The 922,746-nt window shown below is 51.2% G+C and carries 906 protein-coding genes, 8 tRNA genes, 3 other RNA genes, 20 pseudogenes, 3 riboswitches and 2 other annotated features (2 of these 942 cut by a window edge); of the genes and pseudogenes, 381 read left to right on the top strand and 556 right to left on the bottom strand.

Annotation, left to right across the window (positions count from 1 at the left end; all coding sequences use genetic code 11):
- The 4 genes from ICA20_RS12990 to ICA20_RS12975 form a co-directional block, all read left to right on the top strand.
- Positions 1-128, top strand: partial view of a GNAT family N-acetyltransferase gene (locus tag ICA20_RS12990; protein ID WP_038640574.1) — the end only. Its footprint begins 397 nt before the window's first position; only the last 128 of its 525 coding nucleotides appear in the window; its start codon lies off the left edge, out of view; the stop codon is at positions 126-128.
- A gap of 186 nt (positions 129-314) precedes the next feature.
- Positions 315-1,475 carry an IS30-like element ISCfr4 family transposase gene (locus tag ICA20_RS12985; protein WP_038640576.1) on the top strand — a complete coding sequence of 387 codons (1,161 nt, stop codon included), beginning with the start codon at positions 315-317 and terminating at the stop codon, positions 1,473-1,475.
- A 97-nt stretch (positions 1,476-1,572) separates the two neighbouring features.
- A complete protein-coding gene (locus ICA20_RS12980; RefSeq protein WP_038640578.1) occupies positions 1,573-1,755 on the top strand; it encodes a hypothetical protein in 183 nt (60 codons plus the stop codon).
- Between the two features lie 205 nt (positions 1,756-1,960).
- Positions 1,961-4,270 (top strand): N-acetylmuramidase family protein, encoded by a 2,310-nt coding sequence (locus ICA20_RS12975; RefSeq protein WP_038640580.1) that lies wholly within the window; start codon positions 1,961-1,963, stop codon positions 4,268-4,270.
- Positions 4,271-4,715: 445 nt separating this feature from the next.
- Here ICA20_RS12975 and ICA20_RS12970 read toward each other — a convergent pair.
- Positions 4,716-5,312 (bottom strand): annotated as a pseudogene (locus tag ICA20_RS12970) (ISNCY family transposase); the annotation flags it as partial.
- Positions 5,313-5,540: 228 nt separating this feature from the next.
- Here ICA20_RS12970 and ICA20_RS12965 point away from each other — a divergent pair.
- Positions 5,541-5,636, top strand: a pseudogene (locus tag ICA20_RS12965) (AraC family transcriptional regulator); the annotation flags it as partial.
- On the opposite strand, the gene ICA20_RS12960 reads toward ICA20_RS12965, so the two are convergent.
- Together ICA20_RS12960 and ICA20_RS12955 are read right to left on the bottom strand one after the other, a co-directional pair.
- Positions 5,637-6,119, bottom strand: coding sequence for a GNAT family N-acetyltransferase (locus ICA20_RS12960; protein ID WP_080700407.1), 483 nt, complete (start codon positions 6,117-6,119; stop codon positions 5,637-5,639). It lies immediately after the preceding pseudogene.
- Positions 6,110-6,394, bottom strand: coding sequence for a DUF1778 domain-containing protein (locus ICA20_RS12955; protein WP_038640582.1), 285 nt, complete (start codon positions 6,392-6,394; stop codon positions 6,110-6,112). The genes ICA20_RS12960 and ICA20_RS12955 overlap by 10 nt, the downstream gene beginning before the upstream one ends.
- Positions 6,395-6,648: 254 nt before the next feature.
- Here ICA20_RS12955 and ICA20_RS12950 point away from each other — a divergent pair, with 254 nt between their 5' ends.
- Together ICA20_RS12950 and ICA20_RS12945 are read left to right on the top strand one after the other, a co-directional pair.
- A complete protein-coding gene (locus ICA20_RS12950) occupies positions 6,649-6,936 on the top strand; it encodes a VF530 family protein (protein ID WP_038640585.1) in 288 nt (95 codons plus the stop codon).
- A gap of 12 nt (positions 6,937-6,948) precedes the next feature.
- Positions 6,949-8,316: a glycoside hydrolase family 10 protein gene (locus ICA20_RS12945; RefSeq protein ID WP_038640587.1), complete on the top strand. Its 1,368-nt coding sequence runs from the start codon at positions 6,949-6,951 to the stop codon at positions 8,314-8,316.
- 37 nt (positions 8,317-8,353) lie between these two features.
- Here the strand turns inward: ICA20_RS12945 and ICA20_RS12940 are convergent, their stop codons facing one another.
- From ICA20_RS12940 to ICA20_RS12930, 3 genes are all read right to left on the bottom strand, one after another.
- Complete coding sequence (locus tag ICA20_RS12940; RefSeq protein WP_038640589.1) at positions 8,354-9,625, bottom strand: type II toxin-antitoxin system HipA family toxin; 1,272 nt, start codon at positions 9,623-9,625, stop codon at positions 8,354-8,356.
- Entirely contained in the window at positions 9,618-9,932 is a 315-nt protein-coding gene (locus ICA20_RS12935) for a helix-turn-helix transcriptional regulator (RefSeq protein ID WP_038640591.1), read from the bottom strand. Before ICA20_RS12935 ends, ICA20_RS12940 begins: the two co-directional genes overlap by 8 nt.
- Positions 9,933-10,093: 161 nt before the next feature.
- On the bottom strand, positions 10,094-10,606 hold the full coding sequence (locus ICA20_RS12930) for a helix-turn-helix domain-containing protein (RefSeq protein WP_051594517.1): 513 nt from the start codon (positions 10,604-10,606) through the stop codon (positions 10,094-10,096).
- Positions 10,607-10,696: 90 nt separating this feature from the next.
- On the opposite strand from ICA20_RS12930, the pseudogene ICA20_RS12925 reads away from it, so the two are divergent.
- Positions 10,697-10,822: pseudogene (locus tag ICA20_RS12925) on the top strand (hypothetical protein); the annotation flags it as partial.
- A gap of 45 nt (positions 10,823-10,867) precedes the next feature.
- Here ICA20_RS12925 and ICA20_RS12920 read toward each other — a convergent pair.
- Entirely contained in the window at positions 10,868-12,811 is a 1,944-nt protein-coding gene (locus ICA20_RS12920; protein ID WP_038640594.1) for a methyl-accepting chemotaxis protein, read from the bottom strand.
- 155 nt (positions 12,812-12,966) lie between these two features.
- Positions 12,967-13,296: an acid-activated periplasmic chaperone HdeB gene (hdeB, locus tag ICA20_RS12915; RefSeq protein WP_038640596.1), complete on the bottom strand. Its 330-nt coding sequence runs from the start codon at positions 13,294-13,296 to the stop codon at positions 12,967-12,969.
- A 399-nt stretch (positions 13,297-13,695) separates the two neighbouring features.
- Between hdeB and ICA20_RS12910 the strand changes: the two genes are divergently transcribed.
- The 7 genes from ICA20_RS12910 to ICA20_RS12880 are packed head-to-tail and all read left to right on the top strand — an operon-like array spanning position 13,696 to position 20,619.
- Positions 13,696-14,562, top strand: coding sequence for a MurR/RpiR family transcriptional regulator (locus ICA20_RS12910; RefSeq protein ID WP_038640598.1), 867 nt, complete (start codon positions 13,696-13,698; stop codon positions 14,560-14,562).
- Positions 14,563-14,576: 14 nt separating this feature from the next.
- On the top strand, positions 14,577-15,164 hold the full coding sequence (gene ddpX / locus ICA20_RS12905; RefSeq protein ID WP_038640600.1) for a D-alanyl-D-alanine dipeptidase: 588 nt from the start codon (positions 14,577-14,579) through the stop codon (positions 15,162-15,164).
- Positions 15,165-15,179: 15 nt separating this feature from the next.
- Positions 15,180-16,742: an ABC transporter substrate-binding protein gene (locus tag ICA20_RS12900; RefSeq protein ID WP_038640602.1), complete on the top strand. Its 1,563-nt coding sequence runs from the start codon at positions 15,180-15,182 to the stop codon at positions 16,740-16,742.
- A gap of 44 nt (positions 16,743-16,786) precedes the next feature.
- Positions 16,787-17,809, top strand: a complete 1,023-nt coding sequence (locus ICA20_RS12895; protein WP_038640603.1) for an ABC transporter permease — start codon at positions 16,787-16,789, stop codon at positions 17,807-17,809.
- Positions 17,806-18,702 carry a D,D-dipeptide ABC transporter permease gene (gene ddpC, locus ICA20_RS12890; protein WP_038640605.1) on the top strand — a complete coding sequence of 299 codons (897 nt, stop codon included), beginning with the start codon at positions 17,806-17,808 and terminating at the stop codon, positions 18,700-18,702. The genes ICA20_RS12895 and ddpC overlap by 4 nt, the downstream gene beginning before the upstream one ends.
- Positions 18,699-19,685 carry an ABC transporter ATP-binding protein gene (locus tag ICA20_RS12885; RefSeq protein WP_038640607.1) on the top strand — a complete coding sequence of 329 codons (987 nt, stop codon included), beginning with the start codon at positions 18,699-18,701 and terminating at the stop codon, positions 19,683-19,685. The genes ddpC and ICA20_RS12885 overlap by 4 nt, the downstream gene beginning before the upstream one ends.
- A complete protein-coding gene (locus ICA20_RS12880) occupies positions 19,678-20,619 on the top strand; it encodes an ABC transporter ATP-binding protein (RefSeq protein ID WP_038640609.1) in 942 nt (313 codons plus the stop codon). The genes ICA20_RS12885 and ICA20_RS12880 overlap by 8 nt, the downstream gene beginning before the upstream one ends.
- A 13-nt stretch (positions 20,620-20,632) precedes the next feature.
- Here the strand turns inward: ICA20_RS12880 and ICA20_RS12875 are convergent, their stop codons facing one another.
- Positions 20,633-21,523 (bottom strand): LysR family transcriptional regulator, encoded by an 891-nt coding sequence (locus tag ICA20_RS12875; protein ID WP_038640611.1) that lies wholly within the window; start codon positions 21,521-21,523, stop codon positions 20,633-20,635.
- A gap of 142 nt (positions 21,524-21,665) precedes the next feature.
- Between ICA20_RS12875 and ICA20_RS12870 the strand changes: the two genes are divergently transcribed.
- Genes ICA20_RS12870 through ICA20_RS12845 form a run of 6 tightly spaced genes read left to right on the top strand, consistent with a single transcriptional unit; the run spans position 21,666 to position 27,378 of the window.
- The gene (locus ICA20_RS12870) at positions 21,666-22,373 is read left to right on the top strand and encodes a CoA transferase subunit A (RefSeq protein ID WP_038640613.1); all 708 of its coding nucleotides are present in this window, start codon (positions 21,666-21,668) and stop codon (positions 22,371-22,373) included.
- A gap of 2 nt (positions 22,374-22,375) precedes the next feature.
- Positions 22,376-23,032 (top strand): CoA transferase subunit B, encoded by a 657-nt coding sequence (locus ICA20_RS12865; protein ID WP_038640615.1) that lies wholly within the window; start codon positions 22,376-22,378, stop codon positions 23,030-23,032.
- Between the two features lie 10 nt (positions 23,033-23,042).
- The gene (locus tag ICA20_RS12860; protein WP_038640618.1) at positions 23,043-24,245 is read left to right on the top strand and encodes an acetyl-CoA C-acetyltransferase; all 1,203 of its coding nucleotides are present in this window, start codon (positions 23,043-23,045) and stop codon (positions 24,243-24,245) included.
- Positions 24,235-25,158 (top strand): 3-hydroxyacyl-CoA dehydrogenase family protein, encoded by a 924-nt coding sequence (locus tag ICA20_RS12855; protein ID WP_038640620.1) that lies wholly within the window; start codon positions 24,235-24,237, stop codon positions 25,156-25,158. Before ICA20_RS12860 ends, ICA20_RS12855 begins: the two co-directional genes overlap by 11 nt.
- A gap of 43 nt (positions 25,159-25,201) precedes the next feature.
- A complete protein-coding gene (locus ICA20_RS12850) occupies positions 25,202-26,596 on the top strand; it encodes a GntP family permease (RefSeq protein ID WP_199951110.1) in 1,395 nt (464 codons plus the stop codon).
- An 11-nt stretch (positions 26,597-26,607) separates the two neighbouring features.
- A complete protein-coding gene (locus tag ICA20_RS12845) occupies positions 26,608-27,378 on the top strand; it encodes a 3-hydroxybutyrate dehydrogenase (RefSeq protein ID WP_038640624.1) in 771 nt (256 codons plus the stop codon).
- A 47-nt stretch (positions 27,379-27,425) separates the two neighbouring features.
- On the opposite strand, the gene ICA20_RS12840 is transcribed toward ICA20_RS12845, so the two are convergent.
- Entirely contained in the window at positions 27,426-27,857 is a 432-nt protein-coding gene (locus tag ICA20_RS12840; RefSeq protein ID WP_038640626.1) for an OsmC family protein, read from the bottom strand.
- Between the two features lie 228 nt (positions 27,858-28,085).
- On the opposite strand from ICA20_RS12840, the gene sra reads away from it, so the two are divergent.
- Entirely contained in the window at positions 28,086-28,226 is a 141-nt protein-coding gene (gene sra, locus ICA20_RS12835; RefSeq protein ID WP_038640628.1) for a stationary-phase-induced ribosome-associated protein, read from the top strand.
- Positions 28,227-28,405: 179 nt separating this feature from the next.
- On the top strand, positions 28,406-30,103 hold the full coding sequence (maeA, locus tag ICA20_RS12830; RefSeq protein ID WP_038640630.1) for a malate dehydrogenase: 1,698 nt from the start codon (positions 28,406-28,408) through the stop codon (positions 30,101-30,103).
- A gap of 68 nt (positions 30,104-30,171) precedes the next feature.
- Here the strand turns inward: maeA and ICA20_RS12825 are convergent, their stop codons facing one another.
- Complete coding sequence (locus ICA20_RS12825; RefSeq protein ID WP_038640632.1) at positions 30,172-31,074, bottom strand: endonuclease/exonuclease/phosphatase family protein; 903 nt, start codon at positions 31,072-31,074, stop codon at positions 30,172-30,174.
- Between the two features lie 418 nt (positions 31,075-31,492).
- On the opposite strand from ICA20_RS12825, the gene ICA20_RS12820 reads away from it, so the two are divergent.
- Entirely contained in the window at positions 31,493-33,208 is a 1,716-nt protein-coding gene (locus tag ICA20_RS12820) for an ABC-F family ATP-binding cassette domain-containing protein (protein ID WP_038640634.1), read from the top strand.
- A 70-nt stretch (positions 33,209-33,278) separates the two neighbouring features.
- Here ICA20_RS12820 and ICA20_RS12815 read toward each other — a convergent pair.
- From ICA20_RS12815 to fdnG, 4 genes and pseudogenes are all read right to left on the bottom strand, one after another.
- A pseudogene (locus ICA20_RS12815) lies at positions 33,279-33,879 on the bottom strand (inorganic diphosphatase); the annotation flags it as partial.
- A gap of 127 nt (positions 33,880-34,006) precedes the next feature.
- A complete protein-coding gene (gene fdnI, locus ICA20_RS12810) occupies positions 34,007-34,663 on the bottom strand; it encodes a formate dehydrogenase-N subunit gamma (protein WP_038640638.1) in 657 nt (218 codons plus the stop codon).
- Positions 34,656-35,540, bottom strand: a complete 885-nt coding sequence (fdnH, locus tag ICA20_RS12805) for a formate dehydrogenase N subunit beta (protein ID WP_038640640.1) — start codon at positions 35,538-35,540, stop codon at positions 34,656-34,658. Before fdnH ends, fdnI begins: the two co-directional genes overlap by 8 nt.
- Positions 35,541-35,552: 12 nt before the next feature.
- Complete coding sequence (fdnG, locus tag ICA20_RS12800) at positions 35,553-38,600, bottom strand: formate dehydrogenase-N subunit alpha (protein ID WP_149282259.1); 3,048 nt, start codon at positions 38,598-38,600, stop codon at positions 35,553-35,555.
- 286 nt (positions 38,601-38,886) lie between these two features.
- On the opposite strand from fdnG, the gene yddG reads away from it, so the two are divergent.
- The 3 genes from yddG to ICA20_RS12785 all read left to right on the top strand — a co-directional run bounded on the left by yddG (position 38,887) and on the right by ICA20_RS12785 (position 41,832).
- Positions 38,887-39,768, top strand: a complete 882-nt coding sequence (gene yddG, locus ICA20_RS12795) for an aromatic amino acid efflux DMT transporter YddG (RefSeq protein ID WP_038640646.1) — start codon at positions 38,887-38,889, stop codon at positions 39,766-39,768.
- 460 nt (positions 39,769-40,228) lie between these two features.
- A complete protein-coding gene (ompD, locus tag ICA20_RS12790; protein ID WP_038640648.1) occupies positions 40,229-41,308 on the top strand; it encodes a porin OmpD in 1,080 nt (359 codons plus the stop codon).
- 143 nt (positions 41,309-41,451) lie between these two features.
- Positions 41,452-41,832, top strand: coding sequence for a GFA family protein (locus ICA20_RS12785; RefSeq protein WP_087856632.1), 381 nt, complete (start codon positions 41,452-41,454; stop codon positions 41,830-41,832).
- On the opposite strand, the gene ICA20_RS12780 is transcribed toward ICA20_RS12785, so the two are convergent.
- A complete protein-coding gene (locus ICA20_RS12780) occupies positions 41,833-43,320 on the bottom strand; it encodes an MFS transporter (protein WP_038640652.1) in 1,488 nt (495 codons plus the stop codon). It lies immediately after the preceding gene.
- 117 nt (positions 43,321-43,437) lie between these two features.
- Between ICA20_RS12780 and ICA20_RS12775 the strand changes: the two genes are divergently transcribed.
- From ICA20_RS12775 to ICA20_RS12745, 7 genes and pseudogenes are all read left to right on the top strand, one after another.
- Entirely contained in the window at positions 43,438-44,016 is a 579-nt protein-coding gene (locus ICA20_RS12775; protein WP_038640653.1) for a TetR family transcriptional regulator, read from the top strand.
- A 211-nt stretch (positions 44,017-44,227) separates the two neighbouring features.
- Entirely contained in the window at positions 44,228-45,613 is a 1,386-nt protein-coding gene (locus ICA20_RS12770) for a NarK family nitrate/nitrite MFS transporter (protein ID WP_038640655.1), read from the top strand.
- Positions 45,614-45,699: 86 nt separating this feature from the next.
- A complete protein-coding gene (locus ICA20_RS12765) occupies positions 45,700-49,440 on the top strand; it encodes a nitrate reductase subunit alpha (protein WP_038640657.1) in 3,741 nt (1,246 codons plus the stop codon).
- Positions 49,437-50,981, top strand: coding sequence for a nitrate reductase subunit beta (gene narH / locus ICA20_RS12760; RefSeq protein ID WP_038640659.1), 1,545 nt, complete (start codon positions 49,437-49,439; stop codon positions 50,979-50,981). The genes ICA20_RS12765 and narH (ICA20_RS12760) overlap by 4 nt, the downstream gene beginning before the upstream one ends.
- Positions 50,981-51,676, top strand: a complete 696-nt coding sequence (gene narW, locus ICA20_RS12755) for a nitrate reductase molybdenum cofactor assembly chaperone (protein ID WP_038640661.1) — start codon at positions 50,981-50,983, stop codon at positions 51,674-51,676. The genes narH (ICA20_RS12760) and narW overlap by 1 nt, the downstream gene beginning before the upstream one ends.
- Positions 51,673-52,353 carry a respiratory nitrate reductase subunit gamma gene (narI, locus tag ICA20_RS12750; RefSeq protein ID WP_038640663.1) on the top strand — a complete coding sequence of 227 codons (681 nt, stop codon included), beginning with the start codon at positions 51,673-51,675 and terminating at the stop codon, positions 52,351-52,353. The genes narW and narI (ICA20_RS12750) overlap by 4 nt, the downstream gene beginning before the upstream one ends.
- 30 nt (positions 52,354-52,383) lie before the next feature.
- Positions 52,384-52,656, top strand: a pseudogene (locus ICA20_RS12745) (PhzF family phenazine biosynthesis isomerase); the annotation flags it as partial.
- Positions 52,657-52,715: 59 nt separating this feature from the next.
- Here the strand turns inward: ICA20_RS12745 and nhoA are convergent.
- Positions 52,716-53,561, bottom strand: coding sequence for an N-hydroxyarylamine O-acetyltransferase (nhoA, locus tag ICA20_RS12740; RefSeq protein WP_038640665.1), 846 nt, complete (start codon positions 53,559-53,561; stop codon positions 52,716-52,718).
- Between the two features lie 157 nt (positions 53,562-53,718).
- On the opposite strand from nhoA, the gene ICA20_RS12735 reads away from it, so the two are divergent.
- Together ICA20_RS12735 and ICA20_RS12730 are read left to right on the top strand one after the other, a co-directional pair.
- Complete coding sequence (locus tag ICA20_RS12735; protein ID WP_038640667.1) at positions 53,719-54,291, top strand: flavin reductase family protein; 573 nt, start codon at positions 53,719-53,721, stop codon at positions 54,289-54,291.
- Positions 54,292-54,504: 213 nt separating this feature from the next.
- The gene (locus ICA20_RS12730; protein ID WP_038640669.1) at positions 54,505-56,481 is read left to right on the top strand and encodes an alkyl sulfatase dimerization domain-containing protein; all 1,977 of its coding nucleotides are present in this window, start codon (positions 54,505-54,507) and stop codon (positions 56,479-56,481) included.
- Between the two features lie 38 nt (positions 56,482-56,519).
- Here the strand turns inward: ICA20_RS12730 and pptA are convergent, their stop codons facing one another.
- The gene (pptA, locus tag ICA20_RS12725; protein ID WP_038640671.1) at positions 56,520-56,747 is read right to left on the bottom strand and encodes a tautomerase PptA; all 228 of its coding nucleotides are present in this window, start codon (positions 56,745-56,747) and stop codon (positions 56,520-56,522) included.
- 39 nt (positions 56,748-56,786) lie between these two features.
- Entirely contained in the window at positions 56,787-57,404 is a 618-nt protein-coding gene (locus ICA20_RS12720; RefSeq protein ID WP_038640673.1) for a glutathione S-transferase family protein, read from the bottom strand.
- A 111-nt stretch (positions 57,405-57,515) separates the two neighbouring features.
- Here ICA20_RS12720 and ICA20_RS12715 point away from each other — a divergent pair, with 111 nt between their 5' ends.
- Together ICA20_RS12715 and ICA20_RS12710 are read left to right on the top strand one after the other, a co-directional pair.
- A complete protein-coding gene (locus ICA20_RS12715) occupies positions 57,516-58,445 on the top strand; it encodes a LysR family transcriptional regulator (RefSeq protein WP_038640675.1) in 930 nt (309 codons plus the stop codon).
- An 89-nt stretch (positions 58,446-58,534) separates the two neighbouring features.
- Entirely contained in the window at positions 58,535-59,524 is a 990-nt protein-coding gene (locus ICA20_RS12710; protein WP_038640677.1) for a zinc-dependent alcohol dehydrogenase family protein, read from the top strand.
- Positions 59,525-59,559: 35 nt separating this feature from the next.
- Here ICA20_RS12710 and ICA20_RS12705 read toward each other — a convergent pair whose 3' ends face one another.
- The 6 genes and pseudogenes from ICA20_RS12705 to ICA20_RS12680 form a co-directional block, all read right to left on the bottom strand.
- Positions 59,560-60,333: an amino acid ABC transporter ATP-binding protein gene (locus ICA20_RS12705; protein WP_038640679.1), complete on the bottom strand. Its 774-nt coding sequence runs from the start codon at positions 60,331-60,333 to the stop codon at positions 59,560-59,562.
- Positions 60,317-61,243 (bottom strand): amino acid ABC transporter permease, encoded by a 927-nt coding sequence (locus tag ICA20_RS12700; RefSeq protein WP_038640681.1) that lies wholly within the window; start codon positions 61,241-61,243, stop codon positions 60,317-60,319. The genes ICA20_RS12705 and ICA20_RS12700 overlap by 17 nt, the downstream gene beginning before the upstream one ends.
- A gap of 9 nt (positions 61,244-61,252) precedes the next feature.
- Positions 61,253-61,762 carry a GNAT family N-acetyltransferase gene (locus tag ICA20_RS12695; RefSeq protein WP_006684497.1) on the bottom strand — a complete coding sequence of 170 codons (510 nt, stop codon included), beginning with the start codon at positions 61,760-61,762 and terminating at the stop codon, positions 61,253-61,255.
- A 10-nt stretch (positions 61,763-61,772) separates the two neighbouring features.
- A pseudogene (locus ICA20_RS12690) lies at positions 61,773-64,031 on the bottom strand (NtaA/DmoA family FMN-dependent monooxygenase).
- 25 nt (positions 64,032-64,056) lie between these two features.
- Positions 64,057-65,178 carry an amidohydrolase gene (locus tag ICA20_RS12685; RefSeq protein WP_038640686.1) on the bottom strand — a complete coding sequence of 374 codons (1,122 nt, stop codon included), beginning with the start codon at positions 65,176-65,178 and terminating at the stop codon, positions 64,057-64,059.
- On the bottom strand, positions 65,178-66,176 hold the full coding sequence (locus ICA20_RS12680; RefSeq protein WP_038640689.1) for an MsnO8 family LLM class oxidoreductase: 999 nt from the start codon (positions 66,174-66,176) through the stop codon (positions 65,178-65,180). The genes ICA20_RS12685 and ICA20_RS12680 overlap by 1 nt, the downstream gene beginning before the upstream one ends.
- A 508-nt stretch (positions 66,177-66,684) precedes the next feature.
- On the opposite strand from ICA20_RS12680, the gene ICA20_RS12675 reads away from it, so the two are divergent.
- Together ICA20_RS12675 and ansP are read left to right on the top strand one after the other, a co-directional pair.
- A complete protein-coding gene (locus ICA20_RS12675; RefSeq protein ID WP_038640691.1) occupies positions 66,685-68,226 on the top strand; it encodes a PAS domain-containing methyl-accepting chemotaxis protein in 1,542 nt (513 codons plus the stop codon).
- Positions 68,227-68,507: 281 nt separating this feature from the next.
- On the top strand, positions 68,508-69,950 hold the full coding sequence (gene ansP / locus ICA20_RS12670; RefSeq protein ID WP_038640693.1) for an L-asparagine permease: 1,443 nt from the start codon (positions 68,508-68,510) through the stop codon (positions 69,948-69,950).
- Positions 69,951-69,991: 41 nt separating this feature from the next.
- On the opposite strand, the gene ICA20_RS12665 is transcribed toward ansP, so the two are convergent.
- On the bottom strand, positions 69,992-70,213 hold the full coding sequence (locus ICA20_RS12665; RefSeq protein ID WP_038640695.1) for a YgdI/YgdR family lipoprotein: 222 nt from the start codon (positions 70,211-70,213) through the stop codon (positions 69,992-69,994).
- A gap of 136 nt (positions 70,214-70,349) precedes the next feature.
- A complete protein-coding gene (locus ICA20_RS12660) occupies positions 70,350-71,411 on the bottom strand; it encodes a YncE family protein (protein WP_038640696.1) in 1,062 nt (353 codons plus the stop codon).
- Positions 71,412-71,672: 261 nt separating this feature from the next.
- On the opposite strand from ICA20_RS12660, the gene pqqU reads away from it, so the two are divergent.
- A complete protein-coding gene (pqqU, locus tag ICA20_RS12655; protein ID WP_038640698.1) occupies positions 71,673-73,793 on the top strand; it encodes a TonB-dependent receptor PqqU in 2,121 nt (706 codons plus the stop codon).
- Positions 73,794-73,824: 31 nt separating this feature from the next.
- Here pqqU and ICA20_RS12650 read toward each other — a convergent pair whose 3' ends face one another.
- Both ICA20_RS12650 and ICA20_RS12645 read right to left on the bottom strand, forming a co-directional pair.
- Complete coding sequence (locus tag ICA20_RS12650) at positions 73,825-74,862, bottom strand: NADP-dependent oxidoreductase (protein ID WP_038643175.1); 1,038 nt, start codon at positions 74,860-74,862, stop codon at positions 73,825-73,827.
- A gap of 57 nt (positions 74,863-74,919) precedes the next feature.
- Positions 74,920-75,495, bottom strand: a complete 576-nt coding sequence (locus tag ICA20_RS12645) for an XRE family transcriptional regulator (protein WP_038640700.1) — start codon at positions 75,493-75,495, stop codon at positions 74,920-74,922.
- Between the two features lie 37 nt (positions 75,496-75,532).
- Here ICA20_RS12645 and mddA point away from each other — a divergent pair, with 37 nt between their 5' ends.
- Positions 75,533-76,051, top strand: a complete 519-nt coding sequence (gene mddA, locus ICA20_RS12640; RefSeq protein ID WP_038640702.1) for an L-methionine sulfoximine/L-methionine sulfone acetyltransferase — start codon at positions 75,533-75,535, stop codon at positions 76,049-76,051.
- Positions 76,048-76,497, top strand: a complete 450-nt coding sequence (locus ICA20_RS12635) for a DMT family transporter (RefSeq protein ID WP_038640705.1) — start codon at positions 76,048-76,050, stop codon at positions 76,495-76,497. Before mddA ends, ICA20_RS12635 begins: the two co-directional genes overlap by 4 nt.
- Positions 76,498-76,577: 80 nt before the next feature.
- Here the strand turns inward: ICA20_RS12635 and ICA20_RS12630 are convergent, their stop codons facing one another.
- Both ICA20_RS12630 and ICA20_RS12625 read right to left on the bottom strand, forming a co-directional pair.
- Positions 76,578-76,811 carry a YdcY family protein gene (locus ICA20_RS12630; RefSeq protein ID WP_038640708.1) on the bottom strand — a complete coding sequence of 78 codons (234 nt, stop codon included), beginning with the start codon at positions 76,809-76,811 and terminating at the stop codon, positions 76,578-76,580.
- A 17-nt stretch (positions 76,812-76,828) separates the two neighbouring features.
- Positions 76,829-78,427, bottom strand: a complete 1,599-nt coding sequence (locus ICA20_RS12625) for an ABC transporter substrate-binding protein (protein WP_038640710.1) — start codon at positions 78,425-78,427, stop codon at positions 76,829-76,831.
- 282 nt (positions 78,428-78,709) lie between these two features.
- Here ICA20_RS12625 and ICA20_RS12620 point away from each other — a divergent pair, with 282 nt between their 5' ends.
- Genes ICA20_RS12620 through ICA20_RS12610 form a run of 3 tightly spaced genes read left to right on the top strand, consistent with a single transcriptional unit; the run spans position 78,710 to position 85,159 of the window.
- Positions 78,710-80,017, top strand: a complete 1,308-nt coding sequence (locus ICA20_RS12620; protein ID WP_038640713.1) for an SrfA family protein — start codon at positions 78,710-78,712, stop codon at positions 80,015-80,017.
- Positions 80,018-80,021: 4 nt separating this feature from the next.
- Complete coding sequence (locus ICA20_RS12615) at positions 80,022-83,003, top strand: virulence factor SrfB (protein WP_038643177.1); 2,982 nt, start codon at positions 80,022-80,024, stop codon at positions 83,001-83,003.
- Complete coding sequence (locus ICA20_RS12610) at positions 83,000-85,159, top strand: virulence factor SrfC family protein (RefSeq protein ID WP_038640715.1); 2,160 nt, start codon at positions 83,000-83,002, stop codon at positions 85,157-85,159. Before ICA20_RS12615 ends, ICA20_RS12610 begins: the two co-directional genes overlap by 4 nt.
- A gap of 10 nt (positions 85,160-85,169) precedes the next feature.
- Here ICA20_RS12610 and ICA20_RS12605 read toward each other — a convergent pair whose 3' ends face one another.
- Positions 85,170-85,343: a GhoT/OrtT family toxin gene (locus ICA20_RS12605; protein ID WP_069324931.1), complete on the bottom strand. Its 174-nt coding sequence runs from the start codon at positions 85,341-85,343 to the stop codon at positions 85,170-85,172.
- A 192-nt stretch (positions 85,344-85,535) separates the two neighbouring features.
- Here ICA20_RS12605 and yncL point away from each other — a divergent pair, with 192 nt between their 5' ends.
- Entirely contained in the window at positions 85,536-85,631 is a 96-nt protein-coding gene (gene yncL / locus ICA20_RS12600) for a stress response membrane protein YncL (protein ID WP_071524268.1), read from the top strand.
- 119 nt (positions 85,632-85,750) lie between these two features.
- Here yncL and ICA20_RS12595 read toward each other — a convergent pair.
- Positions 85,751-86,529, bottom strand: a pseudogene (locus ICA20_RS12595) (helix-turn-helix transcriptional regulator).
- Between the two features lie 101 nt (positions 86,530-86,630).
- Here ICA20_RS12595 and ICA20_RS12590 point away from each other — a divergent pair.
- Complete coding sequence (locus tag ICA20_RS12590; RefSeq protein ID WP_038640722.1) at positions 86,631-87,758, top strand: multidrug effflux MFS transporter; 1,128 nt, start codon at positions 86,631-86,633, stop codon at positions 87,756-87,758.
- Positions 87,759-87,950: 192 nt separating this feature from the next.
- Here the strand turns inward: ICA20_RS12590 and patD are convergent, their stop codons facing one another.
- The 8 genes from patD to ICA20_RS12550 form a co-directional block, all read right to left on the bottom strand.
- Positions 87,951-89,378, bottom strand: coding sequence for an aminobutyraldehyde dehydrogenase (patD, locus tag ICA20_RS12585; protein WP_038640724.1), 1,428 nt, complete (start codon positions 89,376-89,378; stop codon positions 87,951-87,953).
- Between the two features lie 21 nt (positions 89,379-89,399).
- Complete coding sequence (locus ICA20_RS12580; protein WP_003020204.1) at positions 89,400-90,206, bottom strand: ABC transporter permease; 807 nt, start codon at positions 90,204-90,206, stop codon at positions 89,400-89,402.
- Positions 90,196-91,140, bottom strand: coding sequence for an ABC transporter permease (locus ICA20_RS12575; protein WP_038640728.1), 945 nt, complete (start codon positions 91,138-91,140; stop codon positions 90,196-90,198). The genes ICA20_RS12580 and ICA20_RS12575 overlap by 11 nt, the downstream gene beginning before the upstream one ends.
- Positions 91,141-92,157, bottom strand: a complete 1,017-nt coding sequence (locus tag ICA20_RS12570; RefSeq protein WP_038640730.1) for an ABC transporter ATP-binding protein — start codon at positions 92,155-92,157, stop codon at positions 91,141-91,143.
- A 16-nt stretch (positions 92,158-92,173) separates the two neighbouring features.
- Positions 92,174-93,319 (bottom strand): putative ABC transporter substrate-binding protein YdcS, encoded by a 1,146-nt coding sequence (ydcS, locus tag ICA20_RS12565; protein WP_038640732.1) that lies wholly within the window; start codon positions 93,317-93,319, stop codon positions 92,174-92,176.
- A gap of 329 nt (positions 93,320-93,648) precedes the next feature.
- Positions 93,649-95,058 (bottom strand): PLP-dependent aminotransferase family protein, encoded by a 1,410-nt coding sequence (locus ICA20_RS12560; protein ID WP_038640734.1) that lies wholly within the window; start codon positions 95,056-95,058, stop codon positions 93,649-93,651.
- A gap of 92 nt (positions 95,059-95,150) precedes the next feature.
- On the bottom strand, positions 95,151-95,567 hold the full coding sequence (locus tag ICA20_RS12555) for a type II toxin-antitoxin system HicB family antitoxin (RefSeq protein WP_087856629.1): 417 nt from the start codon (positions 95,565-95,567) through the stop codon (positions 95,151-95,153).
- Between the two features lie 46 nt (positions 95,568-95,613).
- Positions 95,614-95,790 (bottom strand): type II toxin-antitoxin system HicA family toxin, encoded by a 177-nt coding sequence (locus ICA20_RS12550; protein ID WP_038640738.1) that lies wholly within the window; start codon positions 95,788-95,790, stop codon positions 95,614-95,616.
- Positions 95,791-96,054: 264 nt separating this feature from the next.
- Between ICA20_RS12550 and ICA20_RS12545 the strand changes: the two genes are divergently transcribed.
- The 4 genes from ICA20_RS12545 (at position 96,055) to ICA20_RS12530 (ending at position 99,013) form a co-directional block, all read left to right on the top strand.
- The gene (locus tag ICA20_RS12545) at positions 96,055-97,458 is read left to right on the top strand and encodes a cytochrome ubiquinol oxidase subunit I (protein ID WP_038640740.1); all 1,404 of its coding nucleotides are present in this window, start codon (positions 96,055-96,057) and stop codon (positions 97,456-97,458) included.
- Positions 97,458-98,468, top strand: a complete 1,011-nt coding sequence (cydB, locus tag ICA20_RS12540) for a cytochrome d ubiquinol oxidase subunit II (protein ID WP_038640742.1) — start codon at positions 97,458-97,460, stop codon at positions 98,466-98,468. Before ICA20_RS12545 ends, cydB begins: the two co-directional genes overlap by 1 nt.
- Positions 98,468-98,593 carry a DUF2474 domain-containing protein gene (locus ICA20_RS12535; protein WP_064507023.1) on the top strand — a complete coding sequence of 42 codons (126 nt, stop codon included), beginning with the start codon at positions 98,468-98,470 and terminating at the stop codon, positions 98,591-98,593. Before cydB ends, ICA20_RS12535 begins: the two co-directional genes overlap by 1 nt.
- 189 nt (positions 98,594-98,782) lie before the next feature.
- Positions 98,783-99,013, top strand: a complete 231-nt coding sequence (locus ICA20_RS12530) for a DUF2554 family protein (protein ID WP_038640744.1) — start codon at positions 98,783-98,785, stop codon at positions 99,011-99,013.
- Here the strand turns inward: ICA20_RS12530 and ICA20_RS12525 are convergent.
- The gene (locus ICA20_RS12525; protein ID WP_038640746.1) at positions 99,010-100,971 is read right to left on the bottom strand and encodes a U32 family peptidase; all 1,962 of its coding nucleotides are present in this window, start codon (positions 100,969-100,971) and stop codon (positions 99,010-99,012) included. The genes ICA20_RS12530 and ICA20_RS12525 overlap by 4 nt on opposite strands.
- A 79-nt stretch (positions 100,972-101,050) precedes the next feature.
- The gene (locus ICA20_RS12520; RefSeq protein WP_038640748.1) at positions 101,051-101,587 is read right to left on the bottom strand and encodes an XRE family transcriptional regulator; all 537 of its coding nucleotides are present in this window, start codon (positions 101,585-101,587) and stop codon (positions 101,051-101,053) included.
- A gap of 105 nt (positions 101,588-101,692) precedes the next feature.
- On the opposite strand from ICA20_RS12520, the gene ICA20_RS12515 reads away from it, so the two are divergent.
- A complete protein-coding gene (locus tag ICA20_RS12515; RefSeq protein ID WP_038640751.1) occupies positions 101,693-102,859 on the top strand; it encodes a benzoate/H(+) symporter BenE family transporter in 1,167 nt (388 codons plus the stop codon).
- Here ICA20_RS12515 and ICA20_RS12510 read toward each other — a convergent pair.
- A complete protein-coding gene (locus ICA20_RS12510) occupies positions 102,842-103,711 on the bottom strand; it encodes a helix-turn-helix domain-containing protein (RefSeq protein WP_038640753.1) in 870 nt (289 codons plus the stop codon). The genes ICA20_RS12515 and ICA20_RS12510 overlap by 18 nt on opposite strands.
- Before the next feature lie 183 nt (positions 103,712-103,894).
- On the opposite strand from ICA20_RS12510, the gene ICA20_RS12505 reads away from it, so the two are divergent.
- Positions 103,895-104,803: a DMT family transporter gene (locus ICA20_RS12505; protein WP_038640755.1), complete on the top strand. Its 909-nt coding sequence runs from the start codon at positions 103,895-103,897 to the stop codon at positions 104,801-104,803.
- 37 nt (positions 104,804-104,840) lie between these two features.
- On the opposite strand, the gene ICA20_RS12500 is transcribed toward ICA20_RS12505, so the two are convergent.
- From ICA20_RS12500 to tehA, 3 genes are all read right to left on the bottom strand, one after another.
- On the bottom strand, positions 104,841-105,515 hold the full coding sequence (locus ICA20_RS12500; protein ID WP_038640757.1) for a DUF3313 domain-containing protein: 675 nt from the start codon (positions 105,513-105,515) through the stop codon (positions 104,841-104,843).
- Between the two features lie 155 nt (positions 105,516-105,670).
- On the bottom strand, positions 105,671-106,267 hold the full coding sequence (tehB, locus tag ICA20_RS12495; protein ID WP_038640759.1) for a tellurite resistance methyltransferase TehB: 597 nt from the start codon (positions 106,265-106,267) through the stop codon (positions 105,671-105,673).
- Positions 106,267-107,268, bottom strand: coding sequence for a dicarboxylate transporter/tellurite-resistance protein TehA (gene tehA / locus ICA20_RS12490; protein WP_038640761.1), 1,002 nt, complete (start codon positions 107,266-107,268; stop codon positions 106,267-106,269). Before tehA ends, tehB begins: the two co-directional genes overlap by 1 nt.
- 113 nt (positions 107,269-107,381) lie before the next feature.
- Here tehA and ydcK point away from each other — a divergent pair, with 113 nt between their 5' ends.
- The gene (gene ydcK, locus ICA20_RS12485) at positions 107,382-108,362 is read left to right on the top strand and encodes a YdcK family protein (protein ID WP_038640762.1); all 981 of its coding nucleotides are present in this window, start codon (positions 107,382-107,384) and stop codon (positions 108,360-108,362) included.
- Here ydcK and rimL read toward each other — a convergent pair.
- The 5 genes from rimL to ICA20_RS12460 all read right to left on the bottom strand — a co-directional run bounded on the left by rimL (position 108,354) and on the right by ICA20_RS12460 (position 113,607).
- Positions 108,354-108,899: a 50S ribosomal protein L7/L12-serine acetyltransferase gene (gene rimL, locus ICA20_RS12480; RefSeq protein WP_038640764.1), complete on the bottom strand. Its 546-nt coding sequence runs from the start codon at positions 108,897-108,899 to the stop codon at positions 108,354-108,356. The genes ydcK and rimL overlap by 9 nt on opposite strands.
- 100 nt (positions 108,900-108,999) lie before the next feature.
- Positions 109,000-109,224 (bottom strand): YdcH family protein, encoded by a 225-nt coding sequence (locus tag ICA20_RS12475; protein ID WP_038640766.1) that lies wholly within the window; start codon positions 109,222-109,224, stop codon positions 109,000-109,002.
- 166 nt (positions 109,225-109,390) lie between these two features.
- Positions 109,391-111,046: a glucan biosynthesis protein gene (locus ICA20_RS12470; protein ID WP_038640767.1), complete on the bottom strand. Its 1,656-nt coding sequence runs from the start codon at positions 111,044-111,046 to the stop codon at positions 109,391-109,393.
- 193 nt (positions 111,047-111,239) lie between these two features.
- Complete coding sequence (locus ICA20_RS12465) at positions 111,240-112,583, bottom strand: VOC family protein (RefSeq protein ID WP_038640769.1); 1,344 nt, start codon at positions 112,581-112,583, stop codon at positions 111,240-111,242.
- A 121-nt stretch (positions 112,584-112,704) separates the two neighbouring features.
- Positions 112,705-113,607 (bottom strand): manganese-dependent inorganic pyrophosphatase, encoded by a 903-nt coding sequence (locus ICA20_RS12460; protein ID WP_038640771.1) that lies wholly within the window; start codon positions 113,605-113,607, stop codon positions 112,705-112,707.
- Positions 113,608-113,837: 230 nt separating this feature from the next.
- Here ICA20_RS12460 and ICA20_RS12455 point away from each other — a divergent pair, with 230 nt between their 5' ends.
- Positions 113,838-114,761, top strand: coding sequence for a LysR substrate-binding domain-containing protein (locus tag ICA20_RS12455; RefSeq protein WP_038640774.1), 924 nt, complete (start codon positions 113,838-113,840; stop codon positions 114,759-114,761).
- A gap of 39 nt (positions 114,762-114,800) precedes the next feature.
- On the opposite strand, the gene ICA20_RS12450 is transcribed toward ICA20_RS12455, so the two are convergent.
- From ICA20_RS12450 to ICA20_RS12435, 4 genes are all read right to left on the bottom strand, one after another.
- Entirely contained in the window at positions 114,801-116,489 is a 1,689-nt protein-coding gene (locus ICA20_RS12450) for a methyl-accepting chemotaxis protein (protein ID WP_038640777.1), read from the bottom strand.
- A gap of 169 nt (positions 116,490-116,658) precedes the next feature.
- A complete protein-coding gene (locus ICA20_RS12445) occupies positions 116,659-117,777 on the bottom strand; it encodes an S-(hydroxymethyl)glutathione dehydrogenase/class III alcohol dehydrogenase (RefSeq protein ID WP_038640779.1) in 1,119 nt (372 codons plus the stop codon).
- 32 nt (positions 117,778-117,809) lie between these two features.
- On the bottom strand, positions 117,810-118,085 hold the full coding sequence (locus ICA20_RS12440; RefSeq protein WP_003833178.1) for a metal/formaldehyde-sensitive transcriptional repressor: 276 nt from the start codon (positions 118,083-118,085) through the stop codon (positions 117,810-117,812).
- Between the two features lie 341 nt (positions 118,086-118,426).
- Complete coding sequence (locus ICA20_RS12435; protein WP_051594518.1) at positions 118,427-118,621, bottom strand: hypothetical protein; 195 nt, start codon at positions 118,619-118,621, stop codon at positions 118,427-118,429.
- Positions 118,622-118,947: 326 nt separating this feature from the next.
- Here ICA20_RS12435 and ICA20_RS12430 point away from each other — a divergent pair, with 326 nt between their 5' ends.
- Entirely contained in the window at positions 118,948-119,163 is a 216-nt protein-coding gene (locus ICA20_RS12430; RefSeq protein ID WP_038640782.1) for a hypothetical protein, read from the top strand.
- Positions 119,164-119,167: 4 nt separating this feature from the next.
- Here ICA20_RS12430 and ICA20_RS12425 read toward each other — a convergent pair whose 3' ends face one another.
- The 3 genes from ICA20_RS12425 to ICA20_RS12415 all read right to left on the bottom strand — a co-directional run bounded on the left by ICA20_RS12425 (position 119,168) and on the right by ICA20_RS12415 (position 122,894).
- Positions 119,168-119,818 (bottom strand): hypothetical protein, encoded by a 651-nt coding sequence (locus tag ICA20_RS12425; protein WP_038640785.1) that lies wholly within the window; start codon positions 119,816-119,818, stop codon positions 119,168-119,170.
- 657 nt (positions 119,819-120,475) lie between these two features.
- Positions 120,476-121,669: an MFS transporter gene (locus ICA20_RS12420; protein ID WP_038640787.1), complete on the bottom strand. Its 1,194-nt coding sequence runs from the start codon at positions 121,667-121,669 to the stop codon at positions 120,476-120,478.
- An 88-nt stretch (positions 121,670-121,757) separates the two neighbouring features.
- Positions 121,758-122,894, bottom strand: a complete 1,137-nt coding sequence (locus tag ICA20_RS12415) for an alpha/beta hydrolase (protein ID WP_071888134.1) — start codon at positions 122,892-122,894, stop codon at positions 121,758-121,760.
- A gap of 175 nt (positions 122,895-123,069) precedes the next feature.
- Between ICA20_RS12415 and ICA20_RS12410 the strand changes: the two genes are divergently transcribed.
- Positions 123,070-123,954: a LysR family transcriptional regulator gene (locus ICA20_RS12410; RefSeq protein WP_038640791.1), complete on the top strand. Its 885-nt coding sequence runs from the start codon at positions 123,070-123,072 to the stop codon at positions 123,952-123,954.
- An 18-nt stretch (positions 123,955-123,972) separates the two neighbouring features.
- Here ICA20_RS12410 and ICA20_RS12405 read toward each other — a convergent pair whose 3' ends face one another.
- The 3 genes from ICA20_RS12405 to cybB all read right to left on the bottom strand — a co-directional run bounded on the left by ICA20_RS12405 (position 123,973) and on the right by cybB (position 126,422).
- Positions 123,973-125,238 (bottom strand): Y-family DNA polymerase, encoded by a 1,266-nt coding sequence (locus ICA20_RS12405; RefSeq protein WP_038640793.1) that lies wholly within the window; start codon positions 125,236-125,238, stop codon positions 123,973-123,975.
- Positions 125,239-125,240: 2 nt separating this feature from the next.
- Complete coding sequence (locus ICA20_RS12400) at positions 125,241-125,660, bottom strand: translesion error-prone DNA polymerase V autoproteolytic subunit (protein ID WP_038640795.1); 420 nt, start codon at positions 125,658-125,660, stop codon at positions 125,241-125,243.
- Positions 125,661-125,891: 231 nt separating this feature from the next.
- Positions 125,892-126,422 carry a cytochrome b561 gene (gene cybB, locus ICA20_RS12395; RefSeq protein WP_038640797.1) on the bottom strand — a complete coding sequence of 177 codons (531 nt, stop codon included), beginning with the start codon at positions 126,420-126,422 and terminating at the stop codon, positions 125,892-125,894.
- A gap of 189 nt (positions 126,423-126,611) precedes the next feature.
- On the opposite strand from cybB, the gene gap reads away from it, so the two are divergent.
- Positions 126,612-127,613: a type I glyceraldehyde-3-phosphate dehydrogenase gene (gap, locus tag ICA20_RS12390; protein ID WP_038640799.1), complete on the top strand. Its 1,002-nt coding sequence runs from the start codon at positions 126,612-126,614 to the stop codon at positions 127,611-127,613.
- 86 nt (positions 127,614-127,699) lie between these two features.
- Here gap and aldA read toward each other — a convergent pair whose 3' ends face one another.
- The 3 genes from aldA to hrpA form a co-directional block, all read right to left on the bottom strand.
- Positions 127,700-129,139, bottom strand: coding sequence for an aldehyde dehydrogenase (gene aldA / locus ICA20_RS12385; protein ID WP_038640802.1), 1,440 nt, complete (start codon positions 129,137-129,139; stop codon positions 127,700-127,702).
- A gap of 199 nt (positions 129,140-129,338) precedes the next feature.
- Positions 129,339-130,136 (bottom strand): YdcF family protein, encoded by a 798-nt coding sequence (locus ICA20_RS12380; RefSeq protein WP_173781989.1) that lies wholly within the window; start codon positions 130,134-130,136, stop codon positions 129,339-129,341.
- 80 nt (positions 130,137-130,216) lie between these two features.
- On the bottom strand, positions 130,217-134,119 hold the full coding sequence (gene hrpA / locus ICA20_RS12375; RefSeq protein WP_038640805.1) for an ATP-dependent RNA helicase HrpA: 3,903 nt from the start codon (positions 134,117-134,119) through the stop codon (positions 130,217-130,219).
- Between the two features lie 201 nt (positions 134,120-134,320).
- On the opposite strand from hrpA, the gene azoR reads away from it, so the two are divergent.
- The gene (gene azoR / locus ICA20_RS12370; RefSeq protein ID WP_006684422.1) at positions 134,321-134,926 is read left to right on the top strand and encodes an FMN-dependent NADH-azoreductase; all 606 of its coding nucleotides are present in this window, start codon (positions 134,321-134,323) and stop codon (positions 134,924-134,926) included.
- Between the two features lie 42 nt (positions 134,927-134,968).
- Here azoR and ICA20_RS12365 read toward each other — a convergent pair whose 3' ends face one another.
- The 5 genes from ICA20_RS12365 to ICA20_RS12345 all read right to left on the bottom strand — a co-directional run bounded on the left by ICA20_RS12365 (position 134,969) and on the right by ICA20_RS12345 (position 138,840).
- Positions 134,969-135,160 carry a hypothetical protein gene (locus ICA20_RS12365; RefSeq protein ID WP_038640807.1) on the bottom strand — a complete coding sequence of 64 codons (192 nt, stop codon included), beginning with the start codon at positions 135,158-135,160 and terminating at the stop codon, positions 134,969-134,971.
- A 140-nt stretch (positions 135,161-135,300) separates the two neighbouring features.
- Positions 135,301-135,627, bottom strand: coding sequence for a YdbL family protein (locus ICA20_RS12360; RefSeq protein ID WP_038640808.1), 327 nt, complete (start codon positions 135,625-135,627; stop codon positions 135,301-135,303).
- A 7-nt stretch (positions 135,628-135,634) separates the two neighbouring features.
- Complete coding sequence (locus tag ICA20_RS12355) at positions 135,635-135,826, bottom strand: YnbE family lipoprotein (protein ID WP_038640810.1); 192 nt, start codon at positions 135,824-135,826, stop codon at positions 135,635-135,637.
- Positions 135,823-138,462 (bottom strand): YdbH family protein, encoded by a 2,640-nt coding sequence (locus tag ICA20_RS12350; protein ID WP_038640812.1) that lies wholly within the window; start codon positions 138,460-138,462, stop codon positions 135,823-135,825. Before ICA20_RS12350 ends, ICA20_RS12355 begins: the two co-directional genes overlap by 4 nt.
- 165 nt (positions 138,463-138,627) lie before the next feature.
- Positions 138,628-138,840, bottom strand: coding sequence for a hypothetical protein (locus tag ICA20_RS12345; protein ID WP_071888135.1), 213 nt, complete (start codon positions 138,838-138,840; stop codon positions 138,628-138,630).
- A 246-nt stretch (positions 138,841-139,086) separates the two neighbouring features.
- On the opposite strand from ICA20_RS12345, the gene ICA20_RS12340 reads away from it, so the two are divergent.
- Positions 139,087-140,076 (top strand): 2-hydroxyacid dehydrogenase, encoded by a 990-nt coding sequence (locus ICA20_RS12340; protein ID WP_038640813.1) that lies wholly within the window; start codon positions 139,087-139,089, stop codon positions 140,074-140,076.
- 112 nt (positions 140,077-140,188) lie between these two features.
- Positions 140,189-140,608 (top strand): heat shock protein HslJ, encoded by a 420-nt coding sequence (hslJ, locus tag ICA20_RS12335; RefSeq protein WP_038643179.1) that lies wholly within the window; start codon positions 140,189-140,191, stop codon positions 140,606-140,608.
- Positions 140,609-140,621: 13 nt separating this feature from the next.
- Here the strand turns inward: hslJ and ICA20_RS12330 are convergent, their stop codons facing one another.
- Positions 140,622-140,888, bottom strand: a complete 267-nt coding sequence (locus ICA20_RS12330; RefSeq protein WP_003833199.1) for a DUF333 domain-containing protein — start codon at positions 140,886-140,888, stop codon at positions 140,622-140,624.
- Positions 140,889-141,162: 274 nt separating this feature from the next.
- Here ICA20_RS12330 and nifJ point away from each other — a divergent pair, with 274 nt between their 5' ends.
- From nifJ to ttcA, 5 genes are all read left to right on the top strand, one after another.
- Positions 141,163-144,687 carry a pyruvate:ferredoxin (flavodoxin) oxidoreductase gene (gene nifJ / locus ICA20_RS12325; protein WP_038640816.1) on the top strand — a complete coding sequence of 1,175 codons (3,525 nt, stop codon included), beginning with the start codon at positions 141,163-141,165 and terminating at the stop codon, positions 144,685-144,687.
- Positions 144,688-145,053: 366 nt separating this feature from the next.
- A complete protein-coding gene (gene ompC, locus ICA20_RS12320) occupies positions 145,054-146,184 on the top strand; it encodes a porin OmpC (protein WP_038640818.1) in 1,131 nt (376 codons plus the stop codon).
- 146 nt (positions 146,185-146,330) lie between these two features.
- Complete coding sequence (locus ICA20_RS12315) at positions 146,331-146,543, top strand: KTSC domain-containing protein (RefSeq protein ID WP_069324961.1); 213 nt, start codon at positions 146,331-146,333, stop codon at positions 146,541-146,543.
- 81 nt (positions 146,544-146,624) lie between these two features.
- Positions 146,625-147,059, top strand: a complete 435-nt coding sequence (gene uspF, locus ICA20_RS12310) for a universal stress protein UspF (RefSeq protein ID WP_006684401.1) — start codon at positions 146,625-146,627, stop codon at positions 147,057-147,059.
- Between the two features lie 197 nt (positions 147,060-147,256).
- On the top strand, positions 147,257-148,192 hold the full coding sequence (gene ttcA / locus ICA20_RS12305; RefSeq protein WP_038640822.1) for a tRNA 2-thiocytidine(32) synthetase TtcA: 936 nt from the start codon (positions 147,257-147,259) through the stop codon (positions 148,190-148,192).
- A gap of 48 nt (positions 148,193-148,240) precedes the next feature.
- Here the strand turns inward: ttcA and dbpA are convergent, their stop codons facing one another.
- The 4 genes from dbpA to ICA20_RS12285 form a co-directional block, all read right to left on the bottom strand.
- Complete coding sequence (dbpA, locus tag ICA20_RS12300; protein ID WP_038640824.1) at positions 148,241-149,614, bottom strand: ATP-dependent RNA helicase DbpA; 1,374 nt, start codon at positions 149,612-149,614, stop codon at positions 148,241-148,243.
- 28 nt (positions 149,615-149,642) lie between these two features.
- A complete protein-coding gene (locus tag ICA20_RS12295) occupies positions 149,643-149,825 on the bottom strand; it encodes a hypothetical protein (RefSeq protein WP_071888136.1) in 183 nt (60 codons plus the stop codon).
- Positions 149,826-150,099: 274 nt separating this feature from the next.
- On the bottom strand, positions 150,100-151,083 hold the full coding sequence (gene zntB, locus ICA20_RS12290; protein ID WP_038640826.1) for a zinc transporter ZntB: 984 nt from the start codon (positions 151,081-151,083) through the stop codon (positions 150,100-150,102).
- A gap of 154 nt (positions 151,084-151,237) precedes the next feature.
- The gene (locus ICA20_RS12285) at positions 151,238-152,347 is read right to left on the bottom strand and encodes a methyl-accepting chemotaxis protein (RefSeq protein WP_038643181.1); all 1,110 of its coding nucleotides are present in this window, start codon (positions 152,345-152,347) and stop codon (positions 151,238-151,240) included.
- 713 nt (positions 152,348-153,060) lie between these two features.
- On the opposite strand from ICA20_RS12285, the gene ICA20_RS12280 reads away from it, so the two are divergent.
- Positions 153,061-154,293 (top strand): sensor domain-containing diguanylate cyclase, encoded by a 1,233-nt coding sequence (locus ICA20_RS12280; RefSeq protein WP_038640831.1) that lies wholly within the window; start codon positions 153,061-153,063, stop codon positions 154,291-154,293.
- 12 nt (positions 154,294-154,305) lie between these two features.
- Here the strand turns inward: ICA20_RS12280 and smrA are convergent, their stop codons facing one another.
- Positions 154,306-154,869: a DNA endonuclease SmrA gene (gene smrA, locus ICA20_RS12275; protein ID WP_038640833.1), complete on the bottom strand. Its 564-nt coding sequence runs from the start codon at positions 154,867-154,869 to the stop codon at positions 154,306-154,308.
- A gap of 213 nt (positions 154,870-155,082) precedes the next feature.
- Here smrA and ogt point away from each other — a divergent pair, with 213 nt between their 5' ends.
- From ogt to uspE, 3 genes are all read left to right on the top strand, one after another.
- On the top strand, positions 155,083-155,598 hold the full coding sequence (gene ogt, locus ICA20_RS12270) for a methylated-DNA--[protein]-cysteine S-methyltransferase (protein WP_038640835.1): 516 nt from the start codon (positions 155,083-155,085) through the stop codon (positions 155,596-155,598).
- 194 nt (positions 155,599-155,792) lie between these two features.
- Positions 155,793-156,545, top strand: coding sequence for a fumarate/nitrate reduction transcriptional regulator Fnr (gene fnr / locus ICA20_RS12265; RefSeq protein ID WP_003020397.1), 753 nt, complete (start codon positions 155,793-155,795; stop codon positions 156,543-156,545).
- A 151-nt stretch (positions 156,546-156,696) separates the two neighbouring features.
- Positions 156,697-157,647 (top strand): universal stress protein UspE, encoded by a 951-nt coding sequence (uspE, locus tag ICA20_RS12260; RefSeq protein WP_038640838.1) that lies wholly within the window; start codon positions 156,697-156,699, stop codon positions 157,645-157,647.
- Between the two features lie 47 nt (positions 157,648-157,694).
- Here uspE and ICA20_RS12255 read toward each other — a convergent pair whose 3' ends face one another.
- The gene (locus ICA20_RS12255) at positions 157,695-157,955 is read right to left on the bottom strand and encodes a DUF2534 family protein (protein ID WP_038640840.1); all 261 of its coding nucleotides are present in this window, start codon (positions 157,953-157,955) and stop codon (positions 157,695-157,697) included.
- A 244-nt stretch (positions 157,956-158,199) separates the two neighbouring features.
- Here ICA20_RS12255 and ICA20_RS12250 point away from each other — a divergent pair, with 244 nt between their 5' ends.
- Positions 158,200-159,231 (top strand): mechanosensitive ion channel family protein, encoded by a 1,032-nt coding sequence (locus ICA20_RS12250; RefSeq protein WP_038640842.1) that lies wholly within the window; start codon positions 158,200-158,202, stop codon positions 159,229-159,231.
- 38 nt (positions 159,232-159,269) lie between these two features.
- On the opposite strand, the gene ICA20_RS12245 is transcribed toward ICA20_RS12250, so the two are convergent.
- From ICA20_RS12245 to ICA20_RS12235, 3 genes are all read right to left on the bottom strand, one after another.
- On the bottom strand, positions 159,270-160,322 hold the full coding sequence (locus ICA20_RS12245; protein ID WP_038640844.1) for an NAD(P)-dependent alcohol dehydrogenase: 1,053 nt from the start codon (positions 160,320-160,322) through the stop codon (positions 159,270-159,272).
- A 29-nt stretch (positions 160,323-160,351) separates the two neighbouring features.
- On the bottom strand, positions 160,352-160,981 hold the full coding sequence (locus ICA20_RS12240; RefSeq protein ID WP_038640846.1) for a carboxymuconolactone decarboxylase family protein: 630 nt from the start codon (positions 160,979-160,981) through the stop codon (positions 160,352-160,354).
- Positions 160,982-161,152: 171 nt separating this feature from the next.
- Positions 161,153-161,536, bottom strand: a complete 384-nt coding sequence (locus tag ICA20_RS12235) for a VOC family protein (RefSeq protein WP_038640848.1) — start codon at positions 161,534-161,536, stop codon at positions 161,153-161,155.
- A gap of 117 nt (positions 161,537-161,653) precedes the next feature.
- On the opposite strand from ICA20_RS12235, the gene ICA20_RS12230 reads away from it, so the two are divergent.
- The gene (locus ICA20_RS12230) at positions 161,654-162,424 is read left to right on the top strand and encodes a DeoR/GlpR family DNA-binding transcription regulator (RefSeq protein WP_038640850.1); all 771 of its coding nucleotides are present in this window, start codon (positions 161,654-161,656) and stop codon (positions 162,422-162,424) included.
- Positions 162,425-162,450: 26 nt separating this feature from the next.
- Here the strand turns inward: ICA20_RS12230 and ICA20_RS12225 are convergent, their stop codons facing one another.
- Together ICA20_RS12225 and ICA20_RS12220 are read right to left on the bottom strand one after the other, a co-directional pair.
- Positions 162,451-162,720, bottom strand: coding sequence for a Rho-binding antiterminator (locus tag ICA20_RS12225; protein WP_038640852.1), 270 nt, complete (start codon positions 162,718-162,720; stop codon positions 162,451-162,453).
- Between the two features lie 66 nt (positions 162,721-162,786).
- On the bottom strand, positions 162,787-163,017 hold the full coding sequence (locus tag ICA20_RS12220) for a glutaredoxin domain-containing protein (RefSeq protein ID WP_038640854.1): 231 nt from the start codon (positions 163,015-163,017) through the stop codon (positions 162,787-162,789).
- A 116-nt stretch (positions 163,018-163,133) separates the two neighbouring features.
- On the opposite strand from ICA20_RS12220, the gene ICA20_RS12215 reads away from it, so the two are divergent.
- Positions 163,134-163,697 carry a MarR family transcriptional regulator gene (locus tag ICA20_RS12215; RefSeq protein WP_038640857.1) on the top strand — a complete coding sequence of 188 codons (564 nt, stop codon included), beginning with the start codon at positions 163,134-163,136 and terminating at the stop codon, positions 163,695-163,697.
- A gap of 85 nt (positions 163,698-163,782) precedes the next feature.
- Here the strand turns inward: ICA20_RS12215 and ICA20_RS12210 are convergent, their stop codons facing one another.
- The 3 genes from ICA20_RS12210 to ICA20_RS12200 form a co-directional block, all read right to left on the bottom strand.
- Positions 163,783-164,652 (bottom strand): aldo/keto reductase, encoded by an 870-nt coding sequence (locus tag ICA20_RS12210; RefSeq protein WP_038640858.1) that lies wholly within the window; start codon positions 164,650-164,652, stop codon positions 163,783-163,785.
- A 405-nt stretch (positions 164,653-165,057) separates the two neighbouring features.
- Positions 165,058-166,467, bottom strand: coding sequence for a hypothetical protein (locus tag ICA20_RS12205; protein WP_038640860.1), 1,410 nt, complete (start codon positions 166,465-166,467; stop codon positions 165,058-165,060).
- A 615-nt stretch (positions 166,468-167,082) separates the two neighbouring features.
- Complete coding sequence (locus ICA20_RS12200; protein ID WP_038640863.1) at positions 167,083-167,685, bottom strand: helix-turn-helix transcriptional regulator; 603 nt, start codon at positions 167,683-167,685, stop codon at positions 167,083-167,085.
- Positions 167,686-167,728: 43 nt separating this feature from the next.
- On the opposite strand from ICA20_RS12200, the gene ICA20_RS12195 reads away from it, so the two are divergent.
- Both ICA20_RS12195 and ICA20_RS12190 read left to right on the top strand, forming a co-directional pair.
- The gene (locus ICA20_RS12195; RefSeq protein ID WP_038640864.1) at positions 167,729-168,424 is read left to right on the top strand and encodes a B3/4 domain-containing protein; all 696 of its coding nucleotides are present in this window, start codon (positions 167,729-167,731) and stop codon (positions 168,422-168,424) included.
- A 21-nt stretch (positions 168,425-168,445) separates the two neighbouring features.
- Complete coding sequence (locus ICA20_RS12190) at positions 168,446-169,339, top strand: dihydrodipicolinate synthase family protein (RefSeq protein WP_038640865.1); 894 nt, start codon at positions 168,446-168,448, stop codon at positions 169,337-169,339.
- A 51-nt stretch (positions 169,340-169,390) separates the two neighbouring features.
- Here the strand turns inward: ICA20_RS12190 and ICA20_RS12185 are convergent, their stop codons facing one another.
- The 4 genes from ICA20_RS12185 to dpaL all read right to left on the bottom strand — a co-directional run bounded on the left by ICA20_RS12185 (position 169,391) and on the right by dpaL (position 174,452).
- The gene (locus ICA20_RS12185) at positions 169,391-170,554 is read right to left on the bottom strand and encodes a M20 aminoacylase family protein (protein WP_038640867.1); all 1,164 of its coding nucleotides are present in this window, start codon (positions 170,552-170,554) and stop codon (positions 169,391-169,393) included.
- A gap of 19 nt (positions 170,555-170,573) precedes the next feature.
- The gene (locus ICA20_RS12180) at positions 170,574-171,812 is read right to left on the bottom strand and encodes a Zn-dependent hydrolase (protein WP_038640868.1); all 1,239 of its coding nucleotides are present in this window, start codon (positions 171,810-171,812) and stop codon (positions 170,574-170,576) included.
- Between the two features lie 25 nt (positions 171,813-171,837).
- Positions 171,838-173,130, bottom strand: coding sequence for an aromatic amino acid transport family protein (locus ICA20_RS12175; protein ID WP_038640870.1), 1,293 nt, complete (start codon positions 173,128-173,130; stop codon positions 171,838-171,840).
- 119 nt (positions 173,131-173,249) lie between these two features.
- On the bottom strand, positions 173,250-174,452 hold the full coding sequence (gene dpaL, locus ICA20_RS12170) for a diaminopropionate ammonia-lyase (RefSeq protein ID WP_051594545.1): 1,203 nt from the start codon (positions 174,450-174,452) through the stop codon (positions 173,250-173,252).
- A 333-nt stretch (positions 174,453-174,785) separates the two neighbouring features.
- Between dpaL and ICA20_RS12165 the strand changes: the two genes are divergently transcribed.
- Positions 174,786-175,247, top strand: a complete 462-nt coding sequence (locus ICA20_RS12165) for an Lrp/AsnC family transcriptional regulator (RefSeq protein ID WP_038640872.1) — start codon at positions 174,786-174,788, stop codon at positions 175,245-175,247.
- A gap of 346 nt (positions 175,248-175,593) precedes the next feature.
- Here ICA20_RS12165 and mppA read toward each other — a convergent pair whose 3' ends face one another.
- On the bottom strand, positions 175,594-177,207 hold the full coding sequence (gene mppA, locus ICA20_RS12160; protein ID WP_038640874.1) for a murein tripeptide ABC transporter substrate-binding protein MppA: 1,614 nt from the start codon (positions 177,205-177,207) through the stop codon (positions 175,594-175,596).
- A 184-nt stretch (positions 177,208-177,391) separates the two neighbouring features.
- Between mppA and mpaA the strand changes: the two genes are divergently transcribed.
- The gene (gene mpaA, locus ICA20_RS12155; protein ID WP_038640876.1) at positions 177,392-178,120 is read left to right on the top strand and encodes a murein tripeptide amidase MpaA; all 729 of its coding nucleotides are present in this window, start codon (positions 177,392-177,394) and stop codon (positions 178,118-178,120) included.
- On the opposite strand, the gene ycjG is transcribed toward mpaA, so the two are convergent.
- Positions 178,095-179,060, bottom strand: a complete 966-nt coding sequence (gene ycjG, locus ICA20_RS12150) for an L-Ala-D/L-Glu epimerase (protein ID WP_038640881.1) — start codon at positions 179,058-179,060, stop codon at positions 178,095-178,097. The genes mpaA and ycjG overlap by 26 nt on opposite strands.
- Positions 179,061-179,175: 115 nt before the next feature.
- On the opposite strand from ycjG, the gene tpx reads away from it, so the two are divergent.
- Positions 179,176-179,682, top strand: a complete 507-nt coding sequence (gene tpx, locus ICA20_RS12145; protein ID WP_038640885.1) for a thiol peroxidase — start codon at positions 179,176-179,178, stop codon at positions 179,680-179,682.
- Between the two features lie 155 nt (positions 179,683-179,837).
- Here tpx and ICA20_RS12140 read toward each other — a convergent pair whose 3' ends face one another.
- The 5 genes from ICA20_RS12140 to pspE form a co-directional block, all read right to left on the bottom strand.
- Positions 179,838-182,330 (bottom strand): lysozyme, encoded by a 2,493-nt coding sequence (locus ICA20_RS12140; RefSeq protein ID WP_080700409.1) that lies wholly within the window; start codon positions 182,328-182,330, stop codon positions 179,838-179,840.
- Positions 182,331-182,547: 217 nt separating this feature from the next.
- Positions 182,548-184,089, bottom strand: a complete 1,542-nt coding sequence (gene tyrR / locus ICA20_RS12135; protein WP_038640886.1) for a transcriptional regulator TyrR — start codon at positions 184,087-184,089, stop codon at positions 182,548-182,550.
- Positions 184,090-184,235: 146 nt separating this feature from the next.
- Positions 184,236-185,297, bottom strand: coding sequence for a YcjF family protein (locus ICA20_RS12130; protein ID WP_038640890.1), 1,062 nt, complete (start codon positions 185,295-185,297; stop codon positions 184,236-184,238).
- Complete coding sequence (locus ICA20_RS12125; protein WP_038643189.1) at positions 185,294-186,691, bottom strand: YcjX family protein; 1,398 nt, start codon at positions 186,689-186,691, stop codon at positions 185,294-185,296. Before ICA20_RS12125 ends, ICA20_RS12130 begins: the two co-directional genes overlap by 4 nt.
- 142 nt (positions 186,692-186,833) lie before the next feature.
- A complete protein-coding gene (pspE, locus tag ICA20_RS12120) occupies positions 186,834-187,151 on the bottom strand; it encodes a thiosulfate sulfurtransferase PspE (protein ID WP_038640891.1) in 318 nt (105 codons plus the stop codon).
- A 230-nt stretch (positions 187,152-187,381) separates the two neighbouring features.
- On the opposite strand from pspE, the gene ICA20_RS12115 reads away from it, so the two are divergent.
- Positions 187,382-188,392, top strand: coding sequence for a LacI family DNA-binding transcriptional regulator (locus tag ICA20_RS12115; RefSeq protein WP_038640893.1), 1,011 nt, complete (start codon positions 187,382-187,384; stop codon positions 188,390-188,392).
- A gap of 31 nt (positions 188,393-188,423) precedes the next feature.
- On the opposite strand, the gene ICA20_RS12110 is transcribed toward ICA20_RS12115, so the two are convergent.
- The 15 genes from ICA20_RS12110 to pspA form a co-directional block, all read right to left on the bottom strand.
- Positions 188,424-189,329, bottom strand: a complete 906-nt coding sequence (locus tag ICA20_RS12110; protein ID WP_038640896.1) for an OmpG family monomeric porin — start codon at positions 189,327-189,329, stop codon at positions 188,424-188,426.
- A gap of 65 nt (positions 189,330-189,394) precedes the next feature.
- A complete protein-coding gene (locus ICA20_RS12105; RefSeq protein WP_038640897.1) occupies positions 189,395-190,477 on the bottom strand; it encodes an ABC transporter ATP-binding protein in 1,083 nt (360 codons plus the stop codon).
- Between the two features lie 10 nt (positions 190,478-190,487).
- Positions 190,488-191,156: a beta-phosphoglucomutase gene (pgmB, locus tag ICA20_RS12100; RefSeq protein ID WP_038640899.1), complete on the bottom strand. Its 669-nt coding sequence runs from the start codon at positions 191,154-191,156 to the stop codon at positions 190,488-190,490.
- A complete protein-coding gene (locus tag ICA20_RS12095; protein WP_129694997.1) occupies positions 191,153-193,429 on the bottom strand; it encodes a glycoside hydrolase family 65 protein in 2,277 nt (758 codons plus the stop codon). The genes pgmB and ICA20_RS12095 overlap by 4 nt, the downstream gene beginning before the upstream one ends.
- A complete protein-coding gene (locus tag ICA20_RS12090) occupies positions 193,426-194,481 on the bottom strand; it encodes a Gfo/Idh/MocA family oxidoreductase (protein ID WP_038640903.1) in 1,056 nt (351 codons plus the stop codon). The genes ICA20_RS12095 and ICA20_RS12090 overlap by 4 nt, the downstream gene beginning before the upstream one ends.
- Positions 194,482-194,491: 10 nt before the next feature.
- Positions 194,492-195,280 carry a sugar phosphate isomerase/epimerase gene (locus ICA20_RS12085; protein WP_038640905.1) on the bottom strand — a complete coding sequence of 263 codons (789 nt, stop codon included), beginning with the start codon at positions 195,278-195,280 and terminating at the stop codon, positions 194,492-194,494.
- Positions 195,281-195,296: 16 nt separating this feature from the next.
- Complete coding sequence (locus tag ICA20_RS12080) at positions 195,297-196,349, bottom strand: zinc-binding alcohol dehydrogenase (protein WP_038640907.1); 1,053 nt, start codon at positions 196,347-196,349, stop codon at positions 195,297-195,299.
- 27 nt (positions 196,350-196,376) lie between these two features.
- Positions 196,377-197,219 carry a carbohydrate ABC transporter permease gene (locus ICA20_RS12075; protein WP_038640909.1) on the bottom strand — a complete coding sequence of 281 codons (843 nt, stop codon included), beginning with the start codon at positions 197,217-197,219 and terminating at the stop codon, positions 196,377-196,379.
- The gene (locus tag ICA20_RS12070; protein WP_038643191.1) at positions 197,206-198,087 is read right to left on the bottom strand and encodes a sugar ABC transporter permease; all 882 of its coding nucleotides are present in this window, start codon (positions 198,085-198,087) and stop codon (positions 197,206-197,208) included. The genes ICA20_RS12075 and ICA20_RS12070 overlap by 14 nt, the downstream gene beginning before the upstream one ends.
- A 20-nt stretch (positions 198,088-198,107) precedes the next feature.
- Positions 198,108-199,400 (bottom strand): ABC transporter substrate-binding protein, encoded by a 1,293-nt coding sequence (locus tag ICA20_RS12065; protein WP_038640911.1) that lies wholly within the window; start codon positions 199,398-199,400, stop codon positions 198,108-198,110.
- 13 nt (positions 199,401-199,413) lie between these two features.
- Entirely contained in the window at positions 199,414-201,096 is a 1,683-nt protein-coding gene (locus ICA20_RS12060; protein WP_173782016.1) for a sugar phosphorylase, read from the bottom strand.
- A gap of 191 nt (positions 201,097-201,287) precedes the next feature.
- Positions 201,288-201,518, bottom strand: coding sequence for a phage shock protein PspD (gene pspD, locus ICA20_RS12055; RefSeq protein WP_038640914.1), 231 nt, complete (start codon positions 201,516-201,518; stop codon positions 201,288-201,290).
- Between the two features lie 8 nt (positions 201,519-201,526).
- Positions 201,527-201,886, bottom strand: a complete 360-nt coding sequence (gene pspC, locus ICA20_RS12050) for an envelope stress response membrane protein PspC (RefSeq protein WP_004193243.1) — start codon at positions 201,884-201,886, stop codon at positions 201,527-201,529.
- Positions 201,886-202,110 carry an envelope stress response membrane protein PspB gene (pspB, locus tag ICA20_RS12045; protein ID WP_038640917.1) on the bottom strand — a complete coding sequence of 75 codons (225 nt, stop codon included), beginning with the start codon at positions 202,108-202,110 and terminating at the stop codon, positions 201,886-201,888. Before pspB ends, pspC begins: the two co-directional genes overlap by 1 nt.
- A 54-nt stretch (positions 202,111-202,164) precedes the next feature.
- On the bottom strand, positions 202,165-202,833 hold the full coding sequence (gene pspA / locus ICA20_RS12040; RefSeq protein WP_003020532.1) for a phage shock protein PspA: 669 nt from the start codon (positions 202,831-202,833) through the stop codon (positions 202,165-202,167).
- A gap of 155 nt (positions 202,834-202,988) precedes the next feature.
- On the opposite strand from pspA, the gene pspF reads away from it, so the two are divergent.
- Both pspF and ICA20_RS12030 read left to right on the top strand, forming a co-directional pair.
- A complete protein-coding gene (gene pspF / locus ICA20_RS12035) occupies positions 202,989-203,978 on the top strand; it encodes a phage shock protein operon transcriptional activator (RefSeq protein WP_165353568.1) in 990 nt (329 codons plus the stop codon).
- A gap of 82 nt (positions 203,979-204,060) precedes the next feature.
- The gene (locus tag ICA20_RS12030) at positions 204,061-204,705 is read left to right on the top strand and encodes a quinolone resistance pentapeptide repeat protein QnrB12 (protein ID WP_038640920.1); all 645 of its coding nucleotides are present in this window, start codon (positions 204,061-204,063) and stop codon (positions 204,703-204,705) included.
- Between the two features lie 95 nt (positions 204,706-204,800).
- On the opposite strand, the gene ICA20_RS12025 is transcribed toward ICA20_RS12030, so the two are convergent.
- The 4 genes from ICA20_RS12025 to ICA20_RS12010 all read right to left on the bottom strand — a co-directional run bounded on the left by ICA20_RS12025 (position 204,801) and on the right by ICA20_RS12010 (position 207,371).
- Positions 204,801-205,709 carry an SDR family oxidoreductase gene (locus ICA20_RS12025; RefSeq protein ID WP_038640922.1) on the bottom strand — a complete coding sequence of 303 codons (909 nt, stop codon included), beginning with the start codon at positions 205,707-205,709 and terminating at the stop codon, positions 204,801-204,803.
- A 176-nt stretch (positions 205,710-205,885) separates the two neighbouring features.
- Positions 205,886-206,401 (bottom strand): 2-oxo-tetronate isomerase, encoded by a 516-nt coding sequence (locus ICA20_RS12020; RefSeq protein WP_038640923.1) that lies wholly within the window; start codon positions 206,399-206,401, stop codon positions 205,886-205,888.
- 10 nt (positions 206,402-206,411) lie between these two features.
- Positions 206,412-206,858 carry a YetF domain-containing protein gene (locus ICA20_RS12015; RefSeq protein WP_038640925.1) on the bottom strand — a complete coding sequence of 149 codons (447 nt, stop codon included), beginning with the start codon at positions 206,856-206,858 and terminating at the stop codon, positions 206,412-206,414.
- A gap of 9 nt (positions 206,859-206,867) precedes the next feature.
- Positions 206,868-207,371 (bottom strand): hypothetical protein, encoded by a 504-nt coding sequence (locus ICA20_RS12010; protein ID WP_038640927.1) that lies wholly within the window; start codon positions 207,369-207,371, stop codon positions 206,868-206,870.
- 131 nt (positions 207,372-207,502) lie between these two features.
- Between ICA20_RS12010 and ICA20_RS12005 the strand changes: the two genes are divergently transcribed.
- The 6 genes from ICA20_RS12005 to sapF all read left to right on the top strand — a co-directional run bounded on the left by ICA20_RS12005 (position 207,503) and on the right by sapF (position 213,507).
- Positions 207,503-207,895, top strand: a complete 393-nt coding sequence (locus tag ICA20_RS12005) for a YdeI family stress tolerance OB fold protein (protein ID WP_038640929.1) — start codon at positions 207,503-207,505, stop codon at positions 207,893-207,895.
- 329 nt (positions 207,896-208,224) lie between these two features.
- The gene (gene sapA / locus ICA20_RS12000) at positions 208,225-209,868 is read left to right on the top strand and encodes an ABC transporter substrate-binding protein SapA (RefSeq protein ID WP_038640931.1); all 1,644 of its coding nucleotides are present in this window, start codon (positions 208,225-208,227) and stop codon (positions 209,866-209,868) included.
- Positions 209,865-210,830 (top strand): peptide ABC transporter permease SapB, encoded by a 966-nt coding sequence (gene sapB / locus ICA20_RS11995; protein WP_038640933.1) that lies wholly within the window; start codon positions 209,865-209,867, stop codon positions 210,828-210,830. The genes sapA and sapB overlap by 4 nt, the downstream gene beginning before the upstream one ends.
- On the top strand, positions 210,817-211,707 hold the full coding sequence (sapC, locus tag ICA20_RS11990; protein WP_016156640.1) for a peptide ABC transporter permease SapC: 891 nt from the start codon (positions 210,817-210,819) through the stop codon (positions 211,705-211,707). The genes sapB and sapC overlap by 14 nt, the downstream gene beginning before the upstream one ends.
- Positions 211,707-212,699: a peptide ABC transporter ATP-binding protein SapD gene (gene sapD / locus ICA20_RS11985; RefSeq protein ID WP_003020556.1), complete on the top strand. Its 993-nt coding sequence runs from the start codon at positions 211,707-211,709 to the stop codon at positions 212,697-212,699. The genes sapC and sapD overlap by 1 nt, the downstream gene beginning before the upstream one ends.
- A gap of 1 nt (position 212,700) precedes the next feature.
- The gene (gene sapF / locus ICA20_RS11980; protein ID WP_038640937.1) at positions 212,701-213,507 is read left to right on the top strand and encodes a peptide ABC transporter ATP-binding protein SapF; all 807 of its coding nucleotides are present in this window, start codon (positions 212,701-212,703) and stop codon (positions 213,505-213,507) included.
- Positions 213,508-213,547: 40 nt separating this feature from the next.
- Here the strand turns inward: sapF and ICA20_RS11975 are convergent, their stop codons facing one another.
- Complete coding sequence (locus ICA20_RS11975; protein WP_038640940.1) at positions 213,548-214,237, bottom strand: EAL domain-containing protein; 690 nt, start codon at positions 214,235-214,237, stop codon at positions 213,548-213,550.
- A 443-nt stretch (positions 214,238-214,680) separates the two neighbouring features.
- Between ICA20_RS11975 and fabI the strand changes: the two genes are divergently transcribed.
- From fabI to osmB, 7 genes are all read left to right on the top strand, one after another.
- Positions 214,681-215,469: an enoyl-ACP reductase FabI gene (gene fabI, locus ICA20_RS11970; protein WP_038640941.1), complete on the top strand. Its 789-nt coding sequence runs from the start codon at positions 214,681-214,683 to the stop codon at positions 215,467-215,469.
- Between the two features lie 211 nt (positions 215,470-215,680).
- Positions 215,681-216,823, top strand: a complete 1,143-nt coding sequence (locus ICA20_RS11965) for a carboxymuconolactone decarboxylase family protein (protein WP_038640942.1) — start codon at positions 215,681-215,683, stop codon at positions 216,821-216,823.
- Positions 216,824-216,912: 89 nt separating this feature from the next.
- Positions 216,913-218,847 (top strand): exoribonuclease II, encoded by a 1,935-nt coding sequence (locus ICA20_RS11960; RefSeq protein ID WP_038640943.1) that lies wholly within the window; start codon positions 216,913-216,915, stop codon positions 218,845-218,847.
- A gap of 263 nt (positions 218,848-219,110) precedes the next feature.
- Entirely contained in the window at positions 219,111-221,102 is a 1,992-nt protein-coding gene (gene pdeR / locus ICA20_RS11955) for a cyclic di-GMP phosphodiesterase (RefSeq protein ID WP_038640944.1), read from the top strand.
- A gap of 182 nt (positions 221,103-221,284) precedes the next feature.
- Positions 221,285-221,467, top strand: coding sequence for a hypothetical protein (locus tag ICA20_RS11950; RefSeq protein ID WP_038643197.1), 183 nt, complete (start codon positions 221,285-221,287; stop codon positions 221,465-221,467).
- An 81-nt stretch (positions 221,468-221,548) separates the two neighbouring features.
- Positions 221,549-222,301, top strand: coding sequence for a DNA-binding transcriptional regulator YciT (locus ICA20_RS11945; protein ID WP_038640945.1), 753 nt, complete (start codon positions 221,549-221,551; stop codon positions 222,299-222,301).
- A gap of 268 nt (positions 222,302-222,569) precedes the next feature.
- On the top strand, positions 222,570-222,788 hold the full coding sequence (gene osmB / locus ICA20_RS11940; protein WP_038640946.1) for an osmotically-inducible lipoprotein OsmB: 219 nt from the start codon (positions 222,570-222,572) through the stop codon (positions 222,786-222,788).
- Between the two features lie 88 nt (positions 222,789-222,876).
- Here the strand turns inward: osmB and yciH are convergent, their stop codons facing one another.
- From yciH to pgpB, 5 genes are all read right to left on the bottom strand, one after another.
- The gene (gene yciH / locus ICA20_RS11935; protein ID WP_038640947.1) at positions 222,877-223,203 is read right to left on the bottom strand and encodes a stress response translation initiation inhibitor YciH; all 327 of its coding nucleotides are present in this window, start codon (positions 223,201-223,203) and stop codon (positions 222,877-222,879) included.
- A complete protein-coding gene (pyrF, locus tag ICA20_RS11930; protein WP_129694999.1) occupies positions 223,204-223,941 on the bottom strand; it encodes an orotidine-5'-phosphate decarboxylase in 738 nt (245 codons plus the stop codon).
- Positions 223,942-224,131: 190 nt separating this feature from the next.
- Positions 224,132-225,301, bottom strand: coding sequence for a lipopolysaccharide assembly protein LapB (lapB, locus tag ICA20_RS11925; RefSeq protein ID WP_038640951.1), 1,170 nt, complete (start codon positions 225,299-225,301; stop codon positions 224,132-224,134).
- A gap of 6 nt (positions 225,302-225,307) precedes the next feature.
- Positions 225,308-225,616, bottom strand: a complete 309-nt coding sequence (locus ICA20_RS11920) for a LapA family protein (RefSeq protein WP_038640953.1) — start codon at positions 225,614-225,616, stop codon at positions 225,308-225,310.
- Positions 225,617-225,765: 149 nt separating this feature from the next.
- On the bottom strand, positions 225,766-226,530 hold the full coding sequence (gene pgpB, locus ICA20_RS11915; protein WP_038640956.1) for a phosphatidylglycerophosphatase B: 765 nt from the start codon (positions 226,528-226,530) through the stop codon (positions 225,766-225,768).
- A 201-nt stretch (positions 226,531-226,731) separates the two neighbouring features.
- Here pgpB and ribA point away from each other — a divergent pair, with 201 nt between their 5' ends.
- Entirely contained in the window at positions 226,732-227,322 is a 591-nt protein-coding gene (ribA, locus tag ICA20_RS11910) for a GTP cyclohydrolase II (RefSeq protein WP_038640958.1), read from the top strand.
- A gap of 52 nt (positions 227,323-227,374) precedes the next feature.
- Here ribA and acnA read toward each other — a convergent pair whose 3' ends face one another.
- From acnA to topA, 5 genes are all read right to left on the bottom strand, one after another.
- Positions 227,375-230,050, bottom strand: coding sequence for an aconitate hydratase AcnA (gene acnA, locus ICA20_RS11905; RefSeq protein WP_038640960.1), 2,676 nt, complete (start codon positions 230,048-230,050; stop codon positions 227,375-227,377).
- Between the two features lie 307 nt (positions 230,051-230,357).
- Positions 230,358-230,525: a hypothetical protein gene (locus tag ICA20_RS11900; protein ID WP_165353570.1), complete on the bottom strand. Its 168-nt coding sequence runs from the start codon at positions 230,523-230,525 to the stop codon at positions 230,358-230,360.
- A 3-nt stretch (positions 230,526-230,528) separates the two neighbouring features.
- Positions 230,529-230,669 carry a YmiA family putative membrane protein gene (locus tag ICA20_RS11895; RefSeq protein WP_216422382.1) on the bottom strand — a complete coding sequence of 47 codons (141 nt, stop codon included), beginning with the start codon at positions 230,667-230,669 and terminating at the stop codon, positions 230,529-230,531.
- Between the two features lie 314 nt (positions 230,670-230,983).
- Entirely contained in the window at positions 230,984-231,958 is a 975-nt protein-coding gene (gene cysB / locus ICA20_RS11890; RefSeq protein ID WP_038640962.1) for an HTH-type transcriptional regulator CysB, read from the bottom strand.
- A 208-nt stretch (positions 231,959-232,166) separates the two neighbouring features.
- The gene (gene topA, locus ICA20_RS11885) at positions 232,167-234,764 is read right to left on the bottom strand and encodes a type I DNA topoisomerase (RefSeq protein WP_038640964.1); all 2,598 of its coding nucleotides are present in this window, start codon (positions 234,762-234,764) and stop codon (positions 232,167-232,169) included.
- A gap of 398 nt (positions 234,765-235,162) precedes the next feature.
- Here topA and ICA20_RS11880 point away from each other — a divergent pair, with 398 nt between their 5' ends.
- Positions 235,163-235,414, top strand: a complete 252-nt coding sequence (locus ICA20_RS11880) for a YciN family protein (RefSeq protein ID WP_003020616.1) — start codon at positions 235,163-235,165, stop codon at positions 235,412-235,414.
- 108 nt (positions 235,415-235,522) lie between these two features.
- Here the strand turns inward: ICA20_RS11880 and sohB are convergent, their stop codons facing one another.
- Complete coding sequence (sohB, locus tag ICA20_RS11875; protein WP_038640966.1) at positions 235,523-236,569, bottom strand: protease SohB; 1,047 nt, start codon at positions 236,567-236,569, stop codon at positions 235,523-235,525.
- A gap of 222 nt (positions 236,570-236,791) precedes the next feature.
- On the opposite strand from sohB, the gene ICA20_RS11870 reads away from it, so the two are divergent.
- Entirely contained in the window at positions 236,792-237,553 is a 762-nt protein-coding gene (locus ICA20_RS11870; protein ID WP_038640968.1) for a YciK family oxidoreductase, read from the top strand.
- Positions 237,550-238,140, top strand: a complete 591-nt coding sequence (gene cobO, locus ICA20_RS11865) for a cob(I)yrinic acid a,c-diamide adenosyltransferase (protein ID WP_038640970.1) — start codon at positions 237,550-237,552, stop codon at positions 238,138-238,140. The genes ICA20_RS11870 and cobO overlap by 4 nt, the downstream gene beginning before the upstream one ends.
- A gap of 83 nt (positions 238,141-238,223) precedes the next feature.
- Here cobO and rluB read toward each other — a convergent pair whose 3' ends face one another.
- The 3 genes from rluB to rnm form a co-directional block, all read right to left on the bottom strand.
- Positions 238,224-239,099 carry a 23S rRNA pseudouridine(2605) synthase RluB gene (gene rluB / locus ICA20_RS11860; RefSeq protein ID WP_038640972.1) on the bottom strand — a complete coding sequence of 292 codons (876 nt, stop codon included), beginning with the start codon at positions 239,097-239,099 and terminating at the stop codon, positions 238,224-238,226.
- A 100-nt stretch (positions 239,100-239,199) separates the two neighbouring features.
- On the bottom strand, positions 239,200-239,820 hold the full coding sequence (locus tag ICA20_RS11855; protein WP_038640974.1) for an L-threonylcarbamoyladenylate synthase: 621 nt from the start codon (positions 239,818-239,820) through the stop codon (positions 239,200-239,202).
- Positions 239,817-240,707, bottom strand: a complete 891-nt coding sequence (rnm, locus tag ICA20_RS11850; RefSeq protein ID WP_129694998.1) for an RNase AM — start codon at positions 240,705-240,707, stop codon at positions 239,817-239,819. Before rnm ends, ICA20_RS11855 begins: the two co-directional genes overlap by 4 nt.
- A 123-nt stretch (positions 240,708-240,830) precedes the next feature.
- On the opposite strand from rnm, the gene trpL reads away from it, so the two are divergent.
- The 6 genes from trpL to trpA all read left to right on the top strand — a co-directional run bounded on the left by trpL (position 240,831) and on the right by trpA (position 247,499).
- A complete protein-coding gene (gene trpL / locus ICA20_RS11845) occupies positions 240,831-240,875 on the top strand; it encodes a trp operon leader peptide (RefSeq protein ID WP_012905981.1) in 45 nt (14 codons plus the stop codon).
- Positions 240,852-240,946: a sequence feature (Trp leader region), on the top strand. (Overlaps the previous gene by 24 nt.)
- A gap of 23 nt (positions 240,947-240,969) precedes the next feature.
- A complete protein-coding gene (locus tag ICA20_RS11840; RefSeq protein ID WP_038640978.1) occupies positions 240,970-242,532 on the top strand; it encodes an anthranilate synthase component 1 in 1,563 nt (520 codons plus the stop codon).
- A complete protein-coding gene (trpD, locus tag ICA20_RS11835) occupies positions 242,532-244,127 on the top strand; it encodes a bifunctional anthranilate synthase glutamate amidotransferase component TrpG/anthranilate phosphoribosyltransferase TrpD (RefSeq protein ID WP_038640980.1) in 1,596 nt (531 codons plus the stop codon). The genes ICA20_RS11840 and trpD overlap by 1 nt, the downstream gene beginning before the upstream one ends.
- 3 nt (positions 244,128-244,130) lie before the next feature.
- Complete coding sequence (gene trpCF / locus ICA20_RS11830) at positions 244,131-245,489, top strand: bifunctional indole-3-glycerol-phosphate synthase TrpC/phosphoribosylanthranilate isomerase TrpF (RefSeq protein ID WP_038643199.1); 1,359 nt, start codon at positions 244,131-244,133, stop codon at positions 245,487-245,489.
- 10 nt (positions 245,490-245,499) lie between these two features.
- Positions 245,500-246,693 (top strand): tryptophan synthase subunit beta, encoded by a 1,194-nt coding sequence (gene trpB, locus ICA20_RS11825; protein ID WP_038640982.1) that lies wholly within the window; start codon positions 245,500-245,502, stop codon positions 246,691-246,693.
- Positions 246,693-247,499 carry a tryptophan synthase subunit alpha gene (trpA, locus tag ICA20_RS11820; protein ID WP_038640984.1) on the top strand — a complete coding sequence of 269 codons (807 nt, stop codon included), beginning with the start codon at positions 246,693-246,695 and terminating at the stop codon, positions 247,497-247,499. Before trpB ends, trpA begins: the two co-directional genes overlap by 1 nt.
- 32 nt (positions 247,500-247,531) lie before the next feature.
- On the opposite strand, the gene ICA20_RS11815 is transcribed toward trpA, so the two are convergent.
- Positions 247,532-249,004 carry a GGDEF domain-containing protein gene (locus ICA20_RS11815; RefSeq protein ID WP_038640986.1) on the bottom strand — a complete coding sequence of 491 codons (1,473 nt, stop codon included), beginning with the start codon at positions 249,002-249,004 and terminating at the stop codon, positions 247,532-247,534.
- A 184-nt stretch (positions 249,005-249,188) separates the two neighbouring features.
- Positions 249,189-249,461, bottom strand: a complete 273-nt coding sequence (locus ICA20_RS11810; protein WP_038640988.1) for a hypothetical protein — start codon at positions 249,459-249,461, stop codon at positions 249,189-249,191.
- A gap of 649 nt (positions 249,462-250,110) precedes the next feature.
- On the opposite strand from ICA20_RS11810, the gene ICA20_RS11805 reads away from it, so the two are divergent.
- Entirely contained in the window at positions 250,111-251,745 is a 1,635-nt protein-coding gene (locus tag ICA20_RS11805) for a phosphoethanolamine transferase (protein ID WP_306669595.1), read from the top strand.
- Positions 251,746-251,810: 65 nt separating this feature from the next.
- Here ICA20_RS11805 and ompW read toward each other — a convergent pair whose 3' ends face one another.
- The gene (ompW, locus tag ICA20_RS11800; protein ID WP_038640990.1) at positions 251,811-252,449 is read right to left on the bottom strand and encodes an outer membrane protein OmpW; all 639 of its coding nucleotides are present in this window, start codon (positions 252,447-252,449) and stop codon (positions 251,811-251,813) included.
- Between the two features lie 283 nt (positions 252,450-252,732).
- On the opposite strand from ompW, the pseudogene ICA20_RS11795 reads away from it, so the two are divergent.
- The 4 genes and pseudogenes from ICA20_RS11795 to yciA form a co-directional block, all read left to right on the top strand.
- Positions 252,733-252,819: pseudogene (locus tag ICA20_RS11795) on the top strand (YkgJ family cysteine cluster protein); the annotation flags it as partial.
- 28 nt (positions 252,820-252,847) lie between these two features.
- Complete coding sequence (locus ICA20_RS11790) at positions 252,848-253,591, top strand: YciC family protein (protein WP_038640992.1); 744 nt, start codon at positions 252,848-252,850, stop codon at positions 253,589-253,591.
- Between the two features lie 53 nt (positions 253,592-253,644).
- On the top strand, positions 253,645-254,184 hold the full coding sequence (locus tag ICA20_RS11785) for a septation protein A (RefSeq protein ID WP_038640994.1): 540 nt from the start codon (positions 253,645-253,647) through the stop codon (positions 254,182-254,184).
- Positions 254,185-254,348: 164 nt separating this feature from the next.
- Entirely contained in the window at positions 254,349-254,750 is a 402-nt protein-coding gene (gene yciA / locus ICA20_RS11780) for an acyl-CoA thioester hydrolase YciA (protein WP_038640996.1), read from the top strand.
- Positions 254,751-254,837: 87 nt separating this feature from the next.
- Here yciA and tonB read toward each other — a convergent pair whose 3' ends face one another.
- The gene (gene tonB / locus ICA20_RS11775; RefSeq protein WP_038643203.1) at positions 254,838-255,554 is read right to left on the bottom strand and encodes a TonB system transport protein TonB; all 717 of its coding nucleotides are present in this window, start codon (positions 255,552-255,554) and stop codon (positions 254,838-254,840) included.
- Positions 255,555-255,778: 224 nt separating this feature from the next.
- On the opposite strand from tonB, the gene ICA20_RS11770 reads away from it, so the two are divergent.
- A complete protein-coding gene (locus ICA20_RS11770) occupies positions 255,779-256,075 on the top strand; it encodes a YciI family protein (protein WP_006684292.1) in 297 nt (98 codons plus the stop codon).
- 151 nt (positions 256,076-256,226) lie between these two features.
- Entirely contained in the window at positions 256,227-256,880 is a 654-nt protein-coding gene (locus ICA20_RS11765) for an SOS response-associated peptidase (protein ID WP_149282258.1), read from the top strand.
- A gap of 14 nt (positions 256,881-256,894) precedes the next feature.
- Here ICA20_RS11765 and ICA20_RS11760 read toward each other — a convergent pair whose 3' ends face one another.
- A complete protein-coding gene (locus ICA20_RS11760; protein WP_232067035.1) occupies positions 256,895-257,341 on the bottom strand; it encodes a S24 family peptidase in 447 nt (148 codons plus the stop codon).
- Between the two features lie 21 nt (positions 257,342-257,362).
- On the opposite strand from ICA20_RS11760, the gene ICA20_RS11755 reads away from it, so the two are divergent.
- Positions 257,363-257,605, top strand: coding sequence for a DinI family protein (locus ICA20_RS11755; protein ID WP_086539176.1), 243 nt, complete (start codon positions 257,363-257,365; stop codon positions 257,603-257,605).
- A gap of 138 nt (positions 257,606-257,743) precedes the next feature.
- Here ICA20_RS11755 and ICA20_RS11750 read toward each other — a convergent pair whose 3' ends face one another.
- From ICA20_RS11750 to ICA20_RS11720, 7 genes are read right to left on the bottom strand one after another with little or no spacing between them, the layout of a single operon-like run.
- Positions 257,744-259,186, bottom strand: coding sequence for a phage tail protein (locus ICA20_RS11750; RefSeq protein WP_348957249.1), 1,443 nt, complete (start codon positions 259,184-259,186; stop codon positions 257,744-257,746).
- A gap of 9 nt (positions 259,187-259,195) precedes the next feature.
- Positions 259,196-260,140, bottom strand: coding sequence for a DUF6453 family protein (locus ICA20_RS11745; protein ID WP_149282306.1), 945 nt, complete (start codon positions 260,138-260,140; stop codon positions 259,196-259,198).
- A gap of 2 nt (positions 260,141-260,142) precedes the next feature.
- A complete protein-coding gene (locus ICA20_RS11740; RefSeq protein ID WP_149282307.1) occupies positions 260,143-263,376 on the bottom strand; it encodes a DUF1983 domain-containing protein in 3,234 nt (1,077 codons plus the stop codon).
- 55 nt (positions 263,377-263,431) lie between these two features.
- On the bottom strand, positions 263,432-264,031 hold the full coding sequence (locus ICA20_RS11735; RefSeq protein WP_038641010.1) for a tail assembly protein: 600 nt from the start codon (positions 264,029-264,031) through the stop codon (positions 263,432-263,434).
- Positions 264,019-264,750, bottom strand: a complete 732-nt coding sequence (locus ICA20_RS11730; RefSeq protein ID WP_149282308.1) for a C40 family peptidase — start codon at positions 264,748-264,750, stop codon at positions 264,019-264,021. The genes ICA20_RS11735 and ICA20_RS11730 overlap by 13 nt, the downstream gene beginning before the upstream one ends.
- A 12-nt stretch (positions 264,751-264,762) precedes the next feature.
- On the bottom strand, positions 264,763-265,536 hold the full coding sequence (locus ICA20_RS11725; RefSeq protein WP_038641014.1) for a phage minor tail protein L: 774 nt from the start codon (positions 265,534-265,536) through the stop codon (positions 264,763-264,765).
- Positions 265,537-265,544: 8 nt separating this feature from the next.
- Complete coding sequence (locus ICA20_RS11720) at positions 265,545-265,895, bottom strand: phage tail protein (protein WP_149282309.1); 351 nt, start codon at positions 265,893-265,895, stop codon at positions 265,545-265,547.
- Positions 265,896-266,087: 192 nt separating this feature from the next.
- Here ICA20_RS11720 and ICA20_RS11715 point away from each other — a divergent pair, with 192 nt between their 5' ends.
- Complete coding sequence (locus ICA20_RS11715; RefSeq protein WP_149282310.1) at positions 266,088-267,701, top strand: DUF4041 domain-containing protein; 1,614 nt, start codon at positions 266,088-266,090, stop codon at positions 267,699-267,701.
- A 60-nt stretch (positions 267,702-267,761) separates the two neighbouring features.
- Here the strand turns inward: ICA20_RS11715 and ICA20_RS11710 are convergent, their stop codons facing one another.
- The 18 genes from ICA20_RS11710 to ICA20_RS11625 form a co-directional block, all read right to left on the bottom strand.
- A complete protein-coding gene (locus ICA20_RS11710) occupies positions 267,762-268,244 on the bottom strand; it encodes a hypothetical protein (RefSeq protein WP_047416540.1) in 483 nt (160 codons plus the stop codon).
- Positions 268,245-268,344: 100 nt separating this feature from the next.
- Positions 268,345-271,392, bottom strand: a complete 3,048-nt coding sequence (locus ICA20_RS11705; RefSeq protein ID WP_149282311.1) for a phage tail tape measure protein — start codon at positions 271,390-271,392, stop codon at positions 268,345-268,347.
- Positions 271,392-271,589, bottom strand: coding sequence for a DUF1799 domain-containing protein (locus tag ICA20_RS11700; RefSeq protein WP_023622567.1), 198 nt, complete (start codon positions 271,587-271,589; stop codon positions 271,392-271,394). The genes ICA20_RS11705 and ICA20_RS11700 overlap by 1 nt, the downstream gene beginning before the upstream one ends.
- Before the next feature lie 107 nt (positions 271,590-271,696).
- On the bottom strand, positions 271,697-272,035 hold the full coding sequence (locus ICA20_RS11695; RefSeq protein WP_127674238.1) for a phage tail assembly chaperone: 339 nt from the start codon (positions 272,033-272,035) through the stop codon (positions 271,697-271,699).
- A gap of 41 nt (positions 272,036-272,076) precedes the next feature.
- The gene (locus ICA20_RS11690; protein WP_065944824.1) at positions 272,077-273,009 is read right to left on the bottom strand and encodes a phage tail tube protein; all 933 of its coding nucleotides are present in this window, start codon (positions 273,007-273,009) and stop codon (positions 272,077-272,079) included.
- Positions 273,010-273,055: 46 nt separating this feature from the next.
- The gene (locus ICA20_RS11685; RefSeq protein WP_149282312.1) at positions 273,056-273,505 is read right to left on the bottom strand and encodes a phage tail terminator-like protein; all 450 of its coding nucleotides are present in this window, start codon (positions 273,503-273,505) and stop codon (positions 273,056-273,058) included.
- Positions 273,495-274,094 (bottom strand): hypothetical protein, encoded by a 600-nt coding sequence (locus ICA20_RS11680; RefSeq protein WP_063616270.1) that lies wholly within the window; start codon positions 274,092-274,094, stop codon positions 273,495-273,497. Before ICA20_RS11680 ends, ICA20_RS11685 begins: the two co-directional genes overlap by 11 nt.
- Position 274,095: 1 nt before the next feature.
- Positions 274,096-274,449, bottom strand: a complete 354-nt coding sequence (locus tag ICA20_RS11675; protein WP_149282313.1) for a hypothetical protein — start codon at positions 274,447-274,449, stop codon at positions 274,096-274,098.
- Position 274,450: 1 nt separating this feature from the next.
- Entirely contained in the window at positions 274,451-274,885 is a 435-nt protein-coding gene (locus tag ICA20_RS11670; protein ID WP_225710505.1) for a DnaT-like ssDNA-binding protein, read from the bottom strand.
- 50 nt (positions 274,886-274,935) lie between these two features.
- Positions 274,936-275,397: a hypothetical protein gene (locus ICA20_RS11665; protein ID WP_348957248.1), complete on the bottom strand. Its 462-nt coding sequence runs from the start codon at positions 275,395-275,397 to the stop codon at positions 274,936-274,938.
- 39 nt (positions 275,398-275,436) lie between these two features.
- The gene (locus tag ICA20_RS11660) at positions 275,437-276,576 is read right to left on the bottom strand and encodes a P22 phage major capsid protein family protein (RefSeq protein ID WP_149282282.1); all 1,140 of its coding nucleotides are present in this window, start codon (positions 276,574-276,576) and stop codon (positions 275,437-275,439) included.
- A gap of 17 nt (positions 276,577-276,593) precedes the next feature.
- A complete protein-coding gene (locus tag ICA20_RS11655; protein WP_149282283.1) occupies positions 276,594-277,346 on the bottom strand; it encodes a DUF6651 domain-containing protein in 753 nt (250 codons plus the stop codon).
- A gap of 321 nt (positions 277,347-277,667) precedes the next feature.
- A complete protein-coding gene (locus ICA20_RS11650; protein ID WP_149282284.1) occupies positions 277,668-278,774 on the bottom strand; it encodes a phage minor head protein in 1,107 nt (368 codons plus the stop codon).
- A gap of 1 nt (position 278,775) precedes the next feature.
- The gene (locus ICA20_RS11645) at positions 278,776-280,179 is read right to left on the bottom strand and encodes a DUF4055 domain-containing protein (protein WP_054528472.1); all 1,404 of its coding nucleotides are present in this window, start codon (positions 280,177-280,179) and stop codon (positions 278,776-278,778) included.
- Between the two features lie 4 nt (positions 280,180-280,183).
- Complete coding sequence (locus ICA20_RS11640) at positions 280,184-281,488, bottom strand: terminase family protein (RefSeq protein ID WP_054528473.1); 1,305 nt, start codon at positions 281,486-281,488, stop codon at positions 280,184-280,186.
- Positions 281,466-282,464, bottom strand: a complete 999-nt coding sequence (locus ICA20_RS11635; RefSeq protein ID WP_149282285.1) for a terminase small subunit — start codon at positions 282,462-282,464, stop codon at positions 281,466-281,468. The genes ICA20_RS11640 and ICA20_RS11635 overlap by 23 nt, the downstream gene beginning before the upstream one ends.
- Before the next feature lie 91 nt (positions 282,465-282,555).
- Positions 282,556-282,780 (bottom strand): hypothetical protein, encoded by a 225-nt coding sequence (locus ICA20_RS11630; protein ID WP_054528475.1) that lies wholly within the window; start codon positions 282,778-282,780, stop codon positions 282,556-282,558.
- 118 nt (positions 282,781-282,898) lie between these two features.
- Positions 282,899-283,069: a hypothetical protein gene (locus ICA20_RS11625; RefSeq protein ID WP_168927631.1), complete on the bottom strand. Its 171-nt coding sequence runs from the start codon at positions 283,067-283,069 to the stop codon at positions 282,899-282,901.
- Between ICA20_RS11625 and ICA20_RS11620 the strand changes: the two genes are divergently transcribed.
- Positions 283,048-283,263 carry a KTSC domain-containing protein gene (locus tag ICA20_RS11620; RefSeq protein WP_071891841.1) on the top strand — a complete coding sequence of 72 codons (216 nt, stop codon included), beginning with the start codon at positions 283,048-283,050 and terminating at the stop codon, positions 283,261-283,263. The two genes, ICA20_RS11625 and ICA20_RS11620, sit on opposite strands and share 22 nt — an antisense overlap.
- Before the next feature lie 3 nt (positions 283,264-283,266).
- On the opposite strand, the gene ICA20_RS11615 is transcribed toward ICA20_RS11620, so the two are convergent.
- The 21 genes from ICA20_RS11615 to ICA20_RS11515 form a co-directional block, all read right to left on the bottom strand.
- Positions 283,267-283,800, bottom strand: a complete 534-nt coding sequence (locus ICA20_RS11615; protein ID WP_149282286.1) for a DUF2514 domain-containing protein — start codon at positions 283,798-283,800, stop codon at positions 283,267-283,269.
- Positions 283,797-284,345, bottom strand: a complete 549-nt coding sequence (locus tag ICA20_RS11610) for a lysozyme (RefSeq protein ID WP_054528478.1) — start codon at positions 284,343-284,345, stop codon at positions 283,797-283,799. The genes ICA20_RS11615 and ICA20_RS11610 overlap by 4 nt, the downstream gene beginning before the upstream one ends.
- Positions 284,317-284,595 (bottom strand): phage holin, encoded by a 279-nt coding sequence (locus ICA20_RS11605; protein ID WP_016150496.1) that lies wholly within the window; start codon positions 284,593-284,595, stop codon positions 284,317-284,319. The genes ICA20_RS11610 and ICA20_RS11605 overlap by 29 nt, the downstream gene beginning before the upstream one ends.
- A gap of 402 nt (positions 284,596-284,997) precedes the next feature.
- Complete coding sequence (locus ICA20_RS11600) at positions 284,998-285,687, bottom strand: bacteriophage antitermination protein Q (protein WP_038641055.1); 690 nt, start codon at positions 285,685-285,687, stop codon at positions 284,998-285,000.
- Complete coding sequence (locus ICA20_RS11595; RefSeq protein ID WP_016156248.1) at positions 285,684-285,821, bottom strand: YlcG family protein; 138 nt, start codon at positions 285,819-285,821, stop codon at positions 285,684-285,686. The genes ICA20_RS11600 and ICA20_RS11595 overlap by 4 nt, the downstream gene beginning before the upstream one ends.
- The gene (locus ICA20_RS11590; protein ID WP_054528691.1) at positions 285,818-286,426 is read right to left on the bottom strand and encodes a recombination protein NinG; all 609 of its coding nucleotides are present in this window, start codon (positions 286,424-286,426) and stop codon (positions 285,818-285,820) included. Before ICA20_RS11590 ends, ICA20_RS11595 begins: the two co-directional genes overlap by 4 nt.
- Positions 286,423-286,842: a hypothetical protein gene (locus ICA20_RS11585; protein ID WP_149282287.1), complete on the bottom strand. Its 420-nt coding sequence runs from the start codon at positions 286,840-286,842 to the stop codon at positions 286,423-286,425. The genes ICA20_RS11590 and ICA20_RS11585 overlap by 4 nt, the downstream gene beginning before the upstream one ends.
- A 2-nt stretch (positions 286,843-286,844) precedes the next feature.
- Positions 286,845-287,051, bottom strand: a complete 207-nt coding sequence (locus tag ICA20_RS11580; RefSeq protein WP_054528480.1) for a hypothetical protein — start codon at positions 287,049-287,051, stop codon at positions 286,845-286,847.
- A complete protein-coding gene (locus tag ICA20_RS11575; protein ID WP_054528481.1) occupies positions 287,051-287,650 on the bottom strand; it encodes a DUF1367 family protein in 600 nt (199 codons plus the stop codon). Before ICA20_RS11575 ends, ICA20_RS11580 begins: the two co-directional genes overlap by 1 nt.
- 76 nt (positions 287,651-287,726) lie before the next feature.
- Complete coding sequence (locus ICA20_RS11570; RefSeq protein ID WP_103798103.1) at positions 287,727-287,966, bottom strand: hypothetical protein; 240 nt, start codon at positions 287,964-287,966, stop codon at positions 287,727-287,729.
- 6 nt (positions 287,967-287,972) lie between these two features.
- Complete coding sequence (locus tag ICA20_RS11565; protein WP_054528483.1) at positions 287,973-288,230, bottom strand: DNA polymerase III subunit theta; 258 nt, start codon at positions 288,228-288,230, stop codon at positions 287,973-287,975.
- A complete protein-coding gene (locus ICA20_RS11560; RefSeq protein WP_054528484.1) occupies positions 288,230-288,412 on the bottom strand; it encodes a hypothetical protein in 183 nt (60 codons plus the stop codon). Before ICA20_RS11560 ends, ICA20_RS11565 begins: the two co-directional genes overlap by 1 nt.
- Before the next feature lie 34 nt (positions 288,413-288,446).
- Positions 288,447-290,489, bottom strand: a complete 2,043-nt coding sequence (locus ICA20_RS11555) for a DNA cytosine methyltransferase (RefSeq protein ID WP_149282288.1) — start codon at positions 290,487-290,489, stop codon at positions 288,447-288,449.
- Positions 290,486-290,743, bottom strand: coding sequence for a hypothetical protein (locus tag ICA20_RS11550; protein ID WP_016156704.1), 258 nt, complete (start codon positions 290,741-290,743; stop codon positions 290,486-290,488). Before ICA20_RS11550 ends, ICA20_RS11555 begins: the two co-directional genes overlap by 4 nt.
- Before the next feature lie 228 nt (positions 290,744-290,971).
- Entirely contained in the window at positions 290,972-291,820 is an 849-nt protein-coding gene (locus ICA20_RS11545; protein WP_232067078.1) for a DUF551 domain-containing protein, read from the bottom strand.
- Positions 291,817-292,128, bottom strand: a complete 312-nt coding sequence (locus ICA20_RS11540; RefSeq protein ID WP_123924744.1) for a hypothetical protein — start codon at positions 292,126-292,128, stop codon at positions 291,817-291,819. The genes ICA20_RS11545 and ICA20_RS11540 overlap by 4 nt, the downstream gene beginning before the upstream one ends.
- Before the next feature lie 18 nt (positions 292,129-292,146).
- Positions 292,147-292,896: an ATP-binding protein gene (locus ICA20_RS11535; RefSeq protein WP_123924745.1), complete on the bottom strand. Its 750-nt coding sequence runs from the start codon at positions 292,894-292,896 to the stop codon at positions 292,147-292,149.
- Between the two features lie 2 nt (positions 292,897-292,898).
- Positions 292,899-293,786, bottom strand: coding sequence for a hypothetical protein (locus ICA20_RS11530; protein WP_172960227.1), 888 nt, complete (start codon positions 293,784-293,786; stop codon positions 292,899-292,901).
- Between the two features lie 16 nt (positions 293,787-293,802).
- Positions 293,803-293,994 carry a ClpX C4-type zinc finger protein gene (locus tag ICA20_RS11525; protein WP_123924902.1) on the bottom strand — a complete coding sequence of 64 codons (192 nt, stop codon included), beginning with the start codon at positions 293,992-293,994 and terminating at the stop codon, positions 293,803-293,805.
- Between the two features lie 83 nt (positions 293,995-294,077).
- Positions 294,078-294,617 (bottom strand): toxin YdaT domain-containing protein, encoded by a 540-nt coding sequence (locus ICA20_RS11520; RefSeq protein ID WP_149282289.1) that lies wholly within the window; start codon positions 294,615-294,617, stop codon positions 294,078-294,080.
- Positions 294,618-294,642: 25 nt separating this feature from the next.
- Entirely contained in the window at positions 294,643-294,864 is a 222-nt protein-coding gene (locus tag ICA20_RS11515; protein WP_008322487.1) for a helix-turn-helix domain-containing protein, read from the bottom strand.
- A 110-nt stretch (positions 294,865-294,974) separates the two neighbouring features.
- Between ICA20_RS11515 and ICA20_RS11510 the strand changes: the two genes are divergently transcribed.
- The 3 genes from ICA20_RS11510 to ICA20_RS11500 all read left to right on the top strand — a co-directional run bounded on the left by ICA20_RS11510 (position 294,975) and on the right by ICA20_RS11500 (position 296,797).
- Entirely contained in the window at positions 294,975-295,673 is a 699-nt protein-coding gene (locus ICA20_RS11510) for a helix-turn-helix transcriptional regulator (protein WP_054528492.1), read from the top strand.
- A gap of 12 nt (positions 295,674-295,685) precedes the next feature.
- Complete coding sequence (locus tag ICA20_RS11505; RefSeq protein ID WP_143194474.1) at positions 295,686-295,784, top strand: YoaK family small membrane protein; 99 nt, start codon at positions 295,686-295,688, stop codon at positions 295,782-295,784.
- Positions 295,785-296,329: 545 nt separating this feature from the next.
- Positions 296,330-296,797, top strand: coding sequence for a hypothetical protein (locus ICA20_RS11500; protein ID WP_054528493.1), 468 nt, complete (start codon positions 296,330-296,332; stop codon positions 296,795-296,797).
- Between the two features lie 21 nt (positions 296,798-296,818).
- On the opposite strand, the gene ICA20_RS11495 is transcribed toward ICA20_RS11500, so the two are convergent.
- Positions 296,819-297,025, bottom strand: a complete 207-nt coding sequence (locus ICA20_RS11495; protein ID WP_177247970.1) for a hypothetical protein — start codon at positions 297,023-297,025, stop codon at positions 296,819-296,821.
- A gap of 336 nt (positions 297,026-297,361) precedes the next feature.
- Here ICA20_RS11495 and ICA20_RS11490 point away from each other — a divergent pair, with 336 nt between their 5' ends.
- The 6 genes from ICA20_RS11490 (at position 297,362) to ICA20_RS11465 (ending at position 302,275) form a co-directional block, all read left to right on the top strand.
- Entirely contained in the window at positions 297,362-297,568 is a 207-nt protein-coding gene (locus ICA20_RS11490; protein WP_001568763.1) for a hypothetical protein, read from the top strand.
- A gap of 11 nt (positions 297,569-297,579) precedes the next feature.
- Positions 297,580-297,741, top strand: a complete 162-nt coding sequence (locus tag ICA20_RS11485; protein ID WP_049259698.1) for a YdaE family protein — start codon at positions 297,580-297,582, stop codon at positions 297,739-297,741.
- A 139-nt stretch (positions 297,742-297,880) separates the two neighbouring features.
- On the top strand, positions 297,881-300,694 hold the full coding sequence (locus ICA20_RS11480; RefSeq protein WP_149282290.1) for a RecE family exodeoxyribonuclease: 2,814 nt from the start codon (positions 297,881-297,883) through the stop codon (positions 300,692-300,694).
- A 14-nt stretch (positions 300,695-300,708) separates the two neighbouring features.
- The gene (locus ICA20_RS11475) at positions 300,709-301,749 is read left to right on the top strand and encodes a RecT family recombinase (protein ID WP_149282291.1); all 1,041 of its coding nucleotides are present in this window, start codon (positions 300,709-300,711) and stop codon (positions 301,747-301,749) included.
- A gap of 37 nt (positions 301,750-301,786) precedes the next feature.
- Entirely contained in the window at positions 301,787-302,029 is a 243-nt protein-coding gene (locus tag ICA20_RS11470; protein WP_005121071.1) for a DUF4060 family protein, read from the top strand.
- 45 nt (positions 302,030-302,074) lie between these two features.
- Positions 302,075-302,275: a hypothetical protein gene (locus ICA20_RS11465; RefSeq protein ID WP_008322518.1), complete on the top strand. Its 201-nt coding sequence runs from the start codon at positions 302,075-302,077 to the stop codon at positions 302,273-302,275.
- On the opposite strand, the gene ICA20_RS11460 is transcribed toward ICA20_RS11465, so the two are convergent.
- Positions 302,268-303,461, bottom strand: a complete 1,194-nt coding sequence (locus ICA20_RS11460; RefSeq protein WP_149282292.1) for a site-specific integrase — start codon at positions 303,459-303,461, stop codon at positions 302,268-302,270. The two genes, ICA20_RS11465 and ICA20_RS11460, sit on opposite strands and share 8 nt — an antisense overlap.
- Before the next feature lie 254 nt (positions 303,462-303,715).
- Positions 303,716-303,889, bottom strand: coding sequence for a YciY family protein (locus ICA20_RS11455; protein WP_087856120.1), 174 nt, complete (start codon positions 303,887-303,889; stop codon positions 303,716-303,718).
- Positions 303,890-304,031: 142 nt separating this feature from the next.
- On the opposite strand from ICA20_RS11455, the gene cls reads away from it, so the two are divergent.
- Positions 304,032-305,492 (top strand): cardiolipin synthase, encoded by a 1,461-nt coding sequence (cls, locus tag ICA20_RS11450; RefSeq protein WP_038641094.1) that lies wholly within the window; start codon positions 304,032-304,034, stop codon positions 305,490-305,492.
- A gap of 34 nt (positions 305,493-305,526) precedes the next feature.
- Entirely contained in the window at positions 305,527-305,856 is a 330-nt protein-coding gene (locus ICA20_RS11445; RefSeq protein ID WP_003020691.1) for an HI1450 family dsDNA-mimic protein, read from the top strand.
- A 33-nt stretch (positions 305,857-305,889) separates the two neighbouring features.
- Here the strand turns inward: ICA20_RS11445 and ICA20_RS11440 are convergent, their stop codons facing one another.
- The 7 genes from ICA20_RS11440 to ychE form a co-directional block, all read right to left on the bottom strand.
- Complete coding sequence (locus ICA20_RS11440) at positions 305,890-306,726, bottom strand: ion transporter (protein WP_038641095.1); 837 nt, start codon at positions 306,724-306,726, stop codon at positions 305,890-305,892.
- A gap of 46 nt (positions 306,727-306,772) precedes the next feature.
- Positions 306,773-307,777: a murein tripeptide/oligopeptide ABC transporter ATP-binding protein OppF gene (gene oppF / locus ICA20_RS11435; protein ID WP_006684288.1), complete on the bottom strand. Its 1,005-nt coding sequence runs from the start codon at positions 307,775-307,777 to the stop codon at positions 306,773-306,775.
- Positions 307,774-308,787 (bottom strand): murein tripeptide/oligopeptide ABC transporter ATP-binding protein OppD, encoded by a 1,014-nt coding sequence (oppD, locus tag ICA20_RS11430; protein ID WP_038641097.1) that lies wholly within the window; start codon positions 308,785-308,787, stop codon positions 307,774-307,776. The genes oppF and oppD overlap by 4 nt, the downstream gene beginning before the upstream one ends.
- Before the next feature lie 11 nt (positions 308,788-308,798).
- On the bottom strand, positions 308,799-309,707 hold the full coding sequence (gene oppC / locus ICA20_RS11425) for an oligopeptide ABC transporter permease OppC (protein ID WP_008784950.1): 909 nt from the start codon (positions 309,705-309,707) through the stop codon (positions 308,799-308,801).
- Positions 309,708-309,721: 14 nt separating this feature from the next.
- On the bottom strand, positions 309,722-310,642 hold the full coding sequence (gene oppB / locus ICA20_RS11420; protein ID WP_003020708.1) for an oligopeptide ABC transporter permease OppB: 921 nt from the start codon (positions 310,640-310,642) through the stop codon (positions 309,722-309,724).
- Positions 310,643-310,876: 234 nt separating this feature from the next.
- Positions 310,877-312,508: an oligopeptide ABC transporter substrate-binding protein OppA gene (oppA, locus tag ICA20_RS11415; protein ID WP_038641102.1), complete on the bottom strand. Its 1,632-nt coding sequence runs from the start codon at positions 312,506-312,508 to the stop codon at positions 310,877-310,879.
- 773 nt (positions 312,509-313,281) lie between these two features.
- Positions 313,282-313,929 carry an NAAT family transporter YchE gene (gene ychE, locus ICA20_RS11410; RefSeq protein WP_038643209.1) on the bottom strand — a complete coding sequence of 216 codons (648 nt, stop codon included), beginning with the start codon at positions 313,927-313,929 and terminating at the stop codon, positions 313,282-313,284.
- A 487-nt stretch (positions 313,930-314,416) separates the two neighbouring features.
- Between ychE and adhE the strand changes: the two genes are divergently transcribed.
- The gene (gene adhE / locus ICA20_RS11405; RefSeq protein ID WP_038641104.1) at positions 314,417-317,095 is read left to right on the top strand and encodes a bifunctional acetaldehyde-CoA/alcohol dehydrogenase; all 2,679 of its coding nucleotides are present in this window, start codon (positions 314,417-314,419) and stop codon (positions 317,093-317,095) included.
- 239 nt (positions 317,096-317,334) lie between these two features.
- Here adhE and tdk read toward each other — a convergent pair whose 3' ends face one another.
- Positions 317,335-317,952 carry a thymidine kinase gene (tdk, locus tag ICA20_RS11400; protein ID WP_038641106.1) on the bottom strand — a complete coding sequence of 206 codons (618 nt, stop codon included), beginning with the start codon at positions 317,950-317,952 and terminating at the stop codon, positions 317,335-317,337.
- Between the two features lie 630 nt (positions 317,953-318,582).
- On the opposite strand from tdk, the gene hns reads away from it, so the two are divergent.
- On the top strand, positions 318,583-318,996 hold the full coding sequence (gene hns, locus ICA20_RS11395) for a histone-like nucleoid-structuring protein H-NS (RefSeq protein WP_003020723.1): 414 nt from the start codon (positions 318,583-318,585) through the stop codon (positions 318,994-318,996).
- 138 nt (positions 318,997-319,134) lie between these two features.
- On the opposite strand, the gene galU is transcribed toward hns, so the two are convergent.
- From galU to rssA, 3 genes are all read right to left on the bottom strand, one after another.
- Positions 319,135-320,043, bottom strand: a complete 909-nt coding sequence (gene galU, locus ICA20_RS11390; protein WP_038641107.1) for a UTP--glucose-1-phosphate uridylyltransferase GalU — start codon at positions 320,041-320,043, stop codon at positions 319,135-319,137.
- A gap of 204 nt (positions 320,044-320,247) precedes the next feature.
- A complete protein-coding gene (gene rssB, locus ICA20_RS11385) occupies positions 320,248-321,261 on the bottom strand; it encodes a two-component system response regulator RssB (protein WP_038641109.1) in 1,014 nt (337 codons plus the stop codon).
- 89 nt (positions 321,262-321,350) lie between these two features.
- The gene (gene rssA / locus ICA20_RS11380) at positions 321,351-322,262 is read right to left on the bottom strand and encodes a patatin-like phospholipase RssA (protein ID WP_038641111.1); all 912 of its coding nucleotides are present in this window, start codon (positions 322,260-322,262) and stop codon (positions 321,351-321,353) included.
- 111 nt (positions 322,263-322,373) lie between these two features.
- On the opposite strand from rssA, the gene ICA20_RS11375 reads away from it, so the two are divergent.
- From ICA20_RS11375 to ICA20_RS11345, 7 genes are all read left to right on the top strand, one after another.
- Positions 322,374-322,829 carry a YchJ family protein gene (locus tag ICA20_RS11375; protein ID WP_038641113.1) on the top strand — a complete coding sequence of 152 codons (456 nt, stop codon included), beginning with the start codon at positions 322,374-322,376 and terminating at the stop codon, positions 322,827-322,829.
- 55 nt (positions 322,830-322,884) lie between these two features.
- Positions 322,885-323,727 carry a formyltetrahydrofolate deformylase gene (gene purU / locus ICA20_RS11370; protein WP_006684274.1) on the top strand — a complete coding sequence of 281 codons (843 nt, stop codon included), beginning with the start codon at positions 322,885-322,887 and terminating at the stop codon, positions 323,725-323,727.
- Between the two features lie 168 nt (positions 323,728-323,895).
- A non-coding RNA gene (locus tag ICA20_RS11365) (RtT sRNA) lies at positions 323,896-324,037 on the top strand.
- Positions 324,038-324,065: 28 nt separating this feature from the next.
- A tRNA-Tyr gene (locus ICA20_RS11360) sits at positions 324,066-324,150 on the top strand.
- Positions 324,151-324,187: 37 nt separating this feature from the next.
- A tRNA-Tyr gene (locus ICA20_RS11355) sits at positions 324,188-324,272 on the top strand.
- A 45-nt stretch (positions 324,273-324,317) separates the two neighbouring features.
- Positions 324,318-324,449, top strand: a non-coding RNA gene (locus ICA20_RS11350) — RtT sRNA.
- Between the two features lie 44 nt (positions 324,450-324,493).
- Positions 324,494-324,625, top strand: a non-coding RNA gene (locus ICA20_RS11345) — RtT sRNA.
- A 196-nt stretch (positions 324,626-324,821) separates the two neighbouring features.
- Here the strand turns inward: ICA20_RS11345 and narI (ICA20_RS11340) are convergent.
- The 5 genes from narI (ICA20_RS11340) to ICA20_RS11320 form a co-directional block, all read right to left on the bottom strand.
- Positions 324,822-325,499, bottom strand: a complete 678-nt coding sequence (narI, locus tag ICA20_RS11340; protein ID WP_038641116.1) for a respiratory nitrate reductase subunit gamma — start codon at positions 325,497-325,499, stop codon at positions 324,822-324,824.
- Positions 325,499-326,209 carry a nitrate reductase molybdenum cofactor assembly chaperone gene (narJ, locus tag ICA20_RS11335; RefSeq protein WP_008784959.1) on the bottom strand — a complete coding sequence of 237 codons (711 nt, stop codon included), beginning with the start codon at positions 326,207-326,209 and terminating at the stop codon, positions 325,499-325,501. The genes narI (ICA20_RS11340) and narJ overlap by 1 nt, the downstream gene beginning before the upstream one ends.
- The gene (gene narH, locus ICA20_RS11330; RefSeq protein ID WP_038641118.1) at positions 326,206-327,744 is read right to left on the bottom strand and encodes a nitrate reductase subunit beta; all 1,539 of its coding nucleotides are present in this window, start codon (positions 327,742-327,744) and stop codon (positions 326,206-326,208) included. Before narH (ICA20_RS11330) ends, narJ begins: the two co-directional genes overlap by 4 nt.
- Positions 327,741-331,484, bottom strand: a complete 3,744-nt coding sequence (locus tag ICA20_RS11325; protein WP_038641120.1) for a nitrate reductase subunit alpha — start codon at positions 331,482-331,484, stop codon at positions 327,741-327,743. The genes narH (ICA20_RS11330) and ICA20_RS11325 overlap by 4 nt, the downstream gene beginning before the upstream one ends.
- Positions 331,485-331,998: 514 nt before the next feature.
- Positions 331,999-333,390 (bottom strand): NarK family nitrate/nitrite MFS transporter, encoded by a 1,392-nt coding sequence (locus ICA20_RS11320; RefSeq protein WP_038641122.1) that lies wholly within the window; start codon positions 333,388-333,390, stop codon positions 331,999-332,001.
- A gap of 339 nt (positions 333,391-333,729) precedes the next feature.
- Between ICA20_RS11320 and narX the strand changes: the two genes are divergently transcribed.
- Both narX and narL read left to right on the top strand, forming a co-directional pair.
- Positions 333,730-335,526 carry a nitrate/nitrite two-component system sensor histidine kinase NarX gene (gene narX / locus ICA20_RS11315; RefSeq protein ID WP_038641123.1) on the top strand — a complete coding sequence of 599 codons (1,797 nt, stop codon included), beginning with the start codon at positions 333,730-333,732 and terminating at the stop codon, positions 335,524-335,526.
- Positions 335,519-336,169, top strand: a complete 651-nt coding sequence (gene narL / locus ICA20_RS11310; protein ID WP_038641125.1) for a two-component system response regulator NarL — start codon at positions 335,519-335,521, stop codon at positions 336,167-336,169. Before narX ends, narL begins: the two co-directional genes overlap by 8 nt.
- 21 nt (positions 336,170-336,190) lie before the next feature.
- On the opposite strand, the gene ICA20_RS11305 is transcribed toward narL, so the two are convergent.
- Positions 336,191-337,534, bottom strand: coding sequence for a YchO/YchP family invasin (locus ICA20_RS11305; RefSeq protein ID WP_230592304.1), 1,344 nt, complete (start codon positions 337,532-337,534; stop codon positions 336,191-336,193).
- Positions 337,535-337,784: 250 nt separating this feature from the next.
- Here ICA20_RS11305 and ICA20_RS11300 point away from each other — a divergent pair, with 250 nt between their 5' ends.
- Together ICA20_RS11300 and ICA20_RS11295 are read left to right on the top strand one after the other, a co-directional pair.
- Complete coding sequence (locus tag ICA20_RS11300; RefSeq protein WP_038641128.1) at positions 337,785-338,138, top strand: DsrE/DsrF/TusD sulfur relay family protein; 354 nt, start codon at positions 337,785-337,787, stop codon at positions 338,136-338,138.
- Between the two features lie 261 nt (positions 338,139-338,399).
- Positions 338,400-338,645, top strand: coding sequence for a DUF1883 domain-containing protein (locus ICA20_RS11295; RefSeq protein ID WP_038641131.1), 246 nt, complete (start codon positions 338,400-338,402; stop codon positions 338,643-338,645).
- A gap of 53 nt (positions 338,646-338,698) precedes the next feature.
- Here ICA20_RS11295 and ICA20_RS11290 read toward each other — a convergent pair whose 3' ends face one another.
- The gene (locus ICA20_RS11290; RefSeq protein ID WP_038641133.1) at positions 338,699-339,394 is read right to left on the bottom strand and encodes a gamma-glutamylcyclotransferase; all 696 of its coding nucleotides are present in this window, start codon (positions 339,392-339,394) and stop codon (positions 338,699-338,701) included.
- 196 nt (positions 339,395-339,590) lie between these two features.
- Positions 339,591-339,821 (bottom strand): putative cation transport regulator ChaB, encoded by a 231-nt coding sequence (gene chaB / locus ICA20_RS11285; RefSeq protein ID WP_038641135.1) that lies wholly within the window; start codon positions 339,819-339,821, stop codon positions 339,591-339,593.
- Positions 339,822-340,095: 274 nt separating this feature from the next.
- Between chaB and chaA the strand changes: the two genes are divergently transcribed.
- Entirely contained in the window at positions 340,096-341,196 is a 1,101-nt protein-coding gene (gene chaA, locus ICA20_RS11280; RefSeq protein WP_038641137.1) for a sodium-potassium/proton antiporter ChaA, read from the top strand.
- A 55-nt stretch (positions 341,197-341,251) separates the two neighbouring features.
- Here the strand turns inward: chaA and ICA20_RS11275 are convergent, their stop codons facing one another.
- Both ICA20_RS11275 and ICA20_RS11270 read right to left on the bottom strand, forming a co-directional pair.
- A complete protein-coding gene (locus tag ICA20_RS11275; protein ID WP_038641139.1) occupies positions 341,252-342,943 on the bottom strand; it encodes an amidohydrolase in 1,692 nt (563 codons plus the stop codon).
- A gap of 28 nt (positions 342,944-342,971) precedes the next feature.
- The gene (locus ICA20_RS11270; protein WP_038641141.1) at positions 342,972-343,562 is read right to left on the bottom strand and encodes a TetR/AcrR family transcriptional regulator; all 591 of its coding nucleotides are present in this window, start codon (positions 343,560-343,562) and stop codon (positions 342,972-342,974) included.
- 72 nt (positions 343,563-343,634) lie between these two features.
- Between ICA20_RS11270 and bdcA the strand changes: the two genes are divergently transcribed.
- The gene (gene bdcA, locus ICA20_RS11265) at positions 343,635-344,348 is read left to right on the top strand and encodes an SDR family oxidoreductase (protein ID WP_038641144.1); all 714 of its coding nucleotides are present in this window, start codon (positions 343,635-343,637) and stop codon (positions 344,346-344,348) included.
- Positions 344,349-344,394: 46 nt separating this feature from the next.
- Here the strand turns inward: bdcA and kdsA are convergent, their stop codons facing one another.
- The 6 genes from kdsA to hemA are packed head-to-tail and all read right to left on the bottom strand — an operon-like array spanning position 344,395 to position 349,699.
- The gene (kdsA, locus tag ICA20_RS11260; protein WP_038641145.1) at positions 344,395-345,249 is read right to left on the bottom strand and encodes a 3-deoxy-8-phosphooctulonate synthase; all 855 of its coding nucleotides are present in this window, start codon (positions 345,247-345,249) and stop codon (positions 344,395-344,397) included.
- 35 nt (positions 345,250-345,284) lie between these two features.
- Positions 345,285-346,094, bottom strand: coding sequence for an invasion regulator SirB1 (gene sirB1, locus ICA20_RS11255; RefSeq protein ID WP_006684256.1), 810 nt, complete (start codon positions 346,092-346,094; stop codon positions 345,285-345,287).
- 3 nt (positions 346,095-346,097) lie between these two features.
- A complete protein-coding gene (sirB2, locus tag ICA20_RS11250) occupies positions 346,098-346,490 on the bottom strand; it encodes an invasion regulator SirB2 (protein WP_038641147.1) in 393 nt (130 codons plus the stop codon).
- On the bottom strand, positions 346,487-347,320 hold the full coding sequence (gene prmC / locus ICA20_RS11245) for a peptide chain release factor N(5)-glutamine methyltransferase (protein ID WP_038641149.1): 834 nt from the start codon (positions 347,318-347,320) through the stop codon (positions 346,487-346,489). The genes sirB2 and prmC overlap by 4 nt, the downstream gene beginning before the upstream one ends.
- A complete protein-coding gene (prfA, locus tag ICA20_RS11240) occupies positions 347,320-348,402 on the bottom strand; it encodes a peptide chain release factor 1 (RefSeq protein WP_038641152.1) in 1,083 nt (360 codons plus the stop codon). The genes prmC and prfA overlap by 1 nt, the downstream gene beginning before the upstream one ends.
- Positions 348,403-348,442: 40 nt before the next feature.
- Positions 348,443-349,699 carry a glutamyl-tRNA reductase gene (gene hemA, locus ICA20_RS11235; protein WP_038641154.1) on the bottom strand — a complete coding sequence of 419 codons (1,257 nt, stop codon included), beginning with the start codon at positions 349,697-349,699 and terminating at the stop codon, positions 348,443-348,445.
- A gap of 211 nt (positions 349,700-349,910) precedes the next feature.
- On the opposite strand from hemA, the gene lolB reads away from it, so the two are divergent.
- From lolB to dauA, 4 genes are all read left to right on the top strand, one after another.
- The gene (gene lolB, locus ICA20_RS11230; RefSeq protein ID WP_003020792.1) at positions 349,911-350,534 is read left to right on the top strand and encodes a lipoprotein insertase outer membrane protein LolB; all 624 of its coding nucleotides are present in this window, start codon (positions 349,911-349,913) and stop codon (positions 350,532-350,534) included.
- Positions 350,531-351,382, top strand: coding sequence for a 4-(cytidine 5'-diphospho)-2-C-methyl-D-erythritol kinase (ispE, locus tag ICA20_RS11225; protein WP_038641157.1), 852 nt, complete (start codon positions 350,531-350,533; stop codon positions 351,380-351,382). The genes lolB and ispE overlap by 4 nt, the downstream gene beginning before the upstream one ends.
- Before the next feature lie 265 nt (positions 351,383-351,647).
- The gene (gene prs / locus ICA20_RS11220; protein ID WP_001518537.1) at positions 351,648-352,595 is read left to right on the top strand and encodes a ribose-phosphate diphosphokinase; all 948 of its coding nucleotides are present in this window, start codon (positions 351,648-351,650) and stop codon (positions 352,593-352,595) included.
- A gap of 151 nt (positions 352,596-352,746) precedes the next feature.
- Positions 352,747-354,402 carry a C4-dicarboxylic acid transporter DauA gene (dauA, locus tag ICA20_RS11215; protein WP_038641159.1) on the top strand — a complete coding sequence of 552 codons (1,656 nt, stop codon included), beginning with the start codon at positions 352,747-352,749 and terminating at the stop codon, positions 354,400-354,402.
- 77 nt (positions 354,403-354,479) lie between these two features.
- Here dauA and ICA20_RS11210 read toward each other — a convergent pair whose 3' ends face one another.
- Positions 354,480-355,952 (bottom strand): aspartate aminotransferase family protein, encoded by a 1,473-nt coding sequence (locus ICA20_RS11210; protein ID WP_165353573.1) that lies wholly within the window; start codon positions 355,950-355,952, stop codon positions 354,480-354,482.
- 6 nt (positions 355,953-355,958) lie between these two features.
- A complete protein-coding gene (locus ICA20_RS11205) occupies positions 355,959-357,344 on the bottom strand; it encodes a diaminobutyrate--2-oxoglutarate transaminase (protein WP_038641163.1) in 1,386 nt (461 codons plus the stop codon).
- Positions 357,345-357,955: 611 nt separating this feature from the next.
- On the opposite strand from ICA20_RS11205, the gene lysC reads away from it, so the two are divergent.
- Positions 357,956-359,317, top strand: coding sequence for a lysine-sensitive aspartokinase 3 (gene lysC / locus ICA20_RS11200; protein ID WP_038641166.1), 1,362 nt, complete (start codon positions 357,956-357,958; stop codon positions 359,315-359,317).
- Positions 359,318-359,438: 121 nt separating this feature from the next.
- Here the strand turns inward: lysC and ychH are convergent, their stop codons facing one another.
- Positions 359,439-359,720 (bottom strand): stress-induced protein YchH, encoded by a 282-nt coding sequence (ychH, locus tag ICA20_RS11195; RefSeq protein ID WP_003833480.1) that lies wholly within the window; start codon positions 359,718-359,720, stop codon positions 359,439-359,441.
- 274 nt (positions 359,721-359,994) lie between these two features.
- Here ychH and pth point away from each other — a divergent pair, with 274 nt between their 5' ends.
- Positions 359,995-360,579, top strand: a complete 585-nt coding sequence (pth, locus tag ICA20_RS11190; RefSeq protein ID WP_038641167.1) for an aminoacyl-tRNA hydrolase — start codon at positions 359,995-359,997, stop codon at positions 360,577-360,579.
- A gap of 115 nt (positions 360,580-360,694) precedes the next feature.
- Positions 360,695-361,789: a redox-regulated ATPase YchF gene (gene ychF, locus ICA20_RS11185; RefSeq protein ID WP_038641169.1), complete on the top strand. Its 1,095-nt coding sequence runs from the start codon at positions 360,695-360,697 to the stop codon at positions 361,787-361,789.
- Positions 361,790-361,875: 86 nt separating this feature from the next.
- Here ychF and ICA20_RS11180 read toward each other — a convergent pair whose 3' ends face one another.
- The 5 genes from ICA20_RS11180 to ycgZ all read right to left on the bottom strand — a co-directional run bounded on the left by ICA20_RS11180 (position 361,876) and on the right by ycgZ (position 363,649).
- The gene (locus ICA20_RS11180) at positions 361,876-362,427 is read right to left on the bottom strand and encodes a LuxR C-terminal-related transcriptional regulator (protein ID WP_038641172.1); all 552 of its coding nucleotides are present in this window, start codon (positions 362,425-362,427) and stop codon (positions 361,876-361,878) included.
- The gene (locus tag ICA20_RS11175) at positions 362,378-362,671 is read right to left on the bottom strand and encodes a hypothetical protein (protein ID WP_038641174.1); all 294 of its coding nucleotides are present in this window, start codon (positions 362,669-362,671) and stop codon (positions 362,378-362,380) included. Before ICA20_RS11175 ends, ICA20_RS11180 begins: the two co-directional genes overlap by 50 nt.
- Before the next feature lie 122 nt (positions 362,672-362,793).
- Entirely contained in the window at positions 362,794-363,060 is a 267-nt protein-coding gene (locus ICA20_RS11170; protein ID WP_038641176.1) for a biofilm/acid-resistance regulator YmgB/AriR, read from the bottom strand.
- Between the two features lie 34 nt (positions 363,061-363,094).
- On the bottom strand, positions 363,095-363,367 hold the full coding sequence (locus tag ICA20_RS11165) for a hypothetical protein (protein ID WP_038641178.1): 273 nt from the start codon (positions 363,365-363,367) through the stop codon (positions 363,095-363,097).
- A 45-nt stretch (positions 363,368-363,412) separates the two neighbouring features.
- Positions 363,413-363,649 carry a regulatory protein YcgZ gene (ycgZ, locus tag ICA20_RS11160; RefSeq protein ID WP_038641180.1) on the bottom strand — a complete coding sequence of 79 codons (237 nt, stop codon included), beginning with the start codon at positions 363,647-363,649 and terminating at the stop codon, positions 363,413-363,415.
- Between the two features lie 318 nt (positions 363,650-363,967).
- On the opposite strand from ycgZ, the gene ICA20_RS11155 reads away from it, so the two are divergent.
- The 7 genes from ICA20_RS11155 (at position 363,968) to ICA20_RS11125 (ending at position 372,630) form a co-directional block, all read left to right on the top strand.
- On the top strand, positions 363,968-365,179 hold the full coding sequence (locus ICA20_RS11155; protein ID WP_038641182.1) for a diguanylate phosphodiesterase: 1,212 nt from the start codon (positions 363,968-363,970) through the stop codon (positions 365,177-365,179).
- Positions 365,180-365,401: 222 nt separating this feature from the next.
- Positions 365,402-366,133 carry a MerR family transcriptional regulator gene (locus tag ICA20_RS11150; protein ID WP_038641185.1) on the top strand — a complete coding sequence of 244 codons (732 nt, stop codon included), beginning with the start codon at positions 365,402-365,404 and terminating at the stop codon, positions 366,131-366,133.
- 309 nt (positions 366,134-366,442) lie between these two features.
- A complete protein-coding gene (locus tag ICA20_RS11145) occupies positions 366,443-366,973 on the top strand; it encodes a spore coat protein U domain-containing protein (protein WP_038641187.1) in 531 nt (176 codons plus the stop codon).
- A 14-nt stretch (positions 366,974-366,987) separates the two neighbouring features.
- Complete coding sequence (locus tag ICA20_RS11140; protein ID WP_038641190.1) at positions 366,988-367,710, top strand: molecular chaperone; 723 nt, start codon at positions 366,988-366,990, stop codon at positions 367,708-367,710.
- A gap of 55 nt (positions 367,711-367,765) precedes the next feature.
- Positions 367,766-370,051, top strand: a complete 2,286-nt coding sequence (locus ICA20_RS11135) for a fimbria/pilus outer membrane usher protein (protein WP_038641192.1) — start codon at positions 367,766-367,768, stop codon at positions 370,049-370,051.
- Positions 370,052-370,064: 13 nt separating this feature from the next.
- On the top strand, positions 370,065-371,033 hold the full coding sequence (locus ICA20_RS11130; RefSeq protein WP_038641194.1) for a spore coat protein U domain-containing protein: 969 nt from the start codon (positions 370,065-370,067) through the stop codon (positions 371,031-371,033).
- A 322-nt stretch (positions 371,034-371,355) separates the two neighbouring features.
- Positions 371,356-372,630 carry a Glu/Leu/Phe/Val dehydrogenase gene (locus ICA20_RS11125; RefSeq protein ID WP_038641196.1) on the top strand — a complete coding sequence of 425 codons (1,275 nt, stop codon included), beginning with the start codon at positions 371,356-371,358 and terminating at the stop codon, positions 372,628-372,630.
- Between the two features lie 49 nt (positions 372,631-372,679).
- Here the strand turns inward: ICA20_RS11125 and ICA20_RS11120 are convergent, their stop codons facing one another.
- The 6 genes from ICA20_RS11120 to ICA20_RS11095 are packed head-to-tail and all read right to left on the bottom strand — an operon-like array spanning position 372,680 to position 378,679.
- Entirely contained in the window at positions 372,680-373,375 is a 696-nt protein-coding gene (locus ICA20_RS11120; RefSeq protein ID WP_051594521.1) for a helix-turn-helix transcriptional regulator, read from the bottom strand.
- Between the two features lie 18 nt (positions 373,376-373,393).
- A complete protein-coding gene (locus ICA20_RS11115; RefSeq protein ID WP_038641199.1) occupies positions 373,394-373,909 on the bottom strand; it encodes a fimbrial protein in 516 nt (171 codons plus the stop codon).
- A 13-nt stretch (positions 373,910-373,922) separates the two neighbouring features.
- Entirely contained in the window at positions 373,923-374,852 is a 930-nt protein-coding gene (locus ICA20_RS11110; RefSeq protein ID WP_129694977.1) for a fimbrial protein, read from the bottom strand.
- Positions 374,853-374,879: 27 nt separating this feature from the next.
- A complete protein-coding gene (locus tag ICA20_RS11105; RefSeq protein ID WP_051594547.1) occupies positions 374,880-377,390 on the bottom strand; it encodes a fimbria/pilus outer membrane usher protein in 2,511 nt (836 codons plus the stop codon).
- A gap of 29 nt (positions 377,391-377,419) precedes the next feature.
- Positions 377,420-378,097, bottom strand: coding sequence for a fimbria/pilus periplasmic chaperone (locus ICA20_RS11100; protein ID WP_038641203.1), 678 nt, complete (start codon positions 378,095-378,097; stop codon positions 377,420-377,422).
- Positions 378,098-378,148: 51 nt separating this feature from the next.
- Positions 378,149-378,679, bottom strand: a complete 531-nt coding sequence (locus tag ICA20_RS11095) for a fimbrial protein (protein ID WP_038641205.1) — start codon at positions 378,677-378,679, stop codon at positions 378,149-378,151.
- A 357-nt stretch (positions 378,680-379,036) separates the two neighbouring features.
- Between ICA20_RS11095 and ICA20_RS11090 the strand changes: the two genes are divergently transcribed.
- The 6 genes from ICA20_RS11090 to ICA20_RS11065 all read left to right on the top strand — a co-directional run bounded on the left by ICA20_RS11090 (position 379,037) and on the right by ICA20_RS11065 (position 385,745).
- The gene (locus ICA20_RS11090; RefSeq protein WP_038641207.1) at positions 379,037-379,699 is read left to right on the top strand and encodes a winged helix-turn-helix transcriptional regulator; all 663 of its coding nucleotides are present in this window, start codon (positions 379,037-379,039) and stop codon (positions 379,697-379,699) included.
- 39 nt (positions 379,700-379,738) lie between these two features.
- Positions 379,739-380,389, top strand: coding sequence for a winged helix-turn-helix transcriptional regulator (locus tag ICA20_RS11085; protein WP_230592237.1), 651 nt, complete (start codon positions 379,739-379,741; stop codon positions 380,387-380,389).
- A 319-nt stretch (positions 380,390-380,708) separates the two neighbouring features.
- Complete coding sequence (dhaK, locus tag ICA20_RS11080; RefSeq protein ID WP_038641209.1) at positions 380,709-381,779, top strand: dihydroxyacetone kinase subunit DhaK; 1,071 nt, start codon at positions 380,709-380,711, stop codon at positions 381,777-381,779.
- 11 nt (positions 381,780-381,790) lie between these two features.
- On the top strand, positions 381,791-382,423 hold the full coding sequence (gene dhaL, locus ICA20_RS11075) for a dihydroxyacetone kinase subunit DhaL (protein ID WP_038641211.1): 633 nt from the start codon (positions 381,791-381,793) through the stop codon (positions 382,421-382,423).
- A gap of 10 nt (positions 382,424-382,433) precedes the next feature.
- Positions 382,434-383,864: a dihydroxyacetone kinase phosphoryl donor subunit DhaM gene (gene dhaM, locus ICA20_RS11070; RefSeq protein ID WP_038641213.1), complete on the top strand. Its 1,431-nt coding sequence runs from the start codon at positions 382,434-382,436 to the stop codon at positions 383,862-383,864.
- Positions 383,865-384,032: 168 nt separating this feature from the next.
- Positions 384,033-385,745 carry an alpha,alpha-trehalase gene (locus tag ICA20_RS11065; protein ID WP_038641215.1) on the top strand — a complete coding sequence of 571 codons (1,713 nt, stop codon included), beginning with the start codon at positions 384,033-384,035 and terminating at the stop codon, positions 385,743-385,745.
- Between the two features lie 46 nt (positions 385,746-385,791).
- On the opposite strand, the gene ICA20_RS11060 is transcribed toward ICA20_RS11065, so the two are convergent.
- Positions 385,792-386,046 (bottom strand): GlsB/YeaQ/YmgE family stress response membrane protein, encoded by a 255-nt coding sequence (locus tag ICA20_RS11060; RefSeq protein WP_006684222.1) that lies wholly within the window; start codon positions 386,044-386,046, stop codon positions 385,792-385,794.
- Positions 386,047-386,244: 198 nt separating this feature from the next.
- Here ICA20_RS11060 and ycgR point away from each other — a divergent pair, with 198 nt between their 5' ends.
- Entirely contained in the window at positions 386,245-386,979 is a 735-nt protein-coding gene (gene ycgR / locus ICA20_RS11055; RefSeq protein ID WP_038641216.1) for a flagellar brake protein YcgR, read from the top strand.
- 11 nt (positions 386,980-386,990) lie between these two features.
- On the opposite strand, the gene emtA is transcribed toward ycgR, so the two are convergent.
- Positions 386,991-387,602, bottom strand: coding sequence for a membrane-bound lytic murein transglycosylase EmtA (emtA, locus tag ICA20_RS11050; protein WP_016153365.1), 612 nt, complete (start codon positions 387,600-387,602; stop codon positions 386,991-386,993).
- A 98-nt stretch (positions 387,603-387,700) separates the two neighbouring features.
- Here emtA and ldcA point away from each other — a divergent pair, with 98 nt between their 5' ends.
- A complete protein-coding gene (gene ldcA, locus ICA20_RS11045) occupies positions 387,701-388,615 on the top strand; it encodes a muramoyltetrapeptide carboxypeptidase (RefSeq protein WP_038641219.1) in 915 nt (304 codons plus the stop codon).
- Positions 388,616-388,712: 97 nt separating this feature from the next.
- Positions 388,713-390,446: a potassium/proton antiporter gene (locus ICA20_RS11040; protein WP_038641221.1), complete on the top strand. Its 1,734-nt coding sequence runs from the start codon at positions 388,713-388,715 to the stop codon at positions 390,444-390,446.
- 47 nt (positions 390,447-390,493) lie between these two features.
- On the opposite strand, the gene dadX is transcribed toward ICA20_RS11040, so the two are convergent.
- Both dadX and ICA20_RS11030 read right to left on the bottom strand, forming a co-directional pair.
- A complete protein-coding gene (dadX, locus tag ICA20_RS11035) occupies positions 390,494-391,564 on the bottom strand; it encodes a catabolic alanine racemase DadX (RefSeq protein ID WP_038641223.1) in 1,071 nt (356 codons plus the stop codon).
- Between the two features lie 12 nt (positions 391,565-391,576).
- Complete coding sequence (locus ICA20_RS11030) at positions 391,577-392,875, bottom strand: D-amino acid dehydrogenase (protein WP_038641225.1); 1,299 nt, start codon at positions 392,873-392,875, stop codon at positions 391,577-391,579.
- A gap of 322 nt (positions 392,876-393,197) precedes the next feature.
- On the opposite strand from ICA20_RS11030, the gene ICA20_RS11025 reads away from it, so the two are divergent.
- A complete protein-coding gene (locus tag ICA20_RS11025) occupies positions 393,198-394,730 on the top strand; it encodes a SpoVR family protein (protein WP_038641227.1) in 1,533 nt (510 codons plus the stop codon).
- 93 nt (positions 394,731-394,823) lie between these two features.
- On the opposite strand, the gene fadR is transcribed toward ICA20_RS11025, so the two are convergent.
- Positions 394,824-395,543: a fatty acid metabolism transcriptional regulator FadR gene (gene fadR, locus ICA20_RS11020; RefSeq protein ID WP_038641229.1), complete on the bottom strand. Its 720-nt coding sequence runs from the start codon at positions 395,541-395,543 to the stop codon at positions 394,824-394,826.
- A gap of 237 nt (positions 395,544-395,780) precedes the next feature.
- On the opposite strand from fadR, the gene nhaB reads away from it, so the two are divergent.
- The 7 genes and pseudogenes from nhaB to ICA20_RS10985 all read left to right on the top strand — a co-directional run.
- Positions 395,781-397,325, top strand: a complete 1,545-nt coding sequence (gene nhaB, locus ICA20_RS11015; RefSeq protein WP_038641231.1) for a Na(+)/H(+) antiporter NhaB — start codon at positions 395,781-395,783, stop codon at positions 397,323-397,325.
- A gap of 141 nt (positions 397,326-397,466) precedes the next feature.
- A complete protein-coding gene (gene dsbB / locus ICA20_RS11010) occupies positions 397,467-397,997 on the top strand; it encodes a disulfide bond formation protein DsbB (protein WP_038641233.1) in 531 nt (176 codons plus the stop codon).
- Between the two features lie 110 nt (positions 397,998-398,107).
- A complete protein-coding gene (locus tag ICA20_RS11005) occupies positions 398,108-398,449 on the top strand; it encodes a DUF1971 domain-containing protein (RefSeq protein ID WP_003020940.1) in 342 nt (113 codons plus the stop codon).
- A gap of 348 nt (positions 398,450-398,797) precedes the next feature.
- A complete protein-coding gene (locus tag ICA20_RS11000) occupies positions 398,798-399,160 on the top strand; it encodes a GtrA family protein (RefSeq protein ID WP_038641234.1) in 363 nt (120 codons plus the stop codon).
- Entirely contained in the window at positions 399,157-400,083 is a 927-nt protein-coding gene (locus ICA20_RS10995; protein WP_038641236.1) for a glycosyltransferase family 2 protein, read from the top strand. Before ICA20_RS11000 ends, ICA20_RS10995 begins: the two co-directional genes overlap by 4 nt.
- On the top strand, positions 400,080-401,513 hold the full coding sequence (locus ICA20_RS10990; protein WP_038641238.1) for a glucosyltransferase domain-containing protein: 1,434 nt from the start codon (positions 400,080-400,082) through the stop codon (positions 401,511-401,513). Before ICA20_RS10995 ends, ICA20_RS10990 begins: the two co-directional genes overlap by 4 nt.
- 367 nt (positions 401,514-401,880) lie before the next feature.
- Positions 401,881-402,925 (top strand): annotated as a pseudogene (locus ICA20_RS10985) (site-specific integrase); the annotation flags it as partial.
- A gap of 26 nt (positions 402,926-402,951) precedes the next feature.
- Here the strand turns inward: ICA20_RS10985 and ICA20_RS10980 are convergent.
- From ICA20_RS10980 to ICA20_RS10970, 3 genes are all read right to left on the bottom strand, one after another.
- The gene (locus tag ICA20_RS10980; protein WP_003020944.1) at positions 402,952-403,398 is read right to left on the bottom strand and encodes a YcgN family cysteine cluster protein; all 447 of its coding nucleotides are present in this window, start codon (positions 403,396-403,398) and stop codon (positions 402,952-402,954) included.
- Between the two features lie 92 nt (positions 403,399-403,490).
- A complete protein-coding gene (locus ICA20_RS10975; protein WP_038641240.1) occupies positions 403,491-404,150 on the bottom strand; it encodes a fumarylacetoacetate hydrolase family protein in 660 nt (219 codons plus the stop codon).
- Between the two features lie 69 nt (positions 404,151-404,219).
- Entirely contained in the window at positions 404,220-404,513 is a 294-nt protein-coding gene (locus ICA20_RS10970) for a YcgL domain-containing protein (protein WP_038641242.1), read from the bottom strand.
- 126 nt (positions 404,514-404,639) lie between these two features.
- Between ICA20_RS10970 and minC the strand changes: the two genes are divergently transcribed.
- The 3 genes from minC to minE are packed head-to-tail and all read left to right on the top strand — an operon-like array spanning position 404,640 to position 406,453.
- Complete coding sequence (gene minC / locus ICA20_RS10965) at positions 404,640-405,347, top strand: septum site-determining protein MinC (RefSeq protein WP_038641244.1); 708 nt, start codon at positions 404,640-404,642, stop codon at positions 405,345-405,347.
- Between the two features lie 23 nt (positions 405,348-405,370).
- Positions 405,371-406,183, top strand: coding sequence for a septum site-determining protein MinD (minD, locus tag ICA20_RS10960; protein ID WP_038641246.1), 813 nt, complete (start codon positions 405,371-405,373; stop codon positions 406,181-406,183).
- A 3-nt stretch (positions 406,184-406,186) separates the two neighbouring features.
- On the top strand, positions 406,187-406,453 hold the full coding sequence (minE, locus tag ICA20_RS10955; RefSeq protein ID WP_003833739.1) for a cell division topological specificity factor MinE: 267 nt from the start codon (positions 406,187-406,189) through the stop codon (positions 406,451-406,453).
- Between the two features lie 86 nt (positions 406,454-406,539).
- Here the strand turns inward: minE and ICA20_RS10950 are convergent, their stop codons facing one another.
- Positions 406,540-407,457, bottom strand: coding sequence for a LysR family transcriptional regulator (locus ICA20_RS10950; RefSeq protein ID WP_038641248.1), 918 nt, complete (start codon positions 407,455-407,457; stop codon positions 406,540-406,542).
- A gap of 103 nt (positions 407,458-407,560) precedes the next feature.
- On the opposite strand from ICA20_RS10950, the gene ICA20_RS10945 reads away from it, so the two are divergent.
- Positions 407,561-408,646, top strand: a complete 1,086-nt coding sequence (locus tag ICA20_RS10945; RefSeq protein WP_038641251.1) for a tartrate dehydrogenase — start codon at positions 407,561-407,563, stop codon at positions 408,644-408,646.
- An 864-nt stretch (positions 408,647-409,510) separates the two neighbouring features.
- Here ICA20_RS10945 and rnd read toward each other — a convergent pair.
- From rnd to ICA20_RS10920, 5 genes are all read right to left on the bottom strand, one after another.
- Positions 409,511-410,626: a ribonuclease D gene (gene rnd, locus ICA20_RS10940; RefSeq protein WP_038641255.1), complete on the bottom strand. Its 1,116-nt coding sequence runs from the start codon at positions 410,624-410,626 to the stop codon at positions 409,511-409,513.
- An 84-nt stretch (positions 410,627-410,710) separates the two neighbouring features.
- Positions 410,711-412,396 (bottom strand): long-chain-fatty-acid--CoA ligase FadD, encoded by a 1,686-nt coding sequence (fadD, locus tag ICA20_RS10935; protein WP_123261005.1) that lies wholly within the window; start codon positions 412,394-412,396, stop codon positions 410,711-410,713.
- A gap of 204 nt (positions 412,397-412,600) precedes the next feature.
- A complete protein-coding gene (locus ICA20_RS10930; RefSeq protein ID WP_038641259.1) occupies positions 412,601-413,185 on the bottom strand; it encodes a Slp family lipoprotein in 585 nt (194 codons plus the stop codon).
- A 95-nt stretch (positions 413,186-413,280) separates the two neighbouring features.
- Positions 413,281-413,976, bottom strand: a complete 696-nt coding sequence (gene tsaB / locus ICA20_RS10925; RefSeq protein ID WP_038641261.1) for a tRNA (adenosine(37)-N6)-threonylcarbamoyltransferase complex dimerization subunit type 1 TsaB — start codon at positions 413,974-413,976, stop codon at positions 413,281-413,283.
- A 58-nt stretch (positions 413,977-414,034) separates the two neighbouring features.
- Positions 414,035-415,945 carry an ATP-dependent DNA helicase gene (locus ICA20_RS10920; RefSeq protein WP_038641263.1) on the bottom strand — a complete coding sequence of 637 codons (1,911 nt, stop codon included), beginning with the start codon at positions 415,943-415,945 and terminating at the stop codon, positions 414,035-414,037.
- A gap of 140 nt (positions 415,946-416,085) precedes the next feature.
- Between ICA20_RS10920 and ICA20_RS10915 the strand changes: the two genes are divergently transcribed.
- Positions 416,086-416,430 carry a RidA family protein gene (locus ICA20_RS10915; protein ID WP_038641265.1) on the top strand — a complete coding sequence of 115 codons (345 nt, stop codon included), beginning with the start codon at positions 416,086-416,088 and terminating at the stop codon, positions 416,428-416,430.
- A 6-nt stretch (positions 416,431-416,436) separates the two neighbouring features.
- Here the strand turns inward: ICA20_RS10915 and ICA20_RS10910 are convergent, their stop codons facing one another.
- Positions 416,437-416,616: a YoaH family protein gene (locus ICA20_RS10910; RefSeq protein ID WP_003020986.1), complete on the bottom strand. Its 180-nt coding sequence runs from the start codon at positions 416,614-416,616 to the stop codon at positions 416,437-416,439.
- Between the two features lie 83 nt (positions 416,617-416,699).
- On the opposite strand from ICA20_RS10910, the gene pabB reads away from it, so the two are divergent.
- The 4 genes from pabB (at position 416,700) to ICA20_RS10890 (ending at position 421,923) form a co-directional block, all read left to right on the top strand.
- Positions 416,700-418,061 (top strand): aminodeoxychorismate synthase component 1, encoded by a 1,362-nt coding sequence (gene pabB / locus ICA20_RS10905; RefSeq protein ID WP_038641267.1) that lies wholly within the window; start codon positions 416,700-416,702, stop codon positions 418,059-418,061.
- A gap of 3 nt (positions 418,062-418,064) precedes the next feature.
- Entirely contained in the window at positions 418,065-418,643 is a 579-nt protein-coding gene (locus ICA20_RS10900; protein ID WP_038641269.1) for a CoA pyrophosphatase, read from the top strand.
- A gap of 183 nt (positions 418,644-418,826) precedes the next feature.
- A complete protein-coding gene (gene sdaA, locus ICA20_RS10895) occupies positions 418,827-420,191 on the top strand; it encodes an L-serine ammonia-lyase (RefSeq protein ID WP_038641271.1) in 1,365 nt (454 codons plus the stop codon).
- Positions 420,192-420,321: 130 nt separating this feature from the next.
- Positions 420,322-421,923, top strand: a complete 1,602-nt coding sequence (locus ICA20_RS10890; protein ID WP_038641273.1) for an EAL domain-containing protein — start codon at positions 420,322-420,324, stop codon at positions 421,921-421,923.
- Between the two features lie 6 nt (positions 421,924-421,929).
- On the opposite strand, the gene yoaE is transcribed toward ICA20_RS10890, so the two are convergent.
- Positions 421,930-423,489 (bottom strand): CNNM family cation transport protein YoaE, encoded by a 1,560-nt coding sequence (yoaE, locus tag ICA20_RS10885; protein ID WP_038641275.1) that lies wholly within the window; start codon positions 423,487-423,489, stop codon positions 421,930-421,932.
- A 459-nt stretch (positions 423,490-423,948) separates the two neighbouring features.
- Between yoaE and manX the strand changes: the two genes are divergently transcribed.
- The 5 genes from manX to mntP all read left to right on the top strand — a co-directional run bounded on the left by manX (position 423,949) and on the right by mntP (position 428,152).
- Positions 423,949-424,911 (top strand): PTS mannose transporter subunit IIAB, encoded by a 963-nt coding sequence (manX, locus tag ICA20_RS10880; protein WP_005122176.1) that lies wholly within the window; start codon positions 423,949-423,951, stop codon positions 424,909-424,911.
- Positions 424,912-424,969: 58 nt separating this feature from the next.
- The gene (locus ICA20_RS10875; RefSeq protein WP_005122174.1) at positions 424,970-425,770 is read left to right on the top strand and encodes a PTS mannose/fructose/sorbose transporter subunit IIC; all 801 of its coding nucleotides are present in this window, start codon (positions 424,970-424,972) and stop codon (positions 425,768-425,770) included.
- 12 nt (positions 425,771-425,782) lie between these two features.
- Complete coding sequence (locus tag ICA20_RS10870; RefSeq protein WP_006684184.1) at positions 425,783-426,634, top strand: PTS mannose transporter subunit IID; 852 nt, start codon at positions 425,783-425,785, stop codon at positions 426,632-426,634.
- 60 nt (positions 426,635-426,694) lie between these two features.
- Positions 426,695-427,153 (top strand): DUF986 family protein, encoded by a 459-nt coding sequence (locus ICA20_RS10865; protein WP_038641277.1) that lies wholly within the window; start codon positions 426,695-426,697, stop codon positions 427,151-427,153.
- A 197-nt stretch (positions 427,154-427,350) separates the two neighbouring features.
- A riboswitch (yybP-ykoY riboswitch) is annotated at positions 427,351-427,455 on the top strand.
- 130 nt (positions 427,456-427,585) lie between these two features.
- Positions 427,586-428,152, top strand: a complete 567-nt coding sequence (gene mntP / locus ICA20_RS10860) for a manganese efflux pump MntP (RefSeq protein WP_038641279.1) — start codon at positions 427,586-427,588, stop codon at positions 428,150-428,152.
- Here the strand turns inward: mntP and rlmA are convergent.
- The 6 genes from rlmA to mgrB all read right to left on the bottom strand — a co-directional run bounded on the left by rlmA (position 428,149) and on the right by mgrB (position 432,490).
- On the bottom strand, positions 428,149-428,958 hold the full coding sequence (gene rlmA, locus ICA20_RS10855) for a 23S rRNA (guanine(745)-N(1))-methyltransferase (RefSeq protein WP_038641281.1): 810 nt from the start codon (positions 428,956-428,958) through the stop codon (positions 428,149-428,151). The two genes, mntP and rlmA, sit on opposite strands and share 4 nt — an antisense overlap.
- Before the next feature lie 63 nt (positions 428,959-429,021).
- Complete coding sequence (gene ftsI, locus ICA20_RS10850; protein WP_038641283.1) at positions 429,022-430,767, bottom strand: peptidoglycan glycosyltransferase FtsI; 1,746 nt, start codon at positions 430,765-430,767, stop codon at positions 429,022-429,024.
- Positions 430,768-430,986: 219 nt separating this feature from the next.
- Positions 430,987-431,196 carry a transcription antiterminator/RNA stability regulator CspE gene (gene cspE, locus ICA20_RS10845; RefSeq protein WP_001062678.1) on the bottom strand — a complete coding sequence of 70 codons (210 nt, stop codon included), beginning with the start codon at positions 431,194-431,196 and terminating at the stop codon, positions 430,987-430,989.
- A 12-nt stretch (positions 431,197-431,208) separates the two neighbouring features.
- Positions 431,209-431,352, bottom strand: a complete 144-nt coding sequence (locus ICA20_RS10840) for a DUF2627 domain-containing protein (RefSeq protein WP_006684179.1) — start codon at positions 431,350-431,352, stop codon at positions 431,209-431,211.
- A 635-nt stretch (positions 431,353-431,987) separates the two neighbouring features.
- Complete coding sequence (locus ICA20_RS10835) at positions 431,988-432,272, bottom strand: YebO family protein (RefSeq protein ID WP_038641288.1); 285 nt, start codon at positions 432,270-432,272, stop codon at positions 431,988-431,990.
- Between the two features lie 74 nt (positions 432,273-432,346).
- Positions 432,347-432,490: a PhoP/PhoQ regulator MgrB gene (gene mgrB, locus ICA20_RS10830; protein ID WP_038641290.1), complete on the bottom strand. Its 144-nt coding sequence runs from the start codon at positions 432,488-432,490 to the stop codon at positions 432,347-432,349.
- A 164-nt stretch (positions 432,491-432,654) separates the two neighbouring features.
- Between mgrB and ICA20_RS10825 the strand changes: the two genes are divergently transcribed.
- Positions 432,655-432,894 carry a YobH family protein gene (locus ICA20_RS10825; RefSeq protein WP_038641292.1) on the top strand — a complete coding sequence of 80 codons (240 nt, stop codon included), beginning with the start codon at positions 432,655-432,657 and terminating at the stop codon, positions 432,892-432,894.
- A gap of 114 nt (positions 432,895-433,008) precedes the next feature.
- On the opposite strand, the gene kdgR is transcribed toward ICA20_RS10825, so the two are convergent.
- Positions 433,009-433,800: a DNA-binding transcriptional regulator KdgR gene (kdgR, locus tag ICA20_RS10820; protein ID WP_038641294.1), complete on the bottom strand. Its 792-nt coding sequence runs from the start codon at positions 433,798-433,800 to the stop codon at positions 433,009-433,011.
- 174 nt (positions 433,801-433,974) lie between these two features.
- On the opposite strand from kdgR, the gene ICA20_RS10815 reads away from it, so the two are divergent.
- Entirely contained in the window at positions 433,975-435,348 is a 1,374-nt protein-coding gene (locus ICA20_RS10815; protein WP_038641296.1) for an MFS transporter, read from the top strand.
- A gap of 46 nt (positions 435,349-435,394) precedes the next feature.
- Here the strand turns inward: ICA20_RS10815 and htpX are convergent, their stop codons facing one another.
- The 4 genes from htpX to ICA20_RS10795 form a co-directional block, all read right to left on the bottom strand.
- Positions 435,395-436,276: a protease HtpX gene (gene htpX / locus ICA20_RS10810; protein ID WP_003034964.1), complete on the bottom strand. Its 882-nt coding sequence runs from the start codon at positions 436,274-436,276 to the stop codon at positions 435,395-435,397.
- Positions 436,277-436,468: 192 nt separating this feature from the next.
- Positions 436,469-438,517, bottom strand: coding sequence for a carboxy terminal-processing peptidase (prc, locus tag ICA20_RS10805; RefSeq protein ID WP_038641299.1), 2,049 nt, complete (start codon positions 438,515-438,517; stop codon positions 436,469-436,471).
- 19 nt (positions 438,518-438,536) lie between these two features.
- Positions 438,537-439,223, bottom strand: coding sequence for an RNA chaperone ProQ (gene proQ, locus ICA20_RS10800; RefSeq protein ID WP_003833781.1), 687 nt, complete (start codon positions 439,221-439,223; stop codon positions 438,537-438,539).
- Positions 439,224-439,319: 96 nt separating this feature from the next.
- Complete coding sequence (locus tag ICA20_RS10795; RefSeq protein ID WP_038641301.1) at positions 439,320-439,817, bottom strand: GAF domain-containing protein; 498 nt, start codon at positions 439,815-439,817, stop codon at positions 439,320-439,322.
- A gap of 128 nt (positions 439,818-439,945) precedes the next feature.
- Between ICA20_RS10795 and yebS the strand changes: the two genes are divergently transcribed.
- The 5 genes from yebS to ICA20_RS10770 all read left to right on the top strand — a co-directional run bounded on the left by yebS (position 439,946) and on the right by ICA20_RS10770 (position 445,963).
- Positions 439,946-441,229, top strand: coding sequence for a membrane integrity lipid transport subunit YebS (yebS, locus tag ICA20_RS10790; RefSeq protein ID WP_038641303.1), 1,284 nt, complete (start codon positions 439,946-439,948; stop codon positions 441,227-441,229).
- The gene (locus tag ICA20_RS10785; protein ID WP_038641305.1) at positions 441,198-443,831 is read left to right on the top strand and encodes a PqiB family protein; all 2,634 of its coding nucleotides are present in this window, start codon (positions 441,198-441,200) and stop codon (positions 443,829-443,831) included. The genes yebS and ICA20_RS10785 overlap by 32 nt, the downstream gene beginning before the upstream one ends.
- Before the next feature lie 112 nt (positions 443,832-443,943).
- Positions 443,944-445,332 (top strand): 16S rRNA (cytosine(1407)-C(5))-methyltransferase RsmF, encoded by a 1,389-nt coding sequence (gene rsmF / locus ICA20_RS10780; protein ID WP_038643223.1) that lies wholly within the window; start codon positions 443,944-443,946, stop codon positions 445,330-445,332.
- Between the two features lie 100 nt (positions 445,333-445,432).
- A complete protein-coding gene (locus tag ICA20_RS10775; protein ID WP_029139506.1) occupies positions 445,433-445,669 on the top strand; it encodes a YebV family protein in 237 nt (78 codons plus the stop codon).
- 102 nt (positions 445,670-445,771) lie between these two features.
- Entirely contained in the window at positions 445,772-445,963 is a 192-nt protein-coding gene (locus ICA20_RS10770) for a YebW family protein (protein ID WP_032939629.1), read from the top strand.
- Here ICA20_RS10770 and pphA read toward each other — a convergent pair whose 3' ends face one another.
- Together pphA and ICA20_RS10760 are read right to left on the bottom strand one after the other, a co-directional pair.
- Entirely contained in the window at positions 445,964-446,605 is a 642-nt protein-coding gene (gene pphA, locus ICA20_RS10765) for a protein-serine/threonine phosphatase (RefSeq protein WP_038641307.1), read from the bottom strand. It abuts the gene before it with no gap.
- A gap of 73 nt (positions 446,606-446,678) precedes the next feature.
- Positions 446,679-447,959 (bottom strand): hypothetical protein, encoded by a 1,281-nt coding sequence (locus ICA20_RS10760; RefSeq protein ID WP_038641309.1) that lies wholly within the window; start codon positions 447,957-447,959, stop codon positions 446,679-446,681.
- Positions 447,960-448,612: 653 nt separating this feature from the next.
- Here ICA20_RS10760 and ICA20_RS10755 point away from each other — a divergent pair.
- A pseudogene (locus tag ICA20_RS10755) lies at positions 448,613-448,708 on the top strand (SOS response-associated peptidase); the annotation flags it as partial.
- A gap of 112 nt (positions 448,709-448,820) precedes the next feature.
- On the opposite strand, the gene ICA20_RS10750 reads toward ICA20_RS10755, so the two are convergent.
- Positions 448,821-450,380, bottom strand: coding sequence for an EAL domain-containing protein (locus tag ICA20_RS10750; protein ID WP_149282293.1), 1,560 nt, complete (start codon positions 450,378-450,380; stop codon positions 448,821-448,823).
- Positions 450,381-450,670: 290 nt separating this feature from the next.
- On the opposite strand from ICA20_RS10750, the pseudogene ICA20_RS10745 reads away from it, so the two are divergent.
- Both ICA20_RS10745 and ICA20_RS10740 read left to right on the top strand, forming a co-directional pair.
- Positions 450,671-450,793, top strand: a pseudogene (locus ICA20_RS10745) (DinI-like family protein); the annotation flags it as partial.
- A 280-nt stretch (positions 450,794-451,073) separates the two neighbouring features.
- Positions 451,074-451,373, top strand: coding sequence for a putative quinol monooxygenase (locus ICA20_RS10740; protein ID WP_038641313.1), 300 nt, complete (start codon positions 451,074-451,076; stop codon positions 451,371-451,373).
- 52 nt (positions 451,374-451,425) lie between these two features.
- On the opposite strand, the pseudogene ICA20_RS10735 reads toward ICA20_RS10740, so the two are convergent.
- Positions 451,426-451,740 (bottom strand): annotated as a pseudogene (locus ICA20_RS10735) (recombinase family protein); the annotation flags it as partial.
- Between the two features lie 323 nt (positions 451,741-452,063).
- On the opposite strand from ICA20_RS10735, the gene ICA20_RS10730 reads away from it, so the two are divergent.
- The 3 genes from ICA20_RS10730 to ICA20_RS10720 all read left to right on the top strand — a co-directional run bounded on the left by ICA20_RS10730 (position 452,064) and on the right by ICA20_RS10720 (position 454,035).
- Positions 452,064-452,675, top strand: a complete 612-nt coding sequence (locus tag ICA20_RS10730; protein ID WP_038641316.1) for a hypothetical protein — start codon at positions 452,064-452,066, stop codon at positions 452,673-452,675.
- A gap of 53 nt (positions 452,676-452,728) precedes the next feature.
- Positions 452,729-453,016 (top strand): hypothetical protein, encoded by a 288-nt coding sequence (locus tag ICA20_RS10725; RefSeq protein WP_038641317.1) that lies wholly within the window; start codon positions 452,729-452,731, stop codon positions 453,014-453,016.
- 287 nt (positions 453,017-453,303) lie between these two features.
- On the top strand, positions 453,304-454,035 hold the full coding sequence (locus ICA20_RS10720) for an HNH endonuclease signature motif containing protein (RefSeq protein ID WP_038641319.1): 732 nt from the start codon (positions 453,304-453,306) through the stop codon (positions 454,033-454,035).
- Positions 454,036-454,948: 913 nt separating this feature from the next.
- On the opposite strand, the gene ICA20_RS10715 is transcribed toward ICA20_RS10720, so the two are convergent.
- The 22 genes and pseudogenes from ICA20_RS10715 to ICA20_RS10610 form a co-directional block, all read right to left on the bottom strand.
- Complete coding sequence (locus ICA20_RS10715; protein WP_038641321.1) at positions 454,949-455,533, bottom strand: DUF4376 domain-containing protein; 585 nt, start codon at positions 455,531-455,533, stop codon at positions 454,949-454,951.
- A gap of 11 nt (positions 455,534-455,544) precedes the next feature.
- Complete coding sequence (locus ICA20_RS10710; protein ID WP_071888147.1) at positions 455,545-457,512, bottom strand: prophage tail fiber N-terminal domain-containing protein; 1,968 nt, start codon at positions 457,510-457,512, stop codon at positions 455,545-455,547.
- Between the two features lie 41 nt (positions 457,513-457,553).
- Positions 457,554-460,955 (bottom strand): host specificity protein J, encoded by a 3,402-nt coding sequence (locus ICA20_RS10705; RefSeq protein ID WP_149282294.1) that lies wholly within the window; start codon positions 460,953-460,955, stop codon positions 457,554-457,556.
- Between the two features lie 128 nt (positions 460,956-461,083).
- Complete coding sequence (locus ICA20_RS10700; RefSeq protein WP_071888148.1) at positions 461,084-461,704, bottom strand: tail assembly protein; 621 nt, start codon at positions 461,702-461,704, stop codon at positions 461,084-461,086.
- A complete protein-coding gene (locus tag ICA20_RS10695; RefSeq protein WP_038641323.1) occupies positions 461,602-462,336 on the bottom strand; it encodes a C40 family peptidase in 735 nt (244 codons plus the stop codon). The genes ICA20_RS10700 and ICA20_RS10695 overlap by 103 nt, the downstream gene beginning before the upstream one ends.
- Before the next feature lie 11 nt (positions 462,337-462,347).
- Positions 462,348-463,043: a phage minor tail protein L gene (locus ICA20_RS10690; RefSeq protein ID WP_038641325.1), complete on the bottom strand. Its 696-nt coding sequence runs from the start codon at positions 463,041-463,043 to the stop codon at positions 462,348-462,350.
- An 8-nt stretch (positions 463,044-463,051) separates the two neighbouring features.
- Positions 463,052-463,351 (bottom strand): phage tail protein, encoded by a 300-nt coding sequence (locus ICA20_RS10685; RefSeq protein ID WP_051594523.1) that lies wholly within the window; start codon positions 463,349-463,351, stop codon positions 463,052-463,054.
- Positions 463,352-463,384: 33 nt separating this feature from the next.
- Positions 463,385-466,687 (bottom strand): annotated as a pseudogene (locus ICA20_RS10680) (phage tail tape measure protein).
- Positions 466,687-466,923 (bottom strand): hypothetical protein, encoded by a 237-nt coding sequence (locus ICA20_RS10675; RefSeq protein WP_230592241.1) that lies wholly within the window; start codon positions 466,921-466,923, stop codon positions 466,687-466,689. Before ICA20_RS10675 ends, ICA20_RS10680 begins: the two are co-directional and overlap by 1 nt.
- Before the next feature lie 14 nt (positions 466,924-466,937).
- Complete coding sequence (locus tag ICA20_RS10670; protein ID WP_038641329.1) at positions 466,938-467,300, bottom strand: phage tail protein; 363 nt, start codon at positions 467,298-467,300, stop codon at positions 466,938-466,940.
- Positions 467,301-467,361: 61 nt separating this feature from the next.
- On the bottom strand, positions 467,362-467,844 hold the full coding sequence (locus ICA20_RS10665; protein WP_038641331.1) for a major tail shaft subunit: 483 nt from the start codon (positions 467,842-467,844) through the stop codon (positions 467,362-467,364).
- Positions 467,845-467,877: 33 nt separating this feature from the next.
- Positions 467,878-468,279: an HK97-gp10 family putative phage morphogenesis protein gene (locus ICA20_RS10660; protein WP_038641333.1), complete on the bottom strand. Its 402-nt coding sequence runs from the start codon at positions 468,277-468,279 to the stop codon at positions 467,878-467,880.
- The gene (locus ICA20_RS10655; protein WP_038641335.1) at positions 468,276-468,665 is read right to left on the bottom strand and encodes a hypothetical protein; all 390 of its coding nucleotides are present in this window, start codon (positions 468,663-468,665) and stop codon (positions 468,276-468,278) included. The genes ICA20_RS10660 and ICA20_RS10655 overlap by 4 nt, the downstream gene beginning before the upstream one ends.
- The gene (locus ICA20_RS10650; RefSeq protein WP_003832373.1) at positions 468,634-468,984 is read right to left on the bottom strand and encodes a phage head closure protein; all 351 of its coding nucleotides are present in this window, start codon (positions 468,982-468,984) and stop codon (positions 468,634-468,636) included. Before ICA20_RS10650 ends, ICA20_RS10655 begins: the two co-directional genes overlap by 32 nt.
- Positions 468,981-469,298: a head-tail connector protein gene (locus tag ICA20_RS10645; RefSeq protein WP_003832371.1), complete on the bottom strand. Its 318-nt coding sequence runs from the start codon at positions 469,296-469,298 to the stop codon at positions 468,981-468,983. Before ICA20_RS10645 ends, ICA20_RS10650 begins: the two co-directional genes overlap by 4 nt.
- Positions 469,279-469,656: a hypothetical protein gene (locus tag ICA20_RS10640; protein ID WP_038641337.1), complete on the bottom strand. Its 378-nt coding sequence runs from the start codon at positions 469,654-469,656 to the stop codon at positions 469,279-469,281. Before ICA20_RS10640 ends, ICA20_RS10645 begins: the two co-directional genes overlap by 20 nt.
- 57 nt (positions 469,657-469,713) lie before the next feature.
- Complete coding sequence (locus tag ICA20_RS10635) at positions 469,714-471,030, bottom strand: phage major capsid protein (RefSeq protein ID WP_051594524.1); 1,317 nt, start codon at positions 471,028-471,030, stop codon at positions 469,714-469,716.
- A gap of 73 nt (positions 471,031-471,103) precedes the next feature.
- Positions 471,104-472,024, bottom strand: coding sequence for a S49 family peptidase (locus tag ICA20_RS10630; protein WP_038641339.1), 921 nt, complete (start codon positions 472,022-472,024; stop codon positions 471,104-471,106).
- Between the two features lie 37 nt (positions 472,025-472,061).
- Positions 472,062-473,321 (bottom strand): phage portal protein, encoded by a 1,260-nt coding sequence (locus ICA20_RS10625; RefSeq protein ID WP_038641341.1) that lies wholly within the window; start codon positions 473,319-473,321, stop codon positions 472,062-472,064.
- Positions 473,321-473,500, bottom strand: coding sequence for a hypothetical protein (locus ICA20_RS10620; RefSeq protein WP_038641343.1), 180 nt, complete (start codon positions 473,498-473,500; stop codon positions 473,321-473,323). Before ICA20_RS10620 ends, ICA20_RS10625 begins: the two co-directional genes overlap by 1 nt.
- A complete protein-coding gene (locus tag ICA20_RS10615; RefSeq protein ID WP_038641344.1) occupies positions 473,494-475,215 on the bottom strand; it encodes a terminase TerL endonuclease subunit in 1,722 nt (573 codons plus the stop codon). The genes ICA20_RS10620 and ICA20_RS10615 overlap by 7 nt, the downstream gene beginning before the upstream one ends.
- Positions 475,215-475,649, bottom strand: a complete 435-nt coding sequence (locus tag ICA20_RS10610; protein WP_038641346.1) for a phage terminase small subunit P27 family — start codon at positions 475,647-475,649, stop codon at positions 475,215-475,217. The genes ICA20_RS10615 and ICA20_RS10610 overlap by 1 nt, the downstream gene beginning before the upstream one ends.
- Positions 475,650-475,881: 232 nt before the next feature.
- Here ICA20_RS10610 and ICA20_RS10605 point away from each other — a divergent pair, with 232 nt between their 5' ends.
- On the top strand, positions 475,882-476,397 hold the full coding sequence (locus ICA20_RS10605; RefSeq protein ID WP_003841965.1) for a hypothetical protein: 516 nt from the start codon (positions 475,882-475,884) through the stop codon (positions 476,395-476,397).
- 135 nt (positions 476,398-476,532) lie between these two features.
- Here ICA20_RS10605 and ICA20_RS10600 read toward each other — a convergent pair whose 3' ends face one another.
- The 9 genes from ICA20_RS10600 to ICA20_RS10560 form a co-directional block, all read right to left on the bottom strand.
- A complete protein-coding gene (locus ICA20_RS10600; protein ID WP_003841963.1) occupies positions 476,533-476,895 on the bottom strand; it encodes an HNH endonuclease signature motif containing protein in 363 nt (120 codons plus the stop codon).
- A 269-nt stretch (positions 476,896-477,164) separates the two neighbouring features.
- Entirely contained in the window at positions 477,165-477,338 is a 174-nt protein-coding gene (locus tag ICA20_RS10595) for an addiction module toxin, GnsA/GnsB family (protein WP_003841960.1), read from the bottom strand.
- Between the two features lie 206 nt (positions 477,339-477,544).
- Entirely contained in the window at positions 477,545-477,775 is a 231-nt protein-coding gene (locus ICA20_RS10590) for a hypothetical protein (RefSeq protein WP_032941334.1), read from the bottom strand.
- A gap of 73 nt (positions 477,776-477,848) precedes the next feature.
- Complete coding sequence (locus tag ICA20_RS10585) at positions 477,849-478,037, bottom strand: cold-shock protein (RefSeq protein WP_072144007.1); 189 nt, start codon at positions 478,035-478,037, stop codon at positions 477,849-477,851.
- Between the two features lie 10 nt (positions 478,038-478,047).
- On the bottom strand, positions 478,048-478,260 hold the full coding sequence (gene cspG, locus ICA20_RS10580; RefSeq protein ID WP_003841958.1) for a cold shock protein CspG: 213 nt from the start codon (positions 478,258-478,260) through the stop codon (positions 478,048-478,050).
- A 375-nt stretch (positions 478,261-478,635) separates the two neighbouring features.
- A complete protein-coding gene (locus tag ICA20_RS10575; RefSeq protein WP_003841956.1) occupies positions 478,636-479,163 on the bottom strand; it encodes a DUF2514 domain-containing protein in 528 nt (175 codons plus the stop codon).
- Entirely contained in the window at positions 479,160-479,708 is a 549-nt protein-coding gene (locus ICA20_RS10570) for a lysozyme (RefSeq protein ID WP_038641350.1), read from the bottom strand. The genes ICA20_RS10575 and ICA20_RS10570 overlap by 4 nt, the downstream gene beginning before the upstream one ends.
- Complete coding sequence (locus ICA20_RS10565; protein WP_003832349.1) at positions 479,680-479,958, bottom strand: phage holin; 279 nt, start codon at positions 479,956-479,958, stop codon at positions 479,680-479,682. The genes ICA20_RS10570 and ICA20_RS10565 overlap by 29 nt, the downstream gene beginning before the upstream one ends.
- A gap of 153 nt (positions 479,959-480,111) precedes the next feature.
- Positions 480,112-480,300 carry a hypothetical protein gene (locus tag ICA20_RS10560; protein WP_038641352.1) on the bottom strand — a complete coding sequence of 63 codons (189 nt, stop codon included), beginning with the start codon at positions 480,298-480,300 and terminating at the stop codon, positions 480,112-480,114.
- A 144-nt stretch (positions 480,301-480,444) separates the two neighbouring features.
- Between ICA20_RS10560 and ICA20_RS10555 the strand changes: the two genes are divergently transcribed.
- Positions 480,445-480,819, top strand: coding sequence for a FlxA-like family protein (locus ICA20_RS10555; RefSeq protein WP_050592505.1), 375 nt, complete (start codon positions 480,445-480,447; stop codon positions 480,817-480,819).
- A 754-nt stretch (positions 480,820-481,573) separates the two neighbouring features.
- Here ICA20_RS10555 and ICA20_RS10550 read toward each other — a convergent pair.
- The 7 genes from ICA20_RS10550 to ICA20_RS10520 all read right to left on the bottom strand — a co-directional run bounded on the left by ICA20_RS10550 (position 481,574) and on the right by ICA20_RS10520 (position 485,833).
- Positions 481,574-482,188: a hypothetical protein gene (locus ICA20_RS10550; protein WP_038641354.1), complete on the bottom strand. Its 615-nt coding sequence runs from the start codon at positions 482,186-482,188 to the stop codon at positions 481,574-481,576.
- A gap of 13 nt (positions 482,189-482,201) precedes the next feature.
- The gene (locus ICA20_RS10545) at positions 482,202-483,242 is read right to left on the bottom strand and encodes a DUF968 domain-containing protein (protein WP_038641355.1); all 1,041 of its coding nucleotides are present in this window, start codon (positions 483,240-483,242) and stop codon (positions 482,202-482,204) included.
- Positions 483,239-483,598, bottom strand: coding sequence for a RusA family crossover junction endodeoxyribonuclease (locus tag ICA20_RS10540; RefSeq protein WP_038641357.1), 360 nt, complete (start codon positions 483,596-483,598; stop codon positions 483,239-483,241). Before ICA20_RS10540 ends, ICA20_RS10545 begins: the two co-directional genes overlap by 4 nt.
- Positions 483,599-483,600: 2 nt before the next feature.
- Positions 483,601-483,801, bottom strand: coding sequence for a hypothetical protein (locus ICA20_RS10535; RefSeq protein WP_038641358.1), 201 nt, complete (start codon positions 483,799-483,801; stop codon positions 483,601-483,603).
- Between the two features lie 129 nt (positions 483,802-483,930).
- On the bottom strand, positions 483,931-484,176 hold the full coding sequence (locus tag ICA20_RS10530) for a hypothetical protein (protein ID WP_071681812.1): 246 nt from the start codon (positions 484,174-484,176) through the stop codon (positions 483,931-483,933).
- Positions 484,177-484,221: 45 nt separating this feature from the next.
- A complete protein-coding gene (locus tag ICA20_RS10525; protein ID WP_038641360.1) occupies positions 484,222-484,455 on the bottom strand; it encodes a DinI family protein in 234 nt (77 codons plus the stop codon).
- A 286-nt stretch (positions 484,456-484,741) separates the two neighbouring features.
- Entirely contained in the window at positions 484,742-485,833 is a 1,092-nt protein-coding gene (locus tag ICA20_RS10520; RefSeq protein ID WP_038641362.1) for a permease, read from the bottom strand.
- A gap of 100 nt (positions 485,834-485,933) precedes the next feature.
- On the opposite strand from ICA20_RS10520, the gene ICA20_RS10515 reads away from it, so the two are divergent.
- Entirely contained in the window at positions 485,934-486,230 is a 297-nt protein-coding gene (locus ICA20_RS10515) for a metalloregulator ArsR/SmtB family transcription factor (protein WP_038641364.1), read from the top strand.
- A 67-nt stretch (positions 486,231-486,297) separates the two neighbouring features.
- On the opposite strand, the gene arsC is transcribed toward ICA20_RS10515, so the two are convergent.
- The 9 genes from arsC to ICA20_RS10470 all read right to left on the bottom strand — a co-directional run bounded on the left by arsC (position 486,298) and on the right by ICA20_RS10470 (position 493,119).
- Positions 486,298-486,723: a glutaredoxin-dependent arsenate reductase gene (gene arsC, locus ICA20_RS10510; RefSeq protein WP_038641366.1), complete on the bottom strand. Its 426-nt coding sequence runs from the start codon at positions 486,721-486,723 to the stop codon at positions 486,298-486,300.
- A gap of 12 nt (positions 486,724-486,735) precedes the next feature.
- On the bottom strand, positions 486,736-488,025 hold the full coding sequence (gene arsB / locus ICA20_RS10505) for an arsenite efflux transporter membrane subunit ArsB (protein WP_038641369.1): 1,290 nt from the start codon (positions 488,023-488,025) through the stop codon (positions 486,736-486,738).
- Between the two features lie 46 nt (positions 488,026-488,071).
- Positions 488,072-489,823 (bottom strand): arsenite efflux transporter ATPase subunit ArsA, encoded by a 1,752-nt coding sequence (arsA, locus tag ICA20_RS10500; protein WP_038641371.1) that lies wholly within the window; start codon positions 489,821-489,823, stop codon positions 488,072-488,074.
- Between the two features lie 17 nt (positions 489,824-489,840).
- Complete coding sequence (arsD, locus tag ICA20_RS10495) at positions 489,841-490,203, bottom strand: arsenite efflux transporter metallochaperone ArsD (protein WP_038641374.1); 363 nt, start codon at positions 490,201-490,203, stop codon at positions 489,841-489,843.
- A 47-nt stretch (positions 490,204-490,250) separates the two neighbouring features.
- Positions 490,251-490,604, bottom strand: a complete 354-nt coding sequence (arsR, locus tag ICA20_RS10490; RefSeq protein WP_038641375.1) for an As(III)-sensing metalloregulatory transcriptional repressor ArsR — start codon at positions 490,602-490,604, stop codon at positions 490,251-490,253.
- Between the two features lie 123 nt (positions 490,605-490,727).
- Positions 490,728-491,273 (bottom strand): replication protein P, encoded by a 546-nt coding sequence (locus tag ICA20_RS10485; RefSeq protein ID WP_127785720.1) that lies wholly within the window; start codon positions 491,271-491,273, stop codon positions 490,728-490,730.
- The gene (locus ICA20_RS10480; protein ID WP_038643236.1) at positions 491,185-492,096 is read right to left on the bottom strand and encodes a DnaT-like ssDNA-binding domain-containing protein; all 912 of its coding nucleotides are present in this window, start codon (positions 492,094-492,096) and stop codon (positions 491,185-491,187) included. Before ICA20_RS10480 ends, ICA20_RS10485 begins: the two co-directional genes overlap by 89 nt.
- Positions 492,097-492,348: 252 nt before the next feature.
- Positions 492,349-492,903 carry a toxin YdaT family protein gene (locus tag ICA20_RS10475; RefSeq protein WP_038643237.1) on the bottom strand — a complete coding sequence of 185 codons (555 nt, stop codon included), beginning with the start codon at positions 492,901-492,903 and terminating at the stop codon, positions 492,349-492,351.
- A 3-nt stretch (positions 492,904-492,906) separates the two neighbouring features.
- On the bottom strand, positions 492,907-493,119 hold the full coding sequence (locus tag ICA20_RS10470) for a helix-turn-helix transcriptional regulator (protein ID WP_003832309.1): 213 nt from the start codon (positions 493,117-493,119) through the stop codon (positions 492,907-492,909).
- A 105-nt stretch (positions 493,120-493,224) separates the two neighbouring features.
- On the opposite strand from ICA20_RS10470, the gene ICA20_RS10465 reads away from it, so the two are divergent.
- Complete coding sequence (locus tag ICA20_RS10465; protein WP_003832307.1) at positions 493,225-493,605, top strand: helix-turn-helix domain-containing protein; 381 nt, start codon at positions 493,225-493,227, stop codon at positions 493,603-493,605.
- A gap of 375 nt (positions 493,606-493,980) precedes the next feature.
- Here the strand turns inward: ICA20_RS10465 and ICA20_RS10460 are convergent, their stop codons facing one another.
- Together ICA20_RS10460 and ICA20_RS10455 are read right to left on the bottom strand one after the other, a co-directional pair.
- The gene (locus ICA20_RS10460; RefSeq protein ID WP_071681809.1) at positions 493,981-494,295 is read right to left on the bottom strand and encodes a hypothetical protein; all 315 of its coding nucleotides are present in this window, start codon (positions 494,293-494,295) and stop codon (positions 493,981-493,983) included.
- A 139-nt stretch (positions 494,296-494,434) separates the two neighbouring features.
- A protein-coding gene (locus ICA20_RS10455) for an IS3 family transposase (protein WP_155268630.1) occupies positions 494,435-495,582 on the bottom strand; the annotation gives its coding sequence in 2 pieces (ribosomal slippage) (positions 494,435-495,345 and positions 495,345-495,582; 1,149 coding nt in all).
- Positions 495,583-495,647: 65 nt separating this feature from the next.
- Between ICA20_RS10455 and ICA20_RS10450 the strand changes: the two are divergent.
- The 7 genes and pseudogenes from ICA20_RS10450 to ICA20_RS10420 all read left to right on the top strand — a co-directional run.
- A pseudogene (locus ICA20_RS10450) lies at positions 495,648-495,755 on the top strand (hypothetical protein); the annotation flags it as partial.
- Between the two features lie 45 nt (positions 495,756-495,800).
- Positions 495,801-496,139: an Rrf2 family transcriptional regulator gene (locus tag ICA20_RS10445; protein WP_225624057.1), complete on the top strand. Its 339-nt coding sequence runs from the start codon at positions 495,801-495,803 to the stop codon at positions 496,137-496,139.
- 141 nt (positions 496,140-496,280) lie between these two features.
- A complete protein-coding gene (locus tag ICA20_RS10440; RefSeq protein ID WP_038641383.1) occupies positions 496,281-499,538 on the top strand; it encodes a RecE family exodeoxyribonuclease in 3,258 nt (1,085 codons plus the stop codon).
- A gap of 11 nt (positions 499,539-499,549) precedes the next feature.
- On the top strand, positions 499,550-500,635 hold the full coding sequence (locus ICA20_RS10435; protein ID WP_038641385.1) for a RecT family recombinase: 1,086 nt from the start codon (positions 499,550-499,552) through the stop codon (positions 500,633-500,635).
- Between the two features lie 39 nt (positions 500,636-500,674).
- Entirely contained in the window at positions 500,675-500,917 is a 243-nt protein-coding gene (locus ICA20_RS10430) for a DUF4060 family protein (RefSeq protein WP_038641387.1), read from the top strand.
- A gap of 64 nt (positions 500,918-500,981) precedes the next feature.
- Positions 500,982-501,254 carry an excisionase gene (locus ICA20_RS10425; protein ID WP_071888150.1) on the top strand — a complete coding sequence of 91 codons (273 nt, stop codon included), beginning with the start codon at positions 500,982-500,984 and terminating at the stop codon, positions 501,252-501,254.
- The gene (locus ICA20_RS10420) at positions 501,223-502,308 is read left to right on the top strand and encodes a tyrosine-type recombinase/integrase (RefSeq protein WP_038641389.1); all 1,086 of its coding nucleotides are present in this window, start codon (positions 501,223-501,225) and stop codon (positions 502,306-502,308) included. Before ICA20_RS10425 ends, ICA20_RS10420 begins: the two co-directional genes overlap by 32 nt.
- A 336-nt stretch (positions 502,309-502,644) precedes the next feature.
- Here ICA20_RS10420 and ICA20_RS10415 read toward each other — a convergent pair whose 3' ends face one another.
- Genes ICA20_RS10415 through yobA form a run of 3 tightly spaced genes read right to left on the bottom strand, consistent with a single transcriptional unit; the run spans position 502,645 to position 504,254 of the window.
- Positions 502,645-502,983, bottom strand: a complete 339-nt coding sequence (locus tag ICA20_RS10415) for a YebY family protein (protein WP_038641391.1) — start codon at positions 502,981-502,983, stop codon at positions 502,645-502,647.
- Between the two features lie 20 nt (positions 502,984-503,003).
- On the bottom strand, positions 503,004-503,876 hold the full coding sequence (gene copD / locus ICA20_RS10410; protein ID WP_038641393.1) for a copper homeostasis membrane protein CopD: 873 nt from the start codon (positions 503,874-503,876) through the stop codon (positions 503,004-503,006).
- 3 nt (positions 503,877-503,879) lie between these two features.
- Positions 503,880-504,254 (bottom strand): CopC domain-containing protein YobA, encoded by a 375-nt coding sequence (yobA, locus tag ICA20_RS10405; protein ID WP_038641395.1) that lies wholly within the window; start codon positions 504,252-504,254, stop codon positions 503,880-503,882.
- Positions 504,255-504,397: 143 nt separating this feature from the next.
- Between yobA and ICA20_RS10400 the strand changes: the two genes are divergently transcribed.
- From ICA20_RS10400 to exoX, 3 genes are all read left to right on the top strand, one after another.
- Positions 504,398-504,628, top strand: a complete 231-nt coding sequence (locus ICA20_RS10400) for a DNA polymerase III subunit theta (RefSeq protein ID WP_038641397.1) — start codon at positions 504,398-504,400, stop codon at positions 504,626-504,628.
- 106 nt (positions 504,629-504,734) lie between these two features.
- Complete coding sequence (locus ICA20_RS10395) at positions 504,735-505,391, top strand: carbon-nitrogen hydrolase family protein (protein ID WP_038641399.1); 657 nt, start codon at positions 504,735-504,737, stop codon at positions 505,389-505,391.
- A gap of 22 nt (positions 505,392-505,413) precedes the next feature.
- Entirely contained in the window at positions 505,414-506,076 is a 663-nt protein-coding gene (exoX, locus tag ICA20_RS10390; RefSeq protein WP_038641401.1) for an exodeoxyribonuclease X, read from the top strand.
- On the opposite strand, the gene ptrB is transcribed toward exoX, so the two are convergent.
- The 4 genes from ptrB to yebG form a co-directional block, all read right to left on the bottom strand.
- The gene (ptrB, locus tag ICA20_RS10385; RefSeq protein WP_129694994.1) at positions 506,058-508,133 is read right to left on the bottom strand and encodes an oligopeptidase B; all 2,076 of its coding nucleotides are present in this window, start codon (positions 508,131-508,133) and stop codon (positions 506,058-506,060) included. The two genes, exoX and ptrB, sit on opposite strands and share 19 nt — an antisense overlap.
- 86 nt (positions 508,134-508,219) lie before the next feature.
- A complete protein-coding gene (locus ICA20_RS10380; protein WP_038641405.1) occupies positions 508,220-508,879 on the bottom strand; it encodes a tellurite resistance TerB family protein in 660 nt (219 codons plus the stop codon).
- Positions 508,880-508,973: 94 nt separating this feature from the next.
- Positions 508,974-509,327, bottom strand: coding sequence for a protein YebF (gene yebF, locus ICA20_RS10375; protein WP_038641408.1), 354 nt, complete (start codon positions 509,325-509,327; stop codon positions 508,974-508,976).
- Between the two features lie 121 nt (positions 509,328-509,448).
- The gene (gene yebG, locus ICA20_RS10370) at positions 509,449-509,739 is read right to left on the bottom strand and encodes a DNA damage-inducible protein YebG (RefSeq protein WP_038641410.1); all 291 of its coding nucleotides are present in this window, start codon (positions 509,737-509,739) and stop codon (positions 509,449-509,451) included.
- Positions 509,740-509,871: 132 nt separating this feature from the next.
- Between yebG and purT the strand changes: the two genes are divergently transcribed.
- Positions 509,872-511,050, top strand: a complete 1,179-nt coding sequence (purT, locus tag ICA20_RS10365; RefSeq protein WP_038641413.1) for a formate-dependent phosphoribosylglycinamide formyltransferase — start codon at positions 509,872-509,874, stop codon at positions 511,048-511,050.
- 68 nt (positions 511,051-511,118) lie between these two features.
- On the opposite strand, the gene kdgA is transcribed toward purT, so the two are convergent.
- The 3 genes from kdgA to zwf all read right to left on the bottom strand — a co-directional run bounded on the left by kdgA (position 511,119) and on the right by zwf (position 515,316).
- Positions 511,119-511,760 (bottom strand): bifunctional 4-hydroxy-2-oxoglutarate aldolase/2-dehydro-3-deoxy-phosphogluconate aldolase, encoded by a 642-nt coding sequence (gene kdgA / locus ICA20_RS10360; RefSeq protein ID WP_038641415.1) that lies wholly within the window; start codon positions 511,758-511,760, stop codon positions 511,119-511,121.
- A 34-nt stretch (positions 511,761-511,794) separates the two neighbouring features.
- Positions 511,795-513,606, bottom strand: coding sequence for a phosphogluconate dehydratase (edd, locus tag ICA20_RS10355; RefSeq protein WP_038641417.1), 1,812 nt, complete (start codon positions 513,604-513,606; stop codon positions 511,795-511,797).
- A 234-nt stretch (positions 513,607-513,840) separates the two neighbouring features.
- Entirely contained in the window at positions 513,841-515,316 is a 1,476-nt protein-coding gene (gene zwf / locus ICA20_RS10350) for a glucose-6-phosphate dehydrogenase (protein WP_003034896.1), read from the bottom strand.
- A gap of 365 nt (positions 515,317-515,681) precedes the next feature.
- Here zwf and ICA20_RS10345 point away from each other — a divergent pair, with 365 nt between their 5' ends.
- Both ICA20_RS10345 and pyk read left to right on the top strand, forming a co-directional pair.
- On the top strand, positions 515,682-516,551 hold the full coding sequence (locus tag ICA20_RS10345) for a MurR/RpiR family transcriptional regulator (protein WP_038643240.1): 870 nt from the start codon (positions 515,682-515,684) through the stop codon (positions 516,549-516,551).
- 118 nt (positions 516,552-516,669) lie between these two features.
- On the top strand, positions 516,670-518,112 hold the full coding sequence (pyk, locus tag ICA20_RS10340) for a pyruvate kinase (RefSeq protein WP_038641420.1): 1,443 nt from the start codon (positions 516,670-516,672) through the stop codon (positions 518,110-518,112).
- Between the two features lie 44 nt (positions 518,113-518,156).
- Here pyk and lpxM read toward each other — a convergent pair whose 3' ends face one another.
- The 3 genes from lpxM to znuA all read right to left on the bottom strand — a co-directional run bounded on the left by lpxM (position 518,157) and on the right by znuA (position 521,527).
- Positions 518,157-519,128: a lauroyl-Kdo(2)-lipid IV(A) myristoyltransferase gene (gene lpxM, locus ICA20_RS10335; RefSeq protein WP_038641423.1), complete on the bottom strand. Its 972-nt coding sequence runs from the start codon at positions 519,126-519,128 to the stop codon at positions 518,157-518,159.
- Between the two features lie 119 nt (positions 519,129-519,247).
- Complete coding sequence (mepM, locus tag ICA20_RS10330) at positions 519,248-520,567, bottom strand: murein DD-endopeptidase MepM (RefSeq protein WP_050764953.1); 1,320 nt, start codon at positions 520,565-520,567, stop codon at positions 519,248-519,250.
- Positions 520,568-520,582: 15 nt separating this feature from the next.
- Positions 520,583-521,527, bottom strand: coding sequence for a zinc ABC transporter substrate-binding protein ZnuA (gene znuA / locus ICA20_RS10325; RefSeq protein ID WP_038643243.1), 945 nt, complete (start codon positions 521,525-521,527; stop codon positions 520,583-520,585).
- Positions 521,528-521,605: 78 nt separating this feature from the next.
- On the opposite strand from znuA, the gene znuC reads away from it, so the two are divergent.
- Positions 521,606-522,361 carry a zinc ABC transporter ATP-binding protein ZnuC gene (gene znuC, locus ICA20_RS10320; protein ID WP_038641425.1) on the top strand — a complete coding sequence of 252 codons (756 nt, stop codon included), beginning with the start codon at positions 521,606-521,608 and terminating at the stop codon, positions 522,359-522,361.
- Positions 522,358-523,143 carry a zinc ABC transporter permease subunit ZnuB gene (gene znuB, locus ICA20_RS10315; RefSeq protein WP_038641426.1) on the top strand — a complete coding sequence of 262 codons (786 nt, stop codon included), beginning with the start codon at positions 522,358-522,360 and terminating at the stop codon, positions 523,141-523,143. The genes znuC and znuB overlap by 4 nt, the downstream gene beginning before the upstream one ends.
- A gap of 78 nt (positions 523,144-523,221) precedes the next feature.
- On the opposite strand, the gene ruvB is transcribed toward znuB, so the two are convergent.
- From ruvB to aspS, 6 genes are all read right to left on the bottom strand, one after another.
- On the bottom strand, positions 523,222-524,232 hold the full coding sequence (gene ruvB, locus ICA20_RS10310; RefSeq protein ID WP_005120696.1) for a Holliday junction branch migration DNA helicase RuvB: 1,011 nt from the start codon (positions 524,230-524,232) through the stop codon (positions 523,222-523,224).
- Between the two features lie 8 nt (positions 524,233-524,240).
- Positions 524,241-524,852 carry a Holliday junction branch migration protein RuvA gene (gene ruvA / locus ICA20_RS10305; protein ID WP_038641428.1) on the bottom strand — a complete coding sequence of 204 codons (612 nt, stop codon included), beginning with the start codon at positions 524,850-524,852 and terminating at the stop codon, positions 524,241-524,243.
- A gap of 80 nt (positions 524,853-524,932) precedes the next feature.
- The gene (gene ruvC, locus ICA20_RS10300) at positions 524,933-525,454 is read right to left on the bottom strand and encodes a crossover junction endodeoxyribonuclease RuvC (protein ID WP_003034867.1); all 522 of its coding nucleotides are present in this window, start codon (positions 525,452-525,454) and stop codon (positions 524,933-524,935) included.
- A gap of 34 nt (positions 525,455-525,488) precedes the next feature.
- Positions 525,489-526,232 (bottom strand): YebC/PmpR family DNA-binding transcriptional regulator, encoded by a 744-nt coding sequence (locus tag ICA20_RS10295; RefSeq protein WP_006684137.1) that lies wholly within the window; start codon positions 526,230-526,232, stop codon positions 525,489-525,491.
- 28 nt (positions 526,233-526,260) lie between these two features.
- Complete coding sequence (nudB, locus tag ICA20_RS10290) at positions 526,261-526,704, bottom strand: dihydroneopterin triphosphate diphosphatase (protein ID WP_038641430.1); 444 nt, start codon at positions 526,702-526,704, stop codon at positions 526,261-526,263.
- A 1-nt stretch (position 526,705) separates the two neighbouring features.
- On the bottom strand, positions 526,706-528,478 hold the full coding sequence (gene aspS, locus ICA20_RS10285; RefSeq protein WP_038641432.1) for an aspartate--tRNA ligase: 1,773 nt from the start codon (positions 528,476-528,478) through the stop codon (positions 526,706-526,708).
- Between the two features lie 266 nt (positions 528,479-528,744).
- Here aspS and ICA20_RS10280 point away from each other — a divergent pair, with 266 nt between their 5' ends.
- From ICA20_RS10280 to cmoB, 5 genes are read left to right on the top strand one after another with little or no spacing between them, the layout of a single operon-like run.
- Positions 528,745-529,311 carry a hydrolase gene (locus ICA20_RS10280; protein WP_038641434.1) on the top strand — a complete coding sequence of 189 codons (567 nt, stop codon included), beginning with the start codon at positions 528,745-528,747 and terminating at the stop codon, positions 529,309-529,311.
- Positions 529,308-530,126: a DUF72 domain-containing protein gene (locus tag ICA20_RS10275; protein ID WP_038641436.1), complete on the top strand. Its 819-nt coding sequence runs from the start codon at positions 529,308-529,310 to the stop codon at positions 530,124-530,126. The genes ICA20_RS10280 and ICA20_RS10275 overlap by 4 nt, the downstream gene beginning before the upstream one ends.
- A 51-nt stretch (positions 530,127-530,177) precedes the next feature.
- A complete protein-coding gene (locus tag ICA20_RS10270) occupies positions 530,178-530,573 on the top strand; it encodes an MAPEG family protein (protein WP_038641437.1) in 396 nt (131 codons plus the stop codon).
- A 40-nt stretch (positions 530,574-530,613) separates the two neighbouring features.
- Positions 530,614-531,357 carry a carboxy-S-adenosyl-L-methionine synthase CmoA gene (cmoA, locus tag ICA20_RS10265; RefSeq protein WP_038641439.1) on the top strand — a complete coding sequence of 248 codons (744 nt, stop codon included), beginning with the start codon at positions 530,614-530,616 and terminating at the stop codon, positions 531,355-531,357.
- Positions 531,354-532,322, top strand: coding sequence for a tRNA 5-methoxyuridine(34)/uridine 5-oxyacetic acid(34) synthase CmoB (cmoB, locus tag ICA20_RS10260; RefSeq protein ID WP_038641441.1), 969 nt, complete (start codon positions 531,354-531,356; stop codon positions 532,320-532,322). The genes cmoA and cmoB overlap by 4 nt, the downstream gene beginning before the upstream one ends.
- 235 nt (positions 532,323-532,557) lie before the next feature.
- Here cmoB and cutC read toward each other — a convergent pair whose 3' ends face one another.
- A complete protein-coding gene (gene cutC, locus ICA20_RS10255) occupies positions 532,558-533,304 on the bottom strand; it encodes a copper homeostasis protein CutC (RefSeq protein ID WP_038641443.1) in 747 nt (248 codons plus the stop codon).
- A 2-nt stretch (positions 533,305-533,306) separates the two neighbouring features.
- On the bottom strand, positions 533,307-533,873 hold the full coding sequence (locus ICA20_RS10250; RefSeq protein WP_038641445.1) for a VOC family protein: 567 nt from the start codon (positions 533,871-533,873) through the stop codon (positions 533,307-533,309).
- 238 nt (positions 533,874-534,111) lie between these two features.
- Between ICA20_RS10250 and argS the strand changes: the two genes are divergently transcribed.
- Together argS and mrdA are read left to right on the top strand one after the other, a co-directional pair.
- Complete coding sequence (gene argS, locus ICA20_RS10245; RefSeq protein ID WP_038641447.1) at positions 534,112-535,845, top strand: arginine--tRNA ligase; 1,734 nt, start codon at positions 534,112-534,114, stop codon at positions 535,843-535,845.
- 182 nt (positions 535,846-536,027) lie between these two features.
- Positions 536,028-537,965: a penicillin-binding protein 2 gene (mrdA, locus tag ICA20_RS10240; protein ID WP_038641449.1), complete on the top strand. Its 1,938-nt coding sequence runs from the start codon at positions 536,028-536,030 to the stop codon at positions 537,963-537,965.
- Here mrdA and ICA20_RS10235 read toward each other — a convergent pair.
- The 5 genes from ICA20_RS10235 to flhB form a co-directional block, all read right to left on the bottom strand.
- The gene (locus ICA20_RS10235; RefSeq protein WP_038641451.1) at positions 537,937-539,076 is read right to left on the bottom strand and encodes a glycoside hydrolase family 105 protein; all 1,140 of its coding nucleotides are present in this window, start codon (positions 539,074-539,076) and stop codon (positions 537,937-537,939) included. The genes mrdA and ICA20_RS10235 overlap by 29 nt on opposite strands.
- The gene (locus tag ICA20_RS10230; protein ID WP_038641453.1) at positions 539,077-540,663 is read right to left on the bottom strand and encodes an MFS transporter; all 1,587 of its coding nucleotides are present in this window, start codon (positions 540,661-540,663) and stop codon (positions 539,077-539,079) included. It lies immediately after the preceding gene.
- A 261-nt stretch (positions 540,664-540,924) separates the two neighbouring features.
- On the bottom strand, positions 540,925-541,317 hold the full coding sequence (gene flhe / locus ICA20_RS10225; RefSeq protein WP_038641455.1) for a flagellar protein FlhE: 393 nt from the start codon (positions 541,315-541,317) through the stop codon (positions 540,925-540,927).
- On the bottom strand, positions 541,317-543,395 hold the full coding sequence (gene flhA, locus ICA20_RS10220) for a flagellar biosynthesis protein FlhA (protein ID WP_006684120.1): 2,079 nt from the start codon (positions 543,393-543,395) through the stop codon (positions 541,317-541,319). Before flhA ends, flhe begins: the two co-directional genes overlap by 1 nt.
- Positions 543,388-544,539, bottom strand: coding sequence for a flagellar biosynthesis protein FlhB (flhB, locus tag ICA20_RS10215; RefSeq protein WP_038641457.1), 1,152 nt, complete (start codon positions 544,537-544,539; stop codon positions 543,388-543,390). The genes flhA and flhB overlap by 8 nt, the downstream gene beginning before the upstream one ends.
- 490 nt (positions 544,540-545,029) lie before the next feature.
- Here flhB and ICA20_RS10210 point away from each other — a divergent pair, with 490 nt between their 5' ends.
- The 4 genes from ICA20_RS10210 (at position 545,030) to ICA20_RS10195 (ending at position 550,054) form a co-directional block, all read left to right on the top strand.
- The gene (locus ICA20_RS10210; RefSeq protein WP_038641461.1) at positions 545,030-545,605 is read left to right on the top strand and encodes a fimbrial protein; all 576 of its coding nucleotides are present in this window, start codon (positions 545,030-545,032) and stop codon (positions 545,603-545,605) included.
- Between the two features lie 79 nt (positions 545,606-545,684).
- Positions 545,685-546,380: a molecular chaperone gene (locus ICA20_RS10205; RefSeq protein ID WP_038641463.1), complete on the top strand. Its 696-nt coding sequence runs from the start codon at positions 545,685-545,687 to the stop codon at positions 546,378-546,380.
- Positions 546,380-548,908, top strand: coding sequence for a fimbria/pilus outer membrane usher protein (locus ICA20_RS10200; protein ID WP_038641465.1), 2,529 nt, complete (start codon positions 546,380-546,382; stop codon positions 548,906-548,908). The genes ICA20_RS10205 and ICA20_RS10200 overlap by 1 nt, the downstream gene beginning before the upstream one ends.
- Positions 548,909-549,094: 186 nt before the next feature.
- Positions 549,095-550,054 carry a fimbrial protein gene (locus tag ICA20_RS10195; protein WP_230592245.1) on the top strand — a complete coding sequence of 320 codons (960 nt, stop codon included), beginning with the start codon at positions 549,095-549,097 and terminating at the stop codon, positions 550,052-550,054.
- Between the two features lie 50 nt (positions 550,055-550,104).
- Here the strand turns inward: ICA20_RS10195 and cheZ are convergent, their stop codons facing one another.
- Genes cheZ through tar form a run of 6 tightly spaced genes read right to left on the bottom strand, consistent with a single transcriptional unit; the run spans position 550,105 to position 556,415 of the window.
- On the bottom strand, positions 550,105-550,749 hold the full coding sequence (gene cheZ, locus ICA20_RS10190) for a protein phosphatase CheZ (protein WP_038643245.1): 645 nt from the start codon (positions 550,747-550,749) through the stop codon (positions 550,105-550,107).
- Between the two features lie 13 nt (positions 550,750-550,762).
- Complete coding sequence (gene cheY, locus ICA20_RS10185) at positions 550,763-551,152, bottom strand: chemotaxis response regulator CheY (RefSeq protein WP_038641468.1); 390 nt, start codon at positions 551,150-551,152, stop codon at positions 550,763-550,765.
- Between the two features lie 18 nt (positions 551,153-551,170).
- A complete protein-coding gene (locus tag ICA20_RS10180) occupies positions 551,171-552,220 on the bottom strand; it encodes a chemotaxis response regulator protein-glutamate methylesterase (protein ID WP_038641470.1) in 1,050 nt (349 codons plus the stop codon).
- The gene (gene cheR / locus ICA20_RS10175) at positions 552,217-553,089 is read right to left on the bottom strand and encodes a protein-glutamate O-methyltransferase CheR (protein ID WP_038641472.1); all 873 of its coding nucleotides are present in this window, start codon (positions 553,087-553,089) and stop codon (positions 552,217-552,219) included. The genes ICA20_RS10180 and cheR overlap by 4 nt, the downstream gene beginning before the upstream one ends.
- A gap of 19 nt (positions 553,090-553,108) precedes the next feature.
- A complete protein-coding gene (gene tap / locus ICA20_RS10170) occupies positions 553,109-554,710 on the bottom strand; it encodes a methyl-accepting chemotaxis protein IV (RefSeq protein WP_038641474.1) in 1,602 nt (533 codons plus the stop codon).
- 43 nt (positions 554,711-554,753) lie between these two features.
- A complete protein-coding gene (gene tar, locus ICA20_RS10165) occupies positions 554,754-556,415 on the bottom strand; it encodes a methyl-accepting chemotaxis protein II (protein WP_038641476.1) in 1,662 nt (553 codons plus the stop codon).
- A gap of 406 nt (positions 556,416-556,821) precedes the next feature.
- Between tar and ICA20_RS10160 the strand changes: the two genes are divergently transcribed.
- A complete protein-coding gene (locus tag ICA20_RS10160; RefSeq protein WP_038641479.1) occupies positions 556,822-558,081 on the top strand; it encodes a dicarboxylate/amino acid:cation symporter in 1,260 nt (419 codons plus the stop codon).
- Between the two features lie 79 nt (positions 558,082-558,160).
- Here ICA20_RS10160 and cheW read toward each other — a convergent pair whose 3' ends face one another.
- From cheW to flhD, 6 genes are all read right to left on the bottom strand, one after another.
- Positions 558,161-558,664, bottom strand: coding sequence for a chemotaxis protein CheW (cheW, locus tag ICA20_RS10155; protein WP_038641481.1), 504 nt, complete (start codon positions 558,662-558,664; stop codon positions 558,161-558,163).
- A gap of 21 nt (positions 558,665-558,685) precedes the next feature.
- Positions 558,686-560,734 carry a chemotaxis protein CheA gene (gene cheA / locus ICA20_RS10150; RefSeq protein WP_038641483.1) on the bottom strand — a complete coding sequence of 683 codons (2,049 nt, stop codon included), beginning with the start codon at positions 560,732-560,734 and terminating at the stop codon, positions 558,686-558,688.
- A 4-nt stretch (positions 560,735-560,738) separates the two neighbouring features.
- The gene (gene motB, locus ICA20_RS10145; protein WP_038641486.1) at positions 560,739-561,668 is read right to left on the bottom strand and encodes a flagellar motor protein MotB; all 930 of its coding nucleotides are present in this window, start codon (positions 561,666-561,668) and stop codon (positions 560,739-560,741) included.
- Positions 561,665-562,552 (bottom strand): flagellar motor stator protein MotA, encoded by an 888-nt coding sequence (motA, locus tag ICA20_RS10140; RefSeq protein ID WP_032939611.1) that lies wholly within the window; start codon positions 562,550-562,552, stop codon positions 561,665-561,667. The genes motB and motA overlap by 4 nt, the downstream gene beginning before the upstream one ends.
- 124 nt (positions 562,553-562,676) lie before the next feature.
- Positions 562,677-563,261: a flagellar transcriptional regulator FlhC gene (gene flhC, locus ICA20_RS10135; RefSeq protein WP_170973258.1), complete on the bottom strand. Its 585-nt coding sequence runs from the start codon at positions 563,259-563,261 to the stop codon at positions 562,677-562,679.
- Positions 563,258-563,599: a flagellar transcriptional regulator FlhD gene (flhD, locus tag ICA20_RS10130; protein ID WP_003034622.1), complete on the bottom strand. Its 342-nt coding sequence runs from the start codon at positions 563,597-563,599 to the stop codon at positions 563,258-563,260. The genes flhC and flhD overlap by 4 nt, the downstream gene beginning before the upstream one ends.
- A gap of 792 nt (positions 563,600-564,391) precedes the next feature.
- Here flhD and uspC point away from each other — a divergent pair.
- On the top strand, positions 564,392-564,820 hold the full coding sequence (uspC, locus tag ICA20_RS10125; protein ID WP_038641488.1) for a universal stress protein UspC: 429 nt from the start codon (positions 564,392-564,394) through the stop codon (positions 564,818-564,820).
- Positions 564,821-564,836: 16 nt separating this feature from the next.
- On the opposite strand, the gene otsA is transcribed toward uspC, so the two are convergent.
- The 6 genes from otsA to ICA20_RS10095 form a co-directional block, all read right to left on the bottom strand.
- Positions 564,837-566,258 carry an alpha,alpha-trehalose-phosphate synthase gene (otsA, locus tag ICA20_RS10120; protein WP_038641490.1) on the bottom strand — a complete coding sequence of 474 codons (1,422 nt, stop codon included), beginning with the start codon at positions 566,256-566,258 and terminating at the stop codon, positions 564,837-564,839.
- Positions 566,233-567,036: a trehalose-phosphatase gene (otsB, locus tag ICA20_RS10115; protein ID WP_038641492.1), complete on the bottom strand. Its 804-nt coding sequence runs from the start codon at positions 567,034-567,036 to the stop codon at positions 566,233-566,235. The genes otsA and otsB overlap by 26 nt, the downstream gene beginning before the upstream one ends.
- Before the next feature lie 175 nt (positions 567,037-567,211).
- A complete protein-coding gene (araH, locus tag ICA20_RS10110) occupies positions 567,212-568,198 on the bottom strand; it encodes an L-arabinose ABC transporter permease AraH (protein WP_038641493.1) in 987 nt (328 codons plus the stop codon).
- Between the two features lie 14 nt (positions 568,199-568,212).
- Positions 568,213-569,727, bottom strand: coding sequence for an arabinose ABC transporter ATP-binding protein AraG (gene araG / locus ICA20_RS10105; RefSeq protein WP_038641495.1), 1,515 nt, complete (start codon positions 569,725-569,727; stop codon positions 568,213-568,215).
- Between the two features lie 115 nt (positions 569,728-569,842).
- Positions 569,843-570,832, bottom strand: coding sequence for an arabinose ABC transporter substrate-binding protein (locus ICA20_RS10100; protein WP_038641497.1), 990 nt, complete (start codon positions 570,830-570,832; stop codon positions 569,843-569,845).
- 318 nt (positions 570,833-571,150) lie between these two features.
- A complete protein-coding gene (locus ICA20_RS10095; protein ID WP_038641499.1) occupies positions 571,151-571,708 on the bottom strand; it encodes a DJ-1/PfpI family protein in 558 nt (185 codons plus the stop codon).
- Positions 571,709-572,262: 554 nt separating this feature from the next.
- On the opposite strand from ICA20_RS10095, the gene ICA20_RS10090 reads away from it, so the two are divergent.
- Positions 572,263-572,766 carry a non-heme ferritin-like protein gene (locus ICA20_RS10090; protein WP_038641501.1) on the top strand — a complete coding sequence of 168 codons (504 nt, stop codon included), beginning with the start codon at positions 572,263-572,265 and terminating at the stop codon, positions 572,764-572,766.
- 136 nt (positions 572,767-572,902) lie between these two features.
- Here ICA20_RS10090 and ICA20_RS10085 read toward each other — a convergent pair whose 3' ends face one another.
- Complete coding sequence (locus ICA20_RS10085) at positions 572,903-573,154, bottom strand: DUF2766 family protein (RefSeq protein WP_005127709.1); 252 nt, start codon at positions 573,152-573,154, stop codon at positions 572,903-572,905.
- Between the two features lie 130 nt (positions 573,155-573,284).
- Between ICA20_RS10085 and ICA20_RS10080 the strand changes: the two genes are divergently transcribed.
- Positions 573,285-574,706, top strand: a complete 1,422-nt coding sequence (locus ICA20_RS10080; protein WP_038641504.1) for an MFS transporter — start codon at positions 573,285-573,287, stop codon at positions 574,704-574,706.
- Positions 574,707-574,739: 33 nt separating this feature from the next.
- Here ICA20_RS10080 and ICA20_RS10075 read toward each other — a convergent pair whose 3' ends face one another.
- A complete protein-coding gene (locus ICA20_RS10075; protein WP_038641506.1) occupies positions 574,740-575,378 on the bottom strand; it encodes an RpiB/LacA/LacB family sugar-phosphate isomerase in 639 nt (212 codons plus the stop codon).
- Between the two features lie 267 nt (positions 575,379-575,645).
- On the opposite strand from ICA20_RS10075, the gene ICA20_RS10070 reads away from it, so the two are divergent.
- Positions 575,646-575,981, top strand: a complete 336-nt coding sequence (locus tag ICA20_RS10070; RefSeq protein ID WP_038641508.1) for a YecR-like lipofamily protein — start codon at positions 575,646-575,648, stop codon at positions 575,979-575,981.
- Positions 575,982-576,174: 193 nt separating this feature from the next.
- Positions 576,175-576,672: a non-heme ferritin gene (gene ftnA / locus ICA20_RS10065; protein ID WP_038641510.1), complete on the top strand. Its 498-nt coding sequence runs from the start codon at positions 576,175-576,177 to the stop codon at positions 576,670-576,672.
- Between the two features lie 45 nt (positions 576,673-576,717).
- On the opposite strand, the gene ICA20_RS10060 is transcribed toward ftnA, so the two are convergent.
- Complete coding sequence (locus ICA20_RS10060; protein ID WP_038641513.1) at positions 576,718-576,957, bottom strand: YecH family metal-binding protein; 240 nt, start codon at positions 576,955-576,957, stop codon at positions 576,718-576,720.
- Positions 576,958-577,184: 227 nt separating this feature from the next.
- On the opposite strand from ICA20_RS10060, the gene tyrP reads away from it, so the two are divergent.
- The gene (tyrP, locus tag ICA20_RS10055; RefSeq protein WP_038641514.1) at positions 577,185-578,396 is read left to right on the top strand and encodes a tyrosine transporter TyrP; all 1,212 of its coding nucleotides are present in this window, start codon (positions 577,185-577,187) and stop codon (positions 578,394-578,396) included.
- A gap of 27 nt (positions 578,397-578,423) precedes the next feature.
- Here the strand turns inward: tyrP and ICA20_RS10050 are convergent, their stop codons facing one another.
- The 4 genes from ICA20_RS10050 to ICA20_RS10035 form a co-directional block, all read right to left on the bottom strand.
- Positions 578,424-579,089 (bottom strand): YecA family protein, encoded by a 666-nt coding sequence (locus ICA20_RS10050; RefSeq protein ID WP_038641516.1) that lies wholly within the window; start codon positions 579,087-579,089, stop codon positions 578,424-578,426.
- Between the two features lie 208 nt (positions 579,090-579,297).
- Positions 579,298-579,579: a heavy metal-associated domain-containing protein gene (locus ICA20_RS10045; protein WP_038641518.1), complete on the bottom strand. Its 282-nt coding sequence runs from the start codon at positions 579,577-579,579 to the stop codon at positions 579,298-579,300.
- Entirely contained in the window at positions 579,576-579,932 is a 357-nt protein-coding gene (locus tag ICA20_RS10040) for a mercuric transporter MerT family protein (protein ID WP_038641520.1), read from the bottom strand. Before ICA20_RS10040 ends, ICA20_RS10045 begins: the two co-directional genes overlap by 4 nt.
- The gene (locus ICA20_RS10035; RefSeq protein WP_038641522.1) at positions 579,910-581,052 is read right to left on the bottom strand and encodes a transglutaminase domain-containing protein; all 1,143 of its coding nucleotides are present in this window, start codon (positions 581,050-581,052) and stop codon (positions 579,910-579,912) included. Before ICA20_RS10035 ends, ICA20_RS10040 begins: the two co-directional genes overlap by 23 nt.
- A 328-nt stretch (positions 581,053-581,380) precedes the next feature.
- On the opposite strand from ICA20_RS10035, the gene ICA20_RS10030 reads away from it, so the two are divergent.
- A complete protein-coding gene (locus tag ICA20_RS10030; RefSeq protein ID WP_038641524.1) occupies positions 581,381-582,406 on the top strand; it encodes a patatin-like phospholipase family protein in 1,026 nt (341 codons plus the stop codon).
- Between the two features lie 19 nt (positions 582,407-582,425).
- Here ICA20_RS10030 and ICA20_RS10025 read toward each other — a convergent pair.
- Together ICA20_RS10025 and ICA20_RS10020 are read right to left on the bottom strand one after the other, a co-directional pair.
- Positions 582,426-582,896, bottom strand: a pseudogene (locus ICA20_RS10025) (SRPBCC family protein).
- 13 nt (positions 582,897-582,909) lie between these two features.
- A complete protein-coding gene (locus tag ICA20_RS10020; RefSeq protein WP_038641527.1) occupies positions 582,910-583,599 on the bottom strand; it encodes a hypothetical protein in 690 nt (229 codons plus the stop codon).
- Positions 583,600-583,799: 200 nt separating this feature from the next.
- Between ICA20_RS10020 and ICA20_RS10015 the strand changes: the two genes are divergently transcribed.
- Positions 583,800-584,144 (top strand): hypothetical protein, encoded by a 345-nt coding sequence (locus tag ICA20_RS10015; protein WP_038641529.1) that lies wholly within the window; start codon positions 583,800-583,802, stop codon positions 584,142-584,144.
- A 138-nt stretch (positions 584,145-584,282) separates the two neighbouring features.
- Here the strand turns inward: ICA20_RS10015 and ICA20_RS10010 are convergent.
- From ICA20_RS10010 to uvrY, 6 genes are all read right to left on the bottom strand, one after another.
- Positions 584,283-584,369, bottom strand: a tRNA-Leu gene (locus ICA20_RS10010).
- Between the two features lie 12 nt (positions 584,370-584,381).
- Positions 584,382-584,455: transfer RNA gene (locus ICA20_RS10005), tRNA-Cys, on the bottom strand.
- A gap of 51 nt (positions 584,456-584,506) precedes the next feature.
- Positions 584,507-584,582, bottom strand: a tRNA-Gly gene (locus ICA20_RS10000).
- A gap of 151 nt (positions 584,583-584,733) precedes the next feature.
- A complete protein-coding gene (gene pgsA, locus ICA20_RS09995) occupies positions 584,734-585,282 on the bottom strand; it encodes a CDP-diacylglycerol--glycerol-3-phosphate 3-phosphatidyltransferase (protein ID WP_038641531.1) in 549 nt (182 codons plus the stop codon).
- 55 nt (positions 585,283-585,337) lie between these two features.
- Positions 585,338-587,170: an excinuclease ABC subunit UvrC gene (uvrC, locus tag ICA20_RS09990; protein WP_038641533.1), complete on the bottom strand. Its 1,833-nt coding sequence runs from the start codon at positions 587,168-587,170 to the stop codon at positions 585,338-585,340.
- A complete protein-coding gene (gene uvrY, locus ICA20_RS09985; RefSeq protein WP_038641535.1) occupies positions 587,167-587,823 on the bottom strand; it encodes a UvrY/SirA/GacA family response regulator transcription factor in 657 nt (218 codons plus the stop codon). Before uvrY ends, uvrC begins: the two co-directional genes overlap by 4 nt.
- Before the next feature lie 459 nt (positions 587,824-588,282).
- Here uvrY and ICA20_RS09980 point away from each other — a divergent pair, with 459 nt between their 5' ends.
- Positions 588,283-588,507: a DUF2594 family protein gene (locus ICA20_RS09980; RefSeq protein ID WP_006684077.1), complete on the top strand. Its 225-nt coding sequence runs from the start codon at positions 588,283-588,285 to the stop codon at positions 588,505-588,507.
- 66 nt (positions 588,508-588,573) lie between these two features.
- Here the strand turns inward: ICA20_RS09980 and sdiA are convergent, their stop codons facing one another.
- The 8 genes from sdiA to ICA20_RS09940 all read right to left on the bottom strand — a co-directional run bounded on the left by sdiA (position 588,574) and on the right by ICA20_RS09940 (position 596,084).
- Positions 588,574-589,296, bottom strand: coding sequence for a transcriptional regulator SdiA (sdiA, locus tag ICA20_RS09975; RefSeq protein WP_038641538.1), 723 nt, complete (start codon positions 589,294-589,296; stop codon positions 588,574-588,576).
- A 231-nt stretch (positions 589,297-589,527) separates the two neighbouring features.
- Positions 589,528-590,280: an L-cystine ABC transporter ATP-binding protein TcyN gene (gene tcyN, locus ICA20_RS09970; protein WP_003030477.1), complete on the bottom strand. Its 753-nt coding sequence runs from the start codon at positions 590,278-590,280 to the stop codon at positions 589,528-589,530.
- Positions 590,277-590,945, bottom strand: coding sequence for a cystine ABC transporter permease (tcyL, locus tag ICA20_RS09965; protein ID WP_006684074.1), 669 nt, complete (start codon positions 590,943-590,945; stop codon positions 590,277-590,279). Before tcyL ends, tcyN begins: the two co-directional genes overlap by 4 nt.
- Positions 590,946-590,965: 20 nt before the next feature.
- Complete coding sequence (dcyD, locus tag ICA20_RS09960) at positions 590,966-591,952, bottom strand: D-cysteine desulfhydrase (RefSeq protein ID WP_038641541.1); 987 nt, start codon at positions 591,950-591,952, stop codon at positions 590,966-590,968.
- Between the two features lie 107 nt (positions 591,953-592,059).
- Entirely contained in the window at positions 592,060-592,860 is an 801-nt protein-coding gene (gene tcyJ, locus ICA20_RS09955) for a cystine ABC transporter substrate-binding protein (RefSeq protein WP_032939603.1), read from the bottom strand.
- A gap of 249 nt (positions 592,861-593,109) precedes the next feature.
- Complete coding sequence (fliZ, locus tag ICA20_RS09950; protein WP_038641543.1) at positions 593,110-593,637, bottom strand: flagella biosynthesis regulatory protein FliZ; 528 nt, start codon at positions 593,635-593,637, stop codon at positions 593,110-593,112.
- 56 nt (positions 593,638-593,693) lie between these two features.
- On the bottom strand, positions 593,694-594,413 hold the full coding sequence (gene fliA, locus ICA20_RS09945; RefSeq protein WP_038641545.1) for an RNA polymerase sigma factor FliA: 720 nt from the start codon (positions 594,411-594,413) through the stop codon (positions 593,694-593,696).
- Between the two features lie 162 nt (positions 594,414-594,575).
- Positions 594,576-596,084, bottom strand: coding sequence for a FliC/FljB family flagellin (locus ICA20_RS09940; protein WP_038641547.1), 1,509 nt, complete (start codon positions 596,082-596,084; stop codon positions 594,576-594,578).
- A gap of 255 nt (positions 596,085-596,339) precedes the next feature.
- Between ICA20_RS09940 and fliD the strand changes: the two genes are divergently transcribed.
- The 4 genes from fliD (at position 596,340) to amyA (ending at position 600,093) form a co-directional block, all read left to right on the top strand.
- The gene (gene fliD, locus ICA20_RS09935) at positions 596,340-597,743 is read left to right on the top strand and encodes a flagellar filament capping protein FliD (RefSeq protein WP_038641549.1); all 1,404 of its coding nucleotides are present in this window, start codon (positions 596,340-596,342) and stop codon (positions 597,741-597,743) included.
- A gap of 15 nt (positions 597,744-597,758) precedes the next feature.
- Positions 597,759-598,166 carry a flagellar export chaperone FliS gene (fliS, locus tag ICA20_RS09930; protein WP_038641551.1) on the top strand — a complete coding sequence of 136 codons (408 nt, stop codon included), beginning with the start codon at positions 597,759-597,761 and terminating at the stop codon, positions 598,164-598,166.
- The gene (gene fliT, locus ICA20_RS09925) at positions 598,166-598,537 is read left to right on the top strand and encodes a flagella biosynthesis regulatory protein FliT (protein ID WP_003030458.1); all 372 of its coding nucleotides are present in this window, start codon (positions 598,166-598,168) and stop codon (positions 598,535-598,537) included. Before fliS ends, fliT begins: the two co-directional genes overlap by 1 nt.
- Before the next feature lie 68 nt (positions 598,538-598,605).
- Positions 598,606-600,093, top strand: coding sequence for an alpha-amylase (gene amyA, locus ICA20_RS09920; protein WP_038641554.1), 1,488 nt, complete (start codon positions 598,606-598,608; stop codon positions 600,091-600,093).
- Positions 600,094-600,133: 40 nt separating this feature from the next.
- Here the strand turns inward: amyA and yedD are convergent, their stop codons facing one another.
- Positions 600,134-600,547: a lipoprotein YedD gene (gene yedD / locus ICA20_RS09915; protein ID WP_038641556.1), complete on the bottom strand. Its 414-nt coding sequence runs from the start codon at positions 600,545-600,547 to the stop codon at positions 600,134-600,136.
- 185 nt (positions 600,548-600,732) lie between these two features.
- Between yedD and yedE the strand changes: the two genes are divergently transcribed.
- The 5 genes and pseudogenes from yedE to ICA20_RS09890 all read left to right on the top strand — a co-directional run.
- Complete coding sequence (gene yedE / locus ICA20_RS09910) at positions 600,733-601,938, top strand: selenium metabolism membrane protein YedE/FdhT (RefSeq protein WP_038641559.1); 1,206 nt, start codon at positions 600,733-600,735, stop codon at positions 601,936-601,938.
- Positions 601,935-602,168, top strand: coding sequence for a sulfurtransferase-like selenium metabolism protein YedF (gene yedF / locus ICA20_RS09905; protein WP_000790504.1), 234 nt, complete (start codon positions 601,935-601,937; stop codon positions 602,166-602,168). The genes yedE and yedF overlap by 4 nt, the downstream gene beginning before the upstream one ends.
- A gap of 327 nt (positions 602,169-602,495) precedes the next feature.
- Positions 602,496-602,579, top strand: a pseudogene (locus ICA20_RS09900) (hypothetical protein); the annotation flags it as partial.
- A 109-nt stretch (positions 602,580-602,688) separates the two neighbouring features.
- Positions 602,689-603,786 carry an acyltransferase gene (locus ICA20_RS09895; RefSeq protein ID WP_051594525.1) on the top strand — a complete coding sequence of 366 codons (1,098 nt, stop codon included), beginning with the start codon at positions 602,689-602,691 and terminating at the stop codon, positions 603,784-603,786.
- Between the two features lie 130 nt (positions 603,787-603,916).
- A pseudogene (locus ICA20_RS09890) lies at positions 603,917-604,775 on the top strand (tyrosine-type recombinase/integrase); the annotation flags it as partial.
- Between the two features lie 26 nt (positions 604,776-604,801).
- Here ICA20_RS09890 and fliE read toward each other — a convergent pair.
- The gene (fliE, locus tag ICA20_RS09885) at positions 604,802-605,116 is read right to left on the bottom strand and encodes a flagellar hook-basal body complex protein FliE (protein ID WP_016153486.1); all 315 of its coding nucleotides are present in this window, start codon (positions 605,114-605,116) and stop codon (positions 604,802-604,804) included.
- Between the two features lie 216 nt (positions 605,117-605,332).
- On the opposite strand from fliE, the gene fliF reads away from it, so the two are divergent.
- The 14 genes from fliF (at position 605,333) to rcsA (ending at position 616,832) form a co-directional block, all read left to right on the top strand.
- Positions 605,333-607,006 carry a flagellar basal-body MS-ring/collar protein FliF gene (gene fliF, locus ICA20_RS09880; RefSeq protein WP_038641569.1) on the top strand — a complete coding sequence of 558 codons (1,674 nt, stop codon included), beginning with the start codon at positions 605,333-605,335 and terminating at the stop codon, positions 607,004-607,006.
- On the top strand, positions 606,999-607,997 hold the full coding sequence (gene fliG / locus ICA20_RS09875) for a flagellar motor switch protein FliG (RefSeq protein WP_003030443.1): 999 nt from the start codon (positions 606,999-607,001) through the stop codon (positions 607,995-607,997). Before fliF ends, fliG begins: the two co-directional genes overlap by 8 nt.
- A complete protein-coding gene (gene fliH, locus ICA20_RS09870; protein WP_038641570.1) occupies positions 607,990-608,697 on the top strand; it encodes a flagellar assembly protein FliH in 708 nt (235 codons plus the stop codon). Before fliG ends, fliH begins: the two co-directional genes overlap by 8 nt.
- Complete coding sequence (gene fliI / locus ICA20_RS09865; protein WP_038641572.1) at positions 608,697-610,067, top strand: flagellar protein export ATPase FliI; 1,371 nt, start codon at positions 608,697-608,699, stop codon at positions 610,065-610,067. The genes fliH and fliI overlap by 1 nt, the downstream gene beginning before the upstream one ends.
- Positions 610,068-610,088: 21 nt before the next feature.
- Positions 610,089-610,532, top strand: coding sequence for a flagellar export protein FliJ (gene fliJ / locus ICA20_RS09860; RefSeq protein ID WP_038641574.1), 444 nt, complete (start codon positions 610,089-610,091; stop codon positions 610,530-610,532).
- Positions 610,529-611,743: a flagellar hook length control protein FliK gene (fliK, locus tag ICA20_RS09855; protein WP_149282262.1), complete on the top strand. Its 1,215-nt coding sequence runs from the start codon at positions 610,529-610,531 to the stop codon at positions 611,741-611,743. Before fliJ ends, fliK begins: the two co-directional genes overlap by 4 nt.
- A gap of 104 nt (positions 611,744-611,847) precedes the next feature.
- A complete protein-coding gene (fliL, locus tag ICA20_RS09850) occupies positions 611,848-612,315 on the top strand; it encodes a flagellar basal body-associated protein FliL (RefSeq protein WP_038641578.1) in 468 nt (155 codons plus the stop codon).
- Between the two features lie 4 nt (positions 612,316-612,319).
- Positions 612,320-613,324 carry a flagellar motor switch protein FliM gene (gene fliM, locus ICA20_RS09845; RefSeq protein ID WP_038641580.1) on the top strand — a complete coding sequence of 335 codons (1,005 nt, stop codon included), beginning with the start codon at positions 612,320-612,322 and terminating at the stop codon, positions 613,322-613,324.
- Positions 613,321-613,734 carry a flagellar motor switch protein FliN gene (fliN, locus tag ICA20_RS09840; protein WP_005127761.1) on the top strand — a complete coding sequence of 138 codons (414 nt, stop codon included), beginning with the start codon at positions 613,321-613,323 and terminating at the stop codon, positions 613,732-613,734. Before fliM ends, fliN begins: the two co-directional genes overlap by 4 nt.
- Positions 613,734-614,111: a flagellar biosynthetic protein FliO gene (fliO, locus tag ICA20_RS09835; RefSeq protein ID WP_129694898.1), complete on the top strand. Its 378-nt coding sequence runs from the start codon at positions 613,734-613,736 to the stop codon at positions 614,109-614,111. The genes fliN and fliO overlap by 1 nt, the downstream gene beginning before the upstream one ends.
- Positions 614,111-614,848: a flagellar type III secretion system pore protein FliP gene (fliP, locus tag ICA20_RS09830; RefSeq protein WP_038641584.1), complete on the top strand. Its 738-nt coding sequence runs from the start codon at positions 614,111-614,113 to the stop codon at positions 614,846-614,848. Before fliO ends, fliP begins: the two co-directional genes overlap by 1 nt.
- Positions 614,849-614,857: 9 nt before the next feature.
- The gene (gene fliQ / locus ICA20_RS09825; protein WP_032939600.1) at positions 614,858-615,127 is read left to right on the top strand and encodes a flagellar biosynthesis protein FliQ; all 270 of its coding nucleotides are present in this window, start codon (positions 614,858-614,860) and stop codon (positions 615,125-615,127) included.
- Between the two features lie 8 nt (positions 615,128-615,135).
- Positions 615,136-615,921: a flagellar biosynthetic protein FliR gene (fliR, locus tag ICA20_RS09820; RefSeq protein ID WP_038641586.1), complete on the top strand. Its 786-nt coding sequence runs from the start codon at positions 615,136-615,138 to the stop codon at positions 615,919-615,921.
- Positions 615,922-616,208: 287 nt separating this feature from the next.
- On the top strand, positions 616,209-616,832 hold the full coding sequence (rcsA, locus tag ICA20_RS09815) for a transcriptional regulator RcsA (RefSeq protein ID WP_038641587.1): 624 nt from the start codon (positions 616,209-616,211) through the stop codon (positions 616,830-616,832).
- 54 nt (positions 616,833-616,886) lie between these two features.
- Here the strand turns inward: rcsA and dsrB are convergent, their stop codons facing one another.
- On the bottom strand, positions 616,887-617,075 hold the full coding sequence (gene dsrB, locus ICA20_RS09810; protein WP_038641589.1) for a protein DsrB: 189 nt from the start codon (positions 617,073-617,075) through the stop codon (positions 616,887-616,889).
- Between the two features lie 163 nt (positions 617,076-617,238).
- Here dsrB and yodD point away from each other — a divergent pair, with 163 nt between their 5' ends.
- The gene (gene yodD, locus ICA20_RS09805; protein WP_032939599.1) at positions 617,239-617,466 is read left to right on the top strand and encodes a YodD family peroxide/acid resistance protein; all 228 of its coding nucleotides are present in this window, start codon (positions 617,239-617,241) and stop codon (positions 617,464-617,466) included.
- A 205-nt stretch (positions 617,467-617,671) separates the two neighbouring features.
- Here yodD and ICA20_RS09800 read toward each other — a convergent pair whose 3' ends face one another.
- Both ICA20_RS09800 and ICA20_RS09795 read right to left on the bottom strand, forming a co-directional pair.
- Positions 617,672-617,854, bottom strand: coding sequence for a DUF2158 domain-containing protein (locus ICA20_RS09800; protein ID WP_038641592.1), 183 nt, complete (start codon positions 617,852-617,854; stop codon positions 617,672-617,674).
- A gap of 77 nt (positions 617,855-617,931) precedes the next feature.
- On the bottom strand, positions 617,932-618,843 hold the full coding sequence (locus ICA20_RS09795; RefSeq protein ID WP_038641594.1) for a DUF808 domain-containing protein: 912 nt from the start codon (positions 618,841-618,843) through the stop codon (positions 617,932-617,934).
- 178 nt (positions 618,844-619,021) lie between these two features.
- Between ICA20_RS09795 and yedA the strand changes: the two genes are divergently transcribed.
- Entirely contained in the window at positions 619,022-619,942 is a 921-nt protein-coding gene (gene yedA, locus ICA20_RS09790; RefSeq protein WP_038641596.1) for a drug/metabolite exporter YedA, read from the top strand.
- On the opposite strand, the gene ICA20_RS09785 is transcribed toward yedA, so the two are convergent.
- The 3 genes from ICA20_RS09785 to ICA20_RS09775 form a co-directional block, all read right to left on the bottom strand.
- Positions 619,934-620,401 carry a very short patch repair endonuclease gene (locus ICA20_RS09785; RefSeq protein ID WP_038641598.1) on the bottom strand — a complete coding sequence of 156 codons (468 nt, stop codon included), beginning with the start codon at positions 620,399-620,401 and terminating at the stop codon, positions 619,934-619,936. The genes yedA and ICA20_RS09785 overlap by 9 nt on opposite strands.
- A complete protein-coding gene (locus ICA20_RS09780; RefSeq protein WP_038641600.1) occupies positions 620,382-621,812 on the bottom strand; it encodes a DNA cytosine methyltransferase in 1,431 nt (476 codons plus the stop codon). The genes ICA20_RS09785 and ICA20_RS09780 overlap by 20 nt, the downstream gene beginning before the upstream one ends.
- 76 nt (positions 621,813-621,888) lie before the next feature.
- Positions 621,889-622,581, bottom strand: coding sequence for a phosphohydrolase (locus ICA20_RS09775; protein WP_038641602.1), 693 nt, complete (start codon positions 622,579-622,581; stop codon positions 621,889-621,891).
- Positions 622,582-623,020: 439 nt separating this feature from the next.
- Here ICA20_RS09775 and ompC (ICA20_RS09770) point away from each other — a divergent pair, with 439 nt between their 5' ends.
- A complete protein-coding gene (gene ompC / locus ICA20_RS09770) occupies positions 623,021-624,196 on the top strand; it encodes a porin OmpC (protein ID WP_038641605.1) in 1,176 nt (391 codons plus the stop codon).
- A 105-nt stretch (positions 624,197-624,301) separates the two neighbouring features.
- Here ompC (ICA20_RS09770) and ICA20_RS09765 read toward each other — a convergent pair whose 3' ends face one another.
- Positions 624,302-624,634, bottom strand: a complete 333-nt coding sequence (locus ICA20_RS09765; protein WP_003839058.1) for an EmrE family multidrug efflux SMR transporter — start codon at positions 624,632-624,634, stop codon at positions 624,302-624,304.
- A gap of 79 nt (positions 624,635-624,713) precedes the next feature.
- Positions 624,714-625,073, bottom strand: a complete 360-nt coding sequence (locus tag ICA20_RS09760; RefSeq protein ID WP_038641608.1) for a hypothetical protein — start codon at positions 625,071-625,073, stop codon at positions 624,714-624,716.
- 282 nt (positions 625,074-625,355) lie between these two features.
- Here ICA20_RS09760 and ICA20_RS09755 point away from each other — a divergent pair, with 282 nt between their 5' ends.
- Positions 625,356-625,742 carry a VOC family protein gene (locus tag ICA20_RS09755; RefSeq protein ID WP_038641610.1) on the top strand — a complete coding sequence of 129 codons (387 nt, stop codon included), beginning with the start codon at positions 625,356-625,358 and terminating at the stop codon, positions 625,740-625,742.
- A gap of 18 nt (positions 625,743-625,760) precedes the next feature.
- Positions 625,761-625,931 (top strand): annotated as a pseudogene (locus ICA20_RS09750) (integrase); the annotation flags it as partial.
- Between the two features lie 7 nt (positions 625,932-625,938).
- Here ICA20_RS09750 and ICA20_RS09745 read toward each other — a convergent pair.
- The 3 genes from ICA20_RS09745 to ICA20_RS09735 form a co-directional block, all read right to left on the bottom strand.
- Complete coding sequence (locus ICA20_RS09745) at positions 625,939-626,472, bottom strand: hypothetical protein (protein WP_038641613.1); 534 nt, start codon at positions 626,470-626,472, stop codon at positions 625,939-625,941.
- On the bottom strand, positions 626,469-627,743 hold the full coding sequence (locus ICA20_RS09740) for an ATP-binding protein (RefSeq protein ID WP_038641615.1): 1,275 nt from the start codon (positions 627,741-627,743) through the stop codon (positions 626,469-626,471). The genes ICA20_RS09745 and ICA20_RS09740 overlap by 4 nt, the downstream gene beginning before the upstream one ends.
- Before the next feature lie 230 nt (positions 627,744-627,973).
- Positions 627,974-628,063 (bottom strand) — tRNA-Ser (locus tag ICA20_RS09735).
- 93 nt (positions 628,064-628,156) lie between these two features.
- On the opposite strand from ICA20_RS09735, the gene mtfA reads away from it, so the two are divergent.
- From mtfA to ICA20_RS09710, 5 genes are all read left to right on the top strand, one after another.
- Complete coding sequence (gene mtfA / locus ICA20_RS09730; RefSeq protein WP_038641617.1) at positions 628,157-628,954, top strand: DgsA anti-repressor MtfA; 798 nt, start codon at positions 628,157-628,159, stop codon at positions 628,952-628,954.
- Positions 628,955-629,053: 99 nt separating this feature from the next.
- Positions 629,054-629,129, top strand: a tRNA-Asn gene (locus tag ICA20_RS09725).
- Between the two features lie 262 nt (positions 629,130-629,391).
- Complete coding sequence (locus tag ICA20_RS09720) at positions 629,392-630,429, top strand: extracellular solute-binding protein (protein WP_038641620.1); 1,038 nt, start codon at positions 629,392-629,394, stop codon at positions 630,427-630,429.
- Positions 630,413-632,101: an iron ABC transporter permease gene (locus ICA20_RS09715; RefSeq protein ID WP_038641621.1), complete on the top strand. Its 1,689-nt coding sequence runs from the start codon at positions 630,413-630,415 to the stop codon at positions 632,099-632,101. The genes ICA20_RS09720 and ICA20_RS09715 overlap by 17 nt, the downstream gene beginning before the upstream one ends.
- A gap of 10 nt (positions 632,102-632,111) precedes the next feature.
- Positions 632,112-632,795, top strand: coding sequence for an ABC transporter ATP-binding protein (locus ICA20_RS09710; protein ID WP_038641624.1), 684 nt, complete (start codon positions 632,112-632,114; stop codon positions 632,793-632,795).
- Positions 632,796-632,819: 24 nt separating this feature from the next.
- Here the strand turns inward: ICA20_RS09710 and ldtA are convergent, their stop codons facing one another.
- From ldtA to pduF, 23 genes are all read right to left on the bottom strand, one after another.
- The gene (gene ldtA, locus ICA20_RS09705) at positions 632,820-633,749 is read right to left on the bottom strand and encodes a L,D-transpeptidase (protein ID WP_038641626.1); all 930 of its coding nucleotides are present in this window, start codon (positions 633,747-633,749) and stop codon (positions 632,820-632,822) included.
- A gap of 126 nt (positions 633,750-633,875) precedes the next feature.
- Positions 633,876-634,940 carry a nicotinate-nucleotide--dimethylbenzimidazole phosphoribosyltransferase gene (gene cobT, locus ICA20_RS09700; RefSeq protein WP_038641629.1) on the bottom strand — a complete coding sequence of 355 codons (1,065 nt, stop codon included), beginning with the start codon at positions 634,938-634,940 and terminating at the stop codon, positions 633,876-633,878.
- Between the two features lie 24 nt (positions 634,941-634,964).
- Positions 634,965-635,708, bottom strand: coding sequence for an adenosylcobinamide-GDP ribazoletransferase (gene cobS, locus ICA20_RS09695; RefSeq protein ID WP_038641631.1), 744 nt, complete (start codon positions 635,706-635,708; stop codon positions 634,965-634,967).
- Entirely contained in the window at positions 635,705-636,250 is a 546-nt protein-coding gene (gene cobU, locus ICA20_RS09690; RefSeq protein WP_038641634.1) for a bifunctional adenosylcobinamide kinase/adenosylcobinamide-phosphate guanylyltransferase, read from the bottom strand. Before cobU ends, cobS begins: the two co-directional genes overlap by 4 nt.
- Positions 636,247-637,767 (bottom strand): cobyric acid synthase, encoded by a 1,521-nt coding sequence (locus ICA20_RS09685; RefSeq protein ID WP_038641636.1) that lies wholly within the window; start codon positions 637,765-637,767, stop codon positions 636,247-636,249. The genes cobU and ICA20_RS09685 overlap by 4 nt, the downstream gene beginning before the upstream one ends.
- Positions 637,764-638,579, bottom strand: a complete 816-nt coding sequence (locus ICA20_RS09680) for an energy-coupling factor ABC transporter ATP-binding protein (protein ID WP_038641638.1) — start codon at positions 638,577-638,579, stop codon at positions 637,764-637,766. Before ICA20_RS09680 ends, ICA20_RS09685 begins: the two co-directional genes overlap by 4 nt.
- A gap of 8 nt (positions 638,580-638,587) precedes the next feature.
- Positions 638,588-639,265, bottom strand: coding sequence for an energy-coupling factor ABC transporter transmembrane protein (locus tag ICA20_RS09675; RefSeq protein ID WP_016156861.1), 678 nt, complete (start codon positions 639,263-639,265; stop codon positions 638,588-638,590).
- A complete protein-coding gene (locus ICA20_RS09670; RefSeq protein WP_038641640.1) occupies positions 639,252-639,533 on the bottom strand; it encodes an energy-coupling factor ABC transporter substrate-binding protein in 282 nt (93 codons plus the stop codon). Before ICA20_RS09670 ends, ICA20_RS09675 begins: the two co-directional genes overlap by 14 nt.
- 2 nt (positions 639,534-639,535) lie before the next feature.
- Positions 639,536-640,273, bottom strand: a complete 738-nt coding sequence (gene cbiM / locus ICA20_RS09665) for a cobalt ECF transporter S component CbiM (RefSeq protein WP_038641642.1) — start codon at positions 640,271-640,273, stop codon at positions 639,536-639,538.
- The gene (locus ICA20_RS09660) at positions 640,270-640,983 is read right to left on the bottom strand and encodes a cobalt-factor II C(20)-methyltransferase (RefSeq protein ID WP_038641643.1); all 714 of its coding nucleotides are present in this window, start codon (positions 640,981-640,983) and stop codon (positions 640,270-640,272) included. The genes cbiM and ICA20_RS09660 overlap by 4 nt, the downstream gene beginning before the upstream one ends.
- A complete protein-coding gene (locus ICA20_RS09655; RefSeq protein WP_038641645.1) occupies positions 640,980-641,774 on the bottom strand; it encodes a sirohydrochlorin cobaltochelatase in 795 nt (264 codons plus the stop codon). The genes ICA20_RS09660 and ICA20_RS09655 overlap by 4 nt, the downstream gene beginning before the upstream one ends.
- A gap of 10 nt (positions 641,775-641,784) precedes the next feature.
- Positions 641,785-642,570 carry a cobalt-precorrin-6A reductase gene (locus tag ICA20_RS09650; RefSeq protein ID WP_038641647.1) on the bottom strand — a complete coding sequence of 262 codons (786 nt, stop codon included), beginning with the start codon at positions 642,568-642,570 and terminating at the stop codon, positions 641,785-641,787.
- Positions 642,567-643,292: a precorrin-3B C(17)-methyltransferase gene (locus tag ICA20_RS09645; protein ID WP_003030278.1), complete on the bottom strand. Its 726-nt coding sequence runs from the start codon at positions 643,290-643,292 to the stop codon at positions 642,567-642,569. The genes ICA20_RS09650 and ICA20_RS09645 overlap by 4 nt, the downstream gene beginning before the upstream one ends.
- Positions 643,292-644,347 (bottom strand): cobalt-precorrin 5A hydrolase, encoded by a 1,056-nt coding sequence (cbiG, locus tag ICA20_RS09640; RefSeq protein WP_038641649.1) that lies wholly within the window; start codon positions 644,345-644,347, stop codon positions 643,292-643,294. Before cbiG ends, ICA20_RS09645 begins: the two co-directional genes overlap by 1 nt.
- Positions 644,328-645,101, bottom strand: a complete 774-nt coding sequence (locus tag ICA20_RS09635) for a cobalt-precorrin-4 methyltransferase (RefSeq protein WP_038641651.1) — start codon at positions 645,099-645,101, stop codon at positions 644,328-644,330. The genes cbiG and ICA20_RS09635 overlap by 20 nt, the downstream gene beginning before the upstream one ends.
- Positions 645,094-645,663: a decarboxylating cobalt-precorrin-6B (C(15))-methyltransferase gene (locus ICA20_RS09630; protein ID WP_038641653.1), complete on the bottom strand. Its 570-nt coding sequence runs from the start codon at positions 645,661-645,663 to the stop codon at positions 645,094-645,096. Before ICA20_RS09630 ends, ICA20_RS09635 begins: the two co-directional genes overlap by 8 nt.
- The gene (locus ICA20_RS09625; RefSeq protein WP_038641655.1) at positions 645,653-646,258 is read right to left on the bottom strand and encodes a cobalt-precorrin-7 (C(5))-methyltransferase; all 606 of its coding nucleotides are present in this window, start codon (positions 646,256-646,258) and stop codon (positions 645,653-645,655) included. Before ICA20_RS09625 ends, ICA20_RS09630 begins: the two co-directional genes overlap by 11 nt.
- The gene (gene cbiD, locus ICA20_RS09620) at positions 646,252-647,388 is read right to left on the bottom strand and encodes a cobalt-precorrin-5B (C(1))-methyltransferase CbiD (RefSeq protein ID WP_038641657.1); all 1,137 of its coding nucleotides are present in this window, start codon (positions 647,386-647,388) and stop codon (positions 646,252-646,254) included. The genes ICA20_RS09625 and cbiD overlap by 7 nt, the downstream gene beginning before the upstream one ends.
- Complete coding sequence (locus tag ICA20_RS09615) at positions 647,385-648,017, bottom strand: cobalt-precorrin-8 methylmutase (RefSeq protein WP_038641659.1); 633 nt, start codon at positions 648,015-648,017, stop codon at positions 647,385-647,387. The genes cbiD and ICA20_RS09615 overlap by 4 nt, the downstream gene beginning before the upstream one ends.
- A 10-nt stretch (positions 648,018-648,027) precedes the next feature.
- Complete coding sequence (gene cbiB / locus ICA20_RS09610) at positions 648,028-648,987, bottom strand: adenosylcobinamide-phosphate synthase CbiB (RefSeq protein ID WP_038641661.1); 960 nt, start codon at positions 648,985-648,987, stop codon at positions 648,028-648,030.
- Complete coding sequence (locus ICA20_RS09605) at positions 648,984-650,363, bottom strand: cobyrinate a,c-diamide synthase (protein WP_038641663.1); 1,380 nt, start codon at positions 650,361-650,363, stop codon at positions 648,984-648,986. The genes cbiB and ICA20_RS09605 overlap by 4 nt, the downstream gene beginning before the upstream one ends.
- An 87-nt stretch (positions 650,364-650,450) precedes the next feature.
- Positions 650,451-650,626: riboswitch (cobalamin riboswitch) on the bottom strand.
- 329 nt (positions 650,627-650,955) lie between these two features.
- The gene (gene pocR, locus ICA20_RS09600) at positions 650,956-651,867 is read right to left on the bottom strand and encodes a regulatory protein PocR (protein ID WP_006683984.1); all 912 of its coding nucleotides are present in this window, start codon (positions 651,865-651,867) and stop codon (positions 650,956-650,958) included.
- Between the two features lie 203 nt (positions 651,868-652,070).
- On the bottom strand, positions 652,071-652,880 hold the full coding sequence (pduF, locus tag ICA20_RS09595; RefSeq protein ID WP_038641665.1) for a propanediol diffusion facilitator PduF: 810 nt from the start codon (positions 652,878-652,880) through the stop codon (positions 652,071-652,073).
- Positions 652,881-653,404: 524 nt separating this feature from the next.
- Here pduF and pduA point away from each other — a divergent pair.
- The 21 genes from pduA to ICA20_RS09490 all read left to right on the top strand — a co-directional run bounded on the left by pduA (position 653,405) and on the right by ICA20_RS09490 (position 670,165).
- Entirely contained in the window at positions 653,405-653,686 is a 282-nt protein-coding gene (gene pduA, locus ICA20_RS09590; protein WP_003030255.1) for a propanediol utilization microcompartment protein PduA, read from the top strand.
- Positions 653,686-654,498, top strand: coding sequence for a propanediol utilization microcompartment protein PduB (pduB, locus tag ICA20_RS09585; protein WP_003030252.1), 813 nt, complete (start codon positions 653,686-653,688; stop codon positions 654,496-654,498). Before pduA ends, pduB begins: the two co-directional genes overlap by 1 nt.
- A gap of 18 nt (positions 654,499-654,516) precedes the next feature.
- The gene (gene pduC, locus ICA20_RS09580; protein WP_038641668.1) at positions 654,517-656,181 is read left to right on the top strand and encodes a propanediol dehydratase large subunit PduC; all 1,665 of its coding nucleotides are present in this window, start codon (positions 654,517-654,519) and stop codon (positions 656,179-656,181) included.
- Between the two features lie 10 nt (positions 656,182-656,191).
- Positions 656,192-656,866 carry a propanediol dehydratase medium subunit PduD gene (gene pduD, locus ICA20_RS09575; protein ID WP_038641670.1) on the top strand — a complete coding sequence of 225 codons (675 nt, stop codon included), beginning with the start codon at positions 656,192-656,194 and terminating at the stop codon, positions 656,864-656,866.
- A gap of 14 nt (positions 656,867-656,880) precedes the next feature.
- Positions 656,881-657,399: a propanediol dehydratase small subunit PduE gene (gene pduE / locus ICA20_RS09570; RefSeq protein WP_016153529.1), complete on the top strand. Its 519-nt coding sequence runs from the start codon at positions 656,881-656,883 to the stop codon at positions 657,397-657,399.
- A gap of 15 nt (positions 657,400-657,414) precedes the next feature.
- Positions 657,415-659,247 carry a diol dehydratase reactivase subunit alpha gene (locus tag ICA20_RS09565; protein WP_038641673.1) on the top strand — a complete coding sequence of 611 codons (1,833 nt, stop codon included), beginning with the start codon at positions 657,415-657,417 and terminating at the stop codon, positions 659,245-659,247.
- Entirely contained in the window at positions 659,237-659,587 is a 351-nt protein-coding gene (locus tag ICA20_RS09560; protein ID WP_038641675.1) for a glycerol dehydratase reactivase beta/small subunit family protein, read from the top strand. The genes ICA20_RS09565 and ICA20_RS09560 overlap by 11 nt, the downstream gene beginning before the upstream one ends.
- A gap of 19 nt (positions 659,588-659,606) precedes the next feature.
- Positions 659,607-659,882: a propanediol utilization microcompartment protein PduJ gene (pduJ, locus tag ICA20_RS09555; RefSeq protein ID WP_001057752.1), complete on the top strand. Its 276-nt coding sequence runs from the start codon at positions 659,607-659,609 to the stop codon at positions 659,880-659,882.
- Between the two features lie 24 nt (positions 659,883-659,906).
- The gene (locus ICA20_RS09550; protein WP_038641678.1) at positions 659,907-660,371 is read left to right on the top strand and encodes a BMC domain-containing protein; all 465 of its coding nucleotides are present in this window, start codon (positions 659,907-659,909) and stop codon (positions 660,369-660,371) included.
- Positions 660,371-661,003: a phosphate propanoyltransferase gene (locus ICA20_RS09545; protein WP_038641680.1), complete on the top strand. Its 633-nt coding sequence runs from the start codon at positions 660,371-660,373 to the stop codon at positions 661,001-661,003. Before ICA20_RS09550 ends, ICA20_RS09545 begins: the two co-directional genes overlap by 1 nt.
- Positions 661,000-661,491, top strand: coding sequence for a microcompartment protein PduM (pduM, locus tag ICA20_RS09540; RefSeq protein ID WP_038641683.1), 492 nt, complete (start codon positions 661,000-661,002; stop codon positions 661,489-661,491). The genes ICA20_RS09545 and pduM overlap by 4 nt, the downstream gene beginning before the upstream one ends.
- A 3-nt stretch (positions 661,492-661,494) precedes the next feature.
- On the top strand, positions 661,495-661,770 hold the full coding sequence (locus tag ICA20_RS09535; protein ID WP_038641685.1) for a EutN/CcmL family microcompartment protein: 276 nt from the start codon (positions 661,495-661,497) through the stop codon (positions 661,768-661,770).
- An 8-nt stretch (positions 661,771-661,778) separates the two neighbouring features.
- Entirely contained in the window at positions 661,779-662,786 is a 1,008-nt protein-coding gene (gene pduO, locus ICA20_RS09530; RefSeq protein ID WP_038641687.1) for a two-domain cob(I)yrinic acid a,c-diamide adenosyltransferase PduO, read from the top strand.
- Positions 662,783-664,168, top strand: a complete 1,386-nt coding sequence (gene pduP, locus ICA20_RS09525) for a CoA-acylating propionaldehyde dehydrogenase PduP (RefSeq protein ID WP_038641689.1) — start codon at positions 662,783-662,785, stop codon at positions 664,166-664,168. The genes pduO and pduP overlap by 4 nt, the downstream gene beginning before the upstream one ends.
- Positions 664,169-664,178: 10 nt before the next feature.
- The gene (locus ICA20_RS09520) at positions 664,179-665,291 is read left to right on the top strand and encodes a 1-propanol dehydrogenase PduQ (RefSeq protein ID WP_038641691.1); all 1,113 of its coding nucleotides are present in this window, start codon (positions 664,179-664,181) and stop codon (positions 665,289-665,291) included.
- Positions 665,288-666,643, top strand: a complete 1,356-nt coding sequence (pduS, locus tag ICA20_RS09515) for a cobalamin reductase PduS (RefSeq protein ID WP_038641693.1) — start codon at positions 665,288-665,290, stop codon at positions 666,641-666,643. Before ICA20_RS09520 ends, pduS begins: the two co-directional genes overlap by 4 nt.
- A gap of 2 nt (positions 666,644-666,645) precedes the next feature.
- The gene (gene pduT / locus ICA20_RS09510) at positions 666,646-667,200 is read left to right on the top strand and encodes a propanediol utilization microcompartment protein PduT (protein WP_003030201.1); all 555 of its coding nucleotides are present in this window, start codon (positions 666,646-666,648) and stop codon (positions 667,198-667,200) included.
- The gene (pduU, locus tag ICA20_RS09505; protein WP_032939586.1) at positions 667,200-667,550 is read left to right on the top strand and encodes a propanediol utilization microcompartment protein PduU; all 351 of its coding nucleotides are present in this window, start codon (positions 667,200-667,202) and stop codon (positions 667,548-667,550) included. Before pduT ends, pduU begins: the two co-directional genes overlap by 1 nt.
- A 4-nt stretch (positions 667,551-667,554) precedes the next feature.
- Complete coding sequence (gene pduV / locus ICA20_RS09500; protein WP_038641695.1) at positions 667,555-668,007, top strand: propanediol utilization protein PduV; 453 nt, start codon at positions 667,555-667,557, stop codon at positions 668,005-668,007.
- Positions 667,992-669,206: an acetate/propionate family kinase gene (locus ICA20_RS09495; RefSeq protein ID WP_038641698.1), complete on the top strand. Its 1,215-nt coding sequence runs from the start codon at positions 667,992-667,994 to the stop codon at positions 669,204-669,206. Before pduV ends, ICA20_RS09495 begins: the two co-directional genes overlap by 16 nt.
- Positions 669,207-669,298: 92 nt before the next feature.
- Positions 669,299-670,165, top strand: coding sequence for an L-threonine kinase (locus ICA20_RS09490; protein WP_038641699.1), 867 nt, complete (start codon positions 669,299-669,301; stop codon positions 670,163-670,165).
- A 39-nt stretch (positions 670,166-670,204) separates the two neighbouring features.
- Here the strand turns inward: ICA20_RS09490 and ICA20_RS09485 are convergent, their stop codons facing one another.
- The 7 genes from ICA20_RS09485 to phsA form a co-directional block, all read right to left on the bottom strand.
- Positions 670,205-670,540, bottom strand: coding sequence for a DUF496 family protein (locus ICA20_RS09485; protein WP_032939582.1), 336 nt, complete (start codon positions 670,538-670,540; stop codon positions 670,205-670,207).
- A gap of 238 nt (positions 670,541-670,778) precedes the next feature.
- Positions 670,779-671,837 carry an FUSC family protein gene (locus ICA20_RS09480; RefSeq protein WP_038641701.1) on the bottom strand — a complete coding sequence of 353 codons (1,059 nt, stop codon included), beginning with the start codon at positions 671,835-671,837 and terminating at the stop codon, positions 670,779-670,781.
- 86 nt (positions 671,838-671,923) lie between these two features.
- Positions 671,924-672,391, bottom strand: coding sequence for a DNA gyrase inhibitor SbmC (gene sbmC / locus ICA20_RS09475; protein WP_038641703.1), 468 nt, complete (start codon positions 672,389-672,391; stop codon positions 671,924-671,926).
- Between the two features lie 124 nt (positions 672,392-672,515).
- Entirely contained in the window at positions 672,516-673,688 is a 1,173-nt protein-coding gene (gene dacD / locus ICA20_RS09470) for a serine-type D-Ala-D-Ala carboxypeptidase DacD (RefSeq protein ID WP_038641705.1), read from the bottom strand.
- Between the two features lie 139 nt (positions 673,689-673,827).
- A complete protein-coding gene (gene phsC, locus ICA20_RS09465) occupies positions 673,828-674,595 on the bottom strand; it encodes a thiosulfate reductase cytochrome B subunit (RefSeq protein ID WP_038641707.1) in 768 nt (255 codons plus the stop codon).
- Positions 674,592-675,170: a thiosulfate reductase electron transport protein PhsB gene (gene phsB / locus ICA20_RS09460; protein ID WP_149282263.1), complete on the bottom strand. Its 579-nt coding sequence runs from the start codon at positions 675,168-675,170 to the stop codon at positions 674,592-674,594. Before phsB ends, phsC begins: the two co-directional genes overlap by 4 nt.
- Positions 675,171-675,184: 14 nt before the next feature.
- On the bottom strand, positions 675,185-677,458 hold the full coding sequence (gene phsA / locus ICA20_RS09455) for a thiosulfate reductase PhsA (protein ID WP_038641711.1): 2,274 nt from the start codon (positions 677,456-677,458) through the stop codon (positions 675,185-675,187).
- A 392-nt stretch (positions 677,459-677,850) separates the two neighbouring features.
- Between phsA and sbcB the strand changes: the two genes are divergently transcribed.
- Positions 677,851-679,275, top strand: coding sequence for an exodeoxyribonuclease I (gene sbcB, locus ICA20_RS09450; protein ID WP_038641712.1), 1,425 nt, complete (start codon positions 677,851-677,853; stop codon positions 679,273-679,275).
- A gap of 60 nt (positions 679,276-679,335) precedes the next feature.
- Here sbcB and plaP read toward each other — a convergent pair whose 3' ends face one another.
- From plaP to ICA20_RS09435, 3 genes and pseudogenes are all read right to left on the bottom strand, one after another.
- Positions 679,336-680,697 (bottom strand): putrescine/proton symporter PlaP, encoded by a 1,362-nt coding sequence (plaP, locus tag ICA20_RS09445; protein ID WP_003030167.1) that lies wholly within the window; start codon positions 680,695-680,697, stop codon positions 679,336-679,338.
- Positions 680,698-680,911: 214 nt separating this feature from the next.
- Positions 680,912-681,896, bottom strand: a pseudogene (locus ICA20_RS09440) (LysR substrate-binding domain-containing protein).
- A gap of 41 nt (positions 681,897-681,937) precedes the next feature.
- Entirely contained in the window at positions 681,938-682,762 is an 825-nt protein-coding gene (locus ICA20_RS09435) for an SDR family oxidoreductase (protein WP_038641716.1), read from the bottom strand.
- A 174-nt stretch (positions 682,763-682,936) separates the two neighbouring features.
- Between ICA20_RS09435 and hisL the strand changes: the two genes are divergently transcribed.
- The 9 genes from hisL (at position 682,937) to hisIE (ending at position 690,166) form a co-directional block, all read left to right on the top strand.
- Positions 682,937-682,984: a his operon leader peptide gene (gene hisL, locus ICA20_RS09430; protein WP_100250077.1), complete on the top strand. Its 48-nt coding sequence runs from the start codon at positions 682,937-682,939 to the stop codon at positions 682,982-682,984.
- Positions 682,960-683,082: a sequence feature (His leader region), on the top strand. (Overlaps the previous gene by 25 nt.)
- Before the next feature lie 44 nt (positions 683,083-683,126).
- Positions 683,127-684,026 carry an ATP phosphoribosyltransferase gene (gene hisG / locus ICA20_RS09425; protein ID WP_038641718.1) on the top strand — a complete coding sequence of 300 codons (900 nt, stop codon included), beginning with the start codon at positions 683,127-683,129 and terminating at the stop codon, positions 684,024-684,026.
- Between the two features lie 5 nt (positions 684,027-684,031).
- Positions 684,032-685,336: a histidinol dehydrogenase gene (gene hisD / locus ICA20_RS09420; protein ID WP_038641720.1), complete on the top strand. Its 1,305-nt coding sequence runs from the start codon at positions 684,032-684,034 to the stop codon at positions 685,334-685,336.
- Positions 685,333-686,412 (top strand): histidinol-phosphate transaminase, encoded by a 1,080-nt coding sequence (gene hisC, locus ICA20_RS09415; protein WP_038641723.1) that lies wholly within the window; start codon positions 685,333-685,335, stop codon positions 686,410-686,412. The genes hisD and hisC overlap by 4 nt, the downstream gene beginning before the upstream one ends.
- Positions 686,409-687,476: a bifunctional histidinol-phosphatase/imidazoleglycerol-phosphate dehydratase HisB gene (hisB, locus tag ICA20_RS09410; RefSeq protein WP_038641725.1), complete on the top strand. Its 1,068-nt coding sequence runs from the start codon at positions 686,409-686,411 to the stop codon at positions 687,474-687,476. The genes hisC and hisB overlap by 4 nt, the downstream gene beginning before the upstream one ends.
- Positions 687,476-688,066 (top strand): imidazole glycerol phosphate synthase subunit HisH, encoded by a 591-nt coding sequence (gene hisH, locus ICA20_RS09405; RefSeq protein ID WP_038641727.1) that lies wholly within the window; start codon positions 687,476-687,478, stop codon positions 688,064-688,066. Before hisB ends, hisH begins: the two co-directional genes overlap by 1 nt.
- The gene (gene hisA / locus ICA20_RS09400; RefSeq protein ID WP_038641729.1) at positions 688,066-688,803 is read left to right on the top strand and encodes a 1-(5-phosphoribosyl)-5-[(5-phosphoribosylamino)methylideneamino]imidazole-4-carboxamide isomerase; all 738 of its coding nucleotides are present in this window, start codon (positions 688,066-688,068) and stop codon (positions 688,801-688,803) included. The genes hisH and hisA overlap by 1 nt, the downstream gene beginning before the upstream one ends.
- Complete coding sequence (gene hisF, locus ICA20_RS09395; protein WP_038641731.1) at positions 688,785-689,561, top strand: imidazole glycerol phosphate synthase subunit HisF; 777 nt, start codon at positions 688,785-688,787, stop codon at positions 689,559-689,561. The genes hisA and hisF overlap by 19 nt, the downstream gene beginning before the upstream one ends.
- Complete coding sequence (gene hisIE / locus ICA20_RS09390; protein WP_038641733.1) at positions 689,555-690,166, top strand: bifunctional phosphoribosyl-AMP cyclohydrolase/phosphoribosyl-ATP diphosphatase HisIE; 612 nt, start codon at positions 689,555-689,557, stop codon at positions 690,164-690,166. Before hisF ends, hisIE begins: the two co-directional genes overlap by 7 nt.
- Positions 690,167-690,243: 77 nt before the next feature.
- On the opposite strand, the gene wzzB is transcribed toward hisIE, so the two are convergent.
- A complete protein-coding gene (gene wzzB / locus ICA20_RS09385) occupies positions 690,244-691,224 on the bottom strand; it encodes an LPS O-antigen chain length determinant protein WzzB (RefSeq protein ID WP_038641735.1) in 981 nt (326 codons plus the stop codon).
- Between the two features lie 399 nt (positions 691,225-691,623).
- Between wzzB and ICA20_RS09380 the strand changes: the two genes are divergently transcribed.
- Positions 691,624-692,628 carry an NAD-dependent epimerase gene (locus ICA20_RS09380; RefSeq protein ID WP_038641739.1) on the top strand — a complete coding sequence of 335 codons (1,005 nt, stop codon included), beginning with the start codon at positions 691,624-691,626 and terminating at the stop codon, positions 692,626-692,628.
- A gap of 59 nt (positions 692,629-692,687) precedes the next feature.
- On the opposite strand, the gene ugd is transcribed toward ICA20_RS09380, so the two are convergent.
- The 31 genes from ugd to ICA20_RS09225 form a co-directional block, all read right to left on the bottom strand.
- Positions 692,688-693,854, bottom strand: coding sequence for a UDP-glucose 6-dehydrogenase (gene ugd, locus ICA20_RS09375; RefSeq protein WP_038641741.1), 1,167 nt, complete (start codon positions 693,852-693,854; stop codon positions 692,688-692,690).
- Between the two features lie 197 nt (positions 693,855-694,051).
- Entirely contained in the window at positions 694,052-695,458 is a 1,407-nt protein-coding gene (gndA, locus tag ICA20_RS09370) for an NADP-dependent phosphogluconate dehydrogenase (RefSeq protein WP_038641743.1), read from the bottom strand.
- Between the two features lie 173 nt (positions 695,459-695,631).
- The gene (locus ICA20_RS09365; protein ID WP_051594526.1) at positions 695,632-696,537 is read right to left on the bottom strand and encodes a hypothetical protein; all 906 of its coding nucleotides are present in this window, start codon (positions 696,535-696,537) and stop codon (positions 695,632-695,634) included.
- Between the two features lie 2 nt (positions 696,538-696,539).
- Positions 696,540-697,439, bottom strand: a complete 900-nt coding sequence (locus ICA20_RS09360) for a GNAT family N-acetyltransferase (protein ID WP_038641745.1) — start codon at positions 697,437-697,439, stop codon at positions 696,540-696,542.
- 96 nt (positions 697,440-697,535) lie between these two features.
- A complete protein-coding gene (locus tag ICA20_RS09355) occupies positions 697,536-698,633 on the bottom strand; it encodes a glycosyltransferase (protein WP_038641747.1) in 1,098 nt (365 codons plus the stop codon).
- A complete protein-coding gene (locus ICA20_RS09350) occupies positions 698,630-699,421 on the bottom strand; it encodes a glycosyltransferase family 2 protein (protein ID WP_038641749.1) in 792 nt (263 codons plus the stop codon). Before ICA20_RS09350 ends, ICA20_RS09355 begins: the two co-directional genes overlap by 4 nt.
- Before the next feature lie 36 nt (positions 699,422-699,457).
- Positions 699,458-700,483 (bottom strand): EpsG family protein, encoded by a 1,026-nt coding sequence (locus tag ICA20_RS09345; RefSeq protein WP_179957928.1) that lies wholly within the window; start codon positions 700,481-700,483, stop codon positions 699,458-699,460.
- Between the two features lie 36 nt (positions 700,484-700,519).
- Positions 700,520-701,761: an oligosaccharide flippase family protein gene (locus ICA20_RS09340; RefSeq protein ID WP_038641753.1), complete on the bottom strand. Its 1,242-nt coding sequence runs from the start codon at positions 701,759-701,761 to the stop codon at positions 700,520-700,522.
- Between the two features lie 240 nt (positions 701,762-702,001).
- Entirely contained in the window at positions 702,002-703,018 is a 1,017-nt protein-coding gene (locus tag ICA20_RS09335) for a glycosyltransferase (protein WP_038641755.1), read from the bottom strand.
- 370 nt (positions 703,019-703,388) lie between these two features.
- Positions 703,389-704,282, bottom strand: a complete 894-nt coding sequence (galF, locus tag ICA20_RS09330; protein ID WP_038641757.1) for a GalU regulator GalF — start codon at positions 704,280-704,282, stop codon at positions 703,389-703,391.
- 239 nt (positions 704,283-704,521) lie between these two features.
- Complete coding sequence (locus tag ICA20_RS09325; RefSeq protein WP_038641758.1) at positions 704,522-705,517, bottom strand: SDR family oxidoreductase; 996 nt, start codon at positions 705,515-705,517, stop codon at positions 704,522-704,524.
- Between the two features lie 148 nt (positions 705,518-705,665).
- Complete coding sequence (wcaM, locus tag ICA20_RS09320) at positions 705,666-707,060, bottom strand: colanic acid biosynthesis protein WcaM (protein ID WP_038641760.1); 1,395 nt, start codon at positions 707,058-707,060, stop codon at positions 705,666-705,668.
- Between the two features lie 11 nt (positions 707,061-707,071).
- Positions 707,072-708,292: a colanic acid biosynthesis glycosyltransferase WcaL gene (wcaL, locus tag ICA20_RS09315; protein WP_038641762.1), complete on the bottom strand. Its 1,221-nt coding sequence runs from the start codon at positions 708,290-708,292 to the stop codon at positions 707,072-707,074.
- Positions 708,289-709,569: a colanic acid biosynthesis pyruvyl transferase WcaK gene (wcaK, locus tag ICA20_RS09310; protein WP_038641764.1), complete on the bottom strand. Its 1,281-nt coding sequence runs from the start codon at positions 709,567-709,569 to the stop codon at positions 708,289-708,291. Before wcaK ends, wcaL begins: the two co-directional genes overlap by 4 nt.
- A 23-nt stretch (positions 709,570-709,592) precedes the next feature.
- Positions 709,593-711,071 carry a colanic acid undecaprenyl disphosphate flippase WzxC gene (gene wzxC, locus ICA20_RS09305; protein ID WP_038641766.1) on the bottom strand — a complete coding sequence of 493 codons (1,479 nt, stop codon included), beginning with the start codon at positions 711,069-711,071 and terminating at the stop codon, positions 709,593-709,595.
- Position 711,072: 1 nt separating this feature from the next.
- On the bottom strand, positions 711,073-712,467 hold the full coding sequence (gene wcaJ / locus ICA20_RS09300) for an undecaprenyl-phosphate glucose phosphotransferase (RefSeq protein ID WP_038641768.1): 1,395 nt from the start codon (positions 712,465-712,467) through the stop codon (positions 711,073-711,075).
- Between the two features lie 54 nt (positions 712,468-712,521).
- Complete coding sequence (gene cpsG / locus ICA20_RS09295) at positions 712,522-713,892, bottom strand: colanic acid biosynthesis phosphomannomutase CpsG (protein ID WP_038641770.1); 1,371 nt, start codon at positions 713,890-713,892, stop codon at positions 712,522-712,524.
- Between the two features lie 130 nt (positions 713,893-714,022).
- Positions 714,023-715,459 carry a mannose-1-phosphate guanyltransferase gene (gene cpsB, locus ICA20_RS09290; RefSeq protein WP_038641772.1) on the bottom strand — a complete coding sequence of 479 codons (1,437 nt, stop codon included), beginning with the start codon at positions 715,457-715,459 and terminating at the stop codon, positions 714,023-714,025.
- Entirely contained in the window at positions 715,459-716,685 is a 1,227-nt protein-coding gene (gene wcaI / locus ICA20_RS09285) for a colanic acid biosynthesis fucosyltransferase WcaI (RefSeq protein ID WP_038641774.1), read from the bottom strand. Before wcaI ends, cpsB begins: the two co-directional genes overlap by 1 nt.
- Positions 716,682-717,161, bottom strand: a complete 480-nt coding sequence (locus tag ICA20_RS09280; protein WP_038641775.1) for a GDP-mannose mannosyl hydrolase — start codon at positions 717,159-717,161, stop codon at positions 716,682-716,684. Before ICA20_RS09280 ends, wcaI begins: the two co-directional genes overlap by 4 nt.
- Before the next feature lie 2 nt (positions 717,162-717,163).
- Positions 717,164-718,129, bottom strand: coding sequence for a GDP-L-fucose synthase (locus ICA20_RS09275; protein WP_038641777.1), 966 nt, complete (start codon positions 718,127-718,129; stop codon positions 717,164-717,166).
- A 2-nt stretch (positions 718,130-718,131) separates the two neighbouring features.
- Positions 718,132-719,253 (bottom strand): GDP-mannose 4,6-dehydratase, encoded by a 1,122-nt coding sequence (gene gmd / locus ICA20_RS09270; protein ID WP_038641779.1) that lies wholly within the window; start codon positions 719,251-719,253, stop codon positions 718,132-718,134.
- Between the two features lie 24 nt (positions 719,254-719,277).
- Positions 719,278-719,832: a colanic acid biosynthesis acetyltransferase WcaF gene (gene wcaF / locus ICA20_RS09265; protein ID WP_038641781.1), complete on the bottom strand. Its 555-nt coding sequence runs from the start codon at positions 719,830-719,832 to the stop codon at positions 719,278-719,280.
- A gap of 9 nt (positions 719,833-719,841) precedes the next feature.
- On the bottom strand, positions 719,842-720,588 hold the full coding sequence (wcaE, locus tag ICA20_RS09260) for a colanic acid biosynthesis glycosyltransferase WcaE (RefSeq protein ID WP_038641783.1): 747 nt from the start codon (positions 720,586-720,588) through the stop codon (positions 719,842-719,844).
- Positions 720,589-720,593: 5 nt separating this feature from the next.
- Positions 720,594-721,811, bottom strand: a complete 1,218-nt coding sequence (gene wcaD / locus ICA20_RS09255) for a colanic acid polymerase WcaD (RefSeq protein ID WP_038641784.1) — start codon at positions 721,809-721,811, stop codon at positions 720,594-720,596.
- Positions 721,786-723,003 (bottom strand): colanic acid biosynthesis glycosyltransferase WcaC, encoded by a 1,218-nt coding sequence (wcaC, locus tag ICA20_RS09250; RefSeq protein WP_038641788.1) that lies wholly within the window; start codon positions 723,001-723,003, stop codon positions 721,786-721,788. The genes wcaD and wcaC overlap by 26 nt, the downstream gene beginning before the upstream one ends.
- Positions 723,000-723,488, bottom strand: coding sequence for a colanic acid biosynthesis acetyltransferase WcaB (gene wcaB / locus ICA20_RS09245; protein ID WP_038641791.1), 489 nt, complete (start codon positions 723,486-723,488; stop codon positions 723,000-723,002). Before wcaB ends, wcaC begins: the two co-directional genes overlap by 4 nt.
- A 2-nt stretch (positions 723,489-723,490) precedes the next feature.
- A complete protein-coding gene (gene wcaA, locus ICA20_RS09240; protein ID WP_038641793.1) occupies positions 723,491-724,333 on the bottom strand; it encodes a colanic acid biosynthesis glycosyltransferase WcaA in 843 nt (280 codons plus the stop codon).
- A gap of 77 nt (positions 724,334-724,410) precedes the next feature.
- Positions 724,411-726,573 carry a tyrosine-protein kinase Wzc gene (wzc, locus tag ICA20_RS09235; protein ID WP_038641796.1) on the bottom strand — a complete coding sequence of 721 codons (2,163 nt, stop codon included), beginning with the start codon at positions 726,571-726,573 and terminating at the stop codon, positions 724,411-724,413.
- Positions 726,570-727,019: a low molecular weight protein-tyrosine-phosphatase Wzb gene (wzb, locus tag ICA20_RS09230; RefSeq protein WP_038641798.1), complete on the bottom strand. Its 450-nt coding sequence runs from the start codon at positions 727,017-727,019 to the stop codon at positions 726,570-726,572. The genes wzc and wzb overlap by 4 nt, the downstream gene beginning before the upstream one ends.
- Positions 727,020-727,024: 5 nt before the next feature.
- Entirely contained in the window at positions 727,025-728,164 is a 1,140-nt protein-coding gene (locus ICA20_RS09225; protein ID WP_038641800.1) for a polysaccharide export protein, read from the bottom strand.
- Positions 728,165-728,819: 655 nt separating this feature from the next.
- Between ICA20_RS09225 and ICA20_RS09220 the strand changes: the two genes are divergently transcribed.
- Positions 728,820-730,403, top strand: a complete 1,584-nt coding sequence (locus tag ICA20_RS09220) for a TerC family protein (RefSeq protein WP_038641804.1) — start codon at positions 728,820-728,822, stop codon at positions 730,401-730,403.
- A 44-nt stretch (positions 730,404-730,447) separates the two neighbouring features.
- Here ICA20_RS09220 and asmA read toward each other — a convergent pair whose 3' ends face one another.
- The 3 genes from asmA to udk form a co-directional block, all read right to left on the bottom strand.
- Positions 730,448-732,301 carry an outer membrane assembly protein AsmA gene (gene asmA, locus ICA20_RS09215; RefSeq protein ID WP_038641805.1) on the bottom strand — a complete coding sequence of 618 codons (1,854 nt, stop codon included), beginning with the start codon at positions 732,299-732,301 and terminating at the stop codon, positions 730,448-730,450.
- Positions 732,302-732,326: 25 nt separating this feature from the next.
- Entirely contained in the window at positions 732,327-732,908 is a 582-nt protein-coding gene (gene dcd / locus ICA20_RS09210; protein ID WP_003834269.1) for a dCTP deaminase, read from the bottom strand.
- A gap of 91 nt (positions 732,909-732,999) precedes the next feature.
- The gene (gene udk, locus ICA20_RS09205; protein ID WP_003036776.1) at positions 733,000-733,641 is read right to left on the bottom strand and encodes a uridine kinase; all 642 of its coding nucleotides are present in this window, start codon (positions 733,639-733,641) and stop codon (positions 733,000-733,002) included.
- A gap of 316 nt (positions 733,642-733,957) precedes the next feature.
- On the opposite strand from udk, the gene ICA20_RS09200 reads away from it, so the two are divergent.
- Positions 733,958-737,287, top strand: coding sequence for a diguanylate cyclase (locus ICA20_RS09200; protein WP_038641812.1), 3,330 nt, complete (start codon positions 733,958-733,960; stop codon positions 737,285-737,287).
- Here the strand turns inward: ICA20_RS09200 and alkA are convergent.
- On the bottom strand, positions 737,255-738,124 hold the full coding sequence (alkA, locus tag ICA20_RS09195; RefSeq protein WP_038643249.1) for a DNA-3-methyladenine glycosylase 2: 870 nt from the start codon (positions 738,122-738,124) through the stop codon (positions 737,255-737,257). The two genes, ICA20_RS09200 and alkA, sit on opposite strands and share 33 nt — an antisense overlap.
- Positions 738,125-738,260: 136 nt before the next feature.
- Here alkA and yegD point away from each other — a divergent pair, with 136 nt between their 5' ends.
- Positions 738,261-739,613, top strand: coding sequence for a molecular chaperone (yegD, locus tag ICA20_RS09190; RefSeq protein WP_038641815.1), 1,353 nt, complete (start codon positions 738,261-738,263; stop codon positions 739,611-739,613).
- A 99-nt stretch (positions 739,614-739,712) separates the two neighbouring features.
- On the opposite strand, the gene ICA20_RS09185 is transcribed toward yegD, so the two are convergent.
- Positions 739,713-739,772, bottom strand: a complete 60-nt coding sequence (locus tag ICA20_RS09185) for a type I toxin-antitoxin system Ibs family toxin (protein WP_106672390.1) — start codon at positions 739,770-739,772, stop codon at positions 739,713-739,715.
- A gap of 279 nt (positions 739,773-740,051) precedes the next feature.
- Between ICA20_RS09185 and ICA20_RS09180 the strand changes: the two genes are divergently transcribed.
- From ICA20_RS09180 to ICA20_RS09140, 9 genes are all read left to right on the top strand, one after another.
- Positions 740,052-741,299 (top strand): MdtA/MuxA family multidrug efflux RND transporter periplasmic adaptor subunit, encoded by a 1,248-nt coding sequence (locus ICA20_RS09180; protein WP_038641818.1) that lies wholly within the window; start codon positions 740,052-740,054, stop codon positions 741,297-741,299.
- Entirely contained in the window at positions 741,299-744,421 is a 3,123-nt protein-coding gene (locus tag ICA20_RS09175; protein WP_038641821.1) for an MdtB/MuxB family multidrug efflux RND transporter permease subunit, read from the top strand. Before ICA20_RS09180 ends, ICA20_RS09175 begins: the two co-directional genes overlap by 1 nt.
- A complete protein-coding gene (mdtC, locus tag ICA20_RS09170) occupies positions 744,422-747,502 on the top strand; it encodes a multidrug efflux RND transporter permease subunit MdtC (protein ID WP_038641823.1) in 3,081 nt (1,026 codons plus the stop codon).
- Entirely contained in the window at positions 747,499-748,905 is a 1,407-nt protein-coding gene (locus ICA20_RS09165) for an MFS transporter (RefSeq protein ID WP_038641826.1), read from the top strand. Before mdtC ends, ICA20_RS09165 begins: the two co-directional genes overlap by 4 nt.
- Complete coding sequence (gene baeS, locus ICA20_RS09160; protein ID WP_038641829.1) at positions 748,905-750,308, top strand: two-component system sensor histidine kinase BaeS; 1,404 nt, start codon at positions 748,905-748,907, stop codon at positions 750,306-750,308. Before ICA20_RS09165 ends, baeS begins: the two co-directional genes overlap by 1 nt.
- Positions 750,305-751,027: a two-component system response regulator BaeR gene (gene baeR, locus ICA20_RS09155; RefSeq protein ID WP_038641831.1), complete on the top strand. Its 723-nt coding sequence runs from the start codon at positions 750,305-750,307 to the stop codon at positions 751,025-751,027. Before baeS ends, baeR begins: the two co-directional genes overlap by 4 nt.
- Before the next feature lie 165 nt (positions 751,028-751,192).
- Positions 751,193-752,554, top strand: coding sequence for a tRNA 5-hydroxyuridine modification protein YegQ (yegQ, locus tag ICA20_RS09150; protein ID WP_006683890.1), 1,362 nt, complete (start codon positions 751,193-751,195; stop codon positions 752,552-752,554).
- Between the two features lie 605 nt (positions 752,555-753,159).
- On the top strand, positions 753,160-753,336 hold the full coding sequence (locus tag ICA20_RS09145; RefSeq protein WP_306669594.1) for a zinc ribbon domain-containing protein: 177 nt from the start codon (positions 753,160-753,162) through the stop codon (positions 753,334-753,336).
- A complete protein-coding gene (locus tag ICA20_RS09140) occupies positions 753,329-753,664 on the top strand; it encodes a hypothetical protein (RefSeq protein WP_038641833.1) in 336 nt (111 codons plus the stop codon). The genes ICA20_RS09145 and ICA20_RS09140 overlap by 8 nt, the downstream gene beginning before the upstream one ends.
- 67 nt (positions 753,665-753,731) lie before the next feature.
- On the opposite strand, the gene ICA20_RS09135 is transcribed toward ICA20_RS09140, so the two are convergent.
- Together ICA20_RS09135 and ICA20_RS09130 are read right to left on the bottom strand one after the other, a co-directional pair.
- On the bottom strand, positions 753,732-754,610 hold the full coding sequence (locus tag ICA20_RS09135; protein ID WP_038641836.1) for a hypothetical protein: 879 nt from the start codon (positions 754,608-754,610) through the stop codon (positions 753,732-753,734).
- Positions 754,611-754,624: 14 nt separating this feature from the next.
- Positions 754,625-755,056: a hypothetical protein gene (locus ICA20_RS09130; protein WP_038641838.1), complete on the bottom strand. Its 432-nt coding sequence runs from the start codon at positions 755,054-755,056 to the stop codon at positions 754,625-754,627.
- A 592-nt stretch (positions 755,057-755,648) separates the two neighbouring features.
- On the opposite strand from ICA20_RS09130, the pseudogene ICA20_RS09125 reads away from it, so the two are divergent.
- Positions 755,649-755,916 (top strand): annotated as a pseudogene (locus ICA20_RS09125) (tyrosine-type recombinase/integrase); the annotation flags it as partial.
- A gap of 128 nt (positions 755,917-756,044) precedes the next feature.
- On the opposite strand, the gene ICA20_RS09120 reads toward ICA20_RS09125, so the two are convergent.
- The 3 genes from ICA20_RS09120 to clpS form a co-directional block, all read right to left on the bottom strand.
- Complete coding sequence (locus tag ICA20_RS09120; RefSeq protein ID WP_032939562.1) at positions 756,045-756,374, bottom strand: DHCW motif cupin fold protein; 330 nt, start codon at positions 756,372-756,374, stop codon at positions 756,045-756,047.
- A 75-nt stretch (positions 756,375-756,449) separates the two neighbouring features.
- On the bottom strand, positions 756,450-758,726 hold the full coding sequence (gene clpA / locus ICA20_RS09115) for an ATP-dependent Clp protease ATP-binding subunit ClpA (protein ID WP_038641840.1): 2,277 nt from the start codon (positions 758,724-758,726) through the stop codon (positions 756,450-756,452).
- Positions 758,727-758,756: 30 nt separating this feature from the next.
- Positions 758,757-759,077 carry an ATP-dependent Clp protease adapter ClpS gene (gene clpS / locus ICA20_RS09110; protein WP_006683877.1) on the bottom strand — a complete coding sequence of 107 codons (321 nt, stop codon included), beginning with the start codon at positions 759,075-759,077 and terminating at the stop codon, positions 758,757-758,759.
- Between the two features lie 323 nt (positions 759,078-759,400).
- On the opposite strand from clpS, the gene cspD reads away from it, so the two are divergent.
- Entirely contained in the window at positions 759,401-759,625 is a 225-nt protein-coding gene (cspD, locus tag ICA20_RS09105; RefSeq protein WP_003036813.1) for a cold shock-like protein CspD, read from the top strand.
- 74 nt (positions 759,626-759,699) lie between these two features.
- Here the strand turns inward: cspD and macB are convergent, their stop codons facing one another.
- Positions 759,700-761,646, bottom strand: a complete 1,947-nt coding sequence (gene macB, locus ICA20_RS09100; RefSeq protein WP_038641842.1) for a macrolide ABC transporter ATP-binding protein/permease MacB — start codon at positions 761,644-761,646, stop codon at positions 759,700-759,702.
- Complete coding sequence (gene macA, locus ICA20_RS09095) at positions 761,643-762,758, bottom strand: macrolide transporter subunit MacA (protein WP_038641845.1); 1,116 nt, start codon at positions 762,756-762,758, stop codon at positions 761,643-761,645. The genes macB and macA overlap by 4 nt, the downstream gene beginning before the upstream one ends.
- Before the next feature lie 160 nt (positions 762,759-762,918).
- Between macA and ICA20_RS09090 the strand changes: the two genes are divergently transcribed.
- A complete protein-coding gene (locus tag ICA20_RS09090) occupies positions 762,919-763,866 on the top strand; it encodes a VirK/YbjX family protein (RefSeq protein WP_038641846.1) in 948 nt (315 codons plus the stop codon).
- Here ICA20_RS09090 and ICA20_RS09085 read toward each other — a convergent pair.
- Positions 763,863-765,521, bottom strand: coding sequence for an ATP-dependent endonuclease (locus tag ICA20_RS09085; RefSeq protein ID WP_038641848.1), 1,659 nt, complete (start codon positions 765,519-765,521; stop codon positions 763,863-763,865). The genes ICA20_RS09090 and ICA20_RS09085 overlap by 4 nt on opposite strands.
- Before the next feature lie 371 nt (positions 765,522-765,892).
- On the opposite strand from ICA20_RS09085, the gene aqpZ reads away from it, so the two are divergent.
- The 4 genes from aqpZ to hcr all read left to right on the top strand — a co-directional run bounded on the left by aqpZ (position 765,893) and on the right by hcr (position 770,417).
- Entirely contained in the window at positions 765,893-766,588 is a 696-nt protein-coding gene (gene aqpZ, locus ICA20_RS09080) for an aquaporin Z (RefSeq protein WP_038641851.1), read from the top strand.
- A 142-nt stretch (positions 766,589-766,730) separates the two neighbouring features.
- Positions 766,731-767,630: a lysine exporter LysO family protein gene (locus ICA20_RS09075; RefSeq protein ID WP_038641854.1), complete on the top strand. Its 900-nt coding sequence runs from the start codon at positions 766,731-766,733 to the stop codon at positions 767,628-767,630.
- A gap of 155 nt (positions 767,631-767,785) precedes the next feature.
- The gene (gene hcp, locus ICA20_RS09070) at positions 767,786-769,438 is read left to right on the top strand and encodes a hydroxylamine reductase (RefSeq protein WP_038641856.1); all 1,653 of its coding nucleotides are present in this window, start codon (positions 767,786-767,788) and stop codon (positions 769,436-769,438) included.
- 10 nt (positions 769,439-769,448) lie between these two features.
- Entirely contained in the window at positions 769,449-770,417 is a 969-nt protein-coding gene (gene hcr, locus ICA20_RS09065) for an NADH oxidoreductase (protein WP_038641860.1), read from the top strand.
- Between the two features lie 66 nt (positions 770,418-770,483).
- Here the strand turns inward: hcr and ICA20_RS09060 are convergent, their stop codons facing one another.
- On the bottom strand, positions 770,484-770,918 hold the full coding sequence (locus ICA20_RS09060) for a DoxX family protein (RefSeq protein ID WP_038641863.1): 435 nt from the start codon (positions 770,916-770,918) through the stop codon (positions 770,484-770,486).
- A 153-nt stretch (positions 770,919-771,071) separates the two neighbouring features.
- Here ICA20_RS09060 and poxB point away from each other — a divergent pair, with 153 nt between their 5' ends.
- From poxB to ICA20_RS09040, 4 genes are all read left to right on the top strand, one after another.
- On the top strand, positions 771,072-772,790 hold the full coding sequence (poxB, locus tag ICA20_RS09055) for a ubiquinone-dependent pyruvate dehydrogenase (RefSeq protein ID WP_038641866.1): 1,719 nt from the start codon (positions 771,072-771,074) through the stop codon (positions 772,788-772,790).
- A gap of 36 nt (positions 772,791-772,826) precedes the next feature.
- Complete coding sequence (gene ltaE / locus ICA20_RS09050; RefSeq protein WP_038641868.1) at positions 772,827-773,828, top strand: low-specificity L-threonine aldolase; 1,002 nt, start codon at positions 772,827-772,829, stop codon at positions 773,826-773,828.
- A gap of 10 nt (positions 773,829-773,838) precedes the next feature.
- A complete protein-coding gene (locus ICA20_RS09045; protein WP_038641871.1) occupies positions 773,839-775,269 on the top strand; it encodes an SDR family oxidoreductase in 1,431 nt (476 codons plus the stop codon).
- 97 nt (positions 775,270-775,366) lie between these two features.
- Positions 775,367-776,380 carry an NAD(P)-dependent oxidoreductase gene (locus tag ICA20_RS09040; protein WP_038641874.1) on the top strand — a complete coding sequence of 338 codons (1,014 nt, stop codon included), beginning with the start codon at positions 775,367-775,369 and terminating at the stop codon, positions 776,378-776,380.
- On the opposite strand, the gene ICA20_RS09035 is transcribed toward ICA20_RS09040, so the two are convergent.
- From ICA20_RS09035 to ICA20_RS09020, 4 genes are all read right to left on the bottom strand, one after another.
- Positions 776,377-777,207, bottom strand: a complete 831-nt coding sequence (locus ICA20_RS09035) for an N-acetylmuramoyl-L-alanine amidase (RefSeq protein ID WP_038641877.1) — start codon at positions 777,205-777,207, stop codon at positions 776,377-776,379. The two genes, ICA20_RS09040 and ICA20_RS09035, sit on opposite strands and share 4 nt — an antisense overlap.
- On the bottom strand, positions 777,204-777,527 hold the full coding sequence (locus ICA20_RS09030) for a heavy metal-binding domain-containing protein (RefSeq protein ID WP_001160725.1): 324 nt from the start codon (positions 777,525-777,527) through the stop codon (positions 777,204-777,206). Before ICA20_RS09030 ends, ICA20_RS09035 begins: the two co-directional genes overlap by 4 nt.
- 205 nt (positions 777,528-777,732) lie before the next feature.
- Positions 777,733-777,921, bottom strand: coding sequence for a cold-shock protein (locus ICA20_RS09025; RefSeq protein WP_071888153.1), 189 nt, complete (start codon positions 777,919-777,921; stop codon positions 777,733-777,735).
- A gap of 10 nt (positions 777,922-777,931) precedes the next feature.
- The gene (locus ICA20_RS09020; protein WP_038641884.1) at positions 777,932-778,144 is read right to left on the bottom strand and encodes a cold-shock protein; all 213 of its coding nucleotides are present in this window, start codon (positions 778,142-778,144) and stop codon (positions 777,932-777,934) included.
- A gap of 521 nt (positions 778,145-778,665) precedes the next feature.
- Between ICA20_RS09020 and ICA20_RS09015 the strand changes: the two genes are divergently transcribed.
- The 7 genes from ICA20_RS09015 (at position 778,666) to yegS (ending at position 784,342) form a co-directional block, all read left to right on the top strand.
- Positions 778,666-779,181, top strand: coding sequence for a lipoprotein (locus ICA20_RS09015; RefSeq protein ID WP_038641886.1), 516 nt, complete (start codon positions 778,666-778,668; stop codon positions 779,179-779,181).
- 353 nt (positions 779,182-779,534) lie between these two features.
- Positions 779,535-780,263, top strand: coding sequence for an arginine ABC transporter ATP-binding protein ArtP (gene artP, locus ICA20_RS09010; RefSeq protein WP_003027295.1), 729 nt, complete (start codon positions 779,535-779,537; stop codon positions 780,261-780,263).
- 16 nt (positions 780,264-780,279) lie between these two features.
- Positions 780,280-781,011, top strand: coding sequence for an arginine ABC transporter substrate-binding protein ArtI (artI, locus tag ICA20_RS09005; RefSeq protein ID WP_038641889.1), 732 nt, complete (start codon positions 780,280-780,282; stop codon positions 781,009-781,011).
- A gap of 6 nt (positions 781,012-781,017) precedes the next feature.
- Positions 781,018-781,734 (top strand): arginine ABC transporter permease ArtQ, encoded by a 717-nt coding sequence (gene artQ, locus ICA20_RS09000; protein ID WP_038641891.1) that lies wholly within the window; start codon positions 781,018-781,020, stop codon positions 781,732-781,734.
- Positions 781,734-782,402 carry an arginine ABC transporter permease ArtM gene (gene artM / locus ICA20_RS08995; RefSeq protein ID WP_003844364.1) on the top strand — a complete coding sequence of 223 codons (669 nt, stop codon included), beginning with the start codon at positions 781,734-781,736 and terminating at the stop codon, positions 782,400-782,402. The genes artQ and artM overlap by 1 nt, the downstream gene beginning before the upstream one ends.
- A gap of 178 nt (positions 782,403-782,580) precedes the next feature.
- On the top strand, positions 782,581-783,312 hold the full coding sequence (artJ, locus tag ICA20_RS08990) for an arginine ABC transporter substrate-binding protein ArtJ (protein WP_038641893.1): 732 nt from the start codon (positions 782,581-782,583) through the stop codon (positions 783,310-783,312).
- 130 nt (positions 783,313-783,442) lie between these two features.
- A complete protein-coding gene (gene yegS, locus ICA20_RS08985; protein WP_038641896.1) occupies positions 783,443-784,342 on the top strand; it encodes a lipid kinase YegS in 900 nt (299 codons plus the stop codon).
- Between the two features lie 21 nt (positions 784,343-784,363).
- On the opposite strand, the gene fbaB is transcribed toward yegS, so the two are convergent.
- Positions 784,364-785,416 carry a class I fructose-bisphosphate aldolase gene (gene fbaB, locus ICA20_RS08980; protein ID WP_038641899.1) on the bottom strand — a complete coding sequence of 351 codons (1,053 nt, stop codon included), beginning with the start codon at positions 785,414-785,416 and terminating at the stop codon, positions 784,364-784,366.
- 252 nt (positions 785,417-785,668) lie between these two features.
- Between fbaB and ICA20_RS08975 the strand changes: the two genes are divergently transcribed.
- From ICA20_RS08975 to ICA20_RS08965, 3 genes are read left to right on the top strand one after another with little or no spacing between them, the layout of a single operon-like run.
- The gene (locus ICA20_RS08975) at positions 785,669-786,946 is read left to right on the top strand and encodes a nucleoside permease (RefSeq protein WP_038641902.1); all 1,278 of its coding nucleotides are present in this window, start codon (positions 785,669-785,671) and stop codon (positions 786,944-786,946) included.
- Positions 786,943-787,947 carry an ADP-ribosylglycohydrolase family protein gene (locus ICA20_RS08970; protein WP_038641905.1) on the top strand — a complete coding sequence of 335 codons (1,005 nt, stop codon included), beginning with the start codon at positions 786,943-786,945 and terminating at the stop codon, positions 787,945-787,947. The genes ICA20_RS08975 and ICA20_RS08970 overlap by 4 nt, the downstream gene beginning before the upstream one ends.
- Positions 787,944-788,912 (top strand): PfkB family carbohydrate kinase, encoded by a 969-nt coding sequence (locus ICA20_RS08965; RefSeq protein WP_038641908.1) that lies wholly within the window; start codon positions 787,944-787,946, stop codon positions 788,910-788,912. Before ICA20_RS08970 ends, ICA20_RS08965 begins: the two co-directional genes overlap by 4 nt.
- On the opposite strand, the gene ICA20_RS08960 is transcribed toward ICA20_RS08965, so the two are convergent.
- The 5 genes from ICA20_RS08960 to ICA20_RS08940 form a co-directional block, all read right to left on the bottom strand.
- Entirely contained in the window at positions 788,886-789,632 is a 747-nt protein-coding gene (locus tag ICA20_RS08960; protein ID WP_038641911.1) for a GntR family transcriptional regulator, read from the bottom strand. The two genes, ICA20_RS08965 and ICA20_RS08960, sit on opposite strands and share 27 nt — an antisense overlap.
- 42 nt (positions 789,633-789,674) lie before the next feature.
- Positions 789,675-790,475, bottom strand: coding sequence for a bifunctional hydroxymethylpyrimidine kinase/phosphomethylpyrimidine kinase (gene thiD, locus ICA20_RS08955; RefSeq protein WP_149282264.1), 801 nt, complete (start codon positions 790,473-790,475; stop codon positions 789,675-789,677).
- The gene (gene thiM / locus ICA20_RS08950; RefSeq protein WP_038641915.1) at positions 790,472-791,260 is read right to left on the bottom strand and encodes a hydroxyethylthiazole kinase; all 789 of its coding nucleotides are present in this window, start codon (positions 791,258-791,260) and stop codon (positions 790,472-790,474) included. The genes thiD and thiM overlap by 4 nt, the downstream gene beginning before the upstream one ends.
- 31 nt (positions 791,261-791,291) lie before the next feature.
- Positions 791,292-791,388: riboswitch (TPP riboswitch) on the bottom strand.
- Positions 791,389-791,607: 219 nt separating this feature from the next.
- The gene (locus tag ICA20_RS08945; protein ID WP_038641918.1) at positions 791,608-792,225 is read right to left on the bottom strand and encodes a TetR/AcrR family transcriptional regulator; all 618 of its coding nucleotides are present in this window, start codon (positions 792,223-792,225) and stop codon (positions 791,608-791,610) included.
- Positions 792,218-795,343, bottom strand: a complete 3,126-nt coding sequence (locus tag ICA20_RS08940) for an efflux RND transporter permease subunit (RefSeq protein ID WP_038641920.1) — start codon at positions 795,341-795,343, stop codon at positions 792,218-792,220. Before ICA20_RS08940 ends, ICA20_RS08945 begins: the two co-directional genes overlap by 8 nt.
- Before the next feature lie 823 nt (positions 795,344-796,166).
- Between ICA20_RS08940 and ICA20_RS08935 the strand changes: the two genes are divergently transcribed.
- A complete protein-coding gene (locus ICA20_RS08935; protein WP_129694953.1) occupies positions 796,167-796,499 on the top strand; it encodes an RcnB family protein in 333 nt (110 codons plus the stop codon).
- Between the two features lie 57 nt (positions 796,500-796,556).
- Here ICA20_RS08935 and ICA20_RS08930 read toward each other — a convergent pair whose 3' ends face one another.
- From ICA20_RS08930 to apbC, 6 genes are all read right to left on the bottom strand, one after another.
- Positions 796,557-797,564: a hypothetical protein gene (locus ICA20_RS08930; protein WP_038641923.1), complete on the bottom strand. Its 1,008-nt coding sequence runs from the start codon at positions 797,562-797,564 to the stop codon at positions 796,557-796,559.
- A 12-nt stretch (positions 797,565-797,576) separates the two neighbouring features.
- Positions 797,577-800,054 (bottom strand): fimbrial biogenesis outer membrane usher protein, encoded by a 2,478-nt coding sequence (locus ICA20_RS08925; protein WP_038641924.1) that lies wholly within the window; start codon positions 800,052-800,054, stop codon positions 797,577-797,579.
- A gap of 12 nt (positions 800,055-800,066) precedes the next feature.
- Positions 800,067-800,750: a fimbria/pilus periplasmic chaperone gene (locus ICA20_RS08920; protein ID WP_038641926.1), complete on the bottom strand. Its 684-nt coding sequence runs from the start codon at positions 800,748-800,750 to the stop codon at positions 800,067-800,069.
- Positions 800,751-800,797: 47 nt separating this feature from the next.
- The gene (locus tag ICA20_RS08915; protein WP_038641928.1) at positions 800,798-801,352 is read right to left on the bottom strand and encodes a fimbrial protein; all 555 of its coding nucleotides are present in this window, start codon (positions 801,350-801,352) and stop codon (positions 800,798-800,800) included.
- 277 nt (positions 801,353-801,629) lie between these two features.
- Positions 801,630-801,911, bottom strand: a complete 282-nt coding sequence (locus ICA20_RS08910; RefSeq protein WP_038641929.1) for a DUF2574 family protein — start codon at positions 801,909-801,911, stop codon at positions 801,630-801,632.
- Positions 801,912-802,176: 265 nt separating this feature from the next.
- Positions 802,177-803,286 carry an iron-sulfur cluster carrier protein ApbC gene (gene apbC, locus ICA20_RS08905; protein WP_038641931.1) on the bottom strand — a complete coding sequence of 370 codons (1,110 nt, stop codon included), beginning with the start codon at positions 803,284-803,286 and terminating at the stop codon, positions 802,177-802,179.
- Positions 803,287-803,450: 164 nt separating this feature from the next.
- On the opposite strand from apbC, the gene metG reads away from it, so the two are divergent.
- The gene (metG, locus tag ICA20_RS08900) at positions 803,451-805,484 is read left to right on the top strand and encodes a methionine--tRNA ligase (protein ID WP_038641933.1); all 2,034 of its coding nucleotides are present in this window, start codon (positions 803,451-803,453) and stop codon (positions 805,482-805,484) included.
- A gap of 205 nt (positions 805,485-805,689) precedes the next feature.
- Positions 805,690-806,148: a YehR family lipoprotein gene (locus ICA20_RS08895; RefSeq protein ID WP_038641935.1), complete on the top strand. Its 459-nt coding sequence runs from the start codon at positions 805,690-805,692 to the stop codon at positions 806,146-806,148.
- 44 nt (positions 806,149-806,192) lie between these two features.
- On the opposite strand, the gene ICA20_RS08890 is transcribed toward ICA20_RS08895, so the two are convergent.
- The 3 genes from ICA20_RS08890 to ICA20_RS08880 are packed head-to-tail and all read right to left on the bottom strand — an operon-like array spanning position 806,193 to position 809,111.
- Positions 806,193-806,663 (bottom strand): DUF1456 family protein, encoded by a 471-nt coding sequence (locus tag ICA20_RS08890; protein WP_087856170.1) that lies wholly within the window; start codon positions 806,661-806,663, stop codon positions 806,193-806,195.
- Positions 806,664-806,709: 46 nt separating this feature from the next.
- On the bottom strand, positions 806,710-807,429 hold the full coding sequence (btsR, locus tag ICA20_RS08885) for a two-component system response regulator BtsR (protein ID WP_038641937.1): 720 nt from the start codon (positions 807,427-807,429) through the stop codon (positions 806,710-806,712).
- A complete protein-coding gene (locus tag ICA20_RS08880) occupies positions 807,426-809,111 on the bottom strand; it encodes a sensor histidine kinase (protein WP_038641939.1) in 1,686 nt (561 codons plus the stop codon). The genes btsR and ICA20_RS08880 overlap by 4 nt, the downstream gene beginning before the upstream one ends.
- Positions 809,112-809,336: 225 nt before the next feature.
- Between ICA20_RS08880 and mlrA the strand changes: the two genes are divergently transcribed.
- Positions 809,337-810,068 (top strand): HTH-type transcriptional regulator MlrA, encoded by a 732-nt coding sequence (gene mlrA / locus ICA20_RS08875; protein WP_038641940.1) that lies wholly within the window; start codon positions 809,337-809,339, stop codon positions 810,066-810,068.
- Between the two features lie 51 nt (positions 810,069-810,119).
- Positions 810,120-810,227 carry a protein YohO gene (locus ICA20_RS08870; RefSeq protein ID WP_003027354.1) on the top strand — a complete coding sequence of 36 codons (108 nt, stop codon included), beginning with the start codon at positions 810,120-810,122 and terminating at the stop codon, positions 810,225-810,227.
- On the opposite strand, the gene ICA20_RS08865 is transcribed toward ICA20_RS08870, so the two are convergent.
- The 5 genes from ICA20_RS08865 to bglX all read right to left on the bottom strand — a co-directional run bounded on the left by ICA20_RS08865 (position 810,208) and on the right by bglX (position 816,483).
- Positions 810,208-810,939 (bottom strand): ABC transporter permease, encoded by a 732-nt coding sequence (locus ICA20_RS08865; protein ID WP_038641942.1) that lies wholly within the window; start codon positions 810,937-810,939, stop codon positions 810,208-810,210. The genes ICA20_RS08870 and ICA20_RS08865 overlap by 20 nt on opposite strands.
- Entirely contained in the window at positions 810,923-811,870 is a 948-nt protein-coding gene (locus tag ICA20_RS08860; RefSeq protein ID WP_038641944.1) for an ABC transporter ATP-binding protein, read from the bottom strand. The genes ICA20_RS08865 and ICA20_RS08860 overlap by 17 nt, the downstream gene beginning before the upstream one ends.
- Positions 811,863-813,029: an ABC transporter permease gene (locus ICA20_RS08855; protein ID WP_038641946.1), complete on the bottom strand. Its 1,167-nt coding sequence runs from the start codon at positions 813,027-813,029 to the stop codon at positions 811,863-811,865. The genes ICA20_RS08860 and ICA20_RS08855 overlap by 8 nt, the downstream gene beginning before the upstream one ends.
- Positions 813,030-813,044: 15 nt before the next feature.
- Entirely contained in the window at positions 813,045-813,962 is a 918-nt protein-coding gene (locus ICA20_RS08850; protein WP_038641947.1) for an ABC transporter substrate-binding protein, read from the bottom strand.
- 223 nt (positions 813,963-814,185) lie between these two features.
- Positions 814,186-816,483 carry a beta-glucosidase BglX gene (gene bglX / locus ICA20_RS08845; protein ID WP_071888154.1) on the bottom strand — a complete coding sequence of 766 codons (2,298 nt, stop codon included), beginning with the start codon at positions 816,481-816,483 and terminating at the stop codon, positions 814,186-814,188.
- A 232-nt stretch (positions 816,484-816,715) separates the two neighbouring features.
- Between bglX and dld the strand changes: the two genes are divergently transcribed.
- Positions 816,716-818,425 (top strand): D-lactate dehydrogenase, encoded by a 1,710-nt coding sequence (dld, locus tag ICA20_RS08840; RefSeq protein ID WP_038641949.1) that lies wholly within the window; start codon positions 816,716-816,718, stop codon positions 818,423-818,425.
- A 64-nt stretch (positions 818,426-818,489) separates the two neighbouring features.
- On the opposite strand, the gene pbpG is transcribed toward dld, so the two are convergent.
- Together pbpG and ICA20_RS08830 are read right to left on the bottom strand one after the other, a co-directional pair.
- A complete protein-coding gene (gene pbpG / locus ICA20_RS08835) occupies positions 818,490-819,437 on the bottom strand; it encodes a D-alanyl-D-alanine endopeptidase (RefSeq protein ID WP_038641951.1) in 948 nt (315 codons plus the stop codon).
- A gap of 181 nt (positions 819,438-819,618) precedes the next feature.
- Positions 819,619-820,206 (bottom strand): Yip1 family protein, encoded by a 588-nt coding sequence (locus ICA20_RS08830; RefSeq protein ID WP_038641953.1) that lies wholly within the window; start codon positions 820,204-820,206, stop codon positions 819,619-819,621.
- A 163-nt stretch (positions 820,207-820,369) separates the two neighbouring features.
- On the opposite strand from ICA20_RS08830, the gene ICA20_RS08825 reads away from it, so the two are divergent.
- Positions 820,370-820,942 (top strand): DedA family protein, encoded by a 573-nt coding sequence (locus ICA20_RS08825; protein ID WP_038641956.1) that lies wholly within the window; start codon positions 820,370-820,372, stop codon positions 820,940-820,942.
- Between the two features lie 24 nt (positions 820,943-820,966).
- Here the strand turns inward: ICA20_RS08825 and mdtQ are convergent, their stop codons facing one another.
- Complete coding sequence (gene mdtQ, locus ICA20_RS08820) at positions 820,967-822,406, bottom strand: multidrug resistance outer membrane protein MdtQ (RefSeq protein WP_038641958.1); 1,440 nt, start codon at positions 822,404-822,406, stop codon at positions 820,967-820,969.
- 169 nt (positions 822,407-822,575) lie between these two features.
- Here mdtQ and ICA20_RS08815 point away from each other — a divergent pair, with 169 nt between their 5' ends.
- A complete protein-coding gene (locus ICA20_RS08815; RefSeq protein WP_038641960.1) occupies positions 822,576-823,310 on the top strand; it encodes a class I SAM-dependent methyltransferase in 735 nt (244 codons plus the stop codon).
- A gap of 257 nt (positions 823,311-823,567) precedes the next feature.
- Here ICA20_RS08815 and dusC read toward each other — a convergent pair whose 3' ends face one another.
- The 6 genes from dusC to ICA20_RS08785 all read right to left on the bottom strand — a co-directional run bounded on the left by dusC (position 823,568) and on the right by ICA20_RS08785 (position 829,559).
- On the bottom strand, positions 823,568-824,512 hold the full coding sequence (dusC, locus tag ICA20_RS08810; protein WP_038641962.1) for a tRNA dihydrouridine(16) synthase DusC: 945 nt from the start codon (positions 824,510-824,512) through the stop codon (positions 823,568-823,570).
- Positions 824,513-824,573: 61 nt separating this feature from the next.
- Positions 824,574-825,767, bottom strand: coding sequence for a 3-hydroxybenzoate 6-monooxygenase (locus ICA20_RS08805; RefSeq protein ID WP_038641965.1), 1,194 nt, complete (start codon positions 825,765-825,767; stop codon positions 824,574-824,576).
- A gap of 14 nt (positions 825,768-825,781) precedes the next feature.
- Positions 825,782-826,426: a maleylacetoacetate isomerase gene (maiA, locus tag ICA20_RS08800; protein WP_038641966.1), complete on the bottom strand. Its 645-nt coding sequence runs from the start codon at positions 826,424-826,426 to the stop codon at positions 825,782-825,784.
- 8 nt (positions 826,427-826,434) lie between these two features.
- Positions 826,435-827,136, bottom strand: coding sequence for a fumarylacetoacetate hydrolase family protein (locus ICA20_RS08795; protein ID WP_038641969.1), 702 nt, complete (start codon positions 827,134-827,136; stop codon positions 826,435-826,437).
- Positions 827,137-827,151: 15 nt separating this feature from the next.
- Positions 827,152-828,189, bottom strand: coding sequence for a gentisate 1,2-dioxygenase (gene gtdA, locus ICA20_RS08790; RefSeq protein WP_038641971.1), 1,038 nt, complete (start codon positions 828,187-828,189; stop codon positions 827,152-827,154).
- Between the two features lie 11 nt (positions 828,190-828,200).
- Entirely contained in the window at positions 828,201-829,559 is a 1,359-nt protein-coding gene (locus ICA20_RS08785) for an aromatic acid/H+ symport family MFS transporter (protein WP_038641973.1), read from the bottom strand.
- Positions 829,560-829,685: 126 nt separating this feature from the next.
- On the opposite strand from ICA20_RS08785, the gene ICA20_RS08780 reads away from it, so the two are divergent.
- The 8 genes from ICA20_RS08780 to preA all read left to right on the top strand — a co-directional run bounded on the left by ICA20_RS08780 (position 829,686) and on the right by preA (position 836,641).
- Positions 829,686-830,594 (top strand): LysR substrate-binding domain-containing protein, encoded by a 909-nt coding sequence (locus ICA20_RS08780; RefSeq protein ID WP_042307328.1) that lies wholly within the window; start codon positions 829,686-829,688, stop codon positions 830,592-830,594.
- A 122-nt stretch (positions 830,595-830,716) separates the two neighbouring features.
- The gene (locus ICA20_RS08775) at positions 830,717-831,115 is read left to right on the top strand and encodes a CidA/LrgA family protein (RefSeq protein WP_038641975.1); all 399 of its coding nucleotides are present in this window, start codon (positions 830,717-830,719) and stop codon (positions 831,113-831,115) included.
- Positions 831,112-831,807, top strand: coding sequence for a CidB/LrgB family autolysis modulator (locus ICA20_RS08770; protein ID WP_038641977.1), 696 nt, complete (start codon positions 831,112-831,114; stop codon positions 831,805-831,807). Before ICA20_RS08775 ends, ICA20_RS08770 begins: the two co-directional genes overlap by 4 nt.
- Positions 831,808-831,955: 148 nt before the next feature.
- Positions 831,956-832,840 (top strand): cytidine deaminase, encoded by an 885-nt coding sequence (cdd, locus tag ICA20_RS08765; RefSeq protein ID WP_038641979.1) that lies wholly within the window; start codon positions 831,956-831,958, stop codon positions 832,838-832,840.
- Positions 832,841-832,975: 135 nt separating this feature from the next.
- Complete coding sequence (gene sanA / locus ICA20_RS08760) at positions 832,976-833,695, top strand: outer membrane permeability protein SanA (protein ID WP_038641981.1); 720 nt, start codon at positions 832,976-832,978, stop codon at positions 833,693-833,695.
- A gap of 2 nt (positions 833,696-833,697) precedes the next feature.
- Positions 833,698-833,937, top strand: a complete 240-nt coding sequence (locus ICA20_RS08755) for a DUF2542 family protein (protein WP_038641982.1) — start codon at positions 833,698-833,700, stop codon at positions 833,935-833,937.
- 233 nt (positions 833,938-834,170) lie between these two features.
- A complete protein-coding gene (locus ICA20_RS08750; RefSeq protein WP_038641985.1) occupies positions 834,171-835,412 on the top strand; it encodes an NAD(P)-dependent oxidoreductase in 1,242 nt (413 codons plus the stop codon).
- Complete coding sequence (gene preA / locus ICA20_RS08745; RefSeq protein ID WP_038641987.1) at positions 835,406-836,641, top strand: NAD-dependent dihydropyrimidine dehydrogenase subunit PreA; 1,236 nt, start codon at positions 835,406-835,408, stop codon at positions 836,639-836,641. The genes ICA20_RS08750 and preA overlap by 7 nt, the downstream gene beginning before the upstream one ends.
- Positions 836,642-836,698: 57 nt before the next feature.
- Here the strand turns inward: preA and mglC are convergent, their stop codons facing one another.
- From mglC to folE, 6 genes are all read right to left on the bottom strand, one after another.
- Positions 836,699-837,709: a galactose/methyl galactoside ABC transporter permease MglC gene (gene mglC, locus ICA20_RS08740; RefSeq protein ID WP_006683806.1), complete on the bottom strand. Its 1,011-nt coding sequence runs from the start codon at positions 837,707-837,709 to the stop codon at positions 836,699-836,701.
- 15 nt (positions 837,710-837,724) lie between these two features.
- On the bottom strand, positions 837,725-839,245 hold the full coding sequence (mglA, locus tag ICA20_RS08735; protein ID WP_005129207.1) for a galactose/methyl galactoside ABC transporter ATP-binding protein MglA: 1,521 nt from the start codon (positions 839,243-839,245) through the stop codon (positions 837,725-837,727).
- A gap of 70 nt (positions 839,246-839,315) precedes the next feature.
- The gene (gene mglB, locus ICA20_RS08730) at positions 839,316-840,314 is read right to left on the bottom strand and encodes a galactose/glucose ABC transporter substrate-binding protein MglB (RefSeq protein ID WP_006683804.1); all 999 of its coding nucleotides are present in this window, start codon (positions 840,312-840,314) and stop codon (positions 839,316-839,318) included.
- Positions 840,315-840,606: 292 nt separating this feature from the next.
- Complete coding sequence (gene galS / locus ICA20_RS08725; RefSeq protein WP_038641992.1) at positions 840,607-841,632, bottom strand: HTH-type transcriptional regulator GalS; 1,026 nt, start codon at positions 841,630-841,632, stop codon at positions 840,607-840,609.
- Between the two features lie 144 nt (positions 841,633-841,776).
- On the bottom strand, positions 841,777-842,934 hold the full coding sequence (gene yeiB, locus ICA20_RS08720; RefSeq protein WP_038641994.1) for a DUF418 domain-containing protein YeiB: 1,158 nt from the start codon (positions 842,932-842,934) through the stop codon (positions 841,777-841,779).
- A 14-nt stretch (positions 842,935-842,948) separates the two neighbouring features.
- Positions 842,949-843,617 carry a GTP cyclohydrolase I FolE gene (gene folE / locus ICA20_RS08715; protein WP_003027410.1) on the bottom strand — a complete coding sequence of 223 codons (669 nt, stop codon included), beginning with the start codon at positions 843,615-843,617 and terminating at the stop codon, positions 842,949-842,951.
- A 321-nt stretch (positions 843,618-843,938) separates the two neighbouring features.
- On the opposite strand from folE, the gene fghA reads away from it, so the two are divergent.
- Entirely contained in the window at positions 843,939-844,775 is an 837-nt protein-coding gene (gene fghA / locus ICA20_RS08710) for an S-formylglutathione hydrolase (protein ID WP_038641997.1), read from the top strand.
- A gap of 278 nt (positions 844,776-845,053) precedes the next feature.
- Positions 845,054-847,039, top strand: coding sequence for a ligand-gated channel protein (locus ICA20_RS08705; RefSeq protein WP_038641998.1), 1,986 nt, complete (start codon positions 845,054-845,056; stop codon positions 847,037-847,039).
- An 862-nt stretch (positions 847,040-847,901) separates the two neighbouring features.
- On the opposite strand, the gene lysP is transcribed toward ICA20_RS08705, so the two are convergent.
- Positions 847,902-849,371, bottom strand: coding sequence for a lysine-specific permease (gene lysP / locus ICA20_RS08700; RefSeq protein ID WP_038642000.1), 1,470 nt, complete (start codon positions 849,369-849,371; stop codon positions 847,902-847,904).
- 195 nt (positions 849,372-849,566) lie between these two features.
- The gene (yieE, locus tag ICA20_RS08695) at positions 849,567-850,448 is read right to left on the bottom strand and encodes a DNA-binding transcriptional regulator YeiE (protein ID WP_038642003.1); all 882 of its coding nucleotides are present in this window, start codon (positions 850,446-850,448) and stop codon (positions 849,567-849,569) included.
- Positions 850,449-850,692: 244 nt separating this feature from the next.
- Here yieE and ICA20_RS08690 point away from each other — a divergent pair, with 244 nt between their 5' ends.
- The 3 genes from ICA20_RS08690 to ICA20_RS08680 all read left to right on the top strand — a co-directional run bounded on the left by ICA20_RS08690 (position 850,693) and on the right by ICA20_RS08680 (position 853,763).
- On the top strand, positions 850,693-851,742 hold the full coding sequence (locus tag ICA20_RS08690) for a YeiH family protein (RefSeq protein WP_038642005.1): 1,050 nt from the start codon (positions 850,693-850,695) through the stop codon (positions 851,740-851,742).
- Positions 851,743-851,814: 72 nt separating this feature from the next.
- The gene (gene nfo, locus ICA20_RS08685; protein WP_038642007.1) at positions 851,815-852,672 is read left to right on the top strand and encodes a deoxyribonuclease IV; all 858 of its coding nucleotides are present in this window, start codon (positions 851,815-851,817) and stop codon (positions 852,670-852,672) included.
- Positions 852,673-852,674: 2 nt separating this feature from the next.
- Complete coding sequence (locus ICA20_RS08680) at positions 852,675-853,763, top strand: sugar kinase (RefSeq protein ID WP_038642009.1); 1,089 nt, start codon at positions 852,675-852,677, stop codon at positions 853,761-853,763.
- 43 nt (positions 853,764-853,806) lie between these two features.
- On the opposite strand, the gene ICA20_RS08675 is transcribed toward ICA20_RS08680, so the two are convergent.
- From ICA20_RS08675 to hypT, 4 genes are all read right to left on the bottom strand, one after another.
- Entirely contained in the window at positions 853,807-855,057 is a 1,251-nt protein-coding gene (locus tag ICA20_RS08675; protein ID WP_038642011.1) for a NupC/NupG family nucleoside CNT transporter, read from the bottom strand.
- Between the two features lie 96 nt (positions 855,058-855,153).
- Positions 855,154-856,089, bottom strand: a complete 936-nt coding sequence (locus ICA20_RS08670; protein ID WP_038642013.1) for a pseudouridine-5'-phosphate glycosidase — start codon at positions 856,087-856,089, stop codon at positions 855,154-855,156.
- Entirely contained in the window at positions 856,077-857,018 is a 942-nt protein-coding gene (locus ICA20_RS08665; RefSeq protein WP_038642015.1) for a pseudouridine kinase, read from the bottom strand. Before ICA20_RS08665 ends, ICA20_RS08670 begins: the two co-directional genes overlap by 13 nt.
- A gap of 303 nt (positions 857,019-857,321) precedes the next feature.
- Positions 857,322-858,233: a hypochlorite stress DNA-binding transcriptional regulator HypT gene (gene hypT, locus ICA20_RS08660; protein ID WP_038643258.1), complete on the bottom strand. Its 912-nt coding sequence runs from the start codon at positions 858,231-858,233 to the stop codon at positions 857,322-857,324.
- A gap of 353 nt (positions 858,234-858,586) precedes the next feature.
- On the opposite strand from hypT, the gene ICA20_RS08655 reads away from it, so the two are divergent.
- Entirely contained in the window at positions 858,587-859,306 is a 720-nt protein-coding gene (locus ICA20_RS08655) for an amino acid racemase (protein WP_038642017.1), read from the top strand.
- Between the two features lie 73 nt (positions 859,307-859,379).
- The gene (locus tag ICA20_RS08650; protein ID WP_038642019.1) at positions 859,380-860,678 is read left to right on the top strand and encodes an anaerobic C4-dicarboxylate transporter; all 1,299 of its coding nucleotides are present in this window, start codon (positions 859,380-859,382) and stop codon (positions 860,676-860,678) included.
- A 64-nt stretch (positions 860,679-860,742) separates the two neighbouring features.
- On the opposite strand, the gene ICA20_RS08645 is transcribed toward ICA20_RS08650, so the two are convergent.
- The 4 genes from ICA20_RS08645 to fruB all read right to left on the bottom strand — a co-directional run bounded on the left by ICA20_RS08645 (position 860,743) and on the right by fruB (position 864,898).
- The gene (locus ICA20_RS08645) at positions 860,743-860,979 is read right to left on the bottom strand and encodes a YgdI/YgdR family lipoprotein (protein WP_038642021.1); all 237 of its coding nucleotides are present in this window, start codon (positions 860,977-860,979) and stop codon (positions 860,743-860,745) included.
- Positions 860,980-861,124: 145 nt separating this feature from the next.
- Entirely contained in the window at positions 861,125-862,813 is a 1,689-nt protein-coding gene (gene fruA / locus ICA20_RS08640) for a PTS fructose transporter subunit IIBC (protein WP_038642023.1), read from the bottom strand.
- A 16-nt stretch (positions 862,814-862,829) separates the two neighbouring features.
- Positions 862,830-863,768 (bottom strand): 1-phosphofructokinase, encoded by a 939-nt coding sequence (gene fruK / locus ICA20_RS08635; protein WP_006683781.1) that lies wholly within the window; start codon positions 863,766-863,768, stop codon positions 862,830-862,832.
- Positions 863,768-864,898, bottom strand: coding sequence for a fused PTS fructose transporter subunit IIA/HPr protein (fruB, locus tag ICA20_RS08630; RefSeq protein ID WP_038642025.1), 1,131 nt, complete (start codon positions 864,896-864,898; stop codon positions 863,768-863,770). The genes fruK and fruB overlap by 1 nt, the downstream gene beginning before the upstream one ends.
- Before the next feature lie 368 nt (positions 864,899-865,266).
- On the opposite strand from fruB, the gene setB reads away from it, so the two are divergent.
- A complete protein-coding gene (gene setB / locus ICA20_RS08625; protein ID WP_038642028.1) occupies positions 865,267-866,448 on the top strand; it encodes a sugar efflux transporter SetB in 1,182 nt (393 codons plus the stop codon).
- Here setB and ICA20_RS08620 read toward each other — a convergent pair.
- Entirely contained in the window at positions 866,445-866,699 is a 255-nt protein-coding gene (locus ICA20_RS08620; RefSeq protein WP_005129254.1) for a YkgJ family cysteine cluster protein, read from the bottom strand. The two genes, setB and ICA20_RS08620, sit on opposite strands and share 4 nt — an antisense overlap.
- A 157-nt stretch (positions 866,700-866,856) precedes the next feature.
- On the opposite strand from ICA20_RS08620, the gene yeiP reads away from it, so the two are divergent.
- Complete coding sequence (gene yeiP / locus ICA20_RS08615) at positions 866,857-867,429, top strand: elongation factor P-like protein YeiP (RefSeq protein ID WP_038642029.1); 573 nt, start codon at positions 866,857-866,859, stop codon at positions 867,427-867,429.
- A 792-nt stretch (positions 867,430-868,221) separates the two neighbouring features.
- Here the strand turns inward: yeiP and torD are convergent.
- The 3 genes from torD to torC are packed head-to-tail and all read right to left on the bottom strand — an operon-like array spanning position 868,222 to position 872,488.
- The gene (gene torD, locus ICA20_RS08610) at positions 868,222-868,854 is read right to left on the bottom strand and encodes a molecular chaperone TorD (RefSeq protein WP_038642031.1); all 633 of its coding nucleotides are present in this window, start codon (positions 868,852-868,854) and stop codon (positions 868,222-868,224) included.
- Positions 868,844-871,345 carry a trimethylamine-N-oxide reductase TorA gene (gene torA / locus ICA20_RS08605; protein ID WP_038642033.1) on the bottom strand — a complete coding sequence of 834 codons (2,502 nt, stop codon included), beginning with the start codon at positions 871,343-871,345 and terminating at the stop codon, positions 868,844-868,846. Before torA ends, torD begins: the two co-directional genes overlap by 11 nt.
- Positions 871,346-871,354: 9 nt before the next feature.
- Positions 871,355-872,488: a pentaheme c-type cytochrome TorC gene (gene torC, locus ICA20_RS08600; RefSeq protein ID WP_038642035.1), complete on the bottom strand. Its 1,134-nt coding sequence runs from the start codon at positions 872,486-872,488 to the stop codon at positions 871,355-871,357.
- Positions 872,489-872,653: 165 nt separating this feature from the next.
- Between torC and ICA20_RS08595 the strand changes: the two genes are divergently transcribed.
- Positions 872,654-874,126, top strand: coding sequence for a PLP-dependent aminotransferase family protein (locus ICA20_RS08595; RefSeq protein WP_038642037.1), 1,473 nt, complete (start codon positions 872,654-872,656; stop codon positions 874,124-874,126).
- A gap of 45 nt (positions 874,127-874,171) precedes the next feature.
- Here the strand turns inward: ICA20_RS08595 and uxuA are convergent, their stop codons facing one another.
- Complete coding sequence (gene uxuA, locus ICA20_RS08590) at positions 874,172-875,362, bottom strand: mannonate dehydratase (protein WP_038642040.1); 1,191 nt, start codon at positions 875,360-875,362, stop codon at positions 874,172-874,174.
- 202 nt (positions 875,363-875,564) lie between these two features.
- Here uxuA and ICA20_RS08585 point away from each other — a divergent pair, with 202 nt between their 5' ends.
- The 9 genes from ICA20_RS08585 (at position 875,565) to yejF (ending at position 887,222) form a co-directional block, all read left to right on the top strand.
- Complete coding sequence (locus tag ICA20_RS08585) at positions 875,565-877,031, top strand: mannitol dehydrogenase family protein (protein WP_038642042.1); 1,467 nt, start codon at positions 875,565-875,567, stop codon at positions 877,029-877,031.
- A gap of 119 nt (positions 877,032-877,150) precedes the next feature.
- Positions 877,151-878,137: a GTP-binding protein gene (locus ICA20_RS08580; protein WP_038642044.1), complete on the top strand. Its 987-nt coding sequence runs from the start codon at positions 877,151-877,153 to the stop codon at positions 878,135-878,137.
- A gap of 34 nt (positions 878,138-878,171) precedes the next feature.
- Positions 878,172-878,885 (top strand): phosphatase PAP2 family protein, encoded by a 714-nt coding sequence (locus tag ICA20_RS08575; protein ID WP_038642046.1) that lies wholly within the window; start codon positions 878,172-878,174, stop codon positions 878,883-878,885.
- Between the two features lie 413 nt (positions 878,886-879,298).
- A complete protein-coding gene (mepS, locus tag ICA20_RS08570) occupies positions 879,299-879,868 on the top strand; it encodes a bifunctional murein DD-endopeptidase/murein LD-carboxypeptidase (RefSeq protein ID WP_003027474.1) in 570 nt (189 codons plus the stop codon).
- A 168-nt stretch (positions 879,869-880,036) separates the two neighbouring features.
- Positions 880,037-881,596, top strand: a complete 1,560-nt coding sequence (locus tag ICA20_RS08565; protein WP_038642048.1) for a cyclic di-GMP phosphodiesterase — start codon at positions 880,037-880,039, stop codon at positions 881,594-881,596.
- A 100-nt stretch (positions 881,597-881,696) separates the two neighbouring features.
- Positions 881,697-883,511 (top strand): extracellular solute-binding protein, encoded by a 1,815-nt coding sequence (locus tag ICA20_RS08560; RefSeq protein ID WP_038642050.1) that lies wholly within the window; start codon positions 881,697-881,699, stop codon positions 883,509-883,511.
- Positions 883,512-884,606 carry a microcin C ABC transporter permease YejB gene (locus tag ICA20_RS08555; protein ID WP_038642053.1) on the top strand — a complete coding sequence of 365 codons (1,095 nt, stop codon included), beginning with the start codon at positions 883,512-883,514 and terminating at the stop codon, positions 884,604-884,606.
- Positions 884,606-885,631 (top strand): ABC transporter permease, encoded by a 1,026-nt coding sequence (locus ICA20_RS08550; protein ID WP_038642055.1) that lies wholly within the window; start codon positions 884,606-884,608, stop codon positions 885,629-885,631. The genes ICA20_RS08555 and ICA20_RS08550 overlap by 1 nt, the downstream gene beginning before the upstream one ends.
- A 1-nt stretch (position 885,632) precedes the next feature.
- Positions 885,633-887,222: a microcin C ABC transporter ATP-binding protein YejF gene (yejF, locus tag ICA20_RS08545; protein ID WP_038642057.1), complete on the top strand. Its 1,590-nt coding sequence runs from the start codon at positions 885,633-885,635 to the stop codon at positions 887,220-887,222.
- Positions 887,223-887,225: 3 nt separating this feature from the next.
- Here yejF and ICA20_RS08540 read toward each other — a convergent pair whose 3' ends face one another.
- The 3 genes from ICA20_RS08540 to rsuA form a co-directional block, all read right to left on the bottom strand.
- Positions 887,226-887,570, bottom strand: coding sequence for a YejG family protein (locus ICA20_RS08540; protein ID WP_029139605.1), 345 nt, complete (start codon positions 887,568-887,570; stop codon positions 887,226-887,228).
- A 334-nt stretch (positions 887,571-887,904) separates the two neighbouring features.
- Complete coding sequence (locus tag ICA20_RS08535) at positions 887,905-889,095, bottom strand: Bcr/CflA family multidrug efflux MFS transporter (RefSeq protein ID WP_038642060.1); 1,191 nt, start codon at positions 889,093-889,095, stop codon at positions 887,905-887,907.
- Positions 889,096-889,110: 15 nt separating this feature from the next.
- Positions 889,111-889,818, bottom strand: a complete 708-nt coding sequence (gene rsuA / locus ICA20_RS08530; protein WP_038642062.1) for a 16S rRNA pseudouridine(516) synthase RsuA — start codon at positions 889,816-889,818, stop codon at positions 889,111-889,113.
- Positions 889,819-889,969: 151 nt separating this feature from the next.
- Here rsuA and ICA20_RS08525 point away from each other — a divergent pair, with 151 nt between their 5' ends.
- Both ICA20_RS08525 and rplY read left to right on the top strand, forming a co-directional pair.
- A complete protein-coding gene (locus ICA20_RS08525) occupies positions 889,970-891,730 on the top strand; it encodes a DEAD/DEAH box helicase (RefSeq protein WP_038643260.1) in 1,761 nt (586 codons plus the stop codon).
- Positions 891,731-891,854: 124 nt separating this feature from the next.
- Complete coding sequence (gene rplY / locus ICA20_RS08520) at positions 891,855-892,139, top strand: 50S ribosomal protein L25 (RefSeq protein WP_006683755.1); 285 nt, start codon at positions 891,855-891,857, stop codon at positions 892,137-892,139.
- Between the two features lie 118 nt (positions 892,140-892,257).
- Here the strand turns inward: rplY and yejK are convergent, their stop codons facing one another.
- Positions 892,258-893,265, bottom strand: a complete 1,008-nt coding sequence (yejK, locus tag ICA20_RS08515) for a nucleoid-associated protein YejK (RefSeq protein ID WP_006683753.1) — start codon at positions 893,263-893,265, stop codon at positions 892,258-892,260.
- 134 nt (positions 893,266-893,399) lie between these two features.
- On the opposite strand from yejK, the gene ICA20_RS08510 reads away from it, so the two are divergent.
- From ICA20_RS08510 to ICA20_RS08495, 4 genes are all read left to right on the top strand, one after another.
- Entirely contained in the window at positions 893,400-893,627 is a 228-nt protein-coding gene (locus ICA20_RS08510) for a YejL family protein (RefSeq protein ID WP_003027506.1), read from the top strand.
- A gap of 31 nt (positions 893,628-893,658) precedes the next feature.
- Positions 893,659-895,419 (top strand): LPS biosynthesis-modulating metalloenzyme YejM, encoded by a 1,761-nt coding sequence (yejM, locus tag ICA20_RS08505; RefSeq protein WP_038642064.1) that lies wholly within the window; start codon positions 893,659-893,661, stop codon positions 895,417-895,419.
- A gap of 74 nt (positions 895,420-895,493) precedes the next feature.
- Positions 895,494-895,570, top strand: a tRNA-Pro gene (locus ICA20_RS08500).
- A 275-nt stretch (positions 895,571-895,845) separates the two neighbouring features.
- Positions 895,846-896,517, top strand: coding sequence for an SOS response-associated peptidase (locus tag ICA20_RS08495; protein ID WP_038642066.1), 672 nt, complete (start codon positions 895,846-895,848; stop codon positions 896,515-896,517).
- Here ICA20_RS08495 and ICA20_RS08490 read toward each other — a convergent pair.
- Complete coding sequence (locus tag ICA20_RS08490; protein ID WP_038642069.1) at positions 896,510-897,778, bottom strand: Y-family DNA polymerase; 1,269 nt, start codon at positions 897,776-897,778, stop codon at positions 896,510-896,512. The two genes, ICA20_RS08495 and ICA20_RS08490, sit on opposite strands and share 8 nt — an antisense overlap.
- Before the next feature lies 1 nt (position 897,779).
- Positions 897,780-898,199, bottom strand: a complete 420-nt coding sequence (locus ICA20_RS08485; RefSeq protein WP_038642071.1) for a translesion error-prone DNA polymerase V autoproteolytic subunit — start codon at positions 898,197-898,199, stop codon at positions 897,780-897,782.
- Positions 898,200-898,276: 77 nt separating this feature from the next.
- On the opposite strand from ICA20_RS08485, the gene ICA20_RS08480 reads away from it, so the two are divergent.
- Entirely contained in the window at positions 898,277-898,519 is a 243-nt protein-coding gene (locus tag ICA20_RS08480) for a DinI family protein (protein WP_038642073.1), read from the top strand.
- A 138-nt stretch (positions 898,520-898,657) separates the two neighbouring features.
- Here the strand turns inward: ICA20_RS08480 and ICA20_RS08475 are convergent, their stop codons facing one another.
- The 6 genes from ICA20_RS08475 to ICA20_RS08450 are packed head-to-tail and all read right to left on the bottom strand — an operon-like array spanning position 898,658 to position 905,365.
- On the bottom strand, positions 898,658-900,100 hold the full coding sequence (locus tag ICA20_RS08475; protein ID WP_038642075.1) for a hypothetical protein: 1,443 nt from the start codon (positions 900,098-900,100) through the stop codon (positions 898,658-898,660).
- Between the two features lie 9 nt (positions 900,101-900,109).
- Positions 900,110-901,054: a DUF6453 family protein gene (locus tag ICA20_RS08470; protein WP_149282278.1), complete on the bottom strand. Its 945-nt coding sequence runs from the start codon at positions 901,052-901,054 to the stop codon at positions 900,110-900,112.
- Between the two features lie 8 nt (positions 901,055-901,062).
- Positions 901,063-903,783 carry a DUF1983 domain-containing protein gene (locus ICA20_RS08465; RefSeq protein WP_038642079.1) on the bottom strand — a complete coding sequence of 907 codons (2,721 nt, stop codon included), beginning with the start codon at positions 903,781-903,783 and terminating at the stop codon, positions 901,063-901,065.
- Positions 903,783-904,181 carry a hypothetical protein gene (locus ICA20_RS08460; RefSeq protein ID WP_038642081.1) on the bottom strand — a complete coding sequence of 133 codons (399 nt, stop codon included), beginning with the start codon at positions 904,179-904,181 and terminating at the stop codon, positions 903,783-903,785. Before ICA20_RS08460 ends, ICA20_RS08465 begins: the two co-directional genes overlap by 1 nt.
- 6 nt (positions 904,182-904,187) lie before the next feature.
- A complete protein-coding gene (locus ICA20_RS08455; RefSeq protein WP_038642083.1) occupies positions 904,188-904,772 on the bottom strand; it encodes a hypothetical protein in 585 nt (194 codons plus the stop codon).
- Positions 904,772-905,365 carry a hypothetical protein gene (locus tag ICA20_RS08450; RefSeq protein ID WP_038642085.1) on the bottom strand — a complete coding sequence of 198 codons (594 nt, stop codon included), beginning with the start codon at positions 905,363-905,365 and terminating at the stop codon, positions 904,772-904,774. Before ICA20_RS08450 ends, ICA20_RS08455 begins: the two co-directional genes overlap by 1 nt.
- Positions 905,366-905,527: 162 nt before the next feature.
- Here ICA20_RS08450 and ICA20_RS08445 point away from each other — a divergent pair, with 162 nt between their 5' ends.
- A complete protein-coding gene (locus ICA20_RS08445; protein ID WP_038642087.1) occupies positions 905,528-905,779 on the top strand; it encodes a hypothetical protein in 252 nt (83 codons plus the stop codon).
- Here ICA20_RS08445 and ICA20_RS08440 read toward each other — a convergent pair.
- The 18 genes from ICA20_RS08440 to ICA20_RS08355 form a co-directional block, all read right to left on the bottom strand.
- Positions 905,751-905,897, bottom strand: coding sequence for a hypothetical protein (locus ICA20_RS08440; protein WP_155268631.1), 147 nt, complete (start codon positions 905,895-905,897; stop codon positions 905,751-905,753). The genes ICA20_RS08445 and ICA20_RS08440 overlap by 29 nt on opposite strands.
- Positions 905,898-905,937: 40 nt before the next feature.
- Positions 905,938-909,228, bottom strand: coding sequence for a phage tail tape measure protein (locus ICA20_RS08435; protein ID WP_038643263.1), 3,291 nt, complete (start codon positions 909,226-909,228; stop codon positions 905,938-905,940).
- A gap of 45 nt (positions 909,229-909,273) precedes the next feature.
- On the bottom strand, positions 909,274-909,453 hold the full coding sequence (locus ICA20_RS08430; protein ID WP_038642089.1) for a YebO family protein: 180 nt from the start codon (positions 909,451-909,453) through the stop codon (positions 909,274-909,276).
- Positions 909,454-909,511: 58 nt separating this feature from the next.
- A complete protein-coding gene (locus tag ICA20_RS08425; RefSeq protein ID WP_038642091.1) occupies positions 909,512-909,802 on the bottom strand; it encodes a DUF4035 domain-containing protein in 291 nt (96 codons plus the stop codon).
- Between the two features lie 11 nt (positions 909,803-909,813).
- Positions 909,814-910,185 (bottom strand): phage tail assembly chaperone, encoded by a 372-nt coding sequence (locus ICA20_RS08420; RefSeq protein ID WP_038642092.1) that lies wholly within the window; start codon positions 910,183-910,185, stop codon positions 909,814-909,816.
- A 27-nt stretch (positions 910,186-910,212) separates the two neighbouring features.
- Positions 910,213-910,917, bottom strand: coding sequence for an immunoglobulin domain-containing protein (locus ICA20_RS08415; RefSeq protein WP_038642094.1), 705 nt, complete (start codon positions 910,915-910,917; stop codon positions 910,213-910,215).
- Between the two features lie 57 nt (positions 910,918-910,974).
- Entirely contained in the window at positions 910,975-911,322 is a 348-nt protein-coding gene (locus tag ICA20_RS08410) for a DUF3168 domain-containing protein (protein WP_038642096.1), read from the bottom strand.
- Positions 911,319-911,768, bottom strand: a complete 450-nt coding sequence (locus ICA20_RS08405) for an HK97-gp10 family putative phage morphogenesis protein (protein ID WP_038642098.1) — start codon at positions 911,766-911,768, stop codon at positions 911,319-911,321. Before ICA20_RS08405 ends, ICA20_RS08410 begins: the two co-directional genes overlap by 4 nt.
- Complete coding sequence (locus ICA20_RS08400; protein ID WP_038642100.1) at positions 911,765-912,103, bottom strand: phage head closure protein; 339 nt, start codon at positions 912,101-912,103, stop codon at positions 911,765-911,767. Before ICA20_RS08400 ends, ICA20_RS08405 begins: the two co-directional genes overlap by 4 nt.
- Positions 912,104-912,112: 9 nt before the next feature.
- Entirely contained in the window at positions 912,113-912,433 is a 321-nt protein-coding gene (locus ICA20_RS08395) for a head-tail connector protein (protein ID WP_038642103.1), read from the bottom strand.
- 78 nt (positions 912,434-912,511) lie between these two features.
- On the bottom strand, positions 912,512-913,729 hold the full coding sequence (locus tag ICA20_RS08390; protein WP_038642105.1) for a phage major capsid protein: 1,218 nt from the start codon (positions 913,727-913,729) through the stop codon (positions 912,512-912,514).
- 9 nt (positions 913,730-913,738) lie between these two features.
- Positions 913,739-914,338, bottom strand: a complete 600-nt coding sequence (locus ICA20_RS08385) for an HK97 family phage prohead protease (RefSeq protein ID WP_038642107.1) — start codon at positions 914,336-914,338, stop codon at positions 913,739-913,741.
- A complete protein-coding gene (locus ICA20_RS08380) occupies positions 914,331-915,557 on the bottom strand; it encodes a phage portal protein (protein WP_038642109.1) in 1,227 nt (408 codons plus the stop codon). The genes ICA20_RS08385 and ICA20_RS08380 overlap by 8 nt, the downstream gene beginning before the upstream one ends.
- A complete protein-coding gene (locus ICA20_RS08375) occupies positions 915,547-915,696 on the bottom strand; it encodes a hypothetical protein (protein ID WP_162138603.1) in 150 nt (49 codons plus the stop codon). The genes ICA20_RS08380 and ICA20_RS08375 overlap by 11 nt, the downstream gene beginning before the upstream one ends.
- A gap of 8 nt (positions 915,697-915,704) precedes the next feature.
- Positions 915,705-917,462: a terminase TerL endonuclease subunit gene (locus ICA20_RS08370; RefSeq protein WP_038642113.1), complete on the bottom strand. Its 1,758-nt coding sequence runs from the start codon at positions 917,460-917,462 to the stop codon at positions 915,705-915,707.
- A complete protein-coding gene (locus ICA20_RS08365; protein ID WP_003841734.1) occupies positions 917,462-917,959 on the bottom strand; it encodes a phage terminase small subunit P27 family in 498 nt (165 codons plus the stop codon). The genes ICA20_RS08370 and ICA20_RS08365 overlap by 1 nt, the downstream gene beginning before the upstream one ends.
- A gap of 156 nt (positions 917,960-918,115) precedes the next feature.
- A complete protein-coding gene (locus ICA20_RS08360; protein ID WP_038642116.1) occupies positions 918,116-918,466 on the bottom strand; it encodes an HNH endonuclease signature motif containing protein in 351 nt (116 codons plus the stop codon).
- Positions 918,454-918,669, bottom strand: coding sequence for a hypothetical protein (locus tag ICA20_RS08355; protein WP_038642119.1), 216 nt, complete (start codon positions 918,667-918,669; stop codon positions 918,454-918,456). Before ICA20_RS08355 ends, ICA20_RS08360 begins: the two co-directional genes overlap by 13 nt.
- Positions 918,670-918,845: 176 nt before the next feature.
- Here ICA20_RS08355 and ICA20_RS08350 point away from each other — a divergent pair, with 176 nt between their 5' ends.
- Positions 918,846-919,391: a hypothetical protein gene (locus ICA20_RS08350; RefSeq protein ID WP_051594528.1), complete on the top strand. Its 546-nt coding sequence runs from the start codon at positions 918,846-918,848 to the stop codon at positions 919,389-919,391.
- 86 nt (positions 919,392-919,477) lie between these two features.
- On the opposite strand, the gene ICA20_RS08345 is transcribed toward ICA20_RS08350, so the two are convergent.
- The 8 genes from ICA20_RS08345 to ICA20_RS08310 form a co-directional block, all read right to left on the bottom strand.
- Positions 919,478-919,657 carry a hypothetical protein gene (locus ICA20_RS08345; protein WP_038642121.1) on the bottom strand — a complete coding sequence of 60 codons (180 nt, stop codon included), beginning with the start codon at positions 919,655-919,657 and terminating at the stop codon, positions 919,478-919,480.
- Positions 919,614-919,883 (bottom strand): hypothetical protein, encoded by a 270-nt coding sequence (locus ICA20_RS08340; protein ID WP_038642123.1) that lies wholly within the window; start codon positions 919,881-919,883, stop codon positions 919,614-919,616. Before ICA20_RS08340 ends, ICA20_RS08345 begins: the two co-directional genes overlap by 44 nt.
- 7 nt (positions 919,884-919,890) lie before the next feature.
- Complete coding sequence (locus ICA20_RS08335) at positions 919,891-920,508, bottom strand: glycoside hydrolase family 19 protein (RefSeq protein WP_038642125.1); 618 nt, start codon at positions 920,506-920,508, stop codon at positions 919,891-919,893.
- On the bottom strand, positions 920,508-920,789 hold the full coding sequence (locus tag ICA20_RS08330; RefSeq protein WP_038642127.1) for a phage holin family protein: 282 nt from the start codon (positions 920,787-920,789) through the stop codon (positions 920,508-920,510). Before ICA20_RS08330 ends, ICA20_RS08335 begins: the two co-directional genes overlap by 1 nt.
- A complete protein-coding gene (locus tag ICA20_RS08325) occupies positions 920,776-921,171 on the bottom strand; it encodes a phage holin family protein (protein WP_008323296.1) in 396 nt (131 codons plus the stop codon). Before ICA20_RS08325 ends, ICA20_RS08330 begins: the two co-directional genes overlap by 14 nt.
- 89 nt (positions 921,172-921,260) lie before the next feature.
- Positions 921,261-921,857 carry a hypothetical protein gene (locus ICA20_RS08320; RefSeq protein ID WP_038642131.1) on the bottom strand — a complete coding sequence of 199 codons (597 nt, stop codon included), beginning with the start codon at positions 921,855-921,857 and terminating at the stop codon, positions 921,261-921,263.
- A 105-nt stretch (positions 921,858-921,962) separates the two neighbouring features.
- The gene (locus tag ICA20_RS08315; protein WP_038642133.1) at positions 921,963-922,541 is read right to left on the bottom strand and encodes a DUF1133 family protein; all 579 of its coding nucleotides are present in this window, start codon (positions 922,539-922,541) and stop codon (positions 921,963-921,965) included.
- A 14-nt stretch (positions 922,542-922,555) separates the two neighbouring features.
- On the bottom strand, positions 922,556-922,746 hold the end of the coding sequence (locus ICA20_RS08310; protein WP_038642135.1) for a DUF968 domain-containing protein. Its footprint extends 799 nt past the window's final position; the window shows 191 of its 990 coding nt (coding positions 800-990); its start codon lies beyond the right edge, outside the window; the stop codon is at positions 922,556-922,558.

The following is a 922,746-nucleotide window of genomic DNA, read 5'->3' as shown; positions in this document are numbered from 1 at the left end:
TGAATAAACCGTCAGAGCGTCTGATGATACGGTTGGGCATGAATAAAACTGAAGAGTTCGTGCATCCCGCGTTGCCCTCTGATCACCGGTTAGCACAACACATCCGGTATCGGAGGGGGGCAGTTTGATTACCATTTTTCGGAAAGTAAGCGATGTCTCATGGAGCAGTGTATAACGATTACCTACTTGTCAAAGCTCACCAGAATTGTCTAATCACTGGCTCGTTAGAAATGTCCAAATGTTGAAAAGTCTGCTTAGTGCTGTGAGTTCAATGGGTCGATGCAACGCTATCCTTAATCAAGGGGGACGTTGTCATGAAACGAAGAACTCGGATCAACTACACGCCAGAGCAGAAGGCAATTATCTGGGACAGATATAAGCAAGGTGATTCTCTACATGATATCGCCAGAATGTTCGATAGATATCATTCTTCCATTATGCCCACTATCCACCAGACAGGCGGCTACCGTCCTCCCGTGCGAAAACGGCACCGATTAGCGCTTTCGCTTGATGAAAGAGAGGAGATAACCAGAGGGCTGGTAGCAAAAATCAGCATCAGGGACATCGCCGCCAAATTATCAAGAGCGCCCTCAACGATTAGCCGCGAGGTCAGGAGGCACGGTGGTGCAAAACAATACCGAGCAGCAAAAGCCGATGCTACTGCGTGGGAAAATGCGCTGAGACCAAAACCTTGCAAGCTAATTGGAAGCCCCGCATTGTGTAAAATCATTGCAGAGAAGATGCATCAGGACTGGTCGCCGGAACAGATCGCCGGTTGGCTGAAACGCTGTTATCCGGATAATCAGGAAATGCATGTGTCACACGAAACGATTTATAAAACGCTTTTTATACAAACCCGGGGAGCATTAAAAAAAGAGCTGCAGCAATGCCTCAGAAGCGGAAGAGCAGTGCGTAGATCCAGAACGTCATCGCTTAAAGGGAAAGGATTAGGGTCAATCCCGAACACGATACCTATCAGCGAAAGGCCACCAGAGGCGGCTGACAGAGCCATTCCAGGTCACTGGGAAGGTGACTTGATTCAGGGCTCGAAAAACTCCTATATCATCACCCTCGTAGAACGTCATTCCCGTTTTGTTATGCTGGCGAAGATCAGAGATAACAAGACAATAACGGTTATATCTGCACTCATCAGACAAGCCCGGGAATTACCTGCTGAGCTTTATAAAACATTAACTTGGGATCGTGGCGCTGAAATGACCAGCCACACACGATTTACTATAGCGACAGACATTCAGATTTATTTTTGTGATCCTCAATCTCCCTGGCAACGTGGCTCAAATGAAAATACGAACAGATTGCTCAGACAATATCTTCCAAAAGGAACTGACTTATCGGTTCACAGCCAGCAAAGACTTAACAGTGTTGCCAGACAGCTCAACGAAAGGCCGAGAAAAACGCTAGACTATGAATCACCCGCAGAACGGTTCAATAAGTGTGTTGCGTCCATCAGTTGAACTCACAGCCAGAAGTGGACGTTGCTACTTCGTAAATGTCTTGAACCATATGGCTTTATTGGTAAACACAAATAGGGATTGTCATAGCTGCCCTTGAATGGCTCAGGCGACTGAACGCGTGACGACTGCATATGCAGGTAGGATACCGCAGCAGTTAATTAGTATCATTCGTTCTTTTGATTCTTTATGGGGTAAATATACCCGTGAAAAGCAGGACATAAAAATGCTTAACGAGATGAATGATACCCCCTGGGACTGGCCGGAAGATATCAACTGGTGAGACGGACGTTCTCCAGCCCGAGAGTAATGCTTTCAGTTAGCTCTTTTATCAACATTTCTGGTGGCCACCGCCAGCGGGAACGGATGTTAACCTGGTTGCTTTGCATCAGGTGATTGCAGTAATAAAATTTGCATAAATTTTACTCCCCTTCGTCTTAACTCCCTGCGATGATTATGGTTTTGGAGATTTAACTTAAGGAATGAGGATGAACATACGTTATCCGGTACGGAAAGCCGACGGACGGGACTATAAGAACTATGACGAGCTGCTGACCGACATCCGCAAAAACGCCCACGGTTGGTGGTTACTTGGCGTAAATCGTTACTGGCACGGGGGGATCCATGTCGGGATGTCATCATCTCCGGCCTCGGTGCTGGATCAGGAAACGCCGGAAAAATCGGTGCCGCTCCAGTTCATGATGGACGGCGAGGTGGTGGCATGGCGGGTTAACCGGGATTACGCGGCTATCGAGTGTTGCCAGAAACGCCCCCTGCGCCAGTCCGGCACCTTTGTGCTGGTCAAATCAGTGTATAAGTCCGACGAACAGGATGAATCGTCCTGGCTGACGCTGTACCAGCTTTACATGCACATCGCGCCATTGTCAGAATTTCCGAAACGCCCGCTTTATCGGGTCACGCAGAAAGGCCACGGAGTGCGAATGCGTAAGCACTCCCGCCACGATGACAGCCGCGAAATCGCGCCGGACGTGCTGGTAAACAAACACGGCCACGCCAGAACGCTCGTTCAGGGCGACACGCTTGCCTTACTACAACAGAAATCGTTTCTGCTGGAGCAACGACCGGAGCCGTTTGCTCTGGTGCAGCGTCTTCAGGACGGTAAGCCCGCAGGCAATCTGTTCTGGGTCTCGATGCGCCCGGAATATCTGCAGTCTGATGGCGAATGTTACGTGTGTCTGCCTGACTGGATGCACAGCGCACTGAATCACGGCGTGTTTGATGATGTTGTGGTGCCATCTGTGCCGCTGAAAGTGACGGTGAAAGCAGGGGATGCAGTCGGGTTCCTTGGCGCTCAGGATCTGGCCGACGAAGATAACTATCCGCAGATTATCACCACGGATTATAAAGCCCATATCGAGCTGATGAGCCTCGATGAGCATGTGCCGGATGTGGTGGCAAACGTGAAGGGCATCAAAACGGGCAAACAGTTTATTAAGCTGAAGCTGAAACGCCCGATGTACCTGCGAAACGGGGAGGGCGAGGAAAGTAGCTTTGAGCAGATGAGCGCCATTACCCGTGCTGATGCCGGAAAAATTATTCCGCGTGATGCCACGTACCCGTTTACGGATAAAACCGGGGTCACCTGGTTTCAGAGCCGTCCGCATACGTGGATGCACCAGGACGATGTGGAGCAACTCTGCCAGCACGATTTAGCAGAGCTAAACTTCCACTGTATTGAGGCTGAACACACAACCGATTTTACCCGCACGCTGGATGAACGCTGGCTGATTGACGCCCTGAAAAGCATCCGTTCACACTTTGACGGAGAAAAGGGACCGGACAGCTCACAGGCCGGAATGTTATATGACAGTGTGATCCGTAATGCTGAAAACAGAAGACCGCCCAGCCCATATCCCGATAAATCTCAGGATGCGCAGCTGTTTGGCGCACTGCATACCAACCAGATGAACATCCCGGAATATGCGCGGCGGCTGATAGTGAAACACGACAGCGACTGGCACAGTACCCAGGATGATACACGCTGGTCGTCGGTATTTAAGGTCAGAGATGAAAGTCCTGTTGTGAAGAGGGCCAACGGGGGATTTCTGGATGCGACGCGCTGGATGGATAAGGTGCCGCCGTTCGCCAGTCAGCGGTCTGTATGGCATTTTCATCCGCTTGAGTTTATGGAAATATTACGGAGTACAGAGTTTCCCAAGACTCCTGTTAATGGGGAATTAACTCCTATAGAATTTATTAATTTCTATAATGGAGACAAAATTGATGATACTGATTATGAAGAGGTTGCAAAAGAATTGGGATGCGAAATTGCAGCAATTAAGGCTGTAGCAAAAACAGAAACTGGTTCTTATGGTTCCTATTTTAAATTTGAAGATAACGATGATTATGTTCCTGCGATATTATTTGAAAGGCATCACTTTCATAAATATACAAATGGAAAATATGATCAGTTCGAAGATATATCAAACTCTGTTGCGGGTGGATATGATGCAACATCAGTACAGTATACAAAACTAGTCAAAGCGTATGCCTTAGACAAGAAAGCTGCTTTGAAATCGGCATCTTGGGGTAAGTTTCAGATTTTGGCATCGAACTTCGCCACAGCAGGCTACGCCAGCCCTGAGGATTTCGTTTTTGCATTAAGCAAGTCTGAAAAAAATCAGTTAAAAGCATTCGTTAGCTTCATTAAGGCTGATAGGGTTTTATTGCATTCCATTCGGACTAAAGATTGGCTTTCATTTGCAAAAAGATATAACGGACCAAGACAGAATGGATATGATTTGAAAATGGAGAGGAATTACAATGCGTCATTATAAATTACTTGCGTTAGCGGCAATGTTTCTGTGTGGTTCATCGTTTGCGAGTGATGTATATTTTGTGTGCGACACTGCAAAAGGAATAATCAAACTAGATGAAAACAACGGTGTAATTCGGTACACCTTATCTAAAGACCGCAAAACTGAATTTAACTATGAGTCGAAAGGTAATGATTATTCAGGATTTAAATACAATCATTACTCACGATTTCAAACTGATTACTTCAACGTGTCGTTTGTAAATACAGGGTATAAATACACAATATTTAGTAATTATGAGGATGAGATTGAAAGCCGTGGGGTTAGTGTTACGAACCTAAATAGCAAGAAGGAATCTGTTTACGATTGTAAGTCCGTTGGCATTGATCGCCTTAGTGATTTGTCGGCAAAACTGGCCTGTGATAAGGACAATGCTCTTGGTTGTGAGTAGCATCAGGTAAAATTCAGATAATGGTTTGCCATGTTGTTCAAGATACTCGCGGGTAGCCATCATGTAATCAAAGGCTGATTCAGTCTCGCCGAAGCGGAGGTGCATCAGGCGGCCAGTCGCATCATCAATGAAGACGAGCAGGCAGCATTTGGGTGCGCGACCTTCAAACCAGTCATGCGGAGAACCATCAATTTGAACAAGTTCTCCGAGGCAGTCACGCCGGTATCTGGGTTGATGAACACGGGGCCTGCGACGTGAGTATGGAACCCAGAGTCCATCTGCCGTCATCCATTTTCTGAGCGTTTCAACAGACACCGTGATGTTATGGCGTTCGCGCAGTTTTTCTGCGGCAAGCGTTGGTCCAAAGTCGCTGTAGTGATCGTGAAGTAAAAAAAGTACACGCAGCTTCAGTGACTCAGGGAGTCTGTGATTACCAGGGCGTCCACGTCGAAGGTTTGAAAGGCCAGCGGCACCTGATTCACGAAAGCGGTAAATCAGACGCTGCGTCTGACGTTCGGTCAGAGCAAGTTGGTGCGCAGCATCACGACGGTGCATACGCTTTTCGACAACTGACTGAATGACGTTGATCCGTCTGAGTTCTTTATCTGACATGGTCACAAGCATCCTGATGTCTCCATGGCCTGAGGATTGGATCCTTTATGCCAGAAAAAGTGACATCACTAAATGGGTTAAAAGTGACATCAGAATATTGCAGTTACATCACTGGTGCGCATAATGTATATTATGTTAAATGACGTAATGCGCACAAAGTCATAGAGTTAAATCCCCATCAATCTTTCGTTTGCTGGCATTTGGACATTGGTTGACACTACTACTAACTTATCGTTTTATTGCGATGTCACCACATCAGCTTATGCTGTCGGTTATGAAAGCCTGCCCCATTTCAGCCGGGAAAATTCGAGACTGTTTGGGGAGTTAAATTTTGTAGAACAACGTATTTGCTGCTATCGGAGACTGAACGAAGCCGAAATACTCATAGAATGCCCGAGCTTGGCCATCAATAGCATGTACCATGATGGCTTTGATGCCCACTTGATCGGCTAAGTTGGAAATTCGCAGTACCGCATCATTAAGCAGCCATTTTCCGAAACTATGCCCCTGAGTACAGACATCAACAGCAAGACGTCCCAGCAGAACGACCGGAACCGGGTCGGGCATATTCTGACGTAAACTACGGCCTAAATCAGCATGGCTCACGGACCCGGTTGCAATGGAATAGTAACCCACAACACGCTGAGTAGATTCAAGACAAATGACGAATGTGCGCGATGCGTTGAGGTACTGATTTTTAATCGCCCGTCGACGTAGCCAATCATTTAATACGTCATTACCGCAATCAAATGGCTGGAGATCATGCCCTTCGGTCAGCAACACCGGTGTCGTGACGTTTATTTCCATTCGGGCTTCACATTCATCAGGCGTTGACGCCCTTCAACGTTCTGAACCGGCGCTTCAAGCTGTTCAATGAAAGACTGATAACGGGCATCGTCAAGGACGAATACTCGTTGATCTAAAATGATATTCTGGGCCTCGTGCACGGCCTTCTCAATGATGAAGTCAGTACGGTTTTTATTGACCAAACTTGCAGCGTAGTCAATTACCGCACGTTCCTCATCAGTAGCCCGGATATTAATTTGCTTATCACGAGTCGGCTTACGGGCGCTGCTTTGCATGGTTATCTCCTGTTGGTAACAAATTGCTATACACTACTTTAGCTAAATTGGTAACGGATTGCTATACGAGAAAGAGTTCTTCTATCGTGATTAGCCTGAAGTGTCAGCCTTGTCCGCCCTCTTCTTTTTACAGTTTCAGCGAATGTTCCTTGGAAGATCAGTGTCGATTTGGGCCATTGCTGGTCGTTCCGCTTTCTTGTAATCTGTCTCGTTGCACGACTGACAAAATCTGGAAATACCGAACTGGACTTCATATGAATGCTCATACTTCAAAAGACCCTTTACATGGCGTAACGCTAGAAATGCAGGTCAATGTGCTGGTCGATCGTTTTGGTTGGGCCGAGCTTGCTCAACGCATTAATATCAACTGCTTTAAAAATGAACCGAGCGTTAAATCCAGTTTAAAATTTCTGCGCCGTACGCCGTGGGCGCGTGCTGAAGTTGAAGCGCTCTATCTTGATTCGCTGCATGACGTGACCCCGTTCAACAACACTGCACCTGCTATTGATCCCTGGGCTAACAGCCGCAACAAGAAAAAATAAGAGCAAAGTCTGATGCCAGCATCCGGTTTCTTTTCAGGAAAATATCAGAAAAAACTGGCGAATATCTTCGTCCGTTGCCATGCCAGATTACCGCGAACTAACCTGAAATGGTTCGCGGTACTTGTGGGTAGTATGTTGTTACTTGGCAGTTGCTCTTCACAGCCGCCCGGTCCCAAAGTCACCCCACTACCTCCGGTGAGCAAACCGCAACAGAGTAAGGAGCCGGTGCGTGGAATCTGGCTGGCGACGGTTTCCCGTCTGGACTGGCCGCCGATCTCATCAGTGAATGTCAGTTCCCCTGCCATCCGTATCAGCCTGCAGCAGAAAGCGTTGACGGATAAGCTGGATAACCTGAAACGTCTTGGCATCAACACCGTTTTTTTCCAGGTCAAACCCGATGGTACCGCATTGTGGCAATCTAAAATCTTGCCGTGGTCAGATACGCTAACCGGCACGATTGGTCAGGATCCGGGTTACGATCCGCTACAGTTTATGCTCGATGAAGCGCATAAACGCGGCATGAAAGTTCATGCCTGGTTTAACCCTTACCGCGTTTCCGTTAATCTCAAACCATCAACGATCACCGAATTAAACAGCACGCTGTCGCAGATGCCCTCCAGCGTTTATGTCCTGCACCGGGACTGGATCCGCACCTCGGGTGAGCGTTTTGTGTTAGATCCCGGTATTCCCGAAGTGCGCGACTGGATCACCAGCATCGTGGCGGAAGTGGTGGAAAATTATCCGGTCGACGGCGTGCAGTTTGATGACTACTTCTATACCGAGTCTCCCGGTTCAGCGCTTAACGACAGCCAGACCTTCAGAAAATATGGTCAGGGATTTGATTCCAAAGCTGACTGGCGGCGCGATAACACGCAACGATTGATCGCCCAGGTTTCGCGGACCATTAAGAAACTTAAGCCTGAGGTGGAATTTGGCGTCAGCCCCGCCGGTGTATGGCGCAATCGTTCTCACGATCCTGCGGGTTCCGACACCCGTGGCGCAGCAGCGTATGATGAATCTTATGCCGATACTCGTCGCTGGGTACAATTAGGCTTGCTGGACTACATCGCCCCACAGTTGTACTGGCCTTTTGCCCGTGATGCGGCGCGATACGATGTGCTGGCGAAGTGGTGGGCAGATGTTGTGAAATCAACCAATACCCGCCTTTATATTGGAGTGGCGCTGTATAAAGTCGGCGAACCTTCACGAAAAGAGCCGGACTGGACAGTCAAAGGCGGCGTGCCAGAGCTGAAAAAGCAGCTCGATCTGAACGAGTCCGAACCACACATCAACGGCACCATCCTGTTTCGCGAAGATTATCTCAATCAGCCGCAAACGCAGGAGGCCGTAACCTATATTCGCAGCCGTTGGGGGCGTTAATGGTTATCTTCAGGTCAGTGTAGCGACTGAACCTGCATCACCGGGACAGTAACCGGCGGACATTATCATTAATTTGTTTCTGGATCGTATCCAGCGTGGTTTGCGTTATCTGATCGGGGTATTTGTCACTGGCGATAGCGCTCAGCCCTATCGCAGAGTGGCAGATCTTTTCGATTATGGCGTTCACCTGGTCAGCAGAGAGCTCAGCTTCCTGAACGCCAAGCAACTGAAGGTGCTTTCTTTCGATATCCAGCGCCTCCCCCAGCACGTCCATTTGGTGGTACCCGCCGGGTCCTTCACACCAGGTAACGTCGTAAGCCGGAGCCAGAGTCCAGTTTCCATCGGCTGACATTAAATAAGCAAAGTTCTTCGGATGATCGTCACGATTGTTGAATGCCACGTTGAAAACCACGCGTTCGAACGCTTTCGCCTTTTCTCTGACATCATTGGTACAGATCTGCGTGGCGCGCAGAAAATCCCGGTAATCTAAAGCGCCGGGTAACTGGTAATTTGCGCCGGTAAGTGCCGCCAGACTCTGCATTGGAATACGTATTGACTGGTCACGGTCGAAACGGCGGGTGGCAAAGGCCGCCTGCCCACCAGGCAGATCAAAATATGCCGTATCGGGCGTGCTAATCCCACATTGACGCAAGCATTCAGCATAAACCGCTTCGATGGCGCATACTTCAGCATGCTCATGCCTGGCGGGAAATTTAATCAACCAGCTTTCGCTCCCGGGTAGCGGCGCAGTGGTAAATTTCGACGTGACACTGTCACGATAAAGTAGCGCTTTTGGCCTTGCCCCTTGTGGCGAACCGCCCATCTGAAGCAATTTTTGCAAGAATTCCCCGCCGTCTCCACTCAGGACTTCCTGCACCTCAGCTGCCAGTTGTTCGAGAGGCACATCCTCTTTTGAAATCTTCTCGACATCTGACTGAACGGGCTGGAATGTCATGGCGCCCATCGCGTTGTTGCCGACCCAGGTTAAGCGCTCCAAAGGACCTATGCGCGCTGCGTTTAGTCCGCGGCGTTTAAATAATCGGTCCATCAACAGCATACCCCAGCCATCAGGTAACGAATCATAGACTGGTCCAGGTAATCCCAATTGATGAGCCGGGAAATCCCTGCGTAAACGGGGACCGTTCAGCGGTAACATCAACCGGGACAGTTCCAGTCCCTTACGTATAGCGTCTTCACTGTATTCAAAGGCGATCAACGGGCGTCCGGTCAGGGCTGTGGAAGACACCAGTTTCCCCCACAGCCATTTTTCACCCCAACCTTCATAAAAGACATCAACTTGTTCAGGCATCAGAATTTTTCCTTTTCACCCGCTGGCGTGCCGCGCTCCTCTCATAACGCAAAATATCATCCAGACTGTCAATCCTGGGTTTGAATAAACCCTCCAGGGCATCGCCATAACCTAACACCATTGCGACTTTGACCAGATTCTCAAATCCTACGTTCTTACCTGTTTCCAGATTCGAAACGGTATTCACACCGACACCTGAACGCGCGGCAACCTCAGCCTGCGTCATTTGCCGCGCGAGTCGTTCTTTACGCAATCTGTCGCAGAGTAGTTTGACGATATCAGCAGCCGTATTGAGTGTTAAATCCATAATATTGGCCCTTATTTGGATAAATGCCAGTTTACACACAATATTATAGAGTTAAAGTGAGATTGATACAAAACAGATAACATATGTTTTGATGGATTTAACGTCATAAATCGGTCATAAGACCCATCATACTATATTTACATCATGGACGGATGCGGTGGTTAATCTGCCGAAATGCAGATTAAATGCCCGCGATGCAACTGGATCGCCCCCTGTCGTTTTAACCTGGCAAGCGTATCCATAATGGTGCTGCGAGAAAGCCCGGTTCGCTCCCTGATATACTGTACCGCCGGGATTCTTTTTCTGACGTCATCCGGCTCTTGCTGTAAAAGTTCAAGATGCCCCCAAACCATATCAGTTGCGGTTCGACTGGTGAGCAGGCGATCGCGCTGGCTCATTACCTGAATAATATACGCTTCAACGATTGCCACAGATTCCCAGAGTCGATCGCGATTAACGATAGTCATGAAATCCGTTTTCTTCACTACGTGAGTAGTGCATGGGCTGACTGCTTCGATATCATAAAAGTTATGCCCAGTGGGAAGAAAGAACTCGGCCATTCCCAGCATCATTGGCGCCTGCTGACTGGCCAGGATGAGCCCATCAGTGCGCCGGCGAATGACTATTCTACCTTCGGTCAACAACCAGATCCCATTTTCACCCTGAGAGTCCATAATAAAAGAACCGCTACGATATAGCGATTGGGCTTCAGAAAGTGGCAGTAATGCATTGAAAAAGTTGATAATAATCAGGCTGAACAGCAGCTCCCAGACGGTGTTGCCGCTCAGGTTGCGGTCTATTCAGCTCAGCATTTTGAAGCATTATCATTGCTACGGAAAATACTCCTGCGCATGACCAGTTGGATGCACTACCTGTACCTTGATCATTAATCGACTGTCCGGGTGCAATGGTTGCGCCCGGACCTCACTCGACGCTCAGGCGGTAGCAGGTTCTGGTAATCTAAATGAAGAGACCAGCAACGCCAGTTGTTCCGCCTCTTCTTTCAGGGCCTGGGTACGTGCTGTGGCATCATCAATTAACGAGGCATTCTGCTGAACGGTGCTGTCCATTTCGGTAACGGCCAGCGTGACTTCGGAAACGCCTTTACGCTGTTCTTCGCCTGCAACGCGTATTTCCCCCATCAACTGACGCACCTGCCGCACGTTATTGACCAGTTCTCCCAGCCGTTCGCCTGCATTGTGAATTTGCTGACTTCCGCTACCAACATGAGATACGGATTCATCAATTAATGCTTTAATTTCCTGCGCGGCGGTGGCGCTACGCTGGGCCAGCGTACGTACTTCAGAGGCGACAACGGCGAATCCTCTACCCGCATCGCCCGCTCTGGCGGCTTCAACGGCGGCGTTCAGGGCCAGAATATTGGTCTGGAACGCAATGCTGTCAATCACCGCGACAATTTCCACCATTCTGCCGGATGACGCGCTGACGTTATCCATTGTTGAGATCACGCCCTGCATAACATCGCCACAGCGGTTAGCCGTTTGCGCGGTGCTATCGGATAGCTCATCCGCCAGTTGCGTATTACTGGCATTTTGATGAACGGTCGCATTTAACTGTTCCATCGCCGCCGAACTCTCTTCCAGCGCAGCGGCCTGCTGCGTGACGCGAGATGAAAGTTCCATATTGCTGTCTGCCAGGCTGACGGCATTATTCGCCACCACCACGCTACTGCTTCTGACGGTGATCAGAATGGCTGAGATTTTATCGACGAACAGATTAAACGCCTCGGCGATAGCCGAAATCTCATCTTTGCCGCGCACATCCAGACGACGGGTAAGATCGCCTTCGCCCTGCGCGATATCATCGAGCGCCTGGCGGGTATCATCGAGACGCGAAATCAGTCGGCGAACCACCAGCCAGGATCCCACCAGCAATAGCGTCATAATTGGGATCAACACTTCCAGCACGTCCTGCATCATCACTTTGGCGAGACCGACGATGCGTGATTCAGGCGTCACCAGCCCCACGACCCAGCCGGTATCCGCCATCGGGAATAGCATTACCCGGGTCGGCGTATTCAACACATTGTCGTTAGCAAGCGTAATCGTCTTCACCCCATCTGCCGGACGTAAAGATTTAAGACCGTTTTCCACCGGGATAAGCCATTGCGCGCTTTGCGCCAGTTCGTTAATGGTTTTGTGTTTTGTCAGGTCTGCCTGCGGGAAGTAGAGAATTTGTCCCTGTTTATCCACCACGAACGCGTAACCACCGGTGCTGTTTCCCTGCTGTTGCATAAAGGTGGCAACGTTATCGAGACGAATATCGGTAGTGGCGACGCCGGCAAACTTACCGGCCAGTTGATAAGGAACGCTGCAGGTTACCATGTTGACCCCGGAACTGGCATCCTGGTAAACATCAGACCATAAGCAGCTGTTTTGTGAATGTCCCTTGGCATGCTGATACCAGCTTTCATTGTGGTATCCGCTTGATCCTTCGACGTTATAGTCGTTGGAGTACATCAGCTTTCCTTCAGCGTTACGCGCCCAGAAAAAGCTGCGTTTTTCTACGCCTGCGGTGAAGGCGTCTGGTTCTGGCCAAATGCCGCCGCCGGTAATGATCGACTCTTTATCTTCACCTATCAAATGTGGAACAACGCTTTGATATAGCGATTCATCGTTGGGCAGCACTTCGGCCAGTCGCGACAAACCGACGGTCTCACCTTCAATTCGCGACAACACGGTACTTAACTGACGGGTTAAACCTTGCCCCGTTTCTTCGATCAGGGCGGTATTGATTTCAACGACGCGCGGCTGCCCTCGCCAGAGCATAATTGCAACAATGACAAGTGTAGTGACTGCAAGCAGCAGAATGCCACCAATGGTTAAACGCGTTGAAATACGAGTAGGATACCAGGCCATACAAACTCCTTCTGCAAAAGGCTAACTTTTACCCAGTATCGGCACCGGCGTTTTTATCTTTATAAAGTTTCCTTAAGTATTGCAAAATAAATAAGTGACAGCGTCACAAATAGCAAAACCCAGCACTTTGGCCGGGTTTTAATAACGATTTAATTTTATTTCGATAATTCTTTTTTGATTTCTTCTTTTATTTTACTTAATTCGCTCTGCGGATGTTTTTTACAAAGTTCTACGGTCAGAGGTACTGCGGTCGTGACGGTTTCGTTATAGTCGACGTAATCACCACCTTTGAAATCTTCGTCTTCATTAAGCACCCAGAAAGCCACCGGAGCCATGGTCTGCGGGTTCAGATCAATGAATTCCTGGCAGCTCATGCCTTTCGGCGTCACTTCAGTTTTCGCGCTATCAGTGGCTGCATTGACGCTAACACTGGTTAACAGCGCTGCGACCAGAATACCTGCTGTAGAAAGGGAGAATTTATTCATTGTAGTACTCCATTTATAATATAGATAATATCTACACTCGCGCTTCAAACCGTTAATGTAGTTCGCAAAAAATAATACCCCTACCGTTATAAGAATAAAGGTTGCCATTATTGATTTGGCTGAAATTGATATTTCCTATTACCGATTCTGATGTTTGAGGGGAAATGTTGCCGACAATGTGATCGTTCCGACGAAATCAGCAGATTCATACCCCGCTCTCCTGTCGCTGCACCAAAACTGAACTACGCTGCACAAATGTTGATCATTAGTTAATGAATGTGGTTTGGATTTTAACAAAAGCAGCCAGCATGTCGCTGTTAGCGACCTGGCACGCGTCCTGCATTGTTAATTCACTAACAGTGAGCCGTCATCTGACAGACAACTAACAGCGAGAAGGTAATGACAGCGAAACCTGAATTATTTACCCGCATAGAACAGACCTTCAGCCAGCTTACGCCGAGCGAAAAGCGCGTAGCCGGGTGGCTGTTAGCCCACGGTGTACAGATCCCTTTTGAAACCGCGGATGGCATCGCTAAAGCGGCAGGAACCAGCGGCATTACCGTAGGACGCTATCTGCGTAAGCTGGGCTTTCGTAATCTGGAGGATGCAAAAGCCAGCCTGCGTGAGCTGCCGGTTGTCCCCTATCAACCCTGGGGAATGAACGAGCGGCTGGATTCCTGGCACCAGCAGCAAAGCCTGCCGGATCGCGCGCAGCAGTCGCTGTTACTGGAAATCGACGCCATTACCCATGTCTATCAACTCGCGCAAAGCGAAACATTTTTACGCATTGCGCAGCAGCTGGCGCATGCGGAAGCGGTTTACATCCTTGGGATCCAGTCTACACGTGGGATTGCCAACGCCTTTTTTAGTCATCTTGAATACCTGCGGCCTAAAGTCAGCTACTCCGAAGGGCTTTCCGGCAGTTGGGTAGAGTCGCTGAATTCGGGATTTAACCAGCCATACGTGGTGATCACCGACATGCGTGCCTACTCCGCTATCTCCCGACAATATTGCCGTGTCGCGACAGAACGCCATATTCCACTGGCGCTGATCACCGATGTGTGGTGTCCGTGGGCCAGAGATTATGCCCTTGATTTACTCCAGGTAAAAACTGACACCGGACATTTCTGGGATTCTCTGGCTCCCGTGAGCTGTCTGTTCAACTTATTACTCTCTGCGGTGGTGGAGCAACTTGGTGATTCCCTCGCAGGACGCCTGCAAACCAATCGCCAGTTACAACAACAGTTTGGTCAATTCGAACAATAAACAGGAAATGTGCTATGTCAGAAACCCCAGAACTGGTCGATCTGTCGGTGATATTCCCGTCACTGCATATCGATCTCAAATACGCCACGGCCGACAACATTACCGGCGCGCCTATCTACCGGGAAGCGCGCTGCCTGTTACACCGCGAGGCGGTAACCGCGCTGGCTAAAAGCATCAGTATCGCGCAACTGGCGGGCCTGAAGCTTGTAGTGTATGACGCGTATCGCCCCCAGCAGGCGCAGGCGGTGCTGTGGAATGCGTGCCCGGATCCCCAGTACGTCGTCGATGTGGCGATTGGATCCAATCACAGCCGCGGAACGGCCATCGACGTTACGCTGATGGACGATCGTGGCAATGTTCTCGATATGGGCGCTGATTTTGATGAGATGCACGACCGTTCTCATGCCTGGCACCCTTCTGTTCCACCAGCCGCGCAGCGTAACCGGTTGTTACTCAACGCCATTATGTTCGGTGGCGGTTTTGTCGGCATTAACAGCGAGTGGTGGCATTTTGAATTACCTGATGCCGCGCGTTATCCGCTGCTTGACGACCAGATAGCCTGTTTCCCTGTTCCCCCCATAACAACACAACATCCCTTTTAATTCTGGAGCCTGGTTATGAAGACTACACCTGCGTTAAATGCGTTTTTTCGCCCCGCTCTGATCGCCATTACGCTGGCATTTGCCCTCCCTGCCGCGCAGGCCGCCGTGCCTAAAGATATGTTGGTCATCGGTAAAGCCGCCGACCCGCAGACGCTCGACCCCGCCGTGACCATCGATAACAACGACTGGACGGTCACCTATCCCTCTTATCAGCGTCTGGTTCAGTACAAAACCGAAGGCGGTAAAGGCTCAACGGAAGTTGAAGGTGATTTAGCCAGCGGCTGGAAAGCCTCTGACGATCAGAAAGAGTGGACGTTCACCCTGAAAAACGATGCCAAATTCGCCGACGGTACGCCGGTGACGGTAGATGCAGTAAAACAATCCTTTGAGCGCCTGCTCAAAATTGGCCAGGGACCCGCTGAAGCATTCCCGAAAGATCTGAAGGTTGAGGCCATTGATGACAACACGGTGAAATTTACCCTCAGCCAGCCGTTCGCACCCTTCCTGTATACGCTGGCAAATGACGGGGCCTCAATTATCAACCCGGCAATCTTAAAAGAACATGCCGCAGACGATGCCCGCGGATTCCTGGCGCAGAACACGGCAGGCTCCGGTCCTTTCATGCTGAAAAGCTGGCAAAAAGGACAACAACTGGTGCTGGTGCCAAACCCGCATTATTCCGGGGCCAAACCAACGTTTAAGCGGGTTTCGGTAAAAATCATTGGTGAAAGCGCCTCCCGTCGCCTGCAGTTGTCGCGGGGCGATATCGACATTGCCGATGCGCTTCCAGTCGACCAGTTGGCCGCTTTAAAACAGGAAGGCAAAGTTAACGTAGTGGATTATCCCTCGCTGCGCGTGACCTATCTGTATCTGAACAACAGTAAAGCGCCGCTCAATCAGGTGGATTTACGCCGCGCCATCTCATGGGCCACCGATTATAAAGGCATGGTGAATGGGATCCTCAGTGGCAATGGTAAACAGATGCGCGGTCCGATCCCTGAAGGTATGTGGGGTTTTGATGACAAGGCTATGCAGTACAGTTTTGATGAAGCCAAAGCGAAAGCCGCATGGGACAAGGTCGCGAACAAACCCGAGAGCCTGAGTTTCTTGTATTCAGATAATGACCCTAACTGGGAGCCGATTGCCCTCTCTACCCAGGCCAGTCTCAACAAACTGGGTATTAAGGTGAAGCTGGAAAAACTGGCGAATGCCACCATGCGTGACCGTGTGGGTAAAGGGGATTACGACATTGCTATCGGTAACTGGAGTCCGGATTTCGCCGACCCGTACATGTTCATGAACTACTGGTTTGAGTCAGATAAAAAAGGTCTGCCGGGTAACCGTTCATTCTATGAAAACAGTGAGGTCGATAAGCTGCTGCGTAGCGCATTAGCCACCACCGATCCGGTCGCCAGAACCAATGATTACCAGCAGGCGCAAACCATCGTGATTGATGAAGCGGCCTACGTCTATTTATTCCAGAAAAACTATCAACTGGCGATGAACAAAGACGTCAAAGGATTTGTATTTAACCCCATGCTGGAACAGGTCTTCAATATCTCCACCATGAGTAAATAAGCCACGTTGATGCGGAGCCACTCAGGCTCCGCAAGGGGAAGCTAATGACGTTCTGGAGCATTTTACGCCAGCGATGCTGGGGACTTATTCTGGTGGTTATCGGTGTTTGCGTGATCACCTTTATTATTTCGCACCTGATCCCAGGCGACCCCGCGCGGTTGCTGGCGGGCGATCGCGCCAGCGATGAAATTGTTGAAAATATTCGCCAACAGCTGGGGCTGAACCAACCGCTGTATGTGCAGTTCTTTCGCTATGTGAGCGATATCTTTCAGGGCGACTTAGGCACCTCTATTCGCACCGGACGCCCGGTACTGGATGAACTACGTATCTTCTTTCCCGCCACCCTGGAGCTGGCTTTCTGCTCTTTGTTGCTGGCGCTGGTGATCGGTATTCCGTTAGGTATTTTATCTGCAGTCTGGCGCAACCGTTGGCTTGATCACCTCGTTCGCCTGATGGCGATTACCGGCATCTCCACGCCTGCATTCTGGCTGGGGCTGGGGGTTATCGTGCTGTTTTACGGTCATCTGCAAATTTTGCCCGGCGGTGGACGGTTAGACGACTGGCTGGATCCACCGGCTCATGTCACCGGCTTCTACCTGATTGATGCCCTGCTGGAGGGCAATGGCGAAGTCTTTTTCAATGCGCTCCAGCACCTGATCCTGCCGTCACTGACGCTGGCTTTTGTGCACTTAGGGATCGTTGCCCGCCAGATTCGCTCCGCCATGCTGGAGCAACTGAGTGAAGATTACATTCGTACCGCGCGCGCCAGCGGGCTACCGGGCTGGTACATCGTGCTGTGTTACGCGTTGCCGAATGCGCTTATTCCATCAATAACCGTGCTCGGCCTGGCATTGGGCGATCTGCTCTACGGTGCGGTACTGACCGAAACGGTCTTCGCCTGGCCGGGAATGGGCGCCTGGGTGGTAACGTCGATTCAGGCGCTCGACTTCCCGGCGGTAATGGGATTTGCCGTAGTGGTCTCTTTCGCTTATGTGCTGGTCAACCTGGCGGTTGATTTACTCTACCTGTGGATTGACCCACGTATTGGACGCGGAGGTGCTGAATGATGCTCACTCAAGAAACGCCGACCGCCCCACAGACTGCTCGTCGTCGTACGGACTGGGCGAAATTGTTGTGGATGATGAAAAGCAGCCCGCTGACGCTGATAGGCGGGGTCATCATTGTACTGATACTGTTGCTGATGGTGCTGTCACCGTGGATTACGCCTTACGATCCTAATGCCATCAATTTAAGTGCGCGCCTGCTGCCACCGTCTGCGTCCCATTGGTTTGGTACCGATGAAGTGGGCCGCGATCTGTTCAGCCGTGTTCTGGTCGGAAGCCAGCAGTCGGTCGTCGCTGGTCTGGTGGTGGTGGGAATTGCTGGCGGATTGGGTTCGCTGCTGGGGTGTCTGTCTGGCGTCATGGGGGGACGCGCCGATGCAATTATCATGCGAATAATGGACATCATGCTGTCCATCCCTTCGCTGGTACTGACAATGGCGCTGGCCGCTGCGCTGGGACCCAGCCTGTTTAACGCCATGCTGGCGATTGCCATCGTACGTATTCCTTTTTATGTGCGCCTCGCCCGCGGTCAAACGTTAGTGGTGCGTCAGTTTACCTATGTCCAGGCTGCGCGGACCTACGGCGCTTCTCGCTGGCACCTGATTAGCTGGCACATTTTACGTAACTCTCTACCGCCGCTGATTGTGCAGGCGTCGCTGGATATCGGCAGCGCGATCCTGATGGCCGCCACGCTCGGGTTTATTGGTCTGGGCGCACAGCAGCCCAGCGCGGAATGGGGAGCGATGGTGGCGATAGGCCGCAACTACGTGCTCGATCAGTGGTGGTATTGCGCTTTTCCCGGCGCCGCAATTCTGATTACCGCCGTGGGCTTTAATCTTTTTGGCGATGGTATTCGCGACCTGCTGGATCCGAAAGCCGGAGGAAAACAGTCATGACACAACCCGTACTGGAAATCGAGGATTTGCATCTGAGTTTCCCCGGCTATAAAGCTGACGTGCATGCGCTGAACCATGTTTCGCTGCATATCAACCGTGGAGAAATTGTCGGCGTGGTCGGTGAATCCGGTTCCGGCAAGTCCGTGACGGCGATGCTTACCATGCGGCTGCTGCCGGAGGGCAGCTATCATATTCACCAGGGACGCGTTTCGCTACTGGGTGAAGATGTGCTCAATGCCAGCGAAAAGCAAATGCGCCAATGGCGCGGCGCACGCGTTGCGATGATCTTTCAGGAGCCCATGACCGCGCTTAATCCCACGCGACGTATCGGCCAGCAGATGGTGGAAGTTATCCGCCATCACCAGGCGCTAAGCCGCACGGATGCTCGCCAGAAAGCCATCGCTTTACTGGAAGAGATGCAAATTCCGGACGCGGCGGAAGTGATGAAACGTTTCCCGTTTGAGCTTTCCGGCGGTATGCGCCAGCGGGTGATGATTGCGCTGGCCTTTTCCTGCGAGCCGGAACTGATCATTGCCGATGAACCGACCACCGCGCTCGACGTCACGGTACAGCTGCAGGTGCTGCGTTTATTGAAGCTAAAAGCGCGCGCCAGCGGGACAGCCGTACTATTTATCAGCCATGATATGGCGGTGGTTTCACAATTGTGCGACCGGTTATACGTCATGTATGCCGGAAGCGTGATTGAGAGCGGTCCAACGCCAACCGTTATTCAGCATCCCACGCATCCCTATTCCATCGGCTTGCTGAAATGTGCGCCGGAACACGGTGAACCGCGCGCATTGCTGCCTGCCATTCCCGGCACCGTACCGAATTTAACCCGCTTACCGAGCGGATGCGCATTTCGCGAACGCTGTTTTGCCGCCGGTCCTCGCTGTGACGAGACGCCTGCATTAAGCAGTCAGGGAGGCGCGGATCAACAATCGGCCTGCTGGTATCCGCAACTGGAGACAACACATGTCTGAATTTTTACTGGCCTTGCAGGATGTTCATGTCAGCTTTCCCGCGCGTAAAAACTGGCTCGGCAAGGTTACCGAACGGGTGCATGCGCTCAACGGTCTGGATTTACAGATTCGTCAGGGAGAAACGCTGGGGATTGTCGGTGAATCCGGCTGCGGAAAAAGTACGCTGGCGCAACTGCTGATGGGGATGCTGCAACCCAGTCAGGGAAACTACTCTCGCCGCGATGGCAAGCAGCACAATGGTATGCAGATGGTCTTTCAGGACCCGCTTTCATCGCTTGATCCGCGCTTACCAGTGTGGCGAATTATCACCGAACCGGTGTGGATCCAGAAGCGAAGCTCCGAGCGTGAACGCCGCATTCTTGCCGAAGATTTGGCGCAACAGGTAGGGATCCGCCCTGAATATCTCGACCGTCTGCCGCATGCGTTCTCCGGCGGGCAGCGTCAGCGTATTGCCATTGCCCGGGCGTTGTCGTCAGAGCCGGACGTGATTGTACTGGATGAACCCACTTCGGCGCTGGATATCTCCGTGCAGGCGCAAATTCTTAACCTGCTGGTGTCATTGCAGGCACGCAGAAATCTGACCTATGTGCTGATATCGCATAACGTGTCGGTGGTTCGCCATATGAGCGATCGCGTGGCGGTGATGTACCTTGGGCAAATTGTTGAACTGGGAGAAACGCAGCAGGTTCTTACTCATCCTGCCCATCCCTACACGCGATTATTACTCGACTCCGTCCCTAAAACGGGAGCACCGCTGGCGGAGGATTTAGTATTACGGAAAACCGAACTACCGGGGAACCGAACGCTGCCTGAGGGCTGTTTTTTTCGTGACAGATGTCCGTTGGCGATCCGTGGCTGTGAGAATAAACAGATCTTGCTGTCCAGCGAATCAGGATGTGAGGTTCGCTGCTGGCGGGCGGTTAACGTGAGCTGAACGCGGCGGAAAATCAGGCGCAATACGCCTTTTTCAGGGTATCCACCAGCACTTCTGAGGCGGTAGATAACTTATGATGTGCCGAACGCAGAACGCCGATCCGACGCTGGATCACCGGCGTGTCCAGATCGATACAGGTTGCGCCTAATTCAGTCATTTGCGTACGGCACAGCGCAGGTACCGCGCTGCCGCCCAGGCCCTTAGCCACCAGCCGGCCAATGGTCACCAGTTGATGACTCTCCAGCGCCACCTCCAGCGAATGCCCGCTTTGCACCAACTGTTCTTCCAGCATCAGACGCACAGCGGAAGGTCGTTGCAGAGTGATGAAATCCAGCGTCAGCAGTTCACGCCACGCAATACGATCCCGCCCTGCCAGTCGGCATGTTGGCGGGACAATCGCGATAAAACGATCCACACCAAGCGGGGTGAAATGCAGATGCCCGGAATAGTCCGGTTCGAAGGCAATGCCCATCTCCACCCGCCCTTCACTCACCATCTCAATGACTTGTTCGTTGATCACATCGTGAACCGTTACGTTGATACCGGAATAGGAATCACGAAACGTCTTCAGTACTGACGGCAGGACGTTAGCAGCAAATGAAGGCATGGCGGCAATAGAGATTTTACCGCGTTGCAGCGTGAATCGCTGGCGCATTGCCTCTTCCGTGTTCTCCCAGTCCGCGAGCAACTGTCGCCCCATGTTCAGCAACGTTTCCCCTTCCTGTGTCAGGGTCACCTTGCGGGTGGTTCTCAACAGTAAAGCCCCACCCAACGAATCCTCCAGTCCTTTAATCGCCAGACTTAATGCGGGTTGCGACATATTCAGTCTTTCACTGGCATGAGCAAAATTCAGAGTGTGAGCTACCGCTAAAAACGCGCGTAACTGTTTGATGCTCATTCCCATTTCGCATTCCTTTAACCTGTTGAATACCTTTAATTAACATTAAATTGATAAAAAAACCCAATGAGTGAGTCACAAATTTAAAATTAACAAATCATTTTTCTCCCCCAATGATGTCGGCAAGGACAACAGGAGGGGCAAGTATATGGCTGGACTGGATAAACGGGTCGCCACGTATCAAGAGGCGCTGGAAGGACTGACCGACAACATGACGCTGCTGGCGGGCGGTTTTGGCTTATGTGGCATCCCTGAAAATCTGATTGCCGAAGTACGTCGTCGGGAGGTTCAGGGACTTACCGTGGTGTCAAACAACTGCGGCGTGGACGGTTTTGGCCTCGGCGTACTGCTGGAAACGCGTCAGGTGCGCAAAGTGGTTGCATCCTATGTGGGTGAAAACGCGCTGTTTGAAAAGCAGGTGCTTAGCGGCGAACTGGAAGCCATCCTGACGCCGCAAGGCACGCTGGCGGAGCAGTTGCGCGCTGGCGGCGCGGGGATCCCCGCTTTCTTCACCGCGACCGGATACGGGACCCCCGTGGCCGAAGGAAAAGAGGTGCGCGAGTTTGCCGGACGTCCGTACATTTTAGAACAGGCCATAACCGGGGACTTTGCGCTGGTCAAAGGCTGGAAAGCCGACTGGTACGGCAATGTCATCTATCGCCATACCGCACAGAATTTTAATCCGCTGATGGCCGCTGCCGGGCGCGTTACCGTGGTGGAGGTTGAAGAGATCGTCCCCCCTGGCGAGTTGGATCCCGCTGCGATTCATACTCCCGGAATTTTTGTTAACCGCATTATTCAGGGGCAATTTGAAAAACGTATTGAACAACGCACCCTGCGCCAGAAAGGAGCCTGACCATGTTAACGCGTGAACAAATGGCAATGCGTGTCGCCCGTGAGCTGCGCGACGGTTATTACGTCAACCTTGGGATTGGTATTCCCACTCTGGTAGCGAACTACATCCCCGATGGTATGGACGTGATGCTGCAATCGGAAAACGGTTTGCTGGGTATGGGGCCGTTTCCCACAGAAGACGAAATTGATGCGGACATGATCAACGCCGGAAAACAGACCGTGACGGCGCGCAAAGGCGCAGCGATTTTCGACTCGGCGCAATCCTTCGCGATGATCCGCGGCGGCCACGTTGACCTGACGGTGCTCGGCGCGTTTGAAGTCGATGTTAACGGCAATATCGCCTCGTGGATGATCCCCGGAAAAATGGTGAAAGGCATGGGCGGCGCAATGGACCTGGTGGCCGGAGCCGACAACATCATCGTGGTGATGACCCATGCCTCCAAAAACGGTGAGTCAAAATTGCTTCCCGCCTGCACCCTGCCGCTGACCGGCGTGGCCTGCATCAAACGCGTACTTACCGATCTGGCGCTGCTGGAGATTGCCGACGGGGCGTTCATTCTGCGTGAACGCGCCCCGGGTATCAGCGTGGATGACATCGTCGCCAGAACCGCCGGCAAGCTGATCGTTCCTGAAAATGTCCCCGAGATGCAATTTAACTGAGGAGCTGACCATGCAGGATGTTGTTATTGTCGCGGCAACGCGCACCCCGATTGGCAGTTTTCATGGCGCGCTGGCGCCGCTTTCGGCGGTTGAACTCGGTTCGGTGGTTATCCGTTCCCTGCTGGAAAAAACGGCCGTGGCGCCTGAGCAAATTGATGAAGTGATTTTGGGTCAGGTGCTCACGACGGGCAGTGGTCAAAATCCGGCCAGACAGACGGCGTTACGCGCGGGCTTACCGGTCACTACGCCAGCGCTAACCATTAATCTGGTGTGCGGCTCGGGCCTGAAGGCGGTGCATCAGGCGGTACAGGCGATTCGCTGCGGTGATGCGCAAATTGTGATTGCCGGTGGGCAGGAGAGCATGAGCAATGCGCCCTATTTCCTCGATGGCGCGCGGGCCGGTCTGCGCCTGGGTCATGCCAGCCTGAAAGACAGCGTAGTGCATGACGGTTTATGGGACGCCTTCAACGACTATCACATGGGCATTACCGCGGAGAATCTGGCGGATAAGTTCGCTATCAGTCGTGAGCAACAGGATGCATTTGCTCTGCACTCCCAGCAAAAAGCAGCTGCCGCGATTGAAGCCGGTCGTTTTAGTGCGGAGATTACCCCGGTCAGCGTTCCGCAGGGGAAAAAACCGCCGCGTGTAGTGGACCGTGACGAACAGCCGCGCCCGGATACTCAGGCTGATAAGCTGGCGCAGCTGAAGCCAGCGTTTCGGCCTGGAAACGGCACGGTGACCGCCGGGAATGCTTCTTCAATCAATGATGGCGCCGCGGCGGTGATGCTAATGAGCGCCGCCAAAGCCGCAGAACTCAATTTGCCGGTTCTGGGACGGGTTGCGGGCTACGCGGTCTCCGGCGTCGATCCGGCCATTATGGGTATTGGGCCGGTAGATGCGTCACTTCAGTGTCTGCAACGGGCTGGCTGGGCGCTGAACGATGTTGATCTCATTGAAGCCAACGAAGCGTTTGCCGCACAAGCGCTGGCGGTTGGCGAATCACTGAACTGGGACAGCAGCAAAGTTAACGTCAATGGCGGCGCGATCGCGCTGGGTCATCCGATTGGCGCCTCCGGGTGCCGGATTCTGGTGACCCTGCTGCATGAAATGGCCCGCAGCAACGCCGCTAAAGGGTTGGCCACGCTGTGCGTAGGCGGCGGTCAGGGTGTCGCGCTGGCAGTAGAGCGTCCGGGGGGAACTCATGAAAAATAAGCAAATTTGCGTACTGGGCGCGGGTTTAATGGGCGTCGGCATCGCCACCCACTTTGCCCGCTTTGGTCACGATATCTGGTTGTACGACACCGATAGCAGCCGAATTGCGGAAATTAGCCCTATTGCCAGCGGTATTGTGGATGAGCTTATTGCTACTGAACAATTTGCGCTAAGCGAAAAAGCATCGGTTATGAACCGTCTACACGGTACGACGTCGCTACAGGATATTGCCGCGTGCGGATTGCTGATTGAAGCTATCCCGGAACGCCTCGAACTTAAACATGCGCTGTATGCGCAACTGGAAGAGCTGATCGCACCGGAGGCGGTGATCGCCAGTAATACCAGCGGACTGCCACCCGATGCCCTGGCAGAAAAGCTTGCCCATCCTGAGCGGTTGCTGATTGCCCATTTCTGGAACCCGCCGCACTTTATTCCGCTGGTTGAAATTGTGCCGGGGACGGCAACGAAGGCGGAATATCTCCATGAATTACAACAACTATTGCTGTCGATGCAGCTGGAAGCGGTCGTACTCGATCGCGCTGCGCCAGGGTTTGTCGGCAACCGTCTGCAATTCGCCCTGCTGCGTGAAGCGTTGCATATCGTTAAAAGCGGTATCGCCAGCGCGGAGGTGGTGGATCAGGTAATGCGTGCCTCGCTCGGACGACGCTATGCCATGGTTGGCCCGCTGGAGGCGGCTGATATGACGGGTCTTTCTACGGTACAGGATATTTGTCAGCATCTGTTACCCACGCTCGCCACCGGTAGCGACATGATGTCGCTGGTCGCTGACAAGGTCGCCAGTGGTGAAACCGGTTTGCGCAGCGGCCAGGGATTTTATCGCTGGGATGATTCGCGCAAGGAGTACATCCAGCAACGCAGAGAGCACCAGCTGCGCTTTGCCCTGAAACCGTAACTTCTCTTTCTGTACCCCACTATAACAATGATATTGAGGAGTCATGATGAGTGTATTAATCGCCCTGGCAGCGCTGGGCCTGCTGATGCTTGCAGCCTATCGCGGATACAGCGTCATCCTGTTTGCCCCCATCGCGGCATTAGGTGCTGTATTGCTTACCGAACCCAGCGCCGTCGGCCCTGCCTTCACCGGCCTGTTTATGGAAAAAATGGTCGGTTTTGTGAAGCTTTACTTCCCGGTATTTTTGCTGGGTGCGGTGTTTGGCAAGTTAATCGAGTTGTCTGGTTTTTCCCGCTCTATTGTTGCCGCCGCCATCAATATTCTCGGGCGGCGTCACGCCATCCCGGTGATCGTGCTGGTGTGCGCGCTGTTAACCTACGGCGGGGTATCGCTGTTCGTCGTGGCGTTTGCGGTGTATCCCTTTGCGGCGGAGCTGTTCCGCCAGAGTAATATTCCTAAGCGCCTGATCCCGGCCACCGTTGCGCTGGGCGCGTTTTCCTTCACGATGGACGCCTTGCCGGGCACGCCGCAGATCCAGAATATTATTCCGACCAGCTTCTTTGGGACTAACGCCTGGGCCGCACCTTGGCTGGGGCTGATAGGCTCGCTGTTTATTATTTTCGTCGGTCTGGTTTATCTCGAACGTCAGCGTCGTAAAGCGCAGGCAAAGAATGAAGGCTATGGCACTGAACTGTTAAACGAGCCGGAAACGCCGGATAACATTAACCTGCCGAACCCGATAATCGCTATCTCTCCGCTGATTCTGGTTGGGGTATTTAACCTGCTGTTTACCCGCTGGATCCCACAGTGGTACGGCGCAACACATCAACTGGAACTGCCAGGCCTTGCCAAACCGATTACCACCGAAGTCGGTAAAATCACCGCTATCTGGGCGGTGGAAGCGGCGCTGATTTCAGGGATCCTGCTGGTGGTGCTGTTCGGCTATCGCAACATTAAAGGTCGCCTGGCGGAAGGCAGCAGAACGGCGGTTGGCGGCGCGATCCTCGCGGCCATGAACACCGCGTCGGAGTATGGTTTTGGTGCGGTGATCGCTGCCCTGCCGGGTTTCCTTGTGTTGTCAAAAGCGCTGGCGGCGATCCCCGACCCGCTTCTTAACGAAGCCATCAGCATCACCACGCTGGCCGGGATCACCGGCTCGGCGTCTGGCGGGATGAGTATTGCCCTCGCCGCCATGTCTGACACTTTTATTGCCGCAGCCCATGCCGCCAATATTCCACTCGAAGTCTTCCACCGCGTGGCGTCAATGGCCAGTGGCGGCATGGATACCCTGCCGCACAACGGCGCGGTCATTACCCTGCTGGCTATTACCGGCCTCAGCCATCGTCAGGCATATGGCGGGATTTTCGCCATCACCGTGATCAAAAGCCTGGCCGTGCTGTTTGTTATCGGCGTCTTCTACACCACCGGAATTGTTTAAGGAGAATCATCATGAACTTAACGGGAAAAACCGCCCTGGTTACCGGCTCGACCAGCGGTATTGGATTAGGCATCGCTCAGGTGCTGGCACAAGCGGGCGCTACGTTGATCCTCAACGGGTTTGGTGATGTCGAAGCCGCCAAAGACGCCGTGGCGCAGTATGGCAAAACGCCAGGCTACCACGGCGCGGACCTGAGCGATGAAGCGCAAATTGCTGACATGATGCGCTATGCTGCAAGCGAATTTGGCGGTGTGGATATCCTGGTCAACAACGCCGGGATCCAGCATGTGTCTCCGGTAGAAACCTTCCCGGTTGAAAAATGGAACGCGATTATTGCTATTAACCTCTCATCCGTTTTTCACACTACGCGACTGGCGCTGCCAGGCATGCGCGCACGGAACTGGGGACGCATCATTAATATCGCCTCGGTTCACGGCCTGGTGGCTTCTAAAGAGAAATCCGCGTACGTGGCAGCCAAGCACGGCGTGGTGGGATTAACCAAGACCATTGCGCTGGAAACCGCGCATACCGGCATCACCTGCAATGCGCTATGCCCCGGTTGGGTGCTCACACCGTTGGTCCAGCAGCAGATTGATAAACGTATTGCCGAAGGCGCTGCGCCTGACGTCGCACGTGACGCCCTGCTGGCGGAAAAGCAACCGTCGCGCGAATTCGTCACGCCGGAGCAGTTAGGGGAACTCGCGTTGTTTTTATGTTCAGACGGTGCGGCGCAGGTACGAGGCGTTGCGTGGAATATGGATGGCGGCTGGGTGGCGCAATAACATCATCGGGTGCCGGATAAGACGCTGTCGCATCCGGCACGCCACGATTAAGACTTCAGCTGATAATCCAGTGTAATTTCCGCGTTCAGTACCTGCGAAACTGGGCAGCCGGCCTTCGCTTTCTGGATGATGCCGTCAAACGTGGCGGCGTCTATCCCCGGAACACTTACCTCACTGTGCAGCGCTACTTTGGTTATCGCAAACCCCGCATCCACCTTATCCAGAGAAACATCGGCAGTGGTATCAATGGCGTTTGGCGTAAAGCCCGCATCGCCCAGCATTAACGAAAGCGCCATTGAGAAGCAGGCGGCATGGGCCGCGCCAATCAACTCTTCAGGGTTGGTGCCTTTTCCCCCTTCGAACCGGGTATTAAACCCATACGGTTGCTGATTCAGCACGCCACTTTCGGTCGATACGGTACCTTTACCGCGCTTAATGTCGCCTTCCCAGTGTGCCTGACCTTTCTTATGGATAGTCATTACCGTTCTCCTGTGTTGTCGTTGAAGTTACAAGTATAGGACGCCTGAGAAAATGCATGATCCATCCGGGATAGTTCTGCATTTACCGCTTAAGCATTGACCTTTCAGACAAAATGACCGACCATCCTGAAAGCCGTTATTTTAAACATCGGCTTTCTATCAGGTTGTATTTCGTCCGTTGTTATACGGGCTCGCCCTTGAAACCAGAAACAGGATTAAGGAGTTAGAATGAAATCGAACCGTCAGGCCCGTCATATTCTTGGACTGGACCACAAAATCTCAAACCAACGTAAAGTCGTGACCGAAGGTGACAAAACCAGTGTGGTCAACAATCCTACCGGAAGAAAACGCCGCGCTGACGGCAAATAGTCTTTCGCAGGTCTGACTGAATAACGAGATAAACACCATTGCAACCGCAGTGGTGTTTTTGCTTATAAAACCCCATACCCCATTCACAATGCTTTATACTTCGCCCGTTTCCCTGGCGGACAGGCCACATACGATCATAAAGAACGCCAGGGACGGTTATTCAAAAAAGAGTGAGTGACATGGAAAACGAAACTAAAAAACTGCGTTCCCTTTACATCCCCTACGCTGGCCCGGTACTGCTGGAATTCCCTTTACTGAATAAAGGGAGCGCTTTCAGTGTGGAAGAACGCCGTAACTTCAACCTGCTGGGGTTACTGCCGGAAGTGGTCGAGACGATTGAAGAACAGGCTGAACGCGCCTGGATCCAATATCAGGGATTCAAAACCGAAATCGACAAGCATATTTACCTGCGTAACATTCAGGACACCAACGAAACCCTGTTTTACCGACTGGTGCATAATCACCTTGATGAGATGATGCCGGTTATCTATACCCCAACGGTAGGTGCTGCCTGTGAGCGTTTCTCTGAGATCTACCGTCGCGCGCGCGGTGTGTTTATTTCTTATCAGAACCGCCACAATATGGACGATATCCTGCAGAACGTACCTAACCACAATATCAAAGTCATCGTCGTCACCGACGGTGAACGTATTCTGGGCCTTGGCGACCAGGGGATCGGCGGGATGGGTATTCCGATCGGTAAGCTGTCGCTGTATACCGCGTGTGGCGGAATTAGTCCGGCCTACACCCTGCCGGTCGTCCTGGACGTCGGTACCAACAATCAGCAACTGCTGAACGATCCGCTGTATATGGGCTGGCGTAATCCGCGTATCACTGATGATGAATACTACGAATTTGTCGATGAATTCATCCAGGCTGTGAAGCATCGTTGGCCGGACGTGCTGCTGCAATTCGAAGACTTCGCGCAGAAAAATGCGATGCCGTTGCTGAACCGCTATCGCGATGAAATTTGCTCGTTTAACGACGATATTCAGGGCACCGCAGCCGTTACCGTTGGTACGCTCATTGCCGCCAGCCGCGCGGCGGGTAGCCAGTTAAGTGAACAGAATATCGTGTTCCTGGGAGCGGGCTCAGCCGGTTGCGGGATTGCCGAGCAGATCATCGCGCAAATCCAGCGTGAAGGTTTAAGCGAGGAAGCGGCGCGTCAGCGCGTGTTTATGGTCGATCGCTTCGGCCTGTTAACCGACAAAATGCCGAACCTGCTCTCCTTCCAGACCAAACTGGTGCAAAAACGCGAAAATCTGCAGCACTGGGATACGCAAGAGGATGTGCTGTCGTTACTCGACGTGGTGCGTAACGTTAAGCCGGATATCCTGATTGGTGTTTCCGGACAGACCGGCCTGTTTACCGAAGAGATCATCCGCGAAATGCACAAGCATTGTTCGCGTCCCATCGTCATGCCGCTGTCTAACCCAACTTCACGCGTGGAAGCTACGCCACAGGATATTATCGCCTGGACCGAAGGTAACGCGCTGGTTGCGACCGGTAGTCCGTTCGCGCCGGTAGTGTGGAAGGAAAAAGTTTTCCCGATTGCTCAGTGTAATAACGCCTATATTTTCCCGGGTATCGGGCTGGGTGTTATTGCTTCCGGCGCATCGCGCATTACCGATGAAATGCTGATGTCGGCCAGTGAAACACTGGCGCAGTATTCACCGCTGGTGCTGAACGGCGAAGGACTGGTGTTACCGGAACTGAAAGACATTCAGACTGTTTCCCGTGCGATTGCTTTTGCCGTGGGTAAAATGGCCCAGCAGCAAGGCGTGGCTGTGAAAACGTCCGCCGAAGCGCTGCAACAGGCGATTGACGATAATTTCTGGCAGGCGGAATATCGCGACTACCGTCGAACTTCTATTTGACGGTTTGCCCGGCAGCAGAGTCTGCCGGGCAATTTTAAGCGTTCGATGAACGAAATACAGTATGTAGATTACTGTTCTGAAAGTTCCAGCTCAGCGATAACCGGCAAGTGATCGCTCGCCGTAGACCACGTAAATTCGGGTGAGTTATGTGGAATTTCCAGATTTTTGACGTTCCACTTCTGCCCTTTAAACGTGAAAATATGGTCTATATCGATCGCAGGGTTAACGGCTGGCCAACTGCGGGTATCAACCCCGTCTTTCGTCACTTCGTTGAAAAAGTAACGTATTTCTTTCAGCGGCTGCTCGTCCCGGGTCGAATTAAAGTCCCCTGCAAGGATTTTAATTGAGGAGGCGATATCCGGGAAATCTGATGTCGCGTCGCCAATGCTGATATCTAAAAGATAGCGGGCTTGTTCCGTACGCATGGTAGGATCTTTTTGCCAGTCGAGATGGGTCACCATAATGATGGGGGCGGAATCAAACCCAGGCACGTCAACCTGCGCCAGTAACGCCACGCGTTGTTCAGCATTACCCGACGGTAATTTTACCACCTGCGTGTGCAATATTTTATATTTGGAAAGCAGTCCTAACCCGTACTCACCGCCATCAAAATCGAGTACTTTACCAAAGGCGTAATACAGTTTATTGGCATCAGCGATTTTTTTGAGTTGATCGATCTTTTGACTGCGCCCTGTTTTATTGTCAACCTCTGGCACTGCTATAATATCTGCATCTATTCTTTTAATAGCTGAATTAAGTGCCGTAAAATCCGCCACATCAGCAGATGCTTCATTTTTACCAATGTTATAGGTGGCAATCTTTAAATGCGGGTTATTCTGCGTGTAAATTTTGTCAGGAACACCACCCTTTTGCACTTTAAGTATCTCATTACCAGCGAGTTTTTCACTTGCTTGTGCATTTGCAAATAAACATCCCAGCGCAATCATCGTCAATGTCATTGTTTTTTTCATGTCATCTATTCTCCAAATAATAAAATAGTGAGCGACAGCGTACCGGAGAACATCGATCGTTATTGTGATCCTTAACTCAAGGTTTCGACGCGACGAAAATTAACTTTTGCCTGATTTATTTGTCTTGTCATCTGCTGGGCGTTCAAAGCTTGCGCTACTGCGTATGTTGCGATTACACTTTCATCACCGATTAACATTCTGAAAAACAAAAGGAGGATACTTATGCTGTACTGTGAACGTTTTATCGTTTCACATGCTTTTGGCGATCGCCAGTGCTCAAGCGTTATCGGTATCGTGCTGCGATAACTTCTGCTTGAGCGAAGCTAACTTCTCAATCCCCTTCTCTCGGGCTTACCGGGTTATCGTCAGCGATGTTTGACGAGGCGCTTTTACGCCTGTAACTCTTGAGTAAGCAACAATGAGCACATTACTAACCGCACAATCCTTACACGTTGATACGGCATTTGGCACGCTATTCGACGATCTTTCCTTCACCCTGAAAAAAGGTGACCGCATCGGGCTTATCGGTTACAACGGCTGCGGCAAAAGTACGCTGTTAAAACTGCTTGATGGCACGATTTCACCCACCAGCGGGTCCATCGCGCAGGCGAATCACTGTCATCTCGCACGTGTGGAGCAACATTTACCTGACGATATACTACCGCTTACGTTGCAAGAGGCGGTGCTTGCTCAACTTCCCGAGCATGAACGCGCGAGCCAGCAATGGCGAGTGGAAGCGTTGCTGGCCGAAATGGGTTTCACGCCGGAGAATTTATTTCTGACAGCACAAACGCTGAGCGGCGGACAACACACGCGTCTGTTATTAGCGCGGGCGCTGATGCGAAATCCTGACCTGCTACTGCTGGATGAACCGGGTAACCACCTGGATTTGCCCACATTACTGTGGCTGGAACAGTTCTTACAGAACTGGTCTGGTAGTTTTGTGGTGGTGTCCCACGACCCGCAGTTGCTGGATGCCGTAACTCACGGGACCTGGATCCTGCGCGATCGCACCCTGCACGCCTTCGATCTGCCCTGTAGCGCGGCGCGTCAGGCTCTGGTAGACAGAGACGCCAGCGATGCTTTGCGCCATAAGGCTGAACAAAAGGAGATCGACCGCGTCACCGCCAGCGCCAAACGGCTGGCGACCTGGGGGCGGGTCTACGACAACGAAGACCTTTCCCGTAAAGCCAAGCAGATGGAAAAACAGGTGCTGCGCCTGAAAGAGGTACAGACCGAAGTAACCTCGGGAAGTCAGTGGACACTAACATTGCAGGGTGATGCCCTGCGTGCGGATCGTTTGCTGGAGATGACTCATCTGTCCGTAGCCCCTGCTCCTGGCGCAGATTCGCTGTTTTCGATAGCCGGTATCCGCGTAAAAAGCGGCGATCGCGTGGCGATTGTCGGGCGCAATGGGTGTGGGAAATCATCGCTGTTAAGGCTTATCTGGCAACAGTTTCACTCACAGCTGGCATCGCCTTCATTGGTGTTACACCCGCGCGTTACGCTGGGGTATTACGATCAAACGCTGCACCAACTCGCTGATGACGACTCGCTGTTTGACGCGCTGGAAGCGTTTGCTCCTCAGCCTGATATTCGCAAAATGGCCTTGATTAGCGCGGGCTTTCCATGGGTTCGTCACGCACAGCGGGTCAGTACATTAAGTGGTGGCGAGCGTTCCCGGTTATTGTTTGTGGGACTGACGCTTGCGCGTTATAGCCTGCTGATGCTTGATGAACCGACCAACCATCTGGATATGGAAGGCAAAGAGGCGCTGGCAGAAACGCTGCAAAGCTATCACGGCGGCGTGCTGCTGGTCAGTCACGATCGCCAGCTTATCAGCAAAAGCTGTAACCGGTTCTGGTTTATTGAGAACGGCGAACTCAGCGAATGGCACGATCTCGACGCGATAAACGCGCGAATTCGGGAAACATCTGCTGAGATACCTGTCCCGAAAACGGTGGTTGAAGCGAGAAATGAAATAAGCCGCGACAGTGATTCGTTACTGGAACAACTTCTCGAACTGGAGCAGCGGCTGGCCGAGGATCTCGCTCGTAAGCCGAAACATCAAAAACCGCTGTTACAAGCGCAATGGCGTCAGGAGATTGCGCGTCTGAACTCAATACTGGAGTAAACCCTGAAGCCGGATGGCGGGCCTACATCAGCAAAATGCGCCTGTAGGCCCGTCATCCGGCATGCCATGTATTACTGCGTTTTTTTCTCTTTCCAGGCATCCCAGGCCTGTTTGATCTCTTGCTTTGCCGTAGCGGCGTCGTTGAAACCGTTTAATTCTACCTTTTTGCGCCCTTCCGGCAGATCTTTGTACACGCGGAAGAAAGATTCCAGGCGTTGCACTTCAATCTTGGGCAGATCGCTCAACTCTTTGATGTCATCATAAGTCGGGTCAATTTTACTGGCCGGAACGGCGACAATTTTGTCGTCCTTTTCTCCGCCGTCGATCATCTTCAGCACGCCAATCGCGCGCAGCTTAATCAATGTTCCTGGGGCCAGTGGCGCACGGGTATAAAAAATGACGTCCAGCGGGTCGCCGTCACCGGCTAAAGATTGAGTCAACGAGCCGTAGTTGGCGGGATAGGCAACCGGCATTGACTGGAAGCGATCGGCAACGATAAAACCGGTTTTGGCGTCGGTTTCATATTTAATCATTCCACCTGCCGGGATTTCAGTTACGGCATAAAACTCTTCCGGGTTATTTTCCGGCTGAGGAAATTCGAGGATGTTCTGCGCCTGAGCGGACGCACAAAAAAACACGCTGACTGCGAGTAATTTTTTTACCAGATGCATTGTCTTTTAACTCTTCTATTATTAAAGACAACACCTTACGTTAAGCAGATGACAGAAACATGACGTTTTTTTGGCAAAAAAATGGCGCTACCGATGTAGCGCCATTACGTGGAGGTAACGTCAGGGATTAGTTTACCCCTTCCTCGCTCTCTTTTTTCGCTTCTTGTCTTTCGACTTCGCGATACCAGCGCGGGTGATGTTTCTTCGCCCAGCGACGGCTCACTTTCCCTTCGATCATGCCTTTAATAGAGCCTTTCACCCAGAATGCCATATACATATGGATGAGGATGGCGTGCATCAGAATAATGCCTGCCGCCGCATGGATCAGCAGGCTATAACGCACGACCTGCATCGGGAAGAACTGCGCAAAGTACGGACGCCAGATAATAATGCCGGTAATCAGCAGCACGAAAATCATGCTCATGATCGACCAGAACATCATTTTCTGTCCGGCGTTGTACTTGCCCACATCCGCCACTTTATGTTCATTGCCTTTCAGCACTTCCACAATGTTTTTCAGCCACGGAATATCTTTTTTATCCGGGATGTTGTGGTGAACAAAGCGTACAAACATGAACATTAACGCCACGAAGATCAGCAGCCCGAAGAACGGGTGCAAAATACGCCCCATCTGCGGCGTACCGAAAGTCTGCGTCAGCCATTGCAGAGTCGGGAAGAAAAATGAAATCCCCGACAGCGCCACCAGGAAGAAGCAGATCACCACCGTCCAGTGACAGGCGCGGTCGATAAACTTCGTGCGCACAATCATTTTCGACTTACTCATGATGATCCTCCTCGTCGTCGTCCACTTCCTTATTCGGACCAATACCAACGTAGTGGTAAATAAGTCCGGCGAAGGTGGCGATAAATCCGGCTGCGGCCAGCGGTTTCAGCGCCCCTTTCCACAGATTGATAGAGGTATCAATTTGCGGATCTTTCGGCAGGCCGTGGTACAGCTCCGGCTGGTTGGCATGATGCAGAACGTACATCACATGCGTCCCCCCCACACCTTCCGGGTTGTAGAGTCCGGCGTGTTCGAAACCGCGAGCTTTCAGTTTGGCCACCCGCTGTTCGCCCATTTCCAGCATTTCCTGCTTGGTGCCGAAATGTATTGCCCCTGTTGGACAGGTCTTGACGCAGGCAGGCTCCTGCCCGACGCTGACGCGGTCCACACACAGCGTACATTTATACACGCGGTTATCCTCTTTATTGAGGCGCGGAATATTAAATGGACATCCGGCAATACAGTAGCCGCAGCCAATGCAGTGCTCTGACTGGAAATCGACAATCCCGTTGGCGTACTGAATAATCGCCCCGGCAGACGGGCACGCCTTCAGGCAGCCCGGATCTTCACAGTGCATACAGCCGTCTTTACGAATTAGCCACTCAAGCTTGCCGTTCTGTTCGGTTTCGCTAAATCGCATCACCGTCCAGGATTTGGCGCTGAGATCGGCGGGGTTGTCATATACCCCGACGCAATGACCGACTTCATCGCGGATATCGTTCCACTCTGAACATGCCACCTGGCAGGCCTTACAGCCTATACAGGTGGACACATCGATCAGTTTCGCGACCTCTGCTTTGTAATCACGAGCCTGAGGCGGCGGCGTGATGGAGTTTGTTGCGGACCGTTTGATGATGTCCTGCGTTTCCATAGACATATATTCGCCCCCTTACGCCTTCTCGATGTTTACTAAAAACGCTTTGTATTCCGGCGTTTGCGAGTTTGCATCACCGACATTCGGCGTCAGGGTGTTGGCGATATAGCCTTTACGCGCGACTCCTTCAAAGCCCCAGTGGATCGGGATCCCAACCGTTTCGACCTGCTGACCGTTGACGTTCAGGGTACGCAGACGACGCGTAACCACCGCAACTGCGCGAATAAATCCACGCTTGCTGCTGACTTTCACGCGATCGCCGTTATTGATACCTTTCGCTGCCGCCAGCGTTTCGCTGATTTCCACAAACTGTTCTGGTTGAGCAATCGCATTCAGCAATGCGTGCTTGGTCCAGGTATGGAAGTGTTCGGTCAGACGATAAGTCGTCCCAACGTACGGGAAGTCCTGTTTGGTTCCCATGCGTAGCTTATCCGCCTCGTACAGACGGGCTGCCGGGTTGGAGATTACGTTCGGGTGCAGCGGGTTGGTACCCAGCGGCGTTTCCATTGGCTCGTAGTGTTCCGGGAACGGCCCTTCCGCCATCTTATCAATGGCGAACAGACGACCCAGACCTTCCGGCTGCATGATAAACGGATTGGTGCCGCTGCCAGGCGCCGCGGTGTTGAAGTCCGGGATGTCGTTCCCCGTCCACTTTGTACCGTTCCACTGGATCAGCATGCGTTTTGGATCCCACGGTTTACCCTGCGGATCCGCCGACGCGCGGTTATACAGAACGCGACGGTTCAGTGGCCATGCCCATGCCCAACCCAGCGTATTACCCAGCCCTGACGGGTCGGCGTTATCGCGGTTGGCCATCTGGTTGCCCTGCTCGGTCCAGCTACCGGTATAAATCCAGCAGGAAGATGAGGTTGTGCCATCATCACGCAGCAGCGCAAAGCTATTGAGCAACTGGCCTTTCTTCGCAATCAGCACACCGTTGGCATCATAGAGATCTTCCAGCGCATAGCCGTTGTTCTCTTTCGCCACTTCCTCTGAATGCGGTTCGTCCGGCTGCTTATAGTTCCAGCTCATTTTCAGCACGGGTTCAACTGCTTTACCGCCTTCAGTGCGGTACATGTCGCGCAGACGGTGGTAAATGCCGGCCAGAATTTCGCCATCGTTACGGGCTTCGCCCGGCGCGTCCTGACCTTTCCAGTGCCACTGCAGCCAGCGACCGGAGTTGGAGATTGAGCCATCCTCTTCCGCAAAGCAAGTTGACGGCAAACGGAAGACTTCGGTCTGGATAGATGCCGGATCAACGTCGTTCGATTCGCCGTGGTTTTGCCAGAACGTTGAGGTTTCTGTCACCAGCGGATCGATAACGACCAGATACTTCAGTTTGCTCAGGGACTGCACCACTTTGTTTTTGTCCGGGAAGGACGCAACCGGGTTAAAGCCCTGACAGATGTAGCCGGTGACTTTTCCGCTATCCATCATATTGAAGTATTTGATGACGTCGTAGGACTGATCCCACTTCGGCAGCCACTCAAAGCCCCAGTCATTCTCTTTCTGCGCCGCATTGCCGTAGAAAGATTTCATCAGGCTAACGAAAAACTTCGGATAGTTGCCCCAGTAGTTAACCTGATCGGCCAACGTCGCTTTTGGCGTGTTCGCGGCCAGATAGGTTTGCAGATCTGTCTGTTTTTCTGACGGTAGCGTCAGGTAGCCCGGCAAACTGGTAGAGAGCAGTCCTAAGTCTGTTAACCCCTGAATGTTGGAGTGACCGCGCAAGGCGTTGACACCGCCGCCGGCCATCCCCATGTTGCCGAGCAGCAACTGGATCATCGCCATGGTGCGGATGTTTTGCGCCCCGACGGTATGCTGCGTCCAGCCCAGCGCATACAGGAAGGTGGTTGTGCGATCGACCGCGCTGGTGGAAGCCAGCACTTCGCAGACTTTCAGGAAGTCTTCTTTTGGCGTACCGCAGATATTTTCCACCACATCTGGCGTGTAACGGGATACATGCTGTTTCAGCAGGTTCCACACGCAGCGCGGATGGCTTAATGTTTCATCGCGTTTGGCGTAGCCGTTTTCATCGAACTGATAGTTCCAGGACGATTTATCGTACTGACGTTTATTCGCGTCATACCCGCTGAACAGACCCTCTTCGAAAGCAAAATCATCCCGCACCAGCAGGCTGGCGTTGGTGTAATGCTTAACGTATTCAGCGTTGATTTTGTTGTTTTCAATCAGGTACAGCAAAACGCCGGACAGGAACGTAATGTCCGTGCCGGAACGAATCGGTGCGTAAATATCCGCCACCGAGGCTGTACGTGTAAAACGTGGGTCAACAACAATCAGCGTAGCGTCATTGTTGTTTTTAGCTTCCATCGCCCAGCGGAACCCCACCGGATGTGCTTCAGCGGCGTTACCGCCCATCACCATCACGACGTTAGCATTTTTAATGTCAACCCAGTGGTTGGTCATCGCACCGCGACCAAATGTTGGAGCAAGACTTGCTACCGTTGGTCCGTGTCAGACGCGCGCCTGGTTGTCTACTGCCAGCATGCCGAGTGAGCGCACAAATTTTTGCGTCAGCATGCCGGTTTCATTACTTGCTGCAGATGCGCACAGCATCCCGGTGGAAAGCCAGCGGTTAACCGTTACGCCCTGCTCATTTTTCTCAATAAAGTTGGCGTCACGGTCAGTTTTCATCAGCTTCGCGATGCGGGAGAAAGCTTCATCCCAGCTGATACGCTGCCATTTGTCGGAACCAGGAGCGCGATATTCCGGGTAACGCAGACGGTTTTCACTGTGTACGTAATCCAGTAATCCTGCGCCCTTAGGACATAATGCCCCCCGGCTCACCGGATGATCCGGATCCCCTTCAATATGGTAAATCGACTCTTTGGCGTTTTTTGCTCCATCACCCAGGCTATACATTAATAGCCCGCAACCTACGGAACAGTATGTGCAGGTGTTTCGGATCTCTTTGGCGCGTAATAACTTATAGTTTCGCGCCTGAGCCAGTGCCATTTTGGGTGCAAAACCCAGAGCGGCTACTGTTGTTCCCGCCATACCGCCCGCGCAGATTTTAAAAAATTGTCTGCGGCTGACGTCCATTGCTTTCCTCTTTTTTGCAGGGATTCGTACAAGAAATCTCTCAAAGTGCGTAATCGAGGCAGCCTGAAAGATGACATGTACAACTTCGCGACGAAACTATCAGCTATATCCATATTTTTTTTGCGTCAAATCAAAAACGAAACGGTTCCGCTACTAAATAGTGCACTTTGTTTAACCCTTGTACCCATAAGGAGGTATGCAAAAGGTAATTAATTAGCGTGCTACGGTGTAAAAGTGCTATAAATTTCAGCTTATTTTTTGCCAGTGGTATGGACAGAGAAACAGAATGACAAAACAAAAAGCAACGTTAATTGGTCTGATTGCCATCGTACTCTGGAGCACGATGGTTGGACTTATTCGGGGAGTGAGTGAGGGACTGGGGCCTGCTGGCGGCGCAGCGATGATTTTTTCATTAAGCGGTCTGTTGCTCATATTTACTGTCGGATTTCCAAATATCAGAAAAATTCCTGTTCGCTATTTAATCGCCGGTAGCGTGCTTTTTGTTAGCTATGAAATTTGTTTAGCACTGGCCCTGGGTTATGCCGCTACCCGTCATCAGGCTATTGAAGTAGGGATGGTAAATTATCTCTGGCCAAGCCTGACGATATTGTTCGCCATATTATTTAATGGTCAAAAATCAACCCGGCTGGTCATTCCTGGATTAATTATCGCATTGACCGGTGTTTGTTGGGTATTAGGTGGTGAAAACGGCCTCAATCCTGGCGAAATTATCAGCAATGTTGCCAGTAGTCCACTCAGCTATTTTCTCGCCTTTCTGGGCGCTTTTATCTGGGCCACATATTGCACAGTGACCAATAAATATGCAAAAGGCTTTAACGGCATCACGGTGTTCGTCTTACTGACAGCCGCTAGTCTGTGGGTTTACTATTTTGTCACCCCTCAGCCGGAAATGGTTTTCAGCACTCCGGTGACGATTAAAATGTTCACTGCAGCATTAACGTTAGGATTTGCCTATGCTGCGTGGAATATTGGTATTTTGCACGGTAATGTCACCATTATGGCGGTGGGTTCTTATTTTACTCCCGTACTGTCCTCCGCGCTTGCCGCCGTGCTACTCAGCGCCCCGCTATCACTTTCTTTCTGGCAAGGCGCGCTGATGGTTTGCGCTGGCTCGCTACTTTGCTGGTTGGCAACGCGCCGCGCCTGAAAAAAAACCGGGTTTTATCACAAATAAATAAAATCCGGCTATACTTTAGCCAGGCTGATGGATAATTATTGCGCATTGCACTTGTGTTTTTTGTTTATATTTGTTTAATTAAATGTTAAATATATGATTATTAGTTAACGCGCGAAAGTATTTCATGTTTATCTATAACCCTCCGCATGTATATATTATACAAGCGAAACTAACGCCATTTAAACCATAGCTGCCATAATAGTCCCCTGCGTAAATATATCTCATCAGATTTGTCACATATTAATATTAATACAATCAGCTGTATTATGTAGATCTGGATCACACAACTTCAAATATTTCGCAATATTATGAAACTTATTATTGAACTTATACCACTGCGTCATTTAAAAATGGTTTGCCATTGACGAACCCCTTCGTTTAGCAATGGTTTAGGAAACACACCAAGAAAAAATTATAAGGATTATTTAGAATGAAACTTAAATTAGTTGCAGTGGCAGTGACTAGCCTGTTGGCGGCAGGTGCAGTAAACGCGGCTGAGGTATATAACAAAGACGCAAACAAACTGGATATCTACGGTAAAGTTCACGCTCAGCATTATTTCTCTGATGACACCAGCAGCGATGGCGACAAAACCTACGCACGTCTGGGCTTCAAAGGCGAAACTCAGATCAATGACCAACTGGTTGGTTTTGGTCAGTGGGAATATGAATTCAAAGGCAACCGTTCTGAAGATCAGGGTTCCGAAGCAGACAAAACCCGTCTGGCATTCGCTGGCCTGAAATTCGCTGAATACGGTTCTTTCGACTACGGTCGTAACTACGGCGTAGCTTACGACATCGGCGCATGGACCGACGTTCTGCCAGAGTTCGGTGGCGATACCTGGACTCAGACTGACGTATTCATGACCCAGCGTGCTACCGGCGTTGCAACCTACCGTAACACCGATTTCTTCGGTCTGGTTGAAGGTCTGAACTTCGCTGCTCAGTATCAGGGCAAAAACGATCGTAACAATGAAGTAGAAGCAAACGGCGACGGTTTCGGTCTGTCTACTACTTATGAGTACGAAGGTTTTGGCGTTGGTGCGACCTACGCGAAATCTGACCGTACCGACCGTCAGGTTCGTAACGGTAACAACGGTCTGTACGCATCCGGTCAGAATGCGGAAGTATGGGCTGCTGGTCTGAAATATGATGCGAATAACATCTACCTGGCGACCACCTACTCCGAAACCCGCAACATGACTACGTTCGGTAAAATCGACGGTATTGCTAACAAAGCTCAGAACTTTGAAGCTGTTGCTCAGTACCAGTTCGACTTCGGCCTGCGTCCGTCCGTTGCTTACCTGAAATCCAAAGGTAAAGATCTGGGTTATTTCGGCGACCAGGATCTGGTTGAATACGTAGATCTGGGTGCTACCTACTACTTCAACAAAAACATGTCTACCTTCGTTGATTACAAAATCAACCTGCTGGATGACAACAACTTCACCCGCTATGCAGGTGTAAGCACTGACAACATCGTGGCTGTTGGTCTGAACTACCAGTTCTAATTTTGTTGTAGTCTGAATACAAAGCCAGTCCTTTCAGGGCTGGCTTTTTCTCTTGATGTAGTCTCGGTCATAAGGAGTATGCCGTGCAGACGTTCACTGGTCGTTGTCTTTGCGGACAGAGTCATTTTACCGTTGACGTCGAAATGCTGGATGTCTATGCCTGCCACTGTACGTTGTGTCAGAAATGGTCGGGTGGCATCGCTATGTATCTGGAGGCCAGCGCTCATCCGCAGATGTCGCCGGATTCAGCCCAACCCTCACACTTTCCTTCTTCAAATCGTGGTGAACGTTTCTTCTGTTCCGGCTGTGGGTGCCCGCTGTGGTTTACCCTGACGGGTAGTGAACGCTATTTTGTGCCGTGGACGCTACTGGAACTTAACGAGGTAGATCGCCGCCGCCTGGTGTTAGCGGCAGAGATCTATACGGAAACTCAACCTGCCTTCTGGAGACTTACGGGGCAATACGCTCGCTTGAGTGGAAAAGAAGTCGAAGAGATGGATTACCCCTGTCATTTAGCCCACTAGTTATTGACGCTGTAGCTTTGCCAGACTGAACCACATCCCTATCGCTAATACGATAAGCATACTGCCAGCGCTGCTTAAGGCCACGCTATGTGACCAGGTAAAGGCTTCTCTGGCAGCCGCCAGCAATGCCTCACTCAGCGACGACGGGAGCGAATGCGCAAGTTGCACCGCTTCGCCCATTGATGATGAGGCGCGCTCTATCTCCTGCGGATTAAGTCCGGCAGGCGGCAGAATCGAGGCAGAAAAGCTCCGGCTCAACAGCAAGCCAAAGATAGCGATGCCAAGCCCGGCGCCAAGTTCATAAGCCATTGTCTCAATGGCGCCAGCAGCGGCCGCTTTTTCTGCCGGGGCTGCGGCCATGATCGCCGCCGTTGAGGCCAAAAGCGCACTCGCCGCGCTGAATCCGAGCAAGGCCATTAATACCCAGGCCTGTATCTGCTGCGTACTGAAATCCGTCATCGCCAGACCGTAAAAACTGACGGCGCTGAGCGCCATGCCCGCCGTTGCCACACAACGTAATCCCAGACGTGACACCAACATGCCGGCAATGGGGCCGCTGAAACCACTTGCCAGCATCACCGGTAGCATAAACAGACCGGCCTGATACGGCGTCAAACCGTGCACAAACTGGAGCTCCTGAGCCATCAGCAGTTCGAACCCAACCAGCGTAATCATCGCGGTCATTGCCATCACTACGCCGCTTAAGATAATGCGATGCGTAAACAGCCGCATATCAATCATTGGCCGCGAAGCGGCAAGCTGGATACGGACAAACTGCCCCAACAGCAATGCTCCGGTTAACAATGTCAGCACGATGGCAGTGGTCGCGATATGACCTTTCAGGGCGGTTTTGGCGCTATAGACCAGCAGCAGAATAGCGACAATCAGCATTATCGCATGACCAAAATTTAACGATTGATCGCGACGTCCAGCCTGGCGCGGCACGAAACGAGCCGTCAATGCCATTACCACCACAACAATAGGCACATTGATTAAGAACACGGATCCCCAATAGAAGTGCTCCAGCAGTATGCCGCCCACTAATGGCCCAAACGCCGCGCCGCCGGAACCGACAGCGGCCCAGACGCCGAGCGCCATATTGCGATGACGCTGTTCGGCAAAGGTGGCGCGAATACCCGCGAGCGTAGCCGGAACAATCATCGCCGCCCCGATCGCTAATACCGCCCGCGTGGCAATCAGCCAGCTGGCGCTGTGGGCAAACGCAGCGGCCAGCGATGCCAGGCCAAATAAGCCCCCACCCAACAGCAGCAGACGTTTAAAACCGATGCGATCGCCCAATGCCCCCATTGGCAACACCATGCCAGCCATGACCAGCGAATAAATATCAATAATCCACAGCAGCTCGTTACCACTGGCACCCAGCGTCATACTCAGCGTGGGCGCGGCAACGTGCAGCACCGTTGCATCAATCGCAACAGGGATGTAGACCAGTACAATAATGACTAACGTTAACCACTGACGAAACATAAAACTCCCTAACAAAACCGAAACTGGACACATGTCCAGCTTTAGCGATCCTACGGAAAATTGAACGTATGTCCAACTTTTTGTTAGACTGCGTGCTATAGAGATACAGGAGGAATGATGAGCTATCTGAACCGGGATGAACGTCGGGAAGTGATTCTGCAAGCGGCGATGCGCGTTGCACTGGAAGAAGGGTTTACTGCCATGACCGTACGACGTATAGCGGCGGAAGCCCATGTGGCGACGGGTCAGGTGCATCATCACTTTTCCTCTGCCGGAGAACTCAAGTCTCAGGCTTTTGTGCGCCTGATCCGTACCCTGCTTGATGCTGAACTGGTCAGCGAAAACGCCAGTTTTCGGGAACGGCTGCATGCCATGCTGGGCAGCGAAGATGGCGGGTTCGAACCCCATATCAGGCTGTGGCGTGAAGCACAGGTGCTGGCAGATAAAGATCCTGAGATCAAAAGCGCCTATCTGCTGACCATGCGGATGTGGCATGAGGAAACGGCTAACATCATCACTCAGGGACAGAAAGCCGGTGAGTTTTTATCCACCCCAGATGCCGCCGATGTCGCATGGCGTTTAATCGCACTGGTCTGTGGCCTGGATGGTATGTATGTGTTGGGCATAGAGGAAATGGCCGATCCCGCTTTCGAGCACCACCTGGATCGTATGATTACGCTTGAGTTATTTAGTTGATGTTATAGATGAACAAACAATACATCATTTAAGTTTACAATTAGTAACACTTAACCAACCTGTAATTCTCCCCTTATCCCGCGTTATTGCGCTTTTTTATCTATTCTTTCAGTCAATATTCCCAAAACCTTTCAATAGTTTCTAAAAAGAAGCCGCGCGGCCTGTATGCGTTTATTTCTTTTTCATGAACGGCATGTGCATGGAGAATAATATGTCATCATCAAATGAGAAAAATAATCGTTATCTTTTGACTGACTGGAAACCAGAAAACCCCGCCTTTTGGGAAAACAAAGGCAAGCACATTGCCCGTAGAAATCTTTGGATATCAGTAAGTTGCCTTTTGCTTGCCTTCTGCGTCTGGATGCTGTTTAGCGCCGTAGCCGTCAATCTGAATAAAATTGGTTTTAATTTCACCACCGATCAACTGTTTTTATTAACGGCATTACCCTCCCTTTCTGGTGCAATATTGCGCGTTCCCTACTCCTTTATGGTACCTATATTTGGCGGTCGCCGTTGGACCATTTTTAGCACGATTATTCTGGTTATTCCCTGCGTCTGGCTGGGATTTGCCGTGCAAAATACCGCTACTCCGTTTGGAGTATTTATTATTATTGCGCTGATGTGCGGTTTTGCTGGCGCTAACTTTGCCTCCAGCATGGGCAATATTAGTTTTTTCTTCCCCAAAGCAAAGCAAGGCAGCGCGCTGGGCGTTAACGGCGGTCTTGGCAACCTCGGCGTCAGCGTGATGCAGTTGATCGCGCCGCTGGTGATTTTTCTGCCCATATTTACCTTTTTGGGCGTCCAGGGCGTACCGCAAGCTGATGGCTCGTTATTGTCGCTGGCCAATGCCGCATGGATTTGGGTTCCACTTCTGCTAATAGCCACCCTGGCGGCAGGTATGGGAATGAATGATATTGCCAGTTCGAAGGCTTCTATTGCTTCCCAGTTACCGGTCCTCAAGCGTTTTCACTTGTGGCTGTTAAGCCTGCTGTATCTTGCGACCTTTGGGTCATTTATCGGCTTTTCGGCGGGCTTTGCCATGCTGGCGAAAACGCAATTTCCTGACGTGAATATTCTGCAACTGGCGTTCTTCGGCCCCTTCATCGGCGCGCTTGCGCGATCGGCGGGCGGCGTTATCTCTGACAAGTTTGGCGGTGTACGCGTCACGTTAATTAACTTCATCTTTATGGCACTGTTCAGCGCCCTGCTGTTTCTTACTCTGCCGGGGTCCGGTGAAGGAAACTTTGTCGCCTTCTATCTGGTGTTTATGGGGCTGTTCCTGACCGCGGGTCTGGGAAGCGGGTCGACCTTCCAGATGATTGCGGTGATCTTTCGCAAAATCACGATTTACCGGGTGAAACTGCGCGGTGGTACAGAGGAACAGGCCCAGCGTGAAGCGGTAACCGACACCGCCGCCGCGCTTGGATTCATCTCAGCCATTGGCGCTGTGGGCGGCTTCTTCATCCCCAAAGCGTTTGGTTCATCCCTGGCGCTAACCGGCTCTCCGGTGGGGGCTATGAAAATATTTTTGGTGTTTTACATCGTCTGTGTGCTGGTGACCTGGCTGGTCTATGGCCGTAAATCACAAAAAAAATAACGAAATGGATACCGCTGGATCGGACATTCAGGCAGGCCTGGTGTGCGATTCATCGTCGGCAATATTATCGAAGCAGGAGTTATGTCATGAGTAAACTGTTAGATCGCTTTCGCTACTTTAAACAAAAGGGCGATACGTTTGCCGAGGGGCATGGGCAAGTGATGCACACCAATCGGGACTGGGAAGACAGTTATCGTCAACGCTGGCAGTTCGATAAAATTGTGCGCTCTACCCACGGCGTGAACTGTACCGGCTCATGTAGCTGGAAAATCTACGTCAAAAACGGACTGGTGACCTGGGAGACGCAGCAAACTGACTACCCGCGCACCCGCCCTGACCTTCCAAATCATGAACCCCGCGGCTGTCCGCGCGGCGCCAGCTACTCCTGGTATCTTTACAGCGCCAACCGCCTGAAATATCCGTTAGTGCGTAAACGTTTGATTGAACTGTGGCGCGACGCCCTGACCCGCCAGTCCGACCCGGTGCTGGCCTGGGAATCGATTATGAACGACCCGCAAAAATGCCAGAGCTACAAGCAGGTACGCGGTCGCGGTGGTTTTATCCGTTCTAGCTGGAAAGAACTTAATCAGTTGATTGCCGCCGCCAACGTCTGGACGGTAAAGACCTACGGCCCGGATCGCGTGGCCGGATTTTCACCTATTCCGGCAATGTCGATGGTCTCCTATGCCGCAGGCACGCGTTATCTTTCCCTTCTTGGCGGCACCTGCCTGAGCTTTTATGACTGGTATTGCGACTTACCGCCTGCGTCGCCAATGACCTGGGGCGAACAGACCGACGTTCCTGAATCCGCCGACTGGTATAACTCCAGTTATATTATTGCCTGGGGTTCTAACGTCCCACAGACCCGTACGCCTGACGCGCACTTTTTTACCGAAGTGCGCTACAAAGGCACTAAAACCATTGCCATTACGCCAGACTACTCGGAAGTCGCCAAACTGTGTGACCAGTGGCTGGCACCAAAACAAGGCACCGACAGCGCGCTGGCGATGGCCATGGGCCACGTCATCCTGAAAGAGTTCCACCTCGACAGGCCCAGCGACTACTTCCTCAATTACTGCCGCCGCTATACCGATATGCCAATGCTGGTTCTGCTGGATGCGCGTGAAGACGGCAGCTACGTTCCTGGCAGAATGATGCGCGCTTCAGACCTTGTTGACGGTCTGGGCGAAAGCAACAATCCGGAGTGGAAAACCGTGGCCTTTAACAGCGACGGTGAGCTGGTCGTGCCGAACGGCTCCATCGGCTTTCGCTGGGGTGAGACGGGAAAATGGAACCTCGAGTCGTTGGCCGCAGGGGCAGAAACAGAACTTTCCCTCTCGTTGCTGGGTCAGCATGATGACGTGGCTGGGGTAGCATTCCCCTACTTTGGCGGCAACGAAAACCCCCATTTTCGCAGCGTCAAACAAGAACCTGTGCTGGTGCGGCAACTTCCGGTAAAACGTCTCACCCTCGCCGATGGCAGCAGTTGTCCGGTAGTGAGCGTTTATGATCTGGTACTGGCGAATTACGGTCTCGATCGTGGTCTGGATGACGTTCATAGCGCGCAAGATTACAGCGAAGTGAAAGCCTACACCCCGGCCTGGGGGGAACAAATCACCGGCGTGCCACGCCGTCATATCGAACAAATCGCCAGAGAGTTTGCCGATACGGCACACAAAACTCACGGCCGGTCGATGATCATCCTCGGGGCTGGCGTTAACCACTGGTATCACATGGATATGAACTACCGTGGCATGATTAACATGCTGGTGTTCTGTGGCTGCGTGGGGCAAAGCGGCGGTGGCTGGGCGCACTATGTGGGTCAGGAGAAACTGCGTCCGCAAACCGGTTGGTTACCGCTGGCGTTTGCGCTGGACTGGAACCGCCCGCCGCGTCAGATGAACAGCACTTCGTTTTTCTATAACCACTCCAGCCAGTGGCGTTATGAAAAACTCACCGCGCAGGAGCTCCTCTCTCCGCTGGCCGACGCGTCGAAATTTAGCGGACATTTAATCGACTTTAACGTACGCGCCGAAAGAATGGGCTGGCTGCCGTCCGCCCCGCAGCTTAACCTCAACCCATTGACCGTGAAAGCGAAGGCTGAACAGGCTGGCTTGTCCCCTGTGGAATACACCGCACAGGCGCTGAAATCGGGTGATATCCGTTTTGCCTGCGAGCAGCCGGACAGCGGCCACAACCATCCGCGCAACCTCTTTGTCTGGCGCTCTAACCTGCTCGGCTCCTCCGGTAAAGGGCATGAATACATGCTCAAATATTTGCTGGGTACCGAAAGCGGGATCCAGGGAGAAGCGCTCGGTTCAAGCGAGGGCATTAAACCTGAAGAGGTGGAATGGCAGGCTGCGGCGATTGAAGGCAAGCTTGATCTGCTGGTCACGCTCGATTTCCGTATGTCCAGTACCTGTCTGTTCTCCGATATCGTTCTGCCGACCGCCACCTGGTACGAAAAAGATGATATGAACACCTCGGATATGCATCCGTTTATTCACCCGCTGTCGGCGGCGGTCGATCCGGCGTGGGAATCGAAGAGCGACTGGGAAATCTATAAAGGCATCGCCAAAGTGTTCTCGGAGGTCTGTGTCGGGCACCTTGGGCAAGAAACCGATGTCGTCCTGCAACCACTGCAACACGACTCACCAGCAGAACTGGCGCAGCCGTTTGACATCCTCGACTGGCGTAAAGGCGAATGCGATCTTGTTCCAGGAAAAACTGCGCCTAATATCGCCGTCGTGGAGCGTGACTACCCTGCCACCTACGAACGTTTTACCTCGCTCGGCCCGCTAATGGACAAACTCGGAAATGGTGGCAAAGGTATCTCCTGGAATACCCAGACCGAGGTCGATTTCCTCGGCAAGCTGAACTACACCAAACGCGAAGGTCCGGCGAAAGGTCGACCGCTGATCGACACCGCACTGGATGCGTCGGAGGTGATCCTCGCCCTGGCGCCGGAAACCAACGGTCAGGTGGCAGTCAAAGCCTGGGAAGCGCTGGGCGCCATGACCGGACGCGACCATACGCATCTGGCGTTGAACAAAGAAGATGAGAAGATCCGTTTTCGCGATATTCAGGCGCAGCCGCGCAAAATTATCTCCAGCCCTACCTGGTCCGGTCTTGAAAGCGAACATGTCTCCTATAACGCAGGCTATACCAACGTCCACGAGCTGATCCCATGGCGCACCCTGTCCGGTCGCCAGCAGTTGTATCAGGATCACGCGTGGATGCGTGCATTTGGTGAAAGCTTGGTGGCCTACCGTCCGCCTATCGACACCCGCAGCGTTAGCGAAATGCGCGACGTTCCGCCTAACGGTTTCCCGGAAAAAGCGCTCAACTTCCTGACGCCGCATCAGAAATGGGGGATCCACTCCACCTACAGCGAAAACCTGCTGATGCTGACGCTGTCGCGCGGCGGCCCCATCGTCTGGATCAGCGAGACCGATGCCAAAGAGTTGGGTATTGAAGATAACGACTGGATCGAAGCCTTTAACGCCAATGGCGCGCTTACCGCCCGTGCGGTAGTGAGTCAGCGCGTGCCACCGGGAATGACCATGATGTATCACGCTCAGGAACGAATCATGAACATTCCCGGCTCAGAAGTCACCGGGATGCGTGGCGGGATCCATAACTCGGTCACCCGCGTTTGCCCGAAACCGACGCATATGATCGGTGGCTATGCGCAGTTGGCGTACAGCTTTAACTATTACGGTACGGTCGGCTCTAACCGCGATGAGTTCATCATGATTAGAAAAATGAAAAATATTAACTGGCTGGATGATGAAGGTCGCGATCAGGTACAGGAGGCGAAAAAATGAAAATACGCTCACAGGTAGGCATGGTTCTTAATCTGGACAAGTGTATCGGCTGCCACACCTGCTCCGTCACCTGTAAAAACGTCTGGACCGGGCGCGAAGGGATGGAATATGCATGGTTTAACAACGTTGAGACCAAACCAGGCATTGGTTATCCGAAAAACTGGGAAGATCAGGAAGAGTGGCAAGGCGGCTGGGTTCGTGATGTCAACGGCAAGATAAGACCGCGTCTGGGCGGCAAGATGGGGGTGATTACCAAAATATTCGCCAACCCGGTGATCCCGCAAATCGATGATTACTATGAACCGTTTACCTACGATTATCAGCATCTGCATAGCGCACCGGAAGGCAAAAACCAGCCCACTGCGCGTCCACGTTCGTTGATCGACGGTAAACGGATGGACAAGATTATCTGGGGCCCCAACTGGGAAGAGCTGCTCGGCGGCGAGTTCTCAAAACGCGCCCGTGACCGAAACTTCGAGAAAATGCAGAAGGAGATGTACGGTCAGTTCGAAAACACCTTCATGATGTATTTACCGCGACTCTGTGAACACTGTCTGAACCCAAGCTGTGTCGCCACCTGCCCGAGTGGTGCCATCTATAAGCGTGAGGAAGACGGCATTGTGCTGATCGACCAGGACAAATGCCGCGGTTGGCGTTTGTGTATCAGCGGTTGTCCATACAAGAAAATCTATTTTAACTGGAAGAGCGGTAAGTCAGAGAAGTGCATTTTCTGTTACCCGCGGATTGAATCCGGCCAGCCGACGGTATGTTCGGAAACCTGCGTTGGGCGTATCCGTTATCTCGGTGTATTGCTGTACGACGCCGACCGCATAGAGGAAGCGGCCAGTACCGAGCATGAGACCGACCTGTATGAGCGTCAGTGCGATGTGTTCCTCAATCCGCACGATCCGGCGGTCATCGAAGAGGCGTTAAAACAAGGCATTCCACAGAATGTTATCGACGCCGCCCAACGTTCGCCGGTCTACAAAATGGCAATGGACTGGAAGTTGGCGCTGCCATTACATCCTGAGTATCGCACCCTGCCGATGGTCTGGTATGTGCCGCCGTTGTCACCGATTCAGTCGGTCGCTGATGCCGGTGGCCTGCCGCACAATGGCAATATTTTACCGGCGGTGGAATCACTGCGTATCCCGGTACAGTACCTCGCCAATATGCTAAGCGCTGGCGATACCGCCCCGGTACTACGCGCGCTCAAACGCATGATGGCGATGCGCCACTATATGCGCTCACAAACCGTCGAAGGCGTGACGGATACCCGCGCCATTGAGGAAGTCGGTCTGACCGTTGAGCAGGTGGAGGAGATGTATCGCTATCTGGCTATCGCCAACTATGAAGACCGCTTCGTGATTCCGACCAGCCACCGTGAAATGGCGCGCGACGCTTTCCCGGAGAAAAACGGTTGTGGTTTCACCTTTGGCGACGGCTGTCACGGTTCGGATACCAAGTTCAACCTGTTTAACAGCAGCCGTATTGATGCCATCGACATTACCGAAGTGCGCGATAAAGCGGAGGGTGAATAATGCAAATCCTCAAGGTTATCGGACTGCTGATGGAATATCCGGACGAACTGCTGTGGGAGTGTAAAGACGACGCGCTGGCGCTGGTGTCCAGCGATGCCCCAATGCTTATCGAATTTAGCCAGGCACTGCTCAATGCGCCATTACTGGATAAGCAAGCCGAATGGTGCGAGGTGTTTGATCGGGGGCGCGCCACCTCTCTGCTGTTGTTCGAACATGTCCATGCCGAGTCGCGTGATCGCGGCCAGGCGATGGTTGATCTGCTGGCGCAGTACGAAAAGGTCGGGCTCCAGCTAAACTGCCGCGAGCTGCCGGATCATCTACCGTTGTATCTGGAGTATTTAAGCGTGCTGCCGGAGGCCCAGGCCAAAGAAGGTTTACAGAATGTCGCCCCCATTCTGGCACTGCTTGGCGGTCGCTTAAAACAGCGCGATACGCCGTGGTATCAGTTGTTTGACGCCTTGCTGCTACTTGCCGGTAGCCCCCTTTCAAGTGACAGTGTCACCAGACAGGTTGGCGCAGAAACACGTGACGATACCCGTCAGGCCCTGGATGCGGTCTGGGAAGAGGAACAGGTGAAGTTTATCGAAGATAACGCCACCGCTTGTGACAGCTCACCGTTACAAAACTATCAACGACGCTTTAGCCAGGACGTGGCGCCGCAGTATGTCGACGTCAGCGCGGGAGGTCCGAAATGATACAGTATCTGAACGTCTTCTTTTACGATATCTACCCGTATTTGTGCGGCACGGTGTTTATCCTCGGCAGTTGGTTGCGTTACGACTACGGGCAATACACCTGGCGCGCCTCTTCCAGTCAAATGCTGGACAAACGCGGTATGGTGTTATGGTCAAACTTGTTCCATATCGGCATTCTGGGGATTTTTTTCGGTCACCTGTTTGGCATGCTGACCCCGCACTGGATGTATGCCTGGTTCCTGCCGATTGCGGTGAAACAGCAAATGGCAATGATTCTCGGCGGTGTCTGCGGCGTGTTAACGCTGGTTGGGGGCGCGGGTTTGCTGGTGCGCCGTCTGACGAATCCACGCATTCGCGCAACATCATCCACCGCTGATATTCTGATCCTGTGCATTCTGCTGGTTCAATGCATTCTCGGCTTAACCACTATTCCGTTCTCCGCACAGCACCCTGACGGTAGTGAAATGCTGAAACTGGTCGGTTGGGCGCAGTCGGTGGTGACTTTCCAGGGGGGCGCATCTGCGCATCTGGATGGCGTGGCGCCGATATTCCGTGCTCATCTGGTGTTAGGCATGACGATATTCCTACTGTTTCCGTTCACTCGTCTGGTACACGTGTGGAGTGCGCCGTTTGAGTACTTCACCCGCCGCTATCAAATTGTACGCTCGCGCCGCTAATTGCCTCTGATGCCTGGTGGCCTAAACGCCACCGATGGACGCATGTTTTCACCCGCAATTGGTATTGTGGAAGATCCAGTCACCGGCAATGCCAACGGGCCGATGGGCGCGTGGCTGGTTCATCACCGACTGATGGCGCATGATGGCAAAACGTTACGTGTTCAGGGGCATCAGGGCCGCGCGCTGGGTCGTGACGGTATAGTTGATGTGACGGTCGTTATTCGTGATAACCAGCCGGAAAAAGTCACCATTACCGGTTCGGCGGTGATCCTGTTTCATGCTGAGTGGGCAATAGATTTTTAATCTATTTCTGTGGGCCGGATATGGCGATTACGCCGCATCCGGCACTATTCCCGATGGTGTTATTTCCCCGCTTCCGGGTGCGTATCAAACGCCGCCATTACCGTCGCCAATTCTTCTTCAGTAAATCCATGCTTCACATCATCCACGCCCAATCCAAACCGCGCCTGCAATAAGGCGTACAGGCTGGCGACGTCAGGCAGATTAATCTGCTCTACCGCATGGCCATCCTGATAATGGGTAAAATGAAAATTGGTTAACGTAAATTTACCGCCGTCTGGCAGATGACGGCACATCAGCAGATGGTGACGAAAATGCGACTGCGGCCAATGCGCCGACCAGAAGTTGCCCATCAGATAATCGCTCTGATGCTGCATAACCAGGTCAAAACGGTACATTGATTGCCAGTGTTCGTGATGAAGGAACTGCAAAATCCAGTCTTCACCTTCCTGAATCAGACGATACTCTCCGTGTGGTGTGTGCTGTGCAACATCTGCCTGCAGACGAATCGGCGCTGTCAGCGTTTGCCCACCGAATCCGACGTCAGCGATCCACTGCTCTCCCTGTAGCTCAACCAGCAGCAGACGATGCGTGCGTGGCGGTAGGCTTGACGGATTCGCCAGTACCACACGTCCAAGTAAACTGCGAACGGTAAAACCGATTTCGCGGAGCGCCCGCTCAAATAACCCATTTTGCTCAAAACAATAACCGCCGCGACGCGCCGTTACCAGTTTCTCTTCCAGCGATGCGTCGTCGAGTTGCATTTCGCGTGGCAGCAGCACATCGAGATTTTCAAAAGGAATGGCGCTGTTGTGCAGTAAATGTAGCGCTCGCAGGGTTTCAATGTTGACGTTGGCCGAACCTGACCAGCCAATACGGGCAAAATAAGCGTTTAAAAAAGGCGTCATACCAGCTTCCTGTTTGTGTAATGTTGTACTTATAACGCATTTTTAATTTTACGCTGTCGATTTTGTGCGTTGTTCTTCCTCACGAGGCGACAAAATCGCTAATACCGTTAATATCTAAGTTAATTGTGGTGTGTTATCTCTCAGCCAAGGAGCATCCATGAGCCATTTTCGTCCTCTCGAACTAAAACATGCCAGTCGACTGCTAAATCACGGCCCTACCATTTTAATTACCAGTCGGGACGATCATACAGAGCGGCGGAATGTGATGGCTGCTGCGTGGTCAATGCCCGTTGAGTTTGAACCACCACGTATCGCAATTGTGGTTGATAAAACCGCCTGGTCGCGGGAACTGATTGAACGCAGCGGCATGTTTGGCATCGTTATTCCGGGGGTTGCCGCCGCCAACTGGACCTGGGCCGTTGGCAGCGTTTCCGGTCGCGTGGAAGATAAATTCAACTGCTACGGCATTCCTGTGGTGCAAGGACCGGTGTTGGGTTTACCGCTGATAGAAGCAAAATGCCTGGCCTGGATGGAATGCCGTCTACTGCCTGCAACGGCGGCACAGGAAAAGTATGACACCCTGTTTGGGGAAGTGGTCTCGGCGGCCGCTGATGAGAGAGCCTTCGTGGAAGGACGATGGCAGTTTGATGATGACAAGCTCACTACCCTGCATCACCTTGGGGCCGGAACGTTTGTCTCCAGCGGGAGACGCATTACCGCAGGTGAATAATTGTCTGCTAACGAATGGCGGCTCATGCTTTTCATCCCTCATCGTCTTCTTAAAACTTCTGAAAAACCAGTCGGATGAATCGCTGTCCTTCCTTGCTGAATCATTTGCGTGAATTATAGTTAAACTTGCTCTAACTCAAATATCTATTCCAAACCCAATCAGTCAAAGCAGCATCCCCCAACTGTACTTATAAAGTGTCAGAGAGGTTTTACGATGCAACTGAATAGAATCGCACAAAGTTTTATCCTTGCCGGGTTACTCACCTCTGCCTCTGCTCCCCTGATTGCCGCTGAAGCGCCAAAGGACGCAACCGCTTCCACGCAACAAGCGAACAATGCGCTTTTCAATCAACTGCCCTTCTCCGATAACACCGACTTTACCGATGCTCATAAAGGCTTCATCGCCCCTATTCCTCAGGATGTGATCAAAGGTGAGCAAGGAAATGTCATCTGGAATCCGCAACAATATGCGTTCATTAAAGAAGGCGATAAAGCCCCGGATACGGTAAATCCGAGCCTGTGGCGTCAGTCCCAGTTGATCAACATCAGCGGACTGTTTGAAGTGACGGAAGGCGTTTACCAGATCCGCAACCTCGATCTGTCCAACATGACGATCATTGAAGGTAAAGAAGGCGTCACCGTTGTTGACCCGCTGGTATCAGCAGAAACGGCCAAAGTCGGGATGGATCTTTACTTTAAAAACCGCGGTCAAAAACCCGTTGTCGCGGTGATTTATACGCACAGCCACGTTGACCATTACGGCGGCGTGCGCGGCGTTGTTGATGAACCAGACGTTAAAGCGGGCAAAGTGAAGATTTATGCACCTGCCGGCTTTATGGAAGCGGCGGTGGCTGAGAATATCATGGCCGGCAACGTTATGAGCCGTCGCGCGAGCTATATGTACGGCAATCTACTAAAACCTGATGCCAAAGGTCAGGTTGGTGCCGGACTGGGAACCACGACCTCCGCGGGAACCGTCACCCTGATTGCGCCAACCAATATAATTGAAAAAGATGGGCAAAAAGAGGTCATTGATGGCCTGACCTATGACTTCATGTTGGCCCCAGGCTCCGAAGCGCCGTCAGAAATGTTATGGTATATCGAAGAGAAGAAACTGATTGAGTCTGCTGAAGACGTCACCCACACCCTGCACAACACCTACTCCCTGCGCGGGGCCAAAATTCGTGAGCCGTTGCCATGGTCCAAATACATCAACGAAGCGATTGTACGCTGGGGAGATAAAGCAGAAATCCTGATGGCGCAGCACCACTGGCCAACCTGGGGTAATGACAAAGTCGTGAACCTGTTGAAAAGCCAACGAGATCTGTATCGTTACATCAACGACCAGACGCTGCGTATGGCTAACGAAGGTCTGACCCGCGATGAAATCGCCGCGAACTTTAAACTGCCGGACTCACTGGCGCATACCTGGGCTAATCGCGGTTACTATGGTTCCGTCAGTCATGATGTGAAAGCGACCTATGTGCTCTATCTCGGCTGGTTTGATGGCAACCCGGCAACGCTGGATGAACTGCCGCCGGAAGAAGCGGCGAAGAAATTCGTCGACTATATGGGCGGAGCGGACGCCATTCTGCAGAAAGCGAAAGCCGACTATGACCAGGGTAACTATCGCTGGGTGGCCCAGGTGGTGAGCAAAGTGGTGTTTGCCGATCCCAATAACCAGGCCGCGCGCAACCTGGAAGCTGATGCGCTGGAACAGCTAGGATACCAGGCTGAATCCGGCCCGTGGCGCAACTTTTACCTGACCGGCGCGCAAGAGCTGCGTAATGGTGTGGTTAAAGGCCCAACCCCTAACACTGCCAGCCCGGATACCGTACGCGCTATGACGCCGGAAATGTTCTTCGACTATCTGGCGGTACATATTAACGGGCAGAAAGCGGGTGATGCCAAATCGGTGTTTAACATCGACCTTGGCAGCGACGGTGGTAAATATAAGCTTGAACTGGAAAATGGCGTGCTAAACCATACCGCCAATGCCGAAGCAAAAGAGGCTGACGCCACGATCACATTGAGTCGCGACACGCTCAATAAAATCATCCTCAAGGAAGTGACGCTGAAACAGGCGCAAGACAGCGGTGATGTGAAGATAACCGGCGACGGCGCTAAACTTGACGCTATGCTCGGCTATATGGATAAGTTCGAATTCTGGTTTAACATCGTTACACCGTAAACCTGTTGAAAACGGGCGGAAAATTCGCCCGTTTTATCTCACATGCTGTAGCCAGGTTTTTTAATCAACGTTGCCATCTGCGGCTTAATCTCCGCATCCCACACGCCCTGCCATACCTCTGGCTCAACTTGATTCAGCGCCACGCTTACCGAGCTGTCTTTGCTTTGCAAATGACGAATAATGACGTCGGTAATATCCGCCGCCAGCGCGGATTTTTGCTCGTCGCTCAGATCGCGGGGAAAACATTTAATATCAACGTGCGGCATAGCAGGTTCCTTATTGTTTTGGTCAGAAAGTGTGTTTTCTCAAATAATCTTATTGTTTTTCAGCACGGAACGTAGCCGTGGGTGCTGGCAAACCGCATCAGCGATAGCGCTAATATTCGGCGTGTTGTCCTGGAACCAGTCATGTCCCGGCCCCCAGCTACGCATCACACAAATATAGACGTCCAGCAAGGTTAGCTGCTCTCCGAACGCGTACGGCTCGGCGCTTAGCTGGTCATTCAACCACATATAGAGAGATTTTCGGTACTCAATACAATTTTTTTTCAACTGCGTCGGAGCATCCGGCACCCAGCGTTCAGGATAATCGGCATAGGTAAATGTGGGATAGACATTTGCCACCAGCCATATCAACAGACGCTGGAACTGCTGACGCTCGCTGCGCCCAACGGAGGGCGAAAGCTCGGGACAACGATCGAGGATCATCAGGGCGATCGCTGCTGTTTCCGTCATGACTTCGCCATTTTCCAGTACCAGTGTGGGCACCTGGCATAGCGGATTCATTGTCTTAAGCAACTCCCGCGAAGGACCATCGCTGTCAAAACCGTCGACATTAATAAAACTGTAAGGGATCTCCGCCAGTGTGAGCATCACTTCACTGATGGCCGATCCCCAGCCCGGCACCCCATAGACCTTAATCATGCTGTAACCCTCAACGTTAAAACACTAAGTGTAGAGCAGCATTCAACAACCTATGCAGGCATGATTATTACTCTCATAATAATAATGATCGGATATCGGGAGAAATAAGCGATGCGTTCCAGTATGTTTGAATATATGACCATTTTTATACAGGTTGTTGAGCAAGGTGGATTTGCCAGAGCTGCAGACGTATTACACCTGCATCGCCCCGCAGTGACCAAAGCCATCCAGCATCTTGAAGACGAACTGGGGGCAAAGTTGCTTAACCGCACAACCCGTAAAGTGACGCTGACCGATGAAGGTGACGCTTTTTACCAACGCACAAAAATACTGCTTGGCGACGTTGATGACATCATGGCCTCTTTCTCTCCAACCCGCCCGCCACGCGGAAAACTCAGGGTTAATGCCCCTCTGTCGCTGGCGCATTCCGTGTTAGTTCCTGCGCTGAAAGATTTCCAGTCGCGATATCCTGACATCGAGATGGTACTCACCTCCACCGACCGTAAAATCGATATGCTTGCCGAAGGTATCGACTGCATGATCCGTATCGGCGAATTACAAGACTCTTCCCTGATATCCAGGCGACTTGGTGAAGTAAAGATGGTGACCTGCGCGTCACCGGATTATTTGCAACAACATGGCGTACCGCAGACGCCAGAGGATTTATCCCGACACCAGGCGCTTAACTTTTTTAGCGAGCGTCACCGGGAAGCGCTGGAGTGGTCCTTCATTAGCGGAGGTAAAACTTTATCGTTCACGCCCACCGGGCGGATAAGCGTTGATAACTCCGATATATTGCTGACCGGCTGTTTATCTGGACTCGGCATCATACGTGGTGTTCATACCGTGCTGGCCCCCTACCTCCAGTCGGGTCAGCTCGTTGAGGTGCTGGCCGATTACGCCGGAGAATCAAAACCGGTTTCTGTGCTTTACCCCGACAGGCGTCACCTCACCCCTCGCGTACGGGTATTCATTGACTGGCTGTGCGAACTTTTTAGCCAACAAAAACCGCGGCTTCAGGGATTGTTACGAAATGAGTAATAGTGAAGTTCCGCAACTGCGGTTTTTCACTCTCATCTGAATCGTTAAATTGTGCGGACCCAATACAGAACAATTTACTGAGGTCTGCTATGTCTAAGGTCGTAGTTTTTAATCAAATTGGTGACGCTGACGTCTTGAAGATTCAGGACATGCAGGTTCCCGCGCCTGATGCAAATGAGGTTCAGATCCGCGTACGGGCAATCGGTATCAACCGTGCGGAGATTATGTACCGCACAGGCCAGTATATTTACCAACCTAATTTCCCGGCACGGTTGGGTTATGAAGCTGCCGGAGTCGTTGAATCCGTAGGAGACAACGTACGTGAGTTTGCACCAGGGGATTACGTTAGCGTCATTCCGGCTTTCAGCTTTCATCAATATGGTATGTATGGAGAAGTCGTTAATGCCCCGGCGCAAGCGGTCGTAAAACATCCGCAAAACCTCAGCTTTGCCGAAGCCGCCGCCAGTTGGATGATGTATGTGACCGCATTCGGTGCACTGGTTGAATATGCGGATATTAAACCTGGAGATAATGTGCTGATCAATGCTGCTTCCAGTAGCGTCGGACTGGCGGCAATTCAGATTGCTAATATGCTCGGCGCAAAGCCTATTGCGATGACGCGAACCAGCGAGAAGCGAAGCCAGCTTTTGCAGCTTGGGGCAGCAGATGTTATCGCCAGTCATGAGCAAGATCTTGTCACTGAGATCTCACGCATTACTGATGGCAAAGGAACCCGTGTGGTCTTCGATCCGGTCGGTGGCCCGGGAGTGGCAAAAATTGCCCAGGTGATGCCGGCCGGTGGGATCTTTTTCCAATATGGCTCGCTTGATGCACGAGACCTTTCTATACCGGTCATTGAGATCCTCGGTCGCCATTTGACTTTCCGTGGTTATGAAATTTTTGAAATCACCTCGGACGCAGAAAAACTTTCGCGAGCGAAACGGTTTATCTTTGAAGGATTGCAGTCCGGGCAGCTCAAGCCGCTGATTGATAAAACCTTCGCCTTTGATGATATCGTCGAGGCACATCAATACATGGAAGCCAACGGTCAGGTAGGCAAAATCGTCGTCACTGTATAACCCCTGTGCGGCACACCCTTGTGCCGCAATGTGTCTCAAAGCACTTTCGACAAAAACTGCTGGGTACGCGTGTGGCGTGGATGATTCAGCACCTGCTCGCTGCTGCCCTGCTCGACAATTTTGCCATCGACCATAAACACCACCTGATCCGCCACTTCCCGGGCGAAGCCAATCTCGTGCGTTACCACAACCAGCGTGGTTCCCGACTGCGCCAGCGCTTTGATAACATCCAGCACTTCGCCCACCAGTTCGGGATCAAGCGCTGACGTGGGTTCATCAAACAGCATGACGCGCGGATTTAATGCCAGTGCACGGGCAATGGCGATACGTTGTTGCTGTCCGCCGGATAAGTGACGCGACCAGGCATCGGCTTTATTACGCAGTCCTACCGCATCAAGCAGGGTTAATGCCCGCTCGGTAGCGGCTTTACGTGTTGCCAGACCGTGCGCAATGGGCGCTTCAATCAAATTCTCCAGCACCGTTAAGTGCGGGAACAGGTTAAAGTTCTGGAACACATAGCCGACGTTAACGCGCTGACGCAAAATTTCCGCCTCTTTCAGCTCATACAGCTTATCTCCCTGCCGACGATAGCCAATGTAATCGCCATCAATTTGAATAAACCCTTCATCGACGCGCTCCAGATGGTTGATAGTCCGCAACAGAGTGGATTTCCCGGAGCCGGATGGGCCAAGAATAACGGTTACCGTACCGGGCGGGATCTCCAGCGACACATTATCCAGCGCTTTGTGGCGACCGAAGTATTTGCTGACGCCGGTAATAGAAATATGGCCTTCAGGCGAGTGGGACATGGGCGGTCTCCTGCTGTGGACGTTGACGACTGCGTTTTTCTGCACGACTCACCCGGGCGGTATTGATCGCTGAACGTCGTTCGCTACGTGCCAGCGCGCGTTCGACCAGGTGCTGAATTAACGACAGGACGCTGGTGATCACCAGATACCACACCGCGCCGACCATCAGCAGCGGGATCACCTCCTGCGTGCGGTTGTAGATCATCTGGATGGTGTAGAACAACTCAGGCATGGCCAGCACGTATACCATCGCCGTCCCTTTCGCCAGACTGATGATTTCATTGAACCCGGCAGGCAAAATAGTGCGCAGCGCCTGCGGCAGGATAATTCGCAGCGTACGTCGCCATGCCGGTAAGCCCAGCGCCGCAGCAGCCTCGTACTGACCGTGATCAACCCCCAAAAATCCACCACGAATAATTTCAGCGGTATAGGCGCTTTGCACCAGCGTCAGGCCGACTACCGCAGTGGAAAACTGGCCGAGTACATTGATGGTCTCAAAACTGCCCCACTGAATGGGAGTAAACGGAATACCAATCGTCAACGTGTCGTACAGATAGGAGAAGTTGTACAGAACGATTAGCACGACAATCAGCGGTAACGAGCGAAACAGCCAGATGTATCCCCATGCCAGACCGTTCAGCAGCCAGGAAGATGAAAGTCGCGCCAGCGCCAGCAGACCGCCGATGAGAATACTCAACAGCGTACCGATAAGCGTCAGCAACAATGTTTGCCCGAGACCGGACAAGATAACCGGATCGAAGAACCAGCGGGCAAACACCCCCCATTCCCAGCGCGGGTTAAACGCCACGGACTGGATAATCACCGCCAGAACAAACAAAGCAATGATCGCTCCGACGGTACGCATGGGATAGCGCGCCGGTACGACTTTAATGCTATCAGTCGTTTTCATTTTATCTCCTCAGGCTATTCTGGCCTGACCGGCGATGGTTAACAGTTTGGTAAAGCGCAGTCGGCCATCAAACGGCGGCTGGCTGTACTCTTCGGGATCGCGCGCTGTATCAAACTGCGGATCGTAGCCCTGACTTAAATACAGCCGGACGGCCTCCGGCTGGCGAAATCCGGTGGTCAGATAAATCCGGCTGTAGCCCGCGAGTAGCGCCCTACGCTCCAGCTCCTGCACTACGCGCGCCGCCAGCCCCTGCTGTCGCAGGCTGCTTTTCGTCCAGATACGCTTAATCTCGGCGGTATCTTTGTCGTAAGGTTTGTAGGCCCCGGTGGCGATGATCTCACCGTTACGTTCCAGTACTACGAATAGCCCCTGCGGCGCCAGATACCATTCGGTCAGTTCCACCTCTGCGTCGCGAGAAAAATAATCGCCATAGCGGGCGGCATATTCACCAAACAGACCGTTCAAAATGGGTTGCAGCTCGCTGGCTTCAGGTGAGACCACGCGAAATTGATCGCTCACGATAACCTCCTTAGTCGCCTAACCCGGCTGGGTTGATCTCAGATTGCGGAATGCGTTCCACCCCTTCCCCCCAACGGTTCAGTACCTTGTCGTAGTCGCCGTTGCCAATCACGCCGTTGAGGGCGGTTTGCACAGGCAGAACCAAACCGCTGTCCTTTTTCAGCGTCACGGCGATATGTGCCGCTTTTGGCCAACCGCCATCAACGCTACCCACCAATTGTGTTTTACCGTTGAGCGCGGCTTTCCACGCGCCAATAACGTTAGGACCGAAGTAGGCATCAGCGCGACCTGACTGCAGGGCCAGAGTCTGGGCGGCATCGTCTTTGGTATACACTGGCGTAAACGGCTGTAACCCTTTCTTCACGTTTTCATCGTTCCAGGCCAGCAGGATGGCTTCCTGGTTCGTCCCCGAACCGACGATAATGCGCAGACCGGCGATATCTTCCGCCTGCTCGATTTTCTTCAGCTTGCTGCCGGTTTTGACATAAAAGCCCAGGGAGTCCTTACGATAGGTCGCGAAATCGAATTTCTCTTTCCGCGCTTTCGTGACGGTAATATTGCTGATCGCGGCATCATATTTGCCGGAGGTGACGCCCAGCGGCCAGTCTTCCCATGATGTGGGCACAACGTTGAGTTCCAGCCCCAGACTGTCTGCCACCAGACGGGCAATGTCCGCCTCGCTGCCGATCAGTGTTTTATTGTCATCGGCAAACACGGTCAGCGGCGGCTGACTGAGCCCGGCAATCGCCACGGTGAATTTGCCCGGTACGGCCAGGTGTAGGTTCGCAGGTAATTGCGCAATCGCCTGCGGATTTTTTGCCGTATTAATCGGCGTTTTATTGGCTTCTAGGCTTACGCCCGTGCCGTTAATAGTCACGTCATTTGCCCAGACGGTCGCGCTGAAGGCCAGCGACAGCGCGAGGAAGACTGATTTTTTCTGCATAGCGTTTTTCTCTTATTGTGTGAATTGATTTGCAGGTGTCGCTAATCCCAGGCTTGCGCGCAGGGTCGTACCGGGATATTCATGGCGGAACAGGCCACGAGCCTGAAGCACGGGGATAACCTGTTCGACAAAACGTGGGAAGGTATCCGGCGTTCCTCCCTGAATGATAAAACCGTCAGCCGCTTTCTCGTCGAACCACTGCTGAAGGCCGTCGGCTACCTGCTGCGGCGTGCCGCTAAAACGAGGACGCGGGCTGGCGGCTTCGAGGGCAACCTGACGTAGCGTTAACCCCCGTTCGCGCGCATTACGCTTGATCTCATCGGTCGTGCTGCGAAAGCTATTTTGTCCGAGGGAACCCAGATCCGGGAACGGTGCGTCCAGCGGATATTGGGCAAAATCATGATGTTCGAAGTAGCGGCCAAGATAGTTCAGTGCGTCAGTAATGGAAACCAGCGCAGCGGTAGTCTGATACTGCTGCTCTACGTCCTCTGCACTGTCGCCAACAATTACACTGACGCCCTGGAATATATGCAGTTGTTCGGAACCGCGCCCGGCGGTTGCTAATTGGCTTTTTACATCCTGATAGAACGCTTTAGCCTCCGCCAGCGACGCCTGATGAGTAAAAATGGCATCAGCATGCTGCGCCGCTAATTTCTTGCCATCGGATGAAGCCCCAGCCTGAAATATAATTGGACGGCCTTGTGGTGTTCGCCCGATATTTAACGGCCCGGCAACCTGAAAATAATCCCCATGATGGTTAAGCGTATGCAATTTTTGCGGATTAAAAAATTCTCCGCTTGCCTTATTACGGGTAAAAGCATCATCTTCCCAGGAATCCCACAGTCCTTTCACTACCTGTAAATATTCATCGGCAATACGATAACGCTGGGCATGCTCTGGATGCTGGGCGCGGGAATAGTTTTTTGCCGACCCTTCCAGAGGCGACGTCACCACGTTCCATCCGGCACGGCCCTGGCTGAGATGGTCGAGGCTGGCAAACTGCCGGGCGGTGGTAAAGGGCTCGCTGTATGACGTGGAGACGGTGCCAACCAGCCCCAGATTGCGGGTGATGCTGGCCAGCGCAGATAATACCGTCAGCGGCTCAAAGCGATTTAAAAAATGTGGAATTGATTTTTCATTAATATACAGACCATCGGCGACAAAAATAAAATCCAACTTCCCTTTTTCCGCAATAAGCGCTGTTTCTTTAACAAAGTCAAAATTAATACTGGCATCGGCCTGCGCCGCCGGATGACGCCATGCAGACATATTTCCCGATGCGCCATGCAGAATAGTGCCGAGCCGTAGTTGCCGATTTTCAGCCATAATAACCCCTACCCAACAGGTAAAATTAAATGTGTGCGAATGCCGTTTTTGCTAAATGAGCAAAGTAGTGCGCGGCGGGTTCTATTAAACGTTCATCCGGATTAAATCCCGGATGATGTAATCCGTATTCGCTGGCGCTACCAATACTGACGAACGCTCCAGGCGTATTTTGCAGGTAGACGGCAAAATCCTCCCCGCCCATATGCAGGTCGGCATAGTGGGTGGCGTAGCCTGATTGTTTCGCTACGGCGGTGGCGATATCCGCCCAACGATCATCGTTCACCAGCGCGGTCGGTCCCGCATGCCAGATAACATCAATTTGTGCGCCAAAAGCGTGGGCAAATCCGGCGGCGATGTCATTTACCCGGGCTTTGACCTGCTGCTGCACCTCAATGCGATGCGTTCTGAGCGTCCCTTCCAGCTCTACGGACTCTGGCAGCACGTTCCATGTGTTTCCTCCCTGAATACGGGTCACGCTGAGCACCACTGAATCCAGGGTGTTAACATCGCGACTGGCAACGCTTTGCAAAACTGTTACCAGTTGGCTAGCGAGCAGGATGGCGTCTTTGCCTTCATGCGGACGCGCCGCATGTGCGCCTTTGCCATTGATACGTAACACAAAGCGATCAACATTGGCATAGAATGCACCGCCGCGCGTGGCGAACTCCCCTACCGGTAAACCCGGTTCATTGTGCATGCCAAAAATAGCCGCGACGTTTTGCAGTGCACCGGCGCGAATCAGTGTTTTGGCGCCGCCAAAACTCTCTTCCGCGGGCTGAAACAAAATACGTACTCGCCCCGGTAAGTCTGCTTCCTGCTGCTTAAGCAGCAGCGCGGCGCCAAGCATGACGCTGGTGTGAATATCGTGCCCGCAGGCATGCATCACCCCCGGCGTGAGTGAGCGAAACGGAACATCGGCGCTTTCTTCTATCGGCAGGGCATCAATGTCCGCCCGCAAGGCGATGATCTCTTCTCCCTGACCAATTTCCGCGACCAGACCGGTTTTCAGGTTGAATGGCAAAATCTGGACATCAGCACTGCGCAACCAGTCGCGAATACGCGCCGTCGTCGCCACTTCCTGCAGGGAAAGTTCCGGGTGTTGATGCAATTCACGACGCCAGTTGATAAGCGTTGTCGCCAGTGTCATCAGACCACCTCCACTGCGTTATGGGCTTGTGCCAACAACCGTAGCGACGTCAGACGCGCGTGCCCTTCTGCCACTGGCGTGTCGATAATGAACTCATTAATGCCAAATTGCGTATGCAGGGCATTCAGTTTTGCCAACACGTCGTGGGCAGTACCGTGTAACAAGGCCTGTTCACGACGCGCGATTTTGCGGGGTGGACTGCCAGCCTGCGCAGCGAATGCCAGCGCTTGCTCTTCACTGGCAACCGTGACGCGTTGCCCATTTTCGAGTTCCACGCCCCAGATCTGCACGTTTTCCGCAAGCTGCGCGGCGGTGTCGTTACTGTCAGCCACAATCACCTGGACGGCGACTATCGTCGGGCGTGTGCTGTGGGTCTGCCAGAAGGACAAAACGTCACGCAATAACGCTCTGTCACCGTTGAGGTGTGCCGCGAAGATGAAATTCCAGTCGGATTGCGCTGCCAGCTGAGCGCTTTGTACACTGGCTCCCAGCACAAACCCTTCTGGCGGTCGCGGTGGGATTGGCGTCGGGAAAACCGTTTCCCCGCTTTCCGTGCCGTTCAGCGCCAGCCAACCGTTAAGCTGAGAAAGCTGGTCAGCAAAACTGCCTTTTTCATCCTGATGAAGTCCCAGCTGTAACGCCTGAGTCGCCAGGGGTAAGCCGCCAGGCGCTTTTCCGACGCCAAGATCGACACGTCCGGGGGCCAACGATGCCAGAAGATTAAAGTTTTCCGCCACTTTGTACGGGCTGTAATGCTGCAGCATCACGCCGCCGGAACCGACGCGGATACGCTGGGTTTGCCCAAGGATCCAGGCGATCACCAGCTCCGGCGACGGGCTGGCCAGCTGTGGTGTATTATGGTGTTCCGCGATCCAGAAACGATGGTATCCCCACTCTTCTGCCAGTTGCGCCAGACGCAAGGTCCGGGCAAGCGCCATCACGGCAGTTTCTCCTTCCCCAACGGGGCTTTTATCCAGAATACTCAGGCGATATGACATGTTACAGGCCCATATTTGTTAACATGTCTTTATTATTAAATTATCAAATAACCATAATGAAACACTTAATTCACATTTGCTCAGCAAAAAAGTAGATAACCAGCCCTGTTGCTGTCAGGGATAAGATTCGGCTTATCTCTCACGGGCGAAACACGCCGCAAAAACAGCCTGCACGTATTACCTACAAAATATAATAGGGTTGTTGTTACTACAGTAATACCCTCTTTATCCTTTCTGCCAGTGTGCTTTTTATGGTGATTTTTTTAGCGTGATTTACATTAAGTCAGATTAAATAGCTTGCCACGTTATATATTTGTATTAGATGTTTCACTTTCATGACAATTAACAACTTTTATACGTCGGGATTTTTATTATAACTACTTCCACCGAAATCATGATTAGTAGAGAATACAGCGTTTCTTATTAAAATGGTTTAAACAGTTTTTAATATCCCCTGGCTTTATTGCGGGGATTTTTTTATGGCTTATACATACCACCTGGGGCCTCTATGAAAAGTAACATGCCTGTTACACAAATTGAGTACGCACTTAACGATAAAGCGACGCTGCTTTCGACAACAGATAAAGAAAGTCATATTACCTACGCCAACTCTGCTTTTATTGACGCCAGCGGATTCAGCGAACACCAGTTAATGGGCGAGCCGCATAATATTATTCGCCACCCTGATATGCCCTCTGCCGCTTTCGCCGATATGTGGTACACGCTACAGCAGGGGGACAGTTGGACGGGAATGGTGAAAAACCGGCGGCAGAATGGCGATCATTACTGGGTGCGGGCCAACGTGACGCCGGTCTGGCACAATGAAAAACTCACTGGTTACATCTCGGTACGCACTGTTCCTTCGCGCGATGAAATAACCCAAAGTGAAAACTTATATCAAAAAATAAATAGTCAGCAGCTTAAAGGCTTTCGTTTGTTTAAAGGTATTATCATTCGTCGCGGCATAATGGCATGGGTTTCAATGTTTAAATGGCTGAGTATTAGCCAACGCATTAATTATAGTTTAGGGGTAACTGCCCTGCTGGCGTTGTTATTTATCTTATCCCCTGTGAATTCTATTATTCAGGCGGGTGGGCTGTTGATGCTGTTTCTGGCACTGGCTATTTACCTTAAGTATCAAATTTGTCAGCCAGTTAATACGCTACTGACGCAAATGAAGAAAGTGGTGTCTGGTCGTAAAGCCGATAACTGTCATTTAAACAGGGTCGATGAGATAGGAATGTTGATGCGTCTGGTTAATCAATCCGGGCTTAATCTGAATTCGCTGGTCGATGACGTCAGTACGCAAATATCCGGTATTCGCGCCATCAGTCGGCGGGTATCAAAAGAAGGTACTGCGTTGCACAAGCGTTCAGAAGAAACCTCCGCTGACCTGCAACAAACGGCTGCCGCCATCGAAGAAATTGGCAGTGCGGTACAGCAAACCGCTGAAACGGCGGCGCAGACCATGACCATGGCAGATAAAACCAGCGCCAACGCGGCAGCAGGCGGCGATATCATGAAACAAACCATTGCCATGATGCAGGCAATCTCGCGTGATAACGGACAGATAGTCGACATCATTGGCGTTATCGATAGTATTGCCTTTCAGACCAATATCCTGGCGCTCAATGCCGCGGTTGAGGCCGCGCGAGCCGGAGAATCCGGGCGCGGCTTCGCCGTTGTCGCAGCAGAAGTTCGTAATCTGGCGCAGCACTCAGCGTCGGCGGCAAAAGAGATCAAACAGTTGATCGAGAAGAACGTCGCCAACGTTAACCGCGGCGTCAAAATGGTGGAGCGAACGGAAACGCATCTCACCGGGATGATTGGTGATGTCCTGCAGATGTCGATGATGATCAAAGAGATTAGTCTGGCCACGCGAGAGCAAACCCAGGCGCTGGATCTGATTAACGATTCAATTTCACGCGTGGGCGCCATGACACACAATAACGCCGAAATGGTGGAACGTGTTACTGATGCTACCGCCGATCTGACCCAGCGATCATCACGCTTACAGCAGGCCGTGCAGGTCTTTGGCGTATCAGCATAACGTTACGGCGCTTATCGGACGAATGTCTTAATAAGCGCACTCCTCTCCCTGGTTAAAACGCCCCTTTATTTTATTGGCTGAATCGAGGCCACACCGCGCCAGTTCCGGCTGCACAAAAATGCTGAATTCTTGTTATCGGGGCTTTGCGCAAGTGAACAATTGAATGTAGGATGCTCGGCCGGCAGTTTTCCCCCGTAACACAATGAAGGGTAACGCTGTTTTCGCCGCAGCAGGTGCGGCAAAAAGGATTTTGTAAATCAGTCAGGTCAACAGGAAACGTAATGAACACACACAACACGCAAGCCGCGGAACAACATGCGGCGAAACGACGCTGGTTGAATGCTCACGAAGAGGGGTATCACAAGGCGATGGGCAATCGACAGGTACAAATGATCGCCATTGGCGGCGCGATTGGTACCGGATTGTTTTTAGGGGCAGGCGCACGGTTGCAGATGGCTGGCCCCGCTTTGGCGTTGGTCTATCTGGTGTGCGGTATTTTTTCGTTCTTTATTCTTCGCGCGCTTGGCGAACTGGTTTTGCACCGCCCTTCCAGCGGTAGCTTTGTCTCCTACGCCCGCGAATTTTTAGGTGAGAAAGCCGCCTATGTGGCGGGCTGGATGTATTTCATCAACTGGGCGATGACCGGTATTGTCGATATCACCGCAGTTGCGCTGTATATGCATTACTGGGGCGCATTTGGCGACGTGCCGCAGTGGGTGTTCGCCCTCGGGGCGCTGGCCATTGTCGGCACCATGAACATGATCGGCGTGAAGTGGTTCGCAGAGATGGAGTTTTGGTTTGCGCTGGTCAAAGTGCTGGCGATTGTGATTTTCCTGGTTGTGGGTACCGTTTTCTTAGGTAGCGGAAAACCGCTGGATGGCAACGCCACGGGTTTTCACCTGATAACCGACAACGGCGGATTTTTCCCGCATGGCCTGCTGCCAGCGCTGGTACTGGTTCAGGGGGTCGTCTTCGCGTTTGCCTCCATCGAACTGGTCGGTACTGCCGCGGGTGAGTGCAAAGATCCGCAAACGATGGTGCCGAAAGCGATCAATAGCGTTATCTGGCGTATCGGTCTGTTTTACGTGGGTTCGGTGGTCCTGCTGGTTCTGCTTCTGCCCTGGAATGCCTACCAGGCGGGGCAAAGCCCGTTTGTCACCTTCTTCTCCAAACTTGGCGTGCCGTATATCGGCAGCATCATGAATATTGTGGTGCTCACCGCGGCGCTTTCCAGTCTGAACTCCGGCCTGTACTGCACCGGGCGTATTTTACGTTCCATGTCGATGGGCGGTTCCGCGCCAAAATTTATGGCTAAAATGAGCCGCCAACAGGTGCCATGGGCCGGGATCCTCGCCACACTGGTCGTGTATGTTGTAGGGGTATTCCTGAACTATCTGGTGCCGTCGCAGGTGTTTGAGATCGTGCTTAATTTCGCCTCGCTGGGCATCATTGCGTCGTGGGGATTTATCATGGTTTGTCAGATGCGTCTGCGCCGGGCGATTAAAGAAGGTAAAACCGCAGACGTCAGTTTTAAACTGCCGGGTGCGCCGTTTACCTCCTGGCTCACGTTGCTGTTCCTGCTGAGCGTGCTGGTGCTGATGGCGTTTGATTATCCAAACGGCACTTATACCATCGCATCATTACCGTTAATCGCCATCCTGCTGGTTGCGGGCTGGTTCGGCGTGCGTAAACGCGTAGCGGAAATCCACCGCACCGCGCCGTAAGGATAAAAGGCCTGACAGGTTACCCCTTCAGGCCTTCTTTTTTAGTCTGCTTCAATGAGCTGCGCAACATCGTTGCTATTAATTTCCCGCGCATTCCCATCCTGATCGGTATAGCTGGTCATTCCCGTGTCTTTATCCAGCTTTGGCTTGCCCTGGGTGGTAATCGTTTGTCCGCTTTTGGTCGTCATAACGTAATTGGTTGTGCAACCTGCCAGCGTAAACAGCATGACGCCTGCACAAAGACACATAAATGGCTTTTTCATGGTATTCCCGTGTTATTCAGTTAGCCGTTGAGGGCGTAGTGTAAGTCCCTGAAGTTAGTCAGGCTACTGGCGGGGTGTAACGAGGCGTATCGTGAGGTTTAGAGAAATGACAGGAGGGGTTTCCCCCTCCGGTTAATTACAGCGCAATACGAATCACATCGTCCGGCTGAGTAGCTTCCTGCTCGCGGGTAGATTTCTGTTTCACGCTAACGTACAGCGTTTTACCGTCGGCGGAGAGCGCCAGGCTGTTCGGGAATGTTGGAGTCTCGAACGTTTTGACAACTTTGTAGCTTTTCGCGTCGATCACGCTTACTTTACCGGCCTGACGATGGGTCACATAGGCCTCGTTGCGCGCCGGGTTGAACAGCACGGCCAGGGATTCCGGCGCGGCGACTTTCGCCAGTACATTGCCGTTGCGGGTGTCAATAACCAGCACTTCCGCAGCCTTAGAGTCGGTAACAAATGCGCGGTTACCCGCCGTGTCAAGACTCAGGTTGATAAAGAAGTGCTCTTTTCCATCATCCAACAGCTTTTTACGGCTGAGAATTTTGTTATTGGTGGTATCGATAGTGATAAATTCGCCGTCCGCATTGGCGGTGTACAGGCGTTTAGCCTTGCTGTCGACAGCCAGAGCGGTGCTCATTTTGCCAGTATTTTGGATTGTGTCCTGAAGTTTGATCGTCTCACCGTCCACGACCCAAATTACGCTCTCTTTACCAATACCGCTAATGTAGACCGTGTTGGTCGCATCATCGGCGACCAGCTCACGCGGCTGCAGCGGGCGCACATCTTCAGAACGCTTACGCGCATCCAGCACCAGGCGCCCTTTCACCGCGCCTGTTTTGGCATCCATCGCCGTCACCGCGCTGTTTACCGTATTACCAAACCACAGCGTTTGCGTGGTGTTATTGATGGTGGCGCCAAACGGTTTGAGATCGTTATGGATAACCTGAGTCACTTCGAGCGTCACCGGGTCAAGACGGTAAACCACGCCCCCGGTATCCAGTTTGCGGCTCTGTGAGGTCGCCAGCCACAGCGCGTTCTCTTGCTGGCTGTATGCCATTTCATAGGCACCTTTGCCCACGGCTTTGCGCAGCAATTCTTCCGCAGCCTGTGTCGTAAAAGATGATGCCACGAGCAGTGAACCTAACAGTAAAGAACCACGCAGGCGCGGCGAAAACAGATGACGTAAAGACATGACGACTCCCTTTGATAAATTCGTTTGTTACTGCTTCACATAGCTTCAATGAGCAAAATCATGGTTTTGCCTTTTTAAGAATGAGAATAGTAATCATTATTCATCGCAAAGTGGAGCACTTCTTCACATATTGACTACACTCGTTTTCATTGCCCGAAAAATTACCGCAATTCAGTAGAGTTAAAATTCATCTTTTTTATAAAAAAATTCACATGCTTACCGTCCGTTTTCCGGCGTCAGCATCATAAACTGGCCTTATTCATGACGATTTTTTCAGCCCGCTATACTGTCTTTCCTGTTTCATTACTGCCTGTCTTTCTCTCGACTTTTGCCGCGGCAGACAGTGAGATAAACGAGCAAACGCTGATCGTTAGCGCGACGCCACAATCCGTTTCAGAACTGGATACCCCTGCCGCCGTCAGCGTTGTTGCCGGTGAGGATATGCGTCTGGCAACACCGCGCATTAACCTGTCCGAATCGCTGACCAGCGTCCCTGGGCTACAGGTGCAAAATCGGCAGAACTACGCGCAGGACCTCCAGTTGTCGATTCGTGGTTTTGGTTCACGCACCACGTATGGCATCCGCGGCATTCGTATGTACGTAGACGGAATCCCAGCCACCATGCCGGATGGGCAAGGCCAAACATCCAATATCGATATCAGCAGCGTACAAAATATTGAAGTCCTGCGGGGTCCCTTCTCTGCGCTGTATGGCAATGCTTCCGGCGGTGTGATTAATGTCAGTACTGAAACAGGGCGTGAGCCGCCCACCATTGAAGCCAGCAGCTATTACGGTAGTTTTGGCACCTGGCGATACGGTTTAAAGGCCACCGGAGCGCTGGGCGATGGTACTCAGCCAGGCGATGTGGATTACACCGTTTCAACGACCCGATTTACTACCCATGGGTATCGCGATCACAGCAGCGCGCAAAAAAATCTGGCTAATGCCAAACTGGGCGTACGTATTGATGACGCGAGTAAACTGACGCTGATTTTCAACAGCGTGGATATTAAGGCCGACGATCCCGGTGGCCTGACGAAGTCAGAGTGGAATGCCAATCCGCAGCAATCGCCCCGCGCCGAGCAATTCAATACGCGAAAAACCATCAAACAGACCCAGGCGGGATTGCGCTATGAACGCCAGCTCAGCGCGCAGGATGATCTCAGCATCATGACCTATGCGGGGGAGCGTGAAACCACCCAGTATCAGTCGATCCCAATGGCCCCACAGTTAAGACCCTCCCATGCCGGAGGCGTTATCACTCTACAACGTCATTATCAGGGGATAGATAACCGTTGGACTCACCGTGGCGAATTGGGGATCCCGGTGACCTTCACCACCGGCATAAACTATGAAAACATGAGTGAAAACCGTAAAGGCTATAACAACTATCGGCTTGATAATGGTGTGCCTGAGTATGGTCAGAAAGGCGACATGCGACGCAATGAACGTAACCTGATGTGGAACGTCGATCCCTATCTGCAAACCCAGTGGCAATTGACGGAGAAGCTTTCGCTGGATGCCGGCGTTCGTTACAGTTCCGTGTGGTTTGATTCCAACGATCGCTACATTACGCCGGGTAACGGCGATGACAGCGGGGACGCCAGCTATCACCAATGGCTCCCTGCCGGATCGTTGAAATATGCGATGACGGACGCCTGGAACGTCTATCTGGCTGCGGGGAGAGGATTTGAAACGCCGACAATTAACGAACTCTCCTACCGTTCCGATGGCCAAAGCGGGATGAATTTTGGTTTACAGCCGTCCACAAATGACACCATTGAAATCGGCAGCAAAACGCGCATCGGCGATGGGCTGTTTACCGCGGCCCTGTTCCAGACCAACACGGATGACGAAATCGTCGTTGATAGTAACAATGGCGGTCGTACGACCTATAAAAATGCCGGGAAAACCCGCCGTCAGGGAGGCGAGCTATCCTGGGATCAACGCTTTGCCACAAACTGGCGCGTAAAAGCGGCATGGACATGGCTGGATGCAACCTATCGCAGCAATGTCTGCGGCGATCAAAACTGCAACGGCAACCGACTGCCCGGCATAGCGCAAAACATGGGATTTGCTTCACTGGGCTACGTGCCTGATGAAGGCTGGTATGCGGGAGCAGATGTGCGTTATATGGGTGACATTATGGCTAATGATGAAAATACGGCGAAAGCCCCGTCATATAGCGTAGTCGGCCTGAATACCGGCTATAAATTTTATTACAGCAACCTTATGATCGACCTGTTTGGCCGGGTGGATAACCTGTTTGATAAGACCTACGTCGGTTCGGTGATTGTGAATGAATCAAATGGCCGATACTACGAACCGGCGCCAGGACGAAACTATGGCGTGGGTATTAATCTGGCCTGGCGTTTTGAATGATACTGGCGGGAATCGCTCCCGCCAGCACTCTTTATGCATCGTCTGCTACGCGAATAACCACCTTGCCGAAGTTTTTACCGGTCAGCAAACCGATAAAGGTCTGCGGCGCATTCTCCAGACCGTCAGTGACCTGCTCACGGTAGTGGATTTTACCCTCTTTAATCCAGCGCCCCATCTCCCGCTGAAACTCATGAATGCGGTGACCATAATCCTGACCAATGATAAAACCCTGCATCCGGATACGCTTTTTCAGTAAGGTTGCCATCAGCAACGGTAATCGGTCAGGGCCGGTCGGAAGCGATGTCGCATTATAACCGCTGACCAGTCCGCAAAGCGGAATGCGCGCCGAGGTATTGAGTAACGGCAGCACAGCGTCAAATACCTTACCGCCAACGTTCTCGTAGTAAATATCAATCCCCTGCGGACACGCTTTTGCCAGTTGTTGCGCAAAATCGTGCGCATGGTGATCGAGACAAACATCAAAGCCCAGCACTTCGGTAGCATGCCGGCATTTCTCTGCCCCGCCCGCTACACCGATCACCCGACACCCTTTGAGCTTACCAATCTGTCCAACCGTTGCGCCCACCGGGCCAGTTGCAGCAGCAACAACCAGCGTTTCCCCTGATTTCGGCTGGCCAATGTCCAGCAAGCCCATATAGGCGGTAAATCCCGGCATCCCCAAAACACCCAGCGCCCAGGAGGGATGTTCAGGATTATCGCCCAGCTTCACCAGCCCGTTGCCGTCCGAAATGTCATAGTCCTGCCAGCCACTGTAGCTCAGCACCCATTCGCCAGGCTGGTAATCAGGATGGTTGGAGGACACGGCGCGGCTCACAGTGCCGCCGACCATCACACCGCCAATCTCAACGGGAGGCGAGTAAGACGGTTCATCGCTCATGCGCCCACGCATGTAAGGATCGAGAGAAAGGAAAACGGTGCGCAGCAAAACCTGACCTTCTCCCGGCGTTGCGACTTCATCTTCTTCAAGACGGAAGTTATCCGGGATTGGCGCGCCATGTGGGCGGGAAGCCAGTACCCAACGGCGGTTACGATTAGTCTGTTGACCCATGATGTGCTCCTCTGCTTTTGGCATGAATCCATCAATAGTAGCAGCCTGCGCCAGCATTTAGCTCACGACATGGTTTAATCGCACAACCAGATAAACGCAGGTTTGCGTGGTTTCATTGATAAACCGACAGTCATTCGGCGGCCCCAGTTCCAGACAATCGCCCGCTTTCATTTCATGACGCACATCGCCTTCCACAAAGACTAACTCCCCCTGCTGTAGCCAGATAAGCTGTCTGGCCTGCACGTAGGAGGATGCTGGCATTGGGATATCGCTTCCGGCGGGCAATTCGATTTGTACCAGGTCGATGGGGAGATCGCTGCGCGGTGAGACATGGCGTCGCAGATAGTGGCTCTGCGGATCGTGCCAGACGGGCTGGTCAGCGAGGCGCAGCAGCTTGCCCTCCTGCATTTCGGCTCGCGCAATCAGCATCGACATGCTGATGCCAAACGCCCCGGAGAGCCTGCCCAGCAGCGTGGCCGTGGGGCTACTCTCACCACGCTCTATTTTATGGATCATTGCCCGCGACACGCCTGCACGCTCGGCGAGTTCCGTCAGAGACCAGCCGCGAGATTCTCGTTCAAGGCGAATTCTTGCACCGATCCGTTGATTTATGCTGTCTTCAATAGTATTCATATTGTAATACTATAGTGAACAACCCCTGAGGTTCAACATGTCAATTCGATTTGCCAGCAAAGCAGACTGCGCCGCTATTGCTGAAATTTATAACCACGCGGTACTGCATACGGCGGCTATCTGGAACGATCAAACGGTCGATGCCGAAAACCGTATCGCCTGGTTCGAAGCCCGCCAGTTGATGGGCTATCCCGTGCTGGTAAGTGAAGAAAACGGCGTAGTCACTGGATATGCTTCGTTCGGCGACTGGCGTAACTTTGACGGATTTCGTCATACCGTTGAGCATTCGGTGTATGTCCATCCTGAGCATCAGGGCAAGGGCCTGGGACGAGCGCTGCTCAGCCGACTGATAGAAGAAGCGCGCACGTGCGGAAAACATGTAATGGTGGCGGGGATTGAGTCTCAGAATCAGGCGTCGCTGCATCTGCACAGTACGCTGGGATTTAACATCACGGCACAAATGCCGCAGGTTGGCACCAAATTTGGTCGCTGGTTGGATCTGACCTTTATGCAACTGCAGTTAGACGATCGTCGCGATCCGGATGCCGGCAGATGAACCAGACGCTGACCCTCTCCTTTCTGATTGCCGCAGGTATTGGTCTGGTGGTGCAAAACACCTTAATGGTGCGTATCACGCAGACCTCTTCGACGATCCTGATTGCCATGCTGTTGAACTCACTGGTTGGGATTGTGCTGTTTGTCAGCATTCTGTGGTTTAAGCAAGGCGCCGCGGGGTTTGGCGAACTGGTCTCCAGCGTGCGCTGGTGGACGCTGATCCCCGGTTTGCTGGGGTCTTTTTTTGTTTTTGCCAGTATCAGCGGCTATCAAAATGTGGGGGCTGCCACCACGATTGCGGTACTGGTCGCCAGCCAGTTAATTGGCGGACTGGTGCTGGATATTGTGCGCAGTCATGGTGTATCGCTCCGTGCGCTGGTGGGGCCTGTTTGCGGCGCGGTGCTGCTGGTCGTCGGGGCCTGGTTGGTCGCGAGGCGCTCATTTTAACTGCCGGATGGCGCTTCGCTTATCAGACCTACGGAATTTATCCAGCCTGAACATACAGGCCGGATAACAGTAATAACGAATTAAAGGATTGTGCCGCCTTTGGTCAACTGTTCGCGACGGGCTTCCATATCCTCTTTATGCTGACGACCATGATGTGCGATAGCCGTACGCAAACGCTGTTGCTGGGTGTAGCGATCTTCCCGGCTCAGCGCGGCATCATCGCTGAGTTCAATCAGCAATTCATTCATATGCGTAATGACGCTCTCTTCAATGGCGGCATCAACTCGTGCGCTGACCTCATCCAGATGCGACATAACCTCTCCTTAACTCATTAATTTAATTTTGCTTTTGAAAAATCACTGCCCATCAGGCTGACGCTGTATCCGCTGACGTTGCTACGCGTGGCATAGAACGTTTTGCCATTTGCCAGGGCTATCCACGGAGCCTGCTGGTAGAAAATCTCTTGCGATTGCTGGTACAGCGCGGCGCGTTCTTCAGGTTTGCTCACCAGTTTCGCCTTTTGAACCAGAGAATTATACTCTTTATCGCACCAACGCGCGGCGTTAGATCCGGTTTTAATGCTGTCGCAGCCCAACAGTACATCCGCGAAATTATCCGGATCGCCGTTGTCTGACATCCAGCCGAACAGCGCGGTGTCATGCTCGCCTTTGCGCATTCCGGAGAGATATTCGCCCCACTCGTATGACACTATTTTTGCCTTTACGCCGACTTTTGCCCAATCGCTCTGGATCATCTCGGCAATACGTCGGGAGTTCGGGTTGTATGGACGCTGAACCGGCATTGACCACAGCGTCGCTTCAAATCCGTTTTCCAGCCCAGCCTGTTTCAGCAGATCTTTCGCTTTTTGCGGATCGTAAGCGTAATCTTTTAGATCGTTATTGAACCCCATCATATTCGGTGGAATCGGCGATTTTGCCACCGTACCGGAACCTAAAAAGACGGCGTTAATAATGGCTTTTTTATCGGTCGCGTAGTTCAACGCCTGACGCACCAACACGTTATCAAACGGTTTTTTCTCGGTATTAAACGCCAGATACCCGACGTTCAGCGCTTCAACCGAATGCAGCGTCAAATCTTTATTCTTGTTGATCTCGTCAAACTGGATTGGCGCAGGCGCCGGGATAATCTGGCATTCGTTAGTTTGCAGTTTTGCCAGTCTGGTCTGTACATTTGGAGTGATCGAGAATATCAGGTGCTTCGTCGGGACGGCGCCATCCCAGTAGTTCGGGTTGGCCAGATAACGGATTTGGGAATCCTGTTTGTACTGCTGCAACACATATGGCCCGGTGCCAATCGGCCAGTTATCAACGTTTTCCGGGGTGCCTTTTTTCAGCATTGCGTCAGCATATTCCGCAGAAAGAATGGAAGCGAAATCCATCCCCCAGTCGGCAAGAAACGCGGCGTTAGGTTCATTCAGCACAAACTGAACGTGATAATCATCCACCTTCTTCACTTCTTTGATCAGTTTATCCAGACCGACATCGTTAAAGTATTCGTAGCTGCCCTGAGAAACCTTGTGGTAGGGATGATCGGCATCTTTCTGGCGTAATACCGAGAAAACTACGTCATCGGCGTTGAAGTCGCGGGTGGGTTTAAAGAATTTATTACTGTTGAATTTCACCCCCTGACGCAGGGTAAACGTGTAAGTCTTCCCATCGGGAGAAATTGTCCAGTCCGTTGCCAAAGACGGTATTGGGGTATTCTTTACCGGATCAAAGTTAATGAGTCGGTTGTAGAGCACCTGTGAACTTGCCACAAACGACGGACCGGAACTGGCGATTTGCGGGTTAAATGACTCCGGCGACGCTTCTGAGCAGTAGATGATGGTGTCAGTGCTGGCCGCGAACGCAGCGCCTGAGGGTAAGGCGGCGCTGAGCGCCAGCGCGAGTAACGTTTTCCTTGCAATCATGGTTATAAGCCTTCTTATTTTATTATTAACCGGAATATCAGAGCATAGCTGACAAAAACTGACCAATAACAAATCACTATCAGGTTATTCTAATCCGGTGGTTTTCGCTGAATTATTCATCACCACAAGCGAATTAATTTCCCTTAAGTCTTTTTCAAAACGTCAAGATTTTTCCCGGCACTCTATGCCATGAAAATTCGCCCCTTTTTGCCTCTCTTCCGTCGTTTGCTCGTTCTTATAAACCGTAAAGTAGATGTGTGAAGAAGTCTAAGGGGTAACAACGTGGCAAAAACTCTCTTGCGCAGCGGCAATTTGGATGACTATCAGGCCGTAGGTGGCGGTGGTCAGGCCGTGTTTGATTCAGCACTGCAAATTCGTGAAACGCTTCGCTTGCGTAAACAGCAGGCGATGGTGGATTGTCTGGCGATCCCACAAATTAACGACAACGGCGATCGGGTTGACTGGTATTCTCCGGTTGAAGGAAAAGTCGTTGCGTGGAAAGCCGCTGATGAAGAGGCACGTTTTCGTGCGCTGCGCTATCTGGAGAGCACGCTGGAAAATGCGGCGGCCCTGAGCCGTAAAAGCCTGCAATCGGGGAAAACCGCCCTCCAACTGTTTGGTTCATTGCTCGAAAAAGCCATCCAGTTTCCTGGCGAGAATCACGTGTTTCTGGTTGATGGTAAACCCGTTCTTACGTTCTGGGGCTTCGTCAATCTGAATGAAAATCCCCGCGACGATGTGCTCGATTGCCTGCGCCTTGCCGATATACCACCGGTTGTCACTGTGACAGAGCCTGACCCGGAAGAAGAGACTTCACCTGAAATCACCTTCACTGAGGCCGATGCCCCTTTACTGACGCCGGTCATTGAACCGCCAAAACCGGTTGAACCTGAACCACAACCGCTGGCCATGATCAACGAACCGGAAGTCACACCGCCACCGGTACAGGTGAAGCCCGCACGTCGCCTGCCGCTGTGGAGTCTACCCGTTGCCGCCGTAATTATCGCTGCCATTGTCGGACCGTTGCTGTGGAAACAACAAGCCGTTATCCCTACCCCCTCAGTTGCCCCCATTGCAGTGGCTAAAGCAGACATGACGCCGTTGCCCGAACTGACCTCCGCACTACCTTTGCATCGGGCTGAAGTCATTCCGGTAGCGAAAAAAGAGAAACCTGACGCAGGACCGGTAGTGATTGCCGCTATTCCCAAAGATGCGCTGGTCATGGATGCCAGCCAGATGAAGGCAGGAACGACGCGTTTCCTCAACGGTAACTGGCGCGTCATGGTCGACGTGAAAGATCCGGTCAGCGGCAAAGCGCCGTCGCTGCGTTATCAGATCCAGACGAATAAAGGCACTGCACGCGTTGTTCATGGCGACAATATTGTTTGTCGTGCCGAGATTTTCTCTGGTTTGCATCAGACTGGCGAATTAATGATTAAGAGTCGCGGCAATGCCCGTTGCACGGACGGATCACGTTATCCGATGCCTGAAATTACCTGCAAAGCGGGAACCAATGACGTCGCCACCTGCACCGCACGATATGACGATCACGCGGAAATCCCTCTGACGATCAAAAAGATAGGTGCCTGATTTTATGTTGGTGAATCTGTGTGACTACAAACAAAGCGTGACGCTCATCGCCAATAGCGGTGTGCAATTTCTGGATTTTGGCCTGACGCCGCAGGAATCTGCGCATCATGGCCGCTTTGTGCGCAAAACGGCCAACGGTCCCCTGCTACGGCTGGACTTCGATCTGACAACGGGACGCTATACCTTGCCGGGCAGCACCGGCGGTCAGCCCGAAGTGGTGAAGCCGGAAAGCACCCAGACGCTGCATTATTCTCTGGATGTGCTCGACGGCATCTGGCTACCGCTGCCGTTCCTGCGCTTTAATCCGCCGCGTACGTTTGTTGAAGGCCCGGATAACTGGGCGCGTGTACAGGTGCGAAAACTGGCGCAACCAGACAGCGCGGGCAACACTCACCGCGTTACCCTGGCGCTGGACAGCCAGCTCACTGAAAATGCCCCGGCAGCGTTAACCCCCAACGAAAATGACCTACTTAACGGTACGCGATTTGCACTGGCCTGGCATGATAACGAAATTGCCGATTTCCTCGACCAGACCTGGATTGACGGCTGGCTGCGCGAATCCTTTATGCATCATGTCACGCAGCATGAGAATCGCTCAGAACATGAGATCCAGCAGGCGCTGCGTAATTTTGAATATCAGGCGCACTGGTTAAATTTGTTAACCCTGTTAGGCGAACAGCTTTCTATTCCGGAAGTCAAGCTGGTCACACATACGCTCAGCACACCGGCGATTCCCGTCGATCTGATCCTGGACATTGGTAATACCCATACCTGCGGCGTCCTGATTGAGGATCACGGCGATGCCAATGATGGACTGCGCCAGACCGCTGAATTACAGGTGCGGTCATTAAGCGAGCCGCAGTTTCTTAACGATCCGCTATTCACCAGCCGACTGGAGTTTTCCGAAGCGCGGTTCGGTAAACAGCACTTTTCCGTTGAGAGCGGTCGTGATGACGCCTTTATCTGGCCGTCGATTGTTCGCGTGGGCGATGAAGCCCGAAAGCTGGCGATGCAACGTATGGGTACGGAAGGCAGCAGCGGGATCTCCAGCCCGCGCCGTTATCTGTGGGATGAAACGCCGGTGCTCCATGACTGGCGCTTTAGCCAGATGAATGGCAAAACCCAGCGCGAACCGCTGGCTACCGCCTTCCCGCTGATGAATCTCATGAATGATGACGGACAACCGCTGTTCAGCCTGCCGCAGGATGACCGTCTGCCGGTGTTCTCACCGCAATACAGCCGCAGCACGTTGATGACGCATATGCTGTGTGAGATCCTGGCTCAGGCGCTGGGTCAAATTAACAGCGTGGCGACGCGTTTGCGCCTTGGTTTCCCGGCCTCTCCTCGACAGTTGCGCACATTGATCCTGACCCTACCCTCAGCGATGCCAAAACAGGAGCGCGAGATTTTCCGCCTGCGTATGTTTGAAGCCATTGCACTGGTCTGGAAAGCGATGGGCTGGCACCCGCAGGATGAAGACTTCACCACCCGTAAGCAGCAGGAAAAGAGCGTGGTTCCCGTCCCTGAGATCCAGATGGAGTGGGATGAGGCCAGCTGCGGTCAGTTGGTGTGGCTGTATAACGAGGCGATTTCCCACTACGATGGTCACACGGAATCGTTTTTTAATGCCCTTGCCCGTCCGGACCGTCTGCCGGAACCTGGTGAGATAAAAGGCCGTGCGCTGCGCGTGGCATCCATCGATATTGGCGGTGGGACCACGGATATGGCCGTCGTCCATTACCAGCTTGATGACGGCGTTGGCGCGAACGTCAAGATCACCCCGCATTTGCTGTTTCGCGAAGGCTTTAAGGTTGCGGGCGATGACATGCTGCTGGACGTGATTCAGCGTTGCGTACTACCTGCCCTGCAAACCCGCTTGCAGCAGGCTGGCGTGACCGACGCCGCCGCATTACTGGCTACGCTGTTTGGCGATTCCGGGCGCATCGATACTCAGGCGATCCTGCGTCAGCAAACGGCATTACAACTCTTTATGCCGCTCGGTCATGCGGTGCTCTCCGCCTGGGAACAAAGCGATATTAACGATCCGGTAGCCGGACTGCATGCCACCTTTGGCGAGCTGCTCAGCCAGCAACCCACGCGTAACGTGATGAACTATATCCAACAGGCTATCGATCATGCGTTGCCGTCTGGTTCACCAGCGTTTGATGTTTTGAGCGTGCCGTTACAGGTGCAGTTCAGGCAGTTACAAGAAGCGTTACTGGCGGGGCAATTTACCCTGACCTCGCCGCTGCACGCGGTTTGTGAGGCTATTTCACATTATCGTTGCGATATTTTATTAGTGACCGGCAGACCCGCTTGTTTACCGGGCGTACAGGCGTTGATCCGCCATCTTCAACCCGTTCCGGTTAATCGTATGATCTGGATGGATAACTATCGGGTGCACGAGTGGTATCCGTTCAGTCAGCAAGGGCGGATTGGCAACCCCAAATCCACCGCAGCAGTCGGTGCAATGCTATGCAGCCTGGCGCTGGATCTGCGTTTACCGCGCTTCAATTTTAAAGCTGCCGATATCGGCGCTTACTCGACCGTACGTTATCTTGGCGTGCTGGATAATACAGTCAACACGCTACGCGATGAGAACATCTGGTATCACGATATCGATCTGGATAAACCCGGCGCGAAGCTGGATACCCGTTTGCACTTCCCGCTGCGCGGCAATGTAACGTTAGGCTTCCGCCAATTGGCAAACAGCCGCTGGCCTGCCACGCCGCTGTATACGCTGAGCATAAATTCTGCCGAACTGGCAAAAAGTATCGCCGGAGATGGCGTGTTAAATGTACGGCTGCAGTTACGCGGCGGCAGCAAAGAGAGCGGCCCGGAATGCTTCGTACTCAGCGATGCCTGGTTACAGGATGGCACCCCCGTTGCCGCCAATGCCTTAACGTTAAAATTGAATACGCTGGCGGATCGTCGCCATAGCGGTAGCCATTACTGGATTGATAGCGGGAGCGTGTACCTGAAATGAGTAAGATGTTAAACACCGCGCAGGCCGTCATCGAGTGGGTAACAGAGACCCGCCAGCGTTCCGTACGTCTTGATGATGAGGCGGATGCCCTGCTGACACAACTTACGTTAGCCGCGGTTAATGAATCTGCGCTGACGGCGACCTTTTCAGCACGAGGCTGTGTTGGGTTATATGGGCACTCACAATCAGCGAAAGCGCATCTGCTCACGGCATTGTGCAGCAATGCCAATGGCAAAGTGAACATCGTGACCCCGGATCGCAGTTTTGATTATTTTTCGCATATTAATCCGGGGCATGCACCGACCAATATGGCGATTCGCTTTACACGTGAAGATAATCCGCTCAATAGCGAATGGCCGCTGCGCTTACGCTTACTCAGTGAAGCCGAACTGGTACAGCTGTTTATCACACAGTTCTGTGCGCTTCCGGACAACCGCCAGGTTGAGAAATCGATTATTGAGGCGCGCCTGGAAAAATGGCAAACCCTGCGTCAGCGTCATCCGGTGCAAGGCATCACGGCTCAGGATGTCGCGGCAATCGGTCGTTTCTGGCGCTCCTGCGTACCGACTAATCAGCAGCAAATTGACGATGCGCTATGGCATCAATTTGCTACGCTTCTCCCCGCTCTGGATCTGACGACCCGGGCAAACGCCTGGGCATTATTGTGGGGAGAACAACCAGAGCTAACGCAGCAGTGGCTGGCGCTGGCGCATACGCTGCAACAAACCGGGAACGCGCAAGAACTGGCGGCTCCGCTGAGCCTGTTGGTTGACCATTTTGGTTTACCTGCTGAGAGTTTTCTCACTCAGGTGGCATTGCACGGGAGTGAGGCGCAAAGTGATGTGGTTGTTCATCCAATTGAAAACCATCAGTTGCTCAATGCGGTCAGTCTCTCACAGGCATCACTAGCGCTGTTGACGCGCGAGCTGATCCTGACGGTGGAAGATGCTGTGCTGGAGAATGTCGATCTGCTCGATATCCCTCTCGCCCCGGATGCCCATCCCCATCCGCTGTGGCAGGCAAAATTAGGCTGGATGCTGGAGCATTATCGCCAGCAACTGCAACCGGATGTGCTCTTAATCTGCAATGCGGTATCTACCCGCGCCCAGACGCCAGCCATTACCCGCAAGCTGCTGGGCTGGGTCAACGATACGCAACCCGTACATGACGCCGCATTACCGGGCGTAGTCTGGGCCATCACCCCACAGGATGCGCGTTTTAGCACCCAGCAAAACCTGGATGAGTCCGTGCAGCAATTAATGGGCAAACCGGGACTGCACTGGGGTACGCTGCAGGCGCTGGATAACCACAGCTTACAACGCCTTGTCGAATGGCTGACTCAGGCGACTTCACCACAACAGCGTCAGGCCAGGCTGACCTCTCTGCGCGAACAGCACCAACAGCGCATCCGCGAAACGCTGATGAGTTGGATTAATACCCGCGATGATGAGTCAGGTAGCAGCGAGTCGGTGATCCGCCAGTTACAATCCCAGGCGGCAAAACATGGCGAGCTACTGGAGGGGTTACTGCCGCCAATGCGCCTCTTTGAATCGCTGCTGCGTGTTCATCAGCCGCGCGAGGAACAGGTGAACGGGCTATTTAATGAAGAGATCGACCTGTTTGCTGAAGTGCGTGACATACCGCACTCGCCGGAGAGCAAAGAAACTGGTTATCTGGCACACAAAATGTGGGTTAATCACGTACGTCAGTGGTGTCGCGATGAAAATAATGCGCGCCGTTTAGGCCTCGATCCTCGTACGCTAAGGCAGGTGGCTGACATTCTTGTGACCACCAGTTATCGCCTGGAGATGCCGCAACGCTTACAGCGCATGATGCAGCGCGAAAACGTCTGTGCGGCGCAGCTACATGCCGATATTGGGGATTTTATTACCTGGCTTGGATTTACCAACGTTGCTGAGGAACAGCGCCCTGCCAGCAGGATCCAAAAAGGCGCGGCTATTTTTAGCGCGCCGAAGCAACAACCGATGTCGCGCCTGGCCAAACTGGAAGAACAGCCCTCGCACGGCGCAAGCCGCTATGTTTACGACTGGCTGGTTGCTTTGTACACCCGCGCGAATGAGAACGTGGGATATCAGCACCCACAGGATGTTACTGAAGCCGACAAAAAACGTTTAGATGCCCTGCTTTCCGTCTGAAACGGCCTCATCAGAAAAGTGAAAACATCAGCGCGACGGGAAAGCTCATTGGCCAGGTCGCCCCGACTAATACCGCGCTGAGAAAACGAATCCGCTTTTTCTCGCGTGACAGAAACCAGGTGATGATTGCCGTGATAGCGGCCATCACCGCATAAAAGACCAACATTTTTTGGTACAGAGACATGTAAGGCATCCTGGCCGGAAGGTAAAATCGCGCGCAATATGCTCTTTTTCATGACTCACATCAAGTTTTATTAATTATTTTAAGAGAAACGGCGGTAAAACAACCCGTTTTCATTATGTTCAGAATTCGTACTATTGCGGATAGTTATAACCCGTACTATACCCATAGGGGTTAAAACGAAAGGTGGCACAAATGAATGTTTCCAGTAAAACTGTGGTGCTGATAAATATATTTGCTGCTGTAGGACTTTTCAGTCTGATTTCCGCAAGGTTCGGCTGGTTTGCTTGATGTGACTCTTCTGAATTAATTGCAGCGTCCACTGGCAGAGAGGGTTTTCTCTCTGCCATTAGCCAACGATCTTCCCACTCTGCCTTCATCCGGTAAATCATCCTTAGGATGTAATATCCCTAATCCTTCTGCGGCATTATTTGCCTGTAAAGCGGGCTGGCGTGGTGCCGGTATGCTGACGGAAAAATGCAATAAAAGCACTGTCACTGACAAATTCCAGATATTGTGCCACCTGACTACCAGGACTCCCGTCAGCCAGCATTTCCATGGCTTTTAACAGTCTAAATTGCTGCCGCCAGTGCTGATAATTCATCCCGGTATCTCTGATGAAGATCCGGCTGATGGTCTTCTCACACGCCCCAACCCGTTGGGACAACTGATTCAGTCGCGGTGGCAACGCGCCCATGCGTAATTGCTCAAGCCATACGTCCAGCCGTGGATCTGAGGGAAATTGTAATGTCCAGTTTTCACTACGCGCGGCCCGCAATTCCTCACAAAAAACGGTGATGAGGCTGGCCTGTTGCACCGCAGGCATATCCCATGACCAAAAGGCCATGCGTTCTATGACTTCGAAAAAAAGTGGATTAACCTCGACGATATGCATGGGCAGATCGGATAACGGCAGCGAGGTTGAAAAGTACAAAGAACGATAAGCCATTACGCCACGCATGATGGCGCGATGAACCGTACCGGCCGGGATCCAGACCGCACGCCGTGGCGGCAGCAGGCACAGGGCCTGCTCCAGTTCAATCGTGATGCTCCCCGCCGCCGAAAAAAGGAGTTGATGACGAAGGTGGCTATGGCGTCCGGAATCGTGTACGCCCATATCGGCGGCAATCCCAATTACCGGGTTATCAAAGCTATCCGCATCGAAAATTTCATCGGGGGCAATTTTCATTATCTGTCCGATATTTGATATATAAAGTCCTGATAATAGTAATAAGACAATCCCCTTTCAGCAATAATTCCCGCCTGTTTTCGGTCTCTTCGGATATTGCTATGAATATTCTTCGTCGTCCGCCGCTTTGGCTGCTCACTCTGCTGATAATGTTTCCGCAACTGGTGGAAACCATTTACAGCCCGGCATTGCCAGGTATCGCTACCGCTTTTCACATAAGCAGTGAACGTGCAGCTCAAACACTCTCCGTTTACTTTGTAGCCTTCGCCGTCGGTGTGGCGATGTGGGGCTGGCTGAGCGACAGTATCGGACGACGGCGGGCGATGCTGGCAGGACTAATCTGCTACGGCACAGGTTGTGCATTGGCCATTGTTGCCACCAATTTCAACGTGTTGCTGCTGGCGCGGATGGTGTCAGCCATCGGAGCGGCTGCCGGGTCAGTCGTGGTACAAACCATATTGAGGGACTGTTATGAATCAACCACGCTATCCCGCGTCTTTTCTTTGATGGGCGCCGCGCTGGCCCTGAGTCCGGTTTTCGGCCTGCTAAGCGGAGGTTGGCTGGTAAGCCTGTATGGTCATATCGGTGTATTCGTTGCTCTTGTTTTGCTGGCGATATTACTGCTCATACTGACAGCAACCCGTTTGCCGGAAACAAGGCCGGAAAATACGATCCGCCCGCGGATGGCTGTGCTCCTGCCCCGCATGGCTCGGGACGATGAGCTGTGGAAAAATGCTATGCTGGTCGCCCTGTTAAATACCATGCTGTTTAGCTATTACAGTCTGGCGCCATTTCTTTTCAGGCAGTTGGGATGGAGTTCCAGAGCCTTTGGCTGGACGGGGGTGTTACTTGCGCTTGCTTCGCTGTCGGGAAGCCTGTTGAATCGGCGTCTGTTAACGACAGGTCTGACGCCGCAACAGCTGGTACGTCATGCCTGTGTGCTGGCCATGTTCTCAGGCCTGGCGGCGTGGTGGCTACAGCATACTGCATGGATCCTGATACCGGTGTTTGGGGTGGTACTGGCCTATGGTATCGCCATTCCCAATGTATTGAGCCAGGCACTGCGCCGCTATCATGAACAAGCCGGGGCCGCTGGTGCTTTGTTCGGGTTAAGCTATTACCTGTTGCTGGGAATGATGCTGGGATTGGCTGGCATGGTGCAACAACTGGGGCTGGTGCTGAGCGTCTGTGCGCTACTTGCCTGGCTTTGCAGCTACCGCCGCAGATAACTGGACGGTATACCTGAAAGCACAAAGCCCCGGCGTTAAGCTGGGGCTTTGTCGTATCAATTAGCCTGACCTCGCGGATATTTCCAACTTACCGCCGTCCGATGGCGACGAGGCCAGTGGCGCGAATAGTATAGAGACCCGTTTGCTAATTTTTAGCTATCCGTGCCTCATTAGGTGTTCACGCCTAAATTGTTACTCATGCTTGATCATGACATGGCGAACAATCGTGTAATCCTCAAGCCCGTACACCGACATATCTTTGCCATAACCAGACTGTTTTTGCCCACCGTGCGGCATCTCGCTGACCAGCGTGAAGTGGGTATTGACCCAGGTGCAACCATATTGCAGACGAGCACTGAACCGATGCGCGCGGCCGACGTCCCGGGTCCAGACAGAAGATGCCAGTCCGTATTTCGAATCATTCGCCCACGCCAGCACCTGGTCTTCATCATCAAATACGGTCACGCTGACCACCGGACCAAAAACTTCCCGCTGCACGATGGCATCTTCTTGCTTCGCCCCGGCCAGCAGCGTTGGGGCAAAGTAGTAGCCTGCGCCGTCCACTTTTTTACCACCGGTGATAACCTTGATATGCCCCAGGGCTTTGGCCTCATCGACCGCTTTGGCCACGCGATCAAGATGTGCCTGCGAGCTTACCGGTCCCAGTTCCGTCGATTCGTCGTTCGGCGCGCCAATTTTCAGGCTGGCAACCGCGGCGCCAAGTTTCTCAACCAACGCGTCATAAATGCCTTTCTGGGCATAGATTCGACAAGCGGCGGTACAGTCTTGTCCGGCGTTGTAATAACCAAAGGTTCGCACGCCGCTCACTACCGCATCCAGATCCGCATCATCAAAAATGATGACCGGGGCTTTGCCGCCCAGTTCCATATGTGTGCGCTTAATTGAAGACGCGGTATGCTGGATAATGTGTTCGCCAGTGGCAATAGAGCCGGTCAATGAAACCATGCGGACCTTTTCATGTCCGGTCAGCGGATCGCCCACGGTTTTTCCACGGCCAAACAGCACGTTGACAACGCCTGCCGGATAAATATCTTTGGCAAACTCGGCCAGTTTAAGCGCCGTCAATGGGGTAATTTCCGACGGTTTAATCACCACGCAGTTCCCCGCCGCCAGCGCCGGAGCCAGTTTCCACGCCGCCATCATCAGCGGGTAGTTCCACGGCGCAATGGAGGCGACCACGCCCAGCGGATCCCGGCGAATCATTGACGTATGCCCTTCCAGATACTCTCCGGCGGCCTGTCCTTGCAGGGTGCGGGCCGCCCCGGCGAAGAAGCGGAAAACATCGACGATGGCCGGAATTTCATCGTTGAGCACACAGTGCAGCGGCTTACCGCAGTTGAGCGATTCCAGCTCAGCGAAGGTTTGCGCGTTATCCGCGATAGCATCCGCCAGTTTCAGCAGTAACTCGGAACGTACTTTCGGTGTGGTTTGTCCCCAACTGGCAAAGGCACTGTCGGCCGCACGGACCGCGGCATCAACCTGCGTGGCTGAGGCCTCGGCAATCTCCAGAATGCATTCACCAGTTGCAGGGTTATAGACTGGCTGCTTTTCACCTTCACCGTTGACCAGCTCGCCATTAATCAGTAATTGATGTTGCATAGCAATTTCCCATATCGTCGTTTATTTACCGTTTCCGGCGAGAGTGTCGCCTTCACGCGTTAGCCACCAGGCCCCTAAAATTGGCAGTGTAGTCACCAGCATTACCAGCAATGCCACAACGTTGGTGACAGGCACATCCCGTGGACGACCCAGTTGATTGAGCAGCCACAAAGGAAGTGTTCTTTCATGTCCGGCGGTGAACGTTGTCACGATGATTTCATCAAATGACAAGGCAAACGCCAGCATTCCGCCCGCCAGCAGTGCTGATGCCAGGTTCGGCAGCACCACGTAACGAAAGGTTTGCCAGCCGTTGGCGCCAAGATCCATAGACGCTTCAACCAGACTCCATGAGGTACGGCGAAAACGCGCCACAACGTTGTTAAATACCACCACCACGCAAAACGTCGCATGCCCCACCACGATCGTGAGAAAACCCGGTTCCAGGTTGATGGTTTTAAACGCCGTCAACAGCGCCAGACCGGTGATGATCCCCGGTAACGCGATTGGCAACAGCAGCAACAGCGATATTGCACTCTTGCCAAAAAAGTCCCTGCGCCACAGCGCGGCAGCGGCCAGCGTCCCCAGAACGAGAGCAATAGCCGTCGACAACGCAGCGATTTTAAGTGACAACGTCACAGACTCCAGAATATCGCTACGCTGCGCCGCAACGCTAAACCACTTCAGCGTCAACCCCTGCGGTGGAAAACTAAAAGCAGCCTCCTCAGTATTAAAAGCATAGGTGGCGATGATGAGGATGGGAAAGTGCAGGAAAATAACCCCGCCCCATGCCGCCAGTTTGAGTAACCAGGGTGCGCGTTCAGAGTGCATCGAAAGCTCCCAGACGCTTCACGAACGCCAGATACAGTGCGATTAACACAATCGGCACCAGAGTAAATGCCGCCGCCATCGGCATATTGCCGATCGCCCCTTGTTGCGAATACACCATGTTGCCGATGAAATACCCCAGCGGTCCCACCAGTTGCGGCACGATAAAATCGCCCAACGTCAGAGAGAAAGTAAAGATAGATCCCGCCGCGATACCGGGTATTGCCAGCGGAAGAACCACATAGCGGAAGGTTTGACGCGGGCGCGCGCCCAAATCAGCGGAAGCCTGTAACAGTGACGGCGGAAGCCTCTCCAATGCGGCCTGTACCGGGAGGATCATAAACGGCAACCAGATGTAAACGAACACCAGAAAGCGCCCTAACCCTGAGGTCGACAACGTATTGCCGCCGACAGCAGGTAGCGTCAGGAACGAAAGCAGCAGCGGCTCCAGCCCAAGATGGGTTAAAAACCACTGCGCCACACCGTCTTTCGCCAACAGTAACGTCCACGCGTAGGCTTTAACAATGTAACTGGCCCACATCGGCAGCATCACCGCAATGTAAAAAAAGGCTTTCATTTTGCCGCTGGTATAGCGCGCCATATACCACGCCATCGGAAACGCCAGAATCGCGCTGGCAATGGTGACCGCTATCGCCATCGTCAGAGTACGTAAAATGATGTCGTAGTTGGCGGGATTAAACAGCGCCTGCAGATTCGCCAGCGTCAGGTCCGGCGTGACCGACATGGTGAAATCGTCGAAGGTATAAAAACCTTGCCACAACAGCGTCAGCAGTGAGCCAAAGTAGACGATGCCAAACCACATCAGCGGCCCGAGAAGCAGTAAAAACAGCCCCAGCCCCGGGTTACGCCAGAAGAAACCGGAAATCTTGTTCAGATTTGTCGGTTGCGATGGCGAATGTAAGACGTTCATAGCCATTCACCTCTCCTCAACCAACGGCACCATCACGTCGCGTGACCACGATGCCATCACCTGCTGACCCGGCGACAGCGTTGACGGCAGCATTTCTCCCGTCAGGTTCGCCTGGCTCACCAGTAATTTTTCACCGCCAGCCAGTTTCAGTTCAAACCGTGTCGCCGCGCCCTGGTACTGCACCGCCTGGATAACGCCCGGAGCCTGGACTTCTCCCCCGACATCATTCAACCGAATGTGTTCCGGACGCAGGGAAAACATTCCCTGTAGCCCGCAAACGTTCGCTGACATCGCGGCATCAAAGACATTGGACGTCCCGACGAAGCTCGCCACAAACGGTGTCCGTGGACGCATGTACAGTTCACGCGGAGAATCCACCTGTTCGATACGACCGTTATTAAACACCGCCACACGGTCAGACATCGACAGCGCTTCGCCCTGATCGTGAGTGACAAAAATGAAGGTGATACCGAGAGATTGCTGTAACTTCTTCAGCTCTAATTGCATCTGTTCGCGCAACTTAAGATCCAACGCCCCGAGCGGCTCATCCAACAGCAGAACGCGCGGTTCATTGACCAGCGCCCTGGCAATCGCCACGCGCTGACGTTGTCCGCCGGAAAGCTGTGACGGTTTGCGCTCATGAACAAAACCGAGTGCGACTTTATCAAGCGCCTCACGGGCTTTGGCGTGACGCTGTTTTTTATCAATCCCTTTGACCATCAGCCCGTAAGCGACGTTGTCGAGGATCGACATATGTGGGAATAGCGCGTAATCCTGAAATACCGTATTGACGTCCCGCTCCCAGGGGGGCAATTCGCTGGCCTGTTTTCCAAAAATGGTGATTGCGCCGCCTGAAAGCTGCTCGAACCCGGCAATCAGACGCAGGCAGGTGGTCTTGCCGGAGCCGGATGGCCCCAGCATTGAGAAAAACTCCCCGTCGTTAATCGCAATACTCACTCCATCAACTGCACGAACATCCCCGTACAGACGCGAGACGTTATGAAACTCTACTGCGTACGTCATAAAACCCCCAGCGGAATTAACGACCGCCCATAATGGCGATGTAATCCTGCGTCCAGCGACTGTAAGGAACGAATTTTCCGCCTTCCGCAATTGGCGTTTTCCAGAAAGCGATTTTGTCAAAGTAGCTATAACCGTTGGTTTCACAGCCCTTTTCACCCAGCAGTGGGCTGGCTTTACATCCTTCAGGCACCACTGGCAGAGAACCAAACCAGGCCGCTACGTCGCCCTGTACTTTCGGGGTTAATGACCAGTTCATCCATTTGTAAGCGCACACCGGGTGTTTCGCTGCACTGTGCAGCATGGTGGTGTCAGCCCAGCCGGTAACCCCTTCTTTTGGGAATACCGTGGCAACAGGCTGCCCTTCGGCTTTCAGGGCGTTAGCCTGATAAGGCCAGGCGCTGGATGCCACCACGCCTTCGTTTTTGAAGTCACTCATTTGCACAGTGGTATCGTGCCAATAGCGATGGATTAGCGCATGTTGATCGCTCAGGACTTTGATAACCGCCTGGTACTGTTGTTCGGTGAGTTGGTAGGGATCGGTGATGCCTAATTGCGGCTGGGTGGCTTTAACGAATAACGCGGCATCGGCAATATAGATCGGACCATCATAGGCCTGCACACGTCCTTTATTGCTTTTTCCATCCTCGAGTTTTTGCTCAACAAACACCACGTTCCAGCTATCCGGCGGCGTTGGGAAGGTTTTGGTGTTATACATCAGCAAGTTTGGTCCCCACTGATACGGGGTGCCGTACACTTTTCCGCCAACGTTAAACCACTCGCCTTTCACCACGCGTGGATCGATAGTTTTCCAGTTTGGGATCAGCGCGGTGTTAATCGGCTGCACGCGTTTACCCATAATCAGACGCAGTGAAGCGTCACCGGACGCGGTCACCAGGTCGTAGCCGCCTTTTGCCATCAGGCTGACCATCTCATCCGATGTGGCCGCCGTTTTCACATTGACCGCGCAGCCGGTATCTTTCTCAAACTGCGAGACCCAGTCATATTGTTTATCGGTTTGTCCGCGTTCGATATAACCCGGCCAGGCAATAATATCCAGGCGGCCTTCTGGTTTATCTAATAATGTCGGGGGTTCGGCTGCCTGTGCAGTCATCAGCGTCATACTGAGCGCACACAGGCTACTGAGGGCAAATTGCTTGCTCATAACATCTTGCTCCTGTCTAAAAAATATTGAGCGGCAGCCTTGCCGTAAATATATGTCCTTTCCTAAAAATAGTCGGGGTGTGCTAAGCGTTCCTGCTGGCGCAAGGAAATTTAATCAGGTTGTGAGCTAACGCTCATTACGCTACTGATGCAGACTGGGTGTTTTAATCTTCTGGAGTATAGACAAGGAGTTAGGTGCAGAGGTGGCAATAGTTAGAACTATTGATTTTTTGTATGGTAGCACCCGATATAAATAACATCAGGGTTCGGTATTCTCTATTTCGAAAATAAGAACGCACTATTCTTTTATATTGAATAGCGCGTTACATTTTATTTCATCATGTCGCGAATTAATTTTCCAAGCTGTTTCACCGCCAGTTCCTCGCGTTCTCCCCAATGCCATGCGGTATTAAAGCGAAAGAAACGTGTCCAGCTCCCCGAGGTTGAGAACATTTTTCCCGGTGCAATGCTGATGTGGTGCGCCAGCGCTTGCGTACTGAGCTCTCCCGCATCCAGCGGTTCCGGCAGTTCGAGCCACAGAAAATAGCCGCTGTCGTTGTGGTGAATTTTGACCTCCGCCGGAAGATGGCGCAGTAGCGTTTGCCAGGCCTGCTGTTTGCGTTCCGCAAGCTGACGGCGTAAACGACGCAAATGCGCGTCATAGCGTCGTGTTGACAGATAGTCGACGAGTGCAAGCTGCATGGGAGAACTGGTAGATAAGGTGCTCATTAGCTGGAGTCGTTGAATGCGCCGGGCATGTTTCCCTGCCGACACCCAGCCAATGCGAAATCCGGGCACCAGGCATTTTGAAAATGATGAACAATGCAGAACGCTATCGCTGCGATCCCAGGCTTTAGCGGGGAGCGGTTTTTCCCGGCCAAAGTAAAGTTCGCTATAAACATCATCTTCAATCAGCATCACATGATATTTTTCCAGTAATGCAACCAGATGCGCTTTTTTCTCTGCGCTGAGCGTAAACCCCAGCGGATTTTGGCTATTGGTCATCAACCAGCACGCTTTTACCGGGTACTCCTGCAACGCCTGCTCCAGCGCGGCCAGATCGATCCCCTCTTTGACATCAGTGGCAACAGACAGCGCCTTCAGACGTAATCGCTCCAGTGCCTGCAATGCGCCATAGAAACAGGGGTTTTCGACAATCACCCAGTCCCCCGGTTCAGTGACCGCCTGCAGACTCAGGTTGAGAGCTTCAAGCGCACCGGTGGTGATCACAATTTCGTCAGGTGAAATGGTCATTCCCTGTTGGGCATAGCGACGGGCAATGGCATGGCGCAATTCATGATTCCCCGGCGGCAGGTTTTCAATCACGCTCATAGCCGTGGCCGTTTTACTCACCTGCGCCAGCGAGCGGTTTAACTGCTGAAGGGGAAACAGACGCGGGTCAGGGAATGCAGAGGCAAATGGCATTACTGACGCATCCCGGCTGGCCTGCAGCATATCAAAAATGTAGGTGTTGATATCCACCGCTTCGTCGCGCATCACCTGCACCTGAGGTGCTGCAGAATGACGTTCAGGGCGCGCGGCAACATAATAACCCGACTGGGGGCGGGCAATAATCCGCCCCTGGCTTTCCAACAACTGATATGCGTGGCCAACGGTCATAAAACTCATCCCGCTACTGACCACCTGCTCACGCAATGAAGGCAGACGATCGCCGGGTTGCCATACGCCAGACGCGATTTGATCGCGAATTTGCTCTGCCAGTCGCTGGTACTTTTTCATCTTTCGTCCTGATTACCGGTGTTGGTGACAACCACTATATATATCAGTTTACATAATCAAGACATTTTTTATAACTGTTATAGTTAACAGTTTTACAACATCGTTACCGACAGTTCTTTTCCTAAAGCGCGGGCAGCTATCTGCACAGCATCAATTTTTGTCGCGTGCTTTAAATCGAATAAACGGGTGATTTCCTGCTTAGGCCTGCCGATCCTGTTTGCCAACTCCTGCTGGGTAATATTCGATTCAAGGAAGGCATTTAACAACAGAACCTTAGACGCAACGCTCAGTGGTATTTCCACATAGTCAGCGCCAGCGACAACCGCTGAAGGCAAAGGAATCGGTTCGTTATCGTCGAAATAGAATTCAAAAGCGGTGACCAATGCGGCCTGCGCAGCCTGCAAAGCATCATGGCGAGTTTCTCCCTGAGTCAATGCTTCAGGAATATCCGGAAAAGACACCATGAACCCACCTTCCACGGCGGGTATTAGATTAACGGGATAACGCATAATTTTCTCAAAATTTCTCATATAGTCAGCCTTATAGAGATGATGATTACTGTAAGCCAGGCTGCTTTTGGATCGCTTTTCGCAGGGCCTCTTTTATCTCATCAACAGGATGCCTGGGCATAACGCTACGCCTTCCCTGATACCTCAACTTCAGATGATTTGAGCCGTTTGTAACTTTAACTCCCTGAGATTCAAGCCAGCGTCTGAACTCACTTTGCTTCACTGCGCCTCCCTGTCGTCTATTATATACACAAAGTAAGCATTTATGATTACTTTTTTGATTGTGTTGCTATTAATAACGCAAAATCACTAGCGTGGGGAGGACGCTATTTAATAACAGGAATCCAGCTTCCAGATTTCATATCAGCCAGGACAACCTATAACAGAGCGACAACTGTTATGGTTAAAAAGAACTGTTCTGTTTCTGCCCTCCATTGCTTCCCAGGCTTAGAATTGCGCCAAATCAATTTTGCCTGCGGAGTTAAGCATGTTCGGTCTTGACGCGTTTCACCTGGCGAGGATCCAGTTCGCGTTTACGGTATCCTTCCACATTATCTTTCCGGCCATTACCATCGGCCTCGCCAGTTATCTGGCAGTGCTCGAAGGGCTGTGGCTAAAAACGAAAAATCCCACCTGGCGCTCGCTATATCATTTCTGGTCGAAAATATTCGCCGTCAACTTTGGTATGGGTGTGGTTTCCGGGCTGGTGATGGCCTATCAATTCGGCACCAACTGGAGTGGTTTTTCCGAGTTCGCCGGGAGCATCACCGGACCGCTGCTGACCTATGAAGTATTAACCGCCTTTTTCCTCGAAGCGGGTTTCTTGGGCGTAATGCTGTTCGGCTGGAATCGCGTGGGGCCAGGCCTGCACTTCTTCGCGACCTGTATGGTTGCGTTGGGTACCATTATTTCTACCTTCTGGATCCTCGCCTCCAACAGCTGGATGCAGACGCCGCAAGGCTACGAAATCGTTAATGGTCAGGTTGTTCCCGTCGACTGGTTCGCTGTTATTTTCAATCCTTCATTCCCTTATCGTTTGCTGCATATGTCCGTTGCCGCCTTCCTCAGCAGCGCGTTATTTGTCGCCGCTTCTGCGGCGTGGCATTTGCTGCGCGGAAACAATACGCCGGCTATTCGCGCTATGTTTTCGATGGCGCTGTGGATGACATTAATCGTCGCCCCGCTCCAGGCATTGATTGGTGATATGCACGGTTTGAATACGCTGAAACACCAGCCGGCAAAAATTGCGGCGATTGAAGGACACTGGGAAAATCCGCCCGGTGAACCCACTCCGCTATTACTGTTCGGCTGGCCGGATATGGAACAGGAGCGTACCCGCTATGGACTGGAAATCCCGGCGCTGGGCAGTCTGATCCTGACCCACAGTCTGGATAAACAAGTCCCGGCCCTGAAAGAGTTTCCTAAAGAAGACCGGCCCAATTCAACCATGGTGTTCTGGTCGTTTCGTATTATGGCAGGGCTAGGCATGCTGATGATCCTGCTGGGCGCGATCGCCCTGCGGCTACGTTACAAGCAGCGGCTATACACCTCACGTCCTTTCCTGCGTTTTGCATTATGGATGGGTCCCTCCGGTCTGATTGCCATTCTGGCTGGCTGGGTAACCACTGAAGTTGGCCGTCAACCGTGGGTGGTCTACGGTCTGCAACGTACCGCGGATGCCGTTTCCGCGCATGGCGATTTACATATGAGCATCAGCTTGCTGTCATTTTTTGTGGTGTACAGCTCCGTATTTGGCGTCGGTTACAGCTACATGATCCGCCTGATCCGTAAAGGGCCACAGGAACATGATCCGTCAACGCCGCCATCCGGTACGCCTGCACGACCGCTTTCTGCTGCAGTTCTCGATTCTCAACCGGAGGCTCACCGCTAATGGGTATCGATTTATCAGTTATCTGGTTTGTCATTATCGTGTTCGCCACGTTGATGTATATCGTGATGGACGGTTTCGATCTCGGTATCGGCATTTTGTTTCCTGCAATTCAGGATGCGGATGACCGTGATGTGATGGTGAATAGCGTCGCCCCCGTGTGGGACGGCAATGAAACGTGGCTGGTACTGGGCGGAGCCGGACTATTCGGCGCTTTCCCCCTGGCCTATGCGGTGATTGTCGATGCGCTGACGATCCCACTCACCCTGATGCTGCTCGGCCTGATTTTTCGCGGCGTCGCTTTTGAGTTTCGCTTCAATGCCACGCCGGCACATCGACCATTCTGGGATAAAGCTTTTCTCGGCGGTTCAATTCTGGCGACATTCACTCAGGGCATCGTAGTAGGTGCAGTGCTTAACGGATTTTCTGTCACCGGACGCAGCTACAGCGGCGGCCCTTTCGACTGGCTGACCCCATTCACGCTGTTCTGCGGTGTTGGCCTGGTCGTGGCTTACGCCCTGCTGGGGGCAACATGGCTGGTGATGAAAAGCGAAAATCCGTTGCAGGATAAAATGCGCCGCGTGGCCAAAAAACTGCTGCTGGCGATGCTGGTTGTTATCGCCATTATCAGCCTATGGACGCCGCTGGCGCACAGTGCGATTGCCGAGCGCTGGTTTAGCCTGCCTAACCTGTGGTACCTGATGCCGGTTCCGCTGCTGGTGGTGTTGATCAGCATGTGGTTGTGGCGCTCGCTGGACCAACAGCACAGCCATGCACTGCCCTTTGTTTTGACGCTGGGATTGATCTTCCTTGGGTTCAGCGGTCTGGGGATCAGCATATGGCCGCATATCATTCCGCCGTCCATTACGCTCTGGCAGGCGGCAGCGCCTGCGCAAAGTCAGGGCTTTATGTTGGTTGGCGCCCTACTGATTATCCCGATAATCCTGGTGTATACCTTCTGGAGCTACTACGTTTTCCGCGGCAAAGTTCAACATGGTGAGGGGTATCATTGATGCAACAATCAATCTGGAAACGCCTGATGTGGCTGGTGATCCTCTGGGGCGGCAGCGTGCTGGCCCTGGCCGCCGTCGGTATGTTCTTTCGTTTACTGATGACGGCTGCTGGCTTTAAGTCCTGATACCCTCCCTGAAAACAACCGGGCAGCGCGATGCTACCCGGTTGTAACAAATCCCAACGTTGGCCAAACAAAAATGCAAAAAACATCTCATTGGCAAAACAGAGATTGCCATTTCCCCGATTAAAATATTGAATAGTCACCTGGCGAAATTATCGCCACTTCCGCTGCTAACGTACCAGAGGGTTCATGATGTTTAAGAAAGGGTTAACGGTGTTATTGCTGGCCAGCGCGCTTTTTTCGGGTCAACTTCTCGCAACCAATCAGGGACATGAGTATCTTCAGGTGCAGGATGCCGATCACGTATTACGGCACACCGCCGACAGCGATGAACTGCGCGTGACGGCGGAAGAATCCGCCGCCGATCTTCGCGAACATCATTACTGGCAAAAATCACGCAAACCCGATACTCACCAGGGTTAAGGTTTACGCTTTGGCAATGTTTTCATCAGTTCTTCGGGACTGACGGAAGCGACGATGCTGCCCGGCAACGGCATTTTCAGAATATGATGTTTCATCTTGCCGATTACATGCATTTCGCACGGTCGGCAATCAAATTTCAGCGTCAGAACTTCATCGCCGTTTACCAACTGCATCGGTGTCGCTTTCCAGCTCTTGATGTTTCCTTTCGCCTGTTTTGGACACAGGTTAAACGCAAAACGCAGACAATGTTTGGTGATCATCACCGGCACATCGCCCTTTTCTTCATGCGCTTCATAGGCCGCATCAATCAACTGAACGCCATAGCGGTGATAAAACTCACGCGCTTTATGGTTGTAGACGTTTGCCAGGAAGCTCAGATGCGTTTGTGGATACACCGGCGCCGGCTGTGACACCGGTTTGCGACTGCCGCGCTGATAGTTTTGCAAACGCGCCGCATCCAGCATGTCGACAGCTTCACGTCGCAGTTGATTGAGTTGACCGTTTGGCACAAACAGCGCCCCCGGGAGATTAACCTGAATATCGCGGGCGTAATAAAGCGTTTGTCCAAGTTTGGCCAGACCATCCTGCAGGTTGCTCAACGCTTTTTCCGCATTGTTCGCTTCGTCAAAGTGGCCGTCCAGCGTATGCGTGATGCTCACCCCCTCTTCACTGGTGAGCGTTAGGATCAACTGCTCCTGCCAGCCGCCCAGTTCAATATCAACCGCGATACGACGTTCGCTGGAGGTTTTGGTTAACGCCTGCTGCCAGTTATGATCGAGATTACGGTTCAGCGGATGATGCGCACGCACTTTGTGCAAATCGGCTGGCATTTCATTCGGCCACACCCGATATCGATTGTGCCCCGTTTTTTCAACGGTATTGGCACGGAAACCAACCACCTCACGCTTGATTAACACGTTCAGACCATCGCCGTTCGCCAGCGGCTCGGTGACCTCAACATCCAGATGATCTTTCGCGACCTTCAGGACTTCACCAATCGGCAGACCAATGAATTTTGGCGAGTCAAACGCGCCGATATCGCCCTTACGCGCATTGACAAAATAATCGGTGCTACCGCGATGGAAGGTTTTTTCCGTGGAGGGGGTAAAGAAATGTTCGGTGCGTCCGGCTGATGAACGGGCAAGGTCGCCGCGCTCTTCAATGATGGCGTCGAGCATCTGACGATAATGCGCGGTAATATTCTTCACATAGCTCATGTCTTTGTAGCGCCCTTCGATTTTGAAAGAGCGCACGCCTGCATCAATCAACGCGCCCAGGTTGGCGGTCTGATCGTTATCTTTCATCGACAGCAGGTGTTTTTCATAGGACACCACGCGCCCCTGATCGTCTTTCAGGGTATACGGCAGACGGCAGGCCTGGGAACAGTCGCCGCGGTTAGCGCTACGTCCGGTTTGCGCATGTGAAATATAACATTGACCTGAATAGGCAACGCACAACGCACCGTGAATGAAAAATTCAATGGTCGCGTCCGTGGCCTGGTGGATGGCGTTAATTTGCTCAAGACTCAGTTCCCGCGCCAGGACAATCTGGGTAAATCCGACATCAGACAGAAACTTCGCCTTCTCGACGCTGCGAATATCACACTGCGTGCTGGCATGCAGCTCAATGGGGGGAATATCCAGCTCCAGAATCCCCATATCCTGCACAATCAGAGCATCAACACCGGTCTGGTACAGATCGGTAATTAATCGCTGTGCGGGCTCCAGTTCATCATCGTGCAAAATCGTATTCAGCGTCACAAAGATTTTCGCCCCGAAGCGATGAGCGAATGGCACCAGTTCGGCGATATCTTTCAGGCTGTTGCTGGCGTTATGACGCGCGCCAAATCCCGGTCCGCCAATGTAAACGGCGTCTGCGCCGTGCAGAATGGCTTCGCGCGCAATGGCGGTATCCCGAGCCGGGCTTAACAATTCAAGGTGATGAGGTTGCTGGCGCATACAGTTGTTACCATCCACAAGCGGTAAAAATGGCGGCTATTGTAGTCACAAGCGCGGCATTTCGGAATAGTTTTCCCGATCAACTGCGCGGGTAATGGATCAGCGAATGAAAGTGAACCGTTTGTTCACCGCTGTTACGGTAACTATGGGCCGTATCGCCGGCAAAACGGACACCTTCACCGGCTTTAATGGTACGCCATAGACCATCAATGCACATATCCAGCAGTCCACTAATCACCACTACGTGCTCTATAACACCGCTTTCGTGTGGCGTGGATTCACTAAGCGCGCCGGGCGCCAGCAGTATCGAAAAGTGATCGAAACGCAACTGAGGATCCCATGGGAACAGCGGCGTGACGACCATCGCCTGGTGTTGGGGATCGAAAGACGGCGTGCCGTCTGACTCAGGAGGCGAAATAAACGTTGAAAATGGGACATTCAGCCCGGTGGCGATTTTCCACAATGTCGCCACTGTAGGGCTGGATTCATTGCGCTCAATCTGCCCCAGCATCGCTTTTGACACGCCGGTTTCCTCCGCCAGACGCGAGAGACTCCATTCCCGCTGGTGGCGCAGCGTTCTGAGCGTCGTCGCCAGATAGTGAGTTAAGTTATCCATATTTCTCCTCCTTCGCCCTTCCTTCTCAAGGCTACAGCTTAGCACTTGTACGTTATAACGCACAGTGCTACAGTGACTGACCGTTATAACGCACACGGAGTTGCTATGCGCACATTTTCAATCCCTCTGCCTACCGTGCTATCAGGTTTTGTCGCGGTGCTGGTCGGTTATGCCAGTTCGGCAGCCATTATCTGGCAAGCGGCGCTGGCCGCAGGTGCGACGACAGGGCAAATTGCGGGTTGGATGACCGCGCTGGGAATAGCGATGGGCGTTAGTACGCTGGCGCTGACATTATGGTATCGCGCCCCTGTTCTCACTGCATGGTCAACGCCCGGCGCCGCACTGCTGGTTACGGGCCTGCAAGGGGTAACGATTCAGAACGCGATCGGCATTTTCATCGTGGCTAACGCCTTAATTGTGCTGTGCGGCGTAACCGGACTCTTTGCCCGACTGATGAAAATAATCCCCCACTCGCTGGCGTCAGCCATGCTGGCCGGGATCCTGCTACGCTTTGGCCTGCAGGCGTTCAGTAGCCTTAATAGTGAGCTTATCTTATGCGGTAGCATGCTGGTGGCATGGTTAGCGTTTAAAGTGATTGCCCCTCGGTATGCGACAATCGCCGCGATGCTGATAGGTATAATCATCGCGCTGATAAAAGGTGACATTGTCACTAATGAGGTAAGTTTATCTCCAGTGTTACCTGAGTTTATCGCCCCGCATTTCTCATTTGCCCACAGCATTAGCATCGCCCTCCCGCTGTTTCTGGTCACCATGGCCTCGCAAAATGCTCCCGGTATCGCCACCATGAAGGCGTCAGGCTATGCGTTACCCGTTTCACCGTTGATTGTCTTTACCGGTCTGCTGGCGCTGCTGTTTTCCCCTTTTGGCGTCTATTCCATTTGCATTGCCGCCATAACCGCGGCAATTTGCCAAAGTCCCGAAGCGCATCCTGATGCAAAGCGACGTTGGCTTGCCGCGGCGGCGGCGGGTGTCTTCTATCTTTTGGCAGGGGTTTTTGGCGGTTCGGTCACCGGACTGATGGCGGCCTTGCCCGTAAGCTGGATCCAAATGCTGGCGGGCCTGGCGCTGCTTGGCACGATTAGCGGCAGCTTATACCAGGCATTACATCATGAATCCGAGCGTGATGCGGCTATCATTACTTTTCTGGTCACTGCCAGTGGCCTGACGCTATGGGGGGTTGGGTCGGCATTTTGGGGGCTGATCGCCGGAGGTATGTGCTACGCGGTGTTTGCTTTATTTCGCCGTACGTAACTGCGTTGGCGTTTTACCCGTCACCTGCTTAAACCGGTTGCTGAAATGGCTCGCTGAACTGAACCCGCAAGCCATCGCAATATCCGACAAACTGCGGGAAGAATGACAGACCAGATGCCGGGCTAATACCATGCGTCGTTGCATAACGTACTGATGCGGCGCCATATTCATTGACTGGCGAAACATTCTGGCAAAATGGAACTCACTCAGCGCCGCCTCACTTGCCAAATCGCTCAGGGTAATGGGGTACGCCAGATGCGCTTCTATGTAGGCCAGTACGTTGCGCAATGTGGCAGGCGCAAGTCCCCCGGTGACAACGGGCAACTGCCATTGGACGTTGCTGTAATGCTGGATCAGATGCGTGAGCAGTAGCGAAGACGCGGCGCTGAGCGTGAGATGGTTGGCCGGTTGTTGCCAGTCATTCCCGAGTAAAAACTGACGATAAACCGCTGTTATCCCCGGATCGCTGCCAAACGTATGCTCATCCAGCGTGAAGCTATAAGGGCTTTTGTCCCAGACTTTTTCACCCACTTCGCGCAAATGGCCGTCCGTACAATAGAGATGCACAAAGGAAAGATCGTCGCGGATATCCCAACTGGATTCGCTATCTTTCGGCATCAGGCAAAAACGGTCCGGCCCACCGCCATTCTTCCAGCCGCCGGCCGTCTTGTGGTAACTCTCGTAACCATCGGCGATGTATAAGCTGAGGGTATGGTGATCGCAATACTGGGTAATGGTATCACGCTTATTTGACCAGGCCGCCAGTTGGATCCCTGAATGTAACGCAACCGACTCGTGCAGCACGGCATTGTGTTTGCGTAAGTTTTCAAAGGCACCGTAGGGCTGAGACATACCATCACATTCAAAATAAGTTAGCAGGCTTTCAGTCTATATCAGCTACATATTGTTAACAGCTCCTTTTCACATTTGCGCGAAAAAAAGCGCAAGATTTTGCAAGTCCACCGCAATCTGATGAAAGCCCCCTGCTACCCAACGTGACACAGTGTGCGCCTGAAGACCAAAAGAGAGAGTTGTATGAACGCACTATTGTACTGCCTGGTGGTGGTGATTTGGGGGACGACATGGATTGCCATTTATCTGCAACAAGGACCGGTTTCAGCGCCGGTTTCTATCTTTTGGCGCTTTGCCGTTGCCAGCTCGGTAATGATAATAATCCTGTTGGTTAGTGGTAAATTACGCAAACTATCTGGTCGTGACCATCTGTTTTGTCTGTTACAAGGCGGATGCGTTTTTTGCTTTAACTTTTGGTGTTTTTATACGGCTGCGGCGTGGATTAACACGGGCCTTGAATCGGTGATTTTCTCGATGGCCGTCCTGTTCAATGCGGTCAATAGTTTTCTGTTTTTCGGCCAAAAACCGCCGGTACGCTTTTATATTGCCGCCGGTCTCGGTCTGACCGGCATTGTCACCCTGTTCTGGCAGGACTTGCTCACCAGTGGGTTCAACCATTCACTGCTGCTGGGCATCGGCTTAAGCGCTCTGGGAACCTTTGGTTTTTCATTGGGCAACATGATAAGTCTGCGCCATCAGAAAAAAGGGCTGGAAGTATTGACCACCAATAGCTGGGCCATGTTGTACGGTACATTGCTGATCGCCGCTATTGCGCTGGTGCGTGGCGATGACTTCACTCCGCAGTGGACTTTCAGCTATCTTAGCGCACTGCTGTACCTGGCTATTTTTGGTTCGGTGATTGCCTTTGGCGCCTATTTCACACTGGTCGGTCGCATTGGTCCCAGTAAGGCCGCATACAGTACGCTGCTTTTTCCTCTGGTCGCACTGACGCTGTCAACATTGTATGAAGGGTATATCTGGCAGGTAAATGCGATTGTGGGATTAGTATTGATTTTGCTGGGGAACCTGGTGATGTTTGCCCGACCAGAAGCGCTGATGGGTAAGCTCGTATATCGTCGCCGGACGGCATAAAAAAACGCACCATCTAAGGATGGTGCGTTCATCATTATTATTGTGTTTTTTTGTTCACGTCAAACATGGAAGCATCCGTCGCCATGTCATCAACAACTTTCTTCAACGTTTCGAACGCCATCGGCGTGCTTTCGTTGTTCAGATCTTTACCTTCACCCTTACGTACAACCTTAACAACCGGTTTATTGGTCGCCGCATCAATCAACTCACCCTCAAAATAGAGGTTGGTATCCATGGTACGGTGGCCCGTTGCCATTTGCGTTCCCGCAACCAGCAGCGCAACCGGGATCACTTCGTAGAACTGCAGCCCTTCTTTACTGGTCGCTACACCGGTAATTGCCCCGCGGAAAATCAGGCTACGTGGCCCAGGGGTAGTCACCAGGGGTTTACGTTTACTGATTGCGGATTTCAACTGTGTATTGGTGTAGGTCAGTAGTTGATCAAGCACCTTCTGCCCTACCTGCGTAGTAGGTTTAGGAACCGGATAATACGTTACCGGGTTATATACAATGTTGTCATATTTGGATTCGTTGTAGTTCGGGTCAACCCAACGGAGTACCGTTTGTCCGGTTGCCGATTTCGTTTCCTTCAGATCAGAGTAATTTTTTAAAAACCCAGAATATTTATCCGGTTCGGTCACTTTTGACGCACAGCCGGATAATGCCAACAAGCCAGTAAGCACTGCAACTTTAAATAAAGTATGAGTACGCATGAAACGATCCCTTTAGTTTTCGCAATGATGCGTAAAAAGAATAGCAAAACAGATTCATTTTGGATGCACTAAAAATGGTAAGGACCGCACAATTTTATCTTTGCGCTCAACATAAAAAATGCTGAACGCAGAGAGAGTTAACCCACACAGGAGCTTCAGGCAGTTTTGCGTGCCAGCATAGTGGCAAAGCGCAGTTTAATGCGATTACCATTTTCATCCGTACGATGAAGTTCACCCACGTCTTCGTTGTATTTCAGCAGATCCCACCCGCTGTAATAGTTGCGTAATTCACCCGTTTTAAACGCAAACGGAAAACCAACAGTGCACGGGAAATCATCAGTGTCCATTGCCGCAACGATTAAATTATATCCGCCTGGCTTCGTGCAGCGCTGCATATTATCTATCAGTCCCGGGATAGTTTTAGCCTCAAGGAACATCAGCACAACGGTAGAAAGAATAAAATCATATTCGCCATCAAAGCGTAAGGCGTTAAGATCCGCGACTTGCGCATGCAGGTTGGTCAGTCCTTCCGCCGCTTTAATACGTTCAAGGTTCGCTATGCTCATGGGGTTTTTATCCCATGCGGTAACGTCATAGCCGTTTGCCGCAAGGTACAGGCTGTTACGACCATTACCGCAGCCCAGATCTAATGTTTTACCTGGCGCGACCACTTTTGCCGCTTCAACAACATCGGAATGCGTACGGGTTAAATCGTATTTCTCAGTAAAGTAGTTTTCGTCGCAATGAGTCATCATTTATCCTCAGATTTCAGTAGTGCAGCACGTTCTGTGCGGATAAGCAGCTTTCCCTGCATCAGAAAAGCAAGCGTACGTATCAGTAATAATGCAATGATAAAATTGGTAAAAATAAACAGTGGGATAGACAGCGTATGAAAAAATCCTGATTCGCTGCCGTGTCCGAGATGCAGGCCCGTCGTCGCCAGGGCCGACACGCCAAACGAGAAGCTCCAGAACGAGGCATTAAATGGTTGCGACAGGTACCATGGCATGAGACGTAGCATAAACAGAAGTTGCAGCAGACCATAGCCGAACAGCATTTTGGCTAACGTATCCCCCTCACCGCCGTTGACGCTAAGCCAGGCGCTGCAAGCGACCAGCGCGGGCGCCAGTTGAATGCCAAGCGAAGTCCGTAAGACCGCTGGCAGTTCCCCGCAGCTACGTAAACGTTGCAGGATCACCGGTTCCAGGCTGAGCCAGGAAAATACGCCTGCCCCCAAAAACACCATTCCGGCATCATTGAAACCAAGCGCACCACAAGCCATTGCGCTGATAAAGTTATTGGCGACGGTCGGCAGATACAGACCCGGCGTGGTGGCTTCCTCCGGATGCGCTCCACGCCATAACCCTGCCGTTTGCCAGGCCGCGTACGCCAGCTGTATCACCACGCCAATGCTGAATAACCCGATCGCCAGCGGTCGATACCAGGGAACAAAACCAATTGCTACCAGCATGGTTGTGGCCGGAAACAGACTGACAAAGCTACTCATCACCGGGTGACGAATTTCAGCCAGTACGCTGTGCGGGAAGTGCAGCAAGCGATACATAAAAGCCAGCGTCAGCAGCCCCCAAATGGCCATGGCGAGAATCACTAAACCGTCGCCAATCCAGTGGCTCACCGGCCAAATCTGGCTGGCATAGCGCCAGGCGAATCCCATCCCGATTGTCCCCAGTACCATGCCAAAATAACCGGCGGGAAGATTGAGGACCCGTTCATTCTGTTTGCTCTTACTCATTTTGTTTATTTTTTAAAGTATATTTGAAATGCATTTTATGGAATTTCAGCCGGTTTAGCCAGTGCGGAAAACTTTGCTACGTTTAACTAAGGTGCGCAACATGGAAATAAGCAATGACCAAATATCGACTCAGCGATGAGCTTCGCTCCTTTAGTTACCAGGATAATGGCAATAAAAAAAGCGTATTACTACGCCAAATCATTGCGCTCATTGATTTTAATGATGTTACCGCCGGTACGCCTGGCGGCTGGATTGATGACGAAAGCGTCTTGTCGCAAAGCGGTGATTGCTGGATTTACGATGAAAATGCGCTCGCATTTTCCGGCGCATCGATAACCGGAAACGCCCGGGTTACTCAGGCAAGCGTAGTCAGAGATGGCGCGCAAATAGGCGATGCCGTGTGGATTGACCGGGCAGAAATCAGCCATTACGCACAAATACGTGACAACGTCACGATACAGGATTCGGTTATTCGCGGCGAGTGCCTTCTCTGGGGTAATGCACGCGTTGTATGTGGATCCGAAATCATTGCCGCCAGGGGACTCACTGTTGAAAACGACCAGTTGCTGCAGATTTACGATCGGGCGACCATCAGCAACTCACGCGTAGTGCATCAGGCGCAGATCTATGGCGATGCGAAAATCAACTACGCCTTTATTGAACATCGGGCGGAAGTTTTTGATTTTGCCCAGGTGGAAGGTAATGAAGAGAATAATGTCTGGATTTGCGATTGCGCCAAAGTCTACGGGCATGCGCGCGTTATCGCCGGAACCGATGAAGATGCTATTCCTACCCTGCGCTACAGCTCACAGGTGGCAGAACACGCGGTAGTCGAGGGTAATTGCGTGCTGAAGCACCATGTGTTGGTCGGAGGACATGCTACATTACGCGGCGGACCAATCCAGCTTGACGATCACATCCTGGTTGAAGGTGACGCTTGCGTTCTTGGAGAAGTGTTGGTCGAGAATCACATTGAGATAACCGGCCAGGCGCACATTGAAGCATTTGATGGCGATGCTATTCATCTGCGCGGGCCGAAGGTGATCAATGGTGAGCAGCGCATTACGCGCACACCTATCGCAGGCTTATTCTGAGGGACCATCAATGATGCGGGCATAGAGATTCACATCATAGTAATCGCCATTGAGGAACTCTGCTTGTCGTAAACATCCTTCCAGTTGGAAGCCATTGCGCAATGCCACCCGGTTGCTCTCAACGTTTTCTACGCGGCATTTAATCACAAAGCGGCGAATTTCCTGGCGCTGCGCATAATGATGAATCAATGCCTGTAGCGCCAGGGACATAATGCCCTTACCCTGATGAGCTTCATCCAGCCAGTAACCAATATAGGCCGCTTTGTTCAGCGGCTCTATCTGGTTAAACGCGATGACGCCCACCACATTCTGTTGTGCAAAAATCAGGAACATTTTGGCGTAGCCGCGCTGGTGCAACATCATATTTCCCTGCACGTTTTTGCGCGTGTCGTCCTCGGATTCGACAAACTGCGGCCAGTTCAGCGACTGCTGGAGCCAGGTTTTATTTTTCAGCACCAACTGATGCAGAGGGGTGACGTGTTGTTCTTCGACGGCACGCAGTTCCAGCGAATCATTAATGGTTATCACTTCTGGCATTTTCTTTCCGTTACGATCGTTAAGCAGCTAATTCTGCTCATCATAAAACAGGAAGGGCTTCCCTGTTGGAAGCCCTTTTACACAGCAAGCGCTGTTTTACTTAGCTCTCACCGACACTCTCTTTTTGCAAAATTTTGAGCAGATCTTCCTTCAGGTGGAGTTTCTGTTTCTTAAGGCGAACAATGTCCAAACTATACCCCCGACCATCCGCACCTTCCAGTCTGGAGATCTCATGATCAAGGCTGTTGTGTTTTTCGAATAAGGACAGAAAGCGAGGGTTCTCGGTTTTCAGTCGGGAAATAAGGTCTCTGTATTCTGGAAACATACTTTCTCCCTGTTAGTGGACAAGAACGTGTATAAGAAATACACAGCTCCAGAGTACCCATTTCCCATACAGAAAAATGCGAACAGGATCGAGTAAATAGCGTACAGACTATTTTCAGAAAGATTGCAGATACGGCTCCCCCTCAGGAGAGCCGTAAAAGGAGTGATTAACGCATCTCACGGTCGTCAACGTACTGACGTTTATCCGGCGCTGGCGGGAAGTACTGATACAGCCAGGTTTCGCTGATGGCGTCGCCCTGGCAACGCAGGAACATACGCATATCTACCGGGTCGGTTGAGTCAGACGTCGGATACCAGTCAAACTGGATACGGTAGCCGTCGATAGGCTCCACGTAGAGGATCTCAATCTGTTTTGCTTCACCGCTGGAGAGCGTTATCACCGGCTCAATGCCTTTCGGCGCAGCGGCTTTCAGATCGCCACCGACGAAGTCAACGGCAAAACGACGCGCCCATTTCTCCGGGTAGTGCTCGCCCGGCGCCCATCCTTCCGGGAAGCCGCCCATGCCTGTACGGGTCGCCATCACGCGAGCCAACGGCGAACGTACCGGCGGCTGAGCGCTCCAGTACAGACGATATTTAAATTCCAGCTCATCGCCAGCTTTAATCGACTTTTCCGGCTGCCAGAAGCAGACGACGTTATCCAGCGTTTCGCCAGTCGTCGGGATCTCCATCAGGCCGATGGTCCCCTTGCCCCACTGGTTACGCGGTTCGACCCACAGGCTCGGACGCTTGTTATACCAGCCCATGATGTCCTGGTAATGAGAGAAGTCGCGATCGAGCTGCAGTAAACCAAACCCTTTCGGGTTGTTATCGGTATAGGCATTGAACTGCAGTTTTTGCGGGTTATTCAGCGGACGGCAGATCCACTCGCCGTTGCCCCGCCACATCGCCAGACGATCGGAGTCATGAATCTGCGGGTGAATGGTGTCGCACATCCGGCGTTCATTGTTGCCACAGCTGAACATGCTGGTCATCGGCGCAATGCCGAGTTGCTTGATGTCTTTACGCGCGTAGATATGGTTTTGTACATCCATGATCACCTGCGTTTTCTCGCAGTGGATCACGAACTTAAAGGCACCTGTTACGCTTGGGCTATCGAGTAGCGCATACACGGTAAAGGAGGTCGCGCCCGGTTTAACCGTTTCGAACCAGAAAGCGGTGAAATCAGGAAACTCTTCTTTGCTGTCGGTATAGGTATCTACCGCCAGACCACGCGCCGATAAACCGTACTGGTAGGTGTCATCCACTGCGCGGAAGTAGCTGGCGCCGAGGAAAGAAACCACATCACGACGAGCCAGTTCTGGCGCTTTAAATACGCGGAAACCCGCGAACCCGAGGTCGGTTTGCCCTTCCAGTTGTTTGGTATCCACACCCGCGTCGTTGTATTTAAACAACTCCGGACGGAAGTGGATTTCACGCGCCATATGCGTACTGTCATCGACCGAGAACATGCGAACCCGGCGGCGGAATCCCATTCCCACATGGAAGAACTGCGCATCAAGCTGACGATTTTCAACATTGTTCCACAGAGACTGCTCTGCGTCATATTGAATGCTGTTGTAGGCCTGCGGCGTCAATTTCGCCAGCGTGTCGGGTAACGCACGCGGCTCGCCGCCCCAGGGTTTCTGTGCTAAGTCGTGGGCCATCGATTGCAGAACGGAAAAATCAAAACGTACGGTTTTTCCGTCTGCAATGTCAGACTCTGCCGCAAAGGCGGCGCGGGAAAAGAGTGATGCAATACCACTGGTTCCGCACACGGCGGCCATTGCCATTGAACCTTTAATAAATCGTCTGCGATTCATGCCTGAAAGTGAGTCCTTCTGGTCGTGTAAATGGTCCCGCGCCGGTCAAAATCTGCGGCAAGAGAGTGCACATTTCTGACCGCTCACTCTAGACAAAATTCATTAATAATCCAATTGTTGGTCGCCGATTATCTGTACAAAATCGAAAATATTTTATGTCGATGGGAACAGACTGAATCCCGTGTAAATTCTGTTAAAGTAAACCACACCGCCGTTTACTTCGCTCTTCAGCCTCCTGATACAGCATAAATTCGTCATATACCTTGCAACCCAGTGCCTCTTCAAACGCGTCGCGACTGGAATTCCCATGGCTGCGAGCCTGAGTTTCATTACCCAGATTTGACTGGAAAATCCCCGCAGCGCTAACCGGTAAGAAATCTTCGTAGGTGATAGGTTGCGCAACCAGCCAGCCGCGCTCAATGAGCGGTTGCGGATCGTCATCCGGGCGAATGGCCTGGCGATGCGCTTCACCTGACGGCGTCAGTCGATAACGAAACCAGGCAAGTCCCTGTTGGCGCAGCAGAAACTCGCTATCCGGGAATGTCTTGAATACCTCCTGAAGATGCAGCTGGTGCGTCAGATTGTCTTTTCCCGTTCCCGCTTTATTCAACAGTTCGTCATACAAGGCTCTGCCTTTCGGCGTGAGCGCTACGCCGCGCTGTTCAATCTCACCAAAACGCGCCGTGTGAGTGCCGCGCATTTCACCGGCAAACAGCACCGGTTCTTCCAGCGCTTTGAAACTGGTCTGGCGTAATAAAATCGGCACCTCGCGGCGCGGCGGCCCTTCAATCAATATTTTCGGCTCTATGCCGCATTCCGGCATCATGGACTGTACCCGGTCAATATCCAGCGTGCGCGGCGTCAGATGGTTGATGTGACAACCTGGGAAACACACCACATCGGCAATCAGCCGGTGTTCGTTGTGTAATGCGTGATAGGTCGCTTCATCTACCGTGGCGTGCTGATGCCAGCGAAAGGTTTCCAGTGCTTCATGGACAAACTCCTGCGCCTGCTCAGGCGTAAAACTGCCCTGCGCATCAAACTCATCCAGCAGTTCATGACAACGACGAGTGAAAATGTCGCGTTTTGCAAGGATCTCCGCAGCCTTTTGCCGCAGCGCTACGTTCTCGATTAATTCGAGCCGTAATAACGAGGTGAATACCCGAAACGGGTTGCGCGAAAGCGATGCATCGTCGATGGGCCGAAAAGCCGTGGAATGTACAGGGACGCCGGCCTGAGAGAGGTCGTAGTAACTCACCGGATACATGCCCATAATGGCAAACATCCGGCGCAGCGTAGCAAGCTCCTGCGCAGTGCCCACCCGGATGGCGCCGTGGCGCTCAACGTTTAGCCGGGCCAGTTCATCCGCATTAGCCAGTTTTTCATGCAGCGTCGGATTATTTTCCAGTACCGCCAGATTCACATCAGCGACAAGTTCCAGCAACGTGCCATACTGCGGGACTTCCTGCTGGTACATTGCTGACATTGCCTGCGAAAATTGTTCCCGAATCTCATCTGCCGTGATGGTGTTCGCCATAATGTCATGCCTCCAGTGAATATTACCTGGAGTGTAGAGAACGCTGCAAAGTCCGGTGGGAAGAATTTACAAAGTGTGACCCCGCGTAAGTTTCCCACCCCATACAGACGGCGAACCGAACCTACTGGCGTGGTTTTAAATGACTTTCCAGCCAGGGGAGCATCTGTTTTTTACGGCTGAGCATACCTTCCACCTTGCAGGGCTGCGGGATGTCAGAAAGCTCAGAACCGGCAAACCACAGACTGGTGTCGCCCAGATTAATATCGGTGAGCATGAGCACAACCAGTGCGGCATTCTTTTCCTGCGCATAGCGCGTCATTTCCTGGCGTAATTCATCCAGCACTGTATCAACCTGTTGCAGCGCGTACAGTTCAAGCTGCGCCACAAAGACCTGATGCCCCTGGATAGTGAAGGTTTTAATGTCTTTCTGCAGGAGTTCGCGGGCGCTCATCCCTTCCACGCTCGTTTTGGCAGACAGCAGGTCGCGACTGAAGGCGTCCAGGTCTACACCGGCCTTTTGAACCAGCGCATCGACCGCCAAACGATCATCAACGGTGGTCGTGGGTGAACGAAGCGTGACAGTGTCACTCAGCACGGCGCCCAGCAACAAAACGGCCTCCGCGGGAGATAACTGGCTACGCTCATCTTCCGACATCAGTTGCCATAACAGCGTCGCGCTACTGCCGACAGGCTTCACCCACACTTCTGGCGGCAGACGGGTGACTAATCCACCGAGTCGGTGGTGATCGATAATCCCCACGACGTTACTGTCTGCCAGCGATTGCGGTCCTTGGGCAGGTTCGGTGAAATCAACCAACCAGACGTCACGATCGGTCAACTCAAACGTCAGCCGTTCAGGAAGTGCCAGCCCCGCTTGCGCAAAGATAAACTGCGTTTCGCGGTTAGGTTCACCCAGACGCCATGCCGTGGCCTGCTGACCGCGTAAGGTAAGCCAACGCGCCGTCATTGCGGCAGAGCAAATGGCATCGCTATCGGGATTAAGGTGTCCTACTACATGTATCATTAATCAGTGCCTTGTGAGAGAAAGGGTGCAAAAGCAAACAATATTCAAAGTATAACGACAGGGTGCATTCCCTTCCATGATCCCACCACCCTGCCTGGCTGTACAAAACACGAGCAAAATAAATAAGTTGTAAGTAAAACATGATAAATGTTAATAATATTTTGCTATCAAGTTATCAAAAACGAACAACTTCACTTGTCACCGACACGGCTCTGTTTTTAACATCGCTTATGGAAAAAAATGTTCTGTTCAATCAGCGCATTCGCTTGCGCCACCTGCATACTTTTGTCGCCGTTGCACAACAGGGAACGTTGGGGCGCGCGGCTGAAACCCTTAATCTGAGCCAGCCGGCCCTCTCCAAAACACTGAATGAACTGGAGCAACTGACCGGTACCCGGCTCTTTGAACGCGGTCGCCTTGGCGCGCAGTTAACATTGCCCGGCGAGCAGTTTCTTACCCACGCGGTGAGAGTACTGGACGCACTCAATACTGCCGGACAGGCGTTAAACCAGCGCGAGGAGTCGCAGACTGACGTCGTACGGATTGGGGCCTTACCCACCGCTGCGCTGGGTATTCTTCCGGCGGTAATCGGTCCGTTCCATAAGCAGCAAATGGAGACGACGCTGCAAGTTGCCACCATGAGTAATCCCATGATTCTGGCCGGTTTAAAATCGGGAGAAATCGATCTCGGTATCGGTCGGATGGCCGATCCGGAATTAATGGTCGGTCTGAATTACGAGCTGTTGTTTCTTGAGTCGCTCAAACTGGTAGTGCGGCCTAACCACCCGTTGTTGCAGGAAACCATCACGCTGAGTCGGGTGATGGAATGGCCCGTTGTGGTGTCACCAAAAGGAACCGCTCCTCGTCAGCACGCGGAGACACTGCTGCAAAGCCAGGGTTGCAAAATGCCGCCGGGCTGCATCGAAACGCTGTCAGCATCGCTTTCCCGCCAGCTGACGGTTGACTACGACTATGTATGGTTTGTGCCGTCAGGCGCGGTCCGGGAAGATTTACGTCAGGCGACGTTGGTATCATTGCCGATTCCCACCCACGGGGCGGGTGAACCTATTGGCATTCTTACCCGTGTAGACGTGCAGCTTTCCTCTGCCGCGCAAATCCTCATTGGCGCGATACGCAAAACCATACCGTTTTGATACCAAAAATTAAGGGACCATCTGGTCCCTTATAACGTGTTAAAACGTTTCCCAGTTATCATCACTGACCGTTGCTGCCTGCAGACTTGAATGGCCCGATATTTTGGTACCAGCAGCGCGCTTTATTGCGCTTCCCCCATTTAAGCGAAATGTACCGACGGCTTCAGTTAAACGTGCCGCCTGTTCTTCCAGCGATGCCGCTGCGGCCGACGCCTCTTCAACCAGAGAGGCGTTTTGCTGCGTCACCTTATCCATCTCCGAAATCGCCTGGCTCACCTGCACAATGCCCCGGCTCTGCTCATCAGAGGCCGCCGCAATTTCCAGCATGATATCGGTCACGCGTTTTACCGCATCGACAATATCCGTCATGGTATTACCCGCCGCGACCACTTCATCGGAGCCCTGGTCAATGAGTCGTACCGATTCGCTAATCAAACCCTCAATCTCTTTTGCCGCCTGCGCGCTTCGGCTCGCCAGCGTGCGTACCTCACTGGCGACCACGGCAAACCCGCGTCCCTGCTCTCCCGCCCGCGCCGCTTCTACCGCCGCGTTCAACGCCAGGATATTCGTCTGGAAAGCAATGCTGTTTATAACGGCTGTGATTTCAGAGATTTTCTTCGAACTACCTGAGATATTGCCCATGGTTTTCACCACGCCAGAAACCATCTGACCGCCACGACTCGCCTTGCCGGAAGCGTCTTCCGCCAGCTTGCTCGCATGGTGCGCGTTGTCAGCGTTTTGCTTCACCGTAGCCGTTAGCTCTTCCATACTGGCCGCCGTTTCTTCAATCGCCGCGGCCTGTTGCTCTGTACGTGAGGACAAATCGGTATTCCCTGCAGAAATCTCACTGGTACCGCGATAAATTTCCTCTGCCCCCTGGCGCACCGTGCCCACGGTTTTCACCAGCGAATGCTGCATAGTTTGCAGATGACGACTCAGGCGACCAATTTCACTGCGCCCGGTCGGTTCCTCCGGCATGGTCAGGTCGCCTGCCGAAATTTGCTCGATGCGCAGGGCTGCACGTAACAGAGGATGGATAACGGTGCGGCGCAGAACGATAAACGTCATCACGGTGAGCACCAACGCGAGGGCAAATGCGCCGAGCATAAACGCCATACCAAGTTGTGTACGTTGGTGCGCCTGCTCACTAAGGTAATTCGCCCTGGCAGTACGAATCTCAATGGCTTTCAGCAGCACCTTGTTGTAAGCGGAATCCAGCGGTCTGGCCTGTTCATTTTCATGGTTGATAATCGCTTCAAACATGCCGTTTTTAGCGTATTTCAGCATCGGCTGTAAACCGTCGGTATAGGCTTTGAAACTGGCGCTTAATTCGGCGTCTAACGCTTCATCAGCAGACGTTTTCACCGTACGCGCCATATAAGCATTGAAGCCGTCCTGCGATTGCTTAATCCGTTTTTCTGCCTCGGCGATATTGGCCTTCATGTCATCCATTTCGGCAATACGGCTCGCCGCGCCGGCATGGATCATGTTGATACGTGCGGTGCGTAAGTGGTTAGAGCTGTTAGATAACCCCATCCTGACCTGAATCTCATCGGTCACGTCGCGCTGATCGCGATCGGCCTGCATAAGAAAATAGCTTGCCAGCCCTGAACTTAAGGCGAACAACAGAAGGATGCCACCGAGAATGGAGGAAAACAGCGGAACCAGTCGGATTTGATGCAGAAATCCCAGTTTATGCTGGGCCTGCATCGATGTTGTGTTGTCCATGACCGTCGACTCTCTTGTAGGGTTTATGCGTGAAAACACGCCCGTTAGATAGTCATCGGCAATCCGTGAGGTTTACTTACCGTAAAAAGCGACGGATTCGTCACACTTTCACAACATAATTCTAAAAAATTCAGGAAAGTGCCAGCGGATAAATCCGCTGGCCAATGAATCAGTTATCGCCAAAGTGGATAACGGTACGGATGGACTTACCCTGATGCATTAAATCGAATGCTTCGTTAATCTGCTCCAGCGGTAAGCGATGGGTGATAAATGGATCCAACTGGATTTTTCCGCTCATCGCTTCTTCGACCATTCCCGGGAGTTGAGTGCGCCCTTTCACGCCGCCAAACGCCGAACCGCGCCAGACTCGCCCGGTAACCAGTTGGAACGGACGCGTTTTGATTTCTTGTCCGGCGCCTGCCACGCCGATGATGATGCTCTCGCCCCACCCTTTATGGCAGCATTCCAGCGCCGCACGCATTACGTTAACGTTGCCGATACATTCAAAGCTGAAGTCCACACCGCCATCGGTAAGCTCAACAATCACATCCTGAATCGGTTTATCGTAATCATTCGGGTTGATGAAATCCGTTGCCCCCATTTCACCCGCCAGTTTGAATTTCTCCGGGTTGGTATCAACGGCCAGAATACGTCCGGCTTTCGCCTGCACCGCGCCCTGAATCACCGCCAGGCCGATGCCGCCAAGACCAAATACGGCCACGGTATCGCCTTCTTTCACTTTCGCGGTGTTATGTACTGCCCCGATCCCGGTAGTGACGCCACAGCCCAGCAGGCACACTTTGTCCAGCGGAGCCTGCGGGTTAACCTTCGCCAGTGAAATCTCCGCGCAAACGGTATATTCACTGAAGGTACTGGTGCCCATATAGTGATAAATCGGCTCGCCGTTATAGGAGAAGCGAGTCGTGCCATCCGGCATCAACCCCTTGCCCTGGGTGGCGCGTACAGCCTGACACAGGTTGGTTTTCCCTGATTTACAGAACTTACACTCACCGCATTCTGCCGTGTACAGGGGGATGACATGGTCGCCCGCTTTCAGGCTGGTGACGCCTTCACCCACTTCAACCACAATACCGCCGCCTTCATGGCCAAGCACCGCCGGGAACACCCCTTCCGGATCGTCGCCTGAGAGCGTAAAAGCGTCAGTATGACACACGCCAGTGTGGGTAATTTTAACCAGAACTTCACCTTTCTTAGGCGGTGCGACGTCGATTTCGACAATTTTTAGCGGTTGGCCGGGGCCAAATGCAACTGCTGCACGTGATTTCATTGGTCTCTTCCCATTATTGCGAGGTGATGGTGTTATTTTAGATAAGCGCGAAGAAGATGGCCGATTTCAGCCATACGCACGGCTCGCTGGTCTGGCGTTGTCTCGCCGCTGACCAGTTCGTCTTTCAGGTGGATCTCAACCATTTCGCCCATCAGGCCATTGGATGCGCCGCGTACAGCGGCAATTTGTTGCAGGATCGCAAGGCACGGTTCGCCGGACTCCAGCGCCCGCTCAAGCGCGTCAACCTGACCGCGAATACGGCGAACACGGGTGAGGATACGTTTTTTATCTTCAGGTGAATGTGGCATACGCCCTCCAGATACTATAGGGGGGTATACTATCAGAATTTTTATGTGATTGTAAAATATAAGAATTATTAAATATCAGTGAGTTAGTAAGAATAGATAGTGGGCATATGGGGACATATGAGGTCTTTTCGATGCTCCCATTCATGCCCCCAAGTGCGTTTTCGCTCCCAAATCTGCCCCCCAAAAACCGATGATTATGATGAGACTTTTTGAGCGAAAAACGCCCACTGATCCCAGGGGGCGGTTATGTAAGATTGGACCATCCATTTACTCGTCTTCACTGCTCCAGAACCCGTAAACGGGGTATCATCCATCCTGAGCGTTAGCCAACACCGCTGCATTCAGTGCAACGTCAGCCAGTAACGAGCCGTCTGCTGAGTTGGTTGAACACAGGTACCGCCAGCAGAATTAATACAGTCGCCGTCTTTCGCGGTTACGCTGGTACCGGGAGCAATAGCAACATGTTTTACGGTGGTGCCGTTGGCGGTGGTTGCCTCGGAATAATGAGAACAGGCAGACAGCGCGCACAGCGCCATGCCCGCAGATAACTGCGAGTAGAGTTTTTTTCATGGGGATTACCTCATTCAGAGTTTTATGCTACGTAGAAAACTATTTATCCCGAAAAACGGCCCATTACTCAGATGCAAAATCAGCACTCACCGGGAGGATTTAACGACGCAGCGACAGTGAGAAGTTACCGATTGAGTTTGTGGAAAATATATGCAGATGACCAGAGAATTACCAGACTGTTAAATTCAATAATTTAGACTAAATGAACTTGTTACATCTAATTATTTACTCATCAGTTTCGATTAAGTACACTGCCAAACGAAAATGTAGGCAACCAATAAGGTATCAGTAAATGAAAAAAACATTCTCTTTCTTAATCTGGTTTGGAATCGCTTTATCGGCGCTCCTAGCCATAACATCAGCATTATCAAATATAATACTAATGTTTAGTGCTTTTCCTGATTCTATCGGGGACAAGTATGCTTATATGTTTATATTAGGGCGCTGGACATTTACGGCAGCAATGATTCTTATTTGCTGGCTACTGTATCGCCTGACAAAAAAATGATGAACTACAATCCTTTGAAAAAATACTCTACCGCCTGATTGAACAAATCAGGATTTTCTTTTGATAGTTTGGTTGCTTTCTCGAATGGCTCAACCCGCTCCTGAACAGCAAAATAGAGAAGATCTAAATCTCCAAGGTCCTTTAGCTTTCGGCAAACTTCATAGTTTGATATTTTTAGAAATCTCGAAGCATGAACTGCCCTCGATACTCCCCCACCAATCATTAGCAATGTGCTGACCGACATACTAAAAGCAATAGACACGGTGATCCGAGAAGAGATTAAGGCGCCAATTTTTAAACCAGTAAGCTCGCCGAAAGTATAACTACCCAATGTAGAAGCTACTGTGTCTTTTGCTACCTTTGTTACGATATCTGGCAAATTAACGTGTTGCATGAAATCATCAATGAATACATTAACCGCTTTTGCTACAAAATAAATATCTCTCGTTGATGTTGCCCGCTTCACTAGTCCGGCAAGCCGAATATTATCATCCATATTCTCCCGTCTTTCATCGGTATGGATAAAATCAGATGCGAGATAATACAAGTCTACAGGAAAGTGAATCAGGCCTTTAATGTATGCAACCAGCATCCCTTCATTTTCTAAATCCAAAGCTGAGAGCATTTCTTTTGCCAAATCCTTTGCGTTTTCCATACCTTAAGATCCATGTGGTATTATTTTAATACACAATCATAACGGCCAACTTATGAATATTCCATAATTATAATGTTCCAGACTGTCCATTTTAAGAATAACGCTCACCAAAAATAAAATGCCAGGCAGGTACCGAGCAGTTCCGCTGTTGGTCGCGGATCACCATCTTCATTTTCAGGCTGATTTACGCGCTAACCGGATGCCTCCTGGAACTCAGTGATGCCTTACGCCCCCTTTCCCTCACTACGTCGCCGTGGGAACCCGACCGTATGAATGCCGTCGTCGCTATGCCATCGTTGCTACTTCATTTCCCCACCTCGGGCATAAAAAAGCCCAACACGGCATGAGAAGTGTTGGGCAAAGTCTGTATGAGGCGCTGATGTTTTTCAGTCGCTTATTCTCCCATCTATCCAGAGGGATTGAATGCGGGTTAAATAATAACCACAGTAATCACGGTAGACTACAAAATAAGCAGTCCATTATAGGAGGATTAAAAGCAAAAAGACGCGTCACACTTTCGCATGCTGGGCATTATCTGCTGGTGCCAACCCGTCATGGTTACGTTTTCCGGGAACACATTTTATCCTGGTCTGCTGCATCGCATCTAAGGCTTTCGACCCAATGTCACAGTAGAGAGCGCTTAGACAAAAGTGATTACTAGTATGTCTTACTATTTTGCCTCGACGTGAGAAACGTTATCGTCAACGCACTAAGAAGTAATATAGCGCTGAGTCCAAAAGAACTTTGCCATCCCAGACGGTCGAACATTAGCCCCCCAGCCGTTGAACCAAGCGCAATCGAAAGCTGGATAACGGCGACCATCAGACCACCGCCCGCCTCAGCATCCTCGGGCAGTGTCCGCGCCAGCCATGTCCACCACCCCGTTGGCGCAGCAGTAGCGAGCATTCCCCACAGGCTTAATAGCACAGTAACAGCCCAGGCACAGTGCCCGACCAGGAGTAACATTCCGGCAATGATAGCCATCAGTAATGGTATAACCATGAGTGTTTGATAAAATCTGGCGTTCAGGAATGTCGTCACTATAAGCGTACCAGCCAACCCCGCGATGCCAATTGCGAGCAAAATCAAAGATAGACCAGAAGCATTCACCCTGGTCACCGTCTCCAGAAACGGACGGACGTAGGTAAATAATGCAAACTGCCCCATAAAGAAGAGTCCGCAGGCCAGCAGACCGGTTGAGACGATGGAGGCACGAAACAGATGAAGTACCGACCCACGCGGCTTGTGCACCGTATCCTTTTTCATTTCGGGCAAACTGATGCTTTGCCAGATGAACGCGATTATCGCAAGAGGCACAAGGCATAAAAAAGCCCCACGCCAGCCGACGGTTGCCCCCAGGTAACTGCCCAGCGGGGCTGCCACGACGGTTGCCAGCGCATTCCCGCCATTAAAAATAGCCAGCGCCCGGGGAACCTGGTGCTGCGGTACCAACCGTATTGCCGTTGCTGCCGACAATGACCAAAAGCCGCCAATGACAATACCAATTGTGGCTCTTCCCAACATATAAAGCGGATAACTGGGAGCTAATCCGATCATTATCGCCGACACAGCCATTAAAATGGTCAACCCCAGCAGAAGATATTTACGATTCAGATCCCCGGCAACATGTGAAATGGTCAGGCTGGTTAGTACTGCCAGCACGCCGGAAATCGCTATTCCCTGACCAGCCAGTCCCTCTGAAACGTGCAAATCTCTGGCAATCGGCGTCAATAAACTGACCGGCATAAATTCTGAGGCAATAAGAATAAAGACGCAGAGCGTCATGGCAAATACGCCGCCCCAGTGTGCGTGCGTTTTATTACACAAGGTATTATGGCTCAGTGTGGACATTATTATTTTCTCTGTATATTGCCGAGGCAAAACAAGGGCAAAGCCACCTGCCAAACAGGTAGCTTTGTTAAGTTTTCCGGCCAGGAATTTATCTTAAGGAGGTTTTGAAAAACTGCTCAAATTTGCTGAATGGTATTTTACCGGCCACATTGTCATATAAATCAACATGGTTAGCCCCCGGAACAACCACCAGCTCTTTATCTTTACTGCCAACGGCCTTAAAAGCGTCTTCGGCAAAATAACGTGAGTGCGCTTTTTCACCCGTTACGATCAGCACAGGAACAGTAATTTCATTGGCGTAGCTTAGCAGCGGCATATTCATAAACGACAGGGGCATTGTTGCGTTCCATGCGCCTGTTGAATTGACAGAACGCACATGGAAACCACGTGGCATCCGGTAATAATCGTAAAACTCTTTCAGTACCGGATGCGGATTCGCAGGTAAGGTTTCCGGCAGAATACGATCCCCTGCACTGACATTACCTTTTTCGTCAACATTAATGTCATGTCCACCCGGGGCAAATGTGCCCTTTTCCGCATCTTTCCAGCGCTGCGCATTCAGATACTGCAATACCGCGTGGCGGTCTGCGGAGGTATACCGGTCTTTGCCATCACCGACGCCATGGCCCATTGCGCGACTCATGTCATACATTACGCTGGTCGCAACGGCCTTAACACGTGTATCCATTGCTGCGTCATTTAACGCCATCCCGCCCCAACCGCAGATACCAAGTAAGCCGATGCGATTGCGATCCACTTCTTTTTGTAGGCCAAGGAAATCAACCGCCGCGCTGAAATCCTCGGTGTTGATATCAGGAGAGGCAACATTACGTGGAATACCGCCGCTTTCGCCGGTATATGAAGGATCGAAGGCCAGCGTCACAAAACCCTGTTCAGCCAGCGTCTGCGCGTACAGTCCACTGGACTGCTCTTTTACAGCGCCAAAAGGACCGCTAACCGCAATTGCCGCCAGTTTGCGTTCGCCTCGATCTTTTGGAATATAGAGATCTCCAACTAACGTGATCCCATAGCGGTTCTGAAAAGTTACCTTGCGATGATTGACTTTCGTACTCTCGGCGAAGGTTTTATCCCATTTTTCGACCATCGAAACGGGCGCGTTTGGGTTGGTTGTATCAGCATAACTCATCGTTGTGACTCCATTTAATGATGCGCATAGCAGCATGGCAGGTAGGGTGGTCGACAGTTTTCTGGTGAAAGCTTTCATCACTTGTTCCCCTAAAAATAGGTTGTGGGTACAGGTCTTATACGGACAACATTGCTGTGCCTGGTTGCAATGCGCTCATTATAGGTAGCAGTATTCGTTCTGATTAGAGGGTGTAAAATGCTAGAATTAATATCATATTGTTATAAATGGCGGCATGTCAGGCGAGGACTGAAGAATGGCAAAACGGGAAAACTATAACGATCTCTACCTGTTTATGCAGGTAGTGCGGGAAGGCAGTTTTACCGCGGCCGCACAACGACTTGGGTTGGCGCAATCAGGCATCAGCCGTTCAGTGCGTGAGCTGGAGCAGCGTCTGGGGGTTCAGTTGCTGGCCCGTACTACGCGTAAATTGTCGTTGACGCATGCCGGCGAACAGCTCTACCGAACTGTAGAATCGGGGTTCGATGCTTTGAATTCAGGGCTTTCCACTCTGGCGTACTATCGTAATACTCCCTCAGGTACGGTACGTATCAATGCCAGCCAGCACGCCATTGATAAAGTACTCCTGCCGAAGCTGGCGGTATTTAAACAACGCTACCCCGATATCCGACTTGAACTTATTAGCGAAAGTCGGTTCGTCGATATTATTGCTGAACGATTTGATGCGGGCGTCCGCCTGGGTTCAGAAGTAGGTAGTGGCATGGTCGCGGTGCGCATTTCACCCGATATGGAGATGGCGGTAGTTGGCACGCCGGAGCATTTTCGTCGCTACGGCTTTCCCCAAACACCAGCGGATTTAGTGATCCACCCCTGCATCGCATATCAGTTTGGTGATGGAAGCCTGTATGCCTGGGAGCTCAACGATGGTGGTAAAAAAATCACCCACCGGCCGCAGGGACAGTGGGCCTTTGCTGACAGTTACATGGAAGCAAAAGCAGCCAGACTGGGCCTGGGCCTGGGTTATGTCCCCGAAGAGTTGATTGCCGATGATTTAGAACGAGGCACGCTTATCCGGGTTCTGCAACGTTACAGTCAGCGTCTGGATGGTTCATTTCTGTATTACCCGCACCGTAACGTATCACCTGCCCTGCGAGCCGTCATCGATACATTAAAAATTTGAATCAGCAGATATTAAGACTCACCTGACGCGCAGTAAATCAGTAAAACGCGTTGTATAGCGAGGTGAGAGCATCTCTCGTTTCATTTGCCACGGCTGTTCAATCCCCTGTCCGGCAAACCAGATTGTCCCACGTCCCTTTTTATTCAACCGATCAATCACCATCATTAATTCCGCGCTGTGGCTCCGGGGGGCGTTGCCATCAAAAAGATTCAGTTGCGCCACGCCAGAACTGAAAAAATCGCCCAACATCACACCCGCTTTTTGATAATGTTGCCCCTCTCGCCAGATAGCGTCCAGGCTGCGCGTTGCCGCACTCATGATTTCCCGGGTGTCCTGGGTCGGGATCAGCAGTTTTACCGACGCGCTGTTAGCGTAATAAGGTTCCTTCAGGGCAAATGGACTGGTTTTGATAAACACAGAGATAAACCGACAGAACTGATGCTCACCGCGCAGCTTTTCCGCCGCACGTGAGGCATAGGTGCAAATCGCTTCACGCATCGCGTTGTAATCAGTGAGTTTTTCACCAAACGAGCGTGAACAGACGATTTCCTGTTTAACCGGCGAAAACTCTTCCAGCGCCAGGCACGACTCACCGCGCAATTCCCGTACGGTTCGTTCAAGAACAACGTTGAAGTGTTTGCGAATAAAGCGAATGTCGGTATCAGCCAGGTCACGGACGGTTTTAATCCCCATCGCGTCCAGTTTTTTACTGATACGGCGGCCCACGCCCCACACTTCACCGACAGGGAGTGCGGCCATCAGCTTACGTTGGTGGTCAATATTTGATAAATCCACCACTCCGCGAGTCTGTTGCGGCCATCTTTTGGCGGCGTAATTCGCGAGCTTTGCCAGCGTTTTGGTCTGGGCGATGCCAACGCCAACCTGAAGGCGTGTTTTCTGTAGAATTGTGGCCCTGATTTCGAGACCAAAATCCGTCAGATCCCTACAGTTTCTTACTCCCGTCAAATCGCAGAAGGCCTCATCAATACTGTACCTTTCCACATGTGGAGAGAGGTCTTCCAGGATAGACATGACCCGACTGCTCATATCCGCATACAGTTCATAGTTGGAACTAAAACACACCACGCCGTAGCGCCGAAACAGCTCTTTCTGTTTGAAGTACGGAGCGCCCATTGTGACGCCAAGCGCCCGAGCCTTCGCGCTACAGGCGATAACACAACCGTCGTTATTGGAAAGAACGACAACCGGTTTGTCTTTCAGATCGGGACGGAATGCCATCTCACAACTGGCGTAAAACGAATTAACATCCACCAGGGCAAACATAATTAGCCAGCCGCCTTAACGATAAACGTCACCACGCCAAAGATATCCAGCGAGTCCTCGCTGCTGATTATGATGGGCGCGTAGGCTCTGTTCTCTGGCCTGAGCATCACAATTGGATGCAATTGCAGACGTTTAACGGTGAATTCACCCTCAATGGCGGCAATCACGATGTCTCCATGAGCCGGGTTTCTGGCGCTGTCGACAATCAGCAAATCCCCCTCACCGATCCCCGCCCCGACCATAGAATCACCCGATGATTTAACAAAATAGGTTGCGCTGGGATGCTGTACCAGCAGGTCATTGAGATCGATACCTTTCTCAACGTAATCCTGCGCCGGAGAAGGAAAACCACAGGGCACAAGGTCGCTGAACAGGGGAAAATTTTTCGTTTGTCGACGTTTTGCAGGCTGGAAAAACAACATAATAATCTGCCTCTCACTTAACTGTATTTATATACAGTAGTTTTAATGAGGACGGCGATCAAGTGACGAGAGTAGCGAACTGGGTATTGTTTAATCATCTCGTCGGTAAGCTTTTATCGTGTCTGGAAAAATAATTTTTTGTTTTATTCCGCAGAGGAAGATGTTCATTTAACCGGAACGATAAGGACATCTGCAAGCGGTAAAAAAGCCCCGCGCTTGCGGGGCTTTACGTCAGGAACGCTTACGCGGCATCATGCGCAGCAGCGTATTATCCTTCCAGAAGTAGTGATGCATCAGGGCAGCCGCGGCATGCAAAGCAATAACAAAATAGCCCAGGTTTGCCAGCGTCACGTGCCAGGACTTCAGCATCTCCACGAGATCAACGTTGGCTTTTGCCGCATATGGCATGACGATGCCAAATGCAATCCACGGATTCCCCCGGTTGTACATCATCACCAGACCAATAATCGGCAACGCAATAAACAACAGATAGATAACCAGATGCCCCAGATGCGCCATTCCGGTCATCATCGGTTTCGGTTTTGGCACAATCGGCGGCGCCGGATATTTCAGCCTGACCAGCAGACGCGCCACCATCAGCGTTAAAATCGTGATGCCACAGGATACGTGCACCATGTTGAACAAGGGACGATAGCTACGCGGGAAAAACCCGCGAAACTCCATGGCGCTGTAGGCCACAATGACCAACAAAAAAACCAGCCAGTGAATACCAATTTGCAGGCCAGAATACTTATTCCCCATAACACTTCCTGAATAAAAACAATAATGCGTCAACATAACGGGCTTTTGTTAAAAATTCATTAATTTTTGTTCATCCATTATCAGTCAGTTACGTTTAAGCGCAAAAACAGCTATTGCCCCGGATGCCTGACTGGACTATGCCTGGTAGGGAAAATATGTCGTACCGCCTCATCCTGACAGGAGAAAACCATGAGAAAAATTGGCATTAACGGTTTTGGTCGTATCGGTCGTCTGGTATTGCGTCGACTACTGGAGGTCAAAAGCAGCGTGGAGGTCGTCGCCATTAATGACCTGACCTCGCCCAAAATTCTCGCCTATCTGTTAAAACACGACTCAAATTACGGTCCATTTCCCTGGAGTATCGACTTTACCGAAGACGCGCTGATTGTCGACGGTAAAAAAATCGCTGTTTATGCAGAAAAAGAGGCCAAAAATATCCCGTGGAAAACCACTGGCGCAGAGATCATCATCGAATGCACCGGTTTTTACACCTCAACAGAAAAAGCCAACGCGCACCTGGACGCAGGCGCCAAAAAAGTCCTGATATCCGCCCCAGCCGGGGATATGAAAACCATTGTTTTTAACGTGAACGACGACACGATGGATGCGAACGATCGAATTATCTCTGTCGCATCGTGCACCACTAACTGCCTGGCGCCGATGGCGAAAGCCCTGCATGACAACTTCGGTATTCAACTGGGCACCATGACAACCATCCATGCCTACACGGGGACACAATCGCTGGTAGATGGCCCTCGCGGAAAAAATCTGCGCGCCTCGCGGGCGGCGGCGGAGAACATCATTCCCCATACCACCGGTGCGGCAAAAGCGATTGGCCTGGTGATTCCGGCATTGAGCGGAAAATTAAAAGGCCACGCCCAGCGTGTACCGGTGAAAACCGGATCCGTCACGGAACTGGTGTCGGTATTAAGTAAAAAGGTCACCGCTGAAGAGGTTAATAACGCGCTGAAAAAAGCCACGCTGAATAATGAGTCATTTGGCTATACCGACGAGGAGATTGTCTCGTCAGATGTGATTGGCTCACACTTCGGTTCAGTATTTGATGCGACACAAACTGAGATTACCGAAGTGGGCGATCTGCAACTGGTAAAAACCGTCGCCTGGTACGATAACGAGTACGGTTTTGTGACCCAACTTATTCGCACGCTGGATAAATTTATCAAGCTCTGACGTTGTGGCGGAGGTCGAATGAACGGGATAGCCGCCAAAGTGTAAAACTTACGCCGGGTGACGTACAAACTCACCCGGCTAAAAGCTTAGGACTGCAGATAAACCACCTGCGTTTGCAGATATTCATTCAGGCCGTGTTTACCGTCTGCCCCACCAATCCCGGACTTGCGCCACCCCGCGTGGAAACCCTGCATTGCCTCGAAGTTTTCACGATTAATATAGGTTTCACCAAACTTCAGCCCCTTAATCGCCTTCATCGCGGTGTTCAGATTTTGCGTGTAAATTGATGAAGTCAGCCCGTAGTCGCTGTCGTTGGCCATCGTCAACGCCTCTTCCAGCGTATTAAACGCCACCACAGGCAGCACCGGACCAAAGGTCTCCTCGTGCATAATCGCCATCTCCTGACGCACATCCAACAGTAATGTCGGCGGATAGTAATAGCCTTTGCCTTCTACCGCCTTACCGCCCAGCACTACTCTGGCCCCCTCCTGCACCGCTCGCGCAACTTTCTGCTCCACTCGTTCCAGCGCAGCGGCGTTAATCAACGGTCCCATCGCAATGTCATTGCGCTCAGCCGGATTGCCGAACTGTACGGCTTTCATCGCTTCACCCAGACGATTAACGAACTGGTCATAAATACCTTTCTGGACGTACACGCGTTCGGCGCAGTTGCATACCTGCCCGGTATTGATCACCCGTGAGTCAACAATTGCCTTTACGGCCAGCTCAAGGTCAGCATCATCCATCACGATAGCTGGGGCTTTGCCCCCCAGTTCCAGGCAGACTTTAGTGATGTTTTTGGCCGCTGCAGCCATAATTTTTTCGCCCGCTCCGACGCTACCGGTCATGCTGACCATTGCGACTTTCGGGTTTCCGGCCAGTTCCTGGCCGACCGTTTCACCGCGTCCCAGGACCAGATTAAATACTCCGCGAGGCAAGCCAATATCATCAACAATTTTGGCAAAAGCGATGGCGTTGTTGGGCGTAAACTCACTCGGTTTAATGACAATGGTATTGCCCGTCAGCAGCGCGGGGGCCAGTTTGCGAGCAATCAGAAAGAACGGAAAATTCCACGGCAGAATGCCCGTTGTCACGCCCAGAGCGCGCTTAAACAGCAGGATATTCTCGCCCGGGCGATCGCTTTGCAGGATCTCGCCTTCATAACGGCGTGCCCACTCGGCCATGTAATCGATATAATCGGCGGTAAATGCGACTTCAACGTCGGCCAGTTGCTGTATTTTCCCGCCTTCAGCCACTATCAATGCGCTGATTTCGCTGGCGCGTTGACGGATACCCGCAGATATTTTGCGTAGCCAGTTCGCCCGTTCAATGGCAGGCAGCCCTTCCCATTCAGGCTGAGCACGCTCGGCGGCGTCTATCGCTTTACGCGCATCTTCGGCACGTCCATCCGGAATACGTGAGATAACCTCTTCCGTGGCCGGATTGACGACATCAATCCAGGCGTCATCGTGCCAGGTCACAAACTGCCCATCGATATACATAGGATGTTGTACGGGTACTGACATGCGCTTCTCCTGTGATTGATTTGTTTTTAACAAGTAAAACTATTGTTAATTAATATCAATCATGCCTGACGAATTATCACTACAGTGACTGTTCTGTGAGCGGCTTCATAAAAGCGTCTGGCAAAGCGATGATAAAAGGAAAAAACGGGCGGGATTTATGCCCGTTTGCAACAAAACGCTTACAAACGGGCAGCGGGGATCACAGAGAGCGGCTCTCCAGTAAGTCTGACAGCGCGGTATCGCTTTTCAATTGCTGCCAGGCGGCCTCAACGTTACCGGGAATATCCACGTGCACGATAAAATCGCGGCCACAGGGACCATAGCCACTAACATCGTCCCGCAGACGCGGCAACTCTCCGGTAATGAGCGAAAGATAGCGATCCACTGACCATAGCCCTTCGGCCGTCGGCGCAAAGTCCACGCCGTCGCCCTGTTGGACCAACTCCGGGACGAATCCCGGGAAACCCAACCAGCGCGGCGCATGCGGCTCATCGCGGGTTACGCGCTGAAAGGTGGCCATCGTGCGGCGTTGCATGGTCGGATCCTGTACCACAATGACGGTATGCATGCCTTCTGTCGCCTGGTTCAGTAACGCACAGCTAAATCGGGCATTCTCACCGCAGTTTGTTGACTGGTCTTCCACCCAAATCTTCTCCCCCGGAATGTGCCAGAACTGGTGAGCGATATCGGCAAGGATCGCCGCTTCCGCACGTCCGGTGGTTCGAATGATATTGTAGCGAGGATGTCGGGCAATCGCGTCATACAGAAAGCGCGTAGAATGGCCGATGCCCCCACTAATCAATAAGGGAACCTGTTGGTCTTTCGCGATCCGACAGGCGGCATCGATGGTCGGGATCACCGCGTTCCCCGCCAGAATTACGCAATCTGACTGAACCGTGATGCCCCCCGTAAAATCGCTCTGCGCCAGCCATTGCCCTACAGTATTGATCGCCGCCAGCGTGGTCGCGGAAAGCGTCGGAAACTGACTCATATTCATGACTCCTGGTGTTTATTCTTTACCGGGTACAGAGGCCGGATGGCGGTTACGCCTTGTCCGGCCGGTGGTTCAGCGCGGCGTTATCCCGTGATCTGATCCATCGCCTGCAGAATACGTTTATCTGAAATAGGGTACGGCGTACCAAGCTGCTGGGCAAAGTAGCTGACGCGCAGCTCTTCTATCATCCAGCGGATCTCTTTGACGTCGTCATCTTCACGGCGCGCAGGCGGTAGTTTATTGAACCATTGCTGCCAGGCCTGCTGCACACTATCCACTTTCAGCATCTGTGCACGGTCACGGTGCGGATCGATGGCCAGTTTTTCCAGACGCTTTTCAATAGCCTGCAAATAACGCAACGTATCGCCCAGGCGTTTGAAACCATTACCAGTGACAAATCCGCGGTACACCAGCCCGCTCATTTGCGCTTTGATATCTGAAAGCCCTAACGCCATGGTCATATCCACACGCCCTTTCAGACGCTTATTGATATTAAACACCGCGGTCAGGATCTGTTCGACCTGCTTCGCGATATCCACCACCGTATCGTTCAGTTCAGCCCGCACCTTCTCATGCAACGCCGCAAAGCCCTCTTCCGTCCACACGGGACCACCATGGGCGTCGATCAACCGATCCACACCGCAGGAGATACAGTCGTCAATCAACTCCAACACTTTGCCATACGGGTTAAAATACAGCCCCAGCTTGGCTTTGTTAGGCAACTTCTCGTGTAAGTATTTGATCGGTGAAGGAATGTTCAACAGCAACAGGCGGCGTAAGCCGCACCACATAGCCTGTTGCTGCTCCAGCGGATTATCAAACAATTTGATGGCGACGCTGTCACGCTCATCGACCAGCGCTGGCCACGCTTTTACCTTATAGTTACCGCGTTTTTGCTCGTAACTTTCCGGAAGCTGTCCGAAGCTCCAGATATGCAATCCGCTCTGTTCGATACCGTCATCCGCCACCGCGGACAGCGTTTCCTGAACCTTACCCTTCAAGGCATCTTTCAGATCCTGTAGCGAGCGTCCTTCCTGTAGCTTCTTGTTCTTGTCATCCACCACCCGGAAGGTGATTTTTAGGTGATCGGGTACCTGATCCCAATGCCAGTCATCGCGGTCAACGGTGACGCCGGTCATCCGGCGCAGTTCACGTTCCAGCGCGTCCAGCAGCGGCAGTTCCAGCGGCGTCACGCGGCCTAAAAATGCCTCAGCATAGTTCGGAGCAGGAACAAAGTTACGTCGTACCGGTTTCGGCAACGACTTAATCAGGGCGATCACCAGCTCGCGGCGCAGGCCAGGAATCTGCCATTCAAAACCGCTCTCTTCGATCTGATTAAGCAGAGGGAGCGGAATATGCACGGTCACACCGTCCGCATCAGCTCCCGGTTCGAACTGGTAGCTCAAACGCAGTTTGAGATTGCCCTGATGCCAGAAGTTCGGATAATCCAGCTTACTGATTTTTTCCGCGCCCTCTTTGATAAGCATGCTCTTTTCAAAGTTGAGCAGGTCCGGGGTCTCGCGGGAAACTTTCTTCCACCAGCTATCAAAGTGGCGAGCAGAAATCACATCATGGCTAATACGCTGGTCGTAAAACTCAAACAGCGTTTCATCATCAACCAGGATGTCGCGACGGCGCGATTTATGTTCTAACTCTTCCACCTCCGCCCGCAGCTTCAGGTTGTCACGGAAGAAAGCATGGCGCGTTTGCCAGTCGCCCTCCACCAGCGCATGACGAATGAACAGTTCACGTGACAGCGCCGGATCGATCTGGCTGTAGTTCACCTTACGGGCAGCAACAATCGGTAAGCCGTAGACGGTGACCTTTTCTGTCGCCATGACCGCGCCCTGCGCGCGTTCCCAGTGCGGTTCGCTGTATGAACGTTTGATCAGATGCTGCGCAACTGGTTCCACCCATTCGGGATCGATACGCGCGGCAATACGCCCCCACAGGCGGCTGGTTTCCACCAGCTCCGCCACCATCGTCCACTTCGGCGGTTTTTTGAACAAACCGGAACCCGGGAAGATCGAGAAATGGGCGTTACGCGCACCGGTAAATTCCTGCTTATCGGCATCTTTCATCCCAATATGGGACAGTAAACCGGTCAACAATGCGACGTGGATCTCCCGATATTCAGCGGGTTCGCTGTTGACCGGAATGCCCAACTCTTTTACCACCTGGCGCAGTTGCGTGTAGATATCCTGCCATTCACGTACGCGCAGATAATTAAGAAAGTCGACTTTACACTGACGGCGGAACTGGTTTGACGACAACGCTTTTTGCTGCTCGCCGAGGTAATTCCATAAGTTCACAAACGCCAGGAAATCAGACTCTTTGTCATGGAAGCGACGATGTTTCTCGTCGGAAGCTTGCTGCTTGTCCATTGGACGCTCGCGCGGATCCTGAATGGACAGCGCCGAGGTGATGATCATCGCCTCACGCACACAGCCATGTTTTTGCGCTTCCAGCACCATACGCGCCAGACGCGGATCCACCGGCAGTTGCGACAGCTGGCGGCCCAACGGCGTTAATTTGTAAGCGGTTGCCTGCTCATCGGTGGTTATCGCACCCAGCTCTTCGAGCAGGCGCACCCCGTCCTGAATATTGCGTTTATCCGGCGCTTCAACAAACGGGAACGCCGCGATATCCCCCAGCCCCAGCGCGGTCATCTGCAAAATAACGGACGCCAGGTTGGTACGCAGGATCTCCGGATCGGTAAACTCCGGGCGCGACAGGAAGTCGTCCTCAGAATACAGACGAATACAGATCCCTTCCGAAACGCGACCGCAGCGGCCTTTACGCTGGTTGGCAGAGGCCTGCGACACCGGTTCAATCGGCAAACGCTGGACTTTCGTGCGATAGCTGTAGCGGCTGATACGCGCGGTGCCAGGATCAATGACATACTTGATGCCCGGTACGGTCAGTGAGGTTTCCGCCACGTTGGTGGCCAGCACAATACGACGACCGCTGTGCGACTGGAACACACGGTTCTGCTCGCTATTGGAGAGACGCGCATACAGTGGCAGCACTTCGGTGTGACGCAAATCCAGCTTATTCAGGGCATCAGCGGTATCGCGGATTTCGCGCTCGCCGCTCATGAAGATCAGTATGTCACCCTGACTTTCACGGCCTAACTCATCTACGGCATCAAAAATTGCCTGCAACTGGTCACGCTCGGTGTCATCTGCGTCTTCAACAATCGGGCGATAGCGAACTTCCACCGGATAGGTTCGACCAGAGACTTCGATAATCGGCGCATTGTTGAAATGCTTAGAAAAGCGTTCCGGGTCAATGGTCGCCGAAGTGATGATAATTTTTAGATCCGGACGACGCGGCAGGAGTTCTTTCAGGTAGCCAAGCAGAAAATCAATATTCAGGCTGCGTTCATGCGCTTCATCGATGATGATGGTGTCGTACTGCATTAGCAGCCGATCCTGCTGGATTTCCGCCAGCAGGATACCGTCCGTCATCAGCTTAACCATGGTGTTGTCACTAACATGATCGCTAAAACGGACCTTATAGCCGATACAGCCGCCCGGCTCGGTTTGCAGCTCTTCCGCAATACGATTCGCCACGGTACGCGCCGCCAGACGACGCGGCTGAGTATGGCCGATCAGCCCTTTCACCCCGCGCCCCAGCTCCATACAGATTTTCGGCAACTGGGTGGTTTTACCTGAACCGGTCTCACCAGCCACAATCACCACCTGATGGTCGCGAATGGCTTCCAGAATATCCTGTTTTTTCTGGCTGACAGGCAGGTTTTCCGGGTAGCTGATGACCGGACGCGCCGCTTCACGCAGCACAACTTTACCGGCTGCCTGCTCGATCTCTTTTGCCATCTCCTGGTAAATGGCCTGTTGTGCATCAGGATTTTTAACCTTCTTCACGCCGTGCAGCCGGCGGGCAAAACGCTGTCTGTCACGCAGCATCAGCGAATCCAGCTGTTGCTGCAACATGGTGAAGGTTAATTTTGGTTGTTCTGTCATAGCGTTAAAAGGCAGCGATCTGCCGGGTTAAATCTCTTTTAGATGATAGATATAGAGTACCACATCGGGGCTTTTCATGTGTTGTTCAATAATTTCGAACATAGGATTCGATATATTGCGCTATCACTGCGACAGGATTGTGAATAAAGTGTCAACAAGCAACGGGGCACTACCCCTTCAAACACATAAAAGGAAACACCCATGAGCAAGGTATTAGTTCTTAAATCCAGTATTCTGGCAGGGTACTCTCAGTCTGGTCAGTTGTCTGATTATTTTGTTGAACAGTGGCGTGAAAAGCACTCTGCTGATGAAATCACCGTCCGCGACCTGGCTGCAAACCCTGTTCCGGTACTGGATGGCGAACTGGTGGGTGCGCTGCGCCCAAGCGATGCGCCGCTGACGCCGCGTCAGCAAGAAGCGCTGGCGCTGTCTGACGAGTTGATCGCTGAGCTGAAAGCGCATGATGTAATTGTTATCGCCGCGCCGATGTATAACTTCAACATTCCGACGCAGTTGAAAAACTACTTTGACCTGATTGCCCGTGCCGGCGTAACCTTCCGCTACACCGAGAAAGGTCCGGAAGGTCTGGTGACCGGTAAACGCGCAGTGGTGCTGACCAGCCGCGGTGGTATTCATAAAGATACGCCGACTGACCTGATCACACCGTATCTGAACGTGTTCCTGGGCTTTATCGGTATCACCGACGTGAACGTGGTCTTTGCTGAAGGTATCGCTTACGGCCCGGAAGTGGCATCTAAAGCCCAGTCCGATGCGAAAGCCGCTATCGACAGCGTGGTTGCTGCCTGATAATTCACCCTCTCACCATCCGGTGGGAGGGATTCTCGGTACTTACTTCTTTACCCGCACATGTACCTGCTTGCCGTGAATGCGATTAATATCACGCCAGATGGTGGCATACTCCCTGCACTTCGCCAGATTTTCTTCCCAGCAATGAAGTAAAAATTGTTCCGGCTCCGCGACATCCCGGCTTAACAGCTTGAATACCCAACGATTCCAGACATACCATTTGAGAAGCCACATGATTTCACTCCACGACGCGACCGGTGTTGAACTATATCAACATCCGTTTGATGCCGTGTGGCAACTATTGCGATGTCGATGAATCATCCGGAAGGATCCTCCACTTGTAATACCATTCCTCCAGTGGCGTTCAGAAATGATTATTCTTTCCTCAACCACTTACCATTAATACCTTGCACGTACTCCCCCGGTTTAGCGCGAGCGACTAACTTTTGTCCGGCCATTTTTGCCACTTCCTCTGGCGGAATATTATTGCTCTCAGCCAGTTGCTGATAACTGGCGCTTCGCGCCTTATTAATCTCACTCACCAGCGCCTGCGTTTCAGCATCGGTTTGTAATGCCACCAGATAACCATTGAGTGTTTCCCCCACTCGCCCCTGAGTTCTGGCTTCATTCAGGGTCAACGCCCATGCATTGCTGGTGATAAAACTCAGCGCCACCAGGATCGCTGCAAGCTGTTTTTTCATCATTACCTCAGAACAGATCGCTGCGCGATTTCAATAAGCTCTCGACGTCTTTATCAACTTTGATATGAATCTCATGTTCGATTTTGACGTTCATATTAATCGTGATCGGCTCTTTTGGCGCAGCCACTTCGATTCTCGGGGTACAACCTACCACCAGAGATGAAGCCAGCAACCCCAGCATGGCGGCTATCGTTTTCATTGTTGTTCCTCACATTCCTTGCCTTCCAGGCAATGGGTTTCCGGCAGCGTTGCATTTTGCTCAAGCCATGCCTGTAAATTGTCGCCAAAACGCAAACTGCGCCATAGCGTAAAGACGTTTTCCTCGTGGGTGTAATTCAAATTAACCGTCCCCACTTTGCCATCTACCCGGCTATTGCCAGTAACGGTTGCCTGCATCGTTAAGACACCCAGGTTATCCAGGTTTATTTTCGTCCAGGAATGGGTTATTTCCATATAGCGCAGCCAGTTAATTGCCGCGCCAGCCGCCATATTATCTTTAACGACGGCATCCGCCGTGTCTTTATCAATACGCAGCGTCATCGGACCTGGGTTGGTTAACCAGCCGTCTTTGATGATCCACTTTTCGTTATCCAACCATAATGGCAACGCGCCGCTGACCGGACCCGACATAGCGAACTGCTTGGGGTTAACCGCGCTAATAAGCTCGCTGGAGGAGATATTCTGCACCCGTAATAAGGCCGGGTCGTGCTGTGGCATCCGCAGTTGCCGCATGATGACTTTGCCTCCCAGCAGTTCGGCGCTGACATCGCTCAGCAATAACGGATTGCCTTCACTCCAGGGGTACGCTCCCTGTAGATCGGCAGTAATATTTTTCGCCGTCACCTGATTCACGACTTCCGCAATACGCAATGAAACAGGCCCACGCGTACCCAACTGCCATGCGCCTTCGCTAAACCGAAACGGCAAGATAAAATCGACGCCATTAATTTGGTTATCAGGCATCCAGGCGCTACCGCCTTTTAATACCCCATGACCGCCCGCTTCAAAGCCCTGTTCCGGTGCGGCCGAGAATGCGACCTGCGCATAGAGATCACCTTCACGCAGTTTCATTTTCCAGTCAGGCGGGAGCAGCGGCTGGAACACGGTGAGTGATTGTTTTGGCCACCAGGCCTGTCCGCGCAGACGGATCCCGTCCCAACGGCCATTTAGCTGTACGGGGCCAATCGCCCCTGCGTGAAGCTGGCCCTTGAACTGGAAAATCGTCGGGTCGCTGCCTTCCACGCTGAACTTTAGCGTTGAGGGAGGTAAGACGCTTCCGCCGGTGAAGACGGTTTTTCCTGCGTCCAGTGACAGTGCGCCGCTAAACGTCGGTTTGGTCGCGTCCCGTACCCATACGATCGGTTCGTCCATTACCATGCGTGGGTTTTCCACCGTCATGGTGCCGTATTGCAAGTGGTCAAATCCGGTGGAGAGATCAAAGAGCTTCAGCGTGTTGTCATGCCACTCTCCCTTACCCGCCACGTCCCAGCGGGCATGCATCGGCGTAAAGCTGCCTTCGCCCCAGTAGCGCCATTGCCAACGACCAGCATCAGGAAGAAAATCATTTGCCAGACCATCCAGGTGCAGTTCAAAGCCACCCATCTGGTTTTCATGCGCACGCAAAATAGCCTGTAGACGACCATCCACACCGCGTTGTGTTACCTTTACGCCCGCCAGCGGCCAACGAATCTCGTCAATATCCAGCGAATCAATTACCCGCCCCCGCGAACGCAACAGCGCCCCTGGCTCAAACGCCAGTTGCGGATCGTTCAGGCTACCGGTGAGTTTGGCGGGTAATTTCGCGTAGAAGATCAGATCGCCCTGTTTCGCTTCGCCGATCAGCTGTAACGGCATCTCGTTGTTATCAATACCCAGCTTACCCGGCCCCAGCGTTAAAACAGCGTTTCCTTTACCGGCATCGCCTTGCGTCAAAACGTTCAGCCGCCCACTCACCACCGCGTTTTCCAGCCCGGCCTGCCAGTTTTCAACTTTCATGCCCAGCCGTCCGCTTAACGGGAATCCCTGATAAGGCCAGTTCCAGCGACCGTCGCTGATGGTCAACTGCTGGCGGGTTATTTCCCACGGAAGATCGAGCAGCGGATCGGCACTATCGCGCGCCATGACGATCAGTTGTCCGCTGTTTTTTTGCCACTCCAGTTCGGCGTCCACAAGCGTAGGCTCCTGCGGCAAGTTCAGCGTCGCAACGGCATGACCGCTCACCGGTAACCCATCAGGAACCAGCGGCATGGTAAATTCACCGACAAGTTTTACCGGCGGTTGCCCTTCAAATGCAGCGACATCCAGCTCATTTACCGTGAGATTTTGCCCGTGCAGCCGCCCCTGGAATTTAACCTTTTCCCCCTGGTAGCGCAGTTGCTGAGTAGAGGGCGTTAGCGAAAGCGACAGTTTCCCCTGCCATTCCTGCCAGGGAGAGAGAATAAGTTTGTCGATGTTAATCCAGGTATTGGGCAGCATCGATTGCCATTCAGCCAGCGTTTTGGGTGCTACCGGAGACGCTTGTGTCTGCGGTAATTTGGCCAGGCAAGCGGAATCCAGCTCAATTGTCCCGACATTGAGCAACCAGCGGCTGGGATGGGACAGGTCCGCCTGAGTAATGCGCGCCAGCGGGCAATCATCGACCAGATAGCGGAGTTCCGGGATATGCAGCCCATGCCGTGTCAGCCGTGGACTCTCATCCAGCGCGATACGTGTCCCCACAGGTAACCAGACGCCCACCAGGGTCGGGACCCACAGGCCAAGCGTCATCACCAGCGTCAGCGGCACGAGAATCAATAATAAGAGGAGTGCCAGAACGGCTTTATATTTACCCTTCATGGGTAGTTAATATCCTGAATTAGCAAAATTTAAGCCGGTTTAGGCCTGTATTGTGGCATGTTTAACTGCATATGCCCACATTAAGGACAGATAACAGCGCTATGTGGCACGCTGTTACACATGCCGTCAGGAATGATTCCAACACAGTAGCGCGTGGATTCGGACTCAATGATGGTTCAGTTGTCCATCGCTATGTTTAGGTCCTATCCGACCAGCCTCTATCAGTATTTCTTCTATAAGTTCTTCAAGATACTCCTTGCCATGATGATCACAGACAAGATGCACCTGGCGGGAAATTTCTTCTGGTTTCATTCCATCGCATAAAGCCGCCTTAAGCATTAAGGTGGCCCATCGTTTTGCTTCAGAGTGAGTTAGCATAACTCCTCCCGATATCTGCTACCTGTATAAGCGTAGCTATCTGAATGTGAATCACCTGGCTTTTTACCCACACTACCTGCTCAGCGAATGGAAAATATCCAGTTGTTGAAATCGCGTAACCTGCCCACACTAACAAAAGATACGCTTTAAACATTCATTACTTCTATGACTATCAATAACTTTTTAAATTTTGTAAAATAATTTTAATTGGATTAATGTGACGTCAAAATCACTGGAGAAAGTCTTATGAAACTCGCCATCTATAGTACAAAACAGTACGACAAAAAGTATCTGCAGCAGGTTAACGAGGCTTTTGGTTTTGAACTTGAATTTTTTGACTTTCTGCTGACGGAGAAAACAGCTAAAACAGCCCATGGTTGCGAAGCTGTATGCATCTTCGTCAACGACGATGGCAGCCGACCGGTTCTGGAAGAACTCAAAAAGCTGGGTGTGAAATATATCGCCCTGCGCTGCGCCGGATTCAATAACGTCGATCTCGACGCGGCAAAAGAGCTGGGTCTGCAGGTGGTACGCGTCCCGGCCTATTCGCCTGAAGCCGTCGCTGAGCATGCGATTGGCATGATGATGACCCTGAACCGCCGTATTCATCGCGCGTATCAACGTACCCGTGATGCCAACTTCTCTCTTGAAGGGCTGACCGGCTTTACCATGTATGGCAAAACGGCCGGGGTGATTGGTACCGGTAAAATCGGTATTGCTGCGCTACGGATCCTGAAAGGTTTTGGTATGCGCCTGCTGGCGTTCGATCCCTACCCAAGCGCCGCTGCTCTGGAATTAGGCGTGGAATATGTCGATCTTAAAACGCTGTTTGCTGAGTCCGACGTTATCTCCCTGCACTGTCCGTTAACGCCGGAAAATTATCATCTGCTCAATCAGGAAGCCTTTGAGCAAATGAAAAACGGTGTGATGATTATTAACACCAGTCGCGGAGCACTGATCGATTCACAGGCGGCTATCGATGCCCTGAAAAACCAGAAAATTGGTTCTCTGGGTATGGATGTGTATGAAAACGAACGCGATCTGTTCTTTGAAGATAAATCCAATGATGTGATTCAGGATGATGTGTTCCGTCGCCTGTCAGCCTGCCATAACGTGCTATTTACCGGGCATCAGGCGTTTCTGACCGCCGAAGCGTTGACCAGCATTTCTGAAACGACACTGCAAAATTTGGAACAAATCTCCAAAGGCGAAACCTGTCCAAACGCCCTCTTTTAATCCCTGTGCTCCCCTGATTTAAGGGGGGCATTTTCAGACAATTGCCGATGATAAAACAGTCAGTATCATTATCATATTGAATGTATTCCGGTCACGAAATTAGAGAATGTTAATGAAGAAAGTTGTCACGTTGATTGCCCTCAGCACGCTGATGGCTGGCTGTGTGAGTAATGGAAACGTTTCCGTCAATCGCGACCAGTTACAGCATCACCGTTTCGTTTTGCAGAGCGTGAATGGTAAAGCCGTTACCGTCGCCAATAACCCACCCGAATTGAGTTTTGGCGAAAACATGACGGTATCGGGAAAGATGTGTAATCAATTCCACGGTCAGGGCAAGTTGTCCGACGGCGAGTTGAAGGTGAAAGATATGGCGATGACCCGCATGATGTGCGCCGATCCGCAGCTTAACGCGCTCGACGGTATCGTCAGCGAAATGTTTAAGCAAGGCGCACAGGTAGATTTGACTGCTGACCAGTTGACACTGGCGACAGCAGAACAAACGCTGACGTATAAACTTGCGGATTTAATGTAATGAACGCGCAGGCTCAATAGCTCCCACAGCTTCCGGCGGCAAGCGACTGCTCACTACAGCGTTTGCCGTTGGGTAGCGCGCACATCCCGATGGCTGAGCCATCCAGTTGACGGGCAACGGAGAGCGAACCACCAATCATGGCGCAATTTGCTTCTCCAGAACTGGACATTGCTGCCTTCATGCCCGGTGCGACATGTGCTGCCGTTGCCTGCTGAACAGGTTCACTGCTACACGCCGATAATAATAACGCGGCACACCCTACCCAAAACGCTGCGCGCATCTTACTCCCCTCTGAAGATTAACCAAACGACACAGCCATAAATAATAGGCAGCAGAGACACCGCCGTCGAGAGGCAAACCACGCATTTATGCGCGCTGTTTACATTTTTTGGCAATTTTTTGGCTGCTCCTTTGATCAAACCATACATTCTCATAATTCCAGGGACACAAAAGCGAAAATGCGCCTGAATGGCTTTTGCTAAAATAGAAGGATAATTACAGGACTCGCAACGCTTACGCGTGTCCCTCTTTTTGCGCAATGTAAGGGTGTCAGTATGCAAACAATTGACGGTAATGGTGCGGTTGCTTCGGTCGCATTTCGTACCAGCGAGGTTATCGCCATCTACCCGATTACGCCCAGTTCGACGATGGCGGAACAGGCCGATGCCTGGGCCGGAAACGGGCTTAAAAACGTGTGGGGAGATATCCCTCGCGTCGTAGAAATGCAGTCGGAAGGCGGTGCGATTGCGACCGTTCACGGCGCGTTGCAGACCGGTGCGCTTTCTACGTCGTTTACCTCATCACAGGGTTTGCTGTTGATGATCCCAACGCTGTACAAACTGGCCGGTCAGTTGACCCCGTTTGTACTGCACGTTGCGGCGCGAACTATTGCCACGCACGCGTTATCGATTTTTGGCGATCATTCCGACGTGATGGCTGTACGCCAAACAGGGTGCGCGATGCTGTGCGCCAGTAGCGTGCAGGAAGCGCAGGATTTTGCGCTGATTTCACAAATGGCGACCCTGAAAAGCCGGGTTCCGTTTATTCATTTCTTTGATGGATTCCGTACATCACATGAAATCAATAAAATTGTGCCGCTGGCTGATAACACCATCCTCGGGCTGATGCCTCAGGCGGAGATCGATGCTCACCGCGCTCGGGCACTAAATCCAGAGCATCCGGTTATCCGCGGTACATCAGCGAATCCGGACACCTACTTCCAGTCACGCGAAGCGACAAACCCATGGTACAACGCGGTTTACGATCACGTAGAACAGGCGATGAACGACTTCGCCGCAGCCACGGGCCGCCAGTACCAGCCATTTGAATATTACGGTCATCCGCAGGCAGAACGCGTCATTATTTTAATGGGCTCGGCGATTGGCACCAGTGAAGAAGTTGTCGAAGAGCTGATGGCGCACGGCGAGAAAGTGGGTGTGCTGAAAGTCCGTCTGTTCCGCCCCTTCTCCGCCAAACATTTACTGCGCGCGCTGCCGGAAAGCGCGCGCAGCATCGCCGTTCTGGATCGCACCAAAGAACCCGGCGCGCAGGCAGAACCATTATATCTGGATGTCATGACCGCGCTGGCGGAAGCGTTTAACTGTGGCGAACGAGAAACCTTACCGCGTGTGATTGGCGGACGCTATGGTCTTTCGTCCAAAGAGTTTGGCCCCGACTGCGTCATGGCGATCTTTAATGAGTTGAATAGCACGAAACCTAAACCACGCTTCACGGTCGGTATCTATGATGATGTCACCAATCTGTCATTGCCGTTGCCGGAAAACACCCTGCCCGGCACCGCTAAGCTCGAAGCGCTGTTTTACGGCCTGGGTAGCGATGGCAGCGTGTCGGCCACCAAAAACAATATCAAGATTATCGGTAACTCTACGCCATGGTATGCGCAGGGTTATTTCGTGTATGACTCGAAAAAAGCAGGCGGCCTGACCGTCTCCCACCTGCGCGTCAGTGAGCACCCCATTCGTTCAGCGTATCTGGTTTCACAAGCCGATTTTGTCGGCTGTCACCAGTTGCAATTTATCGATAAGTACCAGATGGCCGAACGCCTGAAACCTGGCGGTATATTCCTGCTTAATACCCCATACAGTGTGGATGAAGTCTGGGCGCGTCTGCCGCAGGAAGTTCAGGCGGTGCTGAATCAGAAGAAAGCCCGTTTCTACGTGATTAATGCGGCTAAAATCGCCCGTGAGTGTGGTTTGGCGGCGCGTATAAACACCGTGATGCAAATGGCGTTCTTCCACCTGACGCAAATTTTACCAGGCGACAGCGCGCTGGCAGAGTTGCAGGGGGCGATTGCGAAAAGCTACAGCAGTAAAGGCCAGGATCTGGTCGAACGTAACTGGCAGGCGCTGGCTCTGGCGCGTGAATCCGTAGCCGAAGTGGCCCTGCAGCCTGTTGATCCGCATAGCGGCAACCGCCCACCGGTGGTTTCTGATGCCGCACCAGATTTCGTGAAAACCGTCACCGCAGCAATGCTCGCCGGTCTGGGCGATGCACTACCCGTTTCCGCGCTGCCGCCGGACGGTACCTGGCCAATGGGGACTACGCGTTGGGAAAAACGCAATATCGCCGAAGAGATCCCAATCTGGAAAGAAGAGCTGTGTACGCAATGTAACCACTGCGTTGCCGCCTGCCCGCACTCGGCTATCCGCGCCAAGGTGGTTTCCCCAGAAGCGATGGAAAACGCCCCTGCCAGCCTGCATTCTCTGGATGTGAAATCACGCGATATGCGCGGCCAGAAATATGTCCTGCAGGTTGCGCCTGAAGATTGCACCGGTTGTAATCTGTGCGTCGAAGTGTGCCCGGCGAAAGATCGCCAAAATCCTGAGATCAAAGCCATCAATATGATGTCGCGCCTTGAGCATGTCGAAGAAGAAAAAGTTAACTATGACTTCTTCCTCGATCTGCCGGAGATTGATCGCACCAAACTGGAACGTATTGATATTCGCACCTCGCAATTGATTACACCGCTATTTGAATATTCCGGCGCCTGCTCAGGCTGTGGTGAAACGCCGTATATCAAACTGCTTACGCAGTTGTACGGTGACCGCATGTTGATTGCGAATGCCACCGGGTGTTCATCAATTTATGGCGGTAACCTGCCCTCAACGCCATACACCACCGATGCCAATGGGCGTGGGCCAGCATGGGCAAACTCGCTGTTTGAAGATAACGCCGAGTTTGGTCTGGGCTTCCGTCTGACGGTGGATCAACACCGGGCGCGCGTTATGCGTCTGCTGGAGCAGTTTGCCGATAACATCCCGGCTGAACTCAATGACGCTTTGCACGCAGAAGCCACGCCGGAGGTCCGTCGTGAGCAAGTCGCGGCCCTGCGCGAGCATCTGAAAGATGTCGAAGGCGCACAGCAGTTGTTAACCGATGCCGACGCGCTGGTTGAGAAATCCATCTGGCTGATTGGCGGCGATGGCTGGGCCTACGATATTGGCTTCGGCGGGTTGGATCACGTTCTTAGCCTGACCGAGAACGTCAATATTCTGGTGCTGGATACCCAGTGTTACTCCAACACGGGTGGGCAAGCGTCAAAAGCCACGCCTCTTGGGGCTGTCACTAAATTTGGGGAGCACGGCAAACGTAAGGCTCGTAAAGATCTTGGCGTCAGTATGATGATGTACGGGCATGTTTATGTCGCGCAGATTTCCCTGGGCGCCCAGTTGAACCAGACGGTGAAAGCTATCCAGGAAGCGGAATCCTATCCGGGGCCGTCGCTGATTATCGCGTATAGCCCTTGTGAGGAACATGGTTATGACCTCGCGTTGAGCCACGATCAGATGCGTCAGCTCACGGCAACCGGGTTCTGGCCGCTGTATCGCTTTGATCCGCGTCGTGCTGACGAAGGTAAACTGCCGCTGGCGCTGGATTCTCGCCCGCCGTCAGATGCTTTGGCTGAAACTTTACTTAACGAGCAACGCTTCCGCCGCTTAAATGCCCAACAGCCTGAAGTCGCTGAACAGCTGTGGAAAGACGCAACAGCCGATCTGCAAAAACGCTACGATTTCCTGGCGCAACTGGCAGGTAAAGCGGAAAAGAGCGGAACCGAGTAATACGTTTAGATCACTATTAAAGTGGAACGAAAAAAAAGCCCGAACAGTTGTTCGGGCTTGTCAATTTATTCGCTGGCTAATTAATATTGGCTATCAATACGACAACGAAAAAATAAAACGTGACAATAAAGGCATATAACACGCGCAGAATAGCTCAACAAAATTCACTTGTATAATTTTTATTTTATATATATTAAATCCATACATTCATAATAATTATCACTGTTTCTGTAGAATTATTTATTTAAGGTTTTACTTAAGACGTAACAATTCATATTTATCTGTTTACGGAACTTCTCCTTTAGCATGCTTTTACTCCCTACATGGGTAGTCACAGGTTAATAAAAAAACTAAAGGATTATTTCAATGAACAGAAAAGTACTGGCTCTCGTAATTCCTGCCCTGCTGGCTGCAGGCGCGGCTCACGCTGCTGAAGTTTATAATAAAGACGGCAACAAATTAGATCTCTATGGCAAAGTAGACGGCCTGCATTACTTCTCTGACGACGCGAACAGCGATGGCGATCAGACTTATATGCGTATGGGCTTCAAAGGCGAAACCCAGGTTAACGATATGATCACCGGCTATGGCCAGTGGGAATATCAGGTTCAGGCTAACACTACCGAAAACGATAAAGGTAACTCCTGGACTCGTCTGGCGTTCGCGGGTATTAAAGTTGGTGACTACGGCTCATTCGACTACGGTCGTAACTACGGCGTACTGTATGATGTAGAAGCCTGGACCGATATGCTGCCAGAATTCGGTGGTGACTCCTACACCAAAGCGGATAACTTCATGACCGGTCGTGCTAACGGCGTAGCGACCTACCGTAACACCGACTTCTTTGGTCTGGTTGACGGTCTGAACGTTGCACTGCAGTATCAGGGCGCGAACGAACAGACAAGTGATGAGCAGGAAGGCACCAACAATGGTGGCGACCGTAATGTGAAGAATTCCAACGGTGACGGTTTCGGTATCTCCTCTACCTACGATCTGGGTATGGGCGTAACCTTCGGTGCTGCCTATACCTCTTCTGACCGTACCAACGAGCAGGTGAACCATTCTACCGCTGGTGGCGATAAAGCTGACGCGTGGACTGCTGGCCTGAAATACGATGCGAATAACATCTACCTGGCAACCATGTACTCCGAAACCCGTAATATGACCCCGTACGGCGGCTCTGACGGTAGTGATTACACTATTGCCAACAAAACTCAGAACTTTGAAGTTACTGCGCAATACCAGTTCGATTTCGGTCTGCGTCCGGAAGTGTCTTTCCTGATGTCTAAAGGTAGCGATCTGGCTACTGTAAATGGTAACGATGATAAAGATCTGGTTAAATATGCTTCTGTAGGTGCGACTTACTTCTTCAACAAAAACTTCTCCACCTACGTTGATTACAAAATCAACCTGCTGGACGAAGACGACAGCTTCTACACTCGCAATGACATCTCTACCGATGACACTGTAGCTCTGGGTATGGTTTACCAGTTCTAATTTTGTCAGCCCGCCGGCAACGGCGGGTTTTCTTTCTGTTATCGCAATTCTGTTTTATCCAGATCAAAACATTATATCTGTTGCTTCAAAACACATCCCTGATAGATGATATATTGCATAAAGACCTGTAGTAGAGGATACCTGCAATGAATCATCACCCTGTAAAATCATCCCGTATTGCATCCGTCGGTTATGACGAATCCTCCTGCACGCTTGAAATTCGCTTTCATCAATTGTCTACGCTGCAATACCAGCATGTGCCTGCCCGTATTTTTCGTGATTTCCTGAGCGTAGTCTCTAAAGGTCGATTTTATGATGGGGTAATAAAAGGAAAATTCCCTGAAATCAAAATAAAGTGATGCCAAAATGTGATCTTTGTCATTGTACATAAAGTGCCATTACGCGGTAAGCTTTAGATGGATACTTAAACAGGAGGTTTTATGAACAGAACGATTCTTGTACCCATCGATATTTCAGACTCAGAATTAACTCAACGCGTTATTGCCCATGTTGAAGCAGAAGCAAAAATTGACGATGCGCAGGTCCATTTTTTGACCGTTATTCCGTCACTGCCCTATTACGCTTCCCTGGGACTGGCCTACTCGGCAGAGTTGCCGGCCATGGACGATCTGAAAGCCGAAGCGAAATCTCAACTGGAAGAGATTATCAAGAAGTTCAATATCCCAACGGACAGAGTGCACGTTCATGTCGCGGAAGGTGCGCCGAAAGATAAAATTCTGGAGATGGCTAAAAAATTACCGGCTGATATGGTCATTATCGCTTCTCACCGACCTGACATCACCACTTACCTGCTGGGCTCTAACGCCGCGGCCGTGGTGCGTCATGCTGAGTGTTCAGTTCTGGTTGTCCGCTAAGCTGTCTGGCCCGCACATCGTGGCGGGCTTTTTGTTTTCCCCTTCATACCCCTCGATTCCTGTCCTAAATGTGCTGACATTTTTCCCGCTTATCCGTACCATACACGCCACGGTTTTTATATCAGACTTCTTTTGCCGGACTATCCGGCGTGATGCATACTCTTCTGATGCCACACTATGAATTGAGCCTCTATTAAATGTCGCAAAATCAAGATATTAGCAAGAAAGAACAATACAACCTGAACAAATTGCAAAAACGTCTGCGTCGCAACGTGGGCGAAGCGATTGCCGACTTCAATATGATCGAAGACGGCGATCGCATTATGGTGTGCCTTTCCGGAGGGAAAGACAGCTATACCATGCTGGAGATCCTGCGTAATTTGCAGCAAAGCGCCCCGATCAGTTTTTCCTTAGTTGCGGTTAACCTCGATCAGAAACAACCCGGCTTCCCCGAGCATATTCTGCCGGAGTATCTGCAACAGTTGGGTGTTGAGTATAAAATCGTCGAAGAAAACACCTACGGGATCGTCAAAGATAAAATTCCTGAAGGCAAAACGACCTGCTCGCTATGCTCTCGCCTGCGTCGCGGCATTCTGTACCGCACGGCAACCGAGTTAGGCGCCACCAAGATTGCGCTCGGCCACCATCGTGATGACATCCTGCAAACGCTGTTTTTAAACATGTTCTACGGCGGGAAAATGAAAGGTATGCCGCCGAAGCTGATGAGCGATGACGGTAAGCACATCGTGATCCGTCCACTGGCCTACTGCCGTGAGAAAGATATTGAACGTTTCTCCGAAGCGAAAGGTTTCCCGATTATTCCGTGTAACCTGTGCGGCTCCCAGCCTAATCTGCAACGTCAGGTCATCGCTGATATGCTGCGCGACTGGGACAAACGCTATCCAGGCCGCATTGAAACCATGTTCAGCGCAATGCAGAACGTTGTGCCTTCTCATTTGAGTGATATCAATCTGTTCGATTTTAAAGGCATCAAACACGGTTCAGAGGTGGTGGACGGTGGTGATTTAGCGTTTGACCGCGAAGAGATCCCGCTGCAACCCGCGGGCTGGCAGCCAGAAGAGGATGATACCCAACTGGATGCGCTGCGCCTGAACGTGGTGGAAGTGAAGTAACTTATCATGCCGGATAAACGGAGCGCCATCAGGCGCTCCGACGCGCATTTATTTCAATAAACGAACGCGGCAGGTCTTGCCTTTAATCTTACCGTTTTGCAATTGTTTCCATGCCTTATGCGCCACAGTCTGGCGAACAGCGACGTAAACATGCGCCGGATGGACGGCGATTTTGCCGATATCAGCGCCAGCCAGACCAATATCACCGGTCAGAGCGCCCAGAACATCGCCGGGACGCATTTTAGCCTTTTTACCGCCATCAATGCATAACGTGGCCATCTCAGCGTTCAGCGGCAGAATTGAACCATTGCCCGGCGCAGGCAACCAGTTCAGTTTTAGCTGCAGCATTTCAGCCAGGATATTGGCACGTTGCGCTTCTTCCGGCGCGCAGAAGCTAATCGCCAGACCGCTGTTGCCAGCGCGAGCGGTACGGCCAATACGATGGACATGAACTTCCGGATCCCACGCCAGTTCGAAGTTAACCACCAGTTCCAGCGACTTGATATCCAGACCACGCGCGGCCACATCGGTAGCAACCAGTACACGTGCGCTGCCGTTGGCAAAACGTACCAGCGTCTGATCGCGATCGCGCTGTTCAAGATCGCCATGCAATGAGAGTGCGCTTTGCCCCGCCGCATTCAGTGCATCGCATACGGCCTGACAATCTTTTTTGGTATTACAAAAAACTACACAGGATGCAGGCTGGTGCTGGCTGAGCAATTTTTGCAGCAACGGAATTTTGCCATGGCTGGACGTTTCAAAAAACTGCTGTTCAATGGCTGGCAGCGCATCAACCGTATCAATTTCGATCGTTAGCGGATCTTTCTGTACCCGGCCGCTGATGGCGGCAATCGCCTCCGGCCAGGTCGCAGAAAAAAGCAAGGTCTGACGTGATGCAGGCGCAAAGCGGATCACCTCATCAATCGCGTCGCTAAAACCCATATCCAGCATACGGTCGGCTTCATCCATCACCAGCGTATTCAGCGCATCCAGAGAAACGGTGCCTTTTTGCAGGTGGTCAAGTAAACGCCCCGGCGTGGCGACAATAATATGTGGCGCATGTTGCAGGGAGTCACGCTGTGCGCCAAAGGGCTGGCCGCCGCACAGGGTTAAGATCTTGGTATTGGGCAGAAAGCGCGCTAAACGACGCAGTTCCCCTGCCACCTGGTCGGCAAGCTCACGCGTTGGGCACAGCACCAGAGACTGCGTTTGAAACAGCGCGGCATCAATATGCTGCAACAACCCCAGACCAAAAGCAGCCGTTTTGCCACTGCCGGTTTTAGCCTGCACGCGAACATCCCTCCCCGCCAGGATTGCCGGTAACGCAGCAGCCTGAACAGGCGTCATTTCAAGGTAGCCCAGCTCGTTGAGGTTCTCGAGTTGGGCGGCAGGTAAAACATTCAGGGTTGAAAAAACGGTCACAATTTAATCTCGCGGTAAAAACTCACATTCAGCAGGCGCGTATCCTCGCAGATCTGCGCCCGCGATGCGACAATTTAATCGGCTCCTCATCCGGTGGCGGATCCGGCATCGGCTGCGGACGAGGTAGCGGATCGGGAACAGGAACCGGGTCGGTGGGTAGCGAATCAGCGTTTGGTACTTGCCACTGTAGCATTGCAATCAGACAGGTCATATAGCCCTCCAGTCATCAGGTTGACTCTTTTAGGGTAGACGCTGATTTTCTGCAGGCAAAAAAAAGCCGACTAATCTAAGTCGGCGTCGTACGAATCAATTGTGCTATGCAGTAATTCAAAAAAGGAAGTAAGACAATATGGAGCGCAACGCCCATCGCTTGACGTTGCATTCACCTGCGAGTGAGATATTGCCCCGAATAGGTAGATGGTTTATTGACTTCGCTCAAAAACCTGGCCGTTTTCATGCGTAAAAGCCACTAAAAAATGTTGTTGTTACAACCATTTACTACGATGCAACCATAAAGTAACACCACCAATCAGGACCACTAACAGAATACAGAAAAATGAGAAACCAAACTGCCAGCCGCCGCCGGGGATACCACCGAGGTTAACGCCAAACAGTCCGGTTAAAAATGTACTGGGTAGGAAAACCATCGCCATCAAGGACATTGTATAGGTTCGGCGCGCCAGAGACTCCTGCATAACCTGCGCAATTTCGTCCGCCATGATACCGGTCCGGGCGATACAGGCGTCTATCTCATCCAGCCCTCTTCCCAACCTGTCGGCGATATCCTGCATCCGTCGCCGATGATCGTCGGTCATCCAGGCTAAACGCTCACTCGCCAGGCGCGCATAGACATCGCGCTGAGGCGCCATATAGCGGCGCATCACAATCAGTTGCTTGCGCAGTAATGCCAGGAATCCGCGCGGGGGGATTTGCTGATCGAGCAGGTTATCTTCCAGGTCTATAATCTTGTCGTGCAGTTGCTCGATAAACTCGCTGGCATGATCGGTTAACGCATCGCAGACATCCACCAGCCAGCTACCGCAGTCAGCCGGCCCTGTACCTTCCTGGAGATCGCTGACCACATCATCCAGTGCCAGTACTTTGCGCTGGCGCGTTGAGACAATCAGACGTTCATCCATATACAAGCGCATAGCGACCAGTTGGTCAGGTCGCTCGTCGGTGCTGCCATTAATACAACGCAGCGTGATCAACGTACCTTCCCCGACTCTGCTTACACGTGGGCGCGTACTTTCACCCGCCAGCGCATCACGCACATTATTAGGAAGCAGAGGCGTGGTCGCCAGCCATTGCGCACTTTCAGAATGGGTATAATTAAGATGTAGCCAGCAGGGATGCTGAGCGTCGATAACATCGTTATTTTCCAGCGTTTTCACCCCACCACGGCCATCCAGCAGCCAGGCAAACACGGCATCCGGCACATTAACATCCGTTCCCTTAATGGCTTCCACAGCGCCTCCACAAACATTAAGCTTTTTTCGATAGTCTAGCCGTCAGAATGGGTTAAGCAATATCTCATTGTCCCATTGCGCTGAAATGATTCATAAAAGTCTCTGATAACAGAAAAAGCGCCGACGAATGCGACGCTTGTGGTGAGAGATCCTGTTATGCTCGCTGGCGTATTGCAGGCTCAAGAGTTTTACTTAAGCGAAATTGATGGGTTCGGGACTGGAGATCAATCACCTGGTTTTTCAGGATGCCCGAGGAATCAGAAAGCTCATCCACCATGGCGGCATTACTTTGGGTTACGTTCTCCAGCTCGGCCAGAGCATGAGTGATCCTGATAATCCCTTTCTCCTGCTCCTGGGTAGTCGTTAATATCTCGCCCATCAACTGGCTTAATTGTCCGGCGCCCCCGACGATATCCTGCATATTTTTTTCTGCTTCGCGTACGATAGCCGCGCCTTGCTGAACATTTTGATGAGTCTGGGCAATCAGCTGTTTAATATTTTTAGCTGCATCTGCGCTGCGGTGCGCCAGCTTCCTTACTTCACCAGCCACAACGGAAAACCCTTTTCCATGCTCCCCGGCCCTCGCCGCTTCCACCGCTGCATTCAATGCCAGAATATTTGTCTGGAATGCGATACCATCTATCAGCGTAATAATTTCGGTCATCTGCTCCGCGCATTCGGTAATTGAACGCATATTTGCCGCTACCTGCACCATTAGTTCTCCTCCCTGTCGGGCGCACTGCGTAGCAATTGTCGCCTGGGCGCTGGCTATTTGCGTGTTATCAGCATTATTTCGCGTATTCACCGCGATCTCATCCATGTTGGCAGCCGTCTGCATTAATGCTCCGGATTGCTGTTCTGTTTTCACTGAAAGCTCAGCACTGCGTTCTGCAAGCTGTTCTGAGAGCGCCATTGCCGTTTGTGAGGATATCCTGATCTCATTCACAAGTGTTGAAATATTACTTGATAAGCTATTGATGCCTGGTATAAGTCTACCCGCGCAGTTATTACCAAATTCTGGAATGCTGATCGCCAGATTTCCGGACGTAACCTCTTCAATACTTCTTTTAACCGTATTAATCGGCATCACCAGATATTTGGTCATATACCACCACAGACATAATAGAGAAATGAAGCTTACCAAATTGCTGCCAATAATAACATCAATACCGGCTGCAAGTATTATCTCCACCACATTAAGAGCCACTGCTGTTATTACCAGAAATAAAACAATAAAAGTCCTGACGCTAATATTATTTAACATTTTAGCCCTGTTTACCAAGAAAATGAGGTGAATATTATTTTTTATAGCACCTGCCATGCAAATTGCCATTACCCTGATACGAAAGGCGAATATTCAATAAGAGTCAGCAGCCCTTTCACTTAAATCACAGAATGATGCTGATTATTTGTCTTAATCTGGTGGTTTGTTCTACCAAAAATGATTGCCAGGCTTGTTATCAGATTATTGTGATGGTGAGCACGCAGAGAATACAAAATGTACAGAATTATAATTAACATGAATGCTTATATAAGCATTACCGCATTAATATCAATATTTTTCTGTTCTAACTAATACACATTGTAAAAGCATGAGTACAGCAAGGTGGCGATCTCTGGCCGACGTTGATCTACCTTCTGGCGGGTATCTGGTGGCGCGACAGTGTGTATGGGGATCACCATTTTTGTTGATGATTCCAGCGCCATTCATTCAAATATATTGATGATTAAATCACGTCCAGCACTGACATTAAAAATTGAAAGTCTATTTGCCAAAGATTTTAGCGATTACAGTAAAAATACCAAAATAGTGTCTACTATTATTGGCATAGTCTGTAGCATTAACTGATAACAACATCAGACTAAAGCCAGTTGTACCCCCTTGTCTCACCGACAATCAATAACATTATGAGACGGTAATATAAAAACATTCGCCATTAAATGGGCAACACAGCAGATAAGATAACGGGATTATCGATGAGTATAACCGCGCTGCACTCACTGGACTTATTAACTCTTCCGGTGTGGATTGTTTCACCACATACCGAAGAACTTGTGTTCGCTAATACCGTTGCACGGGAGCTAATGCAGGATTCCTGTTTTGCTACACTGCGAAAAGGCATATTCTCAACATATGCCCAAAATGATTTAACCATGTATCTCAGTGACTTGAAAAATCATCACCCTATTGTGGAAATTCTCACGGTTTATCGCAACGGTGAGGAAATCGCGATGGCCAGTCGCCTGTCCATTAAGTCGCTCCCGGATATGGGGGACATCATTATTTTTGAAGGCATTGAAACACCGACCGCGCAGGGATTGAAAGCCAGTCGTTCTGCGAACTATCAGCGAAACAAGCAGGGATTTTACGCGCGCTTCTTCCAGACCAATGCGGCGCCGATGTTACTTATCGATCCGTCCCGCGATGGTTTGATCGTCGATGCGAATCTCAGCGCACTGAATTTTTATGGTTACAGCCATGATGTGATGTGCCAGAAACATACATGGGAAATCAACATGCTGAGCCGTCATATCCTACCGGTGATGCATGAAATCGCCCATCTGCCCGGCGGTCATAAGCCATTGCATTTTGTTCATAAGCTTGCAGATGGCTCCTTACGTCACGTACAAACTTATGCCGGACCGATCGAAATCTACGGCAATAAGCTCATGCTGTGTATCATTCATGACATTACCGAACAAAAGAGGCTGGAGCAGGAACTCGAACAAGCGGCCCTGCGTGACGCCCTGACCGGATTACTGAACCGCCGACATTTTTATCAGGTAACCGAACCACAACAGACGCACGCGATGTCATTGACGCAGGACTACAGCCTGCTGTTAATCGACACCGATCGCTTTAAAAGCATTAACGATCTCTTCGGTCATTTAAGAGGTGACGATGTGCTTTGCGCTCTGGCGCGAACGCTGGAGTCCTGCGCGAGAAAGGACGACCTGATTTTTCGCTGGGGAGGTGAAGAGTTTGTACTCCTTCTGCCGCGAACCTCACTGGAGGTTGCCCTTAATCTCGCAGAAGTAATACGCGCGGCGGTGGCCAAGGTGACGCTTCCTGGCCTTCCCCGCTTTACCGTCAGCATTGGCGTTGCGCGGCACGAAACCAATGAAAGTATCGATGAGCTATTCAAACGCGTTGACGACGCGCTGTACAAAGCCAAAAACGAAGGGCGGAACCGGGTACTGGCCGCCTGATGTTTATGTCGGTCAGCGACTGCGCTTAGCGTGACGCTCCCAGTTCTCCTGTTTTGCCTGCGCAGTTTTACGTAATGCCACATAGCATGCTCCGCTGCCGCCGTGATGCGGCAGTGCGGCGCAGTAGGCTTGTACATCTTCAAATTCCGTCAGCCAACGCGCAACATAGCTGCGAACAATGTTGGCATGAGAATTATCGTCGCGCCCCTTGCCGTGTATCACCAACACGTTACGCAATCCTTCTTGCTGCGCCTGCAGAATAAAACTGAAGAGCATCTGACGGCAGGTTTCAACGGGCTGACGGACGAGATTGAGACTCGCCTGCTGCGGATACTTACCGGTTCGTAGTTTGTCAGTCACACCGTGCTGCAAACCTTCGCGGCGAAACTCCAATGGTACGCTCAACGGGACAATATCGAGAAAACCCGTTGAGAGAAAATTATCCAATTGCAGCGTATCAATACGAGCCGGAGCGCGGAGATTGCGCGTGGGCTGCCAGTGCACTTCGGTGCGGCTTTTCAGCGGTTGAACATCCCCCATCGCGTCAAGAAACAACGATGCGTCATCAAGGTTCATGTTTCATCCTCCAGCGTATTGCGACGGGTCTTATCATAACCGTGCACTATTATACCGACAACGGTTTACGATTATTTCCAATAATTCACCAGGTTCACGCAGTGGAAGCGATCTACTTCCAACAAACGGATATCCATTTTAGAGGTATAGCTGCGACGATAACTGGCGTGATAATGTGTCATCTTGCCTGTAATGTTGCAATGAGAGAAACGGATGCTGAACTTACTGGAAGACACCATCGCCACGCCGCTGGGCCCGCTGTGGATCATTTGCGATGAGCAATTTCGTCTGCGCGCGGTCGAATGGGATCAACACAGCGATCGTATGGTGCAGTTGCTGGACATTCATTACCGCGCTGAAGGTTATCAGCGTATCGCTGCCAAAAACCCTGGCGGATTGAGTGATAAGCTGGCTGAATATTTTGCCGGAAACCTTAGCATTATTGACACACTGGAAACCGCCACCGCGGGTACCCCCTTCCAGCGTGAAGTCTGGCAAGCGTTACGTACCATTCCCTGTGGACAAGTCATGCATTATGGTCAACTGGCCGAACAACTGGGACGCCCTGGCGCTGCCAGAGCCGTCGGGGCGGCGAACGGGTCAAACCCGGTAAGTATTGTAGTGCCTTGTCATCGCGTCATTGGGCGTAACGGTACTATGACTGGATATGCCGGCGGTGTGCAGCGAAAAGAGTGGCTATTGCGTCATGAAGGCTATTTACTACTCTAGAATCCAGGCAATTAATGCCTTATTCATCACACTTCCACATAATACAGCCTTAAATAAAGTACGGTTAATCAGGTAGATACAAACATTCAACCCAGTTATGCCTGAATTATTCTCTATTGGGAGTAGCTCAGGCTTACGTGCTCACCAAAAAGATGTTAAAATTGACAAATATCAATTACGGCTTGAGCAGACCTATGATCCCGGAAAAGCGAATTATACGGCGCATTCAGTCTGGCGGTTGTGCTATCCATTGCCAGGATTGCAGCATCAGCCAGCTTTGCATCCCGTTCACACTTAACGAGCATGAGCTTGACCAGCTCGATAACATCATCGAGCGCAAAAAGCCTATCCAAAAGGGGCAGACGCTCTTTAAAGCAGGTGATGAACTTAAATCACTCTATGCTATCCGCTCCGGAACGATTAAAAGCTATACCATTACCGAGCAAGGCGATGAGCAAATCACCGGTTTCCATCTGGCAGGTGACCTGGTAGGTTTTGACGCGATTGGCAGCGGTCATCACCCGAGCTTTGCCCAGGCTCTGGAAACCTCAATGGTATGTGAGATTCCTTTCGAAACTCTGGATGACCTGTCCGGCAAAATGCCGAATCTGCGTCAACAGATGATGCGTCTGATGAGTGGCGAAATCAAAGGCGACCAGGACATGATCCTGCTGTTGTCGAAGAAAAACGCTGAAGAGCGCCTGGCGGCCTTTATTTACAATTTGTCCCGCCGCTTCGCCCAACGTGGATTCTCGCCTCGTGAATTCCGTCTGACCATGACTCGTGGCGACATCGGTAACTACCTCGGTCTGACGGTTGAAACTATTAGCCGCCTGCTGGGGCGTTTCCAGAAAAGCGGTATGCTGGCGGTAAAAGGCAAATACATCACTATTGAGAATAGCGATGCGCTGGCAGTTCTTGCTGGCCACACGCGTAACGTTGCGTAATCGTTCTGCAAGTATCTCTGTTATCCTTCTGTCAAATCACTAAATTTTCCCGATTTATTGATCTGGCAGGAGGTTCTCCCCTGTTTCAATCCACATTATTGGGTTACTCTTTTAATTACAAACTGCGATGACAGTTGTAAGGAGACCCTGTATGGCTATGTATAAAAATATGCTGGTCGTCATCGACCCGAACCAGGACGATCAACCAGCATTACGGCGAGCTGTTTATTTGCATCAACGGATTGGTGGCAAAATTAAAGCCTTTTTGCCGATCTATGACTTTTCCTATGAGATGACTACCCTGCTGTCGCCCGATGAGCGTACGGCAATGCGTCAGGGTGTCATCAGCCAGCGAACAGCGTGGATTCGTGAACAAGCGAAATACTACATTGAAGCAGGGATCCCTATTGAGATCAAAGTGGTCTGGCACAACCGCCCCTTTGAAGCCATCATCCAGGAAGTCATCAGCGCCAGGCATGACCTGGTGCTAAAAATGGCGCACCAACACGACCGTCTGGAAGCCGTAATTTTCACCCCGACCGACTGGCATTTGTTGCGTAAATGCCCAAGCCCGGTGTGGATGGTTAAAGACCAGCCGTGGCCTGAAGGCGGTAAAGCGCTGGTTGCGGTGAACCTCGCCAGTGAAGAGGCCTATCACAACGCGCTTAATGAAAAGCTGGTCAAAGAAACGCTGCAACTGGCGGAACAGGTTAACCATACCGAAGTGCATCTGGTTGGCGCCTACCCTGTTACACCTATCAACATTGCGATTGAACTCCCTGAATTTGATCCCAGCGTATATAACGATGCGATTCGTGGACAGCATCTGCTGGCAATGAAGGCATTACGCCAGAAATTCAGTATCGATGAGAAAGTAACGCACGTTGAAAAAGGATTGCCTGAAGAGGTTATTCCTGATTTAGCCGAACACTTACAGGCGGGCATCGTGGTGCTGGGCACCGTCGGACGTACTGGCATCTCTGCCGCGTTCCTCGGTAATACTGCTGAGCAGGTTATCGATCATCTACGCTGTGACCTGCTGGTTATCAAGCCGGATCAGTATCAGACGCCAGTGGAACTGGATGACGACGAAGACGACTAACCGCACCATACAATGCCGGATGGATATTCATCCGGCATGATAAACATTTAGTGTTTCTCGTCGCCACCAAGAAAATAGATGCCCAGCGGAATGGCAAGCAGAATGGTAAACACCATGCTGTAGACACAAATCATTGCAGATTGAATGGCATACATTGAGGCGGTCCAGTCGGATAGCGGAATGTCATACTGTTCAATAACGCCGCCGATCGTCGCTCGCGTGACTACCGACGCTGCGATAATAAACACTCCAAGCAGGCACAACAAAAACTTTCGTCCCTTCGCTGTCTTCAGCTTAGCCATGATCATAGTACTGTCCTTTTGCAGATGAAAATCTTGTTACTTTGCGCTAACAATACCATGACATCAGCTTACTGTCTGCTACATAACGCCCCTTCATCAGTGACGCCTGCGTGATTGCGCTGAAAATAGCGCTGATTGCATTATTTCTCTCGCCCTTTGATTAATGATCTGAGCGCCAAAACTGCGTAAAATATCCGATGAGCGGGATGTCAGATGATATTTAGCAACCACGGAGCTGCCAGGAAGGATCATGATCGCTGAACTGTTTATGAATAATGCGTTTAATTTGACGGTAATTCTCAGTTGCTTTACCGCACTGGTGCTGATGAGCGTTTGGTTTCATCGTGGTGAAAGACGTTGCAAAGGGTTCATATTTCATGCGGCACAATTTTTCGTCTATGCCATTATCATTGGAACCTTCGGCAGTATTGCCAATAACGTGATCGAGAGTTACAACCTGAAATTTATCTCTCCCAGCGTAGTCGATTTCATCTGCACCTCGTTAATTGCGCTGATTCTGACAATCAAACTTTTTCTGGTGATTAATCAGTTTGAAAAGACGCAGATTAATAAAGGCAGAGATATTACCAGCGCGAGGATCCTGTCGCGGATCATTAAGATTACCATCGTGGTCGCCATCATTTTGCTGTATGGCGAACATTTCGGCATGAGCTTATCGGGTCTGCTAACCTTTGGCGGCATCGGTGGTATCGCTGTAGGTATGGCAGGTAAAGACATTCTGAGCAATTTTTTCTCCGGCATTATGCTCTATTTCGACAGACCGTTTAGCATCGGTGACTGGATCCGTTCCCCGGACCGTAATATTGAAGGCACAGTGACAGAAATTGGCTGGCGAATGACCAAAATAAACACCTTCGATCATCGCCCATTGTACGTCCCAAACTCGATTTTCTCCTCAATCAGCGTAGAAAATCCAGGGCGTATGACCAACAGAAGAATCAAAACGGTGATCGGATTACGATATGAAGATGCCGATAAAATTGGGGCAGTTGTCGAGGCGGTCAGACAAATGCTGCAAAATCATCCGGGGATAGACCAGAAACAAACTCTACTGGTCTATTTCAATGAATTTGCTGATTCATCGTTAAATATCATGGTGTACTGCTTCACGAAAACTACCGTATGGCAGGAATGGCTTGCGGTACAACAGGACGTTTATTTGAAAATTATTTCGATAGTCCAGACAAACGGCGCCGACTTCGCCTTCCCCAGCCAGACGCTGTATATGGATAATCCTGAAGTATCGCCATCGAGACACTAACAAACGTAAAGACGCGGAAATCCGCGTCTTTTTTAGCGTTATTTCAGCGAGGCAATATCAATCACAAAGCGGTATTTCACATCGCTTTTCAACATCCGCTGCCAGGCGCTATTAATATCCTGAATATTGATCACTTCGACATCGGCTGTAATACCGTGCTGGCCGCAAAAATCTAACATTTCCTGCGTTTCTGCAATCCCGCCGATAACCGAACCCGCGACGGATTTCCGCCCGAGAATCAGTGGAACCGTATTCAGGAAAGGATCCAATGCGCCCAGATAGCCAACCAGCACCAGCGTACCGCTTAGCGCCAACGTTGGGATATAGGGATTCAGGTCGTGGACATACGGAACAGTATCAATAATCAGATCAAACTGATTACCGGCGGCCTTCATCTGCTCAGGGTCAGTGGAAAGCACAACGTGACTGGCACCCAGACGTCTGGCATCTGCTTCTTTATCTGGCGAACGCGTGAACAGCGTAACTTCAGCCCCCAATGCGTTAGCGAGTTTGATGGCCATATGCCCGAGGCCGCCCAACCCAACAACCGCGACTTTACTGCCCTCTCCAACCTGCCAGTGACGCAGCGGCGACCATGTGGTGATCCCGGCACAAAGCAGCGGCGCCGCGCCGCGTAAATCTATCCCTTCCGGAACCTTCACAACAAACTTTTCGGTAACGACAATCTTGTCGGAATAGCCCCCGAAGGTAGGCAGGCCATCATGACGATCGATATCGTTATACGTGAGCGTGTTACCCTCTTCGCAATATTGCTCTAGCCCCTGTTCGCAGGCGCTACAGTGCTGGCATGAGTCAACCATGCAGCCAACCCCGACGAGATCGCCTACGGCAAATTTGGTCACCGACTTCCCGACATGCACCACACGGCCAATGATTTCGTGTCCCGGCACCATCGGATACTTAGCCCCGCCCCAGTCATTATAGGCATTGTGGATATCTGAGTGACATACACCGCTGTATAAGATATCAATAACCACGTCATCTTCGCGCGGATCGCGACGAACAAAGCTGTGTGGAACCAGATCTTCTTTCACCGCCAGAGCGGCATAACCCTTCACGTTCATGACCATTAAGATTTCCTCAGGGATTAGGTATTACCTTAACCGCAACATTCATCAACAACCGCGCGGGCATTAGTTGCTATCTCACTACCACAATGCTGTTCGAGTATTGCAATAAATTCAATGAGTTGGTCAGTGGTAATGCCGATATTCAGACAGATAGCAAAATGGCTCTTCAGTTGACTGTCCACACCGCCTAATACCGCTAACGCAGAAATCGTCGCCAGCTCCCGCATCTTCCAGTTGAGGACATCACGCTGAAAAATATCGCCAAATAAATGTGCCTTTAGCCAGACATCAATGGCAGGCGCAAAATCGAACAGCGGCCCACTGACCGGATGTCCGACGAGCTGGGTCTGGGTGCAACTCCCCGCCTGGAAACTGTCCCAGCCCTCCGTCGGCGGCGTGGCCGGATTTCCCTCTGGGTCGGTAATTCCTCTTTCTCTACGGTTTTTAACCACGGACATTAAACAAGCAAGTCCGTTCAGGCTGCGGGGGAAACCGCAGTAAGCATAGAGCTGTTGCAGAATTTCCTTCGCTTCATTGAGGGTGAGTCCCGCATCCAGCCCGGCATTTAATGCTGCATCCAGTTTTTCACTCTGACCTGTAGCGGTGAACGCGGCAATAGGTATGATTGCCTGCTGTCTGGCATCCAGTTGATGTTGCATGTTTGATTCTCCAAAATAACGCCAGCGTACTGCTGGTGGGTACTGAAACAGTAAAATTATAGAGACCCAATGCACCGATGATTAGAGGGTTAAATAAGAACGAACCTATGAACAATATTCATCAATAATCAGCCACCGATGCCATTTATCAGCAGGGAAATTTGTACAGCTTTAGGCGACAATCTCAATGAAATTACCATCAGGATCTCGTATTACCGCTTCGTAATAGCCATCACCGGTAGTTCGTGGAGCAGAAGTTAAAATCCCCTGTTCCTGCGCGCGTTTCGCGATGGCATCAACTTTTGCCGCGCAGCCGACAGAGAGTGCAAGGTGCACCCATCCGCTGGTGTTATTGTCTGGCTGCCATCTTGTCAGGCCCGGTTTGGTCATTATTTCAATCGCAATCTCATCACCAATACGAACAAAATAAGATTCAAATCCAGGGTTGGTTTTACTGCAGTATTTTTCGTTAATCTTGCCGTCAAAGAACGTGACCCAGAAACGCGCTTGCTGCTCGAGATCCTGTGTCCATAAAGCCATATGCGCAATCTTCATCGCGAACCTCTTCTCGTTATATTCCGAACAGTATGTTCTCAAGAATGTTGACATCGTTAATCATAATGCACGATCATGCGTGATTCTGCTCGATATTTTTAGTTAACTGGAGTATTTATGCTCGATTATGCTGCTTTCCCGGAACAGCGCCAGGCGCTTATCTATCAGATCTTGCAGGAAAACGGCAGAGTCATTTGTTCCGAGCTCGCCAGTCGGTTAGGCGTTTCTGAACATACGATCCGCCGCGACCTGCATGAGCTGAGTAAAGATGGCGTGTGTAAAAAGGTTTATGGCGGCGCGGTCATTACCCTTCCTGAATCCGAAGACATCGCCGTACGCAAGAGCATTAATGTGGCGAAAAAAAACAGTATCGCGCAGAGGTGCGCCCGGTTGGTCAAATCCGGAAGCTGCATTTTTATCGACACGGGCAGCACAAATTTAGCGATGGCTGAAGCTCTGCCCGCCGAACTGGCATTAACCGTAGTGACCAACTCACCAGAGATTGCCGCCGTTTTGCTGGAAAAACCGCTGTTTGAGGTCATCATGTTGGGCGGCGCGGTGCAGAGATCCTCGGGAGGATGTGTGGGGGCCACAGCCACCGCACAAGTGCAGAACATCTTATTCGATCAGGGTTTTATTGGCGGCTGCGCGATGTCGCCAGAATCCGGCTTAACCGGATTTGATTATGCGGATTGCGAGTTCAAAAAGGCGGTAATCAAACAGTGCGATGAAACTATCGTCGCACTGACGGCGGAAAAGATCCCGGCCGTCGCCCGTTATGTCGTCACCGAAAGCAGCAATATTGATGTGATTGTCGTGGAGGAAAATATCAGCAAAGAGTATGCCACGGCTTTCCAGGCGCATGACATTCGTATTTATACCGTATAGCAGCAGCGAATTTGTTGCGTCGTTACTCAACGAAAGCTCACGACGCTAAACGTCGCCCCGGCCGTCAGCGTAGCGATCGCAGACAAACGATCCAGACGAATTTTTTGTTGGTTGTCATGGCATTCCACCAGCAGAAATTCTTCTTTATCTCTGGTAGTGCAGGTGGTCAACGCTCTGGCATCCATACACGTGCCATCGGTTAGCTCAATACGCAACCAATAATGGTACAGGCAGGCGACCTCCAGATAATCATGAAGATCGCAATCTATCGGATGGTATTTTCCCGTCGCATTCATAACGTCCCTTCCTTACAGCTCCGTATGTTCGGGAAATTGCTTATGCCACTTCCCGAACGCACCGGGTTATTTCAGCGCTTCAATGGGGGCGCCAAAATTGATATGCAGCACATTGCCGTCGATCACCAGCGCCGGAACGGACTTCACGCCAGCCAGTTCGGCTTCCGCAACCCGGCCAGGTTGTTCTCCCAGATGAATAACATCGACTTCAACATCAGAGGACAGATGCTGAAGCAGCGCTTGTTCTGCGGAAACGCAAACCGGGCAACCGGCATGATAAAAACGGGCTTTCGTCATGATGGGTCTCCTTTTAAATTATAGTATCGATTCGATACTATAATTTATGCTACGCCACTTTTATGCTTTGTCAATATAGTTTTTAATCGATACTATATGTCGAGGAGGAAGTTGTTATGCACGACATGTCACTTTTCGATGTCCTGGACAGGCTTTCCAGCCTGACACGGATGTGGTTTCGCCAACATCCATTACTGGCGGATCTGCAGCCGGTACAACTCAGCGCGTTAATGTATCTGGCCCGTTGCAACCGTTATTCCAATACGCCGCTTGGCGTAACGGACTACCTCGGTCTCACCAAAGGCACCGTATCGCAATCGCTGAAGCTCCTGGAAAGCAAAGGACTGATTGTTCGCAAGCAGGATGCCCGCGATAAACGCAGCGTACATTTACAGTTAACTGAATCAGCCGGTACGTTACTGGATGCCCTGCTCCCGCCGACGTTTTTAGTGGCGGGTGAAACGGCGATGGGTGAACGCGCGACGGTACTTAAAGAGCTACTATTTGAACTGTTACGTGGGATCCAGCGGACCAACAATGTGCCTGGCTTTGGTCTTTGCCATAGCTGTCGATTCCACCAAAAAACGGGTGGACAGGGATTTTGTAATCTGACGAAAGAGGTGTTAAGTGAAGAGGATTCGTTGCTGATTTGCCGTGAACACCAGCCCCCGGAAACCTAAAATGGCTGGCGGAAAATCACACCAGCCATTTTAACGCAGGCAAAAAAGTTGTCCGTTTTACGAGCTCGCGACGTTTTCAACACGGTCAGTCGTGGATTTTAACGCCAAGGCAGCCGCGAACGAATTCAGGATTAAAATGCTTCACCGCCTCACCCACATAGCCTAGATCCAGCGCGCTGATTTGCGCCATTTCACTATCCGTGAGTGAGAAATCCCAGATGGCAAAATTCTCTGCAATACGCTCCTGCCGGGTGGATTTAGGAATCACCGTCACGCCGCGCTGCACGTTCCAGCGCAGAACAACCTGAGCAACGGTTTTTTTGTGGGTATCCGCAATTCCCTGAAGCATTTCATCTTCATATGGTTTATGCCTCCCACCGCCTAACGGCGCCCAGGCTTCAGGCTGAACGTTGTAGCGCTTCATCGTTTCAATGGCTACAGGTTGCGCAAAGTAAGGATGCAATTCGACCTGGTTCACCATCGGCTGAATTCTGACGGTTTCACAGAAGTTAGCTAACACATGCGCATAGAAGTTGGAGACGCCAATGGCCTTCAGTTTACCGGCTTCATAAGCCTCTTCCAGAGCGCGCCAGGCGCTGAAATAATCGCCCATGGCCTGATGCAATAAATAAAGATCAAAATATTCCAGGCCCGATTTTTTCAGCGACGCCTCAATACCGGCTTTAGCCATATCGTAGTTGGCCATATCCTGGACCCACAGCTTAGAAGTGATAAATAACTCCTCGCGGGTACACAGACCTTCGGCAATGGCTGCACGAACCGCCTCACCCACGGCATCTTCATTGCTGTATACGGCTGCGGTATCGATGAGGCGGTAACCGGTGCGAATAGCGCTTAGAACTGACTGCTTACACTCTTCCTTATCGGTGACCTTAAAAACGCCAAAACCAACCATCGGCATTCTGCAGTTGTTACTTAGTACTGAGTATTCCACGGCCAAGCCCCTGTCATGTTAAAACACTATTTTAGGCCAGAAACCCCGCCGTGATTACCCAGTCATCTCTGATTTGACCTATGCATGGCATTCATTAATACAGATGAGGTTGTTCTGTTAAAGAAGAGGGTAAGAAAGGATAAAGGCTGCGATATCAGCCTTTATGAACGCATCAGGACAGTCCTGCTCTACGGAACCAACATGGCATATGAACCTAATTCATGGTTCCGGACATAGCCCCTTCTGGTCGACACTATAAACTCTGAGTAATGTTGTAGTCTGCATAACAGACTACAACATTCAGATGAGATCAAACTAATGATGCCACCTTAATGGTGGCACCTGATCTGTAATACGTAACCAACAGCCATCGTCTGTATCCGTTTAAAGGATCCAGATGATGGTTTACTGATTAAATCTTTCTTTAATGTGATTATCGCTTTTAACAAAAAAGTAGCACATCCCCATTACAACAAATATGAAACCGGAGCCGACGACCCAGTAACCGGGACCAAAGGCCTGGGGGTTCAGTATCATGTATATCAGGGATCCAATAGAGCAAAGCAAGACACCGGTGCGTAAAACCCATTGGATAAGTTTTGTCTGTTCATCCTTCAGTAGATGCTGGGCAAACAACATAACAACCATAATAGCCGGAAATAATATCAAACTGACATCAAGATGCAGCATGCGGAATGCAAAACCATACTCCCCTAGTGGCACAGGGTTAGCTGAGTTATAAAGATCGGCTCGATACTCTTCCAGGAACCCCATACCTGCTACGGTAATCACTATGCTACACCATGTAAGGAAGATCCCCATAAGAGTGTACTTGCTGGATTTGTTTAGTTTGACGCCATTTTTCCCTTTTCCGAAAAGTATTGCGCCAATCAGAAGTAAACCGCCACATAAAATAAAGGTACCGATTGTGAAATCACCTAAATCAATACCAGCCACACTATGGCCTCTGGGTTCAAAGAATCCTTTTTCTGTAAATATATGAGGGATCTGTAAATGAGAACCACCGAAACCTGATACCACTAAAATAATAACAACAGCAACCAGCCCAAAAATAACCAGCCATTCACCAGTTGCTTTTATCTTTGCAGCATATCCGGATAAATATCTCCCGTATCTCCAGGTCACTGCCGACAGTATAAGACCAATGACAGCCACTACCATCATGTCAGAGTGAGAGCGTAGTAAATTGTCCTGCCATTCCGGTAGGGTATAACCAATCTTACCAGCATACCAACCTAATATTCCCAGCCAATCGCCAAAATCAAGAATGAACCCGGCTAAATCGCCAATCAGTGCTGCAATGACAGCTGTGCAGGATGCGGCTATAACCAGATAATATGTTCGTGATGACTTTAATTCTTTATTTTTTAACAGAATAAGTCCTGATAACATTGTTATCAGTATCACATCAAGCGATAAAAAAGAAAGAATTTGGTACCACAATGCATGCTTGCTGGATTCCATAGAACGATTGATCGCACCACCACTTACACCAATTAAAATTGTGGCGATTGTGCAATAGAAAATAATTTTTTTGAATTTTCCGTCAAGACCATAAATCTGACTAACCAGTAGAGCAGTCAGACCAGCAAGACCTACAGACAAGCCATGAAAATACATTATTCTTGAGTAATCTACGGGAGTTACTCTGTCCACAAAAATAGAAAAAGGATTTGAAATAAAAACACTGCATACTGCATAAATGACCAGAATGATGAGTAGCCATTTGATTACCTGTGGCCAGCTATGTTTCCCCAGACCTGGTTCAGGTTCATAGTCCGTTGGTTTTATCATGTATGTTATCTCTGTTATGGCTTTTGCTGAGATTTTTGAACACGTGCCAGTGAGTCAAACTGACAGAGCAGTAAGACCAGTGGCCGCGTTTTCTTCTTCTTCAAATTGCCTTATTAGTCCAAATATCTTTGTATAAAGTACCTTGATCCTCGGGATCAGCCAGTGTGATCGCCAGGATCTGTCGGTCATATTATTGGTATAAAAAGGTCAGCATATTGACCAAGATCTATAAATCTTTTGAAAGGTGACCCCAAAAAACGCAGATTATGTATGTATGACTCAGCAAGTCAGAGACGCTAATGACAGAATAGGTATAACGATGAAAATATATAAAATCAGATGGTTATATTCATCATCACAGCTTTAAGGGAGGTACTGTTGTCTGGGGATAGTCAAAACAAAGCAGGTCAGTGATTGAACAGCATCGCTATGCGATGAAAATGCCCGAGAGGCTGGTATCCTTCACCAGCCTTCTGTTTCCGGAGATGACAAAGCACGGGATCTGGCAGACAGGTATATCGGGAACAAAGCCAGCCGTAGTTATCTCTGAGAAATAGATCTTGAGCGTATGTCCGGACGATTTTTATCCCTACACATCTCATTCTTACGAGTTACTCAGGATGCTTTCTCATTCACTGTCATGATAAATATCAGTGGGCTCTCGCCCCGGTTTTCATAGAAATGAGGGACATCCGTTCTGGCAGTTGCAGAACAACCGGAATTAACCAGATACAGATGCTCTTGTACGCCAAGCGTGAGCGTCCCCGTTTGTACATAAAACAATTCAAGTGTTCCCGTAGAGTGACCGGGAGAAGCAAACTTTTCTCCTGGCTGCATTTCCCACATCCAGAGCTCTGTCATATCCGGCCCTCCGGAACCAGCAAGAAGCCTTGCTCTTCCTCCTTTGTCGCCTTTCCAGAGTTCAGGGATCTCACCTTCAGCAATAAGATGGACGGTTGGTTTTGTTCCTACATCGACAAAATCAGCCACCGATACCCCCATTGCGGCTGCCAGACGGCATAACAGCGCAATACTGGGATTGGCCTTACATCCTTCAATCTCGACCAGCGCTCCCTTACTGACATTTGCCTGCCTGGACAGCTCATCAAGCGACATTTTTTTTTGTTTACGGTACTGCTTAATTCGCTGCGAAACAGCTTCATTGACGGTGCTAACATCTGCACCCGCATCGGTCATTAAGTTGACTTTTTTGGTCATTGGTCGATATCATAAAATAAATTGGTCATTACAGGATTATCCCGTGTTAACACATTCTCCGTCAATTGCCCCGGAAGTTTATCGTATTGCTCCCGGTTTTCGAGCGCTTAGTATCTACGTAAAAGCCGCGCCGGTACTGAATCCTGACGTTGGCAGCGCCGCCTTGCTGGAAGCTTGTGAGGCGGTTCTGGCAGGCAGACCGGAATGGGCGGAGTCTCATCTGGCCGCATGGGCTGGCGTTTTTCAATCATTTGGCGCCAAACCAAAGCGCACGCCTTGTTCAGCTGATGCGCTACGTAAGCGCGTGCTTCGTGATGGCATGATGCCAGCACTGGATCCTGTTGTTGATCTTTATAACGCCGTCAGCCTCCGCTATGCCGTTCCGGTTGGTGGCGAGAATATTTCCGCTTACCAAGGCGCTCCGCGTCTGACCATTGCGGAAGGTACCGAGCCCTTTGACACGATGAAAGAAGGCGCACCTGTTATCGAGTATCCCTCCCCCGGAGAGGTTATCTGGCGTGACAATGCTGGCGTCACCTGCCGTCGCTGGAACTGGAGGCAAGGGATAAGGACACGTTTAAGTGTTGAAGCGCAGCAAATGTGGTTTATTCTGGAAAGTCTGCCACAGATGCCGCTGGAAAAGCTTCATGAAGCAGGAAGAATGCTGACTGACGGTCTGGAAGAAATGATGCCAAGTCTGTGGTTTGAAATTACTCTCATCGAAGATCAGCACCAGTAATTTTATTCAGGACAAACACCTATGTTTACTGGCTTGTCTGCGTTTCCCTTAACTCCAGTCACCACCAGCGGCGTGGATGAAAAGGGCTTCAGTCATATTCTTTCTCGCCTAACAGAAGCCCAGGTTGATTCTATGGGTATCCTGGGGTCAACCGGAAGCTACGCTTATCTGACCCGGGAGCAACGCAAGCGCATCGCGATTCTGGCAACACAGCACGCCGGAGAGATCCCTGTCATGGTGTGTGTGGGAGCTGTCAGCACGGAAGCCATCCTGCATCTGTCAGACGATGCGCAAGCCGCGGGCGCAAATGCCCTGCTGCTCCCGGCTGTCTGCTACCAGCCGCTCCGTGACGAAGAAGTCTTCGCACTATTTGAGACCGTTACCCGACACGCGTCTGTGCCGGTGTGCATCTATGATAACCCGGGCACCACACATTTTACCTTTACGGATGAACTGCACGGGCGTCTATCCTCACTGGAGGGGGTTCGCTCGGTCAAGCTCCCTGGTGTCCCGGATAGCCCGACTGCAGCGAGAGAGCGGGTAGAGGCATTGCGTCAACACCTGCGCCCTGACGTAACCATCGGTATCAGTGGGGATGCTTATGCCGGGCTGGGATTAAACGCCGGCTGTGAAGTGTGGTACTCCGTTAGCGGTGGTTTGTTTCCGGTGATGGCGAAACAAATTACTGACGCAGCGGCGGCGAACGATCATGAACGCGTTACTGCCCTGACAACGCGCCTTGAGCCATTGTGGGCGCTGTTCCGTAAACATGGCGGAAGCATCCGCGTTATTGCTGCTGCCGCAGGCGTGCTTGGACTTACCGATACGGACTGCCTCCCTCGCCCCCTGCAGCCTTTGTCAGCAGGTGATATCGCGGATATTGCCCGTGTGATAACCACACTGGAGCTGAAATAACCGCCCTTGAGGACCGGCTGTCTGCCGGTCCTTCTGAAAACTGACCGGGCATTACTGCGACAGGCGGATTCTGACGATCTCGGCAAAATATTCCGCGCCGGTTAGTAAAATTTCATCGTTAAAGTCATAACAGGCATTGTGCAGCGGCGTATTGCCCTGCGGGTCTGACGCATCGCCGTTACCTAAAAAGACAAAGCAGCCTGGAATTTTCTGCAGGAAAGCGCCGAAGTCTTCCGAGATCATCATCTGCGCGACATTGCCATCGACGTTCTTCTCCCCCACAACGTTCTCTGCCGCGTTCACCGCCACGTCCACGCAATGTTGCCAATTCACCGTTGGCGCGAACTCGTGCGTATAAATAAACTCGCACTGCGCCCCATGCATCGCGCAAATTGCTTCGCTGATGGTTCGCATCCGTTCTTCCAGCAAGGTCTGCACCTCAGGGGAGTAGCTGCGGGTATCGCCCTTAATTTCAACATGGGTGGGAATGGCATTGCGGATGCCATCGGTGTGCAGTTCCGTACATGAAATAACCGCCGGCACGTTAGGATCGACGTTGCGCGAAACGATGGTTTGCAGCGCCAGAATAATCTCCGCCGCAATCACCAACGGATCTTTACTCATATGCGGACGTGCGGCATGTGCCCCCTGACCGGTAATGCGAATAATAAAGTTATCTTCACTGGCCATAATCCCCCCCACCCGTGTAGCGATGGTTCCAGCCTTCATGCCTGGCATATTGTGCAGACCATAAATCTCTTCAATGGCAAAACGCTCGATAACGCCGTCCGCCATCATCGCATTCGCACCGTAACCCGGCTCTTCAGCGGGCTGAAAAACAAAACAGACGGTGCCATTGAAGTTCCGGCGCTGCAACAGCAACTGCGCAGCACCCAGCGCAATGCAGGTATGGCCGTCATGTCCACAACCGTGCATACGTTCAGCGGCGCCCGAGCGATAAGACCGCTCGCCCTGTTCTGTCAACTGGATAGCGTCAATATCGGCGCGAATAGCGATAACGCCCTTTCCGTCACCGCATTTCAGCACACCCACCAGCCCGGTTTTACCAATGTTACGATGCACTTCGATCCCCATCGCCTCGAGTTTTTCGGCGATGAATTGCGCAGTTTTTACCTCTTCAAAGGCACTTTCCGGGTTGGCATGCAGATGACGACGCCATGCAATAAGCTGCTGCTTTAACTGTTCCTGATTCATATTATTCTCCTGTAAAACGCTATTCCGCGCGCTGGGCGCGTTGTAATACCACCTGCAGCAGCACGTTGGCACCGGCAATCAGGTCTTTGGCTTCGCTATGCTCTTTGACGTTGTGACTAATGCCATCAACGCAGGGGACGAAGATCATCCCGGCCGGGCAAACCGAGGCCATAAACTGCGCATCATGACCTGCACCGCTCGGCAGACGCCTACAACTCAGCGCCTGACGCTTTGCCTCGTCTTCTACGGCATTGACAATTTCATCGGCAAAAATAACCGGGTTAAAACGCACCAGCGAACGACTGGTTATTTCGACGCCCTCTTCTTGCGACGTTCTGGCGACAAACTCGGCAAGCCGTTGTTCCGCCAGTTTTAAGGTCTCATTATCGGTATTGCGCAAATCCACCGTCATCACGACATGGTTGGGAATCACGTTAATCAGGTTCGGTTTAAAGACCATATGTCCGGCAGTAGACACCTGATCGCCACCAAGAGTAAGCGACAGTTCGCGGGCGTATACGGCAATTTTCGCCGCCGCCAGTCCGGCATCGTGGCGCATATTCATCGGCGTGGTGCCCGCATGGTTGGAGACACCGGTCAACGTAAATTCCTGCCACGAAATCCCCTGCACGCCGGTTACCACTCCGATATCAATTCTCTCTTTGTCGAAGATCGGTCCCTGTTCAATATGCAGCTCAACGTAGCTATCCACCGACAGGTCGCCCGGTCGACAAGCGCCTTTGTAACCAATCTCGCATAACGCCTCATCAAGAGTTACCCCATCAAGATCCTTCGCTGCCAACGCTGCATCAAGAGGATATTCACCAGCAAACACCACGCTGCCCATCATATCGGGCTGAAAACGTACACCTTCTTCGTTGGTAAAGAAGGTGACCGCCAGCGGACGACGGGGACGAATGCCCGCCTCTAAAAGAGTGGCAATCACCTCCAGACCCGCCATCACGCCGTAATTGCCGTCGTACAAACCGCCAGTGCCGACGGTGTCAATATGCGAGCCCATCATGACCATCGGTAACGCCTCTTCACCGGCATAGACGCCAGTAACATTGCCAATAGCATCGATATAGATTGCCAGACCCAGCGCTTTCATTCTGGCAACGACAAAGTCCCTGCCCGCTTTATCCTCCGCGGTCGCCGCGAGGCGACAGACGCCCCCGCCCTCCAGCGCGCCACATTCGCCGAGCGCGAACAAAGAATCGATAAGCCGCTGGCCGTTAATCTGCAGATAATGACTCATAAAAACATCTCGCTATTCATCGTGGTTACTGGAACATGCCGTAAAAAATGGCAGATACGGTAATCAACCCAATCAGGGTGACAAAAATGTTGCTGGCTTTGCCGCGATACGGTGCCAGCACCGGTAATTTATGGATGGCATACATCGGTAACAGCAGTAGGATTGCCGCCCCAGTAGGGCCGCTGATGCACTCAATAATGCCGAGAATACTGGGGTTTTTATAGGCAGCGAACCAGCAGGTCAGAACCATAAAAACCAGGATAACAGCGTCAACTGCGCGAATACCTGGCTTTTTCCCCCGAGAGGCGGCAGCCTCAAGAATCAGGTCTCGCAGTGATTCATACGCGCCGATATAGTGGCCCAGAAATGATTTGGTAATGGCGACAAAAGCGATAATCGGCGACAGCCAGGCAATAATTGGCGTGTCAAACTGGTTCGCAAGATACGAAAGTATTGAGAGGTTTTGCGCCTTCGCTTCCGCCAGTTGCTGTGGCGACAGACTTAACACGCAACTGAGGACGAAAAACAGCACGACCACTATCATCAACAGGATGCCATAGCGCTGAATCTGTGCGCATTTGCGCTCGGCAAGCTCCAGGCCGTAGCGCTGTTTCTGGCGCACGACCATCGGCGAAATAATCGGATAGTGGTTAAACGACATCACCAATACCGGAAACGTCATCCACAGCGTCAAGAAAATGCTGCGCCCATCCCCCATCGCGCTAATGCTTACGGTGTGAAAAATCGCGCCGTTCCAGTGCGGAATCAGAAACAGCGACATAAATATCAGCGAGATAATAAAGGGATAAACCAGGGTGCTCATCACTCGCATGATCAGCCGCTGCCCCAGGCGGACAATAAGCATCAGCCCGAGAATCAACACGATAGCCACCAGCGCCCGTGGCGGCTCCGCCAAGCCGAGCTGGTGGCGGATAAAACTCTGCGCAGTATTGGTGATCGCCACTGCATACATAATCAAAATGGTATAGACGGCGAAAAAATAGATAACGGTAAACACCTTCCCCGCCAGCGCGCCGAAATGTTCGCCGATAACATCGGTAATGGTGCTTTCCGGCGTATTCGAAGAGTAAATAAAGCGCGCCAGTCCGCGATGCGCCAGATAGGTAATCGGAAAAGCAAGAGCGAAAACAATCAGTAGCGGCCAAAAGCCGCCGATCCCGGCATTTATTGGTAGAAACAGCACCCCGGCGCCAATCGCCGTTCCGAACAGGCCAAGCACCCAAACGGTATCTTCGCCATGCCATTTTGTGGAATTACAATATCCTCTTTCTTCTGTAACAGCAGTTTCAGTATTCATCGGTCATGTTCTCTCAGCATTACGCAAAATCGCATATGTTTTATTTATTGTCAGAACGCATGTCATACCGAGGGCATGTAGGGTAGGTAAGATGGCCCTCTTATTATTGCCGTTGGCGGTTAGCCATTGCGGCCAAACCAGACGATGTCTTCATAGACATCCGGGGAAGTGTCCCCTTCGGTACTGATTAACAGGACATGCGCATCGGCATTGAGGCGCAGCGATTCGGCGAGATGGCGAAACTCCGGCTGGGTCATCAGCGCATACAGCACCCCCGCGCCGATAGCGCCGGATTCGCCGGATATAAAGGGTTCATCAGTGCCGGGGCGCGGCGCAGCCAGCAAACGCATACCGTTGGCGGCAAGATGATCGTCAGCGGAGATAAAGCAGCGGGCATGGTCGCGCAGCATCGGCCAACTGGTGATGTTCGGCTCGCCGCAGGCAAGTCCGGCCATCAGGGTCGCCATATCGCCGCCGACGCTGTGCGGCTGACCATCATTAATGGTCGCCGAGCGGTATAGACAATTTGCTTTATGCGGTTCGACAATGACGATTGTCGGCGCTTGCTGCTGCATTTTTTCGACGAAATAGCCCATGATGCTGCCCGCGAAAGAGCCAACCCCAGCCTGCAAAAAGAGATGTGTCGGCAACGGCGCCCCACTTTGCATCAGTTGATCCCAGGCTTCAACGGCGAGCGTCATATAACCTTGCATGATCCAGGTTGGAATCTGTTCGTAACCTTGCCAGGCAGTATCCTGCAACAGTACCCACCCGCGCTCTTTAGCGGTTTTATCAGCCAGCCTCACGGTATCGTCGTAGTTAAGATCGGTAATGGTGCATTCGGCGCCATGTCGACGAATATTTTGCGCCCGCACCAGCGATGAACCTTTCGGCATGTAGACCACCGCCCGTAACCCAAGCTGCTCCGCCGCCCACGCCACGCCACGCCCGTGATTGCCGTCGGTGGCCGTCACAAACACAATATCTTTAATACAGGCTTTAATTTCCGGCGAATTAAGATCGGCGAAGCTTAAGGTATTAATGTCACGCCCAAGTCGTTCGGCGAGATATTTCCCCATAGCATAAGATCCACCCAGCCCTTTAAACGCATTAAGACCGAATCGCTGTGCCTCATCTTTAATATGCAGCGACCCCAGCCCCAGACGCTGGCTTAAATAGCCTAGCTTGCGTAGTGGCGTTACCCGGTAGTCAGGAAATTTCTGGTGAAAAGCCTGTACGTCTGCGCCGACGCGGTCATTGAGCAGGCTGAGATCGACACCCTGACCATAAACTTTTTGGCGAGAATTGAATTGGTATTTCATTATGTCCGTCATAAATACACCTTTTTTATTCATACCGTCATGCCGCGATGAATTAATTCCCCCACTAAACAACAGGCATAGAGCTCCACGCGGCCAAATTAAGCGCAGGCCGAATAACGGAATGAACGGGTTGTGAAATAATGTGGGTTGATTCGTTATCGGCTAAAAAACACGATTTATCGTCTTCCCACTGATTGAGATGGTACACTGCCCCCAACGGTAAAATGGCGCAAAATTGCCCTAAGAGGCGCAATTTTCAATCTGATTTACCTATCTGGCGCAACAAAGTTGCATTAGTGAGGCGTATCACACTTTTATAAGGCCGTTGAAACGATGAAACTGGACACCTGGGATAAAAAAATCCTCACACTGTTGCAGCGCAATAATCGCCTGTCGCAACGAGAGATCGCCGATCTCGTCAGCCTTTCCCCCTCGGCAGTCAATCGGCGGATCGCTGCACTGGAAGAAGCCGGTATTATTAGAGGCAGCGTCAGCCTGATCGACGCCACAAAAGTTGGTCGCCCTATCACTATCATGGCGCAGGTCACCATTGAAAATGAGCGTCTCGATCTGCTGGAAGAAGATAAGCAGCGATTCGTTAGTTGTCCGCAGGTGCAACAGGTTTATTACGTTACCGGCGATTTTGATTTCCTGCTGGTAATGAACGTCCGCGATATGGCGGAATACGAGGCCCTGACCCGCGATCTCTTTTTCGCCTCAGGGAATATCAAATCCTTCCGCACCCTCGTTTCGATGCAAAATGCCAAGCAGGAAATGACAGTGGTTATCGAGTAAAACGCCCGGATGATGATGGCGACAGGTCAGAAATTGGCCCATGTCTAATTTATTTCCGAAATCCGCCTTCCATATGCGAATTCTACTTGTCTGCCAGAAGATGACAGGTAACATGGCTATCCCCCCGAGTAACGGGGAAAACGATTTTTTATTGGGCTACAAACAGAGAGACTACAGAAAGAACACCGAATCCGCTGGTGTAACCAAAACATACAGGCCATCACGGTCTGCAATCTTGTAGTTTTTTTCTCTGGCTTTCAGATGCTAAGGAGAAACTGGCGCTGTAAGCCGCGCCAGCTCTGGGTTTATCCGTGGTTACCTTGCGTTAACATAAGGCCAGTACCGATTAGTGCTTCACAATATACATTGTGCGGCTGTATGCGACATCTTCAGGGTTGGTAATCGGATACCCTTTCAGCCACGGTTTAATTAACCGCCCGTTGGTATACTGATAAATTGGTGCAATAGGTGCCTGCTCCATCAGAATTTTCTCTGCCGTATTATAATCCGCATTCCGCGCCTTCTCGGTATTTTCCAACGTAGCCTGAGTTAATACTTTATCGTATGCCGGATTATTAAAGCGGGAGATATTGCCCGTATGGGTCGATGTTAATAACGACAGGAACGTAGAAGGCTCATTGTAGTCCCCCACCCAGGAAGCGCGGATCACATCAAAATTGCCGGTATTACGGCTGTCGATATAGGTTTTCCACTCCTGATTCTGCAGTTTTACGTCGACACCGAGGTTTTTCTTCCACATAGAAGCCACTGCGATAGCAATCTTTTGGTGGTTTTCAGAGGTGTTGTACAGCAGCGTCAGTTTAAGCGGTTTCTGCGGACCATAGCCTGCTGCACGCAGCAGGGTTTTCGCCTGAGCATTCAACTCTTCCTGACTCATTTGCTCAAACGGCGAAGGTTCAGGTACAAATCCTGCCGTAACATCCGGCGTGAAATGCCAGGCGGGCTTCTCGCCGGTACCTAATACTTTCTCCGCCATCAAACGACGATCGATCGTCATACTCAGCGCCAGGCGCACGCGGGAATCGGCAGTCGGTCCCTTCTGGGTATTGAAGGCATAATAGTAAGTGCCAAGCTGAGGCGGGGTATAAACCTGGCCCGGAATATCCTTCAACAGTTTCTGATACATGTTTTTCGGGAAGGATTCCGTGATGTCAATATCACCCGCAAGGTAGCGCTTGGTGGCTGCCGATTCCTGATTAATGGGCAGGAAGGTGACTTTTTGCAGAACCGTTTTGCCGTTGTCCCAGTAATGCGTATTCGGTACAACGACCAGTTTTTCATTTACGACGCGATCTTTGAGCACATAGGCGCCGTTACCAATCAGATTACCCGGTTTGGTCCACTCTTTGCCGCTCTCAACGTTGGCTTTTTGTACCGGATAAAATGCAAAACTTGCCGTCAGATTGGCAAACCAGGGGAGCGGTTTATCCAGTTGAACTTTTAATGTACGCGCATCGACCGCGCTAACGCCAAGCTTATCAGGCGCGGCTTTGCCATCGATGATCGCCTGAGCATTGCTAATACCCGCCAGCGCAGCAAACCACGCAAACGGTGATAGTGTTTTGGGATCAACCAGACGCTGCCAGCTGTAGACAAAATCCTGCGCCGTTACCGGTGTACCATCGGACCATTGCGCATTGTCGCGTAGCGTAAACGTCCAGATGCGGTTATCGTTACTTTTCCACTGGGTGGCGACGCCAGGAACAATTTCTCCCTTCTCATTCTGATTGACCAGCCCTTCAAATAAATCACGAATAACCTGAATTTCAGGAAGTCCGACGGCCTTTGCCGGATCAAGCGACGCCGGTTCATCTTTTATATGCCGCACCAGTTCTTGTTTCTCTGCCAGTACCGTTCCGCTGGGAACATCAGCAGCCCATGATAAGGAAATGCTGCTAACCAACAGCGCACAACAGGTTACTGAAACAGAATGCTGCATAAAATATCCTCAATTCCGGCTACTAAGTGAATGTGTAATTATTTGTATCGCCAGCAGGAAATGCAATTAACTTCCGACAAGAAAGTGATATTACACCTGAAAAGATAAGTGTGTGAAAACGATTTGATTATCCATACATTTTGCACAACACTGCGAGTAACTATTCGAGCATTCAGAGATGACTATGACCGCTACCCGTCCCCGTGCCGAGCGCGGCGCATTTCCGCCAGGAACCGAACATTACGGACGTTCATCGTTAGGCGCACCGCTAATCTGGTTTCCTGCGCTGGCAGCCGATCATGAAAGCGGCCTGATACTGGCAGGTACGCACGGTGACGAAAACTCATCTGTCGTCACCCTTTCCTGCGCATTGCGTACGCTTAACCCTTCCCTGCGTCGTCACCATGTGGTGCTGGCGGTGAACCCCGACGGTTGCCAGCTTGGGCTGCGCGCAAATGCGAACGGCGTAGATCTTAACCGTAACTTTCCTGCCGCAAACTGGAAAGCGGGTGAAACGGTATATCGCTGGAACAGTAGCGCAGAAGAACGCGACGTGGTTTTGCTGACCGGCGAGCATCCGGGGTCAGAACCAGAAACCCAGGCGCTGTGTCAGCTTATTCACCGGATTCATCCCGCCTGGGTGGTTTCTTTTCACGATCCGCTGGCCTGTATTGAAGATCCCAGACGCAGCGAGTTAGGCGCATGGCTGGCGCAGTCATTTGAATTGCCGCTTGTCACCAGCGTAGGTTACGAAACGCCTGGCTCTTTTGGTAGCTGGTGCGCCGACCTGAACTTGCACTGTATCACCGCCGAATTTCCGCCCATTTCATCCGATGAAGCGAGCGAGAAATACCTGCTGGCCATGTCCAATCTCCTGCGTTGGCACCCTAGAGATGAAGCTGTCCGGTCGTAAAATGCAGGGATGGCTCCGCGTCGCTGGCAAGCCAGGTAGGTCCATCGAGATCGGCAAAACTGACCTGCGGCGTGAGGGGTAACGCCGCGCTAATCGCCCGGGATGTACACAGCATGCAGCCCAGCATCAGCGCAAATCCCTGCTCGCGCGCATCGATGGCCAGCGCCAGCGCTTCGGTCAGGCCCCCTGTTTTATCCAGTTTGATATTGACCATTTCATAGCGCCCGTGCAGCGCTTTCAGGCTGCTGCGGGTGTGGCAACTTTCATCTGCGCAGATCGGTAGCGGATGCACAAAATTCTCCAGCGCGGCATCATCCTGCGCCGGGAGCGGTTGTTCCAGCATCGCAACCCCTAAATCAGCCAGAAGCTGACAGCGCGCGGCCAGGCCCTCTGCCCGCCAGGATTCGTTAGCGTCGACAATGATCGTGGCCTCAGGAACAGCCGCACGAATGGCAACCATTCGTTCGCTGATTAAACGGGCATCCAGTTTGACTTTCAGCAGTCTCGCCCCATTTTCCCACAGTGCTGCCGCGCTCGCCGCCATCTGTTCGGGCGTTCCAATCACCACCGTTTGCGCTGTCGTCACCACCTCCGCCAGTTCGCAACCCACCAGCTCAGCCAGAGACAATTGCTGTTGTCGCGCATTCAGATCCCACAACGCACAGTCCACCGCGTTACGCGCCGCTCCCGCTGGCAGCAGCTTTTGCAGTTCTTCACGCGTCAGTCCATTTTCCAGTTGTGGCGCAATACTCATAATTTGCGCCAGCACTGAGGCATCGCTTTCACCGTAGCGCGGATAAGGCGTACACTCTCCAACGCCTGTGACGCCATTTTCTTCCACTTCGACCACCACCACATGCGCTTCGGTTCTGCTCCCACGGGCAATAACAAAGGGAGTGTGCAGCGGCCAGGCTTCCTCATATACCTTTACTGTTCTCATTCGTTTTCCTTAGTGCAGTCCCTGAAGCGGATATCCGCAAATAGCGTTTGCCGTGTTAACTGCTGATGGCATAAACTAGCCTCGACGTTAACTATATGTAAACAGGAAGATAACCATGTCACAAACCGTTCATTTTCAGGGCAACCCGGTTGCAGTCGCTGGCTCCATTCCTCAGGCAGGAAGCAAAGCTCAGGCTTTTACCCTTGTGGCTAAAGATCTGTCTGACGTTACGCTGGGCCAGTTCGCCGGCAAGCGCAAAGTGCTGAATATTTTCCCAAGCATCGATACCGGCGTTTGCGCGGCATCGGTACGTAAGTTTAACCAACTGGCGACAGAAATCGACAATACCGTCGTACTGTGCGTTTCGGCCGACCTGCCCTTTGCCCATTCTCGTTTTTGCGGTGCGGAAGGTCTGAGCAACGTTATCACGCTGTCCACCCTGCGCAATGCAGAATTCCTGAAAAACTATGGTGTTGAAATCGCTGAAGGCCCATTAAAAGGGCTGGCCGCGCGCGCCGTGGTGGTTATCGACGAGAATGACAACGTTATTTTCAGCCAACTGGTCAATGAAATTACCAACGAGCCGGATTACACTGCCGCTCTGGACGTGCTGAAAGCGTAATAAGCACTTAGCCTTTTATACAACACATTCTCAACCTCGCTACGGCGGGGTTTTTTATTGTGCACAGCCCCTCCAGCCTAGCTGGGGGTTTTCCATAGACAACAAGTAAGCCGTAACATTGCTGTTACGGCTTTGAAGGTGAGGACTTTTTTAACTTACCTGGACGCTTTCAACATTTCATCCGTTAAGGTAATCGAATCGAGTACGGTAAAGATTTTTGCACTTTCACTACTGCCGTCAGCGGTAGCCGCATAAACTTTATCACCCGCTTTCAGTTTATTCACAGAGATAGTCTCAGAAGGCGACCAGTAACCCTGGTGCGGATTCATCACCGTGGAACAACCTTTGCCGAAATTCTTGATCATACCCTGGAACCAGGAGCCACAAAGAGTGGTGGTCGTTTTTCCTTTTGCATCGGTTGAATCGTAATAAAAGTTAACGTACTCATATGCAATCATCATTGATGTACTTGCATTAATCGTATAAGTCAACGAACCATTTTTAACCGACGTCTCTGACGAGGCAATTTGCGAAGGGCTGCCCGTAGTTACATCTTCGAGGGTGTACTGATAAGTTAATACAACAGTCCCATTCGCATCCTTGACCTGTACAACATGGCCTTCCGTGACTTCCCCTGTCAACATTTGTAACTTAACATTAGAATAGCCGTTTCCTAAATCAGTGACGTACACCCTGGCGACCTTATCATTACCGTATTGACCAAAATAGTACGGCTCACCAACGGCATCACGATTCCAACCATCATGTTGTAAGGTGACAGTGTATTCCCCACTTTCGATACTGGCCGTATTTTGTGTCCAGTTTAATTCCGGGTTATTTGTCGATTTGTCAACGTTGACGTCTTTTATTTCCGTCTCTGCCGGTGTCTCATCGCTATGGGTAAACGGTGCAAACACTTCACTGAAGGCGTATTGCGGAGCCTGGGATTCAGTCAACCCACTGTGTTCTGGTGATACCTGACCGGCAACACCCGGCTGGTCACGCATCATCGACCACATGCCTATCATGCCCATATCGCGATCTTTGGCATCGTCCATCACCAGGTTAGCATCCGACAGATAGAACACTTCGCCCTGCACGTCGTTGTAGCCGTTCATCGGCGTAACGCCCATCATGGCGTTGATCTCGTCATCGCTCTTATCGGTGAATATCTGTTTTAACTGGCTTGACAGGTTTTCTATAGCTGAGGTTGCACATTTGCCATGAATATTCTGCCCTTCCGTACCCTCGGACTGACAGATACTGCTGCCGTAGTCCATCGCCATCACGTTTACGCCCGCCAGATTAACCCCTTTGGCCTTCGCATCGTTCAGTACATACAGACCGTCATCGGTCAGACCTGTCGGCAGAATAGGCAACGTGTACCAGATCCCCACGCTACGACCTTCCGCTTTCCACTGATCCTGCGCGGCCTTAACAGCTTCGTTACGGCGGTTAATGGAGTCATGGTCGGCAACCCAGGTCCCTTCGATATCGAAGTCCAGCACGTTCAGGTTGAGGTTTTCAACGATGTCATAATAGTGCTGCTGCAGTTGTGATACGTCGGTACAGGCTGCCGCCAACGGTGAGTTATTGGCACCCCCTATGGAGACCATGACATCTCCGCCGGCTTCACGCAGCGCTTTAATTTTACTGTACTGCGTGTAGTCATTAATGTTGTAGGCCGTGCCCCAGGTTGGCAGACAGGTATCAGCATCTTTCGCCACCACAAAGGCCATGGTGAAGTGGGTCACATTCTGGTTTTTGGCAAGACTGGCAAGGTCTGGCAGCGAGTTCAGGGTATAGTCGACATACGGCGCGTAGACATGAGCAGGCCACGCAGATGAAGGTGTCCCGACCATTGCTTTAGTGCCGGACCAGTCAATATAAATTTTCCACGGATTGGTATCGGCTGGCGTGACTTTCTGGACTTTAGCCTGGGAAACATAGTTTTCGCCGTTATATCGAATGAGTGTCCCGCTTTCATACAGCGTTGAAGAATTAAATTCAGGCGCATTATTGAGTTGATCCGTCGTATACGTTACGACAGCACCCAGCGGTTTCCACGGGCGACCATTGGTGCCAGACGGGTTCTGGTTTGCCTCCAGGGAAGGATCATCGCCAATGGTATAAAATAGCGCCTCATATTCCTGGCCGTCTTTCTGAACTTTATCGCCTTTATTGTACGTCGTGGTTGCCGACCACTGCGCGACTTCCGCATACATTTCCCATGGATTGGCTGCCCCCGGCGTGAAACCGTATGCGCTCTGTGCGGTAGAAGTCTGCCAGGTCGCACCGTTGTAGGTAACAATATCATTGGCATTGTAGGCATTTGCGCTACTGTAATCCGGATAGGTTACCGTTCCGCCGCCAGTATCGCAGGTTGTCGGGTTACCGTATTCTGCGATTTCTGCAGCGGTTGCATCACGTTCAAAACGCCAGGGATTATTAGCTTCATCACCTGAGGCATTTCCCGGACAATCCGATGCGCCAACCCACCAGGCATTGGTATAGACGCCGCTGTCATAAATAACTTCGTAAGGGCCGGTTCCTTCTTGTCCACTCCAGGCTTCAAGAGCCAATACGGGTGCTGCGGCGCATAATGCGCCCATTCCAATTATTGTTTTGGTAAATATATTAAGTTTCATAATCATCCCTTATTAATAATCGCATTATTCAAAATGCGGTTAATTGTAAGAGGAATGCGGAATGAGTGAAATGAATAGCAACTACAGGAATAATTAATTAAGAATGAGGGATACTGGTCACATGAGTATTAATATTCAATATAAATACATTGAAATAAATTAATAATATGAACAAATAAAAAATGCCAACCCCATAATCAGGATTGGCAATAATACTTTATTCTTCACTTTTCTTTTGATTCAAACCATACTCGCGTAACTTGTTAGCGATCGCAGTATGTGAAACACCAAGCCGTTTGGCCAGTTTACGCGTGCTGGGGTAATTCATATACAGTTGCGTCAGTACAGAACGTTCAAAGCGGCTGGTAATTTCATCCAGCGAGCCTTCCATCACCTCTTCTCCGACCGCAACCGTTGCCGCATCGTAATCTGGCAATAATATATCCTGTGGCCGCAACTCATATCCCTCTAACTGGGTCAACGCCCGATAGATGGCATTTTTAAGCTGGCGCACGTTACCTGGCCAACCGTAGCGGGTTAATACCGTACTGAGATCGGCGGACAGTTTCGGACGCGGTACGCCCTGTTCGTCGGCAAAACGCGCCACAAACAGTTCGGTGAGCGGCATGATATCTTGCGGACAATCGCGCAGCGGCGGCAGGTTAAGGGTCAGCACGTTCAGACGATAATACAGATCTTCGCGGAACAAACCTTTCTGCACCAGCTCCACCAGGTTCTTTTGCGTGGCGCAAATCACACGTACATCGACATGGACTTCATGATCTTCGCCAACCCGGCGGAAGGTCCCGTCATTGAGGAAACGCAACAATTTGGTCTGCATGCTCGGCGACATTTCGCCAATCTCATCCAGCAGCACTGAACCGCCGTTAGCCTGCTCGAAGAACCCTTTTTTACCTTCCCCTGCGTGACCGAACAACTCGCTTTCGACCGCGTCTTCAGGGATCGACGCACAGTTCAGCGCCAGATACGGCTTCGCCGCACGCGGGCTCGCCAGATGACAGGCATGGGCAAAGAGATCCTTACCCGTACCGGTATTACCGGTGATCAGCAGCGGTGCGCTCAGCGTCGCCAGCTTACGGGCCTGTTCTACGACATGCTTCATTTTGGCGCTGACGGCAATAATCTGGCTAAACGCGCTCAGATCCTGCGTGGTCATATTTTGCAACTGACGCCCCATCCGGATGGTGGAACGCAGCATGACGACGGCTCCCGTCAGCATTTGCTCCTGATTTTCACCCTGCAAGTGAACTGGCGTAATTTCCATCAGGAAATTCTGTCCGTTAATCACGACATGCTCGCTATGTGAATCCTGCGGATTGCTTTCGAGCCAGCGCTGGAAGTTAAAACCATTGATTAACTGGGCGGCAGTATGATTACGCATCCGCTCCTGAGAGTGAGCAAAAAGCTGACAGCTCGCAGGGTTCGCCATCTCAATTTTGCTTTTCATATCCAGAGAAAGAACGGGTTCAGGCAATGCCTCGAGCAGCGCACTCAGCGCCAGATGTTCCCGTTCGGAAGGCATCCAGGGGACGGTACGTACATCCGTAACTCCTGAAATACGGCGGATTTCAGCCATCAGACTACTGAAGTTGGTGAACTCCAGCTCCGCAAAATTAAGGTAAATTCGCCCGATGGGGTCAATCTCGATACCGCGTAAATCAATGCTTCTTAGCACCAGTAAATCGAGCAATTCGCGGGTCAGACCAAGTCGGTCTTCACAAAAGACTTCCAAACGCATAGGAACCTTCACCTGGACAAGGGATTATGTGTTAAATGATAAGACAGTATTTGGTTTGCAGGAAGAACTCTGTCAACAAATATTGACAGCACGCTGGAAAATTGGGCGCCGCGGCGTAAAGTTATACCATCGACACCCTGTTCCAGTTAACTTTCACGCGGAGATTTGTTCTTTTGTAAGGTCTCTTTGACCTGACCAATCAACTGGCGGCGAAAATCCCCAAGTCGTGGTTTATCGTCATCTATCCACGGGAGCGGACGGCAGAGTTCCATCGCTTTAATACCCAGACGCGCCGTTAACAGCCCGGCACCAATCCCCTGCGCAGCACGTGTGGATAAGCGCGCCGCCAGATCTTGCGACATCCAGTCCATACCAACCTCGCGGACCAATTCGCTGGCGCCGGCAAAGGCGATATTCAGCAGCACCAGCCGGAACAGACGCAGACGACTGTAATACCCGAGTTCAATGCCATACAGCGAGGCAATACGATTAATCAGCCGCAGATTGCGCCAGGCGATAAATGCCATATCCACCAGCGCCAGTGGGCTGACGGCAATCATCAGCGTGGACTCCGCCGCAGAACGACTGATCTCACGTCGCGCCTGCGCGTCCAGCACCGGTTGCACAAGATGGGCATACAGGCTGACGATTTCACGATCGTTTTGCGTTTCGTGGATAGAGGCATACCAGCGCTGTAACGCCGGATGGGACTGATCAATACCCGCCTGCTGCGCCAGCTTTTCACAAAATGCGCGACCTTTTCCTGTTCCGTGGCTATGAAGCAGGTCTCGCGCTTCATCACGTTCATGCGCTCGCTGGCGCAAACGCCACAACCTGCGCCACTCGGTCGCCACCGACCCCACGCCCGCGCCGACGATCAGCGCGCCCGCGGCGCACCCTCCCAGCGCGATCCAGTCCTGGGTCTGCCAGGCATTCATGGTCCACTGTACGCCCTGTGCGACAACGCTCACACCAAACAGCGCCAGCCCGCCCATCACCATTTTGCGCCACAAACTGCGTTTAGGACGCAAGGCAGCATCAATCACCGCTTCTGCCTGGCCTTCGTCTTCCAGAGGCTCATCCAGTGTCGCCGGAGCAAAGGTCTGCGCTTCCGTTTCATTGAACATTTGCTGCGCTTTAAACGCCGTGTTTTGTTCCACGTCCAGCGGACCTGAGAAATCGATACGCGGTTTTAACGGCTCGCTCATCGCAATTTATCTCCTATTAAAAACTCCAGCGCGGCATCAAGACGGATATGCGGTAAGGGTTTATCAACATCCATCACCTGCGGGCGAAATGCTTCAAACTGAAATCCCTGGCTGTCCCAGAATGCCTGTCCTGGCAGTCGTGCGGGCACTTCACCAGGATAGACGGTCAGCGGTTCGCCATCGCTCAGGCGATTGCCACGCAGCGCCGGGATCTTTTCGCCTTTCACATCAATCAGGCCACTGGTGGTTGCCTGTACCGATGCCAGGCCCAGACAATCCATGCTAATACCTTCGAACGCGGCGTTTTGCCAGGCATCCTGAATCAGTTGCTGGAGCAACGACACCATATTGGCGTGCTGATCGACCGTGACATGGTCAGCTTTGGTGGCGGCAAATAACAGTTTGTCGATCACCGGAGAGAACAGCCGACGAAACAGCGTACGCTGCCCGTAATGGAAGCTTTGCATCAATTGGGTCAGCGCCAGACGCATATCATTGAACGCCTGTGGCCCGCTGTTGAGCGGTTGCAGGCAATCCACCAGTACAATCTGGCGATCAAAACGCAGGAAGTGATTCTTATAAAAGCCCTTCACAACCTTTTCGCAATAGTAATTAAACCGCTCGCGCAACATGCCTGCGTTGGTGTGTTTGTCCGCCTGTGCCAGCTTAGATTCGCCGTATTCTTCCACATCCGGCCACGGGAAGAATTGCAGCGCGGGCGCACCCGCCATATCTCCCGGCAGGACAAAGCGACCTGGTTGAATAAAATGCAGTCCCTGCTGTTTGCACTGATGCAAATACTCCGTCCACGCGGCGGCAATTTCCGCCAGACGGTTTTCATCAGCAGGGGCCAGCGGATCCAGCCCCTGGCATAGCTGTCGCCATCTGACCGACCATTCGCCCCGCTGACCTTGCAATAATCCGGTCATCTGCCGCGACCAGCTCAGGTAATCCTGCGCCAGCATCGGTAGATCGAGCAGCCACTCGCCCGGATAATCGACGATTTCCAGGTATAGCGTGGAGGTGTCTTTGAAGTGGCGCAGCAAAGAGTCATTGGACTTGTAGCGCAGCGCCAGGCGAATTTCGCTCACCCCGCGCGTCGGTGTCGGCCAGGCTGGCGGAGAGCCATACAGCTGAGCCAGTCCCTCATCATAGGTAAAACGCGGAATGCCAAAATCACGTTGAGGAACCCGTTTAACGCCGAGCAGACGTTCTTCGCGCACGCAGCTGAGCAACGGCAGTCGCGCACCGGCATGAATATTGAGTAACTGGTTTACCATCGCGGTGATGAACGCCGTCTTACCGCTACGGCTAAGCCCGGTGACAGCCAGGCGCAAATGCCGATCTACGCCGCGATTAACCAGCGAATTGAGTTCATTTTTAAGTCGCTTCATCGCCATCCCGTTATGCTGAAGGAACCGAAGAAATTATAACAAACAGGAAGTAAAGATAGGGGTCAATTCTTATTTATCAACTACCTGAGCGGTGTCAGACGGCACTATTCGCGCCGCCTGTTACAGAAGATATACGGATGGTTTAGTTATTCTCTACTTTTGGCAGCGCGATCTGGTTGATTCCACCTTCATTCGTCACCTGCGTGTAGCCCATTTCAACGAGCATATCCTTCGCCTGCCCCGACTGACGCCCGGAGTTGCAATACAACTTCACGGTGTCGGTCTTATCAGGCACTTCTGTTGCGATACGCGCCTTCATCTCTTTTAACGGAATATTGACGGCCCCCTGAATATGCTGCTGTTGGTATTGCTCAGGCACACGAACATCAATCCAGTGTTCGGCAGCATAAACCGGCATGCCAATGACCAGTGCCAACGCTAATACGCCTTTTTTAAACATAATATCTTCCTGATCGAGAGTTGGATTTCACTACAACACTATACGCCAGTTCTTAAGAAAATATTGCGACTGCATTATCATCGTACACACCAGCAGATCGCATTGTTCTTCAGGTAACACATTGTGCGGTGTGTCTTTTGATTTTTCTGTCAGCATTCTGTGATTGTTGTCATTCGGCATTGAACTCCATAATATGTCCGCCATTGACTCTCGGACGGAGCTTGGGATCTATGTCTCCTACCATTTATGATATTGCACGAGCCGCTGGCGTATCAAAATCCACGGTATCGCGCGTGCTGAATAAGCAAACCAACATCTCGCCGGAAGCGCTGGAAAAAGTGCTGCGCGCTATTGATGAGTTACAGTATCAGCCCAATAAACTGGCTCGGGCGCTCACCTCTTCCGGCTTTGACGCAATAATGGTGATATCAACCCGTTCTGCCAAAACAACCGCCGGTAATCCCTTTTTCTCTGAAGTGCTGCATGCTATTACGGCCAAAGCCGAAGAAGTCGGTTTTGATGTCATATTACAGACGTCGCGAAGCACCGAAGATGATTTACAAAAATGTGAGAGCAAAATTAAGCAAAAATTGATCAAAGGCATCATTATGCTGAGTTCTCCCGCCGATGAATCTTTTTTTGCAAGACTGGATAAATATAACGTCCCGGTCGTGGTTATTGGTAAAGTGGAAGGAGAGTATGCCAATGTGTATTCTGTAGACACTGATAACTATCGTGACAGCATCACACTGACAAATGCGCTTATTGAGAGCGGCCACAGTAATATTGCCTGTTTACATGCCCCGCTTGACGTTCATGTTTCCATCGATCGCGTCAACGGGTATAAAGCCAGCCTTCAGGCACATAATATTCAAATACGCGATGAGTGGATTATTGATGGGGGTTATACTCATGAGACCGCCCTGCTCGCTTCGCGGAAATTACTGAGTCAACAACCGTTACCCGACGCAGTATTTGCCACCGACAGTTTAAAGTTAATGAGTTTATATCGCGTGGCGGCAGAGAAAAATATCGCCATTCCGCAACAGCTTGCCGTTGTAGGCTACAGTAATGAACTGCTGTCTTTTATGCTGACACCCGTGCCGGGAGGCATTGATGTCCCAACTCAGCAGCTCGGCGAACAAAGCTGTAATTTATTATTTAACCTGATTGCCGGTGAGAAAGGCTTACAAAATATTACCGTGGGCACGCAAATATCGTTGGCCGACTCACTGGTGTAAAAACAGGGGCATAACAATGCCCCTGCACATTTTAGAATGCGTAATTCACACCAATCCCCGCATAATGGAATCTGTCGCTTTCACCTTCGTCGTGATCTTCCCATTCATATGCATATTCCAGTGACATTGATAAACCATTTTGGAAATCATAAGCATACAGTAAACCAAGGCGATTGAAATCATGCCCTTCCCGTTCCGGATCATCCTGCCAGTCCCAGTTTGACCAACGATCAAGGCCAATACGGGTGTACGGCGTCAGGGTGGTATTGCCGAAAGACAACGGTAAGTAAGCACGGATTTCCTGGGTCGAGAACTCGCCATTATTACGCGAATCCGCCAGATTAAAACCGCGTTCGAGATAATAGTTGACCGTTAAGCCCACCGTTTCGTTGAAGGTATAATTCAGACCGGTTTCGCTTTCAACGCGGCTATCTGAGTAACCCGTGGTACTCAAGTCATTGACGAATTGATACATTGCCAGCCAGCCGCTAAAACGCAAATCGTCGCTAAGTTTAATATCCCAGTCCGGCTGAACTTTCCAGCGCTGCATATTGGCAGTGTCTTTTCCTGGTTCATTAACATAGTGATAGCCGTAATTACGGAAACCACCGGTCAGGCCGAAATTAACATCCTCGCTTTCGAGGAATTGATAGCGAACTTCCAGTTCCGGGCGATCAAACCAGGTACCGCGTTTCCCCTCGCTGTAATCAACCGGACCTTCCTGATAATAGGCCAGAGATATTTTCCATGGTCCATTGGACGCATTAAAATAGACTGACGGCTCAGCCAGTCCATCCATATCTTCGCCCTGACCTTCAACGTTTTCTATTTCGTACATGGCACCGATATTAAAGCGCCAGTCATTTTTTTCAGCGGCCTGCGCACAGGCCACTCCTGCGCTCATAATCAGCGCAGTAGCGGACAGTAGGGTTTTCATTATTATTCCTTGTTAAAATACTCGCAAAAATGCCCCAAGGTTTGGGGGGTTATCCCCCCGGAATTTTATTGAATAGCCACTTCAGTTTCAGCATCAAAGAAATGGCATTTCGCCATATCAAAATGAATAGTGATATTTTCTCCTGCGTGATAATCATTCACTGCCCCAGCACGGACCACTAACTCATGCCCCCCAACGATGGTATAAAGCATAAACTCAGCGCCTGTTAATTCTGCGACGCTAATTTTTGCTGATACATTATTTTCATTATTAGGCTGCGGATGTATGTCTTCAGGACGAATACCCAGCGTAACGGCCTGATGCTCATAACCCTGCGCTTTTAGCTGTGCTAATTTATTTTCGGGAATGGTTAACTTCAGCGTTTCGGTAACGAATTTATTACCATCAATCGCGCCACGAATAAAATTCATGGCCGGCGATCCAATAAATCCGGCGACGAACATATTTGCCGGGTGGTTATACACCGTTTTCGGTGCGCCAACCTGTTGAACAATGCCATCCTTCATAATCACAATACGCGTCGCCATCGTCATGGCTTCGGTTTGATCATGGGTAACATATATCATGGTGGTATTCAGTTTCTGATGCAGTTTGCTAATTTCTGCCCGCATCTGCACGCGAAGTTTGGCATCGAGATTCGATAAAGGCTCATCCATCAGGAAGACCCCCGCCTCACGAACAATCGCACGTCCCAGCGCCACGCGCTGACGCTGACCGCCGGATAACGCGCCAGGTTTACGCTGCAGATAATCGCGCAGGCCAAGGATTTGCGCCGCCCAGTTAACGCGCTCCTCGATCACCGCCGGAGCAATTTTCTGCATCTTCAGGCCAAACGCCATATTGTCATAGACGGTCATGTGCGGGTACAACGCATAGTTCTGAAAAACCATCGCAATATTGCGCGATTTCGCCGGCACATCATTCATCCGTTTACCGTCAATCAGCAGATCGCCGCCGCTGATCTCTTCCAGACCGGCGATCATGCGCAACGTCGTTGACTTCCCGCAACCGGAAGGCCCAACAAAAACAATAAACTCTTTGTCTTCGATTTCCAGATTGAAGTCTTTAACGACGTGCACCTGGTTGTCGTAAATTTTTTGAATATGTTGCAACGAAAGCTGTGCCATGTTGAATCCTTTACTTGTCGTGTTGCCAGAAAGCCGATAAGCACGGCCACGTCAGAAATTCGGTTGAAGGGAGCTGCAAGTTTGCCCCGTTCAGCCCCGTACCGATGCCAACAGAGCGCATGCCGCAGGCGTTGATCGCATCCACGCCTGCTTGAGCATCTTCTATGCCAATGCACTGCTGCGGGTCAACGCCAAGACCCGCACAGGCAGCCAGAAAAATCTCCGGATCCGGTTTCGAACGGGTAATCAGCGCCGCATCCGCACAAAAGTCAAAACAAGCGCTAAGATCAAGCGCCTGTAAAATAGTGGGCGCATTGAGCGACACGGAGGCCAGCCCCACCGGAATCCGCTCTTCCCGTAACGTCATTAACAGCTCGCGAATCCCCGGCAATACCGAGTTAACCGTTAACTGGCGCAAAGAATGGACGTACAGACGATTTTTTCTCTCAGCCAATTGTGCGCAAGTCTCGGGAGTAAACTCCCCCGCCTTTCCGCCGTGGTGCAAAATACGCTGCAGTGACTCGCCACGACTAATCCCTTTCAGGCTGTCATTAAATGCTTCGTCAATCGCAATCCCTATTTCGTCGGCTACCTGCCGCCACGCCAGGAAATGCAGATGCGCGGTATCGGTAATCACGCCATCCAAATCAAAAATGATGGCCTGTGGTTTGAGGATCATTCATCATCCCTTTTTGTGGTAGCGGTCCCATGAATAGACGTAATAATACCGTCATAGGTAATCGCTGACGCCCCCTGGACGGCGATCTTTTCGCCATTAACCCACAAGGTAATACGCTCAGTGCTGCTAATGCGGATCTCTGCTTTATTGATAGTGACCTGCATATCAACGCCCTGCCAACGCAGTGGGAAAGAGAGAGTTTGCCAATGGTCAGGCAATGCAGGGGCAAGATGTAACTCCCCGTGGCGAACATTCACGCCAGCAAATCCCTGAATTGCGCCCAGCCAGATGGCCCCCGTCGCCGCAGCGTGGATACCGTCATCACAGCTATGTGGATCGTCTCCGAGATCGATAAGCGATCCTTCACGCCAGAAGCGATACCCCTGCTCTGAATCACCACAACGCGCGGCCACAATCCCATGGATAGCCTTACTCAAAGACGAGTCATGAATGGTGCGCGGCTCGTAAAACCGCAGGTTCGCCAGACAGGTTTGCGGGTTGAATTGCTCCGGCAGCATATAGGTCAGCATCACCACATCGGCCTGTTTGAGAATTTGCATCTCATTGACCTCTGCGCGGGAGTAATCGAGCAAAATCGTCTGCTTGCCCGCTTTCGCTTTGTAACTGGACAGATCGATAACCGGTTTGCTCAGGAAGGTGTCGTCCTGAGGTAACACGCCATCAGACAACGCTTCCGGTCGCCAGAGATGGCGTAAAAAATGCTCAGCACGGTGAATAAAGGTCTCATCGCTACAGCCCAGGCGACGCGCAAAACCGAGCGCCTGCTCCACGTTGTACCAGGCCATGTAGTTGGTGAACGCATTGTTGTTCACATACTCTGTGTATTCATCCGGGCCAATTACATTGTGGATCTCTAAACGGTCATTAACCATGACGGCTCTGCTGATCCAGAACTTCGCTGTTTCCAGAAGCAGCGTTATACCTTCACGGGACATAAAGTTCATATCCCCGGTGGCATGCCAGTAATTAATCACCGCCCAGGCTATATCCGCCACGAGATGATGTTCAGCCTGTGCGGAGGCCACTTTCTGCCGCAGGCCGGTACGGATGTTGATCGCCGCGAATTCAGGCGTCTCCTCCTCACCGCTGCGCGCGCTCTCCCAGGGAAACAGCGCCCCCTGCCAACCGTTGCGGCGGGCTTTCTCACGCGCGCCCGACAAGTTATGCCAGCGGTAACGTAATAAACTTCTTGCTGTTTTCGGCTCGGTGAAGAGATGGAACGGTAACAGAAAGACCTCGGTATCCCAGAAAACGTGACCTTTATACCCTTCGCCTGTCAGACCTTTCGCCGCAATACTGCTGCGCTCATCGTGATCTGGCGTCATTACACGCAAATGATAGAGCGCATAATCCAGCGCTCGCTGATCGCTCATATCATTACTGATGACCTGAACGCGACGGCTTTGCCACCAGGCATGCCAGTTAGCGGTCGACTCCGCCAGCAGCGCATCGTATCCCTGCTGGGCGCACGCTTCCAGATTACGTAGCGACTGGCGTGCCCAGGTTTCCAGCGACAGGCTGCGCTCGCTCGCCCAGTCTATCCAGCTAATTTTCGTCAGCGTAACGCGTTGTCCGGTTTTCGCCTGCACGCTATTGTGTTGTAACAACCGACGTTCTTTGGCGGTGAAGCAGCGCTGCGCCGCACCGTCTACGTCGCAAAACGTCGCGATCGCGATATCGCTGCGATTGTCCTGGGTGGTGTAAATGCCTTGCAGCAGATGCTGACCAAATACCCGGACCTGCGTTTCATCCAGATGCTGACGTCCATGATTGGTGATCGTGGCATCAATCCCGGTTGAGATGCCAATGCTCGCATCACCATCCAGTGGGGTAACGGCAACTTCCATAGCAAACAGCGGCAGTTTTTGCGCCGAGACAAACCGCCGACTCTCAATAGCGAAACGTGCGCCGCCGGGCGCTCGCCAGACCAGGGTACGGCGTAATTCTCCGCTGGCAAAATCCAGTTCACGATGCCAGCGCTCAATCACGCCGCTGGTTAGTGAGAAAATCTCGCCATTAAGCGCGATCTCCACACCCACCACATCAGGCAGATTAACCAGTTCGTTAATTTCACCTTTCCCCGCCCGGTGATACAGTCCCGCCAGATACATGCCGCGAGTTTGTAAGGTGTAGGCTTCTTCGTGGCTGGCGCGAATCCCCATATAGCCGTTGCCAAGCGTCATCAGAGACGCATATTTGTTGAGGCTGTGTGGGCAAAAAGCCGGTTCGGTTAGCATTACTGGCTTCGTCATAAGTCTACATATGTTCCTGTTTCAGCCGATTCATACAGTGCGGCAACCAGTTGTTGAATAACGACGCCCTGCTCTGCGTCCGCAATAGCGACAGGCTCGCCCTGAACGTGATTCACGAAGGCCTCCATGCTGCGAAAATGACGATTGTCATCGGCTATTTCGCGCTGGAACAGCACATCCAGCGTCCCGTCACGATCGGTATAGACCCGCGCCGGAAATAAGGTCGCCCCGGCAAGATCGCCGCAGAAATTGACGTTCATAATCGATTGTTCAGGAATATTCAGCGCGAAAGAGGTCTCAAGACGCAGGATCCCGCCGTTATGAAATTCGATCGTGCCGAACAGAGAATCCTCAACGGTGTACGTCGCGGGATCCCATGCCCCGAACTGGCCGCTGCTCTTACGTGTGCCAATACGCTGATAGCTGTGCGCGTTAACACGCTTTACCGCCGGGAAGCCCAACACATACATCGCGGCATCAAGCATATGGATACCGATATCAATCAGCGGCCCACCGCCCTGCAGTTCCTTGTTGGTAAAAACACCCCAGCCGGGTACGCCGCAGCGACGCAAAGCGCGGACATTAGTGACATAGATTTCGCCCAGCGCGCCTGCCATCACCTGTTCGCGAAGCAACTGGGTATCCAGTGCGAAACGATGGTGAAAATCATATGCCAGTACTTTTCCCATCCGCCGCGCCGTTTTACACATCTCCAGCGCCTCGTCTGGCGTCATGGCCGGGGGCTTTTCGCACATCACATGACAGCCAGCGTTCAGCGCCAACATGGTGTGTTCATAATGAAAACGATTGGGCGAACAGATACTGACGATATCTGGCTTTGCTTCGCGTAACATCGTCTGCGGATCGTCCCAAACCTGCGGATTACCGTATTTCTCTGCCAGCACCTGCGCCTGTGACAGGCGGCTGTCACAGACAGCCACCAGTTCCAGATCGTTGCGGGTGCAGTAGTACGAAGCATGAACTTTATCCGCTACCTGCCCGGCGCCGATAATGGCGACACGTAGCGGAGCGCTTGTCAGTGCACTTTTCACGGAAATCCTCTTAGCAGGTACGCAGCCAGGCCAGCGACTGACGGTATGCTTCCGGCAGGTTCTCCGCCCGTACCCGTCCTTCATACACTACGTAACCCTGATAATTATCTTCACGCAGTTGGTCAAACAGCGCAGAGAAATCCAGCGTACCGCTCCCCGGCTGATAACGATGGTTATCCGCAATATGCACGTGACCCAGCAGATCGCGATTATCGTGCAGCGCCTGCGCCATATCGTCTTCTTCGATATTCATGTGGTAAAAATCACCAATGATTTGCACATGCTTCAGGTTGTTTTCCACGATATAGCGGCGAGCATCCGCCAGGGTGTTGATCATATGATCCTGATAGCGATTGAGCGGCTCGAGATACACCACCGTGCCCGTACGTTCAGCGACTTTATCGAGATAAATCAATGAATCACTGACGGCTTTGCGATCGCCTTCCAGGCTACGCGGAGAGGTCATCGGCGGTAGGCGGAAGGTAAACATGCCCCAGGCGGCAGGGACAATAATCCCTTGCCCGCCGACTTCGGCCAGCGCTTCAAGAATGCGGGTGATCTGCTGTAAACCATTCAAACGACGTTCTTCGATAAAATCACCGATCCAACCGTCATAGCCCCCGCAGGCGGTGGTCACGGGCAGACCTGTTTCTTTGATCGCCGCTTTCACTTCCTCAAGATTGTTGACCAGCAATTTGCCGTCAATTTCAAAACCATCAAAACCCATCTCTTTGATGTAACGGAATTTCTCGAGAATATTTTCTGGGAAAAAAGCCTGATTCTGTGTTCCAATTTTCATTTTCTGCATTCCTTAATTAAAACGTCACGCCCATTTTGATGCTTTGTTCCGGATGGCGATCGACATACTGCATATAGCTTTCCGGACTGCTGGCGAAGGTGACTACCGGATCGATAAGCTCTTCACAGTTCAGATAACCGTTCATCAACAGTTCCCAGCAGGTCTCCTCAATGCGCTTGCGATTCCAGCGCGGATAATCTGGATTTGGTTCACTGCAGGCGCGGGAGAAGACAATTTTGGCGTTGTTGAAGTGCGCTTCACGGCCCAGGTTGAACCCTTCGGCAAAAGGTTTTGCGAAGGCGACATAGGAGATGGTGCCCCCGTAGGCCAGACCGCGTAACGCTGATTGCAGCGCATCCGCATAGCCGCTGGTTTCGATGATCACATCCGCGCCCTGTTTGCCGGTCAGCTTTTTAATTTCCATGCCCACGTCGGTGCCAATCGGGTCCAGACAGAAATCAGCCCCATGGCGACGCGCGATATCACAACGATGGGCAATCGGATCCACGCCAATCACCACTGACGCTCCCGCTTTCTTAGCCAGTTGCACGGCGATCTGGCCAATTGCCCCTAACCCGACGATGACCACAAAGTCACCGACGCGCACATTGGCATCACGCACACCGCTCATAGCGAACTGTGCAGGGTCATAGCACACGGCATTTTTCCACGAACTCCCTTCTGGCATTTTGCGCAGTTTGTAGTTGTTCACGGCATTAAAGATGACCGTTTCTGCCAGTGGACCATATCCGCAGACAGAGTCGCCGACCGCGTAGTCGGTCACGTCGCTACCACACTCAATGACATCGCCCACCACCATGTTGCCAAGCTGGAACTTACCGAACTCGATTCCGCGCGGCGCCCCTTCCGTACGCGGCATAAACATTTGCCATTCGCCGTTAAAATCTTCATCAATAAACGGACTGGCAGCGCGGAAATCGACTACTTCAGTGCCATGTTTGGGTGCGCCAAAACGTACGCGGACTTTCACTTCATTGGCGGATACCGCTCTGTCTTCATATTCCACCAGCGCTGCAACACGCGGTTCGGTGGCAACTAACTTCTTCATTTACAACTCCTTAATTAAACTGGCCGCTTAGCCTTTCACGCCGCCTGCGGTCAAACCACTCTTAATAAAACGTTCGGAAAGCGCATACATAATGACCACCGGCAATGCGGTGACCAACGATGCGGCCATCATGCGTCCCCAGATATAGTCAGGCGTACTGAACAGCGCGTTCAGACCGACCGGTAAGGTAAAATTGCTGGCGCTGGAGAGGAAAATCGAGGCAAACAGATAGTCATTCCACGCGACCATAAAGCAGTACACAAAGACCGAAACCAGACCAGACATGGCCAACGGCACGGTGATGCGAAAGATAATTTGCAGACGATTTAATCCATCCATCATCGCAGCTTCTTCGATCTCATCCGGAATGGTGTCGAAATAGCTTTTCAACATGAACACGGCTGTCGGCAGCGTTTGGGTCACCATGGTGATGATCAACGCCATTTCGGTGTCATAAATGCCGAGGGCCGTAATGATTTTGAACAACGGCACCACCAGCAAAATCCCCGAGAACATGTACACCGTGTAAAAGCTGGCGTTGATGGTCATCCGTCCCTTAAAACGCAGGCGGGACAGCGCATACGCTCCGAGGACGCCGAGAAACACCGCCACCACCGATGACGAGACCGATACCACCAGGCTATTACGGAAGTAGTCAACAAACGGGAAGATCATCGGGTTGAAAATGTCGATGTAATGTTCCAGCGTCCATTGCTGAGGTAACAGCGTGGGATGCAGTGAAATCGCCTCTTTTGCGCTTTTAAATGAGGTCATCAGCATCACAAAAAACGGAAATAACGTGATACCGAGGAAGACAATTAATCCACAGTAAAAGCCGATGCGGCCAAGCGTGCGCTTATTTGTTGCCATTGAGGTTCACCCGTTTTCTGGTCAGCAGGATAACAGCGAAAATGATGACGAAGAGGACGACAGAAATAGCAGCCGCTTTACCCAGGTCATTGAATGCAAACGCCGTTTTATAGAGATAGACCCCGAGAATATCGACTTTAGTGGTCAGCAGATAAACATCGGCGAACATATAGAACATCCAGATCGTACGCAGCGTGACTACGGTCGCCAGCACCGGCATGATCGCTGGCAGCGTGACGATACGAAACCGTTGCCAGGCGTTCGCGCCATCCATTTCCGCCGCCTCATACAACGATTTATCAATAGTCTGCAAAATCGCCAGAAATGAGATAAAGGCATACGGGAAGTAGCGCCAGATGGCGAAAAGTACAACCAGTGCGAAGCTGCTGCCGGGATTGTCGAACCACAGCGGCGCCTGATCGTACAGATGCAGCAGATCCACGCCGAGGTAGTTCACAATGCCGTAGCCGTTGTTGAACATGTATTTCCAGGCAAACACCAGCGAAATTGATGGCGTTACGTAAGAGAGGATCACCAGCGAGCGCGCCGTTTTTCGCAGACGAAACTCACGGTTAAAAAACATCGCCACTCCCAGCCCCAGCACCGTGCTCCCGGCAACAACCAGCGCGGTATACCAGACCGTCATCCACAGCGAATGCCAGAATCCGGGATCGGTTAAGATACGGATATAGTTGCTCAAGCCGACAAATGTTGACTCAATTTGTGGATTAAGCGGCAGACGCATAAAGCTGATTTCGATGTTAGATATCATCGGCCATGCGACTAAACCACCCAGCAAGAGCAAGCTGGGCGCCAGCAGCAGCATGGCAAATGGCATATCCGATCGACCTGAAAAGAACTTATTCATCACGGCTTTCCATTTCCCCATTAGCGCTGTTCAACAAGGTCATCCAGTTTGGTCTGGCTTGCCTTCATCGTCGTTGAAAGATCGGCTTTTCCTACCGTGACGTTGTGCACCATGGTGCTTATGACACCGGAACCCGTAACGTCGCCCATGCGGGTAAAGTTCTTATCGCCGACTGCGCCAAACACCTGAATATTCGGCAGTTCGGCAATCAGTTGATCGGGTAATTCACCCAGTGCTTTAATAACGGGGTTATCTTTCCACGTTGCGGTATTCACCACTGCTTTATTGACCGGGAGCGCAGCGCCAGGGGACATCATCACCCAGTCAGCAATGTTGTCGGCCTGCTCCATAAAGGTGACAAATTTTTCTGCGGCTTCTGTCTCTTCGGTTTTTTGACCTGCGGTTATGGTCAGCGATGTCAACATGCCATAGACGGCAGACGTTTTTTCCGTCGGAACCATAAAACCAACATTTTTAGGATCCCCCTCCTTAATCACCGCCGGGAGGATATAGGTGGAATAAATAGCCATCGGCGCAGTGCCGTTCATGAAAGCGTCTTTGACCTCCATGATGTCGTTAGATCCCGGCATGGTATTCATCGCAAGCTGGCGGTAATACTGCAACGCCTGGGCCATCTCCGGCGTGTCGAGCGTGATCTTTCCCTGCGCATCGAAAACGTTAGCCTGGTTAGAGAGCGCGAACTGAGAGAAGGACTGTTCGGTCAATACGCTTTCCGCCGTAGGTAGCGCAATACCATATTTTTTACTGCCCGGATCGTTTAACTTCTGCGCCACTTCGAGCAGTTGCTGCCAGTCTTTCGGCTCTTCCAGCCCTGCTTTTGCCAGTGCATCTTTGCGATACCAGACCCCGCCAATCCAGGCGCTAACCGGTACCCCGGTCCATGCAGAGCCATCTTCGGTACGCACAATACGCAGTACGCCATCATAAAACGCGTCTTCACCCACACTGTTGATGACCTGCGCCACCGCTTTGCGATCGATAAGCGATTCTTTGTCCATGACTTTCGCGTAGTCATGGCTGGTTTCAATGACTTCAGGAAGTGAACCGCTACGTGCGAGGGTAATCACTTTGGTGTTGTAAGCATCCTCTTCAACAGGAACCTGTTTGACGCTGATACCGGGGTTCTCTTTTTCAAAGCGCTCAATCAGTTTGGCAATAACCGCCTGCCGCTCCTGTTCTACAGAAGAGTGCATAAATTCAATCGCGACAGAGGATTTTTTATCATCCTTACACCCGGAAACCAGGGCGCAGGACACCAGTGCTGAAATCAGCACAATTTTAGCTTTAAGCATGGAATGTTCCTTTTTATTTCTTAATCCACATAACCTGCCAGGCGTGTAACGTTAATTCCTTACCCGAAATACTTTCTTCGCTAATCAAATCAAATCCATTTTCAATATCAATATTAATGGTTTGTGTCTGAGCGCTGATATTAAATAAACCAGTAATTTCTTCGCCTGTTTCTGCCGTACGTTTAATTTGCATAACGGCCGGTGTAACACTGTTAATCTTAAAATCACTATCAGGATGAAATGCTTTGTTATTACGCCGCAGAACAATTAATCGGGATAACTCATGGTAAATGGCGTGACGCAAACAAGTTTCATCGGCCAGTTCCGTTTCTATTTGTCTTATATGATATTTTTTACGGTTGATCGCCCGGTTATAACCCAGTTTTTCCACACCTTCATAGTCATTGCGCGATCCGAGGATACTTTGAATATAAATCGCTGGCACACCAGGAAAACTCAGCAAAATGGCATGGGCAAGTATAAAGCGGGAAAATCTTTCAGCATCACTGCTATTACCCGGCGTTAACGCATCCATATAGGTTACGTTAATTTCATACGGGCTTCGGCTACCATCAGGATTATTCTTCCAGTTAACCAAGGCGCCTTCCTGTTGTAATTCCGTCACCAGTCGCATGATTTCATCTTCAGGTAACAGGCCCCGTAACGGGTTGAGGCCAATTCCGTCATGCGATGCGAGGAAATTAAACCATGTGGTCTCAGTCGATGGCAGTTCCAGTGATTGCGCCCACTGACACAATGTCGTTGTATCCTGGCGTTGCACCGCATGCAGCACCAACGGCGGCAGCGAGAACTGGTACACCATGTGCGCCTCATCGCGGCCATTACCGTAATAGGAAATGTTATCCTTATGCGGAACGTTCGTTTCAGTAATAATCGCCGTACCAGGTGCCGCGCAGTCAGCAATAGCGCGGAACAGTTTGATAAGCTGATGCGTTTTTTCCAGGTGAATACAGGTTGTCCCTGGCTCTTTCCACATAAAACCAACCGCATCCAGGCGGACATAATCAGCGCCCTGCTCCAGGTAACTCAGCAGTACATCGACCATCGCCAGTAATACCAATGGATTGGCATAGTTGAGATCGATCTGGTCGTCGCTGAATGTCGTCCAGAGATGACGCACAGTATTATCTTTCAGCGTAAACGGGGTCAGTAACGGTAATGCACGTGGGCGCGTGACGTTGCTCAGGTCCGTATCAGGATCCATCGCAATAAAGAATTCTTCATAACCGTCAAGCTGTTGCAAATAGTTATTAAACCATTCGCTTTTAGCTGACATATGGTTACAAACAAAATCAAACATCAGTCGACTGGATTCAGCTAATTGCTTAATATCATTCCAGTCACCGGTTTCTTCGGCAACCTGATAGTAATTAATTACTGAAAAACCATCATCCGATGACCACGGATAAAATGGCAACAGATGCACATGAGAAAATGTCGACTTAAGCCATTCATTATAAAACTGATTAAACGTTGGCAGCGGTTTTTTATCTTCCGCGTAAAATTGATCGGCGTAGGTGATCAGAACGACATCACCCTCATCCCAATGCGCTTTACGGTTTTTTTTAATTAATTTTTGTGATTTCTCTAAACGCGCAACCAGCGCTTCATAGTGAAGTGAAGAAAATGTGTCGCCATAGACTTCACTCAGACATTTTTGGATTTTTTGGTTCACCTTCATTTCTCGTGGTAGCGGTCCCATGACGCAAGAGACTACTCTGCCGGAAATAAGCTGTCAATCAGCTGAGGTGGCTTGGAGGGGGGGTAAAAAAGAATTTTGGCAGCCAAAAAATCGTATTTGTGAGCTGCCGCAAATTAACTGAGGGAATGTTGATTAATTGTTGCTTGCTTTTGTTGTTTCGGATATCAGGGTTGATTACCTGAATAGCGTTTCGACAATTTTGTCGCTGCCCGGCTCAACAAAGGTTCAAGTACTAACGCCAGCAACATTTTTAGCGGACGTCGGGCCACGGACTTCACGGCCCACCCTGCTACTCCAGCCGGGCCATAGCGCAGCGCAGTCAGCAGCACCAGCTTACCTGCTATTTTAAAGCCCGGCTTTACCTTTTGCCCGGCACGTTGCCAGCGATTATTCATTTTTAACCTCACAATTGGCGGAAGCGGCTGCGTAATGTGAAGGTATCAGATGTCACATAACGCTCCATCTCACGCAAACGCTTTTCACTTGCAGCCAGCTCACGATCGACAGCATCCAACAGCTCACCGCTTGATGGCTGCTGTTCTCCGGAAACCACGTTGTCCGGCATCGGATCCAACACAAACGTCAGTACGATGTAGGCGACAAAGGTGAAAAAGGCCAGACCAAAAAAGATGGACAGCACCACCAGGATCCGCACCAGTTTCACAGGAACATCGAGATAATGCGCAATACCCGCGCAAACCCCTTTCACCATGCCTTGCTGCGGTATACGCCACAGTTTTTTGTTCAGATTAACGCCCCCCATTAGCGGTCCCTCCAGTTTGGATGTTCAGCATCAAGGATGTCTTCCAGCGCTTGAATGCGCTCACGCATCCGCTGTGCGTCCTGGTTAAGTTCAGCCAGACGCTGTTGTTCACTTTGCGCCAGCTCGCCGCGACTGGAACGATTGCTGTAATGCAGCCAGAGCCAAATCGGTAAGACGAACAGCACAAAGATGGTTAACGGGATGGCCAGAAATAGCGCGCTCATGAGTACTCCTTACAGGTGATGAGCGGCGGCGCGTTCGGGCACCGCCAGATATTATTATTGCTTGTCTTGCTGCATTTTGGCTTTCAATTGCGCCAACTGCTCGCTGATTTCATCATCTGCTTTCAGGTCAGCAAATTGCTGATCCAAAGACTTCTGCTTACCGAAGTTATGGCTTTCAGCTTCAGCTTCCATTTGATCGATTCGGCGCTCAAAAGATTCAAAGCGCGCCATCGCTTCATCCAGTTTGCCGCTGTCCAGTTGACGACGAACATCACGGGAAGAGCTTGCCGCCTGATGGCGCAGCATCAACGCCTGCTGACGAGCACGGGTTTCACTAAGTTTGTTTTCCAGTTCACCAATCTCTTTTTTCATACGCGCCAGCGTATCGTCAACCAGCGTTACCTCATGCTCCAGGGAGGCAATCAGGTCAGTCAGTTTCTGTTTTTCGATTAACGCAGAACGCGCCAAATCTTCTTTCTCTTTGCGCAGCGCCAGCTCTGCTTTTTCCTGCCACTCTGCCTGTTGGGCGCTGGCCTGTTCGATACGACGCGATAACTGTTTCTTTTCTGCCAGCGCGCGTGCGGAGTTTGAGCGCACTTCAACCAGCGTGTCTTCCATTTCCTGGATCATCAACCGCACCAGCTTCTGTGGATCTTCAGCCTTTTCCAGCAACGCATTAATGTTGGCGTTCACGATGTCGGCAAAACGAGAAAAAATACCCATAATGTAATCCTCACTTACTGTTCTGATATCGGGCAATGCCCTGCTGCTGTTCTAATGCACTTCGCATGCCAACTTTTTAATTTCTTGAATTACTTGAAAATATCCAATTTTACCTGCCGGGATAAATAGGGTAAATTGGTGAATAACACTAACAAATGGTGAATTTCATCATGGCAGGATACAAAGATAATCTTCTGGGCGAAGCGAACAGCTTTATTGAAGTTCTGGAGCAGGTTTCTCATCTCGCGCCGCTGGATAAACCTGTGCTGGTCATTGGGGAACGCGGTACGGGGAAAGAGCTTATCGCCAACCGCCTGCACTATCTCTCCACCCGCTGGCAAGGCCCGTTTATTTCACTTAACTGCGCGGCGCTCAACGAAAATTTACTCGATTCCGAACTTTTTGGTCACGAAGCTGGCGCCTTTACTGGCGCGCAGAAACGTCATCCGGGTCGTTTCGAGCGCGCCGATGGCGGCACGCTATTTCTTGATGAACTGGCGACCGCCCCGATGCTGGTACAGGAAAAACTGCTGCGCGTTATTGAGTACGGAGAGCTGGAACGCGTCGGCGGTAGCCAGCCGCTGCAGGTCAACGTACGACTGGTTTGCGCAACCAATGCCGACCTGCCACGGATGGTGAGTGAAGGCACGTTCCGCGCGGACCTGCTGGATCGCCTGGCTTTTGATGTGGTGCAACTCCCACCGTTACGCGAACGTCAAAGCGACATCATGTTAATGGCTGAACATTTTGCCATTCAGATGTGCCGTGAGATCGGGTTACCGTTGTTTCCAGGGTTTACCGACGAGGCCAAAGAAACGCTCCTCCACTACCGTTGGCCGGGCAATATTCGTGAGCTGAAAAACGTCGTGGAGCGTTCAGTTTACCGACACGGGACCAGCGATTACCCGCTGAATGAGATTGTGATTGACCCGTTCAGGCGTCACACCACACCGCCGCAGGCGCAGGAAACCAGACCTGCATCCGTAACCTTACCGCTGGATCTGCGTGAATTCCAACAGCAGCAGGAGAAGGAATTTTTGCAAAGCAGCTTACAGCAGGCGAAATTTAATCAGAAAAAAGCCGCTGAATTATTAGGTCTGACCTACCATCAGCTCCGTGCGTTACTCAAGAAACACCAAATTTAGCGTACAGGGGCAGACGTTGGACGCAAGGGTTAAAACAGTTTACCATGATGCAATCACTGTATAAAAAAACAGGTTAATCATGATGACTCTGGCGTTAGTTGGCGAAAAAATTGACAGAAACAGATTCACTGGTGCGAAAGTTGAAAATAGCACATTTTTCAACTGTGATTTTTCGGGTGCCGACCTCAGCGGTACTGAGTTTATTGGCTGCCAGTTCTATGATCGAGAGAGCCAGAAAGGGTGTAATTTTAGTCGCGCTATCCTGAAAGATGCCATTTTCAAAAGTTGTGATCTCTCCATGGCGGATTTCAGGAATGTGAGCGCGCTGGGAATCGAAATTCGCCACTGCCGCGCACAAGGTTCAGATTTTCGCGGCGCAAGCTTTATGAATATGATTACCACACGCACCTGGTTTTGTAGCGCCTATATCACCAATACCAACTTAAGCTACGCCAACTTTTCAAAAGTCGTACTGGAAAAGTGCGAGCTGTGGGAAAACCGTTGGATGGGTACTCAGGTACTGGGGGCGACGTTCAGTGGTTCAGATCTTTCCGGCGGTGAGTTTTCGTCGTTCGACTGGCGGGCCGCAAACTTTACGCACTGTGATTTGACCAATTCAGAGCTGGGCGATCTCGATGTCCGGGGTGTTGATTTGCAAGGCGTCAAATTGGACAGCTACCAGGCATCGTTGATCCTGGAACGTCTTGGCATCGCTGTCATTGGTTAATATTCAGGGAGCGGTGCCTGCCGCCCCCTGCCCTTAAACAATATTGTCCGCGCTGGCTTTCCCCCGCGGACGTTTCGACTCAGCGAACATAGACGTCAGAGAGTTCCGGTCCCCCCGTCAGAACACCATACCTGACCGGATGTATAGCTGTTCTCTTCAGCCGCTAAAGTGACATACAGAGGGGCAATTTCTACCGGTTGGCCTGGCCGACCGAGCGGCGCATTTGCGCCAAATTTCTCAATTTTTTCCTGTGGTTGGCCGCCGCAACACTGCAATACCGTCCAGTACGGTCCAGGCGCGACAGCATTCACACGGATCCCTTTGGGTGCCAGTTGCTTTGCCAGCGATTTAGTAAATGCCACTATCGCCGCCTTGGTCTGAGCATAATCAAGCAGGATCTCACTTGGCTCATAAGCCTGTACCGACGAGGTGTTAATAATCACGCTGTCTCGTGAAAAATGAGGAACAGCTGCTTTGGTGATCCAAAACATGGCGTAGACATTGGTCTTGAATGTCGCATCAAACTCTTCTGTGGTGAGGTCTTCGATCGATTCGCAAAATTGCTGACGACCGGCGTTATTCACCAGAATATCCAACCCTCCCAGCGCTTCTACCGCCTGTTTTACCAGATGGTTACAGAAAGTTTCGTCACGAATATCACCGGGAATCGCCGCGACTTTTCTCCCTGCTTTTTTTATCAATTCGACAACCTCACGCGCATCGTCCTCTTCTTCAGGTAAATAATTAATCGCGACATCGGCGCCTTCGCGGGCATAAGCAATGGCAACAGCACGCCCAATACCTGAGTCACCTCCGGTAATTAATACCTTGCGACCATTTAACCTGCCGCTTCCCTGATAGCTTTCTTCGCCATGATCGGGACGCGGTTGCATTTTTCCAGCCAGACCTGGAAAAGGTTGTTTTTGATGTGGAAAAAGCGGCTGCGGAAAACGTTCTGAATTAGTTTTATTGGTGGTCTGTTTTCCTTTATTTAGGTCAGTCATTCAATCACCTCTCATGAGTCATCATTCATCGCAAAGACTAATAAGCGTAGAACAAAATGAATGACATGACCTTTATAATTTACCCACAACTTAATTTTTGCCAAATATTAACCTGGTCCTTACGATGATAACTTCACATTGCGTTGAGATATTTACTCGGATAAGTCCTGGTTTATTTATTTGTTCTTCCAGGCTGTAACTTCTTCAACCAATACCGCCAGGCTAAAACGTACCGCCTTTTCTATAACGTCCTGGCAATCCCCGGAAAAATATTCCCGTTTTGTTATTATCCGCCCGCGGAAATTCCACGCAAACCACACCGTTCCTGCGGGAGTACCATCCTCCCCACCTTCCGGCCCCGCATATCCGCTAATGGCTATGCTGATGTCGGTTTCGGCTTGCTCACGTATCCCTACAGACATCTCACTGACCGTTTGCTCACTAACGGCGCTATATTTCTCCAGCGTACTGGCCCGCACGCCGAGCATTTTCTGCTTGGCGCGATCGCTAAAGGTTATAACGCCGATATCATAAAATTCTGCGGTATCCGCCTGTGCACAAAGCGCGGCGGCCAAGTTACCTCCTGTACAAGATTCTGCGGTAGTCAACGTTAAACCGCGATCAATAAGCGTTTTTGCAACCCGTTTCGTTAGTTCATTGCGTGTTTTTGCGTCATTGTACTCCGTGTTCATTACCGCCTCGCTAATTCTCTTCAGGAATGACAGAAATATGTCCGTTACGTTCCAGAATGGCATACTTGATTTTACTGGATTCGGTAATCCCCTGATTTTGTCGCGCAGCGACTAATATATCGTCAAGAGAAACATCCACTTTCTTCATTTTATCCAACAAAGGTATCCCGTGATCAAGCAGGATAACCGGAGAGCCATCCAGTACAGATTCTGCCCCACCTACCTTTTTCTTAATGAAACCAAACAGAATATCAATAGTAACCAGTGTGACAATCGTGATCATGGCGCCGGTTAGCGAAAAATCATTACCCAATAAGGCTTGCTGAGTTGCTTCACTGATAATAAGTAATAAAATCAGATCGAAGCTGGTCATTTGTAACAATGCCCGGCGACCGGCTATTTTGAAAACCACCAGCAAAATAAGGTAAATGGCTAATGCCCGGAAGACCATCTCCATACCCACCTCCTAGGGATAAATAAATTGTTTGAAGCGGATTTCAGGTTCGCCATTTAGCTGGAGAAAACTCATTACACTTCCTGGCTTCACGGGCGTAACCTGCAGCCAGACAGTAAAATCCTGCGTTGCTTCAGAATCATTGTAGACAAGGTAAAGATCATTACCCTTGCTGTACATGCTGTCTGGCTGCGGCCAAATATTTTCCATCTCATAAAATTTGTTGAAATCGCCGCCAATGCGCAACGTCATATTCACAGAATCATGCTTCTGTCCCGAGATTTTAAATTGAAATTCCGTTTGCAAACGACCAAATTTTTCGAATTGTAACTCTGTTGTCTTTAAGGTGTTTTTTCTCGTTTCCTCACTTAAATACCCGCCGGAAAACGCTCCCGCCGTAGCAAGTAAAACAATGCAGAACAAACAGATAAAACCAATCTTGTGAAAGCCTGATTCAAAATTCAGAAAACGCTGACTCTCTTTCACTCCTTGCAAATGGGCTTTCTCTCTGTTCATTTCACCGCCTCGCTTATATCACACTAATCCTTTGTTTTATTGAAAAATTATCATTTGAGACTTATCCCACTCGCCAGATTAATAAATAGCAACCAAACTTAATAAGTCAAATCAATTTCTATGGAGGCTCTATGAAAATATCTTTCGCCCCCTTACTGTGTTGTTTTTTATTGCCATCAGCGTTTGCCGATGATAATGGTGGATTGAAAAAAGATACCGCCCCGCCACCTGCCCACGCACTGGATGAAGGATATCGCGGCACTGAAGATGCAAGAATCATGACCGTCCAACAAGCTAAAACCATGCATGACGGTGCGACCATCTCTTTACGAGGTAATCTCATTGAGGATCAAGGAGAAGATAAGTTTATCTTCCGTGACAAAACCGGCACGATCAACACCCTTATCCCGCTTGCCGTCTTTGATGGCCGAACGGTAAAACCCGATCAAATGATCAGGATTAACGGTAGCCTTGACGCTAAAATGCAACCGCCGGTGGTACGCGTTAATAAAATCCAGAAGTAATTCGACATACGGGAAGATATTCACTCTTCCCGCCTCATTCTTGTTTATTTTCCTCTGATTCTTCAGACATTCCTCCCACACAACAGACTCATTTTTCCCGTCAGACACCTCCCGCCATTGAATCCGGCGTTTAAGCGAGTCAGAGGTGCCATGAAAATGCTAAGATAGCTAATAGAGGATATGCAAAGTGGATAGCAGGTATGAATTTTGACCAACTGGCGATGTTGAATTCGCGGTTATCAACCCTGCAGCCCCCAAACACAAACGGTAATGGCAAATGTCATTAAGTATTAGTAAGATAGCTTCTTTATATATAACCCTTTAAAATTATGCGCCTGGTTTTATCATCTCTGATCGTGATGGCTGGACTTCTGAGTGGTCAGGCTGCAGCTGCGCCTGAGCAGGCCTCGTACGCTGATATTCGTGACAGTGGCTTTGTCTATTGCGTCAGCGGGCAGGTCAATACGTTCAATCCACAAAAAGCGAGCAGCGGTCTCATCGTAGACACATTAGCGGCCCAATTGTATGACCGACTGCTTGATGTCGATCCCTATACTTATCGCCTGGTGCCAGAACTGGCTGAAAGCTGGGAAGTATTGGATAACGGCGCAACCTACCGCTTCCATTTACGTCGCGATGTTCCGTTTCAAAAGACAGCCTGGTTCACGCCCACCCGCAAACTGAATGCGGACGATGTGGTATTTACCTTCGAGCGCATCTTTGATCGCCAACATCCGTGGCACAATATCAATGGCAGCAGTTTTCCCTATTTTGACAGCCTGCAGTTCGCCGATAACGTCCAAAGCGTGCGCAAGCTGGACAACAACACCGTTGAATTTCGCTTAAATCAACCCGACGCCTCCTTCTTGTGGCACCTTGCCACACATTATGCCTCGGTGATGTCGGCAGAATATGCCGCCAAATTAGCCAAACAGGATCGCCAGGAATTACTTGACCGACAGCCCGTCGGCACAGGTCCGTACCAACTTTCAGAAAATCGTGCAGGCCAATATATTCGCCTGCAACGGCATGAAAAATTCTGGCGAGGTACCCCCTTGATGCCACAAGTCGTGGTGGATCTCGGCTCTGGCGGAACCGGCCGTTTATCGAAATTACTGACCGGCGAGTGCGACGTGCTGGCCTGGCCGGCTGCCAGCCAGCTCAGCATATTGCGTGATGATCCTCGACTGCGTTTGACGTTGCGTCCTGGGATGAATATCGCCTATCTGGCGTTCAACACGGATAAACCGCCGTTGAACAACCCTGCCGTACGACATGCGCTAGCGCTGGCCATTAACAACCAACGGTTAATGCAATCTATTTACTACGGTACGGCGGAAACCGCGGCATCTATTTTGCCTCGCGCCTCGTGGGCTTATGACAACGAAGCTAAAATTACTGAGTACAACCCGGCAAAATCGCGCGAGCAATTAAAAGCGCTAGGGCTGGAAAATCTGACGTTACAACTTTGGGTCCCCACCAGTTCTCAGGCCTGGAACCCCAGTCCGTTGAAAACCGCAGAGCTGATTCAGGCAGATATGGCTCAGGTGGGTGTGAAAGTGAAGATCATCCCGGTAGAAGGTCGTTTTCAGGAGGCGCGATTAATGGATATGAACCATGATCTGACGTTGTCCGGCTGGGCAACTGACAGTAACGATCCTGACAGCTTTTTCCGACCGATGCTCAGTTGTGCCGCCATTAACTCACAGACCAACTTTGCCCACTGGTGCAATCCGGAGTTTGACAGCATTTTGCGCAAAGCCCTCTCTTCGCAACAACTCTCCTCGCGAATTGATGCCTACGACGAAGCGCAAAATATTCTTGCGCGCGAGTTGCCGATCCTGCCGCTGGCCTCTTCGCTTCGTTTGCAGGCTTATCGCTATGACATTAAAGGGTTGGTGCTCAGCCCGTTCGGCAACGCTTCTTTTGCCGGGGTTTCCAGGGAAAAGGCTGACGAGGTGAAAAAACCATGATTATCTTCACCCTGCGCCGTTTTTTATTACTGCTGGTCACCCTGTTCTTCCTGACTTTTATTGGGTTCAGCCTGAGCTACTTCACACCTCATGCGCCGTTACAGGGCGCATCGCTGTGGAACGCCTGGGTATTCTGGTTCAATGGCCTGATTCACTGGGATTTTGGTGTGTCCAGTATTAACGGCCAGTTGATCTCAGAACAACTCAAAGAGGTGTTTCCGGCGACAATGGAACTGTGCATTCTGGCCTTTGGTTTTGCACTGATGGTCGGGATCCCGATAGGCATGTTGGCGGGCATAACACGTAATAAATGGCAGGATCGTTGCATCAGCGCATTGGCTCTGATGGGCTTTTCTATTCCGGTTTTTTGGCTGGCGCTGCTGCTTACGTTGCTCTTCTCACTGACCCTCGGCTGGCTGCCCGTTTCCGGACGTTTTGATCTGCTCTACGAAGTTAAGCCCGTTACCGGATTTGCCATTATCGACGCCTGGATCGCCGACTCGCCCTGGCGCGATGAAATGCTGGTCAGTGCGATCCGCCATATGGTGCTTCCGGTGTTAACGCTCTCCGTTGCACCGACGACGGAAGTTATTCGATTGATGCGTATCAGCACCATTGAGGTCTTTGATCAAAACTATGTTAAAGCGGCGGCTACTCGTGGTTTGTCACGGTTAACGATTTTACGCCGTCACGTACTGCACAACGCTCTCCCACCGGTTATCCCGCGCCTGGGTCTACAGTTTTCCACCATGCTGACGCTGGCGATGATCACCGAGATGGTCTTTAGCTGGCCAGGTCTTGGCCGTTGGCTGATTAACGCGATTCGCCAGCAGGATTACGCGGCGATTTCGGCGGGTGTGATGGTGATAGGCTCACTGGTTATCATCGTTAACGTCATCTCTGATATTTTGGGTGCTATGGCTAACCCTCTGAAACATAAGGAATGGTATGCCTTACGATAGCGTCTACAGCGAAAAGCGCCCGCCGGGTACGCTGCGCACCGCATGGCGCAATTTTTACGGCGATGCAACCGCAATGATCGGCCTGTATGGCTGTGCGGGACTGGCGATTCTGTGTATTTTTGGTGGTTGGTTCGCGCCTTACGGCATCGACCAGCAGTTTCTCGGCTATCAGCTTTTACCGCCGTCATGGTCGCGCTATGGCGAAGTCTCTTTCTTCCTCGGGACTGATGACCTGGGGCGTGATGTTTTAAGCCGCCTGCTCAGCGGTGCGGCCCCAACCGTGGGCGGTGCGTTTGTCGTAACTCTCGCCGCCACGCTGTGTGGCTTGTTACTGGGGGTGGTTGCCGGAGCAACGCACGGTTTGCGTTCCGCGGTGCTCAATCACATTCTGGACACCCTGCTGTCGATCCCTTCACTGTTGCTGGCGATTATTGTGGTGGCTTTTGCCGGGCCGCATCTGACTCACGCGATGTTTGCCGTCTGGCTGGCGCTGCTGCCGCGGATGGTTCGCTCCGTCTACAGCATGGTGCATGACGAGCTGGAAAAAGAGTATGTTATTGCCGCTCGCCTTGATGGCGCAACCACGCTCAATATTCTGTGGTTCGCCGTTCTGCCCAATATTACCGCCGGGCTTATCACTGAAATCACCCGTGCGCTGTCGATGGCAATTCTGGATATCGCCGCGCTGGGTTTTCTTGACCTTGGCGCGCAGTTGCCATCACCGGAATGGGGAGCCATGCTCGGCGACGCGCTGGAGCTGATTTATGTCGCTCCGTGGACAGTGATGCTGCCAGGCGCGGCGATCATGATAAGCGTGCTGCTGGTTAACCTGCTGGGTGATGGCGTGCGCCGCGCAATTATTGCGGGGGTGGAATAATGCCATTACTCGATATCCGCAACCTGACCATTGAATTCAGAACCGGCGACGACTGGGTAAAAGCAGTTGACCGTGTCAGCATGACTCTCAATGAGGGTGAAATCCGCGGACTGGTCGGCGAGTCCGGCTCCGGCAAGAGCCTTATAGCCAAGGCTATTTGCGGCGTCGCCAAGGATAACTGGCGCGTAACCGCAGACCGTATGCGCTTTGATGACATCGATCTCCTGCGCCTTTCCGCGCGTGAACGACGCAAGCTGGTCGGTCATAACGTTTCCATGATCTTTCAGGAACCGCAATCGTGTCTTGACCCGTCCGAGCGTATTGGACGACAGCTGATGCAAAATATTCCAGCCTGGACCTATAAGGGGCGCTGGTGGCAGCGCATCGGCTGGCGCAAACGCCGGGCGATTGAGCTTTTGCACCGCGTCGGGATAAAAGATCATAAAGATGCCATGCGCAGCTTCCCGTATGAACTGACCGACGGCGAGTGTCAGAAGGTAATGATCGCTATTGCACTGGCGAATCAGCCGCGCTTGCTGATTGCCGATGAACCGACGAACGCGATGGAGCCAACGACCCAGGCGCAAATATTTCGCCTGCTGACCCGGCTGAACCAAAACAGTAATACTACCATTTTGTTGATCAGCCATGACCTGCAAATGCTCAGCCAGTGGGCGGACAAAATCAACGTAATGTATTGCGGACAAACGGTGGAAACGGCGCCCAGTAAAGATCTGGTGACGATTCCACATCATCCTTATACGCAAGCGTTGATCCGCGCCATTCCTGATTTTGGTAGCGCGATGCCGCATAAAAGTCGTCTGAATACCATGCCAGGAGCGATTCCATTGCTGGAACAATTACCCATCGGCTGCCGTCTGGGGCCGCGCTGCCCTTATGCTCAGCGTGAATGTATTGAAACCCCACGACTGACCGGAGCAAAGAATCATCTCTACGCCTGTCATTTCCCGCTGAACATGGAGAGAGAGTGAGATGGTAGAAACCCTGCTCGAAGTTCGCAATCTGAGCAAAACCTTTCGCTACCGGACGGGTTTATTTCGCCGCCAGACCGTTGAGGCCGTTAAGCCACTCAGCTTTACCCTGCGCGAACGCCAGACACTCGCGGTCATTGGTGAGAATGGTTCCGGTAAGTCCACGCTGGCAAAGATGTTAGCTGGCATGATTGAACCCACCAGTGGTGAACTGCTGATTGACGATCATCCGCTCCAGTATGGTGATTATTCATTCCGTAGTCAGCGTATCCGTATGATTTTTCAGGATCCGTCAACATCGCTTAACCCTCGCCAGCGTATTTCACAAATCCTTGATTTCCCGCTGCGTCTGAACACCGACCTGGAACCTGAACAGCGTCGCAAACAGATTATAGAAACGATGCGCATGGTTGGACTGTTACCTGACCATGTGAGCTATTACCCGCATATGTTGGCGCCGGGGCAAAAACAGCGTCTGGGGCTTGCCCGCGCGCTTATTTTACGACCTAAAGTGATTATCGCCGACGAGGCCCTTGCCTCTCTGGACATGTCGATGCGTTCGCAGCTCATCAATTTGATGCTGGAATTACAGGAAAAACAGGGGATTTCGTATATCTATGTGACTCAACATATCGGCATGATGAAGCACATTAGCGATCAAGTATTAGTCATGCATCAGGGTGAAGTTGTTGAGCGTGGCAGTACCGCGGATGTTCTGGCTTCCCCGCTGCATGAGCTGACTCGTCGTCTGATTGCAGGGCATTTTGGCGAGGCGCTCACCGCCGACGCCTGGCGGAAAGATCGCTAACAAAGCCGCTGCCCTCCGAAACCGGAGGGCAATTGCGCCATCAGTGACCAACACCGGGTAAGAGCAGTGTCTCGACCTCGTGAAAAACGACTGACGGAAAAACGCTCCCCTGTATCGCCCAGACACCTGCCGCGCTGACGTCATCGATAAGTCGTGATGTTTCGACCCCCTCCACCGCAACGCGATCGCAATATTCCCGGATGTTTTTGATAAGCATCGGGAACATCGGCTTTTCTACCTGTTCAAGGAAGAAACCGCGATCCAATTTAACCACGTCAAAATGACCGCAAACCAGCGGACTTGCCCCGACGTTACCGGAGCCGAGATCGCCCAGCCATAGCGCGTTTGGGCCGTCACAGAGTGAATTAATCAGCAGATTATTCAGGCAAATCGTACTCGACAGAAAACGCTCTGACAGTTCCAGTGCAATAAAGGGCATTGCGTGTAGGGCCGACTTGATGACCGGATCACCAATCGCCAGAAGCGCCATTTCATCGATGAGATGAAGGGTACAGAGCAGATTGTTGCTCTCAAACCAATCACGCTTTTCGGCAATTAACTGGATTTGCTTGAGCATGAAATTACGCTTTTGTTCGCTATTCCACGCTGAAACGACGAAATCTGCATGCAATGGGCGAACCGTATCTGCAGCAAACCGGGCGATCATCTCCACGCCCAGCAACTTATTTGTTGTGTCTCTCATCGGTTCCGCGATGAAATGATAGTGCATAAGACCACTCCAATTGATCATAACTTCCTGATAATGCACTTTTAATCACAATCAATCAATAATATCGATCAATGTATCGATATTGATCGATAAAAACAATATATCATAACAATCTGAATATATGCATGTTTTTTGTTTTAAGAAAGTTCCTACCTTGCTATGTTTATTAACATCAGCTAGCGCCTTAATAATACCATTTTAGCGCCTTTAAAGCCTTGTATTTTCTCATTGTCTTCAATGCAATACGGGTCGGGCAAAGCACAACCAGGGGAAGTAATATCCTCGCCATTTGCAATGAATGGCAAGGGTCATTTAGGGTTGATAACCATTCTAAAAGGAACAATGAGTAGGATATAATTTCAGCCCAATTTCGCGCGTTTTTGAGATGGCAATCATCACGCTTTGATTGCTACGAAGAAGCAATGACCATAAGGATTAAAGCTATGGGTTTTCTTTCCGGTAAGCGTCTTCTGGTGACGGGTCTTGCCAGTAAATTGTCCATTGCCTGGGGAATCGCTCAGGCAATGCATCGTGAAGGCGCTGAACTGGCGTTCACCTACCAGAACGACAAACTAAAAGGCCGAGTGGAGGAATTTGCCGCTCAACTGGGGTCCAGCATCGTACTACAATGTGATGTTGCCGAAGATGCCAGCATCGATGCGATGTTCGCTGAACTGAGCCACTCCTGGCCGAAATTCGACGGATTCGTGCATTCCATCGGTTTCGCGCCTGCTGACCAGTTGGATGGCGACTATGTGAATGCGGTCACCCGCGAAGGTTTTAAAATTGCTCATGACATCAGCGCTTACAGCTTTGTTGCGATGGCAAAAGCTTGCCGCTCTATGCTTAACCCTGGCTCTGCGCTACTGACGCTATCCTACCTGGGTGCAGAGCGCGCAATCCCTAACTACAACGTGATGGGTCTGGCGAAAGCGTCTCTGGAAGCCAACGTCCGTTACATGGCTAACGCAATGGGTCCTGAAGGTGTACGAGTGAACGCCATCTCCGCAGGTCCAATCCGCACTCTTGCCGCTTCCGGCATCAAAGATTTCCGTAAAATGCTGGCGCATTGTGAAGCGGTGACGCCGATTCGCCGCACCGTGACGATTGAAGATGTAGGTAATTCCGCAGCATTCCTGTGCTCCGATCTTTCTGCCGGCATCTCTGGTGAAGTCGTTCACGTAGATGGCGGCTTCAGCATTGCAGCGATGAACGAGCTGGATCTGAAATAATCGTTTAGTCCTCTGTGGGCGGCCTGCCGTCGCCCATGATTTCACCTCCTCCTCCACTGCCCTGTGCCATATATACTTTTCCGATATTTATTATCACGTAACAATCTTTCATCCCCCCTTCGGCTTACGTCAGGATATTGCAGCGCAAACGATCCGGCGTAGGTGTATGACGACGTGTCCGGGTCGCCACTTTTTAGACCAAGGAACGCCCATGGAACAACGCCGCATTGTAGGCAAAAGCCACTGGTATCATGAGACGCAATCCAGCACGTATCCGCAAGATGTTCTGCCGCTGGTGCCGGAGGCCGCTCATGTTGACGACAGCTTTTTACTGGACCTGGCGATACCTCATGACGTGCTTTTACCCTTTCAATCCTGGTTAAACCCTGCCCGTAAACTTGCCCAACTTCTTTTCCCCGCTCACGTCGCACTGGATCGGATGCATACGTTCAGCGCCTATGAACGGATGAGTACAGCCCTGACCGTCGCTCAGGTGTATGGCGTGCAGCGATTGTGCAATCACTATGCCGCGCGCTTAACGCCGCTGCCGGGTCCTGATTCGTCTCGCGAAAGTAATCATCGACTGGCGCAAATCACCCAATATGCGCGCCAGCTCGCCAGTTCACCGGCTGTGATCGGCGAGCGGGACCGTCAGCACCTGGATGCGGTCGGGCTGACCAGCTGCGATAGCATATTGATGAATCAAATCATCGGCTTCGTCGGTTTTCAGGCCCGGGTAGTCGCATTATTTCAGGCCTGCAGCGCTCACCCGGTACGTCGAATACCGGGCCTGGATATACAGCAATTCGCTCACGCTTCGCCATTTAGCGCCATCAACGCCAGCTGGCACGCTGCGCCATTAGAACCCGAGCTGCTGCATACCCGCGCGAAACCGCGCGCGGATTATCCCAACGAACTGCACGCGCTGCTCCCCCTGCTAGCACATTCACCTGCCGTTTTAGATTTACTTGGGTCACTGATTTCCAGCACGCTACGCAGCGATATGCCGACGCGGGCATTTTCTCTGACGACCCTGATGACATCACGCATCAACGGCAGCGTGTCCTGCTTTAATGAACATGCGCATACGGCATATGAATTAACTGACATCATCACTGTCCTTCGTCAGGATGAACGTGAATTGCAGCGCTGGGAACAACGACATCCGGTTGAGCGCGTCACCCTGCAGGCGGTACAATGGCTCACCCGAGCGCCCGACCGCTTTAGCGCCGCACTGTTAACACCGTTGTTCGATCAGGGTATCTCTTCAGAACAGGCGATTAACCTGCTGGCCTGGAGTGGATTATGCGGATGGTTAAATCGCTTGAAAATCGCGCTGGGCGAGACGTATTAACCGATCCACTTACTTAAAGAGCGCTTGCTGCAACTGACAGAATCGCGTAAAACTGTCAGCCGCTCTTTTAGCCACGAAAATAGACAATTATGCTTCAGGACAACCCGCTGCTAGCGCAGCTTAAACAGCAACTACATTCCCAGACGCCGCGTGCTGAAGGGGTGGTAAAAGCCACGGAAAAAGGCTTTGGCTTCCTGGAAGTCGATGCACAAAAAAGCTATTTCATTCCACCGCCGCAGATGAAAAAAGTGATGCATGGCGACCGTATTGTTGCGGTGATCCATACGGAAAAAGATCGTGAGTCTGCTGAACCGGAAGAGCTAATCGAACCCTTCCTGACGCGCTTCGTGGGTAAAGTTCAGGGCAAAAATGACCGTCTGTCTATTGTGCCGGATCATCCGTTACTGAAAGAGGCGATCCCTTGTCGCGCCGCCCGTGGCGTTGAGCATGAATTTAAAGAAGGTGACTGGGCCGTGGCAGAAATGCGCCGCCATCCGCTGAAAGGCGATCGCACCTTCTACGCTGAACTAACCCAATTTATCACCTTTGCGGACGATCACTTTGTCCCGTGGTGGGTCACGCTGGCGCGCCATAATCTCGAAAAAGAAGCACCGGACGGCGTTGCGACCGAAATGCTGGACGAAGGTCTGGTGCGTCAGGACCTGACCGCCCTCAATTTCGTCACCATCGACAGCGCCAGCACCGAAGATATGGACGATGCGCTGTATGCTGAAGAACTGGCCGATGGCAAGCTACAGTTAACTGTAGCTATAGCCGATCCTACCGCCTGGATTGCAGAAGGCAGCAAACTGGATAAAACGGCGAAGATTCGTGCGTTCACCAACTATCTGCCGGGATTCAATATCCCGATGCTGCCACGTGAACTGTCTGACGATCTCTGTTCTCTGCGCGCGAACGAAGTACGCCCGGTTCTGGCTTGCCGCATGATCATTACCACCGACGGTACGATTGAAGACAACATCACCTTCTTCGCTGCGACTATCGAGTCTAAAGCGAAGTTGGCCTATGACAACGTCTCCGACTGGCTGGAAGGCACCGGCGACTGGCAGCCTGAAAACGACGCAATTGCTGAACAAATCCGTCTGCTGCATCGTATTTGTCTGAGCCGTGGTGAATGGCGTCACAACCACGCGTTAGTATTTAAAGATCGTCCGGATTACCGTTTTGTCCTCGGTGAAAAAGGCGAAGTGCTGGATATTGTGGCGGAACCGCGTCGCATCGCTAACCGTATCGTGGAAGAGTCAATGATTGCGGCAAATATTTGTGCTGCACGCGTTCTTCGCGACACGCTGGGCTTTGGAATTTATAACGTCCATATGGGATTTGATCCGGCAAACGCTGACGCACTGGCCGCGCTACTGAAAACCCATGGTATGCATGTAGATGCCGAAGAGGTCCTGACGCTGGAAGGCTTCTGTAAACTGCGCCGCGAACTGGATGCGCAGCCTTCCGGTTTCCTCGATAGCCGTATCCGCCGGTTCCAGTCGTATGCTGAAATCAGCACCGAACCAGGTCCGCACTTTGGGCTGGGTCTGGAAGCATATGCCACCTGGACCTCTCCTATTCGTAAGTATGGCGACATGATCAACCACCGTCTGCTTAAGGCCGTCATCAAAGGCGAAACGATTGCCCGTCCACAGGATGATACGACCCTGCAAATGGCCGAACGTCGTCGTCTGAACCGCATGGCTGAACGCGATGTGGGTGACTGGTTATACGCCCGCTTCTTGAGCGACAAAGCCGGCACCGACGTCCGCTTCGCGGCCGAGATCATTGACGTCAGCCGCGGCGGTATGCGAGTGCGTTTAGTGGATAATGGCGCAGTCGCATTTATTCCGGCCCCGTTCCTGCATGCTGTTCGTGACGAACTGGTATGCAGTCAGGAAAGCGGCACCGTACAAATCAAAGGTGAAGTGGTTTACAAAGTCACGGATGTGATTGATGTAACCATTGCCGAAGTGCGGATGGAAACCCGCAGCGTTATCGCACGTCCAGCCGTGTAACATTGATAAAGCTAACGGCCTTTCTCTTTCTGTGAAAGGTCGTTTTCTTTTCCCTCCCAAATCTCCACCACGCACTACACTTCTTTCATCCGGTCTAATTTATTTTTTACTATTTTCAGTTCCGCTAGCTTTGCTTTTTTTAGATTCTGCATTACATATAAATACATAAATAAAACAATACGTTCAGCCATAGTCACCCTGTATGAATCATGGCTAACTATACTTTTGAGGCTCTATGCGCTTTAAACGGGATAGTACACATCATGAAAGACGTCCGGGAGCGGGTTACGTTGTATAGCTATGTGGGCACTCATAACCCCTACTGGCGTTTGTCAGAGGATTGCAACATCCTGCATTTCTCTATCGACGAAGCGTCAGCAGTCGATCAGACCATCGAATTGTCAGCTGAGCAAGCCGACCGCATTCGCGAAATGACGGTGATTACATCGAGCCTGTTGATGACGCTTCCCATTGAAGATGACGACATTCCCGTGCATCTGGTCGGCAGGAAAATCAATAAGCGCGAATGGGCGGGAAGCGCATCCGCCTGGGATGACACCCCTTCCGTCGCGCGCGACCTGGCTCACGGCCTCTCTTTCGCTGAGCAGGTCGTTTCTGAAGCTAACTCCGTCATTGTCATTCTTGACCGCATGGGCAACATTCAGCGCTTTAATCGCCTGTGCGAAGAGTACACCGGTCTCAAAGAGCGTGAAGTGATTGGCCAAAGCGTTTTCACGCTGTTTATGAGCCGGCGCGAGGCCGCAGCCTCACGGCGCAACATTGAGGTGTTTTTTCGCGAAGGTAACTCTTATGAGGTTGAACGTTGGGTAAAAACCTGCAAAGGCCAGCGTCTGTTTCTGTTCCGCAATAAGTTTGTGCATAACGGTAGCGGCAAGAACGAAATATTTCTGATCTGTTCCGGTACCGATATTACTGAAGAGCGCCGCGCGCAGGAACGTCTACGGGTATTGGCCAATACCGACTCCATCACTGGTTTACCGAACCGCAACGCAATTCACGAGCTGATCAGCAATGCTATTGAAAACGCGGGCGATACGCAGGTTGGGATTGTCTATCTCGATTTGGATAACTTTAAAAAGGTGAACGATGCCTACGGTCATATGTTTGGCGATCAGTTGTTACAAAGCGTGTCGCTGGCTATTCTCAGTTGCCTCGACGACAACCAGCTACTGGCCAGGTTTGGCGGTGATGAATTCATTGTCCTTGCCACCGAAACGTCCCAGGGCGCGCTGGAGGCTACGGCATCGCGTATCCTGACGCGCCTGCGCCAACCTTTTCGCATTGGACTGATAGAAGTCTATACCGGATGTTCAATCGGTATTTCTCTCGCGCCACAGCATGGACAGGACGGCGAGAGCGTTATCCGTAACGCGGATACGGCCATGTACACAGCAAAAGAAGGCGGTCGTGGTCAGTTTTGCGTCTTCTCACCGGAAATGAATCAACGGGTTTTTGAATATTTGTGGTTGGATACCAATCTGCGTAAGGCGCTGGAAAACGATCAACTGGTTATCCACTATCAGCCAAAAATAACCTGGCGCGGAGAAGTTCGTAGTCTGGAGGCTCTGGTTCGTTGGCAGTCCCCGGAACGTGGCCTCATACCGCCGTTGGAGTTTATCTCCTACGCCGAAGAATCAGGGCTCATCGTTCCGCTCGGTCGATGGGTTATTCTGGACGTCGTGCGCCAGGTGGCAAAATGGCGTGCCAAGGGGATAAATCTACGCGTGGCGGTAAATGTGTCTGCGCGCCAGCTCGCCGACCAGACGCTATTTACCGCTCTCAAGCAGGTGCTTCACGATCTCAACTTTGAATACTGCCCGATCGATGTTGAATTAACGGAAAGCAGTTTGATTGAAAATGAGCAGTTGGCGCTATCCGTCATTCAGCAATTTAGCCAGTTGGGGGCACAAATCCATTTGGATGATTTTGGCACCGGTTATTCGTCGCTATCTCAACTGGCCCGCTTCCCGCTTGATGCGATAAAACTGGATCAAACCTTTGTCAGAGATGTGCACAAGCAACCTATTTCGCAGTCGCTGGTGCGGGCCATTGTCGCGGTCGCGCAGGCGCTCAACCTGCAGGTCATCGCCGAAGGCGTTGAAAGTGCAAAAGAGGATGCGTTTTTGACCAAGAACGGCGTCAATGAGCGTCAGGGATTTTTATTCGCCAAGCCGATGCCTGCAGCTGCGTTTGAACGATGGTATCGACGACACCTGAATAAAAAAACGCGATAATGCAGAAAGATTCCTCGGAGAAAATAGCCATAAATGGACAATACGTGATGATTCTATCTGTATGTAATCACAGAATATATAATATTCTTCAATCATTCAGGGTAATACTATTTTTCCCTTCTCTTTTGCCATGAAATTCTGCATCATGAAATTCAAACTCTATTGCCCTTTGGATGATGACCATGTCTGATATCGACGCTAAGCGTCTGGCCGAACGCATTGATACCGTGCTGGATATCCTCGTTGCAGGTGATTACCACTCAGCCATCCACAATCTCGAAATTCTGAAGGCTGAACTGTTAAACACGGTCAAAGAAGATACTCAATCTTTGTCAACTAAACAGAAAGCTCCGTGGGAGATCTGATGACATCGCTCTCTTGATGTTACTGCTATCAGCAGACTTCCGTTTATTTTCCGATACGATATTGCTATAAAAATTAATACTATGAATTCCCGACAACAATCCATTTTGCAGATGGTGACCGATAAAGGTCAGATGAGCGTCGCCGATCTGGCAAAAATCACCGGCGTTTCAGAAGTGACGATTCGACAGGATCTGAATACGCTGGAAAAACAGAGTTATTTACGCCGTGCGCACGGATTTGCTGTTTCATTGAACAGCGATGATGTGGAAACACGCATGATGACCAATTTCACGCTAAAACGTGAGCTGGCCGAATTCGCTGCATCGCTGGTCAGCCCCGGCGAGTCAGTATTCATTGAGAATGGCAGTAGCAATGCGCTCCTGGCAAGAACCCTGGCGGAGCAAAAAGATGTCACTATCATTACGGTGAGCAGCTACATCGCTCACCTGCTCAAAGAAACACCCTGTGAAGTGATTCTCCTCGGCGGGATTTATCAGAAGAAAAGTGAGAGCATGGTCGGCCCCCTGACTCGCCAGTTTATCCAGCAGGTACACTTCAGTAAGGCCTTCATCGGCATTGATGGCTGGCAGGCAGACACCGGCTTCACCGGACGCGATATGATGCGTTCTGATGTGGTTAATGCGGTACTGGAAAAAGGCGCAGAGGTTATTGTGCTTACCGACAGCTCAAAATTTGACGCCATTCATCCTTATACCCTGGGGCCTTTAGAACGATTCAGTCGCGTCGTGACGGACTCTAAGCTCAGCGCCAGCGTACAAATGCAGCTTGAACATTCAGGATTAACCGTCAATATCATTGATTCCAACGCATAATGGCTGCGCAAGATGATTTGTCGGCAGGCAAATCATCTCCTCTCTGAGAGTTATCTGACAACCCAATTAAGACTTTTTACCTGTTGTTAACAGGATAAACTCGTAGAATTAATATTAGCGATATAACAGGAGCGAACATCCAACTGCAGGATATTGGTTGTCATGCCTTCGCTAAACGGTTTCACGGAAATATCTTTGATAGTCGCGATTTAACGCTATCCTTAAAGAACACTGGATTCCGTGAATCAATAATTCAGGAGAAAGTATTATGTTAGTAACGAGCAAAAAAATGACCGCAGCCATTCTGGCGCTTACTCTGGCAATGTCTCTGAGCGCCTGCTCTAACTGGTCCAAACGCGATCGCAATACCGCTATCGGTGCTGGTGCGGGTGCAGTAGGTGGTGCAGTCCTGACCGATGGCAGCGCGCTGGGTACGCTGGGTGGTGCTGCTGTTGGTGGTATTATTGGCCATCAGGTAGGTAAATAATTTACGGTTGACCGGCTCGATATAATTAAACGTTTACTTTTTCAGCTCTGTATTTAAAAAGCCACGGATTATCTCCGTGGCTTTTTTATTAACCGCCAGCCAGTTTGACTTTCATGCCTTTGGCTTCCAGCAATGATTTTATCAGGTCACGTTTATCGCCCTGAATTTCAATCACGCCCTCTTTTACCGCCCCACCGCAACCACATTTTTTCTTCAGTTCAGCGGCTAATTTAGCCAGTTCCGCATCATCCTGATCAATACCGGTGATCAGGCACACGCCCTTGCCTTTACGACCGCTGGTCTGGCGTTGAATGCGGACAATACCATCACCCTTTGGACGTTCAGGGGCGACCTTCGGTTCATCAATGCGTCCGGAGTCGGTTGAATAGACCAGGCGAGAGTTTGAATCGCTCATTTACACACCTCGTTTCAGAGAGGCATTGATCATCTTCAGCGTCTGCGCCGGGTCGGCAGACTGCGTGACCGGACGACCAATCACCATGTAATCCACACCGGCTAACTGCGCCTGCTCTGGCGTCATAATACGACGCTGATCGCCCGCCTCGCTGCCTTCAGGACGAATACCCGGGGTCACTAACTTAAATGCCTGTCCAAACGCCTGTTTGAAACGTACCGCTTCCTGGGCAGAGCATACGACTCCGTCCAGCCCGCAATGTTGGGTTAAACGCGCCAGTCTTTCAGCATGCTCCGCAGGTGACAACGTCACACCGAGATCGGCCAGATCGCTGGCTTCCATGCTGGTCAGCACCGTCACAGCAATCAGCAATGGCGCATCATTACCAAAAGGCACCAGGGCCTCACGGGCTGCCGTCATCATGCGCGCCCCGCCAGAGGCGTGTACGTTAACCATCCACACGCCAAGGTCGGCAGCCGCAGCTATGGCATGTGCCGTTGTATTGGGAATATCATGAAATTTCAAATCCAGAAAGACGTCAAAACCGCGCTGTTGCAGTTCGCGAACCAACTGAGGTCCAAAAAGCGTGAACATCTCTTTGCCCACTTTCAAACGGCAATCACGAGGATCAATTCTGTCGACAAAAGCTAATGCTTTATCACGATTTGCGTAATCAAGAGCGACAACGACAGGAGAATCAGTAACAGCACGAGAAGAAGATGAAGCAGTAAACGTCATGACCAGACCTTCCTGTGGATGGGCGCCACCGGTGGCGCAAAATGGGTAAACGGCGTGCATTCTACCTGCGGCAATAGAAAATTAACAGGCGCGATTACATTTCTGCCAGGCGAACCGGCTGTGGAGGTTGATGATGGGACGATTACACCCTACAAGGATGTTGTAACTAAGTTGAAATTTTTTTAAAAAATTACAGCCCATCAAGCCCACGAATAGGTTTAATGGTTGACCATGAACGGCAGGATGGACAATGCCAGTACAGCGTATAAGCGGTAAACCCGCATTTCTGACAGCGATAGCGCGGCTTACTACGTACCTGCTCCCCGACCATATCGCGCAGCACCATCAGGCTCTCTTTGGCGCGCCCTTCTTCTGCTTCGTTAAGATGATAATCCATCAGCTTGTGGAATACACGCATCGTAGGATGGCGTTGCAGCTGACGAGTTATATAAACCTGAGCGGTATCAGTTCCCTCACGCGCCTCAAGGATATCTGCAAGCATCAGTTCAGCGGCGGCACCGGTATTTTCCTCAACCGCACGGCGTAAAAACTCTGCCCACTCATCGTTTTTGCCCAGATGCTGGTAGCAGCTTTGCAGCATTTCCAGCGTTTCACTGACCAGCTCTTTATCCTGAGAAATCACCCGTTGCAGACTTTCAACCGCCCTGGAATAATCGCCGTTCAGCATATATACGCGCCCCATCATAATGGAAACGCGGGCGCTGTTTTTGTCTGCTGCCGCCCCTTTTTTCAACAGCGTCATGGCACGATCCATATCGTCGTTGCCCATTTGCTGTAACGCCAGTTCGCAATAGAAATGCGCTATCTCAATGCGTTGTTTGTCTTTGCCAAGCTTTACCAGACGCTCTGCAACGTCAATGGCTTTTTGCCATTCGCTGGTTGCCTGATAAATTTGCAGCAACTGTTGTAATGCCCCAACGCGAAAATCTGTTTCATCAGTAAGCTGATTGAACATGTCTTCCGCACGGTCATACAGGCCTGCGGCCATGTAGTCCCGGCCCAGTTGTTGCACTGCCAGCAAGCGCTGTTCGTATGTCAGCGAGGCACTTTCCATAAGCGTTTGGTGGATGCGGATTGCACGATCGACTTCACCGCGCGAACGGAACAGGTTTCCGAGGGTGAGATGAGCCTCAACGGTGCCCGTGTCCTCTTTCAGCATATCAAGGAACAGATCCACCGCTTTATCTTGTTGGTTGCTCAGGAGGAAGTTAACCCCGGCGACATAGTCACGGGAAAGTCGGTTGGCTTCATCCTGCTTTGTTTGTTGCGCACTTCTGCGACCCATATACCACCCATAGGCAGCGGCTACAGGTAAAAGCAGAAACAACAACTCCAACATAAATAATTATTCCTTTACAACCGACGAATCGGCGGGTACCGCAACGTCGGTCGCAGGCGCAAGCTGGTTTTCCAGTCGTTTGATTTTACGTTCGGCGCGCGCAAGAGACACTCGAACCTTCAGCCAGAAAAGGCCGCAAATTAACCAACCAATCGCAAAACCTGCGGCAAACAATACAGCAAGCAGCGTAGAGATACGATACTCACCCTGAGCCAGCAGGTAATTAAACGTAACCTGTTGATCGTTTTGCGCACCTAATGTCACCGAAATAACAAAAATCGCCAACACCAGTAAGAAAATGAGTAAATATTTCACATTACTTCCCGTTATGTGGTTTAAGCGAATAAATCGTGTCCAACTTACCGCGTTGAGCCCTTTAAATTACCATTTTCACACCGAGTGCGAAATGGAAAAGCGCTTTATGCCTTCTGATTTAAGGGCAAAATTCGAAAAATCAATCATAGCTAACTTTCTTGCTCACGCTGCGCGATTTCTTTTGTCTCCTGCACTGGCGGTGTTAAGGGTCCGCATATCCGCTGCGCAAGCCAGGTTGCCAGGGTCACCAACAGCCAGGAAATCAGCGTTGCGACCACCAAATCACGGGGCCAGTGCATTCCCAGCAGCAAGCGGCTCCCCATCACCCCCGTCGCCCAGATGAGTAAGAATGCTATAGTCAGCGTACGTCTGCGCGGCCACAGCAAACCTACCGCCAGCAAAGCCCAACTGGCAGCAAACATTGTATGCCCGGAGGGAAAAGCAAATCCTGTTTCTTTTTGCCAGTGCTTACGTAGAAACGTTGGCACGTCCCGCTGTTCGGCTAATTGTTCTTTGACTAAGTTCCCGCGATCTTTACGTTTTAAAGTGTAGAACTCATCCACCGGAATATGGTGCGTTTTTTCCAGCCATACAACAAATGGCCGCGGTTCCTGCACCTTATCCTTAACCCATGACTTCACGCCCTGCCCAACTAAAATCGCCACCGCCAGGATCGCAAACAGCATTACCGCCGCTTTCAGACGAAAACGCAGACACCATAAAAACCATGCACAGAGCGCTACGTGAGTGATAATCCCCCATGGCTGTGTCACCGTTTCCGTTACCCAGAACAGGGATTTTAACCACCAGACATTATGCCCTGGTTGCCAGTTCCAGCCTGATACCCATACAGCAACCGGCATGATAAGCAGCAGTCCGGCGCCGACTGCGGTGCGCTTTGCAATTGAAAGCATTGCCTCTCCTTTCGTTGATAAGTCTCACAATCATAACTGAAAAATGCGCACGCCGGGAAAATTGACAATTTTGTGCCATTCCAAAAGCGAATCCGTTGTCGCAATTAGGTGAACATCGCTGGCTTATGGCAAAATAGTGCAATACAGAACAGAAGCCAACAGGCGACGGCACGACAGTGCCAGCATAATCTGGAGAATTACATGCAGCTTAAACGTGTGGCAGAAGCCAAACTGCCAACCCCCTGGGGTGATTTCCTGATGGTGGGATTTGAAGAACTGGCAACCGGACACGATCATGTCGCACTAATTTTTGGCGATATTACAGGCCAAACGCCTGTCCTGGCGCGTGTCCACTCTGAGTGTCTGACTGGCGATGCGCTGTTTAGCCTGCGTTGCGATTGCGGTTTCCAGCTCGAAGCAGCCCTGTCGCATATTGCCGAAGAAGGGCGTGGCATTCTGCTCTATCATCGTCAGGAAGGGCGCAACATTGGACTGTTAAATAAAATCCGCGCCTATGCGCTGCAGGACCAGGGTTATGATACCGTTGAAGCCAATCATCAGTTAGGCTTTGCAGCAGACGAGCGTGATTTCACACTGTGTGCGGACATGTTCAAGCTGCTGGGCGTTGACGAGGTACGTTTGTTGACCAATAACCCGAAGAAAGTGGAAATTCTGACCGAGGCGGGTATCAATATCGTTGAACGCGTGCCGTTGATTGTGGGTCGTAACCCGAATAATGAACATTATCTGGATACCAAAGCCGCGAAAATGGGCCATTTGTTAAATAAATAATTTCCATTTACCCGGTACAGAAAAAAGCCTGCTCACGCAGGCTTTTTACATGTCAGTTCAACATATTACGAATGACGTAGTGCAGAATGCCGTCGTTCTGGTAATACGTTAACTCCGTCGCGGTATCGATGCGGCAACGGCATAAAATCACCTCTTTATGCCCATCCGCACGGGTCAAACTTACCGGAACTGTCGCCCCCGGTTTAATGTTTTGCAGATCCGTAATATCAATCGCTTCCTCACCGGTTAATCCCAGCGTTTTACGCGTAACCCCCTGTGGGAATTCAAGTGGTAAAATCCCCATGCCGATCAGGTTAGAACGGTGAATTCGCTCAAAGGACTCAGCAATCACCACGCGCACACCCAGCAAGCGTGGGCCTTTCGCAGCCCAGTCACGACTGGAGCCAGAACCATATTCCTTACCGGCAATGACCGCCAGCGGAACATTCTCCTGTTGGTATTGCATGGCCGCATCATAGATAGCTACCACTTCCGTCCCCGGTAAATGCCGCGTCATTCCGCCTTCCACGCCAGGCACCATCTCATTGCGGATACGTATATTGGCAAAAGTACCGCGCATCATCACTTCATGGTTTCCGCGGCGGGAACCGTAGGAGTTAAAGTCTTTGCGCTCAACGCCGTGGCTTTGCAGATACCGACCGGCCGGGCTATCCGCTTTAATGCTACCGGCTGGAGAAATGTGATCGGTGGTCACCGAGTCGCCTAACATCGCCAAAATGCGTGCGCCATGAATGTCCTGTACCGGATCCGGCGTAGCCTGCATACCATCAAAGAACGGCGACAAACGGATATAGGTCGAGTCAGACTGCCAGCCATAGGTGTCAGCCCGATCAACTTGAATCGCTTTCCATTCCGGCGTGCCTTCAAATACTTCGGCATACTCTTTATGGAACATCGCGGTAGAGACCTGCTCGACGGCCCGGGCGATTTCCTGGGCAGTTGGCCAGATATCTTTCAGGTAAACGGGATCGCCTTTTCTGTCATGACCTAACGGGTCTTTCGTCAGGTTAATATTCATATTCCCCGCCAGCGCGTAAGCGACTACCAGCGGCGGTGACGCCAACCAGTTCGTCTTGACGAGCGGATGGATGCGTCCTTCAAAATTACGGTTGCCGGAAAGCACTGCGCCGACCGTGAGATCGCCTTTTTTGATAGCTGTCTCAATAGGATCGGGCAACGGTCCGGAATTACCTATACAGGTGGTACAGCCATAACCCACGAGGTTAAAGCCCAACTCGTCAAGATACGGTGTGAACCCGGCCTGCGCCAGATAGTCAGAAACGACTTTAGAGCCAGGCGCCAGCGAGGCTTTAACCCAGGGTTGACGTTTCAGACCGAGCGTAACCGCTTTCTTCGCCAGCAGCCCCGCCGCCATCAATACGCTTGGGTTAGAGGTGTTGGTACAGGAGGTGATCGCCGCAATCACCACCGCGCCATCCGGCAACAGGTATTGATGCCCGTTCATCGTATAATCCACCGGCTGACGATCTTTTAGCGAGCTATTCACCTCAAGCTCGTTACTCGCCGAGAACGCTTTCGGGACATCTGCAAGTGCCACTCGATCCTGTGGACGCTTCGGTCCGGCAAGGCTCGCTTCCACACTGCCCATATCCAGCTCCAGCGAACTGGTAAATACAGGTTCATCGCCTGGGTTACGCCACATCCCCTGCGCTTTAGCATAAGCGCCGACCAGGTCGACCTGCTCCTCACTGCGTCCGCTCAGGCGCATATATTCAAGCGTGATGTCATCAATCGGGAAGAAACCACAGGTTGCGCCATATTCCGGCGACATGTTCGCAATGGTTGCCCGATCGGCCAGCGGTAAGGTATCCAGGCCATCACCATAGAATTCAACAAATTTCCCAACCACACCATGCTTACGCAGCATTTGGGTGACGGTCAGCACCAGATCGGTCGCGGTGATACCTTCCCGCAGTTTACCTACCAGCTTGAAGCCCACCACGTCAGGGATAAGCATAGAGACCGGCTGGCCCAGCATCGCGGCTTCGGCTTCAATGCCGCCGACGCCCCAGCCCAGCACACCGAGACCATTTATCATCGTAGTATGGGAGTCGGTACCGACCAGCGTATCCGGATAAGCCACCCATTCACCGTTTTGTAATTCGCTCCAGACGGCTTTACCCAAATACTCAAGGTTAACCTGGTGGCAAATCCCCGTTCCCGGCGGCACGACGCTGAAGCGACTGAATGCTTGCTGTCCCCATTTCAGGAATACATAGCGCTCATGGTTACGTTCCATTTCCAGACGGACGTTCTCTTCGAAAGCGTCATCATCACCGAAACGATCCACCGTTACGGAGTGGTCAATGACAAGATCCACTGGCGAAAGCGGATTCACTTTTGCCGTATCCCCGCCCAAACGTTTTACCGCTTCGCGCATAGCGGCCAGATCGACCACTGCGGGTACGCCAGTAAAGTCCTGCATCAAAACGCGAGCGGGTCGATAGGCAATCTCACGGTCGGCATGCGCGGTTTTCAGCCAACGCGCCAGCGCATGAATATCGTCTTCGGTAACGGTATTTCCGTCCTGCCAGCGAAGCAGGTTCTCCAGCAAAACTTTTAGCGATTTGGGCAGGCGGGTGATATCACCCAGAGTTTGTGCGGCCAGAGGCAAACTGTAGTAACGGTAGGTTTTATCATTAACCTGCAATGTGTCCATACTGGCTTCGCGTAGGGTCGACGACATAGCTCCTCCTTAAATGACAGGGTTAGATCCCCTGATTTTCTTCAGGGTTAGTATTAAAGATAACACAAACAAAATGTAACGCTTTGATAACACCTCAAATTGATAAAAGTGTAAACATCGGAAGAGCGGAGTGCGGTGTGAAATACGCGGGGAAGATTCGAGAGCGGAAGTTGATAGCGTTAATGTGTAACAGGCATGTTGGTAGTTGATAATATGCTGATTAGAGTGGACATCGCGATTGTACGTAATAAGTCATACGAGATATCAGACAGAGGACGAATAATAATGACGATAAAATTCGTATTAATTACTGTTTCTGTTCATCATCAGTGAACAGATCAATAAACGCGCGTTGTTCAGGGGAAAGCGTCCAGGAGATGGGGATTTCCGGCCCATTCTCTGCGCCGGTATTGCTATCTGGTTCATTTTCATGGGGAGATGGCGTCACGGTGGTGTGTTGTTCCGGTGCGGACATGACCTACCCCCACACTTGCCAGGCCACGAGCGCGACGACAATCCAGAACACTGCGGAGCCGAGAAAAACAGCAAACCAGGCTTTACGTTTCATCACGGGATCCCTGCGTGCTGGCTGGTTTCCTGAAGGCATCGCTAACCTCATACTATCGAAATCACTTATCATTTAGGCACCAAACAATCGGTACAATTAATCATCAGATAGGAGGAATCCTAATAAAAAAGGCAAAAAAAAGCCAGTTAATTTTCGGACTCGTCCTGATAAATAAATCGATTGTTTGATCGGTTATCAATATTTGAAAGGAATTTTTGGCAAGCTGACTAATTTGAAACTACTTTAGAGAACCTTTTCCATAAACTATATATGGTTAATTTATTCACTGTAAATTATCGATTAATTCAGCGTCTCCCGTCGGTATCGCTTTATGCAGAAGGATACCGACGAGGTAACAGCCGGTATTATTTCTCAGGCAATTTAATATCTTTAAACATGGCTTCTATATCATCGTTAGAACGCAACGCTACCGCAGTATCCACCACATCTCGCGTCAGATGCGGCGCGAAACGTTGAATAAAATCATACATGTAACTGCGTAAAAACGTGCTGCGACGAAAACCAATTTTGGTGGTGCTATGACTGAAGATATCGTGCGCGTCAACACGTACAAGATCTGGGTCGGAGACGGGATCAACCGCCATGCTGGCAATCACCCCCACCCCAAGCCCTAGACGCACATAGGTTTTAATGACATCGGCATCGGTCGCGGTAAATACTATACGCGGTTCCAGACCCGCACGGTTAAACGCGGTATCCAGTTCCGAACGCCCGGTAAAACCGAAGGTGTAGGTGACCAGCGGATACTGCGCTAACTCTTCAATAGAAATGGACGCTTTTCCCGCCAGCGGATGATCCGGCGTCACGACGATCGAGCGGTTCCAGTGATAGCAAGGCAGCATCACCAAATCGTCATACAGATGCAGGGCTTCTGTCGCAATGGCAAAGTCTGCATTCCCTTTCGATACCGCTTCGGCGATTTGCGTCGGCGATCCCTGGTGCATGTGCAAAGAGACGCGAGGGTAACGCTCAATAAAACCTTTAATCACGTTTGGCAGTGCGTAACGTGCTTGCGTGTGGGTCGTCGCGATGTATAACGAGCCTTTGTCCGGCCAGGTATGTTCGCCGGCCACCGACTTAATGGCATCCACCTTCGACAGAACCTCACGCGCAATACGGATGACTTCCTGCCCCGCTGGCGTAACCTGCGTCAGGTGCTTGCCGCTACGGGCAAAAATCTGGATGCCAAGTTCATCTTCAAGCATACGAACTTGCTTACTGATGCCTGGCTGGGAGGTATAAAGCCCTTCCGCCGTTGAGGAGACATTAAGGTTGTGGTTCACCACCTCAACAATGTAGCGAAGCTGCTGTAATTTCATGTCAAGCCATCCCGATTTATGCCATCAGATCATCGTTTCAGAGCAGGCTCGTTAGCGCTGCTAATACGATTTAATAATAAAAAACGTGTTAACTATAACCACTATATCATTTCTATGTAAGCTGTATAGGCATGACAAAAAATAATACGCCAGAAACGAAAAGGGCCGCTTACGCGACCCTTTAAGGAAGAATTCAGGCGGAATGCCGTTATTTCTTCCCTTCTACCCATTTACCGTCAACAAAGAACGCTGACCAACCGGTCGCCTTACCGTCTTTCTCAGCGGCAACGTATTGCTGCTTGGTTTTACGGCTGAAACGAACCATGGACTTGTTGCCATCCGGGTCAGTCTGCGGCGCGTCTGCCAGATAGCGCAGTTTTTCCGGCAGACGATCGCGGAAGCGGTACAGCTCTTCCACTAACGGCGCGCGGGTCTCACGTGATTTCGGGAACGTATTTGCCGCCAGGAAGATACCTGCCGCGCCATCACGTAACACAAAATACGCGTCAGATTTTTCACACGGCAGTTCCGGCAGCGGAACCGGATCTTCTTTCGGCGGAGCGACTTCACCGTTACGCAGGATCTTACGAGTGTTTTTGCACTCGTCGTTGGTACACGCCATGTACTTACCGAAACGCCCCATTTTCAGGTGCATTTCAGAACCACATTTTTCGCACTCAACGATAGGACCGTCATACCCCTTGATGCGGAATTCACCCTCTTCGATCTCGTAGCCGTCGCAGGTCGGGTTATTACCACATACATGCAGCTTACGCTTAGGATCGATAAGGTAGCTGTCCATCGCCGTACCGCACTTCTGGCAGCGACGTTTGGCGCGCAGAGCGTTCGTTTCCGCGTCATCGCCTTCCAGCACGTTCAGCACTTCGTTTTCCGGCACCAGGTTAATGGTGGTTTTGCAACGCTCTTTCGGCGACAGCGCATAGCCGGAACAGCCGAGGAAAACGCCGGTGCTGGCGGTACGAATACCCATCTTGCGTCCGCAGGTCGGGCAATCAATACTGGTCAGCACCATCTGGTTCGGACGCATACCGCCCTCTTCAGGATCTTTTTCGGCTTTATCCAGTTGCTGAGTAAAATCGGTGAAGAAGTTGTCGAGTACGCCTTTCCATTCGGCTTCGTGATTCGCCACCTGGTCGAGGCTGTCTTCCATCTGCGCGGTAAAATCGTAGTTCATCAATTCGCGGAAGTTTTCTTCCAGACGATCGGTGACGATTTCACCCATTTTTTCAGCATAGAAGCGACGGTTCTCAACACGAACATAGCCGCGATCCTGAATCGTGGAAATAATCGACGCATACGTTGATGGACGACCAATACCCCGCTTTTCAAGCTCTTTAACCAGCGAGGCTTCACTGAAACGTGCAGGCGGTTTGGTAAAGTGTTGCGCTGGCGTCAGTTCGACAAGCGTCAACGTATCGCCTTTATCCACGGCCGGTAAGATGCGATCTTCATCGCCCTTACGCAATGCAGGCATCACTTTGGTCCAGCCATCGAAACGCAGAATACGACCACGCGCTTTCAGGCGGAAATCACCCGCGCCCACGGTTAAGGTGGTGGAGTCGTATTTCGCCGGCGTCATCTGACAGGCAACAAATTGACGCCAGATCAGTTGGTACAGTTTTTGCGCATCAGCTTCCATGTCTTTCAGCGATTCCGCCTGTACGGCGACATCGGAAGGACGGATAGCTTCGTGCGCTTCCTGAGAGTTCTCTTTGCTGGCGTACTGGTTCGCGCTCTCCGGCAGATATTTTTTGCCAAAATTATCGCTGATGTACTCGCGAACCATGTTCACCGCATCCTGGCTCAGGTTGGTTGAGTCAGTACGCATATAGGTGATGTAGCCCGCTTCATACAAGCGCTGCGCCATCATCATGGTTTTCTTCACGCCAAAACCCAGTCGCGTACTCGCAGCCTGCTGTAGCGTGGAGGTAATAAACGGCGCGCCTGGCTTGCTGCTGGTCGGTTTATCTTCACGTTCCAGAACGCTATAGCGCGCTTTTTCCAACAGGCTGACAGCGGCAAGCGTTTGTTCCCGATTGACCGGGCGGAACGGTTTATCATTCTGGTGCGTCACCTCAAGCGGCAACGCATCGCCTCCAGGCGTGGTCGTGTCAGCACCAATTTCCCAGAACTCTTCTGGAACAAATGCTTTGATTTCGCGTTCGCGCTCAACCACCAGACGCACGGCAACCGACTGTACGCGGCCTGCTGACAGACCACGCGCAATTTTTTTCCACAGCAGCGGCGACACCATATAGCCCACCACGCGGTCCATAAAGCGGCGCGCCTGTTGCGCGTTAACCCGGTCGATGTTCAGTTCGCCCGGTTTTTCAAACGCCTGACGAATAGCGTTTTTAGTAATTTCGTTAAACACCACACGGCTGTAGCGTGCGTCATCGCCGCCGATCACTTCCCGCAGGTGCCATGCAATGGCCTCCCCTTCGCGGTCAAGGTCGGTTGCGAGATAGATGTGGTCGGCTTTTTCAGCCAGTTGCTTCAGTTCAGAAACAACTTTCTCTTTACCAGGCAGCACTTCATAGCGCGCATCCCAGTTGTGCCACGGGTCAACACCCATGCGGTTGACGAGAGCGCCACGTTCATCCTTTTTGGGCTTTTTAGCCGTTTTGGTGGAGGTTGAGTCGGCGCTCTTTTTAGTTGCTGAGCCACTGGTCGGCAAATCACGGATATGACCAACGCTGGATTTCACCACGTAGTCATTACCCAGATACTTGTTGATCGTTTTGGCTTTTGCCGGGGACTCAACGATGACAAGAGCTTTACCCATATTCACCTTTACCTAATTTGATTCTTCCAGAATGCGTCGCACGTTGATTCACCTTCCACTGGCGACGAGACATTGATATGGTCTCTGCGTCGGCGGATATCAACCCCTTAAACTTTTTCGCGCTTGTAATGTAACTCTCATGTAACTGAGTTAACAGGCTTTTTTGCTCACAAACGCTATAGCACGACGAAGTATTGGTCGAATGTCAAGCAAATCTGTTGCCAGATTGACGAAAGCGTCACACTGTACCTGATAAAATGCGTTACGCAACTTTATTAGCATGCAAAAACAAATCCCGCCAGTTGCAACCCCGACGTAAGACCTTCATTTATGTCAGGGAATATTTGCCCATAAGCCGGGCTCGGCGTAGACTAATGTCCTTGTTTAAGGAGTAAATAATGCATAAAGACACGCAACCTATCGATCGCGAAACGCTGCTGATTGAAGCCAACAAAATCATTCGTGAGCATGAGGACACGCTGGCGGGAATTGTCGCCACCGGCGTTACGCAGCGAAATGGCGTGCTGGTTTTCAGCGGAGATTACTTTTTAGACGAACAAGGGCTTCCGACGCCCAAGAGTACGGCGGTGTTTAATATGTTTAAGCACCTGGCGCACGTACTTTCTGAAAAGTATCACTTGATCGATTAATACAAGAAATGATTTGCCGGATGGCGGCTCCGCCTTATCCGGCCCGGGATGTTACGATCCTCAAGGCCGGATAAGATGCTTTAGCATCACCATCCGGCAATGACAATTTTACATCAGCGGTTTCTGTCCTCGCTGCCACCAGCGCAGTAGCAAACGATCGGCGCTCTCGGCCGCACTCCCGGTAAAGCGATCCATCAGTTTTTTGCGCTGCATATAGCGAACGCTTAACACTTCGCGACCTTCCATTAGCCCGAGAATCACTTCGTCGCTGGTATTGATTTCATCCACCAGCCCGTTTGCCAGCGCCTGTTGCCCAAACCAGTGTTCGCCGGTGGCCACCTGTTCAATGTCCAGAGTCGGACGCATGCGCTGCACAAAATCTTTAAACAGGTGATGGGTTTCATTCAGATCTTCGCGGAATTTTTGCCGCCCTTCTTCCGTGTTTTCACCCAGCAGCGTCAGCGTACGCTTATACTGCCCGGCGGTGTGCAGTTCGATATCAATATCCTTCCCTTTCAGAAAGCGGTTAAAGTTCGGGATCTGCGCCACGACGCCAATAGAGCCGACAATAGCAAACGGCGCTGAGACAATTTTATCGGCTACGCAGGCCATCATATATCCACCGCTCGCGGCGACTTTATCCACCGTTACGGTCAACGGAATCTGCTTATCGCGCAAACGCTGTAACTGCGACGCAGCCAGACCATAACCATGAACCACACCGCCCGGGCTTTCCAGGCGAACCACCACTTGATCCTGCGGTTTAACGACAGCCAACACCGCCGTCACTTCCTCACGTAACGCGCTGACCTCATGGGCGTCCATGCTGCCTTTAAAATCCAGCACCCATACACGTGGTTTATCAGATGATGTACTGTCTCCCAGCTTCGCTTTTGCCCTGGCTGCCTTCGCTTCCAGTTTCTGTTTCTTTTTCTGCGCCTTATGCCAGAATTTTTGCTGATGCCCGTCCAGTAACGCCAGCGACAGATCATCCTTCATCTCTTTATATTGCTCGCTGAGGTTAATAACCCGCAGCTCCCCGCGCTGACGCTTGCGTTGTGTCGCGTTCACAATCAGCATCACAACTACCGCAATAGCCACCACGACAGTGACAATTTTTGCCAAAAACAGCCCATATTCAGACAACAATTCCACGAGACCCACCTTGGTTAAACAACGCTATTTCCGCTCAGTGTACAACAGGCTGCTTAACCCGTCTTGCTTCATCCATCCTGGCGCAGAATCAGCAAAAAGCATGACAAAGCGTTCATTTTGCGGTGTTATTGCCTTTGGCTGATTGAAAAAGAACAGGGTTTAAGGCATAAAGCCGAAACGTTATCGCGAACGAGAAGGCCAGAGCGTTGCCGAGGAGTAGCCGTGCATTATCAACCTAAACAAGACCTTTTACAGGACCGCATTATTCTGATTACCGGTGCCAGTGATGGTATCGGACGTGAAGCCGCACAGACCTATGCGCGATACGGCGCGACCGTGATTCTGCTTGGGCGTAACGAAGAAAAACTGCGCCAGGTTGCCCGCACTATTGCCGATGAAAACGGTACGCAGCCACACTGGTTCACGTTGGATCTGCTCACTTGTACGTCTGAAGAATGCCACCAGCTTGCACAGCGCATTGCCGCACATTTTCCACGTCTGGATGGTGTTCTCCATAATGCCGGATTACTGGGTGATATTTGTCCGATGAGCGAACAAAATCCGCAGGTCTGGCAAGATGTCATGCAGGTAAATGTGAATGCCACCTTTATGCTGACCCAGGCATTGCTGCCGCTATTACTGAAATCCGATGCCGGATCGCTGGTCTTTACCTCTTCCAGCGTCGGTCGCCAGGGACGCGCCAATTGGGGAGCGTATGCCACTTCCAAATTCGCTACCGAAGGCATGATGCAGGTTCTGGCAGATGAATATCAGAACCGTCACCTGCGCGTAAACTGTATCAATCCAGGCGGTACGCGTACCGGCATGCGAGCCAGCGCATTTCCAACTGAAGATCCGCAAAAATTGAAAACTCCCGCCGATATTATGCCGCTCTATCTGTGGCTGATGGGCGATGACAGCCGCCGTAAAACCGGTATGACTTTCGATGCCCAACCGGGCCGTAAACCAGGAATAGCTCAATGAGTGAAGAACGCTACCAGCAACGCCAGCAGCGCGTTAAAGAGCGGGTTGATGCCCGCGTTGCCGCTGCAAAGGATGAACGCGGAATCATTATCGTGTTCACCGGAAACGGTAAGGGTAAAACCACCGCAGCGTTCGGGACTGCCACGCGTGCGGTGGGCCATGGTAAAAAAGTCGGCGTGGTGCAATTTATTAAAGGTACCTGGCCAAACGGTGAACGAAACTTACTCGAACCCCATGGCGTAGAGTTTCAGGTTATGGCGACAGGATTTACCTGGGACACGCAAAACCGCGAGGCGGATACCGCAGCCTGTATGGCCGTATGGGAACATGGAAAGCGAATGCTGGCTGACGCTCAACTGGATATGGTTATCCTGGACGAACTGACCTATATGGTGGCGTACGACTATCTGCCGCTTGAAGAGGTTATCAATGCCTTAAATGCGCGCCCAGCCCATCAAACGGTGATTATCACCGGTCGGGGATGTCATCGCGATATTCTGGAGTTAGCAGATACGGTCAGCGAGCTGCGCCCGGTTAAGCACGCGTTTGAAGCGGGCGTGAAAGCTCAGATGGGAATTGATTACTGACAGCAGGCCGGATAAGGCGCTTGCGCCGCATCCGGCTCCACGGTAACGCCTGATGGCGCTTTGCTTATCAGGCCTGGTCATGATTAACCGTTGTTGCTGCGACCGCCCGGACGACGGCTGCTGCCGACCTGTGAGTGGCGCTTCACCGCACGACGGATCTGATTTGCTTTCATCCGACGACGATCTTTCTCGACGGCAACTTTAGAGGTCGTTTCCGGCTTCAGTTCCACCAGTTCACGCAAATAGTTGGTCTGCGCAAGATCAAGCTCCGTCCAGCCGCCACGCGGCAGCCCTTTCGGCAGCGGGATATCGCCGTAACGGACACGGATAAGACGACTTACCTGCACGCCTACAGCTTCCCACAGGCGACGTACTTCACGGTTACGTCCTTCGGTCAGCGTGACGTTGTACCACTGGTTGATCCCTTCACCACCGCTGAACTTGATTGTTTTAAACGCCGCCGGACCATCTTCCAGCTGTACGCCACGACTCAGATCGCGCAGTTTCGCGTCATCAACCTGACCAAACACACGCACCGCATATTCACGCTCAACTTCACGGCTTGGATGCATCAGACGGTTTGCCAATTCACCGTCGGTAGTGAACAACAGTAAACCGCAGGTATTCACATCCAGACGCCCAACGGCAATCCAGCGCGCATCGCGCAGTTTTGGCAGACGATCAAACACGGTCGGACGACCTTCCGGATCGTTACGGGTACACAGTTCACCTTCTGGTTTGTAATAGGCCAGAACGCGACAGATTTGTTCCGCAGACTCTTTAACCGAAATCAGATGACCGTCGATACGGATTTTCAGACCCGGCGTCACTTCAACGCGATCGCCGAGCGTGGCAATTTTACCATCAACGCTCACACGGCCCGCGGCAATAATGGTTTCAATTTCACGGCGAGAACCGTGGCCGGCGCGCGCCAGCACTTTTTGTAACTTTTCGCTCATAGAGCTTCCTTTAGATGTCGCCTTCACAGGCGTCGAACAGGAGAATCAACGGCGCCAGTCAGCGCCATTTTAAGGCCGCGTAGTATAGCGGTTCACGCCCTTATAAGAAAGGTCTAACGTCGCCGACGCCTTCACGCAAGACCACCGGAGAATCGTCAGTTAAATCGATGACCGTGGTCGGCTGCTGGCCGAGATAGCCGCCGTGGATAATCAACTCCACCTGCTTCTCCAGGCGATCCTTAATCTCTTCCGGGTCAGATTCGGTAAATTCGCTGCCCGGCAGCATCAGCGACGTAGAAAGCATCGGTTCGCCCAGCGCTTCCAGCAGCGCCAGCGCAATCGGATTCGACGGCACACGCAGGCCGATGGTTTTACGTTTTTCCTGCAACAATCGGCGTGGCACTTCTTTCGTCCCTTTCAGGATAAAGGTGTAGTTGCCCGGCGTGTTATTTTTAATCAAACGAAAAGCCACGTTATCGACAAACGAATAGGTCGACAGTTCGGACAGGTCACGGCACATCAGCGTAAAGTTGTGTCCGTCCGGCAGGTGGCGAATGCGACAAATGCGCTCCATTGCGCCTTTATCTTCAATTTTGCAGCCCAACGCATAGCCGGAATCGGTTGGATAGACAATCACCCCGCCCTTACGCACGATTTCAACGGCCTGATTGATCAGCCGCTGCTGCGGGTTTTCGGGATGAATATAAAAAAACTGGCTCATAGTTTCCTCTCTGTAATCTCAGGCTGTTCCCAAAGTTGCCAGACGCCTTCTACGCCTGCGGGCAACCAGAGTTTACGACCCAGTTCAATCCACGGGCAGGGCTGATGAAAATCAGATCCTTGCGATGCCCACAATTGATGCTGGCGCGCAAGCGTCGCCAGATGGGTGCGTTCATTGGGAGACTGTTGGCACTGCGCCACTTCCATCGCGTCACCGCGGTGTTCAGCGAAGTATGCAACCAGTCTTTTCAGCCACTTAGCGCTAAGATCGTACCGCCCCGGATGAGCCAGAACTGCCTTACCGCCAGAATGATGAATGACATCAATAGCTTGTTCTATTGTACACCACTGCGGCGGAACGTAACCGGTTTTCCCACGGGCAAGGTATTTTTTAAAAACATCTGCAATAGTCGTGGCTTTTCCGCATTCCACCAGAAAACGCGCAAAATGTCCCCGCGTGACCGCCCCGCCATCTGCCAGACGCAACGCGCCTTCCCATGCGCCGGGGATATGCGCTTTGTCGAGTCGTTCAGCAATCAAGCGCGCGCGCTGCTGACGGCGCTCCGTTTGTTGCGCCAAAAACTCGCACATCAATGGATGAGAAATATCTATATTCAGACCCACAATATGGATCTCATGATTTTCCCACACCGTTGAAATCTCGACGCCCGAGATCAGATTTAACGCTAAACCCGAACGTGAAATTTCTTCTCTTGCCGCCGCAATACCGCCCGTGGTGTCATGATCGGTGATCGCCAGTGTGCCGACTCGCATCTCTACCGCACGGTGTACTAAGGCTTCAGGGGTTAATCGCCCATCGGAGGCTGTAGTATGACTGTGCAGGTCATAAATCACTGCGTAATTCGTGTCGCTCAAGGCGGCTCCCATTTCAATAAATGTCGTAACACGCCCATCATAGCGGTTTCGACAAATTTACTGAAATCAGGTGTTGACTTTATTCCATCGAACTAGTTAACTAGTACGCAAGTTCACATGAAGAAGGTATCTGAGATGAAAGCAACATTTGTTCTGCACGGTTGGTGGCGCACTTCCTGATTTCGGGCAGTGTCTTACGTCTGCAATATGCAACCAGATACCCGGCCCGCCAACTGAGCGGGCTTTTTTTTGAACAAAATTAATGAGAACAACGATGCAAACACCAAAACCGACACTCGAACTGCTTACCTGCGATGCCGCCTACCGTGAGAATCCGACGGCGCTGTTTCATCAGGTATGTGGCGCTCGTCCAGCGACACTGCTGCTTGAATCTGCAGATATCAACAGCAAAGATGATCTGAAGAGCCTGTTGCTGGTCGACAGCGCGTTACGCATCACCGCCCTGGGTGACACTGTCACTATTAAGGCGCTCTCCGCGAACGGCGCATCGCTGCTGCCCCTGCTGGATGCAACGCTGCCTGCTGGCGTTGAAAACGAACAACAGCCGAACATACGCCATTTGAAATTTCCCAATGTAAGCCCGTTGCTGGATGAAGACGCCCGCTTATGTTCCCTTTCCGTATTTGATGCTTTCCGTTTATTGCAGGAACTGGTCAACGTCCCTGCGCAAGAACGTGAAGCGATGTTCTTCGGCGGTCTGTTTTCCTATGACCTGGTCGCCGGTTTTGAAGATTTACCTCAGCTTGAAGCAGGTAACCGTTGCCCGGACTACTGCTTCTATCTGGCTGAAACGCTGATGGTCATCGACCACCAAAAGAAAAGTACCCGCATTCAGGCCAGCGTATTTACCCCCAGCGATGGCGAAAAACAGCGTCTGAACGCTCGTCTGGCACAACTGAGCCAGCAGCTTACCGAGCCAGCTCCGCCACTGCCCGTGACAGAAATTCCGCAGATGCGCTGCGAATGTAACCAGAGCGATGAAGAATTTGGCGCTGTGGTGCGCGGGATGCAAAAAGCCATTCGCGCAGGCGAGATTTTCCAGGTGGTTCCGTCCCGCCGATTCTCATTGCCCTGCCCGTCACCGCTGGCGGCCTACTATGTGCTGAAGAAAAGTAATCCCAGCCCGTATATGTTTTTCATGCAGGACAACGATTTCACGCTGTTCGGCGCCTCCCCGGAAAGCTCGCTGAAATATGATGCCACCAGCCGGCAGATTGAGATCTACCCGATTGCCGGGACGCGTCCGCGCGGTCGCCGTGCGGATGGCTCGCTGGACCGCGATCTCGACAGCCGTATCGAGCTGGAGATGCGTACCGATCATAAAGAGCTTTCCGAGCACCTGATGCTGGTTGACCTTGCGCGTAACGACCTGGCGCGTATCTGTACGCCGGGCAGCCGCTACGTTGCAGACCTGACCAAAGTGGATCGCTACTCCTTCGTGATGCACCTGGTTTCCCGCGTGGTCGGCGAACTGCGTAGCGATCTGGATGTGCTGCATGCGTACCGCGCCTGTATGAATATGGGCACGCTAAGCGGCGCGCCGAAAGTTCGCGCCATGCAGCTTATCGCCGAGGCCGAAGGTCGTCGCCGTGGTAGCTATGGCGGCGCGGTAGGCTACTTTACCGCCCATGGCGATCTGGATACCTGTATTGTGATTCGTTCCGCACTCGTGGAAGACGGTATTGCCACCGTACAAGCCGGTGCCGGAATTGTTCTGGATTCTGTACCGCAGTCTGAAGCCGATGAAACCCGTAATAAAGCGCGTGCGGTTTTACGTGCTATCGCCACCGCGCACCACGCACAGGAGACCTTCTAATGGCTGACATTCTGCTGCTCGATAACATCGACTCATTTACCTATAACCTGGCGGATCAGCTGCGTACTAATGGTCACAACGTGGTGATTTACCGCAACCATATTCCGGCCCAGACGTTAATTGACCGCTTAGCAACCATGAAAAACCCGGTGCTGATGCTCTCTCCGGGACCCGGTGCGCCAAGCGAAGCGGGCTGCATGCCGGAGCTGTTAACCCGCCTGCGCGGTAAGCTGCCGATTATCGGTATTTGTCTGGGGCATCAGGCGATTGTTGAAGCCTACGGCGGCTATGTCGGTCAGGCCGGAGAGATCCTGCACGGTAAAGCATCCAGTATTGAACATGACGGTCAGGCAATGTTCAGCGGTCTGGCAAATCCATTGCCGGTAGCGCGTTACCACTCGCTTGTTGGCAGCAACGTTCCAGCCGGTTTGACCATCAACGCCCACTTTAACGGCATGGTGATGGCGGTCCGTCACGATACCGACCGCGTGTGTGGCTTCCAGTTCCATCCGGAATCGATCCTCACCACCCAGGGCGCGCTTCTGCTCGAGCAAACGCTGGCATGGGCGCAACAGAAACTCGAACAGACCAATACGCTGCAACCTATTCTGGAGAAACTGTATCAGGCTCAGACGCTGTCCCAACAGGAAAGCCACCAACTGTTCTCGGCCGTAGTACGCGGTGAACTGAAGCCGGAACAACTCGCTGCGGCCCTGGTGAGCATGAAAATTCGTGGCGAACACCCGCATGAAATTGCCGGCGCGGCAACCGCGCTGCTGGAAAACGCCGCCCCGTTCCCGCGTCCTGATTATCTGTTTGCCGATATTGTCGGTACCGGCGGCGACGGTAGCAACAGTATCAATATCTCCACGGCCAGCGCCTTTGTTGCGGCGGCCTGTGGACTGAAAGTGGCCAAACACGGCAACCGCAGCGTCTCCAGTAAATCGGGCTCTTCGGATCTGTTGGCGGCATTTGGCATTAATCTGGACATGAACGCCGATAAATCCCGTCAGGCGCTTGACGATCTCGGTGTGTGCTTCCTGTTTGCACCGAAATACCACACCGGTTTTCGCCACGCCATGCCGGTACGACAACAGTTAAAAACCCGCACGCTGTTTAACGTGCTCGGTCCGTTGATTAACCCGGCGCATCCCCCGCTGGCGCTGATCGGCGTATACAGCCCGGAACTGGTGCTGCCGATTGCTGAAACGCTGCGTGTATTGGGGTATCAGCGTGCCGCGGTCGTACACAGCGGCGGCATGGATGAGGTTTCGCTGCATGCGCCGACTATTGTGGCAGAGCTGCATGATGGCGAAATCAAGAGTTATCAACTGACGGCGGAAGACTTTGGCCTGACGCCGTACCATCAGGAACAGCTGGCGGGCGGTACGCCGGAAGAAAACCGTGACATTCTTAGTCGCTTGTTACAAGGTAAAGGTGAAGCCGCTCACGAAGCAGCCGTTGCCGCGAATGTCGCCATGTTAATGCGCCTGCACGGTGAAGAAGATTTAAAAACTAATGCGCAAACCGTGATAAATGTGCTGCGTAGCGGCGCGGCCTACGACCGTGTCACTGCGCTGGCAGCAAGAGGGTAAATGATGCAAACCGTTTTAGCGAAAATTGTCGCTGACAAGGCGATTTGGGTAGAAGCCCGCAAACAGCAACAACCGCTGGCCAGCTTTCAGAATGATGTACAACCCAGCGCTCGTGATTTCTACGATGCGCTGCAAGGCGCACGTACCGCCTTTATTCTGGAGTGCAAAAAAGCCTCGCCATCGAAAGGTGTGATCCGTGATGACTTCGACCCGGCACAGATTGCGGACGTGTATAAACATTATGCTTCAGCGATTTCCGTACTGACCGATGAAAAATATTTCCAGGGCAGCTTTGATTTCCTGCCCATCGTCAGCCGTATCGCGTCGCAACCCATCCTGTGTAAGGACTTTATTATCGATCCTTACCAGATATACCTGGCGCGTTTCTACCAGGCGGACGCCTGCCTGCTGATGCTGTCAGTACTGGACGATGAGCAATATCGTCAACTCGCCGCCGTGGCCCATAGCCTGAAAATGGGTGTTCTGACCGAGGTCAGCAACGAAGAAGAGCTGGAACGCGCGATTGCGCTTGGCGCGAAAGTCGTCGGTATTAACAACCGCGATTTACGTGACCTGTCGATTGATCTGAATCGCACCCGCCAACTGGCGCCACGTCTGGGCCATGGCGTAACCGTCATCAGCGAGTCCGGTATTAATACCTACGGCCAGGTACGCGAACTCAGCCACTTCGCCAACGGTTTTCTGATTGGCTCTGCGCTGATGTCGCATGATGACCTGCACGCCGCTGTGCGTCGGGTTCTGCTTGGCGAGAACAAAGTCTGCGGTTTGACCCGGGCTCAGGATGCAAACGCGGCATATGAAGCGGGCGCCATATATGGCGGGTTGATTTTTGTGCCCTCATCTCCGCGCGTAGTTAGCGTTGAGCAGGCGCGGGAAGTGATGAGCGGCGCGCCATTACAGTATGTCGGCGTGTTCCGCAACACCGAGATTACCGAAGTGCGCGATAAAGCGTTGGCCCTGGGACTGACTGCGGTGCAACTGCATGGGAGCGAAGATCAGACCTATGTTGACGCTCTGCACGATGCGCTGCCCAAACAGGTGCAAATCTGGAAAGCGCTGAGTGTTGGCGAAACGTTGCCGGCCCGGGATTATCAGCATGTCGATAAATACGTGTTCGACAACGGCCAGGGTGGTAGCGGTCAACGCTTCGACTGGTCGCTTTTAGGCGGGCAATCGCTGGAAAACGTTTTACTGGCTGGCGGACTTGGCGCTGATAATTGTGTCAACGCGGCAAAAACCGGCTGTGCCGGGCTCGATTTTAATTCTGGCGTAGAGTCACAGCCGGGCATCAAAGATGCACGACTTCTGGCTTCGGTCTTTCAGACGCTGCGCGCATATTAAGGAAAAGGACATGACAACATTACTCAATCCGTACTTTGGTGAATTTGGCGGTATGTATGTGCCACAAATTCTGATGCCTGCTCTGCGTCAACTGGAAGAAGCTTTCGTCAGCGCGCAAAAAGATCCTGAGTTTCAGGCGCAGTTTACCGATCTGCTGAAAAACTATGCTGGTCGTCCAACTGCGCTGACCAAATGCCAGAACATTACTCACGGAACCAACACCACGCTGTATCTTAAGCGTGAAGATTTACTGCACGGCGGCGCGCACAAAACTAACCAGGTGTTGGGTCAGGCGTTACTGGCGAAGCGTATGGGGAAAACGGAAATCATCGCCGAAACCGGCGCAGGTCAGCACGGCGTCGCATCGGCGCTAGCCAGTGCGCTGCTGGGTCTGAAGTGCCGTATTTATATGGGTGCGAAAGACGTTGAGCGTCAGTCGCCTAACGTTTTCCGTATGCGTCTGATGGGGGCAGAAGTCATTCCTGTTCATAGCGGTTCTGCAACGCTGAAGGATGCCTGTAACGAAGCCCTGCGCGACTGGTCTGGCAGCTACGATACCGCGCACTATATGCTCGGGACGGCGGCAGGACCGCATCCCTTCCCGACCATTGTACGTGAATTCCAGCGCATGATCGGCGAAGAAACAAAAGCGCAGATCCTGGAAAAAGAAGGTCGTTTGCCGGACGCTGTTATCGCCTGCGTGGGCGGTGGTTCTAACGCCATTGGTATGTTTGCCGATTTTATTAATGAAACCAGCGTCGGTCTGATTGGCGTAGAGCCAGGCGGTCACGGGATCGAATCCGGTGAACACGGCGCACCGTTAAAACACGGTCGTGTCGGGATTTACTTTGGCATGAAATCCCCGATGATGCAGACCGAAGAAGGACAGATTGAAGAGTCTTACTCTATTTCCGCAGGTCTGGATTTCCCGTCTGTCGGGCCGCAGCATGCATACCTGAACAGCATCGGTCGCGCCGATTATGTTTCAATCACCGACGATGAAGCGCTGGAAGCCTTCAAAACGCTGTGTTTACATGAGGGGATTATCCCGGCGCTGGAGTCCTCCCATGCCCTGGCACACGCCCTGAAAATGATGCGTGAAAATCCGGAAAAAGAGCAATTACTGGTGGTAAATCTCTCCGGTCGCGGCGACAAAGACATTTTCACCGTACACGATATTCTGAAAGCGCGAGGGGAAATCTGATGGAACGTTACGAAAATCTTTTTGCACAGCTGAAGGACCGCAAAGAAGGTGCTTTTGTCCCCTTCGTAACCCTGGGCGATCCGTCAGTTGAACAGTCACTGAAAATCATTGATACGCTGATCGAAGCCGGCGCTGATGCGCTTGAACTCGGCATTCCGTTCTCCGATCCGCTGGCGGACGGTCCGACCATACAGGAAGCCACACTGCGGGCATTTGCCGCAGGCGTGACACCGTCACAATGCTTTGAGATGCTGGCATTGATTCGCCAGAAACACCCCACCATTCCAGTTGGTCTGCTGATGTATGCCAACCTGGTGTTCAGCAAGGGGATTGACGAATTCTACGCTCAGTGCGAGAAAGTCGGAGTGGATTCCGTATTAGTGGCCGATGTGCCTGTTGAGGAGTCTGCGCCATTCAGAGCTGCGGCGCTCCGCCACAACATTGCGCCTATTTTTATCTGCCCGCCGAACGCTGATGAAGAACTGCTGCGCCAGATTGCCTCTTACGGTCGCGGCTATACCTATCTGCTTTCGCGTGCCGGCGTGACCGGCGCTGAAAATCGTGCGGCGTTACCGCTGCATCATCTGGTCGAAAAGCTGAAAGAATATGGTGCACCCCCGTCATTACAGGGATTTGGTATCTCTGCGCCAGACCAGGTCACCGGCGCGATTGAAGCCGGTGCTGCCGGGGCAATTTCCGGCTCAGCGATTGTGAAAATCATTGAGAAGAATGTTGCCGCACCTGAGCAGATGCTGGCTGAGCTGAAAGCCTTTGTCAGCGCGATGAAAGCGGCCACGCCTTACTAAGCTAAATCAACCGCCAGAGACTTCTGGCGGTTTTACCCTTTTTTGGTGTTCTTCATTTTGTACATGGCGTTATCCGCATTCTGAATTGCCACATCCAGCTCGCCGTTCACTTCCGCAATCCCCCACGACACTGACAATGGCACGGTATGCCCGTCCACCACAAACACATGGCTGGTCACCTGCCCGCTAATACGCTGAGCAATGGCGATAGCGTCACTTGCCTGCGAGCGAAACAGCAGGATCATAAACTCATCCCCGCCGGTACGAATCACAATATCGTGGCTGGTTCGGGTGTTAGACAGCATTCTGTTAGCGATAATTTGCAGCGCCCGGTCACCTGCCGCATGGCCCCAGGTATCATTGACAGCCTTGAACTTATTGCAATCCAGTAACACAACCGAGCAGTGCGATAAATCACGACGCTTGATGATGTCGAGAATTCGGCGGTTAAAACAACCGGTCAGCGTGTCGATATAAACCTTTAGGTCGCTTTCATTCAGCCAGGATTTTAGTGAGAAACTGATGATGATGAAAAAGAACGGCGCCAGCAGGATCACAATTCCGGCATGCGAATCACGCACCATAAAACGGCCTAATGACAGCGAATAGTGCAGCGCATATTTCTCCGAAAAATTGCGCACCATATAGCGGGACTGGCCTGTACATCTACCGGATAAACAAAGGCTCTCATTGTTGGTTAAATTCACCAACTCCACATTCAGCTCAGGTGGAAGGCGGTAGTCAAAGGCTTGAGCCAACGCTTCCTGCAGTTCCGGCTTTGAATGGTCATAGACCAGATAGGCCACGATTTGGTCTGATATCTCTTTACCCGACAGATCGTAGATATAGCTCACCACGCTGTAAGCTTTTTCACCGGTAATTTTATCGGTATAGAAGTTCGTTGAACTAAGGGCTTTGTTTTTGACGTTTTTTTGCAACAGTCGGGTATAGAAATCGACAGGTGGATAGAAAAAGTTGGTGATATCCCGCGCCATTTCAGAATTGGAGAAGCTGAAATGGCGCGAATCGGAAGCCATAAACCAGTAAAAATAATCTGAGTTTTTGGCGATAATGTAACGATGCGCATCGAAGCTCCCCGGGTTTAGCTCATTGACCATCCCGCGAATAAACTCCGCCGCCGTATACATACACAACGCATTATGACTGGTTCTCTGGGCAATAATTGTCCCCGTCGCCGAATGCAGCCGCTTTGGGTCGGCGTTAATGCCCCATTCATCATCATTGCGGGGAACAAATTGTGAAATATCGCCACATTGCTCGCCCGTTTTGATATGGTGATAGCGTTCGCCAATCGCGTCGGCGATCAGCTCGTTATCGTTAAAAATGTCCATCATGCGCGCCTGCAGGCGATTAACACCTTCACTGGCTGCCGCTATCCGCTGCTCATAGATAATAAACAGAAATAACGAAGTAAATATCAACGTAATGAGCCCTGATACCAGCAATGCCTGCTTGTTTCTGAGCTTATCCTGCACAATCTTCACGAGTCCACCCTGCTAGTTAACATATTGCCAAACCGGTTACCCGTTTATGTTGGTGCATAACTGCGCTGTACGTTGATTGAGAATATTTATCGCCCCTTCGCTGATGAGTAAAAGCTCGCCGTTGCGCGCGCTGAAGTTACCGATTTATACAACAAAAGCACATATTTGTTAACATAAATGCAAACTAAGCATCGCCTTCAATGGGATACCCTGCCCGACGGATAGCCTCACGGCAGTCGTTCACACCAGCGGCGTACCCCGCTTCAATCTCACAAACCGGGCTGGCGCTGCAATAAGGCAGTTTAACCGGAGTGGCCATAAGTTTCTCCAGAATCTCCATTTTATCCATGTAATTCAGCAGCTCACGAGCCACGCTTACGGCAAATTCGGCCGTATCATCGCCGGTGAACGGTTCCAGAAACGTGATTTTTTGTTGGAGTTGATGGCGGGTTAGCATCGTCAATACCCTCAAAGCCAGTTTGCTTAAAGAGTAGCATTACATCGAAGAAGAGAAATACACCACTGACGATTCAGGGGGCTAATCTTAATCACAGCCTTCACAGTTATGGCTGAAACCGGGCACGGTATCCTCGTATTTTTACAGAACATATTCATAGGTAGCGAATAGCTCTGCCCATCCCACATCCGATCTGAGATGTTGCCGTTGTTTGCAATGTTTAAGAGATGAGCAGCGAAACGCTGAACGCATCAATATCATAAAGTTTTAGTAATGATTTACGTAAATATCATATTAAATGTGAATATTGCATTGGCTCATCAAGACTAAAATCATTATAGTATCAGAGTAATAGCGTTATTTTTGCAAGGTCTTGATAATTTCACTTAGGTCATGTTATTAACGTGTAAATTAGTTGTTTATAAATGCAGGATGCACCAGGACTATTTGCACTTAACTCAAATTCACCTTTTAAAAATATTCAGAAAGCCAAAGGGATCAAACCACAGGATAACGACTAAATAGCATTGAATAAAACGACATAACGGCGATCACACCTGAGACAGGTCTGTGAGGTTGCTACATGTAACTTATTCACCCTCAATAATTGCATAAGTAAACAATAAAAGCACATAAGAAGAAAATTCTTATGTTTAAAACATATTTTGTTTGTCAGGATATCTGGGTCCATAAATTAAAAATCATGTCTATCCAATTTAACCTTCAAATGGTCAGAAGTGGTTTACGCCCACTTAAAATTATTCCGCTAATTATTTCCGTGTTAATTATTGCCAGTGTTAATATATTAACTGCAAAATATAACACTGTGATTAATCGGACACTTGTGTTTTTCATGATCATGCTTTCATTACGATGCCTACAGTATGTCTTTTTCAGAAATATTCTGGCTGCTTTAATTTTAATACCCGTCGCAGCTGATATCACTCTTCAATTGCATGCCTGGAATAATTACAACTCAGAATTCAGTTATGGATTTGCGTTAAGTGTTTTAAATACAACTCCCAGTGAAGCAATAGCGATGCTGAGATTATATTGGCGCGACTGTGTTACGTTCTTTACACTTGTAATGTTTTTTATTTACTCTATAAACACTGGCGCGAGACCTGTACCCTATCGATTTCGTCACTACCCAATAGTTATTTTGGGCTTGATAATTTTCTTTTTGTTTTCGCAAGCTTATCTCCACCAGATAAGGAAAAGTAATGTTGAAAGTCTGGTGCAACGAGTCATCCGCTCTACTCCAGTAAGTACCGGAAAAGAGTTCATGCAGGCTATGCAAGATAACGCCATAATTTCTGATATCGGTACAAACATTCCCAATTATAAGATAACAGTAAGTGATACAGGGATCGAAAACTATATACTGATCGTCGGGGAATCTGCGCGTGCGTTAAATATGGGAATATATGGATACACAAGGGATACCACCCCTGAACTTATCAAACAAAAGCAGCAACTTTTACTGTTTCATAACGCGATTGCGCCTGCACCGGTAACAATCATGGCCGTCCCCCTGGCACTTACTGCTGACTCAGTGCAAGCCCGTCACCCGCGTAATTACAGCGATAATATTATTAATATCACCAACCAGGCTGGCTATGATACATACTGGTACAGTCGCCAGGGAAATGGAGAGGCGCATAACAATATAATTACCGGGATTGCCATGAATGCACATCAGCATGAATGGATAGAATATGGCTATGATGAGGCGTTGTTGCCGTTATTACATAAGGCATTGCAGAAGCCAGGTAAGAAACTTATTGTCCTGCATTTATATGGCAGTCATGAACCTTCCTGTCAACGTTTTCCGGAAAGTCATACTGTCTTATTTGGCCAGAGTAAAGCTGACGATTGTTATGATAACTCAATTCGCTATACTGATGAACTGATGGGTACTATATTCAATGCGCTGGAAAACACTCGCTCATCAGTAATGTATTTTTCCGATCATGCGCTGATCCGTGATCCCGCTCGCTCGGTGGTTTATTCTCATGGTGGTGTTAGACCGCCTAAAGAGGCATTACAAATCCCGATGTATATTTGGTACAGCCATTTAGTCGATGAGAAAACAAAGTTCACTGGAGATTATAATACGCCGTGGTCTGCCGATGATCTTAACTCTCTTGCAGAATTGTGGCTTGGCATCCATCGTCAGGGCAACGCGAAAAAGTCAATGAAATCCTGGTTAATAAACTACCAAAAGGAGATTTTCATCATGGACACAACGGGTAAAAAATACCATTGGAATGATGTTCGTTAATGCTGAAGAGTTGGCAAAACTGGTCATCAAATGACCAGTTTTGCCGAAGGGCTTTGCAGAAGAGCTTAAAAACGATAACCCGCAGAGAACATAAACACCCACGGATCGAGACGTACGCTGTCTCGCTGCTGGACGCCACCCATTTTATAACTTGCGGTGGTGTCGATATCCATGTACCAGACCGACATGTTAATCAGCCAGTCGCGGTTAATCAGATAGTCCATACCGACTTGCCCTGCCGCACCCCAGGAATCTTTCAGGCTAAGGTCCGATAAGCCGGTTTTTTTGCCGTTATCGTTAAAACTTTCGTCGAAGAAGGTGGTGTAGTTCACACCAACACCAACGTAAGGACGCAGTTTGCTGCTGGAATCACCGAAGTACCACTGTGCCATTAATGTCGGCGGTAAATGGTGAACAGTGGCAATATCGCCCGTCGCAGCAGTCCCTATTTTGTGACGGAACGGCGTGGCTGCCAGTAATTCAACACCGATATTGTCGGTTGCCATGTAGGTGAATGTCAGACCCAACTGGGTGTTATTACTGACATCAAAGCCACCTAAGCTTCCCAGCGTCCCCCCCGCACCTTCCGTCGGCCTGACGGTGGCAGAACCCGCACGAATGAAGAATTCTCCAGCCTCATGCGCAAATGCGTTACCAGAGAGAAGAGTTGTTAAAGCCACTGCTGCAACTGTTAATTTTTTCATGTCCGCTCCATCGTTATGGTTATAAAAGCGGAACAAATATACCCACATTGGAGTAATAAGTGATCTTACCTGGATCACATTGACTTTGATAATTTAACATTTATTGATCCAGATTAAGTTAGAACTTGCATTCAAAATCCTGGTTAAATTAATTCAGATCAATTTTGATATATTTTCGCCATGCAAGTATCCGATACCTGCTGATGGAAAGCGTTGCTTATTTGCCCATGATGCGCAGAGAACAACCAGCGTTCTTGCATAACGCTGAAGTGATAGCCAAAAATTACCGGAGCTTTACAAAGATATGCCTTTCCATACATCGCGCGATGCTGCCACTGTAGAGTTATCCAGGGTACAATTGCCCGCAAATGAACACCTGCAAAACTCAAGGAGAGTGCATGTCTATCACGGCGAAATCCGTTTACCGTGACACGGGAAACTTTTTCCGTAATCAATTCATTACCATCTTGCTGGTATCGTTGTTGTGCGCGTTTATCACAGTGGTGTTAGGGCATGCCTTTTCTCCCAGTGACGCACAAATTGCGCAGCTCAGTGAAGGGGATCAGTTAACCAGTAGCGTAGGTCTGTTCGATCTGGTACAAAATATGACCCCGGAGCAACAGCAAATTCTGCTACGCGCTTCCGCGGCGTCGACATTTTCAGGCCTGATTGGTAATGCCATCCTCGCGGGAGGTATCATCCTGATGATTCAGCTGATTTCAGCAGGTCATCGGGTCAGCGCGTTACGCGCCATCGGCGCCAGTGCACCAGTGTTGCCCAAGCTGTTTATTCTGATTTTTCTGACTACTCTGCTGGTGCAAATCGGTATTATGCTGGTGGTCGTACCCGGTATTCTGCTGGCTATCCTGTTAGCTCTCGCACCGGTGATGTTGGTACAGGATAAAATGGGTGTCTTTGCCGCAATGCGCAACAGTATGCGTCTGGCATGGTCTAATATGCGACTGGTCGCGCCGGCAGTGATCGGTTGGCTGCTGGCTAAAACGCTGCTGTTGCTTTTTGCGCCAAGTTTTGCGGTACTTACGCCGAACGTAGGCGCGGTATTGGCGAATACGCTGAGCAATATGATCTCCGCCGTGTTGCTGATCTATTTGTTCCGCCTGTACATGCTGATTCGCCAATAAACCCTGAACGCATACCGGGCGCAGGCCTGGTGCTTTTGATGACGGAATGAAGAATGAAGCAGTTTCTTGATTTTTTACCGCTGGTTGTCTTTTTTGCCTTTTATAAGCTTTACGACATCTACGCGGCGACCTCGGCACTGATTGTCGCGACGGCTGTGGTTTTGATTTACAGCTGGGTTCGCTACCGCAAGGTCGAGAAGATGGCGTTAATCACCTTTGTTCTGGTTGCCGTGTTCGGTGGCCTGACTATCTTCTTCCACAACGATGAATTCATTAAGTGGAAAGTTACGGTGATTTACGGACTGTTTGCCAGTGCGCTGCTGGTTAGCCAGTGGGTGATGAAAAAGCCACTGATTCAGCGCATGTTAGGCAAAGAGCTGACCCTGCCGCAGCAGGTCTGGTCGAAGCTTAATTTAGCCTGGGCCGTCTTTTTCATTCTCTGTGGCCTGGCGAATATCTATATCGCTTTTTGGCTGCCGCAGAATATTTGGGTCAACTTTAAAGTATTCGGCCTGACAGCCCTGACCTTATTCTTTACGCTGCTGAGCGGTGTCTATATTTACCGCCATCTGCCGCAGGAAGATAAATCGTAATACATGTCCGCCAGATCAACCGATCTGGCGAATTTTTATCCCCTCAGGTTCCTCATTACCGCTAACCCGGCTTACTTCCACTTCACACGCCGCATCCCTCTGTTCTCAACGCGCAAATTCTAGTAGCATCGCGCCTGTAATCTTTCTCTATAGTCGGTTCAACAATGACAACAACGAATAATACTCCCCAGGGTGAACTGGTTTTACGCACTCTGGCTATGCCTGCCGATACCAATGCGAACGGTGATATTTTTGGCGGCTGGCTGATGTCACAAATGGATATAGGTGGCGCTATTCAGGCCAAAGAGATCGCACATGGTCGTGTGGTAACGGTGCGCGTTGAAGGAATGAGCTTTTTACGCCCGGTTGCCGTAGGCGATGTGGTTTGTTGCTATGCGCGCTGCGTGAAGCGCGGGACGACCTCGATCAGCATTAATATTGAAGTCTGGGTGAAGAAAGTTGCTTCAGAACCTATCGGCCAGCGCTACAAAGCCACCGAAGCCCTGTTTATCTATGTTGCCGTTGATAAAGACGGTAAGCCACGTCCGATCCCTACCCTGGGCTGATAAGTCACGATAGCATCGCCCTCCGGCAATCACTCAGTTCATTGCTTATTGCCGGATGGCGGCGAACCGCCAAATCCGGCCTGCGCCTTATTCAATCTGCGTTGCGCCGTTCAGACGGAACACGATATTCACTACCAGTCCGGAACCCGGTTTCCCGGCCTCATAGCGCCATCTGCGCATCGCATTTTTCACTTCACGCTCAAACATATTCGCCGGCTGCGCGGACAGAATTTCCACGTTTTCAACACGGCCATCCGGCGTCACATCAAATTTAACTTTAACACGACCTTCTATGCGCAGCGCTTGCGCTCGCGCAGGATACTGCGGCTGATTACGGCTTAAAGCGCGAGGACCTGCTGGCGCACTTACCGCTGCTTTACTGGTTGCCGGCGCGGTACTGGTCGTTGGACGCGCAGGCGCCGTATTTTCAAATGGGGATGCCGGGCGCGGCTCTGCGGGTTTAGCATCACGTTTGGGCTGCTCTACCACTTTTTTCACCGGTTTTGGCTTCGGTTTAGGCTTGGGCTTCGGTTTCTCAATCACTACCGGCGCCTCTTTTGGCGGCTCCGGGATTGGCTCTGGTTCCGGTTCTGGCTCGACTACGGGTTCCGGCGGCGGCTGAACGGCCTGGGGCGGTTCGAGATCGGCAGGCGCGACCATGGTAACGGAGATCGGCTGCGCTGGCGCAGGCAGTTCAATAACCTGATGTACCGAGGTATACAATAGACCCGCCACTACAGCACCATGGATGCCGACGGAAAGTAACGTTGGCCAGGGAAAGCGACGAGGTAAATCAAGGGTCATTGAAGTCATAATCGTTTCAGTTAAAAAACCAGGCCCTGATTTTAAATGCAAATAGCAATCATATTCAATAAGACCTGGGCAGTAAGCCGCATTTAAAACACGATTTTATGTAAAAAAACCTTCATCACAATGTGGTCTTAACAAATCCGTTATCTTTACGTTGCAGTTGGCATGCCTTTCCAATAACGTAATTAACGACTTTTACCGATTAAGGAGCTCTACCCGTGCTGTACGTTATTTATGCTCAAGATATCGCAGACTCTCTCGACAAACGCCTTTCCGTGCGCCCTGCTCATCTGGCCCGTCTGCAACTCCTGCATGACGAAGGACGACTGCTCACGGCAGGACCGATGCCAGCAGTTGACAGTAACGATCCGGGTGTCGCGGGTTTTACCGGCTCGACGGTGATTGCAGAATTTGAATCTTTAGAAGCAGCGCAGGCGTGGGCAGAAGCCGACCCCTATGTCGCAGCAGGCGTTTACGCGCAGGTTTCAGTAAAACCGTACAAGAAGGTTTTTTGAATTTAAATAATTAACCTTAAATTCAAATAGATAAACACAAATATTCATCCAAAATCAAATTTAAGGGCGCATTTAGGTACACATTAACCTACGCGCCCTCTCTTTTAGTTACCACCTATACTTTCAGTCTGACATATGGCTGGAGGTTTCTATGTGTAGACGCTTTTCACAGTCGATGACGCGTGAAGACTATCTCGTCCTTCTCGCTGACGAAGTCGAACGAGACATTCCATATGACCCGGAACCGATCGGGCGTTTTAACGTGGCGCCAAGCACCAGAGTTCTGCTTCTGAGCGAACGTGACGAGAAACTCCATCTTGAGCCAGTTATCTGGGGATACGCCCCCGGATGGTGGGATAAACCACCGCTAATTAACGCACGCTCTGAAACGGCGGCCACCAGCAGAATGTTTAAACCACTCTGGCAGCATGGGCGTGCCATTTGCTTTGCTGATGGCTGGTACGAATGGAAAAAGGAAGGTGACAAAAAGCAGCCCTACTTCATTCATCGAGCCGATGGTCAGCCGATATTCATGGCGGCGATCGGCAGCACACCATTTGAACGTGGAGATGAAGCAGAAGGATTTCTGATAGTGACGGCTGCTGCCGACAAAGGACTGGTAGATATTCACGACAGGCGGCCACTGGTACTGTCACCAGAAGCCGCTCGCGAATGGATGAGGCAGGACGTTGGAGGAAAAGAAGCTGCGGAAATTGCGGCCGATGGTTCCGTGCCGGCTGAGAATTTTATATGGCACGCCGTGACGCGTGCCGTAGGGAATGTGAAAATTAGGGCTCCGAACTGATACAGCCAATGTGATTACATCACCGGGCAATCATCAAATTCCGCGTTCCTGGCATCATTAATGATGTACGTGATCACCCCGAATATAGCGGGCGCAGAACTGTAACCGTCATCATCTACTGGCAGCGCCTCCCTTCTTCCGTTCTCCAGATTTATCAGGTGGGGCTGAGGGTGAGTTCGGTATCGCTTGATCCTGAATTCCCCGTCTATCGCGCATATCAGCAGCGAGCCATCACAGGGAGAAAGTGACGCATCAACAACAAGCAACGCTCCCTGGATTATCCCTTCCCTGAAATGTGAACGCGATGCCCGCATGAAATAAGTCGCTGCGGGCTGGCTGATTAACTGCTGATCGAGGGAGATTCGTGTTTCAACATAATCTGCCGCAGGTGAAGGAAAGCCCATATTTACGCCCTCTCTTGAATACCGGATAAAAACACAGTATAAATACTGTATATCCATCCAGTAAAGAGGCAATGAGCAATGTTCGTGGAACTCGTTTATGACAAAAGGAATTTTGATGGGCTGCCCGGTGCAAAAGACATCATTCTGGGCGAATTGAGTAAGAGGGTTCACCGGATCTTCCCCGATGCTGATGTTCGGGTTAAACCGATGATGACACTGCCGGCGATCAACACTGACGCCAGCAAGCATGAGAAGGAACAGATAAGCCGTACTGTTCAGGAAATGTTTGAAGAGTCTGATATGTGGCTGGTTTCAGATTAAACGCCTTGAACCGTCATATTGCTTAAGTACAATCCGCCGTGACTGGCAATCATTCAATACTCGCACTATCGAACGTTCGCCAGTCGGTCGCAGCCATGCTCTTGCATACGGCGTAGCTGCGGCACCTGTCAATTTGTCCTACTGAGCCTCCTGCTGATTTTGCTGGGGTTCAAGTTCAGCTTTTATCATAGCCTCCTGTGACTCTTTCGCCTCTCTTAGTCTCTGTTGCCAGATGCTGTCTTCCGGCATTTCCACACGTACGGAAACATAAGAATCCGCCGGGATGTCAACTGGCTCACCGTCAGCTACTGTCTCAGTAAATACACCGTTAATATCAGTACTTCCTATCCGGTTCTGAGCAAACTGTGGGGCTGAGGGATAAACCCGGTGATATGTCCTGACCAGGATTGAACCATCAGCATTGACTTTGTAATCCAGCCAGATGCGGGGCTGCTTGTTTCTGTCGACTGGGATTTCGAAACCACCATCTATTCCTCCCCATGCTGCATCAGAACTCAGACCGATACATCCGTTTATGAGATACTCGCCCTTCGCAGTCCTGATAACAGAGACCCCCTCCGACTCCTCATTGGTAGTAAATTTTCCGCTTCCAAAAATATTGACGATCGGTGATGCCTGCTTGATAAAACCGTTGCTGTCTACGCTTGTATTTGCCTCGGTTCTTAATTTATAAAATCGGGAGAAATACCATGCACCACCAGCCAGTGCTGCCCCACGGAAACCGATATTAATACCCTTACAGGCAATCTGAAAAGATGTATCAGCCCCTGACTGATCATGCCATCCCCGGTTATTAATCAGCCCGACTGCATCCGTGGCACCAAACCCAGATTGTGGGAGACTCGAACCTTTTGTCAGTCCACCTGATATCCCCTTTGGATAATTCTCCATCGAATCATATGCAGAGATTAAACGAAAATCAGTCACAGCCTGCATGGCGACTAGCTTTTCCCCTGACTGGTAATTTTTTAATGAATCATCGGCGTCTCTTGTCGCTGCCGATTTCAGTTCCAGCGCCTGCCGTCCACCAGCAGCATCTTTCGCCCCCGTCCCACCCTGGGCAATTGACAGCGGAGTAGTGAGCCCGTTTAGGCTGGTAATGTCAGAGTTAGCACCTTTCTTTGCCAGGCCTTTCAGTGTATCTGTTATACCGCTCAGTGTGGCTGCAATACCGCCCCATGCAGGCCCGGTGAATGAACTGCCATCCGGCAATTTTACCGTGACATCTCCACTGCTGCTGAATATCAGTTGCCAGTTCTGTTTGTCGTAATTCAGCCCCCGCAGCGCCTCCGTGTTCTGCACCACCATTGCGGCAGTGACCATATTCAGCGCCACACGGGAAACGGCATCCCAGGCCAGGTTATTTGCTGTCGGACCAGTAAAGGCACTGACCAGTGTCAGCGAATCATTGCTTTCGATGGATTTTACCGGAAGGGTGTAGGCTATGCCGCCCACCACAGAAACGACAAAGTCACCAGGCTGAAGCGTCGTACTAAAAGAGGCCTGATAGCCAAGAACTGTTGCCGAGTTATGAGTTAACTGAATAACACCTGCTGACATGGTGATTCCTTAATACATGTTCGGAAGAATAAGAATGGGCATGGCGATATTTCTGTTACGGGTCATATCCCATGAACCGGAATTGCGGTCCGCAAATACTTTGTTGTAGGCTGACCTGACGCTACCGCCTGACATGACCACGCCTTTGGTTCTGATATTTCCCCATCCACCTATCATTCGTACCTGAACGCCGGTATAGACTATCTGGCAGAACCCGCCGCCTATATCCTGGAATGCGTCGGTAATCTGGATTTGTCGGTCATACACAAAGGGGCGTTTCAGCGTGGAGAACGTGACCTGACCCGCGGCGTTGGTCATCGTGATACCGTCGCCGCCGACAGGTGCTGTCTGATTGAATATCACCAGGTCAATCGTCGCCGTTCCGGCCACATCGTCCCGCCCGGTGTAGGAAATATCGCGAACGATGATATTGCCGCCATCAAACCCCACCGACACATTCGGGTTATCCCATTTACCGAAAGGAATACCGCCCACAGGAAGCGGCGCGCTGCCGTTAACCGTAATGCGCCCGGAATAAGCGCAGGTCATCAGCGCGGCCTGATTGGATATGGCGGTGAAGTCAGTCGAGTTTGAAACAAACAGCCCTTCGTTATACGTCGCCGCAGGCAGCAGCTCCATGACGTAACCAGACCAGTCGGGGACAAGACTTTTTCCGCCTATGGTCTCAGCCCCGATGATGACCCCGGAATCACCGTTTCGGGTGACGCTGGTCATAATGGCCACATCAAACTCAGCAAAGGAATAGATGTAAATGGGGTTCGTTGGCACAACGATAGCCTGTGAACCAGGAACGAGTGGCGTATTGACAGGGTACTGCATTGACTGGGATGACCAGCCCGAGAAGGATGTGCAAAAACTTGGGGCACGCAGCCCCGCAGTAATTGCCATCACCGGACGGCCATCGTTGTAATTAATAAATATCCCTTCCGGCATTATTACCCCCTCCATGTTCCAATCTGAACACTCCCACCATTTGTCAGATTAACGAGAAGTCCATAACCATCGATTACGACTTTGTTATTTATCCCGTTAAAAGAGAAGTTCCCGCTGTCGGCATAGAGTTTCCCATGCAATTCAGCGTTTCCATTTTTATCAATGCGCCAGCCAGCTGAGCCTGCAACGAAGTTGTTCGACTGGATAAAATTACCAATCTTGGCATTGGTAATGCTGCCATCCTGAATAAACGCATCACTGATAAACACCTGACCATTCACCACTGCAAAGGGTGAATATTGCGTATCACCGCTGCCACTCATCAGGACGAACTGATTGGCGTTAAATCCGACACGAGTGACTACCGGCTTACCCGCTTCCGCCAGCACCGCAATCGACATCCCGGCACCGTAAAAAATATCGTTGATGCGCACTCCGACTTTCAGGGTATGAATGGCCGTAGCACTTGTAGCGTCAACGGTGGCAGTGAGCTTATCCTCAAGCGAGGCGGTTACATCTTTAATCTGCGCCTGGACCTGAGTGGACATTTCAGCCATCGCTTTATCAACATCTGCAATGGTCGTTTTAACCACCAGAATATCCGCGCGTACTTCACCATACTGCGCCCACTGGTGTTCCACGGTTGCATGGTTGGCCAGCGCGTTCTGCAATGCGGCTTCGAGGTTAGTATCAATGTCGCTTGTCAGGCGATCACCGTCGGCTGACGTCAGGAAGCCATCAGCAATATCCCCCAAGTAATCATCAGCATTCGCATTGGATTCGCCACGAACCCAGTCGGTCCAATCACTCTGATTACCAATGCGATCGACCAGACGAGCCCGGTACCAGAACTCCTGACCAGCCTTCAAACCCAGTTGGGTATATGTGTGTTGCGGATACGGAACGCCAGCAAGCAGCAGTGGGTTATCCCCATTTCCGTTTGCTGAATACTGCAGTTCGGTCTGGAGGGTATCACCTGTATCTGCCGGAAAGGACCAGTCAACCTGTATACCCCAGTTGATTGCTGTGGTGCGCAGACCAACCGGCTTGGGAACATCCCCAGTACGTCCAGTGAGATGAGTCAGCACAGAAGAGGTCCACAAACTGGACGCTCCACCAGAGTTAATGGCGCGGACTCTCACGAGGTAATCGCCTGAGAAAATCCCGGCGATCTCTATATTGCGCAGGCCTGTTTCGGGAATGTTGATCCACTCATTATCACCACGTTTCCACTGTGCCTGATACGCGACAATATCCGCCTGAGGTTTCCCATTTTTATCTACTGGCGCATCCCAACTCGCAACCATGGTCGCAATACGCTGCCCCTGCCGGACCGAGTCGTAACTGCTAATCGCGATATTCGTGGGCTGGCTAACCAGGCCTGTCGGTAACAGACTAATCGGCGACGTATCCAGCCGGGCGTTGTTATCAACGGCATCGTATTTTGCGCCGTTGTACTCTGCACCGGTGATACTGTAGGTGTTCTCTTCATCGTTAAATGTCAGATTGGTTACGCGGAAATACTGCAGGCGCAACTGACCTGCATCGATAACAAAAATGGCATTAGGTAATGGAGCGGCGGTAAACGCAGTTGCCAGTATCAGTTGCTGGCCGTTAACCGCCTGAATGGTTCTGCTCTCAACGGTACCGCCTTGGGTACGAATCATCAGCGTATCACCCGCCACCGCACTCGTGCCGCGATCGGTAGTTACTGACTTCAACCCTGCATCGTAATCAGTAATACGTCCACCATAGACACGCCCAGACAGCCGCTCATCTGCAAACGCAAATACGGTCCCCGGCACATAAGCGAAGCCATCAAGTCCCGTCTGGACAGTGATAATACGGTCCAGAGAATTGGAGTACACTGCCCAACCACCCCGGCGCTGAGCTTCGCTTTCACGTGTGCAGCCAATCGCGGTTAGCTGAGTCTGCTTAAACTTGAACTGCTTAACCAGTTCGGGGAACATCACTGCAGTAGTGCGATCCTGATAGTGGTTATCCGGATCACTAAAGTTAATCAGCGCTGAGCTATAGCGGTTCTTTTCACTGCCGCTGGAATAGGTTGGTTTCCCGACCACAGAGGCACGGGTGAGGATCTGAAGTTTTGACGTATCTGCTGGCATATCAGAGACAACATTGAACATGTTGTTGCCCCAGAACGTCATGCCGTTAAAACCTGCCGCAATATCCTTAATCACCTGCCAGGCATCAGCCTGAGCCTGGATATAAACGTCAAACATAAAGCGAGGCTCGGTACCGCTGCCCCCCTTTCCATCCGGTACCTTCTGATCGCAGCGCTGGGCAATACGATATAGCTCCCATTTATCGAGCATCGCTGGCGTAACCCTGCGACCTAGGCCAAAGCGCGACTCAGTAAGAATATCGAACCAAATCCATGCAGGATTATTCGTCCATCCCCATTTGAATGTACCGTCCCATGTACCGCCATAAGTGCGTGTAATCGGATCGTAGTTCTGCGGGATGCGGATCACCCGGCCTTTCGGCTTGCAGGATATCTTCGGGATGTTGCTGAATGCTTTGGCGTTGAATGACACATACAGCAGCGCGGTATGTGGATAACGGAGACGCGCATCAATCACCTCGGTGATCGCCTGTACCTGCGTTTTGTTCTGGAGCATTTGGCTGGTACTGTCTTCGGTATCGCGCACGACCCGAATCTGCCAGCCTGTGTTCGCTTTCGGTAGGTTAATACGGTGCGTCAACTCATAGAGAGAGCTGAGTTTCTCCGTAACAGTTTTGGTCATTACGGTGCTGTACGCGCCGCCATCAACGGCAAGGTCGATATGGTACTGAACCGTAGTACCGACAATATCCCCATCGTTTTCCTGCTGTTGAAGGCCTGGAATGCCAACGCGTACCAATACGGCATCGATCTGGATATTGCTGATAGCTCGAGTCCATGGCGTGGCCTTTGTCAGCGATACGCCAACCGTAGTTTCATTCTCGACAGCAGGAAATCCCGGTATTGGTGTCTGGGTCTGTGTGCCAGGCCGGAAATCCCATGACACATTTTCAAAGTTCATCGTTCCGTCGTGGTTTCCCAACGGCGTACCGTCCAGGAATATCCGGGTCGCATCCAGGCCACCAGCAAACTCACCCTCCCCGAGCGCCAGCAGCATGCGGCAGCGCGCCATTGACTGAGCCGAATCGGGCTGCTCTACAGGCGTGTGCTGCTTCTGGCTGCCACCCTTTGCACCAGTGATCGCTTCCATATTACATCCATAAAAAAAGCACCCAATTGGGTGCTTGATATTCAGAAAGGAGTTTTCAGATGTCTTCTGCGACTATGCCAGCACTGATGATGGCGCCGCCAATCTCGCGCTCCCCATAAAGAAGCGCGACCGGGTTACCCATCGCAAGGGTGTTCACCGAGCCACCGAAGGCATATGAGGGTTTATTGTCAGGATCGTCTCGCCCCTGTAGTCCTTTTGGTTGGGGAGACAGCATCTGGTAGATACCGCCAGCCATCATTGATGCACCGGACATTACAAGCCCGGCACCGAATGTCAGGCCAACACCTGTCCAACTAGTCATTGCGCCAATAACAACCCCAGCAACAACCATGACAGCCCCCAGAATGGTCTGAAACATACCCGCCTTTTTCGCCCCTTCCATCACTGGCGCGATGCGAATATCGCTTTCCCCGGATAGCTCCTTAAAATCATCAACTCCGATATTGCGTTTCCCGCGGAACACCGCAAACGTCATACCGTTCTTTTTGGCGTTCATCAGGTAACTTTCCAAACCGTCCAGGTTGATGCAAAGCGCCTTTACCGCCTCAGCTGATGTCTGCACCGCCAGCCTGTGAACACGGCCAAACCGGGCTCCAAGTACACCGTACAATCGAATCGTGGTTAAACGCGCCATGGCTGAATCTCCTGCAGTAGCTCTTTGTGACGGACGCAGATCATCGTTCTGTCTTTGAAATAACCTCGTGCATACGGCGTGATGCAGGATGGTTGCCCGTACAGATGGTGAAGCAGCTCGCCTTCCTCGGTAATGATCCCCGCGTGATTCCACTTACTGGATTCAACCTGCATGATGACCATACAGCCTGGCGACGGGTCGCATTCGATAAACCCCTCCCGTTCCCAGTTGTCGAAATACAGGTTGTCCGGGTACTGGCTTTCCCACCATGGGTAATCGACGCGGAAATCGTTAAGCATCACGCCTTGGGTGGCATGCCAATCCATTACCAGTCCCCAGCAGTCATTTGAGCCCAGGATAAACGGACGCCCGATAAGGGGTACCGCCTCCGGCATTATCTCAGCGTATTCGTCACTATCCGGCGCGTAAATACCCCAGACCACGCCGGAGTTATTACACTGCTGGCGATCGAGATCTGAAGCTATTGCACGCGCGCCATCACCCGGGTGCGAGTGAATGACACGGATTATGGTTCCGCTATCTTCAGCATTCGCCCAATACTCGCCGTCAATACGGAAATGCTCTGTCGGGTTTTCGTGCCTATTCGGTACCGGGATATACCGCTGGCGCCGTCCTGACTGGATGACGAAGCCGCAGCATTCGCGCGGGGATACCTCCAGTGCATGAGTCCGGATAGCGTTCATTATCGTTTTGTTCATATTGAAGTCCGGTTATCGGGAGAAGAGAACAGTTGCCGGGAATCCACCAAAATCGAGAGTGGCAGTATTAGGTTCAGCCAGGCCCGCACCAAATCGCTTGCGGCAATCGCTCAGGCAACCACCGCACACGTCCAGCGCAGGGTCAGCAACCGCATTCCCTTTCGCATCAAAATACGCTGTTCCGTTGTAGGTGCAGCCGTCACCGCTTCGGTACTGGCCGCGCAGAGCCCACTCGCACAGCGATGTAATTTGACGGGTGGGAATAACTAGGTTCTGCAAATCCGCTGGGCTACTCAACGCCCACGTCACCACTTCATCATCTTCAGAGGTTTTCGTGTCCAGCCAGAAAGTCTGGAGAGTAAACATCGACGGATCAGCTGTCGCGTTCACGCCACCAGGGAAGTTCACCGCATCGAGGTAAACAGTGTAGGTGTCGATGATACTCACCTTAGCGTTAACCATGTCCTTGAACTGCAGGCAGAGCGCAGTGATATGCCCGTCAAGGTTCGATACGCTAAGTTTCGGCTCAGCGGCCTGGTCGGTCGAGAGAGCGAGGTCAGAAATCTGGAATGGCCAGAAGTCGAAGGTTTTACCATCCCAAAATATGGGCTTTGGTCCAAGTTTAGTCTCATCGCCTTTCGCCGCTTCGATCTCGGCGGGTGTATGGGGAAATGGACTGTAGTGGAAGCGATGAATACCGCCACTGAACTCTGAAGCATCTACTTCAACCAGCCGGACTCTACCGCCCGGCGCCAGCATTGCAGCTGTATCAATCAGTGCTGTCATGCTCCACCTCAGGCATAGACGCCATAGGCGCGCTTAATCGTGAATGTAAGCTCAGCGAATTTGCTGCTAATCTGGTTTTTGCGCACGGAGTCGGCGACAACGCGGTACAGTCCTTTCTCTTCGCCCGGCGGCGTGATGATGAAAGCCTTAACGGTATGCGCCAGGAGAAAGTCCCGAACGGTATTCACTTCAGTATCAACGCCCACATGCTTCATTGGTACCTGAATAGCCGTCGAGTTAATGCCGTTCTCGGCCACCTGCTCGTAGCCATCACCGAACTGCGCAGAGCGTATTGTTTGACTGTATTCTACGGCCCCCGCGCCGAGCTGCGAGTGCCAGTTGTAGGTTTCAACTGCCATATTTGCTCCATAAAAAAACCCAGCCGGAGCTGGGTTAAAAGATAGGTTATTTATTTGGCTAATGAAAAATTGACCTGAAACAACGTCATTGAAAAAAGAATTAGTTACTTCACATATATAAAATGATGAAATATGCGACACTCCGTCGATATTTTTATCCATCATAGCTAACCAATTCACAGGGATAGTTTAATGAATATTGTGCATTATGCAGCCATTGGAGCTGTAGCTTTCGTAGTTGTTCTAACGATTTTGGTGATTAACATCATTAAATTGAAGTCAGCAAGGGCTGATGCAGCAGAAAAGGCAGCAAAACTTGAGCGCTACGCGACAATCACCAATGCTGAAACAGAAGCTGAACGAATCGTGAACGCAGCTAAGCAAACCGCAGAAGAGTTAATTATTGATTCGCAAAACAACCTTGACGAAGCAAAAGCTGTGGCAACCAAAACTATTGCAGCCAGTGAAAAAGATGCAAAATCCATAACTCAGCGTGCGGAGGATATTCTATCAGATGCTCGTTTAGCAGCTAAGCGAATGAACGCAGAAGCGCTAACTGCTGTAGAAACACAAAGAGTCAAGCGTACAGAAATTGAGAAGCAGATTGATGAGCTGCGCAAATCCTATCGTGAGAAAAAAATTACTTACGATGAGTTGGAAGAAGCGCTATCAATCTATAAAGATGATATGGAATTTGCCGACATGGGGTTCTATGCACCACACTTCGATTTTGAAACATCGGCCAGTTTTCAGAATGCGATCAAGGCATGTCGCGAACGACAAAAAAATCTGCTACGTGACAAAACTGAATTTGGCGCAATACATTGCCCTACTGAATGGACGGTAGGTGGCTCTAAAAGCGAAGGTCGGAAAATGACCACTCGCGGCATTCAGATGACAGCACGTGCATTCAACGGTGAATGTGATGCAGCTATTGCAAACTGTACATTTAAAAACGTTTATCAAATGGAGCAAAGAATTTATAAAGCATTTGATGCCTTGAATAAGATGAATGAGGTTAACCAGATTTACATTAATCGTGCTTTTTTAGATTTGAAGCTAGATGAACTTCGACTTACACATGAATATCGTTTAAAAAAACAAGAAGAAAGAGAAGAACAACGTGAAATCCGCGCTCAGATGGCTGAGGAGAAGCGAGCTCAAGCCGAAATTGATCGTGCACTTCGAGAGGCCGAAGATGAAGAGCGTCGCGCCCAAAAAGCGTTGGATAAAGCCCGTAAAGAAATGGAATCGAAGCTAGCCCAAATGACAGCTGAGCAAGTAGAGAAGCACCAAGCTAAGGTATCCGAACTAGAGCATGCCTTAGAAGAGGCGTTGTTGAAAGGCCAAAAAGCTCTTTCAATGGCTCAGCAAACTAAACGCGGTCATGTGTACGTTATTTCTAATATTGGTTCGTTTGGTGATGATGTTTTTAAAATAGGAATGACGCGTCGACTTGATCCTCAAGATCGAGTGGATGAACTGGGTAGTGCATCAGTTCCATTCCTGTTCGATGTTCATGCAATGATTTTCAGTGAAGATGCCCCAGCAATGGAAAGCATGCTCCATCAGCGTTTCAATGAGCAACGCACTAACCTAGTTAATAAGCGTAAAGAGTTTTTCAATGTAAAATTAAGCGATATTAAAGATGCTGTATTTGAGATTGCAGGAAATGATGTAGATTTTATCGAAACAGCAACTGCTCAGCATTATTATGAAACAAAGGCAATTCGTAAGCAGAAAGCGGATATCATTTCAGTTGTTCCTCAAGAGGAAAAACTACCTAGATTTGCGGACGCAATATAACATTTCAATGACAAATTTAAGGGCGGTTTTTAATCGCCCTTTTATGTTAAAAGTCATTAGTTACATGTTTTTGTAATAGCCGACTTTAGAATCAAAGTCCTGTTTTGCGAGAGGCGTTTGGCTTGTCACATAAGTCTCCCAAGAGCTATACGCCTCTACGAGCGCGCGCTTTTCTTCTGCATCCTTAGTGCTCGATTTCATTATTTCAAACACTCCAGAAGCATTCTCTTTGCGTTTGTTTTTTCTGTTAGCGCCGCAAGTCGCTATTGCATCGGCTACAGAATCATTCCACCCAACCAACTGCAGGATCTCCATTCTCTTTTGAATCACGAACTGATCCGCAGACGCATTCCGTGCCTGAGTCGACAGGTATTCAGCAAACTCCATTTTGTTCATTGGCACCTTTGAGACTGGCTCAATATTTACGTCACACTTCGAAAGCTCATTATACTTGGCTTGTTTTTGCGCGTTGTTGACTGGAGCATTACCCGCGCACGCAGAAAGAGCCATTGCTAACACCACTGTCGTGAAGACCTTTTTCATTATCATCCCCTGATTAGTATGGTTTTGACATAATAACCAGGGGAGGCATCGGTGTAACCAGGTACGGGTGATATTGCCATATCAGAATTTAAGACGATGCCTATTTTGACTGGAACTGCCTACCAAGGAGGCCATCACTTCGAGTTGCCCTCATAAGGATCTCCGTCACCTTAGTTTCTATTTCCTTCCCTAACGCCCGCGCTGCGGCGTCTCCGTCTCCAGATGTGTTAGATGTTGCATTGCCCTTATTATCGACATAAATATCAATGTTGACCTGCGGCTGGGCTCCACCTCCACCCTGCGCCCTGACACCAAGTCTTCCAGCAGAATCCCGTGTCAGCGGCATGATGGCCTCTTCGCCAGCCTCAGCAAATACTCCGCCTTTGGCGAATTTAGATGCCCCCTGGAAAGTGAAATACTGAGGAGAGTCGTAGACGCCATTCACGTACTTACTGAGGCCCGGAGACTCATAGACTCCGCCTTTTGCGTTCGGGGTGAATGATGGAACAGCGAATGATTGCCCGCCCCCAGCCGAAGTACCAGAGCCACCACTGATCCACCCCATTGCGGCCTGCACTGCATATGCAACCATGAGGCGGTTCGTCACATCAAGGATCATCTTGAGCATGGATTTGCCGAATTCTTTAACTGATGCTTTGCCAGTGGTCATCAGCTCAGTCAGCATGTCGCTCAAGCCGGTCAACGTGGAGCTGGCGACGTTCTTCACGGCGTCATAGGTATTCGTGGCGGCCTCAAGATATTCATTCCAGCCACTAACTGCCCCTGCTTTCCAGTCACCCCGCAGCTTATCCTCTTCGGCGTAGTAGTTACGAAGAGCTGCCAGCTCTTTCTCGTAGCCAGCATCCTCTAATTTACCACCACCATTGATCCATCCCTGACGAAGCTGCGCCTCTTCATTCATTCTCTGGGCCATGCGACTGCTTAAACCCGACCCGCTACGTAACGCCTCAGATTTTTCAGTCATCTGCGTGACATACTTATTTGCCTGTTGTGCCAGGCCGTTAATCTTCTGTTGTACCTCTACTTCTTTGTTCTTCTGATCCACAACCTTCGCGGCATTCAGAATGGCTTCCCGGCTAGACAGAAGAGATTTCTCCTGTGCGGTGAGGGCTCGGGTTTTGGCGGCCTCGTCCAGTTCCGCAAAACGTGACTGCTGCTTGCCCAGTTCGGTGTTTTTGGCGTGAATATCGCCGGTCTGACGCAGGGTTTCGAGGGTTTCCGTTAAGGTCCTTGCCTGCGCCCGGTAGTTCTCCAGAGTGCGATCGCCAGCATCCAGCGTGGCTTTGGCTTCTTTGGTCTTTTTGGCTGAGTCTTGTGCAAGCTTCGAGACTGCGTCTCTTGATTCTCGACTTGTTCCGCCATCACCTTTTACGTTAGACCCTCGCGCTTCAGCCTCATAGTTTGCCTGTGCGTTAGGCGCAGTGACGCGCTTCCAAAGCTCGTTATAGCGTTTTTTGTTCGCCTCAATCTCTTTGTCCGCTTCCGCACCAGCCTTTTTCATTGCCTCAACGTCCATGCCGAGGAAATTAGCCAGCGCACCGCCACCCGGGATTTTATCTGCCCAGCCAGCGATGGTGCTGGTGAACTTGGCGTCCAGAGAGGTGATATTGAGGAACAAGTCTTTGATCGAGGACTTAACCAGTTCGAAAATATCGATGATCTGGTTTCCCCATGCGCGCACGGTAATACCTATATCGCCGAAGGTGTCAGAAGCGCTCTTTTTAAGGTTTTCCCACGTTTTACCGATATTATCGGTCGCTTTGTTGGTCTCCTCTGCGCGCTTTGCCATGACGCCTGCAAACAGCTCAATAGCTTCGGTAACAGCCGCCTGCTCCCCCTTCTGCTTACGTAGCTGGATAATGTGCTTGATCATGGCTTCATCAACGAAACCATATTGTTCATTGAGGCTGGCAAGCCCTTTAACCGGATCGCTGACAATCTTTTCGAAGTCGCTCATTGCCGCTTTGGTATCATTTCCGGCCTTACCCATGAGGGTGATGGTCGTTGCGACCTGCTTCATCTGGCTTGCGGTATATTTGCCAGTATCGTTCAACGTAACCAGCGTATCGACAGTGGAGCTAATCGATGTATTCGTCTTGCCAGCCACTTCCTCAGCGGCCTGGTTGAGCTGCTGCATTGAGGAGAAGCCAGCCCCACCCATCATGATGACAGAGCGTGCCACCTGCTCAAATTGCTCCGAGGAGTTATACGCTGCGGCAGCCAGCAGGCCGATCGTGCCAATCAGCCCACCAAGTGCGATTGTGGTAGGGTTAATCATCCCAGCCATGCTGCGGATGTATTCGCCGACGCCGGACAACGCCCCCTGAACCGAGCCGAACTGGTCTTTAATCTGCCCGCCCTGTTGCAGCAGAATCAGGAACGGCGACTGACCGCCAGCCAGCTGCGTGGCGATATCGGTGAATTGCGCCGGAAGCGTGCGCATTGCTGCGCTGTACTGACCAACGGAGATTCCAGCGCGCCGGGCAGCAGCTTCCTGCCGGGATAGCGCCTCTGGTAGTACGTCTGCGACACCAGAGAGGCGCTCACGCGTCTGGTTAAGGATTGTGTTGAAGTGCTCGAACTGAGCGCCGTTAATGTGCCCTGCTTCGAAATGGGCCACCAGCTGTGCGTGCTGTTCATCCAACGAATTGAACGCGCGGATAGTCGGGTCGATGGATCCAAGAAGGTTCTTTAACGCTGCGGACTGCTTCTCTGCCGCCTGGGTAGCGGCTAATTCGGCCTGAGCACGCTCCGCGGCTTCTCCGGTGTCGGTCAGCTTGAGACGGGTGTCGTCCAGGATTTTGTTGTAAGCCTGAAAGGTATCGGTATCCAGGAAACCTTTGGCCTGGAATTTCCGCAGCGATTCTTGCTGCTCATCCAGGCGGTTTAAGGCCTTGGTAACCGGGTCGATATTCTCCAGCAGCCCTTTGAGCGCGTTCTGCTGCTCCTTAAGTCCTTCACTGCCTTGCTTCGCAGATTCAGCGCCAGCGCGGAACACGCTATTCAAATCATCTGCTTTATCTACGGCACCGGCCGCCGCCTGGCCGAGTTTATCCAGTTCGTTGCTGGCTGTTTTCAGGTCAGAAACATCGGCCCGCAAAGTAATCGAGGCGATCTGGTCTGTCATTATTTCGTCTCCTTATGCATTACCTTGAGAGCCTCGCTTTCCATAATTTGAAGGTCAGCCATGCAGGCCGCCGCATCCTCAACCCCGTGTAACTCGAACATCCAGGGGAGAACGTTGTAATCAAGGCCTGTCGCCCCGCTTGCGCCGACTCGCCACTGGGTCGCCAGGGAAGAGAAGATGGTGAAGGACCTCCACACCGAGGGAAGGATCCCTACCTCTTCCTCCACGTCCTCAGGCGTCAAACCAAAAGCGCTCAGCTCCGGAAGCGTCGGTCCAGGCGTATACAATGCTGCGGCGACCTGCCTCAGTTTTTTTCGCGGATACCCATCAGCTCTTTGGTGTATGCCAGACCGATGCTGTCGAATGCGCGTGGATAGTTCTTCAGGAGGACGATCACGTTATCGCGATTGAACTCATCCGGCAGCGCCCAGCCTTCGACAATTTCCATGAGGTAATCGGCCTGCGGCTCAATAGCAGCCTTTTTACCTTCAGCAGCCTTTTGCAGCTTCTCGTCCATGGAGCGCAGCTCTTCCAGCGTCTTATGGCGGAAGGTGAAGGTCAGTTTGCCGTCTTCGGTGCCAGCTCGCGGGATACTGGCTGTCACGGAAAAAGTTGGGTTCGGGATCAGGGAGAATTTGGTCATTTGTTTATCTCGGTAAGGCCCGGATTACCGGGCCAGATTAATCAAGTAATGCTGACGGTGCATCCGGCAGAAGTGAGCGTCTTGCCTGCGGCGTCGGTAACTTCGCAGGTATACACCCCAGCATCGGAAGACTGAGCGGACGGAATGTTGAGCGTGGATGCGGTTTTGCCCGGAATGGCTGTGCCGTCCTTCTTCCATACGTAGGTATACGGCGCGGAACCGCCCTGCATGACCACCGACAGATCCAGAGCTGCATTAGCAGCAACAGACTTGGTTGCTGGCAGGTCGGTCAGGAACGCCAGAGGTGTAGCAGAGGAGTCAGCAATCGGGTAAATCTGCATATCCGATTCGAAGTTCATGCGCGCTTCGTTGCTTTCCACTGCGTTGATTTCGGTACGTGGTACACGCTGGAAGGATACTTTTGCAGAGTAGTATCGATCGGCTTTGCCGCGCGGGTTGTGGAACCAGACCGCCGTGGTGTCGCTGGAGTCATCCAGGTCGATGAGACGTTTATAAATCGCCAACTGCGGGTCATGCGCGAAGGTGTAGACCTGTACCACCGCATTTTTGAAAGTCGGGATGGTACGGGCCTTATCATCCTCCAGGAACTGGACACTGATAGTCTGCTGATCGCCGCCTTCAGTGGACAGCGTCATGACCTGCGGCATGGTGATCCACGAATCGATTTTACGCAGCGTGCCTGCGCCGGTGCCCGCCGGGAATTTCTTGGTATCGGTGGTATCAAACGCTTCCAGCACGATTTTCGTACCGGTTACTGACTTGACACGCACCACCATGTTGTCAAGCTTCAGCCATCCTGAATTAACCTGAACAACATCGCCCGCGAGGATGCCAGCCGCAGAGGCAACGGTCAGTTCGCATTCCGTCGCATTGGATGCCGCAGTGAAGACAATCGGCGCAAGATACGCCTTGGCCACGTTAACACGCGACCCGTTAGGGATTGCGAATGCCATAGCACTCTCCTGAATTTAGGTAATAAAAAACCCGCCGGGCGGCGGGTCAGTAATCAGCGCGGTACTGCATGCTGACAGGGGTGGTGTAGGTGATAGAGCCGGTAGTGCCGTTGGGTGATGATGTGGGGCGATCCTGTATAGGTTGGCGCACCTGCGGCGGGCCATTGATATAAACGGTCAGGTCACCATCCACCAGCGGCAGCCCTTCGGGAAAAGCATCTGCGACCGACTTTGTCAGCCCTCTGGCCAGAGTCACGCCGCTACCTGCTGGTGCAATGATATTGAGCTGGAGAATGCCCTGGTATGTACGCAACTGACCTTCCAGGTCCTGCCCCACGGTTTGCGCTGGTAAGACATAAACGCGCCCATAAGGGGCATCATCAGGCGGGGTAAAAGCGATGTTAGGCCAGGCGATCGGCAATCCGAGCGACTCAGCGATAATCGCCACCCGGCTCTCCAGCAATACAGCAATTCGCATGGACTGGTCACCGGCCATTGCGCACCTCGTTCATTGCCTCGCGGAAGTATTGGGCTGCATCCAATGCGGTCAACCCGACCATACCGCCGGGCGCCTGGTTTGAATGTCCGTTCTCCAGTGCCTGGGCATATGGCAGGTTGTTAGTGAAGTAAATCGTGCTCACCTGACCTACTCTGAACACCTCAAGCACCGCCAGACCGCGGGAGTTTGAACCCTGCCCCGAAGCGTCCGGGGTATCGTTCGTTTCTGTTGGCTGGCTATCGAACCCGACATACCAGTTGTTCTTGAACCGACCACCGACATAACCCTCAGGCTTTTTGATGTCCATCGAGTCGTTTACACGCAAACCGCGTTTTAGTCGTCCCGATTTGGTCAGGTTGGCAGGATCATCGCGAAGGGCAGCATTATGTTCACGCACTGCAGTATTATAAGCAGAGGCCGTTTGGTTCACTTGCCAGGTCTCCGGCTGCCCGACTGGTGACATCTCCACCAATCTACCTAGGATTTTGATACCCGTCCGGCGCACCGCCTCGTCAATCTCCTGCTTTGAGCCATCAACGAACAGCTGAATAGCAGCCAGGAACGGCTGATTTACGGAACTGGTCATATCAGGTCCTTAGCTGAATGTTATAGGAGATCAACACGTCTGCCGGCTTAACCGGATTCGGCTGTACCACGCGCCACTTTTGGCCGTCGATATCAATGATGTCACCGATGCGCACCTCAGTTTCAAACGTGGCCGCCAGCTTCTTATCGCCTGTAGCAATCAGAGAGCCGTCGATTTCACGAGTTGAGTATTCAGTGATAACGCCGGTAACGGTCGCGATAACAGGCTCGGTGGTAATCTCTTTCCCGTACTGATCGCGGGTGGTGGTACCGCCTCGGGTCAGTTGGTAGGATTTGCCGTTATCCTTCAGGAGCAGCGTTGCCGTAGCGCGCATGCGGCGATAGTCGATTGCCATGCTACCCCCTTTCGACCCGGACCTGGTTGCCGCCCACTACAAGCCCGCGCAGTGCGGAATAGAACCATGGGAATGACGGAGAAGCTTTATTCGTTCCCGGCTCATACTGGACTGTTACCGCACCCTCGACGCGCTCCATCGTCACCGCCCCACCGCCAGCGACCGACGGGGTGAGGTCAATCTCCTGCGATTCGATGGCCAGGCGACATTGAGCATCAATCAGGCGCTGTGGAATCGCATCATTCGACAGGTCAACACCATCGAAGCGCACGCCGGAACGCGGCCAGGATAGAGGCTGTGATGCGCTGGATCGCTGACCGCGCCAGGCCTTCCCTTCCAGAAAGTCCATTGCCTGCATCAGCATCTGACCGCACTCACCATCATCTGCAGGAATGCTATATCCGCGCCCGGCGGCAAATGCCCGCAGGTCTGACACGCTGGCGTAGCTGTTGAAGCCTGGAGAGTTGGGATCGGCAACCAGCATGGTTATTCCTCCAGACGCCAGTCCAGCGCCAGCCAGTTATCCACTTCATCAGGATGAACATCTGCGCGCAGCGGGCCGCCAGGGAATTCTGGGGTGTCACGTACCATGACCACCAGCTCAATACCCTGCTGTTCCTGCTGCTGTTCCTGCTGCTGTTCCTGCTGCTGTTCCTGCTGCTGTTCCTGCTGCTGTTCCTGCTGCTGTTCCTGCTGCTGTTCCTGCTGCTGTTCCTGCTGCTGTTCCTGCTGCTGTTCCTGCTGCTGTTCCTGCTGCTGTTCCTGCTGCTGTTCCTGCTGCTGTTCCTGCTGCTGTTCCTGCTGCTGTTCCTGCTGCTGTTCCTGCTGCTGTTCCTGCTGCTGTTCCTGCTGCTGTTCCTGCTGGGCAGGATTTTTATCAGCGGCCTGCTGAGCTGCAAGCTTTTCCGCTTCACGCTGAGCGCGCTGCTCTTTGGTTAATCCGGCCATTGGGCCTCCTGAAAAACAAAGGGGCCGAAGCCCCCTGGGTTAACCCATGATGATGGCGGAATGACGTGGCGCCACAGCAGCCACACCCCACGCCAGACCCACTTCATAACGCACCTGACGGTACTGGCGGTACAGCGCCACCTGGAAGGTGATGCCAGATACCGGGTCGGTCACATTCATGACGTCATCAGCAGTATCGCCACCTTCAGGCATCGCCGGGGTACGGCTGGCCAGCAGGAATGCCCCGCGGTCAAACGCCATGTTCGGTACGAATTCGCTCAACACGGTGACATCAGCCTGATCTGCAAGATCCTGACGGAGGCCCGGCGCGCTAATAGTGATAGTGGAAGACGTAGCCGCAACGACCAGATACTGATTGTCATCACCGGCGAACTTCACCGCAGTACCTGCAGAAATACCGCCGGTGCCAGCAGAGATAGCGATGATGATATCGCCCTCTTTCTTCGCGCCATTGACCTTATAGCCAGCAGCAGCGCTTTTCGCGGTACGCTTGATGCTGAAGGATTCGTGGAGGTTGAAGCCCATGATGCGACCGATAACACCTTCACGCAGCAGCTGGTCGGTTCCCGCTTCGTTCGCTTTGAAGAGTACAGCCTGTTTACCACGGATGGATGCCATCGCTTCGCCACCCAGCACCATACGCAAATCAGTAGTCGGCGCACCGTTATCGGTCAGGATTTGACGCGCCAACGCAGCATCAGTCAGATCGTCTTTGATGCTGAACGGGGTATTCTTCGGCGCGCCAACAGCGCGGGAGGAGTTGAGGTACAGCGCAGCGAGGTCTGCATCCACTTCGTTCGCCAGCGCACGGAAAGCCTGCTTGAACTGGTCAGCCAGGATAGTGTTGTAGGTACCAGCCGGGCCCAGAGCCAATTGCTCTTCACCATTCCATTTCACCGGGGCCATTTTGGATTTGGTGATTTTGACATCCACACCACCGATGGTCTGGTCGCCAGAATTAGGCGCTGAAGGACCAGGGACAATATCTTCAGTGGTGGCTGCAGGTGCGACTGGCGCACGTACGGTCTGGTCTTTTGCAGCAGCATCCGCTTTCGCGTCACGCGCCACCGCAGGAATAAAACCAGTTTGCTCGCGGGACACTACGTCCAGCGCGGTATAGATGGTCGGGATCAGACCAGTAAGGGTATTGCCTGCCATTTATGGCTCCTTTCGATTTAATCGACGATGCTGACGCCGTCTTTCAGCGCTGCTTGCTTGCCAGCGTTATCCAGGGAATCAAACGCATCGCGTTTCATGGTTTTTTGTCCGGCCTGGTGCTGCGACTGGTGAGAGCCGCCGCCGCTGTTACCGGACGCTTTGAGGATGTAATCTTTCTGCGGATGCGACTCGACCAGAGACTCCAGGGCCTCATCAAAGCTGGCTAACTCGCCGGGCCTGGTGCGTGAGAACACCTTATTGCCCTGGCCGTCGTAGGCCACAACCTTCCCTTCTTCGATTTTGAAGTTCTGACCGAAGTAGGAACGCACGAACTCAGTCGGGATCGCCATCTTCTCAGAAATGAACTTAGAGCCACCGAAGCGGCCGCCGATCATCTCGTCGTAGAGTTGAGTTTCCAGCTGCTGGGTCTTGCTGTTCGCTTCGTCCAGCTGCTGTTGGAAAACTTTGGTGATCTCCGCCTTTACCTGGTCAACGGCACCAGCATCGATCAGTTTTTTCTGGTCGATTTTGGTCATCATCTCCAGGGCTTCGAGCGCCTTGGCCGGGTCGGTGATGCCCGAGAATTTCGCGAGATTGGCTTCCGCCGCTTCCTTCGCTTCGCGGTGAGTTTTCGCCTCGCCATTCAGGGAGGTGATTTTGGTCATCGCTGCGACCGCATCGAACGGGATCTCTTTGCCATCATCATGGATGTACACAGGCATACCGTTTTCAACGACCACATTTCCGTTAGCATCAAGTTTCAGTTTCATTGTTTTTTGCTCCAGCCTTCCGGCCAAACATAATGGGTCATCCGACCCGGGCACCGCGTCGCATCCGCTCAGCGGCAGGCATAAAAAAAGCTGCCCGGAGGCAGCCTGTTAGATAAATTCGATTGTAATTTCGCCGCGTAGCTTGCGGGAGTAAACCTCACTCCGCTTTCGTTTATGGATCCGCAGCGGGTGTGGATGAATGCATGCGACACCTCGCTTAACGTCCGCCCAAACGCAGCTCTTTACCTCATTGCCATTTACAAACACCCTTCGTCTGCCACGGCCATCGCCCACGCAGTGAAAATCATCATTACGCATACCCTATCCCTCAAATGCCGACGCATCCACGCGGCGCAGTTCGTCCAGGGTAAGGAACTCCCCGGCATCGTTGAACATCTCCGGCACGGTGATTTTGCCGTCACGCAGCATCTGCGCGCGAGTAACGCCCAGCACCTGCTCCTGCCGCGCGTAAGGCTGCCTCGCAAGCCATTCGGCATAGCTGGTATGCGCTGGTACCTGTCCGTCCATTGAGGCGCGCGTGGCGTTGCTCAGCTCGCCTGAGGCTATTTGCATTTCCTCCCACGATTTAGTGATCAGGATTTCGCAGGAGCGGCAGCAAAAATGGATTTTGCCGGGTCCGCGCAGATACGGAATTGCATGGCCCAGCGGCTTGCCATCGAGCGAGTAGAGTTTGCGGTCGCGTATGATGCACCACTGGCTGGTGTGGGTGTCCAAAGTCGAAGACCACTGTTTGGCCTTCACGATATCGCTATTTGCCTGTGCGAATTCCTGGCGCGCTGTAACGGCCACATGGTTCACCGCCGTGCGAGTTACTACCGCAAGGTCACGACGTGAAACATTGATAACCCCGTCCTGGCGGTTGAGTTTCGGCGTGCCGGCAACTCGTTTCACTATCTGCTCGACCGTCTCGCCCTGGAGGAAACCGGAGCGCACAGCACTGGTAATTTTTTCCAACCGATCCGATTCGAGTTTCTGCCCCCACTCCTTGAGCAATCGTCCTTGGAATGGCTGCGCCACAGCTGAGGCGTAAACCTGCTCGGGCGAAATGCTCTGGAGCGGGACGTGCTTGAGGATTTGCTTCGGAATAATGCTGCTGAAAAGGTCCAGCTGGTACCCGGCCTCATACTCGACGTAGCGCGTCAGTTCGCGTGCCAGCGCAGTATTAACTGGCTCATAGGCCTGCTGGTTGAGGTCCCGCACACCCGCCAGCAACGAAGCCAGGCGGCGGGCGCTGTATGTATCAGCGCGCTTACCGTCCAGCAGCACCAGCAGTTTGACAGCTAGGTCAGTATCCATTCTGTTCAGCAACGCGACCATTCGCCGGGCAACGCCAGTACCGTAGCGCGTCACATAAAGGCCATGCGCTATTGTCTCGTCCTGCAGGCGGTCATTAACGGAGCGCACCATGTCACACCTCGTCTGGTGGCGTTTCGGTCAACGACGCCGATTCGCTCAGTAACTCGCTCAGCACTTTTTCTGGATCTGCATCAGCATCGATGATGTTGAGCTTCTGGAGCGACTTAATCGCATCAACTCGGCGGATATCACCTCCCTGACGCAGCGACTGAATGGCCAGCGCCGCCGGAGGGTTGAACTCTTTCGACTCTACATCCAGTTCAGTGCGGACATCTACGTTACCGCCTTCGGATTCACCGACATACTCAGCCATTATTTGCAGGATGTTGTCGATCGCATCTTCCAGGCTGGTTGCCATGGTGTAGAGCGGTGACTGCTCCTGCATCTTCTCTTCTGAGGTCTGGTCAACAGACTTGGTTGAGGTGTTGTCAGTGCGCAGCAGTTTCGCGCCTGCCTGGCGCATCTGCTCCACCAGGTCGGTTAGCGACTCTTTACCGGCACTAATTGAAGTTCCAGTATGCTCGACATATTCCAATCCCTGTTTCTGTCGATCGGAGAACTGAGTTGCAGACGAAGAGCCAATTACCAGTTCCTGCCCATCCTCCAGCCCGAATACCGTGAGCAGAGGGACGCGCGCGACGTGCAGAATGTTGTCCTGCTCGCTCTGGCTCTGCCAGTGCTTCACATTCAGCAGCGCCATGTTAAGCAGCGGCGGCGAGCCACACATAAAACCGGTGCGCTTGGTGTAGAGCGTGACCAGCGTGATGTCCTTGCGGGATGTTTGCCACTCCTCGTGTAGCGACCATTTCGCCTGGCCGTCGGCACCAGTGGCCTTACGGTAAATCTGCACCGTGCCCGGCGTCAGGAGGCGGATCTGTTCGACTTTCGTCTGCCCGAAGTCATCGCCATCCTCGATAATCACCTCTTTGATGCGCAGCTCGGTCAATACGACCTTGCCGCCGGTCATCTTCGATTTCCAGCCGATCAGCTGTCGGGGATTCAGCATCGTTACGTACGGTCGTGCGCCAGTGGCTTTCTCATCCGCCTTGGTCTTCACTTGCTCGGCGTCCACCCGGGGGTAGTCCACCAGCGCATGGGAAAGCCCGTACTGCATCGCCAGGCTGAAGAACGACTGCGCCCATACATCCAGGCGGGTGCCTTCAAGGTCCACGTCTTTTGCGAACTCGCGCAGCTGATCTGGGACGTTCTCGCCCAATTGGATGGGTTCAGCAAATACGCGCCCAACATTCTGGTTGATCGTCTCTTCGTAGGCAGGGAGAAGCGTGGCCACAGCCAGGCGCTTTTTGTAATCCTCTTTGTCCTCTTTCGGCCAGCGCGGCAGATAAGTTTCGCCCAGTTGGCGCATATACAGTGTGCCGCCCATCAGGGCGTCATTGATGTCCCACGCCTGTACCATGTTCCCATAGTCCAGATTGGGTGTAGAAATGTCAGGCATGGTTTTACATCCGTAGTTTGGTGACTTTGCCGGTTGGCTTGATGATCGGGAATTGCTTCACGATGTAATACCCACCAGCGTCATTGGGGTGATCGTTATCAGCGGACTTATCCGGCTCGCCGTTCGCCGCCCACACCTGCTGCTCTAGGCTGTCGGTATAGACCGGGCAGCGGGTCACGTTCACTTTGTAGCGTCGCTCGCCGTTACCGTTGCAGAACATGGCATTCACGGAGTTGATGCGGTCTTTCACAGGCGGGTTCGCAGCATTCACCACAACGCTGAATCCTGCCTGTTTAAGCTGCGCGATATCCGTGGAGCTGGCGTTGTTCGACTTGCGGGAATCACCGGAAGCATCCGGATAGATGTAAATCTGCCTGGAGGCAACATAGCGCCCGCCCTCGTAGCGCCAGAACTCTTCCTGGATACGCTTTATCATGGCTGGCGTGTCATAAACTTTTATCAATTCACGCACCGCGCGCGGCTCGCCATTGCGAAGGACGTGGACGATGGCCGCCATTTTGCCAACGTTAAAGTCCATGCCAATATAGAGCGGTTCGCCTGCCCGTTCTTCATCAGTACAGTTATTCAGTCGTCGATCGAACTGGTGATAGATGGTGCCGCTGGTCAGGTTGGTGAAGCGCCCCCTCAGATACGCCTTAATCAACTCCGGCGGGTAGGAATTCATCAGCGAAGGGATGTAATCCGCGGGCAGGTTCTTCGCGTTGTCGAACGTGCTGGCCTGTATCAGACCGTACAGGGCTGAGAGCTCTGGCTTTTCACGTACTGCCTTCACGAATTGCTGGTAAACGAATTTGAACCCCTCCGGCGTTGTCGTGACGTCAATACCGTTACGCAGTCCATCTACCTTGTAACGCATACGAGCGATGATTTTTCTCCAGGCCTGTTGCGCTTTGGCAGCCGCCATGACATCCAGCTCATCCACCATCGCGTTACCGATTTTGAAACCAACTATCGAGCCGGGCTTCTCCATCGAGCGGCAGATTGTGGTCCCGCGGAACCTTCGCCCCTCGTAGAAGTGAACCTCTTTGTTACCCTCGTTGATTTTGACACTCAACCCCCAGTCAAATGCCACCTCTTCAATCGTTGGATAGAAGATGTCACGAATCTGCGGGTAAGTTGGCGCGAAGTAGCCCTGGTTGATTTTTGGGTGTTCCCACATCCCTTTGCAGATGCCGCCACAACCCACCCACGTTTTACCGGAACCGAACCCGGCAACGTAGGCTTTAAACTTGTGCTCCATCGCGAGGAAGCGAGCCTGTGGGATGTTAAGTGTCGGGCTGATCCCCATCGTCTTCCCTCGCATCCACTACGTTGATATTGATCTGCACTGGTGTTGGTTCGTCATCATCACCATCACCGGCCATCTCTTTGCGGAGTTTCTCAATCTCCAGCTGCCGGCGCTCGATTTCAATCTGTTGAAGTCGCTGCGCAAACTCACTATCAGCCAGGCCAAGCCGCTTCATGACGGCTTCATACATCCGTTCACGGCTTATCGCGGTAATTTCCACACCATGTTTGCCGAGCTTCACGCCGGAATAAGCCAAGGCAGCATCAGGGGGAAGTTTTCGGGTATCAGCAAAGTATGGCTGTCCGATCCCGTCACCATTGCAGCGCGGACAGGCAGGGTTTGGCTCCCGGTTGTGGTCGTAGCCATAACCTCCGACGTCTACCGGCTCTTTGCCCTTTCGCTCAAGGGCTTTAAGCCGTTGCTCCTCGAACTCCACCATGTCACGCCACTGATAGTGATGACCGAAGCCCCAGCAGTAACGGCATGCGCCACGACGATACTGTGAAAGCTGGTTTGCATCGAAGGTGGCGAGCTGCCACATCTGCTCCAGGACCTCATCGGCACTGCCAAGCGTGCGCGCAATGGAGGCTTTCTGCTGCTGCGCAATGGCCTGTGCAACTGAAGTTTTCTTAAGGAGTTGATAGCCGATTTGTTCAGCTGATTTTTTACTGTAGCCAGCCCGGATAGCTGCCTGTGTGGCATTACCATCCTTCAGGTACTCCGCGACAAATAAGCGCTGCTGAGCGGTAAGTCCATCATCGTCCACCAGCTCTTCTGCGCTTTTATCTTTCTGCGCAGTGCGCATTTTTTTATGCGCAGGTTTTTGCGCAGTTTGCGCAGAGGGTTTCTTGATGTATCGACGGGCGGTGGCGTAATTCAGTCCCTGCGCTTCACACCATTCCTTTGGTGATACGCCGGTTGCGGCATGTTCGGACAGGAACCGTTGCTGAAGCTCGCCCCAGTCCGGTTTTGCCATAGTTCTGTTCCTAAGGTTATAGCCATTAAAAAAGCCACCCGTAGGTGGCCTTTGTGATGGTCATATAACAACTTCCCCTCAGAACGGGGAGTTATTCACTTTCCAAGTCTAATGCATCCTGAATTGCATCTGCCAGCTCAGACAGTTTGCTAGCCGCAAAATCTAAATCTTGATACATCGTCCCACCAGATGAGTCGCCGGACGCCGAAGAAGCTGATGCCTTAGCAATCTCCAGTGCCGCTTTAACCGCAAGTAAGCGTTGATGCTCTTCTTTCGAAACCCCAGGATCAGTCAGACCAAAATACCCTTCAAGCATTTCATGCTCCTTTTACCACAGCCTATCTGTGTCTATTAGAAGATTGGGGCCAAGAATAAAATATCAACTGTGGCAATACATTATCCAAGCCCCTCAGTGAAGAGCTTCTGTAATGCGGTCAGGCCTGCGCCTTACTGGCAAGCTCAACCAAATCTTTGAAGTCCTGGCACATATCCAGTCGATGACCATGATCGTCGACAAAGTTATACCCTTTGAATAGCTCTACGATTTCCTCGGGACTTTTCCCATTCAAACGAGGAAACTGCTTTGATTCGTCAACCTGTTTCATCTTCAAATCTCCAATCAGTAGGTTATGACCAGGCCACTTCAACGCTGGAAATTGCATTCCATAGCAGTGGCATTTATCAATACTCTCGGGTTCCTTCTGCCGTGCACACAGCGCTAATGAATGCACCGTCAAAAGGTCAGTATTTTGATGCCCACATCAAAAAAGCTGGCTACCCTTATCGCAAAGTTGGCTAACAGCTAGCGGGGATTCGTCCCCGCTTTTTGCCACTTCCCGTTATTCGACTGTCTCACCGAGTCGTAAATCCGCTCACACGTCATCCCGGCGCGGTAGCGTTCGTCAGCGATTCCAGCATATCGCTGAGCTTCTGCTGCAATATCTCCGAGCATGTTGGCGAGCATTCTGGCGTCGGCTCCGGCTGTTTTGCTTCTGACGGCAGTGGCAAGATCTGCGGTGTGCTTTGCGGCGTCCAGGCGGGTGGCAAGCTTTGTTGCTTCGGTACGCAGCTGGTTAACAGTGGCAGACAGGCCAGCAGCAGTGGCAGCAGATTTAGCGGCTTGTGCTTGTGCATCTTTTACAGCCTCATCACGGGCAATTATGCGCCCTTGCTCAATCATGCGGGCGGCGGTCTGCGCGTTCGCTGTTCGCGATGATTCCGCGCTGTCACGTTCCGCCCACTTTTTTTCCCAGCCGCGGCTGCTCCATACACTACCCGCGATGAATGCGACAGCCACCAGCAGAGAAATGGCAATAAACTGATAGCGCAGGCTCACTGGTCTATCCCCCAGCACGTCAGCGCGCTTTCCTGGTCTCGTCGTTCTACCTGGCCATAGCAGCCATTTTTCTGGCCTTTGGTCAGACGACAGTCGCGGCCACCGTCTTTAATCCACCAGCGAATAGCTTCACAGGCTCCTTTACGGTCACCAGCATTGATGCGCTTATAGAACGTGGACGGGAAGCATTTACCCGGCCCGATGTTATATGGGCAGAAAGAAGCGATACCCGCTTTCTGTGGTTCGGTCAGTGGTACTTTGATATTTCGGTCAACCCACGCCAGCGCCTTGTCGCGTTCAATGGCGTTTACCTGGGCGCATTTCTCAGCTGACAGCTTCATGCCCTGTACTACTGGCTTGCCATCAACCATCGTGGCACCACGACAAATCGTCCAGAGTCCGCCGCCGTCGCGATACGCCTGCTCGCTATTACCCTCTTTCTCATCCAGAAACTGATCGAGAATCACGGGCGCGGAAGCCCCGGCAAGAATCAAACCAACGACCGCTGCGCTCAGTTTATTCTTCAGCTTTGGTGACATTGCCATTAAGCCGGTCCTCCCTTTCCTTTTGCCTGTAGTACCAGTTCACTGCACAGGTGATAACGGTGCATGCGATACCGACAATAATTGCCCAGTCGCTCAGGCTTAACCCTGCAATTCTGTCGGCCAACATCCAGGACACCTCTTTTGCTGTTTTAGCTGTTTCGGCGTATGCCTTCGCTGATACACCGCAGCCGGTCAGCGTGGTTCCTGTTCCATATGAAAGTCTGCTGTAAATGGTGCTCATTCTGGTCATAGCCTCACCTCCGATTCTTCGGATGGCGCTGTGTGTGTATGAAAAGGGTCAGGCTTCACGGGCTGGATTTATCAACAAAGCACGTAGCGGATGATTCCCGTGAGGCCTGAAATTAAAAAGGCCGCCAATGGGCAGCCCTGTTTTAATGAAAAAAAACCGCTGACATCACGGGAAGCAGCGGCTAATAGGCACGGTCAAAGTTTTACTTATAGCTATTCGTCAAATATTGCATGAATGAAAAAACACATCAAACGCAAAAATTGAACACTTTTGGACAATGAGCTGAACACTCACGCTCCAGAAACGCAAAAACCCAAGGCGTTAACCTCGGGCTTGAAACTCATTTACTGCCAGTGCATACAACAATGGCACAATATCAGATTTACACGGAATATATCCATTTCAGTTCGGTTTTGCAAGACTTACATCAAAATTTGTCGCCTTTTGTTGTGAACGTGATCGCGTTACTGATATCAGAGCGCCGCTATCGAGCCGCGTAAAGATGCTACGCATTGCCAGCCAGTGTGGGAGATAGTTTTCTGTCCAGGTCGACTTAGCCACACCAACCAGCTCCGCCAGTTGCTGATATTCGTATGTTTCACGCCCGGCCAGTTCCGCTTTCACATCCTGCGCCGCCAGCCATATCAACTGCCGTAAACGGTCGATGGTCTTCTTAGCAACTCTCTTCCCGGCCAGTTGCTGGCTGAAGTGTTTCCAACCCCACTGAGTGATTTCCACCTGATTATCCCAGCGCACATACTCGCTGTAGTTCCATAACAGCCAGGCCTTCTGGTGTTCTTCGAGCGTCATCAGCGCGCGGCGCCACGATGCAGTGGAGTATTCAACCGGCTGCACCAGCGGAATATGTGAGCCCTTGGCATACGACTGTTTACCGGGGATTGGGGGGTTATCCAGAGTTATCATCTCGCCAGTAACCTCATCCTTCACCTTCATCTTCTTCCGCTTAAAGGTACCTGTATCGAACTGCGCGTTCTCCAGCCAGGCCATTAACTGCCCTTTCGTCGCACCACTTAAATCGGCGGTAGCCACCATCAGCTGCTGGCGCACGTATTCGAGAAATTGAGTATTCATACTGCACCGCCTATGGTTTTGATGTAGTTCTTCAGTATTCGGTAATCCGTCAGCACAGAGCCCGGAAAGTGGTATAAGCGCAATCGTTGCCAACGAACGCGGAGGTGATCGGCAAAGTAGGATTCGAATGTCATGCGGCCTCCCTTGCTTTGACGAGTTGTCGCCTCAGCGCGCTGTAATGCTTTCTGATGGCTTCGAGTTCTTCGATGGTGTATCGGTGCGGGGTGTTATTGTTTTCGAGCGCCTCAACGCGTTCAGCCCCAATTTTCTCTATAAGGCCAAGGCGGTACTGCTGCTGATTGCCCGACAGCTGAACGTTACAGTGGTGGCACTGTTTACGGATATTGTCTTCGTGATAGCGGAGATGTGACGCTTTCCCACGTGAGCGGTAATGCCCGGCTTCCCACTGGACGGTGTCGAACGTCCCACAACTGATGCATGGCAAATCATGGTCACGCTCGCGAATATAGTCATTGACGACACGCTGCGTTAAATCTTCCCAGTGCTTCAGCGGCTTAACTGCAGCTTTACGCTGGCGCCAGGCGGCTCGCTCTTTCTTCTCAGTAGCGCGCTGTTTGGCGGACTCTTTGCGCTTAGCGTCTTCACGGGCTTTTCTGGTCTGCTCTTTCCCGACTGCGCTGGCGCATTCGTAACCGCAGACGGTCTGCGTATCGCGTACAGGGTGGAACCACTGGCGGCATTCTTTGTTGGCGCACTTGCGGCGAGGTAACTTTTTCAGAATGGCAGGCATTGTTGTCCACCTCCCTGAATGGCGTTTAACTCTCTGCGATGCGCGTTTAGATAGCTATTCCAGTGAGCTTGCCGGATGATGGCGGCCTGCTCTTTCTGAAGGGCCGGCTCGCGAATGGCTTTGCCTTTTCGGTTGTGATCCTCCCGGATAACATCACCTTTAACATGCAGCGCCTGACACAGCGGACAATAATCACGGGTCTCCATGCCCCCCGTTCTACCTGAGAAAAAGATATTGCCGTGCCATGTTCCGCACTCAGCACACATCGGTGCGTCGCACGTGAAAATTCCCCGCGCATTGCTGAGATGGTGGTTTTCGTCCTCATCAGCATCCCAGCCAACAATCCCGTCGCATAGCAAGGTTGCAGGTTTACCGCAGAACAGGCATTTCGCTGATTTATCCATGCTCACCCCCAGACCTTTTGTCGAAAGGTTCTTGGTGTACGCGCCGGATGCTCGCATTCAGGTAATTTGGCACTGACGGTCCAGGTGATGTTGTCGCGATTCAGGCTACGTTCTACCGTGGCGCCACGACGGCGGTAACAGGCCACCAGCTCGTCGGCCTGTTCGGTTGTGCATTCATGATGGTGAAACCAGGAATATTTCATCGCCATCACCCCGCAAAGCTCATGAGCTGCGATGCGGCGTTTTCCGCTTCATGCTGGTTCTTGAATGAACGGGACAATACCCATCGCCACAGAACATCGAGCGCGGCTTTGTAGAGCTGCTGGAACTCAGTTTCGTCCATGTTGGCGAAGGCAATGCTGCGAGGGTGTTTGCGAAGGGTACCGTCGGGCAGTTGGATAGCGTCGTAGTGACCAGACTCGACGATCACCCATGCACGGTATGCGTCATAGGATTTGCAGATGCTGATACTACCGGCACGCTTGTCGGCGATGCGGTCCAGATATTGCTCGGCGGCGTCCAGGAGTGCGGCTTCGCTTCCCGCGAATGAGGCAAGGAATTTGGCGTAGCCGGTTACCAGTTTGCGCTCGTTGGAGGAGATCGCCCCGCCAGTAGGCTCCCAGTATTCGAAACCGAGATTGAGTAATGCGAAGAAGCGACGGTGAAAGGCCGGGTTGCGTACCTGCCGGAACTCAGCCACCAGCACGGCGCCGAGTTTGATTTTTGATTGCAGAATATCGCTGGTCTCCGGCGTCGCGGGGATCAGAATTCCTGAGGACTGCTTGATGAGCTGTAGTTCGTGCGCCATGGTTTCTCTCCGTGGCGCATCAAGTTGTCAGTTGTTCAGGCTGACACTGACATTATGTACAGTTGATAATGGAAAATCAATCAACTGGTTCGATGTTTAACTGAATGATTGCGTCATCTACAGCGGATCTGTTTTCCTCTGTAACATCGTGCTGATGCGCAATTAAATACTGGCTGTCATTTAACTCGTAAAGGGATAGCTTGAAAGCTTCGCCATCAAGTTTTATAGATGTTTTTCTGGGTGGAATTTCACCGATGTACTTCTGAATATCAACAAAAGTACCAAATTCACCTTTAAGAATAATAATATTGAACATAAACCCTCACTTTTTCTCGTTCTGAGATGACATCTCGATGTAACGTGGGTCTGACGCTCTTGGCAGTGTCAGGCTTTGCTCGCGGTAGTAGCGAATTCGCTCCATGAAGTATTCACGCAGATGCTCTGGTTGCTCACGGGCTACCTGCTCAGCGATAACCGGCATATTCATGCGTTCTTTGTAAGCTACGCCACTGGCAGCAAGTTCAACGTTAACCTTGTCCTGCTCTTCTTTCGATTTTGCTGCAATGTTGTGGTTTGACATTAGTCTGCGGTTCTCCCTCTTTTTATCCTTATCTCGTAAGGAGACCTGAGGCCATTTACAGAGGCCACTTCCCCAGCTTCAAATCTCTTGGCATTTGCAATTTCGGATTGAAGCACATGTTTTTTATGTCGCTTCCTCAGTGCTATGTACTTTTCAGCTGGAGTCATTTCTTCGTGTGACATAAAAATCCCCTCGAGTTATGGAGGGGATTATAGGTCAGGCTGCAATTTGTTTCGACTGGCATAGCTCCGGCAGATTAGCCCTCACCAGCGCCTCAGCGAACGGCGGCGGCACCGCATTGCCACATCGCGCAACCTGCTTGTCCTTAGCATACTTCTTACCCCGATAGTCCTGGTCGATGATGTACCACTCAGGGAATCCCTGAGCGCGGTATAGCTCGTGCGGTTGCAGCATACGCATGCCAATATCAACTATGCGGTAAGTTATGCCGTCAACTGTCACCAGCCCGTCGCAATCCTCGCCGCAGTATTTCCGCAGAAACTCAAGCGTCTGCTGCGCGCGATGTTCGTCGTATTCATCGACAGCAAGAGTGGTTTTTACCTCCCCTACGTGCAGCCCGCCCGCCGTCACCGTTGGCATTGGCTCGCTGGTTGGCTGCCCATCGCGGCATGTTCCACGCAGTTTCACCAGATGAGAGGCAACTACTGCATGATGGTCGACGGTGGTCACTGAGTGCGCGGGTTCATCCATACTGACACCCGGCCCCGTATAGTTACCGCCGTAGTGTTTAGCCAGGAACGCGCTCACCGTCGCGAATTTATTACCACCTGCAGTAACAGTCCCCAGAGGGTTATCCAGTCGCAGCACACGCGGTTCTTGTCCAGGGCGTTCGCCATAACCCATCTGAATCAGCGTAGGCGTCACCAGTTGAGATTTACCGCCACCACCAGCTGTGATGGTTGCGCTCGGTTCGTCTGCCCGGTGTCCGACACTGGCCCCAAACTGGCGGGCTATCACTGGCGCAACCAGACAGGCGCGGGATTGCTTCAGAATGGTGTGAGCAGGTTTATCCAGCGGGCGCGGTTTAGCCTGGTATTCACTGCCACCATTACCGGCCAGGAACGGTGTCAGTGCAGCCTCAACAATCCCGAGTGCATGCCCATTCCCGCCCGGGCGTTTTGATGTACCAGCAGTTACCGTCGGTACCGGTTCGGTAACGGGCTGCCCGGTTGCGCCGGTACGGAACTTTGTCAGGTGTGGAACGGCTAACGCGTAGCCATGGGTTTTGGTAATGGTCTGCAATGGCTCACTCAGTGCCTGCCCACGGAAACAGTCGTATTTCCCTTTGGTCGTAGTGTGATTGCATTTCACGATGAACGGCGACGCACTGTCGATAACAAAGCGCTGTATACCGCGCGCGATGCGCTTCAGGGTATTTTCTGCCAGCGGTTTTTTGCGGTCGAATATCGATGGGGCCGGAATTGACCAGTCGATACACTCCGCAGCTGTACGCCATGGCGCCAGCCTGCCAGCCTGAACCGCAGGTGATCTCGGATCCCCATGCGTTGGTTCCGGCCACACAATCGGCTTCCCATCACGGCGCATGACCATGAAGAAACGTTTTCTGATTGTCGGTGCGCCATAGTCGCAGGCGCGCAGTTCGCGATACTCCACGACATAGCCCAGACCTTTAACCAGCCGTGCGGCATCCTCGCTATCAAGCGAAATATTCAGAAACTCACAACATTCAGCCAGCGCCGGATGTGATGCAGAAATACCTGTCGTCAGCATTGCGACAAAGGCGTTAAAGGTCTCACCGATACGCGCCGGGTCAGGACGCTGTTCGACTGGTTCAGGTGGTCCGATAAATTCATCAAGGAAGCGATCCGCGTGACTGATGAATGGCATTTCGCGTAATAATGGCCCCCACGTTTTAAACTCTTCGACGTTCTCCAGTTTCATTACCCGCGGCTCAACATCCAGCCCCCAGCGTAATACTACCCAGGCCAGTCCGCGGATCGCTTTCTCAACAGGTTTAGCGCCTTTTGCTTTAGAAAAGTGGCGGCAATCAGGAGAAAACCACGCCAGCGCCACCGGACGACCCGCGGTAGCTACCTTTGGGCGAACCTCATACACAGACTCGCAGTAGTGCAATGTATCAGGGTGGTTCGTTGTGTGCATCGCCACGGCGTTCTCGTCGTGGTTGATAGCAATATCAACGCTGCGACCGATTGCCAGCTCAATTCCCGTACTCGCCCCGCCGCCGCCGGCAAAGTTATCAACGATGATTTCTCTCACGCGTATTTCTCCATAGCGATGGCCAGTGACCGGGCCGCAGCGATTATTGACGGTACCGGCATTTGTTCCAGCCACATGCGGTTGATGTGATGCTTCAGGCGGCGCTGGTGATGTGCCGGAAGATCCCCGGCACTTTCAATCTGGCTATATACCATTCCTACTTCGGCAGGCCAGACAGTTTCCTCAACATTCACCAGCAGCAGGTTTTCCAGCTCAATTATCCGGTTCGTGGCATATTGCAGTAGCTGATCCATCACTTCGTCTCCCGCCATGCCCGCTTATTACATCTCGGGAAGCGTTCTAGCCTCCATATCCAAATCATCCACAACATCTTATTAAATTCAGGTAGTGCCCGATAATCATCAGCACTCATTTCGAGGGCCTTGAATCGCCACTTTGCCACCTTGACCACCCGCCACAGCATCACCATACAAAACAGAGTGCAAACAACAAGGAAACCGAAAAAAAGATAAGTACTCACCTCACTCCTCCTGCTGCGGTGCTGCTGGCAGTGGCATCCAATGGGTTACCAATATGTGCTCTATACAGCATGCGGCGGCCACATCTACTCTGTCGAAAAACAGCCCTGAATGCTCATCAAAGAACGATACAAAGCAATGCCCCATCCTGTTCCTGGTTAGAACCTCCTGCTCGTCTTCCGGCATCCGCTCGCTGCACTTAATCCAGCCATCCTGAATCACCGGAGAGTTGCCATCGGATAATGGCATATCCGGCCCCTTGCGTATCGCCTTTGACAATTCGATAGGGTCATCGTAAAGCCAGTCGCCAGTTTCCGGATGATTTGCTTTTGCCAGTTGTGCTGCCCATTCCAGCCCGTCTTTGTGCCCTTGCAGGTAGTCCAGCGGTAATTCATCGCAATTACTTGCAGGTTCGGCACCCTGAAGCATGGCGGCGCGGCAAGCGTTCCAGCCCTCCCACATCCTAACGAAATCATGGGCTAACCATGCGGAATATGCCGTTACTGCATATCCGGTACCGCAGCGGGTGACATGCTTCGGCATTTTGAATGTTCGCTCGAATGCATCTCGCGGATCTTCATCCGGCACTACCGGCGCTCTCGGCTTGCCCTGGCTATCTGACGGCGCTAACGGAGCGTTTCTCAGTACAGTGGCCAGCATTTCAATATCTACTGGTGCAGGCTCAGCACCAAATGCCGCAATAGCCCCATCAATAACCTTCACAGCATCAGCCATTGCGTAGCCGAGATTACCGCCGTCGCTTTGTTTTGCTGCTTTGCTGAGTATTTCGCTTATCTGGTGCAGGCGATCGAGTGATACAGGACCGTTCGCTGGGTGGTTGTTAGTGGTCATACTGATGTTCTCCCGTAAAATGCCAGAATCCGCTTCATCGCTGGACTTGTACGGCATACTGAAGTAACCATGTTTTTTCGCACGCTCGATTTGATCTGCTTGATGTTCAGCTCCCCGCTAGGCTGAAGTGAATAGACCGGGCGATGCGGTTCGCCAGTACGGATAACTACCGTTTTGCGTGTCAGGTGAAGCAGCAGGTTGTGTGCTTTCTTGCAGTCGCATCCCAGCAGGTTCTGAACCTGACGAGGCGTTATGGTCTGGTTAACCCGAAGGAAATCGACGATTGCCCACAGTGATTTGCTTGCCATAGTGATTTTCCCTCGCGGTTATTTAACGATCCGGAGATGGCTAACGTTCTTGCGATAGCTGCCCCAGTCAAAGTTCACCCACATCCCGCCATCCATTTGGAGGCGATCGATAACCCGCGCACCCAACGCGCCGAGAAGTTCGTCGTGGTTCAGATTCGTCAGAACGCCAACCGGGCGCATTGATGACAGCCGACGGTCAATAACCTGATTCAGAATGACTTTCTCCCCGTTGCTACCGCGCTGAATACCGACCTCATCCAGCACCAGCAGATCGACTTTGCAGAGGTCATCCAGAAGCGAAGCCTCTGACTGGCCACCGTCGTAACACTCGCGAACGCGCAGCATCAGGTCAGGGATAGTCACTACCAGTACGCTATGCCCGCCAGAAAGCAGATGATTTCCGATTGCCGCAGCGAGATGGTTTTTCCCGGTACCCGGACCACCGCTAAACACGAAACTTGCGAACCCAGCGCCGAAATTTTGTGCGTAGCTCTTTGCCATCGTGAAGGCTTTGCGCTGACCTTCCCCGGAAACCTGATAATTCGCGAACGTGCAGCTGCGGTGCAGGCTTTGAATTCCTGATCGACCGAAAATTTTCTCTGTCCGGGCTTTCTGGTTCAGCCTGTCCAGTTCTTCACACCGCTTCAGGCCTTCTTCCCTCTGCCATGCCAGCAGTTCTGCCGCGCTGGTGAACTTCGGCTGAACGCCTGGCGGAATGAGTTTTTTCAGGCGCTCAAGCGCGCTGCCGGTACTAATCATATTTTTCATCGCTACCCCCTGAACCCTGGTGGGATGGAGTTATCTGGACGGGAAATGGCATTCGGATCCCGCATACCTAACAGAGCTGTCACTTCCCAGGCTTCTTCGTAGTGTTTCGAGGGACCAAAGAACGTTGCCGCCTGCTTCACGTACTCGGTATTCAGCTTCCCCGTTGCCCTCACGAAATCGGCATAACGCCGGGTGCCATCAAGCAACTCCTGAACTGTGGCACCTGTTTTAACCCTGGCTTTCCAGGCTTTGCAGGCGTCAGCCTTGCTGTTGCCTCCTGAACGCTTTGGATAAATCGCCCATGCTTGTTCGAAGCCGTCCGGGTAGGAATTTTTTTTCGGAGATGTACCACCTTCGGAAGAATCATCACTCTCTGGGGGGATGGCGGAGCCATGCCCCGAAGTGTTTTCTTCCTGTTCCTGTTCCTGTTCCTGTTCCTGTTCCTGGTTAAGGAACGGTTCAAGAACCCTTTCGGAACCCTTTAGCTTTGCGCCCCCGATATGAGCTATCGCATCAGCCATAACCCGTGCCAGCTCTGGCTTAACGGTGGACTTATCCGGCACCTGGGAGAATAGGCGCATAGCTGCTATACCCTGATTTGGATTCTCGACAGGATTCCAGCTCATGAAGTTACGAATAAGAACCCATTTCGAGACAGGGTCACGAGTTGCGAAACCGTTTTTAGATAGTTCATCAAACCCTTTCGAAACCCTTTCAAAAGTCCAGGCAAGGTCTTCAGAAACGTATCCATCTGGTAGCCGGAAACACCCAATCATGTTCGTGTGTTGCCCCGTGAGCAGGTACAGCGCAAGCAGGCGGGCATCATCAGAAACCCGACGCATTCCATCGCTAATCCAAAAAGATGTATGCACTTTGCCGTAATCACGCATAAAAACCTCTGAATGCTTAAAGTGCTGTCGGTTCGTCAGTTTTGGCGGAGTGCTTAAAGACCATCTCGACGCACAAAAAAACGCAGTCCTGACAGATTGAGACGCCTGGCCCGGCGACAAGAACGCCAGCAACTTCAACATTCGTTTTTCCACAAAAAGAGCATTTGTGGGTTGGTTGGATGTTTACCTCGGTACTGGTTACTGACATACTGACCTCGCAATAACTGCCCGTTTTTGCACCCGAAGGCCGTCTGTGTTCGAGCACAGCGGCTTTCCCTATTTTTGAACCGGTCATATAGCCCCCAGCATCATCTGCACCATTTCCATCAGCGGACCGGTTAACCCAGGGTCAACGCGATACATCTCAACGATCCCCTCACTCAACTCTTTCAGCTTCTGATGACGTGGCGCATTCATCGCGACGGCAATCTTCGCTTCGCTGGTTTCTTTCTCCAACTTTGCCAGGCGGGCCATGATGTTGTCCTCTGGCAGCAGGCGATTGCGAAACTCAATCGGTAGAACCGCGAGGATTGCCGGCGTCAGCTGGCGGACGTTCTCGCGGTACCGTTCGCTGTTGAAATGGTTATCCAGGAAGCGGAACAGCTTTTGGCGCTTTCGGCAGAGATCGTCAGGGAAAGTGATGTCATCACCACCCTGCGCCTGGTACTCTTCGATGATCAGAGCCGTAACTACGTCCTGACCATCTGCGCCCGCCCAGGAGCGGACCGCGTCACGAATGGCATCATGTTTATCGCCATGCTCTTGTTGAGCACGATTTATCATCGCGGACGAATGGAATCCGGTATTTTGTTGGTACGTAAGTGATTGCATAGTGCTTTCCCTTTCGTGGTTAGAATTAGCTGTTATTTGAACCAAGCAACAAGGCGAGATCTGGACGAATATCAGCGGGTTTAACCCCCCCGTTTGTTGCTGACACGATTTTCATAACGTATCGCGCATCAATGCCGCCCCCATGCAGCCACCGCCAAACTGTTGGCTGAGCTACGCCGCAGAGATCTGCGAGTTTCTTTTGACTGCCAGCAATATCGATGGCGCGCTGGATGATTTCATTGGTCATTTTTCAATTCCTAAAAGTATTGAGCCAAACAATAATAGCAATGCGTATTACCCATAGCAATAGCAAAACGTGTTTTGACCCTCAATACGCAAGCGTATAAATTAAAAATTATGAAAAAAGAAACTCTTGCTGAACGCCTGAATCAGGCAATGGAACAGTCCGGGATGTCTCAGGGCGCTCTTGCGAAGGCGTCAGGAGTTGCTCAGCCAACCATCTGGAGACTAACGAGCGGCAATGCTCGCGGTTCGACAAAGATTGTAGAAATTGCGAATGCACTCGGGGTTAGAACTGAGTGGTTGTCTACAGGCATAGGTCCAATGAGGGCTGACGGCCAGCAACCAACTTCCATTACTCCTGTAAAAGTTGATCCAAGTATCTTCAGGGTTGACGTGCTCGACCTAACGGTCAGCGCTGGACCGGGCGTGATCAATAGTGAGTTCGTGGAGGTGCTTCGCTCCGTGGAGTACTCAGTAGAAGATGCGCGTCAGATGTTTAATGGTCGTAAACAGGAACAGATCCGCATCATCAACGTCCGCGGAGACAGCATGTCTGGCACGATAGAGCCGGGTGATCTGCTTTTTGTCGATATCAGCATCCAACACTTTGATGGTGATGGAATTTACGCTTTCCTGTACGACGAAACAGCTCATGTTAAGCGACTTCAGAAGATGAAAGACAAACTACTGGTAATCTCAGACAACCAGACCTATCGCCCGTGGGAGCCAATTGAGAAGGAAGAGATGAACAAAATCTTCGTGTTCGGAAAGGTAATCGGCAGCATGCCGCAGACGTATAGAAAACATGGATAGACAGGTGTCTTTATGAGAATTGGAATCGCCTTTCCAGTGATAGTGTTCATCGTTGCAGTAGTGTTTCTTACGTGGTTCATCGTAGGTGGGTATGTCACGCCGGGTGCATAGTGGCAATCGAGTAACGTCCCAGACGTACAGGAAGCATGGGTAAGAAGTTGCCTGAATCACCGCAGGAAATGGTTTTTTCTCCATCCGCCTGAAAGAGCTGGATGCTATGTACGAGAAGTACATGAAGAGAAGGATTCGTTTGCAGGGGGATTGAGGGATTATGCATCACGCTGAATTAGTTATTTTTTCGTCTAGCGCGGTAGGATCTGTCTCGAATATTCACAAAAAGTAAATTTTGTGACTTGCCAGAAGTTACCTTTTGGGTAAACTTCAAGTGACTCCGGCAAAAGTTACTTTTGCCATTCTTGTTCTTTAAGGATGCGAGGAGGATCTATGAGGTCATTTATGGATAACAAAAATTCGTTCCGACGTACTTTAGAGCCAACAATCGAACGCTTTGTATCAGCGGAACATGTCGCTTCATTAAGCCGTTCGCAGTACGAAAACATTGATCGTATAGAGTTTTCCCCTCCCAAAATGGGTGACTCTACATTTGGTAAGTTCAAAGTGACTTACAAAACCCCTGTATTATGCGAACTTAATAGATGACAGACACAAGTACGGAAGTTGTTCCTCAACAGGAAGTTCAAGCGCAAAAAGAGCGCAAACCAAATCCAATCGCCGCAATCGAAAAATTTGTCGAAGTTCAAACTAAAGAAATTGAACTTAAAGAGAAAGAATTGGATTTCAAGACTCATGAGCTTGAGATTAGACGACAAGAGATTGAAAGCAATAAAGAAATAGCTTTAAAGTCAATTGACGCCCAGAAAGAAGACAGAGCAACTCAAGCTACGATTTTCAGCGGAGTAGAGACGAAAAAAGTTTATTTCAAATATATTGTGACGATTGCAGTTGCAGTTGTGGTCATCGTTTCCATGTATACAGGAAATGCTCAATACGCTATAGAGCTGGCCAAGATTGGCGGCGGTGTGCTAGCGGGGTGGTTGGCAGGTGTATACAAAGGCAAATCCGATCAGTTGGAACGTAGCTCGACACAAAAAAGCGAAGATTAACCCGGCCACCGCGCCGGGTTTTTATTGCCCCTTCCTCACGAACTCCGCAGCATCCCTCAGTAATCCCTTGTGGATCACATTCCCTACAGCCTTACGCTTAGCTTCCAGCTGGTCGACAATAGCGTCACGGTCAATCACCACACCATCGATTATTAACTCAACCACCGCCCCGCCAATCTCGCCAGCTATGAAAGCCGCCCGATCTTCCAGTAGTTCATCACGTGACATATCCATACCTAAGCCCATAACAATACCCTGTTTGGTGTTTTTTTGAGCATAACATACACCTTTCGAAAAAATAAATTCCTTTCGCTATCAATATTTTAATACTTATTTTAGCCGATAAATAGCAATGCGTATTGATATGTTTAATACGTATTGCTATTATCACCTCATCGCGAAACACTAAGCGCATCAAGTTCAAACGTTCCGCCAGCCTGGCGACAAGGGCAAAAAAGAGAAGTGAGCTTCGCGGTGGTGAATTGCAGAGTTAAAACGCTCAACCGTGAAGATCAGCGTCACGGCACCACCAGCGAAGTTCACTCAGAAAAACTGGAGAACATCATGGTTCATCAGCACTACGGTACACAGACAGTAAACCGCGGCGCAGTTCAGCCGGGGATGCTCGTCAAACACAAAGACTCAACCTGGACGGCATCAGCTAACGCTCGCGGACGTTTGTATCTGCATCGCGGCGTAGAAATGACTTACACCAAGGATTTGCTGGTTGAAGTTTATCTGAACGGTCTGGGGCATGGACTCAGCCACTAGCGGAGGATGTCATGTTAGACAAGAAATGCGGATATTGCGGCAAGCCGGTTAAAACGGAGGAAGTAATCAAAAGCACCCTTCTCTATCGCAACGGCTCACAGCTGGCGCGCAAAGAGAAAGAGTATTGTTCCAGACGTTGCGCTTCGCACGACCAGATGGCTCACGAAGGCTAACGTAAAACCCGCGCAAGGCGGGATCTACGTCCGGTGCCACCGACCAAAGTTACACCGGAAACAACATCAAAACCAAAGTTAACCCAATGGGCGCTATCAATGGTCCGGGGATTCTAACACCCAAAAAAGAGGATCTCACATGGAATTCTTTAATGTGGTTAAAGCCACTCAGAAATCCGGAAAGCAAGATGCAGTGGTCTGGTTCACTGCAAAAACTGAGGCTCGAGCCAACCTGCAGCTGGACGTTGCGCTGGAAGATGCTGGCATCGAAACCGGCCGCGGCAAGGATTACGCCAAGCCAATTCGCACTGACTTCCCGGTTGTTGATGACCTGCCAGAAGAAGGTGAAGTTGATTTCACCTGGTGTGATCGTTACGAACTGGCCGAAGACCAGCGCACCTGGAATGTTAAACAACAGGCCGAAGATGAGTCTGTCGACGACGCTGATACTGAAGTCGGCACCGAAGAACAATCTCAGCCGTCAGAGCAGCCGAACCTGATCGTCATAGCCACCCTGCCATTCCGTCAGCGCGTACTGGCTCAGTTCATCGGTGATGGTGAATATCTCTATCACATCGACGCTGGGCAGAAAAACGAGATTGTCCGCCTTGAGATGGACACCGATGACGCGTACGTCCAGAACCTGCTGCTGGCTGCTGAGAATGTGGAAGCATTCAAAAAAGCCATTGAACACGATATTCATAAAGTCGTGAATGCCGTTAAGAAAGTCTTCCCTGTCGACGGTAAAAAACCGGAGTTGGCAACAGTTATCCAGTTCCTGACGGTGTGGTTCAAAACTGAATATATCGATCGCGGCCTGCTGGTCAAGGAATGGCAGAAAGGCAATCGCGTTGCGCAGATTCAACGCACTGACGTCAAAACCAATGCTGGCGGTGGCAATAAGACCGATCGCAACCCGGAACTTGTCCACACGCTGGACACTCTGGACATTGATATTGCGCTTGCCACACTTCCAATGGATTTCAACATCTACGATATCCCAGGTGGCGTTTTCCGTCGTGCAAAAGAGATCGTTGCTAAAAACGAAAGCCCGTTCAAAGAGTGGTCCGTCGCCCTGCGCAAACGCGCTGGCATCCTGGATTATTCCCGTGCCGCTATTTTCGCACTTATTCGCAGTGCAGAAGAAAACACTCACCATTTCCCGGAACTGTTGAGCCGTTACATCAATAAGAACCTGACTGAAACCGACCACCAGCACCCAACTGAAGAAACCCTGGCGGCAGCCGGTCACGTGCCAGAAAAAAGCTGGGAAAACGAGATTAACGAGAAGGTCGCAGCAGAACAGAAGGCAGTAGCCGAACAACCCAAAATCGCCAGCATGGGCAACGGCGTATTCTCCATTGATGGCCTGATGGGTGATCAACAAACACAAACACATACAGATGACCGTTCACCAGTTAATGAGGACACCACCAGTCATGTGCAGATGGAAGAAACTGTCAGTGATGAAGAACAGACTGGTGATGAAGTGCAGTCAGGCGAAAGCAGTCTGGAAACTGGTGAAGAGTCATATACCGGCCAGCAAGCCGATGTGAGCCAGAATACGGATTCTGTCGCCCAAAATAGCGATTCTGTAAACCAAACCGATCCACTTGCGACACAAACCGAGCCAGAAACGCAATCAGACGAACCGGCTGTTGTTTACCCTGCTTACTTCGAGCCAGGCCGCTATGAAGGATTGCCGAACGAGGTTTATCACGCAGCGAACGGTATCAGCTCAACCCAGGTGAAAGATGCGCGTGTGTCGCTGATGTACTTCAATGCACGTCACGTAGAGAAAACCATTATCAAAGAACGCTCTCCTGTTCTGGACATGGGAAACCTGGTACATACGCTGGCGCTGCAACCCGAGTTGCTCGATGCAGAATTCAGCGTTGAACCCTTAATTCCGGAAGGCGCATTTACCACGACGGCAACTATCCGCGCATTTATTGATGAGTACAACGCCAGCCTGCCAGCGATACTGAGCGCTGACGACATCAAAACATTGCTCGAAGAATACAACGCCACTCTGCCTGCTCAGGTGCCGCTGGGTGGTTCAGCCGAGGAAACTGGCCAGAGCTATATGTCGCTGCCAGAAGATTACCAGCGTATCGAAGCGGACCAGAAGCAGACAGCAGCGGCGATGAAAGCCTGCATCAAGGAATACAACGCCACTCTGCCTGCACAGGTGAAAACCAGCGGTAGTCGTGATGCGTTACTCGAGCAGCTGGCAATCATCAATCCTGACCTGGTGGCCCAGGAAGCGCAGAAGCCGCAACCGCTTAAAGTGTCCGGTACCAAAGCGGATCTGATCCAGACCGTGAAGTCTGTTAATCCGGACGCCGTCTTTGCCGACGAACTGCTGGATGCCTGGCGTGAGAATCCGCAAGGGAAAGTATTGGTCACCCGCCAGCAACTGAGCACCGCACTGGCCATTCAGAAAGCCCTGCTACAGCACCCAACCGCCGGGATGCTGCTTCAGCATCCGAGCCGCGCTGTTGAGGTGAGCTACTTTGGCTTTGACGACGAAACCGGTCTGGAAGTCCGCGTTCGTCCGGATCTGGAGATCGACCTGGACGGCGTTCGCATCGGTGCCGACCTGAAAACCATCAGCATGTGGAACATTAAACAGGAAGGTTTGCGCGCCAAACTGCACCGGGAAATCATCGACCGTGACTATCACCTGAGCGCCGCCATGTATTGCGAGACCGCGGCACTGGACCAGTTCTTCTGGATTTTCGTCAACAAAGACGAGAACTACCACTGGATCGCGATCATCGAGGCATCCGCCGAACTGCTGGAACTGGGCATGCTCGAGTACCGCAAGGCGATGCGCGCTATCGCTACCGGTTTTGACACTGGCGAGTGGCCAGCACCGATCACCGCTGATTACACCGACGAACTGAACGACTTCGACCTGCGCCGCCTTGAAGCGCTGCGTCTGGCTTAATGGAGGATTTGACCATGCAAAATACCAACATCATTACGACCGAGCAGGCACCAAACACCATTTCCGCCAGCAACGCTGTGTTCAACGTGCAGGCACTCGGCCAGCTTACCTCTTTCGCTGAATTGATGGCGCAGTCTGCCGTCACCGTCCCCAAACACCTGGCGGGGAAACCCGCCGACTGTATGGCTATCGTCATGCAGGCTATGCAGTGGGGAATGAACCCATATGCGGTTGCCCAGAAAACGCACCTGGTCAACGGTGTACTGGGTTACGAAGCGCAGTTGGTTAACGCAGTAATCTCCAGTTCAAGCGCCATTGTTGGTCGCTTCCATTACGAATACGGCGGTGACTGGGAGAAGATCGCCGGGAAAAAAGACGGTCGTGATGAATTAGGTCTGTTTATCCGGGTTGGCGCCGTACTGCGCGGAGAAGAAGAAATCACCTGGGGCGAGCCAATCTACCTGGCAGATATCACCACACGTAACTCGCCACTGTGGAAAACAGCGCCGAAGCAGCAGATTGCTTATCTGGCAGTGAAGTACTGGGCTCGCCTGTACTGCCCAGAAGTCATCCTCGGCGTCTACAGTCCAGATGAAGTTGAGCCACGCACTGAGAAAGAGATTAACCCAGCACCGAAACACGTTAATTTGGCTGATATCTCAGGTGACACCGTCACAACCACGCAAAACGCACAGGAATCGTCGGTAAATATCGACTCACTGGCTGATGATTTCCGCGAACGCATCGATGCCGCTCAGGATGTTGATAGCGCCAAAGCACTGCGCGCTGATATCGAAAGCGCGAAGGCCACGCTCGGATCTGCCCTGTTCACCGAGCTGAAGAATAAGGCAGTGAAACGCTATTACCTGGTTGATTCACGTAACAAGGTCGAAGCCGCGATCAACTCACTGCCGTCTCCGGACGAACCGGATGCATTTGAACGGTTTGGGGAAGTTGAACGAGTTCTTGCAACGGCAAAACGTCATCTGGGCGACGAGCTGCACGATCAGTTCACCATCACCCTGGCGGATATGAAACCGGAATACGTTGGCTAAGGGTTGGGAGGGTTCGCCCTCCCACTGAGGAGATGTAATGCGACTGATTAACCGAGGCAATCAGCAATCCCCGTTAGCGCGTCAGGCATGCGACATCGCGCTGGCCACTCATCACGAACGCTACGGCGACTACGGGCGCAGCAAGATGAAGGAGACATACACGGTGAGAGTTGAAGGTGTGAAAGTCTGGGTGGAGGTAGTGAACCGTAAGGCTAGCTACGTGGCCACGGCAATGACAGGTATGCGCCGGCTGCGCGCACTTCCTGGTCAGGTTTCTTGATATTACTTTTAGAAATGGCCCAGTTCGGGACATTGGAGAAAAACGATGGATGATATTTTGCTGACGTCAGACCTGACCAGTCGATACAAAATCTCACGTAAAACCCTTTGGTCATGGCAAAGCACAGACACGATGCCGCGGGGTTTTGCTAAGCCGTTCCCCGCCCCGGACTTTCCCGGTAACCCTAACCGCTGGAAGTCGGAGTCAGTCAAAGAGTGGGAAGGTGTGAAACAGCCAATTAACTGAACGGCTCACCGATGATGCTTTCAAGATGGCTCTGCCAAACGTGGAGCCAGTGTTTTTGATCATCGATGTAGTCATGCAGATTATAGTGCGCCATCACGCCAACCATTTGGTGACCAAGTAGCTTTTCAATCACATGTGGCGGACAGCCAAGTTCTGAAAGATTTGTTGCGATTGTTCTTCTCATATCATGGAGAGACCAGGGCTCCATGCCGGATTCTGACCAAATATACCTGGCATAGTTCGAAGCAACTGGCGGATGAACCGGGACGTCTTTAATCTCCCCATCCAGTAAGCGCTGTGAAGTGACTAAATGCTTTGTGTTGATCTTCTCAAGATGGTTTTTTACCAGTCCCACCGCAGCATCAGAAAGAGCCCTTCTCATGTACACTCGCGTTTTGTAACTTCCAGCAGGAACTATCCACTCATTTTCATCCAGCTTGAACCATGACCTTTCGCTCAACCGAATCTCTGCCGTCCTACAGCCGGTCAACATAATAAATTTCACAAGAAACACGGACTCTATCGACATGCGGTTTTGCAGCCACCGATAAATAGCCACCAGCTCACTGTCATCCAGACGCCGTGTTCTCTTTTTCGGCTTTTGCCCGACATCAGTGGGTAGCAACCCCTCGAGCGGGTTAGTCGATATAACGCCCCTGTTGATACAGAACCTGAATGAGCGCTTGCACAGTGAAAGCATATAGTGGGCCATTACCCTGCTTTCAATCTGATCAAATACATCTATCCAGTGCATTTTTGTCGAGTTATCGACTTTGACGTTCCGCATCGGTTCGGCGATATGTTTGGCGAATACCAGCTGATAATAATCCGTCTTTGTGAGTTGATTCGCGATGCAGTGTTTCTCGATCCAATAATTGAAGGCTTCAGCCACTGTCAGAGAACCTTCGCGAGATAATTTTTCCAGCTTCACTTGTTCGCGAGGATCTAAACCTTCCGTTAGCCACGTCCTGAACTGCTGACGCCTTTCCCTTGCCTGAGCAATGCTCATTGCCGGATAATCACCGACATTGAGTTTTACAGCTTTACCAGCCCATCTGTATCGGTAGAAGAAAGTAACTTTTCCTGCCTGGCTGATCCTTGCGTTGAGTCCGTGAGAATCTGAAATGGTTTCGATGTCATCGCGCTTCTTGCCAAGAGCCTTCCTGAGCTTTGTGTCAGTGATCATTGAATAAGTACACATTTGGCTTTTGAGTACGCAAAAGTGTACACAAAACTCGTTGCTCTAAGCTACCCGCAATGTAACACTTGTACTCAAAGTGTGATGATTGGAAGGCCGAAAGGCAGGTAATAGAAGGCCTTAGCGTAACAGAACGTTTTTACGCGGAATTCTTCGAAATAGGCCGAATGACAATACAAGAAAGTATTTTAAAAACAGTACGAAAGCAGACATTGGGCACCACCAGCGGTGCCCTTTTGAGATCAGATACTGTGGATTGCAAACAGCAACGAGTTACGTTGATGATTCAGAATACACTTTCTGATGCTATGGATACGCATGTTACGACGCGATTGTCCTTCAAGCCAACGTGCTTTACGGCGGCTAGCCTGACGCTGCATCCGCCAGCGTCCCACTTCCGTTCTACTACGCTTCATGTTAACTACTCTTCCAGTCACTGAGCGGCCATTATAACGCCACACCGAATGCAGGCCAGTGGTTTTCCCGTGTTTTTATTTGCCAGATTTATCCTGATGCGTAAACTCTTAACAATACGCTTTCAAAAGGATTTTTAAATTTATGACAACCTTCTACACCGTGGTGAGTTGGCTGGTCATTCTGGGTTACTGGGTACTCATTGCTGGCGTCACATTACGCATTCTAATGAAGCGACGCGCAGTGCCCTCCGCAATGGCATGGCTGTTGATCATCTATATACTGCCATTGGTAGGAATCATAGCTTATCTGTCCTTCGGTGAACTCCACCTGGGTAAACGCCGCGCCGAACGCGCCCGGGCAATGTGGCCTTCCACGGCCAAATGGCTGAACGACCTCAAAGCCTGTGAACATATTTTCGCACAGGAAAACAGCAGCGTTGCTTCTTCATTATTTAAGCTGTGCGAGCGTCGTCAGGGAATCGCCGGCGTTAAGGGGAATCAACTGCAGCTGCTCACCAGTTCCGATGACGTGATGCAGGCGCTGATCCGTGATATTCAATTGGCGCGTCATAATATCGAGATGGTGTTCTACATCTGGCAACCGGGAGGTATGGCCGATCAGGTTGCCGAGTCGTTAATGGCGGCCGCCAGAAGAGGCGTTCACTGCCGCCTGATGCTGGACTCTGCGGGCAGCGTGGCATTCTTCCGCAGCCCGTGGGCGGCGATGATGCGTAACGCGGGTATTGAAGTCGTCGAAGCCCTCAAGGTTAACCTGATGCGTGTGTTTTTGCGCCGGATGGACCTGCGCCAACACCGTAAGATGGTGATGATCGACAACTATATTGCTTATACCGGCAGCATGAACATGGTCGACCCGCGCTTCTTTAAGCAGGATGCGGGCGTGGGTCAATGGGTCGATTTAATGGCGAGAATGGAAGGACCTGTTGCCACCGCGATGGGCATCGTCTATTCCTGCGACTGGGAAATTGAAACCGGGAAACGCATTTTACCCCCGCCGCCGGACGTCAATATCATGCCGTTTGAGCAGGCCAGCGGTCACACCATTCACACTATCGCCTCGGGACCAGGTTTCCCTGAAGATTTGATCCATCAGGCGCTATTAACTGCTGCTTATTCGGCGCGTGAATATTTAATTATGACCACGCCCTATTTCGTCCCCAGCGATGATTTACTGCATGCGATCTGTACGGCCGCACAGCGTGGGGTCGACGTCAGTATCATTCTTCCGCGTAAGAATGATTCTCTGCTGGTTGGCTGGGCAAGCCGGGCATTTTTCACCGAACTGCTGGCTGCGGGTGTCAAAATATATCAGTTCGAAGGCGGCTTGCTGCACACCAAGAGCGTACTGGTTGATGGCGAACTGAGCCTGGTCGGTACCGTTAACCTGGATATGCGCAGTTTGTGGCTGAATTTTGAAATCACGCTGGTTATTGATGACGCAGGATTCGGGGGCGACCTCGCCGCAGTGCAGGATGATTATATTTCTCGTTCACGCCTTCTTGACGCTCGTTTGTGGGTAAAACGACCACTCTGGCAGCGGATTGCCGAGCGACTGTTTTACTTCTTTAGCCCGTTGCTGTAAAACGTGCCAATCAGACAGTAAACAGGTAGTCATTATGGATATGGATTTGAACAACCGCCTGACCGAAGACGAAACGCTTGAGCAGGCTTACGATATTTTTCTCGAACTGGCTGCGGACAACCTCGATCCGGCAGATATCATTCTGTTCAATTTGCAGTTTGAAGAGCGCGGCGGTGCAGAATTATTTGACCCGGCAGAGGACTGGCAGGAACACGTCGATTTTGACCTGAATCCTGACTTCTTTGCCGAAGTGGTGATTGGTCTGGCAGATACAGAAGACGGCGAGATTAACGATATTTTTGCCCGCGTTCTGTTGTGTCGCGAAAAAGATCACAAGCTCTGCCACATTCTCTGGCGCGAATAATTAAAAAAAGCTGCTCTCGCAGCTTTTTTACTTTTAGCCCGGTAATTTGCTTCCGCACCGGTTACAAAACTGCGCGCTGTGCTCATGCTGACTTTGCTGACACTGCGGACATTTACGCTGATTCTGCCGATGCTGGAACGCACTGCTCATATGCGTCGTTATCAAACCTGTCGGGATCGCAATCACGGAATAACCGATCAAAATCAGCACTGACGCTACCATGCGCCCGAGCGGCGTGTGGGGCGTGATATCGCCATAGCCGACGGTGGTTACCGTGACGATGGCCCAATACACTGATGCATTCAGCGTACTAAACCCATATTTGGGTCCTTCAATCAGATACATTAGCGCGCCGAATACAATCATCAGAATGGCAATAAATGAATAGAACAAGATTAGCTGATGACGAGCGCTTTTTATTGCGCTCCAGAATATACGCAGAGAAGGCATAAAGCGCAGCAGTTTGAGAATTCGCAGTACACGCAGGACACGCATCGCCCGCCAGGCGAAAACATAACTCAGACTGATTTCCGGCCATAACCACATCACATACAGTGGCAGAATGGTGGCAAGATCAATAATCCCCCAGAAGCTAAATACATATTTAGCGGGATTAGCCCAGCAGCATAATCGCAACAGATATTCGAGAGTAAAGACCAGAGTGATAAAGACTTCCAGCCAGACAAATACGCGCCACTCCTCAAAGGTCAAATGGTATTGCGTCCCGACCCCAGACTCAACGAAGATAACAATCACGCTGAGCAGCGCGAACAGTGCGCACATACCTTCAAAACGGCGCCCCGAGCGTGTGTCTAAATCAAATAATGTACGATAAAGCGTACGGCGAACAGAAGAAACTAAGCCAGACACAAATACCTCACCAAAAAGAAGGGCTGACCTTTGTCAGCCCTCACGATTATAGCGGGTCTACTTTCAGGCAGGAAACGGCGTGTCGAAAACTGCCTTCGAGTACCGGGCGTGTTTTTGCACACTCTGGTCCGGCAATCGGGCAGCGCGTACGGAACACACAGCCCGAAGGAGGATTAATCGGCGACGGCAACTCGCCTTCCAGCAACTGGATAACTTTGTTCCTTTCCATATCCGGATCGGGGATTGGCACAGCAGACATGAGCGCTTTGGTATAAGGGTGCAGCGGATTATGGTACACCTCGTCATAGGTGCCTAATTCCACTGCGTGTCCGAGATACATCACCAGTACGCGATCGGAGATATGCTTAACCACCGCCAGGTCGTGGGCAATGAAAATTAATGACAGCCCCATTTCACGCTGTAGCTGCTGCAGGAGGTTGACGACCTGGGCCTGAATGGATACGTCCAGCGCAGAAACCGGTTCATCACAGATAATCAGTTTCGGTTCGAGAATCAGCGCGCGGGCAATACCGATACGCTGACATTGGCCGCCGGAAAACTCATGCGGGTAACGGTTAATCAGGTTTGGCAGCAACCCAACCTTCATCATCATTGCCTTCACGCGGTCACGGACTTCCTGCCCCGGCAGTTTCGGATGATAAGTCCGCAGCGGCTCGGCAATAATTTCACCAATGGTCATACGCGGGTTTAATGACGCCAGCGGATCCTGGAAAATCATCTGGATATCACTGCGCACCTCCCGCCATTCATCAGGTTTCATACCCAACAAATCTTTCCCCAGCCAGGCGACCTTTCCATCAGTGGCTTTCACCAGACCGATAATCGCCCGAGCAAAGGTCGATTTTCCGCAGCCGGATTCCCCCACCACGCCAAGGGTTTCACCTTCATACAATCGCAGGGTGACGCCATCAACCGCTTTCAGGGATTTCGACGGTTGCCAGAACCACTGCTTACCATCCTTAATGTCGAAATGGACTTTGAGATCGGCAATTTCAAGGAGTACTTTTCGTTGTTCGGTGACCGTATTCATACCAGTTCCTCCACCGGTTTAAAGCAGGCGCGCAGACGGCCCGGACTAAATTCCTCCAGTGGTGGGGCACTGCTACAGATTTCCATCGCATGCGGGCAGCGCGGCTGGAACGGACAGCCTTTTGGCAGACGCAGCAGGTTCGGCGGGTTGCCCGGGATAGTCAACATCTCTTCCCCTTCGGCGTCCAGACGCGGTACGGCATTCAGCAAACCAATTGAATACGGATGAACGGGCTTATAAAAGACATCCCGTGCACTGCCATATTCCATGGTTCGTCCGGCGTACATCACCAGCACTTTGTCACAAATACCGGCGACAACCCCCAGATCGTGGGTGATCATGATAATTGCGGTGTTAAATTCACTTTTCAGTTCATTCAGCAGCGTCATAATTTGCGCCTGTACCGTAACATCGAGCGCGGTAGTCGGCTCATCGGCGATCAATAATTTTGGTCTGCACAGCAGCGCCATGGCGATCATTACGCGCTGACGCATTCCGCCAGAGAATTCATGCGGATACATTTTCATGCGCTTGCGCGCTTCCGGCATTTTCACCGCATCCAGCATTTTTACTGACTCTTCAAACGCTTCTGCTTTACTCATGCCTTTGTGCAGCATGAGAACTTCCATCAGTTGCTCTCCGACCCGCATGTACGGATTCAGAGAGGTCATCGGATCCTGAAAAATCATTGAGATTTGCTCGGCGCGCAGTTTGTTCAGCTCGTGCTCCGGTAAATTCAATATTTCACGCCCGTTAAACGTAGCGGAACCTCCGATACGGCCATTCGCCGCCAGCAGCCCCATCAGGGCAAACGCGGTTTGCGATTTGCCCGAACCGGACTCACCCACAATACCCAACGTTTCTCCGGCTCGCAGGGAAAAGTTTAAATCGTTTACTGCAGTAACATCGCCATCGGGGGTGGCAAACGTCACGCGCAAATCCTTAACGTTCAGCAGTGCGTTAGCCTGTTGTTGCGCGAGCGGCGCGGTTGCGGTCTCAATTACGCTCATGGCGGCGCTCCTTAACGGTCTTTCGGGTCGAGGGCATCACGCAGGCCATCGCCAATAAAGTTAAAACAGAACAAAGTAACCACCAGGAAACCGGCCGGGAACAGCAACAGCCATGGCGATACTTCCATTGAGTTGGCACCATCACTCAGCAATGCGCCCCAGCTACTTAACGGCTCCTGCGTCCCTAATCCCAGAAAACTCAGGAAAGACTCAAACAGGATCATGCTGGGCACCAGCAACGAGGCGTAGACCACCACAACCCCCAATACGTTTGGCACAATATGACGGATAACGATGCGCACGGTAGACACCCCGCCGACTTGCGCCGCTTCAATAAACTCTTTGCGCTTCAGACTCAGCGTTTGTCCACGCACGATACGCGCCATATCCAGCCAGGAAACCATTCCGATAGCGACAAAAATCAGCAGGATGTTTTGTCCAAAGAAGGTCACCAGCAGGATCACGAAGAACATGAACGGGAAGGAGTTGAGGATTTCCAGCAGGCGCATCATTACCGAGTCGATTTTACCGCCGAGATAACCCGACAAAGAACCATACAGCGTGCCAACCACGACCGCCACCAACGCGGCGGCAATGCCAACCATCAGCGAGATGCGCCCGCCAATCGCCACACGCACCAGCAGATCGCGACCCGATGAGTCGGTGCCAAAGTAGTGCCCGGACTCCATATCCGGCGCGCTGGACATCATTCCCCAGTCGGTATCAAAGTAGGTAAACTGCGACAGCATTGGCGCCAGCGTCACAAACAGCGCAATAATCACCAGCACCACCAGGCTTGCCACCGCCGCGCGGTTATGCATAAATCGGCGACGCGCGTCCTGCCACAGGCTGCGACCTTCGACCTCCAGCTTTTCACTGAAATTCTCCAGCGCCTCGCTGTTTTTCTTACTTAACATCATAGCGAGCTCCAGTATCAGTAACGAATCTTCGGATCGATAACGGCATACAGCACATCGACAATCGCGTTAAACACGATAGTCAGCGTACCGACCAGAATGGTCAGACTCAGGACCAGCGAATAATCGCGATTTAAGGCGCCATTGACGAACAGTTGCCCAATGCCCGGCAAACCATAGATGGTTTCAATGACCATTGAACCAGTGATTATGCCGACAAATGCCGGTCCCATATAAGACAGCACGGGTAGCAGCGCAGGTTTTAACGCATGGCGGAAAATAATCCGCCGCATCGGCAGCCCTTTGGCGCGCGCGGTACGAATAAAGTTTGAGTGCAGCACTTCAATCATTGAGCCGCGGGTAATACGGGCAATACTGGCGATATAGGCGAGCGATAACGCCACCATCGGCAGGATCATAAATTTCAACGCCCCGCCGTTCCAGCCACCGCCGGGCAGCCATTTCAACGTTATGGCGAATATCATGACCAATAAGGGAGCAACGACGAAACTGGGGATAACCACCCCGGTCATCGCGACCCCCATTACCGTGTAGTCCCAGCGCGTATTTTGCTTCAGCGCGGCGATCACCCCAGCACTAACGCCGACGAGCACCGCCAGAATAAAGGCCGCTGCGCCAAGCTTCGCTGACACCGGAAAACTTGAAGCGACAAGGTCGTTAACCGTGTAATCTTTATATTTAAAGGATGGCCCAAAATCGCCATGCGCCAGTTGTTTCAGGTAGCTGAAATACTGTGTGGAGATGGGATCGTTGAGATGATATTTCGCTTCTATATTAGCCAGCACTTCTGGCGGCAATGCGCGTTCCCCGGTGAATGGGCTTCCCGGCGCAAGGCGCATCATAAAGAATGAAATCGTAATAAGAATAAACAGCGTCGGAATCGCTTCCAGACAGCGACGTAATATAAATTTCAACATAACCCGTACCTTCCGGCGTGTGCCTTTATACCCGTCATACTTCCAGTCGCAGGTGCGTTGGCTTTCTCACTCACCCCGGTCACTTACTACTCGTAAGCTTCCGGGGATTCGTTGCGTCGCCGCCTTCCTGCAACTCGAATTATTTAGGGTATCCCCCTTTTCATTCGAAGAGGTGTGAATAGTGCGATGAAAAAAGACACTGTGGGGCAAAATTGATTGCCCCACGTCTTGCCATTAATGCTTGATAATATACAAGTCTTTTACATGGATATTATCCATCGGGTCTTTACCGGAGTATCCGCCAACCCATGGTTTCACCAGGCGGGCGTTAACATAGTAATAAACCGGTACAATCGCAGAATCTTTATCCAGTTGCTGCTCCGCTTTCGAATACAACTCACTGCGCTGCGCTTCATCTGTTACTTTCAGTGTATCTGCAATCAGCTTGTCAAATACAGGGCTCTTATAGTGAACCGTGTTGTTGGAGCTGTCGGACAGCACCATATTCAGGAAGGAAGTCGGCTCGTTATAATCCGCACACCAACCCGCGCGTGAAACATCATAGTTACCCTGATGGCGCGTATCGAGGAATGTTTTCCACTCCTGGTTTTCCAGCTTGACGTTAGCGCCCAGATTTTTCTTCCAGATAGAAGCTGCGGCGATAGCCAGCTTCTTGTGCAGGTCTGAGGTGTTATACAGCAGGTCAAAGGTCAACGGTTTTTCAGCGGTATAACCGGCTTCAGCCAGCAGTTTCTTCGCTTCTTCATTACGTTTTTCCTGTGACCATTTGAACCACTCTGGCTCAACCAGTTTCGCGCCATCGGTGTAAGGAGGCGTAAAGCTATAGGCTGGCAGGTCGCCCTGGTTTTTCACTTTGTTGACGATGATGTCACGATCCATCGCCAGCTTCAGAGCGGTACGAACACGAACATCGTTGAACGGTGCTTTCTGGTTGTTGATTTCGTAGTAATAGGTGCACAGATACGGGTCAACGTGAACTTCGTTCGGGATCTCTTTTTTCAGTTTCTGGAATAACTCGATCGGCATATTGTTATAGGTCATGTCGATTTCACCGCTGCGATAGCGGTTAACGTCAGTCACTTCAGAAGAAATTGGCAGGTAGGTCACCTGGTTAATAACGGTTTTGGCGTTGTCCCAGTAGTTGGTATTACGCTCAAGCACAATGCGCTCGTTAACCACCCAGTCCTTCAGTTTATACGCGCCGTTAGTGACAATGTTGGCGGGCTGAGTCCACTTATCGCCGTATTTTTCAACGGCGGCTTTAGGAACCGGTGAAACGGAAGAGTGCACGAGCAGTTTGTAGAAATAAGGAACAGGTTCGCTCAGGGTTACTTCAAAAGTATGATCATCAATCGCTTTCACACCGAGATCGGTGACCGGCTTTTTACCGGCGATGATGTCATCAATATTGACGATATGACCGTACTGCAAATAACTGGCGTACGGTGAGGCAGTATTTGGGTTAGCCAAACGTTGCCAGCTGTACACAAAATCTTGCGCGGTAACAGGTGTACCGTCAGACCATTTAGCATCTTTACGCAGATGGAACGTCCAGACTTTAAAATCTTTATTGTCCCATTTCTCAGCCACGCCCGGCGATGGTTTGCCATCGACATCGCTGATTAATAAACCTTCAAACAGGTCCCGGTTAATGTTGGATTCCGGCACCCCTTCGATTTTATGTGGATCGAGAGACTGAACTTCCGAACCGTTATTACGCACCAGAGTCTGCTTTTCAGCAAGCTGCACTCCCGCTGGCACAACTGCCGCCGTGGCCACATTTCCAGCGATTAGCGCAGTGAGGATCCCCGCAGCTACTAAACTTTTTTTAGTGATGTTCGTCATTGTGTTTGTACTCCCTCATTATTATGGCTGGTTTTTTAACCAGACTGTTAATCCTGTCAGGATCCCTGTACGGCACCGGAGATTTTCTGCCGTCAGGTGGTTTATTGTTTTACTGCTTGCTATCACCGACTTTATTTATTCTGGCGATTCGTACGACCGCCTTGCGTCGATTATCTACGTGTCTCCCCTGCCGGAAACACGCTATTACCCTGTTGAGAGAAACCAAGTGAAAATCATTCTCATCAACGTCAATTCTTCTGCAAAATACCTGGCCGGAAAGTACCAAATGCGTTTCTTCACCGCCAATACATTTTACAAATTTGTTAACCAATTCTCTTTTATTAGAAATAAATCTCACTGGCAAAGGCTTGCGAATGAAAATTCATGGCAATAAAACATTAATAATCAATGAATTGCCTGATGGGCATAGTTGACACCCCTGTCCGGTATCAACACCATGCCAAAATGCACATAAATTTAACAATTGATTATTAATTAGCACATTCATCTAAAAAAAACGCTGAAATAACTAATAACATTTCGATAATCCCACAGCAAGCCCCAGAGTATGATGTTAATAAAATAACAGCAATATCGTGCTTCCTCTGACGCAGCGCTGAGGGTTATATCCATAAAATCAATGAATAACCGAATCGTTAACCATCAGCATTTTTCATTATTGTTATGCTGATTATCAACTTTAGTGAGAAGTTTTACTGATAATGAAAGGAAACGGAACCAACAGCGGCTCCGTTTATACTGAAGAAGGAATATCAGGCAAGCAAACCGGGGAAAATGGATTTGATACCAGTAACAATGAATTCAATCCCTAAGGCCATGAGTAACAGCCCCATAATACGCGTAATGACGTTGATCCCCGTTTGCCCCAGCAAGCGCACTAACCACGGCGCCATGCGAAACAGCCCCCAACAACACAAGGCAAACAACGCAATCGCGATAAAAAAGCCAAACAGATTAATCGCACTGTGGTAACGCGTCCCCCAAACGATGGTCGAGCTAATTGCCCCCGGTCCCGCCATCAGGGGCAATGCCAACGGCACCACGCCAATGCTTTCACGAATGGCGGTTTCTGATTTTTCCTGTTTGTTCTGCTTATCTTCGCCAAGTTTGCCACTAATCATCGACATCGCGATAGTCACAACCAGAATACCGCCGGCAATCCTGAACGAATCTATAGAGATACCGAAAAGTTGCAGGATACCGTCGCCCAGGAACAGCGAAGTCCACAGGATGATAGCGACCGACAGGTTTGCCGTGAGATTGGTTTTGTTTCGCGCAGCCGCAGTTTGGTAGCTGGTCATACTGATAAAGACCGGGATGATCCCTACCGGGTTAACCAGGGCAAATAACCCAATAAAAAATTTAAAATAAACAGGAAAATCAAATAGCGTTTGGATCACGGTTAGCTCCGAAGCGTTAGCCGGATAAAATGAGTCATAAAAATTGGAAAAACCCGCGCTGAAGATACGCCTTTTGTCAGCATACTTCACCTTCTATCTGCGTATATCTACGTAAATACGCTACTAATACTTAGTGTTATTAATATGTATTAAATATGCTAATGTGATTAGCATTCATCACCTCAATTTTTTAACACTTACCGAGAAACGCTAAAAGGGCCTGCTGAAAGGTGTCAGCTTTGCGAAATCTTGATCCAGATCACGCAATTACTACTCAGAAGTGAGTAACCTTGCTTACGTCCCCTGGAGGTAAAGCGTAAAAGTTATCTGGCGCTTGCGTATAAGCTCTTTTAGTAAATCAAGGTAAAGTGGACGTTAATTAACCGTTTGATTTTCAAACCGTTACACAAATTTTCGTCGGTCTGTCTATACTCTCGTATCGAGCAGATGATTTACTAAAAAAGTTTAACATTATCAGGAGAGCATTATGGCTGTTACTAATGTCGCTGAACTTAACGCACTTGTAGAGCGCGTAAAAAAAGCCCAGCGTGAATATGCCAGTTTCACTCAAGAACAGGTTGACAAAATCTTCCGCGCCGCCGCTCTGGCTGCCGCAGACGCTCGAATCCCTCTCGCGAAAATGGCCGTTGCCGAATCTGGCATGGGCATTGTCGAAGATAAAGTGATTAAAAACCACTTTGCTTCTGAATACATTTACAACGCTTACAAAGATGAAAAAACCTGTGGAGTGCTGTCTGAAGACGACACTTTCGGTACCATTACTATTGCTGAACCGATTGGTATCATCTGCGGTATCGTTCCAACCACTAACCCGACTTCTACTGCTATCTTCAAATCTCTGATCAGCCTGAAGACCCGTAACGCCATCATCTTCTCTCCGCATCCGCGTGCTAAAGATGCCACTAACAAAGCTGCTGACATCGTTCTGCAGGCGGCAATCGCTGCTGGCGCGCCGAAAGACTTGATCGGCTGGATCGATCAACCTTCCGTAGAACTGTCTAACGCGCTGATGCACCACCCGGACATCAACCTGATCCTTGCGACCGGTGGTCCAGGCATGGTTAAAGCGGCATACAGCTCCGGTAAACCGGCAATCGGCGTAGGCGCAGGTAACACCCCTGTTGTTATCGACGAAACCGCTGATATCAAACGTGCTGTTGCATCTGTTCTGATGTCTAAAACCTTCGATAACGGCGTAATCTGTGCTTCTGAACAGTCTGTTGTCGTGGTTGACTCTGTATACGACGCAGTACGTGAGCGTTTCGCCACTCACGGCGGCTACCTGCTGCAGGGCAAAGAGCTGAAAGCTGTTCAGGACGTTATCCTGAAAAATGGCGCGCTGAACGCCGCTATCGTTGGTCAGCCAGCCTACAAAATTGCTGAACTGGCAGGCTTCTCCGTACCAGAAACCACTAAGATTCTGATTGGTGAAGTTAAGGTTGTTGACGAAAGCGAACCGTTTGCTCACGAAAAACTGTCTCCAACGCTGGCTATGTATCGTGCGAAAGACTTCGAAGACGCAGTGGACAAAGCTGAAAAACTGGTTGCGATGGGCGGTATCGGTCATACCTCTTGCCTGTACACCGACCAGGATAACCAGCCAGAACGCGTTGCTTACTTCGGTCAGATGATGAAAACCGCGCGTATCCTGATCAACACCCCTGCTTCTCAGGGTGGTATCGGTGACCTGTACAACTTCAAACTCGCACCTTCCCTGACTCTGGGTTGTGGTTCCTGGGGTGGTAACTCCATCTCTGAAAACGTTGGTCCTAAGCACCTGATCAACAAGAAAACCGTTGCTAAGCGAGCTGAAAACATGTTGTGGCACAAACTTCCGAAATCTATCTACTTCCGTCGTGGCTCTCTGCCAATCGCGCTGGATGAAGTGATTACTGATGGTCACAAACGTGCGCTGATCGTGACCGACCGCTTCTTGTTTAACAATGGCTATGCTGACCAGATCACCTCTGTTCTGAAAGCGGCTGGCGTTGAAACCGAAGTGTTCTTTGAAGTTGAAGCTGACCCGACTCTGACCGTTGTTCGTAAAGGCGCTGAGCTGGCTAACTCCTTCAAACCAGACGTGATTATCGCGCTGGGTGGTGGTTCCCCGATGGACGCCGCGAAAATTATGTGGGTTATGTACGAACACCCGGAAACCCACTTTGAAGAACTGGCGCTGCGCTTTATGGATATCCGTAAACGTATCTACAAGTTCCCGAAAATGGGCGTGAAAGCGAAAATGATCGCCGTCACCACCACTTCCGGTACCGGTTCTGAAGTAACACCGTTTGCGGTTGTGACCGACGATGCAACCGGTCAGAAATATCCGCTGGCTGACTACGCCCTGACCCCGGATATGGCGATTGTCGATGCCAACCTGGTGATGGATATGCCGAAGTCCCTGTGTGCGTTCGGTGGTCTGGATGCCGTTACTCACGCTCTGGAAGCTTACGTTTCCGTACTGGCTTCTGAGTTCTCTGACGGTCAGGCTCTGCAGGCGCTGAAACTGCTGAAAGAAAACCTGCCAGCGTCCTACCACGAAGGTTCCAAGAACCCGGTAGCCCGTGAGCGTGTACACAGTGCAGCGACCATCGCCGGTATCGCATTTGCGAACGCCTTCCTGGGTGTATGTCACTCCATGGCGCACAAGCTGGGTTCTCAGTTCCACATTCCTCACGGTTTGGCGAACGCCCTGCTGATCAGCAACGTTATTCGTTACAACGCGAACGACAACCCGACCAAACAGACAGCATTCAGCCAGTACGACCGTCCGCAGGCGCGTCGTCGCTATGCTGAAATCGCCGACCACCTGGGTCTGAGCGCACCGGGCGACCGTACTGCCGCGAAAATTCAGAAACTGCTGGGCTGGCTGGACGAAATCAAAGCTGAACTGGGTATTCCTAAGTCTATCCGTGAAGCTGGCGTGCAGGAAGCTGACTTCCTGGCACACGTTGACAAACTGTCTGAAGATGCGTTTGACGACCAGTGTACTGGTGCTAACCCGCGTTATCCGCTGATTGCTGAGCTGAAGCAGATTCTGCTGGATACCTACTACGGCCGTGAGTACAGCGAAGGTGAAACCACCGCTAAGGCTGAAGCAGTAGCTGCACCGAAAGCTGAGAAAAAAGCGAAGAAATCCGCTTAATTCCTTCAGTAAAGTTTTAGTCTGACTATAAACGGTCCCTTTTCGGGACCGTTTTTTTTGTACCTTACACGACCAAAATCAGGTAATACCTGACTCCACCACTTGCGAGATATGGCCTGGTGAAGATTACTTGCAGGGAGGAAGCCAGGATGGCGTCAGAAGAGCGTGTGACAGGGTAGAGACACGCATGAATGGTTGTGGCCTACCCTGTGTTTATAAGCGCCCAGAAGCGCATAGGGTTAATCGTGGCTGTGTCGTTCTTGTATTGCCGTCAGAGAGCCTTCAGACTGCGCTTGCTTATAATGCTTACGGCATACCGACACATAGCGCTCGTTTCCGCCTATAACCACCTGCTCGCCTTCGTTAAAAGGTCTTCCGGCCTGATCAAGACGTAGCACCATGCTGGCCTTACGGCCACAGAAGCAAATAGTTTTTAATTCAACCAGCTTATCTGACCACGCAAGCAGGTATTCACTGCCGCAGAATAGCTCACCACGAAAATCGGTGCGTAAACCGTAACACAACACGGGAATATCCAGCCGATCGACAACTTCAGATAATTCATAAACCTGTTGTCGCGTCAGAAACTGAGACTCATCAACCAGTACACAGTGAATTCTTTGCTGCGCATTGTCGGCGCGAATCTCTTCGAACAATGATGAATTTTGGTTAAACAATTTTGCAGGTGACGACAGACCTATACGTGAACTTACTTTTCCAGTGCCAAAACGGTCATCAATTTCCGCTGTATATACTACAGCGCGCATTCCACGTTCCTGATAATTGTACGAAGATTGCAGCAATGCAGTCGACTTACCGGCATTCATTGCAGAATAGTAAAAATATAGCTGTGCCATTGACCGTAGGCCCTCATCTGGGGAAATAAATATGGGCGGGATTGTAGCATATTTCACGAACATGTCGGTGCAGCGTTGCCCCGAAAGACGTATAAAGAAGCGTACCGATTCGCTCAGTGCCGCCTTAATAACCAGAGAATGCAGGTGCTCTTTATGGCTGGGAGTATGATAGCGCGACGTCTTAACCCAAACAGGCTGGGGCTGAACCGTATATACACATTCTTTCACAAATAGTGCTCATGAAATTGATCGGCCTCGCTTATCAAGGGTCGACAATTAAGAAACCGTTCCCTTATTGTTATTGAATCGCCCCACCGCCGCCATGTAATAGCGAATTCACGTAAGCAAAACTAATACAAAAGGTTGAAATCACTGCAAAGTGATACTATTTGAACACGATAAAATGTGACCTGAATCTTGAATTTTTACTCTCAACCGTTGAGAAGCCCCCCCGCCAATAAGCCTTTTTTATGCCCAACATCACGGAGAATTTAAGACAGAGGAATTAATTCTGATACTAAATAAAGCGCAATTTTGAATTCCTTACATTCCTGGCTATTGCACAACTGAAATTATCGCTCTATTATTAGCTCAACAAACCACCCCCAATATAAGTTTGAGATTACTACAATGAGCGAAGCACTTAAAATTCTGAACAACATCCGTACTCTTCGTGCGCAGGCAAGAGAATGTACTCTGGAAACGCTTGAAGAAATGCTGGAAAAATTAGAAGTTGTAGTTAGCGAGCGTCGTGAAGAAGAAAGCGCTGCCGCTGCTGAAGTTGAAGAACGTACTCGTAAACTGCAACAATATCGTGAAATGCTGATTGCTGACGGTATTGATCCGAACGAGCTGCTGAATAGCATGGCTGCTGTTAAATCTGGCACCAAAGCTAAACGCGCTGCGCGTCCGGCTAAATATAGCTATGTTGACGAAAACGGTGAAACTAAAACCTGGACTGGCCAGGGTCGTACACCGGCTGTGATCAAAAAAGCGATGGAAGAACAAGGTAAACAACTGGACGATTTCCTGATCAAGGAATAATTCAGAAATGGTTTGCTTAAAATCCCGCCACTGGCGGGATTTTTTTTACCTGTACTTCGCATGGCCCCTACCCGGATTAGGTATAAAAAAAACGGCGCTGGATTAACAGCGCCGATCTGACCTGATAATTACTGGTGGTTACTTCTTAATACCCATCTCTTCTTCCAGCCAGGCTTTAAATTCAGCGCCGAGGGTATTATGGCGAATACCATATTCAACGAACGCCTGCATATAGCCCAGCTTATTACCACAGTCATGGCTTTTGCCCTTCATGTGATAGGCTTCAACCGTTTCTTTTTCAATCAACATATCGATAGCGTCTGTGAGCTGAATTTCGTCGCCCGCTCCCGGAGGCGTTTTTGCCAGCAGAGGCCAGATATCCGCACTGAGAACATAACGGCCCACGACCGCCAAATTAGATGGCGCAACATTCGCTTTCGGCTTTTCAACAACGCCAACCATCGGCACGCTTTCGCCCGGCGCTAATTCAACGCCTTTACAATCCACTACGCCATAAGCGGTAACATCTTCTACGGGCTCGACCATAATCTGGCTGCTGCCGGTTTCATCAAAACGATGAATCATTTCGGCGAGGTTTTCGCGGGATAAATCTGATTCGTATTCATCCAGAATTACGTCTGGCAGAATAACCGCAACCGGTTCATCGCCAACAACCGGGTGCGCGCACAATACTGCGTGACCCAAACCTTTAGCCAGCCCCTGACGTACCTGCATAATAGTGACATGCGGCGGACAAATAGATTGCACTTCTTCCAGCAATTGACGTTTTACACGTTTTTCCAGCATAGCTTCTAACTCAAAGCTGGTATCGAAGTGGTTTTCAATGGAATTTTTAGACGAGTGAGTTACAAGTACAATTTCAGTGATACCCGCAGCAATACATTCGTTTACCACGTACTGAATTAATGGCTTATCAACCAACGGTAGCATCTCTTTCGGGATTGCCTTCGTAGCCGGTAACATCCTGGTTCCTAATCCCGCAACCGGGATAACGGCCTTTTTGACTTTTGAATTAATAGCAGCCATTTAAAACTCTCCTGGACTGTTCATGTATTGAACGTGTTCATCAATCTGTATCGCATCCAAGTATATCAGTACAGCGGTAAGCCTCTGGTCTGAAAAGGACGCACGTCGGTATAATTAAGACAAATACGAATAAATCTGGCGCTGATAGTAGCACTCGCAGCATGAGGGAGGTGAAGCAATTTCATTCCTCCCTCGCTCAATTGTTCATTCCGCAGACAACATCAGGCGCAGGCGACCACCCGCCCCCCAAATTTGGCACTGCCATGACTCACAACGCTGGCTCAACTGATTAAGATAGGTATTGCCAAGCGTTCCCAGCGGTACGCCATTGCTGATTTGTACCTGATGGGAACCGGTATTTAATGTCGCATTCAGTCCTGCTGATACCAGAATCAGGTTTTTTAACCCGCTGTGGTAATACCCTACCAGCAAGGGAAACTGGCCGGGTAAATTAGCCTGACGCAGCAAATGGTTCACCTGTTTCAATAACGCCCCTAACTCTGGCAACCGCTGATTTTGTTGCGTCAGCTGCTCCTGCAGCAAACCGTTAAATAGGGCTCGCAGTAATAATGCGGCCAGCACGCCATTATCCCCTGCCCGCGTGACATCCAGACAATAAAAAGCAAGGTCATGATCCGACAGCGGCGCAATATCCAGCACCAGTCCCGGTTGATCGGCGGCAACCAATTGCCGATAGTTTATGCGACATTGTGAAATCACTTGCGATACAGGAGGCTGTAGCTCCTGCAACAGCTTTGCTGCAGCAGCAGGATCGTCCACCATGGCATCCCAGTCGCGAAACAGCCGCTCTTCTTCTTCAACCCGCGAATTGAACATATTGGGATACAGGCACGCAAAAACCGTTTCTCGCAGACGATTAAGATCCTTCACCGGTTTCAGAAGAACGTCGTCCACACCGAGTCGCAGCGCTTTGGCTATATCAGACATGTTTTCCGTCGCTGAAATCACCAGTATTGGCGTTTGATCGCCCCGATTGCGTAAATACTCAACCAGTTTAAGACCGTTCATTCGTGGCATTGCCAGGTCGCAGATCATCAAGTCAGGCGTAAAATGGCCAAGTAAATCCAGTGCTTCAAGCCCATCGCCGGCCACCGCCGTTGTCGCTCCCAAAGAGGAAAACCATGAGTCCATGAGTGAGCGGAATACCGGCTCATCCTCAACGATAAGAATCTGTTTTCCGACCAATGGCTGCGTCATATTCTCCCCCCTGACTGGCTTTAATAAATAGTGGCATGCTATTGCTACTCACGCCTGTCAGATTTAACTTAAGTATTGATAAAAAATGCCTAGACGTTGGTCTTCACCAGAGGTAGAAGCTCATCCATTTTCTTCTCAACCGCCAACTGCCCGGCAGCAATTGCTGCACTGGCGCGGTGGAAATCCAGCGTGGATATTTGCGGACAAAACGGCTGAATCAGGATATCAGGCGGGTCGCCAGCCATACGGTTACGTTTCAGACGATTTTCCAGAACCTGAATAGAGGTTGTCATGATCTCCATCGCCGTCGGCGCGGTCACTGTCCGCCTCGCCGTAATGTTGCTCAGACGCTCTTTCAGACGGCCATGCCATGAGAGTTCGTCAGCGCCATCGCCTGATTCAGCATCGCTACTGACGTTGAAGGAGAGTAAATCTTGCTGCATAAGGTGCGCATCGTGTTGCAGGTCGACCGCAATAACGATATCGGCGCCCAGCGCACGCGTCAGGGAAACGGGGACGGGATTCACCACCGCGCCATCGACCAACCAGTAGCCATTATGCGCTACAGGAGACATCAGACCAGGAATACTGCAGGATGCCCGGACAGCCAGGTGCAAATCACCTTCGGTGAACCAGAGTTCCCGACCCGTACTTAAATTGGTTGCAACAGTTGCGAAACGGCGTGTGCATTGTTCAATCGCTTCTACCGGCATGACATTACGGTACTGGTTGAACACACGTTCTCCGCGCAGTAGTCCCCCCCTGCGCCAGGAGAGATCCATCAGGCGTAAGACGTCCCAATAACTGAATGAACAAACCCACTGTTCGAGTGCAGACAACTTATTGCAGGCGTAGGCAGCGCCAACCAGCGAACCAATGGAGCACCCTGCCACAATATCAACATCAATCCCCATATGCTTAAGGGCTTTAATCACGCCGATATGCGACCAGCCGCGCGCCGCGCCGGAACCTAGCGCCAGCCCAATTTTAATTTTTCTCATTGTACGTACAAACTTCCCCTGGCTTGCAGACGTAGCAACATCGCTACCGCTCAGTTAACATAGTGCCACCCTGGCGTTTTTACGCCGTTTTTTTATTCCAGGGAGTACTTTGTGTCTCAGCTTTGTCCCTGTGGTAGCGCTGTCGAGTATAGCCTATGTTGCTACCGTTATGTGTCCGGCGCGCAAGTAGCACCTACGCCGTCACACCTCATGCGTTCTCGTTACTGCGCTTTTGTGATGAAAGACGCAGATTACCTTATCAAGACCTGGCATCCGGACTGCCATGCCGCTGCGTTTCGTGACGACATTATCGCAGGATTTACGCATACCGAATGGCTGGGACTGACCGTTTTTGAGCAACACACGGCAGATTCAGAAAATATTGGCTACGTCAGTTTTGTCGCGCGGTTTTCTGAACAGGGAAAAACTGGCGCAATTATCGAACGCTCTCGTTTTTTAAAAGAAAACGGTCAGTGGTACTATATAGACGGTACACGCCCTCAAATTGGACGAAACGACACCTGCCCTTGTGGCTCGGGTAAAAAATTTAAGAAGTGCTGCGGCTAATCAACGCCCGACAGTATCAATTTTGCAAACATTCTCAATAGGATCACCGCTGCAAATGCATTCATTACAACGAAAAGTGCTGCGTACTATTTGCCCGGACCAAAAAGGTCTGATCGCGCGCATTACAAATATCTGTTACAAGCATGAACTGAATATCGTGCAGAATAATGAGTTCGTGGACCACCGTACCGGGCGCTTTTTTATGCGTACCGAACTGGAGGGCATTTTTAATGATGTCACGCTGCTTGCCGATCTTGATAGCGCCTTACCAGATGGTTCCATCCGTGAATTAACGCCGGCAGGACGCCGCCGTATCGTTATTTTGGTCACCAAGGAAGCGCATTGTCTGGGCGATCTGTTAATGAAGGCCAATTATGGCGGGCTGGATGTTGAAATCGCTGCGGTGATCGGCAACCACGAGACGCTGCGTCCTTTGGTTGAGCGCTTTGATATTCCGTTTGAACTGGTCAGTCACGAAGGTTTAACCCGTGACGAACACGACCAGAAAATGGCCGATGCTATCGACGCGCACCAACCTGATTATGTCGTGCTGGCAAAATACATGCGCGTACTGACGCCGACCTTTGTTTCACGCTTCCCGAATAAGATTATCAATATTCACCATTCATTCCTGCCGGCATTTATTGGCGCTCGCCCATACCACCAGGCTTACGAGCGCGGGGTGAAGATCATTGGCGCAACGGCCCACTATGTGAATGATAACCTGGATGAAGGCCCTATCATTATGCAGGACGTAATTCATGTTGATCACACCTACACCGCAGAAGACATGATGCGTGCCGGCCGTGACGTTGAAAAAAATGTATTAAGTCGCGCGCTGTATCAGGTTCTGGCTCAACGCGTATTTGTTTACGGTAACCGAACGATCATTCTGTAATCGATTGATAATTTAATTGGTTACCTTTACATCTTTACGCGTAAAAATCAGGCAACCAGTTCTTTTTTATCAACGGAATACTTTACAGGGGCGCATCATCTGTTATGATGCGCCCCGCTTCCAACAGAAGCAGGCCAGTAATAAGTATTACCCCGTGGTGGGGTTCCCGAGCGATCATAAGGGAGCTGACTGCAAATCTGCCGTCATCGACTTCAAGGTTCGACTCGAGCGATAGTGAGAGGACGTTGCCGCAGGCAACGGCCCGAAGGGTGAGGAGCTTTAGCTCCGAATAATCCTTCCCGCTATAGAATGCAAGCAGCATAATGAATTTACCCTGTGGTGGGGTTCCCGAGCGGCCAAAGGGAGCAGACTGTAAATCTGCCGTCATCGACTTCGAAGGTTCGAATCCTTCCCCCACCACCATTCATTCTTGTAAGTTCTCAAAAATAAGTATACCCCTGGTGGGGTTCCCGAGCGGCCAAAGGGAGCAGACTGTAAATCTGCCGTCATCGACTTCGAAGGTTCGAATCCTTCCCCCACCACCATCATTTCCCTGTCGCACTTCAGCAAAATCAAACCTTATTGCACTATATTCTGCCCATGCGGGAAGGATGAGAAGCTTCGATTAAGGTTCGATTCGAGCGTCAGCGAGAAAGCGTTGCCGCAGGCAACGACCCGAAGGGCGAAGCGCGCAGCGCGGAGTCATCCTTCCCCCACCACCATCATTTCATAAAGCATCGACACCCAATCCAACTGCAGTTTGTCATATTCTGCCCATGCGGGAAGGATGAGAAGCTTCAACTAAGGTTCGATTCGAGCGTCAGCGAGAAAGCGTTGCCGCAGGCAACGACCCGAAGGGCGAAGCGCGCAGCGCGGAGTCATCCTTCCCCCACCACCATCACTTCATAAAGCATCAACACCCAATCCAACTGCAATGCCCTATCGTGCCCGCAATAGGCCTGATGCGCTGCGCTTATCAGGCCTACAGAGAGTTGACGTCTACGTAGGCCGGATAAGGCGGTTACGCCGCCATCCGGCACACAGGCATAAAAAAACCCCGCCGGAGCAGGGTTTTATCTTACACAGATAACCGATTAGTGACGCGCGCGTACAATCTGGTATTTGCGGGTCAGATACTCGACCGGAACGCTCCAGATGTGCACCAGACGCGAGAACGGGAACAGCAGGAACAGCGTCATACCCAACACCAAGTGCATGCGGAAGATAAACGCCACGCCATCCAGATATTCAGACGCGCCGCCGTGGAAGGTCACCACCGTTTGCGCCCAGTTCACCAGTTTCATCATCTCGCTACCGTCCATATGCTGAGCGGAGAACGGAATGGTCAGCAGGCCAAGGGCACACTGGATAACCAGGATGGACAGCACCAGAATATCCGCACCAGTGGTGGTGGCCCGCACGCGTGGGCTGAACAGACGACGTTTCAGCAGCAACACGCCGCCGACCAGACACATCACGCCTGAGGCGCCGCCCGCAAACATAGCCATCTTTTGTTTCACTTCCAGCGGTAGCCACGCTTCGTACATCCAGTGCGGCGTCAACATGCCCAGAAAGTGCCCGGCAAAAATGCCCAGGATCCCGATATGAAACAGGTTTGACGCCAGGTTCATCCCTTTGCGATCCAGCATCTGACTGGACGCCGCGCGCCAGGTATATTGCCCGTAGTCATAACGCAGCCAGCTGCCGATCAGAAAGACAGAACCCGCGATGTACGGATAGATGTCAAAGAAGAACGTATTCAGGAAGTGCATTATTGCTGTCCTCCGGTGGTGATATTCAGATACTGCGGCGCAACGGCCCCGGCAAAACGACGCTGGTGAGCGGAGATTTCCGACTCGCCACACCCCTGATCGGCGAAGAATTTCACCTGCTCTTCTTCCCAGACCGCATCAAGCGCTTGTGGTGTATCATCACGCGCTTCATCCGCAATTTTTTCAGCCACTTTGTCGCTGTCGATAACGGTATTCGCCAGTTTTAGCAGCAGATCAAACAGCACCGCATAACGGCTTTCACGCTGTTGCAAGCGAGCGCTGAGCAAAGCCAGAATCGGTGCGATATCCTGTAAACCACCTAACGCTTCGCTTTTCGGCAACTGCGCAAGGTATTCCAGATACAGCGGCAGATGATCGGGAAGTTCACGGCTGTCGAGCTGTAAACCGTGCTGCTCATACTGTGCCATCAGGTCAACCATCGCCTGACCGCGATCGCGGGACTCCCCGTGAACATGTTCAAACAGCAGCAGCGATGTGGCGCGGCCCCGGTCAAACAGTTCGCTGTAGGCGGCCTGAACATCCAGCATGTCCTGCGCGGTTAAATCGCGCAGGAAAACGCCCAGGGTCTGGGCATCCTCTTTATCCAGGTTCTCAGATGACGCGAGTGCATCGAAAAGCTCCTGCTGATGCTGCCATAAGGCAGCATCCGGGTACTCGAGCAGACGCGAAACAATGACGAGTTCAATCATTGGTGCGGCTCCGTTTTGCTGGTCACATCAACAGCGTCGATGCGGCGGCTGTTGAACAGATTGAATTTGGTATCAGAACCGTGGCAACCATCGCCGAAGGTAAAGCCACAACCGCTTTTCTCCGGAAATGCCTCACGGGCCAATTCACGATGGCTGCTTGGCACCACGAAACGATCTTCGTAATTAGCAATCGCCAGGTAACGATACATTTCCTGTGCCTGCGCTTCGCTTAATCCCACCTCTTCCAGCGCACGGGTATCAACTTTTCCGTCAACAGTTTCCGCACGTTTGTAGTGACGCATTGCCAGCATACGTTTCAGCGCCAACAGTACCGGCTGAGTGTCGCCAGCGGTCAACAGGTTCGCCAGGTACTGAACCGGGATACGCAGACTGTCTACATCCGGCAGAATGCCGTTGCTGCCAAGCTCGCCCGCATCGGCGGCAGATTGAATCGGTGACAAAGGCGGCACGTACCAGACCATCGGCAGCGTGCGGTATTCCGGATGCAGCGGCAGCGCCAGCTTCCAGTCCATCGCCATTTTGTAAACCGGAGACTGTTGTGCAGCATCGATGACGCTCAGTGGAATACCATCTTTTAGCGCCTGTTCAATGACAGCCGGATCGTTCGGATCGAGGAACACGTCCAGTTGACGCTGGTACAGATCTTTTTCGTGCTCAGTGCTGGCCGCGCTTTCGATCGCATCTGCGTCATACAGCAGTACGCCGAGATAACGGATACGGCCAACACAGGTTTCGGAGCAAACGGTCGGTTGACCCGCTTCGATACGCGGGTAGCAGAAAATGCACTTCTCGGACTTCCCGCTCTTCCAGTTGAAGTAAATCTTCTTGTACGGGCAGCCGGTGATGCACATACGCCAGCCGCGGCACTTGTCCTGGTCGATCAGCACGATGCCATCTTCTTCACGCTTGTAGATAGCACCACTCGGGCAGGTCGCCACACACGCCGGGTTAAGGCAGTGCTCGCACAGGCGTGGCAGGTACATCATGAAGGTGTTTTCGAACTGGCCGTACATCGCCTTCTGCATGTTTTCGAAGTTCTGGTCCTTGGCGCGTTTTTCGAATTCGCCGCCCAGAATTTCTTCCCAGTTCGGACCGCTGGTGATTTTGTCCATCCGCTGACCGGTAATCAACGAGCGCGGACGGGCAATCGGCTGCGCTTTGCTGCCTTCCGGCGCGGTGTGCAGATTCTGATAGTCGAAATCAAACGGCTCGTAGTAGTCATCCATACCCGGTAGATGCGGGTTAGCAAAGATTTTACCCAGCAGCAGCGCACGGTTACCCATGCGCGGTTGCAGTTTACCGTTGATTTTACGGATCCAGCCGCCCTTCCATTTTTCCTGATTTTCCCAGTCATTGGGGAAACCGACGCCAGGCTTACTTTCCACGTTATTGAACCAGGCGTACTCCATACCTTCACGGCTGGTCCAGACGTTTTTACAGGTCACTGAACAGGTGTGGCAGCCGATGCACTTATCAAGATTCAGCACCATGCCGACTTGTGAACGAATTTTCATTTTACGCTCTCCTGTACCTGGTCATTGCCTTCGCCATCCAACCAGTTAATGTTCTTCATCTTACGTACAACGACGAACTCATCGCGGTTTGAACCGACGGTGCCGTAGTAGTTAAAGCCGTAGGCTAACTGTGCATAGCCGCCGATCATGTGGGTCGGTTTCGGCGTAATACGGGTCACCGAGTTGTGGATCCCGCCGCGCTGCTGGGTGATTTCTGAACCCGGCAGGTTAACGATACGTTCCTGCGCGTGGTACATCATGGTCATCCCGGCTGGCACACGCTGGCTGACAACAGCGCGGGCAGTTAATGCACCGTTGCTGTTGAAGACCTCGATCCAGTCGTTATCTTCGATACACAGGTCTTTCGCATCCGTTTCACTCATCCAGACGATCGGACCACCGCGTGACAACGTCAGCATCAGCAGGTTGTCGCTGTAGGTGGAGTGGATACCCCATTTCTGGTGCGGTGTCAGGAAGTTGAGCGCTTTTTCCGGGTTACCGTTAGACTTCTCGCCGATCACCGCTTTCACTGAACGGGTATCGATTGGCGGACGGTAAACCAGCAGGCTTTCACCGAAATCACGCATCCACTGGTGATCCTGATACAACTGCTGGCGACCAGACAGCGTACGCCATGGGATCAGCTCATGAACGTTGGTATAACCGGCGTTATAAGACACATGTTCATCTTCCAGGCCTGACCATGTCGGGCTGGAGATAATTTTGCGCGGCTGCGCCTGTATATCGCGGAAACGAATTTTTTCGTCTTCTTTATTTAGCGCCAGATGCGTATGGTCACGACCGGTAAATTCACTCAGCGCAGCCCAGGCTTTAACGGCTACCTGACCGTTAGTTTCCGGCGCCAGGGTGAGGATCATCTCGGCGGCATCAATGGCGGTATTAAGCCAGGGCTGGCCTTTCGCCGGGCCTTCAGCCTTGGTGTAGTTGAGCTTACGCAGCAGATCCATTTCGCTCTGGGTATTCCAGGCAATCCCTTTCCCGCCGTTACCGATTTTTTCCATCAGCGGGCCGATGGAGGTAAAGCGTTCATAGGTTGCCGGATAATCACGCTCTACGGTCATGATGTGCGGCGCGGTAACGCCAGGAATCAGGTCGCACTCACCTTTTTTCCAGTCCTTCACGTCCAGCGGCTGCGCCAGCTCAGCGGCGGAGTCGTGCTGAATCGGCAGCGTAACAACGTCGGTTTCTTTACCGAGGTGGCCCACGCACACTTCAGAGAATTTCTTCGCGATGGCTTTATAGATCTCCCAGTCGCTCTTCGATTCCCAGGCCGGGTCAACGGCGGCAGACAACGGATGAATAAACGGATGCATATCCGAGGTATTCATGTCGTCTTTTTCATACCAGGTTGCGGTCGGCAGCACGATATCGGAATACAGACAGGTACTCGACAGACGGAAGTCCAGCGTCACCACCAGATCCAGCTTGCCGTCCAGTCCGTTGTCCTGCCATTCCACTTCTTCTGGCTTCACGCCGCTCTGCTGGCCGAGATCTTTCCCCTGAATACCGTGTTCAGTGCCCAGCAGGTACTTCAGCATGTACTCGTGGCCCTTACCGGAAGATCCGAGCAGGTTGGAACGCCAGATAAACAGGTTACGCGGATGATTTTTGCCGTTTTCCGGCTGTTCCGCCGCAAAGCGAAGAGAACCGTCTTTCAGGGCGTTAACGGTGTAATCCACCGGCGTCATGCCGGCTTTCTTCGCCTCTTCAGCGATACGCAGCGGGTTAGTCCCTAACTGCGGTGCAGACGGTAACCACCCCATTCGTTCAGCGCGAACGTTGAAGTCAATCAAATGACCGCTATAACGGGATTTGTCTGCCATCGGGGACAGCAATTCCTGTGCGGTAACCGTCTCATAGCGCCATTGGCTGGAGTGGTTATAGAAGTAAGAGGTGCTGTTCATATGACGAGGCGGACGCTGCCAGTCCAGTGCAAACGCCAGCGGCTGCCAGCCGGTTTGCGGGCGCAGTTTTTCCTGCCCGACATAGTGGGCCCAACCACCGCCGCTCTGGCCGATACAGCCGCAGAACACCAGCATATTGATCAGGCCGCGATAGTTCATATCGAGGTGGTACCAGTGGTTCAGACCTGCACCGACGATAATCATCGAACGACCGTGCGTTTTATCGGCGTTATCCGCAAATTCGCGGGCGATGCGCACGATTTGAGCGCGCGATACACCGGTAATTTTCTCTGCCCATGCCGGCGTATACGCTTTCAGGTCATCGTAGCTGGTTGCACAGTTTTCATCGTTCAGACCGCGTTCCAAACCGTAGTTGGCCATGGTCAGATCGTAAACGGTCGTCACCAGCGCGGTAGAACCGTCGGCCAGTTGCAGACGTTTAACCGGCAATTTGTGCAGCAGAATGTTTTCCAGTTCAACTTTATTGAAGTGTTCGGTACCTTCGCCGCCAAAATAGGGGAAGCCGACTTCAGCGATGTCATCCTGGCTACCGAGCAGACTGAGTTGCAGTTCGGTTTCATCGCCCGATGTACCGTCGCGCTGCTCGAGGTTCCATTTACCCTTTTCGCCCCAACGGAAACCAATTGAACCGTTTGGCGCAACCATTTCACCGTTGCTGTTGATAGCGACGGTTTTCCATTCAGGGTTGTTTTCCTGGCCCAGAGAGTCAACCAGATCCGCTGCACGCAGCATACGACCAGCAGCATAATAGCCGTCGCGCTCTTCGAGCATCACCAGCATTGGCATGTCAGTATAACGACGAACGTAGTCGGTGAAGTACTGGCTCGGGTTATCGAGGTGGAACTCGCGCAACATGATATGGCCCATCGCCATTGCCATCGCCGCATCGGTCCCCTGCTTCGGCGCCAGCCACAGGTCGCACAGTTTGGCGATTTCTGCGTAGTCCGGCGTAATCGCTACCGTTTTGGTGCCTTTATAGCGAACTTCAGTAAAGAAGTGCGCATCCGGAGTACGGGTCTGCGGGACGTTAGAACCCCATGCAAGAATGTAGCTGGAGTTGTACCAGTCAGCGGATTCAGGGACGTCGGTCTGTTCGCCCCAGGTTTGCGGAGAAGCCGGCGGCAGGTCGCAGTACCAGTCATAGAAGCTCAGGCAGGTACCGCCAATCAGCGACATATAGCGTGCGCCGGATGCGTAAGAAACCATCGACATCGCCGGGATCGGCGAGAAGCCTGCGACGCGGTCAGGACCATAGGTTTTGATGGTGTACACGTTAGAAGCGGCAATCAGTTCATTGACTTCCTGCCAGGAGGAGCGAACGAAGCCGCCACGACCACGCGCTTGTTTGAAGCTTTTTGCTTTTTCGGCGTCTTCGATAATGGATGCCCAGGCATCTACCGGATCGCTGTGCAGTTTTTTGGCTTCACGCCACATCTTCATCAGACGTTTGCGCATCAGCGGGTATTTCAGACGGTTAGCGCTGTAGAGATACCAGGAATAGCTCGCACCACGCGGGCAGCCGCGAGGCTCGTGGTTTGGCATATCTGGACGGGTGCGTGGGTAGTCAGTTTGCTGGGTTTCCCAGGTCACCAGACCATTTTTCACATAGATTTTCCAGCTGCATGAACCGGTGCAGTTTACGCCGTGGGTTGAACGCACGACTTTGTCATGCTGCCAACGCTGGCGATATCCGTCCTCCCAGTCCCTGTTGGTATTGAGAAGCTGGCCGTGCCCATCGGCAAAGGTTTCGCCCTTCTGCTTGAAGTAGCGAAACCGGTCCAGGAATTTACTCATCGGTTTTCTCCTGTAGGAGCCTGACGGCTCTCTGATAAATCGACATTGCTTATTTGCCAGCGAAGGTAACGCTCTGAAAGGGCGTGAGAATTGATAACGATCAAGGCAGACAGGGATGAAAAATGAGGGGCGTTTTTCACATACCCCCTAAGTGGGATATCAGTGAATTAATTAACACATTGAATTTAAATAACTTTTTCAAATCCACTTATCATGCAAATGTTAAATTCTTTATAAGTGGGTATTAAGGGGTATCCCCCTGCCAGGCATATTGCGAGCACCGTTCTCACAGAATGTTGTCATGTCACAGCACAAGAGTATGTTGTAACTAATAGCAGGCAAAAAAAAGCGCGGTCTAACGCCGCGCAATGGATAATCAACCTACACTTCATCCTTCAAACTGCCTCTGGGTTGGCTGCGCTCGTTCTCCCCAGTCACTTACTACAGTAAGCTCCTGGGGATTTCTCACTTGCCGCCTTGACGCAATTCAAATGATTTTGTGTATACCACTTTTTTACTTTTTAGAATGACGTCCGTACACCGCCCAGGTGATAACCACGCAGGCGACATAGAAGATCACAAAGACTTTCATCGCATCAACAGGTGAGCCCGTTAACGCCAGGGAAGTACCAAATGCTTTGGGGATAAAGAAGCCGCCAATCGCGCCAATGGCAGAGATAAAACCGAGCGCAGCCGCAGTGTCGGTTGCCGCTTCACGCATCGCCTTCTCTTCTGACCCGCCTTCCGCTTTCACTCTGTCCATCGTCAGCTTGCGGAAGATAACGGAGATCATCTGGAAGGTTGAACCACTGCCCAGACCGGCCGTCAGGAACAGCGCCAGGAACACCGCGAAGAAAGCGGTAAAGTTGCCCCCTACGCCATTGGTTGGCAGCGTCAGGAACAGCAAGGCACTGAAGAGAGCCATCAACACGAAGTTCACCAGCGTCACGCGAGTTCCGCCCAGGCGGTCAGAAATTGCACCGCCAGCTGAGCGCGCCAGCGCGCCAATCAGCGGGCCAAAGAAGGCGTAATGCAGGATCTGTACCTCAGGAAACTGCGTTTTTGACAGCATCGCGAAACCGGCTGAGAAGCCGATAAATGAACCGAAGGTTGCCAGATACAACAGGCTCATGATCCACAGGTGTCCGCGCTTTAACACCGGCAATTGCGCTTTCAGTGACGCTTTTGAGGTTGCCAGTTCGTTCATACCAAACCATGCAGCCAGCGTCAGCACAGCGAGGAACGGAACCCAAATCCATGCGGCGTTTGCCAGATACAATTGCGTGCCATCCGGTTGCTCAACGCCCTGGCTACCAAATGCAGCGAAGATTGACAGTGAGACCACCAGCGGAGCAACCAACTGCATTACGCTGACCCCCATGTTGCCCAGACCACCGTTCAGACCCAGCGCACCGCCCTGCTTTTGTTTTGGAAAGAAGAAGCTGATATTCGCCATGCTTGATGCAAAGTTCGCACCGGCAAAACCGCACAGTAAGGAGATAATAATAAAGGTACTAAATGGCGTGGTGGTATCCTGCACCGCAAAACCTAACCATACGCATGGGACGATCAGGATACCGGTGCTGAATGCCGTCCAGCGACGTCCACCAAACAGGGGAACCATAAAGGAGTACGGCACACGCAGCAGCGCGCCGGAAACCGACGGCAACGCCGTCAACATGAACAATTGCTCCGTGGTGAAATTAAAGCCGACTTTCGGTAAGTTCACCGCCACGGCGCTAAATAACATCCACACGCAAAACGCCAGCAGTAAGCAAGGGACGGAAATCCACAGGTTACGGCTGGCGATTCGTTGACCACGCTGTTGCCAGAAGACAGGATCTTCCGGCCGCCATTCTGTAATTACAGCTCCAGATGCCCTTTCCGGGGCAGATGAGTGACTCATAGACACCTCTGATACTTGTTTCGATGCCTGCAACCTTAGGGTTTACAGCTGGAGGTAAGTTGATATAAATCAAAGGAAAAGGTGTCATTATTCATGCCTAAAATTTATCATCACCCTAAATGAGTACATTACTTCGGTAAAAAAGATGTGGTTTTTCACGCTTCTGTCGTCTTCTACTCCCCCCGACCCATGACCTCCCCCTTGGCTGGCAATTAAGAGGTAGCCCGTTTGAGGTATGGGTATACTCCAGTGTATCGTCGAGAATAACGCCACTGCCTGCAGCAGAACCGTTATTCAAAAGGGTTTCTGTTCTACGAAGACCCGAAGGAACAAGTCACCATGTTTAAACGTTGTCTCTCCCCGCTTACGCTGGTCAACCAGGTGGCGCTGATTGTTTTATTGTCTACTGCCATCGGCGTGGCAGGTATGGCTGTCTCCGGTTGGCTGGTTCAGGGCGTTCAGGGTAGCGCCCATGCAATTAACAAAGCCGGCTCGCTGCGTATGCAGAGTTATCGTCTGCTGGCGGCGGTACCCCTGGAAGCCGACGATCAACCGCTACTGGATGAAATGGAGAAAACGGCGTTTAGTCCAGAGTTAACGCGAGCCGCACAGCGCGATGGACAACAGGCGCAGTTAAAAGCATTACAGGATTACTGGCACACTGAGCTGGCGCCAGGGCTTGCCCACGCGCAAACGCCTGATGCGGTGGCGCAAGATGTAACGCGCTTTGTCGTTGGGCTGGATAAGCTGGTTACCGCCTTCGACCATACCACCGAATTACGCATTGAACGCGTCGTCCTGCTACATCGCCTGATGGCGGCATTTATGGCCTTACTGCTGGTCTTCACCATTATCTGGCTACGCGTACGTCTGCTGGAGCCGTGGAAACAGCTATTGGCGATGGCGCGAGCCGTCAGCCAACGTGATTTTACCCAACGTGCGCATATCAGCGGGCGTAATGAGATGGCGGCTCTGGGCTCGGCGCTGAATAATATGTCGGAAGAGCTGGCTGAAAGTTATGCGGTACTGGAACAGCGGGTGCAGGAGAAAACGGCCGGGCTGGAGCATAAAAATCAGATCCTCTCTTTTCTGTGGCAAGCCAACCGACGCCTGCATTCTCAGGTGCCGTTGTGTGAACGCCTCTCTCCGGTGCTGAACGGCCTGCAGAATTTGACCCTGCTACATGATATTGAGCTGCGGGTTTATGATCTGGAGGATGAAGATAATCATCAGGAATTTACCTGTCAGTCCAATGTCAGTTGCGATGAGAAAGGATGTCATCTGTGCCCACGCGGTACGTTGCCCGCGATAGACGGTGGTATCACGCTGAAATGGCGGCTGGCCGACGCGCATACCCAGTATGGTATCCTGCTCGCTACGTTGCCGAACGGACGCCATCTCAGCCACGATCAGCAACAACTGGTCGATACCCTGGTTGAGCAACTGACCGCGACGCTGGCGCTGGACAGACATCAGGAGCGCCAGCAGCAGTTGATCGTGATGGAAGAGCGTGCCACCATTGCGCGCGAACTCCATGATTCTATTGCACAATCGCTTTCATGTATGAAGATGCAGGTTAGCTGTTTGCAGATGCAGGGCGATGCGCTGCCCGAGAATAGCAGCGAACTGCTTAGCCAGATTCGTAATGAACTGAACGCCTCGTGGGCGCAACTGCGTGAGCTGTTAACGACCTTCCGTTTACAGCTCACCGAACCCGGATTGCGACCCGCGCTGGAAGCCAGCTGTCAGGAATACAGCGCCCGCTTTGGTTTTGCGGTTAAGCTGGACTATCAGTTGCCGCCGCGCCTGGTCCCTTCGCATCAGGCGATTCACTTATTACAAATTGCTCGTGAAGCCCTGAGCAACGCCCTGAAGCATTCCCATGCCGATGAAGTCGTCGTGACGGTGGTGCAAAATGGCAAACAGATCAAACTCACAGTACAAGATAACGGCTGCGGCGTACCGGAAAACGCCGAACGCAGTAACCACTACGGCATGATAATAATGCGCGACCGTGCGCAGAGCTTGCGCGGCGATTGCCGAGTACGCCGTCGTGAGACAGGCGGTACTGAAGTTACTGTCACTTTTATTCCCGAAACAAACTTCACAGAAGTCCAAGGAGATACCCATGAGTAATCTGGAACCGGCAACCATCCTGTTGATCGACGATCATCCGATGCTGCGAACCGGTGTAAAACAGCTTGTCAGCATGGCGCAGGATATCACCGTTGTCGGTGAAGCCAGCAATGGCGAACAGGGTATCGAGCTGGCTGAATCTCTTGATCCCGATCTGATCCTGCTTGATCTCAACATGCCCGGCATGAACGGTCTGGAAACCCTCGACAAGCTGCGTGAAAAGTCCCTGTCTGGCCGCATCGTGGTGTTTAGCGTATCCAATCATGAAGAAGATGTCGTTACCGCACTGAAACGCGGCGCGGATGGTTACCTGCTGAAAGATATGGAGCCGGAAGATTTACTGAAAGCATTACAGCAGGCCGCCGCCGGTGAAATGGTACTGAGCGAAGCCTTAACGCCGGTTCTGGCCGCCAGCCTGCGCGCCAACCGCGCGACGTCTGACCGTGATGTCACCCAGTTGACGCCGCGTGAGCGCGATATTCTCAAACTTATTGCCCAGGGCCTGCCTAACAAGATGATTGCCCGCCGTCTGGACATCACCGAAAGCACGGTTAAAGTTCATGTGAAGCATATGCTGAAGAAAATGAAGCTCAAATCACGCGTAGAAGCGGCGGTTTGGGTGCATCAGGAACGCATTTTCTGATAACGAAGTCGTGCATCATGGTTAACGAGGATCATTTGCCGAAACGCTGATAAACGGTTCGGTCAGTGATAGCGTGATCTCATTGGAAGAGACACGCTGGCCCAGTTCATCTTCTACCACTACCGACAGCCGCCAGCGGTTTGTCGCCCCTTCTCTACTGTCCCACTTCGGCATAATAATCGTCCAGCCCTGTGCGCTTCGGGTACTGCTGCCAGCGGTTAAGCTCAGCGCCTGAGTATCGCCCTGCCATGCAAGATGGCGAATCCCATGCAGGCTGCGCACTTGTACCTTCAGCGCCACCGTTTCTCCCGGCTTGAGATCCCAGGGCGGCGTGGCCAGAAATACCGACAGGGTTTTACGCTGGCGATACTCCAGCGTCGGCAAACTATTCCGCTGCGGATCGTCATAACGACTGCCGCGCAGCGAGCGGCTGTTCGCCACTTCGCTAACCATCAGCTGTTTTTTTAACGGAACGCCGAAACGATAATTCAGCGTTAATCCGAGGTTATTCTGACTGACGCCATTTTCACCCTGCTTATGCTGCGCAGTCATCGTAATCAGCGGCACCGGCGTATAGCTCAACCCGAGGTTCACCGCCACCGGATTGTGATACCCGGTTCCTGAATGAAACAGATCCACCCGGTCGCCAAAATACTGTTCAACGCTGACGCTGGTATTGAGATGTTGATAGAACGGCATCCGCATTTGCGCGGTCAGGTCGTAGCCGCGGGCCATCCGTTGTTCCTGTGTGGTGGAACGATTCTGCCAGGAGGAAAACGGCTGGTAGTAGTTAGCGGATAAACGTAAATACTCGCCCCACGCTTCTGCACCTAAGCCGCCCCGGGGCAGATTTTCATCCAACAGATTGTCATAAAACGTGTTGTAACCCAGTAGCCAACCGTCATGTACCCAGCGCTGCCCAATTCCCGCATTACTGACTAAGCCCTCATCCTGTTGCGTTAAGCCTAACTGGCTCCAGGTAAGATAGCGCTGATTGTCCTGCCACGGAATAAACCAACTTCCCCGGCTGCCGGTAAAGCTGCCCTCTTTATCAACCTGCAACCCGACGCTGGCGTTTCCCCAGGGAGAGAGCCAGGATTCCAGTTGTTGATTCACCTGTTCGCTGACCGTGTCACGTACCTGACCAAACGCGAACTGCTTCGCCTGCTCGCCGGTATCAAGGCCGTTATCGGTCATACTGGCTTCACCGAATGCTTTCACCATTTCGGCAAAATGCTTTTCGCCTGCCCGCGATTCCGGCGCCATACCGAGATCGGGCAAGCCATCGCTATTGTTATCGAATGGGTTTTCAGCCTGGTGAATAAAAGAGGATTGTGCGCTGGCAGTACCCCCTGCCAGTGGCAAGAGTGCAAATACGGCGAGAGGGAAATAAATAATACGGCTCAAATCGTTAGTTATTTCTTAAATCAATTAATCAGGCACACTTAACCTAAACCATAACGTCTTCAGCAATTAATTGCAGCCTTTATCCCCGTTTTCGGGATTTTCTGACCCGAATAATCAGGGGTAGCCACATGCTTTCTTTTCGATATCTGGTACAGGGAGTACCATACACGCCAGGAATTATCCCTCCCATCCGACAACAGGAGTCAAAATGCAAAAGATAGTGATCGTCGCGAACGGTGCGGCCTATGGAAGCGAATCGTTATTTAACAGCCTGCGTCTGGCCATCGCCTTGCGTGAACAAGAAGCCTGTCTCGATCTGCGTCTGTTTTTAATGTCGGATGCGGTTACGGCGGGATTACGCGGTCAGAAACCGGCGGAAGGATACAATATTCAGCAAATGCTGGAGATCCTGACAGCGCAAAACGTTCCGGTAAAACTGTGCAAAACCTGCACTGATGGCCGTGGGATCACCGACCTGCCTTTAATTGATGGCGTCGCCGTGGGCACGCTGCCAGAACTGGCGCAATGGACGCTGGATGCAGATAAAGTATTGACCTTCTGACAGCACCTTACAGGCATGCGCACTGAAAGTGCCGGAAATTTCCGGATTTTATCTTAGATGGGCGCGGTTTCGTTGAACGTTAGCACGCCCTTTCAACCGTCTTGAGGAATTTTGTCACTTTTGTTTAATCGTTATGCCATTTTTTGATCAAAATCAGCATCCTGTTGCTCCCCCTTTGGTGTTATGCAATGAGTGAAATGTGAACAACATCACGCAGCACTTTCGACAGAAAGTACGTTGTTTTCAAGAACGGGGTGAAAAATGGCATTAGTGAAGGCGAGTTTAAAGTTATTTGGTGGCGATACGGTGGTTGTGCGCTGTTCCGAGCGCTGTCACATCCATCTGATGAGCGAGAAAAATCACGTCAAAGACACGCAGTCCGACATCTTAAGCGTGCAGGACCGTGATAACGCATGGTTGACCGTACCTTATACCGGCGTCTGGAACGTGCTGATCGACAGCCACAGTCAGTCGCTTGAGCATTCGATAAGTTTTATTGCAGCGTAATCGTGAAATGCCCGATAAGCACCAGCTGTCGGGCACACAACACTCCGCCGACGCTATGCAAAACCTGGTCGTATAATCCCTTCCGGCAGGTTCTCTCCCAACAATCGTTTGACCGTAATCACCAGATCGTTAAGACAATCATCCTGCATTCCCAGCTTCACCAGTTCTTGTTCCAGCGAGAACAGATACTGGGCATTAGTGCCTAAAGGTCCGCTGGCCGCAGCGATAAGCGGCGCTATCACCTGCGCGCGTGTATCCGACTCAAACAGCGGATGGCGCGGATCCATAATAAAGACCAGCGCGTTTACCGTCCGTCCGTCATCCAGCGCCAACTGACACCAGGTCGGCAGGTAGCAACCGGTGATCATTTCACGCTTCCACAGCAGAGAAAGCTCTTGCTCCAGCGATGCGTCTGGTAAGCGATAAGCCACACCGGTAGTGCGTCCACCCTCTTTCAGGGCCAGCATCCGTCCCGGCTGACAGGCCGTTCCTCGCCCCGCCGTCAGACGCAGGCAAAATGCACGGTGCCAACCGACTAATGTCCCGGTACAGGACTCTTCAAATTCTAAGGCCGGGTTCCACATCAACGATCCATAACCGAAGATCCACACCGGTCCATCATCTGGTCGGCAAGCAAGCGTGGCGGCCAGTGAGGCTGCCCGTTGTTCCGCTGACCAGAGTAGTGATTCTTCAATAGCGCCAAACGCCGTCTTACAGTCGGCATTCAATAAAAAATCACGCGTTAACACCTTACACCTCCGCCACTGCAGCTTCCCTGCGACAACTTTTTTGACGCCTTCCGGGCATTTTTACTGCTCATTTTGAAACCAATAGCTGGACAATAGGCAATTCACCGCTCGCTTGCAAGCCAGTAACGGCGCGGCGTAGCACGATTCGCTAACGGATGACTCAGGCTAGTTTATAAAGGCATTATAATTGATACCGTTACGTCTTTTTATGCCATTTATCATCATCACCTTTTTGATAATCATTTTTCACCGCCGCCCACGCCACCTTGTGCGCTGTCTCTTCGCGAGTGGCATCATCGCGACGGTCAGATTTATCTTTATACTGTTCCCAGGCGCTGTTAAAGGCTTCTTTATAGATGTCCTGAGCATGGGATGGCAGAACATGCTGTACGCTGTCAGGCAGATCGCTTTTCGATTTATAGGGCATTGTGAACTCCTCTTTTTGGACTAAACCTTAAGTGTGGTTAACAATGCTGCGATGCGCCAATAATGAACATTTTTAAATTACTACCTCATCTAACCTTCTGTTAATTAAATACTCTATAAACAAGACATTTGTTTTTGGCCACTTAGAGATGGAAAATAAGCGATGCGGTAAAATTTCGTAAAATGTCACCTGCAAAACCGCTTTTTCTGTTATTTTTTACATTCTTTAATACTTTTATAATTATAAATACCTGCAGAGATGGAGAATTAACTTAATGACACAACTACATGAGGCGGTAAAAACCCGCCACAAGGAGACCTCTCTCGTCTTCCCGATTTTGGCGCTGGTAGTACTGTTCTTATGGGGGAGCAGTCAGTCACTACCAGTGGTCATCGGTATTAATGCGCTGGCCCTTGTTGGTATATTAAGCAGCGCATTCAGCGTTGTCCGTCATGCGGACGTATTAGCACATCGACTTGGCGAACCCTACGGCTCGCTGATTCTCAGTCTGTCAGTTGTTATTCTTGAAGTCAGTTTAATTTCCGCATTAATGGCGACCGGCGATGCCGCGCCTACGCTAATGCGCGACACGCTGTACTCGATCATTATGATCGTCACCGGCGGTTTAGTCGGTTTTTCATTACTGCTGGGCGGCCGCAAATTTGCCACTCAGTATATGAACCTGTTTGGTATTAAGCAGTATTTAATCGCCCTGTTTCCACTGGCCATTATTGTGCTGGTGTTTCCAATGGCGTTACCGGGAGCCAATTTTACTACTGCGCAGGCGCTACTGGTGGCGCTCATTTCTGCGGCAATGTACGGCGTCTTCTTGTTGATTCAAACAAAAACGCACCAGAGCCTGTTCATTTACGAGCATGAAGATGAGGGTGACGACGACGATCCGCATCACGGTAAGCCGTCAGCGCACAGTAATATATGGCACGCAGCCTGGCTCATCATTCACCTGATCGCCGTTATCGCCGTCACCAAGATGAACGCCAGTCCACTGGAAACCTTGCTGACTGAACTCAATGCGCCCGTGGCATTTACCGGTTTCCTGGTGGCGCTGTTGATCCTCTCGCCTGAAGGGCTGGGGGCGCTGAAAGCGGTGCTGAACAATCAGGTACAGCGGGCGATGAATTTGTTCTTCGGTTCAGTATTAGCCACTATTTCACTCACCGTACCGGTAGTGACGCTGATAGCGTGGGCAACAGGGAATGACTTGGTGTTTGCTTTGGGCGCGCCAGAGATGATTGTCATGGTCTCGTCGCTGGTACTGTGCCACATCTCTTTCTCCACCGGACGAACCAATGTGCTTAACGGCGCCGCGCATCTGGCGCTATTTGTCGCCTATCTGATGACGATATTTGCCTGATAACTAGTTTGGCGGGATCCACGGCCCTTTGCAGGGCCGTTTTCTTTTAGCGCGTTTATTGCTCCGGATAAACCTGTTGGCCATCGACAAACGTTAATAACGATTCCGTTTGATGCAGCTTGTCTGGCGCAATAGCCATAATATCTTGATTCAGCACCGCAAAATCGGCGAGCTTACCTGCTTGCAAACTTCCTCTTTGCTGTTCAGCAAAAGCCAGCCAGGCGGCATTTCGGGTATACATTTTTAACGCATCTTCCCGACTTAACTGGCGGGTGTCATGGCGTACTGAGCCGTCGAGCGCTTTACCTGTGACATGATATTCAATGGCATGCCACACTCCCGCAACGCCAATCCGCGTCGCATCTGTACCGCCGGCAACGATTACCCCCTGCTCTAACGCGGGTTGCACTGGCGATGATAGCGCCGCCACCGTTTTACCATTTGCGCGTTCAATGGCGGGAGATTCAAAATATGGCCCCATCTGAACAGAGTAGGCTAAACCGAGTTTCTTCATCCGGGCAATCGTTTCGGGCGTACCGGTATTAAGATGCGCAATCGACCAGCGCAACGGTGCAATATCATGCGATTTAGCCACCTCGCTAATGACATCTAAAATCGCATCCGCACTGTCATCGGTATAAGCATGTATTTCAACGGCAACACCTTCTTTGGCGGCAAGCTGAAGCACCTTTAATTGTTCTTGTTGGGACTCTGCTGGGGACGTGAACCCAGATGACATCCGCACGCCATCATTCATTGCCATCACCAGGCTTTCACCGAAGCCCAGAAAGGCTATTCTGCCGTCATCATGCATTGCCGGGCGAAACGCCAGGCGTTGTTTAAACCATTCCGTTTCATTACCAGGCGGTGCGGATAAACGATATCCAACGCGTATCCTGAGAGGTTGCTGCTGCTGAAGTTTAAAGAAATCACGATAAGCTTGCTCATGCCCGGCAGAAGGATCGATAAACCCGACCACGCCGCGTTTATTTAAATAACGTACAAAGGCGTTAAGGTTCTTTTCCACATCGCCAGTCTGGCTAATCTGGGCGAAAAGCTGGTTAAAACTGCCAATGGTCCCGCGCAATTTCCCCGTTGCCAGCCCTTTATCATCGCGTTCTATCACGATCCCTGCCGGAACATCCGGCTGTGGACTATTAAGTTTTAGAGTCTCGATAGCCTTTTGATTTAACAGCGCATAGTCATAAAGGCTTTGTATATATGCAGGATGATGAGGCAGCGCCTGATTCAGTTCCTGAACCGTCGGATCCCGCTTTTCAGCAAATTGTTCAGGTATCCATGAACCCGCCACCGCCACCCATTGCGCAGGGTCTTTCTTTGCCGCAGATTGCGACAGTTTATTTAACGCATCGGGTAAATTTTTAGTATCAAACCAGTAGGTTTCAAATAAAAATGTCCTTCCCCCCCGAATACCATGCAGATGCGCATCAATTAACCCCGGAATAACGGTTTGCTCCGTAAGGTTAATTTCCTTCGTGTTCGGTCCGGACCATTTTTTCACCGTTTCATTATTACCCACCGCAATAATATGCCGCCCTTTTACCGCCAGCGCCTGCGCGTTGGGTTGTTGTTCATCCATGGTAATCAACTTGCCGTTATACAAAATAACGTCGGCCTTGTCCTGAGAATGCGCCAGAAATGAAATTCCTATCAGAATTGCGGCCAACGCTACGTTGCGCATAGCCGGAGGGGGAGTATTAAAGCAAAGTCCCAGTTTACCCATCATATTTATCTACCTTTTCATGTGATGAAAATCAGGAAAGCTGATGCAGCACCGCCTGGCTGGCGATGTGTGCGCTGGATAGCAAACGTTCGAGCGTATGCCCACAACGGGCTTTTCCCGACAGACCAAGCATCGTGGTACTGATGTAATCGGTCAGGCTATCAGCCACTTCGGGATGGCGCTGTGCAATAAAGTCATGAATTTTATGTTCTGCAACCGAGTAGAAAGCCCGGGCCACCTGCCGCGCCTGCGGATCGTTGCTATGCGTGCCCTCCAGAACCAAACAACCAGGCGCATGCGGATCCGCGGCATAGCGTCGCGCCGCCTCTTCAAGCAACGCAGCAAGGCTTTCGGCAACCGGTCTGTCAGAACGCAAAATGTCATCAAACGGGATCGCATCGGTTTGTACATAGCGACCAAGCACGCGTTCATAAAGACCGATTTTGTTCCCAAAAGCGGCATAAAAACTGGGGGGCTTGATGTTCAGGGCCTGCGTAACATCCGCTACGCTCACAGCGTCGTATCCATGCGCGTGAAATAAGGGCTGTACTTTGGCAACAGCCAGTTCCGGATCAAAATTACGTGGTCGGCCTGGGGCGCGCGAACATTTTGTAGTACTCATTACAAATCCATTGACAGAAAACCATGCACCCATTATATATCGATCACTACATAATTGTTCAAGGAGTATCTCATGTCCCCATTTAACGGCAAATCAGTTCTGGTTCTTGGCGGCAGTCGGGGGATTGGCGCGGCTATTGTGCGCCGTTTCGCCGCAGATGGCGCAGCGGTTACCTTTACCTATTCAGGCTCCGCAGACGCTGCAAAAGCGCTTGCGGATGAAACAGGTTCCCACACGACGCAAACCGATAGCGCCGATCGCGATGCCGTTATTAACCGGGTACGGGAAAGCGGCCCGCTGGATGTGCTAGTGGTGAATGCAGAAATTGTGCTGTTCGGCGACGCGCTGGAGCAGGATCCCGATGACGTTGAGCGCCTGTTCCGCATTAATATCCACGCCCCCTGGTACGCGGCAGTAGAAGCGGCACGACAAATGCCTGACGGCGGGCGGATTATCATTATTGGTTCAGTGAACGGCGATCGTATGCCAATTGCCGGTATGGCTTCCTACGCGTTAAGCAAGTCTGCTCTGCAAGGCCTGGCAAGAGGGCTGGCCCGTGATTTCGGCGCGCGTGGCATTACGGTCAACGTAGTGCAACCGGGTCCCATTGATACTGACGCTAATCCAGCAGAAGGTCCATTGAAAGAGCTGATGCACAGCTTTATGGCGCTAAAACGCCACGGTCGACCAGAAGAAGTGGCCGGAATGGTTGCCTGGCTGGCTGGTCCGGAGGCCGGGTTTGTGACGGGAGCTATGCATACAATTGATGGGGCGTTTGGCGCCTGACAGTAATAACAGGCCGGAGACAAGTGCCCCGGCCTGTTCAGCTGTCTTAGTTCTCAGTATCGAGCTCGTCGAAGCTTTTCACCAGGTCATCAATCGCTTTGATCTGCGTGAGGAACTGTTCCAGTTTCGCCAGCGGCAGTGCGGATGGACCATCGCATTTCGCATTGGCTGGATCCGGATGCGCTTCAATAAACAGACCTGCCAGACCTACCGCCATGCCCGCGCGCGCCAGTTCAGTCACCTGACCACGACGGCCGCCGCTTGCGGCGCCAAACGGGTCGCGGCACTGCAGCGCATGGGTGACGTCGAAAATCACCGGCGAATTGCCAGAGACCTTTTTCATCACGCTAAAGCCCAGCATATCCACAACCAGGTTGTCATAACCGAAGTTCGCGCCACGGTCACACAGGATAACCTTATCGTTACCGCCTTCATGGAATTTATCCACGATATTACCCATCTGACCCGGGCTTACGAACTGCGGTTTTTTCACGTTGATAACGGCACCGGTTTTCGCCATCGCTTCCACCAGGTCGGTCTGGCGAGCGAGGAATGCCGGCAGCTGAATCACATCCACCACGTCAGCAACAGGCTGTGCCTGGCTGGCTTCGTGAACGTCGGTGATCACTTTTACGCCAAAAGTTTGCTTCAGTTCCTGGAAGATTTTCATCCCTTCTTCAAGGCCCGGTCCACGGTAAGAGTGGATGGAAGAACGGTTGGCTTTATCAAAGGAGGCTTTGAACACGTAAGGGATACCCAGTTTTTGAGTAACGGTTACGTAGTGCTCACAAATGCGCATCGCCAGATCGCGGGATTCCAGCACGTTCATTCCGCCAAACAGCACGAACGGCAGGTCATTTGCCACGTTGATGTCGCCAATGCTAACCACTTTTTGTTTCATAGGATCGCCTTAAACGGTAGGTAAAGTGTCATTAATCAATGCAATACAATTTGTTTGTGCGAAATGGTATTAATCTGCGCACGAATCATTTCGCTGATCGGGTCTTCCGGACACTGCTCAACGAAATAACTTAAATCTGTCAGCGCAACATGTTCACACTCCAGTTGCGCATATATCAATCCCCGATCGCGTATTTCATACGGGTCTTCAGGATTAAACTGTAATAATGCTTCACTGGCTCGCAGCGCCAGTTCCATTTGCCGCTCTTCCATCAGCGATGATTTCAGCGTGTCGAGCAGTTTGCGGATCACTTCTGCGTTATCCGCTTCATCCAGATCTTCATTAAACAGTTCCGCGACCGGGCTGATGTTCCCCTTCAGCCACACTTCCAGCGTGTGTTCATTTAACGTTTCGCCATTGAACGGATTGATTAGCCACATTTCGCCATCAAGCGATTCAATGCGCAGGATGAGTTGTGTCGGGAAAATCACCGGTACCAGCGGCAGATCCAGTCGGTTGGCAATCCATAATAAGATCGCGCCCAACGACACCGCACTGCCCTGACGATTTTTCAGAACCTGGTCGAGCCATAGTGCATCAGAAAGACGATAGACGCCGTGGGTATCCGTAAACCCCCATTCGCCGTAAAAAAGTGCCAGCAGTTTTTCCAGTTGCTCATCCTGAGACAGGAGCTGGCTAATTTCTTCTTGCGCCAGACTGACCAGACGTTCCAGTTCGTCATAGACAGTTTGTGTTGGAAAATCCAGACGGATAGACTCCGACGCCAGGATCATCCCATCACACAATGGCGCTTTATTAAATTCGAAATCAGCTAACGACCTCATGACTTACCCCAGTAACGGTATTTTTGTGGTGGCGAGTTTAATGATGATGTACAGCACCACCAACGCCAGCGGAAATGCGACTAATCGCGCCTGCTGGCTGCGCGCCCGACGGTAATCGAGCGCAATAAAACCCAAAACGATGTAAATGATAACCCCAAACAGCTTTTCAGTCAGCCATGTCCCTTGTTCGGTGAATGGCAGGATGTGCGTTTTAACCATTAACGCCACGCCGCTGAGTAATAAAACGGTATCCACCACCGGCGGCACAATGCGCGTCCAGCGGGCACGGGCTAGACGCGCGTCGGTGTAACGCCACCAAAAACGCAGCATCAGCAGACTAACGGAAAGCGCAATGCTGATGAGATGAACGTTGAGTAACACACTGATGGTACTCATGATGGGATGCGTCCAAGCGTAATTCGCTCGTTGCCGCCATAATCACGGCAGGTTTCAACCGCCAGATAACCCGCGCGCGTAAAGGCATCGCGCACGGCCTCACCCTGCTGCCAGCCATGTTCCAGCAACAGATAGCCGCCTGGCGTTAACACGAGCTGAGACTGGTCAATAATATGTACGATATCCGCCAGCCCCTGATCGCCCGCCACCAACGCCGACAGCGGCTCAAAGCGCACATCGCCCTGCGCCAGATGCGGATCCTGTTCGTCGATGTACGGCGGATTGCTGACAATCATGTCAAACTGCTGCCCCTGCAAAGCGCTAAACCAGTCGCTTTGCAGCACGCGAACATTGTCGATAGCCAGGTGCTGCGTATTGCGCATAGCCAGCGCCACGGCATCTGGCATCCGATCAACCGCCGTCACCGCGCAATCCGGACGCTCGGTTGCCAGCGCCAGGGCAATCGCGCCCGTACCGGTCCCCAGATCGAGAATGCGACATGCACAGGCTGGCAAGCGAGCCAGCGCCTGCTCCACCAGACACTCGGTATCCGGACGCGGAATCAGCGTGGCTGGCGATACAAACAGCGGCAGCGACCAAAACTCGCGAACGCCGGTTAAGTGCGCCACGGGTTCGCCCCGCTGACGCCGCTCCAGTAACGTGTCGAGCTGCTGACGCTGCGCCTCGGTTAACAGCGTTTCGCCAAAAGCCAGAATAAAGGTGCGCCCCTTACCGGTAACGAACTCAAGTAAAATCTCGGCGTCACGGCGCGGGCTTTCGCTTGCCGGTAATTGGCTTATCGCTTCACGCAGCCAGTGCTGATAGTCCATTAATCCTGCTCGGACAATGCCGCCAGTTGGTCGGCCTGGTATTCCTGGACAATTGGCTCAATGAGCATATCCAGTTTGCCTTCCATCGCTTCATCCAGACGGTAGAGCGTCAGGTTAATGCGGTGATCGGTCACGCGCCCCTGCGGGAAGTTATAGGTGCGGTTACGATCGCTGCGATCGCCGCTGCCCAGCAGGTTGCGACGTTCAGAGGCTTCCGCCTGTTGACGCCTTGCCACTTCGGCCGCACGAATGCGCGCCCCCAGCACCGACATCGCTTTCGCTTTGTTTTTATGCTGTGAACGTTCGTCCTGACATTCCACCACGATGCCGGTTGGCAAGTGGGTAATACGGATTGCGGAGTCGGTGGTGTTAACGTGCTGGCCCCCTGCGCCTGATGAGCGGAAGGTATCAATACGCAGATCGGCCGGGTTGATGTCCGGCAGTTCAGCATCCGGCAGTTCCGGCATGACCGCGACCGTACAGGCAGAGGTGTGAATTCGCCCCTGTGATTCCGTCGCCGGGACGCGCTGCACGCGATGACCGCCGGACTCAAATTTCAGTCGGCCATAAACGCCTTCGCCGCTAATCTTGGCAATGACTTCTTTAAATCCGCCATGCTCGCCTTCGCTGGCGCTCATGATCTCAACCCGCCAGCGACGCGCTTCAGCGTAACGGCTGTACATACGGAACAGATCGCCGGCAAACAGCGCCGCTTCATCACCACCGGTTCCCGCACGCACTTCAAGGAAGGCGTTACGTTCGTCATCAGGATCTTTCGGTAACAGCAGAACCTGCAGGTGTTGTTCCAGCTGTTCACATTTCTCTTTTGCTTCGCGCAGTTCATCCTGCGCCATTTCACGCATTTCAGGATCGTCGAGCATCATCTGAGCCGTCTCGATATCTTCCTGAACCTGTTGCCAGTCCGTAAAACAGCGCGATACATCGCTTAATTGGGCATATTCGCGCGACAGTGCACGAAAACGTTCCTGGTCTGCGATAGTACCCGCATCGCCGAGCAGCGCCTGAACTTCTTCATGGCGTTCATGCAGGGCTTCCAGTTTGGCAACGATAGAAGGCTTCATAGGCGTAAATGCACCCTGTAAAAATAAGATTGGTGTGCTGCTACTCCAGCCCGAGGCTGTCGCGCAGAATATTCAGGCGTTCACTATCCCCGTCACGGGCGGCCTGTTGAAGTGATTTGGTTGGTGCATGGATCAGGCGGTTAGTCAGTTTCCAGGCCAGATCCTGCATAATGGCTTGCGCATCACCGCCCTGTTGAAGAGCGGCCAACGCTTTGGCGGTCAGTTCATCACGGATCTGTTCTGACTGACTGCGATACTCGCGGATAGTGTCGCTTGCGCCCTGGGCACGCAGCCAGGCCATAAACTCACTGGTTTCCTGCGCTACAATCGTTTCGGCTTCCACAGCAGCCGCTTTGCGCTGCGCCAGGTTATGCGAAATGATGCTTTGCAGATCGTCAACGCTGTACAAGTAGGCGTTGGACAATTTGCCCACTTCCGGCTCGACATCGCGCGGTACGGCGATATCCACCAGCAACATAGGCTGGTTGCGACGGTTTTTAAGCGCACGCTCTACCATTCCTTTACCGATAATCGGCAGCGGACTGGCGGTTGAACTGATAATAATATCGGCATCCTGCAAGCGGGCGTCGATATCGCTCAATGAAATCACTTCGGCGCCGACTTCATCCGCCAGCACCTGCGCGCGTTCACGCGTACGGTTGGCGATGATCATATTCTTCACTTTGTGTTCGCGCAAATGACGCGCGACCAGCTCGATGGTCTCGCCTGCGCCGACTAACAGCACGGTTACCGTGGAGAGCGATTCAAAGATCTGCCGCGCCAGCGTACAGGCGGCAAAAGCCACGGAAACAGCGCTGGCGCCGATATCGGTTTCGGTACGGACACGTTTAGCGACAGAGAACGATTTCTGGAACATGCGTTCCAGCGCACTGGCGTTCTGGTGGCCTTTCTGCGAATCCGCAAAGGCTTTTTTCACCTGTCCCAAAATCTGCGGCTCGCCAAGCACCAGCGAATCCAGACCACTGGCAACCCGCATCAGATGGCTGACGGCGTCATTGTCCTGGTGCCAGTACAGGCTATTGCGCAGATCTTCTTCATTAAGGTTATGGTATTCGCACAACCAGCGAATCAGCGCTTCTTGCAGGTTATCCTGCTCTTCCACGCTGAGGTAAATCTCTGTGCGGTTACATGTCGACAGCACTACCCCGCCCTGCACCATTGGCAGCGCTTGCAGGCTGTCCAGCGCCTGATCGAGCGTATCCGGCGAAAACGTTACGCGTTCTCGCAGCGATACAGGTGCCGTTTTATGGTTAATACCAAGCGCTAAAAGGGTCATGTGAGCGGGAATAGTACCAGCGTTGATAAGGTTAGACTGGGTGCATCATACAGGATGCGTGCGGTCAATAAAAGAGACAGCCCCCTTTTGGAGTAATAGCTTAGTGCACAAATTTAAGTGATTTAAGATAACTTGAACGTAGACGATGTCAGATGGTGGCGCTAGCATTGAGAGTTATAACTGCAACGTATCTCAAGGATTTGTCATCATTATGACCCTGCCTGATTTTCGCCTGATTCGCCTGCTGCCCCTTGCAGCCCTGGTTCTTAGTGCCTGTACCCTCAACGCGCCGAAAGGTCCCGGCAAAAGCCCCGATTCCCCACAGTGGCGCCAGCACCAGCAGGAAGTACGCGCCCTGAACCAATATCAGACGCGCGGTGCGTTCGCTTATATCTCCGATCAACAGAAAGTGTATGCCCGCTTTTTCTGGCAGCAAACCGGACAGGATCGCTATCGTCTGCTGCTGACCAACCCGCTGGGAAGCACGGAACTGGAACTCAATGCGCAGCCGGGCAACGTTGAACTTGTCGATAACAAAGGTAAGCACTACACCGCCGACGACGCCGAAGAGATGATTGGTAAACTGACCGGCATGCCTATTCCGTTGAATAGCCTGCGCCAGTGGATCCTTGGCCTGCCGGGTGACGCTACCGATTACAAGCTCGACGACCAATATCGTCTGAGTGAAGTGAACTACAGCAAAGACGGTAAAAGCTGGAAAGTGGTCTATAGCGCCTACGACAGCAAAACGCAGCCTGCGATGCCGGCCAACATGGAGCTGTCCGACGGCTCCCAGCGTATTAAGCTGAAAATGGATAACTGGATTGTGAAATGATGAGCCATTGGCCCTCTCCGGCAAAACTGAATCTTTTTTTATACATTACCGGGCAGCGTGCGGACGGTTACCACACGCTGCAGACGTTATTCCAGTTTCTCGACTATGGCGACGAGATTGGCATCAATCTGCGCCACGACGGTGAAATTCATCTCTTAACACCGGTGGAAGGCGTTGCGCATGAAGATAACCTGATCGTGCGCGCGGCACGTTTGCTGATGAAGACGGCGTCTGCGACCGCTCGCCTGCCCGCAGGAAGCGGCGCGGACATCAGTATCGAAAAACGCCTGCCGATGGGTGGCGGCCTGGGCGGTGGTTCGTCAAATGCGGCCACCGTTCTGGTGGCGCTGAATCATCTCTGGCAGTGCGGGCTTTCGGTTGATGAACTGGCGGCAATCGGCTTGACGCTGGGGGCGGATGTTCCCGTGTTCGTGCGCGGCCACGCGGCTTTTGCCGAAGGCGTGGGAGAAATTCTGACGCCGGTCAATCCCCAGGAAAAATGGTATCTGGTCGCTCATCCAGGAGTCAGTATTCCAACGCCGCTCATTTTTAACGATCCTGACCTCCCGCGTAACACGCCAAAAAGGTCAATAAAAACGTTACTAAAATGTGAATTCGGCAATGATTGCGAGGTTATCGCAAGAAAACGTTTTCGCGAGGTTGATGCGGCGCTTTCCTGGCTGTTAGAATACGCGCCGTCGCGCCTGACTGGTACAGGGGCCTGTGTCTTTGCTGAATTTGATACAGAGTCTCGTGCTCGCCAGGTGCTTGAGCAAGCCCCGGAATGGCTCAAAGGCTTTGTGGCGAAAGGCGTCAACCTCTCCCCTTTGCATAGAGCGTTACTCTAAATCATTCGGGTTTCAGGAAGATGGCGAGATGACGGAGCGCCTGGCGCATACAACAGTATGTGCTGGTGTGAGGAATTAACGCCAACGCACATGAAACGCGAAGGATGAAGGGTAAACCGGGCAAGCTGAGTTGCGGTGACAACGTCACCCTGTTCCAGACGTTGCATCGCGCTCTTTAATACACCGCATGGAGAGGATACTGCCTGGCCCGCACAGTTTTCGGCAGATTCTTTCCACCAATGGACGCATGCCTGAGGTTCTTCTCGTGCCTGATATGAAGCTTTTTGCTGGTAACGCCACCCCGGAACTAGCACAACGTATTGCCAACCGCCTGTACACTTCACTCGGCGACGCCGCTGTAGGTCGCTTTAGCGACGGCGAAGTCAGCGTACAAATTAATGAAAATGTACGCGGTGGTGATATTTTCATCATCCAGTCCACTTGTGCCCCTACTAACGACAACCTGATGGAATTGGTCGTTATGGTTGATGCGCTGCGCCGTGCTTCCGCAGGCCGTATCACCGCCGTTATTCCTTACTTCGGCTATGCACGTCAGGATCGTCGCGTACGTTCCGCTCGTGTACCGATTACCGCTAAAGTCGTCGCTGATTTCCTGTCCAGCGTTGGCGTTGACCGCGTCCTCACCGTTGACCTGCATGCTGAACAGATCCAGGGCTTCTTTGACGTACCGGTTGATAACGTATTCGGTAGCCCGATCCTGTTAGAAGACATGCTGCAACTGAACCTGGACAACCCGATCGTGGTTTCTCCGGACATCGGTGGCGTCGTGCGTGCCCGTGCTATTGCTAAACTGCTGAACGATACCGATATGGCTATCATCGACAAACGTCGTCCGCGTGCGAACGTTTCTCAGGTGATGCACATCATTGGTGACGTTGCAGGTCGTGACTGCGTACTGGTTGATGACATGATCGATACCGGCGGTACGCTGTGTAAAGCAGCAGAAGCACTGAAAGAACGTGGTGCAAAACGCGTATTTGCTTACGCAACCCACCCGATCTTCTCAGGTAATGCGGCAAACAACCTGCGCAACTCAGTGATTGATGAAGTCGTTGTCTGTGACACTATTCCACTGACTGACGAAATCAAAGCACTGCCAAACGTGCGTACATTGACCCTGTCGGGTATGCTGGCCGAAGCGATTCGTCGTATCAGCAACGAAGAATCCATCTCTGCCATGTTCGAGCATTAATCGAGCCCGGCTCAAAAACCCGCTGCGGCGGGTTTTTTTATCTGTAATACTTATTTGTATGACTTTTGCCTCCTTCACCTGCCATTTAGTTGACAGATGATGCGCTCATGGATGAAACATTATTGTGAACAGATTATTTTCCTCACATGTGATGCCTTTCCGCGCCCTCATCGACGCTTGTTGGAAAGAAAAATATACCGCTTCTCGCTTTACCCGTGACCTGATCGCCGGGATAACCGTGGGGATCATTGCCATTCCTCTGGCAATGGCCCTGGCAATAGGCAGTGGCGTTGCGCCGCAGTACGGTCTGTATACCTCCGCCGTCGCTGGGATTGTTATCGCTCTCACCGGGGGGTCGCGTTTTAGCGTCTCTGGCCCAACCGCCGCCTTCGTGGTGATCCTGTATCCGGTGTCGCAACAGTTTGGGCTGGCAGGCCTGCTGGTTGCCACGCTCATGTCCGGGATATTTCTGATCCTTTTCGGCCTCGCCCGCTTTGGTCGCCTGATCGAATATATTCCCGTGTCGGTTACGTTAGGCTTTACGTCGGGTATTGGTATCACCATCGGTACCATGCAGATTAAAGATTTTCTTGGCCTGCAAATGGCCCATGTACCGGAGCACTACCTGCAAAAAGTTGGTGCGCTGTTTATGGCCTTGCCGACCATCAACTTCGGCGATGCCGCCATTGGCGTTGTAACGCTGGGGATCCTGATTTTCTGGCCTCGTTTGGGGATCCGACTACCGGGCCACCTTCCTGCACTGCTGGCAGGCTGTGCGGTAATGGGAATTGTGAACCTGACCGGTGGTCACGTTGCGACCATCGGTTCCCAGTTCCACTACATTCTGGCTGACGGCTCACAGGGTAACGGTATCCCGCAGTTGCTGCCGCAACTGGTATTACCGTGGAATATGCCGGAGTCAAACTTTACCCTGAGCTGGAGTTCGTTACAGGCGCTGTTACCGGCAGCCTTCTCGATGGCGATGCTGGGGGCGATTGAATCTCTGCTGTGCGCCGTCGTCCTCGACGGGATGACCGGCACCAAGCATAAAGCCAACAGCGAGCTGATTGGTCAGGGGCTGGGTAACATCGTCGCGCCGTTCTTTGGCGGTATCACCGCCACGGCGGCAATTGCCCGTTCTGCGGCCAACGTCCGCGCCGGGGCAACCTCACCCATTTCTGCGGTCATCCACGCGATTCTGGTGATCCTAGCGCTATTGGTTTTAGCGCCGCTGCTTTCCTGGCTACCGCTTTCCGCCATGGCCGCACTGCTGCTGATGGTGGCATGGAACATGAGTGAAGCCCACAAAGTGGTGGATCTGCTGCGCCATGCGCCAAAAGACGACATCATCGTCATGCTGATGTGTATGTCGCTGACGGTGCTGTTCGACATGGTTATCGCCATCAGCGTCGGGATCGTTCTCGCCTCTCTGCTGTTTATGCGCCGTATTGCGCGTATGACGCGTCTGGCGCCGGTCAACGTTGATGTACCAGGCGATGTTCTGGTGCTACGCGTCATCGGCCCGCTGTTCTTTGCCGCAGCGGAGGGATTATTTACCGATCTCGAGTCGCGTATTGCGGGTAAACGCATTGTGGTATTGAAGTGGGACGCAGTCCCGGTGCTGGATGCCGGTGGTCTGGACGCCTTCCAGCGCTTTGTGAAAAAACTGCCTGACGGCTGCGAACTGCGCGTCTCAAACCTCGAGTTCCAGCCGCTGCGTACGATGGCGCGTGCCGGGATCCAGCCGATTCCAGGACGTCTGGCCTTCTTCCCAAATAAAGATGCTGCACTCGCAGACATCATCTAACCCGTCGCGGGTTGTTCCTGCACTACAGGTAAAAAAAATGGCTCCCGCGGGAGCCATTTTTATTGCAACGTAATGACTTAGGCTTTCAGCAGTTGCTCAGCCGTTGCCTTCACGCTCGCCAGCAGGACTTTCACATCCTCCAGGCACACGGTCGGGTTCAGCAGCGTCAGCTTCAGGCAGGTGATGCCATCGGCTTCGGTGACGCCGACGTTGGCGCTACCGGAAGCCAGCAGCACGTCGCCGATGCGCTGGTTGAGCAGCGCAACAAACGCCATATCGTCGCTTGCCGGACGGAAGCGGAACAGCACGCTTGCCAGCTGCGGCTCCATCACCAGCTCCAGATGCGGCTGGGTTTTCACAAACTCAGCAACATCACGGGCCAGCGTGACGCCGTTATCGATAATTTCGGCATACTGCTTTTTACCCAGCGCTTCGAGGCCCATCCACAGCTTCAGCGCGTCAAAACGGCGCGTGGTCTGCAGCGACTTCGACACCAGGTTCGGTACGCCGTGCTCTTCATCGAAATCAGAGTTCAGGTATGCGGCCTGGTAACGCATCAGCTCATAGTGACGCGCGTCTTTTAACAGGAACGCGCCGCAGCTGATGGTCTGGAAGAACTGCTTGTGGAAGTCCAGCGTCACGGAGTCTGCCAGCTCAAGGCCGTTCAGGAAGTGACGATACTGCTCAGACAGCAGTAACGCCCCGCCCCATGCCGCATCGACGTGCATCCAGATCTGGTGCTCTGCCGCCAGCGCCGCGATATCCACCAGCGGGTCGATAGCGCCCGCATCGGTCGTCCCGGCCGTGGCCACAATCGCCATCACCTGTTCGCCGTTGGCTTTTGCCTGGGCCAGCTTGTTTTTCAGGTCAGCCAGGTCCATGCGTGAGAACGCATCGGTCTTCACCTGAGTAACGGAACGGTAGCCCAGCCCCATCAGCGCCATGTTTTTCTGCACGGAGAAGTGCGCGCTTTCAGAGCAAAACACTTTGATTTTGCTCAGGTCGCCGGTCAGGCCATTCTGCTGAATGGAGTGCCCCTGGCGAGCAAAGAACGCGTCGCGCGCCAGCATCAGGCCCATCAGATTGCTCTGGGTACCGCCGCTGGTGAACACGCCCGCATCACCTGCCGCATAGCCTACCTGCTCGCGCAGCCATTCGATCAGTTTGATCTCAATGATCGTGGCCGACGGGCTTTGGTCCCAGGAGTCCATGCTCTGGTTAGTGGCGTTGATCAGCACTTCCGCCGCCTGGCTAATCACCAGGCTTGGGCAGTGCAGGTGCGCCACGCACTGCGCATGGTGCACCAACAGGCTGTCTTTGAGAAAGTATTCAACCGCACGCTCAATAGCGGCCTGGTTGCCCAGGCCCTGAGACGTAAAATTCAGGTTGATACGTTCGCGCAGCTGTTCAACGGTTTTGCCCTGATACATCTCAGGCTGCTTCAACCATTCAACGACCGCTTGCGTACTCTGCTCGATAGCGTCCTGGTAGGCAGCAATGCTCTGCGCCGAGCCGGACAGAATCGGGTTTACGTCTGACATTCGATCCAACTCCGTTTAAACCGGCTTTACGCCAGCGCCCAGCAGGGCGTTTTCGAATTTATCGAGGAACACTTCCAGCTCAGCGTTAGTGATCAGCAGAGATGGCAGCAGGCGCAGTACGCAACCGTTACGGCCGCCACGCTCCAGAATCAGCCCGTTTTCGAAGCATTTTTTCTGCAGCAGCGCAGACAGCTCGCCATCGGCCGGGTAGCAGCCCATGTGATCCTGCGCTTCGTTCGGCTTAACGATTTCCAGACCGATCATCAGACCCAGACCGCGCACCTGGCCAATCACCGGGTAGCGTTTCTGCAGGTCAGCCAGTTTGCCTTTCAGCCACTCGCCCTGGGCGGCAACTTTGTCGGCAATCTTGTCGTCTTTAAGGATCTTCAGCGTTGTCAGGCCAGTCGCCATCGCAAGCTGGTTGCCACGGAAGGTACCGGTATGGTGGCCCGGAGCCCACGCATCGAACTGCTTCTTAATCCCCAGAACCGCCAGTGGCAGACCGCCGCCCACCGCTTTGGACATGACGATGATGTCTGGCTCGATACCCGCATGTTCGAAGGCGAACAGCTTACCGGTACGCGCGAAGCCTGCCTGGACTTCATCGATGATCAGCAGAATGCCGTGTTCCTGAGTGACTTTACGGATGCGCTGTAACCACTCGACCGGCGCCGGGTTCACGCCGCCTTCGCCCTGCACGGCTTCAAGGATCACCGCAGCCGGTTTACGCACGCCGCTTTCAACGTCGTTGATCAGGTTTTCGAAGTAGTAAGTTAATGCTTTCACGCCAGCCTCACCGCCGATACCCAGCGGGCAGCGGTACTGATGTGGATACGGCATAAACTGCACTTCCGCCATCATGTTGCTGACGGCTTCTTTCGGCGACAGGTTGCCGGTTACGGACAGCGCGCCGTGGGTCATCCCGTGGTAGCCGCCGGAGAAGCTGATAATGCTGGAACGGCCGGTTACTTTCTTCGCCAGCTTCAGCGCCGCTTCAACGGCATCGGCGCCGGACGGCCCGGTGAACTGCAGGCAATACTCTTTGCCCTGGCCCGGTAATAAAGACAGTAAATAAGATGAAAATTCATCTTTTAACGGCGTGGTAAGATCAAGCGTATGTAACGGTAAGCCGCTTGTGATGACACTTTGAATGCTCTGCAGCACTTCAGGATGATTGTGACCGAGCGCCAGGGTACCGGCACCTGCAAGACAATCAAGATATTGATTATTTTCTACGTCAGTAATCCAGACGCCCTGCGCTTTCGCAATCGCTAATGGCAGTTTACGTGGATAGCTGCGGACATTAGATTCAAACTCAGCCTGTCTTGCTAAAAAGGTATCATTGCTCTGCGGTAATGAATTAGCACTTAAAGTATCAATACGGACTTTATCCGTCATCATATCACTCCTACAACCAGGTGTAGATTAACGCCTGATTGAATAAATGGTTATAAGGATTACCTGTAAAAAAGCGCGGCTAATATATGTTGTTTTAGCACAGGACTCAATCATTTATTTTCCAACGTCTTAAATGAGCATTTTTACCTTAAAATTCAAAGAATAAAGCACATCCGACATTAGGAAATCATAAACAAATATAGCTATTTATTTTACAAAATTGTTGCCAGTCGCATCGTATACGATGTTATAAAAACCATGATGTTTTCATGTTTTTATTATTTTTTTACATGTTTTTACCATTAATAATGTACGCGTTTATTCACTACGACATGATTTTTCACTTATTTTTCGATAAATCGAATAAAAAAGTCGATCCCTAAATATAAATCACTTAGTATGGCGCGCTTATTTACAGGCTCTGTAAATAAAGAACTAATGCGCAGCACCCGGTAATGCGTACAGGCGACACGCGTTATCGACAACAGGTATTCCCTGGGTTGTCAGCAGAAATGTTCGCGGGCGGACATTTCGTAAGGAGAACGTACGTTCCCTTATGCCGAGAATGAAAATTTTCTAGCCATACTTTTATGGCGCCCTGATATGAGATTGTTATGACTCGCATTTATCCACCATCCGTCGTTGCCAAATTTGGCGGCACCAGCGTCGCTGATTTTGATGCGATGAACCGCAGCGCCAGCATTGTTCTTGCTGATCAAGATGTCCGTTTAGTCGTTTTGTCTGCTTCCGCAGGCGTAACAAACTTACTGGTCGAGCTTTCTGAAGGTCTGGAAACACATCAACAATTAGATAAGCTTGAGACGTTACGCGCCATCCAATACAACATTATTTCCCGCCTGAAGCAGCCGTCCGTTATCAGCACGGAAATCGATAATCTTCTCAACAACATACGCCGCCTTGCAGAAGCGGCGACGGTTTCACCGTCCGATGCGCTAAGCGATGAGTTAGTCAGCCACGGCGAACTGATGTCCTCTTTGCTGTTTACTGAAGTATTACGTGAACGGCACGCCGAAGCCGGGTGGTTTGACGCCCGCAGCGTAATGCGTACCAACTCGAACTACGGCTGCGCTGAACCGGATCTCAGCACCCTGCACTACCAGGTGGAGACTCATCTGCGCCCGCGTCTTGAACAGGCTATTATGGTTACCCAGGGATTTATTGGTCGCGACGCAGGCGGGCATACCACAACGTTGGGACGCGGCGGGAGTGATTACACCGCCACGCTACTTGGTGAGGCGCTGCACGCCGCACGCGTGGACATCTGGACCGACGTTGCCGGGATCTACACCACCGATCCGCGCATTGCACCACGGGCCAAACGGATCGACCATATCTCATTTTCCGAGGCCAGCGATATGGCCGCCTACGGTGCGAAGGTTCTTCACCCGGCGACGCTGCTGCCTGCCATGCGGAAAAACATTCCGGTCTTTGTTGGCTCAAGTAAAGATACTTCTGCCGGTGGTACGCTGGTGCACAACACCACCGATAATCCACCGCGTTATCGGGCACTCGCCGTGCGCCGTAAACAGACGCTATTACGATTACACAGTCTGCAGACACAACCGCCCTGTGCTTTTCTGGCGCAGGTATTTGCCATTTTATCCCACCACGCGGTGGCAGTGGATTTGGTCACAACATCAGAAAATTGTATTGCGCTGGCGCTGGACGCCACTCATGCGACATCGGGTGAGGACCATATACTGAGCACGGCATTGTTTACCGCATTGTCCTCCCACTGTCGGGTGGAAGTGGAAACCGGACTGGCATTAGTCACTTTGGTGGGCAATAAACTGACCCAGGCTGCGGGGGTTTGCAAAGACGTTTTTGCCTGGCTCGAAGAGCATACGGTACGCATGATTTGCCACGGCGCATCAAACGATAACCTGTGCATTTTGTTACCGGCCGACGCGGCGGATAGCGCGGTTAAGACGTTACATTATCGATTATTCGAATAACATCTCTGCAAATGCGCAGCGAAGATAAGCGCATTTATCCAGGACAACATGAACAAGCAGAGGACTGGTTTTCAACCAGGACTCTGCCCGCAAACAGTGGCTCTCGCAGCGGAGAGGCTATTTAGTTGTGACGATGATTGGTATCACCGCGACGGCAGCGTTTGTCATAATGACGTACCCACCAGTAACGGTCACTGATTTGTTCGTGCCCGCCTACTCTGGCCCCCGCTAACCAGAGAACTCCGCCGACAAAAATACTGAGCACGGCACCATGTGCGAAAAACTGTGGCAGATTAAATTGCGGCAGTTGGTTTAAAATAGAATAACCAACGCCACCCACCATCACCACCAACCCTAAAGCCATGAGCACGTTACCGAGTAACGAAGCGTTTTTGCGTTTCATGTGTCACCTCCGGAACTTTGGGTTGTTACAGGGAATACCCCTAATCCTTATGTGTAAAGTATAGACAACACTGCCGTTCGCAAGTGCGGGAGCGATCACAATTACAAACACCCGCGCAACAAAACTTTACAAATAAGCTACTGAACACACTCAATTTCTAATAGTCCAGTTTCGCAATTATTCAGTTTTCGAGGATAAGCACGCAGTTTTTTGTCAAGCGCAGCGTCAGACAGTAAACTACACGTCGTTTATAGATACATTCAGGACAAAACACGTGACGATTAAATTGATTGTCGGTCTGGCAAACCCCGGCGCAGAGTATGCGGCAACGCGGCATAACGCCGGTGCTTGGTATGTTGATCTACTGGCAGAGAGACTACGCGCTCCCCTGCGCGATGAGCCGAAATTCTTCGGCTACACCTCCAGGGTTACGCTCGAAGGCGAAGATGTCCGCCTGCTGGTGCCGACCACATTTATGAATCTGAGCGGCAAGGCGGTCGGCGCGATGGCCAGTTTTTATCGCATTAACCCTGATGAAATTTTGGTTGCGCATGACGAACTAGACCTGCCGCCAGGGGTGGCGAAATTTAAGCTTGGCGGTGGTCATGGCGGACATAATGGCCTGAAGGACATCATCAGCAAGTTAGGCAATAACCCTAACTTTCATCGTTTACGCGTTGGAATTGGCCATCCGGGCGATAAAAACAAAGTTGTCGGGTTTGTTTTAGGCAAACCACCTGTTTCTGAACAGAAGTTAATTGATGAAGCGATTGACGAAGCGGTCCGTTGTACCGAGATTTTGTTCAAAGATGGCCTGACTAAAGCAACGAGCCGGTTACATACCTTTAAAGCGCAATAAGCAGCGATGTGCGGCATTTTGCTCGCGTGCTGTGTATAATAGGCGAAGTTATTTACTTTTCTACAATCTGTTTTCCATAACAGATTGAATATCAAAAGATTAAGGTGATTTAAACATGGGATTCAAATGCGGTATCGTCGGTTTGCCAAACGTAGGCAAATCCACCCTGTTCAACGCGCTCACAAAAGCGGGTATTGAAGCGGCAAACTTCCCGTTCTGTACTATCGAGCCGAACACGGGTGTTGTCCCGATGCCCGATCCGCGTCTGGATCAGCTGGCCGAAATCGTCAAACCGCAGCGCATCCTGCCAACCACGATGGAATTCGTTGATATCGCGGGCCTTGTAAAAGGCGCCTCTAAAGGTGAAGGTCTGGGTAACCAGTTCCTGACTAACATCCGCGAAACCGAAGCTATCGGCCACGTGGTGCGCTGCTTTGAGAACGACAACATCATCCACGTTAATAACAAAGTGGATCCGGCTGACGATATTGATGTTATCAATACCGAACTGGCGCTGTCCGATCTGGATACCTGTGAACGCGCTATTCATCGCGTACAGAAAAAAGCCAAAGGCGGCGACAAAGACGCCAAAGCTGAACTGGCTGCCCTGGAAAAATGCCTGCCGCAGTTGGAAAACGCCGGAATGCTGCGCGCGCTGAAAAATCTGACTGACGAAGATAAAGCGGCCATCAAATACCTGAGCTTCCTGACGCTGAAGCCGACCATGTATATCGCCAACGTCAACGAAGACGGTTTTGAAAACAACCCGTACCTCGACAAGGTGCGCGAAATCGCCGCTGCCGAAGGTTCCGTAGTGGTAGCTGTTTGCGCCGCCGTTGAAGCCGACATCGCAGAGCTGGACGACGCCGACCGTGAAGAGTTTATGGCCGAGATGGGCCTGGAAGAACCGGGACTGAACCGCGTGATCCGCGCAGGCTATGAGCTGCTGAATCTGCAGACCTATTTCACCGCGGGGGTGAAAGAAGTACGTGCATGGACCATCCCTGTCGGCGCTACCGCTCCGCAGGCGGCCGGTAAAATCCACACCGACTTCGAGAAAGGATTCATCCGTGCACAGACTATCGCGTTTGAAGACTTCATCACCTACAAAGGTGAGCAAGGCGCGAAAGAAGCCGGTAAGATGCGTGCGGAAGGGAAAGATTACATCGTGAAAGATGGCGATGTGATGAACTTCCTGTTCAACGTCTAGACGCGTTTAACAATGAGATTTCAAAATCCACGCCGCGGCGTGGATTTTTCATTTTAGCCTTTTTTAAATCCACACCTGTAATTTACTCAGGCATGTTCCAGCCAGTGCCTGAATATTGGAGTTTGCAGTATTCCTTGAAAATCAATCAACCCCGAACAACCAAGTTTCTTGATCAGATTCTGCCTGCTCAGGTAAATCGTTTTTAAGTGCAGGTTCAGCAAGCCAGAAATTTCAGAAATTGTCCGCCCTTCCCCTAATTGCGTTAAGATGTATTTATCCCGTTCAGTCAGGACGATATTTATTTCAGCTTGCTGGTCGTGTTCAGTATCAATGCTGATAATTTCAGCGATAAATTTTTTGATTGAGGCTACGCCACTGTCTACAGGAAGCCTGTAGAATGAAAGTTCATTGAGGTACTGATACAGATGACCATCAATCAGAAGCACCAGCCGATGCGTCCTGAGATCATACTTTTGTTTTTTTACAGTGTTGAAGTAGTTGATCGTAAAGAAAACTAGACGCACATTCTTATCTTTATACTCTATATCAGCGAGAATATTCTCCAGACCTTGCCTGATAAAAACATCATCAATCCACAAGTGTGCTTGTCTGGCGTGTTCCTGAACTGTATTCATCATTTATGACCTCTAAAAAATCACAATTAACCTGACGGGGTTCAGAACGAATAGCTGGTTGAAAGTGACTCATAATCTGCATATAAAGATCGGTTAATATAGCATTCTTCTCATTCTTCAACTGTGCACTGAGCGCCTGAACAAGAACATCATCACTGACATAACCCATTTTTAACATCACATTGCGCTCTAAATTCTTGTATAAAGCGCACTGGAAAATATAATTTTCCGGAATTGAATTAATCATATCAAGCCCATAATAATGTGGTCTAAGAATGTGAAGATGCTATGTGTAGTCTTAATTCAAAGTATACAAATACTCAGCACATACTATGGATGCTGGAGCTTCATGATTATATAATAATTTTATTAGACGTCGTCAGCTGTATAGCGCAACACTATTTCCAGTGTTTTTCTGATGATATCAGCCTGAACAACATCTGTTGTCGATTCCAGGGAAGCGATTAGGCTTAAAATGATGTTTTTATTATTAACATTATCGCCAGCTAAAATCACATTTGTTACTGCCTGCCCCAATACAACGGATTCATCTGCTAATAGCTCACCGGCATTACGGAAGTAACTCGACAAAGCCTTATCTGCAATTGCTCTGTGAACATTCATTTCCTGAAGCATAGTCACCTCGCTTGTATAGTATGGAAAATGGTCTCTAATGTAATTTAGGCTTTTTACTGCCACTGAATACACTCTCATCAACAGTTCTTTCCGGTTTGGGGTTCATCCTTGCCGGATTAGAATCTGTGAAATCATGAATTATGCTGTCAATAAGATGTCTACGCCCGGCATCCACTTCACTTGCCTTCATAAGACGTAATTGCTTAATCAATGCGGGTAATGATATTACCGTGTTCATGCGCAAAATCTGTATAACAGCTAAACCTGTAATTTCGTGTTTCAAGCGTTCATGGTCAGTTTTCTTCATAACTACTTCACTACTTTCCCCATTTATATGTTTTAGGGTGTCCCTTTATTCGAAGAGCAGGCCGATTAGGGCATTGTAATGCTTCTGTTCGTCCTCACCAGATGCTTTTTCAAGACGGTTCAAAAGCTTGGCACAGAGTGACTTTCGGCTCAGGTTGCGTCCATCTTTTAGTATCTCAGTGACGATTTCTCCCAATGTTTCCTGCTGTGTAGGAAGATGCGCTTTTGCAAAGTAACGAGAAATTGCGTTTGCGGAATCAGTGAGAACTCTGTGCTGCTGCATATGTTGCTCCTGTAACAAAATGCTGATGAGTATTAAGTTTTATAACAGTAGCAAAGTTGTACCAAAAATGTGTACACGAAGATAAAGCAAATTTTAACATAAAGTGCTATATGATATTTTTCAATGAATTAGAGTGAAAATAAAAAGTTCAACCCCTCCTGGCACTGTACAGCCTTTGTTTCCCGGGAGCGGCTACGACGTCTGTATAGCCTTACACGTGTAAATTTATGGTTAAAATAATGTATTGAAAATCAGGACATAACCGCGTTTGTCTGATACTGTCCTTACCTCACCTCATCCCTTAATCCCGGACTGTCCATGCTCACGACCATTATTTACCGTAGCCATCTACGTGATGACGCCCCCCTCTGTGCGATTGAGGATATGGTGATGGCCGCAAATCTGAAAAACAGGCGCTCTGATGTTACAGGGATCTTGCTCTTTAACGGCCAGCATTTTTTCCAGCTGCTCGAAGGCCCAGAGGAGCAAGTGAAGGAGATTTATCGTTGTATCTGTAACGACTCACGGCACTACAATATTGTCGAGCTGATGTGCGATTATGCTCCTGCTCGCCGGTTTGGGAAGGTCGGGATGGAGTTATTTGATTTACAAAAACATGAACGAGCTGAGGTCTTACAAGCTGTACTGAATCAGGGGACGTCAAAATTCCAGCTCACCTATGATGACCGGGCATTGCAGTTTTTCCGGACATTCGTACTGGCAACGGAAAAATCGACTTATTTTGAAATCCCTGCTGCCGATTTCTGGGATTTTATTACCGATAAAAGTTATACAACCCTTAATGAAGCAGAGCTCGCGTCAAATACCGACTACACCTTTGCCTTTCAACCAATTATCGACCCTATGTCACAACGCGTTATCGCTCTGGAAGCGCTTATTCGTGGTAAAGATGGGGAAACTCCGGCAGCGTACTTTGACAAATTAAGCACGGAAGAGATGTACACAGCGGATCTGGAAAGTAAAAAGACGGCATTTGCCATGGCCAGCGCTCTGAATCTTGGTGAAAAAATGTTGTCAGTCAATCTGTTACCCATGACGCTGGTGAACAGACCCGACGCTGTTAACTTTCTGATTCATGAAATAGCCGCAAATGGACTGGTCCCTGAACAAATCATCGTGGAATTTACCGAGAGCGAAGTCATCTCCCGCTTTGATGCTTTTGCACAGGCGGTAAAATCACTTAAAGCGGCAGGGATTTGTGTGGCAGTTGATCATTTTGGCGCGGGTTATGCCGGGCTTTTACTTCTGTCTCGTTTCCAGCCGGACAGAATAAAGATCAGTCGAGAACTCATTGCTGATGTCCATAAAAGTGGCCCAAGACAGGCCATCATTCAGGCGATCATTAAATGCTGTACTTCACTTGAGATTCAGCTTTCAGCCGTTGGCATTGAAAAACCCGAAGAATGGATGTGGCTTGAATCCGCTGGGATCGAGCTTTTCCAGGGTAACTTATTTGCAGCAGCCTTGCTGAACGGTACCCCTTCTGTGGCATGGCCTGAGAGAAAATAAATCGCCACACAATAAATCATTAATATTCAATGGATTATGAAAGTCATTTGTTACCTCCCCCCTTTTCTGAGGTTAAAGCCAGCAATATTCTCACGCGTGATAGTAAAGTAAATCTTAATTTTGCTAGAATGCTCTGTATGTTTTGTACAATTTGATGCATGTTGTACAAAGTGACAGGAACCGCATATCGGTGACGGAGAATCAGGAGTGTTTGGGGGAACTATGGCTTATTACAGCATCGGCGACGTCGCAGAACGTTGCGGGATAAATCCTGTAACCCTTCGGGCATGGCAACGACGCTACGGTTTACTCAAACCTCAACGAAGCGAAGGCGGACACCGACTCTTTGATGAAGAGGATATTCAACGTATTGAAGAAATCAAACGTTGGATTAGCAATGGTACACCTGTCGGGAAAGTGAAAGCCTTACTGGAAACCAGTACCCGCGAAACTGATGATGACTGGAATCAATTGCAGGAAGAGATGATGAGCATTCTGCGGATGGCCAATCCGCCGAAGCTGCGGGCCAAAATGCTCTCTCTTGGCCGCGCGTATCCGGTCGATGCGTTGATTGACCGAGTCTACCTTCCTGTACGCCAGCGACTCATACTTGATCATAATACCTCTCGCATAATGAACAGCATGCTTGACGGTGCGCTGATCGAATATGTTGCGGTACTCCTGTCAGAAACGCGTCGCAAGTCAGGGAAAGATGCCATTCTGATGGCCTGGGATGTTGAAGACAGAACCCGTTTATGGCTTGAGGCCTGGCGCTTATCGCAATCCGGGTGGCATATCGCCATTCTTGCAGAGCCTATTGAAACACCACGTCCTGAGTTATTCCCCGGGCAAACGCTTTTCGTCTGGACCGGTACGGCGCCAACCAGACGACAAAATGAACTGCTGCAACACTGGAATGAGCAGGGATACAAAGTTATTTTCCACGGGCCTTAAGCCGACGGACGCCGTAAAGACAGAATGCGTTAATACGACCATTCAAAGCTTTCTTCCCCCCCCCTTCTGACCGCTGTACGCATGATGATCTTATCTGCCAGGAGCCTGCGGCATGGGTAGCAGAAAAAAAAACATACTCACTCATTGGTATTATTTTTTTGTAGGTGGCATCACCTTTTTCCTAAGTAAAATTTATTAGATCAACTGGCGGACGACTAATACTTATCCTAGGGTTAAATCATGTCTTCTTGTGCCACATTATTGTTTTTCTACAGTAATAAATGTGGTTATTTGAAAAAGGTTAAAGATATGGCTCTGGTCCTGGACAAACGCTTGATTCTTTTATGCTGCACCTTTTCCATTATTTCAGTGGCAAATGCAGCGACGACCAGTGGTACGTTTCAGGTATTGATGACGATTCAGAAGGCATGCACCGTTACCGCCGGTTCAGCTTCAAACATCACTCTTTTGCCTGTCAATTCTACAGCAACAAATACCAGTGCAAGTAATACCATTTCCATTAATTGTTCAAAGACTACCCCCTATTTTATTGGTCTGGCACCTTCAGCCGCCAATGGCGGAACGACGACAGGTTCTGGGGCAATGTCCTCCGTGGCTAACGCCGCCACCAATACGGATAAAGTGCCCTATCAACTGAACCGAACATCAGCAACAGGTCCTGTGTGGGGAAATACCGCCACTGACACCACGCAAGGAAACGGCGTGGCGGCGACGGGCACCGGCCAGGCGCAGACGTTTACTGTTTATGCCACCGCTCCGAGCGCCAACTTCACTCCTGACGACTATGCCGATACGGTAACAGTTAACGTTAATTACTAGCCTCAGGTAACCACATGAGAATAAAACTGCCTGTTCAGCAGTGTGCCTGCGCATGCCTGCTAGGGATGGTTGTGAGCGTAAAATTTGCTGCCGCCAGCGGGCTGCAAATAGCCCCCGTTACGTTAACCTTGCAAGCGACGCAAAACGCCGATGGTATCTGGCTTAGCAACGCAGGGGAAAATATGCTTAATGCCCAGGTTCGGGTTTTTCACTGGACTCAGAACGCGTATAGCGACAGACTCTCACCCTCTCAAGGACTGGTCATTAGCCCACCGATGTTGGCATTAGCCCCCGGAGAACGCCAGTTGATTCGCGTTATTCGCACAGGTCCGCCATCGACACATACTGAAGATGCCTATCGGTTATCAATTGATGAGTTGCCGCCAGCAAAAGTACAAAAAAATAAACTTCAGTTTGTATTGCATTATTCCGTGCCCGTTTTCATCCAACCGGTCTCAACAGCACCAGCAGAAGCAAAACTACAATGGAAATTGCAACAACTCAATGGCAAAAAATTTATTGAAGTCAGTAATCAGGGAAATGGGCATGCGCAATTATCTGCTGCAACCTATATAACCCCTAACGGCACTAAGAAAGTTATTACGCCGGGACTGTTAGGTTATGTTCTTCCAGGTTCCACAATGCGCTGGGTAGTCTCTCCGTCGGCCCGTGATACACATTACGGCGGGAAAGTTGAAGTAACAATCAATGGCCAAAAAACAGTACAAGATCTGTAAGAGATCCTGGTTTCTGGTGAGGTTTTGCTTTCTCAATGGAGTATTAATATCGGGAATGGTTTGTGCACAAACGCTGAATAATAATCTGAATGAAAAGAATGTTATTAATGACGCACGCCGACTCGCGGGTATCGATCTCTATCTCGATGTCACCCTGAACGGAAATCCCGTCGGGCTGGTACATTTTGGCTATGACAATGGAAAGCTCTATGCAGGCACAGACACTCTGCGACAAATGGGTTTCCGCTTTGCGCCAGATGCCATTGCCCCTGTCTGCCTGAACGATATCCCCCAACTAACCGTTGACTACAACGTTCAGTTGCAAACGCTCTCGCTCACCGCGCCATTAAGTTCACTCGACCTTGCTATCACTCAGCTTAACTCGCCTGTAACGCCTGCGCCGTCGGTGACAACATCACGCGGAGCGCTGCTTAATTACGATATATACGCCCAGCAGGGAGATGAAAGCGCAGTGAATACCTTTAGCGAACTACGCGCGTTTAATGCTTCAGGTGTGCTAAGTACAACCCAGTTGACGCAATACGCCAACGAGGAATATGCAGATAACAGCTTTGCGCGTCTTGATACCAGTTGGCGATCGTCATTTCCCGAAACCATGTTGGCAGTGACCATTGGCGATACCCTGACAAGTTCACTCATCTGGTCACGACCAACCCGCATCGGTGGTATTCAGATAGGAAGCGATTTTGGATTGCAGCCTTATATGCCAACTACCCCGCTCCCCGCATACCTTGGCTCAGCGACGCTACCCTCAAGCGTGGAACTGTATGTCGACGGCGTCAGGTACTACAACGGAGAAGTCCCTGCAGGGAGTTTCCAGATCAACACCATGCCCAATATCAGCGGCGCGGGGACGGGCCAGGTGATGATGACGGATGCGCTGGGCAGAACGAGTGTGCAAAACTTTTCGTTCTACAATGACCAACAGCTTTTACGGGAAGGATTAACAGCCTGGTCAGCAGAGTTGGGCATGGTACGCAAAAATTATGGTTACTCCTCATTTGAGTATGCCAGCGCGCCAGTGTTAAGTGGGACATGGCGTCGCGGATTCAGCAACACGTTCACGGCAGGTACTCATGCTGAAGCCAGCGATGGACTTATCAATACGGGATTCGGTAACGACTGGATCCCAGGGACCCGTAGCGGGACATTTTCTACCGCCCTGGCCGCAAGTACCGACTCAGGAACAAGCGGATTTCTGTACAGTTTTGGTTATCGTTGGTCCGGCGAACGCTTTAATTTCAGTACCAGTACCACCGCAACATCGGGCGATTATCGTGACGTTGCCACTCATTATGGCGAGCCGCCGCCCACGCTCAGCAGCAACACGGTAATTGGCTATTCGCTGGAAACTGCCGGTAACGTTAGCCTGAGCTATCTGCAGTTTCGTTATCCGCACGAAAACGCGGTGCGTTATGTCAACGCCAGTTGGTTTAAAACCATCACGGATAACATTTCACTCAATGCTGGGTTCAACCAGAATATTGATGATAACCGCGATCGCAGCCTCTATCTGATGGTGACGATAACGACTGAAAATAACCTGAGCGCCAGCAGCACCATACAACGCACCAACGATGAAACCGGCTACCAGTTCAATGCCAGCCGGACGCCACCTGCTGACGGCGGCTGGGGGTGGAATCTGGCAGCCAGTCAGCAGAGTTCCCGGCAAAGTGGTCAGGGTGAAGTAGGATTCCTGGGGCGTTACGGCAAAGCCTATGCGGGACTCAGCCGTTTACCGGATAACCATTACGGCTATGTGGGTGCCACCGGATCGCTGGTGTCCATGGGAGGCGGCGTGTTTGCAGCGCGAGAAATCAATAATGGTTTTGCCGTGGTTTCAACTGACGGTGTCCCCGATGTGCCGATCAAATTGCAAAATAACCTGATCGGTCGTAGCGACGACCAGGGTCTGCTGCTGGTCACCCCACTGAACAGTTATCAAAATAATTTGATCAGTATTGACCCGATGGATCTCCCCGCCAATATGCGGATCGCCCGCGTTGAAACAAATGCAACGCCTGCGGACCGTTCCGGTACGCTGGTTAGCTTCGGCATCACTCCCGTACGCGCCGCGCAGGTTATCCTCGTTGACGACCAGGGGAAACCAATTCCGGAGGGGAGTATGGCGTACGCCACCAGCGGAGCAGGACAATCGTCAGTCGTTGGCTTTGACGGCATGACCTGGTTCGACACTCTGGAGCACCACAATACGCTCCGCGTCGATACGGAGACGGGGAGATGTCGCGTGCAATTTGACTATCCCGCCTCAGCGAAAGGGATTGTACAAATAGGCCCGTTGGTTTGCCGGCCACAATAACAGGAGTACGCTCATGAGGTTAAGACAGCTATTACTCATCGCTGCCGTGCTCTTTTATCCGGCGATTAGCCCTGCGGTGACCTGTTCGGTGAGCAATGTCCAACCCATCAATTTTGGCCCGGTAAATCCGCTGTCAACCACCGGGACTACGTCAACAATGACGTTCAGCTACACCTGTACCAAAGAGCTTGGTGACACGCTGGCGGGGATCAATCTGTGTTTTAATATTGGCGCCTCGGCCGTCAGTGGTCAGGTGACACCCCGAAATATGTCGTTAAGCGGCAACCCGAGCAGAACGTTGACCTATCAGCTGTATCAGGGTGCCAATGGCACGAATGTCTGGGGTAGCCAATACCAGACGGGGACCACGTTTCCGATGGTGCAACTTAACTTGCTCAATCTCACGCCAGTCACTGGTTCACTAACGGTCTCTGCCCAGATAGTCACCCCGCAAACCGCAGCTGTACCAGGAAACTATCAGGATAGCTATACGACGGCGACAGCATTTGTCACGCTCAATCCCGGCCTGGTTTTGCCGCCCACCACCTGTGGCGATACCGTTGCCGCCAGGTTTCCTTTCACCGTATCAGCGGCTGTCAGCAAGCAATGCAACATCACCTCGGCAACTAATATCAGCTTTACGCCAACAAAGGCCACCGGACGTAATCTGACGGCTTCAAATACCGTAGGCGTCGCATGCTCTAATAACACCCCTTACACCATCGGTCTGCAACCCTCCAACGGGAATACGGCGGGTAGCGGTCAAATGACCGGGACGGGGACGAATGCCGATAAAGTCCCCTACCAGCTTAGCTCAACGCCAGGACCTTCCGGTACGGTCTGGGGCAATACAGCGCTCAATACCGTCGCGGGTAACGGCACGGGTACAACCACGGCGTACCCGGTTTACGCCACCGTTCCCAGCGCGAACTACACACCCGACAACTATGCCGATACCGTTACCGTTGTCGTTACCTATTGACGCCCCGCTAAAAAGCAATAAGGAAAATACATTTTATTATCATATTGTTTACTTTTAGAGGTGCGTCATAAATCTGACAAATTATGAATTTCACAACAAATGCATATTAACCCATTTTAAAAGCAAATATTTTCAATAAACACCACATTGAAAGTATAACTATTCAACAAACATCTAAAGCCCACACTAATAATACAGATAAACTGAGCTGGGCAAGCAGGCCGTCCTTTGAAAAAAATGTTAAATTTAGGTGTATATGGTGAGATTCACTGTATACCACGGCCAAATTAAGAACATATTACTTTTATAACTAAGGTTTATCATGGATAAGTTATCTTACGCTTCAGATAGCAGCACATCTGCCTGGAATACCTACCTGCAACAAATCGAGCGTGTGGCCCCTTACCTGGGCGAACTTTCCCATTGGGTGGATACCCTGCGTCACCCAAAACGCGCGTTGATTGTCGATATCCCGGTACAAATGGATGACGGGACTATCCGTCATTTTGAAGGGTATCGCGTGCAACATAACCTTTCCCGCGGTCCGGGCAAAGGCGGTGTGCGTTTTCATCCTGATGTTGATCTTAATGAAGTGATGGCCCTGTCCGCATGGATGACCATCAAATGCGCAGCATTGAATCTGCCGTACGGCGGTGCCAAAGGTGGTGTGCGCGTCGATCCGTTCTCACTGTCTGAAGGCGAACTGGAGCGTTTGACCCGTCGCTATACCAGCGAAATCGGCATTATTATTGGACCACAGAAAGACATCCCTGCGCCGGATGTGGGTACAAACGGTAAAGTGATGGCCTGGATGATGGATACCTATTCCATGAACCACGGCACCACCGTGACCAGCGTGGTCACCGGTAAACCTATTCACCTCGGCGGCTCGTTAGGCCGTGATAAAGCCACCGGTCGCGGCGTTTTTGTCAGCGGTCTGGAAGTGGCTCGTCGTGCCAATATCGACGTTGAAGGCGCTCGCGTCGCGGTGCAAGGTTTTGGTAACGTCGGCAGTGAAGCCGCCCGTCTTTTCGCGGCAGCTGGTGCACGCGTAGTCGCTATTCAGGATCACACCGCGACGCTGTTTAACGCTACCGGCATCGACATGTCCGCGCTGTCAGCCTGGCAACTGGAGCACAAACAGATTGCTGGTTTCCCGGGTGCTGAAACCATCGCCAGCGAGGCTTTCTGGAGCCTGGAGATGGACATTCTGATCCCTGCCGCGCTCGAAGGTCAGATCACCCGTCACCGCGCTGAAACGCTGACCTGTAAACTGATACTCGAAGGCGCCAACGGTCCAACCTATCCGGATGCCGACGACGTTCTGGCAAGCCGCGGTATTGTGGTTGTTCCTGACGTAGTTTGTAACGCCGGCGGCGTTACCGTCAGCTACTTCGAATGGGTTCAGGACATGGCAAGCTTCTTCTGGAGCGAAGAAGAGATCAACCAACGCATGGATAAAATCATGACCGATGCGATGGTGCACGTGTGGGAAAAAGCCGCCGAGAAATCCTGCTCTCTGCGTACCGCCGCCTATATTGTCGCCTGTGAGCGTATTTTGCTGGCACGTAAAGATCGCGGAATTTATCCAGGCTAAGCCCCCTAAGTAACCTTGAGCATAAGCCACTTGCGAAGCAGGTGGCTTTCTATCTGCAGCTCACCGGGATCATGTACAATTCTGCATCAGGTGCAACTGGCCGAGCTATTGTTTCTTCACTCGCTGCGGGTTTCTCTGCGCTGAAAACCCTCTTTTCCTGTGCAGCGATGAGGAATTGTAATAATTCGCAATCCGACCTCAACCTAAATTTGTTCATTAAGGCTCGACGGTGTGCCAGCACCGTTTTCTGACAAATATGCATATGCAAACCAATTTGCTTTGACGTGAGCCCTGACAATAATAAACGAATTAACTGATGCTGCTGCGCCGTGAATGTTTTATGTGGGCAACCTAAGCAAGAGCGCCCCTTATTGGTTAAATTTGCATTTTTCGCTAAGGACCAGTGATGTTTAATCACCGTCCCCATTTGACTGGCCGGAGTATCGTGAGGAATAAAAACAATATGGTTGATACATGAAGGCACTTCGCCACGCGCAGGAATATGCGCCCTGTCAATTAAACCCACAATAAGCCCTGGAGATCGGGTAAAGAATTCTGAATGGCAAAGATAATGTTCACCGGGGCTGAGCATTAAAATCATCACATCATCAGTTGCCCTATTTTTAGAGTCAAAATTCTGAATACTCAGCGTTTGCTGGGCCATTTCCAGTGAAAACATTTCTCTTAGTAATGCGATCAATCCCAATTTATACATATTGTCATCACAGCGGATGCTGATGTTCATTAAGGCGCCTGCTTTAGTTTATTGGTAGGTCATAGAAATAGTAATCGCAGAGTTGATGGTTCCAGGCGTTACCAGCCCTTGCTCACTATAGATTCTGGCGCGCAAACGCCATGTATAGCGCTGATTGGAAATATTTGCGGTTAATGATTTTCCGTCGCCAAGGGGCGCACCATCGCTCGCCTGTACCTGGATTGCTACGGGTGAGGCGGTACCGATATTCCGGTACATATCATTGGGATGGTCGCTATCGGCATTGCCGTTAAATAATACTGTTACACGGCTTGTCCCAGTTGGACACTGTTCAACACTTAATTCAAAAGCGACCCACGGCGTGGTCGACCCCGCGGTGTATAACGATGAAGCGGTGACAGATTGCCCGGGCGTTAAATCAACAGTTTTGGTCACACTGTCGCTGCTCACCTGACAGGGCGCGGTTTTGACATTGCCGTTGATGTTGAGCGTCACAGGATCACCCATCCCCCATGCAGGTGATGCGAGCATCATCACTATGGCCGTCCTTTTTCCAGGTAACATTATTTATTCCCTGTTATTGGTAAGTAATATTCAACGTCGCGGTTGCATTGGCGCTTCCCGGTCTGACGACCGGCTTAGTCTGGTAGTAACGCGCTATCAGCGGCAACGTTTCCTGCCCGCCAGTTGAACGCTTCAATACAATGCGATTATTCAGTTGCAACGGAACGTTGTTATAAAGTATTTGTATTCCTACCCCGTCTGCAGTTCCCTGCGTTCCCTGACCGTTCAGCGCCAACACGCTCGTATCGCTTGCCACATCGGGGTTCTGCGTACCCATGAGTTCCACGTTAATGTTGGCGGACGCATCGCAGTTAAGTCCAAGGTTCTGGCTATCGCTACGCGGCGGGTTAAACCCCGATTGGTTAGAGAATTCACTGGCATTAATGTCGCCAAGGTTAAAATTCAGCGTCTGGCTGGAAACAGAGCATGCTAATACCGTTACCTGAGTATTTGCATCCAGGGAAATTTGCGTAAAATAATTATCTGGTGTGATGAACCATCCCTGCATTATTACTCCCGGCGTTAAATACCCAGGGGTTATTTTCCCGGTTTTAATTAACATTACATCGTAAAAACCGAGATTATAAATGTAAGCCGTACCGTTGGATGGCAGCACAAAACTACCAGGTAAAACTGATACACGAATTCCCACACCATCGAGGTTAGTGTTAAATACATTATTTATTGGCGAGTTCGTTGCCGATAAATAATTAAACGTATAACCGCCACTGCATGACGTTGGCCTGTCGGGAGCATCCACTTCAAGCTTTGCATACCCGGAAAGTCTGGCTCGCGCAATTTCGCTACCTACCGGCGCATCGCGTTGCACAATAATATTCCCCATGGTAACTGTGCCAAATAGCGTCGCATTGACGGAACAATTATCGGCATAGCTCAAACCGGGGAGTAATAATAAAATACAGAGAACGTAAATTCGGTTCATCTTAATAGACTCAATAAATAAAGTGAGTTACCGACACAGACTGTCAGTCACGGTAATACCACGATAATTTTCTTCGCTGTTCAGAGTATATTTAGCCGTACAGTGTTGTTGGTTGTCATTGCCCCAGACAACGTCCAGTACGCTTTGTGGCTGCATGCCGCTTAAATAAACCTGGCCATCATCCCCAACAATGAAGCTTTGCCCCTGAACACCTCTGACCGTCACCATCGCACCAAATGGCACAGGCTTTCCGTTATCACGGCGTAACGTGAGCAATGCGCGCAATCCTACGTTGGCCACAAAATCTGTGCGAACCACCGCGCCACGGGTCGGCACCACGATTTTATTGGTCAGTTCCAGCTCAACGTCATCCGCTATAGTTGCCGTCTCCAGTCCGATATCATTTTTGCGATAGGGAGAGACGTTACTGACAACGGTGTATCCACGAAAATCAGTGCGTGCGCCACTTTGGTTTTTTATACCGACATTCGCAGCGCCCGGCGCTTTAATCAAGACGTTGGTTTCACCCAATGGCTGTGAAAATGTGACACCATCGGCGTGGGCGAGCACGCCCCCCGCTAGCGAATAATTCACCCGTTGCAGGTTGCGATCATAACTGTAACCCCCACTGACTTCCGCGTACCCGCCTTTATAATCAGCGTTCAGGCTGCCGGTATAACCCGCATCCTCGGAACCATAACCCTGCCGAATACTCCAGTTCAGAGCATTTCCCTCCAGCGCCATCCCGCTCAAGCCGACGCTGTGCGTTGTCCCACTGTTACGGCTGGTATTCATGCTATAGCTGGCCCAGGAGTTGGTCGAAAAGCGTTCCAGTGGAAGGCTAATGTTCAGTGCCACCAAACTCTCACTGTCGTAGCGAGCATTACTGCCCGAATAACCATTTTTACTCTGCATCCAGCTAATCCCATAGCTTATTCCGTGCCAGGTGTTGTTATAACTCAGGCTCCATGACTGCAATGGTTTTGCGTAATGCCAGTAATCTTCCCGCACCGCGCTGAGCGAAAGGGACCCACCTGACGCCCCCAGAGACTGGTTGATGGTCGCCTCCATGCGATTACGGCGTTTCTCTATCGATGAACTGCCGGCCCCATAAGAATCAAAAGTGTCTTGCATCCCGGAATAGCCAGCCGTTGAATAACGATATCCGGCAATCGAAAAGTTTGTCCCGGTTACCACGCTGTTTTTGCTGTAACGAATGCGCCAGGATTGTCCCTGCTGTTGCCCCGTATTCTGTGGCTGGGACCAGGACTGGCTAACATCAGCCGAAACCGCCCCCACCACGCCAAGATTTTTCCCGATACCTGTTGCAACAGAACGATAATTATCTGCCCCCTGGACACCGCCATAAGCCGTGAATCCTGCCGGCAAACCATAAATCAGCGTTCCCTGAACAAAGGATGTCTGCTCAACCCGACTGTCATATGAGCGATAACGTCCGGCGGTCAAGGCATATTTGAGACGCCCTTCTCGTTGCAGCACGGGTAATGAAGCAAACGGAACGGTAAAATGTTGTTCACTACCGTCGGCTTCTTTGATACTCACGTCAAGATCGCCCGCGCCTCCGGTCGGGTACATGTCGGTTATTTCAAACGCCCCTGGAGAGACGTAGTTTTGGTAAATTTGATAACCATTTTGTCGAATGATCACCTGCGCGTTTGTTCGGGCGATTCCTCGCACCACCGGCGCATAGCCTTTCAGCGAATCCGGGATCATCTCATCATCAGAGGCAAGCTGGCCGCCGCGAAAAGGAATGCTGTCAAAAACGTCGGCTGGCGAAGAACTGTCGCCCAGTACCAGTTGCGCTTTCAGCGGAATAATATTGCGCTGCACGTAGCTATAGACGGTGTCCCAGTGCGCATTTCCCTGGCTGTCTTTATTCCAGGTGCTGTAGTTACGTAACCGCCATGGGCCAATGTTAATTCCCGGACGCAGGTTAACGTACTGACTGTTGCTGTTGTTTCCTGTGTCCTTTGTCCGGCTGTTATCCCCACTGAGACTGTAATTGAGCATCATGGCTGTAATACCTTCATCCCACTGTTCTGGTGCAACATAACCGCGCGCCGGTGAAGAAAGCGCGGCCTGCGGAATACTCAATAACAACTTCTGGGAAGAAAATAACAGTTCGCTGGAAGCCTGAGGAATAGCGGACAGATCAGCGCAATTCTCGTTCCCGACAAGCCCTGGATATAGTGCTGTCTTCACACCGTAGCCCTCCAACAACTCTGTTGAAAGGCACGGTTCCAGCATTCCCCCTTCCCGTCTGGTAAACACTACATCGCGGGTATCAACATTCTCTCCATTGAGAAGAATATCAACATGATATGTTCCTTCCGCCTGTTGTCCTGTCTCAAAGCCGGAAAGATCAACATCGCCATTTGTGGATCCTGTACGCTCCAGTAACGCAGGGTTAAAGTAATCACGACCTTTTACTTCATTCAGTACATTGGCGACGGTTAATAAAATACACAGCAATAATCGGACCGGAAGTGGATTAGATATCATCTTGGCTATCATCATTGACATAATCTTCCCGTCCGGACTGCGTTTTAGAGTGAGGCGTGATACGCCTCACTTATCCCGCCGTAATCATTAATAATTCTGTAGGTTATTGCTCCACCGGTAATACCTGTCGGTAGTGCGAAACTCGCGCTGCATCCGGGCGCGACAAACGTGACGTCTTCGATTCTTTTACCTGCCACGGTAATTTCATTAAAATTAATAAAGTATGAGGATGAGTTCGTCACCTTAATAAATTTACCGTCCGATTTCCAGCGTAGTTTTTCTACCTGCGCATCTGGTGTTGACTGGCTTAATCTGACCGGCCTGTAGATCAGTTTTATTCGCGTTTTGATAGCTATTTGTAATGTATTATCTTTACGCTCTGCCGACGGTATCGATTTAATATTGAGCCAGAACAGAGATTCTTTATCTTCTGGCAAATTACCTGCGCGAATAATGCGCATTACGTTTCGCTGCCCTTTATCCAAACGATAAAGCGGTGGAGTAATGATAAACGGTGCTTTCGCCCCGTCGTTGCTTTGCGTTTCAATCCACGATTGAATTAAGTAAGGAACCGCATCAGGATTATTAACGCTCAGCGAAGCCTCTTTCTTTCCACCATCGTAAATAACTCGGGTACCACCAATTGAGACACCCGCATGCGCAGTAGTAATACCGATCGCCACAGCAACCAGGGGCAACATGCAAAAACGTAATACTCTCATCATAAACCTCTGAAAGGGCCGTTTGCCGGCCCTTAAAACTGCACAGGTAAATCAGTTGTAGTTAACAGTGAAATTAGCCACCGCGTTAGCCGCGCCAGGAAGAACAGGCACAGCAGTTGCCACATAGGCGGCATAGAAATCCAGATTATTATCCGCGGTACTGGATAACATGTAGGTATAACCGTTGTCCTGATTAAGTCCTAAGTTCACACTGTCTGCCGTCTTAAGACGTATTGCCACACCGCTTGCCGACCCGGAACCTTGTGTGATGGCCAACAAGCTACTGTCATTACCGTCATGCGCACCGTCAAATTTCACCTTTGCTGCGGCCACGCTGGCCGGGCAATCTTTCAGCCGTAGCGTAAATTTTGTGGTGGATGCTTCATCGCCAGTACTGACGAATGCTGTTTTAGCGACACGTCCCAGATCGACCATCAACGTATTACTACCACCAATATCAACGGTACAGGCCGAATCGAGGATTTCACCATTAAAAATAACCGTACCATCATAGGCCATTGCGTTTGAGGCCATGAGAATGGCCGCAGCAGACAACGTCTTCGCTATCACATTCTTTTTCATAATTGCTTTCCTTAACTTTTATTTATAGTGCTGCATCGTTATTTACCCTGATGCAAATAACGCCCCATAACTTTATTATTACCATCACTTTGAAAGTACTGCGAGAAATAACAATCAGCGCAAATTAGCAAGGATGGAATTAGGCTCCATGTAAGTAAAACCGATCCTTATTAGATGCTATTGCTCTTCTGCTTATGGGCAATTTTGATATAGATGCACATATTTGCTCAAGTTATTTTTCGGTGTAATTTTACACCGTGCGATGGATTCCATTATCTTCCTCTCATTACCATAATTATTAAAACCAACAACATCTTATGTTGTTTTTAGCAGCATATTTATTGAGGAGGGCGACTCATGCCTGAAACAAAAATAATCATTGAATCAAGTATGTATCAAGCCTTACCGATAAAGCCGGTGGAACACATAATAAATATTATTGAAAAGCTAAAGCCAAGCGCCAACATTTATGAAACAAAATACAGACAAATAATTAACTACAAGAGCAATAATTCTCATCAATGTTATTTGTTATTGAATGGCACGATTGCCATCTTCAGGCAACGCGACGGCTTTATGCTCAATTCTGAAGTCGCGCCATTTATCTTCGGACTAAGCAATCAGCTTGCAGAATCGGAATATCTCTTTATGCGGTGTGAAGAGTGCTCAACCGTTGCAGCCATTCCTCTGGAAACAGCTAATGAGATTATTGCCGATGAGGATCTGTGGGAGAGCCTGTCAATGTTACTCATTTATACGGCCGGGCGTGTTTATGACCATTGCACTCGCATTTCCGCCCCAACATCTTACGATGTTATTCGCTCACAACTTTATGAGTTGATGCGCGAATCTGACGAGTTTCGGCAGCACATTACCGCCGCAAACTATATTCAGAGCCGCACGTTTCTGTCACGGAGCAGTATCATGAAAATTCTGGCCGAATTAAAAAAAGGCGGCTATATCGTTACCGAACGCGGCGTATTGAAACAAATACAGCAAAATATTCCCCTGAAGTATTAACCGTACGCTATGCTGCACAACGTAAACGAATGAAAATCTATGCGGGATAACCCCATTATGCCTCATGAATCGCCGATAAACCTGCTCAAACAACCCTCGCCTTATGCTCCGGAGTTGCTGCGACAATTGGCAGAAGAATGCGAGTTCAGGCGCTACCCCAAAGGTAGCCGCTTCGTATTTATCCATTCTGGAGAACATCTGTGTCAGTTTATCCGCCAGGGTACGGTAAGTATTGAAAACCTGGAGAATAATCTGGCTTTAGGCATCGCCTCTGCGCCGGTGTCTCTCGGCTTCACCAGTGCATTATCAGAGAAACTATTGCTCCGGGCCCTTGAGGAATGCGAAGTTGCGACTGTCCCACTGGAAACCGTTATGGCACGCATTGAAGCAAAACAGCTTTGGGAGATCATGGCCCGGCATATGATCATCGTGACAAATAAATTGTTTATTCAAAATGAGATGGTAGCGGCCCCCACCGCTTATGATGTGCTGTGCTATCAACTACAGGCTCTGGCCAAAGAATCAGACAACATTCGCCAGCAGATTGCCGCCTACCAGTACATTCTGGACAGGACGCACCTTTCACGCAGTAGCGTGATGAAAATGCTCGCGGCCTTAAAAAAAGGGGGATATATCGAACTTGAGCAAGGAAAACTGGTGGCGATCAACCACCTGCCTGCACGATTTTAGCCTTCTTAATCTGCCTCCTGTTCGTTCACGCCCTTCACCTTGATGAAACTGCCTGCCCCCCTTGCCAACCGTAAAACAAAAGGATGCCCAACGTCGCAGTTTAGGCGAATTTGACGTCATCTTGTTTCAATATGGAACATATTGAGATAGCAATGTTCCTTATTGAAACACCACCAACAGCAATTTTCTTTTGCATACCCGTGTGCAAAATTACTTTATCGGCAGCGAGCGGTCGCCGTAGCGTTGTACAAACCGATACCCTACATCAGATGGCTGCAGAATTTTGGCAGCATCCAGGACTGTCTGCGGAGCATAAATAATGAAAAAATTGATCAACCGTGTTGAAGACGTACTGAATGAACAACTCGCCGGACTGGCGAAGGCTTACCCCTCCCTGGCGCTGCATCAGGACCCGGTGTACGTCACTCGCGCAGATGCGCCGGTGATGGGCAAAGTGGCGCTCCTCTCCGGCGGCGGCAGCGGACATGAGCCAATGCACTGCGGTTATATTGGGCAGGGCATGCTCGCCGGGGCCTGCCCGGGTGAGATTTTTACCTCACCTACGCCGGATAAAATGTTCGAATGCGCCATGCAAATTGACGGCGGTGAAGGCGTCCTGCTGATCATCAAGAATTACACCGGCGACATTCTTAACTTCGAAACCGCCGCCGAGTTGCTGCACGAAAGCGGTATTAAAGTCACGACCATGGTGGTGGATGACGACGTCGCGGTGAAAGATAGTCTGTATACCGCCGGTCGTCGTGGCGTGGCGAATACCGTATTGATAGAAAAACTGGTCGGCGCGGCCGCCGAACGCGGTGACTCGCTGGAAGCCTGCGCGGCACTCGGGCGTCAACTGAATAACCAGGGGCACTCGATTGGGATCGCCATTGGCGCCTGTACCGTTCCGGCCGCCGGGCAACCGTCGTTCACGCTGCAGGATAACGAAATGGAGTTTGGCGTGGGTATCCACGGGGAGCCGGGCATTGACCGCAGAGCCTTCACGTCTCTCGACCAAACCGTAGATGAAATGTTCGACACGCTGCTGGAAAACGGCAACTACAGCCGCACGCTGCGTCATTGGGACAACGTCCAGGGCGCGTGGCAGGAAGGCAAAGAAAGCAAGCGGGCGTTGCAAAGCGGCGATCGCGTCATTGCGCTGGTCAATAATCTCGGTGCGACGCCGTTGTCAGAACTCTTCGGCGTGTATAACCGCCTCGAAAGCCGTTGCCAGGATGCGGGGATCGTCATTGAGCGCAACCTGATCGGCTCTTACTGTACCTCTCTGGATATGACCGGTTTCTCAATCACCCTGTTACAGGTGGATGACGAAACGCTGAATTTATGGGATGCACCGGTTCACACCCCTGCTCTCAACTGGGGTAAATAAGGAGATTCATGATGTCCCTCACCAGAACGCAAATTGTTAACTGGCTCTATCGCTGCGGCGAAATATTCACTACCGAAAGTGATTTTCTCACCGGGCTGGACCGGGAAATCGGCGATGCCGACCACGGTCTGAACATGCATCGTGGCTTTAGTAAAGTGGTCGAAAAACTGCCGTCTATCGCCGATAAAGACATCGGTTTTATTTTAAAAAATACCGGCATGGTATTGCTCTCCAGCGTTGGCGGAGCCAGCGGCCCGCTGTTCGGTACCTTTTTCATCCGCGCCGCCCAGGTCACGCAAGCCCACCAGAGCCTGACGCTGGACGAGTTGTATCAAATGATTCGCGATGGCGCAGAAGGCGTCATTAGCCGTGGTAAAGCTGAGCCTGGCGACAAAACCATGTGCGACGTTTGGTTGCCGGTGGTGGAATCTTTACGTCAGTCCTGCGAGCAAAAGCTAAGCGTACAGGCGGCGCTGGAAGCCGCAAGCCAACAAGCGGAAGCCGCGGCACAAAGCACCATCACCATGCAGGCACGCAAAGGCCGCGCCAGCTACCTTGGTGAACGCAGCATTGGCCATCAGGATCCTGGCGCAACGTCCGTCATGTTTATGATGCAAATGCTGGCTCAGGCGTCCAGAGAGTAAGGATAAAGCGATGGTAAACCTGGTTATTGTGTCTCACAGCGCCCAACTGGGCGAAGGCGTCGGCGCGTTAGCCCGACAAATGTTAATGGGCGATGGCTGTAAACTCGCTATTGCCGCAGGCATTGACGATCCTGAGAATCCCATTGGCACCGATCCGATTAAGGTGATGGAAGCCATCGAGTCCGTGGCCGATACGGATCACGTGTTAGTGATGATGGATATCGGCAGTGCGTTGCTGAGTGCGGAAACTGCCCTTGAACTGCTCGCCCCTGACATCGCCGCGAAAGTCCGTCTGTGCGCCGCCCCGCTGGTTGAAGGCACGCTGGCCGCGACGGTTAGCGCTGCTGCGGGTGCTGATATCGATCAGGTCATCCGTGATGCCATGCACGCCCTCGACGCCAAATGTGAGCAACTGGGTTTACCTTCGCCCTCGGCAGCAAAGTCCGCTTCTGCCGAACTATCCCCCGACACAGATGCCCGTTCGATTGCCATTGTGGTGAAAAACCCCAACGGTATCCACGTTCGCCCGGCCTCACGGCTGGTATCTACGCTGTCTGGCTTTAACGCCGACATGTGGCTGGAAAAAAACGGCAAGTGCGTCGTTCCTGATAGTCTCAATCAGATAGCCTTGCTGCAGGTGCGTTGTAACGACACGCTGCGCCTGATTGCCAAAGGCGAACAGGCAGAAGATGCCCTGGCCGCGTTCAAACAGTTGGCGGCAGAGAATTTTGGCGAATCGCTCGCACCAACGCAGGCGAAAAACGTGGCGACTCAGGTCCCGTCACGGGTAACGGGGACGGTATTTTTTTACACGCCATTCTCACCCGAGATAAGCCCGCAGCCTGCAGCATCATTGCAGGCTGAGCAGCAGCGATTACAGGCCGCCATCCAGAGCACGCTGAACGATTTAAGCGAGCTAACCGCGCTCGCTGAAGAGAAGTATTCCGCCGATATCGCCGCGATCTTCTCCGGTCACCACACGCTGTTGGACGATCCCGAACTGTTCGATATGGCGTGCGACGTAATGCGTGAAAAGCAGTGTAGCGCCGCCTGCGCCTGGCAGCAGGTGTTGAGCGAACTCAGCCAGCAGTATTTACAGCTCGACGATCCCTACTTACAGGCGCGATATATCGACATTGAAGATTTACTGTCTCGTTCGCTGCAGCATTTGACAGGAGCGACGGCGCAAATCCCGACGTTCAGCCGCCCGACAATCCTGGTCGCGGACGTCATTTACCCGTCTACGGTGTTGCAACTCGATCCGCTGCCCATCAAAGGGATCTGTCTGCGTGCCGGGAGCGAGGCTTCTCACCCCGCGATTATCGCCCGTGAAATGGGACTTTGTTGGATGTGTCAGCTTGGGGAGACCCTCGATAGTATAAAGACGGGAGATACCGTCACTCTTGACTGCGTGGCGCATCGGATAACCCATACAGGTTAATGGCATCAGCACACCCTTTCTCAACAGGGTGTGCATCTTCCTGGCGCGTCGGGAAATGTCTGTTTATTCGCAAAATGGGGAGTCGATCACGCGCAACGGTCGATCCTGAACTAAGGTTTTCTCATGGTAAATGCCGCTGCTTCGGCACACCGCTAAGGAGATTAACCGATGATAACACCAGCAATCCGCCCTTCCGGGCTGCTTTCTGTTGCGATAAAACTGACGTTTGCCAGTACCCTTTTTGCCTGTACCTCTTTTACCGTCAATGCGGAGGACGCGCCAGCAGCGACACCGCAACCACCTGATATTCTGCTCGGCCCTCTGTTTAACGATGTACAAACGGCCAAATTGTTCCCTGACCAGAAAACCTTTGCTGATGCGGTTCCCAATAGCGATCCGTTAATGATCCTCGCCGATTACCGAATGCAAAAGAATCAATCTGGATTCGATTTACGTCATTTTGTCGGAGTGAACTTTACCTTACCAAAAGAGGGTGAGAAATACGTCCCCCCTGCCGGGCAATCGCTGCGCGAACATATTGATGGTCTGTGGCCGGTGCTAACCCGCTCAACGACCGACGCTGAAAAATGGGATTCGCTGCTGCCGCTCCCGGAGCCATATGTGGTGCCAGGCGGGCGTTTTCGCGAAATATATTATTGGGACAGCTATTTCACCATGCTGGGGCTTGCCGAAAGTAATCACTGGGACAAGGTCTCCGACATGGTGGCAAATTTCGCTTACGAGATTGATGCCTGGGGACACATTCCTAACGGCAACCGCACCTATTATCTGAGCCGTTCTCAACCGCCGTTCTTTGCCTTTATGGTTGAACTGCTGGCGCAGCACGAAGGGGATGATGCGCTGAAAAAATACCTCCCGCAGATGCTCAAAGAGTACACCTACTGGATGGAGGGCGTCGAAACGCTCCAGCCCGGTCAGCAAAATAAGCGCGTGGTTAAGCTGGATGACGGCACCATTTTGAACCGCTACTGGGATGACCGCGATACGCCGCGGCCAGAGTCATGGGTGGAGGATATCGCCACCGCTAAAAGTAACCCGAACCGCCCGGCCACCGAAATCTACCGCGACCTGCGCTCCGCCGCAGCGTCCGGCTGGGACTTTAGTTCCCGCTGGATGGATAACCCCAACCAGCTAGGTACCCTGCGTACCACCAGCATTGTGCCGGTCGATCTCAATGCGCTGATGTACAAAATGGAAAAAATGATCGCCCTCGCCAGTAAAGCCGCTGGTGATGATGCCAAAGCTGCTCAATATGACGGTTTTGCCAATGCCCGACAAAAAGGGATCGAAAAGCACCTGTGGAACGACAAAGAAGGCTGGTATGCCGACTACGATCTAAAGAGCCACAAAGTACGTAACCAACTCACTGCCGCCGCCCTGTTCCCGCTGTATGTTAATGCAGCGGCAAAAGATCGCGCCAGTAAGGTCGCCGCGGCAACCCAGGCACATTTGCTGCAGCCCGGCGGTCTAGCTACCACCTCGGTGAAAAGCGGCCAGCAATGGGATGCGCCAAACGGCTGGGCCCCGCTCCAGTGGGTCGCGGCAACCGGGTTACAAAATTACGGTCAGGATAACGTCGCCATGGACGTAACCTGGCGATTCCTCACCAACGTGCAGCACACTTACGATCGCGAGAAAAAGCTGGTGGAAAAGTATGACGTGAGTACCACTGGCACCGGCGGCGGTGGCGGTGAATATCCGTTGCAGGATGGGTTCGGCTGGACTAACGGCGTAACGCTAAAAATGCTCGACCTGATTTGCGCCAAAGAAAAACCGTGTGACAGCGTCCCCGCATCGCGTCCAGCCCCGGCTGGGACGGCATCAACTGAGCCTCAAAAGCAGACGCAACCGACGCCATAACGAACTTTCTATTCCAAAGAAACGGCCCCCAGAGGGGGCCGCTCACTCAATCTCGTCGCACAAGCCGGAAAACACCCAGCACAACAATCGCGCCGACTACGGCCACCAGGAAGCTGTGGAGATTAAATCCGCTGACATCACCGCCGATACCAAACATTGTTGCCAGCCATCCGCCGACCACAGCGCCGACAATACCGAGAATACAGGTCAGGATAAATCCACCGCCATCGCGCCCCGGCATAATCAGTTTGGCGATAACACCTGCAATCAGACCAAAAACAATCCAGGCAATAATTCCCATTTTCAGGCCCTCTTTCCAGTGAATGTGCGCTCGTTATTCCCGCGCCAGTGCATTAAGTATAGGCAAGCTGTTGGATGACGTTTTTCCACACAGACTTAATTCATTGGCTTTGGCAAAAAATTTCATTCATTTGTCTTAAGTTCCGTCGTTTGATGCCGATAATCCAACGATAAACCAGGCATCCAGGAGTCATTAGGTGTGAGCAACTACAATGAGCAGTTCCTGAAGCAAAATCCGTTAGCGGTGTTAGGCGTTCTCAGGGACTTAAATTCGCAGCAGGTTCCACTGCGTATCTCCTGGTCAGGTGGCCAGTTCATTAGCAAAATACTGGCGGTCACCCCGGACGAACTGATCATGGACTTTGGCAGTCAGGAATATGAAAACCAGGCCGTGCAGCGGGCCAGCCAGATCTCAATTATCGCCGAAACGCAGGGCGCCAAAGTGGAATTCACGCTGCCGCAGCTTAAAAAAGGCGAGTATCAGCGACTACCGGCATTTATCTCAACGCTGCCGCCTTCCCTGTGGTTCATTCAGCGTCGGGAGTATTTCCGTATCGGCGCGCCGCTGCATCCCCCCTATCGCTGCGCGGCAAAGATGCCGGACAACAGCATTCTGCATTTTCGCCTGTTCGATTTGTCTCTCGGCGGCATGGGTGGACTGTTAGAAACGGCAAAGCCAGAGGGACTGGTAGAAGGCATGCGCTTCTCACAAGTTGAACTGAACATGGCGCAATGGGGTGTGTATCACGTTGACGCCCAGCTGATTTCCATCAGCGAGCGCGTGGTTATCGACAGCAAAAACGAAACCATTACCACTCCCCGCCTGAGCTTTCGTTTTCTCAACGTCGGCCCGGCGGTGGAGCGGAACTTACAGCGGATTATTTTTTCCCTTGAGCGCGAAGCCCGGGAAAAAGCCAATAAAGTGCGCGGGTAGCATTACATGAACTACATGACATCCAGCGCTTGCTGGAGCTTCCAGATATAGCGCGGAGCCTGCGGCGCCGGATGATTATCAGCCACATGTTCAATAAATTCATCCGGGCTGAGATCGTTGATCTTATTAATGGCTTTTTTTCTGTCGGAGGAGAATGTTCGCAGCAGTGCGCCCGCCCCGTTAGCGTACGACACCACCAGCGCATATTGCATCACCTGAGGATCTTCAATTCCGGCCAGAGGCCCGGTCTCAAGAATACTCAGGTAGGCGGCTCCCATCGAAATATTACGCTCAGGATTTTTCAGCTCGCTGGTCGACGGCTCTCCGCTCCATCCCATACGACGGTAAACATCGCGTCCTGACGTGGACGCTTTTAACTGCATCAGACCAATCGCATTCGATTTACTGACCGCATTCGGGTTTCCGCCAGATTCAATGGCGATGATAGCGGTAATCAATTGTGGGCTGACACCCCAGGCCGCACCGGCTTTTTCACTGATCGGCATCCATTGCATTGCGCGTTTGACCGGAACTTCAGCATTCCATGGCGGATTTTTGTAATCCTGTTTTGAACTACAGCCCGCAAGTAATACAACCAAAAAAGCAAACCATCTCAATTTCACGTCATCTATCCTTATAGCCGGAACCTGTCGCTGAGGTGACAACGACATACCTACGCGGCATGATATACATTTGGTTTTAGTTGTAGCAAGGAAATGCCATGTCCCGGTTTCACTTAATTGCCCCTTCGGGCTACTGTATCAACCAGCAGGCTGCATTACGTGGGCTTGCGCGGCTTACTGAGGCCGGTCACCAGGTCGATAATTCAGCGGTGATTGCGCGCCGATGCCAGCGTTTTGCGGGCACAGAAGCAGAACGTCTGGCAGATGTGAACTCGCTCGTTAATCTGCACACGCCTGATACTATTGTGATGGCGGTACGCGGCGGCTATGGCGCGAGCCGTTTACTGGAAGGGATCGACTGGCAGGGACTGATTGCTCGTCAGCAACAAAACCCGCTACTGCTGTGCGGGCACAGCGATTTTACGGCGATTCAGTGCGGTTTGCTGGCGCAGGGCAATGTGATTACCTTCAGCGGCCCAATGCTGGCGGCTAACTTCGGGGCCGAGGAGATGAACGCGTTTACCGAGCACCATTTCTGGCAGGCTTTGCGTCATCCCCAATTTACCCTCGAATGGCAGAGTAACGGCCCGGCGTGTGCGACCGAAGGTACGCTATGGGGCGGAAATCTGGCGATGATCATTTCGCTGATGGGCACGCCGTGGATGCCCGCTATCGAAAACGGTGTGTTGGTGCTGGAAGACATTAATGAGCACCCATTCCGTATTGAACGCATGCTGCTGCAGCTATACCATGCGGGAATACTGGCCCGGCAGAACGCCATTATTCTTGGCAGTTTTAGCGGCAGTGCGCCCAATGACTATGACGCCGGATACAGCCTTGATTCGGTTTGCGCTTTTCTACGCGACAGATTGTCAGTTCCGTTAATCAGCGGTCTTGATTTTGGTCATGAACAACGTACCGTCACCCTGCCTTTGGGTGCCAATGCGGTGCTGAAAAACGATAAAAATGGCGCTCAGCTCACCATAAATGGTCATCCGGTACTTAAATCGTAAAAAAAGCTGCCAACAGGGCTAAGTAAAACGCTGTTTCTGTCGTTATTATGTTAGGGTTTGTTAATACGAAACAGCGTAATTCAGGAGTAAACGAACGTTGGATGCCGCAGCAGTTATTAGCCTTTTTATTTTGGGTTCCGTTCTCGTCACCTGCAGTATCTTACTCAGTTCATTCTCATCACGTCTTGGCATCCCTATTCTGGTGATATTTCTCGCTATCGGGATGTTAGCGGGGGTGGATGGTGTAGGCGGTATTCCTTTTGACAACTACCCATTTGCCTACATGGTGAGCAACCTGGCGCTGGCGGTTATCCTGCTCGACGGCGGCATGCGCACCCAGGCCAGCTCTTTTCGCGTCGCGCTGGGTCCGGCGCTATCGCTGGCGACCGTCGGGGTACTGATTACCTCCGGACTTACCGGCATGATGGCCGCATGGTTGTTTAATCTGGATCTCATTGAGGGACTATTGATTGGCGCGATAGTCGGTTCCACCGATGCGGCGGCGGTCTTTTCCTTGCTTGGTGGTAAGGGGCTTAACGAACGTGTCGGCTCCACGCTGGAAATTGAATCCGGGAGTAATGACCCGATGGCGGTATTTTTGACTATCACGCTTATCGCCATGATCCAAAACCACGAGACCGGTTTAAGCTGGATGTTCGCGGTGCATATACTCCAGCAGTTTGGTTTAGGGATTGTGCTGGGTCTGGGCGGCGGCTATCTGCTGCAGCAAATGATTAACCGCATTTCGTTGCCTGCCGGGCTGTATCCGTTACTGGCTTTAAGCGGCGGGATCCTCATTTTTGCCCTGACTACCGCACTGGAAGGCAGCGGTATTCTGGCGGTTTATCTGTGCGGTTTCCTGCTGGGTAATCGCCCGATTCGCAACCGATTTGGTATTCTGCAAAACTTCGATGGTCTGGCCTGGCTGGCGCAAATCGCCATGTTCCTGGTGCTGGGGCTACTGGTCACGCCTTCCGACCTGCTGCCTATCGCGATTCCAGCGCTGATTTTGTCCGCATGGATGATTTTCGTGGCTCGTCCGCTGTCGGTCTTCGCCGGACTGCTGCCGTTCCGTGGCTTCAATCTGCGCGAGCGTATTTTTATCAGTTGGGTGGGCTTGCGCGGCGCGGTGCCGATCATCCTTGCCGTCTTCCCGATGATGGCGGGCCTGGAGAATGCGCGTCTGTTCTTTAATGTGGCGTTCTTCGTGGTTCTGATCTCCCTGCTGTTTCAGGGAACGTCGCTTTCCTGGGCGGCTAAAAAGGCCAAAGTGGTGGTTCCCCCGGTCGGCTGGCCCGTTTCGCGTATTGGTCTGGATATTCACCCGGATAACCCCTGGGAGCAGTTTGTTTATCAGCTCAGCGCGGATAAGTGGTGTGTGGGAGCCGCATTGCGCGACCTGCATATGCCGGAAGAAACGCGAATTGCCGCCCTGTTTCGTGACAATGTCTTGTTTCATCCGTCGGGCAGCACGCGCCTGCGTGAAGGTGACGTGTTGTGCGTCATTGGTCGCGAGCGCGATCTCCCCGCTCTCGGCAAGCTATTCAGCCAGTCGCCGCCGGTATCGTTAGACCAGCGCTTCTTTGGGGATTTTATTCTCGAAGCCAGCGCAAAATATGCTGACGTGGCGCTGATCTATGGCCTCGACGATGGCACAGAGTATCGCGATAAACAGCAAACGCTGGGTGAAATCGTTCAGCACCTGTTAGGCGCCGCGCCGGTCGTTGGTGACCAGGTTGAATTTGCTGGCATGATCTGGACGGTGGCCGAGAAAGAAGATAATGCGGTGCTGAAGGTTGGTGTTCGCGTTGCTGAAGATGAGGATGAGTAGCGGATGTTTTTGCCGGGTGGGTGCTGCGCCTACCCGGCATACAAAAGTTACACCGTCACAACCGGTACGCGCAGCGCCAGCGAACACATCAGTTCGTAGCCCACCGTACCCGCAGCAGCGGCCACATCGTCAATTTTAATCTCTTTGCCCCACAGCTCTACCGGCGTGCCGATCCCCGCCTGAGGACATGGCGTCAGGTCAACCGCCAGCATATCCATTGAGACCGTTCCGACCGTTTTGGTGCGCACACCGTCCACCAGTACTGGCGTGCCGCTCGGCGCATGGCGCGGATAACCATCTGCATACCCGGTCGCCACAATGCCGATGCGTTGCTCCCCGCTGGCGGTGTAACGCCCGCCGTAACCGACCCGATCGCCGGCTTTCAGCGTTTGTATGCCGATAATTTCGCTGCTTAACGTCATCACAGGTTTCAGGCCCGTATTGGCGATGTCTCGCCACTGTCCAGACGGCGATGCTCCGTACAAAATGATGCCCGGACGAACCCAGTCATAATGCGCTTCAGGATGCCACAGCGTCGCAGCCGAATTGGACAGTGACCGTCTGCACTCCAGCCCTTCTGTCGCCTGCGCAATACGTGTCATCGCTTCCTGAATGCCATCCGGATGTTCTGCATCAGCGAAGTGCGACATCAGCGTCATTTCACCGACATTGGGCATGGCCCGCAGCTGTTGCCAGACCGTGGAAACTCTGTCTGGTAAGAAACCCAGCCGGTTCATGCCGCTGTTCACCTTCAGATAAACATCGAGCGGTGCGTTCAGGCGCGCATTCTGCAATGCTTTTAGCTGCCAGTTACTGTGCACACACGTTGTCAGACGATATTTGTCATATATCGTCAGGTCGTCGGCGTGGAAAAAACCCTCCAGCATTAATATCGGGCCTTTCCATCCCCGCTCGCGCAGGGTTATCGCCTCTTCAAGATTGAGCATGGCAAAACCGTCGGTTGTGCCCAGCGCATTCCATACTCGTTCAATGCCATGTCCGTAAGCATTGGCTTTCACTACCGACCAGACGCGGGCGTCCGGTGCGGCCTGGCGAGTAATGGCCAGATTTTGTTTCAACGCCTGCAGGTCAATGCTGGCCAGTATCGGGCGGGTCATCTCTCATCCTTATCAGTTATGGGCGCCGTGTAAATGCCGTGGCCGAGAGGGGGTAACCCCCGGGCTGTAACGCGCCACGCTCAAATCGTCGTAAGGAATGGCTGGGGTACGACCAGATAAAATATCGCTCAGCAGCTGGCCGGATCCACAGGCCATGGTCCAGCCCAGTGTGCCATGACCCGTATTAAGCAGCAGATTTTTAAAGCGGGTTCGTCCCACGACCGGCGTACCGTCCGGGGTCATCGGACGCAGTCCGGTCCAGAATGTAGCCTGCTCCACATGACCGCCGCGCGGGAAAAGATCGCGTACAACCATCTCCAGCGTTTCGCGGCGAGGCTGCAGCAATTCGGTATTGAAGCCAACAATCTCCGCCATGCCGCCAACGCGAATACGGTTATCAAAGCGGGTTATGGCGATCTTGTAGGTTTCATCAAGGATAGTAGAAACCGGGGCCCCATCATCCTGCGCCACCGGAATGGTCAAGGAATAACCTTTAAGCGGATAGACCGGAATATCAACAATACCTTTGAGCATCGCCGTGGAGTAAGAGCCAAACGCCATCACATAAGCATCGGCTTTAATGATTTCATCCCCACACTGAACGCCATATATTTGCTCCCCCTCGCTGAGTAGCTTATCGACCGGGGTGTTAAAGCGGAACGTGACGCCCGCTTGCTCGGCCATCTGCGCCAGGCGCTGGGTAAACAGCTGGCAATCACCGGTTTCGTCATTTGGTAAACGCAAGCCGCCGGTCAGCTTATGCGCCACTTCCGCCAGCGCGGGTTCGACTTCCGCCAGGCGGTTTGCTTCAAGCAACTGATATGGCACGCCCGCATCTTCGAGCACGGCGATATCGCGGGTGGCGTTCTCATACTGTTGAGCAGTACGGAACAGCTGTAACGTTCCGCCCTGACGTCCTTCATACTCAATGCCGGTAGAGGCGCGCAGCGCTTTCAGGCAATCACGGCTGTATTCCGCCAGCCGTACCATGCGTCCTTTGTTTTCCATGTAGTGACTGGTGTCGCAGTTACGCAGCATTTGCCACATCCATTTTAACTGGAACTGAGTCCCGTCGAGACGGACGGCCAGCGGGGCATGGCGCTGAAACATCCATTTAATTGCTTTAAGCGGTACGCCGGGCGCCGCCCATGGTGCTGCATACCCTGGAGAGATTTGTCCGGCGTTTGCCGCACTGGTTTCCAGTGCCGGACCGGGCTCACGATCAATGACGGTGACATCATGTCCAGCCTGACTTAAGTACCAGGCGCTGGTCACGCCAACGACACCACTTCCCAGTATGACAACTCGCATAGCCACTCCGTTAACAGTAAAAGAACAATCATCTAATTACATCTTGATAACTCAGTTGAAAATATTATTCAACATATGGCTTTTTTATGGTGACTTATCTCACATATAGCGGTGATTGCTGGGAACTCCCGGCTTTGGAATCTCATGCTGTGCGTTATTTTTATCCAGCATAAAATTTTGCGGACATGCCTTTTTTCTGCGCTTCGCTAACGTGAAATCGCAAAGAAAAAATTTCTGCCGCAGCACGTTTTTTAACACCATGATCTATGCTTGAAATGAGGTACTCCACACAGAGAGTGCCGCCAACAATGAGGGTGCGCGAATGGCTACGATTGATTCCATGAACAAGGACAGCACACGGTTAAGCGATGGACCCGACTGGACGTTTGATCTGCTGGATGTCTATCTGGCGGAAATAGACCGCGTGGCGAAACTCTACAGACTGGATACCTACCCGCACCAAATCGAGGTGATCACCTCCGAACAGATGATGGATGCCTACTCCAGCGTCGGGATGCCAATCAACTATCCGCACTGGTCGTTTGGTAAGAAGTTTATTGAAACCGAGCGCTTGTATAAGCATGGTCAGCAGGGGCTGGCCTATGAAATCGTCATTAACTCCAATCCGTGTATCGCGTATCTGATGGAAGAGAACACCATCACCATGCAGGCGCTGGTGATGGCGCATGCCTGCTACGGACATAACTCTTTCTTCAAAAATAACTACCTGTTCCGTAGCTGGACGGATGCCAGCTCCATTGTCGACTATCTGATCTTCGCGCGAAACTACATTACCCAGTGTGAAGAGCGTTACGGTGTGGATGAAGTCGAAAAGCTCCTCGACTCCTGCCATGCGCTGATGAACTACGGCGTGGACCGTTACAAACGACCGCAAAAAATCTCGCTACAGGAAGAGAAAGCCCGGCAGAAAAGCCGTGAAGAGTATCTACAAAGCCAGGTGAATATGCTGTGGCGCACGCTGCCGAAGAAAGAGGAAGAGAAAACCATTTCCGAAGCGCGGCGATATCCTTCCGAGCCGCAAGAAAACCTGCTCTATTTTATGGAAAAAAACGCGCCGCTACTGGAGTCCTGGCAGCGTGAGGTCTTACGCATCGTGCGCAAGGTCAGCCAGTATTTTTATCCGCAGAAACAGACGCAGGTGATGAATGAAGGCTGGGCCACCTTCTGGCATTACACCATCCTTAACCACCTTTATGATGAAGGTAAAGTTACCGAGCGTTTTATGCTGGAGTTTCTGCATAGCCATACCAACGTGGTTTTCCAGCCGCCGTACAATAGTCCGTGGTATAGCGGGATAAACCCTTACGCGCTGGGCTTTGCGATGTTCCAGGATATCAAGCGTATCTGTCAGTCCCCCACCGAGGAAGACAGGTACTGGTTCCCGGATATTGCCGGTTCCGACTGGTTGGAAACGCTGCATTTTGCGATGCGCGATTTTAAAGATGAGAGTTTTATCAGTCAGTTCCTGTCACCAAAAGTGATGCGCGATTTCCGCCTGTTCACCGTGCTGGATGACGATCGCCACAATTACCTGGAGATTTCCGCTATCCATAATGAGGAAGGATATCGTGAAATTCGTAACCGACTGTCGTCGCAATATAACCTCAGCAACCTGGAGCCGAATATTCAAGTCTGGAATGTCGATCTGCGCGGCGACCGTTCGCTCACCTTGCGTTATATTCCGCATAACCGTGCCCCGCTGGATAAGGGACGCAAAGAGGTACTGAAACATGTGCACCGGTTATGGGGTTTTGACGTGATGCTGGAGCAGCAGAATGAAGATGGCAGCGTGGAGCTGCTGGAGCGTTGCCCGCCGAGGATGAACGGTCTGTAAATCTTATTGCCGGAGGCGGTGTAAACACCTTATCCGGCCTGCGCATTCGAGGCCGGATAACACGCTTTAGCGTCGCCATCCGGCATTGCGTAATTAGCGTCCCTGAATAGCTAAATCGCCCGGCAGGTTTTTCTGCATACGATGCCAAATCTCGCCGCTGTCGTGACCATAGCGGCGCACCGTTTCATAAACCTGCTCATGAGCGCCCTGCTCACACAGTTCTGACAGCTTACGATAGAAGCTCAGCGCCAGACCACGCGCTTCTGGATTAGCAAAATAATGACGACCAATACGGGTATATAACCCTTTCATTCCGTTGAGGATCAGACCGTATATGGGGTTACCGGACGCAAATGCCAGACCGCGAAAAATGTTGTAGTCCAGATCGGCGAACGCATCAGCGTGGTCAGCTACCTGATTTGCTGTCGCCAACACCTCCTGCGCTTTGTCAGGATGCTGGCGAAACGCGGTACGGATAAAGATGGTTGAAATGTTGGTGCGCACAGACAGCAGATTATCGATCAACTGCGGTACGCTCTCGTGATCGAGGCGCGCCAGCGTTTCAAGAATATTCAACCCGGAGGTTTCCCAGAAGTTATTCACCTTCGTCGGTTTGCCGTGTTGAATGGTCAACCAGCCGTCCCGCGCCAGACGCTGTAATACTTCGCGCAACGTAGTACGTGTCACTCCGATCAGTTCAGAGAGTTCACGTTCAGCGGGCAAAATAGTGCCAGGTGGGAAGCGGTTATTCCAGATACTCTCAATGATGTACTCTTCCGCGAACCCCGCCGGGCTTTGCGCCTTAATGACCATAGTAATAATTCCATTACACAGCAAAACATAGTTACAGTTATCATACCAGACGGGTTTCATAGCTGATAGCTGACGAAATGAAGAAAAAGTGGATCAAGGCTTCATTTTCCAGATAACGCTGATACTCACTCCCCCCTTGCCATTCACGTGAAGAGCTTGCCTGCGCCCCCTCCTCCCGCTAAGCTTTGCGGTCAAACATAAAAACATCATTTCATTTTTAAAGGTAGGGAAATCACCATGGAGCTATCATGGAGCCGCGCGATGTGGCGCAATTTTTTAGGTCAGTCGCCAGACTGGTATAAACTTGCACTGCTCATCTTCTTAGTCGCTAACCCGATTATTTTTTTCATCAATCCCTTTATTGCAGGCTGGTTGTTGGTGGCCGAGTTCATTTTTACGCTGGCAATGGCGCTAAAATGTTATCCGCTGCTGCCGGGCGGGCTGTTGGCAATTGAAGCTGTCATCATAGGCATGACCAGCGCCGCGCATGTGCGTGAAGAAGTTGCCGCCAACCTTGAGGTGTTACTGCTGCTGATGTTTATGGTGGCAGGCATCTACTTTATGAAGCAACTGCTGTTGTTTATTTTCACCCGTCTTCTGCTCAGTATTCGTTCCAAGTCACTGCTGTCGCTCTCCTTTTGCATTGCTGCCGCCTTCCTGTCCGCGTTTCTTGACGCGTTGACCGTCGTTGCCGTGGTAATAAGCGTAGCGGTCGGTTTTTATGGCATTTACCATCGCGTGGCCTCTTCCCGTGGGGAAGATAACAATATGCTCGATGACAGCCATATTGATCAGCACAACAAGGTCGTTCTGGAGCAGTTCCGTGGTTTTCTGCGTAGCCTGATGATGCACGCAGGCGTCGGTACGGCGTTAGGCGGCGTAATGACCATGGTTGGTGAACCGCAAAACCTGATTATCGCCAAAGCAGCTGGCTGGCACTTTGGCGACTTCTTCCTGCGCATGTCACCGGTCACCGTTCCGGTGCTGATTTGCGGTCTGCTAACCTGCGTGCTGGTCGAGAAATTACGTTGGTTCGGCTATGGCGAAACGCTGCCGGAGACCGTCCGCGATGTCCTGCAAAAATTTGACGATCAGAGCCGTCAGCAGCGAACCCGCCAGGACAAGATCAAACTGATTATCCAAGCGATTATCGGCGTCTGGCTGGTGGTCGCCCTGGCACTGCATCTGGCGGAAGTGGGATTAATTGGTCTGTCAGTGATTATTCTGGCAACGTCGTTAACCGGCGTTACCGACGAACATGCTATAGGCAAAGCCTTTACCGAGTCGCTGCCCTTCACCGCCCTGCTGACCGTGTTCTTCTCTGTTGTTGCGGTGATCATCGATCAGCAGCTCTTTTCGCCGATTATTCAGTTCGTTTTACAAGCCTCTGAACACGCGCAATTAACGCTGTTCTATCTGTTTAATGGTCTGCTGTCGTCTATCTCTGATAACGTCTTTGTCGGCACTATCTACATCAACGAAGCCAAAGCGGCCCTGGAACAGGGGACTATCAGCCTTAATCAGTATGAACTGTTAGCGGTGGCGATTAACACCGGGACCAACTTGCCTTCCGTGGCCACACCAAACGGGCAGGCGGCATTCCTGTTTCTGCTGACTTCCGCCCTGGCACCATTGATTCGCCTCTCTTATGGTCGCATGGTATGGATGGCTCTGCCTTATACCCTTGTCCTGACGCTCGTCGGGTTGCTTTGCGTGGAGTTCACACTTGTTCCAATGACCGAATGGATGACCCAGTCGGGCTGGTTAGCTACACTTTCATAACAATTAGCCGGGCAAATCACTGCCCGGTTTGACTTTTTGCATGATAATTATCCGATTACGCAAATTTTCAATTCCCGCTAGTGGCGCATAAAGTGAATTGGTTTAAACTGCGGTCTCTACGCATGTTGCAGGGAAATTATTATGTTGCGATTTTTAAACCAGTGTTCCCGTGGTCGTGGAGCGTGGTTATTGTTGGCGTTTACCGCCTTTGCGCTGGAACTCGTTGCGTTGTGGTTCCAGCACGTCATGCTGCTAAAACCTTGCGTGTTGTGTATTTATGAACGTAGCGCATTATTTGGCGTGATGGGTGCGGGACTGGTGGGGGCTATCGCGCCAAAAACACCGCTGCGCTATGTGGCAATGGTTATCTGGATTTACAGTGCCTGGCGCGGTCTTCAGTTAGCGTATGAACACACCATGATTCAGCTTCACCCGTCACCATTTATGACCTGTGATTTTGCCGCGCGCTTTCCGAGCTGGTTACCGCTGGATAAATGGCTGCCGCAGGTGTTTGTGGCATCAGGCGACTGCGCTGAGCGTCAGTGGTCGTTTTTAACCCTCGAAATGCCGCAGTGGCTGCTCGGGATCTTCGCCGCATATCTTGTTGTAGCGATACTGGTCGTCATAGCACAACCGTTAAAACCGAAAAAACGTGACCTTTTCGGTCGCTAACAGAGACGCTCCTTCGGGAGCGTTTTTTTTGGCTTAAATTCATTGCCTGCTGGCATCTATAAGATGTATATTAAATACATCTTATAGATGCCACACGGAGGAGATGTCTTATGTCCCATTTACGCATCCCGGCAAACTGGAAAGTTAAACGCTCTACTCCCTTCTTTACGAAAGACAATGTTCCTGCGGCACTGCTCTCCCACCACAACACCGCTGCGGGGGTGTTTGGACAGCTCTGCGTGATGGAAGGCACAGTAACGTATTATGGCTTTGCCAATGAAGACGCAAAAGAACCCGAAGTGAAAGTAGTGATTAATGCCGGCCAGTTCGCGACCAGCCCACCACAATACTGGCATCGCGTTGAATTAAGTGACGATGCACAATTCAACATCAATTTCTGGGTTGAAGACGACAACCATGGAGATGAGATGTATCAGGCGAAAAAATCTTAACCCTTAACGCCTGCTAATCGATGGGCGGCTCAGTCCGCCCATGAAGGTTTGTTCAGGATAGGCGACATTATTAATTTATAGCGCGTCGAAGTGAGCAGAAAGCAGTCATAAAGCAGAGTGTTAGCGCAAGATGAATCACCATCTCACGAGGTTTTGAGTTGTTTTGCGCTAATTGTTTGCCCCCACTCATGCCCCATCATAAGTCACATCTTCGAAAAACATGTCAAGCCTTGCAAACCGCTAAAGCTTTATGTGTACCGATTTTGTTTCACCCACCAATATCTTAGGTCGATCGATCCATTTTCAAATGCTAAACTTCAGGCCTTTCAGAATTCACTGATTTATATAATGTTAAAGCTATTTAGTCGTTATGTTTCCGTTGGCTTGCTGAATACCGCCATTCACTGGTTATGCTTCGGGGCAATGTTCAGCTTGATGGGTTTAAGTCAGGCGATATCCAATCTTGTCGCGTTCTGCGTTGCAGTGACGTTCAGCTTTTTCGTCAATGCCAAATGGACATTTAAGTCAAAAGCAACAACGGGCCGGTATGTGGCCTTTGTCGTCTTTATGGGTGTTATGGCGGCGTTGACTGGCTACATTGCAGATTATCTTCACGCGCCAGCACTAATCACCTTGGTTGCATTCTCGGCATTCAGCCTGGTGGCAGGGTTCATCTATTCAAAATTCATTGTCTTTAGGGATACGAAATGAAAATTTCTTTAGTCGTTCCGGTCTTTAACGAAGAGGCTACGATACCTATATTTTATAAAACGGTTCGCGAGTTTGATGGCCTAAAGGAGCACGACGTTGAGATTGTATTTATCAACGACGGGAGTAGTGATTCAACCGAGTCCATCATCAATGCACTTGCTGTGTCTGATAAATTGGTGATACCGCTATCATTCACCAGAAATTTTGGTAAAGAGCCGGCCCTATTTGCAGGTCTCGACAACGCTACCGGCGAAGCGGTCATTCCAATCGATGTTGATCTGCAAGACCCTATCGATGTCATCCCCCATCTTATTGCTAAGTGGCAGGCTGGCGCTGATATGGTTCTGGCAAAAAGAACGGATCGCTCTACCGATGGAAGACTCAAGCGCAAGTCAGCGGAGTGGTTCTACAAGTTGCACAATAAAATTAGCAACCCCAAAATTGAAGAGAACGTCGGTGATTTTCGCCTGATGTCGCGTGAAGTTGTTGAAAACATCAAGCTGCTTCCTGAGCGAAATCTTTTCATGAAAGGTGTTTTGTCATGGGTTGGTGGGAAAATTGACGTTGTTGAGTACGCAAGAGCAGAACGTGTTGCCGGTGACTCTAAATTCAATGGCTGGAAACTATGGAATCTTGCACTTGAAGGTATCACCAGTTTCTCAACATTCCCGCTGCGTATGTGGACATACATTGGTCTTGTTGTTGCCAGCCTGGCATTTATTTATGGCGCCTGGATGATTGTGGACACATTAGCTTTTGGTAATCCAGTAAGGGGATATCCTTCTTTATTAGTATCAGTACTTTTCCTTGGAGGAGTTCAATTAATTGGAATTGGTGTTCTTGGTGAATACATAGGGCGAATTTACGTTGAGTCAAAATCAAGGCCTAGGTATATCTTAAAAAAGATGGTGACTAAAAAATGATTAAAAACTGGCATGGTTTAATTTTATGTAGCGTAATAGCTTACATATTGCAATTTGTAATTACAGACATTTATTATGGGGATGATTTATTCAGAGTAGTGGATGGCTATTTTTTATGGGGTGACGATGGGAGACCATTGGCAGATATTTTTTACAGATTATTTTTACCGGTAAACTCTTTATATCTTCCAGATATTTTCCCGGTACCATTACTGACATCAGCTCTTTTATTTTCTTTTGTTTTTTACAAAATAGTAGAAAGCTTCTGCGATGAAGGATGTAGCTTCAAATATATTATACCAATTATATTTTTATCTAATACCTTCTTTATTTCAAACCTATTATTTAGGTTTGACGGCGCATTTATGCTTCTAGCCATGGTTTTATCGGCACTTCCATTTGCATTAAACAGGGATAACAAATGGATTTGGTCTATAGTAACTATAATAGCACTAGTTTCATCTTTTTGTTTGTACCAGTCATCAGTAAATGTTTTTATTGGATTCACTTCCATATATGCATATATTATTTACTGTAAAACCAAAAATTTAAAAACCTCAACTCTTTCTATTTTGCTGAGTGCTATCGTTTTTGTTTTATCTTATGCAATATATGCTTTAATATTGAAGCTAACCCCATTAAATGCGCATTTTACTGAGTTTAACAAGGCTATCGATCCTTCTATTGAAGGATTGAATACTTTATTTAATAACATAAGCACATCGTTCATATACGTAAACAAGGTTCTTAGAAGCGGTTTATTGTATCCGATTATTTTTGCTTACATCATATCATCAGCATATGTTATTCATAACTCACTGAAGAAAAGAGATATTTACATACTGATATTTTATTTTACATCAGTGATTACATGCGCATTCTCAATAGGTGGGATAGTTTATTTTGGGAAGTTCGCATCCTTCTTTCCAAGGGTCTTTTGTGGATTTTCTGTTTTCTTAGTGCTTCCTATCATCGTATTACATAATGTAAGGGCCAGTAATATAATTGCCATACCAGTTTGTTTATTTTTACTTATGTCTCAATTAGTTTTGTGTGCTGCCACTATAAATGCATCAAAATTTGAGATTAATCAAGCCGATACCATATCAAAATCAATCATATTTGATATGCAAGAGTATGGATCAGGTGAAAAATTAGCCATCATAGGTAAGCCAAGTTACGCGGCGAGGACAATACCAGTGCTAAGATCATTTCCAATCATAGAAGACTTGTTACCTGTGGTATTTAGAGGTGGATATGATGGTGGAAGATATACATTGTTAGCAAATGGAATGCCCAGGAAACAATTTGCTTCTGATAAGGAAGTTGATTTTATACGTGAGAATATATCGTCCTTGACTACAGCAACATCAAATGATGTATATAACTATTACGTATACAATAACATATCTATTATTTATTTTAAGTAGAATGAAAGCATGCCAAGAAAATTGGCATGCTTCATAAATGCCCTTATGGAGGATTCGATGTCGGATTTGAAAAGCAAGCCGCCAAAACAAGTCGCTGTAAGCAGGCGAATTATCAAATGATTGACTCGCTGCGAAAGATGCAACAAGACAAGGCTAGAATGCAGACACATTAGCATGTCGGATGGTTCAGAAATCGTTACGTGCACAGACTGTATGGGTGCTAAAGCCATTACAGGTAAAAAAACAGAAGGAACTAAAGACTCTCGAAATACCTACTGCTTTCGAATCTTCGCGAAGAAAGCATTAACAAGTTAATAAAAAATCTCGCATTTTGGGGTTTCCTTTTGCTTGGAGAAAGCCATGAGCGACATTATCCAACTGACGCCAAACTAAATGGCTGGCGCTTAAGAGGATGGACTTAACACTTAACGCCCATCTTCGATATGTATCGTATATCACGATCGGAACGGATATCCTCGGTGGCAACCGAATGGTTGATTCAATAACTCATGAGGATGTGCTTAACGTAAGAAAGGAATTGCTGACTGGCTACCAGATATGCGGAGCTCATCAGAAAAACAGGTCAGTGAAGAAAGGAAGGGCTGTCAGGACAGTTAACGTCTACGTTACCTGCATGAAGGGAATGTTTGATTTTGCGGTACTGAATGGGTACATAAGCAAATCTCCATTTGCTGCAGTTACTCCACTTAAAAAATCGAAATCAGATCCATCGCCGTTTACCCGTGATGAGTATCATCGTTTTCTTGAAAAGTGCCCATGCGAACAGATACGTAACCTGTGGAAGCTTGCGTTTAATACAGGCATGCGACACGGTGAGATATGCGCTCTTGCATGGGAGGACATCGACACCAAGAACTGGACGATTCGCATCAGCAGAAACCTTGCCATATCCAATCACTTCACGCTGCCAAAAACAGAAAGCGGGAACCGGATAATCAACCTTACCACTCCAGCTATCGAGGCACTGAAAAGCCAGATGGCTTATACCAGGATGGGGAAACAACATCAGATAGACGTTAACCTCAGAGAGTTTGGCAGAACTCGCCGGGATGAATGTACATTTGTTTTTGTTCCAAGGCTAACAGCAAGGAATGGCAAAGGAGGTGAATGGTACTCACCAGGGTCATTCTCAGGAACGTGGAACAACATATTTAGAAGGAGCGGCATTCCGCACCGCAAGTCATATGAGTCTCGACACACATGCTTGCTGGGCATTAAGCGCCGGAGCAAACCCCAACTTCATTGCAGCTCAAATGGGGCATACGTCCGCACAGATGGTTTACAGTGTTTACGGGAAATGGATGTCCGACAACAATGACAACCAACTGGCAATATTGAACGCTAATTTTGGAGGTAATGCCCCACAGATGCCCCATGTTCAAAACGAGTAGAAACAAAACCCTTTAACCTCATGGAGTTAGTCCGCCCATGAAGGTTTGTTCAGGATATGATCCTGCCAGTCGCGCACTTCTGATTCTTTTACCGCAATATGACGTACCGAAATACGTTCGCCATGCATTGCCGCTTTCGACCCGGTCAGCAACGGATGCCATTCTGGCAACCCTTTTCCTTCCGCCAGCAGACGATAGGCGCAGGTCATCGGCAACCATTCAAAGGTAGGCAGATTATCACGCGTGAGTTTGATGCAGTCCGGCTCGTATTCGAATCGACGTTCGTAGTTACGGCACTGGCAGGTTTTAATATTGAGCTGCTTACAGGCGACGTTGGTAAAATAGATTTCGTCAGTGTCTTCATCCATCAGCTTATGCAGGCAGCATTGACCACACCCATCACATAATGACTCCCACTCGGCATCGGTCATTTCATCAAGGGTTTTACTTTGCCAGAAAGGTATGTCGCTCATCAGGGTATCCGCTATCGTAATAAAGCTGCACCTTATAACCAGTCTGGCACGCTGATGCAAGTTTTGCCGCCCGAAAAGGCGGCAAGCAGAGATTACAGCACGCGGGTGGTCAGAGTTTGTCCGTGGAAACTGATAGCCAGTTCATCACCACTACTTAACGGTCCAACCCCTGCTGGCGTACCCGTCAGCACCACATCGCCCGCTTTGAGCGTAAAGAAACGGCTCATGTAGGCAATCAAAGGAACAATGGGATGGATCATATCTGCCGTCGAGCCGTGCTGACGCGTTTCGCCGTTTACCGTCAAGCCGAGCATTGTATCCTGCGGATCACCATCAAATTCCGCCACCGGGATAAATCCTGACAGCGGGCATGAGTTATCAAAGCCCTTGGCTTTTTCCCACGGCTGACCGGCTTTCTTCATTTTGCCCTGAATATCGCGCAGGGTTAGATCCAGCGCTACGCCATAGCCAGCGATGGCTTTACGCACATGTTCTTCTGTCGCCTGGCGTAAGGTTGCGCCAATCAGTACCGCCAGCTCAACCTCATGGTGAACCGACCCCATATCGGATGGGATCGCCAGCGGCTGGCGCAAATCACACAGCGCAGTTTCCGGTTTGATAAACAGTACCGGCTCTTCCGGGGTGGTTCCCCCCATCTCTTTTATATGGTTGGCATAGTTACTGCCTACGCAAACCACCTTACTCACCGGATAATCCAGCAGAGCACCATGCCAGTTGTGATGTTGATACATTACTTTCCCCTAACGTAGTCATAGTTTTCAGGTACTGCATCGATGGAACGTGCTGCTGCCGGATGCAGTTTAACGTTTAGCGTCTGATGTATTTTGTTTGGCCGCTGCCAGATGCTGTTTGAGCAAATCTTCTGGCGGTGGCGGTATTTGTAAATAATAGCCCTGCTCGATTAGCGCCTGTTTTACTTTTTCAAGATCGGCATTAACCAGTTTTTTTCGACCATCAAGCGGCAACATCATTGCCAGCGTTGGCTGACCAAATCCTTTCATCAGTTCTTCAGGAACTCGCGAGAAATCGTCTTTTTTTTCGACATATAAATAAGTCTGGTCACGTTTGCTGCTTCGGTAGATCACACAAAACATATCTTTTACTCTGAATTCACGGAATGGTGGCTTGCCTCAATATAATACTGACTATAACATGCCTTATAGTCTTCGGAATATCACCCCGCGCTGGGGATGATAAATAGCAAATTGAGTAAGGCCAGGATGTCAAACACGCCAATCGAGCTTAAAGGCAGTAGCTTCACCTTATCAGTGGTTCATTTACATGAAGCAGAACCCGAGGTTATTCGTCAGGCGTTGGAAGACAAAATCGCGCAGGCCCCTGCATTTTTAAAACATGCGCCCGTGGTGGTTAACGTGAGTGGTCTTGAAAGCCCGGTAAACTGGTCGGCGCTGCAGGAAGTTGTCGCGTCTACCGGCTTGCGCATTATCGGCGTTAGCGGATGCAAAGACGCCCGATTAAAGGCTGAAATTGACGAAATGGGACTTCCTTTACTGACTGAAGGTAAAGAAAAAGCGCTTCGTCCCGCGCCTGTTGAGGCTCCAGTTCCCGTCCCGCCGCCGCAAAACGTTACTCCCATCACAAAAACACGATTAATAAATGTACCGGTTCGTTCCGGTCAGCGCATTTATGCTCCACAATGTGATCTGATTGTTACAAGCCACGTCAGTGCGGGCGCAGAGCTTATCGCTGATGGCAATATTCATGTTTATGGGATGATGAGAGGTCGAGCGCTGGCAGGCGCAAGCGGGGACCGGGAAGCGCAAATTTTTTGTACCCACCTGACGGCAGAACTGGTGTCTATCGCAGGTGTTTATTGGCTGAGTGATAAAATCCCAGCAGAATTTTATGGCAAAGCGGCACGCCTGCAATTAGCAGAGAACGCTTTGACAGTTCAACCGTTGAATTGATCCCTTTTTAACAAGGAATTTCTATGGCACGCATTATTGTTGTTACTTCGGGTAAAGGGGGCGTTGGCAAAACCACCTCCAGCGCGGCCATCGCTACAGGTTTGGCCCAGAAGGGAAAGAAAACTGTCGTTATTGATTTTGATATCGGCCTGCGTAATCTTGATCTGATTATGGGTTGTGAACGCCGCGTCGTTTACGACTTCGTCAACGTTATTCAGGGCGATGCGTCGTTAAATCAGGCGTTAATCAAAGATAAGCGTACCGAGAATCTCTTTATTCTTCCGGCTTCACAGACCCGCGATAAAGACGCGCTGACGCGTGAAGGCGTCGCAAAAGTTCTGGACGATCTGAAAGCGATGGACTTTGACTTCATCGTCTGCGATTCCCCGGCGGGTATCGAAACCGGCGCGCTGATGGCCCTGTATTTTGCTGATGAAGCCATTATCACCACAAACCCGGAAGTCTCTTCTGTACGCGACTCAGACCGTATTCTGGGTATTCTGGCGTCGAAATCCCGCCGCGCAGAAAACGGTGAAGAGCCGATTAAAGAGCATCTGTTGCTTACGCGCTACAACCCTGGCCGCGTAAATAAAGGTGACATGCTGAGCATGGAAGACGTACTGGAAATTCTGCGAATCAAGCTGGTTGGCGTGATTCCTGAAGATCAGTCAGTCCTGCGCGCGTCTAACCAGGGTGAGCCGGTTATTCTCGACATCAATGCTGATGCCGGTAAAGCCTATGCTGATACCGTAGACCGTCTGTTGGGAGAAGAACGTCCTTTCCGCTTCATTGAAGAAGAGAAGAAAGGTTTCCTCAAACGCCTGTTCGGAGGATAAGTTATGGCATTACTGGATTTTTTTCTCTCGCGGAAAAAGAGCACAGCGAACATCGCTAAAGAGCGACTGCAGATTATTGTTGCGGAACGTCGTCGTAGTGACGCCGAGCCACATTATTTACCGCAGTTAAGGAAGGATATTCTCGACGTTATCTGCAAGTATGTACAAATTGATCCAGAAATGGTCACCGTACAGCTTGAACAAAAAGACGGCGATATTTCGATCCTCGAGCTGAACGTAACATTACCTGAAGCAGAAGAGTCTAAATAACCTTTTGTGTAAATGCGTCATGGTTGCAAAAAAGGCAGATTATTCTGCCTTTTTTAATTTTCGTCCTTTGCCAATCTGCAACACATTTATTCCAACGTAAACTTCGGGTAGTTTTCGGCAAAATAGCGGCGCAAATACTCAACGGTAATACGGATTTTTGCCGACGTCGCCAGGCGCGAAACATAAACCGCCCAAATATTTGCTGGTTGATAATACTCAGGCAATATGTGTATCAGATGTCCGCTGGCAATGTTGCCACAGACATCCCACCACGAACGCAGAGCAATTCCCTGGCCGTCAAGACACCATTGATGCACCACTTCGCCATGATTAGATGACAGAGGTCCGGTCACTTTAATTGAGTGAGTCCCCTCTTTATTGCGCATTTGCCAGATACCAAACGGATGGTCACGCTCTTTAATGACCAGGCAGGGAAAAGTAGAGAGATCGTTCAGTTGCTTCGGCATTCCATGCTGCGCCACAAACTCCGGCGAGGCGCAAAGAATGCGATAGTTAGTTGCCAGTTTACGGGCAATCAGATTAGGTGCGATATCATCCCCGATACGAATATCGAGATCGACGCCCTCATTCACCAGATCCACCAGACGGTCTTCAACATCGAACCTCAGCTCGAGCTGCGGGTACTCTTTCGCCAGCGCAGACAACGCAGGAGCCACCACCCGGCGGCCAAAACCAAAACTGCTGATAATACGTAACATCCCTTGCGGGATCTGCCTGACATCGGACAGCTCGTCCATCATCTGATCGACATCATGCAGGATCCGCTGCGCCCATTCGTATATCCGCTCCCCCTCTTCCGTGATGGTCACCCGCCGTGTTGTCCGGTGTAATAGCACCACGTTCAGCGTCTGCTCCAGGAGGGCTACACGCTTACTGATATAAGCCGGTGATACACCCAACTCTTCGGCGACGGCGGCAAAACCCGCGCGGCGCGCAACCAGCATAAAGACGCGCAAATCATTTAACAGCGGCAGATTATTCATGATCTGTGTTTTATGTTTCACCAGTTAGGGGGATTATCTATCGTTCAGTCAATTATAGGATGAGGGGAAAGTCAATTTTGATGGCGTACAAGTGAGAGCTGCTATGAAGAAAACCTATCGTATTGCCGCTATCCCCGGAGATGGCATTGGTAAAGAAGTCCTGCCTGAAGGCATTCATGTGTTACAGGCAGCCGCCGAACGCTGGGGCCTGTCGCTTAGCTTTGAACAAATAGAGTGGGCCAGTTGCGAATACTACGCCCATCACGGCAAGATGATGCCGGATGACTGGCGTGAACAGCTGCAATCCTTCGATGCTATCTATTTTGGCGCCGTGGGCTGGCCGGACACCGTCCCGGACCACATCTCACTCTGGGGTTCACTGCTTAAGTTTCGCCGCGAATTCGATCAGTACGTTAACCTGCGCCCGGTGCGGCTGTTTCCCGGTGTCCCTTGTCCGCTGGCGGGCAAACAGCCGGGTGACATTGATTTCTACGTCGTGCGTGAGAACACCGAGGGGGAGTACTCTTCCCTCGGCGGACGTGTGAGCGAAGGTAGCGAACACGAGATGGTGATCCAGGAGTCGGTTTTCACCCGTCGTGGTGTCGACCGTATATTGCGTTACGCCTTTGAACTGGCGCAAAGCCGCCCGCGCAAAACGCTAACTTCAGCGACTAAATCAAACGGTCTTGCCATCAGCATGCCTTACTGGGATGAGCGCGTCGAAGCGATGGCGGCCAACTATCCCGGGATCCGCTGGGATAAACAGCATATTGATATTCTCTGCGCCCGCTTTGTGATGCAGCCGGAACGTTTTGACGTCGTGGTCGCTTCCAATCTGTTTGGCGATATTCTCTCCGATCTCGGTCCGGCCTGTACCGGTACAATTGGCATTGCGCCATCTGCCAACTTAAACCCGGAACGCACCTTCCCGTCCCTGTTCGAGCCGGTACACGGTTCAGCCCCTGATATCTACGGTAAAAATATCGCCAACCCAATCGCGACAATCTGGGCTGGCGCGATGATGCTCGACTTCCTTGGTCACGGTGATGCCAACTATAAGGCCGCCCACGACGGCATTCTGGCGGCAATTGAGCAAGTTATTGCCAGCGGCCCGAAAACACCAGATATGAAAGGTAACGCCACCACACAGCAGGTTGGTGAGGCCATTAGTCGGGCACTGCGCAGTTAACCTTCATGTCATTAAAAACGGGAGCACCCGGCTCTAATACCGATCAGTTAAGCATGTATGGAGAATATGTGATTCTTACTCAGGATTCCGTTCACCTCAGCACTGTCATTTCTTGAAACGCAGTTACCCGTGAACGGGCAAGGGAGGTTCACCGTCTCCTCCCTTGCAACCCAGGCTCCCGGCGGGAAAATCGTCGCTGTGCGATTATTCGCCCCATCCCTGGGGCTCACCCCTTCGGGGCCAGCGCAAGCGCTGTTCAAAATTGCTCCCGGCAATTTTGTCATTCGTCTTATGCCATCTGCCTGTCGGGTCGGGGTCGAGCCTGCCTCCATGCAGGCCGTCCCCTCTGTCCGCATCCCTGCGGACAGCCCCGGTCAGCTGTCAACGCCTCATCGATTTTAAGCCGGACATGGGTCATCGCTTCGACGCTCTGACTTCCAGTTAAATCTGTTTTGCTGTTCAGATACATTCAAATAAAAATACAGGTGATCAGGTGTGGCTGGTCCGGCTGAAAATTGCCGACGTGTTTCCGTAAGGCCGGGAGAGCCAGCATGGATGCTGGCTCAGGGCGCGCTTTGCAGGGACGCTACCTCGCGCCCGGCCCGGTAGCCTGAAGGAATAAGCAGAGGGAACCGCGGAGCGGCAATTTTCCCGCCGGGAGTCGGGATTGTAAAGGGCGTGGCGGAGAACGCCCTTTACACGCTCACAGGAATCAGTGTCTCAGAGAAACGATGAACATGAGGTGAACGGAACCCTTTCTCTGATATTGCATGTTCATTACTTCCGCTAATACTGGTTGATGCTTTCTGATACTGAGACGCTAACTGACTAGCATTAAAGCACTCGGCTCCCGTTTTAGCTTGCTTACTGCGGATACTCCAACAGCAGCGCGTTAAGACGCTCAGCCATCAGTTCGCCACGCCAGCCGGAAATCAGCTCAGGCAGGGATTGCTGCGGCTTTAATTTCCAGTGCCAGTTGAGCAACTGGTTGATCTGGCGACGTGAAGCCAGCAGCTCGACGCTGAGATTTTGCTCCGCACTGACTTCGGCAACCAGCGCCTTAATGGCTTTGAACGCCTTGCGGTAGCCTGGCATATCCATCAAATTCAGTAGCGGTTGCGGCAGCGACGCCTCCGGTAAAGCCTGCGCTTTCTCGACAAGGGAAATCAGCGTCTTGCCGTGGAAGCGAATTTCGCTGCCGGAAAGACCCAGGCTGTCCAGTTCGCCCAGACTACCCGGCATATAACGCGCCACCGCCCATAAGTGTTCTTCACGCACCACGAAGTTTACCGCCAGATCGCGCTCGCGCGCTTTACGCAGTCGCCAGTCGGCAAGCAGTTGCAGACAGGCCAACTGACGGGTGCGCAGTTGCCAGGCGTTGGTGATCTCACGCCAGGCATCCTCGGGTGCCAGAATCTCCTGGCGACGCTGCTGCATTAAGCGACATTCGTCCAGCGCGGCGGGCAGCCAGCCGCTGGCTTCGGTTTCAGCCATCAGCGTTGTGGTGATCGGTAACAAATACCAGACGTCAGCCGCCGCGTATTCACACTGACGCTCGGTCAGCGGCCTGGCCAGCCAGTCGGTACGGGATTCGCTTTTGTCCAGGGCTATGCCGGTAAACTCTTCCACCATCGCGGCAAACCCCCACGACAGCGGACGACCGCAAAAAGCGGCGAGGATTTGCGTGTCAATCAACGGCTGAGGGAGTTCACCAAAGGCATTGAGAAACACCTCCAGATCTTCACTACCGGCATGCAGAAACTTGGTTATCGCCGTATCACGTAAAATATCGCGTAGTGGTGACCAGTCAGTGATCCCCTGTGGGTCAATCAGAGCAACGTGTTTGCCATCAAACAGCTGGATCAACCCCAACTGCGGATAATAGGTACGCGTGCGAACAAATTCGGTATCCAGGGCTATCGCCGGAAATTCACGGACGGCTTCGCACAGCGTGGCCAACGCGTCGTCCGTAGTGATCATTTGATAATTCAAATCGTGCTCTCTTAGGTTTACGCCAAAAAAAACGCCGGATTACCCGGCGTTTTCTGCTGGCTGACTTAACGCTCAGCCTTTATTGTCCACTTTGGCACGTGCTTCGTCACGTAATTCTCGTCGCAAAATCTTTCCAACGTTAGATTTTGGCAACTCATCACGAAACTCCACCAGCTTCGGTACTTTATAGCCCGTCAGATGGCGACGACAAAAAGTGACCAGCGCCTCTTCGGTTAACGAGGCATCTTTCTTCACCACGAAGATTTTCACCGCCTCACCGCTGCTGCCCGATGGAACGCCAACCGCAGCGACTTCCTGTACGCCAGAATGTTGCATCACCACGTCTTCAATTTCATTCGGATAAACGTTAAAGCCGGACACCAGGATCATATCTTTCTTACGATCGACAATCCGCAGGAAGCCTTCATCATCCATCACCGCAATATCGCCAGTGTGCAACCAGCCGTCTTTGACGATTTCATCAGTCGCATCCGGTCGCTGCCAGTAACCCAGCATCACCTGCGGACCTTTCACGCACAGTTCGCCCGGCTCTCCCGGCGGCACTTCGTTATCGTCGTCATCCACCAGCTTGACCTCGGTGGAAGGAACCGGTAAACCGATACTGCCGCTGTGGTAGTCGATATCGTGAGGGTTGACGCTTACCAGCGGAGCGCACTCCGTCAGGCCATAGCCTTCCAGCAGATACTGACCCGTCAGCTTCACCCAACGCTCAGCCACCGCCTGTTGAACCGGCATGCCGCCGCCTGCAGAAAGATGCAGTGAGGAGAAATCCAGTTGCTGGAACTCTTTGTTATTCAGCAGCGCGTTAAACAGCGTGTTAACGCCAGTCATCGCGGTGAAGGGGTATTTCGCCAGCTCTTTGACCAGTCCCGGAATATCGCGCGGATTCGTAATCAGCAGGTTTTGACCGCCCAGCTCAATAAACAGCAGGCAGTTCATTGTCAGCGCGAAAATGTGATACAGCGGTAAGGCCGTTACCACCAGCTCTTTACCCGGATGCAGCAACGGTCCGTAGGTGGCGTTAACCTGCTCAAGGTTAGCCAGCATGTTGCGGTGCGTGAGCATCGCGCCTTTCGCCACACCGGTTGTCCCACCGGTATATTGCAGAAACGCCAAATCTTCCGACACCACTTCAGGCTTCACATACTGCATGCGATAACCGTTTTGCAGCGCACTGCGAAACGAGATGGCATCCGGCAGGTGATATTTTGGCACCAGGCGCTTAATGTACTTCACGACAAAGTTAACCAGCGTCCCTTTGGCGGTAGAAAGTTGATCGCCCATACGCGTCAGGATCACGTGTTGCACCGACGTTTTATCGACCACCTTTTCCAGCGTGTGAGCAAAGTTAGACACGATGACAATCGCCGACGCGCCGCTGTCATTGAGCTGGTGTTCCAGCTCGCGAGGCGTGTACAGGGGGTTCACGTTCACGACGATCATGCCAGCACGTAAAATCCCAAACAGGGCGACCGGATATTGCAGCAGGTTCGGCATCATCAGCGCGACGCGATCGCCCTTTTTCAGCCCGAGCCCTTGTTGCAAATAGGCCGCAAACGCCCGGCTGCGCTCTTCAAGCTTGCGGAAGGTCATCACCTCCCCCATGTTTACAAACGCGGGCTGATCGGCATAGCGCCTTACTGAGTGTTCAAAGAGTTCCACCAGGGATTGATAACGGTCAGGATTGATCTCCGCAGGAACACCAGCGGGATAACGGTTAAGCCAAACCTTTTTCAATACATCACCTCTAAAATGCATATTTGTCGTCATCACAACCCCAGGCAATAAACAAACTGTTAACATAATATTAACTCAGCGTACCAGTTTGTTTATTACACAACGACAAGGTTGCGAAGCACGTCACTATTTATTTTTCTTATATCCACATTAATGCAGAAACAGCGGACGAGCCGCTGTTTCTTTCACTAATAAAACAAAGAGTTACTCAGTTACTATGGTCTGAACCTGTGCCGGACCGGGATTGTACCATCCCCATCCGCCGTAGCCACCGTAAGGCCAGCCACGCGCGCCGTAGAACCAGGGGTCGATCGGCTGAGGCGGCATAACAATCTGCTGAGTAATATGCCAGCGTTTATAACCGGTTACCTGCATCAGCATGAATTTATACGGCGTACTGCCAATTTTTCCGTCCACTGTTCCGCTAATCGGACCGACGACGGTAACCAGTTGACCACGAAAATCCACCGGGTCGAGAAAGCCGTTTACATCGGCAAAAATTCGTCCGCGAGAGGCTTCGCCCAGCACGGGGCGCGCCCCGCTATCGAGAGGAACCGTGGCAATTTCCAGACGGGATTTCCCCTGCTGGTTCTGAATATCCACCACTTTGCCGCCGAAACGCGCTTCCTGTCCGACATAAAGCTGCGGCGCATTCATCACCCGCACCAGATCCTGCTGTGGCGTAGGGCTTGAGCCTTTAATCGCATCCGGGATGGTAACGCAGCCGCTTAGCATTAACGCCAATACGCCTGCCAACACACCTTTCACTACCTGCTTTTGCACCGCCATATTGCGACTCCCTCTTCTTAGCGCCTGCCCCGAAAAATTCACCGATGCGGGTCACTGACGACTGCGCGAATTAACCGGGGATGTACTACTAAGATTCATTCTTTACCGGGAAGTTTCTTCCACGCCACGGTGTTACGTAAATAAACCGGTTCAGCATGTTCAACGGCCACGGTCTTACCTGCAGCCAGCAATTGCGTGGCGACAGGCAGCATGTCTTCAGCCGCCGGCAGCAGAACAGCGCCATCGCTCAGCGTCAGGCCGCTGTCTTTACCCAGTTCAGGCCAGGCAGGCCAGCCCGTTCCGACAGTGACCCATTCGCCAGACAGTTGCAGCAAGCGTTCATGTACTTGTTCAGGCGTTAACACGGCTTCGGTTTCTTCACCGCGCCAGATGCCATTTTCATCACGCTGGTATTCGGCCCAGTAAACCTCGCCCATTCGCGCATCAATCGCCGCCAGCACGCGGGTGGCGCCAGACTTACGCCAGGCCCCCTGCGCCATGGTCGCCAGGGTAGAGACGCCGATCATCGGTAAATTCGCGCCTAACGCCAACCCCTGAGCAATGCCAATCCCGATACGTACGCCGGTGAAACTGCCTGGGCCGCGACCAAACGCCAGGGCGTCGATATCGGATAAGGCTAATTCGCCAGCGGCCAGGATCTCCTGGACCATCGGTAAAATTCGTTGGGTATGTTCTCGTGGGCAAAGCTCGAAATGAGCTTTGATAGTACCGTCATTCCACAGGGCAACAGAGCACGCCTCTGTGGCGGTATCGATAGCCAGAATTCGCATGGGTGTTTGTGATCAGATCAATAAATTTGGCGCGCATCTTACCACACTCCGTAACAAATTACTCAGTCGATGGTATGGCAAGAAAACGGACAGCACGCGCAATGTCACGCGTGCGCGGCGCAGGCGGAAGACTCGCCAGGAAGGTAGCGCCGTAGGGTCGCATCACCAGGCGGTTGTCGCAAATGACCAGCACGCCGCGATCGTCTGCGTCACGAATCAGTCGTCCTACCCCCTGTTTCAGGGTGATTACCGCATCCGGGAGTTGAACCTCGTCGAAGGGATCGCCGCCGCGCAGGCGACAGTCTTCCATCCGGGCTTTTAACAGCGGGTCATCCGGCGAAGTGAACGGCAATTTATCGATAATGACCAGCGACAGTGTATCGCCACGCACGTCTACCCCTTCCCAGAAGCTGCTGGTAGCAACCAGTAACGCATTACCTGCGCTGACAAACTGCTGTAACAGTTGCCCTTTACTGGTTTCGCCCTGCAACAGGACCGGCAGCGTCATGGTGGCGCGGAATTGTTCTGCCAGATCGCGCATCATCGCGTGTGAGGTACACAGCATAAAGCAGCGACCGTTGTTTGCTTCAATAATGGGACGCAGCATTGACGCTAACTGGCGCGCGGCTCCCGGCTGGTTGGTTTGCGGGAGATTACGCGGCACGCAGAGCAGCGCCTGACGCGTGTAATCAAAAGGGCTCGGCAATAGCATCGACTCGGCGTCATCTATGCCCAGCCGCGCGGTGAAATGATGAAGGTCATCATTTACCGACAGCGTCGCGGAGGTAAAAATCCAACAGCCCGGCTTTTGTTCCATCACTTCTTTGAATTTATCCGCCACGGTGAGCGGCGTCAGCGCAAGAGTGAAATGGCGGGAGGTGCATTCATACCAATAGCTGAAGCCTGGCTGGTTAATCTCTTTCAGGCGCTTCAAACGGGCGCGATAAAGCGTGGCACGCTCAAACGCAGCATCCAACAACGCCGAACGTCCAAGAGACAGTTTCGCCACGTCGTAACACAGCTCCAGCGTGTCATCGAGCAACAAAAACGCGCGCTGTACACGCTGGTCAGCCAGCAGTTCGCGCAGATTGCCGCGATAGCCCGGCTCGCCAAGTTGCAGGCGGAAGTCCTGCGCGCTTTGCGCCAGGCGATCGGCGCACTTCTGCAACTGCTGAGTGTCTTTCAGCTCGGTGCGATAGGCAATGGTGATGTCTTTCGCCAGGTCTAACAACTGACGACTGGAGAGCGATTGACCAAAGTACTGGCTGGCGATATCCGGTAACTGATGCGCTTCATCGAAGATCATCACTTCAGCTTCGGGGATCAGTTCGCCAAACCCGCTCTCTTTCACCACCATATCAGCGAGAAACAGATGGTGGTTGACCACAACCACATCTGCCTCCATCGCTTTTTTACGCGCTTTAACGACAAAACACTCTTTGTACAGCGGGCAGTCGCTGCCCAGACAATTGTCGTTGGTGCTGGTGACCAGCGGCCAGGCCTGAGAATCTTCCGCCACGCTGACGCAGGTACTGATGTCGCCATCAAGGGTTTGATTTGACCAGGAGCGCAGCAGAATGACGTCGCTTAAGGTTTGTACCGGCAGGTCGCCGCCCGCCAGCGCCTGCTGTTCAAGGCGTTCCAGACACAGATAGTTGGAGCGCCCTTTCAGCAGCGCCAGTTTGCCGGTGAATTCCAGCGCCTTTGCGACGGTCGGGAGATCGCGGCTATAAAGCTGATCCTGCAATGCTTTCGAACCGGTAGAGACGATGACCTTTTTACCCGCACGCAACGCAGGTGCCAGATAAGCGTAGGTTTTACCCGTTCCGGTTCCGGCTTCTACAACAAGCGGCTGTGATTTTTCAATGGCATGGCTAACGGCGAAGGCCATCTGCCGCTGTGGTTCACGCGGTTTAAAACCCGGTATCGCTTTAGCCAATTGACCGTCTGCTGCAAAATCGTCCGTCACACTGCCCCCTGTTCATTTGAACAGGGATTATGTCAGGCCAGCGGGTCTTTCGCCAGTTGAAGAGGTGACGTAGGCACAACATTATGGCAGTCTTGGCGCAACCTGAAGCCATTATGAAAAACGTAAATGAGGAATGATTTATGACAATTGTGCGCATTGATGCCGAAGCGCGTTGGTCCGACGTGGTTATCCATAACAACACGTTGTATTACACCGGTGTACCGGAAAACCTGGATGCAGACGCCTTTGAACAAACGGTGAATACGCTGGCGCAAATTGACGCAGTTCTGGAAAAACAGGGCAGCAACAAGTCACGTATTCTTGATGCCACCCTTTTTCTGGCAGATAAAAGTGACTTTGCCGCGATGAACAAAGCCTGGGACGCGTGGGTCGTTGCCGGTCACGCGCCGGTACGTTGTACGGTCCAGGCCGGGTTGATGAACCCGAAATACAAAGTAGAGATCAAGATTATCGCTGCGGTGTAAGAGACGTTACTCGTCTTCATCTTCGAAACGCGCCACGATCCGCTCGCCGGTATGGCTGGCGCGTAACTCTTCAGCAACCAGAGCAATCGCTTGTCCGCTGCTCATCCCTTGCGACATCAGTTCCTGAATACGCTCGACTGCTTTTTGCTGCTGCTCATGACTGAGTGAAGGTAAACCTGCAAACATTGTTAACTCCTGCTAAATTGTCTGCGCTAATTATTTCATGCTACCGGGCGGTTAGCCAGTAGAGTAGCAACGAGTCAGGACAGATGAAGACGTTATCTCCCGCAGTAATCACATTACCCTGGCGTCAGGACGCCGCTGAACGCTATTTTTCGACCTTAAGCCATCTCCCCTGGGCGATGCTGTTGCATTCGGGTCATGCTGACCATCCACATAACCGTTTTGATATTCTGGTGGCGGATCCCGTCGCCACGCTGGTTACGCGCGCAGAAGAAACCGTTGTCTATGACGGACACGCAACTGTACGCACGCTTGATGACCCAATGACGGTATTACATTCAGCGCTCAGCGCACGGGGGATTCACCCGAGCTATCACCCCAATCTGCCGTTTCAGGGCGGCGCGTTAGGTCTGTTTGGCTACGATCTTGGCAGAAGATTTGAATTGCTGCCCACGATTGCCACTCGCGATATTGCTCTGCCGGATATGGCCGTCGGCATTTACGACTGGGCGCTGATTGTCGATCATCAGCTGCAGACCGTATCCCTGCTCAGCCATACCGATGTCGAAGCGCGGCTGCAATGGCTCAACGCGCAACAATCATCAAAACGTGAGCCATTTACATTAACCTCGGCGTGGCAGTCCAATATGAGCCGTGCCCAGTACGGCGAAAAATTCCGCCAGGTCCAGAGTTATCTGCACAGCGGCGACTGTTATCAGGTCAACCTTGCTCAACGTTTTCAGGCGCATTATCAGGGCGATGAGTGGCAGGCATTTGTACGACTCAATCACGCTAATCGTGCGCCGTTTAGCGCGTTCATTCGTCTTGAGGAAGGCGCAATCCTCAGCCTTTCACCCGAACGGTTTATTCTGTTGGAAAACCAGCACATCCAGACGCGTCCTATTAAAGGGACGCTGCCAAGACGTGAAGAGGCTGATGCCGATCGTGAGCAGGCCCAACTGCTGGCGAACTCACCGAAGGATCGTGCGGAAAACCTGATGATCGTCGATTTAATGCGCAATGACATCGGTCGCGTTGCCGTGCCGGGTTCGGTACAGGTTCCGGAGCTGTTTGTAGTCGAGCCGTTCCCTGCCGTTCATCATTTAGTCAGCACCATTACCGCACGTTTGCCGGAATCTTTGCACGCTACCGACCTGCTGCGCGCCGCCTTCCCCGGCGGCTCCATTACCGGCGCGCCGAAAGTGCGGGCGATGGAAATTATAGATGAGCTGGAGCCGCACCGACGTAATGCCTGGTGTGGCAGCATTGGTTACCTGAGCTTTTGCGGCAATATGGACACCAGCATCACCATTCGCACACTGACGACGACGGGCGGACAGATTTACTGTTCAGCCGGTGGTGGCATTGTGGCGGACAGTCAGGAAGACGCGGAGTATCAGGAAACATTTGATAAAGTGAATCGTATTTTGCACCAACTGGAGAACTGACACGTGGAATACAGCAGCCTGACGCTTGATGATTTTTTATCGCGCTTCCAACTCCTGCGCCCGCAGGTCAACCATGCCGCGTTAAACCAGCGCCAGGCAGCCGTGCTGATCCCCGTCGTCCGCCGACCACAGCCGGGGCTGCTGCTAACCCAGCGATCCGTTCATCTACGCAAACATGCCGGCCAGGTCGCCTTTCCCGGCGGCGCGGTGGACAGCACCGATGCCTCGTTGATCGCCGCAGCCCTTCGCGAGGCGCATGAAGAAGTCGCCATTCCGCCGTCATGCGTTGAGGTGATCGGCGTCCTGCCGCCGGTCGACAGCGTCACCGGTTTTCAGGTTACCCCGGTCGTCGGCATTATCCCGCCTAATCTGCCGTATCGCGCCAGTGAAGATGAGGTTTCCGCGGTGTTTGAAATGCCGCTGGCGCAGGCGTTACATTTGGGGCGTTACCATCCGCTCGATATTTATCGTCGCGGTGATTCTCATCGCGTGTGGCTTTCGTGGTATGAGCAATATTTCGTCTGGGGAATGACCGCCGGGATAATTCGTGAGCTGGCTCTGCAAATTGGCGTCAAGCCCTGACTATACTTATCTTTACGCACGCCATAGACAACTTGAAACTCAGGTCGCAACATTAGTAAAACCGCGGTTATCTATTAGTTTAATTCATGTGAATAGTTAAGCCGATCGCCGCGTTCCCTCTTACACTATGCGCAGTTATAACATCGTTACTGGAAAGCCCAGTCGCCCTGTAGGAGTATTATCGTGATTAGTCTATTCGACATGTTTAAGGTGGGGATTGGTCCCTCATCTTCCCATACCGTAGGGCCTATGAAGGCGGGTAAACAGTTCGTCGATGACCTGGTCGAAAAAGGATTACTGGACAGCGTTACTCGTGTTGCCGTCGACGTATATGGTTCACTGTCGCTCACGGGTAAAGGTCACCACACCGATATCGCCATTATTATGGGTCTGGCGGGCAACGAGCCTGCTACCGTAAACATTGACAGCATTCCCGGATTTATCCGCGATGTAGAAGCGCGTGGACGCCTGTTGCTTGCACAGGGTCAGCACGAAGTGGATTTCCCGCAGAATGATGGAATGCGTTTTCATAACGGCAACCTGCCGCTGCATGAAAACGGCATGCAGATCCATGCGTATAATGGCGAAACCGTCATTTACAGCAAAACGTACTACTCAATCGGCGGTGGGTTCATCGTTGATGAAGAACATTTTGGTCAGGATACCGCCAATGAGGTCAGCGTACCTTATCCGTTCAAATCCGCCACTGAAATGCTGGAATACTGCAACAGCACCGGCCTGTCCCTCTCTGGCATGGTGATGCAGAACGAACTTGCTCTGCACAGCAAAAAAGAGATTGAAGAGTACTTTGGCAACGTCTGGCAAACCATGCAGGCCTGTATCGATCGTGGGATGAACACCGAAGGCGTCCTGCCTGGGCCGCTGCGCGTTCCGCGTCGCGCCTCTGCCCTGCGTCGTATGTTGGTCTCCAGCGACAAGCTCTCCAACGATCCGATGAACGTGATCGACTGGGTGAACATGTTTGCGCTGGCCGTTAACGAAGAAAACGCCGCGGGTGGTCGCGTTGTCACAGCGCCAACTAACGGTGCCTGCGGTATCGTGCCTGCGGTCCTGGCCTATTACGATCATTTCATTGAGTCCGTCAGCCCGGATATCTACACCCGCTATTTCCTGGCGGCCGGTGCAATTGGCGCACTGTACAAAATGAATGCATCTATCTCCGGTGCTGAAGTCGGCTGTCAGGGTGAAGTTGGCGTGGCTTGTTCTATGGCGGCTGCCGGTCTGGCTGAGCTACTGGGTGCAAGTCCTGAACAGGTGTGTGTTGCGGCAGAAATCGGTATGGAGCATAACCTCGGTTTAACCTGTGACCCGGTTGCCGGTCAGGTTCAGGTTCCGTGCATCGAACGTAACGCCATTGCTTCCGTAAAAGCTATTAATGCCGCACGCATGGCAATGCGCCGAACCAGTGCGCCACGCGTTTCGCTGGATAAAGTCATTGAGACCATGTACGAAACGGGTAAAGACATGAACGCCAAATACCGCGAAACGTCACGTGGTGGTCTGGCAATCAAAGTTCAGTGTGACTAATACTTAATTTTCGCCCATCTGCGACGGATGGGCGAATTTATCTCCCCTTCCTCGTCTACTGTAATTTTCCCCACTACACTTGCTCTGTTGCTTTTGGCTTTTGTGACCAACGGCTTATCGGGCGGCCCGCATGCATACAGCACAACGGATCATTAAAAACTATCGCCGGAATCGCTTATTTGTTTGCACCCTATGTGCCCTGGTAACGCTTATCCTCACGTTAACGGTCCGATTTATTTCGGAGCGTAATTTAAATCATCGAAATACCGTAACCTTTGCCAACCACGCGGTTGAAGAGTTGGATCACGTGCTTTTGCCCCTTCAGGCCGGACGAGATGTGCTGTTGCCGTTGATTGGTCTCCCCTGTTCAGTCGCGCGTTTATCGTTGAGCAAGCATGCTGCCAGGCTGCAAACGGTACGCTCTGTCAACCTGGTTAAAGATGGGATTCTGTATTGCTCCAGCATTTTTGGTTATCGCAATGAGCCTGTTCGTCAACTGGAGCCTGAATTACCAAGCCAGGAGTCGCTACTGCTGTTATCAACCGACCATTCGATAATTAAAGGCAGTCCGATTCTGACACAATGGTATCCATCCTCTGCCGATGGTGAAGATGGCGTGCTGGAAATCGTCAACATTGAGTTATTATCATCCATGTTGCTTGAGCCACAACTGCCGCAGATCACCCATGCCAGCTTAAGTGTCGGCAATCGCCATCTGCTCTACGGACAAGGTGTTGTCGATACGCTACCTGAACTAAAGAATGAAAAACGCTACCAGCTCTCATCACAGCATTTCCCGTTTACTATCAGCGTTACCGGTCCGGGCGCCAGTGAACTGGCGATTAAACATCTGCCAACACAACTGCCGCTGGCGGTGATCCTCAGTCTGTTAGTGGGGTACCTGGCGTGGCTGGCAACCGCCAACAGAATGAGTTTCTCCTGGGAGATAAATCTGGCCCTTGCCGCCCGGGAATTCGAGCTGTTCTGCCAGCCACTGCTCAATGCGCAAACGCAGCAATGCATGGGGGTGGAAATCCTGTTACGCTGGAATAATCCGCGTCAGGGTTGGATCTCTCCCGAAGTGTTTATTCCCATCGCCGAGGAGCACAACCTGATCGTGCCCCTGACGCGTCACGTCATCGCAGAAACCATTCAGCAACGACACGTCTTCCCCATGAGCAGTCAGTTTCATATCGGGATCAATGTCGCCGCCAGCCATTTTCGCCACGGCACGCTGTTAAAAGATCTCAACCAGTATTGGTTTAGCCAGCATCCCATTCAGCAGTTAGTCATCGAACTTACCGAACGTGATGCGTTACTGGATGTGGATTATCGGGTTGTACGCGAGCTAAATCGCCTTGGCGTAAAACTGGCGATTGACGATTTTGGCACTGGCAACAGCTCGCTCTCCTGGCTGGAAAAAATCCGCCCGGATGTACTGAAAATTGATAAATCATTTACTTCTGCGATCGGTACCGATGCCGTGAACTCAACCGTTACAGACATCATCATCGCGCTGGGAAAAAGACTGAATATAGAACTGGTGGCGGAAGGGGTTGAAACGCAGGCGCAGGCACAGCATTTGCGCCGGCACGGTGTACATTTATTGCAAGGTTTTCTGTATGCGAAGCCAATGCCGCTACGCGATTTTCCAAAATGGCTGGCGGGCAGCACGCCGCCGCCCACCCGGCATAACGGGCGACATAGTATGCCCGTTATGCCGTTTCGCTAAACCCGATTACTCGTCTTCGTCGTGAGCAGGTTGTTCTTTAACAATGCGAACTAAATCCACACGATAGTCATTCGCTTCGACAATCGTAATACTCAGCGGCGCAACCTCGATAACATCGCCGACGCGTGGAATATGACCGTTAGCCGCGATGACTAAACCTGCCACCGTCGCGATATCTTCGTCTTCATCCACCAGCGTATCCACGTCCAGCGCCTGCTGCAATGCATGCAGGTCGGTTCCGCCTTTCACCAACCAGCCGCCTGCATCAGCAATAATTTCAGGCGTTTCATCGGCATCGGGGAACTCACCGGCGATAGCTTCTAATACGTCCAGCGGTGTAACCAGCCCCTGCACGACACCAAATTCGTTAGTGACGATCACGAAACTGCCGCGGGCACGACGCAGAACGCCCAACAGATTGATCGGGTCCAGCGTTTCCGGGACCACGATAGCCGGAGAGGCTGAGGCAATCGCCGCCACATCCACCCCCTCTTCCAGCGCCACCAGCAGTTCTTTGGCACGGACGATACCGATAATTTCGTCCAGTTCACCGCGACATACCGGGAACAGGCTGTGCGGTGACGAAAGCAATTGCTCGCGAATTTCCGCTACGCTCAGGTCCGCATCAACCCAGCTAATCTCGCCACGAGGCGTCATAATGCCACGTAATGAACGCGAGGCCAGGGAGAGCACGCCGTTGATCATATAGCGTTCTTCTTCCACAAATGCGCCTTCCGGAACGGGCACAGGTACCGGATTGTCGGATTCCATCTGCGCGCTGGCCTGACGTTTACCGCCCATCAGACGCAGGATTGCATCCGCAGTCCGCGCACGCAGCGGCAGGGTCGACTGGTGGCGAATAAAGTTACGACGGGCAATCTGGTTAAACAACTCGATAATGATCGAGAAGCCAATCGCCGCATACAGATAACCTTTCGGAATGTGGAAGCCAAACCCTTCGGCAACCAGACTCAGACCAATCATCAACAGGAAGCTCAGACACAGCACCACCACCGTCGGATGCTGGTTCACAAATCGCGTCAACGGCTTGGAAGCCAGCAGCATCACGGCCATAGCTATCACGACCGCCGCCATCATGACCGGCAGATGGTTGACCATACCGACCGCAGTAATCACCGCATCCAGCGAGAACACCGCATCAAGGATGACAATCTGCGTCACCACAACCCAAAAGCTCGCATAGCCTTTCGTCTGCCCGGTATCATGTTCACGGTTTTCCAGCCGCTCATGCAGCTCTGTCGTAGCCTTGAACAAGAGGAAGATACCGCCCAGCAGCATAATCAGATCGCGCCCCGAGAACGCATAGTCCATTACCGTAAACAGCGGCTTTGTCAGCGTTACCATCCACGAAATCACGGACAACAAGCCCAGACGCATAATCAGTGCCAGTGATAAACCGATTAAACGCGCTTTATCTCGCTGTTTCGGCGGCAGCTTATCAGCCAGGATCGCAATGAAGACCAGGTTATCAATACCCAGAACAATTTCGAGAACGACAAGCGTGAGCAAACCCACCCAAATCTGCGGGTCCATTAATAATTCCATGACAAGCTCCTGCTTAAGGAATGACCAAACTGCGCGCTGAGGATCTCAGGCGTTAAAGCATCATGCAGAGAAAATTTGTGGCAAAAAGTGCCAATCTGACAGGCGCAAAGCGGCCTGAGGGTGAAATGACGTCGGTGACGATCCATATGGTGGGCTACTGCCCTATACTCCTGAGTAATTAAACAGATGCTAAACATAACAGAGACAACCGGTTTTTAGCAAAGATTTACCTTCCTTTGCAATAAGTTGTTTCGGAGATATTTTACCCTTCGAAATTTCTTTTCATCGGAAGTTAAATTACGGATCTTCATCACATAAAATATTTTTTTCGATATCTAAAATAATTCACGAAAATCATAGGTTTTTCTTTGTAACCCTTATCTGAATCGATTCGATTGCGGACGACGATTCAAATACATCTTTACGTTGATGTGTTAACGATAATAAAGGAGGTAGCAAGTGACCATTGCTATTGTAATAGGCACACATGGTTGGGCTGCAGAGCAGTTACTTAAGACAGCAGAGATGCTGTTAGGCGAGCAGGAAAACGTCGGCTGGATCGATTTCGTTCCAGGCGAAAATGCCGAAACGCTGATCGAAAAGTACAACGCTCAGTTGGCAAAACTCGATACCAGTAAAGGCGTGCTGTTTCTCGTTGACACATGGGGAGGCAGCCCGTTTAACGCTGCGAGCCGCATTGTCGTCGATAAAGAGCATTACGAAGTTATCGCCGGTGTGAACATTCCCATGCTGGTTGAAACCTTCATGGCGCGTGATGACAACCCGAGCTTTGATGAATTAGTGGCACTGGCCGTTGAAACCGGTAGCGAAGGCGTGAAAGCGTTGAAAGCGAAACCGGTGGAAAAAGCCGCTCCAGCCCCCGTTGCGGCACCAAAAGCAGCAGCACCGGCGAAACCGATGGGCCCGAACGATTATATGCAGATCGGTCTGGCGCGTATCGATGACCGTTTAATTCATGGTCAGGTAGCCACTCGCTGGACCAAAGAAACCAACGTAACGCGCATTATCGTCGTCAGCGATGAAGTTGCCGCCGATACCGTGCGTAAAACGCTGCTGACTCAGGTAGCACCTCCGGGTGTGACGGCGCATGTGGTTGATGTCGCGAAAATGATCCGCGTCTACAACAACCCGAAATATGCAGGCGAGCGTGTGATGCTGTTGTTCACCAACCCGACCGATGTGGAACGTATCGTTGAAGGTGGTGTGAAAATTACCTCTGTAAACATTGGCGGTATGGCTTTCCGTCAGGGTAAAACACAGGTAAACAACGCAATTTCTGTTGATGAAAAAGACATCGAAGCCTTCAAAAAACTCAACGAACGCGGTATTGAGCTCGAAGCGCGTAAAGTTTCGACCGATCAGAAACTGAAAATGATGGATTTGATTGCCAAGGCGAAATAATTCCCTGGCATTTACTTAGTTTTCACACTTAAGTCTGTATAGCAATAGGAGAAGTACAATGGAGATTACCACTCTTCAGATTGTGCTGGTGTTCATCGTCGCATGTATCGCGGGTATGGAGTCGGTACTCGATGAATTTCAGTTCCACCGTCCGTTGGTGGCCTGTACGCTTATTGGCGCCGTTCTCGGGGATATGAAAACCGGTATTATCATCGGTGGTACCCTGGAAATGATCGCCCTGGGCTGGATGAACATCGGTGCTGCGGTTGCACCAGATGCCGCACTGGCGTCAATTATCTCTACCGTTCTGGTTATCGCGGGTCACCAAAGCATTGGTGCCGGTATCGCGCTGGCTATCCCGCTGGCAGCAGCAGGCCAGGTTCTGACCATCATCGTTCGTACTATCACCGTAGCATTCCAGCACGCAGCGGATAAGGCGGCCGAAAACGGCAACCTGACGGCGCTCTCCTGGCTGCACGTGTCCTCACTGTTCCTGCAGGCTATGCGTATCGCTATCCCGGCGGTAATCGTGGCGATTTCTGTAGGTACCAGTGAAGTTCAGAGCATGCTCAACGCCATTCCGGAAGTCGTCACCGGCGGCCTGAATATCGCAGGCGGTATGATCGTGGTGGTTGGTTATGCGATGGTCATCAATATGATGCGCGCGGGCTACCTGATGCCGTTCTTCTACCTCGGCTTCGTCACCGCGGCATTTACTAACTTCAACCTGGTTGCTCTGGGTGTGATTGGCGCAGTGATGGCAATCCTCTACATTCAGCTGAGCCCGAAATATAACCGCGTCGCCGGTGCGCCAGTTCAGGCAGCTGGTAACAACGATCTTGATAACGAACTGGACTAGCAGGTGAGCGAAATGGTTGATATGACTAAAACTACCACCGAGAAAAAACTCACTCCGAGTGACATTCGTGGCGTGTTCATTCGTTCTAACCTGTTTCAGGGTTCATGGAACTTCGAACGTATGCAGGCGCTGGGTTTTTGTTTCTCCATGGTACCGGCTATCCGCCGTTTGTACCCGGAAAACAACGACGCACGTAAGCAGGCTATTAAGCGTCACCTGGAATTCTTTAACACCCATCCGTACGTAGCCGCACCTGTGCTGGGCGTTACGCTGGCGATGGAAGAGCAGCGTGCCAACGGCGCAGAGATTGACGATGGTGCTATCAACGGTATCAAAGTTGGTCTGATGGGACCGCTGGCAGGCGTCGGCGACCCAATCTTCTGGGGTACCGTACGTCCGGTATTTGCTGCGCTTGGCGCTGGTATCGCGATGAGCGGCAGCCTGCTTGGACCACTGTTGTTCTTCATCCTGTTTAACCTGGTGCGTCTGGCAACCCGTTACTACGGTGTGGCATACGGCTACCGTAAAGGGGTCGATATCGTTAAGGATATGGGCGGTGGCTTCCTGCAGAAACTGACTGAGGGGGCGTCAATCCTCGGCCTGTTTGTCATGGGGGCATTGGTTAACAAGTGGACGCACGTGAATATCCCGTTGGTGGTCTCCACTATCACCGGTCAGGATGGTCAGACTCGCGTCACCACCGTGCAGACTATCCTTGACCAGCTGATGCCGGGCCTGGTTCCTCTGCTGCTGACTTTCGCTTGTATGTGGCTGCTGCGTAAGAAAGTGAACCCGCTGTGGATTATCGTTGGCTTCTTCATCATCGGTATCGCGGGCTACGCTGTCGGCCTGCTTGGCCTGTAAGACTGTTGTACACCACCGGGGGCTTGCCCCCGGTTTTTCTATTTAGAGGATTGAGGATTCATGACTATCACGGACCTGGTGCTGGTTCTTTTTATCTTTTCGCTGCTGGCGTATGCCATTTACGATCAGTTCATCATGCCCCGCCGTAATGGCCTTACTCTGCTGACGGTCGCCCTGCTTCCTCGCAGCCGTGTTGACAGTGTTATCTTCATTGGCCTGGTAGCTATTCTTATTTACAACAACGTCACCAGCCACGGGGCGCAATTCACCACGTGGTTATTATGCGCACTGATATTGATGGGGTTGTATCTGTTCTGGATCCGTACGCCGAAAATCATCTTCAAGCAAAAAGGGTTTTTCTTTGCCAACGTCTGGATTGAATATAACCGCATTAAAGAGATGAATTTATCAGAGGACGGCGTGCTGGTGATGCAATTAGAACAGCGGAGATTGCTGGTTCGCGTACGAAATATAGACGATCTTGAAAAAATATATAAACTTCTCATTTCAAATCAGTAAATTAGAAAGATAGCCTGAACTATGTTTTTTATATATTTTTGAAAACAAAACATAGCTAAGGCTATATTACAACGTCCGTAATGTTATTTATTTTAACGTTCTGTTTATAAATAAATCTAAATGAAAATCGTTTTCAATTAGAAGTCAAATATTATTTCCCTGTTTCTTGTTTTATATTCTCAATATATGTTAAGGTTGCGCCCGTCGTTGGGGAGTAGCCGATTTCCAGACTCCGGAAATGTACGTGTCAACATACTCGTTGAAAAACGTGGCGCGTACGGACTGAACATACAGCTTCAGTCAGGCGAGACCATAGGCACATCAACTGCAATGCATACCTGAATGGCACGATATATTTCGTGATTTTAATCTGTGTGCATGGTTACTGGGGGCAGTGATGTGTTTTATGGATACCCCGGTCAGGACGCTGTTATGAATCTCACCGCTACTGTACTTCTCGCTTTCGGCATGTCGATGGATGCTTTCGCTGCATCAATTGGCAAAGGCGCCACCCTGCATAAACCCAAATTTTCTGAAGCTCTGCGCACCGGTCTCATTTTCGGCGCAGTTGAAACCCTGACGCCGCTGATTGGCTGGGGAATGGGCATGCTGGCAAGCAAATTCGTGCTGGAGTGGAACCACTGGATCGCTTTCATTCTGCTGATTTTCTTAGGTGGGCGAATGATAATCGAAGGTTTTCGCGACAACGGTGATGAAGATGAAGAACCGCCGCGCCGCCACGGATTCTGGCTGCTGGTCACCACCGCTATAGCCACCAGTCTCGACGCGATGGCCGTCGGGGTGGGTCTGGCGTTCCTGCAGGTTAACATCATTGCGACTGCGCTGGCCATCGGCTGCGCCACGTTGATGATGTCCACGCTCGGCATGATGATCGGTCGTTTTATTGGTCCGATGCTGGGCAAACGAGCTGAAATCCTGGGCGGGGTGGTACTGATTGGTATCGGCGCCCAGATCCTCTGGGCACACTTCCACGGTTAATTCTGGCGCTGCCAGATGTGAATACTAAAATCTGTCTGGCAGTCAAACGTCGTTTTTCCTGCCAGCGTTTCCCACACTTCCGGTTTTGCCCGCCAGGCGTACGGCGTCATTTGCAGTAATGCAACGGCTTCGCTGCCCTGGAGCTGCATCTGATAGCCCAGCGCAATACTTTGCTGCAGAATAAAACCGTCCAGTTGTTCGGTATGTGGCGCATGCAAACGCACCTCATCATAAATCAGCCCTTTCAGCTCCATTAAATGACGCGGCCCGGGCGTGGCGGTGATTACCCATCCTCCCGGTTTCACCACGCGAGCCAGCTCTTGCGCTTTACAAGGCGCGTAGATCCTGATGATGGCATCCATGGACGCATCGGCAAACGGCAGACGATGGCTGGAAGCCACGCAAAAGGTGACCTGCGGATAACGGCGGGCTGCGGCCTTAATCGCCACTTTAGAAACGTCGAGGCCAACGGTCTTGCCGCCAGTCAGCGTATCGGCAAAGGCATGGGTGTAATACCCTTCTCCACAGCCGATATCCAGAATCGCCGCGTTTTCTGAACTCAGCGTCTGCGCAAGCACATTCACAATCGCGTCACGCAGCGGTTGATAGTGTCCGGCATCAAGAAACGCCCGGCGCGCCTGCATCATCTCAGCGCTGTCACCCGGATCGCGCGACCGCTTATGCTGAACCGGCAGTAAGTTGACATACCCTTCCTTCGCCACGTCAAACTGGTGCCGCTCAGGGCAAATAAAACTGTTTTTCGTTTGAGTAAGAGGCTGGTGGCAAAGAGGACAGGAAAACGACATGACAACTCCGGCAGGTGATTTGAGGGCGCAAGTGTAACGCGAATTGCGCCCCGGGAAAATAACTTACAGCGTCGGCGAGGATACGCTGTCGCCATGCATCACCAGCAGGTGATCGGAGTCGGCAGGCATGCCGTCTGGTTTAACATTTTCCAGGCGTAAGACATCACCCATTATCTGGCTGAATACCGGCGCGGAGACGGCGCCCCCATAGTAAGCACCGTTTTGTGGATTATTAATAACCACGACTAGGGCGAATTTCGGGTCGCTCGCTGGCGCAACGCCTGCCGTATAGGCCACATATTTATCAACATATTTACCATCATCGCCAATTTTTTTCGCCGTCCCGGTCTTCACCGCAACCCGATAATCCCTGACCGCAGCCTTGGTTCCCCCACCACCGGGTAACGCGACGCTTTCCATCATATGTTCAACCTGATGAACCAGCGCCTCCGGCATCACCCGCGTCCCTATTACCGGCGGATCAATACGCGTGATAGAAAGGGGGCGATAGATGCCAAAACTACCGATGGTGGCATAGACATGCGCCAACTGGAGCGGCGTCACCATGAGCCCATAACCGAATGCAAAGGTGGCGCGATCCAAATCGCTCCAGTAGCGGCGTTGAGGCATTAAACCACTGCTTTCGCCGGTTAATCCCAACCCGGTTGGGTCGCCAAAGCCAAAACGTTTATAGGTATCCAGCAATTTCTGCACCGGCATAGCTAACGACAAGTGCGAAACGCCCGTGTCGCTCGATTTCTGCAAAATGCCGGTCAGCGACAGCTCCGGGTAAAATCCGACATCGCGAATACGATGCCCGTCGACATTAAAAGGATGGGTATCAATTACGCTGTCCGGTTGCACAATCCCCTGCTGGAGCGCGGTCATGATCACCAGCGGCTTAACGGTTGAACCGGGTTCAAAGGTGTCGCTAATGGCACGGTTACGAAAATCATCCAGTACCGCGCCGTCTCGATTGTTGGGGTTAAAGTCGGGGAAGCTTGCCATGGAGAGAATTTCGCCGGTGTCAATATTAACCAGTACCGCGGCCCCGGATTCCGCTTTATTCCATGTAACGGCATTGTCCAGCGCGTCTTCGGTAACCGTCTGCAAACGCTCATCAATACTGAGTTGTAACTCATGTGCAGGCACCGGCATCACTTCGGTGATATTTTCGATGACATGGCCAAATTTGTCTTTACGGACCAGGCGGGAGCCGGGTTTGCCCATCAACTGGCTATTGAAGCTTTTCTCCAGGCCTTCAATACCCTGGCCATCAATATTGGTGAAACCAATGAGATTAGCCGCAACATGTCCGGCGGGATAAAAGCGGCGTGATTCTTCACGCAGATTGATCCCCGGAAGATTAAGGTTATCGATCCATTCAGCCTGCTGAGGAGAGATCTGGCGCGCCAGATAAATAAAGCGTCCCGCAGGATTACTGTTAACACGCTCAGCCAGAGAACTGAGCGAAATGTTCAGCGTCTTTGCTAACGCCTGCCAACGTTCGTTGTAGCCCACGCCTCCCTTGCTGATAATGGTTTTAGGGTCTGCCCAGACGGCATTCACCGGGACACTTACCGCCAGCGGTCGCCCTTCTCTGTCGGTAATCATTCCGCGTGGCGAGGCAATGGTAACCTCGCGTAACGAACGCATATCTTCCTGTTTTACCAAAGTTGTCGGCGTGACAATTTGTAGCCACGCCACACGCCCCAGCAGCAATCCCAGGCTTAATAATATCGCCACACAAAGCAGGGCAAAACGTACGGGAGTAAAATTGCGCGCATCTATGTCGTTTTTCTTTTTCACCTGGACTCCCGCATGATAGTTTTTCAGGTGTCTGATTTAACGAGAAATGCCGCGAGAATGCGGGGAAAACTATGCTACGAACATCACGCCTTTGCAACAAAGCGCTAATGGATGGGCTTTCAGAAATATTTTGACGTAATTTGAATTAAAAAGCCCCGCATAAGCGAGGCTTTATATCTGAGATGGTTGCGCATGAGCGCATCAAATCAGTGGTGTCGATCAGATAGCTGTTACGTTTACAGCAGCCGGACCTTTCTGGCCGTCCTGAATTTCGAACTCAACGTTCTGGCCTTCAGCCAGAGTTTTGAAGCCGTTACCCTGGATAGCGGAGAAGTGCACGAACACGTCTTTGCTGCCATCAGCCGGAGTAATGAAGCCAAAACCTTTAGACTCGTTGAACCACTTAACTTGACCTTTAATCTTTGCCATTTGCAAAATTCCTTAGAGTATTTTCTTCGCCCGCGGGCATAACATAGATAAAACTGAGACATTACTGCTTGAGGCACTAATATAAGGTTCGGCAGAGAAGCGGTATTCAACGTCAACGTGTTTACTCAGGACTTCTTTACTGAAAATGCCACACATAAACAGAACTGTACCTCGTTTAACCCAAAACGTGTTATCACATACAACGTAAATAATGGCAAGCCATTTTTAAACGTGTCTCGATCGGTCGCACAAATCCTGTCGTTCATCAAACAACCACTGCACAGTTATGCGCCAGACCGAGCAGAGTTATATTCTCACCTCTCTCCCCTTGCCCCGTCAGGCTTGCACCGTCACAGGGACATTTCTACCATAGCTCAATAGCTTCGGTTGTTCCAGGTTATCTGTCACAGGGTCTGGTGGATATCATTTTTTATGCTTAGTAATGCATAAAATGTCACAAGCGTAAAAATGAGATCCGTCTTCTGGTTTTGCACTAAAATAATGAAAGAATGATGACAATGCACAAAAAAGTAAGAGAAACGTTTCGCTGTGAATAAGACGATCGCTATCACAAAAATGACATAATCATATTTTTAACGTATGGGAAAATATATTTAGATCAGACCGCACATAAGATATTAATTGGATAGAGTATCTGAAAATACTCAGGTGACAGGCGACGCCGAACGCTAATTACGCGGCGAGAGCAGAAGAAAATGATCTGACATGTTGACGACAGGATGAGGTATCTGCGAACCGCATCAGCAGACCTTCACCCTGCCATACTGTTTTTAGCGCTCGGCTACCAGGCGGATGATGTCGTCATCTTCATCCTTCGCAGCAACCGCTGCAGGTTCTGCCGCTTTTTCTGGTTCGTTAGCTTCACAAAGGCGACGGAGCAATGCGTTCTGTCTTTTTTGCTGGTCTAACAATGCTTCAAGCAGTTCTATCTGCTCGTTAGTACGCGAACTTGCCCGATTGACGAAAAACCACAACACAAGCCCAACAACCAAAACCACCACCGATACCGCTAAAGACGCAAAACTTAACGCGCCAGAATTCAAAACTTCGTTCATTTCACCACCTCAATGTAGACAGCGTAGTTTACCACTGCCGCACAAGAAGGTAATCAACTGTTGTAAAAATGCGCTTACCAGGGAATAAATTTATTGATGGCACAAATACCGCTGAAAAATTGTACGTCCTGATCGCACATGATGTTAAACACCTGCGCCCACATCAATATGCATACCAGCACGATAACAATCAGTACCACCCAGCGTATTTTTTTCACTCCAGCTCCACTCTTCAACTCTACATCTTATGACTATAAATTATCATGCGTTACCTAAACCCAGCGTTAACTGTAACGGCATTCCATCTTTTTAGGAATGATTGACTTGTTTCATCCCGTGTACAGGCTAATCTACTAATAACGAGAAAAGATAAGAGGTTGTAATGCGTCTGATTATCCGCGCTATTGTGTTGTTAGCTCTGGTTTGGATCGGTTTATTACTCAGCGGCTATGGCATTTTGATTGGGAGTAAAGAGAATGCGGCCGGTCTGGGTCTGCAATGCCAATATCTGACCGCTCGCGGGACCAGCACCGCACAATATGTCCACTCAAACAGCGGCCTTATTGGCCTTTCAGATTGCCCTGTATTGCGGAAAAGTACTGTCGTTATCGATAACGGTTAAGATAGAAGCAATACATTCTCAATGCTATTTGCGCAAAACAGCGTTAATTTTATTCATTAAAAAACCCCAGGTACGCAATACCTGGGGTTTTACACTTAGCGCTATTGCTGCGGATTAGAGCGGGTAGTCGTTATAGCCCATTTGTTCAGAAATCTTACGCGCTGCCGTATGCAGCATCGCCACATATTCGTGTAAACGCTCTTCGGAAAAGCGCAGCGTCGGGAATGAGATACTCAAGCCCGCAATCACCACGCCAAAACGGTCAAACACTGGAACACCGATGCAGCGCAGGCCTTCTTCCTGCTCTTCGTTATCTTCGCCGTATCCCTGTTCACGTACTTTATCTAACAATACCAGCAATTCATCAGTATTTGTGATAGTACGGTCGGTGCTGCGTTTATACTCGATGCCGTCAAGAATTTCCTTCACTTCATCGCGGTCACGCCATGCCAGAAGAACTTTACCGATAGCCGTGCTGTACAATGGGTTACGACGACCGACGCGGGAATACATACGCAGATTGTACATGGAGTCGATTTTATGAATGTAGACGATGCTGTCTTCATCCAGCGCACCAAGGTGTACGGTCTCTTTGGTCAAACGTGAAAGTTCACGCATCTGGATATCAGCACTACGGATCAGATCAACGTTTTGTAACGCGCGCGCACCCAGTTCGAATAATTTCAGGGTCAGGGAGTATTTCTCTGACTCCCCTTCTTGTGCCACATAACCCAGCGTTTTCATGGTCTGCAAAAAGCGATAAACGGTGCTTTTCGACATCATGACGCGTTGCGACAGCTCGGTAATACCAATTTCGCGCTCTTCACCCAGCGCCTGCAGGATGCCAAAAACTTTCAGCACGGAAGATACAGAATCAGGTTGTTTATCCAGATCTGCGATTGCCATTTATCACCTCATTACGAGTGTTTTATAAAAATCAGAACCGGTTTTTATTATAATTTCACGGACCTGCCCTCGCAATCGCTCTTTGCTTACTTAGTTACAAATCTGCGACCTAACGCCTGTATATCAATGCTAAGATTATTATTCTCATCATAATTCCCGATAAAATGACCCCTTATGGAAAAAATTCAGGCTGATGGCCTGCCATTGCCCCAGCGATATGGTGCAATTTTAACCATTGTTATTGGCATCTCTATGGCAGTACTCGACGGAGCAATAGCTAACGTGGCACTTCCGACGATTGCTACCGACCTTCAGGCGTCACCCGCCAGTTCAATCTGGATCGTTAACGCCTATCAAATCGCCATTGTCGTTTCACTGCTGTCACTCTCATTTTTGGGTGATATGTTTGGTTATCGACGCATTTATAAATGTGGTCTCGTCGTATTCCTGCTTGCCTCGCTGTTCTGTGCTTTATCAGACTCGCTACAAATGTTAACTCTGGCCCGCGTGGCTCAGGGGTTTGGCGGCGCGGCGCTGATGAGTGTAAATACAGCATTAATTAGACTTATTTATCCCCAGCGTCAGCTTGGTCGGGGGATGGGAATTAACTCCTTCATCGTGGCGGTATCCTCAGCGGCAGGCCCCACCATTGCCGCGGCGATCCTCTCTATCTCATCATGGAAATGGCTGTTTCTGATTAACGTCCCGCTGGGAATAATTGCCCTGCTGCTGGCTATGCGCTTTTTGCCACCTAATTCGTCCCGCAGCAATAAACCACGCTTTGATCTGCCAAGTGCGGTAATGAATGCCTTAACGTTTGGCTTGTTAATTACCGCGCTCAGTGGATTTGCGCAAGGGCAGTCGCTAAAATTGATTGGCACCGAGCTTGTGGCGCTTATCGTGGTCGGTTTTTTCTTTATCCGCCGCCAGTTGGCGTTGCCGGTACCGTTATTACCGGTTGACCTGCTGCGCATTCCGCTGTTTTCACTCTCGATTTGCACGTCAATCTGTTCATTTAGCGCGCAAATGCTGGCGATGGTTTCTCTGCCCTTCTTTCTTCAAACCGTGCTCGGTCGTAGCGAAGTCGAAACGGGCCTGCTATTGACCCCATGGCCGCTGGCAACCATGGTGATGGCGCCGCTGGCCGGATATCTTATCGAACGCGTCCACGCGGGGCTATTGGGTGCACTGGGTATGGCCGTGATGGCAAGCGGATTATTTGCCCTGGTGTTACTTCCTTCTGCGCCCTCCGATATTAATATCATCTGGCCGATGATATTGTGCGGCGCGGGTTTTGGTCTATTTCAGTCACCGAATAACCACACCATCATCACCTCCGCACCGCGTGAACGCAGCGGCGGGGCGAGCGGGATGCTGGGGACTGCGCGCTTGTTAGGGCAAAGTACCGGCGCGGCACTGGTGGCGTTAATGCTCAATCAGTTTGGTGACAGCGGAACACATATGTCGCTGATAACTGCGGGTGTACTGGCAACGGCTGCCGCCATAGTGAGCGGCTTACGTATCACGCAGCCGCGCGTTCAGGCATAAAAAAAGCGCGTCTGACGACGCGCTTTTTCTTCCAGACTTCTTCGGGTTACTTCAGGTATTCCCCACTACGCAGCGCTTCAATACGCTTATCCAACGGCGGGTGAGTCATAAACAGCTCACTCAACGATTTAGATTTACCGTTGATGCAGAACGCCATCATGCTGGTTGCTTCCTGCGGTTCATAGCTGGTTTTCAGACGCTGCAACGCGGCGATCATCTTCTCACGGCCGACCAGTTTGGCAGAACCGGCATCCGCATGGAATTCACGGTGGCGTGAGAACCACATGGTAATAATGCTGGCCAGAATACCAAACACCAGTTCCAGCACCGTCGCCACCGCAAAGTAGATTAATGGGTTACCGTTGCTGCCCTCGCCCTCATCGCGGTTACCGCCCATAAATCCGGCGGCAATTTGCGCCAGAATACGGGAGATAAAGATAACGAAGGTGTTGACCACCCCCTGAATGAGGGTCATGGTCACCATATCGCCATTGGCAATGTGGCTGATCTCGTGCGCGATAACTGCTTCGGCTTCGTCCGGGCTCATGTTTTGCAATAGGCCAGTACTCACAGCAACCAGCGAAGCATCCCGGCGCGCACCGGTAGCAAACGCGTTAATATCTGGCGCATGGTAGATTGCAACCTGCGGCATAGCGATACCAGCCTGACGGGCCTGATTCGCTACCGTATTCATCAGCCAGCGTTCTCTTTCATTACGGGGCTGTTCGATCACTTCCCCGCCAACGGACTTTAACGCCATCCATTTGGACATCAGCAGCGAAATGAAGGAACCACCAAAACCAAACAGCAGTGCCATGATCAACAAGCCTTGAACGCTGCTTGACTGAATCCCTGTCAGGCTCAATACCAGCCCGAAAACGACCATCACAGCCAGGTTCGTCAGCAGGAAGAGCGCGATTCGCATCATAATTTTCTTTTAACCTCAATTTAACAAAACGCACTATGCGATTACCCATATCGTATGGGTCTTATGGCTATTTTCAAGCATCCATAGGTGCTAAGTCACCAGAAAGACACAACTTTACATTTTATCGTATCAGACTGACGTCTTCATGCGGTTGTTAAAAAAACAGGCACAATTTCTTGTGCCTGTTGGAGGTTATTGACTGGTTGCGGGCTGTTCCGCTGGCTTCTCTTTTTCAAGATGCGCCAGGTCGAGCGCGATTTTTACCGTTTCATCCAGATACGGATCCGGCTCTTGGTAATCTTTCGGCAGATCGTCCAGTTTCTTCAACAACGGTTTGCCTTCACGCTTGAACCGGTCGTTGATGCGCGCCAGACGCAGTGCATCATCTTCGTTATTCTCTTTCTCACGCTGAGCGTAATTCAGAGAAGCAATGCTGCGCTTATCCTTCATCGCATTAAATCGCGCAATGTCCTTCATGATGTACTGGAACTCAGGATCGTTCGCGATACGTGCATTGTGCTCTTTTAGCAATTCAGGTCCAAATGGCGTCAGGTTATCAGACTTTGTATAGGTTGCCGCATCAATGCTATCCCACGGCAGCGCGTTATCTTCAAACTTTTCACCGGTTTCAGTTTCTTCATTACCTGTCGGCATGATGATATCCGGCGTAACGCCCTTACGCTGTGTACTGCCACCATTTACACGGTAGAATTTCTGGATCGTGTACTGAACGGAACCCAGTGCTGGCCATTCCGGACGCAGCATCTGATCGTAAATACGGTTCAGAGAACGATACTGCTGTACGGTACCCTTCCCAAAGGTCGGTTCACCGACGATCAGCGCACGGCCATAATCCTGCATTGCCGCGGCAAAAATTTCCGATGCCGAGGCACTGAAGCGATCGACTAACACCACCAGCGGACCTTTGTAATACACAACACCGTCGGTATCGCTGTCTTCACGCACTTTGCCGTTATTGTCACGAACCTGAACCACCGGGCCGGAAGGAATGAACAGACCAGAAAGCGAGACCGCTTCGGTCAGTGCGCCACCACCGTTAGTACGCAGATCGATAATCACGCTGCTGACATTCTGTTTTTCCAGTTTCTGCAGTTGAACTTTTACGTCATCCGTCAGGCCAACATAGAAACCAGGAATATCCAGTACGCCGACCTTTTCTTTGCCAACGGTTTTCACAGACATTTTAACAGCGCGGTCTTCGAGACGAATGCGTTCACGCGTTAGCGTGACAATGCGCGTCTTGGTGCCTTTACCAGCAGGCAGGATTTCGAGGCGAACTTTGCTGCCTTTAGGTCCTTTGATCAGCGCCACAACATCATCCAGACGCCAGCCAATCACATCGACCATGCCTTTTCCGGCCTGGCCCACGCCGACAATACGGTCGCCAACGCTTATCGCTTTGCTCTTGGCTGCCGGGCCGCCTGCCACCATGGAGTTAATGACGGTGTAGTCATCATCCATTTGCAGAACTGCGCCAATACCTTCCAGAGACAAGCTCATTTCAGTATTAAACTGTTCTGTGTTGCGCGGAGAAAGATAGTTAGTATGCGGGTCTATTTCACGAGCAAAAGCCGTCATCGCCAGTGAGAACACATCTTCACTGTTCGTCTGCGCCAGGCGGCGAATGGCAAATTTATAGCGACGTGTCAGCGTTTCGCGAATTTCCGCATCGGTTTTACCGGTCAGCTTCAGGCTGAGTTCGTCAAATTTTACTTTGCCGTCCCACAGCGCATTGAGCTCTGCTTCGCTCTTCGGCCAGGGAGCTTTGCTCCGGTCGAGGTTAAAGGTGTCAGTCCCGGTAAAATCCATTGGACGCGCCAGCACGCTTAGCGCGTACTGATATCGTTCAAATCGGCGTTTTTGCGCCAGATTATAAAGATCGTAAAAGACATCCAGCTTGCCCGTGCGCAGTTCATCGCCGAGGACAGTTTTCTTTTTTGCATACTGTTCGATATCGCTCGCCAACAGCACGTTATGGCTGTAGTCGAGCAGATTCAGATAGCGGTCAAAAATTTTTGCCGAAAACGCCTGATCCAGATCGAACTGGCGATAGTGTGAACGTGTAAAACGTGAAGTTACACGTTCACTCACCGTCGCATGCTGGGTTTCTTCCTTTAAAACGGGGATTTGATCGGCACGCGTGATGTCTTCTACAGCAAGTGCCTGGCCTGCTAATGCAAGCAGACCAGCTAACGCAGTAAGCCTAAAAAAAGTGTTCATGCCAGGCCTGGCCTCCGTTTCAGAACACCAGGTGTTCTGCGCGTACAATCAAAGACATACCCGAATTCAGCTGTACACGGACGCCATCTTTGGTGATTTCTAATACGGTGGCATCCATCGCATTATTACCTGCTTTCACCTTCAAGGACTGCCCTACCGTCAGCACTGAAATATCAGATACCGGGGTATGCTGTTCTTCACGAGGAGCACGCGGTGCTTTTGCTGCTGGTTTTTCAGCGCGAGGTTTACGTTCAGCCCCTTCTTTACGACGCGGAGCAGGACGCGGCTTACGCTCGCGACGCGGTGCGTCTTCTTTTTCGCCGGCAGCAGCGGCCGCTTCGCGTTTTTTCGCCTGTTGCTCTGCACGTTGCGCCTGAACGCGAGCTTTAGCTTCTTCCAGCTGTTTGCGAGCATGTTCAACATGTTGCTCATCCAACTCACCACATGGGTTGCCGTCGAGATCAACACGCGTTGCGCCCAATTTAACGCCATACAGATAGCGCCAGCTTGAAGTATAGAGACGTAAGGCAGAACGGAGCTGTGTCTTGCTGAGGTTCATTTCGCCCTCAACACGCTCTACCAAATCCTGAAAAATGCCAATTTTCAGTGGGCGCGCTTCGCCTTCAGCACTAAAACACTGCGGGAAGCGTTCGGCCAGAAACGCGATGACTTCTTTACTGCTATTCAACTTAGGTTGATTTTCCATGAAATTTCCTGATTACAACGGACGTAGCCAACAAGCGCAGGCATGAACAGGCGACATTATAATGACGTCATCAGTAATTGCTACGTTATCCGTTGATTATCCTGCGACGCTCGCAAAGAATTTTTTGTAATCCGTCGTTGCAAGCACGGTTTCAAGCTGTGCCACAAGCGTACGCAGCCCCTGTTCGTCTTCTTCAGTGAAGCGACCAAACGCAGTGCTATCAATATCCAGCACGCCGATTATCTGATTTTCAACGGTAACAGGCAGAACGATTTCCGCGTTGCTGGCGGCATCGCATGCGATGTGCCCGTCAAACGCGTGCACGTCTTCGATACGCTGCACCTGATTGCGCGCCACCGCGGTACCGCATACACCACGCCCTACCGGGATCCGCACACAGGCAATTTTGCCCTGGAAAGGGCCAAGTACCAGAGTCTCGCCCTCAAGCAGGTAAAAACCGGCCCAGTTTACTTGTGCAAGACGCTCGTACAACAATGCGCTGGTATTTGCCAGCGTTGCCAGAAAACTGGTTTCACCTGCCATTAATGCCTGAAAATCACGGTTCAGATCCGTGTATAGCTCTGATTTGTTCATTATGTAATCACTTAGTTGTCTTACTTAAAACTGCAGCCTACTAAAATAAACATTAAATGCGTTAATGCTCAAGATCATTCCCGTCATGAGTTAAGATAACATTACTTCAACATTTTGATACGCGATACATGGCCCTTACGACATCACGCATCACGCCAACTAAAAAAATAGCCATCAGGTCTATCGGCGAGGCACTACCGCGTGCACATTATCATCGTTGTCCTGAATGCGACCTGATATTCAGCTTGCCTAAAATGCGCTCGCACCAAAGCGCATTCTGCCCACGCTGTCAGGCAAAAATCCGTGACGGACGCGACTGGTCCTTAACGCGGCTGGCAGCAATGGCTGTCACCATGTTGCTGCTGATGCCCTTCGCCTGGGGAGAGCCGCTGTTACATATTTTTTTGCTCGGTGTACGCATTGACGCCAATGTGATGCAGGGTATCTGGCAAATGACCCGCCAGGGCGACCCACTCACCGCATCTTTCGTGCTATTTTGCGTTGCGGGCGCGCCGATTATTCTCGTTACCTCAATCGCTTATCTGTGGTTTGGTAATATTCTCGGGATGAACCTGCGTCCGGTGCTACTGATGCTGGAAAGGCTCAAAGAGTGGGTGATGCTCGATATCTATCTTGTGGGTATCGGCGTCGCGTCAATTAAAGTTCAGGACTATGCTTATTTGCAACCTGGGGTGGGACTGTTTGCTTTTATTGCGCTGGTGATCCTCAGTATCTTGACGTTATCGCACCTCAACGTAGAACAGCTTTGGGACCGTTTTTACCCACAAAGGCCTGCTCGTCGGCCCGATGAAAAGCTTCGCGTTTGCCTTGGTTGCCACTTTACAGGGTATCCGGACGCCCGCGGTCGCTGCCCTCGTTGCCACATACCGTTGCGCTGGCGCAGAAATCAAAGTATTCAAAAATGTTGGGCTGCTCTGCTGGCCTCAATTGTCCTGCTGCTGCCTGCGAACCTCCTGCCTATCTCGATTATTTATGTCAATGGCTCCCGGCAGGAAGACACGATCATGTCAGGCATACTGTCTCTGGCGAACAGTAATATCGGCGTGGCGGCGATCGTGTTTATTGCCAGTATTCTGGTGCCATTCACCAAAGTGATTGTGATGTTTACGTTGCTCATCAGCATTCATTTTAAATGTGAGCAAGGATTGCGTACCCGCATCAAACTACTGCGCATAGTGACCTGGATTGGTCGCTGGTCAATGCTGGATCTTTTTGTTATCGCTTTAACCATGTCGCTGATTAATCGCGATCAGATACTTGCTTTTACTATGGGACCGGCTGCGTTTTATTTCGGCGCAGCGGTAATATTGACTATTCTTGCAGTGGAATGGCTGGACAGCCGCTTACTTTGGGATGCACATGAGTCAGGAAACGCCCGCTTCGCAGACTGAAGCGCAGATTAAAACAAAACGTCGTATCTCCCCGTTCTGGCTGCTGCCGTTCATCGCATTGATGATTGCAGGATGGCTTATCTGGGGAAGCTATGAAGATCGCGGTAATACCGTAACCATTGACTTTATGTCGGCGGACGGCATTGTGCCTGGCCGTACCCCTGTTCGCTATCAGGGCGTCGAAGTGGGCACGGTGCAGGACATCAACCTCAGCAAAGACCTGCGTAAAATTGAAGTCCGCGTCAGCATCAAATCAAATATGAAAGATGCACTGCGCAAAGATACCCAGTTCTGGCTGGTCACACCGAAAGCGTCACTGGCGGGGGTTTCCGGCCTGGATGCGTTAGTTGGCGGCAACTATATCGGCATGATGCCCGGAACCGGCGAGCCAGAGGATCATTTCGTCGCGCTCGATACGCAGCCGAAATACCGTCTGAACAATGGCGATTTGATGCTGCACCTGCGGGCCCCCGACCTCGGTTCGCTTAATAGCGGCTCGCTGGTTTATTTCCGCAAAATCCCGGTAGGTAGGGTCTATGACTACACCATTAATCCAAATAATCAGGGCGTAACCATCGACGTGCTGATTGAACGTCGCTTTACCAATCTGGTGAAAAAAGGCAGCCGTTTCTGGAACGTATCAGGGGTAGACGCGGATGTCAGCCTCAGCGGCGCCAAAGTGAAACTGGAGAGTCTGGCTGCGCTGGTAAATGGCGCCATTGCCTTTGACTCACCGGAAGATTCGCAACCCGCCGTTGCCGACGACACGTTTGGTTTGTATCAGGATCTCGCACACAGCCAGCGCGGCGTGATCGTTAAGCTCGACTTACCCAGCGGCGACGGACTGAAAGCAGGCTCAACTTCGCTGATGTATCAAGGATTAGAAGTCGGTCAACTGACCAAACTGGATTTAAATCCGGGCGGGAAAGTCACCGGTGAGATGACGGTCGATCCCAGCGTCGTCACGCTATTGCGCGACAACACGCGTATTGAATTACACAGCCCTAAATTATCATTAAGCGATGCGAATCTCAGTTCGCTGCTGACGGGCAAAACATTCGAACTGATACCTGGCGAGGGCGAGCCGCGTAACCAGTTTGCGGTGATTCCTGCAGAGCAATCATTGCTACACGATCCGGGCGTCATGACGCTGACGCTGACCGCGCCGGAAAGTTACGGTATTGATGCCGGCCAACCGCTTATTCTTCACGGCGTACAGGTCGGTCAGGTGATTGAGCGCACGCTCTCCAGCAAAGGCGTTTCGTTTACCGTCGCCATCGAACCGCAGCATCGCGCGCTGGTGCAAGGCGACAGTAAGTTTGTGGTCAACAGTCGGGTCGATGTCAAAGTTGGGCTTGATGGCGTGGAGTTTCTTGGCGCCAGCGCCAGTGAGTGGATCAGCGGCGGCATTCGTATTTTGCCTGGTACAAAAGGTGAAATGAAAAAAAGCTACCCGCTGTATGCCAACCTGGAAAAAGCGATTGAGAACAGCCTGAGCGATCTGCCAACCACCACGGTCAGCCTGAGTGCCGAGACGCTGCCCGATGTGCAGGCCGGTTCGGTGGTGTTGTATCGTAAATTCGAAGTCGGTGAAGTGATTAGCGTTCGTCCACGCGCCGATGCGTTTGATATCGATCTGCATATCAAACCGGAATATCGCAACCTGCTGACCAGCAACAGCGTATTCTGGGCCGAGGGCGGCGCCAAGGTTCAGCTTAACGGCAGCGGTTTAACCGTTCAGGCTTCTCCCCTGTCGCGAGCGATTAAAGGCGCAATAAGCTTCGATAACCTGAGCGGCGCCAGCGCCAGCCAACGCAAAGGCGACAAGCGGATTCTGTATGCGTCAGAAACCGCTGCCCGTGCGGTGGGCGGCCAGATAACCCTGCACGCTTTCGATGCCGGTAAACTGGCGGCCGGGATGCCGATTCGCTATCTGGGAATCGATATTGGCCAGATCCAGACGCTTGAGCTGATCACTGCCCGTAACGAAGTTCAGGCCAAAGCGGTACTGTATCCGGAGTACGTACAGACCTTTGCGCGTAGCGGCACACGCTTCTCCGTGATTACCCCGCAAATATCAGCAGCCGGCGTGGAGCATTTAGATACCATCTTACAGCCGTATATCAACGTTGAACCTGGCCGCGGTAACCCGCGCCGTGATTTTGAGCTGCAGGAAGCTACTATCACCGACTCTCGTTACCTCGATGGTCTGAGTATTGTGGTGGAAGCACCGGAAGCGGGTTCATTAAACATCGGTACGCCAGTTCTGTTCAGAGGTATTGAGGTGGGGACCGTCACCGGGTTGACGCTCGGCTCCCTTTCCGATCGCGTGATGATCGCTATGCGCATCAGCCAGCGCTATCAGCATCTGGTGCGTAACAACTCTGTATTCTGGCTGGCATCCGGCTACAGTCTCGACTTCGGCCTGACCGGCGGCGTCGTGAAGACCGGTACCTTTAATCAGTTCATTCGCGGTGGGATCGCCTTTGCAACCCCGCCGGGTACGCCACTGGCCCCGAAAGCACAGGCTGGTAAGCACTTCCTGTTGCAGGAAAGCGAACCGAAAGAGTGGCGTGAATGGGGAACCGCCCTGCCACGATAACCTCTCCCTTTGCTCCGGCGTGCTCGCGCCGGAGCACTTATGCTACACTGCGCACCTGTTTTTTTGCCGGTGGTACCAAGTGGCTTATTTTCCCGACGCCTTTCTGACACAAATGCGTGAAGCAATGCCTTCCACGCTCTCATTCGATGATTTTCTCGCTGCCTGCCAGCGTCCGCTGCGCCGTAGCATCCGCGTCAATACGCTGAAAATCTCTGTTGCCGATTTCCTCACTCTGACAGCGCCATATAACTGGTCGCTCACCCCTGTTCCATGGTGTGCTGAAGGCTTCTGGATTGAACGCGATGATGAAACGTCACTGCCGCTCGGCAGCACCGCAGAACATTTAAGCGGCCTGTTTTATATTCAGGAAGCCAGCTCAATGTTGCCAGTCGCCGCGCTGTTTGCCGATGGCAATACCCCGGAACGCGTAATGGATGTCGCGGCAGCTCCCGGCTCCAAAACCACGCAAATTGCCGCCAAAATGAATAATCAGGGCGTGATTCTGGCGAATGAGTTTTCCGCCAGTCGCGTCAAAGTCCTGCATGCTAATATCAGCCGTTGCGGTATCAACAATGTCGCCCTGACCCATTTTGACGGGCGGGTATTCGGCGCGGCATTACCAGAAACATTCGATGCCATATTGCTGGATGCTCCATGTTCCGGCGAAGGCGTGGTACGTAAAGATCCCGATGCGCTGAAAAACTGGTCCATAGAAAGTAATCTGGAAATTGCCGCAACCCAGCGTGAGCTCCTCGACAGCGCATTTCACGCTCTGCGTCCCGGCGGCACATTGGTTTATTCAACCTGTACGCTGAACCGTGACGAAAACGAAGCCATTATGCAGTGGTTGATTGAAACCTACCCGGATGCCGTTGAATTTTTACCGTTGGGCGATTTATTCCCGGAGGCTGAACGCGCCCTGACGCCGGAAGGATTCCTGCATGTGTTCCCGCAGATCTACGATTGTGAAGGATTCTTCGTCGCGCGTTTGCGCAAAACGGCCGCCATTCCTGCGCTACCCTCACCGAAATATAAAGTGGGTAACTTCCCGTTCAGCCCGCTGAAAGGACGTGAATCCGCGCTTGTTGCCCAGGCCGCTAACGCCTGCGGATTACAATGGGCAGACAATTTACGCCTGTGGCAGCGCGATAAAGAGATCTGGTTATTTCCGACAGAGATTGAACCCCTGATTGGCAAAGTTCGTTTTTCCCGGCTCGGGGTTAAACTGGCTGAGACCCACAACAAAGGGTATCGTTGGCAGCATGAAGCCGTCATCGCCCTCGCCGATCCAGGCCATAGCCATGCGTTCGAACTGAGCCTTGCCGAAGCGGAAGAGTGGTATCGCGGTAGAGATGTTTATCCGCAAACTTCACCCACAACTGACGACGTGTTGGTTACCTTCCAGCATCAGCCGATCGGCCTGGCAAAGCGTATTGGATCGCGATTGAAAAATAGCTATCCACGCGATCTTGTCCGAGATGGCAAACTCTTTACAGGATAACGCACGTTTTGACTGGCGCTTTTGCTAACGTTGACTACGCTGAAAAATGGACGGCCTAACTGGTCTTACCACAATCAGCAGATAAACGGAGAGCACGATGATGAAAACCAGTGTGCGCATTGGCGCTTTTGAAATCGACGACGCCGAGTTGCATGGCGAATCGCCGGGGGACCGAACGTTAACCATTCCATGTAAATCCGATCCGGATTTATGTATGCAACTGGACGCCTGGGATGCCGACACCAGCGTCCCGGCCCTTCTGAATGGAGAACATTCTGTTCTGTTTCGCGAGCACTACGATCGTAAGTCAGATGCCTGGATCATGCGCCTTGCCTGATTCAAAAAGAACCCGTCGCCAGACGGGTTATTTCCTGGCTAATTTCCCTCATCTATCAACATCTTCTACACTAGAGGTATGGCTTTACCATTAGAGGATGGAATGTTCACGCTGGTTCTTTTTGTGTGCTACCTTGACGGCGGTTGTGAAGATATCGTGGTTGATGTCTACAAAACTGAGCAGCAATGCCTTGTATCGATGGACGATCAGCGCATTCGTAACGGCGGATGTTTACCTGCGGACGATTATATCGACAGCTTCTGGCGTCCGGCCCAGGAATACAGTGATTTCTGATTATTGCAGTTGCACCAGCGTTAATTCGCCGCCAAATACCGCACCGGTATCAATATAGTGCAGATTGTCGCGATCCAACCGATGCCGCAGCGGCGTATGGCCAAACCAAAAGTGATCCGCGCCGCGTATGCCGTTACCATTGTTCATCAACCGCGCACGATCCCACAGCACCCGCTGTAAATCGACCTCTTTTTGCCACTGGTAATCATCATCCGGGTAATCAGCATGAGCAACAACGTGTATACCACTCCGGCAGCGTAGTTCCAGAATCCAGGGTAACTTTCGGCACGCTTCCAGTGCTAACCTCGCCGCGGGCTGATCCGCGTGAGCAAACCACGCGCCGCCGTTCATAAACCACGACAGTTGCTCCCCCGTCGCCAGTGCATCCAACGCCATCTGCTCATGATTGCCCCTGACTGCCACAATCCAGCGTTTACGCATCAGGCGCAGGCAACGGAGACTGTCAGGGCCACGGTCGATAACATCGCCCACTGAAACCAACAGATCCTGCCAGGGATCAAAATGGCACTGGCGCAGTTTTGCCATCAATAAAGAGAAGCAACCGTGGAGATCCCCAACGACCCAGACGTGTCGCCAGTTTGTTGCTACGATCCGCTGGTAGATTTTGTCAGGCTGTCCCATTTGACCTCCTGCATACAAATATTACCCTTCACTTAATTAAACCATAGCAGCAAAATTCCGAACGATGCTGGTGTCACGACCCTATGTGAGCAGCCCGCCTAACAGGCACCTGGGCAACAGCTTCCAGCTCTTCTTCCAGTTCTGTAACAATAGATTGCAGGTCATAAGTGGGTGCATTTCGCGTGCTGGCTCTTTCTTCTCTTTTATGTTTGCTAGTTATTTTTTTATAAAAATCAATAACCTCAGGTATGTCTGCTGTGATTTTTTTCACGTCATTATCATGGTAAAAGAGCAGTGGCGGCCCCCCCTGGGTATTAAATGCAACGGCCTTTAATGGTGTCAGCTCCATAGCTTCAATAAATCCTTTATCACAGCTTAAAATTCCAGGGAAAAAATACCGTTGATCATTTCCGGTATTGAAGGTAATAGCTTGTTCTAAATATCTGCAATGAGTAAGGTCCCATGCCATCCCATGTAAAGCTGGCCACATATTTTTTGATTTTTTATGTATCTTGTTAAAAAATCTAAATCGAGTTCCTCTTTTAAAGAACTCACTTGCAAGAATCAGCTCTCTTGTGGCCAGAAAACCGACTTTGTTGTGTGCAAAAATTAACAGATCGATAAGTTTATTCTTGAGCGATCTGGCGGGTGATTTGATTTGGATGATACTCATCATAAGAAGGTAAGCGTATATACTATCATGTCGATTTCGTAGCGCACGCCTGAACTCAGAATCCTTGTGTTTAGCAAGCATAGAATTAAAATGCCTGTCAGTTTTAAGAAAAAGCTCACTTTGTGATATTTTTGATGTCAATTTCCCGGTATTTCCCGTTTTGATGAAATCTACATCCTTTATAAACTCGTAACCTAACAATTTATCAAATATTTTATGATGGTTTTCTTTTACATCTAAATTTTTAAGATTCTCCAGTTCATACAATACAGAATCTACCTGAGTATTTTTATGGGAAATAAAATTGAATATTTCTTCAATGTCATCATCTAAACCTGAGACCTTTCCGTTAATATAAGGCCGCAAATAGCTTAATGCCTGGCTATCAAGGGATATTGAGTAGTCTATTTTAAAAGTAGAGCAGCGTTTATCACTAAACATTTCTTCTATCGTTTGAGGATCCATGACGAACACGTTTTCATCATTGAATAAAGAACGAATAGATGCTCCGTTTTCGAACTTTTTGTTAGTTTGAAAGCCCGGATATGGACCTTTAGGAGACGAAAATACAAATTTATATTCAGGTATTAACTGATAGACATTAGTGTAGAGATTCAATGAGGAAGAGAGATCGTCTGCATTACCAATTTCCATCACCAGCCATTCTTTAAACTTATCCATTTCTTCTGTCTCTTTACTGTGAGTCTAAGTCCCGAGTCAGTGGTGAGAACTTCACCTATTGATGAAGAAGTATACCGCTATCGGTACAAGCGAGTCCAAACGTCTGAGGGAACAAGAACCCACTGAAAACACTGACACATACGTCATGCACACTCCTGGATACGAGGAAAAACAGCACCCAGCCCTGTTCTTTTTCTCTGCAAATACACTGTGAATGTTAAAAACTGTGTGGTATAACGAAGCAATCCCAAATACGGATATGTGGACAAATTTCGGAAATTTTTGGACATGACGTTCTAACTTATTGAAATGAAATCCGCATAAAAAGAGACCGAATACGATTCCTGTTTACAAATCAAAACGTAATAACCTATAAACTTCAATATGTTAACACCAAAAAACCACTAAAAAACACCTCCTGATACTTACTAATGCACCCATTCAAGATCAATCAGTTGCTATTGGTTTCGTGGCGTCGTCGGGAAAAATTCGGGATCGCATTGTTCCAGCATCTACATATTTTTAAGAATTCATCAATTCACAAAACCATCATTCCAATTTACCTTACAAGCTCCTTTTTAAATCATTACCGGTGCGCACCACTTTTTCTTCCTGCCCTATACTTTCAGTCTGACATATGGCTGGAGGTTTCTATGTGTGGACGTTTTTTACAGTCAATGACGCGTGAAGATTATCTTGCCCTGCTCGCTGATGAATCAGAACGCGACATTTCACTCAATCTCGAACCAACTAGTCAACTATATTCGGCACGAGATATTAAAGTTCAGCTGTTAAATTTATATGGTACACGGTTACACGTATCTTATATAAAATTAAACAATAAAAACAATGAAATACATATTAAACCCCATTAATATCATTTACTAACTTTGTCAATTTATCTATAGATAGTGGCTGTGAGTAATACCATCCTTGGACACCGCACTCAGGGAACATTTCAGTTAAATATTTCACCTGAGTTGATGTCTCGACACCTTCGAAAACGACTTTGTTAGTTATATCTTTAAAAATCTCCACCAATCCTGATACGATATTATTATTTACAGAGGGTTCACCAATAGAATCTGTAATTGACTTATCAATTTTAATTTCATCTATTTGTAAATTTGATAGCCAGTTTAAATTTGAATGACCAGTCCCGAAATCATCAATAGCTATTGATATACCTTTATTATTAAATAAAGAAATAACCTTTTGGAGGGAATTTATTTCCGCGCTCTGCCTTTCTGTTAACTCCATCATTATCATACCAGGTTTTATATTTGATTCATCAATCATCTGAAACACTTTTTCTTGAAATGATTCCGACAGAAGGTCTTGAGAACTAACATTAATGCTTATAAAAATATCAAATTCCTCAGAAAGAGACATGGTTTGCTTTACTACCATTCGAAATACAAAATCACTTATTCCCTGGATTAAACCATGCTTCTCTGCAATAGGGATAAAAATATCAGGAGGAATGCTACCAATATCATGATCATCCCATCTAATTAGTGCTTCCACACCAATAATTTTTCCGGTTTTTATTTTATAAATAGGTTGATACACAAGATATAATGATTCGCTTCTTATCGCATTTTTTAATCTTGAAACTAATGATTGCTTACGTGCAACTCTTTGATTATAAAAACCACCCAGAAGAACACCGGTCGCAATAGATGTAAAGGAAATCAACAACATCGTTAACCAACTATCGAAACTCATCCACGGAAATTTAACTCCCCCCATGACACAGATATTATTATTTTTATTACAGCTTTGCGTGGTAATAAGTCCTAGTTGGTAGGATTTATCATGCTGAGCCTCTTCAAGAAGATCGACCTGCTCACCAAGTTTGAACAAATGAAGCGAATGATCTCTGTCACCTACAATTGCAGAAAACCCCTTCTCTTCATGGTCTGTAACAAATCTATTAAATGCAAATGGTGAAATCGTTATGGCTAATTTTTGATTGCTTAGCAAATCAGCTTTTACATTATTTTCCAGTAACACACCAAAAAACCAAGTTACATTGTCCTTTTCAACTTTTCTATCATAGATATTGAGAAGCAATGGTGCTGGCAACACTCCCCATAAAGCACTACATATGACTGCACCATTTGAAATAAATGATATATCTTTTATAAGAGCATAGGGCCATAAGGCCACTCTTAGAGCATGAAGTTGTAGTTCACTACAAGGACTATAAGCATTAAATATTTCATAACTATCATTTATTTTATCAATCTGTTGAATGAGACTAACGCTTCTATTCAAAACTCGTTCTGTATATGATGCAATCCTCTCCTTGTATATATAATACATTGAAATCTCAGATAATGAGAAAAAAATAAAAAATGAAAACATGATTGATATCACATAAGGCTTAATTCGTTTTAAATTGTGGTTATTCTTCACGCCGACCTCTTTATATGCCTGACCCTATGTAACAACATACATTCTACTATCTTTCGTGAATCAAATACATACAGTTAAAACAGATTATCGGCTAAAACAAATATTTCTTTATGTTTTTTATTAGAAAAGAACGTTATAAAATAACGCAAAACCACATCCAAGTTAGATTTGTGTTTGCATTTTAGCCAAATAAGTGGCACTTCATCTTGTATTCATAGGTCTAATGTAAAGGATGTAATTCTAAGGGAAATAAGTGTGAAACCGCGCCTTTTCCCGATACTGGTACTTGGGTAAAACCGATGATGACGCTGCCGGCGATCAACACTGACGCCAGCAAGCATGAGAAAGAACAGCTAAGCCGTACTGTTCAGGAAATGTTTGAAGAGGCTGATATGTGGCTGGTTCAGGACTGAAGCACTATTGCCCACGTACGTGGGCTTTGAGGAAAATCAGTAACTCCGCGACCAAGTCTTCAAATCAGGTTGGATACTCCATAGATAGTTGTATTAAGTGATTAGCGGTTACACGCATTTTGATGTATTAACTCAGACTTGATCTGACGGTTTTCACTGGCAGCACACAATCAAATCTGACAGGCTGCTTTGAGCGAGCAGCGGACATTCTGTTTGAAATAGCCCTTCAGGCTGGCATTATCCATCAAAAGCCCTGGACATTTTTAATGAAGGAGTTCGCATGCTAAAGGTCATTGCCGAAGATTTTATCAAACCCGAGTGCGTCGACACCGTTCTCCCTTTATACCGCGAGCTCATCGCAGCAACGAAACGAGAGCCTCTGTGTATTGCTTATGATTTGTATCGAGATGAAAAGAATCCGGGGCATTTTATTTTTATTGAAGAATGGCCTTACCGGGCGGCACTCGATGCACATTGCGCCAGCGAGCATTTCACTCGGCTTGTGCCTTTGATTGATCAATACGCGCGTAAAGCGGCGCAGTATATACTTATGGATGGTCTGGTGGACCCTGAGAGATAAGGTCCGCTTCTGGCACATAGCAACCGGTCCAGCCAAGCACTTAGAGTTATTGCTACCCTCCCTTTACCCGGAGTGTGGTTTGCCGGGTATTATTGGATCCCTGTGCGATGGCCCTAATACTAACTCCAGTGTGATTCCATATAGTAACCATAACTGACTGCTCTTCATTTAGTGCAGAAGGACGTCCAAACTGTTTACCGGCTGTTTTTACTCGCACACGTTCATGCCGCAATTAACTTTCAAATTCAGCAACAGCCGAGATAACTTGCATAGTCATTCTTCCGGCAGCGTTTGCCAGACCAATACCTTAGGGGGCCGGGCAATGAACTCGAATGTCTGACGCAGGCAGTAGTCCATTAGTTCTCCTTGGCTGTCTGTACAAAATAACTTTTATCGTATGATATTTTATGTTTCCTAAGCCATCAGATCGCAAGCAAAACCGGAGTAAGTGTAATCCGTGCTGAAGTGCTGGATAAAAACCCTACCATCTCTATCCCGGATGCAGTCAAGATGGAAGCTATTTCCAATGCTCGCTCGGTGTGCCATACGCAGCGGGTTTATTTTGACTTAACACTTAACTTTCTGATTTGTTGTAGTTACGCTATGATGATTATATTACATATATGAATACCAAAATTTCAGTTAAGTACAACAACAAGCATAATACCAATTAAAATTCGAGGGTTAACAATGAGCGTCAGAAGAGATAGCGACGGTAAATATGTGACAAGTGAACAGCCTTTTAAGCAGTATGATGAAAAGTGGCGCGCTGATAATGCTGCTACCTGGGAAGCTCCAAGCCAACCAAACCAGCCTGTTAACAACTCATGGGGTAGTATCCAGCAACCCACATCAACATCTACGTCAATGTCTTATGAAGACCAACTGGCTTTCGCCAGCGGCGCGCGAAAAGTTCTTGCCTTAATTATTATCTGGTTTACGCTATGGGGCGTTATCTTAATACCAGGACTACAGGCTTCGCAAATGCTCATATATGCGGGTGGGCTTACCTCAATCCTGGGAAGAATAATTTTCTCGATCCTTTTCAGTGTTTATTCCATCCTGTTTGCCCCTCTTCAGTTTGCTTACCTCTTTGATGTAGACCTGGGAATGCGATTGCTCATTCAACTTGGGATGATAGTTGTACTGTCATTTCTGGTATTTAAATTCTGGCAGAAGTTAAAGAAAAAAATATTGTATAGTGTCGCTATTATTGCAGTACTGGCATATATAGCCGTTGGGCTAGTGTCACTTAATAGTGGACTTTGGGAATCATTTAAGTTTTTCCCGTATCTGAGTTAGTAGTTCCGTCTTTACCTTATTGTGGCACGTAGCATAATGAAGAAGAGAAACTGATGAAAAAATCGTTGCTGGTAATAGTTCTGCTTGGGTTAAGTGCATCGGCAGCAGCCGGGGAAGCACACTTTTGTGGCTCCCCTGAAGTTAGCGCGATCGAAACAGGGCGTCATGATGTTAATGACAGTACCGTTTTTACTTGCGGTGGAGGGATCAAAGGCACCCTGCCCGAACTAGCAAAACAGGGTTGGAAAGTTGTGCAAGTGAGCGATCAGATGGCATCATCATCTTCGTCTGATCCGAGTAAATCCACTGTCTATTCACGGTTGATAATACAGAAAGACTGACAACGCATGTTTTCTTAAGGACCAACCAAACTCCGTCAACTGGCAGAGTTTGGTTGTAACTCTGAGTTTCTAACTTGTGGTTTTCACCAGCATCGGAACCTGTTTTGCCACCTTGCTCGAAGCCACCTTCTAGTTCAGTCAAAAAACACTCTGTCTGTTTGTCTTATCTTAAATATATCTGAAATGCAGCCCAACCAATAACCCGTTTTAGTGATGTTAAGTTTCCGATTTTCTGAGAAATAAAAATTGTCGGAGTAATCTATTAACCAACTAAAGAAATTGAATCAATGATGAGTTTACCTGTTCCGAAAAGAAACTTACGGATTTATGACCTGTTGATAATGGCTGGCATGTCATTAGATGACTGGCCACATGCTAATTCGCCCAACCACAACCAACGCTGGGCTTGGCTTGAAGGTGATATCGCAGTGGTTAATGTATGGACCGATAATATCCGGATATCGACCGGTCCGGAAGAGACATACATGACCAGCTACCGGGCTCGGGGCCGAGACAGGAAGGGGAAGGGAACCGATGACATTTATAAGGAGATTATTCGTCGGAGATTGCCGGTACACGTGCTGTTGAAGGTACGCAATACGAACAAGCGCATTCTTGATACAGAGCGGTGGTCTGCGGCCTACGACGATCTGACCGGCACATTAATCCTGACCCGGGGTAATGTCACTCACTACGAAGACCAGCATGGTGATTTTCGTGATGACAGCAGTGTAGAAGATTCAGAAGAAGTCCGCAGGAGCAGTGGGTTGCGACTGAAGGCGTTAAAAAGAAGCCGTGGGATTTGTGAGTATTGCGGCCAACCGGGATTTCTGACGCTCAAAGGTACACTCTTTGCTGAAGTGCATCATATTCAGCCTTTGAGCGAAGATGGTCCCGATACACTGGCTAATCTTGTTGTACTTTGTCCCAATGATCACAGGCGAGCACACCATTCAACCGAGAGCGAAAAAATGAGGATGTTTTTCAACGAGCTCCGTAATGCCTTGCCAGAAGTGTAATCAATCGGCAAGGATGCCACTCACAAAGGATTTTCTGCTCAATCGCGTGTTACTTGACTACACATTTGCATTTTACTTGGTGACAGTGTGTGATTTACAGCGGAGCAAAAAGCGGTTTCCAACCTTGTTGCATCCGCTCCTGATGAAGCGAACGAGCTGAAGGTCTGCTTTGAGCGAGAAACGGACGTTCATCTGATTATTTACATTGTGAATTTTCGAGTCGATTTCATTTCTTTCGCAGTAGAGTGTGGTTTGCACTTACCATAAATGATTGAGGAGTAACTGCGGCCAGTGTCATCAATTATCCGACAACAGCACTGGAAAGGCTCACCTGAGGCTGAGCGTTCATGCAACTGAGAGCGTTTAGGATTTACGTTAAAGTCGATCCTAATGCTAGCCCCGCTCACCCAAATGTCAGGAATTTGTTGCTTTCTTAACAAGTGACTGAGTATGTCGGCGTAGTGACGTACAATATAATGTCGCAGGCCAAAGTAGGAGTCGGCCTCTGGTGGGGTAAGAAAAAACTGCATTGTGGTTAGATTGTTATAGATAGCGAATAACTTTAACTGGCCAATAGCCCAGTATCCCCTAAAGTCGTTGTTACGACTAACAAAGCTCTTATTAAGAGCATTAGCTATTCCCTGTAGCTCAATTCGGCGTGCCACTGTTATTCTCCGATTGCTTGCCAATAACCATAATTAGCAACTGTAAACTTTACTGATACCCCAAGCCAAACTTAAGTATGTTTTTCGTGGCTATGAACCACCTTCAAGTATTAACATGCTGAGCAGTTTGCTATGTTCGCTACTGGCACAGACCTGCCTGTCACATTAGGTTCAGGTCTGTGCCATAGCTGTGTCAGGTCAAATCTGAGCTAATACAATTTAGACATTTAGAAAGGTGAACCAGCACATTACTTCCTCTCACTCCAGCCAACTGGATATCCAGCAATGGTATTAACATCTGTAAGTAACGCTACCTCCGATTTCATCTGCCTCTGCCGCTCGTGAACTCTGAAGCCATGCATTACCATTGCCTGCAGCATCGCTGCCTCCAGCTGTTGCAGGAACTCAAAATTCACCGGAACATCGTGGTTATCCGCATCCGTCCAGAAGAATCCTTCCGGTAACTGACCTGCACTGCCAGCCATAACCACGGGCGCAAGACGCTCCTGCGATGCTTTGCCTCCATCCCATCGCTGACCATCAAATTCAAAAATAATGTTGGCGTTTTCCTGAACGTCCCGCCAGTTGCTGATTTCAGTCAGTTTCTGATTTCGTAAATCCTCCACCATCTTGTCAGTCATAATAAAAGGGGCTACAGGTCCATACTTTCCTGATTCAAGCTCGCTGTAGATACGGCGTCCATGCTCCTCAAAATCATTCTGACATGCTGTGAAAGGCAGAAACTCATCAAACTCTGCAAATTTAACCCTGCAGTTAATCGCTGTATGTTCTTTATTCGCCCACTCAGGAGCCTGAATGTCCTCAATATTCATACAATCTCCTGCTATGAAATTCGCTGAAAAAGACCGGCATAATATTGAAAATTATACCCAGATATACCATCCGATGAAGTGGTTATAACCCCACACGAACGCCATGTACCCGGCAAAGTGTATGTCTGGTTAGGACCCCAGATACAAAATGATGCTTCACGATTGCTGTTAGCTAGAATTCCACACGCCCGTAAGCTACTCCCTGCAAAATTTACACCGGGATTCAAAGGACTTCTGGATGGTTCCATCAATGCCAGCGCAAACGTACCTACAGCATGAAGAGCACCCGCTGGTGCACCTGCTGGTCCCTGCGGCCCTTGCGGCCCTTGCGGTCCAGTTAACCCGGTATCCCCTTTGTCTCCCTTATCCCCTTTTGCGCCTGCCGGTCCCTGCGGACCTGCAGGGCCAGTTGCTCCAGTAGCCCCTCTGGCACCAGTTAACCCGGTATCTCCTTTGTCACCCTTTTCACCTTTTGCACCTGCCGGTCCCTGCGGACCTGCAGGGCCTGTTGGTCCTGTAGCCCCCGTTAGCCCGGTATCTCCTTTGTCACCCTTTTCACCTTTTGCACCTGCCGGTCCCTGCGGACCTGCAGGGCCTGTTGGTCCTGTAGCCCCCGTTAGCCCGGTGTCTCCCTTGTCACCCTTTTCGCCTTTTGCACCGGCAGGTCCCTGCGGACCAGCTGGACCAATTGGTCCTGTTGCCCCCGTTAACCCGGTGTCTCCCTTGTCACCCTTTTCACCTTTTGCACCTGCAGGCCCCTGCGGACCTGGCGGACCACTGAGGTCTTCACTTTCCTGTATCTCTTTAATGGTATCAGCGGCGGCTTTTGACGCTGCACTTCTGGCCTGTTCAGCAAGAAGCTGTGCTTCATCCCTTGCCTGTCCACTTTCTTTCTCACTGGCAGCAGCAGCCTGTGCGCTGTTCCGGGCATTCAGGGCATTTTCCTGAGCTTCATCGCGCAGCGTCAGGGCATCATCTCTGGCCTGTTCGGCTCTGGTGGCGCTCTCAGCGGCTTCATTTTTATGGTTCTCAGCCGTTTTGGCTGACTGCAGGGCTGACGCTCCACTTGAAGATGCCGATTCTGCACTGGCTGATGCCGCAGTCTCTGATTTAGCGGCCTTGTCGCTGGATTCCCTGGCATGCTGTTCACTTAGTGCTGCAGCTGCTGCGCTGTTATTACCCTGTTCTGCAGCCTGTGTAGCCGTGAGGGCGCTTTCACGCGCTGAGGTTTCAGATGCAGCTGCATTGCCCGCGTGCTCACCCGCTGTTTGTGCTGACGAGGCGGCACTTTTGGCACTTCCAGCTGCAGACTGTGCCGAAGTACCTGCCTCCTGCTGCGCTTTCTGTGCGGTATCAGCGGAAGTTTTTGCCACTCCGGCCTGTTCCGTCGCTGTCTGTGCAGACTTTGCCGCACTGTCCGCATCTGCACCGCTGGCCAGAACGTCCTGTGCTGTCTGCCGGGCAGAGTCTGTGGCAGATAGGGCAGACTCATCAGCAGCATCGGCAGAGAGCGCCGCCAGGCGCTGTGACTCTGCCGCAGCCGTTGCAGACAACGCTGTCGCGTCTTTACTCTGCTCTGCTGACTGTGCGGCCTGTTCGGCGCGTTCCCGATCCTTCTCTACCTCCTGGTACAGCGCTGCTGTGCGGTTTACCATTTCCTCAAAACGTTTCATCACCTCCGGACGAAGGTCCGCATCCTTTGGCGCATCGAGAAACGCATTCAGGGTATCCGGCGTATCGGTCGGGGCCACGTAAATGTCACCGGCCACTGAGGGAGGAAAACCTTCCCGCAACAGTGACACACTGTAATAACCCGGCTCAGCCTCAATGCTGTAGTGACCGTCCGCTCCTGTAAGAGTGGATGAAGTTACCTCCACAACAACGGTCGCGCTGGTTTTCTTCGCATTCAGCTGGATGATGCAGTCCTGTACCGGTTTCCCCGCTCCGTCTTTTAATATGCCAGAGATAAGTACTGCCATAATTCCTCCATAAAAAAACCGCCCGAAGGCGGTTTCTGTCATTAACTTATTGTTATCCCGGCTGATGACTTTTTCGTCACAATAACCAGCAGGTCACTGATTCGGGAAAATGGATAGCCGCTGCTGTTACCGTGTGTACTGACGCTGAAACTCAGCGTCATCCGTCCGCTCCCGGCAGGCATATCCAGTGTTCGCGTAAAAACGGCCGGTACACCTCTGCTTGTCTGCTTGTATATCTCCACCCCGTTTTTCCTGACAGTCAGCGTACAGTCATCCCATACGTCATTACTGGTCTGGCTGTCATACGCTGCACCCTGAAAGGTAATCCCAGGAATGGAAACCTGTCGGTCAAAAGACTGGTCATCTTCAATCACGACTGTCAGTGTCCCGTTGGCGTACCGTTTTTCACCGTTACTGGTTATGAAGTAAGGAAACTCCCTGCCCGCTGCCTTAACAATATCCCCAAGAATACGCTCGGCCCGGAGCGTCCCCTTTATGGTGCAGTTTTCCTCAATCGTCACATTGTTGAGAGCACCAGAATTCGCACTAATATGGCCGCTGATATCCGCATTACGGGCAGTCAGTTTTCCGTCAGGTGTCAGCATAAAGGTCGGCGGGTTCCCGCCGCTGGTGATAGTGGGAGCCGTCAGATACTTGAGGAACACCTCGTTCATAAATATCTGGTCACCCTGCATCACGAAGGCGGGAGTTTCATTGCCATTCGCCGGATTGATAAACGCGATACGGTCAGCGGCCACCAGGAACTGGCTTACCTTCCCTTCTTCCGTGTCTTCCATGCTCAGGCCCAGACCAGCCACATAGTGCTTCCCGTCTTTGGTCTGCTCTATCTTCACACCCCACATGGCATTCCATTTGCCGTTCGCGTCCTGCCATTCTTCCGAAAACTGATCCAGCCGGCTGGCGTTGTCTTCCGTCAGCTCCACCTTCTCCAGCAGCTCTTTACCCAGGTGGCTTTCGGTGATTTTCCCTTTGAAGAAATCCAGATAACCCGCCGCATCGTTGCTGGCCTGCCCTTTAGCCTCCACGAACGCCGATTTTCCGACCTGGTTCACGGCCCGGATATAGAAGTAATAATCCTTGCCGGGTTTAATATTCGCGTTTGCTGCAATCCAGTACAGCGCGGTGCCGAGATAACGCGCATCGGTTTCCACCTGGCGGATATCGGCAATCTGCGTATCTGTAAACCAGAATTCATACTGCACCGTGGGGTCATATACTGCCTGGCACGGGGTGGCGGTTATCTGGAAATAGCCGGGGGTCAGCTCAACATAAGACGGTACTGCGGGCGCGGCGATGCTGAAATCCGTGCTGGCAGGGTCACCCTGCTGGCCCTGGCTGTTCACCGCCCGTACCGTCAGGGTGTAACGTCCCGGCGTCAGGTTACGGAAAGTATGCTCCGTTTCGGTCAGGGTCAGGCTGCTGGCCAGACGGTCGCTGTTATCTTCCGCTTTCACCGTCAGGCGCAGGGAAAAGTTCACCCCCTTCACCACACGCGGGGTATCCCATCGCGCCCGCGCCTGATACTGCCCCTCCTCTGCCAGAATCTCTGTGGTCAGGTGCTGCACGGCAGGCGGCGTATTCGTGATACCGGTGTCCGGTAACGGATCAAACGTCGCCCCGTTATCCACGATGGCTTCTTTCTCCGGAACATGCTGTACGGCAGTAATAGCATACGTGCCGTCATCGTTTTCCCGTATGGCCACACAGCGAAACAGCCGCTGGCGCAGGTCCGGCAGTTTCAGCCCCCACACGCTGTACTCCGCCACGCCATCGGGTAACTGGCTGACGCTCACGCGGTCCGGAGCCGGATGTGCGGTAACTGCGACGGTAACAGGCTGGCCATTGCTGCCCACCAGGTTCAGCACCACATTGCCGCCTGCCGGTATCTCCACCTCACGGTCCAGCGTGAGCGTGCGCGTCAGGCTGTCGACCGACAGAATGCGTCCGCCCACGGTCACGCCAGCATAATCACTGTCGCAGACCTCAATGATATCGCCAGGAACATGTCGCAGCCCCTCAGCCCCTACGGAAAAATCCACCGTCTGCGTTTCCAGCAATTCGCTGGTGATGGCCCACAGTCCTGCGCGGTGCGCCTGCCCACGGCTGGTACAGGCGAACGCATCCATCTTCAGAACGTTGCGACCGTAGCGACGGATGGCAGCGTCGTTTTCCACCAGTTCGGTGGATGTTTCCCAGCCGTTGTTCGGGTCGGTGTAACGGACCTCGGCGGCATTGTGGCGCTCTTTCAGTGCGCTGAAGCTGTAGATGAACGGCGCACCATCAGCGGGCATCACCACATTACTCTGCGTATAGGTCCAGACTTTATCGGCGGGCCGGTCCTGCACAAACGTCAGGGTGCTGCCGTTCCAGACCGGCATACAGCGCATCAGGGAACAGAAGTCCCCCAGCACGTCCCACGCTTTGCGCTGGTCCGTCAGATACGCATTGCAGGTGATACGCGGCTCCGTCCCGCCGAAACCGTCAGGAACAGGCTGATCGCAGTACTGTGCAATGGCATACAGCGCCCACTTGTCCACATCGGCAACACCAATGCGGCTTCCCATGCCATAGCGCGGGTGAGTCAGCATATCCAGCACACACCAGGCCGGATTGTTCGTATATGCCGGTTTGAAAGTACCGTCCCATATCCCGGTATATGTACGTTTTAACGGATCGTAATTCGACGGCACCGGCACAATACGCCCGCGCAGGTGATAGTTTCGCGTGACCTGCTGGCTGCCAAACTGCTCCGCATCCACTTTTACCCCGATAACGGCGGTGTTCGGGTAGCACTGTTTCACATCGATGATTTCGGTATAGCCCGACCACACCGTTTTGTTCTGCAGCAGGTCTGTCGTGCTGTCATCAGTGAGGCGAAGCATGCGGACTTCAAACGGCCGGGGCGGTAAATCATCAATCACCACAGATGCCAGAAACTGCGTGGTCGTTTTCCCCGTAATGGTGATATCCCGCTCCACCTGCCACTGGCCATCCCGGCGAAACTGGATCAGCATCTGTACGCTGGTCGGGTTGCGGTCACCTTTGGTACTGGTGCTGACCAGCGACTGCACACCAAAGGTAAAGCGCAGACGGTCCAGCGTTTTGGTGGTAATGGTGCGGGTCACTGGCTCTGACTTCTTCACCTCCACACTCAGCAGGGTTTCCGCACCGGAGTCTTCGAACCCCTCCATCGCGGTCTGCTCATCCTCCCCCACGCGGTAAACCACGGTGACACCGTGAACCATCGCGTTACCTTCGCTGTCGAGGACCGGCGTTTTGTTAATTCTGACACTCTTTAGCCCGTCCACAGGACCTTCAATCGGTCCCTCGCAGATGGCATCAACTACCGTCAGCATCTGACTGGATTTCAGGTCGTCAGGAGCCTCATGCGGCGTTTTACTGCTGCCACCACCCTTACCCATAATCTGTTCCCTCTGAAACGACAAAACCGCCCGGAGGCGGTTCTGTGTAAATACAAATATGCTGCAGTAAGTCAGCGACCGATGATCACCACCTGTCCCCCGCCACCTTCATCCCGTGTGCTGATTTCCTAGGAGATCGTGCGGGAACCGACCAGCATTTCACCGTATAACACCGGCAGGGCATTACCCTGCGCCACCATGTTGTCCAGTGACGAAAAATAGGTGTTCTGTCTGCCGTTGTCGGTCTGCCGGGAGGAGGGTATTTTTGCCTGGGGTGTCAGCATCTGCGCCACACCGCCCAGCATCATGGCTACCCCCATAGAAAAAAGGACCGAGGATGCCGAAATAGCACCGGCAGATAATGCGCTACCCCAAAGAGCAAGAGTTGCCCCGCCAGTTAAAAAGGATGCGCCGATTGCCACGGCACCCAGCACAACCTGGAACAGACCACCTTTTCCAGCCCCTGCCATACGCGGTACAATATGAATAATGGCCCCGTCCGGCAGTGACTCATGCAGACGGGCTGACACGCTGGTTTCATCCACATCCTGACCGGCGATGCGTATCTGATACCAGCCATCATTCATTTTCTGCCGGAAGCCCGGTATCTGCATGGCCAGCGCGTAAATGGCCTCGGCCCCCGTTTTTATACTGAGGCTGAAGCGGCGGCCAAATCGTTGTAAATCCCCGTGAAGGCAGATTCGTGCCATGCCCGGTGTCGCCATATCGAGTGTGTGCGGCGTTGCCATTTGTCGGTATACCTCTCGCGTTTACTGAGCTGTTCAGGAATATGGTGCAACAGTTCGCCGTCGCCACAATAAATTGCGGCATGGTTGGCAACCGATGAACCAAAACAGCAAATCAGGATGTCTCCGGGCTGTACCTCTGCGGCATTCACGCGGTAAAAACCGGTCGCCTCCAGATTATCCAGATAGAGATTATCTCCCTGCTTCCACCAGTCCTCCCCCCGCGCAAAATCCGGCATCTCAATACCGGCCAGATGGTACGCATCACGGAACAGGGTGTAACAGTCAGCCACGCCATGCTCAAAAGCCCGCCCTGTGAGGAACGGCACGCAGCGAAATTTGTATATCCGGTCATCGCAGACCAGCCACCACGGCAGGCCACTCTGCACCTGCAGGCGGCGATCAACATCGCTGAGAAACGGCAGGCCATCGGGATGGCTGTGGACCAGGGCCACCACATCGCCCGCCGCCTGCGCCTGAAGGTAATCTGCCGGATCCATGCGGAAATACAGGGTCGATTCAGCGGAAAAATTCTGGCAGGGAAAATACCGCTCCCCGGCAGACGTGTTCACCACCCAGCCGCACGATTCAGCGGGCGCACACGCAGCAGCATGCGCCAGGAGTGTTTTTTTCATGGGTATATCCATCAGGAAAGACGGTTAATGGAGAGGAAACAGCCGATGCGCGGCAGGTTATTACGCAGCTCGCAGCCAGTACGGCATTTGCTGCAGGCATCTTTTTCCGGGTCTGTCGTGGGCTTGTCAAACTCGTCCGCCACAGGCGGACCGGCATAGCCACACTCATCAGAACGGTAGGTCCAGCTGCAGACATCAGCCAGCATGATCCGCGCCGGAAACACGCTACCGTCCGTTTCGGTCGGTGTGGCCAGCACAAACGTCGCCGTGGTGGCTTTCAGTTCGGATAACTGTTCTACCTTCCAGCGACTGACTACTTCCTGTTCCGGATCGGCCTCCGGGTTGCCGCCTGTAAAGTTCACCGCATCGAGAAAACGGGCGTATACAACATGCCTTACCACCGTGGCCCCGACGAGGCTCTGCATATCTGCCGCAAGTCCCGTAACCATGCCAAACAGGTTCGACACTGCCAGCGTCGGGCGGGCGGAAGTTCCTTTCCCCACCAGGTCGAATCCGGTTCCCTGTATCGGGTAAACGTCATACTTCCGGCCCTGCCAGGTGACCGGCTCGCCCTTCTCGTTCGCTTCATTTGAAAAATAGTAACGCTGGCCACCAAAGGCCGTCAGGTCGATTTCCCACAAATCAATGCGGGCCGACTGCTCGGTTTTCGTGGTTTCGTTGAGGGTGTTCAGAGGTATATCCTGCATAAGGATCCTTAAGCAATGACCTGCTCAAATTTACAGCTGAAATCAGAATACGTGACGTTGTCCGTAACAGACCATTCCCGGCAGACAACTTTAATCGTGCGGTTGTATTTTGGCGGTCGCCACAAAAAGGCTTTATATCCTCCGTGCTCGGTCAGAAACGCTTCAAGTGCGGTGCGGGAATTGACCGACGTGATACGGAAAACAGGCTGGAAATTAATTAACTGATGGTTAAGTCCGGTCGGGCGACGTTGCTCATAGCCATCCCCAAATTTAATGGTTGTCACCGAAGGGGAAACAGAAGACTGCATCCCCTCCCTGGGTGCCCAATGAAAGGTTTTCACTTATCCTCCCGCCAGCATGCCGCCATCGCGGCCCTGAGTTCTCAGGATACTCATGACACGCGTGTCGACCATTTTGACCAGCATCTGCGATGCCTGCGGCCCTATCTGCCCGTTTTGCCCGTCATTCTGAATGGTAATGTGATACTCAGGTGAATAAACAATCCCACCATTCATACCACCACCAGAGGAACCCGGGTCACCCAGCGCCCTGACACCCAGTGTACCGTCAGTCGTTTTTGCCAGAGGCATAATGGCTTCCGGACCTGCTTCACCAAACACGCCTGCCCCCTTTGCAAAAGCAAACAGGGTCGGGCTGTCATAGATGCCGTTACTGTAGGCACTTAATGAAGGTGAATCATAAACACCGCCTTTCTCGTTAAAACTAAAACTGCTGCCAAAACTGCTGATGGCCGTGCCGGTACTCGCGCTGGCTGCGCCGCCAAAAAGACTGCCGCCGATGCCCATAATGGATTTCAGGATGGTGTTGGTAATCAGCGCCTGCGTTGCCATATCGACAAGGTTTTTAATCACCGACTGAGTCAGGGAGGAAAATAACCCACTCATCCCGTCCCGGAGTGATTGGGTGTTTACCAGCATGCCGGTCAGCATGTTGGTGGAACGCTCCTGGGTGGTCTCTAACATGCCAATAGCGAGGCTGTTCAGGTTTCCCTGCGACTTATACAGCTCCACCGCCGTCTGGTACTGCGCATCAGCGGAATCTTTATCCGCCTTTTGCTTCAGCAGTTCGTACTGCTCTTTGTTGATTGCATCATTCTGGTAAAACGCCTGCAGCAGTGACTGACGCTCGGCCAGTTGATTGCGCAGTTCTGCCAGCGGATCAACCGTCCCGGCGATATCAATCAGAGGGGCAGACATTGCCGCTGCCTGTGCCTGTAACAGTTCGCGGGCCGTACTTTGTGCCAGCGTGATTCTGGCCGTCTGGTATTCCTTTTCATCCAGAAGACGGGCATCCAGGAGCGACTTCAGCTCCTGGCTCGCTTCGCGCTCTTTCGTAAGAGTTGCTCTGGCTGGCGCATACTGTTCTGCCAGTTCGAGGCGCTGTTTCTGATAGTTTTCAGCATTCAGCAGCAGCGTCTTCTGAATATCAGCCTCGCTGGCTCCGTCAGCGCGGGCGGCTTCAAGAAGTTTTCTGGCGCTTTCCTGCTCCTGCAGGTTGATACGTCCGAGACTGGAGGCATGCGCCGCTTCGATTTCACGCCGCAGTTGCTCATACTGGTTAACCTTCGACTTTTGCCCCTTACCAGTATCCCCGCCTTCCCCGGTCCAGGGGGTATCAGGTTTATCACTCCCTGTTTCATTCCCTGGTTTATCCGGCTTCGGTGTGGGATCGGTTTTCCCTGATTTAGCGTATTCTATGGCCTCTTTGACAATTTTTTGCCGTTCTTTGAGGAGTTTTAACCCCTGCTCAACGGCATCCAGATCCCCTTTGTAGCGGGTTTTATCGTTCTGTACGCCTTTAAGTTGTCCGAACGGATCGAAGCCACTCAATCCATCAATACGGCTTTCCGCATCCTGAATTTCTTTAATCAGTTTATTTCGCTGAATAACCTGATTCTCAAACTGTTCATCAATGTCCAACTGCTTCACGTTGAGCTGGTTAAGCGACAGTTTTTTTAGCTCTTCATTCGTTTCAACAACAGCATTTTTCAGGTCAATCGCTGACTGACGGGCATTTTTCGCCTGATTATGGAAATAGAGCAACGCCGAACCGGCCAGCATCGCTGCGCCCACTGGACCGCCCACCAGTGCCAGCGCCCCTCTGGCCATACCTACTGCTGCAGAGGCCGCGCGGGCTGAAACGGAAAGCTGTTTATTGGCAGCATTCAGCTGGCTCTATGCCTGGGTGGAAAGCAGTGTCTGCTCGGTTTCCTGGCGGATTAAGCGGTTAAACTCGCTCTGGTAACTCACGTTAAGGCCAAATTGTCTGGCGCTTTTCTCCATTTCCCGATAACGCCCGAATTCTGCGTTATTCTGTGCCAGCGTAGCGGCGGTACTTTCCAGCGTTTTTCGCGCCATATCGGCCTGCGCCATCGCGCTGGCCCTGACTGCCTGCTGCTGCTCAACCCAGGCACCGATGTTCCCCCTGATACCTGCCGTCAGTTTTGTCGCCAGAACAGGAATCAGTGTATACAGCGCAACGTTGGCGACCGTATTAAAATTATCCGTCAGGCCATTAATGGCATCGGTAACGGTCTGAACACCACTGCGCAGCGGGCCGTTTCCGCTCTGTCCTACCTTAATAATCAGACCTTCAAAAGCAGAAGTCAGGCTGAGAAGATCGCCGTTCAGGTTATTTACCCTGATTTCGGCCTGCTCATGCGCGGTCTGCGTACCGGTCAGGGCGGCAGTCAGCGACTCCACCTTCTCGCGGTTCTGAACCAGGATAGATGCCGCGCTGAGGTTTTCCACCCCGAACAGCTTCACGGCCTGCCTGGTTGACAGGTTTTTTCCCGCCAGGTTCTCCAGCGCCTGGCTCAGCCCGACAACAGAAGGCTTCAGGGTCTTATCGGTTCCCTTCTCCAGATTCAGGATCACGTTACGCAGCGCGGTCCCGGCTTCGCCACCTTTCACTTCGCGCTCTGCCAGTACCTGTATGGCGGCATTGAGGGTTTCAAAACCCACGCCAGCCTGTGCCGCTGCTACCCCGCCATTTTTAATCGCGGCAGCAGTATCGGCTATCTCCGATGAGCCAAATTTCGCGCCAGCAGCCAGCACGTTGATATACAGGTTCGCTTCACTGGCTCCCGCCCCAAACTGGTTTAATGACAGGGCCAGCGTTCGGGTGGCATCCGGAAGCGTCGTCCCTGCCGCCTGGGCCAGCGTTAACGCGCTTTTGGTCGCCGCTGTCAGCCCCGCAGAGGTACTCAGCAGTTCAGGCTTTGCCGAAGCCATCAGTTTAATGGCCTCGGCGGCCTGTGATGCGCTGTATTCCGTTGAGCGGCCCATTTCCTGCGCCGCCTGATCGTACAGTTTCATCTGCGCACTGGTGGCACCGGTGATAGCCTGCAAATCCGACAACGACTGGCTGTACTGCCGCGTGGTGCTGATAATGGTGCCCAGCGATAACCCCGCCCCGGCAAAACCTGCCAGCCTGCCAGCCAGCCCTGATACCGAAGCAGAAACACGCTTATAGGCATCCTCCGTCTTTTTCGCATCAGCCCGGGCATTGCGGTTAAACTGGCGTGACTGACTCTCAGCGCTGCCGTAGGCGCTCATCAGCTGCGATTTAAAGTTCGCTGCATTCAGATGCAGCCCAACGGCAAGAGAGGCAACGTCACCCATTACATTAATACCTTCATGACTGCCGCACACTGCGCATCCAGACTCGGATTCACAGCGGCGGTGGTGGATTTAACAGGGGGCGGGTTATTGTCAGAACCTTCTGGCGAAGGCTTTTTGAAAATGCCCTGTTTGAGGAAGAAAGCACGCCAGTGGAAAAGCGTGTCAGCCGGAAGCGCCGCAATTTTTGACGGGTCAGGCTCGCCCCAGCGGTCGGCCAGCCAGAAAATCAGCTCCAACCAGGGCGAGTCACTCAGTTTTTTTCGGCGGTTTCCAGCTTACCGATGGCGTGCTTTTTCACTTTGTCGATGGCATCCAGAAGCACAACGTTATCGTGTGCCGCCAGCAGCTCCTTCGCCGTGGGTTTGTCTTTGGCTTTAATCGGCGAGCCGTCAGGTTGAACCAGACTGTCGATAACAATCTGTACGCTCAGCTCAGACGCCATGCGGGCATTGCCAGAGGCCTGCGCCTCGATGAGTGCATCTTCATGATCAATAAGCTCAGCCGCCGTCAGCCGACGCAGGTAAACCTTTGTGCCTAAAATTTCAGTTTCAGTAGGCGTGGATTTCGTTTTGAGCAGTGCATTTTTCAGTGCGGAGAGGCTAAATTCAGACATGGTGTATCCTGTTTTTCAGACGAAAAAAAACGCCCGGAGGCGGTGTGTTACGGGAAACGGATTACGCTCCGGCATCTGGCGCCGGGGCGGCGATCCCCCATTTAATGTTGTTTTGCTTACCCTGCACTGTAATCTGGATAACTTCACTGGCAGGCGCTGTGATTTCGTTCATCTGCCAGCCTGAAAGCGCGAGGATCATTGAGGCCGTTCGTTTGTTCGGCAGCTCAATATAAAACTGAACGGTCTTACGCTGCTCTGCAGCATTGAGGAACGCGGTGAAATCCTCGTTTCCCGGGTCGTCAATGAATCCCAGCGATTTCTCCGGCCCTTCCGGAAGGTCGGATATTGACTGCTTACTCTTGTCCAGCAGGGTGGTACAGTCGACAAATCCTCCCGTCTGACCTGTCGCGCCCAGCGCCTTACAGTTAATCAGGGGTTTGAGTGCCGCCACGGCGGCGTTTACTTCGCCAAACTTCACCACCGTCCCGGCAGGAAGCATTGCGTACTCAGGGGATGATTTTGGCGTGTTATTTTCATCAGCCATAATGATTCTCTCTTAAATAGTGGGCAGCGGTTGCTACCTGTTCTGAATGCCATTGCGGATTTCTACGGTCAGAATGCGCAGAACCTTCTGGACGTTGTAATCCAGTGCCGGACGGATGAACGGATCGGCAACCTGTTTAACCGTCCCGAACTCCTGGGCCAGCGCTTTCATGTAATGCTTTTTGCTGGGGCCAACCCGAAGGATTACCACCGTATTTCCGCGACCTTTCCGGGTGGAAGAGCGAATTTTGATGGAATCACGCATATGCTCTGCAGAGGACGCCTCGTCGAAGCCGGCATGTTGCTTCATGTCTTCTTCCACCACTTTCAGCGCCTCACGCCCTGCATCACGTAACACCTTCGTGCCGACCTTTTCACCGAGCGCAGTAAGCTGCCGCTCCAGCTCGTCCAGCCCTTTTACGTCCATAGTGATCATGGTGAGGCGTCCCGGTAGTGAAAGGTAAAATCCCGCACGAGCCGGTACTGAATATTGCCGCTGGTCAGCACCGTTTTACTCTGCTGTATTCCACCACGGACCACATTCTGCACGGGAAAACCCTCCAGCTGGCCATGCACGATAGCGGTCCATTCCGCGCTAATTTTCTTATCCAGCTGTAACAGGCGGGTGTAGTCATTAAGCAGATGAATCGCTATCTGGAAGCGGCCCGCAATCAGACCTGTGCGCAACAGTCCGGCGTACAGCTCCGGATCGGAAATACACTGGTAAGTAATCCCCTCCTGCAGCTCATCAGGCAGGAGCAGAGGATAAACATCCAGCCCGCTCAGGCGTTCAAGTGCTGTCTTTAATGCCAGCTCGATCATGACGTGCGTCTGCCTCCCCTGTGATGATGATGCGGTCCGCAAGACGTTCGACGTTACGAACGGTATAAACCCGGTCAGACGTCGTTATTTTCCAGTCGATATCAATATTCAGGTTCGGATGAGTGGTAAAAAGACACGTTTCAACAACCTGCTGTTGATCCAGTGTGCGGACCTTTCTGCCCGATACCAGCTCGCGCTTCGCCCAGGCTTTCCCGGTCGCGACCAGTTGTTCCGGCAGATGTTCACCCAGCGGCCCCCGGCCGGATTGCATATACCCAATCGAAAGACGGCAGGTCATTTCTTCCGGCTTCAGGCTCATACCGTGTTCTCCTGCAACGGGAAAAGAAGGTGCCGGACCGCAGCCGTCTCCAGCCACTGACCAGTGAAACCATTCAGATACGCATCCCCGACCAGATACTGCATGGCCAGCTGGATATCTTCATCCGCCACAAAACCGCGTACCCCTTCCGGCAGCGCCTGCAGTTCGTCATCGCTTCCCACCAGTTTGCAGTAGTAGTCACGCTCAATACTCTTCTGCGCTGCCGCCACCATTTTAGTGAGCATGTCGTCATGCTCCGTGAAATCCGGCTCCAGACGGAGCTGGGTTTTCACATCATCCAATGTCAGTATCATGGTCATCGGCTCCCTTGCGGGGACTCAGCGCCTTTTCCGCATCTTCTGGCCATACCGCAATATGGCGTTCAACCAGTTTCTCTGCGTACTCAGCATCAAAACAGGCCGTATCACCGCGTGAATAACGATGATAGGGTCCCAGGAAAAAAACCGCTTTCCGCGCCACTTCTGCTCCCGTCAGGCCCGTGGCCCCGTTTGTTTCACTTCCGGTCAGATCAACACCTGTATCACCTGAACCCGCTGCAGTATTCTGACCACCATCCCCGTCCACTGTATTTTCCGGCGTCAGTTCATCCGGCTTTTTCACATCACCGGATGCAGCCGCCGCTGCCGCTGCTTTTGCCGCTTTCGTCGTCATCGTTTTGCTCCTGAAAAGAAAAACCCCGCTGCTGCGGGCCTGGGGAATTACGTGCTTTTACGCTGTGCGACCGTGGTCGCACAGCGTGCAGGACCGCACTTTTGTCCCGAGAACAAGACCTTCCGGATGACGGAAGCCGATATCGTGCTCCGCCACCACGCGGATCAACGACTGGTTACGGGAGAACGCGGAAACCAGATTGCCATCCCCGTCCTGGTAGGAGGCTTCCTGCGAGAACGACACCTTCATGTTGCCGTCTTCACCGATAACCACATCATTAAAGTCAGCGAAGTAAATTTCCGACTCTTTGCCTGCGTCACCGAGGTTTGCCGGGATAGCGCTGGTACGCTGAATCTGAAATCCCTTCAGGATTCCCTGCGCCATTTCCGGGTAGACCTTGTTACCATTACCGTCGCGCAGACCGAATAGTTTCATGTAGGTACGGTTCGACATACCCCAGCCGCAGCTGATCATGTTGCTGTTACCGTCCATAGCCATCAGGATGATGCTGTCGAGATAGGTATCAATCGTCTGCAGATTAACCTCTGCAGCAGCTTCCCACGGCAGCAGGCGGTTCCACTCAGTTGCCCGCGCTTTCATACCGACAGGCGTATCACCAGTACCGTCATCGCGCATAAAGGCTTTATCTTCACGAACAGAAATCGCGGTCAGAATATCCTGCAGGACCAGCTGCTCTACGTTGTAGCCAGCACGACCAATCAGCTGGTTGGAGATTGGCACCATCGCAATCATGGTTTTCGCAGTGAGTTTCACATCATCAAAGCGGGCTTCTGATACTTTCGCATCCTTGCCTTCCCCGGTGTAGCTCGCCGTCGCACCACCGGCCAGACGCGGCAGCGCCATATTGCCGTTCGGCAGCGGAATGGAGCGCGCGCCCAGCTTACGAACGATAGTGCGATCGCGCAGCAGTTCGATCACCTCGCTGTGCAGGTTTTGCGGAATAAGAACGCCACCTGACGCGGCGGCAGTGTTGATGGCCATCGAGACAGACTGGTCATTCAGTTCTTCAGCTGCAAATTTTGCAGCGTCCTGAACGTTACCCTGTGCTGCCGCAATCGACATCACCAGACGGGTCATGCCTGCGCCGGTATATTGCTTTGGCTCTGCCTTAATGCTGATACCAGGAGCCTGCTGTGTGGCTTTAACCGGTTTGGCGACAAGCGCTGCAGCACGTTCAGCCGCTTCCAGACGCTCAATCTTGGCGCTGATATCCGTGAACTGCTGCTGCAGGCTGGCAAATTCGGTTAACTGCTCCGCTGTCAGCGTACCGCCACCAGTTTCTACTGCCGCCAGTACCTGAACCTTCTGATTAATACCCGCACGTTCACGACGCAATTCTTCAATATGATCCATGTTTTTTCTCTCTTTTTGGCATAAAAAAAGCAGCCTGTTGGCTGCTTTCTGGTAATGACGCGTTAGCGCCGGGTTACATTCTGGTTTGCAGGTCCATCGCGGCTGCCTGCAACTTTATGGAAGTGGTTTGTTGAGGTTGTTTGTACTTTGCCGCAATGGCATTAATCGCGGACTGAGGATCCGAAACTTCATCAGCAAGACCAGCAGAAATGGCATCAGCGCCGAAGTAAAGTCCCGCCTGGGTATCGATTACGGACTGCTGTTTAAGGCCACGGTACTCAGCAACAGAGGAGATAAATGTCTCGTACATATCGTCGAGCATTTTGTTGAACATCGTCAGAGCCGATTCACTCAACGCGGCATGTGACGTGCCATTATTCTTGTTATCTCCCCGGTAGAGTGCAGTAAATTTTACGCCCATGATCTCTTCCAGCTTTGACGTATCAAGGTGCTCCATGATCACCCCGATAGAGCCAACGCCACTGGTCTGACTGGCGACAATCTTGCTGCAGGCCGACGCGATAAAATACGCGGCAGAGAAGGCATTAAAGTTCACAATAGCGGTGATCGGTTTCGTTTCTCGCGACTGATAAATATAATCAGCCAGCTCTTTGCACCCAGATGCTAAACCGCCGCCGGAATTAATATCCAAAACGATTTCACTGATGGATGGGTCATTTAATGCCGAATGCAGCTGGCTGCGGATTCGCTCATAGCTTGTCAGTTCGGTACACATCGCTGTAATTTGCCCTCGCCGGGGGACCAGTATCCCGTGAACAGGTATCACAGCAATACCACTGGCTGGCTGAAGCTCTTCCGGGGATGGCGAATCATCCGGATTTAGCGCCATCGTAATGACCGGATCCGTCACAGTTCCCTGAATACGGGGAAGCAATACCGCCTTCACGGCGTCCATCGTCTGTTGTGTAGCGTAATGAGGAACGCCAAAGACCATCTCTGCCAGATGCGGCAGATTAATTAATTTTGTTGTCATGAGAATATACCAGGTCAGCCCGCAGCGCGGGGGATAATCAGGCTCTGGCCAGAATAGTTTCGATTTCTGCCAGTTGTTTAGCTGTTGGCTCGTTATTGCCAGGTAAGATTTGTTTACTGTCGACCATATTCAGAGGCGTCAGGTATTTATCCCCTCCGGCGATAGGTGGAAGGTTCTCCATGCGGCGAATGTCGTTAACCGATAACCAGCCCCACTGGCGGGCTAAGGCATAAGATTCATAGCGTGACTTCTGATCCCCGCGCAGCAGGCCAGAAACATTGAATTCAATGTACAGATCACCGCGCTCGCTGGGTAAAAGCAGATCGCGCATTAATGCGCCTTCATGACGCTTCAGCCAGGCCAACAGCGTGTACATCACAAACTGCAGCCCCTGGTGCTCAATGTTGTTATTTGTGGCTTTCGCCAGCATCTGCACCATATGAGGCGGGATTTTATAGAGCCGGCACACTTCCTCCACGCCCCATTGACGGGACTGTAACAGCTGCGCTTTCTCATTATCCTGAGATAGCTGTTTGTAGCTCATCCCTTCCTGAAGCAATGCAACAGAGAATGCGTTCCTGACGCCGGAATACCTGTCCGTCCACTTTGCCAGCAGTCTGTCTATTGCATCCTGGTTTTTGATTGTCGCAGCTTCTTTTGGACGCTCAATAACACCGCTCATCGTCGTACCTCGACGAAAAACCTGAGCAGCATGTTCCTCCACAGCCAGGTTTAACCCAAGTACATCCGCATTTGTCTGGATTGGAGAACTGCCGATATAACCGTCGAGCGAAAATACTTTCACATGATGAATCATGCGCATTGGCAACGTTTCGCCAATTTCGGGGAGTTCATAATAGGGCATCCCGTCTGGCCCTTTCAGGACGATGACTTTTTTGGGATTAACCGGGATTAATTCCCTCGGGAAACCTTTCCCGTCCCTGTCGATAATCGAGTAACAATTGCCCTCCAGCCCTAACAAGCCCTGTTGTTGCTCAAAATACTCGAAAGAGGTGTCCTTTTTATTAGGCTGGGAATGTACAAGATCATAAACGGGGTGGTCAGTAGCTCGCTTACGGGCTCCGTTAGCACCTCGTCTGTAAAGCTCACACGGCAGTTGCGCTACAGATTCAGCCAGAAGAGTTACACATGCCCGAACAGCTGATAATGCCATCGCAGTTTCAGGAGTTATGATTATCCCAGCCTTACTCTGACTCGAACTCACTCCTCCCAGCATGGTTTCCCAGAATCCACTTCCTGATCGCGATTTACCCCGAAACATCTGGGGGATAAACATTACTCACCCCCTGGTTTGTGAAATCCTGTAGATAAGGATCTCGCAATTAAAAACGACCACAGCAGACAAATCAAACCGCCAGTAATAAAGCCGACGGAGGGTGAAATAAGCCAGGCACCGGTCGACAATAAGCCGACTCCAACGAGGCCGAGAATAAAACTCAGGACTGTGATTAACATGTAATATCTTCCTCATCATAAGCCGATTTACTTACTGTACTGTTCAGCATGGCCCGTCCGATCCCCATAAGTAATCCTACAGCACCATCAATTTTATTTTGCTTCCCCTCCTTGCCGGGGCGGACAATATCATCGCTTCCAGGCAAATAACGCCCAATAACATTCTGGATGCACCAGTTCATGATAGGGTTGCCGTCATGATGAAAACGTCCTGATGCCAGCGCGGCCTCAATTTCACGCATAGGGTCACTCATGTTGGTGAAGTTTTGCCTGATCTCAACTGGCTCCAGCCCCTCCTCTTCAAGCATGTGTCGTAATGATGTTGCACCGTAAGGATCAATAGGACACTGAACGATTTTTACACGCTGACGTAATTGAAGGATTGACTCAAAAATAAGCCGATAGTCCACTTCCGCACCTTCTGTCGGTATCAGAACCTCTTGTTTAACAAATGACTGATAGCGGTCAGAAGTGGTTTTCAATGTGGGATCTGGTGAGTAAACCGTATCTTCAGGCACCCAGAACATCGGACTTACACAGTAGAAATGCGTAATACCATCCACTTCCCGTCTGAATACTGGTACGACCGCATTCAGGTCAACCTTGGACGCAAGATCTATCCCCAACCAGCAATCTTCATCGGCGAAATCAGACAACTTGAGACTATTGTCCGCTGCAGCCATCCATTTTTGCAGATCATAGAAAACCGTCTTGGCACTTACCCACCGGTTAAAATGCTTGGTAAGAATTTTGTTCGTCTGGCTGGGGTTAGATATTCCAAGCAATTGCTTTGCGCGCAGGAAGTGTTCTTTTACGGAAATGCCAAAGTTTGGATTTGCTTTGATTAATGCTTCAGGTTTTGTCCAGTCGTCATCATCATCAAGACCGTAAATAATACCGAAAATCGTTTCGTTTTCTTCTCCCACCCGATTCCGGCGTAGAATTTCCACCACCTGAGCACGTTTCTCATAACACGGAGAAGTAATGTCATAACCCGCAGTTGTAATGATCAGAGTGATAGGTTGTTCCCTTGCCCCCATTCCTGTTGTCATAGTCGTATAAAGAGTATCTGTTTGGTGCTCGTGATATTCATCAATAATTGCACATGAAGGGGAATCGCCGTCACCAGGATCGCCGATGACTGGCGCAAAAACAGAGCCATCCGGACGGGTCATTTTCTTTGCCCAGGGTTTGACTGAGTATTTTTGTCGCAATGCAGGGAGTTTTTTTACCATTTGTAAAGCGGGAGAGAAGACTTTCCAGGCCTGTTTTTCTGTAGTGGCGCCACAGTACACTTCTGCACCATGTTCTCCATCAGCGCAAAACATATAATTACCAACGGCAGCTGCAATTGCAGACTTCCCATTTTTCCTGGGAACCTCAATATATATTTCAGAAAAACGGCGGAATCCGGACTTCTTATTAACCCAACCAAATGGCACACCAAGAGCAAACTTTTGCCAGGGCTCAAATTCTATGCGTAGTTTCTTCCTGGCCCATTCACCAGCCGTATGAGGCATCTTCTGAGCAAAGCGCAAAAATCGCTCGGCCTTGTTTTTATCAAACCGGTAAGGCCAGGCAGGATCCTTCGCACGTTCCAAATCATCAAGGTGCCGTTGACAGGCAAGCACAGTTAACTGACAAGCAAGGATCTTCCCGCCAACAACATCTCTTGCATACTGGTTCGCTGCATTGACGTTCGGATATGTAGCCATCAGTCAAACTCATCAAATTCATTCCCGTCATCGTCAGGAGCATTTCTGCCACTGGTCATTCTGATACGGCTGAGCGGATCTAACCCCAGAAGTGAGCCCAGACGGGCAATCTGGGAAACTGAATCATTTCGGACGTTAACTGCAGGATGTTTTTTTAATCCTCCCATTTCACTTTCAGTTGTCAGCCCTGAAGCCAGTAATTTTTCAGCTTCAAGCATGAGATGGAAGGCATTGCAGTAGGCTAAAAGTAAGGGGGCATCTTCAAGTTCAAATACGCCTCTTTCGATCAGGATTTTGCTCTGGGTCTTCCACATTCTTATAGCAGCCTCCCCCATTAACTCTGCAGGAGGTGCAATTCGGGTTAATTTACTTTTTTGCCCGGTGGGTAAGATGGGTTTTCTCCCCCCTCCAGACGATCGAATTCCACCAGCCATAACTCCTCTTTTAATAGGTGAAACCTACCGGAAAAAAGATCCTTATTTATGACGTGCAAAAATGGCCTTCAGGCGGCAGTCCTGAAGCGCGAAAGGGGGCAGGGATTTGATCCCCCCTCCCCCTTGAAGATGACAGCAAGAAAGCATGCAAAAGCAGATACTGGTCATCCATCAGGATGTTCAGCATAGTGTCTTCAGTTAATCTCAATAAATAAACGATGGAGTCTAAGAAATGGATAAAACTAGAAAATATGATAGAGCCTTACAACTTGAGATCCTCAACGCTCTTATAGATTGTGCTCCCAACTCTTTAAACAAGGCACAGGAGCGAGACCTCATTGAGAAGTTTGATAACTATGATCACTTTGTGGCGTGCATGCTATATCTTGAAATGCATAGTCTTGTTTCTACACCCTTCGTACGCAGCGAAACCATGGCTGGCGTTGATTTTATTTTCAACGCCCCATACTGCAACATTACAGAGAAAGGAATTGATTTTCTTCTTGATGATGGCGGCTTAAGTGCGATCCTTAAGGTTCAAACCGTTCGGTTACACAATGACACGATTGTTGCCCTTGAGGATATAATCCGTGTCGCAAATATATCTGAAGATCAGAAGAAGGGATTGATTTCAAAACTCCGAGAGCTTCCGGGAGACGCCATAAAACATTTGACCCTACAGTTACTGACTCAGGGGGTTCTGAATCTGCCGAACGCACTTCGACTAATTCAAACAACCCTCCAGTAGGGCTAAACTCGTCAGAGGGGCGAATTAACTCAAATTTGCCCCATCCCAGTGTTTTACTTAAAAACACCCAAAATTCCTTCCGGGTATCTGCATGAATGTAGAAACTGTTCTTATGCATTACAGCAGTGAATATTATCATCGAATACGTTCTCTTGCTGTCTTTGCTCTGTGGCATTCCCAGCACAACGACTCAAGGTTGGAATCGTCATCAGTACCGCCATGAGCTTTTGGGATTATGTGGTCAACGCTGGTCGCTTTCTTCGCTATCTTCTGCCGGCGATGGTTCTGACACAGGAATTGATCACGCTGTAGGATACGCTCCCGTATGATTTCCCAGGACCGCCCATAACCACGTTCTTGTCTGCTCTTTCCTGCCTGATAACTCCGCCAGCCGTCACCAGCATGCTGCTGTCGGTGTTGGTCACAATATCCGCTGACATCATTGGTGATTGCCGCACACCCTTTGTGTCGGCATGGGCGTTTAGCGCGTGCTGGCATCGGTATAATCCTGTTTATTAGATACAAATTTTTTAGTATGAGGAAAGAAAACGGAAACGGTCGTTAGCTGAATTTTTTCATAAATAGAAAGAGCCTCTGCGATTGTCGCCCGTTACAGCCGAGCTCGCCAGAAGGCCCCGTTAAAAGGAAGGCAGAAAATCTATGCATAGAAGCGAAGGCTTTGACAACGTTCTTAATTTTATGACAGAAATAAAAAAGCATTACCTTGAAAGGTAATGCTTTTTCACTCGAATTGAGTCTTATAACTATTAAATTAATGTAATTTTAATATCATAGCTTTCAAGCCCAGTCATTTTTTCACGGGCAGTAAACTGGATGTCGGAAACTTCTTTTCCTGTCTTTTTTTTGAGTTCAATAATTTTTTTCGTAATGAATTCAGAAATATCCGCTTCAGTTTTTCTTTTTAAATCTTCAACGTTCATTGTTTACCTCTCTTGATCTCTAACATATCCACGCCAGGCATGTTACATTCCCCATGGAGCACTTTTAAAAGCGCTGACATGCTTAAAAGATAGAATGGAAAGACCCAATAATCAAGAGGTTGCAGTACAATCCTCATACAATAATAGCTCACAAACCACACAAACCGCTGAGCTGAAATCTGGGTCGATAACGAAACCATCAGATATCATTTCAAAAGCTTCGATGCTGCTTCGAGAATCTCTTCGGAACTGACATCACGATCGGAGGCTACATAAACTATTTTATGGTCTCCTGTCAGAGATGGAAATCCCGCAGACATCACGGGTAGATGAGCTTTTTCCCCATTAGGAAACTCACGCATTATCGTTGTAATACCCTTCATTACGGATACAACTACTGCTGGTTCGGAGTTAAAAAAAACAATTACTTTTTTCATAATTATACCGTGATGGTTCTTACATAAATGAACGGTTAAGCATACAAAAAAGGCTCCATAAGGAGCCTGAAATTTATTTTCTAAAATCTAACGAAGTCTGACTAGAACGAATGTATAGTGCAACATTATCAAATGTTATCATTGTTGATTTGCAAAAAATACATTTTGCTCCGAAAGGATTTTTTTCAGTAACATCAAAGCTTGACGTTCTGTACTGAGAACCGTGACAACACGGGCATCTGAAGTGAATATTGTTAGTAATAACAGTACCCTTATACAGCCACGACATTAACTGCTGAGGGGCCTTTAGGTCCCTGTTCAACACTAAATTCTACTTCCTGATTCTCATTCAGTGTCTTGAAATCATTGCTCTGGATAGCAGAGAAGTGTACAAACACATCTTTACTGCCATCTTTAGGGGTGATAAACCCAAAACCTTTTTCAGGATTGAACCATTTAACTAAACCAGTCATTTTATTAGACATAATAATTACCTTAATTGAGTGAGCCCTTGGGCAGAATGGTCCGAAAAAAAATTATCAGAGAGAAAAGCTAACAAGGAAATCTCAACAGGAACAAGAAATAAAATTATTACAGTGACTGCTTCAGATAAATTCGTAACAAACCAGAGATTCATTAACGCATGATTAACCAAACATAGCAAGGTTTAGTTTTGTAAGTAAATCACCCATGATTTTGAACATAAAAATTATTTTAAATGGCTAAAATTGAAAATTATGCCATGCTGCTTAAGACCTTTATCTATCACCCTAAGTTGTCAGGGATTTTTGACTCACGGATGAGTCGTATTTCATTCATTGGACAATTCAAATGTAGTACCTATAAAAAGTACTAACCTCTTAATTTTTCGCTTTATTCAGCATATTTCTATGCGGTCCACTATTAGTATTCCTTATGGCCCCATAAATGCTTTCACAAGTCAATCCGGCATTGAAGCGGTCGTCAGCAATCTCAGCATAATATTTAGCTTCTGCTGCAATACTTCCGAGCATGTCGGCAAGCATTGTGGCGTCGGCTCCGGCTGTTTTGCTTCTGGCGGAAGCGGCAATATTTGCGGTGTGCTTTGCGGCGTCCAGGTGGATGGCAAGTTTGGTTGCTTCGTTGCGCAACTGGCTAACAGTAACAGACAGACTAGCAGCAGTAGCAGCTGCTTTAGCGGCTTGTGCTTGTGCATCTTTAACGGCCTCATCACGGGCAATAATTCGCCCCTGTTCAATAATGCGGGCGACAATTTGGACATTAGCTTCCTGAGAGGATTCAGCGCTGTCGCGTTCCGCCCATTTCTTCTGCCAGCCACGGTCGCTCCAGACGCTTCCGGCAAGAAACGCACCGGCCACCAGCAGCAACACAGCAAATATTTTATTCACTGGTCTATCCCCCAGCACGTCAGCGCACTTTCTTGATCCCGTCGCTCTACCTGACCGTAACAGCCATTTTTCTGACCTTTTGTCAGGCGACAATCGCGTCCGCCGTCTTTAATCCACCAGCGGATCGCTTCACAGGCTCCTTTTCGGTCGCCAGCATTGATCCGTTTGTAGAAAGTGGAAGGGAAGCATTTTCCGGGACCGATGTTATAAGGGCAGAAAGAAGCGATACCCGCTTTCTGAGGTTCACTCAGCGGGACTTGGATATTTTTCTCTACCCACGCCAGCGCCTTGTCGCGTTCTATGGCGTTCACCTGGGCGCATTTCTCAGCAGACAGCTTCATGCCCTGAACTACCGGCTTACCATCAACCATCGTGGCGCCACGGCAAATGGTCCAGAGTCCGCCACCGTCGCGATATGCCGTAAGGCTATTACCCTCTTTCTCATTAAGAAACTGATCGAGAATCACAGGAGCGGAAGCCCCGGCGAGAATCAAACCAACGACCGCTGCACTCAGTTTATTCTTCAGCTTTTGTGACATTGCCATTAAGCCGGTCCTCCCTTTCCTTTTTCCTGTAATACCAGTTCACAGCACAGGTGATAACAGTGCATGCGATCCCGACAATAATTGCCCAGTCGCTCAGGCTTAACCCTGCAATTCTGTCGGCCAACATCCAGGACACCTCTTTTGCTGTTTTTGCAGTTTCGGCATATGCCTTCGCTGATACACCGCAGCCGGTCAGCGTGGTGCCTGTTCCATATGAAAGTCTGCTGTAAATGGTGCTCATTCTGGTCATAGCCTCACCTCCGATTTTTCGGATGGCGCTTTGTGTGATTAAAGGGTCAGGCTACACGGGCTGGATTTATTAACAAAGCACGTAGCGGATGATTCCCGTGAGCCTGAAATGAAAAAGGCCGCCATGTGGCAGCCCCTAAGTAAAATAGATTGTTTACATTGGTGGAGTAAGAGGACCTACTAACACCTCTGCTTCACCATTATGGCAAATGTCATCGCCTCTGGTCAGATGCCAGACACCTGTGATTGTTTTACCCGATTCCAGATCATCAACAGTGTCATTCGTGTAGTACGCTACCTGTACAACTCCGACATGCTGAATCCAGTAATACCCTTCTTTCATAAACTCCTCCGCGATACTCAGCAGATAGTATAGAGCAGCACAAATAATGCTGTGGTGCAGGAAGCCACAACTTAACCTTTGCTAATAAAGTAATTTCGAAAGATGACGATAATGGGTAATAAATGTAAGGCCGGAGGAACCACCATGAGCATGACAGTTAGCACTTTGGGTCAGGACATACTGCAAAGCACAGTAAAACAAGCACCTTCAAGTACTGGCAACTCTGTTTCACAACAAATTCAAAACCTGAAAAAACAAATTGGTGAGTTGACAAAAGAACTCAGCGCCATGGGTTCAAAAATAAATGAAGTAACCTCCGAAGATGAGGCAAAACTGCTTAAACAGCAGATGGAGATGATTCAAAGGCAAATCGAGTCTATATATGCAAAAATTGCTCAATTACAAAAACAAGAAGCAGAAAAAAACCAAATGGCATCGGGAGCATTACCTACGGTAAGTGACAAATCAAGTTCGAACGTTGCAGGGAATAATACTAAAAATATTGATGTCTACGTTTAGCAGTTGCCCCCCTCTCATTTTTCCTCTGAGCTAGAAACGAAAAAGCATTGGAGCATTGTGAGAACTTGTTTTCAAGTTAACGATTTCAGCTCGGCGATATGACAGGGGTACTGGTGCAATGCACCTCGCGAATACCCCTGTCGTATCGCCGGAAAGCAAAAACCCCGCGCTGGCGGGGTTCTCGTTATATTCAAATTGTTCGCTTTTCGTCGCTGCCATCGTGGCGCAGCTCTGCCAAGCATGAATTAATTATTCACTTTGTTGGCCCGTTTTCAAACGTTTTTACATCACAAAGCACTTATAGCTAATTTCCATCAACGTTTTGTACAAATATCACTCAACAAATGAGATATTCGTTACAAAACGATCGTTTTGGACGATCGATAAATGAAAATCGATCTGTAATACCAATTTTAATTGTGTGGTTATCGCACGTAGACTCAGGGCCAAACCTAATAAATGGAATTATCATAAGCCTTTATCACTACTTGGCCATATATATCGCGGGCTTCATCGCAATGTTTGCTTTGTTAGTTCGTGGGGATCGAGTACACGGCCTCGAGTTTGACCTGGCTGATACGTTGATAACCTCCTTTCTATGGCCCTTCTATTCTGTGGCTATTATCTGTATTGAGATTTATGAGCGGTTTTAACAGAATCGTTGCTAATAACCAGCTACCCCGGCTACTAACCGGGTTTTTTGTTTCGGATTACTGACTCATCAGTCTCCCGCTCAGTTGCTCTTTTAGTATGATCAACCATCCTCTAACCCAGCTCTCATCTGGTTACGAACCGCAAGGAATGTTTTTGCTCTGAATATTTCCAGGCACCATCGCACGCGTTTTCTCGCCTCCCCGTCGGTTAACCATGGCGCAATCGCCTGCAGTTCGCGGGTTATGTCTGAGATTTTTTTTCGGGTGGTGTAATACTGAAGACCAACGACATAAACCGGATCGTTTATATCCAGTGCCTGCAGTACGCATTGTTCAACAAAATCGACATCATCATTATGCAAAGCTTCATCAATCACACTGGCAGTTGACTGTGGCCAGAGAATGCTATGTGCCCTGTTCATCGCCTGCTGTCCACGGAATCCCTCTTCACGAGCCTGATTCAACGCTGCGGTGAAGCGTTCTAACGCCTTATCTGACCAGTTCCGTCCCTTAAGCACATTCCAGCACGCGTGTCCTCGCGGCATACGTGGTGCTGTTTTTCCTCCCACACCTTCCCCCCAGGTAGTGAGCAAGGATTTAATCCATCCGGACTGGATCCCCGTAAGAAGGATACATTTACCCAGCCAGCTTTTACGCGGCGCAGCAGCTGCTTTACCAAGTGCTTCAAAATGATTGCGGCGTTGACGTGGTGTCATCCTGTTCTTCTCCTTACGCCAGAACGCCAAGCCCATAAGCCCGGTCCAGCACTCTGATTATCATTACCGGCTGAGGAACAAATTTTTGCTCAAACTTCACCGGGTCGTTATGTAGTTCTGTATGGCACTGACGACATAAAGGGATCGCGAAAATATCATGCGCCTTCGTTGCCATCCCTCCCTGCCCCCAGCCAATTAAATGGTGTGGGTCGTCGGATGGTTTGCCGCAGCATTCGCAGGGCTGTGTTTTAATCCATGCAAGATATCTGGGGTTCGCCCAACGGATCCTCTTCGGACGTTTCATATAGGTTTGCGGGGACTCGGGATCTACCAGGACACCGACTACGGGTTTAATCGCTGGAACTTGCGCTGGTGGCATGTTCACGGTTACTGCGTTGGCTCTGGCTGTAATGATGCTGGTGGCGGTTACACCCGGTTCGATATCGCATTCACGCATGACTGACTGATGTTCTTCCGAAGGAATACGAAGCGCCCGGCTGGCTGCTGATTCGGGAATTGCGTCGGTAGCACCCATACGAACAGCCCACCAGCAAAGCTCCGCCAGCGACAGTTCTCTGGAAGGGTCCAGATTCAGCGCCACCATTATGCTGTTAATAATCCAGTTAATAACATTACGTCTCGCCAGCTCTGAAAGTTGTTCGCTGTAGTGGTCACGCAAATGGTTATCACAATGTCCACACAGGAGAACCGATCCAGGTTCATGACGCAGAGTGGTTAGCTCGTGATAATGGTAATCGCTGTGTGGCCACTGGCAGCAGCTACCGCCATAACGCAGAAGCCAGTAATCAAGACCACTAAAACCACCAGCAGCCTTTATAACTTTTTCATCCAGGAAGAACGGCCACAGGGACTCGTCACTGGCCAGCGGCTGGCGAACGTCAGGAACACGGCCAGCAGGCAACCTTTCCATGCTTGCCGGCTGGCTTTCCACCAGCACACGTTCACAACTGAATAATGACATCAGCTCACTGCCCGGTTTGAGCAGTACAATTCCAAGCTCACGCGCAACCACCGGCTTCAGCAGCGCCCTCATTCTGCAATCTCCCCGATAATTATTTGTCCCTTCTCTCCCCATAATTTAGTGACGCGTGAATCCCAGATGTGAGCATCATCTTCGTAAATGGCATCCATCAGGGCTTTCACCATATTGTCGAAATCAGGTTTAGCCTGATGTGGTTTACCGTTTAACTCAGCTCGTTTCTTTTTGCTCCAGCTCGCTGGCATCGGAAGCATAAAGGTGACATGCGAACCGCTTTCCGGCAGCTCAACACCCTGCAGACGAACTTCATCACAGAAAGCCCGGTAACGCAGAACCTCAGGACGCTTTTTCCATTTGTCAGCGCGCGTCATTCGGGGCTTGCCCATTGGGGTGATATCGTAGACTTTCACATTCACCTCCAGATCCGCTGTTGCCAGGTTCTGTCCTGGCGAGGAGGCTTAGATGCTTCCGGCAAGAACGCGCTGATCGTCCAGTGAATAAAGTCATTATCCAGACTACGCTCGGTCTTAATCTGCTTTGCTTTATAGCTGGCTTCCAGTTCGTCAGCCTGCTCAGTGGTGAGATGTGTATGTTGAAACCAGCTTTTCTTCATAACGCACCTCTGGATGCGGCAAAAAGAAAATCGCTGGCGTTGGTTAACGTCAGTATGAGGGATTGCTTGAATTGATCTTGCGCCATGGGGCTTTTCTCCTGTGGCGCAGCAGGTATAGGTTGTTCAGGCCTATGACGGGAGTGTAACAGATTTTTGGGTAACGCGATAACCAGCCCTTTCCAGCATCTGGGTAAACAACGTAGGTGTACCAATAATTTCATTATCCTGAAGAGGCATGAAAGACACCATGCTACCGCGACGGTACATCAGGGCGCGCTCACACTCAGGAAATGATTGCAGCCTGGCAACGATGACTCCATCGTGACATCTGATGACTGCGTAGCCTTTTTTGGGCAATCCTAATTTTTCTTTCACTTAAACTCCCCCATGCAAACGGGATAAAAGTAACACCCAAAATAATTAATAAAACCAGTCGTCAGCACTTTCCCAGGTTTCCTGGAGGATAGTCTCAATTTTCTTTTTATCTTCCTTGTCACCACCAAACACACTTAAACCATCGGAGCCTGCACGTCGTATGCTCAAGCTGCAATTCTCATAGTGGTTTCCCAACCTTTTAAGCAATTCTTTCTCCAGCGCCGGAACTGCTCCCTTTGGAAGTTCTTTAGTACGATCAATGGTTAGTTCAACTTTCATATTAGCCTCCACTGCATATACTGTATATTTGTACAGTACACCGATACATTGAAATGATCAATGACTTAAGAGCACAAATTGTTAACCTTAGCCTATAAATGAGATGCAAAAAAAAACCGCCGAAGCGGGTTCAATCCAATGAGGACTTGTTGTTTTGACACCATTGTAAGTATTGAGATATCAACGTCCTTAAATTTGGATAACTGCTTTGATTGGGATTGATTGCGCAACTTTCATATGCTCGTCTCCCCCTGCAACTTTTTCAGGTTCTGTCTAACATACCCAATCAAAATAACAACTGTGTCAGGTATCCCATAATAATCGCCATGCCCAAAATAACGGTCAGAAATGCAGCAATCAAGGGTGTTTTGAACATTGATTTAAGCAGTATTACTTCCGTCAGACTAGCTCCTGCGCTACCAATAATCAGAGCCATTACTGCTCCCGTTCCCATGCCTTTATCCATCAAGACTGATGCCAACGGAATTACTGCCTCAGCACGTATATACAACGGTATTCCAATAATTGCACTTAGTGGAATCGCAAACGGATTATCATTCCCAGCATGAGCAGCAATCCACTCTGCAGGTATAAAACCGTAGATAAACGACCCTATAACAATACCTAACATCATATAAGGTAATACATCTTTAAATTGAGTCCAGGCATCCTGAAATGCCAGTCGTATCGCACCAGGCTCTCTTACTACACTTTTCGGGAAGAATTGTTTATTTGTTTGGCCCGTCTCGCAGCTCAATTCACAATTTGTGCCCCGAAATGCTGAGAAACTCTTAAACGTTTCTTGTGGTTTAGAACAACTATTAGCCCCTATGTCCTGTTGATTTGATACAGAGCAGCAAGCTGAAACACTCTGTAGTTTAGTTTCAGGAGTTTTTCCACTGCTAACACCACAACAGCTAGCCAGCGGTTTTGATGTTTCGACAATATGTCGGTCAAAACCAAGCACATCTAACAAAATACTTGCCAGTACGGAAACTGTTGCAGCTATAACAGCGTATAGCAGGGTAACTTTCCAACCAAAAGTAACCCACATCAGACCAATGATTATCGGGTTAAGCAGAGGTGAAACAAACAAGAATGTAAGTGTTGGACCGAAGCCTGCTTTTGCTGATAACAGTCCGCGTAACATGGGAATTGTAGAGCAGCTGCAAAACGGTGTTACAGCTCCTAACAGCGATGCAAGTATGTAACCTCTCCCCTTTCTCGCCCCTAACATTCTTTGAATCTTTTGGTCCGGAATTTTTTGCCTGATAAGGCTAACACCCGCACTAATCAGAAAAAAAAGCGCAGACAACTCGACAGCAAGAAACAAGAACATCTCTGCCGCGTTAGTAAACATAGAAATCCAGCTATTCATGAACCCCCCTATAAACCATATTTCTAGAATAATCGAATTATTGAGGTTAGATCAACATATTTCTGGTATTATCGAAATATCAATAGATGAGGAAGGTACCATGCAACTAGAAGAAGTAGCTAAAGCTATGAAAGAATTAGGACATCCAACACGTTTGTTTATTTTCAAACACCTTGTTAAAGCCGGTGAACAAGGTTTACCTGTAGGTGATCTACAAAAACAACTTGCGATTCCATCTTCAACACTGAGTCATCATATATCCGCTCTTGTTTCCGTAGGTCTGGTCAAACAAAATCGCGAAAGCCGCTCCTTAATCTGCGTTTCTCAATATGACAAGTTAGAGTCGATTATTGATTTTCTACGCGAAGAATGTTGCATCAACAGTCCAAAGATTTAAATCGAGGCAATCCATTGTTTTTATTTGATAAAGGAGCCGCCTAAATAACAGGCGGCTCTCCTGTCGCTTATTTCAATTTTTTGCCTGCATCATCAACGACTTTCTCGCCATCTTCCTTGGCGAAAGCCCCTTTCTGAGCATCAGGAAGGATATCCAGAACAACTTCAGAAGGACGGCACAGTTTGGTTCCCAGCGGTGTTACCACGATGGGGCGATTAATCAGGATCGGATGCTGCAACATAAAGTTAATTAACTGGTCGTCAGTAAATTTATCTTCGGCAAGACCCAGTTCCTCATATGGCTCGACGTTCTTACGTAGTAACGCCCGGACGGAAATGCCCATATCAGCAATGAGTTTGACCAGCTCATCGCGTGAAGGTGGAGTCTCAAGGTAAAGAATAACGGTCGGCTCATTACCGCTGTTGCGGATCATCTCAAGCGTGTTACGCGACGTGCCGCAGGCAGGATTGTGATAAATGGTGATGTTGCTCATATCAGTATCTCATTACAAAGTGAAAGAGAGACGTAGCGCCAGCGCTGCCAGCGTTACAAACAGCACAGGCAGAGTCATGATAATCCCGGTGCGGAAATAGTATCCCCACGTGATGGTCATATTCTTCTGTGAAAGTACATGTAGCCAGAGCAGCGTTGCCAGGCTACCAATAGGTGTGATTTTCGGCCCCAGATCGCAGCCAATCACGTTGGCATAAATCATCGCCTCTTTGATGACGCCGGTTGCGGTACTGCCATCAATAGAAAGAGCGCCAACCAGCACGGTAGGCATGTTGTTCATGATGGAAGACAGGAAAGCCGTCAGGAAGCCAGTACCCAGCGTCGCGGCCCAGAGTCCTTTATCAGCCAGCACGTTCAGAACACCTGAAAGATATTCGGTTAGCCCTGCGTTGCGCAGACCGTAAACTACCAGGTACATCCCCAATGAGAAGATGACGATCTGCCAGGGTGCACCATGTAGCACTTTACCAGTGTTAATGGCATGGCCTCGTTTCGCCACTGCAAACAGAATTATCGCCCCAACCGCTGCAATCGCACTAACGGGAATACCGAGCGGCTCGAGGACGAAGAAACCAACAAGCAGGAGAATCAGAACTATCCAGCCAGTGCGGAATGTAGCCGTATCTTTTATTGCCTCTGTTGGTTTCTTTAGGAGGGCCAGATCGTAAGTTGGCGGGATGTCCTTGCGGAAAAACAGATGCAGCATAATTAGTGTGGCAATAATGGCGGCGATATCGACCGGTACCATCACCGATGCATATTCGGTGAATCCCAGACCAAAGAAGTCCGCCGAAACAATATTCACCAGGTTCGACACGATAAGCGGCAGGCTGGCAGTATCGGCAATAAACCCGGCTGCCATGACGAATGCCAGCGTGGTACCTTTGCTGAATCCTAATGCCAGCAGCATAGCAATAACGATTGGTGTCAAAATAAGTGCCGCACCATCGTTGGCAAACAGTGCCGCCACCGCTGCGCCGAGCAGGACGATATAGGTAAAGAGCAAACGGCCACGACCGTTACCCCAGCGTGAAACATGCAATGCCGCCCATTCGAAAAAGCCTGATTCATCGAGCAGCAGGCTGATGATAATCACCGCAATAAAGGTCGCTGTCGCGTTCCAGACGATATTCCACACCACCGGAATATCGCCTATATGCACAACGCCAGAAATCAAAGCCAGGCCCGCGCCCAGCGTTGCACTCCAGCCGATCCCTAATCCTTTCGGTTGACAGATAACCAAGACAATGGTCAGGACAAAAATAGCGCCTGCCAGTAACATACACCCTCCTGACAGGGCGGATCCGCCGCCCTGTATAAACAAAAAATTAACTCGCCAACTCTCTGAGTTTTTCAATACCTGTTGGCTCAGAAGCCAGTACCGGAACGAGCGCTATATGGTCAGCGTGCTGATTCTTAACAGCCTCAATCTGAGGCTGTTCCTGCTGAGCGCGCTGGCAAAGCAACGGAGAACGCGTATCCGCGATGGAAAGGCTGTTATTGATAATCCAGCCCCATGGATGAATCCCCGCTCTTTCAAGGTCAGCCTGTAGGCTTGCCGCTTCCAGTACCGGTGTGGTTTCAGGCAGAGTGACCAGCAGAACTTTGGTTCGTTCCGGGTCCTGAAGCTGCATCATTGGGGTAGTAAAATGACCTTTCTCCCCCATTTTTTTGGCAATCTCTCGGTGGTAAGCCCCGGTAGCATCCAGCAACAACAGCGTGTGCCCAGTGGGAGCTGTATCCATGACAACAAACCGCTTACCTGCTTCACGAATCACTCGGGAAAAAGCCTGGAACACGGCAATTTCTTCAGTACAGGGAGAACGTAAATCTTCTTCCAATAGCCGTTTCCCTGCTTCGTCCAGATCTTTTCCCTTCGTCTCAAGAACATGCTGGCGATAGCGTTCGGTTTCATCGTGAGGGTTGATGCGGCTGACCTGCAGGTTTTTGAGGCTGCCGTTCAGCGTTGTACTCAGGTGCGCAGCGGGATCAGAGGTGGTGAGATGCACGTCATATCCCATGTCTGCCAGCCTTACGGCGATGGCAGCAGCCATCGTGGTTTTCCCTACACCACCTTTGCCCATCAACATAATCAGGCCATGTTCACTGCGGGCGATATCATCGACCAGGTCAGAGAGCGATAAGTTTTCAGGCGTGTACAGGACGTTCGGTACCGGGAGCGGTAATGCATCAAAACGGGTATCCAGCAACCCCTTCAACGCAGACACACCAACCATATTTACTGGCTGGAGTAATAAGGTATCTCTCGGTAGCTCAGATAAACCAGCAGGAAGATTTGCCAGTGCTTCCTGCTCCCGTTGCCATATCGCAGCAGCCAGCGCGTCATGTTCAGCTTCGGCTTTAGGCAGCACACCATTAATAACCAGGTATTGGTTTTTCAGGCCAATTGCGGCCAGTTCTTCATGGGTGCGGGCTACTTCCTGCAGCGTAGATTTTTGCAGTCGTGCAACCAGAACCAGGCGGGTACGTTCAGGATCGGACAACGCCTCTACCGCATGAGCATACTGCTCACGCTGCTTTTCCAGCCCGGCCATTGGGCCAAGACAGGAAGCACCATCCGGATTACTTTCAATGAAACTACTCCAGGCACCGGGAAGCTGGAGAAGGCGAATCGTGTGGCCCGTCGGCGCTGTATCAAAAATGATGTGATCGAAGCGGGTCAGCAGGGAAGCGTCTGTCAATAAGCCGGTGAACTCATCAAACGCCGCAATCTCAGTCGTACAGGCTCCTGAAAGCTGCTCGCTGATACTGTTAACAACGTCTTCAGGCAGAAGACCTTTGATAGGATCAACGATTCTGGAGCGGTATTGTTGGGCAGCTTCCTGAGGGTCAATCTCCAGAGCGGAAAGTCCAGTAACTGCTGTCACAGAGCGAATGGTGTTACCGATAGCCTGGTCGAATACCTGACCGACATTGGAGGCTGGATCTGTACTGACCAGCAAAACCCGCTTACCTTGTTCGGCAAGGCGGATAGCCGTCGCGCAGGAAATGGACGTTTTTCCTACGCCACCCTTGCCAGTAAAAAACAGGTAAGGCGGGATATTCTCTAAGAATTTCATATGTCCTCCTGACATATTCAGCAACAGGAAGTATTACCACCACAGCAGCTGGTGGGAGCTAACCCTACCTTCTCCAGCGGAATACCGAACCAGCGAGCCAGCTCAGCGCGTTTTGGGTATCGCCCAGCCATCACCGTTTCACCGTCCAACAGCAGTAGCGGAAGCCCTTCTGCTCCAGATGCTTCGAGGAATACTTTCGCTTTCTCATTATGAACAAAGCTCATGGGCTGCTGCGCCAGGTTATAACGTTCAACCTGTACGCCACGTCCTTTCAGCCACTGCACATCAGCAGAGAAATCAACCAGAACCTGATCGACATCTGAGCCACATACGCCGGTACTGCAGCACATTGCCGGGTCAAACACCGTTAACGTCTTCATTCTGAATACCTCACATTCGAAAAATCATATATGTTCAGGCAAATTTTTTAGATGCAAACAGCCTTACCGCTACCAAAGCAGTTTGCCGATGCCAGCTTACGGGCGATGGCCTGTACGTCGTCCTGTTGGCTTAACCAAGCCTGCTCAATTACCTGAGCAGCCCATGACGGAATATGCGGAGATAAGCGGTAGTGAACCCACTTGCCCTGCTTGCGATCCAGTAATAATCCACTTTCCCGGAGCATTGCCAGATGACGGGAGATCTTGGGCTGCGACTGATCCAGCGCCGTACAGAGATCGCACACGCATAGCTCTCCCATTTCTCTAAGCAGCAACACGATGCCCAGCCGAGTTTCATCGGAAAGGTTTTTGAAGAGTTGTAGAGAAGTTAGTTCAGCCATTTTAGTCTCCTGAATTCTCTCCGTAGTTTCCTGCAATAGTTGAGTGTCGTCAACCATCACATTCGAAAATTCGAATACGATGGCTATGTGGTTTTAATATCAGATTTACTGATTGTTCATTATTCAATTTGTTAATCCTGCCGCTTTTCGACGCCTGTATTCATCTATCAGTAATTGTGCTGGCGTTGGTCCTGCCGGATGGCGCGGCGCTTCCAGTTGACGTCGAATTGGTGGGACACTTAGTCCATTACCAACATGCTTCGACCACTTCGTGAGTAACTTTTCTGCCAGTCGTTTCAGCTCCCCCTCTGTCATTTGTCGTTCTACGCCCGTTCTGCGCATTTCAATGCAGATGTGATACAGCACGGGCTGAGGCCATGGATATTTATCGCTTCCTGAATACCGATATGACTCATTGCGCCAGCGCCGGTATTCCGTCATAACCTGCTCCGATTTCAGTCCGAATGGATTCGCCCCACTCTCTGAAACCAGAGAAACAAACTCAGCCAGGTCAGGCGGCCATGTATTTCCCATCGCGCAGCGCTCCATGCATTGCTGACAGACCAGCCGAATTTGAGGTTCAGTCATCGAACCTATCTGGGCTATCCAGATAGGCGAAGGCTCCGCCCCGTTCTTCTGGGTCCATCGGTTCGAATACACCTCCCCCATGACCTGCCACAGTCGCCAGGCTGTTTCCGTCGCCATCAAGTCCATTCCTGCGGCGCCACTCTGCGTGTGCTGACTGAATTTGCTGAACTGCCCGGGATGCTGTTGGTTCTGATCCTGCTCCCACATGACTGTTACCTCCGGTTTCTGGTTTTACCTGCGTTCTCACCCGGGCTACATGTCGGGCAAATTTTTGTTCCCACTGGATTTGAGTAAAAACTTTCCCTTCCGACTCCCAATACGCGGTGAATTCTGCGAGTTCAGTCAGAAGGTAATCTGGTTCAGGCAGGGGGATACCCCACGATGCAGCGCGCTGTCGGAAGTCTCTGGAGGGAAGCCAGCTATCTGTCATGCTGAATTTCCCGATCGGTTCATCAACACCGTCCAGGTATCGGGGCATGACCGGGGATGGCGGTTCATCCCCATTCGGATTTTTCATCGCGCCCGCGTTAAGAGAGGGGTTTAAGATCTGTTTACTGCTAACTGCTTTCTGGATACCTGATGGCAAAGGTTTAGCCAAAGACTTAGCCTTATCCTTAGGCAAAGCGAAAGCCTTATCAAAAGCCGTCCCCATAGCGTCAGAAACCCCGTAGCAGGCGGCTTTGAGAGCTTCATATGCTTTATCTTTCAGTGAACATTCAGGCAGTAATTCAAACGATCTTGCCCATGATTTGATCACGTTCACTGATGCTGGAGGGTTATGTTTCACCGCGTTAGGCAACCAAAAAACTCTGGCTTTAAGGTCGGCTTCCACCATACCTAACGCTATGGCTTCGCCTAAGGCTAAGTCGAAGGCTTCGACATCCCAGTTTAATTCTTCGGCCATAGCCGCCCTTCCCGCCTTATACAGCCCGGGTATAATCCCCGTGAATGGGCCTGTAAGCAGGTAAATAAACAGACTCTGCCCACTTGGCGGGAGTGGTGATAAGGCTCGAAATTTAGGATCATCCCACATGGTGATCTTCACCTTACGGTAAGGCTCGTTACTAGCCTTACTCTTAGGCATGGCCTTAGCCAAAGGATTAGGCATACTTCACCCCGCGAGTTGCAGTAATAATGGTCATTGGTCAAAACTCGATTAAAACAATTGCGGCGCTACGGCGCTTATACTCGCCAGTAGTGGTCCCGCCGCGTCAGCAGGTAACATGTTGAACAATGCGATTGCCGCCTCACGAATTTCCTTCTCGAGCTTTTGTAATGGCGCGCCGATTAATTTCGCATGGTGTGCCTCACTGCACTCTTTGATTGCGTTCGCCACCAGCTCTGCTTCTGTGCTCGCATTACTTAACCCGTGCTTTCTGGCGATCTGAACTGGCATAGCAGCAATAATTGAACCTGACAGCTGCATAACGTAAGCCGTGTACTTTTCCGAACCGCCCTCGTTTTTCAGGTATCGGAATAAATTCTGTTTATTAACAGCAATTCCCCGTCCATCTGCTTTGGCCCACTCTTCAGCCACCAGCTGAGTGATCCGTTCCTGTGCCTGTCCTGGTAATGTCGATTCCCATTCACGAACGGCGGCCAATATGGCACGGTGCTGAATGCCGTCACGGCGCTGGGGTTTAAATTGATTTTGCGATTTCACCGGAGCGGCTACTCGTGGTTTATTATGGGTATAAGCTACTGATTGCATCATTCAGACCTCGCTTTGTGGCGGAAATACACTATCAAGAGAGCAGGTGCGCCCTAACTCGTTAAGCTTCTCCACAATCAATCTGCATTCCGGTAGGCCTGGTTGGCGTGTTCCGTTCTCATAATTTGAGAGCCTTGACTGACGCCACCCGAATAATTTGGCTAATTGCTCTTGAGTTAAACCGAGCGCTTGCCGTTCTTTGGCGATGTTGTTCATCTTGTCCTCACATATAGTGTTTAGCTGAATTAAACACACAATGTGTTAGGCAGTCAAGACGAAACGTTCTTTGAGCGTTAACACGTAACGTGGTAAAAATCAGTAATGAATATAAACACTGCAATTGCCGCCAGACTGAAGCAACTACGCGAACAGAAAAATATGTCGCAATCTAAACTCGCAGAGTTATGTGGGTGGGCTCAGTCACGCATCGGGAACTATGAAGCAGGTCGCCGCAATGTTGGCGTTGACGACGCTATAACGATATCTAAAGCTCTCGGCATTAGCCCGGCTGAGCTAATGTTTGGTGATGATCACGCCGAATCATGGTTAACGCCAAAACATCGTAAGTTGATTACTCTTTTTGACCAGTTGCCGGAGTCTGAACAAGACAGAATGATCGATACCTTTCAATTACGGCTGAAAGAAATTGATGAGTATGTTGAGAAATACCTTCGGGGACGATTAAAGCCAACTGACGACTAAGCTACAATTTTCAGCACTCTAACCAGCCTCCTTGGCTGGTTTTTTTATGCCTTTCCCACTCCCTTTTCCCATATCGTTATCATCAACACCACCTTAAACACATGCTGTGTTGACTTTTAAACACATTTAGAGTTTAAATATAAACACATTTTGAAAAACGTCATCGAGGCAGGACGCCCACGAAGTAGTTGCCGGCGGCATACGAATCACCGGATGAGATGGCGAACATTAATGCGCAGCAGTCAGTACCGTTCCGCTTGCCAGCGATAAGGCTAAATGAAGAACCCCCTGTATCACTGTTACTGGACACAGGGACAGAATGTTGAGGGAAACATTATGAGGATCGAAATAACTAAAGTTGGAGGCAAGGTTTGCTTAGTCATATCCCCTATCAAGTTCTCTGTCGCGGATCGCATAGCTACTGCCATGGAAAACAGCGAAATCGTTGCAGCTCTTGGTGCTTATTTCACAGCCATTGGAGAGGCACCAAACGGAGAACTCGTTGGGCTCTATCTCTATTTTAATAACTTGGATACCGCTACGTTCGTAACGCTCAATCATTTGATTGAAACGGATGAGCCAGTCCCGATAGTCATCAGGTAATACCCACGAATCGGTCAGAACTTCTTTACAGGAATCATACTGTGCGCGGTTCTTGAACCAAAAAACACTTATTGGTCGAGCGGCCATTTTTATGTCCTTGCTGGCTAGATGGGAAATACCAGCTTACCACCGAGCCTGAAATGGAGAAATGACCGGTAAAACAAGGAAACCAAAATGATTGATTTTGCGCGTAAACCAGTGCGGTGTCTGAATCGCCACGGATAATCTAGACACTTCCGAGCCGTTGATAATACTGGTTTTCATATTCTGTCGGTGACATCTGTTCGCTAGAACCATGCCAACGCTTACTGTTATAAAACATTTCGATGTAATCAAAAATATCGCTGCGGGCTTCTTCCCGCGTTCCGTAGATTTTTTTCTTTATCCGTTCACGTTTCAACAACTGGAAAAAGCTTTCTGCAACCGCATTATCATGGCAGTTACCGCGACGGCTCATGCTGCCCTCCAGGCCGTGTGATTTCAGGAACGACTGCCACTCATGGCTTGTGTACTGACTGCCCTGATCCGAATGAACCAGCACCTGTTTTTGGGGATTACGCCGCCATACAGCCATCAGCAGTGCGTTCAGGACAATGTCCTTTGTCATCCGGGATTGTATGGACCAGCCGATAATTTTGCGTGAGAACAGATCAACAACCACGGCAAGATACAGCCAGCCTTCGTGGGTCCTGATGTAGGTTATGTCCGTTACCCAACTCTCATCCGGAGCATCCGGATTGAACTGTCGCTGGAGCCTGTTGGGCGACACGATACTGGCCTCGCCTTTACGTGCCCGCGGGCTCCGGTATCCGACCTGAGCCTTTATCCCGACACGTTTCATCAGTCGCCAGACTCTGTTCACTCCGCACTGTTGCCCGCTGTCCCGCAGATCCAAATGGATTTTGCGATAACCATAGACGCATCCCGATTCCAGCCAGAACTGTTTAATCTGCCCTGTCAGCCTCAGGTCTGCCTGATGGCGTTGTGAATGCGGCTGCTGAAGCCAGGCGTAAAAACCACTGGGATGAACATCCAGCACCCGACAGAGCAGGCGAACAGGCCAGCAACAGGTGTTGTCACGGATAAAGGCGTACCTCAGTCGGACAGCTTTGCGAAGTACGCCGCGGCTTTTTTTAATATGTCCCGTTCGTCGGTAACCCGCTTCAGCTCTTTCTGGAGACGGCGGATCTCGGCCTGAGCATCTGACTCTTCTTTATTAGTGGAAGAATCTGGACCGTACTTCTTTATCCAGGCGTAAAGGCTGTGGGTGGTGATATCGAGACGTGTTGCAACGCTGGCAACAGAATAACCGCGATCAACAACCTGTTTGACTGCTTCAATTTTAAACTCTTCGGGATAACGCTTACCGCTCATGGGCACCTCTCTTTAAGCCATCTTAAATGACTCTGAGGTGTCTGTTAAACCCGTGGCGATTCAGTCAGGCCGTACATCTAAATCGCATTGAAGTAATCATTCGACTGATTTGCTACATGCTCGCCCAGAAGGGCGACCCGTCTGCCGACCAACAGACTGCAGTTCGTTCATAACGAGTTTGACCAATGGCTGTTGCCAGCATCAGTAAGGAAGTGACTATGGAATTTGGAATGAAACGTGTGGTGGCATCTGTTCAGGTGGTTGCCATCCTCAACAGGATTTACAACGGCAGCCCTGTTTCCGTCGCATCTATCAGTAAAGAATCAAAGCTGTCTGTGTCTTACCTCGAGCAGATTTTCTCGAAGCTGCGCAGAAGTGAAATCGTCACCAGCCAGCGTGGCGCTGGTGGCGGGTACCACCTTAGCAAAGCAAACCCCAGCGTGGCTGACGTCGTTCGCGCCGTTACTCACACGCCTGATTCATTTGAGCCCGTGCTGAATGCTCTGGAGTGGGTCCCCGTCGCACAGCTGGCGCAGGGAAAATCCCCTACCCCATAAAGCACAAAACCCGCGCAAGGCGGGTTAAGTACCCGGTCAGCCGACCAAAGCTTTCCGGAACGAGTTTTGACCAATAACCACTACCTTAGGCGGCGATCATCAGCTGCCGGGTATCTTACAATCCTATGGAGCCCGAACGCAATGTTAACGTATGCGTATCTTATTAAAGCCAAAGCGAAAGCAACTGAGGCAAAAAACCTGTTTTGCTGGTTCTCTGCGAAATCAGATTCCCGTGCAGAACGCGAAATACTCAATATTCTCGAAGACAACGATATTGCCGTCGGTCGTGGCGCCGACTATCAATTACCTGTCCGCACCAACTGGTTTGTTGTTGACGATCTTCCTGAGGAAAGCACACTTGATGACACATGGTGCGATCGTTACGAACTGGCAGAAGACCAGCAAACGTGGCAACTGAAACAGAAGCCGGATAATGAAAATCTGGAGGCTTCCAGCCAGCAAAAACCTGAAACCTCCAGTGCCAATGTACCCACCAGCGATGCGCCAGCATTGCTCCGCCCCATATCTCGCCTGCGCCTGTCTCAGCGGCTGATTGCGCACCTGTTAAATGACGGTGAAGAGAAGGAAATCAGTGAAGCACGGCACGTCCAGATCGGGCAAATGGTACTGGACGAAAATGATCTCTATGTACAAAACCTGTTACTGGCCATTGCGAATGTGCGGTCGGTGAAAGAACTTTCTGCTCATGTTGAGTGGAAGCTGGCAAATGCAATAAAAGAAGTCTTTGACCGTGAGCAGGTCTATACCGTTGCTTCATTTGAGCAATTTATTTCCGAATGGATTGAAGAACCAGAAAAGCGGGCTCTTACCGTTCAGGAGTGGGTTAATGATAAGAAAGCACGAGTTGCGGGTGATGAACATGCCACTCCACCTGTAACGCCAGAGCTTATTACCGTTGCGACTCTGCCGCTACGCCAGCGCCTCTTAGCTCAGTTTATTTCTGAAGAATATGCTTACCATATTGATACTGAGCAGAAGAAAACCATTCAGGAACTCGAGCTGGATGTAGATAACAGCTATGTGCAGAACCTGCTGCTTGCCGCCGAGAATGTAGAACCATTCAGGAAAGCGCCAGAGATCGATATCTGGAAGATCGTCAGCGCGCTGAAAACCGTTTTTCCGGTTGATGGAAAACGAGTTGATCTGGTCACCGTTATTCAGTTCTTTAAGGCCTGGTTCAACACTGAACACATTGACCGTGGGCTGCTGGTTAAAGAGTGGTGTAAAGGCAATCGCGTGTCGCAGATTCAGCGCACTGACTCCGGAACCAACGCTGGCGGCAGCAATGGGACCGATCGCAACCCGGAACTTGTCCACACGCTGGACACTCTGGACATTGATATTGCGCTGGCCACACTTCCAATGGATTTCAACATCTACGATATTCCTGGTGGCGTTTTCCGTCGTGCAAAAGAGATCATTTCTAAAAACGAAAGCCCGTTCAAAGAGTGGTCCGCCGCCCTGCGCAAACGCGCTGGCATTCTGGATTATTCCCGCGCCGCTATTTTCGCGCTTATTCGTAGTGCAGAAGAAAACACTCACCATTTCCCGGAACTGCTGAGCCGTTACATCAACAAAAACCTGACTGAAACCGACCACCAGCACCCAACTGAAGAAACCCTGGCGGCAGCCGGTCACGTACCAGAAAAAAGCTGGGAAAACGAGATTAAAGAGAAGTCCACAGCTGAACAGAAGGCAATAACCGAGCAACCAGAAATCGCCAACATGGGCAACGGTGTTTTCTCCATTGATGGCCTGATGGGTAACCAGCCGGCGCCAGCGCTTTCTGTCGTAGACCAAGTACGCCAGCGCGCCGTCGAAGAAAAATTACATCAAGCCAATACCGAGGAAAACACCAGTCATGTGCAGATGGAAGCAACTGTCAGTGATGAAAAACAAGCTGGTACTGAAGTGCTGTCAGGCGAAAGCAGTCTGGAAACTGGTGAAAAGTCAGATACCAGCCAGCAAGCCGATGTAAACCAGAATACGGATTCTGTCACCCAAAATAGCGATTCTGTAAACCAAACTGAACCAGTTTTGGCACAAACCGAGCCAGAAGCACAATCTGACGAACCAGCTGTTGCTTACCCCGCCTACTTCGAGCCAGGCCGCTATGAAAGTCTGCCGAATGAGGTTTATCACGCTGCCAACGGCATCAGCTCAACACAGGTTAAAGACGCTCGTGTTTCGCTGATGTACTTCAATGCGCGCCACGTAGAGAAAACCATTATCAAAGAACGTTCTCCTGTTCTGGATATGGGCAATCTGGTGCATGCACTGGCTTTGCAGTCCGAGCAGCTCGACGAAGAATTCAGCGTTGAACCGGTGATTCCGGAAGGCGCATTTACCACCACGGCAACTATTCGCGCGTTTATTGATGAGTACAACGCTAGCCTGCCAGCGATGCTGTCAGCCGACGACATAAAAGCACTGTTAGAAAAGTACAACGCCACCCTTCCTGCCCAGGTTCCGCTGGGTGGTTCCCTGGAGGAAACTGGCCAGAGCTATATGTCGCTGCCAGAAGAGCACCAGCGTATTGAAAACGGCCAGAAACAAACCGCAGCGGCGATGAAAGCCTGCATCAAGGAATACAACGCCACTCTGCCTGCACAGGTGAAAACCAGCGGTAGTCGTGATGCGCTACTCGAGCAGTTAGCAATCATCAATCCTGACCTCGTGGCACAGGAAGCACAGAAACCGACTCCACTGAAAGTTTCCGGTACCAAAGCGGATCTGATACAGGCCGTGAAGTCTGTTAATCCGAACGCCGTCTTCGCCGACGAACTGCTGGAGGCGTGGCGCGGGAATCCGCAAGGGAAGGTGCTTGTCACCCGCCAGCAACTGAGCACCGCGCTGAACATTCAGAAAGCTCTTCTTCAGCACCCGACCGCGGGCAAGCTACTGACACACCCGAGCCGCGCCGTTGAAGTGAGCTACTTTGGCTTTGACGACGAAACCGGACTCGAAGTCCGTGTACGCCCGGATCTGGAAATCGATCTGGACGGGGTGCGCATCGGCGCTGACCTGAAAACCATCAGCATGTGGAACATTAAGCAGGAAGGCCTGCGCGCCAAACTGCACCGAGAAATCATCGACCGTGACTACCACCTGAGCGCGGCTATGTATTGCGAGACCGCAGCACTGGATCAGTTCTTCTGGATTTTCGTCAACAAAGACGAGAACTACCACTGGATCGCCATCATCGAGGCATCAGCCGAACTGCTGGAACTGGGTATGCTCGAGTACCGCAAGACGATGCGTGCTATCGCTACCGGTTTTGACACTGGCGAGTGGCCAGCGCCGATCACCGCCGACTATACCGACGAACTGAACGACTTCGACCTGCGCCGCCTTGAAGCGCTGCGAACTCAGGCATAAGGGGAATGAAGATGCAAAACACAAACGTAACTGTAGCTGACCAGAACGCCGTAATTAACTCCAACGTGGCCCTGTTTGATTCCCAGTATCTGAACGCCATCAGCGCGTTTGCTCAAATTATGGCTCAGGGTGCGGCGACAGTCCCCAGACACCTGCAGGGAAATCAGGCTGACTGCATGGCAGTAGCGATGCAGGCGGCACAATGGCAGATGAATCCCTTTGCAGTAGCGCAGAAAACGCACCTGATTAACGGCGTTCTCGGATACGAAGCGCAACTGGTAAATGCCGTGATTTCACGCAGCGGCGTGCTGGCAAACCGCTTTGAATACGAGTGGTACGGACCATGGGAAAAAGTAGTCGGGAAATTCCAGATTCGTAAAGGCGACAAAGGAGAATACCGTGTTCCTGGCTGGACTCTTGCGGACGAAACAGGCATTGGCATCATCATCCGCGCAACGTTGAAAGGTGAAGACCAACCGAGGGAACTTGACCTGTTACTGGCACAGGCCAGGACTCGTAATTCAACGCTTTGGGCTGACGACCCTCGCCAGCAGCTCGCTTATCTCGCCGTGAAACGTTGGGCAAGACTGTTCTGCCCGGATGTAATTCTCGGCGTGTATACCCCTGATGAATTGGATGATCGCCGTGAAGAGCGAGAAGTTAACCCTGCTCCGGTGCAACACGTTAGCCTGTCTGAAATTTCAGGTGACACCGTCACAACCACGCAAAGCGCACATGAATCGTCTGTAAATATCGACTCTCTTGCCGATGATTTCCGCGAACGCATCGATGCTGCTCAGGATGTTGATAGCGCCAAAGCACTGCGTGCTGATATCGAAAGCGCGAAGGCTACGCTCGGTTCCGCCCTGTTCACTGAACTGAAGAACAAGGCAGTGAAGCGCTATTACCTGGTTGATTCACGTAACAAGGTTGAAGCCGCAATCAACTCCCTACCGTCTCCGGACGAACCGGATGCAGCTGAACGGTTTAGGGAAGTTGAACGAGTTCTGGCAGCGGCGAAACGTCACCTGGGCGATGAGCTGCACGATAAGTTCAGCATCACCCTGGCCGATATGAAACCGGAATACGTGGGCTAGCAGATTTGGGAGGGTTCGCCCTCCCATTGAGGAGATGTAATGCGACTGATTAACCGAGGCAATCAACAATCCCCGTTAGCGCGTCAGGCATGCGACATCGCACTAGCTACTCATCAAGAACGTTACGGCGACTACGGGTGCAGCAAGATGAAGGAGACATACACTGTGAGAGTTGAAGGCGTGAAGGTCTGGGTTGAGGTGGTTAACCGTAAAGCGAGCTACGTGGCCACGGCTATGACAGGCATGCGCCGCTTACGCGCACTGCCGGGCCAGGTAAGTTGATAACGATATTTCATTAACAGTTTTCCGGCAGCTCTATAATAAGTTGCCGGAAGCCGGAGGTAGTATGGCCAAGCTTCTTAATCTGATGGAATGGGCGAATTCAACTTATTCAACCCCGCCGTCTCTTTCAACACTTCGCCGATGGGCTCGGGAGGGACGTATATACCCTGCCCCGGAACTTCACGGCAAAGAATATAAGGTTAAGCCAGATGCTATCTATGTAGATCCGAGCAAAAAGAACCTTCGTCCCAAAGCAAAACACTTAGCGCTGCCAACTGGCGGCACTCTACTGGAGAGACTGACTCATGGCGAAAAGGCCAGTTCGTTACGACGCTAACCTGCCCCGTAACCTGACCTATCGTAAAAGAGACAGGCTTTATAGCTGGCGAAACCCGATTACCGGTCAAGAATTATCCCTTGGCCGGATCGACAGAAAGGACGCCATTTCTCAGGCCATTGAGGCTAATAACTACATCGAACAGAATTACCTTCCATCAGCGCTGCTGGACCGCATAAAGGAAACACCAACCTTTACGGTGAAAGCGTGGCTCGAGCGCTACGAAGTAATTCTTGCGCGAAGAGAATTGAAGCCCAACACGATGAAGGTCAGGCGTAATCAGATCGCCACTATCTGTGATGAATTCGGACGTATGCCGCTATCGGCGGTCAGCACGAAGGACATATCTACTTTCCTTGAGAGTTACATAATCTGTGATAAGAAGAGCATGGCCTCCGGACTACGTTCGGTATTATTGGATATTTTCAGGGAAGCGATTGTCGAGGGACATATTGAAAGGAACCCGGCAGAGCCGACAAGAACGCCGACGCCCAAAGTGAAGCGTGAACGTTTACTGCTCGAGCATTTTATTGTTATCCGCGCGGCAGCTGCTTCACACTCTGAATGGTTGCCTAACGCTTGCGATCTTGCTTTGGTTACAGGACAGCGCCGCGAGGACATTTCTATGTTTCGGTTTAGCGATATAAAAGATGGCAGACTATTTGTTACGCAGGAGAAGACGGGCCACAAGCTGTCGATTCCACTCGATTTAAGATTGGAAGTTGCTGGCCTGGAATTGGGAGAGGTGATTGAGCGATGCCGAATCAATAATCCATCAGATTTTATGCTTTTCTCGCCAGTCAGACGCGGTGGCAGAAAGCCGGGGCCACTGACCCCTGATGGATTGACCCAGGCATTTTCGAATGTAAGGGATGCGACGACAATAAAATTTGGACCGAACACTCCTACTTACCATGAGATCAGAAGCCTGGCCGGCAGACTGTATGAAAAAGAACGCGGGGAGGAATTCTCGCAACGTTTACTCGGGCATAAAAATTTGACAATGACCAAAAAATACCTGGACGCACGTGGTGCAGAATATGTTATGGTTTAGACAGGATATGGAAATTTCGAGTAATTTTCGTGGGATTTCGTGAGGACGCCGAAAAAACACAATGAAAACAAAAACATAAAAAGAGACCGAATACGATTCCTGTATTCGGTCCAGGGAAATGGCTCTTGGGAGAGAGCCGTGCGCTAAAAGTTGGCATAAATGCAGGCTAAGTTACCCTGCCATTTAAGAATAGATGACAGCGCCAGGTTTTCCAGTCCGCGACTAAAGTGGCCGGAAAAAAAGGCAGTCTGTTACACGACCAAATGTAAAAACCGCAAGTTCTCCTGTGAGACCCTGCGGTTTTTTTATTGGAAATCAGAACGCTACATCTGACAATTAACAGAGTTTTTCTGCACGCTCAACAAACGGCGCCAGGCTCATTTTTTCACCCGGTTTCGTCGGGTCATCAATCTGGATAATCTCAATCGGCTTCGCCGTGGTTTTACCGCTCGCAACCTGTTCTCTGGCAACATCATTCAATGGATATTGCACCAGCGTGCTGGGATTGATGACATACAGCGCGTGACCTGCACGGCAGGTCAGCATCACCTCTTCCCGATTAAACGCCCATTTATCTTTGCCAACCTCAAAACGGCTGACGGTGATGACCTGTGGCGCTGCCAGCGCGGCCCCTGAACTTGCCAGTAGTAGTAAAGAGAGAATGATTTTTTTCATGCGTTTTGCCAGTCCATCAATCAAAAAGGTTCGAGGGTTGCAAACAGGCTGACAATCGCCAGCACAACGGCCCCTATTCCCCATTCCAGTTTTGTCATCCAAATGAAATAGAGCGTCACACAGCCATTATCCTGCTGCATGCGTGGTACCAGAACATACCGATTCGCCAGGGCAATCGCTACCATTAGCATGACAAGGGCACCTTTTAACAAAAGCAGTTGCCCATAAGCCATGTGCCAGGAGCCGGAAACACCGACAATAAACAGGGCATTCATAATCCCGGTAAGTAAAACCCCGGCAACGAAGAGATGCCCATAGCGGGAGAAACGCATCATGGTTCCGATCGCTTGTTCCCGCCAGCGGCCCTGCGCCATTCTCATACAGTAAAGTACGGGCAGCAAGCCGCCAAACCAGGCGGCGGCACATATCAGATGTAAGGCATGGTTAACCTGTTGGATAGCCCCAGCGACGCCAGTATGCAGCGTTGCATGTCCAACGCCTGCCAGCAAAATAAACTGAGCAATCGTCAGCATTAACAGCAGTCGCGACATGCTGCGCGGCACAACGATGGTCACCACCAGCGTGACCATCGCGAGGATAATCTGCCATAGCCAGACGCCGCCAAATTGCGTCTGCAGAACGGCGCCCCAAACGGCTGTAGAGACGACATCCCGCCATCCTGAGCCCATTAAGCCCCCCTGGATCGCCAGCATTAGCGTCGCGCTGATAAAACTCCACGTCGCGGCATGGCGTTGCAGACGTAAAAAACGACGCATCATTAAACGGCGAACCGAAACGGGAGCCAACCATGCGCCGTAAAGCGCACAACCAAACACCAGCATCAACGCGGTAAAATGAATAAATCGCAGGGCAACCCAGGTAAATGCCAGCATCGGTTATTTCACGCTAAAGGTATATTGTCCCTTTGTCTTATGACCATCCACGGATACAACGTGCCAGTCCACCGTATATTTTCCGGCCTCCAGCGTTTGAGCGAGCGGAATAATCAGTTGCGTTTTGTCCTGATCGCTGCGGGTCGCTTTGCCCGTCTTGATTGATTCCTTTTGTGGACCTGTCAGCGTTGCGCCACTGAAAGCGGGTTCGACGCCCTCAGAAAAATTCAGCGTCAGCGCCTGGGGAGAAGCGGTGACTTCCGCATTCGCCGCCGGACTTTGTTTTGTCAGGTGAGCATGCGCCAATGCAGCGGGTGTTGCGAGGAGGCTGGCGAGTACGATGAGAGTATTACGTAGCGAAGATGCAGATGAAGCCATATCAACTATTCCTTTTTGTTATGTCTAATCTATAGAGAATAACCTTCTACAATGATCGAGTCGAGAATCATCAATTCTGTCTTGCCATTAATGCGCACTCTTAGTAACTTTGCGCGCCGGAAGACAGAGAAAAGGAGCAGCCTATGAACATCAATCTGGCCAAACTTGAGCAAGCCGAAATGGATAAGGTCAATGTTGACCTGGCCGCGGCGGGTGTCGCATTTAAAGAACGCTACAATATGCCGATCGTTGCCGAAGTGGTTGAACGTGAACAGCCCGAACATTTACGCGACTGGTTTCGTGAAAGACTCATCGCGCATCGCCTGGCATCCGTCTCTCTTTCACGTTTACCGTACGAGCCGAAAGTTAAATAAAACTTATATTACGTTACGATTCCTTACATGATGCCTGCTACAGTATAAGTATATTCTTAATCTATACTTTAAAGATGGTTGTAGACACTATGAAAAGGAAATCATTATGTCACACTGGAAAATCGCAGCAGCACAATACGAACCCCTTCACGCGTCAGTGACCGAAAACGTTGCCCATCACCTGCAATTCATTCAGGCAGCCGCACAATGCCAATGTGAATTGCTGGTCTTCCCCGCCCTCTCCTTGTTGGGCTGCGTTGATGAGAATGAATCCCTCCCAGCGCCACCTGATGAAGCGTTGCTGGAACCGCTGGCGCATGCCGCAGCGACTTACCGCATGACAATTATCGCGGGATTGCCGGTAGAGCATAACAATCGTTTTGTGAAAGGCATTGCGCTTTTCTCTCCCTGGATGACATCACCATTAACGTTTCATCAGAGCCACGGGGCCTGTATTGCCAGACAGCGCAATGTCATCAGCGTTGTGGATAGTCAGCCAGAAGGTATTGATATCGATCCTGCTTTTTCGTTATTCACCAGTAGCCAGTCCGTCAGCGAGCCAGAACTCCTCTCCTCCACATCTCAGCTACAAAGTTTCTCGCATAAATTTGCCATCGCGGTATTAATGGCCAATGCACGCGGGAGTAGTGCGTTATGGGACGAGCGAGGTCGATTGATTGTTCGCGCCGACAGCGGTGCTTTGCTCTTAACCGGTCAACGCACGCCACGGGGTTGGCAAGGTGATATCATTCCATTACGCTAGTCGTTTTGGTCGGGAGCATGGCATGTTGCGCATAATAGATACAGAAACCTGTGGTCTGCAGGGAGGCATTGTTGAGATTGCTTCTGTCGATGTGGTTGATGGAAAGATAGTTAACCCAATGAGTCACCTGGTGCGCCCTGACCGCCCCATTAGCCCCCAGGCGATGGCTATTCATCGCATTACTGAAGCGATGGTAGCCGATAAGCCATGGATTGAAGATATCATTCCGCACTATTACGGTAGCGAGTGGTATGTGGCGCACAACGCAAGTTTCGACCGCCGCGTATTGCCAGAGATGCCCGGAGAGTGGATCTGCACCATGAAGCTCTCCCGTCGATTGTGGCCAGGAATCAAATACAGCAATATGGCGCTGTACAAATCACGTAAGCTGAACGTTCAGACGCCTGCAGGCCTGCATCACCACCGCGCTCTGTACGATTGCTACATCACTGCGGCTTTGCTGATCGACATCATGCAGACTTCAGGCTGGACCGCAGAGCAGATGGTCGACATTACCGGCCGCCCCGCATTACTCACTACTTTCACATTTGGTAAGTACCGTGGAAAACCGGTATCAGAGGTGGCAGAACGCGATCCGGGCTATCTGCGTTGGTTATTTAATAACCTCGACAGTATGAGCCCGGAGCTGCGATTAACGCTGAAGCACTATCTGGATAACATCTGATCTGAAGCTTGCCCAGACAGCGTTCCCTGTGCCAGCCCAATCAAAAACGCGTACTCCAGGGCCACGCCTTCGTAAGATTTAAAACGCCCGGACTTACCGCCGTGCCCGGAATCCATATCCGTGCACAGTAACAGCAAGCGATCGTCCGTTTTCAGCTCACGCAATTTTGCCACCCACTTTGCCGGTTCCCAGTATTGCACTTGGGAGTCGTGTAATCCCGTCGTGACCAGTAAATGCGGATAATCCTGCGCGGTGACGTTGTCATAGGGGCTGTAGCTTTTCATATACGCATAGTATTGCGGATCCTGAGGATTACCCCATTCCTCAAATTCACCGGTGGTGAGTGGAATTGACTCATCCAGCATCGTGGTTACCACATCAACAAACGGCACCTGGGCAATCACGCCATGGAACAAGTCCGGGCGCTCGTTGATGGCGACACCCATTAACATTCCGCCGGCGCTTCCCCCCATGCCGTAACATAACGATGGGGCGCCATAGCCCATTTTTAGCAGCGCATCGCAGACGTCGAGGTAATCATTAAAGGTATTTTTCTTGTGCAGAAACTTACCGTCTTCGTACCATTGCTGACCCAACTCACCGCCGCCACGCACATGGGCAATGGCATAAACAAAGCCGCGATCCAATAAGCTTAAACGGCTGCTACTGAAATCAGCATCCATACTGGCGCCATACGAACCATAGCCGTAAACCAGTAATGGGTTTTTCCCTTTCAGGAAATACTTTTGATGATAAACCAGTGAGACCGGAACCTCGGTACCATCGCGCGCGGTGATCCAGACATGTTCGCTGCGGTAATTCGCCGCATCAAATCCGGGGACCTCCGTCTGCTTAAGCACGCGACGCTCCCCGGTGTCCATATCCAGTTCAAACAACGTGTCCGGCGTGGTCATGGAGGAGTAGCCATAGCGCAGGCGCGATGTCTCCGGTTCCGGGTTATAGGCAAGCCAGGTCACATACGCCGGATCGTCAAAGGCGATACCGATCACTTCGCGCGTTTTGCGATTGATCTGACGCAGGCTGGTTAAACCCTGCTGGCGTTCTTCCACCACCAGCCAGTCGGTAAACAGGGTAAACCCCTCCAGCATGACGTTTTCGCGCGGCGGGATCAGCGCCTCCCACGCTTGTTCATTGCGTACGCGCGTGCGGTACAGACCAAAGTTTTTACCTTCACGATTAGAGCGCAGATAAAACTTGTGCTGATAGTGATCGAGGCTGTACTCGTGGTCTTTACGCCGCGCTAAAAAAAGCAACGGTTCGGCGTCGGCCAGTTCTGCATCCAACAGCAGAACCTCACTGGTCGTCGCGCTGGCGATATGGATCACCACATAATGCAACGAGGTGGTTTTATGCAGACTGACATAAAACATGTCATCGGCTTCTTCATACACCAATTCGTCCAGTGACGAGGGAGATCCGACGGTATGCCGCCAGACCTGGTACGGCAGTAACGTCGTGGCGTGTTTGCGAACGTAATAGAAGGTCTGGGAATCATTCGCCCAGACCAGATCCGCTTCAACGTTATCCAGTACTTCCGGATACCAGTTGCCGCTTTCCAGGTTGCGAAAGCGAACGCCATATTGCCGCCGGGAGAGGTAATCTTCGGCCAGCGCCATAATGCTGTTATCGGGTGATATCGCCAGCCCTCCCAGCGTATAAAATTCACTGTGGGCTGCGCGCTGGTTGCCGTCCAGCAGAGTATTCCATTCATCCCACTCTTCGCTGAGAACCGACTGGCGCTGATAAATGGCATATTCACATCCCGGTTCATAAATATGCCGGTAACGATAACCATTTTTCACATAGGGAGCGGACGCATCCTGTGGGGGAATACGGTCGATAATTTCTTTCAGAACGCGGTCCTGCAAAGCCTGCTGCGAAGCCATAACCTGATGGCCGTATGCATTTTCCTGTTGCAGGTATTCGAGCACGTCCGGCTGCGAGCGGGTGTCGTCTCGCAACCAGTAATAATTATCAACACGTGTATCGCCATGCTGCGTCATGGCGTGAGGAATACGAGAAGCTTTTGGTAGCATGTCATTGTTCTTTTGCTTAAACATCCTATAAGGGTGGCAAAAGACAGCGATGATGCAAGCGAAACATGCGCCTTAGCGATAAGTAATTAACCCGGTAAAGCCTGTTTTTGCGCCTTGAGATCCTGTTCAATGCCGTCACGAACATCCTGTGGGATCTTCAACGCATCACCCAGAGCATTCAGATAGCTGCGCTCCATAAAGTGGTCGATATCAATCGCCGCACAGCTCAGGAAGTATATTTCCAGCGCCTCTTCTTCGTTGCGGATCCCTTGCGCCAGGCGCTGAGGATCCAGCGGTTGTTCGATAGCCCGCTCAATCAGAACGCGGCCTTGCTCCTCAACACCCGCGTCACGAAGCTGCTGTTCAATGGCGGTACGCTCTTTGGCATCGATATGACCATCGCTTTTCGCCGCAAAAACCAGCGCCAGGATCAGGCGTTCAGTTCGCTCATCCAGCGGCGAGCTTTGTACGCCGAACTGCGGCTCATCCTGATGCGCGGCGCGAACTTTATCTTTGTATTTGTTCCACAGCACGGTTCCGGCAACCGCACCACCACCCACCAGAAGCGCGCTGGTGCCGTATTTGCTCAGTAACTTACGTGAGGATTTGTTGGCAACCAGTAATCCCGCCAGACCGCCTAACGCGCCAGGGACCAGAAGTTTACTCAGCCCTTGCTCGCCGGAAGATGATGCGGAGGATCCTTTTTGCCCAAGAAGAGATTGTAGTTGGTTCAGCCAGTTAGCCATTTTGCCCCTCAAGTACAGACGAATAATCGTCAAAGCGTACCCGAGGGGATGTCAGGAAGTGTTCAGCTCATCAAAAGATGTGCAAATACGCTCATTACTGCGGTTGATACTCCGCCGTTCCGGCCTGGCAGTCGACTTTTACCTGATAGTGAATATCCGCGCTTTTTCCGCGAACCGTCAGCGGGACCGACCATTTGCCATCTTTGCCCGTAATATCGGGGGTATTAACCCAGGCGACAGGATCGGCTTGCCCAACACGCTTTTGATCGTCAGCCCAGCGCGCGATGCGATTTTGCTGATAATCACGTTTCACGCTCGCCGCAATACCATCAGCATTCAGCCCTTCGCATTTTGGAAACTGAACATTTTTGCTTTCCATGTTTGCCGCAAAAACAGATACGCTGGCAGATAACAACAGCAGGCTTAACAACGCTCTTTTTTTATACATTTTTTTCTCCTTTATCTCCCCTTCTTCTTTCCGGTTGCATGTAGCAACGCGAAAGGACGTCAGGGATTGCACAATGATTCAGGGAAAAGCATGGTACAAAACGTCAGGAGCGCAAGTCGTTTCAGGCAGCCTGGGTATCATCCTCAGCGTGCGCGTCATCTTTAACGGCCTGCGGAGACGGCAGCTTGCCGTTTTTCAGGATGGCGCTCAGCACATCTTTTTGCTCAGCCAGCCACAGGGAAAGCGCTTCACGCTGCTCGTCTTCAAGCGCTACCGGTGACTGCTCCAGCCATGTGTCGAGCAAATCCGCTGTATCAAGCATTTTGTCATACGCATCGGCTTCCTTTTTGCTGGTAAACGACATTTTTTCCTCACCTTCCCGAATGACTACGTATTTAACTTCAACCGCCATTTTTGCAGCCTCTTAAATTACCTGTATTTATGTACAGTATATTCTTTTTGCGCCCTGAAATCAACCTGGTAATAAAGACAGACGCAAACGTTTTCGTATATACTGCGCCCAGATAAAACAGGGGATTAATTTATGACGTTATTAGGCACAGCGCTGCGTCCCGCAGCAACGCGAGTGATGTTATTAGGTTCAGGTGAACTGGGTAAAGAAGTGGCGATCGAATGCCAACGACTGGGTGTGGAAGTCATTGCCGTGGATCGTTACCCCGACGCGCCAGCCATGCACGTTGCCCATCGCTCATACGTTATCAACATGCTGGATGGCGAAGCATTGCGCGAGGTTGTCGAGCGTGAAAAACCACATTATATCGTGCCGGAAATAGAAGCGATTGCCACGGATATTCTGGTAAAGCTGGAACAGGAAGGGCAACACGTTGTGCCGTGCGCACGAGCGACCCAACTGACCATGAACCGCGAAGGGATCCGTCGCCTCGCCGCAGAGGAGCTGTCTTTACCAACCTCTTCTTTTCGCTTTGCAGACAGCGAAACTCGCTTTCGCGAGGCCGTCGCCGAAATTGGCTTTCCTTGCATCGTGAAGCCAGTAATGAGTTCCTCAGGTAAGGGGCAAAGCTTTATTCGTTCAGCCGATCGGCTCACCGAAGCCTGGAACTATGCTCAACAGGGAGGCCGGGCAGGCGCCGGGCGCGTTATCGTCGAAGGCGTGGTAGATTTTGATTTTGAAATTACCCTGCTTACCGTTAGCGCCGTTGATGGCGTGCACTTTTGCGCGCCGGTAGGGCATCGTCAGGAAGATGGCGATTATCGTGAATCCTGGCAGCCTCAGCAGATGAGCGACCTGGCGCTGGCGCGCGCGCAGGAGATTGCCCGTAAAGTCGTGCTGGCGTTAGGCGGCTACGGTCTGTTTGGCGTGGAGCTGTTTGTCTGCGGTGATGAGGTCATTTTTAGCGAAGTCTCCCCTCGCCCGCACGACACCGGGATGGTGACCTTAATTTCGCAGGACCTGTCTGAATTTGCCCTGCACGTCCGCGCATTTCTCGGTCTGCCCGTTGGCGCAATCCGTCAGTACGGGCCTTCCGCTTCCGCCGTTATTCTGCCGCAACTTAGCAGCCAGAATGTGACGTTTGATAACGTACAGGCCGCCGTGGGCGCTGGCCTGCAAGTACGATTCTTTGGTAAGCCGGAGATCGACGGGAGCCGTCGTTTAGGCGTGGTACTGGCTACAGCGCAAACCATTGAAGACGCGGTTGAACGCGCGAAACACGCCGCCGCACAGGTGAAAGTTACAGGATAAAAAACCAGACCCGTAGGCCGGATAAGGCGTTGATGCCGCATCCGGCCTACGGTTTACACATTAACGGCTTACTGCTTCGCGCCTTCTACTGCTTCACGAGCCAGTTTGGTAATGCGTTCGTAATCGCCAGCTTCCAGCGCATCTGCCGGAACCAGCCAGGAACCACCGATGCACAGCACGCTTTTCAGCGCGAGGTAGTCACGGTAATTCGCCGGAGAGATACCACCGGTTGGGCAGAAACGTACCTGAGAGAACGGGCCCGCAATCGCCTGCAGCGCTTTAGTACCGCCGTTCGCTTCCGCCGGGAAGAATTTGAACTCTTTCAATCCGTAGTCCATACCCAGCATCAGTTCAGAAACCGTGCTGATGCCAGGGATCAGCGGAATAGTCCCTTCCGTTGCGGCTTTTAACAGCGGCTCGGTCAGACCCGGGCTGATAGCAAACTGCGCACCGGCTTCGGTGACTTCAGCCAGTTGTTGCGGATTCAGTACAGTACCTGCGCCGACGATGGCGTCCGGAACTTCTTTCGCGATCGCGCGAATGGCATCCATCGCACATGCGGTACGTAAGGTCACTTCCAGAACGCGCACGCCACCTGCAACCAGCGCTTTTGCCATCGGCACCGCATGTTCCAGTTTATTAACCACAATAACCGGTACAACCGGGCCAGTGGTCAGGATTGCTTCTGCACTTGTCTTCCAGTTTTTCATCAGAGTTTTCTCTCGCCTGATTACAAAATAAGTCTTAAAAAGTGATACAGGTTGCGCCCTGCTCCGCTCCGGACAGCTTCTCACGCAACGCGCTGAACATTTCACGTCCGGTCCCCACGCGCGATGCGCTGAGGTCTGGAATGTGAGGCTGACGTGAAGCAAGTTCTTCTTCGTCAACCAGCAGCGTCAATTCACCTGTCTGTCCATTCACACGAATGATGTCGCCATCACGTACTTTCGCCAGCAGACCGCCATCATAGGCTTCTGGGGTTACATGGATTGCTGAAGGCACTTTACCTGAAGCACCTGAAAGTCGTCCATCGGTAACTAACGCAATTTTGAAACAACGGTCCAATAATACACCAAGTGGCGGCATGAGTTTATGTAATTCTGGCATTCCGTTCGCTTTTGGTCCCTGATGACGCACAACAACTACACAATCGCGGTCAAGCAGACCGGCATCGAACGCCGGTAACACATCGTGCTGACTTTCAAAAACGACTGCCGGCGCTTCAATAACCTGATTTTCAACCGGTACCGCCGACGTTTTCATCACTGCGCGCCCGAGGTTACCGCTCAGCACTTTAGTGCCGCCGTGGTGAGAGAAAGGTTGGTCAAAGGTGGCAATCACGCTGCTGTCCAGTGATTTCGCCGCCCCTTCGCGCCAGTCCAGTTCACCGTTGTTAAGCCACGGCTCCATGGTGTAACGCGATAAACCGAATCCGGCAACGGTATTCACATCTTCATGCAGCAGACCCGCATTCAGCAGCTCACGCATTAGCACCGGTACGCCGCCCGCCGCCTGGAAATGGTTAATATCCGCCGGACCGTTCGGGTACAAACGCGCCATCAGCGGCACGATATCGGACAGATCGGAGAAGTCATCCCAGTTAATCAGAATCCCGGCCGCGCGCGCCATGGCCACCAGATGCATCGTGTGGTTAGTTGAGCCCCCGGTCGCCAGCAGCGCCACAATTCCGTTCACCACCACTTTTTCATCGATCATTTTACCGATCGGCATCCATTCATTGCCGTTCCCGGTAAGACGCGTAACCTGACGGGCGGCAGCAGCGGTCAACGCTTCACGCAGCGGCGCATCCGGATGGACGAATGAGGAGCCTGGCAGTTGCATCCCCATGAACTCAACGACCATCTGGTTGGTATTCGCCGTACCGTAGAACGTACAGGTACCCGGTGCGTGATAAGACGCCGCCTCGGACTCGAGCAGCGCCATGCGATCAACTTTGCCTTCCGCATAGAGTTGACGAATACGCACTTTTTCTTTGTTCGCCAGGCCGCTCGCCATCGGCCCGGAAGGAATGAAGATTGACGGCAGATGACCGAATGACAGCGCCGCCATCACCAGGCCAGGGACAATTTTATCGCACACGCCGAGGAACAACGCGCCATCGAACATATTGTGAGAGAGACCTACAGCCGCTGACATCGCAATCACTTCACGACTGAGCAGCGAAAGCTCCATCCCATCCTGTCCCTGGGTAACACCGTCACACATGGCCGGCACACCACCGGCAACCTGACCTACCGCATTGGCTTCATGCAGCGCCTGGCGAATGATAGCCGGATAATGTTCATATGGCTGATGCGCAGAAAGCATGTCGTTGTAGGAGGTAATGATCGCGATATTGTTACGCAGCATGCTTTTCAGCGATGCTTTGTCGTCCGGTTGACACGCGGCAAAGCCATGCGCCAGGTTACCGCATGCCAGTTGCGAACGATGAACGGTGGTCGATTTAGCTTGTTCAATACGGGCGAGGTAGGCGGAACGTGTATGGCGAGAACGTTCGACGATACGTTGTGTTACGCGTAACAAATTCGGATTCATAGAGGCTCCTAAAATTTATCTGTCAGAGCGGTAGGGTTAACAATGCTTATCAGTCGTGTTAAAAAGTGCTGAATCGCTTGTTTGCCGTAGCTCAGGGGCAAAATCGTTTCAGGCAGTGTAATAAAAAAAGCCCCGCGGGTGAATCCACGCGAGGCTTAAAAGTGCAAAAATTATTCTGCAATCTGTGTTAGATCATGTTACCGGTAAAATAACCCCTATGGGTAAGGCGATCTTTTACTCGAATTCGTTCCAGGAACGACCATCTCGGGTGATCATTGCCACAGAGGCAACCGGTCCCCAGGTCCCTGCCTGATACGGTTTCGGCGCATCGTTGTCCATCGCCCATGCTTCAGTAATTGAGTCGACCCACTTCCAGGCTTCTTCAACTTCATCACGACGCACAAACAGCGCCTGAATACCGCGCATTGTTTCAAGCAGCAGTCGCTCATAGGCGTCGGCCAGATGCGTCTGGTTAAAGGTTTCGGAATAGCTCAGATCAAGCTTGGTGATTTGCAGGTTATGCTTGTGATCCAGACCCGGCACTTTGTTCAGCACCTGGATATCAACACCTTCATCAGGCTGCAAACGAATAGTCAGCTTGTTCTGCGGCAGATCCTGCCAGGATTCCCGGAACAGATTCAGCTCAGGCGTTTTGAAATAGACGACGACTTCAGAGCACTTCGTCGGTAAACGCTTGCCGGTACGCAGATAGAACGGAACGCCCGCCCAACGCCAGTTATCAATATCCACACGGATCGCCACAAACGTTTCCGTATTGCTGCTTTTGTTCGCGCCCTCTTCTTCCAGATATCCCGGAACTTTTTTGCCCTGGGCAAAACCCGCGGTGTACTGACCGCGAACCGTCTTTTCACGCACGTTTGAGCGGTCGATACGGCGTAGTGATTTCAGTACCTTCACTTTTTCATCACGAATGCTGTCAGCGCTCAGGTCCGACGGCGGAGACATCGCGATCATGCACAAGATCTGCAGCAGGTGGTTTTGGATCATGTCGCGCATTTGACCCGCCTGGTCAAAATAACCCCAGCGACCTTCAATACCCACTTCTTCCGCGACGGTAATTTCAACGTGATCGATCGTGCGGTTATCCCAGTTGTTTACAAACAGGGAGTTGGCAAAACGCAGTGCCAGCAGGTTCAGCACCGTCTCTTTACCGAGATAGTGGTCGATACGATAAACCTGACACTCTTCGAAATATTCACCGACCTGATCATTGATCTCGCGCGATGTTGCCAATGACGTTCCCAACGGTTTTTCCATCACGACGCGGGCAGGTTTAGCATTCAGCTTTGCTTCACCCAAACCTTTGCAGATCGCGCCAAAGGTGCTTGGCGGCATCGCGAAATAGTTAATCGTGGTCCGTGATTTCTGATCCAGCATTTCACCCAGACGGCTAAATGCGGCGGTATCATTGACATCCAGATTACAAAACTCCAGACGGCCGCTGAGGGTCTCCCACAAACCTTCATCAATTTTTTCTTTCATGAAGGTTTCGAGCGCTTCGCGCACAACCTTGGTATAGGCTGCTTTGTCCCAGTCGGCACGCCCTACCCCGATGATACGGGTTTCCGGGTTAATCTGGCCGGCCTTTTCCAGTTGATACAGGGAAGGCAGCAATTTCCGCCGCGCCAGGTCGCCCTTCGCGCCGAAAATGACCAGGTCACATGCCTGGGCTGTTTGCGTTACCGCCATGTCATTCTCCTCAATTAAGTGTCTGGTGCTTTTGCCAGAAACTGGTTGTAATTTTATTACAGTGCACTGTACTGCTTTTACGTGAATCCGGAAACCGTAAACGCTTATCCAGCCGTGCTGTTACCGCAAACAGGCGTTTGATTGGCGTTTACCTCTGCAAAATGGATAAAAAAGTCGCTTTTTTTCGTAGCCATGAAGAAGTAACAAAACCAGACTTCGATCATGTAATGAAAAAAAACAACAACTATTCTGTCCATTTTGCCCCGTTCCTTCCGTGGCAGGGGTAATATCTAGCAAATGTATCCCCCGATTTCCCCGTATCGCTGAAATCGTTTTTTCCCATGAGCCATGAGTCGACCTACATCATGAATATGCTGGAAAAAATCCAGTTAAAACTGGAACAGTTGAGCAAATCAGAGCGTAAAGTCGCTGACATTATTCTTGCCTCACCCGACCGGGCAATCCATTCAAGCATCGCTGCGCTTGCGCTGGAAGCCAACGTCAGCGAGCCGACGGTGAACCGCTTCTGTCGCAGTATGGATACGCGCGGCTTTCCTGATTTTAAACTGCATCTGGCCCAAAGTCTGGCAAATGGCACCCCTTATGTTAATCGTAATGTGGATGAGGATGACAGCGTAGAATCTTACACGGGAAAAATCTTCGAGTCGGCGATGGCAAGTCTTGACCACGTTCGCCAGTCTCTGGATAACACCGCGGTAAACAGGGCGGTGGATTTGTTAACCCAGGCGAAGAAAATTGCCTTTTTTGGCCTTGGGTCTTCCGCCGCGGTAGCGCACGACGCGATGAACAAATTTTTTCGTTTTAACGTACCGGTGATCTATTCCGACGATATTGTACTGCAACGTATGAGTTGCATGAATTGTAGCGACGACGACGTTATTGTGCTGATTTCGCATACCGGAAGAACCAAAACTCTGGTTGAACTGGCGCAGTTGGCGAGGGAAAACGACGCGATGGTTATCGCCTTGACCTCTCCCGGCACGCCGCTGGCGCGCGAAGCCACGCTGGCCATTACCCTCGACGTACCGGAAGATACTGACATTTATATGCCCATGGTCTCTCGACTTGCTCAACTGACCGTGATAGATGTGCTGGCTACAGGATTTACTTTGCGCCGCGGGGCAAAATTTAGAGATAACTTGAAGCGTGTCAAGGAAGCACTCAAGGAATCGCGTTTTGATAAAGAATTACTCATCAAGAGTGATGATCGCTAAAAGCAATAACAATGTTCTACCCTTTTATCATCCGGGTCGTTCATTTACCGTCAATGTTTGAGAACGACCGGATTAATGTTCACGCAACACCTAGTTGTTTCAGTCAACGGAGTATTACATGTCCAGAAGGCTTCGCAGAACCAAAATCGTTACCACGTTAGGCCCAGCAACTGATCGCGATAACAACCTCGAAAAAATTATCGCTGCGGGTGCGAACGTCGTACGTATGAACTTTTCGCACGGCTCTCCAGAAGATCACAAAATGCGGGCGGATAAGGTCCGTGAAATTGCCGCAAAACTGGGACGCCATGTAGCTATTTTGGGTGACCTGCAGGGACCTAAAATCCGCGTATCAACCTTTAAAGAAGGTAAAGTTTTTCTTAATGTTGGCGACAAGTTCCTGTTAGACGCCAACCTTGGCAAAGGCGAAGGCGACAAAGAAAAAGTCGGGATCGATTATAAAGGTCTGCCTGCTGACGTCGTGCCAGGCGATATCCTGCTACTTGATGACGGTCGCGTACAGCTTAAGGTGCTGGAAGTCCAGGGAATGAAAGTCTTCACCGAAGTCACCGTCGGTGGCCCGCTGTCCAATAATAAGGGCATCAACAAATTGGGCGGCGGTCTTTCTGCTGAAGCCCTGACCGAAAAAGATAAAGCTGACATCGTCACTGCAGCGCAAATCAGCGTTGATTATCTCGCCGTCTCCTTCCCGCGCTGCGGCGAAGACCTGAACTATGCCCGCCGTCTGGCGCGCGACGCAGGTTGCGATGCGAAAATCGTCGCCAAGGTAGAACGTGCGGAAGCCGTCTGCGACCAGAATGCGATGGATGACATCATTCTGGCTTCCGACGTGGTGATGGTCGCGCGTGGCGACCTGGGCGTTGAAATTGGCGATCCTGAGCTGGTAGGTATTCAAAAAGCGTTGATTCGTCGCGCACGTCAGCTGAACCGTGCGGTTATTACCGCCACGCAGATGATGGAGTCGATGATTACCAACCCAATGCCGACCCGTGCGGAAGTGATGGACGTGGCTAACGCCGTACTGGACGGTACCGATGCCGTTATGCTCTCTGCAGAAACGGCAGCCGGCCAGTACCCGGCAGAAACCGTCGCGGCAATGGCTCGCGTATGCCTGGGTGCCGAGAAGATCCCGAGCATCAATGTCTCCAAACACCGTCTTGACGTGCAGTTTGACAACGTCGAAGAAGCAATTGCTATGTCAGCGATGTATGCCGCTAACCACCTGAAAGGGGTAACCGCTATCATCGCGATGACTGAGTCTGGTCGTACCGCGCTGATGACCTCTCGTATCAGTTCTGGCCTGCCGATTTTCGCGATGTCTCGTCATGAACGTACGCTGAATCTGACCTCTCTGTATCGCGGCGTCACCCCGGTTCACTTTGACAGCGAAACTGACGGCGTGGTTGCCGCCAATGAAGCGGTGAACCTCCTGCGCGATAAAGGTTATCTGGTTTCCGGCGACCTGGTGATTGTGACCCAGGGCGATGTCATGAGTACCATTGGCTCAACCAATACCACGCGTATTCTGACCGTCGAGTAACTACCGTCTGATGTAAAAAGGCCTCTCACATGAGAGGCCTTTTTTTATTTCTTCGGATAGAGATCTTTGCGTTTATAAGGCTCAATTTCACCCGGTTTACGCGTCTTAAGCAGTTTTAAAATCCAGGTGTATTGCTCAAGGTGTGGGGCAACAAAAATTTCCACCTCTTCGTTCATTCGTCTGGCAATTGTGTGATCATCCGCCGTCAGGATGTCATCCATCGGAGGACGTACCTGGATCGTCAGGCGGTGCGTTTTACCATCATATACCGGGAACAGAGGCACCACGCGAGCGTGGCATACTTTCATCAGACGACCAATCGCCGGTAACGTTGCTTTATAGGTCGCAAAAAAGTCCACAAACTCGCTGTGTTCAGGACCATGGTCCTGATCCGGCAGATAGTATCCCCAATATCCCTGACGTACAGACTGAATAAACGGTTTGATACCATCGTTACGCGCATGCAGGCGGCCACCGAAACGACGGCGCACCGTGTTCCAGACGTAATCGAATACCGGGTTTCCCTGGTTGTGGAACATCGCCGCCATTTTCTGCCCCTGGGAAGCCATCAACATCGCCGGGATGTCCACCCCCCAGCCATGAGGAACGAGAAAAATCACCTTTTCATCGTTGCGACGCATCTCTTCGATGATATCCAGGCCTTGCCAGTCAACCCGACTCTGAATTTTCTCAGGGCCGCGTATCGCCAGTTCCGCCATCATAACCATCGCCTGAGGCGCGGTCGCGAACATTTCATCGACAATGGCCTCGCGCTCAGCTTCACTACGCTCAGGAAAGCAGAGAGACAAATTGATCAATGCTCTGCGACGCGAGCTTTTTCCCAGTCTTCCGGCGAGCCGGCCGAGCTTTGCCAAAACAGGATCGCGGAATGATGCTGGCGTTAACGCAATCCCGGCTATCGCCGCCACGCCAAGCCAGGCGCCCCAGTAGCGCGGATGGCGAAATGATTTGTGAAACTCAGGGATATACTCAATATTCTTTTTTTTCGTTTCCATGCTCTTCCAGTGTCTGGTATCGCGAAAAGTAAATCTGCTGATAGTGTAGCGGCGCACCGTGTGCCGTACAAAATAAAAAAGCCGGCACGCATCGCGTACCGGCTCTGTCAGTGTGCTAATTAATCAAAACGCAGTTGAGGAACAACTTCTTTCACCTGTGCCAGGTAATCAGTGCGATCTGAACCGGTCAACCCTTCTGTACGCGGCAGTTTCGCCGTCAGTGGGTTAACAGCCTGCTGGTTGATCCAAACTTCGTAATGCAGGTGCGGGCCCGTTGAACGTCCGGTATTGCCTGACAGCGCGATACGGTCGCCACGTTTCACTTTTTGTCCTGGCTTAACCAATAGCTTACGCAGGTGCATATAACGCGTAGTGTAGGTGCGACCATGACGTACCGCAACATAGTACCCAGCGGCGCCGCTGCGCTTCGCGACAACCACTTCACCATCACCTACCGATAGCACTGGCGTCCCCTGCGGCATCGCAAAGTCGACACCTTTATGCGGCGCTACGCGTCCCGTCACCGGGTTCAGGCGACGCGGGTTAAAGTTCGATGAGATGCGGAACTGTTTCGCCGTTGGGAAACGCATAAAGCCTTTCGCCAGTCCGGTACCATTTCGGTCATAGAACTTACCGTCTTCAGCGCGGATGGCGTAATAATCTTTGCCTTCAGAACGCAAACGCACGCCCAGCAGTTGGCTTTGCTCACGTTTGCCGTCGAGCATTTCGCGAGACATCAGCACCGAGAACTCATCGCCTTTTTTCAGTTTGCGGAAATCCATCTGCCACTGCATGGCCTTGATCACCGCACTGATTTCAGAGCTGGTCAGCCCGGCATCTTTAGCACTGGCAACGAAGCTCCCGCCGACTGTGCCTTTGATACGGCTGTTGACCCAATCGCCCTGCTGCATTTCGCTACTCATTTTGAAACCCGTCGCAGTGCGATCGTAAGTACGAGTTTCGCGACGAGAAACTTCCCAGGTCAGGCGTTGCAGATCACCTTCCGCGCTTAGCGTCCAGGAAAGTTGCTGGCCAATTTTCAGGTTACGCAACTCTTTATCGGAAGCAGCAAGCTGGCTGATGTCACCCATATCGATGCCGTACTGATTCAGAATACTGCTCAGCGTATCGCCCGTAGAGACGACATACTCATGCACACCGGCCTCACCAGACGTTTTGTCATCCAGTTCATCCTGGGGGATAGCTTCATCTTCCTGAGCGGCCTGATCGATAGGTTCGCTGGCCTCAGGCAACAGAGAACGAATCTCGCTTTTTTCCAGCTCAATAGTTTTGACGATGGGTGCAGAATCGGGGTGGTAAACATAGGGCCGCCAGACAGCGACGGCCAATGTCAGTACGGTAAGCGACCCCAGCATAACGCGATGGGGTCGCGGCAGATTATTAAATGCCAGAGCGACAGAGCGGGCTATCTGTTGCACGTATTCACTTCCTCATTAATCTCCTTTCAGGCAGCTCGCATACTGGTTGGCTAATTGGTTCAAAAACGCTGAATAGCTTGTTTTACCCAGTTTGATATTCGTTCCGAGTGGATCCAACGTTCCCATTCGAACGGTTGTCCCTCTCGCGACGGCTTCAACGACCGCTGGCCTGAACTGTGGCTCAGCAAAAACGCAGGTTGCTTTTTGCTCAACCAACTGTGTTCTTATTTCATGTAAACGCTGCGCACCAGGTTGAATCTCAGGGTTCACGGTAAAGTGACCAAGCGGTGTTAGTCCGTAGTGTTTCTCGTAGTAGCCATAGGCGTCATGAAAAACGAAATAACCTTTGCCCTTGAGCGGCGCGAGCTCGTTACCTACCTGCTTATCGGTTGCGGCTAATTGTGCCTCAAAATCCTTCAGGTTGGCGTCAAGTTTGGCTCGACTTTGCGGCATAAGTTCCACTAATTTTTCATGGATTGCAACCGCTGAGGCCCGCGCTATCTCTGGGGAGAGCCAAAGATGCATGTTGTAATCGCCGTGATGGTGATGCTCGTCACTTTTTTCACCACCCGCATCGCTGTGTCCATGATCGTCATCGTCGTCGTCAGCACCTTTCATGAGTAACGGTTTCACGTCATTAAGCTGCGCAATCGTTACCTGTTTCGCGTTAGGAATATTCTTGACTGACTTTTCCATAAACGCTTCCATCTCAGGTCCAATCCACACGACTAAGTCCGCGCCCTGTAAGCGTTTTACGTCTGAAGGACGCAGTGAGTAATCGTGTTCGGAAGCCCCGTCAGGCAGCAGAACCTGGGTATCAGTTACCCCATCAGCAATGGCTGAAGCGATAAATCCCAGCGGCTTAAGAGACGCCACAACGGCAGCATTTGCCGCCTGTGTTGCACTACCCCAAAGAGCAGCGGATAATGCTGCGAAAAGAAGCGTATTTTTATGTAACATAATGCGACCAATCATCGTAACGAATGTAAGAAATGTGATATTATAACATTCTATAACTTCTGCAAGACTAAAATTGATATGACGACTTTGGTTTCACTGGAAAATGTCTCGGTCTCTTATGGTCAACGCCGCGTCCTTTCTGACGTATCGCTTGAACTTCGACCCGGTAAAATTTTGACGCTTCTCGGCCCAAATGGTGCCGGGAAGTCAACCCTGGTGCGCGTTGTTTTAGGGCTGGTAGCGGCTGACGAGGGAGTTATCAAGCGTAATGGTCAATTGCGGATTGGCTATGTGCCGCAAAAGCTGTACCTCGATACCACGCTTCCACTGACGGTCAGTCGTTTTCTGCGCTTACGTCCCGGCACCAAAAAGGAGGATATTCTTCCGGCGCTGAAGCGCGTTCAGGCCGGGCATCTGATGAATGCGCCGATGCAAAAACTCTCTGGCGGGGAAACGCAACGCGTCCTGTTGGCCCGTGCTTTATTGAATAAGCCTCAGCTACTGGTTCTTGATGAACCGACCCAGGGTGTGGATGTCAATGGTCAGGTCGCACTGTACGATCTTATCGACCAGTTACGATGTGAACTGGATTGCGCCGTACTGATGGTTTCCCATGACCTGCATCTGGTGATGGCTAAAACCGATGAAGTGCTGTGCCTCAACCATCATATTTGCTGTTCCGGCGCGCCGGAAGTGGTTTCCATGCACCCGGAATTCATCTCAATGTTCGGGCAACGCGGCGCCGAACAACTCGGAATTTACCGTCATAATCATAATCATCGCCACGATTTACAGGGTCGTATCGTCTTACGCCGGGGAAATGGTCACTCATGATTGAATTGTTATTACCCGGTTGGTTAGCCGGGATCATGCTGGCCTGTGCCGCCGGCCCACTCGGCTCGTTCGTTGTCTGGCGTCGTATGTCTTATTTTGGTGATACGCTGGCCCACGCTTCACTGCTGGGCGTCGCTTTTGGTCTGCTGCTGAATCTAAATCCTTTCTATGCCGTCATTGCCGTGACCCTGATGCTGGCGGCCGGTCTGGTATGGCTGGAGAAGCGCCCTCACCTCGCGATCGATACCTTGCTTGGTATTATGGCGCACAGCGCGTTGTCATTGGGGCTGGTTGTCGTCAGCTTGATGTCAAACATCCGCGTGGATCTGATGGCCTACCTGTTTGGTGATTTACTCGCCGTGACGCCAGAAGATCTCATCTCCATCGCCATTGGCGTGATTATCGTTCTGGCGATTCTGTTCTGGCAGTGGCGCAACCTGCTGTCGATGACCATCAGTCCGGATCTGGCTTTTGTTGATGGCGTGAAGCTGCAACGCGTTAAGCTGTTGCTGATGCTGGTTACAGCTTTAACTATCGGTGTGGCGATGAAGTTTGTCGGGGCGCTGATTATCACCTCTCTGCTGATCATCCCTGCGGCAACCGCCCGTCGTTTCGCCCGTACACCGGAACAGATGGCAGGCGTCGCCGTTGGTGTGGGTATGATAGCGGTTACAGGGGGGCTGACCTTCTCAGCCTTTTATGATACCCCAGCAGGACCATCCGTAGTGCTGTGTGCCGCGCTGCTGTTTATCTTCAGTATGATGAAAAAGCAGGCAAGCTAAGCGAGTGTTGCCCGGTGGCGCTGCGCTTACCGGGCCTACAAAATCGCCCTGGCCTGGTGAGCGTAGCGACTTCAGCCGCTAAGGCATCTCTGGCGGCGTGATCCCGAAATGGTTCCAGGCGCGCACCGTTGCCATTCTTCCGCGCGGCGTACGCTGCAGAAAACCTTGCTGAATCAGATACGGCTCCAGCACATCCTCAATGGTTTCACGTTCTTCCCCGATCGCCGCCGCCAGGTTATCCAGGCCGACCGGTCCACCGAAGAATTTATCGATCACCGCCAGCAGCAGCTTGCGGTCCATATAATCGAAGCCTTCCGCGTCGACGTTGAGCATATCCAGCGCCTGAGCGGCGATATCCGCCGAAATGGTGCCGTCATGCTTCACCTCGGCAAAATCACGTACCCGGCGTAATAAACGGTTGGCGATACGCGGCGTACCACGGGCGCGACGCGCCACTTCCAACGCCCCTTCATCACTCATTTCCAGTCCCATGAAGCGGGCGCTACGTCCGACAATGTGCTGCAGATCGGCAACCTGATAGAACTCCAGTCGCTGCACAATACCAAAGCGGTCACGCAACGGGGACGTTAACGACCCGGCGCGCGTCGTCGCCCCAATCAGGGTAAACGGCGGCAGATCGATCTTAATTGAACGTGCAGCTGGTCCTTCGCCAATCATGATATCCAGTTGATAATCTTCCATCGCCGGATACAGCACCTCTTCCACCACCGGCGACAGGCGATGGATTTCATCGATAAAGAGAACATCGTGGGGTTCAAGGTTAGTGAGCATCGCCGCCAGATCGCCCGCTTTCTCCAGCACAGGTCCGGATGTGGTGCGCAGGTTGACGCCCATTTCATTGGCCACAATATTGGCAAGCGTGGTTTTACCGAGGCCAGGAGGACCAAAAATCAGCAGGTGATCGAGGGCATCACCACGCAGCTTTGCCGCCTGAATAAAAATCTCCATTTGCGAGCGTACCTGAGGCTGGCCAATATACTCTTCCAGCAATTTAGGGCGGATCGCACGATCCACCAGGTCTTCAGGTGTCGTGCTGACAGCCGAAATCAGGCGATCTGCTTCAATCATCCTTTACCTCACAATGCCGCGCGAAGCGCTTCACGAATCAGGGTTTCACTGCTGGCATCAGGGCGAGCAATTTTGCTCACCATGCGGCTGGCTTCCTGTGGTTTATAGCCTAACGCCACCAGCGCAGCAACCGCTTCCTGCTCGGCGTCCTCCGTTGCCGGACTTGCCGGAGAGGTCAGGACCAGATCCGCCGCCGGGGTAAAGAGATCGCCATGCAGACCTTTAAAGCGGTCCTTCATTTCTACAATCAAACGCTCGGCAGTTTTCTTTCCAATGCCGGGTAACTTCACCAGCGCGCCAAGTTCTTCACGTTCAACGGCATTCACGAACTGCTGGGCAGACATACCGGAGAGGATCGCCAGCGCCAGCTTCGGGCCTACGCCATTGGTTTTAATTAACTCTTTAAATAGCGTGCGTTCTTGCTTGTTGTTGAAGCCATACAGCAACTGCGCGTCTTCACGCACCACAAAATGGGTGAAGATAATCGCTTCCTGTCCGGCTTCCGGCAGCTCGTAAAAACAGGTCATGGGCATATGCACTTCATAGCCTACCCCACCCGTTTCCAGAAGGACCAGCGGGGGTTGTTTTTCAAGAATGATGCCTCTGAGTCTGCCTATCACATGACGCTCCTGCGTTAAGGGCTAAAAGGTAATGCGCTATCATAAAAAAAGGCTGGATAGATATCCAGCCTCATTTGTCACTAACGTAACCGACCTCGCGCCAGATTCAGCCTCGACTCGCTCATTTGCATGGCATTCTGACTGACATGGCAGTGGGTAATGGCAATCGCCAACGCATCCGCGGCGTCCGCCTGCGGGTTGGCGGGCAGCTTCAGTAGCGTACGCACCATATGCTGCACCTGGCTTTTTTCCGCACTACCGATACCAACCACGGTCTGTTTTACCTGGCGGGCCGCGTATTCAAAGACCGGAAGATCCTGATTGGTCGCCGCAACGATGGCCACGCCGCGCGCCTGCCCCAGCTTTAGCGCCGAGTCGGCGTTCTTCGCCATAAAAACCTGCTCAATGGCAAAATAGTCCGGCTGGAACTGGGTGATTATCTCCGTCACGCCCGCATAAATCAGCTTCAGACGTGATGGAAGATCGTCAACTTTGGTGCGAATACAGCCGCTGCCGAGGTAGGTCAGTTGCCTGCCGACCTGACGGATGACGCCATAACCGGTAATGCGTGACCCCGGGTCAATGCCGAGAATAATAGACATCACGCATCTCCTGTTATTGTATGGCTTAACCACATCATTCTAAGGTCGCAGCAACCTCATCGGAGATCTCGCCGTTGTGGTAAACTTCCTGCACGTCGTCGCAGTCTTCCAGCATATCGATCAGACGCATCAGTTTTGGTGCTGTTTCTGCATCCATGTCTGCTTTAGTGGACGGGATCATCGTCACTTCAGCGCTGTCTGCTTTCAGGCCAGCCGCTTCCAGCGCGTCACGCACTTTGCCCATCTCTTCCCACGCGGTGTAAACATCAATTGCGCCGTCGTCGTAGGTCACTACATCTTCTGCACCGGCTTCCAGCGCCGCTTCCATGATGGTGTCTTCGTCGCCTTTCTCAAAAGAGATCACGCCTTTTTTGCTGAACAGGTAAGCCACAGAGCCGTCGGTGCCCAGGTTACCGCCGGTTTTGCTGAACGCATGACGTACTTCAGCCACGGTACGGTTACGGTTGTCAGACAGGCATTCAATCATCACCGCGGTGCCGCCAGGGCCGTAACCTTCATAGATGATGGTCTCCATATTCGAGTCTTCATCACCGCCCACGCCACGCGCGATGGCACGGTTCAGGGTGTCACGGGTCATGTTGTTGGACAGCGCTTTATCCACCGCCGCGCGCAGACGCGGGTTAGCATCCGGATCGCCCCCGCCCAGTTTAGCCGCCGTCACCAGCTCACGAATGATTTTGGTGAAAATTTTACCGCGCTTGGCATCCTGCGCGGCTTTACGATGTCTGGTATTGGCCCATTTACTATGACCTGCCATAAATAATATCTCCAAAAAGCGCGCCTTCTCAGGCGACGTTAATCACAAATTCTTCAATCGCCTGCCGATTACTCCACGACTTGGTTAACTGGGCGGCTTCAACCGCATTAACCCAACGATAGGTCAGATGTTCGGTGAACACGATCTCTCGTTCTGAGGGAAGTGCCAGGCAAAACCAGGATTCAGTATTACGCTCAATTCCCGGCGCATAGCGATGACGTAAATGGCTAAAAATCTCAAACTCCACCGTGCGCTGACAGTCAATTAAGGTCAGTTGCTCAGTCGCAACATCAATGGCGACCTCTTCCTTTACTTCGCGCATGGCGGCCTGCGACGCGGTTTCACCCTCTTCCAGGCTGCCGGTGACCGACTGCCAGAAGTCAGGATCGTCGCGTCGCTGTAACATCAGCACTCTCCCGGTGTCCTTTGCATAAATCACGACCAACACCGAGACAGGCTGTTTGTACTTCATATCAGTTATTCTCGGCCTTCTTCATAACCTGAATGCTCAGTTCCGCCAGCGCTGCTTCGTTAGCGAAGCTTGGCGCTTCAGTCATCAGACACGCGGCTGCCGTCGTTTTCGGGAAGGCAATAACGTCGCGAATGTTATCAGTACCCGTCAGCAACATGGTCAGACGATCCAGACCAAACGCCAGGCCCGCATGCGGCGGAGTACCATATTTTAGCGCATCCAGCAGGAAGCCGAATTTCTCACGCTGCTCTTGCTCGTTAATGCCCAGAATACCGAATACGGTCTGCTGCATGTCACCGTTGTGAATACGTACGGAACCACCACCTACTTCATAGCCGTTGATAACCATATCGTAAGCGTTGGCAACCGCATCTTCCGGCGCAGCTTTCAGCTCAGCAGCGGTCATGTCTTTCGGCGAGGTGAACGGGTGGTGCATCGCGGTCAGACCGCCTTCACCATCGTCTTCAAACATCGGGAAGTCGATGACCCACAGTGGCGCCCATTTCGACTCGTCGGTAATACTCAGATCTTTACCCAGTTTCAGACGCAGCGCGCCCATCGCGTCGGCAACCACTTTCTTGTTGTCGGCACCGAAGAAAATCATGTCGCCGTCTTGCGCTCCGGTACGCGCCAGAATCGCTTCCACGATTTCTGCGTTCAGGAACTTAGCCACCGGGCTGGTGATACCTTCCAGACCTTTCGCACGCTCGGTGACTTTGATGTAAGCCAGACCTTTCGCGCCGTAGATCTTAATAAAGTTACCGTAATCATCGATCTGCTTACGGCTTAAGCTCGCACCGCCCGGTACGCGCAGAGCGGCTACACGGCCTTTCGGATCGTTCGCCGGACCAGAGAACACCGCGAACTCAACGTCTTTCACCAGATCGGCGACGTCAACCAGTTCCATTGGGTTACGCAGGTCTGGTTTATCGGAGCCGTAACGGCGCTCAGCCTCGGCAAAGGTCATGATCGGGAAATCGCCCAGATCCACACCTTTCACTTCCAGCCACAGATTCCGCACTAATGCTTCCATTACTTCACGCACCTGAGGCGCAGTCATGAAAGACGTCTCGACGTCGATCTGGGTAAATTCAGGCTGACGGTCAGCACGTAAGTCTTCATCGCGGAAGCATTTTACGATCTGATAGTAGCGGTCAAAGCCAGACATCATCAGCAGCTGTTTGAACAGCTGAGGAGACTGCGGCAGCGCGTAAAACTTGCCTTTATGAACGCGGGAAGGCACCAGATAATCGCGCGCGCCTTCCGGCGTCGCTTTGGTCAACATCGGGGTTTCGATGTCGAGGAAGCCGTGATCGTCCATAAAACGACGCACCAGGCTGGTAATTTTGGCGCGTGTTTTCAGGCGCTGCGCCATTTCAGGACGACGCAGATCCAGATAACGATACTTCAGACGCGCTTCTTCGGTATTGACGTGGTTAGAGTCCAGCGGCAGTGAGTCTGAGCGGTTGATGATGGTCAGATCGGACGCGAGTACTTCAATTTCGCCAGTCGCCATATCGGCATTGACGTTTTTCGCATCACGCGCACGCACGGTGCCCGTAACCTGGATGCAGAACTCATTACGCAGTTCGGAGGCCAGCTTTAACGCGTCCGCACGGTCCGGATCGAAAAATACCTGCACGATACCTTCGCGGTCGCGCATATCGATAAAGATCAGGCTACCAAGATCACGACGACGGTTGACCCAACCACACAGAGTCACCTGCTGCCCCTCGTGGGACAGACGTAGCTGCCCGCAATATTCTGTACGCATGAGATATCCCTTAACTTTGCCGCAGGCGGATTGTCATCTGTCTCGCAGATGACGAAGTCGCAGCTTTAGCTGAATGTCACAACTGAATGAAAAAAGGCGGCTATTATACTGGAAATTCTGCCGCACGATAAGTCCGGTACTGACTGTACGCCTGTTTCCTCGACGGGCATTGCGTAATCTCACAAAAAATAACAAAAATTGTCGCCCCTTTCACACTGATTCGCGATTAAGGTGTAACGGAATTCTTATTTTTTACTGGAGTGACCATGCTGGAACTGAACGCAACAACAACCGCCCTTGTCGTTATTGACTTACAGGAAGGGATCCTGCCTTTCGCTGGCGGACCACATACGGCACACGATGTGGTTATCCGCGCCGCACGGTTGGCGGAAAAATTTCGTGCTAAGGGTTCTCCAGTAGTGATGGTACGCGTTGGCTGGTCTGATGATTATGCTGAAGCGCTGAAACAGCCGGTTGATGCCCAGGCCCCGGCCAAAGCGTTACCCGACAACTGGTGGGATTATCCGCAAGCCCTGGGCAAATGCGCCAGCGATCTGGAAGTCACCAAACGTCAGTGGGGCGCGTTCTACGGTACCGATCTCGAGCTACAGTTGCGCCGCCGGGGTATCGATACCATCGTTCTGTGTGGCATCTCCACGAATATTGGCGTGGAATCCACCGCGCGAAACGCGTGGGAGCTAGGTTTCAATCTGATTGTTGCGGAAGATGCCTGTAGCGCCGCCAGTGCTGACCAGCATCAAGGCAGCATGACACACATTTTCCCACGCATTGCGCGCGTGCGCAGCGTGGACGAGATCCTGCACGCGTTATGATCTATATCGGCTTACCCCAGTGGTCGCACCCGAGATGGGTGCGACTTGGGATCACCAGCCTGGAAGAGTATGCCCGCCACTTTAACTGCGTGGAGGGCAACACCACGCTGTATGCGTTGCCAAAAGCCGAGATTGTCGCCCGCTGGCATGCTCAAACCACCGATGCGTTTCGATTTTGTTTTAAGTTTCCGGCCACCATTTCACATCAGGCCGCGTTGCGTAATTGTGATGATTTGGTACAGGAATTTTTCACGCGCATGTCACCACTGGAAGCGCGCATCGGGCAATACTGGTTACAATTACCCGCCACCTTTGCCCCACGCGATCTGTCCGCTCTGTGGCCGTTTCTCGACGCGCTCCCCAAATCCTTTACCTACGGTGTCGAAGTTCGCCATCCGGACTTCTTTGCCAAAGGCGAAGCCGAGCAGCAACTGAATCGCGGCCTGCATGAGCGAGGTGTAAACCGGGTGATCTTAGACAGTCGCCCGGTGCATGCCGCCATCCCGCATACTGAAGCGGTACGAGAAGCTCAGCGTAAGAAACCAAAGGTTCCGGTTCATGCAGTGGTAACAGCCAATCATCCGATGGTGCGTTTTATCGGTAGCGATGATATGGCACAAAACCGGCAGTTATTTGCAGTTTGGTTAACCAAGCTGTCGCAGTGGCAACAATCCACGACGCCGTATCTTTTTTTACATACGCCGGATATCGCGCAGGCCCCGGAGCTGGTAGACACGTTATGGGCGGATTTACGTAGCGCCCTGCCAGAGATCGGATCAGCACCGTCTATTCCACAGCAATCTTCTCTTTTCTGAAATTGCCACCTATCATAGACAATGCCATCAGCCATTTTAAAGGGAGTTTGTATGGTAAGCGCGCTTTATGCCGTATTGGGTGCGTTATTGTTAATAAAGTTCTCATTTGACGTCGTGCGCCTGCGTATGCTGTACCGCGTTGCCTATGGTGACGGTGGTTTTAGCGAATTGCAAAGCGCTATCCGTATTCATGGTAATGCGGTGGAATATATTCCTGTCGCGTTAGTGCTGCTGTTATTTATGGAAATGAACGGCGCAGAAACGTGGATGGTGCATATTTGCGGACTGATGTTGATTGCCGGACGACTGATGCATTATTACGGATTCCACCACCGGCTTTTCCGCTGGCGGCGTTCAGGCATGAGCGCGACCTGGTGTTCGCTGTTGCTAATGGTGCTGGCGAATCTTTGGTATATGCCCTGGGAGTTGGTTTTCTCCCTGCATTAGCGCACAATACGCCACTTTATTTTTCCCGGATTTTTACGTTATGTCTCACCGCGACACGCTTTTTTCTGCGCCTATCGCCAGTCTGGGTGACTGGACCTTTGATGAACGGGTAGCTGAAGTCTTCCCGGATATGATCCAGCGTTCCGTTCCCGGCTACTCCAATATCATTTCGATGATTGGCATGCTGGCCGAACGTTTCGTACAACCCAACACACAGGTCTACGATCTCGGCTGCTCTTTGGGCGCGGCGACGCTCTCGGTGCGTCGCAATATTCATCACGAGAATTGCAAAATTATTGCCATTGATAATTCCCCGGCGATGGTTGAGCGCTGCCGTCGTCATATTGACGCTTATAAGGCCCCAACCCCGGTTGACGTCATCGAAGGCGATATTCGCGACATTACTATCGAAAACGCCTCGATGGTGGTGCTGAATTTTACCCTGCAGTTCCTTGAGCCACCTGAGCGCCAGGCATTGTTGGATAAGATTTATCAGGGACTGAATCCCGGCGGTGCGCTGGTGCTGTCGGAGAAATTCAGTTTCGAAGACGCTCAAGTTGGCGAGCTGCTGTTCAACATGCACCATGACTTCAAACGCGCAAATGGCTATAGCGAACTGGAAATCAGCCAGAAGCGCAGCATGCTGGAGAACGTGATGCTGACCGACTCCGTAGAAACACACAAAGCGCGCCTGCATCAGGCTGGTTTTGAGCACAGCGAATTGTGGTTCCAGTGCTTCAACTTTGGTTCCCTGGTGGCGCTGAAAGCTGAGGTTTGCGCATGATCGATTTTGGTAACTTTTATCAGTTGATTGCCAAAAATCACCTTTCCCACTGGCTGGAAACACTCCCGGCGCAAATCGCTGCCTGGCAGCGCGATCAGCATGGCTTATTTAAGCAGTGGTCGAATGCGGTGGAGTTTTTGCCAGAGTTAACGCCGTATCGTCTGGACTTACTGCATAGCGTCACCGCAGAAAGCGAGCAACCACTTAGCGACGGTCAGCTCAAACGCATCGACACCCTGATGCGGAACCTGATGCCATGGCGTAAAGGACCATACTCGCTCTACGGCGTCAATATCGATACCGAATGGCGCTCAGACTGGAAATGGGATCGCGTCCTGCCGCATTTATCGGATCTTACTGGCCGTACCATTCTCGATGTCGGCTGCGGCAGCGGATATCATATGTGGCGTATGATTGGCGCGGGGGCGCACCTGGCGGTTGGCATCGATCCTACGCAATTGTTCCTGTGCCAGTTTGAAGCGGTGCGTAAACTGCTGGGCAACGATCAGCGCGCGCATCTGCTGCCGCTGGGTATTGAACAGCTTCCGGCGCTCAACGCCTTTGATACCGTGTTTTCCATGGGCGTGCTGTATCATCGACGTTCACCGCTGGAACACCTGTGGCAGTTGAAAGATCAGTTGGTTAAAGAGGGTGAACTGGTACTGGAAACGTTGGTTGTCGAGGGTGATGAAAATACCGTACTGGTGCCGGGTGACCGTTACGCGCAGATGCGTAACGTCTATTTTATCCCCTCTGCGTTGGCGCTAAAAAACTGGCTGGAAAAATGCGGATTTGTTGATGTACGCATCGCCGATGTCTGCGTCACCACCACCGAAGAGCAGCGCCGCACCGAGTGGATGATAACCGAATCGCTGGCCGATTTTCTCGACCCGAACGACCACAGTAAAACGGTGGAAGGCTACCCCGCCCCATTACGTGCGGTATTGATTGCGCGTAAGCCGTAATAGATTGCCGAATGACCGTTACGTATAGCACCGTTTCTCCAAAATAGTTCACGTTGCAGCAAGGCGGCAACGCAGCAAATCCCCGGGAGCGTAGATCACTACGTGACCGGGGTGCGCGAGGCGGCCAACGCTGCTGCGGCTTGAAATATGAAGGAGAAAAAAAGGCCCCTGTTGAAATTGCAGGGGCCTGGTACGAGCAAGCATCATATTGGGCGACATGATGCAACGGTAAAAATCAGCTGGCCTGATGGCGTGCCATGATTGCTTTCATTTCAGCAACCGCCGCTCCGTCTACCGCATAGCGAGAATACTCATCCGCCTGCGTATCCGAAGACATCGACAACCCCGAATGGCGATAACGCATTGGGGAAGCCAGCCATACTCCGGCAGAACTATGGACTTCCTGCACTCCAGCATCCAGGAACAGGGACAAATTCGAGGCGCGAACCCCCGCTCCGGCCATAATGATTGGAGCACCCGCCTGCGCAATAAGTTCCATTATTTTTGTTAAACCTTGCACTGCATCTGATTTTTGCCCGGAAGTCAGTACCCTGGCGATGCCCAATTGAGAGAGTTTTTGTAGCGCATTGAGTGGGTTAGCGCACATATCAAACGCCCGATGAAAAGTGACATTCAGCGGACCGGCAGCCGCCATTATTTTTTCCATGCGCGGCATATCGACATTGCCATCCACATCTAAAATACCGGTCACCAGCCCTGGAAATCCCAGTTCTCTGACCATCGCAATATCATCCAGCATTGCCGCGAATTCACCGTCGGTATAACAAAAATCCCCTCCACGCGGGCGGATAATCGGGTTGACGGGAATAGCAACATGCTGACGAACCGAACGCAATACGCCCAGTGACGGCGTTAAGCCCCCTTCTTTGGGCGCCGAGCAAAGCTCAATGCGATCCGCGCCGTTTTGCTGCGCCATAAGCGCGCATTCCATGCTGTAACAGCAAACTTCCAGTAAGGCCATGTTTACTCCTGTCGCTCACTTGCCACAATGGTTTCAATCGACCACGGGTGAAACTTTATCGTCACACTGCCATCGCTGACCGCCAGCGTAGGATTGGGTAATCGCTCACGCTCTCCTTTCGGTGAGCTGGTTTTCACGAAAATGCCCGGCTGACTCAAGCCTTGATCGGAAAGCAGCGCCAACGCTCGCGCATTCAGCGTTTGTGCATCACCCGGCAGGACAATCTCAATATGCTCCCAACCTTCATGTGGATAACGCTTTTCTCCCGGCCACGGCAGCTCTACGATGGAAAATGTCCAGTGCAGGACGCAAACCGGCTCATGAAGTTTGAACAGGCAAATGGGTCTGCCATTGATGATATTCTCTGACAATAGTTCACCGCACTGCTCAAACCCACGACGCCAGCGCTCTGCGGTAGTATTTTGATGGCAACGCAAAGAAATGTGATCGGCTTCAAGCGGTGTGACATCCAGACCAAGACGGGTGGAAAGTTCTGTTAACGCCTGCGTGAAATGCGGTAAATCTGCGGAAATATCATGCAGTTCTGCAACTGTTTGCCAGTTCGCCATAATAAAAGCTCATATCAATGATCAAAGCCGCTAATTTACTCTGTTGCGCTGCGCCATCCAACCGCTGTTTTTTTCAAACGCGATATGCATAATTATACGTAATTGCGTTGCTTTCATTTCCGACAATGCACTGTACTCGCAATGCTGACGGCAACGGGCATTTGCAGTATACTCGCGCCCTAAATTCTTAAACTGGCGCGGTGAATTTTATCCCGCTTCATAAATGTAAGGTATTCCGGTGAATATTCAGGCTCTTCTCTCAGAAAAAGTCAGTCAGGCCATGATTGCTGCAGGCGCGCCTGCAGATTGCGAACCGCAGGTTCGTCAGTCAGCAAAAATACAGTTCGGTGACTATCAGGCCAACGGCATGATGGCTGTCGCTAAAAAACTGGGTATGGCGCCGCGACAACTGGCTGAGCAGGTGCTGACTCATCTGGATCTCAACGGGATTGCCAGCAAGGTTGAAATTGCTGGCCCGGGCTTTATCAATATTTTTCTCGATCCGGCATTTCTGGCGCAGCATGTTCAGCAGGCGCTGGCCTCCGATCGTCTGGGCGTAACCCAACCGGCTAAACAAACCGTTGTTGTCGACTACTCCGCGCCTAACGTAGCGAAAGAGATGCACGTGGGTCACCTGCGTTCCACCATCATCGGTGACGCTGCGGTGCGTACGCTGGAGTTCCTCGGCCACAATGTTATTCGTGCTAACCACGTCGGCGACTGGGGTACTCAGTTCGGTATGCTGATCGCATGGCTGGAAAAACAGCAGCAGGAAAACGCCGGAGAGATGGCGCTGGCTGACCTGGAAGGTTTCTACCGTGATGCGAAAAAACATTACGACGAAGATGAAGCCTTCGCAGAACGCGCCCGTAGCTATGTTGTTAAACTGCAAGGCGGCGACGAGTACTTCCGTGAGATGTGGCGCAAACTTGTCGACATTACCATGTCGCAGAACCAGTTAACTTACGACCGCCTGAACGTCACGCTGACCCGTGACGACGTCATGGGGGAAAGCCTGTACAACCCGATGCTGCCTGGTATCGTGGCCGATCTGAAGGCGAAAGGTCTGGCCGTTGAGAGCGAAGGCGCTACCGTCGTATTCCTTGATGAGTATAAGAACAAGGAAGGCGAACCGATGGGTGTTATCATTCAGAAGAAAGATGGCGGCTATCTCTACACCACCACCGACATCGCCTGCGCCAAATATCGTTACGAAACGCTGCATGCCGACCGCGTTCTCTATTACATCGATTCCCGTCAGCATCAGCACTTGATGCAGGCCTGGACCATCGTCCGTAAAGCCGGCTATGTGCCGGATTCCGTGCCGCTGGAACACCACATGTTCGGTATGATGCTGGGCAAAGACGGTAAACCGTTCAAAACCCGTGCGGGCGGTACGGTTAAACTGGCCGATCTGCTGGATGAAGCGCTGGAACGCGCGCGTCGTCTGGTGGCTGAGAAGAACCCGGATATGCCTGCCGATGAGCTGGAAAAGCTGGCGAATGCGGTCGGTATCGGCGCAGTGAAATATGCGGATTTGTCCAAAAACCGTACCACTGACTACATCTTCGACTGGGACAATATGCTGGCGTTTGAAGGCAACACCGCGCCGTACATGCAGTATGCCTACACCCGCGTACTGTCCGTGTTCCGTAAAGCGGAAATCGACGAGAGCACGCTGGCAAATGCGCAGGTCATTATCAATGAAGATCGCGAGGCCCAGCTGGCTGCGCGTCTGCTGCAGTTTGAAGAAACGCTCACCGTCGTGGCCCGTGAAGGTACGCCGCACGTGATGTGTGCCTACCTGTACGACGTAGCGGGTCTGTTCTCCGGCTTCTACGAGCATTGCCCTATCCTCAGCGCGGAGAACGAAGAGATTCGTAACAGCCGTCTGAAACTGGCGCAACTGACGGCGAAAACCCTGAAGCTGGGTCTGGATACGCTGGGTATCGAAACCGTAGAACGTATGTAAGTACGCAATGATTGAGGCCTGAGTCAGTAACGCGGACTCAGGCCTTTTTTATTTCCGTAACAGGCTATCTGTAACAACTCACAAGGAATGACACATTTCCGTAGAGATATGGAACATTTTTTGCCTGTCATCCCGTTTGAGCCTCCGTATCATTAGGCGGCGAATTAATCGGGTACGGGTCAATGACATTCAGAGATTTTGAGGCGGAAGAAAAACTCTTCCAGCGGCGTGTGATAGTGGCCTTTGGCCTTGTGGTTATCTGTTTTGGCATCCTGATTTACAATCTCTACAATTTACAAATCTGTCAGCACCAGTATTACACCACCCGCTCGAATGCAAACGACATCAAAATGCTGCCCGTCGCCCCAACGCGAGGCATGATTTACGATCGCAACGGCATCCCGCTGGTGCGCAACGTAACCTGGTACGACATTTCCGTTACGCCTTATAAAATCAGCGATATGGATACCCTAATCAGGCAGCTAACGCCGATCGTTGACCTCACCCCGGATGACATTGACCAGTTCCGCCATGAGCTAAAATCCAGCAGCCGTTATCGCCCGGTAGTGCTAAAAAATGCGCTGACCGATGTAGAAATCGCTCGCTTCTCGGTTAACCAGTTTCGTTTCAGTGGCGTCAATATCAATAGCTATGAAGACCGCCAGTACCCCTATGGGGCCGCACTGGCGCATGTCCTTGGCTATGTTTCAAAAATCAACGACAACGATCTGAAAGCACTGGATAAAAAAGGTCTGGCAGAAAACTATGCCGCCGATCACAACATCGGCAAGCAGGGTATTGAGCACTATTACGAAAACGAACTGCATGGAAAAACCGGTTATCAGGAGGTGGAAGTCGATAACCACGGACGCATCGTCCGCTTGATCAAGGATGTGCCGCCCGTTGCCGGGAAAGATATCCATCTGACGCTGGACTTACATTTACAGCAATACATTGAGAGTCTGTTGGCGGGCCAGCGTGCGGCAGTACTGGTGGAAGATCCGCACGACGGTTCCGTGCTGGCGATGGTCTCCAATCCCAGCTATGACCCCAATCCGTTTGTCAAAGGCATCAGCTATCAGGACTATAACAAGCTGTTGCAGGATAAAGACCTGCCTTTAATCAACCGCGTCACGCAGGGGTTATATCCTCCTGCCTCCACGGTCAAACCCTACATGGCGATGTCAGCGTTACTGAACGGCGTCATCACCCCGCAGACCAGTTTCTTCGGCGCGCCCACCTGGACGCTACCCGGCACCGAGCGACATTATCGTGACTGGAAAAAAACCGGTCACGGTATGCTGGACGTCACCAAAGCGATTGAAGAATCCGCCGATACCTTCTTTTATCAGGTGGCGTATATGATGGGGATCGACCGGATTAACAGCATGCTCAGCCAGTTTGGTTACGGTAAACCGACCGGTATCGATCTTGATGAAGAGTATAACGGCCTGCTCCCGAGCCGCGAATGGAAACAGAAAGTACATAAAAAAGCATGGTATCAAGGGGATACCATTTCTGTCGGTATCGGCCAGGGCTACTGGATTGCGACGCCGATCCAGATGGTAAAGGCTATGGTAGCGCTGATTAACAACGGCAAAGTCATCGCTCCTCACCTGCTACTCGATGAAGAAAGCGGCAAAACCCTCACGCCATACCAGGCTCCTGAACCGCCGTCGCAAATCGCCTCTGCGTCGTCACCCTACTGGGGGCTGGTGCGTCAGGCGATGTTCGGCATGGCAAATGAACCAAACGGTACCGGGTATAAGTTCTTTCACACCGCACCTTACGGCATTGCGGCGAAAAGTGGCACATCGCAGGTCTTCAGCCTGAAAGAAAATCAGACCTACAATGCGAAAATGATTCCTGTCCGTTTGCGCGACCATGTGTTTTATACCGCTTTTGCGCCCTATAAGAACCCGAAAGTCGCCGTGGCGTTAATCCTCGAAAACGGCGGCAGCGACGGTGTTACCGCCGCGCCGGTCATGCGGCAAATCATGGATCATCTGTTTGCGCCGCAGGATAATGCCGCGCAAACAGAGGTGAATCAACAATCAGGTCCGTTAGCGGCAGCCCCCTCTGCCAACGAGATCAAAAATACTTACGCAAGTATTCGGTAAGGCACAGTATCGCCATGGCCTGTCCATATGGCATGGAGGTCCGCGGGATATTGCGGTAAAAATCGAGATTGTGCCCCATTCCGGTACCAAACGAGGTGTGCATCAATTCACCTTCTGGTGAGATATGTTGCACAATGCCTCTGATGGCTTTTTCGGCCACCGCAGCATAATCTTGACCGACATAGCGTTTACGTACTGCTTTGAGGATCCCATACGCAAATCCGGCGGTAGCTGACGCTTCCAGATACGACTGCGGATCGTCCAGCAGCGTGTGCCACAACCCACTGTCATCCTGACACTTTGCCAGCGCCGCGATTTGCGCGTGCAGGACCTGCACCAGATAGCGGCGAACGGCACTGTTTTCTGGTAAATCGAGCAGTTCGAGGAAGTCCGGGATCACGATAGTTAACCAGCTGTTACCACGTGCCCAGCGGGCGTTGGCAAAATTATGCCGCCCTTCATAGCTCCAGCCGTGGAACCACAGCCCCGTTTCTTTATCCATCAGGTTCTGCACATGCAGCAGGAACTGATAGGTTGCCTCTTCGATATATTCTGGACGGTTGAGCAACTTGCCGATTTTCGCCAGTGGCAAAACCGTCATCATCAACGTGTCATCCCACATTTGCTGATGATTCTCTTCCGCCAGCGTAATGTGCTGCATACCGCCGAATTCGGTACGCGGCATATCATGCATGGCCCACTCAGCCCAGCTGTCGAGCCACGGCAGATACGCGGGGTTACGCGTCTCTTCATAGCGATACGCCAGAGTTAAAAACGGCGCCATAGTGTTAACGTTTTTGGTGGTCGCACCTTCAGCAAAGCGATCGGCAAACCAGCTATCGATGATATCGCGCATCGTTTCATCGCCGGTTTGCTGATAATACTGATACATCCCGTACAGGCCGACGCCGTGCGTCCACTCCCATCCCGCCCAGCCTTTGGTATCAATAACGCGGCCGTCGTCCAGACGCAGCAGGAATTCGCCCGTCTCATCATGAATATTGACCAGGTTATGCGTCACCTTTTTAATCAACGTTTTTAATTCATCCCTGGCAATAAAATGGTCTGGTTGACGCAATAACGGGCTGTGTTTAACCGGGTAAACAATCATTTACTTCACCTCTGTCAATGTCGAATTCAATGCGGCACCCTTTTCCAGTTTCGGTGCTGCTGGCTTATTACGATTCAGGTAACCAATATTGTTGTTGCCCCAAAGTGATTCATATGGCATGCCCGACAGCATCTCTACGGTCGCGCGGCCTTTGGCGGAGAGCCCTTCCGGCACGGGGCGTCCCGATGCCCGCATTTTTGCGGTCTCTTCACGCAGGGTACTGTGGGTTTGCAGGTTCAGTTTGAAGCGCAAGGAAACCAGGAAACCCAGCGCCAGAACAATGAGCGTACCGCAGCTCAGAATTAACAAAATGGTATGGCTGACTGCCGCGGGTTGTACGCTGTGACCGGAGACAAAACCGGACATCTGCATGACAATCCCAACCAGCATCACCGCTCCCGCCTGTGACGCCTTACGCGTTAACGTCATAATGCCGGCGAAGATCCCTTCCCGGCGCTGGCCGGTAATCACTTCGTCAACGTCAGCAATATAGGTGTAGGTATTCCAGGGAACATAATTGATACCGCCGCGTCCCAGACCCGCAATGGCAGAGACCAGCAGCAACAGAGAATAAACATCGCTTAACCCGGCATAGTAAAGCAGCGCATAAGAGAGAGAGCTCGCGCCAAACAGGACAACCACCATCCGGTATGATGGCGCGGGTCCAAAGCGGATACACAATGGGATCATGGCGATAACGGCAATGAACTGGAAGATAGCCATCGTTCCCAGCAGGTTTGACGCCATCGAGGCTTCCTGCATCAGCACAAACACCACATAGTAAGTAAAGACGGCGTTAAAAACGTCCTGCGCTATATAGCCGCCGAGATACATTCCTAAATGCTGGCGGAAGATTCGGATGCGCAGTGTTGAACTCAGTTCAACAAACAGACGGGTCATGCTTTGGCTAAAGGTCAGCTTTTTCTTCTCTTCTTCGGCTCGCAGCGCGGCTTCAGTCCACTCAGCACGTGGGCGCTCCCAGGTAAAGAACCAGACGAAAATCAGCATCAGCGCGCACAGCACAGAGAACACCAGGCTGGCGTAGAAAAAAGACACCGGGTTATCTTTGCCAAACAGCGTCAGCAGAACGCCGGGTAAGAACGAGGCCAGAATAGCTGACATTTGCGCCATCGAAATACGCGCGCCGGAAAACTTGGTTTTCTGTTTGAAGTCATCGGTCATTTCGGGCACCAGCGTTTCATAAGGCACCAGAATCATGGTGTAGACCACGTCAAAAATCAGATAGGTCAGCAGGTAGTACCAGAAACCCATGTCACCCACCCACATCAGCGAGTAGCTAAAGACGCAGGGGATCCCCAGCAGAATAAAAAACTTACGTCGCCCGAAGCGTTTACCGAGCCAGGTGGAACCAAAGTTATCGGTTAAAAAACCCATTAACGGGCTAACCACGGCATCCAACACCCTGGCGGTGGCAAAAATGAAGGTCGCCTCGATAGGCGTCAGGCCACAAAACGTAGTGTAAAAATAGAGCAGCCAGGCGGCGGTTAATGCCGTGGTGCCTGCGCCCAAAAAATCCCCCGAACCGTAGGCAAAATAGTTAACCAGTCCGATTTTACGTGTCTTCATTGCCGTTACCCCTGCACATTATTGGGAGGCCCCGCAATCCTCGCGTTGATATTGGGCGTCCTTACAGGGTCACAGTAAAAGCTAACAGGAAGTGAAACCTTTCTGTTTCTGCCAGGGATGTTCGCGAAATGGCAACAGCACAAAGAGTCCGGCAACGTATGTCACCAATTTTATAAAACAGCGTTTCTTTTTAATCAAAGCGGCGGGCTAAAATTGCGAAGCAGCCAGCAGTTTCTGCTGCTGGCCTAATGAAGGAAGGCGTTAACGATAGTTTACTATTACCTGATTGCTCTGTACTTGTAAGGCGGGGATCAGACGACCGCCGCCGGGGACTTCCCAGACAAAATGCATCGGTTCGATGGCGGGAACATTATTAAACCCGTTGGTGGTGCCACTTTGTCCGTCCAGCTCGACACAGCGGGACTGAGAACATAAACGCACACGTAACCCCGCAGGAGTTGGGCCATTAAGCGCATAGCGCCACGCCACCAGGGTCATCAATCCCGAGACGGGCTGACTGGGAACCAGAGGTGCGGACGAGGCTGACTGACCACGATGGTTTAAGGTGATGCCCATTCCGCTCGCCTGCCATGCCCCTTCTCCGGCCGCCTGCGCCACCAAAGGAAAAACCAACAGCCACAGTAAGTTACGCATTATTTACCTCCAATGGTCGCCGTCATACGAATATGGCGGTTATCGGAAAGCTCCATGTTCGATAACACCACCAGTTGCGGTATGCTGCGGCGTAAAAAGCGTGCCAGTAACGGGCGCAACGCGTGATTAACCAGCAATACCGGCGGCGCACCCAACATTTCCTGGCGGGAGAGCGCTTCCTGAGTTTGGGCCAGCAGCCTGTCTGCCAGACCAGGCTCCAGACCGCCGCCGCCCTGTAATGCTTGCAGCAGCAAACGTTCAAGCGGGGTATCCAGACCAATAACCTGAACCTCTTCATTACCCGGGAACCATTGCTGGGTGATGGCGCGCCCCAGCGCAACACGGACTACCGCAGTAAGCTCATGCGGATCGTTTTGCAGCGGCGCATGTTCAGCCAGCGTTTCAAGAATGGTGCGCATATCGCGAATCGGTACTTTTTCGTCCAGTAAGTTCTGCAGCACTTTGTGCAGTGTGGTCAGCGTCACAACCCCAGGGACCAGATCTTCTGTCAGTTTTGGCATCTCCTGTGAGACGCGGTCCAGAAGCTGTTGCGCTTCCTGACGCCCGAACAGCTCAGCGGCAAACTGACCAATCAGGTGATTCAGATGCGTAGCGACAACGGTACTGGCTTCAACCACCGTAAAGCCCTGAATCTGCGCCTGTTCCTTCAATGCGCTCTCAATCCAGATAGCATCCAGACCGAAAGCCGGATCGACCGTTTTCTCTCCCGGCAACGAACCTGCCGCCGTCCCCGGGTTAATAGCCAGCCAACGTCCGGGATAGGCGTCCCCGCTGCCAATTTCCACCCCTTTCATCAGAATGCGATAGCGGGCGGGTTGCAGATCCATATTGTCGCGAATGTGGACCACCGGCGGCAGGAAGCCCATATCCTGGGCAAATTTCTTACGAATACTGCGAATTCTCCCCAGTAGCTCGCCATCCTGCTGAAAATCCACCATTGGGATCAGGCGATAACCCACCTCCATTCCCAGTGAATCCTCCAGTTGCACATCGTTCCAGGTGGCTTCCACCACAGAGTTATTTTCCGGCATTTTTACCGGCTGAGGTTCAGCAGGCGCTTTGAGTTCGCGGCCACGCATCCACCAGGCCAGGCCGAGTAATGCGGCGGTAAACATCAAAAATACCAGGTTTGGCATACCAGGTACCAGGCCCAGCAAACCCAGCACCGCTGCACTAAGCAGCATAACGCTTGGATTACTGAACAGTTGGGTCACCATCTGTTCGCCTACATCCTGGTCGGTACTCACGCGGGTCACGATAACACCCGCCGCCGTTGAGATAACCAGCGCGGGGATCTGCGCGACCAGGCCGTCACCGATAGTCAGCAGGGTATAACTTTCCGCGGCGCTGCCCATGCTCATACCATGCTGTAGCACCCCGACCAACAGGCCGCCAACCACGTTGATCACCATGATCAAAATACCGGCGATGGCATCTCCGCGTACGAATTTACTCGCACCATCCATCGAACCGTAGAAGTCCGCTTCCTGCGTCACTTCCGAACGGCGTTTTTTGGCTTCATCTTCGCCAATCAGTCCGGCATTTAAGTCGGCATCAATCGCCATCTGCTTGCCGGGCATACCATCCAGCACGAAGCGTGCGCCAACTTCAGCGATACGACCGGCGCCTTTGGTAATAACCATAAAGTTAATGATGACGAGAATAACGAAAACCACGATCCCGATGGCAAAGTTACCGCCCACCAGGAAGTGGCCAAAGGCTTCAACCACCTTCCCCGCCGCGGCCGCACCGGTATGTCCTTCCATCAAAATGATACGCGTCGACGCGACGTTCAGGGCCAGGCGCAATAATGTGGTGAACAGCAAAATCGTCGGGAATGCAGCAAACTCAAGCGTGCGCTGTGTAAACATCGCCACCAGCAGCACCATGATCGACAGCGCAATATTAAACGTAAACAGCAGATCGAGGATGAAAGCCGGCAGCGGCAGCACCATCATCGACAGGATCAGCAGAATGAGGATCGGCCCGGCAAGGATTTGCCATTGCGTGGATTTGAGGTTGCCGGGCAGGCGCAGCATCGCGACCAGATTAGCCATCAGTATTCTTCTCGTTCAGGAAATCCAGTGCGTCAGGCACCGGAAGGTTTTCAGGTTGTGGTGGCGGATTGCCGCCTGCCAGACGCCAGCGTTTTAACTGCCATACCCATGCCAGCACTTCGGCAACGGCGGCATATAATTGCCCCGGTATTTGCTGACCAATCTCTGCATGACGATATAACGCACGCGCCAGTGGTGGTGCTTCTAGCGTGGGGACACGATGCTCGGCACCAATCTCACGAATACGTAACGCCACCAGCCCCGCGCCTTTGGCAACAACTTTCGGCGCGCTCATTTTGTTCTCGTCATACTGCAACGCCACCGAGTAGTGCGTGGGGTTGGTCACAATGACGTCCGCTTTCGGTACATCCGCCATCATGCGACGCTGTGCCGCCGCGCGCTGCATTTGCCGTATTTTGCCCTTAACGTGCGGGTCACCTTCGCTTTGCTTAAATTCGTCACGGATATCCTGACGCGACATGCGCAACTTTTTCAGATGGCTATAAATCTGGAAAAAAACGTCGAACCCGACCATGGGAATGACGCCCAGCACCACCAACAGCGCGCACATACCGACTAAATCCAGGGCATTGCCCATCGCCGTAATCGGTGATTCCGCCATCAGCCGCATCATCGCTGGCCAGTTATGCCAGAGATAAAATCCGGCCACGCTTCCCACTAACGTGGACTTCAGTATCGCTTTGAGTAGTTCGGCACCGGTTTGCGCGGAAAACATGCGTTTAATGCCTGGCAGCGGATTCAACTTAGAGAACTTGGGTTGCAGAGATTTACCACTGAAGATCAAGCCACCAAGCATCACGGGTGAGATCAATGCCACCAGAACGACGCCAGTAATCAACGGCAACAGCGCAATCATCGCGTCTTTAATCAGCAGGATGATTTGGCTGAGGATCAGATTGGGGTCATTGACCATACTGTGGTCAAACCGTAGCCCAGCCGACAGCATGCCAGCCAGTCTGCGGGCCAGCGACTCCCCACCAATCCAGATAATGCACACTCCCACCAGCAAAATAAGCAGTGAAGTCAGCTCCTTGGATCGGGGGATCTGCCCTTCCTCCCGGGCTTTTTCAAGTCGGTGGGGTGTGGGGGCTTCTGTTTTGTCGTCGTCGCTTTCTTCTGCCACAGTACGTGCTCGTTACCCATTACGTCTGACTTATCATGCCAGCATGGTCCGTAAGCAATGGCGAGAAAAAACCGCGCAATCATGCTCTTTTCGGGGTTTACCCGGCGGATAGATCCTGCGCAATACCGTCTCATCGCGGCTAAAATAGCTATCACAGCATAATATTTATTAATTTCTGAATTAAGAAACATTAAAAAAAGACGAACATAACTCTGTCAACAGAACAAAATCGAATAAAAAAATAGCAATTCCGCCTAAGTTTTAGAAGAAAGCAATATAAGAATTGCTTAACATAATCACATTATATATCATTCCCTTCAGACTCAATAATAAAATAAAAAATCATAAGCTTTAATTATAACCCACTTAACCCCGCCCTACTCCACAACGATTAAACCTCATGTATACTGGCGACCGAATAATATTACCGTTGAGCTACACCCATATTTTTATGGAATAAAATATTAACACTTACAGGGATTATCAAATCATGAAGATGAAGAAAAGCGCTGTATTTTTTGCTCTGCTGTCAGCATATTCATTTAATGTATTAGCCGCAGAAATGAATGCAGGGACGATTCATTTTACCGGAGAAATCATTGAACCAAGTTGTGTCATTGATGGAGATGATGGTACGGACAGCACTATACCGCTGGGTACGTGGCCGACATCATTATTTACCACTGTAGGTACAGAAACAGATCTGGTTGATGTCGATATAAAACTGACTGACTGTCCGGTGACGACTGAAGGTCTGACTTCCGTGCAGTTAACCTTTAATGGCCCTACCGCATTAACCAAGTCCAATACGCTTCTTGACGTCAGTCAGATCACGACCGCAGGAGAGACGGCAGCTACCGGAGTGGGTATTGCACTTAGCCCGATCAACTCACCAACAACATTGTTGGCCTTCGATGGTTCAGAGGGGCAAGTTTATATTCCGCTATCAACAGAGTCCACCGATACCATTCAGGCTCACCTTCAGGCTCGCTATAAATCGTTCGCAAAAGAAGTCACCGCTGGCCCGGCTGATGCGGACATGACAATTAATATTTTATATCGCTAACACTTTCTATTTTTACGCCTGGAATATTTCCAGGCGCTTAATACCATCGATAATATTTAACCTATTACGGGTCCATTTTATGCGTATCCTTATTATGGTGGCATTATTCCCTCCTCTCTTTTACTCGTGTTTTTGTCCGGCGAGTGGAATTCAGGTTGGCCGCACACGGATTATTTTTGACGCTAACAAAAAAGAGGTCGCGCTGGCGCTGACTAATACTGACACGCAACTGCCATGGTTAATTCAGTCGTGGACCGATACGGGGGATGAGAAGACGCGCGGACCTTTTATCGTTACCCCGCCGCTTTTTCGCCTCAACGCGCAAAAAGAGCAGAGCCTGCGTATCACCTGGAACGGCACGCCACTGCCAGAGAATAAAGAATCGCTGTTTTATATGAACGTGCGCACTATTCCGGCGACCGCCAAAGAAAATGAAAGTAAAAATATTCTTCGGCTAATCTATAAAACCCGTCTCAAACTGCTCTGGCGCCCTAAAAATATTACGGGTTCACCGGCACAAAGCTGCGAGAAGTTACAGTTTGTGCGTTCAGGTAATCAATTACAGGTAACGAATAATAACGCCTTCTATACGGTTTTCGATAGCTTACACTTGGGCGCAGTTTCACTTCCGAAGGCGGATATGGTGGCACCTTTCAGCACCGCCACTTTCCCGCTGCCCGTGCAAGCTAACGGTGATCAGGTTACCTGGCACTGTATTACCGACTACGGAAATGCCTCGCAACAATACTCGGCCCCGTTGAGCAAGGGGGGTTAATGTTGCGACGTTCTACGTTTGCTCCTTCGAGGCTGTCGCTGCTAATCCGCGGTCTTCTCAGCATTGCATTTGTCGTTTCAGGCCATGCTTTCGCACGGGAATATTCCTTTTCCTCTTCATCACTGGAGGGCAACGAACTCTCGCAACAGGATATCGATTTGTCGCTTTTCTCCCGCGAAAATGCGCAACTGCCCGGTACCTGGCCTTCGCGGCTACAGCTCAATAAGACGTTGCTGGGTGAAGAACCGGTTACCTATACAAGTGCCACGGATGGTACGCTTCAGGCACAGTTGACGCCAGAAATGCTGCGCCACTGGGGCGTTAAAATTGAGAACTATCCAGCACTTGCGGATGCGCCAGCGAATGTACCTCTCCTACACCCTCTGGGGTATTACATCCCGCAAGCCTCATCATCGCTCGACTTTTCCACGATGACGCTCAATATCAGCATGCCGCAGGCCGCCATTGCGAATCCGGCCAGGGATGGTATTGACCCGTCACAGTGGGATGACGGCGTACCGGTTCTGTTTACGGATTACAGTTATTCAGGTTCACAGACCCGTGACGGTAACCATAATACCTCTGACAGCCAGTACCTCAATCTGCGTAGTGGTCTTAACCTGGGCGGGTGGCGGGTACGCAACTATTCTACCTGGAGCAAATCTGAAAGCATCAATGCCTGGGATGCCATTAATACCTATCTGCAGCATGATATTGATGTGCTACGCAGCCAGTTTATCGCGGGTGAAAACAGCACCCGTGGCGATGTCTTCGACAGTATTCAGTACACAGGTGTAAATCTGGCCTCCGATGACGAAATGTTACCGTTCAGCCAGCGCGGCTACGCGCCCGTTATACGCGGGATCGCCAGTTCAAATGCGGAAGTCTCCATCCGGCAAAATGGCTATTTGATCTACCAGCAAAACGTTGCCCCGGGGGCTTTTGAGATTTCCGATCTCTACTCGACAACCAACAGCGGCGATCTGGATATCACGGTAAAAGAAGCCGACGGCACAGAGCATCATTTTACCCAACCCTACTCCAGCACCGCCGTGATGTTACGTCCCGGCAGGATAAAATACGAAGTCACCGCGGCCCGTTACCGGGCGGCCAGCGGCAGCGACGAGAAAGAACCCGAATTCGCCCAGGCCAGTTTTATCTACGGTTTGAACAATGCCGCAACGCTGTTCGGCGGAGTCACCTCTTCTGGTGATTATCAGGCTGCGAACGCCGGGATCGGTATAGCACTGGGCGAGTTGGGCGCCCTTTCGGCTGACGTCACGGCAGCCAGAGCCACGCTGGATAATGATCAAACAAGTTCCGGTCAGTCGTATCGCCTGCTTTACTCGGGCAAGATCGAGCGTACCGCCACCAACTTCACGCTCGCCAGCTATCGCTATTCTACGCAGGGCTATTACAGCTTCAGTGATGCCAATAAGAAATACAGCGGTAATGAAGATGACCTGATGTTCAGCTATAACAAACGCAACCGAATTCAGGCCAGCATCAGCCAAACATTGCTGGGCAGCAGCATCTACCTGAACGGTTATCAGCAGGACTACTGGGGAACCTCAGAAACTGAACGCAGCCTGTCTGCCGGAGTAAATACGACAATAAATGGGATTAGCTATCATCTGACTTATACCTACAGTAAAACCAGCGATCGACAAGACGATCAGATGATCGCCTTTGGACTCAGCGTGCCTCTCAGCCGCTGGTTGCCCAACGCATGGTCGACCTATAACGTCAGCAGCAGCAAACATGGCTATACCCGCCATAATATCGGCTTGAACGGCACGCTACTTGACGATCAGCGTCTGAGCTATTCCCTGCAGCAAAGCCACAGCAATCACGACGGCGAAGATACCAGCAGTCTGTACAGCAGCTACCGCTCGCAATACGCCAGTATGAACGCCGGCTATTACACTTCATCGGACCGCTCGCAACAGTTGAATCTGGGTGCCAGCGGCGCGATTGTCGCCCATCCTCACGGCATCACCTTTTCTCAACCATTGGGCGATCAGTTTGCCATAGTCTCTGCTCAAGGGGCAAAAGGCATCCGCTTTCAGAATCAGCGCGGTGTCCGCACCGACTGGCAGGGTAATGCTGTCATCCCCTCCCTGACGCCGTATCAGAAAAACAGCATCCGAATTGATACCACCAGCCTGCCGGATGATGTTGATACCGATGCAACTGCCACCACCGTCATTCCAAGCCGTAGCGCAGCGGTGGCGGCAAACTTTGTCGCGCACATCGGTTATCGGGCGCTTCTCCATCTCACCAATGCCAGGGGACAAGTGATTCCTTTCGGTGCAATGGTCTCCGTCGATAATGCCTCAATTCTCGGCATCGTTGATGATACCGGCACCGTCTACCTCGCAGGGGTTCCGGCGACCTTTCCGATAACCATTCAATGGGGTAAGGCTCGTGAACAACAATGCCATGCCAGCGTGGTACTCCCTGAACCCGAACACGCTGCGAATCTCGCAGGGATTCTCTCTACTCAGGCCATTTGCAAACAGGAATAACCTATGCGCCACATTTTTGCGGTCGTATTGACCTCGGTTCTCTTTCTATTGCCAGCCTCAGTCCAGGCTGCGATAACGCTGTTAACAAATTGCTTTGGAGCATCTGCTGACTATTCAGTGTCATATGAGCATGAACTCAGCAGCACAGAAAACAATACAAATTATTCATACTTAACGGGGAGCTACATGCCAGGTACCGGGACTGAGATCGAAGCCAATTGCACATGTCCCGCCAATACCACATCAGCATCGATGATTTATGAATACAACTTCGCCGGTAGTCCGCTGACGGCAGGCGTCAGTGGATACGGAGTCTTAACAGAGAACCTGGATATCAAGGTTTCGGGATTTAACGACGCTATCGACAATCCCGATGGCATGGGGTTAAGTGAGATCAAAATCACCGAGTACCCGACCCCAATCGGCAATATGGGCAGTCAAAAGGCAGACCAAAAACTGTCGGAAGGGACGGCAGATGTCTGTAACAACGAAACGCGACCGACCGGTGGCGCAACGGTCAAACGAAAGTTCAAGCTCAGCGTGATTCGCTTTTATCTGTACATTAAAAAACCGATTCTGGGTGAAGAGATCATCAACCCCACGCTGGTTGTGCAAAGCTATGCCTGTCTGTATACAGGAAATGGTTCTTGCCGCAACACCGATGCTCAACTGGTGTCCAATATCTGGCTGAGCGGTAAGCTTACCGCCCCTCTCAGTTGTACGATTAATGCTGGAAGCACCATTGAGGTTGATATGGGGAGTATTATCAGCAGTCAGTTTGTTAACCAGGGGCAACCGCCAAAAGGTTATACGCTGAAAGATGTCGATATCGCCTACCATTGTGACGGCCCCGCCATCAGCAACAGCGACAAGATTAAGCTGACGTTGACCGCCGATCAGGGCGTGGTAGAGGGTAGTCAGTCCTACATCGCCAAACTGATTGGCAGAAACGATCTCGGTATCAGAATGTTTGATGCAAATAATCAGAACGTAGTACTGGATGGTTCTGTGGACTTTCCGGTTACGCTGGATGAACAGGGAAATGGCATAATTAACATGACGGCCGCGCCGGTCTCTACCACCGCCAGCCGCCCGGAACCAGGAAGCTTTGAAGGCAACATGACCGTTAAAATGGATTTACGCTGAGAACTTTCCCCTCAGACCTAATCTGCGGCCTGAGGGGACTCGCGCAACAATCAGAACCCGAGACTATCCAGCAGATCGTCAACCTGATCCTGACTTGCCACCACGCCGGCTTTTGAGGTGTCAACCTGCGGGCCGTTCAGCAAGCTTTCGTTTTCACGTTTTGGACGAGCGCCCTGCTCCGGAATGTTTTCCAGCAGAACCATCAGCAGCTGACGTTCAATTTCCTGGATAACATCCATCATACGCTTGATGACCTGACCGGTGAGGTCCTGGAAATCCTGCGCCATCATGATGTCCAGCAACTGGGCATTGGTGAAGCTGGTATGTCCGGGCACGTCACCAAGAAACTGACGGGTGTCGGTGACCAGCTCCCGGGCGTCAGACAGCTCGATCGGATTTTCGAACCATTCATCCCAGCGTTTTGTCAGCTCTTTGGCCCCTTTTTCCATCGCGTCCTGGTGCGGTTGCGAAGCTTCCACGCTGTTCAGCGCGCGCTCTGCCGCCTGTGCAGTCATTTGCACAACGTAATCGAGACGATCGCGGGCATCGGGAATCGCTTCCGCCGCTTCGGCAATAGCCTGATCCAGCCCCAGTTCGCGCAGGCTGTCGCGCAGCATTCGGGTCAAACTGCCGATGCGCGCGATGATGTCCCCTGCAGAGTGTTCGTCAGCAGGTTTAATTTGTGGTTGCATCATCATTATCACACCCTCACATGCCCAGTTTCTCAAAGATCTTATTGAGTTTTTCTTCCAGCGTCGCCGCCGTAAACGGTTTAACGACATAACCACTGGCGCCTGCCTGTGCTGCCGCAATAATGTTTTCTTTCTTCGCTTCTGCCGTGACCATCAGCACTGGCAGGGAAGACATTCCGCCATCTGCACGAATGGTTTTCAGCAGTTCCAGGCCGTCCATATTCGGCATGTTCCAGTCGGAAATGACAAAACCGAATCCCCCAGTCTGCAGCTTATTCAGCGCATCCACGCCGTCTTCCGCCTCTTCAACATTGTTGAACCCCAGCTCTTTGAGCAGGTTACGCACGATGCGACGCATGGTGGAAAAGTCATCCACAACCAAAAACTTAAGCTCTTTATCCGCCATAAAAAATAGACTCCTGATTCAAATACGTATTGCCTGTCCGGCACTGATTTTCGCCAGCATTTGCTGGCTTACCTGGCTAAGATCGACCACTTCGCTTACGCCACCCATATTGATGGCCTCGCGCGGCATGCCGAACACCACACAACTTGCTTCATTTTGCGCAATGGTCCAGGCGCCAGCCTGGTTCATCGCTAACATCCCGGCGGCGCCGTCGTTGCCCATGCCGGTCAGGATCACTCCCACCGCATTACGCCCCGCATGTTTCGCCACCGAATGGAACAGCACATCCACTGAAGGCCGGTGCCGGTTAACCGGCGGGCCGTCATGAATTTTGATTTGGTAGTTCGCGCCGCTACGCGCCAGCTCCATATGTTTGTCACCGGGCGCAATATACGCATGCCCCGGGAGAACGCGTTCCCCGTCTTCGGCTTCTTTCACCGTGATCTGACACAGTTTGTTCAGACGTTCGGCGAACGAGCGGGTAAATCCTGGCGGCATATGCTGGGTGATAAGAATACCTGGACTTGAAAGCGGCAATGGCTGGAGTACATGGCGAATTGCCTCTGTTCCTCCGGTTGAGGCGCCAATCACCAGCAATTTTTCCGAACTGAGTAATGGCCCTGCTTTCAAGGTCGTTGGTGCCGCCATGGGTTTATGAGCCGCCAGTTTTGCCCGCGACGCAGTGCGGATCTTCTCTGCGATCATTTCGCTGTAGGCCAGCATCCCTTCACGGATCCCCAACTGCGGTTTAGTGACAAAATCAATCGCCCCCAACTCCAGCGCCCGCAACGTGACCTCTGAACCTTTACCGGTCAGAGAAGAGACCATGACGACCGGCATCGGACGCAGACGCATCAACTTCTCAAGAAAGTCGAGACCGTCCATGCGCGGCATCTCCACATCCAGCGTCAGTACGTCGGGATTGTATTTTTTGATTAAATCCCGGGCGACCAACGGATCTGGCGCCGTCGCCACCATTTCCATATCACTGTGGCTGTTAATAATTTCGGTCATGATTTGACGCATCAATGCAGAATCATCAACCGACAACACCCTGATTTTACTCATGCTTTATCCTTACCTGGCGCATGCGCATATACGGTCTGTCCACGCAGGCTAAACTCGCGCACGAGGTTGCTAAAGTTTTCTGAATGACCTGCAAACAGCAGCCCATCTGGTTTAAGAAGTGGAACAAAACGGTGCAATATGTCCTGTTGCGTCGTTTTATCGAAGTAGATCATTACGTTACGGCAAAATATGGCATCGAAGGGCCCAGGCACGTTGTACTGCTTATCCAGTAAATTCACGCTGGAAAATTCAACATGCCCCGCCAGTTCCTGCCGGACGCGTACCAGCCCTTCATGCGGTCCGGTGCCGCGCATGAAATAACGCTGCAACTGCTGGGGTGACAGCGTCTTAAGCTCATCAAGGCGGTAAATACCGCTTCTCGCCTTTTCCAGAACTTCGGTATCAATGTCGCTGGCAAAAACACGCCAGCGGCCCGGCGCCATACCTAAGGTATCGGCGAGCGTAATGGCGATGCTGTACGGCTCTTCTCCGGTTGACGCCGCCGCGCTCCAGACGCGGTATTCACCGCTACGCCGACGAGCATGATCCGACAGCACCGGAAAATGATGCCCTTCGCGAAAAAACGCGGTCAGGTTGGTGGTCAGAGAATTAATAAAAGCCTGCCACTCAGCACTGTTCTGGTTAGCTTCCAGCATGCTGAGATAGCGACCAAAGTCATCCAGACCCAGGGTTCGCAGGCGGCGGACCAGGCGGTTATAAACCATGTCCCGCTTATGGTCGGCCAGTACGATCCCCGCACGCTGGTAGATTAATTGACATATCCGACGAAAATGCGCGTCAGACAGCGCGAGGCGCTGTGTCATCTGTAACAATAATGACGTTTGCCCGGAGGGCAGAGATGATGTCATAGCGCCTTCTCAATCACATTCAGGATACAACGGGCACAACCTGCGGTTGCGCCAACTCTTGTTTTGCTACGTTTTGCTCTTCAAGCTTAAAAAATGCGACACAGGCAGAAAGATGATCGGCCTGCGTGGCGAGTTGTCCGGTGGCGGATGCGGCTTCTTCCACCAGCCCGGCGTTTTGCTGCGTCACGGAGTCCATCTGGCTGACGGCCTGCGCCACCTGTTCAATACCTCTGCGCTGTTCATCAGACGCCGAGGCAATCTCCCCCATGATGTCGTTCACCCGGGTCACAGAGCTGACAATTTCTGTCATCGTGCGCGCCGCCATATCGACCAACTGCGATCCCTGATGAACCCGGGTGACAGATTCCTCAATCAGTCCCTTAATTTCCTTTGCTGCCTGTGCGCTCCGGCTGGCCAGATTGCGCACTTCTCCAGCAACAACGGCAAAACCGCGCCCCTGTTCCCCCGCTCGGGCAGCCTCTACAGCGGCATTCAGCGCCAGGATATTGGTCTGAAAGGCAATGCTGTCAATCACCCCGATAATGTCGCCAATTTTCTGCGAGCTGGCGGAAATCTCATGCATAGTACTGGCGACCCGCGACGTCTGTTCGCCACCTTTATGGGCTATGTCTGCCGCACTTTTAGCAATTCCTGAAGCCTGGCGCGCGTTATCCGCATTCTGCCCAACGGTGGCAGTGAGTTGTTCCATACTGGCGGCCGTTTGCGCCAGTGCAGCCGCCTGCTGTTCAGTTCGTGAAGACAAATCGTTATTGCCCATCGCGATCTCTGAAATGCCGCTGTGCATGGCTGAGCTACCCTGGCGAACTTCACTCACCGTTTCACGCAGCGCCTGCTGCATCTTCTTCAGGCTGGCAAAAATGGCCGAGATCTCATTGCGACCATAAACTGCTACCGGCCGTGCCAGGTTACCCGCGGCAATGCTGTCGAAATGGCTACCGATAATCGCCAGCGGCTGGACAATCATCTTGCGCGACCAGTACAACGCCGCACTGGTTAACAGCACCGCCAGTACCACCATGACGGCAAAAATCACCCCCGACATATGATAATTTCGCTGGCTGAGATCCCCTGCTGTTTGCAACACGCGGTCGATGTTGCTCTGCCACGCGTTAACATTCGCATCAAAAGCAGCCTGCGAAGCCTGCACCGGCGCGGTCAGAAAATCTGACAATTGGTTGTTCTCAAGCCAGGTTGCCTGATGAACAAGATCGCTGTGCCATTGGCTAAAGCTTTTCTCCGTCGCGACAATCAGCGCCTTCTCTTCTTCTGTGGTATCCGACGTCGCCATAAAGCGTTTAAACATTGACTCGGACTGCGCCAGGCTATCGCGCGCAAGCGTCATCAAGGCTTTGATATCCTCTGGCGGATAGCTCAGTGCAGTCAGCGTTCCTGCCTTATTAAGGGCCGTACTGGCCTGTAATAACACAGCGCGGGTTTGGGCCAGCGCAGCGCGTTGTTGGTTACTCCGTTCGACCTGATTCAGGTTTTGAAAACCGTCCCGAAATGCCCAGAAGGACAAGCCATTACTGCCAATCTGCAAAACACCGCAGAGGATTAAAATCAAAAACAGCGTGGTCGAAATTCGAATACGATTAAACATCAACGCTCCCATCGGGCGGCGCAGGCCGCGGTTTAACTACCAGTCAAAATGTTTCCCAATTCGTATCTTGTTCACTATTCTGGCGCGGAGATGATGCAGTCGCAGTCGCCGACGCAGGTAACCGCGTATCACGGGGTTTAGCCGACGTCGGGCGTGACGCGAGACGGAAAATCGACACCGACTGGGTTAAGCGACTGGCCTGTTCTTCGAGCGCTGCCGCTGCGGCGGCCGATTCCTGAACCAGCGAGGCGTTCTGTTGCGTCACACGATCCATTTCAGATACTGCGAGCGCAACCTGATCTATCCCGCGGCTCTGTTCGTCTGAAGCGGAGGCGATTTCCCCCATAATGTCGGTCACCCGCGTCACCGCATTGACGATGTCATTCATGGTTTCCCCGGCGCTCTCTACCAGGACAGAACCGGTATCCACTCGGGAAACAGAGTCTTCAATCAATGCTTTGATCTCTTTCGCCGCCTGCGCACTACGGCTCGCCAGATTACGCACTTCGCCTGCGACCACGGCAAAACCACGCCCTTGCTCACCGGCACGCGCCGCTTCAACCGCCGCATTCAGTGCGAGAATATTGGTCTGGAAAGCAATGCCATCAATGACGCTGATGATGTCGGCAATTTTCTTCGAGCTATCGGCAATTTCATGCATGGTGTTCACCACGCGATCAACCACTTTGCCGCCATGTTGTGCGGTATCAGAGGCGCTTTTCGCCAATTGAGAAGCCTGACGCGCGTTATCCGCGTTTTGCTTCACGGTTGCGGTCAGTTGTTCCATGCTGGCGGCGGTCTCTTCCAGCGCAGATGCCTGTTGTTCAGTACGGGATGAAAGATCGGTGTTACCACTGGCAATTTCGCTGGTACCGGAATAAATCGCATCAGAACCTTCACGTACCAGGGTGACGGTTTCCGTCAGCGAACGCTGCATATGGTCAACCGTACTGGCCAGCTCACCAATTTCGTTACGTCCGTGGACCGTCAGCGTCGCGGTTAAATTACCGCTGGCGATCTCACGGATATGAGCAATAACGCGCGCCAGAGGGTTGAGCAAGGTATGACGGATGCCGTACCACACCACCACCAGAATCAGCACCAGCACCACGGCCAGAATGCCGAGCTGCCATTGGGCAAAGTGGTAATCACGCGCGCTTTGATCGAATGCCTGAACGTAAAGCTTCTCGCTCACGCTGGCATACTTGCCCAACGCCTCGCCGAGCGCGTTTTGCATTCCCTGAGTAGGTTGCGCGAAATAGGCGTCCATATTGCCGTTTTCCAGAAACTGGACCAGTTCTGCTAAGGCCGCATGGTACTGCTGATACTTCTCATCAACGTTGCCGCTGGCTTCTGCCATCTCCGGCAACGGCGTGATGTTTTTAAATTTTGCGTAATGCGTTTCTGCCTGCGCCAGCGATGCTTTCGCATTCTTTAGCAGATCGTTTTTCGCGCTGCTTTGCTGATTGGACGCATCCATCATCATACGCGCGGAAGAACGGCTTAAATTAATTCGTGTTTGCAGCATCAGATCCCATGTCGAGGTGAGTTCGCTTTGCTGCTGTCGAAGATCGTTAGAAATAACAAAACTTTGCTGATTCTGCTGCAATGAAGAAAACAACAGACCACCGGAAACAAGCTGTAGCAGTGCGAAAACCCCCAGCACCATCATCAGCATTGTGACAACGCGGATACGGTTAAACATAAGGCACCTTCCTGAAAACGAGTTATCAACGTTATCGGCACTCGCTGAGATAACTTTACGTTTGCGAAAGGGAAATACGGGAGGGAAATACAGTCAGGCAGAACCACTGAGCAGCAGTTGAACAGCCACCACAAGTCATTCACATAAAAACATCATAATTATCATGTAAATAACATTCATATCTGCCTGTTTTTAAGGTCAGATGAGAACAATTATGCACTTTTTCGTGACTCAGATCACATATTCACTTCGTAAATACCACAACAAAATGAATAAAAAATTAAAAAAAGTTGTATCCAATTACGCTTTAATCCAATTTATATGATGAATATTTCGTTACCACTTAATAAGTATAAAAAATGAGTAACCGAACAATAAATGTTAAATCCTTACTGAGGGCTTTTTAGTGGCAAATGCAAACAAACTCACGTTGTTTATTGTGATCTTCATGCTGGCGGGGATCCTGTCGGGTGCAGGGATCCACTCTTATGCCTCGCCCGGCGTTGTTACCGCCTGGGCCGATAATATTACGCTTCTCACCGACATCTTTTTGCGCCTGATTAAGATGGTGATTGCGCCTTTAGTCTTCAGCACCCTGACCGTGGGTATTATGCGCCTGGGCGAAACCTCAACCATCGGGCGCGTGGGTGGCAAAGCGATGATCTGGTTTATCAGCTCTTCTATTCTGTCTATTCTGGTCGGTCTGTTTGTGGTCTCCCTCGAACAACCCGGCAGCGGCCTGAACCTGGCGATCCCGCTGGAAGCCACCGATACCGGCCTGGCCGTAGGCGGTATGAGCCTGAAAGGTTTTCTGACGCATACCATTCCCACCAGCATCGCTGAGGCGATGGCCAACAATGAGATTCTGCAAATCGTCGTGTTCTCGATGTTCTTCGGCATCGGTGGTGCTTCGCTCGGCGAAAAATTTAACGCCCCGCTGGTTGCCGCGCTGGATGTCGTCTCCCACATTATGCTGAAGGTGACCGGTTACGTGATGTATGTTGCGCCGCTGGCTATTTTTGCCGCAATATCTTCCGTTATCGCCACCCAGGGCCTGGGGATCCTGCTCAACTACGCGTCGTTCATTGGCGGTTATTATGTGGCCATTTTGCTGACCTGTCTGGTCCTGCTGACCGTAGGTTATGTGATGCTGAAAAAAGAGGTGTTCCGCCTGGTCAGCATGCTGCAAGACCCGGTGCTGGTCGCCTTCACCACCAGCAGTTCCGAAGCCGCTTATCCGAAAACGCTGGAGCAATTAACCAAATTTGGCTGCTCGCCTAATATCGTGTCATTTGTACTGCCTATCGGTTATTCGTTTAACCTGGTGGGTTCTATGGTCTACTGCTCATTTGCTTCTATGTTTATCGCACAGGCCTACAATATCCATCTCTCCTTTGCAGAAATCACCGTCCTGATGTTGACCCTGATGCTGGCGTCCAAAGGGATTGCCGGTGTGCCGCGTTCTGCGCTGGTGGTGCTGGCGGCAACCGTCCCAAGCTTTAATATTCCGGTTGCAGGAATTTTGTTACTGATGGGTATCGACCATTTCCTCGATATGGGGCGCTCAGCGATCAACGTATTGGGTAACGGGATTGCAACGGCGATGCTGGCACAGGATGAAGGTTTACTGGAAGAAGAACCGGAACTGGTTGAACGGGAAGCGTAAGAAGGAAAGGTGTCGGATGCGCTACGCTTATCCGGCCTACAACAGCAATTATTGTAGGCCGGATAATATGTTTACTTATTTACGCCATATGAGCGGCGGCAATATCTAACAATGCCATCTCTTCGCTGTTCAGCAGTTTCTCAATGTTGACCAGAATCAGCATCCTCTCTCCCAGCGCGCCCAGTCCCGTCAGATATTCCGTTGACAGCGTAACCGCGAATTCCGGTGCTGGTCGAATTTGATCGGTTGTCAGCGACAGCACGTCAGATACGCCGTCAACCACAATCCCAACCACCCGTTGCCCCAGATTCAGTACAATCACCACAGTGTTTTCGTTGTAATCCACATCGCTCTGGCTAAACTTCACGCGTAGATCAACAATCGGCACAATCACACCGCGCAGGTTTGTAACGCCTTTGATAAACGCTGGCGTGTTAGCAATGCGGGTTACCTGATCGTAACCACGAATTTCCTGCACTTTCAGGATATCGATACCGTACTCTTCATCCCCCAGCGTAAACACGAGGAATTCCTGACCTGACGGTTCGCCGGCCAGTTTAGTTACATTACTCATACCGGTCATATTATTCCCTTTCTTACTCAATCAGGCGGCTGTGATCGCCACACGTTGTTCGCGGTTTAACCCCTGCAATGCAGACACATCAACAATCAACGCGACGCTACCGTCGCCGAGAATCGTTGCAGCAGAAATACCTGGCACTTTGCGGTAGTTGCTTTCCAGGTTTTTGACCACCACCTGGTGTTGGCCAATTAACTGATCGACAAGCAGCGCATAGCGACGACCTGCGCTTTGTAAAATCACCACGATGCCCTGCGTTGCTTCGGTTTTTGCGCCTTCAACTTCGAAGACTTTCCACAATTCAACCAGCGGCAAATATTCGCCACGCACTTCCAGAACGCGCTCTCCTCCGGCCAGCGGATGGAGATCTTCTTCGCGCGGTTGCAGTGACTCCATCACGGCATTCAGCGGCAGAATAAAGACTTCGTCCGCCACGCGTACGGACATCCCGTCAAGGATCGCCAAGGTCAGCGGCAGCAAAATTCGGATGGTCGTCCCCTGTCCTTGCTTCGATTGGATCTCAACATGACCGCCCATCTCCTGGATATTTCGCTTCACCACGTCCATTCCCACACCGCGACCAGAGACATCCGTCACCTGTTCAGCCGTCGAGAAGCCCGGGGCGAAAATCAGCATACCGACTTCGTCATCGCTCATGTTTTCATGGATCGGCATCCCCTGGGAGATGGCTTTGGCGAGGATTCGTTCGCGGTTCAGACCAGCGCCATCATCGGTCACTTCAATACAAATATTCCCGCCCTGGTGTTCGGCGGAAAGCGTCAGATTGCCGATGGGGCTTTTCCTGGCTTCGAGACGTTTTTCCGGCAGTTCAATACCGTGATCCAGACTGTTACGCACCAGGTGCGTCAATGGATCGATGATGCGTTCAATCAGGCTTTTATCGAGTTCTGTTGAACTCCCGACCTGCGTCAGCTCAACCTGTTTACCCAATTTACCCGCCAGGTCGCGGACCAGGCGTGGGAAGCGGCTGAACACGTACTCCATCGGCATCATACGAATCGACATCACCGACTCTTGCAAATCACGGGCGTTACGTTGTAACTGCCCCATGCTGGTGATGAGATCGCCGTGATTGACCGGATCCAGTTCATTAGAACGCTGGGCCAGCATTGACTGGGTGATAACCAGTTCACCGACCAGGTTAATGAGCTGATCAACCTTCTCAACCGCTACGCGGATGCTGGTTGATTCACTGGCGCGGGCAGGCTTATCACGTTCCGCGCGGGCGTGTGGCGCTTCACTGGCGGCGGTTTTAACCGCAGGCGCGACGGCAACCGGCTGCGGCGTCGCGACTACGGCTACCGCTTCAGTTTCCGCTTTCGCATCAACCGCCACGGGCGCTGCGCTGACGGTTTCGAATTCAATCTGATCCGCTTCAATTACGAAGCAAAGCACCGCAATAATGTCATCTTCCGCAAGGTTGCCATCCAGCGTTGCAGACAGCGTATCGCTTCCTTTCACCACGTCGGTTAAGGTCGCCAGATTTCCCAGCTCCTCTTCCAGCAGATCGACTTCACTGGATTTAAGGCGCGAGAGAATAATCCGTTTCTTGACCTCTTTACTGGCCGGAGCGGGATTGGCAACGGTTTCTTCCTGTATCGCCGCCCCGTCAACAACGCTCAGCTTTGCGGTATTGACGAGCGCGGCTGAGGTTTCACCTTTTGCTTCAAGCGCTAACTGTCGTAACGCATTACAAATGTACTCAAAGCTGGCGGCATCCGGCTCTTCTGAGTTTTTATAGGCGTCGAGCTGTTCCTGCATAATATCTTTCGTTTCCAAAAACAGGTTGATAATGTCGGCATTAAGCTGCATCTCGCCACGCCGTGCTTCATCCAGCAGGTTTTCCATCAGATGGGTCGTTTCCTGCAAAATGGTAAAGCCGAAGGTGCCCGCCCCGCCTTTTATCGAGTGCGCGGCACGAAAAATGGCATTCAGCTGTTCGGAATCCGGGGCTTCAGGAACCAAATCGAGCAGGTGTTGCTCCATGTCGGCCAACAGTTCGTCGGCTTCATCAAAAAAAGTCTGATAAAAATCGCTAATATCCATGCTCACGCTATCACCTCGGATTGGCTGGTGGCGATGTGGGAACGCTTGCCGGCGGAAGTTCCGCTGGCTGTTGTAAGACACTTACCGGCTCATTCTGGCTTTCAGCGTTTTCATGCAAAATGGCCTCTTCTGCCTGCTTATTGAGAACCAGCAGGCTAATACGGCGGTTGATGGCGTCCTCAGGACCGCGATCGCTCAGACGCATCGTGGCGGCCATGCCTACCACCCGTAATACTTTTCCATCATCCAGACCGCCGCTAACCAGCTCGCGGCGCGACGCATTAGCGCGATCGGCAGACAGTTCCCAGTTGCTGTACCCTTTCTCACCGTTGGCGTAAGGGTAATCATCTGTATGTCCGGAAAGACTGATTCGGTTAGGGATGCCGTTGAGCACTGGCGCAATGGCCCGCAGGATATCGCGCATATACGGCTCAACTTCAGCACTGCCGGTCTTAAACATTGGTCGGTTCTGACTGTCGATAATCTGAATACGCAGCCCTTCCTGAACTAAATCAATTTTCAAATGCGGGCGCAGCGCACGCAGTTTAGGGTCCGATTCAATCAATTGATCGAGATCGCCGCGAAGTTTGCTTAAACGGCTTTGCTCCATGCGTTTTCTCAAATCATCAATATTCGGCTGCTTGTGCACTTCTCCCTGCTGCTGGGTGTAATCATCCCCTCCACCAGGGATGGGGCTTTGGCTATTCGAAATACGATTGCCGCCTGTCACCGCGGTAGCCAGTGGAGTACGGAAATATTCGGCAATCTGGATCAATTCTTTAGGGCTGGAGATGGAAATGAGCCACATCACCAGAAAGAAGGCCATCATCGCGGTCATAAAATCGGCGTAGGCGATTTTCCACGAACCATGCGCCCCACCACCGTGACCTTTATGTTTGCGTCGCTTTACGACGATAATGGGATGGGCCTGATTTTTCATGCGTCCTCGGTCGTCTGCTGCGCAGCTGGATTTCTCACCGCACGAACATGCTCTTCCAGTTCGATAAACGAAGGACGTTCGCTGGAATACAATGTCTTACGACCAAATTCGACGGCAATCGGCGGGGCGTAACCATTCAGGTTGGAGAGCAGCGTTATCTTCACGCACTGCATCATCTTAGTGGTTTCAGCGCTTTTCTGACGCAGGACGCTGGCAAGTGGAGAAATAAAGCCATAGGCCAGTAAAATACCGAGGAATGTCCCCACCATCGCATGCGCAATCAGCGAACCCAGTTCAGCCGCCGGACGATCGGCGGAAGCCAGCGCATGGACAACGCCCATGACCGCCGCCACAATCCCGAATGCCGGTAGCGAGTCGCCAACCATCGCCAGGCTATTAGCCGGAACTTCGGCTTCGCTCTCATGAGTCTCAATTTCTTCGTCCATCAGCGCTTCAATCTCAAACGTATTCATGTTGCCGCTGATGATCAGTCGCAGATAATCGACAATAAAATCAAGCATCACGGCATCTGCAAGAATGCGTGGATAGCTGGCGAAGATTTCACTCTCTTTAGGGTTTTCGATGTCACGTTCGAGCGAGAACATGCCCTGCTGACGTGACTTGGCCATCAGGCGATATAGCAGCGCCAGCAGATCCATATACATCGCTTTGGTGTATTTCGAACGACGGAAAAGCATCGGGATCGCTTTCATTGTTCCCTTAATGGCTTTTCCGTTATTGCCGACGATGAATGCCCCAATACCTGCGCCACCGATAATCACCAGCTCAGCCGGTTGATAGAGTGCCCCAAGGTGTCCGCCGGTCATCATGTAACCGCCGAAAACTGTACCAATAACAACCAGGTAACCTAATAAGATAAGCACGACATCATCCTTTCGCAATTGACTATGACAGGATGCGCAGTCGGGAAGTTAACTTGAGGTCAGGACAAAAAAAAGCAGCGGTAATCGCTTACCGCTGCTGGAGTGTTTATCCACACCGTATCAGTTAAACAGCCTGTTCGATCTGTTCATCCAGCAGTTGTGGAATAATATCGGCAGCATTCTGGGAAAGTTTACGTCTTTTTACGGCCCGTGATGGCGGCTGGCATAAACTGCAGGCAAAGCTGCCTGCGGGTTGGTGTGCGTGGGTGATAAAGTTCCCGCCGCAGCAGTTGCATGTGGACAATTCCAGCAATCCGCTGTCGACAAAACGTACCAGCGTCCATGCGCGAGTTAACGCCAGCAGTGGACCATCTTCCTGCTGCGGACACTGCTCAAGATATAAACGATACGCTTTAATTACGGCATCCACACCGCTACACAACCCTGTTTTGAGCAGGAATTGCCATGCATTGCAAAACATCGAGGCATGGATATTTTGTTCCCACGTCATAAACCAATCGGTGGAGAAAGGAAGCATCCCTTTTGGCGGAGGACTGCCGCGTAATTCTTTGTACAGCTTGATAAGACGACCACGACTTAATTGCGTTTCGCTTTCCAGCATTTGCAAACGCGCGCCCAATGTGATTAATTCCATTGCCAACTGGATATCACGCGCTTCCTGAACAATGCTTTTTTCGCTCATCATCAAGCCCTTTTCTTGCGCGCGGCATCATCGATGTCGCTTAACAGTCGCGTAGAAAGCATGATGCCGGTATGAATTTGCTGGAGATCGTCAACGCGGGAGTCTTGCGTCAGGCGAGTAACAGTCTGGTGATCGTCGAAACGGAAGTGACACACCAGTTGGTTTGTTTCAGCCAGTTTGACCATTTGAGGAAGAGTTAATGTTGCCAACGTGTCCGCCATCTCTTCGCTGATACCAAGGCGAAACATCGCAGATGCTTTGTCCTGAACGATCAAACGTTGTGCAAGCAATAAATATGACAAATTGATGTCATAAATGTGTTTCAGCAACTCGGATGTATGCATTATTTGCATCCATAATAACCAACATTATTTTCATGCGGTAAAACCGCACCCCGTGATGTCGCCGGGAAGTCCCGGTAAAAAAAAGCAAAAGGTCAAATACATAGCAGCGTGACGACACATACACGTTGTGTAAATCAGCCCTTTTGAAGAATGCGCACTTCTTACAAGCCCACATCAATTCTTACAATTGTCTAAGATTTTTCCTAATTCGACGCAACTCTACCCGCCGCCAGTTACACATACAACGGAACCGTGCTGCGAATTTAAAGAATATGTGACGCAGATCACATAAATCAGCTAAACACTTAACATAAATCCATCAGCGTAGCTTTTACTTTGCTTATTTTTTAAACCAGCATTCATCTTTTCGATTCCTGGCGTACGAATATTCTTGCAATAAAAGCGAATAGTATTTTGTTCACAAACGTTAATATCACTCTGTGAAATAGCGAGCTGGATCACATATTTTATATAAAACAGCTTTTCAATTAAATTGTTTATAAACAATAACTTAAATATTAAGGGTGATTAATTAATACCGCGCAGTGAAAACCCGCCAAATGTTAATATTTGTTTATTTTTATTAACACATTGTTTTCATTGGCGGTGAGTTTTACTTAAGTGACCAGAACCTATTTGCAATTTATATGAAGCGATTATTCTATTTATAAGAATAATTAATGAATAATAATGATGGGATTCACACTATCCTGGGGAGAAACGTTGCAGTATGGAGTAAGCTGAGTAAAGCAGAAAAGTTCTCTCATAATTCTTGAAAAAAAGGAGCGAGTTATGAGCTATGCGCACATTCTGGTGGCGGTTGCCGCCACCCCTGAAAGCCAGCAATTGTTAGCCAAGGCAGTTTCTATCGCTCGCCCTGTCAACGCCCGTATTAGCCTGATCACATTGGTCTCAGACCCAGAAATGTATAACCAGTTTGCCGCCCCCATGCTGGAAGATCTGCGTGAACTCATGCAAGAGGAGACCCAGGATTTTATCGATAAACTCAGCAAAGAAGCGCAGTACCCCATCGAGCATACTTTTATTACCTATGGGGCACTGAATGAACATATTCTCGACGTTTGCCGTAAACACGCAGTCGATCTGGTCATTTACGGCAACCATAACCAGAGCTTCTTTTCGCGCGCTTCGTGCTCAGCAAAAAGCGTGGTCGGCGCCAGCCAGGTGGATGTTCTGCTGGTTCCTCTGGCTGGAGATTAATACCGTCTTCAGGTCGTTACGCCAGTTTCGAACAGGAAGGCACACTGTCTGACAACTGGCGCTTACTCTGACGCGACGTAACTTTTCTTAGATCGCATATAAATCTCGCCTGCCAGTTGTCGATATCGTTTTTAATGATAGTCTCAAGCATTTCAGCATGACGAGAGATACGTTCAGCAAGCGACATTGTCAGCGCCTGGTTAAGTGCGCCAGCCACTTCATCCCGGTCATAAGGATTCACAATAAGCGCAGAAGTTAACTCATTCGCCGCCCCGGCAAATTGCGATAACACCAGAACGCCGGGGTTGGCAGGATCCTGTGCAGCCACATACTCTTTCGCCACCAGGTTCATACCATCGCGCAACGGCGTCACTAATCCTACGTCAGAATAGCGGAATATTTTCATCAGCAATTTGCGGTCAAAATACTGGTTCAGATAGTAAAGCGGCGTCCAGCCCAACTGCCCATATTTACCGTTAATCCGCCCGGCCTCTGTCTCCAGTTGATGGCGAATATCCTGGTAGGCCTGCACCTCTCCGCGCGAAGTTGGCGCTATCTGCGTATAGCGAATTTTGCCATGGTGCTGCGGGTAATGCTCCAGCAGCGCCTCATAGGCCTGGAAGCGCTCTGGCAAGCCTTTGGAGTAATCCAGACGCTCAACGGAGAATATATTCTTCACATTCTTAAGCTCTGCCTTTAACTGCGCCATTTTTGGCGGCAGAGGACCTGAAGCCTGGCGTGCGATTTCCTCCGGCTCGATGCCGATTGGATACACTTCTGTACAAAACGCTTTATCCCATGCTTTGTGGCGCTTATCGCTGTGGGTAGTTACCTGAGTCTGGACAGCCAGACAGTCCAGAAAAGCCTGGCGATCGTTTTCGGTCTGGAAACCCAGTAAATCAAAATCACACATCTGCTCAAGCAGAGCCTGGTGTGGAGGGAGCGCGTTAAAAATTTCCGGCGTCGGAAAAGGGATATGCAGGAAAAAACCGATGCGATTATTCACGCCGCGTTTACGCAACTCGTAGGCAAACGGTAACAGGTGGTAATCATGAACCCAAATAATGTCATCTTCGCTCAGCAGCGGCAGCAGTTTATCTACCAGCAAGGCATTAACCCGCTGATACCCCTCCCAGGCCGGGCGCTGAAACTGAACTAAATCCAACCGGTAGTGGAATGCAGGCCATAAAACGGCATTCGAAAACTGACAGTAATACTCTTCATAATCCTGCTCGCTCAAATTAAACGAGGCCCAGGTAATATTGCCACGAGTGACCTTTTTTAACGGTTTATCCTCATTACCGATATCGCCACTCCAGCCAAACCACAATCCACCAGCAGTTTTTAACGCGCCCAACACACCGACCGCGAGCCCACCTGCGCTCCCTTTGTCATCTGGCGAGGCGATACGATTAGATACTACGACTAAACGACCCATAGTCACCTCTTCTGTTGTTTGTTGTATTCGATTGTTGCTGCGAAGAGTTAATTTGCTCCAGCCAACGCCAGACATCGCTGACGCCATCCAGACGCCATGTCGCCAGCGTCGCCCCGCTCCCCACCTTCACTGAAATACCGCCTGCGCGGTTAACTACCTCAAAGCCAGTTTCATCCGTTAGATCATCACCGAAAAATACGGGGATCCGTCCGGCAAAAGGCGCTTCCTGCATAAATGCAGCAATCGCATCGCCTTTATTCATACCTTTCGGTTTTATTTCAACGACACATTTTCCATGCTGCAATGCAAGCTGCGGCCATGTATGCGTGATGCATTCCGCCAGCGTTACCAGCGCTGCTTCATGCTCTGGCGCCTGACGATAGTGCAGCGCGAAAGCCATACCTTTTGCTTCCAGCGTCGTGCCAGGCAGTTTCGACAACGCCGTCTGTAACAGCGCGCCGGCTTCACGTTCAATACCCGCGGGCAGGCGCACTATATGGGTTTGACCATTGATGTCACGGCGTTCTGCCCCATGCACTCCGGCGAGCGGAAAACGAAAGGGAGTGGTGAGGCCGTCAAGCTCAGCCATCGAGCGCCCTGAAATCAATGCCAGCGCACCCGCGTTATGCGTCGCCAACTGATGTAATAATTGCAGGATTGTCTTAGGGACAACGACCTGGTCAGGATAGGGCTTGATCTCAGCCAGTGTCCCATCGAGATCAAAAAAATAAGCACAGTTTGCAGATTGTTCAGGGGGTAATGTCAGTGATGCTGTCACCCGGTTATCCTCCTCATCATGGTTTGTACGCCGCGCGGATCGCGCCATATAGATGATGTATGACGGATATAAGTATAGACAGTGTGACCATGCTCGCCATTTGGAAAAACAATCGCCAGCCGGGTAGCGGCTGGCGATTAGCTGAGGCTAGACTAAAATGTTAGGGCTTAAATCATTAAATGGTACGCTTCGCTTTTTGCTTGTAACGGTCGAAGATTACCGCCGCCAGCAGGATGAGACCACGTACGACGTACTGTGCAAAAGGAGAGATATTCAGTAGGTTCATCGCGTTCTCAACCGTCCCCAGAATCAATACCCCGGCGACCACATATGAGATTTTTCCGATGCCGCCTTTCAGCGAAACGCCCCCTAATACACATGCAGAAATCACGATCAGCTCATAACCGATTGAGGTCATTGGCTGACCGCTGGTCATGCGCGATGCGAGGATAATGCCGGCAATTGCGGATACCAGACCGGAAAGAATAAAGATAATAATCTTGGTGCGAACAACCGGAACCCCGGCCAGGCGCGCAGCCTCTTCATTCCCCCCAATAGCCAGCGTGTTACGACCAAACGTGGTTTTATTCAACAGTAAGCCAAATACGATGAAACAAACGATCGTTATCCAGATAGGTGCCGGCAGCCCGAACCAGTTAGCATAGCCAAGGGTGAAGAAACGCTCGTCTTCAATCCCGACCGCCTTACCGTCAGAGATAATGTAGGCCAGACCGCGGACAATCTGCATCGTCGCCAGTGTGGTGATCAGGGCATTGATTTTTAACCGTGCAATCACAAACCCATTCACCAGACCGCATAAAATCCCCAGAAACAGCCCGGCAGCGACGCCAATCCACAGGCTCTCGGTCATGTTGATGACCACGGCAGTTGTGACCCCCGCACAGGCAATGACGGATGCAACGGACAGGTCGAAGTCACCGGATGCCAGGCAAAATAGCATCCCACATGCGACCATACCCGACATCGATACCGCCAGTCCCAGCCCCTTCATGTTGATGAAGGTGGCAAAGTTTGGCACGAAGATGGCACAAACCAGGAACAATGCCGCGAACACCACCAGCATCCCGTATTGATCCCAAATGCGGCCAAGGTTTAGCGCTGATTTCGCAGCACCTGAACCCGATGTAGAAACGGAAGACATCATACTCTCCTTATTCAGGCCACAGCCTGGCTGACTTTAGGCATTGCAAGGCTCAACGCCTGGCGTTCATCCGCCTGTTCATGAAGTAACTCCCCGGCAATCTCGCCTTCTCTCATCACCACGATACGATCGGCGACACCGAGAACTTCTGGCAGGTCACTGGATGCAAACAGCACGGCCACGCCGCGCGCCGCAAGGGCATAAATCACGTTATAAATTTCATGCTTGGCGCCCACATCAATGCCGCGGGTAGGTTCATCCAGCAAAATCACTTTCATCTCTTCCGATAACCACCTGCCAAGAATAGCCTTCTGTTGATTACCGCCAGAGAGGTTCATGATCAGTTGCTCCGCACCTGGTGTTTTGATGTTGAGCGAACGAATATGGTGATCGGCGTTAGTTTCTTCCCAGCCGTTATTGATCACGCATCCTCCCAATACATGTTTACGACGCGCGCTAATGTTGATGTTGTTACGCACCGAATGAACCGGAATAATCCCTTCAGCTTTGCGATCCTCCGGGCACAGCATCATTCCCGCTTCAATGGCGTGGCTCGGTTTGCGGATATCAATTGGCTGTTCATCAATAAACACCTGGCCTGCGGTGATACGCGTACCGCCAAACAATCCTTTCATTAATTCGCTACGTCCAGCGCCCACCAGCCCAAACAGTCCGACGATTTCACCGCTACGCACCGATAAACTGATCGGCGTGCGCACGCCTGGGGCTTTGACCTCATGCAAACGCAGGCGCTCTGCGCCATAAGGCCTGGATTTCCAGCCATAAATATCACCCAGGTCACGCCCTACCATCGCCTGCACCAGCGCGTCGTGATCGACCTGCTGCATGTCCGTAAACGTTTTAACGTAGTGCCCATCTTTAAATACGGTAATGGCATCGCTAAGGGCAAAAATCTCCTCCATACGGTGCGAGACATACAGAATGATGCGCCCTTCGTTGCGCAGCTCACGGATAACGCGAAACAAATTCTCAATCTCGCGTGCCGACAGGGAACTGGTCGGTTCATCAAAGGCGATAATTTTGGCGTTACGCGCCAACGCTTTTGCAATCTCTACCATCTGCCATTGACCAATGGAGAGGTATTTCAGTGGCGTGTCGGGATCGATATCCATGCCCAGATGCTTAAGCTGTAGCCCCGCTTCATAGTTCAGCAGCGACCGATTCACAATGCCGCCTTTATGCGGCAGTTGCCCTAAATAGATATTTTCGGCAACGGTCATTTCCGGGACGAGATGCAGTTCCTGGTAAATAATGGCGACACCAGCGTTCAACGCGGCTGTGGTATCCGCAAACGAAACTTCTTGTCCGCGAATCGCCAGGGAGCCCGTCGTTGGCGCATAGTTACCACTGAGAATTTTTAAGAGTGTTGATTTTCCGGCGCCATTTTCGCCCATCAGCGCATGCACCTGACCGGCATAGCAATCGAAACTGATATCCGTAAGCGCTTTAACGCCGGGGAACGTTTTGCCAATGCCGCGAAATGAGAGATACGGGGTAGACTGTTGCATAACGTCTCCGTGATTCAGATCTTTATACCGGATGGCGGCTTTGCCTTATCCGGCCTACTGAGTACGTAATTCGTAGGCCGGGTCAGACGCTTTGGCGACGCATCCGGCATTTATGTTACTTACCGCCTAAACCTTTCTTCGCCAGTTCTTCTTTGAAGTTATCGCGGGTAATCAGCACCACATCCGTCACTTCAGTAAACATCGGTGGCTCTGCACCTTTCGTTACCCAGTTGTAGAGCATTTGGCTTGATTTATAGCCGTGAACGTCCGGGCTTGGCAGTAATGAACCGTAGAACCCGGTCGCTTCGCCTTTAGAGAGTTCACTCACCGCGTCAACGCCGTTAATACCGATACCGATCACGTTCGGCGCTTTAAAGCCTTGCCCTTCGGTCGCACGTACGCCGCCCAGCACGGTGTTGTCGTTCATACCCACGATCAGCCAATGTTTGACTTCAGGATGCTGAACAAGCATGGAGTTGGCGGCGTCGAATGCGCCAGGGATATCATTCGATTTGGTTGGAACCTGGTATATCTGTTTTTCCGGGAAGCCCGCAGCTTTCAGCGCTTCCATTGAGCCTGAAGTGCGGCGGCGCGCGGTATCCAGTTCGTTCGCGGTAATGGCCATTACCGCGGTGGATTTCACATCCCACCCGCGCTTTTGCATCTCCTTGTACAGCTCCTGACCCTGGCGTTCACCAATTTTTGTTGCCGCCATCATGACCAGCGGCACGGTGTCCATCGGTTTCCCTTTCGCGTTGGCAAACTGGTCATCGACAGCAATGACTTTCATATCGTAACCGCGCGCCTTCGCCATAATGGCAGGCCCGAGTTTGGGATCCGGCGTACAAATCACAAACCCTTTCGCACCGCTTGCAGCCAGGCTGTCAATCGCGTTAAGGGTTTTCTCACCATCCGGGACGGCGATTTTTATCACCTCAAAACCAAGGTCTTTACCGGCTTTATCGGCAAATTTCCATTCAGTCTGGAACCACGGTTCTTCCGGTTGTTTGACCAGGAAACCGAGCTTCATGGACTCAGCGATAGCGGATTGTGACATAATGGCAGCCAGGCCGATGGCCGCCAGCGCTTTAGTGAATTTGTGCATGGTCAACTCCAGCTTTAACGTTCTTTTATGTAGGGTAAAATCAGACGATTTTTTGTAATTCGGACGTAAAACAAGGCATTACCTTTTATTGATAAGATCAATGCCAGTGCTGAGAGTATTTTTAGCGGGAAATTGATTCTCCATAAGAGAGCGGCATCACACCACAGAATTACAGTAATTGCGTACATAAATTCAGCGAGAAATGACATAAAAAAACGCGATTTTGACGACGAAGAAAAAGAGGAATAGCAGATTAGTCCATAACATCAGTCAGCAAATCCTTGTCCCCGAATGCTGAAGCATTCGGGAAAACAATGTTTACCATGGGTAGTAAATGTGGTCGGCGTGATCGCGAACCGGAATATCATCTCCCAACAGACGCGCCGAAAGCGTAAACGCAAAATCAAAAATATGCCCTAATCCTTTGCCGCTAATAAGATTGCCATCCTCAACAACGGGCGCATCGATATATTCGCCATCCGTGACGTTTTGCCATAAATCTCCCGAGCACACGTAGCGACGCCCCTTTAGCAGACCGTTGCCACCCAGTACGCGCGCGGCCGCAGAGCACACAGGACAAATAAGTTTTCCCGCCTCATCATGGCGGGTGACAAACTGGATGACTGCCTCGCTGGCGGCAAGATTAACGCTACCTTGCGGCCCCCCAGGCAACACGACGGCATCGTAGAGATGGGCCTGACGCGCGGCCAACGTACTGTCGGTCACCATCGGTACGTCATGATAGCTCACCACCGCACGCGACTCCGCGCAGGCCAGCGTTTCGACTTCGATATTCAGGCGACGCAGAATATCAATGGTAACAATCGCTTCCGCCTCTTCAAAACCAGGCGCCAGCAGCACCGCAACCTTTTTCATAGGTAACTCCTCGATTTCCCCACATTCACCAAACAATAAATGCCGAATCGTACAGGTCGTTAAATTTATTAATTTCAGCAAAAATGATCTGGCGCAAAATATTAACTACCAGATAGTTTTCATTTACCTTACCCAATCGTGAAATCGCCACCAGCCGGGACTTCATAATCAGCGAGGTCAAGACAATAACGTATTGTTAAATTTAATTTTGTGATATGAAACAACATTTCATTATCATAATATTACCATAAACACTTAAATATCAATAAATTACATTCACGCATCTTATATGACGAAATGCAGGTATTAAGAATATTGCTATGACAATATGTAAAAAAACATAAATATGCAGATTTAAGGATTTTCTTATGTCAGATCACGCGCTATGCTGAATCTCGATCGGAAGCGGATATAATCCGTGATCACTAAAGGACCGGCGGAACGGATTTATTCTGCTAACAGTTTTAATTGTACGTAGATGTGAAGTGCGGCGACAGCCCGTTGCACTGACGTTAGTAACGTACATTCTCCTTTCTGGAAATAAGGATATTGATATGGCTGCAGTTGGAATTGTTCATAAACTCAACACGCAAATGAATCTTGAGTTCTACGCATCGAATCTTTACCTGCACCTTAGCGAATGGTGCTACGAACATAGCCTGACAGGTACCGCAACGTTTCTACGCACGCAGGCGCAGGGTAACGTAACTCAAATGATGCGTATGTTTAATTTTATGAAAAGCGCCGGGGCTAACCCCATCGTCAAAGCCATCGATGTTCCGGGTGATGAACTGACTTCCCTTGAAGAACTGTTTCAGAAAACACTGGATGAGTACCAACAGCGTTCGAGTAAGCTTTCACGCTTAACCAATGAAGCTGAAGCATTGAACGATGAGCCAACCGTTGATTTTCTCCACGATCTGGAAAAAGAGCAGCAGCAGGATGGCGTACTGTTACAAACCATTCTTGATGAAGTCCGTAGCGCGAAACGCGCGGGACTGTGCATGGCGCAAACCGATAAACATCTGCTGAACGTCGTAAACTACCAACATCACTAATCTTCAATTTTCATAACGCTAGCCGGATAGTCATGCCACGCATCTTATCCGGCTAGCGCTCAATGATCTCTACGCTCGCGCCTCTCATTCTCAAAGGCGCAAAAAACCTTTCTAAAACCTGAAACAACGGTTTATTTTAGTGAGACTCATTCTGCGGCGTGAATTTCAACTCGATCAAGGCAACTGCTTTTTGTATTGCGCGCATAGTAACCGGATCGGCACCTGCAGGGTGACTTGAAAAGTCGATGCTTTTCAGTTGGCTGGACATTTTCTCCCGGACTTCTACCGGGGCGATAACATCAATGACATCCAGAATTTGTTTGATAACCAGCTGACAGGCAACAACGTCCGAGAGCAGTTCCTGATCGGCATTCAGTGTTTGGGACATAATGAGCTCCTTATAGAAAGGTCTTCATAGTACCCATTCAGCGATCGAAACGGTAGCGGCGTACGCATAACGGATACGCTGAAAATAAAAAACAGACCCGGTCAGTTTCTTTTGAGATGGCAAGCACAACATGAGTGAACATTTAGCGGTTGAGAATAAACGCGGTCTCTCCCCGGCGGCATTACTTGTAGCCGGCGCTTTCTTTATGGAGTTTATTGACGGTACGGTGATCGCTACCGCCCTGCCCGACATGGCCAAAAGCTTTGGCGTACAGGCGGTTGACCTGAATATTGGTATTAGCGCCTACCTGATCACCCTCGCCGTACTTATCCCCGCCAGCGGCTGGATTGCGGACCGCTTTGGCGCCAGAAAAGTGTTTACCCTCGCACTGGCGATATTTACCCTCGCCTCGGTCTTATGCGGCTTGTCCACCCGTCTTGAAAGCTTTGTCGCCATGCGAATCTTACAGGGCGTGGGCGGCGCATTAATGGTTCCTGTTGGCCGCCTTGCGGTACTACGCACCACGCCTAAACATCAGTTAATCACCGCCATTGCGACTCTGACCTGGCCCGCGTTAGTCGCGCCCATCATCGGTCCTCCGCTAGGCGGATTCATCACCAGCTATGCCAACTGGCGCTGGATCTTCTTCATTAACGTCCCATTGGGAATACTGGCGATAGCGCTGGCGCTACGTTTTATTCCGGATATTCATGACGACGAGCGCCGTCCGTTTGATATAGCGGGTTTTGTCGCAACCTCTGTTGCCATGGTAAGTCTGGTGTATGCCATGGAGTTGCTGGGAACCCAGCAGCCGCAGGGTTGGCTAACTGCCGGACTTCTCACGCTGGGAATAGCGACTTTCCTGTTTGCCCTACGCCATTTTCGCCGCGCCGCCTGGCCGATGATTCGTCTTGATGCCATGAGCGTCCCGACTTTTCGCGTCACGATGTATGGCGGATCGCTGTTTCGCACCTCTATCAGCGCCGTACCATTTCTGCTGCCGTTAATGTTCCAGGTAGGTTTTGGCATGAACGCTTTTCACGCAGGTTCGCTGGTGCTGGCGGTGTTTGTAGGCAATCTGACGATAAAACCTGCCACCACGCCGTTGATACGCTGGCTGGGCTTTAAGAAATTGCTGTTGATCAACGGGGCCCTTAACGTCCTGGCGCTGCTGGCCTGTGCATTGATAACGCCGCAAACGCCCGTATGGGTTATTTTGCTGGTGCTGTATCTGGGCGGTGTGTTCCGTTCAATCCAGTTTACCGGCGTCAGTACGCTTGCATTTGCGGACGTCCCCGCGTCGCAAATGAGCTACGCCAATACGCTGTTCAGTACGGCAACACAGTTAGCAGTGGGACTGGGAATTTCATTAGCCGCTATTGGGATCCGCATCGGCGCTGAAGTCAGTGAATGGCTGGCGCTGGGCAATATTCCGGGGATCAGCTTCCGCCTGGCCTTTGTGGCTATCGCCATAATTTGTCTGGTCGGTATGGTGGATACGCTGCGGCTTACCCGTGATGCCGGAAGTGCGGTGTCAGATAAGAACAGATAGCCCGGCGGGAGAACACCGCCGGGCCAGCAGGATTTAGCCAATAATCTCGCGCACAAACGCTTCGATCGACTTGTCCTGGCAGTTTTCAAAGAAGCACTGCTGGAAGCGTGGACCCGAGACGGCGGTTTTCACCAGCTCAGGATCGATAGCGCGCAGCGTATCCAGATAATTCTCTTTTACCACTGCCGCTTTCACCTGATTCAGAATACCGGCGTTACGCACCTGCGGCTCTTTACGTTCCGGTGGATAACCTTCCCCGGTACGTCCAGTAAACGCTTTTTCAAACATATAGCGCACATTGAGCTCGGCACCCCAGCCAAAGCCTTTGGCGAAGGCCAGAGAAAGCGCATTCCCATTGTTGATCTGAGAAAACAAGAATGCGTCCGCCGGATCGAGGCAGTAGCCGCATACGACTCCCGGATGGATATTCAGTGACATCATTGCGCCCTGACCCGTACCACAGCCGGTGACCACAAAATCCACGGCTCTGGAATTCAGCAGGATGCTGGCCATAATCCCTAAATGAATGTAGGTCAGATGATGGTCATTTTCATCGCTCATGCCGACGTTATAAACGGGAAAACCTTTCTCATCCGCAACGGCTTTAAGCTCGTTATGAATGATGGCGTTTTTGCTTGCCTGGCTGTTTTCCATCATCAATGCAATTTTCATTCTGTCATCTCCTGAATGCGTAGCGTGGACTGCTGAAAGTCATAACATTCAGGCCACATTACTATTTTGCAAACCCACTTTCAAATTTAATGAAATTTTGTTTTATAAAGTAATGAAGGGCTCACATTTTTCCCTCAGCAGCTCAGAATGGCCTCAAGAAAGTGACGTCGTTGCGATTAATCGCAGGTGATCTTCAGGCTATTCAAGCCATTGATACGTCGAAAGGCATGCCATGATAGCCTATCTCCGAACTTTCAGAGCGATCTCATGAAGACCTTTATCATTGCCCTTTTGCCGCTCGTGCTGACAGGATGCACTATTACTAAACAGGCGCAGGTGAGCGAAGCCAGCGCCATCACCGGCGTGGTTCGCCTGACTTACAACCAGGCCATGTTGCAAACGGCACGAACCGATGACTACGTAACCCAGGGAACCGCCACCAAAGAGTGCCAGCGTATGGGTTATGCCAGCGCCGTTGCGTTTGGGCAGCCAGTGTCAACCTGTAGCGTATATGCCGGTTCTTTGTGTTTGAACACCAAAATTACGCTCGCCTGGCAGTGTCACGGCGTCGCGGTATCTCCAGCGTCCTCATTCAATTACTAATATTTTCGACCAGCATTTTTTTGCTGGTCATTTGTTACTTCGGTATTTATATCCTCCGCTCAATAGCGTTAATGCGTTTTATTCCCATTCGTATTTTTAATAAATAAATTTATTATTTTACCTTTTGCAAATAATTAAATAACAAATTATAGTGGCGCCACGTAATATATAATAACGTTTGTGGAGCAGAACCATGCTGAAAACAGAAATGATCGACCAACTGAATGAGCAAATGAATCTTGAATTATATTCATCTCTGCTCTACCAACAGATGAGCGCGTGGTGCAGCTATCACAGCTTCGAAGGTGCTGCCGCGTTTCTGCGCCGTCACGCCCAGGAAGAGATGACGCATATGCAGCGTCTGTTCGACTACCTGACTGACACCGGTAGCTTACCGCGTATTAATACCGTCTCTTCCCCCTTCGCTGAATATGCTTCTCTGGACGAACTGTTCCGTGTCACTTACGAACACGAACAGCTGATCACCCGGAAAATTAATGAACTGGCTCACGCGGCAATGACCCACCAGGATTATCCGACGTTTAATTTCCTGCAGTGGTATGTTGCCGAGCAGCATGAAGAAGAGAAATTATTTAAATCTGTTATTGATAAGCTATCGCTGGCAGGAAAAAGCGGTGAAGGTCTTTATTTCATCGACAAAGAGCTGGCTACGCTCGATACGCAGAATTAATTCTGTTGGATAACGGTGGTGAGATGCCACCGTTATTCGATAATCTTAATGGCGGCAGATCTTGCTTTCGTGCGTAGAGAAGCCGTCTTCTTTTGCAATAAACTTCCCCTTCGCCGCTAAAAATGCCACCAGCTCAGCCGCCGTCATTCCTTGCGCAGAACAGGTGTGAAAACGTGCCCGCTCGCCAAAACGAGCCGTAATCGCCGCCTCAAGACTGGCATTTGAATACTGCTCGCCAGATTCAATCATCATGTTGAGCACTTCATGCCCGTGAATAGATTCCATACTACCTCCTCAATAAAGGGCATAGCCTAATGTGAACCGCAGGGCGCTGCTTTGCGCTAACACAGGTTTACCAGCAGATAAATGTCATTTCCCATACATCTTAAAATCACCCAACAGTCGTAAAGATTTATGTACATGCATTGTAACGGTGATTTGACGAAAATAATGTTTTGCCTTAACCTGCGCCGCAGATATAACCGTTGATTATCTCTGGGACAGAGGAAAGCGTGAAAAACAGAACCCTGGGTAGTATTTTTATCGTGGCGGGAACCACGATTGGTGCCGGTATGTTGGCAATGCCGCTGGCTGCGGCAGGCGTGGGGTTTAGCGTCACGCTGGTATTGTTAGTCAGTCTTTGGGCGTTGATGTGCTACACCGCGCTGTTGCTGCTTGAAGTGTATCAACACGTACCGGCTGACACCGGGCTGGGTACCCTGGCGAAACGTTATCTTGGCCGTTACGGACAATGGGTAACGGGTTTTAGCATGATGTTTTTAATGTACGCGCTGACGGCGGCGTATATCAGTGGCGCAGGTGAACTGCTGGCCTCCAGCATCAGCGACTGGACCGGGACAGCAATCTCGCCATCAACAGGTGTACTGCTGTTCACCTTTGTTGCCGGTGGTGTGGTTTGCGTTGGGACGTCGCTGGTCGATCTGTTCAACCGTCTGTTGTTCAGTGCCAAGATAATTTTCCTGGTAGCGATGCTGGCCCTGTTAATGCCGCATATCCATAAAGTGAATCTGCTTACGCTGCCGCTTCAGCAAGGGCTGGCATTGTCCGCAATCCCGGTTATCTTCACGTCGTTCGGTTTTCACGGCAGCGTTCCGAGTATCGTCAGCTATATGAACGGTAACATCCGTAAACTGCGCTGGGTATTTATTACCGGTAGCGCCATTCCTCTGATCGCCTATATTTTCTGGCAACTGGCAACGCTGGGCAGCATTAACTCGTCCACGTTCATGGGGCTGTTAGCCAACCACGCTGGCTTAAACGGATTGCTACAGGCATTACGTGAAGTCGTGGCATCGCCGCACGTTGAACTGGCGGTACATTTGTTTGCCGATCTCGCACTGGCGACCTCTTTCCTCGGTGTCGCGCTGGGGCTGTTTGACTATCTGGCAGACCTTTTCCAGCGCCGAAATACCGTAGCAGGAAGGATGCAAACCGGCGTGGTGACGTTCCTGCCGCCGCTGGCATTCGCGCTGTTCTATCCACGTGGTTTCGTGATGGTGCTGGGATATGCGGGTGTTGCCCTCGCGGTACTGGCGCTACTGATCCCCGCCATGCTGGCATGGCAAAGCAGAAAACATAACCCGCAGGCTAACTACCGCGTGGCGGGTGGCGCACCGGCGCTGGCGTTGGTGTTTATGTGCGGCATTGTGGTGATCGCGGTACAGTTTTCCATTGCAGCAGGGTTACTGCCTGAAGTGGGTTAAACAAAAGGGGCTTTACGCCCCTTTCTGTTAATGCAGACAGCACTGCTTGTATTTTTTCCCACTGCCGCACGGGCACGGGTCGTTACGTCCTACCTTGGCATCCACTTTTACCGGCACCTTCACCGGCGTTTCCTGCGGATGCGCCATCCACCAGGCATGCAGATCCAACGCCGCCAGACGGATAGCGTCCACGCTTTCTTCAAACTCTTCTGGCGTCAGTTTCTCAACCACCGCGAAGTTTTCTTCTGTACCATGCAGCGCAATAGCCTCGAGCGCCGGTTTCAACGTATCCGGTAATGTGGACCAGTCCGACAACGCGACGCCGCGCATATAACCAAAGCACCACTCTTCTACGATGGTCAGTTCATGCTCGTCAATTTCACGCAGACCAAACAGCGGCTCAAACTGCTCAGGGTATTCATCCAGACGATCGGCCGTATCCGCCATGTGCTGAAACGCCAGGTTCATGAAGCGCGTCATTTCTTTTTCGGAGGACCAGCGAGGGACATACTGCGCACCACCCCAAATTGCGACCAGCCACTGCTCCGGTTCAATTTCATACGGTGAACTCAGCACCGCCGTCAGCAAACCATCCAGTTCTGACACATCCAGAATAGCCTTGTCCGTATTGTACTTAGTCAGTACATCATCCAGCCATTCCAGTTCGCTCTCGTTTAATGGTCCCGTTTTCATAACGCTTTTCCTTAGTCAAAAATTCTCGCCTGTAATCATCCTACATGGCTGGAGGGATAACAGATACAAATGGGCGTGGGCGGCTTACAACTGCCGCCAGTTCAGGTTAACAGGAAACGAGGGGAATTCCGGTAGTTAACGCACAAAAGAGAACACCAGGCCGCCGGGCATCATACCGGGAAAACAGAACAAAACCACCCGTAGGTGGTTATTGTTGCTCAATACGGTTAAGCGTCGCGCTATACCCGGTTTTTGCTACCGCTTTAAGCAAAGTCTCGGTAGGAAAACCTTCAGGCACGATCGCTTCTGCCTGCCTTGTCTTGAGTGAGGATTTGGCCTTAATGACGCCATCGGTTTCGCGTAATGCCTGATTGACCGAAATTACGCATAACGAGCAGGTCATATTTTGTATATCCAGCACCACTTTTTGATTGGCCGCCTGAACCCACAACGGCAATAATAAGCCTGCAACTAACGTGAAAATCTTCATTCAAACACCTCATAAAACCAAGCAACCAGCGTTGGGTAAAATAACACCGGCAAAATCAACGCCAGCGCACACCAGTAGAGAACGCGCGCTTGTTTCAGGGTTAGCCAGCCAGAACACCACAACCGTTTGGAAAAATAGAGTCGCCAGAAAACACGCAGTAATAATCCCAATGACAGCAGCATCAAAGGAATTCGTAAAAACTCAAACCGGGTTAAAACAGCAAAGCTCGCCGCTGAAATACCAAATAACAGATATAACAGCGGCCCAACGCAGCATAAGCCGGCAGTGACGGCAGCCGCCGCGGCCGTCAGCAGGGTCAGTCCCGCGCCTTTAGCGTTGTTCTGTCGCGACATAGCGGTAGGAGAACACTTTAGGATCGTAGAAATTGATCGGGTCGCCATCGACTTCTGCGTAAGGATAACCAAAGTTGTTCATGGCGCCCTGCTCTGTCGCCGGATACAACTCGAAATCACGTCCGTAGTTGAATCCTACCCAGTTCATTTCCCAGTTACCAAACAGGTAAGCGTTGACGGCCTGGACATCGGCGTCCTGATGCGATTTTTTCTCAGTCAGACGCATTTTGGTCACGTCAGCGGGATCGCACGGTAACCAACCGTAACCTGCCAGATAGAATTCGGCGCGACAGTGCTGTCCACCGCTGACATCGGCAACGCCTGTGCTATCGGCCTTGCCAAAGGCGCTTTTCGAGTAGCGCTCGAGCTTATTGGCTTTGCCCAGACGGATGCCAAACAGTTCACGCGCCGGAATACCGCTGGCCCGTGCCAAAGCAACAAAAACGGAGCTCATATCGGTACATTTTCCCTTGAGCTTACCGCTTTTTAAGATCTCCGCCACATCACCGGTACCGCAGCCAATAACGTCATTATCTCGTTCCATATGGCTACTCACCCAGTCGTAAATGAGACGCGCTTTTTTCAGCGGATCTTGCTCATTACCGGTAATTTTGCGCGCGGTTTCCAGAACCAGCCCATCAACAGGCGTATGTGCCGTCGGTAACAAGTAGGGTTTTACATCCAGCGGATAAATAATCTGCTCCGGTACTTGCCAGGTTTTTAACGCATCCTGCTTCAACGGCTCCCAGTCGGCGGTTTCAATGTCGATATCAACGTTAATCAACAATTCGCTCTGGGAGTCTGGCCAGGTGGCGAACAGCGTCTTCGCGCCATAGGCATTGTTGGTGGTGACATATGCCTGATGATAGTTCCCGCTAAAGGCAAGGGCTGTCATTTGTTGAAACGCAGTGTCTACAGGTAGCGGGATCCAGAGTTTCACCACACCGCGCGATCCCTCAGCAGGGTTGAGTTTATACGTTTGTGATAAGACAAAGCGTCGACGCGCGACAGGCGCGACTGTTGGCTCCGCGGCATGTACCGTCTGGCTAAGAACCGTAGGCCCGACTAAACCGGCGGCGGAAAGGAGAACACTATTTTTGAGAAATTGTCGACGTTGCATTGCTGTCTGTCCATGTTGTAAGAGTTGAGCTACGGCCCGTTGGGAAACCGGCGATCATCACAGCAGACAGACGCTGACTTAAAAAGGCGAGTCGATGGAGATTATTCATCAATAACAGACCTGTTAACTGTGAATGAAATGAGAGACTACAAGGTCGCTATTAAGCCATTTACAGGCAAAAAAGTACAGTAGCAAGCGGATATCAATCTGCCAGATCAGCCTGTCGCATGAAGCAAACGCAGCAGAAACCCGGCCTATATTTAAAAGCATGCAATAGTAGAAATAACCCAATCCATAATCCCGTTTCATATTCTGGGAGGAAGTAAAAATGGCAATGAGAATACTGTCTATTGATGGCGGCGGGATCAGAGGCATCCTGCCGGGTATGCTACTTGTGGCACTGGAGAAGAAATTGCAGGATATATCAGAAAATCCTGCCGCCAGAATTGCGGATTACTTCGATCTGGTTGCCGGTACCAGTACCGGGGCCATTCTGTGTTCTGCTTATGTTTGCCCTGACACAAAAGGAAAACCAAAGTTCTCCGCTCAGGAAGCCGTCAATTTCTACCTTCAGGATGGGGATGAAATTTTTGATGTCGGTGTCTGGAAAACAATCAGTTCACTGGGTGGTGCTACCGATGAGAAATATTCTGCAAAGGAGCTGGAGCGAGTATTAAAAATGGCATTCGGTGAAACAAAACTCAGTGAATTATTAAGACCAACCTGCTTTGTTTCTTATGACGTGAGCAGTCGCCTTCCTGTCATTTTCAAACAACATTCAGCCCTCGCCAAAAATCGGGACTTCCTGGTCAGGGACGCTTTACGGGGTACCTCTGCGGCTCCCACCTATTTCGAAGCAGCGCGTATTTATTCATTGCCCCCTGTTCCCGAAAAATTTGTCCTGGTTGATGGCGGTGTGGTAGCAAACGACCCCGCGCTCTGTGCCTATTCCGAAGCGATTAAATTCAGTAATGTCGCTGGCATTAAGGATATGATTATTGTCTCACTGGGAACCGGCAAGAAATTGCAGGGGTATTCTTATTCCGAAGTTAAGGACTGGGGTCCCTTTGGCTGGGCAAAACCGGCTATTGATATCGCGCTTGAGGGGGGGCCGCAGATGACCGCGTATTATCTGCAACAAATTGCCTCAACGGTAAAAAATTCTAAATACTACAGAATACAGCCTGAACTATACGGCGCCGATCCAACGCTGGATAACGCATCGCGTGAAAACTTAGAACTTCTGCGCCAGGCAGGTCTACAAAATGCCTCCGTGTATGATAAGACATTGACTGAGATCGCTAAGTTATTAATCAATAGTGGAGGCAATTTTAAATATCAGGACGCTCATTAATCCCCAACGCTGACTGAACTCAAAATATATGCACCTTCGTTGCCAGTTTACGGGCTAACCCTCTTGCCCCCTCACGCATGACCGTATTGTGATTCCAGCGAAATACGGGTGCCGCCAGCGGGGCAAGATAATTCATCCAACAGATAGTGGTTCGGACATTCCAGTCATATTTGACAATAGTCTCTTTGCCACTCGCAGTAAAAGACCACACACCTCGCCCTTCTACCGCCCCGCTGGCTTGTCCTTCAAGCAGAGAGCAAGGGAGAATATTCAATACGTTGATATCAAAGGTTAAACGATAAGGAAGCGCCCCTTTCCAGGTATAACGATGTAGCGCGCCAATGCCCTGTAAATCCCCCTTCTTGATCTCCACAATTCTTTCCAGACTTCCCCACCATTCCGGCCACTGGTCCGGATGGGAAAAAATATCCCATACCTCCTAGATTGAAGCCTCAACCCGCCAGACCGTGGAAAACTGATACTCAGCCATAGTACGGGCTCCCTCAAGGCGTGAAGAAATTAGCGGGAAAACGGATGTTGATAACCATAGCTTCCAGAAGAACGGTTTCTAATCGCCGCCCATTTGGGGCATAGCCGATCACTTTGGCAGGGAATCCGTGATAATTATCCAGCCAGACGTCGTAGCGGTGAACGCCATCCACTGTCATTATTCCTGGCCTAACCACAGACACATGCGTCGTCTCCCGCCCCGCTAGACGCTCCTGAGCAACAACCGTCGTTGTTCCCTCGCGCTGCAGATGGCGAATATTGCCTAACAACACGCCGATATCAGAACGCTCCACCCGATGACCGCGCTCATCCTGGATCAATGAATTGGTCGGCGACAGGTGCAAAATGGGCAACGACCCCACACCAAATGGCCATAATGTCACTTTACCGGTGACGGGATTAAAGATGAGCACCGCGCCTGAATGCGGCAGGGTAAAATCCATTCGTACATAGCCGGGTTTCTGATAGCTGTAGCGAATGATTTTATTCTCATCCTGCGCAGATGAAGATCGCAGCATGACCTGATAAGAGGTCATGTTGTTAAATGACTGCAGCGAAAATGCAACAGGATCCGTGGTTCTGGCTCGCGGTGATAATCCCCCTCTTTCTTCCACCGACCATACTGAGCAACTAAAGACAAGCAATGCGGTGAACGCAACTAGCGGAAAAAATGAGACGCTCATGGCCGCCCCCTGTATCTGTACTATCTGCCAACAGGAGTCATCGCCTGTCGACTGTTATTATAGTTCTTAACCGCGCGGCGCTACTCTCCCTGCTTCTCAGACTCAGTAGGAACAGTTGGTTAAATTGTTGGTTTTCTTTTCAGTTGAGATGACAACATCAAGCTATACTTTAATAGCCACACTCTTAACAGGTATTAATCATGAAACTGCCATCGGTATTTTCATGCGCCGTTCTCATCTTACTGCTGCTGGCGTCATCATCTGCCTCAGCCAGCGCGTTACAAAACCAGGCCGCGAGTGAGCAAGCGTTAAGCGCGGCACTCCGTGCCGGTAATGGCATCATCATCATTGGCGGGACAAATGATTTCCCTTTCACGTTCAGGGCACCAAACCGAATCCACGGACATTTAGCGATTCAGGATAGCTTTGGCGATCCCACCATGATAAATGGTTTCCAGGACCTCAACGATAATCCTGCCCGAAATGGGTTTATCAACAACCCTGCCCGAGGACGATTTATGCTTAACGCACCGATTCGTCGATAGAGTGATTATCTATTGCAAATGTTTGAAGGGCATTTTACGTATCAGGCAGGATAAAACGACGGATTACAGGCACAAAAAAACCACCCGTAGGTGGTTTCACGACACTGCTTATTGCTTTGATTATTCTATTCTTTCCCATGGTACCCGGAGTGGGACTTGAACCCACACAGCGCGAACGCCGAGGGATTTTAAATCCCTTGTGTCTACCGATTCCACCATCCGGGCTCGGGAAGAAATTGGAGGCGCGTTCCGGAGTCGAACCGGACTAGACGGATTTGCAATCCGCTACATAACCGCTTTGCTAACGCGCCGAAATCTTCTGGCTTTTCAGCCGACATCCGCGATTGCCGATGCCTTTAATTTGGAGCGGGAAACGAGACTCGAACTCGCGACCCCGACCTTGGCAAGGTCGTGCTCTACCAACTGAGCTATTCCCGCATCACCAAGTAACTTTGTTAATCACTTGATTTTGTTATCGTCTGGCAATCAGTGCTGCCGTTCGATGCGTTGCATTCTACTTACCTGACGCAATGAGTCAACGATATTTTTCACCACTGACGATCGTTTGCTGAAATTTGCGCCGAAACGATCACTGTTCAAGCAAATCTCCCCATGCAGCGCTCAAATACTGGAACATTGACCACAAAGTCAGTACCGCAGCGACGAAGAAAAGTGCGATCCCGGCATACTCTACCCAAATATTTGGACGCCACAGCAGCCACGCCAATGCGGCCATCTGCGAAGTGGTTTTCACTTTACCGATCCAGGACACTGCCACACTGCTGCGTTTACCCAGTTCTGCCATCCATTCACGTAGCGCAGAGATGATAATTTCACGCGCGATCATCGTGGCGGCAGGAAGCGTCACCCACCAGCTGTGATAGTGCTCCGTCACCAGCACCATCGCGATAGCAACCAGCACTTTATCGGCAACGGGGTCGAGGAAGGCGCCAAAACGCGTGCTTTGGTTCCAGCGACGCGCCAGATAGCCATCAAACCAGTCGGTGACCGCCGCAATACAGAAGATCAGCGCACAAACAAAGGGAGCCCAGGTGAATGGCAGATAAAACGCCAATACAAAGAATGGGATCAGGATGACGCGAAACAGCGTGAGCAACGTAGGGATATTAAATTGCATATGACGGATAACTATCTGTTGTCAGTGAAATTACCCCTATGTTGCTACAGAGGGCCTAATGTTTCAACGAGTAGAAGATCTTTTCTGCCAGAGCTTGCGAAATACCCGGCACTTTTGCAATTTCTTCAATACTTGCGTTACGAAGACCTTGCAAACCGCCCATATATTTCAACAACATCTGCCGACGCTTAGGCCCAACGCCTTCAATGGTCTCAAGCGTGCTGGTACTTTTCACCTTCGCACGTTTTTTCCTGTGTCCGCTGATCGCATGATCGTGAGATTCATCGCGGATATGCTGTATCACATGCAACGCGGGCGAATCCGGCGGCAGGCTAAAGCCCTCGCCTTCCGGCTCAAAGAATAGCGTTTCCAGACCCGCTTTACGATCGGCCCCTTTCGCCACCCCCAGCAAAAGTGGGTGCTGTTTATCCCAGGGAACATCCAGCTCAGCAAAAACGGCTTTCGCCTGTCCCAACTGACCTTTACCGCCATCGATCAATATGACGTCCGGAACCTTACTTTCTTCTATCGCCTTACCGTAACGCCGACGCAGAACCTGATTCATCGCCGCATAATCGTCGCCCGGCGTAATGCCGGTGATGTTGTAACGACGATACTCTGCGCGCAGTGGGCCATTGGCATCAAAAACCACGCAGGAGGCGACCGTCTGCTCGCCCATCGTATGGCTGATGTCAAAACATTCCATGCGTTTTACAGCGGGTAACTTCAATACCGATGCCAGCGCCGTCAGTCGCTGAGTAATGGTCGACTGCTGAGAAAGCCTGGTGGTTAACGCTACTGCCGCGTTGGTACGCGCCAGCTTCAGATAACGCGCACGATCTCCGCGCGGTTTCGTCTGAACATTAATCTTCCGCCCGGCCAGTTCAGACAATGAATCCGCCAGCAGAGTTTTATCGCTAAGATTAAAATCGAGCAGGATCTCGCCGGGTAAGGTACGCATCTGACTTCCCTGCAAATAAAACTGCCCGACAAAGGTTTCCACCACCTCGCCGAGTTCTGTTCCATTCGGTACTTTCGGGAAATAGCTGCGACTGCCCAACACTTTACCCTGACGAATGAACAGTACGTGCACACAAGCCATGCCAGCGTCAAACGCCACCCCGATAACGTCCAGATCATCCCCGGAATTCGAGACAAACTGTTTTTCGGTGACGCGACGTACAGCCTGAATTTGGTCACGAATACGCGCGGCCTCTTCAAATTCGAGATTTTGGCTGGCCTTTTCCATCCGGGCGATCAGTTGGGTTAATACCTGATCGTCTTTCCCGGACAGGAATAAACGGACGTACTCGACCTGCTGTGCATACTCTTCCTCACTCACCAGGCCCGCCACACAGGGACCGAGGCAACGGCCAATCTGATATTGCAGGCAAGGTCGCGAGCGATTGCGATACACGCTGTTTTCGCACTGGCGGATGGGAAAAATTTTCTGCAGCAGCGCCAGCGTTTCTCGTACGGCATAGCCGTTGGGGAACGGTCCAAAGTACTCGCCTTTGGCATGCTTGGCCCCGCGATGCATCGCCAGGCGTGGATGAGTATCGCCGCTGAGGAAAATAAAAGGATACGATTTATCATCGCGCAGCAATACGTTATAGCGCGGCTGATACAGCTTGATGTAGTTGTGTTCAAGCAATAACGCTTCGGTTTCGGTGTGTGTCACCGTGACATCAATCTGCTGGATTTGCGCGACCAACGCTTCGGTCTTACGCGACGCGAGATTACTACGGAAGTAACTGGAAAGCCTTTTTTTCAGGTCTTTCGCTTTCCCGACATAGATAACCGTCCCGGCGGTATCATACATACGATAAACGCCGGGCTGACTGGTTACGCTCTTCAGGAACGCTTTGGCATCAAACTGATCGGTCACTGGCTTGTTAATGTCTCCGCATTACACAGGCCATGGCGAATTGCCAGGTGAGTCAACTCGACATCGCCGTGAATGTTTAATTTACTGAACATTCGATAGCGATAGCTGTTCACCGTTTTAGGACTAAGATTCAGTTGTTCTGAAATCTCATTGACCTTCTGACCTTTGGTGATCATCAGCATAATCTGCAACTCGCGTTCAGACAAACTGGCAAACGGGGTTTCCGTTTTCTCAGGTTCAATCTGGCTGAGCGCCATCTGCTGAGCGATATCGGAGGCAATATAACGTTGCCCGGAATAAACCGAACGAATGGCACTCACAACTTCCTGGGGGGCGGCTCCTTTGCTGAGATACCCCGCGGCACCTGCCTGCATGACCTTTGCAGGTAACGGGTTCTCGGTATGTACCGTCAGCATAATCACTTTAATGTCTGCCGTTGAACGCGCAATTTTGCGGGTTGCTTCGAGACCGCCAATACCGGGCATATTCATATCCATCAGCACAACGTCCACGGTATTTGAGCGGCACCATTTCACCGCATCTTCACCGCAGCACGCTTCGCCGACAACTTTTATGCCTTTTATATCTTCCAGAATGCGTCGTATCCCTGCGCGCACCAGTTCGTGGTCATCAACAAGAAAAACGTTGATCAAAGGAATATCTCCAGAATAGGGATAACGCTACCGATAGTTAATCGGTCCTATGTTAACGGGTTTTATCTCAACTTTGAAATGTAAAAAACGTCCGACTTTCGATTTTGCTCTCGTTTTTGGAAATTAGATTGTACGGCGGGTGGAAAATTTCAGGCCTCATAGCCTGCTGCCACGGTTATATCTGCATAGCTGTTTCAGAATAGTGACAAAAAATTCATATTCCTGCGCTGAATGCAAAACAGGCAGCCAAAGTTGTAACAATAATTAACGAGTAAAATACTCGAAATAAACAACAAGTGGAGAAAATATATGCACTGCAACATGTTGTTTATTTTAATGTCCATCCCTTTAGCTTGCACAAAAAACAACCACTGATATTTTTAGCCTCGCTTATGGTATACTCCGCCGCCTTAAGATCTGACATCGCACTTTTTCATTGAAACATAACGAGGAAAATAAATGAGTACGCCTGACTTTTCCACTGCTGAGAATAACCAGGAACTGGCCAATGAAGTCACCTGTCTGAAAGCCCTGTTAACACTGATGCTGCAGGCAATGGGTCAAGCCGATGCTGGACGCGTGATTCTTAAAATGGAAAAACAGATCGCGCTGATTGAAGATCAATCACAGGCTGCGGTATTTTCCAGCACTGTTAAGCAAATTAAACAGGCCTACCGCCAGTAACAAGAAACCGGCTGACAGCATTGCTATCAGCCGGTTTTGCGTCTGACACTCAGAACGATAATTTATTCAGATAAGCCCGGTCGCAGCGGCGTAACACGCTATCTGCGTTTTGTTTGGCGCATTGAATTTCTTTTGCATATTCTTCTGGTGAAAGTTAACGGTATTTTCAGAAATCGACAGTATTATCGCTATCTCCGAAGACGTTTTCCCCTCTGCGGTCCACTTCAATATTTCTTTTTCCCGCTTGCTAAAACGCATCTCTGGCACCATGACCATGTCATCTTCCAGTCGCGTCAGCACCGACAGGCTTTCCCGCACCAGAAGCTGCATTCTGAGCTCCACTTCATCATTCGCAAAACGACTATTTTGGACACTCGCTCGCGATACCGATAAAAATCCCAACGCCCGATTCGGCAACATTAAACATTGCGTCATCCCTTTGCGTAAACCGTGATTGCGTGCGGCGTCCCACAGGGGTTGCGCATCACGAAACAAGCTATCGTCCCAGGGTAAATGCCCCTGGCTGAAGTTTTCAGGCTTCAGCACCGGATCAATGGCGAAATAATTCTCGGACTGATAATGCGCCACCCATGCTTTGGGATAGGTCGTATGAAGTGACGTTTTAGGACGGGTAAAGGGTACGGGATGACGAACACAGAGTGCGTAGAAATCGAACTCTAAATGCTGCGTCTGTTGTTGTAACTCATTATAGACATCCTCTGCCGTCGCCATTTCCTGAAAGCGTAACAGCATGCTCCGTCGCCAGGTAAAGAAATCATGATCCTGCATACTAAGTGGTAATGCCCCTGCGATTGATAATCATCCAAACATATGAAACAAGCTAACACATAAATGTATTTTATATATGCAAATTATCGGACAAATGAAAAATTACTTGAGCGTGACTCAATCGCCAGAGTAAGCAACAGAATCAAGCATTAATAATAAAGCAATATTTATAAATAGTTATGCGCACAGCACTCACCATAAAACAATGCCGGTGAGTGCTGCTTGTACTATTTATTGCATGAGGAATTTTTCGAGAAACTGACGGGTTCGCGGCTGTTGCGGATGCGTAAATAAAGATTTAGCGGGTCCCTGCTCCACTATCCGTCCTTGATCCATAAATATCGCCCGGTCAGCCACATCACGCGCAAAGCTCATTTCATGCGTCACAATCACCATGGTGCGTTTTTCCTGCGCCAACTGGCGAATGGTATTAAGCACCTCGCCAACCAGTTCAGGGTCAAGCGCTGAGGTGGGTTCATCGAATAAAATAACCTCTGGTCGCATCGCCAGCGCCCGGGCAATCGCCACGCGCTGCTGCTGCCCACCGGACAGGCGGCGCGGATAGCTAGTTTCTTTTCCCGCCAGCCCGACTTTTGCCAGCAGTTCGCGCGCACGGGCTGTCGCTTCGGCTTTAGGTTCGCCTTTGACAATCACCGGACCTTCAATAATGTTTTCCAGCACCGTACGATGGGGAAACAAATTAAAGTTCTGGAACACAAAGCCTACGTGCTGGCGCAACTGGCGAATCAGTCCTTTCTGCTGAGTTAACGACCGCGCGGTATCAATGGTTATCTCACCCACTTTAATGGTGCCCGCCTCCGGTTGCTCCAGCAAATTAATGCTCCTCAGCAGCGTGGTTTTGCCCGAACCGCTCGGTCCGATAATTGCCACAACTTCACCGGGTTTGACGTCGAGATCGATCCCATGCAGCACCGTTTGCCCATGGAATTTTTTGACCAGGTTTCTGACTTCAATAGCACTCATTTCGGCTCTTTCTCCTGGCGGTTCAGTTGTTCTTCAAAATAGTTCTGCAGCGCAGAAAGCACTGTCGCCATTACCCAATAAATCAAGGAGGCCGCCAGATACATAGTGAATACTTCCAGCGTACGCGAGGTAATCAGCTGCGCCTGACGGAACAGTTCAGGAACCTGAATAGTCGCGGCCAGCGAAGTGTCCTTCACCAGGCTGATAAAGCTGTTGCTCAGCGGCGGCAGCGCAACGCGTGCCGCCTGCGGCAGGATCGCCCGGCGCATGGTCTGCCAGCGCGTCATGCCAATACTGGCCCCCGCTTCCCACTGACCTTTGTCGATGGAGGAGATCGCCGCCCGCAGCGTTTCCGCCGCGTAGGCCGCCGTATTCAGCGACAAACCAATCATCGCCGCCGGGATGGGATCCAGCTCAATACCAAACTGCGGCAGACCGTAATAGATCATAAAAAGTTGGGCGATCAACGGCGTTCCGCGAAAGACAGAGATATAAAAGCGCGCCAGCCAACGTACAGGTAATAGCGGCGACAGGCGCATTAGCGCCAGGATAAACCCCAGCACGAGGCCAAAGAACATCCCGCCGATACTCAGTTGCAGCGTAAAAACCGCGCCTTTAAGCAGATACGGTAGGGAATCGATCACCAGTTGGATACTTTCTTGCATTACGTTTTTCTACCTGATTGTTACACGTGAGGATGGTAGGCAAACAATGCAGGCGCCCCACCGGTATGGATAAAGAGAATTGGCCCTTCATCTTTAAAGCGCTTCTGGCTGATGCCGTCAATCAGACCCGCCATCGCCTTGCCGGTATAGACCGGATCCAACAAGATGCCTTCCAGCCGCGCCAGCAGTTTTACCGCTTCCATGCCCTCTTCGTTTGGCGTACCGTAGCCTGGCGCATAATAATCATCCCATAACAGGATATCCGCTGAGGCCGTCAGTTCCAGTTCACGGGCAATGTCCTGTTGTAGCGTAACAACTTTGGGCTTTTGATCGGCCACGCTGCGCGAGACGGTCACGCCAATCAGCTCGACGTGCGGCATCAGCTGTTCAAGACCAACAGCCAGTCCGGCATGCGTTCCCGCGCTGCCCGACGCCACGACTACGGAAGACAGCTCTACGGCCCCTTCACACTGTTGCGCAATTTCCAGCGCGCTTTCCACATAGCCCAGCGCGCCCAGAGCATTGGAACCCCCAACCGGGATCACATACGGACGGAATCCCTGCGCTTCAATCCGCGTCGCCAGTTCCTGAAGTTGCGCATTCGGATCGGTCAGCGCATCGCACATTTCAATCTGGGTATTAAACAGATCAAGCAGCAGACGGTTGCCGTTGCTGAGATAGTTTTCCGCCGTGGTGGCAATCGGGTTTTCCAGCAGCGCCACGCAGTGCAGGCCAAGTTTAGCCGCTACCGCCGCCGTCTGGCGCACATGGTTAGACTGGATAGCGCCCGCGGTTATCAACGTATCGGCCCCTTCACGCAGCGCATCCGCCGCCAGAAACTCCAGCTTACGCAGTTTATTGCCGCCCATGGCCATCGGCGTAACGTCATCGCGTTTGATGAAAATATCGCGCCCAAGATAGTCGGAGAAGCGTGGAAGATATTCGAGCGGTGTTGGCGCGCCAATAAATTCCAGACGTGGAAAGCGCGTTAAGTTATGCAGCGGCATACAGCCTCCGGTATTTGTTGTTGTGATGTTCTTTTTATTATGCACGTTCAGGCGCAATGAAATAAAAAAAGGCGCTGTTAAAGGCGCCTTTTTTCATCGGATGACGATTATTTCGTCACATCCGCTCCAAACCATTTTTCAGACAGCGCTTTCAGCGTACCGTCTTTTTGCATTTCAGCAATGGCGGCATCAACCGCTTTCAGCAGATCTTCATTGCCCTTGCGCAGCGCCACACCAGATTCCTGGCGGGAGAAAGCCTCACCGGTGACCGCCAGCGTATCTTTGGTTTTCTTCACTAGATCCAGCGCTGCCAGACGGTCAACCAGAATCGCGTCGATACGGCCTACACGCAGATCCTGATATTTGGTCGGGTCATCATCATAGGTACGAATATCCACGCCCTGCACGTTCTGGCGCAGCCACTCTTCATAGTTGGTGCCCAGACCCACGCCGACTTTTTTACCTTTCAGATCGGCGGCGGTCTTGATAACGCCTTCATTGCCTTTCTTCACCAGCGCCTGGATACCAGAGACCGTATACGGGGTAGAGAAATCGTATTTTTTCTTCCGTTCGTCAGAGATGGTCACCTGGTTGATAACCACGTCAATGCGTTTGGAATCAAGCGAGGCCAGCATGCCGTCCCACTTGGTCGGCTTCAACGTGGCTTTCACCCCAAGGTGCTTTGCCAGTGCTTCGGCGAACTCCACTTCGAAACCCGTCAGCTTGCCGTCATCACCCTGAAAACTAAACGGGGGATAGGTCCCTTCCAGGCCCACCAGCAGCGTACCGCGCTCTTTAACTTTATTTAACAGACCTTCATCTGCATAAGTCTTTACGCTCATTCCGGCGACAAGTGCAACAGCCATTACACCCATCAGAGCCTGACGTCCCAGAAGTGCTAATTTCATAGTTACCCCGAATATTGTCATTAGTGACTGCTATTTATACACAAAATCATTCGAGTTGCATCAAGGCGGCAAGCGAGTAAGTCCCCAGGAGCTTACTAAAGTAAGTGACTGGGGCGAGGGAGTGCAGCCAACGCAGAGACAGCTTGAAGGATGACGTGTATATGAGCGTAGTGTAGAGCGTTTGTCGTGATTCACAAACACCACTCCGTTACACCTTATTCGTTTTTAATATATATCAGAACTGGCTGTCTAGGAGGATTTCTGCATATGTCCCATATGCGTATGGGCTTTAAACTGCTCATACTTACGCAATGCGATGCGATAATTGTTGGTACTGGTTTCCGGCAGCCACGGGGCAAGGTTTTCGTCGAGGAACCCTTCCTGCAGCAATTCGTGAGAGATATTTTGTTCGGTCAGATGATTGCCAAGGCGGCGCAGGCGGACAACGTATTCACGTACCGTGCCGTGGCTCATTTCGGTCTGCTCAAATAAAAATTGTTTAAATCCGATGATGTCAAAAAAGTCGCTCTGCTCTTTGCAATGCAAATCACCGCAAAAACGACACAGCGCCACCCACTCTTTTTTCTCCTGTTCCCACTCAGCTTCATCCAGCAACGTGTCCAGGCGGGCGATGGCGATTTTATTAACAATTTGTCCACGGCGAACCAGCGTGATCCTGTCGAGCAACTTCAGGCAATGGGCGCAATGCGTCTGGCTGTGTTTGAAATCTTTGAGGTAGCGGCTTAGAGGCCGTCTTTTTGATTGCTGCACCGTCATGAGAACTCCTGGTAGTCAATTCGTAATGCGGCATTGTTCAGGGGTAATGATTACCCCTATAGCTTACCCAGCTTGGTGCGTAGACGTTTGATGGCCTGGCTGTGCAACTGGCTGACCCGCGACTCCCCGACTTCCAGTACCGCGCCGATCTCTTTCAGATTCAGCTCTTCCTGGTAGTACAGCGTTAACACCAGCTTTTCGCGCTCCGGCAACGCCTCGATCGCCTCCATCACGCGCTGGCGGAGGTTACCCTCAAGTAGCTGTTGTAACGGGTTTTCCTGCTGATGTTCTTCCGTCACCAGCTCAATACTATCGCCATGCTCTTCCCGCCACTCGTCGTAGGAGAAGAGTTGGCTGTTATTGGTATCAAGCAACATCTGACGATACTCTTGCACAGGAATAGCCAGACGCTCCGCCACTTCGGTTTCCGTCGCGTTACGCCCTAACTCCTGCTCCAGTTGTCCCATCGCCTGTGCCACTTCGCGAGCATTGCGCCGAACGCTACGCGGCACCCAATCCCGGCTACGTAGTTCGTCCAGCATCGCTCCACGAATACGCTGCACTGCGTAAGTGGTAAATGCCGTTCCTTGCAAAGCGTCATATCGGTCAACTGCATTCAATAACCCGATGCCGCCCGCTTGTAGCAGGTCATCCAGTTCTACGCTCGCCGGCAAACGCACCTGAAGGCGCAATGCTTCGTGACGCACCAACGGTACATAACGCTGCCACAGCGAGTGTTTATCCATTACACCTTCAGCGGTATACAGTGAATTCACGATAAACAGCCCTGCGTTAAATGAGTTATCGGCATGATTATCCGTTTCTGCAGGGGTTTTAATCGGGTGAATAGTGGGTGAAATGGGGGGTTATTTGGGGGTTACGGGTAAAGCTAAATGTAAAAAACCCCGCCGGAGCGGGGTTTGCGCGATAAGCGTTAATTAACGCAGCAGAGACAGAACGTTCTGCGTGGTCTGGTTAGCCTGTGCCAGAACAGAAGTACCCGCCTGTTGCAGAATGTTTGCACGAGACATGTTGGATACTTCGGTCGCGTAGTCAGCATCTTCGATACGGCTACGGGCTTCAGACAGGTTGTTTACGGTGTTACCCAGGTTAGTGATGGTAGAGTTGAAACGGTTCTGTACCGCACCCAGGTCGGAGCGCAGATCAGCAACTTTCGCCAGCGCCGCGTCGATTTTAGCCAGCGGGCTATCGGTAGTAGCAGTGGCCGCTTCAGACAGCTTAGGTTCAGCCTGGAAGTTGTGACCTTTTGCTTTAGCAGCCGTATAGGATTTACCTGCAATTTCTACCAGCTCAGTTTTACCGTCAACGCCACCCAGTTCGTTGACTGCTGTTGCAGTTTTACCAGAAGCATCAGTATAAGAAGTTGTCTTAAGTTCTACTTTATTATCGGTGTAATTTGCTGCGTATCTTTTTCCACCGACTTCTACAGCATAACCGCCATCAATAGTCTTATTGTTAGAATCGGTATAAGACATTTTTACTAATTTAGCGCCAGTGGTATCAACGCCAGCATCGGTCAGAGGTTTAAGTTCAGCAGCAGATACAGTTACTGGTGTACCAATTTGCTCCTGTTTAACTTTTGTCGCGGTGGTATCACCGGTAACACCTGTAACAGCAGTAGCACCAGTAGCTAATGTCACATTACCGCTGTCATCAACAGTAACTGCATATTTCCCGTTTTTAGTGGTAGCGCCAGTATCTGTGTCACCCGAAACAGTAGCGTAGTATTGACCATCTTTGAATGTGATAGCAGCAGCAAGTGTGTCAGAAGCCGTCGTCGGATTACCCAGCGCAGCTTTAATCGCAGTATCATCAAGCGTTTTGATATTCGTTGCAGTATCAACATAGCTTTTCGTTGTACCAGTGGTCACAGCGGTAGCTTTTACATCGTAGCCTTTCTGTACGTTCAGAGAATCCAAGCCTAAAGTTTTAGCGTTAATTTCTTTCAGGTTGATATCGATGGTTTCGCCATCGTTGGCACCGACCTGGATAGTCAGGGTGTTGTCTTTCGCCAGCACTTTCACGCCGTTGAACTGGGTCTGACCGGATACGCGGTCGATTTCGTTCAGACGCTGAGTGATTTCAGCCTGGATGGAGTCGAGGTCAGACTGGGAGTTGGTACCAGTAGAAGACTGAACCGCCAGTTCACGAACACGTTGCAGGTTGTTGTTGATTTCAGACAGAGAACCTTCAGTGGTCTGCGCGATGGAGATACCATCGTTGGCGTTACGGGACGCCTGAGTCAGACCTTTGATGTTAGAGGTGAAGCGGTTAGCAATCGCCTGACCAGCAGCATCGTCTTTCGCGCTGTTGATACGCAGACCAGAGGACAGACGCTCGATAGCGGAGCTCAGAGAAGACTGAGATTTGTTCAGGTTATTCTGGGTCAACAGCGACAGGCTGTTTGTATTGATGACTTGTGCCATGATCTTTTCCTTATCAATTACAACTTGATGTTATTGGGCTGTTGCCCACGGTTTCTCACCGTAACCCTTGTATCGGCACCTTAATTTCGAACTTTAGAAAATTTTTACTTTCCGTCGTTTTTTTTCTTAGCCGCTGAAATACCCTCTATATGCATCACTATTCCGCGCATTATTTTTGCAAAACTATTATTAAACTTTGCGCGCAGATTGCCGATAAAGCGGTTAACTACTGTTTGCAATCACAAGGAATTAGGCATGCCTTCATTTACATCACTGGGCGTTGGTTCGAACTTACCACTGGATACGTTGCTGACAAACTTAACCACTGCTGAGAAAAAGCGTTTAACGCCGATTACCCAGCAGCAGAGCGCTAACACCTCGCGTCTGACTGCGTATGGCACGCTGAAAAGTGCATTAGAAAAATTTCAGACGGCGAATACCGCACTGAACAATGCCGATCTGTTTAAAAGCACCACTGCTACCAGCAGCACAGAAGATTTAAAAGTCAGCACCACCGCGGGCGCTGCTCCAGGGAAATACACCGTCAGCGTCACTCAACTGGCGCAGGCACAGTCATTATCGACTACGGCGAAAATTACCTCGACTAAAGAACAGTTGGGTGATACCAGCATTGATGAACGCACTATTACGATTTCGCAGCCGGGCCGCAAAGAACCGCTGGAAATTAAATTAGGCAAAGGCGAAACCTCACTGGAAGATATTCGCGATGCCATAAATGATGCGGACAGCGGTATTTCCGCCAGCCTGGTGAAGGTTAAAGAAGACGACTACCAATTGGTGTTAACCGCAGAAAGCGGTACTGAAAGTGAAATGACCATCTCGGTGTCCAACGACGCAAAACTGAGCGATTTACTGTCCTATGACAGCAAAGCTGGCAGCGGGAAAATGAAACAGTTGGTCGGTGCACAAAATGCGCAGTTGACCGTTAATGGTATCGATATTGAACGCCAAAGCAATACGGTAACCGATGCACCACAAGGCATTACGCTTGAACTGACTAAAGAAATAAAAGACGCCTCCATTACAGTCAAGAAAAGTGATGAAAAGGCCACTACGGCGATTAAGGCTTGGGTAGAAGCCTATAACTCACTGGTTGATACCTTTGGAACACTGACTAAATATAAAGAAGTTGAGCCGGGTGAAGCAGCTAGCGCAGATAACGGCGCGTTACTGGGTGATAGTGTTCTCCGTACCATTCAAAACGGCATTCGTGCGCCATTTGCTAACAGCGGCAGCGAATCCCCGTTTAAAACAATGACTGAGATCGGCATTACACAGGATGGTGGTACCGGTAAGCTAAAACTTGATGAAGAAAAACTGGCTAAGGCACTGAAAGATAATACCGCTGCCACCCGCGAACTGCTGGTTGGCGACGGAAAAGAAACCGGTATTACCACTAAGATTGCCACCGAAGTAAAAAGCTACCTGGCCGATGACGGCATTATCGATAATGCACAAGACAATATTAATGCCAACCTGAAACTGCTGACTAAGCAGTACCTGACCGTTAGCAACAGTATTGATGAAGTCGTGGCACGATATAAAGCGCAGTTTACCCAGTTGGATTCCATGATGAGTAAGCTGAGCAGTACCAGTACGTATTTGGGCCAACAATTTGCAGCGATGAGTAATTCCTGATAACACGAGGTAAGCATGTATACCGCGAGCGGTACCAAAGCCTATGCACAGATCAGTGTGGAAAGCGCCGTCATGAGCGCCAGCCCGCATCAGCTGATTGAAATGTTGTTTGATGGCGCGAACAGCGCCCTGGTGCGCGCTCGCCTGTTTATGCAACAGGGTGATATCGTCGCCAAAGGCGAGGCGTTAAGTAAAGCCATTAATATTATCGATAATGGTTTGAAGGCTGGCCTGGACCACGAAAAAGGTGGGGAACTCGCTACCCATCTATCTTCATTGTATGACTATATGGTTCGTCGTTTACTGCACGCTAATCTGAATAATGATTGTCAAGCCATTGAAGAAGTCGAAGGGTTGCTCGGCAACATTGCGGAAGCCTGGAAACAGATCTCACCGAACGCGTCGTCCCAGGAGTCTCGTTAATGACCTCAGCCGTGGAGTTTATCAACCGTTGGCAGCGCATCGCGCTACTCAGTCACTCGCTGCTGGAACTGGCGCAGCGGGGTGAATGGGACCTTTTACTGGAACAGGAAGTTACCTATCTGCAAAGTATTGAAGTGGTCATGGAAGAGCAAACTCCACCTGGCATTACACGAAGTATTCAGGACTTAGTGGCCGGGTATATTAAACAGACGCTGGATAACGAACAGTTACTGAAAACACTGTTACAACAGCGGCTGGATGAACTCAGCAATCTTATCGGCCAGTCGACGCGCCAGAAGACGCTCAATAACGCCTATGGCCGTCTTTCCGGTATGCTGTTAGTACCCGACGCCCCCACCGCCCCGCAATAATTTTCTGTTAAATCTGAATAATCTTCCATACTCCAGAGGTCGGCCAAACGACTTCTGGAGCACGGAAGATGAAAAATCCCACGTTATTGCAGTATTTTCACTGGTATTACCCCGATGGGGGTCAACTCTGGCCCGAGCTTGCCGAACGCGCAGGCGGACTCAATGATATCGGCATCAATATGGTATGGCTGCCCCCCGCCTATAAAGGCGCATCAGGCGGTTATTCCGTTGGCTACGACTCGTACGATCTGTTTGACCTGGGCGAGTTTGACCAGAGGGGAACCATCCCCACCAAATATGGCGATAAAAACCAGCTGCTGGCGGCAATTGACGCGCTGAAACACAACGACATCGCCGTACTGCTCGACGTGGTTGTTAACCACAAAATGGGCGCGGATGAAAAAGAGAGTATTCGTGTCCAGCGGGTTAACGCCGACGATCGCACGCAAATAGACGATGAAATCATCGAATGTGAGGCCTGGACGCGCTATACCTTCCCCGCCCGCGCAGGCCAGTATTCACAATTCATTTGGGACTATAAATGCTTCAGCGGCATTGACCATATCGAGAACCCCACCGAAGACGGCATTTTCAAAATCGTTAACGATTATACCGGTGAAGGCTGGAACGATCAGGTGGACGATGAAATGGGTAATTTTGATTATCTGATGGGCGAGAACATCGATTTTCGAAATCACGCCGTGACCGAGGAGATCAAATACTGGGCGCGCTGGGTGATGGAGCAAACCCAGTGTGACGGTTTTCGTTTAGATGCGGTGAAACATATCCCGGCATGGTTTTATAAAGAGTGGATTGAACACGTACAGGAGGTCGCGCCCAAGCCATTGTTTATTGTCGCGGAATACTGGTCCCACGAAGTCGACAAACTGCAAACCTACATTAACCAGGTGGAGGGGAAAACCATGCTGTTCGACGCCCCTTTGCAGATGAAATTCCACGAAGCCTCCCGTCAGGGCCGCGATTACGACATGAGCCAAATCTTCACGGACACGTTAGTCGAGGCCGATCCGTTTCATGCCGTCACGCTGGTTGCCAATCACGATACCCAGCCGTTGCAGGCGCTGGAAGCCCCTGTCGAGTCATGGTTTAAGCCGCTGGCCTATGCGTTGATCCTGCTACGGGAAAACGGCGTACCGTCGGTGTTTTATCCTGACCTCTACGGGGCGCATTACGAAGACACCGGCGGCGATGGCGAAACCTATTCTATCGACATGCCGATCATTGAACAGCTTGCCGAACTGATCCTCGCGCGCCAGCGCTTCGCCCACGGCGTACAGACGCTCTTTTTCGATCACCCTAACTGTATCGCCTTTAGCCGCAGCGGAACGGACGAAGATCCCGGCTGTGTGGTGGTGTTGTCTAATGGTGATGATGGGGAAAAGACCATCAATCTCGGCGCGAATTACGGTAATAAAACCTGGCGTGATTATCTGGGAAATCGCGAAGAAAGCGTGGTCACCGATGAAAACGGCGAAGCGACATTTTTCTGTAACGGCGGTAGCGTCAGCGTGTGGGTGATTGAAGACGTGTTGTAATACTCAACCCCGGTGGCCGGTGGCTACCGGGGCGTGCTGCTTATGGCAGCGGCGTGGCCAGCGGTGTTTTCTTTAACGCGTCAGCACATTCCGGCGTCGGGCGATCCACCCGTTGCAGCGTCATGCCATCATACTCCAGCGTATTGCCTTCACGCTCAATCTCATACAGCTCACGTTTCACGGTCACGTTGGTGAGATCGCCGGAAATCATCGTCAGTTTCCCCGGTAGAGCAATGACCCGCTGCCACTGGCGACAATCCAGCGTATCGCCCTCTTTCGTCACCACCAGGCTGGCAATGGCTTCCGGGCTGACCAGGCTGCGTTGCGGACCTTTTGACTGCCAGTAGCCTTCCAGACCTGCTGGCGCTGGCGTTTTCACCACGTCGTTATAATTCTCTACTTCGGCGCATCCGCTCAGCGCCAGAAATACCCCAACGATTGCTAATTTTTTCATCATTCATCCTGCATGCGAAGAAAATGGGATTGTGGCATTAAAGGTCTGATGCCGCCAGCCTTTCGGTAGCATTGAGAAATATTGATCCAGACAGTGTTACCTCTTATTACTCATAGTCAAAAATTCTGATCGGTGTAGTATCCACACTTCTTGTTACATACCTTCTGAGTTCAGAGGCAAAACGCATGTCATGGCAACACTTCAAACAGGCCTGGTTAATTAAATTTTGGGCCCCTGCCCCTGCGGTCATCGCAGCGGGTATTCTCTCTACTTACTACTTCGGCATCACCGGAACCTTCTGGGCCGTTACCGGCGAATTCACCCGTTGGGGTGGTCAAATCCTGCAATTATTCGGCGTTCACGCCGAAGAGTGGGGATACTACAAGCTGATCCATCTTGAAGGCTCTCCCCTGACCCGCATCGACGGTATGATGATCCTCGGTATGTTCGGCGGCTGTTTTGCTGCCGCACTCTGGGCCAACAACGTCAAACTCCGCATGCCGCGCAGTCGGATACGCATTATGCAGGCGATAGTCGGCGGGATGATTGCCGGATTCGGCGCCCGTCTGGCAATGGGGTGTAACCTGGCCGCGTTCTTCACCGGTATTCCGCAGTTCTCGCTACACGCCTGGTTTTTTGCGCTGGCAACAGCCATTGGCTCGTGGTTTGGCGCACGCTTTACCCTGCTGCCGATGTTCCGTATTCCGGTCAAAATGCAGAAAGTCTCCGCCGCTTCCCCGCTGACGCAAAAACCGGATCAGGCGCGTCGTCGTTTTCGCCTCGGGATGCTGGTGTTTATCGGCATGATCGGCTGGGCGTTACTCACTGCGATGGATAAACCTAAGCTCGGCCTGGCGATGCTGTTCGGCGTCGGGTTCGGTCTGCTGATTGAACGGGCGCAGATCTGCTTCACTTCAGCCTTCCGCGACCTGTGGATTTCTGGTCGCACCCATATGGCAAAAGCGATCATCTTCGGGATGGCGGTCAGCGCCATCGGTATCTTTAGCTACGTGCAACTGGGCGTCGAGCCGAAGATTATGTGGGCGGGTCCGAATGCAGTGCTTGGCGGCTTGCTGTTCGGCTTCGGTATTGTTTTAGCGGGCGGGTGTGAAACCGGCTGGATGTACCGCGCGGTTGAAGGCCAGGTGCATTACTGGTGGGTTGGTCTGGGCAACGTTATTGGCTCAACCATTCTGGCTTACTACTGGGATGATTTTGCGCCTGCTCTGGCCACCAACTGGGATAAGGTGAATCTGCTGAACACCTTTGGTCCGCTGGGTGGCCTGCTGGTGACCTATCTGCTGTTATTTACCGCGCTGATGCTCATCATCGGCTGGGAAAAGCGTTTCTTCCGCCGTGCCGGGCTGACGCCAGCCAAGGAGTCTGTATGAAAAATATCGTGCCTGATTATCGCCTCGATATGGTCGGCGAGCCGTGTCCGTATCCGGCAGTTGCCACGCTGGAGGCGATGCCGCAATTGAAGAAAGGTGAAATTCTGGAAGTGGTGAGCGACTGCCCGCAGTCAATCAATAATATTCCACTGGATGCGCGCAATCACGGCTATACGGTGCTGGATATTCAGCAGGATGGCCCAACGATTCGCTATTTGATTCAAAAGTAAGTGTTTGCCGGATGGCGCTGCGCTCATCCGGCCTACATTATCTGCACGTTGTCCCTACACCTGCATCGACATCATATGACCATGTATTTTTCATGAACGACAAAGATCGTCCATGAGCGCATCAGATAACAGATGGTTAGAGTCGTCGAAAACATCAATCGTCTAAGTTCACCTTAGAGTGAGCGCTTCGTTGTGCCCCATCCATGCCCCATCACACGTCCCATCTTAGAAAAAGATAGAAATTGGTCGAAAGGCATATAAAAGCCTTTACGTCCCATTTTTGTCTCATATCACCTGGCTATCATCGAACTCAGCATGACCTGATCAGTGTACAACCACGCAGCTTACCTTGATACGCGCATGGAGATGATGCAGTGGTGGGCTGACTGGCTTGATGAGAAGGTGAATTGACCACCTAATGGATAGTTTACTTATCGCTGTAAATTATTAATTAATAGACACATAATTACAATCCATGATAAATTATAAAGGTTTATCTTAACTCATTAAGAGTATGCTCATGCTATTATCATTGCAGTATTTGAGAGGTATTGCCTCGCTTTTGGTGGTGCTTTACCATGCAAGAGGCGAAATTAGTAATGTATATGCTCAAAGCAATCTAGGTGAATTGCTTTTTGGAAATGGTTATATTGGTGTTGACTTATTTTTCATGATAAGCGGATTTGTTATTATGCTATCAACTGAAAAGGATAAGTCGTCTTTCTCATTCATAATTAAAAGATTGTTTAGAATTTACCCTGTTTATTTGGTCTGCTTATTTTCCTTGGTATTCCTTCAGGGAAGACCGTTTGATGTCAACTTACTAAAATCTTTATTATTCATAAATCTTGATTTGTTCTCAGAGGCTCCTTGGTTTGGGTATACAATTATATTCACAGCATGGACATTGATGTTTGAGATCATCTTCTATATGCTTTTCTACATCTCCTTGGCTTTATCATGGAAATATAGAGGGTATATTTGCATGTTATTAATTGCATCTATCGTATTAGGTACAAACCTTTATTTTAACGGAAGTGTTAACTTTAGTGGCTATTCAAGCATAACTATTGTACCAAATCAAGAACATAGCATTTGGTTAGGCATGGCCAGAGTTTTATCATCTCCCATGTTCTTTGAATTTATTATTGGGATGGTTATTTATAAAATTTACGCTTCAACTAAAATAAATATAAGCAATAACTACACACGAATTGCTGCGATTATAGCCATAGCTTTATTTTCATATTTCTATGTTACTGGATACAATGGTGGTCACGGTCCTTTGAGTTGTGGTGTATATGCGGCAATTCTGTTATTGGCATTAGTTCTTTTTGAGAAGACGTGCAAGGTTAAAAATTCAGCGACACTAAGTTATTTTGGTAATATTTCTTATTCGCTATATCTTACACATGCTCTTGTCATGAACATATTACCAACCGGTATAATTCCTGGCTCTCTGTACTCTCAGGCTCACGGTTTTTCTAATTTATATCTTATATTGCTGGCTTCAATTTTTATTTCAACCATTCTCTACTATACAGTAGAAGTGTTTTTCGTGAGATTTGCCAGGGTGATGCTTAAAACCATCATGATAAAAAACATAAGTGTAATTTAGTTTGTGAGATTATATATGAGTAGGCCCATGGAAGGGATTTTATCAAGATATTAGAAAGGAATAGGTTTTCTGGCTTTATGAGTATGTTGTTAAACAACCGCCTCATAAAGCCATTTAATGTAAGGGAGGTTTAACCGGCTATCACGTATTGAAGACAGGACAGAAGACACCAGTAGAAGGAAGATCCGTCAGAACCGTCAACAACTACATGAGAACAATGTCAGGCATGTTTAACTTCGCTGCGGAAAGTGGTTATGTTAAGGCGAATCCGTTTAACGGCATTTCCATGCTCAAGCGGTCTCGTACTGAACCAGATCCACTTACGCGTGAAGAGTTCGTCAGAATGATTAATGCATGCACTCATCAGCAACTGAAAAACATGTGGTCTCTGGCCGTGTACACAGGGATCAGGCATGGAGTGTTGGTATTCCTGGCATGAGAAGATATCGACCTGAAAGCGGGAACAATGATTATCCGTCGCAACCACACGAGTTCACTCTTCCTAAAACAGAGGCCGGAACGGATCGAATCATAAACCTTATTCAGCCAGCCATCGATGTGTTGAAGAACCAGGCTGAAATGACCAGGCTGGGCAAGCAGTATCAGGTTGAGGTTAAGTTTCGTGAATATGATCGTACCGATGTGCATCCATGCACATTCGTGTTCAACCCGCAAATCGTATCGCGTAATGGCCGTGCTACGCTGTGGGGTCGATCAACCAAGCGTGGGAGGCAGCAATGCGACGTGCAGGTATTCGCTATCGCAGAGCATACCAGTCAAGACACACTTACGCATGTTGGTCGTTAGCTGTCGGTGCCAACCCTAACTTCATCGCGAAGCAAATGAGCTACACCGACGCGCAAATGGTTTACCGGGTGTACGGATCCTGGATGGCAGAAAACAACCATGACCAGGTACTCATACTCAACCAGAAATTGAGTGAGTTTGCCCCATCCATGCCCCACGCAGTAGGATCGGACGGGCATTAGCATTAAATATAATTAGGTTATGCTACCTACACCTGCATCGACATCACTTCCTGATACGCCGATACCAGTTTATTACGTACCTGAATCCCCATCTGCATCGACACCGACGCTTTTTGCATATCGGTCATCACATCATTCAGCGCAATACCCGGTTCACCGAGGGTAAATTTCTCAGCCTGAACACGGGACGCGGTCTGTACATCGCTGATTCTGTCTAACGCCGCATGCAGCTGACCGGCAAAACTCACGGTCGGTTGTGGCTGCATATCCTGCATTTTTGCTGACATCGCCGTGGTTTGTAACTGGCTGATGACCCCTTCAATCCCCTGTATTGCCGACATGCTGATCCCCTGGATGAATTTTCACATAGCTGAGATTACCAGTTAGTCAATAAGATAAAGGCGTTAAATAACGATAAAAAACCACGGTTTTTAACCCATAGAAAAATTCGAAACCGCAAATAATGAGACCGTCAATTTTTCGAGTTTGCTGACCCGGGAGTGAGTCTTGTTCCACTTTGCAAAAAACGCCGTCCACGATAAGCCACGAGGTGCGAGATGAGTGCGACAGCATCGACTGCAACCCAGCTTAAACCTCTCGAGTGGTTAAACCGCCTGCGCGCGAATCCCAGAATTCCTCTGATTGTGGCAGGAGCCGCTGCCGTCGCTATCGTTGTGGCGATGGTTCTGTGGGCCAAAGCGCCCGACTACCGCACCTTGTTCAGCAATCTTTCCGATCAGGATGGCGGCGCGATTGTCACCCAACTGACGCAGATGAACGTTCCCTATCGTTTTACTGAGGGAAGCGGCGCGATTGAAGTTCCTGCCGATAAAGTCCACGAGCTGCGCTTGCGTCTGGCGCAGCAAGGCCTGCCAAAAGGTGGTGCCGTTGGCTTTGAGCTGCTGGATCAGGAAAAGTTTGGTATCAGCCAGTTTAGCGAGCAGGTCAACTACCAGCGCGCGCTGGAAGGTGAGTTAGCCCGTACCATTGAAACCCTGGGCCCGGTAAAACGCGCCCGCGTGCATCTGGCGATGCCTAAACCATCGCTGTTTGTACGTGAGCAAAAAGCGCCTTCGGCCTCCGTCACCGTTAATCTGGAACCGGGTCGTGCGCTGGATGAAGGTCAGATCAGCGCGGTCACGCATTTGGTCTCCAGCGCTGTTGCAGGCTTACCGCCGGGCAACGTAACGCTGGTCGACCAGGCGGGTCATCTGTTAACCCAGTCGAACACCAGCAGCCGCGATCTCAACGATGCGCAACTGAAATACGCCAGCGATGTCGAGGCTCGCGTGCAACGCCGGATCGAATCGATCCTGTCGCCGATTGTCGGCAACGGTAACGTACACGCACAGGTCACCGCACAGCTGGATTTTGCCAACAAAGAGCAAACCGAAGAACAATACCGTCCAAACGGCGATGAGTCCCAGGCCGTGCTGCGCTCACGCCAGTTAAACGTCAGTGAGCAAATTGGTAGCGGAGCGCCTGGCGGCGTCCCGGGCGCATTGTCTAATCAGCCAGCCCCGGCTAATACCGCGCCAATCGCCAACCCACCGGCTAATCAGCAAAATGCGCAAACCACGCAGACAACGAATAACAGTAACAATGCCGGTCCGCGCAGTACGCAGCGCAATGAAACCAGTAACTATGAAGTCGACCGTACCATTCGCCATACCAAAATGAACGTTGGCGATGTGCAGCGTCTCTCGGTGGCCGTCGTGGTCAACTATAAAACGTTACCGGATGGCAAACCGCTGCCGTTAACTGCCGAACAGATGAAACAGATTGAGGATCTGACCCGCGAGGCGATGGGGTTCTCCGACAAACGTGGCGACACCCTGAACGTGGTGAACTCTCCGTTCACAGCGACCGACGATTCCATGGGTGAGCTTCCGTTCTGGAAACAGCCGTTCTTTATTGATCAGCTAATGTCCGCAGGTCGTTGGTTGTTGGTTCTGCTGGTCGCCTGGCTCCTGTGGCGGAAAGCCGTTCGCCCGCAGTTGCTCCGTCGCAGCGAAGAAGCGAAAGCCGCGCAAGAACAAACACGTATCCGTCAGGAAACCGAAGAAGCGGTAGAAGTTCGCCTCAGCAAAGACGAACAGACCCAGCAACGTCGCACGAATCAGCGTCTGGGCGCAGAAGTCATGAGCCAGCGTATTCGTGAAATGTCAGATAACGATCCGCGCGTCGTGGCGCTGGTCATTCGTCAGTGGATGAGTAACGATCATGAGTAATGCCCTTACCGGTACCGATAAAAGCGTCATCCTGCTGATGACCATTGGCGAAGATCGCGCGGCGGAGGTGTTTAAGCACCTTTCCACGCGCGAAGTTCAGGCGCTCAGTACGGCGATGGCCAACGTACGCCAGATCTCCAATAAACAGTTGACGGAAGTGCTGGCGGAGTTTGAACAAGAAGCCGAACAATTTGCCGCGCTCAACATTAACGCCAACGAATATCTGCGCTCCGTGCTGGTGAAAGCGCTGGGTGAAGAACGCGCGTCCAGCCTGCTGGAAGATATTCTGGAAACCCGCGATACCACCAGCGGCATTGAAACGCTCAACTTTATGGAGCCGCAAAGCGCCGCCGACCTTATCCGCGACGAGCATCCGCAGATTATCGCCACCATTCTGGTGCACCTCAAACGGGGCCAGGCGGCCGATATTCTGGCGCTGTTCGACGAACGTTTACGTCACGACGTCATGCTGCGTATCGCCACTTTCGGCGGCGTACAGCCTGCCGCGCTGGCGGAATTGACCGAAGTATTGAATGGCCTGCTCGACGGCCAGAACCTCAAACGCAGCAAAATGGGCGGCGTGAGAACGGCAGCGGAAATCATCAACCTGATGAAAACCCAGCAGGAAGAAGCCGTTATTACCGCCGTGCGCGAATTCGACGGCGAACTGGCGCAGAAAATTATCGACGAGATGTTCCTGTTCGAAAACCTGGTGGACGTCGACGATCGCAGTATCCAGCGCCTGCTGCAGGAAGTGGATTCCGAATCGCTGCTGATTGCCCTGAAAGGCGCCGAACAGCCGCTACGCGAGAAGTTCCTGCGCAATATGTCGCAACGTGCAGCCGATATTCTGCGCGACGACCTTGCCAACCGCGGTCCGGTACGTTTGTCGCAAGTGGAAAACGAACAGAAAGCGATTCTGCTTATTGTGCGTCGTCTGGCGGAAACCGGCGAGATGGTGATCGGCAGCGGCGAGGATACTTATGTCTAACGAACTGCCGTGGAAAGTCTGGACCCCGGACGATCTCGCCCCACCGGTGGCGGAGTTCGTCCTGGCCGACCACAGTGAAACACCGTTGTCAGAAGAGACCGACGAGCCGGAACTCTCAGCAGAGCAACAGCTTGAGCAGCAGCTCGTGCAGTTGCAAATGCAGGCCCACGAGCAAGGTTATAACGCTGGTCTGGCGGAAGGTCGACAAAAGGGCCACGAACAAGGCTATCAGGAAGGGCTGAATCAGGGCCTGGAGCAAGGCCAAAACCAGGCGCGCGCGCAGCATGCGCCAATCACTGCCCGTATGCAGCAATTGGTGAGCGAATTTCAGAATACGCTGGACGCTCTGGACAGCGTGATTGCCTCGCGCTTGATGCAAATGGCGCTGGAGGCGGCGCGTCAGGTGATAGGTCAAACGCCTGTCGTAGATAACGCCGCGCTGATTAAACAAATCCAACAGCTGTTGCAGCAGGAACCGCTATTTAGCGGTAAACCGCAGTTGCGCGTACATCCGGACGATCTCCAGCGGGTGGAAGAGATGCTCGGCGCCACCCTCAGTCTGCACGGCTGGCGGCTGCGCGGCGATCCCACGTTGCATCACGGCGGCTGTAAAGTCTCTGCCGACGAAGGCGATCTGGATGCCAGCGTCGCCACGCGCTGGCAAGAGCTCTGCCGTCTGGCCGCGCCAGGAGTCGTGTAATGACCACTCGTCTGACTCGCTGGCTCAATACGCTGGACAACTTCGAAGAGAAAATGTCGCTGCTGCCTGCGGTGCGTCGTTACGGGCGTCTGACCCGCGCCACCGGGCTGGTGCTGGAAGCCACCGGATTACAGCTGCCGCTGGGCGCCACCTGCGTCATTGAACGCCAGGATGGCAACGAAACCCAGGAAGTTGAAAGTGAAGTCGTGGGCTTTAACGGTCAGCGACTGTTTCTGATGCCGCTCGAAGAGGTCGAGGGCGTTCTGCCTGGCGCGCGCGTGTACGCGAAGAATATTGCCGGAGAAGGTCTGCAAAGCGGGAAACAATTACCGCTGGGTCCTGCTCTGCTGGGCCGGGTGCTCGACGGCAGCGGCAAACCGCTCGACGGTCTGCCCGCGCCGGATACCACCGAAACCGGGGCGCTGATGACGCCGCCGTTTAACCCGCTGCAGCGCACACCTATTGAACATGTGCTGGATACCGGCGTGCGCCCCATTAACGCGTTATTAACCGTCGGGCGCGGTCAGCGTATGGGACTTTTCGCAGGTTCGGGCGTCGGTAAAAGCGTCCTGCTTGGCATGATGGCGCGTTATACCCAGGCCGATGTCATCGTCGTCGGACTGATTGGCGAACGTGGCCGCGAAGTTAAAGATTTTATTGAAAATATTCTCGGCGCTGACGGTCGCGCACGCTCGGTGGTGATTGCCGCTCCGGCGGACGTTTCGCCGCTGTTGCGTATGCAGGGCGCGGCCTACGCCACGCGCATCGCCGAAGATTTCCGCGATCGTGGACAACACGTATTACTGATTATGGATTCCCTCACCCGCTATGCGATGGCGCAACGTGAGATCGCGCTGGCGATCGGCGAGCCGCCAGCAACCAAAGGTTATCCGCCGTCAGTATTCGCCAAATTACCGGCGCTGGTGGAACGTGCCGGGAACGGTATTCACGGCGGCGGGTCAGTTACCGCGTTTTACACCGTCCTGACCGAGGGTGACGATCAGCAGGACCCGATTGCCGATTCAGCACGCGCGATTCTGGACGGTCACATTGTGCTGTCCCGCCATCTGGCCGAGGCAGGTCATTACCCGGCCATCGATATAGAAGCCTCGATCAGCCGCGCCATGACCGCGCTCATTAGTGAGCAACACTATGCGCGGGTGCGTAACTTTAAACAGTTGCTATCCAGCTTCCAGCGTAACCGCGATCTGGTCAGCGTCGGGGCGTATGCCAAAGGCAGCGATCCGATGTTGGATAAAGCCATCGCCTTATGGCCACAACTGGAAGCATTTTTACAGCAAGGCATCTATGAACGGGCTGACTGGGAAGATTCCCTGCACGCTTTAGAACTGATTTTCCCTGGTGTGTGATTGAGCAGGAGAGCATAGGTCATGGCACAACATGGTGCATTAGCAACGCTGAAAGACCTGGCTGAGAAAGAGGTAGAAGACGCCGCTGTCTTATTGGGAGAGATGCGTCGTGGCTGTCAGCAGGCGGAAGAACAGTTGAAAATGCTGATCGATTATCAGCATGAGTACCGTAACAATCTGAATAACGATATGGGTCAGGGTATTACCAGTAATCGCTGGATTAACTATCAGCAGTTTATTCAGACCCTGGAAAAAGCAATTGAGCAACATCGCCAGCAGCTCAATCAATGGACGCAGAAAGTGGACCAGGCGCTGAACAGTTGGCGCGATAAAAAACAACGGTTGCAGGCGTGGCAGACTCTGCAGGACAGACAAACCTCGGCGGCGTTACTGGCCGAAAACCGTCTGGATCAGAAAAAAATGGATGAATTTGCTCAGCGTGCAGCTATGAGGAAACCCGAATGATTACTTTACCCCAACTGATTACCACCGACACCGACGTAGCCGCAGGTCTTCAGTCAGGCAAAGCGGTAGATTCACCCGAGGATTTTTTAGCGCTGCTGGCTGGCGCATTAGGTGCGGACGACGCGCAGGGTAAAGGCGCGCCATTGACGCTTGCCGACTTGCAGGCGGCGGGCAGTAAACTGCAAAAAGGGTTGCTGCAAAAAAATGGTGATGTCACCCAGGCGGTCAAGTTAACCGATCTGCTGGCGCAAAAAGAGATGCAAACCGATGCTTCTCTTGCCGACATGACTGATGCTCAGCAACTGTTGTCAGCGCTGACGCCGTCGCTGAAAGTGAATGCCCTGACGACACAGGGCAAAGTTGCTCAGCAGGATGAAAAAAACACCACGCTCAGCGATGACGATCTCGCCAACCTGAGCGCGCTGTTCGCCATGCTACCGGGACAACCGTTGGCGACACCTGCCGTCGACAACACCCCTGCCCCCGTTGATGCCACGCTTTCGGCGTTGTCACGAGGCACGGCACATGGCGCTATCACCGATAACGCAGGCGAACTGCTGCCCGGTGACGCCAAAAAAAGCAAAGCGGATATTGCCTCACCTGGCGGCAGCCTGGATCAGACAAACAATCCGACGCTAACCCCACTGACGGTAGCGGCGGCGACCAGAGCGGAAATTGACAGCGCCCCTTCGCCGACCAGCATTGGCGTGACGGCGGCTCCGTTAAGTGGCCCACAGACACATGCTCAGCCGTTACCTACCGCCGCGCCGGTGCTAAGCGCTCCGTTGGGTAGTCAGGAATGGCAGCAATCACTGAGTCAGCACGTCACACTATTCACGCGTCAGGGCCAGCAGAGCGCAGAGCTGCGCCTGCATCCGCAGGATCTGGGCCAGGTGCACATTTCCATTAAGCTGGATGACAACCTCGCACAGTTGCAAATGGTGTCACCACACAGTCACGTGCGCGCCGCGCTGGAAGCCGCGTTACCGATGCTGCGTACGCAGTTGGCTGACAGTGGGATCCAGTTGGGACAAAGCAACATTAGCAGTGAGAGCTTTGCCGGACAGCAGCAGTCTTCCGGGCAGCAACAGCAGGCGGGTCGCGCTCAGGGACAAGATATTTTTGCCGCTGAAGATGACGCCATCCTGACAACGCCAGCCTCGCTGCAAGCCGCTGCCCGCGGTGATGGAGCAGTAGACATCTTCGCCTAACGCCAGAGGTAGCATGATTATCCGCGTCTTTTCCACGCTTTGTCGTGGACAGGACACGGGATAATCAGCCCATAAGCTGTACCGAAACAGGAAGCCCGTATCTGATGACTGACTCCGCGATTAACAAAAAAAGTAAACGCGCTATTTGGATCCCTCTGCTGGTATTAATTACCCTCGCCGCCTGCGCAACTGCGGGGTATAGCTACTGGCGCATGCAGCAGCAGCCGTCCGCCAGCGTCAAAGCGGAACCGGCTCCACCGCCTGCGCCGGTGTTCTTTGCGCTGGATACCTTTACCGTCAATCTGGGTGATGCGGACCGTGTGCTGTATATCGGTATCACGTTGCGCATGAAAGACGAAGCGACACGTGCGCGTCTGAATGAATATTTGCCGGAAGTACGCAGCCGCTTGCTGCTGCTGTTTTCTCGTCAAAATGCGGCTACGCTCGCCACCGAGGAAGGTAAACAACAGCTGATTACCGCCATCAAAGAGACGCTCGCGACTCCGCTCGTTGTCGGGCAGCCAAAACAGGTTGTCACCGACGTTCTTTATACAGCTTTTATTCTGCGGTAAAGACATGGGCGACAGTATTCTTTCTCAGGCTGAAATCGACGCATTGCTGAATGGCGATAGCGAAACCAAAGACGAACCCATTACCGGTATCGCAAAAGAGAGCGATATTCGACCTTATGATCCCAACACCCAACGCCGCGTGGTGCGTGAGCGTTTACAGGCGCTGGAGATCATTAACGAACGCTTCGCGCGCCAGTTCCGTATGGGATTATTTAACCTGTTGCGCCGTAGCCCGGATATTACCGTGGGGGCGATTCGTATCCAGCCGTATCACGAATTTGCGCGTAACTTACCGGTGCCGACCAACCTGAACTTAATCCACCTCAAGCCGCTGCGCGGTACGGGTCTGGTGGTGTTCTCACCAAGTCTGGTATTTATCGCCGTTGATAACCTGTTCGGCGGCGATGGACGCTTTCCGACGAAAGTGGAAGGTCGCGAATTTACGCATACTGAACAGCGCGTTATCAACCGCATGCTGAAGCTGGCGCTGGAAAGCTACAGCGACGCGTGGAAGGCCATCAATCCGCTGGAAGTGGAATACGTTCGCTCCGAAATGCAGGTGAAATTTACCAATATCACCACCTCGCCTAACGACATCGTAGTGAACACCCCGTTCCACGTTGAAATTGGCAATCTGACCGGTGAATTTAACATCTGTCTGCCATTCAGCATGATTGAACCATTGCGCGAGCTGCTGGTGAATCCACCGCTGGAAAACTCACGTAATGAAGATCAGAACTGGCGCAATAATCTGGTGCGTCAGGTTCAGCATTCTGAGCTGGAGCTGGTGGCAAACTTTGCCGACATTCCGCTGCGGCTGTCCCAGATTTTAAAGCTGAAACCCGGCGATGTACTGCCGATTGAAAAACCCGACCGCATTATTGCTCATGTGGACGGCGTGCCTGTACTGACCAGCCAGTATGGCACCGTGAACGGTCAGTATGCGTTACGCGTAGAACATCTGATAAACCCGATTTTGAATTCGCTGAATGAGGAACAGCCCAAATGAGTGATATGAATAATCCGTCCGATGAGAACACTGGCGCATTGGACGATCTGTGGGCTGACGCGTTAAACGAGCAAAAAACCACGACCACCAAAAGCGCGGCCGATGCGGTATTCCAGCAGTTAGGCGGCGGCGACGTTAGCGGCGCTTTGCAGGACATCGACCTGATCATGGACATTCCGGTCAAACTGACCGTTGAACTGGGCCGTACGCGCATGACCATCAAAGAGCTGCTGCGTCTGACGCAAGGTTCCGTTGTCGCGCTGGATGGTCTGGCGGGCGAACCGCTGGATATCCTGATCAACGGTTATCTGATCGCCCAGGGTGAAGTGGTGGTGGTCGCGGATAAATACGGCGTGCGTATCACCGACATTATCACCCCATCAGAACGCATGCGCCGTCTGAGCCGTTGATCATGAACACCCAGGCGACAGTTTCTCAGCCAGCCGCCGTCCCCGGCTCACCGCTGGTGCAGGTAAGCGGCGCGCTGCTGGGGATCATTGTGTTGATCCTGGCGGCAGCCTGGGTCATTAAACGCCTGGGCTTTGCCCCCAAAAGCACCGGTACGCGAGGGCTGAAGGTTGCGGCAAGTACCTCACTGGGCCCACGTGAGCGCGTGGTGATTGTTGAGGTTGAAGATGCGCGCCTGGTGCTGGGCGTCACGGCCTCGCAAATTAACCTATTGCACACCCTGCCCCCGGCACCTGCCGATACAGAAGAAAAACCGGCCTCCCCTGCGGATTTCCAGGCCATGATGAAGAGTTTGCTCAAGCGTCCCGGGAGATCCTGATGCGCCGTTTGTTTTCCATCACGCTGGCAGGCTTATGGCTTTTCAGTCCAGTCGCCCTCGCCCAGCTCCCGGGCCTGGTGAGTCAACCGCTGCCAGGCGGCGGACAAAGCTGGTCATTGCCTGTACAGACGCTGGTGTTTATCACCTCGCTGACCTTCCTGCCTGCCATTTTATTGATGATGACCAGCTTCACCCGCATCATCATCGTTTTCGGTTTGTTGCGAAATGCATTGGGAACGCCGTCTGCGCCCCCTAATCAGGTACTGCTGGGGCTGGCGCTATTTTTAACCTTTTTCATCATGTCGCCAGTGATCGATAAAATCTACGTTGACGCCTATCAGCCGTTCAGCGAAGAGAAGATCTCCATGCAGGAAGCCATGGAGAAAGGCGCCCAACCGTTACGCGAGTTTATGCTGCGCCAAACCCGTGAAGCCGATCTGGCGCTGTTCGCCCGTCTGGCAAACAGCGGTCCCTTACAGGGACCAGAAGCCGTACCGATGCGAATTTTGCTTCCGGCTTATGTCACCAGTGAGCTGAAAACCGCATTCCAGATAGGGTTTACCATTTTTATCCCCTTTCTGATTATCGATCTGGTCATCGCCAGCGTACTGATGGCGCTCGGGATGATGATGGTGCCGCCCGCCACGATCGCGTTACCGTTTAAGCTGATGCTGTTCGTGTTGGTGGACGGTTGGCAGTTGCTTGTCGGCTCGCTGGCACAAAGCTTTTACAGTTAGAGGCGCGAAATGACACCTGAATCGGTCATGATGATGGGGACAGAAGCGATGAAAGTCGCTCTGGCCCTTGCCGCGCCTTTGCTGTTGGTGGCCCTCGTCACAGGTCTTATCATCAGCATTTTGCAGGCGGCGACCCAGATTAACGAAATGACGCTGTCCTTCATTCCCAAAATTGTTGCGGTTTTTATTGCCATCATTGTTGCCGGCCCGTGGATGCTTAACCTGCTGCTCGACTACGTGCGTACGCTGTTCAGCAATTTACCGTATATCATCGGGTAGACAACGTTATGTTGCAGGTGAGCAGCGTTGAGTGGATGCAGTGGCTGAATCTTTACTTCTGGCCGTTGCTGCGCATTCTGGCGCTCATCTCCACAGCGCCCATTCTCAGCGAACGCGCTATCCCCAAACGGGTAAAGCTGGGGCTGGGATTGATGATAACCATTGTTATCGCCCCATCTATTCCCCCAGCAGACGTCCCCATCTTTTCCATCGGCGCGTTGTGGCAGGCCATGCAACAAATTCTGATCGGTATCGCCTTAGGCTTCACCATGCAGTTTGCGTTTGCCGCCGTTCGTACCGCCGGGGAACTGATTGGCCTGCAAATGGGGCTTTCCTTTGCGACATTCTTTGACCCCGGTAGCCGCCTGAATATGCCAGTCCTGGCACGACTGATCGACATGCTCGCCATGCTGTTATTCCTCACCTTTAATGGCCATCTGTGGCTGATTTCGCTGTTGGTGGATACGTTTCATACCTTGCCCATTGGCGGCAATCCGGTTAACAGCAATGCATTTCTCGCGCTGGCGCGGGCGGGAAGCCTGATTTTCCTCAACGGGCTGATGCTGGCCCTACCGGTTATGACGCTGCTGCTGACGCTGAACCTTGCGCTTGGCTTGTTAAATCGCATGGCGCCACAGCTGTCGATTTTTGTCATTGGTTTTCCTCTCACCCTGACCGTGGGTATTTCATTAATGGCGGCGCTGATGCCATTAATTGCGCCATTCTGCGAGCGCTTGTTCAGCGAAATTTTTAATTTGTTGGCCGATATCGTCAGCGAAATGCCCGGAAAATAATAATCCTTAATTTTTATCCTGTTTTACTAAGGATTGTCCTAAATTTAAAAACCGACAACATCCACCAGGATATCGCTGTCGCGGTTTATTTGTTTTTGCCTCACTCACATAACGCAACATTTACTTTACTTTAAGATGTTTCCTGGCAAATTATACGCAACTTTACGGGATAGTAAATTCGCCTGAAAACAGCGAAAGCGTCATCTTGGGTCGTTATTATTCCGTTTAGTTGTGATGCAATAATCAGGTAAGGGGAATTATCGTTACGCATTGAGTGAGGGTATGCCATGTCAACGATTATTATGGATTTATGCAGTTACACCCGGCTAGGGTTGACCGGATATCTGGTCAGTCGGGGGGTGAAAAAAAGGGAAATCAACAATATTTCCAGCGTTGGTGAACTCAGTCTCGCCTGTGTTTCTCTGCAACCCGCTGTGGTGTTTATTAATGAGGACTGTTTTATCCACGATCCTGCTGACAGTCAGCAAATCAAGCAAATCATTAATCAGCATCCCAGTACATTATTTATTGTATTTATGGCAATTGCCAATGTGCATTTTGATGAGTATCTTTTAGTCAGAAAAAATTTATTGATCAGTTCTAAATCAATTAAGCCTGATTCACTGGATGAACTTCTTGGCGATATTCTGAAAAAGGAAGTCAATATTGCTATCGATGTTAATCTGCCTACATTGTCATTAAGCCGTACCGAATCCAGCATGCTACGCATGTGGATGGAGGGACAGGGAACAATACAGATATCAGATCAAATGAATATCAAGGCCAAGACCGTCTCATCTCATAAGGGAAATATAAAACGAAAGATTAAGACGCATAATAAGCAAGTTATCTATCACGTGGTTCGACTCACGGATAACGTCACCAATGGTATCTTTGTGAATATGCGCTAAGACGTTCTGACTGGTGGCGGAACCACCAGTCAGAATCATGCAGAAGAGCTCACCTCACTCTATTTTTTCCACAAAGATACCGTCCTGATGACCTGATTCATTAAAGAACCAGATACCGAGCGGGTAGTCTTCCAGCGAAACCAGGTACATGGTGCCTTCACTAAACTCTTCGATTGCCAGTACCACGCCCGGCCGACGTGGACCGCCGTCCGTTTTGACTGTGACCCGATCATTCACCTTCATCATTTTCCTCCTGTGGCTTTGTGCCAGTGTAGAACAAATTCCTTTTTGTGGCAGCGTCCGGCGCATGCGATTGCGGGTTTTCTCGACGGTCTATACTTAAGTGGTGCGCATCTGAGGTTTTGATGCGCTCCCCCGGTATCCTTAACGGTTGAGAGGTATGAGGATGAAAACCGCGAAAGAGTACAGCGATACGGCCAAACGCGAAGTCAGCGTCGATGTAGACGCGCTGCTGAAGGCAATCAACGAAATCTGCGAGAGTGAAATTCATCGCAGTCAGGACGATCCTGAACGCGTCAGCATCGACGGGCGTGATTACCATACATGGCATGAACTGGCCGATGCGTTCGAGCTTGATATCCATGATTTTAGCGTGTCGGAAATCAATCGCTGACTGAGGGTGAAAAAAATCCCGGCCCTCATCGGGCCGGGATCAAGCTTGCTTATGCAAGAAGCACTTGAAAATTCGTTACACCAGGAAATCTGATGTAAAACAAACCTTATCTGCAATTTTTTTGCCTGACAAGAAAATAATTCTCACCAAAATGATAAATATAACTAATGGTTGAGAGTTCGCCGGGTTACGGCCTGGCCCAATGTCAGGTGTCCTGGCAGAGCGATCTTTGCTCGCCGGGCACCAGTTCATCTTCACGGAATGCTTCCCGTTTAACGCCAAAGCCGTCGTACCAGCGACACTCCACCATTCCGCTGGCATACCCGGTAACGATCATGCGTGGGCCACCCTCTTTCGAAGTGACTTCCTCACTGACAGAAAAGACCATACCTGCCTCCTGTATCAAGAGAAACCTTTACACCTTAGACGACAAAAAGGCTTTTTGCGTAATTAATCCGGCGACAATTAGTGCGAAACTCCGCGCAGTCTGGCAACGGTTTTCACCAACAGAACGACTATTCCACCAATGATAAAGCCGAGCACCAGATTAAGCAGGGTCGGAAGCATAAGCGCCATCAATGCGCTTTGCTGCTGGACAAAATGTTCTATCGCATGATGCAGCGGTGATATGCCATGTACAACAATCCCGCCCCCTACTAAAAACATCGCCAGCGTGCCCACCACTGAAAGTGTTTTCATCAGCCAGGGAGCAACAACCAGTAGTCCTTTCCCCAGCGATTGCGCAAGCAGGCTGCGCTTTTCTGCCAGCCAGTAGCCGATATCATCCAGCTTAACGATAACCCCTACCAGGCCATACACGCCCACGGTCACCACTAAGGCGATACCTGATAACACCAGCACCTGATTCAACAACGGCGCATCCGCCACAATACCGAGGGTGATGGCGACAATCTCAGCGGATAAAATGAAATCGGTACGTATCGCACCTTTGATTTTATCTTTCTCGAAGGTCAGTGGGTCCTGCGCCGCCAGAGATGCCAGACGCTGCTGGCGCTCTTCCGGGGTCTCTTTGTGTTTACGAGCTTCCAGGGTGTGAAGCACTTTTTCCACCCCTTCAAAACAGAGAAACGCCCCGCCTACCATTAATAAGGGGGTGATCGCCCAGGGTATAAAGGCGCTAATCAATAGCGCCAGCGGTACAAGAATAACTTTGTTAACAAACGACCCTTGAGCCACGCTCCAGACCACCGGGAGTTCGCGGTTCGCCCGCACGCCCGACACCTGTTGCGCATTGAGCGATAAGTCATCTCCCAAGACACCCGCGGTTTTTTTCGCGGCCAGTTTTCCCATGACCGAGATATCGTCGAGTAAGGTAGCGATATCATCGAGTAAGGTCAGTAAGCTACTTCCTGCCAAAATGTTAACCCTCAATATTATTTTTTTGCCGTAGTAAGTATGAAGTAAAACACGCCATGCGGAAACTGGCCTTTCTGGTCAACAAATATTTAACAATGGCATGCAATTATAAATCTCGCCAGCACGATAGTTTTGACGTTTACTATGTTGCACCTTTTTATTTCCACCGTGAGGGATTATGCGTTTCAGGCAATTGTTACCACTTTTCAGTGCGCTCTTCGCGCTGTATATCATTTGGGGTTCCACCTATTTCGTTATTCGCATTGGCGTGGAAAGCTGGCCGCCGTTGATGATGGCTGGCGTGCGTTTTCTCTCAGCGGGCATTTTGTTAACCGCATTCTTACTGATTCGCGGGCATAAGCTGCCGCCTCTGCGCCAGCTCCTGAACGCCGCGTTAATTGGCGTCCTGCTGCTGGCTGTGGGTAATGGGCTGGTCACCGTCGCAGAACATCAAAATGTGCCTTCCGGTATCGCCGCGGTGGTGGTTGCTACCGTTCCGCTGTTTACGCTGTGCTTTAGCCACTTTTTTGGTATCAAAACGCGCAAACTGGAATGGGTGGGAATCGCCATTGGGTTGGCAGGAATCATCATGCTGAACAGCGGCGGTAATTTAAGTGGTAATCCTTGGGGCGCTGTATTAATCCTGATCGGTTCGATAAGTTGGGCGTTTGGCTCGGTGTACGGCTCACGCATAACGTTACCCGTTGGCATGATGGCTGGGGCCATTGAAATGTTAGCCGCCGGGGTTGTGCTGATGTGCGCCTCGTTGCTCTCCGGGGAAAAACTGACCACTATGCCGACATTTTCAGGCTTTCTGGCGGTGGCGTACCTGGCCCTGTTTGGCTCTATTATTGCCATTAACGCGTATATGTATCTGATTCGCAACGTCAGTCCGGCGTTAGCCACCAGCTATGCCTACGTTAATCCGGTTGTCGCCGTACTGCTAGGTACCGGTCTGGGAGGAGAAAGTCTGGCGCTCATCGAATGGCTGGCGCTCGGCGTGATCGTATTTGCGGTGGTATTGGTTACCCTCGGTAAATACTTATTCCCTATGAAAGCGAATGCCGTTGCTACCCCGTCGGAAAAGACACTACAGTAAGTGAATACCCTGAGTGTCGATCTGCGCGGTGGCACCGCCGCCGCAGATCCACTCGATGACACGTTCAGATAACGCCTCATCGCCGAGTTTTTCGCGCCCGCGCAGGGCGCACTCCCAGACAATCAGTACACGCCAGCCCAGAGTCTGCAATTTTTCACAATCCCGCGCGTCACGCTGGACATTTTTACCTATTTTTTCCAGCCAGAATTCCGTTCGCGTGGCAGGGACTTTAAACAAGTAGCAGTTGTGATGATGCCAGAAACAGCCATGGGTAAAGATCACACAACGGTAATCATCCACTACAAAATCGGGGCGACCAGGTAACGTCGCATCCTGCACGCGAAACGTTACGCCCTGCTCTGTCAGTACGCTGGCAAGGCGTTTTTCAATGGCGGTATCACGGGTGGCGATCGCCCGCATATTTTTACTGCGCGTTGCTTTATCGTGAACGTCTGCCATGCAGGTTCTCTTTTTCGCGAATAGCAACCGCCTGTTTGATTTTCGGCTCCAGCAGTCTGGCAACCGCCGCGAATGCCGGAACGACCACCGAATTACCAAACTGGCGATAAGCCTGAGTATCCGACACCGGGATCCTGAACTGATAGCCCTGCGGTGATTCAAACCCCATCAGGCGCGCGCACTCCCGTGGTGTAAGCCGGCGCGGACGGTGCTGCTGGTTCAATGGATCGTCAAAATCCTTTTCCCCCAGCGCCATATCCCAGCCGCGATCGACAAGGATCTCGGCGCCGTCTTTATAATAGCGTGCGGATAATGTGCGCGTTACGCTATCGGGATTACCAGGATACACCATGCCATAACCAAACCCATTCCCCCGCGCCTGGTGCTTTTTCGCATACCGGTATAAATATTTCCACAACACCGGCGTCAGCACATATTTCGCATCGACGGTCGGCTCAAGCAGCTCCGCCAGCGTAGTACGTCGCGGCGGATAGCGAGTGACTATATTGCGCAGCGTGAAGTCTGATTTCAGATTCAGATCGCGTCGAAATCCGACGAGCACAATACGTTCGCGATGCTGAGGTAAAAAATGTTGTCCATCGATTATTTTCGGATCGTCGGGCCCATTATCCGCCGCATCCGCGACGTCATAACCCAGCTCATCCAGCGTCTGCATAATGATGCGAAACGTTTTACCCTGGTCGTGACTTTTCAGGTTTTTAACGTTTTCGAGCACAAATATTGCTGGTCGACGCGCATCGATAATGCGCACCACATCAAAAAAGAGTGTGCCTTGTGTATCACAGGCAAAGCCGTGGGCCCGCCCTAACGCATTTTTCTTTGATACCCCAGCCAGGGAGAAAGGCTGACAAGGAAATCCTGCCAGCAGTACGTCATGTTCAGGAATATGTTGGCGAATATGTTCCGCCGCCTGCTGGTCGCTTACTCCATCATGATGACTCAGCGTGACATCGCGAATATCTTCATTAAAGTGATGCTGGAGCGGATCGCAATAATTATTCGCTTTGTAGGTGCGCACCGCATGCTTGTTCCATTCGCTGGTAAACACGCACTGCCCGCCAATCGCCTCAAAGCCGCGACGAATTCCGCCGATGCCGGCAAACAGATCGATAAATCGAAAGGCATAATGCGGATGATGCGCAGGTGGCGTCGGCAGCAAGGAATTCAGATGAGCAAGCTCATTGTCGCTGAGGCGATGCCATGTTTCGTTCGCCACTACTCGCTTAAAGATGGCCGGACTCCAGCGGTTCTCACCAACACCATTCAGATGAGCAACCAGGGTTTTCACGTCATAAATTTCAAGCAACTTAGCCAAAATTACCTGTGCGGCGGCCTTGTTATCATCTGTCATTGGGTTCATGGAGCCTGCTACTGAAAAATTATCCTGCATACATTTAACCGGCCGAAATGGATAACCGACAGATTAACATAAAATAGCGCGGTTGACGTTGCGGCTGTACTGGCGACTAACGTGCTTTAAAGGGTTGAATCGCGTCGAGATCCAGCATTGCATACTCTCCTTTTAACTCCGCACTCAGCTTCGCCATATACGTCAGTAAAAAGTCAGCATTATGCTGCGCTAAATGTCGGCCTTGTTCAGTTTGCATTGTCAGCGGCAGCGTCAATAATTTGGTCTGAAAGTGATCGAGCGCGTACTGTTTATCGTCAAGGCTACGCTTCCGCGCGAATGGATCTTCCGCGTCAAACAGCGCCACGCCTAACGCACCAGACACGGCAAATACGCGCGCTAAACCGATAGCCCCCAGCGCCTCAAGCCTGTCGGCATCCTGCACAATTTTAGCTTCAATAGTTTCCGGTGCGATCTTCGCGCTGAAACTGTGCGCCTCAATGGCATGACATACGGCAGGTATACAGTGTTGCGGAAAATCAGGGAAATCGCGCCTCAGAATGCGGCGTGTTTCCTGCGCCGCCAATACCGATGAGCGATGACGATCCGGATGATTCTTCGGCAAGCTGACAAGATCATGGAAGTAGCACGCTGTAAGAACCACCAGCCAATTTACGGTCGCATCCGTACTTAGCTTTTGCGAAGTCTTCCACACGCGACGAAAATGAGAGATATCATGGGCAGCATCCTGCCCGGAATGGTTATCCTGTAGCCAGGCTTCAAATTTTGACTGCCAATCTTGTCGTTCCATGTGGTCTCTCTTTGCAGAAAGAAAACCACCTTAACAACAATTTTCATTGCAGACCACTGCCAGCGCTTTAATTTATATAAATATATTATCATTCTCAACTTTATATAATCACAGAAATTTATTGTTTCTTGATCACCATAGCAATAGATAATCATATGTAATCAAACAACAAATAACCCCCAAAAATAAAATACACGAAAACAATGAACACAAGAAATACATAACCCACTGATAAAAATAAATTTACCATGTAAATAACATTATTAAACACATATACATTAATTTATAAAAAGACACTATAGAAACATTTTGAAATATCTTAAATACATTTGTTACATGTTATATTTTAAATTAAATGAACTTCATAGATAGTATCCAAATGTAGTCTTTCGGATAGTACTACATATTCATATTAATTATTATCATAAGGGAATACATAATGAAAAGAAAAGTACTGGCACTTCTCCTCCCTGCTTTATTAGCTGCAGGCGCAGCGAATGCCGCTGAAATTTATAATAAGAACGGCAATAAACTGGATCTGTACGGCAAAGTCGATGGTCTGCATTATTTCTCTGACGATGCGGGTAGCGACGGCGATCAGACCTATGTACGTGTGGGCTTTAAAGGCGAAACCCAGATCAACGACACGCTAACTGGTTATGGTCAGTGGGAATATAACGTCCAGGCCAACAGCACAGAAGGTGAAGGTGCAGATTCATGGACCCGCCTGGCTTTCGCTGGCTTAGGTTTTGGTCAGAACGGTACCTTTGACTACGGTCGTAACTATGGCGTTGTCTACGACGTAGAAGCCTGGACCGATATGCTGCCGGAATTCGGCGGCGATACCTACACCCAGACCGACGTGTATATGACCGGTCGTACCAACGGCGTTGCCACCTACCGTAATAAAGGTTTCTTCGGTGAGGTTGATGGTCTGAACTTCGCTCTGCAGTACCAGGGCAATAATGAAGATGGTGGTTCAGGCGAAGGTACTGGTAATGGTGATGGACGTAGCCTGTCTCGTGAAAATGGCGACGGTTTCGGTATGTCTACCTCCTATGACTTCGACTTCGGTTTAAGCCTCGGTGCGGCATACTCCAGCTCTGACCGTACTAATAATCAGGTTGCTGCTGGACGTGGCGACAGTAGCCATGCCAACCGCTATGCTGGTGGTGACACAGCTGATGCCTGGACCGTGGGTGCCAAATATGATGCGAATAACGTGTACCTGGCTGCTATGTATGCTGAAACACGCAATATGACTGCATATGGTAAAGGGGATGGAGTTGAAGGCGGTATTGCTAACAAAACGCAAAACTTCGAAGTTGTTGCACAATACCAGTTTGACTTTGGTTTGCGCCCGTCCGTTGCATTCCTGCAGTCTAAAGGCGTTGATTTAGGCGGCTGGGATCACCATAGCAATGGCACCCCACGCTACACCGACAAAGATCTGGTCAAATATGTTGATGTAGGTATGACTTACTACTTCAACAAAAACATGTCCACCTACGTTGATTACAAAATCAACCTGCTGGATGAAGACGATAGCTTCTATGAAAGCAATGGTATCGCGACTGACGACATCGTTGCCGTTGGTTTAGTCTACCAGTTCTGATTGAGATACAAACAGCAAGCCCGCTTCATATGAAGCGGGCTTTTTTCACCGCACGGGGATAAGCTCTGCTAAGAGCGCCAGATATGCGACACGCTTTCAATAGAATTAATGCGGGGAAGATTTAGAAAAAATATTAATAACCAGAACCCCTGCACAAATAAGGAACATGCCTGCGATCGCCGGAAAATCAAGCTTTTGCCCACTTACCAACCAGCCCAAAAGGCTGATTAATACGATTCCAGCACCTGACCAAATTGCGTACGCAATACCCGTTGGAATGGTCGACAGCGTCTGAGCGAGAAGATAAAAAGCAGTGCAGTAGCATACAATGGTTGCTACAGATGGCCATAGACGTGTAAATCCGTCAGAGAACTTCATCAGGGTTGTACCTATTACTTCAGCTACAATGGCCCCGGCAAGGAAAATGTATGAATTCAAAATCTGGCCCCATGTGACAATCTAAAACAATTATCGTATCACAAAGGGTCAGGTGAGTTTGAACACAGCCAAAACTCCTTCAACTTAGTACAAAAAGACCGTCTGAAGCGCCGCGAGGTCTGCTGTGCGCGGACGTTGGGGTTGATGTTAAAGTCACCACAGAGCTGATATCGGTCTGTGGACTGCCAGATTCGAATACCCAGTTTTCCATTTCCCGGGTAAGTTTTTGCTTAGTATCAGCATCAACGACGCCATCAGGAAATCTGATATTTATAACTTTTCCTTTATCATCAATATCATATACTACTTTGAATTTGTTATTTTCATCCACCAACGTCCTTACCCCAGTTTTGCTTATTGTTTCACTTGCATGAGAACTAAAAGCTAAACCTGCCGACAAAACAGCAATAATGGCCACACCCAACAGCTTGTTATTCATAGCGTTATCCACTCGCAAATAAATAATGTTAAATAGAAATAATTATCATTTCCACTGTTTGTTTTTACAGCTACGCAGGGTGTGGCAATATTGAGGGACCTGAACTGTCGCTCTCACGGCGCAGAACCAAACCTAATCTGACGGTCCACTCTGTGTTGGCAGCAGACCGTTAGCAAAGTGAAGCATGATATTTCGGAGGCTCTTATGGATAAATGAAAAGATAATCACATGTAAACTCAGCGCGATTTCAATGTTAAACGGTATTTCCCCTGGAGACCCCGGATGTTTACTCATATGCGTATTGCCAAACCCGTCAACAATCTCGAAAGCTCTTTTCTGATGTACAGCCAGGGATTGGGGCTACATAAAATTGCTGAATTCAACGATCATGAGGGGTTCAATGGAATAATGTTAGGGCGGGAAGACTTAGACTGGCACATAGAATTCACCTTTTGCCAAAACTATCCCGTTCAACCTTTGCACACTGAAGAAGATTTACTCGCTCTTTATTACCCTGATGAAAATGAAGGGTTGCATGCCTGCGAAAGAATGAACGATGCTGGTTTCAGAATGACAGCGTCATTCAATCCCTACTGGGATGTGAACGGAAGGACATTTGTTGACGTCGACGGATATAGGATGGTTATCCAAAACAAGTCGTGGGCATAACCTCAATAAATATTGCAATGTATCTTTCATGAAATCAAAGCCAAGGGGATATCAGATTACCATGACTCGAGAAAGGACAAACAACTATTCTCAGGTCACAAAACTGAAAGCCAAGTTTTGGTTTATGATAGAAAAATCAAAAGATCGCCGACATTAGATCGAACCCTAGTTGATAAAACTGCCCGCTAGAGCAGTTTTAAAACACAGTGAATACATCGCGTAAGTCAGTTAGTACCTCTCGGCAAATATGTCGATCGTCACTAATCACAGAGTTTATGTGTTGAAGTGTTATATACTCTTCATACCATTCTTGAGTTACAACATTTCTCAAATTATAAAACCTATGAAACGAATCTTTTGCATCCTGTGAATTGATGAATTGTTGATTATGGCCCATTAATCTCATTAAAAACCCTTCCAAGCATAATGGTGAGGATTGAATGATTTTTATGTCCCTATTCCTAGCCGCAGCTACTGCGTCAGCGGGTATTGCAAGATCTGAATCTATGAAGACAACCCTTTTATCAAAACCACCAGCATGATTTATAGCTGCCATTATCGCGGATTTCGGCCCCCCTCCACCAGCATCATCTAGTCTAACACTAAAACCTGCTGCCCTGGTTGTTAAAAGGCGCTTTAAACAATCAGCAAATCTTTTGTCAGTTATTCCTTCACACATCAACAGCTTAGTTCGTTCAACACCGCGTTTTGCACGTTTGGGCTTGGTCATAAATCTGGTACTCCACCAAATGCACCCGCCAAATATTTAGCTGCAATGTTATCATCTACCCGAGCTTCACTGGATGGAAAATCATCAAGCCTGTAGCACTCACTTTTGTTGTACTTTTTCTCAGTAATAAGCACCCGATATTTACCCAAGTAGTTTATTAGCTCTGGTTTATGACAAGTAAATATTAATTGTGCATGCATCGGGTTTGTTTCTTTGCTTATGAATAACTCTAAAATTGGCTTAACCATATGTGGATGCAAGTCATCACCAAGTTCATCAATGAAGCATGCGGTCCCTTTCTTTAAGCACTTCATAATATTATTCAATCTAACAAAGGCACTTTGAGTACCTGCGGATTCAAATGCAAATGGCAGTTCAAATTTTGTACCATCTTCCTTTGCATGAACACCTTTTAGAAGATAATAAGTTTCTTTTTCACCATTTACATCAATTTTCTCCTCTTTCTCAATAATAATATCATCCAATCCAAGATCCCATTTTCGTAAAATTCTTTTTACACTATTAAATGTAACAGTATCTTCATATAAATCTTCGGCAGTAGCTCCTAAATCCTCATAATCATAGCTATATCTACCCATAGCATTTACGTTTGTAGTATTGCTCATTTGCTCAGCAATATTCATAGCTAACGGAACACCCACACGCCTTGCAGCAGAAATGATACTGGTGTTAGATGGTGTTCTTTTACCTTCAAGCCCACCCAATGGGAACAACTCAGATTTTTCTACATAATCGTATTTTATTGTCTTTAAAAAATCCTCTATTTCTTTAGGGCTAAGCTCATCACCTTTCTTATTTAAATTATTTTTATAATTCTCTTTGTTTAAACCTCTTTTAAAAATATATATGTTTTTATTATTATCATTTTTTACATATAATTCTTCTTTAATAATAAAATGATCACATGCTATAACAACATAAGTATATACTTTCCCTTCTAACACAAAGCAAACTTTAATCATTCCCGGATTCACAAATGGCCGGTTTATGTTCAAATAAAGATATTCTGTAACTTTTGCAGGTATAGACCAGAAAAACCAGCTCAAAAAAGACATAGGTTTAATGAGAGTCGTTTTACCAGAGGCATTCGCTCCCATGATAGCAGTGATCAAATTGACCTTGTGGCCATCAACATCGACCCACAGTTCTTTCTTCTTATCCTTAGCTGTAGTAGTAAGGTCAACGAACCCTCCTTCATCTTCAAAGCTACCGATATTCTTAATCTCATACCAAAGTATCGCGTTAGCCATAACCCCTCTTTTCATACAAAAAAATGTTCAAAAGCACCACATACTGAGTTTATAGTAGGAGTTGTATATGGCAAGAAAAAAAAAGCTGACAGCATTTTATGACAAAATGCTAACTCTTGATTTGTAGTAATGGGGTAATGTATGTGAAGGAATAAACCTAGAAAGTATACCGACACTATACCAAGTGTGACATGAGTCGTTGAAAGGAATTGAGCTAAGTGTTTGAATAGTGGCGGAGAGAGGGGGATTTGAACCCCCGGTAGAGTTGCCCCTACTCCGGTTTTCGAGACCGGTCCATTCAGCCGCTCTGGCATCTCTCCGTTTTGGTGGTTGCCATGATGCCAGGTAATTTGGCATTTTAACAGACCCAGTTCCGTCAATTTCGTTCAAGTGACGAGTTTGCGAGCAAAACGATGATTAAGTGGCCCTGGAAAGAGCAAGAAACAGCCCGAAATGACGACTGGCCCTGGGATAACGCCCTGGCTATTCCGCTTCTGGTGAATCTCACCGAGCAAGAACAAGCCAGACTTATCGCCCTGGCCGAGCGTTTTTTACAGCAAAAAAGATTGGTAGCACTTCAGGGGTTTGAGCTGGACCCGCTAAAAAGTGCGCGCATTGCTCTGCTCTTCTGTTTACCTGTTCTGGAATTGGGGATCGAGTGGCTCGATGGGTTTCATGAAGTTCTCATCTACCCTGCCCCATTTGTTGTGGACGACGAATGGGAAGACGAAATTGGTCTGGTACACAATCAACGTGTCGTTCAGTCCGGGCAGAGCTGGCAGCAAGGTCCGATAATTCTCAACTGGCTTGATATTCAGGATTCCTTTGATGCCTCAGGCTTTAATCTGATCATTCATGAAGTCGCGCATAAGCTGGATATGCGTAATGGCGATCGCGCCAGCGGAATTCCGGCGATTCCTCTGCGAGACATTGCCGGCTGGGAGCACGACCTGCATGCCGCAATGAACAATATTCAGGATGAAATCGATCTGGTAGGGGAAACCGCATGCAGTATAGATGCCTACGCTGCAACCGATCCGGCCGAATGCTTTGCCGTATTATCCGAGTATTTTTTCAGCGCACCTGAATTATTTGCTCCACGATTCCCGGCTTTATGGCAGCGTTTCATCCTGTTTTACCGCCAAAACCCAATGCAACGGTTACGTGATAACCCCGAAGATGACCATTATCGCTCATCAAATGTGCATTAACACTGAATTTGAAGATTAATTAACCAATTGAAATGACGCGCTAATTTTACTGTTGACACCTCAGGGTGAGGTCAGTAATATGCGCCTCGTTCACACGATTCCTCTGTAGTTCAGTCGGTAGAACGGCGGACTGTTAATCCGTATGTCACTGGTTCGAGTCCAGTCAGAGGAGCCAAATTTAAGAAGCCTGCTTAAGGAAACTTGAGCGGGCTTTTTGCTTTTCAGGCTTACATAAAAGCATCCTGCATAAGCGTTCTGCCTGTTGTACCGCCCCTATTTCATGTCGCATCACACCATTGATTAAAGTTATGTAAATGTAAATCGTTTAAACTTTGCAATTATTGTAACTGCTAGTGATTATCATTTATTGTACGCGAGCCAAAAGAACGAGCCCTGCTCGGTTCACTGTACGTTCCAATTACTCTGGGATATAAACGATGAATGCTCTGCCTCGCACCGGACTGCGCCGTATCACGCTTGCCTCTGCCCTGGTCTTCGCTGTTAGCCTGCCGGCTTTCGCCCAGGAAACATTAACGCTTTACACCACCCGTGAACCAGGTCTGATTCAGCCGTTACTTGATAGCTGGACAAAAACCAGCGGCATCAAAGTCAGTACGGTTTATATCAAGGATGGCATGCTTGAGCGCGTTAAAGCGGAAGGCAAAAACTCCCCTGCCGACCTGCTGATGACCGTTGATGCAGGCAATCTCCTCGATCTCGTGGAAGCCGGAGTGACCCAACCGGTAGAGTCAGAAGCGTTGAAAACCGCGATTCCAGCCAACCTGCGCGGTGCGGATAATCAGTGGTTTGCACTTTCTATGCGCGCTCGTGTGCTGTATGCCGAAAAATCAATGCCCATTGATAACTGGCATTACGAACAACTCGCCAGCCCGGAGTATAAAGGTAAAGTCTGTATCCGCTCCGGGCAGCATCCGTATAACACGGCGCTGATCGCTGCGATGATTGCCCATCACGGTGAAGCTAAAACCGAAGACTGGCTGCGCGGCGTGAAGGCTAACCTGGCCCGTAAAGCCACCGGCGGCGACCGCGACGTTGCCCGCGATATCCTCGGTGGAATTTGTGATATCGGTCTGGCTAACTCCTATTACGTCGGCCATATGAAAAATGCCAAAGAAGGCAGCGATGCTCGCCAATGGGGCGATGCCATCAAAGTCGTAAAACCAACCTTTGAGAATGGCGGCACGCACGTCAATATCAGCGGCGCTGCCGTTGCCCGCTATGCGCCAAATAAAGCCGATGCCGTTAAGCTGATGGAGTATCTGGTTTCCGCGCCTGCCCAGCAGCAGTATGCGAAAGCGAACTTTGAATATCCGGTACTGAAAGGCGTAACGCTTGATCCGGTTATCAGCGCCACCATCGGTGAAATTGATGTCGATAAGACACCGTTAACTGAAATCGTGAAGTATCGTAAACAAGCTAGCCTGCTGGTAGATAAAGTTGGATTCGATCAATAAACCTTTGCAGTTTCCAGCGTTACGCGGCCTGGTTTCCGGGCCGCAGTCATTATTAACGCCGTTGCATCTTGGCGCGCTGTGCGTGGCGCTTGGCGTCCTGACCCCCGTCATTGCGCTGATCTGGCAGGCTACCCAGGCCGATTTATCTCACTGGGATAATCTCCTGACGTGGGTGTTGCCTGCCGCGTTAAAAAATACCGTACTGTTGTTAGCGGGTGTCGCCGTGATGGTCGGCGTCATTGGCGTAGGTAGCGCATGGGCGGTGACGGCATGGGATTTTCCTGGACGCAAAATTCTCGGTTGGGCGCTACTGTTGCCGCTGGCGATGCCGACCTACATCGTCGCCTTTGCCTGGCTCGATCTGCTGCATCCGATTGGTCCCCTGCAAACCTTTATTCGTTTCTTACTGGGCTTTGACAGCCCACGACAGTTCCGCCTGCCAGATTTACGCTCTCTTTCCGGTGCAATAATTCTGCTCGGCTTAGTACTTTATCCTTACGTGTACCTGACCACCCGCGCCATGTTTATCAGCCAGCCGGCTCATTTACTGGAAGCCGCACGTACGCTGGGATGCAGCGCGACCGGAACTTTTTTTCGCGTTGCCCTCCCCATGGCACGTCCGGCCCTGGCCGTTGGCATCAGTCTGGCATTGCTGGAAACGCTTAACGACATCGGCGCGTCGGAATTCCTTGGGGTACAGACGTTAACTGTTACCGTGTACACCACGTGGATCTCGCGCTCCGATTTATCTTCAGCGGCGCAAATCGCCTGCATGATGCTGATGTTTATCTTCTTTATTCTGACGCTGGAATTTTATGGCCGCAGAAAACAGGGGTTCAGCAGCCGCAGTCTGCGGGAAATTCAACCCACGCGCGTGCAGGGTTGGCGCGGCTGGCTGCTTGGTGCCGTTATTTCGCTGCCGGTTGTGCTGGGTTTTCTGGCCCCGGTGCTGTTTTTAATGTGGGAAAGCGCCAAACGTATCGGCGATGACAATCTTCTCTCCCCCTCGTTACTGTCAGCATTACAAAATACGCTCTTGCTCGCGGCGGGAACCACGCTGGTGGTGGTTTGCGTCAGTATGTTGGTAGCCTGGAGCGCACGCCATAGCGCTGCAGACAACGCGATGCCGGGGTTTCGCCGTGGCGTGATGCGTCTGGCCTCTTTAGGCTACGCGGTTCCCGGCACAATCCTGGCGATTGGTTTTTTAACGCCGGCCATGGCGGTTGACCGTTGGCTGGCTGACTTGCTGGATGTGCGTGGCCTGCCGCTGATGTCAGCCGGGATCCTGCTGGTCATTTGTTGCGCCATGCGTTTCCAGGCGATTGCCATCGGCGCGCTGGATTCCGGTCTGGGACGCATTCCACCTTCGCTGGAGCAGGCTTCCCGGCTGTTGGGCGAGAATGGCGCGGGCACGTTTGCACGGGTTCATTTCCCTCTACTGCGCCCGGCGCTGATAAGCAGCGCCCTGCTGGTTTTTGCCGACGCGATGAAAGAGCTACCCACAACATTGCTTTTGCGTCCGGTTAACTTCGAAACGCTGGCAACATTGCTGTATGCGGAAGCCGCTCGTGGAACTTATGAAGAAGGTGCTATCGCCGCGCTAATGATTGTTTTAGCTGGCACGCTACCGGTTATTTTATTGGTGCGTCACCAAATGACTCGCCGGGGTTAAGAGAGTAACAATGTCAGAAATTGCATTACGCCTCCAGGATGTGCACGTTGCCTATGGCAACAGCCAGCAATCGGTACTGAATGGATTTTCAATGTCGGTACGCAAAGGGGAAATCGCCTGTCTGTTAGGGGCTTCAGGCTGCGGAAAAACCACGGTTCTACGCGCCGTTGCGGGGTTTGAACGACTGCGAAGCGGAGAGATCTATGTGTCTCAGCATCGTGTTGCCGCTCCCGGTGTTCATCTCCCGCCTGAAAAGCGTCATGTCGGCATGGTTTTTCAGGAATATGCGTTATTTCCGCATCTGACCGCGCACCAAAATGTCGCCTTTGGATTACGCCGTATGCCGCGTGAAGAACAGCAGGCCCGGGTGGCGGAGCTGTTAAAAATGGTGGAATTACATAGCCATGCCAACCGCTATCCCCATGAACTTTCCGGCGGTCAGCAGCAGCGCATCGCGCTCGCGCGTGCGCTGGCACCGCATCCGGAAATCCTGTTGCTGGATGAGCCCTTTTCCAGCCTTGATAAGCGCACGCGCGAGCGTCTTGGCAACGAGGTACGGGATATTTTGCGCGCTGCCGGGCAAACGGCACTGCTGGTTACCCACAGCGAACACGAAGCGCAGCTAATGGCAGACCATATCGGCGTGGTAAAAATGGGGCAGTATCAAATTAAAAAAGCGCCCCACCTTATCTGACGATAAACCTGGGCCGCTTTAATATTAAAAATGCTGCTGAACCTGGCTGATGTTCACCGGCATACCGGAACGTCTTTCCAGGGCCTGATTCCCGCGGTTCACATCCACGCCACTCCCGCTGATAAATGTGCGCAAAGCGGGAGTGATCGGCAAGGGAACCTTTCTGTCAGACTCGTACTCAGAACGATTTCGTGACAGCGGCTCATGCACTTCTACCCAGCGACTGCCGTCTGGTTCCTCGCTGTATTTCACCGGGCGGTCAATCAGTTGCACACGCGTCCCAACCGGCACCGTGTCAAATAAGTACTTAATATCGTCATTACGCAAACGGATGCAGCCCTGGCTCACCCGCAGACCAATACCGAAGTTAGCATTAGTGCCGTGAATGGCATAAAGCCTGCCGATATAAATCGCATACAGGCCCATCGGGTTATCTGGTCCGGCAGGCACAAACGCGGGCAAGGTTTCCCCACGTGCGGCATATTCCCGTCGGGTATTCGGCGTCGGCGTCCAGCTCGGCGCTTCCTGCTTACGCTCGACCGCCGTCACCCAGTTACGCGGCGTTTCTCTCCCCGCCTGTCCAATGCCAATCGGCAAAACTTCAACCGTGTTTGTACCCGTAGGATAGTAATAAAGACGCATTTCGGCGACGTTGATAACAATGCCTTCACGCACGGTATCCGGCAAGATCAGTTGCTGCGGCACCACCAGCGTTGAGCCAGACTTAGGCAGAAAAACGTCTACGCCGGGATTGGCCTCGAGCATATTGCTCAACCCCTGCCCGTACTGCGCGGCAAATGCCTCCAGCGGCTGGGTGTTTCCGGGCGGGACCGTAATCGTCAGCGGGCTACCTACCAGACGACTACCTTCTGGCGGCAGCGGATAGCTCACCGCGTGTGCTACCTGACTCGCAAGCAGCATGATGAGTGAACAAAGCAGTTTTACACGACGCATCTTTTTCCTTTCCGTTGCCGCAGCAGATATCCGGTAATTATAGCTTTTATTATCTGTTTTAGTGGGTTACGAATTCAATGCGCAAAAATAAACCTCGCCATACGGCGAGGTTCAGGGGGCACGTAACTATGCTTCTTTACCATCCGGTAGCACAATGTTGCTGGCGGCTAACTGCCCCATGTTGTGGTACATCGCGCAGGCTGCCTCAATAATCGGCATCGCCAGCGCGGCCCCGCTGCCTTCACCTAAACGCATCCCCATATTCAGATACGGATCCAGCTCCAGATGCGCCAACGCAGTGCGGGCCCCCTTCTCAGCAGAGAAATGTGACGGGATCAGATAGGGTTTAATCTGCGGTGCTAGCTGGCAGGCCGCCAGCGCAGCAGAGTATGAAAGAAAACCATCCAGCACGACCGGCAGCCCACAGGAGGCCGCGCCCAGCATCACACCCGCCATGCCAACCAGATCAAATCCACCCACTTTTGCCAGTACATCGATACCGTCATTGCGATCCGGTTGATTGACGGCAATGGCTCGCCGCACAACCTCTACTTTATTACCTACTCTGGAAAGCGGCAGGTTAGCGCCGATGCCCACCACATCTTCGGCATCGCTGCCGGTCAGCACGCTGACGATAGCCGCCGCGGGCGTGGTATTTGCCATACCGAGTTCACCCACGCCAAACAGCGTTACGCCCTCTTTCGCCAGTTCATGGGTATAGCGAATAACTTCCAGCAGCAGTTCCTCTGTCTGCGAACGGCTCATTGCCGGGCCCTGGGCAATATTGCCGCAGCCGCGCGCGACGCGCATATTCACCACGCCGGGGATAAGCTCCGCGTCAATTCCCACGTCAATGACATGCACCTTTGCCCCAGCCTGAGCGGCCAGAACGCAAACGCCGGTCGTCCCGCGCGTCATATTGGCGGCCTGAATAGCCGTGACCACTTTAGGCGAAACGGCAACCCCTTCATCCCAGACGCCATGATCGGCGCACATCACCAGCATCGCTTTGTCCTTCACATGCGGCACACCTTTCAGGCCAGGCATACCAGCCAGTTGCACGGCAAGAGATTCGAGCCGACCCAGACTTCCCGGCGGCTTTAGTAAGCCATCAATATGCTGCTGAGCACGCAGCATCGCGGCACTGTCAGGTGAAGGGATCGCGTGGAGTAAAGAGGTTAAAGTCTGCATAAGGGTTCCAGTATGTTGGCTGACTCAAAGCAGAGCCAGCAAGAATATCAACTCGCCAAGTTCAATGGCTGCGCCCAACGTATCGCCGGTTTGCCCACCCAACGTACGTTTTAATAACTGCCCAAGAATGAAAATCGCCACCATCGTGACAGCCATCGCTGCTACGCCGCGCATGCCTGGAAGCAGCACAGCGGCCAGGATTGCCGCCAACCCCAGTGTGACGCAGGTTTGACGCCCGGTAACTTTGCCGATAAAGACATTGCCCAGCCCTTCTTCGCGGGCGTAGCGATGTCGATACATCAGCAAAACAGCGCTACCCCGCCCGGCGACACATGCCGCAGCCAGCGCCGCCAGCATTGGCGTGCCACGTAAAGCCAGTTCGCTCACCACCAGCACTTTGGCCAGCAAAACGAAAATTAACGCCAGCCCGCCATGGGTTCCCAGGCGACTGTCGCGCATGATTTCCAGCATCCGTTCGCGTCGACGGGCAGAAAAAATACCGTCACAGGTATCCGCCAGACCGTCCAGATGAAAACCGCCGGTCAACAACGCCAGCGTCAATACGGCAAATAAGGCTGCCAGTGGAGTACCACACCAGGGCTGCAGCGCCATAAAGACCAGCCCCGTCAGCCCGCCCAGCACCACGCCTATCAGGGGAAACATCACGATACCGCGCGAATAGTGCTCGAAATCCAGTCCTTGCGACCAGCGAGCAGGAACGGGCAAGCGGCTGATAAAAGAAAGCATTGCCCAGAACAACTTACTCATTTAATTTTGACTCCAATTCCTGATACCACCAGCCACACCTCATCAGCTGCCGTCGCCAGTCTCTGGTTCACGCGTCCGGCAATATCGCGAAAATGCCGGGCCAGACGGTTCTCCGGAACGATCCCCATTCCGACTTCGTTAGTCACCAGGATCACCGTTGCCGGGCAACGGTGACAGGCAGCAATCAGCAAACGGATCTCATCCTCGATGGACTGCTCCATCGCCGCGTAATCCCAGCTATCCGGGTCGCTGTCACCGCCCAGAGCGAACAGCAGATTGGTCACCATGGTGGTGATGCACTCCAGCAAAATGGCTTCCTGAGGATCGTTTGTTGCCGTAATCAGTTCATCGAGATGTTGCCAGCGCTCGGCAGTACGCCAGTGCGCAGGGCGTCCATCGCGATGATGCTGAATGCGCGCCGCCATCTCCTCATCAAAAATTTGCGAAGTCGCGATATACAGAACGTTTGGGGAATCAGCGATTAGCGCTTCCGCATGTCGACTCTTGCCGCTTCGTGCGCCGCCCGTAACCAGAATCATCATACGGGCTCCCGGTGTTGCTTCATGATGGTATAAATTTTCTCAATATCGATGTGTTGCCGCATCGCATCCGCCAGCAGATCAAACTGCTGCGATTTATATTGCGCGTAATGGAAGGTGGAATCCAGCGGTGCTAATCCTTTGCGTACGCGCAGGCCATTCACCAATGCACGGGTAAATTCATCGCTGTCGAACAGACCGTGAAGATAGGTGCCGAACGCCAGGCCATCCGGTGTTATCGCGCCGTCAGCCACATGTCTGCCTTCTTTGCGCAGCGTCATCACCGACTGGCATGCTTCGGATAATGCCGTTTCGCCCATATGGATTTCATAACCGCGAATGGATAAGTCTGCCGCGCCCGCCAGCCAGTCGGGCAGCGAAGAAGACATTTTCCCCTCAACCAGGGTCGTGGTTTTATGCTGGGCAAAATGGGTCACCGTATTAAGCAAGCCCAGACCCGGCAGCGTACCGAGCCCTGATTCCACCTCATCAATGATGGTGTCGCCGAGCATTTGGTAGCCACCGCAAATCCCCACCACCGGAACGTTATTACGATGCAATTGCACGACGCCATGCGCCATTCCGCTTTCACGCAGCCACACCAGATCGCCCAGCGTGTTTTTGCTGCCTGGCAGAATCACCAGATCGGCCCCTGCCAGTTCTTCAGGCTGGCGAACATAGCGCACGCGCACATCCGGTTGTGCCGCAAGCGCATTGAAATCAGTAAAATTAGAAATGTGCGGGAGTTGAACAACGGCAATGTCGATGTCGCGTTTGTCAGTACGCAAATACTTGCCCTTTTGCAGCGCCACGCCATCTTCATCTTCCAGATCAACATCCAGCCATGGCATGACGCCCAGCACCGGAACGCCGGTCAGCGCTTCAATTTGCTCGATACCGGAATACAGCAGCGCCACATCACCGCGAAACTTATTAATTATCACCCCTTTTACCCTGGCGCGTTCATGGTCATGCAGTAGCGCCAGCGTGCCGTAAATAGAGGCAAACACGCCGCCGCGATCGATATCGGCCACCAGAACGACCGGGCATTGCGCCATCTCAGCCATACCCATATTGACGATATCGCGATCGCGCAGGTTAATCTCAGCGGGGCTTCCCGCGCCTTCCAGCACCAGCACATCGAACTCCTGCGCCAGGCTGTTATATACTGACAGGATCTGCTCACGCAGGCGCGGCTTATACTCGTGGTAACTCACCGCATCCATATCGGTCGCCAATTTGCCCATCAGCACAACCTGCGCTTTACGATCGCTGGTCGGCTTAAGCAGCACCGGATTCATACGCACATCCGGCGTAATGCCGGCCGCCTCAGCCTGAAAAATTTGCGCGCGGCCCATCTCTTTACCCTCTGGCGTAATGCCCGAGTTCAGCGCCATATTCTGTGATTTGAACGGCGCGGTACGCAGTCCGTCCTGGTAAAAAATTCGACACAGCCCGGCGACCAACACGCTTTTACCCACATCAGATGCCGTTCCCTGCAACATTATTGCCTGCGTCATGACGCCTCCTTCAGTGCGTTCTCTCGCATACGACTAAAAAATTCAGCCTCTGTTTTACACAGCGGGAAACCCAGCTCAGTATGCAGCTTTACCAGCCAGGGCTGAGTCAATCCAGCTTGTTCAATAAGATCCGTCCGGGCGAAAACCTCACCCGGCGTGCCGTGCGTCAGCACTTCGCCCCGGCGTAAAACGTAAACTGCATCGCTGACCTCATAGATAAGATCGATATCATGGCTGGAGATAACCACGTGGTTTCCTTGCGCTACGATGCGTTTGATTATCTCAATCATCTGCGTGCGGCCTGATGGGTCAAGGCCTGCAGTAGGTTCATCCAGTAGCAGATATTGCGCCTGCAACACCAGCGCACCGGCAATCGCCACGCGTTTTTTTTGCCCGTGGCTTAAACACTGAATAGGCTGATGGCGAAAATGCTGGGCATCAACCAGCGTGAGCGCATCTTCCACCCGACGTGAGATTTCAGCTTCATCCACCCCAAGGTTGCGCAGACTGAACGCAATATCGCTGTCGATATCGGTATAAAAGATTTGCTGATCGGGATCCTGAAATACGGTTGCCACCTGCTGGCGCAGCGCCAGCAGGCCGCGCTTGCTGTAATCCAGCGGTTTGCCCTGCCACATCACCGCGCCTTGCTGTGGTCGCAATAACCCGCTCAGATTCATAAACAGCGTGGATTTCCCGCAGCCATTGGCCCCTACCAGCCCGGTGACGGCATGCGTAGAAAAGTCCAGCGTTAGCCCTTTGAGGATCGGGTCATCCTGATAGCGAAACCAAAGCGCTGAAGTGGCAAGCATACTTTTCCTTACAGGTGAAAATCACCTTGATACAGTTTGATATCCAGTGTGGTGGTCATTTGCTGGTAGCGGATCAACACACGGGTAAATAACAATCCCACCAGCATCGCCAGCGAGCGGTAGCCCAACGGCAAGCTACGATAACCAAAACGCAGCGTTTGCGCGCGATGAATAGCCAGCGCCTCGTCTAACAGGATAAAAATAAACCGCCAGGTCAGCAGGATCTGTTCAGTCAGCAGGCGAGGAACGTGTGCGCGTTTGAGTAAAATAATCAACTGCGGAAACGGCAGATTCAGCACTAACCAGAAGGTTGCCGCCAGCGCCGCAAGGCTGCGCCAGAAGGTTTCATTGGCAGTGACCAGGCCTGGCGCGCTCACGCCTAACCAATAGCTTCCTACGGGGATACTGGCCAGCAGGGTTTGCGGATCGCGGCTAAAACTAAACAGGATGGTCACAACACCAACCGTCAGAAAACCAAACGGCAATGCCATCCAGCGGCACCAGCGCCAGAAGGAAATGCGCAGCAGCCAGCAGCTCAGCGCGGCAATCAGTAACAGCTCGATACCCTGCCCCAACGGGGGCAGGGTAAACGCCAGAATCATCATCATCAGCCAAAGCAGAAATTTCCGCACCGGCGAGACATGAAACCAGCGGCTTTGATAGCTAAGCCTGTCAAGCCCGGTCATCACGGCGTTGTCTGCCCTTGGTGTAACCCAGAATGTAGAAAATTACGGCTGCGCCCAGCGACCCCTGGAGCGTAAACAGCAGGCTTTCAATTTCGCCACTTGCCGGTTCGTACAACGGCTGGAACCACGGCTCATAATGCGGGGCGATAGCCTGAATCTGGCTTTCCGCCTCACCGTCTGAACCACCGTACTCTCCACCGTGGTTGATAAAGAACGGCAGGATCACCAGCGCCACCACCATGCATAACAAAATCAGCGTCTTTTTCATCGTTAATGTCCTTGTGCGGTTATCAACTGGCGTTTGGTTAGCTGGTCATAAATCATTACGGTGAGCAGACCTTCCGCAATCGCGATGGGGATCTGCGTCAGGCAGAAAATGCCCATGAATTTCACAATCGACCCCATTGCGCCTGCGGACGGATCCGGGAACGCAACGCCCAGTTGCACCGAGGTAACAAAATAGGTGACGAGATCCGCCAGCATGGCGCACAGGAAGACGCAGACATCCCGGCGTAGCCCCGCGCGGCAGGCCATTTTCCACACCATGTAACCTACTACCGGGCCAATCACCGCCATCGACATACCGTTGGCGCCGAGCGTCGTTAAACCACCGTGCGCCAGCAGCAAGGCCTGGAACAGCAGGACGATTGCACCGAGAATAGCGACCACACCCGGTCCGAACAGGATAACCGCCAGGCCGACACCAGTCGGATGCGAGCAGCTTCCGGTAACGGAAGGAATTTTCAGCGCCGACAGCACAAAAATAAACGCGCCGCAGAGGGCCAGTAACACTTTTTGGTGGCTGTCTTCCTGGACGATTTGACGCAAGCGCACTAATCCGTACCACAGGCAAGGTAAAAACAGCAGCCACCAGGCCAGCGCCCACATTGGCGGCAAGAAGCCTTCCATAATGTGCATGGCGAACGCTTGCTCAGGGACAATCATCAGTAATAGCGCCGCAGCCAACCCGCTGAAAGACAGCTGTTTTAGCTGTTGTTCAAGCTTCATTGTGCATACTCCCACTGTTTATTAACCAGAATGGTCGAGAAATAAGGCAGCGGCTGGTCGTCGCTGACTTCGTTGAGATGACGCCAGCACTGCTCACCCGGCAGCGTGGCTTCAGACATCATCAATGCGCAATTCAACAAGCCCTCTTGTTGCAGCAACGCTTTGATGCGCGCAAAACGACCGTATACTTTCATCAGCACCAGGCTGTCATGCTGCTTTAACGCCTGCTGGATTTCCGCTTCCGGCGCGGTACAGGAGACCACCGCCAGCGACTGTTGCTCCATGGCGAGCGGCGTTTTCGAACGCGCGGCAATCGCGGCAAAAGAAGTCACACCCGGAACGATTTCCAACCAGTCAGGACAGCCAATACGCTGGAGTAAAAAGACCCAGGTACTAAACAGCATGGCATCACCAAGGGTAATAAAACCAACCTGTTTACCGGCCTCCACTTCCTGAACCAGCGCGGCGGCAACCTCATCCCAGACAGCCTCTTTTTCAGCGCTGTCGGCACTCATCGGAAAATGGCAGCAGCGGACTTCGGTCTGCTCGCCGATATACTCCCGCACGATCGACAGCGCCAGGCTATCGCCGCCTTTACGCCCGGCAGGCGCATAGAGAATATCGAGCTGACCCAGCGTGCGGGCGGCGCGCACGGTGATGAGATCGGAAGCGCCTGGCCCGGTGCTTAACGCGTACAGTTTTCCGCTCATGCCGCTTCCTCCAGCGCCACATTCAGCGCCTGCTGTAAATGCGCCACAAACATGGCGCGCACCGCCGGATTCTCACCCAACCCACTGAGCCACGGCGTAGCCCGTATCCCGGCCGCATTAAACAATGTCTTCCACGAATCGTCTTCGTCGGAGGCCATATCATTGATGGCATGGTCGCCAGCAACTAACATCAGCGGCATCAGATGCACCGCCGTCACCCCTTCCTGAGACAAACTATCAATTAACACATCCACTTCCGGGTAGCTTTCCACCGCCCCGACCCGCGCCGGGTAGCGCTGCGCTGTCATCATATGGTCAAGACAGGCATAAGCGGCAAAGGCATGATGGCTGGCGCCGTGCCCCATAAACACCACTTTTTCTTTTTCGCCAAGCGGCGGCATCTGCTGTTGTAGCGCCAGCATCAGCTGCGCGTAATCTTCATGGCTGCTCAGCAGCGGTACGCCGAGCGTCAGGCGAGAAAACAGCGGACGCATACTTTGTACTTCGCGGACAATTTTTTCGTATTCGTCGCCGTTGATGATGTGCAGCGATTGAATAGCCACATCCTGATACCCCTGCTCTGCCAGCTTTTGCAGCGCCTGCAACGGCGTGTCGATATCAATGCCGTCACGCTGCTTGAGCTTGCGGATAATCATCCCGGAGGTAAACGCACGGAACAGGTCACGATCCGGGCAACTGGCCGCGAGATCGCGCTCGCAGGCCACAATATTTTTCTCACAGGTGTCGTGATAGCTGGTGCCAAAGCTGACCACCAGAAGCGCCTTTTTCATCTCTAACTCCTTAAGCAGCGGCCAGCCAGCGCGTTAAACGCGCCCCAAATGCGGCCTGACTTTCCAGTAACTCTTCTCCCGTCACCAACGGTGCCGGACGTGTAATTACGATGCAGGGGATACCGGCATCCAGACAGGGTTGAACTTTTTCCTGATAACCACCTTCCGCACCAGATGCTTTGGTGATCACCACATCAGCCTGACACTGACGGTAAAACGCGGCGTTGAACTCGGCGCTAAACGGCCCGCACAACGCAAAAATTTCACCGACGCCAAAGCCCAGATCCGCGCATTGCTGAATGACCTCAGGTACAGGCAGAACGCGCGCCAGCAGCGTTTTTTCCGCTAATCTTTCACGCCAGATGGCTAAATCTTTACTGCCGGTGGTGAGCAACACGCGTTTACCGAAGCGTCGCGCAACCTCGCAGGCTTGCTGAATACTCTGTACGGTAAACAGATGCGGGTGAGTTAAACCACTCAACTGCTCAGGACGCTGGTAGCGGCTAAGCAGCACGCCCGCCGCTTCGCAAGCGCTCACGATATTGCGGCTCACCACCTCGGCATACGGATGCGAGGCGTCAATCACCCAGCGCGTCCGATTTTCCTGCAGCCAGGCAATCATTTGCTCACGCTCCAGACGTCCGCAACGCACCTGGCCTTTGATGTCTCCCGCCAGTTGCTTCCCCGTTGGGGTCGCCACTGACAGGGTGTAGGCCACGTTTGCCGCATCCAGTTGCTGACACAGCATGCGCGCATCGCTGGTACCGCCCATGACCAACACGTCACCGTAATTCACAGCACATAACCTCGTGGCGTGATCATCAGGCCGTCCTGCACGTAGGTTGTTTTGTTGCCAACGATCACCAGACTGGTCATATCAACCGGTTCAAAGTCCATTTCACCGAGAGTGGTCAGCCATTTTTCCTGCTTTTTACGTCCGGCTGACTTCACGATACCGACCGGCGTTTGTGCGCTCTTGCTGGCTGAAAGCAGCTCAAATGCGCGCGCCAGATGTCCTTCACGACCCCGACTGCGCGGGTTGTAGAAACAGATGACAAAGTCGGCTTCGCCAGCGGCAACGATGCGTTTTTCGATAACCGGCCATGGCGTCAGCAGATCGCTTAAGCTGATGTGGCAGAAGTCGTGCATCAACGGCGCGCCCAGTAAGGAGGCGGCGGCGATGCTGGCAGTCATGCCTGGGATCAGTCTGACCTCAACATCCAGCTTTTGCTTACTGACCAGCTCCAGCACCAGCCCGGCCATCCCGTAAATCCCCGCATCACCGCTGCTGATGAGTGCCACATTGTGACCCGCCTGCGCCAGTTCGATCGCCGCCTGACAGCGTTCAATCTCCTTGCACATCCCGGTTTTGATCACCTGTTTGTCGCCAGTAAAGGCCTTAACCAGATGGGTGTAGGTTTTATAGCCAACGATGATTTCCGCTGCCTGCAGTGCTTCAACGGCTTCCATGGTCATCATTGCCTGCGAGCCAGGGCCAATTCCAATTACGCTTAACATCAGTGTGAAACTCCCAAAGTGATAGTGACGCCCTGTTCGCGCAGGGTCTCGCCTAACAGTTGTCCGTGGCTCAGCAGCCAGGCTGCAGGACCAGAAACGCTTCCTGTACCCACCGTTTTACGAACAAACGATGAGGCCGGAAAACGGTGTTCATGCTCACGCAGCGCGTCAGCGGAAAAGGTTTCGAAAGGCACGCGGCAGCACGAAGCCAACTGGATGAGCCCCTGTTCATCTTTTTTCAGCGTGATACTGCCAATGGCTTTGAGCGCCAGCGGGTCGAGTTGCTGGGCTTCAAGTTGACGGGCAAGCAGCGCAGCCAGCAGTGGAAACGGTGTGTCGCGGCGACAACCAATTCCGGCCACGACCCGCTGCGGCACCAGCTTCCAGTGCGGAACAGGCAGTTCGGGTAAGTTGGTGCGTAATGTGATACATACCAGCGCATCCAGTTCGGGAAGCTGATTGAGATCGGTTACCGTAATAAAACCACGGCGATCGCAATGGCTGATATCCTGGGTCAGTTCGTCATCCCACCACAGGCCAACCCGTTTGTTGCTGACCAGCATCTGATTCACGATCTTCACCGCCGAACGGAAATCGCTCATCCGGGCATTCAACTGGAATGCCAGCGTATCCAGGGCCGCCATATCGTTGACATCCGTCGCCGTGGTGATTACCGGGTCGGCGCCCAACATGCCTGCCAGATAACGCGCCAGCGCATTCGCGCCCCCTGCGTGGCCGGAGAGCAGGCTGATGACATGCTGGGCACGTTCATCAATGACCACCACCGCCGGATCGCAAAATTTATCGTTGACCAGCGGGGCCAGTACGCGCACCGCAATGCCGGTCGCCCCGATAAAAATCAGCGCCGAATAATTCATAAACGCTTCGCGGGCGGTATTGGCAAAGCCGTTTTCAAAGGGAATAAACCCCTCCTCCAGCAGCTTTTCACTGGTAAAACAGGTGACCGGCAGCATAGCCGCCAGACGTTTCGCCAGCACAACGCCGCCTGGCGTCAGGCAAAAAAGCGCAATTGACTCAGGCTTTACGGTATTCATGGCTAAAGTCCGCCGCATAGAGTTTGGAGTAGTGATACTCCGAGCCCAGGAAATCACCGACCAGAATCAGGGCCGTTTTGCGGATGCCCGCATCGCGAACCTTGTCGCCAATATCCGCCAGAGTACCGCGCACGGTCTGGCTTTCTGGCCAGGTCGCCTTGTAGATCACCGCCACTGGCGTGGTCGCCGGATAACCGCCTTCAATCAAACGCTCGGCCACCCGATGAATACGCTGGACGGAAAGATAAATCGCCATTGAGGTTCGGTGGCTGGCAAACGACTCCAGTTGTTCGCGCTCGGGGACCGGCGTGCGTCCTTCCAGACGAGTAATGATCAGGCTTTGGGAGACTTCAGGCACGGTATACTCCACGCCGAGTTCCGCCGCCGCACCGAGGAATGCGCTGACGCCGGGCACCACCTGCCAGTCGATCCCGCGTTTGGTCAGTTCCTCGCCCTGCTCGCGGACGGAACCGTACAGTGAGACATCGCCAGTTTGCAGACGCACCACGGTCTTGCCAGCCTTCACGCCAGCTTCCATCAGATCGAGGATCTGCTCCAGATGCAGTTCAGCGCTGTCGTGGCATTCAGCACCGGCGGGGCAATATTCCAGCAGTTCGGTGTTAATCAGCGATCCAGCGTAGATAACCACCTGCGCCTGCTGTAGCAAACGGTAACCTTTGAGGGTAATCAGCTCGCGATCGCCAGGACCTGCGCCAACGAACCACACGCTACGGGGATCAAAAATCTCAGACATGGTTTCCTTCCTTCTGACAGGCGATAACAAATACGGGGTTATTCGGTTTGAAATAATGACCACTGCCAAGCGTGGTAAGCGAGGAAACCTGTAGCTGCAGGCAATCCACTCCCTGTACGCCAAGATGGTCCAGATGAGCCAGCGCGGTATTGAGGTTTTCCTGGAGGATAAACGTCATTACCAGCCGCCCGGCGGGATGCAGTTGACGCATCGACCAGTCAATGAGATCGGTCAGATGCCCACCGCTGCCGCCCATAAAAATGGCATCGGCTTTTTCGGCGATGGTCATTGGCGCAACGCCGGGAAAAATGTCGATATTTGCGCAGGCAAAATGCTGGCGATTTTCATCCAGCAACCTGAGCGCCGCCGGGTTACGTTCGATTGCCGTCACGCGCAATCCAGGATATTGCAGCGCCGCTTCTATCGACACGCTGCCTGTTCCCGCACCAATATCAATCAGGTGACTGGCGCGGTGTAATTCAAGTTTTGAGAGGGCAAGTGCGCGTACCGCTTCTTTGGTCATCGGCACCTTCTCTCCACGCAGAAACAGCTCATCTTTCATCAAGGATCACCACTGCATTCATGTCATAGTCGGCATTAATTTCACTCACAGGCAGGACATGGATCCGCTCGTTTTCCATCGCCAGGTTTTCGCCAATAACCATCCAGCGATGTCCCTTGCCTCGAGTGATTAGCTGCTGCGCGATTTCACGTGGGCCGCACAACGCATCTGTTACCATCCCCACCTTGTTATGTCGGGCCAGTTCATCGAAACAGACGCTGCGCCCGTGGCTACTGGTCAGCCACATATCGTTCATATCGATACCGGACTGCGCGCACAGATACTGCACCGCGCTAATACCGGGAATAATGCGTACCTGCCCGATGCCAAAATGCGCCACCATGCGCGTCCCAATGCCGTAGAACAACGGATCGCCAGACGCCAGCACGACGACATGCTTATCCTTGTGCGCAGTTATCCAGTTCAGGAGCTCCGCGATATTGGCGCCAAGAGCAAACCGTTCACCGGTGAAATCCGGGAATTGCTGCAAATGCCGCTTTCCGCCGACCAGCACGTCAGCCGTTGCGACCGCTTCACGCGCCGCAGGCGTCATCAAATGCAAACCTGCGGGTCCCATTCCCACAACGATTAACATTGCATCTCCTCAGCAATTTCTGCGATCGGGCGATTACTGCCAAGCACCTGATTGTCAAACGAGAACATGATAGCGTCGCAGGTCGGGGGATTTTTGGTAAAGCGCAACGTTTGCAGAACGCGCATACAGATACGCTCCGCCAGATGGTTATAAATATGCTGAAAGCCGTACGCGTCGATGTGTTCCATCGCCGCTTCGGTAGTATCGCAGTCGCTGACCAGCCTCAGCAGTTCCAGAGGCGCGCCAAGCAACGCGAGATGGGCCACCAGCGTTTCCATACGCGCATCGGCAATATGGCTGTGGGTATGGAAGATCCCCGCCGCGATTTTGATAAGTTTCCCGGGATGTCCCACCAGCACGATTTGCCGAAATCCCAGACGGACGGCTTCTTCAATCATGTAGCCGACAAAGTTGCTCATGGTGACCACAACCTGGGTGTCGATGCCCATCTGTTCACGCACAAAACGTTCACCGTGGTTTCCCGGCACCAGAACCACGCGATCCAGACCCGCCGCGCGTTTAATTTCCAGCTCCAGCGACAGCGAACGCTTCCAGCTCTCTTCCGACATTGGCGTGACGATACCCGTGGTGCCAATAATCGAAATGCCGCCCAGAATGCCAAGCCGCGAGTTGTAAGTTTTTTGCGCCCGCTCTTCGCCTTCCGGCGCGAAGATTTCAATCTGCGCCCCACGATTTGGACCAATCGCTTCACGTACCGCCGACTCAATGGTCTGGCGAGGTGTGCGGTTAATCGCCGAACTCCCCACCGGTAGACCGATCCCTTTGCGGGTAACCGTACCGACCCCTTCACCGCCCTGTAAGGCGATCACGCCACTATCATCTAACGTCACGCGGGCAAAAATCAGCATGCCATGCGTGGCATCGACATCATCGCCACCGTCTTTACGGATCGCGGCTATCGCCTGCTGCCCTTCGATATGCGGCGATTCGACGTTCAGGCACAGCGTCACCCCGGAAGGCGTCACGATGGAAACCTGATGGATCAGGTGCTGGCGCAATACCATCAGCGCCGCCACTTTTGCAGCCGCCGTCGCGCACGATCCCGTGGTATATCCTTTACGCAGCGCTTTGCCGTTGTGCCACACCGGCGTATCGAAGGCCTCGCTCATCGCGCCCCCTGCATGTGATAAAGCATGGCATTGACGATAGCAGCGGCGACGTTACTCCCCCCTTTACGTCCTAACGCAGCAATGGCCGGCAGGTTGCTTTGGGTCAGGGCATCTTTCGACTCTTCAGCACCAACGAACCCAACCGGTACACCAACCACACCGCTAACCGCAACATCATGCTCAAGCAGGCGGAACAGCGCTGTCGGCGCGTTGCCAAAAACAAACAGCTTTTCCCCCTCTTCTTTCACCGCAATATCGACAGCCGCCATTGAGCGGGTGATCCCCTGCTCTTTTGCCGTACGTACGACTCGTGGATCGCTGATATAGCAGCGGCACTCGCCGCCAAATTTTGCCAGCAGCGTTTTATTGATCCCGGAAAGGGCCATGGTGGTATCGGTATAAATCACGCTCGAACGGCTAAGCGCCGAGCAGAACTGCTCCAGCACATCACTGGAAAACCACAGAATGTCCAGCCAGTCGAAATCCGCCGTGGTGTGAATGACCCGCTTGATAATGGCTTCATGCAACGGACTGGCAAACTGATAGTCCGGACGGGTTTCACGGATAATCTCGCCAATAATGTCGAAACTTTTGGCCTCAATAGCCTGGGGTTGCTGGATATATTGCATAGTGTTGTCCTCAGGCTACACCGACCAGCAGCCACCGCAGCGCGATAAACAGCGCCAGTGCCAGCGTCGATGCCACCCACATCAATCGAATCGTATGGGAAATGTCGTCTACCGAAATGTCGCGTTGTGCATCACCAATCCACGGTTTCTCAACGCGCTCGCCAAAGTAGTCATTAGGGCCACCCAGACGAATACCTAATGCCCCGGCAACGGAGGCCTCCGACCACGCGCAGTTTGGGCTACTGTGGTTGTAGCGATCGCGCCAGCCGATCTGCAAAGCACGCGAGCCGTCCTGACGGCATAAAAATGCAGCCGCGCCCAGCAACAGCCAGCTCAGTCTCGCAGGAATATAATTTGCGACATCATCCAGACGCGCGCTGACCATACCGATAGCGCGGTATTTTTCATGTTTGTAACCCACCATGGAGTCAAGGGTATTTACCGCTTTGTAGGCCATCGCCAAAGGCGCGCCGCCGAGAAGAAGGAAAAACAGCGGCGCGATGATGCCATCAACGGTGTTTTCGGCCACGGTTTCCACCACGGCACGATTGATCTGCTGAGGTTGTAATTGCGAGGTATCGCGACCTACGATCCAAGATAACTTTTCCCGACTTGCGGCAAGGTTACCGGCACGCAACGGACGTTCGACATCCTGCGCGGCGTTCGCCAGACAGCGCCCCGCCAGCACGGTAAAGATCATCCAAACCTCTACCACCCAACCAAGCCAGGGATGAATAGAGTGCGCCAGCGCCAGTACGCCCCAGGACACAGCCCAGGTCAGGCCAACCACCACTACCCACATCGCCGCGCCACCAATGCGCAACGCACGATCGCTATGGCAGTAGCGCCGCACGACTCGCTGCATGGCAGAAATCAGATTGCCAATCCAGCGCACCGGATGCGGCCAGTTCTGCGGATCGCCGATAATAAAATCAAGCAGCCAGGCAACACACCACGCAAGGATCGTCATAGCGCGCTCCTCGCGGCTGCCAACCAATGGTTAAGCATCTGCGGACGTTGAGCAAAATGAACGTGTAGATAGCTGGCGAAAGTGTTACCCACCTGCCAGCCGCCGGACCAGGTCTGCAACGTTTTGCCATCGCGCACTTTGCGACAGTGCATCACCGCGGGAGTTTCAGGAATAAAATCTGAGTAGTGAAATTCATGCCCACGCAGTACTTCGCCTTCTGCAGCTAACAAGGTTTGCTGCGCGGCCTGCGCCTCGCAGTAGCCAAATCGGGTCAGTCGTTTCCCCATTTTGCTGTGACCGGGAATGATATCCGCCATCAACCAGCTATCACCGTGGCTGTCCTCCAGCGAGCTGCCGAGATACATCAGCCCACCGCACTCGGCGTAAATCGCCACGCCGCGGTGATGTGCGGCTCGCAATTGCTTAAGCATCGGGACATTGCGGGCCAGACCCGCAGCATGTAACTCAGGGTATCCGCCACCCAGCCAGATCATCTGACAATCAGGTAAACAGGTGTCGTGCAACGGGCTAAAACGAACAATCTTCAACCCCGTGCGTTCAAGCAAAGTAATATTGTCCGGGTAATAAAAGTTGAACGCTTCGTCATCAGCGATAGCAAGCGTTAGCCCTTCTCCGGCATCAGTATCGGGAAGCGTAGGCCATTCACCCGCAGGGAGGGTGTTTAGCTGGCTTAATTTCAGTAGAGCATCGATATCCAGCGTCTGCTCCAGCGTCGCGGCAAAGTCCTGCCACGGCTGCTGATTGATAACAGACTCACGCGCAGTAACCAGCCCCAGATGACGCTCCGGAAGCGCAACGCCTTCCATACGGGGAACGTAGCCTAATACAGGAACGGAACAGTAACGCTCAATCGCCACCTTCAGCAGCTGATAATGCGTTTCGCTGTTGACCCGATTAACGATCACCCCGGCGATGTTCAGCGTGGGATCAAAATGCTGAAAACCCATTACCGTTGCGGCTATCGAGGTGGAAACAGCTTTACCATCAACCAGTAAGATGACCGGGCAACCTAACTGTTTGGCCATCGCGGCGGTACTGCAGTAGTTCGGATCGGTACCATAACCGTCATACAACCCCATCACGCCTTCAATCACGGCGATATCGGCATGTTGCATCTGCTCGCGGAATAAAGCATTCAGAGTGGAAGCGGGAAGCATGAAGCTATCAAGATTGCGGGAAGCGGTACCGCATACCGCTGTATGCCAGCCGGTATCTAGGTAATCAGGCCCCACTTTGCAAGGCTGGACGCGTAAACCGCGTTTTTTCAACAAGCTCAACAAGCCCAGCGTCACCGTGGTTTTACCACAGCCGCTTCCGGTACCTGCAAGAACAAATGCGTGAAAATTGGCCGCCATACCCTGATCCTGTTCAGGGTGGTAGGGGTGTAGAGATACCCAGTCTCTCGACTGTATGCATCTGAACCACCCACTTCCCACCGAAGTTGTTGGTAGTCACTGACAGGCAGGTCTTCTGGCTTAGCGTCATCCTCACCCGTCCTTCCCAATCTTGCGATCAGTGGTCCATACGGGGTCGTCAGCATCACAGCAGCGGGGGCTGCGGGGGATTCTCACCCCCTTCCCTACCACAAATGTGGCAAACCTGTCAGTTCAAGAGCCGTAATTAAGCTCCCTGTTATGAGGTAAATTCACGACCTCATGACAATAATTCAATTTAATATCTTTCCGGGTTCATTCAGCCAATTATCTGGCATAAACCCACTTATTCACATGTTCACATTTTGAATGAAAGTGTCTGCAAAGAATAAAGAAAGTCAGGCATACAGACACTGTATCTCATCACAAAAATAAAAACTGGTGCAGTTTATCCCTCTAATACTATTATTTTGTTGCGCTATGACAATTTATTGACTGCTGTTGTTACTTTTCATTTTATAATTACTGACATAGCGCCCGATATCAAAAATCGGCAATAGCAAAATATTGCTATTTAAGCGGACTCACCGCGTGAAATGACATTTATTTGCTGGCGAAATGCCTGCGGCGTAACCTGATACGTCTGGCGGAATACTTTGCAGAAATAACTGGTTTGTGAAAAGCCTAAATTACGCGCAATGCTGGCTATGCTCCAGTCACTATGACAGAGCAACTCTTTGGCACTCGCCATTCGCTGTTGATTTACCCAAGCGTTAAACCCGATACCCTGATATTTTTTGAACAATTTACTGAAATAGTAAGGGCTAAGGTAAACATGAGACGCAACATCTTCCAGGCGTAACTCATCTGACAAATGCGCATCAATATAGCGCAGCGCTTTTTTCATTTTGCTGTCGTGAGGATTCGGCGTTCGGTTGGCGCGTACTGGCTCTGCCTGCTGCGGGTTGTCTTTGATAACCACAAAATTTAGTTGTTTTTTAAGGCAATTTTCCACGATGAGCTTTAGCAGATCCGCCGAGGCGATAACGCGCGAATAGTCCATCTCCGGCACATTACGAAATTCACTGAGCAGTTCGGGATCGGCTTGCCAACGGTCATCGACGTTCAGGATATCCACCAGGCCGACATCGTTACTTAAACGCACCTGACCGCACAATACGAACCCAACCAGGTGACCCGCAATTACCAGCGGAATTGAAAAGTCGGTAAGCCCCGCGTGGCAGCGATAGATGCAGGGTTGATCAGATTTTGAAGCTTCCAGCCCGCCACAGCGATCGCTCATACGACAACGGGTACTGTGCTGAGGATGCTGGCGCATCAACTGACAAAAAGGGGTGAAATTAAAAAGCTCAGAAATTTCATCACCGTGAATATTGACAACCACAACAGCCAGACTGGTGGCCTGCGCAAAATCCTGTGCGATTTTATTAATGAGTTCTGAGTTCAGGGCACTCGCAGAAATCATGATAAAACCTCTCAGTTAATTTATTGTTATAAATAAAACATACTATTTACACATCCAGTTTCATCTCGCTTTCCTAGGCGCTGATGAAAGTCATCATCGAACATAACAAAAGTCTCCCATTGTGGGGAGACTTTTTCAGCGGTTCAGGAAACCGGATCACGAAAACAGTTTTTACGCTTCAAAAATAAACATCTTCCGTGAAGCTAGCTCTCATTTTCCTCCAGTTTACACGTATTACACGGTAAATTTTTGCCAATAAAATAACGATAAATTGCTGCGCCCGCGCACGCACCGATGATGGGGGCCACAATCGGTACGATGAAATAAGGGATATCACGCCCGCCAGTCATCGCCACATCTCCCCACCCGGCCATCCATGCAAATATTTTTGGACCGAAATCACGTGCCGGGTTCATCGCAAATCCGGTGAGCGGCCCGGTAGATGCACCGAGAACAGCCACCAGAATGCCAATCAATAAAGGCGCCAATGGCCCTCGGGGGACGCCATTACCGTCATCGGTAAGTGCCATGATCATGCCCATCAGAATGGAAGTGATCACTACTTCAACCAGCGCAGCCTGCCAGACGCTGAGCGCCGCCGCTGGATAAGTACTAAAAATACTGGCCAGTTGCAGGCTTTCAAGGCTGCCGCGCACCATTTGATGGGCAGACTCATACTCGGTAAATAGACTTCCGTACAGCAGATAGGCTAGCAACGCGCCGCCAAAGGCACCCGCAACCTGCGCTACGGTGTATGGCACAACTTTGCGCCCCGGAAAACAGGCAAATAACCACAGGGCGATGGTGATTGCAGGATTGAGATGCGCGCCAGAAATTCCCGCTGTCAGGTAAACGGCAAGCGAGATCCCCAACCCCCATATGATGCAGATCTCCCATAATCCCAAACTGGCGCCCGCGACTTTAAGTGCGCTCAGGCATCCGATGCCAAAAAACAAAAACAGCCCGGTACCCAAAAACTCAGCAATGCATTGCGCTTTTAGTGAATCGTTCATTGTGACACCTTCTAAGCAGAGTTCGTGTCTTTACCAGCGGACTCCTTGCTGGTACGTAGAATACTTCAAGGCTTACTATAAAAAGCCGTATCGGCAAAATGTTGGCAATCTGAAGGCGGCATGCCCCTCAAAATCGTGCTGAGATAGCAAATTCTTGCTATCACTTTTATTAAAACAGGCGAGAACACAGGGAAATCCACTATTAGTGGTACATTTGTGAAACGATAAAATATTGCTATTGGCAGAATTATGTTTTCAGACAATCATCACATTTTCATTTTTCCGCATAGCAAATGCCATTTTTAATGTCACTAACAAAAGTGTAAATATGGAATTAACATAACTAAATATTCATATTATGAAAATAAAAAATAACCATTAAAAACAAAAAGATAAAATAAAACGCAGCAATTTTATATCACCATAACCTCACTATTTTTTCATTCATACTTTCAACTCAGCCATTCTTTTTCCTCGCTTCTTTTTATAGTCATGAATATCGGGACAACCCAGGCGAGGTCTTTATGCAACAAGAAGCGTTAGGAATGGTAGAAACCAAAGGCTTAACTGCAGCCATAGAGGCCGCAGATGCAATGGTGAAATCAGCCAATGTAATGCTGGTCGGCTACGAAAAAATTGGTTCGGGGCTGGTAACCGTTATTGTCCGCGGCGATGTCGGCGCAGTCAAAGCAGCAACAGATGCCGGCGCCGCCGCAGCCCGTAATGTGGGAGAAGTGAAAGCCGTACACGTTATCCCGCGCCCTCATACCGATGTAGAAAAAATCTTACCGAAGGGAATTAGCTAATGAGCAGCAATGAGCTGGTTGAACAGATCATGGCGCAGGTGATTGCTCGCGTGGCAACCCCAGAACAGCAGGCTATCCCTGAAAATAATCACCCAACACGAGAAACGGCTATGGCAGAGAAAAGCTGCAGTTTAACGGAGTTTGTCGGTACCGCGATTGGCGACACCGTCGGTCTGGTAATCGCCAACGTAGACAGCGCCTTACTGGACGCGATGAAACTTGAAAAACGTTATCGCTCCATTGGCATCCTTGGCGCCCGTACTGGCGCGGGTCCGCACATTATGGCCGCCGATGAAGCGGTAAAAGCAACAAATACGGAAGTCGTCAGTATTGAATTACCACGAGATACCAAAGGCGGCGCGGGCCACGGCTCGCTGATTATCCTCGGCGGCAACGATGTTTCCGACGTGAAACGCGGAATTGAGGTTGCGCTGAAAGAGCTGGATCGCACCTTTGGCGATGTTTATGCCAACGAAGCCGGTCACATCGAGATGCAATACACCGCCCGCGCCAGCTACGCGCTGGAAAAAGCCTTTGGCGCGCCGATTGGCCGAGCCTGTGGCGTGATTGTCGGCGCACCAGCCTCCGTGGGTGTCCTGATGGCTGATACTGCGCTGAAATCCGCCAATGTAGAAGTTGTAGCCTACAGCTCCCCGGCCCATGGCACCAGCTTCAGCAACGAAGCCATTCTGGTCATCTCTGGTGATTCCGGCGCAGTTCGTCAGGCTGTTATCTCCGCCCGTGAAATCGGTAAAACCGTACTCGGGACCCTCGGCTCAGAGCCGAAAAACGATCGTCCGTCCTACATCTGATATCAGTGAGGCTGATTCATGAGATCGAAAAGATTTGAAGCACTGGCGAAACGCCCTGTGAATCAGGATGGTTTCGTTAAGGAGTGGATCGAAGAAGGCTTCATTGCGATGGAAAGCCCGAACGACCCTAAACCATCAATTAAAATCGTCAACGGTACTGTGACTGAACTGGACGGCAAATCCGCCAGTGAATTTGACTTAATTGACCATTTCATTGCCCGCTACGGCATTAACCTGGCGCGCGCTGAAGAAGTCATGGCAATGGACTCGGTCAAACTGGCCAATATGCTTTGCGACCCTAACGTGAAGCGCAAAGATATCGTGCCGCTGACCACCGCCATGACACCAGCAAAAATTGTCGAAGTGGTGTCCCATATGAACGTCGTCGAGATGATGATGGCCATGCAGAAAATGCGTGCTCGTCGAACTCCGTCTCAACAGGCGCACGTCACTAACGTCAAGGATAACCCGGTACAGATTGCCGCTGACGCTGCAGAAGGCGCATGGCGCGGATTTGACGAACAGGAAACGACCGTTGCCGTCGCACGCTACGCGCCATTTAACGCCATTGCCTTGTTAGTCGGTTCACAGGTTGGACGCCCTGGCGTGTTAACTCAGTGCTCTCTGGAAGAAGCAACCGAACTTAAGCTCGGCATGCTGGGCCACACATGCTACGCGGAAACTATCTCCGTCTATGGTACAGAACCCGTCTTTACCGACGGCGACGACACACCATGGTCGAAAGGCTTCCTCGCCTCTTCCTACGCCTCTCGCGGCCTGAAAATGCGCTTTACTTCCGGCTCTGGCTCTGAAGTTCAGATGGGTTATGCCGAAGGTAAATCGATGCTTTATCTGGAAGCCCGCTGCATTTACATCACCAAAGCCGCTGGCGTGCAGGGTTTGCAAAACGGCTCAGTAAGCTGCATCGGCGTACCTTCTGCCGTCCCGTCCGGTATTCGTGCGGTTCTGGCCGAAAACCTGATCTGTTCTTCTCTGGATCTGGAATGCGCCTCCAGCAACGATCAGACCTTTACCCACTCGGATATGCGTCGTACCGCGCGTCTGCTGATGCAGTTCCTGCCAGGTACTGACTTCATCTCTTCCGGTTATTCCGCGGTACCGAACTACGACAACATGTTCGCCGGTTCCAACGAAGATGCTGAAGACTTTGACGACTACAACGTTATCCAGCGCGACCTGAAAGTGGACGGAGGCCTGCGTCCGGTTCGAGAAGAAGATGTTATCGCCATTCGTAACAAAGCGGCCCGCGCGCTGCAGGCTGTGTTTGCCGGGATGGGATTACCGCCAATCACTGATGAAGAAGTGGAAGCTGCGACTTACGCTCACGGATCGAAAGATATGCCAGAGCGCAACATCGTTGAAGACATCAAATTTGCACAAGAGATCATCAGTAAAAATCGCAACGGTCTTGAAGTGGTAAAAGCGCTTGCTCAGGGCGGGTTTACCGATGTTGCGCAGGACATGCTCAACATCCAGAAAGCCAAGTTAACCGGGGATTATCTGCATACCTCCGCCATTATCGTTGGCGACGGACAGGTGCTATCCGCAGTAAATGACGTCAATGACTATGCCGGTCCGGCAACAGGTTATCGCCTGCAAGGCGAACGCTGGGAAGAGATCAAAAACATCCCTGGCGCACTTGATCCCAACGAGCTTGGCTAAGGGGTGAAAAATGGAAATTAATGAAAAGTTGCTGCGCCAGATAATTGAAGACGTGCTGTCTGAAATGCAGACCAGCGACAAACCCGTCTCATTCCACGCATCGACAGCGGCAAGCGCGCCGCAGGCCGCAGCGGTACAGAGCGACAGTTTTCTGACCGAGATTGGCGAAGCTAAACAAGGTCAGCAGCAAGACGAAGTGATTATTGCCGTAGGTCCAGCGTTCGGGCTCTCACAAACCGTCAATATCGTCGGGATCCCGCATAAGAATATCTTGCGCGAAGTGATTGCCGGGATTGAAGAGGAAGGCATTAAAGCACGCGTTATCCGCTGCTTTAAATCCTCTGATGTCGCGTTTGTCGCCGTGGAAGGCAACCGTCTGAGCGGTTCCGGGATCTCTATCGGCATCCAGTCAAAAGGCACCACGGTTATCCACCAGCAGGGGTTACCGCCGCTTTCTAATCTGGAACTGTTCCCTCAGGCGCCGCTTCTGACGCTGGAAACCTATCGTCAGATCGGTAAAAACGCCGCGCGTTATGCCAAGCGTGAATCTCCGCAACCGGTCCCTACTCTGAATGACCAGATGGCTCGACCTAAGTACCAGGCGAAATCGGCCATTCTGCACATTAAAGAGACCAAATATGTCGTGACGGGCAAAAACCCGCAGGAACTGCGCGTGGCGCTTTGATAAAGGATAACTCCATGAATACCGACGCAATTGAATCGATGGTTCGGGATGTGCTGAGCCGGATGAACAGCCTGCAAGGCGAGTCCGCAACTCCGGTTGCGGCAAGTTCATCAGCACATACCGCGAAAGTCACGGATTACCCTCTTGCGAATAAACATCCTGAGTGGGTAAAAACCGCGACCAACAAAACCTTGGATGACTTCACGCTCGAAAATGTTCTGAGCAACAAGGTGACGGCACAGGACATGCGCATCACGCCTGAAACGCTGCGCCTGCAGGCGGAAATCGCCAAAGATGCCGGGCGTGACAGGCTGGCGATGAACTTTGAGCGCGCCGCAGAGCTAACCGCTGTACCTGACGATCGCATCCTGGAGATCTACAACGCGCTACGCCCGTATCGCTCGACTAAAGATGAGCTGATGGCTATCGCTGACGATCTCGAAAATCGTTATCAGGCAAAGATCTGTGCGGCTTTCGTTCGTGAAGCGGCAGCGCTGTATGTTGAGCGTAAAAAACTCAAAGGCGACGACTAACTCAGGGACAGGATCATGCGATATATAGCTGGCATTGATATAGGTAACTCATCAACGGAAGTCGCTCTGGCTACCCTGGATGAGTCTGGCGCGCTGTGTATTACCAACAGCGCCCTGGCAGAAACTACCGGGATAAAAGGCACATTGCGTAATGTGTTTGGCATTCAGGAGGCACTTACGCTGGCAGCAAAAAACGCCGGCATCAATGTCAGCGATATTTCGCTCATCCGTATTAACGAAGCCACTCCGGTCATTGGCGACGTGGCGATGGAAACAATCACCGAAACCATCATCACTGAATCCACCATGATCGGCCATAACCCTAAAACGCCGGGCGGTGTCGGGCTGGGTGTTGGCATTACTATTACGCCGGAAGAGCTGCTCAGCCGTCCGGCGGATACACCTTATATTCTGGTGGTGTCATCGGCATTTGATTTCGCCGATGTCGCCACGATGATTAATGCCTCGGTACGCGCCGGATACCAGTTAACTGGCGTAATTTTGCAGCAAGACGATGGCGTGTTGGTCAGCAATCGTCTGACTCACCCCCTGCCCATCGTGGATGAAGTGCTTCATATCGACCGTATCCCATTGGGTATGTTAGCTGCTATTGAGGTCGCGGTTCCCGGAAAGGTCATTGAAACGCTTTCTAACCCCTACGGGATTGCAACTGTCTTTGGTCTCAATGCCGACGAGACTAAAAACATTGTCCCGATGGCGCGCGCGCTGATCGGCAACCGCTCTGCCGTGGTGGTGAAAACGCCGTCAGGCGATGTGAAAGCACGAGCCATTCCCGCCGGGAATCTGGAGCTACAGTCACAAGGGCGTACCGTACGCGTCGACGTTGCAGCAGGCGCTGACGCGATTATGAAAGCCGTTGGCGAGTGCCCGAAACTGGATAACGTTACCGGCGAAGCGGGGACCAATATTGGCGGCATGCTGGAACATGTACGCCAGACAATGGCTGAATTAACCAACAAACCCAGTCAGGAAATCTTTATTCAGGATCTACTGGCGGTTGATACCTCGGTTCCCGTCAGCGTGACCGGTGGACTTGCCGGTGAGTTTTCGCTGGAACAGGCTGTCGGTATTGCCTCAATGGTGAAATCAGATCGCCTGCAAATGGCAATGATTGCCCAGGAGATCACGCAAAAGCTCAACATTGATGTCCAGGTTGGCGGGGCTGAAGCCGAAGCGGCCATTCTCGGGGCCTTAACCACTCCGGGTACGACGCGACCACTGGCTATTCTGGATCTCGGTGCGGGATCGACCGACGCCTCCATCATCAACCCGAAAGGCGAAATTATTGCCACACACCTGGCGGGCGCGGGCGATATGGTCACGATGATTATTGCCCGTGAACTGGGGCTGGATGACCGTTATCTGGCCGAAGAGATCAAAAAGTACCCGCTGGCGAAAGTTGAGAGCTTGTTCCATCTTCGCCACGAAGATGGCAGCGTTCAGTTCTTCCCTGAACCTCTTCCGCCAACGGTTTTTGCCCGCGTGTGCGTAGTAAAACCTGATGAGCTGGTGCCCCTGCCAGGCGAACTGGCGCTGGAGAAAGTACGGGCCATTCGCCGCAGCGCCAAGGAGCGCGTTTTTGTCACCAACGCGCTCAGAGCATTACGTCAGGTGAGTCCGACCGGGAACATTCGGGATATTCCCTTCGTGGTGCTGGTTGGCGGCTCGTCCCTGGACTTCGAAGTACCGCAACTGGTCACCGATGCGCTGGCGCATTATCGCCTGGTTGCCGGGCGCGGCAACATTCGTGGCACCGAGGGTCCGCGCAATGCGGTCGCGACCGGGCTGATTCTCTCCTGGCACAAGGCGTTCGCTCATGGAAAGTAATCTCAACACGCCCGCTATCGTTATCTTCACCACCGGTGACTGTGCTGACACCTGGAACGACGTGCTGCTGGGTATTGAAGAAGAAGGGATCCCGTTTGTGATTCAGGAGAACCATTCAGCCGACGTTATCCACAACGCATGGCTCGCCGCATGCCAGTCGCCGCTGCTGGTTGGCATTGGCTGCAGTCGCGAAAAACTGGTCGTGCACTACAAAAATCTACCCGCGTCAGCGCCGCTTTTTACGCTGATGTATCAACAAGATAACCACGCTCGTCGCAGCATCGGTAATAACGCTGCGCGGCTGGTTAAAGGCATTCCATTCCGAGAATGCCACTCATAACCCACAGGAGACAAGCAGTATGAATAACGCACTGGGACTGGTTGAAACAAAAGGGCTTGTCGGCGCTATTGAAGCCGCTGATGCCATGGTGAAATCCGCAAACGTGCAGTTGGTCGGTTACGAAAAAATCGGCTCAGGTCTGATCACCGTTATGGTTCGCGGCGATGTCGGCGCGGTGAAAGCCGCAGTAGATGCAGGAAGCGCAGCTGCAAGCGCCGTTGGCGAGGTGAAATCCTGCCACGTTATCCCGCGTCCGCACAGCGACGTTGAAGCCATTTTACCTAAATCCGCATAAGTCGTTGCAACCAAGGAGCACAGCGTGAAGCAATCACTGGGATTACTCGAAGTTAGTGGTCTGGCATTAGCCATCAGTTGCGCGGACGTCATGGCGAAAGCCGCCTCCATCACGCTGGTGGGCCTCGAAAAAACCAACGGTTCAGGCTGGACGGTGATCAAGATAATCGGGGATGTGGCCTCCGTGCAGGCGGCCATTTCTACCGGTGTCAGTTTCGCGGACCAACGCGATGGGCTGGTGGCTCACAAAGTCATTTCCAGACCAGGGGACGGAATCCTGTCACATAGCGTTACACCGGAACCCGAGCCAACACCCGCCCCCATCCAGGTCGAGCCGCAAGAAGAGATGTTGGTGGACAGCACAGCGTCCGAAGCGCCGCAAAATGCGGAGTTGATTAGCTGCAATCTGTGCCTTGACCCAGCCTGTACCCGCCAGAAAGGTGAGCCCCGCTCTCTTTGTCTGCACTCTGGCAAACGAGGTAAAGCGTGATGGATAAACAGCAACTCAAGTCAACGGTCGCCAAAGTTCTGGATGAAATGCGCGAGCGCCCTATTCCGCTGGGGATCTCTAATCGTCATATTCATCTTTGCACTGAAGATTACGTCCGTTTGTTTCCCAATCAGCCTATCAGCAAGAAAAAAGGGCTATTGCAGCCCGGACAATACGCTGCAGAGCAGACCGTCACGCTGGTTGGACCTAAAGGACAGTTAAAAAATGTGCGTTTACTCGGCCCGCTACGTAGCGCCAGTCAGGTTGAAATTTCACGCACCGATGCCCGTACGCTAGGTATTGCTGCCCCGCTGCGTATGTCGGGCAATATTCAGGGCACGCCGGGTATTCGCCTTGTCAGTCCATTTGCTGAACTGGACTTAACATCCGGCGTCATCGTTGCTCAACGGCATATCCATATGTCGCCGCTCGATGCCCTGATTCTGCGGGTTTCCCATGGTGATAAAGTCTCGGTCGCCATTAATGGCGATGAACGCCGGCTGATTTTCGATAACGTCGCCGTACGCGTTTCGCCGGATATGCGCCTTGAGATGCATATTGATACCGACGAAGCCAATGCCGCAGGGGCGGATAATCCGCAGGCATTCGCCACACTGGTGACTTCACAATGAACAACGAACTGCTGCAACGCATTATCGAGGAGGTTGTTTCCCGATTAAAAAAACGCGCGGCAAGCACGATCTCCCTCAGCGTCGCGCAGTTACGGGAAGTAGACCCACGGATATTATGCTGCCAATACTCGTCACTGCACATTTTGCAGGCTGACCTGCTCCTGCTGGAGCAAATTGTCGAAAGCAGCCCTGCCAATATGTCGGTAGTCACGATCCACGAAGCGCTGGCATGCGGAGTCCGCGTGAAAATTTCTCTACATCACCAATTGTTACCCGCAGTACCCGTGAAAAAACTCGCGCGTCTGCCGCTGGAGTTTGGTGACGAACTGGGGCGAGCGATCGTTCTGCATCCTGAAAAACTTCTCAGTTACGCCGACGTCGCCCAATTGCACGATGCGGTTTTAGTGCTACGCCGTCGATGCGTCGTCACTGCGCTGGCTCAGGAAACTGTCAGTACGCGAAATGTCCAATTAATTAAGCAGGAGTGAGCTATGCATCTGGCACGGGTTACAGGCGTTGTTGTCTCCACGCAAAAGTCCCCTTCACTGGTGGGGAAAAAGCTGTTGCTGGTACGTCGGGTGAGTGTTGACGGAGAGCTGCCAGCCTCCCCGACGACCGGGGACGAAGTCGCCGTTGATTCTGTCGGCGCAGGAACCGGAGAACTGGTTTTACTCAGCAGCGGCTCCAGTGCCCGGCACGTTTTCTCCGGCCCAAATGAGGCCATCGATCTGGCTATTGTCGGCATTGTCGACACGCTTTCTCGTTAGGAGGAACTATGGCGATTTATACCCGCACTGGCGATGCCGGCACAACGGCCCTCTTTACCGGGCAACGCGTAAGCAAAACGCATCCGCGCGTCGAGGCTTACGGGACGCTGGACGAACTCAATGCGGCGCTTAGCCTGTGCGTTTGCGCGGCGAAAAGCCCACAGCACCGCCAGTTACTTGAAAACATTCAACTGCAGCTTTTTTGGTTCAGCGCCGAACTCGCCAGCGAGAGCCAACAACCAAACCCAGAGCAGCGCTACATCAGTTCAGAAGAAATTGCAGCGCTGGAAACCGCCATCGATACCGCGATGGGGAGAGTACCGCCGCTGCGCAGCTTTATTTTACCGGGCCGCAGCGAAGCGGCCAGCCGTCTGCATTTTGCCCGTACGCTGGCTCGCCGCGCAGAGAGGCGACTGGTCGAGCTTTCTGCCGATATCGCCGTCAGACATGTGCTGATGCGTTACATCAATCGTCTGTCCGACTGCTTATATGCGCTCGCACGGGCAGAAGATCATGACGCACATCAAAACGACATTATTCAGAAAGTGGCTGAGCGTTATCTCGCCGCCATCCGTACATCAGCCATAAAGGAGCCGGCGATGTCTCTGTCTTTTCAGGAGCTCCATCAACTGACTCGCGCTGCGGTGACGAGAGCAGAAGAACTTCAGGTTCCGGTCGTCATCAGCATTGTTGATGCGAACGGGACCCAAACGGTGACCTGGCGTATGCCTGACGCATTGCTCGTCAGTAGCGAACTGGCACCCAAAAAAGCCTGGACCGCCGTGGCGATGAAAACCGCCACGCATGAATTAACGTCAGCGGTGCAACCAGGCGCGGCGCTTTACGGTCTGGAAAGCCATATGCAGGGAAAAGTCGTCACTTTTGGTGGCGGATACGCATTATGGCGAGAGGGTCTACTCCTTGGGGGTCTTGGCATCAGCGGGGGAAGCGTTGAACAGGATATGGACATTGCAGAAACGGCCATTGCGGCGATTAACGTGAGAACACATCAATGAATACTTCAGAACTTGAAACCCTCATCCGTAACATTTTGAGTGAACAACTCGCCCCGGCAAAAACAGAAACCAAAGGAAACGGAATTTTTCCGTCCGTGGGTGAAGCTATCGAAGCCGCGCATCAGGCTTTTTTACGTTACCAGCAATCGCCATTAAAAACCCGCAGCGCCATCATTCACGCCCTGCGAGAAGAACTGACCCCTCATCTTGCTTCCCTGGCCGCTGAGAGCGCAGCCGAAACAGGAATGGGCAACAAAGAGGATAAATTCCTCAAGAATAAAGCTGCGCTGGACAATACTCCAGGGATCGAAGATCTCACCACCACGGCACTGACCGGCGATGGCGGCATGGTGTTATTCGAGTATTCACCGTTTGGCGTGATTGGCTCCGTCGCCCCCAGTACCAACCCGACGGAAACCATTATTAACAACAGCATCAGTATGCTGGCTGCGGGGAACAGCGTTTATTTTAGCCCGCATCCGGGCGCGAAAGCGGTCTCACTGAAACTGATTGCCATGATTGAGGATATTGTTTTCCGCTGCTGCGGGATCCGGAATCTTGTCGTCACGGTCACAGAACCCACCTTTGAGGCTACCCAGCAGATGATGGCACACCCTAAAATCGCAGTTCTGGCGATTACCGGTGGCCCAGGCATTGTAGCTATGGGTATGAAAAGCGGGAAAAAAGTCATTGGCGCAGGCGCAGGCAACCCTCCCTGTATTGTCGATGAAACAGCCGACCTGGTTAAGGCGGCGGAAGATATCATCAACGGCGCATCTTTTGATTACAACCTCCCCTGCATTGCTGAGAAGAGCCTGATTGTTGTTAGTGCCGTTGCCGAACGCCTGGTTCAACAAATGCAGTCTTTTGGCGCACTGCTTCTCACGAGCGAAGAGGTAGACAAACTGCGGGCAGTCTGTTTGCCCGAAGGCATGGCCAATAAAAAGCTGGTAGGAAAAAGCCCGGCCACCTTACTGGAAGCCGCAGGAATACCTGTTCCGGCAAAAGCGCCTCGATTACTGATAGGTATCGTCAAGGCTGACGACCCGTGGGTTACCAGCGAGCAGCTAATGCCAATGCTCCCCATCGTCACGGTGAGCGATTTTGACAGTGCGTTAACGTTGGCTCTGAAAGTTGAAGAGGGATTGCATCACACCGCCATTATGCATTCACAGAATGTGTCGCGTTTGAATCTTGCCGCACGCACGCTTCAGACCTCCATTTTTGTGAAAAATGGCCCCTCTTACGCCGGGATTGGCGTGGGTGGTGAAGGCTTTACCACTTTCACAATTGCGACGCCGACCGGTGAAGGAACAACATCGGCACGTACTTTCGCACGTTCTCGTCGTTGCGTGCTGACAAACGGTTTTTCTATTCGCTAATGGGGCCGTTATGAAAAGCTTTTCACTGCAAACTCGATTATTCAGCGGCCAGGGAAGCCTGGATGTGCTCAAGCGTTTCACGAATAAGCATATCTGGATTATCTGCGATGGTTTTCTGGCGCGTTCTCCTGTGATTGAAAAGCTGCGCAACACGCTTCCTGCGGATAATCGCATCAGCATTTTCAGCGATATTACCCCCGACCCAACCATTAGCACGGTGGTGCAAGGGATTGCGCAAATGCAGTCCCTGCGACCGGATGTTGTCATTGGTTTTGGCGGAGGCTCAGCGCTGGATGCCGCGAAAGCCATCGTTTGGTTCAGCCGACAGTTTGGTATTGAAATCGAAACCTGTGTTGCTATTCCCACCACCAGCGGCACAGGCTCGGAAGTGACCAGCGCCTGCGTGATTAGCGATCCGGATAAAGGCATTAAATATCCCTTGTTTGACAATGCGCTTTACCCGGATATGGCCATCCTCGATCCAACGCTGGTTGTCAGCGTACCTCCTGCCATCACCGCGAATACCGGCATGGACGTCCTGACGCATGCGCTGGAGGCTTACGTGTCCACGAAGGCCAGCGATTTCACCGACGCGCTGGCGGAAAAAGCGGCACAAATCGTCTTCCAGTACCTTCCCGTCGCCGTCAGCAAAGGCGAGTGTCTGGCAACCAGGGGGAAAATGCACAACGCGTCAACGCTCGCAGGAATGGCATTTAGTCAGGCGGGGTTGGGTATAAACCATGCGATTGCCCATCAGTTGGGCGGCCAGTTTCATCTGCCCCACGGACTTGCCAATGCACTGCTGCTGACCCCTGTCATTCATTTTAATGCCCGCGACCCCAGGGCCGCGAAGCGCTATGCCCGTTTCGCTAAAGCCTGCCATTTATGCCCGAATAACGCGAACGATACGGCTGCGCTGAATGCGCTCATTCATCACATTGAGCTTCTCAAAAAACAGTGTGCGTTACCTTCTTTCGTTGACGCACTCAAAGACGGAAAGCAAAACTGGTCACAGCGTATACCGTCGATGGTTCAGGCCGCGCTGGCTGATGTCACGCTGCAAACCAATCCTCGTGTTGCCGACGCCAGTGCCATGCAGGAACTGCTTGAGGAATTATTATGAATACAGCCATGACGGCAGAGTCCACGCTTTATGATGCGCAGACGATACGCGAACGCGTTCGGGCTGCTGGCGTTGTTGGAGCCGGCGGTGCAGGCTTTCCTGCGCACGTAAAATTACAGGCGCAGGTCGATACATTTCTGGTGAATGCCGCCGAATGTGAACCGATGTTAAAAGTTGACCAGCAATTGATGAGCGTCCAGGCAGGCCGACTTATTCGCGGCGTTAAATATGCCATGACGGCTACCGGAGCCAGTGCCGGTATTATTGCGCTCAAAGAGAAATACCAGAAGGCTATCAATGCGTTAGCTCCTCTGCTACCTGCCGATATCCGGTTACACATTTTACCTGATGTCTACCCGGCCGGTGACGAGGTGCTGACCATCTGGATGGCAACAGGCCGGAGGGTCCCACCTGCCGCACTGCCGGTCAGCGTCGGCGTGGTGGTTAATAACGTCCAGACCGTGCTCAACATCGCCAGAGCGGTTGAACAGCAATATCCCGTTACCCGTCGTACGTTGACCGTCAACGGCGCAGTCGCCAAACCAATCACACTCACTGTCCCTATCGGGATGTCACTTCGCGAGGTGCTGGCGCTGGCGGGAGGCGCAACCGTTGACGATCCAGGATTTATTAATGGCGGCCCGATGATGGGCGGTCTTATTACCTCCCTGGATACCCCCGTCAGCAAGACCACCGGTGGGTTGCTGGTTTTACCAAAATCTCATGCGCTGATTCAGCGGCGAATGCAGGATGAACGCACCGTGCTTTCCGTCGCAAAAACCGTATGCGAACAGTGCCGTTTGTGTACGGATTTGTGCCCAAGGCACTTAATCGGCCATGAATTATCACCACATCTGCTGGTTCGCGCGGTTAATTATCAGCAGGCGGCCACACCACAACTGCTGCTCACAGCCCTGACCTGCTCAGAATGCAATGTCTGTGAAAGCGTTGCCTGTCCGGTTGGAATATCGCCGATGCGAATCAACCGCATGCTTAAACGCGAACTACGGGCGCTCAACCATCGTTATGAAGGGCCGCTAAATCCTGAGGATGAAATGGCGAAGTACCGGTTGATCCCGGTTAAGCGCCTTATTACCAAACTGGGTCTTAGCGACTGGTATCACGATGCGCCATTGGCTGAGACTGATTATTCCACCGATGAAACGACGCTGTTGCTACGCCAGCATATTGGCGCCAGCGCCATCCCATGTGTGCAGCAAGGCGATCGCGTTGTTCGCGGTCAATGCGTTGCCGATGTGCCAGCAGGCGCATTAGGTGCGCCAGTCCACGCCAGTATTGACGGTATTGTCAGCGATATCACTGAGCAATCCATCACGGTAATAAGAGGTTAATCATGTCTCAGGCTATAGGGATCTTAGAACTCACCAGCATTGCCAAAGGAATGGAAGCTGGCGATGCCATGTTAAAAAGCGCGAATGTGAATTTACTGGTCAGCAAGACCATCTGCCCGGGAAAATTCCTGCTTATGCTTGGTGGTGACGTAGGCGCAGTACAGCAGGCGATAGCCACTGGTACATCTCTTGCTGGAGATATGCTCGTTGACAGTCTGGTACTGCCTAATATCCATGCCAGCGTACTCCCGGCGATCAGCGGGTTAAATAGCGTGGATAAGCGTCAGGCTGTCGGGATTGTTGAAACATGGAGCGTGGCGGCCTGTATCTGTGCCGCGGATCGCGCAGTTAAAGCTTCCAATGTCACATTGGTTCGCGTGCACATGGCATTTGGTATTGGCGGCAAGTGCTACATGGTTGTCGCTGGCGATGTATCCGATGTGAATAACGCAGTAACGGTTGCCAGTGAAAGCGCGGGTGAAAAAGGCCTGTTGGTTTATCGCTCCGTTATACCTCGCCCGCATGAAAGCATGTGGCGGCAGATGGTGGAGGGATAATGGAAAGACAGCCCACCACGGATCGTATGATCCAGGAATATGTTCCTGGCAAGCAGGTCACGCTGGCGCATCTTATCGCCAATCCCGGAAAAGATTTGTTCAAGAAACTGGGATTACAGGATTCAGTATCCGCAATCGGGATTTTGACGATTACCCCCAGCGAAGCCTCAATTATCGCCTGCGATATCGCCACGAAATCCGGAGCGGTAGAGATTGGTTTTCTCGACCGATTTACCGGCGCGGTGGTACTAACGGGCGACGTCTCCGCCGTTGAGTACGCGCTAAAACAGGTAACCCGAACGCTGGGCGAAATGATGCGTTTTACCGCTTGCCCCATCACCCGGACGTAATCTCATGAAACGCATCATGCTAATCGGACCCAGCCAGTGCGGAAAAACGTCGCTCACACAATGCATGCGGGGAGAAGCGCTTCACTATCAGAAGACCCAGGCCATAGTCTGGTCGCCCACAGCGATAGATACACCGGGCGAATATCTTGAAAACCGCTGTCTGTATAGTGCGCTGCTGGCCAGCGCCTGTGAAGCAGACATCATCGCGCTGGTCCTCAATGCTGACGCGCCGTGGTCGCCATTTTCTCCCGGTTTCACCGGCCCAATGAACCGACCCGTTATTGGCCTCGTCACTAAAGCCGATTTAGCCAATCCGCAGCGCATTTCCCTCGTTGAGAGCTGGTTAGTCGAGGCTGGCGCGCAAAAAGTGTTTGTCACCAGTGCGCTGGAGAATACAGGTGTCGATGAGATGTTCATTTTTCTGAATGCAAAGGAACTTTCATGTCTCACAAAATAATGGCCATTAATGCGGGGAGTTCCTCGCTCAAGTTTCAGCTTCTGGCGATGCCGCAAGGTGAAATGATTTGTCAGGGGTTGATCGAGCGTATTGGTATGTCTGATGCGCAGGTCACCCTTAAAACGCCTGCGCAAAAATGGCAGGAAACATTGCCCGTAGCCGATCACCGTGAAGCAGTGACGCTGCTCCTGGAAAAACTGCTCAACCACAATATTATCAGCAGTCTGCAGGAGATCGACGGCGTGGGGCATCGCGTCGCACACGGCGGGGAATCTTTTAAAGATTCCGCACTGGTAACCGATGAAACGCTGGCGGAAATTGATCGTCTTGCGGAACTGGCCCCGCTACATAACCCGGTAAATGCGTTGGGAATTGCAGTATTTCGCCAGCTATTACCCGAAACGCCAGCCGTGGCGGTTTTTGACACCGCTTTTCATCAGACGCTTGACGAGCCTTCTTTCATTTATCCCCTGCCCTGGCGTTACTATTCAGAGCTGGGTATTCGTCGTTACGGTTTTCATGGCTCCAGCCACAAATACGTCAGTGCCCAGCTTGCTGAAAAGCTGGGAGTGCCCCTCAGCGCCCTGCGCGTCGTTTGTTGCCATCTCGGCAACGGCAGCAGCATCTGCGCCATTAAGGGTGGGCAATCGGTTAATACCTCAATGGGATTTACGCCGCAGTCTGGCGTGATGATGGGCACGCGAAGTGGCGATATTGATCCGTCTATTTTGCCGTGGATTGCCCTGCGCGAAGGCAAAACACCGCAGCAGCTCAACCAATTGCTCAACAATGAATCCGGCTTACTCGGTGTCTCTGGCATCTCACCTGACTATCGCGACGTTGAACATGCCGCAGATGCAGGTAATCATCAGGCGGCGCTGGCGTTGACGCTTTTTGCCGAGCGAATTCGCGCCACCATTGGTAGCTATATTATGCAGATGGGCGGTCTGGATGCGCTGGTGTTTACCGGAGGCATAGGCGAGAACTCAGCGCGGGCGCGAGCGGCGATTTGTCGCAATCTGAATTTCCTGGGACTGGCCGTCGATGAAGAAAAAAATCAGCGAAACGCCACCTTTATTCAGACAGAAAATTCGCTGGTCAAAGTGGCGGTGATCAATACCAACGAAGAGCTGATGATAGCGCAGGACGTTATGCGTTTAGCGATAGCGGAAACTGTGACGTTGGGCATTCCAGCTTAATCCTGCCACACTGCAAATTGCGGCAAATCATGGTAATAGCGCGATCGCCATGACACTATGCGCCGAGGATTGCTGATCACAAAGGTGAATACGTGGCTATTGCGCAATGTCCCGCATCATGCGGAGAACTTATCCAGGGCTGGATTCTGGGCAGTGAGAAATTAGTCTCCTGCCCGGTCGAATGGTATAGCACCGTTGAAATCACTTCAGGCTCGCCGCTGGCAGAGGAACGTCCACTTTCACGGGCGATGGTTAATCGGCTATTGCAGCACTGGCAATACCCGGCGCAGATGAGTCAGGATATCCGAATTGATGTCCAGTCAACTATTCCCATCGCTAAAGGAATGGCCAGCAGCACTGCAGATATTGCCGCCACCGCTGTCGCCACAGCACATCATCTGGGCCATCACCTGGATGAGCCTACGCTGGCGCAACTTTGCGTTTCGCTGGAGCCTACCGACAGCACCGTTTTTCGTAAGCTTACCCTTTTCGATCATAACGACGCCTCCACGCAAATTGCCTGCGAAGCCCAGCCTCAACTCGATCTGCTGGTTCTCGAAAGCCCGGAAACATTGCGCACTGCTGATTATCACCGTATTCCGCGTCATTCCGGGTTACAGGCAGGTGCTCCGGCCCTCAAACGAGCATGGGAAAAGGTACAGGAAGCTTGTATCAGCCAAAATCCTTACCGGATGGGCGAAGCCGCCACGCTAAGCGCAACCGCCAGCCAGTTGCTGTTACCGAAACCAGATTTTGATTCACTATTAGCGCTGGTAGAGGAATGTGATTTATACGGCGTTAACGTTGCGCACAGTGGCAGCGTTGTCGGCCTGATGCTGGACAGAACGCGTCATGATGTGGATTACATAAAATGGATGCTGACACAGAAAAAACTGACGGTTCACTGGCCGGAACAGCATTTATTGCGAATGGTCACAGGCGGAGTTGAGCTGCAATAAGGGTCGCCGCACAGCAGCGACCCGGACAAGCATAAATCGTTACTCAGCTTTCGCTTCGCCGTTTTTCAGTTCACCCATGGCTTTCAGCTTCTTAGAAATATCGCGGCGCTCTTTTGAGATCTCAGCATTTTTGATGATGTAATCATCAACGCGATCTTCGTAATCGCTTTTCATGCTAGCGATAATGCCCTGAATCGCTTCCACGCTCATGCCAGGCTTAATGTAGTCGCTCAGGTTGTCCAACAGCAGGACACGTTTCTGGTTGTCACGGATCTTTTTCTCAACGTCCTGGATTTCACGTTGCAGTTTGTTTTTACGACGGAACAGACGAACAAATTCCAGCACGTCCTGGAAAGAAGGCTTGGTAGTTTCCATTTTTACACCCCTGATAATGTGAGATTCGGATTCGTTTAAACAACGGCTAAAGTGGGTCAACATTACTTTCATGCCCGCCATACTTCAAGTTGCATCTGCATCGACAATGCATGGTTGAAACCTGAATTATCGAGGGTAAAGCCATTGCAGTTACCAATGGTTTTAGCCTTTTTCAGTATCATACCTCTAATCGTTGCTGAATCGAAGCAGCAGTAGAACCAATCCCCTCATCTGCTCTTTATTTGCGCAGCGCGCGACAGATTAAATGAGAAAGTAACTCCAGCTGTCGCGCCATCTCCATATTCAACCAAACGTAGCCGTGAATAGGCGTTTCCGCGACATTATCGCCCTTATGCTCAGCGATAAGCTGACGCAGCTCCACCACGGTATCATTGAGCTTCTCCGTATTGGCAAGTACTGGCTGCGGATTACCTTCATACAATGCATGCGTTATTGTCAGTAGCGCTTGCTGCGTCCTGAGCTGGGTTTCACGCAAAGTATGCGCATTCAACATAACAAAGTGACTGGTACGGCTGGCCCAGAGCGCATTGATTTGCAACTCGAGCATGCAGACGAGGTTACGATTAACCGTCTGAATAGCTTCAAAAATGGATTTTTGAATGTGGGTTTCTTTACTGGCAGGGACGATGAGCCCGCGCATTTTGACAACCTCGCTCAACAGCTGTTGTAAATGCTTCTCCAGTCGCGGTTGTTCAAGCAGATTGGGGGAGAGCGCCGCCTGGTACACCCGATTGTACCCCGTGACGCAATGCGCCAGTTGAATACGCCAGTGTATAAATGCCCGTTGTGGCCACACGCCGGTAAACAGCATCGCCAGTAACGATCCAAGAATAACGTCGCCGCCACGCCATAACGCCGTATTCATATCCCCAGCGGGAGCACCCACTACAACGGCAAGCGTAATACCAATCAACAGCGCCTGATACGGTTTTTTGCCCAATGCCAGCCAACCGCAGAGAAACATCGCCACCGCGCACCATATCAGCATCAGCGGAAGCGAAAAAAGCTCCAGACGCAGGGCCACCAGCCCAAGCACCGATCCCAGGATCGTGCCGCCAATACGTTCAAAAGCTCTGGGAACAACGTTCCCCCAAAAAGAAATAGGCCCCATGATCACCACCAGCGTGATCAGAGGCCATGTACCTTCAGGAATGTTTAACAGGCGTACCAACAGAAAAGTGAGAATAAACGCAAGCGCAATGCGAATACCGTGCACTACACGATAATGACGATACAAACGAATTTCAAAAGGGCTCAGTGACTTATTGGCACGCACTCATGCACTCCGTCAGCGAATAGCAAATAACAGAATTGTACTCGTTTTTTGCCTGAAAATATCATCCTGATTTGCATCAAAAACAGTTACTTCGACTGCACCGGTATGTACATTTCAATGTCCCAGTAGCCATCCTCGATGCCATTGTTCATGTACACTTCAAAGCAGGGTTTAGCAGCTATTTCGAAAGTCGTATCCTGCAACAGGCGGTCATAGAACTGATACCAGGGAGTGGCAAAATCATGATTTTCTACACGCGCAACGGCAACAGCATAGTCGCCACCCGCCACTTCGGTCAGGATCACCCCTTCGCTGTTTTCCGGGATCGCAAAATCTTCAGACACAGATACCACGGTGTCGCAACGCAGTTTCTCCGCCGGGACAACGTCAGGATTGTCGTAATAAACGGCTATCCATTCCAGCGGAACAATTTGCTTCCCGTCGACCCACTTCATTAACTGCTCAAAACCTTGCTTTACCGTTTGTTCCCACGGACCAACCATGTGAAAACCGGCAATCCTGCGTTTATCGACCTGTTTAATCTCGTACTCCATATAACCTCCGTGATTATACTGTATGTATATACAGTGTAATTTTTAGGTATTACGGCCACAAGTAAATAGTGATTATTATGTGAGCAGATTCGCACTCTTGCCAGTCAGGTATTCCAGGAAATAACTACGCCTTGTGGTGGAAATAATCGCTCAGACGCGAGAAAACGCCACCTTCACTGACGGACTCCAGCGTAACCAGAGGCCAGTGCGCCACCAGCTTATCCCGATCGTAGAGTTCAATTTCACCCACACGCTGATGTGCCGCGATTGGTGCAACCAGTTCTTTCTTATCAAGGACATATTTTGCTTTAATGTTAGCCACTTCCGCTTTAGGCAGGGCCATCCAGAAATCCTGCTCGGTGCCCAGGCTGATTTTTTCTTTGTCGCCATACCAGATCCGTTCAGTACCGACCTGCTTACCGCTACGCAAAACCTGCACCGTATCGAAGTTTTGTTGTCCCCATTGCAGCAGCTTACGCGCCTGGTCTTCACGGCCTTTCGCACTCTCCGCCCCCATCACAACCGCAATCAGTCGACGTTGTCCATCAACGGCGGAAGCGATCAGATTGAACCCGGCACCGGACGTATGCCCTGTCTTCAGACCATCCACGTTCATGGTTTTATCCCACAACAGGCCATTACGGTTTTGCTGCGTGATTCCGTTCCAGGTAAGGCTTTTCTCACTGTACATATGGTAGAAATCCGGTTCACCATGGATGATAGCTCGCGACAATACGGCCAGATCGTAAGCAGAGCTATGCTGACCTGGCGCATCCAGACCATGAACCGTTTCAAAATGGGTATCCTGCAGGTTCAGCTTTTGCGCATAGTTGTTCATCATCGCCACAAACTGCGGTTGTCCCCCGGCGATGTAATCAGCCAGCGCCACGCAGGCATCATTCCCGGAATCAACAATTAGCCCGCGGCTGAGGTCGCGCACCGAAACGCGATCGCCTTGTTTCAGGAACATCAAGGATGAACCGACGAATACCGGATTGTCTTTCGCCCAGGCATCGCGCCCAACGGTGACAATATCGGTTGGACTAATGCGCTTACTGTCGATTGCGCGGTCAACAACATAGCCGGTCATCAGCTTGGTCAGACTGGCGGGGTTACGTTGCTGATGTTCATTACCGGCTGTCAGAATTTGGCCCGTGGTGTAATCCATTAATACCCACGCCCCGGCATTTATCGCAGGCGGCTGTGGGGCGAAGCTGGCGGCATCGGTCGCCCAGGCGGACGTAAAACTCATCGTGAATAGTGAAGCGGCAATAAACAAACAGCGTTTCAACAGCATGTCCTCAGAAAAGGGAGAAATAGCCGTTCTTTTTACGGAAGTTCTGTCGAACAAACTTGAATAAATTGCAAGAAAATGTGACATAAGGCACATTTTCTTGCTGTTATATAAGGATGTCAGCGACAAACCGCGCGCGAAATTATCCTTTGCGTGGCGCAGTCTCTGCGTGATGGCTGCGATGGCGATGGTAGCCGTCGATCATACTGCGGAAAATTTGCCCTGGCGTGTCGCCCAGCGTGCACAGGTAAATATGTGCGCAGATGAACAGTAAGCCCACAATCGCTAACGCCATGTGCAGCACCAGCATTACCGGCCCCGCCCCCATCACCTGCGGGTAGAGACATAACAAGCCGGTAATGATCAACAGCGGAACCAGCGCGTACATAATGGCCAGGTAGGCCAGTTGTTGCAGTGGGTTAAATTTGTCCTTTGCCGTTGCGGCAAAGGGGTGCGGCTCGCCCTTCATGATGCCATACAGATAAAAACGCGTTTGCAGCAGGCAGCGTGATATTAACCCGTTTAACTTCACGCGATAATGGCAGCCGTTGCCGCTGGTTGCGTTTATTAACACAAAGCCAATCCAGAAGGCCAGCAATGCGAAGCCGCACCAGGTATGTACCTGCACCATCAACGCTACCGGCCCGACAGAGAAGTGGCCAAACAGGCCGCTCAGCAAAAGCAGAATAAAGAGCAGCGCATTTCCCCAGTGCCAACGGCGAACAGCCAGCGAATAGAGGTACTCCCGGTGCTCCTCTCCGGTTACCGTTTTTGGCGCCAGCATCCGACGTAACAGCGCGTGCGTGATCAGCCCTGCAATCATCAGCACAACAATAACACCCGCATAAATGAGCCACAGCGGCCAGTAGTCCGGCGCATAGTTCAGTTCCGCTCCCCAGATAGAATTCATACTTTACCCTCCTGATGGATCTCTTTACGCCGATAAACACTCACCGGGCCACTACGCGTATCCTGCTGGCGATAAACCTCTTTTTGATTGATCCAGTGCTGGATTTCCGGGTCATCGCGACGACCAAACTTCAACGCATCCGTCGGACAAACGGAAACGCAGGCGGGCGACTGTTCAATATCCTGACGGGTATCCGCGCAGAAATTACATTTGTCTGCGATTCCCGTTTGTGGATTGAGGTAGCGCACATGGAACGGACAAGCAGCGACGCAGTAGTCACAGCCAATACAGCGGGACTTATCCACCTGCACAATGCCGTTTTCATCGCGGAATGATGCACCGGTTGGACAAACGCTGACGCATGGCGCATCTTCACAATGCTGGCAAGAAACACGAACAAACTGGAAATGGGAAAGCGCCTCGGGTTCATGTTCCGGTGAACGGATCTGCACCTGTAAGCGGCTAAAACCTTCAGGCACGTCATTCAGTACCTTGCAGGCAACCGTACACGCCTGACAACCAATACAGCGTTTTTCGTCATGCAGCATGACATAAGGGTTTGTTGATTGATTCATGATGTACTCCTTTCTCATGCCCGACGAAGCGTAACGCCAGCGGTGTGGACCACCGTACCTGACACCGGACTGGTGACATGCGGAAGCAAATTACCGCAATGAATACCGTGCGTCGTCGCGGCTGTTTTGGCTCCTGCCTTGGCGCCAAATCCCATATAGACGAATAGCGTATCGGGTCGAATACCAGCGGTGACCAGCGCTTTGCCTTTTTCCTTACCGGTTGCATTTTCCAGCCAGATGTCATCGCCGCTTTTGATGCCTTTTTCACGGGCCGTTTGCGGGTGGATCCACACCGCGTTGTCCCACATCAGCTCACTCAGCAGTGGCACATATTGCGTTGCGCCATTGGTATGAACCGCCACTTTCCCCTGAATAAAATAGAGTTCATTGTCGCCTTTGAGCGCAAAATTGCGGGCGCGAGGAACACCGTAGCCTGGCAGGAGTGTTTCCAGCTCGGCAGAGTAGAGTTCGATTTTTCCTGACGGGGATTTAAAACGCAGCTGCTCGCCATAGGTGCCGTCGCTATCAACCGCTACCGCGCCCGGATAGCGCGCCACAAACTGACGCACCGCTTCGGGTTCGCGCAGCAATAGCGGAACACCCCACTCGCGATACCCTTTCTGACGTAACTCAGCAGATAACGCATGATCGCCATTAAGCTGGTACAGCTGGCGCGTTTGCATATCCTGCCATGGGTAGAATTGCCCAAGGCCTAACTGAACAGCCAGTTCTTTCCAGATTTGCCAGCTCGGACGCGCTTCACCAATAGGCTCAACCACCTGCTGACGCAGGGCATAGGCTGGATTCAGGCCCGACATATCAGAAACTTCTTCATCGCGCTCAAGGTAAGTACATTCAGGCAAAAGATAATCGGCATACGCCGCGCTTTCGCTTAAATAGACATCGCAACTGACCACCAGGTCGAGCTGTTCAACGGTCTTGACCAGGTCTGGTCGACAGGTCACGGTCTGGAAAGGGTTGTGTCGGGACATGATCCATCCCTTCACCGGATACGGCGTTTGCTTTAAGACGGCATCAATAATGCTTTGCACTACGCCGCCGCCGGCCGCGATGTACTTGAACTGCGGGGCCACCAGATCGATACGCTGCGCCGTTGGATTGGGTAATTTGGCATCGGGTTTTGCCAGCACGGGAGCAACTTTCTCTCCGGCCAGCTTATTGTACGTTGCCGCCGCTTTTTTCTGATACAACCCACCCTCACGCTCAATATTTCCAAGTAACACATTGAGGGTGAAAATCATGCGCCGCATATCAATTTCTTCTTGCGAAAACGTCGCACGATGACCCGGACTGACAATGGCGTGAGGGGCGCAGGCGGCCATTTCGCGGGTGACCCGGATAATCACATCGGCAGGCACATCAGCGAGCTTTTGCGCCCATTCCGGCGTGGTCTCCTGGACCGCCTCAGCCAGTTGGTCAAACCCAGTGGTGTAGCGTGCCACAAAGTCTGCGTCATACAGATTTTCTTTGATCATGACGTGACACATGGCCATCAGCACCGGTAAGTCGCCGCCAGGCTTAAGCGCATGCCATTCATCCGCTTTGCTGGAGAAGACGGATAAACGGGGATCAAAGCTGACCATTTTCGCGCCCTTTTCCTGCGCGGTCATCAGTTCATGGGTGTCGGCAACCTCAATGCCTTCATAGAGGTTATGGCCAAAAGAGACCATATAACGGGTATTGACGATATCCATAGCTAAATCGCCACCCATCATAACTTTAGCGGCAATCGCTTTTCCGGCGGGGCATGTCGAGGCGTGAGTAAACGTGTTCGGCGATCCAAAAGCCGTCGCGAGGTGAAATAAATGGCCGGAAAGCGAACCGGACTTGGAAGAGAATACGACCCCCTCAGGACCATGCTGCGCTTTTATTGTTGTCATTTTTTCGGCAATTTCTTTATATGCCTGCTGCCAGCTAATTACCTGCCACTCACCGCTCCCGCGAGGTCCTGTGCGTTTCATCGGTTTAACAATACGATGCGGGTCGTTGACCAGGCTAACACCGCTGCCTCCGCGCGCGCAGACACGCGTCCCCTGCTGAGGCGCATTAGGGTTTCCTTGAATAAAAACCGTCTTATTATTAATTACCTGAGCCTGAATTGGGCAGCGAAAAGAACACATTTCGCACAAACTTGGCGTCAGGGATGTTTTCCCTTTTATGTGCTCGGGAGAATTCCGCGCCAGTGCGCCTGGTGGAAAACTGCCTATTGCACAGGCTGAGCAACCTATACCCACCCCTCGTAAAAAATTACGCCGACTTATGCTCATATAACCTCCTGTTATTAGATATATCCAATTATTATATGGAGTTTATATTATTAATTTTTAACCTCACTCACATTTTATTACAATGCATACAAGCGCATTAATAGAAATATAAGGCCGTTGTTTTTAAAAGACTTTTAAAACATCCAGAAAACAGAAAATGAAATAACAATAATGGTTATCAATTAACTTATTTCCCAGAGTGTGATTTTAAGAAAGTTTATTCCAGTAATTTCCTTTAATGGTACGAAAATAATTAATCATTCGTTCAAAGCCGTGTTTAGCGCAATTTTCTTGCGTAGGCCATTCCGCATCGATAATCCTCTTGCTGATTACCTCGCTATTTTTTGGTATTCTTGGATAAGCGCTAAATTGATCCCGGACATAACTGAACAATGAATGACGGCAAGCAGCAACCTGGTTTTCTCTTCCACGATTACGAGACTTTTGGTACCCATCCGGCGCTGGACAGACCCGCGCAATTTGCGGCTATCCGCACAGATAATGATTTCAACATTATCGGTGAACCTGAAGTCTTTTATTGCAAACCCGCAGATGATTATCTACCACAGCCCGAGGCGGTACTGATTACCGGCATCACCCCGCAAGAAGCACGTGAAAAGGGAGAAAATGAAGCTGCTTTTGCTGCGCGTATTCACGCCCTGTTTACCGTACCGAAAACCTGTATTCTGGGCTATAACAACGTGCGCTTCGATGATGAAGTGACGCGAAATATTCTGTATCGCAATTTCTATGATCCCTATGCCTGGAGCTGGCAGAACGATAATTCGCGCTGGGATCTGCTGGATGTAATGCGTGCCTGCTATGCCCTGCGTCCTGAAGGGATTAACTGGCCGGAAAACGACGATGGCTTGCCCAGCTTCCGCCTGGAACATTTGACCAAAGCGAATGGGATTGAGCATGCCAACGCCCACGATGCAATGGCCGATGTGTATGCCACGATTGCGATGGCGCAATTAGTCAAGTCACGCCAGCCACGTCTGTTTGAGTATCTCTATAGCCATCGTAATAAGCACAAACTGGCGGCGCTAATTGATGTGCCGCAGATGAAGCCGCTGGTCCATGTCTCGGGCATGTTCGGCGCATGGCGCGGTAACACCAGTTGGGTGGCGCCACTGGCCTGGCATCCGGAAAATCGCAACGCGGTTATCATGGTCGATCTGGCCGGTGATATTTCACCGCTGCTCGAACTGGACAGCGACGCGCTGCGTGAGCGGCTCTATACCGCTAAGGCTGATCTGGGAGATAACCCCGCAGTGCCGGTTAAACTGGTGCACATCAACAAATGTCCGGTACTGGCACAGGCGAACACCCTGCGCCCGGAAGATGCCGATCGTCTCGGTATTAACCGCCAGCATTGTCTGGATAATCTCAAAATTCTGCGCGAAAACCCACAGGTACGCGACAAGGTCGTGGCTATCTTTGCCGAGGCGGAACCCTTTGCGCCATCGGATAACGTAGATGCCCAGCTGTACAACGGCTTTTTCAGCGATGCCGACCGCGCTGCGATGAAAATCGTTCTGGAAACCGAACCGCGAAATTTACCGGCGCTGGATATCACCTTTGTCGATAAACGCATTGAAAAGCTGCTGTTTAACTACCGCGCGCGTAACTTCCCTGGAACGCTGGATGAAGCCGAACAACAGCGCTGGCTGGACCATCGTCGTCAGGTATTCACGCCGGAGTTTTTGCAAAATTACGCCAATGAATTACAGATGCTGAGTCAGCATTATGCGGATAACAAAGAGAAGCTGACGCTGCTGAAAGCACTCTGGCAATATGCGCAAGAGATTGTCTAAATCCCACGTATAAAAAAACGGAGAACATGTCTCCGTTTTTTTTTCAGCTAAATGCAGTTATTACGCGATATCTTCGTCGTACTGCGGTACCGGGTTGCGGAAGCTTTTGGTCACGCACGCCAGGTAGATCAGACCGATACCCGCCCAGATCAGGCCCAGAACCATTGAGCTTTCTTCCAGGTTCACCCACAGCGCGCCAACGGTCAGCGCACCGCACATTGGCAGGAACAGGTACTGGAAGTGATCTTTCAGCGTCTTGTTACGCTTCTCACGGATCCAGAACTGGGAGATTACCGACAGGTTAACGAAGGTAAACGCCACCAGCGCACCAAAGTTAATCAGCGCCGTCGCCATCACCAGGTCGAAGTTGATTGCCAGCAAAGCAATCGCACCAACCAGAATGATGTTCATGGACGGAGTACGCCATTTCGGGTGTACATAACCGAAGAAACTTTTCGGGAATACGCCGTCACGACCCATCACGTACATCAGACGCGCAACGCCTGCATGCGCCGCCATACCGGATGCCAGTACGGTAATGGTAGAGAAAATCAGCGCGCCGACCTGGAAGAACTTACCAGCAACATACAGCATGATTTCCGGCTGCGAAGCATCCGGATCCTTAAAGCGCGAGATATCCGGGAAGTACAACTGCAACAGATAGGTGGAGACGATAAAGATCAGGCCACCAATCAGCGCGGTCAGGAAAATCGCACGCGGGATCACGCGCTCAGCATCTTTGGTTTCTTCTGACAGGTTGCTGATACCGTCAAAACCGGTGAACGAGAAGCACAGGATGGTAGCCCCGGTGATCATCGGGATCACGTGCGCATCACCCGACCAGAACGGACGGCTGCTCGCCAGCGTACCGGCGCCTTCCCCTTCGAACACGCCATAAACGACCATGCCGAGGATCACTGCAATCAGCACCACCTGCAACAACACGATCACGGTGTTGAAATTAGCGACGGACTTGAGGCTACGCAGGTTGAAGGCGGTCATAAAGGCCACCAGCGCCACCACGAACATCCACGATGGAATCGAAGGCACCAGCGCTTCAAAATAAATTTTCGCCAACAGAATGTTGATCATCGGCGCGAACAGGTAGTCCAGCAGCGATGACCAGCCAACCATAAAACCAACGGTCGGGCTAATGGATTTCTGAGCGTAAGTGTAGGCAGAGCCTGCGGACGGATAGCGGCGTACCAGTTTACCGTAGCTTAGTGCGGTAAAGAGGATGGCGATCAGTGCGAAGGCGTAAGCTGTCGGGACGTGACCATCGGTCATTCCTGAGACGATACCGAATGTATCGAACAGCGTCATCGGCTGCATATAGGCAAGGCCCATCATGACAACCGGAACCAGCGTAAGCGTTTTACGTAATTCCACGCGAGAGGTGTTTGGAGTAGCGTTATGCGACATGGTTATCCTCCATTACGGCGAAAACCGTCGCGTAAGCAAAAAATTGCCCCATTTTTTGTTAATCCTCAGCGACAACAACTGTCGATTTTTAAGTAAGTATCTATCCGGTACGAAGCCCGGCCTCTTTTATGAATGATTGGTTTGATGCAAAAAAATAACCGACGCGTATTAAAACGTCGGTTAATGTCATTTTTTGCAAGCGGCGTATTTTGCACTAATTTGGGGAGAAATAACAAGAGATTGAAGCAACTGTAAAAAAATATTTTTTCTCAACTGATTGATTTATCAGCATCCGTTTTAACGTACACCCCGGCAATAGCACTATTTGCTAAAATCTCGTCCCGCCACCAGGCGCTGGCAAGCCCGGCGGTCTGTTCATTCCACCCTATCCACACGGGTTCAAACAGAATTTGTCCGACCACTTTCTTCTCAATCAGCGCGCCGCTGTCCAAAAATCGCTGCGCCAGATAACGGGGAATATATCCGCATCCCAGACCACTGATTTGCAGCTCCAGCTTGGTTTTGAAGTCAAAAACGGTAATCGCTTCCTGATCGTCCAACACCTGAACGCCGGAGATGTTCGCTTGATGCGCATTCTCTCCCACCGCGATGGCGCGAAATCGTCGAATAGTACGCCGATGTAACGGTTCCTGTTCCTGCGCCAGCGGATGATGCGGCGCAACCACAAACACCTGTTCCAGCGCGCCAAGCCGCGCAAAACCAAATTCGCTCCCCGCCGGCGGTTCGTGCATAGCGCCGACAATAATATCCGCCCGCCCCTGAGTAAGTGCATCCCAGGAACCACCCAGCACGCCGTTAATAAACTTCAGGCGCGTCACACTGTGATGTTGATAGAAGGATTCGATAAGGGGGGCCAGCAGTGAAAAGGGAAACGTATCATCGACGCCGATGACCAGTTCATTCTCCCAGCCTTCATGAAGTTTAATAGCTTGCTTTTCGAGTTCGCGGACGGAGTGCAATACCTCTCGCCCCTTTTCCAGTAGCATTTGACCGGTGCGGGTAAACTTAGCCCGGTGCCCACTGCGATCTAATAACTGAATATTAAGATCGCTTTCCAGTTTATGGACGGTGTAGCTAAGCGCAGACGGCGTCTTATACAATTTTGCCGACGCCGCCGCGAAACTGCCCTCTTTTTCTAACGCATCGAGGATGATAAGAACGTCCAGCAGTGGTTTCATACTCGCCCCCTGGCGGTATACAGCGACACTCTGCTGGCCTGTCACTCCATCGGCATCACCAGCGGATCGGGATACTGGTACTCAAATCCAAGCTCATTACAAATACGGCTGCCATCAATGACTTTACCTTTACCGTTATCCGCACCGCCGCGAAATTCCGGCGGTTCCATCCCCAACTGGCGGGCCATCTGCGGATAGAACACGTTACGCGCCGGATGCATAGGCGCACATATATTATAGATGTGTCCCCCTTTGGGCGCTTGCAGCAGCAACGTGATGGCAGAAACGACATCATCCAGGTGCACCAGATTGACGCCATGGTTTCCATCTGGCGCCGTCTTGCCAGCGAAAAAGCGGCCGGGATGTCTTCCCGGGCCAACCAGTCCGGCCAGACGCAGAATATCTACCGAGGTGCCAGGCAGGTTATGCAACCAGTCTTCAAGATCTTTCAGAACACGCCCGCTGGCGGTGACCGGGTTACGCGGCGTCCCCTCTTTCACGATGCCCTGGACATCGCCATAGACCGACGTCGAGCTGGTAAAAATAATCCGCGGGATCCGGTACGCCAGCGCACTGTCAACCAGTTCCTGCATGGCCTGCAGGTAAAATGTCTCCCCTGGCCCGCTACGGCGCGCAGGTAGCGTTATAACCAGTGCATCAGCGTCCATGAGCGCGTCGAGATCGTCAGCCTCACAGACCAGTTCAGGCTCCAGGCGCAGCGAGTAACTCTCGATACCGCTCATACGGGCCGCTTCTACCCCATCCAGTGTGGTTTTGCTGCCGGTAACCTGCCAGCCTCTCGCCGCCAGCGACATGGCTAACGGCATGCCTAACCAACCTAACCCGACAATTGCGACCTTTTTCATGCCTTCTCTCCTGACTTTTGGCCTATAACGCAAGGCTACGCCAGCCCACGGTGGCTGACAATTCATAGTATCAATATGAAATGAATTAATGATCAAAAAAAGCCCTTGCTTTCCGTAGCTAAAGTGGTTTAGGTTAAAAGACATCAAATGAATAAACATTCATCGAGAAAATTTATGACACGCGCTCAATTTAAACACCATCATCACCATCATCCTGACTAGTCTTTCAGGCGATGTGTGCTGGGAGACATTTAAATCTTCCAGCGGTGCATGAGCGTATGAGAAAGCCCCCGGAAGATTTCTTCCGGGGGCTTTTTTTGTGCGTGACCCAAACTGATTCAGACAGGATAACGAGGAACAAACAATGTTAGACAACACCCGTTTACGCATAGCTATGCAGAAATCAGGCCGTTTAAGCGACGATTCACGCGAATTACTGGCCCGTTGCGGCATTAAAATTAATCTTCACACCCAGCGCTTAATTGCGATGGCAGAAAATATGCCGATTGATATCCTGCGCGTACGTGATGACGATATCCCGGGTCTGGTGATGGACGGCGTCGTTGATCTGGGCATTATTGGGGAAAACGTTCTGGAAGAAGAGCTGCTCAACCGTCGGGCACAGGGTGAAGATCCTCGCTATTTTACCCTGCGTCGTCTGGACTTCGGCGGCTGCCGTCTTTCGCTGGCGACGCCGGTTGATGAAGCCTGGGATGGCCCGGCAGAACTGAACGGGAAGCGTATCGCCACCTCTTACCCGCACCTGCTCAAGCGTTACCTCGATCAAAAAGGGGTGTCATTTAAATCCTGTCTGTTAAACGGTTCTGTCGAAGTCGCGCCCCGCGCGGGCCTGGCCGATGCAATCTGCGATCTGGTGTCAACCGGCGCGACGCTTGAAGCTAATGGTCTGCGTGAAGTGGAAGTGATTTACCGCTCTAAAGCGTGTCTGATTCAGCGCGATGGCGAAATGGCCGCAGCCAAACAGCAACTGATCGACAAACTACTGACCCGCATCCAGGGGGTTATCCAGGCTCGTGAATCCAAATACATCATGATGCACGCACCGAGCGAGCGTCTGGACGAAGTTATCGCCCTGCTGCCTGGCGCTGAGCGCCCAACCATTCTGCCACTGGCGGGCGATCAGCAGCGCGTGGCCATGCACATGGTCAGCAGCGAAACCCTGTTCTGGGAAACAATGGAAAAACTGAAAGCGCTCGGCGCCAGCTCTATTCTGGTGCTGCCGATTGAGAAGATGATGGAGTAACGACCATGAGCTTCAATACCCTGATTGACTGGAATAGCTGTAGCCCTGAGCAGCAGCGCGAATTACTGATGCGCCCGGCGATTTCCGCCTCTGAAAGCATTAGCCGCACGGTGGCCGAGATCCTTGAAAATGTCAAAAACAACGGCGACCAGGCATTGCGCGAATACAGCGCGAAGTTTGATAAAACCGAGGTCGGCGCGCTGCGCGTCACTGAGGAAGAAATTCAGCAGGCCGGGAATCGTCTGAGCGACGAGCTGAAACAAGCCATGCAGGCGGCAGTACGTAATATTGATACTTTCCACAGCGCGCAGATCCTGCCGCCGGTGGATATCGAAACCCAGCCGGGCGTGCGCTGCCAGCAGGTTATCCGCCCCATCGCTTCCGTGGGCCTGTATATCCCAGGGGGATCGGCACCGCTGTTCTCTACTGTATTAATGCTGGCGACCCCGGCGCGTATCGCGGGCTGTAAAAAAGTGGTGCTGTGCTCGCCGCCGCCGATTGCCGATGAAATCCTCTACGCCGCGCAACTCTGTGGCGTGAAAGAAGTGTTTAACGTGGGCGGCGCACAGGCCATTGCCGCGCTGGCACTGGGCACGGAGTCTATTCCAAAAGTCGATAAAATCTTTGGGCCGGGCAACGCCTATGTGACCGAAGCCAAGCGTCAGGTCAGCCAGCGTCTTGACGGCGCGGCAATCGATATGCCTGCCGGACCGTCCGAAGTATTGGTTATCGCCGACAGCGGCGCAACGCCGGATTTCGTCGCCTCCGACCTGCTCTCTCAGGCCGAGCACGGTCCGGACTCGCAGGTGATCCTGCTGACGCCGGACGCTAAGCTTGCCGAAGGCGTGGCCGAAGCCGTTGAACGCCAGCTCGCCGAGCTGTCCCGCGCCGACACCGCGCGTCAGGCGCTCTCCGCCAGCCGTTTAATCGTGGCGAAAGATCTGGCACAGTGCGTTGAAATCTCCAACGCCTACGGCCCGGAGCACCTGATCATTCAGACCCGCAATGCACGTGAGCTGGTGGACGACATTATCAGCGCCGGTTCGGTGTTCCTTGGCGACTGGTCGCCGGAATCCGCAGGCGACTATGCTTCCGGCACTAACCACGTGCTGCCAACTTACGGCTATACCACAACCTGTTCCAGTCTGGGGCTGGCTGATTTCCAGAAACGGATGACCGTACAGGAATTAACACCACAAGGTTTCTCTGCGCTGGCCGCCACCATTGAAACCCTGGCCGCGGCTGAGCTGCTGACCGCCCACAAAAATGCCGTCACCCTGCGCGTTAACGCCCTGAAGGAGCAAGCATGAGCACTGACAACTTTCTCAGCGTCACTGATTTAGCCCGTAAGAATGTCCGCGAGTTAACGCCTTATCAGTCTGCCCGCCGTCTTGGCGGTAACGGCGACGTCTGGCTCAATGCGAATGAATATCCCACCGCCGTTGAGTTTCAGCTAAGTCAGCAAACGCTGAACCGCTATCCGGAGTGCCAGCCGAAAGCCGTGATTGAGAATTACGCGCAGTATACAGGCGTCAAGCCGGAGCAGGTGCTGGTCAGTCGCGGCGCAGATGAAGGGATCGAGCTGCTGGTGCGCGCTTTTTGCGAGCCGGGTAAAGATGCGATTCTGTACTGTCCGCCGACTTACGGCATGTACAGCGTCAGCGCTGAAACGATTGGCGTTGAATGCCGTACCGTCCCGACACTTGACGACTGGCAACTGGATTTACAAGGTATCGCGGACAAGCTTGATGGTGTGAAGGTGGTCTACGTATGCAGCCCTAATAACCCAACGGGCCAGTTGATTAAGCCACAGGATCTGCGTTCGCTGCTCGATATGACGCAGGGTAAAGCTATCGTGGTTGCCGATGAAGCGTATATCGAGTTTTGCCCGCAGGCCACGCTGGCGGGCTGGCTGTCTGAATATCCGCACCTGGTAATTTTACGCACACTATCCAAAGCGTTTGCTCTCGCCGGTTTACGCTGCGGGTTTACGCTGGCAAATGAAGAAATTATCAATCTGCTGTTAAAGGTGATCGCCCCTTACCCGCTCTCTACACCGGTGGCGGATATCGCCGCCCAGGCGCTGACGCCGCAAGGGGTTGCCGCCATGCGCCAACGCGTCCAGCAGATCCTGCAAGAGCGTCAGTTCCTGGTGGAGAACCTGAAAACAATTCGCTGTGTAGAACAGGTCTTCGCTTCTGAAACCAACTATGTTCTGGCGCGCTTCACCGCCTCCAGCAGCGTATTTAAATCTTTGTGGGATCAGGGCATTATCTTACGAGACCAGAACAAACAACCTTCGTTAAGCGGCTGCCTGCGTATTACTGTCGGAACCCGTGAAGAGAGCCAGCGCGTCATTGACGCCTTACGTGCGGAGCAAGTATGAGCCAGAAGTATCTTTTTATTGACCGTGATGGAACCCTGATTTCCGAACCGCCAAGTGACTTTCAGGTCGATCGCTTTGACAAACTGGCTTTTGAGCCGGAAGTCGTTCCCGTTTTACTGAAGCTGCAAAAAGCGGGTTTTAAGCTGGTGATGATCACCAACCAGGATGGACTGGGAACCCAGAGCTTTCCACAGGCTGATTTTGACGGCCCGCATAATCTGATGATGCAAATATTCACCTCTCAGGGTGTGAGGTTTGATGACGTGCTGATTTGCCCGCACTTGCCAGCCGATGAGTGTGCTTGCCGTAAGCCAAAAGTGAAGCTGGTTGAGCAATATCTGGTTGAACAGGCTATGGACACCGAGAACAGCTACGTCATTGGCGATCGTGCCACAGATATTCAACTGGCTGAAAACATGGGGATTAGCGGATTACGCTATCACCGGGACACCCTGAACTGGGCGATGATCGGCGAGCAGTTGACCAAACGTGACCGCTACGCGCACGTTGAGCGCAATACCAAAGAAACGCAGATTGACGTCAAAATCTGGCTGGACCGCGAAGGCCAAAGCAAAATCAATACTGGCGTTGGCTTCTTTGACCACATGTTGGATCAAATCGCCACCCACGGCGGTTTCCGTATGGAGATAGCCGTAAAAGGCGATCTGTATATTGACGATCACCACACCGTAGAAGATACCGGTCTGGCGCTGGGTGAGGCCTTAAAGCTGGCATTAGGTGATAAACGTGGTATCAACCGTTTTGGTTTTGTCCTGCCGATGGACGAATGTCTGGCACGTTGCGCGCTGGATATCTCCGGACGTCCTCACCTGGAATACCGCGCTGAGTTTACCTACCAGCGCGTTGGCGATCTGAGCACGGAGATGATTGAACACTTCTTCCGCTCACTCTCCTACACCATGGGCGTTACCCTGCACCTGAAAACCAAAGGAAAAAATGACCACCACCGTGTGGAAAGCCTGTTTAAAGCCTTTGGCCGCACGCTGCGTCAGGCGATTCGCGTAGAAGGCGATACGCTACCCTCCTCAAAAGGAGTGCTGTAATGAACGTGGTGATCCTGGATACCGGCTGCGCCAACCTGAATTCGGTGAAATCCGCCGTTGCGCGCCATGGATACGACCCGGTTGTCAGCCGCGATGCGGATGTGGTGCTCCGGGCCGATAAGCTATTTCTACCCGGCGTTGGCACTGCGCAGGCGGCTATGGACCAGTTGCACGAGCGTGAACTTATTGAGCTGATTAAGGCCTGTACACAACCGGTGCTGGGGATCTGCTTAGGTATGCAACTGCTTGGTCGCCGCAGCGAAGAGAGTAATGGTGTCTCCCTGCTGGGCATTATTGAACAGGACGTCCCCAAAATGACCGATTTTGGCCTGCCGCTGCCGCATATGGGCTGGAACCGTGTGTATCCACAAGCAGGCAATCGTCTGTTCCAGGGTATTGACGATGGGGCGTATTTCTACTTTGTCCACAGCTACGCGATGCCAGTGAACCCATGGACCATCGCCCAGTGTCATTACGGTGAACCGTTTACCGCGGCAGTCCAAAAGGACAATTTCTTTGGCGTGCAGTTCCACCCGGAACGTTCGGGTGCGGCTGGGGCGCAGTTGCTGAAAAACTTTCTGGAGATGTAATGATTATTCCGGCATTAGATTTAATCGACGGCACGGTGGTGCGTCTTCATCAGGGTGATTACGCACAGCAACGTGATTACGGCAACGATCCACTGCCCCGCCTGCAGGATTACGCGGCACAAGGCGCACAGGTACTGCACCTGGTCGATCTGACCGGGGCAAAAGATCCGCAGAAACGACAAATACCGCTGATTAAAATGCTGGTCGCGGGCGTCAATGTTCCGGTGCAGGTTGGCGGCGGTGTGCGTACTGAAGCGGACGTTGCGGCACTGCTTGACGCCGGCGTGGCGCGCGTAGTGGTCGGTTCGACGGCGGTAAAATCCCCTGAGGAAGTGAAGAGCTGGTTTACCCGTTTTGGCGCCGACGCGCTGGTGCTGGCGCTGGACGTACGCATTGACGAACACGGTAATAAACAGGTTGCGGTCAGCGGCTGGCAGGAAGATTCCGGGGTTTCGCTGGAAGAGCTGGTGGAAACCTATTTACCCGTTGGTCTGAAGCATGTGCTGTGCACTGATATCTCCCGCGACGGTACGCTGGCGGGTTCAAACGTCGCGCTTTATGAAGAAGTGTGCGCTAAATATCCGCAGGTGGCGTTTCAGTCATCTGGCGGTATAGGTGGAATTGAGGACGTAGCCGCCCTGCGCGGGACTGGGGTTGGCGGCGTGATCGTCGGACGAGCCCTGCTGGAAGGTAAGTTCACCGTTGAGGAGGCCATCCAATGCTGGCAAAACGCATAATTCCTTGTCTGGACGTTCGCGATGGACAGGTGGTAAAAGGCGTCCAGTTTCGCAATCACGAGATTATTGGCGACATCGTTCCGCTGGCAAAACGCTATGCCGATGAAGGCGCAGATGAACTGGTCTTCTACGATATCACCGCCTCCAGCGATGGCCGTGTAGTCGATAAAAGCTGGGTATCGCGCGTGGCGGAAGTGATCGACATTCCGTTCTGCGTTGCCGGTGGGATTAAGTCCATCGATGATGCGGCGCGTATTCTCTCCTTCGGGGCAGATAAAATCTCCATCAACTCCCCGGCGCTGGCTGACCCGGAGCTTATCACGCGTCTGGCGGACCGCTTTGGCGTACAGTGCATCGTAGTGGGTATCGATACCTGGTATGACGCCGCAACCGGTAAATATCACGTTAACCAGTATACCGGTGATGAGAGTCGTACCCGCATCACGCAGTGGGAAACGCTGGATTGGGTGCAGGAAGTGCAGAAACGTGGCGCAGGCGAAATCGTGCTGAACATGATGAATCAGGACGGTGTGCGTAACGGCTATGACCTGGAGCAGCTGAGAAAAGTGCGCGACGTTTGCCACGTACCGCTGATTGCCTCCGGTGGCGCAGGCACCATGGAACACTTCCTCGAAGCCTTCCGTGATGCTGACGTTGACGGCGCGCTTGCCGCTTCCGTTTTCCACAAACAAATTATCAATATTGGCGAGTTAAAAACGTACCTGGCAACACAGGGCGTGGAGATCAGGATATGTTAACGAAGCAACAATGTCGCGAGCTGGACTGGGAAAAAACCGACGGATTGATGCCGGTCGTGGTGCAGCATGCGGTATCCGGCGAAGTATTGATGCTGGGTTATATGAACCCTGAGGCGCTGGATAAAACGCTTGAAAGCGGTAAGGTAACCTTTTTCTCGCGGACCAAACAACGCCTGTGGACCAAAGGTGAAACCTCTGGCAACTTTCTTAATGTGGTTAACATCGCGCCTGACTGCGACAACGACACCCTGCTGGTGCTGGTTAACCCGATTGGGCCAACTTGCCACAAAGGCACCTCAAGCTGCTTTGCTGACACCAGTCATCAGTGGCTGTTCCTGTATCAACTAGAACAACTTCTGGCTGAGCGTAAAACCGCCGATCCGGCAAGCTCTTACACGGCCAAGCTGTATGCCAGTGGCACCAAACGCATTGCACAGAAAGTGGGGGAAGAAGGCGTGGAAACCGCACTGGCCGCCACCGTGCACGATCGTTTTGAACTGACGAATGAAGCCTCTGACCTGATGTACCACCTGCTGGTTCTGCTACAAGATCAGGAGCTTGATCTGACCACCGTGATTGAGAACTTACGTAAGCGTCATCAGTAATCGGCAGACGTAAAAAAAACCGGGCGCTGTGAACTGCCCGGTTTTTTTGTGCTCAGAATAAAACTGCCTTCGACCTGCTACGCTCTGGCTTTGTAACCACGCAGCGCATTTCGCCCCAGCACGATACCGGCACCAATCATTCCCCCCAGCAGAACGGCTAGTACCAGGGTAATGGCTTTTTTCGGACTGTCACGACGAATCGGTAACGTTGGTTTCATCACGTAGCGATAGGAGTGCAACTCTGCCCCTTCAAGCTTAAGATTTCTGATATCAAGCAGTTTTTGTTTTGTCTGGAAGTAGTTATCAGACAATATCAAAGGACGCGTAGCCTCGTGCTCAACCATAGATTTCAGAGCATCGCTACCCAGCAACAGCATGCTGTCCTGCGTAACATCCTGGGTTTGTTGAATTTGCGGCTTAATCACACCAGCCTGTTCAGCATAACGCAGCGCTTCCTGGATTTGCTTAATTCGCAGATCTTTTTGTTCCTGAGCGACCACTTCCTGAGTCTTCAGAGAATCTTCAAGAGTACTGGTTTGCAGCTTGATGTTATCAGCCAGGTCAAGCGCCAGCTCTTTAGCAACATTTTCATCTGTTTGTTGAATGTATTCAGCCAGCTGACGCTGAGCATCTTCTGGAGAACTCGCCACATAGGAGAGCTCTAACGGCAGCTGTTGGCCTTTAACAGACTGCTCAATCGACAGTTTCTGTGGTTTTTCCTGATTAGCAAGCGTTTCTGCCAGGGCAGAAAAAGAGGTACTGAAACGACCAACCACATTTGTCTGAAGTTCAGTCGCCTTAGGTGCGTTGGTGCCATACAACACGTTGAGGGCATTGTTATAGGTAGCAATTTGTCCAACATCCGGCTGAGTAATAATTGCGGTAGAGGTCCATTTCTCTTTAGCAACCGCCAGATAGCCCACCGCCAGAACAATGGCAACGACAATCGCGACAATGATAGTGACTTTCCCACGCCATAATTGCATCAGCAAATCAATCAGATCAATCTGTTCCGGATCGTTACCGCGCCCGGACATGTTGTTATCACTTACAGACATAGATACCCTAATTAAGGAAGGAAGGACTTAAACTTGAATTAGTTTAGCTAAAAATTGAAGCAATTCCATAGGATTAATGATAAAAAATCAAATTGATTGAGAGATTTTGATTGGTATTTTAGTCTCTTGAGAAAAAAGGAAGGAATTAAAAAAAGTGTCAATACTGAAAGGCCACTCTTTGCAGGAAAAGCGTCAAACAGCGGGTTAAATGTCATCAAGCGTAAATGCCCAACACTCTTGTTAATTAAATTCACAGCATGAATATTTATTAACTTACCACTAAAAATGGCATGCGTAAAAAGGATAACCATTAGCTTTTTTGCCATCTGACGGTATTATTTCACTTTTCGTCGCACCAGATAGTGCCTGGCTGATTTTTAGCCGAAAAGAGGAACGAACATGAAATACCTGGTTACGGGGGCTGCTGGTTTCATCGGCTTCCATGTTAGCAAACGCCTCCTTGAGGCTGGCCATCAAGTTGTCGGTATCGATAATCTGAACGATTACTACGACGTGAGTCTTAAGCAGGCCCGTCTGGATCTGCTGGTACACCCCGGCTTCCAGTTTCATAAGAGTGATTTAGCCGACCGGGAAAGCATGTCAGCACTCTTCGCATCCGGGCATTTTGATCGTGTGATCCATCTCGCTGCACAGGCTGGCGTACGCTATTCACTCGAAAATCCTCATGCTTACGCAGACTCCAATCTCACAGGTTTTCTGAACATACTGGAAGGTTGTCGGCATAATAAAATTCAGCATTTACTTTATGCCTCTTCCAGCTCGGTATACGGCATGAATCGCAAAATGCCTTTCTCAACGGATGATTCCGTCGATCACCCCGTATCCCTGTATGCTGCAACCAAAAAAGCCAACGAACTGATGGCCCATACGTATTCTCATCTGTACGGATTGCCCACAACCGGCCTGCGTTTCTTTACCGTATACGGTCCGTGGGGTCGCCCGGATATGGCGCTGTTCAAATTCACCAAAGCGATGCTGGAAGGGAAAAGTATTGACGTCTATAACTACGGCAAAATGAAGCGTGACTTTACCTATATTGGTGATATCGCAGAAGCAATTATTCGCTTGCAGGATGTCATTCCTGCGCCCAACGGGGAGTGGACTGTTGAAAGCGGTTCTCCGGCAACCAGCTCCGCGCCGTATTGCATCTACAATATCGGCAATAGTTCACCGGTTGAACTGATGGATTATATCAAGGCTCTGGAAGAAGCTCTTGGCATCGACGCGACAAAAAATATGCTCCCGCTACAACCCGGTGATGTGCTGGAAACCAGCGCGGACACCAAAGCACTGTATGACGTTATTGGTTATAAACCTACAACAACGGTTAAAGATGGGGTTAAGAACTTTGTTGACTGGTACCGTGATTTCTACAAAGTTTAATGAGTAATCTGCTTAAAATAAAAAGGCCTTTAATAAGGCCTTTTTTGTCGAGATGATGATTAATCACTACCGAACAAATCGCGGGTATATACTTTTTCTGCAACATCTGCCAATTCAGACGTCATTCGATTAGAAATAATAACATCCGCTTCATTTTTAAACGCGTTTAGATCGCGAACTACCCGAGAGTGGAAAAATTCATCCTCTTCCATGACCGGTTCATAAATAATAACGGGTATGCCCTTGGCTTTAATACGCTTCATGATCCCCTGAATAGAAGATGCACGGAAGTTATCAGAACCACTTTTCATGATTAATCTGTACACGCCAACCACTTTAGGCTTACGCGCCAGAATGGAATCTGCAATAAAGTCTTTGCGCGTACGGTTAGCATCGACGATCGCGCCGATAATGTTATTCGGCACAGATGCGTAGTTCGCCAACAGTTGCTTAGTGTCTTTCGGTAAGCAGTAGCCACCGTAGCCAAAGGACGGATTGTTGTAATGATTACCAATACGCGGATCCAGACATACGCCTTCAATAATTTGCCGGGTGTTCAGACCAAGGCTTTCGGCATAGCTATCAAGCTCGTTAAAATAGGCCACGCGTAACGCCAGATAGGTATTAGCGAACAGCTTGATGGCTTCGGCTTCAGTAGAATCAGTAAACAGCGTCGGAATATCTTTCTTCACCGCACCTTCCTGCAACAGCGCGGCAAACCGTTCTGCACGTTCGGAGCGTTCACCTATAACGATACGCGACGGATGCAAATTGTCGTATAGCGCACGACCTTCACGCAGGAACTCAGGCGAGAAGAAAATATTATCAATGCCAAACTGTTCTTTAATTGAATTGGTAAAACCAACCGGAATGGTGGATTTGATGACCATCACCGCATTTGGGTTAATTGCAACCACATCGCGGATAACGGACTCGACGCTGGAGGTGTTGAAGTAGTTGGTCTTCGGATCGTAATCAGTCGGTGTCGCGATGATCACGTAATCCGCATCACGATAGGCATCATACTTATCAGTCGTTGCACGAAAATTCAGCTGCTTTGTCGCCAGGTACTCTTCGATCTCTTTGTCAACAATCGGCGATTTTTTCTGATTCAGCATCTCGACCTTCGCCGGGACGATATCCAGAGCAACCACTTCATGGTGCTGGGCGATCAGAATACCGTTGGATAAGCCGACATAACCTGTTCCTGAGATAGTTATCTTCATTCGCTCTGTAACTTCTTCCAGTTAAACATTGAGGTTGAGCACACCACCAGCATTGTGGCGGATCGGCTCAGCATTGAATGAGTATATCGTTATTTGCTATAGCACCGCCTATCAGACCTGACCGAATCCCATTTTTTGACAATAAAAAAGCCCGGAGGAGCGCTCCGGGCCTGGCTTTAGCAGTTGGCTATTTCAGATTAATCCAGCCATTCGGTGTGGAACACGCCTTCTTTATCGATGCGTTTATAAGTGTGCGCACCGAAGTAATCACGCTGGGCCTGGATCAGGTTTGCCGGCAGTACCGCAGAACGGTAGCTGTCGTAGTAGGCTACAGCAGCGGAGAAAGTCGGTACCGGAATACCGTTCTGCACAGCGTAGGCCACGACGTCACGCAGCGCCTGCTGGTATTCGTCGGCAATATTTTTGAAATACGGTGCCAGCAGCAGGTTGGCGATGCCTTTGTTTTCAGCATACGCGTCCGTGATTTTCTGCAGGAACTGCGCACGAATAATGCAGCCCGCGCGGAAAATCTTCGCGATCTCGCCGTAGTTCAGATCCCAGTTGTACTCGTCAGACGCAGCACGCAACTGAGAGAAGCCCTGCGCGTAGGAGACGATTTTGCCCAGATACAGCGCGCGACGCACTTTCTCAACGAACTCGGCTTTATCGCCAGCCAGTTTAGCCTGCGGGCCGGACAGCACCTTAGATGCCGCCACGCGCTGATCTTTCAGAGAAGAGATGTAACGCGCGAATACGGACTCGGTGATCAGCGACAGGGGTTCGCCCAGATCCAGAGAGCTCTGGCTGGTCCATTTACCGGTGCCTTTGTTCGCTGCTTCGTCCAGGATCACGTCAACCAGGTATTTACCCTCTTCATCTTTTTTGGTGAAGATGTCTTTGGTAATGTCGATCAGGTAGCTGCTCAGCTCACCTTCATTCCACTCGGTGAAGGTGGTTGCCAGTTCTTCATTAGACAGGTTCAGGCCACCTTTCAGCAGAGAATAGGCTTCAGCAATCAGCTGCATGTCGCCGTATTCGATACCGTTGTGAACCATCTTCACGTAATGACCCGCGCCGTCAGCGCCGATGTAGGTCACGCACGGCTCACCATCTTCCGCCACAGCAGCAATTTTGGTCAGGATCGGCGCAACCAGTTCGTAGGCTTCTTTCTGTCCACCAGGCATGATGGACGGGCCTTTCAGTGCGCCCTCTTCACCGCCGGATACGCCGGTACCGATGAAGTTAAAGCCTTCTGCGGACAGTTCACGGTTACGACGAATAGTGTCCTGGAAGAAGGTGTTACCACCATCAATGATGATGTCGCCTTTATCCAGATACGGCTTCAGGGAGTCGATGGCAGCATCTGTGCCTGCGCCCGCTTTCACCATTAACAGGATACGACGTGGGGTTTCAAGAGACTCGACGAACTCTTTCACCGTGTAATAAGGAACCAGTTTCTTACCCGGGTTCTCGGCAACAACTTCTTCAGTTTTTTCGCGGGAGCGGTTGAAGATGGAGACGGTATAACCGCGGCTTTCGATGTTGAGCGCCAGGTTGCGCCCCATCACTGCCATACCGACAACGCCGATCTGTTGCTTAGACATTACATACTCCTGTCAGGTGTGGTCACCGCGCAAGGTATGCGCGGCTTGAATGTGGGGTAGATGTTAACTCAGGTTAATGTCTCTGAATAGAGATAGGTTCACTTAAGGTTCTATTTAACGTAACGTACCATCGTTAGGATGGTTGATTATTATACAGCCCTTATCACTGAGATTTAATTTCTACATGGTAATCTAGTTTTGAGCTTGTACGCTAATTTTCTAAATATGTTACTAACTTTATATTTAACTTTTTTTCCATCAAAAACAATATGTTTATCTTTTACCGATAACGTATGAATTCCATTAATATAAGGAGATAGCGGAAGGATTTCCATATACTCATTTTCTTTATATTCGTTTGGGCTGAGTTGCGATACAGCACTTACCACCAGACTCCCTCCATAAGTATCGGTACAGTTTTGGGATATTCTGTACAACTTCCCATCAAAGCAAATCATACCTCCACCATTTCGTCCAACTCTGCTGTTTTTTGCGACAGGCGACATTCGATGTTCGATAAAGTCACCATGAAGAGAATCAGAGAAGAATAGCCGCTGCTTAAAAGGGTCATTTATAGTTGAGGTAAATAAATAATAAACACCATCTACATAATGAATAAAAGAGTCAACATACATATCATCACGTAAGATATCTCTAACGTACTCAAAGCGATTTAACGCATTGTTAAGCTTGTACAAATAGATACCATTGCGATCGCCTTCTTCAGGAAGACAATATAATGCCCCCTCGACTTCAAACACATATGGAAATGATTTATGCCCGATATTGTTATTTATTTCATCAAAAAAAGGAAACTCACTTCCATTTAGATCTATACATTTTAGTTTCGCATTACCTGATAAATAGTTAAATTCTTCATACGCAATATAATATGTATTGCAAAGTTTAAATATAAATGGATCGGCCTCATAGTCACTTTTACTATTGATATCAAACCATCTTATCTTCTGATTTGGCAATTGCCCATTCAAAACGAGAGTAAAGTCGCCCGATATGATGCCAATCCGCCAGATATCTTGTCCAAATAATTTATAAATAATTTTTTTAAAAAAGCGCATAATCAGTTATCACAAGCAGCAAATGAAATATAACGGCCATCGGCACAAGATGAATCTGAACTATAATCGGTCATAAAGTAATTTATTTCAGAGCCTATCCGCCTGCCATAGAAATATTTCTTATAAATATCATCATCCTTAATACCACTGAAAGAGAATATTCTTGGAACAGGTTTAGAGTTAAAAACCTTACCCTCAGCCCCAGAAGCTGCAATGTAATGAATAACTCTATCTATAATGCCTTTAAACTTCACAGAAACGATTACACCAACTAGTGTATGCTTATCATAAATAAATTCAACGTTATACTTCCTTACAGGATGATTGATATAACGCCAAGTTAAAAAATCCATGTTACTATCAACAATCAGATTACTACTGCAAGAAAGAATATCGTTTATATCTTTTCTATCTGATGCAGATACTTGTGATATATCTGTGACAATCTTTCGTTTATTGCATAATGATGGTTTAGATAGGAAAGACTTTATAATCGGTTGGAAATTCATCTTTGTTCTTTTCCATCCAGGTAAAGCATTGCTGTTTGGATGTCCGATAAGACAAGAGTTTTGTTCTTTCAAAAAATCTATACTACAACGAATTAGTTTTACAAAAAGATTTTTATCACGGTGATTTGGATGAGTTAAAACATCAGTTGCATAGTAGGCGTATTTTTCTCTACCATTTTTAATTAACTTAATAGGCACCAGGAACATATTTGCTACAAGTTCATTTTCAATTCTGATGTTAACACTAATACCATCGCCATGCGGGTTTTTATGCAAGAGCCATGGCAAATACATCTCATTAAAAAGTTTGTTATCTTCAGAATAATAACATTTGTAAAAAATTTTAAGTTCAGAGATTAATTTTAAATCAACTTTATCCAAAGAAGTTATCATATCCCCCCCAAAAAAAATCAAGATTTATGAATCATAAATAATAGCATTACTAAATTGGCGTTTAGGCTAGTGACGTGAATATAGTTTAAGAGAGTTCTAGTTAATCACGCTTGTTTCAAAGTAGATAGACTCCCACAGCATCACTATATTATCAATTGAAAACTCTCGCTCAATTCTTTCTCTGTTCATCATACCAATTTGCACACGATCTTCAGTGTCTAAACTCAACACTGTTGATATTTTATGCATTAGCAAATCCGGTCTTGATGGAGGAACTAAATAATTTATATTACCAATTACCTCTTCAACCCCACCAACATTTGTAGCAATAACAACCCTGGAGCACGCCATAGCTTCAGCAAGGACAATGCCAAAACCTTCCCAAACAGAACTCAAAACAAACAAATCACATGCTGATAACCACTCCTCAATGTTATTCTGTTTACCTAACCAAATAATATTTTTATCAATTTTTAGTGATACAGCCAATTCCTTCAAACTAGCATTAAGCTCACCATCACCTATTATTGCAAGATAAGTAGAATGTTTGCACTCAAGCGCAGCAAAGGCAGTAAGTAGATTAGGATAGTCTTTTGCCTGAGTAAGTCTTCCAACAGTCATGATTAAGCGTGCATCATCAGCTATATTTAGAGATTTCCTTTTCACATTGCGATTTTCATTACAATATGAAAATTTTTGAATATCAACACCATTATAAATAGATATCATTCGTCCAGGCTTCGATGCTTTTTTAGCCAGAAATTCGGTAACTGCTTTTTGACTTACATTAGTAGATAACTCAGCCAGCGAATCAGTAATTCGGTATGCAAACATCCTCAAAGCGCCGCCTTCATTATTACTATGCGCTGTAGATATTAATCTTTTAAAAGGTAAAGTAAGACGAATTAAGCGTGCAAAGATATTAGCATGAAACATATGACTATGCACAACATCGGGGCTAAACCTTTTTATAATTTGACGAACACTCCAATATGTTTTGATTATTGAAAGTATGTTCTTAGACATGTTCATTTCTATAACCTTAACTCCCGAGGGCATTTTCATTAATGTCTCTCCAGTCAAGGAAATAATTATAACTTCATGCTTATTTTTTGCTAATTTATCTGAAAGATCACTGACTATTTTTTCGGCTCCACCGATTCCCAGGCCAGTGATCATCTGAATGATTTTCATTTTAAGATTCCATAATACTTACATTGAATAAATCTGATTAGCATCTTCACTCTCTTAATAAACTCCCTTTCACGGAAAAATTGATTCTTGTAATAATCGGAAAACCCCTGATGATTATTTTTGAGTTGTTTTTTAAAATTCATAGTAAGACCATCTTCGAGATAGTCATAAAGATAAACAACTTTATTGATATAGAATCGTACACAGGCAAAATCCGTAATCTGTGTCCAAATCAAACCTTCAGGTACAAATTTTTCACCGGCATGCAATGGAAATGGGATCTTCAGCATTAAATCCCTTTTGAAACAAAATGCCATTTCCCCCTTAAGCAAATTAGAAGCATCAGTCGCATTCAGATATAATGCATAATCAAGTGGATTATCATCGAATGATATTCCCGATAGAGTGCCATCAAATTCACTTTTTCTGAAACCAACGCCTGAGTATTCAATACCTTTTATCTCAGCTTCAGAAATACCTTTCAGTAACCATTCAATCGCATCATAAGTTAAACAATCATCACTATCTACAATGAAAATAAACTCACGTCGTGAAAGTTTACACCCATGATTTATAGCACTTGGTTTTCCCTGATTAACTTGTGAAGCAGATATTATTTCAAAATCCGCTTTTTTCTTGTAATTTTCAATTTTATCTAAAGTATTGTCAGTACTCCCATCATCAATAATAACCCACTCAAAATTTTTACTGGTTTGATGTTGTAGTGACTCATACAAATTATCAAGTGTGCTGGCTCTATTATATGCTGGTGTTAATACCGTAATCATCAATGACACCTCTAAAAGCGCAAAATTATTATTTATCTAGGCAATATAAGATCTATAGATAAATCCGCCATCAAACTGTGTTAAGAAAAGATTCAATCTAACAACACAGTAGATAAATAAAATTATAAATATAAGCATTTTATTTACAGCCCTGTCTTGCCTTGATATATAGCTCACAGTCATTAATATATAGAAAAATTTAATATATTCACTTAACCTAGCCATGACAGGTAACAAATATGAAATAATTAATATACCTATACCAAGGAAAATTATAATCTGATATATTTTATATTCCTTGGCATGTATAAGGCCTTTCTGACTTCTTGATAGAAAATATATAAAACAGGTAAAAATAAAATCAATCAATAAAGAACCACTAATAAAAGATGGTTCATTCAAGTATGCCTCAATATTCCCATTATGAAGGATGCTCTGATTGAGATAGACGACAACCATCTTCAGCCACCATAATGAAAAAATACTTACAAGAAGAATCTTAACATAATGTTTTGAGTCTATTTTATATAATACAACACCTGCCAACGCAATTATAATTGCAACCTCATGGAACATAGTTGCAACTATAATAGATATAATAGCCAAAATGACTTTTCTTTTAAAGAAACAGTCTGCAGCAATCAACAATAAACCTGCAGCTATTGACTGTCTAATCAAAACCATATCAAGCCAGATAAAACCCACTGCATAAAACATCATCAAACATAAAGTTGGTTTATCTGAATTTCTATAGAAATACCACCCCTGCATGAGAACAGCACTCATGCCAGAAATAGCGATTAGCATATTAAAATCATTAAAGAGATATTTTGTAATATAGTTTAAACTATAATAACCAATACCATATGAATAAATGGCATCAGGTATTGATTCAAAATATAATTTATATACATCATAATCAGTACCACCGATACTTCTAACACTGACCAATGTGGCCATGGCGATTAAAGGAATTAGAAATAATGTGAGACTTTTTTTATTACAGAATAGTTCGAGTAGAGAAAAGAAAGCAACCATGATAAATATAGAATTAATAATCATGTAATCGACCATTGTTCCTTAAAATCATCTTTGATTTTAGCATTTTTTTCTTCTCATTAGAATCGTATAATAAACAGAGGTCAAAATCACCATAATTAAATAGTTCAAATTATAAACAACATAGATGCTTTTTTGCCCCATGAGACCAAGCCAAATATAATAAGATGTACATGACAAAACCATCATAAAAGTCCATTTGAAGAGTATAAATCCATTCTCCCTTAGCCTATACATAATTTGCATCAAAACAAGGTCTATGCCATAGCATGTAATTGCTGGCAGCAACATCAATGCCATTTGCGCTGACATTTGAAATTTAACACCAAATATCAGTAATATTAATTTATCCAAAACTAACAAGCAACCAAGTTGAATTGCAGCTGAAACTGCAACTACAACCCATATGCACTTTTTAACATTGATTTTTAATGTTATACGATCAACTGTTGCAAATAAATATCTCGGGGCTACAGACTGGACAATAATACTTAAAAGTAAAAAGGCCTGCTCCAAAAACTGTACAGATACACCATAAATTGCAAGATAATCATACGATAAATAATGCTCGATAAAAAATCGGTCAACCCGAAGATAAATCATCATGGTTACGAGAGGTAGCCATAGTTTAATACCCCTAAAAAATACTATTTTCAAAATCTTTGGATTGAACGATATTTTAAGTTTAGAAAACCAAAAAATCCCTCCCAAAAATAATGCCAGGGACAACGTTTCTGCGCTTCGCGATATATATATATAATAGTTATTTGCCGTATGAACAGCAATTACAACAAAAAAAACACGAACAGCCAAAGCTATACAACGACTTAGTACCGCCCTTTTTATCTTTATTAGAGATTGATAATAATTCGTAACAACACCAAAAGGTTCATTTAATAGCAAAACAAATGATAAACAATATAGTATCCGTTTTATTTCCTCATCAAGAATGAAAAATGAAGCATATGACCATATAAATATGAAAGCCAATATAGCTCCCATCATCCTTATGAGAAAAGCTGCGCTTACAAGTTCACTTACTACTTTTTTATGGCGACTTAATGCAGGAATCAGAACTTCACTACCCGCGACAAGTGCTACGGATGATACAACCACCACCCAGTTTACTGAGTAAACCCATTTACCGTAATCCGTTACACCAAGGCTTCTACTTATCATTGCTTCGCTAAGAAAAACAAGAATAACGAAGTACATTTTTTCAGCAATAAGCCATATGATATTTTTAAAAATATCTGAAGAAAAGAAAGCACGCTTAAACATATACTACCAGCCTATCATTTTGTTGTAATAATCATTCTAATAATGGTCCTACATAAAAACACCCATGAACTCTAAGCCCATAATAAAATGGCAACAGATAAAACCCTCAGAAAAAATTAATATTGCGCGGCAAAAAGAGACCATTAGTATAGCTGGAGGGTTACATTAAATAGTTATAAACTCAGGAATTTCACCAAATAGAATGACTATTCTAAATATCACTGTATAAAAATATGAAAATCATTCAAGAATCAATTTTTTGTATTTTTCTGCATACGAATCGAATACAAACTTACCTTTGACTTCTCGTGACTTATGTAAGAAATCTTCATATTTATCAAATATGCTTATGATGCTACGTTCAATATCCTCTTCATTATTGGCTACAAGCAAACCATTCCCTTCGATTAACTCACCACATCCACCAACATTACTTAAGACAAGTGGGATCCCCGCTGTATGAGCTTCTAAACCAGACATTGGCAATCCTTCGCTATCAGAAATTAACACAAAAAGATCATAATCCGAATAGTTACTAAAACCTTTTACCTCCCCCAGAAAATTGATATTAGAGAAATTTTGGCTACTTTCTTTTAAAGAATTTAGGTATTCACCTCCACCAATTATGTCCAATTTAATATCCGGATGTTTTGCTACAACATTAATAAGTAAATCAGGTCTTTTGGGATATGTAAGCCTACCCACAAAGATAATTTTCTTATGACAGACATCATATTCCTTCGCATTCACTTGCATTACTGAATTTGTCAATGTCGTAATTTTACAGCGATTAATCCCAATTATCTTTTTGGCTTTATCTTCATCACTCTGGGATACACACCAAATAACATCCGTTATATATGACAGATATTTTTCTATTTTTATAAATACAGATTTAAGAGCTCCTCCATTATATATACATGACCAGCCATGTGAAACATATATACATTTAAACCTGGAAACAAATCTTGCCATTCTGGAGTAAATACCAGCATTCGCTGAACTTGCTACCATGACTGTAATATGTTCCTTTCTTATATATTTAAGTAAAGCAATGTACCCCATTAAACTGAAGTGTTTTTTCAGTTGAGGTAAAATGAAGAGCTTATCGAAGTTACCCTGTTCCGTTAACCACCCGTCCTCTGAGGTTATTAAATAAACAGAAGCTTCATTTTTAACTAATTTCATCATCTCATTTGTCCAAGTCTGCGCTCCGCCAATTTCAGACTTAGTTACTATAAAAGCTATTTTTTTCATGTATTCTTTTAATATTAAGGTTAGTTGATTATATAATTCCGATATGTTGCTAATATCTATTGTAGTTTTTGGTCATCATCTTAAAGCACGCTACCGCCCCTGGCTCAAAAGCTACCAGCATACTTACACATATCTCGTCAATGTTTGGCTCATGTATAGAGCATTGTAAAGCCAAGCTTTAATTTTCTTATCGAATACTTTACTAAACAAGAAGAATACTACATTCTTACTGTTTTTTCCTAAATCAACTTTGTTTAGGAAATTGTACAAAAAAAACGGTAGTGCTCTCCCCTTCGCAGCCAGGCTACGGTTCGGAGTGTTCACTACCGCTTTGTTTATTCAAGGTTATTCGCAAGGACCTCTTTGAGATCTATTCGCCTAATAGTTTCTCAATACTCTTACGAAACGTCGCCCCTTCCTTCAGATTACGCAAACCATACTTAACGAACGCCTGCATATAGCCCATTTTTTTACCGCAGTCGTAACTGTCGCCCGTCATTAACATGGCATCGACAGACTGTTTTTTCGCCAGTTCTGCAATCGCATCTGTTAACTGAATACGTCCCCACGCGCCAGGTTGTGTATGCTCTAATTCAGACCAAATATCAGCCGAAAGCACATAGCGCCCTACCGCCATCAGATCGGAATCCAGCGTTTGCGGCTGATCTGGTTTCTCAATGAATTCAATGATACGGCTGACTTTACCTTCGTTGTCCAAAGTCTCTTTGGTCTGAATAACCGAGTACTCGGACAGATCGCCATCCATACGCTTAGCCAGCACCTGACTGCGCCCGGTTTCATTAAAACGAGCAACCATGGCTGCCAGATTGTAGCGCAGAGGGTCCGCACTTGCGGTATCGAGAACGACGTCCGGTAATACGACGACGAACGGGTTGTCCCCGATAATTGGGCGAGCACAAAGAATTGAATGACCAAGACCGAGTAATTGCGCCTGGCGAACGTTCATGATAGTCACGCCTGGAGGACAGATGGACTGCACTTCAGCCAGCAACTGGCGCTTGACGCGCTGCTCAAGCAACGATTCGAGTTCATAAGATGTATCGAAGTGGTTTTCTACTGCATTCTTTGACGCATGCGTTACCAGAACGATTTCTTTAATGCCAGCAGCTACAATCTCGTCGACAATGTATTGAATCATCGGCTTGTCTACGATCGGCAGCATCTCTTTAGGGATTGCCTTCGTGGCAGGCAACATGTGCATCCCCAGGCCCGCTACCGGGATAACTGCTTTCAAGTTAGTCATTCTATCTCCTACCTCTTAACGGCTGATAAAGTATAGACTTTAGCCGTATGTTAGCCAGTATTGCTGGCTCCATCCTTAACGCCAAACTGACTGGTTAAGGTAAACCGAATGCAAACACTACACTTCACCAGCACAGAGGTGAACTCGGATTCTTCGGAAACGTGCTGAAATCACCATTTATTATACCGTTTCCGAAAAATCATTGCTAACTACGTCCCGGATGTTAACCGCAAAAATAATCACTCAGAGACGAACGTAATGTCATCTTTCTTATCATGCAAAAATTCGTATTTTAAGGTGCGGTCCAACCCCTGAGATAGCGTGTACGGCGCCACAAAACCTGATGAGTGGACTTTCGTTGCATCAAATTGCGTTGTGGCACAGAATTTCTTCACGCGCACAGAGCTGACTGCATATTTTTTACCGGTCACTTTGCCCAAAATATCAAAGCAATAACCGCCTAACATGCCTAAGGCGTAAGGTAAGTGTGCTGAGGGGATTTTTTTACTTAAGCTCTGTTCGACTTCCGTAACCAATTGATTCATATTGAGATCGGGCTTATCAACATAATTATAAACCTCGTAACCAGCTGCAACATTCTTCAGTTTATATTTGATAAACTCAACAATATTACCCACATAAGCCATTGATTTATAATTCGTACCAGCCCCAACCATCATAAACTTACCGCCTGCAATCTGCTTGAGCAGGTTATAAACGTTGCCGCGGTTGCGCTCACCAAAGATAACGGTTGGACGAATAATAGTCAGCGAACGCTCGTCAGGCGCTTTAGCATGCCATTCACGGAGGACCTCTTCCGCTTGCCACTTACTTTTACCGTAATGGTTGAAAGGGTCGTGCGGATGATTTTCATCAGGATTAGTTTTATTCAGGCCATAGACCGCGACAGAACTGGTGAAAATGATATTCTTTACATCATTTTTCTCCATAGCAGCCAATACATTGCGCGTCCCCTGAACATTCACGTCATAGTAGAGTGAAGTTGGACTGACATCATCACGGTGTTCAGCCGCTAACAAAACGACTGTGTCATAGCCAGAAAGCGCCTGATCCAGTATTTGTTGATCGCGAACATCGCCAATTTGGGTGATCTGCGGATAGAAATGACTCTGCTGTTTATCCAGATTCTTGATATCAAAATCAGCAACAGTCGTTTCAAGGAGTCTGGTCCCCACGAATCCGGAGGCACCAATGAGCAAAACTTTATCGTTCATAAATCACTTTGTCTGTTCAAAATACAAGAATCATATGATAAAGATGAGCATCTTCCCTGAGTAGTCAACGCCGCCCAGCCCCAGCTTTAACAGTAATCGAGAGATTATAATCTTTTAGCCAATGATATCCAGTAAGATTATGGTGGGGTTACCTCCCCTGTCCCGGTAGTCGGAAATTCACCGCTTCAACATTAACCACCTGATGGTTTATACGGTCAATGTCAACTGAACTTTGCCCGGTTTCGTTTACTGCATGGATATTCGCCAGCGATAGCAAGGTATCCTGTTTAGCCATAAATTTACCGCGTACATCCTGGCGCAGATCAAAATGCATCTTTAGCGCAGGTCCCGTCGTGGATTGCTGCATGACCTTGATGTTACGTAAGAAAAGGTGTTGCGGTTGGTTGTGCAACTCCAGCGTGGCCCGCTTCATCGCCACATTAGTGATGGCCACAAATGACGTGGCATTGCCCGAGGATATCTGCATGCCGCGTAATTTGTATTCCAGTTTTGAGTTATCCAGATGAATATTATTTAATTTAAAGTTTTGCGGAATGGATAAATATCGTCCTTTGATGACGCCATAGCCGATGAGCATACCGGCGCTATTCTCCATATTGATATTATCAATAACGAAATTATCACACCCATAAATCGCGACCGTTGCATTATCAATGCCCGCTTTCTTACTGAAATCCGGAGTGATATTTCGCGCGGTAATATTACGAATGACAAAATGTTTGCCGTTCTCCACATGGACTAACTGTCGGCAGTCGGAACCGGTGATGTTCGCCACCACAAAGTTTTTTACCGCCAGTTCCTCGGGATAGCTATTGTCATAAGTACTCCCCGCCAGCCCGATACCGATACCCCAGTTCACATTGCCGTTAGTACAGTTGATACGTTCGATAACATGATCAGAAATGAGGATATTGCTGTCATTTATCGCCACATTCCACTCGATAGCGTCACCCTGCAAATCGCTAAAACGACTGTTCGTGATCTTTACGCCGTCCATGCGGTTATGAAAGCCCTGACGCAGGATCCCATAGTTAGCGCGCGTAACGGTAATATCATCGATCGTCAGATTGCGCATCAGCCTTGAGGTTTTGCCGCCAATGTAGATTTGCGTCACCGGAGCAAAACCACTCATGGCAATCCCTTTTATCACGCAGTCCGAACCCCGCACATCGAGAGTAACGTTTCTCAGGCTACCGCCCTGCTCGCCCATGACCTTGCATCCATCCTGCAGAACAAAGCGCCCACGCCCATTGCCGCTGATGCGGCCTTGAACGGATAGCGTTTTGCCTGGCGGAATAACAATCGCGGTATTGATATTCTTACATTCCAGCCCTTCGGGTACGACTACCGTTTGCCCTTCCGTGAATGCCTGCCTGAAAGATGCGACCCAATCCTTCGGGTTGTAATCCTGAATATTGACGCTGCCAGATGATTCAAGCGCCCGGCTAATGGGAGAGTGCAGCATGACAAGCGCAGAGCCTGCCGCCAGAAAACTACGACGTGAGAGTTTTTTCTCTGACATACAACCTCGATTTACATCGTTTGCAGCAGGCTGGCTAACTGTTTATTGATCGCTAACTGATTAAATTCAGCTTCAATTTTTTCTCGCGCGCATTGCACAATCGGCTGCACCTGTTCACTGTCGAGCAGGCTGAATGCCGCTAACCGTTCAGCCAACGCCTGGGCATCGTTTTCCGGTGCCAGCCAGCCAGATTTACCCGACTCCACCAGCTCAGGGATCCCGCTATGAACCGTCGAAATGACCGGGATCCCCACCGCCATCGCCTCCATCAGCGCTACCGGGATCCCCTCCATATCGCCATCCCTGCCGGTAATCGAAGGCAGCAGAAATACATCTGCTTGCTCAAGCATCTCCTTCACCTGATGACTGGGTTTAAAGCCGGGCATCTCAATCACATCATCGAGTTGGTATTGTTCGATCAGCGTCCGCAGACGACGTTCCCAGGGACCAATGCCAAGAATGCGATAGCGAAATAAGACGCCCTGCTCTTTCAACTGCCGACAGGCTTCGATGGCGACGTGCAGCCCTTTTTTCTCGGTTAAGCGCGCGACAGAAATAATCTCCAACGGCGCGGCTGGCAATTTCAGTTGCCGCGGGGTAAAGCGCGTCATATCGATTCCCATACGCGAGACGGCAATTTTCTGCGGCGGACATCCCATGTTTTTTAAACGTCCGGCCCAGAGATTGCTGATGGGCAGCATCAAGTCACCGCGCTGAAACAGTTGCTGATATTCGGAGGTATAGCGGGCCAATACATCCCGGTGCGAAACATCAACACCATGAAATACCGTGGCTATTTTCCCGCGGATCATTCCCAGCTCACGCAGTTTGGCAGCCGTCACGCCTGCCGGGCCAAAGTGCGCAATAAAGACATCCGCCTGAAATGCCAGTGGATTCCCACCGCAAATAGCCGCCAAAATCAAATTGCGCGCCTCGTCGCCATAGCGAGAGATATTCAGCGCTTTCCAGGTGGCTGCGCGGGTGATGCCCTGCAATGCAGCCGCCGCCCTGAATTTCAGCTTTGCCAGTTTGCCGTCCGGTTCATTCAGCAGCCAGCGCGTTTTGTCGCCCAATTGGTAGGTATTAAATGAGGCATGCGTATTTTCAAGATCGCCCTTATGCATCGCGACAATCTCCACCTCATAGCCCATATCGATGAACGCAGTGATCTGATTTAATACGAAGGTCTCTGAGGAGAGTGGAAATTTAAGCAGGAAAAAACCAATCTTCATTTTTCCCCCTCAATGCGCGTTAATACCGACTGCACCATACGCACCCCACGTTCGCGTTCAAGCATAACCGCGTCCCCTACCCGTATGTTCAGGTCAGGAAGCTGTCCGAGAATATCGGCGACTTTGCCCTCGAGGCTGCCATCCAGCAAATGGCGTATATCGACGGCCATCTCCGGTAGCCCCAGTTGCTGCATGATCCCTGCCGATTTATGCTCATAGTTAATGGCGATGGCGGGCGTCATAAAATTCATCGAAATGATAGCTGAGTGCAGGCGAGTGCCCACCGTCAGGTCGCATGCCCCGAGAATTTTTCCCATCTCAAGGTCGTTGAGTTCATCCATTACCACATGATAACGGGCTGGGTCGTTAACATGCTGACGCAGGTTCAACGCCACCATACGATCATCTTTGTTGTAACTATCGATACCGGTACAGGTTGACAACGCTATTACCTGGTACCCTTCATCGAGAATGCGGTTCACTACCCCGGCAAAGGCTTGTTCATAAGCCTGTTGCGTCGTCCCCAGACGCTTATCAAAGGGCGCCAGCTCACGCAAAGTAATGGCCACAGTCTTCTGCTTTGCCACCATTTGCAACCAGTGCTGTACGGCATAGCCTGGCTCAAAATCCTCATGATGATTGTCGACCAGCCAGGCGGTATCCACGCCTGCCTCTACCTTTTCCGTGGTTATTGCGCTGCGTTTCATCAGTTCCAGACTAACTGATTCGCGCAAAATCAGCGCGTTACAGTGGCCAAAAACGTAGTTTGCCAGTTGATTAAACTGCTCATCCTGGAATGGCCCCACGCTGTGCCCAATCATGTACAGCGGTTTTTTCGCCATAAATGAACACAGGGCATGTTCGAACTGCGGCACGCCATACAAATCAACAAAAAACGATCCGCCGACCTGGATGATGGCGTCATAGCGCGACAGTAAACGGGCAAAATCGGTAAATCCCTGGGCGATAGCGATGTTGCGCAGATTACCGGAGTCGGTGACGCGCGAGAGCAGCACCTGGTGCTGATAGCGACGGCGCAAGACTTTCTTCACCCGACCCATCACGCCCGCGGCGTTGTTGTGTTGCTTCATCTGCGAATATAACGGATCGCCCATCACCGGACGATTGAGTAACCATGAGGAGCTTACCGGGTAGCGGCTCATAACATCGACTTCAGTCTCGGGACGCTGCGCGTTAATGGCATCCAGCAAACCGCGCAGAATAGCGCTATCCCCTCGGTTCCCGCAGGTATGGTTGCCCAAAATTAATAGTTTCATTATGACCTCTTAAAGCGTTGTTCTTATCCTGCACGGAGCAAGGTTTTCATTTTTTCACTGCGACAGAGCTGGCGTTTTATTTCCACCACCAGCGGGTGGCGCGACAGCACAATCATCACCGCAAACGCCAGCGTTCCCGCCGCGATTTGCAACCCCAGCACCGCGCTTAACGGCAGTTGGTTGCGCAGGGTAAAACCCAGCGCATAGCTCACAACAACGGTTGGCAAGGAGAGATACAACGGTAGCCACAGACTGAGCATGTACTGACGGTAGCTGGAACCCAGAACAGGTTTGATCATCACGAAATAACTGAGGATGGTGTTAATCACCTGAACCAGCAAAAAGCCCAGCGTCACGCCTGTCGCCCCCGCCAGATGTCCACCGATGAAAATGGCCGGAATAAACAGAAAGGTTTTGAACACATTGAATTTGAAGCTGATATCAACCCGCGCCTTCGCCATCAGCAGTGAACCGATCGGATTCCCGACAGAGCGCAGTAGCCCGACAATGCACAACAATTGCAGGACGGGGACAATACCGTTCCACTTCTCGCCAAATACCAGCGGCACCAGATTGTTCGATACCACCATTAATCCCAGCAGCGCCGGAAAATTGATGATCCCGACAACCGACAGTAGTTTGTAAAAATTCACCCGCAATTTTTCGCTGTCGTCCTGAATTTTGGCAAACGCCGGAAACAGAACGCGGGTAATGATCGGGTTCAGTTTGATTGGCGGTACAACCGCCACGTTCCAGGCAAGATTGAATCCCCCCGCGACGCTTGCCCCCAACGTTCTGGCCAGCACCAGCGTAGAAAGATTGGTATTGATATAATTAATAATGCTATCCGCCGTCAGCCATGCGCCGAAACGTAGGTTTGACGAAACGGAAGCCAGCGAGAAATGCAGCCCCGGACGGTAAATCTGGCGACCAAAATAGCCGAACAGCAGCGTACGTAGCGTACTGTTCACCAGATACCCAAGAATAGCCGTCAGCGCGAGCGGCCAGAAATGGGCGCTCACCACGGTAAAGGTAAAGCCGGCCAGCACCGAACTGGTCTCAATCATGCCGATTTTGTTAAAGGCCAGTTCTTTTTGCATCAGCGCGCGAAACTGCTGGCCGTGCGGTATCACCACAAACGCCAGTGATAACGTTTTGATGAGCGGAGCCAGTTCGGGGTTATTGAGTACGTTGGCAATTGTCTCGCTAAGCAGAAACATCGTCACGCATACCACAATACCGAGTCCGACATTGAGCCAGTACAAGGTGGTCAGTTCAAGGTAGCCAATCTCTTTGCGCTGAATAATGGAGTTGGCAATGCCAAAGTCAGACAACGTGTCGGCCAGCGCAATGATCACCAGCGCCACAGTCAACAACCCGAACTGGTGATTATCAATAATCCGCGCCAGGACGGTCATCTGGATAAGTCCGAGGCCAATAATGATCACCGTGGCAATTGCCGACCACTTCGCGCCATTCAGCGTTTTTTCTCGTAAGCTCATGTTAATACGCCGCTTTGTTCACAAAGCCTTTAAATATCGTCAGAAAAACAATTTTGATATCGAACCATAAGCTCCACTCGCGAATATATTCGAGGTCAAATTCCACACGTTTTTCCATTTTTTCCAGCGTATCGGTTTCCCCCCGCCAGCCGTTGATTTGTGCCCAACCGGTAATGCCCGGCTTCACCTTATGACGTAACATGTAACCCTCAATCAGTTGGCGGTACTGTTCGTTATGCGCCACCGCGTGCGGACGTGGCCCGACGATAGACATCCCTCCCGTCAGCACGTTAATAAACTGCGGTAACTCATCCAGCGACGTCCGGCGCAGAAAATTCCCCACCGGCGTCACGCGTGGGTCGTTTTGCGTCGCCTGCGTCACCACCGCGTCGTTTTCCATCACTTTCATTGAACGAAACTTCCAGACTTTGATCGGCTTCCCATCCATGCCGTAACGGGTCTGGCGGAAAATTACCGGTCCTTTTGAGGTCAGTTTCACCAGTAACGCAATGCCACACAGCACCGGGGAAATCAGCAGCAGGATCAGCGAGGCCAGCACGATATCTTCCGCACGCTTCAACAGACGGTTAATGCCCGAGAGCGGCGTGTCATACAGCGGCACCACCGGAACACCGTTCATCTCTTCAATCCGTGAATGCAGGATGTTGAAGGTAAAGACATCGGGGATGAGGATCACTGAGCAGGTCGTGTCGGCCAGATCGCGCACCAGTTTTTTCACACTGGCGCCATCGTTCATCGACATAGCGATATAGACGTTATGAATGCGTGAAGCTTTAGCGTCATCCACCAGTTGTTGCAGATTCCCGGCCCAGTCGCGGGAGTTTTTCCCTGGAACAGGATCGTGATAGACACCGGCTACTTCAAACCCCAGCCACGGTTCATGGCGAAAGCTGTCCAGTAGCATTTGCCCGGCGGGCAGGTTGCCTGCCACCGCTACCCGGCGGGTGTTGTAACCGCGATTACGCAGCCATCCCGCACCGTAGCGAATAAACGAACGGCTCAACACCAGACCCACGCTTGACAGCAGATACCACGCCAGCCAGACCGCAAGACGGTTATCGAAATCGTTATTAAAGGCAATTAAACCTGCGCTAAAAATCAGGCTCAGCGTCCAGTTTTGCAGCAACAGCACCAGCTCAGTGGATATTTTGACGCCGCGCCATGAGCGATAAAAATCCGTTATCCCGCCGAGCATCTGAAAAACCACCAGCGTGATCAACGCCACCAGCAAGTGCATGTACAGGAAAGGCAAACCGCTTAATTCGCAGATTACCCATAGCCCGCCAAACATGATGGTGATATCCGAAAAACGTTGCACCATCGAAATTAACGACGCATTGGTTTTGGCGCGTTCGCGCTTCTTTAGATGTGTCATCGTGGTTCCTGTTAGTCGCCTTTGGCCCATAACCGGGCAAAGGAAGCACCGGCATTACTGATTCAGCAACGCCAGAAGAGTGCGCGTTCGCGCTTCCATCAACGGAATATCTCCGCGCGATTCCACGTTCAGGCGCACCACCGGTTCGGTATTGGAAGAGCGTAAATTGAAGCGCCAGTCGACAAACGACATGCTGATGCCATCCGTTCTGTCCACCGTCAGCGCTTCCCGGGAAAAGTGCTGCTCCACCCGCGCTATCGCTGCCGTCGGATCCGCCAGCGTGCTGTTTATTTCGCCACTCGCCGGATATGCCGCCATCCGGTCACGGACCAGTTCGCCCAGCGACTGTCCTTTCAGACACAGCAGCTCCGCCACCAGCAGCCACGGGATCATCCCACTGTCGCAGTACGCAAAGTCGCGGAAATAGTGATGCGCGCTCATCTCGCCGCCGTAAATGGCATCTTCATGGCGCATCCGCTCTTTAATAAACGCGTGTCCGGTTTTTGACATCACCGGTTTACCGCCTGCCGCCGTCACCACATCCACGGTGTTCCAGGACAGGCGCGGGTCGTGGATAATTTTCGCCCCCGGATTCTTCTCCAGAAACGCTTCCGCCAGCAGACCGACAATGTAGTACCCTTCTATAAACTGGCCTTTTTCATCAAACAGGAAGCAGCGGTCAAAATCCCCGTCAAAGGCAATCCCCATATCCGCACCGTGTGCAATCACCGCGTTACGCGTGTCTGCCCGGCACTCCGGCAGCAGAGGATTGGGAATACCGTTGGGGAAATTGCCATCCGGCGTGTTGTGAATTTTGATGAACTCGACCGGCACGCCCAGCGCCTTAAAACGGGCTTCAATGGCGTCCACCACCGGGCCTGCCGCGCCGTTACCGGCATTGAGCACCAGCTTCATCGGTTTCAGGTTGCCGGGATTGATGTAACCCAGCAGGTGGTCGATGTAGGCATCGCGAGGATTGATCCGCTGGTAGCGGCCACGTTTGCTCTCATCAACCGCCGGGAAGTCATTCGCTTCCGCCAGACGCTGCACGTCGCGCAGACCGGTATCACCGCTGATGGGCCGTGCCCCTTCCCGCACCAGCTTCATGCCGTTGTAATCCAGCGGATTATGGCTGGCGGTCACTTCAATGCCGCCATCAACGCCAAGATGGAAAGTGGCGAAATAAATCTCTTCGGTGCCCGACATGCCAATATCCAGCACATCCACCCCTGCATCCTGCAGGCCTTTCGCCAGTGCCAGCTTCAGCGCCTCGCTGGTCAGGCGGACATCGCCGCCGAGGACGATGGTTTTCGGCTGCAGAAACTCGCCGTAAGCGCGGCCAATACGCCACGCAATCTCTTCATTTAACTCTTCGCCCAGTCGGCCGCGGATGTCATACGCTTTAAAACAGGTCAGTTTTGTCATGATTTACCCTTTTTCAGGCAACAGGAGGCCCTGACTCTTAGTGAGCCTTTTTAATAAGTGTTAATGCATTGCCCGGTGCGCTTCCCTTACCGAGCCTACGCTGTTGCAGGCCGGATAAGCACATCCGGCATCAGGCGCGCCCGTATCTGTCCGCAAACCGCACCACATCATCCTCATCGAGGTAAGATCCGGAGCGTACTTCAATCAGATCGAGCGGGATTTTTCCGGGGTTCTCCAGACAGTGGGTCGCTCCCAGCGGAATATAGACAGACTCGTTTTCAGCGAGCAGTTTGATATCATCATTAATTGTCACTTTCGCGGTACCTGCAACCACAACCCAGTGCTCAGCCCGATGATGATGCATCTGCACGGACAATCCCTCGCCAGGCTTGACGGTAATTCGCTTGACCTGGTAACGGTCTCCGGCATCAATGGAGTCATATTTGCCCCACGGACGATAAACTTCGCGGTGAATGTGGTGCTCATGGCGCCCGTCAGCTTTAATTTTCTCCACCACTTTTTTGACATCCTGTACCGCGTTGCGATCGGCAATCAGTACCGCGTCTTTGGTCTGCACCACCACCAGATCTTTCACCCCAACGGTCGTCACCAACCCGGATTCGGCATAGACGTAGCTGTTTTCCGTTTTGTGGCTAATGACATCGCCGTGATGCACATTACCTTCAGCAGTATGGGCGCTGATTTCCCACAATGATGACCAGGAGCCGACATCGCTCCAGCCTGCATTCATAGGCATCACCACCGCATCGGCCGTACGTTCCATTACCGCATAGTCCACAGACTCTTCCGGGCAGGCGAGAAACGCCTGTTCATCAACGCGAATAAAATCGAGATCGGGGTCGACGGTGCTCATGGCGTTTTCGCAGGCCTCAAGAATATCGGGACGATACTTTTTCAATTCTTCCAGGTAACGGCCTGCCCGGAACAGGAACATCCCGCTGTTCCAGTAGTAGTCGCCGCTTGCCACATACGCCTGTGCGGTTTCCAGATTAGGTTTTTCAACAAACTGCGCGACCTCAAAAGCCACCGCGTCAGTATTCGACGGTGAAACCTCGCCTCGACGGATATAGCCGTAGCCAGTCTCCGGTTGGTCCGGGACGATACCAAACGTCACCAGCTTACCCGCACTGGCATACGGCATCGCATTGCGAACCGCTTCGCGAAATGCCTCTTCGTCGGCAATCATATGATCGGCCGCCAGCACAAGTAGCAACGGATCGTCACCCGGACACTGACGTTTTGCCGCCAGCGCAGCCAGCGCTATGGCTGGTGCAGTGTTGCGTCCGGCTGGTTCGAGAATAATGTTCTCGGTCAGTTTGTGCAGTTGCCGTAACTGTTCCGCAACGATAAAACGGTGTTGTTCATTACAGATAACAACCGGGCTTTCGCACTCCACACCGTTCAGACGGCAAATCGTCGTCTGCAACATGGTGAGATCGCCTTTCAGACACAGGAACTGCTTTGGATACAGTACGCGGGACAGCGGCCATAAACGACTACCCGAGCCACCGGCCATGACTACCGGAAAGAGTTTGTTTTGACTCATCATGTACCCCGAATATCAGCAATAAATTGATTCAGCACGTTTTCTTTATCCAACGTGCGTTCGGCATACTCACGTGCCACCGTGTTAACTTTTGGCATGGTTAGCGCCTGTTGAATCCCGCCAACCAGCGCATTGACTGATTCCGGCTCGACACACACCGCGATGCCAGGATGAGCGTCACACAACTGACCCAATTCGGTCTCAGGCTCAGCGGTAATCACCGCGTTACCGCCAACGGCGAGGATATTAGTCAGTTTGGACGGCAGTACTGCATCCGCCGCGCCACGCTTTTGTACGACCAGATGACAGTCCGCGAGCTTGAGCAGCGCAGGCAGCGCTTCATAAGATTGCAGCGGAAAGAACATTACGTTGCGCAGGTCGCGTTCGCTGACCATAGTCTCCAGTCGCGCTTTGCCCCCGCCCTGTCCGACGATCGCAAACAGCCAGGGTTGCTCACTCAACTGGGCCGCCGCGTCGATGACGCTCTCAAGCCCCTGCTTTTCACCGATATTGCCCGAGTAGAGAATGATTTTTTGATCCGCGGGCAATCCCAGTTTCTGGCGCAACGCCAAAGCATCGGCGTCGGTCACGTCACGAAAGCGCGCCACTTCCGACCAGTTAGGAAAGAAAATAACCTTGCGTGGCGCAACGCCTTTTTCCATGGCTTTGCGCATCATGGAACGGGAAATCGTCGAAATATTGTCCACGTTGTGCAAACCACTGCGTTCAAACACGCTGGCCAATTTCGCCACCATACCGCGCTTACCTTTGCCTGCCATGCCAAGTCCCAACATGGCATCGACTTCATAATCCTGAATGTGCAGCAGCGTGCGCGCGCCGCTGAGTTTTGCCAGCAAGCGCATCCCCGGCGTACAAAACAGCGTCGGCACCACGCCGATGATGCGATCCGGCTTCCAGCGACGTTGCGCCAGCAGCGGGAAGAAACTGCTCAGGGCGAAACTGCCCAAATGCAGCAGACGCTTGAGCGTTGAGGGTTGCTCAGGCACATACAGCGGACAACGCCAGACGGTGGCATCCCCCTCCTCGCGACGATAGCGCCAGGATGAATAGCGACCATTAACTTTCCATTGCGGATAATAAGGCGGTGCGGTGATCACCCGCACGTCATGACCTTGTTGCGCCATCCACTCCACCATTTCACCGGTGTACTTGCCGATACCGGTCAGCTCCGGCGAGTAGTTAATGCCATACACCAGGATCTTCATAGCCCTGGTACTCCGCTCTGACTTGCCTGGCAGAAGTAAGCCCGGCTGTTGGCGTGTACGCTGTCACTGGCCTGAATCTCTGTCGCCGCCAGCCAGCGGTAGGCATCATGTTGTGCATCAGGCAGTTGCAGGTCGTTTTCTGATACGCGCAGACGAAATCCCAGCACGATGTAATGCGTTGAGAAATCATCCCCGGAAAAGTTGTCGTCATAGAAGTGCTGCCAGACACCATAAAACTCAGCGGCGGACAGCGGTAGACGCAACCCCAACTCAGCTTCAGTCAGCCGTTCAAAAGCCGCATGTAGCGATTCATCTTTTTGCACACGACCGCCGGGAACGAACCAGTAGCCCTGCGCCGGACGATTGAGACGCTTACCGAGCAGAAACTCCCCCTCGGCGTTTTCCACGATCAAGTCGATAGAAATCAGCGGGGTTGAACGTACGACGGTGGCAAAATCCTCATGACGTAAAAACATGCTTACCCCCGATAACGCTGCTGGTTTTCAAGGAACCACTGCCAGGTGCTGGCAAGCCCTGCCTCAAGTGATATCTCGTGATACCAGCCCAACTGATGCAAACGCGTAACGTCGAGCAATTTGCGCGGCGTCCCGTCCGGTTTGCTGGCGTCAAACACCACGCGCCCCTTGTAACCCACTACCTTGGCAATGGTCTGGGCCAGTTCACGGATGGTGCAGTCCACGCCGGTACCCACATTGATATGCGACAGCATCGGCTGGGTATATTCCTGCCAGACTTCATGAGCCAGCTCCATTACGTGGATGCTGGCCGCCGCCATATCATCCACATGCAGAAACTCGCGCATCGGCGTGCCGCTTCCCCACACCACCACATCCGGCGCATTTTGCTCGCAGGCTTCGTGAAAGCGGCGCAGCAGCGCCGGGATCACATGCGAATTGCTTGGATGAAAGTTGTCATGCGGCCCGTACAAATTCGTCGGCATCACCGAGCGATAATCACGGCCATACTGACGGTTATACGATTCACACAGCTTGATGCCGGCTATTTTGGCAATCGCATACGGCTCGTTGGTCGGCTCCAGTTGCCCCTGCAAGAGTTCGCTTTCTGCTATTGGCTGGCTAGCATGTTTGGGATAAATACAGGATGATCCGAGAAACAGCAGTTTATTCACGTTATGCAGATGCGCCGCATGAATAATGTTGCTCTCAATCATCATATTTTCGTAAATAAAATCAGCGGGATAAGTGTTATTGGCCACGATCCCACCCACTTTTGCCGCCGCCAGGTACACCTGGTCAATACGTTCAGCGGCGAAGAAGTGACGCACCGCGTCTCCATCCAGCAGGTTAAGCTCATCTCGGGTACGCAGCACCAGTTCGACATTATCTCGTTGGGCCAGCTGTCTTACGATGGCGGCCCCCACCATCCCGCGATGGCCCGCCACAAAAATACGTTGTTTCTTCATCCTCAGTACTCCAGCGCGATGGCAACCTCGTAACCGTGCGACTTCAGCAGGGAATGTTTCTTCGCTGCTTCAAGGTCGTTAGCGACCATTTCAGAGATCATCTGGCGCAGCGTAATTTCCGGTTTCCAGCCGAGTTTTTCATGTGCTCTGGCCGGGTCGCCCAATAGCGTTTCTACTTCTGCCGGACGGAAATAGCGCGGATCGACGGCGATTATCACGTCCCCAGGTTTCACGCCTGGCGCATCGTGTCCGGTCACGGAAACCACAATGCCTTTTTCATTCACGCCTTCACCTTCAAAACGCAGTTTGATACCCAGTTGCGCCGCCGCCATTTCTACAAACTGACGCACGGAATATTGCACGCCGGTGGCAATGACGAAATCTTCCGGCTGATCCTGCTGCAGCATCATCCACTGCATCCTGACGTAATCTTTGGCATGCCCCCAGTCACGCAGCGAATCCATGTTGCCCAGGTACAGGCACGACTCCAGGCCCTGAGCGATGTTGGCAATGGCGCGGGTGATTTTACGGGTGACGAAAGTTTCACCACGGCGTGGAGATTCGTGGTTAAACAGGATGCCGTTACAGGCATACATACCGTAAGATTCGCGGTAGTTAACGGTAATCCAGTAGGCGTAGAGCTTAGCCACCGCATAGGGCGAACGCGGGTAAAACGGCGTGGTCTCTTTCTGCGGAATTTCCTGTACCAGGCCGTAGAGTTCTGAGGTGGAGGCCTGATAGAAACGGGTCTTCTTTTCCAGACCAAGGAAGCGGATAGCCTCCAGCAAACGCAACGTACCTATTGCATCGACGTCCGCGGTGTATTCCGGTGAGTCAAACGACACCGCGACATGACTCATGGCGCCCAGGTTATAGACCTCATCCGGTTGGACCTCTTTTAAAATACGGGTCAGGTTGGATGAATCCGTCAAATCGCCATAGTGCAGATGGAATTTGGGGTTGCTTGAATGTGGATCCTGGTAGATATGGTCCACACGTTCGGTGTTGAATGATGAAGCGCGACGCTTAATGCCGTGCACTTCATACCCTTTTTCCAGCAGGAATTCTGCCAGGTAAGAACCATCCTGCCCGGTTACGCCAGTGATGAGAGCGACTTTTGACATGTTATTACCTCTTAAATGATCCCCTCAGGGAGTAACTTTCTCGACGCGTTCGCGCGTGACTACTGCGGGGTTTCCCCGACAAACGACATTTGCTGGCAGCGATTTAAATACGCTGCTGCGTGCTCCAACGACGGTGCCATCGCCAATCGTCACGCCAGGCGCGACAAAGACATCTGTCGCCAGCCAGCATTTATCGCCAACCACAATCGGTGTGGCGTTAATATCAAAATGTTGGCTGGCGTAATCATGACTTCCGGTACATAAATAACTTTTTTGCGAAATAACCGCGTGTGCGCCAATCGTAATATTACCCAACGTATATAAAACCGCGTCATCACCCACCCAGGCATAATCTCCCAGGGTTAATTTCCACGGATAAGTAATTTTTACTGAAGGTCGAATAACTACGTTTTTTCCTATTTTTGCACCGAACATGCGTAATAAAAACGCACGCCAGCGATACATTACCTGGGGTGACCAGCGAAACAGTGTTGCCTGTACCGCCCACCATAATTGCACTTTAATGACACCGCTACCGCGAAAACCTTTCGGCACGCTGAAGTCGCTTAAATCCTGCATAATGTGCCCTTACGTTTTGCCATATAAAGTTTTTGTTTTACCGGTTGTACGCAGCCGTAAATATTCAGAAACCCCAGTCAAAAAACCTGGCATATGTAATATCTGCCGCTGAACTTTTTTTGCATCGCGGCATAATTCCAGATTATTCGTCGTTGACACTCCGCCCATTGAAAACTCCGACACCAGCCCGTCCAGTTTTTTGAAAGCGTAACCAGATTTATATAGTCTGGCAGCCAGCGCGTAATCGGACGATATTTTATATTGCAAATCATAGCGCCAGACATTCAGTCCTGAGAGCGGAAAAAAGATGGCCTGATGGCTGGCAGGCAGGCTGTGATAAATATACCAACCCGGCTTTGCCCGGCGCTTAATTTTGTTGCCATTGCCAAAATTCAGCAACGCGTCGCCGATAACCATGGCTTTATCACTCTGTGTTTTTAACTGGCGGATGAACTGAGCCGCATCGGCATGCAGAATATCCCCGGAATTGAGGAACAGCGCAAAGCGCCCGCGCGCCATCGCAATGCCTTTGTTCATCGCATCATAAATGCCGTTGTCCGGTTCGCTGACAAACCGTAACCGGTGCTCTCCACCGAGACCTTCAAGAAACGCCGACGTACCGTCAGAGGAGCCGCCATCAACAACAATCCACTCAAAACTGATATCGCCTGCCTGCGTCAGGTGTGCCAGCGAGGCGTGAGTTTTGACGATCCCTTCCAGATTGCGAAAGGCGACGGTAATAATACTAAGCAGCATGTGATTTACCTCGCGATATTCAGCGCCTTGCGCAAAATAAACGGACACACAATTAAAAAAGCGTATTCCGGACTAAATACTGACCCTGTAAAAAACAGCGACAGCGGCGTAAAAAGATATAGCTGCACCCGATAATTCTGATTATCACCAAAAGCAGTGATCATCATCTTCATAACTTTCCCCATGTACCACAGGGTTAATATCACGGCGAACCACGAAAAATAAATAATCAGCAGATACAAACCATTGTCTATCGTTTTACCCACATCCGCACCGTTAAAAATTCCGAATGACGCGACATATTCATAAAGCGAACCGAATCTTACGACGCCATCAACATGCATTAACGAATAACCGACCATCACTAGCGGTCCCACGATTCGATAATACGATGATGACCCCTCGGTGCCTAAATCCCCAAGGCGCGTTGCGATGTACGGAAACGCAAATATCACACCGACTAAAAACACGCTTAATGAGATTATCGCCAGCGGCAACTTCTTTTTTATCGCATCCTTATTCAGGTACTGAAACGCCCACTCCAGGAGATAAAACAAAATAAACGTCATCACCCCGGAAAACGACCCTGATAATATTATCCCTGCCAGAATCATAGCATCGGACTTAGGCGTTTTGATACCAAACTGTTTGATACTGAGCCAAATTGAGATTAACGCCAGAGCGAAGAATGCCGGTTCGAAATAAAGCGCAGTGGTGCGTTTTCCGCCAAACTTAATAAAGTTCAGAACATAGCTGTTACTGTAAATAAGATATTTCGAAATAACTTCCATTAAACTACTGCCGCCGCTGAGAATGATCTGCGCCATTTCAACTGCCGCTAACCCTACCACCAGCCCGACAACCAGCCAGAAAAAGCGCAGGATCTTAATATAGTTATGCGGCGAAATGGTTTTGAAGCGAATACTCCACACCATGCCAATAATCACCACGGTATAGACAAACAGCATCGCGGACGTGACGTACTTACTGGCATTCAGCGATTGACCGAACAGGTAGTTAAACGCCGTCAACCCTCCCCCCACGCCCAGCGCAATCATTAATTTTTTAATATTGATGCGCTCGACAAACAGCAACAGCAGAACGGGCAAGAATGTGACAATCGTTATCGGGAAGCTCTCGCCAAGCTGGGCAAGTTTGACGTTAACCAGCAGATAAAGCAGCGGTAGCAGCAGATAGCTACAGATTCTGATAGAACGAGACATATTCCTCCAGCATCTGTTGTCCACTGTATGCCACCCGGCTGCGCTGGCTGAACGCGGCAAGCGACGTGTCGAATACCGCCTGCGCAATGTCTGATTTTTTCAGTTGTACCAGCCGCAATACATCCGCTTCACTGAACGTTTTACCGCCCGCTTTCGCCAGTACCTCTTGTGCCGCCTCGCTGTGCGTAGCAATCACCGGTACCCCGATGGAAAGCGCTTCGCACAGAATCAGCGGGTAATTATCAACGCGGGAGCTGAACACCAGTCCATCCATCTCGTTAAGCGCGCTCATCAACGTTCGCTTATCGCTTTCGAAGCCATGATTGATGACATTATCGCCAGCAAAGGGAGAAAATTTGCCGAAGGTATGCAGCTCAATTTTTTCCCCGAGCGCCATCATCTCCTGCACCAGGCGCTGATTGGTTTTACCGTCATAGCGCAGGTCATGAGCCACCACCGCGATTTTCGGTCTGCCGTGTGGTTCATGTCTGGCGGGCAGTTCGGCAAGAATGGCTTCGGTTGCCACATCAATACCGTTGTTAATAATGCGGCAGCGCCCCATGCCATACAGACTGTTGAACGCGTCGGCCACATGCTGGCTGGGAGAGATAAACTGGCAGCCAAGCGCTAACATGTCGCGAAACCTCTGCCGTTTAGCGGGCACCTGCTGATGGGCTTTGTCGATTTTTACCGGCGGATAATTGCTTAACGTCGGGCATTTCTGGCAGCCGGTTTTCCAGCTTTCACACCCGTCTGTGAAAGCGCAACGCCCGGTCACGCTCCAGTGATCGTGCAGCGTCCAGACAAAGGTGATGTCCGGTTTATGCGCCTTCACCTTTTCGCAAAAGGTCACGACCTCTTCCAGGTTCAACCAGTAACTGTGCAGCACATGAAAATGCAGTACCAGCGGGCCGGATGTGCGGGTCACCGTACGATATAAACTGTTAAGATTGCCAAACAGGTCGCGGTTAGCGAAACGAAATAGCGCAATATTCGCCGCCGACGTCAGGCGCGGCGTATGTTTGATAACATGCGGATAATTACCGTGGCTGGCGCTTTTCTTGCCGCCTTTGCCATAGCCGTACACAAAGCGTGACGTCAACCCTTTCGACAGCGCGCGCAGATGCAGATCTAACGCCACACCTGCCGCTCCACCTTCTGCGAGTCGCACATTAAATTGTAAGATATTCATTTTGTTACCTTCACTCGTGCTTTCTCGCCCACCACCAGCGTGTTGTCAGGGATGCTATCCACTACCACGCTCCCGGCGCCAATGGTCACGTTATCGCCAATAGCGACATCGCCGAGCACAGTGACGTTGGCCCCCAGTTCGACACCGTTACCGATGACCGGACAGGACAAATCTTTGCCGCCAGGATTGCCAATGGTGACACCGTGGCGCAGGGTTAAATCGTCCCCTGCCACCACGTGTTTATTGATCACTACGCCATAACCATGATGGATAGTGAAACGACGACCGATAGATGCAGCGGCCTGAATTTCATAACCAAACAGGCATTCAGTGATCAGGCGATACAACACCAGCACCGGCGCAGCCCACAGGTTGTTCAAGATATTTTTTTTACGCCAGACGGAGCAAAAATGGGCAATCCGATAGGCCACTACCATACAGCAGGGGCGCAGACTCCAGCCGTTCGCACGTAAATCTTCCAGCATACTTAGCGTCCTCGCAGTCCGTCGGCCAGACGCTTACTGTTGCGAATGGAAAGCAACGTCAGCAGCGTGCGCCAGTTCATTCGTTTATTGCGGATCTGATAGAGCGTGAACAGCTGATATTTCTTACTCGCCCGGTCAAATTTACCTTTGTGCTTACGATAGAACTGAAAGTAGCCGGAGAATTTATGCGGTGACGAGGTAATGCGCATCTCACCGTGGTTCACATGCAGGATCTGCGTCGCCTCTTTGACCTTCCACGGTTTGCCGTACGCCACCACCATCCTGAGAAAAATGTCGTAATCCTGCGCGGCTTTCAGTGTGGTATCGAACAGGCATGCTTTAAAACGCCATGCCCACGTAAAGACCTGATTACCAATAATATTGCGCTTGTAAAACTTGCGTCGGGAGTAAACTGACTTCGGATAGAGCGGCAGACTGGACGGTTGCGAATACACTTCGCCTTCACAAACATAATCATTGGCATACAGAAACGCGTGCGTAACCAGTTGATGACGATGCTGCAGAAACACGCTCAGGCGATTCGGCGTCCATTCATCATCATCATCAATACCCGTAATATATTGCCCATTAGCCTGCATGATTGCCTGATTGCGTACCGCGCAGGCCCCGGAGTTCGTCGCGTTATGCGTATAGCACACGCGTGGGTCGTTCAGTTCCTCAACGAACTGCTGTAGTTGCTCATACGAAGAAGAACAGTCATCCACGATGATCATCTCCCAGTGAGGATAGTCCTGGCGCAACACCGATTTGATCGCCCGAATGGCCAGCTGTTGGCGATTCCAGGTTGGCATGTAAATTGAAATGAGTGGGTTTTCTGTCGTCATTTTCGTTTCCCAAATAAAGTTGCCTGATGGCGCTACGCTTATCAGGCCTACATTCGATATGCGTTGCTGTTCGTTATCTATTTCGAATCCGACGTGTACTCGTATTCGTAGTAACCGTAATCCTGATAGCCACTGGCACGGCGGAAGATCGAGTTCAGGATCACCCCTTTAACCTGAATGCCGTTTTGCTCAAACCGACTCAGGCTGGTTTCCACCTCTTTCAGCGTATTGACCGCATAACGCGCCACCATCAGCGTGGTGCCGACATGGCGGCCAACAATTGCCGCATCGGTCACCGCCAGTATTGGCGGGGTATCTATCAGGACCAGGTCATAGTGCTCGCTGGCCCACGTAATCAGTTCGCCAAAGCGTTCACTCATCAGAAGCTCAGATGGATTAGGGGGTATTTGTCCGCGAGGGATCAGATCAAAATTCGCAATGGAGGTCGGTTTCGCGCTGGAGGAGATATCCCCCTTACCGACGAGGATCTCGGACAGACCGTTGACGTTACTGGTCCCCAGCAGTTCGTGGGTATAGCCTTTGCGCATGTCACAGTCGATCAACAGCACGCGCTTGTGGGTCTGGCTAATGACCGCCGCCAGGTTAGCGCAGACAAATGTTTTACCTATCGACGGGCTGACGCCGGTCAGCATCAACACGTTGTTGCGCGCCTGCATCATGGCGAAGTGCAGACTGGTACGCAGGCTACGGACCGCTTCTATGGCGAGATCCGTTGGATTCCCCACCGCCAGTAACTGGGTTTGTTTGTAACGCTTCACACCTTTAATGGTCTGAACGTTATCGCGCGCTTTTTGCCATTCTGAAAGCGGGATGCTGGCATAGACGCTGATGCCATGCTCTTCCAGCGCCTGCGGGCTTTCAATGCCGCGATTAAACAGGGAACGCAGCAATACGCCCACCACCGAAAGCATCAAACCAAGAATAATGCTACCGAGAATAATCAACGCCTTTTTCGGCTTCAGCACGCCTGGCTGGGCAATCGCGGGATCGACGATGCGTACATCTCCGACCGTACTCGCCTCGGTGATCTTCAGTTCCTGTTGCTTATTTAACAGCTGCATATAGACCTGCTGACCGGACTCCACATCGCGGGTCAGCCGGACAATTTCCTGCTGCGTTTTCGGCATTGCCGTAACACGCCCGTTCAGCTTGCTTTTCTCATCTTCCAGCGCCTGGCGTTTTTCCAGCAATGTGCGATACGCCGGGTGCGCTTTGGTGAATAACTTGGAGATTTCCGCTTCTTTAAAGGTCAGTTCGTTGAGCTGCGCATCGATATTTACCATGGAGTCCAGCACCGCTTTAGCTTCCAGCGGTAAATCTACGGAGTCTTTATCCTGACGGAAGGCATTCAGCTTGTTTTCGGCAACGTCCAGCCGGTTACGCACCTCAGGCAACTGTTTTGCCAGAAACGCCAGACTTTTAGCGGCCTCTTCTGACTTACGTTCTACGTTTTGTTGCAGATAGTTGCGGGTAATACTGTCGAGGATCTGGCGGATTTGTTCGCGGTCTTCGCCGGTAAAAGTCAGACTCAATACGCCAGTATCTTTGCCGGTTTCTGTCACCATCAGGTTATTTTGCAGGGTGTTAATCATGCCCAATGTGGAAAATTTGCTGACGGTAAATTGACTCTCAGGGCTGGCATGAATCGCCTCAACCAGCATCGTCACGCCATCGTGATTCAACAATTGCCCAACCTGACCGCGGGCGCTAAATCCCCCATCACTGACTAATTGATAACTTTTATCGTTCAACACGCTTAGCGTAAAAGTCTGTTCCTTCATCGCCTTTGGCAGCGTAAAGGTGGTGACATTAACGGTTTCATTCTGGCGCCCCATCAACCGATCCCAGCCTGCGCCAAAAATCGGAAATGTATCTTTCGTCACCGCGATATCCAGATTGAGATCGTCTACCGTTTTTCCCAGTACCAGCCGTGACTGAATGAGCTGAATTTCCGCTTCCGAAGCCGGCGGTTTATTCGACAACGCCGAGCCAATATCTTGCACCAGGGAATTCCCTGTATTTTGCTCAATTTGCACCAGCGCATCCGCACTGTAGATCGGCGTGGCAAACAGCGTGTAGACCGCCGCACATAACGCAAACGTCGTCGTAATACCAAGCACCCACCAGCGAGCTTCCACCACCGTTCCTACCAGACGGCCAATATCGATTTCATCATTGCCCGTAACCGGCGCGGCAGACTGTTTTACTTTTTCTGTCATTGTTTTCCCTGCTCCGCGTTCAATGCCTGAGCCCACTGGCGGGCAGACCGTTCAAGTAATGCGTACACCGCGTCAAACGCATCCCGACTTTTACGGTATGGGTCGGGAATTTCACGTTCGCTGTCCCAGTGACCAAAAAGCATCACTTTGCCGCGCATCTCCGGCACCATTTCGCACAGGGCTGAAATATGGCGTTTTTCCATGGTCAGGATCAGGTCGTATTCCCGGCACATGCGTCCTGAGATCTGGCGGGCACAATGATTTTCCAGTGACAGGTTGTGCGCCTGCGCGACGCTGATAGCACAGGGATCCGCACCTTTACCCACCAGCGCCCCGAGACCTGCAGAAGAGACCGTCAACGCCGGATGAAACTTCCTTAACAAGCGTTCTGCCGTCGGGGAACGGCAAATGTTCCCCACACAGACAACCAATATTTTGTTAAACATGACGATTACCAGTTGTGAAGGTCGCTGGCCGTGTCCGTCATATAGCGAACACCGCTAATGGTCGGCAGCAACTGATTGATCAAACGGTTCCAGCGGGCAACCGGCGCGGTCGTGACATACACCACATCGTAAGGCTGGAGTCGGAATGACGTCGCCATCACCAGCGAAGTCGCATCGGACATATCAAGCTGATAGATATTGGCGATCTTGCCGTTGTGCCCGCTTTCGCCTTTCAACGGACGAATAACGAAAATGCCGCTGGCGTTGGAGGTGGTCAGATCGATACCTTCCGCATTGCCAAGCGCTTCAGTGAGCGTCATACCGCTGAAGTCCATTTTGAGGGTGCTCTGCTTCTTCACTTCCCCCATCACGAAGACTTTCAGATCGTCATTACGCGGAACAAACAGAATGTCGCCAGGATAGAGCAGACGGTTCTGGCTCAGGTCGCCATTTTGCATCAGCGCTTGCAGTGAAATTCGTTGCTCCTGACCTTTGTGAGTCAGTACAACATTGCGCCAGTCAGCCGCCTCGGTGAGACCGCCTGCGGCGTTAATGGCATCAAGAATGGTAAGCGGTACGTTGGTGATGGCCTGCTGGCCAGATTTATTCACCTGCCCGGAGACATAAGCCTTCTGCGAGCGGAAAGCGGCGATATTAACGTCCACCTGCGGGTCAGCAATGTATTTCGCTAAGCGCCCGGTAATATCACTACGAATTTCTGCCAACGTTTTTCCCACCACGCTGACTTTGCCAATGTAGGGGTAAAACATGGTGCCATCAGGCTGCACCCAGTTGCCGGTATCGCTTGAGCTACGATACTGCCCGGCCGGGGTCGTGAGTTCAGGATGATCCCAGACGGTCACATTCAGGACATCGCCTGGACCGACCCGATACTGATATCCTGCAATCTCCTGCTCCAGCGACATGTTAGGCTGCGCAACATTCGGACGAGGACGTAATTGCTCGACCAGTCGCGGGGTCAGTGGATAAACATTCACCATCCGGTTGATATCAAAATCAGCGTCCTGCTGTTTAATCACATCTTTGCCCATCGTAGACATATTGCTGCCCGGAAGCACGGTACAACCGTTTATCAAGATTACCGATACCAGGACTGGTATCAATTTAAGTTTGGAGTTCATCATTGATTATTTATCACTTTGGCAGAGTAATTATCACGTGCGTTCTAAATAGCGGCTTCGCCTGTACACATTTACCTTGCCGTTAATTGAAAAGGAATTTAACTGGCATCAGTCCTAAAAATAATGGATTCATCTGCGGTCTCTTGACAGAATAATTTAGGCTTGTTTTCAGGTGACCAGACACGCTACCGCCCCTGGCTTCATTAGCTACCAATGCACTGATTAATTTAAATTTTTATCTTCTCCTTTATTTTCATCATATTCAGAACAGCAACGCATCGGGAATAACGCCACCGGTTAATGAGGAAATATTATCTTTTGATTATTACCGCAAGAATTGTTGCAGCTAAGTGAATAGCAGGCAAGATAACAAGCCTCCGTTCACTTGCTTTTAAGATTAATATTAAGCGTGGAATTTATATGTTTTTAGGATTTTATCGATATTGACAGCATGACTAAATAAATACGCCACCTGCGATATTTCCTAAATATAATTGGCTAAAGAAGTTTATTTCCTGTAGTTACATTACGGCTATTATCCCGCTGGCATCCTGAAATAACCGCCAGAGAAATCCCTTTCCGGCATTGCATTTTCCGCCAGTTTTACCCATGATCGAATTGTGACAATTGTCATACAACTATGGGTATAGCATTTACTATGGAATGGATTGCCGATCCGTCAATCTGGGCCGGACTCGTCACGCTAATCGTGATCGAACTTGTTCTTGGCATTGATAATCTTGTTTTTATTGCCATCCTCGCGGAGAAACTCCCTCCTGCCCAGCGGGATAAGGCGCGTATTACCGGGCTCCTGCTGGCGATGGTCATGCGACTGCTGCTACTGGCATCAATATCCTGGCTGGTGACGCTGACTACGCCACTGTTCAGCATTCGTGGCCTCAGTTTCAGTGCACGCGATCTGATTATGCTGTTTGGCGGTTTCTTCCTGTTGTTTAAAGCCACAATGGAGCTAAACGAACGGCTGGAAGGCAAAGACAGCGACAATCCCACCCAGCGTAAAGGCGCTAAGTTCTGGGGAGTGGTCGCGCAAATTGTGGTGCTTGACGCCATCTTCTCTCTGGATTCCGTCATTACCGCCGTCGGGATGGTCGATCACCTGGCGGTGATGATGGCGGCGGTGATTATCGCCATCAGCCTGATGATGCTCGCCAGTAAGTCGTTGACGCGCTTTGTCAACAGCCACCCAACCATCGTTATTCTGTGCCTGAGCTTCCTGCTGATGATTGGTTTCAGCCTGGTCGCCGAAGGGTTCGGTTTCCATATCCCGAAAGGTTACCTGTACGCCGCTATCGGCTTCTCGGTTATGATCGAAGCCTTGAACCAGCTGGCAATCTTTAACCGTCGTCGCTTCCTGTCAGCCAACCATACCTTGCGCCAGCGCACTGCCGAGGCGGTGATGAGGCTGCTGAGCGGTCAAAAAGAAGATGCCGAACTGGATGCCGAAACCGCTGCTATGCTGGCGGATCACCAGGAGGGTCAGATTTTTGCGCCCCAGGAACGGCGGATGATTGAGCGCGTACTGAATCTTAATCAGCGTACCGTTAGCAGCATCATGACCTCACGCCACGATATTGAACACGTCGATCTCAACGCACCCGAAGCAGAAATTCGCGCTTTACTGGAAAAAAATCAGCATACGCGCCTGGTTGTTACCGGGGAAGACGAGGAGGAAGAGCTGCTGGGCGTAGTGCATGTCATCGATCTGCTGCAGCAGTCCCTGCGTGGCGAGGCGCTCGACTTACGCGTCCTGATTCGTCAGCCGCTGGTGTTCCCGGAAACCCTGCCGCTGCTTCCGGCGCTGGAGCAGTTCCGTAATGCCCGCACGCACTTCGCTTTTATTGCAGATGAATTTGGTTCTGTCGAAGGGATCGTAACGCTCAGTGACGTAATGGAAACCATCGCCGGTAATCTGCCAAATGAGGTAGAGGAGATTGATGCCCGCCATGATATCCAGAAAAATGCCGATGGTTCGTGGACAGCTAACGGTCACATGCCGCTGGAAGATCTGGTGCAGTACGTCCCTATTCCGTTAGATGAAAAACGTGAATATCACACCATTGCCGGGCTTTTGATGGAATATTTACAGCGTATTCCAAAAACCGGAGAGGAGGTTCAGGTTGGCGACTACCGACTAAAAACTCTGCAGGTGGAAAACCATCGCGTGCAAAAAGTCCAGTTGATACCGCTACACGGTGAAGAAGATATGGATTACGAGGTGTAAATCACCCGCCGGATGGCGCATTAGCTGCCATCCGGCAATGTGAATCAGAGTTTATCCAGCAACTTTTTAACATCTTTACCGTTGCGGGAGTCTTTATTGCGATCGGCCCAATCGTTCAGACGACGTTTCGCTTCATCCTGCAGATGCTTGCGCAGCAACTGATCGACCTGCAAGTTATAGTTCAGCGCCTGCCACTGGCCATAGACCCTGAGAGGAACCGGCGTGGCTTTCAGGAACTTAATCAGCTTGCTTTCGCCATCCCAACCGCCCAGCACGCGAATGTTAAACAGCGTGTCGCAATTCTGCTTCACCAGGTCTAACGTCCCCTTGCCAGTCAGCGCAAGCATCGCCGACTCACCGGCCATGTTATCCAGCGTAACCTCGCCGTTATCCAGCGTCATATCGGTGACAAAGCGATCCAGACGGGTGACGTTATCCAGATTTTGCTGTGATTTCACATCACCGCCGCTGCGTTCTACGGCTTGTTGTATCATCTGCTGGAAGTTCATTCCTTCCATTCGCGTATCGCTCATTTCGACATGAGCCTGGCCTTGCCAACTATGGCGAAACGCCTGGGCGTCAATATCTGAGCCGGAAAAATCTCCCGCCAGTGACAGCTTGCCGGTCAGCGCGATGGGGTAATTGAAGGCTTTGAGGATAGCGCCAATTTCTACGCCTTCCAGCCGCGGATGAAAGACTGCGCGCGGCGCATCTTTTCTGGCGTCCAACGTACCGGGAAGCGAAACACGTCCACCGTTACTTTTGCCTTCCATCTGTGCGATATTCATTAAGCCGAACTGGTTATTTATTTTCGCCGAGACATTCTCAAACGCCATTTTACGCCACAATACTTTGTCAGCCTGTAACGTGATGTCTGCCGAAAATCCCTTGAGTCCCTGGTAAGAGACGGCATCAACCTGCGAAGCAATGACGGGGCGCGCCAGCGTCGACTGACTCTGCCCTTGCTGAACCTCACCGTTTGTCGCCGCCACGGCATCGCGTTGCACAATCAGATTGTCCAGATTGAGCTGACCAAATTTCAGGTCGACGAGCCATTCTGGTTTATCTAGCAGCGACACCTGGGCTTGCCCGGCGAGAGAGCTGTCGTTAGCGGTTAAATGAATCTGGCTAAACGCGAGCTGTTTTTTCTCTTCCAGCCACTGCGCCTGAAGCTGTCCCTCACCTTTAATGCCCTGCGACGGAAGATCGGCCCCCTGTAGCTGCCAGCTTAACTGCTCAATATTAGCGGACAAATTATGCGGGTAGTCGGAGGCATCGACGGTGCCGTTAAACGATAGCGCAAGGTCACGCTGATCGCGGTTCACACGCCCGGAGAAATCAAACGTACCGCGGTGCTGGCTATCCTGTTCCATCTCCAGACGAATATCGCGAACCGTTACCTGCTCGTCGTCTTCATGCTGGAATACCAGAACGCTGTCGGCGACGCGCAGACGGGCGATATCAAACGACCATCCTTTGTCTTCCGCCAGATCGGGCAACGTATTGTCTTTGGGGGCAACGGGCGCATCTTGTCCACGCACCGCCTCAGTTTGCGGGGTCAGTTGAATCACAGCCCCCTTGAGCATCACCTGCTTCACACTGAGCTGATGACTCAACAACGGCCACAACGCGACGTCGAGGCGCATATTGTCGGCACGAATCAGGGGTTCGCTGGCACCTTCAGCCGTCAACGCCATGCGCCCCGAAAGGATGCTCAACTGAGGCCATACGTGCCAACGCAGAGGACCATCCAACTGCAGCTGATATCCGCTACGCACAGCAACCTGCTTGACCATATACGCGCGGAAATCATTCGGATTCACCAACAGTACTAACGCAGAAAAACCGGCCACCAGCACGACCAGAAGGATCATCAGCGTTGTCAGAAATCGTCTCATGCTATCCCCAATGGACTGAAAACATTCAGTCTTTATCGATCCGGCTGGCAACGGCGCCCTGCTGATCGCGATACTTTGCATCCTGACGACGATTGTAAGGTCGCGCAGCCGGACCGGAAAGCGGTTCGAAACTCAACGCGCCAATTGGCATGCCAGGGCGCAGGGCCAGCGGTAATTTTCCGGAGTTGTAAAATTCCAGTACGATGCACCCTGACCAGCCCGGATCGATACGGTGTGCGGTAACGTGTACCATCAGTCCCAGACGCGCTAATGAAGAACGTCCATCTAACCAACCGACGAGATCGGAAGGCAACGTCACGGATTCGAACGTCACCGCCAGCGCAAGCTCCCCCGGATGCAGGAAAAATGCCTCGCCGTCCTTAAGGACGATTTCATCGCTCATCACGCGATCCAGCGCAGCGCTGACTTCATCTTTCGGTCCACTCAAATCGATATACGCCGCCGTATGACCGCGGAACGTACGGAATTTGTTACCAAGACGCACATCTACCGTGGCGCCATTGATTCGCTCGACAGGAGGGCGTGGAGTGATCGACAGGCGACCTTCATCCAACCAGGCTTCAATATCTCGGTCACATAAACGCATGGCACTTTCTCCTTTCGTGCTTCAACCCCTTAATGCCAGGCGCGTTAAGGGTGAGCCAGGTTATCACTGAACGGTACACAATTCGCTGAACTTATTCAAAGAACTGACTGATTTTAGCCTTCAGAATATCGATGGCGATGCGGTTTTTACCCCCGCGCGGCACGATGATGTCGGCGTATTGTTTTGAAGGCTCAATAAATTGCAGGAACATTGGACGTACGGTTTTTTGGTATTGCGCCATCACCGAATCCATGGAACGGCCACGCTCGTTCACGTCCCGTTTAATACGGCGCATCAGGCATATATCCAGCGGCGTATCAACAAAAATAGAGAAGTTCATCTCGTCACGCAAACGCGCGTCTGTCAGCAGCAGAATGCCTTCCAGGATGATCACTTTCTTGGGTTCGATATGAATAGTGTCTTGCGTGCGTGTATGCTCAACATAACTGTAAACGGGTAGTTCAATGGCACTTCCGCGTTTAAGCGTCTGCAGATGTTGAAACAGCAGGCTGTGATCCATCGCGTTCGGATGGTCGTAGTTGGTTTTTACACGTTCTTCCATCGACAGATGGCTTTGATCTTTGTAATAGCTGTCTTCGGGAATAACGCCAATATGTTCGTCACCGACTTGTTCACGTAATTCGCGGTAAAGCGTGCTGGCAATAAGACTCTTGCCGGAAGCCGATGCGCCGGCGATGCCGATAATGACGCACTGATGGGACTGATCAGTCATAAATTTAGCGACCTGATTAACCTGGATGTTAAGGAAGGGCGGCGTCGAAACGCCAAACGCGGCAATTATAGGGATTTCAGCGGCGCGATGCCAGTCCAGCCTGCGCCAATGCTTTCCTTGTCGCAAATTAAAATGATCAGTTTTAAAGCAGGTGCTAAATTTATCTATCAGCCTTAGGAATTAATAGCTTGAGAGTGTTAATTTATGCGCAGCTGGCGTATAAATTGTAAATTATTTGTACTAGCATAATCGCAGATTAAACAAGATGTATTCGGCATATCTCCCGGACAACATCGGCTATTTGGGTAGAGTGGTAATGAGTAAACAATCCCAACATGTTTTAGTTACCTTACCTCATCCTCTACTGCGCATGGCCAGTTTAGGTCTGGTGGCTTTTATTTTTACGCTATTCTCGCTGGAACTGTCACGTTTCGGCGCGCAGCTGGCGCCGCTTTGGTTCCCAACGTCAATCATGATGGTGGCTTTTTACCGTCATGCGGGAAAGATGTGGCCGGGAATTGCGCTGGCTTGTTCATTTGGTAATATCGGCGCGTCCTTACTCTTCTTCCCCGGTGAATCGCTTAGCTTCACCTATACGGCTATCAACATTATTGAGGCTGTCGTTGGCGCAATGCTATTGCGTAAACTGCTGCCCTGGTACAACCCCTTACAAAATCTCAACGACTGGGCGCGCCTGGCTTTTGGCAGCGCCGTGGTTCCTCCCGTGTTGGGCGGCTTGCTACTGTGGTTATTGCTGCCAAAGGAAACCTCGTTAAATACCTTTCTTATTTGGGTGCTGTCAGAGTCCATAGGCGCGCTGGCGCTGGTGCCGTTAGGTTTGCTGTTTAAGCCCCATTATCTGCTCCGCCACCGCGACCCACGGTTACTGCTTGAAACCGTCATCACACTTCTGGTGACCTTGACGCTCAGTTGGCTGTCCATGATGTATCTTCCATGGCCTTTTACCTGCGTTATCGTCCTGTTGATGTGGAGCGCTGTTCGTCTGCCGCGAATGGAGGCATTTTTAATTTTCCTCAGCACCGTAATGATGGTCTCGATGATGTTGGCCGCCGACCCTTCGCTGCTCTACATCCCAAAACCCAACTTGACGACCAGCCTGCCTTGGCTGCCGTTTTTGATGATCCTGCTGCCGGCCAATATGATGACGATGGTGATGTACGCGTTTCGGGCCGAACGCAAACATATCTCTGAAAGCGAATCGCGCTTTCGCAATGCCATGGAATATTCCGCGATTGGTATGGCGCTGGTGGGGACCGAGGGGCAATGGCTCCAGGCGAATAAAGCGTTGTGCCAGTTTCTGGGCTACAGCCAGGATGAGCTACGTTCGCTAACCTTCCAGCAATTAACCTGGCCGGAAGATCTGAACAATGATCTCGAACAGTTGGATATGCTGGCGCGCGGGGAAATCAACAGCTACTCCATGGAAAAACGCTATTACACGCGCTCCGGTGATGTCGTCTGGGCCTTGCTGGCCGTTTCATTGGTGCGTAATAGCGACAATACCCCACTCTACTTTATTGCGCAGGTTGAGGATATTAACGATCTGAAGCATACCGAGTGGATTAATAAACGGTTGATGGAGCGCATTACCCTCGCCAATGAAGCCGGGGGAATTGGCATCTGGGAATGGGAGCTGCAGCCTGACGTCATCAGTTGGGATAAGCGCATGTTTGATCTCTATGAAGTCCCTGCGCATATCAAACCCAGTTGGCAAGTCTGGTATGACTGCGTTGTGCCCGAAGATCGTGAACATGCTAAAAATGTCATTCGTGATTCGCTGGCCGCACGGGCCCCCTTTAAGCTCGAGTTTCGTATTGCGGTCAAAGATGGCGTGCGGCACATCCGCTCACTGGCAAACCGGGTACTGAATAAAGATGGCGAAGTTGAACGCTTCCTTGGCATCAATATGGATATGACCGAGGTGAAGCAGCTTAACGAAGCGTTGTATCAGGAAAAAGAACGTCTGCACATTACGCTGGATTCGATTGGCGAAGCAGTGATTTGTATTGATGTCGATATGAACGTGACCTTTATGAATCCGGTCGCAGAGAAGATGAGCGGCTGGCAGCAGGAAAGCGCCATCGGCATTCCGCTGCTGACGGTACTCCGTATTACTTTCGGCGACAACGGACCGCTGATGGAGAATATCTACAGCGCTGACATGTCGCGTACGGCCATCGAGCAGGAAGTCGTCCTGCATTGTCGCAACGGCAACAGTTATGACATTCAGTACAGCATCACCCCCCTCAGCACACTCGATGGCGGCAGCATTGGCTCGGTGCTGGTGATTCAGGATGTCACCGAGTCACGTAAAATGCTGCGCCAGCTTAGCTACAGCGCCTCTCATGACGATCTGACGCAGTTGGCAAACCGGGTCAGCTTCGAAAATCATCTAAAACAGTTACTGCATACGGTTCACGACACGCACCAACGTCATGCATTGGTTTTTATCGATCTCGATCGTTTTAAAGCCGTAAACGATAGCGCTGGTCACGCCGCAGGCGATGCCCTGCTACGCGAACTCTCTTCACTGATGCTCAGCATGCTGCGTTCCAGCGATATGCTGGCGCGCCTTGGCGGTGACGAGTTTGGTCTGTTGCTGCCAGATTGTAATATCGAAAGCGCCCGCTTTATCTCAGGTCGCATCATCAGCGCCATCAACGATTACCACTTTATGTGGGATGGACGCTTGCACCGTATTGGCGCCAGTGCGGGAATTACGCTAATTGATGAAAAAAACCATGTCGCGAGTGACGTCATGTCCCAGGCGGATATAGCCTGTTATGCGGCGAAGAACAGTGGACGTGGGCGAGTCTGCGTTTATGAACCCCAGCAAAGCGAGGCCCATGCGGCGCGAAGCCAACTGTCATTGGATGAACAAAGACACACCATTACGCACAATCCAATGTTAATCATCGCCCGGGGCGTGGCCTCCCCGCGTATACCAGAGACGTTTAGCTTCTGGCTGCTCTCACTACGCTTAGGGACAGCTGAGGGAGAAATTATTGAAGAGCACGCTTTCCGTGCCGGGCTGGTCGATTCTACATTGAATCAGGCGCTTGACCGCCGGGTATTTACCGAGTTCTTCCAGAGTGCAGCCCCGGCCGTCGCCAGTAAGGGACTCAGCATTGCCCTGCCCCTTTCCGCCGCCGGATTGCTGAATACAGAACTTGTTGACGAACTGCTGGGGCAACTGCAAAGAAGTCCGTTACCACCACGACTGCTGCACCTGACCGTTCCGTCTAACGTGATAAAAACAAACCCAACGCAGGCTATATCCACACTACATCGACTGCGACAGTGCGGATGTCGAATTATTTTAAGTCATGTCGGTCGCGATTTAGATCTTTTTGACAACCTGAAGTATCACATGGTTGATTACCTTCTACTCGACAGCGAGCTAAGCGCCAGTGTCCACGGTAACTTGATCGACGAAATGTGGGTGTCCATTATCCAGGGCCATGCTCAGCGTCTGGACATTAAAACCATCGCTGGTCCGGTGCAGTTGCCGCTAATCATGGATGCGCTTTCTGGCATCGGGATTGATATGATTTATGGCGATATCATTGCCGACGCCCAACCGCTGGATCTGCTACTGAATACCAGTAATTTCGCCATCAACTGACGGCTGCCAGCCATCCGTATACCAGATATGTAATAACGCATAGGAGCGCCAGGGCTTCCAGCGCTCTGCATACCGCCGAATCTGGGCGGGCGTCATGCCGGCAAAACGTTGTTTAATGAGATAGTCATCCGGCAGAAAAACATCTTTCGCCTGCCAGCCGCGCAGCGCAAAGTAGTTGGCAGTCCAGCGCCCTATGCCGGGGAAAGTTTGCAGATGTTTGACGCCTTGCTCGATATCGGCAGGCGCTTGTGTCGCAAGCGTTCCATCCAGCGTCGCGCGAGCCAGATAAATTAACGCTTCAGCGCGTTTGAGCGGCATCCCTAACGCTTTCAGGTGTAATGGATCGGCATCAGCGAGCGCTTCAGGGGTGGGAAAACACACATACTCTGGCGCATCCTCCAGCGTGTCCCCATAAGTATGCGCCACTTTCGCCGTCAGTTTCGCCGCCATAGCTACGCTGACTAACTGCCCTAAAATCGCCCGTACTCCTTGTTCAAACGCATCAACACTGCCCGGCAAACGCAGTCCCGGACGCGCTGCCCCAAGGCTTCCCAGCGCGCTGACGATTTGCTGCGGGCAACAGGTAAGATCGAATAAGCGCGTCATTTTAGCCAGACACTCTGCGGCAACCGGCTGTAGCCCCGGACTCAACGTCACGTATAGTTGATGGGTGTGTAGATCCGGTATCACGCGCACCAGACCACGATGATTCCCGACAGTCAGGCTTCTGGCATAACGCAGATCCCCCACGGTTTCTACCCCTTCCACCGCACGGGCGGCCAGGAACCCCAGCATCCAGGGCCAGTCATAAGGCGGTTGCCAACTCAGCGTGAACATTGCGTTTTCCTTTTCAAGCAAACCTACAGCATAAACGGTATTCAAACGATACGCCTTGCTTTCATATTCCAGTTGTCGGGACGTCGACATTTCGTTAAAGTCACGCCCCTTCTTCACTGGCATGGGGATTTTTACGGTGTTTATTGGTTTTGACTACGGTACGGCAAACTGTTCAGTGGCCGTTATGCAAGACGGGCAGCCACACTTGCTCAAAATGGAAAACAACAGCACGCTTCTGCCCTCAATGCTGTGTGCGCCAACGCGCGAAGCGGTCAGCGAATGGCTGTATCGCCATCACGACGTGCCAACCACGGATGACGAAACGCAGGCGCTGCTGCGTCGTGCGATGCGCTATAACCGCGAAGAAGATATTGAGGTGAATGCCAACAGCGTGCAGTTCGGTCTGGCTTCACTGGGTCACTATATTGACGATCCGGAAGAGGTGTACTTCGTTAAATCACCAAAATCCTTTCTCGGTGCCAGCGGTCTGAAACCGCAGCAGGTTGCGCTGTTTGAGGATCTGGTCTGCGCCATGATGCTGCATATTCGTAATCAGGCACAAAGCCAGTTGCCGGAAGCCATCACCCAGGCCGTTATTGGTCGCCCAATCAACTTCCAGGGTTTAGGCGGCGATGACGCCAATGCTCAAGCGCAGGGGATTCTTGAACGTGCGGCAAAACGCGCTGGTTTTCAGGATGTCGTTTTTCAATACGAACCGGTAGCGGCTGGCCTGGATTACGAAGCCACGCTGCAGGAAGAAAAACGCGTATTGGTCGTGGACATTGGCGGGGGTACGACCGACTGTTCATTGTTGCTGATGGGGCCGCAATGGCATCAACGCGCCGATCGCGAAAATAGCCTGCTGGGGCACAGCGGCTGCCGCGTAGGCGGGAACGATCTGGACATTGCGCTGGCATTTAAACACTTGATGCCGCTCCTCGGCATGGGTGGAGAAACGGAAAAAGGCATCGCCTTACCTATTCTGCCCTGGTGGAACGCGGTCGCGATTAACGATGTCCCCGCGCAAAGTGAGTTCTACAGTAGCGCCAACGGACGCTTACTGAACGATCTTGTGCGCGACGCCCGGGAAGCCGATAAAGTCGCCCTGTTGCTCAAAGTCTGGCGCGAGCGTCTGAGCTACCGCCTGGTACGCAGCGCAGAAGAGAGCAAAATCGCACTGTCCGACCAGAACATCGTTACGGCGGCGATACCGTTTATCAGTGAAACGCTGGCCACCGATATCAGCCAACACGGACTGGAAGCCGCGCTCAATCAGCCCCTGGTGCGCATTCTCGAGCAGGTTCAACTGGCGCTGGAAAACGCGCAGGAAAAACCGGACGTGATTTACCTGACCGGCGGCAGCGCGCGTTCGCCGTTGATCAAAAAAGCTCTCGCAGAGCAGCTTCCGGGGATCCCAATTGCCGGTGGCGATGATTTCGGTTCCGTCACCGCCGGACTGGCCCGCTGGGCTGAGGTTGTTTTCCGCTAAGCCGCTCGCATGCTGAAAAGGACGTGTATTGACATCACCTTAGCTGTAGCTTATTTTCAGGAGTGAGGGTTAGGGAAGGTTTCCCCTCCCCCTGGTGTCTTAGTAAGCCGGTAAGCTAATCACTAAGAGTATCACCAGTATGATGACGTACTTCATCATAACCCTTTCCTTATTTTGGCCCCTTCCTCGTGAGGGGCTTTCCCGTTCCAGCGTCCCGCTGAAATCTCTGGCTTACCTCCTTTTTGCCTTGAACGCACTCTAACGCACTATTTCTTGTTCGCCGTTTTCACCGCTTAATGTTGCGTAATACCTCGCAAAGCCGCGTCAGCATTCAGACGAATCCCGACAGTGTTTCATAATTCCTCCATTTTTCTCCCTTGTTCGCTGGCTAAACTAGTATCATTCCGCGAATCGTTTCAGGATGAGAAACTCATAACAATGAAAGGCAGTAACAAATCCCGCTGGGTGATAGCAATTGTGATCGTCGTGGCCGCCATCGCCGCATTCTGGTTCTGGCAAAGCCGCAGTGAACCCCAGGGAACCGCACCAGGCGCGACCAAACCAGCACAGCACTCGCCAGGGGCTGGGCGTCGTGGTATGCGTTCCGGGCCGTTGGCTCCCGTTCAGGCTGCCACCGCCACCGAGGAAGCCGTTCCACGTTATCTGACGGGGCTAGGCACCATTACTGCCGCCAATACCGCTACGGTGCGAAGCCGGGTAGATGGCCAGCTCATCGCGTTACACTTCGAGGAAGGGCAACAGGTAAAAGCTGGCGACCTGCTGGCAGAGATAGACCCCAGCCAGTTTAAAGTTGCTCTGGCTCAGGCGCAGGGGCAACTGGCAAAAGATAAAGCCACGCTGGCGAATGCCCGTCGCGACCTTGCGCGTTATCAGCAGTTGGTAAAAACCAATCTGGTCTCCCGCCAGGAGCTGGATGCCCAACAGGCGCTGGTAAATGAGACGTTAGGGACAATCAAAGCGGATGAAGCCAGCGTCGCCAGCGCCCAATTGCAGCTCGACTGGAGCCGTATAACTGCCCCTGTCGATGGTCGGGTCGGTTTGAAGCAGGTGGATGTTGGCAACCAGATTTCCAGCGGCGATACCACCGGTATCGTCGTCATTACACAAACCCATCCTATCGACCTGATATTTACCTTACCTGAAAACGACATCGCCACCGTGTTACGGGCGCAAAAATCGGGAAACCCGCTGAAAGTCGAAGCCTGGGACCGTACTAATTCGCAAAAACTGAGCGAAGGCGTCCTGCTGAGTCTCGACAATCAGATCGACACGAGCACCGGAACCATCAAAGTTAAGGCCCGGTTTAACAATCAGGATGATGCCTTATTCCCGAACCAGTTCGTTAACGCCCGCATGCTGGTCGATACGGAACAAAATGCCGTAGTCATCCCCACGGCCGCCCTGCAAATGGGTAATGAAGGTCACTTTGTCTGGGTGCTGAACAGCGACAATAAGGTGAGTAAACACCTGGTGAAACCGGGTATCCAGGATAGCCAGAAAGTGGTGATTACCGCCGGGCTGTCCGCAGGAGATCGCGTGGTGACCGACGGTATTGACCGCCTGACGGAAGGGGCAAAAGTTGAAGTCGTGGAGGGGCAAGACGCCTCAGTGACAGACGAGAAAACTGCGCCGCGCGGCTACGGCAAAAAAGGAGCTAACTCCTGATGCAGGTGTTACCACCCGGCAACTCAGGCGGCCCATCGCGCCTGTTTATTCTGCGCCCCGTCGCCACCACGCTGCTGATGGTCGCCATTTTGTTAGCCGGTATTATCGGTTATCGTTTCTTGCCGATTGCCGCCTTACCGGAAGTGGATTACCCCACTATTCAGGTCGTAACGCTCTACCCCGGCGCCAGCCCGGACGTCATGACCTCGGCAGTGACCGCGCCGCTTGAACGTCAGTTTGGACAGATGTCCGGCTTAAAACAGATGTCATCGCAAAGTTCCGGCGGCGCCTCGGTCGTGACATTGCAGTTTCAACTGACGCTCCCGCTGGATGTCGCCGAGCAGGAAGTACAGGCCGCAATTAACGCCGCGACCAATTTATTACCGGACGATCTGCCCAACCCGCCGGTTTACAGCAAGGTAAACCCGGCGGATCCACCAATCATGACGCTGGCTGTCACCTCCAGCGCCATGCCGATGACGCAGGTGGAAGATATGGTCGAAACCCGCGTCGCACAGAAAATCTCTCAGGTTTCCGGCGTGGGTCTGGTAACGCTTTCCGGTGGGCAACGTCCGGCCGTCCGCGTCAAGCTTAATGCGCAGGCCATTGCCGCGCTCGGTCTGACCAGCGAAACCATCCGTACGGCAATTACCGGCGCCAACGTCAACTCGGCCAAAGGCAGTCTTGATGGCCCAACGCGCGCCGTCACCCTCTCAGCTAACGACCAGATGCAGTCTGCAGATGAATATCGTCAGCTGATTATTGCCTATAAAAACGGTGCGCCGGTACGTCTGGGCGATGTCGCGACCGTGGAGCAAGGGGCAGAAAATAGCTGGCTGGGCGCATGGGCCAATAAGCAACAAGCCATTGTGATGAATGTTCAGCGCCAGCCTGGGGCAAACATCATTTCCACTGCTGACAGCATCCGCCAAATGCTGCCGCAACTCACTGAAAGCCTGCCTAAATCAGTAAAAGTCAGCGTGCTTTCGGATCGTACAACCAATATTCGTGCATCCGTAGCTGATACCCAGTTTGAGCTGATGCTGGCGATTGCGCTGGTTGTTATGATTATCTACCTGTTTCTGCGCAATATCCCGGCGACGATTATACCCGCGGTCGCCGTTCCGCTGTCGCTAATCGGCACCTTTGCGGTCATGGTATTTCTTGATTTCTCTATCAATAACCTGACCTTAATGGCGCTAACCATCGCCACCGGTTTTGTGGTGGATGACGCCATCGTGGTGATTGAGAACATTTCACGTTATATCGAAAAAGGCGAAAAACCGCTGACCGCCGCCCTGAAAGGTGCGGGCGAGATTGGTTTTACCATCATCTCTCTGACATTTTCGCTGATCGCCGTGCTGATCCCACTGTTGTTTATGGGCGATATTGTCGGGCGATTGTTCCGCGAGTTTGCCGTAACGCTGGCCGTGGCGATCCTGATTTCTGCGGTGGTGTCGCTCACCCTTACGCCGATGATGTGCGCCCGCATGCTCAGCCAGGCATCGTTACGTAAACAGAACCGCTTCTCTCGCGCTTCGGAACGGATGTTTGATCGCGTCATCGCCGGGTACGGCCACTGGCTGGCAAAGGTGCTCAACCATCCGTGGCTGACGCTCAGCGTGGCACTTGGCACGCTGGCGCTGAGCGTCATGCTGTGGATCTTTATTCCAAAAGGATTCTTCCCGGTACAGGATAACGGCATCATTCAGGGCACGCTGCAGGCACCGCAGTCCAGTTCGTTTGCCAGCATGGCCCAGCGTCAGCGTCAGGTTTCAGATGTCATCCTGCAAGATCCGGCGGTTGAGAGCCTGACCGCTTTTGTTGGCGTGGACGGCACCAATCCGGCATTAAACAGCGCACGTATGCAAATCAACCTTAAGCCACTGGATGAACGTGACGATCGCGTGCAGAAAGTGATCGCGCGGTTACAAGAGGCAGTAAACAACGTTCCCGGCGTCGACCTCTATCTTCAGCCTACGCAGGACCTGACGATTGACACTCAGGTCAGCCGGACGCAATATCAATTCACGCTGCAAGCAACCTCCCTGGATGCGCTCAGCACCTGGGTTCCCCAACTGTTGGAAAAGCTACAACAGCTTCCGCAGGTGTCTGATGTCAGCAGTGACTGGCAGGACAAAGGGCTGGTAGCCTATGTGAACGTCAATCGCGACAGCGCCAGCCGTTTAGGCATCAGCATGGCGGATGTCGATAACGCCCTGTACAACGCCTTCGGCCAGCGCCTGATTTCAACCATCTATACGCAGGCAAACCAGTATCGCGTCGTGTTAGAACATGACACCAACACGACGCCAGGGCTTGCGGCCATGGACACTGTTCGTCTGACCAGTAGCGACGGCGGCGTGGTGCCGCTCAGCGCTATCGCCAGCATTGAACAGCGTTTTGCCCCACTGTCGATTAACCATCTCGATCAGTTCCCGGTGACAACCATCTCGTTCAATGTGCCAGACGACTATTCATTGGGCGATGCGGTACAGGCGATTCTGGATGCCGAAAAAACGCTTAACCTGCCAGCGAACATTACCACCCAGTTCCAGGGCAGTACGTTGGCCTTCCAGGCCGCGTTGGGCAACACTATCTGGCTAATTGTGGCAGCGGTTGTCGCGATGTATATCGTACTCGGCGTGCTGTATGAAAGCTTTATTCACCCGATTACCATTCTCTCCACGCTGCCCACGGCAGGCGTTGGCGCACTGCTGGCGTTAATGATTGCCGGCAGCGAACTGGACGTCATTGCGATTATCGGCATTATTTTGCTCATCGGTATCGTCAAGAAAAACGCCATCATGATGATCGACTTTGCCCTGGCCGCAGAGCGCGAACAGGGTATGGCGCCGCGTGAAGCTATTTTCCAGGCCTGTCTACTGCGTTTTCGCCCGATCCTGATGACCACGCTGGCGGCGCTGCTGGGCGCGTTGCCCCTGATGTTAAGTACCGGCGTGGGTGCTGAATTACGCCGTCCATTAGGGATTGGTATGGTCGGTGGTCTGCTGTTAAGCCAGGTATTAACGCTGTTCACCACCCCGGTGATTTATCTGCTGTTTGATCGTTTGTCGCTGTATGTGAAAAGCCGTTTCCCACGTCAGGAAGAGGAAGCGTAAATGAAATTTTTCGCGCTTTTCATTCATCGTCCGGTGGCGACTATTCTCATTTCTGTGGCCATCACTCTGTGCGGCATACTGGGCTTTCGTCTGCTGCCGGTGGCCCCGCTGCCGCAGGTGGATTTCCCGGTGATTATGGTTAGCGCCTCATTACCCGGCGCATCTCCTGAAACGATGGCCTCCTCCGTCGCCACCCCGCTGGAGCGCTCTCTGGGCCGCATCGCGGGCGTGAATGAAATGACCTCAAGCAGTTCGCTTGGCAGCACACGCATTATTCTCGAATTTAATTTCGACCGTGACATCAACGGCGCTGCGCGAGACGTTCAGGCCGCGATTAACGCCGCACAAAGCCTGCTACCAAGCGGAATGCCCAGTCGCCCAACGTACCGCAAAGCCAACCCTTCCGACGCGCCGATTATGATCCTGACGCTCACTTCTGATACGTATTCTCAGGGTGAGTTGTACGATTTCGCCTCGACCCAACTGGCGCAAACCATCGCGCAAATCGACGGCGTCGGTGACGTGGATGTGGGAGGCAGTTCTCTGCCCGCCGTGCGTGTAGGACTCAACCCGCAAGCGTTGTTTAACCAGGGAGTCTCACTCGACGACGTGCGTAGCGCAATTGATAACGCCAACGTGCGTAAGCCGCAGGGAGCTATCGAGAGTGAAACACATCGTTGGCAGGTACAAACCAACGATGAGCTAAAAACGGCAGCCGAATACCAACCCATTATCATCCACTACAATAACGGCGCTGCGGTGAGGTTAGGTGACGTTGCGTCGGTGAGCGACTCGGTGCAGGACGTGCGCAATGCGGGGATGACCAATGCCAAACCGGCCATCCTGCTGATGATCCGCAAACTACCGGAAGCCAATATCATTCAGACGGTAGACAGCATCCGGGCCAAACTACCGGAGTTACAAGCCCTGGTCCCGGCCGCCATCGACCTGCAAATTGCCCAGGACCGCTCTCCGACCATTCGCGCCTCGCTGGAGGAAGTTGAACAGACGCTGATTATCTCTGTGGCGCTGGTCATCCTGGTGGTCTTTGTCTTTCTGCGTTCCGGACGCGCAACACTTATCCCCGCCGTCGCGGTTCCGGTCTCGCTAATCGGCACATTTGCCGCCATGTATTTGTGCGGATTCAGCCTGAACAACCTGTCGTTAATGGCGCTAACCATTGCCACGGGTTTTGTCGTCGATGACGCCATCGTGGTACTGGAAAATATTGCCCGCCATCTGGAAGCCGGAATGAAACCACTTCAGGCAGCGTTACAAGGCACGCGCGAAGTCGGTTTTACGGTGCTCTCCATGAGCCTGTCACTGGTAGCAGTGTTTCTGCCGCTGCTGCTGATGGGCGGCCTGCCGGGGCGGCTGTTACGCGAATTTGCCGTCACGCTGTCGGTTGCCATCGGCATTTCCCTGCTGGTGTCGCTGACATTAACGCCAATGATGTGCGGCTGGATGCTTAAATCCAGCGCCCCGCGCGCCCAGACGCGTAAGCGGGGATTTGGTCGCGTGTTGGTAGCGCTGCAACAGAGTTACGGCACATCGCTTAAATGGGTACTGCGCCATACGCGCCTGGTGGGCGTGGTATTACTCGGTACCATTGCGCTGAACATTTGGCTCTACATTTCCATCCCGAAAACCTTCTTCCCTGAGCAGGATACAGGCGTATTGATGGGTGGGATCCAGGCTGACCAAAGCATCTCTTTCCAGGCGATGCGCGGCAAACTGCAGGACTTTATGCAGATCATCCGCGACGATCCGGCGGTGAATAATGTCACTGGCTTCACCGGCGGTTCCCGGGTCAATAGCGGGATGATGTTTATTACCCTCAAGCCACGCGATGAACGCCGTGAAAGCGCGCAACAGGTGATCGACCGCCTGCGCGTCGCGCTGGCAAAAGAGCCGGGCGCGAATCTGTTTCTGATGGCAGTGCAGGATATTCGCGTCGGTGGACGCCAGGCCAACGCCAGCTATCAGTACACACTGCTGTCCGACGATCTGGCGGCGCTGCGTGAATGGGAACCTAAAATTCGTAAGGCGTTAGCCGCCCTGCCCCAACTGGCGGACGTCAACTCCGATCAGCAGGACAATGGCGCGGAGATGAATCTGATTTACGATCGCGACACCATGTCCCGTCTGGGAATCGATGTTGCCGCCGCCAACAGCCTGTTGAATAACGCTTTCGGGCAACGGCAGATTTCGACAATTTATCAGCCTATGAACCAGTACAAAGTCGTGATGGAGGTCGATCGGCGCTATACCCAGGACATCAGCGCGCTGGACAAAATGTTCGTCATCAACAATGACGGTAAGGCGATCCCGTTATCGTACTTTGCCAAATGGCAACCGGCGAATGCTCCGCTGTCGGTGAATCATCAGGGCTTGTCCGCCGCGTCAACGGTGTCGTTTAACCTGCCGACGGGCTCTTCACTTTCTGAAGCGACAGAGGCCATCAACAGGACGATGACCCAGCTTGGCGTGCCCTCAACGGTTCGCGGTAGTTTTGCTGGTACCGCGCAGGTCTTTCAGGACACCATGAACTCGCAGGTGATCCTGATTATCGCGGCCATCGCAACGGTCTACATCGTGTTAGGTATGCTGTATGAAAGTTATGTTCACCCTCTGACTATTCTTTCCACACTGCCTTCAGCGGGCGTCGGGGCGTTACTGGCACTGGAGCTATTCAATGCCCCGTTCAGCCTAATCGCCCTGATAGGGATCATGCTATTAATTGGTATTGTGAAGAAAAACGCCATCATGATGGTCGATTTTGCGTTGGAAGCGCAGAGAAACGGTAAGTTGCAACCGGAGGAAGCCATTTTCCAGGCTTGCCTGTTACGCTTTCGCCCAATAATGATGACCACGCTGGCTGCGCTGTTTGGCGCGCTGCCGCTGGTGTTATCCGCAGGTGATGGCTCCGAACTGCGCCAGCCATTAGGGATCACCATCGTCGGCGGGCTGGTAGTGAGTCAACTCCTGACGCTGTACACCACGCCCGTGGTGTATCTCTTTTTCGACCGTCTGCGTCTGCGTTTTTCGCGTAAAAATAGCAAACCGGTAGCCGAGTTATGACAGAACTTCCCGACAGCACCCGCTGGCAACTTTGGATTGTGGCATTTGGCTTTTTTATGCAGTCGCTGGATACCACCATCGTCAATACCGCGCTTCCTTCGATGGCCGCCAGCCTCGGAGAAAGCCCGTTACATATGCATATGGTCATTGTGTCGTATGTATTAACCGTTGCCGTAATGCTGCCTGCCAGCGGATGGCTGGCCGATAAAGTTGGCGTGCGCAATATCTTCTTCACCGCCATCATCCTGTTTACGCTTGGCTCACTGTTTTGCGCGTGGTCCGGCACGCTCAACGAGCTGGTGATGGCGCGCGTCTTACAAGGCGTTGGCGGCGCGATGATGGTGCCGGTTGGCAGGCTAACGGTGATGAAAATCGTCCCGCGTGAGCAATATATGGCGGCGATGACGTTTGTCACGTTACCCGGTCAGATTGGCCCATTGTTGGGTCCGGCGTTAGGCGGCGTTCTGGTTGAGTATGCCTCCTGGCACTGGATATTTTTGCTGAACATTCCGGTTGGTATTGTTGGCGCGATAGCAACGTTAATGCTGATGCCCAACTACACGATGCAAACGCGACGCTTTGATCTTTCGGGATTCGCGATGCTGGCGGTCGGCATGGCGGTGCTAACGGTGGCGCTCGATGGCAGTAAAGGAACCGGCATCTCCGGTATTACGCTGGCAGCGCTGGTTATCTGCGGGGTGTTGGCTATTGCGCTGTATCTGAAACACGCCCATCGTAATCCACGCGCGCTGTTTAGTTTGAATCTGTTTCACACACCAACCTTCTCGTTAGGTCTGCTCGGCAGTTTTGCCGGACGCATCGGCAGCGGTATGCTGCCGTTTATGACGCCGGTGTTTTTACAGATTGGCCTCGGTTTTTCACCTTTTCATGCCGGGCTGATGATGGTCCCGATGGTGCTCGGCAGTATGAGCATGAAGCGCATTGTGGTACAGGTCGTTAACCGCTTTGGCTACCGTCGCGTACTGATCGCCACAACGCTTGGCCTGTCGCTGGTCAGCCTGTTGCTGATGACCACCGCGCTGCTCGGCTGGTATTACGCCCTGCCCTTGGTGCTGTTCTTACAGGGAATGGTCAACTCAACGCGTTTTTCGTCCATGAATACCCTTACGCTTAAAGACCTGCCAGACGATCTCGCCAGCAGCGGCAACAGCCTGCTGTCGATGATCATGCAATTGTCGATGAGTATCGGGGTGACTATCGCTGGCCTGTTGCTAGGTATGTTTGGCCAGCAGCATATCGACAGCGGCAGTACGCATACCGTCTTTATGTATACCTGGCTGTGCATTGCATTCATTATTGCGCTGCCCGCCATTATTTTTGCCCGCGTGCCGAACGACACGCAAACTAACGCGGTGATTTCACGGCGCAGAAGGAGCACCTGATGAAGTTCTGGCGGCCCGGTATTACCGGCAAACTGTTTCTGGCGATTTTCGCCACCTGCATCGTGTTGCTGATCAGTATGCACTGGGCCGTACGCATTAGCTTCGAACGGGGTTTTATTGACTATATCAAACACGGTAACGAGCAGCGTCTGCAAATGCTCAGCGACGCGTTGAGCGAGCAGTATGAGCAGCATGGCAACTGGCGGTTCTTACGCAATAACGATCGTTTTGTTTTTCAGATCCTGCGCTCATTTGAACACGACAACGACGATGATAAACCCGGTCCCGGCATGCCGCCGCACGGCTGGCGTACCCAATTTTGGGTTGTTGATCAAAACGCTCGCGTGTTGGTCGGCCCGCGCGCTCCGGTCCCTCACGACGGTATGCGCCATCCTATCCGCGTCAACGGTAGCGAAGTGGGTGCCGTGATTGCCTCTCCCGTAGAGCGCTTAACGCGAAATACGGATATCAATTTCGACATGCAGCAAAGACGCTCCAGTTGGCTTATCGTCGCGCTCTCCACAATTCTGGCGGCGCTGGCAACGTTTACGCTGGCGCGCAGCCTGTTGGCCCCGGTCAAGCGACTGGTGGAAGGCACGCATAAACTGGCGGCAGGCGATTTCACTACCCGCGTTGCGCCGACCAGTACCGATGAGCTGGGCAAACTGGCGCAAGACTTCAACCAGCTTGCCAGTACACTGGAAAAAAACCAGCAGATGCGGCGTGACTTTATGGCCGATATTTCTCACGAACTGCGTACGCCGTTGGCGGTGCTACGCGGCGAGCTGGAAGCCATTCAGGATGGCGTACGCCAGTTTACCCCTGACTCCATTACCTCTTTACAGGCAGAAGTCGCAACGCTCACCAAACTGGTGGACGATCTTCATCAGCTCTCCATGTCCGATGAAGGCGCGCTGGCCTATCAGAAAACATCGCTGGATCTTATTCCCCTGCTGGAAGTGGCAAGCGGTGCATTTCGTGAACGCTTTGCCAGTCGTGGATTGACGATACAACTTTCTCTCCCGGACAGCATGACGGTATTTGGCGACAGAGATCGTCTGATGCAATTATTCAACAATCTGCTGGAAAACAGCCTGCGCTATACCGACAGCGGCGGTGGGCTGCATATCAGCGCCGAACAACGTGAACGCATGGTGTTATTAACCTTCGCGGATTCCGCTCCCGGCGTGAGTGAAGAACAATTGCATAAGCTGTTTGAACGGTTTTATCGCACCGAAGGCTCGCGTAACCGCGCCAGCGGAGGTTCCGGCTTGGGGCTGGCGATTTGCGTCAATATCGTCCAGGCGCATAATGGTCTGATCCACGCCGCCCATTCGCCTTTTGGCGGGGTTAGCATTACAGTAGAGCTACCGCTCGAACGCGATTTACAGAGAGATGTATGACAGAGTTACCCATTGATGAAAACACGCCGCGTATTCTGATCGTGGAAGACGAACCCAAGCTGGGACAACTGCTTATCGACTATCTGCGGGCGGCAAGCTACGCGCCTACGCTCATCAGCCATGGCGATCTGGTTCTGCCTTACGTACGTCAAACGCCGCCCGATCTGATCTTATTGGATCTGATGCTGCCCGGCACCGATGGCCTGACCCTGTGTCGTGAAATTCGCCGTTTCTCTGAAGTTCCCATCATGATGGTAACCGCAAAAATCGAAGAGATTGATCGCCTGCTGGGACTGGAGATTGGTGCGGATGATTATATTTGTAAACCCTACAGCCCGCGCGAAGTCGTCGCTCGCGTGAAGACGATCCTGCGTCGTTGTAAACCTCAGCGCGAACTGCAACAAATGGATGCAGACAGCCCGCTGATTGTCGACGAAAGTCGTTTTCAGGCGTCGTGGCGGGGGAAAATGCTCGACTTAACGCCCGCGGAATTCCGCTTACTCAAAACGCTGTCACATGAGCCGGGAAAAGTGTTCTCCCGCGAGCAGTTGCTCAACCATCTGTATGACGATTACCGCGTCGTTACCGATCGAACCATCGACAGCCATATTAAGAACCTGCGACGCAAGCTGGAATCGCTGGATGCGGAGCAGTCATTTATCCGCGCGGTGTATGGCGTAGGGTATCGCTGGGAAGCCGATGCGTGCCGAATTGCGTAATCAGCGATAGTCCAAATGATATCGGGTAAGGCGAAGCGACCACCAGCACAATGACTTTACCTGCCCGCCCCTCAGCGCTACAATGCCCGCCCTTAATATGGGGGCACTCCCCTAACCGCCTCATTAAGTGAGGCGAGTCTGACCTGTCATCAGAACGAGATAATTATGTTTAAACCGGAACTCCTTTCCCCGGCGGGAACGCTGAAAAATATGCGTTACGCTTTCGCCTATGGCGCAGATGCTGTCTATGCGGGCCAACCGCGTTATTCACTGCGCGTACGCAACAACGAATTCAACCACGAAAACCTGCAGCTCGGCATTAATGAAGCCCATGAACTGGGTAAAAAATTCTATGTGGTGGTTAACATCGCGCCGCACAATGCCAAGCTGAAAACCTTCATTCGTGATCTGAAACCGGTGGTGGAAATGGGGCCGGATGCGCTGATCATGTCGGACCCGGGTCTGATTATGCTGGTGCGCGAGAACTTCCCTGACATGGATATTCACCTGTCGGTGCAGGCTAACGCCGTTAACTGGGCGACGGTCAAATTCTGGAAGCAGATGGGGCTGACCCGCGTGATCCTGTCTCGCGAACTGTCGCTGGAAGAAATTGAAGAGATCCGTACTCAGGTGCCCGATATGGAGATTGAGATCTTCGTTCACGGCGCATTGTGCATGGCCTATTCCGGGCGCTGCCTGCTCTCTGGTTACATCAACAAGCGCGACCCGAACCAGGGCACCTGTACCAATGCCTGCCGCTGGGAATACAACGTGCAGGAAGGGAAAGAAGACGTGGTGGGCAATATCGTTCACAAGTATGAGCCGATCCCGGTACAAAACGTCGAACCCACGCTGGGTATTGGCGCGCCGACAGATAAAGTTTTTATGATTGAAGAAGCCCAGCGACCGGGTGAGTACATGACCGCGTTCGAAGACGAACACGGCACTTACATCATGAACTCGAAGGATTTGCGTGCCATTGCCCACGTTGAACGTCTGACGCAGATGGGCGTGCATTCGCTGAAGATCGAAGGCCGTACCAAGTCATACTATTATTGTGCACGTACCGCGCAGGTTTATCGCAAAGCGATTGATGATGCCGCTGCCGGCAAACCGTTCGACCCGCAACTGCTGGAGACGCTGGAAGGTCTGGCACATCGCGGTTACACCGAAGGATTCCTGCGCCGCCATACGCATGACGACTATCAGAACTACGAATACGGTTTCTCTGTGTCGGAGCGTCAGCAGTTTGTTGGCGAATTTACCGGCGAACGTAAAGGCGAACTTGCAGCCGTACTGGTGAAAAACAAATTCACCGTCGGCGACAGCCTGGAGTTGATGACCCCACAGGGCAATATCAACTTTACCCTTGAGCAGATGGAAAACGCGAAAGGCGAAGCCATGCCGGTTGCTCCGGGCGATGGTTACACCGTGTGGATGCCGGTACCTGAGGATATCGATCTGAATTATGCCTTGTTAATGCGTAATTTTGCCGGTGAGTCCACGCGCAACCCGCATGCTAAGTAGTTAATTACGGTTATTTTTCAGCGATCGGAAGATTCTTAGAAATCGATCACATACCGTTTCGTTCATTAAGGGTATTATCCCACCCGCTGAAAAACATAACCCATAAATGCTAGCTGTACCAGGAACCACCTCCTTAGCCTGCGTAATCTCCCTTACGCAGGCTTATTTTTTTACTTAACACCATGAAATAAAAGGATTTATTTCAATAAACGTCCACATAACGACCACATCAGTAGCTAAAATCCCGCACTAGCGGGATTTTTACGAACATAGAAGAGAGTTTCAATCATGGAAATCTCCTATCCTTCAGAACAGGAATTGAAAGATTTTTTAATCTCGCTTTATGCTCATTCACAAGCAGAACAACAACTAAAAGAGCATAATAAAAAAACAGTAACCCAGTAGACGAGTTTCAAGAACGTCTGAAAAAGGTCACACCAGAGCTTTTTGCAGAATATCTCGCATCGAAAGGAATTGAGCAAAAATGTCAGATGTGCCGCCATGAAAAGTTTGCTGTCCCAGAAAGTGGCGTTCTGATAAGAAGTGCACTCCCAGAAAACTACTGATCTTTACCAGATGATGAAAAAAGCAAATCATTCAACAAGATAGTCCGCACTTTTGTCACACTAATAACATTAGGTTCAGATAAATTCAGTGACATCCTACATAAAACTTATTTCCCCACTCATTGTATGAACTGTGGCTATCTAAATCTCTATCGTGCTCGTTCGGTACTGAACTGGATTGATAACAAAAATAAAGAGGCTCGAGAGGATGCGTGATAAACTTAAGGAAGAGACAGTGGTCAATCTTGACTCATACCGAGAAAGAGAATTGCCCAAAATCACTCCTTTTGGCGGTGGTAGTGGAGGTGGCGGAATGGCTGAAGATTTAGAGCAAAGAGTTAAAAAACTTGAAGAGGACGTTACGGAAATCCGCGTCAACATCGCAACCTTAACTACTCGTTCCGAAAATTTTGCAACTAAATCTGATATTTCAGATTTACGTACGACAATGCAGAAAGAGTTACGCAATCAGACTCTTGCATTCTGCACTCTTTTACTTGCCGCCGTAGCAGCCGTTACTGGTATAATTTCCTACCTCAAATAAACTAAGAGTAAACGCCCAGTTTACCCGGGCGCTTACCACTTACAAATATTAAAATATGCGAGTCAGGTTAGCTCTTGCGAACAGCCACGTTATAAATAGCATCTAGATTTCTGAATATATCACTATTAGTAAATTTTGGAGTGGTATTACAGTGTCCATTTTCAAGTTTAATTTGACATGGAATAGATTCTGCCCTATCTCGTATTTTTTCCAACATTTCTGATGTTACTTTATGCATATGCTCCATACCAAGCGGAAATGAAAAACGTACACTTTTTCTAACCTCAGTACCGACTATACTATCAAACACTATATCAGACGACGCTGACTCCAACATCAATTCTGGACGTCTGGCGTGAGGTTTTTTCTCCAGCATAGAACTCAGTAATATTTCAGTAAATATCCATGGCGAACTTGTTTTAAACCCATCATTAACATTATTAACCGAATTTACAGTATTAATAAAGAAAAGAGAGTCTGCAGAATCAATCATTTTTGTTAATGCAGATGATAATATCAAATTAAGGCTACCAGCCAGCTTATTACATTCCTCATATTGATAAGTGTTTTCTTTACCTTCAATAGGGTTAAACTTCTTATTCAGCTCCAACATTGCATCATCTAAATACCCCCAAACCTCTGAGTCTATGAAGGATTTTATACCAAACTTCTTATATAAGAAGTTTGCCAAAGCAACTGCTTTTTGTTTATCTTGATGACTATGTGATATAAAAATATGAGCATTAGTTTTAGGAAACCAATTTTCAATAAAATCATCATAGTCCACCTCACCAATCAATTCACTACCATTTTTTTTAGTTGTGGTATTGGTAATTTTCAATACAGGATTTTCCAATTTTAACTTAGGATCTAATTCTTGATTATACTTAGAATCTTTAATCAAAAATGAATTATCATTAATATCAAAATCGAGCGCATAAAGCATATCATAATCCTTTACTAAGACATTGCAAAAAAAGCCATAATAATCACAAATAATGGTATATGGAATGACAGAATTGTTCTGGAAAATAGTGAATCCGTATATTTCAACGTCTCAAAACTTTCTAATTCCTTGTATTGCGTCGGGTTAACCCTAAAAAAATTGACACCTTCATCATCGAATTTCTTTTCAGACAAAATATTATACACTTTTCTGAATATTCTTTCTTGCTGTAAGTAATAAGCGTCAAGAAGGAAAAAAGAAATTGAAGTTACTATCAACGCCCAAAAAATAGCGTTTCCATAATGGGTAACATCTTTCTTTAAAGCAATAACCCCTATAAATATAGTTAAATCCCAACCTTTAATATAAAAAGAATTAGATGCCATTCTAGATATAATTGACTGAAGAAAACCTAAGCCCGCGATTTTTGCATCTAAATTATTCATACAAGCCTCTATAAATCATATCAAACTGTTATTTATAGCATAAATGATACCCTGTACAACAAAGAAAACCAAATTTCCCAATCTACCTCCGAGCACATTGACATAATGAGAACATTAATTATTTTATATGCAACATTTAGAATGTTATTAATTTATAATAAATAGCACTTGCTACCTTAACATCTCCTTAGCCTTACACCAAAAATGACTAATTGCAGTCACCTCATTGCAGTAATTTGATGCGGTCATCGGAAAACTGTCACAATCATCACGCATCCTGAAATCATACATTAACCATATGATTATTATAAATAAATGTTGTGACGGTAAAACCATCACAAAACGTAACGTAAACCGTCACACCCAATAAATTCAGTAAGTTATAAAACAGAGTTGTGATGATCTAAGACCGTCACACTGTGATGCTGTTGTGATAGTTTTCAATACCACTATTTACTTATATATATCATATAAATAGATACTATTTTTAAAACTTGTAACGTTTGTGATGGTTTTCCGATGCCCCCCAAATTTTTGATAAAATCAGAATCGGTCGGAAATGATCCTGATTTGTTGGTAGTTTTGCATATCTAAGGGTTATCTGTTCCCTGATGCCTCATACCCGAAGTTCAGGCGCACAATGAAAGATGTAAAACCGGATCACTCACGCATTGCGTCACAGTTTTGCTACTCACTTTATGATTAACGGAGGGAGTATCATCACCTTGCAGAGAATACTGGGACATTCAGGGATAGAGCAGACAATGGTCTATGCGCACTTTGCCCCTGAGTATCTTCAGGATGCTGTTTCACTCAATCCGCTACGTGGTGGTGTTGACTCCCAGAGTGTCCACGCTTGAATGATTTATAGTGGCTTTCAGTGGTCTTGCGTGCCGCGCGAATGCGCATTCCACCGCTGAAAGCCCATGTTACTTCCCCCGAAAAACGCCCTTACGCAGGCTTATTTTTTGCCTGCTGGTTTACGCCATCAATCCACAATAAACAACTTTGCTCCCGTTGCGGTTGATGAGCGATGCGCTTCTGCATGATCGGCCACCTGGTAACTCATACCTGGCTTTAGATCGAACGCGCGGCCATCTTCCAGTTCCGTGCGTAACTCACCTTCCAGACAAAACAGAACGTGTCCTTTCGAACACCAATGGTCGGCCAGATATCCCGGCGAATATTCGACAATTCGCACCCGAACATCACCGGCAAAAGCCACTTTCCATGTAGCATATCCAGACTCACCAGGATGCTGCTCGGGAATAACCTGCGACCAGTCGGTCACATGGAATGGAATATTGTCCAGTTTCATCATTTAGCTCCACGGTAAGTCGTCTTCAGACGAAAAAAAACCGGGCATTACGCCCGGCTCGTTAGAGACCAGAACTTAATGTGCGGCTTCTGGCTTGTGCTTTTGCGCACTCTGGAAACCATAGGTCAGCTCATTTTTCTCTTTATCCAACTCAACGGTTACCTGACCACCATCCACCAGCGAACCGAACAGCAGTTCGTTGGCCAATGGTTTTTTCAGGTTGTCCTGAACAACACGCGTCATCGGACGTGCACCCATCGCGCGGTCATAGCCTTTCTCAGCCAGCCAGTTACGTGCTTCCTGGCTTACTTCCAGTGAGACGCCTTTCTGATCCAGCTGTACCTGCAACTCGACAATAAACTTATCAACAACCTGATGAATCACCTCGGTAGAGAGATGGTCAAACCAGATAATATTGTCGAGACGGTTACGGAACTCCGGCGTAAACACTTTTTTGATTTCGCCCATCGCATCAGTGCTGTTGTCCTGATGAATAAGCCCAATCGATTTACGCTCGGTCTCACGTACCCCGGCGTTGGTGGTCATGACCAGCACCACGTTACGGAAGTCCGCCTTACGGCCATTATTGTCGGTCAGCGTACCGTTATCCATTACCTGCAGCAGCAGGTTAAAGACATCCGGGTGCGCTTTTTCGATTTCATCCAACAGCAGGACCGCATGCGGGTGCTTAATGACCGCGTCGGTCAGCAAACCGCCCTGGTCATAACCGACATATCCCGGGGGCGCACCAATCAGACGACTGACGGTGTGACGTTCCATATACTCGGACATATCAAAACGCAGCAGCTCAATGCCGAGCGCTTTGGACAGCTGCACCGTGACTTCGGTCTTACCAACGCCAGTCGGTCCGGCAAACAGGAATGAACCGACAGGTTTATGCTCATGGCCGAGACCGGCACGGCTCATTTTGATCGCTTCAGTCAGCGCCTCAATGGCTTTATCTTGTCCGAATACCAGCATTTTCAGACGGTTACCCAGATTTTTCAGCGTATCACGATCGCTCTGCGAGACGCTCTTCTCCGGGATACGCGCGATGCGGGCCACCACGGACTCAATATCGGCGACGTTAACGGTTTTCTTGCGTTTGCTGACCGGTAACAGACGCGCACGCGCCCCCGCTTCATCGATCACATCAATGGCTTTATCCGGCAGATGACGATCGTTGATGTATTTCACCGCCAGTTCGACCGCGGCACGCACTGCTTTCGCGGTGTAGCGAACGTCATGGTGCGCTTCGTATTTCGGTTTCAGACCGTTGATAATCTGCACGGTCTCTTCTACCGACGGCTCAGTGATATCAATTTTCTGGAAACGGCGCGCTAACGCCCGGTCCTTCTCAAAAATATTGCTGAATTCCTGATAGGTCGTGGAGCCTATCACACGGATTTTACCGCTGGAGAGCAGAGGCTTGATTAAGTTCGCCGCATCCACCTGGCCACCCGATGCCGCACCCGCACCGATAATGGTGTGGATCTCATCAATAAACAGGATGCTGTTGGTATCCTGTTCCAGCTGTTTCAGCAGCGCCTTAAAGCGTTTTTCAAAATCGCCGCGGTATTTGGTGCCCGCCAGCAGCGACCCGATATCCAGAGAGTAAAGGGTGCAGTCCGCCATAACTTCCGGCACGTCGCCCTGGACAATACGCCAGGCAAGGCCTTCGGCAATCGCGGTTTTACCGACGCCAGATTCACCCACCAACAGCGGGTTGTTTTTTCTACGGCGGCAGAGTACCTGAATGGCGCGCTCCAGCTCTTTTTCCCGGCCAATGAGCGGATCAATTCCACCCACACGGGCAAGCTGGTTAAGGTTAGTCGTGAAGTTCTCCATACGGTCCTCCCCGCCAGCTTGCTCTTCGTTATTTGGCTGATTCCCGGAGTCAGAAGACTGACTTGGTTCGTCTTTGCGCGTGCCATGAGAAATAAAATTCACCACGTCCAGACGACTCACTTCATGCTTACGCAGCAGATAGGCCGCCTGAGATTCCTGCTCGCTAAAGATAGCTACCAGAACATTTGCGCCGGTAACTTCATTGCGCCCGGAGGACTGAACATGAAAGACCGCACGTTGCAGTACACGCTGAAAACTCAACGTTGGCTGCGTGTCGCGCTCTTCTTCACTGGCAGGCAATACGGGTGTGGTTTGTTCAATGAAGGCTTCGAGTTCCTGACGGAGCGCCACCAGATCCACAGAACACGCTTCCAGCGCTTCGCGGGCCGATGGGTTACTGAGCAACGCCAGTAACAAGTGCTCGACGGTCATAAACTCATGTCGGTGCTCGCGCGCTCTGGCGAAAGCCATGTTTAAACTGAGTTCCAGTTCTTGATTGAGCATAGGCACCTCCCCCAATATTTATGCCTGCATTCAGGCTTTTTCCAGCGTACACAGCAACGGATGCTCGTTCTCCCTTGCATATTTGTTCACCATCGCGACTTTGGTTTCAGCCACTTCGGCAGTGAATACGCCGCAGATAGCTTTACCTTGATAGTGAACTGCAAGCATCAGTTGCGTTGCACGTTCTACATCATAAGAAAAGAATTTTTGTAACACGTCAATAACAAACTCCATCGGAGTGTAATCATCATTGATTAATATCACTTTATACATAGATGGCGGTTTTAGCGCGTCGCGCAATTTGTCTTCCGCCAGCAGATCGAAATCCAGCCAGTCGTTCGTCTTACTCATTGTCAGTCGTCATCTTCAGTTACGGTTTCCGGCAGAAAATGTTGCCGCTGACAAGCAGCCTATGCACACAATCAATCTACCTCAAGTATTAGATAACTATCATCTATTAGTGCCATCCGCGACATCTGTCACAGAACCGACAATAGCGTTAACTGCTTCAAATTTTGATGCATTTTTACCCTATTCCATCCGTCTGACGCTTGACGCCCCGCCTGATTTCTCTAAATTGTAGTTTCGAGAGTTGGCGAGGTTTTGAACAGCCCCCACTCCGCAACCGGTTCATTCCATCTTACTTATATAAGATCTACGAAGGATGTCGAAGTATGGAAACGGGTACTGTTAAGTGGTTCAACAACGCCAAAGGGTTTGGTTTCATCTGCCCCGAAGGCGGCGGCGAAGACATTTTCGCCCATTACTCCACCATTCAGATGGATGGTTACAGAACGCTAAAAGCCGGACAGTCTGTCCAGTTTGATGTCCACCAGGGGCCAAAAGGCAATCATGCCAGTGTCATCGTGCCTGTCATTGAAGCAGAAGCCGTCGCTTAACCCTTCTGTTTCATTGTGTACATCCCGCAGTCAAAATGCCAGCCTTTGCGGCTGGCATTTTTATCTCTGTAACATTATTCCCGCGCCAACGCATCTACCGGATCAAGCCGCGCCGCATTACGCGCCGGTAACCAGCCAAACAAAATTCCGGTAGCGGTTGAGCACAGGAATGCCGTGAGCAGCGCAACGGGTGAGAAGCCAATTTCCCAGCCGGGCAGGAATAACTGTAGCGTAAAGGCGATCAGCATCGACAACGTGATGCCCAACGCGCCGCCAACCAGACATACCAGCACCGCTTCAATGAGGAACTGTTGCAGCACATCACTGGCGCGCGCGCCAACCGCCATACGAATGCCAATCTCGCGCGTTCGTTCGGTTACCGAAACCAGCATAATATTCATCACGCCGATTCCACCCACCACCAGCGAAATGACCGCCACCAGCGTCAGGAAGAGTTGTAATGTACGTGTGGTCTTTTCGGCGGTTTTCAAGACGCCGTCCATATTCCAGGTAAAGAAATCTTTCTTCCCATGGCGTAACGACAACAGACGGGTAAGTTGCTGCTCAGCCTGAGCGCTATCAAACCCGTCTTTCACTCGCACGGTGATTGAGTTCAGCCACGATTGCCCCATAATTCGCCCGGACATGGTGCTGTAAGGCAGCCAGACCCGCAGGATCTTACTACTGCCGAACATCGACTGTTTCTCCTCTGCAACGCCAATCACCGTAGCAGGCATATTTCCCACCAAAATGACCTCGCCCACCACCTTCGCTTTGTTGGGGAACAGCTGACGTCGGGTATTACTGTCAAGCACCACCACCTGCGCCCGGCCAGCCAGCTGCTCAGCGTTAAAGGTGGTGCCTTCGCTAAACGTCATGCCATAGACATTGAAATAGTCGCCGCTAACGCCGTTCGCACTGGCTGCCACGTCAATATTACCGTAGCGTAACCGCAGGTTCTTCGACACCGCAGGCGTCACCGAACTTACCCAGGGCTGTTTCTGCAGCGCGGTTAAATCGTCATATTTCAGCGCCTGTTGATACTGCGGATCGTCATCGCCGAAATCTTTGCCTGGATAGATATCAATGGTATTGGTACCGATAGCGCGAATGTCTGCCAGCACCAGCTGTTTTGCCGCATCCCCCACCACCACAATTGAAACCACCGAAGCAATACCGATGATAATCCCCAGCATGGTCAGCAGCGTACGCATCTTATTCGCAGCCATTGCCAGCCAGGCCATGGTGAGCGCTTCGCGAAAACCGCTGATAAACTGACTCCAGCCGGATACTGTTTTCACTGTCGACCCGGAGATTTCGCGTCCGCCAGAAGATTTGTGCGGCGGCGGATTACGTACGATCTCTCCGTCGCGAATTTCAATGACGCGCTCGGCCTGCGCGGCGACCTGGCTGTCGTGCGTAACGATAATTACCGTATGTCCGCGATCGCGAAGTTGATGCAAAATCGCCATCACCTCTTCGCCAGAATGGCTATCCAACGCGCCGGTGGGTTCGTCGGCAAGAATAACCTGCCCACCGTTCATCAACGCACGCGCAATACTGACCCGCTGCTGCTGACCACCGGAAAGCTGGGAAGGCTGATAGTCAACCCTGTCGCCCAGCCCCAGCCGCTGGAGTAATTCCTGCGCACGAGCCAGACGTTGCTTACGTTCAGTCCCGGCATAGACCGCTGGCACCTCAACGTTTTGCGCGGCGGTTAAATGCGACAGCAAATGATAACGCTGGAAGATAAAACCGAAATGCTCGCGTCGCAGTTGCGCTAGCGCATCGCTATCGAGGGTGGAGACATCGCGCCCGGCCACCTGATACGTGCCGCTGGTAGGTTTATCGAGACAGCCGAGAATGTTCATCAGCGTCGATTTACCCGAACCAGACGCGCCGACAATCGCCACCATTTCACCGGCCTGAATGCTCAAGGAAACGTCCTTTAACACCTCGACCTGCCCTTCGCCTGACGGGTAACTGCGGCGGATATTGCTCAGCTCAAGCAATGCCGTCATTTCGCCGCTCCTGGATTGCCCTCGCCGGTAATGACTTCATCTCCCTCTTCCAGCCCCTTCACAATCTCCACGTCGGTGTCATTGCGCGCGCCGATCACCACCTCACGCTCGCGGGTTTCGCCGTTACGCAGCAGCCTGACGTTATAGCGATTATTGCCAATAGGATCGCCCAGCGCCGATAGCGGGATGGTCAGGACATTTTTGACATCCGTGAGCTGGATATGGACCTGTGCAGTCATATCCAGACGCAGGATCCCTTTCGGGTTAGGCACTTCAAAGCGGGCATAGTAGAAAATCGCATCATTCACTTTTTCCGGCGTCGGCAGGACATCTTTCAGCGTACCTTCGTAGCGCGTCTGCGGATCGCCCAGGACGGTGAACCAGGCTTTTTGTCCGGGATGCAGGTGAATAACATCCGCCTCGGAAACCTGCGCTTTCACCAGCATTGTACTCATGTCTGCTAGCGTCAGAATGTTAGGCGCCTGCTGGGCGGCAATAACGGTTTGTCCTTGCAGGGTGGTTATTTGCGTAACCTCACCCGCCATCGGCGCCACAATGCGGGTGTAATCAAGGTTGGTCTTTGCTGTATCAAGAGAGGCTTGATTACGCTTAATCTGTGCATCAATGGTGCCGATTTGTGCCTGTTTGACCGCCATCTCGGTAGCCGCGGTATCGAGATCCTGTTGTGAAACCGCCTGGGTTTTCGCCAACTGTTGCTGACGGGAAAGCGTCACCCGCGCCAGCTTCCACTCGGCTTCAGCCTGTAAACGCTGGGCGCGTAATTCCATCAGCGTCGCTTCAACCTCTTTGATCTGGTTTTGCGCCTGTTCAGGATCGATAACGCCAAGCAGTTGATCTTTTTTTACTTTATCGCCAATCGCGACTGACAGCGTTTTTAACTGCCCACTGACCTGCGCCCCGACGTCAACTTTACGCAGCGCATCCAGTTTCCCGGTTGCCAGTACGCTTTGCTGGAGATCGCCTGGACGAACAATTAACGTTTGATACTGAGGTAAAGGCGCATTAAGCGTTCGCCATAGTGCAATTATCGCCACAATAAGGATGATGGCGAAGATAAAATAGCGTTTTTTGATTTTTCCCTTGAGCTTCATAAATGTCCCAATTTCCCCCAATACGTCCATCAGAGTGGAGTGTTAAACGTCAACGTTAAATAAATAGCCGTTGAAAAGCGCAAGAATAACAGAGTTATTGATGAATGGTTAAGATCCGCTGTGCTGAAATTAATGCCAGGGTATCAATCGGATTTATATTATGAGTCAACTAACTGAAAGCGCTTTTCTTTCCAGCAAACCCATCACCAGCCTGGGACTTTTTTACAGCCTGAGCCGCGGTCAATTACGGCCTGCACAGTGTTGGGATAAACGGAGCTTTCGGCGTAAGTTTATCTGGCGTTCATTGCTGATACCTCGCCTTACCCAGGAATGGATGACTGAACTGGCGCAGTGGCCGGAGCTTGAAGACCTGCTCGCCCGTCAACCCCGACTGCCCGTTCGTCTGCATCGTCCTTACCTTGCCGCCAACTTCGATCCCAGAATGCGATTAGATGCGGTGCGTTTTCATTATCATGTTATCCGCCATGCATTTTTACCTGGTGAATTTAACGCTTTATTAAGTCATGACGGCTTACAGTTGGCGCAAATTGCAGGCAAAGATAACGAGATATTTACCGTGACCATGATGATGTTTCCGGTACTGGATAAAGAGGGTGAAAGTACCATTCTGGTGCGAAATGGTGATGGTGACGAACTGACTAAAATGACATTTACGTTCTGCGAATATAATGGGAAAAGTACATTATTTATCGGCGGCATGCAGGGCAATTCACAACTTCCGCACGAAGCAACACAAAAAGCGACCAAATCCTGCCACGGAATATTCCCCAAACGCCTTGTTATGGAAGCCATTTGTCGTTTAGCGGAACAATTGAATATCGAAAAGGTAATGGCTGTCAGTAACGAGCAGCATATCTTTCGCAGTCCGCGTTACAACGATAAAAACAAAGTGATTCTTTCCGACTACAACGCATTTTGGGCGTCGCTTGGCGGCAAGTGCGACAGCCGCGGGTACTATCATATTCCGCGTGCGCTGGCACGAAAAAGCGAAGCGGAGATTGCCAGTAAAAAACGCGCAGAATACCGCCGTCGCTATCAGCTACTGGACAGCATCCACGCGCAGCTGTCGTCGATGTTTCGCCACTAATCCGCTCTGCCGCGTGCCAGCCAAAGCACGCGGGAAAACATTTTCCGCAACAAAGTGGGAACGGCGTCTACACCACGCCGCCCTGCTTCCATCGCCACCTCGATCGCCAGATCCGGTTTTGACGAACGATGAATCGCCTTGGAGATAATTTTGCGCATATTCATTGGCACGTTTTCCGGGATCTGCGCGACGCGATGAAAGACATCGGCGAACCCCTGACGATACATAAAGTGTTCCATATCCAGCGCGGGGAGCATGGTTAAATGATCGCGCTCCTCCTCTCTGTCGTTATTCAATAAACCGCGCACCGTGGCGGCATACTTTTTCCCCGCTTCATCGCCATCGACCAGCACGTGCCATTCAATTCCCATCCGGCGGGCAAACTTAACCAGTGGTTTGAGGCCTGACTGAGCGAATTCGATGACTTTAATGCCTTCCGCATCAAAGTGGTGTCCGCACTGGCGGGCCAGCTCGTTAATGACCCAGGTTTCCGTTTCGCCTTCCACCAGCAGCCAGCAGCGGGCAAACAGTGAAGATGCGCGATTGAAACGAATATGGAAAGCAATACGCCGACCGTCCTCCGCGCTGATCCCACCCGGCCCCAGTCGCCAGGCGGCGACGCGGGATGACTCACGCACCAGACGGACAACATGTTCCACCGGCGTGAGAGACAGCAACTCACCGGAGTTGGTGGTCGCCACCCGCTGGAGAGGAAGTAGATTCAGCAGGTGCCAGGCAACCGACAACATGATGGGATGTAAACGCGTTTCCGGGTCTTCTATCAGCAATAAAGGCCGGGCATCTTTATCCAGCCTTAACGTGCCTTTGGCCTGCAACAGCGTCGAGAACAGTCCCAACAGGATAACCCGATGCGTTCGTCCGCCAGGTTTATCAATCATGCGGTTAATGATATCCAGATAGCGCCAGCTACGTTGTTCGTTATTGGAGCGGCGACGCATCAGGCGATAGCGGGACTGACCAGAACCCTGCTCAGAAAAATAGTGCTCTAATAGCTGCACCATAGCCGACAGCCCCTGACGAATCTGCCCATCGGTCAGGTTTTGTGGTCGGGTAGCCAGTTCACGCGCCAGAAAATCCAGCTGGCGAGCGGTCACTTCAACATCCGCCGAATCCGGCACCGTACCGTTACGAATGCGCCGCATAAAACGCGCGTCGCGCAGACGCAACACAGGCATCAGACGCACGAGATGCCGCGCCAGATCGTTAATGTCGTCGAGATTGAGCGGATGGCCATCACTATCAAGAAAACTACGTAGCGTCAGGACGGTCCCATCATCCGCGCACTCGCCCTCCAGACGATAGAATATACGGTGATAGCTATCGTGGCACGGCGTCCAGCAGGCTTCCAGAGGCCGGTAGCGACGAACCCGATGACGACCCGGCTGAGATTCACGAAAGGTCAGGATAATGTGCAAATGATGTTCCCGGCCCTGTATATCCCCCGGCGGGAACCAAAAATCATCGCGGTCAAAGTGGTACAAATCAGATTCCGGCGACAGCAGCAAGGTTAAGGCATCCAGCAGACTGGACTTACCCCACGCGTTCTCCCCAATCAGCACGTTACTCTGCTCAAGCATCAACGACAGGCGGTTAATACCACGAAATCCAACAATCTCAACGCGTTCGAGAATCATATAGCCTCCGGAAATGCTAACTTTTTCCTTCAAGTTATCAGGAGTATAACGTTAACCGTGCGCTCAGGGCACCCGATATCATCAGGAGGTTAATCGCAGAAATCAAAAAAATTAAGAATATTCTTCTTATGTTTTCCTGTGATTATAATTTCTGAGCTCAATCATCATTTTTAGCTAATTGAACTATGCTTCATTCATCCAATATTCAAAAAGGAATCACGACATATTGCCTTAAATCAAATTTTTTCATCAATTTAACTGGCGAAGGGATGATGTTTTTTTCTAAAATACCCGCTCTTTCATCATCGTCCCTTTAAGCGATGAATTACCGGGCAAGGAATACGAACCCGGAACTTTTAATTGAGGTGGTTATGTTCAGGAAATTAGCAGCCGAATTCTTCGGTACGTTTTGGCTCGTCTTTGGTGGGTGCGGTAGCGCAGTACTGGCCGCAGCATTCCCGGAATTGGGAATTGGATTCACCGGTGTCGCATTGGCATTTGGTCTGACCGTATTAACTATGGCCTTTGCCGTGGGCCATATTTCAGGTGGACATTTTAACCCGGCAGTAACCTTCGGTTTATGGGCTGGCGGTCGCTTCCCGGCGAAAGACGTTATTGGATATGTTATTGCGCAGGTTGTGGGCGGTATTGTTGCAGCTGCGGCTCTGTATCTAATTGCCAGCGGTAAAGCAGGTTTTGATGCAACCGCCAGCGGTTTTGCTTCGAACGGCTTTGGTGATCATTCACCTGGCGGTTATTCCATGCTTTCTGCTGTTGTAATTGAAATTATTCTGACCGCTGGTTTCTTATTAGTGATCCACGGCGCGACCGACAAACATGCTCCGGCAGGTTTTGCCCCTATTGCAATCGGTCTGGCGTTAACACTGATCCACTTGATCAGCATTCCAGTCACTAATACCTCCGTAAACCCGGCACGTAGTACCGCAGTTGCCATTTTCCAGGGCGGCTGGGCATTGCAACAATTGTGGTTCTTCTGGGTTATGCCAATTATCGGTGGGGTTCTCGGCGGTCTTATTTACCGCACTCTGCTGGAAAAACGCGATTAATCATTAACAAAAAGGCCTGGCGAAAGTCAGGCCTTTTTTTCCTCGCTATATTTCCTTTTATTTGCAACTTTACTCCCCTCTTTGCATTGAGTAGTGTGTGCTTGCGCATTTCGTCTTACATCTCAGCAAGGATCGGGTTTTCATGTTTTCAGGGCTGTTAATCATTCTGGTTCCCCTTATTGTGGGCTACCTTATTCCACTTCGGCACATGGGCGCACTAAAACTCATCAATCGCCTGTTGAGCTGGATCGTCTACCTTATTCTCTTTTTTATGGGTATCAGCCTGGCGTTTCTGGATAATCTCGCCAGCAACCTGTTAGCCATACTTCATTATTCTGCTGTCAGCGTGACGGTTATTTTGCTGTGTAATATCGCCGCGTTGTTCTGGCTGGAGCGTTCACTGCCCTGGCGGCATAACCATCAGCAAGAGAAACTACCGTCGCGGATCGCGATGGCGTTTGAGTCGCTCCAGCTTTGTGGGGTTGTCGTGGTGGGCTTCCTGCTGGGTCTCACCGGTCTTTCCTTTTTGCAGCACGCCACCGAAGCCAGCGAATATACGTTAATCTTTTTACTGTTCCTGGTGGGGATTCAGCTTCGCAACAGCGGTATGACCCTCAAGCAAATCGTGCTGAATCGCCGGGGCATGATTGTTGCCGTCGTCGTCGTCGCCAGTTCGATGCTGGCGGGGGTTATTAATGCGTTTATCCTCGGCCTGCCGGTCAAAACCGCGATGGCGATGGCGTCAGGTTTTGGTTGGTATTCGCTGTCCGGTATTCTGTTAACCGAATCGTTCGGGCCGGTGATTGGCAGTGCCGCCTTCTTTAATGACCTGGCGCGCGAACTGATTGCCATTATGTTGATTCCCGGCATGGTGGGCCGCAGTCGCTCTACCGCGTTGGGGCTATGCGGGGCCACATCGATGGATTTCACCCTTCCGGTTTTACAACGCAGCGGTGGACTGGAAATGGTTCCGGCAGCCATCGTGCACGGTTTTATCCTGAGTCTGTTAGTCCCTCTGTTGATGGCGTTTTTCTCCGCCTGACCCTTAAACAAATACCTCTCTGGCGGTAGTCGGCTACCGCCAAAATTGCGCTAAATCAATCTCCTTGCAAGTTGTAGCAGAAATCCCTTTTATCCCTGCGCGCACAGGCATAATCTTAAACATGTATATTAAATATAACTTTAAAAGGTGTGACCATGTTTTGTGTGCAATGTGAACAAACCATCCGTACTCCGGCAGGGAACGGCTGCTCTTACGCGCAGGGTATGTGCGGTAAAACGGCTGAAACCTCCGATTTGCAGGATCTGCTGATTGCTTCCCTACAAGGTCTGTCTGCATGGGCTGTTAAAGCGCGTGAATACGGCATCATCGACCATGACGTTGATAACTTCGCACCGCGCGCGTTCTTCTCCACGCTGACCAACGTTAACTTCGACTCCCCGCGTATTGTTGGCTATGCCCGTGAAGCGATTGCCATGCGCGACGCGCTGAAAGCGCAATGTCTGAACATCGATGCGAACGCAGCGGTCGACAACCCGATGGCCGACCTGCAACTGGTCAGCGACGATCTGGGCGACCTGCAACGTCAGGCGGCTGAATTTACCCCGAACAAAGACAAAGCGGCCATCGGCGAGAACATTCTCGGCCTGCGCCTGCTGTGCCTGTACGGTCTGAAAGGTGCCGCGGCCTATATGGAACACGCGCACGTTCTCGGCCAGTACGACAACGACATCTACGCCCAGTACCACAAAATTATGGCGTGGCTGGGGACCTGGCCTGCCGATATGAACGCTCTGCTGGAGTGTTCTATGGAAATCGGCCAGATGAACTTCAAAGTGATGAGCATCCTGGACGCCGGTGAAACCACTAAATACGGTCACCCGACGCCGACCCAGGTCAACGTTAAAGCGACCGAAGGTAAATGCATCCTGATCTCCGGTCACGACCTGAAAGATCTCTACAACCTGCTGGAGCAGACCGAAGGTACCGGCGTTAACGTCTATACCCATGGCGAAATGCTGCCAGCACACGGCTACCCGGAACTGCGCAAGTTCAAACATCTGATTGGTAACTATGGCAGCGGCTGGCAGAACCAGCAGGTTGAGTTCGCTCGCTTCCCTGGCCCAATCGTGATGACCTCTAACTGCATCATCGACCCAACCGTGGGCGCCTACGACGACCGTATCTGGACCCGTAGCATCGTCGGCTGGCCGGGTGTGAGCCACCTCGAAGGCGACAACTTCGGTCCGGTCATCGCTCAGGCACAACAGATGGCTGGCTTCCCGTACAGCGAAATCCCGCACCTGATCACCGTAGGTTTCGGTCGTCAGACGCTGCTGGGCGCTGCTGATACGCTGATCGACCTGGTCAGCCGTGAAAAACTGCGTCATATCTTCCTGGTCGGCGGCTGCGACGGCGCGCGCGGCGAACGTAACTACTTCACCGACTTCGCCACCAGCGTCCCGGACGATTGCCTGATCCTGACCCTGGCGTGCGGTAAATACCGTTTCAACAAACTGGAGTTCGGCGATATCGAAGGCCTGCCGCGTCTGGTCGATGCCGGTCAGTGTAACGATGCTTACTCTGCCATCATCCTGGCGGTCACTCTGGCAGAGAAGCTGGGCTGCGGCGTCAACGACCTGCCGCTGTCTCTGGTGCTCTCCTGGTTCGAACAGAAAGCGATTGTGATTCTGCTGACCCTGCTGTCGCTGGGCGTGAAAAACATCGTCACTGGCCCAACAGCGCCTGGTTTCTTCACGCCGGATCTGCTGGCTGTGCTCAACGAGAAATTCGGCCTGCGTTCCGTCACCACCGTTGAAGAAGACATGAAGCAGTTGCTGAGCGCGTAAGGAGTAAAGAATGACAATGCCAACTCATCAGTGCCCATGGCGGATGCAGGTGCATCACATCCATCAGGAAACGCCGGATGTATGGACGATTTCGTTGCTGTGCCACGACTATTATCCGTACCGCGCCGGGCAGTATGCACTGGTTAGCGTACGTAACTCAGCCCAGACGCTGCGTGCTTACACCATTTCATCTACCCCGGGGGTAAGCGAGTACATTACGCTGACCGTTCGCCGGATTGACGATGGCGCAGGTTCACAGTGGCTGACCCGTGACGTGAAGCGCGGCGACTATATCTGGCTGTCCGATGCCATGGGTGAATTTACCTGTGAAGATAAGGCGGAAGATAAGTTCCTGATGCTGGCTGCCGGTTGCGGCGTGACGCCAATCATGTCAATGCGTCGCTGGTTGGCAAAGTACCGCCCACAGGCCGATGTGCAGGTGATCTTTAACGTTCGTTCACCGCAAGATGTTATTTTTGCCGACGAATGGCGTGACTATCCGGTGACGCTAGTCGCTGAAAACAATGCCACCCACGGTTTTGTTTCTGGCCGACTGACGACCGATCTGCTGAAAAGCGTGCCGGATCTGAGCTCTCGTACCGTGATGACCTGCGGCCCGGCGCCGTATATGGATCTGGTCGAGAAAGAAGTCAAAGCGCTGGGCGTGACGCGCTTTTTTAAAGAGCAGTTCTTCACGCCAGTTGCCGAGGCCGCCACCAGCGGTCTGAAGTTCACCAAGCTGCAACCGGCGAAAGAGTTTTACGCGCCGGTGGGCAGTACGCTGCTGGACGCGCTGGAAAGCAATAAAGTGCCGGTCGTTGCCGCATGTCGTGCGGGCGTTTGCGGCTGCTGCAAAACCAAAGTGGTTGACGGTAACTACACGGTCAGCAGCACCATGACGCTGACGGATGCAGAAATAGCCGAAGGCTATGTACTGGCCTGCTCCTGTCATCCGCAGAGCGATTTAGTACTCGCTTAATCTGTAAAATACTCCTTCGTAGCTGCTCCAGGCCGGATAACGCGTTTACGCCATATCCGGCCTTTTTTACCGCCAGGCCGAATTTCCTGCCACCGAGAAACGCCCCGCCCCTAAAAACGCGACAGCCAATGCCCCGATAAAGAAGTACACCAGACTCTCGATCGCCCATGCGCCGGTTTTGTCCAGTGACCAGGTTTCGCCCATCCCGACCATCAGCCACGCCACCACCATCGTAAACGCCAGCCCCAATGCCGCCGGACGGGTCAGGATCCCCAGAATAATCAGGCAAGGCGCAACGACCTCCCCCAACAAAACGCCGTAAGCAATAAAGCCCGGAAAACCTTTCGCTATCAGCATGCCACTGATGCCCTCAATACCGGAGAACAATTTATGTAAGCCATGAAACAGCATCAGCCCGCCGACAGCGATGCGTAACAGAAACTTGCCAAAGTCTTCATGAGTCAGCGTTCGGTTAACTGCATTTAATAGTTTAGTAACCATTTGAATTCATTCCTTGTTTCACCATGCCAGATATCAAACTACGCGTTATCTGCTCGAAATGTAAGCTGCCGAAAATAAGGGGGAAATGAGAAGCATAACTATCATCTTCATCTAAACTTGTAACCGGTATCACATTAAAGGAGATGGAAAACCATGAAACAAACGGTTGCCGCTTTTATTGCTAAAACCCTCGAACAAGCTGGCGTTAAACGTATTTGGGGCGTAACGGGTGATTCATTAAATGGTCTTAGTGACAGTCTTAATCGTATGGGAACGATTGACTGGATGCCGACCCGTCATGAAGAAGTTGCCGCCTTCGCCGCTGGCGCAGAGGCGCAGCTAACCGGCGAACTGGCCGTCTGTGCCGGTTCATGTGGACCAGGGAACCTGCACCTGATCAATGGGCTGTTTGATTGCCACCGCAACCATGTTCCAGTCCTGGCGATTGCCGCACATATCCCTTCCAGTGAGATCGGCAGCGGTTATTTTCAGGAGACCCACCCGCAAGAGTTGTTCCGCGAATGTAGCCACTATTGCGAGCTGGTTTCCAGCCCTGAACAGATCCCGCAGGTACTCGCCATTGCCATGCGTAAAGCCGTATTAAATCGTGGCGTCTCAGTCGTGGTATTACCCGGCGACGTCGCGCTGAAGCCCGCGCCGGAAAGCGCCAGCACGCACTGGTATCATGCGCCACTCCCGGTCGTCACCCCGGCTGAAGAAGAGATAAAAAAACTGGCGCAACTGCTGCGTTATTCCAGCAATATCGCCCTGATGTGCGGCAGCGGCTGTGCCGGTGCGCATCAAGAATTGGTTGAGTTTGCGGCAAAAATCAAAGCGCCGATTGTTCACGCCCTGCGGGGTAAAGAACACGTCGAATACGATAACCCGTATGACGTCGGTATGACCGGGCTGATTGGCTTTTCATCCGGATTCCACACCATGATGAATGCCGACACGCTGATCCTGCTCGGCACCCAGTTCCCCTATCGCCCGTTCTACCCCACCGACGCCAAAATTATTCAGATTGATATCAATCCGGCGAGCATCGGCGCGCACAGTAAAGTTGATATGGCGCTGGTGGGCGATATTAAATCCACTCTCCGCGCCCTGCTGCCGCTGGTGGAGGAAAAAACCGAGCGGAAGTTTTTGGACAAAGCGCTGGAGCACTATCGTGAGGCGCGCAAGGGTCTGGATGATTTAGCCAAACCGAGCGATAAAGCCATTCATCCGCAGTATCTGGCGCAGCAGATCAGCCATTTTGCCGCTGACGACGCGATCTTTACCTGCGATGTTGGTACCCCGACGGTTTGGGCTGCACGCTATCTGAAAATGAACGGCAAACGCCGCCTTCTCGGGTCGTTTAACCACGGGTCGATGGCTAACGCTATGCCACAGGCGCTCGGCGCCCAAGCGACCGAACCGGGACGCCAGGTCATCGCCATGTGCGGTGACGGCGGTTTTAGCATGCTGATGGGCGATTTTCTGTCGGTTGTCCAGATGAAGCTGCCGGTGAAGATTATCGTCTTCAACAACAGCGTGCTGGGATTTGTGGCGATGGAGATGAAGGCTGGCGGTTATCTGACCGACGGCACGGAGCTGCACGACACCAACTTCGCGCGGATTGCCGAAGCCTGCGGCATTACGGGCATTCGTGTGGAGAAATCCTCAGAGGTCGATGAAGCGCTGCAAAGGGCGATGTCGATTGACGGTCCGGTGCTGGTCGACGTGGTGGTGGCGAAAGAAGAGTTAGCCATCCCGCCGCAGATCAAACTCGAACAAGCAAAAGGTTTTAGCCTGTATATGTTGCGCGCAATCATCAGCGGACGCGGTGATGAAGTGATGGAACTGGCGAAAACGAACTGGCTCAGGTAAAACAGAGGGCATTACCTCACTAAAAAAGGAATGCCCGTGATTGATTTACGCAGTGATACCGTAACCCGGCCGAGTCGCGCCATGCTGGAAGAGATGATGGCCGCCCCGGTCGGGGACGACGTATACGGAGATGACCCTACCGTTAACGCTCTCCAGCAATACGCTGCAGAGCTTTCCGGCAAAGAAGCCGCTATTTTCTTACCTACCGGCACCCAGGCGAACCTGGTTGCACTGCTCAGCCACTGCCAGCGTGGTGAAGAGTATATCGCAGGCCAGGGCGCACATAACTATCTCTACGAAGCGGGAGGCGCAGCGGTGCTCGGCAGCATTCAGCCGCAGCCTATCGATGCCGCGCCGGATGGCACCTTACCGCTGGACAAAGTGGCGGCAAAAATCAAAGCGGATGATATCCATTTTGCCCGCACACGTCTGCTTAGTCTGGAAAACACTCACAACGGCAAAGTGCTGCCACGCGAGTATCTGAAAGATGCCTGGGAATTCACTCGTGAGCGCAATCTGGCCCTGCACGTTGATGGCGCGCGTATTTTTAACGCCGTCGTCGCTTACGGCTGTGAGCTGAAAGAGATCACACAATACTGCGACTCGTTCACCATTTGTCTCTCCAAAGGTCTGGGAACGCCGGTAGGCTCACTACTGGTCGGTAGTCACGACTACATTAAACGCGCCATCCGCTGGCGTAAAATGACCGGAGGCGGAATGCGTCAGGCCGGGATTCTGGCGGCGGCCGGACTGTATGCGTTGAAAAATAACGTGGCGCGTTTACAGGAAGACCATGACAACGCGGCCTGGATGGCGGAACAACTGCGCGAAGCAGGCGCAGATGTCATGCGTCACGATACCAACATGCTGTTTGTCCGCGTTGGCGAAGAACACGCTGCTGCGCTGGGCGAGTATATGAAAGCGCAAGGGGTACTGATTAACGCCTCCCCGATTGTACGCCTGGTGATGCATCTGGACGTATCGCGTGAACAACTTGCTGAAGTCGCCGCCCACTGGCGCGCTTTTTTAACTCGCTAAGGAGATAGGCGTGCCGCAACGGATTTTGGTTCTTGGCGCCAGTGGCTACATTGGTCAGCATCTGGTACAGGCGCTCAGTCAGCAAGGGCACCAGGTGCTGGCTGCGGCACGCCGGATTGAACGGCTGGAAAAACTGCAACTGGCCAACGTCAGTTGCCACAAAGTCGACTTAACCTGGCCTGATAACCTGACGCCGCTGCTGACGGATGTTGATACGGTTTATTACCTGGTCCATGGCATGGGCGAAGGCGGTGATTTTATCGCTCATGAGCGCCAGGTCGCGATGAACGTGCGTGATGCGCTACGTAGCATCCCCGTCAAACAGCTTATTTTCCTGAGCTCATTACAGGCTCCGCGACATGAACAATCCGATCATCTGCGTGCGCGGCAGATAACCGCAGACATCCTGCGCGAAGCAGGCGTGCCGATGACCGAATTACGGGCAGGCATTATCGTCGGGGCGGGTTCCGCCGCTTTTGAAGTGATGCGCGATATGGTCTACAACCTGCCGGTACTTACGCCTCCGCGCTGGGTACGTTCGCGTACCACGCCCATCGCGCTGGAAAATTTGATGTACTATCTGGTGGCGCTGTTGGACCATCCCACAAGCCATCACCGCGTACTCGAAGCCGCAGGGCCGCAGATATTAAGCTATCAGGAACAGTTCGAGCATTTCATGGCCGTCAGCGGCAAACACCGCTTGTTGATCCCTATCCCGTTTCCGACCAGTTGGATTTCGGTGTGGTTTTTGAATGTTATTACGTCGGTACCGCCCACTACGGCAAAGGCGCTGATACAAGGCTTAAAGCATGACCTGCTGGCCGATGACGCTGAGCTACGCGCGCTGATCCCACAAAAGCTGATCGCCTTTGATGACGCAGTGCGCAGCACGCTGAAAGAAGAAGAGAAGCTGGTTAACTCCAGCGACTGGGGGTATGACGCTCAGGCATTCGCCCGTTGGCGTCCCGAATATGGCTATTTTGCCAAACAGGCTGGCTTTAGCGTCGACACCTCCGCCAGTCTGAAAGCGCTGTGGCAGGTGGTGAACCGACTCGGCGGGAGAGAGGGCTATTTCTTTGGCAATTTTTTGTGGAAGACGCGCGCCGCGCTGGATCTGCTGGTCGGCCATAAGCTGGCAAAAGGGCGCCCGGAAAACCCGTTGTTGCAGGTTGGCGATGCCGTGGATAGCTGGAAAGTGATCATCGTTGAGCCAGAAAAACAGCTCACACTGCTGTTTGGCATGAAAGCGCCGGGATTAGGCCGTTTAAGCTTTACACTGGAAGATAAAGGCGATCATCGGCGCATCGATGTACGCGCCTGGTGGCATCCGCACGGCATGCCCGGTCTCTTCTACTGGTTGTTGATGATCCCGGCCCATCTGTTCATTTTCAGAGGGATGGCAAAGCGTATCGCCAAACTTGCAGAACAAATCACAGACTAATGACAAAAAGAGACTGTATTCTTTCACGTTTCCCATTGCATACAGGCGTATTTCACGGAAGAATGCGCACGATGTTTTTTAAACACAGTGGATTGATATGAAGGTACTGGTTACCGGAGCCACCAGCGGCTTGGGCCGAAATGCGGTTGAGTTTCTATGCAGCAAAGGCGTCAGCGTCAGAGCCACCGGTCGCAACGAAGCGATGGGCAAGCTGCTGGAGAAAATGGGCGCAGAATTTGTGCATGCGGATTTGACCGAACTGGTCTCTTCGCAGGCAAAGGTCATGCTCGCAGGTATCGACACGCTGTGGCACTGCTCCAGTTTTACCTCGCCGTGGGGAACGCAGGAAGCCTTCGATCTGGCCAACGTTCGTGCTACCCGCCGTCTGGGCGAATGGGCCGTTGCCTGGGGCGTACGTAACTTTATCCATATCTCCTCTCCGTCACTCTATTTTGACTATCACCATCATCGGGATATCAAAGAGGACTTCCGACCACATCGCTTCGCCAATGAATTCGCCCGCAGTAAAGCGGCTGGTGAAGATGTGATTGCGCTGCTCGCGCAGGCTAACCCGCAGACCCGCTTCACGGTATTGCGTCCACAAAGTCTGTTCGGACCTCACGATAAAGTTTTTATCCCCCGTCTGGCCCACATGATGTACCACTACGGCAGCATCCTGTTGCCGCACGGTGGAAGTGCGTTGGTGGATATGACCTATTATGAGAACGCGGTACACGCAATGTGGCTGGTAAGCCAGGAAGCTTGCGATAACCTGCCGTCAGGCCGCGCATACAACATTACTAACGGCGAGCATCGAACGCTGCGCAGTATCGTGCAGAAGCTGATCGACGAGTTGAATATTGATTGCCGAATCCGCTCGGTGCCCTACCCGATGCTGGACATGATTGCTCGCAGCATGGAGCGTCTGGGCAATAAATCGGCGAAAGAGCCAAAGCTTACGCACTACGGCGTCTCGAAGCTGAATTTTGACTTTACGCTGGATACCACCCGCGCTCAGGAAGAGTTAGGTTACCAGCCCATCGTCACGCTGGATGAAGGGATTGAGCGTACCGCGGCCTGGCTGCGCGACCACGGTAAGCTGCCGCGTTAACCCTGCCCGTATTTCTCCAGCAAGGCCTCCGCAATCGCCTGCGTTTCTGCATCCGCCACGCCGTTCCACAACGTCGGGCGGAAGTGCATCTGGAATGCCATAATCACTCGCTGCTGTTCACGCGGCGTCATTTCGGGTTTCACCTCATAACCATAGCGCGACAGCAGATCGAGTAACGATGCAGTGTCTACCGGTGTAGACGGCGCTCTCCCGTTGAGATAAAACGCCACGCGCTGAGCATCAGGCCATGCGCCGATTCCCTGTGCAGCCAGCTGTTTCCATGGAAACAATGGGCCAGGATCGTCCTTACGCTGCGGTGCGACGTCCGCATGAGCCACCACGTTTTGCGGCTTGATGTCGTAGCGAGCAATAATGTCCTTCGCCAGTGGGATCAACGCCTGAATCTGCGCTGGCTCAAACGGGGCAAAATATTTCGTTCCCGCCGATTTTTGCCAGCCGCGGTTTTCCAGCTCAATGCCAATCGAGGTATCGTTAATCCGCGTCGCGCCGCGCCAGAAGCTAATCCCGGCATGCCAGGCCAGATCGTTTTCCGGCACCAGTTGCCAGATACGCGGCTTGCCGTGATAAAGCGGCGGCACAGCCGGGATCAGATAGTGCGAACTGACGTTTTTATCGGTCAGCGTAGCCAGAGAAGCGTCAAAATCATCAGCCGTGTAATGGATAACCAGCACTTTGATGCGCGGATAAGCGGCCTGCGCCTGACGGCGGGTATCTAACTGATATCCGTCTTTATCGACAATCCCTTTTTGGCCAGCGCAGCCCGCCAGCAGCAGCGTCAATGCCAGCAGCCACAACAGACGCTTCATCGGCGAGTTTTCACCGCAGTACCGCTGACGCTCACCATCAACATGCTGCCATCTTTACCCACGGTTTCGTAATCAATGTCGATACCGACGACCGCATCAGCACCCAGCGCTTTCGCCTGTTCACCCAGCTCCTGAAAAGCAATTTCGCGCGCTTTACGCAACTCTTTTTCATACGCGCCGGAGCGGCCGCCGACAATATCGCGAATGCCGGCGAAGAAATCGCGGAAGATATTCGCGCCTAAAATGGCTTCACCCGTCACCACACCGCAGTATTCCACGATGCTCTGCCCTTCAAGCGTAGGGGTAGTTGAAAACTGCATGGTTAATCTCCTTTTTGTGCTAACAACGCTGCCTTAACAACGTTTTCAAACCAATATACTATGACACTCAAAGGAGAACCCGCCAAATAAAACTGCTATCCGTGTCGATGTGTAGCGGTTTCAGGTGGCGCGTTTTATTTATTTTTATTTGACCGGCATTCCGCCAGAAATAAAAAAGGCCCCTGATACTGGGGGCCTGAAGTTATTATTTTCTGAAATCTAATGGTGTCTGACCGGACTGAATGTACATTGCGACGTTATCGAATGTAATCATTTTAGATTTACAAAAAATACATTTTGCCCCGAATGGATTTCCTTCAGTAACATCAAAGGTTGATGTTCTGTATTGGGAACCATGGCAACATGGGCAGCGAAAGTGAATATGATTAGTCATAATAGTTACCTTACAGCGCCACAACATTAACTGCGGATGGACCTTTAGGCCCCTGCTCCACACCGAATTCAACTTTCTGGTTTTCATTCAGCGTCTTGAAATCATTACCTTGAATCGCTGAAAAATGGACAAAGACATCTTTGCTGCCATCTGCAGGCGTGATGAAGCCAAAACCTTTTTCAGGATTGAACCATTTAACTAAACCAGTCATTTTAGTAGACATATATTTTATTCCTTAATTTGAGCCTTTCGGCAAGCATGGTTTTTATGACAGAAACTTCGTAGTGCTTAATGAAGAGACTCAAAGAGGGGATAAATGGATTACACCTGAAAATGAGAACTGCTTGAGTAAACTACTTTTTATATCGTCTGTTATTCAAACCGACCAGATCATTAACGCACGGGCACTGAGATTAAGCAACTCTTATTTTAGCCGTCCGGAGTCCCTTATAGCCAACAACGCGGCACGAGTTTTGTTTGCCCAGGCGCAAAGCGCGGCAAATGGAACATGCAAATGCTCAGATGGTCTATACAGTATAAGAAGCATGAATGGCCGCCAACGCCCCGTTGCAGGTTGATATACTGAAGCTGAAGCTGGCAACGAGCGCCACCAACCTGCTTCATGTGGGGTGCCCGCGAATTTGCTTTAGCAAAAACAATGTGTTAATCGATCATACAATCTTTAACGAGACAGAATTGTTCATCATAGAACACCATTAGTAGGAAGCTTATAAGGAAATCATTATGCGCTACTCGAAACTCTCTCTGCTGGTTCCATGTGCACTACTTCTCAGCGCCTGTACTACCGTGACTCCGGCCTATAAAGATAACGGCACGCGGAGCGGTGCATGCGTAGAAGGCGGGCCAGACAGCGTGGCTCAACAATTCTATGATTACCGTATTCAGCATCGAAACAATGACATTACCCCCCTTCGTCCATACCTCAGCGACAATCTGGCTAAACTGCTGACCGATGCCAGCCGTGATAACGCGCATCGCGATCTGTTTAACAGCGATCCGTTCTCCAGCCGCTCTACGTTACCGGATAGCGCCAGCGTCGCCAGCGCATCGACTATTCCGAATAGTGATGCACGCAACATTCCGCTGCGCGTAGAGCTGAAACAGGGTGACCAAAGCTGGCGTGACGAAGTGCTGATGATCCGCGAAGGCCAGTGCTGGGTAGTAGACGACGTCCGCTATCTGGGCGGCAGCGTACACGCGCCAGCCGGGACGCTGCGCCAGTCTGTGGAAAACCGCTAGTCGCCCCCATTCACCCGCCTGTTTCATAAACCCCATAAATTGTCTGGCATTCTGCATAGAATGCCGACAATTATTCTTGCCCGCTGGTGGCCCCGCTATTTTGTGCTATGTTTAGATAAGAATGCGGTTTGCATTTAACTTTTAACGCATAAATATTGCATAACTATTCTGTCAAAGGTAGTATCTGCGGCTTCAATATACACAAAATCATTCATGATGCGTCGAGGCGGCAAGTGAATGAATCTCCAGGAGCGTACGAATAGTACGTGACTGGAGTGAATGAATGCAGCCAACAAAGAGGCAGCTTGAAGGATGAAGTGTATAGCTATCAGACTGCCAGCATACGAGAATCAATGAGTATTCAATTAAACGGCATTAACTGCTTCTACGGCGCACATCAGGCGCTGTTCGATATCACGCTGGATTGCCCTCAGGGTGAAACACTGGTGTTACTTGGCCCTAGTGGAGCCGGGAAAAGCTCGCTACTGCGTGTACTCAACCTGCTTGAGATGCCGCGCTCGGGCACGCTCTCTATTGCGGGTAACCGTTTCGACTTCACGAAAACACCGTCAGATAAAGCTATTCGCGATCTGCGCCAGAACGTGGGTATGGTTTTTCAGCAATATAATCTTTGGCCGCACCTCACGGTTGTGCAGAATCTGATTGAAGCGCCCTGCCGTGTGCTCGGTCTGACAAAAGAGCAAGCAATGGCGCGCGCCGAGAAACTGCTCGAACGTCTGCGTCTGAAGCCCTACAGCGATCGTTATCCGTTGCATCTCTCCGGCGGCCAGCAGCAGCGTGTAGCCATTGCCCGCGCGTTGATGATGGAACCGCAGGTGCTGCTGTTTGATGAACCGACCGCCGCGCTTGATCCGGAAATTACCGCGCAAATCGTCAGCATCATTCGTGAGCTGGCGGAAACCAACATTACTCAGGTGATCGTCACCCACGAAGTGGAAGTTGCTCGTAAAACGGCCAGTCGTGTGGTGTATATGGAAAACGGTCATATCGTCGAGTTTGGGGATGCGAGCTGCTTTGCCAACCCGCAAACCGAAGCGTTTAAAAACTATCTTTCTCACTAAGATTCGGGACAATACAATGAAAAAAGTTCTGATTGCCGCGCTAATCGCAGGTTTTAGCCTTTCCGCTACCGCAGCCCAAACCATTCGTTTCGCCACCGAAGCGTCTTATCCTCCGTTTGAATCTATCGATGCGAATAACAAGATCGTCGGTTTTGACGTTGATCTGGCGAACGCGCTGTGTAAAGAGATCGATGCTACCTGTACGTTTACCAATCAGGCATTCGACAGCCTGATCCCGAGCCTGAAATTCCGTCGTTTTGACGCGGTGATGGCCGGTATGGACATCACGCCTGAGCGTGAAAAACAGGTCCTGTTTACCACCCCTTACTACGACAACTCTGCGCTGTTTGTTGGCCAGCAGGGTAAATACACCAGCATTGATCAGCTGAAAGGCAAAAAAGTTGGCGTACAAAACGGGACGACGCACCAGAAATTCATCATGGATAAGCATCCGGAAGTGACCACCGTACCGTATGACAGCTACCAGAATGCCAAGCTCGATCTGCAAAACGGTCGCATTGACGGCGTCTTCGGTGATACCGCAGTGGTAACCGAATGGCTGAAAGACAATCCAAAACTGGCCGCTGTTGGTGACAAAGTGACGGATAAAGATTACTTCGGTACAGGTCTGGGCATCGCGGTGCGTCAGGGCAACACTGAGCTGCAGCAGAAATTTAACACTGCGCTAGAAAAAGTGAAGAAAGATGGGACTTACGAGACCATCTACAACAAATGGTTCCAGAAGTAATATTTGATGAATGAATTTTTTCCGTTAGCAAGCGCCGCCGGGATGACCGTCGGCCTTGCGGTTTGTGCGCTGATCATCGGCCTTGCGCTCGCCATGTTTTTTGCCGTCTGGGAGTCCGTAAAATGGCGTCCAGTGGCATGGGCAGGTTCTGCGCTGGTCACCATTCTGCGCGGGTTACCAGAAATTCTGGTGGTTCTGTTTATCTATTTCGGCTCCTCGCAACTGCTGCTGACGCTGGCCGATGGTTTTACGATTAATCTCGGGTTTGTAGAAATCCCGGTACAGATGCAGATCGAAAACTTCGACGTCAGCCCGTTCCTGTGCGGTGTGATTGCGCTGTCTTTGCTGTACGCAGCCTATGCGTCGCAAACGCTGCGTGGCGCGCTGAAGGCCGTGCCGCTCGGACAATGGGAATCCGGTCAGGCGTTGGGTTTGTCTAAAGCCGCGATCTTCTTTCGTCTGGTGATGCCGCAGATGTGGCGTCACGCTCTGCCGGGGCTGGGTAACCAGTGGCTGGTATTGCTGAAAGATACCGCGCTGGTCAGCCTGATCAGCGTGAACGATCTGATGCTGCAAACCAAAAGCATTGCCACGCGTACCCAGGAGCCATTTACCTGGTACATTGTGGCGGCGGCTATTTACCTGGTGATTACGCTGGTGAGTCAGTACATTCTCAAACGCATTGACCTGCGCGCGACACGTTTTGAGCGGAGACCAGGCTGATGCTTGAGTATTTACCTGAATTGTTGAAAGGGCTGCATACCAGCCTGACGCTGACGGTCGCCTCCATCGTGGTTGCTCTGGTGCTGGCGCTGATTTTTACCGTCATCCTGACGCTAAAAACGCCGGTACTGGTCTGGTTGGTCCGCGCCTATATCACGCTGTTTACCGGTACGCCGTTGCTGGTGCAAATCTTCCTGATCTACTACGGGCCAGGACAGTTCCCGACGCTGCAGGAATATCCGGTACTGTGGCATCTGCTCTCCGAACCGTGGCTGTGCGCGTTAATTGCGCTGTCGTTAAACAGTGCAGCTTACACCACGCAGCTGTTCTACGGCGCTATCCGCGCCATCCCGGAAGGCCAGTGGCAGTCATGCGGTGCATTAGGGATGAGCAAAAAGGATACGCTGGCGATTCTGTTGCCATACGCCTTTAAACGCGCCCTCTCCTCGTATTCCAACGAAGTGGTGCTGGTGTTTAAAAGTACCTCACTGGCTTACACTATCACGCTGATGGAAGTCATGGGCTACAGCCAACTGCTGTATGGTCGCACTTATGACGTCATGGTCTTCGGCGCGGCGGGCGTGATTTACCTGATCGTCAACGGTTTGCTGACGCTGATGATGCGCTTAATCGAACGTAAAGCGCTGGCGTTTGAACACCGGAATTAAGCCGATAACTGCATAAAGCGAAAAATAAAAGACGGGCAAGTCTAATAACCGCCCGTCTTTTTTTATATCGATAAAATATTTAATCATTTTTATTGCATATAAATTCATTAAATGGCATTGTTAATTCACGCCGCAGACACGGTAAATCATCATAAGATTGACAGACGGGAGTTCCACCATGAAAAAGTTAGTACTGGCCGCATTACTGGCTACTTTCGCCGCTGGCGCCTCAGCCGCTGATAAAATTAGCTTTGGTGTATCAGCGACTTATCCGCCATTTGAATCGCTGGACGCGAGCAATAAAATTGTCGGTTTTGATATTGACCTGGCAACGGCGCTGTGCAAACAAATGCAGGCGGAATGTACTTTTACCAATCATGCTTTCGACAGCCTGATCCCCGCGCTGAAATTCAAAAAATATGATGCAGTGATTTCCGGAATGGATATCACGCCTGAGCGTAGCAAACAGGTTGCGTTCACTCAGCCTTACTATGCTAACTCCGCGCTGGTTATTGCCAAGAAAGACGTCTATAAAACCTTTGCCGATCTGAAAGGCAAACGCATCGGTATGGAAAACGGCACCACGCACCAGAAATACCTGCAGGACAAACATCCTGAAGTGAAAACCGTGGCCTATGATAGCTATCAGAATGCGATTATCGACCTGAAAAATGGCCGTATTGATGGCGTATTTGGCGATACCGCCGTCGTTAACGAGTGGCTGAAAACTAACCCACAGTTAGGCGTGGCTACCGACAAAGTGACCGACCCACAATACTTCGGTACCGGTCTTGGCATTGCGGTTCGCCCGGATAACAAAGCCCTGCTGGAAAAACTGAATAACGCACTGGCCGCCATCAAAGCGGACGGCACCTACCAAAAAATCAGCGATCAGTGGTTCCCGCAGTAATTTTCGCTCAATCTGAAAAGCCGCAACCGCGGCTTTTTTTATCTCTTCGCCTGCGCTTTCAGTCAGTTCTTACGCCAGAAATGCATTCATGGCATACACTAATTAAAACGATAAAGAATGAGGCATAAGGATGATAGCGTTTCCTGCCAGCTTGCTGATCCTCAATGGAAAAAGTGCTGATAATCTCCCTCTGCGTGAAACTATTGCGCAGCTTCGCGATGAGGGCGTGGAAATTCATGTACGCGTCACCTGGGAAAAAGGCGACGCTCAACGTTACGTTGATGAAGCGCGTCGATTAGGCGTTGCAACGGTGATTGCCGGCGGCGGCGATGGCACGATCAACGAAGTCTCGACAGCGCTAATCCAGTCGCAGGGCGGCAATGTTCCCGCCCTGGGTATTTTACCGTTGGGAACGGCGAATGACTTTGCCACCAGCGTGGGTATTCCTGAAGCATTGGATAAAGCGTTAAAGCTGGCTATCGCCGGAAATGCGACAGAGATCGATATGGTGCAGGTCAATGATAAAACCTGTTTTATCAACATGGCGACCGGCGGCTTCGGCACTCGTATCACCACCGAAACGCCAGAAAAACTCAAAGCCGCGCTGGGCGGCGTATCGTATTTTATTCACGGTTTAATGCGCATGGATACGCTCAAACCCGACGTCTGCGACATCCGTGGAGAAGACTTTCACTGGCAGGGCAAAGCGCTGGTGATTGGGATTGGTAATGGCCGCCAGGCCGGTGGTGGACAACAGCTTTGCCCGACGGCGCTGATTAACGACGGATTGCTGCAACTGCGCATTTTTACCGGCGAGGAGTTGCTGCCCGGGCTGCTTTCAGCGTTAACGCAATCCGAAGACAACCCTAATATCATTGATGGCGCTTCATCGTGGTTTGATATCCGCGCCCCACACGAAATTACCTTTAATCTTGATGGCGAACCGCTCAGCGGACAGGAGTTTCATATTGAAATCCTGCCCGCGGCGCTACGTTGCAGATTGCCGCCGGGTTGCCCGTTGTTGCGCTAACAAAACGGCACCCCGCCGCAATCAGGCAATGGTGACTTTGCTGTCCAGATAAACATCCTGCACGGCGTTAATCAGCTTAACGCCGTCGGCCATGGTTTTCTTGAATGCTTTGCGTCCAAGGATCAGCCCCATACCGCCAGCGCGTTTATTAATGACTGCCGTACGTACCGCATCGCTCAGATCGGTTTCTCCACCGGCAGCGCCGCCAGAGTTAATTAATCCGGCGCGCCCCATATAGCAGTTCGCCAACTGATAACGTACCAGGTCAATCGGGTTGTCGCTGGTCAGCTTGTTGTAGACGCGATCGTCGGTGTAGCCAAAGTTAACGGCTTTGTATCCGCCGTTATTTTCCGCCATTTTCTGCTTCACGATATCCGCCCCAATGGTGGCGGCCAGATGGTTAGCCTGACCAGTGAGATCGGCGGAGACATGATAATCCACCCCGTCTTTCTTAAACGCGGAGTTACGCAGATAAGCCCACAGTACGGTGACCATACCCAGCTCATGGGCACGCTCAAACGCGGCGGAAATCTCTTCAATCTGACGTCGAGACTCCTCAGAACCGAAATAGATAGTCGCCCCGACCGCCACCGCGCCCATATTGAACGCCTGCTCGACGCTGGCATATAACGTCTGGTCAAACGTATTGGGATAACTGAGCGTTTCGTTGTGGTTAATCTTCACAAGGAACGGAATACGGTGCGCGTAACGGCGGGAAACAGAAGCCAGCACGCCATAGGTCGATGCCACGCAGTTACACCCTGCTTCGATTGCCAGTTCCACGATATTCTTTGGATCAAAGTACAACGGGTTAGCCGCAAACGATGCCCCGGCGGAATGCTCCACGCCCTGGTCCACCGGAAGAATCGACAGGTACCCTGTTCCAGCCAGGCGCCCCGTGTTATACAGCGTCTGCATATTACGCAGTACGGCTGGGGGACGGTTGTTATCAACCATTACGCGATCAACGTAATCATGTCCTGGCAGGTAAAGTTGGTCAGAAGGAATGGTCATACAACGATGCTGTAAAAGGCTGTCGGCATCTTTGCCAAGCAACTGCGCAATATCAGTCATAGCTATGCTCCCGTAAGTTCCGATTAATAATCGGAATGTGAATTATCCTGACCCGCTTTTTTGCGGGCAGCAATAAGCCTGGTACCGACTGCGCTTTTTTTCCATCTTTAGCGCACTTTTCAGCGATTTCCGCTGGAACGATTCAGGAAGAAATAATGTTAAGGCGGTCAAATTTAGACCGCAAAGGTATTTTAAAGGTATTACCAGGTGGTACTATCAACGCGTACCTTACCTGTCATGAAGGATTTAAAGATGAAAACTACAGTTAAGCTGTCGTTCATGATGTTTGTTGAGTGGTTTATCTGGGGCGCCTGGTTTGTCCCGCTTTGGCTGTGGCTCAGCAAAAGTGGCTTTACCGCGGGTGAAATTGGTTGGTCGTACGCCTGTACCGCCATTGCTGCGATCCTGTCGCCGATTCTGGTCGGCTCCATCACTGACCGTTTCTTCTCAGCGCAAAAAGTCCTCGCCGTATTGATGTTTGTCGGCGCTATCCTGATGTACTTCGCCGCGCAGCAAACCACCTTTAGCGGATTCTTCCCGCTGTTACTGGCCTATTCACTGACCTATATGCCGACAATTGCGTTAACCAACAGTATCGCTTTTGCCAACGTACCGGACGTGGAACGTGATTTCCCACGCATTCGCGTGATGGGCACCATTGGCTGGATTGCGTCTGGTTTAGCCTGCGGCTTCTTGCCGCAAATGCTCGGCTATAGCGATATTTCCCCCACCAATATCCCCCTGCTTGTTACGGCCGGAAGTTCCGCGCTGTTAGGCGTTTTTGCGTTCTTTTTACCGGATACGCCGCCGAAAAGTACCGGCAAGATGGATTTCAAAGTCATGCTGGGGCTGGATGCGCTGATCCTGCTGCGGGATAAGAACTTTCTCGTCTTTTTCTGTTGCTCATTCCTGTTTGCCATGCCGCTGGCATTTTATTACATCTTCGCCAACGGTTATCTGACAGAAGTGGGGATGAAAAATGCGACCGGTTGGATGACGCTGGGCCAGTTCTCTGAAATCTTCTTTATGCTGGCGCTGCCGTTCTTCACCAAACGCTTTGGCATTAAAAAGGTATTACTGCTTGGTCTTATTACTGCGGCTATCCGCTACGGATTCTTCGTTTACGGCGGTGCGGAAGAATATTTCACTTATGCCCTGCTGTTTCTCGGCATTCTGCTACACGGCGTCAGTTACGACTTCTACTACGTTACGGCCTATATCTATGTCGATAAAAAAGCGCCGGTACACATGCGCACCGCAGCGCAAGGGCTTATCACGCTCTGCTGTCAGGGGTTCGGTAGCCTGCTCGGTTATCGCCTGGGCGGCGTAATGATGGAAAAAATGTTTGCCTATAAGGAACCGATTAATGGTCTCACCTTCAACTGGGCGGGCATGTGGGGATTTGGCGCGATCATGATCGCCGTCATTGCCGTGCTGTTTATGATTTTCTTTCGCGAATCAGATAAAGAAATTACCGCCATTCAGGTGGACGATCGCGATGTAGCGTTGAAACAAGGGGAAGTGAAATGAAAGCAGAACGTATTCTCGGTGCTCTTTATGGGCAGGCGTTAGGGGATGCGATGGGCATGCCGTCTGAACTGTGGCCAAGAACCCGGGTTAAAGCACACTTCGGTTGGATCGACCGTTTTTTGCCTGGACCTGCGGAGAATAATGCCGCCTGTTATTTTAACCAGGCGGAGTTTACCGATGACACATCCATGGCCCTGTGTCTGGCCGATGCCTTGCTTGAATGTGATGGAAAGATAGTTCCAGACGTTATTGGCCGCAATATTCTGGCCTGGGCCGAACGTTTCGATGCCTTTAATAAAAACGTGCTTGGTCCAACGTCAAAAATTGCGCTAAATGCCATTCGCAACGGCAAACCTGTTGCCGAACTGGAAAATAATGGCGTCACTAACGGAGCGGCAATGCGCGTTTCGCCGCTGGGATGTCTGCTGCCCGCGCGCGATCTCGATACCTTTATTGATGACGTCGCACTGGCCTCCAGCCCGACACATAAATCGGATCTGGCTATCGCCGGCGCTGTCGTCATCGCATGGGCGGTGTCGCGTGCTATCGACGGAGGAAAATGGTCGGAGATCGTCGACGCTGTGCCTGCCATTGCCCGACATGCGCAGCAAAAACGGATCACCACCTTTAGCGCCTCGCTCTCTGCCCGTCTTGAACTGGCGCTGAAAATCGTCCGTCATGCCGATGGTATAGAGTCCGCCAGCGAGCAGTTATACCAGGTCGTTGGGGCCGGAACCAGCACCATTGAGTCCGTGCCCTGCGCCATCGCGATGGTCGAACTGGCGCAGACCGATCCTAACCGCTGCGCCATTCTGTGCGCGAATCTTGGGGGCGATACCGACACCATCGGGGCAATGGCGACCGCTATTTGCGGTGCGTTACATGGCGTAAGCGCGATTGACCCGGCATTGAAACAGGAACTGGATGCGGTAAATCAGCTGGACTTTACCCGCTACGCCAATGGATTACTACGACTGCGCGGACAACGGGAGGCGCTATGAACAGCACCACGCGTCTGCAACAACTTCTCCCCCAGTTAGGTTCACACAGGCCGGTTACGGTGGTGGGGGCAGCGGTCATTGATGTCATTGCCGATGCGTATGCCCTCCCCTGGCGCGGGTGTGATATCGAGCTTAAGCAGCAAGGCGTTAATATTGGCGGCTGCGCGCTCAATATTGCCGTTGCGCTCAGGCGTTTAGGTATCAGCGCCAGCAATGCGCTACCGCTGGGTCAGGGGGTATGGGCCGATATTATCCGCAACCGGATGGCCAAAGAGGGATTGCATAGCCTGATCGACAACGCAGAAGGCGATAACGGCTGGTGTCTGGCGCTGGTGGAACCGGATGGCGAACGAACCTTTATGTCTTTTAGCGGCGTCGAAAACCAGTGGAACACCGACTGGTTGGCGCGACTGAACATCCCGCGTAACAGCCTGGTCTATCTGTCAGGCTATCAGTTAGCCTCTCCATGTGGCGAGCTGCTGGCACAGTGGCTGGAAGGTCTGGAAGACGTGACGCCGTTTATCGATTTTGGTCCGCGAATCGGCGATATTTCAGACGCCTTAATGGCGCGAATCATGGCCTGCCGACCACTGGTATCACTCAATCGACAGGAAGCCGAAATTGCCGCCGAGCGGTTTGCATTAAGCCAGGATGTAGAGGGTTTTGGCGCAGAATGGGTGCGTCGTTTCGCCGCACCGGTGGTGATACGCCACGATAAAGACGGCGCGTGGTATTTCAGCGCGCAAACATCCGGTTGCGTGCCAGCATTTAAGACGACCGTCGTGGATACCATTGGCGCGGGCGACAGCCACGCCGGCGGCATGCTGGCCGGACTGGCGTCAGGCTGGCCGCTGGCTGATGCGGTACTGCTGGGCAATGCGGTGGCTTCCTGGGTAGTCGGGCATCGCGGCGGCGATTGCGCCCCCTCGCGAGAGGCGTTACTCCTCGCACACAAAGACGTATAGATCGCTTCGGCAATAGCTGATGCTGTATTCAATGGGCCGTTGCTGCTGGTCAAGCGCTACCTGCTTGATCACCAGCACCGGCACTTTGCTGTCCATTTGAATGTGTGCCTGGAACTCTGCGTCAGGCATCCTGGCGCTGACGCGTGAGCGCGTGCGCTGCGGAAAGATATGCTGGCTGCGAAAATAGTCGTACAGCGAAACGCCGATGGCATCCACATCATGTATTAGTTGGACCGGCACCCATGACTCTTCAATAGAAACGGCGTCTTCATCGACATAGCGAATACGTTTGAGCAGAAAAACGTCACTCCCGGCGGCAACAGCCAACTGCTGCGCTACCTCTTCCGGACAAGGCACAATGCGCTTGTTGACCCACAGCGTATCTGGTTTTTTACCGCGTAAAACGACCTGCTGCGAAAAACCCCGCGCTTCTTTAAGCGAATACTCGAAGATGTTGTTGATCTGCGTCCCGTAACCGCGGGCGCGTGTCACCACACCTTCTTCCTCCAGGGCCTGCATTGCCTTGCGTACCGTAATTCGCGACACGCCGGTCAACTGACTGAGATCGCGCTCGCCGGGCAGGATATTGCCATGCTCAAGGATCCCGCAGCGCACAGCGTTCTTCACCGTTTGCGCAAATTTCATATACAGCGGCGTGTTATCTGCCGCTGCAATGCGTTCATTCAGTTGCGCGATAAGCTGGGTATGCGCTTGTTCCATTTATCTTTTTCCAGGCAGACGTTTCTGCTGCCAGTATACTCATTACCACCACGCGTGGAAATGATGTACCGGACCTATTCCCTGCCCGACTTCAAGGGTGTCGGCTTGTGCCAGCGCAGCTGAAAGCCACAGCTTGGCTTCCTGTACCGTATCAGCCCAGTTGTTATGCCGTGGACGCAGCGCCGCCAGCGCTGCGGACAGCGTACAACCGGTACCGTGGGTATTTTTAGTGATAACACGGGGCGCAGTAAAACGCTGTTCGCCGTCACGGGTAAACAGCCAGTCCGGGCTTTGCGCATCCTCCAGATGACCGCCTTTCATCAGCACCGCCTCACAGCCCAGCGCTCGCAGCGCCCTTCCCTGTTTTAACATCTCCGGTTCCGTTTGCGCATGCGATGTGCCGAGCAATGCCGCGGCCTCCGGCAAATTTGGGGTGATAATTGAAACCTGCGGCAGCAAACGGGTACGCAGCGTTTCTACCGCCGCGGACGACAGTAACGGATCGCCGCTTTTCGCCAGCATTACCGTATCCAGCACCACATTTTGCACCCGATGGCGGTGCAAACGTTCGGCGACCGCTTCAACAATATCCGCTTCCGCCAGCATGCCGATTTTGGTGGTGTCGATACGTACATCGCTGAACACCGAGTCAAGTTGCGCAGCGACAAAGTCAGGTTCAATGCGATACACCGACTGCACCCCACGCGTATTTTGCGCCACCAACGCCGTGATCACCGAACAGCCGTAAGCGCCAAGCGCGGAGAACGTTTTTAAATCTGCCTGAATACCCGCGCCACCACTGGGATCGGTTCCGGCAATCGTTAATGCGTTAATCCGTTTCATGCTTGCTCCTGCGCGTTCAGGTTATAGAGGGCGTCGAGAAATGCCGGGACAAAACTGCCCGGCCCGGTCGATTGTTGCGTGGCGATTTGTCCGGCCTGTTTCATCCAGCTACAGGCGGAGGCGACGTTATCAAGCCGGTCACCGGGCAGCGCGCAACTGGCCGCAACGACCGCAGATAGCGCACATCCGGTGCCGACCACGCGCGTCATCAACGGATCGCCGCCATTCACGCAGACAGTGCGCAGACCATCGGTAACATAGTCCACTTCGCCAGTCACCACGACGATGGTCTCTACCTGACGGGCCAGCGCCCGGGCCGCGCCAAGCGCAGCGGCTGGCGTATCGGTCGTGTCCACGCCACGCCCCCCGCCGTTCATTCCTGCCAGCGCCAGTATTTCCGAGGCATTACCGCGAATTACGGCTGGCTGTAGCGACAGTAAATCCAGACAGAAGCGGCGGCGAAACTCAAGAGCGCCCACGGCAACGGGATCGAGCGTCCAGGGGGTTTTAGCAAGAAGCGCCTGCTCAACGGCGACGCGCATCGCCGTGGCCCGCTCCAGGGTAAGCGTGCCGACGTTAACCAGCAATGCGCTGGCAATAGCCGCAAACTGGCTGGCTTCTTCAGGTTCAACCACCATCGCAGGTGATGCGCCTAACGCCAGCAGCGTATTGGCGGTAAAGTTTTGCACGACCTCATTGGTCATACAGTGCGTGAGGGGGGAAAGCGTTCTAAAGTGGTGTAAGGCATGGGCCGCGAGCGCGCGGCTGTGCAGGTCAGGCTGCATGGTTCAGCTCCTGCCCGCGCGAAGAAGGGACACGAGCAGTGTCAGACTTCCCTACGCTGGCATTATCCAGATCAGGTGGTACGGGTATTTCTCAGCCTTCACAAAGAAGGGCACCCCGAGTCGTTTTACATAAAACTCAATAATATTAAAGGATAGCGAGAGAAACTTACATACTCGAGCCCCTGCTATCCATTTACTGAATGGCGGAATGTATCCACACCACATACTTTACCAGTCAGTGAGGGAAGTGAACAGCAGGGGTTGATTCTGGAAAGGATGATCATTGGCGCAGGCGACGTCATCCACTCAGGCATTTCGTATAGCGTCTCAATGCGGGGACACAACGATCATCCCTGCTTAAATTTCCAGGCAGACAGAAACGTTGCCACTGAACATTCAGCCAGTTTCTCAAGTTTATGGGGATCAACTGCTTTTTGCGCAATTATTGCACCAGGAAGGAGATAACCCATAATGGCCCCGAGGAAAGCAGTAGCCTGTAATTCAGGATCATCTAGCGTTACTATTCCTTCATTATTTTTCTGTTCCAGAATTTCCGTCAACGCCTGCAAAACGCGTCCAGAGTTTCTTTGCTCCAGCATGACATGTAAATCGGGCTTTTGAACCAGCACTTGAATCAATAATCGCTGGAAATGGATATTCTCCGGGGTGTAGAAATGATTCTGTACAACCCGGGCAAACCCTCGCAGGAGATCGGGAAAATCCAGTTGCTCCTGGAGCAACTGGCGTAAAGGCGGCTGCATTTTGTCATTCAGAAATTCAAACGTTGCCAGCAGGAGAGCATCCTTTCCCCCTGGAAAATGGCTGTAAAGTGTCGGCCGCGTTGTCCCTGCTTCACTGGCAATAGTATCAAGAGACACGTCAATGCCATGCTTGAGAAACAGCTCACATGCCGTTTGTAAAATGCGAGGACGGGACTTCATTGGCCGCCCGCGTTGATTAACCATTATTGCATTCCTTACGTTTGCCTTTTTTCAGTCTCGAGATTCCCTGCTGAATGAGAATAAAAAATATTGGGACAAAGAGCAGCGTCAGTAACGTGCCTGTGAGCATACCGCCGATTACCGAAGTTCCAATCTCTTTTTGGCTGGAGGCCCCTGCGCCAGTAGAGAGTACCAGAGGGATAACACCAACAACAAATGCCAGAGACGTCATGATGACAGGACGTAAGCGTAATCTTGCTCCTTCAAAAGCAGCCTGAATCAAAGGTTTACCCTTGCGGATTTGCGCCAGAGCAAATTCAATAATGAGAATTGCATTTTTTGCTGAGAGCCCCATCGTTGTGAGTATACCCACCTGGAAGTAGACATCATTTTCAAATCCGGCGATCAAGGCTGCGCTCACTGCGCCGAGAACCCCAAGTGGGATAATCAGCAGCACAGCAATGGGCACAGACCAGCTTTCATATAAAGCAGCCAGACATAAAAATACGAACGCAACGGAGGCAAGATATACCCATAGTGTCTGTGCCGATGAAGCCTGTTCCTGCCATGATATCCCGCTCCACTGCAGATCAAATCCTTCGATTGGCGCTATCAGCCGGGCCATTTCAGCCATTGCTGCCCCAGAACTTATTCCCGGAGCTGCGTCTCCTTGAAATTGCACAGCAGGTAATCCATTGAATCGCTGAAGCATTTGTGGACCAGTAGTCCAGCGGAAGGAAGCAAAACTGGCGAATGAGGTCATATTATCGCTACTGTTACGTACAAACCAGGAGGATAAGTTTTCAGGTAGTGAACGCCATGGCGCATCACCTTGTATATAAACCCTTTTTACACGGCCACGGTCAATAAAGTCATTAACGTAAATCCCTCCCCATGCAGCAGAAAGCGTTTCGTTGATATCCGCCTGTTCAAGGCCGTGAGCTTGTGCTTTTTGTCTGTCAATATCTACCTGCAGCAACGCCTTCTCGGCCAGGCTGTTCATTCGCACAGCGCTCAGATTTTGGTTTTCTCTGGCAGCCGTAAGTAACATTGTTTGCGCCTGATTAAGACTGTGGTAACCGCGGTCTGAAATGTCCTGAAGCCATAATTCGAACCCGCTGGATTGTCCTAGCCCCCGAACTGTGGGTGGCGATACAATGCTGACAGAGGCGTTCTGAGACGTTTGATTAAAATATTGATTAGCTCTTGCGATAATAGCCTGAGCGCTGTTAGTTTCCCCCTGACGTTCGTCCCAGTGCTTTAACTCAGCAACGGACATTCCCACATTTTGCCCGCTACCTGCGTTATTTCGTCCAGCGACAGTAAATATAGCGTTAAGATTGGCATTCTCCCGCGTCATGAAATAGCGTGTGATTTCATCTCCAACCCTCTGAGTCATTGACATTGGCGCCCCTGGAGGAAGAGTGAACTGGATTGATATTGCCCCCTGATCCTCCTCCGGAAGAAAACTGGTCGCGAGTTTTTGATATTGCCAAACCATGAACATCGACATCAGAAAAGCGAGAATAATGATTCTCACAGGGCGTGCTGATATTTGCGCGAGCACATTAATATAACGATGCTGGCTTTTTTCGACATACCTGTTGAAATGAGTGAAGAATTTCCCTTTCTTCTCATTTCGGCTTTTAAGCAAATGAGCGCACAATGTAGGGGTTAAAGTCAGTGCAACCAGCACGGAAAGCACCATAGCAGAAACAATGGTGACCGTGAACTGGCGGTAAATAATGCCGACTGAGCCACCAAAAAACGCAACTGGAATAAAAACTGCGGATAAGACCAGCGCGATACCTATTAATGCACCGGTTATTTCCCGCATGGAGTTTAGCGTAGCCTGCAGCGGCTCGAGATGTTCTTCTTCCATTACTCGTTCGACATTCTCAACCACGACAATCGCGTCGTCGACAAGTAACCCAATGGCAAGCACCATGGCAAAAAGTGTTAAGGTATTGATGCTATACCCTAGCAGGCTGAGGATGCCGAATGTGCCCAATAATACGACAGGTACCGTCAATGAGGGAATTAATGTGGCTCTCCAGTTTTGTAAGAACAGATACATTACAACCACAACAAAAACGATCGCTTCAATCAGCGTCTGCACAACATTTGTGATGGACACCGTCACAAACGGAGTACTGTCACGAGGATAGGCAACTACAATGCCTTGCGGAAATCGCTCTTTTAATCTGTTAACTTCAGCGCGAACCTTTTCAGCAGTTTCCAGAGCATTAGCTCCGGATGCGAGTTGAATAGATATTCCAGCCGCAGGATGACCATTAAGTGTGGTCAGATTCTGATAGTTTTCAGCCCCGAGTTCGACTCGAGCAACATCTCGCAAATATACAGCTGAGCCATCATTATTTGTCCGAAGAATGATACTTTCAAATTGCGTCGATGTTTCCATGCGGGACTGGGCGGTCACCGTCGCATTCAGATACTGATCATTGAGAGAAGGAAGAGAGCCAATTTCTCCGCTGGTAACTTGCGAATTTTGTGCCTCGATAGCCGTTTGTACATCAGAGGGCATCAAACCATAATTATTGAGCTGATGTGGGTTGAGCCAAATCCGCATAGCATATTGCGCACCAAACACTGTTGTTTCTCCCACCCCCTTAACTCTACTTAAGGGCTCCTGCAACGTGTTGATAAGGAAGTCGCTGATATTGACACTGGTTAAACGGTCGTTCTGGTCATATAAGGAGATAACCATCAGGCTATCTCCCTGTGATTTAGTCACAGAAAGTCCCTGTTGTTGCACTTCCTGCGGTAGCCGTGTCATAGCCTGGTTTACAGCATTTTGTACCTGGACCTGGGCTATATCGGGATTGATACCTTGTTCAAAACTAAGGCTAATACGGGACTGGCCAGCTGAACTGCTGGTTGAAGAAAAATAAAGCAGACCATCAATTCCTTTTATTTGCTGTTCAAGTAGCTGCGTTACGCTGTCCTCAACGTTTTGCGCAGAAGCGCCTGGGTAGTTTGCCGTAACGTTCACCCCCGGTGGCGCAATATCCGGATACTGCTCAACAGGCAGTGTTAAAAGAGCCAGGATACCAGCAGAAACGATGCAAATAGCAATGACCGCGGAGAACACAGGACGGAAAATAAAGAAGTGAGCCAGCATCGTGTTTTCCTCCGTTTAGTCAATGGGGTCGCGCAGTGAAAACACGTGCGGAGGCCTGGCTCGTTGAATAAAAGCCATATGCGATGTTTGCCACAAATTAAAAACAGGTTGAGGTATGGGTAATTTGACCGTTGCTGGGCATAGCAGAATATTGATTGCTTTTGCGACAATGTATCTGCTGATTTCGAGGCAAGACATTGTTCGTTGATGTTCACGCCATAAATAGTCATAGGTTTGGATAGTGAAACTATTTTGGAGTAGTAAAAAACGTAAATAGCTGAGTCGTAACTGCATATGCTGATAATTCAAATCGGTACACTGAAAGCAAGCCTGCTCCCGGTCCCGCGTAACAAGACAGCGATCAACCGTCTTTGGCTCTACAGCCCCCCCTCCAGGCAGAGATGCCTTAAGATGACATGACAAAGGCATTAACAATATGAAAATTAATAACTTTCCCCATTTACTAAAGTTCGTCATAGTAAAGCCTCGCCAATTTATTTACTTTACAGTAAAGTAAATAAATTGATTAAACAAGCATCAACTTTTTTACTCCATTCCAGTAGTGGGTTTTCTTGAAGACAATTGTTCCGGGTCACAGAAACCGGAGCAACTCATGTATGCTGTGGAACAGCGCTACCCTGAGTTGATATGCAAAAACGTGACACCTCATCGCTAAATTGCCACTCGAAATTGTCGCAATGCTGTACATTCATTTACACTTTTTACGAAATTACTGGAGTGATAACAAAAAAGTCCTTGTCAGATGCCCTGTAAGCCAGGAATGATACATGACTGATTTTGATGACCCGAAGAGGTAGAGAAGATGGGTATGAAGAATAAAACGTTGCTGGGTGCACTCCTGCTTGCGAGCAGTGTCGTCTGGGCCGCGCCGGCTGCAACAGCTGCCCCCACCGGTATCGATAAATATGAGCTGAGCAGCTTTATTGCTGACTTCACCCATTTCAAACCCGGTGACAAAGTTCCACCACTGTATCTCACCAGCGAATACACTATTAAGCAGTGGAATCTGCGCAACCTGCCCGCACCGACAGCAGGCACCCACTGGACCTACATGGGCGGCGCGTATGTGCTGGTCAATGATGCCGATGCTAAGATCATTAAAGCCTACGACGGCGAGATTTTTTATCATCGGTGAAAAAACACGCACTCGCTCTGATGAGGGAGTGCGTAAATAGCATAAAATTAATCTATATTAATCGTAACCGATCACCACTTTAACGCGGCTTAATATGTGACCTGAGTGGTATTCCCCGTATGGAAAATATTTAAATTTTAATGGGATAGTGTAACTATTAGCTATCGCCCCTCTCCCTTGAACGATCTCATAGCGGTTGTTATCTAAGCTAACTCCGACCCCATTTAATTCCAGTTTAAAACCGATATCACCAGCGCTATCATCACCGAGATATTCATTTTTCAACACATCACCATCATGGTTTTGAGACTCAAAGCGATAATAAATCCGTCTTGACGAATATGCTAATACATCATCACACTTTATTTCAATGTTATTATTAGCACTTTCCGCCCCAGCGTTCGATATACTGCGATAATTTATAGGATTTACCTTTACAGATGTGTCAGGAAAATAACAGGTCGTGGGTGTGTAATTAAATTCAACCTGCACAATTTGCGATAAATTATGTTTATCCCTGTCTGAGCCATTTGCCTCAACAAAATACAACGGGGAGTTAAGTGAAGCAGAGTTATTAATAATTACCTCTTTATTTACCTGAGCCATAGGCACAAGCATATATTCGACACCGTACTGTAAGACATCGTTGATATCAGAACCCGTAAAATTAAAGTAATGTATTGTCCCAAATAAAGTGCTTTTCTCTTCTTTATTAAATGCACCCTCGAAATTATTTCCAATTCTTACTGCTACATATACAAAATCGTTACTCTCCCCTGATGAAACCCGAAAATAAGTAATATTGTTATTTTCAAGTGGTGTTACCTGTAGTCCACTATTCGCATATTGGCAGTGATATTTTTGCGAGCTCAGAAAATTGACATATTTTAATGTGGATGGGGTAAACTCATTAAGTTTTGCTTTATTTAGATCCACTTTAATTGCCTCTCCCGTTGCGGTGAGATTATTACTTCCAGAACTACCGATAGAAAAATCACCCGAATAACACATCGCCGAAACGTAAAACGACGTAAAAAACAAGAACAAACCAATGACAAATCGCATAATTGGCTCCACTCACCGGCAAATATAAACTTTACTTTCATCAATCGTTTTATCGAAGGTGATTGCGCATGAAAGTCCCTGTTGTTTATCAACCGCCACTTTTATCTCGGGCGGCACTTGGTTGGTACGAATAAAAAGCTGGCTTCCCTGACCTACCACACCAATATTCTGTCCATGGCTGTCTTCAACTTCATAGCCAAACGTCAGCGGTGAACCATCTGGACGTAACGCACGAATAAACCATGGTTTACGTTGATCGGTTTCAAATTTAACCAACACCACGGCACCCCGATAAGGCGCAGCACTGTGTCGATTCCCCATCAACTCGGTTTCACTGTTCGTATTTGAAATATCCAGCATCAGGTTATTTTCCCGATAAGGGGTAACAGTATCGTATAACACGACACCATTATGGTTCGTGGTACGGTATCGTTGTCCGTTAACATAGGCCCCTTCCAGTCCCGGAGCCTGAAGAATAGCAAAGGTATCTGAGAGACGATTAGCCAAATTCACTCCGCCGGACCATGCTAATACACCGCCTGAAATATTGCCGCTGGCTTGCATATATTTATTTGACTGGCTATAGCTGCCGTTTAGCGTAGCAAGCGGCGCATTCCACGTTAGATTGGCACCAGCCATTGTTTCGCTGTCCTGCCGCTGATGACTCAGGTTTACACCGTAGTTAAACTGGTCGCGATCGCCAATCGTTCCAGAAAGCCCGGTCGTATTTGAGGCAAAGCCATCATCATCAAAAGTTGTTGAATTGGATACATATAAACGCCTGCTTCTTGAAGTAAGATCATCTCCCCATTCAAATGGAATAGAGATAAAAAAGTTAAACCGCTTATCTTCGCGATGATTTTCATCATAAGCCTGACTGGCAGAAAACGTATAACTGATCCGTTGCCAGGTATTGGAATAACTCAACTGGTAATCTTTACTGCTGCCGCTACGCCCCCAATAATCGCGCCAAAGTGTACTCAGTGACACAGACCCCCAGCCGACCGGTAAAGATTGACTGATGTTTGCAGAAAAACTATTTTTACGGCCAAAATCAGTCTGGTAATAATCAGCTATGTCATAAACATCATTTTCATCACGATGATAGCTGTCTTTATTATTGGCCCAAACGTGATCGTTAAAAGTCCGATAATCCCGTGATGAGTATCGATAGGCAGCAAGGCCAAAACGCGTGGCGGTTTGTGTCAAATATTTGTTATAAGCAATTTGATAGCTTTGCCCATCAAATACATCGCCATTATCCTGTTTACTGTGTGAACGCGTCGCATCCACGGAGATGGCGCCAATTCGGGTATTCCAGCCAGTCCCTAACGTAAACGAATTGTAGTTATCAGCGAGCATCGTACCGCCGTATAACGTTAATAGATTACTCCACCCATATTGATAGCTTAGCTGAGTAAAATCGGTTTGATTACGCGCCCCCTCAATATGGCTGCGCCCAGCGACAAAATCATATTTGGATACACCGGGTTGCAACATATTCGGGACAGAAGAAAACGGTACCAGATAGGTCGTTACTGACCCATCGGCCTCTTTAATACTGACATCAAGATCAGCACCACCGCCCGCCAGTTGTAAATCAGCGATAGAAAACGGACCTGGCGGCACCTCTTTTTGGTAAACCACAAAGCCGTTCTGCTCAATAGTCACTAACGCATTACTCTGTGCAATCCCCTGAACCAATGGCGTAAAGTTTTGCCTGGAGTTCGGTAACATCTGCATATCACGATACAATCGCACTCCGCGAAAGCGTACCGAGTCAAAAATATCAGACGATGTGTACATATCCCCAACGCGGAAAGTGCCGAGAATTTGCGAGATCCCACGCTCCAGGTAAAAAGTATTACTTTTCCACTCACCGCTACTGTCTTGAGCTTTGGTGTAGCTGGCATCTGAATGTAACTGCCAGCCCAGCAGATTCAGTCCACTGTTAAAACGAGCATAGGTGCTTTTACTATTACCAGAATTTTTATAGTCGCTGTAGTACTGACTAAGGTAATAAGAAGTATAAAGGGCATTAATTCCACGGTCCCAGTTTTCTGGGGGAACATAACCATTTTCCAATTCATCTACATAAGCCTGGGGTACGCTAAGGTTTAACTGAAATTTTCCTATATTCCAACTATAGTTTCCTCCTTGAACTATTTGCTTAAGCGTCAGACATGTCCGGGTTTTATCGATCTCATCAGTATTAATCCCTAAACGCGAAATCGTATCGCGGGACAGACAAGTTTCTTCAGGAGTGTCTTTAACAGTAATATCATATTTACCGCGCCATTGAGCATTGACATAGATATCAATATCATACTGCCCTGGCAATGGATGGTTATCATCAATACGGAAATCAGAAACCTTCGCCCCCTTCATACCACCAGTCATAAAATTGGTATCGAAGGTCTCTTCAGCATAGGTAGTAATACTCCATAACGAAATTAATATCGCAGAAGCAAGCGGGGTCATCCTTAACATAATCAGCTCCTGTTATTTCAAGCTGACGCTATCACTTATAAAGCTGCCATAATCATTGATAATGGTTAATTTATATTGGTTAGCGTTACTACTTTTAACCATGACGGGTTCACTAGAGAATGGTGCGACCATCACTGATTTATCATTTATTTTCACACTGCCAACTTTTATCTCAGCTACCGTAACCCAATTAGCATTGTCATTTTTTATGATAAAACTCTTACCATTGCGTACCAAAACTATTTTTTTGAAAGTCGCACTATTAACTGGTGCAATACCTGACGGACGGTAAAATAATTTAATACGATTCTGCATCGCAAACTTTATAACATTCTTGCCAGCATTTGCTGGGTTATTAGGCGGAATATCCAGTACATTAAGATAAAACAGGCTCTCTTTATTTTTCGGCAACGTATTGGGCATTTTTTTGATTTTGAGCTGTTGACCTGAATTGCCCGGCACCCTGACCACTGGAGGCGTTAATAAAAAGGGAACCTGAATCTTCTCTGGCGGTAATGATGTATTACCGTCATCGATCCAGGCCTGAACCAGAGAGGCATTTTGTTCCTGGTTCATTAACTGCAGCGTTATTTCACTTTTTTCCGCGGGGTAAATAACTCTTGTGCCATAAATCACTATCCCTGCATGAACTGGTGTAACAACTGATAATGTGATTACCGCACATAGCATCTTCATTTTTCATTCCTTATTTTATGCCGGCAACCGAGGTTGCCGGCATAACATTATTCCTGTATCACCATCAGTTTTACAGTTCCGTTTACCTTACCCTCAGAAACGTCAGTTGCAGTTTTTGCATATCGTGCAGAAAGAAGCAGCTCATATTTATTATCGCCTAATGATTTAAGATCAGAAATAGCAAGCGTTGAGTTTCCGTCTTTTTCAATTAACTTATTTTTATGGTATAATTTAAAACCCACTCCGAGAGCGCCACCAGAATTATGGTCTAAAGTATTTTCGATAACATCATTATAATCAAAAGCAGCACCATCAACTTTAATAATTACGTCTTTGGCTGGATCGCATACCAAAACCATTGGTGTTGTCGCTTCATTTTCGCCAAATGGAACATCAACACCAACGCCGTAACCTTGAAATGCCGAGGCTGGTACATTTCCTAATTCAATTGCAGAAACATTATTCCCATTATCGAATCGACAAGCGGTACCTGTTACTTCACCAGTAATGGTCAAAGTTCCTTGTTCTTCTGCAGGAGCGGCATAAGCCCCGCCACTCAAAAATACGCCAGCCAGTACAGCAGCAATAATTGAACGTTTCATAGTATCTTCCTTAATCAACATATTTAGATTTGTTACATGGTGTTATTCCTGTAATTAGAATCTACACGCTTAAATCGTTACCGCAATGTAAACGGAATGTTTTTTTGATTTAAGACAAGTTAATCAATGCAATATAATTATAACAAATAGTCAGGAACCAATCTTATTTACACAATTAATAAGTTAACGTAATTTACCATTCATATTTATTTTCAAGATAAATAAAAAAGCCCACATCATTCATGAGAGTGATGTGGGCTATATGAAAGAGAGTATCCTAGTCGTAGCGGTTGAGGATAATTTGACGATTATCGCTGCCCGGAACAGCGACCAGTTCCGTTGTTACTCCCCTCACCACCGCTGAAACAGTTTGTTCGGTACTCGAAACGTGGGTTGAGTTGCCGCAGCGCTGTTGAAGCTGAGCATTTACCACTTCGGTACTGCAGGTCGGCGCGACAACGTTGCCGTTAATAGTTAAGGTTGCGGTATCTGTTCCCAACGCGGGAAGACTTAATCCATAAGCCAGAACTATAATTCCCAGCGACAAAGTTTTTTTCATCTAAATGTCATTCCTGTATTAAGCCCGATTTAACATGCAGGGTAGTTATTTAGCGTAATAATAGGTGCGCTACCACGCGTAAACCAATTGAAATACTAAATCAATAGGATAGGCATGATCAATTTAAATGATGAATATCGGATTTAATTCAGAAAAAAACATGTTTTATTAAGACAGGGTAAACAATACTCTATTTTTTCTTCATCCTATATATTCACCGCATCAATATATCATTGATGCGGTGAATAATATTTAACGCCAGAAATTACACCGCGCGGAAGGCAATTTCGCCCGGAATAACTTCACCCTGCCAGTACAGCTGCGCTGCCACGCGCCCTGCAAGGTCACGGTAAATGGCGGTAAATTCGCTGTCTGGACGGCTGATAACCGTCGGCGTACCGCGATCGAGGTCTTCACGCAGAGAAATATGCAGCGGCATTTGTCCCAGCAGTTGGGTGTGGTACTGCTCGGCCAGTTTCTGCGCGCCGCCGGTGCCAAAGATTGGCTCATGATGTCCGCAGTTGCTGCAAATATGCATACTCATATTCTCAACAATACCCAACACCGGCACTTCGACTTTTTCGAACATCACAATGCCTTTTTTCGCATCGATCAGCGCAATATCCTGCGGCGTGGTCACTACAACCGCCCCAGTTACCGGAATGTTCTGCGCCAGCGTCAGTTGGATGTCACCGGTGCCTGGCGGCATATCCAGTACCAGGTAATCAAGATCTGGCCATAAGGTTTCCTGCAGCATCTGCAATAGCGCTTTACTGGCCATCGGCCCGCGCCACACCATAGCGTTATCGTCGGTGACCAGATAGCCAATGGAGTTGGTCGCCAGACCGTGAGACATAATCGGCGCCATATGGGTGCCGTCCGGTGAAGTGGGACGCTGGTTTTCCGCGCCGAGCATCGTCGGGATGGACGGGCCATAAATATCGGCGTCCAGAATGCCCACCTTTGCCCCTTCCGCAGCCAGCGCCAGCGCCAGGTTCACCGCAGTGGAAGATTTACCCACCCCGCCTTTGCCGGAACTGACGGCAATGATGTTTTTCACACCATTAATACCCGGCTGATTTTTCACACGTTTCAGGGTGGCGATGTTATGTGACAACTTCCAGTCAATCGCTTTCGCGCCGGTAATACGCAACAGATCGGCACTGCATTGCTCTTTTAATGCTTCAAACGCGCTATGCCAGACGAAGGGCATGACCAGCTCGACGTGCAACGTGTCATCCATCCAGGCGACGTGGTGCAACGCTTTAAGCGTCGTCAGATTATGCTTCAGGGTTGAATGCTGAAAATTCGCCAGCGTCCCGGCGACCATCGCGCGCAGGGTTTCTGGTGATTTGGCCTGGGATTGTGCGTTCATCCCGACTCCTTTTTGTTGTTCTGAAAATACAATAGTCACCAGGTAGTTTACTCCAACCGCAACAATTATTCATTTACGGATAAATGCCCTTATCGCTTGGCGCAGTAATTACCATTTTGGTACTATCAAAGCCCTTTTCACTACAAAAGAAGTAATTGCCCACTATGACTCAAGTCGCGAAGAAAATTCTGGTAACGTGCGCGCTGCCGTACGCCAACGGCTCTATCCACCTCGGCCATATGCTGGAGCACATCCAGGCTGATGTCTGGGTCCGTTACCAGCGAATGCGCGGCCACCAGGTAAACTTCATCTGCGCGGACGACGCCCACGGTACGCCAATCATGCTGAAAGCACAGCAGCTTGGGATCACGCCAGAGCAGATGATCGGTGAAATGAGTCAGGAGCATCAGACTGATTTTGCGGGTTTTGACATCAGCTATGACAACTACCACTCTACGCATAGCGAAGAGAACCGCGAGCTGTCTGAGCTGATTTACACGCGCCTGAAGGAGAACGGTTTTATTAAAAACCGCACTATCTCCCAGCTTTACGATCCGGAAAAAGGCATGTTCCTGCCGGACCGTTTCGTTAAAGGCACCTGCCCGAAATGTAAGTCTGCGGATCAATACGGCGATAACTGTGAAGTCTGTGGCGCAACCTATAGCCCGACCGAACTTATCGAGCCAAAATCCGTCGTTTCCGGCGCAACGCCGGTGATGCGTGACTCAGAACACTTCTTCTTTGACCTGCCGTCATTCAGCGAAATGCTGCAGGCATGGACGCGCAGCGGCGCGTTGCAAGAGCAGGTCGCCAACAAAATGCAGGAATGGTTTGAAGCCGGCCTGCAGCAGTGGGATATTTCCCGCGACTCACCGTACTTCGGTTTTGAAATCCCGAATGCGCCTGGCAAGTACTTCTACGTCTGGCTGGATGCGCCGATTGGCTATATGGGATCGTTCAAAAACCTGTGCGATAAACGCGGCGACACCACTAGCTTTGACGAATACTGGAAGAAAGACTCTACCGCCGAGCTATATCACTTCATCGGTAAAGATATCGTCTACTTCCACAGCCTGTTCTGGCCTGCCATGCTGGAAGGCAGCAACTTCCGTAAGCCGACCAACCTGTTCGTACACGGTTATGTGACGGTGAACGGCGCGAAGATGTCTAAATCTCGCGGCACCTTTATTAAGGCCAGCACCTGGCTGAAGCACTTTGACGCCGACAGCCTGCGCTACTACTACACCGCGAAGCTCTCTTCACGTATTGATGACATCGACCTGAACCTGGAAGACTTTGTCCAGCGCGTTAACGCCGATATCGTCAACAAGGTGGTTAACCTGGCCTCCCGTAACGCTGGTTTTATCGCCAAGCGTTTTGACGGCGTGCTGGCGGCAGAACTGGCCGATCCGGCACTGTATAAAACCTTTACCGATGCCGCTGCGGTCATCGGCGAAGCGTGGGAAAGCCGTGAATTCGGTAAAGCTATCCGTGAAATCATGGCGCTGGCCGATGTGGCAAACCGCTACGTTGACGAACAGGCTCCGTGGGTTGTGGCTAAACAGGAAGGCCGCGACGCGGACCTGCAGGCAATTTGCTCAATGGGCATCAACCTGTTCCGCGTGCTGATGACTTACCTGAAACCGGTACTGCCGACGCTGGCTGAGCGTGTTGAAGCTTTCCTGAACAGCGAACTCAGCTGGGATGCTATCGAGCAGCCGCTGCTCGGTCACAAGGTCAACACCTTTAAAGCGCTCTACAATCGCATCGACATGAAACAAGTTGAAGCGCTGGTTGAGGCGTCTAAAGAAGAGGTGAAAGCCGCAGCCGCGCCGGTTACCGGCCCGCTGGCGGACGATCCGATTCAGGAAACCATCACCTTTGACGATTTCGCCAAAGTTGACCTGCGCGTAGCGTTGATTGAAAACGCTGAGTTTGTAGACGGTTCTGACAAGCTGCTGCGTCTGACGCTGGATCTCGGTGGCGAAAAGCGTAACGTCTTCTCCGGTATTCGTTCTGCTTATCCGGATCCGCAGGTCCTGATTGGACGTCAGACCATTATGGTAGCCAACCTGGCACCGCGTAAAATGCGCTTCGGTATTTCCGAAGGTATGGTGATGGCGGCGGGTCCTGGCGGGAAAGATATCTTCCTGTTAAGTCCGGACGAAGGCGCAAAACCAGGCCAACAGGTGAAGTAAGACCTACCAAGCGCTGCAATGGCAGCGCTTTTTTTTGCAGTAGCTATTCCCCTAATCTCAAACGCGTCACTTCACTCCATTTTCGGACTGCTCAGCTATTGCGATTAGATTTATTCTATACTGCTTTGCTATTAAGGTCGTACGGGCCCATCAAATTCATAGGCTCTATTATTTTGCATCCGATATTCATGAAATGGAGTTTTACATGACAGCGTTTCAAAAATTAGTTTCTCTTGCCGTAGCGTCGGTTGTCATTTTTTCCCTGACGGGGTGTGGTGATAAAGAAGAGACAAAAACATTTAATGCCAACCTAAACGGCTCGGATATTACCGTCTCTTACACCTATAAGGGCGATAAGGTTCTGAAACAAATCTCTGAAAGTAAAATCAGCTATGCGTCGGTCGGCGCCAGCAATAAAGAAGAAGCAGCAAAAGTATTTGACGCCTTAAGCGCTAAATATCAAAACATCCCTGGCATAGAAGAAAAGCTCACCTATTCAGACACCTATGCGCAGGAAAACGTCACTATCGATATGGAAAAAGTCGATGTAAAAGCATTGCAGGCAATTTCCGGGATGAAGCTGTCTGAGAATACCGATAAAAACATCAGCATGAAGCAAATGCAAACGGTAATGGAATCGGCGGGTTTTAAAGAAGTGAAGTAAACCGTCGGCGACCCGATTTTAATCGTGGTCGCCCGTTTTTCTCGTTATGCTTTCGTGCTATGTACGCGTGCGGTCAAACCGCGCAGGAAATAACGCAGGAACTGATCGCCGCATTCGCGATAGTTTTTATGATCCGGCGCGCGCATCATGGCGGTAATTTCCGGCATCGACACGCGAAATTTCTGCTCGGTCATAATGGCCAGAATATCATCGGTTTTCAGCGAAAAGGCGATACGCAGCTTTTTCAGCACCGTATTGTTATTAACACGACGCTCAAGCGCCAGCTCCGGCGCGGATTCATCTTTCCCACGCAGATGATAAATCAGACCGTTTAAAAAACCGGAAAGAATGATATCCGGGCAACGCACAAACCCGTCTTCATCTTCTTTTGTCATCCAGGTATCAAAACCCGCGGAGGTGGATTCCATGTCAGCAAGCGCAAGAATACGCACCATGTCGTTATTGTTCGCTTTCAGGGTGTAGCGCAGGCTACGAAGAATATCGTTACTTAGCATAGAGCCTTCAATAGTCGGTGATGCAATGGCGCGCAGTGTATCAGTTTTACAGTCCAATCGCCTCTTTTAGACTTTTAAGATAACGACGACTCACCGGAACGGTCAGCCCGTTACGCAAAATCAGCTCGGCCTGGCCGTTATCTTCCAGTCGGATTTCCTGCAATTGCGCCAGGTTCACCAGATATTGCCGGTGGCAGCGCAGGAGTGGCGTACGGCTTTCCAGCGTTCTGAGCGTTAACTCTGTGAACCCCTCTTTGCCATCGCTACTGGTGACATACACGCCGCTCATACGGCTGCTGATAAACGCCACATCATCCATTTGCAGCAAATAAATACGGCTATGACCGCTGCACGGAATAAACTTCAGCGGCTGCTGATGCTCGGGCAGTAGCGATACATCCTGCTTCGTGCGTTCCTGACGTAAACGGCTCAGCGTTTTTTCCAACCGCGCTTCTTCAATCGGCTTGAGCAGATAATCAAACGCGTGTTCTTCAAAGGCTTTGACCGCATACTCATCAAACGCGGTCAGGAAAACAATGTACGGACGATGTTCGGGATCAAGCATCCCGACCATTTCCAGGCCGCTGATACGCGGCATCTGAATATCAAGAAACAGGACATCCGGGTGCAGTTTATGTACCGCGCCGATGGCTTCCACCGCATTCGAACACTCCCCGATAATCTCGATGTCGCTTTGCTCCTGCAACAGGATCCGCAGATTCTCCCGCGCTAACGGTTCGTCATCGACAATCAGCACTTTGATCATGCCTGTTCCTCCAGAGGAAGTCGTAAAGTAATTCGGGTAAAGCGGTCAGGTTCACACGCTACGCTGATGCCAAAATCATCGCCAAACCGCTCGCGCAGTCGCTTATCGACCAGATTCATACCCAACCCGCTGGCCTCAGACGTTGGCTGATACAGCCCGGCATTATCTTCAATATCCAGCATCAGATACTGCCCTTCGCGACGGGCGGTAATCGACACCTCTCCGGTATCCAGTAGCTGAGAGGTACCGTGCTTAATGGCATTCTCCACGATGGGCTGCAGGGTAAAAGCCGGTAATTGCTGATGCGAAAGTTCATCAGGCACCGTTAAAGTCACCTGTAGCCGTGACTGGAATCGTGCCTTTTCAATTTGCAAATAGGCGTTCACGTGTTCAATTTCATCGGCCAGTGTGACAATCTCCGACGGGCGTTTTAAGTTTTTGCGAAAGAAGGTCGACAGGTACTGCACCAGTTGACTGGCCTGCTCGCTATCGCGGCGGATCACGGCTTTGATGGTATTGAGCGCATTGAACAGAAAATGAGGATTCACCTGGGCATGCAGGAGTTTTATTTCTGACTGCGTAAGCATTGCTTTTTGCCGCTCGTACTGTCCGGCCAGTATTTGCGCCGAAAGTAGCTGAGCGATCCCCTCCCCCAACGTGCGGTTGATCGAGCTAAAGAGGCGGTTTTTAGCCTCATACAGTTTGATAGTCCCCATCACCCGCTGGTTTTCACCCCGCAGCGGAATCACCAGCGTCGAGCCTAATTTGCATTGCGGATGCAAAGAACAACGGTAAGGGACTTCATTCCCGTCGGCATACACCACCTCTCCGGTTTCTATTGCCCGTAGAGTGTACGACGACGAAATCGGTTTACCAGGCAGGTGGTGATCGTCACCAATGCCGGTAAATGCCAGCAGTTTCTCACGATCGGTAATCGCCACCGCGCCGATATCCAGCTCTTCGTACAGCACCTGAGCCACCTTCATGCTGTTAACCTCGTTGAACCCCTGACGCAAAATACCTTCCGTAGAGGCGGCAACTTTGAGCGCAGTAGCGGAAAAAGCGGAGGTGTATTTTTCAAACATCGCCCGTTTATCGAGCAATATACGCATAAACAGGGCTGCGCCCACGGTATTGGTGACCATCATCGGGGCGGCAATATTGCTGACCAACCGAAACGCATCATCAAATGGACGAGCAATTAATAAGATAATCAGCATCTGCACCAGTTCGGCCACAAAGGTAATCGCGCCCGCCGTCAACGGGCTGAAGACTTTATCGGTACGGCCGCGACGAGTGAGCACGCTGTGCACCAGCCCGCCGAGTAAACCTTCCACAATGGTCGAAATCATGCAGCTTAGCGCCGTCATACCGCCCATTGAATAACGGTGTAAGCCACCGGTCAGACCGACTAAACCACCGACTACGGGACCGCCAAGCAGCCCGCCCATCACCGCGCCGATAGCACGCGTGTTAGCAATAGAGTCATCAATGTGCAGCCCGAAATAGGTACCCAAAATGCAAAAAATGGAAAAGGTGACATAGCAAAGCAGTTTGTGCGGGAGACGGATAGTGACCTGCATCAGCGGGATAAACAAACGCGTTTTACTCATTAGCCACGCGATAACGAGAAACACGCACATCTGCTGAAGCAGCAGCAACACCAGATTAAACTCGTACATACGCGCCAACCACACATCACTTAAAAGCGCGTAACATACATGGGCTACGCGTAACTTTCTTTGAAGTGTTGCAAAAAAACAGGAATTTGTGAGAACGATCACTCGAAAGCGCGAGTAGGACGACAAACCCACCCCTTGATTGATCAAAAAACAGACAAAACTACCTGGTTCGTAAAAGAGCGTCTAAAGTAAAACTGGGACCTCGCGAGCAAGAGTGAGACGACGATGGCGCTTTACACAATCGGTGAAGTGGCTTTGCTTTGTGATATCAACCCTGTCACTTTACGCGCGTGGCAGAGGCGTTACGGATTACTCAAACCGCAGAGGACAGACGGGGGTCATCGCCTGTTTAACGACGCGGATATTGACCGGATCCGAGAGATAAAACGCTGGATAAACAACGGCGTTCAGGTCAGTAAGGTGAAAATGTTGCTCAGCAATGAGAACATTGATGTGCATAACGGCTGGCGTGAACAGCAAGAGACGCTACTAAGCTATTTGCAAAACAATAATTTGCATAGTCTGAGAATGTGGATCAAAGAGCGCGGCCAGGATTATCCCGCGCAAACGCTCAATACCCATTTGTTCACACCGTTACGCCGCCGTCTGCAGTGTCAGCAGCCGATCCTCCAGGCGTTACTCGGGATCCTCGACGGCGTCCTCATCAACTATATCGCGATTTGTCTGGCCTCAGCGCGTAAGAAACAGGGTAAAGATGCGCTGGTTGTCGGCTGGAACATTCACGATACCACCCGCTTGTGGCTGGAGGGTTGGGTTGCCAGTCAGCAGGGATGGCGCGTTGACGTTCTGGCCCACTCACTGAACCAACTACGACCGGAAATGTTCGAAGGTCGAACCTTACTTGTCTGGTGCGGCGAGAACCAGACACCCGCTCAGCAACAGCAGCTGAGTGAATGGCGCGCGTTGGGTCACGATATTTATCCACTCGGTATTTAATATTCTATTAACAACCGTGTACAATCCTTAGATTCACATAAGGAGTGCACAATGAGCGCAGCTAAAATCGGTGTAATAACCCTCTTCCTGCTGATGGCTATCGGCGGTATCGGCGGCGTCATGCTGGCAGGCTACACCTTCATTTTACGTGCCGGGTAAGGTAGCTCGCTAATCGCTCAAATCCGCGATCGACAATTACTGCCGCCAACGCGACCAGCAACGCCCCCTGAATCACATAGGCGGTATTGAATCCGCTAAGTCCGATAATTATCGGCGTGCCCAGCGTATTCGCCCCGACGGTTGAGGCTATCGTTGCGGTGCCGATATTAATGATCACCGACGTGCGGATCCCCGCCAGAATAACCGGCGCCGCCAGCGGCAACTCCACTTTACGCAGACGCTGCCAGCGACTCATCCCCATCCCGCTGGCGATATCCATCACGCTGGCAGAGATGCCTCCCAGCCCCGCCAGGGTTGCCTGTAGGATCGGTAACACGCCATACAGGATCAGCGCGATAACCGCCGGCTCAAGACCAAATCCCATCACCGGCACGGCAATCGCCAGCACCGCGACCGGGGGAAAAGTCTGCCCCACGGCGGCGATAGTTTCCACCATCGGCCTGAACTCTGCCCCCCAGGGCCGGGTTACCGCAATCCCGGCGCCGGTGCCGATAAGTACGGCGATAAGACTCGATATTCCCACCAGCGCAAAATGACTCAGCGCCAGAGCCGTAAAACTTTCCTGCTGATACACGGGACGCGGCAACTCTGGAAACAACGAACTAAACAGGGTCTGACTGTGCGGCAACCCGACCAACAGGATCAGGAACAGGACAACCAGCCACAGCAATGGATCAGTAAGACGTTTCACGGGGCGGCATCTCCGAAAGCAGATCGCGAAAGTGAAGCGTACCGCAGGACACGCCCTGCGGCGTCACAACCGGCAGTACATCGCACCCCCGCGCCACAAACATCGACAGTGCATCACGCAGCGTCATTTCAGCCACCAGCGGCTCACCGGCTGAATGTTCGCCGCGACGGATAAAATCACCTACTGTACGCAGCGACAGTAACCGTACGCCCAGTTCGCTGCGGCCAAAGAACGTTTGTACGAAATCGTTCGCTGGCGCCGTCAGCATCGACAACGGCGTCCCTTGCTGCACGACCTTACCCGCGTCCATCAGGACCAGATGTTCCGCCAGCCTCAGCGCCTCGTCGATATCATGCGTCACCAATACAATGGTTCGCCCCAGCAGACGATGAATACGGGTCATCTCCTGCTGCAGCGCACCGCGGGTGACGGGATCCAGCGCGCCAAAAGGCTCATCCATCAATAGCACCTGCGGATCTGCCGCCAGCGCGCGTGCAACCCCGACCCGCTGCTGTTGCCCACCGGAAAGCTGATGCGGATAACGGTGACGCAAACTCGCCTCCAGCCCCAACAGCGCCATAAGTTCATCTGTGCGATCATCAATACGCGAGCGCGACCACTTTTGTAATTGCGGCACGGTGGCGATGTTCTGCGCGACGGTCCAGTGCGGGAACAAGCCGATAGACTGGATCGCGTACCCCATACGCCGCCTTAATTCCAGTACCGGCAGACTGCGAATCTCCTCGCCCGCAAAAAGAATCTGCCCGCTGTCATGCTCGACCAGTCGATTGATCATCTTCAGTGTGGTGGATTTCCCGGAACCCGACGTGCCAATTAGCACCGAAAAGCTCCCCTCCGCCAAATGCAGATTAAGGTCGTCGACGGCTTTTTGCTGACCGTAGGTTTTACTGACATGACTAAATTCAATCATTATTCGTTCCCTTCAGCAGCGCTAGCCCTAAATCAAACAGCGCATCAATCAGCACTGCCAGCACAACTACCGGGATCACACCCAGCAGCACTAAATCAACGGCGCTACTGAGCAATCCCTGAAAGACCAGCGCGCCAAAGCCCCCAGCACCGATCAGCGCGGCAATCACCGCCATCCCTACTGTCTGGATCATCACCACCCGCAAACTGCGCAAGAAGACCGGCAGCGCCAGCGGCAACTGCACCGAGATAAACCGTTGACGCGCGCTCATCCCCATCGCCCGGGCGCTTTCCAGTACATCCTGTGGAACCTGATTCAGTCCAGCCACCACGCCACGTACCAACGGTAAAAGCGCGTACAGTACCAACGCAATAAGCGCGGGTGTCAGGCCGGTTCCCGCAACGCCGAGTGAGCTTAACCAGGGAAAATGCTTAACCAGCCCAGCGAGCGGCGCAATCAACAGGCCAAACAAGGCCACCGAGGGAATGGTCTGGATAATGTTCAGTACGGCGAAAACGGGTCCCTGACGCGAGTCAGAAAAAGAGCACCAAACTCCCAGCGGCACGCCAAGGAATAGCGCGGGCATCACGGTGCCAAACAGAATAGTCAGATGCTGCGCCAGTGCGTCGTTAAAGACATCCTGGCGGTTGGCATACTCTTTAAGCAGGGAAAGATCGTTAAACGTACCGGACAGTAATAACACTATCGGCATAACAAAAAGTTGCGCATGCAGCACCCATCGCCACAACATCTGACAGGTGATGCGCCGAATGGCGTCACTGGCAGCCAGCAACATGAATCCGAGCCCCAGCCAGAACCCGGAGCCAAGACTGGTTCTGGCCAACGTACTGCCCGTCTGCGCCAGATACGTTGCCGTTGTACCTGCGGTTACCAGCGCCGCAATCACCAACAGCTGGCTGATAACAAGCGTCAATATATTGCCGGATTTGCCCGACACAAAGCACAGAAGAAACAGTAGCAGACAGGCCACCGCCAGTCCCCACGCCATGTCGGGCCTGATATCCCAGAGTTGACGACCTTCGCCGGAAACCAGGCGATTGGGAGCATAGCTAATGAAAGGAAGCGCAGCTGCTGCGAAGGTAAGAAGAACCAGCAGCAGCAACACCCGATTAACCGAGATATTGGACAAAACACCCACCCGCCGTAAATTCCGTTACTTAACCCATCCTTTTTGCTTCAGATAATCTGCTGCAACTTTTTTTGCATCCAGCCCCTCTACGGCAATGCTGGCGTTAAGCTGCTGGAGCGTTTTTTCATCCAGACTGGCAAAAACAGGCTGCAGCCATTCTTCCATTTGCGGATAGTCCTTGAGTACCGACTCACGTACCACTGGCGCAGGCGCATAAATCGGCTGAACGCCTTGCGGATCGCTTAACGTTTGCAGCCCCAACGCGGCGACCGGACCATCGGTACCGTAGGCCATCGCGGCATTGACGCCGGAGGTTTGCTGCGCTGCGGCTTTAATCGTCACGGCGGTATCCCCCCCGGCCAGTGATAAAAGCTGATTCTGATTCAGTTTAAAATCATAGGCTTTTTCAAACGCGGGCAGCGCGTCCGCACGTTCGATAAACTCCGCAGAGGCGGCCAGTTTGAAGGTGCCCCCCTCTTTCAGGTAGCGCCCTAAATCTGCAAGCGAAACCAGTTTATTCTTTTCGGCGACATCCTGGCGGACCGCAATGGTCCAGGTATTGTTGGCGGGCGCAGGCGTTAGCCAGACCAGTTTATTTTTCTCTGCGTCCAGCTTTTTCACTTTGTCGAAACCAGCCTGCGCATTTTTCCACGCCGGATCATTCTCATCTTTAAAGAAGAAGGCGCCATTGCCGGTATATTCCGGGTAGATATCCAGCTCGCCGGATGTAATCGCGCCACGCACCACAGGCGTAGTCCCCAGTTGCACTTTATTGACGGTTTTCACACCATGGCTTTCGAGCACTTGCAAAATAATGTTACCGAGCAGCGCCCCTTCGGTATCAATTTTTGACCCAACCGTAACGGGTGACGCGGCCTGCAAGGGCATACTTATCGCGGCTAACAATGCCAACGACCCTACCCCAAACTTTGAGATTATCATGCTGTGCTCCTCATCCTTTTGCGGCCCTTTTCAGAGACTTGAGGAAAAAGCATAGTCGAAAAATCAGGCCTTAACCTGGCAATTGGGTAGTAACACTGAGAGTAATTAGCAGTAAGGCGATAAAAAAATCCGGCAAACCCAAAGTGAATTTGCCGGATAGCGTTATTTCATAGACCAGATAAGCATTGCGCCATCAGGCATGATGCGTGGCTTTCTTCATCAACTACAGCAGTTCAAATTCACCCTGCTTCACTCTGGCGGAATCCACGCCGATAAAGACGTTAAATTTACCCGGTTCAGCATCGTATTTCATACGCTGGTTCCAGAATTTCAGCGCGTCGATATCAATCGGGAAGCTGACAGTCTGCGTTTCACCCGGTTTAAGATTCACTTTCTCAAAGCCTTTCAGCTGTTTTACCGGACGGCTCATTGAAGCGGTCACATCCTGCAAATACATCTGAATCACCGTGGCACCTTCGCGCTTACCGGTGTTGGTCACCTGGACGCTGGCCGTCACAGTCCCGTCACGTTTCATCGTCGGTGCAGAGAGTTTCACATCCGAAACGGTAAAGGTGGTGTAGCTCAGGCCATAGCCAAAGGGATACAACGGACCGTTTGCCTCGTCAAAATAACGCGAGGTGTACTTATTCGGCTTATCGGCGTTATACGGACGACCGGTATTGAGATGGCTGTAATAGACCGGAATCTGTCCGACAGAGCGTGGGAAAGACATCGGCAGCTTGCCTGATGGGTTGTAATCGCCAAACAACACATCGGCGATGGCGTTACCGCCTTCCGTCCCGGCAAACCAGGTTTCGAGGATCGCATCAGCCTGTTGATCTTCCTTGACCAGCGCCAGCGGACGTCCGTTCATCAGCACCAGCACCAGCGGTTTGCCCGTTGCTTTCAGCGCGGCAATCAGGTCACGTTGGCTCTGCGGAATAGTAATGTCCGTACGGCTGGAGGCTTCATGCGCCATTCCCTGTGCCTCACCGACCACCGCAACCACCACATCAGACTGTTTCGCCGCGTCAACGGCTTCATCAATCATCGCCTGCGGCGAACGCGGATCAACTTTCACCGCCTCTTCATACAGGTTCAGGAAGTCGACAATGCCTTTATCGTTGGTGATATTCGCCCCTTTGGCGTATACCACTTTACCCTGCTCGCCAATGGCATTTTTAATCCCCGTCAGCACCGTTACCGACTGATCGGCAACACCCGCTGCGGACCAACTGCCCATCACATCACGCTTGCTGTCGGCCAGTGGCCCGACAACCGCCACGGTGGCGGATTTTTTCAGCGGCAGCGTGTCGAGGCGGTTTTTCAGCAGCACCAGGCTTTCACGCGCCACTTCACGCGCTTCTTTACGGTGCAGGCGGCTTTCGGCGTTGGTATCCACCGGGTCAGACTCTTTGGCGCCCAGATGGCTGTACGGATCGTTAAACAGCCCCATATCATATTTCACGTTCAGCACGTGACGCGCAGCGTCGTCAAGCTCCGCCATCGTCACTTTGCCTGATTTAATCAGCCCCGGCAGGTATTTGCTGTAATACTCATCGCTCATACTCATGTTGATACCGGACTTGATAGCCACGCGTACCGCATCCTCAGGATCGGAGGCGGTGCCGTGCTTAATCAGTTCCTTAATCGCGCCGTGATCGGAAACGGTGATGCCTTTAAAGCCCCACTCATCGCGCAGCACGTCTTTCAGCAGCCATGCATCCGACGTCGCCGGCGTACCGTTGAGTGAATTAAGTCCTACCATCACCGCGCCGCTACCGGCATCCAGCCCGGCTTTGTACGGCGGCATGTAGTCGTTAAACAGACGCTGCGGGCTCATATCGACGGTGTTGTACTCTTTCCCGCCCTCTACCGCACCATAAGCGGCGAAGTGCTTGACGCTGGTCATCACCGAATAGCGATCGGCCGGGCTTTTCCCCTGCATCGCTTCCACCATGGTTTTACCCATTGTGGCGGTCAAATACGTGTCTTCGCCAAACCCTTCCGATGCCCGGCCCCAGCGCGGATCGCGGGAGACATCAACCATCGGCGCCCAAGTCATGTTCAGGCCATCGTCAGCGGCTTCATACGCTGAAACGCGACCGACGGTTCTGACCGCATCGAGATTAAAGGAGGACGCCAGACCGAGGCTTATCGGGAACACGGTACGCTGACCGTGCAATACGTCGTAGGCAAAAAAGAGAGGAATTTTCAGGCGGCTGAGTTCCATCACCTGATCCTGCATTTTGCGGATATCCTGGCGTGTGACGGTGTTAAAAATAGCCCCAACCTGCCCGTCTTTGATCATCTCGCGGATGGCTTCCTTCGGATTATCAGGCCCGACGCTGATTAAGCGTAATTGACCAATTTTCTCATCCACGGTCATCTGTTTGAGTAAATCGGTAACAAACGCATCCCGCGCTTCTGGCGTCAGCGGATGGTTACCAAACAGAGTGTCCGCCAGCGCGGGTTGCACCGCCAGACTCACCGCAACACCTACAGAACATAGCCATTTCATGTTGATTCTCTCTTTATTTTTTCCTGACGCATCAGCGAAAATATAACAAAAACCGCAATTTGCCGTAAGACTAAACGGGAGCGCTAAAGAAAGCTAAGGTTATTCTCCTAATTTTCAAAACCAGCGTGAATCAATGAAAGACAAGCCAGAGACAATATGAATGAGAAAGCGTATTGTCATACAAAGCGCTATGCTTGTTCCTGATATTGAGTCCCACCACAAGGAGTGGAGAATGTCTTCCATTACAACAGATAATAAAGCTTTCCTGAATGAACTGACCCGCCTGGTGGGTCATTCGCACCTGCTCACTGAACCCGCTAAAACCGCCCGCTATCGCAAGGGATTCCGCTCCGGCCAGGGCGATGCGCTCGCCGTCGTTTTTCCGGGCTCGCTTTTAGAACTGTGGCGCGTCCTGAACGCCTGTGTCGCCGCAGACAAAATCATTCTGATGCAGGCCGCCAATACCGGCCTGACCGAAGGCTCTACGCCAAGCGGCAATGATTATGACCGTGAGATTGTGATTATCAGCACTCTGCGTCTTGATAAGCTGCACGTCATCGGCAAAGGCGAACAGGTGCTGGCCTGGCCTGGAACAACGCTCTATTCGCTGGAAAAAGCGCTCAAACCTTTTGGTCGTGAACCGCATTCAGTGATCGGTTCTTCCTGCATCGGCGCTTCCGTGATTGGCGGCATTTGTAACAACTCCGGCGGCTCGCTGGTGCAACGAGGCCCGGCATACACGGAGATGTCGCTGTTTGCGCGTATTGATGAACAGGGCAAATTACAGCTGGTTAACCATCTGGGCATCGATCTTGGCCAAACCCCAGAGCAGATCCTCAGTAAACTCGATGACGAGCGCATCAAAGATGACGATGTTCGCCACGACGGACGTCATGCGCACGATCACGACTACGTGACCCGCGTCAGAGATATTGAGGCGGATACGCCCGCACGCTATAACGCCGACCCGGACCGCTTGTTTGAATCTTCCGGTTGTGCCGGAAAGCTCGCGGTTTTCGCCGTGCGTCTGGACACTTTCGAAGCCGAAAAAAATCAGCAGGTCTTTTATATCGGCACCAACCAGCCAGAGGTGCTGACGGAGATCCGCCGTCATATTCTGGCGAAGTTTGAACATCTGCCGGTTGCCGGTGAATATATGCATCGCGATATTTACGACATCGCTGAGCAGTACGGCAAAGATACGTTCCTGATGATTGACAAGCTCGGCACCGACAAAATGCCGTTTTTCTTCACCCTGAAAGGCCGCACCGATGCGATGCTGGAAAAAGTGAAATTTTTCCGTCCGCACTTTACCGACCGGGCGATGCAGAAGTTTGGCCATTTATTCCCCAGCCACTTACCGGCGCGTATGAAAAGCTGGCGCGACAAATACGAGCATCACCTGCTGTTAAAAATGGCCGGTGGCGGCGTGGCTGAAGCGCAAAACTGGCTAAATGAGTTTTTCAAAACGGCCGAGGGCGACTTCTTTGCCTGTACGCCGGAAGAAGGCAGCAAGGCATTCCTGCACCGCTTTGCGGCGGCTGGCGCAGCTATTCGTTATCAGGCCGTTCATGCGGATGAAGTGGAAGATATTCTGGCGCTGGATATCGCGCTGCGTCGTAACGACACCGAATGGTATGAACATCTGCCGCCAGAAATCGACAGCCAACTGGTGCACAAGCTCTATTACGGGCATTTTATGTGCTATGTATTCCATCAGGATTACATCGTCAAAAAAGGCGTGGATGCCCATGCGCTGAAAGAGCAGATGCTGGAGTTACTTCGCGAGCGTGGGGCACAGTATCCGGCGGAGCATAACGTCGGGCATTTGTACCAGGCGCCGGAAACATTAACCCGCTTTTACCGCGAGAATGACCCAACCAACAGTATGAACCCGGGTATTGGGAAAACGAGTAAGCAGAAGTTCTGGAAAGAATCATAGGCCCGATAAGCATAAGCGCCATCGGGCACGTTGCCGGGGGCGCTTCGCTTGCCCGGCCTACGGTTTAATCGTTCTGCGCGGTTTGCTCACCCGTAGCTGAACCTGCCGCCGCCATCTGCGCCGCTTTTTGTTTTTTGTAGCTCAGCGCCGCCGCCGGAACCGGCATCACCTTGCCGGTTTCAATCCAGGTGCGTAAACGGCTGGCATCGGCAAAGTGGGTATATTTCCCAAAAGCATCCATCACCACCAGCGCCACCGGTTTGTTATTAATCACCGTGCGCATCACCAGACAGTGGCCCGCCGCATTGGTAAACCCGGTTTTAGTTAACTGAATATTCCAGTTATCGCGATATACCAGATGGTTGGTATTACGGAACGGCAATGTATATGCCGGGTTGGCAAACGTCGCCATATCTTCACGCGTAGTACTTAGCTGACCAATCAGCGGATACTGTTTGCTGGCAATCAGTAACTTCGTTAAATCACGCGCGGTTGAGACGTTATGAATCGATAACCCGGTCGGCTCCACAAAACGGGTATGGGTCATGCCCAGCGCTTTCGCTTTCGCATTCATCGCCTTGATAAACGCGTTATAGCCGCCAGGGTAATGATGCGCCAGACTGGCTGCCGCGCGGTTTTCAGATGACATCAGCGCCAGTAACAGCATGTCTTTACGGCTGATTACACTGTTCAGCCGTACGCGAGAGTAAATTCCTTTCATCTCAGGCGTCTGACTGATATCAACTTTCAGCTTTTCATCCAGCGGCAGTCGCGCATCAAGCACCACCATCGCCGTCATTAATTTGGTAATCGACGCAATCGGACGCACCAGATCCGGGTGGTTCGAATAGATAACCTTGTTGGTATTCAGATCAACAATCATCGCGCTACCGGACGCTATCTCAGGTTGAGAAGCCGCTACGGTAGGTGCCGTTTTCGCCACGGCTTGGGGTGCAAAAGGAACGGCCAGCACCAGGGCAAGGCTTAATAATGAAACTCGGAATTTCAGCATGATGAGATTTCTGATAAGGGTTCACGCACGTCACAACGCACACCGCCCGAGATTAAGTATTTTCTCAGGCTAGCTCAGGCATCATAGCGATCCGGCAGGTTTGCCGCTACAGGATAATCGTCTCGAAATGCTGCGTTGCTGACTTTTACGTCAACAACGCAGCGCAGAGGCGTTTTACAGGTCAGAATAAGCGATAGCCGTAACCCCACAGGATTACCGTAATCGCCAGCAGAACCTCCAGTACCAGCACACCAATAGCCAGCGTGGAACTGGAAAAACTTAACCCTTCCTCACGAGTGATATTCAGGAACGTTGGAATACCGAGATAGAGTAAATAACCGGTGTAAAACAGCGCGATAGTTCCCACCAACGCACACAGCCAGACCAGCGGATAAAGTGCGACCAGACCGCTTAAAAACAGCGGAGTCGCGACATATCCGGCAAAGACCATACAGTGCGCCAACGATGGACGCTGCGGGTAATTACGCGCCATCCACCAGATAACCCGGCCCATGACAGCCACGCCCGCCAGCATCACGCCGTAAAACAGAATGGCCAGCGCCAGTCCGGTCAACAGGGATAACTGCAGTATGTTGCCGTCACCAAAATTCCAGCCGATTTGTGTGGTACCGATAAACGCGCAAACAACCGGGATTGCCGCCATCAGCAGTACATGATGGGTATAGTGATGCGAAACGCTTTCGTTTTCGCTGTTGATCACGTGCATTTCACGATCGGGATGGGAAAACAGCCCCCAGACATGGTTCATACCGCCCCCTTCTTGTCAGCTCCGGACCTCAACACTTCAAGTATAATTCAGCTTTTGATTATTTTATGTACACAGAGAAAATACCGGATCGCTACGGCGCGGCTTTTCCGGCATCAAGTATTCATAGGGTGTATGCTATAAGCGGTGGAGGTCATACAATCGTATGGATATAAATCATTATGTTGCGCAATACGGCTATGCCGCATTAGTGATTGGCAGTCTGGCTGAAGGGGAAACCATTACCCTGTTAGGCGGCGTCGCGGCCCATCAGGGAGTACTTAAATTTCCGCTGGTGGTGCTCTCCGTCGCGCTGGGCGGGATGATTGGCGATCAGTTGCTCTATTTACTCGGACGTCGTTTTGGCGGCAAAATTCTGCGGCGTTTTTCGCGTCATCAGGCAAAAATTGATTACGCGCAGAAGATGATCCAACGGCGTCCTTATCTGTTCGTGGTCGGCACGCGTTTTATGTACGGTTTTCGCGTTATTGGCCCTTTGCTGATTGGCGCCAGTCACCTGCCACCGAAGATCTTTTTACCGCTCAATATTCTCGGGGCGCTGGTGTGGGCGCTGATATTTACCACTCTGGGTTATGTGGGGGGAGAAGTCATCGCGCCGTGGCTGCACAATCTCGACCAGCACATTAAGCACTGGATATGGCTGGTTCTGGTGATTGTACTGGTGGTAGGCGCGCGCTGGTGGTTGAAAAAACGCAGCAGCAAGAAGACGGCCCGGTAGAGCGGCATCTACCGGGCAGGTGTGTTACGACGCGTGGTAACCGCCGCCCAGCGCGCTGGTCAACTGAATGGAAGCATCCAGCCACTGGCCTTGCAATACCAGACCGTTACACTGCTCACGTAACGCCGGGATCTTTGCTTCGCTGACCCGGGAACCCGCGATAATACCGGCGTTAAATCGCGCCTGCGCAAGTCCCACCACGCGCTGTGCATCATGTTCGATCTGCTGCTGATGCTGATTCTTCTGCGCCAGTGTTTCCACCTGCGATGCGGCACGCGCCACGTCATTTACCGCATCTACCACGGCTTTGTTGTAATTCGCCACCGTCAGGTTGCTTTGCGCTTTGGTGATATCAAGATTGGCATTCAATCTGCCGCTGTCGAAAATAGGCAGCGTGAGTCCGGCTGTGACCCCCATCTGCTGCGCGGAATGGCGGAACAGATCGCTCAGATGTAACGCATCTTGTTGTAAAAACGCCATCAAATTCACGTCCGGATAAAACGCGGCTTTGGCCGCATCAATGCTGCTCAGCGACGACTCAATGTACCAGTGAGCGGCCTGTAAATCCGGTCGACGGGCCAGCAGCGAATAGCCTAACTGAGACGGGAGCTGGCTTTCTACGGTAGGTAACTTACTGGTATGCAGTTTCAGAACGGTAGACTGTGAATTAGTCAGGGCGCTCAGCCGCGCCTCAATCACTTTCATTTTGCCGTTAACATCGTTCAGCTGCTGATCCGTTTTACTGGAATCGATATCGGTCTCAACACCTTCCACTGATGAGGTAATGCCGTTTTGATACAGCTGACGATCGACGGTTATCACGTTCTGTTGCTCATTTTTAATCTGCGTCAGCACGCTTTTCAGTGCCGCCTGCGTCTGCCATTCCCAGTACAGACGCGAAACACCGCTCGCCAGCAGCTGGCGGGTTTGTTCACGCTCAGCTTCACGCGCTTTAACGGCCCCAATACGCGCCGTCACTTCGGCCCGATTTTTCCCCCACAGATCCAGATTCCAGCCGGCGGTTAAACCAAAGGTCCCGTTGGTGTACCACGGGCCTGTCGTTCCGGCGGCAGGATCGGTAATGGCAAACGGTCCCATCAGCCCTTCAGCTGACATTCTCTGACGCTCAACGTCCGCAGAGAAATCGATCTCCGGACCATCCTGCGCCTCAACGGCCTTCGCCTGCGCCTCCGCCAGTTGAATGCGCTGTTCCGCCACCTGCATATCAGGAGAGTTTCGCAACGTGCTGTCAATCAGCGCATTAAGCTGAGGATCGTGGTATGCCTTCCACCATTGGCTGTCCGGCCAGCCATTTTTTAACGCCGCAGGTAAGGCGGAATCGACATTCGCAGCAGGGGTCTGCTGCGACAGAGACTGACGGTCATCATGCATAGGCGCACAGCCAGCCATGAGAATAAAAAGGGGCAACAATGCCGTCGCGGCAAAAACAGAATTACGATTCATGGAGATATACAGGTAAGAAAAGATGCGCAGAGAGTACGACTTGTCGCTGTTACTTTTTTAGTTACGCGTGGCAATACATCTTTGGCAATAAAAATATATAATCAGAAAAATATACACGACACAAATAATACAGATTAAATAATTTTAATAATTTATAGATGGAAACCTTATGTCACAGAATATTTATGACGACCCGGAATTCTTTGCCGGATATGCCACGCTGGATCGTTCAGTAAAAGGGCTTGATGGCGCACCGGAATGGCCAGCAATACAGGCTATGCTCCCCGCTCTGCAGGGTAAAAACATTCTCGATTTGGGCTGTGGATATGGCTGGTTTTGCCGCTACGCGCGCGATAATCATGCCGCCAGCGTCGTGGGGCTGGATATCTCACAAAAGATGTTAACCCAGGCGCATAATATGACTCACGGCAATGGCATCGTCTATCGCCGTGAAGATCTCGAAACGCTTACGCTCCAGCCGGCGTCTTTCGACCTGGCGTATAGCTCCCTTGCCCTGCACTATTTACACGATATTGAACGATTATTCGTAACGATTTACCAGGCATTAACACCGGGAGGCATGTTGGTATTCTCTGCCGAGCACCCCATTTATACCGCACCGCTTAACCAGGGCTGGATAAAAGACAAAACCGGGCAGCTGTCCTGGCCGGTTAATCATTACCAACAAGAAGGCGAGCGTATCAGTAACTGGTTTGCTGAAGGCGTTAAAAAACAGCACCGCAAGCTGGCGACCTGGATTAACGCGCTCATTGCCGCCGGATTCGACATTGTGTGTGTTGATGAATGGGGACCCTCTGCTCAGCAGATTGCTGAAAACCCGGCGCTGGATGAAGAAAAAGAGCGGCCAATGGTGTTTCTGCTAAGCGCACGTAAACCCGCATAACAGCGCCACCAGGCAGAATAGTTGATACTTTCCTATACTCAATCTGAATTTACCAAAAAAAGGAAAGTTAATGAAAATTCTGCTGTGGATTATTCTAATTATTTTTCTGATTGGACTGTTGGTGGTAACCGGCGTGTTTAAGATGATTTTTTGATGTTGTCTTTTAGCCCAGGCCTGATAGCAGAAATGTCAGGCGATTGTTCTCTCTGATGCCGGATGGCGGCGTAAACGCCTTATCCGGCCTACCAGAACTGATGTCAGGCGGTAATCTTGATGGCCTGAATTGCCCGCGCGATATCCGGTGAATTGTTTAACGCGCGAATCCCCTGAAACAACGCCGTGGCTTCTGAATATTCTTTACGCAAATACCCTAACCACTGCTTAATACGCGCCACATGATACAACCCCGTGTCACCCTGCTTTTCGAGACGGGTATATTTTTGCAGCAGCATCACGACGTCAGGCCAGGGCATACGCGGCTCGTTGTACTTCACCACACGACTCAGATTCGGGATATTTAACGCACCACGACCGATCATCACCGCATCGCATCCGCTGATGGCCATACAATCCTTGGCGCTCTGCCAGTCCCAGATTTCACCATTTGCGATAACCGGAATGGTAAGTCGCTGGCGAATTTCGCCAATCGCCTGCCAGTTAATATGCTCGGCCTTATAGCCCTGCTCTTTGGTACGGCCATGCACCACCAATTCGCTGGCGCCAGCCTGCTGGACGGCATCGGCAATTTCAAACTGTCGGTCGCTGTTGTCCCAGCCCAGACGTACTTTCACCGTCACCGGGAGATGGTCCGGCACAGCCTCGCGCATGGCTTTTGCGCCGCGGTAGATAAGCTCAGGATCTTTCAATAACGTCGCGCCACCGCCGCTGCCGTTGACCAGCTTCGACGGGCAACCGCAGTTCAGATCGACACCGTACGATCCCAGTTCGACTGCGCGCGCGGCGTTCTCCGCCAGCCACTGCGGATACTGGCCCAATAGCTGTATGCGCACCCGCGTGCCGGATGGCGTGCGGCTGTTGTTATGCAGTTCCGGGCAGAGCCGGTGAAATACTTTTGCCGGCAGGAGCTGATCCACCACGCGCACAAACTCCGTGATGCATAGATCGTAATCATTCACTTCAGTCAGCAGCTCGCGCACCAGGGAATCGAGCACACCTTCCATCGGCGCCAGTAAAACACGCATATCGTCACCCGCAAAAAAAGAGGCGCTATGGTAGCGCCTCCGTTCGGGAGATTAAAGAGGCTCAGCGCGGCAACAGACAGTTATCTTCTTTCCAGCCGTACAGCCACTCCATACCGCGATAAAACTCCGCCTGTGATTTACCTTTCCACAGCAGATTACGCACCTGGCGCTCGACGCTCGCGGCGTGATAAACGCGGCCCATTTCGCGCGTCGACCAGACAATCCGCGCCGTACGCGGAATGCGCACCGACTCATACAGGGCAAAGGCATCAGCCGCATCGCCGTCACACTGCTGTAACGCCTTACCAAGCGTGACGGCATCTTCCAACGCCATACAGGCTCCCTGCGCCATATATTGCGCCACCGGGTGCGCGGCATCACCCACCAGCGTAATGCGGTCGGTACCCCATTTCTCGACCGGCTCGCGGTCAGCGGTGGACCAGCGCCGCCATGATGTCGGTTTATCCAGCATCTGGCGCGGACGTGGATGAATACCGGCAAAATAGGAGAGCACCTCCTCTTTACTGCCATCCTTCACGCCCCACTCTTCCTGCTGACGACTATGAAAGGTCACAACCAGATTGTATTGTTTGCCGCCGCGCAGCGGATAGTGCACCAGGTGACAGTGCGGTCCGGCCCACAGCACCGGCGCGTTAATGCGCAAATCTTCCGGCATATCATCGCAATCAATCACAGCGCGGTAGACCACGTGCCCGGTCACGCGTGGCGCATCGCCAATCAGAGACTGACGGACAACCGACTTCACACCGTCACAGCCGACCAAAATATCTGCCGTCCAGCTGTTGCCATGCTCGTCAAATACCGTCACGTCATTCTCGGTCTGGCGAATATCAACCACGTTAGTTGAAGTGCGATATTCAAAGTTGGGATGAACCAGCGCCGCTTCCCACACAGAAGCATGAATATCCACCCGATGGATAACCGCATAAGGACCGCCAAAGTGATCGCGGAACGCCTGTCCGGTTTCAATACGCACGACTTCCTGCGCATTTACCGCATCCATCATGGTGATATGATCGGTAAAAACGGCGCGCTGGCGGGCAACCTCTCCCACGCCAAGGCTGTCGAGAGCAGAGAACGCGTTTGGCCCGAGCTGAATGCCCGCGCCGATTTCGCCAATCTCATGCGCTTTCTCCAGCAACATCACTTTGATTCCCTGACGGGCCAGCGATAACGCGGTCGCCGCGCCGCCAATCCCACCACCCACGATAATTGCGCGTGTCACTTTAGCCATTGTCGTTCTCCTTATCAGGCCGGAATTTTATCTTGTTGATTCTCGGGCGCGGCGGCGATAAACGCCGGAAGCTGGGTACAGGCATCATAGACCGCCTTACAGCGTGGATATGCGCTCAAATCGCAGCCCATACGTAGCGCGTTCGCCCATTGCGGGATCAGGCAGCAATCCGCCAGCGTCGGCGCATCACCCACGCAGAACGCCCCCGAATGACTCTGGCGCAGCATCTGTTCCACTGCGCTTAACCCTTGCTGGATCCAGTGCGCATACCAGCGTTTTTTATCCTCTTCACTGATCTTTAATTCGTCGCTCAGGTAGCGCAGTACCCGCAGATTATTCACGGGGTGGATATCACAAGCGATGGCATAAACAATTTCCAGCACCCGACTGCGCATCGGGAATTCAGCAGGCAGCAGCGGCGACTGCGGAAAGTGGCCATCCAGCCAGTCGATTATCGCCAGCGATTGTCCAAGCGATTCTCCGTCGTCGGTCACCAGCGTCGGCACCAGCCCCACCGGATTCATCCGCCGGTAGGCCAGCTCGTTCTGCTGACCGATACGAATGTTGACGCCCACCGTCTGGTAATCGAGCCCTTTCAGCGCCAGCGCAATACGCACGCGATATGACGCGGAGCTATTAAAGAAACTGTACAGCTTCATCATCCACCTCAGACAATCTTCACGGCGATGGGGGTTAAACCGTCTACGTTGCCGGTGATCACATCCCCTTTCACTACCGCCCCCACGCCTTCCGGCGTACCGGTGTAGATCAGATCGCCCGGCTGCAGTTCGAAAAATCCGGACAGATAGCTGATGGTTTCATTCACAGACCAGATAAGGTGACGAATATCGCTCCGCTGATGATCGTCGCCGTTAACCTGCAGCCAGATAGGCGCATTGTTAACATCAGCGATTTCACTGGCTTTATGCAGCGGCGCGATGGGCGCAGAGAGATCAAACGCTTTGCCGATTTCCCACGGACGCCCCATCTGGCGCATCTCCATCTGCCTGTCACGACGGGTCATATCCAGACCGGTGGCATAGCCCCAGATATATTCGTGCGCTTTTTCCAGCGGTATATCGCTGCCCTTTTTACCAATCGCCACCACCAGCTCTATCTCGTAGTGATAGTTATCGGTCTGCGACGGGTACGGCAGTTCAAGGGTTTGACCAGCCGCCACCGGAACCACCGCGTCGGCCGGTTTACAGAAGAAGAACGGCGGTTCGCGATCCGGGTCAAAGCCCATTTCACGCGCATGTGCAGCATAGTTGCGCCCCACACAGTAAACGCGGCGCACGGGAAATTGTTCATCACTACCAACCACCGGAACGGTAACAGGCGCTTGTGGTTCGAATACGTATTGCGTCATTTTCTCTCTCCCAAATTAATAGCGTGCTTCACGGAACAACCCCAGCGCTTCCTGAACCGGTCTGTCCGAAAAACTGAATAAGACGGCATCTTCGCTGGCCTGGAACGACACACCGTGCCAGGTCGGTACCACGAAGATATCTTTTGGCGAAAAGTTGAAGGTTTCGTTGCCGATGGTGACCCGCCCGCTTCCTTCCACCACATGGTAGATAGTGCTGTCAGTGGTACGCGCCATCCGTGAAGAAAAGCCCTTCGGCAACAATTGCAGGAAGGTCCCCATTGACGGCATGGGATAACCACCGGTTACCGGGTTCACGTAGCGCATCTTGTAACCATCCCACTCGTCGGCTTCGCCCATGCGGGTCAGGTCATGCAGTGCTTCACGGCTACGATCGTAGCGATAGTTGAAAATGGGCGATGAGTTACCCTTCTGATGACGCAGCGGCAACATGTTGGCCGCATAGCGCGGTAAATAATCCCCTTCCTTGCGCGTGACCGGCTGCTGATCTTCCGGGTAGTCTTCCGCAAAGCCGCAGCCCAGCAGATTCACCAGCGGCAGATCCAGACCGTCCAGCCACACTACCGGTTCGCTGCCTGGGTTGCCGTGATCGTGCCAGCGCCATTGCGGCGTCAGAATAAAATCGCCTTCATGCATCTGGGTGCGCTCGCCATCGACGGCGGTAAATGCCCCTTTCCCTTCGACAATAAAGCGCAGCGCAGACTGATTATGGCGGTGGCTCGGCGCAACCTCGCCCGGCATAATCAACTGTAATCCCGCGTACAGCGTCGGGGTGATTGAAGACTGTCCTCGCAGCATTGGGTTTTCCAGCACCAGCACGCGGCGAATCGCCTCTTTCGCGCCAATCAGATCGCCGCTTTCCAGCAGTAGCGGACGGATCTCCTGATAGTTCCAGTACGCAGGCGCGCAATTCGCGTTCGGCGTTGACGGCACCAGACGGTGCAACGACTCCCACAGCGGGGTCAGATTCTGCCCGGAAATATGCTGGTAAAACTGCTGACGGCTGTTCTTAACATCCTGATTCAGTTCAGACATAGGGATTCTCCTTATTCATTCACGATGCCTGCGCGTGGCAAGGCGTCAGGGACAGAGGCCGACTGGCGAACAACAACCGTCAGCAGCGTAAGCATCACCGCGCTGATGGCCGCCGGAACGGCAATAATGAAAAACAGGTTATCGAATGAGAAATTCATCGCCATCATCACACCGCCGGAAAGCGAACCGACAATCGCGCCGCAGCGGCCAATGGCATTAGACCAGCTGACGCCCGTCGCCCGGCTTTGCGTCGGATAAAGGGTGGCGGTTAACGCATTGAGACCCACCTGAGAACCGCTAATCCCGATGCCGGTGCCAAAAATCGCCAACGCCATCAGCCACAGGCCGTTTTCGCTCAGGCCAATCATGACGATACATACCGCCCCCAGCGCATAGCTCACCGCCAGCACGCGGAAAGGATTGTATTTATCCATCAGTACGCCCAGCGCCAGCGCGCCTAACGTACCGCCAATCTGGAAGGCCGCAGTCACCCAGGAGGCATGTTGCAGGTCGATTCCTCGATGGTTAAGCAACGTTGGCATCCAACTGGAGAGCAGATAAATAATCAGCAGGCTCATAAAGAACACCACCCATAACATCAGGGTAATGGGCAACTGTCGCCCGACGAACAGCTGGCGGATACTGCCTTTGGCAATCGCTGACCCTTCGTTGAGATAAAAATGGGTATCGTCATAACGTTCCCGGGTAATAGCGCTGACAGTTCTGGCAATTACGTTTTGCGGTAGCTGGCGACGAACCTGCCAGCGCGGGGATTCCGGTAGCGCAAACAGCAGGGCGACAAACAGCATGAGCGGCAAAACGCCTCCCAGCACCAGAATGCCGTGCCAACCAACAACCGGCACCAGTTGAGCGCTGACGATGCCGCCCATAGCCGATCCGAGAGTGAAGCCGCAGAACATCATGGTGACCAATGCGCCACGCCGACGGGCAGGCAGGTATTCCGACGTCATGGTGATGGTATTAGGCATCGCGCCGCCCAGACCTAACCCGGTAAGGAAACGCAAAATAACCAGCGTTTGCAGATCGGGCGAAAAAGCAGAGATCAGACTCAGCGCGCCAAACAGCGCCACGCAAAGCTCAATCACCCGTTTACGGCCAAAACGATCGGACAGCGGGCCGCAGAGCAACGCGCCAGCAGTTAGCCCCAGCAGTCCTGCGCCAAAAAGCGGCGCCAGATCCCCAGCGGTCAATTGCCAGTGAGTGCGTATATCGGGTGCGATAAAACCAATCGCCGCGGTATCAAAACCGTCGAGCATGACGACCAAAAAACAGCAAATAATCACGCGCCACTGCGTCTTACCGACGGGGGCGGAATCTATTAGTGCTTGTAGATCACGTTGTTGAGTCATAGTGAATGCCTCAGTGCAGGTAGAGTAGATGTCTGTTTTGTTTTAGGTATGTTGCGACTTTGTATGTTTGGAGATGAAATGTACAATGGCTTTTCATGCAGAGGCATAACCTGGAGGTTATAGCAAATGGCTAACTGGGCACAGAAACTGAAGTTGCACCACCTGCAAACGCTGGTCGCGCTAGGGGAACAGGGAAATTTGACTCACGTCGCCCGAATGATGAATATCACCCAGCCTGCCTTGTCCAAATGGTTATCACAGCTCGAAGATGAGATTGGCATCACGCTCTTTGAACGACATAGCAAAGGCTTACGCCCCTCTGAAGGCGGCAAGCTGTTGCTGCAACATGCTCAACGCCTGATCAATGATATGGAGCGTTCGCAGTACGAAATTGCCCGTTTCAAGCAAGGCGGTCTGGTGGGAAGTCTGAAGATTGGCTGCTCGCCGGTGGCGACCGACTGCGTTTCACAGGCAATACTGGGCTTGCTTACGGAGCTACCCACTCTGCATCTCAATATTGAAGAGAAAGTGATGACCCCGTTACTGCACGATCTGCTGGCGGGTTCAGTGGATGTCGTCGTCGGTCGCGTTGGCGGCCGGGCGCTTCAGCTGCCGCTTAATTACCAGGTGCTCTATACCGAGCCGGTCTGTTTTGTCGCCCGCCCCGATCATCCGCTGGCAAAATATCCCCTGCTCACCTGGAACGATCTTGCTAACTGGCGCTGGATTGTCTGGCCGACAGGCACCCCCATTCGGATTAGCATTGACAACGCGCTGGTCGATAATGGCGTAATGCTGCCGGAAAACACCATTGAATCAGCGTCGATAAACGTCAGCACCAACCTGCTGCAAAGTAGCGACATGGTTTCTATTCTTTCTCTGCGTCTGGCGCAGCGTTATGCCGCCCAGGGACAACTGGCTATCCTGAATCTGCCGAAGATTGAACAAAAAGGCAGCGTAGGCGTATTCTGGCGCAACAATGAAACGCCCACCACCGCCCTGAATCGTTTTTTGTATTACCTGGCACAGGTTTAGCGCGGTCATGTGCGCAATGTTCCGGATGTCTATTTCCTCTATGCTTAGAATTCATGATGTGATCGGTAGCACGTTTTGAAGTTTAATTGTATGATGAATCAGTCTCGTCAAGGGTTTTAATTATGAGCAAATCACTGAACATTATCTGGCAATATTTGCGCGCATTCGTCCTGATCTATGCCTGCCTCTATGCAGGTATTTTTATCGCTTCGCTGCTGCCGATCACGATTCCGGGCAGCATCATCGGCATGCTGATTCTGTTTGTCTTACTGGCATTGCAGGTATTACCGGCAAAATGGGTTAATCCCGGCTGTTATGTCCTGATTCGCTATATGGCCCTGTTATTTGTCCCGATTGGCGTGGGGATCATGCAGTACTTTGATTTGCTCCGCGCACAATTTGGCCCGGTGGTGGTGTCATGCACCATCAGTACGCTGGTTGTTTTCCTCGTGGTGAGCTGGAGCTCGCATCTTGTACACGGTGAACGCAAAATTGTTGGCCAAAAAGGTTCGAAAGAATGATGACATATATCTGGTGGTCGTTGCCCCTGACTCTCGCGGTGTTCTTTGGCGCACGTAAGCTGGCAGCACGCTTTAAAATGCCGCTGCTGAATCCGCTGCTGGTCGCGATGGTGGTGATTATTCCCATTCTGATGCTGACCGGAATTCCCTACGATCACTATTTCAAAGGCAGCGAGGTGCTGAACGATTTATTGCAACCTGCCGTGGTCGCGCTGGCCTATCCGTTATACGAACAGCTGCACCAAATTCGCGCGCGCTGGAAATCGATAATCGCTATCTGCTTTGCCGGGAGTGTCGTGGCGATGGTTACCGGCACAACAATCGCCCTGTTGATGGGCGCCTCACCGGAAATTGCCGCGTCAATCATGCCGAAATCGGTCACCACACCTATCGCGATGGCGGTGGGAGGAAGTATTGGTGGTATTCCGGCCATCAGCGCGGTGTGCGTCATTTTCGTCGGCATTCTCGGGGCGGTATTTGGTCATACTTTACTGAATGCTATGCGCATTCGCACGAAGGCCGCGCGAGGATTGGCAATGGGTACCGCTTCGCACGCCCTGGGAACCGCGCGTTGCGCAGAACTGGATTATCAGGAAGGCGCGTTTAGCTCTCTGGCGCTGGTCATTTGCGGCATTATCACCTCGTTGGTCGCCCCGTTTCTGTTCCCGGTTATTCTGGCAGTGGTCGGCTAACCTTCACTTTTTGGTTATTTATTTGCGATGCGTTGCACATTTTTCATTTAAGTTTCATAAGTTGCACACACAATGAGATTTGGATCACATATAAAGCCGTAACAGGCCCGTAAACTACGATTCCATTACATTGTTATGAGGCATCGCCATGCATCCACGTTTTCAAACTGCTTTTGCCCAACTCGCGGATAACTTGCAATCAGCCCTGGCCCCTGTTCTGGCGGATACGCATTTCCCCGCCATGCTGACTGCTGAGCAGGTCTCTTTGCTGAAACGCGAATCGGGACTGGACGAAGACGCGCTGGCATTCGCTCTGCTGCCGCTGGCTGCGGCCTGCGCACGTACCCCGCTTTCCAACTTCAACGTGGGCGCGATCTCTCGCGGCATTAGCGGCACCTGGTACTTCGGTGGCAACATGGAGTTCCTGGGCGCAACAATGCAGCAAACCGTTCATGCCGAGCAAAGCGCCATCAGCCACGCCTGGCTGCGCGGTGAAAAAGGCCTCGCCGCCATCACCGTTAACTACACCCCTTGCGGCCACTGCCGCCAGTTTATGAACGAACTGAACAGCGGGTTGGATTTACGCATTCATCTGCCTGGGCGCGAACCACACGCACTGCGCGACTATCTCCCGGACGCGTTCGGGCCAAAAGATCTCGACATCAAAACGCTACTGATGGACGACCAGGATCACGGCTTCGCGCTGCAGGGCGACGCCCTGACCCAGGCGGCAATTACCGCCGCCAACAGATGCCATATGCCGTACAGCAAATCGCCAAGCGGCGTGGCGCTCGAGTGTAAAGACGGGCGAATTTTCAGTGGCAGCTATGCTGAAAACGCCGCCTTTAACCCCACCCTCCCACCGCTGCAAGGCGCATTAAACCTGTTGAGTCTGAACGGTTACGACTATCCGGACATTCAACGCGCGGTGCTGGCAGAAAAAGCCGATGCGCCGTTGATCCAGTGGGATGCTACCTCCGCCACCCTGCACGCGCTGGGCTGCAACAATATTGAGCGCGTGCTGCTCAGTTAAATCATAAAGCCCGGTGGCGCTGCGCTAACCGGGTAACAGTGACTAAAATCCCCTCAATCAGACTGCTGTTTCTTGCGCTACGTCTTCCGGTACAGTAGCCTGATTGAAATTCCACCCAAATAACGAGTTTTCTGCATGTTAAAGCGCGTGTTTTACAGCCTGTTAGTCCTGTCAGGCCTGCTGCTGTTGACTGTGCTTGGACTCGACAGATGGATGAGCTGGAAGACTGCCCCCTATATCTACGACGAATTACAGGATTTACCCTACCGCCAGGTCGGTGTGGTCCTGGGTACGGCAAAATACTATCGAACCGGCGTTATCAACCAGTATTACCGCTACCGTATTCAGGGCGCCTTGAACGCCTATAACAGCGGGAAGGTAAACTATCTGTTGCTGAGTGGCGACAACGCGCAGCAAAGCTATAATGAACCCATGACGATGCGTAAGGATCTGATTGCCGCAGGGGTCGATCCGGCTGACATTGTGCTTGATTACGCTGGGTTCCGTACGCTCGACTCCATCGTGCGTACCCGTAAGGTATTCGATACCAACGATTTCATCATTATTACTCAGCGATTCCACTGTGAACGCGCCTTGTTTATTGCGCTGCATATGGGCATTCAGGCCCAGTGCTATGCGGTGCCTTCACCAAAAGATATGCTTACCGTGCGGGTACGCGAATTCGGCGCGCGTTTTGGCGCACTCGCCGATCTCTATATTTTTAAACGTGAACCCCGTTTTTTAGGCCCACTGGTGCCCATCCCTACCATGCATCAGGTACCCGACGATGCGCAGGGGTATCCGGCGGTTACGCCTGAACAATTACTCGAATTACAAAAGAAACAAGGAAAATAAGCATGGATGTACAAACCCTCTTTGTCGTGTTGGCCTTTCTGCTCATTCCTGTGTTTTGTTTCCGTGAGGCCTGGAAAGGCTGGCGCACCGGGGCCGTAGATAAAATTAAGAAGAATACGCGCGAACCGGTATACGCTTATCGCCATCAAGAGCCCCTGCAATTTTGGTCCTATGTGTTGGTTTATGCCGGATGCGGATGTTTATCCTTCGGTATGGTTATTTACTTAATTTTCTATCGATAAAGATATTATTTTTATATTAGCGTTTGAGAATAGCTAATATTATGATAACGGTTACCATTTCAAATTAAGGGATTAATGCTGCCCGCCAGCATTTCCCGCCAACACTCTTCTATTTGTGAATCCTTTCACAGAATACTCTTCCTGCAGTGCTTAGCCTTAAGAATAGCCTTTCGATTTTTATATTTTGTTATTAACGGTTTGCCTTAATTTACTCACGCATTAAGGAAGAAAATATGCCACAACAAAATTATCTGGATGAGCTCACGCCTGCTTTTACGCCATTATTAGCCATAAAAGAGGCTTCTCGCTGTTTATTATGTCACGATGCCCCCTGTAGCCAGGATTGTCCGGCGCAAACTGACCCGGGAAAATTTATTCGCTCCATTTATTTTCGTAATTTGAAGGGTGCAGCCGAAACTATTCGTGAAAATAATGCACTTGGGGCAGTATGCGCCCGGGTATGCCCAACCGAAAAGTTATGCCAACGCGGGTGTACACGCTCAGGCATTGATAAGCCGATTGATATTGCACGTCTGCAACGCTTTATTACCGACTTTGAGCAGCAGACCGCAATGAAAATTTATCAACCCGCCACAAAAACACGGGGCAAGATCGCCATCATTGGCGCAGGCCCGGCAGGATTACAAGCCAGCGTAACGCTGAGCAATCTGGGCTATGACGTCACTATCTATGAAAAGCAGGCCCAACCTGGCGGCTGGTTACGCTATGGCATTCCAGAATTTCGTCTGCCGCATGCTGTTTTAGATAACGAAATTGCTCGTATCGTTGAAATGGGCGTAACCCTCAAATGCAATTGTGAAGTCGGCACCGCCCTTTCCATTGAGCAACTCAAAACAGAATACCGCGCCGTACTGGTTACCGTAGGGATGTCTTACGGTTCAACGTTACCGCTGTTCGAGAAGGCCAATCACGTTGAAATTGCCGTCGATTTTCTGCAACGAGCCCGGCAAACCAGCGGCGATATTACCGTCGCGCAAAGCGCATTGATCATCGGCGGCGGCGATGTCGCAATGGATGTCGCCAGCACGCTGAAACTGCTGGGCTGCCCGTCAGTTACCTGTGTCGCCCGTGAAGAACTGGCCGATTTCCCAGCCAGCGATAAAGAGTTCAGCAGCACACAAGCGTTAGGGGTATCGATTATTGACGGTTTCACGCCTGTGGCGGTTAGCGGAAACCGGGTTACTTTTAAACACGTACGCCTGCCGGGAGAACTGACGCTTGAAGCTGAACATATTATTCTCGCCGTTGGTCAACATGCTCAACTTGAAAATTTCGCCGCGTTAAAGCCACAGCGCAATCTTATCGATACGGATAATTATCAAACCGCCGATCCCGCTTTGTTTGCCGCGGGCGATATTGTAAAAGGCGATAAAACGGTGGTTTACGCCGTGAAAACCGGAAAAGAAGCCGCTCAGGCCATTCATCACTACTTAGAGGGAGCTTGCTCATGTTAACGAAAGATCTTTCTATTACTTTTTGCGGCGTCAAATTCCCCAACCCGTTCTGCCTCTCTTCTTCTCCGGTGGGCAACTGCTATGACATGTGCGCCAAAGCCTATGACACCGGCTGGGGCGGTATTGTCTTTAAAACCATTGGTTTCTTTATTGCGAATGAAGTCTCTCCACGCTTTGACCATCTGACCAAAGAAGATACCGGCTTTGTTGGCTTCAAAAATATGGAGCAAATTGCCGAGCACCCGCTGGAGGAAAATCTGGCCGCTATTCGCCGGCTGAAACAGGACTACCCGGATAACGTGCTGATTGCATCGATCATGGGAGAAAATGAACAGCAGTGGCAGGAGCTGGCACGACTGGTCGAAGAGGCGGGTGCAGACATGATCGAATGCAACTTCTCTTGCCCGCAAATGACCTCACATGCCATGGGTAGCGATGTTGGGCAAAGCCCTGAGCTGGTCGAAAAATATTGTCGGGCAGTTAAACGCGGCTCTTCCCTGCCGATGCTGGCTAAAATGACACCGAATATCGGTGATATGTGTGAGGTTGCGCTGGCGGCAAAACGCGGTGGCGCCGACGGTATCGCAACCATCAATACGGTTAAATCCATTACCAATATCGATCTGAACCGGAAAATTGGGATGCCGGTTGTCAACGGTAAATCCAGTATTTCCGGCTACTCCGGCAAGGCCGTTAAACCTATCGCCCTGCGATTTATTCAGCAACTGCGCATGCACCCTGAACTGCGCGATTTCCCGATTAGCGGCATCGGGGGTATAGAAAACTGGGAAGATGCCGCCGAGTTTTTACTGTTAGGCGCGGCCACGCTGCAGGTAACCACCGGGATAATGCAGTATGGTTATCGGATTGTGGAGGACATGACCAGCGGGCTGTCACATTACCTCGCCGATCAAGGATTTGACTCACTGGAGGAGATGGTGGGCCTTGCCAATGCCAATATCATCCCAGCTGAAGATCTTGACCGTAGCTACATCGTCTACCCAAACATCCATCTCGATAAATGCGTGGGCTGTGGTCGCTGCTACATTTCCTGTTATGACGGCGGGCATCAGGCGATGGAATGGAATGAGGAAACCCGAACCCCACACTGCGACACGGAAAAATGTGTGGGATGCTTGCTGTGCGGCCACGTTTGCCCGGTCGCCTGTATCGACCTGGGTGAAGTAAAATTTAAACCCGGAGAGAAAGAGCACGCGCTAACATTATAACGCGGACAAAAAAGGCCGATGCAGATTGCGCTGCACCGGCCTTTTGGCGTTTTATCGTTACTTCTTACGCGCGTACTTCAGGGAGTCCAGCGCCACCGCGAAGATGATGATGCCGCCCTTAATAATGTACTGCCAGTATGGGTTAACGCCGATGTAAGTCAGCCCGTAGTTGATGACGGTAAAGATAATCACACCGGTCACCACGCCGAAGACGGTTCCTACCCCACCGCTAAACGAGACGCCGCCAACCACGCACGCCGCAATCGCATCCAGCTCATACATAAAACCGAGGTTGTTGGTCGCCGAGCCGATACGTCCCGCTTCCAGCAAACCACCGAAGGCATAGAACACACCAGACAACGCATAGATAATCAGCAGGTTCAGCGCGACGTTCACGCCAGACACTTTCGCCGCCTCTGGGTTACCGCCGATAGCAAAAATGTTTTTACCGAAGCGGGTCTTGTTCCACAGCACCCACACAAAGGCCACGGCAATCAGCGCATAGAAGGTGATATAAGAGAGTCGGAAACTGCCCAGCGCGATAAAGCCCTGCGCAAAGGTAGAGAATCCGCTGTCAAAGCCAGAAATTGGCGATGCGCCGACAAAATCATAGTACAGGGAGTTGATCCCGTAGACGATGATCATCGTACCCAAGGTGGTAATAAACGGCGTCACGTTCAGATACGCGATGATGATACCGTTCACCAGACCGATAATCGCGCCGATGACGCAAACAATCAGTACCACCACGATGATCGGCATCGTCGCCATTTCCGGGAATACCTTGTTGGCGTTATCCATCGATTGCAGTAAGGTTGCCGCCACCACTGCCGCCAGACCAACCTGACGCCCTGCCGACAGGTCTGTCCCTTGCGTTACAATCAGTCCGGCAACACCCAATGCGATAATAATACGCACTGAGGATTGCGTCAGAATATTACTCAGGTTGAGTAAACTTAAGAAAGTGGGATCCTGGAAAATAATAATTGCCAGCAAAACCAAAAGAACAACGTATATTCCGCCTTCTTTCAGATAAGTAAGAAAACTTTTCTTATTTAACGCACTCATGAGGAGCCCCTAATCTTAAAGGTGCAAAGACGCAAGACGGAGGATTTCGTTTTGCGTTGTCGTTTTAGTGTCAACAATTCCGGCAACGAGACCATTGCTCATCACCAGAATACGATCGGTAATACCCAGCAGCTCCGGCATTTCAGAGGAAATAATAATAATCCCCTTATCTTTTTTCGCGAGTTCGGCTATCAACTGATAAATTTCAAATTTTGCGCCGACATCGATACCACGTGTTGGTTCATCCAGCATCAGGATTTCTGGCTGCGTTAATAGCCAACGGCCAATAACCACCTTTTGCTGATTCCCTCCGGAAAGTGAACCGATTTGCGTACGATGGCCCGGCGTTTTCACCCTCATAGAGTCAATCACCCACTGGGTATCGCTCTTCATGCGGGAATTATCCAGCAGACCGACTTTATTTTTATAGTTTTGGATATTGGAGATTAACGAGTTAAAACCAATGTCCAGATACGCATAAATACCGGTTGAGCGGCGCTCTTCCGTGACCAGTGCAAAGCCATGGTTGATGGCTTCATTGGCGCTGTGGTTATTAATTTTTTTGCCGTGTAACGTAATCGTACCCGATGATTTCTCACGAATACCAAAAAGCGTTTCAACGATATCAGTGCGTTTTGCGCCTACCAGACCGGCAATCCCGAGGATTTCCCCTTTGTGCAAATCAAACGAGACATCACGAATCGACGGCTGACGCAATGAGGTCAGGTTACGCACTTGCAGTATCACTTCACCAGGCTTGTTTTCTTTATCGGGAAAACGTTGGTTCAGCGAACGTCCAACCATCATGGCGATGATCTTGTCCATATCCAGCCCTTCCAGCGGCTGGGTTGCGATCCACTGCCCGTCGCGCAGCACGGTAATTTCATCACACAGCTGGAAAATTTCTTCCATTTTGTGAGAAATATAAACGATACCGCATCCACGCTCTTTCAGCTTACGAATAATGGTGAACAGATGATTAACTTCTTTCTCGGTTAACGATGACGTCGGCTCATCCATGATGACGATTTTGGCATCGTAGGAGAAGGCTTTGGCAATTTCGATCATCTGCATTTGTGAAACGGATAATGTACCGACGCGCGCCCGCGGATCGATATCAATATCCAGCTCATCAAATATCGCTTTGGTATCACGGTACATTTTTTCCTGATCGACAAACATACCTTTGGTGGGATAGCGCCCCAACCACATGTTATCCATCACGGAACGTTGTAATACCAGGTTTAATTCCTGGTGGACCATCGAAATACCATTTTCAAGCGCTTCTTTCGCCGAATGAAAATCGATTTCTTTACCCTGAAATAAAATACTACCGGAATCTTTTTGATAGATGCCGAAAAGACATTTCAATAATGTGGATTTCCCCGCGCCGTTCTCGCCCATTAAGGCGTGAATTGAATGCGGGCGGACCTTTAAATTAACGTTATCAAGAGCCTTAACGCCGGGGAAAGACTTGTTAATGCCGGTCATTTCCAACAAGTATTCGCCTGACGACTGAGTATGTGTGCTGACCATAAATATACCTTGTTGGCCTTGCAAAGCGCGTTATTAAGGGCGCAATGACATTGCGCCCATAGACGGAGATTTATTTATTAGTGAACTCAGCCAGATTATCTTTATCGACACCAACGTACGGAACGCGAACAATTTTGTTGTCAATTTTCCAGTTAGTGCCGTCTGCTGCGCCTTTGCCATCAGCCAGGTTTTTCGCCAAATCGAAGGTCGCTTTCGCCTGGTTGTTGGCATCGTTCAGCACGGTACCGGCCATGGCGCCGGATTTCACCAGGGCCAGCGCTTCAGGCAGCGCATCCACGCCAAACACCGGTACGCTGGTTTTGTTGTGCGCTTTCAGTGCTTCAACTGCGCCCATCGCCATCGCATCGTTGTTGGCGATAACCACTTCAATTTTGTTAGCGTTCGGACCGGACATCCACGCATCCATCTTATCTTTCGCCTGAGCGGTATCCCACATCGCGGTATCTAACTGCAGTTGCTCAGTTTTAATGCCCTTGTCGTTCAGCTCTTTGATCACGTAAGTGGTACGCGCTTCAGCATCCGGGTGTCCCGGTTCGCCTTTCAGCAGAACAAACTGGATTTTACCGTCTTTATTCAGATCCCAGTTCGGGTTAGCAGCCCAGTGTTTAGCAATCAAGTCACCCTGAATAATGCCAGACTCTTTAGAGTCAGTACCGACGTAATACGCTTTGTCATAGCTGTCCAGCGCTTTACGAGAAGGTTCTTTGTTGAAGAACACGATCGGCACGTTCTGACCGCGTGCTTTTTCAATTACCGTGCCTGCAGCTGCCGGGTCAACCAGGTTAATCGCCAGTGCTTTAACGCCTTTTGCCAGCAATACGTCGATCTGGTCGTTTTGTTTGGACTGGTCGTTCTGCGAGTCATTCATCAGCAACTGTACGTCAGGCGCCGCTTTGGCATCCTTTTCAATAGCCTTACGTACCACAGACATAAAGTTATCGTCGTACTTATAAATCGTCACACCAATGCGGGTATCAGCAGCGTGCGCAGCCGCGCCGAATAACATGCTTGCCATTACAGCAGACAGGGTCAACACCTTCTTATTCATGGTATCTCCGGTTTTATTATGCAGGGTAGTACTTGAGATAAATGCTCGGCAGGCAGAACGTTACTAAAGTGTTACTGAACGCCGAAGCTCACTTTTAAAAATAATTCTTCCGTGCCTGGCAACGCTCCAAAAACTGGCTTTAATTTTTGTTTAAGGCACCAATACCTCGATGAAAGTGATTATTCACCGTTACATAGTAGTTACAGCGCAACAAACAGTGTCATCATAGCTATCGCATTGTTAATATACTGTGAATTTACTCACATATTGAAAGCGGTTACATAGTTCGACTTTATGAGTTAGTGATCGGTGCCGCATTCTGCCGCAATGCCACAGAATGACGACGCACCAGTGTCGGCATAAAGCAATGCGACGCCGCAGGATCTAACGTGCCCGCCGCGCCTTGCAGCGCAAGCTCCGTCGCCATTTTTGCCATTGAGGCGATGGGATAGCGTACGGTTGTCAGTTGCGGATCGGTGTAACGCGCAATGGGAATATCATCAAAGCCAATGATAGAAAGATGTAATGGGATGGCGATGCCGTTGTCTTTTAACGCGGTCAGTGCGCCCGCTGCCATGTTGTCGTTGTAGGCGAAGACCGCCGTCAGTTGCAAATTGCGCCCCAGCAGCTCCACCATGGCAGACTCTCCGCCCTGCATATCGGGCGAACCGGTACCGATCCAGCTTTCCGCCGCATCAATTCCTTGTTCTTTCAGGGCCGATAACCACCCTTCTTTGCGCATCGCATCATCTTCAATACGGTGGCTTGATGCCAGGTAACCAATGCGTTGATGACCATTATTCAGCAGCATGCGGGTCGCCATTTTGGCGCCGCTGATATTATCCAGGCAGACGCAACGGTGGGCGTAACCCGGAACAAGGCGATTGATCAGCACCATGCCAGGGATCTGATCCATAAACTCTGCCAGTTCCCGATCGCTGAGCGCTTTAGAGTGAACAATCAGAGCGTTACAGCGTTGGCGAATCAAAACCTCGATAGCATGGCGTTCTTTTTCAGCCTCATGATAGCTATTGCCAATCAGGACATATTTCTGATGCTGCTGGGCAACCATATCGACAGCTTTAACCAGCGCGCCAAAAAATGCATCTGACACATCCATCACCACCACACCAATGGTGTCACTTACCTGTGTCGCCAGCGCCTGCGCATTGGCGTTAGGTCGATAGCCTAACTGAGTGACTGCTTTCATCACCGCTTCACGCGTGTCGGGACTCACCAGCGCACTGTTGTTCAGTACGCGGGAAACGGTCGCTACAGATACGCCAGACTGTCGTGCCACATCACGGATGGTTACCATATTCACTGCCCTGTTTTAGATTGCGGTTAGCCACAGACACCCCAGGCTGGGTATTTTGTCAGCACAATGAAACGGACTGCGTGAGTGATGTCACAGGAATGAAAGCGCTTACATCCATTTTGTTAATGAATGTGATCCAGATCGTTATCTGGATGTACGTGGTAATGATGTCCCTGAAGCACGCAGGGTTAATTGACGCCACAGCCACTCTACCGGGCCCTGCCGGTAAAAACGCAGCCAAATGACGGAGAACAGAAGATTAACGGCCCAGACAGGAATGACGAAACAGAGCAGCTCCAGCCGATCGAATTTCATAAACAAGCCGAATTGATAAAACAGCGTGGTGCAAATTAAGGTTTGCAACAGATAGTTAGTTAACGCCATACGTCCCACGCAGGCGATGGCAATCACCCACTTTAAGCGGCTCAGCTGTGGCCAGAAGCCAAACATCAGGGCGGCGTAGCCGATAGTCTGCAACGGCGCGCCCAGCTCGCGCGGAGCTTGTAACAGGAAAGCACACCAGCGGTAGGCCCACTCCAAATGCCACTGAATGATAATAGCAGGCAGGTTAATCGCCATGCCAATAATGACCAACAGTACGCCGGTACGTCGATAATGCTGCAAACTGTACTGCCCTTTCAGCCAGCCGCTGCGCATTAATGCTGCGCCAAGCAGCATCATCCCAGCCAGTTGCCAGCCGTACTGCGCGCCCAGTGCCAGCAAGCTATTGGACATCATATCCACGCGATTGCTGACCGCTTCCAGACCGCCATTCACTTTCCAGTATTTTTCATATAGCAAAGCTGAGGCATCCGGCGTCCAGGCCCGACTGGTTTCCCCGCCGGAGATAACGCCCAGCAGCAACAGTACGCCAATCCCCACCAGATAAAGCAGGACGCCGGTGTTAAACAGGCTTTTTACCGAAGGGGCATCGCGAATCAACCGCCAGCAAATCAGACCAATTAAGCCATACGCCAACAGGATATCGCCGTCCCAGAAGAGTAAACCGTGAATAAAACCCAACAGCACCAGTAGCGTAAGCCGCGACTGGATCCAGCGTTTGCCGCGCGGGAGCAGCATTTGCAGCCCTGCCCCAAACAGCAATGCAAACAGCGTGAGAAACTTGACCTGTGCGAAGAGATCAAGCACCGCCCAGCTCCAGGCGTCGGATAAGGTGATATTGCCATACCAGGCGGGATTGAGATATGCCGCCTTTGGCAGGCCAAAGGCGTTAATATTGAGAAGCAGGATGCCAAGAATGGCGACGCCACGAATAAAATCCAGCGTGACATTACGCTCCATGGCCCCTGCCCTAATCAGTTGTGATGACGTACTGCGCGCAGGAATTCCTGACGCGTGTTCTGGCTGGACTTAAACAATCCGCCCAGAGAAGTGGTGGTGGTCGCGCTGGTCGCATCGCGAATACCGCGCGCTTTCACGCAGTAATGCACCGCATCAATCGACACCGCAACATTATTCGTCCCAAGCAGCGTTTGCAGCGCGGTGAGAATTTGCTGGGTCAGACGTTCCTGCACCTGCGGACGCTGCGCGAAGAACTGCACAATGCGGTTGATCTTCGACAGGCCAATGACTGAATCTTTCGGGATATACGCCACCGTCGCTTTACCATCGATAGTGACAAAGTGATGCTCGCAGGTGCTGGTCAGCGTGATATCGCGGACCGTAACCATCTCGTCCACCTTCATTTTGTTTTCAATGACGGTGATTTTCGGGAAGTTGGCGTAATCGAGACCGGAGAAAATCTCATCGACATACATTTTCGCAATGCGATGCGGAGTTTCCATCAAACTGTCATCGCTCAAATCGAGATTGAGCAATTGCATAATCTCGGTCATATGGCCTGAGATAAGACGTTTGCGCGTTTCGTTATCCATCTCCTGCACGGGCGGGCGTAGTGGTGTTTCGAGACCACGCGCGACCAGCGCTTCATGAACCAAAGCCGCTTCTTTACTGAGTGATGACATTTCTTTTTCTCCTGCAGGTGTGGCGCCTCTGCCCTGCATGGGGCAAAGTTTTTAGGCTGTGTCACAGCCAGAACATTGTGCGTGAGGCGGCGCACATAATCCAGTATTCACCGCGATAATTATTGAAATTGGCACAGCCTTTCAGCGTATCAAATTCACGTAGCGTTCAGCCCGGCGATGTTGAGTGTTAATGTAAAGTTATATAGATGATGAAGTATGTTTGCCCAATGCGGAAGTGAAAGTTACTCACAGTGCAATGAATAATCTGTATTATGATGAATTCGCAAACATATTCAGGTTCAACACAACAAGGAGCCACGCATGGAAATGCTTGAAGAGCACCGCTGTTTTGAAGGCTGGCAGCAACGCTGGCGTCACGACTCCGCCACGTTAAATTGCGCTATGACTTTCAGCATCTTTCTTCCCCCGCCTCGTGAGAATACCCCGCCTCCGGTGCTGTACTGGTTGTCGGGCCTGACCTGCAATGACGAAAACTTCACCACCAAAGCGGGTGCGCAACGTGTGGCGGCTGAGCTGGGTATTGTGCTGGTGATGCCGGATACCAGTCCACGCGGCGATCAAGTAGCCAACGATGATGGCTACGATTTAGGCCAGGGGGCTGGGTTTTACCTCAATGCCACCCAGCAACCGTGGGCAAGCCATTTTCGCATGTATGACTATCTGCGTGATGAGCTTCCGGCACTGATCCAGTCGCAGTTTAACGTCAGCGATCGTTGCGCCATCAGCGGACATTCCATGGGTGGTCACGGGGCGTTGATTATGGCGCTGAAAAATCCGGGGAAATACACCAGCATCTCCGCTTTTGCCCCCATCGTTAACCCTTGCCGCGTTCCGTGGGGCGAGAAGGCTTTTAGCGCTTATCTGGGTGAAGATAAATCGCTGTGGGCCGAATGGGATAGCTGCGCGTTAATGTTGACCAGCAGGCCCGAAGATGCGATTCCGACGCTTATCGATCAAGGGGACAACGATCAGTTTCTTGCCGATCAGTTGCAGCCCGCGGTACTGGCCGAAACGGCACGTCAGACCGCATGGCCGATGACGTTACGCATCCAGCCGGGTTACGATCACAGCTATTACTTTATTGCGTCGTTTATTGAGGATCACCTGCGCTTCCATGCGCAATATTTACTGAAGTAACGCCTGAGTGAGGGCGAAAGCCCTCTTCATTTCGCCATCATCCCTTCACTTTTTCTCCATTTTTCTTTTTCACTTATCTTATTGATTTAATAATAATTTCCCCTTAAACCACATCAAACACAAATGATTTCGATTATCATTTGTGTTTACAAAAATTCATACTTTTGTACAATCCATTCGCTTCTTTACTGAAAAGAGTCCTTAAAAGACAAATACATACAATTGTCATGGCCTTTCACATGACGCGCAGTTTGATTCATTTAAATGGAATGATACAAATGACTATACCTCACGTTAAGGCTGTAGCTGCCGCAGTATGCGTCGCCAGTCTCCCATCACTCGGCCATGCCGCTGAACAGGACACCGTCGTCGTCACCGCTACCGGCTTCGAGCAGAAAATTCAGGACGCCCCCGCGTCGATATCTGTTATTACCAAGCAGCAAATTGAAGACAAAGCCTATCGCGATGTCACCGATGCGCTAAAAGATGTCCCAGGCGTCGTCGTCACCGGTGGCGGCAGCAGCAGCGATATCAGTATTCGCGGTATGGCTTCGCAATACACGTTGTTCCTGGTCAACGGCAAACGCATCAGCACACGCAGCACACGACCTAACAGCGATAACTCAGGGATTGAACAAGGCTGGTTACCGCCGCTGGAATCCATCGAGCGCATCGAAGTTATCCGTGGACCAATGTCATCGCTTTACGGCTCTGATGCGATGGGTGGCGTTATCAACGTCATCACCAAAAAAGTGTCGAATACCAAAGCCTGGACCGGCTCCTTACATGGCGATGCCACTTTCCAGGAAGACAGGGATTCCGGTGATATTTACCAGACGAATGCCTATGCGTCCGGGCCGCTGATTGACGGGTTACTCGGTGCGAAGGTGACCGGATTATTCTCTCATCGTGCCGAAGATGAAATCCTCAATGGCTACAATGAACAGCGTATGCGTAACGGGGGTTTAACCCTGAACTTCACGCCGGATGATAAAAACGACATCGACTTCGATTACGCACGTGAACTGCAGGATCGTGACAGTACGCCGGGCAAATCCAGGGCTGAAGAAATCTGCCGCAACGGAAGCTGTAAGCCCAACAGTAAAAGCGAAAGCAAGTATGTGCACACCACATATTCACTCACCCATAGCGGCTATTACGACGACTTCAACTCCACCAGCTATATCCAGCAGGAAGAGACCGACAACCCTGGTCGCCAGATGAAGTCCTACAACACCATCTTTAACAATCAGAACCAGATTTTCCTCGGGGCGCACACCCTGACAGTGGGTGGACAGTACCGTTATGAGAAACTGCGCGATAACGGCAATCAGTTGCAAGCTGCCGATGGGCTGAACAAACTGACCCGCTGGAGCTGGGCGCTGTTTGCTGAAGATGAATGGGCTATTACCGATACCTTCGCGCTGACCGGCGGTCTGCGTATGGATAAAGATGAAAACTACGGCGACAACTGGACACCACGCGGTTACGGCGTCTGGCATCTGAGCGATCAATGGACCTTGAAAGGTGGCGTATCTGCGGGCTATCGCGCACCGGATCTGCGTCAGTCTTCTGCCAGTTGGGGACAGGTCACCGGCGGCGGTCGTCTGAACGGGATCATTGTCGGCAACCCGGATCTGAAGCCAGAGAAAAGCCTGAGCGAAGAGATCGGGTTACTGTGGGATAACGGCAACGACCTCAACGCGGGCGTGACGCTGTTCAATACCGACTTCAAAAACAAAATTACCGAAGTGCGTCGCTGTAACAGTAGTTCCGACCCGGCCTGCACCATCGGTGGCACCCATTATGATTTCGTCAGCGATCGTGTGAACGTCGATAAAGCCAATATGCGCGGCGTAGAATCCACCTTCGGCTGGAAAATCACCTCCGACGTCAACTGGACGGCGAACTACACCTATACGGAATCTGAGCAGAAAAGCGGTCAGTTCTCCGGTCAGCCATTAAACAAAATGCCAAAGCATATGTTTAACACCACCATGGACTGGCAGGCAACGCAGGATCTCGGTTTCTGGAGTCGTCTGAATCTGCGCGGGAAAACGTCTGAGTACCTGAGCCGTACCTCCATGGCACAGGGTACGCCATCGTATACGCAGGTCGATGTTGGTTTACGCTACTATGCTACCAAGGATCTGCTGATGACCGCCGGCGTGTATAACGTGCTGGATAAGCAAATCGATTATGACACCTACGACACCGTTCTTGATGGCCGTCGTTACACGGTTGGCCTGACTTACAGCTTCTAAGTCTGGCGCAATAAAAAAACCCCGGCAAGGTGAATGCCTAATGCCTGTTAGTTAAGCATGTATGGAGAACATTTTATTCCGCTACGGGGTTCCGTTCACCTCAGCGGTATCACTTCTCTGAATCACAGATACCCGTGAACGTGCAAGGGAGGCTCACCGCCGCCTCCCTTGCATCCCAGGCTCCCGGCGGGAAAATCGTCGCTGCGCGATTCATTCGTCTTATGCCGTCTGCCTGTCGGGTCGGGGCCGAGCCTGCGTCCCTGCAGGCCATCCCCTCTGCCCGCATCCCTGCGGGCAGACCCGGTCAGCCGTCAACGACTCATCGATTTTCAGCCGGACCGGAGTCATCGCTTCAACGCTCTGACTTCCAGTTAAATGTGTTTTGCTGTTCAGACCAAAAAACGCAGATGGTGAAGTGTGGGCTGGTCCGGCTGAAAATTGCCGACGTGTTTCCGTAAGGCCGGGAGAGCCAGCATGGATGCTGGCTCAGGGCGCGCTTTGCAAGGACGCTACCTCGCGCCCGGCCCGGTAGCCTGAAGGAATAAGCGGAGGGTATTGCGCAGCAACAATTTTCCTGCCGGGAGCCGGGATTGTTAAGGGTGCGGCGATAGCACCCTTAACACGTTCACTGGCGTTCAGTGTACAGAGAAGCGATGAACATGAGGTGAACGGAACCCTTTCTCAGAGAGAGCATGTTCATTATCCCGCCAACACATGTTGATGCTTTCTGAAACTGAGATGTTAACTGAACATGGTGAGTGGCGGGGGGGGTTTATTGTCTGCCGGATGGCAGCATGGAGGGCTTACCCGACCTACACTATCTTACGTAGGTCGGATCAGCACGGTGCCAGCAGGTACAAGATTACTTCTTCACGCGTCCAGGGAATTTCATTTCGCTGTAGCGAACGAAATGAGTGCCTTTCGTCAGCTTGTAACCAAACCAGATAATCAGGAACAGTGGAATACCGATATAGGTTGCCATCACGCCGCCCCAGTCAATACTGTCCTTCAGGAACGCTTCGTAGTTCTGACCCAGAGTGATGATCAGGCACAGCACAAAGGCAAAGATCGGCCCCAGCGGGAAGAAGCCAGAACGATACGGCAGATCCTGCACATCATGCCCCTGCAGCACATAACCACGACGGAAACGATAATGGCTGATAGCAATCCCTAACCAGGCGATAAAGCCCGTCATCCCGGAAGTATTCAGCAGCCACAGGTATACGGTCTGGTTGCCAAACATTGAGGTCAGGAAGCACAGCCCCGCCACCACCGTAGTTGCATACAGTGCGTTACGCGGCACACCACCACGAGACAGTTTGGCGAAGATACGCGGCGCTTTACCGTCGCAGGCCAGGGTGTAAAGCATACGCGTTGAGGCATACATCCCGGAGTTACCCGCAGACAGTACCGCCGTCAGGATAACCGCGTTCATTACCGCCGCCGCAGACAGCAGACCCGCGTGCTGGAATACCAGCGTGAACGGGCTAACGCTGATGTCTTTCACATCGTTACGCAGCAGGCTTGGATCGGTGTACGGAATGATCAGGCTAATAATCAAAATCGCGAACACATAGAACAGCAGGATTCGCCAGAACACCTGACGCACCGCGCGTGGAATATTCTTCTCAGGATCTTCCGATTCACCTGCCGCGATACCAATAAGCTCAGTTCCCTGGAAGGAGAAGCCGACAATCATCGCCACACCAATCATCGCGGCAAAACCACCGGCAAACGGCGCATCACCGGTCGTCCAGTTGCTCCAGCCCACCGGCTGAGCGCCTTTGAAGATACCGAAGATCATCATTACGCCAACCACGATAAAGATAATCACGGTGGTCACTTTGATCAGTGAGAACCAGTACTCCGCTTCGCCAAACCCGCGCACGGAAATGTAGTTCAGCAGGAAGATAACGCCGAGGAACAGCGCACTCCAGATCCAGCCTGGCGTGTCCGGGAACCACCAGCTCATTACCAACTGTGCGGCTACCAGGTCAACGGCAATTGTCACCGCCCAGTTGTACCAGTAGTTCCAGCCCAGCGCGAAGCCGAAGCCTTCTTCTACATAGTTCTGACCATAGGTGGAGAACGAACCGGAAACCGGCATGAAAGCTGCCAGTTCACCGAGACTGGTCATCAGGAAGTACACCATCAGACCAATCAGAATATACGAGAACAACGCGCCGCCAGGACCCGCCGCAGAAATAGTTGCACCAGATGCAACAAAAAGACCTGTACCGATGGAGCCTCCGATGGCAATCATCGTCAGGTGACGCGCCTTCAGTTCACGACGTAGCGTGGGCGCTTCTGTGGTTTTAGTTTCGGAAACCATGTGAAAATGCTATCCATCCAAAAAATGAGGCGCGATTGTAGCAGACGAAAGGGCTTTCTTCCGGCACAAATGCGCTGTTATAAGAGACCTTCATGACTGGCCGCGGATTATAAGTAAAGCAGAAAATGGGCGGAGCATGGCGGTTAAGACGAAACCGCCGTTATGCATAGAGGTGCTATTACGCCAGTGAGTGCCTTATTCGCCCTGCGCAACCTGGTCGCTGTAATGTAAAAAGCGCGTAATGGCATTAGAGAGATGCTTTTGTCGATGATGAACGCGCCAGAGCGTGCGAACTAAACGCGGCAGCGGCACGGGGACTTCACTCAGCGTACCCGCCTGTAACTGTTCTGCAATGACCCGACGCGACAAACAGCTGATACCGAGCCCATGGCGGACCGCATGCTTAATGGCCTCGGAGTTACCCAACTCCATCGCCATCTGAAATCTCGGCAGATGCGATAACAACAGATAATCTACCAGTTCACGCGTACCGGAGCCTCGCTCACGTAAAATCCACGGCGAAGCAGCCAGTTGATTCAGCGTCACGGGACCTTTTGTCAGCGGCGAAGACGGGGCGGCAAACACCACCAGTTCGTCCTCCAGCCATGGTTCAGAGATAATTTCTGTGCTGTGACATGGTCCTTCGATCAGCCCAATATCTACCCGAAAATCCAGAACAGCGTTGATCACATCCTGGCTGTTACCCACGCTTAGCTCCAGCGGTAAATCGGGAAAATCCTGGCGATAGCGGGCGATCATGGCGGGCAAAATGTAATTGCCAATGGTGCTGCTGGCATAGACGCGAATCGCGCCATTATCCTCACGAAAAAGCTGTTCGATTTCTATCGTTTGCTCAAGTAACGCCAGCGCGCGCGGGTAGAGCAAGCGCCCGTGCTCATTGACCACCAGCCGCTTGCCAACGCGGTCAAACAGCTGTACGCCAAGCTGCCCTTCCAGATCGGTAAGCGCCGCACTCACCGCCGACTGCGACAATGCCAGCATGACAGATGCCTGAGTCGTCGAGCCGCTTTTCAGTACCTCAGCAAACACTTCAAGTTGTCGCAGGGTGATATGCATAGTCGTTTTCCACCGGATATCCGTTACTTATACCCTAAATAATTCGAGTTGCAGGAAGGCGGCAAGAGAGAGCATCCCCGGGAGCGTACTTAAGTACGAGACTGGGGTGAACGAGCGCAGCCAACGCACATGCAACTTGAAGTATGACGGGTATACCACTTATATAGATTAATTATAAATATATAATCAATTTTATTTTTAAACCACATCGCCGTACTCTTTTACCCAGATAAAGGAGAAGGATATGACAGAACTCACCTTACAGACTCATCGTCGTACAGCGTGGCATTTTATTCCGGGGCTTGCCCTGAGTGCAGTTATCACTGGGGCCGCCTTGTGGGGGGGATCCATTCCCGCCGTCGCAGGTGCCGGGTTTAGCGCCCTCACCTTAGCCATCTTGTTTGGGATGGTTATCGGCAACACCGTGTATCCACAAATCTGGAAAAGCTGCGATGGCGGCGTACTGTTTGCTAAACAACATTTATTACGCCTGGGGATAATCCTCTACGGTTTCCGCCTTACCTTCGCGCAAATTGCTGACGTCGGCGTCAGCGGTATCGTAATCGACATATTAACGCTCAGCAGCACCTTCATGATTGCCTGCTTCCTTGGGCAGAAAGTGTTTGGTCTGGACCGTCACACCAGTTGGCTGATTGGCGCGGGCAGCAGCATCTGTGGCGCCGCCGCGGTACTGGCAACAGAGCCTGTCGTTAAAGCCGAAGCCAGTAAGGTGACGGTCGCCGTCGCCACGGTGGTTATCTTCGGTACTATCGCTATCTTCCTGTATCCGGCGATGTATCCGCTGTTAGCGCACTGGTTTACTCCCGAGACTTACGGGATTTACATTGGCTCCACCATGCATGAAGTTGCGCAGGTTGTTGCCGCCGGACACGCCATTAACCCGGATGCTGAAAACGCCGCGGTTATTGCCAAAATGCTGCGCGTCATGATGCTGGCTCCGTTCCTCATCCTGCTGGCCGCACGAGTAAAACAACTGTCTCCGGCAACCGGTGGGGAAAAGAGCAAAATCACCATTCCATGGTTTGCCATCATGTTCATTGTGGTGGCGATTTTTAACTCTTTCCACCTGCTGCCGCAGTCGGTAGTGAGTATGCTGGTGACGCTGGATACCGTGCTGCTGGCAATGGCGATGGCCGCACTGGGGCTAACCACTCACGTGAGCGCCCTGAAAAAAGCCGGTGCTAAACCTTTGCTGATGGCGCTACTGCTGTTTGTCTGGCTGATTGTAGGCGGTGGTGCGATTAACTTCGCCATCCACGCGCTAATGGCATAAACGATCACGACTAACGTTAGTTGACCCGCTATACTCTTCCTTTTTTGAATTTGAGTATGGCGGGTTTAATTCATGAAATACATCGGAGCGCACGTAAGCGCCGCTGGCGGTCTGGCTAACGCCGCTATTCGGGCCGCAGAAATCGAAGCTACCGCATTCGCCCTGTTCACCAAAAATCAGCGTCAGTGGCGCGCCGCGGCGTTGACCACTGAAATCATTGATGATTTCAAATCCGCTTGCGAGAAGTATCACTATACTTCCGCTCAGATCCTGCCTCACGACAGCTACCTGATTAATCTCGGCCACCCGGTCAGCGATGCGCTGGAAAAATCACGCGATGCATTTATCGATGAAATGCAGCGCTGTGAACTGCTCGGTTTATCGCTGCTCAACTTTCATCCGGGCAGCCATTTGATGCAGATCCCGGAAGATGAATGTCTGGCGCGCATTGCTGAATCTATCAACATCGCCCTCGCTCAGACCCAGGGGGTTACGGCAGTTATCGAAAATACCGCCGGACAGGGCAGCAATCTCGGATTTAAGTTTGAGCACCTTGCCGCCATTATTGATGGTGTTGAAGATAAATCCCGTGTTGGCGTCTGTATTGATACCTGCCACGCTTTCGCTGCCGGTTACGATTTGCGTTCTGTCGAGGAATGCGAAAAGACGTTTGCGGAATTTGAACGTATTGTCGGTTTCAGCTATCTACGCGGTATGCACCTGAACGACGCCAAGAGCACGTTTGGCAGTCGCGTCGACCGCCACCACAGCTTAGGTGAAGGGAATATTGGCCACGACGCTTTTCGCTGGATCATGCAGGACAGTCGTTTTGATGGCATTCCGCTGGTGCTGGAAACGATTAATCCGGATATCTGGGCAGAAGAGATTGCCTGGCTGAAAGCCCAGCAAACAGAACAAGCGGTGGCGTAATCATGAACGACAGGGAAAAGCAGATCCTTAAGATCCTGCGTCGCAATCCGTTGATTCAGCAAAATGAAATCGCCGATATTCTGCAAATCAGCCGTTCTCGCGTCGCTGCGCATATTATGGATTTGATGCGTAAAGGCATGATCAAAGGTAAAGGTTATATCCTTACCGAACAGGATTATTGTGTGGTTGTCGGAGCAATCAACATGGATATTCGTGGTGTTGCAGACATCCATTATCCTCAGGCAGCCTCTAATCCTGGCAGCATTCACTGCTCGGCAGGCGGCGTAGGACGCAACATCGCCCACAACCTGGCGCTGCTGGGCCGTGACGTTCACTTAATTTCCGCTGTTGGCAGTGATTTCTATGGGGAAACATTGCTGGAACAAACGCGTCAGGCCGGTGTTAACGTTGCAAGTTGCATACGCCTGCATGGGCATAACACCTCAACCTACCTGTCGATCGCTAATCAGCAGGAAGAAACCGTACTGGCAATTAACGATACCCATATCCTGCAGCAATTAACGCCGCAGTTGCTGAACGGATCGCGAGATTTGATCCGCCATTCCGGTGTCGTACTGGCAGATTGCAATCTGACCGCCGAAGCCATTGAGTGGGTCTTTACTATTGCTGATGATATTCCGGTATTCATTGACACCGTTTCAGAGTTCAAAGCGGCAAAAATGAAGACATGGTTTACGCGTATTCATACGCTAAAACCAACGCAGAAAGAGCTGGCGATTTTGTGGGGCCAACCTATCCATTCAGATGCCGATCGCGTACTGGCCGTCAATAGTCTGCATCAGCAAGGGGTAAAACGGATCTTTGTCTGTCTGGAAGATGAATCTGTTTTTTGCAGCGAAAAGGACGGAGAACAATTTTTACTGACGCCTCCCAATCATACGATCATAGACAGTTTTGGCGCCGATGACGCTTTTATGGCCGGATTGCTGTACAGCTTTCTGGAAGGTAGCGAGTTCCGTGAAAGCGCTCACTTTGCCATGGCCTGCGCGGCATTATCGCGAGCCAGCGTCAGCATTAACAACCCAACCCTTTCGGCAGATAACGCCTTATATTTGCTGCAAACAGCTTAAATGTAATGCCGGATAGCGCCACGCTTATCCGGCATTATTCTCACTATGCTATACCGATAAAGAAACCCGCTATGGTGGCGCTCATCAGGTTTGACAACGTTGCAGCTGCCAGCGCGCGCATTCCAAGCTGCGCGATTTCCGGGGCTCGCTGTGGCGCTATCGCCGAAAATGCGCCGACGACAACGCCAATCGAACCAAAGTTAGCGAACCCGCACAGCGCAAACGAGATAATCGCAATGGTCTTCACATCCAGTGTCCCGCCGGTTTGCAGATACGGCGAGAAGTTGAGATAGGCGACAAACTCGTTGATTGCTAGCTTCTGTCCAATCAGGCTACCTGCCAGCGTCGCATCGCTCCAGTCAACGCCCATAATCCACGCCAGCGGGGCTAACACATAGCCAAAGATCCCTTCCAGGGTGGCGTGACCAAAACCAAACCAACCACCAATTCCGCCGATAATGCCGTTAATCAGCGCAATAATGGCGACAAATGCCATTACTACCGTCGCCACGCCTGCGGCAATTTTCAGCCCGGTCATCGCCCCACTCGCCGCTGCTTCGATGATGCTTTTCGGCGGCGTTTCGGTAAATGACAGGTTCTCAAAGGTGACGCGAGATTCTTCAGTTGCCGGACTCAGCATACGCGCGAATAAAATACCACCAGGGATTGCCATCAACGATGCCGCCAGCAGATAGTCAATCGGAACGCCCATTCCAGCGTAACCAATCATCATTGAGCCAGCAATCGAGGCCATCCCGCTACAGATAGCGGTAAATAGCTCATTGCGATTCAGCCGGTCAATAAACGGTTTCACGATTGCCGGGATCTCGTTTTGCCCGAGGAAAATCGTGGTTACTGCGACAAATGACTCTATCTTACTGATGTTTAACGCTTTCTGGAAAATACCGCCAAGGATGCGGATCAACAGCCCCATCACGCCAATGTAGTAGAGTAGACTGATCAGCGCGGTCACAAAAATGATGGCCGGGAGCACCCGAAAGGCGAAGATAAACCCGGCTCCGTCGAACAGCACATCCATTTTTGGCCCGACCAGGGAGCCAAAGATAAATGCACTACCCGCGTCACTGTATGACATCACCTTGTGGACACCGAGCGCGGCCTGTTCAACCAGCCATTTCCCCGGCGGGAAATAGAGCATAATGCCGCCGATTGCAATTTGCAGCACCAGTGCTGCCCCGACCGTACGCAGACTAATACGCTTTTTATTTACTGACAGCAGAAACGCGATAGTCAGTAATACCACCATACCCACAACACTTCTCATTATATCCATAATGAAATTCCCTTCATGCCAGGAAACCCGGCGTTACCGCCAGGTTTTGGTAGGTTTGCTATCCGCGGGCGACCGCATTCTGCCCGGAAAATTTGGTCAGGCGAGGCGTTGATACTCCTTCGCAATTTCACAAGCCAGTACCGCGTTGTTGAACACCAACTGAATATTTGATTTCAGGCTGTCACCGCCGGTCAGCTCCGCAACGCGCGCCAGCAGGAACGGCGTACTCTCTTTGCCCACAACCCCCTGCTCTTCCGCTTCTTTTACCGCCCGATCGATTGCCGCATTAATTTTCTCTTCAGCCATCGCAAACTGCTCCGGGATTGGGTTTGCAACAACCAGACCGCCGTCGAGACCTGTCTGCCATTTCACCGCCATGGCACGGGCAATCTCTTTTGCGCTGTCCAGACGGATACTGACCTCAAACGGACTGGTTCGGCAGAAAAATGCCGGCAATGCGTTGGTCTGATATCCAATTAACGGCACGCCAAAGGTTTCTAAATATTCGGTCGTTAAACCGAGATCAAGAATAGATTTCGCCCCGGCACAAATTACCGTGACATTGGTATGCGCCAGTTCTTGCAGATCTGCGGAAATATCAAAGGTATGTTCAGCACCACGGTGAACACCACCAATCCCGCCCGTCGCAAATACTTTAATTCCAGCCAGGGAGGCAATAATCATGGTTGAGGCAACTGTCGTCGCACCATTTTTTCCTGCAGCAACCACAAATGGTAAATCACGACGACTGACTTTAGTAACGCTATGCCCCTCTCTTCCAAGCAATTCAATTTCATCTTTGCTTAAACCAACTTTCATTACCCCGCCAATAATGGCAATGGTCGCAGGAACTGCCCCGTGCTTACGAATAGTTTCTTCTACTTCAATAGCGGTCTGGGCATTCTGCGGAAATGGCATACCATGAGAAATAATGGTTGACTCGAGGGCAACAATCGGTTTTTTACTGTTTAATGCTTCCTGTACTTCTGGAGATATTTGTAATAATTCAGAGGAAAGAGTTAATTCAGACATTCTGTGTTCTCCACGATTGAGATAACATTCGCAACAGACAAATCAGGGTTATTGGTATATTCACAGGCTAATGCCATTGATGAACAACCCTGCGCAAATCGAACCGAATCAATAAAGGGCATGCCGTCTACCCAGCAGGAAGCCAGTCCCGCCATCATCGCATCGCCAGCCCCGGTAACATTAATGACGTGAGTTTTAATCGGCAGCGACCAACCGCAATCCCCCGCAATATCACTGTAATAAACTCCGTCACCGCCCATGCTGAGCACCAGGCGATTTAAGCCGCGATCGTGAAACCAGGCGGCCACTTTGCCAACATCATCACGCCCGGAAAGCGCAATACCGCTCAGCGTTTCGGCTTCAAGCCGGTTAGGTTTGAGGGTGTGAATTTGTCCAAGCCGCTCGCGAACTTTGACGCATTTCCATGCCGATACCGGGTCGACAAACACCGGAACATCTCCGGCATTATCCAGCACCCATGCAAGGGCGTCTTCGCTGATATTGCAATCGGCGACGATAACTTTCGCCTGCCGAATAAAATCATGCTGCTGCGATAAAAAACCCGGTGAAATATGTTCGGTAATGCTCATATCATTAATGGCAACCAGCATTTCACCGGTGTTATCAAGCAGAGATAAATAACTCGATGTATTCTCTCCCGGAACGATAAGACACTTATCAACATGTACTCCGGATAGATTAGTTTGCGCCAATAACGATTGACCATAAAAATCATTACCAACCGCAGTCAGTAACCACGAATTTTTACCCAGTAGCGCGAGATTATGTGCAATGTTGCGTCCAACTCCGCCGGGGGTGAATTTTATCTTTCCTGGATTCGAATCCGCATAATTTAGAGAAGCATGCGAATACCCAGCAACATCCATATTGGCTGAGCCAATAGTTACTATGTATTCCTTTTCACGCATAGCACGTCCCCTGGCAATTATCTTGCCACAAATGAGTTCGTTAAGAATAACCACAGCCACACACAAAACTATTAGAGCACATGTTCAGTATCGAACATGTGTTTATAGTAAGCGTGTTTTTGACAAAGTAAATCTATCTGCAAGAACCAAAGTCAATAGATATGAACAGAATCACAATTTTTTATAGATACAGTTTGTAAGGGAGAGAGAAAATGAGAGGTAGTACACAAATTAAGCAGGCTAAAAAGTATAACTCCGATATAACCGGAGATTTTTCAGATGCGCCAGGCGAGCTGGCGCGTCTCAGGTAAGCGAAACCAGGTCCTCTGGCATATGGTTGTACAAAATACGCCAGAAATGTTCAGCCGTTTTATTCAATCGGGTATCCATCCGGTAAATATAGGCCTGAATAGGTACCATCAGTTCAGGTGTCTCCAGGCGCACCAGACGCTTATCGCGCAGCTCGTTGACGATCGACCACGCTGGTAGCCAGGCGATCCCATGCCCATCCAGCGCCATGTTTTTCAACAACTCACTCATCGAAGACATAAACAACGTTCGTGCTGAAATGCCGCCAACTTCCGCTAACTGACGGTTTACCAATCTTCCCATGTAGGATGTGCTGGTATAGTTCAGAATCGGCGCCTGCGGCTGATAGATATCAAACAACGCGTACCCCTGTCCATCGGTAGCACAGACAGGATAGAGCTCTGACTCAAAAACCTTCAAGCCACAGAAAGGCGACTGCATTAAATCCTCATCACGAAACGAGATAATAAAATCACTTTTCCCCTCGCGCAGGGTATTTACCGCTTGCACCACATCAATCGCCTCGACGTGCCAGACAAATTCTTCCCCCCAGGCCGCCATGGAATGCACTAACCGGGGCAACATGGTCAGCGACAAAGAATGCGCTGCCGCGATTTTTATGTTGGGGACCCCAAGCAGATTGTGACCGCTTAGTTCGTCCAGATTACATTCCAGCTGTTGTAGCAGGCTACGCGTTTGCGAATGGAATAACTTGCCCTCCTCCGTCAATTGCAGCGGCGTCGTCGTGCGATCAAACAGCTGCACCCCCACGGCTGATTCGAGCGCTTTGATTCTCCGGCTAAATGCCGGCTGAGATATATTGCGCTCCTCCGCAGCCTGGGAAAAATGACGGCATGCCTCCAGCGTCAGGAAATCATATAACCATTTTGTCTCAATATTTTTCATGCCTGTCACGCGGATGTTTAAATATGTTGATGAGCCTAAAAACATCATGCCTGAACAATTCCAAAGATGGTATTGACGATTAGCCCATAATGATTCGTTTTTTGCATCAAGCCTTCGTTTTTGACATTAACATGTCAGCGTCACCATCCAGCCACAACCCTACTCTGCTTGCAGATCTTCAGGCTCCGCACCCTATCCTGACCTCATAGAAAGGCGAAAAAAACTACAGTCATGCGGTTTTTGCATTAAGCCAAACATTATTGCATTTCTCGTCGCGACGCTCTGCTGTTAAACATTAGGACAAGGTAAAACATAGCCTGAATATTATTTAATGGTTAAACGAGGTATATATCGTGAAAGGTTTAATTGGCGTACTTGGTGGTATGGGACCTGCTGCAACCGTCGATCTATTTAATAAATTCGTCACATTTACTGCAGCGCAACGCGATCAGGAACATATTCCATTAATTATTTCATCCATTCCTGATATACCCGACCGTACTGACGCATTAATGCGTCATGGTAATTCCCCCCTTCCGGCCATGCGCGATTATATGCATAAACTCGAAGATGCTGGCGCGGAGTGTATTGTGATCCCGTGTAATACCGCCCACTTTTGGTTTAAAGAGTTAAAAGAATCCTGTCATACGGAGTTGCTGAGTATTGTGGAGACAACCCTGAATGAGGTCAGAAGCTGCGGAAAATCGCGCATCGGACTGCTGGCTACCAATGCCACGTTGTACATGGGTCTCTACCAAAAAGGGATAGAGTCTCTTGGGTTAACCTGCGTCAGCCCTGATTCTTCCAGCCAGGAAAAAGTCATGGAAAGTATTTATTGCCTGAAAGCAGGAGATGTTAAGCAAGCACAAAAATTAATGAATGAACAGGCTGAAGCACTTTTTGCACGCGGCGCGGAAGTCATCGTTCTGGGATGTACTGAAGTCCCCGTCATCCTTGCTGAAGCCGTCAAGACATCACCAGAAAAATATATTGATTCAACCGGTTCATTGGTTCGTGCCGGAATTAAGTGGTATGAAAAACGCGTTGGAAAAAGCCACCTTCTGGCGCAATAAAAAAACCACCATTTAATCATCACATTTAATAAAAGCCATTCTTATAGCGAATTATTATCTGGCGGAGGCCATTATGCTTTGGTTGGAAATTCTCGTAGTATTAGGCGCAATATTTTTCGGCATCCGCCTCGGCGGAATTGGTATCGGTTTATGCGGTGGGCTGGGGTTGGCTATTTTAACCCTGGGATTTGGTCTGAAAATTGGCTCGCCGCCTGTGGACGTCATTCTTATTATTATGACGGTGGTTGTGGCGGCATCAGCGCTACAGGCAGCCGGAGGCATGGATTATCTGGTACGCATTGCCGGTAATTTTATGCGTCGTAATCCTAAATATATCAATGTTATTGCACCGATTATCACCTGGTCGATGACCATAATGGCGGGAACAGGTTTCATTGTCTTTTCTACCCTGCCGGTGATTGCCGAAGTTGCGAAAGAGTCAGGCATCCGCCCTTCTCGTACGCTCGCAGGCTCCGTAGTGGCATCTCAGGTTGCAATATCCGGCTCGCCGATCAGCGCCGCAATGGCCGCAATGCTGACCATCATGGAAGGCAACGGTATCAGCTTTATCCAGGTTATGGCGGTATGTCTGCCCGCCTCGTTTGTTGCCGCGATGGTTGGGGCATTCATCGCCTCGCGCCAGGGATGTGAACTCCAGGACGATGAGGTCTATCTGGAACGCCTGCAGAAAGGGCTGGTGCGCAAATACGAAGGGCAAAACAGTACCACACCGGGTGCAAAACTTTCAGTCGCCCTGTTTATGCTGGCCACGGTGCTCATCGTTATTCTTGCCGCATTCCCGCAGCTACGCCCTGGATTTGATGTTGGCAGCCCAATGAATACGCGGGATATCATTATCATCTGCATGCTGGCTGCCGCTTGCCTGATGGTGGTGCTGTGCAAAACATCTACAGATGCCATTGTCCTGACGTCAACTTTTCGCGCCGGGATGAGTTCGCTGGCAGTCATTCTCGGCATTGTTACGCTGGGAACCACATTCATTGACGCGCACCTAGCGGAGATTAAGGACATCGCGGGGAATATTCTGCAGGCCTACCCGATGCTGCTGGCTCTGGTATTGTTTGGCACCTGCGCGCTGCTCTATTCGCAGGGAGCCACCACGCCGTTGATTATCCCGCTTGCCGTCGCGCTTGGCGTTCCTACCTGGGCAATTCTGGCTTCCTATGTGGCTGTGACCGGCGTGTTTGTTCTCCCAACGTACCCGACTTCACTGGCGGCGATGGAGTTCGACACCACCGGGACAACGCGCGTAGGTAAGTATGTCTTAAACCATCCGTTTATGTTGCCGGGACTGGGTGGGATCATCGCGGGCGTTGCCTTTGGCTTTATCATCGCCCCAATGATTGCCTGAGCCGTCTTATTCAGGGGCGCGAAAAATTTCGCCCCTGAATGATTCTCTATTCACTTGACCCGGCTCACCACATCAATACCGTCTTACCTTTATCTATTTGCTTCACATCGCTGCTTTTAATCACGCGGTGATAACCATAGGCGTCAGCATATTTTGTCAGTCCTGTCCCGGGGTCTTGCTCAGGCTTGCCTTGCGTCTCTATTGTTGCACCTGACGTTGTCGTCATCACCCAAGTGGTTGAACATCCCGTCAGTAGCAACGTCGCGAGTGACAGAGCAGCAAAAATGGGCGCTTTTTTCATATTCGATTTCCGTGACCAGTTTGATTTAAAGGCACTTTATCGAATTTGCTTAAGGCAGGATGGATTATTGTGGCGATGCTGCAACGGTAAGGGCTAAGGCATAAAAAAGGGCAGAGATTTCTCTGCCCTGGATTTCAGCGCTTAATCAGGCCGCCTTTGCCACAACCTCTGCTTCCGGGCGCTTCAGCACCGCGTAGGAGAGACCGGCTACCAGCGTACCGGCAATAATGGCCAGCAGGTAGCCAACCACCGGTGTAATTGCGCCAGGGATTAACAGCACGAACAGACCGCCGTGGGGCGCCATCAGCTTAGCCCCTACCGCCATGGAGAGAGCGCCGGTAATCGCACCGCCAACGATACAGCAAGGCAGAACGCGCATCGGATCACGCGCGGCGAATGGGATAGCCCCTTCGGTGATAAAGCACAGGCCCAGCACCAGCGCAGCTTTACCGCCCTCCTGCTGGGCTTTGTCGAACTTACGACGCGCAACCAGCGTTGCCAGACCCAGCGCCAGCGGAGGTACCATCCCCGCCGCCATAATGGCAGCCATCGGCGCATAAGTTTGCGTACTCAGCAGGCCCACACCAAAAGCATACGCCGCTTTGTTAACCGGACCGCCCATGTCAGTACACATCATACCGCCAAGAATCGCACCGAGCAGCACCGCATTCGCCGTACCCATGGTTTGCAGCCAGTGGGTCAGACCTTCCAGAATGCCGGCTACCGGTTTACCGATCAGGTAGATCATGGCCAGACCCACCACCAGGCTTGAAAGCAGCGGAATGATCAGAATCGGTTTCAGCGCTTCCATACTCTGTGGGAGTTTCAGCCTGGTGCTAATGAGCTTCGCCACATAACCGGCAAGAAAACCGGCAATAATCCCGCCAATAAAGCCAGAACCAGTGCTCACTGCCAGCATACCGCCGATAAGACCTGGCGTCAGACCCGGACGGTCAGCGATGGAAAACGCGATATACCCCGCCAGAACCGGCACCATCAACGCAAAGGCTGAACCGCCGCCAATCTGCATCAGCGCCGCCGCCAGCGTGCCCTGCTCTTTAAACGCTTCAATACCAAAGGCGAATGAGAGCGCAATACACAGACCGCCAGCAACAACCATCGGCAGCATGTAGGACACGCCCGTCAGCAGGTGGCGATACGCGCCAGCGCTCTCTTTCTTCCCTTCGGTTGCCGCAGACTGCGCCTTGCCGGTTGGCTGATACGGCGTCGCTTCTTCCAGCGCTTTATCCAGCTCCTGTTTGGTTTTCTTCAGCGCCAGGCCAGTAGACGTGCGGTACATTGGTTTTCCGGCAAACTTCGCCAGATCAACTTCAATGTCAGCCGCCACAATCACCAGATCCGCCTGAGCCACCTCTTCCGGGGTAATGGCATTGCCTGCCCCGACCGAGCCACGGGTTTCAACTTTTACCCACCAGCCACGTTTTTTCGCTTCTGTTTCAATAGCTTCAGCAGCCATAAACGTATGGGCAACGCCGGTCGGACAAGCCGTCACCGCCACCACGCGTTTTGGGCCACTGCTGGCAACAGACGTTGTCGCAACCGGGGCGCTGTAAGGTTTTGCATGACCTTTCGCTTCGCTGAGGAAGAGTTCAGGATGCGCAACCGCACGACCGATATCGCCGAGCCAGACTTTTTTGCCGTTCAGCGAACTGTCAGCAGGAAGCGTGTCGCCCAGAACAATCGCCAGTTCTGCATCATTCGGATTATCAATAATTTCCAGATGCGCTTTTTGCGCCGCCGCTCCAAGCAGGGTTTTCGCCATGTAAGCGCGAGCCTGGCCGAGATTAGCGTCAATAATCAGCAGCGTTTTCATTATGCCTCTCCTGCTGTCAGTTAAACGGTTTTAAGTCGACACGCGCCATCATTGCGGCCAACTGAGGACGATCGGTAATGCCCACGTTACTTTGGCTTACCGCCAGAGCGGCAACAGCCGTCGCCAGACGCAGGGTATGTTCGCTGGACTCACGCATCAGCAGGCCATAAATCAGACCACCAACCATCGAATCACCCGCGCCAACGGTGCTGACCACCTCAACTGACGGCGGTTTTGCGATCCACTCACCCGAAGCGTTGACCCACAGCGCGCCTTCCGCACCGAGTGAAATCACCACATGAGCAATACCCTGCTCGCGCAGCGCATGCGCCGCATCAATCACATCTTTCATTTCAGGCAGTTTACGACCCGCCCAGATTTCCAGTTCACGACGGTTTGGCTTCACCAGCCACGGCGCCGCCTTCAGACCTGCCACCAACGCTTCACGACTACTATCAAAGATAATGCACGGACACTGACTGCGCAGACGCGTCATCCAGTCGGTGAAAGCTTCCGGGCTCACGCCGGTCGGCAAACTACCGCTAACGCACACCATGTCGAACTGGCCCAGCCAGCTCAGCGAATCGTTCACAAAGCGTTCCCAGTCAGCGGGGGTGACTTCAAAGCCAGAGAAATTGAAGTCGGTGACTTCACCGTCTTTTTCGGTCAGCTTGACGTTGATACGGGTACGCCCTTGTACAACCTGAAAACGGTTGGCAATGCCCAGCTCGCTGAACAACTGCTGAAAACCATCCTGGTTGTCTTTACCCAGAAAACCGCCCACCGTGACATCGATACCTAAATCTTTCAGAACCTTAGCGACGTTAATCCCTTTTCCCGCCGCATGCAGACCGGTGGTTTTCACCAGGTTCACTTCGCCACGTTCAATTTCCGGGCAGAAACCCACCAGGTCGTAGGCCGGGTTAAGGGTGATAGTAGCAACACGTCTGCTCATTACGCGCCCTCCCCAAGACCTGCAGCGATGGCTTCGCCAATCGCTTTCAGCGCCTGTTCAGCATCCTCGCCCTGGGCGGTAAAGCGCAGGTGATGTCCTTTCTTCACGCCTAATGCCACAACTTTCATCAGACTGCGTCCATTTGCCGGTTTGCCGGTTCCATCAAGATTTGTCACGGTAATTTCACTGTTAAATTGTTTAATCGTATTCACCAGCATGGTGCCCGGACGGGCGTGTAAACCATGCTCATTGCGCACAACAAATTCGGCGCTCAGTACATCATCGGTTAAGGCGTCATCGCTGGTCAGCAGCGCCAGCACCGTTGCCGCATCCGCTTTCAACAAACGGTCAGCTTTATTATTCAGCAGCAGATCGCCAAGGCGCTTCAGCACCGCAACCGGTTGATCGTCATTCATCGCGACGGTTACCAGCAGGGCTGCCGCGTCCCCCTGGACATCAAACGGCGTTGCTGCGCGGCTGACCGCAACGGCACTGCGCACGTTACCTTCAGCACAGTCATTCAGCCAGATCCCCTGACCGAGATTCATCGGCTGCTCATTGATTGCCCTGGCGACAAATGCGGCATCAACCGCACCAATTTCTTTCAGCCGCGCAGCGTTGAGCGCCTGCAGCGTCACCAGCGAGCTGGCAACGACGTCCAGCGACAGCGTTTCGTTATCAAGCTTTAATTGTTCGCTCTGCTTTTCGCCCATCAGCAACGCGCGCAGCTCTTCCGCCGTGGTCGCTGATTTCAGCTGTTCAGCAACGGAGTCATCGCTCAACACATGCGTTAGCTGACGCAGTAAACCGAGGTGCTCATCAGAGCTGGCGGCAATACCGATCGCCACATACGCGACCTGTCCTTCGCCCCAGACCACGCCCTGCGGAAACTGAAACACCTGCACACCGGTTTTCAGCACCCGATCGCGCGTGTCCGTCGTCCCGTGAGGAATAGCAATACCGTTGCCTAGAAACGTGGACGTTTGTTGTTCACGCGCCAGCATGCCATCGACGTAGCCTTCCGCAACGTTACCCGCTTGCACTAAGGCCGCGGCAACCTGGCGAATAGCCTCTTCTTTATTCCCGGCCTGTTCGCCCGGGTGAATATCCTGAACAGATAACTGGAACATGGTTCTCCTCTCCCACTGAATTGAAACGATTCAGCCAATATGAGAAAAAAGGCGTCACCTGACTCCATCAGTTATGGCAAGATGACGCTGAAACGTTTCAAGAAGTCTTGATCTTTTTTCTTCAGCACACAAGTAAAGTTGACAAATTACTTGCTGAATTTAGAGATAACGCACATTTTCTTCTGGGGAGAGATAAAATTGCTGAAGCAAAAATGACGTCAGCGTGTCAGATTCAGCAACATCAGCAAACAGCATTCTTTGACTGAAATGCTATTTTGATTTTTGATGCCGATTTTGATTTGGCTACCTGTTTATTTTCTGGCAAGCAGCGTAAACTCCGCGTCTCTTCACATCATTGATATCAAAACATGCATAACACCCCCGTAGCCGCCACACCTAAGGCGTTCGATTTAACGTCTGCGGCGTTCCTGCTTGTCGCGTTTCTGACGGGTATCGCCGGCGCTTTGCAGACACCAACGCTGAGTCTTTTTCTGACCGATGAAGTCCATGCCCGTCCCGGTATGGTCGGGTTCTTTTTTACCGGCAGCGCCGTAATCGGTATCCTGGTGAGTCAGTTTCTGGCCGGGCGCTCGGATAAAAAAGGCGATCGCAAAAACCTGATTGTCTTCTGTTGTGTCCTGGGCATGCTGGCCTGCGTGCTGTTTGCCTGGAACCGTAACTATTTTATTTTGCTGTTTGTCGGCGTCTTTCTCAGCAGCTTTGGTTCAACCGCCAACCCGCAAATGTTTGCTCTCGCTCGCGAGCATGCCGACCGTACAGGCCGGGAAGCGGTCATGTTCAGCTCAATTTTACGTGCGCAGGTATCGCTGGCCTGGGTAATTGGCCCGCCGCTGGCCTACGCACTGGCAATGGGATTTAGCTTCACGGTGATGTACCTCAGCGCGGCGGTTGCTTTTATTGTCTGCGGCGCAATGGTTTGGTTGTTCTTACCGTCAATGAGTAAAAATGTGCCTCTCGCCACTGGCGTTGTGGAGGCGCCACGGCGCAATCGTCGCGACACGCTGCTCCTTTTTGTTATCTGCACATTAATGTGGGGGACCAATAGCCTCTATATCATTAATATGCCGCTGTTTATTATCAATGAACTGCATCTGCCGGAAAAACTGGCGGGTATCATGATGGGAACCGCTGCCGGGCTGGAAATCCCGACCATGTTGATTGCCGGATACTTTGCTAAGCGTCTGGGCAAGCGTCTGTTGATGCGAATTGCCGTCGTGGCCGGCTTTTTCTTTTATGCCGGTATGCTGTTGGCCCACTCTCCGGCGGTATTGCTTGGTTTACAGCTGCTGAACGCGATTTATATCGGCATCCTTGGCGGGATTGGCATGCTCTATTTCCAGGATTTGATGCCAGGACAAGCAGGTTCAGCCACGACCCTTTATACGAATACCATTCGCGTAGGCTGGATTATTGCCGGATCGTTGGCAGGTATTGCCGCTGAAATCTGGAATTATCACGCCGTGTTCTGGTTTGCGCTGGTGATGATCGTCGCCACCATCGTGTGCCTGGCGCGCATCAAAGATGTTTAAGGCGCGGTCAGCGCTTCAAGCTCAATAAGATACAGCATGGCCTGGTGCGTCGTCTTCCCACACATTTCCGCACTGGGCTGTAAACCGGCACATACTTTTGGCCGCAGCGGAGAAGCAAAAATTTTGCAGCGCAAGGATTCATCCAACTGAACGCATGGCGTATTAGCGGGCTTGCCATCAGGCATACCTGGGATAGGGCTGGAGATTGAAGGCGCGGTGCAGCATGCACCACAATCCGGACGGCATTCCATACAGTATTCTCTTTATCGTAAACCATCGGATTGTGAGAGAAGCGCACAGTAACACCTTTTTTGCACCAGCAAAAGCATCAATTCCACTTGCCTGAATGCCCCGGCGCGAGTAGTTTTACGCGATATTTTAGACACTCCTCACTACAGGATTTTTTCGATGCCAAGAGCGAACGAAATTAAAAAAGGTATGGTACTGAATTACAACGGCAAGCTGCTGATTGTAAAAGATATTGATATTCAATCACCAACCGCACGTGGCGCCGCCACACTGTACAAAATGCGTTTTTCTGATGTCCGTACCGGCCTGAAAGTTGAAGAGCGTTTCAAGGGCGATGATATCGTTGATACTGTCACCCTGAGCCGTCGTGGCGTTGACTTTTCCTATGTCGATGGCAACGAATATGTCTTTATGGATAAAGAAGACTATACCCCGTATACCTTCACCAAAGACCAGATTGAAGAAGAACTGTTGTTCATGCCGGAAGGCGGAATGCCGGACATGCAGGTTCTGACCTGGGACGGCCAACTGCTGGCGCTGGAACTGCCGCAAACGGTAGACCTGGAAATTGTTGAAACAGCGCCGGGCATTAAAGGGGCATCAGCAAGCGCGCGTAACAAACCTGCGACCCTGACTACCGGCCTGGTGATCCTGGTTCCTGAGTATCTGAGTGCGGGCGAAAAAATCCGTATTCATATCGAAGAACGTCGCTACATGGGCCGTGCAGACTAATTTTTTGCTCCCCATTGACGACAAGGGACAGCGCAGGCTGTAAGGCTTGTTAGTTTACAAAGATGAATGATCGTAACGGTATCTGAGAGTAAAACAGCCACAGGTATTGAATCTGTTACCTCTGGTGTATTGTTACGTTCACCTTATGTATTTCATTTCTCTGAAACGATACTGCCTGTGAACGTGTTAAGGGTACTATCGCCGTACCCTTAACAATCCCGGCTCCCGGCGGGAAAATTGCCACTTCGTGGTCCCCTCCGCTTATTCCTTCAGGCTTTCGGGCCGGGCGCGAGGTAGCGTCCTTGCAAAACGCGCCCTGAGCCAGCATCCATGCTGGCTCTCCCGGCCTTACGGAAACACGTCGGCAATTTTCAGCCGGACCAGCCTACACCTGACCATTTGCGTTTTTTGTTTAAACAGCAAAACAAATTTAACTGGAAGTCAGAGCGTTGAAGCGATGACTCCGGTCCGGCTGAAAATCGATGAGGCGTTGACGGCTGACCGGGTCTGCCCGCAGGGATGCGGGCAGAGGGGACGGCCTGCATGGACGCAGGCTCGGCCCCGACCCGACAGTCAGATGGCATAAGACGAATAACTCGCGCAGCGACGATTTTCCCGCCGGGAGCCTGGGATGCAAGGGAGGCGGCGGTGAGCCTCCCTTGCACGTTCACGGGTATCTGCGCTTCAGAGAAATGACTCCGCTGAGGTGAACGGAACCCTGTGCTGCAATAAAATATTCTCCATAATGCTTAACTGACTGGCATTACAGCGCAGGCTGTCCCTTTGTTATACTCAACGCTGACTGCTGAGATAAAAATCATCCATTAACAGCGATTCCAGATACTGTTCATCCTCGCGCATAAAACTCACTATCAGATTGACCGCCTGCGGGTAAAACCCCTGTTCATCTCGCGCCAGGCAGGCATCGCGTAGCAATGGTGCCCAGCACATCATATGGTGATGCAAAAAGTAATACTGCGCAGATAACGCCTCCTCTTTAGCAACCATCTTCGCCATCAATGCCAGTTGAATGGCGATATGATCGGATGGCTCATTTTCCCGCGCGGTCAGACTGTGTTCGATCAGCAGCACATTCATTTGCTGACGTTCTGCTGACGCGGTCGTATGTGGATAGTGCCCTGCATAGGGAGAAACTCCGCCAGGCGGCGCCAGCAGAAACAGCGAGGCAAAATCCGCGGCGAGTTCCAGCTGTCGGGAATCACGGCGTAAAATCCGGGTCAGACTACGCTCAAAATGCTTAACCTTGCCAGACAATCCAGGAATCGCCGCCAGTGAGACAATCCACGCCCGATTATCGTCGTTTTCAAGGCTGGCAAGTTGCTTTTCGTCCAGCTCACGGAACAGCAATTGCGAGAACCACTGGTACATGTCCACCCGCTGCTGATGTATTTGGTTATGCTGCACTTCCCCCCTCCTCTTTTACTGTCTCCGGGCCGCCGAATGCCGTTACCGGTGGCGCTTTTTTCTGCTGATAACGTTCGACCTCCACCAGCACGGTATGCGCTGAAGGGCCTTGCGCCAACTGTGAAGTACCAATATCGGCGCTCAGGACATTCGGGTCGCCATAAGTGCATAACGTCCCGGCTTTTCCACCCTCCTGCGGGGAATACCAGGCCCCTTCATGAATGCGGATTACGCCAGGGGTAAAATCCGGGCTAATCACCACCCCAGCCAGCACCTGACCACGGTCATTGAAGACGCGAGCGATATCACCTGCTTTCAGACCACGGGCAGTGGCATCCTGCGCGCTGATATAAAGCGGTTCTCTTCCGGTAACCGCATAGGTATTGCGAAACGCCTCGCTCGAGCACAACTGTGAGTGCAGACGTTTATCCGGATGGCAGGATTGCAGATGCAGCGGATATTTATTTTTTTTAGCGGCATGATTACGTTCAAACGGTTCCATCCATACCGGATGACCGGGACAATCCTCGTAAGCAAAGCCAGCAATGGTTTTACTGTAGATTTCAATCAGACCTGACGGCGTTCCCAGGGGATTAAGATCTGGTTGGTCGCGAAACTCACCGTGACGCACCCACGGCTGTCCGGCCGGATATTCAATGTATCCTTCGCCCTGCCAGAACGTCGTAAAGTCCGGTAAGGAGACACCGAGCGACGCGCCCATCTTCACGCCTTCGTCGTACAGCGCCTGTATCCACTGCATTTCATCACGGTTCTCGCGGTACACCGCCTCTTTGTCAAAGCGCTTACATAATCCGGCAAAAACGTCAAAATCATGCCGCGCTTCATATTGCGGTTTAACAATCTGATGCAGGGCCATCAGCCCTTTGTTCGAATGCGTACCAAACTGTTCAATATCGTTACGTTCAAAGCGGGTGGTAACAGGCAGGACGATATCGGCAAATCGACACGACGCGGTCCATTGATGATCCAATACCACCACGGTTTCCAGCTTCTTCCATGCCTTGATCATGCGATTACGATCCTGCTGCGCATGGAATGGATTCGCCGCGCTGTAGATCGCCATTTTAATATCAGGCCAGGTTAACGTTTCGCCGTTAAAGGCAACCTTTTTGCCCGGCTCCAGCAGGCAGTCAACGATGCGTGAGGTGGGGATATGCTCCGATGCGCCGCGAAAATCCGCTTTATACTTCGCCGGTGGAGGATTCGCGATCCCTCCCAGCCCGGACAGTACAGGTCCGGTGGATGTCACCGTACCTCCGCCGTTGTAATGCCAGCCAAACCCTACGCCGCCGCCCGGCAAGCCAATTTGCCCAACCATACTGGCCAGCACCACCAGCATCCAGGGATACTGTTCGCCATGATGCATGCGTTGTACGCACCAACCGCCCATAAATTGGGTCCGGCCTTTGACCAGCAGGCGGGCGAAATCACGGATCTGCTCCGCCGTCAGGCCACAGATTTGCGCTGCCCATTCGGCATTTTTCGGCTGCTTATCACTCTCCCCAAGCAGATAGGGCAAAAACTGCTCAAAACCCACGGTGTAATCGTTAATAAATGCCGTGTCATACAGTTTTTCTTCATACAGCGTATGGGCGAGTGCCAGCATTAGCGCGACATCGGTTTGTGGTCGTAGCGCCAGTTGTTCACAGCCAAGGTAGTTTTGCGATTTGCTACGCACTGGATCGACGCTGATAACGCGCATTTTTCCCTGCGCAACCGCTTCTTTAATCTGTTGCCAGTAGCCAAACGCATCGTGATCGGGAACCAGGAACTCGATCTGCAAGTTTTTGATCGGATCGCACCCCCACAGCACGATGGTATTACTGTTCTGAATAACCAGCGGCAGTGACGTTTGCTGTTCATAAACTTCCAGCGAACCAATCACATGCGGCAAGATAACCTGCGCAGCTGCTGCAGAGTAGTCGCCAACGGTCGTCACATAGCTACCATGCAGACCAAGCCCTCTGTCCATCGCCCCGCCCGCTTTATGGTATTTCCCTACCATTTGCCAGTCGGCCAGCCCGGTAAATACCCCCGATGAGCCGTAGGTTTTTTGTACCCGTTCCAGCTCTTCGTAAAACAGATCCAGCGCCTGATCCCAGCTTACCCGCACAAAACGATTATCTCCGCGCTGGCTGCGATCCGATTTCTCGCGTTTACGTAACCAGTCCAGACGAACCATTGGATAACGCACCCGCGACGGGTTATAGACCACTTCACGCACCGCGTTCAGCATATCGCAAGGGTATTTGTCATGTTTGAAAGGCCGGGTTTCTGTCCACTCGCCGTTGACAACCTTGGCTTCAAAAGCGCCAAAATGCGAACCGGATTGAATCCACTGTGCGGGGTTTTCTCCCGCTGCCCATACTTTTGATATCAGCGGATTCGGCGCCAGCGCACTGGCCGCGCCCACCGCCAACATACCGCTCAGAAAACGGCGGCGAGACGGGTTAAAGTCATGAATATCCATATATTTTCCTTAATTTTTGTTAGGTTCAGACACATCGCTGGCATGGGTCTGGAGGTATTTCAACAACGTACGTTCCTCCACCGGATTCAGTCGGTAATAGGTGGACATCGCTTTCAATCCGGCGATCCAGCCGTTGGCGGTATATCGGGTCGTAGGAGGAGTGCTATGACAGGCGCTACAGGTGGATTGCAGCATTTGATCCGAATATTCCCAGATCGGTGCAATATTGCTGATAAGCCCCTGGGCGGAGGTCCAGGCGGTCACGCTCACCTGCTGCCATTGCTGGTGTGAGTCAGGATCGACCTGGGTTTGTAGTACTTTTACGTTCGCCATCAAGGCGTCATCAAGCACGGCCGAGAATACACGCTTACCCATATACTGGGTTATCACCCGCCCGCGTCCTTTGCTTTCACGCCAGCCCGTCAGTTCAAGCTGCACGTTGCTGCCCTCTTTTTTCAGCACTTTGACCTCGGTGGCAGGAAATAACAGCGCTTTACCTGCGGGGCTTCCGGCCGTTGCCGTCAATGCTTTTTCGCTTAACGAGAACAGCGTGCTCGCATTCGATAAAGACGCTCCCTGCTGCTGCAACTGCTTATAGCGATCGCGGAAACCGCTGCTCATATCGGGTTTGTGATGGGCAATACCTTTATGGCAATCAATACAGTTGCTGTCTTTTGCCGCCGCCGCGGTCATTTGCGCCGCCGCATTCGCAGATTGTTTGCCGTGATCCATCGCCTCATAGCTGTGGCAAGATTTACATGACGCCGAATGGTTAGCGCTCATTCGCGCCCACTCTCGCTGGGCCAATTCCGCTCGTTTTGCGGCAAATTTTTCAGGGGTATCAATCGAAGGAGAGATAAAGGTGTGGTAGAGGTCGTTTAAGGCTTCCGTTTTACGAACCAACGTCGGGACGATCCCTGGCGGAATATGACAATCCTTACACTCAGCACGCACGCCAGAAGCATTTCGAAAATGCACGCTGGTTTTATATTCCTCTCCTGGTGTGCGCATCGAGTGACACGATAAACAAAATTCGGTGGTACTGGTGTAATGAACGCCTTGCCACGTCCCCCAAATTGCAAGGGCCATTGCTACTGCCCCGACGAATGCGCACCACAGTGCGTTCTTTCTTATCCACGACATGCTTGCCTCCATTTTTTTAATAGCGACACGCTAAGCGATCATAAAAATCAAAAATAGAGACAGCAAAAGCAGCTTATAGGAACAGCATCTACTCTATGAGGTGCATCAAAACGTAAAGAAGAGAAGCTCGTAATATAGTGCGTATATATACATAAGGAATTTCTCATGCTAACACTGACTCTCGATCGAGAAAGCCGTACCCCGCTGCAATTGCAGATATTTCAATTTTATTTCCAGGCCATTCAGCGCGGTGATTTGCTTTGTGGAGATAAACTTCCCTCTATTCGCGAGCAGGCGCAGGTATTAAACGTTGCCAAAATAACGGTCGTGATGGCCTATGATAAGCTCATGGCCGCGGGATTAATTAAGAGTCGACAAGGTATCGGCTACGAGGTCATCTTCACCACACCTGTACGCACAACGCCAGCAATCGTGCCCGTCGCGCAGGGTTCCCCGCCGATGAAACCTAAAGCGGCTGGGATCCCCACCGATGTTTATGCAGAGCCTGGGCGAGAGTGCTATTGCCAAATGAGCGTTCCCGATCCCAATGCTTTTCCCTGGTCAAGCTGGCGCAAATGGAATAACGCCCCCAGCGTCCTCAAGGAACAATTATTCACCCGATATCATTCACCAAATGGATTATTTTCACTGCGTGAACAATTGGTCAGATACCTTAATTTATCTCGCGGTATTAATACTCGAGCAGAGAACATCATTATTACTAACGGGATTCAGGAAGGACTGTCACTGCTCAGTCAACTCTTTATTAACCATCATACTTTCAGTCAGCAAAAAAAGTGCCATATTGTAACCGAGTCCCCTTGTTATTCGGGGGCCTGGCATCTGTTTAATTATTACGGCGCAGACATTACGCCAATTGCTGTCGATAACCACGGACTGCAAACAGATAATTTACCGGAATATGCTACCCAGCTTTGTTATGTTACTCCAGCGCATCAGTATCCGCTGGGTAGCGTCCTGTCACTGGAGCGGCGTCAGGCATTATTAACATGGGCGCAGCGCGTCGGCGCTTACATTATTGAAGACGATTACGATGCCGTTTTTACCTATGGAGAAAATCCCCTTCCCGCGCTGAAAGCCATGGATTATCACAACCGGGTTATCTATATAGGGACATTTTCCAAAACATTGGGACCAGGAGGACGTCTTGGCTATCTGATTTGCCCTGACGAACTGCTTCCGGCCGTACAGAATATGAAAGCGCTCAACAACAACGGGAGCCAGTGGTTGTTGCAGCAATTTTTGGCTGAATTAATGCAAAATCAGGTGTTTTATACGCATATCAGCAAGCTGGCCTGCAATTATGCGGCACGTCTTACGCTATTACGCGACGGCCTATCCGCACTGTTTCCCGAAGGGAAAATCGCTGGCGCAACGGCAGGTCTGCATCTCTCATTACGCATTGCCTGGTCCCCCGAAATTATCGCCAGGCTACAACAACGCTGCCTGCTGGCCGGGATTCGTTTCGATACGTTGCCAGATATAGAAAATGGCTCAGAAGCCGCATGGCGTGAAGAGAACAGCGACGCAGTTATGTTTTTTGGATTTGGTGGATTGCAGTTACAGCAGATAAAAAGAGTCCTGGCGGTACTGGAGCAGGCGCTATCGCAGCCTTAATGGATTACAGGGATCGAGCCTGCCGCTCAATCCCTGTTGTTCGCCTTACAGCAGATCGCGGAACTGTGTTTGTTTCAGCGCCAGCTCAACGCCACGGACTTCCGCCAGTCCTTTCAGACGACCAATCGCAGAGTAGCCCGGGTTGGTTTTTTTATGCAAATCATCAAGCATCTGGTGCCCGTGATCGGGGCGCATCGGGATTGGACGCAGATCGCCCGCCTTTTTACGACGCTGCTCTTCGCTCAGAATCGCCGCCACCACCGATACCATATCCACATCGCCCTGCAAATGCGCACCTTCGTGGAAGGTTTTCGGGTTATCTTCACGGCAAGTTGAACGCAGATGCGTGAAGTGAATACGATCGCCAAAGGTTTCAATCATTTTCACCAGATCGTTATCGGCGCGTACGCCGTAGGAGCCGGTGCACATGGTGAAACCGTTATTGATGCTGTCGACGGTGTCTTTCAGCCACTGCATATCTTCGATGGTCGAAACGATGCGCGGCAGGCCAAGGATCGGACGCGGCGGATCGTCCGGGTGTACGGCCAGACGCACGCCGACTTCTTCTGCCACTGGCACTATCGCCCGCAGGAATACCGCCATGTTATTGCGCAAGTCGTCTTTGCTGATGCCGTCATATTCAGCAAGGCGCGCACGGAACTGATCCAGGGTATACCCCTCTTCGGCACCGGGCAGACCTGCGATGATATTGCGCGTCAGTTTTTCAATATCGGCCTCGCTCATGGCATTGAAATAGTCCAGCGCCTGGCGTTGTTCTTCCGGGGTATAATCCGCTTCAGCCCCTGAACGTTTGAGGATATGCAACTCAAAGGCAGCAAAAGCGATCTGGTCAAAACGCAGCGCTTTGGAGCCGTCCGGCAACTGATACTCGAGATCAGTACGCGTCCAGTCGAGGATCGGCATGAAGTTATAGCACACGGTATCGATGCCGCAGGTCGCCAGATTACGGATACTCTGCTGATAGTTAGCAATCCACGTTTGATATTGACCAGAGTGCGTTTTGATATCTTCGTGGACGGGGATACTTTCCACCACTGACCAGGTCAGTCCTTTTTCAGCCAGAATAGCCTGGCGCTTTTTAATCTCTTCTACCGGCCAGACTTCACCGTTGGCAATGTGGTGCAAGGCGGTCACAACACCCGTTGCGCCAGCCTGACGCACATCATCAAGCGATACTGGATCGTTAGGTCCGTACCAACGCCAGGTTTGTTCCATTGTTTCACCTCACAAGTTGTTATACCAAATTAGACTCACTTAATGACGACTACCATACAGGCATCTGGGCGAGGATCAACGAATCCGCAATGATTGGTTGATCCAGCTCACATTACCCGGATAAATGAGGCACACCAATTCAATTTGCTGTCATATAACTTTATACTGCCATTGTTAATTAATGGTTAATCAGGTGTATTGAATGAAAACTATTGCCTCAGTGCCGCTCGCGAAAAATGTCATGATGCCGCAGTACGATCGCCAACAATTAAAAACGCGGATTGTGCATTTTGGTTTCGGTGCTTTTCACCGTGCCCATCAGGCATTACTGACCGACCGGGTACTAAATGCACAGGGTGGGGACTGGGGAATTTGTGAGATAAGTCTGTTCAGCGGCGATCGGCTAATGAGTCAGCTTCGCGAGCAGGATCATTTATTTACCGTGTTAGAAAAAGGGGCGAATGGCAACCAACCGATTGTTATCGGCTCCGTCAAAGAATGTCTGAACGCCACGCTGGATTCGCTGGCGGCCATTATCGAAAAATTCTGTGAACCTCAGGTGGCGATTGTCTCGTTAACGATTACGGAAAAAGGCTACTGCATCGATCCGGCAACAGGCTCGCTGGATCTTTCTCATCCACGCATTATTCATGATCTACAGACTCCGGCTGAGCCACATTCCGCACCCGGCATTATTGTTGAAGCGCTGCACCGCCGACGTGAACGCGGGCTGCAGCCTTTTACCGTCCTCTCCTGCGATAATATCCCAGATAATGGCCATGTGGTAAAAAACGCCGTACTGGGAATGGCGGAGAAACGCTCACCTGAGCTGGCCCACTGGATCCAGGAACATGTCAGCTTCCCGGGTACCATGGTGGACAGGATTGTTCCTGCCGCCACCGAAGAGTCACTGGCTGAAATCGCCCGCGAGTTGGGGGTGGCCGATCCCTGCGCAATCAGCTGCGAGCCCTTTATTCAGTGGGTGATTGAAGACAATTTTGTGTGTGGTCGTCCGCAGTGGGAAACCGCCAGCGTACAAATGGTTGAAAACGTTCTGCCGTGGGAACAAATGAAATTGCGGATGCTGAACGGTAGCCATTCGTTTCTCGCGTATCTCGGCTATCTGGCCGGGTTTCAGCACATCAGCGACTGCATGCAGGACAGCGCTTTTCGTGAAGCCGCCTACCGTCTGATGCTCAACGAACAGGCGCCTACCCTGCAAATCACCGATGTTGATTTAGACCAGTATGCCGCTAGCCTGCTGGAACGCTTTGCCAACCCGGCGTTGAAACATAAAACCTGGCAAATCGCGATGGATGGTAGCCAAAAATTACCCCAGCGTATGCTGGAAGGGATCCGCGTACATTTAGCACGGCGCAGCGAGTGGCCGCTGCTGGCGCTCGGCGTCGCAGGCTGGATGCGTTACGTGAGCGGAGTGGATGATTCAGGTGCGGCCATTGATATTCGTGATCCATTGAGCGAGAAAATCAGCGCGCTTGTGAAGCAGAGTACAGACTCAGAACGCGTCAGCGCCCTGCTTTCTCTGCATGAGATTTTCGCCACCGATCTGGTACAGAATCCGCAGTTTGTTGCGGCTATTCAGCTCGCCTGGCAGCGTATTGCCCAATATGGTGCGCATCAGGCTGTCATTGAAACGTTAAAAAGTTAACGATTTCTGCCATTAATCAGGACGAAGCGCGTCTTCGTCCTCTCACCCCTTCTCTTTTTCCCCGTTTTTCGCCAGGATTGTTAAATGCCATTACGGCAATTTATGATTCTGGAGTAAATGTGACTAAAACCAATCTCATCACCGGTTTTCTCGGCAGTGGCAAAACCACCTCTATTCTTCATTTATTGGCAAACAAAGATCCCGCAGAGAAGTGGGCCGTACTGGTCAATGAGTTTGGTGAAGTAGGTATTGATGGCGCCCTGTTAGCCGACAGCGGCGCATTGCTAAAAGAGATCCCCGGCGGCTGTATGTGCTGTGTTAACGGTCTGCCAATGCAGGTTGGCCTCAATACGTTGTTGCGTCAGGGAAAACCCGACCGACTGCTCATTGAACCTACCGGCCTCGGACATCCCAAACAGATTCTGGATTTACTTACCGCGCCGGTTTACGAACCGTGGATCGATTTGCGCGCGACCCTTTGTATTCTTGATCCTCGCCAGCTACTGGATGATAAAAGCGTCGCCAATGACAATTTCCGCGATCAACTGGCCGCCGCCGATATCATCGTCGCCAACAAAGCCGACCGCGCCACAACGGAAAGCGAAAACGCCCTGCAAACCTGGTGGCAGCACTATGGCGGCAATCGTCAGTTGGTTCATGCCGATCATGGAAATATTGCCGGTCAATTACTGGATTTGCCCCGACTAAACCTGGCGCAGCTTCCCGCAAGCGCAGAGCACGCCCATAGTCATGCTGACAAGAAAGGGCTGGCGGCGTTAAGTTTGCCCGCACAACAGCGTTGGCGTCGCAGCCTGAACAGCGGTCAGGGTCATCAGGCCTGCGGCTGGATCTTTGACGCCGATACGGTGTTCGATACCATCGGCCTGCTGGAATGGTCGCGCCTTGCCCCCGTAGGGCGTGTAAAAGGTGTAATGCGTATCAAAGAGGGGCTGGTGCGCATTAACCGTCAGGGAGACGACTGGCATATTGAGACGCAAAACGTCGCTCCGCCGGATAGCCGTATTGAACTCATCTCCGATACCGACACCGACTGGAATACGTTACAGAGCGCATTGTTGAGACTTCGTTTAGACGATAGCGCGTAAGGTTGCCTTCGTTTTATAGCAATGGTAAACGACGATGAAAACCCGATACCCTCTTATTCTTCTGCTCAATATTGCAGGTATAGCGCTGTTTCTGTCCTGGTATATTCCCGCCGGGCACGGGTTCTGGTCCTCACTGGATACGGGCGTCTTCCGTTTCTTCAATCAGAAGCTGGTTGAAAGCCCGCTGTTTCTGTGGATTGTTGCGATCACCAATAACCGGGCATTTGATGGCTGCTCGTTGTTGGCTATGGGCGCACTGATGCTGCACTTTTGGCTGAAGGATACGGCGGAAGGTCGCCGGCGTATTGTGGCTATTGGTCTGGTGATGCTGCTCACCGCAGTGGTATTAAATCAGTTGGGCCAGGCGCTTATTCCGGTTAAACGCGCCAGCCCTACTCTGATGCTGGATAATATTTATCGCGTCAGCGAACTGCTGCATATTCCCACCAAAGATGCCTCCAGAGACAGTTTTCCTGGCGATCACGGCATGATGCTGCTTATTTTTTCCGCATTTATGCTGCGTTATTTCGGAAAAGTTGCAGGCATAATCGGCCTTATTATCGCTGTGGTTTTTGCTTTTCCACGCGTAATGATCGGCGCTCACTGGCTCACCGATATCGTGGTCGGCTCCATGACGGTTGTGCTGATTGGCTTACCCTGGTGGCTAATGACGCCATTAAGCGATCGTCTGGTCACGCTGTTTGTGAATTATCTGCCCGGCAAAAACAAACAATTTTCAAACAAATAACGCAAAACAATTAACATCATCAGGGAAACTTCTGATTCCCTGATGATGACGAACGATATTCCATCATTCTGATTGTCATTCTCCTGTCATCTTATTCATGTTTAGAATGAATGACTTGCATATTTTTTACGCTAATTGTTCTTAATTTAGCCAATGCCGTTTATTCACTTTCTGTATCAATTTTTCTTATAAGAAATCACATAAAATCTCTCGCAATGACTGGGGCGATCGGGTAACCTCGAACTCGTTTTGCCTCGCGGGACAATTATTCCCTTTCTGAATAAATTTGTGCGTTCTGCCACAGATTTGACCTTAAGGAATTGTCTCATCGTGCGATGGTAATTAGTCTCGTCACGTTTGGCATTTTTTATAACGATATTTATCGTTAAGGACTTCAAGGGAAAACAAACAAAATGGTCAAATCTCAACCGATTTTGAGATATATCTTGCGGGGCATACCCGCGATAGCAGTTGCGGTTCTGCTTTCCGCATGTAGTACCACGAACACCGCCAGGAATATGCATTCTGAGACGCATGCTGTGGGCAATGGAGATAACTCTTCACTGCAAGCCTCTCAGGATGAATTTGAAAATATGGTCCGTAATATCGATGTTAAATCACGTATTATGGATCAGTATGCTGACTGGAAAGGCGTGCGTTACCGCCTTGGCGGCAGCACCAAAAAAGGTATTGATTGCTCCAGCTTCGTACAGCGTACGTTCCGTGAGCAGTTTGGTTTAGAGCTTCCGCGCTCAACCTACGAACAACAGGAAACGGGTAAATCCGTTTCGCGTACTAATCTGCGCACAGGCGATCTGGTTCTGTTCCGTGCTGGCTCCACAGGCCGCCACGTCGGTATCTATATCGGCAACAACCAGTTTGTTCATGCCTCGACCAGCAGTGGCGTTATCATTTCCAGCATGAACGAGCCTTACTGGAAAAAACGTTACAACGAAGCTCGCCGGGTTCTGAGCCGCAGTTAATTTCGTTTGGCAGCTATCCCTTGGCTATCCTGATGAGACATATCAAAAGCACTGCTTCGGCGGTGCTTTTTTGTTTCGCCTCTCGACTAAGAAAAATCTCACAGCATGGACCATTTCAGGTTATATTCATACAGAATAAGCGGTTACTACAGGTAAACATAAGGAACTATGTTCAGACGCAGCTCTTCATCCGGTCGGAAAATCCTGCTTTCCTGTATGTTAACGGGGCTTATCGTCGCATTGCTGGTGAGTACCCTGCAATTTTTGGTTACCTGGCATAAGCGAGAGGTTAAGTACGAAACGCTGCTTGCCGATATCCAGAATTATGTCAGTAGTTACTTTGCAGATCTCAAAACCACCACAGATGCGCTTCAACCCCTGCTGGAAAAGAACTGCCAGCAAGTCGCTGCAAAACTTACCTCCAGTGCGGCTTTTAACCTCAACGTTCGCGCTTTTTTGCTGGTAAAAGACGGTATTGCTTTTTGCTCCTCCGCAACAGGTGCAATGAACGCCCCCATTTTGTCGCTGATCCCGAAGCTGAATATCAACAAAGATGTTGATGTGGAAATACTTTCCGGGACGCCCATGATGCCGGATAAGCCAGCGATAATGATTTGGCACCGCAATCCCTCGTTCCATAACAGCGGCGTATTTTCTTCATTGAATATCAACCTGGCGCCCTATCTGCTTTATACCGCCCGCGAGGATAATTTTAATGGTATTGCCGTTATTGCTGGCGACACGGCTATTTCAACATTTTCATCCCGAATTATGGACGTCTCTGCGCTGCCTGACACGCCATGGCGCCAGGCGACGCTTAAAGAGGTACCGCTGAAGATTCGTTTGTATGCGCAAGAGTGGACGTACAACGACATCTGGTACGCGATTATGTTGGGATGTATGGCCGGGATTATCACCGGGGTTCTCCTCTGGTATTACATCTTCACTGTCCGGTTACGCCCTGGTAAAGATATCCTCCACGCCATCAAGCATAATCAATTTTATGTGGTGTACCAGCCCGTCGTAGAGATGCAAACGCTGGAGGTAAAAGGTGTTGAGGTGTTATTACGTTGGCATCATCCATCAACGGGTGAGATCCCACCGGATGCCTTCATTCATTACGCAGAATCGCAGAAAATGATTGTCCCGCTGACCCAACACCTCTTTAAGTTGATAGCGCAGGACGCCCCGACGCTGCAAAAAGTGTTTCCTGCTGGCGCCAAACTGGGGATTAACATCGCACCAACGCACCTGCACGGCGAGAGTTTTAAAGATGACATTCGACGGCTGCGCGCCTCGCTTCCCGCGAACCATTTTCAGTTAGTGCTGGAAATCACTGAACGCGATATGCTTAATCAACACGAGGCGACACAGCTATTTGAATGGCTACACTCTGTTGGCTTTGAAATTGCTATTGATGATTTCGGCACTGGTCATAGCGCGCTTATCTATCTGGAACGCTTCACCGTTGACTACCTGAAAATCGATCGTGGGTTTATTAACGCCATCGGCACAGAAACCCTGACCTCTCCGGTTCTGGACGCCGTGTTGACACTCTCTAAGCGTCTTAATATGCTGACGGTTGCTGAAGGGGTAGAAACACCTGAGCAAGCTCGTTGGCTGCGCGATCGTGGAGTACATTTTTTCCAGGGATACTGGATTAGCCGACCGTTAAAGCTTGCTGATTTCGTGCGTTGGATGGCGCAGCCCAATAAGCCAACGTGGTGATCGCAGTTTGCGATTCATATACTCTTACTCGCCGCCACACCCCTTATCTCTCAGGCATGATGCCCGTCGGGTTGTGACAGGAAAAGGAAAGCGCTTTTATATGATCCCTCGCCTACTGCTGCTGTTTATCGCCCTCATCGGGTTTAGCGTTCAGGCGCAATCCATCAAAGAAAGCTATGCGTTTGCCGTACTGGGCGAACCGAAGTACGCGTTTAACTTTAACCACTTTGATTACGTTAACCCAGCCGCGCCCAAAGGCGGGCAAATCACCCTCTCCGCGATTGGTACGTTCGATAACTTCAACCGCTATGCAATGCGTGGCAATCCCGGCGCGCGCACCGAAACGCTGTACGATACGCTTTTTACCTCCTCTGACGACGAGCCTGGCAGCTATTACCCCCTCATTGCCGACAGCGCGCGCTATGCTGACGACTATTCCTGGGTAGAAATCGCCATTAATCCACGGGCGCGTTTTCACGATGGCTCCCCCATTACCGCCAGCGATGTCGCCTTCACCTTTCACAAATTTATGACTGAAGGCGTGCCGCAGTTTCGCCTCGTCTACAAAGGCACAACGGTAAAAGCCATTGCACCGTTAACCGTGCGTATTGAATTAGCCAAACCGGGCAAAGAGGATATGCTCAGCCTGTTTTCATTACCCGTGATGCCTGAGAAATACTGGAAGGATCATAAACTCAGCGATCCCTTATCTTCCCCACCGCTTGCCAGCGGTCCGTACCGTATCACCCAGTGGAAAATGGGCCAGTATATTGTCTATTCGCGTGTCAAAGATTATTGGGCCGCGAACCTGCCCGTTAACCGCGGGCGCTGGAACTTTGATACCATCCGCTACGATTACTATCTTGATGACAACGTCGCCTTTGAAGCGTTTAAGGCCGGTGCGTTTGATCTGCGTCTGGAGAACGATGCCAAAAACTGGGCGACACGTTATACCGGCAAAAATTTCGCAAATCATTACATCATCAAAGATGAGCAGAAAAACGAATCCGCACAGGATACGCGTTGGCTGGCCTTTAATATTCAGCGTCCGGTATTCAGCGATCGACGCGTACGTGAAGCCATCACGCTGGCCTTTGATTTTGAATGGATGAATAAAGCCCTGTTCTATAACGCCTGGAGCCGGACAAACAGCTATTTTCAGAATACCGAGTATGCCGCAAAAAATTACCCCGATGCGGATGAACTGGTGATACTCGCGCCATTGAAAAAAGATCTACCCCCTGAGGTCTTCAGCCAAATTTATCAGCCGCCAAAATCAACAGGTGATGGCTACGATCGTGATAACTTATTGAAAGCCAATACAATACTGGAACAGGCTGGCTGGATACTAAAGGGACAGCAGCGCGTGAACAGCGCCAGCGGTAAACCCCTGAGCTTCGAACTGTTGCTCCCGGCGGGCAGTAACAGCCAGTGGGTACTGCCGTTCCAGCACAACCTGCAGCGCTTAGGCATCACCATGAACATCCGCCAGGTTGATAATTCGCAAATCACGAACCGCCTGCGCAGTCGCGACTATGACATGATGCCGAGGTTGTATCGCGCGATGCCGTGGCCGAGTTCGGACCTGCAAATTCTGTGGGCTTCTGAATACATTGACTCCAGCTACAATGCGCCCGGCGTGCAAAGCCCGGTGATTGATAAATTGATCAATCAAATCATCGCGGCGCAAGGTGATAAAGCCAAACTGATCCCGCTGGGACGGGCGCTGGACAGGGTATTAACCTGGAACTACTACATGTTGCCGATGTGGTACATGGCCGAGGATCGTATCGCCTGGTGGGACAAATTTTCACATCCTGCTATTCGCCCAATTTACACCATCGGCCTCGACAACTGGTGGTATGACGTCAACAAAGCGGCGAAGCTACCCGCAGCCAGACGACAGGGAGAGTAAATGGGCGCTTATCTGATTCGACGTCTGCTGCTGGTGATCCCGACGCTCTGGGCCATCATCACCATCAACTTTTTTATCGTGCAAATTGCCCCCGGCGGTCCCGTTGAGCAGGCCGTCGCCGCTATTGAGTTCGGGCAAAGTGGCGCCTTACCCGGCGCGGGCAGCGAAGGCGTTCGCGCCAGCCACGCGCAAACCGGCGTGGGTAACATCAGCGACAGCAATTATCGCGGAGGCCGCGGTCTGGATCCGGAAGTGATTGCAGAAATCACCCGCCGCTACGGGTTCGATAAACCTATTCATGAGCGTTACTTCAAAATGCTCTGGGACTACATTCGTTTCGATTTCGGCGACAGCCTGTTTCGTAGCGCTTCGGTGCTGACGCTTATCAAAGACAGCCTGCCCGTTTCCGTCACGCTGGGGCTGTGGAGTACGCTCATCATTTATCTGGTGTCGATCCCGCTAGGTATCCGTAAAGCGGTGCACAATGGCAGCCGATTTGATGTGTGGAGCAGCGCATTCATTATTATTGGCTATGCCATCCCGGCCTTTCTGTTTGCGATTTTGCTGATCGTCTTTTTTGCCGGGGGAAGCTACTACGATCTGTTCCCGCTGCGCGGGCTGGTTTCCGCCAACTTTGACTCTCTGCCCTGGTATCAAAAAATAACCGACTACCTGTGGCATATTACCCTGCCGGTGCTGGCGACGGTGGTTGGCGGGTTTGCCGCGCTGACCATGCTGACTAAAAACTCATTTCTGGATGAAGTCCGCAAACAGTATGTCGTCACCGCGCGCGCCAAAGGGGTAAGCGAGAAAAATATTCTATGGAAACATGTGTTTCGCAACGCGATGTTACTGGTGATAGCAGGTTTCCCGGCAACGTTTATCAGCATGTTTTTTACCGGCTCGCTGCTGATTGAAGTCATGTTCTCGCTTAACGGACTGGGGTTACTGGGGTATGAATCCACCGTATCACGCGACTACCCGGTGATGTTTGGCACGCTCTATATCTTCACCCTGATCGGACTGCTGCTGAATATTCTCAGTGATATCAGCTATACGCTGGTCGATCCCCGTATTGATTTTGAGGGACGCTAATGTCGCGATTAAGCCCCGTCAATCAGGCCCGCTGGACGCGTTTTCGTCATAACCGCCGCGGCTACTGGTCGCTGTGGATTTTTCTGGTGTTGTTTGGCCTTAGCCTGTGTTCCGAACTGATTGCCAACGATAAGCCGCTGCTGGTGCGCTATGACAGCAGTTGGTATTTCCCTCTGTTCAAAAACTACAGTGAAAGCGACTTTGGCGGACCGCTGGCGACCAAAGCTGATTATCAGGATCCCTGGCTACAGCAGCGCCTGGAGAAGCAGGGCTGGATCCTGTGGGCGCCGGTACGCTTTGGGGCCACCAGCATTAACTTTGCCACCGATAAGCCCTTCCCTTCCCCACCTTCTGCGCAAAACTGGCTGGGGACGGACGCCAACGGCGGCGACGTACTGGCGCGTATCCTCTACGGCACGCGTATCTCGGTCCTGTTTGGTTTAATGCTGACCCTGTGTTCCAGCGTGATGGGCATCATGGCTGGCGCTATTCAGGGCTATTATGGCGGCAAGGTGGACCTGTGGGGGCAGCGATTCATTGAGGTTTGGTCTGGTATGCCAACGCTGTTTCTGATCATTCTGTTGTCGAGCGTGGTCCAGCCCAACTTCTGGTGGCTGCTGGGCATTACCGTGCTGTTTGGCTGGATGAGTCTGGTTGGCGTGGTGCGTGCGGAATTTTTACGTACCCGGAACTTTGATTACATTCGTGCCGCGCAGGCGCTCGGCGTGAGCGATCGCAGTATTATTCTGCGTCATATGCTACCCAACGCGATGGTCGCCGCTCTGACTTTTTTACCGTTTATATTATGCGCCTCGATAACCACCCTGACCTCGCTGGATTTCCTCGGATTCGGCTTACCGCTTGGCTCGCCATCGTTGGGAGAACTCCTGTTACAAGGTAAAAATAACCTGCAGGCGCCGTGGCTTGGGATCACTGCGTTCATCTCCGTTGCCCTGCTTTTATCGCTACTGATCTTTATTGGTGAAGCGGTACGCGACGCGTTTGATCCCAATAAGGCGATTTAAAATGACACAACCTCTGTTAGCTATTGAGAATTTATCGGTAGGTTTTCGCCACCAGGAGAGCGTGCGCACCGTGGTCAACACTCTCTCATTGCGGGTTGATGCCGGGCAAACGCTGGCGCTGGTGGGCGAATCTGGCTCAGGGAAAAGTGTGACCGCGCTTTCTATTCTGCGCTTATTACCGTCCCCTCCTGCGGTCTATCTTGCCGGTGATATTCGTTTCCATGATGAATCATTGCTTCACGCCGACGAGCAGACGCTTCGCGGCGTACGAGGGAACAAAATCGCCATGATTTTCCAGGAGCCGATGGTGTCACTGAACCCGCTTCACAACCTGGAAAAACAGCTTTACGAGGTGCTGTCGCTGCATCGGGGAATGCGTCGCGAGGCCGCCCGGGCAGAGATTCTGACCTGTCTGGACCGCGTCGGGATCCGTCAGGCGGCCAAACGTCTCGCAGATTACCCGCACCAGTTGTCCGGCGGTGAGCGCCAACGTGTGATGATCGCCATGGCGCTGCTAACGCGGCCAGAACTGCTGATTGCCGATGAACCCACCACCGCGCTGGATGTCTCCGTCCAGGCGCAGATCCTGCAATTGTTACGGGAGTTACAGCGAGAGCTGAATATGGGATTACTGTTCATCACCCATAACCTCAGCATTGTGAAAAAGCTGGCCGATACCGTGGCGGTCATGCAAAACGGCCTGTGCGTTGAGCAAAATCGTGCCGCACAACTGCTCTCTGCGCCCTCGCATCCGTATACGCAGAAATTGTTAAACAGCGAACCTTCCGGTGACCCGGTCCCCTTACCTGTAGGGCAAGCTCCCTTGCTGGAAGTGGAAAAACTCCGCGTCGCCTTCCCTGTCCGCAAAGGCATTCTGAAGCGCGTAGTAGACCATAACGTTGTGGTCAACGACGTCAGTTTTTCCCTGCGGCCCGGTGAAACGCTGGGGCTGGTCGGTGAGTCAGGTTCCGGGAAAAGCACCACCGGGCTGGCGCTACTGAGGCTAATCACATCGCAGGGGAGTATTGTGTTCGATGGCCAGGCGTTGCATACCTTAAATCGTCGCCAGCTGTTACCCGTACGTCACCGCATTCAGGTGGTATTTCAGGATCCTAACTCCTCGCTAAACCCACGCTTAAGCGTGCTACAAATTATTGAGGAGGGACTACGCGTTCATCAACCGACACTTACTGCCGAACAACGTGAAGCGCAGGTGAAAGCGGTCATGACGGAAGTGGGGCTGGATAGCGAAACGCGACATCGTTATCCCGCAGAGTTTTCCGGTGGTCAACGTCAACGCATAGCCATTGCCCGGGCGTTGATTCTAAAACCTTCGCTGATCATTCTGGATGAACCGACATCCTCACTCGACAGGACCGTACAGGCGCAAATCCTGATGTTGTTAAAGTCCTTACAGGAAAAGCATCGTCTGGCCTATATTTTTATCAGCCATGATTTGCATGTCGTACGCGCGTTGTGCCATCAGGTTATTGTGCTAAGGCAGGGAGAAGTTGTGGAACAGGGGCAATGCGAGCACGTATTTAACGCGCCACAACAGGCCTATACGCGTCAGCTGCTCGCGCTAAGCTGACGCTCAAAACGGATTGTTATTTGAAAAAGGTTCTGCGATTGCCACGCCGAAATTTTTCAGTCTGCAGGTCGCAGCAAACTCATCCTGACGATTCACAAACAGGCACGGCTCCCCTTCGCATTCCAGAACGGAACAAGGAACCTCAATGTCACTGAGGGCCTGGCTGAGTTTATGCATGACTGACCACGCGCTATCACCATCCGGGCTGAGCAATTTGAGCGCCACCAGGCTGTTCTCATTGCTCTGGCCGTTTTGCGGAATCGGTTCAACTTTCGAACCTGCGAAACCCACCGACCAACGATAGCACTGCGGCAGACGATGAACGATTGAGAGTTGTAATGTCATCACTTTCTTTCCCTGGAAGCACAATCACTTCACAATTATTTTACATCAATATTAACACATCATTGACAAAACGTCTTTAAACAGTTGGTAAACGTTTACACCCATGTCCATATGCTGCTTTCCGAACCAGGTATTTAAATTTATTCAATGGTTCTGGCAAATTTCCGGGCTATATGTACTCGTTTCTGCGATCTAACTCAACCTTTTTAACTACAATGATGTGACTTTTTACATAAATTGATTTTACATAAAATAAACATAAGCAGGAGAATTGATAGATTTGCGGTTGATATACATCAACTCTGGAGGCCTTATGACCTCCAGGTTGTGTATTAGATCACCGTTTTTTAGCGCGACTGGCGTAGAGATAGAAGAGAATAGAGCTGGTGGCGCAAAACGCTATCGACCAAATCATCGGCCAGGCCGAGTTAAAGGTCGCCAGAGACAACAGTGCCCCAACAATAGCGCCAATGCCAAATCTGAACGTCCCCGCCAAAGATGATGCCGTTCCCGCCATGTGCGGGAATTCATCCAGGATGACCGCCATCGCGTTAGATGACACCATCGACACGCAGCCGACAAATGCCGCCACGCCCACCACCAGCGCCCAAAAACCTACCCCGAACAGCGCACTGAAAACCATCCAGCCCGCCATCACAAACTGGATCCACAGCCCCGCACGGAACATATTCAATGCCCCAACCCGGCGAACAAAGCGGCTGTTGATGATGGTCATCACGAACAGGAAAACAATATTCAGCGCGAAGTAGTAACCGAAATGCTGCGGTGAAACATGGTTAATCTCGATGTAGACAAAAGGCCCGGCGCTAAGGAAAGAAAACATTCCGGCAAAGCTGAACCCGCTGGCCAGCATATAGCTCAGTACGCGCTTATGACGAAACAACGAGGCAAAGTTGCCAAGAGTAGTGCGCAAGCGAAACGGCTGGCGACGCTCTACGGGCAATGTTTCTTTGATCAGCGTAAAGATCATCACTGAAGCCAGAATAGCCGCCACGGCGAGGATCCAAAAGATATAGTGCCAGCTCAGCCATACCAGCACCCAGCCGCCCACAATGGGCGCCAGCAATGGCGCTATCGTGGTGACCAACATGACGAATGACATCATGCGCGAGAACTCTTCCTTCGGATAGATATCGCGCATCAGGGCGTTGATAACCACGCTCGCCGCCGCAGCCGCCAGACCATGGAAGAAACGCATTATGATCAGTTGATCGATAGTTTGCGCCAGCGCACAGGCAACTGCCGCCGCCGCAAACACCAGCGTTCCGCCCAGTATTACCGGCTTACGCCCAATGCTGTCTGCCATTGGACCATACAGCAACTGCCCCACCGCAAAACCTAAAATATAGGTACTGAGGGTCATCTGCGCGCTACCGGCAGGCACACCAAACTGTTCAGAGATAACAGGCAGCGCCGGAAGATACATATCAATCGACAACGGCATCAGCATGGCTAACAAGCCAAGGATAAAGACAATGGCCATTGACGAGTTCTGCCGGGTGGTCACATTTAGCTCCTGAGATTAACGCGGGGTTAAGTTAACGCTGGCAATTTCTTCTTCAGTTAATGGACGGTATTCGCCAGGCTCAAGGTCATCATCAAGCTTAATGGCGCCGATCCGTTCACGGTGCAGTGCAACAACGTGGTTCCCCACGGCGGCAAACATGCGTTTCACCTGATGATAGCGCCCTTCGCTGATGGTCAATCGCACCTGAGTTGGCGTAATGACTTCCAGCACGGCCGGCTTTGTCAGGTCTTTTTCGTTATGCAGTTGTACGCCACGGGCAAACTGCTCGGCGGTATCATCCGCCACCGGCGATTCCAGCGTCACCAGATAGGTTTTCTCACAATGGTGACGTGGCGAAGTGATGCGATGCGACCACTGTCCGTCATCGGTCATCAGCACCAGTCCGGTGGTGTCGATATCCAGACGGCCTGCCGCATGTAATTTGTATGCGACGGGTTCATCGAGGAAATAAAGAACCGTCGGGTGATCCGGATCATCCGTTGAACAAACATAGCCCTGCGGCTTATTCAGCATAAAATAGCGCGGGCCATTTTGTTGAACCAGGGAATTGCCGTCATATTCGACGTCATGTTCTGGCAGCAGCTTAAAAGCGCTATTTCTGACGATTTCACCGTCGACGGTAACGCGGTTAGCACGGATCTCACGCCCGGCAATAGCGCGGCTGACGCCGAGTTGCTGAGCGATAAATTTATCAAGTCGCATGAGTGTGATTTTTGCCTGTAAAAATACGAGAATCGGGTTTGCGCCCGAAAAGTGGGACTGTTATCCGCCCAGTATAGCGGCGTTACACCATCCCTCAAGGGAAATGATTCATGGCATACTATTCATTGTTACTGTTTACCTTAGTGAGCCCATGATTTTTACTCTTCGCCCGTACCAAAAAGAAGCCGTGGACGCCACGCTCAACCATTTTCGCCACCAGCGCACGCCGGCGGTTATCGTCCTGCCAACCGGCGCGGGCAAAAGCCTGGTGATAGCGGAACTGGCCCGCGTGGCGCGTGGTCGCGTGCTGGTACTGGCGCACGTCAAAGAGCTGGTCGCGCAAAACCACGCCAAATATTGCGCGTTGGGGCTGGAGGCCGATATTTTTGCCGCCGGGCTGAAGCGTAAAGAGAGCCACGGAAAAGTGGTATTTGGCAGCGTACAGTCGGTGGCGCGTAATCTGGATGCCTTTCAGGGAGAGTTTTCCCTGCTGATCGTCGATGAATGTCACCGCATCGGTGATGATGAAGAGAGTCAGTATCAGCAAATCCTCACTCACCTGACCAACGTCAATCCCCATTTACGCCTGCTGGGGCTTACCGCCACGCCTTTTCGTCTGGGTAAAGGCTGGATTTACCACTTTCATTATCACGGAATGGTGCGCGGCGATGAAAAAGCGCTGTTTCGCGACTGCATTTATGAATTACCGCTGCGCTATATGATTAAACACGGCTACCTGACGCCGCCGGAACGCCTCGACATGCCGGTCGTGCAGTATGACTTCAGCCGCCTGCAGGCACAAAGTAACGGCCTGTTCAGCGAGGCGGACCTTAATCGGGAATTAAAAAAGCAGCAGCGAATCACGCCGCATATCATCAGCCAGATTGTTGAGTTTGCCCAGACGCGCAAAGGGGTGATGATTTTCGCCGCCACCGTTGAACACGCCAAAGAAATTCTGGGCCTGCTGCCTGCTGACGATGCCGCACTTATTACCGGAGATACGCCGGGCGCGGAGCGTGACGTACTGATTGAAGATTTCAAAGCCCAGCGCTTTCGCTTTCTGGTGAATGTGTCGGTCCTGACTACCGGCTTCGATGCCCCACACGTCGACCTTATCGCCATTCTCCGCCCGACGGAATCAGTCAGCCTGTACCAACAAATTGTTGGTCGCGGACTGCGCCTGGCCCCAGGTAAAACCGACTGTCTGATCCTCGATTACGCGGGCAATCCCCATGACCTGTACGCCCCGGAAGTGGGCGCGCCGAAGGGAAAAAGCGACAACGTGCCGGTGCAGGTGTTTTGCCCTGCCTGCGGATTTGCCAACACCTTCTGGGGCAAAACAACGGCTGACGGCACGCTGATTGAACATTTTGGTCGCCGCTGCCAGGGATGGTTTGAAGATGATGACGGTCATCGCGAACAGTGCAACTTTCGTTTCCGGTTTAAAAATTGCCCGCAGTGCAACGCGGAAAATGACATTGCCGCCCGCCGCTGCCGTGAATGCGATACGGTGCTGGTCGACCCGGATGATATGCTGAAAGCGGCGTTGAGGCTAAAAGATGCGCTGGTCCTGCGCTGTAGCGGTATGGTGTTACAAAATGGCCAGGATGAAAAAGGCGAATGGCTAAAAATCACCTATTACGATGAAGACGGAGCCGACGTCAGCGAACGCTTTCGTCTACACACTCCCGCGCAGCGTACGGCATTCGAACAACTGTTTATTCGCCCGCACACCCGTACCCCCGGTATTCCCTTACGCTGGATAACCGCCGCCGATATCCTCGCCCAGCAGGCGCTGTTACGCCATCCTGATTTCGTGGTTGCGCGCATGAAAGGTCAGTACTGGCAGGTGCGTGAAAAGGTCTTCGATTATGAAGGTCGCTTTCGCCGGGCACATGAATTACGCGGTTAATTGTACTTTTGATTGATGTACCAGCCGTTTGAGTATAGAATCTCGCCCGCTTTTGCATACGCAAAGCAGATCACTTACCTGTTGCTGGGTCGCCTGTAGCAGGAATTATTAAAGAGAGATTTAAATGTTTACTATCAACGCTGAAGTACGTAAAGAGCAGGGTAAGGGTGCGAGCCGCCGCCTGCGTGCCGCTAACAAGTTCCCGGCAATCATCTACGGTGGCGCAGAAGCCCCGATTGCTATCGAACTGGATCACGATGCAGTTATGAACATGCAAGCTAAAGCTGAATTCTACAGCGAAGTTCTGACCATCGTTGTTGACGGTAAAGAAGTTAAAGTTAAAGCTCAGGCTGTACAGCGTCACGCTTTCAAGCCGAAGCTGACTCACATCGACTTCGTTCGCGCGTAATCGCCTGGAAGTTGAAGAAAACCCCGCCTCGGCGGGGTTTTTTTATGGAATTTTGTTCGCGATAAAGATGAATCACGCAGGCCGGATAAGGCGTTTGCGACCCATCCGGCAAACGGTTTTATTTCCCGCCCGACGTGCGGCGCTGGAGCTGGTCGCGCAGGTTCGGCGGCGTACCTTTGATGGTCAGGGTATCTGTAGCCGGATCCCAGAATATACGCTCGCCCAGCAGCATGGCGTCAAAATTAATGGTTAACCCACCGCCGCTGCCGGCAAATTTGGTTAATTGGCGCAACGTACTGCGATCCGCCGGGAAGCTCTCTTCCAGCTCATACCCTTTATCAGCAGCGAATTCGCTGAAGCTGACTTCACTGACGCCGGAAAGCTCTTTAGACAGCGACTCCAGCTCAATCTCTTCACCGGCCTGTAGCTGCTCGTTGCAGTAGCTGTACACCTGCTGCCGCACGTTCTGGCGCTCGGCTTTATCCAGTTGCGCCTCATTGGTGAAGTCATCGACCGCCTGCAGCAGACCGCGGTTTTGCGCTTTGGCATTCAGACCTTCGCTGGCGCCGAGAAAGTCCATGAAGAAATCGGCGACTTTGCGCCCTACCCGCCCTTTCAGGAACGTCAGATAGCGTGTGGACTCCGGATTGGTTTCCCACTCGGTTAAATCAATACGCGCCACGATGTCCGCATGATTGATATCCAGATAGTGCGTCGGATTGATATCCAGATTTTCATTGACGCGCATGCTGCTTAAATTGTTCAGTACGGCAACCAGCAGATACTCTACCGCCAGATAGCGGTAATGGCAGAACAAGACAATACCACCATCGGCAAAAGGATATTTCGCCAGCTCGTCCCGCAAACGCCCTGTCGCGGCACGGCTAAAGGCCAGAAAATCCTCTTCACCCTGACGCTGTAAACGCAGCGTTTGCGCCAGCTCGCTCTCTTCGCTGAACAGGCCATAGGCTTTATTCTTGGCGCTATACACCCGATGCAGTTCAGCCATCATATCGACAACGGTCGCTGTCGGTTCCAGTAATGAATCGCGCAAGACCAGCTCAAGGTTTTGCTCATCACGTTTGATAAGCTGGTGCAGGGCAATCTGGTTGATATCCAGACTCATGATAAACTCTCCTTTTAGACCGGGCGGTATTCAACCACCTGCCGGGCAGTGACGCAATAGAAGATAAAAAAGCAGAAAAAAAACTGTCCGTACGGTAATATGTTGCCCTTTCATGAACAGACTGATTTCGATTTATGCCACAAATTTCCCGCTATAGTGACGAGCACGTTGAACAACTGCTGAATGAGATGCTCAACGTACTGGAAAAACATAAGGCGCCGACCGATCTTTCCCTGATGGTACTGGGAAACATGGTGACTAACCTTATCAATACAAGCATCGCACCGGCCCAGCGCCAGGCGATTGCCAACTCTTTTGCCCGCGCATTACAGTCTTCGGTAAACGACGACCAAGCGCATTAAGAGCCTGATCCGGGGAAACGAACAACAGTTTATGGTAACTCATCGTCAGCGCTACCGTGAGAAAGTCTCCCAGATGGTTAGCTGGGGGCACTGGTTTGCTTTGTTCAACATTCTGTTGGCCATGGTACTCGGTAGCCGTTACCTGTTTGTCGCCGACTGGCCGACTACGCTTGCAGGGCGCGTTTATTCCTACCTGAGCGTTGTCGGGCATTTTAGCTTCCTGGTGTTTGCCACCTATCTGCTGATCCTGTTTCCCCTGACGTTTATCGTCATGTCCCAGAGGCTGATGCGATTCTTATCAGCAATCCTGGCGACAGCTGGCATGACGTTGTTGTTAATCGACAGCGAAGTTTTTACCCGCTTCCACCTGCACCTCAACCCGATCGTCTGGGAACTGGTCATTAACCCTGACCAGAATGAAGCGGCGCGTGACTGGCAACTGATGTTTATCAGCGTGCCGGTTATTCTGTTAATCGAAATGCTGTTTGCGACCTGGAGCTGGCAAAAACTACGCAGCCTGACGCGTCGTCGCCATTTTGCTAAACCGTTAGCCGCATTCTTCTTCGTTTCCTTTATCGCCTCGCATGTGGTGTACATCTGGGCAGACGCCAATTTCTATCGCCCTATTACCATGCAACGCGCGAACCTGCCGCTCTCCTACCCGATGACGGCACGCAAGTTTCTGGAAAAACATGGTCTGTTGGATGCGCAAGAATATCAACGCCGCCTGATCGAGCAGGGAAACCCGGAAGCGGTTTCCGTGCAGTACCCGCTCAGCGAACTGCGCTACCGCGATATGGGAACCGGACAGAACGTTCTGCTGATCACCGTAGACGGCCTGAACTACTCCCGTTTTGAAAAACAGATGCCAGCGCTGGCTGAATTCGCTGAGCAGAATATCGCCTTTACGCGTCACATGAGCACAGGCAACACCACGGATAACGGGATTTTTGGTCTGTTCTATGGCGTTTCTCCAAGCTATATGGACGGCATTTTGTCGACCCGAACGCCTGCGGCGCTGATCTCTGCGCTGAACCAGCAGGGATATCAGTTGGGGCTATTCTCCTCGGATGGCTTTACCAGCCCACTTTATCGCCAGGCGCTACTGTCAGATTTCTCTATGCCGAGCGTGCAAACGCAGTCTGACGAGCAGACCGCCAGCCAGTGGATCAACTGGCTGGGCCGCTACGCGCAGGAAGATAACCGCTGGTTCTCCTGGGTCTCCTTTAACGGGACGAACCTGAACGACAGTAACCAGAAGAACTTTGCCAAACGCTACGCCAATGCCGCTCAGGATGTGGATGCCAACATTAACCGGATCCTTAGCGCCCTGCGCGACTCCGGTAAACTGAACAACACGGTGGTGATTATTACCGCGGGTCGGGGCGTACCGCTGACTCAGGAAGAGAACAATTTTGCCTGGTCGCGCGGTCATCTGCAGGTTCCTCTGATTATTCACTGGCCGGGAACACCTGCTCAGCGCATCAATAGCCTGACCGATCATACGGACCTGATGACGACGCTCATGCAACGTCTGCTCCACGTCAGCACGCCAGCTAACGAGTACTCGCAGGGCCAGGATTTGTTTAATGCAACCCGCCGCCATTACTGGGTTACCGCCGCCGACGGCAGCACGCTGGCGATTACCACGCCAGAGATGACGCTGGTGCTTAACAACAACGGTAACTATCAGACCTATGATTTACACGGTGAGAAGATAAAAGATCAGAAACCGCAACTGAGCCTGCTGCTGCAAGTTCTGACGGATGAGAAACGATTTATTGCTAACTGATTAATTATAAATCAGTTAGCAAGCCATCCTCTTGCATTCACGCTGGAAAGCAGTAGTATTGTCAGCCATAGCGTCGGCACGTAGCGCAGCCTGGTAGCGCACCGTCATGGGGTGTCGGGGGTCGGAGGTTCAAATCCTCTCGTGCCGACCAAAAATCCTCTAAGAACCAGCCTGTTACGGCTGGTTTTTTTATGCCTGTTTTCTGAACGGGGAAGCAACGGGGAATTACGGGGGAATAATCCCGTCAAATGTCCCCCCGGATCGCTACCACACAAAGATTAAGTAACCTTTTCACTTTCGGAATTCATCAATTCACAAAACCATCATTCCGATTTACCTTACAAGCTCCTTTTAAATCTTTAACGGTGCGCACCACTTTTTCTTACTGCCCTATACTTTCAGTCTGACATATGGCTGGAGGTTTCTATGTGTGGACGCTTTTCACAGTCAATGACGCGTGAAGATTATCTTGCCCTGCTCGCTGATGAATCAGTACGCGATATTCCATACGATCCAGAACCCATCGGAAGATTCAATGTAGCGCCAGGAACAAAAGTTCTGCTTCTGAGCGAACGTGATGAGCAGCTGCATCTTGATCCAGTGATCTGGGGATACGCCCCCGGTTGGTGGGATAAACCGCCGCTCATTAACGCACGGTCTGAAACTGCGGCCACCAGCAGAATGTTTAAACCACTCTGGCAGCATGGCCGCGCGATTTGCTTTGCTGATGGATGGTTTGAGTGGAAAAAGGAAGGCGACAAGAAACAACCTTACTTTATTCACCGGGCAGACGGTAAGGCGATTTTTATGGCTGCGATCGGCAGCACACCATTCGAACGTGGAGATGAAGCAGAAGGTTTCCTGATAGTGACAGCTGCAGCCGACAAAGGGCTGGTAGATATTCACGACAGGCGGCCTCTGGTACTTTCACCAGAAGCCGCTCGCGAATGGATGAGGCAGGATACTGGAGGGAAAGAAGCTGCGGAAATTGCGGCCGACGGTTCCGTGTCGGCTGATAAATTTATATGGCATGCCGTAACGCGTGCTGTCGGGAATGTGAACAATCAGGGAGCAGATTTAATTAAGCCTGTTACTTAACCTGAAGCAGGTCCTCATAGCGGGTCGTGTATCGTGGTGACAGCATCTCTCTCTTCATCGCCCATTGTTGCTGGATCCCCTGTCCGGCGAAATAAAGCGCCCCCTTTCCTTCCTTTGCATTCAGATGATCCAGAACTTCCATCAATTTCTCACTACCCCGGCGCGGCGCATTGTCATCGAACAGATTCAACTGGGCGATGCCCTGACTGAAGAAGTCCCCCAGCATTACCCCGGCTTTCTGATATCTGTGCCCGTCTTTCCATATTGCATCCAGACTCCGCGTCGCTGCTGCAATGATATCCCGGCTGTCCTGTGTCGGGGTGAGCAGCTTCACCGACGCGCTGTTACCGTAGTACGGTTCGTTCAACGCAAAGGGTGACGTTTTAACAAAAGTAGATATGAAGCGGCAATACTGATGCTCTCCACGTAACTTTTCTGCTGCGCGCGACGCATAACTGCAGATGGCCTGTCGCATAGAGTCATAATCCGTAATACGTTCCCCGAATGATCTGGAACAGACAATTTCCTGCTTTACGGGGGCAAATTCCTCCAGTTCGAGACAGGGTTCGCCGCGCAGTTCGCGCACCGTTCTCTCGAGGACAACATTAAAGTGCTTCCGGATAAAACGAATATCAGTATCAGCCAGATCCAGAACCGTTTTAATCCCCATAGCCTCCAGCTTTTTGCTGATACGGCGCCCTACTCCCCAGACCTCATCAACCGGCAGTGCAGCCATCAGTTTGCGCTGGCGATCCAGGTTAGATAAGTCCACCACCCCACCCGTTTGTCTCTGCCATTTTTTGGCGGCATGATTCGCCAGTTTCGCCAGCGTCTTTGTCTGAGCAATACCAACGCCAACCGCCAGACCCGTATTTTGATAAACAGCGTCTTTTAATTCCTGCCCAAACTCCTGCAGAACCCGGCAGTTTCTTACACCTGTCAGGTCACAGAAGGCTTCATCAATTGAATATATTTCGCAGCGGGGAGACATTGCCTCCAGCGTGGACATTACTCTGCTGGACATATCTGCATAAAGCTCGTAATTGCTGCTGAAACAAACCACACCATATCGACGGAATAAGTCCTTCTGCCTGAAATACGGATCCCCCATTTTCACACCAGCTCTTTTGGCTTCAGCGTTGCGGGCGATCACGCAGCCATCGTTATTTGACAGAACAACTACCGGCCTGCCTTTCAGATCTGGCCGGAATGCAGTCTCGCAACTCGCATAAAACGAGTTCACATCAACCAGGGCAAACATATCAGCTTGCCGCTTTCACGATAAACGTCACAACCCCAAAGATATCCAGCGTATCTTCGCTGTTTATCATAATGGGTGCATAGGAGCTGTTTTCAGGAACAAGCATAAGTATTGGGTGCAGCTGAAGACGTTTAACCGTGAACTCGCCATCAATGGCAGCGATAACAATATCTCCATGTGCAGGCTTTCTGGAACGGTCGACGACCAGCAAATCGCCATTCCCGATCCCCGCTCCAGTCATAGAATCACCGGATGACTTCACGAAATATGTTGCACATGGGTGCTGAACTAATAGTTCATTGAGATCAATGCGTTGTTCAACGTAATCATGCGCCGGGGAGGGAAAACCGCATGAAACAAGATCACTAAATAAAGGAAGCGCAACTATCTGGCGCAACTCAGCTGGTGAATAAAACTTCATAATAAACTCACTCGCATTTATACTGTTTATACATACAGTATATACTGGCATTAAACACAGTAAAGAGGAGTTAAAGCATGTTCGTGGAACTCGTTTATGACAAAAGGAATTTTGATGGGCTGCCCGGTGCAAAAGATATCATCCTAGGCGAATTGAGTAAGAGGGTTCACCGGATCTTCCCCGATGCTGATGTTCGGGTAAAACCGATGATGACACTGCCGGCGATCAACACTGACGCCAGCAAGCATGAGAAGGAACAGATAAGCCGTACTGTTCAGGAAATGTTTGAAGAGGCTGATATGTGGCTGGTTTCAGATTAAACGCCTTGAACCGTCATATTGCTTAAGTACAATCCGCCGTGACTGGCAATCATTCAATACTCGCACTATCGAATGTTCGCCAGTCGGTCGCAGCCATGCTCTTGCATACGGCGTGGCTGCGGCAACTGCCAATTTGTCCTACTGAGCCTCCTGCTGATTTTGCTGGCTTTCCAGTTCAGCTTTTACCATCGCCTCCTGAGCCTCTTTCGCCTCTCTTTGTCTCTGTTGCCAGATGCTGTCTTCCGGCATTTCCACACGTACGGAAACATAAGAATCCGCCGGGATGTCGACTGGCTCACCGTCAGCTACTGTCTCAGTAAATACACCGTTAATATCAGTACTTCCTATCCGGTTCTGAGCAAACGTTGGTGCTAGGGGATAAACCCGGTGATATGTCCTGACCAGGATTGAACCATCAGCATTGACTTTGTAATCCAGCCAGATGCGGGGCTGCTTGTTTCTGTCGACTGGGATTTCGAAACCACCATCTATTCCTCCCCATGCTGCATCAGAACTCAGACCGATACATCCGTTTATGAGATACTCGCCCTTCGCAGTCCTGATAACAGAGACCCCCTCCGACTCCTCATTGGTAGTAAATTTTCCGCTTCCAAAAATATTGACGATCGGTGATGCCTGCTTGATAAAACCGTTGCTGTCTACGCTTGTATTTGCCTCGGTTCTTAATTTATAAAATCGGGAGAAATACCATGCACCACCAGCCAGTGCTGCCCCACGGAAACCGATATTAATACCCTTACAGGCAATCTGAAAAGATGTATCAGCCCCTGACTGATCATGCCATCCCCGGTTATTAATCAGCCCGACTGCATCCGTGGCACCAAACCCAGATTGTGGGAGACTCGAACCTTTTGTCAGTCCACCTGATATCCCCTTTGGATAATTCTCCATCGAATCATATGCAGAGATTAAACGAAAATCAGTCACAGCCTGCATGGCGACTAGCTTTTCCCCTGACTGGTAATTTTTTAATGAATCATCGGCGTCTCTTGTCGCTGCCGATTTCAGTTCCAGCGCCTGCCGTCCACCAGCAGCATCTTTCGCCCCCGTCCCACCCTGGGCAATTGACAGCGGAGTAGTGAGCCCGTTTAGGCTGGTAATGTCAGAGTTAGCACCTTTCTTTGCCAGGCCTTTCAGTGTATCTGTTATACCGCTCAGTGTGGCTGCAATACCGCCCCATGCAGGCCCGGTGAATGAACTGCCATCCGGCAATTTTACCGTGACATCTCCACTGCTGCTGAATATCAGTTGCCAGTTCTGTTTGTCGTAATTCAGCCCCCGCAGCGCCTCCGTGTTCTGCACCACCATTGCGGCAGTGACCATATTCAGCGCCACACGGGAAACGGCATCCCAGGCCAGGTTATTTGCTGTCGGACCAGTAAAGGCACTGACCAGTGTCAGCGAATCATTGCTTTCGATGGATTTTACCGGAAGGGTGTAGGCTATGCCGCCCACCACAGAAACGACAAAGTCACCAGGCTGAAGCGTCGTACTAAAAGAGGCCTGATAGCCAAGAACTGTTGCCGAGTTATGAGTTAACTGAATAACACCTGCTGACATGGTGATTCCTTAATACATGTTCGGAAGAATAAGAATGGGCATGGCGATATTTCTGTTTCGGGTCATATCCCATGAACCGGAGTTACGGTCCGCAAATACTTTGTTGTAGGCTGACCTGACGCTACCGCCTGACATGACCACGCCTTTGGTTCTGATATTTCCCCATCCACCAATCATTCGTACCTGAACGCCGGTATAGACTATCTGGCAGAATCCACCGCCAATATCCTGAAAGGCGTCAGTAATCTGAATTTGGCGGTCATAGACAAACGGGCGTTTCAGCGTGGAGAACGTGACCTGGCCTGCGGCGTTGGTCATTGTGATACCGTCGCCACCGACAGGAGCCGTCTGGTTGAATATCACCAGGTCAATCGTCGCTGTGCCTTCTAAGTCATCACGCCCTGTGTAGGAAATATCGCGCACGATGATGTTGCCGCCGTCAAACCCCACCGACACATTCGGGTTATCCCATTTCCCAAAAGGAATACCGCTCACCGGAAGCGGCGCACTGCCACTAACCGTAATGCGCCCGGAAAAAGCGCAGGTCATCAGCGCGGCCTGGTTGGATATCGCAGTGAAGTCAGTCGAGTTTGAAATAAACAGCCCTTCGTTATAAGTCGTCGCGGGCAGTAGCTCCATGACGTAGCCTGACCAGTCAGGGATAAGGCTTTTTCCGCCGATTGTCTCAGCACCGATAATCACTCCTGAATCACCGTTTCGGGTGACGCTGATCATAATGGCCACATCAAATTCAGCGAAGGAATAGATGTAAATGGGATTGGTGGGTACCACGATAGCCAGTGAGCCGGGAACAAGTGGCGTATTGACCGGGTACTGCATTGACTGGGATGACCAGCCCGAGAAGGATGTGCAAAAACTTGGGGCACGCAGCCCTGCAGTAATTGCCATTGCCGGGCGTCCATCATTGTAGTCGATCAGAATTCCTTCAGGCATAGTTCACCTTATGTCCAGCGTCCAACAACAACGCGACCACCTCCCGAGAGATTTACAGTGATCCCGTTTCCGTCAATGCGAGTAACGTTATTCACTCCGTTAAATGCAAACTCACCACTGTCGGCATAGAGTTTTCCATGGAATTCTGGGCTACCAGATTTCGGTAAATTCCATCCACGCCCACTACCACCGGGGACGAAGTTCGCAGACTGAAGTGAGTCGGTAATTTTCGCAAAATCGATGGATGCTTCCTGAATTAATGCGCTGCGAATAAATACCTGCCCGTTATCGACAAAAAATGCAGCCTGCCAGTTACCTGGATTGTTACCGGAGTAAATACCGAACTGATCGGCGGCAAATACAACTGTGGATTTATAGCTGTTTCCTGATGGCTCAATAGACATGCCAAATCCGGTATTGTATTTAACACCGTCTCGCACAATGCCCATATTCAGGGTGTAAGAGGCTTTGGCTGTTCCGTCACTTTTTACTTCAGCCGTCATTTTCTGGTTGACCGCAGAAGTCAGGCTTCCTTCCGGTCCTATTTGAGCCTGTACATAGGTGGATAAATCAGCAAGCCCCTGCTCTGCGGTTGCGACTGTTGTTTTCACAATCAATATGTCCGCGCGAACCTCACCGTACTGCACCCACTGATGTTCAACGGTTCCGTGGTTTGCCAGCGCATTTTCCATAATGCCTTCCAGATTCGTATCAACACCGGACTTAATATTCTGGAACGCATCAGAGTTCTGAATCTGATCATCTATGATGTCAATCAGCCCGCCCGTGTCCATAGAGCACAACGCCGGAACTTCGATAAAACCGGATGCACCAAAGGCGTTAACCGTTCTGATGTACCAGTAATAGGTATGTCCAACCTGTAGCTGATTGCTTGTCCAGGTTGTTCCCATCCCCTCCCGGCTGGCATTCCCTTCCACGGTCGCTGTTGAGGTATCAGGTAGTTTCGTTTCACCTGACGTCCAGAAATCAAACTGCGTGGAAACATTAGTGATCGCCGCCAGACGCGGGATCAGCGTGACGGCAAAGAATCCCTGCTCAATATCAACATGGGAAGGTGCTGGCGGGGCTTCAATGCTGAATTCCAGATACCCTTCTGGCGATTCTGCCCCCATCTGGTTTACGGCAATAACGTGGGCTGTGTAGGTATTTTTCGGTAACCCGGTAAGACGCGTGAACGTCCCCGGAACCTGGACTGACATCACCATCTGACCATTGCGGCGAATGACCACTTTGTTGTAGACCACCTGACCGATGTTTTGCCAGGACAGAATGCCCTGCACGACCTGGCCAATTTCTTCCACGGTGTATTTCAGATTCTGCGGCTGCGCCACTCCGCCTGATGGCAACTGGGTGAACGGCGGCCGCTCAATCGGTTTACCAACAGCGTCGCCCCAGACATCTGCGGTTTCCTGCTTCAGCGTCAGTTGTACGCCATTCTGAACGCCGAACTTCCAGTCAGTTACCCGCATCTCAACATTCACGATACCGATAGACGGGAAATTAACCTTCACATACATTCCCGGGCGGTAACGGTACCCGCTCAGGTTTAACGTAACGTTCATGGTTCTGGCGATGCGGGTGCGTTTTAACTTCACGTCTGCCAGACGCTGGGCCTGAAATTCAGAGGTCACAAATCGCAGCTTCATATCCTGAGATATTTCCACGCCGTCTTCCGTCACCCATTCACTGACAGATACAGAAGGGAAATCCGCTTCGGTATAGCCCTGCTGCGGATCGACAAATGTCCCCTTGATAGTGTTAACACGTTCCGCCTGAGAGACTTCCGGCATGATTTCGATATCACCGGCCAGTTGGCTCTCAGTGATCACCTCTGTCGCAGGACCATAATAAGCCCCGACCAGAAGGCCATGTTTGCCCGCTGTATACGTTACATCCCCGGCGCATGCTGCCAGCATTCCTTCCAGAATACTGACCTTGTTTTCACTGAGATCGAACTCACCGTTGATGGTATAGCGCTTCTCAATGGTATTACCGCCAGTAATCACATCCTCATCACAGATATTCGCCGCGTCCTTAAACTGGTCCCAGAGAATATCGGTGTCGGGCACTTTCAGGTAATTGCGGTAATAGTCCAGGATAACCAGCGCCGCATTGTTGCTGTAACCCGTCAACCCGGTACGCGGGTCATAAACGGCACGCCCCTGTTTTTCTACCTTGATGTTAGGGATACCTGCCGGGAATTTTTCAGCGTTGAACTTCAGGGATACGCGCAGCCAGGTGATCCCTTTCCCGATCATGTCTTCTTTCCATGACGGGCAGTTTTCCAGCATGTAAGGGTCAGCCGTCTGGCGGTTGGTGTGCAGCTCGAAAAAGGCATGCTCAGGATAGCTACTGATCGGCTCATCACCCAGCCAGACAGTCTGAACGCCGGATAACGGGTGTCCCGCCAGGGCAATAGCCAGATGCAGCATTTCGCCATCATCCTGTTCGCCAGCCTGCTCTTCGGAAAAGAACAAAGTGCCCGCCGACGTTGAGCGACCATAAACAACGGTTTTGGCGCTGGCCGCTGCACGCAGAACCTGTTTGCGTTCAGACGTATCACGGTAGGAATTCAGCGACGGGGTCTTGGTCAGCGCCTGGGTGGCAATTTGAGCGGCGACGGTGATAACCATCGCAATGGCATACATTTCATTTGCCGCTGCCACACCTGCGGCAATGGTGGCAACTATAGGAACAGCAGCAGGCATTAACGTACCCTCCAGACACTCAACGGTTTAACCCGCAGACTGACAAGACCAGTTTCGCCAGGCACCCACACAACGCCGGAATACACCACCCCGGCACACCGCGCCCCGGCATTTTCAACAACGGCAATATCCCCGCGCTGCGCCAGATTCACCGGCACTTCATCGAGATACCGTGACAGCACCTTTTCAAGCGAACCGCCTCCTCGCAATATCGCCTTTTTCGCCCCATGCTCACTGTCGTAGGTTCCGCGCCAGCCTGTCGCAAAATCCTCGCCGCACATGGCCTGAGCACAGTCCGCCGCGAACAGGCAGCAGTCATGACTGCCCCATAAAAAAGGCCGCTTTTCAGCGGCCCTTATTACGGTAATTAATCTGTTATGCCAGTCCGGATGCTTCATGCTTCCTCACTTATAGGTAAATCCTGGTGCATCTTTTTTACTGCCCCAGTAAATCGAACGTTCAGACATCTGCGCCACATACCGGAATATGCGGTCGCCGGGATAAGCAGCCTGCTGCGATTCATCGGTATAGCGATCGGGGAAAGGACGCTGCCAGTCTTCAAAAATATTACTGATGGTGTACTGCAGGGCGTTCGTCCCGCCAGCGGTCGCTCCCGTACTGGATACCCGCCCTTTAAACAGGAGATCGGCAACCTGGACAACACCGTTATCATCCATGGCCACCAGATAGATTTCGGCATTTCTGCCCACGCATCGCTCATTCAGCGTAGTGGCAAAGAGGGCCATATCCAGACCTGAAAGGGTCATTTTGACCTGCGTCGGGCTGGTCGTGCTGGTCTCACTGGCATCATCAACAGACCCCATGCGCCCCATGCCGTAATAGACATGACCACCAAGAACCAGTGTTCCGGTACCGGAATGCACATAGACGGTGCCGGACTCAAACTGAATATTGGCGGCGATCGCGACCGTCACCCTGTCGCGGGATAACCAGTCCACCATCGAATCCGAAAAGGGGGAATACAGCATTAAAATGCCTCCTCAAACTCCAGGGTATAACTGGTAAAAACACCCGGCACACGGTTACCGGCGCCCTGCTGGTTATCCTTCAGTTTGAAAATGCCGTAGGGTTTCGCAACTTCAATAGCAGCATTAGCAGGTGGTGAGCTACGTAACATCGGCGCAAAGGCAATCATTGCGGTACCGTTCGCCGCGCTCGTCACGTCGGCTGTAACCATCTTCAGTTCGTCATTAACAGTAAAATAATCGCCCTGTCTGAGCACCACTGTTCCCGGCGTCCAGCCCTTACTCTGAAGCTGAGTACCTGTCTGATTAACTCCATCAACAACAGGCACGCCCGCTGGCGCTCTGCCACTTCTCCCCCAGTCGCTAACTTTTACCCTGCCATACTCACCATCAAGCGAAGCCACCAGAGCATCAATACGTCTGGATTTTTCGTCCGTCAGGTTATTGAAGGTCAGGGAACATACCCAGCGGGTACCAGGGAAGCGTGCTGTCTGCGATGCCCCATTGAATGGAGATCGAAAGGTTTTGGTATTACTTTCTGGTCGCCAGGTCAGTGACGCGGGACAGACATCTTCCGGCCATTCGAGTACAGCCATAAGTTCTCCTGCATTATTCTGCGCATGGCGGCGCTACTGATCATTTGTCAGGATGTTACTGATTTACATACCTGGTTATGGTTGTTACTCAGCCCGTCAGTGGTGGAACACTTGCGTACTCAATAATGAGGGATGGCTGATTACATCTGATAAGGAAAAGAAATGAATTACATGTTTGAAGAATCACTATCTGAAAATATGGCTACACCGGATGATACGACTTCAATTCACGTATTGAATGCCGCATACGCAGTACTTGCAAGAACATTGAATGATAAAATCCCCGGCTTTTCAGATGATCTACTTGCAAACTTAGACCGTGTTTACGCTCAAAATGAAGGTCAGCAATTTACCCAACTCGCAATAGCTCAACTTGCAATTAGAGTTAAAAAACTAACAGACGCACAAGGTTAACTCCTTCACGAGTGATGGTAATGCCGTCATCCGTGAGATGCATCTTCGCGGTCAGTTCTTTGGCCGCTTCTTTTTTAGTTTCTTTTTCCAGCGCTGCAACTCGTTGTTCTAAAGTCATACTGCCTCCCGCCTTTCGGCTTAATGAATATTAATAATGCTTACACGCCAAGCAATCGCCTTGCCTGACCTCTATTAGAGAAGTCCTGAAGCAAATCCTGACGCGCCTGCTTCGCACCGTCATTAGCACCCTGTCGCGCTGCTTCCTGCATAGCCTGCTTCAGTGCCGCATCCCCGTTACCAGATATGTTGAAGTGCTGATGAATAATCGTATCACCGCCACCTGACGTGGAACCCGGACTACCAACCATGCGAACACCCAGAGAACCATCAGCTGATCGTGTCAGTGGCATAATCGCTTCTGGCCCCGCCTCCCCCATGAGCCCTGCGCCTTTTGCAAAAGCAAAATATGTCGGAGTGCTAACAATGCTGTTGCTGTAAGCGCTCAGACTTTCAGAGGCATATGCACCACCTTTTGCATTCAGCTTTATGCCAGATGCGGCAGAGTTATAAGCGCCTGAAGGAGTGCTGCCAGATGCAGCGCCAGCACCCGCCCCAAACATGCCGCCGATTGAACTGAAAAAACCGCTGTTACTGGCGGACCGTAAAGAATCCACCAGCATCGCATTGAGGATAATTTTCTGCATAGACTGAAGCACCGAACTAGCCCAGTCTTCCCAGTCAACCTTATTACCGGCCAGTGCATCAGAAATGTTACCCACCAGCCCTGACATTGCGTTATTCACCAGGTCAGCAGACTGAGATGCGTAATCAGAAGCAGTGTCTGCCCAGTTCGCAAAACCTTCACGCATACCCGTTGTCCAGTCACTGCGCTGAGCGTCAGAAGCTGAGTAGTAAGCTTCCTGATCTCGTAACCGTTCATCGAGATAACGTTTATTCAGCGCCAGTTCCTGACGGTATAGGTCTTCCGAAATATCACCTGACTGGTACTGGCGCTGCAGATCAACGTTCTTCTGCTGAAATTCCTCCCTGATGCGTAGCATTTCCTGCATACGTTCACGCATTCGGCTTCCCTGTCCATACCCGGTAAGTTCTGCCTGGTTAGATGCTCGCGCGCTGGCGTTTGAGTCAGCGAGGTTGGCTTCATACGCCGCTAATTGTTCGCGGATTTTCTGCTGATCAATCAACGCGGCATTCTGCAACAGGGTTTGTTTTTGTGCCTCTGTGAGAGACGTAAGCTCACCCTGGCTAACCTGGTATTTCAGTTTTGCCAGTTCGGTATTCTGACCAGCCAGAGCGATTTGCTCTTTCTGCTGCTTAATGAGTTTGTCGTAAGTATCCGCCGTTTTTTCTGCATCCGACTTACCACGACTCTGCCGATTGCTATCCCGAATAGCCTGAAGCTTTCGTTCTCCTTCAACAGATAGATTTATATATTTTTCATATTGACCAGCAGGAAGATTAAGGTCAGACGCTTCAAATTCTGCCTGTCTTTTGGTTTTTTCAATCCCCTTTAAACCAGCTAATTCATTTTGCCGCTGCACTTTGTCCATAGCGGCCTGCTGTTTTTGGTCAAGGGTGGGCAAAACAGGACCTGCATAAGTAGGAGTAGGTGTTGGCATCGTCACTAGTCCAGTGACTTTGTTCAGCCGTGTATACATTTCCGTTAATGAGCCAACAGCACCAGCCATTTCAACGGTTTTATCTATTGCCTCACTCGTAATGTCGTTTATTAAGTCTTGAGTTTTATGACGCTTATTTAGCATCTGCTCAAGACGCCCCTCTTCAATTGCTAATTCTGATGCAAATGTTGCAGCTTTTTCAGTAGCATCATTATATAGCCACGTCCCCTCTGAGGCAGACTGCGCCGCTTGTTTGGCGTTATAGAGTTGGTTTGATAACTCTGCAATTTTTAGTTTTAGCTGCTCGATAGAATAATCTTGAGCATCAAGTGAAATATTAGCTTGCCCAAGGTTTGCCGATATCTGGGTTTGAGACATCGATTTTAAATTTTCTCTGACCTGTTCGATTGTGTCCGCATATTGGATAGCTGATTCACGAGCTTGTTCTTGCCGCTGGTACATTGTGTACCAGGCTCCCGCACCAAGCATCAAAATACCTGGTATTCCTCCGACTAACGAAAGCAGCCCGGATGCTCCGCTTTTAAACAGATTCATCGCTGAGGTTGCTTTATTAAGAGCATCCTGAGATGCAGAAACAGCACGGTTTGATTGAACCAACGTCGCATTAGCTGCAATCATCGCGCGACGCTTTATAATAGCGTTCTGTGTTGCCGTAGCCTCAGCGTTAGTATTTCTGGCAAGATCCAGCTCAGACTTAGCAAGCTGATAAGTACGTTCTGCGGCTATAGCATCAGCAGCGGCTTTACGCTGTGATTGAGTTGCGGACTCGGCACGAGCGGCCGCAAGGGCAATTTCATTTTTACGGGCGTCAATCAATTGCGCTGTTTGGTTCCCTATATCACCAAACATTCCACCTAGATATCTTGCACCGCCAATAGCAGCCAGTACCCCAGCAGCAGTAGCTACAGTGTCAATATTGCTTGAGACCGTATCGAGCACACTAACAAGGGCGCTAGTTGCCCCAGTGGCTTCATTCGCTCCACCAACCCATGCCATGAACGCGTTCTCAACCTTTGTAGTCGCAGCTGAAACAGTCTGAGGCATCGCTTCATACTCACCCCTGAGTGTTCCTAATTGACTTACAAGCGCAGGAACTACCTTGTCAGCGGTTAATTGTCCGGCATCAGCCATTGCTTTAAGATCTTTTCTGGCAACACCCATTCCCGCCGCCAGAGCACGGATTACGCGATCACCATTTTCATTAACAGAGTTGAATTCTTCACCGCGTAAAACTCCTTGAGCCAGCGCTTGGCTGAATTGAGTAATAACAGAACTAGCCTCAGATGTACTGGCACCTGATAACTTCAATCCAGTTGATATAGATTCTGTTATTTTTAATACTTCTTCTGAACTATATCCAAATTCACGCATTGATGCAGCGGAACGGGCAAATAAACTAGCATTATCTGAAAAAGCAGTTCCTGTACGCTGACTAATTTCCATCAGTGCTCGCTGGGATTCGCTAAAATCATCAGATGACTGTGATGCCTGTTTCAGTCGTGCATTCACTGAGTTCCACTCATCAGCAAGTGAAATTAGATGACCTGTAGCAAAAGCCCCTGCAAACGCGCCAGCCATACCCAATGCAGATGCTTTAGCGGTGTTAATCTGATTGGTTACTTCGGCAAGCGCTCTTTGTGTCTCGCGTGAATCTGCTGCAGCCTGGCGACCTCCAGTTTGCATTACGCGATAATAATCATTACCCATTCGAGAAGCGCGAGAAATTTCTGTCTGAAAGGACTGAGAATTCGCAGAAATTTTAATTATCAGTTCACGTAGAGTTGCCATAATCCACCTAATAAAAAACCCCGCCGAAGCGAGGCTCATATATAATCATTTTTCTCGGTGGGCTATCTGTATCAATAAATCAATTTGAGCATCTTGCTTTTTATTTATTTCTTTAAGGGCTTCGACCTGTTCATTTGCCCTAACGCTAACACGTAATAAATAAAAAACTATAATTAAATTGATTAGCCAACCAAAAACACCGAATACAACAAAAAGTGGCTCCATGATTCCTCCAATGATTTCCAGAGGTAATCGTATATCTGTAATTGGGCTATGTGAAGAATTATTGCGTTGCGGCAATCAATGCTTTTTCAAGCCCTGCGAATGGATCGGCCTCTTCTTCATCATGATTACGCTGCCATCGCAGCAACATATCACTCATCGTGGCCTTGCAGCCCTGTGCATTAAACACAGCGGTAGCAATTTGCGCCGCCTGAATGTCACCACGAATGTCACCTATTGGACTATGTTTATCAAACTCAGCCCACAGCCTAAGTTCACTGGCTGACATCACTCCCTGAAGCTCTGAAAGAGTGCGCCCCATACGGAGCGCTAGCGACATCAAAAACCGCATTCCGGGCTGAGCTACTTTCCCTCAGCCTCCTTTTGATCAGTAGTCAGGTTGAGGGCCTGACGAAGAAGACGTGCGTGGACTGGACCATAAACCGATTCAACCTCGGCAAAATCTTCCTTACTGAACACCGATTCTCCATGCTCATCAAACAACACATCGATAAAAAGCGTAACATCAGCGCGTAGATTACGGTGTGCCCGTTCAGAGATAGATAACTCGCCTTCCGTCTCTCTCGGCTTAATTACATCCTGCCAGTGAAGCCATGCTTCTGCTGATGGTTCACGAAGAACAACTTTCACGCCATCCCATTCCGGCACGTTTACATCAATATGACGAAATGCTGACGCCCTGGACAGCGCCAGTTCTTTAAGACTTTTAGCCATTTTTTATCCCTGATAAAAGAAGATGAATTACGCTACCGTTACGACGCAGGTTGCTGAGGTGACTTTTCCAGCAGGTGTGGAGGCATCGGTAACTTCACAAACGTAATCACCGGCATCACCTGCAGCAGCGTTTGCCTTGTTGAACGTTGCTGTCGTCTGTCCACTAACCGCGCTGCCGCCTTTCTTCCAGACGTAGGAATAAGGTGCCGTTCCCCCGGCAGCTACGACCGTCAGTGACAAAGCCGCACCAGAGGTAACAGATTTGGTGTCAGGCAGGTCGGTGGTCAGGCGCAGCGCGTTATCAATTTTCGTCGGCTTACCTTTCAGGCGTAACGAGAACGTTGCAGCCACCACGCTGTTTGTCCCTGAAGACCAGGTGTGCTGACGAACTTCAGACAGGAACTGGAAGCCAATACCAGACGGGAAGACAATCCGAAAACCATACGTGGTGTCGTTATCGTAAGCATCACGCAGCGCATCCTGTGCCGGGTTAACATAAAAGTTACCGGACATAGAGATTTCTGACTGAGCGCCAAGGCCGTTAATGTTTTCCTGCTCGGTTGAACACAGAGTGGTGACATCAATGTCCTGCTTCTGACCGCCAGTAAACTGGACCTCTTTGATAGTACAGTGCAAATCCAGCCAGGTTGCAGCGCCAATCGTATCCAGTGTCGCTGGCGCAGAGGTGATCTGAATTTTCGTACCCTGCGATTTTTCATACAGTGAGGACATATTTGTCTCCTGAAAATAGAAAACCCGCCGTAGCGGGTCTGTGAGTTAATGGATTTGTCAGACAGTGACCTGAAATTCCAGCGTCGCCCGGTAATACCGGTTCTCTGGTTCATAACCAGGGGTTTTGCTTATATTTGTGGGATTGAGTGGTTTAACTGCCTGAATCGCCATATCACGAAGATTTCTCGCCTCTTTAAGAGTCAGTGAGTAAACATCAACCTGGACTGATATCCCGGATTCAGCCTGACCGCAGAGAACGTCGGCGGTCACATCAGTAATAAGCGAAAAAATCACCCAGGGCGGCGATATCGAGGGCTGACCATCACTGCCAAGCGGGGCAACGTAGGGATAAACCTGCCCTCCGGCCAGCGGTTTCAGCAAAAGATAAAGGTCATCTTCCGTCATTTACTCAGCACCTCATCAATCGCCTGGTTCATACGTTTCATAGCGACTCGCGTTGCCAGTTCTTCACGGGTATCAAACGCAGGACGGACAAAAGGATGTGGGGGCATATTCACTGTGCCCATTTCAACAAATCGCCAGTAAAAGGCGTTACGTCGATCGGAGGCTTTCATTGAATTATCGCTGTTACCCGTTCGCATGTTTCGACCACGAATATGAACACCGGATGAAATATCACCGCGTTTACGAGATCGCTGCGTCAACACCACAACGTTTTTCTTCAGTTTGCCGGTTCGTTCAGGCGCTCTTGCTATCACCTCGTCTTTCAGAACCTCAGCACCAGCTCGAGTGGCATCACGCAGAACTTTGTTGTTTTCGGCACGGCTCAGTAATTCCAGATCGCGGGATATCTCTTCAAGGCCAGAAAAATCCAGAGTGATATCAATCATTTTTCCGCTCCATTTTTACAGAGTATTTCCAGCCTGGTGGCTTTACTGTCGGGTATTGGGGGGCTGATGATATTCAGTACCGCGCCTTTAAATGGCCCTGTGAGCACCTTTAATCTTGACGCAGCAGTCACATCACGCCGGAAACGGATCCACACCCGAATTGTTGCCTGCGCCGTTTCTGCTCCTGATTGCAACTGCTCACGACCACTGATACCAAGCACTTCAGCCCATATGGTCTTTCCCTCCTGCCACTCTTCAACCGGCTGGCCTGTCGTATCGCGAAAAGAAGTAAAGTTCAGGATAGTAACGCGATGGCGTAATCGCCCTGCCTGCATAATCCCTCCCTACAGCGGTATGTATCGGTACGGTTGAAGCAAAGACTCAAAACCAAATGGGAAGGTGGTAACAATATTTCCGACATTGACTGGTTCTCTGTTTTCAAACCAGTGCCCAACGAGAAGCATCAATGCCAGCAAAATATCGTCAGCAATACTGAGTCCATCAGGATCTGATTCAGGTACCTTGTCTTCATACAGTTTTCGATTGATGTAATTCTCTGCCATACGCCTTGCGGCGCCGTAGTAGAGCAACAACATTTCATCTTCCGTTGTATCGTCAGCATCGATCCGACACTGCGCCCTTAGCTTCTCTATCATTTCGCTCATCGTTTTTACCCGGCCCGCAGCGAACTGCGGGCATAAAAAAACCGCTTACGCGGCATCAGGAGACAGCAGAAGTGTTGATTACGGCGCCTTACCCACCAGCGCTTTGATAGCCGCCGTATCTTCCAGCACGCAGTCGAAGCGGTGGAAGGCCAGGAATGCGGTCTGATCATACTCCGCGTAACGCTCAACCAGACGCTTCAGGGTCATGTAGGAAACTCGGCGAACAATGAAGCGATTGAAATCACCCAGGTAAATAAATTTCTTATTCGCTGCCGCGGCATCAATTGCCTGATCAATTACATAGGGAATACCAAGAACAGTTGCCGGGGTACCACCAACAACATCCGGTAGCCAAAGAGGGCGCTTCTGATCATCCACCATCTCTTCGATTACCTGAAGAGTGCCGTCATTAAACGCCCAGCGGAAACGTGGACCACCGCGATATGCCGGATCAATCGCGTGTTTCAGGCTGTTCATTTCCTGCCAGGTGAATGTTGCGGCCGCCGCCGCAGAAACAGTCCCGGTTACTGAAGCCGCCAGCCCTTTAGGCTGCTGAGGTGTACCAGCGCCGGTACCCTGCACGAGATATTTAGCTTCACCGCGACCAATTCGCTGCGCAATACGTCCAGCCAGGTATGCCTCAATATCTACACCGCTGTCCTGCAGCAGTTCATTGGAGACGCGGATAATTTTGGATGACAGTTTTTTAGCCCCCAGGATTGCGGTGCCGAATGTCACATCCCCCTCCGTTGCTGCAGCGTTTTCTGCAAGCAGTTCCCCCTCCTCAGCTGTACCATCAGAAGTGGACCAGGTAATATCCTGACCGTTTGAAGTATTGAGGATTTGCGCAACGCTCACGATCCCGCCGTAAGCTTTCATTGCATCAATGATGGTATTTCGCATCTGGGTAGGGACCGTATAACCACCTTTATCATCAGGTGTCGTTCCCTGCGCACGAAGTTCTTTAACGGCCTGACGTTCTTCAGCAGTCAGCTCACCGAAGCCATGGCGCAGGAGACGATCGAATGCTGCAGCACGGCGCACTTCTGCCTGCATTTCAGGACTTTCCTGACGTTGCCGCTGTTCAGGCTCCTGTTCATCAACAAAAGACTGATCATGGCGGCGCAATTCCTCTTCACGAGCGATACGCTCATCAAGCGCATCCAGTTCGGATTTTGCAGTGTTCCACTGAGTGCGCTGCTCTTCGGTCCAGGTGGTATCACCAATTTTATCGTGCAGAGCACGCATATCAGTGGCGATGGTGTTACGTTTTTGCTTCATTTCATGCAGTTTCATGGTTTTTCCTTACGCGTTAAGAAGAGTCAGCAGGCGCTCACGCGCCATTCGTTGATTAATGGCGTTATGTAGCGCACCACTGTCGCGCGCCTCCTGCCAGGCTTTCATCGATCGGACGCCGGAATCGGCCTCCTGATATGCGGGATAGGTCACCGGACTGACATCAAACAGCCGGGAAAACTTCGATATTTCGCGAATAACTACCCCTTCGTCGTCCTCATACCAGTGCTCACCATCACGGGCGACTCGAAAGGCAAAGGACGACTGGTTAATGTCACCGCGAAGCATCGGTTCCAGCACCAGGTCGCGAATGGTTTGCGTATCCGGCGCGGTAATGTCGTAACGCAGACCGCGATCATCTACAGACAGTGACAACGTTCCGGCAGCGCTACGACCAAGGATAAAATTAGGGTCATGGTTAAACAGCCCGCGAACATCATCATTCAGCACATCGTCAAAAGCACCGGGTTTGATAATTTCACGAAAACCCCAGAGAGGTTCCGAGCGACTGTTAAACACCGATCCGTAACCCAGAATGCGGGTGGGCTCATCGGTGCGGTGTTCCGCGCGAACCTCCCCGCTATAGCAGCGTGTTTCACGGTCATTCATTGGTTTTTTCCTCGTCGGTTTTTGGTGCCTTAAAATCGTCTGCCGGGTTAGCCGCGTTCACGCTTACCAGCATTTCATCAAGGCCGTCTACCGGGTTCATATCTTCGAAGGCTCGCGCCTCGTTGCGGCTCATCCAGCCATCAGTGATCGCAAAGTGGTAGAACTGAGCACGCTCCTGCGGGGTTCCGCGTAGCAGACCTGTCAGGTTAAACCTGACGTAATACCCCGCCGCCAGCTCAGCACGGGTAAAGAGTCGTCGGTTAAGCTCCTGCTCCCAGTTCGTTACCCACGGCATGATCGTGTAGCGGACAAACTGAATAGCCTGCTGCGTAATGTTTGAGAACGTGGCTTTTTCGAGATCGTTAATCATGTGTGCCGGAACGTTGAATATCCCGGCAATCATGGAGCGGTTCAGTTTAGACATGTCGATGATCTGCGCATCAACAGGGGAAACAGTCAGCGCTTTGTAATCCAGTTCAGCCGGGAGAAGCATTGTTTTATTCTCCTGGCTACGCAGCGCAACAACTGCCTTTTGCCACATGCTTTTTAAACGCCCCCAACTTTCATCATTCAACTGGCTTTTTACAGAAATGATGCCGGCTGGTCGGGCATTGCCACTGAAGAAAGAACTGGTGTATGCCTGCCCGCTCATTCCCATACCGATCGTTTCGGCGTGCTGCATGATCGGGCTGAGTCCCATTTTCTGGTTATTTCCCAGCGCCCTGATATGCACCATATCGTCTGGGTTTATAGCAAACGCGCCTTCTTCGTTGTAAACACCATAGGTGTAACGCCCCCCGGTGTTGAGTAGCGTGGTTTCCCACGGCATACAGCATTCCAGGCCGGAAACCTCACCGCGTCTGGAACGTTTTACCCACGTATAGCCATTACCCCAGCCCAAAATATGACGTTGCTTTAACTCGCGCCATTTATAGCTGGTCTGCCACACGTTCGGCTCATCGTGCACCAGGTAGAACACAGGATGGTCGCGCGCAGCTTCAACCTTGTTATTGGTTTTACGCATCACGTGTAGCGGCATCTGCGCAATATTTGACGAAATAACATAAATACAGGCGTAAACAGCCGCCAGTTTCATCGCCGTTTCGGGGCTGACAAAAACGTCGCGGGCAAAAATATTGTCCGTTTCTGCTGATTCACCAGTAATTGGCGTAGAGGGATTCTCCAGTGGTTCATTGCGAAACAGGGCATCAAGCAGCATTTTTCCCCCTCATTGCGACCACCAGTGCATAAAGCAAAAGCAAACTACCGGACATCATCAGAGATGAAGCCAGACCGAACTGGAGATATACGCCAGCAGCGAGCGAACCGAACCCTGCCAGCCCGATAGCATCAGTCATTAATGTTTTCATAGAATTAAAAGATCTTCGTCAGGGTCGAGTGTGGACAGGAAATCAGCTTCACCACCACCGTTAACCAGCATTCTGCTCATCGCAGTAAATAGCGCAGCGGGACCGTCTATTTTTGCTTCGGGTGTGGATTTGTTCGGAAAGATATTGTCGTTTTTGTCAGGCTTGACGGTGACATTAGACATCATCCAGTTCATAACCGGATGATTACTGTGATGAAAACGCCCGCCGTAGACCAGAGACTCCACCTCTTTCATTGACTCAGAAAAGTTTCTGACCGTCTGCGGAACCTCCACCAGCGGCACACCCTCTTCTGCCAGAGCCAGGCTAAACTGCGTCGCGCTCCAAGGGTCAAATCCGGTTTCCTTCAGGTTTTCGCCACTAATCCATTCCAGAAAATCAGCTTTAATCTGCACATGATCGATAACATCACCATCGGTCAGTTCCAGCTTCCCAAGCTCAGCCCATTTGCGATACATCTGCGCCATTTGAGCGGAACATTTTTCCAGTCGTCCTTCGGGTAACCAGAATTTAAAGTCTGCGTGCGCATGACCGTTATCTGCCCGCCAGAGTTTTACTGCTGCGCAAATATCAATCTTGTGGGCCAGATCCACGCCAGCCCACATCGGGTAGGTTTTCAGTTCATGACGGGGGGCTATGAACTCACATTTTTCCCACTTAATCATGTCCATCCAGGCTGACTCAGCGGTCACCCAGATATTCATGTGTTTGGTGAAAAAGTTAACCCTAGCGGAAACCTGTTCTTTGGCCTTCTTAGCCAGACGGCGAAGGTCATCCCAGCGCTTACAGATACCGAGTCCGGGGTTAGCCTTTTGCCAGACCGTTTCATCAAACGGATCATCATCCTTATCCAGCGTGAAGATAATGGCGAAAAAGGTATCATCCTTAACCGCGCCTTCCACTTCGCTGTTATAGCCACGCAGCACCTTAATGGCATAATCGCGCAGCTCGTAACAAATCCCTTCTTTGTTAAACCCGGCAGTCGTTATGCCAAACAGGAGAGACTGCAATCGTGCGCCGGTTGCAGTTTCCAGAACGTCCCAGACATCACGGGTTTTATGCGCATGAAGTTCGTCGACGATGCCACAATGGATATTGAGACCATCCAGATTGTTGGCATCAGAAGAAAGCGGCTCAAACTTGGATGCTGTCTGCTCCTGGTAAATCGCCAGTTTATTGAACTCAAACAGTCGCCCCAGTGTGGGTTTCGCTTTTTTAACCATGTTTTTCGCATCTTCAAAAACGATGCGAGCCTGATCCCGCGTTGTCGCTGCGGAATAAACCTCTGCCCCGCCCTCACCATCGGCGCCAGCCATATAGAGACCAACGCCGGAGGATAATGTTGACTTGGCGTTTTTACGGGCTACCTCGTTATATGCCGTGCGAAACCTGCGAACCATCACAGGACGGCCACTGCCATCATTACGCAGCACAATTTCGCCTGTTTCTTCATTTACCAGGGGGATAACAAAACCGAAGATGTTGATCAGAATGAAAACATGCCAGTCCATCAGCTCAATCGGCTGGCCTGCCAGTGATCCTTTAACATGGGGCACGAATTTATAGAAATTGAGGATATGTTGTGCACGGGGCTCGCTGAAATAGATGCCACGTTCTTCACCGTGCTTCAGATCATCAAGAAATCGCTGGCACGCGAGACGGACAAATTCACAGGCGATAACTTCCCCGGCAACGACGCGTTCGGCATAACGTATGCCATCAGAAACTTTAGCCATCAGTCCCTCGAATTAAGAAATTGACTTAACAGGTCATCATCGTCTGGTTTGTCTTTACTGACCTTAGACCTGCTGGAAGGAGTCATACCAAACTCCGCTAACATCGCGCGAAGTCGCTTCCAGGCATCAGCTTTCATCATGGCTGCCGGATGCGGCTTGATCATGCGTATTTCACGCTCTTTCCCTTCATCAGCATCATCATCGCTGTATACCGCATAGGTATAACCTTCCCGATCCAGCGTTTCACAATGATGGCGGTATTCCGTATATGCCTCTACCAGCAATTCCAGAGCCCTGGCATCCAGCTGAGATATGACGCCAATGGCATCAAGTTCTTCGGCCATCCGCTTAAACCAGTACTTCCCCTGCTTGTCGAAATGCTTGGGAACTGGGGGGACCCCTTTAGGTGGCTGCGGCTCGTTTTTGTTGATTGGTCGTTTGGATGGGTTACCCCTCACCAAACGCAGATGGGTAGGGGTTTTCGGCGGTCCAGACATAATCGAAAACTCCTATTAATCATCGGCTGGGGTACCCCAAAAAAAGTTTTCTAACCTGCGGCGATGTGAAGAAAGGCTAGGCGGCGGTCCTTTGGGCTCCCGGCTACAGGGATTTGACCTCCCCCTCCCCTCTACGCCTATTGATGATAATCACTATCATTTGATGCGTTCGCGCCCTGTTTTCGAGCGGTGGCAGGGCCAGCACAGACTTTCGAGGTTCGAATCGTCATCGGTACCCCCATGTGCCTTAGCCTTGATATGGTCAACGGTTGTGGCCGCAACAGCGCGACCAGTACGCAGGCAGTTCTGACACAGATGATTGTCACGCTTCAGAATGCGAGCGCGCTTGGTGTCCCACTTGCTACCGTAACCACGTTCATGCCGACTCTTACCCTGTTGATGCTGTTGCCAGCCTTCATTGCTGTGCTGCTCACAGTAACCAGAGCGATCCGTAGTCGTGCCAGGACAACCTCTCTTGCGACAGGCGCGAGGAATTAGTGCTGGCATGGTTCACCATTACGCAAATCAATGGTGATTTGGTTTTCAGCGTGGTTTTTATCAAGATTAAATACCGCTGTTACTGTGGGGAGTTCTCTACACTGAGTATCTATAATCGTCGATACCTGGTTATCAAGAAGCTGTCCATTCACAGCAATTCCATAACCCATGAAGCGCTCTCCGCGATACAACTTAGCGATCTGAAACTTCATAACGATTTCCTTTTAGACGTGAGTCTGTAGCACGGAAAAACCGCCAAGAGTTAACGGATTACCCAGACTCACAGCTGAAACACTCTCTTTGATTACTTTTGCGATTCGAGTTAGAGTTAAGACAGAAATCAGATAATATTCATTAACCTTTATTTATCCCTATTGCGGAGCTAATCATGCAGCAACAAGGTTCTGTTGGAAGAAGATTAGATGCAGCATTTGATGCTTTTAATAAAAGAGAGTATGAAAATTGCTTAGTACAACTATTCCCGGCACTTGATAAAACAGCCAAAAAAAGAAGACCAGGAGCAAAGGTTGGTGTGCGTATTTGCAAGTTTCTTGAAGAGAATGAAGATTTACTATCATATATAGCAACCAATGGAGGTATATTAAGGGATATACATATTGGAGACATGACAGTGCCGAAAGCAATCTATCTATACGGGCGATGTCCAATAGCTCATGAAGGTGAGTTAGACCCAAGACTCCAGATAACTGAGGGAACAAAGTTAATGTTTGGTAGCAACTGGATTTTCCCAACAAGTTACATATTCGCTCTAATTATAGCTATTATGGCTGCAGAAGAAAATGCCGATGAATTTTTGTCTCAAGACCTTCATCTGAACTTCAATAACAAAGAATTTTTAGCAAATCAGATCTGGGGACAATCTAATTATGTACGTGAGGCTATTGGTTTGAATGACAGGCTACGTGTTCATTAACAATAGTTTATTAATAGTTCACCTGATAAATAATCAAACTCATCCGTTCCACCAAATAATATTTATTTTATGTTGAGGAACGGATATTAATGTTTACCGCAGTTCGTTTCCCACGCTTTGTTGTGCGACAAAATGTCCCGCTTCGTATGTTTATCCAGCACGGCAATATCGTGCTCAGTAAGGTAGATGATACTTACCCAGTCACAGGCCGTGTCCGTTACTTCAGGTTTTGCGGGTAAATTTTTCGCGCAACTCGCGGTCAACATCGTCATCAGTAAGATGATTAACAGTCTGCTGTACATCCCTGGCTCCTTTTGTTGTTTCTACCCGGCGTTCGGCTATCGCTTCAGTAGCTGCTGCACGTTCTTCAGTGCGCTGCTGGTCTGCTTTTGTTTCAGCGATACTGGTACCGCGTGATTTACCCAGACCAAAAGCACCTGCAATTGCAGCCAGTACAGCAACAGCCAGGCCGATAATCATTTCAAGTCCCATAGCGACCTCATACCAGTGCGGCTTTTGCTTTGGCGTAGCGTGCACGACGGTCGTTAACACCGTTCTGCCCACCATTGATGATCTGAGTGATGCGAACCAGATCGCCGGAATAACTCAGGCATCCGCTGGTGGCGTAGAACCATGCAGCTGACCGTGCTGCGTTCATATCCTTTTCCAGCAACTCAGGATTGCTGACTAAATCCAGTTTTAATCCCGTTCCGCAGCGGCGGTAATTATCAAGACCGGTAATCTGAATCAGGCCACGGCCACGATATTTCCACCCATCGCCTGATGCTTTGTTACCGAGGCGATTGCTGTACACCAGATTTGCAATGGCTGGCTGATTGGCTACCTGCCCTTTTTCTTTGTCACGCCCAAGCATATATGCCTGATAGTTCGTAATGCGGCGTCCAAAGATGGTCAGCAGAGCGGCTGGGGTGTAGTTGAAGTTCTCCACCAGCGCAGAGAACCCCGCTGATTCATGTCCTGACTGAGCAATAAACATTGCCTGGTCTTCAGGCTTAACAATGCCGAACTCTTTCATTGCCGCGTCAATGTGCGGAAACCAGCGCGAAGCTAACCCGGCGCTTACACCAGCCGCCTGTTGAAATTGTGATTGGTTCATTAATGCCTCAGCGTATCAACAAGACGCGCCACGTTCCCACGAGCCCATAAGACGGCAGCGCAAATAAGAAGGTTTACGATGACCACCATCCAGTGTGACTCATGGTAGAGGCCAAACAGATATCGGAATGGAACGCTGGCATAAACCAGCACAACAAAGTACGCCAGCAATGATATAGCGGGGCGATGTCTTGCCCCTTCACGCTGGTAGAACATCAGGACAAGGACGATGACAGCACAAATACCTGCATTCACCATCGCTGACGGATCACTTGTTACCATTGCTGGCCCCTCCTCCACGGAATCGCGAAAGAATACTGAACAGGCTTCCCAAATCCTGACTGTTGAAAAATGTGAGCACTTTGATTGTCATCGCCGCCACTACAACAGCACCAAGTGCGTCTAATGGCCTGTCACTATACCCGGTAGCCTGTGACAACTTTGAACCAACCAGGCCAGCAGCAAGAACGCCAACAATGAATGATGTCATGAAGTAAGCAATCAATCGTACTCGTGTGATATTTGCCGCTGTCGCTACATAAAATACTGCACCAGCGAATGCGCCAAATACCACGCCATAATCAATACCGGTTGCAAGACCAAATACGCTGGCTCCCATCAAGCCACCAGCCGCGACCGTAGTGCCAGAAACAGGATCGGACATTAAGCCCCCTCTTATTGCTGTGAGTCCTCTCAGAACGAGGGGAAACAAAAAAGGCCGCATTAAGGCGGCCTTGGAAAGGTATAGTTTTTTTAAGATAAACTTTGATTGATATACTCATGACACCCAAAAATAAAGGCGTTTTGTGCATCAATAAATGACTTTTTTTCTTCCGGAGTAAAATACCCTTTTGTAAAACATACTTTTAGCGCTTTTTGAAGATCTGCCGTCAGGGTTATCAACTTACAACCTTCCTCATCAGGCCTTATTAATAGAAGTAATTTATTTTTACTTATTTCAGCGGCCTTTATTGGAACTTGAATTTCCTCAGGAAAAACACCCTTAGCCAATATATCCATATTCTTATTTCCGATCAGATGCCATTGCTCAAATGTGCTGGCCAACATAATTACGTCTGTCACATGCTCAGCGCCAGCAAAACGTATTTGTTGCGCCAATTCTTTATTAGTATTCAAGTGAGCCTGTAATGTGGCTAAGGCAAAATTTTCTTTGATTGCCCTGTATGCAACCCAACCAGTTATTCCTGCGGCAATAACGCCTGCAAGAGCAGTAATGAGTGTTTCAAAAGGAAAGGAAGAACTGATTTCAATTGGCGGTAATTTTTCTATTACCAAGGTCAACTCGCCAGTAGTTTTTTCGAAAGCGTACGGTACGTTTTGCCAAGTCATGAAGCCTCCTGAGTTTCAGAGGAATCATAACAAAAAACCCGCTCAATGGCGGGCTCTTAATGTTGTGTTGCTCAGTTCGCTTTAACGTCCCGAGCCTACCACAATTTAAGCACTTTCTTGCTCACTCTGCAACTTAAATCTGTCGCTATTTGTGCCGAATGCGTCACAAACTGGAGCGTACAGGATCGATTCTGCAAGACTTAGCCAAGTGTCAATGCGTCGACGACAGGTGATCAGCGGCCAGTCAGGATGTTTAGCCTGCAGTTCATTGGCCATCTGCAGCTTGCTCTTGCGTAGGCGATGGCGGTCGACAATCACGCTATAGAGAGATCGGTAGTCATCATTCATCAGTACAGAAGCAATGACACCGTCCACTAACAACCCTTCTTCGTCTGAACAGAACGCCAGGCCGCTTTTATTTTTGCTGTTGAGGATTTCACGAAGGTACGCTTCAAGTTCAGGTTTGGTGATCCCTGATTTCTTCATACGGCGCAGCGCATCATTGATAGCTGTCTTGGTGATTTTTCCTGATGCCAGTAGCTGGTTAAACATATTCCCGCCACTACCACCGCCGATATAAGACCAGCGGCCCCACATGCGCAACTTACCCTGTATCCAGATGCTTTCCAGAGTACGAAGACGAACCATTTCACCAGCCTTGCCAACTTCAGAAGGATTAATCATTAAGCTTTCTCCATTTATGCCAGCACGCCAATTGCCAGCGCTCGATCTATGACCCGAAAAACCAACACTAATTGGTCATCGTATTTAGCTTCAAATGCCACGGGATCAGCATGCAACTCGTTGTGATGTGCTCTGCACAGCGGTATCACAAACAAGTCGTGTGCTTTTGTACCCATTCCACCCTGCCCGTGACCAATCAGGTGGT

It is taken from the genome of Citrobacter sp. C5_2, from assembly GCF_014596845.2.
GTDB lineage: Bacteria > Pseudomonadota > Gammaproteobacteria > Enterobacterales > Enterobacteriaceae > Citrobacter > Citrobacter werkmanii.
The sequence above is the reverse complement of the archived record's forward strand: the minus strand, read 5'-3'. Positions and strand labels throughout refer to the sequence as shown.

Excerpts from the sequence above, each read along its gene's own strand:
- galU (WP_038641107.1), bottom strand. The coding sequence starts at position 320,043 with ATGGCTGCTATTAATTCAAAAGTCAAAAAGGCCGTTATCCCGGTTGCG.
- yedF (WP_000790504.1), top strand. The coding sequence starts at position 601,935 with ATGAAAAATATCGTGCCTGATTATCGCCTCGATATGGTCGGCGAGCCG.
- ICA20_RS10525 (WP_038641360.1), bottom strand. The coding sequence starts at position 484,455 with ATGAAAGTTGAACTAACCATTGATCGTACTAAAGAACTTCCAAAGGGA.
- ICA20_RS12190 (WP_038640865.1), top strand. The coding sequence starts at position 168,446 with ATGTTTACTGGCTTGTCTGCGTTTCCCTTAACTCCAGTCACCACCAGC.
- ICA20_RS12360 (WP_038640808.1), bottom strand. The coding sequence starts at position 135,627 with ATGAAAAAACAGCTTGCAGCGATCCTGGTGGCGCTGAGTTTTATCACC.
- ICA20_RS09655 (WP_038641645.1), bottom strand. The coding sequence starts at position 641,774 with ATGAAAAAGGCGCTTCTGGTGGTCAGCTTTGGCACCAGCTATCACGAC.
- ICA20_RS12855 (WP_038640620.1), top strand. The coding sequence starts at position 24,235 with ATGAAAAATAAGCAAATTTGCGTACTGGGCGCGGGTTTAATGGGCGTC.
- pduO (WP_038641687.1), top strand. The coding sequence starts at position 661,779 with ATGGCGATTTATACCCGCACTGGCGATGCCGGCACAACGGCCCTCTTT.
- ICA20_RS08825 (WP_038641956.1), top strand. The coding sequence starts at position 820,370 with ATGGATATAAATCATTATGTTGCGCAATACGGCTATGCCGCATTAGTG.
- ICA20_RS12245 (WP_038640844.1), bottom strand. The coding sequence starts at position 160,322 with ATGGTCATGAACGTGAAGGGTTATGCCGCTCTGGCGGTGAAAGAAGAT.
- yobA (WP_038641395.1), bottom strand. The coding sequence starts at position 504,254 with ATGGCTTCATCTGCATCTTCGCTACGTAATACTCTCATCGTACTCGCC.
- sapB (WP_038640933.1), top strand. The coding sequence starts at position 209,865 with ATGATTATCTTCACCCTGCGCCGTTTTTTATTACTGCTGGTCACCCTG.
- ICA20_RS09800 (WP_038641592.1), bottom strand. The coding sequence starts at position 617,854 with ATGGTCTTTTCTGTCAGTGAGGAAGTCACTTCGAAAGAGGGTGGCCCA.
- ICA20_RS12280 (WP_038640831.1), top strand. The coding sequence starts at position 153,061 with ATGAGTATAACCGCGCTGCACTCACTGGACTTATTAACTCTTCCGGTG.
- ICA20_RS08675 (WP_038642011.1), bottom strand. The coding sequence starts at position 855,057 with ATGGATATAATGAGAAGTGTTGTGGGTATGGTGGTATTACTGACTATC.
- ICA20_RS12975 (WP_038640580.1), top strand. The coding sequence starts at position 1,961 with ATGAACATACGTTATCCGGTACGGAAAGCCGACGGACGGGACTATAAG.
- cheR (WP_038641472.1), bottom strand. The coding sequence starts at position 553,089 with ATGACATCATCTCTGCCCTCCGGGCAAACGTCATTATTGTTACAGATG.
- ICA20_RS12525 (WP_038640746.1), bottom strand. The coding sequence starts at position 100,971 with ATGCGCCAGCAACCTCATCACCTTGAATTGTTAAGCCCGGCTCGGGAT.
- ICA20_RS11785 (WP_038640994.1), top strand. The coding sequence starts at position 253,645 with ATGAAGCAGTTTCTTGATTTTTTACCGCTGGTTGTCTTTTTTGCCTTT.
- ICA20_RS10100 (WP_038641497.1), bottom strand. The coding sequence starts at position 570,832 with ATGCACAAATTCACTAAAGCGCTGGCGGCCATCGGCCTGGCTGCCATT.
- ICA20_RS09685 (WP_038641636.1), bottom strand. The coding sequence starts at position 637,767 with ATGACGCAGGCAATAATGTTGCAGGGAACGGCATCTGATGTGGGTAAA.
- fliK (WP_149282262.1), top strand. The coding sequence starts at position 610,529 with ATGATTACTTTACCCCAACTGATTACCACCGACACCGACGTAGCCGCA.
- cls (WP_038641094.1), top strand. The coding sequence starts at position 304,032 with ATGACAACCTTCTACACCGTGGTGAGTTGGCTGGTCATTCTGGGTTAC.
- ICA20_RS12850 (WP_199951110.1), top strand. The coding sequence starts at position 25,202 with ATGATGAGTGTATTAATCGCCCTGGCAGCGCTGGGCCTGCTGATGCTT.
- mepS (WP_003027474.1), top strand. The coding sequence starts at position 879,299 with ATGGTCAAATCTCAACCGATTTTGAGATATATCTTGCGGGGCATACCC.
- ICA20_RS11630 (WP_054528475.1), bottom strand. The coding sequence starts at position 282,780 with ATGCTTGAAGGGTATTTTGGTCTGACTGATCCTGGGGTTTCGAAAGAA.
- sapA (WP_038640931.1), top strand. The coding sequence starts at position 208,225 with ATGCGCCTGGTTTTATCATCTCTGATCGTGATGGCTGGACTTCTGAGT.
- cutC (WP_038641443.1), bottom strand. The coding sequence starts at position 533,304 with ATGGCCTTACTGGAAGTTTGCTGTTACAGCATGGAATGCGCGCTTATG.
- ICA20_RS11155 (WP_038641182.1), top strand. The coding sequence starts at position 363,968 with ATGCTCACGACCATTATTTACCGTAGCCATCTACGTGATGACGCCCCC.
- ICA20_RS12545 (WP_038640740.1), top strand. The coding sequence starts at position 96,055 with ATGTTCGGTCTTGACGCGTTTCACCTGGCGAGGATCCAGTTCGCGTTT.
- nhoA (WP_038640665.1), bottom strand. The coding sequence starts at position 53,561 with ATGACGCCTTTTTTAAACGCTTATTTTGCCCGTATTGGCTGGTCAGGT.
- ICA20_RS12015 (WP_038640925.1), bottom strand. The coding sequence starts at position 206,858 with ATGGAGATGGTCTTCCGGGCATTAGCCATTTACCTTATTTTGCTGGTG.
- ddpX (WP_038640600.1), top strand. The coding sequence starts at position 14,577 with ATGTCAGAAACCCCAGAACTGGTCGATCTGTCGGTGATATTCCCGTCA.
- ICA20_RS11140 (WP_038641190.1), top strand. The coding sequence starts at position 366,988 with ATGAGAATAAAACTGCCTGTTCAGCAGTGTGCCTGCGCATGCCTGCTA.
- yciH (WP_038640947.1), bottom strand. The coding sequence starts at position 223,203 with ATGAGCGATTCAAACTCTCGCCTGGTCTATTCAACCGACTCCGGACGC.
- ICA20_RS12180 (WP_038640868.1), bottom strand. The coding sequence starts at position 171,812 with ATGAGTCATTATCTGCAGATTAACGGCCAGCGGCTTATCGATTCTTTG.
- yddG (WP_038640646.1), top strand. The coding sequence starts at position 38,887 with ATGACAAAACAAAAAGCAACGTTAATTGGTCTGATTGCCATCGTACTC.
- ICA20_RS12580 (WP_003020204.1), bottom strand. The coding sequence starts at position 90,206 with ATGCACTCTGAACGCGCACCCTGGTTACTCAAACTGGCGGCATGGGGC.
- uspF (WP_006684401.1), top strand. The coding sequence starts at position 146,625 with ATGAACAGAACGATTCTTGTACCCATCGATATTTCAGACTCAGAATTA.
- hrpA (WP_038640805.1), bottom strand. The coding sequence starts at position 134,119 with ATGACAGAACAACCAAAATTAACCTTCACCATGTTGCAGCAACAGCTG.
- ICA20_RS09340 (WP_038641753.1), bottom strand. The coding sequence starts at position 701,761 with ATGTTTAAGCGTGCTTTCTTTTCTTCAGATATTTTTAAAAATATCATA.
- fliF (WP_038641569.1), top strand. The coding sequence starts at position 605,333 with ATGAGTGCGACAGCATCGACTGCAACCCAGCTTAAACCTCTCGAGTGG.
- ICA20_RS10415 (WP_038641391.1), bottom strand. The coding sequence starts at position 502,983 with ATGAAAAAAATCATTCTCTCTTTACTACTACTGGCAAGTTCAGGGGCC.
- ICA20_RS09220 (WP_038641804.1), top strand. The coding sequence starts at position 728,820 with ATGGAATGGATTGCCGATCCGTCAATCTGGGCCGGACTCGTCACGCTA.
- ttcA (WP_038640822.1), top strand. The coding sequence starts at position 147,257 with ATGTCGCAAAATCAAGATATTAGCAAGAAAGAACAATACAACCTGAAC.
- ICA20_RS12715 (WP_038640675.1), top strand. The coding sequence starts at position 57,516 with ATGCGTTCCAGTATGTTTGAATATATGACCATTTTTATACAGGTTGTT.
- ICA20_RS12165 (WP_038640872.1), top strand. The coding sequence starts at position 174,786 with ATGAAACTGGACACCTGGGATAAAAAAATCCTCACACTGTTGCAGCGC.
- ansP (WP_038640693.1), top strand. The coding sequence starts at position 68,508 with ATGAACACACACAACACGCAAGCCGCGGAACAACATGCGGCGAAACGA.
- pabB (WP_038641267.1), top strand. The coding sequence starts at position 416,700 with ATGAAGACGTTATCTCCCGCAGTAATCACATTACCCTGGCGTCAGGAC.
- ICA20_RS10775 (WP_029139506.1), top strand. The coding sequence starts at position 445,433 with ATGAAAACCAGTGTGCGCATTGGCGCTTTTGAAATCGACGACGCCGAG.
- yodD (WP_032939599.1), top strand. The coding sequence starts at position 617,239 with ATGAAAACCGCGAAAGAGTACAGCGATACGGCCAAACGCGAAGTCAGC.
- pduA (WP_003030255.1), top strand. The coding sequence starts at position 653,405 with ATGCAACAAGAAGCGTTAGGAATGGTAGAAACCAAAGGCTTAACTGCA.
- ICA20_RS09710 (WP_038641624.1), top strand. The coding sequence starts at position 632,112 with ATGTCAGAAATTGCATTACGCCTCCAGGATGTGCACGTTGCCTATGGC.
- ICA20_RS08365 (WP_003841734.1), bottom strand. The coding sequence starts at position 917,959 with ATGTCTGGACCGCCGAAAACCCCTACCCATCTGCGTTTGGTGAGGGGT.
- ICA20_RS11570 (WP_103798103.1), bottom strand. The coding sequence starts at position 287,966 with ATGTTCAATATTATTATTCTTAAAGGTGAATTTGGTACTTTTGTTGAT.
- ychH (WP_003833480.1), bottom strand. The coding sequence starts at position 359,720 with ATGAAACGCAAAAACGCTTCGTTACTCGGTAACGTGCTCATGGCTTTA.
- ICA20_RS12675 (WP_038640691.1), top strand. The coding sequence starts at position 66,685 with ATGAAAAGTAACATGCCTGTTACACAAATTGAGTACGCACTTAACGAT.
- ICA20_RS12610 (WP_038640715.1), top strand. The coding sequence starts at position 83,000 with ATGAGTAAGATGTTAAACACCGCGCAGGCCGTCATCGAGTGGGTAACA.
- sirB2 (WP_038641147.1), bottom strand. The coding sequence starts at position 346,490 with ATGAGTACCATCAGTGTGTTACTCAACGTTCATCTCATCAGCATTGCG.
- baeR (WP_038641831.1), top strand. The coding sequence starts at position 750,305 with ATGACAGAGTTACCCATTGATGAAAACACGCCGCGTATTCTGATCGTG.
- ICA20_RS08880 (WP_038641939.1), bottom strand. The coding sequence starts at position 809,111 with ATGTACGAGTTTAATCTGGTGTTGCTGCTGCTTCAGCAGATGTGCGTG.
- ICA20_RS11595 (WP_016156248.1), bottom strand. The coding sequence starts at position 285,821 with ATGACATTCGAATCCTACTTTGCCGATCACCTCCGCGTTCGTTGGCAA.
- ICA20_RS10685 (WP_051594523.1), bottom strand. The coding sequence starts at position 463,351 with ATGCAGTCTTCTGTTTCCCCTTCGGTGACAACCATTAAATTTGGGGAT.
- pduC (WP_038641668.1), top strand. The coding sequence starts at position 654,517 with ATGAGATCGAAAAGATTTGAAGCACTGGCGAAACGCCCTGTGAATCAG.
- fliE (WP_016153486.1), bottom strand. The coding sequence starts at position 605,116 with ATGTCGGCAATACAGGGGATTGAAGGGGTCATCAGCCAGTTACAAACC.
- ICA20_RS10975 (WP_038641240.1), bottom strand. The coding sequence starts at position 404,150 with ATGTATCAACATCACAACTGGCATGGTGCTCTGCTGGATTATCCGGTG.
- ICA20_RS10945 (WP_038641251.1), top strand. The coding sequence starts at position 407,561 with ATGAAGAAAACCTATCGTATTGCCGCTATCCCCGGAGATGGCATTGGT.
- ompC (WP_038641605.1), top strand. The coding sequence starts at position 623,021 with ATGAAAAGAAAAGTACTGGCACTTCTCCTCCCTGCTTTATTAGCTGCA.
- ICA20_RS10725 (WP_038641317.1), top strand. The coding sequence starts at position 452,729 with ATGAAAAAATCGTTGCTGGTAATAGTTCTGCTTGGGTTAAGTGCATCG.
- dadX (WP_038641223.1), bottom strand. The coding sequence starts at position 391,564 with ATGACCCGCCCGATACTGGCCAGCATTGACCTGCAGGCGTTGAAACAA.
- ICA20_RS11750 (WP_348957249.1), bottom strand. The coding sequence starts at position 259,186 with ATGTCAGCAGGTGTTATTCAGTTAACTCATAACTCGGCAACAGTTCTT.
- znuC (WP_038641425.1), top strand. The coding sequence starts at position 521,606 with ATGACGACTTTGGTTTCACTGGAAAATGTCTCGGTCTCTTATGGTCAA.
- ICA20_RS08705 (WP_038641998.1), top strand. The coding sequence starts at position 845,054 with ATGACTATACCTCACGTTAAGGCTGTAGCTGCCGCAGTATGCGTCGCC.
- ICA20_RS12865 (WP_038640615.1), top strand. The coding sequence starts at position 22,376 with ATGTTAACGCGTGAACAAATGGCAATGCGTGTCGCCCGTGAGCTGCGC.
- ICA20_RS08375 (WP_162138603.1), bottom strand. The coding sequence starts at position 915,696 with ATGACTGATGCTATCGGGCTGGCAGGGTTCGGTTCGCTCGCTGCTGGC.
- rnm (WP_129694998.1), bottom strand. The coding sequence starts at position 240,707 with ATGGGAGCCGCCTTGAGCGACACGAATTACGCAGTGATTTATGACCTG.
- arsR (WP_038641375.1), bottom strand. The coding sequence starts at position 490,604 with ATGGCTGAACTAACTTCTCTACAACTCTTCAAAAACCTTTCCGATGAA.
- ICA20_RS09680 (WP_038641638.1), bottom strand. The coding sequence starts at position 638,579 with ATGCTTGCCACTTCAGCGCTTTGGTTTCGCTATCAGGATGACCCGATC.
- ICA20_RS12560 (WP_038640734.1), bottom strand. The coding sequence starts at position 95,058 with ATGAAAAAGTACCAGCGACTGGCAGAGCAAATTCGCGATCAAATCGCG.
- ICA20_RS09035 (WP_038641877.1), bottom strand. The coding sequence starts at position 777,207 with ATGAAGCGTCTGTTGTGGCTGCTGGCATTGACGCTGCTGCTGGCGGGC.
- ICA20_RS11085 (WP_230592237.1), top strand. The coding sequence starts at position 379,739 with ATGCGGGATAACCCCATTATGCCTCATGAATCGCCGATAAACCTGCTC.
- ICA20_RS10890 (WP_038641273.1), top strand. The coding sequence starts at position 420,322 with ATGCATACAGCACAACGGATCATTAAAAACTATCGCCGGAATCGCTTA.
- cdd (WP_038641979.1), top strand. The coding sequence starts at position 831,956 with ATGCATCCACGTTTTCAAACTGCTTTTGCCCAACTCGCGGATAACTTG.
- narI (WP_038641116.1), bottom strand. The coding sequence starts at position 325,499 with ATGCACTTCCTGAATACGTTCTTCTTTGACATCTATCCGTACATCGCG.
- ICA20_RS08350 (WP_051594528.1), top strand. The coding sequence starts at position 918,846 with ATGCAGCAACAAGGTTCTGTTGGAAGAAGATTAGATGCAGCATTTGAT.
- asmA (WP_038641805.1), bottom strand. The coding sequence starts at position 732,301 with ATGAGACGATTTCTGACAACGCTGATGATCCTTCTGGTCGTGCTGGTG.
- ICA20_RS11130 (WP_038641194.1), top strand. The coding sequence starts at position 370,065 with ATGAGGTTAAGACAGCTATTACTCATCGCTGCCGTGCTCTTTTATCCG.
- ICA20_RS10400 (WP_038641397.1), top strand. The coding sequence starts at position 504,398 with ATGAACATCAATCTGGCCAAACTTGAGCAAGCCGAAATGGATAAGGTC.
- ICA20_RS12215 (WP_038640857.1), top strand. The coding sequence starts at position 163,134 with ATGCACGACATGTCACTTTTCGATGTCCTGGACAGGCTTTCCAGCCTG.
- pyrF (WP_129694999.1), bottom strand. The coding sequence starts at position 223,941 with ATGACGTTTACTGCTTCATCTTCTTCTCGTGCTGTTACTGATTCTCCT.
- ICA20_RS12765 (WP_038640657.1), top strand. The coding sequence starts at position 45,700 with ATGAGTAAACTGTTAGATCGCTTTCGCTACTTTAAACAAAAGGGCGAT.
- hslJ (WP_038643179.1), top strand. The coding sequence starts at position 140,189 with ATGAAGAAAGTTGTCACGTTGATTGCCCTCAGCACGCTGATGGCTGGC.
- dacD (WP_038641705.1), bottom strand. The coding sequence starts at position 673,688 with ATGCTGTTGAAACGCTGTTTGTTTATTGCCGCTTCACTATTCACGATG.
- ICA20_RS12205 (WP_038640860.1), bottom strand. The coding sequence starts at position 166,467 with ATGATAAAACCAACGGACTATGAACCTGAACCAGGTCTGGGGAAACAT.
- hcp (WP_038641856.1), top strand. The coding sequence starts at position 767,786 with ATGTTTTGTGTGCAATGTGAACAAACCATCCGTACTCCGGCAGGGAAC.
- pduB (WP_003030252.1), top strand. The coding sequence starts at position 653,686 with ATGAGCAGCAATGAGCTGGTTGAACAGATCATGGCGCAGGTGATTGCT.
- ICA20_RS09355 (WP_038641747.1), bottom strand. The coding sequence starts at position 698,633 with ATGAAAATCATTCAGATGATCACTGGCCTGGGAATCGGTGGAGCCGAA.
- ICA20_RS10785 (WP_038641305.1), top strand. The coding sequence starts at position 441,198 with ATGAGTCAGGAAACGCCCGCTTCGCAGACTGAAGCGCAGATTAAAACA.
- ICA20_RS10825 (WP_038641292.1), top strand. The coding sequence starts at position 432,655 with ATGCGTCTGATTATCCGCGCTATTGTGTTGTTAGCTCTGGTTTGGATC.
- ompC (WP_038640818.1), top strand. The coding sequence starts at position 145,054 with ATGAACAGAAAAGTACTGGCTCTCGTAATTCCTGCCCTGCTGGCTGCA.
- mdtC (WP_038641823.1), top strand. The coding sequence starts at position 744,422 with ATGAAATTTTTCGCGCTTTTCATTCATCGTCCGGTGGCGACTATTCTC.
- ICA20_RS09335 (WP_038641755.1), bottom strand. The coding sequence starts at position 703,018 with ATGAAAAAAATAGCTTTTATAGTAACTAAGTCTGAAATTGGCGGAGCG.
- phsB (WP_149282263.1), bottom strand. The coding sequence starts at position 675,170 with ATGAATCAATCAACAAACCCTTATGTCATGCTGCATGACGAAAAACGC.
- pspF (WP_165353568.1), top strand. The coding sequence starts at position 202,989 with ATGGTGAATTTCATCATGGCAGGATACAAAGATAATCTTCTGGGCGAA.
- ICA20_RS09130 (WP_038641838.1), bottom strand. The coding sequence starts at position 755,056 with ATGAATAATTTAGATGCAAAAATCGCGGGCTTAGGTTTTCTTCAGTCA.
- ICA20_RS12115 (WP_038640893.1), top strand. The coding sequence starts at position 187,382 with ATGTCTCCTACCATTTATGATATTGCACGAGCCGCTGGCGTATCAAAA.
- wzc (WP_038641796.1), bottom strand. The coding sequence starts at position 726,573 with ATGACAGAAAAAGTAAAACAGTCTGCCGCGCCGGTTACGGGCAATGAT.
- flhD (WP_003034622.1), bottom strand. The coding sequence starts at position 563,599 with ATGCATACATCCGAGTTGCTGAAACACATTTATGACATCAATTTGTCA.
- ICA20_RS08430 (WP_038642089.1), bottom strand. The coding sequence starts at position 909,453 with ATGGAGCCACTTTTTGTTGTATTCGGTGTTTTTGGTTGGCTAATCAAT.
- ICA20_RS12500 (WP_038640757.1), bottom strand. The coding sequence starts at position 105,515 with ATGCGTACTCATACTTTATTTAAAGTTGCAGTGCTTACTGGCTTGTTG.
- ICA20_RS08420 (WP_038642092.1), bottom strand. The coding sequence starts at position 910,185 with ATGGCTAAAAGTCTTAAAGAACTGGCGCTGTCCAGGGCGTCAGCATTT.
- pduT (WP_003030201.1), top strand. The coding sequence starts at position 666,646 with ATGTCTCAGGCTATAGGGATCTTAGAACTCACCAGCATTGCCAAAGGA.
- ICA20_RS09720 (WP_038641620.1), top strand. The coding sequence starts at position 629,392 with ATGAATGCTCTGCCTCGCACCGGACTGCGCCGTATCACGCTTGCCTCT.
- ICA20_RS10420 (WP_038641389.1), top strand. The coding sequence starts at position 501,223 with ATGGCGAAAAGGCCAGTTCGTTACGACGCTAACCTGCCCCGTAACCTG.
- gmd (WP_038641779.1), bottom strand. The coding sequence starts at position 719,253 with ATGTCAAAAGTCGCTCTCATCACTGGCGTAACCGGGCAGGATGGTTCT.
- ICA20_RS08495 (WP_038642066.1), top strand. The coding sequence starts at position 895,846 with ATGTGTGGACGCTTTTCACAGTCAATGACGCGTGAAGATTATCTTGCC.
- mpaA (WP_038640876.1), top strand. The coding sequence starts at position 177,392 with ATGACCGCTACCCGTCCCCGTGCCGAGCGCGGCGCATTTCCGCCAGGA.
- ICA20_RS10230 (WP_038641453.1), bottom strand. The coding sequence starts at position 540,663 with ATGAAGACACGTAAAATCGGACTGGTTAACTATTTTGCCTACGGTTCG.
- ICA20_RS11610 (WP_054528478.1), bottom strand. The coding sequence starts at position 284,345 with ATGGCAATGTCACCAAAGCTGAAGAATAAACTGAGCGCAGCGGTCGTT.
- pduM (WP_038641683.1), top strand. The coding sequence starts at position 661,000 with ATGAACAACGAACTGCTGCAACGCATTATCGAGGAGGTTGTTTCCCGA.
- phsC (WP_038641707.1), bottom strand. The coding sequence starts at position 674,595 with ATGAATTCTATCTGGGGAGCGGAACTGAACTATGCGCCGGACTACTGG.
- ICA20_RS08415 (WP_038642094.1), bottom strand. The coding sequence starts at position 910,917 with ATGTCCTCACTGTATGAAAAATCGCAGGGTACGAAAATTCAGATCACC.
- ICA20_RS12605 (WP_069324931.1), bottom strand. The coding sequence starts at position 85,343 with ATGTCTCTGTACCAAAAAATGTTGGTCTTTTATGCGGTGATGGCCGCT.
- baeS (WP_038641829.1), top strand. The coding sequence starts at position 748,905 with ATGAAGTTCTGGCGGCCCGGTATTACCGGCAAACTGTTTCTGGCGATT.
- ogt (WP_038640835.1), top strand. The coding sequence starts at position 155,083 with ATGCTGAACTTACTGGAAGACACCATCGCCACGCCGCTGGGCCCGCTG.
- ICA20_RS11105 (WP_051594547.1), bottom strand. The coding sequence starts at position 377,390 with ATGATGATAGCCAAGATGATATCTAATCCACTTCCGGTCCGATTATTG.
- ICA20_RS10610 (WP_038641346.1), bottom strand. The coding sequence starts at position 475,649 with ATGGCTGGTGGAATTCGATCGTCTGGAGGGGGGAGAAAACCCATCTTA.
- ICA20_RS09280 (WP_038641775.1), bottom strand. The coding sequence starts at position 717,161 with ATGTTTTTACGTCATGAGGATTTTGCCACCGTCGTACGTTCAACCCCG.
- mntP (WP_038641279.1), top strand. The coding sequence starts at position 427,586 with ATGAATCTCACCGCTACTGTACTTCTCGCTTTCGGCATGTCGATGGAT.
- mlrA (WP_038641940.1), top strand. The coding sequence starts at position 809,337 with ATGGCGCTTTACACAATCGGTGAAGTGGCTTTGCTTTGTGATATCAAC.
- ICA20_RS12870 (WP_038640613.1), top strand. The coding sequence starts at position 21,666 with ATGGCTGGACTGGATAAACGGGTCGCCACGTATCAAGAGGCGCTGGAA.
- ICA20_RS10560 (WP_038641352.1), bottom strand. The coding sequence starts at position 480,300 with ATGAAAGAAGGGTATTACTGGATTCAGCATGTCGGAGTTGTACAGGTA.
- ICA20_RS12770 (WP_038640655.1), top strand. The coding sequence starts at position 44,228 with ATGTCATCATCAAATGAGAAAAATAATCGTTATCTTTTGACTGACTGG.
- fliQ (WP_032939600.1), top strand. The coding sequence starts at position 614,858 with ATGACACCTGAATCGGTCATGATGATGGGGACAGAAGCGATGAAAGTC.
- ICA20_RS10060 (WP_038641513.1), bottom strand. The coding sequence starts at position 576,957 with ATGGAATCTATTCACGGGCATGAAGTGCTCAACATGATGATTGAATCT.
- ICA20_RS11900 (WP_165353570.1), bottom strand. The coding sequence starts at position 230,525 with ATGTCCGCACCGGAACAACACACCACCGTGACGCCATCTCCCCATGAA.
- ICA20_RS11690 (WP_065944824.1), bottom strand. The coding sequence starts at position 273,009 with ATGGCATTCGCAATCCCTAACGGGTCGCGTGTTAACGTGGCCAAGGCG.
- ICA20_RS11640 (WP_054528473.1), bottom strand. The coding sequence starts at position 281,488 with ATGGGGATCAGCCCGACACTTAACATCCCACAGGCTCGCTTCCTCGCG.
- maiA (WP_038641966.1), bottom strand. The coding sequence starts at position 826,426 with ATGAAGCTGTACAGTTTCTTTAATAGCTCCGCGTCATATCGCGTGCGT.
- ICA20_RS12505 (WP_038640755.1), top strand. The coding sequence starts at position 103,895 with ATGAACGCACTATTGTACTGCCTGGTGGTGGTGATTTGGGGGACGACA.
- wcaF (WP_038641781.1), bottom strand. The coding sequence starts at position 719,832 with ATGCAGGATTTAAGCGACTTCAGCGTGCCGAAAGGTTTTCGCGGTAGC.
- ICA20_RS12380 (WP_173781989.1), bottom strand. The coding sequence starts at position 130,136 with ATGAATATGAGTCAGTTTCCGACGCTTTCCGCGACCACGCTGGCGGCG.
- ICA20_RS12665 (WP_038640695.1), bottom strand. The coding sequence starts at position 70,213 with ATGAAAAAGCCATTTATGTGTCTTTGTGCAGGCGTCATGCTGTTTACG.
- ICA20_RS08755 (WP_038641982.1), top strand. The coding sequence starts at position 833,698 with ATGGATGTACAAACCCTCTTTGTCGTGTTGGCCTTTCTGCTCATTCCT.
- ICA20_RS10395 (WP_038641399.1), top strand. The coding sequence starts at position 504,735 with ATGTCACACTGGAAAATCGCAGCAGCACAATACGAACCCCTTCACGCG.
- ICA20_RS11790 (WP_038640992.1), top strand. The coding sequence starts at position 252,848 with ATGTCTATCACGGCGAAATCCGTTTACCGTGACACGGGAAACTTTTTC.
- cspD (WP_003036813.1), top strand. The coding sequence starts at position 759,401 with ATGGAAACGGGTACTGTTAAGTGGTTCAACAACGCCAAAGGGTTTGGT.
- wcaE (WP_038641783.1), bottom strand. The coding sequence starts at position 720,588 with ATGCTGCTTAGTATTATTACCGTCGCCTTTCGCAATCTGGAAGGGATC.
- dusC (WP_038641962.1), bottom strand. The coding sequence starts at position 824,512 with ATGCGTGTTTTACTGGCGCCGATGGAAGGTGTGCTCGATTCCCTGGTG.
- ICA20_RS08525 (WP_038643260.1), top strand. The coding sequence starts at position 889,970 with ATGATTTTTACTCTTCGCCCGTACCAAAAAGAAGCCGTGGACGCCACG.
- ICA20_RS09605 (WP_038641663.1), bottom strand. The coding sequence starts at position 650,363 with ATGGCGGCCAATTTTCACGCATTTGTTCTTGCAGGTACCGGAAGCGGC.
- pqqU (WP_038640698.1), top strand. The coding sequence starts at position 71,673 with ATGACGATTTTTTCAGCCCGCTATACTGTCTTTCCTGTTTCATTACTG.
- ICA20_RS12285 (WP_038643181.1), bottom strand. The coding sequence starts at position 152,347 with ATGTTAAATAATATTAGCGTCAGGACTTTTATTGTTTTATTTCTGGTA.
- tyrR (WP_038640886.1), bottom strand. The coding sequence starts at position 184,089 with ATGCGTTTGGAAGTCTTTTGTGAAGACCGACTTGGTCTGACCCGCGAA.
- ICA20_RS12720 (WP_038640673.1), bottom strand. The coding sequence starts at position 57,404 with ATGATTAAGGTCTATGGGGTGCCGGGCTGGGGATCGGCCATCAGTGAA.
- nfo (WP_038642007.1), top strand. The coding sequence starts at position 851,815 with ATGAAATACATCGGAGCGCACGTAAGCGCCGCTGGCGGTCTGGCTAAC.
- ICA20_RS12520 (WP_038640748.1), bottom strand. The coding sequence starts at position 101,587 with ATGGATAACTTAACTCACTATCTGGCGACGACGCTCAGAACGCTGCGC.
- ycgZ (WP_038641180.1), bottom strand. The coding sequence starts at position 363,649 with ATGCAGCAGCACAGAGTTCTCACTGATTCCGCAAACGCAATTTCTCGT.
- hisH (WP_038641727.1), top strand. The coding sequence starts at position 687,476 with ATGAACGTGGTGATCCTGGATACCGGCTGCGCCAACCTGAATTCGGTG.
- ICA20_RS12780 (WP_038640652.1), bottom strand. The coding sequence starts at position 43,320 with ATGTTTCGTCAGTGGTTAACGTTAGTCATTATTGTACTGGTCTACATC.
- ICA20_RS12435 (WP_051594518.1), bottom strand. The coding sequence starts at position 118,621 with ATGGCGCTGTGCGCGCTGTCTGCCTGTTCTCATTATTCCGAGGCAACC.
- ICA20_RS11170 (WP_038641176.1), bottom strand. The coding sequence starts at position 363,060 with ATGCTTCAGGAAATGAATGTTCACAGAGCAATTGCAGATAAGGCTTTG.
- ICA20_RS10085 (WP_005127709.1), bottom strand. The coding sequence starts at position 573,154 with ATGTCCCAAACACTGAATGCCGATCAGGAACTGCTCTCGGACGTTGTT.
- ICA20_RS11625 (WP_168927631.1), bottom strand. The coding sequence starts at position 283,069 with ATGAAACAGGTTGACGAATCAAAGCAGTTTCCTCGTTTGAATGGGAAA.
- sbmC (WP_038641703.1), bottom strand. The coding sequence starts at position 672,391 with ATGGAGTACGAGATTAAACAGGTCGATAAACGCAGGATTGCCGGTTTT.
- ICA20_RS11275 (WP_038641139.1), bottom strand. The coding sequence starts at position 342,943 with ATGATGGGTAAACTGGGACTTTGCTTTAATACTCCCCCTCCGGCTATG.
- ICA20_RS09740 (WP_038641615.1), bottom strand. The coding sequence starts at position 627,743 with ATGGCTAACGCGATACTTTGGTATGAGATTAAGAATATCGGTAGCTTT.
- tpx (WP_038640885.1), top strand. The coding sequence starts at position 179,176 with ATGTCACAAACCGTTCATTTTCAGGGCAACCCGGTTGCAGTCGCTGGC.
- ICA20_RS10590 (WP_032941334.1), bottom strand. The coding sequence starts at position 477,775 with ATGAAAAAAGTAATTGTTTTTTTTAACTCCGAACCAGCAGTAGTTGTA.
- ICA20_RS11115 (WP_038641199.1), bottom strand. The coding sequence starts at position 373,909 with ATGTTACCTGGAAAAAGGACGGCCATAGTGATGATGCTCGCATCACCT.
- ICA20_RS10770 (WP_032939629.1), top strand. The coding sequence starts at position 445,772 with ATGTTCACGCTGGTTCTTTTTGTGTGCTACCTTGACGGCGGTTGTGAA.
- minE (WP_003833739.1), top strand. The coding sequence starts at position 406,187 with ATGGCATTACTGGATTTTTTTCTCTCGCGGAAAAAGAGCACAGCGAAC.
- ICA20_RS12615 (WP_038643177.1), top strand. The coding sequence starts at position 80,022 with ATGTTGGTGAATCTGTGTGACTACAAACAAAGCGTGACGCTCATCGCC.
- ICA20_RS10910 (WP_003020986.1), bottom strand. The coding sequence starts at position 416,616 with ATGTTTGCAGGTTTACCTTCACTCAGTCATGAGCAGCAGCAAAAAGCA.
- yedD (WP_038641556.1), bottom strand. The coding sequence starts at position 600,547 with ATGAAAAAATTAGCAATCGTTGGGGTATTTCTGGCGCTGAGCGGATGC.
- hisF (WP_038641731.1), top strand. The coding sequence starts at position 688,785 with ATGCTGGCAAAACGCATAATTCCTTGTCTGGACGTTCGCGATGGACAG.
- ICA20_RS08345 (WP_038642121.1), bottom strand. The coding sequence starts at position 919,657 with ATGTTGACCGCGAGTTGCGCGAAAAATTTACCCGCAAAACCTGAAGTA.
- oppF (WP_006684288.1), bottom strand. The coding sequence starts at position 307,777 with ATGAATACGGTCACCGAACAACGAAAAGTACTCCTTGAAATTGCCGAT.
- ICA20_RS08325 (WP_008323296.1), bottom strand. The coding sequence starts at position 921,171 with ATGTCCGATCCTGTTTCTGGCACTACGGTCGCGGCTGGTGGCTTGATG.
- ICA20_RS08380 (WP_038642109.1), bottom strand. The coding sequence starts at position 915,557 with ATGCTGCTTGATGCCCTGTTTCGCAATGAACCACTGGAGAATCCCTCT.
- otsA (WP_038641490.1), bottom strand. The coding sequence starts at position 566,258 with ATGGGTCGTTTAGTCGTAGTATCTAATCGTATCGCCTCGCCAGATGAC.
- trpCF (WP_038643199.1), top strand. The coding sequence starts at position 244,131 with ATGCAAACCGTTTTAGCGAAAATTGTCGCTGACAAGGCGATTTGGGTA.
- yejK (WP_006683753.1), bottom strand. The coding sequence starts at position 893,265 with ATGAGTCTGGATATCAACCAGATTGCCCTGCACCAGCTTATCAAACGT.
- ICA20_RS10730 (WP_038641316.1), top strand. The coding sequence starts at position 452,064 with ATGAGCGTCAGAAGAGATAGCGACGGTAAATATGTGACAAGTGAACAG.
- ICA20_RS11510 (WP_054528492.1), top strand. The coding sequence starts at position 294,975 with ATGAAAAAAGAAACTCTTGCTGAACGCCTGAATCAGGCAATGGAACAG.
- ICA20_RS12575 (WP_038640728.1), bottom strand. The coding sequence starts at position 91,140 with ATGGCTATGAACGTCTTACATTCGCCATCGCAACCGACAAATCTGAAC.
- ICA20_RS09745 (WP_038641613.1), bottom strand. The coding sequence starts at position 626,472 with ATGACCAAGCCCAAACGTGCAAAACGCGGTGTTGAACGAACTAAGCTG.
- ICA20_RS12425 (WP_038640785.1), bottom strand. The coding sequence starts at position 119,818 with ATGGAAAACGCAAAGGATTTGGCAAAAGAAATGCTCTCAGCTTTGGAT.
- ICA20_RS11855 (WP_038640974.1), bottom strand. The coding sequence starts at position 239,820 with ATGAGCCAGTTTTTTTATATTCATCCCGAAAACCCGCAGCAGCGGCTG.
- flhe (WP_038641455.1), bottom strand. The coding sequence starts at position 541,317 with ATGCGTAACTTACTGTGGCTGTTGGTTTTTCCTTTGGTGGCGCAGGCG.
- ICA20_RS12930 (WP_051594517.1), bottom strand. The coding sequence starts at position 10,606 with ATGGACTCTCAGGGTGAAAATGGGATCTGGTTGTTGACCGAAGGTAGA.
- ICA20_RS11650 (WP_149282284.1), bottom strand. The coding sequence starts at position 278,774 with ATGGTGCGCTCCGTTAATGACCGCCTGCAGGACGAGACAATAGCGCAT.
- ICA20_RS11575 (WP_054528481.1), bottom strand. The coding sequence starts at position 287,650 with ATGGCGCACGAACTACAGCTCATCAAGCAGTCCTCAGGAATTCTGATC.
- ICA20_RS10605 (WP_003841965.1), top strand. The coding sequence starts at position 475,882 with ATGGATAAAACTAGAAAATATGATAGAGCCTTACAACTTGAGATCCTC.
- sapD (WP_003020556.1), top strand. The coding sequence starts at position 211,707 with ATGCCATTACTCGATATCCGCAACCTGACCATTGAATTCAGAACCGGC.
- ICA20_RS10440 (WP_038641383.1), top strand. The coding sequence starts at position 496,281 with ATGTTAACGTATGCGTATCTTATTAAAGCCAAAGCGAAAGCAACTGAG.
- wzzB (WP_038641735.1), bottom strand. The coding sequence starts at position 691,224 with ATGTCTGTAAGTGATAACAACATGTCCGGGCGCGGTAACGATCCGGAA.
- ICA20_RS10615 (WP_038641344.1), bottom strand. The coding sequence starts at position 475,215 with ATGGCTACATATCCGAACGTCAATGCAGCGAACCAGTATGCAAGAGAT.
- ICA20_RS08475 (WP_038642075.1), bottom strand. The coding sequence starts at position 900,100 with ATGTCAGCAGGTGTTATTCAGTTAACTCATAACTCGGCAACAGTTCTT.
- ICA20_RS12985 (WP_038640576.1), top strand. The coding sequence starts at position 315 with ATGAAACGAAGAACTCGGATCAACTACACGCCAGAGCAGAAGGCAATT.
- ICA20_RS12825 (WP_038640632.1), bottom strand. The coding sequence starts at position 31,074 with ATGAAAAAAACAATGACATTGACGATGATTGCGCTGGGATGTTTATTT.
- chaA (WP_038641137.1), top strand. The coding sequence starts at position 340,096 with ATGACACAACTACATGAGGCGGTAAAAACCCGCCACAAGGAGACCTCT.
- ldcA (WP_038641219.1), top strand. The coding sequence starts at position 387,701 with ATGTCCCGGTTTCACTTAATTGCCCCTTCGGGCTACTGTATCAACCAG.
- yebF (WP_038641408.1), bottom strand. The coding sequence starts at position 509,327 with ATGTATAAAAAAAGAGCGTTGTTAAGCCTGCTGTTGTTATCTGCCAGC.
- ICA20_RS08915 (WP_038641928.1), bottom strand. The coding sequence starts at position 801,352 with ATGAAACGTTCAATTATTGCTGCTGTACTGGCTGGCGTATTTTTGAGT.
- cbiG (WP_038641649.1), bottom strand. The coding sequence starts at position 644,347 with ATGAATACCGTAAAGCCTGAGTCAATTGCGCTTTTTTGCCTGACGCCA.
- cspG (WP_003841958.1), bottom strand. The coding sequence starts at position 478,260 with ATGTCTAATAAAATGACTGGTTTAGTTAAATGGTTCAATCCTGAAAAA.
- ICA20_RS12110 (WP_038640896.1), bottom strand. The coding sequence starts at position 189,329 with ATGAAAACCCTACTGTCCGCTACTGCGCTGATTATGAGCGCAGGAGTG.
- clpS (WP_006683877.1), bottom strand. The coding sequence starts at position 759,077 with ATGAGTAAGACGAACGACTGGCTGGATTTCGATCTGCTGGCGGAAGAC.
- ICA20_RS08565 (WP_038642048.1), top strand. The coding sequence starts at position 880,037 with ATGTTCAGACGCAGCTCTTCATCCGGTCGGAAAATCCTGCTTTCCTGT.
- dld (WP_038641949.1), top strand. The coding sequence starts at position 816,716 with ATGTCTTCCATTACAACAGATAATAAAGCTTTCCTGAATGAACTGACC.
- ICA20_RS10930 (WP_038641259.1), bottom strand. The coding sequence starts at position 413,185 with ATGGCGGTGCAAAAGCAGGTAGTGAAAGGTGTGTTGGCAGGCGTATTG.
- ICA20_RS08935 (WP_129694953.1), top strand. The coding sequence starts at position 796,167 with ATGGGTATGAAGAATAAAACGTTGCTGGGTGCACTCCTGCTTGCGAGC.
- ICA20_RS09535 (WP_038641685.1), top strand. The coding sequence starts at position 661,495 with ATGCATCTGGCACGGGTTACAGGCGTTGTTGTCTCCACGCAAAAGTCC.
- ICA20_RS08970 (WP_038641905.1), top strand. The coding sequence starts at position 786,943 with ATGAAAGCAGAACGTATTCTCGGTGCTCTTTATGGGCAGGCGTTAGGG.
- ICA20_RS11715 (WP_149282310.1), top strand. The coding sequence starts at position 266,088 with ATGAATATTGTGCATTATGCAGCCATTGGAGCTGTAGCTTTCGTAGTT.
- ICA20_RS11805 (WP_306669595.1), top strand. The coding sequence starts at position 250,111 with ATGTTTAAAACATATTTTGTTTGTCAGGATATCTGGGTCCATAAATTA.
- ICA20_RS12705 (WP_038640679.1), bottom strand. The coding sequence starts at position 60,333 with ATGTCCCACTCGCCTGAAGGCCATATTTCTATTACCGGCGTCAGCAAA.
- cydB (WP_038640742.1), top strand. The coding sequence starts at position 97,458 with ATGGGTATCGATTTATCAGTTATCTGGTTTGTCATTATCGTGTTCGCC.
- cobO (WP_038640970.1), top strand. The coding sequence starts at position 237,550 with ATGAGTGAAGAACGCTACCAGCAACGCCAGCAGCGCGTTAAAGAGCGG.
- fruA (WP_038642023.1), bottom strand. The coding sequence starts at position 862,813 with ATGAAAACGCTGCTGATTATTGACGCTAATCTCGGCCAGGCTCGCGCT.
- ICA20_RS11635 (WP_149282285.1), bottom strand. The coding sequence starts at position 282,464 with ATGGCAAAACCGGACTGGGGCGAGCTTCAGCAACGGTTCCTGTCCGAA.
- ICA20_RS09785 (WP_038641598.1), bottom strand. The coding sequence starts at position 620,401 with ATGGCAGACGTTCACGATAAAGCAACGCGCAGTAAAAATATGCGGGCG.
- rsuA (WP_038642062.1), bottom strand. The coding sequence starts at position 889,818 with ATGCGACTTGATAAATTTATCGCTCAGCAACTCGGCGTCAGCCGCGCT.
- ICA20_RS08680 (WP_038642009.1), top strand. The coding sequence starts at position 852,675 with ATGAACGACAGGGAAAAGCAGATCCTTAAGATCCTGCGTCGCAATCCG.
- ICA20_RS12175 (WP_038640870.1), bottom strand. The coding sequence starts at position 173,130 with ATGAATACTGAAACTGCTGTTACAGAAGAAAGAGGATATTGTAATTCC.
- pduS (WP_038641693.1), top strand. The coding sequence starts at position 665,288 with ATGAATACAGCCATGACGGCAGAGTCCACGCTTTATGATGCGCAGACG.
- patD (WP_038640724.1), bottom strand. The coding sequence starts at position 89,378 with ATGCAACATCAATTACTGATTAATGGCGAGCTGGTCAACGGTGAAGGT.
- ICA20_RS08440 (WP_155268631.1), bottom strand. The coding sequence starts at position 905,897 with ATGACTTTAGAACAACGAGTTGCAGCGCTGGAAAAAGAAACTAAAAAA.
- ICA20_RS11120 (WP_051594521.1), bottom strand. The coding sequence starts at position 373,375 with ATGAACATCAGCATCCGCTGTGATGACAATATGTATAAATTGGGATTG.
- ICA20_RS08485 (WP_038642071.1), bottom strand. The coding sequence starts at position 898,199 with ATGAAGTTTTATTCACCAGCTGAGTTGCGCCAGATAGTTGCGCTTCCT.
- phsA (WP_038641711.1), bottom strand. The coding sequence starts at position 677,458 with ATGAGCATAAGTCGGCGTAATTTTTTACGAGGGGTGGGTATAGGTTGC.
- ICA20_RS10235 (WP_038641451.1), bottom strand. The coding sequence starts at position 539,076 with ATGATTGTTTACCCGGTTAAACACAGCCCGTTATTGCGTCAACCAGAC.
- ICA20_RS12295 (WP_071888136.1), bottom strand. The coding sequence starts at position 149,825 with ATGACCTGTCTGATTGCAATGCTACAGTGGCAAGTACCAAACGCTGAT.
- ICA20_RS09485 (WP_032939582.1), bottom strand. The coding sequence starts at position 670,540 with ATGGAAACTACCAAGCCTTCTTTCCAGGACGTGCTGGAATTTGTTCGT.
- rimL (WP_038640764.1), bottom strand. The coding sequence starts at position 108,899 with ATGCCAGAAGTGATAACCATTAATGATTCGCTGGAACTGCGTGCCGTC.
- znuA (WP_038643243.1), bottom strand. The coding sequence starts at position 521,527 with ATGTTACATAAAAATACGCTTCTTTTCGCAGCATTATCCGCTGCTCTT.
- ICA20_RS11445 (WP_003020691.1), top strand. The coding sequence starts at position 305,527 with ATGGATATGGATTTGAACAACCGCCTGACCGAAGACGAAACGCTTGAG.
- ICA20_RS11135 (WP_038641192.1), top strand. The coding sequence starts at position 367,766 with ATGGTTTGTGCACAAACGCTGAATAATAATCTGAATGAAAAGAATGTT.
- ICA20_RS11585 (WP_149282287.1), bottom strand. The coding sequence starts at position 286,842 with ATGGATAAATCAGCGAAATGCCTGTTCTGCGGTAAACCTGCAACCTTG.
- ICA20_RS12685 (WP_038640686.1), bottom strand. The coding sequence starts at position 65,178 with ATGACACTGGCGACAACGCTTATCAACTGGCGTCGTGAATTGCATCAA.
- ICA20_RS11485 (WP_049259698.1), top strand. The coding sequence starts at position 297,580 with ATGTTAGACAAGAAATGCGGATATTGCGGCAAGCCGGTTAAAACGGAG.
- ICA20_RS11740 (WP_149282307.1), bottom strand. The coding sequence starts at position 263,376 with ATGGAAGCGATCACTGGTGCAAAGGGTGGCAGCCAGAAGCAGCACACG.
- ICA20_RS08465 (WP_038642079.1), bottom strand. The coding sequence starts at position 903,783 with ATGCCTGCTGCTGTTCCTATAGTTGCCACCATTGCCGCAGGTGTGGCA.
- rplY (WP_006683755.1), top strand. The coding sequence starts at position 891,855 with ATGTTTACTATCAACGCTGAAGTACGTAAAGAGCAGGGTAAGGGTGCG.
- ICA20_RS09015 (WP_038641886.1), top strand. The coding sequence starts at position 778,666 with ATGCGCTACTCGAAACTCTCTCTGCTGGTTCCATGTGCACTACTTCTC.
- rssB (WP_038641109.1), bottom strand. The coding sequence starts at position 321,261 with ATGACGCAGCCATTGGTCGGAAAACAGATTCTTATCGTTGAGGATGAG.
- narL (WP_038641125.1), top strand. The coding sequence starts at position 335,519 with ATGAGTAATCTGGAACCGGCAACCATCCTGTTGATCGACGATCATCCG.
- prmC (WP_038641149.1), bottom strand. The coding sequence starts at position 347,320 with ATGGACTATCAGCACTGGCTGCGTGAAGCGATAAGCCAATTACCGGCA.
- ICA20_RS08785 (WP_038641973.1), bottom strand. The coding sequence starts at position 829,559 with ATGACTCAACAACGTGATCTACAAGCACTAATAGATTCCGCCCCCGTC.
- ICA20_RS12590 (WP_038640722.1), top strand. The coding sequence starts at position 86,631 with ATGAATATTCTTCGTCGTCCGCCGCTTTGGCTGCTCACTCTGCTGATA.
- fliG (WP_003030443.1), top strand. The coding sequence starts at position 606,999 with ATGAGTAATGCCCTTACCGGTACCGATAAAAGCGTCATCCTGCTGATG.
- ICA20_RS09545 (WP_038641680.1), top strand. The coding sequence starts at position 660,371 with ATGGATAAACAGCAACTCAAGTCAACGGTCGCCAAAGTTCTGGATGAA.
- ICA20_RS08850 (WP_038641947.1), bottom strand. The coding sequence starts at position 813,962 with ATGATAATCTCAAAGTTTGGGGTAGGGTCGTTGGCATTGTTAGCCGCG.
- ICA20_RS08860 (WP_038641944.1), bottom strand. The coding sequence starts at position 811,870 with ATGATTGAATTTAGTCATGTCAGTAAAACCTACGGTCAGCAAAAAGCC.
- pduU (WP_032939586.1), top strand. The coding sequence starts at position 667,200 with ATGGAAAGACAGCCCACCACGGATCGTATGATCCAGGAATATGTTCCT.
- nudB (WP_038641430.1), bottom strand. The coding sequence starts at position 526,704 with ATGAAGTACAAACAGCCTGTCTCGGTGTTGGTCGTGATTTATGCAAAG.
- ICA20_RS12140 (WP_080700409.1), bottom strand. The coding sequence starts at position 182,330 with ATGAAACTTAATATATTTACCAAAACAATAATTGGAATGGGCGCATTA.
- ICA20_RS10465 (WP_003832307.1), top strand. The coding sequence starts at position 493,225 with ATGAATATAAACACTGCAATTGCCGCCAGACTGAAGCAACTACGCGAA.
- wcaL (WP_038641762.1), bottom strand. The coding sequence starts at position 708,292 with ATGAAGATTGGTTTTTTCCTGCTTAAATTTCCACTCTCCTCAGAGACC.
- ompD (WP_038640648.1), top strand. The coding sequence starts at position 40,229 with ATGAAACTTAAATTAGTTGCAGTGGCAGTGACTAGCCTGTTGGCGGCA.
- pphA (WP_038641307.1), bottom strand. The coding sequence starts at position 446,605 with ATGGGACAGCCTGACAAAATCTACCAGCGGATCGTAGCAACAAACTGG.
- fliP (WP_038641584.1), top strand. The coding sequence starts at position 614,111 with ATGCGCCGTTTGTTTTCCATCACGCTGGCAGGCTTATGGCTTTTCAGT.
- pbpG (WP_038641951.1), bottom strand. The coding sequence starts at position 819,437 with ATGCTGAAATTCCGAGTTTCATTATTAAGCCTTGCCCTGGTGCTGGCC.
- ICA20_RS08370 (WP_038642113.1), bottom strand. The coding sequence starts at position 917,462 with ATGGCTAAAGTTTCTGATGGCATACGTTATGCCGAACGCGTCGTTGCC.
- ICA20_RS08795 (WP_038641969.1), bottom strand. The coding sequence starts at position 827,136 with ATGACGCAATACGTATTCGAACCACAAGCGCCTGTTACCGTTCCGGTG.
- osmB (WP_038640946.1), top strand. The coding sequence starts at position 222,570 with ATGTTAGTAACGAGCAAAAAAATGACCGCAGCCATTCTGGCGCTTACT.
- ICA20_RS12700 (WP_038640681.1), bottom strand. The coding sequence starts at position 61,243 with ATGAAAACGACTGATAGCATTAAAGTCGTACCGGCGCGCTATCCCATG.
- ribA (WP_038640958.1), top strand. The coding sequence starts at position 226,732 with ATGCAGCTTAAACGTGTGGCAGAAGCCAAACTGCCAACCCCCTGGGGT.
- bglX (WP_071888154.1), bottom strand. The coding sequence starts at position 816,483 with ATGAAATGGCTATGTTCTGTAGGTGTTGCGGTGAGTCTGGCGGTGCAA.
- ICA20_RS11660 (WP_149282282.1), bottom strand. The coding sequence starts at position 276,576 with ATGGCAGGCAATACCCTTACTGGTCTGATCCCGACCATCTATACCGCG.
- ICA20_RS10015 (WP_038641529.1), top strand. The coding sequence starts at position 583,800 with ATGAAACTGCCATCGGTATTTTCATGCGCCGTTCTCATCTTACTGCTG.
- ICA20_RS11950 (WP_038643197.1), top strand. The coding sequence starts at position 221,285 with ATGTCTGATATCGACGCTAAGCGTCTGGCCGAACGCATTGATACCGTG.
- yeiP (WP_038642029.1), top strand. The coding sequence starts at position 866,857 with ATGCCAAGAGCGAACGAAATTAAAAAAGGTATGGTACTGAATTACAAC.
- minC (WP_038641244.1), top strand. The coding sequence starts at position 404,640 with ATGTCAAACACGCCAATCGAGCTTAAAGGCAGTAGCTTCACCTTATCA.
- hypT (WP_038643258.1), bottom strand. The coding sequence starts at position 858,233 with ATGAAAAATATTGAGACAAAATGGTTATATGATTTCCTGACGCTGGAG.
- ICA20_RS12465 (WP_038640769.1), bottom strand. The coding sequence starts at position 112,583 with ATGGCGAACACCATCACGGCAGATGAGATTCGGGAACAATTTTCGCAG.
- ICA20_RS12645 (WP_038640700.1), bottom strand. The coding sequence starts at position 75,495 with ATGAATACTATTGAAGACAGCATAAATCAACGGATCGGTGCAAGAATT.
- ICA20_RS10840 (WP_006684179.1), bottom strand. The coding sequence starts at position 431,352 with ATGTGTGGCATTTTCAGTAAAGAAGTCCTGAGTAAACACGTTGACGTT.
- ICA20_RS12885 (WP_038640607.1), top strand. The coding sequence starts at position 18,699 with ATGACACAACCCGTACTGGAAATCGAGGATTTGCATCTGAGTTTCCCC.
- hemA (WP_038641154.1), bottom strand. The coding sequence starts at position 349,699 with ATGACCCTTTTAGCGCTTGGTATTAACCATAAAACGGCACCTGTATCG.
- topA (WP_038640964.1), bottom strand. The coding sequence starts at position 234,764 with ATGGGTAAAGCTCTTGTCATCGTTGAGTCCCCGGCAAAAGCCAAAACG.
- kdgA (WP_038641415.1), bottom strand. The coding sequence starts at position 511,760 with ATGAAAAACTGGAAGACAAGTGCAGAAGCAATCCTGACCACTGGCCCG.
- ICA20_RS09760 (WP_038641608.1), bottom strand. The coding sequence starts at position 625,073 with ATGAATAACAAGCTGTTGGGTGTGGCCATTATTGCTGTTTTGTCGGCA.
- folE (WP_003027410.1), bottom strand. The coding sequence starts at position 843,617 with ATGTCATCACTCAGTAAAGAAGCGGCTTTGGTTCATGAAGCGCTGGTC.
- ICA20_RS08585 (WP_038642042.1), top strand. The coding sequence starts at position 875,565 with ATGAAAACTATTGCCTCAGTGCCGCTCGCGAAAAATGTCATGATGCCG.
- ftnA (WP_038641510.1), top strand. The coding sequence starts at position 576,175 with ATGCTGAAAACAGAAATGATCGACCAACTGAATGAGCAAATGAATCTT.
- ICA20_RS10200 (WP_038641465.1), top strand. The coding sequence starts at position 546,380 with ATGTTGCGACGTTCTACGTTTGCTCCTTCGAGGCTGTCGCTGCTAATC.
- ICA20_RS08320 (WP_038642131.1), bottom strand. The coding sequence starts at position 921,857 with ATGACTTGGCAAAACGTACCGTACGCTTTCGAAAAAACTACTGGCGAG.
- oppB (WP_003020708.1), bottom strand. The coding sequence starts at position 310,642 with ATGTTGAAATTTATATTACGTCGCTGTCTGGAAGCGATTCCGACGCTG.
- ICA20_RS09085 (WP_038641848.1), bottom strand. The coding sequence starts at position 765,521 with ATGATTCTCGAACGCGTTGAGATTGTTGGATTTCGTGGTATTAACCGC.
- ICA20_RS09615 (WP_038641659.1), bottom strand. The coding sequence starts at position 648,017 with ATGCAATATATCCAGCAACCCCAGGCTATTGAGGCCAAAAGTTTCGAC.
- ICA20_RS09630 (WP_038641653.1), bottom strand. The coding sequence starts at position 645,663 with ATGAAAGATGAGCTGTTTCTGCGTGGAGAGAAGGTGCCGATGACCAAA.
- ICA20_RS10030 (WP_038641524.1), top strand. The coding sequence starts at position 581,381 with ATGGCAATGAGAATACTGTCTATTGATGGCGGCGGGATCAGAGGCATC.
- arsC (WP_038641366.1), bottom strand. The coding sequence starts at position 486,723 with ATGAGCAACATCACCATTTATCACAATCCTGCCTGCGGCACGTCGCGT.
- ICA20_RS11150 (WP_038641185.1), top strand. The coding sequence starts at position 365,402 with ATGGCTTATTACAGCATCGGCGACGTCGCAGAACGTTGCGGGATAAAT.
- lolB (WP_003020792.1), top strand. The coding sequence starts at position 349,911 with ATGACCCTGCCTGATTTTCGCCTGATTCGCCTGCTGCCCCTTGCAGCC.
- dcyD (WP_038641541.1), bottom strand. The coding sequence starts at position 591,952 with ATGCCGCTGCATAACTTAACGCGCTTTCCACGTCTGGAATTTATTGGC.
- ICA20_RS12735 (WP_038640667.1), top strand. The coding sequence starts at position 53,719 with ATGAGCCATTTTCGTCCTCTCGAACTAAAACATGCCAGTCGACTGCTA.
- fliI (WP_038641572.1), top strand. The coding sequence starts at position 608,697 with ATGACCACTCGTCTGACTCGCTGGCTCAATACGCTGGACAACTTCGAA.
- fliZ (WP_038641543.1), bottom strand. The coding sequence starts at position 593,637 with ATGACGGTGCAGCAATCAAAAAGACGGCCTCTAAGCCGCTACCTCAAA.
- plaP (WP_003030167.1), bottom strand. The coding sequence starts at position 680,697 with ATGTCGCATAACGCTACTCCAAACACCTCTCGCGTGGAATTACGTAAA.
- hdeB (WP_038640596.1), bottom strand. The coding sequence starts at position 13,296 with ATGAATAAATTCTCCCTTTCTACAGCAGGTATTCTGGTCGCAGCGCTG.
- ICA20_RS12785 (WP_087856632.1), top strand. The coding sequence starts at position 41,452 with ATGCTGGATGTCTATGCCTGCCACTGTACGTTGTGTCAGAAATGGTCG.
- ICA20_RS09090 (WP_038641846.1), top strand. The coding sequence starts at position 762,919 with ATGAGTCAACTAACTGAAAGCGCTTTTCTTTCCAGCAAACCCATCACC.
- cpsG (WP_038641770.1), bottom strand. The coding sequence starts at position 713,892 with ATGACAAAACTGACCTGTTTTAAAGCGTATGACATCCGCGGCCGACTG.
- ICA20_RS11480 (WP_149282290.1), top strand. The coding sequence starts at position 297,881 with ATGGAATTCTTTAATGTGGTTAAAGCCACTCAGAAATCCGGAAAGCAA.
- ICA20_RS08975 (WP_038641902.1), top strand. The coding sequence starts at position 785,669 with ATGAAAACTACAGTTAAGCTGTCGTTCATGATGTTTGTTGAGTGGTTT.
- hisC (WP_038641723.1), top strand. The coding sequence starts at position 685,333 with ATGAGCACTGACAACTTTCTCAGCGTCACTGATTTAGCCCGTAAGAAT.
- pspE (WP_038640891.1), bottom strand. The coding sequence starts at position 187,151 with ATGTTTAAAAAAGGCGTATTAGCGTTGGCACTGGTCATTGGCATGCCG.
- rlmA (WP_038641281.1), bottom strand. The coding sequence starts at position 428,958 with ATGTCGTTTTCCTGTCCTCTTTGCCACCAGCCTCTTACTCAAACGAAA.
- tar (WP_038641476.1), bottom strand. The coding sequence starts at position 556,415 with ATGTTTAACCGTATCCGCGTTGTCACAATGCTGATGATGGTGCTGGGG.
- fdnI (WP_038640638.1), bottom strand. The coding sequence starts at position 34,663 with ATGAGTAAGTCGAAAATGATTGTGCGCACGAAGTTTATCGACCGCGCC.
- ICA20_RS08455 (WP_038642083.1), bottom strand. The coding sequence starts at position 904,772 with ATGCTGTATTCCCCCTTTTCGGATTCGATGGTGGACTGGTTATCCCGC.
- yncL (WP_071524268.1), top strand. The coding sequence starts at position 85,536 with ATGAATGTTTCCAGTAAAACTGTGGTGCTGATAAATATATTTGCTGCT.
- mtfA (WP_038641617.1), top strand. The coding sequence starts at position 628,157 with ATGATTAAGTGGCCCTGGAAAGAGCAAGAAACAGCCCGAAATGACGAC.
- ICA20_RS09120 (WP_032939562.1), bottom strand. The coding sequence starts at position 756,374 with ATGAAACTGGACAATATTCCATTCCATGTGACCGACTGGTCGCAGGTT.
- ICA20_RS12535 (WP_064507023.1), top strand. The coding sequence starts at position 98,468 with ATGCAACAATCAATCTGGAAACGCCTGATGTGGCTGGTGATCCTCTGG.
- ICA20_RS08870 (WP_003027354.1), top strand. The coding sequence starts at position 810,120 with ATGAGCGCAGCTAAAATCGGTGTAATAACCCTCTTCCTGCTGATGGCT.
- ICA20_RS09895 (WP_051594525.1), top strand. The coding sequence starts at position 602,689 with ATGCTATTATCATTGCAGTATTTGAGAGGTATTGCCTCGCTTTTGGTG.
- pspA (WP_003020532.1), bottom strand. The coding sequence starts at position 202,833 with ATGGGTATTTTTTCTCGTTTTGCCGACATCGTGAACGCCAACATTAAT.
- ICA20_RS11960 (WP_038640943.1), top strand. The coding sequence starts at position 216,913 with ATGCTTCAGGACAACCCGCTGCTAGCGCAGCTTAAACAGCAACTACAT.
- pduV (WP_038641695.1), top strand. The coding sequence starts at position 667,555 with ATGAAACGCATCATGCTAATCGGACCCAGCCAGTGCGGAAAAACGTCG.
- ICA20_RS08690 (WP_038642005.1), top strand. The coding sequence starts at position 850,693 with ATGACAGAACTCACCTTACAGACTCATCGTCGTACAGCGTGGCATTTT.
- ICA20_RS11000 (WP_038641234.1), top strand. The coding sequence starts at position 398,798 with ATGTTAAAGCTATTTAGTCGTTATGTTTCCGTTGGCTTGCTGAATACC.
- ICA20_RS12220 (WP_038640854.1), bottom strand. The coding sequence starts at position 163,017 with ATGACGAAAGCCCGTTTTTATCATGCCGGTTGCCCGGTTTGCGTTTCC.
- flhA (WP_006684120.1), bottom strand. The coding sequence starts at position 543,395 with ATGGCTAATCTGGTCGCGATGCTGCGCCTGCCCGGCAACCTCAAATCC.
- ICA20_RS08595 (WP_038642037.1), top strand. The coding sequence starts at position 872,654 with ATGCTAACACTGACTCTCGATCGAGAAAGCCGTACCCCGCTGCAATTG.
- ICA20_RS08425 (WP_038642091.1), bottom strand. The coding sequence starts at position 909,802 with ATGCGGTTTTTGATGTCGCTAGCGCTCCGTATGGGGCGCACTCTTTCA.
- ICA20_RS09625 (WP_038641655.1), bottom strand. The coding sequence starts at position 646,258 with ATGTTAATCGTTGTGGGAATGGGACCCGCAGGTTTGCATTTGATGACG.
- ICA20_RS09365 (WP_051594526.1), bottom strand. The coding sequence starts at position 696,537 with ATGCGCTTTTTTAAAAAAATTATTTATAAATTATTTGGACAAGATATC.
- ldtA (WP_038641626.1), bottom strand. The coding sequence starts at position 633,749 with ATGCGTCGTGTAAAACTGCTTTGTTCACTCATCATGCTGCTTGCGAGT.
- ICA20_RS11655 (WP_149282283.1), bottom strand. The coding sequence starts at position 277,346 with ATGAAACTGAAACTTGATGCTAACGGAAATGTGGTCGTTGAAAACGGT.
- ICA20_RS10835 (WP_038641288.1), bottom strand. The coding sequence starts at position 432,272 with ATGAACGAAGTTTTGAATTCTGGCGCGTTAAGTTTTGCGTCTTTAGCG.
- ICA20_RS11180 (WP_038641172.1), bottom strand. The coding sequence starts at position 362,427 with ATGATGAATACAGTTCAGGAACACGCCAGACAAGCACACTTGTGGATT.
- setB (WP_038642028.1), top strand. The coding sequence starts at position 865,267 with ATGCATAACACCCCCGTAGCCGCCACACCTAAGGCGTTCGATTTAACG.
- uspC (WP_038641488.1), top strand. The coding sequence starts at position 564,392 with ATGAGCTATGCGCACATTCTGGTGGCGGTTGCCGCCACCCCTGAAAGC.
- ICA20_RS12920 (WP_038640594.1), bottom strand. The coding sequence starts at position 12,811 with ATGGCCTGGTATCCTACTCGTATTTCAACGCGTTTAACCATTGGTGGC.
- ICA20_RS11810 (WP_038640988.1), bottom strand. The coding sequence starts at position 249,461 with ATGCTAACCCGCCATCAACTCCAACAAAAAATCACGTTTCTGGAACCG.
- ICA20_RS10705 (WP_149282294.1), bottom strand. The coding sequence starts at position 460,955 with ATGGGTAAGGGTGGTGGCAGCAGTAAAACGCCGCATGAGGCTCCTGAC.
- macA (WP_038641845.1), bottom strand. The coding sequence starts at position 762,758 with ATGAAGCTCAAGGGAAAAATCAAAAAACGCTATTTTATCTTCGCCATC.
- ICA20_RS10250 (WP_038641445.1), bottom strand. The coding sequence starts at position 533,873 with ATGGCGAACTGGCAAACAGTTGCAGAACTGCATGATATTTCCGCAGAT.
- ICA20_RS09165 (WP_038641826.1), top strand. The coding sequence starts at position 747,499 with ATGACAGAACTTCCCGACAGCACCCGCTGGCAACTTTGGATTGTGGCA.
- ICA20_RS10045 (WP_038641518.1), bottom strand. The coding sequence starts at position 579,579 with ATGAAGATTTTCACGTTAGTTGCAGGCTTATTATTGCCGTTGTGGGTT.
- ICA20_RS09020 (WP_038641884.1), bottom strand. The coding sequence starts at position 778,144 with ATGTCTACTAAAATGACTGGTTTAGTTAAATGGTTCAATCCTGAAAAA.
- ICA20_RS12415 (WP_071888134.1), bottom strand. The coding sequence starts at position 122,894 with ATGAAAGCTTTCACCAGAAAACTGTCGACCACCCTACCTGCCATGCTG.
- ICA20_RS10470 (WP_003832309.1), bottom strand. The coding sequence starts at position 493,119 with ATGAACAACATCGCCAAAGAACGGCAAGCGCTCGGTTTAACTCAAGAG.
- yejF (WP_038642057.1), top strand. The coding sequence starts at position 885,633 with ATGACACAACCTCTGTTAGCTATTGAGAATTTATCGGTAGGTTTTCGC.
- ICA20_RS11110 (WP_129694977.1), bottom strand. The coding sequence starts at position 374,852 with ATGAACCGAATTTACGTTCTCTGTATTTTATTATTACTCCCCGGTTTG.
- ICA20_RS10630 (WP_038641339.1), bottom strand. The coding sequence starts at position 472,024 with ATGACAACAAAATTAATTAATCTGCCGCATCTGGCAGAGATGGTCTTT.
- ICA20_RS11090 (WP_038641207.1), top strand. The coding sequence starts at position 379,037 with ATGCCTGAAACAAAAATAATCATTGAATCAAGTATGTATCAAGCCTTA.
- tsaB (WP_038641261.1), bottom strand. The coding sequence starts at position 413,976 with ATGCGAATTCTGGCTATCGATACCGCCACAGAGGCGTGCTCTGTTGCC.
- sbcB (WP_038641712.1), top strand. The coding sequence starts at position 677,851 with ATGAATGACGGCAAGCAGCAACCTGGTTTTCTCTTCCACGATTACGAG.
- ICA20_RS11300 (WP_038641128.1), top strand. The coding sequence starts at position 337,785 with ATGCAAAAGATAGTGATCGTCGCGAACGGTGCGGCCTATGGAAGCGAA.
- ICA20_RS10095 (WP_038641499.1), bottom strand. The coding sequence starts at position 571,708 with ATGAAAAAGGTTGCGGTGCTGCTGGCGCCTGGTTTTGAAGAGGCGGAA.
- ICA20_RS10760 (WP_038641309.1), bottom strand. The coding sequence starts at position 447,959 with ATGGATAAGTTTAAAGAATGGCTGGTGATGGAAATTGGTAATGCAGAC.
- pspC (WP_004193243.1), bottom strand. The coding sequence starts at position 201,886 with ATGGGGGGCGTTAATCTGAACAAAAAACTGTGGCGTATACCGCAGCAA.
- mddA (WP_038640702.1), top strand. The coding sequence starts at position 75,533 with ATGTCAATTCGATTTGCCAGCAAAGCAGACTGCGCCGCTATTGCTGAA.
- ICA20_RS10970 (WP_038641242.1), bottom strand. The coding sequence starts at position 404,513 with ATGTTTTGTGTGATCTACCGAAGCAGCAAACGTGACCAGACTTATTTA.
- ICA20_RS12365 (WP_038640807.1), bottom strand. The coding sequence starts at position 135,160 with ATGTGGCTTCTCAAATGGTATGTCTGGAATCGTTGGGTATTCAAGCTG.
- fbaB (WP_038641899.1), bottom strand. The coding sequence starts at position 785,416 with ATGACTGATATTGCGCAGTTGCTTGGCAAAGATGCCGACAGCCTTTTA.
- pgmB (WP_038640899.1), bottom strand. The coding sequence starts at position 191,156 with ATGATCCTCAAACCACAGGCCATCATTTTTGATTTGGATGGCGTGATT.
- ICA20_RS08930 (WP_038641923.1), bottom strand. The coding sequence starts at position 797,564 with ATGCGATTTGTCATTGGTTTGTTCTTGTTTTTTACGTCGTTTTACGTT.
- pptA (WP_038640671.1), bottom strand. The coding sequence starts at position 56,747 with ATGCCGCACGTTGATATTAAATGTTTTCCCCGCGATCTGAGCGACGAG.
- ICA20_RS11745 (WP_149282306.1), bottom strand. The coding sequence starts at position 260,140 with ATGCCGGAAGGGATATTTATTAATTACAACGATGGCCGTCCGGTGATG.
- cheY (WP_038641468.1), bottom strand. The coding sequence starts at position 551,152 with ATGGCGGATAAAGAGCTTAAGTTTTTGGTTGTGGATGACTTTTCCACC.
- ICA20_RS11295 (WP_038641131.1), top strand. The coding sequence starts at position 338,400 with ATGGCATTAGTGAAGGCGAGTTTAAAGTTATTTGGTGGCGATACGGTG.
- ICA20_RS10950 (WP_038641248.1), bottom strand. The coding sequence starts at position 407,457 with ATGAATAATCTGCCGCTGTTAAATGATTTGCGCGTCTTTATGCTGGTT.
- ICA20_RS08435 (WP_038643263.1), bottom strand. The coding sequence starts at position 909,228 with ATGGCAACTCTACGTGAACTGATAATTAAAATTTCTGCGAATTCTCAG.
- pduF (WP_038641665.1), bottom strand. The coding sequence starts at position 652,880 with ATGAACGATTCACTAAAAGCGCAATGCATTGCTGAGTTTTTGGGTACC.
- ICA20_RS12630 (WP_038640708.1), bottom strand. The coding sequence starts at position 76,811 with ATGTCGCATCTGGATGAGGTCAGCGCACGAGTTGATGCCGCCATTGAA.
- ICA20_RS10080 (WP_038641504.1), top strand. The coding sequence starts at position 573,285 with ATGAGTGAACATTTAGCGGTTGAGAATAAACGCGGTCTCTCCCCGGCG.
- trpB (WP_038640982.1), top strand. The coding sequence starts at position 245,500 with ATGACAACATTACTCAATCCGTACTTTGGTGAATTTGGCGGTATGTAT.
- ICA20_RS08945 (WP_038641918.1), bottom strand. The coding sequence starts at position 792,225 with ATGGTTAATCAACGCGGGCGGCCAATGAAGTCCCGTCCTCGCATTTTA.
- ICA20_RS10690 (WP_038641325.1), bottom strand. The coding sequence starts at position 463,043 with ATGCAGGATATACCTCTGAACACCCTCAACGAAACCACGAAAACCGAG.
- pduD (WP_038641670.1), top strand. The coding sequence starts at position 656,192 with ATGGAAATTAATGAAAAGTTGCTGCGCCAGATAATTGAAGACGTGCTG.
- ICA20_RS08805 (WP_038641965.1), bottom strand. The coding sequence starts at position 825,767 with ATGGCTAAAGTGACACGCGCAATTATCGTGGGTGGTGGGATTGGCGGC.
- ICA20_RS11520 (WP_149282289.1), bottom strand. The coding sequence starts at position 294,617 with ATGCAATCACTTACGTACCAACAAAATACCGGATTCCATTCGTCCGCG.
- ICA20_RS11705 (WP_149282311.1), bottom strand. The coding sequence starts at position 271,392 with ATGACAGACCAGATCGCCTCGATTACTTTGCGGGCCGATGTTTCTGAC.
- ICA20_RS12130 (WP_038640890.1), bottom strand. The coding sequence starts at position 185,297 with ATGAGCGAGCCGTTAAAACCGCGTATCGATTTCTCAGGTCCGCTGGAC.
- ICA20_RS11460 (WP_149282292.1), bottom strand. The coding sequence starts at position 303,461 with ATGATCACTGACACAAAGCTCAGGAAGGCTCTTGGCAAGAAGCGCGAT.
- fabI (WP_038640941.1), top strand. The coding sequence starts at position 214,681 with ATGGGTTTTCTTTCCGGTAAGCGTCTTCTGGTGACGGGTCTTGCCAGT.
- cbiD (WP_038641657.1), bottom strand. The coding sequence starts at position 647,388 with ATGAGCGAGGCCTTCGATACGCCGGTGTGGCACAACGGCAAAGCGCTG.
- ICA20_RS08385 (WP_038642107.1), bottom strand. The coding sequence starts at position 914,338 with ATGAATGACCGTGAAACACGCTGCTATAGCGGGGAGGTTCGCGCGGAA.
- ICA20_RS09225 (WP_038641800.1), bottom strand. The coding sequence starts at position 728,164 with ATGATGAACTCCAAACTTAAATTGATACCAGTCCTGGTATCGGTAATC.
- trpA (WP_038640984.1), top strand. The coding sequence starts at position 246,693 with ATGGAACGTTACGAAAATCTTTTTGCACAGCTGAAGGACCGCAAAGAA.
- fadR (WP_038641229.1), bottom strand. The coding sequence starts at position 395,543 with ATGGTCATTAAGGCGCAAAGCCCGGCGGGGTTCGCGGAAGAGTACATC.
- ICA20_RS11675 (WP_149282313.1), bottom strand. The coding sequence starts at position 274,449 with ATGGCAATCGACTATCGCCGCATGCGCGCTACGGCAACGCTGCTCCTG.
- cspE (WP_001062678.1), bottom strand. The coding sequence starts at position 431,196 with ATGGCAAAGATTAAAGGTCAAGTTAAGTGGTTCAACGAGTCTAAAGGT.
- ICA20_RS11505 (WP_143194474.1), top strand. The coding sequence starts at position 295,686 with ATGAGAATTGGAATCGCCTTTCCAGTGATAGTGTTCATCGTTGCAGTA.
- ICA20_RS12515 (WP_038640751.1), top strand. The coding sequence starts at position 101,693 with ATGCGCACATTTTCAATCCCTCTGCCTACCGTGCTATCAGGTTTTGTC.
- lysP (WP_038642000.1), bottom strand. The coding sequence starts at position 849,371 with ATGGTTTCCGAAACTAAAACCACAGAAGCGCCCACGCTACGTCGTGAA.
- cpsB (WP_038641772.1), bottom strand. The coding sequence starts at position 715,459 with ATGAGTCAAAACAAACTCTTTCCGGTAGTCATGGCCGGTGGCTCGGGT.
- apbC (WP_038641931.1), bottom strand. The coding sequence starts at position 803,286 with ATGAACGCACAATCCCAGGCCAAATCACCAGAAACCCTGCGCGCGATG.
- prc (WP_038641299.1), bottom strand. The coding sequence starts at position 438,517 with ATGAACACTTTTTTTAGGCTTACTGCGTTAGCTGGTCTGCTTGCATTA.
- rcsA (WP_038641587.1), top strand. The coding sequence starts at position 616,209 with ATGTCAACGATTATTATGGATTTATGCAGTTACACCCGGCTAGGGTTG.
- ICA20_RS12095 (WP_129694997.1), bottom strand. The coding sequence starts at position 193,429 with ATGACGAAGCCAGTAATGCTAACCGAACCGGCTTTTTGCCCACACAGC.
- ICA20_RS11500 (WP_054528493.1), top strand. The coding sequence starts at position 296,330 with ATGACAGACACAAGTACGGAAGTTGTTCCTCAACAGGAAGTTCAAGCG.
- ICA20_RS10090 (WP_038641501.1), top strand. The coding sequence starts at position 572,263 with ATGGCTGCAGTTGGAATTGTTCATAAACTCAACACGCAAATGAATCTT.
- ICA20_RS12935 (WP_038640591.1), bottom strand. The coding sequence starts at position 9,932 with ATGGATTTAACACTCAATACGGCTGCTGATATCGTCAAACTACTCTGC.
- ICA20_RS08395 (WP_038642103.1), bottom strand. The coding sequence starts at position 912,433 with ATGAGCGAAATGATAGAGAAGCTAAGGGCGCAGTGTCGGATCGATGCT.
- wcaB (WP_038641791.1), bottom strand. The coding sequence starts at position 723,488 with ATGCTGGAAGATTTACGTGCGAACGGCTGGAGTCTGCGCCCCTGCTGT.
- preA (WP_038641987.1), top strand. The coding sequence starts at position 835,406 with ATGTTAACGAAAGATCTTTCTATTACTTTTTGCGGCGTCAAATTCCCC.
- fghA (WP_038641997.1), top strand. The coding sequence starts at position 843,939 with ATGGAAATGCTTGAAGAGCACCGCTGTTTTGAAGGCTGGCAGCAACGC.
- nhaB (WP_038641231.1), top strand. The coding sequence starts at position 395,781 with ATGGAGCTATCATGGAGCCGCGCGATGTGGCGCAATTTTTTAGGTCAG.
- galF (WP_038641757.1), bottom strand. The coding sequence starts at position 704,282 with ATGACTAACTTGAAAGCAGTTATCCCGGTAGCGGGCCTGGGGATGCAC.
- ICA20_RS12405 (WP_038640793.1), bottom strand. The coding sequence starts at position 125,238 with ATGTTTGCCCTGGTGGATGTTAATTCGTTTTACGCCAGTTGTGAGATG.
- mdtQ (WP_038641958.1), bottom strand. The coding sequence starts at position 822,406 with ATGAATCGTAATTCTGTTTTTGCCGCGACGGCATTGTTGCCCCTTTTT.
- wcaJ (WP_038641768.1), bottom strand. The coding sequence starts at position 712,467 with ATGACACATCTAAAGAAGCGCGAACGCGCCAAAACCAATGCGTCGTTA.
- clpA (WP_038641840.1), bottom strand. The coding sequence starts at position 758,726 with ATGCTCAATCAAGAACTGGAACTCAGTTTAAACATGGCTTTCGCCAGA.
- mglC (WP_006683806.1), bottom strand. The coding sequence starts at position 837,709 with ATGAGTGCGTTAAATAAGAAAAGTTTTCTTACTTATCTGAAAGAAGGC.
- ICA20_RS09275 (WP_038641777.1), bottom strand. The coding sequence starts at position 718,129 with ATGAAGAAACAACGTATTTTTGTGGCGGGCCATCGCGGGATGGTGGGG.
- ICA20_RS10645 (WP_003832371.1), bottom strand. The coding sequence starts at position 469,298 with ATGATACTGACATTGGATGATGTGAAAACCCAGCTCCGTCTGGAGCCG.
- thiM (WP_038641915.1), bottom strand. The coding sequence starts at position 791,260 with ATGCAGCCTGACCTGCACAGCCGCGCGCTCGCGGCCCATGCCTTACAC.
- fliJ (WP_038641574.1), top strand. The coding sequence starts at position 610,089 with ATGGCACAACATGGTGCATTAGCAACGCTGAAAGACCTGGCTGAGAAA.
- ruvC (WP_003034867.1), bottom strand. The coding sequence starts at position 525,454 with ATGTCTATTATTCTCGGCATTGACCCGGGGTCACGCATTACCGGTTAT.
- ICA20_RS08335 (WP_038642125.1), bottom strand. The coding sequence starts at position 920,508 with ATGAACCAATCACAATTTCAACAGGCGGCTGGTGTAAGCGCCGGGTTA.
- ICA20_RS08510 (WP_003027506.1), top strand. The coding sequence starts at position 893,400 with ATGCCACAAATTTCCCGCTATAGTGACGAGCACGTTGAACAACTGCTG.
- ICA20_RS10710 (WP_071888147.1), bottom strand. The coding sequence starts at position 457,512 with ATGGCAGTACTTATCTCTGGCATATTAAAAGACGGAGCGGGGAAACCG.
- ICA20_RS12945 (WP_038640587.1), top strand. The coding sequence starts at position 6,949 with ATGCCAGCATCCGGTTTCTTTTCAGGAAAATATCAGAAAAAACTGGCG.
- ICA20_RS12660 (WP_038640696.1), bottom strand. The coding sequence starts at position 71,411 with ATGTCTTTACGTCATCTGTTTTCGCCGCGCCTGCGTGGTTCTTTACTG.
- ICA20_RS09435 (WP_038641716.1), bottom strand. The coding sequence starts at position 682,762 with ATGAAAAAGGTCGCAATTGTCGGGTTAGGTTGGTTAGGCATGCCGTTA.
- ICA20_RS11945 (WP_038640945.1), top strand. The coding sequence starts at position 221,549 with ATGAATTCCCGACAACAATCCATTTTGCAGATGGTGACCGATAAAGGT.
- oppC (WP_008784950.1), bottom strand. The coding sequence starts at position 309,707 with ATGATGTTAAGTAAGAAAAACAGCGAGGCGCTGGAGAATTTCAGTGAA.
- ICA20_RS11320 (WP_038641122.1), bottom strand. The coding sequence starts at position 333,390 with ATGAGTCACTCATCTGCCCCGGAAAGGGCATCTGGAGCTGTAATTACA.
- ICA20_RS08550 (WP_038642055.1), top strand. The coding sequence starts at position 884,606 with ATGTCGCGATTAAGCCCCGTCAATCAGGCCCGCTGGACGCGTTTTCGT.
- yieE (WP_038642003.1), bottom strand. The coding sequence starts at position 850,448 with ATGCATATCACCCTGCGACAACTTGAAGTGTTTGCTGAGGTACTGAAA.
- pdeR (WP_038640944.1), top strand. The coding sequence starts at position 219,111 with ATGAAAGACGTCCGGGAGCGGGTTACGTTGTATAGCTATGTGGGCACT.
- ICA20_RS11475 (WP_149282291.1), top strand. The coding sequence starts at position 300,709 with ATGCAAAATACCAACATCATTACGACCGAGCAGGCACCAAACACCATT.
- ICA20_RS08960 (WP_038641911.1), bottom strand. The coding sequence starts at position 789,632 with ATGGAACAAGCGCATACCCAGCTTATCGCGCAACTGAATGAACGCATT.
- ICA20_RS08410 (WP_038642096.1), bottom strand. The coding sequence starts at position 911,322 with ATGACGGAAGATGACCTTTATCTTTTGCTGAAACCGCTGGCCGGAGGG.
- ICA20_RS09780 (WP_038641600.1), bottom strand. The coding sequence starts at position 621,812 with ATGCAGGATAATTTTTCAGTAGCAGGCTCCATGAACCCAATGACAGAT.
- tonB (WP_038643203.1), bottom strand. The coding sequence starts at position 255,554 with ATGACCCTTGATTTACCTCGTCGCTTTCCCTGGCCAACGTTACTTTCC.
- hisD (WP_038641720.1), top strand. The coding sequence starts at position 684,032 with ATGAGCTTCAATACCCTGATTGACTGGAATAGCTGTAGCCCTGAGCAG.
- ICA20_RS09520 (WP_038641691.1), top strand. The coding sequence starts at position 664,179 with ATGAAAAGCTTTTCACTGCAAACTCGATTATTCAGCGGCCAGGGAAGC.
- yeiB (WP_038641994.1), bottom strand. The coding sequence starts at position 842,934 with ATGGAGCGTAATGTCACGCTGGATTTTATTCGTGGCGTCGCCATTCTT.
- ICA20_RS08315 (WP_038642133.1), bottom strand. The coding sequence starts at position 922,541 with ATGATTAATCCTTCTGAAGTTGGCAAGGCTGGTGAAATGGTTCGTCTT.
- ispE (WP_038641157.1), top strand. The coding sequence starts at position 350,531 with ATGATGAGCCATTGGCCCTCTCCGGCAAAACTGAATCTTTTTTTATAC.
- ICA20_RS08470 (WP_149282278.1), bottom strand. The coding sequence starts at position 901,054 with ATGCCTGAAGGAATTCTGATCGACTACAATGATGGACGCCCGGCAATG.
- ICA20_RS10075 (WP_038641506.1), bottom strand. The coding sequence starts at position 575,378 with ATGAAAATTGCATTGATGATGGAAAACAGCCAGGCAAGCAAAAACGCC.
- lpxM (WP_038641423.1), bottom strand. The coding sequence starts at position 519,128 with ATGGAAACGAAAAAAAAGAATATTGAGTATATCCCTGAGTTTCACAAA.
- ICA20_RS10640 (WP_038641337.1), bottom strand. The coding sequence starts at position 469,656 with ATGACGACGAAAGCGGCAAAAGCAGCGGCAGCGGCGGCTGCATCCGGT.
- exoX (WP_038641401.1), top strand. The coding sequence starts at position 505,414 with ATGTTGCGCATAATAGATACAGAAACCTGTGGTCTGCAGGGAGGCATT.
- fliS (WP_038641551.1), top strand. The coding sequence starts at position 597,759 with ATGTATACCGCGAGCGGTACCAAAGCCTATGCACAGATCAGTGTGGAA.
- ICA20_RS09670 (WP_038641640.1), bottom strand. The coding sequence starts at position 639,533 with ATGAAAAAGACGCTGATTTTGTTATGCATGGTGGTGGCGCTGGTGATC.
- ugd (WP_038641741.1), bottom strand. The coding sequence starts at position 693,854 with ATGAAGATAACTATCTCAGGAACAGGTTATGTCGGCTTATCCAACGGT.
- pgsA (WP_038641531.1), bottom strand. The coding sequence starts at position 585,282 with ATGCAATTTAATATCCCTACGTTGCTCACGCTGTTTCGCGTCATCCTG.
- dhaM (WP_038641213.1), top strand. The coding sequence starts at position 382,434 with ATGGTAAACCTGGTTATTGTGTCTCACAGCGCCCAACTGGGCGAAGGC.
- ICA20_RS12475 (WP_038640766.1), bottom strand. The coding sequence starts at position 109,224 with ATGTTTCCAGAATACAGAGACCTTATTTCCCGACTGAAAACCGAGAAC.
- ICA20_RS12330 (WP_003833199.1), bottom strand. The coding sequence starts at position 140,888 with ATGCGCGCAGCGTTTTGGGTAGGGTGTGCCGCGTTATTATTATCGGCG.
- minD (WP_038641246.1), top strand. The coding sequence starts at position 405,371 with ATGGCACGCATTATTGTTGTTACTTCGGGTAAAGGGGGCGTTGGCAAA.
- ICA20_RS11030 (WP_038641225.1), bottom strand. The coding sequence starts at position 392,875 with ATGCGAGTTGTCATACTGGGAAGTGGTGTCGTTGGCGTGACCAGCGCC.
- ICA20_RS10040 (WP_038641520.1), bottom strand. The coding sequence starts at position 579,932 with ATGTCGCGACAGAACAACGCTAAAGGCGCGGGACTGACCCTGCTGACG.
- ICA20_RS11065 (WP_038641215.1), top strand. The coding sequence starts at position 384,033 with ATGATAACACCAGCAATCCGCCCTTCCGGGCTGCTTTCTGTTGCGATA.
- ICA20_RS08815 (WP_038641960.1), top strand. The coding sequence starts at position 822,576 with ATGTCACAGAATATTTATGACGACCCGGAATTCTTTGCCGGATATGCC.
- fliH (WP_038641570.1), top strand. The coding sequence starts at position 607,990 with ATGTCTAACGAACTGCCGTGGAAAGTCTGGACCCCGGACGATCTCGCC.
- ICA20_RS12570 (WP_038640730.1), bottom strand. The coding sequence starts at position 92,157 with ATGACGTACGCAGTAGAGTTTCATAACGTCTCGCGTCTGTACGGGGAT.
- dhaL (WP_038641211.1), top strand. The coding sequence starts at position 381,791 with ATGTCCCTCACCAGAACGCAAATTGTTAACTGGCTCTATCGCTGCGGC.
- ychF (WP_038641169.1), top strand. The coding sequence starts at position 360,695 with ATGGGATTCAAATGCGGTATCGTCGGTTTGCCAAACGTAGGCAAATCC.
- ICA20_RS12820 (WP_038640634.1), top strand. The coding sequence starts at position 31,493 with ATGAGCACATTACTAACCGCACAATCCTTACACGTTGATACGGCATTT.
- pocR (WP_006683984.1), bottom strand. The coding sequence starts at position 651,867 with ATGATTTCTGCGAGTGCCCTGAACTCAGAACTCATTAATAAAATCGCA.
- ptrB (WP_129694994.1), bottom strand. The coding sequence starts at position 508,133 with ATGCTACCAAAAGCTTCTCGTATTCCTCACGCCATGACGCAGCATGGC.
- artP (WP_003027295.1), top strand. The coding sequence starts at position 779,535 with ATGAGTATTCAATTAAACGGCATTAACTGCTTCTACGGCGCACATCAG.
- ICA20_RS08390 (WP_038642105.1), bottom strand. The coding sequence starts at position 913,729 with ATGAAACTGCATGAAATGAAGCAAAAACGTAACACCATCGCCACTGAT.
- ICA20_RS10670 (WP_038641329.1), bottom strand. The coding sequence starts at position 467,300 with ATGTCTGAATTTAGCCTCTCCGCACTGAAAAATGCACTGCTCAAAACG.
- ICA20_RS10595 (WP_003841960.1), bottom strand. The coding sequence starts at position 477,338 with ATGAACGTTGAAGATTTAAAAAGAAAAACTGAAGCGGATATTTCTGAA.
- ICA20_RS08460 (WP_038642081.1), bottom strand. The coding sequence starts at position 904,181 with ATGAAGCATCCGGACTGGCATAACAGATTAATTACCGTAATAAGGGCC.
- ICA20_RS08665 (WP_038642015.1), bottom strand. The coding sequence starts at position 857,018 with ATGCGTGAAAAGGAATACATAGTAACTATTGGCTCAGCCAATATGGAT.
- ICA20_RS08355 (WP_038642119.1), bottom strand. The coding sequence starts at position 918,669 with ATGAAGTTTCAGATCGCTAAGTTGTATCGCGGAGAGCGCTTCATGGGT.
- pduE (WP_016153529.1), top strand. The coding sequence starts at position 656,881 with ATGAATACCGACGCAATTGAATCGATGGTTCGGGATGTGCTGAGCCGG.
- hisIE (WP_038641733.1), top strand. The coding sequence starts at position 689,555 with ATGTTAACGAAGCAACAATGTCGCGAGCTGGACTGGGAAAAAACCGAC.
- hns (WP_003020723.1), top strand. The coding sequence starts at position 318,583 with ATGAGCGAAGCACTTAAAATTCTGAACAACATCCGTACTCTTCGTGCG.
- ICA20_RS12460 (WP_038640771.1), bottom strand. The coding sequence starts at position 113,607 with ATGATACATGTAGTAGGACACCTTAATCCCGATAGCGATGCCATTTGC.
- htpX (WP_003034964.1), bottom strand. The coding sequence starts at position 436,276 with ATGATGCGAATCGCGCTCTTCCTGCTGACGAACCTGGCTGTGATGGTC.
- ICA20_RS09060 (WP_038641863.1), bottom strand. The coding sequence starts at position 770,918 with ATGGTTACTAAACTATTAAATGCAGTTAACCGAACGCTGACTCATGAA.
- ICA20_RS10380 (WP_038641405.1), bottom strand. The coding sequence starts at position 508,879 with ATGGCTAACTGGCTGAACCAACTACAATCTCTTCTTGGGCAAAAAGGA.
- uxuA (WP_038642040.1), bottom strand. The coding sequence starts at position 875,362 with ATGGAACAAACCTGGCGTTGGTACGGACCTAACGATCCAGTATCGCTT.
- pduJ (WP_001057752.1), top strand. The coding sequence starts at position 659,607 with ATGAATAACGCACTGGGACTGGTTGAAACAAAAGGGCTTGTCGGCGCT.
- mppA (WP_038640874.1), bottom strand. The coding sequence starts at position 177,207 with ATGCAGCATTCTGTTTCAGTAACCTGTTGTGCGCTGTTGGTTAGCAGC.
- pspD (WP_038640914.1), bottom strand. The coding sequence starts at position 201,518 with ATGAATAATCGCTGGCAACGTGCCGGGCAAAAGGTAAAGCCGGGCTTT.
- udk (WP_003036776.1), bottom strand. The coding sequence starts at position 733,641 with ATGACTGATCAGTCCCATCAGTGCGTCATTATCGGCATCGCCGGCGCA.
- ICA20_RS11100 (WP_038641203.1), bottom strand. The coding sequence starts at position 378,097 with ATGAGAGTATTACGTTTTTGCATGTTGCCCCTGGTTGCTGTGGCGATC.
- ICA20_RS10565 (WP_003832349.1), bottom strand. The coding sequence starts at position 479,958 with ATGACCAGAATGAGCACCATTTACAGCAGACTTTCATATGGAACAGGC.
- ICA20_RS08775 (WP_038641975.1), top strand. The coding sequence starts at position 830,717 with ATGAGCAAATCACTGAACATTATCTGGCAATATTTGCGCGCATTCGTC.
- ICA20_RS12730 (WP_038640669.1), top strand. The coding sequence starts at position 54,505 with ATGCAACTGAATAGAATCGCACAAAGTTTTATCCTTGCCGGGTTACTC.
- rssA (WP_038641111.1), bottom strand. The coding sequence starts at position 322,262 with ATGAGAAAAATTAAAATTGGGCTGGCGCTAGGTTCCGGCGCGGCGCGC.
- tcyJ (WP_032939603.1), bottom strand. The coding sequence starts at position 592,860 with ATGAAATTAGCACTTCTGGGACGTCAGGCTCTGATGGGTGTAATGGCT.
- ICA20_RS10070 (WP_038641508.1), top strand. The coding sequence starts at position 575,646 with ATGAAGACCTTTATCATTGCCCTTTTGCCGCTCGTGCTGACAGGATGC.
- ICA20_RS11550 (WP_016156704.1), bottom strand. The coding sequence starts at position 290,743 with ATGGATCAGCTACTGCAATATGCCACGAACCGGATAATTGAGCTGGAA.
- ICA20_RS10480 (WP_038643236.1), bottom strand. The coding sequence starts at position 492,096 with ATGGCCGAAGAATTAAACTGGGATGTCGAAGCCTTCGACTTAGCCTTA.
- bdcA (WP_038641144.1), top strand. The coding sequence starts at position 343,635 with ATGTCCCCATTTAACGGCAAATCAGTTCTGGTTCTTGGCGGCAGTCGG.
- tehB (WP_038640759.1), bottom strand. The coding sequence starts at position 106,267 with ATGACTCATTGCGACGAAAACTACTTTACTGAGAAATACGATTTAACC.
- maeA (WP_038640630.1), top strand. The coding sequence starts at position 28,406 with ATGGAAAACGAAACTAAAAAACTGCGTTCCCTTTACATCCCCTACGCT.
- ICA20_RS12910 (WP_038640598.1), top strand. The coding sequence starts at position 13,696 with ATGACAGCGAAACCTGAATTATTTACCCGCATAGAACAGACCTTCAGC.
- rluB (WP_038640972.1), bottom strand. The coding sequence starts at position 239,099 with ATGAGCGAAAAGTTACAAAAAGTGCTGGCGCGCGCCGGCCACGGTTCT.
- gtdA (WP_038641971.1), bottom strand. The coding sequence starts at position 828,189 with ATGTCTGAACTGAATCAGGATGTTAAGAACAGCCGTCAGCAGTTTTAC.
- ICA20_RS09495 (WP_038641698.1), top strand. The coding sequence starts at position 667,992 with ATGTCTCACAAAATAATGGCCATTAATGCGGGGAGTTCCTCGCTCAAG.
- ICA20_RS11025 (WP_038641227.1), top strand. The coding sequence starts at position 393,198 with ATGGCTACGATTGATTCCATGAACAAGGACAGCACACGGTTAAGCGAT.
- yedA (WP_038641596.1), top strand. The coding sequence starts at position 619,022 with ATGCGTTTCAGGCAATTGTTACCACTTTTCAGTGCGCTCTTCGCGCTG.
- ICA20_RS12235 (WP_038640848.1), bottom strand. The coding sequence starts at position 161,536 with ATGAAGATTGCGCATATGGCTTTATGGACACAGGATCTCGAGCAGCAA.
- ICA20_RS10020 (WP_038641527.1), bottom strand. The coding sequence starts at position 583,599 with ATGAGCGTCTCATTTTTTCCGCTAGTTGCGTTCACCGCATTGCTTGTC.
- dauA (WP_038641159.1), top strand. The coding sequence starts at position 352,747 with ATGCCTTTCCGCGCCCTCATCGACGCTTGTTGGAAAGAAAAATATACC.
- ICA20_RS08405 (WP_038642098.1), bottom strand. The coding sequence starts at position 911,768 with ATGATTGATATCACTCTGGATTTTTCTGGCCTTGAAGAGATATCCCGC.
- ICA20_RS11600 (WP_038641055.1), bottom strand. The coding sequence starts at position 285,687 with ATGAATACTCAATTTCTCGAATACGTGCGCCAGCAGCTGATGGTGGCT.
- rnd (WP_038641255.1), bottom strand. The coding sequence starts at position 410,626 with ATGATCACTACGGACGACGCGTTGGCCACGCTGTGCGAAGCCGTCCGT.
- ICA20_RS08830 (WP_038641953.1), bottom strand. The coding sequence starts at position 820,206 with ATGAACCATGTCTGGGGGCTGTTTTCCCATCCCGATCGTGAAATGCAC.
- ICA20_RS08340 (WP_038642123.1), bottom strand. The coding sequence starts at position 919,883 with ATGGGACTTGAAATGATTATCGGCCTGGCTGTTGCTGTACTGGCTGCA.
- ICA20_RS11515 (WP_008322487.1), bottom strand. The coding sequence starts at position 294,864 with ATGACCAATGAAATCATCCAGCGCGCCATCGATATTGCTGGCAGTCAA.
- ICA20_RS10625 (WP_038641341.1), bottom strand. The coding sequence starts at position 473,321 with ATGTTTATCCCCCAGATGTTTCGGGGTAAATCGCGATCAGGAAGTGGA.
- motB (WP_038641486.1), bottom strand. The coding sequence starts at position 561,668 with ATGAAAAATCAGGCCCATCCCATTATCGTCGTAAAGCGACGCAAACAT.
- araH (WP_038641493.1), bottom strand. The coding sequence starts at position 568,198 with ATGTCTTCCGTTTCTACATCGGGTTCAGGTGCTGCGAAATCAGCGCTA.
- artQ (WP_038641891.1), top strand. The coding sequence starts at position 781,018 with ATGAATGAATTTTTTCCGTTAGCAAGCGCCGCCGGGATGACCGTCGGC.
- ICA20_RS11525 (WP_123924902.1), bottom strand. The coding sequence starts at position 293,994 with ATGTCAGTAACCAGTACCGAGGTAAACATCCAACCAACCCACAAATGC.
- copD (WP_038641393.1), bottom strand. The coding sequence starts at position 503,876 with ATGCTGGCATTTACCTGGGTTGCCCTGCGATTTATTCATTTTACCGCG.
- yegQ (WP_006683890.1), top strand. The coding sequence starts at position 751,193 with ATGTTTAAACCGGAACTCCTTTCCCCGGCGGGAACGCTGAAAAATATG.
- ICA20_RS11685 (WP_149282312.1), bottom strand. The coding sequence starts at position 273,505 with ATGGCCGGTGACCAGTCCATGCGAATTGCTGTATTGCTGGAGAGCCGG.
- ICA20_RS09755 (WP_038641610.1), top strand. The coding sequence starts at position 625,356 with ATGTTTACTCATATGCGTATTGCCAAACCCGTCAACAATCTCGAAAGC.
- ICA20_RS09135 (WP_038641836.1), bottom strand. The coding sequence starts at position 754,610 with ATGCTTTATGCGCTCGATTTTGATATTAATGATAATTCATTTTTGATT.
- ICA20_RS11975 (WP_038640940.1), bottom strand. The coding sequence starts at position 214,237 with ATGCACTATCATTTCATCGCGGAACCGATGAGAGACACAACAAATAAG.
- ICA20_RS11175 (WP_038641174.1), bottom strand. The coding sequence starts at position 362,671 with ATGATTAATTCAATTCCGGAAAATTATATTTTCCAGTGCGCTTTATAC.
- hcr (WP_038641860.1), top strand. The coding sequence starts at position 769,449 with ATGACAATGCCAACTCATCAGTGCCCATGGCGGATGCAGGTGCATCAC.
- znuB (WP_038641426.1), top strand. The coding sequence starts at position 522,358 with ATGATTGAATTGTTATTACCCGGTTGGTTAGCCGGGATCATGCTGGCC.
- ICA20_RS11005 (WP_003020940.1), top strand. The coding sequence starts at position 398,108 with ATGTCCCATTTACGCATCCCGGCAAACTGGAAAGTTAAACGCTCTACT.
- ICA20_RS12410 (WP_038640791.1), top strand. The coding sequence starts at position 123,070 with ATGGCAAAACGGGAAAACTATAACGATCTCTACCTGTTTATGCAGGTA.
- ICA20_RS09030 (WP_001160725.1), bottom strand. The coding sequence starts at position 777,527 with ATGCAGTTTTCAACTACCCCTACGCTTGAAGGGCAGAGCATCGTGGAA.
- tcyN (WP_003030477.1), bottom strand. The coding sequence starts at position 590,280 with ATGAGTGCTATTGAAGTCAGAAACCTGGTCAAAAAATTCCATGGGCAA.
- dsrB (WP_038641589.1), bottom strand. The coding sequence starts at position 617,075 with ATGAAGGTGAATGATCGGGTCACAGTCAAAACGGACGGCGGTCCACGT.
- pyk (WP_038641420.1), top strand. The coding sequence starts at position 516,670 with ATGTCCAGAAGGCTTCGCAGAACCAAAATCGTTACCACGTTAGGCCCA.
- oppA (WP_038641102.1), bottom strand. The coding sequence starts at position 312,508 with ATGACGAACATCACTAAAAAAAGTTTAGTAGCTGCGGGGATCCTCACT.
- ICA20_RS09380 (WP_038641739.1), top strand. The coding sequence starts at position 691,624 with ATGAAATACCTGGTTACGGGGGCTGCTGGTTTCATCGGCTTCCATGTT.
- ICA20_RS12555 (WP_087856629.1), bottom strand. The coding sequence starts at position 95,567 with ATGCGTTATCCCGTTAATCTAATACCCGCCGTGGAAGGTGGGTTCATG.
- gndA (WP_038641743.1), bottom strand. The coding sequence starts at position 695,458 with ATGTCTAAGCAACAGATCGGCGTTGTCGGTATGGCAGTGATGGGGCGC.
- arsB (WP_038641369.1), bottom strand. The coding sequence starts at position 488,025 with ATGTTACTGGCAGGCGCTATTTTTGTCCTGACCATTGTCTTGGTTATC.
- ICA20_RS09025 (WP_071888153.1), bottom strand. The coding sequence starts at position 777,921 with ATGACTAATCATATTCACTTTCGCTGCCCATGTTGCCATGGTTCCCAA.
- alkA (WP_038643249.1), bottom strand. The coding sequence starts at position 738,124 with ATGTTCACGCTGAGTTGGCAACCGCCTTATGACTGGCCCTGGATGCTG.
- ICA20_RS11325 (WP_038641120.1), bottom strand. The coding sequence starts at position 331,484 with ATGAGTAAATTCCTGGACCGGTTTCGCTACTTCAAGCAGAAGGGCGAA.
- ICA20_RS10550 (WP_038641354.1), bottom strand. The coding sequence starts at position 482,188 with ATGACACCACGTCAACGCCGCAATCATTTTGAAGCACTTGGTAAAGCA.
- ddpC (WP_038640605.1), top strand. The coding sequence starts at position 17,806 with ATGATGCTCACTCAAGAAACGCCGACCGCCCCACAGACTGCTCGTCGT.
- proQ (WP_003833781.1), bottom strand. The coding sequence starts at position 439,223 with ATGGAAAATCAACCTAAGTTGAATAGCAGTAAAGAAGTCATCGCGTTT.
- ICA20_RS11880 (WP_003020616.1), top strand. The coding sequence starts at position 235,163 with ATGCATAAAGACACGCAACCTATCGATCGCGAAACGCTGCTGATTGAA.
- cybB (WP_038640797.1), bottom strand. The coding sequence starts at position 126,422 with ATGGGGAATAAGTATTCTGGCCTGCAAATTGGTATTCACTGGCTGGTT.
- ICA20_RS12240 (WP_038640846.1), bottom strand. The coding sequence starts at position 160,981 with ATGCAACATCAACTGGATGCCAGACAGCAGGCAATCATACCTATTGCC.
- ICA20_RS12105 (WP_038640897.1), bottom strand. The coding sequence starts at position 190,477 with ATGGCACAGCTTTCGTTGCAACATATTCAAAAAATTTACGACAACCAG.
- ICA20_RS11710 (WP_047416540.1), bottom strand. The coding sequence starts at position 268,244 with ATGAAAAAGGTCTTCACGACAGTGGTGTTAGCAATGGCTCTTTCTGCG.
- dhaK (WP_038641209.1), top strand. The coding sequence starts at position 380,709 with ATGAAAAAATTGATCAACCGTGTTGAAGACGTACTGAATGAACAACTC.
- cheZ (WP_038643245.1), bottom strand. The coding sequence starts at position 550,749 with ATGATGCAACCACAAATTAAACCTGCTGACGAACACTCTGCAGGGGAC.
- ICA20_RS12530 (WP_038640744.1), top strand. The coding sequence starts at position 98,783 with ATGTTTAAGAAAGGGTTAACGGTGTTATTGCTGGCCAGCGCGCTTTTT.
- narH (WP_038640659.1), top strand. The coding sequence starts at position 49,437 with ATGAAAATACGCTCACAGGTAGGCATGGTTCTTAATCTGGACAAGTGT.
- ICA20_RS12020 (WP_038640923.1), bottom strand. The coding sequence starts at position 206,401 with ATGAACACGGAGTACAATGACGCAAAAACACGCAATGAACTAACGAAA.
- sanA (WP_038641981.1), top strand. The coding sequence starts at position 832,976 with ATGTTAAAGCGCGTGTTTTACAGCCTGTTAGTCCTGTCAGGCCTGCTG.
- mrdA (WP_038641449.1), top strand. The coding sequence starts at position 536,028 with ATGACATTCAGAGATTTTGAGGCGGAAGAAAAACTCTTCCAGCGGCGT.
- tcyL (WP_006684074.1), bottom strand. The coding sequence starts at position 590,945 with ATGCAAGAAAGTATCCAACTGGTGATCGATTCCCTACCGTATCTGCTT.
- ICA20_RS09200 (WP_038641812.1), top strand. The coding sequence starts at position 733,958 with ATGAGTAAACAATCCCAACATGTTTTAGTTACCTTACCTCATCCTCTA.
- wcaC (WP_038641788.1), bottom strand. The coding sequence starts at position 723,003 with ATGAATATCTTACAATTTAATGTGCGACTCGCAGAAGGTGGAGCGGCA.
- ICA20_RS10660 (WP_038641333.1), bottom strand. The coding sequence starts at position 468,279 with ATGATCACTATGGACGTAAAAGGGCTGGACGAGCTGGAGCGGCAGCTT.
- ICA20_RS10715 (WP_038641321.1), bottom strand. The coding sequence starts at position 455,533 with ATGAATATTGAGGACATTCAGGCTCCTGAGTGGGCGAATAAAGAACAT.
- ICA20_RS11760 (WP_232067035.1), bottom strand. The coding sequence starts at position 257,341 with ATGGATATACAGTATTTATACTGTGTTTTTATCCGGTATTCAAGAGAG.
- ICA20_RS10740 (WP_038641313.1), top strand. The coding sequence starts at position 451,074 with ATGCTAAAGGTCATTGCCGAAGATTTTATCAAACCCGAGTGCGTCGAC.
- ICA20_RS10295 (WP_006684137.1), bottom strand. The coding sequence starts at position 526,232 with ATGGCAGGTCATAGTAAATGGGCCAATACCAGACATCGTAAAGCCGCG.
- ICA20_RS11145 (WP_038641187.1), top strand. The coding sequence starts at position 366,443 with ATGGCTCTGGTCCTGGACAAACGCTTGATTCTTTTATGCTGCACCTTT.
- ICA20_RS10545 (WP_038641355.1), bottom strand. The coding sequence starts at position 483,242 with ATGAGGGCGCTGCTGAAGCCGGTGGTTGCGCGTGAGCTTGGAATTGTA.
- sdiA (WP_038641538.1), bottom strand. The coding sequence starts at position 589,296 with ATGCAGGATCATGATTTCTTTACCTGGCGACGGAGCATGCTGTTACGC.
- ICA20_RS10865 (WP_038641277.1), top strand. The coding sequence starts at position 426,695 with ATGACTATCACGGACCTGGTGCTGGTTCTTTTTATCTTTTCGCTGCTG.
- ICA20_RS11695 (WP_127674238.1), bottom strand. The coding sequence starts at position 272,035 with ATGACCAAATTCTCCCTGATCCCGAACCCAACTTTTTCCGTGACAGCC.
- ICA20_RS12185 (WP_038640867.1), bottom strand. The coding sequence starts at position 170,554 with ATGAATCAGGAACAGTTAAAGCAGCAGCTTATTGCATGGCGTCGTCAT.
- dpaL (WP_051594545.1), bottom strand. The coding sequence starts at position 174,452 with ATGAAATACCAATTCAATTCTCGCCAAAAAGTTTATGGTCAGGGTGTC.
- ICA20_RS11545 (WP_232067078.1), bottom strand. The coding sequence starts at position 291,820 with ATGACCACTAACAACCACCCAGCGAACGGTCCTGTATCACTCGATCGC.
- ICA20_RS12845 (WP_038640624.1), top strand. The coding sequence starts at position 26,608 with ATGAACTTAACGGGAAAAACCGCCCTGGTTACCGGCTCGACCAGCGGT.
- ICA20_RS10425 (WP_071888150.1), top strand. The coding sequence starts at position 500,982 with ATGGCCAAGCTTCTTAATCTGATGGAATGGGCGAATTCAACTTATTCA.
- ICA20_RS11730 (WP_149282308.1), bottom strand. The coding sequence starts at position 264,750 with ATGAACAAAACGATAATGAACGCTATCCGGACTCATGCACTGGAGGTA.
- ICA20_RS10210 (WP_038641461.1), top strand. The coding sequence starts at position 545,030 with ATGAAGATGAAGAAAAGCGCTGTATTTTTTGCTCTGCTGTCAGCATAT.
- fliM (WP_038641580.1), top strand. The coding sequence starts at position 612,320 with ATGGGCGACAGTATTCTTTCTCAGGCTGAAATCGACGCATTGCTGAAT.
- ICA20_RS11535 (WP_123924745.1), bottom strand. The coding sequence starts at position 292,896 with ATGAAAAATATGATTAGTACCGGCAGCGCGCTTGAGCGCCTGAAAAAA.
- ICA20_RS12445 (WP_038640779.1), bottom strand. The coding sequence starts at position 117,777 with ATGAAATCACGTGCAGCAGTTGCATTTGGCCCCGGCCAACCGCTAAAA.
- ICA20_RS11965 (WP_038640942.1), top strand. The coding sequence starts at position 215,681 with ATGGAACAACGCCGCATTGTAGGCAAAAGCCACTGGTATCATGAGACG.
- ICA20_RS08670 (WP_038642013.1), bottom strand. The coding sequence starts at position 856,089 with ATGTCTGAATTAACTCTTTCCTCTGAATTATTACAAATATCTCCAGAA.
- fliT (WP_003030458.1), top strand. The coding sequence starts at position 598,166 with ATGACCTCAGCCGTGGAGTTTATCAACCGTTGGCAGCGCATCGCGCTA.
- aspS (WP_038641432.1), bottom strand. The coding sequence starts at position 528,478 with ATGCGTACAGAATATTGCGGGCAGCTACGTCTGTCCCACGAGGGGCAG.
- ICA20_RS10795 (WP_038641301.1), bottom strand. The coding sequence starts at position 439,817 with ATGAACAAATCAGAGCTATACACGGATCTGAACCGTGATTTTCAGGCA.
- dcd (WP_003834269.1), bottom strand. The coding sequence starts at position 732,908 with ATGCGTTTATGTGACCGAGATATTGAAGCCTGGTTGGATGAAGGTCGC.
- ICA20_RS08575 (WP_038642046.1), top strand. The coding sequence starts at position 878,172 with ATGAAAACCCGATACCCTCTTATTCTTCTGCTCAATATTGCAGGTATA.
- ICA20_RS11540 (WP_123924744.1), bottom strand. The coding sequence starts at position 292,128 with ATGGCAAGCAAATCACTGTGGGCAATCGTCGATTTCCTTCGGGTTAAC.
- ICA20_RS12875 (WP_038640611.1), bottom strand. The coding sequence starts at position 21,523 with ATGGGAATGAGCATCAAACAGTTACGCGCGTTTTTAGCGGTAGCTCAC.
- yedE (WP_038641559.1), top strand. The coding sequence starts at position 600,733 with ATGTCATGGCAACACTTCAAACAGGCCTGGTTAATTAAATTTTGGGCC.
- ICA20_RS11565 (WP_054528483.1), bottom strand. The coding sequence starts at position 288,230 with ATGTCAAACCACAACATTGCAGCAAAATCGAAAGAAGAGCAGGACAAG.
- ycjG (WP_038640881.1), bottom strand. The coding sequence starts at position 179,060 with ATGAGAACAGTAAAGGTATATGAGGAAGCCTGGCCGCTGCACACTCCC.
- ICA20_RS08555 (WP_038642053.1), top strand. The coding sequence starts at position 883,512 with ATGGGCGCTTATCTGATTCGACGTCTGCTGCTGGTGATCCCGACGCTC.
- ICA20_RS10995 (WP_038641236.1), top strand. The coding sequence starts at position 399,157 with ATGAAAATTTCTTTAGTCGTTCCGGTCTTTAACGAAGAGGCTACGATA.
- ICA20_RS12950 (WP_038640585.1), top strand. The coding sequence starts at position 6,649 with ATGAATGCTCATACTTCAAAAGACCCTTTACATGGCGTAACGCTAGAA.
- sra (WP_038640628.1), top strand. The coding sequence starts at position 28,086 with ATGAAATCGAACCGTCAGGCCCGTCATATTCTTGGACTGGACCACAAA.
- ICA20_RS12255 (WP_038640840.1), bottom strand. The coding sequence starts at position 157,955 with ATGATCATGGCTAAGCTGAAGACAGCGAAGGGACGAAAGTTTTTGTTG.
- ICA20_RS12400 (WP_038640795.1), bottom strand. The coding sequence starts at position 125,660 with ATGTTGTTTTTCCAGCCTGCAAAACGTCGACAAACGAAAAATTTTCCC.
- ICA20_RS11720 (WP_149282309.1), bottom strand. The coding sequence starts at position 265,895 with ATGGCAGTTGAAACCTACAACTGGCACTCGCAGCTCGGCGCGGGGGCC.
- fdnH (WP_038640640.1), bottom strand. The coding sequence starts at position 35,540 with ATGTCTATGGAAACGCAGGACATCATCAAACGGTCCGCAACAAACTCC.
- ICA20_RS11095 (WP_038641205.1), bottom strand. The coding sequence starts at position 378,679 with ATGAAAAAGAATGTGATAGCGAAGACGTTGTCTGCTGCGGCCATTCTC.
- wzb (WP_038641798.1), bottom strand. The coding sequence starts at position 727,019 with ATGTTTAACAAAATATTGGTTGTCTGTGTGGGGAACATTTGCCGTTCC.
- ICA20_RS10535 (WP_038641358.1), bottom strand. The coding sequence starts at position 483,801 with ATGAAGAAAAGCTGGTTTCAACATACACATCTCACCACTGAGCAGGCT.
- wcaM (WP_038641760.1), bottom strand. The coding sequence starts at position 707,060 with ATGTCAGAGAAAAAACTCTCACGTCGTAGTTTTCTGGCGGCAGGCTCT.
- metG (WP_038641933.1), top strand. The coding sequence starts at position 803,451 with ATGACTCAAGTCGCGAAGAAAATTCTGGTAACGTGCGCGCTGCCGTAC.
- ICA20_RS12470 (WP_038640767.1), bottom strand. The coding sequence starts at position 111,046 with ATGAATCGCAGACGATTTATTAAAGGTTCAATGGCAATGGCCGCCGTG.
- ICA20_RS09635 (WP_038641651.1), bottom strand. The coding sequence starts at position 645,101 with ATGTCTGAGATTTTTGATCCCCGTAGCGTGTGGTTCGTTGGCGCAGGT.
- ICA20_RS12680 (WP_038640689.1), bottom strand. The coding sequence starts at position 66,176 with ATGTCATATCGCCTGAGTATTCTGGATAAAAGCCCCGTTGGGGAAGGA.
- yoaE (WP_038641275.1), bottom strand. The coding sequence starts at position 423,489 with ATGGAATTATTAATGGACCCGCAGATTTGGGTGGGTTTGCTCACGCTT.
- pduP (WP_038641689.1), top strand. The coding sequence starts at position 662,783 with ATGAATACTTCAGAACTTGAAACCCTCATCCGTAACATTTTGAGTGAA.
- ICA20_RS10275 (WP_038641436.1), top strand. The coding sequence starts at position 529,308 with ATGATCTATATCGGCTTACCCCAGTGGTCGCACCCGAGATGGGTGCGA.
- cobS (WP_038641631.1), bottom strand. The coding sequence starts at position 635,708 with ATGAGTAAGTTGTTCTGGGCAATGCTTTCTTTTATCAGCCGCTTGCCC.
- ICA20_RS09660 (WP_038641643.1), bottom strand. The coding sequence starts at position 640,983 with ATGAGCGGAAAACTGTACGCGTTAAGCACCGGGCCAGGCGCTTCCGAT.
- ydcS (WP_038640732.1), bottom strand. The coding sequence starts at position 93,319 with ATGAGCAAGCAATTTGCCCTCAGTAGCCTGTGTGCGCTCAGTATGACG.
- wcaD (WP_038641784.1), bottom strand. The coding sequence starts at position 721,811 with ATGTCTCGTTCTATCAGAATCTGTAGCTATCTGCTGCTACCGCTGCTT.
- ICA20_RS09360 (WP_038641745.1), bottom strand. The coding sequence starts at position 697,439 with ATGATAACTTCTTTGGATAAAGTTGATTTAAAATTAATCTCTGAACTT.
- ICA20_RS12345 (WP_071888135.1), bottom strand. The coding sequence starts at position 138,840 with ATGCTAACTCACTCTGAAGCAAAACGATGGGCCACCTTAATGCTTAAG.
- ICA20_RS12895 (WP_038640603.1), top strand. The coding sequence starts at position 16,787 with ATGACGTTCTGGAGCATTTTACGCCAGCGATGCTGGGGACTTATTCTG.
- ICA20_RS08480 (WP_038642073.1), top strand. The coding sequence starts at position 898,277 with ATGTTCGTGGAACTCGTTTATGACAAAAGGAATTTTGATGGGCTGCCC.
- ICA20_RS12900 (WP_038640602.1), top strand. The coding sequence starts at position 15,180 with ATGAAGACTACACCTGCGTTAAATGCGTTTTTTCGCCCCGCTCTGATC.
- narI (WP_038640663.1), top strand. The coding sequence starts at position 51,673 with ATGATACAGTATCTGAACGTCTTCTTTTACGATATCTACCCGTATTTG.
- cobU (WP_038641634.1), bottom strand. The coding sequence starts at position 636,250 with ATGATGATTCTGGTTACGGGCGGCGCACGAAGCGGCAAGAGTCGACAT.
- ICA20_RS12030 (WP_038640920.1), top strand. The coding sequence starts at position 204,061 with ATGACTCTGGCGTTAGTTGGCGAAAAAATTGACAGAAACAGATTCACT.
- ICA20_RS11665 (WP_348957248.1), bottom strand. The coding sequence starts at position 275,397 with ATGGCCGGATTAACCAAAGAGCAGCGCGCTCAGCGTGAAGCGGAAAAG.
- yejM (WP_038642064.1), top strand. The coding sequence starts at position 893,659 with ATGGTAACTCATCGTCAGCGCTACCGTGAGAAAGTCTCCCAGATGGTT.
- purU (WP_006684274.1), top strand. The coding sequence starts at position 322,885 with ATGCATTCATTACAACGAAAAGTGCTGCGTACTATTTGCCCGGACCAA.
- ICA20_RS10520 (WP_038641362.1), bottom strand. The coding sequence starts at position 485,833 with ATGAATAGCTGGATTTCTATGTTTACTAACGCGGCAGAGATGTTCTTG.
- ICA20_RS12980 (WP_038640578.1), top strand. The coding sequence starts at position 1,573 with ATGGCTCAGGCGACTGAACGCGTGACGACTGCATATGCAGGTAGGATA.
- ICA20_RS10650 (WP_003832373.1), bottom strand. The coding sequence starts at position 468,984 with ATGAGCCTGAAGCCGGAAGAAATGACCTGCCGTCTTTCGATTGGGTAT.
- ICA20_RS12710 (WP_038640677.1), top strand. The coding sequence starts at position 58,535 with ATGTCTAAGGTCGTAGTTTTTAATCAAATTGGTGACGCTGACGTCTTG.
- arsA (WP_038641371.1), bottom strand. The coding sequence starts at position 489,823 with ATGAAATTCTTAGAGAATATCCCGCCTTACCTGTTTTTTACTGGCAAG.
- ICA20_RS10635 (WP_051594524.1), bottom strand. The coding sequence starts at position 471,030 with ATGGATCATATTGAAGAATTGCGTCGTGAACGTGCGGGTATTAATCAG.
- ICA20_RS10695 (WP_038641323.1), bottom strand. The coding sequence starts at position 462,336 with ATGAAAAAAACACTCCTGGCGCATGCTGCTGCGTGTGCGCCCGCTGAA.
- cbiM (WP_038641642.1), bottom strand. The coding sequence starts at position 640,273 with ATGAAGCTTGAACAACAGCTAAAACAGCTGTCTTTCAGCGGGTTGGCT.
- ICA20_RS12065 (WP_038640911.1), bottom strand. The coding sequence starts at position 199,400 with ATGCTTAAAGCTAAAATTGTGCTGATTTCAGCACTGGTGTCCTGCGCC.
- ICA20_RS09040 (WP_038641874.1), top strand. The coding sequence starts at position 775,367 with ATGAAGGTACTGGTTACCGGAGCCACCAGCGGCTTGGGCCGAAATGCG.
- yegS (WP_038641896.1), top strand. The coding sequence starts at position 783,443 with ATGATAGCGTTTCCTGCCAGCTTGCTGATCCTCAATGGAAAAAGTGCT.
- yciA (WP_038640996.1), top strand. The coding sequence starts at position 254,349 with ATGACAACAACGAATAATACTCCCCAGGGTGAACTGGTTTTACGCACT.
- ICA20_RS09980 (WP_006684077.1), top strand. The coding sequence starts at position 588,283 with ATGAGTACGCCTGACTTTTCCACTGCTGAGAATAACCAGGAACTGGCC.
- acnA (WP_038640960.1), bottom strand. The coding sequence starts at position 230,050 with ATGTCGTCGACCCTACGCGAAGCCAGTATGGACACATTGCAGGTTAAT.
- ICA20_RS10035 (WP_038641522.1), bottom strand. The coding sequence starts at position 581,052 with ATGCAACGTCGACAATTTCTCAAAAATAGTGTTCTCCTTTCCGCCGCC.
- ICA20_RS10280 (WP_038641434.1), top strand. The coding sequence starts at position 528,745 with ATGCTGGAACTGAACGCAACAACAACCGCCCTTGTCGTTATTGACTTA.
- chaB (WP_038641135.1), bottom strand. The coding sequence starts at position 339,821 with ATGCCCTATAAATCGAAAAGCGATCTGCCTGACAGCGTACAGCATGTT.
- fliR (WP_038641586.1), top strand. The coding sequence starts at position 615,136 with ATGTTGCAGGTGAGCAGCGTTGAGTGGATGCAGTGGCTGAATCTTTAC.
- ICA20_RS10990 (WP_038641238.1), top strand. The coding sequence starts at position 400,080 with ATGATTAAAAACTGGCATGGTTTAATTTTATGTAGCGTAATAGCTTAC.
- ICA20_RS12455 (WP_038640774.1), top strand. The coding sequence starts at position 113,838 with ATGGAAAAAAATGTTCTGTTCAATCAGCGCATTCGCTTGCGCCACCTG.
- ICA20_RS12350 (WP_038640812.1), bottom strand. The coding sequence starts at position 138,462 with ATGAAGGGTAAATATAAAGCCGTTCTGGCACTCCTCTTATTATTGATT.
- ICA20_RS12025 (WP_038640922.1), bottom strand. The coding sequence starts at position 205,709 with ATGACTGACCTAAATAAAGGAAAACAGACCACCAATAAAACTAATTCA.
- lapB (WP_038640951.1), bottom strand. The coding sequence starts at position 225,301 with ATGTTGGAGTTGTTGTTTCTGCTTTTACCTGTAGCCGCTGCCTATGGG.
- ICA20_RS11205 (WP_038641163.1), bottom strand. The coding sequence starts at position 357,344 with ATGATGACGGATAAAGTCCGTATTGATACTTTAAGTGCTAATTCATTA.
- ICA20_RS09325 (WP_038641758.1), bottom strand. The coding sequence starts at position 705,517 with ATGAACGATAAAGTTTTGCTCATTGGTGCCTCCGGATTCGTGGGGACC.
- cobT (WP_038641629.1), bottom strand. The coding sequence starts at position 634,940 with ATGCAGACTTTAACCTCTTTACTCCACGCGATCCCTTCACCTGACAGT.
- ICA20_RS11495 (WP_177247970.1), bottom strand. The coding sequence starts at position 297,025 with ATGTCACGTGATGAACTACTGGAAGATCGGGCGGCTTTCATAGCTGGC.
- ICA20_RS08920 (WP_038641926.1), bottom strand. The coding sequence starts at position 800,750 with ATGAAGATGCTATGTGCGGTAATCACATTATCAGTTGTTACACCAGTT.
- ICA20_RS08925 (WP_038641924.1), bottom strand. The coding sequence starts at position 800,054 with ATGTTAAGGATGACCCCGCTTGCTTCTGCGATATTAATTTCGTTATGG.
- ompW (WP_038640990.1), bottom strand. The coding sequence starts at position 252,449 with ATGAAAAAATTAACAGTTGCAGCAGTGGCTTTAACAACTCTTCTCTCT.
- ICA20_RS10435 (WP_038641385.1), top strand. The coding sequence starts at position 499,550 with ATGCAAAACACAAACGTAACTGTAGCTGACCAGAACGCCGTAATTAAC.
- ICA20_RS10270 (WP_038641437.1), top strand. The coding sequence starts at position 530,178 with ATGGTAAGCGCGCTTTATGCCGTATTGGGTGCGTTATTGTTAATAAAG.
- ICA20_RS11270 (WP_038641141.1), bottom strand. The coding sequence starts at position 343,562 with ATGAGTACTACAAAATGTTCGCGCGCCCCAGGCCGACCACGTAATTTT.
- ICA20_RS11765 (WP_149282258.1), top strand. The coding sequence starts at position 256,227 with ATGTGTAGACGCTTTTCACAGTCGATGACGCGTGAAGACTATCTCGTC.
- torA (WP_038642033.1), bottom strand. The coding sequence starts at position 871,345 with ATGGATATTCATGACTTTAACCCGTCTCGCCGCCGTTTTCTGAGCGGT.
- ICA20_RS11455 (WP_087856120.1), bottom strand. The coding sequence starts at position 303,889 with ATGAAGCGTAGTAGAACGGAAGTGGGACGCTGGCGGATGCAGCGTCAG.
- ICA20_RS12635 (WP_038640705.1), top strand. The coding sequence starts at position 76,048 with ATGAACCAGACGCTGACCCTCTCCTTTCTGATTGCCGCAGGTATTGGT.
- ICA20_RS11580 (WP_054528480.1), bottom strand. The coding sequence starts at position 287,051 with ATGGCGATGAAATATTCCTGGTTTCACCATCATGAATGCACAACCGAA.
- ICA20_RS09940 (WP_038641547.1), bottom strand. The coding sequence starts at position 596,084 with ATGGCACAAGTCATCAATACAAACAGCCTGTCGCTGTTGACCCAGAAT.
- ICA20_RS12200 (WP_038640863.1), bottom strand. The coding sequence starts at position 167,685 with ATGACCAAAAAAGTCAACTTAATGACCGATGCGGGTGCAGATGTTAGC.
- azoR (WP_006684422.1), top strand. The coding sequence starts at position 134,321 with ATGAGCAAGGTATTAGTTCTTAAATCCAGTATTCTGGCAGGGTACTCT.
- fnr (WP_003020397.1), top strand. The coding sequence starts at position 155,793 with ATGATCCCGGAAAAGCGAATTATACGGCGCATTCAGTCTGGCGGTTGT.
- ICA20_RS10475 (WP_038643237.1), bottom strand. The coding sequence starts at position 492,903 with ATGCAATCAGTAGCTTATACCCATAATAAACCACGAGTAGCCGCTCCG.
- ICA20_RS08910 (WP_038641929.1), bottom strand. The coding sequence starts at position 801,911 with ATGAAAAAAACTTTGTCGCTGGGAATTATAGTTCTGGCTTATGGATTA.
- ICA20_RS11840 (WP_038640978.1), top strand. The coding sequence starts at position 240,970 with ATGCAAACACCAAAACCGACACTCGAACTGCTTACCTGCGATGCCGCC.
- ICA20_RS10180 (WP_038641470.1), bottom strand. The coding sequence starts at position 552,220 with ATGAGTAAAATCAGGGTGTTGTCGGTTGATGATTCTGCATTGATGCGT.
- ICA20_RS09175 (WP_038641821.1), top strand. The coding sequence starts at position 741,299 with ATGCAGGTGTTACCACCCGGCAACTCAGGCGGCCCATCGCGCCTGTTT.
- cheW (WP_038641481.1), bottom strand. The coding sequence starts at position 558,664 with ATGACCGGTATGAGTAATGTAACTAAACTGGCCGGCGAACCGTCAGGT.
- gap (WP_038640799.1), top strand. The coding sequence starts at position 126,612 with ATGAGAAAAATTGGCATTAACGGTTTTGGTCGTATCGGTCGTCTGGTA.
- narW (WP_038640661.1), top strand. The coding sequence starts at position 50,981 with ATGCAAATCCTCAAGGTTATCGGACTGCTGATGGAATATCCGGACGAA.
- ICA20_RS12650 (WP_038643175.1), bottom strand. The coding sequence starts at position 74,862 with ATGGGTCAACAGACTAATCGTAACCGCCGTTGGGTACTGGCTTCCCGC.
- ICA20_RS11645 (WP_054528472.1), bottom strand. The coding sequence starts at position 280,179 with ATGCCTGACATTTCTACACCCAATCTGGACTATGGGAACATGGTACAG.
- ICA20_RS10665 (WP_038641331.1), bottom strand. The coding sequence starts at position 467,844 with ATGGCTGATGAAAATAACACGCCAAAATCATCCCCTGAGTACGCAATG.
- sapC (WP_016156640.1), top strand. The coding sequence starts at position 210,817 with ATGCCTTACGATAGCGTCTACAGCGAAAAGCGCCCGCCGGGTACGCTG.
- mglB (WP_006683804.1), bottom strand. The coding sequence starts at position 840,314 with ATGAATAAGAAGGTGTTGACCCTGTCTGCTGTAATGGCAAGCATGTTA.
- ICA20_RS12960 (WP_080700407.1), bottom strand. The coding sequence starts at position 6,119 with ATGGAAATAAACGTCACGACACCGGTGTTGCTGACCGAAGGGCATGAT.
- mglA (WP_005129207.1), bottom strand. The coding sequence starts at position 839,245 with ATGGTCAGCACACATACTCAGTCGTCAGGCGAATACTTGTTGGAAATG.
- artM (WP_003844364.1), top strand. The coding sequence starts at position 781,734 with ATGCTTGAGTATTTACCTGAATTGTTGAAAGGGCTGCATACCAGCCTG.
- ICA20_RS12080 (WP_038640907.1), bottom strand. The coding sequence starts at position 196,349 with ATGAAGAAGTTAGTTGCCACCGAACCGCGTGTTGCAGCGCTGGTGGAA.
- ICA20_RS11490 (WP_001568763.1), top strand. The coding sequence starts at position 297,362 with ATGGTTCATCAGCACTACGGTACACAGACAGTAAACCGCGGCGCAGTT.
- amyA (WP_038641554.1), top strand. The coding sequence starts at position 598,606 with ATGAAAAATCCCACGTTATTGCAGTATTTTCACTGGTATTACCCCGAT.
- ICA20_RS10515 (WP_038641364.1), top strand. The coding sequence starts at position 485,934 with ATGCAACTAGAAGAAGTAGCTAAAGCTATGAAAGAATTAGGACATCCA.
- ICA20_RS10205 (WP_038641463.1), top strand. The coding sequence starts at position 545,685 with ATGCGTATCCTTATTATGGTGGCATTATTCCCTCCTCTCTTTTACTCG.
- ICA20_RS09675 (WP_016156861.1), bottom strand. The coding sequence starts at position 639,265 with ATGACCGGGCTTGACAGGCTTAGCTATCAAAGCCGCTGGTTTCATGTC.
- ICA20_RS12125 (WP_038643189.1), bottom strand. The coding sequence starts at position 186,691 with ATGAAGCGACTTAAAAATGAACTCAATTCGCTGGTTAATCGCGGCGTA.
- ICA20_RS10915 (WP_038641265.1), top strand. The coding sequence starts at position 416,086 with ATGACAATTGTGCGCATTGATGCCGAAGCGCGTTGGTCCGACGTGGTT.
- rsmF (WP_038643223.1), top strand. The coding sequence starts at position 443,944 with ATGCGTGAAGCAATGCCTTCCACGCTCTCATTCGATGATTTTCTCGCT.
- ydcK (WP_038640762.1), top strand. The coding sequence starts at position 107,382 with ATGACCAAATATCGACTCAGCGATGAGCTTCGCTCCTTTAGTTACCAG.
- cysB (WP_038640962.1), bottom strand. The coding sequence starts at position 231,958 with ATGAAATTACAGCAGCTTCGCTACATTGTTGAGGTGGTGAACCACAAC.
- ICA20_RS12775 (WP_038640653.1), top strand. The coding sequence starts at position 43,438 with ATGAGCTATCTGAACCGGGATGAACGTCGGGAAGTGATTCTGCAAGCG.
- arsD (WP_038641374.1), bottom strand. The coding sequence starts at position 490,203 with ATGAAGACGTTAACGGTGTTTGACCCGGCAATGTGCTGCAGTACCGGC.
- ICA20_RS08770 (WP_038641977.1), top strand. The coding sequence starts at position 831,112 with ATGATGACATATATCTGGTGGTCGTTGCCCCTGACTCTCGCGGTGTTC.
- ICA20_RS10700 (WP_071888148.1), bottom strand. The coding sequence starts at position 461,704 with ATGGCAACGCCGCACACACTCGATATGGCGACACCGGGCATGGCACGA.
- ICA20_RS12955 (WP_038640582.1), bottom strand. The coding sequence starts at position 6,394 with ATGCAAAGCAGCGCCCGTAAGCCGACTCGTGATAAGCAAATTAATATC.
- ICA20_RS11560 (WP_054528484.1), bottom strand. The coding sequence starts at position 288,412 with ATGTCACACGAAGAAATGACTCCAGCTGAAAAGTACATAGCACTGAGG.
- wcaA (WP_038641793.1), bottom strand. The coding sequence starts at position 724,333 with ATGACGACAGAAAACCCACTCATTTCAATTTACATGCCAACCTGGAAT.
- prfA (WP_038641152.1), bottom strand. The coding sequence starts at position 348,402 with ATGAAGCCTTCTATCGTTGCCAAACTGGAAGCCCTGCATGAACGCCAT.
- ICA20_RS08445 (WP_038642087.1), top strand. The coding sequence starts at position 905,528 with ATGAATTACATGTTTGAAGAATCACTATCTGAAAATATGGCTACACCG.
- ICA20_RS12315 (WP_069324961.1), top strand. The coding sequence starts at position 146,331 with ATGAATCATCACCCTGTAAAATCATCCCGTATTGCATCCGTCGGTTAT.
- ICA20_RS12450 (WP_038640777.1), bottom strand. The coding sequence starts at position 116,489 with ATGGACAACACAACATCGATGCAGGCCCAGCATAAACTGGGATTTCTG.
- ICA20_RS12250 (WP_038640842.1), top strand. The coding sequence starts at position 158,200 with ATGATCGCTGAACTGTTTATGAATAATGCGTTTAATTTGACGGTAATT.
- ICA20_RS12510 (WP_038640753.1), bottom strand. The coding sequence starts at position 103,711 with ATGTCTCAGCCCTACGGTGCCTTTGAAAACTTACGCAAACACAATGCC.
- ICA20_RS10485 (WP_127785720.1), bottom strand. The coding sequence starts at position 491,273 with ATGGGGGAGGTGTATTCGAACCGATGGACCCAGAAGAACGGGGCGGAG.
- ICA20_RS12070 (WP_038643191.1), bottom strand. The coding sequence starts at position 198,087 with ATGAATAAGTTCTTTTCAGGTCGATCGGATATGCCATTTGCCATGCTG.
- ICA20_RS12230 (WP_038640850.1), top strand. The coding sequence starts at position 161,654 with ATGCTCGATTATGCTGCTTTCCCGGAACAGCGCCAGGCGCTTATCTAT.
- ICA20_RS08650 (WP_038642019.1), top strand. The coding sequence starts at position 859,380 with ATGCTTTGGTTGGAAATTCTCGTAGTATTAGGCGCAATATTTTTCGGC.
- sirB1 (WP_006684256.1), bottom strand. The coding sequence starts at position 346,094 with ATGAGGTCGTTAGCTGATTTCGAATTTAATAAAGCGCCATTGTGTGAT.
- edd (WP_038641417.1), bottom strand. The coding sequence starts at position 513,606 with ATGAATCCGAATTTGTTACGCGTAACACAACGTATCGTCGAACGTTCT.
- ICA20_RS12420 (WP_038640787.1), bottom strand. The coding sequence starts at position 121,669 with ATGTCCACACTGAGCCATAATACCTTGTGTAATAAAACGCACGCACAC.
- wcaK (WP_038641764.1), bottom strand. The coding sequence starts at position 709,569 with ATGAAACTATTAATTTTGGGCAACCATACCTGCGGGAACCGAGGGGAT.
- ICA20_RS11735 (WP_038641010.1), bottom strand. The coding sequence starts at position 264,031 with ATGGCGCGTTTAACCACGATTCGATTGTACGGTGTACTTGGAGCCCGG.
- ICA20_RS11605 (WP_016150496.1), bottom strand. The coding sequence starts at position 284,595 with ATGACCAGAATGAGCACCATTTACAGCAGACTTTCATATGGAACAGGA.
- ICA20_RS09140 (WP_038641833.1), top strand. The coding sequence starts at position 753,329 with ATGCGTGATAAACTTAAGGAAGAGACAGTGGTCAATCTTGACTCATAC.
- ICA20_RS12430 (WP_038640782.1), top strand. The coding sequence starts at position 118,948 with ATGAAAAAAACATTCTCTTTCTTAATCTGGTTTGGAATCGCTTTATCG.
- ICA20_RS08750 (WP_038641985.1), top strand. The coding sequence starts at position 834,171 with ATGCCACAACAAAATTATCTGGATGAGCTCACGCCTGCTTTTACGCCA.
- ICA20_RS11465 (WP_008322518.1), top strand. The coding sequence starts at position 302,075 with ATGGATGATATTTTGCTGACGTCAGACCTGACCAGTCGATACAAAATC.
- ICA20_RS12340 (WP_038640813.1), top strand. The coding sequence starts at position 139,087 with ATGAAACTCGCCATCTATAGTACAAAACAGTACGACAAAAAGTATCTG.
- ICA20_RS10720 (WP_038641319.1), top strand. The coding sequence starts at position 453,304 with ATGATGAGTTTACCTGTTCCGAAAAGAAACTTACGGATTTATGACCTG.
- lysC (WP_038641166.1), top strand. The coding sequence starts at position 357,956 with ATGACTCGCATTTATCCACCATCCGTCGTTGCCAAATTTGGCGGCACC.
- ICA20_RS10980 (WP_003020944.1), bottom strand. The coding sequence starts at position 403,398 with ATGAGCGACATACCTTTCTGGCAAAGTAAAACCCTTGATGAAATGACC.
- ICA20_RS08645 (WP_038642021.1), bottom strand. The coding sequence starts at position 860,979 with ATGAAAAAAGCGCCCATTTTTGCTGCTCTGTCACTCGCGACGTTGCTA.
- ICA20_RS08895 (WP_038641935.1), top strand. The coding sequence starts at position 805,690 with ATGACAGCGTTTCAAAAATTAGTTTCTCTTGCCGTAGCGTCGGTTGTC.
- cmoA (WP_038641439.1), top strand. The coding sequence starts at position 530,614 with ATGTCTCACCGCGACACGCTTTTTTCTGCGCCTATCGCCAGTCTGGGT.
- yebS (WP_038641303.1), top strand. The coding sequence starts at position 439,946 with ATGGCCCTTACGACATCACGCATCACGCCAACTAAAAAAATAGCCATC.
- trpD (WP_038640980.1), top strand. The coding sequence starts at position 242,532 with ATGGCTGACATTCTGCTGCTCGATAACATCGACTCATTTACCTATAAC.
- btsR (WP_038641937.1), bottom strand. The coding sequence starts at position 807,429 with ATGATCAAAGTGCTGATTGTCGATGACGAACCGTTAGCGCGGGAGAAT.
- wcaI (WP_038641774.1), bottom strand. The coding sequence starts at position 716,685 with ATGAAGATCCTGGTGTATGGCATTAACTACTCGCCGGAGCTGACCGGT.
- ICA20_RS08450 (WP_038642085.1), bottom strand. The coding sequence starts at position 905,365 with ATGGCTGTACTCGAATGGCCGGAAGATGTCTGTCCCGCGTCACTGACC.
- aqpZ (WP_038641851.1), top strand. The coding sequence starts at position 765,893 with ATGTTCAGGAAATTAGCAGCCGAATTCTTCGGTACGTTTTGGCTCGTC.
- ICA20_RS10815 (WP_038641296.1), top strand. The coding sequence starts at position 433,975 with ATGGAAAAAATTCAGGCTGATGGCCTGCCATTGCCCCAGCGATATGGT.
- ruvB (WP_005120696.1), bottom strand. The coding sequence starts at position 524,232 with ATGATTGAAGCAGATCGCCTGATTTCGGCTGTCAGCACGACACCTGAA.
- ICA20_RS08940 (WP_038641920.1), bottom strand. The coding sequence starts at position 795,343 with ATGCTGGCTCACTTCTTTATTTTCCGTCCTGTGTTCTCCGCGGTCATT.
- ICA20_RS10050 (WP_038641516.1), bottom strand. The coding sequence starts at position 579,089 with ATGAAAACGGGACCATTAAACGAGAGCGAACTGGAATGGCTGGATGAT.
- ICA20_RS09350 (WP_038641749.1), bottom strand. The coding sequence starts at position 699,421 with ATGATTACGGTATTAACACCAGCATATAATAGAGCCAGCACACTTGAT.
- ICA20_RS09560 (WP_038641675.1), top strand. The coding sequence starts at position 659,237 with ATGGAAAGTAATCTCAACACGCCCGCTATCGTTATCTTCACCACCGGT.
- ICA20_RS10430 (WP_038641387.1), top strand. The coding sequence starts at position 500,675 with ATGCGACTGATTAACCGAGGCAATCAACAATCCCCGTTAGCGCGTCAG.
- araG (WP_038641495.1), bottom strand. The coding sequence starts at position 569,727 with ATGCAACAGTCTACCCCGTATCTCTCATTTCGCGGCATTGGCAAAACG.
- ICA20_RS10570 (WP_038641350.1), bottom strand. The coding sequence starts at position 479,708 with ATGGCAATGTCACAAAAGCTGAAGAATAAACTGAGTGCAGCGGTCGTT.
- ICA20_RS09180 (WP_038641818.1), top strand. The coding sequence starts at position 740,052 with ATGAAAGGCAGTAACAAATCCCGCTGGGTGATAGCAATTGTGATCGTC.
- ICA20_RS10620 (WP_038641343.1), bottom strand. The coding sequence starts at position 473,500 with ATGTTAATCACAGTCCTGAGTTTTATTCTCGGCCTCGTTGGAGTCGGC.
- ICA20_RS08360 (WP_038642116.1), bottom strand. The coding sequence starts at position 918,466 with ATGCCAGCACTAATTCCTCGCGCCTGTCGCAAGAGAGGTTGTCCTGGC.
- kdgR (WP_038641294.1), bottom strand. The coding sequence starts at position 433,800 with ATGGCAATCGCAGATCTGGATAAACAACCTGATTCTGTATCTTCCGTG.
- poxB (WP_038641866.1), top strand. The coding sequence starts at position 771,072 with ATGAAACAAACGGTTGCCGCTTTTATTGCTAAAACCCTCGAACAAGCT.
- ICA20_RS11755 (WP_086539176.1), top strand. The coding sequence starts at position 257,363 with ATGTTCGTGGAACTCGTTTATGACAAAAGGAATTTTGATGGGCTGCCC.
- hisA (WP_038641729.1), top strand. The coding sequence starts at position 688,066 with ATGATTATTCCGGCATTAGATTTAATCGACGGCACGGTGGTGCGTCTT.
- zwf (WP_003034896.1), bottom strand. The coding sequence starts at position 515,316 with ATGGCGGTAACGCAAACAGCCCAGGCATGTGACCTGGTCATTTTCGGC.
- ICA20_RS08400 (WP_038642100.1), bottom strand. The coding sequence starts at position 912,103 with ATGCAGGCAGGGCGATTACGCCATCGCGTTACTATCCTGAACTTTACT.
- ICA20_RS10195 (WP_230592245.1), top strand. The coding sequence starts at position 549,095 with ATGCCAGGTACCGGGACTGAGATCGAAGCCAATTGCACATGTCCCGCC.
- ICA20_RS11530 (WP_172960227.1), bottom strand. The coding sequence starts at position 293,786 with ATGCGTGATTACGGCAAAGTGCATACATCTTTTTGGATTAGCGATGGA.
- narH (WP_038641118.1), bottom strand. The coding sequence starts at position 327,744 with ATGAAAATTCGTTCACAAGTCGGCATGGTGCTGAATCTTGATAAGTGC.
- ICA20_RS11895 (WP_216422382.1), bottom strand. The coding sequence starts at position 230,669 with ATGAGGTTAGCGATGCCTTCAGGAAACCAGCCAGCACGCAGGGATCCC.
- ICA20_RS10875 (WP_005122174.1), top strand. The coding sequence starts at position 424,970 with ATGGAGATTACCACTCTTCAGATTGTGCTGGTGTTCATCGTCGCATGT.
- fruK (WP_006683781.1), bottom strand. The coding sequence starts at position 863,768 with ATGAGCAGACGTGTTGCTACTATCACCCTTAACCCGGCCTACGACCTG.
- ICA20_RS09075 (WP_038641854.1), top strand. The coding sequence starts at position 766,731 with ATGTTTTCAGGGCTGTTAATCATTCTGGTTCCCCTTATTGTGGGCTAC.
- wzxC (WP_038641766.1), bottom strand. The coding sequence starts at position 711,071 with ATGAGCTTACGAGAAAAAACGCTGAATGGCGCGAAGTGGTCGGCAATT.
- artJ (WP_038641893.1), top strand. The coding sequence starts at position 782,581 with ATGAAAAAGTTAGTACTGGCCGCATTACTGGCTACTTTCGCCGCTGGC.
- ICA20_RS08890 (WP_087856170.1), bottom strand. The coding sequence starts at position 806,663 with ATGCTAAGTAACGATATTCTTCGTAGCCTGCGCTACACCCTGAAAGCG.
- ICA20_RS10460 (WP_071681809.1), bottom strand. The coding sequence starts at position 494,295 with ATGGCCGCTCGACCAATAAGTGTTTTTTGGTTCAAGAACCGCGCACAG.
- kdsA (WP_038641145.1), bottom strand. The coding sequence starts at position 345,249 with ATGAAACAAAAAGTGGTTAGCATTGGCGACATCAACGTGGCAAATGAC.
- ICA20_RS10555 (WP_050592505.1), top strand. The coding sequence starts at position 480,445 with ATGAGCATGACAGTTAGCACTTTGGGTCAGGACATACTGCAAAGCACA.
- ICA20_RS11125 (WP_038641196.1), top strand. The coding sequence starts at position 371,356 with ATGGATAAGTTATCTTACGCTTCAGATAGCAGCACATCTGCCTGGAAT.
- ICA20_RS11165 (WP_038641178.1), bottom strand. The coding sequence starts at position 363,367 with ATGAAGAAAACTGACCATGAACGCTTGAAACACGAAATTACAGGTTTA.
- ICA20_RS10445 (WP_225624057.1), top strand. The coding sequence starts at position 495,801 with ATGGAATTTGGAATGAAACGTGTGGTGGCATCTGTTCAGGTGGTTGCC.
- ICA20_RS08780 (WP_042307328.1), top strand. The coding sequence starts at position 829,686 with ATGGCTAACTGGGCACAGAAACTGAAGTTGCACCACCTGCAAACGCTG.
- ICA20_RS11060 (WP_006684222.1), bottom strand. The coding sequence starts at position 386,046 with ATGGGAATTATTGCCTGGATTGTTTTTGGTCTGATTGCAGGTGTTATC.
- ICA20_RS12075 (WP_038640909.1), bottom strand. The coding sequence starts at position 197,219 with ATGGCAACAAATAAGCGCACGCTTGGCCGCATCGGCTTTTACTGTGGA.
- ICA20_RS11680 (WP_063616270.1), bottom strand. The coding sequence starts at position 274,094 with ATGACCAGTTCCGTAAATCAGCCGTTCCTGGCTGCTATTCAGCTGTTC.
- pgpB (WP_038640956.1), bottom strand. The coding sequence starts at position 226,530 with ATGCTTTCAATTGCAAAGCGCACCGCAGTCGGCGCCGGACTGCTGCTT.
- ICA20_RS12840 (WP_038640626.1), bottom strand. The coding sequence starts at position 27,857 with ATGACTATCCATAAGAAAGGTCAGGCACACTGGGAAGGCGACATTAAG.
- torC (WP_038642035.1), bottom strand. The coding sequence starts at position 872,488 with ATGTCGTGGATAAGAAAGAACGCACTGTGGTGCGCATTCGTCGGGGCA.
- ICA20_RS08560 (WP_038642050.1), top strand. The coding sequence starts at position 881,697 with ATGATCCCTCGCCTACTGCTGCTGTTTATCGCCCTCATCGGGTTTAGC.
- purT (WP_038641413.1), top strand. The coding sequence starts at position 509,872 with ATGACGTTATTAGGCACAGCGCTGCGTCCCGCAGCAACGCGAGTGATG.
- nifJ (WP_038640816.1), top strand. The coding sequence starts at position 141,163 with ATGCAAACAATTGACGGTAATGGTGCGGTTGCTTCGGTCGCATTTCGT.
- ICA20_RS12860 (WP_038640618.1), top strand. The coding sequence starts at position 23,043 with ATGCAGGATGTTGTTATTGTCGCGGCAACGCGCACCCCGATTGGCAGT.
- yebG (WP_038641410.1), bottom strand. The coding sequence starts at position 509,739 with ATGGCGGTTGAAGTTAAATACGTAGTCATTCGGGAAGGTGAGGAAAAA.
- dsbB (WP_038641233.1), top strand. The coding sequence starts at position 397,467 with ATGTTGCGATTTTTAAACCAGTGTTCCCGTGGTCGTGGAGCGTGGTTA.
- ICA20_RS12880 (WP_038640609.1), top strand. The coding sequence starts at position 19,678 with ATGTCTGAATTTTTACTGGCCTTGCAGGATGTTCATGTCAGCTTTCCC.
- ICA20_RS12005 (WP_038640929.1), top strand. The coding sequence starts at position 207,503 with ATGAAAATATCTTTCGCCCCCTTACTGTGTTGTTTTTTATTGCCATCA.
- ICA20_RS09565 (WP_038641673.1), top strand. The coding sequence starts at position 657,415 with ATGCGATATATAGCTGGCATTGATATAGGTAACTCATCAACGGAAGTC.
- aldA (WP_038640802.1), bottom strand. The coding sequence starts at position 129,139 with ATGTCAGTACCCGTACAACATCCTATGTATATCGATGGGCAGTTTGTG.
- artI (WP_038641889.1), top strand. The coding sequence starts at position 780,280 with ATGAAAAAAGTTCTGATTGCCGCGCTAATCGCAGGTTTTAGCCTTTCC.
- ICA20_RS10345 (WP_038643240.1), top strand. The coding sequence starts at position 515,682 with ATGAATATGCTGGAAAAAATCCAGTTAAAACTGGAACAGTTGAGCAAA.
- ICA20_RS10870 (WP_006684184.1), top strand. The coding sequence starts at position 425,783 with ATGGTTGATATGACTAAAACTACCACCGAGAAAAAACTCACTCCGAGT.
- fruB (WP_038642025.1), bottom strand. The coding sequence starts at position 864,898 with ATGTTCCAGTTATCTGTTCAGGATATTCACCCGGGCGAACAGGCCGGG.
- uspE (WP_038640838.1), top strand. The coding sequence starts at position 156,697 with ATGGCTATGTATAAAAATATGCTGGTCGTCATCGACCCGAACCAGGAC.
- tehA (WP_038640761.1), bottom strand. The coding sequence starts at position 107,268 with ATGAGTAAGAGCAAACAGAATGAACGGGTCCTCAATCTTCCCGCCGGT.
- ICA20_RS11725 (WP_038641014.1), bottom strand. The coding sequence starts at position 265,536 with ATGACAGCACTGATTGATACAGCTGCAATGCTGGCGCCGGGCGGTAGA.
- ICA20_RS12010 (WP_038640927.1), bottom strand. The coding sequence starts at position 207,371 with ATGAACAGAGAGAAAGCCCATTTGCAAGGAGTGAAAGAGAGTCAGCGT.
- cbiB (WP_038641661.1), bottom strand. The coding sequence starts at position 648,987 with ATGACGATCCTTGCGTGGTGTGTTGCCTGGCTGCTTGATTTTATTATC.
- fliL (WP_038641578.1), top strand. The coding sequence starts at position 611,848 with ATGACTGACTCCGCGATTAACAAAAAAAGTAAACGCGCTATTTGGATC.
- tdk (WP_038641106.1), bottom strand. The coding sequence starts at position 317,952 with ATGGCACAGCTATATTTTTACTATTCTGCAATGAATGCCGGTAAGTCG.
- narX (WP_038641123.1), top strand. The coding sequence starts at position 333,730 with ATGTTTAAACGTTGTCTCTCCCCGCTTACGCTGGTCAACCAGGTGGCG.
- fliD (WP_038641549.1), top strand. The coding sequence starts at position 596,340 with ATGCCTTCATTTACATCACTGGGCGTTGGTTCGAACTTACCACTGGAT.
- smrA (WP_038640833.1), bottom strand. The coding sequence starts at position 154,869 with ATGAACCTTGATGACGCATCGTTGTTTCTTGACGCGATGGGGGATGTT.
- oppD (WP_038641097.1), bottom strand. The coding sequence starts at position 308,787 with ATGAGCGTAATTGAGACCGCAACCGCGCCGCTCGCGCAACAACAGGCT.
- fliN (WP_005127761.1), top strand. The coding sequence starts at position 613,321 with ATGAGTGATATGAATAATCCGTCCGATGAGAACACTGGCGCATTGGAC.
- ICA20_RS11470 (WP_005121071.1), top strand. The coding sequence starts at position 301,787 with ATGCGACTGATTAACCGAGGCAATCAGCAATCCCCGTTAGCGCGTCAG.
- narJ (WP_008784959.1), bottom strand. The coding sequence starts at position 326,209 with ATGATTGAACTCGTCATTGTTTCGCGTCTGCTCGAGTACCCGGATGCT.
- ICA20_RS10600 (WP_003841963.1), bottom strand. The coding sequence starts at position 476,895 with ATGCCAGCACGCGCTAAACGCCCATGCCGACACAAAGGGTGTGCGGCA.
- ICA20_RS09345 (WP_179957928.1), bottom strand. The coding sequence starts at position 700,483 with ATGATTATTAATTCTATATTTATCATGGTTGCTTTCTTTTCTCTACTC.
- ICA20_RS12225 (WP_038640852.1), bottom strand. The coding sequence starts at position 162,720 with ATGAATGCGACGGGAAAATACCATCCGATAGATTGCGATCTTCATGAT.
- thiD (WP_149282264.1), bottom strand. The coding sequence starts at position 790,475 with ATGAAACGGATTAACGCATTAACGATTGCCGGAACCGATCCCAGTGGT.
- hisG (WP_038641718.1), top strand. The coding sequence starts at position 683,127 with ATGTTAGACAACACCCGTTTACGCATAGCTATGCAGAAATCAGGCCGT.
- ICA20_RS08620 (WP_005129254.1), bottom strand. The coding sequence starts at position 866,699 with ATGGAATGCCGTCCGGATTGTGGTGCATGCTGCACCGCGCCTTCAATC.
- galS (WP_038641992.1), bottom strand. The coding sequence starts at position 841,632 with ATGGTAACCATCCGTGATGTGGCACGACAGTCTGGCGTATCTGTAGCG.
- tap (WP_038641474.1), bottom strand. The coding sequence starts at position 554,710 with ATGTTTAATCGTATTCGAATTTCGACCACGCTGTTTTTGATTTTAATC.
- cmoB (WP_038641441.1), top strand. The coding sequence starts at position 531,354 with ATGATCGATTTTGGTAACTTTTATCAGTTGATTGCCAAAAATCACCTT.
- ICA20_RS12440 (WP_003833178.1), bottom strand. The coding sequence starts at position 118,085 with ATGCCACATTCACCTGAAGATAAAAAACGTATCCTCACCCGTGTTCGC.
- ICA20_RS10655 (WP_038641335.1), bottom strand. The coding sequence starts at position 468,665 with ATGATCGAGCTGGCATTAAAGACAGCACTTGAACGCCTGAGCGGGCTG.
- ICA20_RS12355 (WP_038640810.1), bottom strand. The coding sequence starts at position 135,826 with ATGAAAACGATAGCCGCCATGCTGGGGTTGCTGGCTTCATCTCTGGTG.
- ICA20_RS08965 (WP_038641908.1), top strand. The coding sequence starts at position 787,944 with ATGAACAGCACCACGCGTCTGCAACAACTTCTCCCCCAGTTAGGTTCA.
- sapF (WP_038640937.1), top strand. The coding sequence starts at position 212,701 with ATGGTAGAAACCCTGCTCGAAGTTCGCAATCTGAGCAAAACCTTTCGC.
- ICA20_RS09645 (WP_003030278.1), bottom strand. The coding sequence starts at position 643,292 with ATGTTAAGCGTAATTGGAATTGGCCCTGGCTCGCAGGCAATGATGACC.
- ICA20_RS09775 (WP_038641602.1), bottom strand. The coding sequence starts at position 622,581 with ATGGAACGACAAGATTGGCAGTCAAAATTTGAAGCCTGGCTACAGGAT.
- ICA20_RS08330 (WP_038642127.1), bottom strand. The coding sequence starts at position 920,789 with ATGGTAACAAGTGATCCGTCAGCGATGGTGAATGCAGGTATTTGTGCT.
- ICA20_RS12940 (WP_038640589.1), bottom strand. The coding sequence starts at position 9,625 with ATGCCTGAACAAGTTGATGTCTTTTATGAAGGTTGGGGTGAAAAATGG.
- macB (WP_038641842.1), bottom strand. The coding sequence starts at position 761,646 with ATGACGGCATTGCTTGAGCTGAGCAATATCCGCCGCAGTTACCCGTCA.
- adhE (WP_038641104.1), top strand. The coding sequence starts at position 314,417 with ATGGCTGTTACTAATGTCGCTGAACTTAACGCACTTGTAGAGCGCGTA.
- ICA20_RS12625 (WP_038640710.1), bottom strand. The coding sequence starts at position 78,427 with ATGATTGCAAGGAAAACGTTACTCGCGCTGGCGCTCAGCGCCGCCTTA.
- pspB (WP_038640917.1), bottom strand. The coding sequence starts at position 202,110 with ATGAGCGCGCTATTTCTGGCCATCCCGTTAACCATCTTTGTGCTGTTC.
- hisB (WP_038641725.1), top strand. The coding sequence starts at position 686,409 with ATGAGCCAGAAGTATCTTTTTATTGACCGTGATGGAACCCTGATTTCC.
- ICA20_RS08490 (WP_038642069.1), bottom strand. The coding sequence starts at position 897,778 with ATGTTTGCCCTGGTTGATGTGAACTCGTTTTATGCGAGTTGCGAGACT.
- ICA20_RS12085 (WP_038640905.1), bottom strand. The coding sequence starts at position 195,280 with ATGAAAATTGGAACACAGAATCAGGCTTTTTTCCCAGAAAATATTCTC.